Source organism: Bradyrhizobium sp. USDA 4474 (genome assembly GCF_054057515.1).
Map to the genome: position 1 here is coordinate 2770447 of NZ_JBSRZJ010000002.1, position 905416 is coordinate 3675862.

General features: G+C 64.6%; 814 protein-coding genes, 10 tRNA genes, 29 pseudogenes and 2 riboswitches (2 of these 855 running past the window's edge). Of the genes and pseudogenes, 401 read left to right on the forward strand and 452 right to left on the reverse strand.

Annotation, left to right across the window (positions count from 1 at the left end):
• The 3 genes from ACVW16_RS14975 to ACVW16_RS14985 all read left to right on the forward strand — a co-directional run.
• Positions 1 to 14, forward strand: the 3' portion of a protein-coding gene (locus ACVW16_RS14975; protein ID WP_456737088.1) for an MBL fold metallo-hydrolase. The gene continues 856 nt to the left of window position 1, outside the view; the window shows 14 of its 870 coding nt (coding positions 857–870); its start codon lies off the left edge, out of view; the stop codon is at positions 12 to 14.
• A gap of 26 nt (positions 15 to 40) precedes the next feature.
• A complete protein-coding gene (locus tag ACVW16_RS14980; RefSeq protein ID WP_456737087.1) occupies positions 41 to 1198 on the forward strand; it encodes an alpha/beta fold hydrolase in 1158 nt (385 codons plus the stop codon).
• A gap of 111 nt (positions 1199 to 1309) precedes the next feature.
• Positions 1310 to 1678, forward strand: coding sequence for a hypothetical protein (locus tag ACVW16_RS14985; protein ID WP_456699949.1), 369 nt, complete (start codon positions 1310 to 1312; stop codon positions 1676 to 1678).
• A 143-nt stretch (positions 1679 to 1821) separates the two neighbouring features.
• Here ACVW16_RS14985 and ACVW16_RS14990 read toward each other — a convergent pair whose 3' ends face one another.
• Positions 1822 to 2553: a hypothetical protein gene (locus ACVW16_RS14990; protein WP_456699950.1), complete on the reverse strand. Its 732-nt coding sequence runs from the start codon at positions 2551 to 2553 to the stop codon at positions 1822 to 1824.
• Positions 2554 to 2741: 188 nt separating this feature from the next.
• Here ACVW16_RS14990 and mbfA point away from each other — a divergent pair, with 188 nt between their 5' ends.
• The 4 genes from mbfA (at position 2742) to ACVW16_RS15010 (ending at position 6703) form a co-directional block, all read left to right on the forward strand.
• On the forward strand, positions 2742 to 3713 hold the full coding sequence (mbfA, locus tag ACVW16_RS14995; protein ID WP_456699951.1) for an iron exporter MbfA: 972 nt from the start codon (positions 2742 to 2744) through the stop codon (positions 3711 to 3713).
• Positions 3714 to 3723: 10 nt separating this feature from the next.
• Complete coding sequence (locus ACVW16_RS15000; RefSeq protein ID WP_456737086.1) at positions 3724 to 4581, forward strand: hypothetical protein; 858 nt, start codon at positions 3724 to 3726, stop codon at positions 4579 to 4581.
• Between the two features lie 29 nt (positions 4582 to 4610).
• The gene (locus ACVW16_RS15005; RefSeq protein ID WP_456737085.1) at positions 4611 to 5141 is read left to right on the forward strand and encodes a cytochrome b; all 531 of its coding nucleotides are present in this window, start codon (positions 4611 to 4613) and stop codon (positions 5139 to 5141) included.
• Between the two features lie 89 nt (positions 5142 to 5230).
• Complete coding sequence (locus ACVW16_RS15010) at positions 5231 to 6703, forward strand: amidase (protein ID WP_456737084.1); 1473 nt, start codon at positions 5231 to 5233, stop codon at positions 6701 to 6703.
• A 53-nt stretch (positions 6704 to 6756) separates the two neighbouring features.
• On the opposite strand, the gene ACVW16_RS15015 is transcribed toward ACVW16_RS15010, so the two are convergent.
• A complete protein-coding gene (locus tag ACVW16_RS15015) occupies positions 6757 to 7845 on the reverse strand; it encodes a Zn-dependent alcohol dehydrogenase (protein WP_456737083.1) in 1089 nt (362 codons plus the stop codon).
• 43 nt (positions 7846 to 7888) lie between these two features.
• The gene (locus tag ACVW16_RS15020) at positions 7889 to 9673 is read right to left on the reverse strand and encodes an acyl-CoA dehydrogenase family protein (protein WP_456737082.1); all 1785 of its coding nucleotides are present in this window, start codon (positions 9671 to 9673) and stop codon (positions 7889 to 7891) included.
• A gap of 244 nt (positions 9674 to 9917) precedes the next feature.
• On the opposite strand from ACVW16_RS15020, the gene ACVW16_RS15025 reads away from it, so the two are divergent.
• Complete coding sequence (locus tag ACVW16_RS15025) at positions 9918 to 10619, forward strand: SDR family NAD(P)-dependent oxidoreductase (protein WP_456699957.1); 702 nt, start codon at positions 9918 to 9920, stop codon at positions 10617 to 10619.
• 10 nt (positions 10620 to 10629) lie between these two features.
• Positions 10630 to 11460 (forward strand): enoyl-CoA hydratase, encoded by an 831-nt coding sequence (locus ACVW16_RS15030; RefSeq protein WP_456699958.1) that lies wholly within the window; start codon positions 10630 to 10632, stop codon positions 11458 to 11460.
• Between the two features lie 66 nt (positions 11461 to 11526).
• Here ACVW16_RS15030 and ACVW16_RS15035 read toward each other — a convergent pair whose 3' ends face one another.
• Together ACVW16_RS15035 and ACVW16_RS15040 are read right to left on the reverse strand one after the other, a co-directional pair.
• Positions 11527 to 12150 (reverse strand): N-acetyltransferase family protein, encoded by a 624-nt coding sequence (locus ACVW16_RS15035; protein ID WP_456737081.1) that lies wholly within the window; start codon positions 12148 to 12150, stop codon positions 11527 to 11529.
• A gap of 81 nt (positions 12151 to 12231) precedes the next feature.
• Complete coding sequence (locus ACVW16_RS15040; RefSeq protein WP_456699960.1) at positions 12232 to 12435, reverse strand: DUF1127 domain-containing protein; 204 nt, start codon at positions 12433 to 12435, stop codon at positions 12232 to 12234.
• Between the two features lie 110 nt (positions 12436 to 12545).
• Here ACVW16_RS15040 and ACVW16_RS15045 point away from each other — a divergent pair, with 110 nt between their 5' ends.
• Positions 12546 to 13472, forward strand: a complete 927-nt coding sequence (locus ACVW16_RS15045; RefSeq protein ID WP_456737080.1) for a transcriptional regulator GcvA — start codon at positions 12546 to 12548, stop codon at positions 13470 to 13472.
• A gap of 106 nt (positions 13473 to 13578) precedes the next feature.
• On the forward strand, positions 13579 to 14925 hold the full coding sequence (gene tcuC / locus ACVW16_RS15050) for a tricarballylate/proton symporter TcuC (protein ID WP_456699962.1): 1347 nt from the start codon (positions 13579 to 13581) through the stop codon (positions 14923 to 14925).
• Between the two features lie 2 nt (positions 14926 to 14927).
• Here tcuC and ACVW16_RS15055 read toward each other — a convergent pair whose 3' ends face one another.
• The 3 genes and pseudogenes from ACVW16_RS15055 to ACVW16_RS15065 form a co-directional block, all read right to left on the reverse strand.
• Positions 14928 to 15341: a Rieske (2Fe-2S) protein gene (locus ACVW16_RS15055; protein WP_456699963.1), complete on the reverse strand. Its 414-nt coding sequence runs from the start codon at positions 15339 to 15341 to the stop codon at positions 14928 to 14930.
• Positions 15341 to 16451, reverse strand: a pseudogene (locus tag ACVW16_RS15060) (amidohydrolase family protein). Before ACVW16_RS15060 ends, ACVW16_RS15055 begins: the two are co-directional and overlap by 1 nt.
• Positions 16452 to 16476: 25 nt before the next feature.
• Positions 16477 to 17535: an amidohydrolase family protein gene (locus ACVW16_RS15065; protein WP_456737078.1), complete on the reverse strand. Its 1059-nt coding sequence runs from the start codon at positions 17533 to 17535 to the stop codon at positions 16477 to 16479.
• A 138-nt stretch (positions 17536 to 17673) separates the two neighbouring features.
• Here ACVW16_RS15065 and ACVW16_RS15070 point away from each other — a divergent pair, with 138 nt between their 5' ends.
• Positions 17674 to 18156 carry a CinA family protein gene (locus ACVW16_RS15070; protein ID WP_456737077.1) on the forward strand — a complete coding sequence of 161 codons (483 nt, stop codon included), beginning with the start codon at positions 17674 to 17676 and terminating at the stop codon, positions 18154 to 18156.
• A 21-nt stretch (positions 18157 to 18177) separates the two neighbouring features.
• Here the strand turns inward: ACVW16_RS15070 and ACVW16_RS15075 are convergent, their stop codons facing one another.
• The 13 genes and pseudogenes from ACVW16_RS15075 to ACVW16_RS15135 all read right to left on the reverse strand — a co-directional run bounded on the left by ACVW16_RS15075 (position 18178) and on the right by ACVW16_RS15135 (position 32491).
• Entirely contained in the window at positions 18178 to 18453 is a 276-nt protein-coding gene (locus tag ACVW16_RS15075; RefSeq protein ID WP_456699967.1) for a DUF1488 family protein, read from the reverse strand.
• Between the two features lie 103 nt (positions 18454 to 18556).
• The gene (locus ACVW16_RS15080) at positions 18557 to 19177 is read right to left on the reverse strand and encodes a tetratricopeptide repeat protein (protein ID WP_456699968.1); all 621 of its coding nucleotides are present in this window, start codon (positions 19175 to 19177) and stop codon (positions 18557 to 18559) included.
• A gap of 119 nt (positions 19178 to 19296) precedes the next feature.
• Positions 19297 to 20766, reverse strand: a complete 1470-nt coding sequence (locus ACVW16_RS15085) for an AMP nucleosidase (RefSeq protein ID WP_456699969.1) — start codon at positions 20764 to 20766, stop codon at positions 19297 to 19299.
• Between the two features lie 122 nt (positions 20767 to 20888).
• On the reverse strand, positions 20889 to 22223 hold the full coding sequence (locus ACVW16_RS15090) for an HlyD family type I secretion periplasmic adaptor subunit (protein ID WP_456699970.1): 1335 nt from the start codon (positions 22221 to 22223) through the stop codon (positions 20889 to 20891).
• A complete protein-coding gene (locus ACVW16_RS15095) occupies positions 22220 to 23968 on the reverse strand; it encodes a type I secretion system permease/ATPase (protein WP_456737076.1) in 1749 nt (582 codons plus the stop codon). The genes ACVW16_RS15090 and ACVW16_RS15095 overlap by 4 nt, the downstream gene beginning before the upstream one ends.
• 252 nt (positions 23969 to 24220) lie before the next feature.
• Entirely contained in the window at positions 24221 to 24490 is a 270-nt protein-coding gene (locus tag ACVW16_RS15100) for a GlsB/YeaQ/YmgE family stress response membrane protein (RefSeq protein WP_456737075.1), read from the reverse strand.
• Between the two features lie 222 nt (positions 24491 to 24712).
• Positions 24713 to 25687: an ABC transporter ATP-binding protein gene (locus ACVW16_RS15105; protein WP_456802369.1), complete on the reverse strand. Its 975-nt coding sequence runs from the start codon at positions 25685 to 25687 to the stop codon at positions 24713 to 24715.
• A pseudogene (locus ACVW16_RS15110) lies at positions 25684 to 27100 on the reverse strand (amidase). Before ACVW16_RS15110 ends, ACVW16_RS15105 begins: the two are co-directional and overlap by 4 nt.
• Positions 27097 to 27294, reverse strand: coding sequence for a hypothetical protein (locus ACVW16_RS15115; protein ID WP_456699975.1), 198 nt, complete (start codon positions 27292 to 27294; stop codon positions 27097 to 27099). The pseudogene ACVW16_RS15110 and the gene ACVW16_RS15115 overlap by 4 nt, the downstream one beginning before the upstream one ends.
• Positions 27291 to 28352 carry an ABC transporter ATP-binding protein gene (locus tag ACVW16_RS15120; RefSeq protein ID WP_456737072.1) on the reverse strand — a complete coding sequence of 354 codons (1062 nt, stop codon included), beginning with the start codon at positions 28350 to 28352 and terminating at the stop codon, positions 27291 to 27293. The genes ACVW16_RS15115 and ACVW16_RS15120 overlap by 4 nt, the downstream gene beginning before the upstream one ends.
• Positions 28353 to 28535: 183 nt before the next feature.
• Positions 28536 to 29438, reverse strand: a complete 903-nt coding sequence (locus ACVW16_RS15125; protein WP_456699977.1) for an ABC transporter permease — start codon at positions 29436 to 29438, stop codon at positions 28536 to 28538.
• A gap of 246 nt (positions 29439 to 29684) precedes the next feature.
• Positions 29685 to 30638: an ABC transporter permease gene (locus tag ACVW16_RS15130; RefSeq protein ID WP_456738843.1), complete on the reverse strand. Its 954-nt coding sequence runs from the start codon at positions 30636 to 30638 to the stop codon at positions 29685 to 29687.
• 197 nt (positions 30639 to 30835) lie between these two features.
• Entirely contained in the window at positions 30836 to 32491 is a 1656-nt protein-coding gene (locus tag ACVW16_RS15135) for an ABC transporter substrate-binding protein (RefSeq protein ID WP_456737070.1), read from the reverse strand.
• A 199-nt stretch (positions 32492 to 32690) separates the two neighbouring features.
• Between ACVW16_RS15135 and ACVW16_RS15140 the strand changes: the two genes are divergently transcribed.
• On the forward strand, positions 32691 to 34286 hold the full coding sequence (locus ACVW16_RS15140; RefSeq protein WP_456737069.1) for an ABC transporter substrate-binding protein: 1596 nt from the start codon (positions 32691 to 32693) through the stop codon (positions 34284 to 34286).
• A 153-nt stretch (positions 34287 to 34439) separates the two neighbouring features.
• Here the strand turns inward: ACVW16_RS15140 and ACVW16_RS15145 are convergent, their stop codons facing one another.
• A complete protein-coding gene (locus tag ACVW16_RS15145; RefSeq protein ID WP_456737068.1) occupies positions 34440 to 36674 on the reverse strand; it encodes a CHASE2 domain-containing protein in 2235 nt (744 codons plus the stop codon).
• 151 nt (positions 36675 to 36825) lie between these two features.
• Positions 36826 to 43419 (reverse strand): VCBS domain-containing protein, encoded by a 6594-nt coding sequence (locus tag ACVW16_RS15150; protein ID WP_456770344.1) that lies wholly within the window; start codon positions 43417 to 43419, stop codon positions 36826 to 36828.
• A gap of 627 nt (positions 43420 to 44046) precedes the next feature.
• On the opposite strand from ACVW16_RS15150, the gene ACVW16_RS15155 reads away from it, so the two are divergent.
• Complete coding sequence (locus tag ACVW16_RS15155; protein WP_456737066.1) at positions 44047 to 44778, forward strand: transglutaminase-like cysteine peptidase; 732 nt, start codon at positions 44047 to 44049, stop codon at positions 44776 to 44778.
• Between the two features lie 91 nt (positions 44779 to 44869).
• Complete coding sequence (locus ACVW16_RS15160) at positions 44870 to 45994, forward strand: lysozyme inhibitor LprI family protein (protein ID WP_456737065.1); 1125 nt, start codon at positions 44870 to 44872, stop codon at positions 45992 to 45994.
• A 36-nt stretch (positions 45995 to 46030) separates the two neighbouring features.
• Here ACVW16_RS15160 and ACVW16_RS15165 read toward each other — a convergent pair whose 3' ends face one another.
• The 6 genes and pseudogenes from ACVW16_RS15165 to ACVW16_RS15190 form a co-directional block, all read right to left on the reverse strand.
• Positions 46031 to 47230, reverse strand: coding sequence for an ABC transporter substrate-binding protein (locus ACVW16_RS15165; RefSeq protein WP_456699985.1), 1200 nt, complete (start codon positions 47228 to 47230; stop codon positions 46031 to 46033).
• Positions 47231 to 47302: 72 nt separating this feature from the next.
• Positions 47303 to 49138, reverse strand: a complete 1836-nt coding sequence (locus ACVW16_RS15170) for an AMP-dependent synthetase/ligase (protein WP_456699986.1) — start codon at positions 49136 to 49138, stop codon at positions 47303 to 47305.
• 30 nt (positions 49139 to 49168) lie between these two features.
• Positions 49169 to 49957: an ABC transporter ATP-binding protein gene (locus ACVW16_RS15175; RefSeq protein WP_456699987.1), complete on the reverse strand. Its 789-nt coding sequence runs from the start codon at positions 49955 to 49957 to the stop codon at positions 49169 to 49171.
• 3 nt (positions 49958 to 49960) lie between these two features.
• Positions 49961 to 50719 carry an ABC transporter ATP-binding protein gene (locus tag ACVW16_RS15180; protein ID WP_456699988.1) on the reverse strand — a complete coding sequence of 253 codons (759 nt, stop codon included), beginning with the start codon at positions 50717 to 50719 and terminating at the stop codon, positions 49961 to 49963.
• Positions 50716 to 51868 (reverse strand): annotated as a pseudogene (locus ACVW16_RS15185) (branched-chain amino acid ABC transporter permease). Before ACVW16_RS15185 ends, ACVW16_RS15180 begins: the two are co-directional and overlap by 4 nt.
• 4 nt (positions 51869 to 51872) lie before the next feature.
• The gene (locus ACVW16_RS15190) at positions 51873 to 52748 is read right to left on the reverse strand and encodes a branched-chain amino acid ABC transporter permease (protein ID WP_456699990.1); all 876 of its coding nucleotides are present in this window, start codon (positions 52746 to 52748) and stop codon (positions 51873 to 51875) included.
• A gap of 269 nt (positions 52749 to 53017) precedes the next feature.
• Between ACVW16_RS15190 and ACVW16_RS15195 the strand changes: the two genes are divergently transcribed.
• The 5 genes from ACVW16_RS15195 (at position 53018) to ACVW16_RS15215 (ending at position 57806) form a co-directional block, all read left to right on the forward strand.
• Positions 53018 to 53767, forward strand: a complete 750-nt coding sequence (locus ACVW16_RS15195; protein WP_456699991.1) for an ABC transporter ATP-binding protein — start codon at positions 53018 to 53020, stop codon at positions 53765 to 53767.
• Entirely contained in the window at positions 53764 to 55290 is a 1527-nt protein-coding gene (locus ACVW16_RS15200) for a permease (protein ID WP_456699992.1), read from the forward strand. Before ACVW16_RS15195 ends, ACVW16_RS15200 begins: the two co-directional genes overlap by 4 nt.
• 97 nt (positions 55291 to 55387) lie before the next feature.
• Positions 55388 to 56203 (forward strand): MBL fold metallo-hydrolase, encoded by an 816-nt coding sequence (locus tag ACVW16_RS15205; RefSeq protein ID WP_456737063.1) that lies wholly within the window; start codon positions 55388 to 55390, stop codon positions 56201 to 56203.
• A 71-nt stretch (positions 56204 to 56274) separates the two neighbouring features.
• Positions 56275 to 57210, forward strand: a complete 936-nt coding sequence (locus tag ACVW16_RS15210; protein ID WP_456699994.1) for an EamA family transporter — start codon at positions 56275 to 56277, stop codon at positions 57208 to 57210.
• A gap of 74 nt (positions 57211 to 57284) precedes the next feature.
• The gene (locus ACVW16_RS15215; protein ID WP_456699995.1) at positions 57285 to 57806 is read left to right on the forward strand and encodes a hypothetical protein; all 522 of its coding nucleotides are present in this window, start codon (positions 57285 to 57287) and stop codon (positions 57804 to 57806) included.
• 118 nt (positions 57807 to 57924) lie between these two features.
• On the opposite strand, the gene ACVW16_RS15220 is transcribed toward ACVW16_RS15215, so the two are convergent.
• The 4 genes from ACVW16_RS15220 to ACVW16_RS15235 form a co-directional block, all read right to left on the reverse strand.
• A complete protein-coding gene (locus tag ACVW16_RS15220; RefSeq protein ID WP_456699996.1) occupies positions 57925 to 58380 on the reverse strand; it encodes a cupin domain-containing protein in 456 nt (151 codons plus the stop codon).
• Positions 58381 to 58837: 457 nt separating this feature from the next.
• A complete protein-coding gene (locus ACVW16_RS15225; protein WP_456699997.1) occupies positions 58838 to 60094 on the reverse strand; it encodes an aminopeptidase in 1257 nt (418 codons plus the stop codon).
• 112 nt (positions 60095 to 60206) lie between these two features.
• Positions 60207 to 61568, reverse strand: a complete 1362-nt coding sequence (gene pcaB / locus ACVW16_RS15230) for a 3-carboxy-cis,cis-muconate cycloisomerase (RefSeq protein WP_456699998.1) — start codon at positions 61566 to 61568, stop codon at positions 60207 to 60209.
• Between the two features lie 469 nt (positions 61569 to 62037).
• Positions 62038 to 62328, reverse strand: coding sequence for a hypothetical protein (locus tag ACVW16_RS15235; RefSeq protein WP_456737062.1), 291 nt, complete (start codon positions 62326 to 62328; stop codon positions 62038 to 62040).
• Between the two features lie 215 nt (positions 62329 to 62543).
• Here ACVW16_RS15235 and ACVW16_RS15240 point away from each other — a divergent pair, with 215 nt between their 5' ends.
• From ACVW16_RS15240 to ACVW16_RS15265, 6 genes are all read left to right on the forward strand, one after another.
• Complete coding sequence (locus ACVW16_RS15240) at positions 62544 to 62864, forward strand: hypothetical protein (RefSeq protein WP_456700000.1); 321 nt, start codon at positions 62544 to 62546, stop codon at positions 62862 to 62864.
• 222 nt (positions 62865 to 63086) lie between these two features.
• Positions 63087 to 63806, forward strand: a complete 720-nt coding sequence (locus ACVW16_RS15245) for an outer membrane protein (protein ID WP_456700001.1) — start codon at positions 63087 to 63089, stop codon at positions 63804 to 63806.
• Between the two features lie 167 nt (positions 63807 to 63973).
• Entirely contained in the window at positions 63974 to 66115 is a 2142-nt protein-coding gene (locus ACVW16_RS15250; protein WP_456700002.1) for a methyl-accepting chemotaxis protein, read from the forward strand.
• Between the two features lie 112 nt (positions 66116 to 66227).
• A complete protein-coding gene (locus tag ACVW16_RS15255; RefSeq protein ID WP_456737061.1) occupies positions 66228 to 67289 on the forward strand; it encodes an MBL fold metallo-hydrolase in 1062 nt (353 codons plus the stop codon).
• Positions 67290 to 67490: 201 nt separating this feature from the next.
• Positions 67491 to 68720, forward strand: a complete 1230-nt coding sequence (gene hemA, locus ACVW16_RS15260) for a 5-aminolevulinate synthase (RefSeq protein ID WP_456737060.1) — start codon at positions 67491 to 67493, stop codon at positions 68718 to 68720.
• 221 nt (positions 68721 to 68941) lie between these two features.
• Positions 68942 to 72448 carry a PAS domain-containing hybrid sensor histidine kinase/response regulator gene (locus ACVW16_RS15265; protein WP_456737059.1) on the forward strand — a complete coding sequence of 1169 codons (3507 nt, stop codon included), beginning with the start codon at positions 68942 to 68944 and terminating at the stop codon, positions 72446 to 72448.
• A gap of 4 nt (positions 72449 to 72452) precedes the next feature.
• On the opposite strand, the gene ACVW16_RS15270 is transcribed toward ACVW16_RS15265, so the two are convergent.
• Positions 72453 to 73481, reverse strand: a complete 1029-nt coding sequence (locus tag ACVW16_RS15270) for an alpha/beta fold hydrolase (protein WP_456737058.1) — start codon at positions 73479 to 73481, stop codon at positions 72453 to 72455.
• A gap of 396 nt (positions 73482 to 73877) precedes the next feature.
• Positions 73878 to 74549 carry a response regulator transcription factor gene (locus ACVW16_RS15275; RefSeq protein WP_456700007.1) on the reverse strand — a complete coding sequence of 224 codons (672 nt, stop codon included), beginning with the start codon at positions 74547 to 74549 and terminating at the stop codon, positions 73878 to 73880.
• 302 nt (positions 74550 to 74851) lie between these two features.
• Between ACVW16_RS15275 and ACVW16_RS15280 the strand changes: the two genes are divergently transcribed.
• Positions 74852 to 76537 carry an MFS transporter gene (locus ACVW16_RS15280; RefSeq protein ID WP_456737057.1) on the forward strand — a complete coding sequence of 562 codons (1686 nt, stop codon included), beginning with the start codon at positions 74852 to 74854 and terminating at the stop codon, positions 76535 to 76537.
• 66 nt (positions 76538 to 76603) lie between these two features.
• On the opposite strand, the gene ACVW16_RS15285 is transcribed toward ACVW16_RS15280, so the two are convergent.
• Positions 76604 to 77077: a secondary thiamine-phosphate synthase enzyme YjbQ gene (locus tag ACVW16_RS15285; protein ID WP_456737056.1), complete on the reverse strand. Its 474-nt coding sequence runs from the start codon at positions 77075 to 77077 to the stop codon at positions 76604 to 76606.
• 18 nt (positions 77078 to 77095) lie between these two features.
• On the reverse strand, positions 77096 to 77629 hold the full coding sequence (locus ACVW16_RS15290) for a hypothetical protein (protein WP_456737055.1): 534 nt from the start codon (positions 77627 to 77629) through the stop codon (positions 77096 to 77098).
• Between the two features lie 284 nt (positions 77630 to 77913).
• Here ACVW16_RS15290 and ACVW16_RS15295 point away from each other — a divergent pair, with 284 nt between their 5' ends.
• The 5 genes from ACVW16_RS15295 (at position 77914) to ACVW16_RS15315 (ending at position 80550) form a co-directional block, all read left to right on the forward strand.
• Positions 77914 to 78288, forward strand: a complete 375-nt coding sequence (locus ACVW16_RS15295) for an AtpZ/AtpI family protein (protein WP_456700011.1) — start codon at positions 77914 to 77916, stop codon at positions 78286 to 78288.
• Positions 78289 to 78400: 112 nt separating this feature from the next.
• Positions 78401 to 79150, forward strand: a complete 750-nt coding sequence (locus ACVW16_RS15300; protein ID WP_092238255.1) for a F0F1 ATP synthase subunit A — start codon at positions 78401 to 78403, stop codon at positions 79148 to 79150.
• A gap of 53 nt (positions 79151 to 79203) precedes the next feature.
• Positions 79204 to 79431 carry a F0F1 ATP synthase subunit C gene (locus ACVW16_RS15305; protein ID WP_092238250.1) on the forward strand — a complete coding sequence of 76 codons (228 nt, stop codon included), beginning with the start codon at positions 79204 to 79206 and terminating at the stop codon, positions 79429 to 79431.
• A gap of 61 nt (positions 79432 to 79492) precedes the next feature.
• Positions 79493 to 80059 (forward strand): F0F1 ATP synthase subunit B, encoded by a 567-nt coding sequence (locus tag ACVW16_RS15310; protein WP_456737054.1) that lies wholly within the window; start codon positions 79493 to 79495, stop codon positions 80057 to 80059.
• Positions 80060 to 80064: 5 nt separating this feature from the next.
• Entirely contained in the window at positions 80065 to 80550 is a 486-nt protein-coding gene (locus ACVW16_RS15315) for a F0F1 ATP synthase subunit B family protein (RefSeq protein WP_456700013.1), read from the forward strand.
• Between the two features lie 122 nt (positions 80551 to 80672).
• Here the strand turns inward: ACVW16_RS15315 and ACVW16_RS15320 are convergent, their stop codons facing one another.
• The 5 genes from ACVW16_RS15320 to ACVW16_RS15340 form a co-directional block, all read right to left on the reverse strand.
• Positions 80673 to 81320, reverse strand: a complete 648-nt coding sequence (locus tag ACVW16_RS15320; protein WP_456700014.1) for a hypothetical protein — start codon at positions 81318 to 81320, stop codon at positions 80673 to 80675.
• Between the two features lie 131 nt (positions 81321 to 81451).
• Entirely contained in the window at positions 81452 to 82039 is a 588-nt protein-coding gene (locus ACVW16_RS15325) for a GNAT family N-acetyltransferase (protein WP_092238235.1), read from the reverse strand.
• Between the two features lie 36 nt (positions 82040 to 82075).
• On the reverse strand, positions 82076 to 83365 hold the full coding sequence (locus ACVW16_RS15330) for a M16 family metallopeptidase (RefSeq protein ID WP_456737053.1): 1290 nt from the start codon (positions 83363 to 83365) through the stop codon (positions 82076 to 82078).
• Entirely contained in the window at positions 83362 to 84780 is a 1419-nt protein-coding gene (gene thrC / locus ACVW16_RS15335) for a threonine synthase (protein ID WP_456737052.1), read from the reverse strand. Before thrC ends, ACVW16_RS15330 begins: the two co-directional genes overlap by 4 nt.
• Before the next feature lie 532 nt (positions 84781 to 85312).
• Positions 85313 to 85957: a response regulator transcription factor gene (locus ACVW16_RS15340; protein ID WP_456700017.1), complete on the reverse strand. Its 645-nt coding sequence runs from the start codon at positions 85955 to 85957 to the stop codon at positions 85313 to 85315.
• An 86-nt stretch (positions 85958 to 86043) separates the two neighbouring features.
• Between ACVW16_RS15340 and ACVW16_RS15345 the strand changes: the two genes are divergently transcribed.
• Entirely contained in the window at positions 86044 to 87381 is a 1338-nt protein-coding gene (locus tag ACVW16_RS15345) for a histidine kinase (protein ID WP_456700018.1), read from the forward strand.
• Here ACVW16_RS15345 and ACVW16_RS15350 read toward each other — a convergent pair.
• The 9 genes from ACVW16_RS15350 to coxB form a co-directional block, all read right to left on the reverse strand.
• Positions 87378 to 87743 carry a nuclear transport factor 2 family protein gene (locus tag ACVW16_RS15350; RefSeq protein ID WP_456700019.1) on the reverse strand — a complete coding sequence of 122 codons (366 nt, stop codon included), beginning with the start codon at positions 87741 to 87743 and terminating at the stop codon, positions 87378 to 87380. The two genes, ACVW16_RS15345 and ACVW16_RS15350, sit on opposite strands and share 4 nt — an antisense overlap.
• 109 nt (positions 87744 to 87852) lie before the next feature.
• A complete protein-coding gene (locus ACVW16_RS15355; RefSeq protein WP_456737051.1) occupies positions 87853 to 88617 on the reverse strand; it encodes an SURF1 family protein in 765 nt (254 codons plus the stop codon).
• Entirely contained in the window at positions 88614 to 89027 is a 414-nt protein-coding gene (locus ACVW16_RS15360; RefSeq protein WP_456700021.1) for a DUF983 domain-containing protein, read from the reverse strand. Before ACVW16_RS15360 ends, ACVW16_RS15355 begins: the two co-directional genes overlap by 4 nt.
• A gap of 98 nt (positions 89028 to 89125) precedes the next feature.
• Positions 89126 to 90022, reverse strand: a complete 897-nt coding sequence (locus tag ACVW16_RS15365) for a cytochrome c oxidase subunit 3 (RefSeq protein ID WP_092238211.1) — start codon at positions 90020 to 90022, stop codon at positions 89126 to 89128.
• A gap of 64 nt (positions 90023 to 90086) precedes the next feature.
• Positions 90087 to 90743, reverse strand: coding sequence for a cytochrome c oxidase assembly protein (locus tag ACVW16_RS15370; protein ID WP_456737050.1), 657 nt, complete (start codon positions 90741 to 90743; stop codon positions 90087 to 90089).
• A gap of 5 nt (positions 90744 to 90748) precedes the next feature.
• A complete protein-coding gene (locus tag ACVW16_RS15375; protein ID WP_148754405.1) occupies positions 90749 to 90913 on the reverse strand; it encodes a CoxF protein in 165 nt (54 codons plus the stop codon).
• Positions 90914 to 90920: 7 nt separating this feature from the next.
• On the reverse strand, positions 90921 to 91865 hold the full coding sequence (locus ACVW16_RS15380) for a heme o synthase (protein ID WP_456737049.1): 945 nt from the start codon (positions 91863 to 91865) through the stop codon (positions 90921 to 90923).
• A 64-nt stretch (positions 91866 to 91929) separates the two neighbouring features.
• The gene (gene ctaD, locus ACVW16_RS15385) at positions 91930 to 93558 is read right to left on the reverse strand and encodes a cytochrome c oxidase subunit I (RefSeq protein ID WP_456700024.1); all 1629 of its coding nucleotides are present in this window, start codon (positions 93556 to 93558) and stop codon (positions 91930 to 91932) included.
• An 86-nt stretch (positions 93559 to 93644) separates the two neighbouring features.
• Positions 93645 to 94499: a cytochrome c oxidase subunit II gene (coxB, locus tag ACVW16_RS15390; protein ID WP_456700025.1), complete on the reverse strand. Its 855-nt coding sequence runs from the start codon at positions 94497 to 94499 to the stop codon at positions 93645 to 93647.
• Positions 94500 to 94931: 432 nt separating this feature from the next.
• Between coxB and ACVW16_RS15395 the strand changes: the two genes are divergently transcribed.
• From ACVW16_RS15395 to ACVW16_RS15415, 5 genes and pseudogenes are all read left to right on the forward strand, one after another.
• Positions 94932 to 95492: an invasion associated locus B family protein gene (locus ACVW16_RS15395; RefSeq protein ID WP_456700026.1), complete on the forward strand. Its 561-nt coding sequence runs from the start codon at positions 94932 to 94934 to the stop codon at positions 95490 to 95492.
• A gap of 110 nt (positions 95493 to 95602) precedes the next feature.
• Positions 95603 to 97031 (forward strand): annotated as a pseudogene (gene tldD, locus ACVW16_RS15400) (metalloprotease TldD).
• Positions 97028 to 97807 (forward strand): signal peptidase I, encoded by a 780-nt coding sequence (lepB, locus tag ACVW16_RS15405; protein ID WP_456700028.1) that lies wholly within the window; start codon positions 97028 to 97030, stop codon positions 97805 to 97807. Before tldD ends, lepB begins: the two are co-directional and overlap by 4 nt.
• 10 nt (positions 97808 to 97817) lie before the next feature.
• Positions 97818 to 98165: an MmcQ/YjbR family DNA-binding protein gene (locus ACVW16_RS15410; protein ID WP_456737048.1), complete on the forward strand. Its 348-nt coding sequence runs from the start codon at positions 97818 to 97820 to the stop codon at positions 98163 to 98165.
• Positions 98166 to 98173: 8 nt separating this feature from the next.
• Positions 98174 to 98740 carry a nucleotidyltransferase family protein gene (locus ACVW16_RS15415; RefSeq protein WP_456700030.1) on the forward strand — a complete coding sequence of 189 codons (567 nt, stop codon included), beginning with the start codon at positions 98174 to 98176 and terminating at the stop codon, positions 98738 to 98740.
• Positions 98741 to 98747: 7 nt separating this feature from the next.
• Here the strand turns inward: ACVW16_RS15415 and ACVW16_RS15420 are convergent, their stop codons facing one another.
• From ACVW16_RS15420 to ACVW16_RS15430, 3 genes are all read right to left on the reverse strand, one after another.
• The gene (locus ACVW16_RS15420) at positions 98748 to 99326 is read right to left on the reverse strand and encodes a PAN domain-containing protein (RefSeq protein ID WP_456737047.1); all 579 of its coding nucleotides are present in this window, start codon (positions 99324 to 99326) and stop codon (positions 98748 to 98750) included.
• A 132-nt stretch (positions 99327 to 99458) separates the two neighbouring features.
• Positions 99459 to 100829: a glutamate--cysteine ligase gene (locus tag ACVW16_RS15425; protein ID WP_456700032.1), complete on the reverse strand. Its 1371-nt coding sequence runs from the start codon at positions 100827 to 100829 to the stop codon at positions 99459 to 99461.
• 99 nt (positions 100830 to 100928) lie between these two features.
• On the reverse strand, positions 100929 to 101426 hold the full coding sequence (locus ACVW16_RS15430) for a MarR family winged helix-turn-helix transcriptional regulator (RefSeq protein ID WP_092238175.1): 498 nt from the start codon (positions 101424 to 101426) through the stop codon (positions 100929 to 100931).
• A 126-nt stretch (positions 101427 to 101552) separates the two neighbouring features.
• Here ACVW16_RS15430 and gstA point away from each other — a divergent pair, with 126 nt between their 5' ends.
• Positions 101553 to 102167, forward strand: a complete 615-nt coding sequence (gene gstA / locus ACVW16_RS15435; RefSeq protein ID WP_456700033.1) for a glutathione transferase GstA — start codon at positions 101553 to 101555, stop codon at positions 102165 to 102167.
• 104 nt (positions 102168 to 102271) lie between these two features.
• On the opposite strand, the gene ACVW16_RS15440 is transcribed toward gstA, so the two are convergent.
• From ACVW16_RS15440 to ACVW16_RS15455, 4 genes are read right to left on the reverse strand one after another with little or no spacing between them, the layout of a single operon-like run.
• Positions 102272 to 104485 carry an FAD-dependent oxidoreductase gene (locus ACVW16_RS15440; RefSeq protein WP_456737046.1) on the reverse strand — a complete coding sequence of 738 codons (2214 nt, stop codon included), beginning with the start codon at positions 104483 to 104485 and terminating at the stop codon, positions 102272 to 102274.
• Between the two features lie 18 nt (positions 104486 to 104503).
• Entirely contained in the window at positions 104504 to 105712 is a 1209-nt protein-coding gene (locus ACVW16_RS15445; protein WP_456700035.1) for an acetyl-CoA C-acetyltransferase, read from the reverse strand.
• 48 nt (positions 105713 to 105760) lie between these two features.
• Complete coding sequence (locus ACVW16_RS15450) at positions 105761 to 107551, reverse strand: acyl-CoA dehydrogenase C-terminal domain-containing protein (RefSeq protein ID WP_456737045.1); 1791 nt, start codon at positions 107549 to 107551, stop codon at positions 105761 to 105763.
• A gap of 19 nt (positions 107552 to 107570) precedes the next feature.
• Entirely contained in the window at positions 107571 to 107954 is a 384-nt protein-coding gene (locus ACVW16_RS15455) for a nuclear transport factor 2 family protein (RefSeq protein WP_456700037.1), read from the reverse strand.
• 175 nt (positions 107955 to 108129) lie between these two features.
• Between ACVW16_RS15455 and ACVW16_RS15460 the strand changes: the two genes are divergently transcribed.
• A complete protein-coding gene (locus tag ACVW16_RS15460; RefSeq protein WP_456700038.1) occupies positions 108130 to 108729 on the forward strand; it encodes a PadR family transcriptional regulator in 600 nt (199 codons plus the stop codon).
• A gap of 375 nt (positions 108730 to 109104) precedes the next feature.
• Positions 109105 to 112599, forward strand: coding sequence for a hypothetical protein (locus ACVW16_RS15465; protein WP_456738848.1), 3495 nt, complete (start codon positions 109105 to 109107; stop codon positions 112597 to 112599).
• A 109-nt stretch (positions 112600 to 112708) separates the two neighbouring features.
• Here ACVW16_RS15465 and ACVW16_RS15470 read toward each other — a convergent pair whose 3' ends face one another.
• Both ACVW16_RS15470 and ACVW16_RS15475 read right to left on the reverse strand, forming a co-directional pair.
• Positions 112709 to 113482, reverse strand: a complete 774-nt coding sequence (locus ACVW16_RS15470) for an MBL fold metallo-hydrolase (protein WP_456737044.1) — start codon at positions 113480 to 113482, stop codon at positions 112709 to 112711.
• 12 nt (positions 113483 to 113494) lie between these two features.
• Positions 113495 to 114403 carry a DMT family transporter gene (locus ACVW16_RS15475; RefSeq protein ID WP_456700041.1) on the reverse strand — a complete coding sequence of 303 codons (909 nt, stop codon included), beginning with the start codon at positions 114401 to 114403 and terminating at the stop codon, positions 113495 to 113497.
• Between the two features lie 95 nt (positions 114404 to 114498).
• Between ACVW16_RS15475 and ACVW16_RS15480 the strand changes: the two genes are divergently transcribed.
• Positions 114499 to 115359 carry a LysR family transcriptional regulator gene (locus ACVW16_RS15480; protein WP_456738277.1) on the forward strand — a complete coding sequence of 287 codons (861 nt, stop codon included), beginning with the start codon at positions 114499 to 114501 and terminating at the stop codon, positions 115357 to 115359.
• 83 nt (positions 115360 to 115442) lie between these two features.
• On the opposite strand, the gene pdeM is transcribed toward ACVW16_RS15480, so the two are convergent.
• The 4 genes from pdeM to ACVW16_RS15500 form a co-directional block, all read right to left on the reverse strand.
• Positions 115443 to 116114, reverse strand: a complete 672-nt coding sequence (gene pdeM / locus ACVW16_RS15485; RefSeq protein ID WP_456737043.1) for a ligase-associated DNA damage response endonuclease PdeM — start codon at positions 116112 to 116114, stop codon at positions 115443 to 115445.
• A 53-nt stretch (positions 116115 to 116167) separates the two neighbouring features.
• A complete protein-coding gene (locus ACVW16_RS15490) occupies positions 116168 to 118837 on the reverse strand; it encodes a ligase-associated DNA damage response DEXH box helicase (RefSeq protein ID WP_456737042.1) in 2670 nt (889 codons plus the stop codon).
• Positions 118838 to 118954: 117 nt separating this feature from the next.
• Entirely contained in the window at positions 118955 to 120184 is a 1230-nt protein-coding gene (locus ACVW16_RS15495; RefSeq protein ID WP_456737041.1) for an ABC transporter substrate-binding protein, read from the reverse strand.
• A gap of 115 nt (positions 120185 to 120299) precedes the next feature.
• A complete protein-coding gene (locus ACVW16_RS15500; RefSeq protein ID WP_456737040.1) occupies positions 120300 to 121226 on the reverse strand; it encodes a methyltransferase domain-containing protein in 927 nt (308 codons plus the stop codon).
• Positions 121227 to 121280: 54 nt separating this feature from the next.
• On the opposite strand from ACVW16_RS15500, the gene ACVW16_RS15505 reads away from it, so the two are divergent.
• From ACVW16_RS15505 to ACVW16_RS15515, 3 genes and pseudogenes are all read left to right on the forward strand, one after another.
• Positions 121281 to 122318: a ligase-associated DNA damage response exonuclease gene (locus ACVW16_RS15505; protein WP_456738276.1), complete on the forward strand. Its 1038-nt coding sequence runs from the start codon at positions 121281 to 121283 to the stop codon at positions 122316 to 122318.
• Positions 122315 to 123976: an ATP-dependent DNA ligase gene (locus ACVW16_RS15510; RefSeq protein WP_456700046.1), complete on the forward strand. Its 1662-nt coding sequence runs from the start codon at positions 122315 to 122317 to the stop codon at positions 123974 to 123976. Before ACVW16_RS15505 ends, ACVW16_RS15510 begins: the two co-directional genes overlap by 4 nt.
• 279 nt (positions 123977 to 124255) lie before the next feature.
• Positions 124256 to 125143 (forward strand): annotated as a pseudogene (locus tag ACVW16_RS15515) (MATE family efflux transporter); the annotation flags it as partial.
• 49 nt (positions 125144 to 125192) lie between these two features.
• On the opposite strand, the gene ACVW16_RS15520 reads toward ACVW16_RS15515, so the two are convergent.
• Together ACVW16_RS15520 and ACVW16_RS15525 are read right to left on the reverse strand one after the other, a co-directional pair.
• The gene (locus ACVW16_RS15520; protein WP_456700049.1) at positions 125193 to 126290 is read right to left on the reverse strand and encodes a quinone-dependent dihydroorotate dehydrogenase; all 1098 of its coding nucleotides are present in this window, start codon (positions 126288 to 126290) and stop codon (positions 125193 to 125195) included.
• The gene (locus ACVW16_RS15525) at positions 126287 to 126631 is read right to left on the reverse strand and encodes a DUF952 domain-containing protein (RefSeq protein ID WP_456700050.1); all 345 of its coding nucleotides are present in this window, start codon (positions 126629 to 126631) and stop codon (positions 126287 to 126289) included. Before ACVW16_RS15525 ends, ACVW16_RS15520 begins: the two co-directional genes overlap by 4 nt.
• A gap of 217 nt (positions 126632 to 126848) precedes the next feature.
• Between ACVW16_RS15525 and ACVW16_RS15530 the strand changes: the two genes are divergently transcribed.
• A complete protein-coding gene (locus tag ACVW16_RS15530; protein ID WP_456737039.1) occupies positions 126849 to 127502 on the forward strand; it encodes a S24 family peptidase in 654 nt (217 codons plus the stop codon).
• A gap of 70 nt (positions 127503 to 127572) precedes the next feature.
• Here the strand turns inward: ACVW16_RS15530 and ACVW16_RS15535 are convergent, their stop codons facing one another.
• The 5 genes from ACVW16_RS15535 to ACVW16_RS15555 form a co-directional block, all read right to left on the reverse strand.
• Entirely contained in the window at positions 127573 to 129216 is a 1644-nt protein-coding gene (locus ACVW16_RS15535; RefSeq protein ID WP_456700052.1) for a lysine--tRNA ligase, read from the reverse strand.
• 159 nt (positions 129217 to 129375) lie between these two features.
• A complete protein-coding gene (locus ACVW16_RS15540) occupies positions 129376 to 130311 on the reverse strand; it encodes a transporter substrate-binding domain-containing protein (RefSeq protein ID WP_456705097.1) in 936 nt (311 codons plus the stop codon).
• Positions 130312 to 130555: 244 nt separating this feature from the next.
• Positions 130556 to 131146 carry an SCO family protein gene (locus ACVW16_RS15545; protein ID WP_456737038.1) on the reverse strand — a complete coding sequence of 197 codons (591 nt, stop codon included), beginning with the start codon at positions 131144 to 131146 and terminating at the stop codon, positions 130556 to 130558.
• A gap of 24 nt (positions 131147 to 131170) precedes the next feature.
• Entirely contained in the window at positions 131171 to 131365 is a 195-nt protein-coding gene (locus ACVW16_RS15550) for a hypothetical protein (RefSeq protein WP_456700054.1), read from the reverse strand.
• 119 nt (positions 131366 to 131484) lie between these two features.
• Positions 131485 to 132009 carry a hypothetical protein gene (locus ACVW16_RS15555; RefSeq protein WP_456700055.1) on the reverse strand — a complete coding sequence of 175 codons (525 nt, stop codon included), beginning with the start codon at positions 132007 to 132009 and terminating at the stop codon, positions 131485 to 131487.
• A gap of 250 nt (positions 132010 to 132259) precedes the next feature.
• On the opposite strand from ACVW16_RS15555, the gene ACVW16_RS15560 reads away from it, so the two are divergent.
• The 4 genes from ACVW16_RS15560 to ACVW16_RS15575 all read left to right on the forward strand — a co-directional run bounded on the left by ACVW16_RS15560 (position 132260) and on the right by ACVW16_RS15575 (position 135537).
• Positions 132260 to 133930, forward strand: a complete 1671-nt coding sequence (locus ACVW16_RS15560; protein WP_456700056.1) for an FAD-binding dehydrogenase — start codon at positions 132260 to 132262, stop codon at positions 133928 to 133930.
• 341 nt (positions 133931 to 134271) lie between these two features.
• Positions 134272 to 134526 carry a hypothetical protein gene (locus ACVW16_RS15565; RefSeq protein ID WP_456737037.1) on the forward strand — a complete coding sequence of 85 codons (255 nt, stop codon included), beginning with the start codon at positions 134272 to 134274 and terminating at the stop codon, positions 134524 to 134526.
• A 97-nt stretch (positions 134527 to 134623) separates the two neighbouring features.
• Entirely contained in the window at positions 134624 to 134974 is a 351-nt protein-coding gene (locus ACVW16_RS15570; protein WP_456737036.1) for a RidA family protein, read from the forward strand.
• 197 nt (positions 134975 to 135171) lie between these two features.
• Entirely contained in the window at positions 135172 to 135537 is a 366-nt protein-coding gene (locus tag ACVW16_RS15575; RefSeq protein WP_456737035.1) for a nuclear transport factor 2 family protein, read from the forward strand.
• Between the two features lie 197 nt (positions 135538 to 135734).
• On the opposite strand, the gene ACVW16_RS15580 is transcribed toward ACVW16_RS15575, so the two are convergent.
• From ACVW16_RS15580 to ACVW16_RS15630, 11 genes are all read right to left on the reverse strand, one after another.
• Positions 135735 to 136577 (reverse strand): amidohydrolase family protein, encoded by an 843-nt coding sequence (locus tag ACVW16_RS15580; protein WP_456700059.1) that lies wholly within the window; start codon positions 136575 to 136577, stop codon positions 135735 to 135737.
• A 3-nt stretch (positions 136578 to 136580) separates the two neighbouring features.
• Positions 136581 to 137561 (reverse strand): aldo/keto reductase, encoded by a 981-nt coding sequence (locus tag ACVW16_RS15585; protein ID WP_456738849.1) that lies wholly within the window; start codon positions 137559 to 137561, stop codon positions 136581 to 136583.
• A 100-nt stretch (positions 137562 to 137661) separates the two neighbouring features.
• Positions 137662 to 138594: a sugar-binding protein gene (locus ACVW16_RS15590; RefSeq protein WP_092239524.1), complete on the reverse strand. Its 933-nt coding sequence runs from the start codon at positions 138592 to 138594 to the stop codon at positions 137662 to 137664.
• Positions 138595 to 138785: 191 nt separating this feature from the next.
• Positions 138786 to 139856: an ABC transporter permease gene (locus tag ACVW16_RS15595; RefSeq protein ID WP_456737033.1), complete on the reverse strand. Its 1071-nt coding sequence runs from the start codon at positions 139854 to 139856 to the stop codon at positions 138786 to 138788.
• Positions 139856 to 140620, reverse strand: a complete 765-nt coding sequence (locus tag ACVW16_RS15600; protein ID WP_456700062.1) for an ATP-binding cassette domain-containing protein — start codon at positions 140618 to 140620, stop codon at positions 139856 to 139858. Before ACVW16_RS15600 ends, ACVW16_RS15595 begins: the two co-directional genes overlap by 1 nt.
• A 12-nt stretch (positions 140621 to 140632) precedes the next feature.
• Positions 140633 to 141955: a xylose isomerase gene (xylA, locus tag ACVW16_RS15605; RefSeq protein ID WP_456700063.1), complete on the reverse strand. Its 1323-nt coding sequence runs from the start codon at positions 141953 to 141955 to the stop codon at positions 140633 to 140635.
• Positions 141952 to 143409 (reverse strand): xylulokinase, encoded by a 1458-nt coding sequence (xylB, locus tag ACVW16_RS15610; RefSeq protein ID WP_456802370.1) that lies wholly within the window; start codon positions 143407 to 143409, stop codon positions 141952 to 141954. The genes xylA and xylB overlap by 4 nt, the downstream gene beginning before the upstream one ends.
• A gap of 73 nt (positions 143410 to 143482) precedes the next feature.
• Complete coding sequence (locus tag ACVW16_RS15615; RefSeq protein WP_456737031.1) at positions 143483 to 144541, reverse strand: LacI family DNA-binding transcriptional regulator; 1059 nt, start codon at positions 144539 to 144541, stop codon at positions 143483 to 143485.
• 89 nt (positions 144542 to 144630) lie between these two features.
• Entirely contained in the window at positions 144631 to 145095 is a 465-nt protein-coding gene (locus ACVW16_RS15620) for a GNAT family N-acetyltransferase (protein ID WP_456700066.1), read from the reverse strand.
• A gap of 98 nt (positions 145096 to 145193) precedes the next feature.
• Complete coding sequence (locus ACVW16_RS15625; RefSeq protein WP_456700067.1) at positions 145194 to 145775, reverse strand: helix-turn-helix domain-containing protein; 582 nt, start codon at positions 145773 to 145775, stop codon at positions 145194 to 145196.
• 170 nt (positions 145776 to 145945) lie between these two features.
• Positions 145946 to 146019, reverse strand: a tRNA-Gly gene (locus ACVW16_RS15630).
• Between the two features lie 317 nt (positions 146020 to 146336).
• Between ACVW16_RS15630 and ACVW16_RS15635 the strand changes: the two genes are divergently transcribed.
• The 4 genes and pseudogenes from ACVW16_RS15635 to ACVW16_RS15650 all read left to right on the forward strand — a co-directional run bounded on the left by ACVW16_RS15635 (position 146337) and on the right by ACVW16_RS15650 (position 148673).
• Positions 146337 to 147176, forward strand: a complete 840-nt coding sequence (locus ACVW16_RS15635) for a helix-turn-helix transcriptional regulator (RefSeq protein WP_456737030.1) — start codon at positions 146337 to 146339, stop codon at positions 147174 to 147176.
• A gap of 54 nt (positions 147177 to 147230) precedes the next feature.
• On the forward strand, positions 147231 to 147590 hold the full coding sequence (locus ACVW16_RS15640) for a VOC family protein (RefSeq protein ID WP_456700069.1): 360 nt from the start codon (positions 147231 to 147233) through the stop codon (positions 147588 to 147590).
• A gap of 146 nt (positions 147591 to 147736) precedes the next feature.
• Positions 147737 to 148131: pseudogene (locus ACVW16_RS15645) on the forward strand (SRPBCC family protein).
• Positions 148132 to 148244: 113 nt separating this feature from the next.
• Entirely contained in the window at positions 148245 to 148673 is a 429-nt protein-coding gene (locus ACVW16_RS15650; RefSeq protein WP_456700071.1) for a hypothetical protein, read from the forward strand.
• Here ACVW16_RS15650 and ACVW16_RS15655 read toward each other — a convergent pair.
• From ACVW16_RS15655 to ACVW16_RS15670, 4 genes are all read right to left on the reverse strand, one after another.
• The gene (locus ACVW16_RS15655; protein ID WP_456737028.1) at positions 148670 to 150109 is read right to left on the reverse strand and encodes an MATE family efflux transporter; all 1440 of its coding nucleotides are present in this window, start codon (positions 150107 to 150109) and stop codon (positions 148670 to 148672) included. The genes ACVW16_RS15650 and ACVW16_RS15655 overlap by 4 nt on opposite strands.
• 166 nt (positions 150110 to 150275) lie before the next feature.
• Positions 150276 to 151328, reverse strand: a complete 1053-nt coding sequence (locus ACVW16_RS15660) for a hypothetical protein (protein WP_456737027.1) — start codon at positions 151326 to 151328, stop codon at positions 150276 to 150278.
• 123 nt (positions 151329 to 151451) lie between these two features.
• The gene (locus tag ACVW16_RS15665; protein WP_456737026.1) at positions 151452 to 151856 is read right to left on the reverse strand and encodes a PAS domain S-box protein; all 405 of its coding nucleotides are present in this window, start codon (positions 151854 to 151856) and stop codon (positions 151452 to 151454) included.
• A 55-nt stretch (positions 151857 to 151911) separates the two neighbouring features.
• On the reverse strand, positions 151912 to 153048 hold the full coding sequence (locus ACVW16_RS15670) for a 2'-deoxycytidine 5'-triphosphate deaminase (RefSeq protein WP_456700075.1): 1137 nt from the start codon (positions 153046 to 153048) through the stop codon (positions 151912 to 151914).
• Positions 153049 to 153128: 80 nt separating this feature from the next.
• A riboswitch (SAM riboswitch) is annotated at positions 153129 to 153208 on the forward strand.
• Between the two features lie 73 nt (positions 153209 to 153281).
• On the opposite strand from ACVW16_RS15670, the gene ACVW16_RS15675 reads away from it, so the two are divergent.
• On the forward strand, positions 153282 to 154469 hold the full coding sequence (locus tag ACVW16_RS15675; protein WP_456700076.1) for an O-succinylhomoserine sulfhydrylase: 1188 nt from the start codon (positions 153282 to 153284) through the stop codon (positions 154467 to 154469).
• 71 nt (positions 154470 to 154540) lie between these two features.
• Here ACVW16_RS15675 and ACVW16_RS15680 read toward each other — a convergent pair whose 3' ends face one another.
• Genes ACVW16_RS15680 through ACVW16_RS15690 form a run of 3 tightly spaced genes read right to left on the reverse strand, consistent with a single transcriptional unit; the run spans position 154541 to position 157581 of the window.
• Complete coding sequence (locus ACVW16_RS15680) at positions 154541 to 155542, reverse strand: SGNH/GDSL hydrolase family protein (RefSeq protein WP_456737025.1); 1002 nt, start codon at positions 155540 to 155542, stop codon at positions 154541 to 154543.
• A 12-nt stretch (positions 155543 to 155554) separates the two neighbouring features.
• Entirely contained in the window at positions 155555 to 156325 is a 771-nt protein-coding gene (locus ACVW16_RS15685) for an SGNH/GDSL hydrolase family protein (protein WP_456700078.1), read from the reverse strand.
• On the reverse strand, positions 156325 to 157581 hold the full coding sequence (locus ACVW16_RS15690; protein ID WP_456700079.1) for an OpgC domain-containing protein: 1257 nt from the start codon (positions 157579 to 157581) through the stop codon (positions 156325 to 156327). Before ACVW16_RS15690 ends, ACVW16_RS15685 begins: the two co-directional genes overlap by 1 nt.
• A 178-nt stretch (positions 157582 to 157759) precedes the next feature.
• Between ACVW16_RS15690 and apaG the strand changes: the two genes are divergently transcribed.
• On the forward strand, positions 157760 to 158152 hold the full coding sequence (apaG, locus tag ACVW16_RS15695) for a Co2+/Mg2+ efflux protein ApaG (protein ID WP_456700080.1): 393 nt from the start codon (positions 157760 to 157762) through the stop codon (positions 158150 to 158152).
• A 116-nt stretch (positions 158153 to 158268) separates the two neighbouring features.
• On the opposite strand, the gene ACVW16_RS15700 is transcribed toward apaG, so the two are convergent.
• The 3 genes from ACVW16_RS15700 to ACVW16_RS15710 all read right to left on the reverse strand — a co-directional run bounded on the left by ACVW16_RS15700 (position 158269) and on the right by ACVW16_RS15710 (position 161516).
• Entirely contained in the window at positions 158269 to 159276 is a 1008-nt protein-coding gene (locus tag ACVW16_RS15700) for an Hsp33 family molecular chaperone (RefSeq protein WP_456700081.1), read from the reverse strand.
• 114 nt (positions 159277 to 159390) lie between these two features.
• Positions 159391 to 160314: an ornithine carbamoyltransferase gene (argF, locus tag ACVW16_RS15705; RefSeq protein WP_456700082.1), complete on the reverse strand. Its 924-nt coding sequence runs from the start codon at positions 160312 to 160314 to the stop codon at positions 159391 to 159393.
• Complete coding sequence (locus ACVW16_RS15710; protein ID WP_456737024.1) at positions 160314 to 161516, reverse strand: acetylornithine transaminase; 1203 nt, start codon at positions 161514 to 161516, stop codon at positions 160314 to 160316. Before ACVW16_RS15710 ends, argF begins: the two co-directional genes overlap by 1 nt.
• A gap of 454 nt (positions 161517 to 161970) precedes the next feature.
• On the opposite strand from ACVW16_RS15710, the gene ACVW16_RS15715 reads away from it, so the two are divergent.
• Positions 161971 to 162483, forward strand: a complete 513-nt coding sequence (locus ACVW16_RS15715) for a GcrA family cell cycle regulator (protein ID WP_456700084.1) — start codon at positions 161971 to 161973, stop codon at positions 162481 to 162483.
• Positions 162484 to 162583: 100 nt separating this feature from the next.
• On the opposite strand, the gene phoB is transcribed toward ACVW16_RS15715, so the two are convergent.
• From phoB to ACVW16_RS15775, 12 genes are all read right to left on the reverse strand, one after another.
• Complete coding sequence (gene phoB / locus ACVW16_RS15720; RefSeq protein ID WP_254134943.1) at positions 162584 to 163291, reverse strand: phosphate regulon transcriptional regulator PhoB; 708 nt, start codon at positions 163289 to 163291, stop codon at positions 162584 to 162586.
• Positions 163292 to 163313: 22 nt separating this feature from the next.
• On the reverse strand, positions 163314 to 164030 hold the full coding sequence (gene phoU, locus ACVW16_RS15725; protein WP_456700085.1) for a phosphate signaling complex protein PhoU: 717 nt from the start codon (positions 164028 to 164030) through the stop codon (positions 163314 to 163316).
• A gap of 11 nt (positions 164031 to 164041) precedes the next feature.
• A complete protein-coding gene (pstB, locus tag ACVW16_RS15730; RefSeq protein WP_456700086.1) occupies positions 164042 to 164866 on the reverse strand; it encodes a phosphate ABC transporter ATP-binding protein PstB in 825 nt (274 codons plus the stop codon).
• Positions 164863 to 165708 carry a phosphate ABC transporter permease PstA gene (gene pstA, locus ACVW16_RS15735; RefSeq protein ID WP_456737023.1) on the reverse strand — a complete coding sequence of 282 codons (846 nt, stop codon included), beginning with the start codon at positions 165706 to 165708 and terminating at the stop codon, positions 164863 to 164865. The genes pstB and pstA overlap by 4 nt, the downstream gene beginning before the upstream one ends.
• A gap of 1 nt (position 165709) precedes the next feature.
• Positions 165710 to 166699, reverse strand: a complete 990-nt coding sequence (gene pstC / locus ACVW16_RS15740; protein ID WP_456705098.1) for a phosphate ABC transporter permease subunit PstC — start codon at positions 166697 to 166699, stop codon at positions 165710 to 165712.
• Between the two features lie 148 nt (positions 166700 to 166847).
• Positions 166848 to 167861, reverse strand: coding sequence for a phosphate ABC transporter substrate-binding protein PstS (gene pstS, locus ACVW16_RS15745; RefSeq protein WP_456737022.1), 1014 nt, complete (start codon positions 167859 to 167861; stop codon positions 166848 to 166850).
• 151 nt (positions 167862 to 168012) lie between these two features.
• Positions 168013 to 169305 (reverse strand): ATP-binding protein, encoded by a 1293-nt coding sequence (locus tag ACVW16_RS15750; protein WP_456700089.1) that lies wholly within the window; start codon positions 169303 to 169305, stop codon positions 168013 to 168015.
• Positions 169306 to 169333: 28 nt separating this feature from the next.
• Positions 169334 to 170392, reverse strand: coding sequence for a UPF0104 family protein (locus tag ACVW16_RS15755; protein WP_456700090.1), 1059 nt, complete (start codon positions 170390 to 170392; stop codon positions 169334 to 169336).
• Between the two features lie 481 nt (positions 170393 to 170873).
• Complete coding sequence (locus ACVW16_RS15760) at positions 170874 to 171773, reverse strand: haloalkane dehalogenase (RefSeq protein ID WP_456737021.1); 900 nt, start codon at positions 171771 to 171773, stop codon at positions 170874 to 170876.
• Positions 171770 to 172360, reverse strand: coding sequence for a TetR family transcriptional regulator C-terminal domain-containing protein (locus ACVW16_RS15765; protein WP_456737020.1), 591 nt, complete (start codon positions 172358 to 172360; stop codon positions 171770 to 171772). Before ACVW16_RS15765 ends, ACVW16_RS15760 begins: the two co-directional genes overlap by 4 nt.
• Positions 172361 to 172461: 101 nt before the next feature.
• Positions 172462 to 172758, reverse strand: a complete 297-nt coding sequence (locus ACVW16_RS15770) for a hypothetical protein (protein ID WP_456700093.1) — start codon at positions 172756 to 172758, stop codon at positions 172462 to 172464.
• Positions 172759 to 172760: 2 nt separating this feature from the next.
• Positions 172761 to 174155 (reverse strand): OmpA family protein, encoded by a 1395-nt coding sequence (locus tag ACVW16_RS15775; protein WP_456700094.1) that lies wholly within the window; start codon positions 174153 to 174155, stop codon positions 172761 to 172763.
• Positions 174156 to 174320: 165 nt separating this feature from the next.
• Between ACVW16_RS15775 and ACVW16_RS15780 the strand changes: the two genes are divergently transcribed.
• Both ACVW16_RS15780 and ACVW16_RS15785 read left to right on the forward strand, forming a co-directional pair.
• Positions 174321 to 175379, forward strand: coding sequence for a polysaccharide deacetylase family protein (locus tag ACVW16_RS15780; RefSeq protein WP_456700095.1), 1059 nt, complete (start codon positions 174321 to 174323; stop codon positions 175377 to 175379).
• Positions 175380 to 175448: 69 nt separating this feature from the next.
• Complete coding sequence (locus ACVW16_RS15785) at positions 175449 to 176249, forward strand: SDR family oxidoreductase (protein WP_456737019.1); 801 nt, start codon at positions 175449 to 175451, stop codon at positions 176247 to 176249.
• A 79-nt stretch (positions 176250 to 176328) separates the two neighbouring features.
• Here the strand turns inward: ACVW16_RS15785 and boxB are convergent, their stop codons facing one another.
• The 4 genes from boxB to ACVW16_RS15805 all read right to left on the reverse strand — a co-directional run bounded on the left by boxB (position 176329) and on the right by ACVW16_RS15805 (position 182177).
• On the reverse strand, positions 176329 to 177780 hold the full coding sequence (gene boxB / locus ACVW16_RS15790) for a benzoyl-CoA 2,3-epoxidase subunit BoxB (protein ID WP_456737018.1): 1452 nt from the start codon (positions 177778 to 177780) through the stop codon (positions 176329 to 176331).
• Positions 177781 to 177880: 100 nt separating this feature from the next.
• Entirely contained in the window at positions 177881 to 179569 is a 1689-nt protein-coding gene (gene boxC, locus ACVW16_RS15795; RefSeq protein WP_456737017.1) for a 2,3-epoxybenzoyl-CoA dihydrolase, read from the reverse strand.
• A 139-nt stretch (positions 179570 to 179708) separates the two neighbouring features.
• The gene (locus ACVW16_RS15800; protein ID WP_456737016.1) at positions 179709 to 180521 is read right to left on the reverse strand and encodes an alpha/beta fold hydrolase; all 813 of its coding nucleotides are present in this window, start codon (positions 180519 to 180521) and stop codon (positions 179709 to 179711) included.
• Positions 180522 to 180629: 108 nt separating this feature from the next.
• Positions 180630 to 182177 (reverse strand): benzoate-CoA ligase family protein, encoded by a 1548-nt coding sequence (locus tag ACVW16_RS15805; RefSeq protein WP_456737015.1) that lies wholly within the window; start codon positions 182175 to 182177, stop codon positions 180630 to 180632.
• Positions 182178 to 182297: 120 nt separating this feature from the next.
• Here ACVW16_RS15805 and ACVW16_RS15810 point away from each other — a divergent pair, with 120 nt between their 5' ends.
• A complete protein-coding gene (locus tag ACVW16_RS15810; protein WP_456737014.1) occupies positions 182298 to 183206 on the forward strand; it encodes a helix-turn-helix transcriptional regulator in 909 nt (302 codons plus the stop codon).
• 2 nt (positions 183207 to 183208) lie between these two features.
• Positions 183209 to 183601, forward strand: coding sequence for a group II truncated hemoglobin (locus ACVW16_RS15815; protein WP_456737013.1), 393 nt, complete (start codon positions 183209 to 183211; stop codon positions 183599 to 183601).
• Positions 183602 to 183639: 38 nt separating this feature from the next.
• On the opposite strand, the gene ACVW16_RS15820 is transcribed toward ACVW16_RS15815, so the two are convergent.
• From ACVW16_RS15820 to ACVW16_RS15835, 4 genes are all read right to left on the reverse strand, one after another.
• Positions 183640 to 183716: transfer RNA gene (locus ACVW16_RS15820), tRNA-Arg, on the reverse strand.
• A gap of 361 nt (positions 183717 to 184077) precedes the next feature.
• Positions 184078 to 184716 carry an RraA family protein gene (locus tag ACVW16_RS15825; RefSeq protein ID WP_456737012.1) on the reverse strand — a complete coding sequence of 213 codons (639 nt, stop codon included), beginning with the start codon at positions 184714 to 184716 and terminating at the stop codon, positions 184078 to 184080.
• A gap of 23 nt (positions 184717 to 184739) precedes the next feature.
• On the reverse strand, positions 184740 to 186257 hold the full coding sequence (locus ACVW16_RS15830) for an AMP-binding protein (RefSeq protein WP_456737011.1): 1518 nt from the start codon (positions 186255 to 186257) through the stop codon (positions 184740 to 184742).
• 97 nt (positions 186258 to 186354) lie between these two features.
• Entirely contained in the window at positions 186355 to 186636 is a 282-nt protein-coding gene (locus tag ACVW16_RS15835) for a hypothetical protein (protein ID WP_456737010.1), read from the reverse strand.
• Between the two features lie 189 nt (positions 186637 to 186825).
• On the opposite strand from ACVW16_RS15835, the gene ACVW16_RS15840 reads away from it, so the two are divergent.
• Positions 186826 to 187461: a hypothetical protein gene (locus ACVW16_RS15840; protein ID WP_456737009.1), complete on the forward strand. Its 636-nt coding sequence runs from the start codon at positions 186826 to 186828 to the stop codon at positions 187459 to 187461.
• A gap of 73 nt (positions 187462 to 187534) precedes the next feature.
• Here ACVW16_RS15840 and ACVW16_RS15845 read toward each other — a convergent pair whose 3' ends face one another.
• Both ACVW16_RS15845 and ACVW16_RS15850 read right to left on the reverse strand, forming a co-directional pair.
• Positions 187535 to 187750 carry a hypothetical protein gene (locus ACVW16_RS15845; protein ID WP_456700107.1) on the reverse strand — a complete coding sequence of 72 codons (216 nt, stop codon included), beginning with the start codon at positions 187748 to 187750 and terminating at the stop codon, positions 187535 to 187537.
• 12 nt (positions 187751 to 187762) lie between these two features.
• Entirely contained in the window at positions 187763 to 188770 is a 1008-nt protein-coding gene (locus ACVW16_RS15850; protein WP_456737008.1) for a 2-dehydropantoate 2-reductase, read from the reverse strand.
• A 179-nt stretch (positions 188771 to 188949) separates the two neighbouring features.
• Here ACVW16_RS15850 and ACVW16_RS15855 point away from each other — a divergent pair, with 179 nt between their 5' ends.
• Both ACVW16_RS15855 and ACVW16_RS15860 read left to right on the forward strand, forming a co-directional pair.
• Entirely contained in the window at positions 188950 to 189531 is a 582-nt protein-coding gene (locus tag ACVW16_RS15855) for a YidB family protein (RefSeq protein WP_456700109.1), read from the forward strand.
• Between the two features lie 28 nt (positions 189532 to 189559).
• Entirely contained in the window at positions 189560 to 189832 is a 273-nt protein-coding gene (locus tag ACVW16_RS15860; RefSeq protein ID WP_200470495.1) for a GlsB/YeaQ/YmgE family stress response membrane protein, read from the forward strand.
• 165 nt (positions 189833 to 189997) lie between these two features.
• Here ACVW16_RS15860 and ACVW16_RS15865 read toward each other — a convergent pair whose 3' ends face one another.
• Entirely contained in the window at positions 189998 to 190783 is a 786-nt protein-coding gene (locus tag ACVW16_RS15865; protein WP_456737007.1) for an SDR family NAD(P)-dependent oxidoreductase, read from the reverse strand.
• A gap of 246 nt (positions 190784 to 191029) precedes the next feature.
• Here ACVW16_RS15865 and ACVW16_RS15870 point away from each other — a divergent pair, with 246 nt between their 5' ends.
• From ACVW16_RS15870 to ACVW16_RS15880, 3 genes are read left to right on the forward strand one after another with little or no spacing between them, the layout of a single operon-like run.
• On the forward strand, positions 191030 to 192094 hold the full coding sequence (locus tag ACVW16_RS15870) for an acyl-CoA dehydrogenase family protein (RefSeq protein ID WP_456739081.1): 1065 nt from the start codon (positions 191030 to 191032) through the stop codon (positions 192092 to 192094).
• 16 nt (positions 192095 to 192110) lie between these two features.
• A complete protein-coding gene (locus tag ACVW16_RS15875) occupies positions 192111 to 193271 on the forward strand; it encodes an acyl-CoA dehydrogenase family protein (protein WP_456700111.1) in 1161 nt (386 codons plus the stop codon).
• A 15-nt stretch (positions 193272 to 193286) separates the two neighbouring features.
• Positions 193287 to 194105, forward strand: a complete 819-nt coding sequence (locus ACVW16_RS15880) for an enoyl-CoA hydratase/isomerase family protein (protein WP_456700112.1) — start codon at positions 193287 to 193289, stop codon at positions 194103 to 194105.
• A 199-nt stretch (positions 194106 to 194304) separates the two neighbouring features.
• Here the strand turns inward: ACVW16_RS15880 and ACVW16_RS15885 are convergent, their stop codons facing one another.
• The 3 genes from ACVW16_RS15885 to ACVW16_RS15895 form a co-directional block, all read right to left on the reverse strand.
• Entirely contained in the window at positions 194305 to 195054 is a 750-nt protein-coding gene (locus ACVW16_RS15885; RefSeq protein WP_456738274.1) for a hypothetical protein, read from the reverse strand.
• 2 nt (positions 195055 to 195056) lie between these two features.
• A complete protein-coding gene (locus tag ACVW16_RS15890; protein ID WP_456700113.1) occupies positions 195057 to 195845 on the reverse strand; it encodes an enoyl-CoA hydratase in 789 nt (262 codons plus the stop codon).
• Positions 195846 to 195983: 138 nt separating this feature from the next.
• Entirely contained in the window at positions 195984 to 197192 is a 1209-nt protein-coding gene (locus ACVW16_RS15895; protein WP_456737006.1) for an ABC transporter substrate-binding protein, read from the reverse strand.
• 245 nt (positions 197193 to 197437) lie between these two features.
• Between ACVW16_RS15895 and ACVW16_RS15900 the strand changes: the two genes are divergently transcribed.
• Positions 197438 to 198289 carry a thermonuclease family protein gene (locus ACVW16_RS15900; protein WP_456739082.1) on the forward strand — a complete coding sequence of 284 codons (852 nt, stop codon included), beginning with the start codon at positions 197438 to 197440 and terminating at the stop codon, positions 198287 to 198289.
• A 36-nt stretch (positions 198290 to 198325) separates the two neighbouring features.
• Positions 198326 to 199816 (forward strand): M48 family metalloprotease, encoded by a 1491-nt coding sequence (locus tag ACVW16_RS15905; protein WP_456705103.1) that lies wholly within the window; start codon positions 198326 to 198328, stop codon positions 199814 to 199816.
• 11 nt (positions 199817 to 199827) lie between these two features.
• Here the strand turns inward: ACVW16_RS15905 and ACVW16_RS15910 are convergent, their stop codons facing one another.
• Positions 199828 to 200229, reverse strand: coding sequence for a c-type cytochrome (locus ACVW16_RS15910; protein WP_456700115.1), 402 nt, complete (start codon positions 200227 to 200229; stop codon positions 199828 to 199830).
• 58 nt (positions 200230 to 200287) lie between these two features.
• Positions 200288 to 201625: an MFS transporter gene (locus ACVW16_RS15915; RefSeq protein WP_456700116.1), complete on the reverse strand. Its 1338-nt coding sequence runs from the start codon at positions 201623 to 201625 to the stop codon at positions 200288 to 200290.
• A 183-nt stretch (positions 201626 to 201808) separates the two neighbouring features.
• On the opposite strand from ACVW16_RS15915, the gene cyoA reads away from it, so the two are divergent.
• The 8 genes from cyoA (at position 201809) to ACVW16_RS15955 (ending at position 210259) form a co-directional block, all read left to right on the forward strand.
• A complete protein-coding gene (cyoA, locus tag ACVW16_RS15920) occupies positions 201809 to 202972 on the forward strand; it encodes a ubiquinol oxidase subunit II (protein WP_456700117.1) in 1164 nt (387 codons plus the stop codon).
• A gap of 25 nt (positions 202973 to 202997) precedes the next feature.
• Positions 202998 to 204995: a cytochrome o ubiquinol oxidase subunit I gene (gene cyoB / locus ACVW16_RS15925; protein ID WP_456700118.1), complete on the forward strand. Its 1998-nt coding sequence runs from the start codon at positions 202998 to 203000 to the stop codon at positions 204993 to 204995.
• On the forward strand, positions 204996 to 205625 hold the full coding sequence (gene cyoC, locus ACVW16_RS15930; protein WP_456700119.1) for a cytochrome o ubiquinol oxidase subunit III: 630 nt from the start codon (positions 204996 to 204998) through the stop codon (positions 205623 to 205625).
• Positions 205622 to 206002 (forward strand): cytochrome o ubiquinol oxidase subunit IV, encoded by a 381-nt coding sequence (gene cyoD / locus ACVW16_RS15935; RefSeq protein WP_456700120.1) that lies wholly within the window; start codon positions 205622 to 205624, stop codon positions 206000 to 206002. The genes cyoC and cyoD overlap by 4 nt, the downstream gene beginning before the upstream one ends.
• Positions 205999 to 206859 (forward strand): SURF1 family protein, encoded by an 861-nt coding sequence (locus ACVW16_RS15940; protein ID WP_456700121.1) that lies wholly within the window; start codon positions 205999 to 206001, stop codon positions 206857 to 206859. The genes cyoD and ACVW16_RS15940 overlap by 4 nt, the downstream gene beginning before the upstream one ends.
• Positions 206831 to 208216: an ATP-binding protein gene (locus ACVW16_RS15945; protein WP_456737005.1), complete on the forward strand. Its 1386-nt coding sequence runs from the start codon at positions 206831 to 206833 to the stop codon at positions 208214 to 208216. The genes ACVW16_RS15940 and ACVW16_RS15945 overlap by 29 nt, the downstream gene beginning before the upstream one ends.
• Complete coding sequence (locus ACVW16_RS15950) at positions 208206 to 208739, forward strand: response regulator transcription factor (RefSeq protein WP_456737004.1); 534 nt, start codon at positions 208206 to 208208, stop codon at positions 208737 to 208739. The genes ACVW16_RS15945 and ACVW16_RS15950 overlap by 11 nt, the downstream gene beginning before the upstream one ends.
• A gap of 122 nt (positions 208740 to 208861) precedes the next feature.
• Positions 208862 to 210259: an adenylate/guanylate cyclase domain-containing protein gene (locus ACVW16_RS15955; protein WP_456737003.1), complete on the forward strand. Its 1398-nt coding sequence runs from the start codon at positions 208862 to 208864 to the stop codon at positions 210257 to 210259.
• A 91-nt stretch (positions 210260 to 210350) separates the two neighbouring features.
• Here the strand turns inward: ACVW16_RS15955 and ACVW16_RS15960 are convergent, their stop codons facing one another.
• From ACVW16_RS15960 to ACVW16_RS15980, 5 genes and pseudogenes are all read right to left on the reverse strand, one after another.
• Positions 210351 to 211166: a CarD family transcriptional regulator gene (locus tag ACVW16_RS15960; RefSeq protein ID WP_456737002.1), complete on the reverse strand. Its 816-nt coding sequence runs from the start codon at positions 211164 to 211166 to the stop codon at positions 210351 to 210353.
• 348 nt (positions 211167 to 211514) lie between these two features.
• Positions 211515 to 211853, reverse strand: a complete 339-nt coding sequence (fdxA, locus tag ACVW16_RS15965; protein WP_456737001.1) for a ferredoxin FdxA — start codon at positions 211851 to 211853, stop codon at positions 211515 to 211517.
• A 132-nt stretch (positions 211854 to 211985) separates the two neighbouring features.
• Positions 211986 to 212255, reverse strand: a pseudogene (locus ACVW16_RS15970) (RNA-binding S4 domain-containing protein); the annotation flags it as partial.
• A gap of 10 nt (positions 212256 to 212265) precedes the next feature.
• Positions 212266 to 215641 (reverse strand): annotated as a pseudogene (locus tag ACVW16_RS15975) (helicase-related protein).
• Between the two features lie 589 nt (positions 215642 to 216230).
• Entirely contained in the window at positions 216231 to 217040 is an 810-nt protein-coding gene (locus ACVW16_RS15980; protein WP_456705104.1) for a DUF3108 domain-containing protein, read from the reverse strand.
• Positions 217041 to 217613: 573 nt separating this feature from the next.
• Between ACVW16_RS15980 and rpmB the strand changes: the two genes are divergently transcribed.
• Positions 217614 to 217925: a 50S ribosomal protein L28 gene (gene rpmB, locus ACVW16_RS15985; protein ID WP_456736999.1), complete on the forward strand. Its 312-nt coding sequence runs from the start codon at positions 217614 to 217616 to the stop codon at positions 217923 to 217925.
• Between the two features lie 596 nt (positions 217926 to 218521).
• On the opposite strand, the pseudogene ACVW16_RS15990 reads toward rpmB, so the two are convergent.
• The 4 genes and pseudogenes from ACVW16_RS15990 to ACVW16_RS16005 all read right to left on the reverse strand — a co-directional run.
• A pseudogene (locus ACVW16_RS15990) lies at positions 218522 to 218639 on the reverse strand (GNAT family N-acetyltransferase); the annotation flags it as partial.
• A gap of 3 nt (positions 218640 to 218642) precedes the next feature.
• Positions 218643 to 218921 carry a DUF1488 domain-containing protein gene (locus ACVW16_RS15995; RefSeq protein WP_456700131.1) on the reverse strand — a complete coding sequence of 93 codons (279 nt, stop codon included), beginning with the start codon at positions 218919 to 218921 and terminating at the stop codon, positions 218643 to 218645.
• A 210-nt stretch (positions 218922 to 219131) separates the two neighbouring features.
• Positions 219132 to 219428 (reverse strand): hypothetical protein, encoded by a 297-nt coding sequence (locus ACVW16_RS16000; RefSeq protein WP_456736998.1) that lies wholly within the window; start codon positions 219426 to 219428, stop codon positions 219132 to 219134.
• A complete protein-coding gene (locus ACVW16_RS16005; RefSeq protein ID WP_456736997.1) occupies positions 219421 to 219687 on the reverse strand; it encodes a hypothetical protein in 267 nt (88 codons plus the stop codon). The genes ACVW16_RS16000 and ACVW16_RS16005 overlap by 8 nt, the downstream gene beginning before the upstream one ends.
• Positions 219688 to 219960: 273 nt before the next feature.
• On the opposite strand from ACVW16_RS16005, the gene ACVW16_RS16010 reads away from it, so the two are divergent.
• From ACVW16_RS16010 to ftsZ, 5 genes and pseudogenes are all read left to right on the forward strand, one after another.
• Positions 219961 to 220095 carry a hypothetical protein gene (locus tag ACVW16_RS16010; RefSeq protein WP_456700134.1) on the forward strand — a complete coding sequence of 45 codons (135 nt, stop codon included), beginning with the start codon at positions 219961 to 219963 and terminating at the stop codon, positions 220093 to 220095.
• Positions 220096 to 220260: 165 nt separating this feature from the next.
• Positions 220261 to 220320 (forward strand): annotated as a pseudogene (locus tag ACVW16_RS16015) (hypothetical protein); the annotation flags it as partial.
• 110 nt (positions 220321 to 220430) lie between these two features.
• Positions 220431 to 220590 (forward strand): annotated as a pseudogene (locus ACVW16_RS16020) (phospholipase effector Tle1 domain-containing protein); the annotation flags it as partial.
• A 164-nt stretch (positions 220591 to 220754) separates the two neighbouring features.
• Entirely contained in the window at positions 220755 to 221267 is a 513-nt protein-coding gene (locus ACVW16_RS16025; protein ID WP_456736996.1) for a hypothetical protein, read from the forward strand.
• Positions 221268 to 221314: 47 nt separating this feature from the next.
• Complete coding sequence (gene ftsZ, locus ACVW16_RS16030) at positions 221315 to 222571, forward strand: cell division protein FtsZ (protein WP_456736995.1); 1257 nt, start codon at positions 221315 to 221317, stop codon at positions 222569 to 222571.
• Between the two features lie 293 nt (positions 222572 to 222864).
• Here ftsZ and ACVW16_RS16035 read toward each other — a convergent pair whose 3' ends face one another.
• Entirely contained in the window at positions 222865 to 223668 is an 804-nt protein-coding gene (locus tag ACVW16_RS16035; protein WP_456736994.1) for a hypothetical protein, read from the reverse strand.
• A 44-nt stretch (positions 223669 to 223712) separates the two neighbouring features.
• Here ACVW16_RS16035 and ACVW16_RS16040 point away from each other — a divergent pair, with 44 nt between their 5' ends.
• Both ACVW16_RS16040 and ACVW16_RS16045 read left to right on the forward strand, forming a co-directional pair.
• Positions 223713 to 225035, forward strand: a complete 1323-nt coding sequence (locus ACVW16_RS16040; RefSeq protein ID WP_456736993.1) for a DUF2235 domain-containing protein — start codon at positions 223713 to 223715, stop codon at positions 225033 to 225035.
• Between the two features lie 208 nt (positions 225036 to 225243).
• Entirely contained in the window at positions 225244 to 225489 is a 246-nt protein-coding gene (locus tag ACVW16_RS16045; RefSeq protein ID WP_164987974.1) for a PilZ domain-containing protein, read from the forward strand.
• Positions 225490 to 225593: 104 nt separating this feature from the next.
• Here ACVW16_RS16045 and ACVW16_RS16050 read toward each other — a convergent pair whose 3' ends face one another.
• The 5 genes from ACVW16_RS16050 to cobS all read right to left on the reverse strand — a co-directional run bounded on the left by ACVW16_RS16050 (position 225594) and on the right by cobS (position 231586).
• Positions 225594 to 226001, reverse strand: coding sequence for a hypothetical protein (locus tag ACVW16_RS16050; RefSeq protein ID WP_456736992.1), 408 nt, complete (start codon positions 225999 to 226001; stop codon positions 225594 to 225596).
• A 125-nt stretch (positions 226002 to 226126) separates the two neighbouring features.
• Complete coding sequence (locus ACVW16_RS16055) at positions 226127 to 227239, reverse strand: NADH:flavin oxidoreductase/NADH oxidase (RefSeq protein ID WP_456736991.1); 1113 nt, start codon at positions 227237 to 227239, stop codon at positions 226127 to 226129.
• Positions 227240 to 227450: 211 nt separating this feature from the next.
• Positions 227451 to 228542: an esterase-like activity of phytase family protein gene (locus tag ACVW16_RS16060; RefSeq protein WP_456736990.1), complete on the reverse strand. Its 1092-nt coding sequence runs from the start codon at positions 228540 to 228542 to the stop codon at positions 227451 to 227453.
• Complete coding sequence (gene cobT, locus ACVW16_RS16065; protein ID WP_456700142.1) at positions 228539 to 230443, reverse strand: cobaltochelatase subunit CobT; 1905 nt, start codon at positions 230441 to 230443, stop codon at positions 228539 to 228541. Before cobT ends, ACVW16_RS16060 begins: the two co-directional genes overlap by 4 nt.
• Positions 230444 to 230587: 144 nt before the next feature.
• Entirely contained in the window at positions 230588 to 231586 is a 999-nt protein-coding gene (cobS, locus tag ACVW16_RS16070) for a cobaltochelatase subunit CobS (RefSeq protein WP_456736989.1), read from the reverse strand.
• 298 nt (positions 231587 to 231884) lie between these two features.
• On the opposite strand from cobS, the gene ACVW16_RS16075 reads away from it, so the two are divergent.
• From ACVW16_RS16075 to ACVW16_RS16095, 5 genes are all read left to right on the forward strand, one after another.
• On the forward strand, positions 231885 to 232544 hold the full coding sequence (locus ACVW16_RS16075) for a DedA family protein (RefSeq protein ID WP_456700144.1): 660 nt from the start codon (positions 231885 to 231887) through the stop codon (positions 232542 to 232544).
• Between the two features lie 343 nt (positions 232545 to 232887).
• A complete protein-coding gene (locus tag ACVW16_RS16080) occupies positions 232888 to 233829 on the forward strand; it encodes an ABC transporter substrate-binding protein (protein WP_456736988.1) in 942 nt (313 codons plus the stop codon).
• Positions 233830 to 233894: 65 nt separating this feature from the next.
• Complete coding sequence (locus tag ACVW16_RS16085; protein WP_456700146.1) at positions 233895 to 234605, forward strand: ABC transporter permease; 711 nt, start codon at positions 233895 to 233897, stop codon at positions 234603 to 234605.
• Positions 234593 to 235471 (forward strand): ABC transporter ATP-binding protein, encoded by an 879-nt coding sequence (locus ACVW16_RS16090; RefSeq protein ID WP_456736987.1) that lies wholly within the window; start codon positions 234593 to 234595, stop codon positions 235469 to 235471. The genes ACVW16_RS16085 and ACVW16_RS16090 overlap by 13 nt, the downstream gene beginning before the upstream one ends.
• A 63-nt stretch (positions 235472 to 235534) precedes the next feature.
• Positions 235535 to 236260 carry a Crp/Fnr family transcriptional regulator gene (locus ACVW16_RS16095; RefSeq protein WP_456700148.1) on the forward strand — a complete coding sequence of 242 codons (726 nt, stop codon included), beginning with the start codon at positions 235535 to 235537 and terminating at the stop codon, positions 236258 to 236260.
• Between the two features lie 97 nt (positions 236261 to 236357).
• Here the strand turns inward: ACVW16_RS16095 and atzF are convergent, their stop codons facing one another.
• Both atzF and ACVW16_RS16105 read right to left on the reverse strand, forming a co-directional pair.
• Positions 236358 to 237743, reverse strand: coding sequence for an allophanate hydrolase (gene atzF, locus ACVW16_RS16100; protein WP_456736986.1), 1386 nt, complete (start codon positions 237741 to 237743; stop codon positions 236358 to 236360).
• A gap of 112 nt (positions 237744 to 237855) precedes the next feature.
• Entirely contained in the window at positions 237856 to 239073 is a 1218-nt protein-coding gene (locus tag ACVW16_RS16105; RefSeq protein WP_456736985.1) for a citrate/2-methylcitrate synthase, read from the reverse strand.
• A 77-nt stretch (positions 239074 to 239150) separates the two neighbouring features.
• Between ACVW16_RS16105 and ACVW16_RS16110 the strand changes: the two genes are divergently transcribed.
• Positions 239151 to 240245, forward strand: a complete 1095-nt coding sequence (locus ACVW16_RS16110; protein ID WP_456736984.1) for a citrate synthase/methylcitrate synthase — start codon at positions 239151 to 239153, stop codon at positions 240243 to 240245.
• A 188-nt stretch (positions 240246 to 240433) separates the two neighbouring features.
• Here ACVW16_RS16110 and ACVW16_RS16115 read toward each other — a convergent pair whose 3' ends face one another.
• Positions 240434 to 241066 carry a J domain-containing protein gene (locus ACVW16_RS16115; protein ID WP_456736983.1) on the reverse strand — a complete coding sequence of 211 codons (633 nt, stop codon included), beginning with the start codon at positions 241064 to 241066 and terminating at the stop codon, positions 240434 to 240436.
• A 159-nt stretch (positions 241067 to 241225) separates the two neighbouring features.
• On the opposite strand from ACVW16_RS16115, the gene ACVW16_RS16120 reads away from it, so the two are divergent.
• Positions 241226 to 241501, forward strand: a complete 276-nt coding sequence (locus ACVW16_RS16120) for a BolA family protein (protein ID WP_456705106.1) — start codon at positions 241226 to 241228, stop codon at positions 241499 to 241501.
• Positions 241502 to 241517: 16 nt separating this feature from the next.
• On the opposite strand, the gene ACVW16_RS16125 is transcribed toward ACVW16_RS16120, so the two are convergent.
• Genes ACVW16_RS16125 through ACVW16_RS16135 form a run of 3 tightly spaced genes read right to left on the reverse strand, consistent with a single transcriptional unit; the run spans position 241518 to position 244604 of the window.
• Complete coding sequence (locus ACVW16_RS16125) at positions 241518 to 242822, reverse strand: HlyC/CorC family transporter (RefSeq protein WP_456736982.1); 1305 nt, start codon at positions 242820 to 242822, stop codon at positions 241518 to 241520.
• 29 nt (positions 242823 to 242851) lie between these two features.
• A complete protein-coding gene (gene aroB, locus ACVW16_RS16130) occupies positions 242852 to 244000 on the reverse strand; it encodes a 3-dehydroquinate synthase (protein WP_456736981.1) in 1149 nt (382 codons plus the stop codon).
• Positions 244001 to 244010: 10 nt separating this feature from the next.
• Positions 244011 to 244604, reverse strand: coding sequence for a shikimate kinase (locus ACVW16_RS16135; RefSeq protein ID WP_456700155.1), 594 nt, complete (start codon positions 244602 to 244604; stop codon positions 244011 to 244013).
• Between the two features lie 170 nt (positions 244605 to 244774).
• Here ACVW16_RS16135 and ACVW16_RS16140 point away from each other — a divergent pair, with 170 nt between their 5' ends.
• From ACVW16_RS16140 to ACVW16_RS16155, 4 genes are all read left to right on the forward strand, one after another.
• Positions 244775 to 244921, forward strand: coding sequence for a hypothetical protein (locus ACVW16_RS16140; RefSeq protein WP_035669499.1), 147 nt, complete (start codon positions 244775 to 244777; stop codon positions 244919 to 244921).
• Positions 244922 to 244938: 17 nt separating this feature from the next.
• Positions 244939 to 245907, forward strand: coding sequence for a site-specific tyrosine recombinase XerD (xerD, locus tag ACVW16_RS16145; RefSeq protein ID WP_456736980.1), 969 nt, complete (start codon positions 244939 to 244941; stop codon positions 245905 to 245907).
• A gap of 182 nt (positions 245908 to 246089) precedes the next feature.
• On the forward strand, positions 246090 to 247052 hold the full coding sequence (locus ACVW16_RS16150) for an acetyl-CoA carboxylase carboxyltransferase subunit alpha (RefSeq protein ID WP_456700157.1): 963 nt from the start codon (positions 246090 to 246092) through the stop codon (positions 247050 to 247052).
• A 328-nt stretch (positions 247053 to 247380) separates the two neighbouring features.
• Positions 247381 to 248898, forward strand: a complete 1518-nt coding sequence (locus tag ACVW16_RS16155; RefSeq protein ID WP_456736979.1) for a L,D-transpeptidase family protein — start codon at positions 247381 to 247383, stop codon at positions 248896 to 248898.
• A 103-nt stretch (positions 248899 to 249001) separates the two neighbouring features.
• On the opposite strand, the gene secA is transcribed toward ACVW16_RS16155, so the two are convergent.
• On the reverse strand, positions 249002 to 251842 hold the full coding sequence (secA, locus tag ACVW16_RS16160; RefSeq protein ID WP_456700159.1) for a preprotein translocase subunit SecA: 2841 nt from the start codon (positions 251840 to 251842) through the stop codon (positions 249002 to 249004).
• Between the two features lie 137 nt (positions 251843 to 251979).
• On the reverse strand, positions 251980 to 252198 hold the full coding sequence (locus ACVW16_RS16165; protein WP_456700160.1) for a hypothetical protein: 219 nt from the start codon (positions 252196 to 252198) through the stop codon (positions 251980 to 251982).
• On the opposite strand from ACVW16_RS16165, the gene ACVW16_RS16170 reads away from it, so the two are divergent.
• The 3 genes from ACVW16_RS16170 (at position 252197) to ACVW16_RS16180 (ending at position 254920) form a co-directional block, all read left to right on the forward strand.
• Positions 252197 to 253138 carry a peptidylprolyl isomerase gene (locus tag ACVW16_RS16170; protein WP_456736978.1) on the forward strand — a complete coding sequence of 314 codons (942 nt, stop codon included), beginning with the start codon at positions 252197 to 252199 and terminating at the stop codon, positions 253136 to 253138. The two genes, ACVW16_RS16165 and ACVW16_RS16170, sit on opposite strands and share 2 nt — an antisense overlap.
• A gap of 124 nt (positions 253139 to 253262) precedes the next feature.
• Positions 253263 to 254504 carry a bifunctional glutamate N-acetyltransferase/amino-acid acetyltransferase ArgJ gene (argJ, locus tag ACVW16_RS16175; protein ID WP_456700162.1) on the forward strand — a complete coding sequence of 414 codons (1242 nt, stop codon included), beginning with the start codon at positions 253263 to 253265 and terminating at the stop codon, positions 254502 to 254504.
• Between the two features lie 5 nt (positions 254505 to 254509).
• The gene (locus tag ACVW16_RS16180) at positions 254510 to 254920 is read left to right on the forward strand and encodes a (deoxy)nucleoside triphosphate pyrophosphohydrolase (protein WP_212427824.1); all 411 of its coding nucleotides are present in this window, start codon (positions 254510 to 254512) and stop codon (positions 254918 to 254920) included.
• Positions 254921 to 254975: 55 nt separating this feature from the next.
• On the opposite strand, the gene ACVW16_RS16185 is transcribed toward ACVW16_RS16180, so the two are convergent.
• Positions 254976 to 255845 carry a methyltransferase domain-containing protein gene (locus ACVW16_RS16185; RefSeq protein WP_456738272.1) on the reverse strand — a complete coding sequence of 290 codons (870 nt, stop codon included), beginning with the start codon at positions 255843 to 255845 and terminating at the stop codon, positions 254976 to 254978.
• A gap of 43 nt (positions 255846 to 255888) precedes the next feature.
• Between ACVW16_RS16185 and ACVW16_RS16190 the strand changes: the two genes are divergently transcribed.
• From ACVW16_RS16190 to ACVW16_RS16205, 4 genes are read left to right on the forward strand one after another with little or no spacing between them, the layout of a single operon-like run.
• Positions 255889 to 256686, forward strand: a complete 798-nt coding sequence (locus ACVW16_RS16190; protein ID WP_456736977.1) for a ComF family protein — start codon at positions 255889 to 255891, stop codon at positions 256684 to 256686.
• A 47-nt stretch (positions 256687 to 256733) separates the two neighbouring features.
• Complete coding sequence (gene grxC, locus ACVW16_RS16195) at positions 256734 to 257009, forward strand: glutaredoxin 3 (protein WP_456700165.1); 276 nt, start codon at positions 256734 to 256736, stop codon at positions 257007 to 257009.
• The gene (locus ACVW16_RS16200; protein ID WP_456700166.1) at positions 257006 to 257884 is read left to right on the forward strand and encodes a carbon-nitrogen hydrolase family protein; all 879 of its coding nucleotides are present in this window, start codon (positions 257006 to 257008) and stop codon (positions 257882 to 257884) included. The genes grxC and ACVW16_RS16200 overlap by 4 nt, the downstream gene beginning before the upstream one ends.
• Positions 257881 to 258351: a DUF1178 family protein gene (locus ACVW16_RS16205; RefSeq protein ID WP_456736976.1), complete on the forward strand. Its 471-nt coding sequence runs from the start codon at positions 257881 to 257883 to the stop codon at positions 258349 to 258351. Before ACVW16_RS16200 ends, ACVW16_RS16205 begins: the two co-directional genes overlap by 4 nt.
• Here the strand turns inward: ACVW16_RS16205 and ACVW16_RS16210 are convergent.
• The 3 genes from ACVW16_RS16210 to ACVW16_RS16220 form a co-directional block, all read right to left on the reverse strand.
• On the reverse strand, positions 258348 to 259247 hold the full coding sequence (locus ACVW16_RS16210) for an EamA family transporter (protein ID WP_456736975.1): 900 nt from the start codon (positions 259245 to 259247) through the stop codon (positions 258348 to 258350). The genes ACVW16_RS16205 and ACVW16_RS16210 overlap by 4 nt on opposite strands.
• Positions 259248 to 259504: 257 nt before the next feature.
• A complete protein-coding gene (gene ubiG, locus ACVW16_RS16215) occupies positions 259505 to 260278 on the reverse strand; it encodes a bifunctional 2-polyprenyl-6-hydroxyphenol methylase/3-demethylubiquinol 3-O-methyltransferase UbiG (RefSeq protein ID WP_456700169.1) in 774 nt (257 codons plus the stop codon).
• 14 nt (positions 260279 to 260292) lie between these two features.
• Positions 260293 to 260760 (reverse strand): PH domain-containing protein, encoded by a 468-nt coding sequence (locus ACVW16_RS16220; protein WP_456738271.1) that lies wholly within the window; start codon positions 260758 to 260760, stop codon positions 260293 to 260295.
• Between the two features lie 152 nt (positions 260761 to 260912).
• Between ACVW16_RS16220 and ACVW16_RS16225 the strand changes: the two genes are divergently transcribed.
• The 3 genes from ACVW16_RS16225 (at position 260913) to prfA (ending at position 265849) form a co-directional block, all read left to right on the forward strand.
• The gene (locus ACVW16_RS16225; RefSeq protein WP_456736974.1) at positions 260913 to 262169 is read left to right on the forward strand and encodes an aspartate kinase; all 1257 of its coding nucleotides are present in this window, start codon (positions 260913 to 260915) and stop codon (positions 262167 to 262169) included.
• Between the two features lie 268 nt (positions 262170 to 262437).
• Entirely contained in the window at positions 262438 to 264705 is a 2268-nt protein-coding gene (gene ptsP, locus ACVW16_RS16230; protein ID WP_456700171.1) for a phosphoenolpyruvate--protein phosphotransferase, read from the forward strand.
• A 58-nt stretch (positions 264706 to 264763) separates the two neighbouring features.
• A complete protein-coding gene (prfA, locus tag ACVW16_RS16235) occupies positions 264764 to 265849 on the forward strand; it encodes a peptide chain release factor 1 (RefSeq protein ID WP_456700172.1) in 1086 nt (361 codons plus the stop codon).
• A gap of 15 nt (positions 265850 to 265864) precedes the next feature.
• Here the strand turns inward: prfA and ACVW16_RS16240 are convergent, their stop codons facing one another.
• Both ACVW16_RS16240 and ACVW16_RS16245 read right to left on the reverse strand, forming a co-directional pair.
• A complete protein-coding gene (locus ACVW16_RS16240; RefSeq protein ID WP_456736972.1) occupies positions 265865 to 266344 on the reverse strand; it encodes a MarR family winged helix-turn-helix transcriptional regulator in 480 nt (159 codons plus the stop codon).
• A gap of 110 nt (positions 266345 to 266454) precedes the next feature.
• On the reverse strand, positions 266455 to 267072 hold the full coding sequence (locus ACVW16_RS16245; protein WP_456736971.1) for a hypothetical protein: 618 nt from the start codon (positions 267070 to 267072) through the stop codon (positions 266455 to 266457).
• Positions 267073 to 267322: 250 nt separating this feature from the next.
• Here ACVW16_RS16245 and ACVW16_RS16250 point away from each other — a divergent pair, with 250 nt between their 5' ends.
• The 4 genes from ACVW16_RS16250 to ACVW16_RS16265 all read left to right on the forward strand — a co-directional run bounded on the left by ACVW16_RS16250 (position 267323) and on the right by ACVW16_RS16265 (position 272181).
• The gene (locus tag ACVW16_RS16250; protein ID WP_456736970.1) at positions 267323 to 268657 is read left to right on the forward strand and encodes a substrate-binding protein; all 1335 of its coding nucleotides are present in this window, start codon (positions 267323 to 267325) and stop codon (positions 268655 to 268657) included.
• A 100-nt stretch (positions 268658 to 268757) separates the two neighbouring features.
• Positions 268758 to 269633 (forward strand): branched-chain amino acid ABC transporter permease, encoded by an 876-nt coding sequence (locus ACVW16_RS16255; protein WP_456736969.1) that lies wholly within the window; start codon positions 268758 to 268760, stop codon positions 269631 to 269633.
• Positions 269634 to 269644: 11 nt separating this feature from the next.
• Complete coding sequence (locus tag ACVW16_RS16260; protein WP_456736968.1) at positions 269645 to 271486, forward strand: branched-chain amino acid ABC transporter ATP-binding protein/permease; 1842 nt, start codon at positions 269645 to 269647, stop codon at positions 271484 to 271486.
• A complete protein-coding gene (locus ACVW16_RS16265; protein WP_456700178.1) occupies positions 271483 to 272181 on the forward strand; it encodes an ABC transporter ATP-binding protein in 699 nt (232 codons plus the stop codon). Before ACVW16_RS16260 ends, ACVW16_RS16265 begins: the two co-directional genes overlap by 4 nt.
• Here the strand turns inward: ACVW16_RS16265 and ACVW16_RS16270 are convergent, their stop codons facing one another.
• Complete coding sequence (locus ACVW16_RS16270) at positions 272182 to 272607, reverse strand: HIT family protein (protein ID WP_456736967.1); 426 nt, start codon at positions 272605 to 272607, stop codon at positions 272182 to 272184.
• A 91-nt stretch (positions 272608 to 272698) separates the two neighbouring features.
• On the opposite strand from ACVW16_RS16270, the gene prmC reads away from it, so the two are divergent.
• From prmC to ACVW16_RS16285, 3 genes are all read left to right on the forward strand, one after another.
• Positions 272699 to 273595, forward strand: a complete 897-nt coding sequence (gene prmC, locus ACVW16_RS16275; protein ID WP_456700180.1) for a peptide chain release factor N(5)-glutamine methyltransferase — start codon at positions 272699 to 272701, stop codon at positions 273593 to 273595.
• A gap of 462 nt (positions 273596 to 274057) precedes the next feature.
• Positions 274058 to 274843, forward strand: a complete 786-nt coding sequence (locus ACVW16_RS16280; protein ID WP_456736966.1) for a DUF4167 domain-containing protein — start codon at positions 274058 to 274060, stop codon at positions 274841 to 274843.
• A gap of 229 nt (positions 274844 to 275072) precedes the next feature.
• Positions 275073 to 276021 (forward strand): IS630 family transposase gene (locus ACVW16_RS16285; protein ID WP_456738136.1). Its coding sequence is split into 2 segments (ribosomal slippage): positions 275073 to 275408 and positions 275410 to 276021, totalling 948 coding nucleotides; the frame shifts between segments, so codons are not numbered across the junction.
• Between the two features lie 6 nt (positions 276022 to 276027).
• Here ACVW16_RS16285 and ACVW16_RS16290 read toward each other — a convergent pair.
• Complete coding sequence (locus ACVW16_RS16290; RefSeq protein WP_456700182.1) at positions 276028 to 276768, reverse strand: methyltransferase domain-containing protein; 741 nt, start codon at positions 276766 to 276768, stop codon at positions 276028 to 276030.
• Between the two features lie 108 nt (positions 276769 to 276876).
• Between ACVW16_RS16290 and gloB the strand changes: the two genes are divergently transcribed.
• The 3 genes from gloB (at position 276877) to ACVW16_RS16305 (ending at position 278992) form a co-directional block, all read left to right on the forward strand.
• Positions 276877 to 277644, forward strand: coding sequence for a hydroxyacylglutathione hydrolase (gene gloB / locus ACVW16_RS16295; protein WP_456700183.1), 768 nt, complete (start codon positions 276877 to 276879; stop codon positions 277642 to 277644).
• A gap of 107 nt (positions 277645 to 277751) precedes the next feature.
• Positions 277752 to 278174 (forward strand): cupin domain-containing protein, encoded by a 423-nt coding sequence (locus tag ACVW16_RS16300; RefSeq protein WP_456700184.1) that lies wholly within the window; start codon positions 277752 to 277754, stop codon positions 278172 to 278174.
• Between the two features lie 134 nt (positions 278175 to 278308).
• Entirely contained in the window at positions 278309 to 278992 is a 684-nt protein-coding gene (locus tag ACVW16_RS16305) for a flavin reductase family protein (protein ID WP_456736965.1), read from the forward strand.
• 7 nt (positions 278993 to 278999) lie between these two features.
• On the opposite strand, the gene yddG is transcribed toward ACVW16_RS16305, so the two are convergent.
• The 3 genes from yddG to ACVW16_RS16320 form a co-directional block, all read right to left on the reverse strand.
• Positions 279000 to 279869: an aromatic amino acid exporter YddG gene (gene yddG, locus ACVW16_RS16310; protein ID WP_456700185.1), complete on the reverse strand. Its 870-nt coding sequence runs from the start codon at positions 279867 to 279869 to the stop codon at positions 279000 to 279002.
• Between the two features lie 100 nt (positions 279870 to 279969).
• Positions 279970 to 280695, reverse strand: coding sequence for an acetoacetyl-CoA reductase (gene phbB, locus ACVW16_RS16315; RefSeq protein ID WP_092231271.1), 726 nt, complete (start codon positions 280693 to 280695; stop codon positions 279970 to 279972).
• A 245-nt stretch (positions 280696 to 280940) separates the two neighbouring features.
• Entirely contained in the window at positions 280941 to 282119 is a 1179-nt protein-coding gene (locus ACVW16_RS16320) for an acetyl-CoA C-acetyltransferase (protein WP_092231435.1), read from the reverse strand.
• A gap of 303 nt (positions 282120 to 282422) precedes the next feature.
• Here ACVW16_RS16320 and phaR point away from each other — a divergent pair, with 303 nt between their 5' ends.
• Positions 282423 to 283019 (forward strand): polyhydroxyalkanoate synthesis repressor PhaR, encoded by a 597-nt coding sequence (phaR, locus tag ACVW16_RS16325; RefSeq protein ID WP_456700186.1) that lies wholly within the window; start codon positions 282423 to 282425, stop codon positions 283017 to 283019.
• A 103-nt stretch (positions 283020 to 283122) separates the two neighbouring features.
• Positions 283123 to 283743 (forward strand): class I SAM-dependent methyltransferase, encoded by a 621-nt coding sequence (locus ACVW16_RS16330; protein WP_456700187.1) that lies wholly within the window; start codon positions 283123 to 283125, stop codon positions 283741 to 283743.
• 2 nt (positions 283744 to 283745) lie between these two features.
• Here the strand turns inward: ACVW16_RS16330 and ACVW16_RS16335 are convergent, their stop codons facing one another.
• Entirely contained in the window at positions 283746 to 284633 is an 888-nt protein-coding gene (locus ACVW16_RS16335) for a branched-chain amino acid aminotransferase (protein ID WP_456736964.1), read from the reverse strand.
• A gap of 151 nt (positions 284634 to 284784) precedes the next feature.
• Here ACVW16_RS16335 and ACVW16_RS16340 point away from each other — a divergent pair, with 151 nt between their 5' ends.
• Positions 284785 to 285720 (forward strand): alpha/beta hydrolase, encoded by a 936-nt coding sequence (locus ACVW16_RS16340; RefSeq protein WP_456736963.1) that lies wholly within the window; start codon positions 284785 to 284787, stop codon positions 285718 to 285720.
• 219 nt (positions 285721 to 285939) lie between these two features.
• Complete coding sequence (locus tag ACVW16_RS16345; RefSeq protein ID WP_456736962.1) at positions 285940 to 287523, forward strand: diguanylate cyclase; 1584 nt, start codon at positions 285940 to 285942, stop codon at positions 287521 to 287523.
• A gap of 67 nt (positions 287524 to 287590) precedes the next feature.
• Here ACVW16_RS16345 and ACVW16_RS16350 read toward each other — a convergent pair whose 3' ends face one another.
• Entirely contained in the window at positions 287591 to 288055 is a 465-nt protein-coding gene (locus tag ACVW16_RS16350; RefSeq protein ID WP_456736961.1) for an Lrp/AsnC family transcriptional regulator, read from the reverse strand.
• Positions 288056 to 288212: 157 nt separating this feature from the next.
• Between ACVW16_RS16350 and ACVW16_RS16355 the strand changes: the two genes are divergently transcribed.
• The gene (locus ACVW16_RS16355) at positions 288213 to 289229 is read left to right on the forward strand and encodes a 1-aminocyclopropane-1-carboxylate deaminase (protein ID WP_092231250.1); all 1017 of its coding nucleotides are present in this window, start codon (positions 288213 to 288215) and stop codon (positions 289227 to 289229) included.
• 72 nt (positions 289230 to 289301) lie between these two features.
• On the opposite strand, the gene recQ is transcribed toward ACVW16_RS16355, so the two are convergent.
• The 4 genes from recQ to ACVW16_RS16375 form a co-directional block, all read right to left on the reverse strand.
• Positions 289302 to 291161 (reverse strand): DNA helicase RecQ, encoded by a 1860-nt coding sequence (gene recQ, locus ACVW16_RS16360; protein WP_456736960.1) that lies wholly within the window; start codon positions 291159 to 291161, stop codon positions 289302 to 289304.
• Positions 291162 to 291263: 102 nt separating this feature from the next.
• On the reverse strand, positions 291264 to 292007 hold the full coding sequence (locus ACVW16_RS16365) for a polysaccharide deacetylase family protein (RefSeq protein WP_456736959.1): 744 nt from the start codon (positions 292005 to 292007) through the stop codon (positions 291264 to 291266).
• A gap of 124 nt (positions 292008 to 292131) precedes the next feature.
• Positions 292132 to 293133 carry a homoserine O-succinyltransferase MetA gene (gene metA, locus ACVW16_RS16370; RefSeq protein ID WP_456736958.1) on the reverse strand — a complete coding sequence of 334 codons (1002 nt, stop codon included), beginning with the start codon at positions 293131 to 293133 and terminating at the stop codon, positions 292132 to 292134.
• An 11-nt stretch (positions 293134 to 293144) separates the two neighbouring features.
• On the reverse strand, positions 293145 to 294446 hold the full coding sequence (locus ACVW16_RS16375; protein ID WP_456736957.1) for an O-acetylhomoserine aminocarboxypropyltransferase/cysteine synthase family protein: 1302 nt from the start codon (positions 294444 to 294446) through the stop codon (positions 293145 to 293147).
• A 343-nt stretch (positions 294447 to 294789) separates the two neighbouring features.
• On the opposite strand from ACVW16_RS16375, the gene ACVW16_RS16380 reads away from it, so the two are divergent.
• Entirely contained in the window at positions 294790 to 295890 is a 1101-nt protein-coding gene (locus ACVW16_RS16380) for a cellulase family glycosylhydrolase (RefSeq protein WP_456736956.1), read from the forward strand.
• Positions 295891 to 296008: 118 nt separating this feature from the next.
• Here ACVW16_RS16380 and ACVW16_RS16385 read toward each other — a convergent pair whose 3' ends face one another.
• Both ACVW16_RS16385 and ACVW16_RS16390 read right to left on the reverse strand, forming a co-directional pair.
• Complete coding sequence (locus tag ACVW16_RS16385; protein ID WP_456700196.1) at positions 296009 to 296899, reverse strand: LysR family transcriptional regulator; 891 nt, start codon at positions 296897 to 296899, stop codon at positions 296009 to 296011.
• A 90-nt stretch (positions 296900 to 296989) separates the two neighbouring features.
• Positions 296990 to 297946: a MurR/RpiR family transcriptional regulator gene (locus ACVW16_RS16390; protein ID WP_456736955.1), complete on the reverse strand. Its 957-nt coding sequence runs from the start codon at positions 297944 to 297946 to the stop codon at positions 296990 to 296992.
• 235 nt (positions 297947 to 298181) lie between these two features.
• Here ACVW16_RS16390 and ACVW16_RS16395 point away from each other — a divergent pair, with 235 nt between their 5' ends.
• The 5 genes from ACVW16_RS16395 to ACVW16_RS16415 all read left to right on the forward strand — a co-directional run bounded on the left by ACVW16_RS16395 (position 298182) and on the right by ACVW16_RS16415 (position 303546).
• On the forward strand, positions 298182 to 299723 hold the full coding sequence (locus tag ACVW16_RS16395; protein ID WP_456802371.1) for an ABC transporter substrate-binding protein: 1542 nt from the start codon (positions 298182 to 298184) through the stop codon (positions 299721 to 299723).
• Between the two features lie 81 nt (positions 299724 to 299804).
• Complete coding sequence (locus tag ACVW16_RS16400; protein WP_456700198.1) at positions 299805 to 300749, forward strand: ABC transporter permease; 945 nt, start codon at positions 299805 to 299807, stop codon at positions 300747 to 300749.
• Positions 300746 to 301606, forward strand: coding sequence for an ABC transporter permease (locus ACVW16_RS16405; protein WP_456736953.1), 861 nt, complete (start codon positions 300746 to 300748; stop codon positions 301604 to 301606). The genes ACVW16_RS16400 and ACVW16_RS16405 overlap by 4 nt, the downstream gene beginning before the upstream one ends.
• Before the next feature lie 3 nt (positions 301607 to 301609).
• Positions 301610 to 302584 carry an ABC transporter ATP-binding protein gene (locus tag ACVW16_RS16410; protein ID WP_456700200.1) on the forward strand — a complete coding sequence of 325 codons (975 nt, stop codon included), beginning with the start codon at positions 301610 to 301612 and terminating at the stop codon, positions 302582 to 302584.
• Entirely contained in the window at positions 302581 to 303546 is a 966-nt protein-coding gene (locus ACVW16_RS16415; protein WP_456802372.1) for an ABC transporter ATP-binding protein, read from the forward strand. Before ACVW16_RS16410 ends, ACVW16_RS16415 begins: the two co-directional genes overlap by 4 nt.
• A gap of 246 nt (positions 303547 to 303792) precedes the next feature.
• Here ACVW16_RS16415 and ACVW16_RS16420 read toward each other — a convergent pair.
• A tRNA-Ser gene (locus ACVW16_RS16420) sits at positions 303793 to 303882 on the reverse strand.
• A 197-nt stretch (positions 303883 to 304079) separates the two neighbouring features.
• Here ACVW16_RS16420 and ACVW16_RS16425 point away from each other — a divergent pair.
• Positions 304080 to 304421: a hypothetical protein gene (locus ACVW16_RS16425; protein WP_456736951.1), complete on the forward strand. Its 342-nt coding sequence runs from the start codon at positions 304080 to 304082 to the stop codon at positions 304419 to 304421.
• Between the two features lie 44 nt (positions 304422 to 304465).
• Here the strand turns inward: ACVW16_RS16425 and ACVW16_RS16430 are convergent, their stop codons facing one another.
• The 3 genes from ACVW16_RS16430 to ACVW16_RS16440 all read right to left on the reverse strand — a co-directional run bounded on the left by ACVW16_RS16430 (position 304466) and on the right by ACVW16_RS16440 (position 308465).
• Positions 304466 to 305929, reverse strand: coding sequence for a trehalose-6-phosphate synthase (locus ACVW16_RS16430; RefSeq protein ID WP_456700203.1), 1464 nt, complete (start codon positions 305927 to 305929; stop codon positions 304466 to 304468).
• 223 nt (positions 305930 to 306152) lie between these two features.
• Positions 306153 to 306974: a trehalose-phosphatase gene (otsB, locus tag ACVW16_RS16435; RefSeq protein ID WP_456736950.1), complete on the reverse strand. Its 822-nt coding sequence runs from the start codon at positions 306972 to 306974 to the stop codon at positions 306153 to 306155.
• Between the two features lie 3 nt (positions 306975 to 306977).
• Positions 306978 to 308465, reverse strand: coding sequence for an MFS transporter (locus ACVW16_RS16440; protein WP_456700205.1), 1488 nt, complete (start codon positions 308463 to 308465; stop codon positions 306978 to 306980).
• 129 nt (positions 308466 to 308594) lie between these two features.
• Here ACVW16_RS16440 and ACVW16_RS16445 point away from each other — a divergent pair, with 129 nt between their 5' ends.
• Positions 308595 to 308966 (forward strand): DUF3175 domain-containing protein, encoded by a 372-nt coding sequence (locus ACVW16_RS16445; protein ID WP_456736949.1) that lies wholly within the window; start codon positions 308595 to 308597, stop codon positions 308964 to 308966.
• A 2-nt stretch (positions 308967 to 308968) separates the two neighbouring features.
• Here the strand turns inward: ACVW16_RS16445 and ACVW16_RS16450 are convergent, their stop codons facing one another.
• Complete coding sequence (locus ACVW16_RS16450) at positions 308969 to 311008, reverse strand: methyl-accepting chemotaxis protein (protein WP_456736947.1); 2040 nt, start codon at positions 311006 to 311008, stop codon at positions 308969 to 308971.
• 330 nt (positions 311009 to 311338) lie between these two features.
• Between ACVW16_RS16450 and ACVW16_RS16455 the strand changes: the two genes are divergently transcribed.
• From ACVW16_RS16455 to ACVW16_RS16475, 5 genes are all read left to right on the forward strand, one after another.
• Positions 311339 to 311824 (forward strand): (2Fe-2S)-binding protein, encoded by a 486-nt coding sequence (locus tag ACVW16_RS16455; RefSeq protein WP_092231135.1) that lies wholly within the window; start codon positions 311339 to 311341, stop codon positions 311822 to 311824.
• A gap of 84 nt (positions 311825 to 311908) precedes the next feature.
• On the forward strand, positions 311909 to 314251 hold the full coding sequence (locus ACVW16_RS16460) for a xanthine dehydrogenase family protein molybdopterin-binding subunit (protein WP_456700209.1): 2343 nt from the start codon (positions 311909 to 311911) through the stop codon (positions 314249 to 314251).
• A 14-nt stretch (positions 314252 to 314265) separates the two neighbouring features.
• Complete coding sequence (locus ACVW16_RS16465; RefSeq protein ID WP_456802373.1) at positions 314266 to 315066, forward strand: FAD binding domain-containing protein; 801 nt, start codon at positions 314266 to 314268, stop codon at positions 315064 to 315066.
• 203 nt (positions 315067 to 315269) lie between these two features.
• Entirely contained in the window at positions 315270 to 316382 is a 1113-nt protein-coding gene (locus ACVW16_RS16470) for a CaiB/BaiF CoA transferase family protein (protein WP_456700211.1), read from the forward strand.
• A 77-nt stretch (positions 316383 to 316459) separates the two neighbouring features.
• Positions 316460 to 317776 (forward strand): MFS transporter, encoded by a 1317-nt coding sequence (locus ACVW16_RS16475; protein WP_456736945.1) that lies wholly within the window; start codon positions 316460 to 316462, stop codon positions 317774 to 317776.
• A gap of 74 nt (positions 317777 to 317850) precedes the next feature.
• On the opposite strand, the gene hppD is transcribed toward ACVW16_RS16475, so the two are convergent.
• Entirely contained in the window at positions 317851 to 318969 is a 1119-nt protein-coding gene (hppD, locus tag ACVW16_RS16480) for a 4-hydroxyphenylpyruvate dioxygenase (RefSeq protein WP_456700213.1), read from the reverse strand.
• Positions 318970 to 319090: 121 nt separating this feature from the next.
• Between hppD and ACVW16_RS16485 the strand changes: the two genes are divergently transcribed.
• Positions 319091 to 319570, forward strand: coding sequence for an Lrp/AsnC family transcriptional regulator (locus tag ACVW16_RS16485; protein WP_456700214.1), 480 nt, complete (start codon positions 319091 to 319093; stop codon positions 319568 to 319570).
• Between the two features lie 72 nt (positions 319571 to 319642).
• Complete coding sequence (locus ACVW16_RS16490) at positions 319643 to 319954, forward strand: DUF1272 domain-containing protein (protein ID WP_456700215.1); 312 nt, start codon at positions 319643 to 319645, stop codon at positions 319952 to 319954.
• Positions 319955 to 320064: 110 nt separating this feature from the next.
• Here ACVW16_RS16490 and fahA read toward each other — a convergent pair whose 3' ends face one another.
• From fahA to ACVW16_RS16515, 5 genes are all read right to left on the reverse strand, one after another.
• The gene (gene fahA, locus ACVW16_RS16495) at positions 320065 to 321336 is read right to left on the reverse strand and encodes a fumarylacetoacetase (protein WP_456736944.1); all 1272 of its coding nucleotides are present in this window, start codon (positions 321334 to 321336) and stop codon (positions 320065 to 320067) included.
• A gap of 192 nt (positions 321337 to 321528) precedes the next feature.
• Positions 321529 to 322875 carry a homogentisate 1,2-dioxygenase gene (gene hmgA, locus ACVW16_RS16500; protein WP_456736943.1) on the reverse strand — a complete coding sequence of 449 codons (1347 nt, stop codon included), beginning with the start codon at positions 322873 to 322875 and terminating at the stop codon, positions 321529 to 321531.
• A 2-nt stretch (positions 322876 to 322877) separates the two neighbouring features.
• Positions 322878 to 323834: an MBL fold metallo-hydrolase gene (locus ACVW16_RS16505; protein WP_456700218.1), complete on the reverse strand. Its 957-nt coding sequence runs from the start codon at positions 323832 to 323834 to the stop codon at positions 322878 to 322880.
• A gap of 23 nt (positions 323835 to 323857) precedes the next feature.
• Complete coding sequence (locus tag ACVW16_RS16510) at positions 323858 to 324082, reverse strand: DUF2783 domain-containing protein (RefSeq protein WP_456700219.1); 225 nt, start codon at positions 324080 to 324082, stop codon at positions 323858 to 323860.
• Between the two features lie 7 nt (positions 324083 to 324089).
• Positions 324090 to 325721, reverse strand: coding sequence for an FAD-dependent oxidoreductase (locus tag ACVW16_RS16515; RefSeq protein WP_456736942.1), 1632 nt, complete (start codon positions 325719 to 325721; stop codon positions 324090 to 324092).
• Between the two features lie 110 nt (positions 325722 to 325831).
• Here ACVW16_RS16515 and ACVW16_RS16520 point away from each other — a divergent pair, with 110 nt between their 5' ends.
• Positions 325832 to 326374 carry a MarR family winged helix-turn-helix transcriptional regulator gene (locus ACVW16_RS16520; RefSeq protein ID WP_456736941.1) on the forward strand — a complete coding sequence of 181 codons (543 nt, stop codon included), beginning with the start codon at positions 325832 to 325834 and terminating at the stop codon, positions 326372 to 326374.
• On the opposite strand, the gene ACVW16_RS16525 is transcribed toward ACVW16_RS16520, so the two are convergent.
• A complete protein-coding gene (locus ACVW16_RS16525; protein WP_456736940.1) occupies positions 326375 to 327181 on the reverse strand; it encodes an N-acyl homoserine lactonase family protein in 807 nt (268 codons plus the stop codon).
• 370 nt (positions 327182 to 327551) lie between these two features.
• Between ACVW16_RS16525 and ACVW16_RS16530 the strand changes: the two genes are divergently transcribed.
• The 4 genes from ACVW16_RS16530 (at position 327552) to ACVW16_RS16545 (ending at position 334092) form a co-directional block, all read left to right on the forward strand.
• The gene (locus tag ACVW16_RS16530; protein WP_456736939.1) at positions 327552 to 329075 is read left to right on the forward strand and encodes a caspase family protein; all 1524 of its coding nucleotides are present in this window, start codon (positions 327552 to 327554) and stop codon (positions 329073 to 329075) included.
• Between the two features lie 138 nt (positions 329076 to 329213).
• Complete coding sequence (locus ACVW16_RS16535; protein ID WP_456700224.1) at positions 329214 to 329876, forward strand: OmpA family protein; 663 nt, start codon at positions 329214 to 329216, stop codon at positions 329874 to 329876.
• Between the two features lie 143 nt (positions 329877 to 330019).
• Positions 330020 to 330949 (forward strand): efflux RND transporter periplasmic adaptor subunit, encoded by a 930-nt coding sequence (locus ACVW16_RS16540; RefSeq protein WP_456700225.1) that lies wholly within the window; start codon positions 330020 to 330022, stop codon positions 330947 to 330949.
• Complete coding sequence (locus tag ACVW16_RS16545) at positions 330949 to 334092, forward strand: efflux RND transporter permease subunit (RefSeq protein ID WP_456700226.1); 3144 nt, start codon at positions 330949 to 330951, stop codon at positions 334090 to 334092. The genes ACVW16_RS16540 and ACVW16_RS16545 overlap by 1 nt, the downstream gene beginning before the upstream one ends.
• A 55-nt stretch (positions 334093 to 334147) precedes the next feature.
• Here the strand turns inward: ACVW16_RS16545 and ACVW16_RS16550 are convergent, their stop codons facing one another.
• Positions 334148 to 334822, reverse strand: a complete 675-nt coding sequence (locus ACVW16_RS16550; protein ID WP_456700227.1) for a Crp/Fnr family transcriptional regulator — start codon at positions 334820 to 334822, stop codon at positions 334148 to 334150.
• 216 nt (positions 334823 to 335038) lie between these two features.
• On the opposite strand from ACVW16_RS16550, the gene ACVW16_RS16555 reads away from it, so the two are divergent.
• Positions 335039 to 337054 (forward strand): AsmA family protein, encoded by a 2016-nt coding sequence (locus ACVW16_RS16555; RefSeq protein WP_456736938.1) that lies wholly within the window; start codon positions 335039 to 335041, stop codon positions 337052 to 337054.
• A 133-nt stretch (positions 337055 to 337187) separates the two neighbouring features.
• Positions 337188 to 339635 (forward strand): adenylate/guanylate cyclase domain-containing protein, encoded by a 2448-nt coding sequence (locus ACVW16_RS16560; RefSeq protein WP_456736937.1) that lies wholly within the window; start codon positions 337188 to 337190, stop codon positions 339633 to 339635.
• 189 nt (positions 339636 to 339824) lie between these two features.
• On the opposite strand, the gene ACVW16_RS16565 is transcribed toward ACVW16_RS16560, so the two are convergent.
• The 5 genes from ACVW16_RS16565 to ACVW16_RS16585 all read right to left on the reverse strand — a co-directional run bounded on the left by ACVW16_RS16565 (position 339825) and on the right by ACVW16_RS16585 (position 343398).
• Positions 339825 to 340076: a type I restriction-modification system subunit M N-terminal domain-containing protein gene (locus tag ACVW16_RS16565; RefSeq protein WP_456736936.1), complete on the reverse strand. Its 252-nt coding sequence runs from the start codon at positions 340074 to 340076 to the stop codon at positions 339825 to 339827.
• Entirely contained in the window at positions 340073 to 340477 is a 405-nt protein-coding gene (locus ACVW16_RS16570) for a PIN domain-containing protein (RefSeq protein ID WP_456736935.1), read from the reverse strand. Before ACVW16_RS16570 ends, ACVW16_RS16565 begins: the two co-directional genes overlap by 4 nt.
• A complete protein-coding gene (locus ACVW16_RS16575) occupies positions 340474 to 340704 on the reverse strand; it encodes an AbrB/MazE/SpoVT family DNA-binding domain-containing protein (RefSeq protein WP_456736934.1) in 231 nt (76 codons plus the stop codon). The genes ACVW16_RS16570 and ACVW16_RS16575 overlap by 4 nt, the downstream gene beginning before the upstream one ends.
• Positions 340701 to 341969 (reverse strand): Spy/CpxP family protein refolding chaperone, encoded by a 1269-nt coding sequence (locus ACVW16_RS16580; protein WP_456736933.1) that lies wholly within the window; start codon positions 341967 to 341969, stop codon positions 340701 to 340703. The genes ACVW16_RS16575 and ACVW16_RS16580 overlap by 4 nt, the downstream gene beginning before the upstream one ends.
• A 382-nt stretch (positions 341970 to 342351) precedes the next feature.
• Entirely contained in the window at positions 342352 to 343398 is a 1047-nt protein-coding gene (locus tag ACVW16_RS16585) for a LysM peptidoglycan-binding domain-containing protein (RefSeq protein WP_456736932.1), read from the reverse strand.
• Positions 343399 to 343578: 180 nt separating this feature from the next.
• On the opposite strand from ACVW16_RS16585, the gene ACVW16_RS16590 reads away from it, so the two are divergent.
• From ACVW16_RS16590 to ACVW16_RS16605, 4 genes are all read left to right on the forward strand, one after another.
• Entirely contained in the window at positions 343579 to 343875 is a 297-nt protein-coding gene (locus ACVW16_RS16590; RefSeq protein ID WP_456736931.1) for a hypothetical protein, read from the forward strand.
• A 147-nt stretch (positions 343876 to 344022) separates the two neighbouring features.
• A complete protein-coding gene (locus tag ACVW16_RS16595) occupies positions 344023 to 346686 on the forward strand; it encodes a bifunctional diguanylate cyclase/phosphodiesterase (RefSeq protein WP_456736930.1) in 2664 nt (887 codons plus the stop codon).
• A gap of 199 nt (positions 346687 to 346885) precedes the next feature.
• Entirely contained in the window at positions 346886 to 347245 is a 360-nt protein-coding gene (locus ACVW16_RS16600) for a hypothetical protein (RefSeq protein WP_456700237.1), read from the forward strand.
• Positions 347246 to 347466: 221 nt separating this feature from the next.
• Complete coding sequence (locus ACVW16_RS16605; protein ID WP_456736929.1) at positions 347467 to 348348, forward strand: SDR family oxidoreductase; 882 nt, start codon at positions 347467 to 347469, stop codon at positions 348346 to 348348.
• A 70-nt stretch (positions 348349 to 348418) separates the two neighbouring features.
• Here ACVW16_RS16605 and ACVW16_RS16610 read toward each other — a convergent pair whose 3' ends face one another.
• Together ACVW16_RS16610 and ACVW16_RS16615 are read right to left on the reverse strand one after the other, a co-directional pair.
• A complete protein-coding gene (locus ACVW16_RS16610) occupies positions 348419 to 350518 on the reverse strand; it encodes a methyl-accepting chemotaxis protein (RefSeq protein WP_456736928.1) in 2100 nt (699 codons plus the stop codon).
• 151 nt (positions 350519 to 350669) lie between these two features.
• Positions 350670 to 350792, reverse strand: a complete 123-nt coding sequence (locus ACVW16_RS16615) for a hypothetical protein (protein ID WP_456700240.1) — start codon at positions 350790 to 350792, stop codon at positions 350670 to 350672.
• Positions 350793 to 351247: 455 nt separating this feature from the next.
• On the opposite strand from ACVW16_RS16615, the gene ACVW16_RS16620 reads away from it, so the two are divergent.
• The 3 genes from ACVW16_RS16620 to ACVW16_RS16630 all read left to right on the forward strand — a co-directional run bounded on the left by ACVW16_RS16620 (position 351248) and on the right by ACVW16_RS16630 (position 353714).
• Positions 351248 to 351385 carry a hypothetical protein gene (locus ACVW16_RS16620; protein ID WP_456736927.1) on the forward strand — a complete coding sequence of 46 codons (138 nt, stop codon included), beginning with the start codon at positions 351248 to 351250 and terminating at the stop codon, positions 351383 to 351385.
• A 118-nt stretch (positions 351386 to 351503) separates the two neighbouring features.
• Positions 351504 to 352634, forward strand: a complete 1131-nt coding sequence (locus ACVW16_RS16625; RefSeq protein ID WP_456736926.1) for a lactonase family protein — start codon at positions 351504 to 351506, stop codon at positions 352632 to 352634.
• A 192-nt stretch (positions 352635 to 352826) separates the two neighbouring features.
• The gene (locus ACVW16_RS16630) at positions 352827 to 353714 is read left to right on the forward strand and encodes an efflux RND transporter periplasmic adaptor subunit (RefSeq protein ID WP_456700243.1); all 888 of its coding nucleotides are present in this window, start codon (positions 352827 to 352829) and stop codon (positions 353712 to 353714) included.
• 175 nt (positions 353715 to 353889) lie between these two features.
• On the opposite strand, the gene ACVW16_RS16635 is transcribed toward ACVW16_RS16630, so the two are convergent.
• Positions 353890 to 354738, reverse strand: coding sequence for a caspase family protein (locus ACVW16_RS16635; RefSeq protein WP_456700244.1), 849 nt, complete (start codon positions 354736 to 354738; stop codon positions 353890 to 353892).
• 406 nt (positions 354739 to 355144) lie between these two features.
• Here ACVW16_RS16635 and ACVW16_RS16640 point away from each other — a divergent pair, with 406 nt between their 5' ends.
• The 4 genes from ACVW16_RS16640 (at position 355145) to ACVW16_RS16655 (ending at position 361458) form a co-directional block, all read left to right on the forward strand.
• Positions 355145 to 356872, forward strand: coding sequence for a hypothetical protein (locus ACVW16_RS16640; protein WP_456736925.1), 1728 nt, complete (start codon positions 355145 to 355147; stop codon positions 356870 to 356872).
• A 154-nt stretch (positions 356873 to 357026) separates the two neighbouring features.
• The gene (locus ACVW16_RS16645; RefSeq protein WP_456700246.1) at positions 357027 to 357752 is read left to right on the forward strand and encodes a thermonuclease family protein; all 726 of its coding nucleotides are present in this window, start codon (positions 357027 to 357029) and stop codon (positions 357750 to 357752) included.
• A gap of 165 nt (positions 357753 to 357917) precedes the next feature.
• Positions 357918 to 359105 (forward strand): pyridoxal-phosphate-dependent aminotransferase family protein, encoded by a 1188-nt coding sequence (locus ACVW16_RS16650; protein WP_456700247.1) that lies wholly within the window; start codon positions 357918 to 357920, stop codon positions 359103 to 359105.
• A gap of 244 nt (positions 359106 to 359349) precedes the next feature.
• Positions 359350 to 361458, forward strand: a complete 2109-nt coding sequence (locus ACVW16_RS16655; RefSeq protein ID WP_456736924.1) for a S9 family peptidase — start codon at positions 359350 to 359352, stop codon at positions 361456 to 361458.
• Positions 361459 to 361503: 45 nt separating this feature from the next.
• Here ACVW16_RS16655 and ACVW16_RS16660 read toward each other — a convergent pair whose 3' ends face one another.
• The gene (locus tag ACVW16_RS16660) at positions 361504 to 362223 is read right to left on the reverse strand and encodes a ribonuclease activity regulator RraA (protein WP_456700249.1); all 720 of its coding nucleotides are present in this window, start codon (positions 362221 to 362223) and stop codon (positions 361504 to 361506) included.
• A gap of 9 nt (positions 362224 to 362232) precedes the next feature.
• Positions 362233 to 363969, reverse strand: coding sequence for an L-arabinonate dehydratase (gene araD, locus ACVW16_RS16665; protein WP_456700250.1), 1737 nt, complete (start codon positions 363967 to 363969; stop codon positions 362233 to 362235).
• Positions 363970 to 364223: 254 nt separating this feature from the next.
• On the opposite strand from araD, the gene ACVW16_RS16670 reads away from it, so the two are divergent.
• Positions 364224 to 364643: a response regulator gene (locus tag ACVW16_RS16670; protein WP_456736923.1), complete on the forward strand. Its 420-nt coding sequence runs from the start codon at positions 364224 to 364226 to the stop codon at positions 364641 to 364643.
• Positions 364621 to 368217: a PAS domain S-box protein gene (locus tag ACVW16_RS16675; protein ID WP_456736922.1), complete on the forward strand. Its 3597-nt coding sequence runs from the start codon at positions 364621 to 364623 to the stop codon at positions 368215 to 368217. Before ACVW16_RS16670 ends, ACVW16_RS16675 begins: the two co-directional genes overlap by 23 nt.
• A 42-nt stretch (positions 368218 to 368259) precedes the next feature.
• Here ACVW16_RS16675 and ACVW16_RS16680 read toward each other — a convergent pair whose 3' ends face one another.
• Positions 368260 to 368895: a response regulator transcription factor gene (locus tag ACVW16_RS16680; protein ID WP_092239918.1), complete on the reverse strand. Its 636-nt coding sequence runs from the start codon at positions 368893 to 368895 to the stop codon at positions 368260 to 368262.
• Between the two features lie 174 nt (positions 368896 to 369069).
• On the opposite strand from ACVW16_RS16680, the gene ACVW16_RS16685 reads away from it, so the two are divergent.
• Positions 369070 to 369387 (forward strand): hypothetical protein, encoded by a 318-nt coding sequence (locus ACVW16_RS16685; RefSeq protein WP_456736921.1) that lies wholly within the window; start codon positions 369070 to 369072, stop codon positions 369385 to 369387.
• A 53-nt stretch (positions 369388 to 369440) separates the two neighbouring features.
• Here the strand turns inward: ACVW16_RS16685 and ACVW16_RS16690 are convergent, their stop codons facing one another.
• From ACVW16_RS16690 to ACVW16_RS16720, 7 genes and pseudogenes are all read right to left on the reverse strand, one after another.
• Entirely contained in the window at positions 369441 to 369944 is a 504-nt protein-coding gene (locus ACVW16_RS16690; RefSeq protein WP_456700254.1) for a response regulator, read from the reverse strand.
• Positions 369945 to 370086: 142 nt separating this feature from the next.
• On the reverse strand, positions 370087 to 370404 hold the full coding sequence (locus ACVW16_RS16695) for a PilZ domain-containing protein (protein ID WP_456700255.1): 318 nt from the start codon (positions 370402 to 370404) through the stop codon (positions 370087 to 370089).
• A 2-nt stretch (positions 370405 to 370406) separates the two neighbouring features.
• Positions 370407 to 371276, reverse strand: coding sequence for a CheR family methyltransferase (locus ACVW16_RS16700; RefSeq protein ID WP_456736920.1), 870 nt, complete (start codon positions 371274 to 371276; stop codon positions 370407 to 370409).
• A 34-nt stretch (positions 371277 to 371310) separates the two neighbouring features.
• Entirely contained in the window at positions 371311 to 371700 is a 390-nt protein-coding gene (locus tag ACVW16_RS16705; protein ID WP_092239913.1) for a response regulator, read from the reverse strand.
• 35 nt (positions 371701 to 371735) lie between these two features.
• Entirely contained in the window at positions 371736 to 372209 is a 474-nt protein-coding gene (locus ACVW16_RS16710; RefSeq protein WP_456736919.1) for a chemotaxis protein CheW, read from the reverse strand.
• An 84-nt stretch (positions 372210 to 372293) separates the two neighbouring features.
• On the reverse strand, positions 372294 to 375140 hold the full coding sequence (locus ACVW16_RS16715) for a hybrid sensor histidine kinase/response regulator (RefSeq protein ID WP_456749048.1): 2847 nt from the start codon (positions 375138 to 375140) through the stop codon (positions 372294 to 372296).
• Positions 375141 to 375540: 400 nt separating this feature from the next.
• Positions 375541 to 375723 (reverse strand): annotated as a pseudogene (locus ACVW16_RS16720) (response regulator); the annotation flags it as partial.
• Between the two features lie 472 nt (positions 375724 to 376195).
• Here ACVW16_RS16720 and ACVW16_RS16725 point away from each other — a divergent pair.
• From ACVW16_RS16725 to ACVW16_RS16740, 4 genes are all read left to right on the forward strand, one after another.
• The gene (locus ACVW16_RS16725; RefSeq protein WP_456700259.1) at positions 376196 to 376906 is read left to right on the forward strand and encodes a Crp/Fnr family transcriptional regulator; all 711 of its coding nucleotides are present in this window, start codon (positions 376196 to 376198) and stop codon (positions 376904 to 376906) included.
• Between the two features lie 171 nt (positions 376907 to 377077).
• Complete coding sequence (locus tag ACVW16_RS16730; protein WP_456705109.1) at positions 377078 to 377773, forward strand: Crp/Fnr family transcriptional regulator; 696 nt, start codon at positions 377078 to 377080, stop codon at positions 377771 to 377773.
• Between the two features lie 149 nt (positions 377774 to 377922).
• On the forward strand, positions 377923 to 378336 hold the full coding sequence (locus ACVW16_RS16735; RefSeq protein ID WP_456700260.1) for an Hpt domain-containing protein: 414 nt from the start codon (positions 377923 to 377925) through the stop codon (positions 378334 to 378336).
• Positions 378337 to 378434: 98 nt separating this feature from the next.
• Complete coding sequence (locus ACVW16_RS16740) at positions 378435 to 378683, forward strand: hypothetical protein (protein WP_456700261.1); 249 nt, start codon at positions 378435 to 378437, stop codon at positions 378681 to 378683.
• Positions 378684 to 378702: 19 nt separating this feature from the next.
• On the opposite strand, the pseudogene ACVW16_RS16745 reads toward ACVW16_RS16740, so the two are convergent.
• Positions 378703 to 379318: pseudogene (locus ACVW16_RS16745) on the reverse strand (LuxR C-terminal-related transcriptional regulator).
• A gap of 333 nt (positions 379319 to 379651) precedes the next feature.
• On the opposite strand from ACVW16_RS16745, the gene ACVW16_RS16750 reads away from it, so the two are divergent.
• Together ACVW16_RS16750 and ACVW16_RS16755 are read left to right on the forward strand one after the other, a co-directional pair.
• On the forward strand, positions 379652 to 380815 hold the full coding sequence (locus ACVW16_RS16750) for a hypothetical protein (RefSeq protein WP_456736916.1): 1164 nt from the start codon (positions 379652 to 379654) through the stop codon (positions 380813 to 380815).
• Positions 380816 to 381383: 568 nt separating this feature from the next.
• Positions 381384 to 382595, forward strand: a complete 1212-nt coding sequence (locus ACVW16_RS16755) for an EAL domain-containing protein (RefSeq protein ID WP_456700264.1) — start codon at positions 381384 to 381386, stop codon at positions 382593 to 382595.
• 12 nt (positions 382596 to 382607) lie between these two features.
• Here the strand turns inward: ACVW16_RS16755 and ACVW16_RS16760 are convergent, their stop codons facing one another.
• Positions 382608 to 383468, reverse strand: coding sequence for a DMT family transporter (locus tag ACVW16_RS16760; protein ID WP_456700265.1), 861 nt, complete (start codon positions 383466 to 383468; stop codon positions 382608 to 382610).
• A gap of 163 nt (positions 383469 to 383631) precedes the next feature.
• Between ACVW16_RS16760 and ACVW16_RS16765 the strand changes: the two genes are divergently transcribed.
• Entirely contained in the window at positions 383632 to 384996 is a 1365-nt protein-coding gene (locus ACVW16_RS16765) for an aminotransferase-like domain-containing protein (RefSeq protein WP_456739083.1), read from the forward strand.
• Positions 384997 to 385002: 6 nt separating this feature from the next.
• On the opposite strand, the gene ACVW16_RS16770 is transcribed toward ACVW16_RS16765, so the two are convergent.
• The 5 genes from ACVW16_RS16770 to ACVW16_RS16790 form a co-directional block, all read right to left on the reverse strand.
• Positions 385003 to 385599, reverse strand: a complete 597-nt coding sequence (locus ACVW16_RS16770) for a GDYXXLXY domain-containing protein (RefSeq protein ID WP_456738854.1) — start codon at positions 385597 to 385599, stop codon at positions 385003 to 385005.
• Positions 385596 to 386726 (reverse strand): DUF2157 domain-containing protein, encoded by a 1131-nt coding sequence (locus ACVW16_RS16775; protein ID WP_456736914.1) that lies wholly within the window; start codon positions 386724 to 386726, stop codon positions 385596 to 385598. Before ACVW16_RS16775 ends, ACVW16_RS16770 begins: the two co-directional genes overlap by 4 nt.
• Complete coding sequence (locus ACVW16_RS16780; RefSeq protein WP_456736913.1) at positions 386702 to 386854, reverse strand: hypothetical protein; 153 nt, start codon at positions 386852 to 386854, stop codon at positions 386702 to 386704. Before ACVW16_RS16780 ends, ACVW16_RS16775 begins: the two co-directional genes overlap by 25 nt.
• A gap of 231 nt (positions 386855 to 387085) precedes the next feature.
• Positions 387086 to 387175, reverse strand: a tRNA-Ser gene (locus ACVW16_RS16785).
• A 597-nt stretch (positions 387176 to 387772) separates the two neighbouring features.
• Entirely contained in the window at positions 387773 to 388927 is a 1155-nt protein-coding gene (locus ACVW16_RS16790; RefSeq protein ID WP_456700268.1) for an ROK family protein, read from the reverse strand.
• Positions 388928 to 389258: 331 nt separating this feature from the next.
• Here ACVW16_RS16790 and rplU point away from each other — a divergent pair, with 331 nt between their 5' ends.
• The 3 genes from rplU to ACVW16_RS16805 all read left to right on the forward strand — a co-directional run bounded on the left by rplU (position 389259) and on the right by ACVW16_RS16805 (position 390755).
• Positions 389259 to 389633, forward strand: a complete 375-nt coding sequence (gene rplU, locus ACVW16_RS16795; RefSeq protein ID WP_456700269.1) for a 50S ribosomal protein L21 — start codon at positions 389259 to 389261, stop codon at positions 389631 to 389633.
• A gap of 102 nt (positions 389634 to 389735) precedes the next feature.
• Positions 389736 to 390005, forward strand: coding sequence for a 50S ribosomal protein L27 (gene rpmA, locus ACVW16_RS16800; protein ID WP_092234086.1), 270 nt, complete (start codon positions 389736 to 389738; stop codon positions 390003 to 390005).
• A gap of 156 nt (positions 390006 to 390161) precedes the next feature.
• Positions 390162 to 390755: a GNAT family N-acetyltransferase gene (locus ACVW16_RS16805; RefSeq protein WP_456700270.1), complete on the forward strand. Its 594-nt coding sequence runs from the start codon at positions 390162 to 390164 to the stop codon at positions 390753 to 390755.
• 79 nt (positions 390756 to 390834) lie between these two features.
• Here the strand turns inward: ACVW16_RS16805 and ACVW16_RS16810 are convergent, their stop codons facing one another.
• A complete protein-coding gene (locus ACVW16_RS16810) occupies positions 390835 to 391749 on the reverse strand; it encodes a DMT family transporter (RefSeq protein WP_456738269.1) in 915 nt (304 codons plus the stop codon).
• A gap of 222 nt (positions 391750 to 391971) precedes the next feature.
• Here ACVW16_RS16810 and ACVW16_RS16815 point away from each other — a divergent pair, with 222 nt between their 5' ends.
• The 3 genes from ACVW16_RS16815 to ACVW16_RS16825 all read left to right on the forward strand — a co-directional run bounded on the left by ACVW16_RS16815 (position 391972) and on the right by ACVW16_RS16825 (position 395351).
• Positions 391972 to 392454 (forward strand): MaoC family dehydratase, encoded by a 483-nt coding sequence (locus ACVW16_RS16815; protein WP_456700271.1) that lies wholly within the window; start codon positions 391972 to 391974, stop codon positions 392452 to 392454.
• 84 nt (positions 392455 to 392538) lie between these two features.
• On the forward strand, positions 392539 to 393579 hold the full coding sequence (obgE, locus tag ACVW16_RS16820; RefSeq protein ID WP_456700272.1) for a GTPase ObgE: 1041 nt from the start codon (positions 392539 to 392541) through the stop codon (positions 393577 to 393579).
• A 137-nt stretch (positions 393580 to 393716) separates the two neighbouring features.
• Positions 393717 to 395351, forward strand: a complete 1635-nt coding sequence (locus ACVW16_RS16825) for an alkaline phosphatase family protein (RefSeq protein ID WP_456736912.1) — start codon at positions 393717 to 393719, stop codon at positions 395349 to 395351.
• A gap of 44 nt (positions 395352 to 395395) precedes the next feature.
• Here the strand turns inward: ACVW16_RS16825 and ACVW16_RS16830 are convergent.
• A pseudogene (locus ACVW16_RS16830) lies at positions 395396 to 396383 on the reverse strand (Bug family tripartite tricarboxylate transporter substrate binding protein).
• Positions 396384 to 396552: 169 nt separating this feature from the next.
• On the opposite strand from ACVW16_RS16830, the pseudogene proB reads away from it, so the two are divergent.
• The 10 genes and pseudogenes from proB (at position 396553) to ACVW16_RS16880 (ending at position 406216) form a co-directional block, all read left to right on the forward strand.
• Positions 396553 to 397675: pseudogene (gene proB, locus ACVW16_RS16835) on the forward strand (glutamate 5-kinase).
• Positions 397676 to 397813: 138 nt separating this feature from the next.
• Complete coding sequence (locus tag ACVW16_RS16840; RefSeq protein ID WP_456736910.1) at positions 397814 to 399109, forward strand: glutamate-5-semialdehyde dehydrogenase; 1296 nt, start codon at positions 397814 to 397816, stop codon at positions 399107 to 399109.
• A gap of 41 nt (positions 399110 to 399150) precedes the next feature.
• Positions 399151 to 399777: a nicotinate-nucleotide adenylyltransferase gene (locus tag ACVW16_RS16845; protein ID WP_456738268.1), complete on the forward strand. Its 627-nt coding sequence runs from the start codon at positions 399151 to 399153 to the stop codon at positions 399775 to 399777.
• A gap of 196 nt (positions 399778 to 399973) precedes the next feature.
• Complete coding sequence (gene rsfS, locus ACVW16_RS16850) at positions 399974 to 400330, forward strand: ribosome silencing factor (RefSeq protein ID WP_456700277.1); 357 nt, start codon at positions 399974 to 399976, stop codon at positions 400328 to 400330.
• Positions 400331 to 400412: 82 nt separating this feature from the next.
• Complete coding sequence (gene rlmH, locus ACVW16_RS16855; RefSeq protein ID WP_456700278.1) at positions 400413 to 400895, forward strand: 23S rRNA (pseudouridine(1915)-N(3))-methyltransferase RlmH; 483 nt, start codon at positions 400413 to 400415, stop codon at positions 400893 to 400895.
• A 31-nt stretch (positions 400896 to 400926) separates the two neighbouring features.
• Entirely contained in the window at positions 400927 to 402294 is a 1368-nt protein-coding gene (locus tag ACVW16_RS16860) for a murein hydrolase activator EnvC family protein (RefSeq protein ID WP_456700279.1), read from the forward strand.
• A complete protein-coding gene (locus ACVW16_RS16865; protein ID WP_456700280.1) occupies positions 402291 to 403655 on the forward strand; it encodes a S41 family peptidase in 1365 nt (454 codons plus the stop codon). The genes ACVW16_RS16860 and ACVW16_RS16865 overlap by 4 nt, the downstream gene beginning before the upstream one ends.
• 210 nt (positions 403656 to 403865) lie before the next feature.
• The gene (locus tag ACVW16_RS16870) at positions 403866 to 405074 is read left to right on the forward strand and encodes a divergent polysaccharide deacetylase family protein (RefSeq protein WP_456736909.1); all 1209 of its coding nucleotides are present in this window, start codon (positions 403866 to 403868) and stop codon (positions 405072 to 405074) included.
• Positions 405075 to 405145: 71 nt separating this feature from the next.
• Complete coding sequence (locus ACVW16_RS16875) at positions 405146 to 405652, forward strand: RNA pyrophosphohydrolase (RefSeq protein ID WP_456700282.1); 507 nt, start codon at positions 405146 to 405148, stop codon at positions 405650 to 405652.
• Positions 405653 to 405715: 63 nt separating this feature from the next.
• Positions 405716 to 406216 (forward strand): RNA pyrophosphohydrolase, encoded by a 501-nt coding sequence (locus tag ACVW16_RS16880; protein ID WP_456738976.1) that lies wholly within the window; start codon positions 405716 to 405718, stop codon positions 406214 to 406216.
• 160 nt (positions 406217 to 406376) lie between these two features.
• Here ACVW16_RS16880 and ACVW16_RS16885 read toward each other — a convergent pair whose 3' ends face one another.
• The 6 genes from ACVW16_RS16885 to ACVW16_RS16910 all read right to left on the reverse strand — a co-directional run bounded on the left by ACVW16_RS16885 (position 406377) and on the right by ACVW16_RS16910 (position 413363).
• Positions 406377 to 408056: an adenylate/guanylate cyclase domain-containing protein gene (locus tag ACVW16_RS16885; RefSeq protein ID WP_456736907.1), complete on the reverse strand. Its 1680-nt coding sequence runs from the start codon at positions 408054 to 408056 to the stop codon at positions 406377 to 406379.
• 153 nt (positions 408057 to 408209) lie between these two features.
• On the reverse strand, positions 408210 to 408617 hold the full coding sequence (locus tag ACVW16_RS16890; RefSeq protein WP_456700284.1) for a F0F1 ATP synthase subunit epsilon: 408 nt from the start codon (positions 408615 to 408617) through the stop codon (positions 408210 to 408212).
• An 89-nt stretch (positions 408618 to 408706) separates the two neighbouring features.
• The gene (gene atpD, locus ACVW16_RS16895; RefSeq protein ID WP_456700285.1) at positions 408707 to 410140 is read right to left on the reverse strand and encodes a F0F1 ATP synthase subunit beta; all 1434 of its coding nucleotides are present in this window, start codon (positions 410138 to 410140) and stop codon (positions 408707 to 408709) included.
• An 82-nt stretch (positions 410141 to 410222) separates the two neighbouring features.
• Positions 410223 to 411095 carry a F0F1 ATP synthase subunit gamma gene (locus tag ACVW16_RS16900; RefSeq protein WP_456736906.1) on the reverse strand — a complete coding sequence of 291 codons (873 nt, stop codon included), beginning with the start codon at positions 411093 to 411095 and terminating at the stop codon, positions 410223 to 410225.
• Positions 411096 to 411273: 178 nt separating this feature from the next.
• Positions 411274 to 412803 (reverse strand): F0F1 ATP synthase subunit alpha, encoded by a 1530-nt coding sequence (gene atpA, locus ACVW16_RS16905; protein ID WP_456700287.1) that lies wholly within the window; start codon positions 412801 to 412803, stop codon positions 411274 to 411276.
• Positions 412803 to 413363: a F0F1 ATP synthase subunit delta gene (locus ACVW16_RS16910; RefSeq protein WP_456700288.1), complete on the reverse strand. Its 561-nt coding sequence runs from the start codon at positions 413361 to 413363 to the stop codon at positions 412803 to 412805. The genes atpA and ACVW16_RS16910 overlap by 1 nt, the downstream gene beginning before the upstream one ends.
• Before the next feature lie 646 nt (positions 413364 to 414009).
• On the opposite strand from ACVW16_RS16910, the gene ACVW16_RS16915 reads away from it, so the two are divergent.
• Positions 414010 to 414513 carry a septal ring lytic transglycosylase RlpA family protein gene (locus ACVW16_RS16915; protein WP_456736905.1) on the forward strand — a complete coding sequence of 168 codons (504 nt, stop codon included), beginning with the start codon at positions 414010 to 414012 and terminating at the stop codon, positions 414511 to 414513.
• A gap of 219 nt (positions 414514 to 414732) precedes the next feature.
• Here the strand turns inward: ACVW16_RS16915 and ACVW16_RS16920 are convergent, their stop codons facing one another.
• Positions 414733 to 416943: a primosomal protein N' gene (locus ACVW16_RS16920; RefSeq protein ID WP_456736904.1), complete on the reverse strand. Its 2211-nt coding sequence runs from the start codon at positions 416941 to 416943 to the stop codon at positions 414733 to 414735.
• A gap of 111 nt (positions 416944 to 417054) precedes the next feature.
• Between ACVW16_RS16920 and ACVW16_RS16925 the strand changes: the two genes are divergently transcribed.
• Complete coding sequence (locus tag ACVW16_RS16925) at positions 417055 to 418020, forward strand: tyrosine recombinase XerC (protein ID WP_456700291.1); 966 nt, start codon at positions 417055 to 417057, stop codon at positions 418018 to 418020.
• 103 nt (positions 418021 to 418123) lie between these two features.
• Entirely contained in the window at positions 418124 to 418717 is a 594-nt protein-coding gene (locus tag ACVW16_RS16930) for a DUF4337 domain-containing protein (RefSeq protein ID WP_456700292.1), read from the forward strand.
• A gap of 57 nt (positions 418718 to 418774) precedes the next feature.
• On the opposite strand, the gene ACVW16_RS16935 is transcribed toward ACVW16_RS16930, so the two are convergent.
• The 12 genes from ACVW16_RS16935 to ACVW16_RS16990 all read right to left on the reverse strand — a co-directional run bounded on the left by ACVW16_RS16935 (position 418775) and on the right by ACVW16_RS16990 (position 432766).
• Complete coding sequence (locus ACVW16_RS16935) at positions 418775 to 419305, reverse strand: hypothetical protein (protein ID WP_456736903.1); 531 nt, start codon at positions 419303 to 419305, stop codon at positions 418775 to 418777.
• Positions 419306 to 419340: 35 nt separating this feature from the next.
• Positions 419341 to 420741, reverse strand: coding sequence for a dihydrolipoyl dehydrogenase (gene lpdA / locus ACVW16_RS16940; protein WP_456736902.1), 1401 nt, complete (start codon positions 420739 to 420741; stop codon positions 419341 to 419343).
• A 56-nt stretch (positions 420742 to 420797) separates the two neighbouring features.
• Positions 420798 to 421559 (reverse strand): SDR family oxidoreductase, encoded by a 762-nt coding sequence (locus ACVW16_RS16945; protein WP_456700295.1) that lies wholly within the window; start codon positions 421557 to 421559, stop codon positions 420798 to 420800.
• Between the two features lie 54 nt (positions 421560 to 421613).
• Positions 421614 to 422846, reverse strand: a complete 1233-nt coding sequence (odhB, locus tag ACVW16_RS16950; RefSeq protein ID WP_456700296.1) for a 2-oxoglutarate dehydrogenase complex dihydrolipoyllysine-residue succinyltransferase — start codon at positions 422844 to 422846, stop codon at positions 421614 to 421616.
• Positions 422847 to 423012: 166 nt separating this feature from the next.
• The gene (locus ACVW16_RS16955; RefSeq protein WP_456736901.1) at positions 423013 to 425970 is read right to left on the reverse strand and encodes a 2-oxoglutarate dehydrogenase E1 component; all 2958 of its coding nucleotides are present in this window, start codon (positions 425968 to 425970) and stop codon (positions 423013 to 423015) included.
• A gap of 134 nt (positions 425971 to 426104) precedes the next feature.
• Positions 426105 to 426989, reverse strand: a complete 885-nt coding sequence (sucD, locus tag ACVW16_RS16960; RefSeq protein WP_456736900.1) for a succinate--CoA ligase subunit alpha — start codon at positions 426987 to 426989, stop codon at positions 426105 to 426107.
• Between the two features lie 36 nt (positions 426990 to 427025).
• Positions 427026 to 427505 (reverse strand): DUF1579 family protein, encoded by a 480-nt coding sequence (locus ACVW16_RS16965; protein WP_456700298.1) that lies wholly within the window; start codon positions 427503 to 427505, stop codon positions 427026 to 427028.
• A 4-nt stretch (positions 427506 to 427509) separates the two neighbouring features.
• A complete protein-coding gene (gene sucC, locus ACVW16_RS16970) occupies positions 427510 to 428706 on the reverse strand; it encodes an ADP-forming succinate--CoA ligase subunit beta (protein WP_456736898.1) in 1197 nt (398 codons plus the stop codon).
• A gap of 201 nt (positions 428707 to 428907) precedes the next feature.
• On the reverse strand, positions 428908 to 429876 hold the full coding sequence (gene mdh, locus ACVW16_RS16975) for a malate dehydrogenase (RefSeq protein ID WP_092233999.1): 969 nt from the start codon (positions 429874 to 429876) through the stop codon (positions 428908 to 428910).
• A gap of 246 nt (positions 429877 to 430122) precedes the next feature.
• Positions 430123 to 431310: a cell division protein ZapE gene (gene zapE, locus ACVW16_RS16980; RefSeq protein ID WP_456738978.1), complete on the reverse strand. Its 1188-nt coding sequence runs from the start codon at positions 431308 to 431310 to the stop codon at positions 430123 to 430125.
• 110 nt (positions 431311 to 431420) lie between these two features.
• Positions 431421 to 431957 (reverse strand): RNA 2',3'-cyclic phosphodiesterase, encoded by a 537-nt coding sequence (gene thpR, locus ACVW16_RS16985; protein ID WP_456700301.1) that lies wholly within the window; start codon positions 431955 to 431957, stop codon positions 431421 to 431423.
• A gap of 173 nt (positions 431958 to 432130) precedes the next feature.
• Complete coding sequence (locus ACVW16_RS16990; protein WP_456736896.1) at positions 432131 to 432766, reverse strand: arylesterase; 636 nt, start codon at positions 432764 to 432766, stop codon at positions 432131 to 432133.
• A 55-nt stretch (positions 432767 to 432821) separates the two neighbouring features.
• On the opposite strand from ACVW16_RS16990, the gene ACVW16_RS16995 reads away from it, so the two are divergent.
• From ACVW16_RS16995 to ACVW16_RS17010, 4 genes are all read left to right on the forward strand, one after another.
• On the forward strand, positions 432822 to 433544 hold the full coding sequence (locus tag ACVW16_RS16995) for an ABC transporter ATP-binding protein (RefSeq protein ID WP_456736895.1): 723 nt from the start codon (positions 432822 to 432824) through the stop codon (positions 433542 to 433544).
• A complete protein-coding gene (locus ACVW16_RS17000; RefSeq protein ID WP_456736894.1) occupies positions 433541 to 436111 on the forward strand; it encodes an ABC transporter permease in 2571 nt (856 codons plus the stop codon). The genes ACVW16_RS16995 and ACVW16_RS17000 overlap by 4 nt, the downstream gene beginning before the upstream one ends.
• 295 nt (positions 436112 to 436406) lie before the next feature.
• Positions 436407 to 437198 (forward strand): Bax inhibitor-1/YccA family protein, encoded by a 792-nt coding sequence (locus ACVW16_RS17005; protein WP_092233985.1) that lies wholly within the window; start codon positions 436407 to 436409, stop codon positions 437196 to 437198.
• 121 nt (positions 437199 to 437319) lie between these two features.
• The gene (locus ACVW16_RS17010) at positions 437320 to 437850 is read left to right on the forward strand and encodes an N-acetyltransferase family protein (protein WP_456736893.1); all 531 of its coding nucleotides are present in this window, start codon (positions 437320 to 437322) and stop codon (positions 437848 to 437850) included.
• Between the two features lies 1 nt (position 437851).
• Here ACVW16_RS17010 and ACVW16_RS17015 read toward each other — a convergent pair whose 3' ends face one another.
• From ACVW16_RS17015 to acnA, 3 genes are all read right to left on the reverse strand, one after another.
• Positions 437852 to 438223, reverse strand: coding sequence for a DUF2794 domain-containing protein (locus ACVW16_RS17015; protein ID WP_456700306.1), 372 nt, complete (start codon positions 438221 to 438223; stop codon positions 437852 to 437854).
• A gap of 634 nt (positions 438224 to 438857) precedes the next feature.
• Complete coding sequence (locus ACVW16_RS17020; protein ID WP_456700307.1) at positions 438858 to 439637, reverse strand: DUF1223 domain-containing protein; 780 nt, start codon at positions 439635 to 439637, stop codon at positions 438858 to 438860.
• A gap of 302 nt (positions 439638 to 439939) precedes the next feature.
• A complete protein-coding gene (acnA, locus tag ACVW16_RS17025) occupies positions 439940 to 442660 on the reverse strand; it encodes an aconitate hydratase AcnA (RefSeq protein ID WP_456736892.1) in 2721 nt (906 codons plus the stop codon).
• A gap of 238 nt (positions 442661 to 442898) precedes the next feature.
• On the opposite strand from acnA, the gene ccmA reads away from it, so the two are divergent.
• The 5 genes from ccmA (at position 442899) to ACVW16_RS17050 (ending at position 446029) form a co-directional block, all read left to right on the forward strand.
• On the forward strand, positions 442899 to 443501 hold the full coding sequence (gene ccmA, locus ACVW16_RS17030) for a heme ABC exporter ATP-binding protein CcmA (protein WP_456738267.1): 603 nt from the start codon (positions 442899 to 442901) through the stop codon (positions 443499 to 443501).
• 253 nt (positions 443502 to 443754) lie between these two features.
• Positions 443755 to 444423 (forward strand): heme exporter protein CcmB, encoded by a 669-nt coding sequence (gene ccmB / locus ACVW16_RS17035; protein ID WP_456736891.1) that lies wholly within the window; start codon positions 443755 to 443757, stop codon positions 444421 to 444423.
• A gap of 90 nt (positions 444424 to 444513) precedes the next feature.
• On the forward strand, positions 444514 to 445245 hold the full coding sequence (locus tag ACVW16_RS17040) for a heme ABC transporter permease (RefSeq protein WP_456700309.1): 732 nt from the start codon (positions 444514 to 444516) through the stop codon (positions 445243 to 445245).
• Positions 445242 to 445439: a heme exporter protein CcmD gene (gene ccmD, locus ACVW16_RS17045; RefSeq protein WP_456736890.1), complete on the forward strand. Its 198-nt coding sequence runs from the start codon at positions 445242 to 445244 to the stop codon at positions 445437 to 445439. The genes ACVW16_RS17040 and ccmD overlap by 4 nt, the downstream gene beginning before the upstream one ends.
• Complete coding sequence (locus ACVW16_RS17050; protein WP_456700311.1) at positions 445436 to 446029, forward strand: DsbE family thiol:disulfide interchange protein; 594 nt, start codon at positions 445436 to 445438, stop codon at positions 446027 to 446029. The genes ccmD and ACVW16_RS17050 overlap by 4 nt, the downstream gene beginning before the upstream one ends.
• A gap of 135 nt (positions 446030 to 446164) precedes the next feature.
• Here ACVW16_RS17050 and ACVW16_RS17055 read toward each other — a convergent pair whose 3' ends face one another.
• A complete protein-coding gene (locus ACVW16_RS17055; RefSeq protein ID WP_092233955.1) occupies positions 446165 to 446767 on the reverse strand; it encodes a septation protein A in 603 nt (200 codons plus the stop codon).
• Positions 446768 to 446770: 3 nt separating this feature from the next.
• Entirely contained in the window at positions 446771 to 447718 is a 948-nt protein-coding gene (gene ftsY / locus ACVW16_RS17060) for a signal recognition particle-docking protein FtsY (protein ID WP_456700312.1), read from the reverse strand.
• Between the two features lie 61 nt (positions 447719 to 447779).
• Here ftsY and ACVW16_RS17065 point away from each other — a divergent pair, with 61 nt between their 5' ends.
• On the forward strand, positions 447780 to 448481 hold the full coding sequence (locus ACVW16_RS17065; RefSeq protein WP_456736889.1) for an RluA family pseudouridine synthase: 702 nt from the start codon (positions 447780 to 447782) through the stop codon (positions 448479 to 448481).
• 100 nt (positions 448482 to 448581) lie between these two features.
• Complete coding sequence (locus tag ACVW16_RS17070) at positions 448582 to 449691, forward strand: DUF2336 domain-containing protein (RefSeq protein WP_456736888.1); 1110 nt, start codon at positions 448582 to 448584, stop codon at positions 449689 to 449691.
• A 3-nt stretch (positions 449692 to 449694) separates the two neighbouring features.
• Here the strand turns inward: ACVW16_RS17070 and mtaB are convergent, their stop codons facing one another.
• Entirely contained in the window at positions 449695 to 450948 is a 1254-nt protein-coding gene (gene mtaB / locus ACVW16_RS17075; RefSeq protein WP_456736887.1) for a tRNA (N(6)-L-threonylcarbamoyladenosine(37)-C(2))-methylthiotransferase MtaB, read from the reverse strand.
• On the reverse strand, positions 450948 to 451823 hold the full coding sequence (dapF, locus tag ACVW16_RS17080; protein WP_456700316.1) for a diaminopimelate epimerase: 876 nt from the start codon (positions 451821 to 451823) through the stop codon (positions 450948 to 450950). Before dapF ends, mtaB begins: the two co-directional genes overlap by 1 nt.
• Before the next feature lie 220 nt (positions 451824 to 452043).
• Between dapF and ACVW16_RS17085 the strand changes: the two genes are divergently transcribed.
• Complete coding sequence (locus ACVW16_RS17085) at positions 452044 to 452781, forward strand: GyrI-like domain-containing protein (RefSeq protein ID WP_456736886.1); 738 nt, start codon at positions 452044 to 452046, stop codon at positions 452779 to 452781.
• Positions 452782 to 452786: 5 nt separating this feature from the next.
• Entirely contained in the window at positions 452787 to 453491 is a 705-nt protein-coding gene (locus ACVW16_RS17090) for an SIMPL domain-containing protein (protein ID WP_456736885.1), read from the forward strand.
• Positions 453492 to 453506: 15 nt separating this feature from the next.
• Here the strand turns inward: ACVW16_RS17090 and ACVW16_RS17095 are convergent, their stop codons facing one another.
• Positions 453507 to 454484, reverse strand: coding sequence for an MBL fold metallo-hydrolase (locus tag ACVW16_RS17095; protein WP_456736884.1), 978 nt, complete (start codon positions 454482 to 454484; stop codon positions 453507 to 453509).
• A gap of 399 nt (positions 454485 to 454883) precedes the next feature.
• Here ACVW16_RS17095 and ffh point away from each other — a divergent pair, with 399 nt between their 5' ends.
• The 6 genes from ffh to leuC all read left to right on the forward strand — a co-directional run bounded on the left by ffh (position 454884) and on the right by leuC (position 460500).
• Positions 454884 to 456431, forward strand: coding sequence for a signal recognition particle protein (gene ffh / locus ACVW16_RS17100; protein ID WP_456700319.1), 1548 nt, complete (start codon positions 454884 to 454886; stop codon positions 456429 to 456431).
• An 86-nt stretch (positions 456432 to 456517) separates the two neighbouring features.
• The gene (rpsP, locus tag ACVW16_RS17105) at positions 456518 to 456850 is read left to right on the forward strand and encodes a 30S ribosomal protein S16 (protein ID WP_014438992.1); all 333 of its coding nucleotides are present in this window, start codon (positions 456518 to 456520) and stop codon (positions 456848 to 456850) included.
• 9 nt (positions 456851 to 456859) lie between these two features.
• On the forward strand, positions 456860 to 457393 hold the full coding sequence (rimM, locus tag ACVW16_RS17110; RefSeq protein ID WP_456700320.1) for a ribosome maturation factor RimM: 534 nt from the start codon (positions 456860 to 456862) through the stop codon (positions 457391 to 457393).
• 33 nt (positions 457394 to 457426) lie between these two features.
• A complete protein-coding gene (gene trmD, locus ACVW16_RS17115; protein ID WP_456736883.1) occupies positions 457427 to 458182 on the forward strand; it encodes a tRNA (guanosine(37)-N1)-methyltransferase TrmD in 756 nt (251 codons plus the stop codon).
• 111 nt (positions 458183 to 458293) lie between these two features.
• Complete coding sequence (gene rplS / locus ACVW16_RS17120) at positions 458294 to 458674, forward strand: 50S ribosomal protein L19 (protein ID WP_092233923.1); 381 nt, start codon at positions 458294 to 458296, stop codon at positions 458672 to 458674.
• Positions 458675 to 459093: 419 nt separating this feature from the next.
• Positions 459094 to 460500, forward strand: coding sequence for a 3-isopropylmalate dehydratase large subunit (leuC, locus tag ACVW16_RS17125; RefSeq protein ID WP_456736882.1), 1407 nt, complete (start codon positions 459094 to 459096; stop codon positions 460498 to 460500).
• Positions 460501 to 460585: 85 nt separating this feature from the next.
• Here leuC and ACVW16_RS17130 read toward each other — a convergent pair whose 3' ends face one another.
• From ACVW16_RS17130 to ACVW16_RS17140, 3 genes are all read right to left on the reverse strand, one after another.
• On the reverse strand, positions 460586 to 461155 hold the full coding sequence (locus ACVW16_RS17130) for a hypothetical protein (RefSeq protein WP_456736881.1): 570 nt from the start codon (positions 461153 to 461155) through the stop codon (positions 460586 to 460588).
• Between the two features lie 133 nt (positions 461156 to 461288).
• Complete coding sequence (locus tag ACVW16_RS17135) at positions 461289 to 461552, reverse strand: hypothetical protein (RefSeq protein ID WP_456738266.1); 264 nt, start codon at positions 461550 to 461552, stop codon at positions 461289 to 461291.
• 26 nt (positions 461553 to 461578) lie between these two features.
• On the reverse strand, positions 461579 to 461860 hold the full coding sequence (locus ACVW16_RS17140; protein WP_456705115.1) for a hypothetical protein: 282 nt from the start codon (positions 461858 to 461860) through the stop codon (positions 461579 to 461581).
• 155 nt (positions 461861 to 462015) lie between these two features.
• On the opposite strand from ACVW16_RS17140, the gene ACVW16_RS17145 reads away from it, so the two are divergent.
• The 3 genes from ACVW16_RS17145 to ACVW16_RS17155 all read left to right on the forward strand — a co-directional run bounded on the left by ACVW16_RS17145 (position 462016) and on the right by ACVW16_RS17155 (position 464057).
• On the forward strand, positions 462016 to 462414 hold the full coding sequence (locus ACVW16_RS17145; protein WP_456736880.1) for a metallopeptidase family protein: 399 nt from the start codon (positions 462016 to 462018) through the stop codon (positions 462412 to 462414).
• Positions 462415 to 462585: 171 nt separating this feature from the next.
• Positions 462586 to 463191 carry a 3-isopropylmalate dehydratase small subunit gene (leuD, locus tag ACVW16_RS17150; RefSeq protein ID WP_456700324.1) on the forward strand — a complete coding sequence of 202 codons (606 nt, stop codon included), beginning with the start codon at positions 462586 to 462588 and terminating at the stop codon, positions 463189 to 463191.
• Positions 463192 to 463271: 80 nt separating this feature from the next.
• A complete protein-coding gene (locus ACVW16_RS17155; protein WP_456736879.1) occupies positions 463272 to 464057 on the forward strand; it encodes a hypothetical protein in 786 nt (261 codons plus the stop codon).
• Between the two features lie 30 nt (positions 464058 to 464087).
• On the opposite strand, the gene ACVW16_RS17160 is transcribed toward ACVW16_RS17155, so the two are convergent.
• The 3 genes and pseudogenes from ACVW16_RS17160 to ACVW16_RS17170 form a co-directional block, all read right to left on the reverse strand.
• Positions 464088 to 465842 carry a caspase family protein gene (locus tag ACVW16_RS17160; RefSeq protein ID WP_456736878.1) on the reverse strand — a complete coding sequence of 585 codons (1755 nt, stop codon included), beginning with the start codon at positions 465840 to 465842 and terminating at the stop codon, positions 464088 to 464090.
• Between the two features lie 61 nt (positions 465843 to 465903).
• Positions 465904 to 466656, reverse strand: coding sequence for a hypothetical protein (locus tag ACVW16_RS17165; RefSeq protein ID WP_092233896.1), 753 nt, complete (start codon positions 466654 to 466656; stop codon positions 465904 to 465906).
• A 251-nt stretch (positions 466657 to 466907) separates the two neighbouring features.
• Positions 466908 to 467084: pseudogene (locus ACVW16_RS17170) on the reverse strand (CoA ester lyase); the annotation flags it as partial.
• A 194-nt stretch (positions 467085 to 467278) separates the two neighbouring features.
• Between ACVW16_RS17170 and ACVW16_RS17175 the strand changes: the two are divergent.
• A complete protein-coding gene (locus ACVW16_RS17175) occupies positions 467279 to 468127 on the forward strand; it encodes a Crp/Fnr family transcriptional regulator (RefSeq protein ID WP_456700327.1) in 849 nt (282 codons plus the stop codon).
• 4 nt (positions 468128 to 468131) lie between these two features.
• Here the strand turns inward: ACVW16_RS17175 and ACVW16_RS17180 are convergent, their stop codons facing one another.
• The gene (locus ACVW16_RS17180; protein ID WP_456736877.1) at positions 468132 to 469013 is read right to left on the reverse strand and encodes an HpcH/HpaI aldolase/citrate lyase family protein; all 882 of its coding nucleotides are present in this window, start codon (positions 469011 to 469013) and stop codon (positions 468132 to 468134) included.
• 111 nt (positions 469014 to 469124) lie between these two features.
• Between ACVW16_RS17180 and ACVW16_RS17185 the strand changes: the two genes are divergently transcribed.
• Complete coding sequence (locus ACVW16_RS17185) at positions 469125 to 469769, forward strand: carbonic anhydrase (RefSeq protein WP_456700329.1); 645 nt, start codon at positions 469125 to 469127, stop codon at positions 469767 to 469769.
• Between the two features lie 106 nt (positions 469770 to 469875).
• Here the strand turns inward: ACVW16_RS17185 and ACVW16_RS17190 are convergent, their stop codons facing one another.
• Entirely contained in the window at positions 469876 to 470910 is a 1035-nt protein-coding gene (locus ACVW16_RS17190) for an aspartate-semialdehyde dehydrogenase (RefSeq protein ID WP_456802374.1), read from the reverse strand.
• Between the two features lie 116 nt (positions 470911 to 471026).
• Between ACVW16_RS17190 and ACVW16_RS17195 the strand changes: the two genes are divergently transcribed.
• Both ACVW16_RS17195 and ACVW16_RS17200 read left to right on the forward strand, forming a co-directional pair.
• Positions 471027 to 471815 carry a hypothetical protein gene (locus ACVW16_RS17195; protein ID WP_456736875.1) on the forward strand — a complete coding sequence of 263 codons (789 nt, stop codon included), beginning with the start codon at positions 471027 to 471029 and terminating at the stop codon, positions 471813 to 471815.
• Between the two features lie 147 nt (positions 471816 to 471962).
• Positions 471963 to 472349, forward strand: coding sequence for a hypothetical protein (locus ACVW16_RS17200; RefSeq protein WP_456700331.1), 387 nt, complete (start codon positions 471963 to 471965; stop codon positions 472347 to 472349).
• A gap of 70 nt (positions 472350 to 472419) precedes the next feature.
• Here ACVW16_RS17200 and ACVW16_RS17205 read toward each other — a convergent pair whose 3' ends face one another.
• Together ACVW16_RS17205 and leuB are read right to left on the reverse strand one after the other, a co-directional pair.
• Complete coding sequence (locus tag ACVW16_RS17205) at positions 472420 to 473055, reverse strand: DapH/DapD/GlmU-related protein (protein WP_456736874.1); 636 nt, start codon at positions 473053 to 473055, stop codon at positions 472420 to 472422.
• 27 nt (positions 473056 to 473082) lie between these two features.
• On the reverse strand, positions 473083 to 474195 hold the full coding sequence (gene leuB, locus ACVW16_RS17210; RefSeq protein WP_456700333.1) for a 3-isopropylmalate dehydrogenase: 1113 nt from the start codon (positions 474193 to 474195) through the stop codon (positions 473083 to 473085).
• Between the two features lie 131 nt (positions 474196 to 474326).
• Between leuB and ACVW16_RS17215 the strand changes: the two genes are divergently transcribed.
• Positions 474327 to 475529 (forward strand): YbfB/YjiJ family MFS transporter, encoded by a 1203-nt coding sequence (locus ACVW16_RS17215; protein WP_456736873.1) that lies wholly within the window; start codon positions 474327 to 474329, stop codon positions 475527 to 475529.
• Positions 475530 to 475548: 19 nt separating this feature from the next.
• Here ACVW16_RS17215 and ACVW16_RS17220 read toward each other — a convergent pair whose 3' ends face one another.
• From ACVW16_RS17220 to ACVW16_RS17235, 4 genes are all read right to left on the reverse strand, one after another.
• On the reverse strand, positions 475549 to 476331 hold the full coding sequence (locus tag ACVW16_RS17220) for a molybdopterin-binding protein (protein WP_456736872.1): 783 nt from the start codon (positions 476329 to 476331) through the stop codon (positions 475549 to 475551).
• Between the two features lie 10 nt (positions 476332 to 476341).
• Positions 476342 to 476971, reverse strand: coding sequence for a cytochrome b/b6 domain-containing protein (locus ACVW16_RS17225; RefSeq protein ID WP_456736871.1), 630 nt, complete (start codon positions 476969 to 476971; stop codon positions 476342 to 476344).
• A 174-nt stretch (positions 476972 to 477145) separates the two neighbouring features.
• Positions 477146 to 477700, reverse strand: coding sequence for a fasciclin domain-containing protein (locus ACVW16_RS17230; protein ID WP_456802375.1), 555 nt, complete (start codon positions 477698 to 477700; stop codon positions 477146 to 477148).
• 330 nt (positions 477701 to 478030) lie between these two features.
• Positions 478031 to 478792: an SDR family oxidoreductase gene (locus tag ACVW16_RS17235; protein ID WP_456736869.1), complete on the reverse strand. Its 762-nt coding sequence runs from the start codon at positions 478790 to 478792 to the stop codon at positions 478031 to 478033.
• Between the two features lie 94 nt (positions 478793 to 478886).
• Here ACVW16_RS17235 and ACVW16_RS17240 point away from each other — a divergent pair, with 94 nt between their 5' ends.
• The gene (locus ACVW16_RS17240; RefSeq protein WP_456736868.1) at positions 478887 to 480416 is read left to right on the forward strand and encodes a malonate--CoA ligase; all 1530 of its coding nucleotides are present in this window, start codon (positions 478887 to 478889) and stop codon (positions 480414 to 480416) included.
• Positions 480417 to 480534: 118 nt separating this feature from the next.
• Here ACVW16_RS17240 and ACVW16_RS17245 read toward each other — a convergent pair whose 3' ends face one another.
• The gene (locus ACVW16_RS17245) at positions 480535 to 481395 is read right to left on the reverse strand and encodes a sulfite exporter TauE/SafE family protein (protein ID WP_456736867.1); all 861 of its coding nucleotides are present in this window, start codon (positions 481393 to 481395) and stop codon (positions 480535 to 480537) included.
• Between the two features lie 470 nt (positions 481396 to 481865).
• On the opposite strand from ACVW16_RS17245, the gene sdhC reads away from it, so the two are divergent.
• The 10 genes and pseudogenes from sdhC (at position 481866) to ACVW16_RS17295 (ending at position 493626) form a co-directional block, all read left to right on the forward strand.
• Entirely contained in the window at positions 481866 to 482264 is a 399-nt protein-coding gene (sdhC, locus tag ACVW16_RS17250; protein WP_456700341.1) for a succinate dehydrogenase, cytochrome b556 subunit, read from the forward strand.
• Positions 482261 to 482670: pseudogene (gene sdhD, locus ACVW16_RS17255) on the forward strand (succinate dehydrogenase, hydrophobic membrane anchor protein). The gene sdhC and the pseudogene sdhD overlap by 4 nt, the downstream one beginning before the upstream one ends.
• 3 nt (positions 482671 to 482673) lie before the next feature.
• Complete coding sequence (sdhA, locus tag ACVW16_RS17260) at positions 482674 to 484509, forward strand: succinate dehydrogenase flavoprotein subunit (RefSeq protein ID WP_456700343.1); 1836 nt, start codon at positions 482674 to 482676, stop codon at positions 484507 to 484509.
• Positions 484510 to 484628: 119 nt separating this feature from the next.
• Positions 484629 to 485412: pseudogene (locus tag ACVW16_RS17265) on the forward strand (succinate dehydrogenase iron-sulfur subunit).
• Between the two features lie 188 nt (positions 485413 to 485600).
• Positions 485601 to 487754, forward strand: a complete 2154-nt coding sequence (locus tag ACVW16_RS17270) for an ATP-binding protein (protein ID WP_456736865.1) — start codon at positions 485601 to 485603, stop codon at positions 487752 to 487754.
• Between the two features lie 40 nt (positions 487755 to 487794).
• Positions 487795 to 489753, forward strand: coding sequence for an ABC transporter ATP-binding protein/permease (locus tag ACVW16_RS17275; protein ID WP_456700345.1), 1959 nt, complete (start codon positions 487795 to 487797; stop codon positions 489751 to 489753).
• Between the two features lie 30 nt (positions 489754 to 489783).
• Positions 489784 to 490641, forward strand: a complete 858-nt coding sequence (locus ACVW16_RS17280) for an FkbM family methyltransferase (RefSeq protein ID WP_456700346.1) — start codon at positions 489784 to 489786, stop codon at positions 490639 to 490641.
• Positions 490642 to 490657: 16 nt separating this feature from the next.
• Entirely contained in the window at positions 490658 to 491044 is a 387-nt protein-coding gene (locus tag ACVW16_RS17285; protein WP_456700347.1) for a VOC family protein, read from the forward strand.
• Between the two features lie 74 nt (positions 491045 to 491118).
• Positions 491119 to 491361: a hypothetical protein gene (locus ACVW16_RS17290; RefSeq protein ID WP_456700348.1), complete on the forward strand. Its 243-nt coding sequence runs from the start codon at positions 491119 to 491121 to the stop codon at positions 491359 to 491361.
• A 171-nt stretch (positions 491362 to 491532) separates the two neighbouring features.
• Entirely contained in the window at positions 491533 to 493626 is a 2094-nt protein-coding gene (locus ACVW16_RS17295) for an OmpA family protein (protein WP_456736864.1), read from the forward strand.
• Between the two features lie 72 nt (positions 493627 to 493698).
• Here ACVW16_RS17295 and argG read toward each other — a convergent pair whose 3' ends face one another.
• The 6 genes from argG to ACVW16_RS17325 form a co-directional block, all read right to left on the reverse strand.
• Complete coding sequence (gene argG / locus ACVW16_RS17300; RefSeq protein ID WP_456736863.1) at positions 493699 to 495036, reverse strand: argininosuccinate synthase; 1338 nt, start codon at positions 495034 to 495036, stop codon at positions 493699 to 493701.
• Positions 495037 to 495128: 92 nt separating this feature from the next.
• A complete protein-coding gene (locus ACVW16_RS17305) occupies positions 495129 to 495905 on the reverse strand; it encodes a phosphatase PAP2 family protein (RefSeq protein WP_456700351.1) in 777 nt (258 codons plus the stop codon).
• Positions 495906 to 495983: 78 nt separating this feature from the next.
• Positions 495984 to 496478: a hypothetical protein gene (locus ACVW16_RS17310; protein WP_456705116.1), complete on the reverse strand. Its 495-nt coding sequence runs from the start codon at positions 496476 to 496478 to the stop codon at positions 495984 to 495986.
• Between the two features lie 133 nt (positions 496479 to 496611).
• A complete protein-coding gene (rlmN, locus tag ACVW16_RS17315) occupies positions 496612 to 497814 on the reverse strand; it encodes a 23S rRNA (adenine(2503)-C(2))-methyltransferase RlmN (RefSeq protein ID WP_456700352.1) in 1203 nt (400 codons plus the stop codon).
• Between the two features lie 181 nt (positions 497815 to 497995).
• Positions 497996 to 498622, reverse strand: coding sequence for an invasion associated locus B family protein (locus ACVW16_RS17320; protein ID WP_456700353.1), 627 nt, complete (start codon positions 498620 to 498622; stop codon positions 497996 to 497998).
• 115 nt (positions 498623 to 498737) lie between these two features.
• Positions 498738 to 499577, reverse strand: a complete 840-nt coding sequence (locus ACVW16_RS17325; protein WP_456700354.1) for an SDR family oxidoreductase — start codon at positions 499575 to 499577, stop codon at positions 498738 to 498740.
• Between the two features lie 219 nt (positions 499578 to 499796).
• On the opposite strand from ACVW16_RS17325, the gene ACVW16_RS17330 reads away from it, so the two are divergent.
• From ACVW16_RS17330 to ACVW16_RS17340, 3 genes are all read left to right on the forward strand, one after another.
• Complete coding sequence (locus ACVW16_RS17330; RefSeq protein ID WP_456736862.1) at positions 499797 to 500771, forward strand: NADPH:quinone oxidoreductase family protein; 975 nt, start codon at positions 499797 to 499799, stop codon at positions 500769 to 500771.
• 311 nt (positions 500772 to 501082) lie between these two features.
• Complete coding sequence (locus ACVW16_RS17335) at positions 501083 to 501949, forward strand: hypothetical protein (protein ID WP_456736861.1); 867 nt, start codon at positions 501083 to 501085, stop codon at positions 501947 to 501949.
• A 17-nt stretch (positions 501950 to 501966) separates the two neighbouring features.
• The gene (locus tag ACVW16_RS17340) at positions 501967 to 503121 is read left to right on the forward strand and encodes a TAXI family TRAP transporter solute-binding subunit (RefSeq protein WP_456736860.1); all 1155 of its coding nucleotides are present in this window, start codon (positions 501967 to 501969) and stop codon (positions 503119 to 503121) included.
• 12 nt (positions 503122 to 503133) lie between these two features.
• On the opposite strand, the gene ACVW16_RS17345 is transcribed toward ACVW16_RS17340, so the two are convergent.
• On the reverse strand, positions 503134 to 503517 hold the full coding sequence (locus ACVW16_RS17345) for a YkvA family protein (protein ID WP_456700358.1): 384 nt from the start codon (positions 503515 to 503517) through the stop codon (positions 503134 to 503136).
• Positions 503518 to 503606: 89 nt separating this feature from the next.
• Positions 503607 to 503912, reverse strand: coding sequence for a 4a-hydroxytetrahydrobiopterin dehydratase (locus ACVW16_RS17350; protein ID WP_456700359.1), 306 nt, complete (start codon positions 503910 to 503912; stop codon positions 503607 to 503609).
• A 140-nt stretch (positions 503913 to 504052) separates the two neighbouring features.
• On the opposite strand from ACVW16_RS17350, the gene ACVW16_RS17355 reads away from it, so the two are divergent.
• Both ACVW16_RS17355 and ACVW16_RS17360 read left to right on the forward strand, forming a co-directional pair.
• On the forward strand, positions 504053 to 505498 hold the full coding sequence (locus tag ACVW16_RS17355) for a TAXI family TRAP transporter solute-binding subunit (RefSeq protein ID WP_456736859.1): 1446 nt from the start codon (positions 504053 to 504055) through the stop codon (positions 505496 to 505498).
• A gap of 178 nt (positions 505499 to 505676) precedes the next feature.
• Positions 505677 to 507224: an alkaline phosphatase D family protein gene (locus ACVW16_RS17360; RefSeq protein ID WP_456736858.1), complete on the forward strand. Its 1548-nt coding sequence runs from the start codon at positions 505677 to 505679 to the stop codon at positions 507222 to 507224.
• Between the two features lie 6 nt (positions 507225 to 507230).
• Here the strand turns inward: ACVW16_RS17360 and ACVW16_RS17365 are convergent, their stop codons facing one another.
• Positions 507231 to 507614: a response regulator gene (locus tag ACVW16_RS17365; RefSeq protein WP_456736857.1), complete on the reverse strand. Its 384-nt coding sequence runs from the start codon at positions 507612 to 507614 to the stop codon at positions 507231 to 507233.
• Between the two features lie 185 nt (positions 507615 to 507799).
• Here ACVW16_RS17365 and ACVW16_RS17370 point away from each other — a divergent pair, with 185 nt between their 5' ends.
• From ACVW16_RS17370 to ACVW16_RS17380, 3 genes are all read left to right on the forward strand, one after another.
• A complete protein-coding gene (locus ACVW16_RS17370) occupies positions 507800 to 508576 on the forward strand; it encodes a Crp/Fnr family transcriptional regulator (protein WP_456736856.1) in 777 nt (258 codons plus the stop codon).
• Positions 508577 to 508861: 285 nt separating this feature from the next.
• Positions 508862 to 510688 carry a translational GTPase TypA gene (gene typA / locus ACVW16_RS17375; protein ID WP_092232650.1) on the forward strand — a complete coding sequence of 609 codons (1827 nt, stop codon included), beginning with the start codon at positions 508862 to 508864 and terminating at the stop codon, positions 510686 to 510688.
• A gap of 162 nt (positions 510689 to 510850) precedes the next feature.
• Positions 510851 to 512095, forward strand: coding sequence for a flavin monoamine oxidase family protein (locus ACVW16_RS17380; protein ID WP_456736855.1), 1245 nt, complete (start codon positions 510851 to 510853; stop codon positions 512093 to 512095).
• 107 nt (positions 512096 to 512202) lie between these two features.
• On the opposite strand, the gene ACVW16_RS17385 is transcribed toward ACVW16_RS17380, so the two are convergent.
• From ACVW16_RS17385 to ACVW16_RS17400, 4 genes are read right to left on the reverse strand one after another with little or no spacing between them, the layout of a single operon-like run.
• Positions 512203 to 512610, reverse strand: a complete 408-nt coding sequence (locus tag ACVW16_RS17385) for a thiol-disulfide oxidoreductase DCC family protein (protein WP_456700365.1) — start codon at positions 512608 to 512610, stop codon at positions 512203 to 512205.
• Positions 512611 to 512670: 60 nt separating this feature from the next.
• Positions 512671 to 513990, reverse strand: a complete 1320-nt coding sequence (locus ACVW16_RS17390; RefSeq protein WP_456736854.1) for an SDR family oxidoreductase — start codon at positions 513988 to 513990, stop codon at positions 512671 to 512673.
• An 8-nt stretch (positions 513991 to 513998) separates the two neighbouring features.
• Positions 513999 to 514466 (reverse strand): DUF2269 family protein, encoded by a 468-nt coding sequence (locus ACVW16_RS17395; protein WP_456700367.1) that lies wholly within the window; start codon positions 514464 to 514466, stop codon positions 513999 to 514001.
• Positions 514463 to 515362 carry a dienelactone hydrolase family protein gene (locus ACVW16_RS17400; protein WP_456736853.1) on the reverse strand — a complete coding sequence of 300 codons (900 nt, stop codon included), beginning with the start codon at positions 515360 to 515362 and terminating at the stop codon, positions 514463 to 514465. The genes ACVW16_RS17395 and ACVW16_RS17400 overlap by 4 nt, the downstream gene beginning before the upstream one ends.
• A gap of 266 nt (positions 515363 to 515628) precedes the next feature.
• Between ACVW16_RS17400 and ACVW16_RS17405 the strand changes: the two genes are divergently transcribed.
• A complete protein-coding gene (locus ACVW16_RS17405; protein WP_456700369.1) occupies positions 515629 to 516138 on the forward strand; it encodes an N-acetyltransferase family protein in 510 nt (169 codons plus the stop codon).
• 194 nt (positions 516139 to 516332) lie between these two features.
• Positions 516333 to 516872 carry an inorganic diphosphatase gene (ppa, locus tag ACVW16_RS17410; protein WP_456700370.1) on the forward strand — a complete coding sequence of 180 codons (540 nt, stop codon included), beginning with the start codon at positions 516333 to 516335 and terminating at the stop codon, positions 516870 to 516872.
• 131 nt (positions 516873 to 517003) lie between these two features.
• Here ppa and folD read toward each other — a convergent pair whose 3' ends face one another.
• The 3 genes from folD to ACVW16_RS17425 are packed head-to-tail and all read right to left on the reverse strand — an operon-like array spanning position 517004 to position 518537.
• Positions 517004 to 517888 (reverse strand): bifunctional methylenetetrahydrofolate dehydrogenase/methenyltetrahydrofolate cyclohydrolase FolD, encoded by an 885-nt coding sequence (folD, locus tag ACVW16_RS17415; RefSeq protein ID WP_456736852.1) that lies wholly within the window; start codon positions 517886 to 517888, stop codon positions 517004 to 517006.
• A 1-nt stretch (position 517889) separates the two neighbouring features.
• A complete protein-coding gene (locus tag ACVW16_RS17420; RefSeq protein ID WP_456700372.1) occupies positions 517890 to 518225 on the reverse strand; it encodes a DUF167 domain-containing protein in 336 nt (111 codons plus the stop codon).
• Positions 518226 to 518246: 21 nt separating this feature from the next.
• Positions 518247 to 518537: a YggT family protein gene (locus ACVW16_RS17425; protein WP_092232626.1), complete on the reverse strand. Its 291-nt coding sequence runs from the start codon at positions 518535 to 518537 to the stop codon at positions 518247 to 518249.
• A gap of 187 nt (positions 518538 to 518724) precedes the next feature.
• On the opposite strand from ACVW16_RS17425, the gene ACVW16_RS17430 reads away from it, so the two are divergent.
• Positions 518725 to 518800 (forward strand) — tRNA-Ala (locus tag ACVW16_RS17430).
• A gap of 101 nt (positions 518801 to 518901) precedes the next feature.
• On the opposite strand, the gene ACVW16_RS17435 is transcribed toward ACVW16_RS17430, so the two are convergent.
• The 7 genes from ACVW16_RS17435 to ACVW16_RS17465 all read right to left on the reverse strand — a co-directional run bounded on the left by ACVW16_RS17435 (position 518902) and on the right by ACVW16_RS17465 (position 526645).
• The gene (locus tag ACVW16_RS17435) at positions 518902 to 519714 is read right to left on the reverse strand and encodes an enoyl-CoA hydratase (RefSeq protein ID WP_456700373.1); all 813 of its coding nucleotides are present in this window, start codon (positions 519712 to 519714) and stop codon (positions 518902 to 518904) included.
• Between the two features lie 99 nt (positions 519715 to 519813).
• Positions 519814 to 520608, reverse strand: a complete 795-nt coding sequence (locus tag ACVW16_RS17440) for a glutamine amidotransferase (RefSeq protein WP_456736851.1) — start codon at positions 520606 to 520608, stop codon at positions 519814 to 519816.
• 125 nt (positions 520609 to 520733) lie between these two features.
• The gene (locus ACVW16_RS17445; protein ID WP_456736850.1) at positions 520734 to 521513 is read right to left on the reverse strand and encodes an SDR family NAD(P)-dependent oxidoreductase; all 780 of its coding nucleotides are present in this window, start codon (positions 521511 to 521513) and stop codon (positions 520734 to 520736) included.
• Positions 521514 to 521751: 238 nt separating this feature from the next.
• Positions 521752 to 522240, reverse strand: a complete 489-nt coding sequence (locus ACVW16_RS17450; RefSeq protein WP_456700376.1) for a tellurite resistance TerB family protein — start codon at positions 522238 to 522240, stop codon at positions 521752 to 521754.
• Between the two features lie 161 nt (positions 522241 to 522401).
• Positions 522402 to 523811 (reverse strand): DUF5939 domain-containing protein, encoded by a 1410-nt coding sequence (locus tag ACVW16_RS17455; RefSeq protein ID WP_456700377.1) that lies wholly within the window; start codon positions 523809 to 523811, stop codon positions 522402 to 522404.
• Positions 523812 to 523856: 45 nt separating this feature from the next.
• Entirely contained in the window at positions 523857 to 525224 is a 1368-nt protein-coding gene (locus tag ACVW16_RS17460) for a cytochrome P450 (protein WP_456736849.1), read from the reverse strand.
• A 50-nt stretch (positions 525225 to 525274) separates the two neighbouring features.
• Positions 525275 to 526645: a hydrolase gene (locus tag ACVW16_RS17465; RefSeq protein WP_456736848.1), complete on the reverse strand. Its 1371-nt coding sequence runs from the start codon at positions 526643 to 526645 to the stop codon at positions 525275 to 525277.
• A gap of 137 nt (positions 526646 to 526782) precedes the next feature.
• Here ACVW16_RS17465 and ACVW16_RS17470 point away from each other — a divergent pair, with 137 nt between their 5' ends.
• Positions 526783 to 528471, forward strand: coding sequence for an MFS transporter (locus tag ACVW16_RS17470; RefSeq protein WP_456736847.1), 1689 nt, complete (start codon positions 526783 to 526785; stop codon positions 528469 to 528471).
• A 19-nt stretch (positions 528472 to 528490) separates the two neighbouring features.
• Here ACVW16_RS17470 and ACVW16_RS17475 read toward each other — a convergent pair whose 3' ends face one another.
• Together ACVW16_RS17475 and ACVW16_RS17480 are read right to left on the reverse strand one after the other, a co-directional pair.
• Positions 528491 to 528706: a hypothetical protein gene (locus tag ACVW16_RS17475; protein WP_456700381.1), complete on the reverse strand. Its 216-nt coding sequence runs from the start codon at positions 528704 to 528706 to the stop codon at positions 528491 to 528493.
• Between the two features lie 178 nt (positions 528707 to 528884).
• Positions 528885 to 529193 carry a hypothetical protein gene (locus ACVW16_RS17480; protein ID WP_456700382.1) on the reverse strand — a complete coding sequence of 103 codons (309 nt, stop codon included), beginning with the start codon at positions 529191 to 529193 and terminating at the stop codon, positions 528885 to 528887.
• Positions 529194 to 529447: 254 nt separating this feature from the next.
• Between ACVW16_RS17480 and ACVW16_RS17485 the strand changes: the two genes are divergently transcribed.
• Positions 529448 to 530515, forward strand: coding sequence for a polysaccharide deacetylase family protein (locus tag ACVW16_RS17485; protein WP_456700383.1), 1068 nt, complete (start codon positions 529448 to 529450; stop codon positions 530513 to 530515).
• Positions 530516 to 530590: 75 nt separating this feature from the next.
• Here ACVW16_RS17485 and ACVW16_RS17490 read toward each other — a convergent pair whose 3' ends face one another.
• The 5 genes and pseudogenes from ACVW16_RS17490 to ACVW16_RS17510 form a co-directional block, all read right to left on the reverse strand.
• Positions 530591 to 530965: a hypothetical protein gene (locus tag ACVW16_RS17490; RefSeq protein WP_456736846.1), complete on the reverse strand. Its 375-nt coding sequence runs from the start codon at positions 530963 to 530965 to the stop codon at positions 530591 to 530593.
• Between the two features lie 188 nt (positions 530966 to 531153).
• Positions 531154 to 531229: transfer RNA gene (locus ACVW16_RS17495), tRNA-Thr, on the reverse strand.
• Between the two features lie 100 nt (positions 531230 to 531329).
• Positions 531330 to 533084: a heme biosynthesis HemY N-terminal domain-containing protein gene (locus tag ACVW16_RS17500; protein WP_456700385.1), complete on the reverse strand. Its 1755-nt coding sequence runs from the start codon at positions 533082 to 533084 to the stop codon at positions 531330 to 531332.
• Between the two features lie 35 nt (positions 533085 to 533119).
• Positions 533120 to 534374, reverse strand: a pseudogene (locus ACVW16_RS17505) (COG4223 family protein).
• 65 nt (positions 534375 to 534439) lie between these two features.
• The gene (locus ACVW16_RS17510) at positions 534440 to 535186 is read right to left on the reverse strand and encodes a uroporphyrinogen-III synthase (RefSeq protein WP_456700387.1); all 747 of its coding nucleotides are present in this window, start codon (positions 535184 to 535186) and stop codon (positions 534440 to 534442) included.
• A 112-nt stretch (positions 535187 to 535298) separates the two neighbouring features.
• Here ACVW16_RS17510 and tsaD point away from each other — a divergent pair, with 112 nt between their 5' ends.
• The 6 genes from tsaD to ACVW16_RS17540 all read left to right on the forward strand — a co-directional run bounded on the left by tsaD (position 535299) and on the right by ACVW16_RS17540 (position 540578).
• Positions 535299 to 536372: a tRNA (adenosine(37)-N6)-threonylcarbamoyltransferase complex transferase subunit TsaD gene (gene tsaD, locus ACVW16_RS17515; protein WP_456736844.1), complete on the forward strand. Its 1074-nt coding sequence runs from the start codon at positions 535299 to 535301 to the stop codon at positions 536370 to 536372.
• A 2-nt stretch (positions 536373 to 536374) separates the two neighbouring features.
• Positions 536375 to 537355 carry an NAD(P)H-dependent glycerol-3-phosphate dehydrogenase gene (locus ACVW16_RS17520; RefSeq protein WP_456736843.1) on the forward strand — a complete coding sequence of 327 codons (981 nt, stop codon included), beginning with the start codon at positions 536375 to 536377 and terminating at the stop codon, positions 537353 to 537355.
• Between the two features lie 2 nt (positions 537356 to 537357).
• Positions 537358 to 537771 carry an EVE domain-containing protein gene (locus ACVW16_RS17525; RefSeq protein WP_456700390.1) on the forward strand — a complete coding sequence of 138 codons (414 nt, stop codon included), beginning with the start codon at positions 537358 to 537360 and terminating at the stop codon, positions 537769 to 537771.
• A gap of 260 nt (positions 537772 to 538031) precedes the next feature.
• On the forward strand, positions 538032 to 538472 hold the full coding sequence (locus tag ACVW16_RS17530) for a hypothetical protein (RefSeq protein WP_456700391.1): 441 nt from the start codon (positions 538032 to 538034) through the stop codon (positions 538470 to 538472).
• An 89-nt stretch (positions 538473 to 538561) separates the two neighbouring features.
• The gene (locus tag ACVW16_RS17535; RefSeq protein WP_456802376.1) at positions 538562 to 539635 is read left to right on the forward strand and encodes an AAA family ATPase; all 1074 of its coding nucleotides are present in this window, start codon (positions 538562 to 538564) and stop codon (positions 539633 to 539635) included.
• Between the two features lies 1 nt (position 539636).
• The gene (locus tag ACVW16_RS17540) at positions 539637 to 540578 is read left to right on the forward strand and encodes a tetratricopeptide repeat protein (protein WP_456736841.1); all 942 of its coding nucleotides are present in this window, start codon (positions 539637 to 539639) and stop codon (positions 540576 to 540578) included.
• Between the two features lie 53 nt (positions 540579 to 540631).
• On the opposite strand, the gene ACVW16_RS17545 is transcribed toward ACVW16_RS17540, so the two are convergent.
• Complete coding sequence (locus ACVW16_RS17545) at positions 540632 to 541723, reverse strand: adenylate/guanylate cyclase domain-containing protein (RefSeq protein ID WP_456738265.1); 1092 nt, start codon at positions 541721 to 541723, stop codon at positions 540632 to 540634.
• Positions 541724 to 541824: 101 nt separating this feature from the next.
• Here ACVW16_RS17545 and ACVW16_RS17550 point away from each other — a divergent pair, with 101 nt between their 5' ends.
• Complete coding sequence (locus ACVW16_RS17550; protein WP_456736840.1) at positions 541825 to 542280, forward strand: SRPBCC family protein; 456 nt, start codon at positions 541825 to 541827, stop codon at positions 542278 to 542280.
• Between the two features lie 11 nt (positions 542281 to 542291).
• On the opposite strand, the gene ACVW16_RS17555 is transcribed toward ACVW16_RS17550, so the two are convergent.
• On the reverse strand, positions 542292 to 543461 hold the full coding sequence (locus ACVW16_RS17555) for a DNA topoisomerase IB (protein ID WP_456700395.1): 1170 nt from the start codon (positions 543459 to 543461) through the stop codon (positions 542292 to 542294).
• Positions 543462 to 543870: 409 nt separating this feature from the next.
• Between ACVW16_RS17555 and acs the strand changes: the two genes are divergently transcribed.
• Together acs and ACVW16_RS17565 are read left to right on the forward strand one after the other, a co-directional pair.
• The gene (acs, locus tag ACVW16_RS17560; RefSeq protein WP_456736839.1) at positions 543871 to 545817 is read left to right on the forward strand and encodes an acetate--CoA ligase; all 1947 of its coding nucleotides are present in this window, start codon (positions 543871 to 543873) and stop codon (positions 545815 to 545817) included.
• A 417-nt stretch (positions 545818 to 546234) separates the two neighbouring features.
• Positions 546235 to 546750: a L,D-transpeptidase gene (locus tag ACVW16_RS17565; RefSeq protein WP_456700397.1), complete on the forward strand. Its 516-nt coding sequence runs from the start codon at positions 546235 to 546237 to the stop codon at positions 546748 to 546750.
• A 52-nt stretch (positions 546751 to 546802) separates the two neighbouring features.
• Here ACVW16_RS17565 and ACVW16_RS17570 read toward each other — a convergent pair whose 3' ends face one another.
• On the reverse strand, positions 546803 to 547393 hold the full coding sequence (locus ACVW16_RS17570) for a thermonuclease family protein (protein WP_456700398.1): 591 nt from the start codon (positions 547391 to 547393) through the stop codon (positions 546803 to 546805).
• Between the two features lie 56 nt (positions 547394 to 547449).
• On the reverse strand, positions 547450 to 547647 hold the full coding sequence (locus tag ACVW16_RS17575; RefSeq protein WP_456700399.1) for a DUF1674 domain-containing protein: 198 nt from the start codon (positions 547645 to 547647) through the stop codon (positions 547450 to 547452).
• Between the two features lie 186 nt (positions 547648 to 547833).
• Here ACVW16_RS17575 and ACVW16_RS17580 point away from each other — a divergent pair, with 186 nt between their 5' ends.
• From ACVW16_RS17580 to ACVW16_RS17600, 5 genes and pseudogenes are all read left to right on the forward strand, one after another.
• Complete coding sequence (locus ACVW16_RS17580) at positions 547834 to 549180, forward strand: RsmB/NOP family class I SAM-dependent RNA methyltransferase (protein ID WP_456736838.1); 1347 nt, start codon at positions 547834 to 547836, stop codon at positions 549178 to 549180.
• Between the two features lie 157 nt (positions 549181 to 549337).
• Entirely contained in the window at positions 549338 to 551056 is a 1719-nt protein-coding gene (locus ACVW16_RS17585) for a heparinase II/III family protein (RefSeq protein WP_456700401.1), read from the forward strand.
• Between the two features lie 59 nt (positions 551057 to 551115).
• Positions 551116 to 551197: riboswitch (ZMP/ZTP riboswitch) on the forward strand.
• A gap of 24 nt (positions 551198 to 551221) precedes the next feature.
• On the forward strand, positions 551222 to 552814 hold the full coding sequence (gene purH, locus ACVW16_RS17590) for a bifunctional phosphoribosylaminoimidazolecarboxamide formyltransferase/IMP cyclohydrolase (protein WP_456700402.1): 1593 nt from the start codon (positions 551222 to 551224) through the stop codon (positions 552812 to 552814).
• A 472-nt stretch (positions 552815 to 553286) separates the two neighbouring features.
• Positions 553287 to 555038 carry a gamma-glutamyltransferase gene (gene ggt, locus ACVW16_RS17595; protein ID WP_456700403.1) on the forward strand — a complete coding sequence of 584 codons (1752 nt, stop codon included), beginning with the start codon at positions 553287 to 553289 and terminating at the stop codon, positions 555036 to 555038.
• A 95-nt stretch (positions 555039 to 555133) separates the two neighbouring features.
• Positions 555134 to 556428, forward strand: a pseudogene (locus ACVW16_RS17600) (MFS transporter).
• Between the two features lie 26 nt (positions 556429 to 556454).
• Here ACVW16_RS17600 and ACVW16_RS17605 read toward each other — a convergent pair.
• Entirely contained in the window at positions 556455 to 557120 is a 666-nt protein-coding gene (locus ACVW16_RS17605; RefSeq protein WP_456700405.1) for a glutathione S-transferase family protein, read from the reverse strand.
• A 147-nt stretch (positions 557121 to 557267) separates the two neighbouring features.
• Between ACVW16_RS17605 and ACVW16_RS17610 the strand changes: the two genes are divergently transcribed.
• The 4 genes from ACVW16_RS17610 to panE all read left to right on the forward strand — a co-directional run bounded on the left by ACVW16_RS17610 (position 557268) and on the right by panE (position 561007).
• Positions 557268 to 557864 carry a DUF2239 family protein gene (locus ACVW16_RS17610; protein ID WP_456736837.1) on the forward strand — a complete coding sequence of 199 codons (597 nt, stop codon included), beginning with the start codon at positions 557268 to 557270 and terminating at the stop codon, positions 557862 to 557864.
• An 87-nt stretch (positions 557865 to 557951) separates the two neighbouring features.
• The gene (locus tag ACVW16_RS17615; protein WP_456736836.1) at positions 557952 to 559286 is read left to right on the forward strand and encodes an MATE family efflux transporter; all 1335 of its coding nucleotides are present in this window, start codon (positions 557952 to 557954) and stop codon (positions 559284 to 559286) included.
• A 90-nt stretch (positions 559287 to 559376) separates the two neighbouring features.
• Positions 559377 to 559985: a 2-hydroxychromene-2-carboxylate isomerase gene (locus ACVW16_RS17620; RefSeq protein WP_456736835.1), complete on the forward strand. Its 609-nt coding sequence runs from the start codon at positions 559377 to 559379 to the stop codon at positions 559983 to 559985.
• A gap of 98 nt (positions 559986 to 560083) precedes the next feature.
• Positions 560084 to 561007, forward strand: a complete 924-nt coding sequence (gene panE, locus ACVW16_RS17625) for a 2-dehydropantoate 2-reductase (protein WP_456700409.1) — start codon at positions 560084 to 560086, stop codon at positions 561005 to 561007.
• 46 nt (positions 561008 to 561053) lie between these two features.
• Here the strand turns inward: panE and ACVW16_RS17630 are convergent.
• Together ACVW16_RS17630 and ACVW16_RS17635 are read right to left on the reverse strand one after the other, a co-directional pair.
• Positions 561054 to 561306, reverse strand: a pseudogene (locus tag ACVW16_RS17630) (c-type cytochrome); the annotation flags it as partial.
• Between the two features lie 295 nt (positions 561307 to 561601).
• Positions 561602 to 561676: transfer RNA gene (locus tag ACVW16_RS17635), tRNA-Gly, on the reverse strand.
• A gap of 273 nt (positions 561677 to 561949) precedes the next feature.
• Between ACVW16_RS17635 and trxA (ACVW16_RS17640) the strand changes: the two genes are divergently transcribed.
• Both trxA (ACVW16_RS17640) and ACVW16_RS17645 read left to right on the forward strand, forming a co-directional pair.
• Positions 561950 to 562870: a thioredoxin gene (gene trxA / locus ACVW16_RS17640; protein ID WP_456736834.1), complete on the forward strand. Its 921-nt coding sequence runs from the start codon at positions 561950 to 561952 to the stop codon at positions 562868 to 562870.
• Between the two features lie 84 nt (positions 562871 to 562954).
• Positions 562955 to 563632 carry an LON peptidase substrate-binding domain-containing protein gene (locus ACVW16_RS17645; protein ID WP_456700411.1) on the forward strand — a complete coding sequence of 226 codons (678 nt, stop codon included), beginning with the start codon at positions 562955 to 562957 and terminating at the stop codon, positions 563630 to 563632.
• A gap of 106 nt (positions 563633 to 563738) precedes the next feature.
• On the opposite strand, the gene ACVW16_RS17650 is transcribed toward ACVW16_RS17645, so the two are convergent.
• From ACVW16_RS17650 to ACVW16_RS17665, 4 genes and pseudogenes are all read right to left on the reverse strand, one after another.
• Entirely contained in the window at positions 563739 to 566240 is a 2502-nt protein-coding gene (locus tag ACVW16_RS17650; RefSeq protein WP_456736833.1) for an EAL domain-containing protein, read from the reverse strand.
• Between the two features lie 211 nt (positions 566241 to 566451).
• Positions 566452 to 567010: pseudogene (locus ACVW16_RS17655) on the reverse strand (cytochrome b/b6 domain-containing protein).
• A gap of 20 nt (positions 567011 to 567030) precedes the next feature.
• Positions 567031 to 567309 carry a PepSY domain-containing protein gene (locus tag ACVW16_RS17660; RefSeq protein ID WP_456700414.1) on the reverse strand — a complete coding sequence of 93 codons (279 nt, stop codon included), beginning with the start codon at positions 567307 to 567309 and terminating at the stop codon, positions 567031 to 567033.
• Positions 567310 to 567503: 194 nt separating this feature from the next.
• Positions 567504 to 567854 (reverse strand): hypothetical protein, encoded by a 351-nt coding sequence (locus ACVW16_RS17665; protein WP_456736832.1) that lies wholly within the window; start codon positions 567852 to 567854, stop codon positions 567504 to 567506.
• A gap of 89 nt (positions 567855 to 567943) precedes the next feature.
• On the opposite strand from ACVW16_RS17665, the gene ACVW16_RS17670 reads away from it, so the two are divergent.
• Positions 567944 to 568474: a TetR/AcrR family transcriptional regulator gene (locus ACVW16_RS17670; RefSeq protein WP_456700416.1), complete on the forward strand. Its 531-nt coding sequence runs from the start codon at positions 567944 to 567946 to the stop codon at positions 568472 to 568474.
• A gap of 58 nt (positions 568475 to 568532) precedes the next feature.
• Positions 568533 to 568730, forward strand: a complete 198-nt coding sequence (locus tag ACVW16_RS17675) for a Trm112 family protein (RefSeq protein ID WP_200297414.1) — start codon at positions 568533 to 568535, stop codon at positions 568728 to 568730.
• 61 nt (positions 568731 to 568791) lie between these two features.
• Here ACVW16_RS17675 and ACVW16_RS17680 read toward each other — a convergent pair whose 3' ends face one another.
• Positions 568792 to 570012: a ubiquinone biosynthesis hydroxylase gene (locus ACVW16_RS17680; RefSeq protein WP_456802377.1), complete on the reverse strand. Its 1221-nt coding sequence runs from the start codon at positions 570010 to 570012 to the stop codon at positions 568792 to 568794.
• Between the two features lie 153 nt (positions 570013 to 570165).
• On the opposite strand from ACVW16_RS17680, the gene tesB reads away from it, so the two are divergent.
• The gene (gene tesB, locus ACVW16_RS17685) at positions 570166 to 571029 is read left to right on the forward strand and encodes an acyl-CoA thioesterase II (protein ID WP_456700418.1); all 864 of its coding nucleotides are present in this window, start codon (positions 570166 to 570168) and stop codon (positions 571027 to 571029) included.
• 45 nt (positions 571030 to 571074) lie between these two features.
• Here the strand turns inward: tesB and ACVW16_RS17690 are convergent, their stop codons facing one another.
• A complete protein-coding gene (locus ACVW16_RS17690; RefSeq protein WP_456700419.1) occupies positions 571075 to 571965 on the reverse strand; it encodes a DUF4339 domain-containing protein in 891 nt (296 codons plus the stop codon).
• A 246-nt stretch (positions 571966 to 572211) separates the two neighbouring features.
• Between ACVW16_RS17690 and ACVW16_RS17695 the strand changes: the two genes are divergently transcribed.
• The 11 genes from ACVW16_RS17695 (at position 572212) to xth (ending at position 583468) form a co-directional block, all read left to right on the forward strand.
• On the forward strand, positions 572212 to 572550 hold the full coding sequence (locus ACVW16_RS17695; RefSeq protein WP_092232482.1) for a P-II family nitrogen regulator: 339 nt from the start codon (positions 572212 to 572214) through the stop codon (positions 572548 to 572550).
• A gap of 127 nt (positions 572551 to 572677) precedes the next feature.
• Positions 572678 to 573979 (forward strand): ammonium transporter, encoded by a 1302-nt coding sequence (locus ACVW16_RS17700; protein WP_456700420.1) that lies wholly within the window; start codon positions 572678 to 572680, stop codon positions 573977 to 573979.
• 42 nt (positions 573980 to 574021) lie between these two features.
• Positions 574022 to 574336, forward strand: coding sequence for an ArsR/SmtB family transcription factor (locus ACVW16_RS17705; protein ID WP_456700421.1), 315 nt, complete (start codon positions 574022 to 574024; stop codon positions 574334 to 574336).
• The gene (locus tag ACVW16_RS17710; RefSeq protein WP_456802378.1) at positions 574333 to 574689 is read left to right on the forward strand and encodes an SRPBCC family protein; all 357 of its coding nucleotides are present in this window, start codon (positions 574333 to 574335) and stop codon (positions 574687 to 574689) included. Before ACVW16_RS17705 ends, ACVW16_RS17710 begins: the two co-directional genes overlap by 4 nt.
• A gap of 41 nt (positions 574690 to 574730) precedes the next feature.
• A complete protein-coding gene (locus ACVW16_RS17715) occupies positions 574731 to 575348 on the forward strand; it encodes an ATP-dependent Clp protease proteolytic subunit (protein ID WP_456700423.1) in 618 nt (205 codons plus the stop codon).
• 315 nt (positions 575349 to 575663) lie between these two features.
• A complete protein-coding gene (locus ACVW16_RS17720; protein WP_456700424.1) occupies positions 575664 to 576002 on the forward strand; it encodes a P-II family nitrogen regulator in 339 nt (112 codons plus the stop codon).
• Positions 576003 to 576040: 38 nt separating this feature from the next.
• Positions 576041 to 577489 carry an ammonium transporter gene (locus ACVW16_RS17725; RefSeq protein ID WP_456700425.1) on the forward strand — a complete coding sequence of 483 codons (1449 nt, stop codon included), beginning with the start codon at positions 576041 to 576043 and terminating at the stop codon, positions 577487 to 577489.
• A gap of 469 nt (positions 577490 to 577958) precedes the next feature.
• A complete protein-coding gene (locus ACVW16_RS17730; protein ID WP_456700426.1) occupies positions 577959 to 579173 on the forward strand; it encodes an aminotransferase class I/II-fold pyridoxal phosphate-dependent enzyme in 1215 nt (404 codons plus the stop codon).
• 8 nt (positions 579174 to 579181) lie between these two features.
• Entirely contained in the window at positions 579182 to 581662 is a 2481-nt protein-coding gene (locus ACVW16_RS17735) for a DNA translocase FtsK (RefSeq protein WP_456736830.1), read from the forward strand.
• A 108-nt stretch (positions 581663 to 581770) separates the two neighbouring features.
• A complete protein-coding gene (locus tag ACVW16_RS17740) occupies positions 581771 to 582586 on the forward strand; it encodes an outer membrane lipoprotein carrier protein LolA (RefSeq protein ID WP_456700428.1) in 816 nt (271 codons plus the stop codon).
• A gap of 66 nt (positions 582587 to 582652) precedes the next feature.
• Positions 582653 to 583468: an exodeoxyribonuclease III gene (gene xth, locus ACVW16_RS17745; RefSeq protein ID WP_456736829.1), complete on the forward strand. Its 816-nt coding sequence runs from the start codon at positions 582653 to 582655 to the stop codon at positions 583466 to 583468.
• Positions 583469 to 583597: 129 nt separating this feature from the next.
• On the opposite strand, the gene ACVW16_RS17750 is transcribed toward xth, so the two are convergent.
• Together ACVW16_RS17750 and ACVW16_RS17755 are read right to left on the reverse strand one after the other, a co-directional pair.
• Positions 583598 to 584041, reverse strand: a complete 444-nt coding sequence (locus ACVW16_RS17750) for a cyclic nucleotide-binding domain-containing protein (protein WP_456700430.1) — start codon at positions 584039 to 584041, stop codon at positions 583598 to 583600.
• A 60-nt stretch (positions 584042 to 584101) separates the two neighbouring features.
• Positions 584102 to 584788: a response regulator transcription factor gene (locus ACVW16_RS17755; protein ID WP_007598630.1), complete on the reverse strand. Its 687-nt coding sequence runs from the start codon at positions 584786 to 584788 to the stop codon at positions 584102 to 584104.
• Between the two features lie 203 nt (positions 584789 to 584991).
• Here ACVW16_RS17755 and ACVW16_RS17760 point away from each other — a divergent pair, with 203 nt between their 5' ends.
• Positions 584992 to 585561 (forward strand): L,D-transpeptidase family protein, encoded by a 570-nt coding sequence (locus ACVW16_RS17760; protein WP_456738264.1) that lies wholly within the window; start codon positions 584992 to 584994, stop codon positions 585559 to 585561.
• Positions 585562 to 585641: 80 nt separating this feature from the next.
• Here the strand turns inward: ACVW16_RS17760 and ACVW16_RS17765 are convergent, their stop codons facing one another.
• A complete protein-coding gene (locus ACVW16_RS17765) occupies positions 585642 to 586331 on the reverse strand; it encodes a YggS family pyridoxal phosphate-dependent enzyme (RefSeq protein WP_456700431.1) in 690 nt (229 codons plus the stop codon).
• A 109-nt stretch (positions 586332 to 586440) separates the two neighbouring features.
• On the opposite strand from ACVW16_RS17765, the gene ACVW16_RS17770 reads away from it, so the two are divergent.
• The 4 genes from ACVW16_RS17770 to holA all read left to right on the forward strand — a co-directional run bounded on the left by ACVW16_RS17770 (position 586441) and on the right by holA (position 592619).
• A complete protein-coding gene (locus ACVW16_RS17770) occupies positions 586441 to 588156 on the forward strand; it encodes a diguanylate cyclase domain-containing protein (protein ID WP_456700432.1) in 1716 nt (571 codons plus the stop codon).
• A gap of 147 nt (positions 588157 to 588303) precedes the next feature.
• The gene (gene leuS, locus ACVW16_RS17775) at positions 588304 to 590940 is read left to right on the forward strand and encodes a leucine--tRNA ligase (RefSeq protein WP_456736828.1); all 2637 of its coding nucleotides are present in this window, start codon (positions 588304 to 588306) and stop codon (positions 590938 to 590940) included.
• Positions 590927 to 591478 carry an LPS assembly lipoprotein LptE gene (gene lptE, locus ACVW16_RS17780; protein WP_456700434.1) on the forward strand — a complete coding sequence of 184 codons (552 nt, stop codon included), beginning with the start codon at positions 590927 to 590929 and terminating at the stop codon, positions 591476 to 591478. The genes leuS and lptE overlap by 14 nt, the downstream gene beginning before the upstream one ends.
• A gap of 112 nt (positions 591479 to 591590) precedes the next feature.
• Positions 591591 to 592619, forward strand: a complete 1029-nt coding sequence (gene holA / locus ACVW16_RS17785) for a DNA polymerase III subunit delta (protein WP_456738263.1) — start codon at positions 591591 to 591593, stop codon at positions 592617 to 592619.
• Between the two features lie 160 nt (positions 592620 to 592779).
• On the opposite strand, the gene ACVW16_RS17790 is transcribed toward holA, so the two are convergent.
• From ACVW16_RS17790 to hemJ, 7 genes are all read right to left on the reverse strand, one after another.
• Entirely contained in the window at positions 592780 to 593670 is an 891-nt protein-coding gene (locus ACVW16_RS17790) for a ParB/RepB/Spo0J family partition protein (RefSeq protein WP_456736827.1), read from the reverse strand.
• A gap of 160 nt (positions 593671 to 593830) precedes the next feature.
• The gene (locus ACVW16_RS17795; RefSeq protein WP_456700437.1) at positions 593831 to 594697 is read right to left on the reverse strand and encodes a ParA family protein; all 867 of its coding nucleotides are present in this window, start codon (positions 594695 to 594697) and stop codon (positions 593831 to 593833) included.
• 30 nt (positions 594698 to 594727) lie between these two features.
• On the reverse strand, positions 594728 to 595501 hold the full coding sequence (rsmG, locus tag ACVW16_RS17800; RefSeq protein ID WP_456736826.1) for a 16S rRNA (guanine(527)-N(7))-methyltransferase RsmG: 774 nt from the start codon (positions 595499 to 595501) through the stop codon (positions 594728 to 594730).
• Positions 595502 to 595510: 9 nt separating this feature from the next.
• Positions 595511 to 597391, reverse strand: coding sequence for a tRNA uridine-5-carboxymethylaminomethyl(34) synthesis enzyme MnmG (gene mnmG / locus ACVW16_RS17805; protein ID WP_456738980.1), 1881 nt, complete (start codon positions 597389 to 597391; stop codon positions 595511 to 595513).
• Positions 597392 to 597792: 401 nt separating this feature from the next.
• A complete protein-coding gene (mnmE, locus tag ACVW16_RS17810) occupies positions 597793 to 599118 on the reverse strand; it encodes a tRNA uridine-5-carboxymethylaminomethyl(34) synthesis GTPase MnmE (RefSeq protein WP_456736824.1) in 1326 nt (441 codons plus the stop codon).
• A gap of 258 nt (positions 599119 to 599376) precedes the next feature.
• Positions 599377 to 600642, reverse strand: a complete 1266-nt coding sequence (gene rho, locus ACVW16_RS17815; protein ID WP_092232423.1) for a transcription termination factor Rho — start codon at positions 600640 to 600642, stop codon at positions 599377 to 599379.
• A gap of 262 nt (positions 600643 to 600904) precedes the next feature.
• Entirely contained in the window at positions 600905 to 601339 is a 435-nt protein-coding gene (gene hemJ, locus ACVW16_RS17820) for a protoporphyrinogen oxidase HemJ (RefSeq protein WP_456736823.1), read from the reverse strand.
• Between the two features lie 455 nt (positions 601340 to 601794).
• Between hemJ and ACVW16_RS17825 the strand changes: the two genes are divergently transcribed.
• From ACVW16_RS17825 to dnaQ, 4 genes are read left to right on the forward strand one after another with little or no spacing between them, the layout of a single operon-like run.
• Positions 601795 to 602640, forward strand: a complete 846-nt coding sequence (locus ACVW16_RS17825) for a pyruvate, water dikinase regulatory protein (RefSeq protein ID WP_456736822.1) — start codon at positions 601795 to 601797, stop codon at positions 602638 to 602640.
• Between the two features lie 8 nt (positions 602641 to 602648).
• Positions 602649 to 603257, forward strand: coding sequence for a Maf family protein (locus ACVW16_RS17830; RefSeq protein ID WP_456736821.1), 609 nt, complete (start codon positions 602649 to 602651; stop codon positions 603255 to 603257).
• A gap of 23 nt (positions 603258 to 603280) precedes the next feature.
• Positions 603281 to 603880, forward strand: a complete 600-nt coding sequence (coaE, locus tag ACVW16_RS17835) for a dephospho-CoA kinase (RefSeq protein WP_456700444.1) — start codon at positions 603281 to 603283, stop codon at positions 603878 to 603880.
• Between the two features lie 37 nt (positions 603881 to 603917).
• On the forward strand, positions 603918 to 604634 hold the full coding sequence (gene dnaQ / locus ACVW16_RS17840; protein WP_456700445.1) for a DNA polymerase III subunit epsilon: 717 nt from the start codon (positions 603918 to 603920) through the stop codon (positions 604632 to 604634).
• On the opposite strand, the gene secB is transcribed toward dnaQ, so the two are convergent.
• Positions 604631 to 605116, reverse strand: coding sequence for a protein-export chaperone SecB (gene secB, locus ACVW16_RS17845; RefSeq protein ID WP_456700446.1), 486 nt, complete (start codon positions 605114 to 605116; stop codon positions 604631 to 604633). The genes dnaQ and secB overlap by 4 nt on opposite strands.
• Positions 605117 to 605526: 410 nt before the next feature.
• Here secB and ACVW16_RS17850 point away from each other — a divergent pair, with 410 nt between their 5' ends.
• The 3 genes from ACVW16_RS17850 to ACVW16_RS17860 are packed head-to-tail and all read left to right on the forward strand — an operon-like array spanning position 605527 to position 608301.
• The gene (locus ACVW16_RS17850; RefSeq protein WP_456736820.1) at positions 605527 to 606231 is read left to right on the forward strand and encodes a Tim44/TimA family putative adaptor protein; all 705 of its coding nucleotides are present in this window, start codon (positions 605527 to 605529) and stop codon (positions 606229 to 606231) included.
• Entirely contained in the window at positions 606209 to 607717 is a 1509-nt protein-coding gene (gene mltA, locus ACVW16_RS17855; RefSeq protein ID WP_456736819.1) for a murein transglycosylase A, read from the forward strand. Before ACVW16_RS17850 ends, mltA begins: the two co-directional genes overlap by 23 nt.
• A complete protein-coding gene (locus ACVW16_RS17860; RefSeq protein WP_456736818.1) occupies positions 607714 to 608301 on the forward strand; it encodes a Smr/MutS family protein in 588 nt (195 codons plus the stop codon). Before mltA ends, ACVW16_RS17860 begins: the two co-directional genes overlap by 4 nt.
• A gap of 86 nt (positions 608302 to 608387) precedes the next feature.
• Here ACVW16_RS17860 and ACVW16_RS17865 read toward each other — a convergent pair whose 3' ends face one another.
• From ACVW16_RS17865 to hslV, 4 genes are all read right to left on the reverse strand, one after another.
• Positions 608388 to 609512 carry a hypothetical protein gene (locus ACVW16_RS17865; protein WP_456736817.1) on the reverse strand — a complete coding sequence of 375 codons (1125 nt, stop codon included), beginning with the start codon at positions 609510 to 609512 and terminating at the stop codon, positions 608388 to 608390.
• Positions 609513 to 609617: 105 nt separating this feature from the next.
• Positions 609618 to 610922 carry an ATP-dependent protease ATPase subunit HslU gene (gene hslU, locus ACVW16_RS17870; protein WP_456700451.1) on the reverse strand — a complete coding sequence of 435 codons (1305 nt, stop codon included), beginning with the start codon at positions 610920 to 610922 and terminating at the stop codon, positions 609618 to 609620.
• Between the two features lie 52 nt (positions 610923 to 610974).
• Positions 610975 to 611577, reverse strand: coding sequence for a DUF2585 domain-containing protein (locus tag ACVW16_RS17875; RefSeq protein ID WP_456705120.1), 603 nt, complete (start codon positions 611575 to 611577; stop codon positions 610975 to 610977).
• 181 nt (positions 611578 to 611758) lie between these two features.
• A complete protein-coding gene (gene hslV / locus ACVW16_RS17880) occupies positions 611759 to 612319 on the reverse strand; it encodes an ATP-dependent protease subunit HslV (RefSeq protein WP_456700452.1) in 561 nt (186 codons plus the stop codon).
• Positions 612320 to 612520: 201 nt separating this feature from the next.
• Here hslV and hisB point away from each other — a divergent pair, with 201 nt between their 5' ends.
• From hisB to coaA, 7 genes and pseudogenes are all read left to right on the forward strand, one after another.
• Entirely contained in the window at positions 612521 to 613114 is a 594-nt protein-coding gene (hisB, locus tag ACVW16_RS17885) for an imidazoleglycerol-phosphate dehydratase HisB (protein WP_456700453.1), read from the forward strand.
• Positions 613115 to 613183: 69 nt separating this feature from the next.
• Positions 613184 to 613714 (forward strand): DUF2628 domain-containing protein, encoded by a 531-nt coding sequence (locus ACVW16_RS17890; RefSeq protein ID WP_456736816.1) that lies wholly within the window; start codon positions 613184 to 613186, stop codon positions 613712 to 613714.
• Positions 613711 to 614361: an imidazole glycerol phosphate synthase subunit HisH gene (gene hisH, locus ACVW16_RS17895; protein WP_092232381.1), complete on the forward strand. Its 651-nt coding sequence runs from the start codon at positions 613711 to 613713 to the stop codon at positions 614359 to 614361. Before ACVW16_RS17890 ends, hisH begins: the two co-directional genes overlap by 4 nt.
• Positions 614358 to 615095, forward strand: coding sequence for a 1-(5-phosphoribosyl)-5-[(5-phosphoribosylamino)methylideneamino]imidazole-4-carboxamide isomerase (hisA, locus tag ACVW16_RS17900; RefSeq protein ID WP_456736815.1), 738 nt, complete (start codon positions 614358 to 614360; stop codon positions 615093 to 615095). The genes hisH and hisA overlap by 4 nt, the downstream gene beginning before the upstream one ends.
• Positions 615096 to 615098: 3 nt before the next feature.
• Positions 615099 to 615875 (forward strand): imidazole glycerol phosphate synthase subunit HisF, encoded by a 777-nt coding sequence (gene hisF / locus ACVW16_RS17905; RefSeq protein WP_456700455.1) that lies wholly within the window; start codon positions 615099 to 615101, stop codon positions 615873 to 615875.
• A 77-nt stretch (positions 615876 to 615952) separates the two neighbouring features.
• Positions 615953 to 616280, forward strand: a pseudogene (locus ACVW16_RS17910) (phosphoribosyl-ATP diphosphatase).
• A gap of 21 nt (positions 616281 to 616301) precedes the next feature.
• Positions 616302 to 617258 (forward strand): type I pantothenate kinase, encoded by a 957-nt coding sequence (gene coaA, locus ACVW16_RS17915; protein WP_456700457.1) that lies wholly within the window; start codon positions 616302 to 616304, stop codon positions 617256 to 617258.
• 456 nt (positions 617259 to 617714) lie between these two features.
• On the opposite strand, the gene ACVW16_RS17920 is transcribed toward coaA, so the two are convergent.
• From ACVW16_RS17920 to ACVW16_RS17930, 3 genes and pseudogenes are all read right to left on the reverse strand, one after another.
• The gene (locus ACVW16_RS17920; RefSeq protein ID WP_456736814.1) at positions 617715 to 619940 is read right to left on the reverse strand and encodes an ATP-binding protein; all 2226 of its coding nucleotides are present in this window, start codon (positions 619938 to 619940) and stop codon (positions 617715 to 617717) included.
• 120 nt (positions 619941 to 620060) lie between these two features.
• Entirely contained in the window at positions 620061 to 620528 is a 468-nt protein-coding gene (locus ACVW16_RS17925) for a hypothetical protein (protein WP_456736813.1), read from the reverse strand.
• Between the two features lie 97 nt (positions 620529 to 620625).
• A pseudogene (locus ACVW16_RS17930) lies at positions 620626 to 621531 on the reverse strand (YifB family Mg chelatase-like AAA ATPase); the annotation flags it as partial.
• Positions 621532 to 621585: 54 nt separating this feature from the next.
• On the opposite strand from ACVW16_RS17930, the gene ACVW16_RS17935 reads away from it, so the two are divergent.
• Together ACVW16_RS17935 and ACVW16_RS17940 are read left to right on the forward strand one after the other, a co-directional pair.
• Complete coding sequence (locus tag ACVW16_RS17935) at positions 621586 to 623244, forward strand: recombinase family protein (RefSeq protein WP_456802379.1); 1659 nt, start codon at positions 621586 to 621588, stop codon at positions 623242 to 623244.
• A 95-nt stretch (positions 623245 to 623339) separates the two neighbouring features.
• Positions 623340 to 624311 carry a ParB/RepB/Spo0J family partition protein gene (locus tag ACVW16_RS17940; protein WP_456802380.1) on the forward strand — a complete coding sequence of 324 codons (972 nt, stop codon included), beginning with the start codon at positions 623340 to 623342 and terminating at the stop codon, positions 624309 to 624311.
• Positions 624312 to 625697: 1386 nt separating this feature from the next.
• On the opposite strand, the gene ACVW16_RS17945 is transcribed toward ACVW16_RS17940, so the two are convergent.
• Together ACVW16_RS17945 and ACVW16_RS17950 are read right to left on the reverse strand one after the other, a co-directional pair.
• Positions 625698 to 626429 (reverse strand): hypothetical protein, encoded by a 732-nt coding sequence (locus ACVW16_RS17945; RefSeq protein ID WP_456802381.1) that lies wholly within the window; start codon positions 626427 to 626429, stop codon positions 625698 to 625700.
• A 283-nt stretch (positions 626430 to 626712) separates the two neighbouring features.
• Positions 626713 to 627354 (reverse strand): annotated as a pseudogene (locus ACVW16_RS17950) (magnesium chelatase domain-containing protein); the annotation flags it as partial.
• A 214-nt stretch (positions 627355 to 627568) separates the two neighbouring features.
• Here ACVW16_RS17950 and ACVW16_RS17955 point away from each other — a divergent pair.
• Together ACVW16_RS17955 and ACVW16_RS17960 are read left to right on the forward strand one after the other, a co-directional pair.
• A complete protein-coding gene (locus ACVW16_RS17955; protein WP_092232357.1) occupies positions 627569 to 627814 on the forward strand; it encodes a PilZ domain-containing protein in 246 nt (81 codons plus the stop codon).
• Between the two features lie 82 nt (positions 627815 to 627896).
• Positions 627897 to 628673: a tetratricopeptide repeat protein gene (locus tag ACVW16_RS17960; protein ID WP_456736812.1), complete on the forward strand. Its 777-nt coding sequence runs from the start codon at positions 627897 to 627899 to the stop codon at positions 628671 to 628673.
• A 39-nt stretch (positions 628674 to 628712) separates the two neighbouring features.
• On the opposite strand, the gene ACVW16_RS17965 is transcribed toward ACVW16_RS17960, so the two are convergent.
• The 7 genes from ACVW16_RS17965 to rsmI form a co-directional block, all read right to left on the reverse strand.
• Entirely contained in the window at positions 628713 to 630002 is a 1290-nt protein-coding gene (locus ACVW16_RS17965; RefSeq protein WP_456736811.1) for an AAA family ATPase, read from the reverse strand.
• Positions 629999 to 630736 carry a CpaD family pilus assembly protein gene (locus ACVW16_RS17970; RefSeq protein WP_456700496.1) on the reverse strand — a complete coding sequence of 246 codons (738 nt, stop codon included), beginning with the start codon at positions 630734 to 630736 and terminating at the stop codon, positions 629999 to 630001. Before ACVW16_RS17970 ends, ACVW16_RS17965 begins: the two co-directional genes overlap by 4 nt.
• A 50-nt stretch (positions 630737 to 630786) precedes the next feature.
• Positions 630787 to 632304, reverse strand: coding sequence for a type II and III secretion system protein family protein (locus ACVW16_RS17975; RefSeq protein ID WP_456705122.1), 1518 nt, complete (start codon positions 632302 to 632304; stop codon positions 630787 to 630789).
• 10 nt (positions 632305 to 632314) lie between these two features.
• Positions 632315 to 633130 carry a Flp pilus assembly protein CpaB gene (gene cpaB / locus ACVW16_RS17980; protein WP_456700497.1) on the reverse strand — a complete coding sequence of 272 codons (816 nt, stop codon included), beginning with the start codon at positions 633128 to 633130 and terminating at the stop codon, positions 632315 to 632317.
• A gap of 366 nt (positions 633131 to 633496) precedes the next feature.
• On the reverse strand, positions 633497 to 634441 hold the full coding sequence (gene gshB / locus ACVW16_RS17985) for a glutathione synthase (RefSeq protein ID WP_456700498.1): 945 nt from the start codon (positions 634439 to 634441) through the stop codon (positions 633497 to 633499).
• A gap of 10 nt (positions 634442 to 634451) precedes the next feature.
• The gene (locus ACVW16_RS17990) at positions 634452 to 634865 is read right to left on the reverse strand and encodes a YraN family protein (RefSeq protein ID WP_456736810.1); all 414 of its coding nucleotides are present in this window, start codon (positions 634863 to 634865) and stop codon (positions 634452 to 634454) included.
• Positions 634852 to 635814, reverse strand: a complete 963-nt coding sequence (rsmI, locus tag ACVW16_RS17995; RefSeq protein WP_456736809.1) for a 16S rRNA (cytidine(1402)-2'-O)-methyltransferase — start codon at positions 635812 to 635814, stop codon at positions 634852 to 634854. Before rsmI ends, ACVW16_RS17990 begins: the two co-directional genes overlap by 14 nt.
• 328 nt (positions 635815 to 636142) lie before the next feature.
• Here rsmI and ACVW16_RS18000 point away from each other — a divergent pair, with 328 nt between their 5' ends.
• On the forward strand, positions 636143 to 637378 hold the full coding sequence (locus tag ACVW16_RS18000; RefSeq protein WP_456736808.1) for a penicillin-binding protein activator: 1236 nt from the start codon (positions 636143 to 636145) through the stop codon (positions 637376 to 637378).
• Between the two features lie 2 nt (positions 637379 to 637380).
• Here the strand turns inward: ACVW16_RS18000 and hemW are convergent, their stop codons facing one another.
• The 3 genes from hemW to rph are packed head-to-tail and all read right to left on the reverse strand — an operon-like array spanning position 637381 to position 639885.
• On the reverse strand, positions 637381 to 638538 hold the full coding sequence (hemW, locus tag ACVW16_RS18005; RefSeq protein WP_456736807.1) for a radical SAM family heme chaperone HemW: 1158 nt from the start codon (positions 638536 to 638538) through the stop codon (positions 637381 to 637383).
• A complete protein-coding gene (gene rdgB, locus ACVW16_RS18010; protein ID WP_456736806.1) occupies positions 638525 to 639160 on the reverse strand; it encodes an RdgB/HAM1 family non-canonical purine NTP pyrophosphatase in 636 nt (211 codons plus the stop codon). The genes hemW and rdgB overlap by 14 nt, the downstream gene beginning before the upstream one ends.
• Positions 639161 to 639171: 11 nt before the next feature.
• Entirely contained in the window at positions 639172 to 639885 is a 714-nt protein-coding gene (gene rph / locus ACVW16_RS18015; protein ID WP_092232324.1) for a ribonuclease PH, read from the reverse strand.
• Between the two features lie 167 nt (positions 639886 to 640052).
• On the opposite strand from rph, the gene hrcA reads away from it, so the two are divergent.
• Positions 640053 to 641171 carry a heat-inducible transcriptional repressor HrcA gene (gene hrcA / locus ACVW16_RS18020; RefSeq protein WP_456736805.1) on the forward strand — a complete coding sequence of 373 codons (1119 nt, stop codon included), beginning with the start codon at positions 640053 to 640055 and terminating at the stop codon, positions 641169 to 641171.
• 69 nt (positions 641172 to 641240) lie between these two features.
• Positions 641241 to 641846, forward strand: coding sequence for a nucleotide exchange factor GrpE (gene grpE, locus ACVW16_RS18025; protein ID WP_456700505.1), 606 nt, complete (start codon positions 641241 to 641243; stop codon positions 641844 to 641846).
• A gap of 67 nt (positions 641847 to 641913) precedes the next feature.
• Here grpE and pncA read toward each other — a convergent pair.
• Positions 641914 to 642637: pseudogene (gene pncA / locus ACVW16_RS18030) on the reverse strand (bifunctional nicotinamidase/pyrazinamidase).
• A gap of 102 nt (positions 642638 to 642739) precedes the next feature.
• Entirely contained in the window at positions 642740 to 643678 is a 939-nt protein-coding gene (locus ACVW16_RS18035; RefSeq protein ID WP_456736803.1) for a hypothetical protein, read from the reverse strand.
• 397 nt (positions 643679 to 644075) lie between these two features.
• Between ACVW16_RS18035 and dnaK the strand changes: the two genes are divergently transcribed.
• From dnaK to ACVW16_RS18075, 8 genes are all read left to right on the forward strand, one after another.
• Positions 644076 to 645977 (forward strand): molecular chaperone DnaK, encoded by a 1902-nt coding sequence (gene dnaK, locus ACVW16_RS18040; protein WP_092232313.1) that lies wholly within the window; start codon positions 644076 to 644078, stop codon positions 645975 to 645977.
• A gap of 245 nt (positions 645978 to 646222) precedes the next feature.
• Positions 646223 to 647359 (forward strand): molecular chaperone DnaJ, encoded by a 1137-nt coding sequence (dnaJ, locus tag ACVW16_RS18045; RefSeq protein ID WP_456700508.1) that lies wholly within the window; start codon positions 646223 to 646225, stop codon positions 647357 to 647359.
• An 88-nt stretch (positions 647360 to 647447) separates the two neighbouring features.
• The gene (locus tag ACVW16_RS18050; RefSeq protein ID WP_456700509.1) at positions 647448 to 648047 is read left to right on the forward strand and encodes a class I SAM-dependent methyltransferase; all 600 of its coding nucleotides are present in this window, start codon (positions 647448 to 647450) and stop codon (positions 648045 to 648047) included.
• A 57-nt stretch (positions 648048 to 648104) separates the two neighbouring features.
• Positions 648105 to 648683: an NADPH-dependent FMN reductase gene (locus ACVW16_RS18055; RefSeq protein WP_092232307.1), complete on the forward strand. Its 579-nt coding sequence runs from the start codon at positions 648105 to 648107 to the stop codon at positions 648681 to 648683.
• Positions 648684 to 648689: 6 nt separating this feature from the next.
• The gene (gene pyrF / locus ACVW16_RS18060; protein ID WP_456736802.1) at positions 648690 to 649403 is read left to right on the forward strand and encodes an orotidine-5'-phosphate decarboxylase; all 714 of its coding nucleotides are present in this window, start codon (positions 648690 to 648692) and stop codon (positions 649401 to 649403) included.
• Between the two features lie 101 nt (positions 649404 to 649504).
• The gene (locus ACVW16_RS18065; RefSeq protein WP_456700511.1) at positions 649505 to 649816 is read left to right on the forward strand and encodes a DUF1330 domain-containing protein; all 312 of its coding nucleotides are present in this window, start codon (positions 649505 to 649507) and stop codon (positions 649814 to 649816) included.
• A 108-nt stretch (positions 649817 to 649924) separates the two neighbouring features.
• A complete protein-coding gene (gene dapB / locus ACVW16_RS18070; protein WP_456700512.1) occupies positions 649925 to 650743 on the forward strand; it encodes a 4-hydroxy-tetrahydrodipicolinate reductase in 819 nt (272 codons plus the stop codon).
• 25 nt (positions 650744 to 650768) lie between these two features.
• Positions 650769 to 651392, forward strand: coding sequence for a 2,3-bisphosphoglycerate-dependent phosphoglycerate mutase (locus tag ACVW16_RS18075; RefSeq protein WP_456700513.1), 624 nt, complete (start codon positions 650769 to 650771; stop codon positions 651390 to 651392).
• Positions 651393 to 651459: 67 nt separating this feature from the next.
• On the opposite strand, the gene ACVW16_RS18080 is transcribed toward ACVW16_RS18075, so the two are convergent.
• Both ACVW16_RS18080 and ACVW16_RS18085 read right to left on the reverse strand, forming a co-directional pair.
• A complete protein-coding gene (locus ACVW16_RS18080; protein WP_456700514.1) occupies positions 651460 to 652356 on the reverse strand; it encodes a methylated-DNA--[protein]-cysteine S-methyltransferase in 897 nt (298 codons plus the stop codon).
• Positions 652357 to 652410: 54 nt separating this feature from the next.
• Complete coding sequence (locus ACVW16_RS18085) at positions 652411 to 652941, reverse strand: DUF2244 domain-containing protein (protein ID WP_456700515.1); 531 nt, start codon at positions 652939 to 652941, stop codon at positions 652411 to 652413.
• 22 nt (positions 652942 to 652963) lie between these two features.
• On the opposite strand from ACVW16_RS18085, the gene nth reads away from it, so the two are divergent.
• Entirely contained in the window at positions 652964 to 653731 is a 768-nt protein-coding gene (nth, locus tag ACVW16_RS18090; protein ID WP_456736801.1) for an endonuclease III, read from the forward strand.
• Between the two features lie 43 nt (positions 653732 to 653774).
• On the opposite strand, the gene ACVW16_RS18095 is transcribed toward nth, so the two are convergent.
• The 3 genes from ACVW16_RS18095 to ACVW16_RS18105 form a co-directional block, all read right to left on the reverse strand.
• A complete protein-coding gene (locus ACVW16_RS18095) occupies positions 653775 to 654515 on the reverse strand; it encodes a sulfate transporter family protein (RefSeq protein ID WP_456736800.1) in 741 nt (246 codons plus the stop codon).
• A gap of 184 nt (positions 654516 to 654699) precedes the next feature.
• On the reverse strand, positions 654700 to 655146 hold the full coding sequence (nikR, locus tag ACVW16_RS18100) for a nickel-responsive transcriptional regulator NikR (protein ID WP_456736799.1): 447 nt from the start codon (positions 655144 to 655146) through the stop codon (positions 654700 to 654702).
• A 55-nt stretch (positions 655147 to 655201) separates the two neighbouring features.
• Positions 655202 to 657655, reverse strand: a complete 2454-nt coding sequence (locus ACVW16_RS18105) for a heavy metal translocating P-type ATPase (protein WP_456736798.1) — start codon at positions 657653 to 657655, stop codon at positions 655202 to 655204.
• 50 nt (positions 657656 to 657705) lie between these two features.
• Here ACVW16_RS18105 and ACVW16_RS18110 point away from each other — a divergent pair, with 50 nt between their 5' ends.
• Positions 657706 to 657981 carry a metal-sensitive transcriptional regulator gene (locus tag ACVW16_RS18110; RefSeq protein WP_092239390.1) on the forward strand — a complete coding sequence of 92 codons (276 nt, stop codon included), beginning with the start codon at positions 657706 to 657708 and terminating at the stop codon, positions 657979 to 657981.
• A gap of 98 nt (positions 657982 to 658079) precedes the next feature.
• Here the strand turns inward: ACVW16_RS18110 and ACVW16_RS18115 are convergent, their stop codons facing one another.
• The gene (locus ACVW16_RS18115; RefSeq protein WP_456705123.1) at positions 658080 to 659048 is read right to left on the reverse strand and encodes a YiiX/YebB-like N1pC/P60 family cysteine hydrolase; all 969 of its coding nucleotides are present in this window, start codon (positions 659046 to 659048) and stop codon (positions 658080 to 658082) included.
• Between the two features lie 187 nt (positions 659049 to 659235).
• Here ACVW16_RS18115 and ACVW16_RS18120 point away from each other — a divergent pair, with 187 nt between their 5' ends.
• Positions 659236 to 660624, forward strand: a complete 1389-nt coding sequence (locus ACVW16_RS18120) for a flavin monoamine oxidase family protein (protein ID WP_456736797.1) — start codon at positions 659236 to 659238, stop codon at positions 660622 to 660624.
• A 174-nt stretch (positions 660625 to 660798) separates the two neighbouring features.
• Here the strand turns inward: ACVW16_RS18120 and pheT are convergent, their stop codons facing one another.
• The 3 genes from pheT to pheS form a co-directional block, all read right to left on the reverse strand.
• Positions 660799 to 663207, reverse strand: a complete 2409-nt coding sequence (gene pheT / locus ACVW16_RS18125) for a phenylalanine--tRNA ligase subunit beta (RefSeq protein WP_456736796.1) — start codon at positions 663205 to 663207, stop codon at positions 660799 to 660801.
• Positions 663204 to 663650, reverse strand: a complete 447-nt coding sequence (locus tag ACVW16_RS18130; RefSeq protein ID WP_456700522.1) for an endonuclease domain-containing protein — start codon at positions 663648 to 663650, stop codon at positions 663204 to 663206. The genes pheT and ACVW16_RS18130 overlap by 4 nt, the downstream gene beginning before the upstream one ends.
• A 209-nt stretch (positions 663651 to 663859) precedes the next feature.
• A complete protein-coding gene (gene pheS / locus ACVW16_RS18135) occupies positions 663860 to 664942 on the reverse strand; it encodes a phenylalanine--tRNA ligase subunit alpha (protein WP_456736795.1) in 1083 nt (360 codons plus the stop codon).
• 151 nt (positions 664943 to 665093) lie between these two features.
• On the opposite strand from pheS, the gene ACVW16_RS18140 reads away from it, so the two are divergent.
• Positions 665094 to 665507: a hypothetical protein gene (locus tag ACVW16_RS18140; protein WP_456736794.1), complete on the forward strand. Its 414-nt coding sequence runs from the start codon at positions 665094 to 665096 to the stop codon at positions 665505 to 665507.
• Positions 665508 to 665518: 11 nt separating this feature from the next.
• Here ACVW16_RS18140 and rplT read toward each other — a convergent pair whose 3' ends face one another.
• Positions 665519 to 665878, reverse strand: a complete 360-nt coding sequence (rplT, locus tag ACVW16_RS18145) for a 50S ribosomal protein L20 (protein WP_092239381.1) — start codon at positions 665876 to 665878, stop codon at positions 665519 to 665521.
• A gap of 91 nt (positions 665879 to 665969) precedes the next feature.
• Positions 665970 to 666170 (reverse strand): 50S ribosomal protein L35, encoded by a 201-nt coding sequence (gene rpmI / locus ACVW16_RS18150; RefSeq protein WP_007598540.1) that lies wholly within the window; start codon positions 666168 to 666170, stop codon positions 665970 to 665972.
• 268 nt (positions 666171 to 666438) lie between these two features.
• Here rpmI and ACVW16_RS18155 point away from each other — a divergent pair, with 268 nt between their 5' ends.
• Positions 666439 to 666837: a hypothetical protein gene (locus ACVW16_RS18155; protein ID WP_456736793.1), complete on the forward strand. Its 399-nt coding sequence runs from the start codon at positions 666439 to 666441 to the stop codon at positions 666835 to 666837.
• Positions 666838 to 666902: 65 nt separating this feature from the next.
• Here ACVW16_RS18155 and infC read toward each other — a convergent pair whose 3' ends face one another.
• Positions 666903 to 667442 carry a translation initiation factor IF-3 gene (gene infC, locus ACVW16_RS18160; protein ID WP_456705124.1) on the reverse strand — a complete coding sequence of 180 codons (540 nt, stop codon included), beginning with the start codon at positions 667440 to 667442 and terminating at the stop codon, positions 666903 to 666905.
• A 251-nt stretch (positions 667443 to 667693) separates the two neighbouring features.
• Here infC and ACVW16_RS18165 point away from each other — a divergent pair, with 251 nt between their 5' ends.
• Positions 667694 to 668506 (forward strand): alpha/beta hydrolase, encoded by an 813-nt coding sequence (locus ACVW16_RS18165; RefSeq protein WP_456700526.1) that lies wholly within the window; start codon positions 667694 to 667696, stop codon positions 668504 to 668506.
• Between the two features lie 129 nt (positions 668507 to 668635).
• Here ACVW16_RS18165 and ACVW16_RS18170 read toward each other — a convergent pair whose 3' ends face one another.
• Genes ACVW16_RS18170 through ACVW16_RS18180 form a run of 3 tightly spaced genes read right to left on the reverse strand, consistent with a single transcriptional unit; the run spans position 668636 to position 671307 of the window.
• A complete protein-coding gene (locus ACVW16_RS18170; RefSeq protein ID WP_456802382.1) occupies positions 668636 to 669436 on the reverse strand; it encodes an acyl-CoA thioesterase domain-containing protein in 801 nt (266 codons plus the stop codon).
• Between the two features lie 54 nt (positions 669437 to 669490).
• Positions 669491 to 670666, reverse strand: a complete 1176-nt coding sequence (gene queG / locus ACVW16_RS18175; protein WP_456736791.1) for a tRNA epoxyqueuosine(34) reductase QueG — start codon at positions 670664 to 670666, stop codon at positions 669491 to 669493.
• Entirely contained in the window at positions 670615 to 671307 is a 693-nt protein-coding gene (locus tag ACVW16_RS18180) for a glutathione S-transferase family protein (RefSeq protein WP_456700529.1), read from the reverse strand. The genes queG and ACVW16_RS18180 overlap by 52 nt, the downstream gene beginning before the upstream one ends.
• 169 nt (positions 671308 to 671476) lie before the next feature.
• On the opposite strand from ACVW16_RS18180, the gene ACVW16_RS18185 reads away from it, so the two are divergent.
• From ACVW16_RS18185 to ACVW16_RS18195, 3 genes are all read left to right on the forward strand, one after another.
• A complete protein-coding gene (locus ACVW16_RS18185) occupies positions 671477 to 672283 on the forward strand; it encodes an undecaprenyl-diphosphate phosphatase (RefSeq protein WP_456700530.1) in 807 nt (268 codons plus the stop codon).
• 96 nt (positions 672284 to 672379) lie between these two features.
• Positions 672380 to 673711 (forward strand): FAD-binding oxidoreductase, encoded by a 1332-nt coding sequence (locus ACVW16_RS18190; RefSeq protein ID WP_456736790.1) that lies wholly within the window; start codon positions 672380 to 672382, stop codon positions 673709 to 673711.
• Positions 673708 to 674448: an SDR family oxidoreductase gene (locus ACVW16_RS18195; RefSeq protein WP_456700532.1), complete on the forward strand. Its 741-nt coding sequence runs from the start codon at positions 673708 to 673710 to the stop codon at positions 674446 to 674448. Before ACVW16_RS18190 ends, ACVW16_RS18195 begins: the two co-directional genes overlap by 4 nt.
• Before the next feature lie 64 nt (positions 674449 to 674512).
• Here ACVW16_RS18195 and ACVW16_RS18200 read toward each other — a convergent pair whose 3' ends face one another.
• Positions 674513 to 675478 carry a complex I NDUFA9 subunit family protein gene (locus tag ACVW16_RS18200; RefSeq protein ID WP_456738983.1) on the reverse strand — a complete coding sequence of 322 codons (966 nt, stop codon included), beginning with the start codon at positions 675476 to 675478 and terminating at the stop codon, positions 674513 to 674515.
• A gap of 138 nt (positions 675479 to 675616) precedes the next feature.
• Between ACVW16_RS18200 and ACVW16_RS18205 the strand changes: the two genes are divergently transcribed.
• Both ACVW16_RS18205 and ACVW16_RS18210 read left to right on the forward strand, forming a co-directional pair.
• A tRNA-Leu gene (locus ACVW16_RS18205) sits at positions 675617 to 675703 on the forward strand.
• A 47-nt stretch (positions 675704 to 675750) separates the two neighbouring features.
• Complete coding sequence (locus ACVW16_RS18210; protein ID WP_456736788.1) at positions 675751 to 677361, forward strand: DUF6538 domain-containing protein; 1611 nt, start codon at positions 675751 to 675753, stop codon at positions 677359 to 677361.
• Here the strand turns inward: ACVW16_RS18210 and ACVW16_RS18215 are convergent, their stop codons facing one another.
• The 5 genes from ACVW16_RS18215 to ACVW16_RS18235 form a co-directional block, all read right to left on the reverse strand.
• Entirely contained in the window at positions 677362 to 678030 is a 669-nt protein-coding gene (locus ACVW16_RS18215; protein WP_456736787.1) for a hypothetical protein, read from the reverse strand. It lies immediately after the preceding gene.
• Entirely contained in the window at positions 678020 to 678574 is a 555-nt protein-coding gene (locus ACVW16_RS18220; protein ID WP_456736786.1) for a DUF488 domain-containing protein, read from the reverse strand. Before ACVW16_RS18220 ends, ACVW16_RS18215 begins: the two co-directional genes overlap by 11 nt.
• Before the next feature lie 123 nt (positions 678575 to 678697).
• Positions 678698 to 679336: a recombinase family protein gene (locus ACVW16_RS18225; RefSeq protein ID WP_456736785.1), complete on the reverse strand. Its 639-nt coding sequence runs from the start codon at positions 679334 to 679336 to the stop codon at positions 678698 to 678700.
• A 1125-nt stretch (positions 679337 to 680461) separates the two neighbouring features.
• The gene (locus ACVW16_RS18230) at positions 680462 to 681304 is read right to left on the reverse strand and encodes a hypothetical protein (protein WP_456736784.1); all 843 of its coding nucleotides are present in this window, start codon (positions 681302 to 681304) and stop codon (positions 680462 to 680464) included.
• A gap of 1185 nt (positions 681305 to 682489) precedes the next feature.
• A complete protein-coding gene (locus ACVW16_RS18235) occupies positions 682490 to 682948 on the reverse strand; it encodes a hypothetical protein (protein ID WP_456736783.1) in 459 nt (152 codons plus the stop codon).
• A gap of 173 nt (positions 682949 to 683121) precedes the next feature.
• Here ACVW16_RS18235 and ACVW16_RS18240 point away from each other — a divergent pair, with 173 nt between their 5' ends.
• A complete protein-coding gene (locus tag ACVW16_RS18240; protein WP_456736782.1) occupies positions 683122 to 683355 on the forward strand; it encodes a hypothetical protein in 234 nt (77 codons plus the stop codon).
• A 686-nt stretch (positions 683356 to 684041) separates the two neighbouring features.
• Here ACVW16_RS18240 and ACVW16_RS18245 read toward each other — a convergent pair.
• The gene (locus tag ACVW16_RS18245) at positions 684042 to 685031 is read right to left on the reverse strand and encodes a GlxA family transcriptional regulator (protein WP_456736781.1); all 990 of its coding nucleotides are present in this window, start codon (positions 685029 to 685031) and stop codon (positions 684042 to 684044) included.
• Between the two features lie 85 nt (positions 685032 to 685116).
• Between ACVW16_RS18245 and ACVW16_RS18250 the strand changes: the two genes are divergently transcribed.
• Positions 685117 to 685443 (forward strand): NIPSNAP family protein, encoded by a 327-nt coding sequence (locus ACVW16_RS18250; RefSeq protein WP_456700542.1) that lies wholly within the window; start codon positions 685117 to 685119, stop codon positions 685441 to 685443.
• A 150-nt stretch (positions 685444 to 685593) separates the two neighbouring features.
• Here ACVW16_RS18250 and ACVW16_RS18255 read toward each other — a convergent pair whose 3' ends face one another.
• A complete protein-coding gene (locus ACVW16_RS18255; RefSeq protein ID WP_456736780.1) occupies positions 685594 to 686865 on the reverse strand; it encodes an MFS transporter in 1272 nt (423 codons plus the stop codon).
• Between the two features lie 259 nt (positions 686866 to 687124).
• Here ACVW16_RS18255 and ACVW16_RS18260 point away from each other — a divergent pair, with 259 nt between their 5' ends.
• The 9 genes from ACVW16_RS18260 to ACVW16_RS18300 all read left to right on the forward strand — a co-directional run bounded on the left by ACVW16_RS18260 (position 687125) and on the right by ACVW16_RS18300 (position 696486).
• Positions 687125 to 688450: a UbiA family prenyltransferase gene (locus ACVW16_RS18260; RefSeq protein WP_456736779.1), complete on the forward strand. Its 1326-nt coding sequence runs from the start codon at positions 687125 to 687127 to the stop codon at positions 688448 to 688450.
• 103 nt (positions 688451 to 688553) lie between these two features.
• Entirely contained in the window at positions 688554 to 689168 is a 615-nt protein-coding gene (locus tag ACVW16_RS18265) for a ribonuclease D (RefSeq protein ID WP_456736778.1), read from the forward strand.
• 152 nt (positions 689169 to 689320) lie between these two features.
• Positions 689321 to 690046 (forward strand): LPS export ABC transporter periplasmic protein LptC, encoded by a 726-nt coding sequence (gene lptC / locus ACVW16_RS18270; RefSeq protein ID WP_456736777.1) that lies wholly within the window; start codon positions 689321 to 689323, stop codon positions 690044 to 690046.
• Entirely contained in the window at positions 690043 to 690792 is a 750-nt protein-coding gene (locus ACVW16_RS18275; RefSeq protein ID WP_456736776.1) for an LptA/OstA family protein, read from the forward strand. The genes lptC and ACVW16_RS18275 overlap by 4 nt, the downstream gene beginning before the upstream one ends.
• A gap of 221 nt (positions 690793 to 691013) precedes the next feature.
• Positions 691014 to 692018 carry an LPS export ABC transporter ATP-binding protein gene (lptB, locus tag ACVW16_RS18280; protein WP_456736775.1) on the forward strand — a complete coding sequence of 335 codons (1005 nt, stop codon included), beginning with the start codon at positions 691014 to 691016 and terminating at the stop codon, positions 692016 to 692018.
• Between the two features lie 89 nt (positions 692019 to 692107).
• A complete protein-coding gene (rpoN, locus tag ACVW16_RS18285; protein ID WP_456700549.1) occupies positions 692108 to 693748 on the forward strand; it encodes an RNA polymerase factor sigma-54 in 1641 nt (546 codons plus the stop codon).
• A gap of 200 nt (positions 693749 to 693948) precedes the next feature.
• Positions 693949 to 694548 carry a ribosome hibernation-promoting factor, HPF/YfiA family gene (gene hpf, locus ACVW16_RS18290; protein WP_456736774.1) on the forward strand — a complete coding sequence of 200 codons (600 nt, stop codon included), beginning with the start codon at positions 693949 to 693951 and terminating at the stop codon, positions 694546 to 694548.
• Between the two features lie 223 nt (positions 694549 to 694771).
• Complete coding sequence (ptsN, locus tag ACVW16_RS18295) at positions 694772 to 695233, forward strand: PTS IIA-like nitrogen regulatory protein PtsN (RefSeq protein WP_027528272.1); 462 nt, start codon at positions 694772 to 694774, stop codon at positions 695231 to 695233.
• A 140-nt stretch (positions 695234 to 695373) separates the two neighbouring features.
• Entirely contained in the window at positions 695374 to 696486 is a 1113-nt protein-coding gene (locus ACVW16_RS18300) for a tetratricopeptide repeat protein (RefSeq protein ID WP_456736773.1), read from the forward strand.
• Between the two features lie 68 nt (positions 696487 to 696554).
• Here ACVW16_RS18300 and ACVW16_RS18305 read toward each other — a convergent pair whose 3' ends face one another.
• Positions 696555 to 697193, reverse strand: a complete 639-nt coding sequence (locus ACVW16_RS18305; RefSeq protein ID WP_456736772.1) for a TetR/AcrR family transcriptional regulator — start codon at positions 697191 to 697193, stop codon at positions 696555 to 696557.
• A gap of 279 nt (positions 697194 to 697472) precedes the next feature.
• On the opposite strand from ACVW16_RS18305, the gene ACVW16_RS18310 reads away from it, so the two are divergent.
• The 3 genes from ACVW16_RS18310 to ACVW16_RS18320 are packed head-to-tail and all read left to right on the forward strand — an operon-like array spanning position 697473 to position 701043.
• Entirely contained in the window at positions 697473 to 698279 is an 807-nt protein-coding gene (locus ACVW16_RS18310) for an SDR family NAD(P)-dependent oxidoreductase (protein ID WP_456700553.1), read from the forward strand.
• 36 nt (positions 698280 to 698315) lie between these two features.
• On the forward strand, positions 698316 to 699446 hold the full coding sequence (locus ACVW16_RS18315) for a DUF5938 domain-containing protein (RefSeq protein WP_456736771.1): 1131 nt from the start codon (positions 698316 to 698318) through the stop codon (positions 699444 to 699446).
• Positions 699447 to 699504: 58 nt separating this feature from the next.
• On the forward strand, positions 699505 to 701043 hold the full coding sequence (locus tag ACVW16_RS18320) for an AMP-binding protein (protein WP_456736770.1): 1539 nt from the start codon (positions 699505 to 699507) through the stop codon (positions 701041 to 701043).
• Here the strand turns inward: ACVW16_RS18320 and ACVW16_RS18325 are convergent.
• From ACVW16_RS18325 to ACVW16_RS18375, 11 genes are all read right to left on the reverse strand, one after another.
• On the reverse strand, positions 701040 to 701960 hold the full coding sequence (locus ACVW16_RS18325) for an FAD binding domain-containing protein (RefSeq protein ID WP_456736769.1): 921 nt from the start codon (positions 701958 to 701960) through the stop codon (positions 701040 to 701042). The two genes, ACVW16_RS18320 and ACVW16_RS18325, sit on opposite strands and share 4 nt — an antisense overlap.
• Positions 701957 to 704644 carry a molybdopterin-dependent oxidoreductase gene (locus ACVW16_RS18330; RefSeq protein ID WP_456736768.1) on the reverse strand — a complete coding sequence of 896 codons (2688 nt, stop codon included), beginning with the start codon at positions 704642 to 704644 and terminating at the stop codon, positions 701957 to 701959. The genes ACVW16_RS18325 and ACVW16_RS18330 overlap by 4 nt, the downstream gene beginning before the upstream one ends.
• Positions 704641 to 705294, reverse strand: a complete 654-nt coding sequence (locus ACVW16_RS18335; protein ID WP_456736767.1) for a TetR/AcrR family transcriptional regulator — start codon at positions 705292 to 705294, stop codon at positions 704641 to 704643. Before ACVW16_RS18335 ends, ACVW16_RS18330 begins: the two co-directional genes overlap by 4 nt.
• A gap of 294 nt (positions 705295 to 705588) precedes the next feature.
• Positions 705589 to 705861 (reverse strand): BQ00720 family protein, encoded by a 273-nt coding sequence (locus ACVW16_RS18340; RefSeq protein ID WP_456700563.1) that lies wholly within the window; start codon positions 705859 to 705861, stop codon positions 705589 to 705591.
• A gap of 51 nt (positions 705862 to 705912) precedes the next feature.
• Positions 705913 to 706338 carry an Hsp20 family protein gene (locus ACVW16_RS18345; RefSeq protein WP_456700564.1) on the reverse strand — a complete coding sequence of 142 codons (426 nt, stop codon included), beginning with the start codon at positions 706336 to 706338 and terminating at the stop codon, positions 705913 to 705915.
• A gap of 244 nt (positions 706339 to 706582) precedes the next feature.
• Positions 706583 to 707665 carry a sn-glycerol-3-phosphate import ATP-binding protein UgpC gene (locus tag ACVW16_RS18350; RefSeq protein WP_456700565.1) on the reverse strand — a complete coding sequence of 361 codons (1083 nt, stop codon included), beginning with the start codon at positions 707663 to 707665 and terminating at the stop codon, positions 706583 to 706585.
• Between the two features lie 108 nt (positions 707666 to 707773).
• Positions 707774 to 708622, reverse strand: a complete 849-nt coding sequence (ugpE, locus tag ACVW16_RS18355; RefSeq protein ID WP_456700566.1) for a sn-glycerol-3-phosphate ABC transporter permease UgpE — start codon at positions 708620 to 708622, stop codon at positions 707774 to 707776.
• Positions 708622 to 709503 (reverse strand): sn-glycerol-3-phosphate ABC transporter permease UgpA, encoded by an 882-nt coding sequence (gene ugpA, locus ACVW16_RS18360; RefSeq protein ID WP_456700567.1) that lies wholly within the window; start codon positions 709501 to 709503, stop codon positions 708622 to 708624. The genes ugpE and ugpA overlap by 1 nt, the downstream gene beginning before the upstream one ends.
• Before the next feature lie 48 nt (positions 709504 to 709551).
• Positions 709552 to 710868: a sn-glycerol-3-phosphate ABC transporter substrate-binding protein UgpB gene (ugpB, locus tag ACVW16_RS18365; RefSeq protein ID WP_456802383.1), complete on the reverse strand. Its 1317-nt coding sequence runs from the start codon at positions 710866 to 710868 to the stop codon at positions 709552 to 709554.
• Between the two features lie 344 nt (positions 710869 to 711212).
• Complete coding sequence (locus tag ACVW16_RS18370) at positions 711213 to 712415, reverse strand: CaiB/BaiF CoA transferase family protein (protein WP_456700569.1); 1203 nt, start codon at positions 712413 to 712415, stop codon at positions 711213 to 711215.
• A 186-nt stretch (positions 712416 to 712601) separates the two neighbouring features.
• Entirely contained in the window at positions 712602 to 713027 is a 426-nt protein-coding gene (locus tag ACVW16_RS18375; protein WP_027531600.1) for an organic hydroperoxide resistance protein, read from the reverse strand.
• A gap of 157 nt (positions 713028 to 713184) precedes the next feature.
• Between ACVW16_RS18375 and ACVW16_RS18380 the strand changes: the two genes are divergently transcribed.
• Positions 713185 to 713643: a MarR family winged helix-turn-helix transcriptional regulator gene (locus tag ACVW16_RS18380; protein WP_456736765.1), complete on the forward strand. Its 459-nt coding sequence runs from the start codon at positions 713185 to 713187 to the stop codon at positions 713641 to 713643.
• Between the two features lie 100 nt (positions 713644 to 713743).
• On the opposite strand, the gene ACVW16_RS18385 is transcribed toward ACVW16_RS18380, so the two are convergent.
• Positions 713744 to 713819: transfer RNA gene (locus ACVW16_RS18385), tRNA-Ala, on the reverse strand.
• Positions 713820 to 713918: 99 nt separating this feature from the next.
• Complete coding sequence (locus ACVW16_RS18390; protein WP_456700571.1) at positions 713919 to 714326, reverse strand: TIGR02300 family protein; 408 nt, start codon at positions 714324 to 714326, stop codon at positions 713919 to 713921.
• A 161-nt stretch (positions 714327 to 714487) separates the two neighbouring features.
• Here ACVW16_RS18390 and aroA point away from each other — a divergent pair, with 161 nt between their 5' ends.
• From aroA to trpB, 8 genes are all read left to right on the forward strand, one after another.
• Positions 714488 to 715825 (forward strand): 3-phosphoshikimate 1-carboxyvinyltransferase, encoded by a 1338-nt coding sequence (aroA, locus tag ACVW16_RS18395; protein WP_456736764.1) that lies wholly within the window; start codon positions 714488 to 714490, stop codon positions 715823 to 715825.
• Positions 715822 to 716460 (forward strand): (d)CMP kinase, encoded by a 639-nt coding sequence (cmk, locus tag ACVW16_RS18400; protein ID WP_456736763.1) that lies wholly within the window; start codon positions 715822 to 715824, stop codon positions 716458 to 716460. The genes aroA and cmk overlap by 4 nt, the downstream gene beginning before the upstream one ends.
• Positions 716461 to 716726: 266 nt before the next feature.
• Positions 716727 to 718433, forward strand: coding sequence for a 30S ribosomal protein S1 (gene rpsA, locus ACVW16_RS18405; protein WP_456700574.1), 1707 nt, complete (start codon positions 716727 to 716729; stop codon positions 718431 to 718433).
• Between the two features lie 184 nt (positions 718434 to 718617).
• Entirely contained in the window at positions 718618 to 719598 is a 981-nt protein-coding gene (gene sppA / locus ACVW16_RS18410) for a signal peptide peptidase SppA (RefSeq protein ID WP_456736762.1), read from the forward strand.
• Positions 719599 to 719779: 181 nt separating this feature from the next.
• Entirely contained in the window at positions 719780 to 720085 is a 306-nt protein-coding gene (locus ACVW16_RS18415) for an integration host factor subunit beta (RefSeq protein ID WP_007598410.1), read from the forward strand.
• Positions 720086 to 720156: 71 nt separating this feature from the next.
• Entirely contained in the window at positions 720157 to 720549 is a 393-nt protein-coding gene (locus ACVW16_RS18420; RefSeq protein ID WP_456700575.1) for a lipopolysaccharide assembly protein LapA domain-containing protein, read from the forward strand.
• Between the two features lie 65 nt (positions 720550 to 720614).
• Entirely contained in the window at positions 720615 to 721274 is a 660-nt protein-coding gene (locus tag ACVW16_RS18425; RefSeq protein ID WP_456700576.1) for a phosphoribosylanthranilate isomerase, read from the forward strand.
• Positions 721271 to 722488 (forward strand): tryptophan synthase subunit beta, encoded by a 1218-nt coding sequence (gene trpB, locus ACVW16_RS18430; RefSeq protein ID WP_456736761.1) that lies wholly within the window; start codon positions 721271 to 721273, stop codon positions 722486 to 722488. Before ACVW16_RS18425 ends, trpB begins: the two co-directional genes overlap by 4 nt.
• Before the next feature lie 79 nt (positions 722489 to 722567).
• Here the strand turns inward: trpB and ACVW16_RS18435 are convergent, their stop codons facing one another.
• On the reverse strand, positions 722568 to 722912 hold the full coding sequence (locus ACVW16_RS18435; RefSeq protein WP_456700578.1) for an endonuclease domain-containing protein: 345 nt from the start codon (positions 722910 to 722912) through the stop codon (positions 722568 to 722570).
• Positions 722913 to 722986: 74 nt separating this feature from the next.
• Here ACVW16_RS18435 and trpA point away from each other — a divergent pair, with 74 nt between their 5' ends.
• From trpA to ACVW16_RS18455, 4 genes are all read left to right on the forward strand, one after another.
• The gene (gene trpA, locus ACVW16_RS18440) at positions 722987 to 723823 is read left to right on the forward strand and encodes a tryptophan synthase subunit alpha (RefSeq protein WP_456700579.1); all 837 of its coding nucleotides are present in this window, start codon (positions 722987 to 722989) and stop codon (positions 723821 to 723823) included.
• A 172-nt stretch (positions 723824 to 723995) separates the two neighbouring features.
• On the forward strand, positions 723996 to 724937 hold the full coding sequence (gene accD / locus ACVW16_RS18445) for an acetyl-CoA carboxylase, carboxyltransferase subunit beta (RefSeq protein ID WP_456700580.1): 942 nt from the start codon (positions 723996 to 723998) through the stop codon (positions 724935 to 724937).
• A complete protein-coding gene (locus ACVW16_RS18450) occupies positions 724934 to 726277 on the forward strand; it encodes a bifunctional folylpolyglutamate synthase/dihydrofolate synthase (protein ID WP_456736760.1) in 1344 nt (447 codons plus the stop codon). The genes accD and ACVW16_RS18450 overlap by 4 nt, the downstream gene beginning before the upstream one ends.
• Positions 726278 to 726396: 119 nt before the next feature.
• Entirely contained in the window at positions 726397 to 727137 is a 741-nt protein-coding gene (locus ACVW16_RS18455) for a metallophosphoesterase family protein (protein WP_456700582.1), read from the forward strand.
• 61 nt (positions 727138 to 727198) lie between these two features.
• On the opposite strand, the gene trxA (ACVW16_RS18460) is transcribed toward ACVW16_RS18455, so the two are convergent.
• The 11 genes from trxA (ACVW16_RS18460) to ubiE form a co-directional block, all read right to left on the reverse strand.
• Complete coding sequence (gene trxA, locus ACVW16_RS18460) at positions 727199 to 727519, reverse strand: thioredoxin (RefSeq protein WP_007598398.1); 321 nt, start codon at positions 727517 to 727519, stop codon at positions 727199 to 727201.
• A gap of 65 nt (positions 727520 to 727584) precedes the next feature.
• The gene (gene addA, locus ACVW16_RS18465; RefSeq protein ID WP_456736759.1) at positions 727585 to 731094 is read right to left on the reverse strand and encodes a double-strand break repair helicase AddA; all 3510 of its coding nucleotides are present in this window, start codon (positions 731092 to 731094) and stop codon (positions 727585 to 727587) included.
• Positions 731088 to 734234 carry a double-strand break repair protein AddB gene (gene addB / locus ACVW16_RS18470; protein WP_456736758.1) on the reverse strand — a complete coding sequence of 1049 codons (3147 nt, stop codon included), beginning with the start codon at positions 734232 to 734234 and terminating at the stop codon, positions 731088 to 731090. Before addB ends, addA begins: the two co-directional genes overlap by 7 nt.
• 90 nt (positions 734235 to 734324) lie before the next feature.
• Positions 734325 to 735047: a nucleotidyltransferase family protein gene (locus ACVW16_RS18475; RefSeq protein ID WP_456736757.1), complete on the reverse strand. Its 723-nt coding sequence runs from the start codon at positions 735045 to 735047 to the stop codon at positions 734325 to 734327.
• A gap of 125 nt (positions 735048 to 735172) precedes the next feature.
• The gene (locus ACVW16_RS18480; RefSeq protein WP_456700586.1) at positions 735173 to 735490 is read right to left on the reverse strand and encodes a PilZ domain-containing protein; all 318 of its coding nucleotides are present in this window, start codon (positions 735488 to 735490) and stop codon (positions 735173 to 735175) included.
• Between the two features lie 87 nt (positions 735491 to 735577).
• Complete coding sequence (gene tsaE, locus ACVW16_RS18485; RefSeq protein WP_456736756.1) at positions 735578 to 737098, reverse strand: tRNA (adenosine(37)-N6)-threonylcarbamoyltransferase complex ATPase subunit type 1 TsaE; 1521 nt, start codon at positions 737096 to 737098, stop codon at positions 735578 to 735580.
• Entirely contained in the window at positions 737095 to 739599 is a 2505-nt protein-coding gene (locus ACVW16_RS18490) for an ATP-binding protein (protein WP_456736755.1), read from the reverse strand. Before ACVW16_RS18490 ends, tsaE begins: the two co-directional genes overlap by 4 nt.
• A 301-nt stretch (positions 739600 to 739900) precedes the next feature.
• The gene (dut, locus tag ACVW16_RS18495) at positions 739901 to 740359 is read right to left on the reverse strand and encodes a dUTP diphosphatase (protein WP_456700589.1); all 459 of its coding nucleotides are present in this window, start codon (positions 740357 to 740359) and stop codon (positions 739901 to 739903) included.
• Entirely contained in the window at positions 740356 to 741816 is a 1461-nt protein-coding gene (gene coaBC / locus ACVW16_RS18500) for a bifunctional phosphopantothenoylcysteine decarboxylase/phosphopantothenate--cysteine ligase CoaBC (protein ID WP_456736754.1), read from the reverse strand. Before coaBC ends, dut begins: the two co-directional genes overlap by 4 nt.
• A 70-nt stretch (positions 741817 to 741886) precedes the next feature.
• The gene (gene ubiB, locus ACVW16_RS18505) at positions 741887 to 743461 is read right to left on the reverse strand and encodes a 2-polyprenylphenol 6-hydroxylase (RefSeq protein ID WP_456700591.1); all 1575 of its coding nucleotides are present in this window, start codon (positions 743459 to 743461) and stop codon (positions 741887 to 741889) included.
• The gene (ubiE, locus tag ACVW16_RS18510) at positions 743458 to 744219 is read right to left on the reverse strand and encodes a bifunctional demethylmenaquinone methyltransferase/2-methoxy-6-polyprenyl-1,4-benzoquinol methylase UbiE (RefSeq protein ID WP_456736753.1); all 762 of its coding nucleotides are present in this window, start codon (positions 744217 to 744219) and stop codon (positions 743458 to 743460) included. The genes ubiB and ubiE overlap by 4 nt, the downstream gene beginning before the upstream one ends.
• A gap of 81 nt (positions 744220 to 744300) precedes the next feature.
• Here ubiE and mutM point away from each other — a divergent pair, with 81 nt between their 5' ends.
• A complete protein-coding gene (gene mutM / locus ACVW16_RS18515; protein ID WP_456736752.1) occupies positions 744301 to 745206 on the forward strand; it encodes a bifunctional DNA-formamidopyrimidine glycosylase/DNA-(apurinic or apyrimidinic site) lyase in 906 nt (301 codons plus the stop codon).
• 6 nt (positions 745207 to 745212) lie between these two features.
• The gene (locus tag ACVW16_RS18520) at positions 745213 to 745767 is read left to right on the forward strand and encodes a GNAT family N-acetyltransferase (protein WP_456736751.1); all 555 of its coding nucleotides are present in this window, start codon (positions 745213 to 745215) and stop codon (positions 745765 to 745767) included.
• Positions 745768 to 746022: 255 nt separating this feature from the next.
• On the opposite strand, the gene ACVW16_RS18525 is transcribed toward ACVW16_RS18520, so the two are convergent.
• Positions 746023 to 746763, reverse strand: a complete 741-nt coding sequence (locus ACVW16_RS18525; protein WP_456736750.1) for a nucleotide-binding protein — start codon at positions 746761 to 746763, stop codon at positions 746023 to 746025.
• 222 nt (positions 746764 to 746985) lie between these two features.
• Positions 746986 to 748347: a serine protease gene (locus ACVW16_RS18530; protein WP_456738991.1), complete on the reverse strand. Its 1362-nt coding sequence runs from the start codon at positions 748345 to 748347 to the stop codon at positions 746986 to 746988.
• 91 nt (positions 748348 to 748438) lie between these two features.
• On the opposite strand from ACVW16_RS18530, the gene ACVW16_RS18535 reads away from it, so the two are divergent.
• A complete protein-coding gene (locus ACVW16_RS18535) occupies positions 748439 to 749242 on the forward strand; it encodes a HesA/MoeB/ThiF family protein (protein ID WP_456700596.1) in 804 nt (267 codons plus the stop codon).
• Between the two features lie 23 nt (positions 749243 to 749265).
• On the opposite strand, the gene ACVW16_RS18540 is transcribed toward ACVW16_RS18535, so the two are convergent.
• Positions 749266 to 750267: a 2-hydroxyacid dehydrogenase gene (locus ACVW16_RS18540; RefSeq protein ID WP_092236756.1), complete on the reverse strand. Its 1002-nt coding sequence runs from the start codon at positions 750265 to 750267 to the stop codon at positions 749266 to 749268.
• 310 nt (positions 750268 to 750577) lie between these two features.
• Between ACVW16_RS18540 and ACVW16_RS18545 the strand changes: the two genes are divergently transcribed.
• A complete protein-coding gene (locus tag ACVW16_RS18545) occupies positions 750578 to 751111 on the forward strand; it encodes an SH3 domain-containing protein (RefSeq protein WP_456736749.1) in 534 nt (177 codons plus the stop codon).
• A gap of 94 nt (positions 751112 to 751205) precedes the next feature.
• Here the strand turns inward: ACVW16_RS18545 and irrA are convergent, their stop codons facing one another.
• Positions 751206 to 751694: an iron response transcriptional regulator IrrA gene (gene irrA / locus ACVW16_RS18550; protein ID WP_456700598.1), complete on the reverse strand. Its 489-nt coding sequence runs from the start codon at positions 751692 to 751694 to the stop codon at positions 751206 to 751208.
• A 342-nt stretch (positions 751695 to 752036) separates the two neighbouring features.
• Here irrA and fabA point away from each other — a divergent pair, with 342 nt between their 5' ends.
• From fabA to fabI, 3 genes are all read left to right on the forward strand, one after another.
• Entirely contained in the window at positions 752037 to 752558 is a 522-nt protein-coding gene (fabA, locus tag ACVW16_RS18555; RefSeq protein ID WP_092236766.1) for a bifunctional 3-hydroxydecanoyl-ACP dehydratase/trans-2-decenoyl-ACP isomerase, read from the forward strand.
• 40 nt (positions 752559 to 752598) lie between these two features.
• Complete coding sequence (gene fabB, locus ACVW16_RS18560; protein ID WP_456700599.1) at positions 752599 to 753822, forward strand: beta-ketoacyl-ACP synthase I; 1224 nt, start codon at positions 752599 to 752601, stop codon at positions 753820 to 753822.
• Between the two features lie 105 nt (positions 753823 to 753927).
• A complete protein-coding gene (fabI, locus tag ACVW16_RS18565) occupies positions 753928 to 754728 on the forward strand; it encodes an enoyl-ACP reductase FabI (RefSeq protein ID WP_456700600.1) in 801 nt (266 codons plus the stop codon).
• Here the strand turns inward: fabI and ACVW16_RS18570 are convergent.
• Genes ACVW16_RS18570 through ACVW16_RS18580 form a run of 3 tightly spaced genes read right to left on the reverse strand, consistent with a single transcriptional unit; the run spans position 754725 to position 756718 of the window.
• The gene (locus tag ACVW16_RS18570) at positions 754725 to 755321 is read right to left on the reverse strand and encodes a glutathione S-transferase family protein (protein WP_456700601.1); all 597 of its coding nucleotides are present in this window, start codon (positions 755319 to 755321) and stop codon (positions 754725 to 754727) included. The genes fabI and ACVW16_RS18570 overlap by 4 nt on opposite strands.
• Complete coding sequence (locus ACVW16_RS18575; RefSeq protein ID WP_456736748.1) at positions 755318 to 755782, reverse strand: N-acetyltransferase family protein; 465 nt, start codon at positions 755780 to 755782, stop codon at positions 755318 to 755320. Before ACVW16_RS18575 ends, ACVW16_RS18570 begins: the two co-directional genes overlap by 4 nt.
• Before the next feature lie 9 nt (positions 755783 to 755791).
• Positions 755792 to 756718: a LysR substrate-binding domain-containing protein gene (locus tag ACVW16_RS18580; RefSeq protein WP_456736747.1), complete on the reverse strand. Its 927-nt coding sequence runs from the start codon at positions 756716 to 756718 to the stop codon at positions 755792 to 755794.
• 113 nt (positions 756719 to 756831) lie between these two features.
• On the opposite strand from ACVW16_RS18580, the gene katG reads away from it, so the two are divergent.
• Positions 756832 to 758997 (forward strand): catalase/peroxidase HPI, encoded by a 2166-nt coding sequence (gene katG / locus ACVW16_RS18585; protein WP_456700604.1) that lies wholly within the window; start codon positions 756832 to 756834, stop codon positions 758995 to 758997.
• Between the two features lie 212 nt (positions 758998 to 759209).
• Here the strand turns inward: katG and pnp are convergent, their stop codons facing one another.
• From pnp to rimP, 8 genes are all read right to left on the reverse strand, one after another.
• Positions 759210 to 761372, reverse strand: coding sequence for a polyribonucleotide nucleotidyltransferase (gene pnp / locus ACVW16_RS18590; RefSeq protein ID WP_456700605.1), 2163 nt, complete (start codon positions 761370 to 761372; stop codon positions 759210 to 759212).
• Positions 761373 to 761749: 377 nt separating this feature from the next.
• Positions 761750 to 762019, reverse strand: coding sequence for a 30S ribosomal protein S15 (gene rpsO, locus ACVW16_RS18595; protein WP_018644188.1), 270 nt, complete (start codon positions 762017 to 762019; stop codon positions 761750 to 761752).
• Positions 762020 to 762021: 2 nt separating this feature from the next.
• Positions 762022 to 763140, reverse strand: coding sequence for a tRNA pseudouridine(55) synthase TruB (gene truB, locus ACVW16_RS18600; RefSeq protein ID WP_456736746.1), 1119 nt, complete (start codon positions 763138 to 763140; stop codon positions 762022 to 762024).
• The gene (gene rbfA / locus ACVW16_RS18605) at positions 763137 to 763580 is read right to left on the reverse strand and encodes a 30S ribosome-binding factor RbfA (RefSeq protein WP_456700607.1); all 444 of its coding nucleotides are present in this window, start codon (positions 763578 to 763580) and stop codon (positions 763137 to 763139) included. The genes truB and rbfA overlap by 4 nt, the downstream gene beginning before the upstream one ends.
• 154 nt (positions 763581 to 763734) lie before the next feature.
• Positions 763735 to 766419 (reverse strand): translation initiation factor IF-2, encoded by a 2685-nt coding sequence (gene infB / locus ACVW16_RS18610; protein ID WP_456700608.1) that lies wholly within the window; start codon positions 766417 to 766419, stop codon positions 763735 to 763737.
• A gap of 70 nt (positions 766420 to 766489) precedes the next feature.
• A complete protein-coding gene (locus ACVW16_RS18615; RefSeq protein WP_456736744.1) occupies positions 766490 to 767173 on the reverse strand; it encodes an RNA-binding protein in 684 nt (227 codons plus the stop codon).
• A gap of 23 nt (positions 767174 to 767196) precedes the next feature.
• A complete protein-coding gene (gene nusA, locus ACVW16_RS18620) occupies positions 767197 to 768807 on the reverse strand; it encodes a transcription termination factor NusA (RefSeq protein ID WP_456736743.1) in 1611 nt (536 codons plus the stop codon).
• A gap of 2 nt (positions 768808 to 768809) precedes the next feature.
• Entirely contained in the window at positions 768810 to 769571 is a 762-nt protein-coding gene (rimP, locus tag ACVW16_RS18625) for a ribosome maturation factor RimP (RefSeq protein WP_456700611.1), read from the reverse strand.
• A gap of 392 nt (positions 769572 to 769963) precedes the next feature.
• Between rimP and ACVW16_RS18630 the strand changes: the two genes are divergently transcribed.
• On the forward strand, positions 769964 to 771046 hold the full coding sequence (locus ACVW16_RS18630) for a DUF2336 domain-containing protein (protein WP_456736742.1): 1083 nt from the start codon (positions 769964 to 769966) through the stop codon (positions 771044 to 771046).
• 97 nt (positions 771047 to 771143) lie between these two features.
• Here ACVW16_RS18630 and trmB read toward each other — a convergent pair whose 3' ends face one another.
• From trmB to murJ, 15 genes are all read right to left on the reverse strand, one after another.
• On the reverse strand, positions 771144 to 771854 hold the full coding sequence (gene trmB, locus ACVW16_RS18635) for a tRNA (guanosine(46)-N7)-methyltransferase TrmB (protein WP_456736741.1): 711 nt from the start codon (positions 771852 to 771854) through the stop codon (positions 771144 to 771146).
• Positions 771851 to 772978, reverse strand: coding sequence for a M20 family metallopeptidase (locus ACVW16_RS18640; RefSeq protein ID WP_456736740.1), 1128 nt, complete (start codon positions 772976 to 772978; stop codon positions 771851 to 771853). Before ACVW16_RS18640 ends, trmB begins: the two co-directional genes overlap by 4 nt.
• 113 nt (positions 772979 to 773091) lie before the next feature.
• The gene (locus ACVW16_RS18645; protein WP_057746952.1) at positions 773092 to 773505 is read right to left on the reverse strand and encodes a helix-turn-helix domain-containing protein; all 414 of its coding nucleotides are present in this window, start codon (positions 773503 to 773505) and stop codon (positions 773092 to 773094) included.
• Between the two features lie 222 nt (positions 773506 to 773727).
• Entirely contained in the window at positions 773728 to 775341 is a 1614-nt protein-coding gene (lnt, locus tag ACVW16_RS18650; protein ID WP_456700615.1) for an apolipoprotein N-acyltransferase, read from the reverse strand.
• On the reverse strand, positions 775338 to 776456 hold the full coding sequence (locus tag ACVW16_RS18655) for a hemolysin family protein (RefSeq protein ID WP_456736739.1): 1119 nt from the start codon (positions 776454 to 776456) through the stop codon (positions 775338 to 775340). The genes lnt and ACVW16_RS18655 overlap by 4 nt, the downstream gene beginning before the upstream one ends.
• Position 776457: 1 nt before the next feature.
• Entirely contained in the window at positions 776458 to 776967 is a 510-nt protein-coding gene (gene ybeY / locus ACVW16_RS18660; protein ID WP_092236831.1) for an rRNA maturation RNase YbeY, read from the reverse strand.
• A gap of 60 nt (positions 776968 to 777027) precedes the next feature.
• Complete coding sequence (locus ACVW16_RS18665; RefSeq protein ID WP_456700617.1) at positions 777028 to 778026, reverse strand: PhoH family protein; 999 nt, start codon at positions 778024 to 778026, stop codon at positions 777028 to 777030.
• A 64-nt stretch (positions 778027 to 778090) separates the two neighbouring features.
• Positions 778091 to 779488, reverse strand: a complete 1398-nt coding sequence (gene miaB / locus ACVW16_RS18670; RefSeq protein ID WP_456736738.1) for a tRNA (N6-isopentenyl adenosine(37)-C2)-methylthiotransferase MiaB — start codon at positions 779486 to 779488, stop codon at positions 778091 to 778093.
• Between the two features lie 180 nt (positions 779489 to 779668).
• Positions 779669 to 780349: an HAD family hydrolase gene (locus ACVW16_RS18675; protein ID WP_456802384.1), complete on the reverse strand. Its 681-nt coding sequence runs from the start codon at positions 780347 to 780349 to the stop codon at positions 779669 to 779671.
• Positions 780350 to 780354: 5 nt separating this feature from the next.
• The gene (locus ACVW16_RS18680) at positions 780355 to 780810 is read right to left on the reverse strand and encodes a Fur family transcriptional regulator (protein WP_057746941.1); all 456 of its coding nucleotides are present in this window, start codon (positions 780808 to 780810) and stop codon (positions 780355 to 780357) included.
• Positions 780811 to 780848: 38 nt separating this feature from the next.
• Positions 780849 to 781334 (reverse strand): ribosomal protein S18-alanine N-acetyltransferase, encoded by a 486-nt coding sequence (gene rimI / locus ACVW16_RS18685; RefSeq protein ID WP_456736736.1) that lies wholly within the window; start codon positions 781332 to 781334, stop codon positions 780849 to 780851.
• Complete coding sequence (gene tsaB, locus ACVW16_RS18690) at positions 781331 to 782026, reverse strand: tRNA (adenosine(37)-N6)-threonylcarbamoyltransferase complex dimerization subunit type 1 TsaB (RefSeq protein WP_456736735.1); 696 nt, start codon at positions 782024 to 782026, stop codon at positions 781331 to 781333. The genes rimI and tsaB overlap by 4 nt, the downstream gene beginning before the upstream one ends.
• A gap of 88 nt (positions 782027 to 782114) precedes the next feature.
• Entirely contained in the window at positions 782115 to 782684 is a 570-nt protein-coding gene (locus ACVW16_RS18695; protein WP_456700622.1) for a NifU family protein, read from the reverse strand.
• A gap of 127 nt (positions 782685 to 782811) precedes the next feature.
• The gene (gene trpS, locus ACVW16_RS18700; protein ID WP_456700623.1) at positions 782812 to 783864 is read right to left on the reverse strand and encodes a tryptophan--tRNA ligase; all 1053 of its coding nucleotides are present in this window, start codon (positions 783862 to 783864) and stop codon (positions 782812 to 782814) included.
• Positions 783865 to 783932: 68 nt separating this feature from the next.
• Positions 783933 to 785465, reverse strand: coding sequence for a murein biosynthesis integral membrane protein MurJ (murJ, locus tag ACVW16_RS18705; protein WP_456736734.1), 1533 nt, complete (start codon positions 785463 to 785465; stop codon positions 783933 to 783935).
• A gap of 186 nt (positions 785466 to 785651) precedes the next feature.
• On the opposite strand from murJ, the gene ACVW16_RS18710 reads away from it, so the two are divergent.
• Positions 785652 to 786653 (forward strand): adenosine kinase, encoded by a 1002-nt coding sequence (locus tag ACVW16_RS18710; protein WP_456700625.1) that lies wholly within the window; start codon positions 785652 to 785654, stop codon positions 786651 to 786653.
• A gap of 158 nt (positions 786654 to 786811) precedes the next feature.
• Here ACVW16_RS18710 and ACVW16_RS18715 read toward each other — a convergent pair whose 3' ends face one another.
• Positions 786812 to 788518 (reverse strand): AMP-binding protein, encoded by a 1707-nt coding sequence (locus ACVW16_RS18715; RefSeq protein ID WP_456736733.1) that lies wholly within the window; start codon positions 788516 to 788518, stop codon positions 786812 to 786814.
• Positions 788519 to 788626: 108 nt separating this feature from the next.
• Positions 788627 to 789820, reverse strand: coding sequence for a serine hydrolase domain-containing protein (locus ACVW16_RS18720; RefSeq protein ID WP_456700627.1), 1194 nt, complete (start codon positions 789818 to 789820; stop codon positions 788627 to 788629).
• A gap of 337 nt (positions 789821 to 790157) precedes the next feature.
• On the opposite strand from ACVW16_RS18720, the gene ACVW16_RS18725 reads away from it, so the two are divergent.
• Together ACVW16_RS18725 and ACVW16_RS18730 are read left to right on the forward strand one after the other, a co-directional pair.
• Positions 790158 to 790478, forward strand: a complete 321-nt coding sequence (locus tag ACVW16_RS18725; RefSeq protein WP_456700628.1) for a hypothetical protein — start codon at positions 790158 to 790160, stop codon at positions 790476 to 790478.
• Positions 790479 to 790639: 161 nt separating this feature from the next.
• Positions 790640 to 792130, forward strand: coding sequence for an NAD-dependent succinate-semialdehyde dehydrogenase (locus ACVW16_RS18730; protein WP_456700629.1), 1491 nt, complete (start codon positions 790640 to 790642; stop codon positions 792128 to 792130).
• Between the two features lie 51 nt (positions 792131 to 792181).
• Here ACVW16_RS18730 and ACVW16_RS18735 read toward each other — a convergent pair whose 3' ends face one another.
• The 3 genes from ACVW16_RS18735 to ACVW16_RS18745 all read right to left on the reverse strand — a co-directional run bounded on the left by ACVW16_RS18735 (position 792182) and on the right by ACVW16_RS18745 (position 795096).
• Positions 792182 to 792616: a hypothetical protein gene (locus tag ACVW16_RS18735; RefSeq protein ID WP_456736732.1), complete on the reverse strand. Its 435-nt coding sequence runs from the start codon at positions 792614 to 792616 to the stop codon at positions 792182 to 792184.
• Between the two features lie 584 nt (positions 792617 to 793200).
• The gene (locus tag ACVW16_RS18740; protein ID WP_456700631.1) at positions 793201 to 794115 is read right to left on the reverse strand and encodes a phosphoribosylaminoimidazolesuccinocarboxamide synthase; all 915 of its coding nucleotides are present in this window, start codon (positions 794113 to 794115) and stop codon (positions 793201 to 793203) included.
• A 63-nt stretch (positions 794116 to 794178) separates the two neighbouring features.
• A complete protein-coding gene (locus ACVW16_RS18745) occupies positions 794179 to 795096 on the reverse strand; it encodes a pirin family protein (RefSeq protein WP_456700632.1) in 918 nt (305 codons plus the stop codon).
• Between the two features lie 179 nt (positions 795097 to 795275).
• On the opposite strand from ACVW16_RS18745, the gene ACVW16_RS18750 reads away from it, so the two are divergent.
• Together ACVW16_RS18750 and ACVW16_RS18755 are read left to right on the forward strand one after the other, a co-directional pair.
• Positions 795276 to 796337, forward strand: coding sequence for a helix-turn-helix domain-containing protein (locus ACVW16_RS18750; protein WP_456736731.1), 1062 nt, complete (start codon positions 795276 to 795278; stop codon positions 796335 to 796337).
• Between the two features lie 146 nt (positions 796338 to 796483).
• A complete protein-coding gene (locus tag ACVW16_RS18755) occupies positions 796484 to 797911 on the forward strand; it encodes a serine hydrolase domain-containing protein (RefSeq protein ID WP_456736730.1) in 1428 nt (475 codons plus the stop codon).
• 4 nt (positions 797912 to 797915) lie between these two features.
• Here ACVW16_RS18755 and ACVW16_RS18760 read toward each other — a convergent pair whose 3' ends face one another.
• Positions 797916 to 799286 (reverse strand): MmgE/PrpD family protein, encoded by a 1371-nt coding sequence (locus tag ACVW16_RS18760; RefSeq protein WP_456736729.1) that lies wholly within the window; start codon positions 799284 to 799286, stop codon positions 797916 to 797918.
• Between the two features lie 120 nt (positions 799287 to 799406).
• On the opposite strand from ACVW16_RS18760, the gene ACVW16_RS18765 reads away from it, so the two are divergent.
• The gene (locus ACVW16_RS18765; protein WP_456736728.1) at positions 799407 to 800522 is read left to right on the forward strand and encodes an FUSC family protein; all 1116 of its coding nucleotides are present in this window, start codon (positions 799407 to 799409) and stop codon (positions 800520 to 800522) included.
• A 24-nt stretch (positions 800523 to 800546) separates the two neighbouring features.
• On the opposite strand, the gene ACVW16_RS18770 is transcribed toward ACVW16_RS18765, so the two are convergent.
• From ACVW16_RS18770 to rpsT, 10 genes and pseudogenes are all read right to left on the reverse strand, one after another.
• On the reverse strand, positions 800547 to 801035 hold the full coding sequence (locus ACVW16_RS18770) for a DUF2867 domain-containing protein (protein ID WP_456736727.1): 489 nt from the start codon (positions 801033 to 801035) through the stop codon (positions 800547 to 800549).
• On the reverse strand, positions 801032 to 802426 hold the full coding sequence (locus tag ACVW16_RS18775; RefSeq protein ID WP_456700638.1) for an MATE family efflux transporter: 1395 nt from the start codon (positions 802424 to 802426) through the stop codon (positions 801032 to 801034). The genes ACVW16_RS18770 and ACVW16_RS18775 overlap by 4 nt, the downstream gene beginning before the upstream one ends.
• Positions 802427 to 802510: 84 nt before the next feature.
• Positions 802511 to 803806, reverse strand: a complete 1296-nt coding sequence (gene murA / locus ACVW16_RS18780; RefSeq protein WP_456736726.1) for a UDP-N-acetylglucosamine 1-carboxyvinyltransferase — start codon at positions 803804 to 803806, stop codon at positions 802511 to 802513.
• Positions 803807 to 804072: 266 nt separating this feature from the next.
• Complete coding sequence (gene gyrB / locus ACVW16_RS18785; protein WP_456736692.1) at positions 804073 to 806508, reverse strand: DNA topoisomerase (ATP-hydrolyzing) subunit B; 2436 nt, start codon at positions 806506 to 806508, stop codon at positions 804073 to 804075.
• 413 nt (positions 806509 to 806921) lie between these two features.
• A complete protein-coding gene (locus tag ACVW16_RS18790; RefSeq protein WP_456736691.1) occupies positions 806922 to 807680 on the reverse strand; it encodes a hypothetical protein in 759 nt (252 codons plus the stop codon).
• A gap of 118 nt (positions 807681 to 807798) precedes the next feature.
• Positions 807799 to 808935, reverse strand: coding sequence for a DNA replication/repair protein RecF (gene recF / locus ACVW16_RS18795; RefSeq protein WP_456736690.1), 1137 nt, complete (start codon positions 808933 to 808935; stop codon positions 807799 to 807801).
• An 89-nt stretch (positions 808936 to 809024) separates the two neighbouring features.
• Positions 809025 to 809400: pseudogene (locus tag ACVW16_RS18800) on the reverse strand (endonuclease domain-containing protein).
• Positions 809397 to 810515, reverse strand: a complete 1119-nt coding sequence (gene dnaN, locus ACVW16_RS18805) for a DNA polymerase III subunit beta (protein WP_456736689.1) — start codon at positions 810513 to 810515, stop codon at positions 809397 to 809399. The pseudogene ACVW16_RS18800 and the gene dnaN overlap by 4 nt, the downstream one beginning before the upstream one ends.
• Positions 810516 to 810776: 261 nt before the next feature.
• A complete protein-coding gene (gene dnaA / locus ACVW16_RS18810) occupies positions 810777 to 812189 on the reverse strand; it encodes a chromosomal replication initiator protein DnaA (protein WP_456738261.1) in 1413 nt (470 codons plus the stop codon).
• A gap of 1270 nt (positions 812190 to 813459) precedes the next feature.
• Positions 813460 to 813726, reverse strand: coding sequence for a 30S ribosomal protein S20 (gene rpsT, locus ACVW16_RS18815; RefSeq protein ID WP_084808323.1), 267 nt, complete (start codon positions 813724 to 813726; stop codon positions 813460 to 813462).
• 388 nt (positions 813727 to 814114) lie between these two features.
• Between rpsT and ACVW16_RS18820 the strand changes: the two genes are divergently transcribed.
• From ACVW16_RS18820 to ACVW16_RS18830, 3 genes are all read left to right on the forward strand, one after another.
• The gene (locus ACVW16_RS18820; RefSeq protein ID WP_092231981.1) at positions 814115 to 814432 is read left to right on the forward strand and encodes a hypothetical protein; all 318 of its coding nucleotides are present in this window, start codon (positions 814115 to 814117) and stop codon (positions 814430 to 814432) included.
• Between the two features lie 178 nt (positions 814433 to 814610).
• Complete coding sequence (gene msrA, locus ACVW16_RS18825; RefSeq protein ID WP_456700644.1) at positions 814611 to 815267, forward strand: peptide-methionine (S)-S-oxide reductase MsrA; 657 nt, start codon at positions 814611 to 814613, stop codon at positions 815265 to 815267.
• A 127-nt stretch (positions 815268 to 815394) separates the two neighbouring features.
• Positions 815395 to 816135, forward strand: coding sequence for a polysaccharide biosynthesis/export family protein (locus ACVW16_RS18830; RefSeq protein WP_456736688.1), 741 nt, complete (start codon positions 815395 to 815397; stop codon positions 816133 to 816135).
• An 18-nt stretch (positions 816136 to 816153) separates the two neighbouring features.
• Here ACVW16_RS18830 and ACVW16_RS18835 read toward each other — a convergent pair whose 3' ends face one another.
• From ACVW16_RS18835 to ACVW16_RS18850, 4 genes are all read right to left on the reverse strand, one after another.
• Positions 816154 to 816636 (reverse strand): hypothetical protein, encoded by a 483-nt coding sequence (locus tag ACVW16_RS18835; protein WP_456736687.1) that lies wholly within the window; start codon positions 816634 to 816636, stop codon positions 816154 to 816156.
• 99 nt (positions 816637 to 816735) lie between these two features.
• The gene (locus ACVW16_RS18840) at positions 816736 to 817407 is read right to left on the reverse strand and encodes a dienelactone hydrolase family protein (protein ID WP_456700647.1); all 672 of its coding nucleotides are present in this window, start codon (positions 817405 to 817407) and stop codon (positions 816736 to 816738) included.
• A gap of 52 nt (positions 817408 to 817459) precedes the next feature.
• Complete coding sequence (locus ACVW16_RS18845; RefSeq protein WP_456736686.1) at positions 817460 to 817801, reverse strand: hypothetical protein; 342 nt, start codon at positions 817799 to 817801, stop codon at positions 817460 to 817462.
• Between the two features lie 22 nt (positions 817802 to 817823).
• On the reverse strand, positions 817824 to 818588 hold the full coding sequence (locus ACVW16_RS18850) for an alpha/beta fold hydrolase (RefSeq protein ID WP_456738993.1): 765 nt from the start codon (positions 818586 to 818588) through the stop codon (positions 817824 to 817826).
• A 206-nt stretch (positions 818589 to 818794) separates the two neighbouring features.
• Between ACVW16_RS18850 and ACVW16_RS18855 the strand changes: the two genes are divergently transcribed.
• The 13 genes and pseudogenes from ACVW16_RS18855 (at position 818795) to ACVW16_RS18915 (ending at position 831776) form a co-directional block, all read left to right on the forward strand.
• Positions 818795 to 819217, forward strand: a complete 423-nt coding sequence (locus ACVW16_RS18855; RefSeq protein ID WP_456736684.1) for a DUF2946 domain-containing protein — start codon at positions 818795 to 818797, stop codon at positions 819215 to 819217.
• A gap of 378 nt (positions 819218 to 819595) precedes the next feature.
• Positions 819596 to 821704, forward strand: coding sequence for a TonB-dependent receptor (locus ACVW16_RS18860; RefSeq protein WP_456738260.1), 2109 nt, complete (start codon positions 819596 to 819598; stop codon positions 821702 to 821704).
• 38 nt (positions 821705 to 821742) lie between these two features.
• Positions 821743 to 822564, forward strand: coding sequence for a tonB-system energizer ExbB (exbB, locus tag ACVW16_RS18865; RefSeq protein WP_456736683.1), 822 nt, complete (start codon positions 821743 to 821745; stop codon positions 822562 to 822564).
• Positions 822565 to 822567: 3 nt separating this feature from the next.
• Positions 822568 to 822999: a TonB system transport protein ExbD gene (gene exbD / locus ACVW16_RS18870; RefSeq protein ID WP_456736682.1), complete on the forward strand. Its 432-nt coding sequence runs from the start codon at positions 822568 to 822570 to the stop codon at positions 822997 to 822999.
• A gap of 17 nt (positions 823000 to 823016) precedes the next feature.
• Positions 823017 to 823718, forward strand: a complete 702-nt coding sequence (locus ACVW16_RS18875) for an energy transducer TonB family protein (RefSeq protein WP_456736681.1) — start codon at positions 823017 to 823019, stop codon at positions 823716 to 823718.
• A 644-nt stretch (positions 823719 to 824362) separates the two neighbouring features.
• Positions 824363 to 824488: pseudogene (locus ACVW16_RS18880) on the forward strand (IS5/IS1182 family transposase); the annotation flags it as partial.
• A gap of 302 nt (positions 824489 to 824790) precedes the next feature.
• Positions 824791 to 825282, forward strand: a complete 492-nt coding sequence (locus ACVW16_RS18885) for a (2Fe-2S)-binding protein (RefSeq protein WP_092231998.1) — start codon at positions 824791 to 824793, stop codon at positions 825280 to 825282.
• Complete coding sequence (locus ACVW16_RS18890; protein ID WP_456736680.1) at positions 825279 to 827564, forward strand: molybdopterin cofactor-binding domain-containing protein; 2286 nt, start codon at positions 825279 to 825281, stop codon at positions 827562 to 827564. Before ACVW16_RS18885 ends, ACVW16_RS18890 begins: the two co-directional genes overlap by 4 nt.
• Before the next feature lie 249 nt (positions 827565 to 827813).
• Positions 827814 to 828908 (forward strand): HD-GYP domain-containing protein, encoded by a 1095-nt coding sequence (locus ACVW16_RS18895; protein ID WP_456738995.1) that lies wholly within the window; start codon positions 827814 to 827816, stop codon positions 828906 to 828908.
• Between the two features lie 237 nt (positions 828909 to 829145).
• A complete protein-coding gene (locus ACVW16_RS18900; protein WP_456736678.1) occupies positions 829146 to 830120 on the forward strand; it encodes a Bug family tripartite tricarboxylate transporter substrate binding protein in 975 nt (324 codons plus the stop codon).
• Positions 830121 to 830173: 53 nt separating this feature from the next.
• Positions 830174 to 830677 (forward strand): ArsR/SmtB family transcription factor, encoded by a 504-nt coding sequence (locus tag ACVW16_RS18905; protein WP_456736677.1) that lies wholly within the window; start codon positions 830174 to 830176, stop codon positions 830675 to 830677.
• A complete protein-coding gene (locus ACVW16_RS18910; protein ID WP_456700658.1) occupies positions 830677 to 831021 on the forward strand; it encodes an SRPBCC family protein in 345 nt (114 codons plus the stop codon). The genes ACVW16_RS18905 and ACVW16_RS18910 overlap by 1 nt, the downstream gene beginning before the upstream one ends.
• 20 nt (positions 831022 to 831041) lie before the next feature.
• Positions 831042 to 831776 carry a DUF899 domain-containing protein gene (locus ACVW16_RS18915; protein WP_456736676.1) on the forward strand — a complete coding sequence of 245 codons (735 nt, stop codon included), beginning with the start codon at positions 831042 to 831044 and terminating at the stop codon, positions 831774 to 831776.
• A 6-nt stretch (positions 831777 to 831782) separates the two neighbouring features.
• On the opposite strand, the gene ACVW16_RS18920 is transcribed toward ACVW16_RS18915, so the two are convergent.
• Positions 831783 to 833039 carry a S1C family serine protease gene (locus ACVW16_RS18920; RefSeq protein WP_456736675.1) on the reverse strand — a complete coding sequence of 419 codons (1257 nt, stop codon included), beginning with the start codon at positions 833037 to 833039 and terminating at the stop codon, positions 831783 to 831785.
• 199 nt (positions 833040 to 833238) lie between these two features.
• On the opposite strand from ACVW16_RS18920, the gene ACVW16_RS18925 reads away from it, so the two are divergent.
• From ACVW16_RS18925 to ACVW16_RS18950, 6 genes are all read left to right on the forward strand, one after another.
• Complete coding sequence (locus tag ACVW16_RS18925) at positions 833239 to 833856, forward strand: hypothetical protein (protein ID WP_456700661.1); 618 nt, start codon at positions 833239 to 833241, stop codon at positions 833854 to 833856.
• Complete coding sequence (locus tag ACVW16_RS18930; protein WP_456700662.1) at positions 833843 to 834217, forward strand: transcriptional regulator; 375 nt, start codon at positions 833843 to 833845, stop codon at positions 834215 to 834217. The genes ACVW16_RS18925 and ACVW16_RS18930 overlap by 14 nt, the downstream gene beginning before the upstream one ends.
• Before the next feature lie 32 nt (positions 834218 to 834249).
• On the forward strand, positions 834250 to 834990 hold the full coding sequence (locus ACVW16_RS18935) for a di-trans,poly-cis-decaprenylcistransferase (RefSeq protein ID WP_456736674.1): 741 nt from the start codon (positions 834250 to 834252) through the stop codon (positions 834988 to 834990).
• Between the two features lie 59 nt (positions 834991 to 835049).
• The gene (locus ACVW16_RS18940; protein WP_456700664.1) at positions 835050 to 835739 is read left to right on the forward strand and encodes a DNA-3-methyladenine glycosylase I; all 690 of its coding nucleotides are present in this window, start codon (positions 835050 to 835052) and stop codon (positions 835737 to 835739) included.
• 196 nt (positions 835740 to 835935) lie between these two features.
• Positions 835936 to 836229 (forward strand): hypothetical protein, encoded by a 294-nt coding sequence (locus ACVW16_RS18945; protein WP_456700665.1) that lies wholly within the window; start codon positions 835936 to 835938, stop codon positions 836227 to 836229.
• Between the two features lie 174 nt (positions 836230 to 836403).
• Positions 836404 to 836610, forward strand: a complete 207-nt coding sequence (locus ACVW16_RS18950) for a hypothetical protein (RefSeq protein WP_456736673.1) — start codon at positions 836404 to 836406, stop codon at positions 836608 to 836610.
• A gap of 20 nt (positions 836611 to 836630) precedes the next feature.
• Here ACVW16_RS18950 and ACVW16_RS18955 read toward each other — a convergent pair whose 3' ends face one another.
• Positions 836631 to 837857 (reverse strand): cytochrome-c peroxidase, encoded by a 1227-nt coding sequence (locus ACVW16_RS18955; RefSeq protein WP_456736672.1) that lies wholly within the window; start codon positions 837855 to 837857, stop codon positions 836631 to 836633.
• A gap of 118 nt (positions 837858 to 837975) precedes the next feature.
• On the opposite strand from ACVW16_RS18955, the gene ACVW16_RS18960 reads away from it, so the two are divergent.
• From ACVW16_RS18960 to ACVW16_RS18970, 3 genes are all read left to right on the forward strand, one after another.
• On the forward strand, positions 837976 to 839541 hold the full coding sequence (locus ACVW16_RS18960) for an acid phosphatase (RefSeq protein WP_456736671.1): 1566 nt from the start codon (positions 837976 to 837978) through the stop codon (positions 839539 to 839541).
• 116 nt (positions 839542 to 839657) lie between these two features.
• Positions 839658 to 840740 (forward strand): helix-turn-helix domain-containing protein, encoded by a 1083-nt coding sequence (locus ACVW16_RS18965; RefSeq protein WP_456736670.1) that lies wholly within the window; start codon positions 839658 to 839660, stop codon positions 840738 to 840740.
• A 129-nt stretch (positions 840741 to 840869) separates the two neighbouring features.
• Positions 840870 to 841769, forward strand: coding sequence for a sterol desaturase family protein (locus tag ACVW16_RS18970; RefSeq protein ID WP_456700670.1), 900 nt, complete (start codon positions 840870 to 840872; stop codon positions 841767 to 841769).
• A 2-nt stretch (positions 841770 to 841771) separates the two neighbouring features.
• Here the strand turns inward: ACVW16_RS18970 and ACVW16_RS18975 are convergent.
• The 15 genes from ACVW16_RS18975 to ACVW16_RS19045 all read right to left on the reverse strand — a co-directional run bounded on the left by ACVW16_RS18975 (position 841772) and on the right by ACVW16_RS19045 (position 862584).
• A tRNA-Arg gene (locus ACVW16_RS18975) sits at positions 841772 to 841848 on the reverse strand.
• 67 nt (positions 841849 to 841915) lie between these two features.
• Positions 841916 to 842971 (reverse strand): sensor domain-containing diguanylate cyclase, encoded by a 1056-nt coding sequence (locus tag ACVW16_RS18980; protein ID WP_456736669.1) that lies wholly within the window; start codon positions 842969 to 842971, stop codon positions 841916 to 841918.
• Position 842972: 1 nt separating this feature from the next.
• Complete coding sequence (locus ACVW16_RS18985) at positions 842973 to 846086, reverse strand: EAL domain-containing protein (RefSeq protein ID WP_456736668.1); 3114 nt, start codon at positions 846084 to 846086, stop codon at positions 842973 to 842975.
• Positions 846087 to 846255: 169 nt separating this feature from the next.
• Positions 846256 to 847341, reverse strand: a complete 1086-nt coding sequence (locus ACVW16_RS18990) for a branched-chain amino acid ABC transporter permease (RefSeq protein ID WP_456700673.1) — start codon at positions 847339 to 847341, stop codon at positions 846256 to 846258.
• A complete protein-coding gene (locus ACVW16_RS18995; RefSeq protein WP_456736667.1) occupies positions 847338 to 848348 on the reverse strand; it encodes a branched-chain amino acid ABC transporter permease in 1011 nt (336 codons plus the stop codon). Before ACVW16_RS18995 ends, ACVW16_RS18990 begins: the two co-directional genes overlap by 4 nt.
• Positions 848345 to 849067 carry an ABC transporter ATP-binding protein gene (locus tag ACVW16_RS19000; protein WP_456736666.1) on the reverse strand — a complete coding sequence of 241 codons (723 nt, stop codon included), beginning with the start codon at positions 849065 to 849067 and terminating at the stop codon, positions 848345 to 848347. Before ACVW16_RS19000 ends, ACVW16_RS18995 begins: the two co-directional genes overlap by 4 nt.
• On the reverse strand, positions 849064 to 849840 hold the full coding sequence (locus tag ACVW16_RS19005; RefSeq protein ID WP_456736665.1) for an ABC transporter ATP-binding protein: 777 nt from the start codon (positions 849838 to 849840) through the stop codon (positions 849064 to 849066). The genes ACVW16_RS19000 and ACVW16_RS19005 overlap by 4 nt, the downstream gene beginning before the upstream one ends.
• Positions 849841 to 849996: 156 nt before the next feature.
• The gene (locus ACVW16_RS19010; protein WP_456736664.1) at positions 849997 to 851181 is read right to left on the reverse strand and encodes a substrate-binding domain-containing protein; all 1185 of its coding nucleotides are present in this window, start codon (positions 851179 to 851181) and stop codon (positions 849997 to 849999) included.
• Between the two features lie 104 nt (positions 851182 to 851285).
• Positions 851286 to 853334, reverse strand: a complete 2049-nt coding sequence (locus tag ACVW16_RS19015; protein WP_456738996.1) for an acyl CoA:acetate/3-ketoacid CoA transferase — start codon at positions 853332 to 853334, stop codon at positions 851286 to 851288.
• A gap of 79 nt (positions 853335 to 853413) precedes the next feature.
• On the reverse strand, positions 853414 to 854718 hold the full coding sequence (locus ACVW16_RS19020) for an MFS transporter (RefSeq protein ID WP_456736662.1): 1305 nt from the start codon (positions 854716 to 854718) through the stop codon (positions 853414 to 853416).
• A gap of 388 nt (positions 854719 to 855106) precedes the next feature.
• Positions 855107 to 856549 (reverse strand): sigma-54 interaction domain-containing protein, encoded by a 1443-nt coding sequence (locus ACVW16_RS19025; protein ID WP_456736661.1) that lies wholly within the window; start codon positions 856547 to 856549, stop codon positions 855107 to 855109.
• Between the two features lie 256 nt (positions 856550 to 856805).
• Positions 856806 to 858542, reverse strand: coding sequence for a putative bifunctional diguanylate cyclase/phosphodiesterase (locus ACVW16_RS19030; RefSeq protein WP_456736660.1), 1737 nt, complete (start codon positions 858540 to 858542; stop codon positions 856806 to 856808).
• 274 nt (positions 858543 to 858816) lie between these two features.
• Positions 858817 to 859782 carry a sensor histidine kinase gene (locus ACVW16_RS19035; protein ID WP_456736659.1) on the reverse strand — a complete coding sequence of 322 codons (966 nt, stop codon included), beginning with the start codon at positions 859780 to 859782 and terminating at the stop codon, positions 858817 to 858819.
• A gap of 111 nt (positions 859783 to 859893) precedes the next feature.
• Complete coding sequence (locus ACVW16_RS19040) at positions 859894 to 861270, reverse strand: cytochrome P450 (protein ID WP_456736658.1); 1377 nt, start codon at positions 861268 to 861270, stop codon at positions 859894 to 859896.
• A gap of 78 nt (positions 861271 to 861348) precedes the next feature.
• Complete coding sequence (locus ACVW16_RS19045; RefSeq protein WP_456736657.1) at positions 861349 to 862584, reverse strand: LLM class flavin-dependent oxidoreductase; 1236 nt, start codon at positions 862582 to 862584, stop codon at positions 861349 to 861351.
• A gap of 179 nt (positions 862585 to 862763) precedes the next feature.
• Here ACVW16_RS19045 and ACVW16_RS19050 point away from each other — a divergent pair.
• Both ACVW16_RS19050 and ACVW16_RS19055 read left to right on the forward strand, forming a co-directional pair.
• Positions 862764 to 864177: pseudogene (locus ACVW16_RS19050) on the forward strand (MFS transporter).
• Positions 864178 to 864318: 141 nt separating this feature from the next.
• Positions 864319 to 865482, forward strand: coding sequence for an extracellular catalytic domain type 1 short-chain-length polyhydroxyalkanoate depolymerase (locus ACVW16_RS19055; RefSeq protein WP_456736655.1), 1164 nt, complete (start codon positions 864319 to 864321; stop codon positions 865480 to 865482).
• Positions 865483 to 865494: 12 nt separating this feature from the next.
• Here the strand turns inward: ACVW16_RS19055 and ACVW16_RS19060 are convergent, their stop codons facing one another.
• Positions 865495 to 866166, reverse strand: a complete 672-nt coding sequence (locus tag ACVW16_RS19060) for an MBL fold metallo-hydrolase (RefSeq protein WP_456736654.1) — start codon at positions 866164 to 866166, stop codon at positions 865495 to 865497.
• Positions 866167 to 866338: 172 nt separating this feature from the next.
• Here ACVW16_RS19060 and ACVW16_RS19065 point away from each other — a divergent pair, with 172 nt between their 5' ends.
• Positions 866339 to 867940, forward strand: coding sequence for an alpha-amylase family glycosyl hydrolase (locus tag ACVW16_RS19065; protein WP_456736653.1), 1602 nt, complete (start codon positions 866339 to 866341; stop codon positions 867938 to 867940).
• A gap of 169 nt (positions 867941 to 868109) precedes the next feature.
• Here ACVW16_RS19065 and ACVW16_RS19070 read toward each other — a convergent pair whose 3' ends face one another.
• A complete protein-coding gene (locus tag ACVW16_RS19070) occupies positions 868110 to 869804 on the reverse strand; it encodes an alpha-amylase family protein (protein ID WP_456736652.1) in 1695 nt (564 codons plus the stop codon).
• A gap of 134 nt (positions 869805 to 869938) precedes the next feature.
• Here ACVW16_RS19070 and ACVW16_RS19075 point away from each other — a divergent pair, with 134 nt between their 5' ends.
• A complete protein-coding gene (locus tag ACVW16_RS19075) occupies positions 869939 to 870430 on the forward strand; it encodes an MmcB family DNA repair protein (protein ID WP_456700689.1) in 492 nt (163 codons plus the stop codon).
• Between the two features lie 118 nt (positions 870431 to 870548).
• On the opposite strand, the gene ACVW16_RS19080 is transcribed toward ACVW16_RS19075, so the two are convergent.
• Both ACVW16_RS19080 and ACVW16_RS19085 read right to left on the reverse strand, forming a co-directional pair.
• The gene (locus ACVW16_RS19080; protein WP_456700690.1) at positions 870549 to 871103 is read right to left on the reverse strand and encodes an ActR/PrrA/RegA family redox response regulator transcription factor; all 555 of its coding nucleotides are present in this window, start codon (positions 871101 to 871103) and stop codon (positions 870549 to 870551) included.
• Between the two features lie 103 nt (positions 871104 to 871206).
• Positions 871207 to 872517 (reverse strand): ActS/PrrB/RegB family redox-sensitive histidine kinase, encoded by a 1311-nt coding sequence (locus tag ACVW16_RS19085; protein WP_456736651.1) that lies wholly within the window; start codon positions 872515 to 872517, stop codon positions 871207 to 871209.
• Positions 872518 to 872870: 353 nt separating this feature from the next.
• On the opposite strand from ACVW16_RS19085, the gene ACVW16_RS19090 reads away from it, so the two are divergent.
• The 4 genes from ACVW16_RS19090 to ACVW16_RS19105 all read left to right on the forward strand — a co-directional run bounded on the left by ACVW16_RS19090 (position 872871) and on the right by ACVW16_RS19105 (position 876995).
• Complete coding sequence (locus tag ACVW16_RS19090; protein WP_456736650.1) at positions 872871 to 873674, forward strand: ABC transporter ATP-binding protein; 804 nt, start codon at positions 872871 to 872873, stop codon at positions 873672 to 873674.
• Positions 873671 to 874489 carry an ABC transporter permease gene (locus ACVW16_RS19095; protein WP_456700692.1) on the forward strand — a complete coding sequence of 273 codons (819 nt, stop codon included), beginning with the start codon at positions 873671 to 873673 and terminating at the stop codon, positions 874487 to 874489. Before ACVW16_RS19090 ends, ACVW16_RS19095 begins: the two co-directional genes overlap by 4 nt.
• A gap of 120 nt (positions 874490 to 874609) precedes the next feature.
• Positions 874610 to 875938: a polyhydroxyalkanoate depolymerase gene (locus ACVW16_RS19100; RefSeq protein ID WP_456700693.1), complete on the forward strand. Its 1329-nt coding sequence runs from the start codon at positions 874610 to 874612 to the stop codon at positions 875936 to 875938.
• A 217-nt stretch (positions 875939 to 876155) separates the two neighbouring features.
• Entirely contained in the window at positions 876156 to 876995 is an 840-nt protein-coding gene (locus ACVW16_RS19105) for a M48 family metallopeptidase (RefSeq protein ID WP_456736649.1), read from the forward strand.
• Positions 876996 to 877146: 151 nt separating this feature from the next.
• Here ACVW16_RS19105 and ACVW16_RS19110 read toward each other — a convergent pair whose 3' ends face one another.
• The 6 genes from ACVW16_RS19110 to ACVW16_RS19135 form a co-directional block, all read right to left on the reverse strand.
• The gene (locus tag ACVW16_RS19110; protein ID WP_456802385.1) at positions 877147 to 877470 is read right to left on the reverse strand and encodes a CopD family protein; all 324 of its coding nucleotides are present in this window, start codon (positions 877468 to 877470) and stop codon (positions 877147 to 877149) included.
• A 28-nt stretch (positions 877471 to 877498) separates the two neighbouring features.
• Positions 877499 to 878110 carry a hypothetical protein gene (locus ACVW16_RS19115; RefSeq protein WP_456802386.1) on the reverse strand — a complete coding sequence of 204 codons (612 nt, stop codon included), beginning with the start codon at positions 878108 to 878110 and terminating at the stop codon, positions 877499 to 877501.
• A gap of 17 nt (positions 878111 to 878127) precedes the next feature.
• On the reverse strand, positions 878128 to 878484 hold the full coding sequence (locus ACVW16_RS19120; RefSeq protein WP_456700696.1) for a copper resistance CopC family protein: 357 nt from the start codon (positions 878482 to 878484) through the stop codon (positions 878128 to 878130).
• Positions 878485 to 878490: 6 nt separating this feature from the next.
• Positions 878491 to 879489: a hypothetical protein gene (locus ACVW16_RS19125; RefSeq protein ID WP_456736648.1), complete on the reverse strand. Its 999-nt coding sequence runs from the start codon at positions 879487 to 879489 to the stop codon at positions 878491 to 878493.
• 57 nt (positions 879490 to 879546) lie between these two features.
• Positions 879547 to 879921, reverse strand: coding sequence for a DUF2946 domain-containing protein (locus ACVW16_RS19130; RefSeq protein WP_456736647.1), 375 nt, complete (start codon positions 879919 to 879921; stop codon positions 879547 to 879549).
• Between the two features lie 108 nt (positions 879922 to 880029).
• The gene (locus ACVW16_RS19135; protein ID WP_456736646.1) at positions 880030 to 882270 is read right to left on the reverse strand and encodes a transglycosylase domain-containing protein; all 2241 of its coding nucleotides are present in this window, start codon (positions 882268 to 882270) and stop codon (positions 880030 to 880032) included.
• Positions 882271 to 882438: 168 nt separating this feature from the next.
• Between ACVW16_RS19135 and ACVW16_RS19140 the strand changes: the two genes are divergently transcribed.
• Positions 882439 to 882864 (forward strand): DUF1330 domain-containing protein, encoded by a 426-nt coding sequence (locus ACVW16_RS19140; protein ID WP_456700700.1) that lies wholly within the window; start codon positions 882439 to 882441, stop codon positions 882862 to 882864.
• A gap of 111 nt (positions 882865 to 882975) precedes the next feature.
• Here ACVW16_RS19140 and ACVW16_RS19145 read toward each other — a convergent pair whose 3' ends face one another.
• Both ACVW16_RS19145 and ACVW16_RS19150 read right to left on the reverse strand, forming a co-directional pair.
• Positions 882976 to 884202 carry an ABC transporter substrate-binding protein gene (locus ACVW16_RS19145; RefSeq protein ID WP_456802387.1) on the reverse strand — a complete coding sequence of 409 codons (1227 nt, stop codon included), beginning with the start codon at positions 884200 to 884202 and terminating at the stop codon, positions 882976 to 882978.
• Positions 884203 to 884524: 322 nt separating this feature from the next.
• Entirely contained in the window at positions 884525 to 884932 is a 408-nt protein-coding gene (locus ACVW16_RS19150) for a DUF1304 domain-containing protein (protein WP_456700702.1), read from the reverse strand.
• Between the two features lie 47 nt (positions 884933 to 884979).
• Here ACVW16_RS19150 and ACVW16_RS19155 point away from each other — a divergent pair, with 47 nt between their 5' ends.
• Positions 884980 to 885510, forward strand: a complete 531-nt coding sequence (locus ACVW16_RS19155; protein WP_456738258.1) for a methylated-DNA--[protein]-cysteine S-methyltransferase — start codon at positions 884980 to 884982, stop codon at positions 885508 to 885510.
• A gap of 114 nt (positions 885511 to 885624) precedes the next feature.
• On the opposite strand, the gene ACVW16_RS19160 is transcribed toward ACVW16_RS19155, so the two are convergent.
• Positions 885625 to 888414, reverse strand: coding sequence for a [protein-PII] uridylyltransferase (locus ACVW16_RS19160; protein WP_456700704.1), 2790 nt, complete (start codon positions 888412 to 888414; stop codon positions 885625 to 885627).
• Positions 888415 to 888602: 188 nt separating this feature from the next.
• On the opposite strand from ACVW16_RS19160, the gene ACVW16_RS19165 reads away from it, so the two are divergent.
• From ACVW16_RS19165 to ACVW16_RS19190, 6 genes are all read left to right on the forward strand, one after another.
• Positions 888603 to 889574: an aliphatic sulfonate ABC transporter substrate-binding protein gene (locus ACVW16_RS19165; protein ID WP_456736645.1), complete on the forward strand. Its 972-nt coding sequence runs from the start codon at positions 888603 to 888605 to the stop codon at positions 889572 to 889574.
• Between the two features lie 70 nt (positions 889575 to 889644).
• Positions 889645 to 890490 carry an ABC transporter permease gene (locus tag ACVW16_RS19170; protein ID WP_456736644.1) on the forward strand — a complete coding sequence of 282 codons (846 nt, stop codon included), beginning with the start codon at positions 889645 to 889647 and terminating at the stop codon, positions 890488 to 890490.
• A 4-nt stretch (positions 890491 to 890494) separates the two neighbouring features.
• Positions 890495 to 891280, forward strand: coding sequence for an ABC transporter ATP-binding protein (locus ACVW16_RS19175; RefSeq protein WP_456700707.1), 786 nt, complete (start codon positions 890495 to 890497; stop codon positions 891278 to 891280).
• A gap of 53 nt (positions 891281 to 891333) precedes the next feature.
• Entirely contained in the window at positions 891334 to 891843 is a 510-nt protein-coding gene (locus ACVW16_RS19180; RefSeq protein ID WP_456736643.1) for an OsmC family protein, read from the forward strand.
• A 39-nt stretch (positions 891844 to 891882) separates the two neighbouring features.
• Positions 891883 to 892710, forward strand: a complete 828-nt coding sequence (locus ACVW16_RS19185) for a hypothetical protein (RefSeq protein ID WP_456700709.1) — start codon at positions 891883 to 891885, stop codon at positions 892708 to 892710.
• Between the two features lie 227 nt (positions 892711 to 892937).
• Positions 892938 to 894614 (forward strand): methyl-accepting chemotaxis protein, encoded by a 1677-nt coding sequence (locus tag ACVW16_RS19190; protein ID WP_456736642.1) that lies wholly within the window; start codon positions 892938 to 892940, stop codon positions 894612 to 894614.
• A gap of 9 nt (positions 894615 to 894623) precedes the next feature.
• On the opposite strand, the gene mutS is transcribed toward ACVW16_RS19190, so the two are convergent.
• Positions 894624 to 897362, reverse strand: a complete 2739-nt coding sequence (mutS, locus tag ACVW16_RS19195; protein WP_456700711.1) for a DNA mismatch repair protein MutS — start codon at positions 897360 to 897362, stop codon at positions 894624 to 894626.
• Between the two features lie 216 nt (positions 897363 to 897578).
• On the opposite strand from mutS, the gene pcaF reads away from it, so the two are divergent.
• The 5 genes from pcaF (at position 897579) to ACVW16_RS19220 (ending at position 902423) form a co-directional block, all read left to right on the forward strand.
• On the forward strand, positions 897579 to 898787 hold the full coding sequence (gene pcaF, locus ACVW16_RS19200; RefSeq protein ID WP_456700712.1) for a 3-oxoadipyl-CoA thiolase: 1209 nt from the start codon (positions 897579 to 897581) through the stop codon (positions 898785 to 898787).
• A gap of 62 nt (positions 898788 to 898849) precedes the next feature.
• Positions 898850 to 899743, forward strand: coding sequence for a dioxygenase family protein (locus tag ACVW16_RS19205; protein ID WP_456700713.1), 894 nt, complete (start codon positions 898850 to 898852; stop codon positions 899741 to 899743).
• 123 nt (positions 899744 to 899866) lie between these two features.
• Positions 899867 to 900568 (forward strand): protocatechuate 3,4-dioxygenase subunit beta, encoded by a 702-nt coding sequence (gene pcaH / locus ACVW16_RS19210; protein ID WP_456700714.1) that lies wholly within the window; start codon positions 899867 to 899869, stop codon positions 900566 to 900568.
• Position 900569: 1 nt separating this feature from the next.
• The gene (gene pcaG / locus ACVW16_RS19215; RefSeq protein ID WP_456736641.1) at positions 900570 to 901172 is read left to right on the forward strand and encodes a protocatechuate 3,4-dioxygenase subunit alpha; all 603 of its coding nucleotides are present in this window, start codon (positions 900570 to 900572) and stop codon (positions 901170 to 901172) included.
• Positions 901173 to 901361: 189 nt separating this feature from the next.
• A complete protein-coding gene (locus tag ACVW16_RS19220; RefSeq protein WP_456700716.1) occupies positions 901362 to 902423 on the forward strand; it encodes a phosphotransferase family protein in 1062 nt (353 codons plus the stop codon).
• Between the two features lie 96 nt (positions 902424 to 902519).
• Here the strand turns inward: ACVW16_RS19220 and ACVW16_RS19225 are convergent, their stop codons facing one another.
• The 3 genes in view from ACVW16_RS19225 to ACVW16_RS19235 are tightly spaced (at most 4 nt apart) and all read right to left on the reverse strand, a layout consistent with a single transcriptional unit that may run on beyond the window.
• A complete protein-coding gene (locus ACVW16_RS19225) occupies positions 902520 to 904076 on the reverse strand; it encodes a DHA2 family efflux MFS transporter permease subunit (protein ID WP_456700717.1) in 1557 nt (518 codons plus the stop codon).
• A gap of 4 nt (positions 904077 to 904080) precedes the next feature.
• Positions 904081 to 905250, reverse strand: coding sequence for an HlyD family secretion protein (locus ACVW16_RS19230; protein WP_456700718.1), 1170 nt, complete (start codon positions 905248 to 905250; stop codon positions 904081 to 904083).
• Positions 905243 to 905416, reverse strand: partial view of a MarR family winged helix-turn-helix transcriptional regulator gene (locus tag ACVW16_RS19235; RefSeq protein ID WP_092232161.1) — the final stretch only. 309 nt of this gene lie beyond the right edge of the window; the window shows 174 of its 483 coding nt (coding positions 310–483); its start codon lies beyond the right edge, outside the window; its stop codon occupies positions 905243 to 905245. Before ACVW16_RS19235 ends, ACVW16_RS19230 begins: the two co-directional genes overlap by 8 nt.

A 905416-nucleotide genomic window follows, 5' to 3' on the forward strand; every position in this document is an offset into this window, starting at 1 on the left:
GCGCGGCTGTTTAGCCAGATGCCGTAGGTAGACAGAAACGATGACAACACTCCCTGATATCCCCCTGCCCGCCGGTATCCGCTCGCGCTATGTCGAGGGCATCAACGGCTTGCGCATGCATGTGCTGGAAGCCGGCTTCGAGACCAAGGGCCGACCCTGCATCCTCTTGCTGCACGGTTTTCCGGAGCTCGCCTTCTCCTGGCGCAAGGTGATGCCGGCACTCGCGGCTGCAGGCTATCACGTGCTCGCGCCCGACCAGCGCGGCTATGGCCGCACCACCGGATGGCGAGCGGATTACGACGGCGATCTCACGCCGTTCTCGCTCCTGAACCTGGTGCGCGACGCGCTCGCGCTGGTATCGGCGTTCGGCTACAAGCAGGTCGATCTCGCCGGACACGATTTCGGCAGTCCGGTCGCGGCCTGGTGCGCGCTGATCCGGCCCGACGTGTTTCGTTCGGTGACGCTGATGAGCGCGCCCTTCGGCGGAGCACCGGCGCTGCCGTTCGGCACAGCCGATGCACCGGCCAAGCCTCCGGTCGAAGACCCCGTGCATCGCGAGCTCGCCGCGTTACCGCGCCCGCGCATTCACTATCAATGGTATTATGCGACACGCCCGGCCAATGCCGACATGCTGCATGCACCGCAAGGTGTGCACGATTTCCTGCGCGCCTACTATCATCACAAGAGCGCGGACTGGGCCGGCAACGAGCCATATCCGCTGAAATCATGGTCGGCGGACGAACTCGCCAAGCTGCCGACCTATTACGTGATGGACCTCGGCAAGACGATGGCCGAGACGGTTGCGAAGGAAATGCCCTCGCCCGCCGCGATCGCGGCCAACCAATGGCTGCCGGACAGCGATCTCGCTTTCTACAGTGCCGAATATGGCCGCACCGGATTCCAGGGCGGACTGCAATGGTACCGTTACGTAACCTCAGGCATGCTCAACGACGAGATGCAGCTGTTCTCAGGCCGCAGCATCGACGTCCCCTCCTGCTTCATCTCCGGCAAACAGGATTGGGGCACCTATCAGCGCCCCGGCGTTTTTGAGGACATGCAGGGGCGAGGCTGCACGAAGATGCTCGGCTGCCATCTCGTCGATGGCGCCGGCCATTGGGTGCAGCAGGAGCAGCCGGCCGAGGTGAGCACCCTGTTGTTACAATTTCTCTACCGCACCGCAACAGCCTCTTTCGGCTGAAGCGACGCCATGCTCTCGCCACGAGGGATTAATCTGCGGTTCAGGGAACATCCGGCAACATCTGACGTTGCGAGATACCGGAATTGGATCCGGCGACCATGGAGAACGACATTGGACAAGAAGATCGCCGGGTTATTGGGAGCCGTGGCAACGCTCGGAACGCTCGGCACCGCCCAAGCGGCGCCTGCACCGACGGACGTCCTACAGGCGAATTCCTACGCCGATTTGCTGGAGCCGATCGCAAACGCCGGCGCCATTCTGCAAGCCATCGATGAGGCGCCCCGGCCAAAAGCCAACGAAAATGTTCAGGTGGCTCAATTCTACCACCACCACCATCATCACCATCATCACCACAGCTTCTATCGGCGCTATCGCTATTACGACGACGCGCCGGTCGTGGTGGTGCCGCGCTATCGCCGGTATTATCACCACCATCATCACCACCATCATCACCACAGCTTCTATCGCCGCGACTACTGAAGGCGCGACGTCAGCAATGAGACGAACAGGACCTCCGGGTCCTGTTTTGCTTTCGGTGGCCGAAAACCGGGAAATTCAAGCAGAATCGGCATCAGCGCCGGAACACTTATTCCAGACGAAGGAATGCCCCAGGGCCAGAAACGTCATCCGCCCTGTTCGTTGCGAGCCTTGTCCTTTGCCGCGCGGTGCAGGTGGCGGTAAGTGCCGTCGAACACCGTATCCGACGACGAGGTCCACTCGGTCCCGGCCGCTAGTTTGGGCCGATTGTGGTAGATGCGGCGCGCCTGCAGCTCGCGCTCTGCCGCTTCCTCTTCGCCCATGTGCTCGAGCTCGAAATTGGCTTCCTCGGGAATGACGATGATTTGCGCGAAGGGCTCGTTCGGCCGGAAGACGTGGGTTCGGCCCTCCGCCGGGGCCTTGAAGACGCAGAAGAACATCATAGGCCACCAATTGCGGATCAGCGCAGGGACGGCGATCGGCACCGTATCAGTCGGATCCGTGTAGAATCGCGGATGCGGCTCGGTACGAACCGCCAGGCCTTTTTCGACCTTCAGATCGAGCAGTATCTGATAGGTGTAGAAGGCATCACCAAATCTGCGAAACGGCGGCCATTCCGCGCCACCTTCAGGCGGTTCACCCCAATCGGCCTCGAGCAGCAAGTGTCCGTCTTTGGTCGTGACGTGAAGCTCGAAATCATACGGATAGAACAGCTCGATGCCGTATTGCGCACCCTCGGAAAAAGGCACGCAATGCCAGACCTGCTCTCGCGAACCATCCGCACGAGGCTCTCGCTTGCCGGCCCACCCGGGGATTTCGAGCTTGGTGCGCCGCGGTGCCAGCCGCGGATTGTTGAGACGAAACTTGACCTTGTCCATCGTTCACCCGTCCAGCCACACTTGCAAAGTTTCGAAGCCGTAAGCCGGGCCCCGTCTCAATGCATTGAACTAACATTGTCACGGCCCTTCGGATGCAACCGTTTGCGCAGGAGGCGTGAATTGACCCTGAACGAATCGCGGCCTATATGCGTTTAGAACAATTCTAAACTACCCAAACGGGTGATCAGGTGAAGAGCTTTGCTGATTTGACCGAGCGCGAGGTGCTTGCGGTCGCGATTGCCTCCGAGGAGGAGGACAGCCGCATCTATATGAGCTTCGCCGAGGACCTCCGGGAGCGCTACCCCGATACCGCCAAGATATTTGAGGAAATGGCCGAGGAAGAACGCGGACACCGGCACCGCCTGCTGAAGCTCTACGAAGAACGGTTTGGTGCGCATCTGCCGCCGATCCGCCGCGAGGACGTCAAAGGCTTTCTGCGCCGGCGCCCGATCTGGCTGACCAAGAACCTGCCGCTCGACACGATCCGGAAAGAGGTTGAGACCATGGAGCTCGAGGCCGAGCGCTTTTACGCGCGGGCCGCCGAGCAGGCCGAGGATGTCGGCGTGCGCCGCCTGCTCGGCGATCTCGCCGAGGAAGAAAAACATCACGAGAACCGCGCGGTCGCGCTCACCGACGAGATCTTGAAACCCGATGTGCGCGCGGAGGAAGACCGCACGCGGCGGCGGATGTTCGTGCTGCAATATGTGCAGCCGGGCCTTGCCGGCCTGATGGACGGTTCGGTCTCGACCTTGGCACCATTGTTCGCGGCGGCTTTCGCCACGCACCAGAACTGGCAGACGTTTCTCGTCGGCCTCGCCGCCTCGATCGGCGCGGGCATCAGCATGGGCTTCGCGGAAGCGCTGTCAGACGATGGTTCGCTGACGGGACGCGGCTCGCCCTGGCTGCGCGGCCTCACTTGCGGCGCGATGACGACGCTCGGCGGGCTCGGCCACACCATGCCCTATCTTGTGCCCGACCATTGGGCCAACGCATTCTGGATCGCGACCGGAATCGCCGGCATCGTCGTGTTCTTCGAATTGTGGGCGATCGCCTTCATCCGCGCGCGCTATATGGATACGCCGTTCCTGCAGGCCGTCTTCCAGATCGTGCTCGGCGGCGCGATCGTGCTGGCGGTGGGGATCTTGATCGGTGCGGCCTGAGGCGAGCGGGATGAAGCGGAATCTTCCATACACTGCGCTCGCAAGCCTCCTGGCCGTATTGGTCGTGTTTGCCTCGAACGCACACGCCACCGACGAGATCCAGGTCTACAACGCCGGCATCGCCGAGGTCGGCCAGTTCACGATCCAGCAGCACCTCAATTATGTTGCGCTCGGACAGAAAGACCCGCCATTTCCCGGCGGCTTTCCGTCCAACCACAGCCTCAACGGCACGCCGGAATTCGCCTACGGCATGACCGACTGGTGGGAGCTCGGGCTTTATCTGCCGTTTGCCGTGCAGGACCAGCAGTTCCTGTCCGACGCTTTCAAGCTGCGCACGTTGTTCGTCTCGCCGCATGCCGAGCAGCGGAATTTCTTCTATGGCGTGAATTTCGAGCTGAGCTACGAAATGCCCAAATTCGCGCAGACACGATGGGGGCTGGAGATCCGCCCCATTATCGGCATGCGCAACACGCAATATGAGTTCATCGTCAACCCGATCGTGGATATCGGCTTCGGCCGCAGGGGCGAAGTCGATTTCGCACCCGCCGCCCGCTTGGCGCGTAACTTCGGCAACGACGTGTTCGCCGGCTTCGAATATTACGCCGACTTCGGCGAGATCGGGAATTTCAGCAAGCTCCCCGAACAGCAGCACATGCTGTTTGCCGTCACCGACTTCAAGGCAGGCGTGTTCGATGTGAACTTCGGCGTCGGCTACGGGTTGACCCCGGCGTCCGACCGGCTCGTGGTCAAGACCATCATCGGCTACGCCTTCCCGGTGCCGGGGCAGGCAACGGACGCCAGCACGCGGATGAGCAGTGGGCCCTTCAACCCGTTCGTTCATTCCGCAGCGCGAAACTTCCAGCCCTGATCGGTGCGATATTCAACGGCAGTCAACTCATGACCACCCACCTTCGATACGGCGCACCTGCCAAAGTCTTCCACTGGCTCATCGTCGCACTGCTCGCGGTGCAATACCCGATCGGCTGGTTCATGCCGGACATCCATCGAGGTATGAATCCAGGCGCCGGCATGACGTTCCACGTCTCGACCGGAATTACGATCCTGGGGCTCACGGCGCTCCGTTTTCTCTGGCGTCTCACCCATCCCGTCGCACCCGAGAGCTCTCTTCCTGCCTGGCAGCGCATGTCCTCCGAGGCGGTCCACTGGCTGCTCTACGCGCTGGTGCTGGCGACGACGGTCTCTGGCTGGCTGTTCGCGTCGTTCCGCGGCTGGTCCGTATCGTTCTTCTATCTCGTGCCGTTGCCGATGCTCGCGTCCGACAATGCGGCGGCCGGGCGGACCATTGACGGCCTCCACCAGGCCATGGAATGGGCGTTGCTCGTCACCATCGGCATTCACATCGCGTCCGCGCTCGTACATATCTTCATCTATCGCGACCGCGTGATGGAGCGAATGCTGCCCGGATGACATCCCAGACAGATCAACCACGATCAAACGGCGGTTGCGGCATGGGATAAAACTGCGCATCATTCCTCAGTGAAGCGCAGGAGCATGCCGTGGCGAGATCGGAATGGAGTTTCAAGAGCGCGGTCGAGCTGTCGGCCGCATTAAAGGCGAAGAAGGTTTCTTCGGTCGAGCTCACGCAGGATGCGATCCACCGCATCGAACGTCACGACGGCAAGGTCAACGCGATCTGTGTCCGCGATTTCGACCGGGCGCTGGACGCCGCACGCGACGCTGACGCCGCCTTAGCCCGCGGCGAGCGGAAACCGCTGCTCGGCCTGCCCATGACGGTGAAGGAATCCTACAATATCGCCGGCCTGCCCACGACCTGGGGCAATCCCGCGCACAGGGACTTCATTGCCAAGGAAGACGCGCTGCCGGTCACGCGCGTGAAGGACGCCGGCACCATCGTGCTCGGCAAGACCAACGTGCCGCTCGCGCTCGCCGATTGGCAGAGCTACAATGACGTCTACGGCACGACCAACAACCCCTACGATCTCGGCCGCACGCCCGGCGGATCCTCCGGCGGCTCCTCTGCGGCGCTGGCCGCGGGCTATGGTCCGCTCTCGATCGGCTCCGACATCGGTGGCTCGCTGCGCGTGCCGGCGTTCCATTGCGGCGTCTACGCGCACAAGCCGAGCTTCGATCTGTTGCCATCGCGCGGCCATACGCCACCGCCTGCTGCGCCGCTGGCCTATGAGCGCGATCTCGCGGTGATCGGCCCGATGGCACGGAGCGCCGGCGATCTATCCTTGCTGCTCGACGTCATGGCCGGCCCCGATCCGCTCGAGAACGGCAAGGCCTACCGGCTCGAACTGCCTGCCGCGCGTCACGGCTCGCTGAAAGAATTCCGTGTCCTCGTGATTGACACCGATCCGGTGCTACCGACCGACGCCGCCGTGCGCGGCAGCATCAACACGCTCGCCGACAACCTCGCCAGGGCTGGTGTCAAGATCGAGCGCAGCAGTCCGCTGCTGCCGGATTTCGCGGCGTCCTCGCGCCTCTATATGCGGATGCTGCTGTCGTTCCTCGGTGCTAGCTTTTTGCCCGAATTCTACGACGGCGCAGTTGCAGCAGCAGCCAAATTGCCGGCCGACGACAACAGCCTGCAGGCCGAACGCCTGCGCGGGATCGCGCTCAGCCATCGCGATTGGCTGATCGCGCGCGGCGGCCGCACGCGGCTGCGCGCGCAATGGCACGAGCTGTTCAAATCCTTCGATGCCGTGATTTGCCCGATCATGCCGACGCCGGCTTATCCTCACGATCACTCGGAAGATCAGGAGCAGCGCCGCGTCGTGATCGACGGCAAGGAGCACGTCTATACCGACCAGCTCGCCTGGCCCGGCATCGCGACCTTGCCGGGCCTGCCCTCGACCGCGATTCCGACAGGCTTTGCCCCGGATGGACTACCGGTCGGCGCCCAGATCGTCGGCCCGTGGCTGGAAGACCGCACGCCGCTGAAGCTCGCCGAGCTGATCGAACGCGATTTCGGCGGCTTCGTGCCGCCGAAGATGTTTGAGGATTGACGTTCGCCCGCGCCCGTCGTCGAGAGCGCAGAGCCTCGTCCGCGCTTCGTGGCTCAGCTATCGAACACAATCACGCTGCGCAGCGTCTTGCCCGCCTTCATGTTGGCAAAACCCTCGTTGATCTCGGGGAGCCTCAGCTTGGCCGAAATCCAGTCCTCCAGGTGCAGCCGGCCGCGCAGGTAGAAATCGACCAGCCGCGGCATGTCCACACGAAAGTGGTTCGAGCCCATGGACGAGCCCTGGATCCGGCGCTCGCGCAAAAAGTCGAAGCCGTGCAGCTCGATCTTCTGGCCGAACGGGATCATGCCGACGATGGTCGCGGTACCGCCAGAGGCGAGCATGCCGAAGGCCTGCTCGGCGGTCTCCTTGCGGCCGAGCACCTCGAACGAATGATGCACGCCGCCGTTGGTGAGATCGCGCACCTGCTTCACGACATCGCCGTCAGCGGGATTGATGATGTCGGTCGCGCCCAGCTTGGTCGCGAGTTGCAGCTTGGCCGGATTGGTGTCGATGGCGATGATGCGGCCCGCGCCCGCGATCTGCGCGCCGTTGATCGCGGCCATGCCGACGCCGCCGCAGCCGATCACGGCGACGGTCTCACCCGCAGTCACCTTCGCGGTGTTCACCACTGCGCCGTAGCCGGTGATGACGCCGCAGCCGATCAACGCCGCGAGATCGAGCGGCATCTCCTCGCGGATTTTGACGATCGCGTTCTCGTGCACCAGCATCTGCTCGGCAAAGGACGACAGGTTGAGGAACTGGTTCAGTTTCTCCGGCCTGTTCCACTGCATCCGGTTCGACGCGCCCGGCAACATTTTCACGGTTGTGTCGGTGCAGAGCACGGTGCGGCCGGTGGTGCAATTGTCGCAGGAGCCGCAGAACACCGACAGACAGGTCACGACGTGGTCGCCGGGCCTGACATAGGTGACATCCGAGCCGACCTGCTCGACGATTCCGGCCGATTCATGCCCGAGCACCGCGGGCAGCGGATGCGGATAAAGGCCTTCCATGAAATGCAGGTCGGAGTGGCAAAGGCCCGCAACCGCGGTGCGGATCAACACCTCGCGCGGGCCGGGCTTCGGCAGGCTGACATCCTCGATGACCAGCGGCTTGTTGACTTCATAAAGGACGGCGGCCTTCATCGAGTGCTCCCTATCGCTTTTCTTTGGTTTGGTGGCGCGCAGCCTACGCCGCCGCAATCAGTTCGCCAATGTCACTCATAGAAGCATCGCGATCGCCAAGCAGCAGCTCCGCGATCTTCGTTTGCGTGGCATTTTCCGTCAGCCGGAACGGATCGCTCGGCGTCACGCGATGGTCGATCACCAGCCGCGACAAGAGCAGCCGGCGCGCGTCGCCGCGCATCTCGTGGACGCGGTGGGCTTCCCAGGCCAGCGCGACGGCGCTGGCGATATGATAAAGCATGCTGGTCGCGCGCCGCGCATCGGCCTCGTTCTCGGACTTGCCCGCGACCTCGCGCGCAAAGCCGACCGCCCGATCGACAAAGCCGCGCAGCTTGTCGCGCCAGACCTGCGGCACGGAGACGCTGTCGTCCAGCCGTGCATGCAGATCGGCTGCCAGCGCGGATTCCGCGCCGTGGCGGCCGACCGCGCGCCGCAGCGCATCGATCGCGACGATGTTGCCGGTACCTTCCCAGACGGAGCCGAGATGCGCGTCACGCAGCAGACGCGCCGTGGCGAATTCCTCGATATAGCCGATGCCGCCACGCATCTCGAGCGCATCGCCGCAGACTTTCCGCGCGTCGCGGGTGGCGCGGAATTTCAGCGTCGGCGTCAGGATGCGCAGCAGCACCGCCGCATCCTGGCTACCGGCTTCCGCGCGATCGAGCGCGTCGGCCGTCAGAAAGCTCATCGACAGCGCCTGCTCGACCGGCAGCATGATCTTCAGCATCTGGCGCCGGCCGAGCGGCAGATCGATGATACGGTTGCCGAACACGACGCGGTTCTTCGCCACGGCAAGCGCATCATGATAGGCGCGCCGCATCAGCGCCGTCGATTTCACGCCATTGGAGAGCCGCGACGAATTGACCATCTCGGCCATCTGTACGAAGCCGCGGTCGAGCCGGCCTACGGCATAAGCGATCGCGCCTTCGAGCTTGATCTCGCCGGAGGCCATCGAACGCGTGCCGAGCTTGTCCTTCAGACGCACGATCCGATAATGGTTCTGGGAGCCGTCGTCGAGGAATCGCGGCATCAGGAACAGCCCGACACCGCGCGTGCCGGGGCCGGATCCCTCGGGCCGCGCCAGCAGCATCGCGACCTTCGCATCGGCGTTCGAGCAGAACCATTTCTCGCCATAGAGGCGCCAATGATCACCCTCCTGCACCGCTCGCGTGGTGAGTGTGCCGACGTCGGAGCCCCCTTCCTTCTCGGTCATGAACTGGCCGCCCTGGGTCAGCTTGCTCATGTCGGTCTGGGTCAGGCCATCGAGATATTTCGCTTTCAGCGCTTCGCTGCCGAAGTTCGCCAGCAGCTTGGCGCAGCCGTCGGTGACGTTGATCGGGCATCCCATGCCGAACTCGGTCTGGTTGAACAGAAACGTGAAGGCGTGCTTGGCCACAACAGGATATTTGTCCGGCCAGCCCATGATGCCCTTGCGGATCGAGAGCGCATGGATGCCGAACTCGCCAAAGGCGGCGTTCTCCAGCTCACGATAGGCAGGATGATATTCGATCGACTGCACGTCACGGCCGAACTTGTCGCGCTGGTGCAGCACCGGGGTGTGCCGGTCGGCGAGCCGCGCACATTCGTCGAGACGGCCGCCGGCCAGTTCGCCGAGGCGATCGAGATGCGGCTCGATATGGCGGAAGAGGTTGTCCGGCAGATGGATGCGCAGAAGATCAGTGAGCGCCTGATCGGCACGATAGAAGTTCATGCCTGATGTATCGGGCGCCAGCAGACCCGAAGGTGCGGCCGCGACGTTATTTGGCTGCGCTGTGACCGGCTTGTGCATGATCGTCCTCTTCGCTTCCGCCCGGCGGCATTCTTGACGCTTGCCGCTTGAGATGATGTCGATCATGCTCCCGTCGCGAGCAGCGATAAAGCCGCAAATTGTCAAGGAGGCATGATCGCCATGAAGCAGCAATTCGCTCTGCGGAATTGTGATCGACTGCTCCAACGTCCCGGCTGGTTGCCCGCGTAGCGGATGCATAGATCAGCGGCTCCCGTCCCCGAGAGATCACGCCAGAGACCACATCATGGAACACCCGACATACAAGATTGCCCTCATCGTCGGCGCCGGCGAAGGCCTGAGCGCCTCGCTGGCGCGGCTGCTGTCCGCGCAAGGCATCCGCGTCGCGCTGGCCGCGCGCAAGATCGAGAAGCTTGGCGCGCTCTGTAGCGAGACCGGCGCCAAGGCCTACGCCTGCAACGCCACCGAGCCCGAGGAGGTCGAACGCCTGTTCGGCCTGGTCGAGCGCGAGATCGGCACACCCGATCTCGTCGTCTACAATGCCAGTGGCCGCGCCCGCGGACCGTTCGTAGACCTCGTTCCGGCCGACGTCGCGAACGCGATCGCGGTCAGCGCCTATGGCGGCTTCCTGGTGGCGCAGCAGGCGGCGAAGCGCATGCTGCCGAGCAAGCATGGCGCGATCCTGTTCACCGGCGCTTCGGCCAGCGTCAAGGGCTATGCGCAATCCGCCCCATTTGCGATGGGCAAGTTCGCGCTGCGCGGGCTGGCCCAGAGCATGGCTCGTGAGCTCTCGCCCCAGGGCATCCACGTTGCGCATTTCGTGATCGACGGGGGCATCCGCAGCGCGGCACGCGCGGAGGCGGCAGACAGGCCGGATTCGATGCTCGATCCCGATGCGATCGCGGAGAGCTATTGGAACGTGTTGCAGCAACCGCGCAGCGCCTGGAGCTGGGAGCTGGAGCTGCGTCCCTGGGTGGAGAAGTTTTGAGGGAGGTAGCATGACCACCGAAACCACCATCGATACCGGCACCAGCGAACTGCTCTGCGTCATTCGCGACCGTGTCGCCGTGATCACGCTGAACCGGCCGGAGGCGCGCAATTCGCTGTCGGACACCCTGACGCCGGCCCTGCGCACGATGATCCGCAGCTGCGGCGAGAATCCCGATGTCGGCGCACTGCTCATCACCGGCGCCGGCGGGGCGTTCTGTGCCGGTGGCAACGTCAAGGGCATGGGTGCGCATCGCGACCCCAAGAAGCAGCAGATGTCGCTGGAGGATCGTGTCGCCGATCTCCAGGAGCGGCAGCGGCTGCTGACCGGCGCGCTGGTGTCGGTGCGCAAGCCGACCATCGCAGCCCTGCCCGGCCCCGCGGTCGGCGCCGGGCTGGCCCTCGCCATGGCCTGCGACCTCCGCATTGCCGCGCAGTCGGCCTTCGTCGCCACCGGCTATGCCCGCATCGCGCTCTCGGGCGATTACGGCATCGCCTGGCTGTTGACGCGCCTCGTCGGCACCGCGCGGGCGCGCGAGCTGCTGTTCACCGGCGATCGCGTCGATGCCGCGCGCGCCGAGACGATCGGCCTCGTCAACCGTGTCGTGCCCGACGACAAACTGCAAGCCGAGGCGGTCGCCCTGGCAAAATCCCTCGCCGAGGGCCCGCGCCTGGCGCTGCGCTACATGAAAGACAACCTCGACGAGGCCCTGCTGTTCGATTTCGAGACCGCCAGGGATCACGAAGCCGAACGCCTGATCCGCCTGACCACGACAGCCGATCACAAGGAGGCGGTGCAGGCATTCATCGAGAAACGGAAAGCGGTATTCACGGGGAAGTAGGCGCGGCATCGTGTGAAAGCAAAAAAAGCCCGGCTCTGGCTTGGCCAGGCCGGGCTTGGAGTGGTGTCAGGCCGAGGCTGAGGGGCGTTCGGCCTGACGGGAAAGTGCGGCGAGACGCCAACTCGCGCACGGTACGTCCTTTGGCGCGAGGTGGATCTCCTTTTCGAAGCGCACCAGCTTCCAGTCGTCGGGATGATTGACGAAAGCAAACCCGGATTTGCGCGCGAGCGAGATCATGGTCTGGTTGGAGCGCAGCGTATCGCCGAAGATATGCTGGGCGCCGAGTGCGGCGGCGCGGCATTCGAGATTTTTCAGAAGCGCAGTCGCGATGCCGTGACCCTGCCAGCGGTCGTCGACCGAGAGGCCGAACTCCAGCGTCGATGTCTCCTCATGGAGAGCATAGCGCGCCTCGGCAACGATCGTCTCGAAGCCATCGACCACCTTGGTCGCAACCACGGTGAAACGTTCGCGCTCGCCGACCGCGAGGAAGTCGTGCAACAGCCCCTTCGGTAGTTCGCTGATCGCGCCGAAGAAGCGGTTGTAGCGGGAGCGGGTCGAGAGCGAACGGAAATAATGCTGAAGCTCGTCGGTGTCACCCGGCTCGACGAAGCGGACGTTCAGCGCCTCGCCTTGCCGGGTGCGCAGCGTGTCCGAATATTGCGTCAGGTCTTCCAGGCGATAGGTGCTCATGACATGAGCCTTGACGGGAGAATGTCGGAAGAAGGGACCGCCGGCGCCCCTGTGATCAGGCGGCGCCGGCCTGGCGGCCAGTCAGGCCCGCCAGAAGGGTTTGTCGGCCTCGTAGGCAATGTCAGTCCAGGACAGGCCGACGTCATGGAGGTCGCGAGCGGTCCAGTTGGTCAGCTCACGTCGGGTCCGGTAGCGCTCATGCCAGATATGGAGGGTCTCGCCGATCTGCTGGATCAGGCCCGGTGCATGACGATTTGTCATTGAATTGTGGGTCAAAGTGGACATCTTCAGCTCCTTGAGCTAACTTGCAGGCTAATATCTGCTTCTCAGCGCGCTGCCACAAACGACATTTTGTACCCTTTCGCATGATATAGTATCATGCATCATGCTGCCAGATGACTGCCAGATTACCCTCCCTGAACGGATTGCGGGCGTTTGAGGCTGCGGCGCGCCATCTCAGCTTCACGCTGGCGGCTAGCGAACTGAACGTGACCCAGACCGCGATCAGCCATCAGATCCGCAGGCTGGAGGAGGAACTCGGCATCCGCCTGTTCATCCGGCAGAACCGCGCACTGGCGCTGACCCCGGAAGCGCGCGACTACCTGCCGGGCGTGCGCGCCGCCTTCAATGACCTTCGCCTGGCCACCGACCGTCTGCTGCGCAAGGACGACGACAAGGTGCTGACGGTCTCGACGATAGCATCGCTCGCCGCAAAGTGGCTGCTGCCGCGGCTGACCGATTTCCAGGAGAGCCACCCCGGCATCGACGTCCGCATCACCACATCGACCAGCCTCGTCGATTTCCAGCGCGACAATGTCGACGCAGCCATCCGCTACGGGCGCGGCCAATGGCCGGGCGTGCGAGCCGACTGGTTGATGGCGGATGAGTTGTTTCCCGTATGCAGCCCGTCGCTGCTGCGTGGCGACAAGCCGTTGCGGACACCCGCGGATCTGAAAGACCACGTGCTGCTCCACACCAACAACAGCGACGATTGGCGGCTCTGGCTGACCGCGGCGGGCCTCGCGACGGGCATGTCGCATCAACCCGGCATCACCTTCGACATGACGTTCATGACCGTGCAGGCGGCCATCGATGGCATGGGGGTCGCGATGGGACGGACCTCCTACGTGCAGGACGACATCGCCAAAGGCCGTCTCGTGGTGCCCTTCAGAATCGCGCTGCCATCGAATGCCGGTTTCTATCTCGTCTCACCGGACGGCCGCCGCGAGTCAGCGAAGCTCGCTGCGTTCCGGCAATGGCTGATTGCTGCGACGCAAAATAAGGCTCACGGAATCAACAGCCTGGAGCCTGAAATTCATTGACACCGGAATTGGCAGCCCGCAGGGGTATGTCGGATTGCCGCACCACATATCTGTCGCATGCTGCGAAACCAGCTTCGGTCCGGCCACGTCTTGAGGGAATAGCGTCATGGCCGGACCAGCCGCATCAACCAATCCGCCCCAGATCAAGTCTCGCATCGGCGCGATCCTGCGCGCAACATCGGGCAATTTCCTCGAACAGTTCGACTTTTTCCTGTTCGGCTTCTATGCGCAGGACATCGCGAAGGCGTTTTTCCCCGCCGCCGACGAGACCGCCGCGCTGCTCAACGCATATGGCGTGTTCTGGCTCGGCGCGCTGATGCGCCCCGTCGGCGCCATCGTGCTCGGCTCCTACATCGATCGCATCGGTCGACGCCAGGGCCTGATCGTTACGCTGGCGCTCATGGCGCTCGGCACCGTGGTGATCGCGTTCTGCCCGTCTTACGCGGCGATCGGTGTTGCCGCACCGGTCATCGTCCTGATTGGCCGCTTGATCCAGGGGTTCTCGGCCGGCGTGGAGCTTGGCGGCGTCTCTGTTTACCTGTCCGAAATCGCGACACCAGGCAATCGCGGTTTCTACACCTCGTTCCAGTCGTCCAGTCAGCAGGTCGCGATCTTCGTCGCGGCGATCATCGGCTTCATCCTGAGAGAAGCCATGCCGGGCGACACCTTCCTGGATGTCTTCGGGGGAATCGCGAAGTGGCGGATCCCGTTCTTCGTCGGTTGCATCATCATCCCCGTCATTTTCATGTTGCGGCGCTCGCTCGAGGAAACGCCGGCCTTCCTGGCCATGAAGAAGCATCCGACCGCGCGCGAAGTCTTTGCTTCGGCGATCGCGAACTGGCGCATCGTCGTCCTCGGCATGATGATCGCCGTGCTGACCACGACAACCTTCTACTTCATCACGGTCTACGCCCCCGGCTTCGGCAAGCAGCTGAACCTCTCGCCGACGGGGACGTTGCTGGTGACGCTTCTGGTCGCGGTAACCAATTTCATCTGGAATCCGGTCGGCGGCGCGGTGTCCGACCGGATCGGCCGCAAGCCGGTCCTGCTCACCATCGCCATCCTCTCGCTGCTCACCGCCTATCCGGCGTTGCACTGGCTTGCAGCGGAGCCAACTCTCGGCAAATTGCTGGCGGTGCAGATGATGTTTTCGTTCTACTTTGGCGTCTACAGCGGCACCATGCTGGGATGCCTGGTCGAGATCGTGCCGGCACATGTCCGAACCACCTGTTTCTCGATCGCCTTCGCATTGGCCGCGGGCATCTTCGGCACGTCCACGCCCGCCATCGCGACCAAACTGATCAGCGCGACCAACGGGGACAAAGCCTCACCGGCATACTGGCTCATGTTCGGCGCGGCGCTCGGCATCATCGCCGCACTGATCGTCTATCGCGGAGGCAAGCAGGCGGTGCCGGCATACGATACGGCAGCGGAGCCGACGGCAGGACACTAGGCTTACAACTCAACCACCACGTAATCGCTCTCGACCTTCACCGCGAGAGTCTCCGCGACATACGGCCCCTTCACCACAGCCGCGCCCGACTCAGCACGCGCCGGGTAGGCTTTCACGCGAAAACGGCGGGGATCGCAATAGGATTGGCCGGTGCGGATGTCGAACTCCCAGCCGTGCCAGGGGCAGCGGATGATCTCGCCGAGTTTCGTATACGCGATCTCGCCGGGGTCCTTTGACTGCGCGAGCCCGATCAGGGGTCCCTCGCACAGCGCCGCGCCCTGGTGCGGGCAACGGTTCATCAGGCCGAAATACTCGCCCTTGATGTTGAAGACCGCGATCGGCCGTCCGTCGATCTCCAGAAATTTTCGCGTGCCGGGCGGAAGCTCATCGACCGCGGCAATCACATGCCGGGCCATCAATTGATCCCGTAGAGCGCGCGTGCATTCCCGAGATAAAACGCCTCGCGGTTGGCCTCGCTCACGCCCGCCGGCAGCACGCGCGACGGCTCGTCATAATCCCAATGCGGATAGTCGGTCGCGAACAACAACCTATCCCAGCCGATCCATTTGATCACATCGAACAGGTCCTCGCGGCTTTCAGGATCTTCCATCGGTTGCGTCGTCGCACCACACCTGCTCACGGATATATTCCGACGGCGGCCGCTTCACATGCGGCACCTCGCTGCGCAAGCGCTGCCAGACCTTGTCGAGCCGCCAACCCAGCGACGGCGCCCAGCCGAATCCGGCCTCGATCATCACCATCTTCAATTTCGGGAAGCGCTCGAACACGCCTTCCAGCACGAGACTCGCAAGCGCCGATTGCTGGCACTGCGAATGGCCGACCATCTCCTCGATGTAATAAGACGGCCATCCTGACGGCGTGATCGGGTTGCCGCCGAAGCCGAAAGCGTGGACACCGACCGGCAAGCCCGCCTCCTCCGCGGCCTGGTAAATCGGCCAGTAGCGGCGCTGGCCGAGCGGCTCGACATTGCGGCTGAGCAGCAGCACCTGCACGAAGTTCTTGTCGCCTGCGCGCTCGCGGATTTCGGCCGCAGCCGACAAACCGTCTTCATTGCCGACGACGATCGAAGCTTTCAGCCGCTTGTCCTTGCTGGTCCATTTGTCGATCTGCCAGTCGTTGATCGCCGAGCAGAGTGCCGCCGAGAGGTCGTGATTGCGGATGCCCTGCCCGGTGTTGAGTGGATTGAGCACGCCAAGCTGCACATTGTTCGGATCGAGCAGCTGCTTCTGCATGAAGGAGAGCGACGATCCCTGCGGCCCGCCTTCCGGCGGATAGGCGTCACGGCGCGACGCGTTTGGCTGGGCCTTCGGATAGGGCGGGCCTTCCATCATGCCCTGATAGGCGTGAACGCCGTAGACTTCGAGGTGATGCTGCCAGCGTTTGGCCAGATAAGGATAGAGCTCGGTCCGGGTCGCGCGCGCCGGATGGATGTCGCAGTCCGCAATCGCGGTCTTTGTCGTCAGAGGGGAAGCGGCGTCTTGGCTCTCGCGGAACTGGATATTCATCGCCTTGCCTCCTTTGGCAGCGGGCTCACGTCAGGCGGGGATAGGTTGCATACGGATTGTCGATCATGATCTTGCGCACGAGATCGGGGGTGAGCCCCGCGGGCAGCGCGTCCTGGCCGTCGAACTGCCAGTGTGGATAGTCCGTGGAGAATAGGACCAATTCGTCGGACTGCATATGATCAAACAGGCGAATTAATGTCGCCTCGTCCGGCGGCGCATCAAATGGCTGTAATGAGAAACGGATGTTGCTGCGCACAATCTCGAGCGGCGCGCGATCGACCCAGGGCGTCTCCATCCGCACCCCGCGCCAGAACTTGTGCAGGCGCCAGAGATAGGGCGAGAGCCAGGAGACGCCGGACTCCAGCATGACCATCTTCAGCCGCGGATATTTGGCGAAAACGCCCTCGACGATCAGGCTGGTGAGCTGGGTTTGGAACGCATGGGCCTGACCGGCATAATCCTCGATATGGTAGGAACCCCAGCCCACCGCAGTCGGCGGATTGTGATAGGCAGAACCGGCGTGAATGCCGATCGGCAAATCGAGCCGTTCCGCCGCCTCATAGATCGGCCACAGCGCGCGCTTGCCGAGCGGCGTGTCGCCCATGACAAGCATCAGCACCTGCACGAAGCGCATGTCCTGCGCGCAGCGCTCGATCTCGACGACTGACTTATCGACGCTCTGCGTCGGGATCACGATCGAGCCGCGCAGCCGGGAATCGCGATCGAGCCACTCCTTTGCCAGCCACTCATTCAGCGCGCGACAGAGGGCAGTCTGCATGTCTTCGGAAAACACCATCTGCACGCCATAGAGCGGATTGCAGATGGCATGCTTGAGCTGGAAGGGATCGAGCACATGACGCTGCATGTCCTCCAGGCTTTCGCCCGGCTTGCCATTCTCTGGGCGCCAATCGGGCCGTGCCACGATCGGCGAATTCTTGGGGTAGGATTGCGAGACGAGATCGACCATGCCGCGCGTCGTCACCTGGTCGCGCCAGTAGTCGTTCAGGTAGGGTAGCAGGCTGGTCAGATGCGGCACGGCCGGATGCACATCGCAATCCACGCCACCCGCGATCAGGGATGCCATCACGTCTCCCTTCTCACGTTTCCTCTCAAGTCTCCCGTCCGCCATTCAAGCAGGCCTGCTCCTCGCCCGCAACTCGGCCAACGCTTCTGTCATATGCTAGGAAGACACAGCTCGGTTGCGAGGAACAGAGGTGCAGGCATGAAAGAGCTCATCGGAGTTGCGGAACAGGTCGCGGCAAAACTGATCGCGCGCAAGCAAACCATCGCGGTCGCGGAGTCCTCAGCCGGCGGCCTGATCGCGGCAAGCCTGCTCGCGGTCCCCGGCGCCTCCGCCTATTTCCTCGGCGGCGCCGTGGTCTATACCCGCGATGCCAGGCGCGTGCTGATGGATATTACGGATGAAGGAATGAAGGGCTTGCGTTCTTCGTCTGAACCCTACGCGAAGCTACTCGCCGAGCAGATGCGCGGCCGCTTCAGCTCCGTTTGGGGCCTGTCCGAGACCGGCGCGGCCGGCCCCACCGGCAACCGCTACGGCGATGCCGCCGGCCATAGCTGCATGGCCGTTGCCGGGCCGGCAGCGGAGGTGATGACGCTGGAGACCGGGAGCAACGACAGGTTCGCCAACATGCAGGTGTTCGCGGCGACTGCGTTGAAGCTGTTGCTGAGGAAGCTGGAGGGGTGAGCTTTCGACCGCCGGCAGCAATCACCTTCCCAAATGCCGCACAAAAATCCGCACCACATAGCCTTTGAACCGCGGGGCCTCGTCGTAGAGGTCCGACGCGATTCGCTCGATGCTCTCGCGCAGTGACGTGAACTGCGCCAGCCGCGCGCTGCTCTCGGTGCCCTGCATGCCTGCGAGCTCGTCCATCGCGGCATCGCTGATCTGGCATTGCACGGGCTCGCCATCATTCAGCATGGTGAAGCGGAAGGCCAGCCGTTCGAGGTCGTGGCCGATGATACTGTCGCGCAAAAGCGGCATCCAACTGTCCCGTTCGCGCCCCCGAACGGGACAATGCTGAAATTCGCGCGACTTGTCACCCCTCAGGTGGCGGCGGTCTCACGACCGGACTCCCCGGACGGCTTCAATACGCGAGAGCTGTTCCAGTGGCTTTGTCCAACGCGGCGGCCAATGACTTGTACTCCTCGCAATCCGTCCCGCAAATGGCCGCGATCCGGCTGAGATGAAACATCGCCTGCTCGCGATTGCCCTGCTCGAGCTGCCATAGACCATAATATTGCCAGGTCAGCACGTGGTTCGGGTCGATCTTCAGTGCGTGCTCGTACCAGACCTGTGATTGCTTGTAGTCACCCAGCTTGCGATAGGAGTAACCGATCAGGTTCGCGACATTCGCGCTGTCGTCGTGGCCGAGTGCCTTCAACTGCGCGATCGCGGCGGTGTAGTCGTTACGCTCGTAGATGGTGTCGTAGGCCACGCGGTAGCCCGCTGCAAACGCCGGATCATCGATACTGGATTGGTGGTTGGCCTTCTTGCCCTTCTGGGTGGCTTTGGTGCCGGTGCGCGCCGGATAGGTTGGAGCTGGCGTGCTCTGGCTGGCAGCCGGGTGCGCGAAGGGATCCATGCCGCCTCCGCCTCCAGCGCCACCACCGCCGCCGCCTCCACCTCCCGCGGCAAACGCCGGCGTGATTAACAAGGCTGCCGCAAATATACCCAGCGTGACGCGCCTGATCATTTTCGTGAACATCTCCGTCTCCTGTGCGTTCAAGCGGCCCCGGACGAATTGATAACCCTGCCTCGGCAGCATTATTCCGGGACGGTGGACGCATGGAGACGTCAGCGTTCGTATGACAGTCGTATTGTCCCTTACTGGAATGCGACTTCGGCAAAGCTGCGGAGCTTGCGCGAATGCAGCCGCTCGGATTCCTGCTGCTTGAGCCGTTCCAGCGCCTTCAGCCCGATATCGAGATGCTGGCCGACGCGGCGGCGATAGAATTCGCTGGCCATGCCGGCGAGCTTGATCTCGCCATGCAGCGGCTTGTCGGAGACACAAAGCAGCGTGCCATAGGGTACGCGGAAGCGATAACCATTGGCGGCGATCGCGGCCGATTCCATGTCCAGCGCGACCGCGCGGGACTGCGACAAGCGGCGGATCACTTCGGGCCCGGAAATCTCCCAATTGCGGTTGTCGACGCTGGCGACAGTACCGGTGCGCATCAGGCGCTTGAGCTCGAACCCCTCGAGGCCGGTGACGTCCTCGACCGCTTGCTCCAGCGCGACCTGCATCTCGGCCAGCGCCGGGATCGGCACCCACAGCGGCAACTCGCGATCGAGCACGTGGTCCTCGCGCACGTAACCATGCGCGAGCACGTAGTCGCCGAGCCGCTGCGTGTTGCGCAAGCCGGCACAATGTCCGAGCATCAGCCAGGCATGCGGCCGCAGCACCGCCACATGATCGGTGACGTTGCGCGCGTTGGACGGACCGGTGCCGATATTGATCAGGCTGATGCCGCGATAGCCGGGCATCTTCAGATGAAAGGCCGGCATCTGCGGCGTACGCGCGGGCGCGTCGCCGGTCGTTGCGCCGCCGCTATGCGTGATCATGTTGCCGGGCGCGACGAATGCTTCGAGTCCGGTCTCGCCGGACTGAAGCCGCTGCTGACAGAGCTGCGCGAAAGCATCGACATAGAACTGGTAGTTGGTGAAGATCACGAAATTCTGGAAATGCTCGGGATCAGTGCCGGTGTAGTGGTAGAGCCGCCGCAGCGAATAATCGACGCGGGCGGCGCGGAACAGCGACAGCGGCTCCGGCGCGCCGGGCTGAAGCTCGAAGGTGCCGTCCGCGATGGAATCATCCATGGTGGCCAGGTCAGGCACGTCGAACGCATCGCGCAGCGATCGTGCGACCGGCGAATTCTCGCTGGTGGTGATGGCGGCTTCGATGTTGATGTCGCGGCGATAGGCGAAGTGAATCGGGATCGGCTCGGCGGACTCGCCGATCTCGACGGGGACATCGTGGTTCTGGATCAACAGGCCGATCTGCTCGGTCAGATAGGCGCGAAACAGATCCGGCCGCGTCACGCTGGTCTCGTGCACGCCTGGGCCGGCGACGAAGCCATAGGCGAGACGCGAATCCAGCCGCGCATGCGTCGAAGTGGTGAGACGGACAAAGGGATAATAAGCCCGCACCCGCGTCGTGATCGCCTCGCCCGAGACATAAGCCTCGAACCGGTCGCGAAGAAATTTGGTGTTGCGTTCGTAGATCTCCTCAAGACGGGCCACGGCGAGACCGGCGTCGGTGAAGGATTTGGTGGCGATGGAGGGCGGAGATTGCATGGTTCGACCGTCGGGTTTTAGGCACCTGAGTCGAACTATAGCAAGATCGGAGCCGCGTCGTCATCGCGCGTGCAGCGATGCGCCAAGCGGTGACGAAAGAAGGATGACGTGCCTTTCGCCCGTCACTTCTCGCGGAAGGCACGCATGAACTGGTCGTGCAGCGGTTTCAAGAGGTACGACAGCATGGTGCGGTCGCCGGTCTGGACAAAGGCTTCGACCGGCATGCCGGGGATCAGCTTGGAATCGCCCAGCCGGGCGACCTCTTCGGCGGACATCGACACGCGGATCGTATAATAGCTCTGGCCCGTGCGCTGGTCCGTCGTGACGTCGGGCGAGACGCGACTGACGACACCGTTGAGCTCGGGTGTGGTGCGCTGATTGAAGGCGGAGAGGCGCAGCAGCGTCTTCTGGCCGATCTGCAGCTTGTCGATATCGACCGGATTGACCTTGGCTTCCACCTGGAGGTCGTCTGTCTGCGGCACGATCAGCATCAAGGTGTCGCCGGCGGTGACGACGCCGCCGACGGTATGCACCGTCGATTGCAGCACCATGCCGTCCTGCGGGGCGCGGATGTCGACGCGGCGGAGCTGGTCCTCGGCCGCGACCTTGCGCTCGATCAGCTCGCCGATCTTGTCGTTGGTCTCGCGCAGATCCTTGGAGACCTCGCTCACCATATCCTTGTCGACCTGAATGATCTGCAGCTCGGTCTCGGTGATCTTGCCCTTGGCCTGCGCCCGCGAGGCGATGTATTGCGCGCGCTCGCCGTTGAGGCGGGCAGAGTCGCGCTCCAGCGTGGTCAGGCGCGAGATCTGCACCAGGTGCTTGTCATAGAGATCGCGCACACCGGTGAGTTCTTGTTGCACCAGGGAGATCTCCTTGTCCTTGGCCGTCTCCTGTGCGACGAGCCCCTCGATCTCCTCATTGAGCTGTTGGATGCGCTCACGCAGCTGCGCCTTCTGACCGGCGCGGCCGTTGACGCGGACGTCGAACAGCTTGCTCTCGCTGTCGATCAGCACCTTGACATCGGGATCGTTGGCACGCTCGAGCAGCGATGAAGGGAACTCGATCTTGTCGAGGCCGCGCTGCTCGGCTTGAAGCCGCGCCGCGCGCGCCTGCGCGGCGTCGAGATTCTTGGTGACGATGGCGAGATTGGCCCTGGTGACGGTGTCGTCGAGCCGCACCACGATGTCGCCAGCCTTGACCACGTCGCCGTCGCGTGCGCGCACCTCGCCGACCACGCCGCCGGTCGGGTGTTGCACCTTCTTGACGTTGGACTCGACCACGATCTGGCCCGGCGCGATCAGCGCTCCCGAGATCTGCACCGTCGACGCCCAGCCGCCGAGGCCGACGCCCAGGAACGCCACGATTCCGAGGCCGAGGACCAGATGAAACTTGATCGAGTCCCGCACGCCCTTCTTCGCGGCAGGCTTTGTCCCGCCAACCGTCATCGTGCTCATGCTTTCGCCACTCCGCCTTCGCTGACGACCTTGATGGGCGTGGACGGCGCGACGCGGGACTGGAGTACCTGAGCGAGCACCTGCTCCTTCGGACCGAAGGCCTGCATCCGGCCGTCGCGGAGCACCAGGATCTGGTCGACCGCCTCGACGCCGATCGGCCGATGCGCCACCACGATGACGATGGCACCGCGCTCGCGCACACTGCGGATCGCGCGCGTCAGGGCCTCGTCACCCTCGGTGTCGAGATTGGAGTTGGGCTCGTCCAGCACGATCAGGAAAGGATTGCCGTAGAGCGCACGCGCCAGCGCCACGCGCTGGGCCTGGCCTGCGGAAAGCGAGGCGCCCTGCTCGCCGACCTGCGTATTGTAGCCCTCGCGCATCTTGATGATCATCTCGTGCACGCCGGCTTCCTTGGCCGCGGAAATGATGCCGTCGGAAGTCGCCTCCGGATCAAAACGGCTGATGTTCTGCGCGATCGTACCACCGAACAATTCGACGTCCTGCGGCAGATAGCCGATGTAACGGCCGAGCACGTCGGACGACCATTGATCGAGCGCCGCGCCGTCGAGCCGGACCTTGCCGCGGACCGGGTGCCAGACGCCGACCAGCGCGCGGATCAGCGAGGATTTGCCGGAGCCGCTGGGTCCGATCACGCCGAGGCCGTTGCCGGCTTCGAGCGCAAAGTTGATGTCCTGGACGATGAGGCGCTGGTCGCCCGGGGCCACCATGGCGACGCCTTCGACCGAGAGGCGGCTGGTGGGCGCCTGCAATTGCGTCGGCATCGCCTGCGCCGGCATCTGTTCCAGAAGGCGGCTGAGGCGATGCCAGCTCTGGCGGGCCGCGACGAATGATTTCCAATGCGCGATCGCGAGATCGACCGGCGCCAGCGCGCGGGCAGACAGGATCGAACCCGCGATGATGATACCGGCGGTCGCCTCCTGGTGGATGACGAGCGTGGCGCCGACCGCGAGCACTGCCGATTGCAGCATCATGCGCAGCACTTTTGCGATGGCGCCGAGGCCGCCGGCGACGTCGCTCGCACGCTGATTGCCGGAGAGATATTTTTCGTTGGCCTCGCTCCAGCGCTGGTTGAGCCGGCCGGTCATGCCCATCGACACCAGCACTTCGGCGTTGCGGCGGCTGGACTGGGCGAGGTCGTTGCGCTGCGCGGCAAGGCTCATCGCCTCCTTCGCCGGCCGGCGGGACAGGAACTCGGTGACCAGCGTCAGGCCGACCAAGATGACGGCGCCGACCAGCGCGGTCAGGCCGATCATGACATGAAAGGCGAAACAGATGCCGAGATAGAGCGGCAGCCAGGGCAGGTCGAAGAATGCCCCCGGGCCCATGCTGCCGAGGAAGGAACGGACATTGTCGAGGTCGCGCAGCGGCTGTAGCCCCTCGTTGCGGCTGCCGACCCGCAGCGGCAGGCGGACGATGGTGTCGAACACGCGCTTGTTCAGCGCCTCGTCCAGCGCGGTGCCGACCCGTCCCAGGATGCGGCTGCGGATCATGTCGAGCACGCCCTGTGCCATATAGAGGCCAGCGGCGAGGACGATCAGGCCGACGAGTGTCGGGATGCTGCGGCTCGGCAGCACCCGGTCGTAGACTTCCAGCATGAAGATCGACCCGGTCAGATAGAGCAGGTTGATCATGCAGCTCATCAAGCCGACGCCGACGAACGCCGTGCGGCAGGCACGCAGCGCGTCACCGAGCTCTGAACGGCGGAGGCCGGGAACGGCTGCCATCAGTCTGATCTCTTTCGGGTGAGGGGCAAAACCCCTGAATTCAAAGGCAAATCGAGGCGTGCTCGCCCCGGACTAATATCGCGTTCTCCCCGCGGGTAACGCAATCGAATTCATCCGGGCCTTCGCCACATCTACCCCGGACCGTCAGTTGCGCAAGTCCGGTTTTTCACAGTCTTTGCGGCTTTTTCTGGCAAAGACGGCGCCTCTCCCCGGCAACGGGAGAGGCGCAAGGTCGATCGAACGGCTCCCTGGCTAGAATCGGCCGCCGCCGCGCACCAGCCGAACCACCAGCAGCAGGATGACGGCGCCGATGGCGGAATAGATGATCTCCGAAACCAGCCCGAGGCCGAGGTGGATGCCGAGCTTCGGGAACAGGAAACTCGCGACGAACGCGCCGGCGATGCCGATCACGATGTCGCCGATGATGCCGAACCCGCTCCCCCGCACGACCTTGCCGGCGAGCCAGCCGGCAACCAGGCCGACGAACAGGATGATGACGAGGCTTTGACCAGAAATGTACATAAGTTGACGTCCCTCTCCGTGAACGGGGCCATGGAACCGGAACCGGGATGAATGCTGTCTGAATGGTGTTCCCGGAGCGACGGCTCGCGCCGGAAAGGCGAAAACAACCCCATGCACAGTAGCAACGGATCCGACGGCGGGCCCGGGATGGATTCTGACAACGCCATGCCGCCGTGAAGGATTTTTGGAGGAAGGCGCCTCAGTTCGCGAGCGCGTTCTCGGCTAGTTCACGACCACCGGTCCGGCCAGCACGCACCTTGTCGCCCTCCCCGGGCCGACCTCGACACTGTCAGGCAATCGCTCCAGACAACGCTGCTGGACGAGCTTGCAGCGGGGGGCGAAGGAGCAGTTGTGGGGCTTTTCGACCAGGGACGGCGGCGTACCGGGGATGGTTTCGAGACGGGCGCCGCGCTTGGCGCCGTGGATGGTCGAGGCGAGCAGGCCCTTGGCGTAGGGGTGGACCGGCGAACGGACGATGTCGCGCAGGCTGCCCTGCTCCACGATCTGGCCCGCATACATCACGGCGACGCGGTCGCAGATCTCGATCGCAACACCGATGTCGTGGGTGACGAAAATGACGGACATGCCGAACTCGCGCAGCAATTCGCGCAGCAGCAGCAGGATCTGGATCTGCACGGTGGCATCGAGCGCCGTGGTCGGCTCGTCCGCCAGCAATATCTTGGGACGGCAGGCGAGCGCGAGCGCGATCATGGCGCGCTGGCGCATGCCGCCTGACATTTCGTGCGGATAGGCATCGAACCGCCGTTTCGCCGAGGGGATGCGCACGACCTCGAGCATCTCCAGTGCCCGCGCCCGCCCGTCCGCAAAGCTCTTGCCTTCGTGACGCACGACGCTTTCGGCGATCTGCGCGCCGATGGTGTAGACGGGATCGAGCGCGAGCGCCGGCTCCTGAAAGATCATCGACACGGCCCGGCCGCGGTACGACGACAGCTCCTCGTCGTGCATGGCGAGCACGTCGCGACCCATGACGTTGACGTGACCCGTGATCTGCGTGCGCTTCTTCGGCAACAGCCGCATCAGCGCACGCAAGGTCACGCTCTTGCCCGAACCGGACTCGCCGAGCAGGCCCAGCACCTCGCCATCGCCGAGCGAGAGACTGAGGTCGTTCACGGCGTGGACCGTACGTTCGCCGGTGAAGCGGATGTTGAGCCCTGAGATCTCGACGAGCTTTGTCATGACGGCAGTTTGGGCAACCTCTCGTGATAGTCGGTGACGCGCTGGAACGCGGCGCCGATGGTGAGCAGGGTCGCCTCATCGAAGGAGCGGCCGATCAGCTGCATGCCGATCGGCAGGCCGCTTTTGGCGAAGCCGGAGGGCATGGTCAGCGACGGCAGGCCCAGAAAGTTCACCGGACGGGTGAACAGCGTCAGCCGCTGCAACAGCGCCGGTGCGTTCGGCCCGCCGCCGACGTCGCTCTCCTCGATCGTCGGCGCCGGGACGGGCGATGCCGGTGCGATGATCGCGTCGACACCTGCGGCGGCCGCATTGTGCGCGGCGAGTGCCGGGCCACGCCAACGCATCGCCTCGAGATAGGTGACGGCGGGAACCGCGAGGCCGTTCTGGAGCCGCATCAGCGTCTGCGAACCGTAGTCCTGCGGCCGTTCGATCATCCAGCGCTTGTGGAAGGCGGCAGCCTCGGCTGCCAGCACGAGCTGGCTGGCGGAAGACAATTGCCGCTGGTCCGGCAGCTCGACCTTGACGATGTCGGCACCGTCACGCTTGAGCACCGCAATGGTCTCGTCCAGCACGCGCGCGACCTCGCTGTCGAGATCGTCGACATAGTACGATGCGGGCACGCCGACTTTGAGGCCCTTCAGCGAGCCTCTGGTCGCGCCGACGTAATCCGACAGCGGTTCGTGGCTGGCGGTCGAATCTTCGGGGTCCGGGCCGGCCATCAGCGCCAGCAGCAAGGCGCAGTCTTCGGCGGTGCGCGCGAGCGGCCCGACCGTGTCGAGCGATTGCGACAGCGGCATCGCACCGGCGCGGCTGACGCGACTCCAAGTCGTCTTCAGACCCGTGACGCCGCAGAAATGCGCGGGGCATGCGGATCGAGCCGCCGGTGTCGGAGCCCAGCGCCGCAAAAGTAAGCCGCGCGGCGACCGCCGAGCCCGAGCCAGAGGACGAGCCGCCGGTGATATGCGCGACGTTCCAGGGATTGCGCACCGGACCATAATGGGCGTTGTGCCCGGTCGGCCCATAGGCGAACTCGGCCAGATGCAGCGTGCCGAGCCTGATCTGGCCGGCATCCTTGAGCCGCTGCAGGGCGGTCGACGTCACGGTCGGCACGAAATCGCGGCGGATCCGCGAGCCGCAGGTCGCGACCTTGCCCGCATCGTAATACATGTCCTTGTGGGCGAGCGGCACGCCGTGCAGCGGACCACGCAGCTCGCCCTTGGCAAGCTCGGCATCGGCGGCATCGGCCGCCTTCAGCGCGGCTTCGGGCTCGACCGACATGAAGGCGTTGAGATGCGGCTGCCACTGCGCGATGCGATGCAGCAGCGCGCGTGTGACCTCATGCGAGGAGACCTGCTTCATCGCGATCGCACGCGCGACCTCGGTGAGCGTCATCAAGGCAGGCTCAGCGCTCATTTCGACACCTTCCGGGTCTGCGCAAGCGGATAGAGCGCGGGCTCGAGGTCGAACGGCAGCGTGCCGGCGATGGCGGCAAAGCCTTCGAAGGCGGGTCCGATGGAGTTGGAGATGCGCGTCGCGATCTCATCGTCCAGGGGAATACCGGCGATCCGTGCCGTTGCCTGGATTTCCTTTGTCGTCGGTCTCGTCATGCGGTTTCCTCTTTGGGCGCACGGCTATGGCCTGATCCCGGGATGGCCATGTAGCAGGCGGCCTCGTGCCCCATATTATCGAGCGCGGTGAGCTTTGGTGTCGCATTTGCGCAGAGCGGCTCCGCAAACGGACAACGGGTGTGGAAGCGGCAGCCCGCAGGCGGATCGATCGGATTGGGTGGATCGCCCGAGATCGGCGGCTTCTCGGTGCGCCTGTCAGGATCAGAGGACGGCATCGCTGCAAGAAGCGCGCGCGTATAGGGATGCGCAGGCGCATCCCAGACCTGGTCGACCGGGCCGAGCTCGACGACCTCGCCGAGATACATCACCAGCACCCGGTCCGAGATGTAGCGGACGACGTTGAGGTCGTGGCTGATGAAAAGATAAGTCAGGCCGAATTCGCGCTTGAGATCGGCGAGCAGATTGAGCACCTGGGCCTCGACGGATTTGTCGAGCGCCGAGACGGCCTCATCCAGGATCACCAGGCGCGGCGATAGCGCCAGCGCGCGTGCGATGTTGACGCGCTGCCGCTGGCCGCCCGAGATTTCGTGCGGATAGCGGTTGGCGAAGTTTGCAGGGACCAGACCGACCTTGCCGAGCAGCTCGCGGGCCAGCGCGTGCGCCGCACCATGGGCCATGCCGTGCACCTTCGGCCCAAACGCGATCGATTCCTCGATCGTCAGGCGCGGATTGAGTGAGGCGTAGGAATCCTGGAACACCATCTGCATGCCGCGGCGCAGATCGCGCAGCGACAACGACCGTCCGACGGTCATGCCGTCATAGATGATGTCGCCGTCATCGCGCGACATCAGGTGCATCAGCAGCCGCGCGGTGGTGGACTTGCCGCAGCCGGACTCGCCGACGATGCCGACCGTCTCGCCCTTGGCGACGGAGAAGGACACATTGTCCACGGCGCGAACGGTCCGCTTGGCGGCGAACAGCCCGCCACGCACCGGAAAATGTTTTGTGAGACCGCTGACCTGCAGCAACGGCTGCGCGAGGCCGCCGCGGTCTTCGACCTGCCCCAGCATGGCGACGGAAGTGTTGGTCTCGCTCATCGCCGCGGCCTCGCACCTCTCCCCGTCGGGGAGAGGTCGCGCCGAAGGCGCGGGTGAGGGGGCGCGGCAAACTCGACGGAGCGTAACCCCTCACCCGGATTGCATGTTGCGATGCAATCCGACCTCTCCCTTCGGGAGAGGCGTGGCACCGACGTCGCCGCGCTCAGATCGTCTCTCATGGTCTCAGTTCCTGATGTCCATGGCGCTGCGCAGTCCGTCCGAGAGCAAATTGAAGCAGATCGACACCGCGAAGATCATCGCGCCCGGAAGCGCTGCGACCCAGGGATTGACGTAGATCGCGGTACGAAGCGTGTTCAGCATCAGGCCCCATTCCGGCTCCGGCGGCTTGGTGCCGAGGCCGAGGAAGGACAGACCGGCCGCCAGGATCATCGAGACCGAAATGAGACTGGTCGCATAGACGAAGATCGAACCGAGCACGTTGCCGAGGATATGCACGCGCATGATCGTGAATGGCCCCGCACCCGAGGCGCGCGCGGCTTCAACGAAATCCATGTTGCGCACGCCGGTGGTGACGCTTTCGGCGACACGGGCGATCTGCGGCACGAACACGATGGTCAGCGCTACGATGGAGTTGAGGATGCCGGCGCCGAGCGCGCCTGATATCGCGATCGCCAGCAGCACGGAAGGGAAGGCGTAGAACACGTCGACCGTGCGCATGATCGCGGTGTTGAGCTTGCCTCCGACATAGCCGGCAACGAGGCCGAGCGAGGTGCCGATGCCGAAGGCGAGAATGACGGGCAAGATGCCGATGACGAGCGAGAGCCGGCCGCCATAGATCAGCCGCGCCAGCATATCGCGGCCAAGCTCGTCGGTGCCGAGCGGATAGCCCGCCGTGCCGATGTGGCGCAGGCGGCGGATCATCGAGCCCTTGTAGGGATCCTCGAGCCCGAGCCAGGGTGCGAGGATCGCGGAAATGAAGATCAAGAGCAGCACGATGGCGCAGGCCATGCTGACCTTGTCGCGCAGGATGCGACGGGCAACCGTCGCCCAATAGCCGCGCGCCTTGGTCGCGGGCGCAGCCTGGAGCGCGGCTTCGGTGGCGGCGGACAAAGGGAGCTCGGTCATCGGCTAGCCCCCGCAAAATTTTGGTTCGGTCGGTGCAAGCCAAGGAGGCGGTGCACCTCTCCCGCTTGCGGGAGAGGTCGCGCCCAACGGGTCGCGCCGAAGGCGCGCCCGATGACAGGCTCCGGCGCGGGTGAGGGTTTTCTGCTCTTGGGGGTTCTCGCGAGAGGAAACACCCTCTCCCCGCCCCTCCCCCGCAATCGGAGGACGGAGCGCACCTCCCGTGGAGCTACAGCTCGGCTCATCGCGCTAGCCCCGCTTGATGCGCGGATCGATCGCAGCTTGGGCGATGTCGACCAGCAGATTGAGAAACACGAAGAACAGCGCCAGCACCAGTATCGTGCCCTGCAACAGCGGCAGGTCGCGCTGGAAGATCGCGGAATTGAGCAGGAAGCCCGAGCCCGGCCACGAGAACACGGTCTCGATCAGGATCGAGCCCCCGAGCATGTAGCCGAGTTGGAGCCCCATCACGGCGAGCGCGGTGGGCGCGGCATTCTTGATGACGTGACCGAACACCCCTCGTTCGTGCAGACCCTTGGCGCGTAGCGCCTCGACGAAATCCTGGCTGAGAATGTCGCCGGTGAGCGCGCGCACGCTGCGGGTGACGATGCCCATCGGGATCACCGAGGTCGTGATCGCCGGAAGCACCAGATATCTCAGATGCGCCCAGTCCCAGGCCCAGGAGTTGGAGCCGTTCGGCCCGGCGCCGACCGCGGGCAGCCAGTTCAGCTCCACCGAGAAGATGATGACCAGCACCATGCCGAGCCAGTAGTGCGGCACCGAGACACCGGCGATGGCAAAGAACGTCGCGAGCTTGTCAATCCAGGTTTCGCGGAAATAGCCGGCGATCAGCCCGAGCAGGACGCCCATCGTGAAGCCGATGATGGCCGCCGCAATCGCCAGCGTGACGGTGTTGCCGACCGCGCGCATGACCTCGGCGAGTACGGGCCGGCCCGTCGCGATGGAATTGCCGAGATCGCCATGAAGGGCACGCAGCAACCACAGCCCGAACTGCACCGGCAACGGCCGGTCGAAACCATAGGCGGCACGGAGCTGCGCGGCGAGCTCCTGCGAGGCATCTGCGGGGAGCACCGCAACGAGCGGATCGCCCGGTGTGATGTGCACGAGCAGAAAGCACACCAGCGCGACGCTGATGACGATCGGGATGACATAGACGATACGTCTGGCGATGTAGGCGAGCACTGACTTACCTGACGTGATGTCGCACGATACGAACGCGGGCTTCCGTATGGAGCGCGAGATGGGAGCGTTCCCTCCCCCCTTGTGGGGGAGGGTCAGGGAGGGGGGTGGCCACAGAGGGACTGCCCGTGTGAACCCCCTTCCCCAGCCCCTCCCCACAAGGGGGAGGGGAGCCCTACCAGCGTGCTCGCCTCACTTCACTACTGCATCGAAATCGGCGAGAAATCGATGAACCAGCTCTTCGGCTGGATCACCCCCGTGACCTTCGGGCTCATGGCGCGGGGCCCGACGTCGTGGGCGACATAGAGAAAGGCTGCGTCGTCGACGGAGGCCGCGTGCAGTTCAGCGAGTGCGGCGTCGCGCGCGGCGGGATCGAAGGTCTGCCGCGCCTTCTTCACCAGCTCGTCGAACTTGGGATTGTTGATAAAGCCCCAATTGTTCGAGACCGGCGGGGCCATGCTCGATTGCAGGAAGCGCACCAGTGCGAAGAACGGATCCATTGCCGCATAGGTGACGTTGGTCGCGTTCGAGCCGTTGGCTGAGGGATCCTTGGCGCCGCGGCGCCAGTTGGTGAACAGCGTATTCCACTCAATGACATCAAGCTGCACGTCGAAATAACATTCGGCGAGGGCCTGCTGCAGATATTCGTTCATGGGCAGCGGCTGCATCTGGCCCGAGCCCGACGCCGAGGTCTGGATCTTCACCGTCAGCTTCTTGTTCGGACCAAAGCCTGCTTCCTGCATCAGCTTCTGCGCGGCCGGCTTGTCGTACTTGATCTCGAAGGTCGGTTTTCCGCGCCAGGGATGGCCGGGCTCGAAGGTGCCGGTCGCCGGCACCATGAGCCCTGCCAGCAAGCCATCCTTGAGGCCTTCGCGATCGACGCAGAGGTTCGCAGCCTTGCGGACGCGGATATCGTTCCAGGGCGAGCCTTCGACGCGCGAGAATTGCCACGGCCAGACATGCGGCTGCTCGTTGGCGTAGAGCTTGAAGCCGCGCTGCTTGAGCTCGGGCAGCGCATCGGGCGCGGGCGCCTCGACCCAATCGACCTGCCCGGAGAGCAGCGCCGCGGTGCGCGCGTTGGCTTCCGGCATCGGCAAGAGCACCATCTTGTCGATCTTGGGCACGCGCGCCTTGTCCCAATAGTCAGCGTTCTTGACCAGCTCCAGCCGTTCGCGCGGCGTGAAGCTTGCCATCTTCCACGGGCCGGTGCCCGCGGCGTCCTTGGCAAAGGCGGTCCAGCCGGCCTGCGACTTCGCCTTGGAGTCAGCACCTTCCGCCTTGTCGTAGAAATGCTGCCACTTCGCCGGGCTCGCCATGAAGAGGTTGGTGAGGTTGATCGGCAGGAAGCTGTCGGGTTCCTTGGTGGTGAGCTCGACCGTCATGTCGTCGATCTTCCTTGCAGAAGCCAGCGTCGGCATGCGCGAGGCCGTGACGCCGACCTGGCTGGCGTCGAATTGCGGGGCGTCCTGCTTCAGGACCTTGTCCACGTTCCACACCACGGCATCGGCGTTGAACGGCGTGCCGTCATGGAAGGTGACGCCCGGGCGCAGCTTGAAGATCCATTTGGTCTTGTCCGCATCATCGACCTTCCACTCGGTCGCAAGGCCGGGGATCACCACGCTGGCCTTGTCCGCCGAGGACAGGTCCCAGCCGGTGAGCGCGTCATACATGGTGACGCCAGTGAAGCGGTTGCCCTCAAAACCCTGATCAGGTTGACCGAGCGTGCGCGGAATGTCGGCAGCCGTCATGCCGATGCGCAGCACGGTCTCGGCGCTGGCCGCGTGCGGCCAGGCCGCCGCAGTCGTCAGCGCCAGCGCAGCAATCAGTGCTGCGCGCGCAGTTGTCTTGATAAGCATAACCCCAGTCCTCTCAATGAAATCGCTGATTAATTTTGATGCAAACGTATGCAATGGCTATGCCAAGGAGAAACTTATTCTGCAAATTAGCTCTGCGACGACAAGTCCTTGTGATCGCGGGAATGCAGCGCAACCAAAACTGCCTATTCTGGCATCAAGATTGCACGTTAGGCCCCACCTATTCTGGGAGCTTCGGGCCATGCGAATCCTCAAATCGACCTGTCTCGCGGTGCTTGCACTGGCATTATTCTCGCTCCCGGCGCGCGCCGAAACCGTGGTGCGCTATGGCATCTCGATGGCGGATATTCCGCTGACGACGGGCCAGCCCGATCGCGGCGCCGGGGCCTATCAATTCACGGCCTATACGATCTACGATCCGCTGGTGGCGTGGGAGATGGACGTGGCCGAACGCCCGGGCAAGCTGGTGCCGGGGCTCGCGACCGAATGGAAGGTCGACGTTTCAGACAAGACCAAATGGCGCTTCACCCTTCGCAAGGGGGTGAAGTTTCACGACGGCAGCGAGTTCAACGCCGATGCGGTGATCTGGAATCTCGACAAGGTGCTCAACGACAAGGCGCCGCAATTCGACAAGCGGCAGAGCGCGCAGGTGAAGACGCGGCTTCCTTCGGTCGCGAGCTACGCCAGGATCGATGACTTCACCGTGGAGGTCACGACCAAGACGGTGGACTCCTTCTTCCCCTATCAGATGCTGTGGTTCCTGGTGTCGAGCCCGGCGCAGTATGAGAAGCTCGGCAAGGATTGGGACAAGTTCGCCAGCCAGCCCTCCGGCACCGGCCCGTTCAAGCTGACGAAGCTGGTGCCGCGCGAGCTCGCCGAGCTCAGCAGGAATCCGGACTATTGGAACGCCAAGCGCATTCCGAAGGTCGACAAGATCGTGCTGGTGCCGATGCCGGAAGCGTTGACCCGCACCAACGCGCTGCTCGCAGGCCAGGTCGATCTGATCGAGACGCCGGCGCCTGATGCCGTGCCGCAGCTGAAGGCCGCCGGCATGAAGATCGTCGACAACGTCACGCCGCATGTCTGGAATTATCACCTCAGCGTGCTGCCGGGCTCGCCCTGGACCGACATCCGCCTGCGCAAGGCACTGAACCTCGCGATCAACCGCGACGAAGTCGTCGGCCTGATGAACGGACTTGCGAAGCCCGCGAAAGGACAAGTGGACCCCTCGAGCCCGTGGTTCGGCAAGCCGACCTTTGAATTGAAGTACGATCTTGCCGCAGCGAAGAAGCTGGTGGAGGAAGCCGGCTATTCGAAAGAAAAGCCGCTGAAGACCACCTTCATCATCGCGCAGGGCGGCACCGGCCAGATGCTGTCGCTGCCGATGAACGAATTCCTGCAGCAGAGTTTCAAGGAGATCGGCATCGACATCGACTTCAAGGTGGTCGAGCTCGAAACGCTCTATACGCATTGGCGCAAGGGCGCGGCCGACGAGATCAACGCCGGCATCACCGCCAACAACATCGCCTATGTCACCTCGGACCCGCTCTATGCCATCGTCCGCTTCTTTGCCTCCGACCAGATCGCGCCTGTCGGCGTCAACTGGGGCGGCTACAGGAATCCCGAGGTCGACGCGCTGATCAACGAGGCCAAGCAGACCTTCGACACCGCCAGGCAGAACGATTTGATCGCGCAGGCGCATGCGCTGATCGTCGACGACGCCGCGCTGGTCTGGGTGGTCCACGACACCAACCCGCATGCGCTGTCGCCGAAGATCAAGCAGTTCGTGCAGGCGCAGCACTGGTTCCAGGATCTGACGACGATCGGGGTGGAGTGAGGCGGCGAGCACAGACATCGTAGGGTGGGTTAGCCGCAGGCGTAACCCACCTCTGCTCCCAGCCGCGGAGACAGAAGAGGTGGGTTACGCCGAGCAGACGCGCTTCGCGCATCCGCTGAGCCAACCCACCCTACAGGCTACGTCCTCGCGCCGCTACTTCGTCAGCAGCGCATACGCCCCCGTCCAGCCGTCCGGCGGCGGATTGACCTTGAACTCGTTGATCCTTGCTTCGTACAGCTTGAACAGCTTCTCCAGCGTGTCGGCATCCTCGCTGCGACGGCCGCGTTCGATGGCGTCCAGTGCGCCGTGCCAGTCGCGGCTGCGGTAGCAGGCGAGCATTTCGATGGTGACGTTGCGCAGGCGCTGGAACGCGGCCGACTGCAACACATCCTCGCGGCCGGCGATCGCATAGATCACCTCCGGTTCGCTCTTGCCCTTGACCGTGATGAAGTCGAGCTCGAGGATCGCGAATCTGTCCTTGGCGGCGAGTGCGGTGCGCGAGCCCACGATGATCGGGAAGCCGTATTCCTTGGTCTGGCCTTCCAGGCGCGAGGCGAGGTTCACGCTGTCGCCGAGCACAGAATAGTTCTTCTTCAGATCGGAGCCCATGTTGCCAACCACCCCGATGCCGGTGTTGAGGCCGATGCCGACATTGAGCGGGATGTAGACATGGCCGCCATCGGCCGCTTCCTGCTCGCGCTCCTTGTTGACGACGTCGATCCTTTCCAGCATCTGGATCGCGGCCTCGCAGGCATGCACCTGGTGCTCGGCATCGTCGAGCGGCGCGTTCCAGAACGCCATGATGGCGTCGCCCATGTATTTGTCGACATAACCCTTCTGTTCGATGATCACGTCCGTGAGCGGTGTCAGGAAGCGGTTCATCAGCGTGATCAGGCCTTGCGGATCGTGCTTGTAGCTCTCCGAGATCGTGGTGAATCCGCGCACGTCGGAGAACATGATCGTCATCTCGCGCTCCTCGCCGCCGAGCACGAGTTTCTCCGGCGATTGCGCCAGCTGTTCGACCAGCACCGGCGACATGTATTGGGCGAAGATGCCGCGGATCTGCACGCGCTGGCGCTGCTCGCGCACGAAGCTCCAGAAGATGAAAGTGAGGTAGATCGCGGTGGTCGACAGCAGTGGATAGGTGAAGTCGATCAGATAGCGATACTGCGCGTAGAAGAACCAGGACGTGCCGACCAGGATCGCGGCGAACAACGCCCCGGCCAGCACCAGCCGGACCGGGCCGAGATTCGGCGTGAAGATGATGACGAGGATGCCGATGATCATCGCCGCGAGAAGCTCGACGCCGAGCGCGTAGTTCGGCTGGGAGATGACCGCGCGGCTGAGCACGCTTTCGAGCACCTGGGCGTGGATCTCGACGCCGGGCATGGTCGAGGACACCGGCGTGGTCTTGATGTCGTTCAGACCGGCCGCGGACGTGCCGATCAACACCAGCTTGCCGTTGATCTTGTCCGGCGACACGGTGTTGTCGAGCACGTCGGACGCCGAGACATAGATCGAGGGATCGAGACGGGCGTAGTGCACCCAGAGCTGGCCGTTCTTATCGGTCGGGATCTCGACGCCCTTGAGGCGGATCGCGCGGATGCCGGTCTTGTCGGTGCGGACCAGCAGCGTCGGCGTTCGCGTGATGATCCGCAGGATCTCCAGACTCAGCGAGGGCATGATCATGTTGCCCTGGGTGCGCATGATCATCGGCACACGGCGAATCAGGCCATCGCGCTCGGTCTTGATCGAGAACAGGCCGCGGCCGGCGGCGACCTTCTCGATGACGGGCACGTTGCGGAGCAGGCCGGGAAACTCGAACAGAAATTTTTCGGCGCCTTCCTCGCCCACCGTCGCGACGCCAGTGAAGGGCAGTGTCTTGTCAAGCTCGGACTCGACCGCCGGCAGGCCGGTCTCGCCGAGGACGACGTGCGAACGCCTGATCGCTTCGGCGAGGACCTGGTCGTTGCTCGGCAGCTCGCGCAGCCTGGCGCGGGTGACGTCGTCGAGGTAGCGCATCTGGCCGGCGACCAGATCCGGACTGAGCCGGTCGGGTTCCGAAAACACCACGTCGAAGCCGATCGCCACCGCGCCGGCGGCGGTGAGGTTGATGACCAAGTCCGCGATCCGCGTCCGCGGCCAAGGCCACTGGCCGAACTTGGCGAGGCTCTTGTCGTCGATGTCGACGATCGTGACCGGCCGCACCGACTTGTGGCGGGGATCGATCAGCTGAAACAGGTCGAAGGTGCGCACGCGCAATTCCTGCACCGGCGGCGGATCCCAGACGCGCAACCCGGCGAAGACGATCAGCAGCCCAAGCCCAAGCAGGCGCGCAATGCCGAGTCTCCGCGTGAACCACCGGCGCAGGATTTTGAGACGTTTCATGTCAGTCGAGCTTCCCGGCGCGCGTCGCGTCCCCCGGATCATGGAGCCTAAGCGTGTGATTTTCCATTCCCCGATGGCGGAGGATTGCGGATTTTTTGCCGGCGCCAAGCCGGGCATCGATCGCGGCCAGGCGGCCCGGATCGGGCGCCGATCAGGAGATGTGGAAGATGAAATCGCTGGCCTTGAGACTTGCGGCGACCACGTTCTTCAGCAGCAGCGTTTCATGTTCGGTGACCGCGCCGTCTCCCGTACCAATATGCTCCTGCCACGTAACCTGCGTTTCGCCGGACAGCTGGGTCATGTGGAGATCGTGAGTGGACGCAACGCCCGAGAACTGGCGCAGGTCGATCTTGTCGAGGCCCTCAATGAAATCGGCGATGGTGTGCGTGGCATCTTCCCCGGTCCTCCCCGGCGCGAACACGAACTGATCCTTGCCGCCGCCGCCGCTCAGCGTGTCGCCGGTCGTCGTCGCGAAGATGACGTCCTTGCCGCTGGTGCCGTTCAGCGTGACGCCATTGCGGGCGTCGCCCTCGTTGAAGATGAAGTTGACCGTGTCGCCGGCGCCGGTGGTCTGGTCCGTCACGGTCAGCGTGATCTGGTCCTGGTCGGGCGGCGTGTCTCCGGGATTGTAAGTGATGCCGTCCTGGAAGGCCGTATTGATGTCGTCGAGCGAGCCGGATGCGGCCGACGGATCGACGTGGCTATCAGGCGCATGCGCAGTGACGGCTGTGACGGTGAAGTCATCCGCCGACGCGTTGGAATCGGTATCGCTGACCGAGAGATTGAGGATGCTGTCGGTGCCGAGCTCGCGATCATGCGAGACGTAGAAATCGTCGGTGCCGATGAGCGGTCCACCGGCAGGCGCGGTCACGCTGGTGCTGATCGTGGCAGCCTCGCTCGACGCCGGCGCCGTGCCGTCGGTGGCCACCGCCGCGATGTCGGTCGTCACTGGCGCCGCTGACGTCGTGATGCCACCGCCATAGGTGTCGTCGAGCGCTTGGACGCCGAGCGCGTCCGGCGTGCCCGTAAAGCCGCCGGCCGGCACGAAACGGATCGACGTGTCGGTGCCCAGCACCAGCGCATGGCAGTCACTGACCGATCCGATATCGACCCACTGGCTGGTGCCGGCGACTTCGTACTGCCAGACGCCCTCGGCGGTCGTGGCCGTGTCCGATGTGACCGCGATGGCCTGGAAGCTCGCGCCGTCGTCGACATCGTGGAACTTGCTCGCGAAGAGATCGCTGACGGTGCTTCCGGCCGGATTGCTGTCATTGCCGGCGACAGAGGTCAGCGTCGCGTCGTCGAGCATCGGCGAATCGTTGCTGCCGGTGATGTTGACCGTGACGACGTCGCCCGTGCCGGTGACGTGACCGTCATTGGGCACGATGGTGTATTGCAGCGACAGCGTGTGGCCGGCAGCGAGGAAGTCGAAGGCCTGGTCGCCCGAATTGAAGTCCCACGAGAACTGGGCGTGGTCAGCCGTGCCGTTCAGGATGTCGCCGGACTGAACCGACAAACAGTTCACCAGATCGGCGTTCGACAGCCCGTCGATGCCGTCGGTCTGCAGGACGCCGTCGAGATGGACGGAGAGGTGATCGAGTGCCACCGTGACGTGGTCCGTGGCGTCGGCGTCGGATACGGTCAGCGTGCCGCCCTTGCTGAGCCCAGCATTGGTCTCGGGCAGGGTCACCGTGTCGACGTCGCCCGCGCCGGTCGTGATCGCGGGCGCATCGTTGGCGCCGGTGATCGTGACGGTGACCTGGGTCGTGTCGGTGCCGTGATGGCCGTCGTCGAGCGCGATGGTGGAGACGACGGTCGCGGTCTGGCCCTGGCCGAGGAAGTCCAGCGCACCGTCAGCGATCGAATAGCTCCAGTCGACGGCACCATTGTTCTTGCCTGATGTCAGGACCGCAAGCGCGCTTTCCAGCGCACTCGCCTGACCCGAGGTCGGCGTGAGCTCGGTATGGCCATCGGCGTCGAGCCAGGTCACGTCCTGGTGGGTCACGTTCGCCTGCGGACGATCGGTCAGATCGACGTCGGTGAAGGCGATCGAGCCGGCGGCGGCCGGTACCGGGTCGGGCGCCGGGGAATTGGTGGTGTTCGCCAATTCGGAGAAGCTCGCGCTCAGCCCGGCGCCATCGGCGGTGAATTTCGGCGCGTCGTCCGCGGCGTTGACGGTGATCAGCGTGTGACCCGTGCCGTCGTCGCTGCCCGCGAAGATCGTGTTGCTGTAGTCGGCGCCCGTCAGGGCCAGGCTGATGTGATGACCTGCAGCGTCGGTGATCGTCAGCGTGCCGCCGGTTTTGGCGTCGTCATTGGCGACGTAGATCGCACTGGTTCCGAGACCATAGCCGATGCTCGACAGGTCGATCTTGTCGGTCGCGATCAATCCCGCGATCGAGCCGCCGAAATCCGTCGTCTGGATGGAGAGCTCGCTGCCCTCGCCCGCGAAGGTGACCGTCTGCGACATCGTGGCGTCGAGCACCAGCGTCGCACCGGCATCGATCGTGACCGAACCGGAGCCGGACAGCGAGCCGAACAGCGACAAGGCCCCGCCGGCATGGATCTCGATCGTGTTGGTGTTGGTGATGCTGCCCGTGATCGATGTCGTGCCCCAACTCTCGATGCTGCCGGAGTTGGTGATGCCGAAGGTCAGCCCGTCCGCGCTCGCGACAGAGGCGCCGTCGTGGAGATCGATTTCGCCGGCATTATCGATTGTGGACGAGGGGCCGAACGCGTTGGTGCCGGAAACGATCCAAGTGCCGGCGGATTCGTTGTCGAAGGTGGCGCTTGCAGCCGAGATGTTGCCGTTGATGTGGCCGCTATTGTTGATCGCGACCGCGCCGCCGGTCTCGACGATCGCGTAGGCGGTCGCGGTCACGCTTCCGGCGTCGTCGCGGCCGATGGTGCCGGAATTGTCGATCGTCGCGGTGCCGGTCGCGCTCTCGTGAATGGAGATCGCGGCGACGTCGCCGGCGCCGGCCACAGATCCGGTATTGGTGATGTGCGTCGAACCCGTCGCCTCGTCGCCGTCCTGGACGACACTGATGCCGTACGAACCCGTGCCTATGATATGCCCGTGATTGGTGATGGTGACATCGCCATCGCGATTGGCGAGCACGTCGAGACCGACAGCACCGGACGCCGTGCCGCCGATCGTCGCGGCGATGTCGCCCGCCCCGGTCGCCCCGTCCCGCAGCGTGATGCCGTCGCCGGCAGTTCCGGTGACATCGCCAACCGTGATCAGCGAGATAGTACCGATGCCGTTCTGGGTGACGGCTATGCCATTGTTCGCGCCGGTCAGCGTGCCTGATGGCGTCAGCACGATGTCGCCGCGGCTGTCGCTCGACCCGCCCGATGCCGTGAAGTCGAGCGCATCGCCTTCAGACGCCGTGATGTCGGCGTTACCGGTGATCGCGAAGCTGCCACCACTCGTCGCCTGGCCGGTGATGGTCCCGGTGAAGCCATGGCTGGTGTTGTCAAGCTGCAGCGTATCGGAACCGCCGCTGAAGGTGACGGTCTGCGCATCGGCTCCGCCGAGTTCCAGCGTCGCCTCGTCGTCGATGATCAACTGGCCGGCGCCGGTGAGCTTGCCGGACAGGTTCAGGGTGCCGGCCTGCACCTCGATGATGCCGGTGTTGGTCACGGCACCCGTGACATTGTTGCCGCCCGACACGGCGTAGAGATTGCCGAAATTGTTCAGGCTGCCGCCGTTGATCGAGACGTCGGTCAAATGGAGCTTCGACATTCCGTCGACCGTGACCGTGCCGGTGCTGGTGATATCCACGCCGGTGATGGCGCTGCTGCCGGTCGATTCCAGCGTACCTGATATGGTCACCGTGCCGCCGTCGATCGTCGCGCCGTTGACGATCAGTTTGCCGTCGGCATCGACCGTGAGGTTGCCGGAATTTTTGACGACGGAGCCATGGTCGATCGTCAGCGCGCTGTCGCTCCACACCTCGATCAGGCCGCCGGCCTTGTTGGCAACGGTTTCGCTGCTGAACTCTGCTGCACCCCTGACGTTGACCACACCGCAATTGCTCAGCGTGCCGTTCTCGATCAGGCTGGTGCCGTCGAGCTCCAGCGTGCCGTAAATGGTCACGGTACCGCCATCGACCGTCGCGGCACCAACGATCAGCCTCGTACCGACATCCGCTTGGAGGATGCCGCCTGCATTGTGAATCTCGGCGAGGGTCGTCAGCGTGCCGCCGGACAGTTCGATCGTGCCGGAGTTGGTGATCGACGTAGCCTCGGCGAAGTCGCCACCGCCTGCAAGCGTCATCCCCCCGGCATTCGCCAGGACGCTCGCCCCCGAAAACTCGGCCTTGCCGCCAATCGAGACGATGCCCGTCGCCTGATTGGTGAATCTCGAATCGGCCTCGAGCGTGAGCGTTCCGGTGATCGTCAGTGTGCTCTTGTTGATCACCTCGGGGGCTGTGTGGTCCGCCTTGGTGTCGAAATCGTTCATCGTCAGCGAATTGGCGAACGCGGCTGTGTCGATCGTGACCGGATAGGACGGCGTCAGGCCGTGCAGCTGGTCGGTGATGACGATGACGTCGTCGCTGCTGGTCGGCACGGTGCCGGTTTCCCAGTTGGCGCCGTCCCCCCAGAAGCCGCCTGACGGAGCTCCCGGCTTGTTCGTCGCGATCCACACCACGGCAGGCGCATCGGTGCCCGTGATCGTGACCGTGATGGTCTGGTCTGACGTGGCGCCCTGCGAGTCCGTGACCGTCACGGTGTAGGTCAGCGTCAGCACCTCGCCCTTCGGGATGAAGTCGGCGAGGTAGACCGGGATATCTCCGAGCGACCAATTCACCGTTCCCGTGCCGGACCCCGTGCTGTCGTGACCGGGCGCGATCGAGACCGAGAGGTCCTTGGCGAGGAAGTCGTAGATGCTCTGGGGCACGGTGCCGCCGGGCAGGACCGCGCTGAACTTGGATACCGCCACCGTGTGCGTGTCGGTGAGATCGACATCGCTGAAGCTCAGCGTGCCCGAGGTGGGGACGTCGGTGGTGAGCGGGCCACCCGGCACGCTGGTGCCGCCCGAGAAGGTGATGGTCGGCACGGCCGAGGTGATCACCGGCTTGTCGTTGGTGCCGGTGATGGTGATGGTGATGTCTTTGGTGACGATCCCTGGATCGTCGGCGAAGTTGTTGTTGAGGACGATGGTGTATTTCAGCGTCAGCGTCTCGCCTGCGGCGAGGAAATCGAAGGCGCTATCGGGGACGCTGAAGGTCCAGGCCGCGGTTCCATTGCTGTCGTTGCCGGCGCCGGGAACGACGGTGATCTTGACCTCGGTGGCCAGGATATCCTGCTTCTGGAGCGCCGAAAGGCCTGCCGTCACGTCGTGCTGGCCCGAGTCCTGGTAGACATAGGTGCCGTCGGTGAGCACCACCTTCACGGTCGGACGGTCGCCAAGATTGAAGTCGACAAAGGAGGCCTTGGCGATCACCAGATCGGCCGTCGACACGCCGGTCTGACCTGCGACCTCGGTCAGGTTGAATGCGAGCTTGACGTTGTTGGCGAGGTCGAGGCTCTGCAAAAACAGCGACAGCGCGTTCGGAACACGGCTGCCCGCGGTCGCGTGGTCGGTCGGCCCCTGCAGCGCAGCGTTCTGCTGGCTGAGATTGACGAAGACCGGAATCGCGACGTAGCCGGCTGGCGTCTTGATCGTGAGGCCGTCGCTGGTCTGTGTGACGGTGTCGGTGAAGTTCGTGGTCAGCTTGGTGTTGGTATTGTTGTCCGTGAACTTCAGCGTGAACACGTCCGTGATCAGCTTCTGCACATCGGGTGACAACAGCGCATTGGTGACCGAGACGTTGCCACCGCTGATCTGGATCATCTGTCCGGCCTGGTTGACCGTCGCGATCGGCAGCAAGGTCAGCTTGTCGAACAGGATGTAGGAGCCGGTGGTGCCGTTCGGCTCGACCAGCACCTGGAAGTTCGCCTGAGGCTGCGGATCGCCGCCACCTGCGGGAACGACGAAGTTGATCTCGGTCAGCACCGCCGTGCCACGGATACCCATGGTGGCGACCGGCGTGTCGATCTTCATGTCGCCGTGCTTGGCGGTCTCGCCGGCGACGAAGGTGATGGTGCCCGCGACCAGGCTGAGCAGCGAGGAATTGTTCGACCCGTTCGGGTCGTAGACCATCTCGTTCAGCACCATCCGCGCGTTGGAGGACAGGCCGAACACGGTGCCGTCGATGAAGGTCACGCCGAGTGTCGAATCCGAGCCGGTCGAGACCACGTCGCCCTTCTCGACGTTGTCGCCGTTGTTCAGGACGACCGAGACGCCGTTGCGGATCGCGGTGGCGCTCCCGGTCAGCTTGGTGACATGGCCGATGACCTGTGCCGCAGCGGCGCCGGGCGCCGCCTGCGCATATTGAACGTAACCCGTGAGCGCGCTGACGATATCGCCGGTGAGATGCGCACCGTCCGCCGAGGCGATCGCCGCGCGCTTGTCGCCCCTGAAATAATCGTGAACGACGAACGCGTGGCCGTCATGAGACAGCACGAGATCAAGCCCCGTGCGCTTGAAATCGCCATGGAAGATCAGATTGGGGTCGGCAACGACGACCGCACCATCGGGCACGTGGCCATGTGCCTTGGCGGTATAGGAGCCGGCGGTATGGGAGTTGGCGGTAAAGGAATTGGCCGTAAAGGGATCGACGTGGCCGGATGCGGGCGAGCGGAAACCCTGTCCATCCAAGGAGAGCGCGGCGTCAAATTTGCCAGCGTAATTCAACGGGGCACCGAAAAAAGGTTAATATTTATGAAAGAATCGATCGCCTAAGCTCGCATATCATTACCAAGTCCTTAGCGAAACCACCTATTGCTTGTGTGATTTGCACGACTTGGCGGCCCGCGACTATGCCTGCGGCGACACTCAAAGATGAACTGAAGTCATCATTGTGAGATTTGCGAGTAAAGCGTCGGTATTGGAGCCCATTTCCGGTCATTCCATGTACTCTGCAGTATAATTTCAACTATGAATACTCACCTCAATCTTTGCATCATGATGCGCCGCCGCATACTGCGGCAATTACGGGGCCCAATCTGCGACCAACTAACAGAATCCGTGAAGTAGCGGGTCATTAGCCACAAGCGCAGAATTGACCGACCACAACTTTTGCCTGCATTCGATGCCATTTCGCGGCAGCCGAGCCTCTCCTACCTCCCGATTCGTAAAGTTTTATGCAATTCGGGCAGGCCCGCTTCAGCCTGTCCCGCGGTTTTGGGAGCCCGCCGCCGCGCGTTAAGCGGAACAAAACGGGCCGTCCCGCACCATCTCCGCGAAAGCAACAAAGCCGGCACGTCGAGGTCGAGGGGAATCCTTCCTCATCATCCTTGCGAAGCCGGAAGGGGATGTCAGATGGAGTCCGCCGCTCGCCTGCGCGCCTGGCGCGCAGTCATTGCTCTATGCGGGTTGATGCTGCTCGGATCCGCGGCCGATCTTCGTGCCGGCACATTGCTGTCGCCGGGCGCAGGCGTGCTCGTGCGCAAATCCGCCGAGCCATTCGGCCTGTTCGCCTTCGCCGTTTCCAGCGGCGGCCTGCGGCAGAAATGGTTCGCACTGAAGGAGCAGCTCGACGACGACATGGTGCAGCTCGCGCTGTGCGACGGCGATCGCGACCATTGCGCCTCGCCCGCGGCGCTGAAGCTGCTGGCCATCGTCGACCAGGTCCGCACCCGCGACGGTCGCGCGCGGCTGGGCGAGACCAACCGTGCCATCAACCTCGCCATCCGCGCCGAAAGTGACGGCGTCGAAGATATCTGGAGCTCGCCGCTCGCGACCTTTGCGCGCGGCGCCGGCGATTGCGAAGACTATGCCATCGCCAAGGTCGCCGCGCTGCGGCTCGCCGGCGTTGCCGATGAGGACCTCCGCATCGTCGTGGTGCGCGATGCCAGGGCCGGGGAAGAGCATGCGGTTGTCGCCGCAAGGCTCGACGGACACTGGCTGATGCTCGACAACCGCCGCATGGCCATGGTCGCGGATGACGAGGCGCGCAGCTACCAGCCGCTGTTCGTGCTCTACCAGTCTGCCGTGCTGAGATATGTCGGCGAGCCCGTCCAGTTCTCGATGGTGATCCCCGGGGTGCACTGATCGCCTCGCAGCCCGAACCTGCCCGCCACAAACCCGTTTCGCCGCGTGATCCCCGGCGCTAGCATGGCGCATTCTCTGCGGGGCGAGCGGAATGCGGTTGATCATACTGACCATACTTGCGCTGCTGGCGTTGCCGGCGGCATCAGGCTTCGCACAATCCGGTCCATCCGCTTCTTCCCTGTCCGACAGGCTGCCGCAATTCGCCAGGAACAACTGCCAGCAGATCCGCGATCCCGGCAATCAATTGTTCTGCGGCGATGCCGAGCTTGCCGCAGCCGCCGAGAAGCTCTCCACGGCCATCGAGGCGCGGCTCGCCCGCCTGCCCGATCGTCTGCCTGCGATCGAGGAGAATGCGATCTGGAATCGCCAGCGCAATCTCGGCTGCGGCATCGTCGGCCAGACCGCCGTTCGCGTCGAAGATTTCGACCGCGTGAAGGCCTGCCTGCTCAAGGTGACCGAGGATCGCGCCACCATCGTGCGGGATACGAATTTCGACTGTCTGGCCGCCAACACCGCGGCCGGCGCACTGATCTGCGCGGACCCGTCGCTGGCGCTGACCGAGACCGAGCTCAACAGCCAGGTGCTCGGCCTGATCGGCAAGCTGGACCCGACCGCGGCACGGTTTGCTTTCGCAGAATACGGCCGCTGGACCCGCGAGCGCGATCGCAAATGCAATCTGATCGGCAAGGAGAACGTGCCGCCGCAGGAGCTTGGCACCGCGGAAGATTGCCTGGCCGAATATCTGAAGCGCAAGACCGACGAGATCGCCGCAGCCGGGGGCGATCCGAAGAAGGTGTTCGGCCGGCAGGTCTCGGCCCGCGAGCCCGACGCCGACGCCGTCGACTTCTGCGCCGCGCGCATCCACGCCGCCAATTCCTGCGGCAATTTTCTCCGCATCAATCGCGTCTACGCACTCGACAGCCAAATGACCGATCAGGAGGCGCAGGTCACCGGCGAGATCGAGATGGTGGTGCTGGCGCCATTCACCACCTGCAGCAAGGTCGCGTCCGCGTGCACCGGCACCTGTTGGGACGCCAGCACCGGCCGTCCGCAACCGGCCGCCGCCAACAAGGATCGCTCCGCAGCGGCTTTCAATGTCACGCGCCGCCTTCGCATCCAGCGCACCTTTGCCTTCGTCAAAGCGGCCGACGGCTGGCGCTGCCGCGAAGACGAGCTGGCGCCGGTGAGTTCGGGGACTGCGGGCGGGGGGTCGTAGCGCTAACCCTCCCCTGGAGGGGAGGGTCGGCGAAGATCAAAACATCAGATTGTCCTTGACCAGCACCCAGCGGCCGCCCTTGACCTGCTGCACCTGGGTGATGGTGTTGGCGAGATGGTCGGTCTTGGAGAATTTGGTCGGCGGCGAATTGAAGATGTCGAGGAACTTTTCGCCTGATTCCAGTGAATCGAGCATCTTCTGTCCGGTCAGATCCTTGCCGGCCTTGTCGGCGTAGAACGCAAACGTCATCACCGCGTTGTAGCCGATGATCGCCTGGGTGTTGGCGTCGGCACCGAACATCTTCTTGTAGTTGATCAGCCAGTCGTGGACCTTGCCCTTGGCGGTGTCCTCATAGGGAATCTCGAAGCCCGAAGCCGCATAGAGGCCCTCGACCGCCTCCTTGCCGAGCGTCGGCACCTCCAGCACGTTGGTCGGCGTGGCGCCCAGGAAAGTGACGTCCCAGCCGAGCTTCTTCGCCTCGGTCATCGCGCCGATGGTCTCGCGGATCACGGTGCCGAGCACGACGAGGTCGCAGCCGTCCGACTTCATCTTGGCGACCTGCGCACTGAAATCGGACGCGCCGCGCTTGTAGCTCGTGATCGAGGCGGGCTGCAGCTTCATTGCCGCGAGCTGCTGGTTGAAGCCGTCGAGCACGTTTTTTCCGTACTCGTCGTCCTGATGCATGATGCAGGGCTTCTGGAAATTCTTCCACTCCATCATGTATTTCAGGGCGGCGCGCGTGCTCTCGACGTAAGGCAGCAGATTGTTGAACTTGAGCCGCTCCTGCGGCTTGGCCGGATCGAACTTGAAGGTGAACTCGGCCGCCGTCAGCGGAAACAGCTGGAGCACACCGGCATCGAACAGGATGTCCTGGGCGGCCAGCACCGTCGGCGAGCCCATTGGACCGATCATCGCGAAGATCTTGTCGCGCTCGACCATCTTTTGCGAGGCCAGCACCGCCTTCTTCGGATCATAGCCATTGTCCTCCAGGACCATCTTGATCTTGCGGCCCTGGATGCCGCCGGCGGCGTTGATCTCCTCGACTGCCATCTTCATGCCGTTGGAAACAGGCACGCCCCAGACCTTGATCGGACCCGACAGATCCTGATGGGTACCGATGACGATCTCGTTGGCCGAAATGCCCTCATTGGTGACTTTGGTTTGCGCCAGGGACGGCTGACAGGTGAGTGCGAACGCACTCACAGCAAGGCCGAACGCTTTCAACGACTTCGACATTGACGTCTCCTCTCCTTAAGGCCCGTATTGCGCGAGCGGCGGGGCCATCGCCGTTCGCTGTTGATTTGCGGGTCAGGCGACCGCCCGCTCGCGATACATCGCGTCGATTTCAGCGGCGTAGCGCTTGTTCACGAAATTACGTTTCAGCTTCATGGTCGGGGTCAGCTCCTCGTCCTCCGGCGTGAGCTGGCGCTCGATCAGGTCGAACGTCTTGATGGACTCGACGCGCGCGAAGCTGGCGTTGACGGCTTCGATCTCGCGCCAGATCAGGTCCCGGATTTCGCCGGCACGGCACAGGCTGGCGTAGTTTGTGAAGGGAATGTCGTGATCCTGCGCGAACTTCTCGACATTCTCCTGGTCGATCATCACCAGGCAGGTCAGGTATGGCCGCCTGTCGCCGATCACGACAGCATCGGAAATGTAGGGCGAGAATTTGAGCTGGTTCTCGATCTCCGACGGCGTGATGTTCTTGCCGCCCGAGGTGATGATGATGTCCTTCATCCGGTCGGTGACGCGGACAAACCCCTCGTTATCGATGGTGCCGATATCGCCGGTGTGCAGCCAGCCGCCGACATCGATGGTCTCCGCCGTCTTCTCCGGCTGATTGAGGTAGCCCATGAACAGGAAGTCGCCCTTGATCAGGATCTCGCCGTCGGGGGAGAGCGCGACCTCGCCCCAGGGCACCGCCGTGCCGACCGAGCCGAGCTTGATGCGTTCGGCCGGCATCATGGTCGCGACGCCGCAATTCTCGGTCTGGCCGTAGACCTCGTGCATGTCGATGCCGAGCGCGAGGTACCAGCGGATCAGATCCGGCGCGATCGGTGCTGCTCCCGTGAAGGCGATGTGGCAACGGTCGAGCCCGATCATGCGGCGGATGTTGCGGAAAACGAGCTGATAGGCGATGCGGTTGGCGATGCGCAAGCCCAGCGACGGCGTTCGGCCCTGCAGGCGGCAATCGACCATGCGATAGCCGATCTTGATGGCACGGCGGTAGGCCCATTGCTGGAATGCCGTCGCGTCCTTCAGCGCGATGGTGATGGCGGAATAGAATTTCTCCCAGATCCGCGGCACCGCGAGAAAGACCGTCGGCTGCACCTCGCGCAGATTATCGGGCACCGTCTCCGGGCTCTCGGCGAAGTTCATGATCGAGCCAAGTGCAACGGAGATGTAGTAGCCGCCGATGCGCTCGGCGACATGACAGAGCGGCAGGAAGATCAGCCGGTCCTCCTCCTCTCGCGCCGGGATGAAGTCGTTGGCGTGCCGCATCTGATGCGTGACGCTGCGATTGGAATGCATCGCGCCCTTGGGCGGGCCTGTCGTGCCCGAGGTGTAGACGAGAACGGCGAGATCGCCGGCGCTGCGGCTGTCGATCATCTCCCGCCACAGCGCCTCGCGGCCGACCATGTGGTCACGCCCGAGCGCGCGAAACTCGTCGATCGACATCACCATGGCATCGGAAAACCCGCTGAGACCCTCCATGTCGAAGACGACGATCCGTTGCAGGCGGGGACAGCGCGCCCGGCAGGCAAGAATCTTGTCGAGCTGCTCCTCGTCTTCGGCGAAGATCACCCGCGTCGCGGAATCATTGAGAAGATATTCGACCTGGGCCGACGCATCGGTCGGATAGATGCCTGACGAAACGCCGCCGGCACACAATATGCCCATGTCGGCGTAGATCCACTCCGGCACGGCGTTGGCGATGATCGAGGCGACGTCGCCGGGCATGAAGCCGCTGGCACGAAGGCCGTAGGCGATTTCCTTGGAGATCTGCAGCCATTCGCGCCAGCTGGTCGGCTGCCAGATGCCGAACGTCTTCTCGCGGATCGCAGGCCTGTCGCCGCGTACCTCTGCGGCGCGCAAGAAGCTCTTCGCGATCGTATCGGCGACCGTCAGCACCGGTCGGGCCATGCACGTCTCCTCTTTGTCGTGTTCAGTGGTTCATCGCCACGTCTTCTTCTTTTTCCAGCGCCGCTCGCCTCGCGCGCCTTGCTCCTTGGCGCCGAGGTAGAACTCCTGGATGTCCTTCGAATGCATCAAGCGGTCGCAGCTGTCATTCATGACCACGCGGCCAATCTCGAGGACATAGCCGTAATGCGCCGTCTCCAGCGCCACGCGGGCATTCTGCTCGACCAGCAGGATCGACATGCCCTGCTCCTCGTTGACGCGGCGGATGATGTTGAAGATCTCCTTCACCAGGATCGGCGACAGGCCGAGCGAGGGCTCGTCGAGCAGCAGGAGCGTCGGCCGGTTCATCAGTGCGCGCCCGATTGCGAGCATCTGCTGCTCGCCGCCGGAGAGCTGGCCGGCCGGCTGGTCGATGCGCTCTTTCAATCGCGGGAAGTAGCCATAGACCCGCTCCAGATCCTCCGCGACGCCGTCGCGATCGCTGCGCGGATAGGCGCCCATCATCAGGTTTTCGCGCACCGAGAGGAACGGGAACACCTCGCGCCCCTCGGGCACATGACTAAGCCCCAAACGCACGATGCGGTCGGCCTCCATGCGCTGGATCGGCTTGCCCATGAACTCGATCGAGCCCTTCTGCGGATCGAGAATGCCCGAGATGGTCTTCAGCACCGTGGTCTTGCCGGCGCCGTTGGCGCCGAGCAGCGTGACGATACGGCCGCGCGGCACCTCCAGCGAGATGCCGCGGATCGCCATGATCGGCCCGTAATAGCTCTCGACGTTGGAGAGTTTCAGGATGATATCCGGGGCCATGGTCGCATCCATGCGTCAGGCTCCCAGATACGCGGCGACGACGTCGGGATGCTGCTGCACCTCGGCCGGGGAGCCCGTCGCCAGCACGCGGCCGTAGTTGAGCGCAATGACCCGGTCGGAGACGCGGTTGACCAGCGACATGTCATGCTCGACCATCAGCACGGTGACGCCGAGCTCGCTCTTCATGTCGCGGATCCAGAACGACATGTCGTCGGTCTCCTCCACGTTGAGCCCCGACGACGGCTCGTCGAGCAGGATCAGCTTCGGCTCCGAGCAGAGCGCACGTGCGAGCTCGATCACCTTGCGGACGCCGTAAGGCAGGCCCGAGATCAATTTATCACGGTATGGCTCGAGATCGAGGAATTCGATCACCTGCTCGACCCGGCGGCGATGCACCTTCTCGTTGGCGCGCACGCTGGGCAGAAACAGCAATTCCTGCCAGAGCTGCGTGGTCGAGTGCCGGTGGCGCCCGACCAGGAGGTTCGACAGCACCGTGGCGTTCTCGAACAGCTCGATGTTCTGGAAGGTGCGGGCGATGCCGAGCCTTGCGATGTCGTAGGGCGGCTGTTCCGTGATGTCCTGATCCTCGAAGAAGATGCGGCCCGAGGTCGGCCGGTAGATCCGCGAGATCAGATTGAAGATCGAGCTTTTGCCCGCCCCGTTGGGGCCGATGATCGACAGGATCTCGCCCTTCTCGACCGCGAACGACACCGCGTCGACCGCCTTGAGGCCCCCGAAATGCAGCGACAGGTTCTCGGCGCGGAAATAGCTCATCGGTTCCGCTCCGACTTCACGTAGATCTTCTGTCGCTTGAAGGTCGCGCGCTTGTAGAGCGGGAACAGCTGGAAGAAGAGTTTTATCTTCAGCCAGCGGCCATAGAGGCCGAGCGGCTCGAACAGCACGAACACCATGATGATGACGCCGTAGATCGCGCCCTTCAGCCCGTTGAGCGAGGCAAAGGCCGCGACCTTGGACTGGACATTGCCTGCCGTCGCCGGGCCTGCGCCGAAGGTCGCGGCAATGCCGGCGATGATGCCGGGCATATCGTCCTTGAGGTAGGTCAGGAACGGATCGATCATCACGATGAAGATCGCACCCAGCACGGGCCCCGTGCAGGCTGAAGATGCCGCCGATCAGGATCACGATGATGAATTCGATCGAGAGCTGCAGCGTGAACATCTCCGGCGAGATGAAGGAGAGCTTGTGCGCGAACAGCACGCCGGCAAAGCCTGTTATCGCCGCCGAGATCGCAAACGACTTCACCTTGTAGAGCGCGACATTGACGCCCATGCTGCGCGCCGCCGTCTCGCTGTCGCGGATCGCGACGAAGGCGCGGCCCGTCGGCGATCGCAGCAGGTTGAGCGTGCCGACGATGGTCAGCACCAGCACCGCAAGACAAAGGAAATAGAAGGTCGGGCTGTCCCGTGAGACCGTCACGCCGAGCAGCGACAGCGCCTTGACCCGCAGGCCCTCATTCCCGTTGGTGACGCTCTCCCAGCGCGCCAGGATCTCCTCGACGATGAAGGCGAAGGAGATGGTTGCGATGACGAGATAGATGCCCTGGAGCCGCAGTGCGGGAAAGCCGACCAGCGCGCCGACGCAGCCGGTCAGGACGCCGGCGGCGAGGAAATAGACCGGAAACGGCACGTTGTATTTCTGCAGGTAGGCGGCCGTGTAGGCGCCGATCGCCAGGAACGCCGCATGTCCCAGCGAGGCCTGCCCGGTAAAGCCGGTCAGGATCAGCAGCGCCACGCCGACCGTCGCATAGATGCAGACGAAGACGAGCTGGCTCATCAGATAGCTGGAAAGCACGTAAGGCGCGATCAGCAGCGCCGCGAGCAGGAGACCATAGGAGACGACATAGCCCGAATGCGGGAACAGCCTGATGTCGTCATCATAGTCGGTCTTGAACAGGAAGCGCATGCGTTCAGACCTTCTTGCGGGCATGAAGGCCGAACAGGCCTTCGGGCTTCAGCAGCAGGACCGCGAGCAGCACGACGTAGGGCGCGACGTCCTTCCAGCCCTCGGGCAGATAGAAGCCGGCCATGCTCTCGATGACCCCGATCAGGACGCCGCCGACGACCGCGCCGGGGATCGAGCCGAAACCGCCGAGCACGGCGGCAGGGAAGGCCTTCAGGCCGAGCACGAGGCCGACATTGGAGTGAATGAAGGTGATCGGCGCCAGCAGCACGCCGGCGCAGGTCGCAACCGCCGCGCTGATCGCCCAGACGATGGACACCACGCGCTTGACCGGGATGCCCATGTAGTAGGCCGCCAGCATGTTCTCGGAACTGGCGCGCATCGCGGTGCCGAGCGTGGTCTTGTTGAAGAACAGCCAGAGCAGCGCACAGAGGATGATCGTCGCCGCGATCACCGACAGCTTGTCATGAGCGAGCACCAGCGAGCCGATGCGCAGCACGCCCTGGCTGAAGGGCGTCTCGATCTTGAAATCGTCGGTGCCCCAGATCATGCCGGCGACCGAGCGCAGGAAATAGCCAAGCCCGATCGTGGCCATGATGATGGAGAATTGCGGATAGCCGAGGATCGGCCGCACCACGATCCGTTCCGCCAGCATGCCGAACAGCGCCATTGCGACCACCGCGCCGGCAAAGCCAACCCAGTAGTTCAGGCCCATCATGCCGATGAAGGTGAAAGCGAAGAAGCCGCCCAGCATCATCAGATCGCCCTGGGCGAAGTTGACGACCTCGGTGGCCTTGTAGACGAGCACGAAGCCGAGTGCGATCAGGCCGTAGACACAGCCGAGCGCAACACCGCTGACCAGCTGCTGAACAAAATCCAGCATCGCCGCGTCCTCCCGATGCAACCAGCGGTTCTTGACGACCGCCCTGCCGCATCTTGTGTCCAGCCGCTACGCAGTCGCTCGGCCGCGAGCGCCATTCGTCCCGGCGCCAATTCAGCCTGAACCCCCGAGTGCTGTCAACAAACGGTGGCTTGCTAGGTGTCTTGCCTTTAGTCCAAGGTGGATGCCGGAATTGGGGCGGCCCGATTCACGGGCCGAAACATCTTCAGGTCAGGGTCGCGACCGATGCAGAACCGGATGGGGTAGCCGTGATGAAGCGGGACAGCTCGGCGCTGGAAGTCCGAGGGTTAACGAAGCGTTTTGACCGTTTGGCGGTCGATAGCCTCGATCTCACCATCCATGCCGGCGAGTTCTATGCGCTGGTCGGCCCGAACGGCGCCGGCAAGACCACCACTTTGCGCATGGTAGCCGGCCTGTTGCGGCCCGATGACGGCGGCGTCTCGATCTTCGGCATCGATGCGCTTCAAAACCCGGTGGCGGCCAAGCAGGTCATGGCGTGGGTCTCCGACGAGCCCATGATCTACGACAAGCTGACGCCGCTTGAGTACCTCGAATTCGTCGCCGGCCTCTGGGGCATTGCGCCGCCGGTCTCGAAACCGGTCGCCGAGGAGCTTCTGACTTCGCTCGGGCTCGAGCCGCACCGGCACGAGCGCTGCGAAGGCTTCTCCAAGGGCATGCGCCAGAAAGTGGCGCTGGCCGGCGCGCTGGTGCACGATCCCCGCCTCATCATTCTCGACGAGCCGCTGACGGGACTCGATGCCGTCTCGGCGCGGCATGTGAAGGGACTGCTCGGCGAGCGCGTGCGCGCCGGCTGCACCGTCATCATGACGACGCACATTCTCGAGGTCGCCGAGCGCATGGCCGACCGCATCGGGGTGATCGCCGCGGGACGCCTGGTTGCAGAGGGTACGCTGACCGAGCTGCGCCAGCAGAACGGCCATGCCGACACCAGCCTGGAAGATCTCTTCATTGCGCTGGTCACGCTTCCGGAAGCCGCATGAGCTCGGCAACCGCGCTCTCCTGGTTTGCCCGTCACGAGCTCCGGCTCGCCTGGCGCGAATGGTTCGCCATGATGACGGGCGGGCGGCGCCGGCGGGCCCGCGCAGCCGTGATCGGTCTGCTGTTCTTCGCCGCACTGCTGCACGTGCCGGCATGGGCGGTGATCGGCCGCTTCGCCAATCTGCAATTGCCGCTCGACAAATCCTCGCTGATCGTGGTCTCGGCGACGATCTTGCTCGCCTGGACCTTGATGCTGTCGCAGGCGATCGAATCGGTGACGCGGGTGTTTTACGCCCGCGCCGATCTCGACCTGATCATGTCCTCCCCCGCAACGCTCGCCAATCTGTTCTCCGTGCGCATCGCCGCGATCGCACTCACCGTGACGGTGATGGCACTGCTGTTCGCGACGCCCTTCATCGACGTGCTTGTCATCGGCGGCGGCGCACGGTGGCTTGCGGCGTTCGGCGTCGTCGTCGCGATGGGCCTGTCGGCGGCGGCGATCGCGATCGGGGTGACCATTCTGCTGTTCCGCCTGATCGGCCCGTCGCGGACGCGCTTCGTCGCCCAGATCCTGGCCGCGATCATCGGCGCCGGTTTCGTGATCGCGCTCCAGGTCGCCGCGATCATCTCCTATGGCACGCTGTCGCGCTTCACCGTCCTGACCTCAAGCACCCTCGCTGCCCACGCGCCCGACGTCGACAGCATCTGGTGGTGGCCGGCACGGGCGGCCATGGGCGACGGCGAGGCGCTGCTGCTGCTCCTCGCGCTCGGGCTGGTGCTGCTCGGATGCGTGATGGCCGTGTTCTCGGGCCGCTTCGCCGACACCGCGATCGAGGCTGCGGCTTACGGCACATCCAGCCGCAAGCGCACAAAGGAGCGCCCGTTCCGGGGCGGCTCCCGACAACACTCGCTGCGGCGCAAGGAGTTCATGCTGCTCTGGCGCGATCCCTGGCTGATCTCGCAGACCCTGATGCAGCTGCTCTATCTGGTGCCCCCGGCGTTGTTGCTCTGGCGCAGTTTTGGCGACAGTTCCGCGGCCCTGACGCTGATCACGCCTGTCATCGTGATGGCGGCAGGACAGCTCGCCGGCGGGCTCGCCTGGCTGACGATCTCAGGCGAGGACGCGCCCGACCTGGTCGCGACCGCGCCGCTGACGTCCTCGAGCGTCATCCGCGCCAAGATCGAGGTGGTGCTGATCGCGATCGCCGCCATCTTCAGTCCGCTGGTTGCGGTGCTGATTTTCGCTTCACCATCCCAGGCTGCGATCACCGCCGCCATCATCCTCGTCAGTGCGGCCTCTGCGACCGCGATCCAGCTCTGGTTCCGCGTCCAGGCCCGGCGCAGCCAGTTCCGCCGCCGTCAGACCTCGTCGCGGCTTGCGACCATTGCCGAGGCCTTCTCCTCGATCGGCTGGGCCGCGACCGCCGCACTGCTGCTCACGCTGCCGACCGCCGGCATCGTCAGCGGCCTGATCACGGCGGGCCTGGTTGCGGTCACCTGGAAGTTCAGCCCGAGGCGGGAGTAAAGGCAGGTGCGGCATTGACGCGCTGTTGATCGCGTCCTGTTGGCGACACGCCGTTCTGCACGCTAGACTTTCCCTCGAAGTCATCGGGGATGAATTCATGCGGCGACTTGTTTCGGCGGCATTAGCGCTGTTGAGCGCATGTCTCTCACCCGCCCTCGCCCAGCAGCCGCCCCAGCGCGGCGAATGCCTGGCGTTGGCGAATGCCGCACCTCGCGCCATGCCGGTCGCCTTGCGGCCGGCGGCCGTGGCGCCGGAGGTCGAGATCACCTATGCCGGCCACTCCACCTATTTCATCGACACGCCCGGTGGCGTGCGGATCGCGACCGATTACAGCGGCGCCTATCAGGTCGGGCGTTTGCCTGACGTCGTCACCATGAACCGGGCCCACAGCACGCACTACACGCTCAATCCGGACAAGCGCATTCCGCATGTGCTGCATGGCTGGGGCGAGGACGGCAAGCCGGCCGTCGTGTCGGAGCGCATCGGCGACACTTTCATTCGCAACGTCACGACCGATATCCGCCGCTACTTCGGCGACGATTCCGGCACGGACATGATCCGCGACGGCAATTCGATCTTCATCTTCGAGGTCGCCGGGCTCTGCATCGGTCATCTCGGCCATTTGCACCACAAGCTCGACGACAGCCATTTCGCCCAGATCGGGCGCCTCGACATCGTGATGGTGCCGATCGACGGCACCTACACGATGTCGCTCGATGGCGTCTCTGAGATCACCAAACGCTTGCGCGCTTCGGTGGTGCTGCCGATGCACCGCTTCGCGACCCCGCTCGAGGAGTTCATGCGCCGCATCGGCCAGCAGTTCGAGATCGATCGGCGCACCGAGCGCTCGTTGCGGATCTCGCGCGATACGCTGCCGTCGACACCGACGGTGATCATCCTCGAAGGCGTCTGATCTGCAAAACCGGAACGCATGAACCTGCTCCGACTTGATGGCTTCGAGATCATCTTCGGATCGGAGCAATCATGAGTAGAAGGTTCCTGGTTGTCGGAGCATTCGCAGCCATTTATCTGTTGTGGGGTTCCACCTATTTCGCGATCACGCTGGGACTGAAATCGCTTCCACCATTTCTGCTGATGGCGCTTCGCTCGTTTTGCGGCGGAGTCGTTTTGCTGGCGATGAGCGGCCGGCAGATCGGCAGCGTGCCCGCTCGGGCCTGGATCGGCGCGAGCCTGTGCGGACTGCTGTTCTTTGCGGGTTGCCATGGTGTGCTCGCCTTCGCACAGCAATCGGTTCCTTCAGGGGTGGCCGCGATCGTGCTCGCCACCATTCCGTTCTGGATCCTGTTGATTGATTCGTTGTTCCCCGGCGCGCAGCGGCCAAGGCCCCTTGCCCTGCTCGCACTCGTGCCGGGCTTCTTCGGCGTCGGGCTGGTGGCATGGCAAAATGTCGAGGAGGCCGGCATCAGCATCCTGCCGGTCGTCTTGCTGCTGGCTGCGGCGCTGTCATGGTCGGTCGGCACCGTCCTGTCCCGGAGCATGTCGAAACAAGCGTCCGCCATTCTGCTTTCCGGCATGCAGCTTTCGATCGGTGGCCTCGTGTTGTTCGCGATCAGCTGGCTGACGGGCGAGATCGCAAGCTTCAGGCCACGGGATGTCTCCCCGGTCTCGCTTGCAGCCGCACTCTGGTTGATCATTTCCGGAAGCGTGATCGGATTCGTCGCCTATAATTGGCTGCTGGAAAACGTCTCGACCTCGCTGGTGTCGACCTACACCTTCGTCAACCCTGTCATCGCCGTGCTGCTCGGCACCCTCGTGCTGGGCGAGCCGTTCTCGCGCATGATGCTGCTTGGCGCAGGTCTCGTCATCATCTCCGTCATCGTCATCTGGCGCTCGGAGAGCCGCCCGACGATCGACAGGACCCGGCAGGGCGTAGGACATCTCTCCCTGCACGAGACCTGACGACGTCGGACGGCAATTTTCTCCAAGTCGGCTATCGGCCGATCGTGCTGATCTCCCGGCAAGAGGAGATCGACATGACCGACTTCAAGAGATTGCTGCACGCTGACGGACCCAACCCCGAGCACGCCGCGGAGCTGCAGCTCTACGGCCGCTTCGTCGGGGATTGGGACGCCGAGATCACCGCCCACGGGCCTGACGGCGCGACGCACACCGCACCCGGCGAAATTCATTTCGGCTGGGTGCTGGAAGGACGCGCCGTTCAGGACGTCTGGATCATTCCGCGGCCTGCGGGCGCGCCCGCCTTTCCGGTCGCAGGCAATTGGTACGGCACGACGCTTCGGGTCTACGATCCCGGCATTTCGGCGTGGCGGATTTCCTGGTTCGATCCGGCCCGATCGGTATTCCGCCAGCAGATCGGCCGCGCGCGTGGTGAGGACATCGTGCAGGAAGGCACGACCGAAACCGGCGAGCTCACGCGCTGGAACTTCGTCGACATCACACATGATTCGTTCCACTGGCTCGGCGAGGTCAAGCCCGCCACGACAACCGATTGGCGGCTGGTGGTCGATGTGAGGGCGACGCGGCGGAAGGGCTGAGGAGAACACCGCCGCGCTCGCCACGGAGCCAAGCGCCGTCACGACGCGAAAGAGGGGACGGGATGTTGGTCCCGCCCCCTCTTCCGTCGTGGCCGCTGGGAAGCGTCCTTCAAAAGGATTAGCCGGCGCCCATGAGGGGCGCGGGGCTGCGTTCGCCGGGCGAGAGGAACATCCGCTTCAGCTTGTTGACCACGCGGATCATGAAGCCGATGACGGCGGGATTTGTCTTGCGGCAGAAAGCGATCTTCTTGACGTGGCCTTCGACATGCCATTTGGCATGCGCGCCATCGCGAAAGAAAATGACGTCGCCGGCTCCATACCGCTTGGGCGGGAGCCCTTCGCTTTCCAAAACGATCGATCCTTCCAGGATCATGATGGTCTCGTCGAAATCGTAGTACCAGTTGAAGCGGCCTTCGGTGCAGGACCAGACAATGGTCGAGGATGTGCCGTCCGAGCTGGTCGACAGGATGTGCGAACGGGAGACCGGATTCCCCTCGATGATCCAGGCCGGCTCGATCGGCCGCAGCTCCAGGTCCACGTTGCAACTAGCGATTTCAATCAATGCGGCCGACATCTGTTTCCCCAGGGCATATATTAAGTATGACCGGGTCTCGGCCCGGATTGTTTCGAAAGATGGGGGAACGCTAGTAGCCTGTTTTTAATTCTTTCTTACACAAGCCCCGACAATCAGCCGCAAGTTGCAGATGCGAAATTGTTAGCGCCCCAATTTCCTGCAAATTCGCACACATGAACCCTTCTTTTCAGGGGTGCGACAAAGTGCGCGACGTCAACGAGGCGAAACAGGAAATCCGCGCCCGGCCTCGACCTGCCCGAGGCGGGCGATTCCCGTGGGTACGGCCTGCGAGGCGGTCGCGGCCTGCGACGGCATCAGTGCGGCCACCGACGGCAGCCCGTTCACGGCACCGTTCAACCGCTTCAGCAATGACTACGGCCCGATGCTGCGCGGCGGTGCGATGCGACCCGACCTCTCCCTACGGGAGAGGTGAAGAACCCGCGCGCACGCGCGTCGGTTACTTCGCCCACTCGCCCTTGCGGAACACCGGCACCTTGCTGCCGTCGGCCAAAATGCCGTCGATGTCGGTCTCGCCCGAGCCGATCATCCAGTCGATATGGATCAGGCTTTGATTGCCGCCTTGGGCTGCGATCTGCTGCGGCGTGAGCTGCGCGCCGTTGATGAAGCATTTCGAATAGCATTGCCCGAGCGCGATGTGGGACGCCGCGTTCTCGTCGAACAGCGTGTTGTAGAACAGCAGCCCGCTCTGCGAGATCGGCGAGGAATGCGGCACCAGCGCCACCTCGCCGAGACGCCGCGCGCCCTCGTCGGTGTCGAGCACCTTGTTCAGCACCTCCGCGCCGCGCGAGGCCTTTGCGTCGACGATCCTGCCGTCCTCGAAGCGCACCGCGATGTTGTCGATCAGCGTGCCCTGGTAGGACAGCGGCTTCGAGCTCACGACATGGCCGTAGACCCGGCGGCAATGCGGAGTCGTGAAGACCTCCTCGGTCGGAATGTTGGCGTTGCAGCTGATGCCGTTCTTGGCGAGCGAGGCACCGCCTTCCCATTCATGGCCGTCGGCAAGCCCGATGGTGAGGTCGGTGCCGGGACCCGAATATTGCAGTGCGCGGAATCGCTGGCCGTTCAGCCAGTTGGTGCGCTCGCGCAGCACCGCGTTGTGGCCCGCCCAATTGGCCATCGCATCCTCGCGGTCGACGCGGGAGGCCGCGAAGATCGCATCCGCGAGCTTGCCGATCGCCACCTCTTCGGAATCATCTGGGAAAACCTGCTTCGCCCAGGTCGGGCTCGGATAGGCGATGATGTTCCAGTTGGTGTCGAAATTGACGATCTTTTCCAGCGCCGGCTGATAGGCCATGGAATTGGCCTTGCTGGCGCGCGCCACCTTGGACGGATCCTCGTTCGACAACAGCATCGGGTTGTCGCCGACGATGGCGAGGCGCGCGGTGTTGTCCGAGAACGCTTTCGCCATCCCTTCATAGAGCCAGTCGGCGGCGCGATCAAAGCTATTGTCATGGCCGTGGCGATAGCGCGCCAGCGTCGTCTCCTCGTCGGAAAGAATCGGCGTCACGATGCCGGCGCCGGCCTTGTAGGCGTGCGCGGCGATTCGGCGCACCAGCGGCAGCGCGATCGCGGGCGCCGTCAACAGAAGGTCCTGTCCCGGCCGCAAACCCAATCCAACCTTCACCGCGACCTCGGCCAGCCGGTCGAGCTTCGCGGGATCGATGGAAGAGGCGAAATTGCGTTGATCGGTCATGCCGGGTCCTCTGTCGAATTCTCACGTACAATCTAAGTCTAGCATCACGAGGCACAAGTGCGCGAGCGTCTTGCGCGACTTGAAAGATACGGAGTTTCGTGCAGTTTGGTTTTCAACGCGTTGCCGATTTGAGCACCCGATCGACCATGGCAGGCGCAAGGCCAAGGTAATTTTTCGGTGAAGTGAGGGCCTCGATGCTGGCGCGATCGATTCGGGTCGCGACGCGCTGATCGGCCGACAGCGCATCGGCAAGGCTGATGCCCTTCTCGTTGGCGAGCCTGCAGGCATCGTAAACCACGTCGTGCGCGTCTTGCCGGCCGATCTGCGGCGCGAGCCCCATCATGACCGCTTCGGCCACGATCAGACCGCGACTAAGGGCGAGGTTGTCGTCCATCTTCTTCTCGTCCACGATGAGACCCGCGAGCGCGAACCTGGCCTGGTGCAGTGCGCCGGCGGTCAGCACGAAGCTTTCGGGGATCGCCATCCATTCGGCGTGCCACGGACCGGTCGCGCGCTCGAAATCCTGCACCAGGGCGTCCAGCATCAGACCAGCCTGCTGCCGCACCGCCTTCGATGCGGCAAGCATCAGTTCCGACGAGATCGGATTGCGTTTCTGCGGCATGGTCGAGGAGGCGCCGCGGCCCTTGACGAAGGGCTCGTAGACTTCGGCGAATTCGGTCGAGGCCATGATCATGATGTCGAGCGCGATCTTGCCGAGCGATCCGGTGAGGAGCGCAAGGAAATTCACCGCCTCGGCGAAGCCGTCGCGTGCGACATGCCATGTCGAAGCGGGCACACCCAGCTTCAGCTCGGCGCAAAGCGCCTCCTGCACCTCGAAGCCCTTGTCGCCGAGCGAAGCCAGCGTGCCGGCCGCGCCGGCGAACTGCCCGACCAGCACACGCGGCTTCAGTTGCGCGAGGCGCTCGGCGTGGCGGTCGAACATCGCAAGCCAGATCGCGGCCTTGTAGCCGAACGTCACCGGCAGCGCTTGCTGGAGATGGGTACGTCCGGCCATCGGCGTGTCGCGATGGCGCCGCGAGAGGTCGGCGAGAATTTTCCGCAAGTCCGCGATATCGCGCTCGATGATCCCGAGCCCGGCGCGCAATTGCAGCACCACGGCGGTGTCCATGATGTCCTGCGTGGTCGCACCCCAATGCACGTAGCGGCCGGCCTCGCCGCATTGCTTCGCCATCTGCTGCACCAGCGGCAGGATCGGATAGCCTACGATGTCGGTCTCCTGCCGCAACAGATCAAAATCGAACGCGGCAACATCGGTCCGCGCCGCGATCTGGTCGGCGGCCTGTTGCGGAATCACACCGCATCGCGCCTCCGCTTTCGCGAGCGCCACCTCGATCTCGGCGTAACGCGCCACCAGCGCGACATCGGAAAACACCTCGCGCATTTCCGGCGTGCCGAAGGCATCGCGGAACAGCATGGAATCGAGCACGGTGGTCGAGGCGGTAAAGGCGGGCATGGGCGCTTCTTCGTGGCTGTTGTTTTGTATGAGGATAGCTTACGCGGGCCGGGACGTTGGGCAACGGACATTCGCTGTTTAACGCACGTTCGATGGCTTGCGAGCACCTCGCCTGCCCCGTCATCCGCAGGTGCGAGACGCACGATGCGAAGCAGCGTGCGCGGAGCCTCGAAGGATCACGGCCCAGATGCAGCTCCAGACATCAGCGCGCTGCTCCGATGGCACTATCGACTGTCGCGCGGCGCGAACGCCTTCGCATGACGAGGAGACCTCAATGTTGAAATCGTTCCGCTTGCCGGGGCTCGTCTGCCGGCCTGTCGGCTGCGACATTGACCGCGGCGTCTGCTGCGCCGATCGGCCAGCGCCGCGGAATCCGGCGACGTCGCACGGTATGTTTTTCGCCCGAGCAGGCCGGTTTCCTTCGGCATCCCGCTCCGCTTCGGGAAGGCAGCAGTCACGGGCTTTTTGATCACCTGGGCGGCGGATTGGTGTTGCTCCAGGTCGGCACCGCATTGGTGACGCCGACCGACGGCCAATTATAGGTTCCGATCGAGGGCGCCGTGACGGTTCCAATCGACGGACCGGACGACCCATAGGTCCTTGGCGGCGTCGCCGTCACGACGGAGCTTCCGTAGGTAGGGACCATCACGTCCGTGCTGTAATGCCTGCTCGACCGATGCTTCTTCGCTTCAGCCGCGAAAGGCGCCACCACCAACCCGGCCGCGACGAGCGCGGCTACGGCGATTCTCATCGTTGTCATGACCATTCCCTTCGTTCGCTGCGGGCTGGTAAGTCATGTGTTCATCCGGCGGAGAATTCCCATAGGTCGCCGTTCATAATTCCGTGCGCGCAAATGTGCCGGAACGCTGCGATATGGCACGATCGGCCCGGACACACTATCACGAACGTGTCGCCTTCGGATCGACCCGAATCAGCGCTAGTGCAAGGCTTTCAGAGACTCTCGGAACGAACAGCATGACCGGCCCCGAATTGAAGCAACTGCGCGACGATCTCTCCGACGCGCTCGGGCGCAAGCTCAATGCGGCCGACATGGCGAAGTTGTGTGCGTTGCCGGAGAACGGCGGCGCGGACACGATCCGGCGCTGGGAGGTGCGCGGCCCGACGCTGGCCGCGACCAAGGTGCTGCGCGTGCTCGCAATGGCGAGCGATCGCTATCCGATCCTGGACAAGTTCGACATCTTCGATCGCCACGACATACGCGAGGAAGACCGGCCCGCGAAGCGCGCGGCGTTCCGTGCGCAGATGCGCGAGGAGGTGCGGCGGCGTCTTGGTTAACGGGACACGCGCGCAAGTTACCGCAGTCAGCGCGAATTAAACCTTCCTTCACCACTTCTTAAGCCGCCATTAAGTACGAAAATCATTTGTGGCCCAATAACTTAGGTTGGGCACCGTTATGCCACGCATGTGACAGCATTTTCGTCAAAAGCGAGCTATCTGCAAAACCAAAGCGGCGCGAACTGCGCGCCTGCCGGGGACCTTAGTGTTGGAGTTAGGACGATGAAGAAGATTCTGTTTGCGACGGTTGCGCTGCTCGCGGTGGGCGCGGCTGTTCCGGCGTTCGGTGCCGATCTCGGCGCCCGCCCCTATTACAACAAGGCGCCGGCCTACGCCGCGCCGATCTACAACTGGACCGGTTTCTACATCGGCGGCCACATCGGCGGCGCGTTCTCCAGCGACAGCAATTTCAACGGCCTCTCCACCGGCAACAACGGCAACGGCCGTTTCCTCGGGGGTTTGCAGGCCGGAGCAGACTGGCAGCTCAATCCGAACTTCGTGGTCGGCGCCGAAGCCCAGTATTCCTGGCTCTCCGGCAATGTCGGCGCGGTGTTCCCGGGCGGCGTGGCCTATACCAACGACCAGCGCGGCCTCGGCTCGATCACCGGCCGCGTCGGCTACACCTGGGGTCCGGGCCTGCTCTACGTGAAGGGCGGCTACGCCTATTCCGACAACAACGAGAAGGTGACGGTCGGCGGCGTGCCGGCAGCCTTCGTCATCGACGGCAATCACAGCAGCGGCTACACCATCGGCGCCGGCCTCGAATACATGTTTGCCCCGAACTGGTCGGCCAAGGCCGAGTACCAGTATTACAATTTCGGCGATGCGCACTTCACCGCGGGGCCGCTGGTCGGCACCGGTAACTTCACCACCGACGACCACACCTTCAAGGCCGGCCTCAACTACCGCTTCAACTGGGCGAGCCCGGTCGCGTCCTACTGATCGCGCCTGAAAAACTCTCGCCACGATCAAGGGCCGGCGTGATGCCGGCCCTTTCTTTTTTCGCCCTGCGGAACTGCCAAGCATTTGGGCAACTTGCGATTTTTTAACCCGGGCCAAGGATACTCCGCAGCGAAATGACAAAAGATTACGCGTGTGGGGGAATTTCGATGGCGATCCGTCTGAGCGTTGGCCGTATCAAACCTCGTTTCAAAATGCCGAAATGGGGCCTGCGCGGCAGCCTGTTCGCGGCCTTCGCCGTGATCGCGGGCATGGCCCTCGTGATCGCAGCCGGCGCCGGCTTCGTGTTCAAGCATCTCGGCTCGACCATGATGGATTTGAGCGGCCGCGACATCCCGCGCCTCGCCGCCAGCCTTCAGCTCGCCTCGCAGAGTGCGACGCTCGCAGCACAGGGCCCGGGCCTGCTCGCCTCGCCCACCGATGATGCGCTGAACGAGCGCACCAGGAACGTAAAGGACATCCAGCAGCTCGCGATGGCCAAGCTCGGCGAGATCATCGAACTCGGCGCGGACCAGCAGACCGCGAACGCGCTGCGCGACACCACCAAGAGCATCGATGAGGCCACGCAGAGCCTGGTGTCGGCGGCCCGTGAGCGGCTCGACACCGGCGCGCTGCACGACAAGCAGTATGAAGCGCTCCGGAAGGTCCAGCGTTCCTTTGTCGGCGCTGCCGGCCCGGCCATGCTCGATGCACAGACGCGCCTCAATGCGATCCTCGGTGCGGCGGAGGTGTCGGCCGACGATGCCACCGAAGCCGCCCGCACGGTCGCCCAGATCTCGACGATCTCCGCCAACGGCAATCTGATGGCCGCCGACATGATGGCGGCGCTCTCCGCCAACAGCAGCGACACGCTCGAGGCGATCGAGAAGGAATTCAAGACGACCCGCGACCGCGTCAAGTCCAACCTCGAGGACCTCCCGAACTTCCCCTCGATGCAAGCCGTGCGCGATGCCGTCGAGAAGCTGTTTGTCTTCGGTGAAGGCAAGACCGGCGTATTCAAGATCCGCCAGAAGGAGCTCGACGCGATCGACTATGGCCAGACCATCCTGGACGAGACGCGCAAGCTCAATGTCGGGCTCGGAATCAGCGTGCAGGCGCTCGTCGACGGCGTGCAGAAGGAGACCAACGCGTCGACCTTCCAGGCGCGTCACGAGATCTCGCTCGCCACGACCGCAATGCTGGCACTCGGCGGGCTCACCCTGATCGGCTCGGCGCTGTTCGTCTGGCTCTATGTCGGCCGCAACATCCTGCGCCGCATCCGCGAGCTTCAGCGCGCCATGCAGCTGCTCTCGGCCGGCGACCTCGACACCGAGATCGTCCGCTCCCGCCAGAACGACGAGATCGGCGCGATGAAGGAAACGCTGACGGTGTTCCGCGACAGCATGATCGAGGCCCGCGCGCTCGCGAGCGAGCAGGACAAGGATCGCACCGCCAAGGCCGAGCGCGCCGCGCAAATGGAAGCCAAGATCGCCGAATTCGAGGGCACCGTGCGCACCGCGCTCGATAACCTCGCGCAATCGGCCAATTCGATGCAGTCGACGGCGCAGAGCATGTCGACCACCGCCGACCAGTCCAACGCACTGGTCAACGCGGTTGCGTCCGCCGCCGAAGAGACCTCGGTCAATGTGCAGACCGTATCGTCCGGGACCGAACAGCTCTCGTCCTCGATCGAGGAGATCAGCAAGCAGGTCGTCACTTCGGCCGCGATCGCCAAGAAGGCAGTCGACGAAGCCGGCGCCACCGACGCCACGGTGCAGAGCCTCGCCGAGAGCGCAAGCCGCATCAGCGTCGTGGTCGACCTGATCCAGACCATCGCCTCGCAGACCAACCTGCTCGCACTCAACGCCACCATCGAGGCGGCGCGGGCGGGCGAGGCCGGCCGCGGCTTTGCGGTGGTTGCCTCCGAGGTGAAGAGCCTCGCGAGCCAGACCGCGAAGGCGACCGAGGAGATCCGCACCCAGATCGCCAGCATGCAGCAGGTCACGACCTCGGCCGTCGGCGCCATCCAGGGCATCGGCCGGATCATCGGCGAGATCAACGACGTCACCACGACCATTGCCGCCGCGGTCGAGGAACAGGGCGCAGCGACCCGCGAGATCGCCCGCAACATCCAGCACGCGGCCGGCGGCACCAGCGAAGTCTCCAGCAATATCGTCGGCGTCTCCACCGCTTCAGCCGAAGCGGGTGCCGCGGCCACGGAGGTGCTCAGCGCATCGGATGCACTCCGCCGCGAAGCCGACTTGCTGCGCGGAGAGATCGACGCGTTCCTCAACAACATGCGGGCTGCGTAGGACGCCGATTCCATCCGGGCTACGGAATACGGCCGGAATGACCGCCATGCGGCGACCGGCCGGCCTTCTTTTTCGGCTGGCGCCCTGCCCGCGCTGGGTTTAAGCCGGTGGCATGAACGCAAAAACCGATACCGTGCAGTCCTCCGCCGAGGCGCTGCGCTACCCCTGGGAGCAGCATCCCGGCCCGGAAGAGGTCGTGGAGGTCAGGCCCGGCGTGTTGTGGGCGCGGCTGAAGCTGCCGTTCCGCCTCAACCATGTGAACATCTACCTGCTCGCCGACGGCGACGGCTATGCGATGGTCGATGCCGGCTTCGGCAACGAGGAGACGATCGAGGCCTGGACCAAGCTGTTCGAAGGTCCGCTCAAGGGCGTCAACATCACGCGCCTGATCGTCACCCATTCGCATCCCGATCACGTCGGCCTCGCCGGCTGGATCGTCGAGCGGTTCAACTGTCCGCTGGTGATGTCGCAGGTCGAATATCTGCAATCGGTCTATCACCAGAACCGCGGCACCGAGGAGCGGCGCGAGGCGCAGCGGCTGTTCTTCCGCCGCCACGGCATGGACGAGTCCCTCACCGAGAAGCTGCTCGGCCGCGGCCAGGATTATCTCAAACGCGTCTCGGTGCTGCCGCCGTCCTACCGCCGTATCTCGCATGGCGACGAGGTCGTGATCGGCGCGCGCCGCTTCAAGGTGATCACCGGTGGCGGGCATGCGCTCGACCAGGTGATGCTGTACTGCGCCGACGACAAGCTGTTTCTCTCCGCCGACCAGGTGTTGAGCAAGATCTCGCCGAATGTCAGCGTGTGGGCGGTCGAGCCCGACCAGAACTCGCTCGGCGAATATCTGGCCTCACTCGCGAGCCTCACCACCACCCTGCCCTATGATCTCCTGGTGCTGCCGGGTCACGGCGTACCGTTCTACGGGCTGAAGACCCGCATCAAGCAGCTCGCCGATCACCACGAGGAGCGCTGCCGCCTCATCGCGGAAGCCTGCCGCGAGGTGCCGCAGACCTCGCGCGCATTGGTGCCTGTCGTGTTCAACAAGCACGTGCTTGACGAGCACCAGATGGGCTTTGCCGCCGGCGAGCTCGTCGCTCACGTCAATTACATGATCGTCGAGGGCCGGCTGACCGCCGAGACCAAGGACGGCGTGCTGCAGTTCAGGACGACGTGAGGGCGTCCAGCCCTTGGACCGATGGTGCAGGGCAGCATCATGTCCTGCGCGAACTTGATCGGGATCAAGTTGGGTCGGGTCGGATAGGGCATTTTGCCCAATGCCCCTCACGGCCCTATAGGCGATAGCGCATGGACATTAGAGCTGGAAAAGCTCTAAACAGATGCGCCCTTTTGGTCAGTTCCGTCTCAGGTTGCACCGATGGATTACGCCGAGTTCTTCAATTCCGCCCTTGATCGCCTCCACAGCGAGCGCCGCTATCGCGTGTTCGCCGATCTGGAGCGCACGGCCGGCCGGTTCCCGCATGCAGTCTGGCACTCGCCCAAGGGCAAGCGCGACGTCGTGATCTGGTGCTCCAACGATTATCTCGGCATGGGCCAGCACCCGAAGGTGGTCGGCGCCATGGTCGAAACCGCGACCCGCGTCGGCACCGGCGCAGGCGGAACCCGCAACATCGCCGGCACGCATCATCCGCTGGTGCAGCTCGAGGCCGAGCTCGCCGACCTCCACGGCAAGGAAGCCGCGCTGCTGTTCACTTCCGGTTACGTCTCGAACCAGACCGGCATCGCGACCATCGCCAAGCTCATTCCGAACTGCCTGATCCTGTCGGACGAGCTCAACCATAATTCGATGATCGAGGGCATCCGCCAGTCCGGCTGCGAGCGGCAGGTGTTCCGCCACAACGATCTCGCCGATCTCGAAGCGCTGCTGAAGGCTGCGGGTGCGAACCGGCCGAAACTGGTCGCCTGCGAGAGCCTCTATTCCATGGACGGCGACGTCGCGCCGCTCGCCAGGATCTGCGATCTCGCCGAGAAGTACAACGCGATGACCTATGTGGACGAGGTCCACGCCGTCGGCATGTACGGCCCGCGCGGCGGCGGCATTGCCGAGCGTGACGGTGTCATGCATCGCATCGACATTCTCGAAGGCACGCTGGCGAAAGCGTTCGGCTGCCTCGGCGGCTACATCGCCGGCAACGGCCATATCGTCGACGCCGTGCGCTCCTATGCGCCCGGCTTCATCTTCACCACGGCACTGCCGCCGGCGATCTGCTCGGCCGCGACCGCCGCGATCAAGCATCTGAAGACCTCGAGCTGGGAGCGCGAGCGCCACCAGGACCGCGCCGCGCGCGTCAAGGCGATCCTCAATGCCGCAGGTCTCCCGGTGATGTCGAACGACACGCACATCGTGCCGCTGTTCGTCGGCGATCCCGAGAAGTGCAAGCAGGCCTCGGATATCCTGCTCGAGGACCACGGCATCTACATCCAGCCGATCAACTATCCGACCGTCGCCAAGGGCACCGAGCGCCTGCGCATCACGCCCTCGCCCTATCACGACGACGGCCTGATCGATCAGCTCGCCGAAGCGCTGCTGCAGGTGTGGGATCGTCTGGGTCTACCGCTGAGCGATAAGTCGCTGGCCGCGGAGTAGGCGTGTTCGCTGCTCTTTGAATCCAACCCGCACCGTCCCCTGAGCTACCCCCTCCCCACAAGGGGGAGGGAGCGCAGAAGCGTGCCCATATCTCTTTAACGACGCCCCCCAGTTCCCGCCTCTATCAGGTATTTCGCTGTCGCCTCTACCCTGCCAACGCGCTAGATTTGCAGGGAAAATGAGATCGGGCGCCTTTGCGCCCAGGGAGAAGCACGCTCGCCATGCTGCACGACTGGGGCGTGATCGCAGCCGCCTTCGGCTATATCGGGTTCCTGTTCCTGGTGGCGAGCCACGGTGATCGCCGCTCGCAGGCCGGGCCCGGCCGCGCGTCCGGGATGATCTACCCGCTGTCCCTGGCGATCTACTGCACGTCCTGGACCTTCTTCGGCTCGGTGGGCTTTGCCACCCGTACCTCGACCGACTTCCTCGCGATCTATGTCGGTCCGATTCTGATGATCGGGCTCGGCGCCGGCGTGCTCCGCCGCGTGATCCAGCTTGCCAAAGCCCACAACATCACCTCGATCGCGGACTTCATCGGTGCGCGTTACGGCAAGAGCCAGGCCGTGGCGGCGACCGTAGCGCTGATCGCCATCATCGGCTCGGTGCCCTACATCGCGCTCCAGCTCAAGGCGGTGGCCTCCTCGCTCGAAGTCATCCTGAGCGAGGACCAGGCGTTCTCCCACATCCCGATCCTCGGCGACATGGCGCTGATGGTGACGCTGGCGATGGCGGCCTTCGCGGTGCTGTTCGGCACGCGGCAGACCGACGCGACCGAGCATCAGCACGGCCTGATGCTCGCGGTCGCGACCGAATCCATCATCAAGCTGGTCGCCTTCCTCACCGCCGGCATCTTCGTCACCTTCTGGATGTTTTCGCCGCACGAACTGATCGAGCGCGCGATGAGGACCCCGGAGGCGGTGCGCGCCATCGACTATTCGCCGTCGATCGGCAATTTCCTGACCATGACGCTGCTGTCGCTGTGCGCGATCATGCTGCTGCCGCGCCAGTTTCACGTCAGCGTCGTGGAGAACTCCTCGGATGCCGAGGTCAGCCGCGCGCGCTGGCTGTTTCCGCTTTATCTCGTCGCGATCAACGTGTTCGTGATCCCGATCGCGCTCGCCGGCCTCGTCATCTTCCCGTTCGGCGCTGTCAACCCCGATATGTACGTGCTGGCCCTGCCGATGGAGGGCGGTGCGGGACTTCTCAGCGTCGCAGTCTTCGTCGGCGGCCTCTCGGCGGCGACCGCGATGGTGATCGTGGAATGCGTCGCGCTCTCCATCATGGTCTCCAACGACCTCGTGGTGCCGCTGGTGCTGCAGCGACGGCCCGAGGGACGCGCAGCCGCCACCGGCTTCGGCGACTTCCTGCTGCGCTCGCGGCGACTCGCCATCTTCGCCATCATGGTGATGGCCTATTTCTACTATCGCGCGCTCGGCAACGCCCAGCTGGCGGCCATCGGCCTCTTGTCCTTTGCAGCCATCGCGCAGCTCGCGCCTGCCTTCTTCGGCGGCCTGTTGTGGCGGCGCGCGACCGCGCGCGGCGCCATCGGCGGCATGCTGGTCGGCTTCGCGGTGTGGCTCTACACACTGTTCATCCCAAGCTTCATGGACACCTCGACATCGGGCATCCTGCTGCTCCAGCATGGGCCGTTCGGCATCGAGGCGCTGCGGCCGCAGGCGCTGTTCGGCGCCGACCTGTCGCCGTTGATGCATGGCGTGGTCTGGTCTCTGTCGCTCAACATCCTCACTTACGTGCTGCTGTCGCTGGCACGTCAACCCTCGTCGATCGAGCTGGTGCAGGCCGATCTGTTCGTCCCCAACACGCTCGCCCCGATCGCTCCGAACTTCCGCCGCTGGCGCACCACCATCACGGTGCAGGACATCCAGAGCACCGTCGCGCAATATCTCGGGCCCGATCGCGCCCGGCAGTCGTTCGATGCGTTCTCGGCACGGCGCAATATGCGGCTCGAGGCCGGAGCACCCGCCGACTTCGAGCTGCTGCAGCATGCCGAGCACCTGATCGCCTCCTCGATCGGGGCCGCGTCCTCGCGCCTCGTGATGTCGCTGCTGCTGCGCAAGCGCACGGTGTCCGCGAAAGCCGCGCTGAAATTGCTCGACGATTCGCACGCAGCGCTGCATTTCAACCGCGAGATCCTGCAGACAGCCCTCAACCATGTGCGCCAGGGCATCGCGGTGTTCGATGCCGATTTGCAGCTGATCTGCTCGAACAGGCAGTTCGGCGATCTCCTCAACGTGCCACCGCATTTCATCCAGTTCGGCACGCCCTTGCGCGAAATCCTGGAATTCATGGGCGTGAGCGATCCCTCCCAGGGTGACCGCGAAGCGATGATCGAGCAGCGGCTGGTGGCCTACACCACCGACAGCGAACCCTATCTGGAGCGCCTGCCGGAACGCCACATGGTCATCGAGGTGCTCACCAATCGCATGCCCGGCGGCGGCTTCGTCATCACCTTCACCGACGTCACGCCGACCTTCGAGGCGGCGGAAGCGCTGGAGCGCGCCAATGCGACGCTGGAAAAGCGTGTGCGCGACCGCACCGAGGAGCTGACGCGACTGAACTCGGAGCTTGCGCGAGCCAAGAGCATCGCCGAGGACGCCAGCATCTCCAAGACGCGCTTCCTCGCGGCCGCCAGCCACGACATTCTTCAGCCGCTGAACGCGGCGCGGCTCTATGTCACGAGCCTGGTGGAGCGCCAGCACGATGGCGAGGAGATGCGGCTGGTCGAGAACATCGACGAATCGCTGCAAGCGATCGAGGAAATCCTCGGCGCGCTGCTCGACATCTCCAGGCTCGACGCCGGCGCGATGACGACCTCGATCTCGAGCTTCAAGATGGCCGATCTGATGCGCTCGCTGGAGATCGAGTTCGCGCCGATCGCGCGCGCCAAGGGCCTCGGGCTCACCTTCGTGCCCTGCTCGCTGCCGGTCGAGTCGGACCGCTTGCTGTTGCGGCGGCTGTTGCAGAACCTGATCTCGAACGCGATCAAATACACCCCGCGCGGCCGCGTGCTGGTCGGCTGCCGGCGCCATGGCGCCTCGCTCAAGATCTGCGTCTACGATACCGGCGTCGGCATTCCCGCGCTCAAGCGCGGTGAGATCTTCAAGGAATTCCACCGCCTCGAGCAGGGTGCGCGGATCGCGCGCGGGCTGGGGCTGGGACTCTCGATCGTCGAACGGCTGGCGCGCGTGCTCAACCACGGCATCGCCATCGACGCCAATGCAAGCGGCGGCTCGTTGTTCACCGTGATCGTGCCGACGGCCAAGGCCGTGACGCTGACGGCGGCGTTAACAAGCGCAACGCCGCTGGCGCGCGCGCCGATATCGGGCGCTCTGATCGTCTGCATCGAGAACGACGCGGCGATCCTCGACGGCATGCGGACGCTGTTGAAGGCCTGGCACGCCGAGGTGATCGCGGTCGCAGATCCCGAAGGCGCGATATCGGCGATCGAGGCCGCCGGCAAGCGCGTCACCGGACTGCTCGTCGACTATCACCTCGACCGCGGCAACGGCATCGCCGCCATCCGCGAGATCCGCCGCCGCTTCGGCGACAGCATCCCCGCGATCCTGATCACGGCCGATCGCAGCCCCGCCGTGCAGATGGCTGCGCGCGACGAGAAGATCGCGGTGCTCAACAAGCCGGTGAAGCCGGCTTCGCTGCGTGCCCTGCTCGGGCAGTGGCGCACGCAGCAGATGGTTGCGGCGGAGTAACGGCTCAGGCGCTGCCGTCGGCATCGATGACCGCCTTGGCAAAGGCCTGCGGAGCTTCCTGCGGAAGATTGTGGCCGATGCCGCCCGTGATCAGGCGATGATCGTAGCGGCCCGAAAACTTCTTGGCGTAGGCGCCGGGATCGGGATGTGGCGCGCCGTTGGCGTCGCCTTCCATCGTGATCGCAGGCACGCTGATGATGGGAGCCGCCGCGAGCTTGTTTTCAATCTCCTCGTACTTCGTCTCGCCCTTCTCGAGCCCGAGCCGCCAGCGATAATTGTGGATCGAGATCGCGACGTGATCCTTGTTCTCGAACGCCTTGGCGCTGCGATCGAAGGTGGCGTCGTCAAACCTCCACTGGGGCGAGGCCAGCTTCCAGATCAGCTTTGCGAAGTCATGCGTGTACTTCTCGTAGCCGGCGCGGCCGCGCTCGGTCGCGAAGTAGAACTGGTACCACCATTGCAGTTCGGCCGCAGGCGGCAGCGGCGCGCTTCCCGATGCCTGGCCGGAGATCAGATAGCCGCTGACAGAGACCAGCGCGCGGCAGCGCTCCGGCCACAGCGCGGCAATGATATCGCAGGTGCGCGCGCCCCAGTCGAAGCCGGCAAGAACCGCCTTCTTGATGTCGAGCGCATCCATCAGCGCGATGACGTCGACGGCCAGCGCGGCCGGCTCGCCGTTGCGCGGCGTCTCGCTGGAGAGGAAGTTCGTCGACCCATAGCCGCGCAAATAGGGGACGATGACGCGATAGCCGGCCTGCGCCAGGATCGGCGCGACGTCGACGAAGCTGTGAATGTCGTAAGGCCAGCCGTGCAGCAGGATGGCGACCGGACCGGTCGCTGGACCGGCTTCGGCGTAGCCGATGTCGAGCACACCCGCATTGATCTGCTTGATCGCGCCGAAGGAAGCCGTTGCCGAAGACGGCGCGGCTGCCGTTTCGGCCCGCGCGAGGTCGATCACGCCAAAGCCGACGGCGGCAGTGCCGGCTGCGACGCCGAGGAAGCGGCGGCGATGCTGGTCGATGATCTCTGTCATGGTCTTGGTCCTTTGATGTCACTGAGGTCGCTGCCGGGCATCCATTTTGGCTTATGAGAGCCTCGCTGCAGTTACGCAAGTGACTATCAGCGTGCTGCGCAGGACGCACGTCTGGAGTGAAAAGACGTTGTGAGGCCGGCACAGAACTCGTTTGCAAGACTCTGCAACAAAGCTTGCCGGGGAGGCTGACATCGTCGAACGGCCGAGCGGGTCAATTCCGGCCGCAGCGAGGTTTGTCCGCATCCATCCTCAGAGGATGGCGCTTGGTTCTTCTGCTCTGGGAAAACGTCAACAACTGAGTGCGCTCGCGCGTGGCGCCGATCAATTCGCACGTGTCCGGTTCACGTGCGATCCATCAGGTGCCCCACGGACATCCGCGAAATCGCGAGGAGCGCCCTACCCCGTCGGCGTGCCCTGCTTCCACTGGCCGCCGGAGATTTTCGCCGCGGCGATCACGGCCTGGGTGCGGCTCTCGACGCCGAGCTTTTGCAGGATGGCCGAGACGTGGGCCTTGATGGTCGCCTCGGAGACACCGAGCTCATAGGCGATCTGCTTGTTCAGCAGTCCCTCCGACAGCATCATCAACACCCGCACCTGCTGCGGCGTCAGCGTCACCAGGCGGTCGCGCAGCTTGGTCATGTCGGGGTCGGAGGCGGTCGTCAGGTCGGTGTCGGCGGGAACCCAGACGTCGCCCTCCATGACCTTGAGGATGGCATCACGCAGCGTCTCGACGCCGAAGCGCTTCGGGATGAAGCCGGAGGCGCCGAAATCCAGCGAACGGCGGATCGTGGCGCTGTCGTCGGAGGCCGAGACGATCACCACCGGAATCGCCGGATATTGCGCACGCAGATAGATCAGCCCGGAAAAGCCGGAGATGCCGGGCATCGAGAGGTCGAGCAGGACCAGGTCGACGTCGGAGGACTGTTCCAGCAGTTTCGTCAGGTCTTCGAACGATCCGGCCTCATCGATCTTCGCCGTGCTCAGGACGCCCGCCACCGCCTGCCGCAGCGCATCACGGAACAGCGGGTGATCGTCGGCAATGACGAGGTGGGTTGAGGGAGCGTTCATCGTTCTCTTGCTGTCGTTCACATCAGCGCCAGTAATCCGGACCGGAGCGATGGTCAATTCTTTCCCGGTCGGCCGTGGCATGCAAGGGCACATTATTCCTGCGCTGGAAAAGGGGTTAATCCTCAATCCGTGCCGGCGCGCTGCACTATAACTCGGCGCCGTCAGTTGCGTGTCAGTGCGCAAGGCCGAAAGTCGTATATGGGCGTGTTTCACGCCGATGTTACCTTGGGGGCAAGACCTGGGGTGATCCGGCATGCCCGGACAGCCGGGACGCGAGGAAACGAACTTCGGGGAGTCCAACTATGACAATGGCAGCGGCCGCCGGCGGCGTCGGGGCGCGGGGAATGACCGGCGAAGAGAAGAAGGTCATCTTCGCATCTTCACTCGGTACCGTGTTCGAATGGTATGATTTCTATCTTTACGGATGGACTGCGGCCCAGATCGGCAAGGCGTTCTACTCGGCGTTCGACGCCAACACACAGTTCATCTTTGCGCTCCTGACGTTCTCGGCAGGCTTCCTGGTTCGCCCCCTCGGCGCGCTGGTGTTCGGCCGGGTCGGCGATCTCGTCGGCCGCAAATATACCTTCCTCGTCACCATCTCGATCATGGGTCTGTCGACCTTCCTGGTGGGCCTGACGCCCGGCTACCAGACGATCGGCTGGCTGGCGCCGACGATCCTGATCGGCTTGCGCCTCCTGCAAGGGCTCGCGCTCGGCGGCGAGTATGGTGGCGCCGCCACTTACGTCGCCGAGCATGCACCGCAGGGCCGCCGCGGATTCTACACTTCCTGGATTCAGACCACCGCAACGATCGGGCTCTTCCTGTCGCTGCTCGTCGTCTACGTCGTCCGCAACAGCATGAGCGCCGACTCATTCGCCGATTCGGGCCTCTCGGGCGGCTGGCGCATCCCCTATCTGCTCTCGATCCTGCTGCTCGGCATCTCGATCTGGATCCGCATGCAGCTCTCGGAGTCGCCGCTGTTCCAGAAGATGAAGGAGGAAGGCAAGGCTTCCAAGGCGCCGCTGTCGGAAGCCTTCGGCAATTGGCAGAACGGGAAGGTTGCGCTGATCGCCCTGCTGGGCCTCACCGCCGGTCAGGCCGTGATCTGGTATGGCGGGCAATTCTATGCGCGCGTGTTCCTCGTCAATACGCTCAAGGTCCCGGCGAACTCGGCTGACATCGCGCTCATCATTGCGCTTGCGATCGCGACCGTCGGCTTCCTGTTCTTCGGCTGGCTTTCGGACAAGATCGGCCGCAAGCCAATCATCCTGGCCGGTTGTCTGCTCGGCGCGGTGACCTATCACTACGCCTTCAGCCTGCTGACATCAGCTGCAAATCCGGCGCTCGAGAAGGCGCTGGCAACTGCGCCGGTCTCCGTGGTCGCCGATCCAAAGGACTGCAATGTGCTGTTCGACCCGGTCGGCGGCAGGGCGTTCACCAGCTCCTGCGACGTCGCCCGCAACGCGCTGATCGCATCATCGGTGAACTTCAGGCTGGAGCCCGCCGCGCCCGGCAGCCTCGCCAAGGTCGTCGTCGGCACCAAGTCGTTCGACTCCGTGAACGGAACGGGCGCCGATCCCAAGGCCTTCGCGGCCGCCCGCGCCGCGTTCACGACCGCCGTGACGGCCGCGGTCGGCGAAGCCGGCTACCCGATCAAGGGAGCTGATCCGTCGGCGATCAACATGCCGCTGCTGATCGTCGTCCTGACCTACCTCGCGATCCTCGTGACCATGGTGTACGGCCCGATCGCGGCCGCTCTCGTCGAGCTGTTCCCGACGCGGATCCGCTACACCTCCATGTCGTTGCCCTATCATATCGGCAACGGCTGGTTCGGAGGCCTGCTGCCCCCGATCGCGGTCGCGCTGGTTGCCGCGACGGGTAATATCTATGCAGGTCTCTGGTACCCGATTGCGATCGCGTCGATGACCTTCATCGTCGGCCTGATCTTCGTGCCCGAGACCAAGGACGTCGACATCACCAAGACCTGATCGCCTCGCGCGACACCGACAAACGACCGGCCGCGGAGCGATCCGCGGCCGGTCTGCTTTTGAGGCCTATTGATTGCAGCCGATGAATTGCAGCACGATTTCGCGGCGGTGCGGGCGCGCGCGATGCTCGACCAGATAGATCGCCTGCCAGGTGCCGAGCGCAAGCCTGCCGCCCAGCACCGGCACGTGCAACGACGTCTGCGTCAGCATCGTCTTGATATGCGCGGGCATGTCGTCGGGTCCTTCGGTGTCGTGTGTCCACGGCAGGTTTTCCGGCGCGAGCCGAGAGAGCGCGGTGGTGAGATCGACGAGGACGGAGGGATCAGCATTCTCCTGGATCGTCAGTGATGCCGAGGTGTGGCGGATGAACAGCGTCAGCGCGCCATCGCGGGCGCGAGCCTCGGCGATGAATTTCACGAGCTCGCTGGTGAGATCGGTGAAGCCGCGGCCCTTCGTCTGCACGGCGAGCTGCGACGAGACGATCGTCGTGGCCTGCACCGACGATGGCGCCGAGCGTGTGATTGATTTGGCCGATGTCATGACATGTCTCGCGTCACGTCATATCTTCCCCGACACGTCCCTCTGCACGCGATTGGCCATGTCGATCAGCCGCCGCCAGGCCTTTTCCAGGAACGACATCGCGCGATCGAGGTCCTGGTCGCTCGGCAGCGGGATCTCGAGCTTGCGGTCGCCCTCGGCGGACTTTGGTTCTCGTGCTTGCGGCTCGGCCTTCTTCAAGGAATCGGATTTCGGCAGCGCCTCCTCAATCTTGCCGGGGACCGCCGGCCCTGCCGCGAGCTGCCCCTTGAGCTTTTCGACCTCGGCCTGGAGACGGCCGATCTCGGCATCGAGCGCCGCGCGCTCGTCGGGCACGGCGTAGCAGGCCCAGCCGGCATCATTCCTGGTGCAGGTCGAGACCGTGCCGGTGCGGGTGTCGAGCCGCAGCACGCCGTCCGGGATCGGCGTCACGCTGTACCGGCCGTTTTCGCCGTCGGGCGCCGATTGCGCCGCAGCCAGGGTGCCGCTGACCGCCGTCAGCGCAACGACCACGGCCGCAAGCCTTGATGTTGTGGATGATTTCGCAGGTCTCATCGCGCTCTCCGCCACGCCGCGCAGGTGCCACATCGCGAAATTCTACACCCCGGCGGGCGACGACGCATCGGCGGATCGCGCGGAGAGCTGCTGCGGTGCGGCGTCACGCTGTGTGCAGCGCTGGCGTACAAGGAAATATCCTCAATGAAATCAGACGGATAAAGGATCACGACGCGATCGTGACTTGGCTTGACTTGATTATGTGCGGTCAGTATGGTCCGCGCGGCTTTTGAGGGTGGCGGGCGTAATTTCCATTCAACCGCGGCGTTTCGGGTCTTCGTGGCATGGCTCAGGACACGGGACACAACGGGAATGGAGATCGCGATAGATCGCCCGAGGAAGCTGCGCTTTCCGAACGGCTCGGAAGTCTTGATCAGCGGTTGTCCGAAATTCGCGGCCGCCACATCAAGACCGAGCAACCCGCAGGTGACGGTGAAGACGGAGCGGCCAGAGCCTCGGCGATGGCGCTTGGTTTCCGGTTATCCTCCGAGTTGATCGCCGGGGTCGTCGTCGGGGCGGGGATTGGCTGGGGTTTCGACCGCTTGCTGTCGACATCGCCTTTCGGATTTATCGTGTTCACGCTGCTGGGCTTCGTAGCCGGCGTGGTGAATGTGGTGAGAACGGCGGGCGCGGGTCAGGACAGGCGCGGCGGGTCTTGAGCGAATCCGAACAAGAGAGGAATTGATCGCGCCGGTTTCGCCGGTGCGGGCCGGCCCGGCCGGCAGACCGAGACACGCCGGCTAGCCCGGCAGACCAAGAGATGCCGCGCCGATGAAAATCGATCCGATCCACCAGTTCAACATCGAGCCGCTCTTCACGCTGGGCCATATCGGCAATCACACGATCGCCTTCACCAATTCATCGCTCTACATGCTGGTGGCGGTGGCGATCATCTCGATCCTGATGCTTGCCAGCGGCACGCAGCTCGTTCCGGGCCGCCTGCAGTCGGTGGCCGAGATTTCCTACGAGTTCGTCGCCTCGACCATCCGTTCGACCGCCGGCTCGGAAGGCATGAAGTTCTTCCCGCTGGTCTTCTCGATCTTCATGTTCCTCTGCGTGTCGAATCTCGTCGGCGTCATCCCCTATACCTTCACGATCGCGAGCCATCTGATCGTCACGGTGGCGCTGGCGCTGCTGGTCTTCTTCACGGTGCTGATCTACGGCGTCGCCAAGAACGGCCTGAAGTTCTTCAAGATCTTCATTCCTCACGGCGTCCCCGGCTACATCCTGCCGCTGGTGATGTTCATCGAGATCCTGTCCTTCTTCCTGCGGCCTGTCTCCCACAGCGTCCGTCTGTTCGCCAACATGCTGGCCGGCCACATCGCGCTGAAGGTGTTCGCGGGCTTCGTCGCCATGCTGGGCTTCTCGCTCGGCGCCATCGGCTGGGTCGGCGGCGTGCTGCCGCTGGCGCTCACGATCTCGCTGTACGCCCTCGAGATCCTGGTCGCGTTCCTGCAGGCCTATGTGTTTGCGATCCTGACCTGCATCTACCTCAACGACGCCATTCATCCGGGACACTAAGCGGTCCGGGGAATTTCCACCCAAAACCCAATCTTTCTTCCAAGGAGTCTAAAATGGATCCGACAGCAGCAAAACTTATCGGCGCGGGCATCGCGTGCATCGGCATGGGCGGCGCTGGCGTCGGCGTGGGCGTGATCTTCGGCAACTACCTCGCCGCAGCCGTCCGCAACCCGTCGGCTGCTCAGGGCCAGTTCGGCAACCTGATCTTCGGCTTCGCCGTGACCGAAGCGCTCGGTATCTTCTCGCTGCTGATCGCGCTGCTTCTGCTGTTCGTTTTCTAAAGGACGACTTCTTCCGCGCCGCTTCATCCGGAGCGGCGCGTGACAGCAACAGGAGTACTCCATGGCCGAGAGTCCTGGCGGAGCGAAAGCTCCGGCGACTGACGCCCACAGCGAAGCCGACGGCGGCCATCACGCCGGCGCGTTTCCGCCGTTCGAGAGCAGCACTTTCGCTTCGCAGCTGGTGTCGCTCGCGATCTTCTTCGTCTTGCTTTACGTGATCGTGTCCAAGCTCGCTCTGCCGAAGGTCGGCGGCGCGATCGAAGCGCGTCAGAACAAGATCGAGGGTGACCTCGCCGAGGCGCAGAAGCTGAAGGATCAGTCCGAGGCTGCGCTGAAGGCCTATGAGGGCGAGCTCGCTTCGGCGCGTTCGCGGGCACAGGCGATCGGCAACGAATCCCGCGACAAGGCGAATGCGCAGGCGGAAGCCGAGCGCAAGAACCTGGAGGCGCAGCTGGCGGCCAAGCTCGCCGAGGCGGAAAAGACCATCGCCTCGACCCGTGCGACCGCCATGAGCAACGTCCGCGGCATCGCGGCCGATGCGGCAGGCACCATCGTGCAGCAGCTTACCGGGGTCGTTCCTGACACGGCGTCGGTCAATGCCGCCGTCGATGCGTCCTTGAAGGGTTAGTCGATATGTTCTTCGAACCAGAAACCTGGGTCGCCGTCGCCTTCCTGATCCTGATGGTCGTGTTCGGCTATCTCGGGGTCTTCAAGAAGGCGATGGCTGCGCTCGACCATCGCGCCGACCGCATCAAGGCCGAGCTCGACGACGCGACGCGCCTGAAGCAGGAAGCGGCCAAGGTGCTCGCCGACTACAAGGCGCGCAGTGCCTCGGCCGAACGCGAGGCCGCCGACATCATCGCCAATGCCAGGTCCGAAGCCGAGCGCATCGCGACCGAGGCCAAGGCGAAGATGGAAGACTTCGTCGCCCGCCGCACCAAGACCGCGGAGAGCAAGATCGCTCTGGCCGAAGCTCAGGCGCTGGCCGATGTCCGCGCCGCAGCCGCGGAAGCCGCCGTCCAGGCCGCCTCGACGATCCTGTCGCAGTCGGTCAAGGGCCAGGTCGCCGACGATCTGCTCGCCAAAGGCATCACCGAAGTTCGCCAGAAGCTGAACTGAGGGCAGACGCCTCACCCATCAAAAAGCCGGCGCGATGAGCGCCGGCTTTTTTGTTTGGGTGGTCTGTGGTGTCCCGGACGCGGTGCGGTGCAACGCTGCGCCGCAGAGCCGGGGTATGAGACCTACTTCCTCTTCCCGCGCGCCTTCGGCTCGGGCGCCAGTGCCTGGGGATCGAACCCGACGTAGAAGATGTAGGAATCGGCGACCGCAGCCGAGGGCACCGGATACGACAGATCCTCCGCGACGAAGGTGAACGGCACGCTGCCGCCTTCGGACATCGCGACCGTGGTCCGGTAGGCCTTCGAGGCGATCACCTTCTCGCCGACCCCGCCCTGGACCACGGCAACGCGCAGGGGCACCTCGACCGTGGCAGGCGCGCCGGCGGGGCCTGCGATGACGCGGCCCTGGATGCCGACCCGCGCAGTGATCTCGCCGCCGTTGCGGACACATTCGCGCGCCATCTTGGTGATCGAGGCCTGGAAGCGCACGTCGTTGCCGACGGCCGGCTTGCCCGTCGCCCCGACCCCATAGGTAGAGGCTCCCGCGCGCACCGTGACCTGCGGGCAATCGAGATCGTCATCCGCGGCCGGCTGGCCCGGCGCAGGCGTCGGCTGGGCAGGCTCGTCGGATTTGCCGCCGAACAGGCTCTTGAAGCGGTCCGTCAGCGATTGCGCCGCGACCGGCGAGACCGTCGCCGACAACACCGACAGCGCCAGCGCGATCATCGGACCCCGCCGCAGCGCATTCCGCAATGATCGAAGCTCCTTCATGAACGCCAGTACTCCATGACAACATCCCGGCCTGTCGCCGGCTCGTGCGGGTTATATCGCCAAAATCGGCGATCCCAAGGCGGGAAATCCAGGTCGGAAGAGGGTGATCTCGGCACGCGAGCAAGCGCGGCTCAGCCGCGGAAATCCTCATGCAGCAAGCCGTACAGCAGGTGGTCCTGCCACACCCCGTTGATGCAGAGATAGCGGCGGGCCAGCCCTTCACGGGAGAAGCCGCACTTCTCCAGCACCCGGATCGACGGCGCGTTGGTGGGGATGCAGGCGGCCTCGACCCGATGCAAATTGATCTCGCCGAACAGCGTCGGCAGCAGCACCCGGAGCGCCGCGGTCATGTAGCCGCGATGGGCATGGGGCTGGCCGACCCAGTAGCCGATGGTACCGGCCTGGACGATGCCACGCCGGACATTGGCGAGCGTGATGCCGCCGACCATGGCGCCGTCGAGTTCGCGGAAAATCAGAAAGGGATAGGAGCGATCCGAGGCGATATCCTCGGAATAGCGGCGCAGGCGGCGGCGGAAACCGGACCGGGTCAGATCGTCCGACGGCCAGATCGGCTCCCAGGGCGTCAAGTAATCGCGGCTGGTCTCGCGCAAATGCGCCCATTGCAGAAAGTCCGACATCTGCGGCGCGCGCAGCAGCAACCCGTTGCCACGCGGCGCGAGAGCAGCAGGTCCACTGGATGGCAAACGAAAGAGGGCCATAGTGATGCTTCCCGGAGGCGGGTCGTGCGCGGCTCCCTAGTGCAGCCGCGCCTTGGCACGCGCCTTGGTCAATCCTTCCGCAAAAGACACCGCCGTGTCCAGACCCCTCCCACTGCCCAATGCGACGACTGCAGGGCGGCTGCGCGAAAGCAGTGCACGCGCCGCATCGCGGGTCGATTCGACGCTGACGGCATCGATCCTGGCCACCAGCTCCTGCACCGTTTGCGGCCGCCCGTAGGCCAGTACGTGCCGGGCCAGTTGCTCGGCACGCGAGGAGCAGCTCTCCAGCGCCATCAGCAGACCCGCCTTCATCTGCGCCTTGGCGCGGGCGATCTCGGCCTCGGTCAGGGTCTCGACCGAATCATTCATGATGTCGACCACGACCTCCATCATTTCAGGCGCGTCGGCGGGATCGGTCCCGGTGTAGAGGCCGAAGAAACCGGTGTCGGTATAGGGCGCGTGGAAAGAGTAGATGGAGTAGCAGAGGCCGCGCTTCTCGCGCACCTCCTGGAACAGGCGCGACGACATTCCGCCGCCGAGGACGTTGGTGAACACCTGGAGCGAGAACAGCGACAGATCGGTTTGGGGCACGCCTTCCAGCGCCAGCGTCAGATGCGCTTGCTCGAGCTCGCGATGCACCACCTTGGTGCCGCCCTGGCCGAATTTGGCGGCCTGCGGTTTCGGCCCTGGCGTCGCCTCGAAGCTTGCAAAGCGCTTCTCGACCTCGGCCACCACCTGCTTGTGATCGACGGCGCCGGCCGCCGCCACCACCATGTCGGGGCCACGGTAATGCGTCGAGAGATAATCGCGCAGCGAGTCCCGGTTGAAGCTCTTTAGCGTCTTGGCAGTGCCGAGCAGCGAGCGGCCCATCGGCTGGTCGGGATAGCAGAGCTCGTTGAGGTGCTCGAACACGACGTCATCAGGCGTGTCCTGGGCCGCGCCGATCTCTTGCACGATCACATTCTTCTCGCGCTCGAGCTCGTCGGGTTCGAAGGCCGGATTGGCGAGGATGTCGGCCAGCACGTCGAGCGCCAGCGGCACGTCGGCCTTCATCACCCGGGCATAATAGGACGTCGTCTCGGTCGAGGTGCCCGCGTTGAGGTCGCCGCCGACCGCCTCGATCTCCTCCACGATCTCGCGCGAGGATCGCCCGGTGGTGCCTTTGAACGCCATATGTTCCAGGAGATGGGAGATGCCATGCTCGTTGGGCTTCTCGTCGCGGCCGCCGACGCCGGCCCAGACGCCGAGCGCGGCGGTCTCGAGGTGAGGCATGTTGTCGGTGACGACGGTCAGGCCGGACGCAAGCTTGGAAATCTCGACGCTCATCCGGCAACTCCCTGCTTTGCGGCCCGGCTGACCGACAGCACGAACCGCTCAACTTCGCCCTGGTCGTTCTTCATCACCTGCATGTGCTCGGATCTGGTCATGAGACCGTCGAGCCAGGCCGGCAGCAGCGGCCGCTGACCGCAAGCCGCATTCACGGCATCGGGGAATTTGGCGGGATGCGCGGTCGAGAGCACGATATTGGGGACGGTCGTGTCGGTGGTGTCGCGATCGGCGACCGCGAGCGCCACGGCGGTGTGCGGATCGACAAGCTCGCCGGCCTCACGCCAGGCGGCGCGGATCGCCGCCGCCGTCTCGGTCTCATCGGCGCGGCCGGCGTCGAATTCTTGGCGGATCGCGGCGAGCGTCACATCCGGCAGCACGAAGCGGCCCGACTGCTTCAGCGAGTCCATCAGGCGGCGGACGCTCGCCGCATCGCGCTTGCTCGCCTCGAACAGCAGCCGCTCGAAATTCGAGGAGATCTGGATGTCCATCGAGGGCGATGCGGTGGCGTGCACCTCGCGCACCTCGTAGATGCCGGTCTTGAGCGTGCGAGCGAGAATGTCGTTGACGTTGGCCGCAATCCGCAGCGTGCGCACGGGAAGGCCCATGCGCTTGGCGACGTAACCTGCAAAAATATCGCCGAAATTGCCTGTCGGCACGATGAAGTCCACCGCACGCGCCGGCGCGCCGACGGCGACCGCCGAGGTGAAATAGTAGACCACTTGCGCGACGATGCGCGCCCAGTTGATGGAATTGACGCCGGACAGCGACGTCGCATCGCGGAAGCGGTGGTTGTTGAACATCCCCTTCACGAGCGCCTGGCAGTCGTCGAAATTGCCCTCGATGGCGAGCGCATGCACGTTGGCCGCGCCCGTCGTCGTCATCATGCGCTGCTGGACCTCGGAGACACGGCCCTGCGGAAACAGCACGGCGAGATCGACATTCTCCAGGCCCGCAAACGCATCGACCGCAGCGCCACCGGTGTCGCCGGAGGTTGCGACCACGATGGTGGTGCGCTGGCCTCGCTTGGCGAGCACATGATCCATCAGCCGCGAGAGCAGCTGCATCGCGACGTCCTTGAAGGCGAGCGTCGGACCGTGAAACAGCTCCAGCACGAATTGATGCGGCGACATCTGGCGCAGCGGCACCACGGCCGGATGTCGGAAGGTGGCATAGGCCTCGTTCGCCATGCGGCCGAGCTCGGCGTCGGAAATCTCACCGCCGACGAAGGGACGGATGATTTCGACCGCGACTTCCCAATAGGGCCGGCCGAAGAAGCTTGCGATGGTCTCGGCCGACAGCTGCGGCCAGGTCACCGGCACATAGAGACCGCCGTCGCGGGCAAGCCCGGTCAGCATCACGTCGCAGAAGCCAAGCTCAGGGGCCTCGCCCCGGGTCGAGATATAACGAGTCAAACTGCCCTCCAAAGGCCGGCCCGAGCCGAATTCTGGCCTTAAGCCTTTGATTTCACGATGTTCCTAGTTCTTCAGCCAGAGGCTTCCGGCACCATAGAGTGTTTTGCGGGGCCACACCATGCCCAAGGAAAAAGGGCTGCGGCGATGCCACAGCCCTCTCTTGGAAGGTCTGTCGTTGATATGTGCAGACCGGTTTTCGTCGCTGGGGCGCCTGCCCCAAGAACTGCTCGTTCGAGCTATCGTCAGCCGTCACGGAATCGTCAAGGGCAAAAACGGTGCGCGACGCCAAATGTTCCTGTTTTTCCCGATGCGCCACAGCAGAGCCGATGATCAGGTCGCCACGGAGTCTCGCACCATGACCAGTTTTTCCTGTCCCGCCGCGTGGGACCAGGAACAAGCAGTGCATCCGTCCATTGTGTCGGTGGAAGCGTACCGAGCCGCCGTCCACACATGGCCCGAACGCGCGGCGGCATTGATCCGTCGGCCGAATCGGCAGCATCCTGGAGCAGCCGGTTCGGTCCCTGACCCTGTGTCAGTTCATCCCGATTTCCACCGCTATCCTGATCAGGTCGGAATGGTTCTTGGCCCCTAATTTCTGCTTGAGCAGGGAGGTGGTGTTGGCAACGGTCTTGTAGGAGATGCCGAGCGCCTCGGCGACCTCGACGATCTTGTTGCCGCGTCCAAGCAGGCGGAGAATCTCGAGCTCCCGCGGCGTCATCTGCGAGGCTGGATTGGCCTTGATCGCGGCGCCCGAGAACGTCACGGCCTCAGCAAGCTGTGGCGAAATGAAATGGTCGCCTGCGGCCACCCTGCGCACCGCCTTGAGCAGGATCCGGGGATCGTCGCCCTTGGAGACATAGCCCTGCGCCCCGAGCTCGACCGCGCGCACCACGAAAGCCGGATCGTCGTTCATGCTGAACATGATGATCTTGGCATCCGGGTCGTCCTTGCGGATCCGGCGCATCAGCTCGAAGCCGGAGACATCAGGCAGATTGACGTCGATAACGGTCACGTCAGGACGCCTGCTGACATAGGCCCGGTGGCCGGACTTGGCGTCGCTCGCCTCGTCGATCCGGATCGAATGGTCGGACGAAAACAGGGTGCGACAACCTGACAGCACCACGGGATGGTCGTCAACAATCAGGATCCGGGTCCCCGGCTTGGCGGTATCTTGCATCGTGCACTCTCTTGTTGTGGCACTCATAGACTGACGGGAACAAATGGAAAGAGAGAAATCCGCCAATGCACGTTAGAATTGACCTAATGTGGCAACGACTCTCGTTCAGAACCCGGCTGTTTCTTCCGCTCGGCCTCAGCTTTCTGGCCGCGCTGGCCATGGGCGGCGTGCTGTTGCAAGCGTTTGCGACAGGCCAGCTGGCAGACGAGAGCGAACCTGGCGGACGTTCGGCGCGGGCCGTCGCTGTCGCGCTCAACAGCACTCTGAGGACGTCAGACAATCCACGGAAGATGCTCGACGCATTCGTCAGTTCCTTGAGCACCTCCTCCGATATCCAATTCCGTCCCTTACAAGCGGGTCCCCCGCCTTCGATGAAGGAGGGCCTGCACGAGGTGCATGGCGTGCCCCGATGGTTCGTGGACCTGATCGGCATCCCCGCCATGGAGGCGGCGTCTCCGGTCCTCATCGATGACAAGCCCGTCGGCGACATCGTGTTCATCCCCGACCTGTCGGCCGACCTGTTCGAGAAATGGATCGGCTTTCTGGCGCTGATGAGCCTGATCGCCCTGCTGATGCTGCTGACCGGAACGATCGCCTATCTGTTTGCGACATCGGCGCTGGGCCCCCTGCAGAATCTCGGCGCAGGCCTGACCCGCATCCGGCGTGGCGATTATACGACGCCGATTCCTGTCGCGGGGCCGCCGGAAATCCGGCAAGCCTGCGAGGAGGCCAATGCGCTGGCCATGACGCTCGCGCAATTGAGCCAGGACAATCGCAATCTCTTGCACCGACTTGTGTCGCTCCAGGACGATGAGCGGCGCGATCTCGCGCGCGAGCTGCATGACGAGCTCGGACCTTTGTTGTTCAGCATCCGCGCCGGCACGATCGCGTTGAGCGAAGGCTCGGCGCAAGCAGGACATCTCGGCAATTCCGCGCAGGAGGTGATGCGATCGATCGAGACACTGCAGTCGACCAACCGTCGCATTCTCGACCGGTTGCGACCGCTCTACATCGCGGAATTGGGGCTCGAGGGGAGCGTGCAGACGCTGCTCAGCAATTTTCGCAGGCAGGCGCCGCATATCGGCCTCACCGCGACGATCGATCCGGCAATCGACGAGATCGAGGGGCCGCTGGCCCAGACCATCTACCGCGTGATCCAGGAGGCCTTGACCAACGTGCTGCGTCACGCGGGAGCACGGAACGTCCATGTGGCGGCGGCGATATCAGGCGATGCGGTTGCGGTGGAGGTTTCCGACGACGGTGGCGGCTTTCCGGCCGACAATGTCTTTGGCCGCGGCCTGACCGGCATGCATGAACGTGTGCGCGCGCTCAGCGGATCGCTATCACTTCTGCGCGCGGAAGAACGGACCTACGTGCGCTGTAGCCTTCCGCTCGGCGAAGCCCGGAACCCGATATCCGGCTAGCACGCCGCGCAATCGTGCGATCCCTGCTCGGCCGGCTCGCACACCGTGCTGTAGATTTTGCCTTCCGCACTGAAGCGAAACGAGGCGCGGACGCGCAACGCGCCGGCGACCGAATATTCGAGATCGATGCCGTTCTGCGCAGGATGGATTTCCTCGAGGCCGAAGCCCACCGAGGAGAAGGCGCTGAGCTTCGGTCCCCAATACGTCTCGAGCTCGCGCCGGCCACGATAGAGATGCGTGCCGTTGCACATGCATTCCACCTCGCCGTCATCGGCATAGAGGTCGAGCAGCGTCGCGAGGGCGCCTTTGCGGCAGGCATCCACCCAATCGACGACGAGTCCCATCTGATCGAAATCGCGCAAGGCCAGCAATCCTGTTGCCGCGAGAACAAGGCGAGACGCGGCTTAAGGCCACCCTCGTGAATATGGACTGAATAATAAACCCCGGGCGATTCCGGGTCCTGCCCGGAACCTACCGATTTGCGTCGGTGTGCCGACGTCCCTTCAGCCAGACGCCGAATGCGACCAGCACAGCGCCGGCAAGCAAGAACCACGTGACGGCATATTGCAGATGATCGTCCTTCAGATGCACATCGAGCGGCCCCGGACGCGGAATGCCGCTCTCGGGCACCGGCTGCTCGAGATCGACGTAGAACGGCGCCACCGCACCCCAGCCCAGCGCGCTTGCGATCGCCGGATGATCGCGCACGAACCACAGCCGCTTGTCCCGGTTCGCCGCCGGCGGGAGCCAGCTTGGTGCTTCGGGAAAACGAAGATAGCCGGTGAGCACGACGGGGGCGCCGGTGACGAGCTTCTTCACCGCGCGATCCTCGACGCTGCGATCCTGCATCGTGTTCTCGACGAAACCCGCATCGATCACGACCATCTCGCCGCTCGGCAGCCGCGCCGGCAGGAAGGCCCAGGTGCCCGGAGTGGATGCATCCTTGCGCACGGCGGAGCCGGAGGAATAGACCATCGCATCCGGCATCGCTGCATAGGTTGCGGTGAAGCTGACACGGCGAAATTCGTCGCGCGCGGGCGTCAGCGTGGCCCATTGCGCAGGCGGCGGCAGCGCGACCGGCGGTTCCGCGAGGCGCTCGGTGAGCGCGGCGACCAGCTCGTGCTTGGCGGTGCGGCGCTGCAATTGCCAGACTCCGAGCGCCACGAAAGTCGCGGTCAGCAGGAGCGTGAACAGCGCGAAGCCGGCCACGCGGGGCGTGCGCGCAGCCTCGTTCATTTCGCGCGGTCGACCAGCCGGCCGGGTGCCGCCTTGTGATGGAATTGCAGCGCGATCAGCAGCGATTTCATGGCGCGTAGCGGCAGCAGCGTCGTCGCGAGAATCAGCGGCAACCACAGCACGGCGTGCAGCCAGAACGGCGGCTGATATTTGACCTCGACGACGAGCGCGCAGCCGACCACGATCGCGCCGGCCAGCATGATGATGAAGATCGCCGGGCCGTCGCCGGCATCGATGAAGGCGTAGTCGAGACCGCAGCGGTCGCAGGACGGCGCGAGAGTCAAGAAGCCCGCATAGAGCTTGCCCGCGCCGCAGCGCGGGCATTTGCAGGCGAGCCCGCGCAGCGCGCTTTGCAGGACAGTTGGCTCGGCAGTCGGCTTTGGTTCAGGGGGGCCGGCAGTTTCGCTCATGACGCACACTTCTATCACAGTTTTGGCCGCGGCCTCTGGCGCTGGAAAGCGAAAGGGCGGCCCTGCGGCCGCCCTTTCCAGATCGATCCGTCGCGACCCTAGTGCGCGCCGTGGGCCATGGTCTCGGCACCATGTCCCCAGACATAGATGCACAGGAACAGGAACAGCCAGACCACGTCGACGAAGTGCCAATACCAGGCGGCGAATTCGAAGCCGAGGTGCTGCTTCGGCGTGAAGTGGCCGGCATAGGCGCGCGCCAGGCATACGATCAGGAAGATGGTGCCGACCAGCACGTGGAAGCCGTGGAAGCCGGTCGCCATGAAGAAGGTCCCGCCGTAGACGTTGCCGGCGAACGAGAAAGCAGCGTGGCTGTACTCATAGGCCTGCACGCAGGTGAAGGTCGCCCCCAGCAGGATGGTGAGGATCAGGCCGTATTTCAGGCCCTGACGGTCATTCTCGAGCAGGGCGTGATGTGCCCAGGTGACGGTGGTGCCCGACGTGAGCAGGATCAGCGTGTTGAGCAGCGGCAGATGCCAGGGATCGAAGGTTTCGATGCCGTGAGGAGGCCAGGTGCCGGGCACCGAGCAGGCGCCGGGCGCGGTGCCGAGGCCGCAGCCGAACACGGCATCCCGGGTGGCATGGACGGCATCGGCCGGGAACAGCGCTGCGTTGAAATAGGCCCAGAACCAGGCGACGAAGAACATCACCTCGGAGGCGATGAACAGGATCATGCCATAGCGGTGATGCAGCTGCACGACGCGGGTGTGATCGCCCTTGTATTGGGCTTCCTTGATCACGTCGCCCCACCAGCTCGCCATGGTGTACAGCACGCCGACGGTGCCGACACCGAACACGATCGGCGCGGCCGCGTACATGTGGTGCATCCAGGAGATCGCACCGAGCGCCATGATGAAGGCCGAGACGGAGCCGACCGCCGGCCACGGGGAGGGATCGACCAGATGGTAGTCGTGATGCTTGCCTTGCGCGGTAGCCATTGCGGTCTGTCTCCTCAATCCCGTGCCTGTCAGGCACTTATCCCCTTATTCCAGCCCCTGAGCGTCAACCCGGCGGCTGGAGATTACCCTTGCGTTTGTCGTCGTCACCGGATGCGAGCGGCTTCACCACCGGATCCTTCACCGGATAGAACGTGTAGGACAGCGTGATCGTGCTCAGCCCGTCATTGTCGTGATCGTCGACGATCGACGGATCGACATAGAACACCACGGGCATCTCGCGCTTCTCGCCGGGCGCCATGGTCTGCTCGGAGAAGCAGAAGCAGTTGATCTTCTCGAAATAGGACCCGACCGTCAGCGGCGCGACGTTATAGGCGGCCTGGCCGGAGGTGGTGCGGGCGGCCTGGTTGGTCACGGTATAATAGATGGTCGTGACCTGGCCGATATTGACCTCGATCTCGGTCTGCTCAGGCACGAACTTCCAGGGCAGGCCCGGCGCGACGTTGGAATCGAAACGGACCGCGATCTTGCGGGCGATCGGACCGGTGGCAGGCGCCGAGGTTGCGACCTGGGTCGTTCCGTTGAAGCCGGTGGCGCGGCAGAACCAGTTGTAGAACGGCACCGCGGCGTAGGACGCGCCGACCATCAACGCGACCACGCCGCCGCAGATCGAGGCGACCAGCACATCGCGGCCCAAGCCCCCTGAACGGCCCTTCCTGTCGGTTCGGCTCTGATCCTGCGATATGGTCGGCTTCTGATCCATCTCTGTCACATCGGGCGAACTAGAACCGCCGGGCCCTTGACCATGGTGACGGCGAAGAAAAGGATGACGAGGACGCCGAGGGCGAGCGCGATTGCGATCGAGCGCTGACGACGGCTCTTCTTCTGCGCCTCGGTGAGGACGATTCCATCTGGCTCGGGTTTGTCAGCCATCCCTGCCTCATGCGCCCCATGCCATCGGAGCAACCGCCCGGAACACGACCTCGGCCAGCAAGGTCGCGAACAGCGCGAACAGATACAGGATCGAGAAGGCAAACAGCTTTCGCGTCGCGCGCAGCGACTGGCTGCGCTCGCGACGAATATAGACGTTGATCGCGAGCACAAGCATGCCGGCACCGAGGATCAGCGAGACGATGCCGTAGAGGGCATCGAAATAACCGAGCGCCCAGGGCGCAGCGGCGACCGCGATCAGCACGATGGTGTACAGCAGGATCTGGAGACGGGTCGCGTCCGGGCCGGCGACGTTGGGCAGCATCGGAATGCCGGCGCGGGCATAGTCGTCGGAGCGGAACAGCGCCAGCGCCCAGAAGTGCGGCGGCGTCCAGAAGAAGATGATCGCGAACAACAGCAGCGGCTCGACGTCGACCGTGCCTGTCACGGCAGCCCAGGCGACCACCGGCGGCAGCGCGCCGGCAGCGCCGCCGATTACGATGTTCTGCGCGGTCCAGCGCTTCAGGCCGATCGTGTAGATCACGACGTAGAAGAAGATGGTGAAGGCAAGCAGCGCGCCCGCGATCCAGTTCACGAGAATGCCGAGCGTCATCACCGAGAAGAAGGCGAGGGTCATGCCGAACGCCATCGCCTCGGGACGGGTGATGCGGCCGCGCGGGATCGGACGGTTCGCGGTTCGCGACATCTTGGAGTCGATATCGCCCTCGAGCGCCATGTTGAGCGCGCCCGAGGCGCCGGCGCCGACGGCGATGCAGAGCAGTGAGGTGATCGCCAGAACCCAGTGGAAGTGCCCCGGCGCCATCGCCATCCCGACCAGCGCGGTGAAGATCACCAGCGACATCACCCGCGGCTTGAGCAGCGCGAGATAGTCGCCAACCTCCGCCTCGGAGATGCGGGGATTGATGTCGATGGCGTTCTGATCGAGGACGGACACTTAAACCTACTCGTTTCGTTGCAGAGCCGCGGCGCCCGTCTCGGACGCCGCGGAGTCTCCTTGCTTACTGCACGCGAGGCAGCACTTCGAACTGGTGGAAGGGCGGCGGCGAGGACAGCGTCCATTCCAGCGTGGTGGCACCCGCACCCCAGGGATTGTCGCCCGCGGGCACCTTCTTCATGAAGGCATCGAGCACGCAGTACAGGAAGATCAGCACGCCGAAGCCGGAGATGTAGGAGCCGATCGACGAGATCAGGTTCCAGCCGGCGAACGCATCCGGATAGTCGACATAGCGGCGCGGCATGCCCGACAGGCCGAGGAAGTGCTGCGGGAAGAACACCAGGTTGACGCCGATGAAGGTGACCCAGAAATGCGCCTTGGCCAGCGTCTCGTTGTACATATAGCCCGTCATCTTCGGGAACCAGTAGTACCAGCCGGCGAAGATCGCGAACACGGCGCCGAGCGACAGCACGTAGTGGAAGTGCGCGACGACGTAGTAGGTCTCTTGCAGCACGCGGTCGACACCGGCGTTCGCCAGCACGACGCCGGTGACGCCACCGACGGTGAACAGGAAGATGAAGCCCACCGCCCAGATCATCGGCGCGCGGAATTCAATCGAGCCGCCCCACATCGTGGCGATCCAGGAGAAGATCTTCACGCCGGTCGGCACAGCAATGACCATCGTCGCGGCGACGAAATAGGCCTGCGTCGCGCTCGACATGCCGACCGTGTACATGTGGTGCGCCCACACCACGAAGCCGATGCCGCCGATCGCGACCATGGCGTAGGCCATGCCGAGATAGCCGAACACGGGCTTGCGCGAGAAGGTCGAGACGATCTGGCTGACCATGCCGAAGCCCGGCAGGATCAGGATGTACACCTCGGGGTGACCGAAGAACCAGAACAGATGCTGGAACAGCACCGGGTCGCCGCCGCCGTCGGGGGCGAAGAAGGTGGTGCCGAAATTACGGTCGGTGAGCAGCATGGTGATCGCACCGGCGAGCACCGGCAGCGACAAGAGCAGCAGGAACACCGTCACCAGGATCGACCACACGAACAGCGGCATCTTGTGCAGGGTCATGCCCGGCGCGCGCATGTTGAAGATCGTGGTGATGAAGTTGATGGCGCCGAGGATCGACGAGGCACCCGCCAGATGGAGCGAGAGAATCGCGAAGTCGACCGCAGGACCGGGATGGCCCGAGCTCGACAGCGGCACATACATGGTCCAGCCGGTGCCGACGCCGTTGGCTCCGGGCTCGCCCTCGACGAAGGACGACAGCAGGAGCAGCGCGAAGGAAGCCGGCAGCAGCCAGAACGAGATGTTGTTCATGCGCGGGAACGCCATGTCCGGCGCGCCGATCATCAGCGGCACGAACCAGTTGCCGAAGCCGCCGATCATCGCCGGCATGACCATGAAGAAGATCATGATCAGGCCGTGAGACGTCACGAACACGTTATAGGTGTGCGTTTCGTGGAAAATCTGCACGCCCGGATACATCAACTCGGCACGGATCGCGATCGACATCGCGGCACCGATGATGCCGGCGATGACCGCGAAGATCAGGTACATCGTGCCGATGTCCTTGTGATTGGTCGAATAGACGTAACGCCGCCATCCGGTCGGATGGGCGTGCTCGTGATCATGTCCGTGGTCTTGCGCGTGATCGCCGTGTGCCGCTGCGCTGGTTGCCATTTTCAAATCCTGCCTTGCGTCCGTTCGGACCCCTGGAGGTCCCGCCCTTTATGTCGCTTTCAGTCCCTTGAGCCGTCGCCCGGCGCTTACTGCGTCGGGCCGGCCGCGGAGGCGAAGGTGCTGGTGCCGCCGCTCGCATATTTCTTCTTCGCCGATTCAACCCAGGAGGCGAACTCCTGGTCGTTCACGACGCGAATCGCGATCGGCATGAAGGCGTGGTCCTTGCCGCAGAGCTCCGAGCACTGGCCGTAGAACATGCCGGTCTTGGTGGCCTTGAACCAGGTCTCGTTCAGACGCCCCGGAATGGCGTCGATCTTGACGCCGAAGGCCGGCAGCGCGAACGCATGGATGACGTCGGCGCCGGTGACCTGAACGCGAATCACCTTGTTGACCGGCACCACCATCTCGTTGTCGACGCCGAGCAGGCGGGGCTGCTTGTCCTGGGCCATCAGCGAGTCGAACTCGAACTTGCCGTTGTCGGGATAGGCGTAGGACCAATACCACTGCTTGCCGGTCGCCTTGATGGTCAGATCCGCTTTCGGCACGTCGAGCTCGAGGAACAGCAGCCGGAACGACGGCACCGCGATGCCGACCAGGATCAGCACCGGCACCAAGGTCCACACCACCTCGATCAGCGTGTTGTGGGTGGTCCGCGACGGCACCGGATTGGCCCTCGCGTTGAATTTCACGACGACGATCACGAGCAGCGCCAGGACGAACAGCGTGATCGCGATGATCAGGTAGGACAGGAAATTGTGGAACGAGACGATGTTGTCCATCACCGGGGAACCCGAGCCCTGCAGGTGCCATTCCCACGGCGCCGGCTGCCCGAGCTCGGCGAATGCCGTGCCGCCCGTCACCAGCGTGATGCCAGTCGCCACCAAGGCGATGGTGGCCAATCCCAGCAATTGCCGGCCCACCCGACTCATCGACATCCTCATGCCGTTCGCGCTCCCCTTACGAAATCACCCCAAGTGCGCCCCCCTGTTTGCGGGAAACGCTTATTCGATCCGCCCGCCTGACAACCGCCGCGCAAGAATACCTCAAGGAGGAATTCGGGCCGGATCGCTAGAACGCCGAAATCAAGCCTCTCAAATCATAATTCTTGATCTATCGCAATGCAGTCTTCGGCCCCTCTGTGAGCCACGACCCGCAACATATCTCCAAGCAACATCAGACAAAAATACCGCTTCCCGGGATGCCGCCGCTTGACAGCCGGATTGCCCGCTGTAGGCACAGGCGCAGGGCCGCGCAGGAACCTGATTCGTGGCGACCATGCAGCCAAGGCCGCGCGGAATTTGCTAGTGAATTGCCTTCAAGACGCCGTCATTCCCGTATCAGTCCAGCGCGAGCGAGCGGAGGGACCGACCCCGATGGGGCATTCGAGATGCATGGCAGGATCGGTTCTAGGGCCGGCTGACCGCCTCAGGAACCTGGTCGGCCTCCTGGCTGTCGCAGTTTTCCTTGCCTTGCCCGGCCTTTTCCTGCCAAGCCTCGCCCATGCGCAGGGCGCGGTGCGCTCCGTCCATGGCGACTGGCAGATCCGCTGCGACACCCCGCCGGGTGCCCAGGCCGAGCAATGCGCCCTGATCCAGAGCGTGGTGGCGGAAGACCGCTCCAATGCCGGCCTCACCGTGATCGTGCTCAAGACCGCCGACCAGAAGAGCCGCCTGATGCGGGTGGTCGCTCCCCTGGGCGTCCTGCTGCCCTCCGGCCTTGGCCTGAAGCTCGACAACCAGGACGTCGGCCGCGCCGGCTTCGTCCGCTGCCTGCCCAATGGCTGCGTCGCCGAGGTCGTCATGGACGACAAGTTGCTGGGCCAGCTCCGCAGCGCCAAGACCGCAACCTTCATCATCTTCGAGACGCCCGAAGAGGGCATCGGCTTCCCGCTCAGCCTGAACGGCCTCGGCGAGGGCTACGACAAGCTGCCGTAGGGTCAGGCCCGCGGCGAACCTATTGTTTCCGTAATGTGAGGCGTCGCGCTCTCGCGGAACGGGTCTGAAACCATTATCTTGCCTCACATCCCCCGATAATGGACGGACGCATGACCAACCCCGCCACGACCTCCCTGCTCGACCGCGCCAATCTCGACCGTGACCAGGTTCGCAACGAGGTCGCGCGCGGCCTTGCCGGCGCCGACGACGGCGAATTGTTTCTGGAATACAGCCAGACCGAAGCGCTGATGTTCGACAATGGGCGACTGAAGCAGGCGACCTACGACACCTCGCAAGGGTTCGGCCTGCGCGCCGTCAAGGACGATGCGGTCGGCTATGCACATTCCTCCGACGTGTCGCTGCCGGCGCTGATTCGCGCCGCCGATGCGGTCGCAGCCGTGCGCGGCGGTTATTCCGGCAGCTTCGCGGCGCCGCCAGCGCATACCAACGTTCGGCTTTATGGTGACGACAACCCGCTCGATGCCCCGGGCTTCGAGACCAAAGTCAAGCTGCTCGCCGAGATCGACGCGTATTTGCGCGACAAGGATCCGCGGGGTGCGACAGGTCAGCGTCAGCCTGGGAGCGACCTGGCAGGTGGTCGAGATCCTGCGGCCCGACGGCGAGAGCTATCGCGACATCCGCCCGCTGGTGCGAGTCAACATCTCCGTCGTGGCCGGCCAGGGTGACCGCCAGGAGAGCGGCAGCAAGGGCTATGGCGGCCGCGCCGGCTATGCCGAATTCATCGAAAGCAAGAACTGGCGCGACGCCGCCGACGGCGCGCTGCGCGAGGCGCTGGTCAATCTCGAATCGATACCCGCCCCTGCGGGCGAGATGGACGTCGTGCTCGGCGCCGGCTGGCCCGGCGTAATGCTGCATGAAGCGGTCGGCCACGGTCTCGAGGGCGACTTCAACCGCAAGAAGACCTCTGCGTTTGCCGGCCTGATGGGCCAGCAGGTCGCGGCCAAGGGCGTCACCGTGGTCGACGACGGCACCATTGCCTCGCGCCGTGGCTCGCTCTCGATCGACGACGAGGGCACCCCGACCAATCGCACCGTGCTGATCGAGGACGGCATCCTGGTCGGCTACATGCAGGACCGTCAGAACGCGCGGTTGATGAACATGAAGCCGACCGGCAACGGCCGCCGCCAGGGCTATGCCCATGTGCCGATGCCGCGCATGACCAACACCTACATGCTCGCGGGCGACCGCGACCCGGCCGAGATTCTCGCGTCGGTGAAGAACGGCGTGTTTGCCGCGAATTTCGGCGGCGGACAGGTCGACATTACCTCGGGCAAATACGTGTTCCAGTGCACCGAGGCCTACAAGATCGAGAACGGCAAGATCGGTGCGCCCCTGAAGGGCGCCATGCTGATCGGCAACGGGCCGACCGACCTGCATCGCATCCGCATGATCGGCACCGATCTCGCGCTCGATAGCGGCATCGGCACCTGTGGCAAGAACGGTCAGGGCGTGCCTGTCGGCGTCGGCCAGCCGTCGCTTCTGATGGAACGCATTACGGTGGGTGGAACAGGCGCATGAGCGTGGAAGACAAAGCAACCGTCAGCACCAAGCGGAAGAGCAGCGGCTGGGCCGGGCAGCTCATGCAGCTCGCCGGCATCGTCGCCGCCGTCTTTATCGCCAAGGGCGCGCTGGCCGAGCCGTTCTACGTGCCGTCGGGCTCGATGGAGCCGACGCTGCTGATCGGCGACGCGCTGCTCGCCTCGAAATTCCCCTATGGCTACGGCACCTCGTCGCTGCCAATCCAGATCAACCTGCCGGAAACCGGCCGTGTGTTCGCGGAGATGCCGAAGCAAGGCGATGTCGTGGTGTTCCGCTGGCCCGGCGATCGCTCGCAGGCCTGGGTCAAGCGCGTCGTGGGCTTGCCCGGTGACCGCATCCAGATGCGACAGGGTCAGCTCTTCATCAACGATCGTCCTGCCGAATTGAAGCCGGATGGCGTTGGCGCCGCCGAGGACGACAATGGCAGCAGCGAGCCTGCATACCGCTACGTCGAGACATTGCCGAACGGCGTCAAGCATCTGATCTTCAAGATGCGCGACAACGGGCCACTGGACAACACGCCGGAAGTGACCGTGCCTCCAGGGCATCTGTTCGTGCTCGGCGATAACAGGGACAACTCGGCTGACAGCCGCGTGCCGCTGCGCTCCGGCGGCGTCGGCCTGCTGCCTGTCGACAATCTGGTCGGCCGTGCCGACGCCGTGCTCGGCTCCTGGGATCTCGGCATGCGCAGCCAGCCGGTCTGGACCTGGCTCTCCGGCTTCCGCCTCGCGCGGTTCTTCACTGCCGTGCACTGAGCGTGCTGCCATGACCTTCGACGACGTCAGAAAATTTGCGCTGACGTGGCCGGAGGTCGACGACGGCACGTCCTACGGCACGCCCGCGCTGAAGGTGCGCAAGACGATGCTGACGCGCCTGAAGGAGGATGGCGACAGCCTGGTCGTGCCTGATGTCCCGATCGACGAGCGCGCGATGCTGGTCGGGAGCCAGCCGCAGATTTTCTATTTCACCGATCATTACGCCGACCATCCGATCGTGCTGATCCGCCTGTCCAAGGCGAAGCGCGCGATCGTAGAGCCGCCTCTCCGCCGGCGCTGGCGCGCTCTCGCGTCGAAGGCCGCGCGAGCGGATTATGATGCGCGTATCGGCGCGTGACTGATGCCATGGACGAGGCTCGCTTCCTCGCGCTGGCTCTGAAGAACCCGGTCAACCTCGCAATCATCGATGAACTCCACCGGCTCGCGCTCCCCGACGCTTGGCTGGTCTCGGGATGCCTGGTGCAAACCGTGTGGAACGTACTCACGAAGCGCGCCGTCGATCACGGCATTGCCGATTACGACGTCTTCTATTTCGACCCTGACACGTCCTGGGACGCGGAGGACGTTGTGATCCGCCAGTTGCAAGGACGGCTCGATCATGTCGACGCCAAAATCGAGACCCGCAATCAGGCACGCGTGCATCTGTGGTATCCAGCCAAGCACGGCCTGCCCTATCCGCCCCTGTCGCGCTCGACTGACGGCATCGACCGCTTCCTGACGCAGAATACGCAAGTGGGCGTGAGGCGCACGGACGACGGTTTCGACGTCTATGCACCGCACGGCTTGGATGACGTCGCAGGGCTGATTGTGCGTCCCAATCCGGGCCCGAATTTCTCCGCCGCGAATTACGCCTTGAAAGCCGAGCGATGGAAAGCGCTATGGCCGGAGCTCACGGTGATTGCGGCGCCGTGATCCTGGCCTACCTCACCACGCCAGACGTGAACCCGGCTTTCCGCCGCGGCGGCTTGATTTCCTTTTTCAGAAAGCAGCGCGCCTCGCGCCCGGTATAGCCGGGACGGGCATAGGTGAAGGCCCGGCACTTGTTGTCGGCGGTGCAGGCGGCCTTGCAGGCTTCCTCGCCTTCGCCGTCCTTCAGGTCGAAATTGCGCAAATCGCCCCCCGGACGGTCGATCGAGGTCTCGACGCCCTCGACGCGTGGCTCGATCACACCGGCACCGCGCACCCCGGAGATGCAGCAATTGGCGGGCTGTCGCGGCGGCACGGTGTTCTTGAGCCAGCACACCGCCGCGGCGCCGTCGATATCAGGATAGCTGAAGCTCCACGCACGGCAGCGGCGATCGCGCTCGCAGAGCAGCGCGCAATCCTCGGGATCGCCCGACGTGACGGGCGTGTTGAAATAATCGCCGCCGGGCCGGTCGAACGCCGTCTGGGCGTGCGCGGGTACGCTCGCAAATACGAGCGACAGCAGCGTGACGCAGGCCACGACGCTTGCCAAGACCTTGGCCATGACGGCCCCGGACAGGCGGCCCTTCCCCATCGGAACAGCTTTCGAGTTATTGACGGCGCTCAGGTTTTTCGGCCGGACATTTGATCGCCGCAAACCTGTACGGGCGATGAACGGCCGAAATCCCGATCATTGGCCTCCGTTCCTGTCGGAACGGAAATGGTTCTAGAACGCATATTCGGCGTAGGCAGGTTCCACCGAGCCTTGCCAGGCGCCGTTGAACTTCTCGAGCATCTCTTCGGCCGGAGTCCGGCCGCAATCGATGATGCGATCGAGCGGCTCCAGATGCCGCGTTTCGTCGCGGCCGATCGCGTCGATGCGGCCCCGACGGCGCAAGCCTGCATGTGCGAGAACGAGGCACTCCTTGGCGATCTCGAACAGATAGCGGTCCTTGATCCGCGCCTTGAAGCCAAAGCGAGGCACGTCGTCGCGTAACGCCTGACGCTCAGGCGCGGTCCAGTGCTTCACGATGTCCCAGGCAGCATCGAGCGACACGTCGTCATAGAGCAGTCCGACCCAGAACGCCGACAGCGCCGGGAGCCGGCCCCATGGCCCGCCATCGGCGCCACGCATCTCGAGATAGCGCTTCAGCCGTACCTCGGGGAAGATCGTGGAGAGATGGTTGGCCCAGTCCGACAACGTCGGACGCTCGCCGGGAAGGTTGTTGTTGCGGCCCTCGAAGAAGGCGCGGAACGAGGAGCCCGACACATCAATGTAGTCTTCACCGCGTTTGACGAAATACATGGGCACGTCGAGCGCGTAGTCGACATAACGCTCGAAACCCATGCCGTCCTCGAATGCCCAGGGCATCATGCCGGCGCGCGCATTGTCGGTGTCGCGCCAGATCTCCGAGCGGAAGGACAGGAAGCCGTTCGGCTTGCCCTCGGTGAACGGCGAATTGGCAAACAATGCGGTCGCGACGGGCTGCAGCGCCAGCGAGACGCGCAGCTTCTTGACCATGTCGGCTTCGGAGGAGAAGTCGAGATTGGTCTGCACCGTGCAGGTCCGGTACATCATGTCGAGGCCGTATTGGCCGACCTTCGGCATGTAATTGCTCATGATCTTGTAGCGGCCCTTGGGCATGACAGGGATGTCGGCGCGCGACCAGGAGGGCGTCATGCCGAGACCAAGGAAGCCGATGCCCAGCGGGGTCGCGATCTCGCGCACCTGCGCCAGGTGCGCCATCAGCTCGCTCTGGGTCTGGTGCACGTTCTCGACCGGCGCGCCGGACAGTTCGAACTGTCCACCTGGCTCGAGCGAAATCGCACCGCCGCCGGTGACGTCGTAGAGGCCGATGATGTTGCCCCTCTCCATGATCGGCTCCCAGCCGAGCAGGAGCTTCATGCCCTCGAGCAGCGCGCCGATGCCGCGTGCGCCCTCGTAGGGCACCGGCCGATGGCCTTCGAGCGTGAACGGCGTCTTCTCGTGCTCGGTACCCATGCGGAATTCCGACGGGTCCTTGCTGCCGGCCTCGAACCACGCCACGAGCTCGTCGCGCGATTGCAGCGGCGTCATATCGATCTGGTCTCGCGCCATATCAAACTCTAATCAAAAGCGCTTCGATCGAATGCGCGCGGGTGGCGGGGATGGTCCGCGAACCCACCGGGCGCGCAGACGTGCTGGTTTGCCGCGCGATCATCGCGACGGCGAAGGTTCGGTGACGTTGACTACGGGCGGCAGCTTCATCTCGCCGCACGAGCAGCCCAGCCGGTCGAGCAGACCGCTGAGCTTGACCGCATCGGCATCGGAGAGTTTCGAGCCGACGTATTTCTCGATCGCAGCCGAGTAGGCGCCCCACATCCGCTTCTGCAACTCGCGGCCGGCCTCGGTGATCTCGACGAATTGACCACGCTTGTCGATCTTGCATTCGCGCCGGCATGCGAGCCCCTCGTCGACCAGGCGGTCGATCAGGCGCGAGGTGGAGTATTGCGGGATCAGCATTTGCCGCTCGAGCTCCACCGGGCGCAGCTCTCCGCTCGGCGCGCGCGACAATTCGAGCAGCGCATCGTACCATGCCAGCGGCGGGAACCCGGCCTTCTTCAGGTCCTGTTCGACACAGTCAAGCACACGGCTCTGCACCCGCATCAGACGGATCCAGGCACTGGTTGCCTCAGTCGATGGTTTGCGTTTCATGGTCCCGCTCAAAGTCGTCGTCCGCTTCTTACCCTACTCGATGCACCTGCATCAATCTTGACTATTGCATGCAGATGCATGTAGGCGTTCTTTCGCCCTAACCAAGCGTCAAGAGGAGAAAATTCCATGAAACTGTATTACGCGCCCGGTGCGTGCTCGCTGTCCCCCCATATCGCGCTCCTGGAGGCCGACTTGCCGTATGAGCTGGTCAAGGTCGATCTCCGGGCCAAGAAGCTCGAGAACGGCGAAGACTATCTGAAGGTCAATCCCAAGGGTCAGGTCCCCGCGCTGGGCCTCGACAGCGGCGAGATCGTGACCGAAGGCCCGGTCATTGTCCAGATGATCGCCGACAAGGCCCCGGCCAAGGCACTCGCCCCCGCGCGCGACAGTTCCGAGCGCTACAAGCTGCTCGAATGGCTGAACTTCCTGACCTCCGAGGTGCACAAGAGCTTTGGCCCGCTGTTCGCGCCGGCCCTGAACGACGACGCCAAGGCGTTCTTCAAGGACCGCGTCATGGGCAAGCTGAAGCACATCGACAGCCAGCTCGCCGGCAAGGACTACCTCATGGGCAAGCAGTTCTCGGTCGCCGACGGTTATCTCTTCACGATGCTGACCTGGGCCGACCGGATGAAGTTCGACCTCTCCGCGATGCCGAACCTCACCGCCTATAAGGCCCGCGTGGCGGCCCGGCCGAAGGTGCAGGAGGCGTTGACGAAGGAAGGGCTGGCGCAGGCGAAGTAAGCCCGTGTCGGACGGAAGATGCGAAAGGCCGGATCGACGATCCGGCCTTTTTGGTTTTCTGCGCAGCCCGGATGGAGCGCAGCGAAATCCGGGCTGCAAGTGCCTTAAGCTGCCGCCTTCTTCGGCGCGAAGCGGCCGTAGAAGGTCTCGCCCTTCGCCGCCATCTCCTCCAGCAGCTTCGGCGGCGTGAAGCGCGAGCCGTACTTGGCTTCGAGCTTGTGGCAGAGCTCGACGAACTTCTTCGTGCCCATGAAGTCGATGTAGGACAGCGTGCCGCCGGTGAACGGCGCGAAGCCGAAGCCGAGGATCGAGCCGACATCCGCCTCGCGCGGATCGGTGATGACGTGATCCTCAACCGTGCGCGCGGCCTCCACGGCCTGCACCACCAGGAAGCGTTGCTTCAGCTCCTCGACGTCGAGCGTGTCCGGATCGAGCTGCTTCGGCTGCAAGGCCGACAGGCCCGGCCACAGGCTCTTCGAGCCCTTGCCCTTCTCGGGATAGTCGTAAAAACCCTTGCTGTTCTTGCGGCCGAGGCGGCCCTGGTTCTCGACCATCTCGACCATCAGCTTCTTCTGATCGGGATTGACGGCGTTGGGGCCGAGATCGGCTTCCGTCGCCTTCATGATCTTCAGACCGAGGTCGAGCGCGACTTCATCCGACAGCGAGAGCGGACCGACGGGCATGCCGGCCATCTTGGCGCAGTTCTCGATCATCGCGGGCGGCACGCCTTCGAGGAACATCTCGTTGCCCTCGGCGACGTAGCGGCCGACGCAGCGGTTGGCGAAGAAGCCGCGGCTATCGTTCACCACGATCGGCGTCTTGCCGATCTGGCGGACGTAGTCGAGCGCGGTCGCGAGCGCGAGATCGCCGGTGTTCTTGCCCTTGATGATCTCGACCAGCATCATCTTCTCGACCGGTGAGAAGAAGTGGATGCCGACGAACTTGCCCTGATCCTTGAAGCTCTCCGCCAGCGACGTGATCGGCAGCGTCGAGGTGTTCGACGCGAAGATCACGTCCGGTTTCAGGTATTCCTGGGCCTTGGCGAAGGTGTCGGCCTTGACCCTGCGGTCCTCGAACACGGCCTCGATCACGAGGTCGACGTCCTTGAGCGCGGCGTAGTCCGCGGTCGGGGTGATGTGCGCAAGCAGCTTCTCGGCATCATCTGGCTTGGCGCGGCCCTTCTTGATCTGGTCCTCGATCACCTTCCGCGCATGGGCCTTGCCCTTGTCCGCGCTCTCCTGGTCGCGATCGATCAGCACGACGTCGAGGCCGGCGCGGGCCGAGACGTAGCCGACGCTCGCGCCCATGAAGCCGGCACCGATCACGGCGATCTTCTTGACCTTCGTCGGCGGCACGTCCTTCGGACGGCGCGCACCCTTGTTCAGCTCCTGCATCGAGAGGAACAGGCTGCGGATCATCGCGGCCGCTTCCTTCGAACGCAGCACCGAGGTGAAGTAGCGCGATTCGACGCGCAGCGCCGCGTCGATCGGCAACTGCAAGCCTTCATAGACGCAGCTCATGATCGCCCGTGCGGCCGGATAGTTGTCGTAGGTCTCGCGGCGGTAGATCGCGTTGCCGGCCGGGAACATCATCATGCCGGCCTTGGAGAACACCGGGCCGCCCGGGAGCTTGAAGCCCTTCTCGTCCCAGGGCGCGACGGCCCTGCCGCCGCCCTTGATCCAGTCCTTGGCGGCCTTGATCAACTCGGCAGCCGGAACGACGGCGTGGATCAAATTCAGCGCCTTCGCCTTCTCGATCGTAACGGGATCGCCCTTGAGCAGGATCGTCATCGCGTCCTGCGGTGGCACCAGGCGCGGCACGCGCTGCGTGCCGCCCGCGCCCGGGAACAGGCCGACCTTGACCTCGGGCAGGCCGAGACGCGTCTTGGGGTTCTCCGCGGCCACGCGATAGTGGCAGCACAGCGTGATCTCGAAACCGCCGCCCAGCGCGAGCCCGTTGATCGCGGCCGCCCACGGCTTGCCTGAGGTCTCGATCGAGCGCAGCACCTGCGAGAAGCGGCGGCTCTGCTCGAACAGCATCTGGTTCGCGGCGGTCTCACCCTGCTCCTTGAAGACCTTTGCGTAGGCCTGGTTCATGCCTTCGAGCATGGAGAGGTCAGCACCGGCGCAGAACGCCTCCTTCGCCGAGGTAATGACGACGCCCTTGACCGCGGCGTCGGCCGTGGTCTCCTTGACGATCGCGTCGAGCTCGCTGGTCGAGGTCTCGTCGAGCACGTTCATCGAACGTCCCGGGATATTCCAGGTGACGAGCGCGATGCCGTCGGAATCGGTCTCAACCGCAAAGTTCTTGTAAGCCATGTTGGTTGCTCCCTACCCTTAGACGCGCTCGATGATGGTCGCGGTGCCCATGCCGCCGCCGATGCACAGCGTGACCAGAGCGGTGGACTTGTTGGTGCGCTCGAGCTCGTCGAGCACGGTGCCGAGGATCATCGCGCCGGTCGCGCCGAGCGGATGGCCGAGCGCGATCGCGCCGCCATTGACGTTGATCTTGGCATTGTCGATGTCGAAGGCCTGGATGTAGCGCAGCACGACCGAGGCGAAGGCCTCGTTGAGCTCGAACAGGTCGATGTCCGACTTCTTCATGCCCGAGCGGGCGAACAGCTTTTCGGTGACGTCGACCGGGCCGGTCAGCATCATCGCCGGCTCCGAGCCGACATTGGCAAACGCGCGGATCTTTGCGCGCGGCTTCAGGCCGTACTTCGCGCCCGCCTCCTTGCTGCCGAGCAGCACCGCGCCGGCACCGTCGACGATGCCCGAGGAGTTGCCGGCGTGGTGCACGTAGTTGATGCGCTCGATCTCCGGATGCGACTGCACGGCGACCCCGTCGAAGCCGCCCATCTGCGCCATCATCGTGAACGACGGCTGCAGCTGCGCCAGCGACTGCATCGTCGTCGAGGGCCGCATATGCTCGTCCTTGGCGAGAATGGTGAGGCCGTTGATGTCCTTCACCGGCACGACCGACTTGTTGAAGCGACCTTCGTCCCACGCCTTGCCCGCGCGCTGCTGGCTCTGCACCGCATAGGCATCGACGTCATCGCGCGAGAAGCCGTATTTGGTGGCGATCAGATCGGCCGAGACGCCCTGCGGCATGAAGTAAGCGGGCACCGCCATCGACGGATCCATCGGCCAGGCACCGCCGGAGGCGCCGATGCCGACGCGGCTCATCGATTCGGCGCCGCCGCCGATCACCAACTCATGCTGACCGCTCATCACCTGCGCGGCGGCAAAATTCACGGCATCGAGGCCAGAGGCGCAGAAACGGCTGATCTGCACGCCGGGCACGGCTTCACCGAGACCCGCCTTCAGCGCGGCGAAGCGAGCGATGTCGCTGCCGGCTTCGCCGACCGGATCGACCACGCCGAGCACGACGTCGTCGACGGAATCTTCCGGCAAATGATTGCGGTCCTTCAGCGCCTTCAGCGGCACGGTGGCGAGCGCCAGCGCGGTGACTTCGTGCAGGGCGCCGTCCGACTTGCCGCGGCCGCGCGGGGTGCGAACGTGATCGTAGATGAATGCCTCAGGCATGATGCCCTCCTGATCTGTTGGTCGAATTTCGTTAGCGCGGAAGCTGGCTCAGAACGCTTCCGCAGGCAATTCCATGATGGTGGCGCAGCCGGACTGAATGCGCGCGAGATTGGCCGCGGTCTCCGGCAGCATCCGCTCCATGAAGAAGCGGCCGGTGACGAGCTTGGTGGAGAGATAGGGCGTCGCGCCGCTGGCGGCAATCTTGGCTTGGGTCACCTTGGCAATCTTCGCCCACATGTAGCCGAGGGCGACGAAACCGAAAAGATGCAGGTAATCGGTCGCAGCAGCGCCGGCATTGTCGGGCTTCGCCATCGCGTTCTGCATCAGCCACGTCGTGGCCTGCTGGAGATGGCCGAGCGAGGTCGAGAGCGGGGTGATGAAGGGCTTGAGCGCCTCGTCGCCGCCGTTTTCCTTGGCGAAGGTCATGACCTCGCCGAAGAACGCCATGATGGCGCGGCCGCCGTCGCGCGGCAGCTTGCGGCCGACGAGGTCGAGCGCCTGGATGCCGTTGGCGCCCTCGTAGATCATCGCGATGCGCGCATCACGCACGAACTGCTCCATGCCTTGCTCGGCGATGTAGCCGTGGCCGCCGTACATCTGCTGCGCCTGCACCGCGTTGGCGAAGCCGTAGTCGGTGAGGAAGCCCTTCAGCACCGGCGTCATCAGGCCCATGTGGTCGTCCGCGGCCTGCCTGTCCTTCGGATCGTCGGAGCGATGGGCGACGTCGCTCTTCAGCGCGGTCCACATCACGAAGGCGCGCGCGGCCTCGTTGAAGGCGCGGATCGAGAGCAGCGTGCGGCGCACGTCGGGATGCACGATGATCGGATCGGCCGGCTTGTCCGGCGCCTTCACGCCGGTGAGCGAACGGCCCTGGATGCGTTCGCGGGCATAGGCAACCGCGTTCTGGTAGGCGACCTCCGATTGCGCGAGGCCCTGCACGGCGACGCCGAGGCGGGCCTCGTTCATCATCACGAACATGCCCTGCATGCCCTTGTTCTCTTCGCCGATCAGCCAGCCGGTCGCGTTGTCGTAGTTCATCACGCAAGTGGAGTTGCCGTGGATGCCCATCTTGTGCTCGATCGAACCACAGACGACGCCATTGCGGGCACCGACCGAACCATCGGCGTTGACCAGGAATTTCGGCACCACGAACAGCGACACACCCTTGATGCCGGCAGGCGCGCCCTCGATGCGGGCGAGCACGAGGTGGATGATGTTGGAAGCCAGGTCATGCTCGCCGGCGGAGATGAAGATCTTGGTGCCGGTGATCCTGAAGCTGCCGTCGGCCTGGCGCACGGCCTTGGTGCGAAGCATGCCGAGATCGGTGCCGCAATGCGGCTCGGTCAGGTTCATGGTGCCGGTCCATTCGCCGGCGACCATCTTCGGCACGTAGGTCTGCTTCTGCTCCGGCGAGCCATGAACGATCAGCGCCGCGGTCGCGCCCATGGTGAGACCGCCGTACATCGAGAACGCCATGTTGGCGGAGATCTGGAACTCGTTGACCGCCTGCGAGAGCGTCACCGGAAGGCCCTGGCCGCCGAACTCGGTCGGTGCCGACAGACCGAGCCAGCCGCCCTCGGCGACCTGCCTGAAGGCGTCCTTGAAACCCTTCGGCGTGGTGACGCTGCCGTCATCGGCGCGCTTGCAGCCTTCGAGATCGCCGACCCGGTTGAGCGGCTGCAGAACCTCCTCTGCGAGCTTGGCGGCTTCGCCCAGGATCGCCTCGCGCACGTCGCTCGAGGCATCGGAGAAGCCGGCGAGATTGTCGTAGCGGTCGATCTGGAAGACGTCGTTGAGCAGGAAGTTCACGTCTTCGACGGGGGCTTTGTAGATCGGCATGGCGGTCTCCCGGAGTTCTCTAGGATTGGGCGGCGAGCTGCTCCGCCATCAGGCGGTGCAGCATGTTGATGGCCTTGAGCGGACGCACCATCACCTTGAAGTTGGTGATGCGTCCCTCGGCATCGAAGCTGATGATGTCGACGCCGTTGATCTCGATGCCGTCGATCATGGTCTTGAATTCGAGCACGGCGCCGTTGGCGCTGGTCCACTCGCCGACATAGGTGAACCCGGGACCGCCGAGCACCTTGTCGGCGCTGGCGAGATATTTGAAGGTGATGTCGCGCCCGCGCTGCGGCGAGTGCACGACCGGGCTCTCGAACACGGCCTCGGGATGCAGCAGGTCCCACAGTGCCGTGCGATCGTGGGACTTCATGTAAGCGTACCAGGAGTCGAGGCCGGTCATTGTCAGGTGCCTCCCAAACAGCTTTGGCAAAACGCGGAAACAACCCCATGCACAGTAGCGCGATGGGCCTCTTTCGCGGGGGGTCTCTCGCCCACCTCATATGCACATTGACGCATATGCGCCGATGCGCATAAAGTCAAGCCGGTTTGGCGAGAAGGTCAGGGAGGAAGGTCACATGGCACTGGGCGACGCGATCCTCGCATGCCTCACCGAACGTCCGATGACGGGCTACGAACTCGCCAAGACGTTCGACTCCTCCGTCGGCTTCTTCTGGAAGGCCGACCACCAGCAAATCTACCGCGAGCTGTCCAAGCTGCGCGACCGCGGCTACATCCAGGGCCGCGAGGTCGTGCAATCAGGCAAACCCAACAAGCTCATCTATACGCTCACTCCCGAAGGCCGAACAGCGCTGCAGCACTGGGCCGCGCGACCGAGCACGCCGCCTTCGATCAAGGACGATCTGCTGGTGCGGCTGCATGCGCTCGACAGCATCGACATCGAGCCGATCCGCACCGATCTGATGGACCGCCTGGAGCACCACCGCGACCGGCACGAGAACTACGCCCGTATTCTGAAAAAGCGTTTCCCCGACGGCACGGCATCGAGCGTGCTCGACCTCGGCAACCTGCTGCTGCTTCGCCTCGGCGCGCGGCATGAGCAGTTGGTTGCCGATTTCTGCGAGGAGGCGCTCGAGGCGTTGTCGGCGATGTCAGGCAAGGATAAGGGGACCGGCACGGTGGTGCCGCTGGATGACGGCAAGCGCGAGAAGGGTTAGATCGGCATCGGCATTGGCCCTCACCTCTCCCGCTTGCGGGGAGAGGTCGCGCGTCCCGGGCGATGCGCAGCATCGTCCCGCGCGCGGGTGAGGGCTTTCTCCTCTGGGGGAGTCTTCGTTGCCGAGACACCCTCTCCCCGGCCCTCCCCGCAAGCGGGGCGGGAGCGCACCAAGGGCTTATGAGCGTCCCCCGGCTTCCCGCCGCCCAACTTTAAGACACCGGCGAGGCGTTCCTTAACGCGTTATTTACCGTAACGGACAAAAGTCGGAATTCGAGGCAGACGACCCGAGCCAAATCCGATTGTCTTTACAACCGGCACGCGTGGGGAGTCTGGAGGCGCCGGGGTGGGGCGCGGGTCGGAACCGGACAGAGTCATGAATTCGCGCGTATCGTGGAGTGTTGACGGGATCGATCCATCCGTCCGGGAGCGGGCCGAAGCTGCTGCGCGCCGCGCCGGCATGTCGCTCAACGACTGGCTGAATTCAACGCTCGGCGAGACTGCTCCGCCGAATTTTCGCGGGCCTTACGAGCAGCCGCGTCAAGAGCCGCGCCCCGATCCGCGCTCGGCGCAGGCGCTGAGCCAGGGAGCTGGTCAGGCGAGCCGCGAGGTCGCCGACATCCATCAGCGGCTCGACGCGATCACCCAGCAGATCGAACGGATTTCGAAGCCCGCGGCACCGCGTCCGGACATGTCACGCGAGCAGGGCGTCGCCCGCCAGCTCAACGATGCGATCTCGCGGCTCGATGCCCGCTTGTCGCAGATCTCGCGGCCACAGCAGCAGCCGCAAGCGCAGCAGCTTCAGCCGCGACCAGCACCAGCAGCATCGGCACCGAGCCCCGTCGAATCACGCCAACGCCAGGCCGATGCGGTCGAGCGCGCGGCAGCGCAGGTGTATCGCAGCTCACCTCCCTTGAGCCCCGCCTCGTTCGACGTCGCCGTCGCCGAGATCACCGCGCGGCAGAGCGAGCTCGACGGATTGGCACCGCGGCAAATCCCGCCGCGCGCTGCGCCCTCGATCGCCCCCTCTGCGGCTCCCTACGCCCCCCCGATGGCGCCGCCGATGGCACAACCGGCGCCTGCCTACGCTCCGCCGCCCCCGGGGCCGGATTTCTCGTCGCTCGAGCGCCATCTGCTCAAGATCACGAGCCAGATCGAGTCGCTGCAGCGGCCAGATAATACCGAGCAGGCGATCAACGGCTTCCGCTCCGAGCTCGCCGAGATCCGCAACGCCATCACCGAGGCGATGCCGCGCCGCGCGATCGAATCGATCGAGAACGAGATCCGCTCGCTGCATCGTCGCATCGACGAAACCCGCTCCAACGGCACCGACGGCCAGGTGCTGTCAGGCATCGAGCGCGCGCTCTCCGACATCAAGCAGGTGCTGCGCACGCTGACGCCGGCCGAGCAGCTCGCCGGCTATGACGAGGCGATCCGCAATCTCGGCGCCAAGCTCGATCTGATCCTGCGCGCCAATGACGATCCCTCGACGGTGCGCCAGCTCGAGGGCGCGATCTCGGCGCTGCGCGGCATCGTCTCGAACGTCGCCTCCAATGAAGCGCTGGCACGCCTCTCCGAGGACGTGCAGCTGCTGTCGTCCAAGGTCGACCAGATCGATCGCGCCTCGGACCGCAGCGACAGCTTTGCCGTGCTGGAGCAGCGCATCGCTGCGCTCACCGCCGCACTGGAAACCCGCGAGCGGCCGCAACCCGCCGAGAGCACCGAGCATCTGGAAGCCGCGATCCGCGCGCTGTCCGACCGTTTCGACCGCATGCAGGTCGGCAACGATTCGGCGTCGACCTTCGCGCATCTCGAGCAACGCGTCTCCTATCTCTTGGAGCGGTTAGAGGCCGCCTCCGACCAGCGCGGCGGCAATCTGGGCCGTGTCGAGGACGGGCTGCACGACATCCTCAGGCATCTGGAGCGGCAGCAGGCGACCTATTCCGCACTGGCCGAGAGCCGCAATTCGGCACCGTCGCCGGATTCCGGCGTGGTCGATCTCGTCAAGCGCGAACTCTCCGATATCCGCTACAGCCAGGCCGAGACCAACCGCAGCACGCAGGATTCGCTGGAGGCCGTGCACAACACGCTCGGCCATGTCGTCGATCGCCTCGCCATGATCGAGGGCGATCTGCGCGCGGTGCGCACGGCTCCTCCGGCCCCCGCCCCGATGCCGATGGCTGCGCCCATGCAGATGCCGGCTCCGGTCGAGCCGGCGCCGATGGCGCGCGAGCAATGGCAGCCACAGCCGCCGCAGCCGAAATACGATCCGAAGCCCGAGCTGCCGAATCCGGCCGCCGCGCAGCAGCCGTCGCATTCTGCTTTCGTTGCCGCGCCGCGCGAATTCCATGCAGCAGCGGCACCGCCGCCGATGCCGATGGCCGCGCAAGCCGCACCGCCTTTGCCGCCGCGCGCGATCAGCGAGATCCTGGAGCCGCACACGGCGCGTGCCGCGATCGCGCCCGAACTGCCGCCGGATCATCCCCTCGAACCCGGCACGCGTCCGGGCGGCCGCCTCGCCACCCCGTCCGAGCGCATTGCCGCCTCCGAAAGCGCGATCAGCGAAATCCCCGCCCCGCCGAAGGAGCCGGTGTCGTCGTCGAGCTTCATCGCTGCCGCGCGCCGCGCCGCGCAGGCTGCCGCCGCGCAACCGCCGGAGAAGCCCGCCCGCGGCGCCAAGGCCGCGATCGCGGGCCGCGTCAAGGACAAGAGCCAGGCAAAAGCGCAGGCCACGGGTCAGGAAGGCGGCTCGACCATCACGTCGAAAATCCGCTCGCTGCTGGTCGGCGCGAGCGTGGTCGTGATCGTGCTCGGCACTTTCAAGATGGCCATGAACCTGCTCGAAGGCGGCAGCGCGCCGCCGGCGCCGCAGGCCATGGAAGACACGTCGAGCCGGCCCGCGCCGCAGGCGCCGCCACCGGTCGAGAGCAAGCCCGCCGCGCCCGAACAGGTCACACCGTCGATGACCTCGCCGACGCCGATCGGGAAGCAGTCCCTGAACAATGCCGCGCCGGCACAAGCGACGAGTTCTTCGGTCGAAATTCCGCCCGCGCCCGTCACGGCGGCGCCGACGCCGCCCGCGGCGAACAGCGACGTGACCGGCGCCTTGTCGGGCGCGAGCCGCACTCGGCTGAGCCTCATCCAGATCCCGCCGAGCGAGAAGCTGCCTGACGGCATCGCCGGCCCCGCCCTGCGCACCGCCGCGATGAAGGGCGATGCGACGGCGGCCTACGAGATCGGCCTGCGCTTTGCCGAGGGCAAGGGCGTGGCTGCGAATTACGATGAAGCGGCGAAGTGGTACGACCGCGCGGCGCAGGCCGGGGTGGTGCCCGCCACCTTCCGCCTCGGCACGCTCTACGAAAAGGGCTTGGGCGTGAAAAGGGACGCCGATATCGCCCGCCGCTACTACACGCAGGCCGCCGAGCGCGGCAACGCCAAGGCGATGCACAATCTCGCGGTGCTCGATGCCGATGGCGGCGGACGTGGGGCCAACTACCAGAGCGCGGCGCAGTGGTTCCGGAAAGCCGCCGATCGCGGCGTCGCCGACAGCCAGTTCAACCTCGGCATCCTCTATGCCCGCGGCATCGGCGTCGAACAGAACCTCGCCGAGTCCTACAAATGGTTCAGCCTCGCCGCTGCACAGGGCGACGCGGATTCGGCCGGCAAGCGCGACGATGTCGCCAAGCGCCTCGACCCGCAATCGCTCGCCGCCGCCAAGCTCGCGATCCAGACCTTCAGCGCCGAGCCGCAACCCGACGACGCCGTCAACGTCCCGGCGCCCGCCGGCGGCTGGGACAGCGCCCCGCAAGCGGCCGCCAAGCCCGCGCCGAAGCCGGTCGCGGTGAAGAGGTCGGCGTCAGCGGCGCATTAACGCGCCTCAGGCAAACACGATGTCTCCACGCGTCATTGCGCAATCCAGAATCCCCTCCGCGGAAATGGTCTGGATTGCTCCGCTGCGCTCGCAATGACCGATGTGGCGACTAGGGCGCCTCGATCACCGTCGGCACGCCGGGCTCCAATAGCCGCAGCCGCGGTCCGAAACCCAGCACGTCGAAGCTCTTGCGCAGGTCTTCGCCGTTCTGGCGGAAATGCGCCCAGCCTTCGGTGTGCACGGGGACGATCATCGCGTCGGGGAAGGCGCGCGCGGTCTCGATGGTGTCGTTTGTATCCATGGTGAGATGGAACGGCCCGCGCGTTTGCGCCGCGCCCGCGAACGGCAGCACCACGCCGCATTTGAAACGGCGCGCGACCTCGGCGACGCCGTCGAACCAGGTGGTGTCGCCGCTGATATAGACGGGACGTGTGTCCTTGCGGCTCGACTGCACCACGAAGCCGATGACATCGCCCGACAGCGGCTCGATACCGGCAGGGCCATGACGCGCCGGTGTGGCCGTGATGGTCAGCGTGTTACCGTCATCGTCTCTCAACTGCGCGGTCGCCCAGGGCGCAAGACCTTCGACATGGCCGCCGAGGCGCTTTGCGCCGGCCTCCGTGGTCAGCGCGCGCGGCGCTTTCAGCAGATAGTCGCGGCCGGATTTGTCGAGATTGTCCGAATGCTGGTCGTGGCTGAGCAGCACGGCGTCGATCGGACCGATCGCGTCGGCCTTCATCGCCGGTCCGACCGTCTTCTCCAGCTTCACGTGCGGTAACTCGTAAGCACCGGGTGCATCGAAGGTGGGATCGGTGAGCAGGCGAAAGCCGTCGATTTCGATCAGTGCGGTGGGGCCGCCGATCAGGGTGATGGAAACAGGCATGAGGAACTCCTCTTACGCGGCCGGCTTTGCGGGGCGCGTCACCAGGTAAATGCCGAGCGCCACCGGAATGATCCCCAGCAAGTCGCGCGCCTCGACATGCTCGCCGAGCACGAGGAAGGCGAACAGCATGCCGAGCGGCGGCATCAGGAAATGATAGGCACTGGCCGCGGTCGCACCACACACTTTCAGGAGATGAAACCAGAGCCAGTAGGCGAGGATCGAGCCGCCGAGCACGAGGAACGCAAAGGCGCCGATCAGGCTGGGCGTGACATCGATGGCATGACCATCGGCGAAGGTGAATGCGACCGGCGTCAGCACGATGCCGGCGGCGAGATTCTGCACGCCGTTGCCGATCCACAAGCTGCCCTTCGGGGCGAACAGCTTGAACAGGATGGTGCCCGCGACGATGGAGGCGAGCGAGGCCAGCGTGAACATGATGCCGTGCAACGAGTCGGTTCCGACCGTGAGCCGGTGCCAGACGATCAGCGTCACGCCGATGATTCCCAGCAGCAGGCCGCTCGCCTTGCGCCAGGTCATGCCCTCGCCAAGCAAGAGCGCGGCGAGCGCGGCCGTGAACACCGGATTGGCCGAGACGATGAGGCCGCCGAGGCCGGCGGAGACCGATTGCAGGCCGGTGTAGCCGAGCCCGAGATAGAGTGCGTTGTTGGCAATGCCGAGCACGGCGAAAATCAGGGCATCGCGCCACGACAGCGACCAGTCGCCGCGGATCGCAGTGGCACCGAGGATCAGGATGCCGGCGAGCGAGAAGCGCGCGGCGAGCAGGATCAGCGGCGGGCAATGGGTGACGCCGATCTTGCCGGCAACGAAGGCATAGCTCCAGAGCAGGCAAAACAGGCCGATTGCGAGCGGCAGCGTGTTGAAACGGGTGCGGGGGGCGGGAAGCGAGGTGGCGAGGGACATGGCATTCTCCTGAACCCTCGATCTAGGGAGGCGGGTTGCCATTTGGAAATTAAATGATTAACTCCAAATCAGTGGATTTTCGAATGGAGGCTGAGATGCTCGATCTGGAGCTGTTGCGCAGCTTCGTCTCGGTGGTCGAGGCCGGCGGCTTCACCCGCGCCAGCGAGCGCGTTCACCGCACGCAATCGACCGTCAGCCAGCAGATCAAGCGGCTGGAGGAGGATGTCGGCCAGGTTCTGCTGCATCGGGACGGCAAGGATGTGCGCCCGACCGAGGCCGGGGAGCGGCTGCTCTCCTATGCGCGGCGGCTGCTGACGCTGGCCGAAGAGGCCCGCGACGTGCTGCGCGAGCCCGACGGCGGCGCGGTCCGGCTCGGCATTCCCGAGGACTTTGCAGCGTATCGCCTGGCGAAACTGCTGGGCGCCTTCTCGCGCTCGCATCCGAACCTGCGGCTCGATGTGCGCGCCGACCAGAGCAAGAACCTCGCCCGCGATCTCGAACGCGGCGAGCTCGATCTCGCGCTCTACAAGCGCGAGGCCGGTGGCAAGGACGCGATTGCCGTGTGGCCCGAGGAGGTGCACTGGGTCACCAGCAAGAGCCATCCCATCGATGTCAACGCGCCGTCGTTGCCGTTGATCGGATTTCCGCTCGGCTGCCTCTACCGCGCCGGCGCGATCCATGCACTGGAAAGCGCCGGCCGCGCCTGGCACATGTCCTATTCGTCATCGAGCCTCGCCGGCATCCAGGCCGCCGTTGCCGCCGGCATGGGCCTGAGCATTCTGTCGGAGATGTCGATCCAGCCAGATCATCGCGTGCTAACGGCGAAGGATGGATTTGCGCCGATCAACCGCACCGAGGTGGCGCTGATGGCCGCGCCGAATGCGAGCTCGGCGACGCTGCGGCTGGCGGATCGGCTGGCGGAGTTCTGCGAGGACGTGCAGGCGAAGGCAGCGTGAACTCGCGAGATGCGTAGGGTCGGTTAGCCCTGCGATTGCGCAACGCGCAATCGCAGGGCTAACCCACCCTACGCAGCGTCGCTTCAATAACACCTTGACGCGGCGATCGCGTGGACGCGGCGGTCGCCGAGCAGATGCGCGACAAAGCCGGTCTCCGGAAAGATCCTTGCGAACGCGGCATCGCGGATGCTGAGGCCGCCGGCATAGGCGCCGAAGGCGGGCATCACGGCGCGTAGGCCGTCGCTGGCGAAACAACGCCGCTCCATCGAACGGCCGCGCGCGGAGACGCGGGCCTTGGGATGGAGATGCCCGGCAATCTCGCCGGCCGCGCCTGATGGCTCGTGGCGAAAGGTGATCGGTCCAACAGCGACTTCGTCGGCGATGGTGCCGCCGAGATCGCGGGGCAGCATCGGATCGTGATTGCCCGAGATCCAGATCCAGTCGCGACCGCTCTGGAGCGCGGCGACGGCGTCGCGATCGTCCGCGGAAAGCCGCTCATGCGCGGAGCGATCGTGAAAGCTGTCGCCGAGCGCGATGACCGTTTTTGGATTATGGCGGGAGATGACAGCAGCGAGGCGGCTGAGCGTCGCCAGCGTGTCGTAGGGCGGCAGCAGCACGCCGCGCATGGCGAAGCTGGAGCCCTTTTCGAGATGCAGATCGGAGACGACCAGCAGGCCCTGCTCGTCCCAGAACAGCGCGCCGGAGAGATCGGCCGAGAAGGTCACATCGCTGATGGTGACCCTGGAAACGCGCATGTCCTCGTCATCCCCTGAAACCAGCGCGCCCCACGTCACGTCACAACCTGCTTCTATCCCGTCGCCTCTTTGACCAGCTCGTCGGCGGCTTCCGCCAACAGCTCGTCTGCAGCTTCGCCATAAACTGACTCGCGGCCGATTTCCAGCATCACGGGCACCGCGAGCGGGGAGACGTGGTCGAGTTCCCGGTGGGTGATGCGGCCCTGGATACGCATCAGCATGTCGCTCAGCCGGCGCAGGTCGAGCAGGCCGGTGGCGGCGTCGGCACGCGCGGCGCGCAGCAGGACGTGATCGGCCTGATGCTTGCGCAAGACGTCGTAGACGAGGTCGGTCGAGAACAGCACCTGGCGGCGGCTCTTCTCTTCGCCGGTATGGCGTCGCGCGATCAGGCCGGAGGTGATCGCACAATTGCGGAAGGTGCGTTTCATCAACGCGGATTCGGCGAGCCACGCCTCCAGATCGTCACCGAGCATGTCGGGATCGAACAGCGCGTTGAGATCGATGCGGCCATCCCTGATCATGAAGGAGAGATCGCCGAGCGCCCAGATCGCCACGGCGTATTCGTTGGCGACGAAGCCGAGCGGCCGGGCGCGGGCCCGTTCCAGCCGGCGCGTCAGCAGCATGCCCAGGGTCTGGTGCGCGAGGCGGCCTTCGAAGGGGTAGCAGACGATGTAGTGCTTGTTGGCGCGCGGAAAGCTCTCGACGAGCAATTCACGAACCCCAGGCACGCGCGACACATCCTTCTGCAGCGACAGCCAGTCGCGCACCTGCTCCGGCAGAGCCTTCCACGCACGCCCATCGTCAAGGAGGCGGCGGACACGTTCGGCGAGATAGGTCGAGAGCGGGAATTTACCGCCCATATAGGAGGGCACTTTCGGATCCTTGTCATTGGCGCGCGAGACATAGACCTGGTCCTCGACCAGGGTTTCGTAGCGCACCACCTCGCCGCTGAAGACGAACGTATCGCCGGGCGAGAGGCCTTCGATGAAGGCCTCCTCGATCTCGCCGAGCAACCGACCACCGCGCGCGATGACGCCGGTCGAGCCGGCACCGCCACCGCGCGAGCGCACCAGCCGCACCTTCAGCATGTCGTCCTCGACGATGGTGCCGACATTCATCCGGTAGCTCTGCCGCACCTTCGGATTGGCGACGCGCCAGCGTCCTTCCTTGTCCTGCTTGATGCGGGCGAAGCGCTCATAGGTCTTCAAGGCGTAGCCGCCGGAGGCGACGAAATCGACGACGTCGTCGAAATCCTGGCGCGACAGACCCGCGTAGGGCGCGGCGGTGCGGACCTCGGCATAGAGCTCATCCGAGAAAAACGGCTCGCCGCAAGCGCAGCCGAGCACATGCTGGGCCAGCACGTCGAGCGCACCCAGGCGAAGCGGCGGCGTATCCTGCGCATTCTCGGCGATGGCGTCGATGGCGACGCGGCATTCCAGCACCTCGAAACGGTTCGCCGGCACCAGCACGGCGCGCGAGGCTTCGTCGAGCCGATGGTTGGCGCGGCCGATCCGCTGCATCAGCCGCGACGAGCCCTTGGGCGCGCCGATATTGACGACGAGATCGACGTCGCCCCAATCGACGCCGAGATCGAGCGAGGAGGTGCAGACCACGCCGCGCAATTTGCCTGCCGACATCGCATCCTCGACCTTGCGTCGCTGGGCGACGTCGAGCGAGCCGTGATGCAATGCGATGGCGAGGTTGTCGTCGTTCATGCTCCAGAGATTCTGGAACAGCATCTCGGCCTGGCTGCGAGTGTTGACGAACACAAGCGTCGTCTTGTTCGCCTTGATCAGCTGGTAGATTTCCGGAAGCGCATGCCGCGCACTATGGCCCGCCCAGGGCAACCGTTCGCGCGTGTCGAGCATCTCGACCTCCGGCGGCGCCGCGCCGCCGGCGACGACGATATCGGCAGCGCGCTCCTTGCCCCCGGGCTGCGGCACCAGAAAGCGCGCGAGCTGATCCGGCTCGGCCACCGTCGCCGACAGACCGATGGCGCGGATCTGCGGCGCCAGCCGCCACAAGCGCGCAAGGCCCAGCGAGAGCAGATCGCCGCGCTTCGACGTCACCAACGCATGCAACTCGTCGAGCACGATGCGCTTGAGCGAGGAGAACAGGAACGGCGCGTCGTCGGACGAGAGCAAAAGCGCAAGCTGCTCCGGCGTCGTCAGCAGAATGTCGGGTGGATAGCGCCGCTGCCGCTGCCGCCGCGACACCGGCGTGTCGCCGGTGCGGGTCTCGACCTTGATCGGCAGCGCCATCTCCGCGATCGGCCGTTCCAGATTGCGCGCGATGTCGACGGCGAGTGCCTTCAGCGGCGAGATATAGAGCGTATGCAGGCCGCCGCTGCGGCGAACATCGCGGCCGGTAGAGACGAGCTTGTTGCTGTTATCTGCCCCCTTGTGGGGGAGGTCGTTGGCCGCAGGCTGCCCGGAGGGGGGTAGCCCCGCGAGCGGTGCTTGTGGCCACCCCCCTCCCCGCCCCTCCCCCACAAGGGGGGAGGGAGAAGACGACAGCTCCACCAGGGTCGGCAAAAATCCCGCCAGCGTCTTGCCGGCGCCGGTCGGCGCGATCAGCAGCGCGCTGGCGTCGTCGCTTGCCTTCTGCAGCAGCGCGAGTTGATGCGCGCGCGGCGCCCAGCCGCGCGCCGCAAACCATTGCTGGAAGCGGTCGGGCAGCAGTGCGGCCGGCTCGGCCGGGATTTTGAGGATGCGGGGCGGCACGGCGTAGAGGTAAGCCGTGGGGATGGGTTCGTCGAGGGGTGGGCCGAGGCTGTGGATGGATGAGCGAGATGGCGCGTCGTTTTACCCTCCCCTGGAGGAGGAGGGTAAGAGACCTCCCTACTCCGACATCGGCTTGTCGGAGATGTCCCAATCCGTGCCGCTGAAGATCGAGATGTAGAGCGTCTTCATCGGCGTGTAGTCGTCGGGCGTGTAGTCGTAGGTGACGCCGTCGAGGAAATAGGGCGAGTGGAAGCCCTTCAGCGTGGAGGCCTGCTTCAGCACGTTGGCGCGGGTGAGATCGTCGCCGCAGCGGCGCAGGATCTCGCCCATGGTCACGGCCTGGCCATAGCCGGCGAAGGCGATGGTGTTGTCGGGATCGATGGTCGGGATGTACGTCTTGCGCAGCGCCTCGAACGCCATCACATCGGGGTCCTTGTCCCATTTCGGCAGGCCGACCTCCTTGTTGTACCTGATCGCGACGATGCCGGCGGCGTTCTCGAGGCCCGCAGCGTTGAGGATCGAGCGGCCGGTCGAGCCGGCCGAGAGCAGCTGCAGCGGCTTCCAGCCGAGCTCGGCGACCTTGCGGATCGACTGCGACGTCGCCTTACCTGTCGTGATGTTGTAGAAAACATCCGCGCCCGATTTCGAGAGATTGATGAGCTGGGAATCGACGGTGGGATCGGTGAGATCGTAGGTCTGCTCCATGATCACCGATGCGGTGCCGCCGGCATCAGCCAGGACCTTCTTGAACGGAGCGAGGAAGTCGCGGCCGAAATCATCGTTCTGGTAGAGGATGCCGATCTTGGCATTCGGCTTCACGGTCACGACGTGCCGCGCCAGGATGCGCGCTTCGGTCGGATAAAGCGGCAGGCCCGCCATCGTCCATTTGAAATCCTTCGGGTTATTCCACTTCGACGCGCCGGTGTTGAGCAGCAGCTGCGGCACGCCCCTGGAATTCAGGTATTTGTGCACGGCGGTCTGCGGCGCGGTGCCGAGCGAGCCGTACAGCGCGAGCACCTCCTCCTGCTCGACCAGGCGCCGCGTCGCCTCGACGCATTTCGGCGCGCTGTAGGCGTCGTCCATCGTGAGGAACTTGATCTTGCGCCCGTTGATGCCGCCCTTCTCGTTCAGCATCTGGAAATAGGCCTCACCAATGCGCCCGAGCACGCCGTAGAGCGAGCCGGGGCCGGAATGCGGCACGGTCTGGCCGATCTTGATCTCGGTGTCGCTGGCGCCGGCATCGTATTTTTTCTCCGCGGCCCAGACGTAAGGCGCGGGCAGAACGGATGCGGCGATGGTGGCGAGCGCGGCGGCGCTGACATCGCGCCGCGATGGATTCTTGGTCATTGTTGTCTCTCTCCCTAATGCGCGCATTGTGCTGGCTACGCAGCGGCTCGCAAGTGGGAAGTCGTCGCTTTGCGACGCAATGACGCCTGGATTGCAGGGGGTTTAGCGCCTGGACTCAAGTTTTCTCGGCGACGACGACGAGACCGCGCACCGGCTCGTTGTTCTCGTTGCGCGGCGAGGCCGGCTCCATCGTGAGCAGCTTGAGCCCTGCCTTCGCGATTGCGCCGCGCACATATTCCGCCGAGTGGGCATAGCGCAGGCCTTCGCCGAGCACGATGCCGTCGCCGTCATGCGTCTCCAGCGTGACGGCGAGCACGCCGCCTGACGCGAGCACGCGCCTCGCCTCGGTGAGAACGGGCGCGAGCTCCGAGAGATAGACGAACGCGTCCGCGGCGACGACGAGGTTCGCGCATCCGTCTGCCCTGGCCCGCAGGCCCTCGATCATGTCGGCGACTTCGAGCTCGGCATAAAGCCCGGTGGCGCGCGCCTCCTTGATCATGCCTGATGACAGGTCGATACCGATGAAATGGTCGACTTGTCGGGCGAAGGCCGCCGCCGCAAGCCCGGTGCCGCAGCCGAGATCGATGGTGCGCTTGAAGAACGCCGGCTTCTTCGCCGCGACGCGGGCAGCCAGCACGGCCTTGAAGATCAGCGCGGGGGCGCGATAGCCGAGATCGTTGATCAGCGCGTGCTCGAAGCGCGGCGCATATTGATCGAACAGCGCCTGGACATAGGCCTTGGGCATCTCCGCCATCTCGGCGTCGCCGAGCCGCATCAGATGCAGGCCGGCGCCGTGCTGATCCTCCGGATCGGACTCGCGCGCTTTGCGGAACGCCGCGATCGCCTTGTCGCGCTCGCCGAGCTGCTGACGGATCTCGCCGAGCGTGAACCAGGCCGAGGTGAAGTTTGGCGCGAGCTCGATCGCCTGCTCGATCAGGTCAGCGGCAGCGGGCAGATCGCCCTTGAGCTGGAGGTCGCGCGCGAACTCGAAACGGCGGTCGGCCATGAGATCGCCGGAGGTCAGGAACAGGCGGAGCGGCATTGGGAACCAGGACGGATGACTCGAAGAATTGGCGGCGCAGCCTATATGATAGAAATGCGCCCGCAAGACATCCTGCTGCCAACTGCTGACGGCCTGTGCTGCAAGCCCGGCGGCTTCCATATCGACCCTGTGCGTCCCGTGGAGCGTGCCGTCATCACCCACGGCCATTCCGACCACGCCCGCGCCGGCCATGGCGCCGTGCTGGCGACGCAGGAAACGCTCGACATGATGCGGCTGCGCTATGGCGAGAACTTTGCCGGATCGACCCAAGTCGTGAGCTATGGCGAGGAGATCAGGCTCGGCGACGTCAAGGTCAAGTTTCATCCGGCGGGGCATGTGCTGGGCTCGGCGCAGATCGCGGTGACCGCCAGGGACACCTGCATCGTCGCCTCCGGCGACTACAAGGACGCGCCCGACCCGACCTGCGTCCCGTTCGAGCTGGTGCAATGCGACGTCTTCATCACCGAGGCGACGTTCGGCCTGCCGGTGTTTCGCCATGGCGATGCCGCGGACCAGGTCAAGAAGCTGCTGGCCTCGGTCGCGCTGTTTCCGGAGCGCGCCCATCTCGTCGGCGCCTATTCGCTCGGCAAGGCGCAACGCGTGATCGCACTGCTGCGACAGGCGGGCTACGACGCGCCGATCTATCTGCATGGCGCGATGGAGACGATCACGCATTACTATCAGGGCCGCGGCATCGACCTCGGCGAACTCAGGCCGGCGATGGGCGTGAAGAAGGCGGCGCTCGCGGGCACCATCACGCTGGCGCCGCCCTCGGCGACTTCAGATGTCTGGACGCGGCGTTTCCCCGATCCCGTCACCGCGTTCGCGTCGGGCTGGATGCGCGTGCGCGCCCGCGCGCGGCAGCGTGGCATCGAGCTGCCGCTGGTCATCTCCGACCATGCCGATTGGGACGGCCTCACCGCGACCATCGCCGCAACCGGCGCCGGCGAGATCTGGGTTACCCACGGCCAGGAAGATGCGCTGGTGCATTGGTGCAAGAGCCGCGGCCTGCGGGCGCGGCCGCTCGATCTCGTCGGCTATGGCGAGGAGGAGGAAGGCGAGCCGCCGCCCACCAAAGAGGCCGAAGCATGAACCGCTTCGCCGAACTTCTCGACCGCCTCGCCTACGAGCCCGGCCGCAACAACAAGCTGCGGCTGCTCACCGGCTATTTCCGCGAGGTCGGAGATCCCGACCGCGGCTACGCGCTGGCCGCCCTCACCGGCGCGCTCAGCTTCAAGCACGCCAAGCCGGCGCTGATCCGCGACCTCATCGCCTCGCGCACGGACGAAGTGCTGTTCGGATTGAGTTACGACTATGTCGGCGATCTCTCGGAGACGGTCGCGCTGATGTGGCCGAAAGCCGCAATGACCGCCCACAACAACCCACCTCCCCCCACCCTCACCGAGGTCGTCACCACCCTCCGCACCCTCGGCAAGACCGAGCTGCCGAAGCAGCTGGAGCGCTGGCTCGATGAGCTCGATGAGACCGGCCGTTGGGCACTCCTCAAACTCGTCACCGGCGCGATGCGCATCGGTATCTCCGCGCGGCTGGCGAAGACCGCGGCCGCCGCGCTCGGCGACAAGGACCCGCATGAGGTGGAGCTGATCTGGCCGGGACTTGCGCCACCCTATCTCGACCTGTTCGCCTGGCTGGAAGGCCGCGGCGAGAAGCCGGTCAATCGCGATCCCGCGCCGTTCCGCCCCGTGATGCTGGCGCATGCGATCGAGGACAGCGATTTCGCGTCGCTCGATCCCGCCGACTACATCGCCGAATGGAAATGGGACGGCATCCGCGTGCAGGCGGTCGCCGGCCGCGACGACCGCGGGCAGATCACCGCGCGGCTTTATTCGCGCACCGGCGAGGACATCACGGGCAGCTTTCCGGACCTGGTCCCGTCGCTGCGCCTGCCCGGCGCGATCGACGGCGAGCTTTTGATCCTGCGCGAAGGCCGCGTGCAGAGTTTCAACGTCCTGCAACAGCGGCTCAACCGCAAGGTCGTGTCGCCGAAGCTGATCAAGGATTTTCCGATCCATTTGCGTGCCTATGATCTGCTCGGCGATATCGAGAACGATCTGCGGGAGCTGCCGTTCGCCGAGCGACGCGAACGGCTCGAGGCGTTCATCGCAAAGCTTGGCGATCCCCGCATCGACCTCTCACCCACCGTTGCCTTCGCAAGCTGGGACGCGCTGGCCGCGGCGCGCGCCGATCCCGCGAGTGCCGGCGCTGGCGAGGATGCCGACGCCGTCGAGGGCGTGATGCTGAAGCGGCGCGATGCGCCCTATCTGCCGGGACGGCCGAAGGGCCAGTGGTGGAAGTGGAAGCGCGATCCGCACATCATCGATGCCGTGCTGATGTATGCGCAGCGCGGCCACGGCAAGCGCTCGTCCTATTATTCGGACTACACGTTTGGCGTCTGGACCGGGACCGATAACGGCGAGGAGCTGGTGCCGGTCGGCAAGGCTTATTTCGGCTTCACCGACGAGGAGCTGCTGCAGATCGACCGCTTCGTCCGCCGCAACACCACTGAAAAGTTCGGCCCCGTCCGCCATGTCGTGCACGAAGCGGACAAGGGGCTGGTGCTGGAGGTTGCGTTCGAGGGATTGCAACGCTCGCCACGGCACAAATCCGGCGTGGCCATGCGCTTTCCGCGCATCAGCCGCCTGCGCTGGGACAAGCCGCCGCGCGAGGCGGATCGGCTGGAAACGCTGGAAAAAATGCTGAAGGAGGAAGCGGCGGAGATCGAGGCGTGAGGCATTCGATCTCGCCGCGACGCCGGTGCGCTCCCTCTCCCGCTTGCGGGACAGGCCAGGAGCCCGCCGCCCGACCGAACTTCGCTAAATCCACCTTCCTGCATTGTCCGAATTAAACTCCCGTAACCCGATTGACGCACTCTTCCGGGTTCCCCATGTCCCCCGCCGTGACCTATAATCGGGGCTAGCCCCACGAGGAGTTTGAGATGGCCCACGACGTCAGAGATTTGCCGGCCGGCCCATGGCGATGGCCTGCACCGCTTTCTCGGCGGCTCGCCCGTCATCCTCGGCTGGCTGGTGGGGCAGGCCCGCGCCAATCCGGCGTTGGCGCTCCAGGTCGTCATCAACCTCATCAACATGGCCGCGACGATTTTGCTGGTGCTGGTCTATGACACCGGCATCGCGGGCGCGGCGATTGCCGCGCTGCTGTCGGAGGGCGTCGGCTTCGGGCTCGGCGTCATCGTCTGCCGGCGCTACGCGCATGGCGGCTTTGCCGTTCCCCGCGAGACGCTGTTCGATCGCGCCAAGCTGATGCGGCTATTGTCCGTCAATTCCGACATCATGATCCGCACCGCGGCGCTGATCACCGTGTTCCTGTTTTTCACCGCCAAGGGCGCGCGCGCCGGCGACGTGACGCTGGCGGCGAACTCGGTGCTCAACAATTTCCTGCTGGTCAGCGCCTTCTTCCTCGATGGCCTCGCCAACGCGGCCCAGCAGCTCTGCGGCCGCACGTTCGGCGCCCGCGATCCGAGAGGCTTTGCGGATTCGACGCGGCTGGTGCTGCTGTGGGGCCTCGGCTTTGCCCTCGTCGTCGCGGTGCTGTTTGCGCTGTTCGGGCCCGAAATCATCAGGTTCATGACCACGAGCGAGGACGTCCGCCACGCCGCGCGCGAGTTCCTGCCGTTCATCGTGCTCGCGCCGATCCCCGGCGTGTTCGCCTTCGGCTTCGACGGCATCTATGTCGGCGCGACCTGGGCCCGCGAGATGCGCAACCTGATGCTGGCCTCGCTCGCGATCTTCTTCGGGATCTGGCTGGCGCTGCAATCTCTCGGCAATGCCGGACTGTGGTGCGCGCTGGTCGGGTTCTACGTCGCGCGTGGAGGACTGCAGGGCGCAAGGTATCCGGCGCTGTACCGGGCGACGTTTCCGAAGCTGCAGCCCCGATGAGCGGCCTCTCTTCTCCCTCGCCCCGCGTGCGCGGGGACGCGAAGAGCCCCTACATCCCCGGCCAGTCTTCCGCGGTGAGGGTGGCCGCATCGGCGCCGACGATTTCGGACAGCGAGTCCCGGCCCGTGCGCAGCAGCGTCGAGGTGAGATCGCGCTTGATCTCGTCGACGAGGCCGAGACCCTTGTAGACCAGCGACGAATAAAGCTGGATCAGGCTCGCGCCGGCGCGGATTTTCGTCAGTGCCGCACCGCCGGAGTCGACGCCACCGACGCCGATCAGAGGGAACGCGCCCTCGACGCGCACATAGGTTTCCGCGACCATGCGCGTCGACAGGCGGAACAGCGGCCGGCCGGACAGGCCGCCCTGCTGCTTCGAGCGCATTGCCTCACGCAGCGTGCTCGGCCGCGCGACGGTCGTGTTCGAAACGATCATGCCGTCGACCCGGCGCGAGCGCGCAACCTGCACGACATCGTCGAGCTGGGCGAGGCTGAGATCGGGGGCAATCTTCAGCAGCACCGGCGTGTCGCCGGCCTTCTGCCTGACACGTTCGCGCGCGTCGATCACGTGCCCCAGCAGATCGTCGAGCAGTGCGCCTTCCTGCAGATTGCGCAGGCCCGGCGTGTTCGGCGAGGAGACGTTGACCGTGAAATAGCTCGCGACCGGCGCGAAGGTCTCGATCAGCTTGACATAGTCGGCGACACGATCAGGCGAATCCTTGTTGGCGCCGACATTGACGCCGACGATGCCGCCGTTCTCGGCGCGCGCGGCAAGCCGGCGCAGCACCACTTCCGCGCCGTCATTGTTGAAGCCCATGCGGTTGATGACGGCCTCGTCGCGCTCCAGGCGAAACAGCCGCGGCCGCGGATTGCCTGCCTGCGGCTTCGGAGTCACCGACCCGATCTCGACAAAGCCGAAGCCGAGCCGCAGCAGGGCATCGGGCACCTCGGCGCTCTTGTCAAAGCCCGCGGCCATGCCGATCGGGTTGGGAAAGTTGAGTCCGAACGCCCGCACTGCGAGCTTGGGATCATCCGGCCGCGGCTTTACCGGCGGCAGGAAGCGCAGCCCCTGGATCGCAAGGCGGTGCGCATCCTCCGGATCGAGCCAGCGCAGCACCGGCAGCGAGAAAGCATCGAAAGCACGGATCACGGGGCAAGCTCCGGGGTGTCGTGGCCGCCATCGGAGCGCATGCTGAGGTTCATCACCGCAAGCACAGCGCCGAGATCGAGCGCGCCGTAGAGATGCGGAAACAGCTCGTCGTTGCGCGAGCGCTCCCAGCGCAGCTCAGCCCCACACGCGTCGCCGTCGACCTCGACCAGGAACAGCGCGCGCTGGCCGAAATAGTGCTTGCGCAGGGTCTCCGGAACCTGGGCAGCCGTCGAGAAATGGATGAATCCGTCGCGGGCGTCGTCCGCGCTACCGCTGTACACGCCCTGCCGTTCCGCCTCGCGCCAGGCCGAGGCCGGACAGATTTTGTAGATCTTGACCACCGCTTACCGGAGCCCTGTTTTGCTCGCCGAGCCGCTCACCTGAGTCAGCCCATTGAGTCTTCTGGGGTTTTTCGTCTCTTGCGGGTCTTAAAACCCGGCGCGACCGTAAAGGCGGCCCTCTCCGAACTCAAGAGTGAGGGGCTGCCCCTTGCGCGAAAAACGGAAAACCGGTTCATTTGAGGATAGTTTTCCTGAGTTGCGACGGGCTGGACCTTCCATGGTCAAACAGGCCAAAGCGCAGAGGATGCTGACCCACGACCGGATCTGGGCCGCGCTGGACCGATTGGCCGCGCGCGCCGGACTGTCGCCATCAGGCCTCGCCAAGCGGGCCGGGCTCGACCCCACCACCTTCAACAAATCCAAGCGCGTCACCAGCGATGGCCGCGAGCGCTGGCCCTCGACCGAATCGATCGCGAAGGCCCTGGCGGCTGCGGACTCGTCGATCGAGACCTTTGCCAGGCTGATCGACGACGAGGCCGGCGATGGCCGCGCGGTGCCGCTGCTTGGCCTCGCGCCAGCCAGTTCAAGCGGCGCGTTCGACGAACTGGGCTATCCGTCCGGCAAAGGCTGGAGCGAGATCGCGCTGCCGAGCGCCGAGGACAACCGCGCCTTTGCGCTGGAGATTTCCGGTGATGCCCTGATGCCCGCCTATCCCGATGGCGCTGTCATCCTGGTCTCGCCAACCGCGCCAATCCGCAAAGGCGATCGCGTGGTGGTGAGGACGAAGACGAGCGAGGTGATGGTCGCGATGCTGAAGCGGCGCACGGCGAAGGCGCTGGAACTGCGATCGCTCGATGCGGCGCAGGCCGAACGGACGTTGGCGGCGAACGATATCGCGTGGATCGCAAGGATCGTGTGGGCGAGCCAGTGAGACAAACCTACTTCGTCCTGGCGAAAGCCAGGACGACAGTAAGGAGGCGCCGCGTTCCGATAACGCCCGCTCACGCACTCCGCGCAAGCGCGCCGTCGATCATGTTGACCGCGTTCTGCACGCCATAGACTGCAACGAACGAGCCGAAGCGCGGGCCTTTCTCCTGGCCGAGCAGCACCTGGTACAGCATGTTGAACCAGTCGAGCGTGACGCCGGGACGGCCGTCCTTGCCCTTCTTGACCTGGTCGAGGAACGGCTCGCGGCGGCCGATCTCGTAGACGACGTTCTGGATGTCTTCGGCCGACGCGTCTGCCGGGAGCTGCGACAGCGCTTCGCGCAGATCCTGCAGCGCGGCGCGCTCGGTTTCCGTGGGAACGCGGAACTGCTTCGTCGGCGCGACGAAGTCGCGGTAATAGTTGATGGCATAGCCGACCATCGCGTCGAGCTTCGGATGTGTCTGCGGGCTCACGCCGGGACGATAGCGGCCGATGAAGCCCCACAGCGTCTCGGCGTTCTCCGCGTTCGACGACGACACCAGCGTCAGCAGCAGCTGGAACGTGACGGGCATGTCGCCCTGCGGCGGCCGGCCGGCATGGATGTGCCAGACCGGATTGCCGAGCTGCTGCTTGCCATCCTGCCTGGCGAAGCCGTCGATGAACTGCTGGTAGTCGTCGACCTGGCGCGGGATGACGTCGAAGAACAGCCGCTTCGCGGCCTTGGGCTCGCGATACATGAACAGCGACAGCGATTCCGGCGAGGCGTAGCGCAGCCATTCGTCGATGGTGAGGCCGTTGCCCTTCGACTTCGAAATCTTCTGGCCCTTCTCGTCGAGGAAGAGCTCGTAATTGAAGCCCTCGGGCGGCGTGCCGCCGAGCGCCCTGGCGATTGCGCCTGACAGCTTCACGGAGTCGATGAGGTCCTTGCCGGCCATCTCGTAGTCGACGCCGAGCGCGACCCAGCGCATCGCCCAGTCGGCCTTCCACTGACACTTGACGTTGCCGCCGGTCACAGGCGTTTCGACTTCCTCGTTGGTGTCAGGATCGACATAGGTCACCGTGCCGGCCGCGACGTCGCGGCGGATCATCGGCACCTGCAGCACGACACCCGTGGTCTTGCTGATCGGGAGGAACGGCGAATAGGTCGCGCGGCGGTCGGGGCCGAGCGTCGGCAGGATGATCTCCATCACCTTGTCGTAGGCGGCGAGCATCTTCAGCAGGGTCGCGTCGAAACGGCCGGACTTGTAATAGACGGTCGAGCTTGCGAACTCGTAGTCGAAGCCGAAATGATCCAGGAAGGCACGCAGGCGCGCATTGTTGGCGTCGCCAAACGAGGGATGCTCGTTCGAGAACGGGTCGGGGACCGCAGTGAGCGGCCGCCCCAGATATTGCGCCAAGAGATCCCTGTTCGGCACGTTGTCAGGCACCTTGCGGAAGCCGTCCATGTCGTCGGAGAAGGCGAGCAAGCGCGTCTTGATCTTGTCCTCGGTCAGCACGCGGAAGGCATGGCGCACCATCGAGGTGCGCGCGACCTCGCCGAACGTGCCGATATGCGGCAGGCCGGAGGGACCGTAACCGGTCTCGAACAGCACCTCGTCCTTCGGACTCTTCTTCAACCGCGCGACAATGGCCTTCGCCTGCTCGAACGGCCAGGCGTTGGATTGCTCGGCGAGCGCACGCAGATCGCTCGGGGTCATGTTGGGATCGATAACGGACATTCAGAATGGGCCTCCGGGCCGCGGAAAATAGCGATTTCCGGGCAGAATGCAAAATTGCGGGACGACGCAGCCGCCTCCGCCCTCTTTCCGCGGAAACAGTCTGGATTGCATCGTCGCTGCGCTGGTCGCAATGACGATGACGAGGCAGCGAAGGAGAAGCTAAAACGGGCTCACCGAGAAATACTTGAGCCACAGATCGGTGTACCGGCCTTTTTCCCAGACGCGGAACAGGGCCCAGTTCAGGGCCTGGCGCAGCACGTCGTTGCCCTTGCGCACGGCGATGCCGATGCCTTCGCCGAAGAAGCGGCTCTCGACGAAGGGACCGCCGGAGAAGGCGCAGCAATCGCCGGAATCGGTGCCGTTGATCCAGAACGCCAGCGAGATGGCGTCGCCGAAGATGAAATCGACCTCGCCCTTGCGGAGCGCGGCGCGCAGCGCCTCGTCGTTGGGATAGGGGTGCAATTCGGCGTCGGTGAACATCGCTTTCAGATAAGCCTCATGCGCGGAGCCCGCGATGACGCCGACCTTCTTCCCCTCGAGATATTCGGGTCTGATCTCCGGCATCACCGCATCCTTGCGCGAGGCGAAACGCGCCGGCACGCGGTAATAGGGATCGGTGAAGTCGACCCGCGCGCGAAGCTGCGGGCTCACCGCCATCGAGGCAATGATCGCGTCACCGCGGTTCGAGGTGAGCGCATCGACCAGCGTCTCGAAGCGGCGCATCTGCACCGTGCAGGACACTTTGATCTCCTCGCAGAGGCTGCGTGCGAGATCGACATTGAAGCCGGCCGGATTACCGTCGGCGCCGGTATAGTTGAACGGCGGGTAGTCGGTCTCGGTCAGGAAGCGGATCACGCTGAGCCGCGACAGGTCCGGCCGCTCCGGGCGGCGCCGCGGGTCCCAGAAGCCGGGCACGGCCTGGGGGGCAGCTTGGGGCGCGACTTGCGGCGCGGCCTGAGGTGCGGTGGGGGGCTGCTGGGCGTCGGCCTGCGCGCGGGCGCCTGACAGCCCTGCGAGCAGGCCCGCGGCCAGGGTCAGCCCCGTCAGCAAGCCACGGGCAGATTTGGACGATTTCGCCTGTTGCGATGGAGCCATCGGCCGGGAATGAATGAATTTCATCGGGATCGGAAGGCCTTATAGACCATCCGGCCCGGAACGCGAGCCGAAATGCGGCCAGGGTGAAGGTGCGCTCCCTACCCCGCTTGCGGGGGAGGGTCGGGGAGAGGGTGTCTCAACAAAGACTTCCCCAGAGGATAGAGCCCCCACCCGCGGCGCTCCGCGCCGACCTCCCCGCAAGCGGGAGAGGTTGCAGCGGAATTCGCGGCGCGTTGAACGGCCCTCAGAGATACTTCTTCAGGTCCGCCGCGGCCTCTTCCGGGGTCCGCTTCAAATTGAACGGCGAGACGAAACGGCCGTCGCGGTCCATCAGATAGATCAGCGCGGTGTGGTCCATGGTGTAGTCGCCGTCCTTGGTCGGGACCTTCTTGGCATAGACCCGGTAGGAGGTGATCACCTTGGCGGTCTCGGCCGGATCGCCGGACAGGCCTTCGAGATGCGGATCGAAGCTCGATAGGTAGTCTTTCATGGTCGCCGGCGTGTCGCGCTCGGGATCGACCGAGATGAAGATGGCGTTGACCTTGTCGGCATCCTTGCCCATCGCACGCAGCACTTCCGACATCTCGAACAGCGAGGTCGGGCACACGTCAGGGCAATGGGTGTAGCCGAAGAAGATCAGGGTTGGCTTGCCCTTGAGGTTCTGGTCGGTGACGGTCTTGCCGTTCTGGTCGGTCAGCTGGAACGGCCCGCCGATCGCAGCCGGCTGCGCCACCTTGCTGACCCCGCCCATGGCCCAGAACATCACCAGCAGACCGACGACGAGACTCGAGGCGAAGGCGGTCGCGATCACCAGCGGACGGGCAGTGGAGCTCATGAGCGGAAAACTTCCTGTCGCGGGTCAGAAGCAGGCGGCAAAGCCGGTCCTGATCATTTCGAAGAACACCTGGGAGCCGTAATGGAACCAGAGCGCGAGCGCGCCGATCAGCATCAGCCCGCCGGCACCCGCGCCGGTCCATAGCAGCACGGACGGCGTACGGGCGGCAGTGGGCGAATTGTCCTGTAGCTGGCGTGCCGGATGCAGTGATTGAGCCATGACAACGATCGGGACAACGATCGGGGCGAAGGCCCCGGTTCCCTGCCTCCCAAATAGGCTTTGGCCCGCCGACGGACAAGCGCCGCGGGCGGGCCAAAAATCACATCAAGCTGATAGGCTCAGTGAAGCAGCTGGCCTCGGGCGGACTCCAGCTCTTCCGATTTCGGCGAAGGCCGGGCCGAAACGGGCTTGCTGCTGGAGGCCTGCGCGTCGAGATAGCAGGGCTTGTACATGGCCTGAAGCTGCCTGCCCCTCAGGAACAGCATATGCGGCGTGAGGCCGCCACGCTGCGTGATCCAGCGCTTCACCTGCGAGGGATACATCGCATAGAGCATCTGGGTCGCTTCGGGATTGGTGACGGCGCGGCCGTTGCTGCCGAAATCCCAGGCGGCGTGGAAGCCGAGCGTCGCGTGCGAGGTGACGCAGATGCGGTCGCGCGGGATGGCGCCGAGCACGATGGTGCAGGCCGAGGCGCAGAGACCGTCGATGATGACGGTATCGCCGGATTGCCTGAGGTCCTGGTACTTGTCGACGTAAGTCCCGATCCGGCCGCCGCGGTCATCCGCGATCCGAACGACCGCGTGAGACGCCCCCATGCAGGCGATCAAGCAAACCGCCGCAAGCAACCCAGTCAGAAACTTCATGTCCCCCGCCCCAGTCGTTTTCGAATCTGTGTGTCAGGGTGGTGATGCGCGCCCAGCGTCGGTCGAGACCATGGTTTTGTCTAGGCAGGCCGGCTCGCTCAAAACAAATTCAAATCCAGTGTTGCGTCCGCGCTGCACTCGGCCAGCCGTGATCCCGAAGTGGAACAAGTTAACGCGGTCTTACGCGCCACGCCCTTGATCTCAGTTACGACAGCTGGCTTCAATTCCGGGCAACTACAGGGGGGAACTCATGCCCGGGGATTCGAGCGAGCAGGCTGACGTCATTGTCGTCGGCGCAGGACTATCGGGACTGGTGGCGGCGACCGAGATTGCGGATGCCGGCAAGCGCGTGATCGTGGTCGACCAGGAAGGCGAGCAGTCGCTCGGCGGCCAGGCGTTCTGGTCGTTCGGCGGATTGTTCCTGGTTGATTCGCCGGAGCAGCGCCGGCTCGGCATCAGGGACTCCTTCGAGTTGGCGATGCAGGACTGGCTCGGCACCGCCGGCTTCGACCGCGATGAGGATTTCTGGCCGCGCAAATGGGCCGAGGCCTATGTGGCGTTCGCCGCCGGCGAGAAGCGCGACTGGCTGCGCGCGATGGGGCATCGCATCTTCCCCGTGGTCGGCTGGGCCGAGCGCGGCGGCTACGATGCGATGGGCCACGGCAATTCGGTACCGCGCTTTCACGTCACCTGGGGCACCGGCCCCGGCATCGTCGAGCCCTTCGAGCGCCGCGCGCGCGAGGCCGCGAAGAGCGGGCGCCTCATTTTCAAGTTCCGCCACCGTGTCGATGCGCTCTCGATCACGAACGGTACGGTGGACGGCGTCAGCGGCGCGATCCTCGCCGCCGATCATGTCGAGCGTGGCAAGAGCTCCTCGCGCACTGTCGTCGGCGAGTTTGCGCTGAAGGCGCAGGCCGTGATCGTGGCGTCCGGCGGCATCGGCGGCAACCATGATTTGGTGCGGGCGAACTGGCCGGAGCGGCTCGGCACGCCGCCGAAATTCATGATTTCGGGCGTCCCCGAGCATGTCGACGGCCGCATGATCGGCATCACCGAGCAAACAGGCGCGCGGCTGATCAACCGCGACCGCATGTGGCACTATGTCGAGGGCATCCGGAACTGGTCACCGATCTGGCCGCGCCACGGCATCCGCATTCTGCCCGGCCCGTCCTCGATGTGGTTCGACGCCACGGGCACGCGGCTGCCGGCGCCCTTGTTTCCGGGCTCCGACACGCTCGGCCAGCTCAAATACATCATGTCGTCAGGCTATGATTATTCGTGGTTCATCCTGACCCAGGCCATCATCAAGAAGGAGTTTGCGCTATCGGGCTCGGAGCAAAATCCTGACCTCACGGGAAAAAGCTGGCGCATGACCTTGCGCCGGGCCACCAACAAGGGCGCGCCGGCGCCGGTGGAGGCGTTCAAGCGCCGTGGTGCCGATTTCATCGTGCGCGACAAGCTCGAGGACCTCGTCGCTGCGATGAACCAGCTTGCGGGCAATGATCTGCTCAAGCTCGACCACATCAAGATGCAGATCGAGTCGCGCGACCGCGAGATCGCCAACCCTTACGTCAAGGATGCGCAGGTGATGAACATCCACAATGCCAGGCGCTATATCGGCGACAGACTGATCCGCACGGCGTCACCGCATCGCATTCTCGATCCGGAGAAGGGGCCGCTGATTGCGGTCAAGCTCAACATCCTCACCCGCAAGACGCTGGGCGGCTTCGAGACCGATCTCGACTCGCGCGTGTTCGGCGCCGTGGGGCGAATCATCCCCGGACTCTACGCAGTCGGCGAGGCTGCAGGCTTCGGCGGCGGCGGCGTGCACGGCTACCGCTCGCTGGAGGGCACCTTCCTCGGCGGCTGCCTGTTCTCCGGCCGCAATGCCGGTCGCGCCGCGGCGAAGGCGGTGGGCTGAGCGGAGAGGCGCGCGGCTGCGGGGGCGACGCGAGCAGATTGGCCTGTCCCGCGATCGTGTTGATCAGTTCGACCGCGTCGCCGATGCGGGTTGCGGCCTGCGACAGCTTGTTGACCCGATCATTGGTCCGCTGCGCCTGCTGGGCCGCGCGAAATTCGGCCAGCAGCGCCTTGGCGTCTGCCCATTTTTGCCTGTTCTCGGGGTTGGTGAATTGTGCCGCCCGCTCGTCGAATGCAGCGGCTGCCTTGTCCATCTCCTTCCACATCTCCATGCGATCGAGCTTGCCTTGCGGATTTCCGCTCAGCAGATAACCGCGCAAGGTCGCGAGCGGGGAATAGAGATTGCCGACCAGCTTGGTGCTCGCCAGCGCGACCGACCTGGTCACGGCGGGCGCCAGCGCGATCCACGAACCAGACTGGCGAATGCGTGGCAACCTGCCATCCGTCCCGCGCGCTGCCGATGCTGATCATGAATGGCACGGAAGGCGGACGCGGGCCGAGCTGTTTTGCCGCCAACGGATCGGTCTGCTCGGGCCGCAGAACAGCGATATCGTCGGCGCCGAGACGATTTGGGCTTTCTTCAACCGGTTTCCTTGAACCAGCGCATGCGTTGCCGGAAACGCATGCGTGGCCGGGGTGGCTCCGCACGAGGTGCTGCGCTAGACAGGGCCGCCATTCCCACCAGGAGATCCCAATGAGCATTCAGCGTTTTGAAACCGGCCCGCGCATGAGCCAGGTCGTCGTACACGGCAACACCGTCTATCTCGCCGGCGTCGTCGCCAGCAACGCGGCCGGCGAAAGCGTGACCAAGCAGACCCAGGACATCCTGAAGACCATCGACGGCCATCTCGCCAAGGCCGGCACCGACAAGTCGAAGCTGCTGTCCGCCACGATCTACATCACCGACATGAAGACGTTCCAGGAAATGAACGCCGTGTGGGACAGCTGGGTCTCCCCAGGCAACACTCCGGCCCGCGCCACCGTCGAAGCCAAGCTGGCGGCGCCGCAGTACACCGTCGAGATCATGGTGACCGCGGCGAAGTAATTGCGCGGACTAAATTCACGCGCGACTGAAGCGCGATGAGAACGTCATCTGGCTTCAACTCGTTTTTTTGGCGCATGGTCCCGTCGGGAAACCGTTTCACGGACCATGCGCTTGACCTCCGAGGTAATCGATCGGCGCGCGTGAACCTTCGATAGTCGGGTCAGCCGAACGACACGGCGCTATCGAAGGAGAGTCTCATGACCAACCCCGTCACCATCGCCCACCGCTATATCGATCTCTGGAATGAGCGCGCCCAAGGCCGCCGGCGCGAATTGCTCAGCGAGTTCTGGACGGCAGATGCGAGCTACGTCGATCCGCTGATGAAGGGCGACGGGAGAGACGGCATCGACGCGCTGATATCAGGGGTGCAGCAGCGCTTTCCCGACTTCAAGTTCAGCCTGATCGGCGAACCCAATGGTTACGGCGACCATGTCCGCTTCTCATGGGGCCTCGGTCCTGATGGCGCGGACAGTCCGATCAAGGGCACGGATTTCGCCGTGCTGAAGGACGGGCGGATCAGGAGCATCACGGGATTTCTGGATCAGGTGCCGGCGGGCGCATGACGTCCTTATCCTCCCCTGGAGGGGTCCGGGACGAGCGTAGCTCGCCCATGGGTCGGCTCACATGAAGCGAAGCGGAATGTGAGACGGGGTGGGGTGACGCTCTCTCCACCTCGACCAGCGCCCGTTTGGAGAGACCACCCCACTCCGCTCGCGCTGCGCGCTATCCACCCTCCCCCTCCGGCGGAGGGTGAGAGGCATCAAGCCAGCAGATACGCAGCCTTGGCGTTCACACCGAACGCCTTCTCGCGCACCCGCGTCCCGAGCTTCGCCAGGCACACGTCCAGCGCGCCCTTGATCTCGCCGTAGCTGCCCGCCAGCAGACATACCGGCCAGTCCGAGCCGAAGATCAGGCGATCCTCGCCGAAACAATTGGCGACGTGCTGGACGAATGGAAGCAGCCGCTCGGCGTCCCAATCGGTCCACTTCGCTTCGGTGGCGAGGCCCGAGACCTTGCACCAGACATTGCCGCAGGCCGCCAGCGCCGAGATGCGCTCCGTCCATTCGGCGCTGCCGCCCTCGGCGATCGGCGGTTTCGCAGCGTGGTCGAGCACGAAGCGGGCTTGCGGAAAGGCTTTTGCGGTTGCGATCGCGGCGGGCAATTCGCGGGTGCGGACGAGGAAGTCGTAGGCGAGATCGCGACTGAACAGCGCCGCCAATCCGCGCTGGACCTCGGTGCCCAGCAGCCAGTCAGGATCGGCCTCGTCGTGGACCTGGTGACGAATGCCGACCAGCTTTGCGCCGCCCGGCAGCGCGCGCAGGCGATCGAGCGTGTCGCCGAGCGCGGCATCGGTCAGGTCGGCCCAGCCGACGACGCCGATGACGAAAGGCGTGGCATGCGCGACGCCTAGGAATTCCTCGGTCTCCTCGATCGCAGAGCGGCATTGCACCAAGATGCTCGCATCGATGCCGTTGGCCTTCAGCAGCGGCGCGAGATCGGCGGGGGTGAAAGCGCGGCGGATCGGCGCGAGCTCGGGCCCCGCCATCCAGGGGTAGTCGGCGCGCGCGGGATCCCAGAAATGCTGGTGGGCGTCGATCAACATGGCTCACGCTCCGTCCGGCAGCGGCGCCCGCGCGTCCACGAGCTTCCTGGCGCGCAGCTCCTGCCAGAAGGCGTGCGGCACCGCGCGCCCGGACATCGCGATGTTGTCGGCGACCTCGGCAGCGTTGCGCGCCCCCATGACGGCCACCGTCACGGCCGGATGGGCCATGCAGAACTGCAGCGCGGCGGCCTTCAGCTCGGTGCCGTGCTTGCGGCAGAGCTGGTCGAGCTCGAGCGCGCGCGCAACGAGCGCCGCGTCGGCGTCTTCGTAGTTGAACTTCGCACCCGAACGCGGATTGGCCAGGATACCGCTGTTGTAGATGCCGCCGAGCAGGATGCCGATGTTCTTGGCAACGCAAACGGGAAACAGCGCGTCCAGCGCACCCTGGTCGAGCAGCGTGTAGCGCCCCGCGAGCAGGAAGCAGTCGACCGGCACGGCTTCAGCGAAACGCGTCAGCATCTCGCACTGGTTCATGCCGGAACCGATCGCCTTGACCGTGCCGTCGTCGCGCAGACGCACCAGCGCGCGAAAAGCACCGCTCACGGCAGCCTCATAGTGATCATCGGGATCATGCACGAGCAGAACATCGACGCGATCGAGCCCGAGGCGGCCGAGGCTCTCCTCCACCGATCGCATCACGCCATCATAGCTGAAATCGTATTGCGGGCGCAGCGCGGGCGCGCCCTTGTAATGTTCGTCCTCGACGGTCGTGGCGTCGGGCGCGCGCAGCAGGCGGCCGACCTTGGTCGAGATCGCATAGGACTCGCGGTTCTGTTGCCGCAGGAAGGCACCCAGTCGTTGTTCTGCCAGGCCGAAGCCGTAGAGCGGCGCGGTATCGTAGAAGCGGATGCCCGCAGACCAGCCGGCCGCGAGTGTCGCCTCCGCATCCGCATCGCTGACCGCCGAGAACAATCCGCCGAGCGGCGCCGAACCGAGGCCGATCGAAGTGACATCGAGACCGTCAGCAAGCCGGTTACGCTTCATTGCTGTCTTCCTCCCAAAGCAGCACTCCCTCCCCCGCAGGGCAGGAGAGGGAGTGTAGCGCGGGAACGTCGGGGCTGGCAGACGTTCCCGCTCGACGTGCCTACTTCAAGAGTTGAGCGACGTTATCCTTCGTCACGAGATCGAGACCGGTGTAGATCACTTCCGGAACCTTCTGCCCCTTCTTGATCGCAAGCAACGTGTCCATCGACTTCTCGCCCATTTCGAACGGGCGCTGGCCGGTGAGCGCGTTGGAGTAGCCGTCGCGCAGCAACTCGAGCTGCATCTTCAGCGTATCGGCAACGACGAGCGTCAGCTTGCCGCTGTCGATGTCCTTCTTGTTCTTGTTGACGAACGCCTTGAAACCCTCAGGGGCGAACATCGGCCAGCCGCCGACCGGGACGATCGCGGCGAGATCCGGGGTCGCGGTCCGTAGATCCGTCATCTGCTGGACCGCAAGCGTGGAATCGTCGTTGCAGAAGGTCGGCGACCCCTGCACCTCGACCCACTTCGAGCCCTTGAGCGCTTCGCGGACGCCGTCGACACGTTCGGCAAGGTTCTTGGCACCCGGGCCGCCGGAGACCATGGCATATTTGCCGCCTTCGGGGCGGAGCTGAAGCAACTGCTTGCCCAGTGCGAGGCCGAAGTCCTTGTTGTTGGTGCCGATATAGGCGATGCGCTTGGAGCCCGGCGCGTCCGCGTCGAACGTGATGACGGGGATGCCGGCCGCGGTCGCGGCCTCAATCGACTTGGTCATGGACGCGACGTCGGCAACCGAGATCGCGAGCCCATCCACCTTCTGGGTGATGAAGTCCTGGATGATCTGCGCCTGGGTCGCCGGCTCGTGCTCGATCGGCCCCTTGTAGATGCACTCGACGTTGCCGAGCTCCTTGGCTCGCTTCATGCATCCGTCACGCGCCACGTCGAAGAACGGATTGTTCATCGCCTTGGGAACGACGGCAAACTTGTAGGTCTGGGCAAATGCCGGGGTCGCCATCATCGCGATGGTCACGCCGGCCAACAACAGCTTCTTCATTGCTTTCCCTCCACACTGTGATGCCTATCCATTTGTGATGCTCCGGCAGGCGGATAGACGATGTTTCGTTGTCCTTCCGGAGTAACCCCCTGAAGCGCCATGAGATCTGGATTGATCATCATTCCGCTTCAGGTCTTTGTTTTGAGCATGATCCTTCCGGAAAACCGCTTCACACTTTTCCGGATCATGCCCTAAGTCATGCGCGAGCGGATGCGGTCGACCAGCACGGCAAGGATGATGATCACACCGACCAGCGTTTGCTGCCAGTAGGAGTTGACCTGCGCGAGCACGAGGCCGTTGCGGATCACCTCCAGCAGCACGCAGCCGACGATGGCGCCCAGCGGACCGCCGAGGCCGCCGGCGAGATTGGCGCCGCCGATCACGGCGGCGGCGATGACGTTGAGCTCGTAGGACGTCGCCATGTTCGCGGGCGCTGATCCCAGCCAGCCCGAGATGATGATGCCTTGCAGGCCGGCGGCAAGCGCGCAGATCACATAGACTTCGATCTTCACGCGCGCGACCGGGATGCCGGTCAACTCCGCCGCCTTCTCGTTGCCGCCGAGCGCGAAGACGTGGCGACCGAAGCTCGTGTGATGCAGCACGACCGCCATCAGCACGGCGAGTATCACCAGATAGATGAATGGCGCGGGCACACCGAGCACGTCGCCCGAGGTCAAGGCGTAGAACGTCTCGGCGTCCGGCCCGCCCGGAAAGCTGCCGCGGCCATTCGAGACCACATAAGCGAGCCCGCGCACGATCGAGAGCATGCCCAGCGTCGTGACGAAGGGCGACAGCCCGAGCACCGCAATGCAGAAGCCGTTGAAAAGGCCGACGATGAACGCGACGAACAGACCTGCGAGCACCGAAATCAACAGGATCAATCCGGGCACATTGGCGACGACCGTCTTTCCATCGGCGGCCAGATGGACGAAGGACGATCCCGGTGCCGACAGCTCGACCATGACCATGGAGGTGATCATGGCGGAAAAACACATCATCGAGCCGACGGAAAGATCAATGCCGCCGGTGATGATGACGAACGTGATTCCGAGCGTGGCGATGGCGATGAAGGAAAAGTTCTTCGCCACGTTCTGCATGTTGCCTTCGGTGAAGAAATAGGGGCTGGCAAAACGCATCACGATCATCAGCACGATGAGCGCCAGCAGGACGTAGCCGGTCTGCGAGGCAAAGATGCCGCGCTGCCACCATCTTGTCTTGCCGACGTTGGAGAACGTGACGGGGGATTCCAGGGGCATGGCCATCACGCCGCCTCCTTCGCGCCGGTGATCAGGGCGGTGACTTCTTCGGGGGATGTCTCGTGGATCGGCTTGTCCGCGCGTTTCTCGCCGCGGCGCATGACGACGACGCGGTCGCAGACGGCAAACACGTCGGGCATGCGGTGGGAGATCAGCATGACGGCGACACCCTGCTCCTTCAGACGGTGGATCAGGCCCAGCACCTGCTCGACCTGGCGTACGGAGATGGCGGCCGTCGGTTCGTCCATCATCACGAGCTTGGCGTTGGACAGCCGGGTGCGGGCGATCGCGACCGCCTGGCGCTGGCCGCCGGACATCTGCTTGACCAGGTCATACGGCCGCGTCTCCGAGCGCAGTTCACCGAACAATTCCAGCGCACGTGCCGCCATCGCCTTGTGATCGAGCAAAGCGACGGGGCCGAATTTGCGCTTCAGCTCGCGACCGAGAAACACGTTGGCTGCTGCCGTCAGATTGTCGGCGAGCGCGAGGTCCTGATAGACCACCTCGATGCCCACCCCGCGGGCATCGACCGGGCGGCTGAAATGGACGGCATTGCCGTCGAAGCGAATCTCGCCGTGGGTTGGGCGGAAATTGCCGGCGATGATCTTGACCAGCGTCGACTTGCCGGCGCCGTTATCGCCCATCAGGCCGACCACTTCGCCCGGACGCACGTGCAGATCGACGTCGTGAAGCGCGCGGATGGCGCCGAACTCCTTGCCGATGCCGGTCAGTTCCAGCACCGGCTGGCCGTCTCCTTGATTGGTTGTCATGCTCGGCCTCGCTCAGACGTACCGGTTAACGACGGATTCCAGATATTCCTGCCGGCCCGACCGCGGCTGCGGATCGAAGCCGGAGGCGAGCGCACGATCGGCGAGATCGGCGAGCGAGCGCTTCCCCGCCATGATGGCCTGCCCTTCACTGTTCGTCCATCCGGCATAGCGCTCGGCGAGCGGCCTCGTCAGCGCCTCGGCGTCGAGCATGTCGGCCGCGGCAATCAGCGCCCGCGCGCAGGCATCCATCGAACCGACATGGGCGTGGATGAGATCGTCTGGATCGATCGATTGACGCCTGATCTTGGCGTCGAAATTGAGACCGCCGGTGGAGAAGCCGCCCGCCTTCAGCATGTCGTGAAACACCAGCGCCAGCTCCGGCACGTTCATCGCGAACTGGTCGGTATCCCAGCCAAGCAGGTCGTCGCCTCTGTTGATGTCGAGCGAGCCGAACACGCCGAGCGCCTGGGCCAGCGCCACCTCGTGCTGGAAGGAATGGCCGGCGAGGATGGCATGGTTCTGCTCGATATTGAGCTTGACGTCGTCGAGCAGGTCATAACGCTGCAGGAAGCCGTAGCAGGTGGCGACGTCGAAATCATATTGATGCTTGGTCGGCTCCTTCGGCTTGGGCTCGATCAGGAGCGGCCCCTTGAAGCCGATCTTGTGCTTGTGCTCGACCACGAGGGAGACGAAACGGCCAAGCTGGTCCAGCTCGCGCTTGAGATCGGTGTTGAGCAGAGTTTCGTAGCCTTCGCGGCCGCCCCACAGCACATAGTTCTGCCCGCCGAGCCGGTTCGTCAGCTCGAGCGCGGCGCGGACCTGGCCGGCGGCATAGGTGAAGATATCGGGGTCGGGATTGGTCGCCGCACCCGCCATGTAGCGACGATGCGTGAACAGGTTCGCGGTGCCCCACAGCAGCCGCACCTTCGCTGACGCCATCTTCTTCTCGAAGACATCGCCGATCGCATTGAGGTTGGCGACGGACTCGGCAAGGCTCGCGCCTTCCGGCGCTGCATCGACATCATGGAATGTGAAGAAGGGCACGTCGAGCAGGCGGAACAGTTCGAAGGCGATGTCGGCCTTGGCGCGCGCCATCGCCATGGCGTCGGAACCGTGGTGCCACGGGCGCAGGAACGTCTCGCCGCCGAAGGGATCGCCGCCGGGCCAGCAGAACGAATGCCAGTAGCAGACCGCAAAGCGCAGATGATCCTCGAGCCGCTTGCCGTGGACCATTCGGTCCTTGTCGTACCAGCGGAACGCCAGCGGGCTCTTGGCGTCCTTGCCGCCGTAGGCGACCGGGTCGGCTGCGCCGAAGAATTTTGGTAACGTGTTCACAGGGATAACTCCTTCAGCGCGGGATAGAGCTTGCGCCACTGCTGATAGGTCTCGTCATAGGCCGCAGTGCGCGATGGGTTTGGTGTGAATGTCGCAAGGCGGCGCGGACGCGAGCAGACCCGCGCGGGATTTTCGCCGGTGGCGGCGAGCCGGCCGAGCCTGGCAGCACCGAGCGCGGCGCCGACCTCGCCTTCCTCGACACGGTGGACATCAACACCGAGCACGTCGGCGCAGATCTGCGCCCAGAGCGGCGAGCGAGAACCGCCGCCCACGAGATCAACCTCGGTGATCGCCCCTCCCGCAGCACTCAGCGCCGCCAGATTGTCGCGCGCGGCGAAGGCGACGCCTTCAAGCACGGACTGGACGATCTGGTTGCGGCCGGTCGCCCCGCGCAAGCCGACGAAAGCGCCGCTCGCGGCGGCATCGTTGTGCGGCGTGCGCTCGCCGTCGAGATAGGGCAGGAATTTGACCGGGCTCGGACCGTCAACGCGCTCGCCCAGCGGCGCCAGCAGCGTCGCGGCCGGGACCTCCATCACTTCGGCGAGCCAGGCGAGCGAGGCCGCCGCCGACAGCATCACACCCATCTGGTGCCAGAGGCCGGGCAGCGCATGGCAGAAGGCGTGCACAGCCGCTTCGGGCGCCGGCGCAAAATTGTCGGTGACGCGGAAGATCACGCCGGAGGTGCCAAGCGAGAGGAAGGCATCGCCGGGCGCAATCGCGCCAAGTCCGATCGCGCTCGCCGCATTGTCGCCGGCGCCGCCGGCAACGACCACGTTCTTGGCCATGCCCCAGCGCTGCGCGAATTCGCCAGCAAGCACCGCGCTCACCTCACTGCCTTCGACCAGGCGCGGCATGTGATGCAGGTCGAGCCCGGTGGCGCGAAGCAGCTCCGCCGACCAGTTGCGTCTGCCGACATCGAGCCACAGCGTTCCGGCGGCGTCCGACATGTCCTCGACCATCTCACCGGTGAGGCGATAGCGCACATAGGCTTTCGGCAGCAGCACCTTGGTGACGCGCTTGAAAATATCGGGTTCGTGCCGTGCGACCCAAAGCAGCTTGGGCGCGGTGAAGCCGGGCATCGCCAGATTGCCGGCGATGGCATGCAGCGACGGGCAGCGGCGCTCGAGCTCGACGCATTCGCCATGCGAGCGGCCGTCGTTCCAGAGGATCGCCGAGCGCAGCGGGCGTCCATCCGCACCCAGCAGCGTCGCGCCATGCATCTGGCCTGACAGCCCGATACCGCGCACGCCGGCGACATCACGCGGATGGGTGACAGCGAGATCGTCGATGGCGCCGATCGATGCCTCGACCCAGGCATCCGGATCCTGCTCGGACCACAGCGGCTGCGGATGCGACAGCGCAAGCTCGCGCGCGGCCGTCGCGACGACCGCGCCAACCTCGTTCACGAGCACCGCCTTCACACCGGACGTGCCGATATCCAGTCCGAGATCCAATTCGTCCTCCCTTGCTGGCCCGCTCGGCGATCTCCGTCGCCTGTTCCACGGGCCGTCCTCTTTTCGACTGCCGCTACGGCAGATTGTCCCGCATCAAGATGTCGATGCGGATATTCTCCTGTTCACTCAAGATCGGCTCCTGACGCGCAAGCGACAGCAGCACGCGCACGGCGGCGCGCGCCTCATGTCCCGGATTCTGCGAGATCGCGACGTCCAGTGTGCCCTGCAGCAACAATTTTCGCGTCATCGCCGTGAGATCGTGGGCGATGAACACGATCTGCTTCTCGCGGCCGGCCTCGGTCAGGGCCTTGGCCACGCCTTGCGTGCCGGCGCCGACATTGTAGAGGCCGACGATATCAGGATGCTTGGCGAGCAGCCGGGATATCAGCTGCTCGGAGCGGTCGTCCTCGTCGCGCCCTTCGAGCAGAGGCAGGATCTCGAGGTGCGAAAATTCCGACGCCATCACCTGGTTGAAGCCAAAAATGCGCTCGGCATGGTCGCGCAGGCCCTGCGAGCCCGCGATGATGGCGACCTTGCCCGGAGTTGAGCCATGTCCCGGGCCGACAAGGCGGCCGATCAGCGCGCCGGCGGTGCGGCCGGCGGCGATGTTGTCGATGCCGACATAATGGTGACGACGCGAGGACGGCACGTCCGACACCAGTGTCACGACCTTGGCGCCGCTGTCGACGAGATCGTTGATGGCGGCACGCACGCTCGGATGGTCGAGCGCGACGACGGCGATGCCGTCATAGTCGCTGCCGACGAGCTGCTCCAGCGAGGCCGCCAGCACGGAGGGGTCGAACACGTCGGTGATGACCATCTCGACGGCCAGGCGGCGCGCGGAGAGCCAGCCGGACATCTCGCCGAGATAGGCCTGGATCTGCAGCATGAACGGGTTGGCCCCGGTCGGCATCACGAAAGCAAAGCGGCGGGCACGGCCGCGGGCGAGCTCGGCGGCCGCAACATGGGGCTGGAAGGCGTTCCGCTCGATCGTCTCCAGCACGCGCCGGACCGTATCCGGCCGCACGCCGGGCCGTTTGTGCAGGACACGATCAACCGTCGCCAGGCTGACACCGGCCTCGCGGGCGATGTCCTTCAGCGTCAGCGCAGCGGAGGCAGTGTCTTCGGCCATGGCTGAAGGCTAGCAGAGGTGTTTTGAGGTGCGCAACTCATTTTGAGGGATAGGGCCGGAATTTCGATTCCCGGTTGCGCGGGCGTCAGCTACGAGTGGGCCAGATCAAGTGTCAGGTACAGGCTGTTGGGGTCTTCGACATAGGCCGCGAACGGATCGCACGGTACGAAACCGTGGGCCTGGTAGAGCGCGTGCGCCGGCTTGAAATAGTCCCACGAGCCGGTCTCGAGGCTCAACCGCTTGAGGCCACGCCTGCGCGCCTCGGCGATGATGTGGCGGAGCATCAGGCCACCAAAGCCGCGCCGGCGCGTAGTCTGGAGCGTGTGCATCGACTTCACCTCGCCGTGGTCCACCGACAGCGTCTTCAGCGCGCCGGTCGCAACCAGGGCCTCGCCATCCCAGCCGGTCCAGAACGCGACGTCACTGGCGCGAAGGCCTGCGAGATCGAGCGCATGCGCGCTGCCCGGAGCGGTCTGGGCCCGCGCGGCCGCGACGTGGTGGTCGAGCAGCGCGACGACGCGCGGATCGAAGGTGTCGCCGATGCGAATCAGCATCGTCATGCCTCCAAGCTACCTAGCGAGTTGCTCCGGCATGGAGATGGCGAGGATATCTTCGGCATCCTGGATGCGTGGCGTCCCGTGCGATCGGCGCATCACATTTTCCCGTAAGAGGTGCCGCGCCTGGTGATGATGACGTAGCGGGCATCCTGTTTGGTTTCGTTCTCAAAAATCACGGCGCGCATCACGTCGAAGTCGAGACAGTCACCGTCGCGCAGGCGCACTGCCTTGGCATCGATATGCACGCAAACCGCGCCCTCCAGCATCAAGAGCTGCTGGGTGAAGGCGTTGCGGCCCCAGGGGCTGTAGGGCACCCGCGCACCGGCAGGCAGGTCGACGACGATGATCTCGATGCCGCTCGCCGCATCGACCGGGGAGGCGTGGCGGCGCCGGTAGCCGCTATCCGGATCGCGCCATTGCGGCTGGTCGGCAAGCCGCGTCAACCGCTCCGGCGGCTTCTCAGACAGCGCGACGACGTCGCTGAGCGAGACATCGAGCGCCGAACAGAGCTTGTTGAGCAGCGCCGCGGTGGCGCTGCTCTGCGCCCGCTCGACCCGACCGATCATGGCCCGGCTGACACCGGAGCGGCTCGCGAGCTCGTTCAAGGTCATGCCGGCCTGGGTTCTCAACGTCTTCAAACGGCGACCGATCGCGCGATCGAGTTTCTGCTGGTCCATGGTCTTCCGATCCGAACATTGCCCGGCACATGGACCGCATCCGCCGGACGGGAAGAGCTTAGGCCGGGGAGACGGGGCGTGCCGGGAGCCGGCGGCTAATATATTGGAATTTCGGCGCGGCCGTGAGCGGCTGGCGGCTGAGTCGAATGCAAATGGCAGCGGCGGAAGTCTGGAGCGGGCGAAGGGAATCGAACCCTCGTATGCAGCTTGGGAAGCTGCCGTTCTACCATTGAACTACGCCCGCTTACGCGCGTGTCCTGCGCCCCTCCTGATTAGCCGAGACGGTGTCCGTCGCCAAGCGGTTTGGCGTGCCGGGCGCGACAGTTGTTAACGTCCTGGTCAGAATCCAGGCGCGACGGATTGTGGCGGTGTTATGATCACGCCGGTGTGAGGAACGTGCGATCGGTGGGCGTGCACGTGTTCGGCCTGCTTACGCAATGTTCGACACGGCCATCGGCGCTTTCGGCGCGGCTCGAGGGCGCCCGTCCGATCGAAAGCGAGACGCTATTCGAGGTGCTGCTGCCCGTTGCCCCGCCGCGCTCGCCCTCCTAAATACCTTTGATGGATGCGACCACGCTGCTGACGTCACAGTCGATGACGGTCTCCGAGTTTCGTTGCGACGCGGGACCGGCCGACAAGCCGTTTGCCGAATGCCGCGATGGTCATTCCATCGCTTATGTCCGCTCTGGAAGCTTTGGCTGCCATTGCCGCGCCGGCTTCTTTGAACTGGTGGCGGGGTCACTGCTGGTCGGCGCACCCGGCGACGAATACACCTGCACGCACGAGCATGTTTGTGGCGACGTCTGCCTTTCCTTCTTCTTCAGCGAGGACCTGGTCGATGCCCTCGGCGGACGACGCGAGTGTTGGCAGGTCGGCGCGGCGCCGCCGCTGCCCGAGTTGATGGTGCTGGGCGAACTCGCCCAGACGGCGGCAGATGGCAACAGCGACTTGGGCCTCGACGAGGTCGGCCAGATCCTCGCCGGGCGCTTTGTCGAGATGGTTTCGGGCAAGCCGCGCAAGCGGGTGGCGCCCACGGCGCGCGACCGCCGCCGCGCCGTGGAGGCCGCGCTGTGGATCGACGACAACTCACATGCCGGAATCGACCTTGAGCAGGCCGCGCGCCTCGCAGGTTTGAGCCCGTTCCATTTCCTGCGGCTGTTTTCCAACGTGCTCGGCGTCACCCCGCATCAATATCTGGTGCGCTCGCGGCTGCGACATGCGGCGCGCCTGCTCAGTGACGACGATCTCGCGGTCACCGACATCGCCTATGACGTCGGCTTCGGCGACCTCTCCAACTTCGTCCGCACCTTCCATCGCGCCGCCGGCCTGTCGCCGACCCGGTTCCGGCAGGCCGCAAGGGGCGAGCGCAAGATTCTCCAAGAGCGGTTCGCCGTCAATTGACTAGGATCATCTCCATCGCGCGCCCCTGAGCGGCGCTTCGCAATGGAGATGACCATGTACGACCATATCGGACTGCGCGTTGCCGACCTCGACGCCGCCACGCGTTTCTACACGGCGGTGCTGGCGCCGCTCGGCTACGTCCTGTGCTCGAGCGGCGACGGTTATGCCGGCTTCGGGCCGAAGGGCGAGCCGGCCCTCTGGCTGCATCTGAACAAGGGCCGCAAGGCCGACGGCATGCATATCGCGTTTCGCGCCAAGGACCACGATTCGGTGAAGGCATTTCATCGCGAGGGGCTGAAAAGCGGCGGCCACGACAATGGTGGCGCGGGACCGCGCAAGGATTATAGCCCGACTTACTACGCGGCGTTCTTGATCGATCCTGATGGCAATAATGTCGAGGCGGTTTGTACGTGAGCTGGCCACGAACTCCGTCATTGCGAGGAGCCCTTGCGACGAAGCAATCCAGACTGTTTCAACGGAGACATTTCTGGATTGCTTCGCTGCGCTCGCAATGACGCAGGGCTTGGCGACCACCTGCCGAAATCAAGGACAGTTTTCCAATGGCCTCCATCCGCAACGACATCTCCTCCCCGCCCCGGCCCGCGACGTCTGGGACGCGGTGCGCGATTTCGGCGCGCTGCATCAGCGGCTGGTGCCGGGCTTTGTCACGGCTTGCGCGCTCGACGGTGACACGCGCATCGTCACTTTCGCCAACGGCTCGGTCGCGCGCGAGGTGCTGGTCGATTGCGACGATGCGCGACGGCGGCTGGTCTATGCGATCAACAGCGAGCGATTGAAGCATTACAGCGCCTCGGTGCAAGTGATCGCCGAGAGTGACGCGGATTGCCGCCTGGTCTGGATCATCGACATGCTGCCCAACGAACTTGCGGCTTATGTGCAGGAGCAGACGAAAGCGGCGGTGAGCGCCATGCACAAGGCGTTTCCCACGAACTAGCGCGCCTGCGTGACGTATCTCACAGAGGTCCGCCCGCATCGGCCGTAACCATATTCGCGTGCGTCCTGACGGCCTCGCTCTCCCGGCGGGGCCACGCACGCGAGGAGCATGCCATGAGAGGTGCGGACAAGGTGATCTGTCAGGCAGCCGCCGTGCTGCTGCTGTTTTCGGTCGCGAGCTCGCCGGCCCAGGCGCAGTTCCTCGGCAGCGCTGCCGGCGGCGAGGATATGATGACCCAGATGGCGCCGATGCTGGAGATGATGAAGGCGAAGATGGGCAAGCGCCGCTTTGCCATGATGATGCAGACCATGGGCCCGATGATGAGCCGCATGATGGAGAACGGCGGCGGCGGGTTAGGTGGCCTGATGGGTGGCGGCGGGCTCAGTGTGCCCAATTACGGCGGCTACGCGCCCGCGGGCGGCGGCGACATCATGGGCATGCTCGGTGGCTCCGGCGGCGGCGACATAATGGCGATGATCCCGCAGATCATGCGGCTCGCCAATGTCGCCGGCGGCGGGCATCGCCGCCACAAGCATCGCTAGTCCGCAACCAGCACTGGCTGGACGGCCGGCTTCGTTTTGCGCGGCCCCCAGCGGGTCAGCACCACGCTGGACGATGAGAGCAGGCCGAGCACGACCATCGAGCTCGCGGCGAGCCAGAAGAAGTTCTGCGCCGTCGCCTCGTGTGTCGACAGCCACCAGCCGCAGGTCGCGATGTAGATCAGCCGTGCAGTCTGCGCCAGCACCGGGCCAATGACCTTGGCCGCACCTTGCGACGAGAAGTACATCGTCGAGGCAAGGCCGATGAACGCGTAGAACGGCGCCACGGTCGACAGATATTGATGACTGGTCGCGCGCACCGTGGGGCTGTCGGTGAAGATGTCGACCCAGAGATCGGGGAACAGGGCGACGAGGCAGGCCGGCGCACCGACGGCAACGAAGGCACTCGCGCCCGCGATCCAGGCGATGCGCCGCGCGCGGCCGATACGGCCGGCGCCGACCGCCATGCCGATCATCGGCACGGAGGCGATTCCGAACGAGAATGCGATCGAGGTCAGCAGGAATTCGAGCCGTGCGCCGATGCCGTAACCGGCGAGGATCGCGGTGCCGAACTTCGCCAGCATGTGGGTGAAGATCGAGATCGTCAGCACCGATTGCAGCGGCGAGAAGCAGGCGATGGCGCCGACCTTCAGGATGTCGAAGAACATCGACCACTGGATGCGCAACCCACGCAGCTTCGGCACGACGCGGGCGCGGCCGGAAAACAGATACCAGCCCATCACGCAGATGTTCATGGAGTAGGCGATCAGCGCGCCCGCCGCGACCCCGCGCATGCCGAGTTGCGGGAAGGGCCCGAGCCCGAGGCCCAGCGAGCCGCCGAGCACGATCTGCCAGACCGCGGAGTTGAGGATCAGGAGCGACGGCAGCTTCATGTTGCCGGTGCCGCGCAGCACGCCGGCCATGGTGTTGAGCAGCCACGGCAGCACGGCGCCGCCGAAGAAAACCTGCGTGTAGGCGATCGCGTGCGCCAGCACATTGCCGCGGCCACCGAGCATCGTGAGCACCTGCGGCCCGAAGAGCAGCATGGAGAGCATGAACACGAGCCCGAAACTGATGCCGATCAACAGCGCATGCGCGGCGAGCGTCCCGGCCCGTTCACGATCGCCGGCGCCGAGCGCACGTGCGATGGCGGAGGCGACAGCACCGCCCATGGCACCGCCCGACATGGTCATGGTCAGGATCACGGTCGGAAACACCAGCGCCATCGCAGCCAGTGCCTCCACACCAAGACGTCCGATATAGGAGGTCTCCGCGATCACCACGCAGGTGCCGGCGGACAAAGCGACTACGTTCGGCCAGGCAAGAGAGAGCAGCGTGCGCAGGATCGGCCCGTCGGTCAGCGCACTCCGCGCAGGGCGCGGTGGCCGCGGCAGCGGACGTTCCTGCACATCGACCGGGATCTCGGCGATCTCAGTCATTTCCTCTCCCGGGTACAGGCGCCATTCGCGGCGCGGCAATGCATGGGTGCGCCAATCAATTTGCTCGCGCGAGAGGCGCGATACGTCACTGTTAGCACGCTGGCTGCCGATTCCTCCTGCGTCAGGTGCAGGCGTGCCCTGCGGCAGCGCATTTCAAGTGGTGGAATTAGCTGATCGTCCAGATCAGCGGCGGCCTGTCATCGACGGCCGGGCGCAGGTGGACCCCGATATGCCGGCCGCATCCGGCAGCCAACCCCTCGAACAGCCCCTCCAGCACCTTGGCGCAAGCGCGATGATGGTCGGCGACGTCGTCCATCAACTTCCAGCTCTGCTGGCGGATTTCGAAGCTGGCTTCGGATTGCCTCGTCTCGGCCGCGTCGTCCTGCGCGGCGAACAGCGCGTTGAGGAAGGATGCGAACTCGCTCGCTCCACCTCTTGTCATCGACAGGGCGGCCGCAACCTCTTCGAAATGTTGCATGCCGATCAGCTTGCCGGTGAGGTGCAGGAGATAGCCGGCATCTTCCGGCCCGAACAGCTGCACCATCACCGGTGCCGCCGTACGCACATATTCCATGGCATAGTTGCGATGGGCCTTTTCCAGCCGCGGCTTCGGCCAGCTCGCAACCGGCAAAGCCGGCGCGTTCTTCGCATCGAACAACGGCGCTTCGAGATGCCGCGCGAACACCAGGCGCTGGTCGAGTTCGAGTGGATGGTCGTATTGATGATAATAGCCCTCCAACCCGTCCTGCCCGTCGACGCTCTGCTTGGTGCAGACGAAGCCCAGCCTGAGATCGCCGAGCGCGACGCCGTTGTTGGCGTGCCAGCCCCTCAGCATGGCGCGCGAGACCTCGCCCGGCACGCCGCAGATCGCGGTGCCCTTCCAGATCCAACGCGGCGGAGGATAGCGGATCCAGGCCTTGGTGTCGCTCTCATACATGTATTCGACATGCACGCCGCCGATCCAGTTCGAGAGATAGTGATATTGCGCGGCAGCGACTGCCGGCGGCAGATGCTCGATGCCGAGCTTCCTGAGCCCCGGCAGGAAGCGCTCCAGCTGCTGGCGGCGAAATACGCGAAAGACGAATTCGGCGGCATCCGCCGTACCGCGCCGCGTCACCACGGTGAGGATGAGGCCGGTGAAGTAGGCGTGGTAGAGATCGGCGATGGCGCGCCAGCATTTCCATTGCGCTGCTTGCGCGGCGTCTGCGGTGGCGGTCATGTTCACTCCCGATCGTCGTTTTGATCGAGTGTGTCACTGCGACTGGTAGCAGGCAACATGATGCGCGTGCAGGGCGCCCTGCACGGCGGCCCGTCAATTCCGCATCACGAAGCTTGCGAGGCCCTAATTGTGCGCAGCTTTGGCCGCCCGCTCGCGTTCGACGCGCTCGGTGGCATCACGTGCCATCGCGACCGATCCCTGCACGGCGCCACCGGCATCACGCACCAAGGCAAAAGTCATTTCGATGTAGAGCTTGCGTCCGCTCTTATGCAGCGCGCGGGTCAGCGTCGGCCTGCCCGCAAGCTTCATCGCACCGCCGGCGAGCGCGGCCTCGAAGCCCTTCCAATGCGCGGCGCGCAGATGCTCGGGGATGATCAGATCGAGATTCTGACCCAGTGCCTCGTCGGCCGAGAAGCCGAACAGCGCCGTGGATGCGCGATTCCAGCGCGTGATCGTGCCGGAGCGATCCGAATAGATGAGCGCGTCGGCAACGTCGTCGAGGATGTTCGCGTCGAGTCGATCGATCATTTCGCCACCTCGCAGCCCGGATTTCGCTTCGCGCCATCCGGGCTACAGGATCGGGCTACACCCGGAAATGCTTCGAAAGTTTGAGGCCCTGCGCCTGGTAGTTGGAACCGATGCGCTGGCCGTACATCGCGTCCGGGCGCGCCAGCATCTTCTCGTAGACGAGACGGCCGACGATCTGGCCGTGCTCGAGGATGAACGGCACCTCGCGCGAGCGCACCTCGAGCACGGCGCGTGCGCCTTGCCCGCCGGCGCCGGCATAGCCGAAGCCCGGATCGAAGAATCCGGCATAGTGCACGCGGAATTCGCCGACCAGGGGGTCGAACGGCACCATCTCCGCGGCGTAATCGGGCGGGACCTGCACGGCTTCCTTCGAGGCGAGGATGTAGAACTCGCCGGGATCGAGGATCAGGCTGCCGTCGGGACGGGCCGAGATCGGCTCCCAGAAATCTTCCACTGCATAGCCGGAGCGACGATCGACGTCGACGACGCCGGTGTGGCGCTTGGCACGGTAGCCGACGAAGCCACTGCCGTTCTCGCCGGAGAGATCGACCGAGACGGCAACGCCGCCGGTGAGATCGGCATCGTCGATGTCGACGAGACGCTCGGTGGCGTGCAAGCCATCGAGTTCGTCGGCGTTGAGGATGGCGTCACCGGTGCGGAAGCGCACCTGCGACAGGCGCGAACCCTCACGCACCAGGACCGGAAACGTCTTCGGGCTGATCTCGGCATAGAGCGGGCCGTGATAGCCGGCGCCGATCATGTCGAAACGGCGGGTGCCGTCGGCGATCACGCGGGTGAAGACATCGAGCCGCCCGGTCGAGCTTTTCGGATTGGCGGCCGCAACGATCTCCGGCGGCAGCGCGAGGCTTTCCAGCAGCGGCACGATGTAGACGCAGTTGGTCTCGAGCACCGCGCCGTCAGCGAGGCTGAATTCATGCAGCTTCAGCTGGTCGATGCGCTCCGCGACGGTGGCGCCGGGGCCGGGCAGGAAGCTCGCACGCACGCGGTAGGCGATGTCGCCGAGACGCAGATCGAGGCTCGCCGGCTGGATCTGGCTTTCGACGAAATCATATGCGGGCAGGATGAGGCCCGCTTCCGCCATCGCCGCGATCATGCGGTCGGGCAGGATACCATTGGCGTCGGCGGCAACCGTGAACGTCAACCGTGGGTCCTCATCGGGGGTCAAATGCATCCGGACATGCGGGAAATACCAGCCTTTTACGGCTATCCGATGGACGCCTTGACGAAAAGGGCATTGCGGAATATGAGCATCACTTATCCCGTGGTGATTTGAGCCGGCCGGCTTGCAGCCACGTTAAATAAGTCGCTAAACAGGCCGGGGACCTCTGTGATCCCGGCCCGTGGAGATATCCAGGCCGGTTTTTTTGTGACCGTTTTCGCTCAACGGTCATATCGGAGGGTCCTATGTCGAAGTCGCCTGCCAACTACCGCCCCGAAACCCGCCTGGTCCATTCCGGCACGCTGCGCTCGCAATATGGCGAGACGTCGGAGGCGCTGTTCCTGACCCAGGGCTATGTCTACAGCAGCGCCGAGGAGTGCGAGGCGCGGTTCAAGGGCGAGGACCCCGGCTTCATCTATTCGCGCTATTCCAATCCGACGATTGCGATGTTCGAGCGCCGCATGATCGAGCTCGAAGGCGCCGAAGCCGCGCGCTCGGCGGCAACAGGCATGGCAGCGGTGACGACGGCAATCCTGGCGCCGCTCAAGGCCGGCGATCACGTCGTGGCCTCCCGCGCACTGTTCGGCTCATGCCTCTACGTCATTCAGGATTTATTGCCGCGCTACGGCATCGAGACCACGCTGGTCGACGGCGCCAATCTCGACGAATGGCAGCGCGCGCTCAAGCCCAATACCAAGACGTTCTTCCTGGAGAGCCCGACCAACCCGACACTCGACGTGCTCGACATTCCCTCGATAGCCGAGATCGCGCATAGTGGCGGCGCGCGGCTCGTGGTCGACAACGTGTTCGCGACGCCGATCTGGCAGAGCCCGCTCGCGCTCGGCGCCGACGTCGTCGTCTACTCCGCGACCAAGCACATCGACGGCCAGGGTCGCTGTCTCGGCGGCATCATCCTGGCCTCGGAAGCCTTCATCGCCGAGCACATCCACAATTTCATGCGCCAGACCGGCCCGTCGATCTCGCCGTTCAATGCCTGGGTCCTGCTCAAGGGCCTCGAGACGTTAGGCGTGCGCGTGCGTGCGCAGACCGACACCGCGGCGCGCATCGCCGACGTGCTGGCGAGCCATCCGAAGATCGCGCGGCTGGTCTATCCCGGCCGCGAGGATCATCCGCAGGCGGCGCTGGTGAAGAAGCAGATGCGCGGCGGCTCGACGCTGGTCGGCTTCGAGGTGAAGGGCGGCAAGGCGGCTGCGTTCCGCGTGCTCAACGAGCTGAAGCTCGCAAAGATCTCGAACAATCTCGGCGACGCCAAGAGCCTCGTCACGCATCCGGCGACGACAACGCATCAGCGGCTGAAGCCGGAGGTGCGCGCCGAGCTCGGCATCGGCGAGGGATTCATTCGCTTCTCGGCCGGGCTCGAGCACGCGGATGACCTGGTCGAGGATTTGACGGCGGCGCTGGAGAAGGCGTGAGGAGCGAATGGCGAATGGTGAGTGGCGAATGAATCAATCCCTGTTCGCTACTCGCCATTCCCTACTGGCCTCTACATCGGCCGATACGTCCGCACGTCCGCGGGCACGTTCACCCCTAACTTGATCTGGCCGACCGAGCGGATGATGTCATCGCCCAGCAACTGCGCGAAGCAGGCGTAGCCCCAATCGTTCATATGCAGGCCGTCGGCGATGACGAAGCTCTCGACCGGAAGCGCCTGCTTCTCGTGCCACTCGCGCATCACCTCGAAGCGCGGGAAGATGCCGACGTGACGGAGCTGAGCGACCTTGCCGAGCAGCTTCACCATCTTGCTTGCGCTCTCGGGACGCTCGGTGACGCGCGGTGAATATTGCGGGTCGACCAGCACGACGTCGGCATCGCCGGCGGCCTGGATGCGGGCGACGCCGTCCTCGACCATTTTCGCAGTGTCGCCGGGATCGAGATTGCGCAGCACGGCGTTGGTGCCGACCTGCCAGATCACCAGGTCCGGATGCACATCGATGACTTGCGTCTGGAGGCGCTTCATCATCTCGGGCGCATCCTCGCCGCCCACGCCGGCATTGATGACGGTGATGTCGGCAGTCGGATATTGCCGGTGGAGCTGCCCGGCGAGGCGGTTCGGATAGTTGTAGTCGGGCGAGCTCGCGCCGTAGCCGGCCGTCGACGACGAGCCGAACGCGACGATCACGACGGGCTTGCCGGCAATGAGCTTGTTGGCGACATGCGGCAGCGAGCCCATGGGATTGGCGCCGCCCTTCGGCGACAAACAGGGCACACGACTAAAAATGTCGCCGGCGGATTTGGCGACCTGCTTCACCTTGTCGATCGCGCGCGACGTGAGCCCGCGCTGCTCGCCTGCGGGCTGGCTGGCCGCAGCGACCGTGGTCTGAGACGGCGAAGCGGTTGCGGGATTAGCGGCCTGCTGCGGCGCGGACGTCGCCTCGGCCGCTTGCGCGTGAGCAGGCGCCTGCAGCACGGGCGTCAGCATCAGCAGCGCCACCGCCGCGGGCGCGGTCAGCCATGTCGAAAGGGCAAAAGGGCGGAGAGAACTCATTAACGCTAGACCTCAATTTTGCTGCTGGGCCGGCGCCAGATGGGCAGCGTCGATCACAAATTGCGCCAATGCCCGGCCCAGGCAATCATGGACCTGTTTCGCCAGTTCAGGGCCGCGGGAAGGGCTGAACAGGTCGAACTGACCCTGGTCATTCCACTGCCGCATGATCGCGAAACGGTCGAACAGCGGGACATCATGCTCCTGCGCCACCACCCGCATATTGTCGAGATAGGGCGGCGCCGAGATCATGGTTTCGGTACGCGGGCTATATTGCAAATTCATCAAGACGACGTCAGCCCCTGCATTTTGCAACGCAGCGACCCCTTCGGTCACAGCGCCACGAAATTCGTCGGGATCGATGGATCGGATAGCATCCACCGTTCCGGTCTGCCAGATGACCAAAGTAGGAGCTTTGGCTTCCATGAGCTTAACGAAGGTACCCGCGGCCTCCTCCGCTGTCTTCTTGCTCTGTATTTCTACGGAGACGTGCACGGTCTCTGCAGGCGCCAGCTTCTCCTTCAAAATGGCCTGCATCCGCGCCGGATAGGAACTGTCCTCCTGGGCCGGAATGGTGGTGGAGCGGCTGCCGATGACGAGGATCTCGAGCGGCTTGCCTGTTTTCACGGTGTCCGCGACCTTGTGGAGCTGACTGTCGGTGGCAAGGAGATAAGGCGGCAGTTCGCAGGCGGCAGGCGCGGCAGGCACAGCATCGCCCGCGCGCGCCGAAGGCGCGGCGAGGCCGCCGCATAGCAGGATCAGGCTTAGGAAAACCCTCGCCTTCATCAGCCCCCTCCCGCCAGATCGGCATTGCCGGCGGCGTTTTTGGTTTTCGCACCGCTCTTGTCAGCCACGCGCTTGTACCACGAAATGACCCAGGCCACCGCCCACATGATCAGGATTCCGGAGAGACTAATCAGCGCATGCATGGCTGGCCCCCCGGCGACCTCGGCCAAGATAAAGTGACCGGCGAAGGCCAGGAAGACGCCGAGGCAGAATATCTCCAGCGAATGCTGGCCGCACAGGATCAGCGGCCGCAACCACGGCGATCTAAGGCCCGGCCACTCCCGCGGCAGGAAGCGTACGGTGAGCGCGGCCAGCGCCAAAAAATGCGTGAAGCGCAATACGTCGAGGTCGGTCTTGTCGATCGGATACATCCACTGCTCGAGGCGCTTCGGCATGAAGTGCGAGAGCTGCGGCACGTACCAGGTCAGCGTCACGTAGAACGCCGCCACGATGTAGGCGATCGAGATCCACATCGTCACGGGTGATGCCAGAATGCGCGACATGCGTCGTGCACCTCCGAGCGCGCACCATGCTCCGAACACGAACAGCAATTGCCAGGCGAGCGGATTGAAGGCCCAGAAGCCGTTCGGATAGGCGGAGAAGAACAGGTCGAATTCCCAGGTCACCGCGTAGAGCACGGCCGAGAGCGCGAGCGTGACGTCGGGCCGCCGCTTCATCGACCACAGGATCAGTGGTAGCGCCAGCATCAAGACAATGTAGAGCGGCAGCACGTCCATGTTGACGGGACGGAAGCGCAGCAGCAGCGCCTGCACGATGGTGATGTCGGGCTGCTTGAGGAAATCCATGATGCCCATCTCTTCGGTATAGAGCGGGTTCTCGAAGCTGGTCGCGACGTAGGAGATTTCGGCGAGGAAGATCGTGAACAGGAATACGTGAGCAACATAGATCTGCCAGACACGCCGCAGAATGCGCGCGGTGGCGACGACGAAACCGTTCTCCAGCATCGCGCGGCCGTAGACGAAGGCGGCGGTGTAGCCGGAGATGAAGATGAAGATCTCGGTCGCGTCGCTGAAGCCGTAGTTGCGGATCGTGAACCAGGTCAGCAGATTCGGCGGAAGATGGTCGATGAAGATGAGCCACAGCGCGAGACCCCGGAACAGGTCAAGCCTGAGCTCGCGCTCGCCGATGGCAGGCAGCGTGATGGCTGGCGCAGTAACGCGCGGCTTGGCCTCCACAGGTTTGGCTCCTGCAGTTCCCGCGATCGTCGATCCCGTCACTTGATCGGCAATGGTCATCGGGGCCAAAAACCCTTCCGCAAATCGCGACGTATGGGAGTGTACCGGTCCTGTCGCCGCCTCGCAAAGCGGCTGGATCACATCAGGGCCTAATTCCTCGTGAATTCTGGCGGGACGATGTCGCCGGGACCGCCTGCGGCGTTTGGTTCCCGTCGGGGTTTTCGTTATGATGGCAGCCATGTACCGCGCCGTGACCCGCCAGATCGAAGTAACCGTCGAGCCCAATTTCGTGCCGGGGGAGTCCTCGGCCGAGCGCTCCCGCTATTTCTGGTCCTACACCATCGTCATCACGAACACCGGCAATGAGACGGTGCAACTGCGCACGCGGCACTGGATCATCACTGACGCCACCGGGCGCCAGCAGGAGGTCCGGGGCGAGGGAGTGATCGGTGAGCAGCCGACGCTAGCCCCCGGCGAGCGCTTCGAATACACCTCCGGCGTCCCGCTCACGACCGCCTCCGGCTTCATGACCGGCCGCTACCAGATGGTCAGCGCAAGCGGCGAACGTTTCGAGATCGACGTGCCGACGTTCTCGCTGGACAGCCCTGACAACAAGCGGGTGTTGAATTAGCCTCCGGGCGCAGGCTCCATCGGGTGGATTGGCCGAAGGCGCAATCCACGCTGTCCATTTCCACAGAAACAAAAGAGCTGGATTACGCTTCGCTGATCCACCTACGGGGCCGACACCTACGCGTCTTCCACGCCCGCTTCATCAGGCGTGAACTCGTACACCGACGAGCAGAACTCGCAGGTCACGACGACCTTGTCGTCCTTGACCATGGCGGAGCGGTCGTCCGCTGAAAAGCTCTTCAGCATCGACGCAACCGCGTCGCGCGAGCAGGAGCATTGCGCTTTCAGGACCATTGGCTTGAACACGCGCACGCCGCGCTCGTGGAAGAGGCGGTAGAGCAGCCGCTCGCCGGACAGATCGGGGTCGATCAGCTCGACGTCCTCGACCGTCTCGATCAGCGAGCGGGCTTCGACCCAGGCATCGTCTTCGGCAACGCTATGCACCTCAAGGCCCTCGGGCGCATCGCCAGGATGCAAATCCGCCTGCCGCGCGCGCTCCGGTGCTTTCGGCAGGAATTGCATCAGCAGTCCGCCGGCGCGCCAGCGATGCTTGCCGCCGTCGCTCGAGCGCCACTCCTCGCCGACCGCGAGACGCACGCGCGTCGGGATCTGCTCGGAGCGCAGGAAATATTCGTGTGCGGCATCTTCCAGGCTGCCGCCGTCGAGCGCGACCAGACCCTGGTAGCGGCTCATGTCGGGCCCCTGGTCAATAGTCATGGCGAGGTGGCCGCGGCCCAGCAGCGTCCCGGAATCCTTGGCATTGCCGAGGCGCTCGGCATCGAAGCGCGCATAGGCGCGCAGACGATCGGGCGCCTGATAGTCCACCACGAGGAAAGACACCGGGCCGTCGGTTTGGGCCTGAAGGATGAAGCGGCCTTCGAATTTGAGCGCCGAGCCGAGCAGGGTCGTCAGCACGATGGCCTCGCCGAGCAGCTTGCCTACGGGTGCCGGATAATCGTGCTTGGTCAGGATCTCGTCGAGCGCGGGACCAAGCCGCACCAGGCGGCCGCGCACATCGAGCGCGTCGACCTCGTAGGGCAGCACGGCGTCATCGATCGGAACCGCTGATGGCGCGCGAACCGGGCCTTCGGGCCCGGTTTTCATGTCAGGAGATTGGGAAACCATGGCGCTCTATCTGGGGTCGGTCTATCCGAAATGAAAGAGGCACGCCCGCATTCCGGCGCCCCTCGGAACGACGGCCTGCGTAGCCCGGAGTGACCACCGGGCCCATGAGAAGGATCACTTCACCGCGTCAAAGCACCAGGCCAAAATGCCCTTCTGCGCATGCAGGCGGTTTTCGGCCTCGTCGAACACGACCGATTGCGGGCCGTCGATCACCTCGTCGGTGACCTCCTCGCCGCGATGGGCCGGCAGGCAGTGCATGAACAGCGCGTCGGGCTTGGCCAGCGACATCAGCTTGGAATTGACCTGGTAGGGCTTGAGCACGTTGTGGCGGTGCTCACCTTCCTTGTCACCCATCGACACCCAGGTGTCGGTGACGACACAATCGGCGCCCTTGACCGCGGCCTCGGGATCGGTGCCGAGCACGATCGGCGCACCCGTGGTCTTGATGAAGTCGCGCATCGCCTTTTTCGGCGCGAGCTCGGGCGGCGTCGCGACATTGAGCTGGAACTTGAAGCGCTCGGCGGCGTGGGCCCAGGACGCCAGCACATTGTTGTCGTCGCCGGTCCAGGCCACTGTACGACCTTCGATCGGGCCGCGATGCTCCTCATAGGTCATGAGGTCGGCCATCACCTGGCACGGGTGCGAGCGCCGCGTCAGGCCGTTGATGACGGGCACGGTCGCGTTCGCCGCGAGTTCCAGCAGGGCCTCGTGATTGAGGATGCGGATCATGATGGCGTCGACATAGCGCGACAGCACGCGCGCGGTGTCGGCAATGGTCTCGCCGCGGCCGAGTTGCATCTCGGCACCGGTCAGCATGATGGGTTCGCCGCCGAGCTGGCGCATGGCGACATCGAATGAGACGCGGGTGCGGGTCGAGGGGCGCTCGAAGATCATCGCCAGCGTCTTGCCTTCGAGCGGCTTGACCGGCTGGTGCGCCTTCTGCTTCGCCTTCATGGCGGAAGAAGCCGCGAGCATGCTCTTGAGCTCCGACAGCGGCAGCTCGTTGATATCGAGGAAGTGCTTGGGACTCTTGCTCATCAGCTTGCCGCCCGCTTGTTACCCGACAGCGCCGTGCAGGCGCGTTCGAGCCTGGCGACGCTGTCCTCGATCTCGGCTTCGGTGACGATCAGCGGCGGCAGGAAGCGTACGACATTGTCGCCGGCGCCGACGGTGAGCAGTTTTTCGTTGCGCAAGGCCGCAACCAGATCGCCTGAGGGCACCACGGCCTTGATGCCGATCAAGAGCCCCTCGCCGCGGACTTCGCTGAGGATATCGGGGTGACGGTCGATCACGGAAGCGAGTTTCTGCTTCAGGAGCAGCGACATCTTCTGCACGTGGTCGAAGAAGCCGGGCTTGAGCATGACATCGAGCACGGCGTTTGCAGCTGCGATCGCCAGCGGATTGCCGCCGAAGGTCGAGCCGTGCGAGCCGGGTCCCATGCCGGAGGCTGCATCCCCCGTTGCCAGCACCGCGCCGATCGGGAAGCCACCGCCGAGCGCCTTGGCGAGCGACATCACGTCAGGCGTGACGCCGGTGCGCCGATGGGCAAACAGGTCGCCGGTGCGGCCCATGCCGGTCTGCACTTCGTCGAAGGCGAGCAGCAAGCCCTTCTCGTCGCAGAGCTGACGCAGCGCCTTGAGGAAAGACGGTGTCGCAGAGCGCACGCCGCCCTCACCCTGGATCGGCTCGATCAGGATGCCGGCGGTGTGTGGCCCGATCGCCTTCTTCACGGCCTCGATGTCGCCATGCGGCACCTGGTCGAAACCGTCCATCGGCGGCCCGAAGCCTTCGAGATATTTTGCCGATCCGGTCGCGGCCAGCGTCGCCAGCGTGCGGCCATGGAAAGCGCCTTCGAAGGTGACGATGCGATAGCGCTCGGGATGGCCCTTGGAGAAGTGATGATGGCGGACCAGCTTGATCACGCCCTCCAGCGCCTCGGCGCCGGAATTACAGAAGAACACGAAGTCGGCAAAACTCTCGTTGCACAGACGCGCGGCGAGCTTCTCGCCATCCGGGCTCTGGAACAGGTTCGACATGTGCCAGAGCTTGGTGGCCTGCTCCTGCAGCGCCTTGACCAGCGCGGGATGGGCATGTCCGAGCGCATTCACGGCGACGCCCGAGGTGAAATCGAGATACCGATCGCCATTGGTTGCGATCAACCAAACGCCTTCACCGCGCTCAAAACCGAGATCGGCCCTGGCGAAAACGGGGAGCAAATGCGGCGCTGCGCTGTTAGTCATGACGGCCACTTGAATGTTGCGGACGGTGTGGGCGTGCATTGCGCAACGCACCATTGACCAGCCTGAAAACGAAACGTGCCGCCTTTTAAGGGCGGCACGCGTCACCATTTTAGGCCTGGTGAAACGGGTGTCAATGCCGCCCGAACGCCTCGCGACATGCTGAATCCGTAGTCTTGCGGTGGCGATTTTGCGGGATATTCGCCACGGAACATGTGGAAGCGAGTCGCCGGACTCTTGCGCGTGAGTCACGCCATATTGTAGCGTTCGGCTTGTCAGATACGACATCTCGTGCAGCGGTTCTGATCCCAAAAGTCCTCTTGTACCGGCGTAAACGTTCGGGCGTCTGATTGCGCCCGGCGAGCCTTAAGGGATTCTGGCGGCACGGGTTTTTCGAAGCTTACGCATTCGTCGTGCGGCCCCGCAGATGGCGGCGCGCGGTGAAGGAAAGGGTGCCATGACCGTTTTGACTTGGTCCGACGATCGCGTCGAACAGCTGAAAAAGCTCTGGGAGGCCGGACTTTCGGCCAGCCAGATTGCCGCTGAGCTTGGGAATGTCACCCGCAACGCCGTGATCGGCAAGGTACACAGGCTCGGCCTGTCCGGCCGCGCCAAGAGCCCGTCTTCGGCAGCTCCCCGGCCGCGCAAGGCGCGTCCCGCGCAGCACATGATGCGCGTGAGCCGCCCGATCTCGCGGGGCAACACCGCACTCGCCCAGGCCTTCGAGGTCGAGGTCGAGGCTGAACCTGTGACCTTCGACAACGTGGTGCCGATGAGCCAGCGGCTGTCGCTGCTCGAATTGAACGAGGCCACCTGCCACTGGCCGGTCGGCGATCCCTCGAGCGCGGACTTCTTCTTCTGCGGCGGCAAGGCGCTCTCCGGCCTGCCCTATTGCGCCCAGCACTCGCGGGTCGCGTATCAGCCGGCGGCCGATCGTCGCCGCGCGCCGGCGAAGCCGGGTCCGCGCTGAGCATGGCTCCAGACGACAGCGTCCCGGTACCTGCGACGATCGAGACATAAAAAAGCGCGCCCCAGGGCGCGCTTTTTATTTTGCTTGCATGTCACCGTGCTCAGGCCTGCTCGGCCTTCGCGAAGCGGTCGTCGAGCGCGTAGCCGGCGCCACGGACGGTGCGGATCGGGTCCTGCTCGCGGCCGAGATTGAGGAGCTTGCGCAGGCGGCCGATATGCACGTCGACGGTCCGCTCGTCGATGTAGATGTCGCGGCCCCAGACGCTGTCGAGCAACTGCTCGCGCGAGAACACGCGGCCGGGATGCTCCAGGAAGAACTCCAGCAGGCGATATTCGGTCGGGCCGAGGTCGATCGGCCGGCCCGAGCGCGCCACGCGACGCTTTTCGCGGTCGAGCTCGATGTCGCCGAAAGCCAGCACGGTTGCGAGCCGCTCGGGGCTTGCACGCCGCAGCAGTCCTTTCACCCGCGCCAACAGCTCAGGCACGGAGAACGGCTTGACGATGTAATCGTCGGCGCCGGTGGCGAGGCCGCGCACCCGCTCGCTCTCCTCGCCGCGCGCGGTGAGCATGATGATCGGCAGCTGCTTGGTGTCGGACCGCGTCCGCAACCGGCGGCACAGCTCGATACCGGACAGGCCCGGCAGCATCCAGTCGAGCACGATCAGATCGGGAATGTGCTCCTTGAGACGGGTGTCGGCGTCGTCGCCGCGCATCACCGTCTCGACGTCATAACCGTCGCCTTCGAGATTGTAGCGAAGCAGCTCGGTGAGAGCTTCTTCGTCTTCAACCACCATAATGCGTGCGCCCATGGGGTCGTCGCTCCTTGAGGATTCAGGTGTTGGGGACGGTGGTTGCGAAGGTCGTCATGTCGCCCTTCGGTCGCTTGTCGGTGATGGCCTGGCCTTCGATCATGTAGAACACGGTCTCGGCAATGTTGGTGGCGTGGTCGCCGATCCGCTCGATGTTCTTGGCGCAGAACATCAGATGGATGCAGAACGAGATGTTGCGCGGATCCTCCATCATGTAGGTGAGGAGCTCGCGGAACAGCGAGGTGCAGATGGCGTCGACCTCCTCGTCGCCCTTCCACACCACCATCGCCGCCGGCAGATCATGCGCGGCATAGGCATCCAGCACCGACTTGACCTGTTGCTGCACGAGGTCGGTCATGTGCTCGAGGCCACGGAACAGCTTGAGCGGATGGAAATCCGTCTCAAGCGCCGCGACGCGTTTGCCCATGTTCTTGGCGAGGTCGCCGATCCGCTCGAGATCGGTCGCGACGCGCATGGCGCCGACGATCTCGCGCAGATCGATCGCCATCGGCTGGCGGCGGGCGATGGTGAGCACGGCGTGCTCCTCGATCCGCCTTTGAAGCGCGTCGATCTCGGCGTCGGTGATGACCACGCGCTGGCCGAGCGCGACGTCGCGACGGATCAGCGCGTCGACGGAATCGACGATCATCCGCTCGGCGAGGCCGCCCATTTCCGCGACCGACCGGGTGAGCTCCTGGAGGTCGGTATCGAAAGCCTTTGCGGTATGTTCAGAACCCATGTCCTGTCTCCTCAGCCGAACCGGCCGGTAATGTAATCCTGCGTGCGCCGGTCGGTCGGCGACGTGAAGATCTTGCTGGTGTCGTCGAACTCGATCAACTCGCCGAGATACATGAAGGCGGTCTTGTCGGAGACGCGCGCCGCCTGCTGCATGTTGTGGGTGACGATCGCGATCGTGTAATTCTCGGACAGTTCCTGGATCAGCTCCTCGACCTTGGCGGTCGAGATCGGGTCGAGCGCCGAGCAGGGCTCGTCGAACAGGATCACCTCGGGCCGCACGGCGACGGTGCGCGCGATGCAGAGACGCTGCTGCTGGCCGCCGGAGAGCGAGAGGCCGGATGCATTGAGCTTGTCCTTGACCTCGTTCCACAGCGCGCCGCCGCGCAGCGCCTTCTCGACGCGGTCGTCCATCTCGGACTTCGGGATCTTCTCGTAGAGACGGATGCCGAAGGCGATGTTCTCGTAGATCGTCATCGGAAACGGCGTCGGCTTCTGGAACACCATGCCGACGCGCGCGCGCAACAGATTGAGGTCCAGCCCGGGATCGAGGATGTTGGTCTGGTCGAGCATCAGCTGGCCGGTGACGCGCTGGCCGGGATAGAGGTCGTACATCCGGTTGAAGATGCGCAGCAGGGTCGACTTGCCGCAGCCCGACGGGCCGATGAAGGCCGTGACGCGGTTGGTGCCGAGCGCCAGATTGATGTTCTTCAGCGCGTGGTGCTCGCCGTAATAGAAGTTGAGATTGCGCACCGTCACCTTCGCCGGAGCTTCGGGCAGCGGCTGCTGGGCATGCGGGAGCCCGCCGGAGGCGCTCATCGATACGGAAAGGTCACTCATTTTGCGGTCCTCTCGGCGCCAAGAATGCGCGCGCCAATGTTCAGGGCAAGCACGGTCAACGTAATCAGCAGCGCACCGCTCCAGGCGAGTTGCTTCCAATAGGCATAGGGGCTCTGGACGAAGTTGTTGATCGTCACGGGCAGGTTCGCCATCGTCTTGTTCAAGCCGAGGCTGAAGAACTGGTTCGACAGCGCGGTGAAGAGCAATGGCGCGGTCTCGCCGGCGACACGGGCGGTCGCGAGCAGCACGCCGGTAATGAGACCCGAGCGGGCCGCGCGATAGGCGATCCGCTTGATCACCAGCGAGCGCGGCAGGCCGAGCGCCGAGGCCGCTTCGCGCAGCGCGTTCGGCACCAGCAGCAGCATGTCCTCGGTCGTACGCAGCACCACCGGGATCACGATGACGGCCAAAGCGAGCGAGCCTGCGATCGCCGAGAAGCCGCGCATCGGCACCACCACGGCGCCATAGATGAACAGGCCGATGATGATCGAGGGCGCCGACAGCAGGATGTCGTTGATGAAGCGGATCACCGAGGTCAGCTTGTCGTTGCGACCGTACTCGGCGAGATAGGTGCCGGCGAACAGGCCGAGCGGCGCGCCGATGCCGACGCCGATCACGGTCATGATCAGCGAACCCACGATGGCGTTGCGCAGGCCGCCTTCGGTCGAGCCCGGCGGCGGCGTGTCGGCGACGAACAGTTCGAGGTTGAGGCCCGCCAACCCGTTGTAAAGCAGCGTCATCAGGATCAGCGCGAGCCAGGTCACGCCGAAGGCGGCGGCGGCGATGCAGAGCGTGCGGACGACGATGTCCTTGCGGCGGCGGCGTGCATAAATCCGGTTCATGTTACTTCCCCGCCTTCCTTTCCAGACGCAGCAGCATCAGCCGGGCGCCCGCGAGCACGAAGAACGTCAGCACGAACAGCAGCAGGCCGAGCAGGATCAGGCCGGACTGGTGCAGCCCGTCGCTCTCGGCGAATTCGGAGGCGATCGCCGCCGAGATCGTCGTGCCCGGCGCGAAGATCGACGACGAGATGCGGAACGAGTTGCCGATGATGAAGGTGACCGCCATGGTCTCGCCGAGCGCGCGGCCCAGCGCCAGCATGACGCCGCCGATGATGCCGACGCGGGTATAGGGAATTACCACGCTGCGCACCACTTCCCAGGTGGTGCAGCCGACGCCATAGGCAGCTTCCTTCAGCACCGGAGGCACCGTCTTGAACACGTCCACCGAGATCGATGTGATGAATGGCAGCACCATGATCGCGAGGATCAGCGCGGCGTTGAACAGGCTGAGATAGGACGGCGGACCTGCGAAGATCGCGCCGAGCACGGGGACGCCATCGAAGATCTTGATCATGAAGGGCTGGAAGGTGTTGGCCAGGAACGGGCCCAGCACGAAGAAGCCCCACATGCCGTAGATGATCGAGGGAATGCCGGCGAGCAGCTCGATCGCCATGCCGATCGGCCGGCGCAGCCATTGCGGGCAGAGCTCGGTCAGGAAGATCGCAATGCCGAGACCGACCGGAATGGCGATCAGCATCGCTATGAAGGAGGTGACGAGCGTGCCGTACATCGGTCCGAGCGCGCCGAGCACGGGCGGATCCGCCGAGGGCGCCCAGCGCTGCGTCCACAGGAACGCGAAGCCGTACTCCTTCATCGCCGGGACGGCGCCGATGATCAGCGAAACGATGATGCCGCCGAGAATGAGAAGCACCGAAATCGCGCTGAGCCGCGTAATCCAGTAGAAGGTGACATCGCCGAGCTTGAACGCGCTCAAAGCCTTGGCGCGATCGTATGGTCCGGCGTCGTCGATTACATCGCTCTGAACGGCCATTTCTGCCACGCCGATCCCCTGTGCCAAGTCATATACGCTTTTGATGGTCTCGTGCCCCGGACTCGGCACGAGGCCTATCCGGGGCAGAAAAGTCGTCACGTCGGCAATGCGGCCGCAGGAGGCCGCACTGCCTCCGAGAGCAAAGAGCTTAGCTCTTGATGTCGGCTGACCAGGTCTTCTCGATCAGCTTCACGACGTTCTCGGGCATCGGGATGTAGTCGAGTTCCTCCGCAGACTTCGCACCCTTTTCAAAGGCGAACTGGAAGAACTTCAGCGCTTCCTGCGACGCGGCCTTGTCGGTCGCTTCCTTGTGCATCAGCACGAAGGTCGTCGCGACGATCGGCCAGGACTTGTCGCCAGGCTGGTCGGTGAGGATCAGGTAGTACCCCGGAGCGCTGGTCCAGTCGGCGTTGGACGCGGCAGCCTGGAACGACTCGTTGGTCGGGTCGACGGTCTTGCCGGCCTTGTTGACCATCTTGGTGTAGGTCAGCTTGTTCTGCTTGGCATAGGCGTATTCGACATAACCGATCGAGTTCCTGGTCTGGGCAATGTTTCCGGCAACGCCCTCGTTGCCCTTGGCGCCGACGCCAACGGGCCACTCGACGGCGGTGCCTTCACCGACCTTGCTCTTCCAGTCGGCGCTGGCCTTGGAGAGGTAGTTGGTGAAGTTGAAGGTGGTACCCGAACCGTCCGCGCGGTGAACGACCGAGATCGATTCCGACGGCAGCTTGGCACCCGGGTTCAGCTTCTTGATCGCAGCGTCGTCCCACTTGGTGATCTTGCCGACGAAGATGTCGGCGAGGGTGGCGCCGTCGAGCACGAGATCGCCGGCCTTCACGCCTTCAACGTTCACGACCGGAACGATACCGCCCATGACCATCGGCCACTGAGCGAAGCCGTCCTTCTGGAGCTGATCCGCCTTCAAGGGAGCGTCGGTCGCGCCGAAGGTCACGGTCTTGGCCTGGATCTGCTTGATGCCGGCGCCAGAACCGATCGACTGGTAGTTCACGCCATTGCCCGTGTCCTTCTTGTAGGCATCAGCCCATTTGGAGAGGACGGGGAAAATGAAGGTCGAGCCGGCACCGGTGATGTCGGCGGCGAAGGCCGTCGTCGTCGTTGCGGCGACCAAGCCGGCAGCGACGATCGTCTTGATGAATTTCATGCTGGTCTCCATACAGGGGAGCGAAGCGCCCATCAGCGCCCGATCGCGCTCCCCGCGCCGCCCCTTTAGGAGCGGTCGGCTGAGCTTTTACGAAGCTTTCATGACAGTCGGATGACACCATCAAGCAATTGAAATCGCTCGATTTTCTTGTCTAGACGAAAGTCTTGGCCTGGGGAAAACAGGCGGTGAAAGTGGCGCCCTGTTTGGGCACACTTTCGATCAAAAGACGGCCGCGGTGACGATTTAGAATGTGTTTCACCAGGGATAGTCCCAGTCCTGTTCCGCCCTGCAAGCGGCTGTCGCCGACATCGACCCGATAGAACCGCTCGGTCAGGCGCGGCAGGTGCTCGGGCGCGATGCCGGGGCCGAAGTCGCGGACCGTGACCCGGATTTCCTGCGTTCCATCGGTGCCCGAGGGAGCGGTCAGCGACACGATGACGCGCCCGCCGGAGGCGCCGTATTTGAGCGCGTTCTCGATCAGATTCTCGAACAGGCGGAGCAGCTCCTCCCGGTCGCCGGCGATCATGACCGGGGTCTCAGGCAGATGGGTCTCGACCTCGACCTGACGTTCCCGCGCCAGCGGCTCGAGCCCATCGGCGACCTGGAAGATGATCGGCAGCAGATCGACCAGGGTGTCGGGCCGCACATGGGCCGACAGCTCCACCCGCGACAGCGACAAGAGATCGTCGATGAGGCGCGCCATGCGGGTCGCCTGATTGTGCATGATGCCGAGGAAGCGCTCGCGCGCCTTGGGATCGTCCTTGGCCTGGCCCTGCAGCGTATCGATGAAGCCGGACAGCGCCGCGAGCGGCGTGCGCAATTCGTGGCTGGCATTGGCGACGAAGTCGGCCCGCATCTCCTCGACCCGGCGCAACGGCGTCTGGTCGTGGAACGTCATCAGCATGCACTTGTCGGCGCCGCCGAAATTTGTCGGCACCGGCACCGGGGTGATGATCAGTTCCATCCAGCGATCGACGGGCACGTGGTCGAGATAGGTCGCGCGCCGCGGCTCGGTGGTCGCAATGGATTCGCGCAGCGCGGTGATGATCTCCGGCGAGCGCAGCGCGAACTGGGCCAGCTCGTTCTTGCGCAGCGCCGGCGCGAGCTGGGCGGCGGCGGCATTGAGGTGGATGACGCGGCCGGCGCGGTCGAGCAGCACGGCAGGATCAGGCATGCCCGCGACGACGGCGGCCACGGCCGCGCTTTCGACCGGATTGACCCGCCTGACGTCGTCGCGCGAGGTTGCGGCATCATGCAGCCGCCAGGGGATCAGCGCGGCAGCCGCGATGCACAGGAACACCGCCACGGCCCGGATCGCCGACAATTCGCCGAGCGAGACCACCACCGACAACGCCAGCGCCGCGGCAATCAGGATGACGGTCGAATGCCGCAACCGGTCGGACCAAGGCTGCGCGGGGGGAGACGAGGGAGCGTCGATCGCCATCGGGGCGGGCTTCTCCTTGTTGCGCCGGTCAGGCGCCGCTGCCGTCGCGACGCTCTCTCACATAGGCGGCTTTGGGTGCCGGACCGGGGTCGAGCTTGAGCGCCGCCTGCTGCAAGCGCTTGGACCGCGCACCGATGATAACTTCGCGAAACGTCAGCAAGATTACAGAGATGACGAAGGGCGACAGATAATAGAGCACCCGGAACAGCAGCATGCCGCCCAGCAGCTCCTCGCGGTCCATCTGCCAGAGACCTACCAGCATGGCGGCGTCGAACACCCCGAGTCCGCCGGGCGAATGGCTGGCAAAGCCGAGCAGCGTCGCCGAGACGAAGATGACCGCGACCACGACGAAGCCGAGGTTGGGCTCGTCGGGGACCAGCACGTACATCGCGAGCGCGCAGAAGCCGAGATCGATGATGCCGATCGCGATCTGGAGCAGGGTCAGCGGGCCGCCCGGCAACACCACGGTCCAGGGGCCGCGCCCGACCACCCGGGGCTGCGTCCAGACCCAGACCACATAACCAACCAGCGCCACGATGATCATCATCGCGATCATCCTGTTGAGCCAGGGCGGCAGCTGGTCGATCGCGGCGGCGGCCTCCGGATGATAGGAGATGCCGAGGCCGAGCACGGCGGCATTGCCGAGCCAGAAGGTGAGGCCGGCCAGGAAGCAGATTTTTGCGACGTCGATCGCGTTCAACCCGCTCGCAGAATAGATGCGGTAGCGCACCGCGCCACCGGTGAAGACGCTGGCGCCGACATTGTGGCCGATCGAATAGCTGGTGAAGGCCGCGAGCGCGTTGATGCGATAAGGCACATGGGAATGGCCGATCGCGCGGACCGCGAACAGATCGTAGAAGGTCAGCGTGAAATACCCCGCGGCAACGAACAAGGCCGCCATCGCAATCTGGCGCGGCTCGGTGCTCTTGATCGCCTCGATCACCTCGTTTTTGTCGATGCCGCGGAGCATGTGGTAGAGCACATAGCAAGCGATCCCGATGACCGCGACGCTGGTCACAACTCCAAGCTTGTGCAGGATTTGCTTGTGGCGCAGAAACGTCATCGCTCTGCGTATGGCTTCCAGCATCTAGACCTCGAACAACGCTTCAGCGGCCGGCGAACAGGCGGACGACGCACAGGCATTCAACGAGCCCTCACCGCCGGCCTCGCGCATGCCCCCCGCCCCTCCACTAGCGCGTTTCGGGGCCGAGTGGAATTCGCCAATGTGAACAAAATCACGTGCCTTCAATATTTTAGGCAGGGTGTGGGCTCCTGATGCACGGTTTGGCGCTTTCGGCGCCAAGCTCGAGGCGAATCTCCATGGCGATCCTGCGCAGAGGCCATGAAGTTTTGATGATTTCGACCGGACAATGTTCCGCGGCGGCTTAAGTCGAAATCAATCTATGGATCGCATCGGCCCGTTGAAAGAGGCGACTGCAGGACGCACGACTGCGTCGCTCATGACGCCTCGTCCGAGATCATCGGGTTGCACTGCGGCATCACAGAAGGCACTCGGCCACCCGCCAGGATGGCCGCGATGAGCACGTTGCTCGGAGGTAGCGCTCTCTTCAGGCCGCAAGCCGTGAGCGAATCGCTTCGATGCCTGCGATCCAGCCCGCGACGGAGCGACCGATCGCCTCGGCATGATCCTCCTGAAGGAAGTGCAGGCCGGGGCCGAGATGCACGTGCGCGCAATGCCTCAGCGAGGCCGCGAACCGCTCCGCAAAATCGGGCGAGACAAGCGCGCCGGGCGCACCTGAGAACAGCAACTTGGGGTAGGACGATGTGGCCAGCGCGGCATGCGCCGATTGAAGCGTCGCATAGACATCGGCGGGCTGGTTCGCGATCGGCAGTTCGCGTGGAAGCGCAAGAACCGGGCGGCGGCTCTCCGGCGTCGGGAACGGCGCGCGATAGGGCGCCATCTCCTCGTCGCCGAGCTTGCGCACGATGCCGCCCGGCAGCACGCGCTCAATGAACGCGTTGGCCTCGAGGATCATCGCCTCACCCTCGCCCGGCGTCCTGAATTTGCGGAAGGTCTCACGCGCAGCCTCGGCCTGGTGAAAGTCCTGCCAGGTCGGCATCGGACGGATGAACTCCATGAAAGCCAATCCGCGCACGATCTCCGGCCGGCGCGCGGCGAGATGGAATGCGAGCGCCGTCCCCCAATCCTGCGCGACCAGATAGGCCGATTTGATGCCGCGTTCGTCGATGAAGGCATCGAGATAGCGTGCAAGATCGAAGAAGCGATAGGCAATATCCGGTTTGTCGGATTGGCCGAAGCCGATGTTGTCGGGCGCGATGCAATGCGCGACCGATGACAGCAGCGGCAAGATGTTGCGCCAGATATGCGAGGAGGTGGGATTGCCGTGCAGGAAGAGCGCAACGGGCGCGTCCTCCGCGCCTGTCTCGCGATAGGCCATGCTGCTTCCGAGGACGGACGCTTTGCGGATCTCGATCTGCTTGGTCATGTCAGCTCCTTGAACACGGTTTGGAATGCGATGGTCTTGAAACGCTCGAGCGCTTTGGGATTGCGATCGACTTTCATGCGCAGGATCGCGCCCTGCCACGACGCGAGCAGGAAGTCGGCAAGCTCCTCCGGCTCGAAATCGGATGCGATCTCGCCGCTGGCCTGAGCATCGCGGATGCAGGCGGCGAACGGCGAGCGCCATTCCGCAAAGATGGCCCCAAGGCGCGCGCGCAGCAGTTCGCTGCTGCCAGATGCCTCCAGGCTGAGATCGCCGATCAGGCAACCGCGAGCGTAGCCATCAGCCTCCAGCCGGCCGGTGATGATGTCGAGATAGCGCCTGAGCCGCGCGCGCGACGTCAGCGAGGCGTCGTCGAGGGCCTCGGCAACCAGTCCCCTAGTCACGTCGAAATAGCGGTCGAGCACCTCGGAGGCGAACGCCTCCTTCGAGCGGAAATGGTTGGTGAAGGACCCCTGGGGCGCGCCCGCAGCCGTGGTGACGTCGCGCACGCTGGTGCCGTGGTAGCCGGTCCGGAACATGACCTTGAGGCCGGCGTCGAGGATGGCGTCTTTGAGTGAGGGCTTCGGCATGAGCGCTATAATACGTACGTACGTATTGCTGTCAAGCGCCAGCTTGTTTCCTCGGCGATCTCGTCGCCGATCAATCGGTTACCGAGCCTTTGAAGGTCAGATCAGCCTGCCGGCTGGCTCCGGGAGACCACCCAATAGCGCAGGCATGCGCCGATGGTACAGCCGACGAGGTAGCAGGTGAACATGATGAGGCCGAGGTCGAGCCAGTAGCCGAAGCGGCCCGGGACCACATGCGCCAACGAGGCCGCGAGCAGGCCTGCAACCAGCACCGCGAGCCACCGCGCCGTGACCTTCGGGGTGCCGTTGCCGCGCTGGACCACCGAGATCCAGCCCATGCAGAACCCCAGCAGAACCGAGCCGATCAGCCAGCCCATATGGAACGAGACGAGATAGGGCATCGTCACCTCACCAGAAATTCGATGCGGCGGTTTTGCGCCTTGCCATCGTCGGTGTCGTTGCCGGCGACAGGCTGCGTGCTGCCGTAGCCGACAGCAGTGAAGCGCTCAGCCGGCAAGCCCGCCTTGACGAGATAAGCGATCACCGCCTGCGCGCGCTTCTCGGACAGCGCCTGGTTGAACGAATCCTCGCCGTCGGAATCAGTGTGGCCGGCAACCTCGATATCGGTGGTCGGGCAACGCAGCGCCGTCTCGATCAGATGATCGAGAATGCCGGCGGAGTCGGGATCGATGTCGGCGCGCTTGGGCTCGAAGCGGATCTTGCCCTTCGCCAAGAGCTCCGAGAACAGTTGCTGGCAGACGGTACCGTCGACCGGACCCGCCGGCGGCTTCACCGTGATTTCGGGCTTGTATTGCCAGTTTTTTGGAAAGTCCTTGCCGAGGCCGGCGCGGATGTCGTTGGCCGCACCCTCGTAAAGCGCATCCCCCGACAGCTTCACCTCGCGATCGGACACCACGAGCGTACCGGTCGACAGCCGCGACAGCGCGCCGAGCGCTGCGATCACGGCGGTGTTGAACGAACCGGGCGCACCGACGCTGGCCTTGAGATTATCGACGACCTTCTCAGTGAAGAATTTTCGCGACGCGCTGGTCGCGATCGCGGCGTGCACGACGTTGTCAGGCACGTAGCCGGTCAGCGTCAGGGTGGCCGCGACCGGATCCTTGTAGGCCTGGAAAATATAAGGCGGTGCCTTGATCTCATTGGCGGCGATCGAGAATCCCTCGGGCAGGTTCTTCAGCGCCGCGCCGATCGCCTCGCGGCCGCCGAGGTCGCGCGCCATGCCCGACAGACTGACCTTGGTATCCGATATCGTGATCTTGCCGTCTTTGAGCTTGCCGATCTGGTCGAGCAGCAGCATCGCGGCCGCCTCGAAACGGGGCGGTGCGCCACGGGCGAGACCCATCTGATCGGCGATCTCGGTCCCGTTGGCCTCTTTTCGCGCGGCCTCCGTGAGGCGCGCTTTTATCGCCGGCAGCGGAGCGGAGCCCGACAGCGTCACGCGCACCACGTCACGCTCGGCGTTCCAGACGAAGGGTTTGGCTTCGGGAGCAAGCCGGGTCTGGTCATCGACCAGCCGCACGCCGGGAACCAGCTCGACGGCCGTGACGGCATCGCGGCGTCCCTCCTCGGAGAAGGCATCGGCAATCAGGCTGATGTCACGGCCGTCGACCGCGATCCGGGTCTTGTCCAGGACGGTGTCCTTGAGCGCGGCCGAACTGCGGGCCGAGAGGTCGGCCTCGACAGGCAAAGTGTTGTTCCAGGCCGCAATTCCCCACATGACGGCCAGGGGAATCAGCCCCGGCCACCACTTGCTGGCCCACCCGAAAAGCATCTGCATTCGACGATCCGAACTCTGGAACCGGAGACAAAACAAACCCTTGGCAGGCTGTCAAACCGGAAATGGGGCCCTTTGCGAGGCCGCGCGTGGACAATTGGAATAACTTTTTCTTCAAGGGTCATTCCTTAAAATTGAAGGCGGAATGCCAGGGGCGACCCACCGGTCATGAAACAACTTCGAAACAACGTCATTCGCGCCGGGCTGGGAGCACTCTATTTCAGCGGGGCGCACCATCTGCTGCGCCCGCTGCTGTCGGGCGTCGGCGCCATTTTCATGCTGCACCATGTGCGGCCGGCCCGGGGCAGTGCCTTCCAGCCGAACCGGCATCTCGAGGTCACCCCCGACTTCCTGCGTGCGACGCTGTGCCATTTGCGCTCGTGCGAGATCGACATTGTCAGCATGGACGAACTGCACGAGCGGCTGGCGCAGGGCCGCTTCGAGCGCCGCTTCGCCGCCTTCACCCTCGACGACGGCTATCGCGACAACCGGGACCATGCGTTGCCGGTGCTGCGCGAATTCGACGCGCCCGCGACCATCTATGTCGCGAGCGACTTTGCCGAGGGCACCGGTCGATTGTGGTGGACCGCGCTGGAGGCCGTCATCGCCAGGGCCGAACAGGTCGAGGTGCGGATCGGCCGTTCGGCGCTTCGGCTCGATGCGAGCACAACGGCCGCGAAACAGGCGGCATTCGACCGTCTGCATGATTGGCTGCGCGCGCTGCCGGGCGAGCCCGATCTGAAGCGCGAGATCGAAGCTCTGTGCGCTGCCCATGGGGTCGATATGGCCGCGCTGTGTCGCAGCCTTTGCCTGTCCTGGGACGAGGTGAAACAGCTCGCCACCGATCCGCTGGTCACGATCGGCGCACACACCGTCAGCCATTGCAACCTCGCCAAGCAGAGCGAGGAGATCGCCGCGCAGGAGATGGCGGTGAGCCGGGCGCGGATCGAGAACGCGCTGGAGCGCGAGGTGGTGCATCTCGCCTACCCCTATGGTGACCACGATGCCGCAGGAACGCGCGAATTTGCGCTCGCCGCATCCGCCGGCTTCAAGACCGCAGTGACGACGCGGCCCGGCATGTTGTTCGCCGAAAACGCCGGCCAGATGACCGCGCTGCCGCGCGTCTCGCTCAACGGAAATTACCAGGATGCGCGCATTCTGCCGGTGCTGACCTCGGGCGCCGCGACCGCGATGTGGAACGGTTTTCGCCGGATCTCGGCGGCTTGATCCAGCCGCCCCTTCCTTGACTCCCCTCCCCGCCGCGCTCAAAACGAGCGCCAACTCAAGGGAGGCAGCATGTCCAACGATCTATTCTCGCTCAAAGGCCGCATCGCACTCGTGACCGGCGGCTCGCGTGGCATCGGCAAGATGATCGCGGCCGGATTTCTCGGCGCCGGCGCCGCAAAGGTCTACATCACCGCACGGAAGGCAGGCCCCTGCGAAGCCACCGCGAAAGAGCTCTCGGCGCAATATGACGGCGAATGCATCGCGCTGCCGATCGACATCTCGACCGTCGAAGGCTGCGACAGGCTCGCTTCCGAAATCATCAAGCTGGAGCCGAAGCTCGACATCCTCGTCAACAATGCGGGCGCGGCCTGGGGCGCGGAGTTCGACGAATTCCCGGAAAGCGGCTGGGACAAGGTGATGGACCTCAACGTCAAGTCGCTGTTCTTCCTGACCAAGGCGCTGGCCAAGCCGCTGCGGGCCGCGGCCTCGCATGCGCGCCCTGCCAAGGTCATCAACATCGCCTCCGTCGACGGCATCTTCGTCAATCCCGGCGAGACCTATTCCTACGCCGCGAGCAAGGCCGCGGTGATTCATCTGACACGGCGCATGGCGACGAAGCTGATCAAGGACAACATCAACGTCACCGCGATCGCGCCGGGCGCGTTCAAGTCCGACATGAACCGCGCCGCACGCGACCACGCAGACGACGTCGCCAAGCGCATTCCCGCGCGCCGCATCGGCACCGACGAGGACATGGCCGGCGTTGCGATCTATCTGGCCTCGCGCGCAGGGGATTACGTGGTGGGCAACACCATCGCGGTCGATGGCGGCGTGGTGTACGCGAATGCGGGGCTGGAGATCGCGGGGTAACGCTGCGCGCGGATGGCGAGTAACGAACGGCGAGTAGCTGTTCTACTCGCCACTAGCCATTCACCATTCGCCAACCACCTTACGACTCGATCTTCACGTACTCGAAATCGCCCGGCTTGTTGTCGATGCCGACCTTCGGCGGCGAGATCCAGGACGCGAACTTGCCGCTTTCGGTGACGGGCTGCATCAAGGAGGTGATGAAGTCGCCGTCGGCAGTCGAGGGCAGCCAATCGTCTCTGCGCTTGCCCCAGGTGACATCGTCGATCAGGATGCCGTCGGGCGTCGCATGCACGTCCTTGAACTCGCCGATGTGGCGGTGGAAGGCGACGTTGGGCAATTTGAGCTGGTAGTCGTAGCCGGCAGTCGAGATCACCTTGTTCCAGCGCAGCATGCCCTTGACGCAATCCTGGCTGTAATCGTCGCGCAGGCGCATGTTGAGCGCGGTCAGCGCCGGCTCCTCGACCAGCTTGATCTCACCGTTGACCAACTTCAGCACCGGATAGGTCGAATTCTTGAGCTGGTGATCGTCGTCGATCTGGGTCTCGTGATAACGGCCCTTGATGCCGGTGTTGAAGGCATTGGCCGCGTTGGTCGAGACTTCCGAGCCGAACAGATCCAGCGACAGCGTGTAGTGCAGGTTCAACTTCTTCTGGATGGTCGGAAGATCGATCACCCCCAACGCGCGGACCTTGGCGATGTCGGTGGGATCACTGATGCCCGCCTCCCGCATCGCATCGCAGGTGCGCTGCACGACGCGGGTGATGCCGGTCTCGCCGACGAACATGTGATGGGCTTCCTCGGTCAGCATGAAGCGGCAGGTGCGCGACAGCGGATCGAAGCCCGACTGCGCCAGCGAATGCAGTTGCATCTTGCCGTCGCGGTCGGTGAAGTAGGTGAACATGAAGAAGGACAGCCAGTCCGGCGTCGCCTCGTTGAAGGCGCCGAGCATGCGCGGCGCGTCGGCATCGCCGGAGCGGCGGCGCAGCAAATCGTCGGCTTCCTCGCGGCCGTCGCGGCCGAAATATTTCTGGAGCAGATACACCATCGCCCAGAGATGACGGCCTTCCTCGACATTGACCTGGAACAAATTGCGCATGTCGTAGAGCGAGGGTGCGGTCTTGCCGAGATGGCGCTGCTGCTCGACGGAAGCAGGCTCGGTGTCGCCCTGGATCACGATCAGGCGGCGCAGCATGGCGCGATATTCGCCCGGAACTTCCTGCCAGGCGGGCTCGCCATAATGCTCGCCGAACGGCACGACGCGGTTCTCTTCCTGCGGCGCAAGCAGGATGCCCCAGCGATATTCGGGCATGCGCACATAATCGAACTTGGCCCAGCCGCGCGGATCGACCGAGTAAGCGGTACGCAGATAAACCAGCGACTCCTGGAAGCCTTCGGGGCCCATGTCGCTCCACCAATCCATGTAGCCGGGATGCCAGCCCTCGAGCGCCTTCAGCACCTGGCGGTCTTCGGCGAGATTCACGTTGTTCGGAATCTTGGTCGAGTAGTCGACGTTCATGATGTTCATGTTCATGTGGACCTCCCGTGTGGAGACTGGCTCGTTTCAAGGGGCGAATGGCGACCAGCGAATGGCGGGTGAAAATTCCTGTTCGCCGTTCGCCACTCCCTATTCGCTAGACTCGCGTCATATCGAATTTCGGCTTCTGGCCGCTGCCGTAGCGGCGCAGCGCGCCCTCCTCGCCGACCGCGTTCGGGCGCTGGAAGATCCAGTTCTGCCAGGCGGTGAGGCGCGCGAAGATTTTTGATTCCATCGTCTCGGGGCCGACGAAGCGCAGACTCGCTTCCATGCCGGTGAGGCTGTCGGGCGAGAAGCTGGCGCGTTCCTCCAGGAACACGCGCACCTCGTCGTCCCAGTCGATGTCGTCGAGCGCGAAGGTGACGAGGCCAAGTTCTTCAGCCTGCTCGGCGTCGAGAGCGGTGCCGAGGGTGGCTTCCGCGCGCTCCACGTCCGCCGGATCGGCCTGGAAGCGCGACTCCAGCCGCGTCAGGCCGTGGCTCATCGGATAGGGACCGAAATTCATTACCGACAATTCGATCGAGGGCGGCGGCTGGTTGTCGCCCTGGCGCGTGCCGATCAGCATGTAGGAGCGGTCGGCGGCGAAGACGAGTTCAGCGAGCGTGCCGGCGAAGCAGGAGCCCGGCTCGACCAGCGTCACCAGCGTGCGCGAGGTGACGTCGATGCGCTTGAGCACGCGCTTCCAATAATGCCTGATTTCGTTGACCAGCCAGTGCGCCTTGTTGGCTTCGAGGAAGGCGTCGGATGCCAGCACATGGGCGCGGTCGCCATGGCTCTTGAACACGAGCATCGCGATCTCGAGCTCGTTGATGCGCAGATGCAGGATGGCGTCGTCGAGCTCGCGCGCCACCTGCAACGGCCAGAACGACGCGCCCTGCGCCATCATGCCGTCGATGTCGGCGGGCGGCGCCGTCTCCGGCGCCTTGATCGAGATGGTGGCGACGCGCGCAATGCGGTCTATGTCGACGGTGACAAAGCCATAGCGGATGCTGGTCTCGTCGATGACGCGCTTCAGCGGAGAGAGCGTGATACCCTTGCCGCTGCCGGCACGCTTCGACTTGCCCGCGAACTCCCTGGCGCGCTCGACGACCTTGGCCTCGAGCTTGGAGTTCGGTGCGATCTCGTCGACGAGGCGCCACTGCACCGCGCGCTTGCCCTTCACGCCCTCTTCGATGGTGCAAAAGAAGTCGGCGTGGTCGCGGCGCACCTTGCGCTTGTCGACGACCCGCGTGAGACCGCCAGTGCCAGGGAGCACCGCGAGCAGTGGCACTTCGGGCAGCGCAACGGCAGACGCGCCATCGTCAGCGAGGATGATGTGGTCAGTTGCCAGCGCGAGCTCGTAGCCGCCGCCGGCGGCCGAGCCGTTCACGACCGTGATGAAGCGCTGGCCGGAATTCTCCGACGAATCTTCCATGCCGTTGCGCGTCTCGTTGGTGAACTTGCAGAAATTCACCTTGTGGGCATGGGTCGAGCCGGCGAGCATGCGGATGTTGGCGCCGGCGCAGAACACGCGGTTCTTGGCCGAGCGCATCACCACGACCTTCACCTCGGGATGCTCGAAGCGGAGCCGCTGGACCACGTCCGCAAGCTCGATGTCGACGCCGAGATCGTAGGAATTGAGCTTGAGCAGATAGCCCTCGAACAGGCCGCCATTCTCGTCGACGTCCATCGTGAGCGTCGCGACCTCGCCCTCGACCGCCAGCTTCCAGTGCTTGTAGCGGGACGGATCGGTCTGGAAATCGATGAATGTTGCGCCGCCTGCGAGGCGCCGATCTTCCCCGGCCATGGGCTACCCTTGAGCTCGTCTTGGTTTGTCTTAGATGCACAATAGTGCATCTTTCGAGAGGTGTCTAGATCAAATCCAGGCCGGACATGCACTTTGCTTCATCTTGGTGCCAGCGCCGTCGCGAGTCGCCTGGGACGCGTCACGCAACTTGGAGCCCCCGGTCGTCCCGCAAAGCGGCTTTTGCAAATTGCCCGATGGCGTCAAGCGTTGGCGCCGGCGCTTCGCGGTGGGGAGAATGCCCGGCGCCTGGAATGATCGTCACATCGACCGGGCAATAACATTCCTGCTGCGCGATCTCGACTTGGCGCAGCGTCCCATACTGGTCGTCCTTGCCTTGAACGACCAGGATGGGAACGCGGATGTAGGCGAGATATTCCGAGATGTCCCAGTCGCGGAATGCCGGATCGAGCCAGGCGCCGTTCCAGCCATAGAAGGCGTTGTCGACGTCCTGGTGCCAGCGCGCGAGTTTTGCCTTGAGGTCGGAGGTCTCATACGTCGTCTTGATCGCAGCGATGGACGCGACGGAGATATCCTCGACAATGAAATGCGGCGCGATCAGCGCGACGCCTTGCAGGCGATGATCCTGATGGGACCCAGCATAGATCGCAGCGATTGAGCCGCCGTCGGAATGGCCGAGCAACAGCCCGCGCTTGAAGGGAACGGCCTCGAGCACCTTCGGCAGCACGTCCAGCGCCTCACGCTGCATGTAGTCGAGCGGCCGCGGCAATGTCGCCGGACTGGACCGGCCGTAACCCGCGCGTGAATAGGCGAAGATGCCGGCGCCGGTGGCCTCTCGCAGCTTCTCGGGGAAATCACCCCACAGGCCGACCGAGCCGAGGCCTTCATGCAGCATGACGATGGTGGGCGCGTCGGCGGCTTGCGGCGCGAGCCAGATGTATTCGAGGCTGGCGGCGCCGATGCTCAGGAAGCCGGAGGGGGGGAGGTTGGTCATGTCCTTGCTCATCTCTTTCCGTCGTCATGCCCGGGCTTGACCCGGGCATCCAGGCCTTTGGTCGCAGGCGGCTGCACGTCGATGGAAGGGTCAAGCCCGGCCAGCAACTCATGGCTGGTTCGCCCCTTCTCGCAACTTGAACCGCTGGATCTTGCCCGTCGCCGTTTTGGGCAGATCGTCGACGACCTCGATCCAGCGCGGATATTTCCATGGACCGATCGTCTGTTTGACGTGCTCTTTCAGCGCTTCGTACAGATTGTCGGTGTCGCTGCCGGCGCGCAGCACGACGAACGCCTTTGGCTTCAACAGGCCTTCCGGATCGGCTTCGGCGACAACGGCGGCTTCCAGCACCGCGGGATGCGTGATCAGCGCGCTCTCGACCTCGAACGGCGAAACCCAGATACCGGATACCTTGAACATGTCGTCGGCACGGCCGCAGAAGGTGTAACGGCCATCGGCGCCGCGCACATATTTGTCGCCGGTGCGGGTCCAGTGGCCCTGAAAGGTGTTCCTGCTTTTGGCGCGCTGATTCCAATAGCCCTCGCCGGCCGAGGGTGCCTCGACCAGGAGTTCGCCGACCTCGCCATCCGGCACATCGTCGCCGGCGTCACTGACCAGGCGGACCTTGTAGCCGGGGACGGCGCGGCCGGAGGTGCCGTATTTGATGTCGCCGGGGGCGTTCGACAGGAAGATGTGCAGCAGCTCGGTCGAGCCGATGCCGTCGAGGATGTCGACGCCGAACCGTGACTTCCAATTGTTGCCGACCGATTCCGGCAGCGCCTCGCCGGCGGAGGCGCAGATACGCAGGCGCGTCCCTGCCCGCGCGGACTTTGCGGCCTCGTCGTTCAGCATCGCCGCGAACAGCGTCGGCGCGCCGAAGAAGAGGGTCGGATTGTACTTGTTCAAGAGCTCGAACATCAGCTCCGGAGTTGGCCTCGCCGAATTCAGCACCGTGCTGGCACCGACCGACATCGGGAAAGTCAGCGAGTTGCCGAGGCCGTAGGCGAAGAACAGCTTTGCCGCCGAGAGACAGACGTCGTCCTCGCGGACGTTGAGCACGTGCTTGCCGTAGGTATCCGCGGTCGCCTGCAGGCTGGCGTGCAGATGCCGGACGCCCTTGGGCATGCCGGTCGAGCCCGACGAATACAGCCAGAACGCCGGCTCTTCGGGATGGGTCGGCGCCGTCGTGAATGTGTCGCTCTCGCGCGCGAGCTCTGGGGCGAGCAGCTCGTGGCCATGCGCGTCCTTGCCGGAGACGACGACATGCTCGAGATCGGGCAGCCGTCCGATCACCTCCTTCAGCACCGGCAACACCGCTTCGGACACGAACAGCACGCGCGCGCGGCAGTCGGCGAGGATGTAGGCGTATTGATCCGCCGTGAGCAGCGTGTTCAGCGGCACCGGCACGATGCCGGCGCGGATCGCGCCCAGGAAAACGATCGGGAAATCGATCGTATCCAGCATGATCATCGCGACGCGCTCCTCGCGGCGGACGCCGAGCCGGCGGAGCATGTTCGCCGCACGCCGCGTCTCGCGCTGGAGTTCGCCATAGGTGAGCCGCGAGACGGTGTCGTCGAAGGCGAGCTTGCCTCCCCGGCCTTCCTCAACGTTACGGTCGAGCAGCCAGGTCACCGCGTTGTAGGATCCCTCGCTCACGGTCGTCTCCCCAGAATTAGAATTATAATTCATAGAAAGACACCGGGACAGCTTGCTGTCAATGGCAGTTGGCACTATGTTTCATTAAGATGCGCCGCAGGACCCCTGTAAAGAAGGCTCATGACCGATAGTCCCGACGCCGAATCCCGCTTTCTCGAACAACTCGGCCAGCGCGTGCGCACCATGCGCGCATTGCGCGGCATGTCGCGCAAAGTGCTCGCCAAGGTATCAGGAATTTCGGAGCGCTACATCGCGCAGCTCGAAAGCGGCAAGGGCAATGTCTCGATCGTGCTGCTGCGCCGCGTCTCCGACGCGATGGGCGCACATCTTGAGGACCTGCTGCCGTCAGCCGACCCGACACCGGACTGGCAGATGTTTCGCGATCTCTTGCGCAAGGCGACACCAGCGCAGATCGCGCAGGCAAAGGATCTGCTCGCCGGCGGCAACGCATCCGCGCCACGGCGCGCGCCGTTCTGCGGCATCGCGCTGATCGGGCTGCGCGGCGCCGGCAAATCCACTCTCGGAAGAATGCTGGCGAAGAAGGTCGGCTGGAGCTTTGTCGAACTCAACAAGGAGGTCGAGCAACAGAACGGCCTCTCGGTCGCCGAGATCATCGCACTATATGGCCAGGAAGGCTTTCGCCGCATGGAGCAGGCAGCGCTGCAGCAGCTGCTCGCGCGCAACGAGCTGATGGTGCTGGCAACCGGCGGCGGCATCGTCTCGGAGCCGCTGACCTTCGACCGGATCCTGACCTCGTTCTACACGATCTGGCTGAAGGCCGATCCCGAGGAGCACATGGCCCGCGTGCGCCGCCAGGGCGACCTGCGCCCGATGGCCGACGACCGCTCCGCCATGGCGGAGCTGCGCAACATCTTGCTCAGCCGCGAGCCGCTCTACGCGCGCGCGACGGCGGTGGTGGATACGGCGGGGCTGTCGGTCGACGCGGCGGCCGCAAGGCTGATCGACGCCGTGCGGCCGGTGTTGCAGAACGAAGCGCGCAGCTTCGGCCTGCGGAGCGTGGCGCTGTAGAGATGACCGACAGCGACGTCAGCACCACGATGTTCGAGCGGATCGGCGGAAGTGCCACGATCGACCTTCTGGTCGACCGCTTCTACGGCCGTATGGACACGCTGCCGGAAGCGAAGATTATCCGGGCCATGCATGCGGATGATCTCGGCCCGATCAGGGATGTGCTGAAACGCTATCTCACGGAATGGACCGGCGGCCCCAAGCTCTATTCCCCCGAGAAGGGCCATCCGCGGCTGCGGCAGCGGCACATCGGCTTTGCCATCGGCGATGCCGAGCGCGACGCCTGGATGCTGTGCATGCGCGGCGCGATGGAGGAGACGGTGAAGGATGGCGCCGCGCGCCAGGAGCTCGATCGCGCGATATCGGGCTTGGCCGACTGGATGCGCAACCGGTAGCGCGCCCGCGGCCGATTTTGAAAAGCCGCGTTTTGGAATGGCGATCCCGGCATGACTCGAACATGCGACCTACGGTTTAGGAAACCGCCGCTCTATCCGGCTGAGCTACGGGACCGCGGAACCCGCCAAGGAGACGGGTTGCCTGGAGCTGTACATATCAAAGCGAGGGCCGAATCGGAAGCCCTCGCCGCCCTCCATTTTATTTTGCGGCAGATTGGCTCACCGCGGCCAAGAGGCGGACAAGAGCCGGTCTTTGAATTCACCTTTCAAGCTCACGTATACGCTGGACCATTGCCGGCTCCTGAACTCGCAGCGACCTCAAGTGCGCGATTCCTCACCACTCGATGCAATCTCACCGTAGGAAATATCAGAAAGCCTTGATCGAAACAGAGAACGCGAAATCACTTCGAAAGGTACGATAGCCGATTGGGTTTTAGATCGATCCGGCGATCGCTTTGACTTGAGCGCCGCCTCGCTCAGGATTTCCCATAAGCCCCCTGGTAGCGCCCGTCGCGGATCGCCTTCAGGGTCTCCTCCTCGCGCCTGATCTGGACACGCACCGCCTCCAGCAGCATCGCGGCGCCGGCGGCGGGAAACGACACCACGCCATCTTCATCACCGACCACGATGTCACCCGGCGAGATCACGCTGCCACCGACCGTCACAGGCACGTTGATCTCGCCTGGGCCGTTCTTGTAGGGCCCGCGATGGATCACCGCGCGGGCGAAGCAGGGAAAGTCGTCGCCGGCGAAGGCGGCCACGTCGCGGATGGCGCCGTCGATGACATAGCCTTCGGCTTTGCGCCATTGCGCGATGTTCTTCATGATCTCGCCGACCAGGGCCCGGGTCTCGTCGCCGCCGCCATCGACCACGATGACGTCGCCGGGACCGACCAGCTCGAGTGCGCGATGGATGGCAAGATTGTCGCCGGGACGGGTCCTGACCGTGAAGGCCGCGCCGACCAGCTTGCCGCTGCGATGATAGGGCTTCAGCCCGACCGCGCCAGGCAGCCGGCTGAGATTGTCCGAAATGATCGAGGTTGGTGCATTCCTGAAGCCTTCGATGATATCGGCGGGAGGCTTCGGCACGCTGTTCGCTGCGATGGTGATCGTCATGAGGTTCAGTCCTTCCGAGGCTCTTATTCGGCGTGCGCCCGGGCCTGCGCGGGCATGATGCGGAAGGCGCGGCCTTCCTTCATCCACGCCGCGCGCTCGTCGCGCAACAGCGTGCGGCGAACCTTTCCGGAATCGTCACGCGGCGGCGCGCTAACGAACTCAAAACTCTCCGGATGCTTGTAGCGGCTGAGCCGGTCTTTCAAAAAATCCGCCATGCTGTCTGCGATCACCTGACCGTCCGCGCCGGGGTCCGGCTCGACGATGGCATGCACGCGCTGGCCGAGCTCAGGATCAGGCAGGCCCACCACCACGCAGGAGCGCACGCCGGGGCACGCGGAGACGGCAGCCTCGACCTCGGCCGGATAGATGTTGGCACCGCCGCGCAGCACCATGTCGGCGAGGCGGTCGCCCAGATAGAGATAGCCTTCGGCGTCGAGCCGGCCGATATCGCCGAGCGATTCCCAGCCGTCGGCGCGGCGCTTCGGCTCGGCGCCGAGATAGTGATAGGTGGCGTCCTTGCCGTCGTTGTTGAGGAAATAGATCTCGCCCGTCTCACCGGGCGCGACGTCATTGCCGTCCTCGCCGATGATGCGAAGCCTCGCCGTCTCCGCGATCTTGCCGACGGAGCCCTTATGCGTCAGCCATTCGGTACCTGATATGATGCAGGCGCCCTGGCGCTCGGTGCCGCCATAGAGCTCCCAGACCCTGTCCGGCCCAAGCCAGGCGATCCAGTTTTCCTTCAGCCAGGGCGGCATCGGCGCTGCCATGTGGAACACGGTCTGAAGGCTCGACACGTCATAGCCATTGCGAACCTTATCAGGCAGCGCCCAGATCCGGTGCATCATGGTCGGCACGAAATTGACCCATTGCACGCGCTCGCGCTCGATCTGGCGCAGCGTCTCCTCAGCATCGAACCTGACGAGGCCGGTCAGCTTGCCGCCGGTGAACAGCGCAAAATGCGACACGATGAACGGCGCATTATGATAAAGGGGGCCTGGATTGAGCAGCGAGACTGCAGCGGGAATATTGAGCGGCGGCGCAGCGAGGGTATCAGTCACCGCAGGCTGATGGTCGAGGATCACCTTGGGACGCCCGGTCGAGCCGCCGGAGGTCATGGCCTTCCAGTAGCGCGCGACCGGGTGATCGAGCGGCTCATCGGAAAAACCGTCCGGCACAAAATCCGCAGGCAAGCGGTTCGGCGCATTCCAGTCGGCCTCGCCGCCGACCACGAGCGCGGGCTTCAAAATCTCGAGCACGGCCGCGGCTTCGCCGCGCGGCAGCCGCCACGACAGCGAGGTCGGCGTCGCACCGCATTTCCATACCGCGAACGTGGTCTCGAAAAACGCATTGCTGTTGGGCAATCCGATCGCGACGAAATCGCCGGGCCTGACGCCCTTCGCCGCAAAGGCGCGCGCCCGCCTGTTGGCACCGCGTTCGAGCTGGTCCCATGTCAGTCTGTCCCGACCGTGCTGGACGGCGATGGCGCCCTCGGGTTTGCGTTGCGCGTACCAGCGCGGCACATCGGACAGGGGCAGCAGCATCAGGCGTTTCCATTTCGTTTTCTTGGCGGGGCCTCAGGATGGGCCGCGTCGCGCAGCGAAGTGTAACAGCCGGAGCCGACCCTTCAAGCTTCTGCATTCAGCGCTCCTTCGTCAATGACGCCGCGCTCGGCGCGGTATGCGCCGACATATCGTAACGCATCGCGCAGGCGTCCGTGCAGCACGATGATGGCGCGCGAGATCGCCGGCAGCGTATCGACCAGCCGCTGGAGAGGTGGAGCGGCAACATGCCGCCGACCGACAGCCCCGCACCGGCGAGGACGTTCACCGGCTTGGGGTTCGGTGCATTCTCGTCCGCGGCCAGTGCGCGGCCGCAAACCTGCGCCAATGCGATGGCGGAGAAACAGGTCGACGCTCTCATGATGAGAATTTCTCTTCGCATTCAAACCGGTAAATGCGCCCTGCGGCTGCGGCTCCCGAGCCACGTCAAGCAAAAAATGTCAGCAACCCAGCCATGAATTTCCCGAGTTCCATGGGTGACAAGCCGACGAGAAAGGGGCAAAAATCGGCGACGACTCAGTTGGGGTTGAGTTTCTCAGGCTCTCGCAGAATGTTGTCCGTGTTTGCATCGCGTCGTGCGGCGCCACTTCTCGTTGCCGCAGCAGGAATTTTTCTGCTGACCACGCCGCATGCCCACGCCGAATGGTGGAAGCGCGCCCCTATCGACTTCGAGGAATGCGCCGACGCCGCCGAAAAATCCGCGACCAAGGCCGAAAAGACGGCAGCTCTTGCGGACTGCAATGCCAAATTCGCCGGCCGGCGCAAGGCTGGCGGCGGCTACACTTATTACGACTTCCTCCAGGACCGCACCTTCGACATCGCAGGTCCCAACCCGACGCGGGAGGAGCAGAAGAAGATCGACGAATCCTACACCGCCTATCTTGCCGATCAGCGCCGCAGCAATGAAGCCGCCGAGGCCCTGGCGCGGCAACAGCGCGAGCAGCAGCAGCAGCAGGAGCAGAAGCGCGAGCGGCAGGCGCAGCAGCTCCAGCAGGTCGCGCTGCGAACCGAGGTCGAGCGCGTGCCCGTGCCGGTGGAGCGCCCGAAGGTGCTGGGTGCGCGGCCGAAGAATGCCCCTTGCATCAAGGGCGCGTTCTCCTGCGAATGGCCGCGGCTGTCGGAAAGCCTCAGCGACCTGAAGAAGCTGTTCAGCCCGGCGCCGAGCAAGCCGGCCAAGAAGGGGTAAGCTGTCTCCACATCCGTCGTTGCGGCTTCGCTGCGCCCGCAATGACGAGTGGATGGAGATTCGCGCCCGACCCTCAGCGCGTCTGCTTCTTCTTCGAACGCTTCGGTGGGGTTACCGCCGGCGCAACCGGTTCTGTCGTTGCCTGTGAATTGCTCAGCGCCTTCCGGCTCTCCTGCAAGCGCGCGTCGTAGCCCGGCGAGTTCACGACGGTCGGCGGCCGGGCCTCCGCCAGGCGGGAGGCGCCGCAGAGCGCGGCCAGCCCGAGCCCGATCACTAGAGAACGTTTCATCGGCTCCTCCACTCAAACCACACCACGGATCTGTTGAGGCGAAAGGCCGGGCGGGCCCTTAGCCGCCGTCTCCGCCTCCTTGACCAGCACAGCAATGCGACGCATCAGCGGCACATCGACATTGTTCTGCTCGGCAAGCGCAATGACCGCGCCCTGCAGATAGTCGATTTCGGTCTTGCGGCCCTGCTTCAGATCCTGCCACATCGAGGAGCGCGCCTCCGGATCGATCTTCATGGTCCGCCGCAGAATCGCTTTGAAGATCATGTCGGGCAGTCTGAGCATCGCCGGCGTCCAGTTCATCGGGATGGGCGTCGACGACACCGGCGTGATGCCGGCGGCCTTCAGCGCAGCCAGGCCTTCCGCCATCTGGTCGGCGAACAGTTTTCGCCAGTCGCGGTTCGCCAATTGGGCGGCAAGCGGCATGTCGGACAGTGCGCTGAGTGCGTTGTTCAGATTGATGATGAGCTTGCCCCATTGCACGCCGGCGATGTCGCGGCTCGCGCGCAGGTCAAGACCCGGCACCGACAGCGCGGCAGCAATGTTGTCCGCGTCTTCACCCACCTGGATGTCTCCGGAGCTGGAACGATGGAAGCGCCCCTCGCCCATTGCGACCACATTGAACGGCACCATGCCGGCGAGCACGCGCCGGCCGCCGAGAAGCTCCCTCAGCACGGCGACATTTCCGACGCCGTTCTGCAACGACACGATCACGGCATCCTGCGGCGCATGCTGCGCGATCTGATCGGCGACATCGGCCGTGTCGGCGCTCTTCACCGTCACCAGCACGATGCCGGCGCCGCAGAGGATCGACGGATCCTCCGACAGCGCGAGCTGGCCGGGGCCGAGCTTCCTCTCGGAGCCGTCGAAATCCGTCAGCCGCAAACCGAACCGCTCGATCTCGGTCTTCACCCGCGACCGCACCAGCAGCGCGACGCGGCGGCCGGAGGCGGCCAGCTGGCCGCCGACGAAACAGCCGATGGCGCCCGCGCCGGCCACCACGATCGATCGATCCGTCACCACCTGACCTGCTCCACAATGATGCGCTTTCGATAGCAGAGGCTTAGACCGGAGGCGAGGCCGGCTGCCCATCGCGGCCAAAGTGCATCTGCCTTGTAACCGTCATGAGACGCCCATATGTTTTTGCACGGGGGCCTATCACCGGCGAGAGCTCGCCGACGAGAACGCCAAAGGAGAACATCATGGGTCTACTCGACGTCCTCAACGGCATGCAGAACGGACCCCGCGGCCCGAGCACCCCAAGCCCGCAAGGCTCTTCCGGCGGCATGTCGCCGATGACCATGGCGATCCTCGGCCTGCTCGCATGGAAGGCATTCAAGCATCTGACGGCAGGCCAGCCGGGCGGCGCGCCGCAGTCGGCGCCGGCGCCTGTGCCGCCGCCCGTGAATGCGGGCCCAGGCGGTGGTGTTGGCGGTGGCGGCATCGGTGATGTCCTCAAAGGCGGCCTCGGCGGCCTGCTCGCGGGCGGGGCGGCCGGCTCCGTGCTGAGCGGAGGCCTCGGCGATCTCCTCAACCAGCTCAAGCAGGGCGGCCACGGCGAGACCGCGAACAGCTGGGTTGGCAAGGGCGAGAACAAGCCCATCAGCCCCGGCGATCTCGCCAATGCGCTCGGCGCCGATCAGATCCAGAGTCTGTCCGCGCAGAGCGGCCTGTCGCGCGACGAGCTGCTATCGGGTCTCAGCCAATACCTGCCGCAGGTGGTCGATCATTTGACGCCGGATGGACGGCTACCGACCGAGAACGAGATCTCGGGCAGACTCTGATTTTCGTCAAAACGAGGGGAGCACTGAGATGAGCATGGGCGGCCTGTTGTGGATCATCGTGGTCGGCTTCGTCGCCGGCCTGATCGCGCGTTTCCTGGCGCCGGGGCCGAACAACCCCAGCGGCTTCATCCTCACCACCATCCTCGGAATCGTCGGTGCGTTCCTGGCGACCTTCGTCGGTCAGGCCATCGGCCATTACGGTCCTGATCAGGGCGCGGGATTCATCATGGCCACGATCGGCGCGGTGGTGGTGCTGTTCATCTGGCACCGGCTGGTCGCGAGCGGCGTGATCAAGGGGTAGCCCGAAGGCGGTGAGATAGAGGCACGTTGCCGCCTCAGGCTCTCCGTCATTGCGAGGAGCTCGCGACAAAATTGCGAAGCAATTTTGCGCTGATGCGACGAAGCAATCCAGACTGTCTCTAGGGACAGATTTCTGGATTGCTGGGCTTCGCTCGCAATGACGGGTTCACGTAATCAGATGCATCCCCGCATCCATGCGCACGACCTCGCCGGTCATGTTGCTGGAGGCCGGCATCGCCAGGAAGCAGACGAGCTGTGCGATGTCCTCGGCTGAAGAGGCAACCTTCAGCGGCACCTTCGCCACCACACTGTCGCGCACCTGCTTGGCGCCGGCCTCGCCGCGGCCCTTCGTGAACCAGGGCGTGTCGATATAACCGGGACACACGGTGTTGACGCGGACCAGCGGCGCGAGTGCGCGTGACAGCGACAGTGTCATGGTGTTGAGCGCGCCCTTGCTCGCGGCATAGGCGATCGACGATCCGACGCCGCTGATGCCGGCGACCGAAGAGACGTTCACCACCGCCGACGGTCGCCCGGACGCCTTCGACGCCGCCTCGAGCAGGTTGCGCGCCGCGCGCACCATCTGGAACGGGCCGATGGTGTTGACGCCGTAGAGACGCTGGAAATCTTCCGCCGACAATCCGTCGAGATCGGCATGAGCAACGTGCTTGGTGGTGCCGGCATTGTTGACGAGGACGTCGAGCTTGCCCCAGCCGCTGGCGGCCGCAACGATTCTACGGCAATCGTCATCCTTCGAGACGTCGCCCTGCGCGACCAGAACTTCGGCGGCGCCGGCCTTGCGGCAGAGCTCTGCCGTGGCTTCGGCTTCGGTCTTGCTCGACGAATAGTTGATGACGAGCCGCGCCCCGCTTGCGGCAAGAATTTGCGCAGTCGCAGCACCGAGGCCGGATGCGGAGCCCGTCACGATTGCGCACAAACTGTCCTTGGCCATCCGGATGTCCTTCCCCGTGATTGAATGTGGTGCCCTGTTTAGCGAGTTTGCCGCGCGCTGCAAATCGCAGCAAACTCCGCTAAGCGGAATTAGCCCAGACCGCTCACACCTCCATGCCGATGCCGCAGACGGGCCTGCGATCAACGCTTGTCAGAGCCATGGCTTTTTCGGATCATCGGGCGCAAGAAGAACCTGCGCGTCGGCCCGATTGGGCAGGACGCGCCAATGGCAAAAACGGGGAACGCTGTGGCGGAGAGTGACAATATCGTCGTCGAGACCGCGGAGAAGATCTTCGCCGATCTTGCCGATCCGCAAACCATCAACAACGACAAGACGAATTCGTGGCAGGCGCCGCTCTGGCAGGCCCTGAGCGAAGCCGGCTTGCCGCTCTCCTGGGTGCCCGACGAGCTCGGCGGCTCCGGCGCAAGCTTGGCGGACGGTTTTGCCTTGCTGAACGCCGCCGGCCGTTTCGCCGTCGCGATTCCCTTGGCTGAGACCATGCTGGCGGGCTGGCTGCTGGCGCAAGCGAAGATGACCTCGCCCGAAGGCGAGATGACCGTGCTGCCGGCCTCGCCCAAGGATCGCATCACTGTTGATGCCGACGGCGCGCTCTCCGGCCGTTGCCGCGGCGTCCCCTTTGCCAAAGCGGCCAGGCATTTTGCAGTCCTCGCGCATGGGCCGGATGGCGTCTCGGTTGCGCTGGTCGATGCGAGCAAGGGGCGGATCGCATCCGGGCTCAACGTCGGCTACGATCACAGCGACACCGTCACGCTCGACAAGGTCCAGCCCGTCGCCATCAAGGCGGCGCCCGATGGCGTTGACCAGACAACGCTGATGCTGATGGGCGGCGTCGCACGCAGCCTCCAGATTGCCGGCGCCCTGGAATCGATGCTCGACATCTCGGTGCGCTATTCCAACGAGCGCGTCGCCTTCGAGAAGAAGATCTCGAAATTCCAGGCCGTGCAGCACAATCTCGCGCGCCTGGCGGGCGAGTCTGCCGCAGCACTTGCGGCCGCGACATCGGCGGCCGACGCCATCGCCAACGCGAAGACGTTCGACGACGAAGTTTATCTCGAAGCCGCCTCGGCAAAGATCCGCTGCGCGGAAGCAGCCGAAAAAGGCGGTGCCATCGCACACCAGGTTCATGGCGCGATCGGCTTCACCATCGAGCATATCCTGCACCGCTACTCGCTGCGGGCGCTGGCGTGGCGCGACGATTTTGGCTCGGAGAGCTACTGGGCGGTCGAGCTCGGCAGGCTGGTCGCCTCCAGAGGCGCCGATGAATTGTGGCCGCTCGTGGCTTCACGCTGACAGGGAGACGAAACACATGACCGCTGCCCTTCGTTTCGACCCGATCCGCCTGCCCGAGAACTGCGAACGACTACGCAAGGAAGTGCGTGCGTTCCTCGCCGAAGAGATCGCCGCCGGCACCTTCGATCCCCACAAGCCCAACCGCGAAGACACCGACGCCCCGGAATTTTCCCGTAAGGTGGGCGCCAAGGGCTGGCTCGGCATGACCTGGCCGAAGAAATATGGCGGCCAGGAGCGCTCATTCCTCGAGCGTTACGTGGTGACGGAAGAGATGCGCGTCGCCAACGCGCCGACGCGGCGGTTCTTCGTCGCCGACCGCCAGAGCGGTCCGGTGCTGCTGAAATACGCGCCCGAACACATCAAGATGGATATCTTGCCGCGCATCTGCCGCGGCGAAATCTGCTTTGCCATCGGCATGAGCGAACCGAACTCCGGCTCCGACCTGTTCGCCGCGAAGACGCGTGCGACCAAGACCGACGGCGGTTATCTCATCAACGGCACCAAGATCTGGACCTCCTCGGCTCATATCGCCGACTACATGATCGCGATCTTCCGGACCTCGCCGCCGACCAAGGAAAACCGCCGTCACGGCCTGACGCAATTTCTGGTCAAGATGAAGCAGCCGGGCATCAAGGTAAACCCGATCGGCCAGATCACCGGCCAGTACGAGTTCAACGAGGTGGTCTTCACCGACTTCTTCGTGCCCGACGATCACGTGCTCGGCGAGGTCGATGGTGCCTGGAAGCAGGCGACGTCGGAGCTCGCCTATGAACGTTCCGGCCCCGAGCGCTTCCTCGAAACCTATTACGTGCTGACCGAGCTGGTCCGTGCGGTCGGTCCTGATCCGGACACGCGCAGCGCCGAAGGCATCGGCCGTCTCGTGGCGCAGCTCCACACCATGCGGCGCATGTCGGTCTCGGTGGCCGGCATGCTGCAGGCCGGCAAGGAGCCGGTGGTGGAAGCCTCCATCGTCAAGGACATCGGCACGGTCTGGGAGCAGCAGCTTCCGCACCGCGTGCGCGATCTCGCCGCCTTCGTCGAGGAGACCGCGACCAACCGCGAGACGCTGGAACGGCAGCTCGACTTCGCCATCAAGACCGCGCCGAAACTCACCATCCAGGGCGGCACCACCGAGGTGTTGCGCGGCATCATCGCCCGCGGACTTGGGCTCCGCTAAACCTTCGAGGACATCATGACCACCTACAAGGATATCGGCGTCGAGAAAGTTGGGCACGTCGGCACCATCGAGATCCGCAGACCGCCGCTCAACTTCTTCGACATCTCGCTGATCAACCAGATCGCCGACGCGCTCGACGAGTTCGACCGTGACATCGAGATCCGCGCCTCGGTGTTGTCCGCGCAAGGCAAGGCGTTCTGCGCCGGCGCCAATTTCGGCGATCCCGCGCGGCAGGCGCAGGAAGCGCAAGAAGCCGAGAGGAAAGCAAAGGGCGACCCGGCCGACAATCTCGGCCCGATCAACCATCTCTACATCCAGGCCGTGCGCATCTTCCGCGCCAAGAAACCGATCGTTGCAGCGGTGCAAGGAGCGGCCATCGGCGGCGGCCTGGGCCTCGCAGTGTCGGCGGATTTCCGCGTCACCTGCCCCGAAGCCCGCTTCTCCGCGAACTTCACAAAGCTCGGCTTCCATCCCGGCTTCGGCCTGACGACGACGCTGCCCGAGCTGATCGGCAAGAACAACGCCGAGCTGATGTTCTACACCAGCCGCCGCGTCACCGGCGAAGAGGCGTATAAATGGGGCCTCGCCAACGCGCTGGTGCCGCAGGACCAGGTGAAATCGGCCGCGATGAAGCTCGCCGGCGAGATCGCCGAATGCTCCCCGCTCGGCCTGCTCTCCACCCGCGCCACGATGCGCGCGGGCCTTGCCGATCGCGTCATGGCCGCGACCAACCACGAGCTCGCAGAACAGACGAGATTGCGTGCGACGGAAGACTTCAAGGAAGGTGTGAGGGCGACGGAAGAACGCCGCGTCGCGAATTTCAAGGGAAGGTAGCGCCCTCTCCTTCTCTAAACGGCCCTCTACCCCGTCATCCTGAGGAGCGAGTTGCACGGTGCTTAGCACCGTGCAAGGAGCCTCGGAGCATGAACGGCCCGGCTGGTGGCCGTCGCCCTTCGAGGCTCGCCGAAGAGGCGAGCACCTCCAGCGACAATGGCTTCGCCATTGCGCGGGCGTGACGGATCACTACGAGGAATTAACCGACGCGAAACGTCACTCCGCCGAGCAGGAATTCATTGCCCGCAACTGCGAGCCCCTTCTCGCGCGCAGCATGCAACACACTCGCTGCATCGGCTACCCGAAACTCCAGCGCGCTCATGATCTCGCTCGCACCCTTCACGAAACGGAAGGTTGCGTTGGGCAGCTTCAGTTCGGCATCGCTGTTCGCAGTAATCCCGATGATCTTGCCCCAGTGCTCCGCCAGCCCCTGCGGATCCGGGCTCTGCATCTCGACCGCTGTCAGCGCCTGCGTCACATCCTTGCGGATGAAGCTTTGCCAGTCCGGTCCGGCCGGCGGATATGCGCCCAGAATGTCGTCGCTGCCTTCGGTGTGGTTGAACTCGATGAAGGCAGCGCGGCAGTCGCGCGGGTGGAGCTGGACGCCGTGATAGGGCGCGTGGTGGATCACGTTGGCGGTGCGCACGCCCATGGCGTTCGCATGGCGGCCGCGCTCGTCCGGATCGTTGCAGCAGAAGATCGCCATATAGCCGCCACGACCGCCGGTCTTCTCGATGAAGCGGCCCGCCGTGGTGCCATCCTTGAACGGCGCGACGACTTCCAGCATGATCGTGTCGACCGGGAGCAGCGCGTTCTCCAGGCCATATTTGGCGACATTGCCGTCGCGGTAGCAGACGGAAAGGCCCATGATCCCGGCGATGTCGGAGACGACGGGCGCGAGCTGCGGCGCGACCAGGCAGATCTGTCGCAGCCGCATATAGGGGGCCATCGTCATGCGCCCCTGAAGGCCGGCTTGCGCTTCTCGACGAAGGCTTTGGCGGCTTCCTTGTGATCCTCGGTATCGCTGCAGCGGGTGTGATGGATCGCTTCGCCGTCGAAGCAGTCTTCCAGCGGCAAATGCTCGGCATTGTTGATGTTGCGCTTGATGAAGCCAAGCGCGATCGAGGGCCCTTGCGCCAGCGACATTGCGAGCTCGTGCGCGGCGGCGTCGATCGCGGCGTCGGGGACGACCCTGGTCACCATGCCGATCGCATGTGCTTCCCTCGCGGTCAGCACGGGAGACGTCAGATAGAGCTCGCGCGCCCGCGCGCTGCCGAGCAGCTGGGTCAGGAAATAGGTGCCGCCGTAATCGCCGGAGAAGCCGACCTTGGCGAAAGCCGTCGTGATCTTGCAGGATTCCGAGGCGACGCGCAGATCGCACGACAACGCCATCGACAGGCCGGCACCGGCTGCGGCGCCGTCGAGCTGCGCGACCACGGGCTTCGGCATCTGATGCAGGATGCGCGACACCTCCATGCCACGGCGCAAGTTTGCAAGCTTCTGCTCGAACGGCAGCGGCGCGCGGCCGGCCGCCATCGACTTGACGTCGCCGCCGACGCAGAAAGAACCGCCGGCTCCCTTGAACAGCACGGCCCGCACGTCCGGATCGTCAGCCGCACGTCGCGCCGCCTCGACCAGGCCTGCGACCATCTCAGGGTTCAGCGCGTTCTTTCGCTCGGGCCGGTTCATGGTGATGGTGAGCAGCCCGCCTTCGAGCTTTTGCAGGACCATGTCGTTCATGGGAGGTCTCCCTGGTTGTTTCGTTTTGCTCTGTCTATCGCCACGCTCATCATTGCGAGGAGCCCTTGCACGAAGCAATCCAGGCTGTCTGCTTGGAAACATCTCTGGATTGCTTCACTTCGCTGGCAATGACGACGCCTACTTCTTTACCAGCGGGCAGCGCGACTGCTCGAGCGACTGGAACGCCTCGCCGCCGGGCACGGTGGCGAGCAGCTTGTAATCATCCCAGCGCCCCCGGGACTCCGACGGCTTCTTGACCTCGAACAGGTACATGTCGTGGATCATGCGGCCGTCTTCGCGGATCTTGCCGTTGTGCGCGAAGAAATCGTTGATCGGCGTTTCCTTCATCACCTTCATCACCGCGGCAGCATCGGTCGTGCCGGCCGCCTTCACCGCCTTCAGATAGTGCGTGACGGAGGAATAGACGCCGGCCTGTGCCGATGTCGGCGGCCGCTTGACGCGCTCCTGAAAGCGCTTCGAGAAAGCGCGCGTCTCGTCGTTCATGTCCCAGTAGAAGGCTTCGGCCAGCAGCAGGCCCTGCGCCGTCTCCAGTCCGATCGAGTCGATGTCGGTGACGAAGGCCAGCAGCGGCGAGACCTTCTGGCCGCCCTTGGTGATGCCGAACTCGGCCGCCTGCTTGATGGCGTTGACGGTGTCGCCGCCGGCATTTGCCAGTCCGATCACCTTGGCCTTTGAGGCCTGCGCCTGAAGCAGGAACGACGAAAAATCGGACGTGTTAAGTGGATGACGCACGCTGCCGAGCACCTTGCCGCCGGTCTTGATGACGACGGCGCTGGTGTCCTTTTCCAAATCCTGGCCGAAGGCATAGTCGGCGGTGAGGAAGAACCAGGTGTCGAGACCCGACTTCACGGCCGCAAGGCCGGTCACATTGGCCTGACCGTAGGTGTCGAACACGTAGTGGATGGTATAGGGGCCGCAGGCCTCGTTGCTGAGACGGATCGATCCGGGTCCGTTGAAGATGATGATCTTGCCCCGTGCTTTCGCGATTTCGCCGGCGGCAAGCGCGGTCGCGGAAGCGGCGACGTCATAGATCATCTCGACACCCTGGTTGTCGAGCATATCGCGGGCGATGTTGGCGGCGAGATCAGCCTTGTTCTGATGATCGGCGGCCAGCACCTCGATCTTGCGTCCGAGCACCTCACCACCGAAATCTTCCACCGCCATCTTGGCCGCGGTCTCGCTGCCGGGGCCCGTGATGTCGGCATAGAGGCTCGACATGTCGAGGATGCCGCCGATCTTCAAGGGAGGCTTCTCCTGGGCCTGCGCGGCGGCGCTTGCACCCAAGGCAATCGCGGCGGCAAAAATGCCCGACAAAATATGTTTCATGGAAAACATTCTCCCTTGGTCGCCTGGCTCTGAACGGCGGCTTGATTATTGCTATTCCCTCGATCATGCCGGATGCGCAAGACAGCGGCAAGCAGAAGCGCAATGCGCATCGGCGGATGCTCTAGTGTTTTCCGCAAAGCGGAATGGTCGGAAGACGCAAGATGTTTCCGCATCGTCATTTGCGAGCGCAGCGAAGCATCCAGAGTCCCTCCGCGGGAAAAACTGGACCCTTCACTGCGTTCGCAATGACGGAGTGTGAGGAAGCGTCTTCGCGAACCGCTGCACTTGGGGTAAAGCCAGAGGGGAATGCAACCTCCCCGGGTCATATGACGCAAGGGCTTCAGCTCATCGTCGCGCTTTTTCTCGTCGGTGACAGCGCCGCGTACGCGGCGCCGTGCCAATTCGAAGCACAGGGCGAAGGCCGTGTCGCGGCGATCGTCGACGCGCGCAGTGTACGTCTCGACGATGGCCGTGAAGTCCGTCTCGCCGGCATCGAGGCGACAGCAACGACGAGGCAAGCCCTGACGTCGCTGCTCGTCGGCCGCGACGTCGTCCTGCGCGGCACTGACGACACGCCCGACCGCTACGGCCGCCAGGGCGCGCTGGTGTTCATCGGCGAGAGCGACACCTCCGTGCAGACCATGCTGCTCACCAACGGCGATGCCCTCGTCTCCGCTGAGATCGCCGACAAGGATTGCGCAACCGCCCTGATGTCGGCCGAGGCCGAGGCGCGGCGTCAAAAAAAGGGCAATTGGGCTGACCCATCGGCCATAAAAAACGCGGAAAGTCCGGACGATATTTTGGCCGGGATCGGGCGCTTCATGGTGGTCGAGGGCAAAGTCCTGTCGGTCCGGCAAGCTGGGGCAATGACCTACCTCAACTTCGGACAGAACTGGACACGCGGCTTCGCGGTGACTATCTCAAAGCGGACGCTGCCGACGCTTGAAAGTGCCGGAACAACTGTCAAGTCATTGGAAAATAGACGCATTCGTGTCCGGGGCTGGGTTGAGGGGACGACGGGGCCGCGTATCGATGTGCTCCGGGCGGGACAGGTCGAGTTGCTGGGCGCAAACGAGCCGACAGGGGTAAGGCCTTAAAATCAGGCCAGGCACGGGTTAATCGACGTGAATGGGGTGCTAGAACGGCACGGACTGAGTGATGGCCGCCGCCTGCGGGCTGCGCCGGCCGCGCTTTGCCTCGTGCTAGGCACGGCCCTCGCCGGCTGCGGCGATATGGGCCGATTCCAAACTGCGGCGGCCCCGCCGACCGTCGCGCTGCCCAAGCCGAAGCCGGCGGTCGCGCAAACCCCCGCCACCGAAAAGGAGCACGAGCGCATTCTGGCGAGCTACGGCGGCGCCTATGACGATCCCAGGCTCGAATCGCTCGTTAGCAAGACCGTCGACCGGCTCGTCGCCGCCTCCGATCGCCCGGACCAGGGCTACAAGGTCACCATCCTCAATTCCGGCGCGGTGAACGCCTTCGCGCTGCCGAACGGCCAGCTCTATGTCACGCGCGGCCTGCTTGCGCTTGCGAGCGATACGTCTGAGTTGTCCTCGGTGCTCAGCCACGAAATGGCGCATGTGCTGTCCAAGCACGCCGCGATGCGCGAGGACCAGGCGCGCCAGGCTGCCATCGTCACCCGTGTCGTCACCGACATGAGCAACGATCCCGATCTCACGGCGCTCGCACTCGCCAAGACCAAGCTGACCATGGCGAGCTTTTCGCGCAACCAGGAGTTCGAGGCCGATGGCATCGGCGTCGGCATCTCTGCCAAGGCACATTTCGACCCCTATGGTGCCGCCCGCTTCCTCTCTGCGATGGAGCGCAATGCCGAGCTGAAGGCCGGCAAGAGCTCGCTCGATCCGCGCGCGCAGGATTTCACCTCGTCGCATCCGGCCACGCCCGAGCGGGTGCAAAACGCGCAGGCGATCGCACGGCAATACGTCGCCCCGGAAGGCGGCGAGCGCGACCGCGAGAGCTATCTTTCCGCAATCGACAACCTCGTCTATGGCGAGGACCCCAGCGAAGGCTTCGTCCGCGGCCGCAGATTCCTGCATCCAAAGCTCGGCTTCACGTTCCAGGCGCCTGACAACTTCACGCTCGACAATACCGCGCAGGCGGTGATCGGCGTGCGCGAGGGCGGCTCGCAGGCGATGCGCTTCGACGTCGTGCGCGTGCCGGCCGAGCAGTCCCTCGGCGATTACCTCAATTCCGGCTGGATGGAGGGCGTCGAGAAGGCGTCCACCGAGGACATCACGATCAACGGCTTTCCAGCCGCATCTGCCTCTGCCAAGGGCGATCAGTGGCAGTTCAAGGTCTATGCGCTGCGCTTCGGCAGCGACGTCTACCGCTTCATCTTCGCGACACGGCAGAAGTCGACCGAGAGCGAGCGCAATGCGCGTGAGACCGTCAATTCCTTCCGCCGGCTGACGCTCGAGGAGATCCAGGCGGCGCGCCCGCTGCGCATCAAGGTCATCACCGTGCAGCCCGGCGACACCGTCGAATCGCTATCCCACCGCATGGCCGGTGTCGATCATCCGGCCGAGCGCTTTCGCGTGCTGAATGGCCTCGATCGCAATGCACAGGTGAAGGTGCGCGACCGCGTCAAGATCGTGACTGATTGAGGTCGCGGTCGCTACCGCGCCTTTTCTTTCAAAAATGCGATGATGTCGGCGCGATCCTGCGCGTCGGGCACGTCGAAGAACATCTTGGTCTCAGGCACCATGGCCTGCGGTCCGCTCAGCCATCTGTCGAGATTTTCCTCGGTCCAGACGATGCCCGAGTTCTTCAGCTCAGGCGAGTAGTCGTAACCGGCGACGCTGCCCGCCTTGCGGCCGACAACACCCTTGTGCATCGGGCCGACGCCGTTCTCGTCGATCGAGTGACAATCTGCGCAGCCCTTGTAGAGCGTCTGGCCGCGCGCAACGTTGCCGGTCGCGCCCGCAGGTGCAGCTGCGCCCAGAAGCACGACAGCGACAAAGACGAGAGCCAGGCCTGAAGTGCTACGCTGAGCGACGGAATTCGGCCAGAGGTTCATGTGATCTCCTGTTTGCGGTTCCGCGAAACAGGATCGGCCGGGCCGAAATTTATTCCCGTCAGTTCGAAGATCGACCCGCGTCCATATCGCCGGCCTCGCGCTGGCCGCTGAGCCAGAGGGCAAGCAGGGTCCAGAACGCGCCCGAGAGCAGATAGGCACCCGAGGCGATGACGCCGAGATTGGTGGCAAGCAGCAGCGCGACCAGCGGGGCAAAGCCGGCGCCGAACAGCCAGGCCATATCGGAGGTCAGCGCCGAAGCCGTATAGCGATAGGCCTGCTTGAAGTTCGAGGCGATCGCGCCCGAGGACTGGCCGAAGGAGAGGCCGAGCAGGATGAAGCCGATCACCATGTAGATGGTCTCGCCGAACGCGCCGGCATCGAGCAGCTGCGGGGCGAAACCGCTGTAGATCGCGATCGCGATCGCCGATCCCATCAGCAGCGATTTGCGGCCTACGCGGTCGGCGATGACGCCGGAGAGCACGATCGCGACGACGCCGAACACGGCGGCGACGATCTCGATGATCAGGAAGCGCACCGGGCTTTCGCGGGTGAACAGGAACACCCAGGACAGCGGGAACACCGTCACCATGTGGAACAGCGCGAAACTTGCCAACGGCGCGAACGCGCCCAGCATGATATTGTGGCCTTCGCGGGCAACCGTGTCCGAGATGCGCGAAGGCTGCAATTCGCGGGTCTCGAACAGCGAGGCATATTCCTCTGTGGTCACCATGCGCAGGCGCGCGAACAGTGCCACGACGTTGATGGCGAAGGCGACGAAGAACGGGTAGCGCCAGCCCCAATCGAAGAAGTCGTCGGCCGAGAGATTTCCGGCGAAATAGGCAAACAGCGCGCTCGCCACGATCAGCCCGAGCGGCGCGCCGAGCTGCGGCACCATCGCGTACCAGCCGCGCCTGGAGGCCGGTGCGTTCAGCGCCAGTAGCGAAGCCATGCCGTCCCAGGCGCCGCCCCAGGCGAGACCCTGCGCGATACGCGCCAGCGCCAGCAGCCAGATCGCGGCAACGCCGATCTCGGAATAGCCGGGCAGGAACGCCAGCGCCACGGTGGCGGTGCCGAGCAGGAACAGCGCCGAGACCAGCTTGGCCGTCTTGCCGTATTCGCGGTCGACCGTCATGAAAATGACGGTCCCGAGCGGCCGGGCGATGAAGGCCAGCGCGAAAATCATGAAGGAATAGAGCGTGCCGGTCAGTTCGCTGGTGAACGGGAACACCAGGCGGGGGAACACGATCACCGAAGCGATCGCGTAGACGAAGAAGTCGAAGAATTCCGAGGTGCGGCCGATGATGACGCCGATGGCGATCTCGCCGGGACTCGCCAGGTCGTGGCCGTGCTCGCCCGAGTGGAGGTCTGCCATTGCGGGGGTCTGTGCCGTCGCCATGCGTGCGCCCTTAACGTCCTGAAATCCAATGCCGACCGCCCCGGCGGAACGCCAGGCAATCCAGCCTTGTTTGACCCAATATGCCGCACTGCAACATTGGACAAATTGTCCAATGTCCGGATTGCTGCGCCGCAGCTACCCCTTGGCCCCGCAAAGGAAACTCATTCTCATAAGGCTCGGCCCGTGTCCCGTCTCAAGATCCTGGCGCTGCTACCCCTGGCGGTTGCGCTCAGCGGCTGCAACTATGTCGTGCTGGCGCCAGCCGGCGATATCGCGGCGCAGCAGCGCGACCTCGTCATCATCTCCACCATCCTGATGCTCCTGATCGTCGTTCCCGTGATGGCGCTGACGGTGCTGTTTGCCTGGCGCTACCGCCAGTCCAATAGCTCTGCCCGTTACGAGCCGGATTGGGACCATTCGACCAAGCTCGAGCTGGTGATCTGGTCGGCCCCGCTGCTGATCATCGTATGCCTGGGCGCGCTGACCTGGATGGGCACGCATCTGCTCGACCCCTATCGCACCCTCGGCCGCGTCCGTGCCGATCGCGCGATCGACCAGTCCAGGGCGCCGCTCGAGGTCGACGTCGTCGCGCTCGACTGGAAGTGGCTCTTTATCTATCCGGACTACGGCATAGCCACCGTCAACGATCTGGCCGCGCCCGTCGACCGTCCGATCAACTTCCGCATCACCGCGTCTTCGGTGATGAACTCGTTCTACATCCCCGCGCTCGCCGGCCAGATCTACGCAATGCCGGGCATGGAGACGAAGCTGCATGCGGTGGTGAACCACGCCGGCACCTACAAGGGTTTCTCGGCGAACTACAGCGGTGCCGGCTTCTCCGGCATGCACTTCAACTTCCAGGGACTGGACGACAACGGCTTTGACGCCTGGGTCGCGCAGGCCAAATCCGCCGGCGGCTCGCTCGGCCGCACCGAATATCTCCAGCTCGAAAAGCCGAGCGAGAACGAGCCGGTTCGTCGCTACGGCAGCGTCGATACCGACCTCTACCGCCTGATCCTCAACATGTGCGTCGAGACCGGCAAGATGTGCCAGAGCGAGATGATGGCGATCGACGCCAAGGGCGGTCTCGGCCACGAGGGCCTGAACAACACCCTGCCGCTGTCCTACGACAAGTACGCCCGCCGCGGTACCGCGTTCGGTCCCGAGCCGAGCTTCGTTGCCGGCACCTGCACGCCGGATGCACCGCAGGGCGCAGCGACCGCCGCGTCGATCAAAGCTCCCCTCGATACCGCGCCGCTCGTCGGCGCCGGGCTGAAGCGGCCGACCTTCGCGCCGCTGAAGTCCTCGTCCCTCTTCCTCGGACAGCGTCCCAAGTCCGATTCCTGAAGTCAGACTCCTAAAGAGATCCAGCATGTCTCCTGATCTTCTCAAGCTCATCTTCGGCCGTCTCGGCATCGATTCGCTGCCGCTGCACGAGCCGATCCTGGTCGGCACCTTCGTGATGGTCGCGCTCGGCGGCACCGCGTTGCTCGCCGGCCTCACCTATTTCCGCCTGTGGGGCTATCTGTGGCGCGAGTGGTTCACCACTGTCGACCACAAGCGCATCGGCATCATGTACATGATCCTCGGTATCGTGATGCTGCTGCGCGGCTTCGCCGACGCGCTGATGATGCGCGCGCAACAGGCGCTCGCGTTCAACGGCTCCGAAGGGTTCCTCCCCGCTCATCACTACGACCAGGTCTTCACTGCCCACGGCGTGATCATGATCTTCTTCGTGGCGATGCCGCTGGTGACCGGCCTGATGAACTATGTCGTGCCGCTGCAGATCGGCGCGCGCGACGTGTCGTTCCCGTTCCTGAACAATTTCAGCTTCTGGATGACGGTCGGCGGCGCCGTACTGGTGATGCTCTCGCTGTTCATTGGCGAGTTCGCCCGCACCGGGTGGCTGGCTTATCCGCCGCTGTCCAATATCGGCTACAGTCCTGACGTCGGCGTCGACTATTACATCTGGGCGCTGCAGGTTGCCGGCGTTGGAACGACGTTATCGGGCATCAACCTGATCTGCACCATCGTCAAGCTGCGCTGCCCCGGCATGACCATGATGCGGATGCCGGTGTTCACCTGGACCTCGCTCTGCACCAACATCCTGATCGTCGCCTCCTTCCCCGTGCTGACCGTCGTGCTCGCGCTGCTCTCGCTCGATCGCTATGTCGGCACCAACTTCTTCACGAACGATTTCGGCGGCAGCCCGATGATGTACGTGAACCTGATCTGGATCTGGGGCCATCCTGAAGTCTACATCCTGGTGCTCCCGGCCTTCGGCATCTTCTCGGAAGTCACCTCGACCTTCTCCGGCAAGCGACTGTTCGGCTACACCTCGATGGTCTACGCCACTGTCGTCATCACCATTCTGTCGTATCTGGTCTGGCTGCACCACTTCTTCACGATGGGTTCGGGCGCCAGCGTCAACTCGTTCTTCGGCATCACCACGATGATCATCTCGATCCCGACGGGCGCGAAGATGTTCAACTGGCTGTTCACGATGTATCGCGGCCGTATCCGCTACGAGCTGCCGATGCTGTGGACCATCGCCTTCATGCTGACCTTCGTGCTCGGCGGCATGACCGGCGTGCTGCTCGCGGTGCCGCCGGCCGATTTCGTGCTGCACAACAGCCTGTTCCTGATCGCGCACTTCCACAACGTGATCATCGGCGGCGTGGTGTTCGGCGCATTCGCCGGCATCAACTACTGGTTCCCGAAGGCATTCGGCTTCAGGCTCGATCCGTTCTGGGGCAAGCTGTCGTTCTGGTTCTGGGTCACCGGCTTCTACATGGCCTTCATGCCGCTCTACGTGCTCGGCCTGATGGGAGTGACCCGGCGGCTCCGCGTGTTCGACGATCCTTCGCTCCAGATCTGGTTCGTCGTCGCCGCGATCGGCGCCGGCCTCGTCTTCCTCGGCATTCTCAGCATGCTGATGCAGTTCGCGGTTTCCTTTCTCAAGCGCGAGCAGCTCAAGGACGTTACTGGCGATCCCTGGGATGCACGCACGCTGGAATGGGCAACCTCCTCGCCGCCGCCGGACTACAACTTCGCCTTCACCCCTGTCGTTCACGACAATGACGCGTGGTGGGATATGAAGAAGCGCGGCTACCAGCGTCCGCTGATCGGATTCAAGTCGATCCATATGCCCAGCAGCACCGGCACCGGCATCATTCTCGCCGGGTTCGCGACCGCAATGGGATTCGGCCTGATCTGGTACATCTGGTGGCTGGCGGCTGCGAGCTTCATCGCGATGCTCGCCGTCGGGATCGGCCACACGTTCAACTATCATCGCGACTTCGACATTCCGGCGGACGACGTCATCCGGACCGAGGACGCGCGCACAAAACTGCTCGCCGGAGCCAAGTAAATGACCATTGCTGTCAATCCCTCGCAAACCGGCGAGCCGGTCTTCTACGTCGCCGACGAACATCCGCATCCGGAAGGCTACAGCACCTCGCTCGGCTTCTGGATCTATCTGATGAGCGACTGTCTCATCTTCGCGATGCTGTTCGCCGCCTTCGGCGTGCTCGGCGCCAACTACGCCGCCGGGCCCGCGCCGAAGGATCTGTTCGACCTCGATCTGGTGGCGGTGAACACCTCGATGCTGCTGCTGTCGTCGATCACCTATGGTTTTGCCATGCTGACGATGCAGCAGAACAAGATCGGCCAGACCCAGATGTGGCTATTGATCACGGGTCTGTTCGGCGCCGCCTTCATCGGCATCGAGCTGACGGAGTTCGCCCACATGATCCATGAGGGCGCCACGCCGCAGCGCAGCGCCTTCCTGTCCGCTTTCTTCACCCTGGTCGGCACCCACGGCCTGCACGTCTCCTGCGGCCTGATCTGGCTGGTGACCCTGATGGTGCAGGTCTGGCGCTTCGGCCTGATCGAGGCCAACCGCCGCCGCCTGATGTGCCTGTCGATGTTCTGGCACTTCCTCGACGTGGTCTGGATCGGCGTCTTCACCTTCGTCTATCTCCTGGGAGTTCTGCGATGAGCACCGATACCCACGCAGCTGGCGCGCACGACCATCACCACGACGCCGGCCACGCCCACAGCACGTTCTCGGGCTACATGCTCGGCTTCGTGCTCTCGGTGGTGCTCACCGCGATCCCGTTCTGGCTGGTCATGAGCGGCGCGCTGCCGAGCAAGCAGATCACCGCGCTGGTCATCATGGCCTTCGCGGTCGTTCAGATCGTCGTGCACATGATCTACTTCCTGCACATGAGCCCGAAATCCGAGAACGGCTGGAGCATGATGGCCTTGATCTTCACCATCGTCATGGTGGTGATCGCGCTGTCAGGTTCGCTGTGGGTGATGAACCACCTCAACAGCAACATGATGCCGATCCACGAGATGACGGGAATGAAATGAGCGACCTCGTGACCCCCGGGGATAACGATCCGCGCAACCCCGCAGGGGCTGCGCGTCCATCCCCGTGGCTCTCGATTTTCTCGCTTGCGGCCGTCGCTGTTCTGATCGGGCTCGGCGTCTGGCAGGTCGAGCGTCGCGCCTGGAAGCTGGCACTGATCGACCGGGTCGAGCAGCGCGTTCACGCACCGGCGCAGCCCATCCCGCCGAGGGCGTCATGGCCGGCTATCACTGCTGCAAGCGACGAATACCGGCATGTCAGCGTCTCCGGCCGCTTCCTCCACGACCGGGAGACGCTGGTGCAGGCCGTCACCGAAGTCGGCCCCGGCTATTGGGTGCTGACGCCGCTTCAGCGCGCCGACGGTACCTCTATTCTGATCAACCGCGGCTTCGTGCCATCAGAGCGGCGCGACCCATCGACACGACCGGACGGCAATCCGGACGGCGACGTCGAGATTACCGGCCTGCTGCGCATCACCGAGCCGAAGGGCGGTTTCCTCAGGGACAATTTGCCCCAGCACAACCGCTGGTATTCGCGGGATGTCGCCGCGATCGTGGCCGCACGCGACCTTCAGAACGCCGCGCCCTTCTTCGTCGACGCCGATGCCGGATCTCACTCCGGCGGCGGTCCGATCGGCGGATTGACCGTGGTCCGCTTTCCCAATAACCACCTGATCTACGCGCTGACGTGGTTTGCCCTGGCTTTCATGCTTGCCGGCAGACTGATCGTCACATTCCGCGGCGGGCTGTTCCGCCGCAAGAAAGCCTCGAACGGCTTCGTCCACGAACCGGCCGGCGGCTCCGATGCCTCCGCCCGCAGGACGGGATCAGATGCTGGAACGATCGTCGAACCGACCTGACGACGGGACTACCTACGGCGAGCAGGCCGTCACGCTGCAATCGCAGGCGGACGCGCGCAGCGAGCTGATCGGCGCGGCCCCCACCGACGACGAGACCAACCGCAAGAACATGGCGCTGCTGATCCAGCTGCGCTGGACCGCAGTGGTCGGCCAGATCGTGACCATCGGCGCCGTGCATGTCTGGCTCGGCATTCCGCTACCTCTGACCCGCATGGGCGCGGTGATCGGCGCACTGGTGCTGCTCAACGTCTCGAGCCTGGTCTGGGTGCGCCATCGCGCCGCCATCACCAACAACGAGCTGCTGGTCGCGCTGATGCTGGATGTCGCAGCGCTGACCGCGCAGCTTTACCTGAGTGGCGGCGCCACCAATCCGTTCACCTCGCTGTTCCTGCTCCAGGTCACCCTCGGCGCGGTGCTGCTCGATGCCCGATCGACCTGGTCGCTGGTGGCGTTGACCTGCGCGAGCTTCGTGTGGCTGACGATCGCCTATCGGCCCCTCGACCTGCCGCCGAACCCGCTGAGCGAGACCTACACCCTCACCGTTACCGGCATGCTGCTGGGCTTCGTTCTCAACGCCGTGCTGCTGGTCGTGTTCGTCACCCGCATCAACCGGAACCTTCGCGAACGTGACGCGCATCTGGCTGCGCTGCGCCAGCATGCTGCCGAGCAGGACCACATCGTCCGCATGGGCCTGCTTGCCTCCGGCGCGGCGCACGAACTCGGCACGCCGCTCGCCTCGCTCTCCGTCATCCTCAGCGACTGGCGCCGCATGCCCGATCTTGCCGCCGATCAGGAACTTGCCGAAGACCTCACGGAGATGGAAACATCGCTGCAGCGCTGCAAGACCATCGTGACGGGCATTCTGGTGTCGGCGGGCGAGGCTCGCGGTGAAGGATCGTCGCCGACGACGGTGGATGCCTTCGTCACCGCGCTGGTCGAGGAATGGCGCGATGCGCGTTCGGCGCGGACGCTTTATTTCGTCAACACCTTTGGCGAGGACGTCGCGATCGTCTCCGACATCGCGCTGAAGCAGGTGATCTTCAACGTCCTCGATAACGCCTATGAAGTCTCTCGCGAATGGGTGGAACTGCTCGCCGAGCGCGAGGGTGACAATCTGGTGCTCTCGATCAGCGACCGCGGCCCGGGCTTCGCACCGGAAATGCTGGCGCAGCTCGGAAAGCCCTATCAGTCGAGCAAAGGCCGCGCCGGCGGCGGCCTCGGCCTGTTCCTGGTTGTGAACGTCGTGCGCAAGCTCGGGGGCAGCGTCACCGCCGAGAACCACAGGAAGCGCGGCGCCACCGTCCGTCTGACGTTGCCGCTCGCCACACTTGCGATCGGAGGCAACTTTGACTCCTGACCGTTCGCTTATCGTCGTCGAGGACGATGAAGGCTTTGCGCGCACCCTGAAACGTTCGTTCGAGCGGCGCGGCTACGAGGTCGTGCTCGCCGCCTCGATCGAGGACGTCCGGAAAGTCCTGGAGGACCGATCCTTCGGCTACGCCGTGGTCGACCTCAAGCTCGGCGGCGCTTCGGGGCTTGCCTGTGTCGAGCTGCTGCACGCCCACGACGAGGAGATGCTGATCGTGGTGCTGACAGGCTTCGCCAGCATCTCGACCGCCGTCGAGGCCATCAAGCTGGGCGCCTGCCACTATCTCGCAAAACCTTCCAATACCGACGACATCGAAGCCGCCTTCAGCAAGGCCGAAGGCAATGCCGAGGTCGCGCTGGACGTGCGGCCGACCTCGATCAAGACGCTCGAATGGGAGCGTATCCACCAGACGCTGATCGAGACGGATTTCAACATCTCGGAAGCGGCCAGGCGGCTCGGCATGCACCGGCGTACGCTGGCGAGGAAGCTCGAGAAGCGACCTGTGAAGTAGGGAATGCTTGCGAGGCTCGAAATGCCCCGCGTGGCTACTGACCTCGCAGCCAGCCGCCGTTAAGCTGCCGGGTGGCCGCGGCTCATCGCTGTGCGTCAAGAGCCCCAGCGAGGAGACTCCCAGTGACAACGCTCATCGATCGGTTCTACCGGCCTGCCGCGCTTTTGCCCACCCGCAGCCAGCGCGACACCGAAACCGTTCAATTTGCAAAGGCGGCACTCGAGGCCGGCAAAAAAGAGGGCCTGCAACTGGCCGTACGGGCGCGCTATATCGCCCTGGCCGTCATCGCTTGCCTCCTGCTGGCCATCAACCCGGCATGGGAGCAGCTCTATTACGTGGTGTTGCTCGGCCTGTTCGCACTGATTGGCTGGGCCCAGGTCAGGGTTGGGCGGGTCGGCGTGTCGCGGGCAGAGCTGGCACTTTTGTTCTGCGACCTGGCGCTGCTCACAGTCGTCATCGTCGTCCCGAACCCATTCGGCACGACGCACTGGCCGGTGGCCATGCAATACCATTTTGGCAACTTCATCTACTTCTTCGTGCTGCTCTCGGGCGCCACGCTGGCGTATTCCTGGCGAACCGTGATTGCGGTCGGAACTTGGACCTCGGCCCTATGGGTGATCGGTATTGTCTGGGTGTGGTGGCAACCCGATCGCGATCCCGCACTGACCGCCCGCATTGCGGAGGCGGTAGGCAGCGATCACCGGCTGTTCGCGCTGATCTCGCCTGCTGCGATCGGATTCGGTATCCGTATCCAGGAAATCGTCGTCTTCATGATCGTGGCCGTGACGCTGGCGATCGCGGTCAGCCGCAGCAATGATTTGCTGATCCGGCACGCCGCAGTGGAACGGGAACGCGGCAATCTGGCGCGTTACTTCTCGCCCAATGTCGTCACGGAATTGTCGAAGCACGACGAGCCGTTGAAGCAAGTGCGTACGCAAGACGTCGCGGTGCTGTTCGTCGACATCGTCGGCTTCACGGCCTTTGCCGATGTGCGCGCCCCGGAGGACGTGGTGCGGACATTGCGCGAATTCCATGGATTGATGGAGCAGGAGGTTTTCCGGCACGAGGGCACGTTGGACAAATATCTGGGCGACGGATTGATGGCGACATTCGGCACCCCCTTCGCAGGCGCGCGTGACGCCGGCAATGCCCTGTGCTGCGCCCAAGCGATGATCGCGGCGGCGGACGGGTGGAACGCGCGGCGAACGGCGTGCGGTGAACCGCCGATGCGCGTCAGTTTCGGCCTGCACTACGGACCGGTGGTGCTTGGTGACATCGGGCACACCTGTCTGGAATTTGCCGTGATCGGCGCGACCGTCAATGCAGCAAGCCGTCTCGAAGCGCTGACGCGCACGCTCGACTGCGCGCTGGTGGCAAGCAATGATCTCGTCAGTCGCGCCCGGCTTGAGCTCGGCAGCACAGCCGAAACGTTTGCACCGCTGATCGCCATGGATCCCCAGGCGATCCGCGGGCTGGAGCGGCCGATCGCGATCTGGGCCCAGGCACGCGCGATGTCATAGTCGACACGCGAGCGCCGCTGGATCAGGCATCCAGACAAAAAGCCCGGCCAACCGGCCGGGCTTTCGATGTCTTGCGATCGATGCGAGGCGCTTACGCGGCTTCGTCGGCAACCGTGGTGTCATCGCCGTCGGTATCGTCGGTATCCGCCTCGCCTTCACCCTCGGCGGCTTCCGCCTTGGCGTTGCGGCGCGGGCTCTTGGCGAGTTGGGCCTCGATCTCCTTGACCGCTTCGGTTTCGGTCGAGTGCTGCACCACCGCGATCTCGCGCGACAGGCGATCGAGCGCCGCTTCATAGAGCTGACGTTCGCTGTAGGACTGCTCGGGTTGCGACTCGGAGCGGTAGAGGTCGCGCACGACTTCCGCGATCGCGACGATATCGCCCGAATTGATCTTCGCTTCGTATTCCTGGGCGCGGCGCGACCACATGGTGCGCTTGACGCGGGCGCGACCCTTCAGCGTCTCCAGCGCCTTCTTGACCAGCGCGGGCTCGGACAGCTTGCGCATGCCGACGTTGGCGACCTTGGCCGTCGGAACGCGCAGCGTCATCTTGTCCTTGATGAAGTTGATGACGAACAGCTCGAGCTTCGCGCCGGCGATCTCCTGCTCCTCGATGGCCAGGATCTGGCCGACGCCGTGAGCGGGATAGACCACGAATTCATGGGCCTTGAAGCCCTGACGCTGGGTCACGACCTTCTTTTCCTCGACCTTCGGCGCGGGTGCAGCGGCCTTCACGGCCGGCTTGGTAGCAGCAACGGGGGCCTTGGCAGCGGCGGCAGCAACAGGAGCCTTCGGAGCAGCGGGCTTGGCAGCGGGAGCCTTGGTGACGGGAGCCTTGGCAAGAACAGGCTTGGCAGCAGGCTTGGCAACGGTCGCTTTCGCGGCCGGTTTGGCAGTCTTGTTAGGCATTGCGCTTCTTTTGTTCTTCGAGGACTTTGCAGCCGGCGGCGCCTTGGCGGCGGTCCGACCCTTGGATGCGCTACGGCTGGCCGCGGCGACTTTTTTGGCCTCCTTATGGGAAGCCCTCGCTGAAGTACTCTTTTTACGCGTTTTCTGTGACACAGCCTGCGCGCGGAAACTGCCACGCCCCTGTTCGACATTTGGTTTCACGGGAACCCAACGGGGCCTACTGGGCTGACGGGGTTCAGCTTAATGTGCCCAATATAGCACATTTCCCGCAAAAATCAATGATTTAGGGGTCTTCAGGGCCGGTTTTCGGCGTTGACGACGGTATTAGGGTTAAGTTTGCGCCGGAATTTAGTCACCGGAGCCGGGGTTCGGAGAAAAATACTTGTCGAACTTGCCTTCCTGACCGTCGAATTCCTTCGCGTCTTCGGGTGATTCTTTCTTCTGGGTGATGTTCGGCCAGTTCTTGGCGTACTCGGCATTGACCTGGAGCCACTTTTCCAGGCCCGGTTCCGTGTCCGGCTTGATGGCGTCGGCGGGGCATTCCGGCTCGCACACGCCGCAATCGATGCACTCGTCAGGATGGATGACGAGCATGTTGTCACCCTCGTAGAAACAGTCGACCGGGCAGACCTCGACGCAGTCGGTGTACTTGCACTTGATGCAGTTTTCAGTGACGACGTAAGTCATCCAACGCTCCGAAAAGCTCTTTTAAAAGTCGCGGCTTGCCTAGCGCGGATGGCCCCGCGCTGCAAGGTCGGGAAGGCGCGATCATGACGGCTTTATGTGCTTGATCGACCAAGAAATGAATAACTTGCGCAATTAATTGCGCTTTGCGTCGCCGAGCTCCTCGTAGAGCACACGCGCCGAGGCGGCATCGCCGCGGCGCTCGTTGAAATTCATCACCTTCAACACGCGCACGGTCCGGTCGAGCGCGACCGTGACGACGTCGCCGACCTTGATCGCATGGCCCGGCGATTTCTCGCGCGTGCCGTTGATGCGGACGTGTCCTGTTACGACAAGCTCAACCGCGGAGGTTCGCGCCTTCACCACCCGCGCGTGCCACAGCCATTTGTCGAGGCGCTGCCGCTCGGTCGTGGGACTACTCCTTGCGACCGGAGAGCTGCTCCTTCAACGCGGCGAGTTTTGCAAACGGCGAGTTCGGATCGGCGGGACGATCACGCTCGCGCGGATTTGCGCTCGAGGCGTACGGACGCAACGACGGACCGCCCTGACGGTCGCGACCCTTGTCGCGGTCGCGGCCCCTGTTGTCGCGGCCCTTGTCACGATCACCGCCGAACTTCTTGTTGTCGCGGTTGCGATCGCGATCCTTGTTGTCGCGGTCCTTGCCCTGGAAGCTGCGATTCCGATCGTCGCGCCCTTCCTGGCGCGGTGCGCCCTCGGCGCCACCCTCGCGCGGCTTGCGGAAATCCCGGCCGCCATCGCGACGATGGCCACCGTGACGATGGCGCTCACCCGGCCTCGCGCCTTCGGCAGCTTCGCCGGGCGCAGCCGAGGCGCCTTCAGCACCGGCCTGAGGACGGTGGTTGTTGTGGCGCTGATGGCGATGGCGCTCGTGGCGCGGCTTGCGATCCTCGTGACGGCCGCCGGGACGCCAGACCTCGACGAGCTCGGGCTCGGCGGGCGTGGCTGCGGCTTCGACAGGCGCAGCGGCATCGGGAGATGCAGCGGCTTCCGTCGCCGCGGCCTCGGCCGGAGCGGCGTCGGCGGCGGCCTCGGCGGGCGCAGCAGCCTCTTCCGCCGGCGGCGGGATGCCGGGGGCATCTTCGGGCGTGACGGGACCTTCGGGAATTGCTTCGAGTGCCGGCTCTTCGTGCGCGGGCTCGTCGTGCTGCTCCATGCCGGGCGCGTCTTCGACGGTGACGGCTTCGGCCGCAGCGTCAACAGGCGCCGCAGTCTCCTCAGTCGCAGGCGCCTCAGCGGGAGCTTCGGCGGCCGGCGTCTCCGCAGCGGCAGGCGCGGCCGGCTTCGGCGGCAACGGCGCACGCTTCTCCATGCGATAGCCGAGCGCGCGCAGCACCGAAGCGAAATCCTCGCCCGCGGAGCCGGTGAGCGAGGTCATCGCCTGCGTCACCACGAAACCGCGGCCGTCGAATGCACCGGCGGGTTTTTCGCCCGGCGAATTATCCCGCCAAGCCAGCGCCGGGCGGATCAGGTCAGCGAGACGTTCCAGGATGTCGACGCGGACCGCGCGCTCGCCGGCCTGCTTGTAGCCGAGCACGCGATAGGCATCGCGCGGCAGGCTCTTGTCGACCGGAAACGAGGTACGACCCGACGAGGCCAGATGCTGCGCGCCAGACAGGGCCGAGAGATCGACATTGTCCTGCTTCAGCGCCCACAGCAGGGCTGCGAGCGCACGCGCGGCGGGCTTCAGGATGCCGGGGAAGTAGATGTGATAGGCGCCGAAGCGCACGCCGTATTTGCGCAACACCGCGCGCGAGGGCTGATCGAGATCCTTCAGCTCGTTGGCGATCTTCGGACGCTCGAGCACGCCGAGCGCCTCGACGAGCTGATAAGCGATGCCGCGGGCGATACCGGTGACGTCCTCCGCCTTCGACAGCTCGAACATCGGCCCGAGCAGCTTCTCGATGTGGGTCTTGAGCCACAGGTCGAGCCTCGCCTGCACCTTCTCGCGGGGGCCACCCGTCAGGCGCTCGTCGGAGATGATGCGGATGCGCGGATGCAGCGCCTCCTCTGCGGCGGTCAGCCGCGCCACGGCATCGCCGGTCCAGCGAATGGTGCCATCGGAGGTCAGCACGAACTGGTCGTCCGGCGCGTTGCCCAGTTTTTCGGCGCGCGTATTGATCTCGCCGGCGAGCACCGCTTGCGCGGCAGCCTGCAAGGCTTTCGCATCGGAGCCGGCTTCCGCCGCATCCGGTGCAAAGGTGAAGCCATCGAGGCGGCCGATGACATGGCCTTCGACGATGACTTCGCCGGTCTTGCCGATTTCCGTATTCAAGCTCGTGTTCTCCCGCAGGCGGCGCATCAATACACTGGTCCGGCGATCAACGAAACGCTCAGTCAAGCGTTCATGGAGCGCATCCGATAATTTATTTTCGACCTCCCGCGTGGTCCCCTGCCAGCGATCGGGGTCTTTCAGCCAGTCCGGCCGGTTGGCGACGAAGGTCCAGGTGCGGATTTGCGCGATCCGGGCCGACAGGGTGTCGATATCGCCGTCGATGCGGTCGGCCTGGTCGACCTGTGCGGCGAACCAGGAATCGGGGATGCAGCCCTTCTGCATCAGGAAGCCGTAGAGCGTCGTCACCAGCTCGGCATGGGCGGCCGGCGACAGCTTCCGGTAGTCCGGGACCTGACAGGCCTCCCACAGCCGCTCCACGGCGGCCTTGCCATGCGCGATATCGCGCACTTCGACGTCGCGAGCGGCATGGTCGAGCACGCGCATGTCTTCGGCGATCGGGGCGCGCGTCAGCGTCTCGTGGCCGGGGGCGAGGTTGAGCGAGACCTGGAGCGCGGCGAGGGAGGAGAAATCGAGCTTCGAGTTGCGCCATTGCAGCATCTTCACGGGATCGAAGATGTGGTTCTGAAGCGCGTTCACCAGCTCAGGCTCGAACGGGCCGCAGCGGCCTGTCGTCCCGAACGTGCCGTTGCGCGTGGCGCGCCCGGCACGGCCGGCGATCTGCGCGAACTCGGCCGGCGTGAGGCGGCGGAACTGATAGCCGTCGAACTTGCGGTCGGAGGCGAAGGCGACGTGGTCGACGTCGAGATTGAGGCCCATGCCGACGGCGTCGGTGGCGACGAGATAATCGACGTCGCCGTTCTGGAACATCTCCACCTGCGCATTGCGCGTGCGTGGGCTGAGCGAGCCCAGCACCACGGCGGCGCCGCCATGCTGTCGCTTGATCAGCTCCGCGATGGCGTAGACCTCGTCGGCGGAGAACGCGACGATCGCAGTCCGGCGCGGCTGGCGCGTGATCTTGCGATCGCCTGCGAATTCCAGCTGGGACAGCCGCGGCCGGGTGATCATGGAGACGCCGGGCAAGAGCCGCTCGATGATCGGCCGCATGGTCGCAGCGCCGAGCAGCAGCGTCTCGTCGCGGCCGCGGCGGTTGAGGATGCGGTCGGTGAAGACGTGGCCCCGTTCGAGATCGGAGGCGATCTGGATCTCGTCGACGGCGAGGAAGGACACATCGAGGTCACGCGGCATCGCCTCGACGGTCGACACCCAATAGCGCGGACTTCTCGGCTTGATCTTCTCCTCGCCCGTGACCAGCGCCACGGCCTCCGGGCCGACGCGGGCGACGATCTTGTTGTAGACCTCGCGCGCGAGCAGGCGCAGCGGCAGGCCGATCATCCCCGAGGAATGCGCGAGCATCCGTTCGATGGCGAGATGGGTCTTGCCGGGTGTTGGTCGGCCCGAGCACGGCGGTGACGCCGGCGCCCGGCACGCGATCGGACAGCGCGCGGTCGGAGGCGAAGGAGGAGGACGAGAGGGGCATATCTGGCTGATCAGGTAATAGCTGATGGGACGAATGTCAGTGCTGTCTCGGACGGGTGGGCAACTGTCTCACTTTGCGACGCTTTTCCCGTTCGCTTTAAGCTTCGGAACGACTCTAGAACGAATCGCGGCCGAATCGCTGACTCCCCCGGGAGTCCCGATACGTTCACGCAACATGTCGCGGGACTCTTGTTTCCATCGCACTAGATGGAGTTTTGCGCAGTCGCACAAGCGGCGTTTCGATGACGGATTTCCTTAAATTGGGGATGGCGCGGAGTCGAATCAGAATCGGGGAGGAGTCAATTGGATTCCCGGGAATGGTGGGCTCGAAGGCATGTCGCTGAAACAGCCCCATGCACAGTAGGTAAGTCATTGATATTACTGAGACGGGGGTCTCCCGCCGCATCCGTCGTCCTGAGCTGCGAGCGGCGCGGCGCGCAGCGCCGTGCCGGGAGCCCCGAAGGATGGACGGCCCGGACGGCGCGGCCGGATTGCGCGCGGAAAACGGTCGGGCTGTCGCCCTTCGAGGGCCGCTGAAGAAGCGGCCACCTCACGGGGTGACGGTCGAGGCGTATGTGAGCGGCCAATACCTACTGCGTCTTCGCGACCCGTGGCGGCTGGGCCGTGGTGACGAAGCTGGTCGCCTCCAGCATCGCCGGCCCGAGCGGCGTCGGCACTTTCAGCCAGAACGGGACCAAAACCCGTGTTCCCGCCACCGGCGCCAAGGCGATCTCGATGTTGCGCTGGGCGGCGAGGTATTTGATCACGGGGCGGTCGGGGATGTAGCCGGCGATGGGCACGAAATACAGCGCGCAGACCACCACGGGGCCGTGATAGCCCTTCTCGGCCTTCACGGTCTCCATGCGCTTGAAATCGAGCTTGAGCTCGTAGCGCATGCGGCCGTCAAAGACGGGCGCCGAGCCGTGGCAGGCCTCCGGCGACACGGGATCGCCGTTTCCGGGCACGCGCACCAGCGAGGCCGTCATCGGATCGAACACGCCGCGCCGATGCGCCTCGGTGACGACGATGCGATCAGGATCGACAGGCGGCTCCGGAATGATGCCGAACTCCTTCACATTGCCCTTGTCGAGAGTGATGTGGATCTCCTCGGTCTTCTTCGAGGTGGTGGTGGAGGCCTGGTAGGCGGTCGCGACCAGCGCGCCGTTGACGATGCGGCCCTGCGCAGCACCGGTGCCGGACCCGCCCGCGAACGACTTCAGGATGCCGGTGGTGCCGCCGGAGGCCGCAGCCGAGAACACGTCGTCCTGGATATCGATGTTCCAGGCGCCGCGGCCGACCGGAATGCCCGCCAGCGAAGCCTCATATTGCGCCTCGAGCTTGCCTTGCGCCGCTGCGGGCGCGGCCCCCCACGCCAGCACCAGGCCGCCAAGAGCGGCCAGAGCCAGCCGGCCGGCCGCGCGCAGCCGGGGCGGAATGAGCGGGGTGGTGTGCACGAGACGATCCAATCGGGAAGCGAGTTGTTGTTACTTAAGCCTGTTGCGGCGCCAAGCAATGCATCCAGAAGCCACAGGCCGGGAACTCACCGGACTCTTTCGGTGGAGATTGCGCCCTTTATGTGATGGTAAGGCGTTTCAAACATTGCCGTTTTGGTGATTGAAGGGGCTGCGTCAGGCGGGCGCACCTCGCCCACCCATTCCGCTGTCATGCCCCGCGAAAGCGGGGTATCCAGTACGTTGCGGCGGATCTGGTGAAAGCGAGCTCTCAAACGCCGGCCTCTGGGATACTGGATCGCCCGCCTGCGCGGGCGATGACACCTGTTATGCGGCCTGAGATCCCGGGTTCGCGCGCCCGCGCGCCCCGGGATGACGGGCCAATAACGGCCCGTCACCTTGACGTCCCGCCCCTTCCCCCCTATACGTCCGCCCGCTCCCTGCAAGGACGAAAGAATTAGCCCCCGTGGCGCCCCTGATGGCGGCCGCAATCGTTGGGGGATCGAACGAAGGATTTCTAGCATGTCTCGCCGCTGCGAACTGACGGCCAAGGGCCCCCTCGTCGGCCACAAGGTCAGCCACTCCAACATCAAGACCAAGCGCCGCTTCCTGCCGAACCTGGTCAACGTGACCTTCATCTCGGAAGCGCTGGGCCGCAACGTGCGCCTGCGCGTTTCCACCAACGCGGTGAAGAGCGTCGACCACAATGGCGGCCTCGATGCCTACCTGCTCAAGGCCAACACCGCGGCCCTCTCGCCGCGCGCCGTCGAGCTGAAGCGCGCCATCGAAAAGAAGGTCGGCCCGACCGCCGCGCCGGCCAAGAAGGCCAGCTAAGAGATCTGAGTTTGGGCGGGGGCTAAGTTTCGTCGCGTGGCGTAGGCTTAGCCAAGTAGAGTTGAGTGGCGGCCGGATCGGAAGGTCCGGCCGTTTTTGTTTTGGGGGCTCGGGCAATCTTCGTCCAAAGTGGCGTTACGACAAGTTGTGCTATGGAGATACTCTCGCGACCAACAACAATCGCACAATTCGCTTGGGGGAGAAGTGGCGACGGTCAAAACCAAATCGATATCCATCGAGAACCTTCCACCTCCCACTCCTTGGCCTAAGGCAAACGCTCGTCTGCTCGGACTAGGCGTCGGTCTTCCTGTCGACCCACTGGATCGCCTAGCGCAGTTTAGCCCAGATGAGTTTGAGCGTTTCACCCTCGAGTGAAGGACGAGTCGAGTTTGATGAGGCAACCTACGACATCGTTGTTGATGGTCAGTCTCGACAGTCGCACGGCAAAGGCTTTCGAGCAGTTCTTCATTCAGCATTCGTGGTCGGGCTATTAAGGTGCTGCAGGAACAACAACCGTCCTCATCTTGGCACAATAATCATCGACTCCCCTCTTGCTAGCTACAAGAAGGGGAACGTTGGGGATGGACGCCATGCGGATGGGGGTCCGGATGGTGGGCATTGAAGAACTCGACGATGCTGAAGCCGCACTTGTTTGACGGAGAAGCGAATATTCCGCTTCTCGAAGTACGGCGTGTGGGTTTGCCAGACTCGCGAAGCCTACCCCCGAAAATCAATGCTCCGCAGCACGATCCCCGGCGGCGTGCCTTCGAACTCGGTCGCGCGGTACTTGCTCGCGGCGCGGGCTTCGATGCGGTCGCGAAGGCGGGTGAACTGGGCTTCGCGCTCGTGAGGGCGGGTCTGCGGGCCGCGTTCGAGATCGTCCATGGCGGAGGTCGAGATCGCGCAGGGGATTTCCTTCGCGCCGTCCTGCATCGAGAACTGGACGATGCCGCGGTCCTGTTCATGGCCGATGAAACGGCCGCTGGTGAGGGGCATGGGATACCTCCTTTACGACTCCAAGGTCGTACCGGCCTTGGTTCGCAATTGCGCACGGGCGCAGGGAGCCACTGGCCGGTCGGCTTCATTCAAGCACGGCTGCGGCACGCGCAGCTACAACAACTCACTGCGGTGACTATGGGTCCGATCTGCGCTTCGCTGGTCCGGGACCACAGCACCTGGGTAACGACAGCTAGGTCGCGGCGGGCCTCAGCCTTCTTCGCCTAATCTCGAAAAATCGTCGAGCAGCGCGGCCACCAGCGCGCGGTGGCGGGTGTCTTCGGGCAGGAGGCTCGCGGCGTAGAGGTTGAGGAGATAGCGCGCCTTCACGGCGGCTTCGGTCCAGGAGGCGGCGGGCACCGTCAGCATGCGGCTTTCGAGATCGGCCTCGCGCTCGCGCAGCTCACGGACATTGTTCTCGACCTCCGCCAGCACGCGGCGCAGATCGGTGGCCTTCTGCGCGGCCATGCCGCGATGCTTGTCGAGATCGACGGGTTGATCAGTCATGGGCGGCGCTCGCATCGGCGGCTATCGCGTCCGCAAGGTCGACAGAGCCGATCGACAACCGCTCGGTGGCGCCGCGCAGGCCTTCGACCGGAACGGTGATCATGGTGGCGATGCGGCGCCAGACCTCGAACGACAGGCCGTCGATCGTCTCCTCGTCGGTGACGACATCATAGGCGCCCGCCGGCAATTCGCGCGCGATGCCGCGGAGGTGGAACGGGTGCTTGAATGTCACGGTTTCATGTCGCGAGCGGATGGTCATGCGCGCCTGCCTTTGCAAGTGGGCCCCAACCGACGCCGATTGTATTGAGCATGCGCCCGTTGCGCGGCAATAGCCAGCACTATCGTCACCGGCGCTATGCGCAGCGCGGCCGCAGCGTGCGCGGGGCTTTAGGCCTCGCTATTGCGATGACGCGGGCGTAGGCTTGCTTGCATCATCGCATTTCCCGCCACGGTATCGACCATTTGCACGCCGTGCGGGCGTGCGCTGCAATCTGACGAACCGGATGAGCTCAGACCACCAGAGGAGAGCGACATGGCCAAGGGACAGCAACGCAGCAATCGCGAAGCCAAGAAGCCGAAAAAGGACAAAGCCAAGGTGATCGCCGCGGCGCCGAGCCGCAAGGACGCGGCCTGGCAGCCGGAAATCGGCCAGGGGAAGAAGAAGTAGGAGGGGAAGTGCGCTTACCCTCCGCTGGAGGGGGAGGGTAAGAAAGGGGACCTAACCGGCTACATAGGTAACAGAATAGACCGGCGACATGGGTAACAGGTCAACTGATCGGCAAGGAGGAGCTTGCCGATGGGGTGGATGGAGACCTGTGCTGTGGATGAGCGGATGCGGTTTGTGGTGGCGGCGCAAAAGCACGAGGAGTCGTTTGCGGCGGTGTGCCGGCGGTTCGGAGTGAGCCGTCGGGTCGGCTACAAATGGCTTGCACGGTTTGAGGCAGAACCGCCTCCTCTCCGTCGCGCTTTTCCGCTACACTCCCCCGGCGTCACCGGAGGCGCATCCCCCTGGAGCACTCAGCCAGGCCGACGGCCAAAAACCTCGTCATCCGCTGTGACGGCACCGGCAACGAGCTCGGAAAACATCTCCAACGTCCTGAAGCTCTATCGCTATCTGCGCAAAACCGACCGGATGCAGCCGCGGCAGATGGTGCTCTCCGATTCCCCGGCTCGACTCTCCGATCTCCGGGCCGGCCCCGCGACGCCACCGTAAACAGCCCCCTCGCCCGTTAACCACGCATTAACCAACGCAGCCTAGCCTGCTGCAATCGTCCAGCCATCATTAGCCCGAAATGCCCTTCCCGGTTCGCTCCAGGAGAAGCGCCGATGTCTGTTGCGTTGTTGACGTATGCCGATCTGGGTGCCCGCCTCGAGATCTCGCGCGAGGCGGCGCGGTCGTTGGCGCGACGGCGCCGGCTGCCGCGCTCGCGGTCGGCTGACGGCAAGGCCCTGGTGACCGTCGATTTCTCCGAGCTGCGCTACACGCCCCGCCCGCGAACGGGCCGCCGGGCGGACCCCATCGCTGTCTCCATGGCAAGGATCGACGCCATCAAGACCGAGGCCTTCGAGGCGGAGATCGCGCGGCTCCAGGACGTCGCAACCGCCTACAGGCAGGTGTTCGAGCGCGAGCGTGATCGCGCCGAGCGCCTCGCTGTCGAGCTGCAGCAGGCGACCGCCGAGGCGACGGCCGCCAATGCGTGGGCGGCACGGCTGGAAGACGACATGGCGGCGCTGCGGACCGATCGCCGCCCGGGCGGCTTGATCGCGGGATTCGCGGCGCGTCGGCTGGGACATCTGGCCGCGGCCATCGTGCAGGCAGACCGCGCGGCGCGCGGGTAACACTCTTTCTTCAATCCCCGGCTTGCCGGACCAATCGCGAGGAAAAAATGGCTGGGAATACCGACATCCATGAAATGAAAGCCCGCATCGTCGTGTTCGGCGTCGGCGGCGCCGGCGGCAATGCCGTGAACAACATGATCACGGCCGGGCTCGAGGGCGTCGAGTTCGTCGTCGCCAATACCGACGCACAGGCGCTGGCGATGTCGAAGGCGCGGCGACTGATCCAGCTCGGCACCAAGGTGACCGCGGGCCTCGGCGCCGGCTCGCAGCCGGAACTGGGACGCGCCGCGGCCGAAGAGGCGATCGATGCGATCCGCGAGCAATTGGCCGGCGCGCACATGGTGTTCGTGACGGCCGGGATGGGCGGCGGCACCGGCACCGGGGCGGCACCCGTCGTCGCCAGGACCGCGCGCGAGCTCGGCATTCTCACCATCGGCGTGGTCACCAAGCCGTTCTACTTCGAGGGCCAGCGCCGGATGCGCTTTGCCGAAGCCGGCATCGAGGAGCTGCTGAAGACGGTCGACACCCTCCTGATCATCCCGAACCAGAACCTGTTCCGAGTGGCCAGCGAGAAGACCACATTCGCCGATGCCTTCGCCCTGGCCGACCAGGTGCTCTACTCGGGCGTCGCCTGCATCAGCGACCTCATCGTCAAGGAAGGCCTGATCAATCTCGATTTTGCCGACGTCCTCTCCGTCATGAAGGAGAAGGGCAAGGCCATGATGGGACGGGGCGAGGCCTCCGGCGAGAAGCGCGTGCTGGCCGCCGCCGTCGCTGCGATCTCCAATCCGCTGATCGAGAATCCCTCGATCAAGCGCGCCAGCGGCCTCATCATCTCCATCACCGGCGGCAAGGATCTCATGCTGTACGAGGTCGACGAAGCCGCCACCCGCATTCGCGACGAGGCCGACCCGGACGCCAACATCATCGTCGGCGCGTCCTTCGACGAAAGCCTGGAGGGCATCGTCCGCGTCTCGGTGGTGGCGACCGGGATCGACAATCTCGACCCGGCGCAGGCGCTGCCGGTGGAAACCGCCCTCACCCAGCTCGCCGGAAAGCTGCGCAATGACGGCCGGCGCATCGCCGATCGCATCGAGCGCAGCGCACCGCTTCCGCAAGTGGGCAGCCCGCCGCTCCGCCCGCAGCCGCACCACCCCGTGGGGCCTCCGGCCCGGTTGGGTCCGGACCATGCGCGCCACGCGGCGATTCAGCCGCTCGACCCGTACGGCCGCGCGCCCGTACGCAATGCGCCCGACGAGACCGTTCTCGATATCCCGGCCTTCCTGCGCCGCGCCGCGAACTGAGCGGTGGCGAGCCGGGTCGCCAATGCCGGCACCAACGCTTGCGACGCGACAACGCGCTGAGACCAGCCTTGTTCTCGTCACGCATGCGGTGGGCTCCCTCTCCCGCTTGCGGGAGAGGGTTGGGGAGAGCGTGGCTCCGCAATGGGACCTCCCAATGTGGAGAGAGCCCCCGCCCGGCGCTTCGCGCCGACCTCCCCCGCAAGCCGGAGAGGTTGAGCGAGCCCGCGGCCCGATCGGTCCAACCAAAAGCTATTCTGCACCAGAAGTCCGCGCGCCTGGAGCGCGCGGCTGCTTCACGCGGCCGTGCTGCGCGGGCTCTCCGCGACGTCCTTCTTGTCCGGCTCCTTGTCGCGCGACAGCCAGGCCGGAAAGCGAAGCAGGCGTTCGTTGGGGTCTTTCGGCAGCTCGATCGGCGGCGCTTCAACGGCCGAACTCGGCAAGTCCAGCGCCGCCTGACCCGAGCGCACCGCATCCGCGCGCTGATCCAGCTCGCGCAACAGGGGATCCAGCACGCTGTCGATCTCGGTCGCCACCGATACCAGGAAACTGTTGAGCTCGCGCGCTTCGGGCACCACGGCCGTGGCCTGCTCGATCGCCTTGGAGAGACCGTCGACGACGGGCGCAAACGCGCCGGCGGCTTGCTTGATTCGCGTCTTGATGACTTCGATCTCGGCCAGGACGCGCTCACGCTCCCGCCTTTTCTTCTCCTCGCCGAGGCGCGCTTCGATTTCGGCGATCTGGGCCGCCAGGGTCGTGGCTTCGGATGCGAGCGCATCGCGCCTGCCGCGCGCGCGATCGAGATCGCGGCTGAGATGGTCCACTAAGTCGTCCTTTCCGAACATGGCTTTGCTCCCTAGGACAGGCGTCTTGCCCTGTAGGACGGCCTTGGCGCGAACCGCCAGCCTCGCCACCAACCGGATGGCCGGATCGGCCGAAACAGGCATCAACTTCAGTCGCGTCACATGAGCCGACATGGTGATCCCCCCATCGTCAACATTAGGCGACCGCATGGTTAACAGGGGGTTAACATCAACAGACGATGCGGCGATGGGACTGCATCCCGGCGGCGTCGCCTGCGTCTCCTCGCTCGCCCCCATTTCCGCTATACTCGCCCCGGTAGCATCACCCGGAGGCGCATCCCATGGAGCACGCAGCCAGACCCGAACCGAAAAACCTCGTCATCTGCTGTGACGGCACCGGCAACGAGATCTCGGAGAACATCTCCAACGTCCTGAAGCTCTATCGCTGCCTGCGCAAGACCGAGAGGACGCATCCGCGGCAGATGGTGTTTTACGATCCCGGGGTCGGCACGGTGACGGAGCCGTCGACCTGGAACAGGTGGAAGTCCAACATCAAGACGGTGCTGGGGCTCGCCACCGGCTACGGGCTCGACGACAACGTGCTCTCGGCCTATGGCTTCCTGGTCGAGCATTATGCGCCCGGCGACAAGATCTTCCTGTTCGGGTTTTCGCGCGGCGCCTACACGGTGCGCGTGCTGGCGGGGCTGATCCACAAGGTCGGGCTGATCTCGCCGGAGCAGGCGAACCTCGCAGGCTCGGGCCTCATCGCCTACAAGCAATATTCCGGGCTCGGGCGCGGCAACGACATCGAGGACCTCAAGGACATCGCGGTCGACGAGCAGGGGCCGCTGCCGAAGGACGCATTCGACCTCGCCGCGCAGTTCGCGCGCATCACCTCGACGCGCTGGCCGACCATCCATTTCATCGGGGTCTGGGACACGGTGGCGAGCGTGATCGTGCCGCGGCGCGACGTGTTCTTCCTGGTGTTCAGCCTGGAGGAGCTCGCCTTCACGCTGCGCAATCCCAGCGTCAACATCTTCCGCCAGGCGATCGCGATCGACGAGCGGCGCTGCATGTTCCGCCTGAAAGAGTACGAGGAGCCGCAGCAATTCTGGAGCCATCGCTACGTGCGAGACGAGAAGAAGGTGCCGCAGGACATTTTGCAGGTCTGGTTCGCCGGCGTGCATTGCGACGTCGGCGGCGGCTATCCGGAAGCCGAGAGCGCGGAATCGAAATATCCGCTGCTGTGGATGATCGAGGAGGCTGCGAAGGCGGGCCTGAACTTCAACCCGCGCACCGTGAACCAGTTGGCCTGGGGCATCCAGCGCAAGGCCTCGCCGTTCAGCTATGTCGCGCCCGCGTACACCGGCAGAGCCGGCAAGCTGCACGATTCCATGAGCGCGGCCTGGCGCGTGCTGGAGTATCTGCCGAAGAGCGCGGCATACAAGGAGTGGCCGGAGCGCAAGGTTTTTGCAGGGTTCTACATCCCCGACAGCGAACCGCGCTTCATCCCCGAAGGCGCGCATGTGCATGAGAGCGTGCTGAAGCGCATGGCGGTCGAGCCCGGGTATCGGCCGGTGAATTTGCCGCGGGAGTACGTGACGGTCCCGATGCCGGTGGCGCCGGGCGTCGATCTGACCGCGGGCGGGGAGGTTGTGAGCTAAAGTAGAGCCACCCTCCCCTGGAGGGTGGGCATCCCGCTACCGCCGCTTTCTCCGATCACCGCTACTTTTCATTAAAATTCTCCGCCGCGCCTTAGGCTGATCGCAGAAATTGCTCCGCCATCATTGGAACCCTGCCACCGCGCCTTGCTTGGGCATGATCGAAAAGCTTTTTCGGATCATGCCGCCGCGGACTTGGAGGAGAGTGCCAATGCATCCGCGTCGACATGCCCGTGTCAAACCCGCCGGCCTGGTGTCCCGCCAGGCCAAGATCATCACCGACCCGCGCGCGCCCGTGATCGTCTGCACGCTGATCGACTATTCGCCGGGCGGGGCCTGCGTCGATCTCGGCGGCCAGGTGAAGATTCCCGATCGGTTCGAGCTGCTGCACGTGAACACCAAAAAGCGCTGCCGCATCGCCTGGAAGCGCGGCACGCGGGTGGGCGTGGTGTTTTGAGAGTGATGGATTCGCAAGCCTCACTCCGTGGGAGGCGCCCCCTCCCCCGCAAGCGGGGAGAGATTAAAGGAGCCCGCGGCACGACTGTTCTCTAGCAACTGTTCTTAGGCCCGCATCCTTGCCTTCGCGCCCGCGACGATCTGCATCGCCACGCCGGCGATCCAGGCGATCAGCACCAGCAGGGTCAGCGCGTCGTGCGGCTCGAGGCGGAGCACGATGACGGCGACGGAGGCAAGTGACGCCAGCGTGGCGCACAGCGTGCCGGCGGAGCTCAGGAATTCCGCGGCATCGATCTGGCTGTGCGCGTCATCGAAGGGCAGTTGCGGCGTGTCGATGCCGAGATAGAAGCCGACGACGCCGAGCAGCATCATCAACAGCAGAAAGCCCTGCGTGGTGAGCGAGGCGAAGGCCGATCCGACATAGGCGCCGACGAACAGCCCGCACGCGGCACCGGCCATCGCGAGGCCCAATCGCTCGAACACGTGGGCGGTCTTGCGAACACGAAACCGCATGGCGGACCTCCGTGATGCCCCTGACATCGGGAGGTTAGGCCCATTTTGCGACCGGTGGAAGGCGAGGAGAGTTACGGATACGTGAGGACTCCGTGACTTCGCCCGTTGTCACGGGGTGACGAAAATCACCGCGCCCCGAACGTCGTCTTGCCGAACAGCGCCTTCTGCGTCGCAGGCTGCGAGCGCCAGTATTGCGGCGGGGCTTCGACTTCGCCGCCGACTTCCGCAGCGGCGTGCCAGCCCCAGCGGGGATCGTAGAGCATGCCGCGGGCGAGTGCGATCATGTCGGCCTTCCCGGAGGCGATGATCTCCTCGGCCTGCGTGGCTTCCGTGATCAGGCCCACCGCGATGGTGGGCAGCCCGGTCTCACGCTTGATCGCTTCTGCGAACTGCACCTGATAGCCGGGGCCGAGCGTGATCTTCTGCAGCGGCGAGACGCCGCCGGAGGAGGCATCGATCCAGTCGACGCCGCGCGCCTTCAACGCTCTGGCAAACTCGATGGTCTGCGCCAGGTCCCAGCCGCCCTCGACCCAATCGGTCGACGACACCCGCATACCGACAGGCTTGTCGTGCGGGAACACCGCGCGCACCGCGTCGTAGATCTCGAGCGGGAAGCGCATGCGGTTTTCAAGTGACCCGCCATAGTCGTCGGTGCGCTTGTTGGAGATCGGCGACAGGAATTGATGCAGCAGGTAGCCGTGCGCGCCGTGCAGCTCGATGGCGTCGATGCCGATGCGCTCCGCGCGTTTCGCCGCCTCGACAAAGGCCTCGCGGATGCGCGTCAGACCGGCCGCATCGAGCGCGACCGGCGCCGCCTCGCCTTCCTTGTGCGGGATCGCCGACGGCGCCACCGTCTGCCAGCCGCCTTGCTGCTCGGCGATCAGCTGGCCGCCGTCCCAGGGCCGCGCACTCGACGCCTTGCGGCCGGCATGGGCGAGCTGCATCCCGATCGCGGTGGAGGAATGCTTGCGCACGGAGGAGAGGATCTGCTTCAGCGCGGCCTCCGAGGCGTCGCTGTAGAGGCCGAGGCAGCCCGGCGTGATGCGGCCGATCGCCTCGACATGGGTCGCCTCGATGCAGAACATCGCCGCGCCCGACAGCGCGAGATTGTTGATGTGGGTGAAATGCCAATCGGTGGGAACGCCGTCTTCGGCCGAATACTGGCACATCGGCGACACCACGACGCGGTTCTTCAGCGTCAGGCCGCGCAGCTTGATCGGGGAAAACAGGGCGCTCATGCAGAATCCGGGACGGGAGGAATGGAAGCGATTGCATGAAGTTTAGTGGCGCACGCGCGAATTGCGAGCTGCGCGGGCGGCATGGCAGCCGTGACGCCATGCATGCGGGTGTGGTGTGATGTCGCCCCCTACGGATGAATGGGTCGCAGGACGGCGCGGGGCGTTCAAGCCGATCGCCGGCTCGCGGGTGTGAACGCGGGTTCGCGTGCGCTCACTCCACCAGCGTGAACTGCAACAGCAGCGTCCGCTGCAGCATCGAGAAATTATCGTCCGACACCATGGTCAGAACGGTCTCGCCGTCGGGCGTGACGTGGAAGTCGATGCCCTCCATGTTGTCGATCTCGTGGCCGAGATCGGCCTCGAACACGACGGGGCCGTCGACCAATGCGCCCGGCGCGATCGCCTTCAGCGGTAACGAGCGGATGCGGATGTTGATGCCGGTGAACCAGGAGAATTTGCGCTCGAGGATGAGCAGCTCGCCCGATGGCAGCAGCACGGCATCGCTGATGAACTGCTTGTCGGAGCGCCTGATGCTGAACTGGCCGGGCGATGGACCGCCGAGCAGGAAGCCGATCAGATTGCCGTCGGCGTCGAAGCCGCCTTCGGACATCGCGATCAGCGTGCCCGCGAGCGGCTGGCCTTTCATGTCCCGGGGTACGAACACCAGCGCCTCGAGCCCCTTGTTGTAGGGCAGCTTGCGGATCGCCTGTGGCGTCGGCAGCACCTCGCCGCGGGCGCGCGTGCCACCCTTGGCAAAGTCGAAACGCATGATCTGGTTGACGCGTTCGAGCCCGACATAGACGAGCGAGCCGTCACGCGCGAGCGACTCGGTATCATACCAGAGCCGCTTCTCCGTGATCGGACGCCCCTCGCCGTTCAGCATCGGCGCAGCCTCGACGTCGTCGAGCCCGGCCATCTTGCCGCCGGAATAGCGGATGGCGCCCGTGAACCAGGTGCCCTGATCCGACAGTGAGAGGAAGCGCTCGCCTTTGTCGTCGAGGAAGCGAAGAGCAGAGAGGCCGCCGAAGCCGCGATGCGGCGAGGTCAGCACCAGACCGCTACGATAAGCGAGCTGCCCGAAGCGCGTGCGCGCACGGTCGCGCGGCTCGAAATCGGGAATCGGCCGCGCGTTGACCTCGATGCCGACAGGCGCGGTGACCGCGTGCTCGGGCTGCGCCGGCCTATGTTCCGGCTGAGCCTGCTTGGCCGTCGACTGCGCCTGCGCGAGCCGCGACAGAGCGAGAGTGGAAAATCCCGCCGCCGCGTGGCCGAGAAAGAAGCGGCGGGATGAGTGCGTGCTCACGAATGCAATTTGCGTCGCGGGCGACCGGCCGGCTGTGAGGGCGCCGTGTTGGTTTCGCTGAAGAGTTCAGCGAGCTTCTCGGTGATGGCGCCGCCGAGCTCTTCGGCGTCCACGATCGTCACGGCGCGGCGGTAGTAGCGCGTCACGTCGTGGCCGATGCCGATCGCGATCAGCTCGACCGGCGAGCGGGTCTCGATCTCCTCGATGATGTGGCGCAGATGCCGCTCGAGATAGTTGCCGGGGTTGACCGACAGCGTGGAATCGTCGACCGGCGCGCCGTCCGAGATCATCATCAGGATCTTGCGCTGCTCGGGCCGGCCGAGCAGGCGCTTGTGCGCCCAGTCGAGCGCCTCGCCGTCGATGTTCTCCTTCAGCAGGCCCTCGCGCATCATCAAGCCGAGGTTTTTCCGCGCACGGCGCCAGGGCGCGTCGGCGGACTTGTAGATGATGTGACGGAGATCATTGAGACGGCCGGGATTGGCCGGCTTGCCGGCGGCGAGCCACGCCTCACGCGACTGCCCGCCCTTCCAGGCGCGCGTCGTGAAGCCCAGGATCTCGACCTTGACGCCGCAACGCTCCAGCGTGCGCGCGAGAATGTCGGCGCAGGTGGCGGCAACCGTGATCGGGCGACCGCGCATCGAGCCGGAATTGTCGAGCAGCAGCGTGACGACAGTGTCGCGGAACGTCGCCTCCTTCTCGTGCATGAAGGACAGCGGGTGATAGGGATCGGTCACCACGCGCGAAAGCCGCGCGGGGTCGAGGATGCCCTCTTCGAGATCGAACTCCCAGGCGCGATTCTGCTGCGCCATCAACCGGCGCTGCAGCCGGTTGGCGAGGCGCGCGACGATGCCCTGCAGATGCGCGAGCTGCTTGTCGAGATAGGCGCGCAGGCGCTCCAGCTCGTCATGGTCGCAGAGATCTTCGGCGGCGATGACCTCGTCGAATTTCGGTGCGAAGGCGTGGTATTCCGGCCCGCGCGGCTCGTTCCTGCCGTGCGAATTCGGACGTGTCGCCTCGCCCGGCGTCTCGTCGTCGCCGAGCTCGCCGTCGTCGAAGCTATCAGACGTCGAGGCCTGCGCGCTTTCCATCGCGCTGTCGCTCATCTCCTCGGATGAGGCCTGCGCCTGGTCCGCGCTCATCTCCTGCGCGGCGTCGGAATCGGGCGATCCCTCCGCGCCGGACTGATCGTTGTCGCCGTCCTGGTTCTCGTCGTTGTCGTCATTGTCCTCGCTGTCGGCGCTGCGCTCGTCGCCGAGCTCGAGCGCGGTCAGGAGATCATGCACGGCATCGCTGAACTTGGTCTGGTCCTCGACCACGCGGTCGAGCCGGTCGAGCCGCTTGCCGATCTTGTCTTCGAGGATGGGCCGCCAGAGATCGACCATCTTCCGCGCGGCGGCGGGCGGCGCCAGGCCCGTGAGGCGCTCGCGCACCAGCATCGCCAGTGCGTCCGCCAGCGGCGCGTCGGCGCGGTCGGTGATCTCGTCGAACTTGCCGCGATGGAAGTGGTCGTCGAGCATCGCGGTGAGGTTTTTCGCAACGCCAGCCATGCGGCGCGCGCCGATCGCCTCGACGCGGGCCTGCTCGACCGCCTCGAACACGCCACGTGCCTGCGGATTGCCCGGCATCAGCTTGCGATGCAGCTTGGCGTCGTGGCAGGCGAGCTTGAGCGCGATGGAATCGGCGTGGCCGCGCACGATCGCCGCATCGCGTTTTGTCATCTTTCGCGCGGGTTCGGGCAATCGCGCCTTGCCGGGCGCAAGACCCGGGCGCTCGGCCGCGAAGCTCACGTCGAGCTCGGGCGTCTTCGCGATGGCCTTCAGACAGGACGCCACCGAGCGCTTGAACGGCTCGGTCGGGGCTTCCTTGGTGTTACGGAATTTGGAATTGGAGGGCGTGCTCATCTCGATCTCACCGTCGTCCCGGCGAAAGCCCGGATCCATAACCACCGGCGGTCATGACTTCAGAGAAATTGGCCACGTCGCTTCAATCGAGACATCACGCGGCCATGGGCCCCGGCTTTCGCCGGGACGACATACCGAGAGAGATCAGCTGAGCGCCACGTTGACTGCGGATTCCGGCAGCTCCGCGTTGAAGCAGCGCTGGTAGAACTCGGCGACCAGGGGCCGCTCGAGCTCGTCGCACTTGTTGAGGAAGGTGACGCGGAACGCGAAGCCGATATCGCCGAAGATGTCGGCATTCTCGGCCCAGGTGATCACCGTGCGCGGGCTCATCACCGTCGACAGGTCGCCGTTGGCGAAGGCGTTACGGGTGAGATCGGCGAGGCGCACCATCTTGTTGACGATGTCCTTGCCTTCCTGGGTGCGATAGTGCTTGGCCTTGGCCAGCACGATCTCCACTTCCTCGTCGTGGCTGAGATAGTTGAGCGTGGTGACGATCGACCAGCGGTCCATCTGGCCCTGGTTGATCTGCTGGGTGCCGTGGTAGAGGCCCGAAGTATCGCCGAGGCCGACCGTGTTGGCGGTCGAGAACATGCGGAACGCCGGATGCGGCTTGATCACCTTGTTCTGGTCGAGCAGCGTCAGGCGTCCCGAGACCTCCAGCACGCGCTGGATCACGAACATCACGTCCGGGCGGCCGGCGTCATATTCGTCGAACACCAGCGCGACGTTGTTCTGGAGTGCCCAGGGCAGGATGCCGTCGCGGAATTCGGTGACCTGCTTGCCGTCGCGGACCACGATGGAGTCCTTGCCGACGAGGTCGATACGGCTGATGTGGCTGTCGAGATTGACGCGCACGCAGGGCCAGTTCAGGCGGGCGGCGACCTGCTCGATATGGGTGGATTTTCCGGTGCCGTGATAGCCGGTGACCATCACGCGGCGATTGCGGGCGAAGCCGGCGAGAATGGCAAGCGTGGTGGCGCGGTCGAAACGGTAGTCGGAATCGACTTCAGGCACATGAGGATCGACTTCGGAATAGGCCGGCACTTCGAGATCGCTGTCGATCCCGAACACCTGGCGCACCGACACCTTCATGTCGGGCATACCGGAAACTTCCTCAACTTTGGACATTGCGGCGGTCGTCATCAATCCTCCGAGGCCCCGGGCGGTCCCGAGACCAGTTATTTGCACAAGGCTGCGGCTGGGTGCGGCTGCGAACCTACCAGAGACAACGTGCCGGCAGAAGCCCGCGGCCCAATCAAAGTTCCGTTGTCTTTTCATTTAGATAGGCAAGGAACGCGATTTTTGGAAGGCTGCCCTGCAAATCGCGCCCAAATTTCGGCCCGGATAGGCGCGCCCGGCCCGGGCGAATGGCACTTTCGCCACCGCTCCTTACTTGTGTAAGGGTCTGAACCCGAATGCTCCAGCCCGCTACAGAGACGACGTGACGTCCTTCCTTGATCCCCTCATTTCCTTCGTTTCGGTCCATGCGTGGCTCGCCTACCTGACCCTGTTCCTGGCGGCCCTGCTCGAAGCGGTGCCAGTGGTGGGATCGGTGATCCCCGGCTCGACCATCATCCTGGCGCTGAGCGCATTGGTTCCCGGCGGGGACCTGAAGCTGCAATGGGTGCTGCTCGCAGCCGCCACCGGCGCCGTGCTGGGCGACGGCTCGGCCTATTGGCTCGGACACCGGCAGCAGCGCAAGATCCTCAACACCTGGCCGCTGGCCAATCATCCGCGCGTGATCCAGGAGAGCGAGACCTTTTTCCACCGCTTCGGCGCCTGGGCCGTATTCTTCGCCCGCTTCGTGCCGCCCATTCGCGCCTTCGTGCCGATCACGGCGGGTGCGCTCGACATGCCGCCGGCAAAGTTCTATGCGGTCAACATCCCCGCGATCCTGGTCTGGGCGCCGGTTCATGTGCTGCCGGGCGTGCTGGCAGTCTCGGCCTTCCACGACTATTTCGGCGTGCCGCACCAGGGGCATCTGGGCAAGCATCTCTGGATTCTGACCGTCGTGGCGGTGGCGATCGTACTGGGCGTGGCGGTCTGGATTTATCGCCGTCGGCAGAACGGCGTCGTCGCCGAGGCGAAGCCGCGGGCCTGATGGCGCAACGCCGGCCGTCGAGTCGCGTCCACCACGTTGCGTCTCTCGAGCACGATGGCGGGATCGCCGGCGTTGGATGAGGGCCGCAAGCACACAGCACAACAGGCGGGCAAACAGAGCTCTCTGTTGCCTAAACTGTGATCCGCCACGGCTCCGCAATGCGCAAATGTTCGTCAGCGAGGCGCGTTGTCGATTAATTGCTTCCCGGCGCATCGGCTTCGGATGACCCTCTCCCGATCACAGGCTGGCCATTGCGGTCGCCGAGATGACCGAAGGTGGTTGAATGCGCTCGAAACCAGCTGTTCGCAGGGTCTTGTTTGCGATCTCTGCCTGTGCGGTCATCTTGAATCCTGCTTCCCAAGCCACAGCCGACGAGGTTCTGAAGGCACGGCTTGCGCAGAACCTGGGCCCGATCTCGGGCCTCGCGATTGTCGCCAAGGCGAACGGCCTGTTCGGCAAGCAGGGGCTCGACATCTCGGTCTCGAATTTCACCAGCGGAAAGCAGTGCCTGGACACGGTGATCGGCGGAGGCGCCGATATCGCGACCACGGCCGAAGCTCCGGTCACGGCGGCCGCGATGGCGCAGCAGCCGATCGCCTTCGTCGCCGGCATGGAGTACTCGGATCTGAAGACGATGACGGCCGCGTCCGCCGCAATCAGGACGAAAGAGGATTTGCGCGGCAAGCGCATCGGCTTCACGGCGGGAACCGGTAGCGAGGTCTACACCTCGGTTCTGCTGAAGGCGGCGGGATTGACGGCCAAGGACGTCATGCTTGTCAATCTTCGCCCCCAGGAGATGCTTCCCGCTCTGGCGGCCGGGAGCATTGAAGCCTTCGACACCTGGGAGCCGCACGTCGCGAATGCAAAGAAGGCGCTCGGTGAGGGTGCCGTCCTGCTCGATACGAAGGGAATCTACTCCGAAACCTTCAACATCGTCGTGACACGATCCTATCTGGAGGCAAACCCGGCAGTGTTGAGCAAATTCCTGGCTGCGCTCATTGAAGCGGAAGGCTGGGTCAAAGCCCATCCGGACGAAGCGATCGACATCGTTGCCGCGGCGACCGGCATGAAGCGCGATGAGCTTGCGCCGATCTGGTCGGATTACGTCTATCACGTGCGCCTCGACGACAAGCTGCTGGAGACTCTGAAAACGCATGCTGCCTGGCGGCTCGAAACCGGCAATCACCCGCCGGGAGCGGCGATGCCCGATTTCTCGAAGATCATTGCGGCGGCACCGCTGAAGGCGCTTGATCCCGCACGTGTGACGCTTTCGGTCGATCCATGAGCACCGGAGGGAGCAGCCGCACGACCTCGGCCGAACGTCTGAGCGTGCTTGTCGGCGCGCTCTCCGTGCCGGCCTTCGTCGGCGTATGGGAGTTGATCGCTCGGTCGCGGATCGTCAACGCGGTGCTGTTTCCACCGCCTTCCACGGTCGCGGTCGCCGTCCTTGATTGGATCCACAGCGGCCAGTTTTTGGGCGACCTCTCTGCGAGCTTGTTCCGTGTCACCGCAGGTTTCCTGATCGGGACGGCGGGCGGGATCATGCTCGGCGTCCTGACGGGCCGGTTCAGGCTGGTCTCGAGCCTGCTCTCCCCGTTGTTTCACATCCTTCGCCCAATCCCACCGATCGCCTTTGTGCCCATCGTGATCCTGTGGTTCGGGTTGTCCGAGGCCGGCAAGCTCTTTCTCGTCGTCTGGGGTGTGTTCTTCACCGTATGGCTCGCGACCCATATCGGCGTTCAGAAGGTCGATCGCGGGCTCGTTCGCGCCGCGCAGATGCTCGGCACGCCACGCCGGCAAATGCTCACGGAGATCATCCTGCTGGGCGCGCTTCCCTATATCGTCGTCGGCCTGCGCACCGCCGTCAGCATCTCCTTTTACACGCTCGTGGCCGCCGAGCTGGCGGGCGCGTTTGCCGGCATCGTCTACCGAATCGAGATTGCGCAACAGAACATGCAGACCGGGCAGGTCATGGGAGGGCTGGCGGCGCTCGGATTGCTCTCCTTCATCGCCGATCGTTCCTTCGCGGCCATTGCCGAGCGGGCCGTATGGTGGCGCTGATGCAGACCCCGCTTCGCCCGACCTCACCGCTGCGGCTCGTCGATGCTCCGCCGCAGCCTTCATCGGCCGCGCAGGAAGCGATCATCCGGGTCGACGATCTGAGTATCGTGTTCGATGTGCCGCGCGGCGAGGTCGTTGCGGTGGACCGGGTGTCCCTGGCCGTGCTGCCGGGTGAATTCGTCTCCCTGGTTGGTCCGTCGGGCTGCGGCAAGTCTACGCTCTTGAATGCGATGGCTGGCCTCGAACGGCCGTTCGAGGGCGAGGTCAAGGTGGCGGGCGAGCCGATGGTGGCGCCTCGACCTGAAATCGGGATGGTGTTCCAGCAGCCGCACCTGTTCCCCTGGAAATCGGTGCGCCGTAACATCGCTCACGGACCGCGCGCGCTCGGCAAGTCGAAAACGGAGGCGCTGCGGATCGCCGACGACCTGATCGACATGATCGGGCTGACGAGATTCGCGAACGCCTATCCGCATACGCTTTCAGGCGGCATGCAGCAGCGGGTGGCGATTGCTCGTGCCCTTGCAAACCAGCCGCGTGTGCTGCTCATGGACGAGCCGTTCGGTGCCCTGGACGCGCAGACCCGGGCTGTGATGCAGGATAATCTCCTCGAACTTCGCGACCGGATCCACGCCACGATCGTTTTCGTCACACATGACATCGACGAAGCCATTCTCCTGTCTGATCGCGTGCTGATCATGAGCGCCGGGCCGGGCCGCATCCTGCGGGATCTGTCCGTGGCCCTGCCAAGGCCGCGCTCCAGCGCTATCCTGACCGACGCTGCCTATCTCGCCCTCAAACGGGATTGCCTTGACCTGATCCGGACCGAAGGCCGCAAGGCGTTCGAGCAAATGGAAGCGGCGACCTGAACCGCCCGCAGCGGCTGGCATAGCTCTTGAATGGATCTGCTCCAGCAACGAGGGAGCGGGCAGATGTCAGCGGCAACTCTCAGGACCACGGCCGGGATCATGCTGGCGGAGTCGGATGCTCTGGTCAGGTCGCTGCCAGGCCTCCTCGATCCCCTTGATGAGGCTGACCGGCGCCGGGTGCTGGCCATCGGTCGCCACGAGGTTCGGGAAGCCGGCAAGCATATCTGGCGCCAGGGCGACACCCAGAACGGCATCTACCTGATCGAATCCGGCCGGATCCGCAGCTATTACGCAGCACCCTCGGGGCGTGAGGTGACGCTGGCCTACTGGTTCGGCGGCAATTTCGTCGGCGGGCCGGATCTCTTCGGAGCCGGCGCGCATATGTGGTCGTCGGTTGCCGTCGAGCGCAGCCTGCTGCTGTTTCTGCCTGGCCCCGCTCTGCGCGAGCTTGCACTTCAGTCGGCGACCATCGCGGTTGCGCTGCTGGATGCACTGGCCTTCAAGGCGAGATGTTACTCGGCCATGGCGCAAATGCTCGGCACGCGATCGGTGACCGAGCGGTTGCAGCGCCTGCTGATCTTTCTGTCGAATATCTACGGCTCGCAGCACGGCCGCGAGATCGTGCTCGGCATTCCTTTCACCCACGGCGATCTCGCCAACCTGATTGGCGCGACGCGGCAGTGGGTGACGGTGCAGCTATCTCGCATGCAGGCGCGAGGCATCATCCGTTACGACAGAAGCCTGATCGTCATTCTGAATTTGCGCGCGCTCGACCTCGAAATCGTCTAAAGCGCGATGAGATTAGGATGAATCGTCATCGCACTTTGGGTCATTGTTTGAGCATGATCTTTTCGGAAAACCGCTGCACACGTTTCCGGATCATGCTCTAGCCCGCGGCACGCGAATAGACATTCAGACCGAACAAGGCGGCGCCATCGTCGCGCTGCCATCGCGAGGCGAAGTCCAGGAGCGCGTGATCATGCCATGCGGGTGCCAGCAGGGTGACGCCCATCGGCATGCCGCCGGCGAGCGTCGCGTTGGGAAGCGCCACCGCACACAGATCCAGGAGATTGACGGCGTAGGAGTAGTGTCCCAGACACGTATTGAGCGTGATGGGATCTTCCAGCATCTCCGCGATGGTGAAAGGACGCGGCGCAGTCGGCACGATGAGGACGTCGATCTGCTCGAAGAGCCCCCGGACCTGCCGCCGCAACTGCAGCAGTCGATGTTGCGCAGCGAACGCATCGGCCGCTGTAAACTCCGCCGCGCGATGCAACACCTTGCGCGTCACCTCCAGCAGATGGCCGTGATCGACGTCGAAGAGCTTGCTGATCGCCGCGTAGCGTTCCGCGATCCACGGGCCCGAGAACAGCATTTCGCCGGCCTCGGCGAAGGGCCTGAAGTCGATCTCGCGGGCCTTGCCTCCCAAGCCCACCAGCCGCTCGCAAGCCTGCTCGTAAAGCCCATCGCACTCGGCCGACCCGAATGAATTGAGCTGAGAGGCGGAAATGCGTCCGAAGCGGAATTCGTCGGGGACGGCGGATGACGGCTCGCGCGCGTCACGGCTGTAGGGATCTTCCTCGTCGAAGCCCTCGATCAGTTCGAGCAACAATCTGCCCTCGGAGACCGAATTGCAGAAGATCGACGGACAATCGAGCGTCGGGCAGTTCGGAACGAGCCCGCGGGATGAGACAAGCCCGACGGTCGGCTTGATTCCGATGATGCCGTTGAAACCTGCCGGTACCCGGCCTGAGCCGCCGGTGTCGGTGCCGAGTGAGAAAGCGACGTGCCCGGCAGCCACGGCGACGGCCGAGCCCGAGCTCGACCCGCCGGAGATGTAGCCGTCATCAGCGATGCTGGGGCAGGTGCCGTGCGGTGATCGGGCGCCGGACAGCCCGGTTGCGAACTGATCCAGGTTTGTCTTGCCGATACAGATTGCGCCGGCCGCGACGAGGCGCTCGACGCACCGGGCCGATCGCTCTGCAACGTAGGCGAAGGAGGGACAGGCCGCCGTGGTCGGCATGCCCGCCACGTCGATGTTGTCCTTCACGCCGAACGGCACACCGAGCAGAGGCAGGAATTCACCCTGCGCGGCACGCCGTGCGAGAGACTGGGCCTCCGTCAGCGCCTCTTCCTTCGGCCTGACATGGATCCAGCAATTGCGGTGCTGGTCGCGTTCGATCCGCGCGTATGCCGTCGCGATGGTCGAACTCAGTTCGGATATCGTGCGAACGGGACGGCTTCGGCGAGATAGAGCGGCGGCTTGCGACACAAAAGTCTCCCTGGAAGATCGAAGGAGCCGCAAACTGCCCGGAGCTGGACGGGGCGGAAAGCAATTAAGCGCCTCGGGCTGCCGCCGTGGTCAGGACCGCAAGCGGGAGCGGTCAGGAGCTTCCCGCCCGTCTTCCCGGCGCAGGTCCCACATACCTTGCCCGCGGCCGGATCAGCCTGCCGAACTGCAATTGCTCGCTCGCATGCGCGATCCAGCCGACGCTGCGGGCCATGGCGAACAGGGCGAGCTCGCTGCCGAGAGGCAGGCGCAGTGCGTGCACGAGCACGGCGAGCACATAATCGATGTTGACGAACTCTCCGGTCGCCTCCGCGATCCGCTCCGGCACCTCTTTCGTGAATTTGCGCGGTGCGCCGGCGCGCGCGAGCGCATTCAACAGGGATTGCGCGCGGGGATCGCCGTGCTTGTAGACGCCGTGGCCAAAGCCCGGGAAGCGCTCACCGAGCGCAACGCGCTCGCGCACCATCGGCTCCACATCGCGGTCGACCAGGGTCTTGACGAGCTGCGAGGCCAGCACGCCGGCGCCGCCGTGCTTCGGGCCTTTCAACGCGGCGAGACCGGCGATGACGGAGTCGTAGAGATTGAGGCCGGTCGACGCCGCGCAGCGCGCGGTGAAGGTCGAGGCGTTCAATTCGTGGTCGGCCAGCAGCACGAGAACGCGGCGGATCAAGTCCGGCGCATGTTTGTTGTCGGCCGCCCAGGTCCGCGCGATTTGCTGATGCAGCGGCTCCGATGACGGCTCGGAATTCAACATCGTGGCAACAAGCAGCCGGACGATGCGTCCGCCGACCATCGCGCGGCCATCAGGCGCGCGGGTGAAGGCTCGGGAATCGGCGCTGGTTGCCAGCGCGAGCACCGCGATGGCGCGATCGATCGGCGCGGCACGGCGCGCGGCGTCCGCGATGGCGCGCATCTCGTCCGAGATTTTCGGCTGATTTTCGGCAGCAAAGGGATCTACGTCGGAGACGTCCCAGAGCAGCGTTGCCGTGTGCTCGAGCGTGTCGTTCTCGGCGAGATCCACGCAGTTGACGCCCCGGTAGATGGCGCCCTCCTCCGTGATGGTCGATATCTCCGTGTCCATCACGGGCAGATCGGCGTCAAAGCTGCGCAGGCCGCGCGGCTCCGGCGACGGCACCCGGCGCTCCTTCAAGGCGCGGACGTCCTCGGCGCGATAGCGGTTCCTGCGCGAATCCGGCGTCGGCTCGGAGCGGATCAGGCCGCGGCTGACATAGGCGTAGAGCGTGGCCGGCGAGATCGCGAGTTCGGCAGCCGCTTCCCGGGCGGAGAGATAGAGGCCATCAAAATTTTTCATATTGATTGATGTAATCAAGATTGATCAATCTGTCGAGCGGTCCAATTCTCCTTTGGTGCAGTGCAAGGAGATTTGCCATGAACATCCACCTCACCAAAAGCCAGATCGGGCTGGACGGCGTTCCCGCAGCCGAAACCGTGCTGAGCCATGTCGACGGCGAGCGCGGCGAACTGATCATTGCCGGCGAGCATGTCGGCCGCCTCGCCGCTATCTCGAGTTTTGAGGGCGTCACCGCCCGGCTCTGGAATGGCGCGACCGGGAGCACGCTGAGCGAAGCCAATGTCCGGGCGAGCCTGGGGGCTGCGCGCGAGCGGGCCTTTGCGCGGCTCTCAGAGTTGCTGCCGGCGGCCCGGGGTATGGGCATCGTCGACGGATTTCGTGCGGCGGTCGCGGGCCTGCGCGCCGAGCACGGCCTCGCGCACGAAGCCACCATCGTCGGCGCATTTCCGGTGATCGCGGGCGCACTGGTCCGGCGCGCGAAAGGGCTCGATCCGGTCGCGCCAGATCCGACCGTGAGCCACGCGGCCGATACTCTGCGCATGCTGCATGGGCATGCGCCCGCTTCGGGCGAGGCCGCCGCGCTCGATGCTTATCTCGTCACCGCCAGCGACCACGGCATGAACGCCTCGACTTTCGCCACGCGCGTGGTCGCCTCGACGCAGGCCGATCTGTTCGCCGCCGTCACCGCCGGTTATTGCGCGCTAACGGGACCGCTGCATGGCGGCGCGCCGGAGCCGGTGCTGGAAATGCTCGATGCGATCGGCTCGCGCGAGCGCATCCAGCCCTGGGTCGACGCGGCGCTGGCGCGCGGCGAGCGGATGATGGGTTTCGGCCACCGTGTCTATCGCGTCCGCGATCCGCGCGCCGACGTGCTCAAATCCGCGGTCGAGGCGCTCGCGTCCGCCGGCACCGATTTGCCGTTCGCCGGCGAGGTCGAGGCCTATATCCGCGCAGCGCTGCGCAAGAAGAATCCGGAACGGCCGCTGGAGACCAATGTCGAGTTCTTCACCGCGATCCTGCTCGACGCGCTGGCGATCCCGCGGCAGGCGTTCACGCCGATCTTCGCCGTCGCGCGCGCCGCCGGCTGGACCGCGCATGCGCGCGAGCAGCAGCGGACCGGGCGACTGATCCGGCCGAGCTCGTCCTATGTGGGCGCGATGCCGGAGGCGTGAGGAATTGCGACGCTTTCCTCCCCCCTCTCCCCCTTGTGGGAGAGGGTGGCTCGCCGCAAAGCGGCGAGACGGGTGAGGGGTTCTCCCCGCGAGGGCCCTCGTTCAAATGAATTTGCGGAAGCAACCCCTCATCCGGCGCTTCGCGCCAGCTTCTCCCGCAAGGGGAGAAGGAGGAGAACGGCGAGGCCCTACGCCTCCCGCACCACCGTCTTCAGATAATTATACGCCTTGATGATCTCGATCAGGCGGTCCTCGGTGGAGCGGTCGCCGCCGTTGGCGTCGGGATGGTGCTGCTTCACCAGGGCCTTGTACTTGGCCTTGACGTCGCCGAGCGTGGAATTCGGGCCGAGGCCCATGACCTGAAGCGCCTTGCGCTCCGCGTTCATGACCTTGCGCGTTTCGGCCTTGGGCTCGGCCTCCGGACCCTTCCGCCAGCTGGCGCGGCCGTTGATCTCACTGAACATGCTGAACGGATCGGACGCCATATCGATCTCGGCTTCCGCACCCTTCTTGCCGCCATTGGCGCCCATCTTCCAGGTTGGACGATGGCCGGTCAGCGCGTCCTTCTGATAGCGCGCGACGGCGTCGGCATTCATGCCTGAGAAGAAATTGTAGTTCTGGTTGTACTCGCGCACGTGGTCGAGGCAGAAGTGCCAGTATTCGCGCTGGTTATCACGACCCTTCGGCGCGCGATGCGCGCCCTTGTTCTGGCACCCGGTCCATTCGCAGGCCACCACGGTGTCGCGCGGCTTCACCTCGGGCTGCTTGCCCCGCGGCTTCACGCGGATGGAGTCGAAGAACTTTGATGAATCGATCGGCATGGCTGACTTTGACTACGCAACGCAAAAACCTTCAAGTCTTGACATTGCATTTAGCTACACACGCGGAGCCGAAGTTTCACTTCGGCATCCTCAAGTACGGCCGCCATAGGCGGCCTATGGGCAATTGACGGGCCGCGATCGCAAGCCTTAATGGCGCTCATGGTTATGAAAGACACTATCAGCAACAAGTTGCAGGAAGCTTTCACCCCCGAAAGCCTGCAGGTCGTCGACGAGTCACATTTGCATGAAGGCCATTCCGGCCATCGGCCGAGCGGCGAGACGCACTTCCGCGTTTATATCGTGTCTCAGGCCTTCAAAGGGAAGAGCCGGATCGACCGTCACCGCATGATAAATGCGGCGCTGGCGGCGGAACTTTCCGGCAGTGTGCATGCGCTGGCAATCCACGCCCAGGCGCCGGGGGAAGGCGGAACGTAAGCTCCGCCGCGCTGCGTCAAAACGACGTCCCTGCCCGTCTCGGCTTGGCTCCCTCCATCTCCGCCTCACGCGACACCGGTGAAATACGGAGCGCGGTGATGCGGTTGCGTTCCCGGCGGAGGACGCGGAAGCGGAAACCGTGGAAGGTAAAGCTCTGGCCGCGGTCGGGGATCGAGCGCGCTTCGTGAATGACAAGGCCGGCAACCGTGGTTGCCTCTTCGTCGGGCAGGCGCCAGTCCATGGCGCGGTTGAGGTCGCGGATCGGCACCGAGCCGTCGACCACGACGGAGCCGTCCGGCTGGGCGCGCACGCCGGCGACCACGACGTCATGCTCGTCGGAGATGTCACCGACGATCTCTTCCAGGATGTCTTCCAGCGTCACGAGACCTTCAACTTCGCCGTACTCGTCGACCACGAGCGCGAAATGCGTCTTGCGCCGGCGGAACGCCTTCAGCTGCTCGGAGACGGGGCGCATTTCCGGCACGAACCACGGCGGCAGCGCGATGGTCGAGGCGTCGATGCGCGACGTATCGCCGTCGGATGCCCGGATCGCGCGCAACAGATCCTTGGCATGAAGCACGCCGATGATGTTCTCCGGCTTCTCGCGCCAGAGCGGGATGCGGGTGTATTCGGTCGCCAGCACCTCGCGCACCAGCTCCTCCGCCGGCAGATCGGCGTTGATCATCATCATCTCGGTGCGATGGATCATGACGTCGGAGACCTGGAGCTCGCGCAGGTCGAGGAGGCCGCCGAGCATGTCGCGGTCCTGCTTCTCGACCTTGCCCTCATGATGCAGCAGGTCGACCGCGCCGCGCAGGCGCTCGGTCGGCGACAGGATGGCCTGGTGCTCGCCGGCGAGGCCGAACAGGCGCATCAACACGCGCACGATCACTTCCACCACGCGCAGCAGCGGCCCCAGCACATACATCGTCAGCCGCATCGGGCGTGCGACCGCCAGCGCCATCCGATCAGGCGCGTTGATGGCGATGGTCTTGGGCAGCACTTCGGCGAAGATCACGACCAGGGCCGTCATCACGCCGGTGGCATAGAGCACGCCGACATCGCCGAACCACGCCGTGAAGATGGAGGTGGCGAGCGCGGAGGCGGTGATATTGGCGATGTTGTTGCCGAGCAGCAGCGCACCGATCAGGCGCTCACGCATATCGAGCAGCTGCGAGACCACGTCGGCGTCGCGGTTACCCTGCTTGGAGAGCCGCAGCATGCTGGCGCGCGAAGCACCGGTCAGCGCGGTCTCGCTCGCGGCGAAGAAGCCCGAGACCAGCAGGCAGATGATGACGATGGTGAAGCCGAGCCAGTCCATGCAGCACTCTACCGCGATTCAGCCGCGCATCACGCCTTCGGAGCGAGCTTTTCTTTCAGGAAGTCGCGCACCGGCGCCGGCTCGACATCCTTGGCTATGACGGCGCGCCCCACGGCCTCCAGCAGGATGAAGGTAAGCTTGCCGCGCTTGACCTTCTTGTCCTGCGCCATCAGCGCCATCAGCGCGTCGGCGTCCGCAAGGCCTTCCTGCGCAAAGCCGGCGATGTCCTGCAGGCGCGTCGGAAGACCGGCCTCGGTGAGGTGACGCTCGACGCGGCTCGCATCAGCCTCGCCGATCATGCCAAGTTTTGCGGAAAACTGCGCCGCCAGCGTCATGCCGATGGCGACGCCCTCGCCATGGAACAAGCGATCCGAAAAGCCGGTCGCGGCTTCCAGTGCGTGGCCGAAGGTGTGGCCGAGATTGAGCAGCGCGCGCTCACCGGTCTCGCGCTCATCGCGCGAGACCACGGCCGCCTTGGCACGGCAGGAGGTCGCGATCGCATGCTCGCGCGCCGAGCCGCCCTTGAAGATGTCGAAATGATTCTTCTCCAGCCAGGTGAAGAAGGCTTCGTCACCGAGCACGCCGTATTTGGCGACCTCGGCATAGCCGGCGCGGAATTGCCGCGGCGACAGCGTGTCGAGCACGGCGGTGTCGGCGATGACAAGCACCGGCTGGTGGAAAGCGCCGAGCAAATTCTTGCCCTGCGGCGAGTTGATGCCGGTCTTGCCGCCGACGCTGGAATCGACCTGCGCCAGCAGCGAGGTCGGCACCTGCACGAAATCGACGCCGCGGCGCAGGATCGCGGCGGCAAAGCCGGCGAGATCGCCGACCACGCCACCGCCGAGCGCGATGACGAGGTCGTTGCGCTCGATTTTCGCGGCGATCAGGGCCTCGCTGACCTTTTCGAGGCCGGCATAGGTCTTTGAGATTTCGCCTTCCTCGACCACGACGCGCGAGGTCGGAATGCCGGCGGCTGCAAGCGAGGCTTCCGTCGGCGCGAGCCAGTATTTTGCCACCGTGCGATCCGTCACGATCGCGGTGCGCACACCGGGCCGCAAGGCGGCAACGCGCTCGCCCAGCGAAGAGAGCACGCCGCGGCCGATGACGATGTCATAGGCCCGATCGCCGAGCGCGACGTCGACATTGACGGGGTCGGAATGTTTGAGGGGCGCAGTCATCGAACGGCACTCACGATGTCGGCTGGAGGCACAGATGGGCGTGCAGCGTCGCGATGGTCTCATCGACGATGCGGTCGTGCGGCACGTCGCGCGAGGCGATGGTGAGGTCGGCCTTGCCATAGATCGGCTCACGCTCGGTGAGGAGCCGTGTGACGGTGCCTTCGGGGTCGGCGGTCTGAAGCAACGGGCGATCGGCGCGACGTCGCACGCGGCGCATGATGACGTCGTGGTCCGCCCTGAGCCAGACCGAGACCGCCTTTGCCGCGATGCGGGTTCGCGTCTCCTCGCGCATGAACGCGCCGCCGCCGGTCGCCAGCACGATTGGCCCACCTTCGAGCAGGCGCGCGATCACGCGGGCCTCGCCGTCGCGGAAGTAGGGTTCGCCATGGATCGTAAATATTTCCGGGATGGTCATGCCGGCGTGGGCCACCTCGATTTCGACATCAGCGTCGAAAAAACGCAGACCAAGCCGCCCTGCCAGCCTCCGGCCAATGGTTGATTTGCCGACGCCCATCATGCCGACCAGCACGATCGAACGCCCGCCGAGCGCCGACAGGATGTCGGCCTCAGGGCTCGGTTGTGCTGGCAACGCGACGTCGGACATCGGATCTTGCTCTGGATCTCGCTCAACTGGCCGCCAAAGGCGGCATCCCGGCCACCTATACGACCCCGTCGGGGCCCTCGCCAGAGGACTCTTGCCACGAAACGGCGAACATGTTGGATGATTTCATTGGTTAATTTGCCAAACCTGAGACCTCGCCGAGACCTTTCCCGATGCCCAGCCTGTTCCGCTTCCTGACGGTCGTCGCCGTGATCGCCGGCATCGTCTATGGCGTGGTGTTCGCGCTGGCGAACTTCGTCAATCCGAAGCCGCGGGAAATGACGGTGACGATCCCGCCGGATAAGTTTCTCAAGAAATAGGAGCTAGCCTGCGGGGCATGCGCAACTCCTCCACCGGCAAGCCCTCCGACACCAGGCTGACCGCCCTGTTCCTCGACATGCTCGCGGCGGAACAGGGTGCCGGGCCCAACACGCTCGATGCTTACAGGCGCGATCTCAACGATTTCTCCGAGTTTCTGACCCGCGTCGGTCACAGTTTTGTGGACGCCGAGACGCAAGTCCTGCGCGACTATCTTGGCGACCTCGATACGCGCGGCTTCAAATCCTCCAGCGTCGCGCGGCGGCTGTCGGCGATGCGGCACCTGTTCCGCTTCTTGCTGAACGAGCGCATCAGAACCGACGATCCGGCGGCGATCCTGTCAGGCCCCAAGCGCGGGCGCGGCTTGCCAAAGGTGCTGTCGATCTCGGATGTCGATCGCATGCTCAGCCGCGCCAAGGAGATGAGCGAGGCGGCGGACGCCTCGCCCTCGCAACGGCTGCGGGCATTGCGGCTCTATTGCCTGCTCGAGGTGCTCTACGCCACAGGCCTGCGCGTCTCCGAGCTGGTGGCGCTGCCGCGAACGGCGGCCAAGCGCGACGCCCGCATGATCGTGGTGCGCGGCAAGGGCGACAAGGAACGGCTGGTGCCGCTGAACGAGGCCTCGCGGCAGGCGATGGCGGATTATCTCGCGGCGACGGACGCGGCCAAAGGCGAGAAGAAGGGCAGCCTCGCCGCCTCGAAATGGCTGTTTCCCTCGTTCGGCGAAAGCGGGCATTTGACGCGTCAGCATTTTGCCCGCGAGCTCAAGGAACTCGCAGTCGCTTCGGGGCTGCAGGCGCGCCTGGTGTCCCCACACGTGCTGCGCCACGCCTTCGCCAGCCACCTGCTGCACAACGGCGCGGATTTGCGCATTGTGCAGACCCTGCTCGGCCATACCGACATCTCGACCACCCAGATCTACACCCATGTGGTCGAGGAGCGGCTGAAGAGCCTGGTGCGCGACCTGCACCCGCTGGCGGAGAAGTAGCGGCAGCGGCGCGGCTGCGGGCGAAACCGCCTTGACTTCGGCCACATCTCCGCAGAAAGAGCCGTGGCCTTATCAGTGATTTGCCGCGCTCCCGGGAGCGCACAAGTCAAGCCCTTGAAGAAGCTACACTTTTTTGACTGACCTCGCTTCGCCTCGTTGTCCCGTCCCCCTATATTGAAACGATGCCAGACCAGATGCGCAGCTATCTCGACTTCGAAAAGCCCGTCGCCGAGCTCGATTCCAAGGTCGACGAGCTCAGGACGCTCGCGGCCTCCGGCACCGACATCGCCGAGGAGATCGGCCGCATCGAGGACAAGGCCGCGCAGGCGCTGGCCGACCTCTATCTGAACCTGACGCCGTGGCAGAAGACGCTGGTGGCGCGGCATCCGCAGCGGCCGCATTTCAATGACTTCATCAAAGGGCTCATCACCGAATTCACCCCGCTCGCCGGCGACCGCAAGTTCGGCGAGGACGAGGCGCTGGTCGCGGGCTTCGGCCGCTTCCGTGGCGAAGCCATCTGCGTGATGGGCCAGGAAAAGGGCGATTCCACCGAGAGCCGCATCAAGCACAATTTCGGGATGGCCCGGCCGGAGGGTTATCGCAAATGCGTGCGGCTGATGGAGATGGCCGAGCGGTTCGGCCTTCCCGTGCTGTCGCTCGCCGATTCCGCCGGCGCCTATCCCGGCATCGGCGCCGAAGAGCGGGGACAAGCCGAAGCCATCGCCCGCTCGACGGACGCCTGCATGGCGCTGACGGTGCCGAACGTCGCCATCATCACCGGCGAAGGCATGTCGGGCGGCGCCATCGCCATCACCACCGCCAACAAGGTCCTGATGCTGGAGCACGCGATCTACAGCGTGATCTCGCCGGAAGCCGCCTCCTCCATCCTCTGGCGCGACGGCAGCAAGGCGCAGGAAGCCGCCAACAACATGAAGATCACGGCCCAGGACATGCTCCGCTTCGGCGTGATCGATGCCATCATCAAGGAGCCGGTCGGCGGCGCCCACCGCGACCCCGCCGCCGTGATCGCCACTACGGGCGATGCCATCGCCAAGGCCTTTGACGAGATGCGGGGCCTGGACGGCGACGCCATCCGCAAGCAGCGCCGGCAGAAATTCCTCGATATCGGCCGGAAACTGGGCTGATTCGAGCTGGATTCGGTGCCGCATCAGGTGAGGCGCGATTGGTAACGCCGCGTTAACTTTTTTTTTGCCCAAATCGGCCATCTCAGTACCGGTTCAGCTGCAAAGTCCAAGTTCCGACCCAGTTTAAGTCTCTGTTGACCACACCGTCTCGCCAACGGGCTCGTGATCCCAGGTCGGCTTGCGACCCTTGGGTGCGGAGGTTAGAATTTTAATCAATGGCTTCAGGGCATAAGCGCTGGGGCTTGGTCTGAAACGGTCCGGTTCTCCGGTCAGGCCAGGCTCCAAAATCGGGGTTCGCGCTTCCGCCCGGCACGTTGTGGGGTCCATATTGAATTCTCGTTCGCTTGCTCGTGCGCTCTTGGCATCGGTCGCGCTTGCCGCCAGCATTGTGCTCGCCGGCTGCGATACCGATCAGGTTTCGCTCGCGACCAACGCCAAGGCCAACCAGCCGGTCCCGCCGAAGCTCGTTGCCGCGATGGGCGAGAAGGACATGGATCTGCAATCGCCGATCCTGATCCGCCTGTTCAAGCAGGAGGCCGAGCTCGAGATCTGGAAGCAGACCCGTTCCGGCCAGTTCGCCCTGCTCAAGACCTATCCGATCTGCCGCTGGTCGGGCGACCTCGGTCCCAAGGTGCGCGAAGGCGACCGCCAGGCGCCGGAAGGATTCTACTCGATCAACCCGAGCCAGATGAATCCGCAGTCGGCCTATTACCTCTCGTTCAATACCGGCTTCCCCAACGCCTTCGACCGCGCTTTGGGCCGTACCGGTTCGCAACTGATGGTGCACGGGGACTGCTCGTCACGCGGCTGCTACGCCATGACCGACGAGCAGATCGCGGAGATCTATTCGCTCGGGCGGGAATCCTTCTTCGGCGGCCAGAAGGCGTTCCAGTTCCAGGCCTATCCCTTCCGGATGACGCCGGTGAACATGGCCAAGCACCGCAACAATCCGAACATGCCGTTCTGGCGGATGATCAAGGAAGGCTACGATCATTTCGAAGTGACGCGACGGGAGCCGAAGGTCGACTTCTGCGAGAAGAAATACGTATTCGACGCGGCACGCGCGCCCGACGCCAAGCGCGATCCCGTGTTCGAGGCTTCCGCGAAGTGCCCGGCCTATATCGTCCCCGAAGACATCGCCAGCGCCGTGCGCGAGAAGCAGCAGCGCGACGAAGCCGAGTACAACAAGCTCGTGGCCAAGGGCACGCCGGTGGCACGCATGAATACCGGCATCGACGGCGGCATGAACAAGATCTTCGCCGCCAAGATACCGGAAGGGTCGACCGGCCTGTCGGAAGGCGCCGAAGGCAATACGCTGCAGATGCTGGCGATGTCGAAGGCCCCCGGCACGATTCCCGGCACGGTCAACCCGCCGAAGCCGAACTTCGAACCGACCGCCTCTGCGCCGCAGGAAGAGCCCGTCGTTGCCGTCAGCGCGCCCGCGACCAACGCCCGCGTCGCGACCGCAGCGCCCGACGAGAAATCCGGCGGTTTCTTCTCCAATCTCGGCCGCAAGATGGGCTTGGGGACCGCCGACACGACGGCGACCACGCCGCCGCCGCAAGCGACCGCCTCGGTGGCCCCGGCGCCCGCCGCGCCGAGCACGGCTTCCAAGCTGAAGGCCGCGGTGACGCACTTCGTCCACCACGAAACCGCCAAGGACAAGCCGGCCGTCGCCGCCAAGCCGGCCGAGCCGGCGAAGCCCACCGAGACCAGGGTTGCCGCAACGCGCCCCGCGCAGAAGCCGTCGATGAGCGATGCTGCGGCTGACGGCGCCCAAATGGCCGGCGCCGCGCCGGTAGTGTCGTCGAACTCGTTCGATAGCCGCTTTGGCGCGGTGAAGTAGACGGGCGTCTCGTCCGCGGTGGGGCCCGCCTTCGCCACTACGAGGGCGGGAGTGTGAGGCGCGAGCATCGCACCTCACACACGCGCGGGAACGCTGCTAGCGGCTAAGCGTACCGCCCGTGGCAGTGCTTGTACTTCTTGCCCGAGCCGCACGGGCAATCCTCGTTGCGGCCGACCTTGCCCCAGCTTGCCGGGTTCTTCGGATCGCGCAACGCGGCGTCGGTATGCTGCGGGGCCAGCGTGACGCTGGCGAGCGCCATCTCGTCCTCGCCGGTGTTCGGGTCGAACTTGTGCGCCTCCATCTGCGGCAGCACAGGCGCTTCCTGCTCCGGCGGGACGATCTCGACCCGCATCAGCTGCGCGGTGACGGCCTCGCGCAAGTGCGCGCTCATCTCCTGGAAGAGATTGAAGGCTTCGGTCTTGTACTCCTGCAACGGATCGCGCTGCCCGTAGCCGCGCAGGCCGATGACCTGGCGCAGATGGTCGAGCATGATCAGGTGCTCGCGCCAGAGATGGTCGAGCGTCTGCAGCAGGATGGTCTTCTCGACGTAGCGCATCACGTCGGGCCCCCATTGCCCGACCTTGGCCGCCATGTGCTCGTCTGCCCTGGTCTCGATGCGGTTGAGCAGCTCCTCGTCGGCGATGCCCTCTTCCTTGGCCCAGTCCTCGACCGGCAGGTCGAGATCGAGCACGCGCTTCAGCTCTTCCTTCAGGCCGGCGACGTCCCACTGCTCGGCATAGGCATGCTCTGGCACATGCTTGGCGACGAGGTCCTCGATGAAGGCGTGGCGCATGTCGGCGACGGTTTCGGCGACGCTCTCGTCCTTCATCAGGTCGACGCGCTGGTCGAAGATCACCTTGCGCTGATCGTTCTGGACGTTGTCGAACTTGAGCAGGTTCTTGCGGATGTCGAAGTTGCGGGCTTCGACCTTCTGCTGCGCCTTCTCCAGCGCCTTGTTGATCCAGGGATGGATGATCGCCTCGCCCTCTTGCAGGCCGAGACGCTGGAGCATGCTGTCGAGGCGATCCGAGCCGAAGATGCGCATCAGATCGTCTTCCAGCGACAGGAAGAACTTCGAGCGGCCGGGATCGCCCTGACGGCCGGAACGGCCGCGGAGCTGGTTGTCGATGCGGCGGGATTCGTGCCGCTCGGAGCCCATGATATAGAGGCCGCCGGGCTTCTTCACGGTCTTGGCCGGCTTGTTGCCCTTTGCCGGCTCGATCTCGACGGTCTCTTCCGCGTTGAGCACGATGTCACGGAAGCGCTCGACGTCGGCCTTGATCTGCTCGATCTTCTTGGCCTTCTCGGCCTCGTCCTCGATGCCTGCGGTTTCCTTGGGGATGCGCATCTCGAGCGAGCCGCCGAGCTTGATGTCGGTGCCGCGGCCGGCCATGTTGGTCGCGATCGTGATCGCGCCGGGAACGCCGGCTTCCGCGACGATATAGGCTTCCTGCTCGTGGAAGCGCGCGTTCAGCACCGCGAACAGCTTGGCCGGCTTGCCGGCGCGCGCCGCCGCATAGAGCTTGTCGAGCGCGTTGTCCTTGCCGAAATCGATCTGCTTGTAGCCGTTCGATTTCAGGAATTCGGCAAGGACTTCCGACTTTTCAATCGAGGCGGTACCCACCAGCACCGGCTGGAGCCGGGCGTTGGCGCGCTCGATCTCGGCGAGGATCGCCTGGTATTTTTCCTTCTGGGTGCGGTAGACCTCGTCGTCCTCGTCGAGGCGGCCGACCGGCACGTTGGTCGGGATTTCCACGACTTCGAGCTTGTAGATGTCGAAGAGCTCGTCGGCTTCGGTCAACGCCGTTCCGGTCATGCCGGCGAGCTTTTCGTACATTCGGAAATAGTTCTGGAACGTGATCGAGGCGAGCGTCTGGTTCTCGGGCTGAACCGTGACGTGCTCCTTGGCCTCCAGCGCCTGGTGCAGGCCTTCGGAATAGCGCCGGCCGGCCATCATGCGCCCCGTGAACTCATCGATGATGACGACCTCGTCGTCGCGGACGATGTAGTCCTTGTCGCGGGTGAACAGCGTGTGGGCGCGCAGCGCCTGGTTGATGTGGTGCACGACGGAGACGTTCTCGACGTCGTAGAGCGAGTCGCCCTTGAGCTGGCCGGCATCGCGCAGCAGCGTCTCGATCTTCTCCATGCCGGCTTCCGTCAGCGTCACCGTGCGCTGCTTCTCGTCGACCTCGTAGTCGGTCTTGTCGAGCTTGGGGAGGAAGCCGTCGATGGTGTTGTAGAAGTCGGAGCGGTCGTCGAGCGGGCCGGAAATGATCAGCGGCGTCCGCGCTTCGTCGATCAGGATGGAGTCGACTTCGTCGACGATCGCGTAGAAGTGCGGCCGCTGGACCATGTCCTCGAGGCGGTACTTCATGTTGTCGCGCAGATAGTCGAAGCCGTATTCGTTGTTGGTGCCGTAGGTGATGTCGCAGGCATAGGCCGCCTTGCGCTCGGCATCATCGAGGCCGTGGACGATCACGCCGGTGGTCATGCCGAGGAAGCCGTAGATCTGGCCCATCCAGCCGGAGTCACGGCGAGCGAGGTAGTCGTTGACGGTGACGACGTGGACGCCCTTGCCGGCGAGCGCGTTGAGATAGACCGCAAGCGTCGCGACCAGCGTCTTGCCTTCGCCGGTCTTCATCTCGGCGATGTCGCCCTCGTGCAGCACCATGCCGCCGATCAGCTGAACGTCGAAATGGCGCTGGCCGAGCGTGCGCTTGGCCGCCTCGCGCACGGTCGCGAAGGCCGGGACCAGCAGGTCGTCCAGCGTCTTGCCCTCGGCGAGCTGCTTTTTGAATTCGTCGGTGCGGGCCCTGAGCGCCTCGTCGGACAGCTTCGAGACCTCAGCTTCCAGCGCGTTGATCGCGTTGACGCGGGACTGGTATCCCTTCACCCGCCGGTCGTTGGCGGAGCCGAAAAACTTGCGGGCGAGCGCGCCGATCATGCCTAGTTCCTGTGTTCGCGATTTAACCGCGTTGCAGCCAAGAAGTTGTCACCCATTGGCCTATCAACTCACCGTGACGCCCTATGGCGCCAGAGCCCGAACTGCGGGGGTCATCCGCCATATGGGTGGGAATTGGGTTAGTCTGGGTTCAACGGCCAAAAACGCAGCAAAATAAACGCCATCGCCATGGTCGCGACCGCGCAGAGATATGGCCCGGTCAGCACCTTGTCAACGGCGGCCAATCTTGCCGCTAATTCATCATTTTGACAGACTTTTCGCGTTGCCAAGCCCCCCTGAATTGGGCGAGTGTCCGCCCCGCTCGAGCAGCCCCCTGCTTCAACAAAAGGATTTTCCATGACCACCTCGTTCCCGGTAACCACCGGCCTGCGTTTCCGCCATGCGTCCGCCCTGGCGGGAGGCCTCGCCCTGGCGCTGACCCTGGCGTTCGCGGGCCCGCTCCGGGCAGCCGACGATCCGGTCCTGGCGAAGGTTAATGGCGCTGAGATCAAGAAGAGCGACGTGACCATGGCCGAGGAGGAACTCGGACCGAGCCTCGCCCAGATGGACCCGGCGACCAAGGACGAGAACGTCCTGTCGTTCCTGATCGACATGAAAATCGTGTCCAAGGCCGCCGAGGACAAGAAGATTGCCGACGGCGACGAGTTCAAGAAGCGGATGGCGTTCGCCCGCAACCGCCTGCTGATGGACAGCCTGCTCGCCCAGGAAGGCAAGGCCGCCACCACCGACGACGCCATGAAGAAGGTCTATGAGGAGGCCTCCAAGCAGATCACCGGCGAGCAGGAAGTGCGCGCCCGCCACATCCTGGTCGAGACCGAGGACGAGGCCAAGGCGGTGAAGGCCGAGCTCGACAAGGGCGCCGATTTCGCCGAGCTCGCCAAGAAGAAGTCCAAGGATCCGGGCTCCGCCGACGGCGGCGACCTCGGCTTCTTCACCAAGGAACAGATGGTGCCGGAATTCTCGGCCGTCGCGTTCTCGCTGGAGCCCGGCAAGATCTCCGACCCCGTCAAGTCACAGTTCGGCTGGCATATCATCAAGGTCGAGGAGAAGCGCAACCGCAAGGCGCCGGAGTTCGACCAGGTCAAGGCCCAGATCGAGCAGTACGTCACCCGCAAGGCCCAGGCCGATTACGTCGGCAAGCTGCGCGCAGAAGCCAAGGTCGAGCGGACCGACCAGCCTTCCGCAGACGCTGCCAAGGATGCCAAGCCGGCCGACGCGGCAAAGCCCGCCGATGCGAAGCCCGCCGACAGCAAGATGGCGCCCCCCGCCAAGAAGTAAGAATTCGCTGTCACTTCGCCGACGCGAAGAGTATTTAAGCCTACCTGATGCCCGGCCTCGCCAAGAGGGCCGGGCATCTGCATGTCCAGACCTCACCAAGGCACAAGCCAAGGCGCCCCCCGCGATGTCCACCTCCGTCTCCCCGCTCGCCCCGACAACCGTTCCTGACATGCCCGTGATCGCGGGGGTCCGTCTCGCGACGGCCGAGGCGGGCATCCGCTACAAGAACCGCACCGACGTGCTGCTGGCGATCATGGACAAGGGAACCGCGGTCGCCGGCGTCTTCACCAGATCGAAGTGCCCGTCCGCGCCGGTCGAATGGTGCCGTGCGAAACTGAAGGGCGGCAAGGCGCGCGCCCTCGTCGTCAATTCCGGCAATGCCAATGCCTTCACCGGCAAGACCGGTCGCGCCTCCACCGCGCTGACGGCCAAGATCGCGGCCAAAGCCGTGGGCTGCAGCGAGAGCGAGATCTTCCTGGCCTCGACCGGCGTGATCGGCGAGCCGCTGGACGCGACCAAGTTCGACGGCGTGCTCGGCCGCCTCGCTGTGTCCGCGGAACCCGGCGACTACCTCGCCGCCGCCAAGGCGATCATGACCACCGACACCTTCCCCAAGGTCGCGACCGCGACCGTGAAGCTCGGCAAGGCCAAGGTCACCATCAACGGCATGGCCAAGGGCGCCGGCATGATCGCCCCGGACATGGCGACGATGCTCTCCTTCATCTTCACCGATGCGCCGATCGCACCCGCCGCGCTGCAGGCATTGCTGAAAGCCGGCGTCGAGGACACCTTCAATGCGGTCACGATCGACGGCGACACCTCGACCTCTGACACGCTGCTGGCGTTCGCCACCGGCGCCGCTGCCGAGCACGGCGCGCCAAAAATCAGCCGCGCCAGCGATCCGCGTCTGAAGGCCTTCACCAAGGCTTTCAACCAGATCCTCGCCGACCTCTCCGAGCAGGTCGCCCGCGACGGTGAAGGCGCGCGCAAGCTGGTCGAGATCACCGTCGAAGGCGCCAGGACCAAGGCCTCCGCACGCAAGATCGCGATGTCGATTGCGAATTCGCCGCTGGTGAAGACCGCGATCGCCGGCGAGGACGCCAATTGGGGCCGCGTGGTGATGGCGGTCGGCAAGGCCGGCGAGCCGGCCGATCGCGACAAGCTGTCGATCTCCTTCAACGGCATCCGCGTCGCCAGGAGCGGCGCGCGCGATCCTGATTATGACGAGGCCCAGGTATCGGAGGCGATGAAGGCCCCGGAAATCGCGATCAAGGTCTCGCTTGGCCTCGGCAAGGGCCGCGACCGTGTGCTGACCTGCGACCTCACGAAGGAGTATGTCGCCATCAACGGGGATTACCGGTCTTAAGGATCATGGCCGATCTCAAGCTGACACTGGTGGTGGCCTGCGCGCTCGTCGACGCCGACAAGCGCGTCCTCATCGCGCAGCGCCCCGAAGGCAAGACGCTGGCCGGCCTCTGGGAGTTTCCCGGCGGCAAGTGTGAGCCCGGCGAGCGGCCGGAGCAGAGCCTGATCCGGGAGCTCCACGAGGAGCTCGGCATCACCGTCGCCGAGCCCTGCCTGGCGCCGCTGACCTTTGCGAGCTACGGCTACGAGACCTTTCATCTCCTGATGCCGCTCTACATCTGCCGGCGCTGGGAGGGGATCGTCGAAGCCCGCGAAGGCCAGACGCTGGCCTGGGTGCGCGCCAACAAGCTGCGCGACTATCCGATGCCGCCGGCGGACATTCCGCTGATCCCGCATTTGATTGACTTGCTGATGTAAGAGGGGCTGTCGCCAACACTCTCAACGTCGTGCCCGGCCATGACGGAGAAGGAGCTTACGTCTCTCCCGCCTTCTTCACCGCCTCCGCCAGGCTCGCCTTGGCCGAACCCGGCTTCAGCGGCTGCTGCTGGCTCGCATGCGGCGCCCAGCCCGACAGCCAGATGATGTCGAACGTCGCGCGGATACGGCCGTCGGCATCGGCAAAACGCTCGGCATAGATTTGAGCCATCCGCAGCAGCGTCGCGCGGCGGCTCGGGGTGCGCCGCCGCTCGATCAGCACATTGGTCGCGCCCATGCGGCGGAGGTCCTGCATAAGCGCGAACGCGTTGGAATAACGCACCACGACGCGATCGACGTCGGTGACCGGCAGCGCAAAGCCGGCCCGCTGCAACAGCGCGCCGATGTCGCGCAAATCGGCGAACGGCGCCACGCGCGGCGAGACACCGCCCTCGCATTCGGCCTCCGCCGCGGCAAACGCCTGCCGCAGCTCGGTGAGAGTGTCGCCGCCGATCATCGCGGCGAGCAGCAACCCATTCGGCTTCAGCGCACGACGGATCTGCGCAAGCACGCCAGGCAGATCGTTGACGAATTGCAGCGCCAGCGCGGAGACGACGAGATCAAGACCGTCGGGCGCAAAAGGCAATGTCTCCGAGCCGGCCGCATCGAGCGCAATCCGCTGGATCGAAGGCAAGCGTGCGCGCAGCCCCGCGAGCCCCTCGCCGGGCGTCCAGAGATCGGCCGGCGCGTGAAACTCGCGCATCACCGCGGCCAGCCGGTCGGACATGTCCTCGGCGACGCGGTCGAGCAGGAAGGTCACCTCGCCTTGCGCCTGCGCACGCCGCTGCCGCGCACGCAGCAAGGCACGGTCGAACAGAGCGGGCGGGATTTGGGGGGTCTGGGCCATGCCGCTGGTTACGCCGATCATCCTGGCTCTGGCAATCCGCCACATGCGGCGCTAGCCTCCTCTCATGGACGCCGACGCCGCCCCAACCCGCTCCATCGCGTCGCCCTTGCGTGCCGCATGGACGGCTGGCCGCCACGTTCTGGCGCATGTGGCAAAGCTCGCGCTCGACGTTGCGCTGCCGACGCTGTGCGTGTCCTGCCGCGAGCCTGTCGACGGCGAGGGCGTCTGCGCGGCGTGCTGGGCCAAGCTGTCGTTCATTGAGCGGCCCTATTGCCCGCGGCTCGGCATTCCCTTCGTCTACGACCCCGGCCCCGACATGCTGTCGATGGAGGCGATCGCGAGCCCGCCCGCCTACCGGCGAGCGCGCGCGGCAGTGCGCTATGACGAGGTCGCACGCACGCTGGTGCACGCGCTGAAATACCAGGACCGCACCGACCTCGCGCCCGCCATGGGCCGCTGGATGGCGCGCGCGGGCGGCGAGCTGCTCGCGGGCGCCGACATGCTGGTCCCGGTGCCCCTGCATTGGCGCCGGGCCTGGCGGCGACGCTACAACCAGTCCGGTGCGCTGGCTCAGATCGTCGCGCGGCAGAGCGGGGTGAAGGTGAAGGCTGAGGTGCTGCGCCGCGTGCGCGCCACCGAGCAGCAGATCGGGCTGTCGCGGGCCCAGCGCGCGACCAATGTGCAGGGGGCATTCCAGGTATCCCCCGACCGTCAGGCCGAGGTCCAGGGCCAGCGCATTATCCTGATCGACGATGTCCTGACCTCGGGTGCGACACTTGACGCCTGCGCACGCGCGCTGCTCCGCGCCAAGGCCGCCCAGGTCGACGTCCTGGTGTTCGCCCGGGTTGTCGAGATCAGGTAAACTCCCATATAATTCAACAAATTCATGACATGAGAGCGCTTGATACCATGACCGCTGCTGTCGAGATCTATACCAGGCCGGGATGCGGCTATTGTTCCGCTGCCAGGTCGCTTCTGACCCGCAAGAAGGCGACCTTCACGGAATTCGACGTCGCCAAGAACCCGTCCTGGCGCGAGGAGATGTACGACCGCGCGGGCGAGGGTTCGACCTTCCCGCAGATCTGGATCGGCGGCACCCATGTTGGCGGCTGCGACGACCTCTACGCGCTCGATCGCGAGGGCAAGCTCGACGGGCTGCTCGAAAGCGTCAAGGCGGTCTCATGAGTGCCGTGAGGACCTTCACCGCCGCCATGGTGCAGATGCGCACCGGGTTGCTGCCCGAGCCGAGCCTCGCGCAGGCCACCGGGCTGATCCGGCAGGCTGCGGCCAATGGCGCGGACTACGTGCAGACCCCCGAGGTCAGCAACATGATGCAGCTGAACCGCACGGCGCTGTTCGAGCATCTGCAGAGCGAAGAAGAGGACATCTCGCTGAAGGCCTATCGGGCACTCGCGGCGGAACTGAAGATCCACATCCATGTCGGCTCGCTGGCGCTGCGCTTCTCGGAAGAAAAAGCGGTGAACCGCTCCTTCCTGATCGGGCCCGAGGGCCAGGTGCTCGCAAGCTACGACAAGATCCACATGTTCGACATCGTCCTGCCGGATGGCGAGAGCTATCGCGAATCCGCCAACTACCAGCCGGGCGAGACCGCCGTGATCTCCGACCTGCCCTGGGGCCGCGTCGGCCTGACGATCTGCTACGACGTCCGCTTTCCCGCGCTCTACCGCGCGCTGGCCGAGAGCGGAGCCTCTTTCATCACGGTGCCGTCCGCCTTCACCCGCAAGACCGGCGAGGCGCACTGGCACATCCTGTTGCGCGCGCGCGCGATCGAGACCGGCTGCTTCATCTTCGCAGCCGCGCAGGCTGGCACCCACGAGAACAAGCGCGAGACCTACGGCCATTCGCTGATCATCGATCCCTGGGGCGAGATCCTCGCCGAGGGCGATGTCGAGCCCGGCATCATCATGGCCAAGATCGATCCGGCCAAGGTCGAGACGGCGCGCCGCGCGATCCCCTCGCTCCAGCATGGCCGCCGCTTCGGTGTCGCCGATCCGAAGGCCGGGCCGGATCATCTACACCTCGTACGGGGATCGGCATGATCCGCTACGCGCTCCATTGCGACCGCGACCACGCTTTCGAGAGCTGGTTCCAGAGTTCGTCGGCTTACGATTCGCAGGTGAAGCGCAAGCTCGTGACCTGCCCGATCTGCGGCTCGGCCAAGGTGCAAAAGGCGATCATGGCGCCGCGCATCGTCGGCAAGAAGGGCCGCAGCCGCGCAACGCCGGAGCCGGCCGCCGCGCCCGAGACTGCACCGGCAGGACCGGCCTCGCTGATGATGGCGCAAGAGAAAGAGTTGCGCGCCAAGCTGAAGGAGCTGCGCGATCACATCGTGAAGAATGCCGACAATGTCGGCGAGCGCTTTGCCAACGAAGCCCGTGCGATGCATTACGGCGACAAGGAGCACCGCCCGATCTACGGCGAGGCCTCGCCCGACGAGGCGAGGTCGCTGATCGACGAAGGCATCGAGGTGTCGCCGCTGCCGACCTTGCCGGAAGACCGGAACTAAGTCCCCACCAGCACCGCCACGCCGACAATGATCAGCGCGATGCCTGCAAGCTCGCGCGCCGCGATCGGCTGCTGGAACGAGTAATACGCCACGCCCTGCGCGAACAGCACCTCGATCAACGCGAGCGTGCGGACATTGGCCGCGGCCGTCAATGCGAACGCGAGGAACCAGAACTGCGAGGCGAAGGCGCCCGTGAAGCCCGCGAGCAGCGACGGCTTCCACAGTCCCAGGATCGACTGAAGCACCTTTGGCGCGCGCCAGAGCAGATAGATCGTCAGGATCAGCGTTTGCACGAACAGGCCGAGCACCAAGGTGAACGAGGCCGCGGTCACGAAGGAGACGCCGTGAACGTTGATGATCGCGCCGCGAAAACCGACCGCAGAGAGCGCGAACGCCGCCGCCGCGACGAGCCCGGTGATGGTCGGCTTCAGCTCCGCAAAGCTCTTCTCGCCGCCGGGGCGCAGCGCGGTGATGACGACGCCCACGGTGGCGATCACGATCGCCAGCACTTTCAGCCAGGTCAGGTGATCGCCGAGGAAGACGAAGCCGAAGATCGCGGTCTGGATCGCCTCGGTCTTCAGATAGGCCGTGGTCACCACGAAGGAACGGTCGTTCATGGCGAGCAGCATCAACCCGGTGCCGACGATCTGGCTGAGCGCACCCAGCAACAGCCATGGCCAGAACATCGATGGCGGCACGCCGAGACGATCGCCGGTCGCGACGAGCACCAGCCCCAGGAAAAGGAGCGAGAACGGGAAGCCGAACAGGAAGCGGATATTGGTCGCACCCCACGTCCCCAGCGGCTTGGTCAGCGACCGCTGCATCGCATTGCGCGCCACCTGGCCGAGCGCGGCAATGACGGTGAAGGGAATCCAGAGGCTGGTGACGGTGAACATCGGGTGGGGCTATTGCAGGAAAGGTCAGGCCAACCTGCAAGCTACGGCCGACGCGGTCAACCACACCGCCGTCATGGGAGCGATGCTCCTACCACACGTACGCTGTCGTCCCTGCGAAAGCAGGGACTGATGCCGCGGAATCTGTCGGTGGGACGCGGTGTGAGATGCGCGGGTCGGCAGCCTTCGCAAAACTTCGTCCCTGCGTTCGCAGGGACGCCGCCCGGGGAGTAGGAGCACGCATCTCGGTCATGCCCGCCTCATACCATCCCTTCCGCCACCACCATGTAGTTCACATCCATGTCCGACGAGAGCGTCCATTTGTCGGCGAAGGGGGAGTAGACGACGCCGGTCTGCTCGGTGATGACGAGCCGGTTGTCGAGGAGGTGTTTGGTCAGCTCGTCGGGCGTGACGAACTTGTTCCACTCGTGGGTGCCGCGCGGCAGCCAGCGCAGGACGTATTCGGCGCCGACGATGGCGAGCGCAAAGCTCTTCCAGTTGCGATTGAGCGTCGAGACCACCATCAGCCCGTTCGGCTTCAGCATCGCGGCGCAGCGCTTCACGAAGACGCCGACGTCGACGACGTGCTCGACCACTTCCATCGCCAGCACGATGTCGAAACGCTCGCGCGGATCGATCTCTTCCACCGTGGTGCAGCGATAGTCGATCGACAGATGGCTCTTGTCGGCATGCAGCTTCGCCGCAGCAATGTTGCTCACCGAGGGATCGACGCCGATCACCTGCGCCCCCAGCCGCGACAGCGGTTCGCACAACAGGCCGGCGCCGCAGCCGATGTCGAGCACGCGGAGGCCGCCGAGGCAGTTCAGGCTGCGCACATTGCGCTCGAACTTGCGGCAGGCTGCGTCGCGGATGTAGCCGAGCCGCAGCGGATTGATCCGGTGCAGCGGCGCCATCTTGCCCTTCGGATCCCACCACTCGGCCGAGAGCTTTGAAAACTTCGCGATCTCGGCGGCGTCGACGGTCGAGCCCGGCTGGGCGGAGGCGATTGCGGAAGTATCTTGCTGCATGCTCATGGCCAGGCGCGGTCCTACCGCGTGGTGATCGAACTACGGAAAGCGAGCGGAGAGGCGATGGTCTTGATCGTCTCGATCCCCTCGCCGACGCCGCGAATGGTCACGTCGCCGTAGTTGAGAATTCGTCCAAGAATCGTCTGGTCGACATCGACACTCTCGACCTTATCCAGCGCCATTTCAAAGGTGCGCCGCTTGATGAAGCCGGTCTTGTGCACAACCCTGAGATTGGTGACGTCGGTCTCCGTGGTGAAGCGATGGAACCAGCCCTTCAGGGTCCAGAACAGCGCGGCCAAGGCCGCGGCGCCCGCGGCGGTCAGACACACCAAGACGATCCAGTCGATGGTGGTCATCCGCGAGGCCACCAGGAAACCAAGGGCCACGACCCAGGCCAAAATGGCCGGGAAATAGAAGATCCAGTGCGCATTGGTCGAATACAGCACCCGCTCGCCGGGCTGCAGGATTTCGTCAATATAGCGCGCCATAACCTCTGACAACCCATTGCCCGGATTGGGCCTTGCAGGAACCCGCTTGCCCCGGGCCCCGCCCCTCTGTATACGCGCGGTCGGTATCCCCCAGGGCATCCGTCCGGCGCGGGTCACCATACTGATCCTCAAGAGGGAATGCACGCGTCGTCATGAGCCGCCTCGTGATGAAATTCGGCGGCACGTCCGTCGCCAACATCGAACGTATCCGCAACGTCGCACGCCATGTGAAGCGTGAGGTGGACGCCGGCCATGAAGTGGCAGTGGTCGTCTCGGCGATGTCGGGCAAGACCAACGAGCTGGTGGCCTGGTGCACCGAGGCCTCGCCGATGCACGACGCGCGCGAATACGACGCCGTCGTCGCCTCCGGCGAACAGGTGACTTCGGGCCTGCTGGCCATCGTGCTCCAGGGCATGGGTATCCAGGCCCGCTCCTGGCAGGGCTGGCAGATCCCGATCAAGACCAGCGACGCCCATGCCTCGGCCCGGATCGAGGACATCGACGGCAGCGAGATCATCTCCCGTTTTAGGGATCGCAAGGAGGTCGCCGTTATCGCCGGCTTCCAGGGCATCGATCCCAGGACAAATCGCATCACCACGCTCGGCCGTGGCGGCTCCGACACCTCTGCCGTGGCCGTTGCCGCGGCGGTGAAGGCCGACCGCTGCGACATCTACACCGACGTCGACGGCGTCTACACCACCGACCCGCGAATCGTGCCGAAGGCCAAGAGGCTCGACAAGATCGCGTTCGAAGACATGCTGGAACTGGCTTCCCAGGGCGCCAAGGTGCTCCAGGTGCGTTCGGTGGAACTCGGCATGGTCCACAACATGCCGATCTTCGTCCGCTCCAGCTTCGACAAGCCCGAGGATATCGACCCGCATGCCAACCAGCCGCCCGGCACGCTGATCTGCGGCGAGGAGGAGATCATGGAAAATCACGTCGTCACCGGCATCGCCTTTTCGAAGGACGAGGCCCAGATCTCGGTGCGTCAGATCGAGGACAAGCCCGGCGTCGCGGCATCGATCTTCGGGCCGCTGGCGGACGCCAATATCAACGTCGACATGATCGTCCAGAACGTGTCCGAGGACGGCAAGACCACCGACCTCACCTTCACGGTGCCGGCCGCCGACTACGTCAGGGCCAAGGACACCATTACCGCCGCCAAGGGCACGATCGGGTATGCAAGGCTGGATACCGCCACTGACGTCGCCAAGATCTCGGTGATCGGCAGCGGCATGCGCAGCCATGCCGGCGTCGCCGCCCAGGCGTTTTCGGCGCTCGCCAGACGGAATATCAACATCCGGGCCATTACAACCTCCGAGATCAAATTCTCGGTTTTGATCGACACCGCCTATACCGAGCTTGCAGTGCGCACGCTGCACACGCTCTACGGTCTCGATCAGGCCTAGACGAATTTTCTCTTAGCGGTCGCAGCAAACGCCGGGGTGTACACACCTTCGCGTTTGGCAGGCGTTTTGCTTGGCAAAACAAGCCTCAATTCGCTATACGGCGAACAGGGTGGGCTGCCGCAGACTGTGTCCCAGTTCAGGCCGCTGATTCGGCGCAAGCTGTGGTTTGCGCCTGCGCCGGACAAACAATTTGATTGTTTTTCTGGAGTTTTAGGCCAGCCGCCGGCCAATATCGCCGGGCCCGGCAGACGGAGGAGATTGACGGTTCATGCGGAGCGCGTCGGGAGGTCCCCGCGTCTTGTTGAGACGGCTCCGCGAAACCATGGCGGAGCAAGTCTCGGCCCAGGAGCGGCTGGACAAGATCGTGGTGCTGATCGCCGCCAACATGGTGGCTGAGGTGTGCTCGGTTTATGTGCTGCGCATCGACAACACCCTCGAGCTCTATGCCACCGAAGGCCTCAACCGCGAGGCCGTGCACCATACCGTGCTCAGCGCCCACGAAGGTCTGGTCGGCCTCGTTGCCAGCGAGGCGACGCCGCTCAATTTGAACGACGCCCAAAGCCACCCGGCCTTCTCGTTCCGCCCGGAGACCGGCGAAGAAATCTACCACTCCTTCCTCGGCGTGCCGATCCTGCGCGCCGGCAACACGCTCGGCGTGCTGGTGGTGCAGAACCGCGCCAAGCGCACCTATGTCGAGGAAGAGCTCGAGGCGCTGCAGACCACCGCCATGGTGCTGGCGGAGCTGATCGCATCAGGCGAATTGTCCGCGCTGGCCCAACCCGGCCTGGAGCCGGCCGCACGCCATTCGACGCAGAAGGCCGGCGCCATCCTCTCGGAAGGCATCGCGCTCGGCCATGTCGTGCTGCATGAGCCGCGCGTCGTCATCAAGGACTACATCGCCGAGGACCTGCCGAAGGAAATCAAGCGGCTCGACACCGCGCTCGCCAAGCTGCGCTCGGATCTCGACCGCATGCTGGAGCGCGGCGACGTCGCCGAAGGCGGCGAGCATCGCGACGTGCTCGAAGCCTACCGCATGTTCGCCAACGACCAGGGCTGGTCGCACAAGCTGCACGAGGCCGTGGCCACCGGCCTCACGGCGGAGGCCGCAGTCGAGCGCGTCCAGTCCGACACCCGCGCCCGCATGCTGCGCGTCACCGATCCCTATCTGCGTGACCGGCTGCACGATCTCGAGGATCTCGGGTACCGCCTGATGCGGCAGCTGGTCGGCCAGGACCATGCGCCCTCGCGCGAGCAGATGCCCGACAACGCCATCGTGATCGCGCGCGCCATGGGGCCCGCCGCGCTGCTCGACTATGACCGCAAGCGCCTGCGCGGCATCGTGCTGGAGGAAGGCACCGCCAACTCGCATGTCGCGATCGTGGCGCGCGCGCTCGGCATTCCCGCCGTGGGCGAGGTGCCGAACGCACCCGGCATTGCCGACCCCGGCGACGCCATCATCGTCGACGGCACGTCGGGCGCGATCTATGTGCGGCCTTCGCAGGAAGTCGAGGCAGCCTATGCCGAACGCGTGCGCTTCCGCGCCCGCCGTCAGGCGCAATATCTGGCCCTGCGTGACCGCCCTTGCGTCACCAAGGATGGCCAGAAGGTCGAGCTGCTGATCAATGCGGGGCTTGCGATCGACCTGCCGCATATCGAGGACACCGGCAGCGCCGGCATCGGCCTGTTCCGCACCGAGCTGCAATTCATGGTCGGCCAGAGCCTGCCGCGCACCAGCGACCAGCTCGCGCTGTACCGCGCCGTGCTGGATGCCGCGGGCAGCAAGCCCGTCACCTTCCGCACCCTCGACATCGGCGGCGACAAGGCGCTGCCCTATATGGAGACGGTGATCGAGGAGAATCCCGCGCTCGGCTGGCGCGCGATCCGGCTGGGGCTCGACCGTCCCGGCCTGTTGCGGGGCCAGATCCGCGCGCTGTTGCGCGCCGGCGGCGGCCGTGCGCTGCGGATCATGTTCCCGATGATCTCGGAGGTCGCCGAGTTCGATTCGGCGAAGGCGCTGGTCGAGCGCGAGCTGACCTATCTGCGCCAGCACGGCCATACGCTGCCGGAGCGCATCGACATCGGCACCATGGTCGAGGTGCCGGCGCTGCTCTATCAGATGGACGAACTCCTGAAGAAGGTCGACTTCATCTCGGTCGGTTCCAACGATCTGTTCCAGTTCCTGTTCGCGGTCGATCGCGGCAATGCCAAGGTCTCCGAGCGCTTCGACACCATGTCGGCGCCGATCCTGCGTGCGCTGCGCGACATCGCGCAAAAATCGCAGGCTGCGAAGAAATCGCTGTCGCTCTGCGGTGAAATGGCCTCGAAGCCGATCGGCGCGCTGGCGCTGATCGCGATGGGCTACCGCTCGCTGTCGCTGTCGGCCACCGCGCTCGGCCCGGTCAAGGCGATGGTGATCGACCTCGACGCCAGGAAGGCCGAAGCGATGCTCGGCCCGCTGCTGGATGCGCCGACGGGAAGCGTCTCGATCCGGCAGAAGCTGACGGAATTTGCCGAGGCCGAAGGCTTGGCGTTGTAGCGGACCTGCCGCTCGTTGTTCGCCGCCTCACGTCCCGCCGCCTTTTGAGAGCAAATCGATGTCGTCACTCCCCGAAGCCAAACTGGATGTCCTGCTCGCGCACCACGCCTCGCTCGAGGCCGAAGCGCTGGGACAGCTCTCCTCCGAGCGCTATGTGCAGGTCACGCGCGAGCTCGCCGAGATCAATCCGCTGATCGACGCGGTGAAGACCTATCGTTCCGCGGTGAAGGAACTCGCCGACACCGAGGCGCTGATATCAGATCCGGCCACTGATGCCGAGATGCGCAGCATGGCGGAAGCCGAGCGCGACGAGCTCAATTCGAAGATCGAGGACCTCGTCCAGAAGATCCGCGTCGCGCTGCTGCCCAAGGATGCCATGGACGACCGCAACGTGGTGCTGGAAATCCGCGCCGGCACCGGCGGCGACGAGGCGTCGCTGTTCGCCGGCGATCTGTTCCGGATGTACGAGCGCTTTGCGAGCTTGCAGGGCTGGAAGGTCGAAGTGATCTCGGCGAGCGAAGGCACCGTCGGCGGCTTCAAGGAAATCATCGCGGAGGTCCAGGGCCGCGGTGCGTTCTCCAAGCTGAAGTTCGAGTCCGGCGTGCATCGGGTCCAGCGTGTGCCCGACACCGAGACACAGGGGCGCATCCACACATCCGCTGCAACGGTCGCGGTGCTGCCCGAGGTCGAGGACGTCGACGTCGAGATCAAGAACGACGATTTGCGGATCGAGACCATGCGCGCGCAAGGGGCCGGCGGCCAGCACGTCAACAAGACCGAATCGGCGATTCGCATCACCCATATCCCCACCGGCATCGTGGTGATGATGCAAGACAGCCGCTCGCAGCATAAGAACCGCGCCTCCGCCATGAACATCCTGCGCTCGCGCATCTACGACGCCGAACGGCAGCGCGTCGACGCCGCGCGCTCGGCCGAGCGCAAGGAGAAGGTCGGCTCCGGCGACCGCAGCGAGCGCATCCGCACCTATAATTTTCCACAAGGGCGCGTCACCGACCACCGCATCAACCTGACGCTCTACAAGCTGCCGCAGGTGATCGCGGGCGAAGCGCTCGGCGAATTGACCGATGCGCTGACCACGGAGCACCAGGCGGCACAGCTCGCCGCGCAAGGAGCCGGGGCTTGACCGGCGGCTCGTCGCTCACGCCCCGCCGGACTCGCCGAACGACTTCAAAAGACGGTTCAGAGCCGGGCTGGCGGCACGGCGAAGTTCCTCGAGGTTCTTCCGCGAGAGCGCCTGGAGCTTCTGCTCGCCTTTCTTCGTCAGCTTGAGATGGACGCGCCTGGCATCTTCGCGATCAGCGACGCGACTGACCAGGCCCAGTTTTTCGATCCGATCAATCAGCTCGACAGCGGAGTGATGCCGGATCAGCAGAAACTTCGCGACATCACCGACGGTTGCGGGACCGGGACGGACAAAACCCTTGATGCCGAGCAGCGCCTGGTGCTGCGTCGGCGTCAACCCCTGCTCTGCAGCCGCCGCCTCGCTGAATGCCAGAAAGCTCCGGATCTGGTAGCGGAACTGTGCCAGCGCTGCGTAATCGGAAGCCCGCATCGCGCTGCCGGCGCGCCCGGCTGACGTCACCACACCGGACCGCTGCGCCTTCTTCGCCTGAACCATGCCCACCTCGACCATGCCACCCGCCGCCACGGGAGACTTAGCCTAAAGTAGCAAGCGACCGCCGCCGGACCAACCGGCCGGATTCAGCGATGCACAGCTATCCAAGCGCCTTATTCGAAGCTGGACAGCAGGATTTTCACCAGGATGACCTGAAACGCGATCGGGATGCGGACGCTCTTTCGCCGGATCGAACGCTGAAGTGCGCCGACGATCTCGGCCCCGCTCAGGCTGCCGGCCGACGCATTGTTGATCAGCTCTGCCCACATCTGCGACAGCGAGCCGCCCGCTGGAAGCACCGGCTTGATGGTGACGCCGGATCCCTGCGCCCAATCGACGATCTCGCGCAGGGTGTGCGGACCGCAATTGCGCGCAGTCGCAAGGCGCTCGGCCGTCAGCGCGCGCAGCAGTTCGCGCGAGGGCGACCAATTCCCTTTCGGGGGCTGCTCGCCGGTGAGCTCGACTGCGAGCTCCTTCAGCACGTTCTGGGCCCGCACGCTCAGTCGCTTCATCGGCGCCGGCGCGCGCTTCGCCTGAACGGATCCGACGGCCGGTCCGCGCTCGCGGGTTGGCCGGTTGCGTGGCTCGGACAATCTGGGGGCATCGCCGGATTGAGACGGGACGCGCTGGTCGCCGCCCTCCCCGGAAGGCCGCGCAGCCTCCTGCCGCTCCGCCTCTTGCGGCCAGGATCGTCGCTTGTCGGCACCTGCCACTGTCGTCTGCCGCGCCATTTCTTTCGCCGAACCCGCCAGCTTCGTACTCACAAAGACTAATATATATCGCTCTCCGATATGTTTTCACGACATAATTTTGGTCGTTCGACCAAAGGCGAAATTGACAGACGGCCTTCACAAGCAATGCTTAGGTCCAAGAGCTACACGCGGATGTGACGTGCCCGGCGCGGGCAGGCCCATGGGGCCGGCCGCCGCCGGATAAGTCGTGTTTGCCTGCAAACAAGAACGACGTTCGGAGGAAACGACCATGACTGACGATCTCATCCGCCGCGGTCTCTCGCGCCGTGGCCTGCTCCAGACCACCGCGGGCCTGATCGGCGGCTCGATGCTGCCGGCGATGCCGGCATTTGCCGACGACAAGCCGGCGATCGGCACCTATCCCGCGGGCGTATCCGGTTCCACCGCCTTCATCGGCATCTCCGTGCCGCGCACGGGAACCTACGCCGTGCAGGGCGAGGACGAGCTCAAGGGCTATCAGCTCGCGATCGAGCACATCAACGAAGGCCACGAATTGATCAAGAAGATCTCGCCCAAGACCAGCAAGGGCGTGCTCGGCAAGGAGCTGAAGTTCGGCGTTGCCGACTCCGCGGCCAAGCCCAATGAGGCGGTGCAGGCGCAGCAGCGCTTCATCAGCGAGAACAAGGCGATCATGATCACCGGCGGCACCTCGAGCGCCGTCGCGGTCGCGCTCAACAAGCTCGCCCAGCGCGAGCATGTGATCTTCGTGTGCGGCATTTCCGGCTCGAACGACACCACCGGCAAGGATTGCGTGCGTTACGGCTTCCGCCAGAATTTCTTCGGCCAGACTGCGGCTGCGGCGATCGGGCCGGTGATGGTGCGGGAGTTCGGCAAGGGCAAGAAGGCCGCCTATCTCACGCCTGACTACACCTATGGCCATACCGTCACCAAGTCGATGCAGGACTTCCTCGCGACTGCCGGCTGGACCACTGCGACCAACCAGGTCGCCCCGCTCGGTGCGCCCGACTATTCCTCATATCTGCTGAACGTCGCCAATTCCGGCGCCGACGTGCTCATCAACGTCAATTGGGGCCACGATGCGGTGCTGTCGACCCAGCAAGCGAAGCAGTTCGGCGTGCTCGACAAGATGAAGCTGGTCGTGCCCTACCAGGTGCCCTTCATCGCGCGCGAAACCGGCGGCCTGATGCAGGGCGTCTATGCCGCGACCGATTATTGGTGGACGATCGAGGACAAGTACCCACTGGCCAAGATGTTCAACGAGGCATTCGAGAAGAAATACGGATACAAGCCGGAATGGGGCGCCGAGAACGCCTATGTCAGCTTCGCCCATTGGGCCCGCATGTGCGAGGAAGCCGGCAGCTTCAATCCGCCCGACGTCATCAAGGCCTATGAGAAGGGCGAGACCATCCCCTCGCTCGTCGGCGACGTGCATTACCGCCCCGAGGATCACCAGTGCGTCCGACCCGTCATCATCGTCAAGGGCAAGCAGCAGAAGGACATGAAGAACAAGGAAGACTGGTACGACGTCGTCGAGATCGTCCCGGGCGAGAGCCTGATGCAGAAGCCCGACGCCTTCGGCTGCCATCTCGGCGACTACACCTGAGCCCGAGCTAACCCCCTGTGACGCCGTAGGCCGTGACTCTGGACCTGCGGCGTCACCTTTTTGACGCAAGCTCTTCGCGCGTCACAACAGCGATCGCCGCATGATAAGTTGGCCCAATCTCGTTTCGCAGCTTTTCAACGGGCTCGCGCTCGGCGCCCTGCTTGCGCTGATCAGCTCCGGCCTGACCATCATCTACGGCACGCTCGGCGTGCTCAACCTCGCGCATGGCGCGATGTTCATGATCGGCGGCTATGCCGGCTTCGTCACCTACCAGTACACGGATTCGTTCATCCTCGCCGTGATCGCGGGCTCGCTGTTCGTGATGCTGCTCGGCGTGGTTATGGAAAGAACCATCATTCGGCATTTCTACCACCGCCCGCACGAGGACCAGTTGCTCGTCACCTTCGGGCTCGGCATCTGCTTCGTCGAGATCATCCGGCTGATCTTCTCCAGCCAGTCGCAGATCGTGCCGCCGCCGGCACTATTCCAGGGCATCACCAATCTCGGCTTCATGTTCTATCCGACCTACCGCCTCGCGGTCGTCGGCATCGTCGCGATCGCGCTCGGCGCGCTGTTCATCATCCTCTACCGAACCCGGCTCGGCATGATCGTGCGCGCCGGCATCGAGGATTCGGTGATGGTCGATTCGCTCGGCATCAACGTCTACCGCGTCTTCATGATCGTATTCGGCATCGGCGCAATGGCTGCAGGCTTCGCCGGCATCGTCAACGCGCCGGTGGTGTCGCTGACACCCGGTATCGGCGACGACATCCTGGTCCAGACCTTCGTGGTGGTGGTGATCGGCGGCGTCGGCTCGTTCCCCGGCGCGATTCTCGGCGGCCTGATCGCCGGGGAGATCATCAGCGTCACCTCCATGTTCAACCCCGGCTATGCCTATGTGATGCTGTTTGCGGCGATGACGCTCGTGCTCGTGGTACGACCGCATGGCCTGCTCGGCGTCCAGGGCCGCGAGTAAGTGATCCGCTGATGCTCAAGCAACGTCCGTTCCTGATCGAGACACTGACGGCCATCGGCCTGATCGTGGCACCCTTCGTGCTGCCCCATCTCGGCTTCGCGCCGAACACCGTGAACCGGATCCTGGTCTGGGGCCTGTTCGGCCTCGGCTTCGACATCCTGTTCGGCTTCACCGGCCTGTTGTCGTTCGGCCAATCCGCCTTCTACGGCACCGGCGGGTTCGTCGCCGCCTACCTGCTGACCCGCGCCGGCTTCAGCAACGTGCTCGGCGCGCTGGTCATCGGCATGATCGCGGCGGCAGCGACCGGCTACCTGATCGGACTGATCGCGCTGCGACGTACCGGGATCTACTTCGCCATGATCACGGTGGCGATCGCGGAAGTGTTCTTCTTCGTCGAGTTCAATCCGCTCTCCGATTTCACCGGCGGTGAAAACGGCCTGCCGGGCGTACCGACGCCGAGCTTCAATCTCGGCTTCACGACCGTCCATTTCACAGATGGGTGGTCGCTCTATCAGTTCATCGCGCTGTGCTATTTCATCGGCGTCATCATCGCGCTCAGGATCGTGCGGTCGCCGGTGGGGGCGATCTTCAGCGCCATCAGGGACAACCCGCTGCGCGCCACGGCCGTGGGTCACAACATCCACGGCTACAAGCTGACCGCCTTCGTGATCGCCGCCGCGTACGCCGGCTTCGCCGGTGGCCTGCTCGGCGTGCTTCAGGCCTTCATGCCACCCGACGCCTTCACCTTCGACACATCAGGCCAGCTCGTGATGCAGACGGCCATCGGCGGCCGCGGCACGCTGTTCGGGCCGCTGGTTGGCGCAACCGTCTGGCTCTTCCTGCAGGATTTCCTCCAGTCCGCGCTGGGCTTAGGCGCCGCCTGGAAGCTCGTGCTCGGCGTCGTGTTCGTGCTGCTGGTCTGTTTCCTGCGCGGGGGCATCATCGGCGGCCTCGTCGATCTCTACGGCCTCTTCTCCGGCAGGCGTCGGAAGGTTGCGGAGAGGGAGGAGGACTCCCAGGCCGGGCCTGCACTCGAGGCGCCGCCCGCGCCGATGCAGGCCAGGGAGGTCCAGCACCCCGCCTATTCCGGGCCGATCCTGAAAGCCACCGGTCTCACCAAGCGCTATGGCGGCCTCGTCGCCAACAGCGACATCGATTTCAGCGTCGATCAAGGCGAGCTGCGCGGCATCATCGGGCCCAACGGCGCCGGCAAATCGACCTTCTTCAAGATGCTGACCTGCGAGATCCCGCCGACCTCCGGCCGGATCATGTTCGAGGGACGCGACATCACGGGATTGAAGGTCACTGACGTCTGCCAGCTCGGACTGACCAAGAGCTACCAGGTCAATCAGCTCTTCACCGGCCTGACGGTGCGGCAGAACCTGACGATCGCAGCACTCGCCGAGCTGCGCGGAAAATTCCGGCTTGACCTCTTCCGCTCGCTGTCGCGCGTCAAGGGCCTGACCGAGCAGGTGGAGCACACGCTGGCGCTGGTCAACCTGACGCGCCGTGCCGACACGCAGGTCGCCGAGCTCGCCTATGGCGAGAAGCGCAGGCTGGAGATCGGGCTTGCCCTCGCCACCTCGCCCCGCCTGCTGCTGCTCGACGAGCCGCTCGCCGGCATGAGCCCGCGCGAGCGGGTCGAAACGGTCAAGCTGCTCAAATCGATCGCGCGCGGCCGCACCATGATCATCATCGACCACGACATGGATTCGCTGTTCGAGCTGGTCGAACGCGTGACGGTGCTGCAGGAAGGCTGTGTGCTGGTCTCCGGCACGCCCGAGGAAATCAAGACCAACGCCGCGGTGCAGGAAGCCTATCTCGGCGGCGTGCACGGAGAGATCGCCGCATGAGCCTGATCGAGGTCGACGGCCTGAACAGCTATTACGGGGACTCCCACATCCTGTTCGACGTCGCCATGCGCGTCGAGCAGCACGAGGTGGTGGCACTGCTCGGCCGTAACGGCGCCGGCAAGAGCACGACGCTGAAGAGCCTGATGGGCGTGGTGACGCCACGCAGCGGCAGCGTGAAGTTCGACGGCATCGACATCGCCGGACGCAGGAGCCACAAGATCGCACAAGCGGGCATGCAGCTCGTCCACGAGGAGCGCCGCATCTTCGGCAGCCTCTCGGTCGAGGAGAACATCCTCCTCGCCGGGATCACCGCGCCGAAACGCTGGCCGCTCGGGCGCATCTACGAGATGTTTCCGCGGCTGAAGGAGCGGCGCAGCAACCGCGGTACCGAGCTCTCCGGCGGCGAGCAGCAGATGCTGGCGATCGCGCGGGCGCTGGTGCGCGATCCCAAGATCGTGCTGCTGGACGAGCCGTTCGAGGGGCTCGCGCCGGTCATCGTCCACGACCTCGTCAAGGCCTGCCGCGAGCTCGCGGCAGCCGGGCAGACGATCGTGCTGGTCGAGCAGAATTTGGCTGCGACGCTGGCGCTGGCGAGCCGGATCTACATCATCAACAATGGCCACATCGTGCACGAGGGCCCTGCGAACGAGCTCAAGGCCCAGCCGGAGCTGCTACAGCGCTATCTCGGCGTTTGATCAGCCGCTCAGCGCCGCGATCATCCGCTTGGCATGATCAGCAAGGACGGCCATGTCCTCCTTGCGTGTCTGCGCCGGCAAAAGTTCGACGCCGGCCCTGACCGGCATCACATGCATGTGCAGATGAAACACCACCTGCCCGCTGGCCGGCTCGCTGAACTGCTGCAGGATGATGCCTTCCGCATCGAACGCCTTCATGGCCGCGACCGCGATCCGCTTCGCGCTCCGCGCGACTGCGGCGAGATCATCGTCGGCGATGTCGAGGATGCCACGCGCCGGCGCCCTCGGAATGACCAGCGTATGGCCGGGCGAGCGCGGCATGATGTCGAGAAATGCGAAGCTGCGCTCGTCCCTGAACACCTCGAAGCAGGGAATCTCGCCGCGCAGGATCTTTGCGAAGACATTCTGATCGTCATAGACCGTCATGGATGTCCTCCCTTCGGCTGCGCGGTCATCAAACGCGCTCCTTTCCGTTGACGCAAGCAAGGTCGCCGATCTATCCACGATGCCAGGCAGGATGGTTCCATTGGCGACAGGCTTCGATTCCGGACACAGCATCGAGAGCGCGCGGCGCGCGCTCTCGGCGCGGCTGCAGGAGGCCGGCATCGAGGAGCCGTCTCTCGATGCGCGCCTGCTAGTCGGCGCCGTGCTGGGGCTGGATCTGACCGGCCTGATCACCCAAGCAGCGCGAGACCTCACGCCAGAGGAGGCTACGCGGCTCGAAGGATACGCGCAGCGAAGGCTCGCGCATGAACCGGTCGCCCGCATTCTCGGCGTCAGGGAATTCTGGGGGCTGCCATTCCGGCTGTCCGAGGCGACGCTGGTACCACGGCCGGATACCGAGACAGTGGTCGAGCTGGCGCTCGAGATATTTCGCGAACGCACGATCCCGGGACGGCGCCCGCGCATCGCCGACATCGGCACCGGGTCCGGCGCCATTCTGCTCGCACTGCTGCACGAGATCCCGGACGCATTTGGCGTCGGCACCGATCTCAGCCTCAGCGCACTCGACACCGCCAGAGCGAACGCGGATGCCCTCGGCCTGGCCGATCGCGCCGCCTTCGTCGCCTGCTCCTATGCGTCGGCGCTTGGCGGCCCGTTCGACCTGATCGTGTCGAATCCGCCCTACATTCCCGCGGGGGAAATTCCGAAGCTGAGCATCGAGGTGCGCAACCACGATCCGCATCTGGCGCTCGACGGCGGCAATGACGGCTATGACGCCTATCGCGCCCTGATCCCGCAGGCCGCCGAACGGCTCGTGCCCGGCGGCGCCCTGATCGTCGAGGTCGGCCAAGGCCAAGCCGGTAATATTGAAACCTTGATGGCCGCCGCCGCGTTATCGATCGACAGGCCGCCCAGATCGGACCTGGCGGGTATTGCCAGGGCCGTCTCGGCCCGAAAAATGCCCCCATAAAAGCCGGATTGGGCGCGAAAAACCTCTTGGAATATCCCGTGGGAACGACTACGTTCCGGTCAGCACATCGGTACCGGCCCCGTAGACCTACGGACGAAAGCCGGGCTCTCGGGCGAGAGCTTTACTGATTAAAGGTTCCAAGCCGCAGGTCCTGTTGAGCGCGATAGCACGTCAAGCTGCGCTGCTTACCGACCGCAAAGTGAACGAAAGCCTGATATTGCGCTTGAAGACTTACGCAACAAAGCTGGGCTTGTTTCGGCAGGTGATATGAGTGGGTTCGCTGGCAATGAATGCTGGCGGGTGGGGAACGCGTCTTTGTTGAACGCGACGGTCGACGAACATCGGCAGGGTCTGATTCGCTCTTGCGCGCGGTGCGCGCGAGAGATGTGAACCGCTGTCATCGGGTCACTCTCTGCAATCGGTAATGCGTGCAACCTTTAGGGCTGGAATTAAAGGCAGGACATGAGAAACGGTCAGAACAAGCAGCGGATGCGCAACCGCAACAACAATAACAACAACAATAACCGGCGCGGCCAGAACCCGATGACCCGGGTCTATGAATCGAACGGACCCGACATCAAGATCCGCGGTACCGCCTCGCACATCGCCGAAAAATATCTTCAGCTTGCGCGTGACGCGCGCTCCTCGGGTGACCCGGTTGCCGCCGAAAACTACTACCAGCATGCCGAGCACTATTTTCGGTTGATTGCAGCGGCCCAGGAGCAGTTCCGCCAGAATCAGCAGCCCCGCGGCGACGAGCCGATCAGCACCAGCAGCGGCGACGATGGCGAGGACGACGGCGAGAATTTCTCGAATTTCGGCCAGGAGCCGGGCTTCGTTCCACAGCCGCCCCAACAGCAGCCCTTCATGCGTGACCGCGACGGCCAGCGCGATCACCAGCGCGACTACCAGCAGCGCGACAACCAGCAGCCCTATCAGCGCGATCAGCAGCAGCCGCGCGAGCACCGCGAACGCGACCACCGTCCGCAGCCGCAATATCATCAGCAGCCGCAACCGCAGAACCAGCCGCAGCCCGTCGTTGCCGATGCCGGCAACGTCGATCGCCTGCCGTCCTTCATCACCGGCGCGCAGCCGCAGACGAATGCGGCTCCGGGCGGCTTTGAGGGTGGCAATCCCGGCGGCGGCGAGCGCTATCCGCGGCGCCGTCGCCGGCCGCATAATGGCCCGCGTCCCGAGCGCGAGGCGGCTCCGGCCGCGACCAGCGACGACCTCGCCCCCGGCGAGTAAGGCGCAGCAAAGCTAGCGATTGGGGTGGATTTCAATCGTCCCGGCCTCGCCGGGACGATTTGTTTTTTGAAACGTCAAATTGGCGGAACTGCAGCGGCAGGCACAGTCACCTCTCCCCGGCGGGGAGAGGGGAAGCTAGAGCGGTTCACGAATTTATTGAATCGGAAGGGATTCCGGATCGGAGACGAATATGATTCAAGATGCTGGCTGGGATGGAGGCCAGCATCCGATGGTCCGACCAATTTCCAATGATCTGCGTAAGCGTGCGGTTGCGGCAGTTGTAAAGGGCGAGAGCTGCCGCTCGGTAGCAACACGGTTTGGGGTTGCGGTTTCGTCGGTTGTGAAGTGGTCGCAGCGTTATCGGACGACCGGCTCGGTAGCGCCCGGAAAGATGGGCGGCCATCGCAAGCCCGTGCTTGAGCCACATCGCGCCTTCATCAAGGAGCGGATCAGTCAGACGCCGCATTTGACGCTTCACGCCCTCAAGGACGAGCTTTTCGCGCGCGGGGTCAAGGTCTCCCACAATGCGGTTTGGCTGTTTCTACGGCGCGAGGGACTGCGGTTCAAAAAAAACGCTGCTCGCCCTCGAGCGAGCTCGCTCCGACATCGCGCGTAGACGCCAGCGCTGGCGCTCATGGCAGGCCAAACTCGATCCCCGGCGCCTGGTCTTTATCGACGAGACCTGGATCAAAACCAATATGGCCCCACTGCGCGGATGGGGACCAAAAGGCGAGCGGGTGCGCAGCTTCACGCCACATGGTCACTGGCGGACGCTGACATTCCTTGGCGCATTGCGCTGTGACCGTCTCACCGCACCCTGCCTGTTCGATGGCCCGATCAACGGCGAATGCTTCCGCGCCTATGTCCAGCAGGTTCTCGTCCCGCAGCTTCAGCCGGGTGACATCGTCATCTTGGACAATCTCGGCAGCCATAAATCGGCTGCCCTGCGCAGCCTGATCAAAGCCGCCGGCGCCAGGCTCTGGTACCTACCGCCATACTCCCCCGACCTCAATCCGATCGAACAAACCTTCGCCAAGATCAAGCACTGGATGCGCTCCGCCCAGAAGCGCACGATCGACGACATTTGTCGCCATATCGGCGGCCTCATCACAACCATCCAGCCCAACGAATGCAGCAACTACTTCGAAAACGCCGGATACGCTTCCATCAAAACGTGAAACGCTCTAGGTCCGGGTCACCGTCGAGGACGGCACCAGCACCGGCTTCAACGAGGGAATCAGCCGCGCCCGTTCGCGCTTGGCGGGGATCGCACGATAGACCTGCTTGGTGGCTTCGACGATATGGACCCCGGCAAAAGGCAATGACAGCGCCGCGCCGGCGCGCTCCCACATCTGCGCCGATTTCAGGACCCAGCGGCCCGCATAAGGCGGCATGAACAACGCCTCGCCCCAGGCGGTCGGCGTGAACCAGGTCTGACGCAGCAGGTCCGTGATCTGCGAGCGTGAATAGGGACGGCCGTGGCCGAAAGGCGTGTTGTCGCTGCGCGTCCAGACCCCGCGCCGGTTCGGGATCACGGCGATGACGCGGCCGGACGGCGACAGCACCCGCCAGACCTCACGTAGCAGCGCGGCCGGATCGTCGGACATTTCGAGCGCATGGACCAGCAGGATGCGGTCCACCGCGGCTTCGGGAAGCGGCAGCGAGAACTCGTCGACGAGTGTGGCGAGCGCCGGTCTCCCGGTCGGCCATTTCAGCACGCCCTGGGCCGCCGGCATGAAGGCAATGCAGCGCTCGGCGTCCTCGCGGAACAGCCCGAGGTATGGCGTGGGATAGCCGATGCCGAGCACGCGCTGGCCCCCGGCACTCGGCCAGCGCTCTCTTATGCCGCGGTTGATCATTTGCCGCGCCACAATCCCCAGGCGACGGGAATAGAACTCGCGGAGGTCGACGACATCCATGCTCATGGCGGCAATGTAACATGCACAAGGTAGCGGCTGTGCGCGGAATATTGCATTGCCTGCGCAACGTTAACGCCATATTTGTCTGGCGGGGCTGAGCGCGATGGAGACGTCATGGCTGCCGAAATTCGTACTTTCAGCTGTTTAAACGACAATTTCGGTTACCTGATCCACGATGTGGAAACCAGGGCCACCGCATCGATCGATGCGCCGGAAGCCGGTCCCATCATCCAGGCGCTGGAGCGCGAGGGTTGGCAACTCACCGACATCCTGATCACCCATCACCATGGCGATCATGTCGGCGGGGTCGCCGAACTCAAGCAGAAATACAATTGCCGCGTCGTCGCGCCGCACGACAAGTCGGCCAGAATCGCTGACGTCGATTTGCGCGTCGCCAATGGCGATGTGGTCAAGGTCGGTACGCTGCTGGGGCGCGTGCTCGAGACCCCCGGCCATACGCTCGATCACATCTCCTACGTATTCGACACCGAGAAGACGCTGTTCGCCGCCGACACGCTGTTCTCGATCGGCTGCGGCCGCGTGTTCGAGGGCACCTATCCGATGATGTGGGACTCGCTGTTGAAGCTGCGAGCCCTGCCCGACGATTTCAAGCTCTATTGCGGACACGAATACACGGCGTCCAACGTCAAGTTCGCGCTCACCGTCGATCCCGACAATGCGGCGCTGCAGGCGCGCGCGGCGGAGGTTGCGAAGCTGCGGGCGGACAACAAGCCGACCATCCCCTCACTGCTTGGTGAAGAGAAGCGAGCAAACGTGTTCCTGCGTGCGGATGAACCCTCGATCGCAGCCAGGCTACACATGAAGGGTGCAGAGGCTGCCGCGGTGTTCGGCGAATTGCGCGAGCGCAAGAACAAGTCCTGAAGGCCAGGTTCTGAAGACCAGGTCCTCAAGGCCAGGTCCCGAAGGCCAGGTCCCGAAGGCCAAGTCCCGAAGACTAACTCCTCGAGAACAAGCCCTGACGGGGATCGATGCCGACCGCAGCCGAGATCATCGCGCGCCTCGAACTCCGCCCGCATCCCGAGGGCGGGCATTACCGCGAAACCTTTCGCGACCAGACCACCGACGCCAATGGCCGCTCGCGGTCGACCTCGATCTATTACCTGCTCGCGCGCAACGAGCGCTCGCACTGGCATCGCATCGATGCGGTCGAGACCTGGCACTTCTACGCCGGCAGCCCCTTGATGCTCCGTATCGCCCACGACGGCTGCTCCCAGCACGAGGTGCGGCTCGGCACAGACCTTGTGAGCGGCGAACGGCCACAGGCGATCGTGCCGGCAGACGCGTGGCAGATGGCGGAGACGTCAGGCGAGTGGACGCTGGTCGGCTGCACCGTGGCACCCGCCTTCGAGTTTGCAAAATTCGAGCTCGCGCCGAAAGGCTGGGAGCCGTAGAGATTCTTGTTTGACGCGTTTTCTTTACGCGAACCGGTATCCACTTCGCTCGAAAACGCTCTGCTATCCGGAATCGGGTGGGTTCGATTCGCTTCCCCCGCTACGACTGCGCTTCCAGTCAACAGGAGCGTACGATGCACGGAACACTCGGTCCCGCCGCCGTCCAGATCGACCCGGCCATTTTGTATTTTGGAACGCCGGTCGTCCTGATCGGATCGACCAATGACGACGGCACTCACAATCTCGCACCGATGTCCTCGGCATGGTGGGTCGGCTGGCGCTGCATGCTTGGGCTCGCGCGCAACTCGAAGACCACCGAGAACATGATTCGCAGCGGCGAATGCGTGCTCAATCTGCCCTCGGCCGATCTTGTCGGTGCCGTCGACCGCCTTGCTCGCACCACGGGCTCGGATCCCGTGCCGCCAGGAAAACTCTATCGCGGCTATCGGCACGAGAAGGACAAGTTCGAACTCGGCGGTCTGACGGCGTTGGCAGGCGAAACGGTCAGCGCGCCGCGCGTGGCCGAGTGTCCGGTGCAGATCGAAGCCAAGGTTGCTTATGTGCATGAGATGGCCCAGGACGATACGGCCTGGGGCGGCAATCTCACCGCGGTCGAGGTCCGCGTCACCCGCGTGCACGCGCATCCCCATATCATGATGGATGGCGTGCCGAACCGCATCGATCCGGACCGATGGCGGCCGCTGATCATGAGCTTCCAGGAATTCTATGGCCTGACGTCGCAACGCTTGCAGCGCTCCGAGCTTGGGCGGATTCCGGAATCGACGTATCGGCCGCCGGGCTGGCAGCCGGCGCTCTGAGCGCGTCTCAACGCTTCCGCAGCACCATGTCCTTCGCCGCGATCAGGCCGCCCCCGGCGATCAGGATCGCGGCGATGGCGATGTTGGCGCTGGCTTTGGCAAAGCCGGCGGCGATGAGAAAGCCGGTCGACAGGAGCGGCGTCGCATAGGAGGCGGCACCGAGCACGCGGATGTCGCCGCGCTTCATGCCGATGTCCCAGGCGTAGAAGGCGGCACCGACGGGGCCGATGCCGAGTCCGATCACGGCAAGCCAATGCAACGCAGTCTCGGGCCACACCGTGGTTTCCACCACACCATGCATCAACGCGGCGAGCATCGATGTGGCGAGGCAGAAGCCGGCGACAGCGTCGGTGGGCACCGCCTTCAGGCGCCGCGACAACACCGAATAGGTCGCCCAGACGAAAGCGGCGATGAAGGCCGCGATCAATCCCGGCACCGCGCCCGGCGCGAAGCCGGAGGTGTTGCCGGCAAACAGCAGCACGGTGCCGACGAGGCCGAGCACGGCGCCGATGATGTGATGCATGGCCAGCCGCTCGCCCGGCAGAAAGGACGAGAACAGCACGATCAGCAGCGGCCACATGTAGTTCAGGAGGCCGGCCTCGGCCGGCGGCGCGAATCGCAGCGCGAGGAAATACAGCGCGTGGTAGCCGAACAAGCCACCGACGCCGACCACCCATACGACCAGGGGCTGACGCAGGCTCTTCGCCGCGTCGCCGCGGCCGATCCAGGTCAGCAGACCGACGAGACCGCCGATCGCAAAAGTCATCGCAGCGAGCTGAAACGCCGGGATCTTGCCGGTGGCCACCGTCATCACTGACAGCAGCGACCACATCAGGATCGCGGTCAGTCCGACCAGTGTTGCCGTGCGCGGATTCATTGATTGAGAGGCTCTGAGGACGCTTATGCCCGGCACGGGGCCGGGCATAGCGCCTTCAATATCGTCTTGTCGCGCCTGACGCTACCGGCTTGGCGCCCGATCAGGCGTGGTACTGACCGCCGTTGATGGTCAGGGTCGAGCCGGTGATGAAGCCGGCTTCCTCGGCCGCCAGGAACACGACCGCGCGCGCAATCTCTTCCGGCTCGCCGAGCCGGTTGACCGGGATCTGCGGGATCACGTTCTTTTCCAGAACGTCCTTTGGCACCGCCTGCACCATCTCGGTGTTGATGTAACCCGGCGCGATCACGTTGACAGTGATGCCGCCCTTGGCATTCTCGAGCGCCAGCGCCTTGGTGAAACCGATGTCGCCGGCCTTCGCCGCGGAATAATTGACCTGACCGAACTGCCCCTTCTGGCCGTTGATCGACGAGATCGAGATGACGCGGCCGAACTTGCGGGCGCGCATGCCCTCGATCACCTGTCGCGTCATGTTGAACAGCGAGCCGAGATTGGTGTTGATCACGGCGTTCCACTGTTCGAGCGTCATCTTGTGGAAGGCGGTGTCGCGGGTAATGCCGGCATTGTTGACGAGGATGTCGACGGGGCCGAGTTCGGCCTCGACCTTCTTCACGCCCTCGGCACAGGCATCGAAATTGCTGACGTCCCACTTGTAGACGGAGATGCCGGTCTCGGCCTTGAACTTCTCTGCCGCCGCATCATTGCCGGCATAGCTCGCCGCGACCTTGTAGCCGGCCGCCTTCAGCGCCTTGCTGATCGCAGCACCGATGCCGCGCGTCCCACCCGTGACCAATGCAACTCGTGCCATAGTGTATTCCTTCCCTTGGACTCTTCGGACGTTTCTCAGTGATGGTGTTTTAGATGCGGATTATGCGGTTGGTTTGACGGACATCAAGAACAAAACGCCCGGCGTTGAGCCGGGCGTTTGTATTTAGTCGAAGCTTGCGCGGTTGCGAAGAATAATTGATTTGCAACCGCTGCTTTTTTGGTCGCGTGCAACGCACTCACCGTCGTGTGCAGCGCACGCGCTGGTTCATCAGCCGGATGTCAGCTTCAGTCGCGCGCCAGACACATGGCGATACCCATGCCGCCGCCGATGCACAGCGTGGCGAGGCCCTTCTTCGAATCGCGCTTCTGCATTTCGTGCAGCAGCGTCACCAGCACGCGCGCGCCGGACGCGCCGACCGGATGGCCGATCGCGATCGCGCCGCCATTGACGTTGACCTTCGACGTATCCCAGCCGAGATCCTTGTTGACGGCACAAGCCTGCGCCGCGAAGGCCTCGTTGGCCTCGATCAGGTCGAGGTCGCCGACGTTCCAGCCGGCCTTCTTCAGCGCCGCGCGCGAGGCCGGGATCGGGCCCGAGCCCATGATCTTCGGATCGACGCCGGCCTGCGCCCACGACACGATACGCGCGAGCGGCTTCTTGCCTTCCTTGGCGGCCTGCTTCGCGGTCATCAGCACCACGGCGGCAGCGCCGTCATTGATGCCCGAGGCCGAACCCGCGGTCACCGTGCCGTCCTTCTCGAAAGCCGGACGGAGCTTCGCCATCGCATCGAGCGTGGCGCCATGACGCGGATATTCGTCGGCGCTGACGACGGTATCGCCCTTGCGGCCCTTGATCGTGACGGGGACGATCTCGTCGTTGAACTTGCCGGCCTTCTGCGCAGCTTCGGCCTTCTGTTGCGAGGCGACCGCGAACTCGTCCTGCTGGGCACGCGTGATCTGCCACTGCCGTGCGACGTTCTCCGCGGTGTTGCCCATATGGTAGCCATTGAAGGCATCCCACAGGCCGTCCTTGATCATGGTGTCGACGAACTCGACGGCGCCCATCTTGACGCCGCCGCGCAGATACTGGGCGTGCGGGGCCATGCTCATGGATTCCTGGCCGCCGGCAACCACGATCTCGGAATCGCCGTTGAGCAGCGCCTGATAGCCAAGCGCGACCGTGCGCAGGCCCGAGCCGCAAAGCTGGTTCACGCCCCAGGCCGGGCTTTCCACCGGAATGCCGGCGCCGATCGAGGCCTGACGGGCGGGGTTCTGACCCTGAGCAGCAGTCAGGATCTGGCCCATGATGACCTCGGAGACCCGGCCGGGCTCGATGCCACCGCGCTCCAGCGCGGCCTTGATGGCGATGGCACCAAGATCGTGGGCGGGAAGGGTCGCGAAGGCTCCGTTGAAGCTTCCGACCGGGGTGCGGGCGGCGCTGACGATGACGACATCGTCTGACATGGGCATCTCCTGGGGTTCAAAGGGGGCAGACGGGGCTGGGAAACGGCTCGCCAGTCTCGGATGGCATCCTGTTAACGTCATTGCGGCATGTCAATCGGAAGGTCGCCGAATTCATCCCGCAGCGCATTCAAAATAGCGTTCTTGGCCATTTCGCAAGCACGTTTTTGCTGTGCGATTAACCGTGCCGCACAAAACGGTAGCGTGCCCCCTTTGAAAATGCTTACTTTGTTGCGTTGCGTACTCTTCCCGCCCTGCGGCATTGGCCCCGCAGGTTCCCGTTCTCAGCGCTACGAGTGAGAGCCCATGGCGAAATCAGACCAACCCACCACCATCAAGAAATACGCGAATCGCCGGCTCTATAACACCGGGACGAGCACCTATGTGACGCTGGAAGACCTCGCCGCCATGGTCAAGGATGGCGAAGATTTCCTGGTCTACGATGCCAAGACCGGCGACGACATCACCCGCTCGGTGCTCGCCCAGATCATCTTCGAGCAGGAGAACAAGGCCGGCCAAAACCTGCTGCCGACGACCTTCCTGCGCCAGCTGATCCGCTTCTACGGCGACAGCATGCAGATGGTGGTGCCGAAATATCTGGAGCAGTCGATCGCGACGCTGACCCAGGAGCAGGAGAAGTTCCGCAAGCAGATCGCCAACACGCTGTCGGGCACGCCCTTCGCCCCGCTGGAAGAACAGGTCCGCCGCAACATGGAGCTGTTTCAGCAAACCTTCTCGATGTTCAAGCCGTTTGCTCCCAATGCGGGCCGGCCGGCAACGACCCCGGAGCCGGAGCCCGATGCCAGCGCCCCGGCGGCGACGGACAGCAATATCGACGACCTGCGCCAACAGATGAAGGACATGCAGGAACGCCTCGAGCGCATGTCGAAGAAGGACGAGTAGACACCTCCGCATTGACGCGTCCGCATGCGGCGGGCGCGCGAACTGCCTGTTGATTGCGGCATTGCCTTTGCGCGGTGCCGTCCCGGCGAAGGCCGGAGCTGCCATGTCCGACCGCACCACGCATTGGGACAACGTCTACGCCACGAAGGGCGAGGCCGAGGTCAGCTGGTTTCAGAATAGCCCGGCGATCTCGATCGAGATGATTCGCGCCGCCAATCCGGATCGCGACGCGGCCATCATTGATATCGGCGGCGGGGCATCGCGGCTGGCCGACGCACTGCTTCAGGACGAATACCGCAATCTCGCCGTGCTGGACCTCTCTGCCAACGCCCTTGAGGCAGCGAGGAAGCGAATCGGTGCAGCCGCATCGGCGGTCGACTGGATCGTTGCCGACGTGACCGCATGGCGACCGGTGAAGGCCTACGACATCTGGCATGATCGTGCCGCGTTTCACTTCCTGACCGATCCGCGCGACAGGGCCGCTTACGTCGAGCGTCTGCGATCGGCGGTTGCGGCGGGCGGACACGTCATCATCGCCACCTTCGCGCCCGATGGTCCGCAGACATGCAGCGGCCTGCCGGTGCAGCGACACGACAGCACGAGCCTTTCAAGGGAGCTCGGGCCGGAGTTCGAGCTGGTCGAGACGCGCGGCGACACCCATCACACGCCGTGGCATTCGACGCAGGCGTTTCAGTTCAGCCGCTTTCGACGGCGGGCTAGCTAGCGTCAGGCCGCCAGCTGCGCCGCATGGGCAAAATCCCAATAGAGCTTTCGCGCCTTGCTGTAGAGCGGGCCCGGCTTCAGCTCGCGTGCGTCGATGCGAATCACCGGCGCGACCTTCGCAAAATTGCCGGTGGAGAAGATCTCGTCTGCGGCAAGGAAATCCGCATAGCGCAGCGTCTTCTCGATCACGGTGACGCCATCGCTCCGGAGCAGGCCGATGACGCGCTGGCGGGTGATGCCGTTGAGGAAGGTGCCGTTCGGCACCGGCGTGAAGACCACGCCGTCCTTGGCCATGAACACGTTCGAATTGCCGAACTCCGCGACATTACCGAGCATGTCGAGCATCAGCGCATTCTGGAAGCCGCGCGAGGCCGCTTCCGCCAGCGCGCGCGAATTGTTCGGATAGAGGCAGGCCGCTTTGGCGTCGACGGGCGCGCATTCGGCCGTGGGCCTGCGAAACGGCGACAGTGTGATCGCATTGCCTGTCGGCTTCGGCATCGGCGCCTCGTAGATGCACAGGCACCAATTGGTGGTCTCGGGATCGAACAGCACCCCGCCGCCCGCACCGTGCTGGGCCCAGTACATCGGGCGGACATAGAGCTCGGCATTCCGCGCAAAGCGTGCAATGCCGTCGTTTGCGAGCGACATCCAGGTGTCGGCATCGACCACCGGCTTCAGGCCAAAATTGATCGCGGATTGATTGGCGCGGGCGACGTGACGATCGAGATCGGGCGCGACGCCTTCGAATGCGCGCGCACCATCGAACACCACCGAACCGAGCCAGGCCCCATGCGTGCGCGGTCCCATGATCGGCACGTTGCCGTCGTGCCATTTGCCTTCGAAGAAGGTCCAGCTCGGCGAATAGTCGATCGGTTTCTTGATCTCGGCCATGCCAGGCCTCCCCTCGAGAAATTTCCGGGCACTATTGCCCCGACTTCTAAACGATTTGCTGCGGCGAAGCATCAACTCTCCCCCTCGCAGGAGGTTGGGACGACATCTCGTCCAAACAGGTTATAATTTCGGCCCGGTCACGGAGTTTCCCATGCCGCTCGATCCACTCGCCAAGCGCTTGTTGACAATGATGGCTGCGGCCGCGCCGCAGGCGCGCAGCCGGCCCAGCATCGAGGCGCGACGTGAATCGCTGGCCAAGCTGATGCAGTTCGCGCGTGCCGAGGCGCCTGACGTGACCACGTCAGACGGTATGCTGCCCGGTCCCGGCGGAAAGCTGCCCTATCGGCTCTATTCGCCTGCCTCCGCCGGTGCGCGCGCGCCGGGTTTCGTGTTCTTTCATGGCGGCGGGCTCGTGGCCGGCAGTATTGCGACGCATGACCGCATTGCAGCGGCACTCGCGCATGCGACCGGCTGCCGCCTCGTCTCGATCGACTATCGGCTGGCGCCCGAGCACAAATATCCCGCCGCCGTGGACGACGCGATCGCGGCGACCGAATGGGTGGCGCGCGAGGCGTCCTCACTCGGCATCGATGCCGAACGGCTCGTGCTCGGCGGCGATTCCGCAGGCGCTACGTTGGCCGCGATCGTGTGCCAGGAGGCGGCGCAAAGCGCCGGTCTCTCGATCGTCGCACAATGCCTGATCTGCCCGGTGCTGGATTTCGAGGAGACTTCACCTTCGCGCGAGGCCTTCGCCGAAGGGCATCTGATCGACCGCGCCACCATCGAGGCCGATCTATCGGACTATCTGCCCGAGGGCCGGGATGCCGCCGATCCCCGCATCTCGCCCTTGCGCGCGACGCGGCTCACCGGGCTGCCGACCGCAATCATCCATACCGCCGAGTTCGACCCGATGCGCGACGAAGGCAACGCCTATGCGCGCAAGCTGCTCGCCGCGGGCGTCCCGGTCGAGCACGTCTGCCACGAGGGGATGGTCCACAATTTCCACGCCATGGGTGCGATCCTGCCGCAGGCTCAGCTCGTGCTGTCGCAGATCGGCGAGCAGGTGCGGCGAGCGGTAGAGGCATGAGAGCGTGAATCGCACACGCCCCGCGGGTCATGGTGGATATTGGTAAAGCGTAGCGCCTGCAATCGGCTGGATGACTCACTGGAGCGGTCGATCCCGCATTCCGCATCAACCGATCGTTAATCTTCATCCAAAAACATCAGACGCGTTAGATTGTCGCAAGGAACCTTGCGCGACATTGAGGCGGCATTGTCGCATGCCGTTCAGCCTTGGAGACCACGAATGTCCCGCTTGGTGCCGGAACGCACGTTCCTGGCCGGGAAGATCATCTTCAATTATGGCCAGTCGACCATCGACTGCGTCGTGCGTCGGCTAACTGACGAGGCCGCGACGCTGGAGATGCAGAGCGGCCTTGGCGTGCCCGACCGGTTCCAGCTCAGACTCGAGGGACGCGATATCCAGAGCTGCCGCATGGTCTGGCGATCTGACCGCCAGGTCGGGGTCGCCTTTGAACGGCCTGACAGCGTCGGGCGCCCCGCCGGCGACGAACAGGAGCGCTCGTCCGACTCGCTGATGCGCGCCCAGATGCTGGCCCTGCGTGCCGCCCTCGATCATGTGCCGACCGGCATCGTGCTGCTCGATTCAAGCCTCAGAGCTCGCCTGATCAACCGATCGTTTCGTCAAATGTGGCACCTGCCCGACGAGGTCGCCGATAGCAATCCATCCATTATCACCCTCCTCCTTCATGGACGCGACATCGGAGCCTACGAGGTGCCGGACCCCGCTCTCGATGCGCACGTCAAAGAACGAGTTCGCGTGGTCGAGGCAGGCGACCCGACGCCGGCCGATGTGCGTCGAACCAATGGTGATGTGGTGCGCGTGCAGGTGACGCCATTACCGGACGGTGGACGCATGCTGACCTATACGCCGGTGACCGACATCGTGCGCGCCTCGGACGAGTTGAAGCAGCTGCGGGATGCGCTGGAGAATGTCCAGGATGGCGTCCTGCTTCTCGATGCCGATCTGAGCGCCACCTTCATGAACAGACGCATGCGGCGCTTTTGGGATGTCAGTGAAGACCAGGCGGCGAGTCGGCCGGCCTATTCGTCGCTGGTGCGGCGCGTGCACCGCGCCAGCGCCCCCGATCTGCCGGCGAACGAACTGGCGAAATTTCCGGCGCGGCGCGTCGAAGAGGTCAAGGCCGGCGATCATGTGCGCGACCTCGAGACGCCGGACGGCCGACGCATCAGGGCCCATTGCACCACGATGTCCAACGGCGGCCGCATGCTGACCTATGTCGACATCACCGATCTCAACGACAAAGCCACCATGCTGGAGCGGCTGGCGACCACCGATCCGCTCACGGGCCTGTACAACCGCCGGCATTTCCTGGGTTCGCTCGACGCGGAATGGAGCCGCTTCCAGCGCTACTACCGCTCGGTCTCCGTCCTGATGCTCGATATCGATCATTTCAAGTCGGTCAACGACCGCTACGGTCACGCGGTCGGCGACGAAGCGATCAAGGCTGTTGCAGCTGCATGCAACGAGGGCAAGCGCAAATCCGATCTCGTCGGCCGCATCGGTGGCGAGGAGTTCGCGGTTCTGCTGCCCGAGACCAGCCTGTCGCGCGCCAAGCTCGTCGCCGAACGGATCCGCAAGCAGGCGATGGCGATCCGGCTGAGCGCTCATCAGGCGCAGTTCGGTGTCACGGTGAGCATCGGCATTGCGGAGGCCTCCGTCAGCATGTCCGGCATCGACGCACTGATGGGCGCAGCCGATCAGGCGCTCTACCAGGCCAAAGCCGAAGGCCGCAATCGCTGCATCGCCTGGAAACCCCCGCCGCCCGCGAGCAAGGCGGCGGAGTGATTGTCGCAACTGCCTGGCGGTCCGCCCCTGGCTCAAAGCAGGCGCTGTCCCCGATCGTCAAGACCGCTCAGAACTCCAGGGGCGCGTTGTCGACGACCTCCTTCATCACGAAGAAGGTGCGGGTCTGCCGGACGCCGGGCAGCGCAATGAGCTGCTCGCCGTGGATGCGGTTGAAATCTTCCATGTCGCCGACGCGGATCTTGAGGAAGTAGTCGAAATCGCCGGCGACGAGGTGGCAGTCGAGCACGAATTTCAGCCTGGCGATGGCCTGCTCGAAGGTGGCGAAGCTCTCCGGCGTGGATCGGTCGAGCACCACGCCGACCATCACCAGCGTGCCCTTCGCGACCTTCTTCGGTGCCACCATGGCGCGGACAGCGGCAATAAAGCCGTCCTCGAACAGGCGCTGGGTGCGGCGATGGCAGGTGGCAGGGCTGATCGCGACTGATACGGCCAGCTCGGCGTTGCTCAGCCTGCCGTTATTTTGCAGCAATCTCAACATCTTGAGGTCGATACGGTCGAGACGCCCCGACATGAAAGAAGCTTCCGTAAATCGGTGCAGATCCGGAAGGAATCTTATTTAAAAATTCCGTTCCTGCAAGGTTACGCGCAATATGAGTGCAAAATTCGAGAACACCTTCTTACGGCGCAATGCTAGCACATCCCGACGCAACGCCAATCGGGACGAACCCATGAACCTGGACAAATTCGCGCGCTATCCGCTCACATTCGGCCCGACGCCCATCGAGAAGCTGGAGCGGCTGTCGAAGCATCTCGGCGGCAATGTCGAGATCTACGCCAAGCGCGAGGACTGCAATTCGGGCCTCGCCTATGGCGGCAACAAGCTGCGCAAGCTCGAATACATCATCCCCGACGCGATCGCCTCGAATGCCGACACGCTGGTCTCGATCGGCGGCGTGCAGTCGAACCACACCCGCATGATCGCGGCTGTCGCGGCCAAGATCGGCATGAAGTGCCGCCTCGTGCAGGAAGCCTGGGTGCCGCACGAGGACGCCGTCTATGACCGCGTCGGCAACATCATGCTCTCGCGCATCATGGGCGCCGACGTGCGCCTGGTCGATGACGGTTTCGACATCGGCATCCGCAAGAGCTGGGAGCAGGCGATCGAGGAAGTGAAGGCCGCCGGCGGCAAACCCTACGCGATCCCTGCCGGCGCCTCCGTGCACAAGTTTGGCGGCCTCGGCTATGTCGGGTTCGCCGAGGAAGTGCGTAAGCAGGAGAAAGAGCTCGGCTTCAAGTTCGACTACATCATCGTCTGCACCGTCACCGGCTCGACCCATGGCGGCATGCTGGTCGGCTTTGCCGCCGACGGCCGTGCGCGAAAGGTGATCGGCATCGATGCGTCGTTCACGCCTGCGCAGACGAAAGCGCAGGTGCTCTCGATCGCACAGAACACCGCAAAGCTCGTCGAACTGGGCAAGGAGATCGTTGCAGACGACGTCGTGCTGATCGAGGACTACGCCTATCCCGCCTACGGTGTGCCGTCGGAAGAAACCAAGGAAGCGATCCGCCTCACCGCACGCCTTGAAGCGATGATCACCGACCCTGTCTATGAGGGCAAATCGATGCAGGGCTTGATCGACCTCGTCAAGAAGAACCATTTCGAGAAGGGCGCGAAGATCCTGTACGCCCATCTCGGCGGCGCGCCGGCGCTCAACGGCTATGGCTACGCCTTCAGGAACGGCTAGGCCATCAAGGCTGTCGTCCCGGGGCGCGACGAAGTCGCGAGCCCGGGATGATGACGTTGGCAGGAGGACGCCCTACCGCGTCCGGACGATCTGCAGCAACTCCTCGCCGTAGTGCTCGAGCTTCTTGTCGCCGATCCCAGGGATGTTGCGCAGCTCGTCGAGCGTGGTCGGCCAGGCCCGGACGATGCCATCGATGGTGGCATCGTGCAGCACGACATAGGCAGGCACGCCGCGCTCGCGCGCCACATCCGAGCGCCAGGACCGCAAGCGCGCACGCAATTCCGGATCGACATCGCCCTGCGACGCACTGGCCGCAGGCGCCAAATCGCCACGGCGCGGCTTCGTCCGGCCGGCGCGGACGCGCGCGGAGGGCGCCTCCTCGCGCAGCCAGACCTCGGTCTCGCCGCGCAGGACGCCGCGCGCAGAGTCGGTCAGCTTCAGCGCGCCGAAGGCCTCGCTGTCGGCCCGCAAATGTCCCATCGCCACCAGCTGTCGCAGCACGGTGCGCCATTGCTTCTCGTTGAGCTCGCGCCCGATGCCGAACACCGACAGCTTGTCGTGGCCGAACTGCGTCACCTTCTCGGTCAGGCGCCCGATCAGCACGTCGATCAGGTGCATCGCGCCGAAACGTTGTCCGGTGCGGTAGGCGCAGGACAGGAGCTTCTGCGCCAGCACCTTGCCGTCGCGCATCTTTGGCGGCGTCAGGCAGTTGTCGCAATTCCCGCAGCTCTCGCCATGCTGTGTTTCGCCGAAATAGGCAAGCAGCCGTCTGCGCCGGCACTGTGCGGTCTCGGCGAGACCGACCAGCGCATCGAGCTTGCCGATCGACACGCGCTTGAAGTCATCGGACCCACTGGACTCATCGATCATCCGGCGTTGCTGCACGATGTCGGAGAGGCCATAGGCCATCCAGGCTGCGGACGGCTTGCCGTCGCGCCCCGCGCGCCCGGTCTCCTGATAATAGGCCTCGATGCTCTTGGGTAGGTCGAGATGCGCGACGAACCGCACGTCCGGCTTGTCGATGCCCATGCCGAAGGCGATGGTCGCGACGATGACGATGCCGTCCTCATTGAGGAAGCGATCCTGGTTGCGCGAGCGCACACTGCCGTCCAGTCCGGCGTGATAGGGCAGCGCTGCAATACCGGCGTCATCCAGCGCGGCGGCGACCTCCTCGACGCGATTGCGGGAGAGGCAATAGACCACACCGGCATCGCCGGCATGACGCTCCCGGATGAAGTCCTTGAGCTGCGACACCGCATTGCGCTTGTCGACGATCTCGTAGCGGATGTTGGGCCGGTCGAAGCTCGAGACGAATTGCGGGCTGTCCGTCAGCTGGAGCCGCTGGACGATCTCCTTGCGCGTCAATTCGTCGGCGGTCGCGGTCAGCGCGATCCGCGGCACGTCGGGAAACCGCTCTGCGATGATCGAGAGGCCGACATATTCGGGGCGGAAGTCGTGGCCCCATTGCGAGACGCAATGCGCCTCGTCGATCGCGAACAGCGCCACCTTGGCCTGCGCCAACATCGAGAGGCAGCGCGGCGTCACCAGACGTTCCGGCGCGACATAGAGCAGGTCGAGATCGCCCGCGATCAGGCGACGCTCGATGTCCGAGGCCTCCTGCGAAGACAACGACGAGTTCAGCGCGGCGGCGTTGACGCCGGCCTCGATCAGACCCGCGACCTGATCGCGCATCAGCGCGATCAGCGGCGAGACCACGATGCCGCAGCCCTCGCGCAACAGCGACGGCAATTGATAACATAGCGACTTGCCGCCGCCGGTCGGCATCAGCACCAGGCAATTGCCGCCATCGGTGACGTGCCTGACGATCTCGCCCTGTGCCCCGCGAAAGCCCGGCAGGCCGAACACCGAATGCAGCACGGACAGCGCATCGCGGCCATCGGACGGCGCCGGCGCGGTTGAAGAGGGGGACATGGGCGCGTCGCGGGGTTCCGAGAGATTCGTCACGACGCCAGTCGCATGGCGGGGCTGGCGTTGCAAGTCCATCTTTCCCCCCGAGCGGGGCAAGGCGAAAAGCTACGCCCCGATCCTGCGCAGGCCCTCGGCGACCGTCACAATCGGCATGCCGCGCGTCGCGGCGGCCTTCAGCGCATGACGCAGCAGCGCCGGGGTGCAGCCATAGGGGCTCGGTGCGTCGACGACATCATGGCCGTAAAAGATCAGCCAGCCGCCGCTTGCGACCGCCTCGTCAAAATAGCGGTCGACGCCATCAGCATCGATCTCGCAATTGACCAGCGGCGAAGCGCGCAGGAACTGGAGATCGATGACGTTGCTGTTGACGCCGGGAAGAATACCGCGCGCCGAGCGGAAGGTCTTGGCGAGTTGCGGCTTTCGCCAGACCGAGGCGAGACCATAGGGATAAGCGAAATTCTCGAGCCGGATCGAGGAATCGATGCCGAGAAAATAGCTGCGGTTGCGTTCGATCTCGCGCGCCATCGCGCTCTCGTCGAGATCGACCGCGCGCCGATGCGAAAACGTGTGGCAGCCGATCTCGTGACCGCTCCGATGCAACCGAATGATCGCATCGCTCGACAGGCCGTGCCAATGATCGCCAGGCTGATCAATCAGGCTGCCGGCGAGATAGAACGTGCCGTAGCCACCATGCGCTTCCAGCATCGCGGCGCCCTCGCCTGCCGCACTATCGGGGGCATCATCGAAGGTGAAGCTCACCATCGGCGCGTGGGCCGGCAAACGGTGCGGCGCGGCGCGGAAATGCCGAGCCAGCCGATTGCTCAAGCGTCCGTTGAGAGTCGACAGCACGGGTGCATTCCCTGTGATTCCAATATTTCCATACTGAAACATCTGCGCGCCATCGAAGGCAAGTTTAACGCTTGGGTAATCCTAACGCGGAACCTGATTCCAACGCGGAACCAACGGCCCCAAATCAGCGCGCGAGCAACGGAGCATCCGTGTCCGCACCGAGATAATGCAGCCAATTGCGGAAAAGCGCTGCGGCGGCGCTGCCTGCGGCAATGTCCGTACGCAAAGTCAGTGCGGGCAGCTCGTTGGTCAGCGCAGGATGGCGCTGGTGCTTGGCGCGCTTTTCGAAGCGCGCCAGCTTCGCTTCGGTCGCTGCGTCAAAATAGCCCACCGGCAGCGCGGGATAGACCTCGCGCTCCCTGGCCAGGTAGCGGCCGATGTCACGCAGATATTCCCGCTGCAGCGAGAGCGTGTCATACTCAGGGTGGCCCTGGAAGAACACGAACCGGCTGGCGTATTGCCTGACGAAGATGTCGACGCCGGCCCGGGCCGACCGGGTCAGCACCTGATAGCCGGCCTGCGCGAGATCGTGCTCCGTGACTTCGTTCAAGCGTGAATGCGAGACCTTGAGCGGCGCCGGCGCATTGCGCGTCAATGCGTCACTGTTCACCGTCTCGCAGTCGAAGATGCCGTGACATTTGGACGGCAGCCGCCGTCGTCCGATGCGATCAAGATGCAGCACCGCCGCATGGGCGGCGAGGCATGACCAGATCGTCGAACGCGTGTTGATCCTGGCCCAGTCGATCAGCTCGGTGAGATCGCGCCAGTACGGCTCCTGGTCGAGCTCAGGTGCGACCGGCTCGGCGCCAGTCACGATCAGCCCGTCGAATTTCTGACGCCTGAGATCGGAGAGATCGCAATATTCGCTCTCGACATGCCATTTCGCTTCCGGCGAGCGCTTGACCGACGGCAACGAAAAGCAACGGAAGCGGATGCGGCGCGACCCTGCGGCAGCCTGGAGCAGTCTCATGAACTGCCGCTCGGTCGCCTTCAGCGCCGCATCGGGCATATTGTTGATCAACCCGATGGTCAACTCGGCGCCGCCGCGATCGCGCGCGAGATCACCCTCTGCCGGAACCAGCGCCGGGCTTGCGATACCTTGATCCCTGGCGATCAAGACGCTCATCGACCGTTTGCCTACTCCGCGGCCTCGAGACGCGCAGCCGGGCAGGCCTTTTCCAAGGCTTGGTCGATGTCCTCGATGATGTCGGAGGCATGCTCGATCCCGATCGAGACGCGGATGGTCTCGGGCAGCACTCCGGCGATGCGCTGATGCTCCGGCGGCATTTGCCGGTGCGTGGTCGAAGCCGGGTGGCAGGCCAACGACTTGGCATCACCAATGTTGACAAGGCGAGTGATCAGCTTCAGCGCGTCATAAAAGGTCTTGCCGGCTTCCATGCCCCCCTTGATGCCGAACGTGAACAGAGATGAAGCATTGCCGCCGAGGTATTTCTGGACCAGCGGATAGTATGGGCTGTCCGGGAAGCCCGTGTAGTTCACCCAGGCGACGCGGGGATCCTTGCGCAGGAATTCGGCGACCTTGCGGGCGTTCTCGCAGTGGCGCTCCATGCGCAGCGCCACGGTCTCGATGCCCTGGAGCAGCAGGAAGGCGTTGAACGGCGACAGCACCGAGCCCATCGTGCGCTGATAGACGCTGCGCGCGCGCTCGATATAGGCGGTCTTGCCGAAGCGCTCGGCATAGACGAGGCCGTGATAGGACGCGTCCGGCTCATTATAGGCCGGGAAGCGGTCAGCATGCGCAGCCCAGGGGAAGTTGCCGGAATCGACGATGGCGCCGCCGAGCGTGGTGCCGTGGCCGCCCAGGAACTTGGTCAGCGAGTGCACGGCGATGTCCGCACCGTAATCGAACGGCTTGAGCAGGATGGGCGTGGCAACCGTGTTGTCGACGATCAGCGGCACGCCATGCGCATGCGCGACCTTGGCCAGCGCCTCGATGTCGCAAACATTCCCGGCGGGATTGCCGATGGTCTCGGCGAACACGGCGCGGGTGTTCTCGTCGATAAGCTTTGCGATTGCATCAGGCGCGTCGCTCTCGGCGAAGCGGCCCGTGATGCCCTGGCGCGGGAGAATGTGGGAGAGCAGCGTGTGCGTCGTGCCGTAGAGCTGCGGCACGGACACGATGTTGCCGCCGTGGTCGGCGACATTGACCAGGGCGAAGTGCAGCGCTGCCTGGCCGGTCGCAACCGCGAGTGCACCGACACCACCTTCGAGCTGTGCGATGCGCTTCTCAAGCACGGCGCTGGTCGGATTGGCGATGCGGCTGTAACGGAAACCTTCGGCCTCGAGATTGAAGAGCGCCGCGCCGTGGTCGGCGCTGTCGAAGGCGTAGGCGGCGGTCTGGTAGATCGGCACGGCGACCGCGTGCGTGGTGGCTTCGGGCTCATAGCCGGCGTGAATAGCGATCGTCTCGTTCCGCATCGTACCACCTCCGCATGGAGCGGGCCGCACTCATTGGCCTGTATGAGGCATGTGCGTTGTCCGTCCCTTCTCTGTTAGAGGCGGGGGGTAAAGCGGACAATAATTCGCTTAGACATCGAGGAAGTAACCCTAACGATTGTTGGTGAATTGGCTAAAACCTGAATCAATTTGGATGAAATGGGAACAGGTCAGACCATCGTCTCCAGGCGCGTCCGCATGATCCCGCACGGCTATGGTCGGCCGCCGGCCCGCATTCATCCCCCGTACATCCGAGTTCGGCACCATGGCGCGTGCAACGTCGCTGTGCTCGCTGTGGGGAAAGCCCTGATCGATGTACAAGAAAATGGTGCTGCCGCCCAACCTTGCCATCATGTTGCGGGCTCTCGCACGATTGAGCCTCGCACTCACCCTGTTTGCGCCGCCCACCGCTTTCGCTGCCCAGAACGTTACGCTCAAGGGCCGCGAGTTCTTTCTCGACGGCAAGCCGTGGCTGCCCAAGGGGATCGATGTCGAAGCGCTCAATCGACCGCTCGGCAATTACGAGTCCGCGTCCCTGCAGGAATCGGCGAAGCAAGTGCGCCAAGATTGGGGGCCGGCGGAAATCGGGGCGATCAAGAACGTCTTTGGTGCTCAGGCGATTCGCCTGACCATCAGTCAGCCTGGACTTGATCCACAATCAGCCATCTACTCGGCGGCCTATCGTGACGAGGTGCTGAAGGTCATTCGGCAAGCACGCGCCGGCGGCCTTGTCGTCATTCCGAACATGGACGCACAGGGCGAAAATGGCGTGCCGAACCTGCCTTGCATGCCCAACGACAGCACGACGCGGGCCTGGAAGACGCTTGCTCCGTCTCTCATCAATGATCCCGGCGTGATGTTCGAGCTGTTCAACGAGCCGTGCCGGGCCAACTGGGATCAGGCGCGCAAGGAATGGGCGAGCGAAATGCAGGTCCTCGTCGATATGTTCAGAGCGATGGGGGCTCGCAACATCCTGCTGTTGGATGGACTGGGCTACGCGCAATGGACGAATGACCTGTTCCCGCTCGTGCACGACTCCCTTCCCGATCGGCTCGCCCTGGCCGTCCATCCTTACCTCGACGGCTTGAAGAAGGAGCCGACGTCGACGCCGGAATCCTATTTCAGCGCGCACTTTGGTCGGGACGCCGCCAGCTATCCGATCATCGCCACCGAATGGAATGCAGTCGAGACGAACGGTTGCGTCGATGGACCGCTGCCTGAAATCGCCCTGTCCCTGGTGCGCTATCTGCAGCACATGCACATCGGATTGATCGGCTGGGCGATCGATTCCGAACACGGCAAGCTGGTCAAAGACCACATTCATTTCGAACCGACCAACTACGACGATTTTCAGGGATGCTCGGGCAAGAACGGCCCGAACATCTCGGGCGCCGGCCGGCTGCTGGCCGCGTTTCCGAACAATTGATGCCGTTTCATCGAACCAAGCCCCATGTAGCGGATGCGGACGTGGCTCACGTCCTGCGCCACCACAGGTCAGCGAAAAGCTCTTCGCCGGGCTGAGATGCCGCGGGCGAGGCCGCGTCCTAATCGATGAAAGCCGCGAGTTCCTCGGGCGTGCCGGAGGGGAAGGCATTCTTCAAGAAATCGAGAAACGCCGACACGCGGGCGCTCAGCAATCTGCGTGACGGGTAAAGCGCCCAGAGCGCGATTTCCGGTCCCTCGACATCGCCCCAATGGATGAGCCTGCCGGCGCTCAGATCGTGACTGACGAGCGACACCGGGAGGCGCGCGGCGCCGACGCCGGCGCGGACGGCATCGCGAATCATGATGAGCGACGACAGGCGAAGCACCGGAGCGGTCGTGATCCGGACTTTCCTGCCCCGTGCAGTCACGTCCCAGGCAGGGTTCAGATCACCTGCCCCCCGCACGACGGCCGGAACGGCGCGATCGGCCTTCGGCCTCCTCAGGTCGGGGCCGGCGACGACCACCAGCCGGTCCCGCATCAGAACCCGTCCGACGAGCGTTTCATCCGGATCCGGATTGACCCTGATCACGAGGTCGTAGCCTTCCTCGATCATGTCGACGGAACGATCCTCCGTCGTGACCTCGAGCCGGACATCGGGGTATTTCAGCGCGAAGCCGGCGGCGAGCTTTCCCATTGCTGTCTGCGAGAACAGCAGGGGTGCACTGACCCGCAGCCTGCCTCGCGGCTTGTCGCTACCAGACGAGATCGACGCCGTCGTGTCATCAAGTTCGGCGAGCAACGCAGCGGTCCGCTCATGAAGCGCACGCCCTTCCTGCGTGAGCTTCAACGTGCGCGTTCCGCGCTCGAAGAGACGCAGGTCAAGGCTGCTCTCCAGTTCGGAGACGCGGCGAGAGAGCGTCGCCTTCGGCCGTCCAGACGCCCGGGCGGCCCGCCCGAAGCCTCCGTGCCGCGCGACGAGGTTGAAATCGGCGAGTGCCAGCAAATCCATGTCGTTCCACCAATGAGACGCCTTGTTGTTTTGTAGCGCATTCGGAGTTGCAGGCGGATTGCGATCGTAACCGGTGGCAGCCGCGCAGCTTCAATCGCCGAGCGGCCCATTCGAGTTGCCATCCGTGCCCTTCAGCAACTCGTATTTGATCCGCCGCATGCGGGCCTGCGCCTCGAGCGGCTTGCAATAGGCGGTCGAGGCGGCGAGCAGGTCGATGGCAGCGAGAATGGCATAGCGCGAGGCGGTCGGCTTGAGCGCGTCAGGCGCCTCGGGCACGTGTACGCCCAGCACGATATCGGCGATTGAAGCCAGCCGACTTCGCGGCTTGGTGATCGCGACGACAAGGGCGCCATATTGCCTGGCAATGGCCGCGGCCTCGATCACCTCCTTCGCCATCCCGGTCGTCGAAATCGCAACGACGACATCGTCCTGGCCGAGCGTCGCCGCGATCATGCGCATCAACCGGGGATCGGAGGCGTGGGAGACGGCGATGCCAAGGCGAAAGAACCGATTCTGAACCTCTGCTGCAGCGAGCGTCGAGCCGCCGCCTACGCCGAAGGCGGCAAGCTTCGAACAGCGGGAGATGGCTTCGGCGGCCTTCTCGATATCCTCTCTCGCCAGCCCTTCTTCGGCAGCCGCAATGGCGCGACGGATTTCCTGAAACACCGAACGCCAGAGCGCCGGTCGCGCCAGATCCGTCCCGACATGCGGGGGTGGCTCGATGTAGATCCGTCCAACCGCCATGGCTTGCGCCAGCCTGACCTTGAAGTCACGGACGCCGCGGCAACCGACAGAGCGACTGAACCGCGTGACGGTGGGTTCGCTGACGCGGCCGCGGCGGGCGAGCTCGGAATTGCTGGCGTGAATGGCAAATTCGACATCAGCCAGAACTACCGTCGCGACGCGTTGCTCCGATGGGCTGAGACCCGGCGCACTTTGTCTGATGACGGAGAGGATATCGCCGAGGACCAATTCCTCGCGGCTCGGCTGGGTCGCTGCCGCCGTTCGAGCGGTTCTCGCCGGGTGAATTCGCTTCGCGCGCGGCATTGCCCGCCTTCCTCGACCCCACATCGACCCGCGCCCGTTGGCCGGGAGCTCTCGTAAGAAACTTACTAAACAGGCCCGGCCGCGGTTCGCCTTTCGAACAATCCAGGCAATTTTAGGCTTGAAAGCTAGCATATCCTGTATGTAGCTTTCAAACAAAGGATAACGTGTTGCGGCACCCATGGCTGCAGCATGTCCGCTGCCTGCGATGGCGGTGGACCAAACGGGAGTGGTGAACATGAGACGCGCTCTCAATGTTTTGGCGCGTGGCGCCGTCGGGTTAACCGCCGCCTTGCTCCTGATGACGCAGGCGAGCGCCGCCACACTGCTTCGAGAAGCCACCGTCGGTGAGCCGCCGCCGCTCGATGTCATGTTGACGACAGCGGACGTCGCATCCGTCATCGGCCGCCACGTCTTCGAGACGCTGTATGCGCTGGACTCGACCTACACGCCACGCCCGCTGCTGGCCGAGAGCGCTCGCGAGGACGACGGCGGACGGACCATCGTCATCAAGCTCCGCGAGGGCGTTCTCTTCCACAACGGCAAGGAAATGACCGCGAAGGACGTCGTCGCCTCGATGAGGCGCTGGGGTAATTACGGCGCACGGGGCAAGCTCCTGATGGCGACGGCCAGTTCCGTCGAGGCGACCGGGACTTACGAGGTCACGCTGAAATTGTCGGCACCGAATGGCGCCTGGAAGACACTCGTTGCGGACGTCAATGGCGGGCTCGCGATCTATCCGGAAGAGGTTGCAACCAATGCCGGCAATCGACCGATCGAGCAGAAGGACTATATCGGCACCGGTCCCTACAAGTTCGTGGAGTGGCGGCCGAACCGGTATGTCGAGGTCGAGAGATTCGACGGCTACAAGCCGGTGAAGGACAAGGCCGACGGCTTCGCCGGCGCGCGCGTCGCCGTGTTCGACAAGATCCGGTTCATCCCGGTGCCCGATGTCGGCACGCGGGTGAGCGGCGTGCAGGCGGGCGACTATGACTATGCGGAAATGATCTCCGGCGATCTCTACGAATCGCCGAGCAAGGACGCGTCGGTCCAGGTGCAGCGGACCAATGCGCCGATCTTCGGCCTGTTCTTCATGAACTCCAAGCAGGGCATCCTGAAGGAGAATTACAAGCTCCGCCGCGCCATCCAGACCGCGCTTGACAAGTCGCAGGCCCTGCGCGTGGCCTTCGGCCCCAAGGACCTCTGGAATGCCGAGGGATCGATCTTCCCCAAGGGCACGCCTTGGTACTCGAGCGAGGGTGTCGCCAGCTACAGCCCTCACGATCCAAAGAAGGCCGCGGAGCTCGCCAAGCAGGCGGGCTACACGGGGGCTCCCATCCGCCTCCTGGTCTCGACGAACTACCAGGCGCATTATGACGAAGCCTCCGTCTTCACCCGCCAGCTGGCCGACGCCGGAATCAATGTTCAGATGATGGTCGTCGATTGGGCGACCCTCCTGAAGATGCGAGGCCAGCCCGAACAATGGGACATCTTTGTCACCCACCATTCGTTCTCGGCCGACCCGCTGCTCCTCACATTCCTGAATGCGAGTTATCCCGGTTGGTGGGACAGCGCCGAGATCAGCTCGCTTCGGACAGAGTTGATCAGCTCGACCGATCCGGCCGCACGCAAGGCGACATGGGACAAGATCCAGGCGCTGATCTATGATCAGGTGCCGGTCATGAAGGTGGGCGATGCCTACACCTATGACATCGCCTCGCCCAAGCTCAAGGGGCTCAATCCGAACGGCCCCGCCTTCTGGAACGTATCGGCGAAATAGGGAGCGCGGGACGAAAGCCCTGGGGACGATGAGCGCCCGCAAGCGTCGCGCGTCGTCGCCGTTGATCAGCCGCACAATCACATGTGGTCATTTGCACTCAAGCGCGCGGGAACGACGGCGGTGACGCTCGTGGCGGCGTCGGTCATGATTTTCGCCTTCATCCATGTCGTGCCCGGCGACCCCATCTATGTCTTGCTCGGCGACACCGCGACGCCCGACCAGATCGACGCATTGCGGCATCAGCTCGGTCTCGATCAACCGATCATCCTGCAATATCTGACCTGGGCGGGCCACGTGCTCGAGGGCGACCTCGGGCGATCGATCTTCTTCCAGGCGCCCGTCACTTCGGTGATCGCCGATGGCGCCGAAACCAGCGTCCTGCTCGCCACTTTGACGATGATCTGGGTCGCCTTGATCGGGGTCCCGGTCGGGGTGATTGCAGCAGTCCGGCACGGCACCTGGCTTGACCAGGGCCTGTCGGGCGCGGCGATGCTGATGGCCTCGATCCCAACGTTCTGGGTCGGGCTCTATCTGATCCTGATCTTCGCCGCCTGGCTCGGCTGGTTTCCGAGCTCCGGCTATCCGTCGATCTTCGAAGGCGGCGTGATCAACCTGCGCTATCTCGTTCTTCCCAGCCTGGCGCTGGCGGCTCCGAATGCCGCGCTGATCCTGCGGCTGACGCGCGCCAGCATGCTGGATGTCTCGCGCGAGGATTACGTGCGCACTGCCCGAGCCAAGGGAATCCGGCCATGGCAGGTGGTGCGCCGGCACATCCTGCGCAATGCGCTGTTGGCCGTCGTCTCGGCATTCGGCTTCACCTTCGCGGCGCTGCTCTCCGAAGCCGTGGTGACGGAAACCGTGTTTGCCCTGCCGGGCATCGGCCGCCTCGTCGTTCAATCGATCCTGCGCCGCGACTACCCGGTGATTCAGGGCGTCATCCTGGTCATCGTCGTCGCCTATCTGCTGATCAACTTGCTTGTCGACCTCAGCTACCGTGTGCTCGATCCCAGGGTTGAACTGCAATGAGCCGCGACGCCGCGATCCTTTGGCTGAAGCCATTCATCGCCCGCCCGATCGCGCTGGCGGGACTGGGCATCCTCTCGACGACGGTGCTCGCTGCGCTCTTTGCACCCTGGCTGTCGCCTTACGATCCCAATGCCATCGATCCGGTGATCCGCCTGACGCCGCCGAACGCGATCCATTGGTTCGGAACCGACCAGTTCGGCAGGGACACCCTGTCACGCGTCATCCACTCTGCGCGAATGGCGCTGCTGATCGGATCTGGCGTGGTGCTCTTCGCCCTCGCGACGGGCGTGCCGGTCGGCATTCTGTCGGCCCTTTTCCCCCGTCTTGGTCATCTGCTGATGCGGATGGTCGACGTCCTGATGGCGTTCCCGACGCTGCTGCTCGCGCTCGGGCTGATCGTCATACTGGGGCCGAGTTTGACAAATGCCATTCTCGCCATCGGGCTCGGCTACATGACGACAACGACGCGCATCGTTTACGGCCTGACGCTGCGCCTGCGCGCCGAAACCTATGTCGAGGCATCCCGCAGCATGGGCGCCGGGACGATATGGCTCATCGGCAAGCACATCCTGCCGAACCTGATCTCGCCGCTTCTCGTCCAGGCGAGCTTCGTCTTTGCGTTTGCGCAGCTTGGCGCGGCGTCACTCGATTTTCTCGGCCTCGGCGCCCCGCCGGAAATTCCGAGCTGGGGCAACATGCTGGCGGAATCCCGCACCTTCATCACGCGCGCTCCCTGGCTGCTTTTTTTCCCGGGCATGATGATCGTGGCGACGGCATTCTCTCTGAACCTGGTCGGCGACGCCTTGCGCGACCGGCTCGATCCGCGGTTCCGTCAAGTCTTTGGCGAGAAGGGCTAGGCCGTGCTGACGGTTCGAGATCTCACGGTGTCATCGGGGCCGGCGACCGAACCGGTCGACATCGTCGCCGGTGTATCCTTTGACGTGGCCAAGGGCGAGATACTCGGTCTCGTCGGCGAGTCCGGCTGCGGCAAGAGCATGACCTCGCTCGCGGTCATGGGCTTGCTGCCGCAGCCCGGTCCGCGGGTTCGCGCCGGGCGGGTCGAGCTCGACGGCCGCGACGTGATCCAATTGCAGCCCTGGCAGCGCGTCGAAGCGGGGCACGGTCGCACGGCCATGATCTTTCAGGAGCCGATGACCTCGCTGAACCCGGTTCGCCGGATTGGCGATCAGATCGTCGAAGCCGTGCGGGTGCATGACAAAGTCTCCGCTGCCGCGGCGCTCTCCCGGGCGCGCGAGCTTCTCGAACTGGTGCGCATGCCCGACCCCGGAATGCAGCTGGCCGCCTACCCGCATCAATTGTCCGGCGGTCAGCGCCAACGGGTCATGATCGCGATTGCGCTGGCCTGCAGGCCTCAGGTTCTCATCGCCGACGAGCCGACCACCGCTTTGGACGTCACCATTCAGGTCCAAATTCTGGGCCTCCTGCGCGAGCTCTGCGGACGGCTCGAGATGGCGATCTTGTTCATCACCCACGACATGGGCGTGATTGCGCAACTCGCGGACCGCGTGGCCGTCATGTATGCCGGCCGGATCGTGGAAACCGCAGGGGTCGATGCGGTTTTCGGCAGTCCCCGCCACCACTATACGCGTGGATTGATGGACTGCATGCCGTCGCGAAACGCCGGCGCGCGTCGCCTGCCAACCGTATCGGGTCAGCCGCCGGCGCCCGGCGCGATAACGGCGGGCTGCGTTTTTGCTCCGCGCTGCGCAGCCGCGCGCGAACAGTGCCACGTGATGGCCCCGTCCCGCGTCCAGGTCTCGCAAGGGCACGACGTGCTCTGCGCCTTCCCGTTGAAAGGTGGAGAACCGGCGTGAGCGGGGACGACATTCTGCACGTGCGGGATCTCAAGGTTTCCTTCGCCGTCAGGCGCGCCGGCCGGAAATACCGGGTGCAGGCCGTCGACGGTGTGTCGCTCTCGTTGGCTGAGGGCGAGGTGCTCGGGATCGTCGGTGAATCCGGTTGCGGCAAAACCACCCTAGGCAGGGCCATTGTCGGGCTGGTCCAGGCCAACAGCGGCAGCATCAGGTTCAAGGGCGTCGATGCGAGCGGCGCCGGCGGGACCGTCCGGCGCGCGATGCATCTGAACGTCCGGATGGTTTTCCAGGACCCCTACGCATCGCTCAATCCGCGGCGAACGATCGGGGACTCGGTGGCCGAGGCCGGAGACATCAACGGCATCTTCAGGGATCGTGCCGAGCGAAGCGCCATGATCGCCGAGACGTTGGCGGCCGTCGGTTTGAACCCGTCTTTCGCCGCTCGCTATCCCTACGAGCTGAGCGGCGGGCAGCGTCAGCGGGCCGGTATCGCCCGCGCCATCCTGCCTACGCCGTCCATCGTCGTCGCCGACGAGCCGGTCTCGGCCCTCGACGTATCCGTGCAGGCGCAGGTCTTGAATCTGATGATGGACCTGCGTGAGCAGCTGCGGCTGTCGATGCTCTTCATTTCCCACGACCTCGGCGTGATCGGACAGATCAGCGAGCGCGTCGTCGTGATGTATATGGGTCGCGTCGTGGAGCGAGGCAGGACGCGGACCGTCCTGGATCATCCCTTGCATCCTTACACACGCTCGCTCATCGCAGCCATTCCGCTGCCGGATCCATCGAAGCGGATCCTCGGCGCGATCGAAACCAGCGAACCACCAAGCCTCTTCAAGCGGCCAAGCGGCTGTGCTTACGCTGCCCGGTGTCCCCTGGCCAGCGACCGCTGCCTGATCGACGTTCCGGAGCTTCGCTCCACCGGCAATGACGAGAGAGCACTGGCCTGCCACAACGTTTAGATGAGCGCGTCCACGGCTGCCCAAGCGCGTGAATTGCGGTGTGGCGTACCGACTCTGAGCGACCCGGGAGATAGGTGACAACTGCCCTGCCGAGCGCTACCGGGGCTCAACGCGCTGCCATGCCGGCCTGCCAGAAATGACTTCGACCTGGAGCGCAAAACCCCTGCCCCCCGTTCGGCGCGAGGTTGTCAGCCATGTCTTAGGTACGACCTGTTACCGATGTCTCCGGGCTGGACACCGCGCCAATGGCGGAGAGAGTGGGATTCGAACCCACGGTACGGTTTCCCGCACACACGCTTTCCAAGCGTGCGCCTTAAGCCACTCGGCCATCTCTCCGGAGCGCCCCTCTCTTGAAGGGGCGCCGGTGATTTTGCAAGGGATCGCGGGGAAATCGGGTGAATTTTCTGCAACTCATTGTATTCACAAACGATTCTCGGCTGCCACGCGACCGCCCGGAAGCATCTTTTGGCTGAACCGAGGGAGGGTTTGGTGCGACGATTCACTTGAAATCGCCAAACAGGACCGGGGACGCCATGACCATCCGCAAGACCATCGCCGGGTTGAGCCTGATTTTGACCCTTGATGCGACCGTTACAGCGTCCGCCAACGCACAGGCCTGCATCCGACAGGGCGTCGACGTGACGTGCGATGACGGGCGGCGCGGGGTGCTTTCAGGCGATGCCATGCTCTGGCCAGACGGGACCCGCTCCAGCTCCACGCCGCACCAGAGCGTGATCATCGGCAACAAGAGCTCCGTGCATATCGGGCCAGGCGTGTTCGTCGGACAGGGCAAAGGCATGGTGCCGATGGATGATCCGAACGCGCCGAACAAACGGCAATGCGCGATTCTGGATGGCGTGTCGTATTGCTATTGAGGCTTACCGCTCCCCGCAAGAACGAGGAGAGGTCGCAGGCGCGCTTAGATCAATCGCACACCCGAGATCGCCGACTTCAGCCAGCGCAACGCCTGCGGCGGCTGTGCGGCGAGCGGCGCAGCAGCGATCTTCCCGGTGCGGCACTTCTCCAGCTCGGCGACGAAATCCGACGACCATTGCTGGATGGTGTGTCCGCGTAACGTCTTCATCATCGCGTCCCAGCGCATCTTGCGCTCGGTGAGCGGCATCGCGGCAGCGATCGCGATCGCACGGGCCATGCCGTCGATGTCATGCGGATTGACCAGCAGCGCGGTATCGAGCTCATTGGCCGCTCCGGCGAATTTCGACAGCACCAGAACCCCGGGATCGGCCGGGTTCTGCGCGGCGACATATTCCTTGGCAACGAGATTCATGCCGTCATGCAACGGCGTCACCACCCCGATCTGCGCCGTGCGATACAGGCCCGCGAGAACAGCCTGGCTGAAGCCCTTGTTGAGGTAGCGGATCGGCGTCCAGTCAACCTCGCCATGGCGGCCGTTCACGTCGGTGACGAGGCGCGCGACGTCGTTCTGAAGATTGCCATAAGCCTCGATGCCGCCGCGCGACGGGTTGGCGATCTGCAGCAGCGAGATGCTTCGCGCGAACTGCGGCTGGTCGGTCCAGAGCCGATCGAATGCGCTGATGCGGTTGACTAGACCCTTGGAATAATCGAGCCGGTCGACGCCGATCGCGAGCCGCTCACCATTGAGGCTGCGACGCAGCCGCGAGACGTCGGGATGCGAGGCCGACTTCGCGGCATAGGCGGCGAACTTCTCCGCGTCGATGCCGATCGGGAACACTTCGCAGCGCGTGCGGCCGTACTGCGAGAGCACGACGCCGTCCTCGACGACGAGACCAAGTTCAGCGCCGGCGTAGGCAAGGAAATTCTCGCAGTCTGCTTCGGTCTGGAAACCGAGCAGGTCGTAAGCCAGCATCGCCGTAATCAGCTCGCGATGATTGGGCACGCCCTGCATCACCGCAGTAACCGGCCAGGGCGTGTGCAGGAAGAAGCCGATCGGGTCATCGACGCCGAGATCGCGCAGCTCCGCGCCGAGCGCGAGGAAATGATAATCCTGCACCCAAAACGCAGTCCGGGCTTTTCGGAAGCGCATCAGGGCACGCGCCATGAACGCGTTGACCTCGCGATAGCTGACATAGTCGTCGCGCGAGACGCGGATCAAATCGCTGCGCGAATGCAATGCCGGCCACAGCGCCGAGTTTGCGAACCCTTCGTAATAGCCGCCGTAATGTGCCGACGGCAGATCCAGCGTGGCAATCGCGCCGGAACCCAGCGCTTCGATCTCGGCGAACGGTTCCTTCTGATGGCCGTCGCGCACGCGACCGGAGGAACCCACCCAGATGGCCCCCGAATGCTCCACGACGGGAAGCAATGCGGCAGCGAGGCCACCCGTCATCGGCTCGTTAGGCTTACCGCGGGCAACTCGATTTGAAACGACAACCAAGTTCACAGGTCGTCCCCTCCTGTTCATTCCACCCGTTTAACTGCCGTTCATCAATATGGTTCCGGTCATCATTTCTACGAAATGAAACCAAAGTCAGGCGCGTGCGTTGGAACCAGTTTTCTTGAGGGAACCCGGCGATTTCATTCGAGAAAGACAGATTTCGCGCAGCATGAATGGTGCACGCAAGGAACTGCCCCGCGAGACAATGTGGCTGCGCGGTGATGCTGCCTTATTGCAGCCTTGTATCGTCGAGCAGGCGCGCAAGGAACGCGCGCACATCGTTCGGCGCATCGAAGTGACCGTTGACTCCGACGGCGCGCCGACCCACGGAGAAAGAAAGACCGTTCATGTCCGGCATGATGGCGAATACGGTTTCATCCGTGACGTCGTCGCCAATGAAGATCGGACGGCGCCCCCTGAATGGCTCATGCTTCATCAGCTCGCGCACGCCAGTCGCCTTGGTGAAACCGGAATGCTTGATCTCGCAAACGAACTTGCCGGGCAATATTTCGATCGGCGCATTGGGCAGATCCGCCCGGATCAGCGAGACGGCTTCGTAGATCGCCTTTTCGGCGTGGGGCGCGAGGCGGTAATGCAGCGCGAGCGAATAGCCCTTGTCCTCGAGCAGAATGCCGGGGCTGAGCTTTGCGATCGCCGCCAGCCGGCGCTTCAGCTCCTTGTCCATCGGCGGCGCGTGCACGTCGTCGGCTTCGTTGCCGACCGACAGGCGCATCTCCGCACCGTGACCGGCAACGGCGCGAAAGACGTCGGGCGCGAAGATCAGGTCGATGTCGTTGAGCGAACGCCCGCTGACCATCGCCAGCGCGCCCGAGGTGCGCTCCGCTAGCCGGTTCAGCGTCTCCGACAGGCCCGGCGGCACCCACACCTCGCGCGGCGTCGGCATCAGATCGAGCAGCGTCCCGTCGATATCGAGGAGGATCGCGGTTTCGTTGAGATGCGGGACGAGTGCATGAGGCACCGGCACGGCGTGGGGCGCTTCTTCATCCGGCATGGCGCGGTTCTGTTCCAGTTCAGCGAGTTCCGATTTCATAGACTACTCCATAGAAGCGAGCGGCCGCGCGATTTGTTCGAGCGATTTCCGTTCCGCGGAGATGGCGTAGCGCCACGCCACGATCGCAGCCGCGATCATCAGGAATGCCCCCAGCAGATAACCGGCGAACACGCTGTTGCGTGACCCCGTATCGATCAGCGCGCCGAACAGCGCGGGACCAACGACGCCCCCGATGCCGGTGCCGACCGCATAGAACACCGCGATCGCCAGCGCGCGCACTTCGAGCGGGAACGTCTCACTGACGGTGAGATAGGCCGCACTCGCGGCGGGCGAGGCAAAGAAGAAGATCACCATCCAGGCGATGGTCTGCCCCTGCGCACTCAATGCGCCGATCGAGAACAGATAGCCGGACAGTGCCAGCAGCAGGCCCGAGACGCCATAGGTGAACATGATCATGGCGCGCCGGCCGAGCGTATCGAACAAACGGCCGAGCAGCAGCGGACCGAGGAAATTTCCCGCGGCAAACGGCAGCAGGTACCAGCCGACGTGATCGGCGCTGATGTCATAAAAATCCGTCAACACCAGCGCAAAGGTGAAGAAGATCGCATTGTAAAAAAAAGCCTGGGCGACCATCAGCGCGAGGCCGACGAGCGCGCGCTGCCGATAAGTGCCAAACAGCGTGTGCACGACTTCGCTGATCGGGGTGTGATCGCGCATCTTTAACCGCATCTTGGGGAAGCACCGGTCGCTCGTCTCCTGATCGCGTCCGATCACCGAACGCTCGATGTCGTCGACGATCTCATGGGCCTGGTCCGGGCGGCCATGGATCATCAGCCAGCGCGGGCTTTCCGGGATCCACATCCGCATCAACAGCACGACGAGGCCGATGGTCGCGCCGATGAGATAAGCGAGGCGCCAGCCGAGATCCGGGCTGATCACAGCCGGGTCGAGGAGCACGATGGCTGCGACGGCGCCCATCGCCGCGCCGATCCAGAAGCTGCCGTTGATGACCAGATCTGTCCAGCCGCGATAGCGCGCAGGCACCAGCTCCTGGATCGTCGAGTTGATCGCCGTGTACTCACCGCCAATGCCGGCGCCGGTGAGGAAACGGAACAGCGCGTAGCTTGCGATATCCCACGACAGCGCGGTTGCGGCCGTCGCGGAGAGATAAAGTGCGAGCGTGATGAAGAACAATTTTTTTCGGCCGATGCGATCGGTCAGCCAGCCGAAGCCGAGCGCGCCGAGCACGGCACCGGCAAGATAGGCCGAATTGGCGATGCCGAGATCGAGGTTGGAGAAGTGCAGCGTCGGGCTCTGCTTCAGAGCGCCCGAGAGCGCACCGGCCAGCGTCACCTCGAGCCCGTCGAGGATCCAGGTGATGCCGAGCGCCAGCACCACGCGGGTATGAAAGCCGCTCCAGGGCAGCGCATCGAGCCGGGCGGGAATGCTGGTCTCGACGATGCGATCGGCCGCGACCACCGCCGGGATCGCAGGTCCATTCTTCAGCGCTGGGCTCTGCTGCAATTCCATCGCGTTGCTGGGGTCGTGGTATCCGGCATTCCGCCTGCCACCTGCGACAACGTCTGCGGCATCTGCCGGTTCCCTCGGGAACCGTGCCCAATACCGATCGTTTCCGCTTGAGCCGGAAGGAATGGGCGCATGGCTCGAGTCAGAAAGACGACACATTCGCGCAAATCCGCGACGCGCAAGAAGACCAGCGCGAGGCACAGCACCGCACGCAAAGTCGCAAAGCGCGCGGCGCCAAAACGCTGGTCACAGCGTGTGACAAAGGAAAGCGATGCGCTCGACCTCGAGCGCGGCGTGTTCACACTTACGAGCCCAAGGAAGATCGCGATCTCATTGAAGCGCTCGGCCGAGCATAGTTCGCGCCGCAAGACGGGCGCCTATCGCTCCGCGCTATCGATGCTGACGTTCTATATCAACCGCGCGGGCAAGACGTTGCCGAAGACGCAGCGCGAGCGGTTGGAGAAGGCGAAGCTGGAGTTAAAGCGGGCGTTTGGGCGGGCGTGAGGCTACGCCGCGCGGATGTTCGCCATGAAGCGATCGAGCTCGGCGCGGAGGCGGGTGCTTTCGGACGACAGCGTCCTGGCCGAGTGCAGCACCTCTTCCGAGGCCGAACCGGTTTCGGCGGCGCCACGATTGACCTGGCCGATGTCGGTCGCGGCGGTCTGGGTGCCCTGGGCGACGTTCTGGACGCTGCGGGCGATCTCCTGCGTCGCCGCGCCCTGTTGCTCGACCGCGCTCGCAATCGAGGTCGAGATCGACGAAATCTTGCCGATGGTCGTGCCGATCTCCTTGATTGCAGCGACCGATTCGGCAGTCGCGCCTTGCATGCCCGTGATGTGCGAGGAGATCTCGTCCGTAGCTTTTGCCGTTTGGCTCGCCAAGGACTTGACTTCACTGGCAACCACCGCGAAGCCGCGGCCGGCTTCACCGGCGCGGGCCGCTTCAATGGTGGCATTCAGGGCGAGAAGATTGGTCTGCTCGGCGATCGCCGTGATCAGCTTGACGACTTCGCCGATCTGCTGGGCGGCATGCGACAGTTTGCCGATGCGGCCGTCGGTTTCCCTGGCTTGTACCACGGCGGCCTCGGCAATACGGCTGGAATCGCGGACCTGACGGCCGATCTCCTCGACCGACGCCGACAATTCCTCGGTCGCCGTCGCCACCGACTGCATGTTGTTCGAGGCCTGCTCGGATACGCCGGCGACCTGGCTCGACAGGGTCTGCGTGGTCTCGGCGGTGCGGGTCAGCGTCGACGCTGACGCTTCAAGCTGTACGGCGGATGCCGAGACGTTCGACACGATAGCGCCGACCGCGGTCTCGAAGTCGTCGGCGAAGCGGATCAGCTCGGAGCGGCGAGCAGCGCTCGCCTCCTTGTTCTGGGCTTCGCTGGCAGCGGCATCGCGCTCGGCCTTGGCCACCGCCTGAACCTTGAACTCCTCGACTGCACCGGCCATCTCGCCGATCTCGTCCTTGCGGCCGAGCCCAGGCAGCACGACGTCGAAATTGCCCGAGGCAAGCTCGCGCATCGCCTTGCACATTGCGATCATCGGCCGCGAGATGCCGGTGCCGAGCAGGAAGGCCAACACCGCGCCGAGCAGCGTGCCGCCAACGGCGAGCATCAGGACCAGTTCCTCGGTCTTGCCGATGGTCGCTGCCGATTCCGAATCCAGCCGCTGCTGTTCGGCCACCAGATCCGCCTTCATGGCAGTGGCGCCTTGAAGGATGGCGCCCGCCGAGCCGCTCATCTCGGTGACGAGATCGTCGACCAGCTTGGCGTTGGCGATGAGCTTCTCCAGCGCTTCACGGTAGGCGGCGAGGATGGTCTTGGCGTCTTTCAGGCCGGAGACGATCTTGTCGTCCATGGAATAGACCGCCCCAAGCGAGTTATCGACGAATTTCAGCCGCGCCAGGGCACTGCTCGCGATCGACTGGTCGGACGTCAGCACGAAATTGGTCGCCGCCGCGCTCGCGGTCTGGAACTGGGCGTTGACCTGCTTGGTGCCGAACTCGATGGCCTGCGCCTCGGAATCGGAGGCGTTGTTGCCGATGTCGTCGAGCTTGTATTTCAGCAGATTGGCCTGCCGCGTGAGTTGGTTCTGCACCAGCAGCGTGCTGTCACGCTTGGCCTGGAGGACCTTGGCGAAGGTGGCGGAGAAATTCGAGAACTCCTTGGCGAGCTTGTCGAGGCTGTCCTGCCGCGCCGGGGCCTTGGCGCTCTTGACGGCCTGGTCGATCGCGTTTTTCAGGCCCGCCTGCGCCTCCAGCGCCGCCTTGGCGTCGTCTTCCTTGCCGGTGACGACGAAAAATTTGGCGGCTGAGCGGTAGGCGAGCAGCTCGCGGTCGATGTTGCGGGCGAGGTCGGCCTCCGAGACGCTGCTGCGGTAGGAGCCGACACCGGAGGAGACCCGCTCGAAGCCGAAATAGGCAAACGCCATGCTCCCGGCGGAGATCACCAGCACCGCGGCAAAGCCGAGCATGATCTTGGCGCGGAACCGGAGGGTCGGAAATATGCTGCGCTTAGACGGCGACGCGGTACGCCCGGACATTCCTACCCCCATTATTGCCTTCAACCGCGATCCGGAGGCGCCCCGCCCCCGGACCTGGATGCGCAAAACTAGGGCACAATCGATAAAAGGCGGTAAATTCGTCACGCCCGTGCAATTCCAGGTGACGTCGGAGAACGAGCGACGGACGGGAATGACGGCTGGCATCCCAGCCATCTTGTCGCCAGCTCCGCCTTTTCCGGGCAAGTTATTGCGCCTTCGTCCGGACCAATGACTTTTCCATGACCGGCGCGACCAAAATCTTAGTTGCAAAGTTCCGGGTCGCTGTCTCTAATTAGAAACAATCAAAATCATCCCGGGAGGATCACAACCGTGTCTACAGTCAAACTGACGGTGAACGGCAAGGCCGTCGCTGTCGACGTCGAGGACCGCACGCTGCTGGTCCATCTCTTGCGCGACCACCTCAACCTCACCGGGACCCATGTCGGCTGCGACACCAGCCAGTGCGGGGCCTGCGTCGTCCACATCGACGGCAGGGCCGTGAAATCCTGCACCATGCTGGCCGGCCAGGCTGATGGTGCCAGCGTCACCACGATCGAAGGCATCGCCAAGGGGGACGAGCTGCATCCGATGCAGGCGGCCTTCCGCGACAATCACGGCCTTCAGTGCGGCTATTGCACCCCGGGCATGATCATGTCGGCGATCGACATCGTGCACCGCCATGGCGGCCAGCTCGACGAGACCACGGTCCGTCACGAGCTCGAAGGCAACATCTGCCGCTGCACCGGCTATCACAACATCGTCAAAGCCGTGCTCGACGCAGCCGGACGCATGAAGGTCTCGCAGGCGGCCGAGTAAAGCGGCTCGCCTCGAAAAAGGAACTACCGCTGCCGCTTTCGAGGGAAAGCGCGGTCGAAACAATTCCGGTCGGGAGGACCAGACATGGGTGTTGAAGGCATCGGCGCGCGAGTCGTGCGCAAGGAAGACAAGCGTTTCATTACCGGCAAGGGCCGGTACGTTGACGACATCAAGTTGCTGGGCATGACCCATGCCCATTTCATCCGCAGCCCGCACGCGCACGCCAAGGTCAAGAAGATCGATTCGTCCGCGGCGCTGAAGATGCCGGGCGTGGTCGCAGTGCTCACCGGAAAAGAACTCGTCGACGACAAGGTCGGCAATCTCATCTGCGGCTGGGCCATCACCTCCAAGGACGGCAGCCCCATGAAGATGGGCGCATGGCCGGCGATGGCGCCGGAGACGGTGCGCTTCGTCGGTCAGGCCGTTGCCGTCGTGATTGCCGACAGCAAGAATCTCGCACGCGACGCGGCTGAAGCCGTCACCGTCGATTACGAAGAGCTCCCGGCCGTCGCCGACGTTCGCGCTGCGATCAAGTCGGGCGCACCGCAGCTTCACCCCGAGGCCCCCGGCAACCAGGTCTATGACTGGGTGATCGGTGACGAGGGCGCGACCGATGCCGCCTTCGCCAAGGCCGCCAATGTCGTCAAGCTCGACGTCACCAACAACCGCCTCGCGCCCAACGCGATGGAGCCGCGCGCGGCGATCGCCGATTACGATGCGGCGGAGGAGCACTTCACGCTCTATACGACCTCGCAAAACCCACACGTCGCCCGCCTCGTGCTGTCGGCGTTCTACAACATCGCCCCCGAGCACAAGCTGCGCGTGATCGCCCCCGATGTCGGCGGCGGCTTCGGTTCGAAAATCTTCATCTACCCGGAAGAGATGGTAGCGCTGTGGGCCTCCAAGAAGGTCGGCCGTCCCGTGAAATGGACCGGCGACCGCACCGAGGCCTTCCTCACCGACGCGCATGGCCGCGACCACGTCACCCACGCCGAGATGGCGTTCGACGCCAACAACAAGATCACCGGCCTCAAGGTGAAGACCTACGCGAATTTCGGCGCCTACATGTCGCTGTTCTCGTCGTCGGTGCCGACCTATCTCTACGCGACGCTGCTGTCGGGCCAGTACAACATCCCGGCGATCCATGCCGAGGTGATCGGCGTCTACACCAACACCACGCCGGTCGATGCCTATCGCGGCGCGGGCCGTCCCGAGGCGAGCTATCTGATCGAACGTCTGATGGAGACGGCGGCTCGGCAGTTGAACGTCGATCCGGCCGCGCTGCGCCGGACCAACTTCATCACCCAGTTCCCGCATCAGACGCCCGTGATCATGGCCTATGACGCCGGCGACTTCAACGCCTCGCTCGATGCCGCGATGAAGGCGATCGACTATGCCGGCTTCCCCGCACGCAAGGCCAAGGCGAAAGCCGACGGCAAGCTGCGCGGCATCGGCGTGTCCTGCTACATCGAAGCCTGCGGCATCGCGCCGTCGAAGGCGGTCGGCAGCCTCGGTGCCGGCGTCGGTCTGTGGGAATCCGCGGAGGTGCGCGTCAATCCGGTCGGCACCATCGAGATCCTCACGGGCTCGCACAGCCACGGCCAGGGACACGAGACGACGTTCTGCCAGCTCGTCGCGGATCGCCTCGGCGTTCCCATCAGCCAGGTCTCGATCGTCCACGGCGACACCGACAAGGTGCAGTTCGGCATGGGCACCTACGGCTCGCGCTCCGCGGCCGTTGGTCTCACCGCGATCCTGAAAGCCATGGAGAAGATGGAATCCAAGGCCAAGAAGATCGCAGCCCATGCGCTCGAAGCCTCCGAGGCCGACATTGTCATCGAGAACGGCGAGTTCAAGGTGACAGGGACCGACAAGGCGATCGCGCTGCCGATGGTCGCGCTCGCGGCCTACACCGCGCACAATCTGCCTGACGGGATGGAGCCGGGCCTGAAGGAGAGCGCTTTCTACGACCCTTCCAACTTCACCTTCCCGGCCGGTGCTTACATCTGCGAGCTCGAGGTCGATCCCGGAACCGGCAAGACCTCCTTCGTCAACTTCGTGGCGGCCGACGATTTCGGCCGGCTGATCAACCCGATGATCGTCGAAGGTCAGGTCCATGGCGGCCTTGCCCAGGGCATCGGGCAGGCATTGCTCGAGCACGCGATCTACGATGCCAACGGCCAGCCTGTCACGGCCTCGTTCATGGATTATTCCATGCCGCGCGCCGACGATCTGCCCTCGTTCAATCTCTCCCACACCACGACGCTCTGCCCGGGCAATCCCCTGGGCATCAAAGGCTGCGGTGAGGCCGGCGCGATCGGCGCCTCCGCCGCCGTGATCAACGCGATCACGGATGCGATCGGCAAGAACAACCTGGAAATGCCCGCAACCCCTGACCGGGTGTGGCGCACGATCCACGCGGCTTGAGAGGAGGAACGAAGATGTATCCGACCATCTATCATCGCGCATCCTCGGTCGACGAAGCCGCCAGCCTGTTCGGCAAGAGCAGCGAGGCGAAATTCCTTGCCGGCGGCCAGACGCTGCTGCCGGTGATGAAGCAGCGGCTCGCCAGTCCCTCCGACGTCATCGATCTCGGCAAGATCAAGGAGCTGCAGGGTGTCGAGTTGTCGGGCGACTTGCTGACCATCAAGGCCGCCACGACCTATTACGACATCATTACGAATGCCGATGTGAAAAAAGCGATTCCGGCAATCGCCTATCTCACCTCGGTGCTGGGCGACCCCGCCGTGCGTTACCGCGGCACGATCGGCGGCTCGATCGCCAACAACGATCCGGCCGCCGACTTCCCGGCAGCGCTGCTCGCGCTTGCCGCGACCGTGCAGACCAACAAGCGGTCGATCTCGGCGGAAGATTTCTTCAAGGGCCTGTTCACCACGGCGCTCGAAGATGGCGAGATCATCACTGCCGTCTCGTTTCCGGTGCCTGCAAAAGCAGGTTACGAGAAGATGCGGCATCCCGCCTCGCGTTTCGCGCTGACCGGCGTGTTCGTTGCGCAGACGAAATCGGGTGAGGTCCGCGTCGCGGCGACCGGCGCCTCGCAGAGCGGTGTCATGCGGGTACCCCCGATCGAAGCCGCGCTGAAGACGAACTGGTCGCCGGCGGCGCTGGACAACGTCAGCATTCCCGCAAGCGGGTTGCTGGCGGACATCCACGGCACGGCGGAGTACCGCGCCAACCTCGTCAAGGTGATGGCGCAGCGCGCGGTGACCGCTGCAGGCTGAAATCTCGTCCTAGCGCCTCAACACAAATCTTCCGCGGCGTGCAGCAATGCGCGCCGCTTTTTTGATGGGCCCATGCATGAAAAGCGCTTGCCTCGCCGGCATGAAGGCGAGAAGAGTTAATCAGCCGATTAACTCGCCCAGAGAGGCATGTCGGAACGCGCCTGCTGAACCACCGGCATCGCCCCTACCCGAGGAAGCAACACGTGCTCGATAAACCCGCCCAAAACGCATCCGTTGGCACGTCCGGTCCGCTCGCCGGCTTTCGAATCGTCGAATTCGCAGGCATCGGACCCGGCCCGTTCGCCTGCATGATGCTGGCCGACATGGGTGCCGATGTGGTCACGCTGGACCGCGTCGGCGCAAAGAAGAGCATGAAGTCGGTCGCGGGGCGCGGTCGCAAGTTGATCGAACTCGATCTCAAGGACAAGGCGGCGATCGCACAGGTGCTCGACCTGCTCGCCGGCGCCGACGCGCTGGTCGAAGGCTTTCGCCCCGGCGTGATGGAGCGGCTCGGCCTCGGCCCTGACGTCGTGCTCGCACGCAATCCAAGACTCGTTTACGGCCGCATGACCGGCTGGGGCCAGGAAGGGCCTCTCGCGAATGCCGCCGGCCACGACATCAACTACATCTCCATCACCGGCGCGCTCGCCGCGATCGGCACCGAGGAAGCGCCGGTGCCGCCGCTCAACCTGGTCGGCGACTTCGGAGGCGGCGCACTCTACCTCGTCGTCGGCGTGCTCGCCGCGCTGCTGGAGGCATCCAGGTCCGGTAAGGGCCAGGTCGTCGATGCCGCAATGTGCGACGGCGCGGCATCGTTGATGTCGTTCTTCTTCGACATGAAGACGCTCGGCCGCTGGACCGAAGGCCGCAACCGGAATTTTCTGGACGGCGGTGCACACTTCTACGGCGTCTATGAATGCGCCTGCGGCCATTTCGTTTCGATCGGCTCGATCGAGCCGCAGTTCTACGCGCTGCTGCGAGAGCACGCGGGACTGACCGATGCCGATTTCGACGCACAGATGGATCCCAAGGCCTGGCCTGCGCTGAAGGAAAAGCTGAGGGCCGTGTTCAAGAGCAAGACGCGCGAGGCTTGGTGCAGGATCATGGAAGGCACCGACATCTGCTTCGCGCCTGTTCTGACCATGTCCGAAGCGACCAAGCACCCGCACATGGTCGCCCGCAATGTCTTCATCGAGCGCCATGGCGTGAAGCAGCCTGCGCCCGCGCCGCGCTTCTCGCGCACACAGTCCACGGTCCGCGAGCCGGAGGGCGCCGAGATCTCCGCGGTGACGGCTGCTTGGAACGCGGGCCGCTAGGGCGCGCCTGAGGGTTGCAAGCAGGCACCCTTTTCGCGCCACGTCGCATTCCTACAAGTGACACAAGGTGCTTCCCCGTGAACAAGACTGACAGCCCGCGTCCCTCTCAAACCATGCGCGTCGGCGCGGCCATTCTCGGCAACGCGCTCGAGTTCTACGATTTCACTGTCTACGCCGCCTTCGCCGTTTTTCTCGCCAAGGCCTTCTTTCCGGCTGACAATCCGAATACGAGTCTGCTGCTCACGGTCGCGACCTTTGGCGTCGGCTTCGTGGCGCGGCCGCTCGGCGGCATCCTGATCGGCGCCTATGCCGATCGCTACGGCCGCAAGCCGGCGATGACGCTGACCATCTGGCTGATGGCGCTGGGCACCGGCATGATCGGCCTGCTGCCGACATACGACCAGATCGGCTTGCTCGCACCCGTACTGTTGGTGCTCGCGCGGCTGCTGCAAGGTTTTTCGACCGGCGGCGAGATGGGACCGGCCACGACCTATCTGCTGGAAAGCGCGCCTGCGCATCGCAAGGGCTTCTTCGGTAGCTGGCAGCTTGCCAGCCAGAACCTGGGCGGCCTGTTCTCCGCACTCGTCGGCCTCGGCCTTGCCTTTCTGATCACGCCCGGCGCCAATGACAGCTGGGGCTGGCGTGTTCCCTTCCTGCTCGGGATCCTGATCGCGCCGGTCGGCTACTTCATCCGCAGGAATCTCGACGAAACGCTGGATGCCGAAGAGGCCCATGGCAGCGTCGGCGGCGTGCTCTCCGATATCCTGGCCAACCACTGGGGCAAGATCGTGCTCTGCATCTTGCTGATCTCGGGCGCGACCATCGGCCAGTACTTTTTCCTCTACACCGCGACCTACGCGATCAACACGCTGCATTACAGCCAGGGCTGGGCGATGACGGCCAACTTCGCGACCTTCGTCAGCGGCACGATCTTCGCGCTGCTCGGCGGGGCGCTGGCGGACAAATACGGCCTGAAGACGATCGCCGTGGTCCCACGCATCATCGTGACGTTGCTGTTCTATCCCGCGTTGCTGCTGGTGGTCTCCTCGGGCTCGCCAATCGTCTACGTCGTCACCGCCGCCGTGCTGATGGCGTTCCATGCCATGTCGGGCGGCGCCGGCATCATCCTCATTCCCTTGATCTTCCCCGCGATCGTCCGCACCAGCGGACTGTCGATCGCCTACGCGCTCGGCGTCACCATCTTTGGCGGCACGGCACAGCTCATGTTCACCTGGATCATCGGAGCGACGGGCGACAAGCTGTCATGGGTCTGGTACGTCGTCGCCATGGGCGCCATCAGCATCCTCGCCACGATCGCGATACGGGTGCCTGACGGAGACGAACGGACACGGGATGCCGTAGCCGGCGCAGCCGTGGCGAGTTCGTCGAGCTGAAATAAGCGGCCGTCCCGGCGAAGGCCGGAACGACACCTGTTTTGACGCGACAGTGTGCCTGACGGGCGACGACGCTACGCCGCCGTGTCCACCTTCAGCACCCCGCGCCGGATCTGATCTTCCTCGATCGACTCGAACAGGGCCTTGAAATTGCCCTCGCCAAAGCCGTCGTCACCCTTGCGCTGGATGAACTCGAAGAAGATCGGCCCTATCGCGTTCGCGGAGAAGATCTGCAGCAGCACCTTGGTCTGGCCACCGTCGACCACGCCCTCGCCATCGATCAGAATGCCGTTCTTCCGGAGACGCGCAACGTCCTCACCGTGATTGGGCAGGCGCGTATCGACCTTCTCGAAATAGGTGTCAGGCGGTGACGGCATGAACGGCAGGCCGGCTTCGCGCAGACTTTCGATGGTGCGATGGATGTCCCGGCAACCGCAGGCGATGTGCTGAATGCCTTCGCCGCGATAGGTCGTCAGATATTCCTCGATCTGGCCGGAATCACCGGCGTCCTCGTTGATCGGAATCCGTATCTTGCCGTCCGGGCTGGTCAGCGCGCGGGAGAACAGGCCCGACGCACGGCCCTCGATGTCGAAGAATCGGATTTGACGGAAGTTGAACAGCTTCTCGTAGAAGCCGGTCCAGACATCCATCCGGCCGCGATGGACGTTGTGCGTGAGATGGTCGAGATAGAACAGGCCGGCTCCAGCCGGGCGCGGATCGCGCGCACCCAGCCACTCAAACTCGCAATCATAGGCCGAGCCCTTGCCGCCGTAGCGATCGACCAAATAGAGCAGGCTGCCGCCGATGCCCTTGATGGCGGGCACATCGAGCGTCTTCTGCCCGGATGACGCTTCTGCCGGCTCTGCGCCGAGCGCAATCGCGCGGTCATACGCTGCCTTCGCATCGACGACGCGAAACGCCATCGATGGAGCGCAGGGGCCGTGCGCGGCAACGAAGTCGGTACCATGGGTTCCGGGCTGCTCGTTGACGAGATAGTTGATGTCGCCCTGGCGATAAACAGTGATTGTCTTGGTCTTGTGACGCGCGACGGGCGTGTAGCCCATCAGCTTGAACAGATCGTGCAGCTCTTGCGGATTCGGGTGCGCGTATTCGACGAACTCGAATCCGTCGGTGCCCATCGGATTGTCGGCGGTAACAGTGGCCGGCGGTGCATCGTGCGGAAACGGACCCATGGCGCTCTCCCAAATTGCTGCTGGAAAGAACTATCCTTCACATGACGCGCAATGAGCGTGCAAACGGGGCGCAATTTCGTTATCTTATGCACGATCCGTGCATATAATGGACAAACAGCGCATGATTTCCGTGGATGCGTTCGACCTCAAGATCCTGGGCGCGCTCCAGGACGATGGCCGCCTGACCAACCAGGAACTCGCTGATCTGGCAGGCCTCTCGGCCTCCCAATGCTCGCGGCGGCGGATGCGGCTGGAAGACGAGAATGTGATCTCGGGCTATCACGCCGACCTCTCCAGCGAGGCGCTCGGCTTCGGCGTGATCGCCTTCATCCAGGTCGGCCTTGCGACCCACTCGCCGGACAATTCCAAACGCTTCCGCGCCCTGGTGAACCGCATCGACGAGATCCAGGAGGCTTATTCGCTGACGGGTGACGCCGATTACGTGCTCAAAGCCGTGCTGCGCGATCTCAAGGGCCTCTCCAACCTCGTCAACGACGTCCTGATGCCGCACCAGAGCGTTGCGCATGTGCGCTCCTCGATCGTGCTGGACAGGCTGAAGGAAAGCTCACGGCTGCCGCTGAAGGAAATCAAGCCCGGCTGAAATCGAGGGAAATGCGGCATTCGCGCGGCGCGCGCGATCTGCGATGATCCGTCAACGCCCGGAGATACAATCATGGCCCTCCAGCTTCGACCGAACTGCGAATATTGCGATCGCGACCTGCCGCCTGACGCCATTGACGCGCGGATCTGCTCCTATGAATGCACGTTCTGTGCGGATTGCGTCGAGACCAAGCTCTCCAACGTCTGCCCGAACTGCGGCGGCGGCTTCGCACCACGGCCGATCCGGCCGACGCAGGAATGGCGGCCGGGCGTGTGCACGAGCAAGCAGGCGCCGTCGGACAAGCGTGTGCATTTGAAGTACAGCGTCGACGATGTCGCGGCGCATTGCGCGCGGGTCAAAAGCGTGCCGCCGGAGAAGCGATAGGCTCTCTCCGCGCCGTCATTGCGGCAATCCAATCTGTCGTCGCGGAGACAGTCTGGATTGCTCCGTCGCTTCGCTCCTCGCAATGACGGAGATCGGAGCAATGGTGGAGGCTACTCCGCCGGCAAAATCGTCCCCTCGACTTCACCGAACCCGACACGGTAGCCATTGCCCTGGCACCAGCCGCGCATGACGAGGCTGTCGCCGTCCTCCAGGAACGAACGCTTTGCGCCGCCGGGCAGCTCGACCGGCTCGGTGCCGTTCCAGCTGATTTCGAGCAAGCTTCCGCGCTGATTCTTCTCCGGACCTGAGATGGTGCCGCTCCCAAGGAGATCGCCGACATTCATCGCGCAGCCGGAGGAGGCGTGGTGCATCAGCTGCTGCACGGAAGACCAATACATGTATTTGAAGTTGGTGCGGCTGATGCCGGCGGGCGCATTCGCTCCGGCGGCGCGCAAGGAGACGTCGAGCTCCAGATCGTAGTTCTGTGGCTTGGCCTGCTTGAGATAGTCGAGCGGCACCGGCTCCTGCGCGGGCCCCTTCAGGCGGAACGGCTCCAGCGCCTCGCGCGTCACTACCCACGGGCTGATCGAGGTTGCAAAGGCCTTGGCGAGGAACGGGCCCAGCGGGACATATTCCCATTGCTGGATGTCGCGCGCGCTCCAGTCGTTGAGCAGCACGAAGCCGAAGATCATCTCTTCGGCCTGGCTCTCCGTCAGCATGCCACCCATGGCCGAGGGCTGGCCAATCACAACGCCCATCTCCAGCTCGAAATCGAGCCGCTTGCATGGGCCGAAACTCGGCGCATCGGCATTCGGCGGCTTCAGCTGGCCGCGCGGCCGCTTCACCCTGGTGCCGGAGACGACGACGGTCGAGGCGCGACCGTTATACGCGATCGGCATGTGCAGCCAGTTCGGCTGGAGCGCATTATCCTTGCCGCGGAACATGACACCAACATTGGTGGCGTGCTCCTTCGAGGAATAGAAATCGGTGTAGCCGGAGACCGCGAACGGAAGATGCAGCCTTGCATCGCGCACCGGCACCAGCGCCTGCCGGCGCAGTTCCTCGTTGTCGCGCAGCTCCGGGTGATCGTGACGCAGCAGCTCGCTGATGCGCGCCCGCGTCCTGGTCCAGACCTTTGGCCCGAGCGCCATGAAGGCATTCAACGAAGGTCCGGAGAACACGCCGAGCGCTCCGACATCGAGGCGAGAATCCTGCTCGAGCTCCCAGAGATCGAGCACGTAATTGCCGATTGCGACGCCGACGCGCGGCGTGGGGTTGGCCGCGGTCGAGAACACGCCATAGGGCAGGTTCTGGATCGGGAAATCGGAGGCGGGATCGATTTCGATGAAGGAGCGGAGGCTGGGGTCGTTGGGGTGAGGCATGGGTTTCCCGTGGAAACGGTGACGGTATCACCCTCCCGTGGAGGGGGAAGGTCGGCTCATATTGAGCGCCGCGAAATAGGAGACGGGGTGGGGTGATCCCTCAACATGGACCGCGTTGGATGTGGAGAGACCGTCACCCCGCCCCGCTCGCTATCGCGAGCGACCCTCCCCCTCCAGGGAGGGTAAGAAGCCTCACGGCTTGTTCGGATCGAACCGCTTCTCCAGTCCCTTCCAGCAATCTGCATAATCGTCCTGCAGCGTCGCCGCGTTCGCGGCGTGCGCGGTGACGCGCTGCGGGTAGCGGGTCTCGAACATGAAGGCCATGGTGCCCGTCAGCTTCACCGGCTTCAGCTCGCCGTTGCTGGCGTGCTCGAAGGCGTCACGGTCGGGGCCGTGGGGCAGCATGCAATTGTGGAGCGAGATACCGCCTGGGACAAAGCCTTGCGGCTTTGCGTCGTAGACACCGTAGATCAGGCCCATGAACTCGCTCATGATGTTCATGTGATACCAGGGCGGGCGGAAGGTGTTGTCGGCGACCATCCAGCGCTCGGGGAAGATGACGAAGTCGATGTTCGCGGTGCCCGCCGTCTCCGACGGCGAGGTCAGCACCGTGAAGATCGAGGGATCGGGATGGTCGAAGCCGATCGCGCCGACCGGCGAGAATGTGCGCAGGTCGTATTTGTAAGGCGCGTAATTGCCATGCCAGGCGACGACGTCGACCGGCGAATGCGGCAGCGTCGTCTTGAACAGTGAGCCGCCCCATTTCACGAACAGCTCGCTCGGCGTATCCTTGTCCTCGTAATCCGCAACCGGCGTGAGGAAGTCGCGCGCGTTGGCCAGGCAGTTGGCGCCGATCGGTCCGCGCTCCGGCAGCGTGAAGGCGCCGCCGTAGTTTTCGCAGAGATAGCCACGCGCAGGACCATCAGGAATCTCGACGCGGAATTTCACGCCGCGCGGGATCACGACGATCTCGCCGGGCTCGGCGTCGATGCGGCCGAATTCGGTGACGAGGCGAAGATTACCCTGCTGGAGCACGAACATCAGCTCGCCGTCGGCATTGTAGAAATGCTGGTCCACCATCGATTTGGTGATGAGATAGACATGCGCGGCCATGCCGGCCTGCGTATTCACGTCACCGGCTGTCGTCATGGTCTGCACGCCCTGCAGGAACGTCACCTCCTCCTTCGGCAACGGCGCGGGGTCCCAGCGCAGCTGCGCGATCGGCAGATCGTATTCATGGCACGGCGCCGAGCGCCACAGACCGGCATCGACCTTCTCGAAGCGTCCCGAATGCTTCACCGAGGGACGGATGCGATAGAGCCAGGAGCGCTCATTGGTGCCACGCGGCGCCGTGAACGGCGAGCCCGACAGCTGCTCGGCGTAGAGGCCGTAAGCACAGCGCTGCGGCGAATTTCGGCCGATCGGCAGCGCCCCCGGCAGCGCCTCGGTCTCGAAACTGTTGCCGAAACCGGACATGTAGCCCGGGGTCACCTGGGCCGAACTGCGAACGATCTGATCCGGCGAGGTATTGATGTTCATGACTATCCTCCTCCTTGCAAGGCGGCCCACATCTCCTGGTCACGCTTGTCGGTCCAGATCACGGGATCGTCGATGCCCGACGCCTCGTCATAGGCGCGCGACACGTTGAACGGCAGGCAGTGCTCGTAGATGGCGAAGCTGTGGAATTTCGGATCCATCACCTCGCGCGTCGCCGCCATCGATTCCTTCAGTGTACGCCCCTTGGCGACGGAGACTTCGGCCGCGCCGTAAAGCGAGGTGACGAAGTCGCGCGTCATCGCGATGGCTTCGCGCACGGTGGAGATGCCTTTCAGTGCATCGCCGCGGCCCGGCGCGATCGCCTTGGGATTGAAGTTGCGGATCTCGTTCAGCGTCAGCGGCCATTCGCGCAGGTGAGCGTCACCGCAATAGCAGGCCGAGTGATATTCGATGAGGTCGCCGGAGAACATCACCTCGGCGTCCGGCACCCAGGCGACGATGTCGCCGGAGGTATGGCCGGCTCCCAACTGCATCAGGCGCACTTCGCGCTTCCCCAGATAGATCGACATCTCGCCTTCAAAGGTCAGCGTCGGCCAGGTCAGGCCGGGAATGCTTTGCGCATCCTGGAACAGGCGGGGAAAGCGGCCATATTCGGAATCCCAGTCCTGTTGGCCGCGCTCCTCGATCAGCCGATAAGTTTCCTGCGAGGCGACGATACCTTGCGCCTTGTAGGCGGAGGCGCCCAGCACCCGCACCGCATGATAATGCGACAGCACGACATATTTGATCGGCTTGTCGGTGACCGTCTTGACGCGCTCGATCACCTTGTTGGCCATCGCCGGCGTCGACTGCGCGTCAAACACGAGGCAGCTGTCGTCGCCGACGATGATGGCGGTATTCGGATCGCCCTCGGCGGTGAAGGCATAGAGATCGGTGCCGATCTCGGAGAAGGTGATCTTCTTCTCGGAGAGATCTCCGGTGGATGCGAAGTTCTTCGCCATCAGTTCGTCCTCAAGTCCCGTGGTTATTGTTGTTGCTGTTGTTGCTGCTGCCCGTCGACCATGCGGCGCTTCGCCAGCGCGAGCGCTTCCCTGAGCACGTCGATGTCGCCGATATGGTTGGCGAGGATCAGCACCAGAGCTGCGTCGAAATCGGCGCTCTGCTCGTCGCTGAGGCCGCGATGCGCCTCGACGATGGCGCGGAAAGCGTCGTCGGGCCGCGCAAAGTTGGAGCTGGTAGAGAGCGGCATATAAACCTCAATTCAGACCTGCAGCCCGAGACAGCGCCGCCGCGATCGCCTCACGCGTCGGGTGGCGGAAGCGCGCCGCGACATAGCCGTCGGGCCTCAGTAGGTAGGCAGAACCAGGCTCGGCGTCGTAGCGTCTGGCGACGAGGCCTTGGGAATCGGCAAGTCCGCCCTCGCCGCCGACGCGGATGTCTTTGACGTCATCGGGCACGTCGACCCCCGCACCATTGCTGAACGACAGCAGGGTGAAGTCCGTTCCACCCTCACGGAACGCATCGGTCAGATAGGCCTGCTCGCCGACGGGGGCATCAAGCATCGAGCAGCCCGGCGACGGTCCGCCGCGCCAGGCATCCGCATCACGTGATGACAGCGGCGAGTCATAGCTGCACGGCACCGAGAGCCGGCCGCCATTGACCATGCGCTTGCCGAACTCGGTCTCTTTGGCGAGCGACAGCACCGCCTGGCGCAGCCGCGCTTCCTGATGCGAGTTGGGTGCCATGAAATCGGTCGAACGGGTGGATTCGCGGATGTTCTCATCGGCCGCCAGGCTACGCTCGACATGGTAGCTCTCGAGCAAGCTCGCCGGCGACGCGCCGCGCAGCACGCGATCGAGCTTCCAGGACAGATTCTCGGCGTCCTCAAGCCCGGAATTGGCGCCGCGCGCGCCAAACGGTGAAACCTGATGTGCGGAATCGCCGGCAAAAATCACGCGGCCATGGATGAAGCGGTCCATCCGTCGGCACTGGAATTTGTAGAGCGAGATCCACTCGAACTCGAATTCGTCGTGGCCGAGCATGCGCGCGATCCGCGGCCGCACGTTTTCCGGTTTCTTCTCGACGACAGGATCGGCATAGCGATTGAGCTGGAGATCGATGCGCCAGACATCGTCGGGCTGCCGATGCAGCAGCGCGGAACGCCCTGCATGAAACGGCGGATCAAACCAGAACCAGCGTTCGGTCGGGAATTCCGCCGTCATCTTGACGTCGGCGATCAGGAATTGATCCTCGAACACCTGTCCGGCAAACTCGGCGCCGACCATCTGCCGCAGCGAAGAACGCGCGCCGTCGCAGGCGACGACATATTGCGCGTGCAGGCGATAGGCGCCTTCGGGCGTTTCGATCGTCAGCGCGACAGAGTCGTTGCGCTGTTCGAGCGCGGTCACCTTGTTGCGCCAGCGCAGGTCGATCCCAGGCAGATCGCTGATGCGATCGACCAGATAGGCCTCGGCATAATATTGCTGGATATTGATGAAGGCCGGCCGCTTGTGGCCATCCTCCGGCAGCAGGTTGAACTGATAGAGCTGGGACTCGCCGTGGAAAATACGGCCGACGCTCCACACGACGCCCTTGTCGACCATGCGATCGGCGACGCCGAGCCGGTCCCAATATTCCAGCGACCGTTTCGAGAAGCAGATCGCGCGCGAGCCCTCGCCGATGCGGTCGGCATCATCCAGAAGGACGACGCGCTGGCCGCGCTGGGCGAGATCGATCGCCAGCGACAAGCCCACCGGGCCTGCGCCAACGACCACGACCGGGTGCTCGGCCGGACTTTGGCCCGGGCGATCCTGGTCGGAGTGGCGGCGATAGCCAAACTGGGTCTTCGCTTGAAAGGTGTTGGCCTGATGCGTATTGGCCGGCGCCATATACTAACCTCGGCTCTGGTCAGGAGCGGACTGACCTGCTAGATAGTCTCATGTGCAACTATTTTGGACCGGCGCCGGCCGGCCGTCAACAGGAATTCGGAGCGCTCGCCTTGGCCAGGACATCCAGCGACATCGCGCTGAAGACAAGAGAATCCGACGAGGCTTCGCCGCGGCCCAAATCGCGGCTCGACCTGTTCAAGTTCGTGCCGTTCCGCCTCAACCGGCTTGCAGCGGAGGTCAGTTCCGCGCTCGCGGTCGAGTATCAGGAGCGTCACGGCCTGGATATTCCAGCCTGGCGCGTGCTTGCCACGCTCGGCTTCCGCAACGATGCCTGCAGCGCGCAGTACATCTCGCAATGCACCCGCACGCACAAATCCACCATTAGCCGTGCGGTGACCACGCTGTTGCATGGCGGCCTGATCGAGCGGGTCGAGAACGAAGCCGACCGCCGCGAATTCCGCCTGCAGCTGACCAGGAAGGGCCGCACACTGTACGAGGAGCTGTTCCCGCAATTGCTGCGGCGGGAAGACGAGATCCTCGCATGCCTCACCGCGCAGGAGCGGAAGCAGCTCTCGACCCTGCTCGGCAAGATCGAGGGAAGCCTCGATCTGGTCCAGACCAGCGAAGAGGCCGACGCCAAGCAGGCGTATTGATCACTTTGCAAACGACCGCGACGGCGGCAGGTGCAGCGCCCAGGCATCCACCTTGTCGCTGGCGCGCGGATAGATCTCGGTCACGACGGGATCGTGGCCGGGAATGTAGCGATCGGCATGCCCGGCGAGGCGTTCGATCGTCTCCCAGCCGACCGCCATGTCACCCACATTGTAGACGATCGGAAACGGGCTGCGGCGTTGCAGATTGGCATAGTAATGCGCAGCGTCGGACGCCAGCACCACCGGCCCGCGCGCCGTCTCGACCCTGACCACCTGCAAACCGTCGGAATGGCCGCCGACACGGTGCACGGTCACCCCGGGCGCGACCTCGCCGTCGCCGGAGTAGAAGGTGACGCGCTCGCCATAGACATGGCGCACCATCTGGGTGACGTGCTCGACCGAGAAGGGATGTCGCAGCAGTCCGTTGCACATGCAGCGCCCCGTCGCATAGGCCATCTCACGCTCCTGGAGATGAAAGCGCGCATTGGGGAAGCGATCGAGATTGCCGGCGTGGTCGTAATGCAGATGCGTCACGATAATGTCGCGGATACTCGACGCCGCGATGCCAAAGCGCTCCAGCGCATCGACCGGGTTGAGCGTCAGTTTTCGCGCGCGCGAGGTCGCCTCCTCGGCATTGAAGCCGGTGTCGACCAGGATCTCGCGGCCCTGCCCGCGGATCAGCCAAACGAAGTAGTCGAGATCCTGCGCCGCGCCGTCATGCGGGTCGGGCGCCAGAAAATTCATGCTGGGCGTGCGTGGCGACATCGTCGCATAGCGCAGGGCGTAGATTTCGTAAGCGTTTCCCATGGGCTCTAATTCCGGTTCTTGCTTTTTTCTGAGCGGACCTTGCGCACCAAGCCATCGCCCGCAGCAAAGGTCAAACGTGCGAGGTTGTGACGGACGCGAGACCCAATGTGAGACCAATCACACTTTCGTCGCGAGGACCGGCCTGACGTGGGCCGCCGGAACCCCGAACGAGAACGCGCCGAGGAAAATCGTGACCGCCGCATCATTCCCCTCGCAACCGACCTGCGCGTCGCGGTCAATTGTCGCAATAATGCCGAATCTCCAAGTGGTTGACGCCCCCACGCGCCGGTTTGATAATGCACTTTGCGTAAGTTAAGGTCGCCGCGGCGCAAGCTGGGAACGGCGCCTTTTTGGCTGGACCGCGCTGATTATGAAAATCCGCTTCCTTCTTCTTCTGCCCTTGCTCGCCTCTCTTTTCCCGACCGCTCCGTCGCTTGCGGCCAGCGACCGCTATGCACTGGTGATCGGCAATGCCAAATATCCCGATGCCGACAGTCCGCTGAAGGAGCCGATCAATGACGCCCGCGACGTCGCCGATGAGCTCAAGCGTGATGGCTTTACGGTTGAGGTCGGCGAGAACCTCACTGGCGACGGCATGCGCCGCGCCTTCGACAAGCTCTATGGCAAGATCAAGCCGGGCTCGGTCGCCCTGTTGTTCTACAGCGGGTTCGGCATCCAGTCGGCGCGCCAGAGCTATATGATCCCGATCGATGCGCAGATCTGGACCGAGTCCGACGTCCGCCGTGACGGTTTCAGCATCGAAGCCATCCTGGGCGAGCTCAACACCCGCGGCGCCGGGGTCAAGATCGCGCTGATCGATGCCTCCAGGCGTAACCCGTTCGAACGCCGGTTCCGCAGCTTTTCGGCCGGTCTCACTCCTGTCATCGCGCCGAACGGCACGCTGGTGATGTATTCGGCAGCGCTGGCATCGGTGGTGTCGGACGCGGGTGGCGATCACAGCCTGTTCGTCCAGGAGCTGCTCAAGGAAATCCGCGTCCCGGACCTGATGGCCGAGGAAACGCTGAACCGCACCAAGATGGGCGTCACCCGCGCCTCGCGCGGCGAGCAGGTGCCGTGGATCTCGTCCTCGCTTGCGGAGGATTTCTCGTTCATTCCCGGAGCCGGCGGATCGCGCCCGGCCGCAACGACACCGCCGCCGGCGCCTCCTGCGCCGCCGCCTCCTGCAGTCGCCAACAACCCTCCGCCAAATCCACCGGCCCCACCGCCTGCGCCGGTGGCTGCGAACAATCCGCCGGCGTCGCCCGCAGCTCCGTCGCCACCCCCGACGCCGAAACCGCAGGTCGAGGCCGCGCTGCCTCCGCCGCCCCCGCCGGTCAAACCGGCCGAGCCTGCCCCGGTGCCAAACGCCGATGGCGGGCCGAGCGCGGCCACACTGGCCGAAGATCCCACGATCAAGGGCCTGACGGCCAAGATCGCCGCCAATCCTGACGACGTGAATGCGCTGTACCGGCGCGGCCAGGTCTATGCCAGCAAAGGGGCTTACAATCTGGCCATCAAGGATTTCGATGACACGCTCCGGATCAATTCAAAGGATGTCGAGGCGCTGAATAACCGCTGCTGGACCCGCACCGTGGTCGGCGACCTCCAGGGTGCCCTGAAGGATTGCAACGAGGCGCTGCGGCTGCGGCCGAATTTCGTCGACGCGCTGGACAGCCGGGGCCTCGTGAACCTCAAATCCGGCGCGGCAAAGAACGCCATCGCCGACTTCGACGCGGCGCTGAGGATCAATCCGCGCCTGACCTCCTCCCTCTACGGCCGCGGCGTAGCCAAGCAGCGCAACGGTTCGGCCCAGGAAGGCGCACTTGACATCGCCAATGCCAAGGCGATGGATCCGAACATCGTGCAGGAATTTGCAAGCTACGGAGTGCGTTGATATTTTTTGACTTGGGGCGGGCGGCGCTCGAACCCCTGGCGATCCGGCCAAGACTAACCGAACGGATGCCGCTGGCCTTGCCGTGGGCCTGTCGCCAAGGTTTTGGAACAGCGCGGGCTCGCGCAGGAGGGACTGACAATGAGATCGGCTGGAAAGGGACTGACCGCGATTCTGTCCATCGTCACCCTCGGTGCCGCGCTGTCGCTGACGCCAGCCTTCGCCGGCGATGACGGCAACAGCCAGAACGTCACGGAGGACGAGATCGTCCGTGCCCTGGCGCCGCAGAAAAAGCCCCTGACCCGCGGTCTCTCGATCGCCCCTCAAGCTGATCCCGCGCCGAACCCGGCGGAAGCCAAGCTGATCCAATCCGTCCGCGGTCGTGCCACGCGCTCGCTTTCCTCGACCGAGCGCGAGGAGATCGCAACCGCGGCCAGGGACAAGCCGAATATCGATCTCGAAATCACCTTCGACTACAACTCGGCCGATATCAGCACCAAGTCACTCCCGTCGGTGCAGGCGCTGGGCCGCGCCCTGACCAGCCCCGATCTGAAGGGCTCGACCTTCGTGGTCGCCGGCCACACCGACGCCGCCGGCGGCGAGAGCTATAACCAGGAGCTCTCTGAACGCCGCGCGGATTCGATCAAGCGCTATCTGGTCGAGAAATACAGCATCGCCGCCGCCGACCTCGTCACCGTGGGCTATGGCAAGACAAAGCTGAAGGATCCGAACCGGCCGATGGCGGAGGTGAATCGCCGCGTGCAGGTCGTGAATATGGAAAACAAGACCACCGCATCGAAGTGACCACGGCGTAACCCGTTGCAGTGACAAGTCGTGATGTGGTGTAAGGTCTTGCTCCCGGCGCGCGTCCCCCAGTCCTGCGGGACGCCGATTCGTATCAGGGAAACCCGCTTCACAACCCCGAGCCAGGCCAGGATGATCCGGCGATGAACGTCTCCGAATATCTCAAGCCTGCGGGTACCGTGGCGTTCATCCTTGCGCTCGGCGCCGGCTATTACTGGTTCGAGCATCGGCATCGTCCCGAGGCAAAGGAGACGCCGGGCGAGGCGCTCGTCATCGTGTCGAAATCGACCAATGCCTGCTTCTCCGACCTCGTGCGGGTGACAGGCTTCTTCGTGCCGCGGCGTGAGGCCGTGGTCATCGCCGACCAGGAAGGCTCGAAGGTCACCGACCTCTTCGTCACCGAAGGTACTGTCGTCACCGACAACCAGGAGCTGGCGCGCCTGACGGCGCCGCCGCAGATTCCCGGTCAGCCGCAGAGGCCGGTCCCCCAGGGGCCGATCTCGCTGAAGGCGCCCGCACCGGGCCTCATCACGGAAGTGCGGACCATCGTCGGCGCGCCGGCCTCGCCGCAGGCCGGACCGATGTTCCGGATCGCCGTCAACAACGAGATCGAGCTGGATGCGCAGGTCCCGGCCGTGCACATGCCGAAGCTCAGCCCCGGAGCGACGGTGCGGATCAGCCGCGACGATGCCGCCGATCTGATTGGCCGGGTCCGGCTCGTCGCGCCCGAGATCGACCGTGCCACGCAGCTCGGCCGCGTCCGTATCAGCGTCACCAACAATCCTTCGTTGAAGGTCGGCGTGTTTGCCCGCGCCTCGATCGACGCCAAGCGAAGCTGCGGCGTCGCCGTCCCCAAGACCGCGATCGACCATCTGACCGTCCAGGTGGTCAAGGGCAACACCGTCGAGACGCGGAGGGTGCGCGTCGGCCTGACATCGGACAGCCAAACGGAAATCCTGGAAGGGGTCGACGTCGGCGAAATCGTCGTGGCCGACGCCGGCTCTTCGCTCCATGACGGCGACCAGATCAAGACCATGTTCGCCGATGAACTCGATCGCACGCGGGTACGCTGATGGCTCTCAATATCTCGGCATGGTCGATCCGTAATCCGCTGCCCTCGGTGGTCTTTTCGATCATCCTCCTAATTCTCGGCTGGACCTCCTTCACCAGGCTCGCGATCACACGACTGCCCTCGGCCGACATTCCCGTGATCTCGGTGGCGGTGGCGCAGTTCGGCGCCGCGCCCGCAGAGCTCGAATCCCAGGTCACCAAGACGGTCGAAGACGCCGTCTCCGGCGTCGAGGGCGTGCGGCACATCACCTCCTCGATCACCGATGGCGTGTCAGTCACCACCATCCAGTTCGCGCTGGAGACCAACACCGACCGCGCGCTCAACGACGTCAAGGACGCGGTGACCCGCGTGCGCTCGAACCTGCCGCAAAACGTCACCGAGCCGCTGATCCAGCGCGTCGACGTGATCGGCCTGCCCATTGTAACCTATGCCGCGATCTCGCCGGGCAAGACGCCGGAGCAGCTCTCCTATTTCGTCGACGACGTGGTCAAGCGCGCGCTGCAGGGCGTGCGCGGCGTCGCCCAGGTCGAGCGCATCGGCGGTGTCGAGCGTGAGATCCTGGTTTCGCTCGATCCTGATCGCCTGCAGGCGATGGGGCTGACTGCCGTCAATGTCAGCCAGAGCCTGCGCGGCACCAATGTCGACGTCGCCGGCGGTCGTGCCGAGATCGGTAAGAACGACCAGGCCATCCGGACTCTGGCCGGCGCCAAGACTCTCAGCGACCTCACCGGCACCATGGTCCCGCTGTTCGGCGGCGGCGAGGTTCGTCTCGACGATCTCGGCACCGTGACCGACACCATCGCCGACCGCCGTACCTTCGCCCGCTTCAACGGCGAGCCGGTGGTCGCGCTGGGCATCAAGCGTTCCAAGGGCGCCAGCGACGTGAAGGTCGCCGCAGCCGTGCAGAAGCGCATCGACGCGCTCAAGGCCGCCTATCCCGATGTCGACCTGAAGCTGATCGATACCTCGGTGGACTACACCAACGGCAATTACGAAGCGGCGATCTCGACCTTGTTCGAGGGCGCCATTCTCGCCGTCGTCATCGTGCTGCTGTTCCTCCGCGACTTGCGCGCCACCATGATTGCCGCGGTCTCGCTGCCGCTGTCGATCTTCCCGGCGTTCTGGGCGATGGACATCCTCGGCTTCTCGCTCAACCTCGTCAGCTTCCTGGCCATCACGCTGTCGACAGGTATTCTGGTCGACGACGCCATCGTCGAGATCGAGAACATCGTGCGGCACATGAACATGGGCAAGTCGCCCTATCGTGCCGCCCTCGAAGCCGCCGACGAAATCGGTCTCGCGGTGATCGCGATCTCGCTGACCATCATCGCGATCTTCGCGCCCGCGAGCTTCATGTCGGGCATCGCCGGGCAATTCTTCAAGCAGTTCGGCATCACGGTCTCGGTGCAGGTGTTCTTCTCGCTGCTTGCGGCGCGGTTCGTGACGCCGATGCTGGCCGCCTACTTCCTCAAGCACGGCCATCACGAAGAGCCGCCGCCCGGCCGCATCCTGCGCACCTATCACGGCCTCGTCTCGTGGTCGGTCAAGCATTATTTCATCACGGTGCTGATCGGCTTCGGCATCTTCGCGGCCTCAATCTGGAGCATCACGCTGCTGCCGCAGGGCTTCCTGCCGGCGCAGGACAGCGCCCGCTCGCTGCTGGCCCTCGAACTGCCGCCGGGCACGCAGCTCGCCTACACCGAGAAGGTCACCGAGGACATCGTCGCGCGCCTGCGCAAGCGGCCGGAGGTGAAGAGCATCTTCGTCGATGGCGGCCGCGTTCCACCGGGGACCCAGGAAGTCCGGCGCGCTTCGCTGATCATCAACTACACGCCCAAGAACGACCGCAAGATTACCCAGCGCGAGCTCGAATTCTCGATCAGTCAGGAACTGGAGAACGTTCCCGATATCCGGTTCTGGTTCCTGGACGAGAACGGATTGCGCGCGATTTCGCTGGTGGTGACCGGTGTCGACGCCAACATCGTCAACAACGTCGCCAGTGAACTCGCGACGCAGATGAAGCGAATTCCGACCATCTCCGACGTGATCTCGGAGACGTCGCTGGAACGTCCCGAACTGCGCATCGAGCCGCGCGCCGATCTCGCCGCGCGACTGGGCGTCTCGACCGAAAGCCTCTCGCAGACCATCCGTGTCGCGACGATCGGCGATGTCGGTCCGGCGCTCGCCAAGTTCGACGTCGGCGACCGCCTTGTGCCGATCCGAGTGCAGCTCGAGGACGCGGCGCGCGGCAACCTGAAGACGCTCGAGCAGTTGCGCGTTCCGCTCGGCGAGCACGGCGAGAAGGGCGGCGTACCCCTCTCGGTCATCGCCGACGTCAAGCTCGACCAGGGTCCGACCAGCATCAACCGCTACGACCGCGAGCGGCAGGCAACGGTCGCGGCCGATCTCGTCGGCTCCGCGGCACTCGGCGACGCCACCAAGAAGATCTACGATCTCCCTGTCATGAAGAGCCTGCCGAAGGGCGTGAAGGTCTCTCCCTCCGGTGACGCCGAAAGCCTCAACGAACTGTCCGACGGCTTCGCCACCGCGATCACGGCCGGCCTGATGATGGTCTATGCGGTGCTGGTGCTGCTGTTTGGCACCTTCCTGCAGCCGATCACCATCCTGTTCTCGCTTCCGCTCTCGATCGGCGGTGCGATCGCGGCCCTGCTTGTCACCGGCAAGCAGCTCACCACGCCGGTCTGGATCGGCATCCTGATGCTGATGGGCATCGTGACCAAGAACGCGATCATGCTGGTGGAATTCGCGATCGAATCGATCAATGCCGGCAAGCCGCGCGACGAGGCGATGATCGACGCCGGCATGAAACGCGCCCGTCCGATCGTGATGACCACGATCGCGATGGCCGCCGGCATGATGCCGAGCGCGCTCGCGGTCGGGGCCGGCGGCGAATTCCGCTCGCCGATGGCGCTCGCGGTCATCGGCGGCCTGATCTTTTCGACCATCCTCTCGCTGGTGTTTGTGCCCGCAATGTTCATGGTGATGGACGATTTCGGCGCCCTGATCTGGCGCTTCGGCAAGCGGCTGATCGTGCACAGCGAAGACGCCGAGACCGGCGGCCACCATGAAGCCGCGGATACGGCGCATGCGCCGAAGCGCATCGTGCACCCGGCGGCGGAGTAAGCGCGCTCTGCAGAAGCCGTCGCAGCGACGAAAGTCTTCGCCGCGACGCCTCGTCCTACTCGTTTCGCGCGATCGCGGTCAGCTTGGACATATTCCGCAGCAGGATGCGGCCGCGCTGGAGATCCAGGATTGCTTCCTTGCGCCAGGCCTGAAGCTGGCGGTTGACGCTCTCGCGAGCGGCGCCGACGAAGACGCCGAGTTGCTCCTGCGAGATGTGGACTTCGGAACCGAAATCGGCGGCAAGCGCGCAGAGCCGGCGCGCCAGCCGCACCGGCAAAGGCTGCAACATCGACTCTTCCATGCGTTCGCTCTGCCAGCGAATGCGCTGGCACAAGAGCGCGATGATCTTGATCGCGACCTTTGGCTCCCGTTCCAGAAAAGCAAGAAAGTCTTCGCGCCGCAACACGAACAATTCGCTGGCTTCACCGGCGGTCGCATCCGCAGTGCGGCTCTGGCCGTCGAGCACCGCGACCTCTCCGAACAGATCGCCCGGACCCATGAAGTTCAGCGTCAGCCGGCTGCCATCGGACGCCCCAGTCTCGATGCGGACCTGACCACGGCGCACGCCGAACAGCGCGTCTCCCGCATCGCCCTTCTGGAACAACACCTCGCCATTTGCCAGATGCTGGGTGTGGCAAAGATTGGACAGCCGCTGGAGCTCGTCGGGACCGAGGTCGGCGAACATGGCATTCATTTTCAGAATGACCGCAAATTCCGCCTGCTTGCTCATTTCAACGTCCTTGTGAATCTCTTCGGCAAATCGCTTGGAGGCATCGACGTCAGGATCGCGTAAAACCGCACCGGGGAAGTGTGTCATAAGTCACATAACTTTGCAGCACCTCCTGATTATTTTTAGGCGCTTGGAGCGGTCTCCCGTCCCGGGATAAACTCAGGCGAATGGGCGGCAACCGGCCGGTTTCGACGCCGCAGTTCTTGGAAATGCGACATGAGAGCAATGAAATTCGCCGGCGCTGCGGTGGCCGCAATCATCATCGTGGTCGGTCTGCTGCTGGTGATCGGGATTCCCTCGGGCTTCCTGACCGCGACGATTGCCTCGCGCGTCGAGCAGGCGAGCGGCTATCGCCTCTCGATCGACGGCTCCGCCAAGATCAGCTTTTGGCCGACGCTGAACATCACGCTGAACGATCTGACGCTGCAGGATCCCAAGGACCGCAGCGGCATCACGCGCCTGACGATCGACAGCGTGCAGGCCGACATGTCGCTTGCGAGCGCATGGTCGGGCCATCCCGAGATCAGCGAAATTGTCGTCAGCCACCCCGTGCTGCACCAGCCGCTGCTGCGCGAGCGCCTGCCCGACAGCGGTGCGTCGCCGCAGGCGTTCGCGCTCGACATGAGCGGCGCGACGATCGAGCGCATCAAGATCAGCAACGGCGAGGTCGCATTCTCTCGCGCGCGCGATCGCGTCGAAGGCCGCATCAGCGCCATCAACGCCGACGCCGTCACGAGCCGCGACCGCAAGGTCAATATCGCCGGCACTGCGCGCGTCGGCGAGCACCCGACCAGGTTCGACATCAAGGCGACGACGCCGGCGCCACCGAACGAGCGGCAGACCATCCCGGTGGATTTCGCCATCGACATGCCCGACGTGCTGAAGGCTCAACTCGCCGGCCATGCCGACATGCGGCTGAACGGCGCGGTCGTGATGATCAACGGAGTCAGCGGCACGCTCGGAGATGGCGGCTTCAATGGCTGGGCCTCGGTCGACATCGCGAGCAAGCCGCTGGTGAAGCTCGATCTCGATTTCCAGCGGCTCGCAATCCCGCTGGTGAAATCGCCTGGCGGTGCGGCTGGGGAGCCCTGGAGCGATGCGCCGATCGACGTGTCCGGACTCAATTATGTCGACGCCCAGATCAGAGTCTCGGCCAACGAAGCCGTCATTGGCGATGCCCGTCTAGCGCCGCTGGCGGTTGATGCAAAGCTCGCAGGCGGCATCTTGAAGGCGGGCACGGCCAATCTTGGCACTTACGGCGGCCAGGTCTCGGGCGAAGCGATTTTGGATGCGACCGGCGGCGCGCCGAGCTTTGCGATGCATGCCGACCTCGTCGGCGTGCGTGCGCTGCCGCTGCTGCAGGGCCTTGCCGAATTCGACCGCATCGACGGCAAGCTGCAGGCCAAGCTCGCCCTGCGCAGCGCCGGCGCCAGCCAGCGCGCGCTGATGGCGAACATGCAGGGCACGGCCTTCGTCAATTTCCAGGACGGCAGCATCCGCGGCATCAATGTCGCGCAGATGATCCGTTCCCTGACCTCCGGCACGCTGTCGGGCTGGCAGGACAACCAGAACGCCAGCCAGGAGCAGAGCACGGACCTGTCACAGCTCTCCGCCTCTTTCCGCATCGACAAGGGACAGGCGGTGACGACCGATCTCAATCTGGTCGGGCCGCTGGTGCGTGTCACCGGCGCCGGCACCATTGCGCTCGACACCAAGATGATGGGCTTTCGCGTCGAGCCGAAACTGGTGATGACGACCGAAGGCCAGGGCCGCACGTCCGAACCGGTCGGCTTCGGCATTCCCGTGATGATCACAGGCCCGTGGTCGCAGCCGCGGATCTATCCTGACATGGCCGGCGTGCTCGACAATCCTGATGCCGCCTATGCGAAGCTGCGCGAGATGGGCAAGGGCCTGTTCGGCCCTGACGGCGCCGGGCTCGGCAATATCCTGAACAGTTTTGGCCTCGGCGGCAACGCCGATCCGCAGGCGCAGCGGCCGGGCCAAGGACAAGGGCAAAACAATCTGCTCGGGGGCCAGTTGGGCGAAGCGATCGGCAATCTGATCCAGCAGGGGCTGTCGAGCGGCAACGGAAACGGCGCCAGCCGAAACCTCAGCCTGCCCGGCGCACCGGCGCCGCAGGCCTCGCCGGCCCCGCCGACCCAGGACCCGCCTGCGGCGCAGCAGGACAGCCAGCCGATGAACGACCTGATGCGGCAGCTGTTTAACAGGTGATTGGCGGACGGCGTTTCCCGCGGGTAAGCCACACGAGCCCCTCGCCGGTTCACCGGCCCAAATTGTGATAAAAGGGCCGTTCGGCCTGTGCGGCCCATGGCGCCGGCGTCCGTCGTGGCGCGAGAGGATCCGGATGGCGGGAGCGAAAGACAAGACCTGGTTTCTGCGCGGGGGCCTGTTCGCCAAATATGTCGTCTCCCTCGTCGGCCTCGTCGTGTTCGTGCTCGCCGTCAACGGCGCGATGGAGACGTGGATCTCCTATCGCGCCACGAGGACACAGCTGACCGGCGGGCTCGAGGACAAGGCGCAAGCCACCGCGCGGCGCCTGGAGCAATCCGTCTCCGAGATCGAGCGCCAGATCAGCTGGGTGACGACGGCCAGCCGGGACACGATCGAGAAGCGCCGCGCCGATTATGCCCAGCTGCTGCAGCAGGTCTCCGTCGTCTCCCAGCTGTTCCAGCTGAACGGCGACGGCCGCGAGGTGCTGCGCGTTTCGCGCCAGTCGACCACGACCGGCAGCAATGCGGACCTCTCCCGCGACCTGCGCTTCCTTGATACGGTCGCGCGCGGAGTCAGCTACTCGCCAGCCTACTTCTCGGACGGCACTCCCTACATGTCGATCTCGGTGGCACATTCCGGCTTCAATGCCGGCGTCACCGTAGCCGAGGTCGATCTCAGCTTCCTCTCCCGCTTTCTGTCGGACGCACAGGTCGGCAAGGCCGCCTTCGCCTATGTGGTCGATGCACATGGCCGCGTGCTCGCGACCTCGTCCAACGGACCCGATCTCGGCAGCGATTTGTCGAAACTGCCGCAGGTCGCGGCTGCGATCGCGCCCGGCCGCGAGCCCGCGACGTCAGGCACCGACTTCAACGGCCACGCGGTGCTGTCAGCCGAGAGCACCGTGCCGAAGCTCGGCTGGAGCGTGCTGTTCGAGCAGCCGGCCTCACAGGCGCTGATGCCGATCCGTGACCAGCTCGTGCGCATCGCGCTTTTGATCGGCATGGGCCTGCTGGTCGCGATCCTCGCCGGCACGCTGCTCGCGCGGCGCATGATCATCCCGATCACGGCGCTGCGCGACGGCGCGCACAGGCTCGGCGAGGGCGAGTTCAGCCATCGCATCGACGTGCACACCTCCGACGAGCTGGAGGAGCTCGCCGGCCAGTTCAACCGCATGGCCGGGCAGCTCCAGGAGACCTATACGGACCTCGAAGCGAAAGTCGAGGCGCGCACCCGCGATCTCGCCCAGTCGATCAACGAGCTGAAGGTGCTGGAAGAGGTCGGCCGTGCGGTGGCGTCCTCGCTCGACCTCAATGCCGTGCTGCCGACGATCGCCGCCCGCGCGCTGGAGATCAGCCACGCCGATGCGGTGCTGATCTACGGCCATGATGCCGAACGCCATCGCTTCAACCTGGTCGAGGCCGACGGCATCGACAAATCGGCCGAAGGCGCCCACGTCACGATCGACGAAGGCGACAACATCCTGAGCGATGCCGCCGAGAGCGGTGAGCCGATCGCAATCGCGGACCTCGACCACGCCGCCGGGCAGCCGCTGCGCGACGTCGCGCTCGCCGCCGGCTTCCATGCGGTGCTGGTGGTGCCGCTGGTCGACCAGCAGGGCACGCTCGGCGCGCTGGTGGTGCTGCGCCGCGCCAGCGGCGCGTTCGAGGGCAGCCTCACCGGCCTGATGCGCACCTTCGCCAACCAGGCGGTGCTGGCGATGCGCAATGCGCGGCTGTTCAGCGAAGTCGACCACAAGAGCCACGCGCTGGAGAGCGCGAACCAAACGGTCCGCGCCCAGGCCGACAAGCTGCGCGAGCAGACCGAGCAGCTCAAGGACTGGAACAAGTCGCTCGAGGAGCGCGTCGCGACCCAGCTCGGCGAGATCGAGCGCATCCGCAAGCTCGAGCGCTTCCTCGCGCCGCAGGTGGCGCAGCTGATCGCCTCCTCCGACAGTCCCGAGGGGCTGCTCACCAGCCAGCGCCGCGAGGTCACCGTGGTGTTCTGCGACCTGCGCGGCTTTACGGCTTTCACGGAAGCGACCGAGCCGGAGGAGGCGATGAACGTGCTGCGCGAATATCACGCAGCGCTGGGCAAGCTGATCTTCAAATATGAGGGCACGCTCGACAAATATGCCGGCGACGGCGTGATGATCCTGTTCAACGCGCCGATCCAGTTCGAGGACCACACCACGCGCGCCGTGAAGATGGCGGTGGAGATGCGCGACACCATCGGCCCCCTGACCGAGCGCTGGCGCAACCGCGGACATAGCCTCGGCTTCGGCATCGGCATCGCGCTGGGCTATGCCACGCTCGGCCAGGTCGGCTTCGAGCAGCGGCTGGAATATGCCGCGATCGGCAGCGTCACTAACCTCGCCTCCCGCCTGTGCGCCGAGGCCCATGCGAACCAGATCGTGGTCAGCCGCCGCGTCTACGGCATGGTCGAGCCATGGGTCGAAGCGCGCGCGCTCGATGATCTCCAGCTCAAGGGGTTCAATCACCCGGTGCTGGCCATGGAGATCTTGCGCTGGCGCGAGGAAGTCGACAACGTCGTGGATGCCTCCGCGGCGCGGCGTCGGGGATAGAAACCAACGCAAAGATCGAAAACAACCCCATGCACAGTAGACAAGTCACCGGGCGGCCCTGCGATTTTCTCGAAATTGCGGATTATTCGAAATTTTCCTTGACGCGTCGGGCAAAACACCGGCATGATGGCATCGTCGGGCGTTAGGGCTGAAGCTCGTCTTGCCCTGTAGGCGTCTCTGGCGCTCGCGTCATCGGGTTGGGTTGTCTCCAGGAGCTTCGCGTAGGTCTCGCTCAACGCTTCGCCGGAGAGGTCCTTGATGTCGTCCCAGCGCGCGCCTTTGGGCAGCATCGAGGCTTCGCCTCTGGGTGACGCGCTCCTCGTCCATCTTGAGAAAGAGGAGACAGGAGATCTGGCTGATATAGGCCTGATAGGAGACGCCCTGATCGCGCAGGACGTGGGCGAAATTCCAGACTTTGGCGACGAGGGTTTGGGCGTTCACGGCGCGCTCCCGAGAAACGGATTGACGATGGAGAGCCCACTGAAGCCGCGGCCGTGCTGCAGGTCTTCGCTGTAGAGCGTGTCGCAGCCGGCCTCGATCGCCGCTGCAACGATCAAGGCGTCGTAAAACGCGAGGGTGTGATCGCGGGCCAGAGCAAGCGCCGCAGCGTGCGTGTCTGACGTCAGCGGCGCGATGTCGGGAAAGCGAAAGCGCAGCGACTGCACGGCGGCTTCAATGACAGGCCAATCCAGCCTCTGCTTCTTGCGCGGCACGTTGGTGAACTCGTTCAGGACCTGGGCACTGATGACACCACCGCCGGCAATCGTGGTCAGCGCTTGCTGGCGCCGTGCGTCGGTCGAATACGCATAGATCAGGATATTGCTGTCGAAGAACGCGTTCACCGCTCGTTCGCCTCGTCGCGATCGAACTTGTAACCCTCGGGCAGGGGAAACTGGAACTGCTCCACCTGCCTGAGAAATTCCGCTCGCTTGTCGACCTTCTCCACCGCGAGCCTTCCCTTTGAGGCTTCCACCACGTTGAGTTCGTCGCCGGGTGAAAGGTTCAGGGCGTTTTGCGGCGGAAGATCATCGAGCGGAGCCCCGACCGCTGCGCGGCTTCGCCTGCTCACGTCCCCCGCTTCGGCCCGATCGCCTCGAAAGCCGCCTTCTGCTCGTCGCTCAGGTCGGCTTCGAAATCATCGAGCGCATCGGCGACGCCGCCCACCGCTTGCAGCATCGTCTGGAGCCGTGTCTTCACGGCCGCGAGGCGGGCCTGCGGTGTCGCTTCCGCCTTCATCGGGCAGGAGCTCAGCGCCTGCATGGTGCGCAGCGTGGTGTCCTGCAGCACGTCGAGCCGGGCGCTTCCGGTGTCGTCGAGCTTCAGCATCGAGACGATCTCGGCGGCGGGCCATTGCTGCTGCACGAGCTGCTCGTACTGGTGCTGGGCCTGCACGTCGTAGCGGGGATCGTCGTTCGGATCGCAGGCTTTGGCCGCCTGCGCGTCCTTGTGCTGGGCCGATGCGAGGGCGGCACGGCGCTGCTGCGCCAGCGACTCCAGCTTTGCTTTCTGGCCGTCATCGAGCAGGTGGACGACTTTGTCCAATGCCGGCGCGATCGCGTCCGTGGCCTTGATCATCGCCTCCAGACGGGTCTGCATCACGCCGAGGCGCTCCGCGGCCGTCGCGGGCGCCTGCGCCGGACAGGAGGCGCGGATGATATCGCGCGCGGAGATCCAGGCGGCGCCGAGATCGTCCAGGACCGAGCGCTGCATCTCGTTCGGCTGAACCAACTCGGCGATACGTTCGACAGGCAAGCCGCCGGTGTCGCTGCCATCGCAGACCGTCGCCACCGACGGAACCCTTCGCCCGCGGCGGCCGTGCGGCGCGGTGTAGGCGGCGAGCTCCGGCGCGGCATAGGGCGCGAAGATCGCGGCATAGATATCGCCGTAGCCATAGAGCGAGAGACTGGTCGTATCGCCGAAAATGATTGCAGCGGTGAGATCGTCATGCGCGAACGGCCAGAACACCGGACCGATCCAGCCATAGCTGCCGTCAGGGTGACGCCACCAGCCCTGCGGGCGGTGGCCGCCATGCCAGCCCGACAGCGCGGCCTGCGCGGTGAGCGCCGCGCGCACGACATAGGGATTGGCGGGCCGGCCGCGCTCGGCTCCGTCCGGCCTCGGCCGCGGATCCTGCGACCGCAACGCGGCATCACGGGTACGGCCGCCGCGCACGCCCATGCGGGCATGGCGCAGGCGCGACAGACCGAGCACATGGCCGACGGCAAAGCGCGCAACACCGAGCGGCCCGCCGCGCAATCCGAACTGCGCTTCCGCTCTGTTGGGCAACAGCACTGTCAGAATGACAAGAATCGCGCCGGCAAGCGCCGGTCCCAAGCGCGATCTCGACAAGACCACTGAACCGACCAACGAGCTGACCACCCCTTGGCCCTCCTCCAGCCAAGCGCACCACGTCGCAGAGATGACTCGCGAGGGAACCAATTGTTCCGCGACGCGACGGGCGAAGCGTCAGCGGACCCCCGAGGCGCTATCGCGGCGAGCGCTCCCTGCGGCAGTGCTATCGCATATGGTGTCCACGATGCGGCGGCATCGGCGCCGGGCTTCCTCTCCCGCTTGCGGGGGAGGGTTGGGGTGGGGGTGCCTCCGCTCGGGAGGGTATTCCTGGGTGGTGAGAGCCCTCACCCGCCGCGCGCGGCACGATGCTTCGCATCGCCCGGGGCGCGTCGGCCTCTCCGCAAGCGGGAGAGGCGAAGCAAGCTCACTGCGGCTTTTGCGGCACCACGACGGTCTGGCCGGGATAGATCAGATTGGGATTGCGGATCTTCGCGCGGTTGGCGTTGAAGATCACCGCATAGCGGGCGCCGTCGCCATAGGCGAGACGGCTCAGCGCCCAGAGGCTGTCGCCGCGGGACACCACCCGGCTGCCGCCGGCCTCCGCCGTCGCCGGGGTGATGGCCTCCGCGGGCGAGGCCGATGCGACGGCAGCATTTGCGGCCGGCAGCCTCGCCATGGATTTGGGTTTCGGCGAGCCCATCATGCGGGGCCGGGCCGCTTGCGTCGCGGTAAGGCGTGGCGGCGGCAAGGACGCGACGACGTCTGATTTATCGTCAGGCTTTTCGACCGGCTTCGCGTCCGGCTTCGGCGCCGCCGCGACGCGCGCCGGCGGCGAAGCCTCGGCGATCGTCACCGGCATGGTGCGGCTCGACTGCACGACGGTGCCATCCGGTGCCGTCGCCCGCAGCGCCAGCTCATAGCTGCCGGCGGGAAGTTTTGGCGGGGTCATCACGAACTGGCCCGATGCATCGGCCACCACGCTGTCGAGCGGCTGGCCATCGCGCAGCAGCTCGACCTTTGCACCGGGCGCGGCCTGGCCGGCGATGACAGCAGCCTCGCCTTGATCGTCAACGCGGGCGACGTCGAAACGGGGGCCGCTGTCGGCAGCTGAAAGCTGCGACTTGGCCGGCGCGATCTCGGCCAGCGCCGCGACCTGCTTCCGGGTCTCGGCCATGGGAGAGGCTGACGGTGCCGGCGCAGCCGCGGCAAGCTTCGGTTCGCCGGTCTTCGCCTCCGACTTGACCCCGGTGTCGGCCTCTGCGTTGGCCTCGACCTTCACCTCGGCCTTTGCCTCAGGCTCGAGCTTGGTCTTCGCTTCGGGCTGTTTCTCGTCCGGCTTCACGACCGCGGCGACCTCTGTGTTCGTCTTGCCCGGCAGCAGCCGGCGCAGCTCGGCGGGGCCGATCACCAGCACGGTGCCGACCACCGCCAGCAGACAGAACGCAACGAAGGCCTTGGATGCGGTGATCATCAGTCATCAAGCCTTGATCAAAACCTGGGAAATCAACCCCGATAAATTGCGCCGTTTTGGCTACGGCAGCAAGCCTGGATAAGTGAACCGCCAGGGCTGACGCACGTCAAATCAGCGAGGCCGCTTCGCGGCAATTCTTCAAGGGTATTTCACCGTGACCGCATCTTGCCGCGCCGCGCCATGGCTGGCGCTTGCCTTGACGCTCGCCCCCCCGGGCTCGCGGCTTCCGGGCCGCCGCCGGGTCTCCTGGAGGGCACGGAAGACGCCTATCGCAAACTCGGCGTCGATTGGCCCAACAACCGCTATCTCCTGATCTCGCTCGGCGGCCAATACGACGAGCATCCGAACAACACCGTCATGAAGGGCCTCGGCGGCTGGCAATGCCGCTACGACCTTCAGACCGGAAAATTCGACGTGCCCGGGATCTTCGCCAAGGACAATGCGGACGCGCTGACATGGGAAGTGAAGCGGGAGTGAGCGGCTGGCGGGACCGGATCAGGTTCGTGCCCTTTCGGGGGCGCGCCAAGCTCCTGATTTTGTTCCGATTCATAGTTCCCTAACCGTTGCTGGTAACGGGCTCTTGTCGGTTTTGCTGCATCTTGCCTGTCAAGGGAGAGGACAGGGATGGGCGCATCAACAAGCTGGACCGCGCGGTTGCGCGCGTTGCTTCGCCGTTGGCGGGGCGCACCGCTGACGTGGCTGATCGTCGGCGGCTTCGTGCTGATGGCTGCGATGGCCGTCGGCACCGCGCTGACCGTCGATCGCTTCCGCCAGAACGCGATCGAGAGCGGCCGCGACAGCCTGGAAAGCTCGGTCCGCCTGCTCGCACGGCATTTCGACCGGCAATTCGAGGATTTTGCGGTGCTGCAGAAGAGCATCATCGCGGAGCTCGAAAGCTATGGCATCGATTCCCCCGATGTCTTCCGCAGCGAGATGTCGACGCTCGCCATGCACGAGGTGCTGCGCACCAAGGCCAGCGGCTGGTCCGACGTCGCCGGCGCCAATTTGTTCGATTCCAGGGGCGAGCTGATCAACTCGTCGAAGAGCTGGCCCGTCGCCGACATCTCGGTCTCCGACCGCGGCTATTTTATCAGGCTCAAGAACGATCCGGCCGCGCAGGAAGAGATCGAGGTCGTGCCCGGCCGGTTCGGCAGCGGCCCGGCGATCGTGTTTGCGCGACGCGTGTCGGGCGCGCATGGCGAGTTCCTCGGCATCGTGACCCGCGCGATCACGCCGGACCAGCTCGAATCCTTCTTCGCCTCGACCGGCCTCGGCGACGACGCCTCGATCGCGATGCACCACCAGAATGGCCAGCTGCTGGCGCGCGTTCCGCATCTCGACGCGATGATCGGACAGAACTTCCGCACCGGCTCGGCCGCGCAGAAAGCCGTGTTCGAGCGCAGCTTCGTCACCACGAAGCTCAAGAGCCCGATGGACGGCAAGGACCGCATCGTCGCCTCGCGCCGGCTCACCGGCGAGCCGCTGGTGGTGGTCGCCACCAAATCGCTGGACGCGACACTCGCCACATGGCGCACGCAAACCAAGTTCTTCGTCACCGTCGCCGTGCTGTCGATCGGCCTGCTCGTGCTCACGCTGTTCCTGATCTTCCGCCAGGTGACCAACCGCGTCTCGCTGGAGAAGCAGCGGCTCGACACCGCCCTGAATACGATGACCCAGGGGCTCTTGATGTTCGACCAGGACGAGCGGCTCGTCGTCTGCAACCGCCGCTACATCGAGATGTACGGGCTCTCGACCGCAGTGGTGAAGCCAGGCACGACTTTCCGCGACGTGATCCAGCACCGCGCAGATACCGGCTCATTCCACGGTGACGTCGACGCCTATTGCGCAGACATCCTGAGCAATGCGGGGCGCCTCCAGAGCACCATCGTCGAGACCTCCGGCGGCCGCCTGATCGAAATCAAAAACCATCCCGGCGCGGCCGGTGGCTGGCTCGCCACCCACAACGACGTCACCGAGCGCATCCGCGCCGACGAGCGCATCGCACACATGGCGCATTACGACGCGCTGACCGACCTGCCCAACCGCGTGCTGATGCGCGGACATCTGGAGCGGCGCGTGGCGGAGCTCGCCCAAGGCAGGTCATTTGCGGTCCTCTATATCGACGTCGACGAGTTCAAGGGCGTCAACGATTCGCTCGGCCACGAGGTCGGCGACGAATTGCTGCGCCAGGTCGCCAGCCGCCTGCGCGCCTGCGTCAGCGACGACGATCTCGTGGCGCGGCTCGGCGGCGACGAGTTCGCCATCGTCAAGGCCGGGAGCTCGGACCAGGACGAGCTGGCGGCGCTGGCCGAACGGATCCTGAAGGCGCTGCGCATCCCCGTCGATTGCAAGGGCCAGGAGATCACGACCGACGCCAGCATCGGCATCGCGATCGCGCCGGACCACGGCGACATCATCGACGACCTGCTCAAGCGCGCCGATCTGGCGATGTATGCGGCGAAGTGCGAAGGGCGCGGCACCTTCCGCGTCTTCGTGCCGGAATACGACGCCAAGGCGCGGCAGCGCCGCCAGCTCGAGATCGACCTGCGCCAGGCGCTGGCCCGCCGCGAATTCGAGGTGCACTACCAGCCCCTGGTGGATCTCTCCGCCAACGTCGTCACCGGCTGCGAGGCGTTGCTCAGGTGGCGCCATCCGGAGCGCGGCATGGTCTCGCCCGCCGACTTCATTCCGGTCGCTGAGGACACCGGCCTGATCGGCGAGATCGGCGAATGGGTGCTGAGGCAGGCCTGCACCGAGGCGGCGTCGTGGCCCGGCGACATCCACATCGCGGTCAACGTCTCGCCGGTGCAATTCCGCTCCAAGACGCTGGCGCTCAAGGTTGCAACCGCGCTCTCCGAGTCAGGCCTCGCGCCGGGGCGGCTCGAGCTCGAGATCACCGAAACCGTGCTGATCCGCGACGACGCGGAGGCCCTGACCGTCCTGCAGCAGCTGCGCGATCTCGGCGTGCGCATCGCGCTCGACGATTTCGGCACCGGCTATTCGTCGCTGAGCTATCTGCATCGCTTCCCGTTCGACAAGATCAAGATCGATCGCAGCTTCATCAGCGACATCGGCCAATCCGAGGATTCCTCTCCGATCGTCCAGGCCGTGGTGCACATGGCCGCGGCCCGCCACATGGCGACGACGGCGGAAGGCGTCGAGACCGAAGCGCAAGCCGCGGTGCTGCGGCAGCTCGGATGCAGCCAGATGCAGGGCTGGCTGTTCAGCCCGGCCGTGCCGGCGGCGAAGCTGAAGCAATTGCTGGCGAAGCAGGCGGCGGCGGCCTGAGGCCGGCCCCCGCCCGCATTGCAGCGACGTTCGCGTGGTCCAGAGCAAATAGGATCAAACCTCGCATCTCGCAGTTATCGCGCTGCTGAGACGGCCGGGAACTCCGGCCGGGCGGGCCTCAGTCGACATTGCATCACGCACAACGCGGGCGACTTGCCGCCTGCGATCGGTTGCGCGCGTGCACATCAAGCGAGGCGACATGGCGATCGTGACTTCCAGGATGATTCCACTCATAGCGGCCGCCGCATTGATCGGCTTTGCCGCGCAGGCGCGCGACGACGGCCGCTTTGCGAACTCCCCCCTCAAGGGCTGGTTCGAGAGCCTGCACAGCAAGGGTGGCGGGCCCTGCTGCGCGGATGCGGACGGCACGGCGCTCGACGACGTCGATTGGGAGACGCGCGGTGGACACTATCGCGTGAGGATCATGGGTGACTGGATCGACGTGCCCGACGACACCGTCATCACCGAACCGAACCGCATCGGCCGCACCATCGTCTGGCCCTATTACGTCAACGGCCGCGCCAACATCCGCTGCTTCATGCCCGGCAGCATGACCTGAGAAGACCGGAGCAACGAATTGGCTTCAGCCGCATGCTGCCGGCTGCACAGCCCCATGCGGCCTGACCGACCCTCCGCGCCGGGCGCCCGATGAAGCCAGCAAGCGCAGGCAGATCAGTCTGTTCCATCTGTGAGACACACGGTCTAAAAATAGCGTCTATCGGCTCTAATTCGGATCACTAATTTGCGGGGTGTCTTCTAACCCCAGCAAGGAGCGATCCCATGACCATCCTCGTAGCAGGCGCCACCGGCCGCGTCGGCCGCCACGTTGTCCGGCAACTCGTCGAGCGCAACGCCAAGGTGCGCGTGCTGACCCGTGATCCCGCGAAGGCCGACGTGCCCTCAGGCGTCGATGTCGCCAAGGGCGACCTTCTCGACATCGACTCGTCGCGCGCGGCGTTCGACGGCGTGAGGACGCTGTTCCTGCTCAACGCCGTGACCGGCGACGAATTCACGCAGGCGATCATCACGCTGAACATCGCCCGCGAGGCCGGTGTCGAACGGGTCGCCTATCTGTCGGTGTTCGACGCCGACGCGGCCGTGAACGTGCCGCACTTCGCCGTGAAATCGGGCGCCGAGCGCATGCTGGCGCAGATGGGGTTCAGCGCCACCATCCTGCGCCCGAGCTATTTCATCGACAACGAGCTCATGATCAAGGACGTGATCCTCAATCACGGCGTCTATCCCATGCCGATCGGCAGCAAGGGCGTCGCCATGGTCGACGCGCGCGACATCGCCGAGGTCGCTGCGATCGAACTGATCCGTCGCGACCGGGCGCCGGAAAAGCTTCCGGTCGAGACCATCAACCTGGTCGGGCCCGACACGTTGACCGGACCTGACGTGGCGAAGATCTGGTCTGATCTCCTGGGGCGCCCGGTCGTCTATGGCGGCGACGATCCGAGCGGGTTCGAACAGAACATGGCGAGCTTCATGCCGAAATGGACGGCCTACGAGATGCGCCTGATGGCCGAGCGTTATGTCACCCACGGCATGATCCCCGACGCCGGCGACGTCGAGCGGTTGACCACTATCCTCGGTCGTCCGCTGCGCTCCTACCGCGACTTCGCGGCGGAGATCGCGGCGGCGACGACAAAGTCCACCTGACGGGGCGGCAACGACCCGATGGCGCACCGCTTCGTGCCGCGTAGCGTCCCGGGACGAGACCGGAGCTGCGCTACGCCGCCCGGAGATCGCCGACGAAGCGGTCGACGTCGCGCTTGAGATCGTCGGACAGGCGCGCCAGCATCTTGGCGGAGTCGAGCACCTCGCCGGCGGCCGCACCGGTCTGCCCGGCGGCCTGGGACACGCCGGAGATGTGCCGCGAGACCTCGTTGGTGCCCTGCGAGGCCTGCTGCACGTTGCGCGCGATCTCGCGCGTCGCCGCGCCCTGCTCCTCGACGGCAGCCGCGATCGCGGCTGCGATCTCGTTGACGCGCTGGATGGTGGTGCCGATCGACTGGATCGCAGTGACCGAGGATTTGGTCGCGCCCTGGATCGCGGCGACCTGGCCGGTGATCTCTTCGGTCGCCTTCGCGGTCTGCGTGGCGAGATTCTTCACTTCGGAAGCGACCACCGCAAAACCGCGTCCGGCGTCACCTGCGCGCGCCGCCTCGATGGTGGCATTGAGCGCGAGCAGATTGGTCTGCTCGGCAATGCCCGTGATCAACGCGACGACGTCGCCGATGCGCTGGGCGGCGTCGGCCAGCGCCTGCACCTCGGCGTTGGTGCGATCGGCTTCGCTGGCGGCAGCGCCGGCGATGCTGGAGGATTCCGCGACCTGCCGGCTGATCTCGCTGATCGAGGCCGAGAGCTCTTCCGTTGCCGCCGCAACCGTCTGAACGTTCGAAGAGGCATCGCCCGACAGGCTCGCGACCGAGGCCGCCTTGGACGAGCCCTGCTCGGCGGTCGAGGACATCGACTGCGCCGTGGCATTCAGCTCGCCCGACGCCGACGCCAGCGTGTGCAGCGATTCCGTGACGGTCTTTTCGAACTGCTCGATCAGCCGATCGATGGCGAGCTGGCGCCGCTCCTTCTTGGCCTGCTCGGCAGCCCTTTCTTCGCCGAGGCGGTCGCCCGTGATCATGTTCTCCTTGAACACCGACACGGCACGCGACATTTCGCCGATCTCGTCGCCGCGCTCGATGCCTGCGAGCTCGATCGCATAGTCGCGCTCGGCGAGCTTGCGCATCGCCTGCGTCAGCTTGCGGATCGGCGTAGAGACGCGGCTCTGAACCAGGATGAAGCCGAACACCGTGATGGCGAGCGCGACCAGCATCATCGCGCCGTTGAAGACGAGGCTCCATATCGCAGCCGTCTTCTGCTGCCCGGCACGGGCGACCATCTCGGCCAGCGCCGCCTGACCAGCCTCGACGTAAAAATTGAGAATGGCGGTATTGAGCTTGGCAAGCTCCACGCCCTTGATCTCGATGGTCTGGTTGTTGCTCAGCGCCTTGATGAGTCCCTGCTGGCGTTCGACCATGGCGACGGCGTCGCCCTGCTTCGAACGCGCGACCACGTCGGTGAGGCTCGCAGGCGCGTCAGTGCGGCTTGCGGCATCCTGCACTTGGCTCCAGGCCTGCTTGGCACGACCGCCGTCCTCGGCCGCCCCGACAATGTCGGCGGCGGTCCAGGGCTTTGCGGCAGCACCCGCGGCCTCGAGACGGATCGCGATGAGGCCGCCGAAATTGCGCGCGGCCCAGGCGGACTGCTTCACGCCGAGGAGATGATCGACCACGGGGTCCGTGAGCTTGAGCGCGTTCTCGAGGGCAGTGGTCAAGTCGAGTATGGAGTCGAGATAGTCCTGCGCCGTTTTCCTGAACTCGTCGGCCGCCCTGGTGTCGCGCGCCGCCTTCGGCTGGTGGATCAGGGCTTCGGCCTTGGTTCGCAGCGGCAACAGCGCGTCATGGAGCGCAACGAACTTGCCCAGCAGGCCGGCAAGGCGGGAATCGGACACGCCGTCGAGGCGTTCGAGCACGATCTTGTAGGCAGCTTCGGACAGTTGCCGGTTGGCAGCGATCCGCTCATCGGCAGCGGCATTGGCAGGCTCTTCGGCAACCAGCGCCGACAGGAAGGTGCCGCGCTCGATCCTGAAGCCGAGCAGCGCCGTGAAAAGCTGCTGGTCAGTCCCGGCGTAGCGCTCGACCTTTTGCGCCGCGCTGTTGCGCTCGATGGCACCGAACAGGCCGGTCGAGAGCTGCCCGACGAGGAACAGGCCGAGGACGCCGATGATGGCGCCGAGAACAGAACGAATGGAGGGATTGCCGAACGATGCCATGGGAGCGCCGGGTCTCTGAATCGGATAAGGATGCAGGAAAGTACCGGCTTGCCCCTAAGATTTGGTTCACCACATGCCCATCGGCCCGCAGGAGGCGCGGGGCGGAGCCCGATTTGCACCGGTCGGGGGCGCGACGTTCAAGTCATCAGCTTCACTTCGAACGCCTGATGGGGTGAACCTCGACGAACTCGGCGTCCGGATGCGCGATGATGGTGGCGAACATGATGCCGCTGATGATGAGCGACCAGGCGGTGTCCCAATAAATCCAAAACACTTGCCAGCCTCCTTTTGCCAGCCTCCTTTTGCCGGCCTCCGATTGTCGTCCTCGCCCGCGAGACCCTTGGCAACGGCGGGAAGAGGCTGCCGTTCCCTGCAGGCGAAAGCCTAGCGATCTCTTGTCTTGGTCGTCGCGACCTTCCGATCGGTTTCACCGGCGCGGCGTTTTGCCACGACGTCTTCATCCCCAGCGCCTTCGCGCGGACGCGGTGGCGGCTTGGGCTGGCCGGACTGTCCGCCGTGCTTACCGCCCATATCGGGTTTGCCTTCGAGGTCGTTTTCGCGGGGCATGCCGGGTCAATGCACGCGGCCGGCAATCGTTCGTCATTTGGATTCGTAATTTACCGGAGCGCCGTTCGGCTGTGAACGAGTTCATATCGGCGCCACCTTTTTGCGGTGCACGATAGTTGGCGCACTGGACGCGTCGAACCTTGGACGGACGGATTTGGCCTCATGACGAAGCAACTCGTGGCCTGGACCATCCTGACCTCGGCCTTGCTCGCCGTCGCCATATGGACGGTGCTCGGGCCGCCCGACCATGAGGCCGGCTCGCATCTGCCCTCGCGCGACCTGACGGCGTCGGTGCGCTAGCGCAGCAGCGGACCGATACAATTTCGGCATCGATCGATCTCATCTGAAATTTGGTGCAAGGGATTACGAGCCGCTATCCTGCCGCAAAACGACTGGCCGTACCGGCAGGAGGACGCCCTTGATCAGACCGACACGCCGCGCGGTGATCGCCAACACGCTCTTCACCGCTCTTGTCACCTCTGTTGTCACCTTTCTTGCCCTCGTTTCCGGAGTCCGTGCCGGCATGGCCGAAACCTTCGCCTATGTCGGCAATGCCGACAGCAACAGCATCAGCGTGTTCAAGCTTGCCGGGAACGGCGAGATGACCCCGGTGCAGACGGCCGCCTTCACCGGCGTCGAGAAGCCCGGCTCCTCGACACCACTTGCCATCACGCCCGACCATCGCGTGCTGATCGCCGGCGTCCGCGCGCAGCCGTTCGTCGCCGTGAGCTTTGCGATCGATCCCACGACCGGTCTCCTCAGCCCGATCGGCAACGGGCCGCTCGCCGACAGCATGGCCAACATCGCAACCGATCGCACCGGCAAGGTGCTGTTCAGCGCCTCCTATGGCGGCAACAAGGTCGCACTGAATCCGCTTGCCGCCAACAGCGTCGTCGCCGAGCCGAAGCAGGTGATCCCGACCGGGTTGAACGCGCACGCCTTCCTGCCCTCGCCCGACAACCGCTTCGTGTTCGCGACCAATCTCGGTTCGGACCAGGTGCTGAGCTTTGCGTTCGACGCCGCCGCGGGCACGCTGACGCCGGGCGATCTGCCGGCGATCAGGGCGCCGGAAAAATCCGGGCCGCGGCACTTCGTGTTCCACCCCAACGGCAAGTTCGTCTATCTCATCCACGAGCTGAACGGCGACGTCGCGGCCTACAGCTATGAGGCCGAGAGCGGAGCCTGGAGCGAGATCCAGCGCACCACGGCCCTCCCGGAAGCTTTTTCAGGAAAACCTTGGGCCGCCGACATTCACGTCACCCCTGACGGCCGCTTTCTCTACGCCTCCGAACGCACCAGCAACACGCTGACCGCCTACAAGGTCGATGCATCGAGCGGCAAGCTGACGACGATCGGGAGCGTGCCGACCGAGAAACAGCCCCGCGGCTTCAACATCGATCCCACCGGCCACTATCTCGCCGCGGTCGGCGAGCTCTCCGACGGCATGACCGTCTACGCCATCGACCAGGCCAGCGGCGCGCTCAGCAAGCTGAAATCCTACCCCACCGGCAAGAGGCCGAACTGGGTGGAGTTTGCGACGCTGAAGTGAGGGCTCTTTCTTACCCTCCCCTGGAGGGGACGGGTACGAACCTCTTTGCTTATGCAGCGACAAAGCCAACAGGCGGCATGGCGCCGCCTGCGCTGCGGCATTCTCACCCGGTCAGCCCATGGCCCGCCGCCATCGCTTCTGCTATCGATCGGGCCATATCGCTGAGAGCCTTGCAGCCAACCGGAATGACCGATGCGTTCATTGCCTGCGCGTTCCCTGTCCCAGACCTTCGCAGCTCTCGCCGGACTGGCGCTGATCTCCGCCCTGCCCGCCCGCGCGGCTGATGACGACGCGCCAAAAGGGCCGGCGGTCACGGTGCTGAAAGCGGCCAAGTCCTGCTTCTCCGACATCGTCGAGGCGACCGGCTCGATCATGGCGCGCGAGGAAACCTCCGTACGGCCCGAGCGTCCCGGCCTGAAGGTGACCGAGGTGCTGGCCGACGCGGGCGAGACCACGACGGCCGGCCAGGTGCTGGCGCGGCTGGCGCTGCCCGAAGGCGGCACGCTCCAGGTCACCGCGCCCGTGGCCGGCGTCGTCGCCACCTCCACCGCACAGATCGGCGCGCCTGCCTCGGCCAGGGGCGAGGCGCTGTTCACGATCGTGGCGCGCAGCGAATACGACCTCGTCGGGCTCGTTGCGACCAACGACATCAGGAAGCTCGCGGTCAATCAGCCTGTCACCGTGCGCATTGCCGGGGCCGGCGATATCGATGGCAAGGTGCGCCGCATCGGTCCGACCGTCGAGCCGAACATCCAGCAGGGCATGGTCTATATCGGCATCGCCCCGCAGCGGAGGCTACTGATCAACGCGAGCGGGCGCGCGCTGATCAAGACCGGCCAGAGCTGCAACGTCGCGGTGCCGTTGACGTCGGTGCAATATACATCCGCGGGCACCGTGGTGCAGGTGATCCGCCGCAACCGCGTCGAGACCAAGCGCGTCGAGACCGGATTGATGTCGGGCGGCAATATCGAGGTTCGCGACGGCCTCAACGAAGGCGACATCGTCGTCGCTCGCGCCGGCGCGCTCTTGCGCGAAGGCGATCCGGTGCGCCCGGTGATGGCCGCGGAAGCGGCGAAGTAGATTTTCACCACACCCGTCATTGCGCGCGCAACGACGATGGAGAGACAGTCGTGGCCCAAGCACGCATGCCGTAGGGTGGATCAGCCGAAGGCGTAATCCACCGATTTGCTTTCCGAGCCGAGAGAGAAGCGGTGGATTACGCTTCGCTAATCCACCTGCGAGCCCTGCGAAAAGACTACCCGCCGGCCTGATCGAAATGCACGTCCTCGAGCAGCGAGGACGAAACGGTCGGGACCTGATCGCCTTCGGAGGCGCGGGAGATGGCGAGGCGGGTCTTGTTGAAGACGCTCTCGGCGCTGCCCTGCGTCGCGAGGTTGGCGAGGAGCTCGCTGACCAGCGTCGAGTGCTCACCCTTGCCGTCGTCCACGACCTTGCCGGGCGAGGCGGACGTCAGGATCAGCGCATTGTCGGGCGTACCGATCGGCGCGAGACCGTGGCTGTAAGAACGGAAGCGGCGCTCGTAGGGATTGCGGCGGGACGCATCGACGACGACGAGCTTGGCCTTGGCACCCTGCTCCTTCATCATCTCGAGCACGCCCTCGATCGAGACGCCCTGACGGCGCACGTCGCTTTCCTTCCAGATCACGGCGTCCACAGGCAGCATGTAGCTCTCGCGGCCGGCCTGCACGCCATAGCCGCCGAAGAACAGCATGACGGTGGTGTCGTGCTTGATACGGGACTTCAGGCGGTTGACGGCGCGGACCATGTCGTCCTTGCTCGCGTCTTCCACCATGTCGACGTCAAAGCCGTTCTTGCGCAGGCTGGAGGACAGCGCGCGTGCATCGTTGATCGACTGCGTCAGCGGCGCGCTGGCGTCGGGATAATGCCCATTGCCGATCACGAGCGCGAGACGCGAGGTCTCGCCCACCGAACCCGTGACCTGGTCGGTCGAAACGGCCTTGGCGGCGTCGAGCGCGCGCATGTTGAGGGCAGCATGGGCGCCGATCGCCAGCGACACCGTGCCGACGAGGGCCGCGGCGAGCGCAATCGAGCGTCGGGAAATGTCGAGCTGCCTTACATTCATCTCGCTTCATTCCTGTCAGTGCCAAAGACCGGCCAAGCGCGCGCGCACTGCTTGAGTAGCGCGATGGCGTCTTTAGGTTTGAGGGATTGGCCGGGGGTGTGCCCCCGAATTGCGCGCAATTTGCGGCACCGCACCAAATAAAGCCTTAACCTGAGATCGCCGCCTCGGCAATAGACCATGCCGAATTAGATCTAAGCCTCTGAATCTGTTACGAGAATTTTGCTTCCTGGAATCCGCCTCCAGGGTTCCTCGGTCACCTTCCGGGAGCGGAAATGCAGCTTTTGTGTCCGAGATTTACGTGACGTCGGTCACATTTGAATTTCCCGCGAATCCGGGTAGCTTTTTCAAAGACTTGCAGGGGGCAGTCGTCAACCTGGCCTCCCAGTTCCCCGCGACCAGGTATTTCATGAGCCTCCATTATTTCGCAGGCGCCGCGTGCCGAGCGCTGACGGCACGAAAAGACGGCCCCTCCCTTTATGATGTCTGCGATCCCGTCCTGTCGGGCCAAGCCGGCGGCGATCCGCATTTGGCAAAATTCTACAAGACCGCGCTCGGCAATCCCGCTTTGCGCCTGCTGCTGCGCCGTGCCGGCGTGAGCGAACTGCGCGACGGGGCGAAGCTGACCCGGCTGCGCGAGGCACTCGCCCGCGCCCGCGACGATGCCGAACCCGATTGGGCCGCGGTCGGCCGGCCCATTGCCGAACTCGTGGACACCATCACGCTCGACCACCCCAAGCCGCCGCCGGCCATGTTCGTCGGCGCGATGCCGACGACGGCACAGATCGACGGCGCGATCCGCGATTGCGCGCAGCATCTGCTCGTCTCATTCGGCAAAAACGGCTTTCTGCCGACCTATGCCGCCTTCAACCTGATCGGCGATGCTGATTTCCGCGGGCGCGAGCTGATCATGGCGCTCACCGGGTTGAATGCGCGCGGCTACAAGAATTCATCGATGCTGTTCAACCTCGCCCGCGTCTTCATCGCGCGTTCGCCCGCTCGCGCCGTGATCAATCCGCCCTGGCGAGGGATCGCCGAGCCGATGTGGGAACCGGTGCAGATCCGCCACCGCTCGGCCTATTATGATGCGTTCTTCATCGAGGCACTGTTGAGCTATGTCGAAACCGGGCTCGCCTCGCCCACGGACAGGATCGCGGCCGAGCGCGCGATCGCCGACATGGTCGATTTCTGCGTCAACATCAGCCGTGAGGAGGTCGAGGGCAGCAACGGCCAGCGCTTCAACGTCATCACGGCGCTGGCGCCCGCGCCGCATCCGCGCTTCTCCCGCTATTTCGCGCAGATCAAGCAGGACCTCGGCTTCGGCGTCTATGTGCCTGACTGCGACACCACGGCGTGCTCGATCTCGGCGGCGACGCAGGCCGGCTGCACCGATGAGATCATCGACCAGCCGCTGCTGGATTTCTACGCGGGCTACCAGGTGCTATCAGGCGTCAACGAGGCGCGCGTGACGGTGCCGCTCAACGACAACATCGACTACGAGGGCGGCGTCGCCACCTGGATCGACAATGTCAGGGGCGAGCGCCCCTACGGCAATGATCTCGATCCGACGCTCAATCTCGACATTCTCGAGGTGAGCTTTCGCAATCTGGCGCGCTGGAAGATCCTGGAGACGCCTGCGCGACTTGCGACCGTGCACCGGATCATCGGCTTCCAGAAGCGGCTGGCGGCGAGCGGCGCCTTCGCCAATCCGCGCTCGCACATCTATTATCTGCCGGAACTCTACAGCGCCTATTTCGGCCGCTGCTATGCGGCCTTCCTGGCACTGCCGCCGGCGGCGCAGGCCGCGATCGATCCGAACGGCGATTTCGACTTCATCCGCCATCGCGTACTCTCCTACGTCAAGGTCGAGCTGATGGCCGCGGAGATGAACGTGTTCGACGCCGCGCTGGCGCTGATTGCGCTTGGCCATCTCGGCGCCGATCCGCGCGCCTTCGCCCCAGCCCTGAACGTGATCGTCGATGCCATCGGCGAAGGCGGCCGCCGCGGCCCGTTCCGCGCCTATGAATGGAACAAGATGAAGACCCCGACGCGGATCCTGGTCGGCGGTCCCGAGGTGACGTCGGCATTCGTGCTGATGGGGCTGGCAGTGGCGAAGCGGGCGATGGCGCGGGGGTGAGGCTTTGCTCTTACTCCCTGGGGGGGGGGAGGGTAAAGCAAGACCGCAATGACGGGAAGTTGAAGCCCTCTCCGTTCGGCATATGCTGGTCGAGAGGCCCAAAGCCGACCACAATTGCGGGCTCTATCGAGATTTTCATCACGCGCGGACCGGCATGTTGCGAAAATTCCTGATTGCGCTGTCTTTGCTCAGCTTGCCGTCGATGGCGCAGGCGGCCGACATCAGCGGCACCGCGAAGGTCCGCGAGGGTGATTCCGTCCTGATCGGCAATACGCGGATCCGGCTCGGCGGCATCGACGCGCCCTCGGTCGACCAGCTCTGCCTCAACACCAAGAGCGAGCGCTGGACCTGCGGCGTCGCCGCGCGCGACGAGCTCGCCAAATACAGCGACGGCAAAAACTGGGTCTGCCATGCCCGCTCGATCGACCGCCGCGGCCGCACCGTGGCGCGCTGCGAGGTCGGCGGCGAGGACATCCAGAAATGGCTGGTACGCAACGGATGGGCGCTGGCCTATACCCGCCTCTCGAAGGACTACGAGGCGGACGAAGCTGCCGCGCGTGAGGCCAAAGCCGGGATGTGGCAGGGCGCCTTCATCGCGCCCTGGGACTGGCGCGTGCGCAACAAGAAGACGGTGATTCTCGGCGCCACCAAGCCGCCCGACGGCGCTCATGCGGTGCTGCTCGCCTCGGCCTCCGGACCGGTTGCGCCCTCGCCTGACTGCACCATCAAGGGCAACGTCAATACATCGGGTGAGTGCATCTATCACACCCCGACCAGCCGCTGGTACGCCCAGATCAAGATGAAGATCAGCAAGGGCACCCGCTGGTTCTGCTCGGTCGAGGAGGCGGAAGCCGCCGGCTGCCGCGAGACCAAGCGATAGAGCAGTGTCCGGAACAGTGTGACGCGGTTTTTGCGAAAAGACCATGCTCAAAGCAAAAAGCCGCCCCAGACCTGCGTTTTGAACGCTTTGCTCGGGCCTTTCCGCCGCGTAGAAGAGTAGATCAGCGACCCACCAGACCGTCTTCACGGCACAAGGAAGATAACAATGACCGTTCGCGCGGGCCGGGAATTTCTGGCCATCCCCGGGCCCACCACGATGCCCGACGCGGTGCTGCAGGCGATGCATCGTCCCGGGATCGACATCTACTCCAAGCAGATGACCGACCTGACCGAGAGCCTGCTCCGGGACATCTCGAAACTGTTTGCGACCAAGGGAAAATCCTACATCTACATCGCCAACGGCCATGGCGCCTGGGAAGCGGCGCTGAGCAACGTGCTGTCGCGCGGCGACAAGGTGCTGGTGCTGGAGAGCGGTCGCTTCGCGATCGGCTGGGGCAATGCGGCGTCGCTGATGGGCGCCGAGGTCGAGGTGCTCAAGGGCGACTGGCGCCGCGCGGTACGACCGCATGAAGTCGAGGAGCGGCTGCGCCGCGACACCGAGCACAGGATCAAGGCCGTCGTCGTCGTCCAGATCGACACGGCCTCGGGCGTGCAGAACGACATCGAGGCGATCGGCAAGGCGATCAAGGCGGCCAATCATCCCGCGCTCTACATGGTCGACACCGTGGCTTCGCTCGGCTGCATACCGTTCGAGATGGACAAATGGGGTGTCGACGTCGCCATGTCCGGCTCGCAGAAGGGCCTGATGACACCGCCCGGCCTCGGCTTCGTCTCCGCCAACGAGCGCGCGTTGGACGCGCACAGGAGCGCGAACATGGCGACGCCCTATTGGAGCTGGAGCGAGCGCGAAGGCGCCGAGCATTATCGCAAATATGCCGGCACAGCACCGGTGCATCTGTTGTTCGCGCTGCGCCAGGCGCTCGACCTCCTGCACGAGGAAGGCCTGGAGAACGCGTTCCGCCGCCACGCCTTGCTCGGCGAGGCCACGCGCCGCGCGGTCGGCGCATGGTCGGAGGGCCAGGTGCTCGGCTTCAACGTTGCCGAGCCGCATGAGCGCTCCAACACCGTGACCACGGTAACCATGACCAGTGGCCACGATCCCGCGGTGCTGCAGCGCTATTGCAAGGAAAAGTGCGGCGTCGTGCTCGGCACCGGCATCGGCGATCTCTCGGGACAAGCCTTCCGCATCGCTCACATGGGCCATGTCAACGCGCCGATGCTGCTCGGCACGCTCGGCGTCATCGAAGTCGGCCTCAACGCGCTGAAGATCCCGCACGGCAAGCGCGGCCTCGAGGCTGCGGTGGCGTATCTCGGCGAGCAGGTGGCGGTGTAGCGTTTTCTTCGCCTCTCCCCGCTTGCGGGAGAGGCCGGAATGCGCGCGCCAAGCGCGGATTCCGGGTGAGAGGGACTCTCCGCGAGTGCAACTCTCGCCTCCCCCGTGGAGACTCCCCCTCACCCCACCCTCTCCCCGCGCGCGGGGCGAGGGAGCCAACGGCCGGCACCCTTGGCACTTCTTTAAATTCCCTGCGTTCGATCTGATATAGGGGCAAGACACGCCCCCTGACACGAGGATCGATTTGCCCAAATCCGCCAGCACAACCCCGACCGTTCCCGTCGCCCCGCGCCGGCCGCATTCGTTCACCCGTCACGGCCTCACCGTGATCGACGATTACGCGTGGCTGAAGGACGCGAAATGGCAGGACGTGCTGCGTAACCCCGCGGTGCTCGATCCCGATATCCGCAAATATCTGGATGAGGAGAACGGCTACACCGAGAGCCTGCTCGGCCACACCGCAAGCCTGCAAAAGACGTTGGTGCGCGAGATGCGCGGTCGCATCAAGGAGGACGATTCCAGCGTGCCGTCGCCGGACGGACCGTTCGCCTACTTCCGCCGGTTTCGCGAGGGCGGTCAGCACGAGCTGTTCGGCCGCATGCCGCGGCATGGCGGCGTTGAGCATATCGTGCTCGACGGCGATGCGCTGGCAAAAGACCACAAATATTTCAAGTTCGGCGGCAGCCGCCACTCGAACGATCACAAGCTGCAGGCCTGGAGCGCCGACACCAAGGGCTCGGAGTATTTCACCATCCGCGTGCGCGACTGGGCAAGCGGCAACGATCTCGACGATGTCGTCGAAGAGACCGATGGCGGCGTGGTCTGGGCCTCGGATGCGAAGTCTTTCTTCTATGTGAAGCTCGACGACAATCACCGCCCCATGCAGGTGTGGCGGCACAGGCTCGGCACCCGGCAGGCCGACGACGCGCTGGTCTACGAAGAGCAGGATTCCGGCTGGTTCACCCATCTGCACGAGAGCACCAGTGGTCGTTTCTGCGTGATCGCCGGTGGCGACCACGAGACGTCGGAGCAGCGGCTGATCGATCTCGCGCATCCCGAGGCGCCGCCGCGCCTCGTCGCCGCACGCGAGGAAGGCGTGCAATACTCGCTGGCCGACCGCGGCGAGGAGCTGTTCATCCTCACCAATGCCGAGGATGCCATCGACTTCAAGATCGTCACCGCGCCGCTTTCGTCACCCGAGCGCAAGAACTGGCGCGACCTGATCCCGTATCGCCCGGGCATCTACATCATCGACCTCGATCTCTATGCCGGCCATCTGGTGCGGCTGGAGCGCGCCAATGCATTGCCGTCGATCGTGATCCGCGATCTCGCGACCAAAGAGGAGCACGCGATCGCCTTCGACGAGGCCGCCTATTCGCTCGATACGATGGGCTCCTACGAATTCGACACGACGAATTTGCGCTTCTCTTACTCGTCGATGACGACGCCGTCGGAAGTCTATGACTACGACATGGTCACGCGCACGCGCAGCTTGCGCAAGCGCCAGGAGATTCCGTCCGGCCACAACGCCGCCGATTACGTCACCACCCGCATCATGGCGAAAGCGCAAGACGGCGCCGAGGTGCCGGTGTCGATCCTGTATCGCCGCGGCCTCGAGCTCGACGGCGCGGCGCCGCTTCTGCTTTACGGCTATGGCTCCTACGGCGTGGCGATGCCGGCCTCCTTCAGCGCCAACCGCCTTTCGCTGGTCGACCGCGGCTTTGTCTATGCCATCGCCCATATCCGCGGCGGGGCCGACAAGGGCTGGGGCTGGTATCTCGACGGCAAACGCGAGAAGAAGACCAACTCGTTCGACGATTTCGCCGCCAGCGCCCGCGCGCTGATCGATGCGAAATACACGCGCGCCAAACGCATCGTCGGCCATGGCGGCTCGGCCGGCGGCATGCTGATGGGCGCGGTGGCCAACCGTGCCGGTGAACTGTTCGCAGGCATCGTCGCCGAAGTGCCGTTCGTCGACGTGCTCAACACCATGCTCGACGACACGCTGCCGCTGACGCCGCCGGAATGGCCCGAATGGGGCAACCCGATCGAGAGCGAGACGGATTTCCGCACCATCCTGTCCTACTCGCCCTACGACAATGTCGCGGCGAAGGACTATCCGGCGATTCTGGCGATGGGCGGGCTGACCGATCCGCGCGTCACCTATTGGGAGCCCGCCAAATGGATCGCGCGGCTGCGCGCGACCATGACCGGCGGCGGTCCGGTGCTGTTGCGCACCAACATGGGCGCCGGCCACGGCGGCGCCTCGGGACGCTTCGACCGGCTCGATGAAGTCGCGATCGTTTACGCATTTGCACTGTGGGCAACGGGGATGGCGGAGGCTGGGGTATAGCCCCAGCGTCGTCCCGGCTTTCGTCAGGACGACGCTGCGCTCAACTTAGCGGCCGTTCCTCTTCCGCCATTCCGCGAAGTCGGTGAGTGTCTGCGGATCCGTCGCGGGATAGAGGCCGAAGATGCCGCGGCCTCGGCCTACTTCCTCGGTGACGAAATCCTCGAACGCGGTCATCTCGAAGGTTTCGTTGGCGATCTCATCGGCGAGATGGGCTGGGATCACGATGACGCCGTCGGCATCGCCCAGAATGACGTCACCGGGAAACACCGGCGCATCGCCGCAACCGATGGGAACGTTGATCTCGATCGCCTGGTGCAGCGTGAGATTGGTCGGCGCCGAGGGGCGATGGTGGTAGGCGGGAATGCCGAGCTTGGCGATCTCGGCGGAATCGCGAAATCCGCCATCGGTGACGACGCCGGCGACACCGCGCTTCATCAAGCGCGTCACCAGGATCGCGCCGGCCGAGGCCGCGCGCGCGTCCTTGCGGCTGTCCATCACCAGCACCGCGCCCGCGGGACAATCCTCGACAGCCTTGCGCTGCGGATGGGAACGATCCCTGAAGACGTCGATGGTGTTGAGATCCTCGCGCGCCGGCATGTAGCGCAGCGTGAAGGCCTCACCGACCATAGTCGGCTTGTCCGGCCCGACGGGATGCACATCCTGGATCATCTGGATGCGCAAGCCGCGCTTGAACAGCGCGGTGGCGACGGTGGCGGTGGAGACGGATTTGAGCTTGGTACGGGTGGCTTCGGAAAGCTTTGACATGTGCGTCCCTCAGTAAATGGACGGCTCGCCGACAGGCGCGCCGAAATCGGTCTCGAGGAAATCGAAGTCGCAGCCGTCATTGGCCTGCTTGATGTGTTTTGTGAACATCCAGCCGTAGCCGCGCTCGAAGCGGCGCTCGGGCTGCTTCCAGGCGGCGCGGCGTTTTTCCAGTTCAGCCTCGGGGACGTCGAGATCGATGGTGCGGGCGGCGACGTCGAGCGTGATGCGGTCGCCGTTCTGCACCAGCGCCAGCGGGCCGCCGATATAGGACTCCGGCGAGACGTGCAGGATACAGGCGCCGTAGCTGGTACCGCTCATGCGCGCATCGGAGATGCGCACCATGTCGCGCACGCCCTGCTTCACGAGTTTGGTCGGAATCGGCAGCATGCCCCATTCCGGCATGCCGGGACCGCCCTGCGGTCCGGCATTGCGCAGGATGAGGATGTGGTCCTCGGTGACATCGAGGTTGGGATCGTCGACCGCCTTCTTCATCGACGGATAGTCGTCGAACACCAGCGCGGGTCCGGTGTGCTTGAGGAAGCGTGGCGCACAGGCGGAGGGCTTGATGACGCAGCCATCGGGCGCGAGATTGCCCTTGAGCACCGCGAGCGCGCCCTCCTTGTAGATGGGATTGCCGACGGAGCGGATCACATCGGCATTGTGCACCTCGGCGCCCTCGATGTTCTCGCCAAGGGTCTTGCCGGTTACCGTGATGCAGTCGAGGTGCAGATGGTCCTTGATCTCTCCCATCAGCGCCGGCAGGCCGCCGGCATAGAAGAAGTCTTCCATCAAATAAGCATCGCCGCTCGGACGCACATTGGCGATCACAGGCACCTTGCGGCTCGCGATCTCGAAATCGTCGAGCCCGATGTCCTGTCCGGCGCGGCGGGCCTGCGCGATCAGATGGATGATCGCGTTGGTCGAGCAGCCCATCGCCATCGCGACCGCGATCGCGTTCTCGAAGGCTTTCCGGGTCTGGATCGTCTTCGGCGTCAGGTCCTCCCACACCATCTCGACGATGCGGCGGCCGCATTCCGAGGCCATGCGGATATGATTGGCGTCGGCGGCCGGAATCGAGGAGGCGCCCGGCAGCGTCATGCCGATCGCTTCCGCGATCGCGGTCATGGTCGAGGCCGTGCCCATGGTCATGCAGGTGCCATAGCTGCGGGCGATGCCGGCTTCAATGTCGAGCCAGTCCTTGTCGGAGATCTTTCCGGCACGTCGCTCGTCCCAATATTTCCACCCATCGGAGCCGGAGCCGAGCGTCTTGCCCTTCCAATTGCCGCGCAGCATCGGTCCCGCCGGCAGATAGATCGCCGGGATGTTCATCGAGGTTGCGCCCAGCAGCAGCGCGGGCGTGGTCTTGTCGCAGCCGCCCATCAGCACCACGCCGTCGACGGGATGGCTGCGCAGCAGCTCCTCGGCTTCCATTGCAAGGAGATTGCGATAGAGCATCGTGGTCGGCTTCAGCAGCGATTCCGACAGCGACAGCGCCGGCAATTCCACCGGCAGGCCGCCGGCCATCAGGATGCCGCGCTTGACGTCGTCGACGCGCGACTTGAAGTGCATGTGGCACGGCTGCGCGTCGGACCAGGTGTTGATGATCGCGATGCAGGGCCGGTCCTTCCACTCCTCCGGGGCGTAGCCCATCTGCATGGCGCGGGAGCGGTGGCCGAACGAGCGGAGATCGTCGGGCGCAAACCAGCGCGCGCTGCGGAACTGGTCGGGTGTTTTCTTCTTGATCATGATCCTCGTCCCTCGGAAAATCTGACCTGCTCTTCTCACAGGCCATCTACCCCTCGCAAGGCACCCCCGGGGGCGGCGGAGCGGGCCCCTGCTATGCACGTAGAGGTGCATAGGCACCAGCGCGACGCAAGATCGAGCCTGTCCGTGCCGCCGGCCGCGAAGTGCTTGCAGGGCGGGCACGATCCGCGCAAGACTTTCATAGTCGGGAGCTTTGATTTGGGTCGAGGGGCACATCGCCATCCCGGAGGTTTAACGTGGCCAACATCCTGATCGTGGATGACGACCCGTCCGTTCAGCGGACGATCCGGATGCTGCTGGAGCGGGCCGGCCACCACGTCACGGTCGCCGGCGACGGTCGCAAGGCCCTTGCTCTGTTCGAAGGCAGCCAGTTCGATTTGCTGTTGCTCGACATCTTCATGCCAGGCATGGACGGGCTGGAAACCATGCGGCACATCCAGGGACTGCAGCCGAAAATACCGATCGTCGTCATATCCGGCCGATCGATCACGCCGGATAGCTATGCCGAGCCGAATTTCCTGAAGATGGCGACCAAGCTCGGCGCGGTCACGAGCTTGCAGAAGCCGTTCCGGGTGGATGCGCTGTTTGCGGCGGTCGACCGCTGCCTGAAGGCAGGCGAGTCGGAGGGGGCCGATGTCAGCACCGGCGGCCGATGACAAGGACGTTCGTTCCGTTCCAGGCCGGAATGGGCGCCGCAATTCCGGGGGCGACGCCAATATTCCCCTGACGCTCGCAACCCGGCTCGCCATCGCGATGATCCTGCTGGTGGCGGTGACCGTGGCCGCCGTCGGCTGGTTGAGCTATCGCAATGCCACCCAGGCCGTCATCCCGCGGGTCCTGGAACGCGTCGAAGCCCAATCGCGGCTGCTGGCAAGCAATCTCGAATCCTACGTCGCCGGAGCGCGCGGCGATCTGCTCGGCTATCGCTCCGCCGCCGCGATCAACGGCCTGATCCGCGCCCATATCGGAGGCGGCATCGATGCTCTCGACGGCGTTTCGGAGCAAACCTGGCGCGAGCGCATCGCAGAGCGGCTCGCGGCCGAGATCGACGCCAAACCCGGCTACGGGCAGTTTCGCATCATCGGCATTGACGACGATCAGCGCGAGTTGGTCCGCGTCGATCGCTCCGGTCCCAATGGAACGGCGCGGATCGTCCCCAACGGCGAACTGGAGCGCAAGAGCGAGCGAGCCTATTTCCAAGACACGATCCGGCTGCCGCCGGGCGAGATCTATGTCTCGTCCGTCGATCTTGCCAGCCGCCAGGGCGGCACCACGGATCTCCACATTCCGACATTGCGGGTCGCGATCCCCCTGTTCACGCCCGACGGCAAGCCGTTCGGCATCATCATAGCCAATATCGACATGCGGCCCGCACTCGACCGGGTGCGCTCGACGGCAGGGGCCGGGAGCGAAATTTTCGTCGTGAATGCGCGCGGCGACTATCTCGTTCATCCCGACCGCGCGCAGGAGTTCGGCTCGTTGCGCGGCCATCCGACCGACTGGCGGCACGATTTTCCGTTTTTCGCAGCCCGGGCCGGCACGCTGGATGGAGCCACGGAACTGATGACCGACCCGTCGGGCAAGCCGAGCGGAGCGGCGATCGCGCCGACCTTGCTCGCAGGCAAGGAATGGATCGCAGTCATCGAGAGGGTGCCTCCGCCGGTGTTCAACCGCGTGCCGGCGGCGGTCCAGAAAACCTCCCTGGTTGTCGGCGTGCTGGCCGTCCTTGCCGCAGCTTCGCTCGCCGTGTTGCTGGCGCGCTCATTGACCAGCCCGATCGGGCGCCTGACCGCCGCGGTGGAGGCGATCGGCAGGGGGCGGGCCGCCGACATCCCCGTCGATGCCGGCGGTGAGACCGGTGTGCTGGCGCGGGCCTTTGCCCGAATGGTCGAAGAGATGCGGGCCAAGACGGCCGCGCTCGAACGCGAGATCGAGGAGCATCGCCGAACCGAGGCCGCGCGAATCCATCACGAAGCGCGCGAGCGCCTGTTCAGCGCCGCGGTCGAGTCATCGGACGATGCGATTGTGATGCAGTCGCTCGATGCCATCATCACCGGCTGGAATCCCGCCGCCGAACGCCTCTATTTCTATACGGCGGATGAGGCGATCGGAAAGTCCACCGCGATCATCGTCCCGGCCGACCGCCGGGAACAAGGCAAGGACTACCTGCGGAGGATTGCCCGGGGCGAGCCGATCGAACGCTTCGAGACGGTGCGCCTGCGCAAGGACGGAACTCCGGTCGAGATCTCTCTCAGCCTGTCCCCGATCAGGGGACCGTCAGGCGAGATCGTCGGCGTCTCGGGCTCGGCGCGCAGCCTGACCGAGGCGCGGCGGGCCGAGCGGGCGCTGCAACAGACCCTCGAGGAACGGCGGCAGCTGTTCGATACCTCGCAGGACCTGATCATGATCACGAACTCGCACGGCGAGATCGTGCAGATCAACCCGAGCTGCGAGACCATTCTCGGCTACCGGCCCGACGAGATGATCGGGCATACCGGCGTCGATTTCATTCACCCCGACCACCTCGATCGATCCCGCGCGGAGATGCGCGCGCTCCGGCACGGCGGACACCCGAAGCTGGCCGACACCCGGGTCTTCCACAAGGACGGGCGCGAGGTCTGGCTCTCCTGGCTCGGCAATTGGTCGGATCAAGCCAAGCGCTTCTTCTTCGTCGGGCGCGACATGACCGAGGCCAGGCTCGCGGCCGAATCCTTGCGTGACAGCGAGCAGCTTGCCCGTAACATCGTCGAGACCGCGCTCGACGCCTTCGTCCAGACCGACGATCGCAGCACCATCCTGAACTGGAGCTCGCGGGCCGAGGAGCTGTTCGGCTGGCGGCGCGACGAGGCGCTCGGCAGGAACGCGGTCGACCTGATCGTCGCGGAGAGCGAGCGCGAAAGGGTCGAGACCGGCCTCGCCCGGTTCCTCGATTCCGCGGAAGAGCAGACGCTCAACCGCCGCCGCGAACTCATGGTCCGCCGCCGCGACGGCAAGGAATTCAGGGCCGAGCTGAGCGTCACTGCGCTGCAGCGCCGCGAGGGCATTCTGTTCAACGTGTTCTACCGCGACCTCACCGACAAGATCGCGTCCGAGGAGCGCATCCGCCATGCCGAGAAGATGGAGGCGGTGGGCCAGCTCACCGGCGGCGTGGCGCATGATTTCAACAACATCCTCACCGTCATCACCGGGACCATCGAGATCCTGGCCGATGCCGTCGCCAAGGATCCGCGGCTGGCCGCGATCACGAAAATGATCGACGAGGCGGCCGGGCGCGGCGCCGAGCTGACCCAGCATCTGCTCGCCTTCGCGCGCAAGCAACCGCTTCAGCCGCGCGAGATCGACGTCAATTCGCTGATCATCGACACCGCAAGACTGTTGCGGCCGACGCTGGGCGAGCAGATCCAGATCGAATCCGTGTTCGAGGACGAGAGCTGCGTCGCGATCGTCGACCCGAACCAGCTCACCACGGCGATCCTCAACCTCGCCCTCAATGCGCGCGACGCGATGCCTGCCGGCGGCAAGCTGATCGTGGAGACCGGCGCTGCCTATCTCGACGAGATCTATGCCAGCGTGAACGACGTGCGGCCCGGCCAATACATGATGATCGCGGTGAGCGACACCGGCACCGGCATTCCATCCCACATGCTGGCGCGCGTGTTCGATCCCTTCTTCACCTCGAAAGGCCCGGGCAAGGGCACCGGGCTCGGGCTCTCGATGGTCTACGGCTTCATCAAGCAGTCCGCGGGGCACATCAAGATCTACAGCGAGGAAGGCCACGGCACCACGATCAAGATGTATCTGCCGCCGGGCAAGACGCCGACGGCGGTCAATGACGGCGTCCCGGCGACGACGGTCGAGGGTGGGCACGAGACCATCCTCGTGGTCGAGGACGACCGCCTGGTTCGGGAATATGTGCTCGCCCAGCTGCACTCGCTCGGTTACGTCACCTTGCAGGCAGCCAATGCCGCCGACGCGCTCACGATCGTTGCGAGCGGCAAGCCGTTCGATCTGCTGTTCACCGACGTCATCATGCCGGGCAAGATGAACGGACGGCAGCTCGCCGACGAGGTGTTGAAGACGCGGCCCGACCTGAGGGTGGTCTACACATCAGGCTATACCGAGAACGCGATCATCCACCACGGCCGGCTGGATTCGGGTGTGCTGCTGCTGGCGAAGCCTTATCGCAAGTCGGATCTGGCGCGGATCATCCGCAAAGCGCTGAGCAGTTGACGTCGGCGCCGGCTCGAGTGAACGACAGTAGCCCGGATGGAGCTACGACGCGCGCTGGGCCGCCGTCATCACGATCCGGATCAGGTCGGCGGCATTGCGGGCGCCGAGCTTCTTCATGATGTTGGCGCGGTGATCCTCGATCGTGCGCGGGCTGATGCCGAGGGTGCGGCCGGCTTCCTTGTTGGAAGCACCGGCAGCGAATTGCTCGAGCACCTCGCGCTCCCGACGGGTCAGCGGCTCACGCCCGGGGAAATGCAGCGAGCCGAATTTGGGCGAGGCGCTCTCCGACTGCCTGCGTGCATAGGCGCCGATGGCTTCATCCAGACGGCCGACGATCTCACTGCCGCGAAACGGCTTCTCGATGAAATCGAGCGCGCCGCTCTTGATCGCGCCCACCGCCATCGCAATGTCACCCTGGCCGGAGATCATGAAGATCGGAGCCGGATAGTCCTCGCCGTGCAGCTCCTTGAGAATGTCGAGGCCGGACTTTCCGGGAATGTTCACGTCGAGCAGGACCGCGGCCGGTGTGCGGCTGCGCGCGACGGAAAGCAGTGCTGCGCCGTCCGCGAAACAGATCACCTCATAGCCCGCCGCCTTCAACACCATCGACAGGGTGTCGCGAACAGCCGGGTCGTCGTCGACCACGAAAATCTCACCACGGGAGGTTTGTTCGACCATGTGCCATGTCCATTTGCCAAGGCGACCGCCAAGTCCATTTGGCATTCAAGGATCGTGCCCGCGCCCCAATCCATGGTTTTCGGCGCAGGTTCGGCCCACCCGCATTTGTACGGGACATGAACTTAACGCACAAGTAGCGGCAAGGTGCCTTATTGCGGGGGACGGAGAATATCCATGCTAAATTACGCCGGCACACCCCCGCTCGCTGCGATGGCCGAAACCGACAGTCGTCAGCTGATCGCTGCCGAACTGCGTTCCCTGATCGCACGCATCGACATCAGCATGCGTCTGATCGACGCTGCTATGACCCATGATGATATGGACTCGGAGGACGACAGCGCTACCTTGGGCGCCGACTTGGGTTCCATCGAGATCGTCGTGCTCGACGACGTCACGCCCCGTTATGCCGCGGCAAGCGCGGCCCTCAATACCTGCCGGGCGGAGCTCCGCCAGGCCCTGCAAAAACTGTCGGAATCCGGCAATCCGCCCTAGTTGTGCATCAGCGCGGCTGAATTGCCGCAGCCGATTGCATGCAGTTCCGCGCCTCAGGCGCGGTGCCGCTCCACGATCGCGTCGCTGGCGACGCCGCCCCAGGTATGAATCGTCGGCAGGCCCATCGCCGTCTTGCCGAGATTGGCGAGGCTGATGCGCAGCGCGGCGAGATCCAGCGGCTTCGGCAGGCTCTGCAGCTCGATCCCGACGGAGCGGGCAAAGCTGCGGGCGGCGCTGCGGCGCTTGCCGTCCATGCCGCTGATCACGATCACGAAGCCCGTGAATTTCGCCGCAGCCATCTCCCGCAGGACGTCGATGCCGTCACCATCCTCCAGCAGGAGATCGAGCGTCACGCAGTCGAAGCGCGCGGCGCGCAGCTTTTCGATCGCTTCGGCGACCGAGGGCGCGACGGTGACCTCGTGGCCCGCCTGCTTGGCGGCCACCGTGATCAGGCTGCGCTGCGTGGCATCGTCATCGACCACGAGGAGCTGAAGCGCGCGCCGCTCGGCGGCATCGGGCAGGTTTGAGGAGATGGGGGAAAGAGAGCTTCTTGGCATGGCCGGACCCTGAGATTGCGACCGTCAATCGATACACGGTGCACGCTTAGGCCGAGTAAAGCCGGACCTTGGAATTCGCTCCGATGTTTTCAGAAAATGTGAAGCAACGCGTCGGGAAGCGTCGCGTGTGACGCCCTGGCGATCACGCCACCGCATCATGGTCGCCGGCAGCGCCACGCTTCTTGCGGTTCTTGCCACGCAGGAACTGGATGTCCATCTCGGCGCCGTTGACGCGCACGAGCTCGCAACGGCGGTAGGCAAGCCCGGTGGATGACAGCAGCAGGAAAAACTCCTTCAGGTTCAACCCCTGAATGGAGCCCTCCACCGTGAGGATGGCGTCGCTGTCGGAAATCGCATTGAGCGTACAGTCGCGCCGCCACGTGCCGTCGATGGCCATGATGCAGACATCATAGCCGCGACTGAACGTGACGCGCTCGACGCCTTTGCCGTCCTCGGCCATGCCTATCGTCCTGCCATCGCCGCCATGCGCGGGGCCGCTGCAGCATTGGCCGCCACCGCACGCGCGTCGTTCGGCTTGTACAGGCCGCGGCGATCCGCAATCGGCTTGAACGTATCGGTCAGTCCGACCACGGTCTCCGCTGCGCCGAGCACCAGGAAGCCGTCGGGCTCGATCTGCCGGGCAAGGCGGTTGAAGGTGTTGATCTTGGTCTCCTGGTCGAAATAGATCAGCACGTTGCGGCAGAAGATCACGTCGAACGTACCGAGGTGTGAGAAGTCCTGGAGCAGATTGAGCTGCCGGTGCTGGATCATGGCGCGCAGCTCGGGATTGACCTGCCATGTCTCTCCGGTCTGCTTGAAATGTTTCATCAGCATCTGGATCGGCAGGCCGCGCTGCACCTCGAACTGGCTGTAGACGCCGGACTTGGCCTTCTCGAGCACCTCCTGCGAGAGGTCGGTGGCGATGATCTCGACGCGCCAGCCGCTCAGGGCCGCGCTCATCTCCTTCAGCGTCATCGCCAGCGAATAGGGCTCCTGCCCGGTCGAGCCTGCGGCACACCAGATCCGCACGCTGCGGCGGCCGGCACGGGCCTTGAGCACCTCAGGCATAATGGTGTCGCGGAAATGGTCGAACGGGACCTTGTCGCGGAAGAAGAAGGTCTCGTTCGTGGTCATGGCTTCGACCACGCTGGTGATCAGCGCACTCGAACCGCCTTGCAGCTTCTGTACGAGCTCGGGAATACCGGAGAGCCCGGCCTTGCGCGCCAGCGGAAGCAGGCGGCTTTCGATCAGATATTGCTTGTCCGCGGACAGGTCGAGACCGGAGCGCTCCTTCAGCAATTTACGCAGATACTCATAATCGGGCGCGTTCACAGGACACCTCTTGACGCTGCTGGCAGATGTATTTTCAGGCGGCTGTTTCTTCTTCGCGCGCGACCAACCCGACTTCCTGGAACTTCGCCAACACGATTTCCTTGTCGAACGGCTTCATGATGTACTCGTTGGCGCCGCCGCCCATCGCCTTGGTGATGTGGTCGATGCCGTTCTCGGTGGTGCAGAACACCACCCGTGGGTCTTCGCCGCCAGGCATGCGGCGAAGCGTGCCCAGGAACTGGAAGCCATCCATCACGGGCATGTTCCAGTCGAGCAGGATCGCTTCCGGCATCGCCTTCTTGCAATGGACCAGCGCTTCGACGCCGTCTTCCGCTTCAATGACGTGAAAGCCGAGCGCTTCCACGATGCGGCGCGCGACCTTGCGAACGATGCTGGAATCGTCAACCACCAAACAGGTCTTCATCTTGGATCTCCGGCTTAAATGTGTTTCGTGAATATTCAGGCAGCCATTTGCACTTCGGTCTTGAGCTCGAGCACGCGATCGACGTCGAGGACGACCATGAGCTGTCCCTCGAGCCGGTGAACGCCGCCGGCGAGCTTGGCCATGCGGGGGTCGAGGTTGACCGGGTTCTCTTCCTTGCCATCCTCGGGCAGGCGCAGCACCTCGCCGATCTGATCGATCAGGAGTCCATAGGATTCGCCGCGCAGGTCGACACCGACCGCCATCGGCGTCTTGCCGTCCTCGTCCCTGGGCAGGCCGAGACGGGCGCGCATGTCGATGACGGTGACGATGCGGCCGCGCAGGTTCAGAACGCCTGCGATCTCGTGCGAGGACAGGGGAACGCGGGTGACGCGCTCCGGCATGAACACGTCCTGGACGCGCGAGATCGGCAGGCCGAACAGCTGGCCGCCGATCATCGCGGTGACGTATTCGACCATGGCGCCTTCGCCGATCTGGGTCTTCTTGCTCATACCGTCTCCCCTGGTCCCTCGCCGCTCTCTGGTTTGAGCATGATCTCTTCGGAAAACCGCTTCACGCTTGTCCGGATCATGCTGTTACGCCGCGGCCCGGCTCAGCTCGGAGGCACCGGCGGCGCCCGCGGTCTGCTCCTTCAGCGCCGCGATCAGACCGGGACGGTCGAACTTGGCGACATAGTCGTGGAAGCCGGCCTGACGGCCGCGCTCGATCGCCGCCGGCGACACCAGGGCGGACAGGCCGATGATCGGCATCGCACCCAGATTGCTGTCGGAGCGGATCGTTTCCGCGAACTCGAACCCGTTCATGTCGGGCATCTCGATGTCGGTCAGCACCACGTCGAAGCTCTGCGCACGCAGGGCGGCCAGGCCCTCCTGCGCGGTCGGCGCGGTGCGGACACGGTAGCCGGCGGCCTTGAGCACCGGCGCCAGCATGTTGCGGAAGAAGGCGCTGTCGTCGACCAGCAGCACCGACTGCGAATGCATCGACGGCTTCATCTCCTTGCGGGTGAACCAGTCGGCGAACGCCATGGGCAGGAAGTGGCCGACATCGATCACCTCGGTGGCCTGGCCCTTGATCACGGCCGAGCCGAGGATGCCGCTGGCCGAGCCGCCGACCTCGATGTTGAGGCGTTCCTCGACGATGTCGATGATCTCGTCGACGACGAGGCCCATGGAGCGGCCGTCATCGGCGAACACCAGGATCGGCTGGGCGCCCTGGCTCGCGATGGTGACGCCGTCCATGGAGACGAGCGGCATCAGCTGCTCGCGGTACTGCACCATGTAGCGGCCGTTGCTGAACTCGATCTTGTCGGCGGGGAGCTCTTCGAGGCGGGTGACGAGCCCGAGCGGGACCGCCTTGGGCTGGTTGGAGCCGGCGCGGAACACCAGCAGCGAAGTGGTCTGCTCGCCCGAGCCGATATGGTGCGCGCCATTGTCATCGCCCATGTCGTGGGCCGAGGAGCCGGCGGCGCCGAGCGCTTTGGCAATGCCGTTGGGGTCGATGATCATGATGACCGCGCCATCGCCCAGGATGGTGTTGCCCGAGAACATGTCGATGTGACGCAGCTTCGTCGACATCGGCTTGACCACGATTTCCTCGGTGTGGAACACGCCGTCGACGACGATGCCGAAGGTCTGGCTGCCGACCTGGGTGACCACGATGAAGCCGTTCTCGGGATCGGACGCCGCGCCGTCGTCGATCTTCAAGAGCTTCTTCAGGTGGATCAGCGGCAACAGCTTGTTGCGCAGCCGCAGCACCGCGGTGTCCTTGATGCGCTCGATGCGGTGCTCGCTGTTGGCGCGGGCGCGCACCAGCTCGACCACCGAGAGCTGCGGGATCGCAAAGCGGTCACCGGCGGCCTCCACGATCAGGGCCGAGACGATCGCCAGCGTCAGCGGGATCTTGATGGTGACGGACGAGCCCTCGCCGGCGACCGACTTGATGTCGATGGTGCCGCCGATCTGGTCGATGTTGGTGCGGACCACGTCCATGCCGACGCCGCGCCCCGATACCGAGGTGATGGCGGCCGCGGTGGAGAAGCCGGGCGCGAAGATGAACTTGTGGATCTGGGCTTCCGACATCTTCTCGAGCTCGGCCTCGGTGGCCAGACCGGAGGAGATCGCCTTGGCCTTGATCTTCTCGGTGTTGAGGCCGCGGCCGTTGTCGGCGATGCAGATGATGATGTGGCCGCCTTCGTGATAGGCGGAGAGGCGGATGGTGCCCTGCTCGCCCTTGCCGTTCGCGGTGCGCTCGGCGGGGGTCTCCAGGCCGTGATCGGCGGAGTTGCGCACCATGTGGGTGAGCGGGTCCTTGATCAGGTCGAGCACCTGACGGTCGAGCTCGGTGTCGGCGCCGTGCATCTCCAGCTCGATCTGCTTGCCGAGTTCGGATGAGAGATCGCGCACGATGCGGGGCAGCTTCTGCCAGGCATTGCCGATCGGCTGCATGCGCGTCTTCATGACGCCTTCCTGCAGCTCGGCGGTGACGTTGGAGAGGCGCTGCAACGGCACCTTGAACTCGGTGTCCTCGTTGCGCCTCGAGATCTCCAGCAGCTGGTTGCGGGTCAAGACCAGCTCGGAGACCATGGTCATCAGATGCTCCAGCGTATCCACGTTGACGCGGATCGACTGGTTGGCGATGCGCTCGCCTTCGGAAGCCACCTCGTCGGCCATCGACTTCTTCGGCGCGGCCTTCTCCCTGACCGGCTTTGCAATTTCCTTGCTGGTTTCCTTTTCCCTGGCAGCCGGGGCTGCAGCAGCGGGCTCGGCCTTCGCTTCAGCCCCGGCAACCGGCGCAGGCGCTTCGATCGCGGTCTCGCGGAAGGCGCGCTCGAGCTCGTCGAGCGAGACTTCGCCCGGACGCAAGGGGCGCTCCAGCGTCTGCTCGATCAGCGTGCCCGTGGTCATCTCCTTGGCCGGCGCAGCGCTTGGTGCTTCCGGCACCAGCGGCGGCGCGTCGGCAACGGCAACGGCAGCCGCGGCGCCCGCGGCCGGCATCGGCTGCGCCGAGCCTGACGCGATCGGCGAAGCCGGCGCCGACATGGCGGCCATGCCCTGCTCGACCATCGCTTCCAGCTTGTCGATGAGATCGCGGTCGTTGCCTTCGGGCTCGGCTTCGGTGGCCTCGAGACCTGCGAGGATCTCCTTGATGCGGTCGATCGAGGACAGGATCAGCGTCACCGCCGCACCCGTCACCGGCATGCCGTCGCGGAATTTGCTCATCAGGGTCTCGCCGGCATGCGCCAGCGCTTCAAGCCGCGGCAGACCCAAGAAGCCGCACGTACCCTTGATGGTGTGGACCAGGCGGAAGATGTTATCCAGGATCTTGGCGTTGTTCGGCTCCTGCTCGAACTTCACCAGCTGATTGTCGACGGTGTCCAGGCTCTCGCTGGTCTCCGTCAGAAACTCCCGCAACAGATCATCCATGGTTACGCCTTACTGAGCTGGACCTCGACGCCTGCGCCGCGCCTGGAATCGGCGGAAGTCCGCACCTAGATCGTTAGGCAACCCATTTCACGGTCCCGTTAATTTCATGCTCCGTGCTAATACGGATATTGAAGAGAAGTTTGCAGTTCGACTGCATCGGGCTGCGGTTTTCTGCGTCGGCCGCGCAACGCGACACGTAAACACGGGCATAACGGCATCGGGGCAGGGGTGAAAAAATCCCGCCCATGTCGTGGGATATCCACGGGCCGCGCGATCTGAATCAGATCACGCGCCATTCGGATCGCTGTTCGGGGTTCTATCGAGGTGTCCATGAAATCCGCGAGATCGGCGTTCGCGGTAAACGGATTCTTACCGTACGATTGTCGCGAACAACAACGCGCTAACCCATACGCGACGCGGCAGCATGGCACTCGCCGAGACAGTCCCTGATCGCCGTCAGCAGCGCATCCGGCGTGAACGGCTTGCGCAGGCAGCGCGCGGCGCCGAGCTCCGGCGCCATCCGCAGGAAGTCCGGCGCGGGCGAATTCAGATCTGCATAGCCGCACATCTCAATCAGCGGCGATTCAACAATTGAACCGTGACGCACGCCTTTCTCCTCCAGCTTGCGTGGACATCGTCACGACGGCATGTGCGGTCGGACCGGTGCGACATGCGAACGGAATGAACGCGCGATGGGCGACCGGGCCGCGCCAGGGTACGAAGCAATATCTGACGGCTGAAAAGAATCGGCGGGCGGGCAAAGTGCCCTGGACCGGCGAATGTCCGACGGAAGAGTGGATGCAACATCTGCGGTCGGCTGCCCGCTCATGAGGCGCCCTGGCCAATGCCCCCGGTCGCGACGCAGGACCGGTTCGCCGGACACACCCGCCAATCAGCGCGCCGTTCTTATTTCCAACGCAAATACGCCAGGCTGTCTGCCCTCTAACGGGTATATGAACAGCACCACAACCAGTACACTGGGCTTCGTTTTCGTGCAACTGCATTCCGAGCACATCATTTTCAATACTTTATGGAACGCGCTGGATTGATCCCCCATGACCGCGAGCGGCCCACCGCCTAACCAGCTGCTGCAGTCGCTCGGCGCCGCGGACCTCGATCTGCTGCGTCCTCATCTCGTCGCAATTGAATTGGTCAGGGAGAATGTCTTGAGCGAAGCTGGCGTGGCGCTTCGGCACGTCTACTTTCCTCATGATGGAACCATTTCGATCACAGTCGGTCTGTCGGAGGGACAGACCATCGAGGTCGCGATGCTTGGCCGCGACAGCATCGTCGGTGGCGGCGCTGCGCTCGCCGACGGGATCGCGGCATCAGACGCCGTCGTGCTTTTCCCCGGGACGGCATCCGCGCTCGAAATCGCGAGCTTTCGAACCGTCGCTGCGGCCAGCGGGACGTTCCGCAGCCTGGTGATCCGGCATGAGCAGTCCTTGCTCGCCCACGCGCAGCAATCCCTGCTTTGCAACACGCTGCACCCGGTCGAGGCGCGACTGGCGCGATGGCTGCTGCGTGCCCGGGACTTGTCCGATAGCGAAACCCTTCCGCTAACGCAGGAAACCCTGGCGCAAATGATGGGCGTCAGGCGCAATGCCGTTTCGCTGGTCGCACATGCGCTTCAGCGGGCCGGAATTATCCGCTACAGCCGGGGCCAGATCGAGATCACGGATCTGCGCGCGCTCGAAGCGACCTCCTGCGATTGCTACGGCGCCGTGAAGGCCCATCAGGCACACCTGCTGAGGAGGCGCCCCTGATGTGCAATCTACGATTGATTGCCCATATCAATGACTGCACGCCCAAAACTCATATAGACGAAAAGATTGATTTGTCGGCCCTGTCCGCGATTGCCAACTTATCCAGCGGGCAACAAGATGGAGCCTGCAGCTGGGCAGGACATGCATTTCCGCGAGGCAGCTTTGGAAACGATGGTGCGGCCCTCGAACCGTTTCCTGTCGGCGCTGTCGACAGATGATTATGAACTGATCCGTGCACACCTGCGCACAGTCGATCTGCCGCAAGAGACCGTGCTGGTCGAGACCGGCGAGACGCTCAAACGCGCCTACTTCCCCCATCGTGGCGTGATCTCGCTCGTCGTGGAGCTCACCAAGGGCGAGCATGTGCAGGTCGCCATGATCGGGCGCGACAGCCTGCTCGGCGCACTCTCGGCCATGGGCGACGCAGCCGCGCTGAACACAGCGGTGGTGCTGGTCGCCGGCGCCGCCTCGGTGATAGATCTCGACCGGCTTCGCGTCGCCGCCGAACAGAGCTCGACCCTGCGGACGCTACTGGTCCGTCACGGGCTCGCCGTCTATGCGCAGGTGCAGCAGACCGCAGGCTGCAACGTGGCGCACCCGGTGGAGTCGCGGCTCTCGCGCTGCCTATTGCACATTCACGACTTGTCGGGGGACTACCGGCTGCTGCTGACGCAGGAGGCCCTGGCGCAGATGATCGGGGCGCGGCGCAACAGCGTGTCGCTGGTCGCCAATACCTTGCAGCAAGCCAACTTCATCCATTACAGCCGCGGACATATCCAGATTGTCAATCTGGACGGGCTGCGCGAGACGGCATGCGAATGCTACGCCGCGGTCAAAGCCCAGTACGATCGGCTGCTCGGCCCCTGACGGCGCACGCAGGGCTGCGCATGGTAAAGCAATTGCTTAATGTGACCAGCAAACACCGTGCGTCTCGCGACCAGAACTGAAATCTGAACGGCATAGACATCCCCTACGCTCCGCGCAGGCCGGCGCACACAACGGGGACCTCGACATCAATGATCGACACCGCATTCGCGCCCGGGCCAGCCGCGCTCGACACCGCAGCCTTGCCCGAGCCTGAACCGCTGCGCGAGCCTGAACCGCTGCGCGAGCCTGGCGCCTTCGAAGCGCTGGTGCGCGAGATCGGCGAGGACGGCGCCCGTGAGGTGCGCGCGGTGTTCTGGAGCGAGACCAGCGCGCGGCTCGAGCTGTTTCGCACGCTGGCCCTCGGCCGGCATCACGGCCGGATCGCGCGCGAGGCGCATTCACTGAAGAGCACGGCCAGGACATTCGGTTACCTTCGCCTCGCCGCGCTGGCGCTGCGGCTCGAGAGCACGGCCGACGCGCTCGACGACACCGAATTCGGCGATTTGCTTGACCTGATGGATGCGGCGTTTGCGACCGCGATGGCGCAGGAACCGCAGGACTGACCATTCCGGCGGCAGCCGCGCCGTACTTATACGGTTGGCGATTTTCACGGATGACTAATCATAGGTGGCGATAGTCGCCGGAAACCAGGAGGGTTTCCATGTTCACCTATGAGACTGCGGACCAGAAAGAGGTCCGTCGCTTCCGCATCGCCCAGTTCAACGGACGGATGGCTACGGTGAAGGCAGGTGAGTCCACGGTCACGGGCTTCGTTCGCTCGGTGCTGGAGCAGGAATCGACCGTCCCGCAGCGCTGGACCATCACCATTGTCCCGAATACGCCGAAGGAAGATCCGAAGGTGCTGCGGCCGACCTCGCGCCTGCGTCCCTTCGCCGACGATTATTTCTAAAGCGGCCCGGGACCACGGTTCATTCGAGCGAATGCAACAGCGCCGCACGGACGAGGTCCGCGGTGTTGCGCGCGCCGAGCTTGCGCATCGCTTCGGCACGATGGCTCTCGAAGGTGCGCGGACTGATCTGCATCCGCAGCGCGCCCTGCTTGTTCGAAAAGCCCTCACTGATCAGCCGCAGCACTTCACGTTCCCGCTTGGTCAGCCGCTTGCCCGACACGCCCGGCAAGCCGGCCGTCTCGCGCGCCGCCAACACGCGGCCGGCCTTCACCACGGCATCCCCTGTCGTGGACGCCGTGGGCAACGCGCCCTTGTGCGAGCCGGCGAGCTGCTTGACCACAGCGCAGACGCGCTCGGTCCTGCGCCAACGCGTTCTCCACAACCTGCTGCAAATAGGCGCGGTCGGCCGAAACAGGCGCGAGCTGGTCGCTATGATGCTTGATCTCGCCCATGTAGAGCAGCAGCGCAGTCAGAGGGCCATTGAGCTCACGGGCGATAGCCACGGCCATCTCGTCGGCCGCCTCGGCGCGCGCAGCATTCAAGCGGACGAATTCGAGCTCTTCGATCGGAGCAGCGCTTCTCTCGCACCATCCCGCCGGCCGCGAATCAGTGGCCGTATCGTTATGTGACCCCATGCGGCTCCTGTAGCGGAACCCGGGGCGATCTGTGGTTAACTTTTTGCTCCGTAAGACTACGGCTAGTTTGCCAATCTGGCGCGAAACAATCGACCCCGGCACAATTTATGCTTTTGCCTGGCCCGCGGGACCATGCAACGGTTGACAAGCCGCCTAGATCATATGCAGGGCCGCTGAAGGTTTTCTTAACGATCTCTCCCGCAACACGCCCGGCGCCCCCAGATTTTACGGATAAATTAACGGGGACTTGCTTCTCTGTGTCACAATTGTGAGCGCGCAAATGCGTCCATGCATTGGGCCGGTGGCCTGCTGGAAACGTTGCGAGAGCGTGCCATGGACGAGATCGACGAGCTTTCGGAGTTCCTGCAGAAGCTGACGCCGCTGTCGCGCAGTTGCCTGCTGAGCGAGCTCGAGCGGCTCGAACTGTGCGGCATCGACATGCCGGGCTCGGCCGGGGTTCAGGCCAAGCTGCGCGCGGAGTTCCGCAAGGACGGTTCGGTCCAGGCGCGCGCCACCAATCCTTCGCGCTACTTCTTTGCACCCCTCGAGCTGCTGCTGATCGACGGCGCGCCCGAGCACGCCAATGCGGGACGGATCTCGCGGAACACGCTCACGCCGATCTGGGAGTGGATTTGCCGCGACCTGCTGCCGACCATGGCACGCGACTATGTCAAGGCGATCAATGACCAGGTCACGGCCAACAATCCCAAGGAAGTGCAGAAGATCGCGACAGCCTTTCAGATCAAGGTGCTCAAGGTGCTCGAGAACACGCTCGCCTCTGCGGAGAGCGCCGAGTTCGCGCGGAGCAAGCTCACGCAATATACGGCATCGCGTACCGCCTTCGACGACGTGAAGAAGATGCAGCGGGTGCTGCGCGCCGGCGAGGCACTGTCGAAGTTCAATGACAAGCTGCCCGAGACGATCGCGAAGTTCGACGACGGCCAGGTCAGCCAGATCACGGCGCAGCTCGACGCCTTCAAGAAAGCGCATCCCGATGCACTGCCGTTTGCGCTGGCGCTGGTGGCGAGGCGCCTGAAAACATTCTGGCAACTCGCATACCTTGCGACCAAGGCGGCCGCGAGCAAGAATGCCGCCGACATCGCCGCCACGCCCTATGCTTGCGTCATTCCCATGGTGCTCGACCGGCTCGACGACAAGCGCCTCGCGCTGCGGGTCGCGCTCCGCCACAACCGCTTCCTCGTCGCGCGCGACCTGCTCACCGAAATCTACGACGCCGAGCATTCGCTCAAGCTTCGCATCGACGGCATCGAGCAGAGCGAATGGGGCGTCCGGCTTCAACAATTGATGGACGCGATCGCAGCGCTGGTTTCGGCCGAGGTCAGCCGCTTCCCCGCCAATGTCGGTCATATCCTCGGCTCGCGGCGGCTGCGCAGCCCGGACACGCTGGGCGGCAAGCTGAGCTATCTGGCCTGGAAGGGCCGCGACGCGGTGCAGGACGGCGCGGCGGCATTTCGCAAATTGCTCGGGGCAACCTGATTCTCCTGCACCCTATTCGGGCGCATGTGGCAGGCGCAGGAAGCGATCGAGAAATCGCCCTGACATCACGATCCTGAACCACCATTGGACCAACCGCCGCGTCGTCATAGAGGTAATCCCTGACAGCCCACCACCGGCTCCGCGGACCCATAGCGCATGTGCGGCCATACGCATGTGAGGCGCTTCACACTCGTCCGCCCTGCAGATCGTCGCGTTGTCGCATCACCGTCACGCGCGAGCGCGGTCGGCAGGGCCGGGCACGACAAAGCCATGGGAAGTCGGCACGGGAATTATTCAATCGGGCGAAGCGTGCTGCGGCTTCGTCCGATTGCAGGACACCGCGCGCCGGCATCGACAGACCGGTCCGGCGAGAATCCACGCTCGATTTCCGCGCGCGATCGTCCCGAAAGCGGACGGGCGTGAAGACTTTGCGAAAGCAATCCAAACAATTTTAGAAATGATGAGGGCTTTAAGGTTATCGGGACAATTCGGGGTACAAGCTGAAGCTCTCCATATTTGGAGCTCCCCGCATCACTAACACACCTGCAGGGAACGGGAGTGGTTAGCGATGGACGGGATTGGTGAGCTCGCCGGACGAAGGCTGAAAACCTTCGGACGGCGGAAGATGATGCCGCGCGCTTGCGTGGCCGACAGCAAGCGTCACCTGCGCGCCTTCATGAGCGAGGTGCTCGAGGATCTCGGCTTCGTCACCAGCGAATGCAGCGGTGCGGGCGAGTTGCAGGCCATGCTCGGCTCCGAGCTGCCGGACCTGATCCTGCTCGGCATCGCGGCCGACGGCATCGAGCCCGGCCGATTCCTGGAAATTCTGGTGCGCGAGGCTTTCGACGGCAAGGTACTCGCCGTCGGTGCACGCGACTCGATCATCGTCAAAGCCGTGCAGCAGGTCGGCGAGGAATACGGGCTCGCGATGCTGCCGCCACTGACCACGCCCTTTGCCGCGGAGACGCTGCGCGAGCGCGTCGCAATGCTGCTGCCGGACGAGCCTGTGCCCAGCCCGGCCGTGCACGTCGGCGAAGCCCTGCATGCGGGTTGGCTCGAGCTCTGGTACCAGTCGAAGATCGAGGCGCGCTCGCTGGTCCGCTGCGGCGCCGAGGCGCTGGTACGGATGCGGCACCCGACCTGGGGCGTGGTGCCGCCGGCCTATTTCATCCCTGATAGCCACGACCCGCACTTCCGCGACCTCTCGGAATTCGTGATCGAGCGCGCGCTGCAGGACTGGCACTATCTTCTCGAGCGCCAGAGCGCGGTCGATCTGTCGATCAACCTGCCTGCGCCCTATCTGAGAGAGCCGCAGGCCGTGCGCGATCTCTGCAGGAGGATGCCGACGCATCCGGCGTTCGGCGGCCTGACTATCGAGATCGCCAGCGGCGAGGCGATCCGCGACCTCGACTTCCTCACCGAGATCGCGCGCGAAATGCGCTTCCACAATATCGGACTCTCGATCGACAATCTCGGGGCCAACTGGCCGGAGCTGATGGGCCTGGACAAGATTCCGTTCATCAAGCTCAAGGCCGACCGGCAATTCGTCACAGGCTGCGGCAATGACCGGCTGAAGCGGACGGTGTGCCGTCACATCGTCGAGCTCGCGCAAGGCTACGGCGCACGCGCCGTCGCCGAGGGTGTCGAGAGCCGCGGCGATCTGATGGCTGTCAACGAGCTCGGCTTCGATCTCGTGCAGGGCTATCTGTTCGGCAAGCCGATGCCGTTGAAGAAGTTCGCGAGAAGCGCGCTGACGCAAACGGTAATGGAACGCGGCTGAGGCGCCAGGGCCTCAGGCATATCGCCGCGCGAAGAACACGCAGACGACGACCAGCGCGGTCGCGCCGATCATGCTCCATGCGACCGGCTCGTGCAGCAGGAAGCCGGCCAGGGCGAGACCGCAGAACGGCTGGAGCTGCTGCAACTGGCCGACTCGCGCGATGCCGCCGATCGCGAGGCCGCGATACCAGAAGATGAAGCCGACGAACATGCTGAAGACCGAGACGTAGGCGAGCCCGATCCAGGCCGGCGCACCGACGCCATTCCATGTCGAGGGCCAGGCGAGAAGCGCGAGCGGCAGCATCAGTGGCAGCGCCAGCAGCAACGCCCAGGAGATCACCTGCCAGCCGCCGATCCGGCGCGACAGGGCAGCGCCCTCGGCATAGCCGAGCCCGCACAGCACGATCGCAGCCACCATCAGCAGATCGCCTGTGATCGACACCGTGCCGCCGTTCGAGAGGGCGAAGGCCGCAACGGTGGCGCTGCCGAGAACCGCGAACAGCCAGAACAGCGGCTGTGGCCGCTCGCCGCCGCGCAGTACGGCGAAGATCGCGGTCGACAGCGGCAAGAGGCCGATGAAGACGATGGAATGCGCCGAGGTGATGTGCTGGAGCGCGAGCGCCGTCAGCAGCGGAAAACCGACCACGACGCCCATGGAGACAATGCTGAGCGAGACGAAATCCTTTCGCTCCGGCCATGCCTGACGGAGCAGACCGAGCACAGCCGCACCGATCAGCGCCGCGATGGTCGCGCGCGCCGAGGTCAGGAACAGCGCCGAAAAGCCACCGACCGCGACGCGCGTCGCCGGCAAGGACCCGCTGAAGATGATGACGCCGAGAAGCCCGTTGCCCCAGCCGCTGCCCGCAGATTGCATGTCCGTCCCACGCTTTTGCGTGCGCGATCCTCGGCCGTCGCCGGTGGCGAGGCCAGTCACAATCCAGTACAATCCGAACATACTGTATGGGTATGGAAGGCAATACGGCTTGAACATTGAAGGTCCCTCGAAGGGTCGCGGCGGCACGCGGACCATCGACGTGATGAGCGCGATCCGCGCCAAGGTCGCGGGCCGCGCGCTGAGTGCCGGCGATCGCCTGCCGTCGATCCGCGGCCTTGCCGCCAGCATGGGTGTTTCGCCATCCACCGTGGTCGAGGCCTACGATCGCCTCGCCGCGGAAGGGCTGATCCGCGCGCGTCGCGGCTCGGGCTTCTATGTCGCATCGACCGTTACGCCGCCGCTTGCCTTGACCGAGGTGGCGCCACGCCGAGACCGGGCGGTCGATCCGTTCTGGGTCTCCCGGCAATCGCTCGACACCGACGCTGATGTGCCCAAACCCGGCTGCGGTTGGCTGCCGCCGGCGTGGATGCCGGAAGCGGCATTGCGCCGAGCCACCCGCGCGCTTGCCCGCAGCGAGGCCAGCGTGCTGACGAACTACGGCAGCACGGGTGGCTCGCCTGCGCTGCGCCGGCTGCTGCTGGCGCGGCTCGCGGAGGACGCGATCGAAGCCTCGATCAACCAGCTGATGCTGACGGGGTCGGGCACGCAGGCAACCGACCTCATCTGCCGCTTCCTGCTGCGTCCCGGCGACACCGTTCTGGTCGACGATCCCTGCTACTTCAATTTTCGCGCGCTGCTGTGCGCGCATCAGGTCCGAATCGTCAGCGTGCCCTACACGCCGTCAGGCCCTGACGTCGCGCGATTCGAGCTGGCTCTCGCGGAGGAGCGGCCGCGGCTCTACATCACCAATTCAGCGCTGCACAATCCGAGCGGTGCGACGCTCTCGCTGCAGACCGCACACCGGCTCTTGACGGCGGCGGCCGCGCACGACCTCACCATCGTCGAGGACGACATATTTGGCGATTTCGAGCCGGAACGCTCGCCGCGCCTGGCCGCGCTTGACGGATTGAACCGCGTCATCCGCATCGGCAGCTTCTCGAAAACATTGTCGGCCTCGGTGCGCTGCGGCTACATCGCGGCGCGCTCCGACTGGATCGAGCATCTCGTCGATCTCCAGGTCGCCACCAGCTTCGGCGGCCCGAGCCCGGTCGCGACCGAGATCATCGCCAGGGTGTTGGCCGGCGGCAGCTATCGCAAGCACATGGACGAGCTCCGGCAAAAGCTCACGCGGACACGTCGCGAGACCGCGCGAAAACTCGCCGCGCTGGGCATCGAACCCTGGCTGATGCCCCGCGGCGGCTTCTTCCTGTGGTGCCGGCTGGTCGACGGACAGGATGCGACGGCGGTGGCACGCGCCGCGCTCGAAAAGGGTGTGGTGCTGGCGCCGGGCAATGTATTCAGCGTGGCGCAGGCCGCTGAGAATTTCCTGCGGTTCAACGTCGCGCATATGAACGACCCGGGGATGTGGGACGTGCTGCGGCGGGCTTTGAAGACGGGCTCCAGGTAGCGCGGCCTAGTACCACGGCTCCTCGTAGACCGGCTCGCCGTCGAGCAGGAGCCGTTTGATCGCGGCGCGGCCCGACGGCAGCACGGCGGCGACGACGCGCAGCTTCTGCTGGTTGCGGGCCTGCTCGAGCGTCCTGCCCTCGCCTTCGGGAACGAAATAGCTTTCGAGACCGTATCTGATCGTCAGCCCGTCGCAGAAGGTGCGGACGGTCGAACCGCAGGAATAACTGACGCGGCCGCGGATCAACACTTCGGGCGCGGTGACCGCGACAGGCGCGGCATGAACCGAAACGGCCTGATAGAGGCCGCTGGCATCGGGCGCTAGCTTGACGAACACGACGGGATTGCGCCCGGCGGAAGGCTGGCCTGCAAGCGCGCCGGCCGGCAGCTGCGAGATGTCGTAGCCGAGCACGACATAGTCGCCGCGCAGAAGATCGTGCGGATCGACCGGGCGTGTCTGCAACGTCACCTCCGTCCCCTCGCGCAGGATCTGCGCGCGGTCGGTGACCATCAGGATCAGCAGCGCGCATTGCAGCAGGATGGCGGCACCGAACAGCACGGCTTTCGGGATGCGCTGCCGGAATCGTGTGACGGACTCGATCATCGCTCGGCCCTCGGCAGCATGCGATTGAGCGCGGTCGCAAACACGACGGCAATGATTCCGGCCACCGCCAGGAAAGCCGAGCGGCGCAGCAGCGAGCCTTTGACCGCCCAGGTGATGGCACCGACGACGCCGGCAATGCCGATCCAGCCGGCGACGATGCGCGGGCGCACATCGTCGAGCACCCCGGAGACGACGAGGCAGAGCATGGCGCAGAGCAGCGCGGCATAGGCGAGCCATGGCTCGCCGGCTGTGGATGCCGACCAGATCGGCGCGGCGATCAGCACGAGGCCGATCGCGCATGCCGCGAGGATTTCACCGGCGCGCCGCGTGCGGCCGGCGGACGCGAGCGCTAGAACGACGCCCGCAACGCCGCACACGATCGCCCACGACGGCTGGGCCGCCATCGTGGCCGTCCTGATGCGGAAGAGATCGTCGACTGTCGTCACCTCCAGGAAAGCTGTAATCGCCAGCGAGAATGCGCCGTAGATCGACAGAACGGATCCAAGCAGGTTCGCCCGCGGCGACGGCGCGGTCGATATCGCGAGCCCGGCGCCGAACAGCAGGGCCGCACCGTTCGCCAGCACGAAGGACGGCTGGGCGCCATCGAAGTCGAAGCGAAGCGACGTCGCGATCCACCACGGAATCGCGGCGACCGCGACGAGATGGGCGGCGACGCGGGAGTTCCACGCGAACGCGATCGCGACGGCGATCAGCCAGGCCATCACGAACTGAAGATGAAGCGCATCCGGCGCATCGTAGACGCGCATGCAGGTCCAGATGCAGGCGGCGGCGAGGCCGACCGCGAGCGCGCCACGCGAGCCGGTCAAAATCGCGGCGGCGAATGCGCCTGTTGACCACAGCAGCAGGCCACCGGCAAAATCGTCGCCGAGGTGATACATCTGGCCGACCAGCGCGATGCCCGCGCCAAAGATGATGGCGCCGATGCTGGCGCAGAGATCGGCAAGGACAGTACGGCCGGTCGCGGCGAACCAAGCCCCGAGGGCGCCGGCGGCGATCATGCCGGCGAGCAGGATCGCAAACCGCGACAGCCGCGCGATCTCGGTCCAGTGCGCCGCCACGAAGGCAAGGAACGCAGCCGCGATCAACAGGCCCCCGACGATGGCCACGACATGCTGGGTGAGAGCGGCGGCAGAACGTTGCGGATGGAGCCGGCTGCCGCCGGCGCGATCACGCCATCGGCTTCCCATTGGGCGAGATCAGCCTCGAGGCGCTGCCGATAGGTCTTCTCGAACATGGTCGTGGATCACTGGCTCCTTGGCGCACGCGGGATGTTGGTCGGAGCGCGGCGGTGACGGGTTCAACGGTTGAACTCTCCCGCGGTGCGGAGCTTCATGCGCAATTTTGAGAGACTTCGACCTGGAGCAGAGAACTCTGCACTCCCTCGACAACCCGTTCGGCACGAGGTTGTCACCCATCTCTCAGGTACAACCTGTTACCCATGTGTCCGGGCTGAACAACGGTTATCTGGCGGAGAGGGAGGGATTCGAACCCCCGATAGGCTTGCACCTATGCCGCATTTCGAGTGCGGTGCATTCAACCACTCTGCCACCTCTCCTGAAGGCGCCATGAAGGGGCAGGCCCCTGTGGTTGGGGGCGTTAATAGGCGAGGATGGCGGGCCAGACAAGGCGCGAAAGGGGAAAATCCGCTGCCTGTTTTGCGGCTTTTGCTCTGGTGTCGTCGTGTCGTCGACAATTGGCACCTGTTCCTGGGCCACTCCTCCTCCCTGCGCGCAATGAGATCGGGTTGAAACAAGCCGCTGCGGGCTCGGTGCACCTCTCCCGCTTGCGGGAGAGGTCGGCGCGTGCCGGGCGAAGCGAAGCATCGTCCCGCGCGCCGGGTGAGGGTTCTCTCCTCCGGGGGAGTGTCCCGTTGGGGAGAAACCCTCTCCCCAACCCTTCCCGCGAGCGGGGGCGGGAGCGCACCTCCCCTGTCTCGGCACCTTTTTTGGGGGCGCGAGCCGGCCTCACCCGTCATGCAGCAAGAGAACGGGGTGGGACCGCCAGACGCGGTAAACACTGGCGGTCCCGTGCCGCTCATTACAATGCTGGCCAGGAAGGGCGGCTTCGCAGGCCTGCGTGAGGCGACATTTCCACTCTAGCGTGTATTCTGCCGCCTGCAATGCAATCCGTCCCTTAACCTAACCAGTCAAGGTTACTTCTTTTCGCCTTTACCGTTGTCCTTGTTGTTTTCCTTGGCTTTCTTCTTCCCGTCCGCAGAATCCCGGTCCTTGCCGTTTCCGCTGTCCCTGCGGCGGTTGGTGAAGCGCGCATTGCCGAGGCCGGTGCCGATGGTGAGCACGCCCCAGCGCTCGATATCCTGCATGAATGGCACCTCGGACAGGCCCTGAACCACGCCGTCATTGTGCATCAGGATCGCGGTATCGTGCTCGCCGATCTCCGGGATGCCCTCGATCAAGCTCGCCGGCAGGTTGAATTTGCTGCTCTCCCAGTTGCCCGGCAGGTTCTGCGCGCCCTTTTCGATCGAGCCGTCCTCGTTGATCACGCCGGGACAGGCGATGCCGATGAAGGGCGCGAGCTTGTAGCCTTCCTTTTCGGCTTCAGTGATCAGCCCTTTCAGCATCTTCGTCAGCCGCTTCACCGCGCCTTCGCGGGTCGGCTCGTCATCGGCATGCCGCCACAGCTCTGATGTCACGACCTTGGCCTTCGACAGGTCGTTGGCCTTTTTCCAGCCGGTCTCCACCAGGCCGCAGCGGATATTGGTGCCGCCGATATCGACCGCGAGGATGCTGTCATAGGCCTCGAAAATCCAGGACGGCGCCAGATGCAGCGCGCCGATCAGCCCGGCTTCGTCAGGGTGATGCCGGATCGGAATCATGTCGACCTTGAAGTCCTCGGACTTCAGGATGATCTCGGTGCGCGCGATAGCAAGCTCGCCGAGCCTGGAATCACGAAAGCCGCCGCCGACCACGATGCGCTCGGTCTTGGCCCAGGCCTTGGTCTTGAGGAAGCGGCGGGTGACGTGAGCGAGTTCCTGGGCAAAGTCCTCGATCGCGCTGTGCACCACCGCCGAGGCCTCGACGTCGTCGCTGACCAGGATCGAATCCAGCGTCTTCTTGCTGATATTCTCCGACGGCTCCTTGCCGAACGGATCCTCGCCGGTCTTCCGCAACGGCTTGCGCCAGCGTTCGAGAATCTCGCGGAACGCGCCCTTGCTGGCGCGGTCGCCGAGGAAGCCGTCCTCGTCCTTCAGCTCGATGTTGAAGCTGTCGATGTCCACCGAGGGCAGCCGCCCGCCGCCGTGATGGGCGATGCCCGTCGTCGTCTTGACCAGTTCGTCGGTTGCCATGGAAGTCCCTTGCCCACGTGCCTATCTGGGGGAACAACGGCGCGGGAACCCGTTGGTTGCTAGCCGGGCCGAGATTCAGGGCCCGGCGCTGGAAAGGGTGCAAATCCTTCAAATCCAGGCTGTTTTGCCCGCTTTTCCTTGACTCCCAGCGGATCACCGCTATAAATCCCACAACCGGCGCGGGGCGTTTCTCGCGCCGCGTGTTTTTGCGCGGGTTTTCAAAGGGATAACTCCCGCCCGCACAAAACTCGCAATAAACCCATAGCGACTGATCAAAAAGCCGGCCCCTGACGTCAGTCTCGAGGCCGGGATTGAACACGGAGAAAAAACGATGTTCGCAGTCATCAAAACCGGCGGCAAGCAATACCGCGTCGCGCCGGATGATGTTCTCGAAGTAGGCAAGATCGAAGGCGAAGTCGGCTCGATCGTGCAGCTGAATGAAGTTCTGGTCGTCGGCGGCGACACGCCGGTGCTGGGCGTCCCGACGGTGGCCGGTGCCTCCGTTGCGGTCGAGGTGCTCGACCACAAGCGCGGCCCCAAGGTCATCGCGTTCAAGAAGCGCCGCCGCAAGAATTCGCGCCGCAAGCGGGGCTACCGCGACGAGATCACGGTGCTGCGCGTCAGCGAGATCCTGACCGATAATGCCAAGCCCACCAAGGGCCCGCGTCCGAAGAAGGAAAAGGTCGCGAAAGAAGCTGCCGAGTAACTGAGACCGATCACGCCAATTCACGAATTGATGCGTGCGACGTTTTGAAATGATTCCGTCAAGGAATTGACCTAGACATACGCAGGATTTCGGAGACGAGCCATGGCTCACAAAAAAGCAGGCGGTTCATCGCGCAACGGTCGCGATTCCAAGGGTAAACGTCTTGGCATCAAGGTGTTCGGCGGCGAGCGCGTGATTCCCGGCAACATCATTGCGCGTCAACGCGGCACCACCTGGCATCCCGGCCTCAACGTCGGCATGGGCACCGACCACACCCTGTTCGCCAAGATCGAGGGTCGTGTCGAATTCCAGGCTAAAGCCAACGGACGCACCTTTGTGGCGGTACTCCCGCTTGCAGAGGCTGCTGAATAGACGGTGGATCTAATTTGGAGTCCGCCGGGTCCTTGACCGAACCGGCGGAGTCCAGAGATCAAAGAGATCGAAGGCTCCAGGGGAGGCAAGGAAACCGGCCTCCCCTTTTCGTTTCTCGCGTTCACTTTTCACTTGGTGACTTTGACGGAGCCGGACATGTTGCAGGACTTTTCGAGCGTGACCTTGCGGGAGGCGAGACCGAGCGTCGTCGCCACCGAGCGGCTGACGTTGCGACGGCCGACTCTTGCCGACGTCAGAGCCATCGCCGGTCTCGCCAACGACCGCCGTGTCGCTGAAAATACCCGCCGCCTCCCCCACCCCTATTCCCAGGACGACGCCATCGCCTTCGTCCGCGCCACCGCCGCGCTCGGCGGCGAGACCGCGTTCCTGATCGAGCATGATACCGGGCCGGTCGGCATGGTCGGCATCGACCGCTCCACGCCTGACAATGCCGAGCTCGGCTATTGGCTCGGCGTCGAGCATTGGGGCCGGGGCTTCGCCACCGAGGCCGCACGCGGCGCGATCGATTTCTTCTTCGAGGAGTTCGAGGACGACCAGCTCTACGCGGGCGCGCGCGTCACCAACCCGGCCTCGCGAAACGTGCTGGAGAAGTGCGGCTTCCAGTGGAGCGGCGTGCAGCTGCATCGCTTCCTGGCTCTGGGCTCGTCGACGCCGGTCGACTGCTTCCGCTTGTCGCGCGGGGTGTGGTCGTCGCTGAAGAGCTGGAGCAGCGCCCGGCGGATGGGATAAGGGCGAGAAGCCGCTGCACGCGCAGCTGTCGTCCCGGCCTGGTGCGCAATCGCGCACGGGGGCCGGGACGACGTTGCCGCTACACCGGCGGATTGACCTCTTCGCCGGCGTGGCCGAGATCGCGCTCGCGCAGATAGATGTAGAAGCCCGCGCCGATGATGATCGCGGCGCCGACGATCGTGGCGATGGAGGGCACGTCCCCGAACACGACGAAGCCGAAGATCACCGCCCAGACGATCATCGAATATTGATAGGGCACCACCACGCTCGCCGGCGCGAGCTTGAGCGAACGGTTGACGCAGAACAGCGCCGTCACCGAGATGCACCCGGCCAACGCGAAGAACACCAGGCTGCGTGGAGTCGGCGGCACCCAATGGTAGGCCGAGAGTACAGCGCCCAGCGAAAACGTGCCGATGAACTGCGACGACGCCATCACGATGTCGGGCGTCCTGCGCAGGCTGCGCGTGATCAGCATCAGGGTCGCGAAGGAGAGACTGCCGCCGAGCGCGATCAGCGCCGGCAGGCTCACCGTCTGCGCCGACGGCCGCAACGCGATCAGCACACCGCAGAAGCCGACCAGGATCGCCGTCCAGCGCCGCCAGCCGACCTTCTCACCCAAAAAGATCGCCGACATCGCGGTGACGAAGATGGGACCGGCGAGATAATAGGTGATGACGTCGGCGAGCGGCAGATAGACGGCTGCGAGGAAGAACGCGGCCACCTCCAGCGTCGAGAGCACGACGCGGAACAGCTGCAGGCCCGGCCGCTCGAGATGCAGGAACTGGTGGCGCTGCCGCCAGATCAGCGGCGACAGCAACAGCAGCGCCGCGCAGGCGCGCAAGAACAGCAGCTGCCCGACCGAATAAGTCCCGACCAGGAACTTGCCCGTGGCGTCGCCGAACGAGAACATGAAGATCGACAGCACCATCAGCGCAATGCTGGCCAGCCGCGCCGAGCGGTCGTCATAGGCGGAGAGGTTCTTGAAGAGGGACATCGCCACGGGTGTGAGTTTGGAGTCGTCATTGCGAGGAGCCCGCCCGCAAAGACGAGCGGAGAGAGCGTCGGAAGCTGGCCACTCGATTCGCTCGGGGGTCTTTTAATGACGTGAGCCGCCGCCACAAGCCCGGGCAAGGCGAATTGAACGGATTGTCGCAGGCTACGCGGCGCGGTAGCGATAGACACTTCACCGAGGAAAGAGCCAGGAAAGAGCTTTGGCATGACCGACTTCGACCCGGCCCGGCACCGCATGATGTCGGCGCAACGCTGGTTTGAGGATTTCGTGGTCGGCGAACGCTTCGTGCTGCCGAGCCGGACCCAGACGACCGCGGTGTTCGCGGCGTTCCAGACCGCGAGCGGCGACACCCATCCGGTGCACTACGACGTCGAATATTGCCGCGCCCGCGGCATGCCTCATCTGCTCGCCCATGGCTTCCAGACGCTGATCCACACCGCGCCCGGCGCCGGCCTGTTTCCGTTCATGGTCGAGGAATCCCTGGTCGGCTTCCTCGAGCAATCGAGCCGGTTCCTCAAGCCTGTTTACGCCGACGACACCATCTATCCCGCGCTCGAGGTCATCGAGCTCGTGCCGGGGCGAACGACCGGCGCGGTGACGCTTCGGAGCACCGTGTTCAACCAGCGCAAGGAGCTGGTGCTTGAAGGGACGCAGAAATTCCTGATCAGGCGCCGGCCGGTCGGTTAAGCACGCGACGAATTCGCCGGATTCGGGCCGATTCGCGGACAAGTCCGGGTTGCCGGGCGTGCCCGGCTGGCCTACCTATGGCCCATGAAATTCCTCGACGAAGCAAAGGTCTATATCCGCTCTGGTGACGGCGGGAACGGCTGCGTGGCGTTCCGCCGCGAGAAGTTCATCGAATTCGGCGGTCCCTCCGGCGGCAATGGCGGCCGCGGCGGCAATGTCATCATCGAGGTTGCCGATGGCCTCAACACGCTGATCGACTACCGCTACCAGCAGCACTTCAAGGCCCAGAAGGGCGAGAACGGCTCGGGCTCGGACCGACATGGCGCAAACGGCAAGAACATCGTGCTGAAGGTGCCCATAGGCACTCAGATCTTCGATGAGGATCGCGAGACCCTGATCCACGACTTCACCAATGTCGGCGAAAAATTCGTGCTCGCCGAGGGCGGCAATGGCGGCTTCGGCAACGCGCATTTCAAGACCTCGACCAACCGTGCGCCGCGCAATGCCAATCCCGGCCAGCCCGGGGAAGAGCGCTGGATCTGGCTGCGGCTGAAGCTGATTGCGGACGCCGGTCTCGTCGGCATGCCCAATGCCGGCAAGTCGACTTTCCTGTCCAAGGTCAGCGCGGCGCGGCCGAAGATCGCCGACTATCCCTTCACCACGCTGCATCCGCAGCTCGGCGTCGTGAACGCCGACGGCCGCGAATTCGTGCTCGCCGACATTCCCGGCCTGATCGAAGGCGCGCATGAGGGCACCGGACTCGGCGATCGCTTCCTCGGCCATGTCGAACGCTGTCGCGTGCTGCTGCATCTGATCGACGCCACCTGCGAGCATGCCGGCAAGGCCTACAAGACCGTGCGCAAGGAGCTCGACGCCTATGGCGGGCTGTTGACCGACAAGATCGAGATCGTCGCGCTGAACAAGATCGACGCGGTCGACCCGGACGAGCTGAAGAAGCAGAAGGATCGGCTGAAGCGCGCCGCCAAGAAGACGCCGCTGCTGCTCTCCGCCGTGACCGGCGACGGCGTCAGGGAAGCGCTCCGCGCGCTCGTCGATGTGATCGGCGAGGCGCCCGTCTCGGCCAAGGCAAAGAGCGCGGCCGAAGCGGAGCCGTGGTCGGCGTAGACTCTCCCCGCTGTCGTCCCCGCGAACGCGGGGACGACAGCGGGGTGCATGGCCCCAGGCACGCGCATCACTGGCAGGTTGCCATCGCGCCGTCGATAGCGCAGCATCAGATAATCAAGAAATTTCCGGGATGACGCATGGCACGCGCGAAGAACGTTCTCTGGATCATGTGCGACCAGCTTCGCTATGATTATCTCGGCTGCACCGGCCACCCCACGCTGAAGACGCCGAACATCGACGCCATGGCCAGGCGCGGCGTGCTGTTCTCGAAGGCCTATGTGCAATCGCCGATCTGCGGACCGTCGCGGATGTCGTTCTACACCGGGCGCTACATGCGCTCGCACGGCTCGCATTGGAACGGCTGGCCGCTGCGCGTCGGCGAGCCCACGCTCGGCGATCATCTCAAGAAAATCGGCGTGCGCAATGTGCTGGTCGGCAAGACCCACATGGCGCCTGACCTTGAAGGCATGAAGGCGCTCGGCATCCCGCCGGAATCGGTCATCGGCGTGCATGTCGCCGAATGCGGCTTCGAGCCTTACGAGCGCGACGACGGCCTGCATCCGACCGGACGGCCACGTCCGAAATACGACGAATATCTGCGCCGGCAGGGTTTTGAAGCGACGAACCCCTGGGAACACTGGGCCAATTCAGGCGCGGCGGAGGACGGCTCGTTGCAGAACGGCTGGCTGCTGGTGCACGCCGACAAGGCCGCGCGCGTGCCGGACGAGCATTCCGAGACGCCCTACATGACGCGGCGCGCGATGGATTTCATCAGCGAGGCCGAGACCGACGGCCGGCCGTGGTGTCTGCATCTGTCCTACATCAAGCCGCACTGGCCCTACATCGCGCCGGAGCCCTATGCGAGCATGTATTCGACTGGCGACATGATCCCGGTGATCCGCTCCGAGCGCGAGCGGCAGAACCCGCACCCGGTGTTCGGCGCCTACATGGACATGCGCTACTCCCGCAACATGGCGCGCGACGAAGCCCGCGAGAAGGTGATCCCGACCTATATGGGCCTGATCACCCAGATCGATGACCAGATGGGCGTGCTGATGAAATTTCTGGAGGAACGCGGCCTCCTGGAAACCACCATGATCGTGTTCACCTCCGACCACGGCGATTACCTCGGCGATCACTGGATGGGCGAGAAGGATTTGTTCCACGAGCAGTCGGCGAAGATCCCGCTGATCATCATCGACCCCTCGCAAGAGGCCGACGCGACGCGCGGCAGGCAGAGCGACGCACTGGTCCAAGGCATCGATCTCGCGCCGACGTTCGTCGATTATTTCGGCGGCAAGGTGCCGAGCCACATCCTCGAAGGACGTTCGCTGCTGCCGCTGCTGCGTGGACCTACGCCGCCGGATTGGCGCAAGGTGGCGTTCTCCGAATACGACTACGCCATGCAGGATGTCAGGTTGAAGCTGAACCAGCCGATCGAGCGCTGCCGCCTTTTCATGGTGTTCGACGGCCGCTGGAAATACATCCACGCCTCCGGCTTCCGCCCGATGCTGTACGATCTCGAAACCGATCCGGAAGAATACGTGGATCGCGGCAACGATCCGGAATGTGCCGGCATCATTGCGCGGCTCCAGGCAGAGCTGTTCGACTGGGCGCTGCATCCGAGCGGCCACATCACGACGCCGCGGGAAAAGATCGCGGCTTATGCGGACAACCAGCTTCAGGTGAAGGCCGGATTCCTGATCGGCATCTGGGACGAGAACGAGCTCGCCGCGATCAGGGACGGTATCGCGCAGCGCGCGAAGATGTGAGCCTCGTGATTGCGAGCGTAGCGAAGCAACGACGAGAGGAGAGACTAGTTCTCGATCTTGTACCCCGTCGCCTTCACGATCGGCTGCCAGAACGCCGTGTTCGCGGCGAGTTCCCTGGTCAGCCCGTCCGCGCTGCTGCCAACCGGGATCAGGCCGATCGCCGTGAGCTTCGCCTTCACCTCGGGTTTTGCAAGCACCGCGCTCGAGGCCGCTCCTAACTTGCTCGCAAATTCCGGCGGGCTGCCGGCGGGAAGCCACATGCCGTACCAGGCGTCCGCCACGAGGTCGATGCCATTCTCCTTCAGCGTGGGAACGTCAGGTGCAAACGGCGAACGCTCCGCGCTCGAGACCGCAACGATCTTCACGCCCTTGGCGATGCTGCGGCAGCGCATCGGCCAGCGTGGTGATCCCAAAGGAAATGTGGCCGCCGATGACGTCGTTGAGAACAGGCGCACTGCCGCGATAGGGCACGCGCGTGAGCGGGATGCCGAGATCCTTCTCGAACTTGGAGCCCATGAAGTGGGGGATAGTGCCGTTGCTGGGAACGCCGAACGATGTCTTGTCGGGATGCGCTTTCAGCCAGGCGACAAATCTCTTGAAATCCGCAGCATCGATCTCCGGGCCGATCACGACGGCGAATTCGAACCGCGCGAGCAGCGACACCGGCATGAAATCCTTGGCGATGTCGAAGCTCGGTGTCGTCTCCACCATCGGCAGCAGGTACATGGTCGGCCCCGTCGTCACCAGCACCATGCTGCCGTCGGGGCTCGCACCCTTCACCGATTTGATGCCGATCAGCCCGTCGCCGCCGGTGCGGTTCTCCACCACCATGGTCCGTTGCAGCATTGGCGCGACCTCCTGCGCAATCAGCCGGCACAGCGTGTCGCCGCCCGCGCCCGCCGCGAACGGAAAGATGATCTTGCTGAGTCCAGCCTGCGCTTGCGCCTCACCCACCTGCGCCAGCAGCGGCAGGCCGAGACATCCTCCAAGACATCCGGCCATGAATTTGCGGCGATCCATTCGTATCCTCATCCAGCCCGTTATCGGTCGGCGGCATTAGAACCCGGCTGGCCGCCAAGACAAGGCCGGCCTTCGCCGATTGCCGCGCCTGCTGCCTTGCGCCGGCCGCCGTCCTGCTGCAAAAGCAGCCTCATCGGCGTTGCCCGTCGCTCCGCCGATTCCAGAGCAACCTGACAACACCATGGCCAGTCCCGAACTCAGTCAATTCCGCCGCATCGTCGTCAAGGTCGGCTCCGCGCTGCTGGTCGATTCCGACCGGGGTGAGGTGCGCGCCTCCTGGCTCGCTGCGCTCGCCGACGACATGGCGAAGCTGCACAAGGAGGGCCGCGACGTTCTCGTCGTCTCCTCGGGCTCGATCGCGCTCGGCCGCAGCCGGCTGAAACTGCCTCGCGGTCCGCTGAAGCTGGAGGAAAGCCAGGCGGCCGCAGCCGTCGGCCAGATCGCGCTGGCGCGGATCTGGTCGGAGGTGCTCGGCGCGCATGACATCGGCGCCGGCCAGATCCTGGTGACGCTCCAGGATACCGAAGAGCGCCGCCGCTATCTCAATGCCCGCTCCACGATCGGCAAGCTGCTGGAGTGGCGCGCGATCCCCGTCATCAATGAGAACGACACGGTTGCCACCACCGAGATCCGCTACGGCGACAACGACCGTCTCGCCGCCCGCGTCGCCACCATGGCGAGCGCCGATCTGCTGGTGCTGTTGTCCGACATCGACGGGCTCTACGACGCGCCGCCGAAGAACAATCCGAACGCAAAACTGATCCCCGTGGTCGAGAGCATTTCCTCGGAGATCGAGGCGGTGGCGGGAGATGCCGAGTCCGAACTGTCGCGCGGCGGCATGCGCACCAAGGTCGAGGCGGCCAAGATCGCAACGACTGGCGGCACGCATATGTTGATCGCATCAGGCAAGATCGAACACCCCTTGCAGGCGATCGCCAATGGCGGCCGCTGCACCTGGTTCCTGACGCCCGCCAATCCCATCACCTCGCGAAAACGCTGGATCGCGGGCACGCTGGAGCCGAAGGGCACGCTGACCATCGACGCCGGCGCGGTGACCGCACTGCGCGCCGGCGCCAGCCTGCTGCCCGCCGGCGTGATCAAGGTGGAGGGCCAGTTCGCCCGGGGCGATGCCGTGATCGTGCGCGGCCCCGATACCAGCGAGGTCGGCCGCGGGCCTGATCGCCTACGACGCCGAGGTCGCCGAGCGCATCAGGGGCCGCTCGTCCCCGGATGTGATGAACATCCTCGGCATCAGCGGTCGCTCCGAGATCATCCACCGAGATGATCTGGTGGTGGGCGGGTAGGGCCCGCGGCCCGATCGCTGGGCCAGAGACCCAGCTGGGGCGCGGCACAACCCGGCGTACCTGCCATACCCCCCCGACCCTTCGCAAATGCGGGATTTCCGTGCTAGGACACCGCCTTAGCAGAAGGTTTGACGCCCCATGGCCGCCCCCCTCAAAGCCGTCGACGGCAATCCCGATCTCCAGGCGCTGATGTCCGATCTCGCCGCCCGTGCCCGCGCCGCTGCGCGCGTGCTGGCGCTGGCGCCGCCGGAGCAGAAGAACCGGGCGCTGGAGGCCATGGCGAAGGCGATCCGCAGCAATGCTGCGGCGATCCTTGCCGCAAATGCCGAGGACGTCGCGGAAGCCCGCGCCTCGGGCAACGCAACCTCCTCCTTCATCGATCGCCTGACGCTGACGCCGGCGCGGGTCGAAGGCATGGCGGAAGGCATCGCCGTCGTGCGCGGCATCGCCGATCCCGTCGGCATCGTCACCGAGAGCTGGCAGCGGCCGAACGGCATGATCATCGAGCGCGTGCGCGTGCCGCTCGGCGTCGTCGGCGTGATCTTCGAGAGTCGTCCCAACGTCGCGGCGGATGCTGGCGTGCTGTGCCTGAAGTCGGGCAATGCCGTGATCCTGCGCGGCGGCTCCGACAGTTTCCGCTCCTGCCGCGCCATCCATGAATGCCTCGTGCAAGGTTTGCGCGAAGCGGGACTGCCCGAAGCTGCGATCACGCTGGTGCCGACGCGCGACCGTGCGGCGGTCGGCATGATGCTATCGGGCCTTAACGGAGCGGTCGACGTGATCGTGCCGCGGGGCGGCAAGAGCCTCGTCGCGCGCGTCGAGCAGGAAGCGCGCGTGCCCGTGTTCGCGCATCTCGAAGGCGTCAATCACGTCTACATCGATGCCAGCGCCGACCTCGCCATGGCGAAATCGATCGTGCTGAACGCCAAGATGCGCCGCACCGGCGTCTGTGGCGCGGCCGAAACGCTGCTGGTCGATCGCGCCGCAGCTGGCAAGAGCCTGAAGCCGCTCGTCGAGATGCTGCTCGACGCCGGCTGCGAAGTGCGCGGCGACGATGCCGTGCAGAAGACCGATTCGCGCGTAAAGCCTGCCAGCGAAGAGGATTGGGACACCGAATATCTCGACGCGATCATCGCGGCGAAGGTGGTCGACGGCGTCGACGGCGCGATCGCGCATATCCAGGACCACGGATCGCATCACACCGATGCGATCGTCAGCGAGAACGACGTGGCCGCGAAGAAATTCCTGAGCGAAGTCGATTCCGCGATCGTGCTCCACAACGCCTCGACGCAGTTCGCCGACGGCGGCGAGTTCGGCTTCGGCGCCGAGATCGGCATCGCCACCGGCCGCTTCCACGCCCGCGGCCCCGTGGGCGCCGAGCAGTTGACGAGCTTCAAGTATCGCGTTCACGGCACCGGGCAGACGCGGCCGTAAGTAAGGTCGCAAGGCGGGGGGCATTGAGTAACACATTCGTCGTGCCGCGTTCGGTGGCGCAAGCGACCCCGCCCTCGACCCCGGGCATGCGCATCGGCCTGCTCGGCGGCTCGTTCAATCCGCCGCACCAGGCCCATCGCGCGATCAGCCAATTCGCGCTCAAGCGATTGCAACTCGATCGGGTCTGGTGGCTCGTGACGCCGGGCAACCCGCTCAAGGAGAACGGCAATCTGCATGAGCTCGGCGAGCGCATGCAGGCCGCGCGTGACGTCGCTGACGACCCCAGGATCGAGGTGAGCTGTCTCGAATCCGTCATTCGTACGCGCTACACTATCGACACGATCAACACCTTGCGCCGCCGCTTCAACGGCCTGCGCTTCGTCTGGATCATGGGCGCCGACAACCTCGCTCAATTCCATCGTTGGCAGGACTGGCGGCGCATCGCCGCCCAGGTGCCGGTTGCGGTCATCGATCGTCCGCCGCAGAGCTTTCGGGCGCTCGCCTCTCCCGCCGCCAAGGCGCTGGCGCGCTACCGCCTGGCGGAGAATAAGGCAGCCTTGCTTGCGGATCAGCCGGCGCCGGCCTGGGTCTTCCTGACCGGATTGAAGCTGAATCTCTCCTCAACGGGCCTGCGGAACCCGGACGGGAGCTGGAAAGGTACGAAGTGAGACGGATTCTGCGCGGGGTTGGGGCTCTCTGGCATATTGAAACCCTTAACCCCACATGATGTAGTGTAGCCAGTGAGCGCTGGATTCGGCGTTCGCGATACAGTGAAAGGAATGGTCCCTGACCACATCTGTATTGTCCAAGTCTGTTTTACCCAAGGCAAAACCGGCGCGTAAAACATCGACCAAAGCTGCGGCCTTGAAGGCGCAACCCGACGCCGACAAGACGCTGAGCCTGATCCTCTCCCGCCTTGACGACATGAAGGCGGAAGAGACGGTCACCATCGACCTTCGCGGCAAATCGGCATACTCCGACTACATGATCATCACCACCGGCCGGGCGAACCGGCACGTTGGCGCGATCGCGGAGAACGTCGCCAAAGGCCTCAAGGAAAACGGCATCAAGAACATCCACGTCGAGGGCTTGCCCAATTGCGACTGGGTGCTGATCGATTCCGGCGATGTGATCGTGCACGTGTTCAGACCCGAGGTCCGTGAGTTCTACAACCTCGAGAGACTGTACACGCAGGGCCCGGGGGCGGCGAAGGCGATCTAGGCTGACTTGAGCCGATTTCGCATCGGCTGACGCGCATGCTAGCGTCATGCGCGCGCATGGTGCGCGCGATTCAAGAGATGCTATGCGTGTTGCCGTCATTGCGGTGGGCCGGCTGAAGCAGGGCCCCGAACGGGAGCTTGCCGACCGCTATTTCGAGCGGTTCGACGAGACCGGCCGCAAGCTCGGATTCCGTGAGCTCTCTGTCCACGAAATCCCGGAAAGCCGCGCCCGCGACGCCGCAACGCGGATGACCGAGGAGGCCGCGGCGATCTCCGCCCATATCCCCGGCAAATCGATCCTGGTGGCGATGGACGAGCGCGGGCAAAATCTCGATTCCACCGTATTCGCACGGAATCTCGGGCGCTGGCGCGACGAGGGTGCCGGTCATACGATCTTCGTGATCGGAGGGGCGGACGGACTTTCGCCCGAATTGCGCCGTAAGGCCAAGCTCGCGATCGCGTTCGGCTCTGCGACCTGGCCGCACCAGATGGTCCGCGTCATGCTTCTGGAACAGCTGTATCGGGCCGCCACCATTCTGGCCGGCCACCCCTATCATCGCGCGTGATTCGCGCCACAACGAGCACCTTGCAGACGAGATGCGAGCGCCGATCCTCAATTTGCTGCTGATTGCGAGTTGCGCCGGGGCAAGCCTCTTCGCCGAAGAAACCCTCGCGCAAGCTCAGACGGGGGCACCGGCGCCACAGACCGCAGCCATCTCGCCGGACGCCATCAAGCAGCGTGAGCAGGAGCTGGAGGCAGCGCGCGCCGGCCAGAAGAGCGCGGAGGAAGCGCAAGCCAAGCTGAAGGCCGAGATCACCGCGCTCGGCCAGGACCGCACCCAGCTCAATCAGCAATTGATCGACACCGCCGCCAATGTTCGCACCGTCGAGACCAAGATCGACGCGGCCGAAGCGCGGCTGAAGACGCTGAACGGCCGCGAGCAGGCGGCACGCGCCTCGCTCGATTCGCGTCGCGCCGACATCGTCGAGGTTCTGGCGGCCCTGCAACGCGCCGGCCGGCGCACGCCGCCAGCATTGCTGGTGCGGCCCGAAGATGCGCTGCAATCGCTACGCACCGCGATGCTGCTCGGCGCCCTCGTGCCGGAATTGCGCGGCCGCGCCGAGAAGATCGCGGGCGAGCTCGGCGACCTCGTGGCCTTGCGCAAAACCATCGCCGCCGAGCGCGACCAGCTCGCATCCGACCGCGACAAGATTCGCAGCGACCAGACCCGCCTCACCGCCCTGGTCGAGGAGCGGCAGCGACAGCAATCCTCGCGCGAAAAGGACCTCGACGCCGAGAATTCGCGCGCCATCACCCTGTCAAAGCAGGTCGGCGATCTCCAGGGGCTGATCGCCAAGATGGAGCAGGACCTGCAAAGCGCCGCCAGGGCGGCCGAGAAAGCGGCCGAGGCCGCAAAACAGGCCGAGGCCAACGAGGCTAAGGCAGCAGCGGCAAACGCGACGGCCGATGCCAAATCAGGGCCGGCCGTGTTCAAGGACCGCTCCCGGACCAGCCCGGCGATCCTGTTCGCCTCGGCGAAGGGGCTCCTGCCCCTGCCGGTTAACGGTAACAAGATCAGGGACTTTGGCGGTTCCGACGGAATCGGTGGGATTCAGAAGGGCATTTCGCTGGCCACCAAGCCTGGTTCGCAGGTCACGACGCCCTGCGACGGCTGGGTGGTCTATGCCGGCCCGTTCCGCAGCTATGGACAACTCTTGATCCTCAATGCCGGGGGCGGGTATCATGTCCTGATCGCCGGGATGGAGCGCATTTCGGTAAACATCGGACAGTTTGTGCTCACGGGGGAGCCGGTCGCGACCATGGGGTCGACATCTCAAGTCGCCTCCATTCTCGCCACCAACGCGAGTCAACCTGTGCTGTATGTCGAGTTCCGCAAAGACGGCACTCCAATCGATCCAGGTCCATGGTGGGCCGCAAATGAAGGCGAGAAGGTTCGCGGATGATGCGCAAGACTTCAGTTATCCTCCTCAGCGCGGCCACCGGTGCGGCGCTGACGCTGTTCGTGACCCAGCCGCGCGCGGTGTTCATGGGCTCCAGCGCGCGAGCCGCGACCGCCGACACTTATCGCCAGCTCAATCTGTTCGGCGACGTCTTCGAGCGCGTGCGCTCCGACTATGTCGAGAAGCCCGACGACACCAAGCTGATCGAATCCGCCATCAGCGGCATGCTTTCCGGCCTCGATCCGCATTCGAGCTACATGGATGCCAAGAGCTTCCGCGACATGCAGGTGCAGACCCGCGGCGAGTTCGGCGGCCTCGGCATCGAGGTCACCATGGAAGACGGCCTGATCAAGGTGGTCTCGCCGATCGACGATACGCCGGCCTCGCGCGCCGGCGTCATGGCCAACGACATCATCACCAATCTCGACGATGAGGCGGTGCAGGGCCTGACCCTGAACCAGGCGGTCGAGAAGATGCGCGGCCCCGTCAACACCAAGATCAAGCTCAAGATCATCCGCAAGGGCCAGGACAATCCGATCGACGTCACGCTGGTGCGCGACAACATCCGCGTTCGCTCGGTGCGCGCGCGCGTCGAGGCTGACGACATCGCCTATATCCGCATCACCACCTTCAACGAGCAGACCACCGAAGGCCTGAAGAAGGAGATTGCGAACCTCTCGAGCCAGATCGGCGACAAGCTCAAGGGCTACATCATCGACCTCCGCAACAATCCGGGCGGTCTGCTCGAGGAGGCCGTGACCGTGTCCGACTCCTTCCTGGAGAAGGGCGAGATCGTCTCGACCCGCGGCCGCAACGCCGAGGAGACCCAGCGCCGCGTCGCGCATGCGGGCGACCTCACCAAGGGCAAGCCAGTCATCGTGCTCGTCAACGGCGGTTCGGCCTCGGCGTCGGAAATCGTCGCCGGCGCGCTGCAGGACCACAAGCGCGCGACCATTGTCGGCACCCGCTCGTTCGGCAAGGGGTCGGTGCAGACCATCATCCCGCTGGGCTCGGGCAATGGCGCGCTGCGCCTGACCACCGCGCGCTACTACACGCCGTCGGGCAAGTCGATCCAGGCCAAGGGCATCGTGCCTGACATCGAGGTGCTGCAGGACGTGCCCGACGAGCTGAAGTCGCGCACCGACACCAAGGGTGAAGCTTCGCTCCGCGGCCATCTCAAGAACGACGGCGACGAGAAGACCGGTTCGCAGTCCTACGTTCCGCCTGATGCCAAGGACGACAAGGCGCTCAAGATGGCCGACGACCTGCTCCACGGCATCAAGAACAGCGCCAGCGCGGCGCCGGCGCCGGGTGGCGACAACAAGGCCGCGCCCGCGACGGACAAGCCCAAGGCCGCGAACTAAGGCCGCGAACGAAGGCGGCGAACGAAGGCGGCGAACGAAGGCCGCGAGCTAAACGCGATCGACGCGATCTCATGCAAAGGGCGGCTCCAACAGCCGCCCTTTTTGCTGCTGCCCATTTTGCTTGGGAACTCCCGACATCCCCGGCCTATCCCGGCCTGCCGCCGCTTGACCGCGGCGTGGTATCGTCGGTGGAGTGATTCGGGATCTCGCATGACTGAAACGGCCGATGATCTGAGCGCCCCGCTCGGACAGAACACGCCGCGCCGGAAACGGCGGCTGCGGCTGCCGTTCACCGCCATGCAGTTGCTGGCTGTGATGCTCGGCCTGTTCCTGGTGACCTTCGCCGGCTTCGCCATCTTCAACAAGGACCCGCTCGGCGGCGAGCCGATGACGCGGATCGCGATCCGCGATCTCAAGGCCATGGACGAGAAGCCTGCCGCCGGCCAAAGCGAGGAAAGCAAGCGCGCGACCAAGGAGGCGCCGAAGGAAGCCGCCTCCGGCGATCAGAAGACCGTCACCATGATCGACGGCTCGACCGGCGCGCGCCACGACGTGGTGATCGGCGCGGGCGACGCCGCCGACAAGGGCGAGGCGGTTTCCGCTCCGCCCCCCGTCATGACCGGGATCGATCCCAAGCTGCTGGAGAAGTCGCGCTACGGCATGATCCCCGCGGTATCGGGCGATCTCAAGCCATTCAACGTCTACGCCGCCGAGGCCGACCGCGCCAAGGCCGCGAAGATGCCCGTGGTGGCGATCGTGATCGGCGGCCTCGGCGTCGGTGCCGCCAAGACCACCGATGCCATCATGAAGCTGCCGGGCGCGGTGACGCTGGCCTTCACGCCTTATGGATCTGATCCCGGAAAGTTGGCCGAGCGCGCCCGCGCCCAGCGCCACGAGATCTTCCTGCAGATCCCGATGGAGCCCTACGATTTCCCGGACAATGATCCCGGCCCGCAAACCCTGCTGACCTCGCTCACGGCAGACCAGAACACCGATCGCCTCTACTGGCACCTGAGCCGGATACAGGGCTATGCCGGCATCACCAATTTCATGGGCGCTCGCTTCGTGGCGACGGACGCGGCAATGCAGCCGATCATCCGCGAGGCCTCCAAGCGCGGCCTCGGCTTCTTCGACGACGGCTCCTCGCCGCGCAGCATCGCAGGCCAGGCGGCCGGCAGCCTCACCGTGCCATTCGGCAAGGGCGACATCGCGCTCGACGCGGTGCCGACCCCGACCGAGATCGACCGTGCGCTGAACAAGCTGGAATCGATGGCGAGGGAACGCGGGGTCGCGATCGGCACCGCCTCCGCGCTTCCCGTCTCGATCGAGCGGGTCGGCGCCTGGATCAAGACATTGAGCGACCGAGGTATCCTTTTGGTGCCATTGACAACCGCGATGCTGAAATCAAAATCCAGTTAAATCAAAGAATTGGTACGCCATGGGCCGGAGTGCCCGGCAGCGTTCCAGCAGTACCCGAGAGGTTTGGCGGAATGGCGCGTTACGAGGATCTGCCCTACCGAACCTGTGTCGGGGTCATGCTGATCAATCCGAAAGGCCTGGTGTTCATCGGCCGCCGTGCCGGCGGCATCGAGCACGTCGACGACCGCCATGTCTGGCAGATGCCGCAGGGCGGGGTCGATCCCGGCGAGGACAATTGGGCCGCTGCCAAACGCGAGCTTTATGAAGAAACCAGCGTGCGCTCGATCGAGCGGCTCGCCGAGGTGCCGGACTGGCTGATCTACGACATTCCGCGCACGGTGGCGGGACGCGCCTGGAAGGGCCGCTACCGCGGCCAGCGCCAGAAATGGTTCGCGGTGCGCTTCACCGGCAAGGACAGCGAGATCAATGTCGAGAAGCCCGGCGGCGGCGGCCACAAGGCCGAATTCGTCAGCTGGCGCTGGGAGCCGATGAAGAATCTCCCCGAGCTGATCATTCCGTTCAAGCGCCCTGTCTATGAGCGCGTGGTCAAGGAATTTTCCGCGCTCGCGGACGACTAGATCAAATTGTCGTCCGGACTTTGGTGCTAAGGCATCGCCGGACTGACAATGAGAGACTCCCGCGTGACGAGCGAAAAACCCTACCGTCCCAATGTCGGGATCGCGCTGTTCAATGCCGACGGCCGCGTGCTGATCGGGCACCGCTTCAAGGGTGACGGCCCCGAGATCATCCTGCCGGGGCTCGACTGGCAGATGCCCCAAGGCGGCGTCGACGAGGGCGAGAACCTTCGCGATGCCGCGGTGCGCGAGCTCTGGGAGGAGACCAGCGTCGTCAGCGCCTGCTATCTCGGCGAGACCGACTGGTTCACTTACGAATTCCCGCCCTATGACGGTCCGCAGACCCATCGGCTGGCCAAATTCCGCGGCCAGCGTCAGAAGTGGTTCGCGCTGCGCTTCACCGGCAAGGAGGACGAGATCGACCCGCTGACGCCGCGCAACGGCCAGCCCGCGGAGTTCGACGCGTGGCGCTGGGAGCGACTCGATCGCGTCGCCGACCTCGTGGTGCCGTTCCGCCGCCACGTCTACCGCGCAGTAGCCCAGGAGTTCGCGCCCTTCGCAAACTGAATTCGCGAAAACAACCCCATGCACAGTACCCGGGGTTGGTTGATCAGAGAAGTTTTTCGGAATTCGAGTGAGCAACGCAGCACTCTCTCGTTCCCTCCCCACAGGGGGGGGAAGGGAACGCACCTTCGCCGGAGTGGCGATTGTGGCTTACACTGCGAGGCTAATTGATCGGTCCCACCGTAAACGGGCCGATCGCGATGACGTGGCAGTCGCTGTCGTGCTTGACGCAATCGGCGATCGCGCCGTCGACGGCGGTCTGCTCGTCGGCGGCCTTCAGGCCTAGGCCGGGGCGGCCCGACGTTCCGACGGCGACCGCATTCCAGCCCAAGCCGTCGCCGAGCTTGCGCACGACCTCGGGGCGCGCATCGGCCACAATCGAGGGGTTGCTCGCGGGGTGGAAGAAGCCAACGGCCCTGAGCAGGGTCGGGATTGGCACGACATAGACATCGTCAACCGCCACGACCATGCAGGGAGAGCCTGCGAACGCACCGCAGGATTCCAGCGAACGCCGCGTAGCCTCGTCGACCGAGGTCGCCCCCAGCGTCATGAAATACTGACCGCCCGGCCCGAGCGCGACCGCCCGTGACTTTGCCGCCGGCGCGTAGACGTTCTCGATGCGGGTCCTGGCCTGATCGCGCAGCAGCGGAAAATCTTTCGCCACGAGCGGGCGCTCGGTCATGCTGTCGTGCCGCACCCAGGGCTGCGGCGGCATCGGCGGATTACCATGGCTGTAGACCACCTTGTTGCCGACCGCATAGAGCTCGCAGCGCCGCGGCGATTGCGCGGCATCCGCACGCTTCTGGCACTGATCGAGCGCGGCGGCGCGCGCAGCTTCCTCATTCGGCTGATTGACCGAGGCGCCAGTGAAGCCGGTGATGTTCAGGGCGAAGGCCTTGTAATCGCCGGCGGCTGAATAATCATTGCCGAGATAGCCACGCACGCGCTCACTGACAAACGGCACCGCATCCGCAGGGAGCTTGCCGTTCGGTGCCGCCGCCGGCGTCGGCACTGGCGTGGACATCGGCGTGGCGGCAGCCATTTGGGTCGGTGTCGATGTCGGCGTCGGTGAAGGCATCGGCGCCTTCGCGGCCATCGTGGGTGTTGGACTCGGGGTCGCTGCGGCCGTCGCGCCTGGCAGCGGAGCAGGCGTGGTTGACGCCGCGACATCAGGTGTCTTGCCGGTCTCGAGCTTGCTGAAATAGAGGAGGCCGCCGACGGCGATGGCGACGACCGAGACCACGCCGACCACCAATGGCCACATCCAGCTCGGCCCCTGCCCTGCCTTGGCGGCCTTCTTCAGTTGCGGCGTCGCAAAAGTCCCGTCCTCACGCCGCATCGCCACCATGTAGGCGTGCACCGGCGTCGGAATGTTCTTGACCTCCTGCGCACCGATATCGGCGAACTGCACCGACAGCTTGTTGGCGACCTGCTCGTGCACGGCACGGGAGATGCAGATGCCACCGACCTCGGCGAGCCCCTCGAGCCGGGCTGCGATATTGACGCCGTCGCCGAGCAGATCGCCGTCACGTTCGACGACGTCGCCGATGGTGATGCCGATCCGGAACGTCATCTGCCGGCTCGCCGGATAGGCCATGTTTCGGGTTCGCAAGGACTCCTGGATGTCGATCGCGCAGCGCACAGCTTCGACTGCGCTCGGGAATTCGGCGAGCACGGCGTCACCGGCGGTGTTGAAGATGCGTCCGCCGGCCTTGGCAATGAAGTCGTCTACGACCAGACGATAGGATGCCAGACGCCGCAGCGTCTCCTCTTCATCCTCCGCGACCAGCCTTGAGTAACCGGCAATATCGGCTGCGAAAATCGCTGCGATCTTGCGTTTCATCTGCTACCCGCCCCGGAACACATCCGCGGGCGCAGAATGCCGCCATCTCCGGCGCGGCGCAACAAAGTTTCAGCGCCCGCCATTTGTGGTGACGAGAGCGCTGAACTTGTTCAGGAATTTAGAGCTTTGAGCCCCGGAGCAGTGCACCGGGGCTTAGTGCATCGCCGTGGTATTGAGCTGCTGCTGGATGCTCTTGAAGTGATCGAGCCGCTCGATCGCCTGATCGAGCTCGCCGCCTTCGTGCTCCTTCAAGCCTTCCTCCATCTCCGCGATGGTCTCGGCGAACTCGGCGCGGTCGAGCTCGGCCAGCGAGGTCGCGACGTCGGCAAGCACGGTCAGGCCCTTTTCGGAGACTTCGGCGAGGCCGCCGAGCACGATGATCTTCTCGTGGCGGCCAGCGGTGGTGACGACGAGGATGCCGGGACGGATCGCAGCCACGACAGGCGCGTGCCCCGCCAGCACGCCGAAGTCACCTTCGACACCGGGAATGTCGACCTGATCGACTTCGCCCGAGAAGGCGAGCTTTTCCGGAGAGACGAGATCGAAGTGGAAGGTGGCCATGGGAAACCTTGCGAATGGCGAATGGCGAATAGCGAGTGGCGAAAAGGAGCAGCGAAACTATTCGCGACTCCCCATTCGCCATTCGCTTCTTAAGCCGCTTCAGCGGCGAGCTTCTTGCCCTTCTCGACGGCTTCTTCGATGGTGCCGACCATGTAGAAGGCGGCTTCCGGCAGGTGGTCATACTTGCCTTCCACCAGGCCCTTGAAGCCCTTGATGGTGTCGGCGAGGTCGACGAACTTGCCCGGCGAACCGGTGAAGATCTCGGCGACGTGGAACGGCTGCGACATGAAGCGCTCGACCTTGCGGGCGCGGGCCACGGTCAGCTTGTCCTCTTCCGAAAGCTCGTCCATGCCGAGAATGGCGATGATGTCCTGGAGCGCCTTGTAGCGCTGCAGCACCTGCTGAACCTGACGGGCCACCGCGTAGTGCTCCTCGCCGACGACCAGCGGGGAGAGCATGCGCGAGGTCGAGTCGAGCGGGTCCACCGCCGGATAGATGCCCTTTTCGGCGATCGAGCGCGACAGCGTGGTGGTTGCGTCAAGATGCGCGAACGAGGTCGCGGGCGCCGGGTCGGTCAAGTCGTCGGCCGGAACGTAGATGGCCTGCACCGAGGTGATCGAACCCTTCTGGGTAGTGGTGATGCGCTCCTGCAGCGCGCCCATGTCGGTCGCGAGCGTCGGCTGATAACCCACGGCGCTCGGAATACGACCGAGCAGCGCCGACACTTCCGAGCCGGCCTGGGTGAAGCGGAAGATGTTGTCGACGAAGAACAGCACGTCCTGGCCCTGGTCGCGGAAGTCTTCGGCGATGGTCAGACCCGTGAGCGCGACGCGGGCGCGGGCGCCCGGGGGCTCGTTCATCTGGCCGAACACCAGCGCGCATTTCGACTTCACGCTCGGATCCGGATTCTTCGGATCGGCGTTGACCTTGGACTCGATGAACTCGTGATAGAGGTCGTTGCCCTCGCGGGTCCGCTCGCCGACGCCGGCGAACACGGAGTATCCACCGTGCGCCTTCGCGACGTTGTTGATCAGCTCCTGAATCAGCACGGTCTTGCCGACGCCGGCGCCGCCGAACAGGCCGATCTTGCCACCCTTCGCATACGGAGCAAGAAGATCGACGACCTTGATGCCGGTGACGAGAATTTCAGCTTCGGTCGACTGGTCGGTGTAGGTCGGCGCTTCCTGGTGGATCGCGCGCAGGCCTTCCGCCTTGACCGGACCGGCTTCGTCGATCGGCTCGCCGATGACGTTGATGATGCGGCCGAGCGTGCCTTCACCGACGGGAACGCGGATCGGCGAACCGGTGTCGGTCACTTCCTGGCCGCGAACCAGACCTTCGGTGGTGTCCATCGCGATGGTGCGGACGGTGGACTCACCGAGATGCTGAGCGACTTCGAGCACCAGGCGATTGCCGCCGTTCTTGGTCTCGAGCGAGTTGAGAATGGCCGGCAGGTGGCCTTCGAACTGCACGTCGACGACGGCGCCGATGACCTGGGTGACGCGACCGAGCTGGGCTGCCATTGAATGTCTCCTTCGATCCGAACTTGTAGACCACGGTCAACCGACCGGGATGTTGGGTTTGACGAGTGCCGATGCGTCTTTGCTAGACGGCTTCGGCGCCCGAGATGATTTCGATCAGTTCCTTGGTGATCTGCGCCTGACGCGTGCGGTTGTAGACCAGCGTCTGCTTGCGGATCATCTCACCGGCGTTGCGCGTCGCGTTGTCCATCGCGCTCATCTGAGCGCCGTAGAACGAGGCGTTGTTCTCGAGCAGCGCGCGGAAGATCTGGACAGCGAGGTTGCGCGGCAGAAGACGGGTGAGAATCTCGTCCTCTTCGGGCTCGTATTCGTAAGACGTCGTGTTGGCGCTCGTGTCCTCCTCGACCACCAGCGGGATGATCTGCTGGGCGGTCGGGATCTGCGCGATCACCGAACGGAAGCGCGAGTAGAACAGCGTGCAGACGTCGAACTCGCCGGCGTCGAACCGCGCCAGAACCTTCTTGGCGATATCCTCGGCATTGACGAAGCCGAGCTGGCGCACGCTGCGCAGGTCGAGATGCTCGACGATCTGCTTGTCGAACTGCCGGCGGAGCTGCTCGTAACCCTTGCGGCCCACGCAGAAGAATTTCACGTCCTTGCCCTGGGCGATCAGCGCCAAGGCGCGCTCGCGGGCGAGACGCACGATCGACGAGTTGAAGGCGCCCGACAGGCCGCGCTCGCCGGTGCAAACCAGCAGCAGATGAACCTGGTCGCGGCCGGTGCCGGCCAGCAGCACCGGCGCGCCGGGCGAACCTGCCGCGGCGCTGGCGATGTTAGAGATGACGGCGCTCATCTTGTCGGCATAAGGACGCGCCGCTTCCGCCGCGGTCTGCGCACGTCGCAGCTTCGAGGCCGCGACCATCTGCATGGCCTTGGTGATCTTTTGCGTCGCCTTGGTGGAGGCGATGCGCACGCGCATGTCTTTAAGTGACGCCATTCTTCGTTCACCCCGGCGGTTCGACCCAGACGGTCAAGCCACTAGCCTATCCCAGTCGTCATGCCCGGGCTCGTCCCGGGCATCCACGTTCTATCTTGCAAGCCGAAACGCGTGGATGGCCGGGACATCATTTGCGAAGACGCGCTTCGCGCTTTAGCCCGGCCATATCGGCTGTTAATTACGCGAAGCTCTTCGCAAAGCCTTCGACCACCGACTTCAGCTTGGCAGCAGTGTCGTCGGAGAGGTCTCGGCTGTCGCGGATCGCATTGAGGATGTCGACGTGCTTGCCGCGCAGCAGCGACAGCAGCCCGTCCTCGAACGCGCGCACCTTGCTGACCGGAAGCGGATCGAGATAGCCGTTGGTGCCGGCCCAGATCACGCAGACCTGCTCTTCCATCTTCAGCGGCGAGAACTGCGGCTGCTTCAACAGCTCGGTCAGGCGCGAGCCGCGGTTCAGCAGGCGCTGGGTCGAGGCGTCGAGGTCGGAGCCGAACTGCGCGAACGCCGCCATTTCGCGGTACTGCGCGAGCTCGCCCTTGATCTTGCCGGCGACCTTCTTGGTGGCCTTGGTCTGCGCCGAGGAGCCGACGCGCGACACCGACAGACCGACGTTCACCGCGGGGCGGATGCCCTGGAAGAACAGGTCGGTTTCCAGGAAGATCTGACCGTCGGTGATCGAGATGACGTTGGTCGGGATGTAGGCCGACACGTCGTTGGCCTGGGTTTCGATGACGGGCAGCGCCGTCAGCGAGCCCGAGCCCTGGTCCTTGTTCAGCTTCGCCGCGCGCTCGAGCAGGCGGGAGTGCAGATAGAACACGTCGCCCGGATAGGCTTCGCGGCCCGGCGGCCGGCGCAGCAGCAGCGACATCTGGCGGTAGGCGACGGCCTGCTTGGACAGATCGTCATAGATGATGACCGCGTGCATGCCGTTGTCGCGGAAGTACTCGCCCATGGTGCAGCCGGTGAAGGGCGCGATGTACTGCATCGGCGCCGGATCGGAGGCGGTGGCGGCGACGACGATCGAGTATTCGAGCGCGCCCTGCTCTTCGAGCACCTTCACGAACTGGGCAACCGTCGAACGCTTCTGGCCGACCGCGACGTAGACGCAGTACAGCTTGATGTTCTCGTCGGGCTGCGCGTTGAGCGGCTTCTGGTTCAGGATGGTGTCGAGCGCGATCGCGGTCTTGCCGGTCTGACGGTCGCCGATGATCAGCTCGCGCTGACCGCGGCCGATCGGGATCAGGGCATCGATCGCCTTGAGGCCGGTCGCCATCGGCTCGCTCACCGATTTGCGCGGAATGATGCCGGGCGCCTTGACGTCGACGCGCATGCGCTTGTCGGCCTGGATCGGGCCCTTGCCGTCGATCGGGTTGCCGAGCGCGTCGACGACGCGGCCGAGCAGGCCCTTGCCGACCGGCGCGTCCACGATGGCGCGGGTGCGCTTGACGGTCTGGCCTTCCTTGATCTCGCGGTCGGCACCGAAAATAACGACACCGACGTTGTCGGTTTCGAGGTTCAGCGCCATGCCGCGCGTGCCGTTCTCGAATTCGACCATTTCGCCGGCCTGGACATTGTCCAGACCGTAGACGCGGGCGATGCCGTCGCCGACGGACAGCACCTGTCCGACTTCGGAGACTTCAGCTTCCTGGCCGAAATTCTTGATCTGGTCCTTGAGGATCGCGGAAATTTCCGCGGCGCGGATGTCCATCAGCCTGCCTCTTTCATCGCGTGCTTGATCGAATTGAGTTTGGTGCGAAGCGAACTATCGATCATGCGGCTGCCAAGCTTCACGACGAGGCCACCGATGATCGAGGGATCGATCTTCACGTTGAGCGCGACGTCCTTGCCGGTCACCGACTTCAGGGCAACCTTGAGGGCGTCGAGATTCTTGTCCGAGAGCGCTTCCGCGACCGTGACATCCGCGGTCGCCTCGCCCTTGAACCTGGCGACGAGGGCGCGATAGGCGCGGATGACGTCGGCCACCGCGAACAGGCGGCGGTTGGCGGTCAGCACTTTGAGGAAATTGGCGGAAATGCCTGATATGCCCGCCTTGTCCAGCACGGCCGAAAGGGCCTTGGACTGGGCGTCAGCCGCAAAAACCGGGCTGCGGACGAGGCGCTTGAGATCAGCGCTTTCGTTCAGCAGAGCCTCGAACTTGTCGAGATCGGCTTTGACCTCGTCGACCACTTTCTGGTCGCGGGCGAGTTCAAACAAGGCCGTTGCATAACGGCCGGACACACCTGAAACCGACGTATCTTCTGCTGCCACCGACGCGCTCTTTGTGCTGTCAAACTCGCAAGGGGAAAACCGTCGCCACAACGCGGCGCCTAGCGATCCAAGCCCTTGGAATTCAAGCGGGACTTTGATTCTCGGCCGACACGGGGACGTGCCGGGTCCGTTAAAATCGCGGCTTTGCTAACATAGCAGGCGCGCACGTGCAACATGACGCCAAATTAAAGGCATGAGGTTCTGTCGGCCGTTCGTCGCAGTTCGAGACGCGGCTGCGACCGCCTGACCTGAGCTGCCAGGCTACGGGCTGCCGGGCGCCGTTCGTCGGCAACGCGCGCATTCGTTCCCGCCCTCAGCGCATACCCGCCATGAACACGGATCGCTGAGTCGTGACTTCGGCCCCGCCGATCGCGGCCGCCGAATACTTACCCAATTCTAAACAGGAAGTTTAATAACTTCGTTTTACAGTATAGCTAAGTAATGACTTGGTTAAAGAATCGTTAAAGTGAAAGATTGCGGAACTTCGGCTGAATATCGATTCGGATCACAAGATATTTCACGACGACACGGAACGGATTTACTGCCCAATTCACGCCTCATTAGGAATCGAAACGCCAACCCGCTCACAAACTGATGGGGGCTCCACTAGCCACATATGTGGCAATACTAGCGTAGGGACCACTAAATGCTGTCTTTGAAGACGCTGGGCACTGCGACCCGGCCGCGCACGGCGATCGCTTTCGTCGCTGCAACTCTCATCGTCGGTGGAACTGCCACCGAAGCTTCCGCCAAATCCAGGCATCACCACAGGGGTTCTCACCACCACCACCAGGCCCAGGCCGAGTCCAACGCGGGCTTCGATTGGCGCAACGCCAATGCGTCGATGACGCCGTCGCAGGGTACCGGCCGCAGCTTCTCCGGCATGGCTTCCTATTACGGCAACGAATCCGGTAGCCGCACCGCTTCGGGCCAGCGCTTCAACCAGAACGCCCTCACCGCGGCGCACCGCTCGCTGCCGTTCGGCACCAAGCTGCGCGTCACCCATGGCGGCCAGAGCGTCATCGTCACCATCAATGACCGTGGCCCGTTCGTGCGCGGCCGCGTGCTCGACCTCTCCACCGGCGCTGCCCGCGCCATCGGCCTCACCGGCGCCGGCGTCGGCCGCGTCACCGCGGAAGTGATCTCCTAGCAGCGATCTCGCGCCTCAGCCCACACGCGCAGTTTTCATCGGTTTGATGCGCGCGTGAAACAAGCCCGCGGTCTTGGGGGACCGCGGGCTTTTTGCTGGGGCGTTTTTGACGACACGCACAGCTGCGTTCCTTCCCCCTCACGCACACCTTTTACGGGGCCACCCTCTCCCCCGCCCTCCCCCGCAAGGGGGGGAGGGAGCGCAGTTGTGCCTTGTGGCTCACAAAAAGCTCTGCGGGTCGACGTCGACCTCGAGCTTCTGGTTGCCCTTCGGCTTCGGACACACCGCCAGCCAGTTGCGCAAATAGTCCGAGAGATCAAAGCCGCGCGCCGATTTCACCAGGATGCGGAAGCGGTAGCGGCCCTTGATGACGGCGAGCGGGGCTTCGGCGGGGCCGAGCACGACCACGCGCTCGTCGCGCGGCGCGCGTGCCACGAGCTGGCGGCCGAGGCCTTCGGCGCTCGGACGATCGCCCGCGGAAATGATCAGGCTGGCGAGGCGCCCGAACGGCGGATAGAGCGTCTTCTCGCGCAGATCGATCTCGCTGTCGTAGAAAGCCTCGCGATCGCAGGCGATCAGCGCCTTCATCACGGGATGATCCGGCTGATGCGTTTGCAGATAGCCGACGCCGCGGCCCTGCTCGCGCCCGGCACGGCCGATCACCTGATTGAGCAATTGCCAGGTCCGTTCCGCCGCGCGCGGATCGCCGTTGCTGAGGCCGAGATCCGCATCGACCACCCCGACCAGATTCAGCCGCGGAAAATTGTGGCCCTTGGCGACGAGCTGCGTGCCGATGATGATGTCGACGCGGCCTTCCGCGATGTCGTTTAGCTCACTTCGCATCGTCTCGATCGAGGTGATGAGATCGCTCGACAGCACCATGGTGCGCGCGTCAGGGAAAAGCGCCGCCGCCTCCTCCTGCAAGCGCTCGACGCCGGGGCCAACCGCCACCAGCGATTCCTCCGCTGCGCAATGCGGACAGGTCGGGGGGCGCGGCATCGAGAAGCCGCAATGGTGACAGACGAGCCGCTGGCGAAAGCGGTGATCGACCAGCCAGGCATCGCAGATGGTGCAGGCGAAGCGATGGCCGCAGCCGCGGCACAGGGTCAGCGGCGCATAGCCGCGGCGATTGAGGAACAGCAGCGCCTGCTCGCGCTTCTCGATCGCCTTTCTGATCTCTCCGGCCAGCCGCGGCGAGATGTAGCGGCCGCGCGCGGGCGGCTCGCGGCGCATGTCGATGGCCTCGATTTCAGGCATGTGCTGGCCGCCGAAGCGCGACGGCAGCGCGATGCGCTGATAGCGGTTCTTGCGCGCATTGACCTCCGATTCGACCGACGGCGTCGCTGACGCCAGCACGATCGGGATCTTGGCGATATGCGCACGCACCACCGCCATGTCGCGGGCGTGGTAGTGCACGCCCTCGTCCTGCTTGTAGGCCTGGTCGTGCTCTTCATCGACGACGATGAGGCCGAGATTGGCGTAGGGCAGAAACAGCGCCGAGCGCGCGCCGACCACGACCGGCGCGGTGCCTTCGGAGATCGCGGCCCAATTGCGCGCGCGGGTGCGCGGTGTGAGTTCGGAATGCCATTCGATCGGGCGCACGCCAAAGCGCTGCGCGAAACGGTCGAGGAACTGGCCGGTCAGCGCAATCTCCGGCATCAGGATCAGCGACTGCCTGCCGCGGCGGATCGTTTCCGCAACCGCCTCGAAATAGACCTCCGTCTTGCCGGAGCCGGTGACGCCGTCGAGCAGCGCGACATGAAAGGTGCCGTTAGCCGCGAGCGCGCGCATCGCATCGACGCCGGCGCGCTGGAGCGGCGAAAAATCGGGACGGCCGAACTCAGGATCGGGCGCGGGCGGCGGGGGTGGCGGCGGCATCGGCTCGACCGTCAGCGTACCCTCGTCGACGAGGCCGTCGATCACGCCGGCGGAAACGCCGGCTTCCTTGGCAGTCTCGGATTTGCCGTGCAGCAGCCGGTCCGACAGCAGCTCGATGACGCGCTGACGCGACGGCGTCAGCCGCCGCGGAAGATCACCTGTTAGCCGCACGCCGGCGCGGACGCGCTCGGGACCGAGGTTCTCGCCCATGCGCAGGCACATCCGCAGCACCATGCCGCGCGGGCTCAGCGTGTAATTGGCCACCCAGTCGACGACCGAACGCAGCTCCCCCTTGAGCGACGCAACGTCCAGCTTCTCGCTGACCTCCTTGAGGCGGTTATGCAGGCGTGGGTCGGGATTGGCGTTTTCGCCCCAGACCACGGCGAGCACCTCACGGGGCCCGAGCGGCACGCCGACGAGATCGCCGGCCTTCAGCTCCATGCCGCGCGGCACCTTGTAGGAATAGGTCTGGTCGAGCGCGACAGGCACCAGCACGTCGACCATGCGGGTCGCGTTGGCGGGGACGGTCGTGCTGCGCGACGTATGATCCATGGAGAGAATCGGAACCTCGGGGGCTTTGAGGCTATCGCCCCGGGTCCGCCTTAGCGAACGGTAAACGTGTATGATGCGATATACTGTGCGGAATCATTCCGTCCAGAGCGCATGAGCAAACCGGTCCCCCCACCACTCGAGCTCGCCAGCGCCGATTGCTCGATCGCGCAGGAGATGGCGCGCTGGCTGTCGCATCTCGGCGCCGAGCGACGGCTGTCGCCGAAGACGCTGGAAGCCTATGGCCGCGACCTCAGGCAGTGCCTGGATTTCCTGTGCAGCCACTGGGGCGAGCGTGTCACGCTGGACCGCTTTGCCTCGCTCGAAGCGACCGACGTGCGCGCCTTCATGGCGATGCGGCGCGCCGACGACATTGCCGGCCGCTCGCTGATGCGCGCGCTGGCGGGCCTGCGCTCGTTCGGCCGCTTCCTCGAACGCGAAGGCAAAGGCAAGGTCGGCGCGCTCTCCGCCATCCGCGCGCCGAAGGTCGCCAAGACGCTGCCGAAGCCTTTGCCGATGGCATCTGCAAAACGCCTGGCCGATGCCGACGAGCGCGCCGGCGAGGATCGCGAGACCTGGATCCTGGTGCGCGACGCTGCGGTGATGGCACTGCTGTATGGCTCGGGCCTGCGCATCTCCGAGGCGCTCGGGCTGAAGCGACGCGAGGTGCCGAAGGCCGGCGAAGGCGACGTGCTGGTCGTGACAGGCAAAGGCAACAAGACGCGCATGGTGCCGGTGCTGCAAAATGTGCTCGCGCTGATCGACGAATATGCCGCGATGTGCCCGCATGCGCTGCCTCCGGAAGGGCCGATCTTCGTCGGCGCGCGCGGCGGGCCGCTCAGCCCGCGCATCATCCAGCTCGCGATGGAACGGCTGCGCGGTGCCCTCGGCCTGCCCGACAGCGCCACGCCGCACGCGCTGCGTCACTCCTTCGCAACGCACCTGCTCTCGCGCGGCGGGGATCTCCGCGCCATTCAGGAATTGCTCGGTCATTCCTCGCTCTCGACCACGCAGATCTATACCGGGATCGATTCCGAGCGGCTGCTGGAAGTCTATGCCAGCGCGCATCCAAGGCGCTGAAGAGTTCGCTAGTTCCTGACATCAAGCTGTCATCGCAAGCATGCCTCTTGCGCAGGCCGCGCGGTTCGGTCAATCGTTGCGGAACCGAACAGGAGGGGGATTCATGAGCGCACACGAAAGCATGGAGCAGGCCGAGCATGCCGAGCACGCATCCGGCGAGAACAAGAAGATCGCCCTGCTGATCGCGGTGCTGGCGCTGTTCCTGGCGATCTCGGAAACGCTCGGCAAAGGCGCGCAGACCGAATCGATCAGCAAGAACGTCGAGGCCTCCAACCTCTGGGCGTTCTTCCAGGCCAAGAGCATCCGCCGCACCGTCGTGCAGACCGCCGCCGAACAGGGCAAGCTGACGCTCGGCAGCACCGGCGACGAGGCCATGAAGGCCGCGGTGCAGAAGCAGATCGACGACTGGCAGAAGACCGCGGCGCGCTACCGCTCCGAGCCCGAGACCGGCGAAGGCACCGAGCAGCTCTCCGAGAAGGCCAAGGAAGCCGAGCACCAGCGCGACGAGGCGACCGCGAAATACCATCACTTCGAGCTGGCGTCGGCGGCGTTCCAGATCGGCATCGTGCTGGCATCCGCCACGATCATCACCGGCATGCTGCCGCTGGCCTGGATCGCCGGCCTCTTGACGCTCGCAGGGCTCGGCATGACCGTGCTCGGCGCATGGGCGCCGCATCTGCTGCATCTGCACGGGTGAGCAGGACCGCCACACACACCACTGTCATGCCCCGGCTTGACCGGGGCATCCAGCAGCTCAGCGCGCCTCGTGCACGCTTTTGCGAAAACGCTGGATCAGGCGAAGCGTGCGGGAGGACCAGCCTTCTCCGTTGCCGGTGACCAGCTCGCGGAGGCGGCGCTTGACCGGGTCGACCAGCTCGGTCGCCTTGGCGCGCAGCCGCAGGACCGTTTCGTAGAGCCGCTCGAACCAGTGCATCTCCAGAAGCTTGTCGCGCGTGACGTCGAAGACGAAGGCGGTGACACCGACGCCGAGCATCTTGGCGAACAGGATCGTGAAGACCGCGCTGGTCCAGTATTCATGCGTGAGCAGCCACAGGCCGACCAGCTTGAGCGGAAACAGCGGGATGATCGGGACCGCGAAGACGATCAACGTCATCGCAGGCGACAGCGCGTCGACGCGCTCTGCCAGCCATGATTTGAACCGGGCGAGCGGGATCAGTGCCACGACCCGCGCGACAACAGGCTCGAGATGATCCCACAGCCAGGCTTCGATCAGGAAGATGATCGCGAGCAGGACCCAGACCGGTTGAAGAAGGCGGCGCAGCATGTGATGTCCCGCCGGATTTGGCTCCAGGCGCGATCCTACATATGGATGGCCCGCTTGCCGACTGCAAGCGCGGCTTCCTTGACGGCCTCGGAGCGGGTCGGATGCGCGTGGCAGGTGCGCGCGAGATCTTCCGCACTGCCACCAAACTCCATGAGAACGCAGGCCTCGTGGATCATTTCGCCGGCCTCGATGCCGATGATGTGCACGCCGAGCACGCGATCGGTCTTCGCATCTGCGAGAATCTTCACGAAGCCCTCAGTGGTCTGATTGACCTTGGAGCGGCCGTTGGCGGTAAAGGGAAACTTCCCGACGGTATAAGCGACGCCGGCCTGCTTCAGCTCTTCCTCGGTCTTGCCGACGGAGGACACTTCCGGGGTGGTATACACGACGCCTGGGATCACGTCGTAGTTCACGTGGCCGGCCTGGCCTGCGATGATCTCCGCGACCGCAACAGCTTCATCCTCGGCTTTATGGGCAAGCATCGGGCCCGCGACGACGTCGCCGATGGCATAGACGCCCTTCAGGCTGGTGGCGAAATGCGGATCGATCTGCACGCGGCCGCGCTGATCGAGCGCAACGCCGGCCTCCTTCAGACCGAGACCATCGGTGTAGGGCACGCGGCCGATGCAGACCAGCACGACGTCGGCCTCGACAGTCTCGGCGGGGCCGCCGGCGGCGGGCTCGATCGTCGCCTTCAGCGTCTTGCCCGAGGTGTCGACCGCGGTGACCTTGGTCCCCAGCTTGAACGCAAAGCCCTGCTTCTCGAGGATGCGCTGGAATTGCTTGGCGATCTCGCCGTCCATGCCGGGCAGGATGCGGTCGAGGAATTCGACGACGACGACTTCGGCACCCAGGCGCTTCCACACCGAGCCGAGCTCGAGGCCGATCACGCCGGCGCCAACGATGAGCAGCTTGCCGGGGACCTTGTCCAGCGACAGCGCGCCGGTCGAGGACACGATGCGCTTCTCGTCGATCTCGATGTCCTTGAGGCGCGCGATGTCCGAGCCGGTCGCGATGACGATATTCCTGGTCTCGATCACCTGCGACTTGCCGTCGGCCGACACCTCGACCTTGCCGGTGGCGAGGATCTTGCCGGTGCCCTTGAGCACGTCGACCTTGTTCTTCTTCATCAGGAACTCGACGCCCTTGACGTTGCCGTCGATGCCCTGCTGCTTGAAGTTCATCATCGCCGGCAGTTCGAGCTTCGGCGCGGAGACGCTGATGCCCATCTTCGCGAAGGAATGCGCGGCTTCCTCGAACATTTCGGAGGCGTGCAGCAGCGCCTTCGACGGCATGCAGCCGACATTGAGGCAGGTGCCGCCGAGCGTTGCGTTCTTTTCGACCACGGCGACTTTCATGCCGAGCTGGCTGGCGCGCACCGCGCAGACATAACCGCCAGGTCCGGTGCCGATGACGACGAGATCGTAGGTAGCCATGAGAGAAAGTCCCGTAATTTCAACGTTATGAGGATGTGTCAGCGTCCGCCGGCGCGTCAGCGACCGCCGGACACATCGAGCGTGGCTGCGGTGACGTAGGAAGCCTCGTCCGACATGAGCCAGATGATGGCATTTGCAATTTCATCCGCGGTGCCGACGCGCTTCATCGGCACCAGATGGGCCAGGCGATGATGCCGGTCAGGCTCGCCGCCGGAGGCGTGGATGTCGGTATCGATCAGGCCCGGGCGAATACCCGCAACGCGAATGCCTTCGGCTGCGACCTCGTAGCCGAGGCCCGTGGTGAAGGAATCGATCGCGCCTTTCGACGCGGCGTAATCGACGTAAGTGTTGGGCGCGCCGAGCTTGGCCGCGACCGATGACAGATTGACGATGACGCCGCCCTTGCCGCCGTGCTTGGTCGACATCCGCTTCACCGCCTCCCGCGCGCAGAGGATGGAGCCGGTGACGTTGACCGCCAGCACGCGCTGGATGCGCTCGGCCGACATCTCGTCGACGCGCACGCCGCTCTTGCCGACGATGCCGCCATTGTTGACGAGCGCACCGAGCGTTCCGAGCTTGTCGGCTTCCCTGAACAGATCGAGGATGTCGCTCTCTTCAGCGACATCGCATTTTACCGCGATCGCCCTGCCGTTGCCGGCTTCGATTTGCGCGACCACCTCGTCGGCGGCCGTCTTGTTGCTGGCGTAGCCGACCACGACGCGATAGCCGCGCGCGGCCGCTGCAAGCGCGGTCGCACGACCAATACCGCGGCTGCCGCCGGTGATGACAACCACCTTATCCGTCACATCAGCCTCCATGATTCGACAGGCGCCGTCGCACCGATCGCGACGGCGCTCCCAGAGCTTCAGGGATCAGAGATCGAGCACCAGACGTGCCGGATCTTCCAGGCTCTCCTTGACGCGAACCAGGAAGGTGACCGCTTCCTTGCCGTCGATCACGCGGTGATCGTAGGACAGTGCCAGATACATCATCGGACGGACCTCGATCTTGCCGCCGACGACCATCGGACGGTCCTGGATCTTGTGCATGCCGAGAATGCCGGACTGCGGGGCGTTCAGGATCGGGGTCGACATCAGCGAGCCATAGATGCCGCCGTTGGTGATGGTGAAGGTGCCGCCCTGCATCTCGTCGATCTTGAGCTGTCCGTCACGGGCGCGACGACCGAAATCGGCGATGCCCTTCTCGATGTCGGCGATCGACTTGTGGTCGCAGTCGCGCACGACGGGGACGACGAGGCCCTTGTCGGTGCCGACGGCCACGCCGATGTGGTAGTAGTTCTTGTAGATCAGATCGGTGCCGTCGATCTCGGCGTTGACGGCCGGGATATCCTTCAGCGCCTGCACGACGGCCTTGGTGAAGAATCCCATGAAGCCGAGCTTCGAGCCATGCTTCTTCTCGAACGCATCCTTGTAGTGGGCACGCAGCGCCATGACGTTGGTCATGTCGACCTCGTTGAAGGTCGTGAGCATGGCCGCGGTGTTCTGCACGTCCTTGAGGCGGCGCGCGATCGTCTGGCGCAGCCGGGTCATCTTGACGCGTTCTTCGCGGGCAGCGTCATCGGCCGGCGAGGCGCTGCGCACCTGCACGGCGGCAGCGGGCTGGTTCACCGGAGTCGGCGCGGAGGCCGCACGCTCGATCGCGGCGAGCATGTCGCCCTTGGTGACGCGGCCGTCCTTGCCGGAGCCCGGAACGGTCGAGGCGTCGACGCCGGTCTCGGCGGAGAGTTTTCGCACGGACGGAGCGAGCGGAGCATCGGCCGGCGGCGCCTTCGCGGCCGGAGCCGCAGCGGCGGGAGCCGGAGCAGCTGCCGCAGGCTTGGCGGGCGCTGCCGCAGGCTTGGCACCGGCCGCGCCTTCAGTGATCTGGCCGAGCAGCGCGCCGACCGCAACGGTGGTGCCATCAGCGGCGATGATCTCGCTCAGCGTGCCGGCGGAGGGCGCCGGGACTTCGATGGTGACCTTGTCGGTCTCGAGCTCCACCAAGGGCTCGTCGACGGCGACGGCATCGCCTGCCTTCTTGAACCAGCGGCCGATGGTGGCCTCGGTGACGGATTCGCCGAGCGTCGGCACACGAATTTCAGTCATGGTCTTTTCCTTAAGGGGATCGCCTATGCGGTCATGAATTCCTGATGTCACGGCCAGCGAAAAAGCAGGCCATCCAGCAAGCCGGGACGCTTCGCATGCACGAGGACGTCACGTCTTACCGGATGCCCCGCTTTTGCAAGCGGGGCATGACGCAGTTCGAAAAAGTTCAGCTCAGTGCTTCGTCCAGGAACGCCTTCAGCTGCGCCTGATGCTTGGACATCAGACCCGTGGCGGTCGCCGCGGAGGCGGCGCGGCCGACATAACGCGGACGCCGGCTTGCGCCGTTCACCTGGTTCAGCACCCACTCCAGATAGGGCTCGATGAAGTGCCAGGCTCCCATGTTGCGGGGCTCTTCCTGGCACCAGATCACCTCCGCCTTCTTGAAGCGGGACAACTCGGCCACCAGCGCCTTCAGCGGCACCGGATAGAGCTGCTCGACGCGCATCAGATAGATGTCGTCGATGCCGCGCTTCTCGCGCTCTTCGTAGAGGTCGTAATAGACCTTGCCCGAGCACAGCACGATGCGGCGGATCTTGTCGTCCGGAACGAGCTTGATCGGCTCGTTCGGCAGCATCTGGGCGTCATCATACAGGATGCGGTGGAAGGTCGTGCCCTTCGCGAGCTCCTCGAGGCGCGAGACCGCCCGCTTGTGACGCAGCAGCGACTTCGGCGTCATCAGGATCAACGGCTTGCGGATCTCGCGATGAAGCTGGCGGCGCAGCACGTGGAAGTAGTTCGCCGGCGTGGTCGGGTAGACCACCTGCATGTTGTCTTCCGCGCACATCTGCAGGTAACGCTCCAGACGCGCCGAAGAGTGCTCCGGTCCCTGGCCCTCATACCCGTGCGGCAACAGGCAGACGAGACCGGACATGCGGAGCCATTTGCGCTCACCCGAGGAGATGAACTGGTCGAACACGACCTGGGCGCCGTTGGCGAAATCGCCAAACTGCGCTTCCCACAGCGTCAGCGTGTTTGGCTCGGCGAGCGAATAGCCGTATTCGAAGCCGAGCACCGCCTCCTCCGACAGCAGCGAGTTGATGACCTCGTAATGGCCCTGCTCGTTGCCGAGATGGTTGAACGGCGTGTAGCGGCTCTCGTCCTCCTGGTCGATCAGGACCGAGTGGCGCTGCGAGAAGGTGCCACGCTCCGAATCCTGTCCGGACAGACGCACGTGATGGTTCTCGTTGAGCAGCGAGCAGAACGCCAGCGCTTCGCCGGTCGCCCAGTCGATGCCCGTGCCGCTATCGATCGCCTTCGCGCGATTTTCCAGGAAGCGCTGGATGGTGCGGTGAACGCGGAAACCATCCGGCACCTTGGTGATCTTGCGGCCGATGTCCTTGAGGACGGGCAGATCGACGCCGGTGACGCCGCGACGGGCATCCTCTTCCTGGTCGGCGATCTTGAAGCCCGCCCATTTGCCGTCGAGCCAGTCGGCCTTGTTCGGCTTGTAGGAGGTGCCGGCCTCGAACTCGGCATCGAGCCGCGCGCGCCAATCGGCCTTGGCCTTGTCGACCTCCCCCTGGGTCATCACGCCTTCGCTGACCAGCCGGCGGGAATAGAGCTCCAGCGTCGTCGGGTGAGCCGCGATCTTCTTGTACATCACCGGCTGGGTGAACGCCGGCTCGTCGCCCTCGTTATGGCCATGCCTGCGGTAGCAGAACATGTCGATGACGACGGGCTTGTGGAATTTCTGCCGGAACTCGGTCGCGACCTTGGCCGCGAACACCACGGCTTCCGGATCGTCGCCGTTGACGTGGAAGATCGGCGCGTCGATCATCTTCGCCACATCGGACGGATAGGGCGAGGAGCGCGAGTAGCGCGGATAGGTGGTGAAGCCGATCTGGTTGTTGACGATGAAGTGCACGGAGCCGCCGGTGCGGTAGCCCTTCAGGTCCGACAGGCCGAAGCATTCGGCGACCACGCCTTGGCCCGCGAACGCCGCGTCACCATGCATCAACAGCGGCATCACCGAGATGCGCTGGTCCGGCGGATCGCCGTGCTGGTCCTGCTTGGCGCGAACCTTGCCGAGCACGACGGGATCGACGATCTCGAGATGCGAGGGGTTGGCGGTCAGCGACAGATGGATGCGGTTGCCGTCGAACTCACGGTCCGAGGACGCGCCGAGGTGATATTTGACGTCGCCCGAGCCTTCGACCGCATCGGGATTGGCCGAACCGCCCTTGAACTCGTGGAACAGCGCCCGGTGGGCCTTGCCCATCACCTGCGTCAGCACGTTGAGGCGGCCGCGATGCGGCATGCCGAGCACGACTTCCTTCACGCCGAGATTGCCGCCACGCTTGATGATCTGCTCGAGCGCGGGGATCAGCGATTCACCGCCGTCGAGGCCGAAGCGCTTGGTGCCGGTGAACTTGGTGTCGCAGAATTTTTCGAAGCCCTCGGCTTCGACCAGCTTCATCAGGATGGCGCGGCGGCCTTCGCGGGTGAAGGAGATCTCCTTGTCCGGCCCCTCGATGCGCTCCTGGATCCAGGCCTTCTGCGCGGCATTGCTGATGTGCATGAACTCGACGCCGAGCGTCTGGCAGTAAGTGCGCTCGCAGATCGCGGTGATTTCGCGCAAGTTGGCGTATTCGAGACCGAGCACGTGATCGAGAAAGATCTTGCGGTCGAAATCGGCTTCGCTGAAGCCGTAGGTGCGCGGGTCGAGCTCTTCGCGGTTGCGCGGGGCCTCGATGCCGAGCGGATCGAGCTTGGCGTGAAAGTGACCACGCATGCGATAGGAGCGGATCAGCATCAGCGCACGCACGGAGTCACGCGTGGCCTGGAGCAAATCGGCAGAGGAAATATCGGTGCCTTTGGCCTGCGCCTTGGCGGTGATCTTGCTGCCGACCGCCTTCTCGACCTCGGCCCAGTTGCCGTCGAGGGCGGAGGTCAAATCGTCCTTCGGGGTCAGCGGCCAGTTGGCGCGCTCCCAGGATGGCCCTTCCGCGTTCTTCCGGACGTCAGCCGGCTGGTCGTTGAGGCTCTTGAAGAACTCCTGCCACTCGGCGTCGACCGAAGACGGGTCCTTCTCGTAGCGGGCGTAGATTTCGTCGATGTAGGTGGCGTTGGTGCCCTGCAAAAAGGATGAGAGGGCAAAGGCTGCGTTCGCGTCCTGGCGAGACATACTGGGTTCCTGGCGATTTCGGTTCGCGCAAACAAACGGCGCTGGCGTCGAGCTCCCGGCAGAGGCTCGACGCGATGGGCACCATTTACCCTATTTGCTGCGAAACTTCGCCCGGAAAAGTACCAAGAAGTGAATTAACTTTTCAATTTTTCGGCAAGCGTATGGCCGAGGCGCGCGGGAGATGGCGACACTGTAATCCCTGCGGATTTCATCGCGTCGGTCTTGGAACCGGCGTCGCCCTTGCCGCCCGAGATGATCGCGCCGGCATGGCCCATGCGACGGCCGGGAGGTGCGGTAACACCGGCGATGAAACCGACCATCGGCTTTTTGCGACCACGCTTTGCCTCGTCCTTGAGGAACTGGGCAGCATCTTCCTCGGCGGAACCGCCGATCTCGCCGATCATGATGATCGACTCGGTCTTGGGATCAGCCAGGAGCATTTCGAGGACGTCGATGAACTCGGTTCCCTTGACCGGGTCGCCGCCGATGCCGACCGCGGTGGTCTGGCCGAGGCCTTCCTGCGAGGTCTGGAAGACGGCTTCGTAGGTCAGCGTACCCGAGCGGGAGACGATGCCGACCGAGCCGGTCTTGAAGATGTTGGCCGGCATGATCCCGATCTTGCACTCGCCCGCGGTCATGACCCCCGGGCAATTCGGCCCGATCAGCCGCGACTTGGAGCCGGCCAGCGAGCGCTTCACGCGCACCATGTCGATCACGGGAATGCCTTCGGTGATGCAGACGATCAGCGGGATCTCGGCGTCGATCGCTTCGCAGATCGCGTCCGCCGCACCCGGCGGCGGCACATAGATCACCGAGGCATCGGCGCCGGTCTTCTCACGCGCTTCGCGCACGGTGTCGAACACCGGCAGGTTCAGATGGGTCGAGCCGCCTTTGCCGGGCGAGGTGCCGCCCACCATCTTGGTGCCGTAGGCAATCGCGGCTTCGGAATGGAAGGTGCCGTTCTTGCCGGTGAAGCCCTGGCAGATGACCTTGGTGTTCTTGTCGATCAGGATGGACATGAGGTCTGCTTTCGCGAAACTAACAGAGTGAGAGGATCAGTGGATGCGCCGGTAGACGCCGGTGAGCACGTCAGCCCAGCCTTCCGCGTCCGGCGAGAACTGGACCTTCAACGAGTAGGAGGAGTCGTCGATGATCTCATAGACGTGGCGCGCGTTGCCGCGGAGCGAGCCGCGCACCAGCGTCAGGGTCTTGCCGACCCACCCGCCGGAGGCGGGCGAGGGCGGGGTGTAGCCAAGCGAATCGTACCAGAACAATTTGTAGGTCCGGTCGTCGCGGTCGTAAGTGAAGATGCCGTGGGTGGCGAAGCTCTGCTTGCCGTCGCGCATCTGCACCGAGTCCTGAATCAGGTAGAACCCGTTCAGGTCCATGCGCGCGACGACGTGAGACGTGGCGGTGCCGCCTTCCGTCCAGCGCGACGGAAAGACCACCTCTTCACCATTCCATTCGCCGGCGAACGCGGCGAGACGCGCATGCTCTGCAAGTGGAGACGACGCGGAGAGATGGTCCTGGGCCATGAGCTTAGCCTCCCTTGACGGCCTTCACGATCTTCTGCGCGGCGTCGTCGAGATTGTCGGCCGGCACCACGTTCAGACCGGATTCGCGGATGATCTTCTTGCCGAGCTCGACATTGGTGCCTTCGAGGCGAACCACCAGCGGCACACTGAGGCCGACCTCACGAACCGCAGCCGTGACGCCCTCCGCGATCACGTCGCACTTCATGATACCACCGAAGATGTTGACCAGGATGCCCTTCACATTGGGATCCGCGGTGATGATCTTGAACGCTGCCGCAACCTTCTCCTTGCTGGCGCTGCCGCCGACATCGAGGAAGTTCGCCGGCGCCATGCCGTAGAGCTTGATGATGTCCATCGTCGCCATGGCGAGACCGGCGCCGTTGACCATGCAGCCGATATTGCCGTCGAGGGTAACGTAGTTGAGGTCGTACTTCGACGCCTCGATTTCCTTGGGGTCTTCCTCGGTCTCGTCGCGCAACGCGAGCACGTCGGGATGACGGAACAACGAATTGTCGTCGAACGATACCTTGGCGTCGAGCACGCGGAGCTGGCCCTGCTTGGTCACGACCAACGGGTTGATCTCCAGCATCGACATGTCCTTGGCGACGAACGCCGTGTAGAGCTGCGCGGTGAGCTTCTCGGCCTGCTTGGCGAGATCACCGGAGAGCTTCAGCGCCTTGGCAACTGTGCGGCCATGATGGCCCATGATGCCGGTCGCGGGATCGACCGAGAAGGTCACGATCTTCTCGGGAGTCTTGTGCGCGACGTCCTCGATGTTGACGCCGCCCTCGGTCGAGACGACGAACGAGACGCGAGAGGTCTCGCGGTCGACCAGGATCGAGAGATAGAACTCCTTGTCGATGTCGGAGCCGTCCTCGATGTAGAGGCGGTTGACCTGCTTGCCGGCCGGGCCGGTCTGCACCGTCACCAGGGTAGCGCCCAGCATCTGCTTGGCGAACTCGGAGACCTCCGCGGCCGACTTGGCGATGCGGACGCCGCCCTTGTCGCCGGCCGAGGCTTCCTTGAACTTGCCCTTGCCGCGGCCGCCGGCATGGATCTGGCTCTTCACCACCCAGACCGGGCCCGGCAGAGCCATGGCCGCAGCGTCTGCGTCGGTGGCACTGAGGACGGGAACGCCCTTGGAGATCGCTACGCCGAACTCGCTCAGCAGCGCTTTGGCCTGATATTCATGGATATTCATATGGTCGCTCCCTGAACCCGCGGGCGGTGACCCCTCAGGGCCCACCTCAGTCTTGTGGCTGGCATACCATATACCACAGCAACTGCAACCCGGATTCTCTGATGTCGGAAATCTTGGGCCGGACCCCGTCCCGGCTAGCCGGGGCCCGGAAATGAAACCGCCGAGAACCGGTTTTCGGTCCTCGGCGGGAGTGTTGAGGCTTTAGCGACCGAGAAGATCGGGGGCGATCTTCTTGCAGGCATCGACCAGGCCCTGCACCGCGCCAACCGACTTGTCGAAGGCCTCGCGGTCCTTGCCGGCGAGTTCGATCTCGACGACGCGCTCGACACCCTTGGAGCCGATCACCACGGGCACGCCGACATACATGTCCTTCACGCCGTATTCGCCGTTGAGGTAGGCGGCGCAGGGCAGCACGCGCTTCTTGTCACGCAGATAGCTCTCGGCCATCGCAATGGCCGAAGCAGCCGGCGCATAGAAGGCCGAGCCGGTCTTGAGCAGGTTGACGATCTCGGCGCCGCCGTTGCGGGTGCGGTCGACGATCTCGTCGAGGCGCGCCTGCGAGGTCCAGCCCATCTTGACGAGGTCGGGCAGCGGGATGCCGGCAACGGTGGAGTACTTCACCAGCGGCACCATGGTGTCGCCATGGCCGCCGAGCACGAAGGCAGTGACGTCTTCGACCGAGACGTTGAACTCGTCGGCCAGGAAGTAGCGGAAGCGCGCGGAGTCGAGCACGCCGGCCATGCCGACGACCTTCTTGTGCGGCAGCCCCGAGGCCTTCTGCAGCGCCCAGACCATGGCATCGAGCGGGTTGGTGATGCAGATGACGAAGGCGTCGGGGGCGTATTTCTTGATGCCCGCACCAACCTGCTCCATGACCTTGAGGTTGATGGAGAGGAGGTCGTCGCGGCTCATGCCGGGCTTGCGCGGCACGCCGGCGGTGACGATGCAGACCTTGGCGTTGTCGAGCGCCTCGTAGGAGTTCGCACCGCTGTAGTGCGCGTCAAAACCGTCGACCGGCGAGGACTGCGCGATGTCGAGCGCCTTGCCCTGCGGCACGCCCTCGGCGATGTCGAACATCACGACGTCGCCCAGTTCTTTCAAGCCGATGAGGTGAGCCAGCGTTCCGCCGATCTGACCGGAGCCAATCAAAGCAATCTTGTCGCGCGCCATGTGAACTGTCCTCTAGACACGTAAGGAGGGGAAACTGAGAGGGTGGTTATCCCTTTCGCTTGCCCCGTTCAAGTCGGCGGATGCCCAATTGTCGGGCTTGCCGCGTTTCCGCCCAGCGGTCCCTAAGCCGTCATTCCGGCGCGCCCGCGCCGTTGCGCGGGCGAACCGGGAATCTGGAAATTGCAGCGCGAGATTCCGGGTTCGCGCCGGCGCGCGCCCGGAATGACGGGAGGATAGAAATAGGACCTAAGTCTCCACCAAGCCTTTGGTGGAGCCGCTGGCGGTGGAATCCTTGCGCCCGTGAGCCAGCGCCAGATAGGATTCCGAACTCATCTCGATCAGGCGCGATGAGGTCCGCTTGAACTCCATCGCCTCGTTGCCCTCTGTCGCGACATAGAGCGATATCGGGTCGGCATCGGCCGAGGCCATCAGCTTCACGGCATTGTCATAGAGCGTGTCGATCAGCGTGATGAAGCGCTTGGCGGCGTTGCGCCGGGAGAAGTCCATCACTGGAATATGGTCGACCAGGATGGTGTGGTAGTCGTGCGCCAGCCTGAGGTAGTCTGATGCACCGAGCGGCTTCTCGCAGAGATCGGCGAAGCCGAAGCGCGCCACGCCATGGGCCGAGCAGGGCACGTGCAGGATGCGCCCCTTGATCTGGATGTCGCGCGACCTGCATTTGGCATTGCCGGTCATTTTGGCCCAGGCGCGATCCAGCGCAGCGCCGGCATCGCCGTCCACGGGCGTCAGCCACATCGGCACGCCCTGAAGCTTCTCCAGCCGGAAGTCGGTGCGCGCATCGAGCCGCGAGACGTCCATGTGGTCCGAGATCTGCTTGATGAAGGGCAGGAACAGCGCGCGGTTCAAGCCGCCCTTGTAGAGATCGTCGGGGGCAACATTGGAGGTCGCGACGACGACGGTGCCGAGCTCGAACAGCTTGGCGAACAGGCGCCCGAGGATCATCGCATCGGCAATGTCGGTGACGTGGAATTCGTCGAAGCAGAGCAGCCAGCTCTCCTCGAAGATCGCGTTCGCCGTCAGCGCGATGACGTCGCCGTCGGCGATCTCGCCGCGCGCGATGCCCTGGCGATAATCGTAGATGCGCTCGTGCACATCGGCCATGAATTCGTGGAAATGCGCGCGGCGCTTGTGCTCGACCGTGGAGTGCTGGAAGAACAGATCCATCAACATGGTCTTGCCGCGGCCGACCTCGCCATGGATGTACAGGCCACGCGGCGCTTCGTTCTTGTCGCCACCGTTGAACAGGCGGGCGAGCAGCCCCTGCTTGCGCTTCGGGCTGTAGTTCGCAAGCCGCAGGTCGAGCGCCGCATAGGCCTCGGCGACCTCGGCCTGCGCGGCATCGGGCTCGATCGCGCCCGATGCGATCTGGGCCTGATAGGCTTCGCTGAAGGAGGAGTTCGGGGTGGAGAGCATGGCTCTTTACCGCCAGAGACCGGCGGAAATTGCAAGCCGTCAATTGGTGGACGGGCTATGCGCTTTCTTCTCCCTCGCCCCGTTCTTACGGGGAGAGGGGAAGAACGAGCTCACTCACACAGCTCGTAGGCGTCCTCGACCACATACGGGCCGCCGCCGGTCGACGCACGCGACGAGAACAGCACGAAGCGCTCCGCCACGAACGCCTTGCTCGGGAAGTAGCCGCGGATCGAGAGATAGTCGGCGACGTCGCGGTCGGAGGCGTCGTGCAGCCGGGCCAGCGTGACGTGCGGGATGAATTTGCGGCCCTCCGGATCGAGGCCGATCCGCTGCATCATGCGTTCGAGCTCGGCCTGCAGCTCCATCAGCGGCTTGCTCGGCGCGATCGTCGCAACGACCGCCCTCGGTTTGCGGCCGCCAAAACTCGTCAACCCCTGCACCTTCACCTCGAACGGCTTGCGGTCGACGCGAAACAGCATCGATGCGATCTCGTTGGCGGAGACGCCATCGATGTCGCCGATGAAGCGCAGGGTGACGTGATAATTTTCGGGATCGATCCAGCGGGCTCCGGGAAGGCCACCTCGCAAATTGGAAAGCGTCTGGCAGACCTCGGCCGGAATTTCCAGACCAGTAAACAAACGCGGCATCGTTTCGTACTCCCGATGCTTGGGCATGATCCCGGGGAGAGATCATATCCAGATTTTAGAGCCGGCGACGAATCATCAGTACCCTGATTCCTATCGCAGTTGTGTGACTCTGCGAAGTGTTGGCGAGGCTACACCGGGAAAACCCTGGTGTCAGGGTTAGCATTGCCTGCATTTCAACGGCGCTGCTCGCCGATCGTGCGCACGAATGCCTCCACCGTGGGCAGCATGTTGTTGACGATGATGTCGACGCCTGCAGCGGTCGGATGAATGCCGTCGGCCTGGTTGAGCTTGGCGTCCGCGGCGACGCCGTCGAGGAAGAACGGATAGAGCGGCACGTCGAACCGCTTCGCCAGTTCCGGATAAATCGAATTGAAGCGCGCGCCGTAGTCCGCGCCGAAATTCGGCGGCGCCAGCATGCCACACAGCATCACGGCGATCTTGCGCGCCTTCAGACGCTGAACGATGTCGGTCAACGCCGCCCGCGTCAAGTCTGGGTCGATGCCGCGCATCGCATCGTTGGCGCCGAGCTCGATGATGACGCCTTCGGTTCCCTCGGGCACCGACCAGTCGAGCCGGTCGCGGCCGCCGGACGAGGTGTCGCCGGATACGCCGGCGTTGACCATGTCGACATCTATGCCATTGACATGCAACGCTTTTTGAAGCTTGGCAGGAAACGCATCCTGGGCCGGGAGGCCAAGACCCGCGCTCAAGGAATCGCCGAGAACGACGAGCTTGATCGGTTTTGTCGAATCCGCCCGGGCCGGACCCGTGAGCGTCATCAAAGCGAGCATCAACACGGCTATGTGCATGAACAATCCGTAACGCCTCTCGACCGCACGTGCGGAGTTGCCATATGACCGGACCATGGACAGTCGCATCGAAACCTCTTCGCTCGCCGGCACTGCGCCGGACACCATCGCCATCTCCAACGTCAATCTGTCATTGGGCACGGGGGCGGCACGCGTTCACATCCTCAAGGATATCAGCCTGCGGATCGGCTCGGGGGAGACGATCGGCCTGATCGGCCCGTCAGGCTCGGGCAAATCCACGCTGCTGATGGTGATGGCGGGGCTGGAGCGACCTGATAGCGGAGAGGTGGTGGTGTCAGGCACGCCTTTCAATGCCCTCGACGAGGACGCGCTGGCGCGTTTTCGCGGCCGCCAGGTCGGCATCGTCTTTCAGTCCTTTCACCTGATCCCGACCATGACCGCGCTGGAGAATGTCGCGGTGCCGCTCGAGCTCGCCGGCAATCCTGATGCCAACAAACGCGCGGCCGGGGAGCTGCAATCGGTCGGACTCGGCGATCGCCTGCATCATTATCCGACGCAGCTCTCCGGCGGCGAGCAGCAGCGCGTGGCGCTGGCGCGCGCACTGGCGCCCGATCCCGCCATCCTCGTCGCCGATGAGCCGACCGGCAATCTCGACGAGGCCACGGGAAAGCAGATCATCGATCTGCTCTTCACCAAACATGCCGAGCGCGGCATGACGCTGGTGCTGGTGACGCACGATTCCTCGCTCGCACATCGCTGCGACCGCGTGATCCGCCTGCGCTCCGGCCGCATCGACACGCAGACGACCAGCGCATGAGCGTCGCCATCGCACCGTCCGCGAGGCCGAACGGCGTCGCGCTGTCGCTGCGCTATGCCTTGCGCGAATTGCGCGGCGGCCTGCGCGGTTTCTACGTCTTCATCGCCTGCATTGCGCTCGGGGTGATGGCGATTGCGGGCGTCGGCTCGGTCTCAGCGAGCCTCAGCGACGGTCTCGCGCGTGAGGGCCGCACGCTGCTTGGCGGCGACGTCTCTTTCGTGCTGTTCCAGCGCGAGGCCAAGCCGGACGAAATCGCCTTCCTGCGCTCGCGCGGCACCCTCTCCGTCGCCGCCACCTTGCGCGGCATGGCGCGCTCGGCCGAGGGCAAGCCGGCGCTGGTCGAGATGAAGGCGGTCGACGACACCTATCCGATGCTCGGACAGTTGACGCTGGCGCCGCCACTGCCCCTCACCGATCTGCTCGCGGAACGCGACGGCGCATTCGGCGCGGCTGCCGATCCGACGCTGCTGGCGCGGCTTTCACTCAAGATCGGCGACCGCGTCACCATTGGCTCTGCGACGTTCCAGATCCGCTCCAGCGTCGAGGCCGAGCCCGACAAGCTCGCCAGCGGCATCGGGTTTGGCCCACGCTTGCTGATCAGCGAGGCGGCCTTGCGTGCCACCGGTCTCATTCAGCCAGGCAGCCTGGTACGCTGGGTTTACCGCGTCAAACTGCCCGACGCCGCCAACAGCGACCGCGCCACCGACACCTTCATTGCCGACGCCCGCAACGCCGCGCCGCAGGCCGGCTGGGAGGTCCGCAGCCGCTCCAATGCCTCGCCGCAGCTGGAACGCAATATCAGCCGTTTCACCCAGTTCCTGACCCTGGTCGGCCTCGCCGCGCTTTTGGTCGGCGGTGTCGGCGTCGCCAATGCCGTGAAGAGCCATATCGACCGCCGGCTCGAGGTGATCGCGGCCTTCAAGGCCGTCGGGGCCACCGGGCGCGACGTGTTCGGCATTTATCTGGCGCAGGTCGTGCTGCTGGCGGCGATCGGTTCGGCGATCGGCCTGGCGCTCGGCGCGGCGATGCCGTTCGCCATCGTCGGCCTGTTCGGCAAGCTGCTGCCGCTGCCGGTGGTGCCGGCGGTGCATGCCGACGAGCTCGCACTGTCCTTCGTCTATGGCCTGCTCACCGCGCTCGCCTTCGGTCTGTGGCCGCTCGGACGCGTGCATGACGTGCCGGTCGCGGCGCTGTTCCGCGACACCGTCGCCGCCGAATGGCACCGGCCGCGCCTGGGCTATCTCGTGTTCATGGGCGGTGTCGTCGCGCTGCTGGTCGCGGTCGTGATCGGCCTGTCCTTCGACAAGCGCATCGCCGCGGTGTTCGTGGTCTCCTCCGTCGTCGTGTTCGCCGTGCTGCGCGGCGTCGCCGCCGTGCTGATGGCGATCGCGCGCCGATTGCCGCGCACGCGCTTCACCATGCTGCGGCTTGCGATCGCCAACATCCACCGGCCGGGCGCGTTGACGCCGTCGGTCGTGCTCTCGCTCGGGCTCGGCCTCGCGGTGCTCGTCACCATCACCCAGATCGACGGCAATCTGCGGCGCCAGTTCCTCGCGGCGCTGCCCGATCGCGCGCCGGCGTTCTACTTCATCGACATTCCGAGCACGCAGGCCGCCGAGTTCGACGGTTATCTGCGCCAGATCGCCCCCGGCGCGAAGGTCGAGGACGTGCCGATGCTGCGCGGGCGCATCGTCGCGGCCCGCGGCGTCCGTGCCGAGGACCTCAAGCCGTCGACCGATTCCGAATGGGTGCTGCAGAGCGACCGCGGCCTGACCTATACGGGCGAGCTGCCGAAAGGCTCCAAGGTCGTCGAGGGCGAATGGTGGCGCGCCGACTATTCAGGCCCGCCGCTGGTCTCGATGGAGAAGAAGATCGCCGACGGGCTGGGCCTCAAGCTCGGCGACGAAATCGTCGTCAACGTGCTCGGCCGCGATATCGCGGCGAAAATCAGCAATCTGCGCACGATCGACTGGCAGGGGCTCGGCATCAATTTCGTCCTGGTGTTCTCGCCGAGCGCCTTCAAGGGCGCCCCGCATACCCACATCGCGACGCTGACGGAATCGGGCGGCGATGCGGCCGGCGACGGCAAGATCATCAAGCAGGTGGCGGACGCCTACCCGATGGTGACGAGCGTGCGGGTGCGCGAGGTGATGGAGACGGTCGGCGCGGTCGTGACCAACCTCGCGCTTGCGATCCGCGGCGCCAGCGCCGTGACCCTGATCTCGGCAATCCTGGTGCTGGGCGGCGCGCTCGCCGCCGGTCATCGCCACCGGGTCTATGATGCGGTCATCCTCAAAACACTCGGCGCGACGCGGCTGCGGCTGCTCGGCGCCTATGCGCTCGAATACCTCTTGATCGGCCTTGCCACCGCAATGTTCGGCGTGATCGCCGGCAGCATGGCCGCCTGGATGATCGTGACGCGGCTGATGACGCTGACCTTCGTCTGGCAAGGCGGCAGCGCGGCCGGCGTGGTCGTGGCCGCGCTGGTCGTCACCGTCGGGCTTGGGCTCGCGGGCACGCTGCTGGCCTTGAACAAAAAGCCCGCCACGGTGTTGCGGAATTTGTGACAAAAGGTAGCGGGTAGCCGCGCCGGACCGAAATCGGCCGGACCGGAAGCGCAGGATTCCTGCGATTAACCACGTCTGCTGTCAGGTTCTCGTCAGGATTGCGCGAAAGGGCGACATTCGGCCGCGCGTGGACGGTTGCAGCGAATGTGTTAGTTTCCCACATATCGGATGGGTTCGGAGCCCCGATTGTTAGCCAAAATTTAGTCGGCAGGCATCGGTATCCGAGATAGAATTTGACGAACCGGCGGCATGGCAACCCCTGTGCCGGACCGGGCCAACCAACGGGAATTCGACCATGTCGGACCTAGACCGCAATTACGCTTCTCCTTTCGGCAGGGCCGCCGGGCGTGTTGACGCCGCGACGGTCGACGCCGGCCTGCGCGCCTACATGCTGCGCATCTACAATTACATGAGCATCGGCCTCGCCATCACCGGCCTCGCCGCGCTCGGTGTCTACATGGCTGCCGTGACCGACGTTCCGACAGCCGAGGCGGTCCGCGTCGGCAAGCTGTTCCTGACGCCGTTCGGCTACGCGATGTTCGTGAGCCCGCTGAAATATCTGTTCATGCTGGCGCCGCTCGCCATGGTGTTCGTGATCTCGGCCGGCATCAACCGCCTGGCTCCCTCGACCGCCCAGATCCTGTTCTGGGTGTTCTCGGCGCTGATGGGCATCTCGCTGTCCTCGATCTTCCTGGTGTACACGCACACCTCAATCGTGCGGGTGTTCTTCATCACCGCGGCGACGTTCGGTGCGCTGAGCCTCTACGGCTACACCACCAAGCGTGACATGAGCGGCATGGGCTCGTTCCTGTTCATGGGCCTGATCGGCATTATCATCGCGAGCCTGGTGAACCTGTTCCTGGCCAGCACGGCGCTGCAGTTCATCGTGTCGGTGGTCGGCGTTCTCGTGTTCGCGGGCCTCACCGCCTGGGACACCCAGCGCCTGAAGAACGACTACATCTACGGCTACGCTTCCGCCGGCGGTGACATCGCCGAGCGTGCGGCGATATCGGGTGCGCTGTCGCTGTATTTGAACTTCATCAACCTGTTCACGCTGCTGCTGCAGCTCCTCGGCCAGCGCGACTAAGCGCCAGCCGCAAGAGAACGGACACGAACCCCGGCCGAAGGGCCGGGGTTTTTGTTTGCGCCGCCTCCGTCATGAGGAAAATCACGTTGCTCGGAGCAAGGCCCCTGCTAATCTCGCCCCCATGTCCGCACCTGAAATCAGGCCCGCCATCGAGGCCGACCTCCCCGCCATCACCGCGATCTATCAGCAGGCCGTCCGCGAGGGCACCGCGACGTTCGAGCTCGATCCGCCCGACCTCGCCGAGATGACGCGCCGCTATCGCACGCTGGTCGACGGCGGCTATCCCTATTTCGTCGCATTGCTCGACGGCCGCGTCGCCGGCTACGCCTATGCCGGCGCCTACCGGCCGCGGCCGGCCTATCGCTTCACAGTCGAGAATTCGATCTATCTCGATCCCGCCTTCCACCGCCGCGGCATTGGGTCGCTGCTGCTGGACCGGCTGATCAGCGAATGCGAGGCTCGCGGCTTCCGCCAGATGATTGCCGTCATCGGCGATTCCGCCAATGCCGGCTCCATCGGCGTGCACACCCGGGGCGGCTTCAAGATGATCGGCACGCATCCCGATGTCGGCCTGAAATTCGGCCGCTGGCTGGATACGGTCATGATGCAGCGCGATCTCGGCGAGGGCGCGAAGACGGTCCCCGGAAAGTAGGTCACACCGCCGCCAGCTTGCGGTCGATCACCAGCAGCACGCGGTCGAGCTCGTGGCCGCGGCGCAGGATCAGGCCGGTCGCCGAGATCACGCTGTACATGCCCTGCTTGCGCGCGAGCCGCGGATCTTTCTCGATGCGGTAGATCGGCACTTCGGAGGCGCGGCGATAGACCGAGAACACCGCGCGGTCTTTCAGGAAGTCGATGGCATAGTCGCGCCACTCGCCGTCGGAGACCATACGGCCATAGAGGTTGAGAATTCGGTTCAGCTCGAGCCGGTTGAACGTCACCCGGTTCGGTTGGGCATTCGCAGCGGCGGGGCGCACCGCTGCGCGCAGCTCGCTCGGATCGGCATCCTCCGACGTCAAACTCATGGGGCGCCTCCTCATCGCTCGGCATGACCGCCTCCGCGAAGACCGTCCCCGGAGCCGCGGATCATGACATCTGCATGATCGCGCCAACCGTTCCCCGCCGCAAGAGGCTCTTGCCCGGCCTCTCGAACGATCCCGACTGAGCTCGCCGGGCGCCTGAGAATCATGACACACGCAACGGTGGAACTCCCCAGCGGCAAACCGTCACGGGATCGTTAGCAGGAATCACAGGATCGCCGCTTTTCCGCCCACCGCCTGCCGCCCTGCACTGCGACAAGGCTGGTGTGCGTTGACCCGGTCCTTTCGGTTCCGGATTCCTCAGCCCCCAGCCCCCCGGGGTCGAACAGGATCGGGTCTGTACGCACGACAAGGAGGACCAACGCAAGTTGGTCCTTTTTTTTGTTCGTGGCTGGATGTTGCCCCGACGAAGCTGCACTCCGAGCATCCGCGCGAAAATTCTTTCTGCTCATCCTGAGGGCCGCGAAGCGGCGTCTCCAACGATCGAGTCCCGGATGCATGAGCGGAGCCTGCATGGTGCTCGCGGCGGTGCAGAGCATGTCCGCTAGACGGCGCTCACGCGCCTTCTCACCATGGGGATTGAACGTGGTGCTTGGATCAGCAGTCCGAAGCGTTCGCTTCAGTGCAGCGAGGTGTACGCCGCGCCCAGCATTGCGCCTGGCTTCTCGCGACTGCCGTCCTGGACATAGACCACCGCGCCGTCCACGCCATCGCGCGATGTCAAATTCTCGATCGGGACCGTCCAGCTTTCCGGACGTCCGTTCCAGTCACCGACCTTGAGCAGATTGCGCACGACGTTGTGGTAGGTGATCTGCTGACCACGATTCTCGCCACGGCTGATCTCGATCGGCACCGATCTCACGATCGAGCAGATCCAGACCTCGCCATGCGAGACCGCCGGCTCTTTGCTCGCCGCCACCGACACGTTGATCTGCTTGCCCGCGAGCGACATCGTCACCGGCACGCTCATCACGCCCGCGCTTGAGTCGGTCTTGTCGATTGCATTTTCGATGCCGGAGCGATCGCTGCCGATGACATGCGCAGCGCCGTTGACCACGACCTGCGGCGTGTAGACTTCGCGATCACCGCGCATCCGTGAATAAGCGCGCTGCCGCGCCGAGAAACGTGAGTCCGCCAGCGTGTCCTTCCAGCCGAGATAGTCCCAATAGTCGATCGGCATGCTCAGCGCGATGATCGAGGGGTCCTTGGCGAGATCGCCGATGATTTTGTCGGCGGGCGGGCAGGAGGAGCAGCCCTGGGAGGTGAAGAGCTCGACCACCGCGCGGGGATCGGCCTGGGCGGGACGAATGACGGCGACGATGGCGCAGATGCCGAGTGCTCCCGACCAGAATGCACCGGACCATCGCGAAACGAGATTAGAAGCCATCATTCCAGTCATGTCGAACGTCACACATGGTAGCTCGTTGAGGGAAGATCTTATCGCCTGATGGTCACCGTAGTCTTACGGGCCGAACGCATCCAACCGTCCAAGGGGGGATTTTGCCGGGCAGGCCCATCCGAAACATACCGCAAACGAACAAAGGCGGCCTTTTTGATAGGCCGCCTTTGTCTAAGCTTCTACTCACGTCGCGGTGAGCCACCGTTCACAAATTCGCGCGCTAAAGTGCGCCAAGCGCACTTCGATCGTTGTTGGAGCATGATCTTTCCGGAAAGCCGCTGCACCGTTTTCCGGATCATGCACTACGCCGCGAGCTTGCGGAGCACGTAGTGGAGAATGCCGCCATTCCGGTAGTAATCGAGCTCGTCCAGCGTGTCGATGCGGCAGAGCAGCGAAACGCGCTGCAACGAGCCGTCGCCGGAGACGATCTCCGCGGTCAGCTTCTGGCGCGGCTTGAGGTCACCGACCAGGCCGCGCAGCGTGACCTTCTCATCCCCCTTCAGGCCGAGCGACGACCAGGAGGTGCCGTCCTCGAAGGTCAGCGGCAGCACGCCCATGCCGACCAGGTTCGAGCGATGGATGCGCTCGAAGCTCTGGCAGATCACGGCGCGCACGCCGAGCAGACGGGTGCCCTTCGCGGCCCAGTCGCGCGAGGAGCCGTTGCCGTATTCGGCGCCGGCGAACACCACCAGCGGCACCTGCTCCTGCTGATACTTCATCGCGGCGTCGTAGATCGACATCTGCTCGCCGTCGGGCCAGTGCTTGGTGAGGCCGCCCTCGGGGATGTTTCCATCCGCGCCCTTGAGCATGAAGTTCTTGATGCGGATGTTGGCGAAGGTGCCGCGCATCATCACTTCATGATTGCCGCGGCGCGTGCCGTACTGGTTGAAGTCGGCGGGACGCACCTGGTGCTCGCTGAGATATTTGCCGGCGGGCGAGGTAAGCTTGATCGAGCCGGCCGGCGAAATGTGGTCGGTGGTGATCTTGTCCCCGAACATGGCGAGGATGCGCGCCTCGACGATGTCGGTGACCGGCTCCGGCTCCTTCTTCATGCCTTCGAAATAGGGCGGGTTCTGCACATAGGTCGACGACATGTTCCAGCGGTAGGTCTCGCTCTCGACCGTCTTGATCTTGCGCCAGTTGGTGTCGCCCTTGAACACGTCGGCATATTTCTTCTTGAAGATCGTCGAGGTCACGAACTTCTTCATGAAGGCGTTGATCTCCTTCGTCGTCGGCCAGATGTCCTTCAGGTACACCGGCTTGCCGTCCTTGCCTTCGCCGAGCGGCTCGACGGCGAGGTTCTTGGTGACGCTACCGGCGAGCGCATGCGCGACGACCAGCGGCGGCGAGGCCAGATAGTTCGCCTGCACGTCCGGCGAGACGCGGCCTTCGAAGTTGCGGTTACCTGACAACACGGCCGCGGCGACGATACCGTTGTCGTTGATCGACTTCGAAATCTCCTCCGGCAGCGGACCGGAATTGCCGATGCAGGTGGTGCAGCCGAAGCCGACCAGATTGAAGCCGACCTTGTCGAGATCCTTCTGCAGACCGGAATCGGCGAGATAGCCGGCCACGACCTGGCTGCCCGGAGCCAGCGAGGTCTTCACCCACGGTTTTGCCTTCAGGCCCTTCGCGGCGGCGTTGCGCGCCAAGAGGCCGGCGCCGATCAGCACGCTCGGATTCGAGGTGTTGGTGCAGGAGGTGATGGCGGCGATGACGACGTCGCCGTGACCGATCTCGTAGTCCTTGCCCTCGACGGCGAAGCGCTTGTTGGGCTCTTCGGTCTTCTTGTACTCGCTGCCGAGTGCGAGCGAAAAACCTTCGGCAACGGACGGCAGCGCGATGCGGCCCTCAGGACGCTTCGGACCGGCCATCGACGGCACGACGTCGGCGAGGTCGAGCGTCAGCGTTTCCGTGAAAACGGGATCAGCCGACTTGGCGGTGCGGAACAGGCCTTGCGCCTTGGCATAGGCCTGCACCAGTGCGACTCGCGGTGCGGCGCGGCCGGAGGTCTTGAGATAATCGATCGCGGCGGCGTCGACGGGGAAGAAGCCGCAGGTCGCGCCATACTCCGGCGCCATGTTGGCGATGGTCGCCTTGTCGGCGACGGAGAGATTGTCGAGGCCGGGGCCGAAGAACTCGACGAACTTGCCGACCACGCCGAGCTTGCGCAGCATCTGCGTGACTGTGAGCACGAGGTCGGTCGCGGTGACGCCTTCCTTCATCGCGCCCTTCAGCTTGAAGCCGACGACGTTGGGCAGCAGCATCGACAGCGGCTGACCGAGCATGCAGGCTTCCGCCTCGATGCCGCCGACGCCCCAGCCGAGCACGGCGAGACCGTTGACCATGGTGGTGTGCGAGTCGGTGCCGACGAGCGAGTCGGGATAGGCGACCTCGAAGGTGCCGGTCTTCTTGCCGACCGTCATCTTCTCCCTCTTGGTCCAGACCGTCTGGGAGAGATATTCGAGATTGACCTGGTGGCAGATGCCGGTGCCGGGCGGCACGACGGAGAAGTTCGAGAACGCCTTCTGGCCCCATTTCAGGAACTCGTAGCGCTCCTGGTTCTGCTTGTACTCTTCCGTGACGTTCTTCGCGAAAGCCTTGTTGTCGCCGAAGAAGTTCACGATCACGGAGTGATCGATGACGAGATCGACCGGCACCAGCGGATTGATCTTCTCGGCATCGCCGCCGAGCTTCTGCATCGCATTGCGCATCGCGGCGAGGTCGACGACGGCCGGAACGCCGGTGAAGTCCTGCATCAGCACGCGGGCCGGGCGGAACGCGATCTCATGCTCCAGCGACTTCTTGCGCAGCCACTTCGAGACCGCGACGATGTCCTCCTTCTTGACCGAGCGGCCGTCCTCGTTGCGGAGGAGGTTCTCGAGCAGGACCTTCATCGAGTAGGGAAGTTTCGAAATTCCCTTCAGACCATTCTTCTCGGCCGTGGGCAGGCTGTAATACACATAGGTCTTGGCGCCGACCTTGAGGGTCTTTTTGCATTTGAAGCTGTCGAGCGAGGTCATGTAGGAATCCCAATTGTTAGACATACCCGGCAGGGTATTTTAACACCGTCAGCGCATCAGGCTGGGTCGCTTGCAGAGGCAGGTTGAGTTGCTGCATCAAGTAGTTCCGGGCTTATAGAAGCTTTCTAACCGCGCCGCCACAGCCACAATCGAACCGAGCAAGTCGCGAGCCAAAAATTCTGATGCGCTACCCCAAGAATTCCTGAGGCCCGGCTTGAACAGGTTGGTACCAGGCCAGATGCAGCTGTCCGGACGCGGGGTCACTTGCGTGCGGGGCGGCCGCGAGGTGTTTTCCGGGCTCGATTTCGAGGCGGCCTCCGGCACAGCCGTGGCCGTCGTCGGCCGCAACGGTTCGGGCAAGACCTCGCTGCTGCGGCTGATCGCGGGCCTGCTCATTCCGGCCGGCGGCACGATCGTACTGGACGGGGGCGACGCCGACGTGACGCTGCCCGAGCAGTGCCACTATCTCGGCCACCGCGATGCGCTGAAGCCGGCCCTGAGTGTGGCTGAAAATTTGTCATTCTGGGCTGATTTTCTCGGCGGCAAGCGTTTTGACGCGGCCGCGAGTCTCGCGGCGGTCGGTCTCGACCATGCCGCCGATCTGCCCGCCTCCTTCCTGTCCGCCGGCCAGCGCCGCCGGTTGTCGCTGGCCCGGCTGCTGGCGGTCCGCCGCCCGGTCTGGCTGCTGGACGAGCCGACCACGGCGCTGGATGCCGCCGGTCAGGAGATGTTCGGCGGCCTGATGCGGGAGCATCTGGCGGGCGGCGGCCTGATCATCGCGGCGACCCATGGGCCGCTGGGGATCGAGGCGCGGGAGCTGCGGATCGGGGGAATGGCGTGAGACGGCAGGACCCTCAGCTTTTCGAACGGCTAAGCGCCGCTTTCTCCGTTCCCTCCCGCCTTGTGGGGGAGGGTCAGGGAGGGGGGCGCCGCACGGGGACTCTCACGGTCGAACGTAGCTCTTCTCTGCTCCCGAGCGCACCATTTCCTGGGCTACCCCTCTCCCCCGCCCTCCCCCACAAGGGGGGAGGGAGCGCAGTGTGTCCAGGGCACGAGCTCGGCTCTCATGACCACCTCAGCGCCGAAGCCAACCCATGACCGCGCTGTCCGCCCTGATCCGCCGGGACATCAAGATCGCGCTCCGCGTTGGCGGCGGGGCGCTCATTGGCGTGCTGTTCTTCCTGACCGTCGTCGTGCTGATGCCATTCGCGCTGGGACCGGATCTGGCGCTGCTGTCGCGGCTGGGGCCTGCCATCCTCTGGCTCGGCGCGCTGCTGGCCAGCCTGCTCACGCTGGACCGGCTGTTCATGGCCGACCATGAGGACGGCTCGCTCGATTTGATCACGATGAGCCGGACCCCGCTGGAACTGGCCTGCGCAGCCAAGGCGCTGGCGCATTGGCTGGCCGCAGGCCTGCCGCTCGTTGTCGCAACCCCCGTGCTCGGTCTGCTGCTCAATCTCGACATGGCCGCCACCGGCGCGGTGGCGCTGACGCTGCTCGCCGGCACCCCGGCGCTGACCTTTACCGGCATGATCGGTGCGGCGCTGGCGGTGACGCTGCACCGGGGCGGGCTGCTGATGGCCGTGCTGGTGCTGCCGCTGTCGATCCCGGTGCTCATCTTCGGGGTCGCAGCCTCGCAAGCGGCGATCACGGGGCCGTTGTCATTCGGGGCGCCATTCTCGATCCTCTGCGCGCTGTCGCTGGTCAGCCTCGTGATCGGCCCGTTCGCGGCGGCGGCGAGCCTGAAACATGGCCTGGACTGAAATGGGTTCGATTGTCTTGACCCCGATCAACTTTCGCTGCGCGCTTTCATGCTGATTGCGTGAGCGCCGACCTGTGATTATCAGAACACCATGTCGCTGATCGACCTCGCCAACCCCACCAGGTTCCTCGCGCTCTCGGCGCGGGTGCTGCCATGGCTCGTGGCCGCGACAATCATCCTGCTCGCGATCGGACTCTATCAATCGGCCACCGCGCCTGATGACTATCAGCAGGGCGCGACCGTGAAGATCATGTTCATCCACGTGCCCAATGCGTGGCTGTCGATGTTCGTCTGGGGCGTGATGAGTGTGGCTTCGCTCGGCACGCTGGTGTGGCGGCATCCGCTCGCCGACGTCGCCGCGAAAGCCGCCGCACCGATCGGCGCCGCGTTCACCTTCCTCGCGCTGCTCACGGGCTCGCTGTGGGGCAGGCCGATGTGGGGCACCTATTGGGAATGGGATGCTCGGCTGACATCGGTGCTGATCCTGTTCCTGATGTATCTCGGCCTGATGGCGCTGTGGCGCGCGGTGGAAGATCCCTCGCGCGCAGCGCGTGCTGCCGCCGTGCTGACGCTGGTCGGCGCACTCAATCTTCCGATCATCAAGTTCTCGGTCGACTGGTGGAACACGCTGCACCAGCCGGCCTCGGTGATGCGCATGGGCGGCTCGACGCTCGACAAGGCGTTCCTGATTCCGTTGCTGGTGATGGCGGGCGCGTTCACGCTGCTGTTCGTCACGCTGCACCTGGCTGCGATGCGGAACGAGATCTTGCGCCGGCGCGTCCGCTCGCTGCAGATCATGCAGGCAGGTCGGAAGGCAGCATGATGATGTCGCTTGGCCCCTACGCGCCCTTCATCGTGACCTCCTATGCCGCCGCCGCCATCGTGGTCGCGCTCCTGATCGGCTGGGTCGTGATCGACTATCGCAACCAGACGCAGCGCTTGCGCGAGCTCGAGCGCAGCGGCGTCTCCCGCCGCTCCGGCCGCAGCGCGATCGACACACCAAGAACGACGACATGAGCGATCAATCGACCCCCGCACCTGCGTCGCGCCGCACCTTCCTGATGGTGCTGCCGCTGCTCGCCTTCACCGCCCTTGCCGTGCTGTTCTGGTTTCGGCTCGGCGGCGGCGATCCGTCGCGGATCCCCTCCGCGCTGATCGGCCATCCCGCGCCGCAGACCACGCTGCCGCCGCTGGAGGGATTGCAGGCCGACAGCACGCGAGTGCCGGGCCTCGATCCTGCCGCGTTCAAGGGCAAGGTCAGCCTCGTCAATGTCTGGGCCTCCTGGTGCGTGCCGTGCCACGAGGAGGCGCCGCTGCTGACAGAGCTCGCCAGGGACAAGCGCTTCCAGATCGTCGGCATCAACTACAAGGACGCGCCCGACAATGCGCGCCGCTTCCTCGGCCGCTACGGCAACCCGTTCAGCCGGGTCGGCACGGACGCCAACGGCCGTGCCTCGATCGAATGGGGCGTCTACGGCGTGCCGGAGACGTTCGTCGTCGACCCCGAAGGCACCATCGTCTACAAGCTGGTCGGCCCGATCACGCCGGAGAATTTCCGCACCGTGCTGCTGCCGCAGATGGAGAAGGCGTTGAAGGCGGGGTCTTAGCCAAGACCGTCATTGCGAGCGCAGCGAAGCAATCCAGACTGCATCTGCGGAAGGACTCTGGATTGCTCCGTCGCCAGCGCAAAATTGCGTTCGCAATTTTGTCGCGGGCTCCTCGCAATGACGAGCTGAGACAGCTCACCCCTTCCGCACGTCGCCCGCCTCGGCCTCGCTGGTCTCCAGCGACACCGGCTCGACGCCATAGCGCTTGGTCAGCGGCATCTGGGCGATGGCGAAGATCATGGTCAGCGGCGTGACGCCGAACACCTTGAAGTTGACCCAGAAGTCCGTGCTCTGGGTGCGCCAGACCACCTCGTTCAGCACCGCCAGTCCCGCGAAGAACAGCGCCCAGCGCAGGGTCAGAATGCGCCAGCCCTGCGGCGTCAGATTGAACATCTGGTCGAACATCACGGCGATGAAGGAGCGGCCGAACAACAGGCCGCCGCCGAGGATCGCGGCGAACAGGCCGTAGATGATGGTCGGCTTGACCTTGATGAAGGTTTCGTCGTGCAGCACCAGGGTCAGCGTGCCGAACACCAGCACGATCACGCCCGTCACGATCGCCATGATCGGGATGTGGCGCGTCACCACATAGGAAGCGATCATCGCCGCCACGATCGCGACCATGAAGGCACCGGTGGCGGCGAACAGGTTGAACTTCGCATTGACGAAGAAGAACACGAGCAGCGGCCCGAGCTCGGTCGCAAGCTTGAACAGCGGATGCGGCTGGGTCTTGTCCATTCTCTAACTTTCGATTCCGGCAATGGCGCGGGCGAAATCGCGCGCGGTGAAGGCTGCGAGATCATCGACGCCTTCGCCGACGCCGATGAAATGCACCGGCAGTTTGAATTTCTCCGCGAGCGCCACCAGAATGCCGCCGCGGGCAGTGCCGTCGAGCTTGGTCATCACCAGCCCGGTGACGCCGGCGGTGCGATGGAAGGCCTCGACCTGCGACAGCGCGTTCTGGCCGACGGTGGCATCCAGCACGAGCAGCACCGCATGCGGCGCCGAAGCGTCGACCTTTCGGATGACGCGCACGACCTTCTCGAGCTCGTTCATCAGCTCGGCCTTGTTCTGCAAGCGGCCCGCGGTGTCGATCAGGAGCACGTCGATCGCCTGCTCTTTCGCCGCGGTCAGCGCATTGAAGGCGAGGCTCGCGGAGTCGGAGCCCTGCGCGCCCGCGATGACGGGCGTCTTGGTGCGCTCGCCCCAGACCTTGAGCTGCTCGATGGCTGCTGCGCGAAACGTGTCTCCGGCGGCCAGCATCACCTTGCGGCCTTCGGAAGCAAATTTTTGTGAGAGTTTTCCGATTGTCGTGGTCTTGCCGGAGCCGTTGACGCCCACGACCAGGATGACGAATGGCTTTTTCGCCGTATCGATCACGAGCGGCAGCGCCACCGGGGCCAGCACCTTCTCGACCTCGGCGGCGACCACGTCCTTGACCTCGTCAGCCGAGATCGCCTTGTCATAGCGCCCTGTGCCCACCGCATCCGCGATCCGCACCGCGACCGAGGTGCCGAGATCGGCGCGCAGCAGCACGTCCTCGATGTCGTCGAGCATGGCGCGGTCGAGCTTGCGCTTGGTGACGAGGTCGGCAACCGCGGTCCCAAGCGAGGACGAGGTGCGCTTCAGTCCGTTGGACAGGCGGCGCCACCAGCTCAGCTTGGGGGGATCTGACGTGGTATCGTTCATGGTGGCGGTGTGTTAGCCGTTCCCGCTGTTAAACGAAAGTGTTGAGCCGAAGGTCCTGCAATTGCTCGATGTTCCCCAATTGACCGCAGACGAGATTTTAGGCCGCGTGCTCCATCGCGACGGCCTGATGCTGGTCATCAACAAGCCGGCCGGCCTGCCGGTGCACCGCGGCCCCAAGGGCGGGCCCAATCTGGAAGACTCTTTCGACGCGCTACGGTTCGGCCTGCCGAGGCCTCCGGTGCTGGCCCACCGGCTGGACAAGGACACCTCCGGCTGCCTCGTGCTCGGCCGCCATCGGAAAGCCACCGCCTCGCTCGGCCTCCTGTTCAAGCATGGCAAGATCGGCAAGACCTACTGGACCGTGGTCGAGGGCGGGCCTGCCGAAGACGAAGGCACCATCGACATGCCCCTCGGCCGCCTCAATGCCGAACGCGGCTGGTGGCAGAAGCCCGACCCGGAGGGGCAGAAGGCGATCACCAACTGGAAGGTGATGGGCCGGGGCGAGGGGTTCGCCTGGCTCGCCATGGAACCGATGACCGGCCGGACCCATCAATTGCGGGTGCATTCGTCGGCGACCGGCTGGCCGATCTTCGGCGACAACATCTACGGCAACGGCCCGCGCTTCGGCGAGCCGAAGCTGCACCTGCATTCCCGCGAGATCGTGGTGCCGATCTCCCGGAACAAGGAGCCGGTCCGCGTGGTCGCGCCGGCCCCGCCCCACATGCACGAGAAGCTCCGCGCCTGCGGCTGGAACGGGGAATAGCGGCTTCCGGGGCATGGTTTACGAAACGTTCAGTGCTCGTTGGTAATGATGGCGATTGCTTAGAACAAGCCTCCCATCCGCTCAGGACGAGCAACGCGTCATGTCCACCGCCCAGCCATCGATCGTCGACGAGGTCGAATCCGCGATCCGGACCGGCTCGGCGGAAAAGGGCATGGAGACGGCCCGGCGCGTCACCGACCTGTTCCTCTCCTCCGCCGGCAGCTTCAACGACGAGCAGATCGCGCTGTTCGACGATGTGCTCGAGCGCCTGATCGGCACCATCGAGTTGCGCGCCATCGCCGATGTGGCAGCGCGCGTTGCGCTCGCCGAAATCAGCGCCCAGCTTGCGCCGATCGCGCAAGCGCCGCCCTCCGTGATCCGTCGCCTCGCCAGCAATGACGAGATCCGTATCGCGGGCCCCGTGCTGCAGGAATCCGCGCGCCTCGACGATGACGAGCTGGTGAGGATCGCCTCCAGCAAGGGTGAACCGCACCTGCTCGCGGTCGCCGGCCGGTGGTGGCTGAAGGAGATCGTCACCGACGCGCTGCTGGCGCGGCGCTACCCCAGCGTCAGCCGGCGCCTCGCCGCCAATCCCGGCGCGCGCATGTCCGGAAAGGGATTCACGGTCATCGTCGGGCAGGCCGAGAGCGATCCCGAACTCGCGGTCAGCATCGGCGTCCGCGTCGACCTGCCGTCGGATCTGCGCCGGCGCTTGCTGCGTTCCGCAACTGATGCCGTTCGCACCCGCCTGCTGTCGCGCGCACCGCCCGATCTGTTCGAGGAAATCCAGAGCGCGATTGCCGCCGTCACCGTCGGCGTCGAGCGCGAGATGTCGGGCGTGCGCGATTTCGAAGGCGCCAAGCGCGCGATTGCCCATCTCAAGGCGACCGGCCAGCTCAACGAGGCGACGCTGCTGAACTTCGCGCGACAGCGGCGCTACGAAGAAGCCGTGGCCGCACTGGCGGCATTGTCCGGATCAACGGTCGAGGTGATTCGTCCGCTGATGCAGAGCCTGCGCGAAGACGGCCTGCTGGTGCCGTGCAAGGCCGCACAACTAAGCTGGGAAACCACCATCGCCGTGCTCGAAAGCCGCTTTGCCGGCGGGGCGATGAAGCCGGCGGATCTTGCAAGGGCGAAAAGCAATTTTGCCCGCATGTCCCCGGAGAACGCCCGGCGCACGCTGCGCTTTTGGCAGGTGCGGGCGTCGTAGGCGCTATGCCGTCAGCCGCTCGCCGTCGTTGCCCGTGATCGTCAGCGGCACGACGCTGCCGACGCGCTCGCCCGCAATCGCCACCGGCAGGTAATGCTCGGTGCGCCCCTGCCCGCTGCTCTCAATCAGCACATTGCGCGTCGCGCCGGTCTCCGCGCTCAGCCGCTGCCGCAACCCTGCCTCGCCCGCTGCGCGCAGCCGCTTCGCGCGTTCCTTGATCGCACCACCCGCAACCTGCGGCATCTTCGCGGCGGGGGTGCCGGGGCGCGGCGAATACGGGAAGACGTGCAGGAAGGTCAGGCCGCATTCCTCGACCAGATCGAGCGAGCGCGAGAACATGGCCTCGGTCTCGGTCGGGAAGCCCGCGATGATATCGGCGCCGAAAACGATGTCCGGACGCAGGCGGCGCACCTGATCGCAGAACGCAATCGCATCCTGCCGCGAATGCCGCCGCTTCATGCGCTTCAGGATCATGTCATCGCCTGATTGTAGCGACAGATGCAGATGCGGCATCAGCCTGATATCGTCGGCGATGGCATCGAGCAGATCGTTATCCGCCTCGATCGAATCGATCGAGGAGATGCGCAGGCGCTTCAGTTCCGGCACATGCCGCAATATCTGCTTGGTCAACAGGCCGAGCTTCGGCGCGCCCGGCAGGTCGGTGCCGTAGCTGGTGAGATCGACGCCGGTCAGCACGATCTCCGCACCACCGCGCCCAACCAAAGCGCGCACCTGATCGACCACCGCGCCCATCGGAACCGAGCGCGAATTGCCGCGGCCATAGGGGATGATGCAGAAAGTACAACGATGGTCGCAGCCGTTCTGCACCTGCACGAACACGCGCGGCATGCCGCTCGCGTAGCCGTCGATCAGATGCGGCGCCATTTCCCCGACCGCCATGATGTCGCTGACGGCGATCTTCTCGCTGGCGCCGAGGTCGAAAGCATCGCGCGCCGCGCGCCAGGCTTCGCCCCGCATCTTGTCGTCATTGCCGACGACGCGATCGACCTCGGTCATCCCGGCGAACATCGCGCTTTGCGTCTGCGCCGCACAGCCGGTGACCACAATGCGCGCCGAGGGGCGCTCACGCTTCAATTTGCGGATCGTCTGCCGCGCCTGCGCCACCGCCTCGTTGGTGACGGCGCAGCTGTTGATGACGATGGTATCGGTCAGACCCGCGCCCTCCGCCCTGCTGCGGATCACCTCGGCCTCGAAGGCGTTGAGGCGGCAGCCAAAGGTGACGATGTCGACGGCCATCAGCCTGCTGGCGCGAACAGCGCCGGATCGAAATTGCCCTCGTATTCGAAGGTCGCGGTGCCCGTCATGAGCACATGATCGTCGCGCTCGCGCCATTCGATGCCGAGCTTGCCGCCGGGCAGCGTCATCGCGACCTTTCTCCCGGTACGCTTCAGCCGCGCCGCCGCGACTGCGGTCGCGCAAGCCGCCGAACCGCAGGCCCTGGTGAGCCCGGCGCCGCGCTCCCAGGTGCGCATGGTGATGTGCTCGCGATCGACGATATGAGCGAGCGTGATGTTGGCGCGGTCGGGGAAGATCGGATGATTTTCCAGCAGCGGGCCAAAACGCTCGAGATCATAGGCGTTGACGTCGTCGACCCAGAAGATCGCGTGCGGATTGCCCATGCTGACCACGGACGGCGAATGCAGGATCGGGTTATCGATCGGCCCGATCTGCAATTCGATGTACCGGGTATCGCGAAACTCTTCCGCCAGCGGAATGTCCTGCCAGCCGAACTTCGGCGCGCCCATGTCGACGGTGTAGAGGTCGGGCGCCGGACCCTGCCAGGCATTGAGCAGGCCGGCCGCGGTCTCGAACGTTGCGGTGGCCTGGCCGCTCTTCTCGAAGATGCGGCGCACCACGCAGCGCATGCCGTTGCCGCAGGCGCCGGCCTCCGAGCCGTCACTGTTGTAGATGCTGATGAAAGCTTCGGTGCCGTCGAGCCGCGGCTTCTGCAGCACCATGAGCTGGTCATAGGGCACGCCGCCTTGTGCGGATGCCACCGCGCGGGCGTCGTCGGGCGTGACCTTGCCCGCGGAATCGCGCATGTCGACAACGACGATCTCGTTGCCGATGCCGTTCATCTTGGCAAATGCGTGGTTGGCCAGGGCGCTCATGAAAATTCCCGAATTTCGCCTGCCTTATATGGCGATCCTTGGCCGTCTGGCCAGTGGTTTGCGATCCAAAGGCCTGGACCTCTGCCATGACGCATCTGTCATGGGACGAACTTGACGCCCGCGTGTTAGAACGGCGCAGTTCGCGCGACCAGGGAGGCGCGGCCGGGATTTGGGCCTTGGTGGGCAAGGTCTTGATACGGAAGCTGTTGGGGAGAATAGAATGTTCGGGTTTCGTCGTCTCGCTTTGGCCGCGCTGATCCCGGCAGCGGCCTTGTCCCTTGGCCTCTCCGGTGCTCTGGCGCAGACCCCGAGCCCGGCGCCCGCCGCATCGGTAAGCCCCTCGCCGGCCCCATCCGCCACGCCCTCACCAGCCGCAAGCGCCTCGCCGGCGCCCGCAGCAACTCCCGCGCCCGCCCCCTCGCCTGCGGCCAGCGCGTCACCGAGCCCGGCGACACCGCCGCCCGCCGCGGCTGCCACGCCCGCGCCGGTGCAAACAGCCGATCCCTTTGGCCAGGAGACCATGCTCGAGGCCAGGAAAGTCCTGATGGTCAAGGGCACCGCCAATTGGGACACGGCCTTCGACACCCTGGTCGACGCCTTCAAATCGCTGAACGCGGTGCTCGACAAGCAGGGCATCAAGCACGCCGGCAATTCGATGATCGTCTACACCTCGACCGACGACACCGGTTTCACCTTCTTCGCCGAAGTCCCTGTTGACCAGGATCCGAAGAACCTGCCCAAGGACATGAGCATCGGCAAATCGCCTGAGGGCAAGGCGCTGAAATTCGTCCATCGCGGCTCCTACGACAACATGGACAACACCTACGAGGCGATCACCAATCACCTCGACGACAAGAAGCTGGAAGCCAAGGACACGTTCATCGAGGAGTACCTCACCGATCCCCTGAAGACGGCCGAGGACAAGCTCGTGATCAACGTGTTCGTACCGCTGAAGTGAGCCCAATGAAAAAGCCTGCCGCTCTCGCTGCCATTTTCGCTGCCACGATGCTGACAATGCCCGCGCTTGCCGATGATTTCCCGTCCGCCATCTCCGTGAGCGGCGAGGCAACCGTCTCCGCCGCGCCCGATCTCGCGCAGATCGATGCCGGCGTCGCCAATGATGCCAAGTCGGCGAAGGAGGCTTCCGATGCCAACAACGCCGCGATGGGCAAGGTGCTGCTGGCGCTGAAGGGGGCCGGCATCCCCGAGAAGGACTACCAGACCTCGCGCCTTTCGCTGCAGCCGCAATATGCACCGAACCGCTCGAACGGCGCGTCGCCCGTGGTCGGCTTCCGCGCCTCCAACCGCGTCACGGTGAAAATTCGCGACGTGACCAAGGCCGCAGGCATCATCGACATACTGGTCAGCGCCGGCGCCAACGACATCGGCAACATCTCGTTCGAGGTGACGCAGGCGTCAAAACTGCTCGACGACGCCCGCGAGCAGGCGGTGGCAGATGCGCGGCGCAAGGCCGAGATCTACGCCAAGGCGACAGGTGTTACGCTGGGTGCGCCGCTCAGCGTCTCCGAAGGCAGCGCTCCTATGCCATTATTCAAGAGCCGCGTGGCCGTTGCCCCGATGGCGGCGCCTGCCGCCGTCGCACCGGGTGAGGAGACGCTGTCGGTGACGGTCAATGTGAGCTGGTCGATCAAGGCCAAGGATCAATAGTCCCGTGCAGCTGAGCTAAATCTCCACCACCTGCCCCGGCTTCATCGCGACAAACCGCTCCTGCGGAATCTTCGCCGCAGCGAGCGCTTCAACCAACGCCTTCGCCGGCGCATCGATCGCCTCGTCGGTCAGCTGGAACGTGCCGTGGTGGTGGCCCAGTGCTTGCTCTGCCCCGCAATCGGCGAGCGCCTTCACCGCATCTTCCGGGTTCATGTGCTGGTCGCGCATGAACCAGCGCGGTTCGTAGGCGCCGATCGGGAGTATCGCGAGACGTAGCTTCCCATGCTTCTCGGCGACGCGGCGAAAGTGCGTGCCATCACCATAACCCGAATCGCAGACGACGTAGATTTTGCCGGCCGGGGTCTCCAATACAAAACTCGCCCACAGTGCCTTGTTGCGGTCGAACATGCCGCGCGCGGTCCAGTGCCGGGTCGGCACCAGCGTCACCGCAGTGCCGCCCCCGAGATCGACCCGCTCGTGCCAATCGAATGCCTCGGCCTTGATCGTGGAATCCGCGCTCCGCATCGTGACGTCATTGCCGAGCGGGGTGACGACGCGCGGCGCGAAGTTCTTGGCAAGCCGCGACAGCGTCGCGAGGTCCAAATGATCGTAATGGCCGTGCGAGACCAGCACGACGTCGATGGCAGGCAGCTTCTCGAAGGCGATGCCGGGATCGTTGTGCCGCTTCGGCCCGGCAAAACTGACCGGCGACACGCGCATCGACCAGACCGGGTCGACGAGGATGTTGAGGCCGCCGGTCTGGATCAGCCAGCTGGCGTGGCCGACGAAGGAGAGCCGCGCCTTGTCGCCGTCGACCCGCGGCGGCGGGGTATCGGCATGGGGACTGGGCACCCACACCGGCCATTTCGCCCGCTCCCGCGCGCTGAACTGCCAGCGCAGCACCTCGCGCAGCGATTTTGGCGGCGCTCCGTCCGGATCGAAGAAATGCAGGCCGTTGAAATGGTCGGAGGCGGGGCCGTCATAGGTTTTCATGCGAGACATCCAGAGGGGGGCACGCCGACAACGCGCCGGCCCCGGCAAGCAGCCCGAACAGGCGGCGGCGGGCGACCGACACGGGGCGGCTTTCAGGGATGGTTTGGACGAAAAGGCATCCCGGGCTATATGGGCGGGACCGCCCAAAAAAGAACCCGTCGCCGGAAATGCCCGGATTTCAAGACCTTGGCCTGGCAAAGGCGCCTCGTCATCCTAACTTTCCTTGACTTTTGGGCGTGAGCGGCGTTTAACCCCGCCACTTTCTCGGAAAGGCTTTCTTTTCGACCCGCCGCCTGGCCCCGGAGGTCAGAGGTCAACGCCCGACAGCGCTGTGCGCCCTCGGGCGCAAAGGTGTTTGGAAGATCGCCATTCTGGCGAGCAGGACAAGGGACAATTGCATTGTTCGACAATCTGTCGGAACGGCTTGGCGGCATTCTCGATCGTCTGACGGGGCGCGGTGCGCTGACCGAAAAGGACGTCGATGCGGCGATGCGCGAGGTGCGCCGCGCGCTGCTCGAGGCCGACGTTGCGCTCGAGGTCGTGCGCAGCTTCACCGATCGCGTCCGCGAGCAGGCGATCGGCGCCACCGTCGTCAAGTCGGTCACCCCAGGCCAGATGGTGGTCAAGATCGTCCATGACGAGCTGATCAACACGCTCGGCGCCGAAAGCCAGACCATCGACGTCAATTCCGTGCCGCCGGTGCCGATCATGATGGTCGGCCTGCAGGGCTCGGGCAAGACCACCACCACCGCAAAGCTCGCCCGCCGCCTGGTCCAGCGCGACAAGCGCAAGGTGCTGATGGCTTCGCTCGACGTCTACCGTCCGGCGGCGATGGAGCAGCTGGCCGTGCTCGGCCGCGATCTCGAGATTCCGACGCTGCCGATCGTTGCAGGCCAGCAGCCGCCGCAGATCGCGAAGCGCGCGCTGGAAGCGGGCAAGCTCGGCGGCTACGACATCGTGCTGCTCGACACCGCCGGCCGCACCACGCTGGACGAAGAGATGATGGCGGAAGCAGCCGCGATCAAAGCTGCGGCCAATCCGCACGAAGTGCTGCTGGTCGCCGACAGCCTCACCGGTCAGGATGCCGTGAACCTGGCGCGCGCGTTCGATCAGCGCGTCGGCCTCACCGGCATCGTGCTGACGCGCGTGGACGGCGATGGCCGCGGCGGCGCCGCGCTGTCGATGCGCGCCGTCACCGGCAAGCCGATCAAGCTGATCGGCACCGGTGAAAAGACCGACGCGCTGGAAGATTTCCACCCCGATCGTATCGCCGGTCGCATCCTCGGCATGGGCGACGTGGTGTCGCTGGTCGAACGCGCCGCCGCCAATATCGACGCCGAAAAGGCCGCGCGCACCGCCGAGCGCATGCGCAAGGGTCAGTTCGACCTCAACGACATGCGCGAGCAGCTGCTGCAGATGGCGAATATGGGCGGCATCAGCGGCCTGATGGGCATGATGCCCGGCATCGCCAAGATGAAGAACCAGATCGCGGCCGCCGGGATCGACGACAAGATCCTGAAGCGCCAGGTCGCGGTGATCGATTCCATGACGCGCGACGAGCGCCGTCATCCTGATCTGCTCAAGGCCAGCCGCAAGAAGCGTATCGCGGCGGGAAGCGGCCAGAGCGTCGAACAGGTCAACAAGCTCCTGAAGATGCACCGGAACATGGCCGACGTGATGAAGGCCATGGGCTCGGGCAAGCGCGGCCCGCTCGCCGGGATCGCGCAGGCGATGGGCTTTGGCGGCGGCATGAAGATGCCGTCTCCCGAAGAGATGAAAGCGCTTCAGGAAAAGATGCAGAGCGGCGGCGGACAGGGTCTGCCGAGCCTGCCGAAGGATTTGCCGGCTGGTCTTCGCACCGGTCTGCCGAACGTCCCTGGTCTGACCGGACTGAGCGGCAAGCCGACGCTGCCGGGTCTCGGCGGCTTTCCGGGCAAGAAGAAATGAGGCATTCGTCGCACGGGATCGCACCGGTCTCGCGCAGCGCGAAAATACCAATCAACCGAACAAAACGTACTTTGAAGGAGAACTAAATGTCCGTCGTTATCCGGCTCGCCCGCGCAGGCACCAAGAAGCGTCCCGTCTATCACGTCGTCGTCGCCGACTCGCGCTTCCCCCGCGATGGCCGCTTCATCGAGCGCCTCGGCTATTTCAATCCGCTGCTGCCGAAGGACAACGAGACCCGTCTGAAGCTCGACATGGACAAGGTGAAGGCCTGGCTCGCCAAGGGCGCGCAGCCGTCGGACCGCGTCTCCCGCTTCCTCGACGCCGCCGGCGTGAAGAAGCGCGAAGCCCGCAACAACCCCGAGAAGGCCGTGCCGCGCAAGGAGCGCAAGGCGCAGGCCGAAGCCGCCGCGAAGGGCTAAGGCTCAGCCATGTCGGCGCTGATCTGCGTCGCGCGGATCGGCGCCGCGCATGGGGTGCGCGGTGCGGTCAAACTGTGGACCTTCACCGAAGATCCCTTTGCCGTGAAGCGCTACGGTCCGCTTCTCTCCAAGGACGGCAAGCGCCAGTTCGAGCTGGCGCAGGCCCGTGAAGCCAAGGACCATCTGGTCGCGACGTTCAAGGGCGTCACGACCCGCGATGAGGCCGAACGCCTCAACGGCATCGAGCTCTACGTCGCGCGCGAAAAACTGCCCGCGACCGATGAGGATGAATATTACCACGCCGATCTGATCGGGCTCGCCGCCGTCACCATAGACGGCGATGCGCTCGGCCGCGTGCTCGCCATCCATAATTTCGGCGCCGGCGATATCATCGAGATCGCACCGCTGAAGGGCGCGACGATGCTGCTGCCGTTCTCCAACGCCGTGGTGCCGGAGGTCGATATCAAAGGCGGCCGCGTCGTGATCGCGTTGCCGCAGGAGATCGAGGGGGACGGACCCTCCGGTGAAGGCCGGAGCCCATAACCACAGGCCATGGTTTTGGCTAAGCTGACTGAGATGACCAATCCCTGCCCCTGGCGCGCGACGGTACTGACGCTGTTTCCGGAGATGTTTCCGGGGCCGCTCGGCGTGAGTCTCGCGGGCCGGGCGCTGGCCTCCGGCCTCTGGCAGATCGAGGCGCGGGACATCAGGGCTTCCGCCACCGATCGCCACCGCAGCGTCGATGACACCCCGTCCGGCGGCGGCCCGGGCATGGTGCTGCGGGCGGACGTTCTGGCGGCGGCCATCGATGCCGCCGAGATCGGCCCCCGCCGGCCCCGCCTTCTCATGAGCCCGCGCGGTCGGCCATTGACCCAGGCCCGCGTTGCGGAACTCGCCGACGGCCCCGGTCCGCTGATCGTCTGCGGGCGGTTCGAGGGGATCGACCAGCGCGTGATCGACGGACGCGGCCTGGAGGAGGTCTCGATCGGCGATTACGTGCTGTCAGGGGGCGAAATCGCCGCCCTCGCCCTGATCGACGCCTGCGTCCGGCTGCTGCCGGGGGTCATGGGCAAGGAAGCCTCGGGAACCGAGGAGAGTTTTTCGGACGGATTGCTCGAATACCCCCAATACACCCGGCCGCAGCTGTTCGAGGGGGTTCCGATCCCGGAGATCCTGACCTCCGGCGATCATGCCAAGATCGCGGCCTGGCGGCGGGCGCAATCCGAGGCCCTGACAGCGGCGCGGCGGCCCGATTTATGGGCCCAAGTCCCGCCCAAGGCCCCGAATCGGCCGCGCCGCCAAAAAACGCCAAAAAACAAGACAGACGGGTGACAAACGCTCCGGCTTGCCTTATAGGAGCGGCCACATCCGCAATGGCTGGATAAACGAATTTCGCGCAGCCCCCGTTTTTCGAAGGCTGGGCGCGCCGATGGAGATTTACCCATGAACCTGATCAAGCAGCTCGAGCAAGAGCAATTCGACAAGCTGTCCGCCGGCAAGGACATTCCGGAATTCGGTCCCGGCGACACCGTGATCGTCAACGTGAAGGTCGTCGAAGGCGACCGCACCCGGGTGCAGGCCTATGAAGGCGTTTGCATCGGCCGTTCCGGCGGTGGCCTCAACGAGAGCTTCACCGTCCGCAAGATCTCCTACGGCGAAGGCGTCGAGCGCGTGTTCCCGGTGATGTCGCCGATGATCGACTCGATCAAGGTGGTGCGTCGCGGCAAGGTGCGTCGCGCCAAGCTTTATTACCTGCGCAATCTCCGCGGCAAGTCGGCTCGTATCGTCGAGAAGACCGAGCACGCCAAGGCCGTCAACGAGTAAGCTTCGCCACGAGGCAAGGTTTCGAAAAGCGCGGGCTCGGTCCCGCGCTTTTTGTTTGGCCCGAAGCCCTCCCCGACCTCGTCATTTGCGAGCGCAGCGAAGCAATCCAGACCGTCTCCGCAGACGCATTTCTGGATTGCTTCGCTGCGCTCGCAATGACGAGTTAGAGGCTCTCGCGCTTTAACTCCCGCGTGCTATATAGCCTCTAGAATGTTTCCAGATCTGACCAGCTTCGTGAGCCCCCGGCGCATCGTCATCGACGATCGCTCGCGGCTGCCTGGCCGGTTCTTCGGACGCTTCGCGACCTCGGCAACGTCAGAGCTTACGCGCGCAGCCTAAAAGCTGCGCTGACGATTTTGTTGCCCCGCGCGGCCTGCCGCGCTCATCGCCTTACACACATTCCTTCGGAGCTTAAGCTCATGTCCAAGCCGACCACCCTGTACGACAAGATCTGGAACGACCATCTGGTGCACGAAGCCGAGGATGGCACCTGCCTGCTCTATATCGACCGTCACCTGGTGCATGAGGTGACCTCGCCGCAGGCGTTCGAAGGCCTGCGCGCCACCGGCCGCAAGGTCCGCGCGCCGGAGAAGACGCTGGCGGTCGTCGACCACAACGTGCCGACCACCGATCGCACCAAGCCGAACCCCGATCCTGAAAGCATCGAGCAGATCAAGGCGCTGGCCGAGAACGCCAGGGAATTCGGCATCGAATATTACAACGAGTTCGACAAGCGCCAGGGCGTCGTCCACGTCATCGGCCCGGAGCAGGGCTTCACCCTGCCCGGCACCACCATCGTCTGCGGTGACAGCCATACCTCGACGCATGGCGCCTTCGGCGCGCTCGCGCACGGCATCGGCACATCGGAGGTCGAGCACGTTCTGGCGACGCAGACCCTGATCCAGAAGAAGGCGAAGAACATGCGTGTCACCGTCGACGGCAAATTGCCTGACGGCGTGACGGGCAAGGACATCATCCTGGCCATCATTGGCGAGATCGGCACTGCCGGCGGCACCGGCTACGTGCTGGAATACGCCGGCGACGCGATCAGCGCGCTCAGCATGGAAGGCCGCATGACGGTGTGCAACATGTCGATCGAAGGCGGCGCGCGCGCCGGTCTCGTTGCGCCCGACCAGAAGGCCTACGACTTCCTGCGCGGCCGGCCGAAGGCGCCGAAGGGCGCGGACTGGGATGCGGCGATGCGCTACTGGGAGAAACTGCGCTCCGACGACGGCGCGCATTTCGACAACGAGCTGCGCCTCGACGCAGCCAAGCTGCCGCCGATCGTGACCTGGGGCACTTCGCCTGAGGACGTCATCTCCGTGACCGGCTTCGTGCCCAATCCCGATGAGATCGCGGATGAGGCCAAGCGTCTCTCCAAGCATCGCGCGCTGAAATATATGGGCCTGACGGCGGGCACGAAGATCACCGACATCAAGGTCGACCGCATCTTCATCGGCTCCTGCACCAATGGCCGCATCGAGGATCTGCGCGCGGCGGCGAAGATCGCTGAAGGCAAGACGGTCTCGGCCCATGTCAACGCCATGGTCGTGCCGGGTTCCGGCATCGTGAAGGAGCAGGCCGAAGCTGAAGGCCTGGACAAGATCTTCATCAAGGCCGGCTTCGAATGGCGCGAGCCCGGTTGCTCGATGTGCCTCGCGATGAACCCGGACAAGCTGGCTCCGGAAGAGCGTTGCGCCTCGACGTCGAACCGCAACTTCGAGGGCCGCCAGGGCTTCAAGGGCCGCACGCATCTGGTGTCGCCGGCAATGGCGGCGGCAGCCGCGATCGCGGGTCATTTCGTCGACGTCAGGGATTGGCGCTGAGCCAGTAGCTCCGCTTCGCTCGAAAACGCATTGGGCCAGACGAACAAAGGGCGCCGTTGAGGCGCCCTTTCCATGTCGATCGCACTTACCAATAGCGGTACGGATAGTGCCAGCGATGCCAATGATGCCAGCGGCAGATGCGGCGCGGACCGTAATAGGTCCAGATGATCCGGCAACGGCGCGGATGGTAATAGTAAGGATAATAGCCGCCGTAATAAAAGCGCCGGTGGAAGTGGCGATAGCCGTAATATGGACGATAATAGCCGCCGCCCCAATGGCGGTGGTAGCCGCCGTAATGGATGCCGCCGTAGCGCATGCCGCCGCCATGGAAAGCCGGCGCAGCGCGGAACCCGCCACCGTGGAAGCCGCCACCGTGGAAGCCACCACCGTGGAAGCCGCCGAAGTGACCTCCACCACCGTGGAAGCCGCCGAAATGTCCGCCGCCGCCATGTCCACCACCACCATGTCCACCCCCAAAGCGGACCTGCGTGATCACGTCGTGGCTTGAGGTCTTCGCTGCTGGTAGCGCGGTCGGATTGATCGGCGTCATCGCTTCAGCGCGGCGGGCAGTCCCGGCCGACAGCGTCAGGGCAGCGACGGCCGCAAACCCAAGCAAGCGCAACGGGCGTGCCCCGGGACGCAACATCCTCGGCATGGAATGTCTCCCTCAATGTGGACAGCAGCGTCGCGGCGTCACGTCTCGCGCCGTTGCCGTTCATTGCAGTCGCTTCCGGGATCAAACTAGGAACGGCGACGTGAATGCGCCATGAACGAACAAATCGGGCGCCTCACCGGAACGGCCCGTAGCCGAACACGAATGGCGCGGGCACGCCGTAAGGATAGGGACGGTAATAGACGGGACGCGCATAATAGTGCGGATCAGGACGCGGTGTGTACCGCGTCACCTCGTCGTATCGCCGATGTCGTCGCGCATCGAATATTGCGCGCCCGGCGGAAGCATCCGGCAGCTTCGTCACTCTCTGCGTCGCGGACGCCTGAGACAGACCTGCGGCGAACGCGAGGACGAGGGCGAGAGCAATCCATTTCGCCATGACGACCTCGGCCCTCGACATTCAGATCAGCCGCGGCGCCAGTAGCAACTCATATGCGGCGTGATCACGGTGCCGCTTGGCCGGTGCTCCTGCACATAGGCGACGCTGCACTCGCGGACCGCATCCGGGCCCGGATCGTAGCGCGGATAGACGCCATCAGGGCTGTAATAGGGTGTCACGCGCAGGCGCGTCTGGGGCCGCTTGCGCGGTGGCGGAACATCGTCGGGTGAGGCAGCCTGGGCCATGCGAACCCCGCTGCCGGCCGTTTGCGCCTGGGCCGCAACGCCAAGCAACGAAAACAACCCCATGCACAGTAGCGTCAGCGCTGTTTTTGCTCGCATTTTACCGCCCACCTGGACCACCCCGGACTGGGCCCCACGCTCCCCGTTTTGGCGGCGCCCGTCAACCTCGCAGCGTTATAAAGCCGGATGCATCGCAGCGAAACCCACGCTAAGACAAGCCCATGTGGACGGACCTGAAAGCGCCCTCGCTGGCCGAAATGGAAACCACCGCGCACGAGATTTTCGAGCGCCTGCCGGCGGAATTTCGCAGGCTGTGCGAAGGCCTGATCATCCGCGTCGACGACTTCCCCACCGAGGAGGTTCTGGACGAGATGGACTGCGAGAGCGAGTTCGACCTGCTCGGCCTGTTCCAGGGCGTCGGCCTGCCCCAGCAGAGCCTTGGCGACGTGGCGCGGCTGCCCAACATGGTCTGGCTCTACCGCCGGCCGATCCTGGATTACTGGGCCGAGCACGACGAAAGCCTCGGCCACATCGTCCGTCATGTCCTGATTCACGAGATCGGCCACCATTTTGGGCTTTCGGACGACGATATGGCGGCGATCGAGGCGCAGGCAGACTGACGGCGGCGCCGCACAGACAGAACGTGCGCTCCCTCCCCCGCTTGCGGGAGAGGGAGCTCCACCATGGCTTAAATCCGGCAAAGCAGACTAGCCCTGCCGAATTCGGCCTAGGATTCAGCCCCTGATCGCGATAAATACGCGGTCCCTAACCACCCCTCGGGAAGCCCAACCATGGACAAGTTCACCACGCTGGAAGGCGTCGCGGCGCCGCTGAAGATCATCAATGTCGACACCGACATGATCATTCCGAAGCAGTACCTCAAGACCATCAAGCGCACCGGGCTTGGCAAGGGGCTCTTCTCCGAGCAGCGCTACAAGGACGACGGCAGCGAGAATCCGGATTTCGTCCTCAACCAGCCCGCCTATCGCAATGCGAAGGTGCTGGTGGCCGGCGACAATTTCGGCTGCGGCTCGAGCCGCGAGCACGCGCCCTGGGCGCTGCTCGACTTCGGCATCCGCTGCGTGATCTCGACCTCGTTCGGCGACATCTTTTACAACAACTGCTTCAAGAACGGCATTCTGCCGATCCGCGTCTCCCAGGAAGACCTCGACAAGCTGTTCGACGACGCCGAGCGTGGCGCCAACGCGACGCTGACGATCGACCTGCCGAACCAGGAGATCCGCGGCCCCGATGGCGGCAAGGTCAAGTTCGAGATCGACCCGTTCCGCAAGCACTGCCTGATCAACGGTCTCGACGACATCGGTCTGACGATGGAGAAGAAGTCCTCGATCGACACCTATGAAGCGAAGCTCAAGCGCGAACGCGCCTGGGCCTGAACTCGCGTTTCATGCGAAGCCCCGGTGCGTGACGCGCGCCGGGGCTTTTTCTTTGCCTTGGATATCGTATAGCTGCCCACATGCTGCCTGAAATCGTCACCTTCTGGCACGGCCCGATGGACGCGCTGCGCCAGACCTGCCTGCGCTCGCAGCTGGCTGCCGGCCACAGGGTCACCGTCTACAGCTTCGACACCATTCCGGGCCTGCCTGCGGGCATCGAGAACGCGGATGCCGAAGCGATCCTGCCGCATGCCTTCTCCGAGCGGCTGCGGCCGCCGCAGCCGGACGGAAGCTGGCGCGACTGGACCACGCTGCAGTTCAGCGATTTCTTCCGCATGAAGCTGATGGCGAAGGGCCTCGGGCTCTGGCTCGATGCCGACGTTCTGCTGCTCAAGCCCGTCGAGATCGATCCGGCAAAGCCTTACTTCGCCTGGGAGCGTTCCCGCCGACTCGGCAACTCCGTTCTCTATCTCCCGCAAGGACATCAGATCGTCCGCGCCTACGAGGGGTTGATGGAGCAGGAGGAGTTGACGCCGGAATGGCTGTCACTGAGCCATCGCCTGAGCTTTGCGATACGGCGATTGAGCGGCGGCTCGCAGCGCCTGTCCGACCTGCGCATTGCCATCTTCGGGCCGCCGGCCTTGACCATCCTCGCGCGCCGTTCGGGGGATCTTCCGCAGGCCCTGCCGAAGCAATCGTTCTACGCGGTGCATTCCGAGCCGAAGCTGTTCTTCGAGCCGTCGAGCTATCTCGGCCTCGTCACCGATCCCAACGTGATCGGCCTGCACATCTCGGGCAAAGGCCGCAGCTTGCAGCCACCCGTGCCGGGCAGCCTGTATGCCTGGGCGACGGAGCGGTTTGCGTAGCTCTGCTCGTCGGACGGTGCTCGGCCGGGGCTAGAGCGCACCATTTCGCGCGCAGGCGTCGCGCTGGGCGAATCCCTTCACGAGCTTTCGGCAGGCGCGATAGCGCTCTTCCATCGTCGCACCGCCGGCACTCGCCGGCGCACTCGATCCGGCGTTGCTTTCCTTCTTGACCGCGTGCGGCTGGGAGCCTCTCTCATGTTTCGCTGTCGGCTCCGCGTCCTTGGGCGCCGACACGAGCTGCCAGATCGGACGAAGCTCCATGTTCGCTGTTTCAGACGGCTTCTCATCATTGAAGGAAGAGAGAGCAAGGACGTTCTTCTCCAGCCTGACCGTAACCGGCGTCCCGCTGATCGAAAACTTGTTGTCCGTGACATACTCCGCGAACGCTCGGTAGCCCGCCTGGTCTTTCGTCCACGATCCCTTGACCGGCGGTCCCCAGAGATAATATCCCTTTGCCAGTCCCGTGTCGGAGACGTCAGTGACGATCAGCATGGCATAGCGTCCCTTGCCATTCGACCACCCGCGCTCGTTGGACCACACACCGACAAGCCCGGATGCGGATGCGAGCCGAACGTCCGGGCTGGACGCGAAGGTGAAGGTCGGCAAAACCAGTCGCTGAGCTGCTGCAACGGCCGCTACTTTTTGGCGATCCTCGGGCGTAAACAGATTTCGATCCGCGGCCTTGGTCTGCTGACGCCCGCCCGTATCCGATGTCGCAGAGATCGTCGGAGCCGATATCGCCGCCACTTCAATCGCCTTGAGATCCTTGATCCGCTGTCGTGCTTCCGCGACATGATTGCTACGGGGATACCTCGCCAGAAAGTCCTCATACAGACCAGCGACATTCGACGTCTGGATCGCCAGCCAGAACTGCTCGTCTTCCGCTGGCGTTGCGGTCGCGGGCATGGGAGTCGACGCGACCGGCGCCTGGGTGCTCGCGGCGGGCGCTTTCAGATAGATCTCTTCCTTCGACAGGGAACCATATACGAAAGGCTGCTGTTCGCGCTGGGTCGCCGCCATGACGTCATCGCGAACCCGCCGAAACAGAAACGATATCTCGAGGCCCGGTGTTTCGATGTGACGAAGAAGCGATGCCGTAAACGGGCTATTCCGGCCATCGCCATCGCTTGCCGTGGTCCCGTCCCGGGCGGCATACGCAATCAGAACGTTGTCGGTCGGTTCGGTCGGCGCGAGTCCGCGAGCCACGGCCCGGGTGCTTATCGAGCGCTTCATTTTTGCGGCGAAGGGGTTGTTGCGGCACGCGTCGAGTATCACGAGGCCCAACTTCCGTGCCTTCGAAACCTGAAGGCTCACAGAACGCAGGCTGACGGCCTCGCCCTCGATGTCGGTATCGCTGCGCAACTCCGCGCTGACGGGTATCAACCAGTTCTCGCCGGCAACTTCCATGCCGTGGCCGGCGTAAAACACGACAGCGAGGTCGGCTCCCTCGGCAGACCGGCCGAACGCGACGACGGCCTTTCTCATGTCTTGCGCGTTCGCGTTCTTGATCTGCGTGACCTTGAAATCAAGCCGCTCCAGCGCGCGACCGATGTCCGCCGCATCACGGGTCGGGTTCGGCAATTCGGGCACTTTCTCGTAAGCGCTGTTGCCGATAACAAGCGCGACCCGAACCTGCTGGGCGAGCGCCGGCTGGACGAACCAGAATGAGGTGAGAAGAAAGAACGCCGCTTGAAAGACACGCATCAAATGCTGACCCGGATCAATATCGGCCGAGGGTAGCATCCAATTTAACCACCGCAACGGGAAAAGCAGCGGCCGCGGCACGCCATGGTCCGCGCACATTGCCGAGATGCGCTGCGCCGAAGCAGCGCGTTCAATGCTGGGATCAGAAGCCGACGCTCTCGTTCACATAGAACGTGTTGAGAATGGTCACCCTGTCACGATCGGTCTGGATCGGCGGCCGGCCGTGCCAGCTCATCCTGGTCAGGGTGTGATACGCCTTCAGCACCACGAAGGCGTATCCGACATTGGGCAGGAACGGGATCGTCTTCACGGGCTCGAGGCAATAGGAGCCGACGTGAAGCAATCCCTTGAGAGACGCCTGATACAGCGTTGTTCCCAACGCTTCCTGGCTGTCGTCACCAGGGCAATAGAGCTGCATCGTGACGACCTTCTTGCGCGTGTCCGGATGCGGCTTGATCTGGTAGCCGTCCCTGTCGACATAGACGACCGGCTTTGCGACCAGCGTCAGATCCTCGGCTCGGGCGACCTTGTCGCCGCGGGCGCGAATCTCGAGCCCGTCATGCAGCCGGTTCCGTATCGCCTGCTCGACGCTCTTCGACGTCAGCATCGCCGACACGGCAGCCCAGGCGGGGCGCAGTGACGGCTCGATCTTGTCGACGTTTTCTCCGTAAAGGCGCAACGCCATACGGGTCCCCGTCCCGGTGATCGGATCGTAGCCCTGGGTGGGTACGCTCCGGATCAGGTCCCGGTAGAAATCCGCTGGAAAGAAATCGCGGAACACGATGTGGGGGAATGGAGACGCGGAATGGTCGGCGTTCTCGATGCTGCGCACTGCATGCGCCGTGAGCTCGTCAACCAGGTTGGCAGGAGCAGCGATTTCCGCAAGCGCCGTCATGAGAACACCTCACACAAGGTTGGGCCTGATATGTCCAACTGTTCTGGAATTACCTTGCGACCCACGCCTTGCGCAAGTCAACGGCAGCAAACGCGGCGGATATTCGCGCGGACGTGATCCAAAAGCATCGCAGCGCCGCAGTATCTGGCAAATCAATGGATTAGCGGCCTTTCCAGCCGCCAACCGACCACGTTCCGTTCACATCCGGCCTGGCGGAGCAGGCCAGGCATTAGCCTTCCCCAGCACAGCGATCACCATCGCTTTATCGTGCGGCGGGCCATGTCGGCGTGGAGGCGCTCCACCATCGCGCCTCGATACGGATCGCGCCGCGCGAGACGCTTTCCGGCAACGCGATCGCCGCGACGATTTTGCGCTCGCGCGACCTCTTCCTCAGGTGGCGTGAAGATCGCGTTCTGCGAGGGACGGACTCATCAATCCCTGCTTGGATGGGCGGGGATGATCGATCATTCGTGAGCACCGTCACCGAGCGGCGCGATTGTGAATAGTATGACAAATGCGATATCTTGCCTGCAGGGCGACGACCGCAATTGTCCGTACTTGATCTCGACCGATGGCTCTGTTTGGATGATTGCCGTTCGGCAATTCGTATCTCCGGATCATCATGGTGAATGAAATCGATGGCTTCCGTCGTTCATCGGCTGCCCGTTCACAAGAGAGCATCGTGACCGCCCACCGCGCTGGCACAGGGAATCGGCTACTGGCGGCGTTGCCGCCGGCGGATCTCGGCCTGCTCACACCCTACTTCCAGAAGGTCTCGTTCGAACCCGATGCCGTCCTGGTACGGTCGGACGATGAGCTCGACTCCGTTTGTTTTCCTCATAGCGGCGCAATCGCTTTCATGCTCGATATGCCGGACGGGCAAACGGTCGCAACCACCTTGATGGGACGGGAAGGCGCCTTGGCCTCGTTCTCCGTGCTCGGCCTGTCGTTTTCATCCGTGACTGCAATTGCTCGCGTGGCCGGCAGAGCGTCCCTGATTCCCGCCGCCAGGTTTCGGGCCGCCTTTGCGCAAAGCGCCGCCATCAGGAATGTCGTGCAGGTCCACGCTCGCTCCGTGCTGTTACAGCTCCAGCACGTCGCCGCTTGCAACGCGCTGCACCGGGTGGATGGCCGCATGGCGCGGTGGCTGCTGCAGCTTCACGACCGCGTTCCCGATGACCGGCTTCCAGTGACGCAGGAGGCGCTGGCGCAAATGGTTGGGGTGCGACGGACGACAGTGACGCTGACGATGAGCAAGCTGCGCGAGGCCGGCGCAGTCCCGTCCGACGGCCGCGGGTTTGTAGAGATCGATCGGACGCGGCTCGAGAAGGTCGCATGCGATTGTTATTCGCTCATGCAGCGCAAAATCGATCGGATGTATTGCGAGGAATTGGCGGCACCGCCGCCTGCTCTTTGCGAACAGACGGCTTCCGCTTGGCGCGGAAGAGCGGATGTCGCTTTCCCTCGTTGACGCCTCAGCCCTTGCCCATCGCGGCGATCGCGTCCGCGATCTCGATCGTGCGCCTGGCCATATCCGCGTGCAGGCGCTCCACCATCGCACCGTCGAGGCGGATGGCGCCGCGCGAGACGTTTTCGGGTAGCTCAAATGCCGCGATGATCTTTCGGGCGCGCGCGACTTCCTCTTCGGGCGGCGTGAAGATCACGTTGCAAGCCTCGATCTGGGAGGGATGGATCAGCGTCTTGCCGTCGAAGCCGAGGTCGCGGCCCTGCGCGCATTCGGTGGCAAAGCCGTCGGGGTTGGCGATGTCGCTGTAGGGGCCGTCGAGGATTTCGAGGCCGGCGGCGCGCGTCGCCAGGATGCAATGCGTGATCATCGGGATCATCGCGGCGCGGCCGGGAAGCATCTTGATCCGCGTCTCGCGCGAGATGTCGTTCGGTCCGAACACGAAACCGGCGAGGCGGCTCGATGGATCGCGACCGGCCTGCGCCAGTTCCTCGGCATGCAACACGGCGCGCGCGGTCTCGATCATGGCCCAGACCTTCACCGTCGGGGCGGCGCCGAGCCCGGCGAGGTCGCGGCCGATGGTCTGGAGATCCTCGATGCTTGAAACTTTTGGAACCAGGATGCCGTCGGGCGAGGCCTTGGCGGCCATCGCGACGTCGTCGGCCCACCATTGCGTGTCGAGCCCGTTGGTCCGGATCAGGATCTCGCGCTTGCCGAACCCTTTTGCGGCGATCGCGGCGGCGATGCCGTCGCGCGCGGCGGCCTTGGCATCGGGAGCAACGGAATCCTCGAGGTCCAGGATCAGGCCGTCGGCAGCCAGATTCCGCGCCTTTTCCAGCGCCCGCGGGTTGGAGCCGGGCATGAACAGATGGCTGCGGCGCGGGCGGGTCATGCTGGCGGTCCTTCCGGTTTCCTCGTCTCTATTCCACCCTCAGCCGATAGCACCTGGCCTGCCTATTCGAAAGGCTTGTTCGTCGCCCGGCTCTATGGTTAGGCATAGGCCATGATCACATTCCCGAAGTCCTTGCTGGAAGGCTACAACGCCTTCGCCACCCAGCGGCTGCCGGCCGAGCAGAACCGCTACCGCGAGCTGTCGGTGAAGGGGCAGTCGCCTGAGGTGATGGTGATCGGCTGTTGCGACAGCCGCGTCTCGCCCGAGGTGATCTTCGACGTCGGACCGGGCGAGCTGTTCGTCGTCCGCAACATCGCTAATCTGGTGCCGACCTACCAGCCTGACGAGAACGCGCACGGCGTCTCGGCGGCGCTGGAATATGCGGTGACCGTGCTGAAGGTGAAGCACATCGTGGTGCTCGGACACGCACAGTGCGGGGGCATCCGCGCCTTCGTCGACAAGATCGAGCCGCTCACGCCCGGCGACTTCATCGGCAAATGGATGCAGATGTTCATCAAGCCCGGCGAAGTCGTCGAGCAGCGCGAGCACGAGACCATGGCGCAATTCGTCGAGCGCATCGAGAAGGCCGCGGTGTTCCGCAGCCTCGAAAACCTCATGACGTTCCCGTTCGTGAGCAAGGCCGTCGAAAGCGGCCAGATGCAGCTGCACGGCGCATATTTCGGCGTCGCGAAGGGAACGCTGTTCGTGCTGGACAAGGCGACCAAGGAATTCAAGAGCGCGCGCAGCGTAGTGTAGGCTCGGCTCTAGTAGGGTGGGTTAGCCGAAGGCGTAACCCACCTCTTTAGTGTCCTCGGTTGGCGGAAGTGGTGGGTTACGCTTCGCTAACCCACCCTACGCTTTCTTACGCCGCCTTCTTCTTCGCGCTGATCAGCTTGCGGTTGATCAGGACTTCCGCGATCTGGATCGCGTTGAGGGCTGCACCCTTGCGCAGATTGTCGGACACGCACCACAGCACGAGACCGTTCTCCACCGTCGCGTCCTCGCGGATGCGGCTGATATAGGTCGCGTCCTCACCGGCCGCTTCATACGGCGTGGCGTAGCCGCCGGGCTCCTGCTTGTCGATGACGAGGCAGCCGGGCGCCTTGCGCAGGATCTCGCGGGCTTCGTCGGCGCTGATCGGATTCTCGAACTCGATATTGACCGCCTCGGAATGACCGACGAAGACGGGCACGCGCACGCAGGTGGCAGACAGCTTGATCTTGGGATCAAGAATCTTCTTGGTCTCCGCCATCATCTTCCACTCTTCCTTGGTGTAGCCGTCCTCCATGAAGACGTCGATGTGGGGGATGACGTTGAAGGCGATGCGCTTGGAGAACTTCTTCGCGATCAGCTCGTCATTGGTGTAGACGGCCTTGGTCTGCGAGAACAATTCGTCCATGCCGTCCTTGCCGGCACCCGACACCGATTGATAGGTCGAGACCACGACGCGCTTGATGTTGGCTTTCTCGTGCAGCGGCTTCAGCGCGACCACGAGCTGGGCGGTCGAGCAGTTCGGGTTGGCGATGATGTTCTTCTTCGTGAAGCCTTCGGTCGCGTCGGCATTCACCTCGGGCACGATCAGCGGCACGTCCGGATCCATGCGCCAGGCCGAGGAATTGTCGATCACGACCGCGCCGGCGGCGCCGATCTTCGGCGACCATTCCTTCGACACCTCGCCGCCCGCCGACATCAGGCAGATGTCGACGTCGGAGAAGTCGAAATGCTCGAGCGCCTTGACCTTCAAAGTGCGGTCGCCATAGGAGACCTCGACGCCCGTGCTGCGGCGTGACGCCAGCGCCACGACCTCGTCCGCGGGGAATTTGCGCTCATCCAGAATGTTGAGCATTTCCCGTCCGACATTGCCGGTCGCGCCGACGACTGCGACTTTGTAACCCATCGTTCACTCTCCGATGAAAAAGCCCGTTCCTGAAGCTGACGCTTAAACAGGAAGAGCAGCGCTTCTATGCGAGAACCGGCCTCAAGACAACGTTGGACCATGCCTGTAGGCCGTGGATGCAATCGCCTGAGGCCAGCACGGCCGTAAGCCCCACCCAGTACCATCTGGCGCTGGCCAATTTCGCCGACGAGGTTGTCGGCACGCTGGCGCGCCTGCTCGCCTATGTGGGGACGCTGGCGCTGTTTGCCATCCTCGCGCTCGCCGGGCTCGGCCAGCTGCCCGACCTGCGTGACGATCAGCCCACGGCGAAGCCCGGCTGGGCCGAGGCGTCCCGGTCGCATCCGGCCTTCGCCCTCAGTCGCCTCGATTCATCAGAGAAAACAGCCTCTTACACGACTCTCAGACATCCCGAAGGGGGCCGGCGCGACGTGATGCGCTGGGCCGGCGATGCCGACAGACCCTTGGCCGAGCTCGAAATCTACCGGGAAGGCAACGAATTCGACGTGACGCAGCCGGCGACATCAGGCCTCGCCGTCCAGATGGGCCTGGATGCGACGACCACGCTCGAGCAGGCCGGGCTGATCGACACCAAGTTCGGCCCCGTCGCCCTGTTCAAGCCGACGGGTACCGCGGACGGGACGCCGTCCTGCCTCGGCTACCTCAAGCGCAACGAGGAGCCGGCGCTGCAGATCTCCGGCTTCACCTGCCAGGGCGATACCATGCCGGCCCGCCGCGCAGCCGTCGCCTGCACCCTGAACCGGCTGACGCTGCTCACCTCGGGTAACGAGCCGAAGCTCGCCGAATTGTTCGCCCATGCGGAGCTGAAGCGCCGCTCCTGCGACGGCACAGGCTCGGCGGACTGGCTGCTGGGCGCTGCGAACGCGCAATTGCGCGGTCCGCTTTGACCCTCAAGTCGCTGGTATCCATGCAACTTTTGCCGATACGCCCGATTATTCCGGCGCGGTGTGACTGAATTGACCTAGTTGCATCCGCCCCGACCGGGCTAGTATGGGGTGAAATCGACTGGCGGCGCGCCGCCTGAAGGGGACGTGATGAGCTCGAATATCTTTGCGGCGAACAAACTGGCGACCTGGCTTGCGGCGGGCGCCGTCATGGCCGTGAGCTTTGCTGCGCCGGCGTCGGCCGACACCAAGACCAAGCCGCGCTATGACGAGCGTGGCCGGCACTATTACGGTCCCGCGGGCCCCAACGCGGTGTACCAGCAGGGCCGAACCCGTATTTATGTGAGCAAGCGCTCCTGGCTCGACGGCGGCACCGAGGTCAATCCGGGCGACCGCAAGTTCAGCGATTACGCCTTCCCGCCGGCCGTGGGTTATCCGTCCTTTGCCCGCGAGAACAACAACCGCCCGATTGATCGCCAGCCGCTGTCGACCCCGGCCGATGTCGGCGGCTATCCGCAGAATTTCCCGCTGTACTGAGCTGGTATCACGACCGAATCAAAGGGCCGGGCTCATGCCCGGCCTTTTTGTTCTGGCAGGTGCGTCCGCTTTACGAATTAGCCGCCGGGTCGTAGCGCCGGCAAAACTCTTCGATCGCCTCGGAACGGAAATCCGCAAGGCGCGCGAAGATGAGATCATCTGGCCAATCCCACCAGGCGATGCGGCGCAGGCTTTCCGCGACAGAATCATCGAAGCGCCTGCGGATGAGGCGCGCGGGAACGCCGCCGACAATGGTGTAGGGCGCGACATCGCGACTGACGACCGCGCCCGCGCCGACGACCGCGCCGTCGCCGACCGTGACGCCCGGCAGCAGGATCGCGCCATGGCCGATCCAGACGTCATGGCCGACGATGACGCGGTCGCCGCGGCGATCGGCGAAGAAGTCGCGGTCGCGGCTCGCGCTCGCCTCGTAATATTCGGGGACGTAGGTGAAGCGATGCTGCGACGGACGGCCCATCGGATGATTGGGCGCGCCGATCCGCACCGAATTGGCGATGGCGGTGAACTTGCCGATGACAGCGTCGGCGACATCGCAGTTTTCGCCGAGATAGGAGTAGTCGCCGAGCGAGGCATATTCGATGCGCGTGTTGGCGAGAATCTCGCAGCGCCGCCCGATGTGCGCCTCGCGCTGGCGCACCGTCTCATGGATGATGGTTTCCGCGATCTTGGGGCGGGGTGAGTCCATGAGACGGTTTCCAGGAAGACCGTAGCCTTACGCGTGCAGCTTCTGCAATTCCTTCAGGATCGCTTCGCCCATCTGCGTGGTCGAGGCGGCCGTGGTGCCTTCCGACTTGATGTCGGCGGTGCGCAGGCCACTGGCGAGCACCGCAGCGATCGCGGCATCCACCTTGTCGGCAAGATCGCCCATGTCGAAGGAATAGCGCAGCGCCATGCCGAAGGACGAGATCATCGCGATCGGATTGGCGAGGCCCTTGCCGGCAATGTCGGGCGCCGAACCGTGCACGGGCTCGTACAGCGCCTTGCGCTTCTTGCTCTTCACGTCGACCTCGCCGAGCGAGGCCGAGGGCAGCATGCCGAGCGAGCCCGTCAGCATGGCCGCGATGTCGGACAGCATGTCACCGAAGAGATTGTCGGTGACGATGACGTCGAACTGCTTCGGCCACTTCACCAGCATCATGCCGCCGGAGTCGGCGAGCTGGTGCTCGAGCGTGACATCGGCATATTCGCGCTTGTGAAGCGCGGTCATGACCTCGTTCCAGAGCACGCCCGACTTCATGACGTTGCGCTTCTCCATCGACGTCACCTTGTTCTTGCGCTTCCTGGCAAGCTCGAAGGCGACGCGGCCGATGCGCTCGATCTCATAGGTGTCGTAGACCTGGGTATCGACGGCGCGCTTCTGGCCGTTGCCGAGATCGGTGATGGTCTTGGGCTCGCCGAAATAGACGCCACCGGTGAGCTCGCGCACGATGACGATGTCGAGGCCCTCGATCGCCTCGCGCTTCAGGCTCGAGGCATCGGCCAGCGCCGGATAGCACATGGCCGGGCGGAGGTTGGCGAACAAAGCGAGATCCTTGCGCAGCCGCAGCAGGCCGGCTTCCGGGCGCACCTCGTAGGGGACGGCATCCCATTTGGGGCCACCGACCGCGCCGAAGATGACGGCATCGGCGGCCAGCGCCTTGGCCATGTCGCCTTCGGAGATCGACACCTTGTGGGCGTCATAGGCCGAACCGCCGACCAGGCCGGTATCGGTCTCGAACTTGGCGATCCCGGCCGAATTGAGCCAATCGATCAGCCGCCTCACCTCGCCCATCACCTCGGGGCCGATACCGTCGCCGGGGAGCAGCAGCAGTTTGTGGGTCGCCATATCAGTTTCCTCTGAGATCGAATTCGGCCGGAGTGCTAGAGCGGCGTTGCGCGCTTGGCAAGACACCATTGCCGCCGCGCGGCTTGCAAGGAGGGCAGGGCCTGCCACACTGGGCGACGCCGGAGTATCCTTTGCTCGCCCCTGATCGACCCCCGCCCGTCGCGCACCCCGCGCGGCTGATCCTGACCCTGTCGCTGGCCGCAACCGTCGGGCTCGGCATCGGCCGTTTTGCCTATGCGCTGGTGCTGCCTGACATGCGGGAGGATCTCGGCTGGTCCTACTCCGCAGCCGGCTTCATGAACACCATCAACGCCGTCGGCTACCTCGTCGGTGCGCTCCTGGCGTCCCGGCTGATCCAGCGCGTCGGCTGGTCGGCGGCGATCCGCTTGGGAACATTGGCCTGCGTCGCCGCGCTCGCCACCTGTGCGCTGACGGGGAATTTCGTCGCGCTGAGCCTCGCCCGTCTCGTGCTGGGCCTCGGCGCGGCGGCCGGCTTCGTCGCCGGCGGCGCGCTGGCCGCCGCAATCGCGCAGTCGCGCCCCGAACGCGCCAATTTCCTGCTGAGCCTGTTTTATGCCGGACCGGGCATCGGCATCCTTTCCTCCGGGCTCATCGCGCCGTTCACGCTGCAGCATTTCGGCCCGGGCTCGTGGTGGATCGTGTGGTGGGCGATGACGCTGCTGTCGGCCGCGATGACCGTGCCGCTGTTCCTGGTCCGGATCGAGAGCGGCGCGCGCTTTTCGGAAGGCGGCCAGGCCGCCTTCGCCGTGCTTCCCGTGCTGATTTATCTGGCCGCCTATTTCCTGTTCGGCGCCGGCTACATCGCCTACATGACCTTCATGATCGCCTATGTCCGCGACGGCGGCGGCGGCGCGCAGGCACAAGCCGCATTCTGGGGCCTGATCGGCATGAGCGCCTTCGTGACGCCCTGGGCCTGGCGCCGCGTGCTCGCGCTCGACCGCGGCGGCCTCGCCACCGCGATCATCCTCGGCACCAACGCCATCGGCGCCGGCCTGCCGATGCTCGGCCATTCGACGGGCTGGCTCGCGGTCTCGGCGGTGGTGTTCGGCGTCGCCTTCTTCGCCGTGGTCGGCTCGACCACCGCCTTCGTGCGCTTCAACTATCCGCCGCAGATGTGGCCGACCGCGATCGCGGCCATGACGATCGCGTTCGGTGTCGGGCAGACGCTGGGGCCGATCGTGGTCGGCGCGATCACGGATGCGCTGGGAAACCTGAGCTACGCGCTCAATGTGTCGGCGGCGCTGCTGGCGCTGGGGGCGGTGCTGGCGTTGTGCCAGCGGAAGGTGGGGCCGAAGGCGGCGAATGGGAAATAGCGACTCCCTACTCGCCGTATCAACTCCCGCTGTACGAATTATACCCCTGGTCTTCCCAATACCCGCCCTTGTAGTCGTTGGTGACTTCCATCGAGATCACGTATTTCGGGTTCTTGAAGCCGAGTTTCGTGGGCACGCGGATCTTCATCGGGAAGCCGTAGGCGCGCGGCAGAATCTCGTTCGCATATTTGAACGTCATCTGCGTCTGCGGATGCAGCGCGGTGCGCATGTCCAAAGGTGAATTGTAGCCGTCCTTGTCGGCGCACTGGAACCAGACATATTTCGCCCGGGTGTCGGCGCCGACGAGCTTGAGGAAATCGCGCAACGGCGTGCCGGTCCAGCTGCCGATCGCGCTCCAGCCTTCGACACAGATGTGACGCGTGATTTGCGTGACCTGCGGCAGCTTGTAGAGCTCCTGAAGCGTCCACGATTTCTTGACGTCGACGAGGCCGCGCACCTCGAGCTTCCAGTCGTCGCCATCGACGTCGGGCGCGTCATCGAGATCGTAATAGGCGTTGAACGGGAACGGCTTCGTGATCGCGCTCTCGGGAAATGTCGGCGCCAGCGCATCGGGGTTGAAGATGAAATCCTGCACGGCGTCGTTGAATTTCGAGATCCTGGTCAGCAGGGCATCGGCCGAGGACGAATCGACCACGTCACAGCCGGTGAGCAGCGTCAGCGCCCCTAAGCTGGCGCCGCCCGCGATGAAGCGGCGGCGGGTGAGATCAGGCATCACCTTGAGGGAGTCCTTGATCAGCAGCCGCTTGTCGACGCCGGGGATCAGGAATGAACGTTTGGCCATGTCTCTCTCCTCAGCGACCGATGATCATCGCGCGCAAGCTCTTCGGCACCAACAGCGCGAGCAACACATGAACGACGAGGAAGGCGCAGATCGCGGCCATGCAGAAGAAATGCACGTAACGCGCGGTCGGATAATCGCCGAACAATGTCACCAGCCAATGCAACTGCACCGGTTTCCACATCGACAGGCCCGACAGCACGATCAGCACGCCGACAACGATGATGCCGGCATAGAGCGTCCGCTGCACGTAATTGTAGACGCTGAGATCGTCATGGCCGAGCTTGAAGGTCAGGGCCGCCCTGACGTCGCCAAGCACGCCCGAGGGCGTGATCGGCAGCAGCTTCTTGGCGAAGCGGCCGGATGCGAAACCCGTGACGAGATACGCGAGGCCGTTGATCATCAACAGCCACATCGCCGCAAAATGCCAAAGCAGGGCGCCGCCGAGCCAGCCACCCAGCGTGTACTCGCGCGGAAAGCTGAAACCGAACAGCGGCGAGGCATTGTAGATCTGCCAGCCGGAGAGGATCATCAGGATCATGGCAAATGCATTGGTCCAGTGCATGACCCGGACCCAGACCGGCTGGATCACCTTGGCCTTGGCGGCGCTGACCTGCTCGTCGGTCACTGTGAGGCTCGACATGATGGTTCCGTGCTGAACATCGTCTGCTACCGAATATACGCCGATGCTTCCGCTTTCGTTACGCCGGCCGGCCAACCGAATCGCCGGGCATTCCGGTCACAATAAAGCGAGCCGGGTCTCCCCGGCTCGCTGTTTCGCCGCATCCTCCGGGGGATGAAACAGAGGTATCCGGTGTTACGTCGCCGGCATCAGCACGGTATCGACCACATGGATCACGCCGTTCGACTGGTTGACGTTGGAGATCGTCACCATCGAGGTGCCGCCCTTGGCGTCGACGATCCAGACCTTGCCGCCCTGCTTCTTGACGGTGAGTTCCTCGCCCTCGGCCGTCTTCAGCTTCTTGCCGTCGGTGAGGTCGGAGGCCTCCAGCTTGCCGGGCACGACATGATAGGTGAGGATCTTGGTCAGGGTCGCCTTGTTCTCGGGCTTGACCAGGGTGTCGACGGTGCCGGCCGGCAGCTTGCCGAAGGCGGCGTTGGTCGGCGCGAACACCGTGAACGGGCCCTTGCCTTCGAGCGTCGGCACCAGGCCGGCCGCTTTCACGGCCGCCACCAGCGTGGTGTGGTCCTTCGAATTGACGGCGTTCTGGACGATGTTCTTCGAGGGGAACATCGCGGCGCCGCCGACCATGACGGTCTTTTCCTCGGCCCGGGCGGGCGCGATGACAGCAGCGGTGACGGCCAGCGCGCTGAAGGCAGCGGCGGTGAGATAGGCAATGCGCTTCGACATGGAGACACTCCCGATTGAATGGTGACCGGCAATGGCCGGCGCTTGAGTTGGGGCAACAACGGTGGCTGCGACCTGCTGTGAGCGGGAAGAAGCCGCGCCGTCGTTGGCCGAACTACGGGAGGTTTGCGATGCGGTTTCGAACAAAAATTCTTTGTGATGCGTGAAACTGTGCGGCGGCGTGTCCGTATGGTGGATCCACCGTCATTGCGAGGAGCTCGCGACAAGATTGCGCAGCAATTTTGCGCAGATGCGACGAAGCAATCCAGACCGTCTCCGCACAGTTCTGGATTGCTTCGCTTCGCTCGCAACGACGAACTCGGCTGCGACCGCTCAATCCCTGTTGTTCGGCGTCTGAATAAACCCGCGATTATGCGTCGGGCTGATCAGGAGCTCGTTGATGCAGACGCGCGGCGGCATGCTGGCGATGAATGCGATGGTGCGACCGAGGTCCTCGGATTGCAGCATCTTCGCCTGCTCCTCCTCGCTCGGCACCACCGGCCGCAGCTTCAGGATCGGCGTGGCGACCTCGCCCGGCATCAGGCAGCAGGCGCGCAGGCCGTTGACGCATTCGTCCATGTTGAAGGAATGGGTCAGCGCCAGCACCGCGTGCTTGGTGGTGGTGTAGGCCGGGCCCGGCATCTTCGAGACGTGGCGGCCGGCCCAGGACGAGACGTTGATGATCGAGCCGTCCTGCTGCTTGCGCATCGTCGGCAGCACCGCGCGCATGCAATAGAGCACGCCGTTGAGATTGACCTGGACGAGCTTGTCCCAGCCCTCCAGTTCCATGTCCTCCCAGCTGCGCCTCGGCACGTTGATGCCGGCATTGTTCACAAGCAGATCGATCCGGCCATGCTTCGCGACGATGTGATCGGCCGCCTTCTGGGCCGCGGCCGCATCGGACACATCCAGCGCCAGCGCCTCGGCCACTCCGCCCGCCCCGGCGATCTTCGCGACCACCGCATCCAGGGCTGACTGCCGGCGGCCGGACACCACCACCGTCCAGCCGTCGGCCGCGAGCGCCGCGGCGCCGGCCTCCCCGATCCCGCTGCCGCCGCCCGTAACCCAGGCCACGCGTTTCCCTGATCTGGTCATGCAAACTGTCTCCGTTGCTTCATTGGGGCGGTTTTTGCTAATCCAGCCCTCGGTTTTGACCGGCCTTGTTGCCTTGCGGTCGAGGAAATCTTGCATGAACCAAGCAGCCAACGCCAACCTGTTTTCCCGCCTGTTCGACGGCCTGGACGACCCCAAACGCCTCGCCATCGAGACGCAGGACGGCGCCCGTATCAGCTATGGCGATCTGATCGCGCGGGCCGGCCAGATGGCGAATGTGCTGGTCACGCGCGGCGTGAAGCCCGGCGATCGCGTCGCGGTGCAGGTGGAAAAATCCGTGGCGAACATCGTGCTCTATCTCGCCACGGTCAGGGCCGGCGCGGTCTATCTGCCGCTGAACACGGCCTATACGCTGAACGAGCTCGATTACTTCATCGGCGATGCCGAACCGTCGCTGGTGGTCTGCGATCCCGCCAAGGCCGAGGGCCTCGCTCCGATCGCCGCCAAGGTGAAGGCCAAGGTCGAGACGCTCGGGGCCGACGGCAAGGGTTCGCTGACGGAAGCAGCCGACAAGGCGAGCAGCGAATTTGCGACCGTCTCGCGCGCCAACGACGATCTCGCCGCGATCCTCTACACCTCAGGCACCACCGGCCGCTCCAAGGGCGCGATGCTGACGCATGATAACCTCGCGTCGAACTCGCTCTCGCTGGTCGGCTACTGGCGCTTCACCGACGAGGACGTGCTGATCCACGCGCTGCCGATCTACCATACCCACGGCCTGTTCGTGGCGACCAACGTGACGCTGTTTTCGCGCGCGTCGATGATCTTCCTGCCGAAGCTCGATCCGGACCTGATCATCAAATTGATGGCGCGCGCCACTGTGCTGATGGGCGTCCCGACCTTCTACACGCGACTGCTTCAGAACCCTGCGCTGTCGCGCGAAACCACGAAGCACATGCGCCTGTTCATCTCCGGCTCGGCGCCGCTGCTGGCCGAGACCCATCGCGAATGGTCGGCGCGCACCGGCCACGCCGTGCTCGAGCGCTACGGCATGACCGAGACCAACATGAACACGTCGAACCCCTATGACGGCGAGCGCGTGCCCGGCGCGGTCGGCTTCCCGCTGCCCGGCGTCTCGTTGCGCGTCACCGAGCCCGAGACCGGCAAGGAATTGCCGCGGGAGGAGATCGGCATGATCGAGGTGAAGGGCCCGAACGTGTTCAAGGGCTATTGGCGCATGCCCGAGAAGACCAAATCGGAATTCCGGCCCGACGGCTTCTTCATCACCGGCGACCTCGGCAAGATCGACGACAAGGGCTATGTCCACATTTTGGGTCGCGGCAAGGATCTGGTGATATCAGGCGGATTCAACGTGTATCCGAAGGAGATCGAGAGCGAGATCGACGCCATGCCCGGCGTGGTCGAATCCGCCGTGATCGGCGTGCCCCATGCCGACTTCGGCGAAGGCGTCACGGCCGTGCTGGTCTGCAACAAGGGCGCCGACGTGACGGAGGCCGCCGTGCTGCAGGCACTCGACGGCCGGCTCGCAAAATTCAAGATGCCCAAGCGCGTCTTCGTCGTCGACGAGCTGCCGCGCAACACCATGGGCAAGGTGCAGAAGAACATTCTGCGCGATAAGTACAAGGATATTTACGCGAACAAGTGAGGGCGGAGCATGCAATCCGTAGGGTGGGTCAGCCGAAGGCGTAACCCACCGCTTTGATCTCCGCGGTGACAGAAGTGGTGGGTTACGCTGCGGCTAACCCACCCTACGATGCCAGCGTTTACTGCCCGCCCTCCAAACTCATCGCAAACCGGCTGCCGACGATAAACAGGTAGCACCCGAACGCGACTTCCAGCGTGCGCTTCGACATCGCATGCGCGGCTTTCACGCCGAGTGGCGCGGTGACGAGGCTCGTCGGCATCACCAGCACGGCGCCGATCAGGGAGACATAGCCGAGGGCGAACGGGATCTGCAGCGCTGCTACGGATGGATAGGTCGCCGCAGCCGGCCAGCCGGCATAGATGTAGCCAAGCGCGCCGGGGATGGAGATCAACACTGCCAGCGCCGACGAGGTCGCCACCGCCTGATGGATCGGGCGGCCATAGAAGGTCATGAGCAAGTTCGAGAACAGGCCGCCGCCGATGCCCATCAATGTCGAGAGGATGCCGACGCAAAAACCGTAAGCGCGCATCAAGGGGCCGTCGGACAGGTCGTCACCGAATTTCCACCCCTCGCGCGCGAGGATGAGGCGAGCTGCGGCGGAATACGCGACCGCGACGAACACGATCTTGAACAGCCGCTCCGGCGCGTAGCGCGCGACGACGCTCCCTGCGACGACGCCGATGATGATCGGCAGCCACCACACGCGCAGGATCGTCATGTCGACCGCGCCGCGCTTGTAATGCGCCTGGAACGAACGGATCGACGTCGGAATGATCACCGCGAGCGACGTTCCGACACACAGCGGCATGCGCACTTCGAGCGGCACGCCCGCGATACGAAAACATTCGTAAAACACCGGCACGAGAATCGCGCCGCCGCCGATGCCGAAGACGCCGGCCAGAAAACCGGACAGCGCACCTGTTGCGATCAGCAGCAGCGCGAGCTCGGCGATCTCCTTGATATCCAGACCTGCGATCACCCGACTGCCCCTCGTCGCGAGCGTTCCGATTCGTGCGTTCGGAATGAGCTGCTGTTTCGAGCCTTAGGCGATCCAGTTGGCGCGGTCGACACGCCGGACCGGCCGTCTGGGGTGGAGTGCAGGATGCGCATATGCTCCGGGCGGCGGGCCGAGCGATGACGAGCGCCAGGAACTGACTGGTTTGAACGACGGCAGCCGATCGGGCGCTCGGGGCCGTTCCACTAGTGATTTCAATGTCCCTCGACCGCCACAGAAAACCATGAATCTTTGTTCGCTACTTTAACGGTACGCCACCCAACTGGTATACCAACGCCCTGATTGGTCTTGGTTCATCAACGGCCTAGAGCTGAACGCCGGTTCGATTTATGGCGATTTGGTGATTGCGCAGGCCAAATCGACTCCGTAAATAGAGCCGACCTTTCGCGATCCCCGCGCGCGCCCTGCCGGGCCGCCATAGACACCAAAAGCCCATGACCGCACGGATCGAACGACCGCTTTCACCACACATGCAAGTCTACCGCTGGACCCTGACGATGGCGCTGTCCATCGTCCATCGCGCCACCGGTATCGCCCTCTACGTCGGAACCGTGCTGCTGGTCTGGTGGCTGGTCGCGGCGGCTTCGGGCCCGGCGGCCTACGCCAACGTGCAGGCCTTCACCGGGAGCATCATCGGCCGGCTGATCGTATTCGGCTACACTTGGGCGCTGATGCACCATATGTTGAGCGGCATCCGGCACTTCGTGTGGGACCTCGGCTACGGCTTCAAGGCCAATGAACGCGAAGCGCTGACCTGGGGCGCGCTGATCGGCGGCATCGCCCTGACGGTACTGGTCTGGATCATCGCCTACGCGATCGGAGGTGGACGATGAGCACAGCCGACACCCCGAAGCGCAGCATGCGCACCCCGCTCGGCCGCGTCCGTAGTCTCGGCGCCGCGCATTCGGGTACATCCGATTTCTGGCGCCAGCGCATCACCGCCGTCGCCATGACCCTGCTGATGATCCCGGTGCTGGTGATCATCATGATGTTGCTCGGCCGCAACCAGGCCGGCGCCGCGCAGATCCTCTCGTCGCTTCCCGTCGCCCTCATCCTGTTGCTCTTCATCGTCGCCAGCGCCTGGCACATGAAGATCGGCATGCAGGTCGTCTGGTGATCGAGGACTATGTCCATAACGAGAAGCTGAAGCTCATCTCGATCATGCTCAACAATTTCTTCTCGATCGCCGTGGCGCTCGCCTCGACCTATGCGATCCTGAAACTTTCATCGGGAGTGTAACCCATGGCCACCGAGACGAATGGCAAGGGCAACGACGCTCCCGCCACCAACGGCAAAGCCTATCCGATCGAAGACCATACCTACGACGTCGTCGTGGTCGGCGCCGGCGGCGCGGGCCTGCGCGCCGTCGTCGGCTGCAGCGAAGCCGGCCTTCGCACCGCCTGCATCACCAAGGTGTTTCCGACCCGCTCGCACACGGTCGCTGCGCAAGGCGGCATCTCGGCCTCGCTCGGCAACATGCACAAGGACGACTGGCGCTGGCACATGTACGACACCGTGAAGGGGTCGGACTGGCTCGGCGACCAGGACGCGATCGAATACATGGTGCGCAACGCGCCCGAGGCGGTCTACGAGCTCGAGCACTGGGGCGTGCCCTTCTCGCGCACCGAGGACGGCAAGATCTACCAGCGTCCGTTCGGCGGCATGACCATGGACTACGGCAAGGGCCAGGCGCAGCGCACCTGCGCCGCCGCCGACCGCACCGGTCACGCCATGCTGCACACGATGTACGGCCAATCGCTGCGTCACGCGGCCGAGTTCTTCATCGAGTTCTTCGCCATCGATTTGATCATGGACGACCAGGGCACCTGCCGCGGCGTCATCGCGCTCAAGCTCGACGACGGCACGCTGCACCGCTTCCGCGCCCAGACCGTCATTCTCGCCACCGGCGGCTACGGCCGTGCCTACGCCTCCTGCACCTCGGCGCACACCTGCACCGGTGACGGCGGCGGCATGGTGCTGCGCGCCGGCCTGCCGATGCAGGACATGGAGTTCGTGCAGTTCCATCCGACCGGCATCTACGGCTCGGGCTGCCTCGTCACCGAGGGAGCGCGCGGCGAGGGCGGCTATCTCGTCAACTCCGAGGGCGAGCGCTTCATGGAGCGCTACGCGCCGTCGGCGAAGGACCTCGCCTCGCGCGACGTCGTCTCGCGCGCGATGACCATCGAGATCCGCGAAGGCCGCGGCGTCGGCAAGAAGAAGGACCACATCTTCCTGCATCTCGACCATCTCGATCCCTCGGTGCTCGCCGAGCGCCTGCCCGGCATCTCCGAATCCGCAAAGATCTTCGCCAATGTCGACGTGACGCGCGAGCCGATCCCGATCGTGCCGACCGTGCATTACAACATGGGCGGCATTCCCACGAACTATCACGGCGAAGTGCTGACCAAGAAGGATGGCGACGACAATGCCATCATCCCCGGCCTGATGGCGATCGGTGAAGCGGCTTGCGTTTCCGTGCACGGCGCCAACCGCCTCGGCTCGAACTCGCTGATCGACCTCGTCGTGTTCGGCCGCGCCGCAGCGCTCCGTCTCGCCGAGAAGCTGACGCCGAACGCCAAGCAGCCCGAGCTGCCGGCGAACTCGGCCGACCTCGCGCTCGGCCGCCTCGATCATTATCGCTACGCCTCCGGCGGCACGCCGACCGCGAAGTTGCGTGAAGGCATGCAGCACGTGATGCAGAACAATTGCGCCGTGTTCCGCACCGGCGAGGTGCTGAGTGAGGGTCAGAACCTGATCGCGAAGGTCCACAGCGGAATTACCGACATCGCCGTGTCCGACCGATCGCTGGTATGGAACTCGGATCTCGTCGAAACGCTGGAGTTCGACAATCTGATCTCGCAGGCGGTGGTGACGATGAACTCGGCCGCCAACCGCACCGAGAGCCGCGGCGCCCATGCGCGCGAGGACTTCTCCGAGCGCGACGACAAGAACTGGATGAAGCACACGCTGGCCTGGCTCGACGACAACGGCAAGGTCAAGATCGAGTATCGCCCGGTTCACGACTACACCATGACCAACGACGTGCAGTACATCCCGCCCAAAGCTCGCGTCTACTAAGCGGCGCGCGTGTACTGAGCATTGCTTGTCGTTGCCGGCCTTGACCCGGCAATCCATCCCCCGAAGATGGATGCGCGGGTCAAGCCCGCGCATGACGGAAGAAACCAGAGGCAGGACTTATGGTTGAATTCGCACTTCCGAAGAACTCGAAAATCACCGGCGGCAAGACCTGGCCGAAGCCCGCGGGCGCGACCGACGTTCGCGAATTCCGCGTCTATCGCTGGAATCCCGACGACGGCAAGAATCCGAGCGTCGACACCTATTACGTCGACACCAATGATTGCGGTCCGATGGTGCTGGACGGCCTGATCTGGATCAAGAACCACATCGATCCGTCGCTGACCTTCCGCCGCTCCTGCCGCGAAGGCGTCTGCGGCTCCTGCGCCATGAACATCGACGGCCAGAACACGCTGGCCTGTACCCGCTCGATGCACGACGTGAAGGACGGCGCGGTGAAGATCAACCCGCTGCCGCACCAGCCGGTCGTGAAGGACCTGGTTCCCGACCTGACCAATTTCTACGCGCAATACGCCTCGGGTCGAGCCGTGGCTGAAGACGACCTCGCCGACGCCGCAGAAGGAATGGCGCCAGAGCCACGAGGACCGCGAGAAGCTCGACGGCCTCTACGAGTGCATCCTGTGCGCCTGCTGCTCGACCTCTTGCCCGAGCTATTGGTGGAACAGCGACCGCTATCTCGGCCCCGCCGCCCTGCTTCAGGCCAACCGCTGGGTGTCTGATTCGCGCGACGAGGCCACCGGCGAGCGGCTCGACAATCTCGAGGACCCGTTCCGGCTCTATCGCTGCCACACCATCATGAACTGCGCCAAGGCCTGCCCGAAGGGGCTGAACCCGGCCGAGGCCATCGCCGAGCTCAAGCTCAGGATGGTCGAGCGCCAGATCTAGGGCACTTTCTGTGCTATCGCCCCGGCCGGAAGGCCGGGGCGTGCTCCGAGCGGAACGATTTCAGGGAAAATTTTCCTCATCGCGCTGCACGCGCGAACCGGTGAACCACAACCTCCAGCTCCGCACAAGCCGCTTCCGTCCAGGCGCAAGATTCAAGTAAGCTCTCCGGTCAGGGGACCGGAGCGACCGTGCAGGGCGCACAACGCAACTCGCTGAGACTTCTGCAGTGGATGATGGCCGCATCCCTGGCGCTGCCGATTGCGCTGTTCGCGATTGCCTCCACGATCTCCTACAATTCGACGCTCGACATCGCCGACCGTGAGATCGAGCGCTCCCTCGATGTCGCTCATGAGCACGCGCTCAAGGTGTTCGAGACCATCGATCGGAGCCTCGCGGAGCTCAACGAGGTCGTGCGCGACCTTCCCGACGATGTCATCCGCGCGCGCGAGCCCGCGCTGCACGGGCGCCTGAAGCAGCTCACGGATTCGCTGCCGCAGCTCAAATCGGCCTGGATCTTCGATGCGGATGGAAAGGTGCTGGTCAACAGCCTGGTGTCGCCCCCGCCGCCGCAGAGCTTTGCCGACCGCGATTACTTCTACGCCCACATCGACCAGAGCATCGGCACTTTCATCGGCGCCTCGCTGACGCCACGGGCGCCTTACCAGGGCGCGCGCTTCTTCGGCGTGAGCCGGCGCCGCTCAACCGACGACGGCAGCTTCACCGGCGTCATCCAGGCCTCGGTGCTGCCGGAATATTTCGCGAGCTTTTACGCCAGGATCGGCGCCGATCCCGGCAGCTTCTTCGCGATGGGACGCACGGACGGCACGCTGCTGGCGCAATTCCCGCGGCTCGACCACGACTTCCGGCTCGATCCGAACGGCCCGGTCGGCCATGCCATCGCGGCCCATCCCGATCATGGGCTGATCACCATCGCCTGGCCATCGGACGGGATCGAGCGGCGCATCGGCTACCGGCGCGTCGCCGAATATCCGATCTATGTCAGCGCCGGCCTCGAGACCTCGGCGATCCGCGCCCGCTGGCTAGGCACCATAAGCCAGCATCTGGTGTTCGGCGCGCCCGCCACCGCGCTGCTGTTCGTCCTGCTCGCCTTCGCTTTCCGGCGCACCCAGCATCTGCAGCTCGAGGCTGCCAAGCGGCGCGAGGTCGAGGAGGCGCTCAAGCACAGCCAGCGGCTGGAGGCGCTGGGCCAGCTCACCGGCGGCGTCGCGCACGATTTCAACAACCTCCTGACCGTGATCCGCGCGTCCGTCGACCTCCTGAACCGGCCGCAACTGAGCGAGGAGCGGCGGCAGCGCTACATCACCGCGATCGCCGACGCGGTCGCGCGCGCGGCCAAGCTGACCTCGCAGCTGTTGGCCTTTGCCCGCCGGCAGACCTTGAAGCCCGAAGTGTTCGATGCCGGCGAGCGCGTGCAATCGCTGCGCGACATGCTCACCACGCTGCTGGGACCTGCGATCGAGATCGTCACGCAGCTGCCGCCCGAGCCCTGCCTCGTCAATGCCGATGCCGGGCAGTTCGAGACTGCGATCATCAACATGGCGACCAACGCGCGCGACGCAATGCAGGGCAAGGGCCGCATCGTCTTCACGGTGCACGCGGCGACCAACCTTCCTGATGCGCTGGCGCACGTCTCCAGCAGCCAGATCTCGAACGATACCGGTTTCGTCTGCGTCGCCGTCAACGATAGCGGCATCGGCATCCCCGCCGCGCAACTGGGGCGCATTTTCGAGCCCTTTTTCACCACCAAACAGGTCGGCCAGGGCACCGGCCTCGGCCTGTCGCAGGTGTTCGGGTTCGCTCGGCAATCCGGCGGCGAGGTGACCGTCGCCAGCGAGGTCGGCCAGGGCAGCACCTTCTCGCTCTATCTGCCGCGCGTGCCCGCAGCTCTGCTGCCCCGCAGCGAGGCACCGACGACGGCGCCGGCCGTCGCCGGCAGCGGCATGTCGGTGCTGGTCGTCGAGGACAACATCGAGCTCGGCAATTTCGCCGCCGACGGGCTGACCGAGCTCGGCTACAGCATCACGCTGGTCGACAACGCCACCGACGCGCTCACTGAACTCGTCGGCGCCCCTGAAAGGTTCGACGTCGTGTTCTCCGATGTCGTCATGCCCGGGATGACCGGGCTCGATCTTGCGGAGGCGATCCGCGATCGCTGCATCGGCGTACCCATCGTGCTGACCACGGGCTATAGCCACGCTCTGTCCCAGGACGGTGTCGCCGGCTTCGAGCTCGTGCAAAAGCCTTATTCGATCGAGGAACTGTCGCGCGTTCTGCACCGTGCAGCACGGTTGAAGCGGGTGCGCGGGGGCGCCGCGGAGTGAGACCCGGGAACCCGAGGGAACCGGCTGGCGTTGTCCCCCCATGCAGAAGCCGGTCCGAAACAATGCGCAAGACAGGACGCCGCCCATCGTGGAGATCACCGGCGAGAACGGCGATGACATCGCTCCGCCCCCGCCGGAATTGCTGGAGCCGGATTCCGAGCTGAGCCCCGAAGAGGCCGAGCAGGCACGCAAGGACTATCTGCTCACCCGATTCTGGATCAGCGCGCGCGGCTTCTGGAGCCGCAAGGGCGACCGCCTCGCCTGGCCCTTCTCGATCGGCCTCGTGGTGCTCATCATCCTGACGGTCGGCTTCCAATACGGCGTCAATGTCTGGAACAGAGCGATCTTCGACGCCATCGAGAAGCGCGACGCGCCGACGGTCTTCCACCTCACGGCGCTGTTTTTCCCGCTCGCGATCGGCAGCATCATGCTCGGTGTGGTCCAGGTGTTTGCCCGGATGGGCATCCAGCGGCGCTGGCGCGCCTGGCTCACCAACAGCGTGCTGACGCGCTGGCTGACCAACGGACGCTACTACCAGCTCAACCTCGTCGGCGGCGACCACAACAATCCGGAATACCGGATCGCCGAAGACCTGCGCATCGCGACGGATTCGCCGGTCGATTTTCTTGCCGGCGTGACGTCGGCGTTGCTGTCGGCAGCGACCTTCATCGTCGTGCTCTGGACCATCGGCGGCGCGCTCACCGTAACGGTTGGCGGCTCCGCGATCACCATTCCCGGCTTCCTCGTGATCGCCGCGATACTCTATGCGGGCATCGCTTCGGGCTCGATCCTGGTGATCGGGCGTCAATTCGTGCAGGTCTCCGAGGACAAGAACCAGGCCGAAGCCGATTTCCGCTACACGCTGACGCGGGTGCGCGAGAATGGCGAGAGCATCGCGCTGCTCGGCGGCGAGGAGGAGGAGCGCGGCGGCATCGACCGCAACTTCACCGACGTCCTGCGGCAATGGGCGCGGCTCGCCGGCCAGCACATGCGCACCACGCTGGTGTCGCAGGGCTCGAGCCTCGTCGCACCTGTCGTGCCGCTGCTGCTCTGCGCGCCGAAATTCCTCGACGGCAGCATGAGCCTCGGACAGGTGATGCAGGCGGCCTCCGCCTTCACCATCGTGCAGAGCGCGTTCGGTTGGCTGGTCGACAATTACCCGCGACTTGCCGACTGGAACGCCTGCGCCCGCCGAATCGCGTCGCTGATGATGTCGCTCGACGGCCTCGAGCGCGCCGAGCAGGGTGACGGCCTGGGCCGCATCAAGCGCGGCGAGACCGCTAACGACGCCATGCTGGAGATGAAAGACCTTTCGGTCACGCTCGACGACGGCACCGCTGTCGTCGGCGAGACCGAGGTGGTGATCGAACCCGGCGAACGGCTGCTGGTGGCAGGCGAATCCGGCACCGGCAAGAGCACGCTGGTGCGCGCCATCGCAGGCCTGTGGCCATGGGGCGGCGGCAGCGTCAATTTTCATCCTGATCGGCGGCTGTTCATGCTGCCGCAGCGGCCTTACGTGCCCTCCGGCAGCCTGCGCCGCGCTGTCGCCTATCCCGGCGCCGAGGACGACTGGACCGTGGCGGAAATCGGCGAGGCGCTGCACAAGGTCGGCCTCGACCATCTCAAGGAAAAGATCGAGGAAGAGGGGCCCTGGGACCAGACGCTGTCGGGCGGCGAGAAGCAGCGTCTCGCCTTCGCGCGGCTGCTCCTGCACAGCCCTGATATCGTCGTGCTGGATGAGGCGACTTCCGCGCTCGACGAGAAGAGCCAGGACAAGATGATGAAGATGGTGACCGAACAGCTGCGAGAGGCCACCATCGTCAGCGTCGCCCACCGCGTCGAGCTCGAGGCGTTCCACAGCCGCAAGATCGTGCTGGAGCGCCGCAAGGGCGGCGCGAAGCTCGTCAGCGACATTGACCTGATCCCGCGCAAGGGCAAACGCAAGCTGCTGGGCCGCTTCCTGCGCCAGCGCAAGCCGGCGGCCAAAAAGGCGGCCTGAGCGCCGTTGGAGTCCCCGGCAAAACCGGCTATGCATGCGCCGCCTGCAACGAGGACCGCCTGCTTGACGCCCGACACCGCCCTTTCGACCGCGCCGTTCGGCGCGTTTGCGCCGACCGCCGCGCAGGCTGCGATTATCGGTCTTGTGCAGCGATCGCGGCTGAAGCGCGGTGCATTTCGGCCCTGGATGTCGCGGCTGGTCGATCTGCTGCGCGGCGGCCCTGTGGATGTGCAATATCAGGGCGCCTCGTTCCGCTTCTATCACCAGGGCAGCGCCACCGAACGCGGCGCGCTGTTCAACCCGGACTACAACATCGACGAGCTCGACTTCCTGCGCCAGCATACGGCGGTCGGCGGCACGTTCGTCGATGTCGGCGCCAATGTCGGCACCTTCGCGCTGGTGATGGCGCGGCACGTCGGCACCGATGGCAAGGTGGTCGCGATCGAGCCGCATCCGCTGACCTTTGGGCGGCTCTCGTTCAACCATGCCGCATCCAAGGCAACACAGGTGCGCCTGGTGCAGGCCGCCGCGGGCGACAGCGACGGCGAGCTGATGATCGAAAGCGGCGGCGGCAATCTCGGCGCCACGCATGTCGTCACTGGCGCGGCCGGCGCTGATGCCATCAAGGTGCCATCGCTGCGGCTCACGCGCATCCTCGACGAGGCCGGCGTCACACGGGTCGATTCGCTCAAGATCGACGTCGAGGGCTTTGAAGACCGGGTGCTGATCGGATTCTTCCGCGATGCGCGACAAGCGCTGTGGCCGCGCGCGGTGGTGATCGAGCATCTGTCACAGAACGAATGGCAGCAAGATTGCATTGCTGACATGGTTGCTCGCGGCTTTACGATCGCGCGCAAGACGAGAAGCAATACGTTCCTGTCGCGCTGAACAACAGAGGCTGGCGATGATCGACCATCTGGGCTTTCCCGTCTCCGACTACGAGCGCGCCAAGTCGTTCTACACCGAAGCGCTGGCGCCGCTCGGTTACAGCCTGATCATGGAGGTCACGCAGGAGCAGACCGGCCACGATCGGGCCGCAGGCTTCGGCGCCGACGGCAAGCCGGATTTCTGGATCGGCGGCGAAGGCGCGCTGAACAAGCCGGTGCATGTCGCAATATCGGCTAAAGATCGCAGCACCGTCGATGCGTTCTACAAGGCTGCCATGGCCGCCGGTGGGCGCGACAACGGCCCCCCCGGCATCCGCCCTCACTATCACGCGAACTATTACGGCGCCTTCGTGCTCGATCCTGACGGCCACAACATCGAGGCGGTTTGTCACGCGCCGGAATAGAACGGGCGGGATGCGGGAACATCGGCCCGACATCCTCGTTGTCGTCCTTCTGACAACTGACCTTGATGATGCCGATGCCGATTGAACCGCCCGAGATACCGCCATCGACACCCGGCACGCCGACCGAGCCGCCGCCTGGAATCCCGCCCGGCAATCCGCAGCCTGAAATCACGCCACCCGTGCACGAGCCCGGCGAATCACCTCGGCCCGATGAATTGCCGGGGCGCAGGCCCGACGAGATTCCTTCGCGCGGACCGAACGGGCCGCTCACGCCGAATCCCGCGACGGATGCCAATTCGTCGCAGGGTCACATGTGACGCGATTGCAAGCTGGGTCTGAATGCGCAATGAACGTTGCTTGCGTGACATGATCTGCATGCAGAAATAAATCGCGACGCAATGTCTTTGCCCGCCACAATCCGGCCTAACGCGTAGCTGTTCATCATCCCACTTCACTCCGCCAAAGAACCTTCCGGGGAATTTCACGACATGACCAATCTTCGCTTCGTGCTGCTTGCCACGACGGCTCTGACCGCGATGCAATTCGCAAGCTCCGCATCGCATGCGCAAAGCGCACCGCTCGTCGTCGCGCAGGCTCAGCCTCAAGAGACCGGCCCTGACGGAAAGCCGAAGCAGCCTCCGAAGGAAGCGCCAAAGGGAGCACCGCCCGCGCATCCGACCGCGCCGCCGCCTGCCGCGCCCAAGGCACCCAGCGCAGCTCCGCCGGCAGCTGCACCGCCGCATCCGCCCGCCGCACCTCCGCCGGCCGCGGCGCCGTCACGCCCGACGCCGCCACCCCCGCCGCCCGCGACCCATCAGGCACCGCCCCCGCCACCGCCTGCAGCACCCAAGCCGCCGACGCCCCCGGCTGCGGCGCCGCAGCAGCATGCACCGACACCACCGCCGCCCCCGGCCGCAGCGCCGCAGCAGCATGCACCGACACCGCCGCCGCCCCCGGCCGCAGCTCCGCAGCAGCATGCACCGACACCGCCGCCTCCGGCCGCAGCGCCGCAGCAGCATGCACCGACACCGCCGCCGCCTCCGGCAGCGACTCCGCGGCAGCACGCTCCTGTTGCACCCGCCCCCGCGCCGACTGCGACACCGGTGCGTCCGGCTGCGACGCCAACGCCTCCGCCGCCCCCCATTACGCCGCCGGCCGGGTCCCGGCCGCTGCCCAACGCAGCGCCCGCCCCGACGCCAACGACCTCTCCGACGCCCGCAGCTCGTCCGGCACCATCTCCGGCGCCCACGCCATCGGCAACGCCGGCACCTGGCGCCACGCCCCCCGGACGTCCTGGCGCTCCGCCGGCTGCCGGAGCACCGGCTCCAGGCGCAACCCCGGCTCCGTCGGCAACGCAGGCTCCCGGACGTCAGGGTGCAACGCCTGGCGCGCCCGCCGCAGGCACTCCGCCGGTGGCGCCGCAGGCCGGTGCCGTGCAGCGTCCTCCGGCGCCGCCGCAGGGCGCCGCGGCGCCGACCGTCGTTCCTGCCACGCCAGCCGCAGCACCGCCGCCCGACAAGGCGCAGTACGCGCCGCCGACGGTTGCTCCGGCCTTCCGCGCCGCGCCAGCCGTCGCAGCGCCGCTGCCGCCGCCGCCGCGTCCGCAGCAGCGAGACCTGACGCCGCTTGCGTTCGGTGCGGGCGTGGTGGCCGGTGCCGTGATCGGCGCCACCATCGCCGACTATCGCAACCAGCGGCAGGAGGTCGTCGAAGACGGCCGCACCGTCTACACCGAGCCCGATCGCATCATCGTGCGCGACCCGAGTGGGCAGGAATATGTCCGCGGCAACGATCTCTATCGCTTCCGTTACGGCGCCCGCGATATCCGCACCGAGACCGTCGGCGGCGAAACCCGCACGGTCGTGATCCGTCCTGACGGTACCGAAATCATCACGGTGGTCGGTCCGGACGGAAGCTTGATGCGCCGCATCCGCAGGGATCAGCGCGGGCGTGAGATCGTGATCATCGACAACACCTACCGCGATCCGCGGGCGGTCGGCGGCTTCTATGTCGACGTGCCGCCGCCGGTGGTCAGCATCCCCTACGATCGCTACATCGTCGACGCGCAGGAAGCATCGCCGGACGTGATCTACGAGACCATGCGGGCCCCGCCGGTGCAGCGGATCGATCGGCGCTACTCGCTCGACGAGATCCGCTACTCGCCGAATGTTCGCATGCAGATGCCGAGCATCGACGTCAACACGATCAACTTCGCGACGGGATCATGGGCCATTCCGCCGGACCAGGCGGCGCGGCTGCAGGTGATCGCCGACGGCATCAACCAGGCGATCCAGGCCAATCCGCAGGAAGTGTTCCTGATCGAGGGCCACACCGATGCGGTCGGCAACGACGTCGACAATCTGTCGCTGTCGGATCGCCGGGCGCAGGCCGCGGCCGAATTGCTGACCCAGCAGTTCGGCGTGCCCGCGGAGAACCTGACATCGCAGGGCTACGGCAAGCAGTACCTGAAGGAGCAGACCGACGGGCCGAGCGTGATCAACCGGCGCGTCACCGTCCGCCGCATCACCCCGCTGCTCAATGGCGGCCAAGCCAACGCGGCACCGCCTCCGCCGCGGCAATAAGACCATCGCAGAAAAGAAAATGGCCGGGAGCGATCCCGGCCATTTTTTTGTTTTGCCTCGACAGCGAGGGCACTAACCCTTGTCGCTCTCGAGCCGGAAAATCTGCGAGCCCTCGCTCCCCGACAGCAGGCCGGCCTTGGAATAGAGACCGAGCTTGGTGCGCGTGTCGGCGATGTCGAGATTGCGCATGGTGAGCTGGCCGATGCGATGCTCCGGCGTGAACGGCGCGTCCTCCACCTTCTCCATGCTGAGCCTTTCAGGTGCGTAGGTCAGGTTCGGGCTCTCGGTGTTCATGATCGAATAATCGTTGCCGCGGCGCAGCTCCAGCGTGACCTCGCCGGTGACGGCCCGCGCAACCCAGCGCTGCGCCGTCTCGCGCAGCATCAAGGCCTGCGAGTCGAACCAGCGGCCCTGATAGAGCAGACGTCCGAGTCGCATGCCGCTGATGCGGTACTGCTCGATGGTGTCCTCGTTGTGAATGCCGGTGACGAGCCGCTCATAGGCGATGTGCAGCAGCGCCATGCCCGGCGCTTCGTAGATGCCGCGGCTCTTGGCCTCGATGATGCGGTTCTCGATCTGGTCGCTCATGCCGAGGCCGTGGCGGCCGCCGATGGCATTGGCTTCGAGGAACAGCGCGACCGGATCAGAGAAGGTCTTGCCGTTCAGCGCGGTGGGCTGGCCTTCCTCGAAACGCACGACGACCGTCTCGGCCTTCACGACGCAATCCTCGCGCCAGAACGGCGCGCCCATGATCGGGTTGACGATCTTGATGCCGCTGTCGAGGCTTTCGAGATCCTTCGCTTCATGCGTGGCGCCGAGCAGATTGCTGTCGGTCGAATACGCCTTCTCGGCGCTCATCTTGTAGGCAAAACCCTGCGCGGTCATGAACGCCGACATTTCAGCGCGACCGCCGAGCTCGTCGATGAACTGCTGGTCGAGCCAGGGCTTGTAGATGCGCAGGGATGGATTGGTCAGCAGGCCGTAGCGATAGAAGCGCTCGATGTCGTTGCCCTTGAAGGTCGAGCCGTCGCCCCAGATGTTGACGCCGTCTTGCTTCATCGCCGCGACCAGCATCGTCCCGGTGACCGCGCGGCCGAGCGGGGTGGTGTTGAAATAGGTGATGCCGCCGGTCGAGATGTGGAAGGCGCCCGACTGGATCGCGGCGATGCCCTCGTGCACGAGCTGCGTGCGGCAATCGACCAGCACGGCCTTCTCCGCGCCGAAGGCTTCCGCCTTGCGCGGGATCTCGTTGTAGTCGGCCTCGTCGGGCTGGCCGAGATTGGCGGTATAGGCGTAGCAGCGTGCGCCCCTCTGCTTCATCCAGAGCAGCGCCGCAGAGGTGTCGAGGCCGCCCGAAAATGCGATGCCGACTTTCTCACCCTTGGGCAGGCTTTTCAGGATCGTGGTCATGGGGCTTCCAATCGGGTCTTGGGGGCTGATGAGGGGCTTGGTTTGACCGCGCGAATATCAAATTTCGCCCGGATCGGCACGCTTTTAATGGCTCAAACCGACGCCGCCGGGCCGGTCTTACGGCCGAACAGGCGCTTGCGGAGCCGGTAGGCGGGCATGTTCAGCCGGGTCAGCGCCGCATCGACCGCCGCGTCGGAAAACCGGGTCCGGGGCCAGCGGTAGATCAGGGCGTAGCCGAACCAGATCACGACGAAGGTGACGAGCCCGGCGGTTGCGACGTCGGTGAAGAAGTGGCCGCCGAAGGCCATGCGGAGGCCGCTGGTCACGGCGCCGAACACCAGCGCGCCGGCGTAGGCCAGCGGCCGCCATGCCGGCGGCGCCAGCGCGGCGGGCGCCAGCGTCCAGAACGCGGTCGCGCCTTCGCCGGAGAAGAACGAGCAATTGCGCGCGCAATCGCCGCGCGGATCCCACCACGCCACGAACTGCTGTTCGCCGGCAAATTCGGTCACCACCACCGGCCGCGGCCGGCCCCAATAGGTCTTGAAGGTGAGATTGGTGAGGATAACGGCCGACAGGATGATCGTGGCCAGCAGGAAAACGATCGCGCGTCCTGACACCATCAGAGGACGATCGGGCCAGATCATCTTGACCACGAGCGCCACCAGCGACGGCAGCACACACGCCCAGGACACCCACATCGCAGCGTCACGCGCGACGCCGGCCCAGTCGTTCAGCTTGAGCGGAAAGGTCTTTGTCTGGGGATCGAAGAACAGCGCCGCGAGCTTGAGATCGAGCTCGGGATAGAGCCCAAAAACGACGCCGATCACCAGCCACAAAGCGAGAGCGATAAAGAGTCCAGTCCGGTTCATGGCGCGCGGTTTAGCGGAGTGGGACCGCGATGAAAACCCCAACGAAGCTGCCATACTCCCCCCGGGAGGGTAAGAAAGTCACCGCGCCTCCGGCCGCGAATTCGACGGCAGCGGCGGAGGCGGGTTGCGCGGGGGCCGCGGGATGCGCCAGGCGCCGGCGTTGCGGCCGGCGATCAGCCAGTAGACGACGCCGGCGACGATGCCCGCGCCGGTCATGATTTCCAGATGCCGACGCACGATGCCCTCGAACTGCAAGGTGTCCGGGTCAAACGGGATGAGGCCGAGATAGCAAGCGAGTCCGACCAGGCCGCCGCCGACCGCATAGGCCAGCGCGCTGCGGATGTAGAGCGCCTCGGTGATCGCGACGATCACCGCCGCCGGCACCAGTGCGAAGCCCGACACGAAGATGAAGCCGAAGCCGAGCAGGATGTCGATCGCGCCCTGGTCGACGGGACCGGCGCCGAGATCGGAGAATTCCGGAAACAGCAGCGCGCCGACGACGATCGTGCCGCCGACGAAACAGGCGGCGAGGAAGCCGATGAAGATGACGACGAGGCGGCCGATCAGGGACATGGTGCGAAAGCCGACCCAGGCGGCATTGCGAGGCGCGCGGCGACGAAGCAATCCAGACCGTTTCCGCAGTGACAGACTGGATTGCTTCGCTTCGCTGGAAATGACGAGGGTGCGAGAGCGCGGGCGCGCATCGTCAATCCGTCATCGCCATGGCGCGGAGCGCCTGGCGCTCGCGCGCGCTGAGCTTTTCCGTCTCCGACTTGAGCTGACCGCAGGCGGCGAGGATGTCGCGGCCACGCGGGGTGCGCACCGGCGAGGAATAGCCGGCGTTGAAGATGTATTCGGAGAATTTTTCGATCTGGTCCCAGTCCGAGCATTCATAGGCCGTGCCGGGCCAGGGGTTGAACGGGATCAGATTGATCTTGGCGTGAATGCCCTTGAGCAGCTTCACCAGCAGCTTGGCATCGTCGAGCGAATCGTTGACGCCCTTGAGCATCACATATTCGAAGGTGATGCGGCGCGCATTCGAAGCGCCGGGATAGTCGCGGCAGGCCTGCAGCAGCTCCTTGATCGGATATTTGCGGTTGAGCGGCACCAGCTCGTTGCGCAGCTCGTCGCGCACCGCATGCAGCGAGATCGCGAGCATGACGCCGATCTCCTCGCCGGCGCGCACGATGTTCGGTACCACGCCTGAGGTCGACAGTGTGATGCGGCGGCGGGAGATGCCGATGCCTTCATTGTCGCCGACGATGAGCAGCGCATCGCGCACCGCATCGAAATTGTAGAGCGGCTCGCCCATCCCCATCATTACGATGTTGGTGACGCGGCGCGTGCCGTCCTCGCGATCGGCCCAATCGTTCAGGCGATCGCGCGCCACCATGATCTGACCGACGATCTCGCCGGCGGTGAGGTTGCGCACCAGGCGCTGGGTGCCGGTGTGGCAGAACGAGCAATTCAGCGTGCAGCCGACCTGGGAGGACACGCACAGCGTGCCGCGATCGGTCTCGGGGATGTAGACGCACTCGACTTCATGGGCGCGCTCGACATTGTCGCCGCTCGGCAGCCGCAGCAGCCATTTGCGAGTGCCGTCGTTGGAGATCTGCTCGGCCACGACTTCGGGACGGTCGACGGTGAAATGCTCGGCGAGCTCGGCGCGAATCCCCTTCGAGATCGACGTCATGTCGTCAAAACTCTCGGCGCCGCGGAAATAAAGCCAGTGCCACAGCTGTTGCACGCGCATCTTGCGCTGCGCGGGTGCAACGCCGATCTCGCCGAGGCGGTCAGCAAGCTCGGTGCGCGACAGGCCGATCAGCGACGGCTTGGCCGGCGGCACATAGGTTTCGAGCGGAGTCTTCTCCACCAGGATTGCGTCGCGCGGCTCGGTCGTCGGTTGCATGGGTTGCCTGATTAGTTGATGTCTCGTCATGCTCGGGCTTGTCCCGGGCATCCTCGTTCTCTTCCGCCTGTGGCTAGCGCGTGGCTGGCCGGGACAAGCCCGGGCGATGACGGCGAAAAATGGGAACCGCCCCTATATAGCAACCGGAACCGCCGATTGCGACCATGGCTATTACGCAGCCTTACCGCCGACAATCCTGTGCGATCTTGTCGAGCGCCTGGGCGAGGCCCTTCAGCGAGAATGTGTCGGTCGTCTCCGTTCCCTTGGCCGAGACGCCCTTGACGACCAGATCGGCCGATTTGCGCATGGCGTCGACCATCCGCTCCTCCTCGGCCGCATTCTTGATCCAGAGGCCGTCGCCTTGCGTGTACATCGCGAAGGACGCGCCGCCGACCTCGACAGTCGATTCCGAGCCCGGCTTCAGCGCGTAGCCGATCATGACCGAGACTTCGTTGTTCACCTTCTCGGCCGGACGGGTCGACACGAAGGCATAGGCGGGATCGCGCGGCCGGTTCGGTGGGTTGGTCTTCGACGAGGAGGGTTTTGCCAGCGCGAAGCAGACCTTCTTGCCGTTGGGCGTCGCGGAATAGGCGCCCCAGGTGCCGAACTGGCCAATCAGCGTCGGCTCTGCGCCACCCGCCACTGCAGCGGCAGGGCCCGCCGTCTTGCTCTCGGGCTTGGCTGCCGTCTTGGCGGCTGGCTTTGTCGCGGCCTTGGGCGCCGGTTGCGCCGGTTGCGCCCGTGCGGAATCGGTGATTCCGCCGACCGCCACGCCAGTCATCAAAGCTAAAATCAGCACCCGCCACATGCTGGAGTGGTTCCCTCAATATTGTGACTGGAAGATGGCCCGGACGCGCTTTGTCCAGGACTCTGGGATAACCGGGAAAGTCTAATTTGGGAAGGCAGTTAGCGGGTGAGCGCGACTAGCTTTTCGTCCGCGCGGCACGCTGCTCGGCCCATCGCGCCGCAGTCCATTGCAGCAGGTCCTCGGCGCCGGAACTGCGCAAATGCGCACCGCCGTCGATCACCACCATCTCGCCATTGATATAGCCGGCGCGGTCCGAAACCAGGAAGCTGGCCAGGTCGGCGAGCTCGCTGTGCTCACCGGTGCGTCCCAGCGGGTTGCGCGCGGTCCAGCCTTCGTCACGGCCTTCGGGGCGGAGCTGCCCCGATGCGCCCGATGTGGGGAACGGCCCCGGCGCGATCGCAACGCTGCGGATGCCCTTGGGGCCCCACTCCACCGCCAGGCTTTTGGTCATCGCCAGCACAGCCGACTTCGCCATCGCGGAAGGAACGGTGAAGGCGCGGCCGGTGATGGTGGAGGTCGAGAGGATCGAGAGCACGACGCCGTTGTGCTTGCCATCGATCCAGCGCCTGCCGGCGGCGAGCGTGCAATACATCGCGCCATGCAGCGTCGGTGCCAGGATCGCATCGGCCGCGCGGAACGACAGATGCTCAGTCTGCGCGATGAAGGTTGCGGCAGCGTTGTTGACGAGGATATCGAGCGGCGCCTCGCGCCAGATCGCATCCATCATCGCGTCGACAGCGGCACCGTCTCGAACATCGCACGCTGTTGTCGTCACCTTGCCGCCGGTTTCTTTGCGCATCTCGCTCGCGGTTGCTTCGAGACGATCGAGCTTGCGCCCGCAGATCACGAGCTCGGCGCCGAGCGCGAGAAAGCGGCGCCCCATTGCGGCCCCAAGGCCCGAGCCACCACCGGTGACGAGGATACGCTTGTTCTGGAGCAAACCTGTTTCAAACATCGTTCGAATCCCTTTCTCCGCCGGTTCGTCACTGCGAGCGAAGCGACGCAATCCAGGCTATTTCCGCAGGGCGGATTCTGAATGGCTTCGCTTCGCTCGCAAGGACGCAAGGATAGGCTTTCCCACGACTCGAGACAAAGAATCCGGATTGTCCGGCCGCGGTAAATCCGGCAGAAACGGGCCAGCCACGACTCCACTCGAAACGCTTCAGGTGCCGCCATGAAAGCCATCCTCTGCTCGCAATATTGCCAGCCCGACGATCTCGTGCTCGCCGACGTGCCGGATCCGGTGGCCGGTCCCGGCGAAGCCGTGATCGCGATCAAGGCGGCGGCGCTGAATTTCTTCGACATCCTGATGATTCAGGGCAAGTACCAGATCAAGCCGCCGTTCCCGTTCTCGCCAGCCGCGGAGGTTGCCGGCGTGATCGAGAGCATCGGGCCCGGCGTCACGGATCTCAAGGTCGGCGATCGCGTCGTCGCCTCCTGCGGCCACAACGGTGCGCGCGAGAAGATCGCGCTGCCGGCGGCAGGGATCGTGAAGATTCCCGACAATCTCGATTACGATCGCGCGGCCGGCATCATCATCATCTACGGCACCGCGCTGCATGCGCTGGAGGATCGCGCGAGCCCGAAGCCGGGCGAGACGCTCGCGGTGCTGGGTGCCGCCGGCGGTACCGGCCTTGCGGCCTGCGAGCTCGGCAAGCTGATGGGCCTGAAGGTGATCGCTTGCGCCTCGTCGGACGAGAAGCTCGAATTCGCCAAAGCACACGGCGCCGAGCTGACGCTGAACTACGCCAAGGAAGACCTGAAGGAAGGCTTGCGAAAACTCACCGGCGGCAAGGGCGTCGATATCATCTTCGATCCGGTGGGTGGCGCGTATGCCGAACAGGCATTGCGCTCGATCGCCTGGGAAGGCCGCTTCCTGGTGATCGGCTTTGCCGCCGGCGATATTCCGAAGATGCCGCTGAACCTCGCGCTGCTGAAGGGCTGCGACATCAGAGGCGTGTTCTGGGGCGCCTGGACCCGGCAGAATCCGGAGAAGAACCGCGCCAATCTCGAGAAGCTCGTGAAGTGGACGGCGGAAGGCAAGATCTCCTCGCATGTCGACCGCACGTTCCCGCTGGCGCAGACCGCCGACGCAATGAAAGTGCTGGCGGGACGCCAGGCCATGGGCAAGGTGATCCTGCATCCGTGAGGACGCAGGCGGTGCCGCCACATAGGCAACCGCATCGCGGGAATCACCGGCGTCGCTGAAGCTACGCCGGCGTTTTCGCGCAGCGCCGTCTGGTTGAGCCTTTCTCAACCATCACCGTCAAAATTGCGGTGCATTCGCCCGCTTCGCCCGAATCAAACCAAACTATTTCCTGATTCGCGCAAACCGCCGTCGTTTTTTGGGCTGATTCGAACGGCGTTTTACCGGTTCCGTTTGCGGGACACTTCTGGACAAAAGCAAGAAGACTGAAGCCGGGAATGCCCCTGCGTTGCGTTGGTAAGGGGAGCATCACCATGGAGACGACGGCACATCGCCCGTCGACGGAGTCGACGGCGCTCGACTCCCATCGAGCAGCATCACATTCACCGACCGCGTCCTTTATCCGGGCGCGGGCCGCACGGGCCGATCTATCGCAGGACGATCCAATCCCACTCTTCCTGTCCGATCCGCTCGGTGCGCCGGACCCACGCGAATATGCGCCGATCGAGGTGCGCTCCAGACTGATCCCGCGAGTTCTCGGGGCAGTCCTGGCGGCATCCACGGTGGCTGTTCTGGCCGTGCTGTTTCAGTCCGAGATTCACGGCCTCTTTGCCGCCAATGCCGCAAACTGGATCGGTATCGCGGCGGACCAGGCCATGGCGTCGACCCATGCGCCCGCCGTACCGCAGACGGCGGGCAAGGAGCCGGAGCGCGAGAGCGATACGAGGCTGGCGAATGCCGACACGCAGGATCTTCCTGCGCCGTCAACGCCGAGCCGCGAAGCGATAGCGACCGCCTATCAAAGCGCGCTACAGGCGCAGGCACCAGCGCCTGTGGCGGCCGCAGCTGCCGCACCACCCGAGCCACCTTCACCCGCCAACCGGCTTCCGCCTGCCAGGACACTCGACGCGGACACGCTGGCGGGGCTGATGGCGCGCGCCAGGAGCCTGATGACCGTCGGCGACATCGCCGCGGCGCGGCTCCTGCTCGAACGCGCGGCCGATGCACAGGATGCGACGGCGGCGTTCGTGCTGGCGCAGACCTATGATCCCGCCGTGCTGGGCACCAAGGACACGCGGAGCATCACTGCGGACGCCGCAGCCGCGCGCGACTGGTACCGGAAAGCCGAGCAGCTTGGATCGGCGGAGGCGAAGCAGCGCCTCACCCAACTTCAGAACTAGATCTAGCAGGGGACATCATGCGTAACACTTTGAAGATGGCGCTTGCCGCCGTCTTGACGATCTGTGCCTTCGCGGCACGCGCCGAGCAGACCGAATACGATCCGGCCAAGGTCTCGGACAGCTTGAAAGCCATCTTCCAGTTCGGCTCGAACTCGACCAAGCAGGCGCTGAACGCCAACACCGTCACGCTGATAACCGGCACGATCGGCGGCACTTACGTGCAATTCGGCGCCGACCTCGCCTCCGTCCTCGACGACGGCAACAAGATCCGCGTGCTGCCGATCGTCGGCCGCGGCTCGGTGCAGAGCGTTGCCGACATCCTGTTCCTGCAAGGCGTCGATCTCGGCATCGTGCGCGCCGACACGCTCGACTATCTCGAGCGCAAGGGCTTCGCCAAGGACATCAAGAAGCAGTTCACCTATGTGTCCAAGCTCTACAATGAAGAGATGCAGGTGATCGCGCCGAAATCGGTCGCCACCCTCAAGGACCTCGAAGGCAAGACGGTGAGCGTCGACCTGCCCAACGGCGGCACCTTCGTCACCGCACTCACCGTGTTCGAGCGGCTCGGGATCAAGGCGAAATTCGTCTATATCGAGCAGCGTATCGCGATGGAGAAGCTGAAGGCTGGAGAGATCGACGCCGTCGTCGTGGTCGGCGGCAAGCCGTACAAGTCGGTCTCGACCTTCAGCAATGACGGACGCTTTCATCTTGCCGGCGTCGACTATGCAAAGGCGCTCCAGAGCGACTATCTGCCGGCGACGCTGACGCCCAAGGACTACCCGAACCTGATCAAGGACGGCGAGAGCGTGGACACGATCGCGGTGCCGGCGGTGCTTGCCGCGTATAATTGGGCGCCGAACACCGAGCGCTATCGCAAGCTCGCGCTGTTCGTGGACGCGTTCTTCACCAAATTCCCCGCGCTCCAGAACCCGCCCTTCCATCCCAAATGGAAGGAGGTCTCGCTTGCGGCGCCGCTCGCCGGCTGGAACAGACTGCCGGTGGCGCAGCAATGGCTTGACCGGCATGGTATCGAGCCGGTGACGCGGGAGCGCTTCGAGGCCTTTCTGAAGCAGAGCCCGGCAGCTGCGAAGGTGTCCGACGCAGAAAGGGAGACGCTGTTCAAGCAATTCCAGGCCTGGGACGCCGAGAAAGCACGGGCGGAGAAGAAGTAGCGAGCCCTCCTGTTATTGCGCGGCGTCCGTCGCTTCCACACCGCGCTTCAGTGCGGCGCGCGCGGCCTGCCGATGCTCCGACGTGATGTGGCTCGCGACCATGCGGATGGCGGTCGCGAGCACGGCGGCATCGTCGGTGAAGCCGAGCACCGGCATCACGTCTGGAATGAAGTCGAACGGCAGGATGAAATAGGCAATCGCGCCCAGCAGCGATGCCTGCACATGGCGCGGCGTCTGCCGGTCGAACGCGCAATAATAGGCGGCGAGCAGATCTTCCGCGAACGGCAGATGCGCGGCGACGCGCTTCAGCTTGCTCCAGAAGCGGCGGCGCACGCTGTCACGATCCTCCGCGAGCCGATCGGCCGGCTCGAAGCCGACGCTGTGTTCGGCAGCCATGTCTGGAAAACTCCCCTTCAACCGGACGCGGCGGATCGCCGCATCGTGTGCTGATCAGGACATGGGGATGCGAATCCTGCCTGCAAGTGTCAGCCTGATACCGGCTTAGCGATGGCATTCATCGCCGTGGCAAGCTCGATGTCGAGCTTGGTGACGCCGCCCGCATCATGGGTCGACAGCACCACCTCGACCGTCTTGTAGACATTGCGCCATTCCGGATGGTGATCCATCTTCTCGGCCACCAGCGCCGCGCGGGTCATGAAGCCGAAGGCCTCGTTGAAATCCTTGAAGACAAAGGTTTTTCCGATGGCATCGCGGCCCTGGACCTCGGTCCAGCCCGGGATACCGCCCAGTGCCTGCTTGCGTGTGTCCGCCGATAGCCGTCCTGCCATCATCGTCCTCCGTCCTTCAGGGGAACTTTACCCTAACACCGTGCCTATGGCCCGGGTTCGGATCGATCCGCTAACCATGACGCAGATGTAACCCCGCCGGACAAGAAATTTGCTACAATTGCGGGTGCAAATCGCCGGCCGAGATGAGACTGAGCCTGAAGCGCCTGTTTGGGAGATCGATGACCGGGGATTCAAACCTGGCCGAAACGCCCTCTCCGCCTTCGCCGCGATCCGCGGCGCGGAAGACGGCGCTCGTGTCTCTGGCGCTGGTGCTCGCCATCGTCGGCGCGCTGGCCGGCGGCTATTATTTCGCGATGCGACCGGTGACGCTGAAGATTGCGGTCGGTCCCGCCAACAGCGACGACGTCAAGGTGGTGCAGGCGCTCACGCAGGCCTTCGCGCAGAGCAAGGGCTTCGTGCGGCTGCGCCCGATCCAGACCGACGGCGCCACCGCCAGCGCGGAGCAACTCGCCGAAGGCAAGGCCGATCTTGCGATCGTGCGCGGCGATCTCGATGTCCCCAAGAACGCGCAAGCGGTCGCCACGCTGCGCAAGAACGTCGCGGTGCTCTGGTCAGTGCCCGGCAAGGGCAAGAAGAAGGGCGCGAAGATCACCAAGATCGCCCAGCTCGCCGGCCATCGCATCGGCGTGATCGGCCGCACCCAGGCCAATGTCAGCCTGCTCAAGGTGATCCTGCAGCAATATGGCGTCGATCCCACCAAGGTCGAGATCGTGCAATTCCCGGCGAGCGAAGCCGCCGAAGCGATCAAGAGCCAGAAGGCCGACGTCTATCTCGCGGCCGGCCCGGTCAACAGCAAGATCACGGCGGATGCGATCGCGGCCTCCGCCAAGGATGGCGGCTCGCCGACCTTCATCGCGATCGATTCGGCTGACGCGATCGCGCAGAACCATCCGGTCTATGAAGCCTCGGAGATTCCTGCCGGCACTTACGGCGGGTCTCCCGATCGTCCCGATGACGAGGTCAAGACCATCAGCTTCTCGCACCACATCGTGGCGCGCAAAGGCCTGTCGGAGACCACGGTCGCAGCCTTCACCCGGCAGCTCTTCGCCGTGCGCCAGCAATTGCTGACCGAATTCCCGCAAGCCGCGAAGATCGAAACGCCCGATACCGACAAGGACGCGGTGATCCCCGTGCATCCGGGCGCCGCGGCCTTCGTCGATGGCGAGGAGAAGACCTTCCTCGACAAATACAGCGATTACATCTGGTGGAGCCTGATGGCGCTCTCGGCCACCGGCTCGATCGGCGCCTGGTTCGCCGGCTATCTGAAGAAGGACGAGCGCGACAACAACAGCCATTTGCGCGAGCGCCTGCTCGACATGCTCGCCGCGGCCCGCAAGAGCGAGACCACCGAGGACCTCGACCAGATGCAGGCCGAAGCCGACGACATCCTGCGCGACACGCTGCGCTGCTACGATCACGGGGCGATCGAGGAAGGCGCGCTGACCGCCTTCAACATTGCGCTCGACCAATTCCACGCGGCGGTTGCCGACCGCAAGGCCGTGTTGATCGCCTTGCCGCAGAACCTGCAGCGCACCGGCGCGCAATTCCGGGCCGCCGGCAACGCATAAACGCGCGCGCTTGTAATCGCCGCGTCACATTCTCTCAATATAGCTCCCGCTGTCATTCCGGGATGGTCCGAAGGACCAGACCTCAGGTGCGCAATTGCGCACCGGGGAATCTCGAGCTTCGGGATTCGCGCTTCGCGCGCTCCGGAATGACGGCGCAAGACAATGAGCCAGCGAGCCCATGAAGATCAAATTCTCCCGCCGTCGTTTCCTCACCACCAGCGCCGGTGCACTCGGCGCCATCGCGATGCCGCATCTGTCGCGCGCCGCCGACCGCCCTGCGGTGACCCATGGCGTACAGTCCGGCGACATCACCGTCGATGGCGGCGTGGTCTGGGCGCGCACCGACCGGCCGGCGCAAATGCTGGTGGATGTGGCGACGACTGATACCTTCAAGGACGCCCGCGCGCTGCCGCCCATCGCGGCGCTGCCCGAGAGCGACTTCACCGCGAAGATGCTGGTGGACAATCTCCCTGCCGGACAGGACATCTTCTACCGCGTCCGCTTCCGCGATCTCTCCCACACCGCGATCGAAGGCGAGCCGGTAGTCGGCCGCTTCCGCACCGCGCCGGCCGACCGCCGCGACGTCAGCTTCGTCTGGGGCGGCGACGTCGCAGGCCAGGGCTGGGGCATTAATCCCGATGACGGCGGCATGTTCACCTTCTCGGCGATGCGCAAGCACCGCCCGGACTTCTTCCTGCATTCCGGCGACACCATCTACGCCGACGGCGTGATCCCCTCCGAGGTCAAGCTTGCCGACGGCAAGGTCTGGAAGAACGTCACGATCCCCGAAAAAGCCAAGGTCGCGGAGACGCTGGACGAGTACCGCGCCGCGCACAAATACAATTTCACCGACGACAATGTCCGTGCCTTCAATGCCGAGGTGCCGATCTTCGTGCAGTGGGACGATCACGAGGTGACCAACAACTGGTCGCTCTCGAAGGACCTGCCCTCGACCTACAAGGTGCGCGACATCTCGCTGCTCGCCGCGCGCGCGGGCCGCGCCTTCCACGAGATGTATCCGATGCGCGAGAGCATCAATGAGCCGGGCCGGGTCTATCGCAAGATCTCCTACGGCCCGCATCTCGACGTCTTCATCCTCGACGAGCGCAGCTATCGCGGCCCGAACGGCGCCAATCTCGAGGCGGATTACGGCCCCGCCAGCTATTTCCTCGGCCCCGAGCAGATGGCCTGGCTGAAGCGCGAACTGCTCAATTCGCGTGCGACCTGGAAGGTGATCGCCTCCGACATGCCGCTCAGCCTGATCGTCTACGACGACGCCACCAACAAGAAGGGCTCGGAAGCATTCGCCCAAGGCGATGGCCCGGCGCGCGGCCGCGAGCTCGAGATCGCCGACATCCTTCGCTTCATCAAGATGGCGCCGATCAAGAATACGGTGTGGCTGACGGCGGACGTGCACTACGCCGCCGCGCATTATTACGATCCGAACAAGGCGCAATTCCAGGATTTCGAGCCGTTCTGGGAATTCGTCTCGGGTCCGCTGCATGCCGGCACGTTCGGTCCGAACGAGCTCGACAATACGTTTGGTCCGGAGGTGCGCTTCGTCAAGGCACCGGGCAACGACAAGCAGAACCTGCCGCCGTCCGCGGGCATGCAGTTCTTCGGCCACGTCAAGATCGATGGCGCGTCCGGCCAGATGACCGTGACCTTGCGCGACCGCGCCGATGTCGCGCTGTGGTCGACCACGCTCGATCCGAAATTCGCCTGAGCCGACTTAGCCGCCGCGCGTCTGCAACGCTGCCTCCAGCGCATCGCTGGAGCACGGCTTTTGCAGCCGCGGGCGCGCGGCGAACTGCGCGGGAATGCTGGTCTCCGCGCCGTAGCCGGTGACGAAGACGTAGGGAATTTTCAGCGCCCCGAGCCGCTCGGCGATCGCGAAGCTTGTTTCGCGGATCAGAGAGACGTCGAGCAGCGCAAAATCGGGCGCGCGCCTCGCGATCGCATCCAAGGCCTGCGCGACCGTGCCCACGGTGCGGACGCTTCTCACGCCAAAACCGAGCAGGCGATCCTCGAAATCGATGGCGATGATCGGATCGTCCTCGACGATCAGCACATCAGCGGGAATGTCGGCCGCACCGTCCGGGGAAGCAGGTATCATGATCGTGTCTATTGAGGGCTGCATGGTATTACCGGTCAGGACAGCCTCAGGCCGACGCCTGCGCCCAGCGCATCGGAGGGTTCCCGGAACGAAACTCACCACAGAACAGTTTTCACGTCTGTTCACATGTGCACACAGGCCGTGGGCGGAACTCGCTACTGTGAGGAGGAGGACGGGAGTTCACGATGGATGCGCGTATCAGCAAGGCAAGCGAGGTCGAGAGCCGCCCCGCCAACAATCTTCTGCGGCGGCTGAGCCCGGCCGATTATGCGCTGATCGCATCCTATGTCACCGTTGACGAGGCCGGCGCGAACCATCTGCTCTACAGCCCCGGCGACGATGTCCAGGTCGTGCACTTTCCCTGCGGGCCGTCGCTCGCCACGTTCCTGGTCCCGAACGAAGACGGGCGCGACGTCGAGACCATTCTGGTCGGCCGCGAAGGCGCCGTCGGCGGCATCGTCAGCGAAGGATTTCTGCCCGCCTATACCCGCATCTGCGTCAAGTTCGGCGGGCCATTTGCGCACATTCACGTCGGCAGACTGGAGGCGGCCAAGGCGCGCTCGCCGTCACTGCGCAATATCTTCGCCCGGTACGCCGACTGCATGCTGGCGCAGATTTTCCAGTCGACCGCCTGCAACGCGATCCACTCGATCGAGCAGCGCACGGCCAAATGGATCATCGCGGCGATGGAGCGGACCGGCGACGAAAGCAGCGTGCCACTGACGCATGAGCAGCTCGCCACCTTGCTCGGGGTCGGGCGCAGCTATGCCAGCCGCGTGCTGCAATCGTTCAAGGCCGAAGGCGTGCTCGACACCAGGCGCGGCTCGATCCTGGTCCGCAATCATGACGGCCTGCGCCTGCGCGCCTGCCTGTGCAACGACGCCGTGAAGCTGCATTTCGAGGAGGTGCTGCGGGGGGTCTATCCGAGCGAGGAGGCGAACAGCAGTCCGGCGCAGGGCTGACGTCCGGGCACCCGCCGCGGCCGGTTCAGGGCCCAAACCGTCCTTAAGACCCGGGAATTCCCGGGCAAAATTCAATCAACCAATCCCGAAAGAACGCATTGTTTTTTGGCGGTTTTTGCTTATATTGCGCCGCAAACGTATGGAGTGCCCGGTCGATCTGGCCGGGCTTCCTTTTTGGGTGTAATAGGCCCCGTTTTCCACGTTTCAGCGTTGTCCGTGAAGAGGTCCCGGCTTGACCGGCGAGATCGCGCTTAACCCATTGTCCGACCGCAAAGAAGCTCACTCATGAACCTCCGTAACGTCGCCATCATCGCCCACGTCGACCATGGCAAGACGACCCTCGTCGACAAGCTCCTCCAACAGTCCGGTACGTTCCGCGAGAACCAGAAGGTGACGGATCGCGCGATGGACTCCAACGATCTGGAGCGTGAGCGCGGCATCACCATTCTGGCCAAGGCGGCCTCGGTGCAGTGGAAGGACACCCGCATCAACATCGTCGACACGCCCGGCCACGCCGATTTCGGCGGCGAGGTCGAGCGCATCCTGAACATGGTGGATGGCGCCCTGGTGCTGGTCGACGCGGCTGAAGGTCCGTTGCCGCAGACCAAATTCGTGGTCTCCAAGGCGCTCAAGGTCGGCCTCAAGCCGATCGTCGTCATCAACAAGGTCGACCGCCCGGACGCGCGTCCGACCGAAGTCATCAACGAGGTGTTCGACCTGTTCGCGGCGCTCGACGCCAGCGAGGAGCAGCTCGATTTCCCGATCCTGTATGGGTCGGCCAAGCAGGGCTGGATGGCCGAGAGCCCCGAGGGTCCGCAGGACAAGGGCATGGAGCCGCTGTTCGACCTGGTGCTGCGCCACGTCGCCCCGCCGAAGGTCGAGGAAGGTCCGTTCCGCATGATCGGCACCATTCTGGAGGCCAACCCCTATCTCGGCCGCATCATCACCGGCCGCATCTCGTCAGGCGTGCTCAAGCCGAACCAGCAGGTCAAGGTGCTGCATGCCGACGGCAAGCTGGTCGAGACCGGGCGCATCACCAAGATCCTGGCGTTCCGCGGCCTCGAGCGCACGCCGCTCGACGAAGCCGAAGCCGGCGACATCGTCGCGATTGCGGGCCTCACCAAAGGCACTGTCGCCGACACCTTCTGCGATCCGACCGTCGAGGTGCCGCTGCCCGCGCAGCCGATCGATCCGCCGACCGTGTCGATGTCGTTCATCGTCAACAACTCCCCGCTCGCCGGCACCGAAGGCGACAAGGTGACGAGCCGCATGATCCGCGACCGTCTGCTGCGCGAAGCCGAAGGCAACGTCGCATTGCGCGTGGTCGAGGCCGCCGACAAGGATGCGATGGAAGTGTCCGGCCGCGGCGAATTGCAGCTCGCGATCCTGATCGAGACCATGCGTCGCGAGGGCTTCGAGCTTTCGGTGTCGCGCCCGCGCGTCGTCTACCAGAAGGACGAAGCGACCGGCGCCACCATGGAGCCGATCGAGGAGGTCGTGATCGACGTCGACGAGGAGCATTCCGGCGTCGTCGTGCAGAAGATGAGCGAGCGCAAGTCCGAGTTGATCGAGATGAAGCCCTCGGGCGGCAACCGCCAGCGGCTGGTGTTCTACTCGCCGACCCGCGGCCTGATCGGCTACCAGGGCGAACTGCTGACCGATACCCGCGGCACCGCGATCATGAACCGCCTGTTCCACGGCTATGCCCCCTACAAGGGCGAGATCCAGGGCCGCCGCAATGGCGTGCTGATCTCCAACGACCAGGGCGAAGCGGTGGCATACGCCATGTTCAAGCTGGAAGACCGCGGCCCGATGATGATCGAGCCGGGCTGGAAGGTCTACAAGGGCATGATCGTCGGCGAGCACACCCGCGACAACGATCTCGAGATCAACGTGCTCAAGGGCAAGCAGCTCACCAACATCCGCACGACCTCGAAGGACGAAGCCGTGCGCCTGACCCCGCCGATCCGCATGACGCTGGAAAAGGCGCTCGCCTATATCGAGGACGACGAGCTCGTCGAGGTCACCCCGAAGTCGATCCGCCTGCGCAAGAAGCACCTCGACCCGAACGAGCGCAAGCGCGCCGAAAAGGCCAAGGAAGCGGTGGCGTAAAAGCCGGGTCATCACCGTCATTCCCCGCGCAGGCGGGGAATCCAGTACGCCGCGGCCTCTCTGTACTTCACAACCGTCTCTGCAATACTGGATCACCCGCTTTCGCGGGTGATGACATCTCGTTTTGTGGTGGCGCCTCAGCGAACGTGCTAGAGCCCACCCATGTCCTTGCCTTCCTCCGTTGACGTCGCAATCATCGGCGCCGGTGCAGCCGGCCTCGGCGCGGCACATGCGCTGGAAGGCTCCGGGCTGTCCGTGATCGTACTGGAGGCGCGCAACCGCCTCGGCGGCCGCGCCTGGACCGTGCAGGCCTCGCCTGAGGTCACCTTCGACGTCGGCTGCGGCTGGCTTCATTCAGCGGACAGGAACTCCTTCGTCGCGATCGCGCGAAAACTCGGCTTCGAGCTCAACAAGGACCTGCCGCCCTGGCGCGAGCGCGCCTATGGCAATGCGTTTCCGCAGGAGCTCCGCGACGATTTCATGCGCGCGATGGACGCGTTCTACGAGCGACTGTGGCAGTCCGCGCAAAAGGGCAAGGACGAGCCCGCGAGCCGCAGCCTCGAACCCGGCAATCGCTGGAATCCGATGATCGACGCGATCTCGACCTACATCAACGGCTGCGAACTCGAGGACATGTCGACGCTCGACTGGGACGCCTATGAGGACAGCGAGCTCAACTGGCGCGTCCGCCGCGGCTATGGCGCGCTGATCGCCGCCTATGGCGCGCCCGGCCCGGTCGCGCTGAACTGCAATGTCGCGCTGATCGACCATTCCGGCAAGCACGTCCGCCTTGAGACATCCCTGGGCAGGCTCACCGCCGACAAGGTGATCGTCACCGTGCCGACCAACCTCATCGCCGAGGAAGCGATCCGCTTCTCACCACCCCTTCCCGCCAAGGTCGATGCCGCCGCCGGCCTGCCGCTCGGCCTCGACGACAAGGTGACACTCGCGCTCGACGGCGCCGAGGCCTTCCCGAAAGAAGGCAATCTACGCGGCGCCACCATGCGCACCGGAATGGGCACCTATCACATCCGCCCGTTCGGCCAACCCTGCATCGAAGGTTTTTTCGGCGGCAGCTTTGCTCGCCAGCTCGAAGATGCAGGCGAAGGCGCCATCGCCGCGCACAGCATCGACGAGATCGCAGGCTTCCTCGGCAACGAGATCCGCAGCAAGCTGAAGCCGCTATATGAGTCGCGCTGGGGCCATGACCCGTTTGCGCGAGGGTCCTACTCGCACGCGCTGCCGGGACGTGCGGGGGACCGCGCGGTGCTGGCTGCGCCGGTCGATGGGCGATTGTTCTTTGCGGGTGAAGCGACGTCGCCGAATTTCTTCACGACGGCCCATGGGGCGCGGGACAGCGGAGAACGGGCGGCGGAGGAAGTGCTGGCGATTGTCGGCAAGCCATGACCACTTACTCCGTCATTGCGAGCGCAGCGAAGCAATCCCAGACTGGCAGGCGGTAACAGCCTGGATTGCTTCGTCGCTTCGCTCCTCGCAAGAACAGGGAGGCACCACTACTCGATCACACGCGCGCGCAAATCGGCATCCGGCACGAAGCACGCATCATACTTGCCGAAGATGCGATAGCGGTTGCGCGCGATGAGGCCGTAGACGGGGTCGCGCAGCGGCTTCGGCACGGCCAACAGAGCGCGCGCCCAACCCCAGCCGGGAAGCAGCGACAGCACCGTCAGCGCTGCATCGGACTTCATGAACGCCTCGCCGTCATGGACGACGGCATTGGTGTCGGGGTCATCGGGGTCGATGCCGAACGTGCGCGCGAGCCTCGCCCCATAATCCGACTGGATCGGCGTGAAGCGAAACTGCTTCGCCGTGTCGCGCTGTGCGACGAAGCGCACCCAGCGCGAGCAGAAGATGCAGACGCCGTCGAACAGGATGACATCGTCATCAGGCCATTTTGGCATCAGATCCTCTTTTTGGCGCGTATTCTTCACGCGAAACGGTATCCACTTGGCTCGAAAACGCTATCGATTATCCAGCATCAGAAGCGCCATCAGCATCAGCACGATCGCCGGTCCTGTCTTCACCAGCGCGCCGAGCGGCTCGATCCAGAGATCCGGCGTCAGGATCGCCGCGCCGCACATATAGCCGAGTGAGGCGACGATGCCCGCAATCAGGCCGATTGCAGCGGTGCGGCGGAAGGCGATCAGCACGCCGATGCTCATGTCGATCAGGCTGGCACCTGTCGTGATGGGATCGACCAGCGGCGCCGGAAAGCCGTGCGTAGCCAGGATGCCGGTGGCGGCACGGTAGGACACGAACAGCGCGATGACGCCGGAGACGAGCCAGAACGCGACCAGGCTTGCGAAGATCAATGCCTTGACCAGGAACAGCCGCGCGAACCATTTGTCCTGAATGGTGGCGGGATGGCGCCCGATCGTTTCTGCGAGCGTCTTCGGCGTGATGCCTGACGCGGCGATCCACGCCGAGGGATCACCGGTGACACCGCGGCGCAACTCGGCGATCGCCGTAGAGCGCATCGGCGGCATCCAGCCGAGAGTGTTTGCGAGATCGCCGATCCCGGCACCGAGATCGAGCATGAGAGCCGGCATCGCGATGCGCGGCCAACCGGCTGTGCCGAACGCGTGGCGAAACTGCTTGACGACGCCGGCCATGGTGATCGGCTCGGATTGCATCAGATCCCAGCTGACCGCTTTCATGGACGCATCGTCGATGTCGCGCGCGGCGAGCCAGGCGATGGTCGCCGAAATATCCTCGACCGCGACAGGCTGGAATGGTGTCGCCATCTCCTTGTCCGGCAAGTCGAACGGGAAGGCGGCGAGCGCGCGCAGCATGGCGCTGCCGCCATAGGCTGACGGTGCCACGACGAAGCCGGGCCGCAGGATCGCGTGAGCAAAGCCCGAAGCCGCGATCAGCCGCTCGGCCTCGCGCTTGGTGGTGGCGAACGCGGTGCGATCGGTTTCGGCTGTTCCGGGAATCGAGATGTGCACCAGCCGGATCGCGCGGCCGCTCTCGGCGATGGCTTGAAGCAGCCGTGCGACAAAATCGCGATGAACGGCGCTGGTGTCGCTCCCGGGACCATCCTGGAGCACGCCGAGGCAGTTCACGACGAGATCAACCGCATGCTCCTTCAGCAAGGCGGTCAGGGCGGCCGCGCCGAGCGACAGGATCGGCAACTCGATATCGAGCGCGCTCATTCTCTGTGCCGGTGACAGGCTGCGTGCGAGACCAACCACGCGAAGGCCGCGCTCGCGCAAATCGTCAATGACATAGCGGCCGATCAGACCCGAGGCGCCGAGCACCAAGATGGTTCGAGAGCTCATGACATCTTTCAAGACGGTTTTGCGATCATGAGCCAGAGGATCGCCATCGTCGCGCCGAAGCCGGGGAAGCCGAACGCGAACCAGCGACGGAACAGGACGGAGTAGCGCGCGGGCAGCGCGGTGCGCTGATCTGCGGCCTTGCGCGCGAGATCGCGCATCTCGATCTGCATGAAGACGACGGGAATCCAAAACAGGCCCGCGATCGCGTAAAGCGCGAGCGAGACGACGATCCAGCGTTCCGCGATCGACGTGGATGAGAGCATCATCAGCAACCCGCCCGTGACCGGCTGCAGGATCACCGCCGACAGCGTGAAGATCGCATCCGCAATCACGACCAGCGACGCCGTGCGGGCGATGAAGTCCGGGTTATCAGTGCGATGGGCCATCAGCATGAAGAAGGCGATACCGGTCCCGGTGCCGAGGATGACGATGGCGCCGAGCACGTGCAGATATTTGACCAGGAAATACAGCGTCATGGCGTTCTGGTCGCCACAGGTCTTGGCAGGTTCAGCGCACGCGTCAGTTGGCTGCTTGCAGCCTCGACGCCCGCCTCGGTCTCGATCATCCAATGCCCCTCGCTGCCGGCGGCCGGCAGCATATGAAAATCGTCCTTGCCGCCGCCGCTGCGAAATGCATCCGCCAGGGCCTTCGAAAAGGCCGGCGCAAAATAGCTGTCATTGGCTGCAACCAGCGAGGTGACGGGAATGCGCGCAGACTTGCCGAACTCGGCAGCGGCGGCGAGAAGCGTATGCGGCGCGCAGACCTTGTTCGGCTCGTCATTGGCGTGACCACCGCGCCCGGGCGCAAACACCGCGATCGCCGAGATCGCTTTCGGATCGGCATTCGCAAGCGCCAGTGCACCCCATCCACCGGCGGAATGGCCGAGCACGATAGCGGCGTCCTTGCGAATGAAATCCTGCTTTTGCAGATAATCCAGCGCGAGCGAAATTTCCTCTGCGGTGGCGCGGCCCGCGCGCGCGTAGTCCGCCTCGTCGCAGCCGCCCTGGTCCTCGACATATCGGCCACCGGTCGCACCATGGCCGAGGCGCTCCGGCACCAGCACGGCAAAGCCGCGCGCGACGAGAAACGCTGCGAGCGCGCGGTATTCCGGCTGCGGCATTTGCGCACGACGCAGCACGTTCTGCGTCGAGGCATGAGCGATCACCGCGAGCCGGAACGGACCACGACCAAGGGGGCGAAACAGCAGCGCACGCGCAGCGATGTCGGCTTCCGGTGACGGCACGCGCCATTCCTGGCGACGAAGCGGCTCGCCCTCTGCTCCCGATGCGCCAAACGCCTCCTGAGCGCGCAGAGGCGGCGCCGTCAGCAAGGCCAGCACAAGCAGAGGGGTAAGAGACTTGAAGAACCGCATGAATTGCCGAGAGCGAACACCGATGACGCGGGCCAGATTAATCCGAACGAATCACTCCGGGCGGAATTTCTGCATTGCAATCATGCTTCATTGGTTGCGGCCGCGGAGTTTTGCACCGGCACATGGCGACCCGGCGCTGTTCGAAAAGACGTCTTGTCTTTTTTCGGTACAGCATGGTCAAAATACTGATGCAGAAAGTCCACAGGTTAACCGATAATTAACGATAGGACTTGCCGCCGGCGCGGCGACTTGGTTTGATCCCCTTCATGAGCACAACCCTGATCGAGGTCCGGCCGGCGAAAGCTGCCGATGCAGCTGCGGTGGCGTCCACCCATGACGAAGCCTGGCGTTCCGCCTATCAGGGCATCATTCCCGGCGCCGAGCTGGAGAAGCTGATCAATCGTCGCGGTCCACAGTGGTGGGACAGCGCGATCCGCAAGGGCAGCCGCGTCAGCGTGCTCGTGTTCGGCGACAAGATCGCAGGCTACGCCAATTACGGCCGCAACCGCGCCCGCAGCCTGCACTTCGACGGCGAGATCTACGAGCTCTACCTGCGCCCCGAGTTTCAGGGCCTCGGTTTCGGCCGCCGCCTGTTCACGGCGGCCCGCCGCGACCTCATGCAGAGCAATCTGAAGAGCATGGTCGTGTGGGCGCTCTCGGACAATGATCCGGCGACCGAGTTCTACCGGGCGCTTGGCGGTCGCATGGTGGCGCGCTCCTCGGAGCGGTTCGGGCCGAAGGCGCTCGACAAGGTCGCCTTCGCCTGGACCAACTAAGATTTCTCCTGAGCCGCTGAAACCTTAACCGGCAGCGGGGCCCATCCGTCGATACCATCAGCCTTCTGCGCCGATGATCGCCGGATTCATTATTTCATGAAAACACGATGGATCAGCGGGCCAAGCCCGCGTATGACAGCGCCGAAAATCGCTGCCGGGCGAGATTTAACGTCGGCAATAACGGAGCCTTTCCAATGCGTATCGATGCGGTCTCAATCGGAAAAAACGTTCCTGAGGACGTCAACGTCATCATCGAAGTCCCCGTGGGTGGCGAACCGATCAAGTATGAGATGGACAAGGAGGCCGGCACGCTGGTGGTCGACCGCTTCCTCTATACGCCGATGCGTTACCCCGGTAATTACGGCTTCATCCCGCACACGCTGTCGGACGACGGCGATCCCTGCGACGTGCTGATCGTCAACACCCGCGCCATCATCCCCGGCGCCGTCATGAGCGTGCGCCCGGTCGGCGTGCTGTTCATGGAAGACGAAGCGGGCGGCGACGAGAAGATTCTGGCGGTGCCGTCGTCGAAGCTGACGCAGCGCTACGACAAGGTGAAGTCGTATTCCGACCTCCCCGACATCACGCTGCAGCAGATCCAGCACTTCTTCGAGCACTACAAGGATCTCGAGAAGGGCAAATGGGTGAAGATCACGCGCTGGGGTGGCCCCGAGGAAGCGCAGAAGCTGATCCTCGAAGGCATCGAGCGCGAGAAGAAAAAGAAGAAGGTGTGAGTTGATGCCCCTGATGCAGCGCAGCGGAAACGCTGCGCTGCTGAGCCGGGGCCCAATACAGCGCGGCCAGGGGTGCCGGCTCAGCGTCGTTTCATTTCGTGCCGCGCCGCGTCCGGGACACCAGCGCGGCGCTACACCGCGGGCTTCGGCAGACCGGCGATCGCACACGCCGCGCGCAGCGTGTTCACGAGCAGGCAGGCGACCGTCATCTGGCCGACGCCTCCAGGCACCGGCGTGACCGCACCGGCAATGCCGAGTGCTTCCTGATAGGCGACATCGCCGACGAGACGGGTCTTGCCGTCCTCCTTCGGGATGCGGTTGATGCCGATGTCGATCACGGTCGCGCCCGGCTTCAGCCAGTCGCCGCGCACCATCTCCGGCCTGCCGACAGCGGCGTAGACGAGGTCGGCCTGCCTCACGATCCCCGGCAGGTCGCGCGAGCGCGAATGGGCGATCGTCACCGTGGCGTTCTCGTTCAGCAGCAATTGCACCAGCGGACGGCCGACCAGGTTGGAGCGGCCGATGACGACGGCGTTCATGCCTTCGAGCGAGGGGTGCACGCTCTTGGTCAGGATGATGCAGCCCAGCGGCGTGCAGGGGGACAGCGCCTGGAAGCCGCCGGCGAGCCGGCCGGCATTGTTCGGATGCAGGCCGTCGACGTCCTTGGCAGGATCGATGGCATTGATCACGGCCTCGGTATTCAGCCCCTTGGGCAGCGGCAGTTGCACGAGAATGCCGTGCACCGCAGGATCGCGGTTGAGCTTGGCAACGAGCGCCAGCAGATCGGCCTGCGAGACATCCGCGGGCAGCTTGTGCTCGAACGACGCCATGCCGGCCGCCTGGGTCTGCGTATGCTTGGAGCGGACATAGACCTCGCTGGCGGGATCTTGGCCGACCAGGACCACGGCGAGGCCAGGCACCAGATTGTGCTCGCGCTTGACGCGGGCGACCTCGTCGGCGACGCGGGCACGAAGGTCCGCCGCGATGACTTTTCCGTCGATGATCCTGGCCGTCATGTCAGTTCCCCTCGTCTGTCGATTTGACCGGCGCGAGCTTGCGCAATGCTTCGGTAAGTCCGGCCGGATCACCCGCGACGGCGACCTGCTTCAGCCGCGACGTCGTCCCGGACAGGAGACTGACGCTGGCCTTGGGCACGCCGAGCGATTTCGCCAGCAGCGCCAGCACCGCGCGATTGGCCTCGCCGGCATCGGCAATGGCACGCACGCGCACCTTTAGCACGCTGCGACCGTCGGACAGCCGCTCGATCCCGTCGATGCTGTCACGTCCGCCGCGCGGCGTCACCCGCAGCGCGATGCTGATGCCCGCCGAGGAGACTCGCCAAGGTCCGCTCAAGGCTCGGCCACGGTTCCGGGCCTACGGCACGTTCGGATAGACGTACTCGGCGAGGTAGAGCTGGATCAACCACAGCACGAAGAAGGCGACGATCGGAGACATGTCGAGCCCGCCCATGCTGGGCAGCCTGCGCCTGATGGGTCCGAGGACCGGTTCGGTGATCCGATAGAGAAACTCCGCGATCGCCCCGACAAACTGGTTGCGGGTATTCACGACGTTGAACGCGATCAACCAGGACAGGATTGCAGATGCGATCAGCAGATAGATGTAGAGATTGATGATCTGGATCAGAATGAAGACTATCGGGCGCATCAGCGAAACACTCTCTGGGCCTGTGTCGTGGCGGTGATCACCGCTAGATACCGGTTCCCCCCGGCCCAAACAAGGGAAGTCGGTGTCCGGGTGGGTAAAACCCCCTTACACCCGTCCTTGACTTGACCTTGGCGGGGACTTAAATGGCGCCCGGTTGTCGGCCGCGTTTACCAGAGCGGCCAGCAAAGGGGCCATAGCTCAGCTGGGAGAGCGCGTCGTTCGCAATGACGAGGTCGGCGGTTCGATCCCGCCTGGCTCCACCACGCTTCGCCCTTCGGGCTAAGCGTGGCGCAGCCGCGAGAAGCCCGAAGGGTGAAGCATGGTGTCCGGCGAAGCCCGTAGGGCGTAGACGGACTGTTGCCCCCTACCTCCCCGTAAACCTTGGCGGCCGCTTCTCCATGAAGCTTGCGACGCCCTCCCGGAAATCGCTGCCGTTCAGCGCCACCATCATCTCCCTGTTGGCCTCGATCGTCGCCTCCGCCAGCGTCTGGAACGGCACCTCGTAGAGCTGCCGCTTGATCACGGCCATCGCGCTCGGCGAGACGAAATCAGCGAGGTCGCGGGCGTAGGCGTAGGTCTCCTCGCGCAGCTTGTCGGGCGAGCAGAGCCGGTTCACCAGCCCGATCCGCAACGCCTCGTCGCTCGAAACACGACGCGCCGAGAGCAGCAGGTCCATCGCATTGGCATGACCGACGATGCGCGGCAGCATCCAGCTCATGCCGTGTTCGGCGATAAGGCCGCGCCGTGCAAAGGCTGTGGTGAACACGGTGTTGTCGGCGGCAAAGCGCAGGTCGCAATACAGCGCATGCACGAGGCCGATGCCGGCAGTGGCGCCGTTGAGCATTGCGATGACGGGTTTTCCGATCGACGGATAGAAACCGTAGCGCGTCTGCCAGTCCGGACGGCGATTCATGTCGAAGGGTGGCAGGTTGGAGGCGCGCCCGACGTCGTTTGGATCAAGCCCTTTCAGCGCGTCCATGTCGGCGCCGGCGCAAAAGGCGCGACCTGCGCCTGTCAGCACGATGACGCGGACATTGTCATCGGCGCTCGAGGCTTCCATGGCATGGCGCACGTCGCGTTCCATGACAGGCGTCCACGCGTTCATCCGATCAGGCCGATTGAGCGTGATGGTCGCGATCTTGTCCCTCACCTCATAGAGAATATGCTCATAGGCCATGACGCTCTCCCTTTGCTGCCGGCACGCGTTCGCGCGCGCTCGTTGGCCGCGAGCCTAGCACAGTCAGGGATGGAGCAGGCACCTGAGCAAAGGCGCGGGTTACTCGGCGGCTTGCGCCAGCACCGGCCGGCGCGCCAACCAGCTGTCGATGAAATGATCGAGCCAGGCACGTTCCGCGGCGTCATGGACCGCACGGTCCGCGAAATGATGATGCCGTTCGCGCGCGCCGGGCGCGCTGAGCCCGTCATAGCCGCGCGTGGTCCAGCGATGCATCATGGCGTAGGTCACATCAGGATGAAACTGCACGCCGAAGGCATTGCCTGATCGAAACGCCTGGTTGGGAAAGTCATCGCCTTCCGCCAGCAGTTCGGCGCCTTCAGGCAGCTCAAAGCCTTCGCGATGCCAGTGATAGACCTGCGCGGGCCAATCCGGGCAGAGCGCGTGTCCCGCCGTCGTCGGACGGATCGGGTAGTAACCGATCTGGGTCAGCGCCTGCGGATGCGGCGCGACGCGGGCCCCGAGCTGCATCGCCAGCATCTGCGCGCCCAGGCAGATGCCGATGAACGGCCGCTGCTCGCGGAGCGGAATTTCGATCCAGTCGATCTCGCGGCGGACGTACTCGTCGGGATCATTTGCGCTCATCGGGCCGCCGAAGACGACGGCACCGGCGTGCTGGTCGAGCGTGTCGGGCAGGGCGTCTCCAAAGCGCGGCCTGCGGATGTCGAGGCGATGGCCGAGCGCGCGGAGCGCATTGCCGACGCGGCCTGGTGTCGAGGATTCCTGGTGCAGGATGATCAGAACCGGCAGCCGGCGTTCGGAGGCGGCCGCGCTCGGCGCTCTTCCGGAGAAGGGCACCACATCTGCGCCACCAAACCTGTTCGTCCGGAACGACATGGCCTTTGCGAGTGCGAGCGGTTCAAGCCATCAGCATAGCTAAGCGGTGGTTAACATCGTGTGAGTTTGCACACACACCGCAGGACCAAAGCAAACTCCGGGCCATTCCCGGGATTTGGCGATCTTCAGTGCCGCTGCCTCTGGAATCTGCTGGTGGCCGAGAGGATGAAGCCGCGCGGGAAGAAGCGCAGCGCGAATGGCACGATCTTGATGCCGAGACCCGGCAGCACTGCCCGCTTGTTCGCCATCAGGCCACGATAGGCATCGCGTGCAACCTCGGCTGCCGACACATTGAGCAGGGCCGTATCATGCCCGGAGCCGACGCCGGCGCGCGCCTGGAATTCGGTCGGCACCGGACCCGGGCAAAGCACGGTGACGCGGACGCCGCGCGGCGCGAGCTCCGCCCGCAAAGCCTCAGTGAGCGAAATCACATAGGCCTTGGACGCGTAGTACACGGCCATCCCGGGACCCGGCAGGAAGCCCGCGACGGAGCCTACATTGAGAAGGCCGCCCCTGTTCCTGATCAGTTGATCGGCAAAGCGCAGCGACAGATCGGTCAGTGCACGCACGTTGACATCGACAATGCCGACCTGCTCGTCGCGGTCCCGCTCGACGGCGTCGCCGAATACGCCGAAGCCGGCATTGTTGACGAGATGATCGAGTTCGACGTCCTCGGCAGCGAGCGCGGCTGCGATCCGTTCGCCGGCATCGGCTTGCTGGAGATCGCAGGCGATCACGATGGGCTTTTTGCCGCACGTAGAGGCGAGTTCGTTCGCCAGCGCCTCGAGCCGGTCGGCACGTCGTGCCGTCAGCGCAAGCCGGTGCCCGTTTGCGGCAAACACACGCGCCAGCTCCGTACCGATGCCCGCCGAAGCGCCGGTGATCAACGTTACCCGCTCAGTCACGATCGCTGTCTCTTGAATTGAAGATTTTTGGCCCCGTAATGGGGGAACTGGAGCATAAGCCATGCGCGACAAGCAAGCGGCGCCGGCAGCATGGCCGCCAGAGCGGAGTAACGGGGAAAGTGAGAAAAACCGCGGATTTAGAGGGGAATCCGGCGCCGGGAGATTTCGACGGCTACATTAAAGTTTCGTCATGTCGTCGATACAATCGGCAATCGGCAATCGGCGCGTTGCCGATCGCTCAGCCGCCGAGAGCGCTATCCTTGATCTGACCGCCGGCGCGGTTCGCGACCGCGTGCTTGAGATCGATCCGGTCACGCTGGGAAATCCCGAGCAGGTCGGAGGCGCGCCAGACCACGTTGTCCTCGAACTCGGTCACCTGGCCGTCGGCATAGACCAGCTCCCACATCATCTCGACGATCCGCTTGCGGCCCTCTTCGTCGAGCGAGCGCATGATGACGCTGGTAAAGTGATAGAGATCGACCGCCTCGCCCTCGACCTCCGTCGCGTCCGCGATCAGCCGGTCGGCCGTGCCACGATCGAGCTTGAAATGGCTTTCGATGAGGCCGTGCAGCTTGCGCTGCTCGGCCTGCGTCGGCTGGCCGTCCAGCGAGACCACATGGATCAGAAGCGCGGTCGCCGCCAGCCGGTAATCGCTGTCTCCAAAGGCACGGTCCTGGGCATGGGGAGCAACAATGTCCTCGATGAATTGGCGCAGGCCGTCAAGCATGAGATCCTACCGAAATCGATGGCGCCGCGAGGAGCGCGACGGCTACCAGCCCTATATGAGCGAGGAACTCAAGCGGCGCAACAAGCGCCAGTCCCGCGCGCTGCATTACGTTTCGGCAATCTGCTCTCGTCCCGCCCTGGTGCGCAGTTGCGCACGGGCCCTCACGGTATCTCGTACACCACCATCTTGTCGGCGATGCCGCGGAGCGCCGCCTGCTTCTGGATCGGCTTGATCTCACGCCGATGAAGGATCTCGGCAACCGCCGGCGCATCCAGCACCGGACCGGTGATGTGGATCTCCTGCGCGGTCGATAGGCTCTGCACGCGCGCCGCGATGTTGACGGTCTGGCCGAAATAATCCTGCCGCTCGTTGAGCATCACCGCCAGGCAGGGTCCCTCGTGGATACCGATCTTGACGATGAGATCATCAGTGCCGCGCTGCTTGTTGAGCTTGTCCATCGCGGCGCGCATGCGCAAACCCGCAACGATTGCATGCTCGGGACGCACAAAGGTCGCCATCACGGCATCGCCGATCGTCTTCACCACCGCACCCTTTTCCGACGAGATGATCTCGAGCAGCGCGTGGAAATGCGCCCGCACGAGATCGAAGGCGGCGAGGTCGCCAACGCGCTCGTAGAGCGCCGTCGAGCCCTTGAGATCGGTGAACAGGAAGGTCAGCGAGGTGATCTGCAGCCGCTGGTCGAGGCTGAGATTGTCTGCCTTGAACACATCGCGAAACGTCTGGTTCGACAGCATGCGCTTTGCGGTAAGGAACGGCTTGCGCTGGCCGATCAGGTGATGGAGCGCATCGGCCGCAATGAAGACCGACGGCAGCACGCGGACGCCGGCCTGGTTCTCCAGCGACAGCCGCAGCGGCCCCGGCCGCATCGTCGTGGTCCCCGTCGGCGCCTGCACCTTGTTGTACATGATCGCGAGTTGCTGACGGTCCTTGGTCGGCTCGCCCTGAACGTCGATGAAATGAGCGGCGTGTGTCACCGGCTCGAAGATGATGATGAAGTCGCTCGGCAGTTGCAGCGACATGGTCGCCTTCTCGCCGGCTTGCAGCTCCATCGTATCGAGCATCACCTCGTTGGCCAGTGTCGCAAAGGATTCCTTATTGAAGTCGACACCCGAACTCCAGAACACCTGCTTGAAATACTCCCACACGGGAAGGGTGTCGGGGTCGTGCGCGGCAATGCGGCGCACGCGTGGATTCACGGTGAAGGAGACCTCGACCTGATCGTCGACGGAAGCCTTGTAGCCGCAGGCGCAGAGCGCGCAGTGATAATCGTCCGGCTTCAGCGCCTTCAACGTCGTATGGGCGCCAAGCACGCCGCCACAGCCGGGACACAGCACATTCCAGCCGAGATCGAACAATCCCAGCCGCGCCGAATGCAGGAAGGCGGAGATCGCGCGCTCTTCGTCGACGTCATGCTGCCTGGCGAAATCGAGCACATTGACCCGGTTCAGCTCGTGATCGTCGCCGTCTTCGATGAGACGCGCGATCGCATCGACAACCTTCGCGTCGGCGGTCTGCTTCAGAACGGAAAACTGGGCCTGGATATCGCTCATGGCGTAACTCTATCTGGGGTGGAACATTTCAACCGCGAGAGCCTGTCACCGACGCGTGATACGGAACATGGGTGAGTGGTCCGGCTGGGTCGTGACGACGCCATAGGGAATGACCGGCGTCGCGTCCGCCAGCTCGACGCGGAACGTGCCGATCAACCGCGCCAGCGCCAGCACGGACTCGGCCTGCGCGAACGGCGCGCCGATGCAGACGCGCGGGCCCGCACCGAACGGCAGATAGGCGAAGCGGTCCGGCTGCTCTTTCGTCATGAAGCGCTTGGGAATGAAGGCGTTCGGCTGATCCCACAGCTTCTCGTGCCGGTGCAACAGCCAGGGCGCGATCATGATGATATCGCCCTTGCTGACCTCAGCGCCGGCCACATTGTCCTTGCCGCGCGCGGCCCGGGCGATCAGGAAGGCCGGCGGATAGAGCCGCATGGTTTCATCGACCGTGGCGCGGGTAAATTTCTGCCGGTCGATATCAGCCATGCTGTCGAGATGCTCGCCGCGTGTCTCGGAGGCAACTTCCTCCTGCGTGTCAGGATCGAGCGCAAGCAGATAGAGCGCCCAGAACAGGGCGGTCGCGGTCGTTTCATGACCCGCCAGGATCATGGTCGCGACCTCGTCGACGAGTTGCTCGTCCGAAAATCCCTTGCCCGTTTCAGGATCGCGCGACTCGTCCATCAGATCGAACAAATCGCGCGGCGGCGCTCCGTCCTTCTTGCCCGCCGCGCGCCGTTCGGCGATCAGCATCGCGACGAACTCGGTCCAGCGCGTGCGGAAGCGGGCGCGCGCCCGATCCATCGGCGTCGGCCAGGAGACCGGCAGTACCATGTCGAGGAAATAGGCGCGCCCGAGCCGCTCGCCATATTCCATCACGAAATTGCGCAGGGTCGGGCCGCGCCGGTCCATTCCGAACGAGAACATCGTGCGGCCGGCGATCTCCAGCGTCATGCGCTGCATGACCTCGCGCAGATCGACCGGCTCGTTCGTGCGCGCATCCAGCTTCCCGATCGTTTCGTCGAGCACGGCCGTCATGTGCGGAACGAGGTTGGCGGTCGCACGCGGCGTGAAGGCGGGCGCGAGCGTGCGGCGCTGATGCGCCCAGCCGTGGCCCTCGGCAAGCAGGAGGCCTTGGCCGAGCACGGGACGCAGCATGCGGATGCCCGCCGGCGTCCGCGTATAGTTTTCGTAATTGCTCATCAGAACATGCCGGATCGCGTCCGGCTGGTTCAGGATGAAGCTCTTGTGCAGCAAGAAGCGACCCTGGATGATCTCTTCCTCGTAGGCGCGCTGCCCCCAGGTCGCGATCATGTTCTGCCTGATCACCGCGACGCGGCCGAAGAACGACAAATTGTCCGGCGCGCGCGGCGGTGTCGGGGGAATGATGGGCCGACGCACACTGGCGATGGTCATGGCTCGCTCCCGCAGATGTCGTCGCCGTAAAGGCTTGCGCAGGCAGATAGCTAGTAAGTCAGCTCGGCAATCGCAATCCTGTTCTCCGAGGCAGGCCAGGCGCGCGCGACAATTCGTTCTTCGTTGAACTGGGCCACAACGTTACGCCCGACCTCGCTCGCCGGAAGGCGCAGGGTCGCTGTCGCATCCGTGGGCACGCCCGGATGGACGTCGGCGGGCTCATGGCCGTCGAACAGAACGATATCGCGCGGCAGGCCGAAATAGCCGCGCGGGCGCGACATGATCACGACGGCGCCGGCATCCTTGTCCGCCGGAAGGAACGAGCGCGCGGCGCGCAGATGCACGACGTCGGAGGAGCGCGGGAAGGGCGAGCGATAGAAATGGGTGATCGGGGCGCCGGGCGAGGTGAGCACGATCTCGAGCGGCGAGGTGGGATCGACCTCGGCCGGCCCCCAGCTGCCCTCGGCGCCCGTCCTGATGCGGTACGCCGCATCGCCCCTGCGTTCCGCGCTCTCGCCGTCGACATGATAGATCTCCACCACCGCGCCGGCCACCGGACGATTGGTCGGCACGCTATCCACCATGCCCGTGACCAATCCGCCGAGGCGAACGGTCCGCTCCGGCGTGATCGCGATGCGCGTAGGCTCACGGCCGGCGATGAACTTGTAGATTTCACGGAACGCCCGCGGGTGATACGCGGTTTCGCGATGGTCGATGGTGCCGAGCACGAGATTGGTCGCGCCTTTCAGCTCCGGCCCCTCGGCGGTGACGTTGGTCGGCACGCCGGGCTTGCCCATGAAGCGGCCGTCGGGCTGCGCATATTTGTCCATGCCGTCGCTGCGCAGCGTGAGGAAAGGGACGCCCGGCGTCACCTCGCTGTCGCCCGCATTCAAGCCGCGCAGGAAGGCGCCGCGCCCGTTGAATTCGCTGCCGAGGAGATCGTCGAGCGCAAACACGCCGTGATTGGGCGTGCCGCACAGGATTGCGTGGCTGACATCGCCGGCGCCGCCGTTCTTGATGACGTTGCGGATGGAATTGCCGCCGCGCGAATTACCGACCAGCGCCACGCGCGCCGCTCCGGTGCGGCGCTTCAACTCCGCGATGGCGGCAGCAAGCTCGCGGCGCTGATCCTCGGTCGAGGAACGGTTGGCCTGCTCGACCGTGTCGTCAGCGCGCGCCGTGGGATTGATGAAATTGATCGCCATCATACGGTCATGTGCGATGCCGTTGGATTCCATCCGCCACAGCGTCGTCATCCAGAGCGCGTCGTAATCGCCATTGCCGTGGACGAAAAGGATCGGCGGCGTCTCGGCGCCCTGGTTCGCCGCCCTCGTTTGCGCCAGCGCCTCCGTCCGGATGCTCGCAACCGCGAAAGGCAAACTCCCCACACCTTGCAGGATCGTCCGTCGTGACAGCTTCATGTGTTCCTCCCCGCCAAAACCATGTCTTTGCACCGCTTATAGCGGCCTAACCACTGGACAGCGAAGGACTTTCGCAGGCATCACTGAGCTCGCCGGAATCATTGAAACCATTTCTGCCAGAGGACTTGGAAGGGTATATGACCGAGCAGACGAACCGTCAGAATCGTTCCGCCGACGGCATCACAGCCCCCCTGCGGTACACCATATTCCGGCGCATCTGGCTCGCCAGCCTGCTCTCCAATCTCGGCCTCCTGATCCAGGGCGTGGGCGCGGCCTGGGCGATGACGCAGATGGCGGCCTCCGCCGACAAGGTGGCGCTGGTTCAGACCGCCCTGATGCTGCCGATCATGCTGATCTCGATGCCGGCCGGCGCCATCGCCGACATGTACGACCGCCGCATCGTGACCCTGATCGCGCTCATGATCGCGCTCACCGGCGCGTCCGCCCTGACGATCCTGGCCGGGCTCAAGCTGATCGCCCCGGAATCGTTGCTGGCCTTCTGCTTCGTGGTCGGCAGCGGCAACGCCTTGTTCGGCCCCGCCTGGCAGTCCTCGGTCAGCGAGCAGGTGCCGCAGGACGCCCTGCCATCGGCGGTGGCACTGAACGGCATCAGCTACAACATCGCGCGCAGCTTCGGTCCTGCGGTCGGCGGCGTGATCGTCGCCGCGGCGGGCGCGGTGGCGGCGTTCGCCTGCAACGCGGTTCTCTATCTGCCGCTGCTCGTCGTGCTGCTGCTGTGGCGGCGCGTGGTCGAGCCCTCGCGGCTGCCGCGGGAGAAACTCAACCGCGCCATGGTTTCGGGCTTCCGCTACATCACCAATTCGCCGCCGATCAAGATCGTGCTGCTGCGAACGCTGGTGATGGGCCTGATCGGCGGCGCGATCATGGCGCTGATGCCGCTGGTCGCGCGCGATCTCTTGCACGGCGGGGCACAGACCTACGGCATCATGCTGGGCGCGTTCGGGATGGGCGCGGTGGTCGGCGCGCTCAACATTCACGAGCTGCGCAAGCGCATGAGCGGCGAGGCTGCGATCCGCGCCTGCACGATCTCGATGGCGTTTGCGATGGCCGCAATCGCCCTGAGCACCGAGCCGGTGCTCACTGCGGCCGCGCTGGTGCTGGCGGGAGCGGTCTGGATGGCCGCAGTGGCGCTGTTCAACATCGGCGTGCAGCTCTCGGCGCCGCGGTGGGTCGCGGGACGCTCGCTCGCGGCGTTCCAGGCCTCGATCTCCGGCGGCATCGCGATCGGCGCGTGGGGCTGGGGTCACCTCACCGACTATGCCGGCGTCGAGGTCGCGCTCCTGACTGCGGCGAGCCTGATGCTGATCTCGCCGGTGCTCGGGATCTGGCTGACGATGCCGCGCGTCGGCGCTCGCAACGAAGACGCGGGCGTGTTGGCCGACCCTGAGGTCAAGCTCTCGCTCACCGCACGTAGCGGACCGCTGGTGGTCGAGATCGAATATCGGGTCGCCCAGGAGAACGCGCGCGCCTTCCATAACATCATGCAGGACGTGCAGCTCTCCCGGCAGCGCAACGGCGCCTATGGCTGGTCGATCGCGCGCGACATCGCCGATCCGGAATTGTGGACCGAACGCTATCATTGCCCGACCTGGCTCGACTATTTGCGTCAGCGCAACCGCGCGACCCAATCCGAACGCGCGCTCTATCAGCGTGCAAACGATCTCCATATCGGCGTCGAGCCGGTGCGGATCCGCCGCATGCTCGAGCGGCCGTTCGGATCGGTGCGCTGGAAGGAAGAGACGCCGGACCGGGCTGCAAGCGAAGTGCTGCCCGTGGTCGCGACCGCCGCGGGCAGCAGCACGTAAGGTTTGTTGCGCAGCCCTGCTACTGCCCGTGATCCGTCAGCATCTTGTCGCAGGCCTTGCCGAGGCGCGCACGGTGCTCCTTCAGGCAGGCCAGCACGGCGCTATCGCCATTGTTCATCACGGCACGGCAGAAGCGCGTGACATCACGCGCGCATGCGTCGTGGCCGGTCTGCTGCTGCGCGGACGCGCTCGATGCGCAAAGGAGCAAAGGAATGATGAAAAGAAATCTGGTCATCGCGTAATGCCTCGTAGCCGAAAAATGTGCCGGCGAAGCTAGTGCGACGATCCCTGACCCGCAACGGCTTTGTTGATGGCTTGCCGGCGCCGGCCGATGGCCTCGGCATCAGGCCGGGGCACATCGCGCGGGAGCTTCGCGAAGCGGGCTTTTTGTCCGTGCTCTTATCGGCGGTGCTTCATTGCCGGTCCTGGGCGTCAGCGACCTTGCGTGAGGCGCCCTTGGCGAGGTCCTTGTCCATCACCGCGCGGCAACCGGTGCTCAGGTCCGAGCGATGCTTGATCATGCACGCGGTGATCTTCGGGATGTCCGGGATTTCCGACGAGCACAGGCGGAAGGCGTCGCCCGTGCACATCTGCTGCGCTTCGGCCGAGAAGGCGAAGCTCGAAGTTGTCGAGACGATCGAGACGATCGCGGCAATGCCCAGAGCCAGGCTGGTGTCGCGGATCCTTGCAGTCAGGGACTTCCCAGAAAACGACGTCGTCATGTGAGGCTCCCATTGGCGACCCGCGAAAGGCGGGACCCGTTGTTGATGGGAATGACCATGCTCCCGGAAAATCCTTTCCACTGTGATGTCAGTCACGCGCGGGCCGCCCTTTGTGACCTCAGTCACTTTGGCGACCTGCCTGAAATTCCTCCGCAACCGCCGTCGCGTTGGTGTCACGTTAACTGTTCCTTCGCATTAATGGCTCGGGCGCGGGAAAATCCGCTGGTTTGGTTGCGTATTTGGAAAGAGTAGCGATGCGTAATGCGTTGGGCCTGATGCTGGCCAGTGTGGTTGCGGCGATCGTGATCGCCGGAGGTTGGTATTTTTATTCCTCGCGCGCCGACCAGGGCGCCCCCAAGACAACGGCGGCCCGCGCCGCAGATCCGCTGCCCGCGCCGGCCAGGCTTGCCGCCAAGGACGACGTCGAGACCACCGCGGCGATCGCCGCCAAGCCCGCCGCTGCTGCCGCCGCGGCGGCTCCTGCGCCTGCACCGGCGGTGGCACCGGTCCAGGATACGACCTGCACCAATCCGAATGCGCTCGGCGTCTCGCGCGTGGTCGAGATCGACACGACCGGCGGTCCGGGCTTCGGCTTCGAGCAGTACAAGCAGTTTGATTTCCTCGCCGACAAGGAGGTCGTGCTGACCTTCGACGACAGCCCGTGGCCGCACAACACGCCGGCCGTGCTGAAGGCGCTGGCCGACGAATGCACCAAGGGCCTGTTCTTCTCGGTCGGCAAGCACGCCAGCTGGCATCCGGAAATCCTGCGCCAGGTTCTGGCCCAGGGCCACACCGTGGGCACGCACACATGGTCGCACCTCAATCTCGCCGGCAAGAAGATGACGGAGCAGCAGGCCAAGGACGAGATCGAGAAAGGCTTCAGCGCCGTGAAATGGGCGCTCGGCACCAATCCGTCGCCGTTCTTCCGCTTTCCGCAGCTTTCTCAGAGCCCGGCCCTCGTGAGCTATCTCGGCAGCCGCAACATCGGGATCTTCTCGACCGACCTCGACTCCTTCGATTTCCGCAAGGAGAGCACGCCGGACAAGATCATCAGCAACGTGATGACCAAGCTCGACAAGCTCGGCAAGGGCATCATCCTGATGCACGACTTCCAGAAGCGCACCGGCGAAGCGCTGCCGACGCTGCTCGCGCGCCTCAAGGCCGGTGGCTACAAGGTCGTGCAGGTGAAGGCGAAGACGACGTTCGAATCGCTGCCCGAGTACGACGAGGCGGTGCTCAAGGAGATGAAGGTGCCGACGTCGAGCAGTGCGGCCAACGTGCGCCCGGTCTCGAGCGTGGTGCAGACGGTCTCCCAGCGCTGAGCACGACAGATTGCAAGACACGAAATGGCCGGGCTCAGCCCGGCCATTTTTGTTTGAAGAGCAGAACTCGTCTGCTTACCAATAGATGCCGTGCCGGTGCAGCTCGCTGATGATGCGGCCTTCGGTCCAGACTTGCTTGTGCCTGGGCCTGTCCGCCTTCGCAGTCGTCTTCGGTGCAGGCGGAGTCGCAACCGGCACCGACGCCGGCGTGGTTGTTGCGGCCGCAGCAGCTGGAGCGGTGGTCGAAACCGCCGGCGGACGATCGACATAGGCCGGCGCCGCAGCCGCTGGCGCAACTTCACTGACCTGCGTGGCGGCGACCGTCGGCGCGGCCGCTTGCGGTGCCGGAGCCACTTCGTTCGTCGCAGCCAGCGAGAGGCTGCGCTGGCCGCCTGCCTGGGCAGACGCAGAGACCAGAACCATGACCGCCACCAGAATGATCTTGCGCATGTGAAATCTCCCCGTGTTGGCGTGACAGGGACAGTAGGGGCGCGCTGCGGGAGGTTATGTGATAGAGATCACGGACGCTGCCCTCGCCGATTTCACCAGCGTATCGCAGTGACACAAGCGTGGACGCGGGCTTCAGGGAGAACAACCCGCTTGTGACGGTCGGACACGGGCCGGACAAAGGGGGGTGCTGGTGCCGCAAGAGGGATTCGAACCCCCGACCCCGTCATTACGAATGACGTGCTCTACCGACTGAGCTATTGCGGCGAACCCTGCCGGGGCCCGGATAGGGCCGGCCCCGATACGCGCGCTCCTGATATCGGGCATGGCCCGAATTGGCAAGGACAAGCGGCAGGCGAAATGGGACTCACGCGCCCCAGCGGGACCAGAATCCGCGCCAGCCGCCGGCCTGGGCCTTTGGGGTACCGATTTGCTCCGTAAATTCATCGCTTGGGCCGTCGTCGTCGATCCCGGGATCATCGGGCGCACGGACGATCGGCATGACGGCCTGGACCGGTGCCTGCGCCGGCTGGCCGAGGTCGGCACGGGTCCGGAACACCGGGGTCGCCGCCACCGGCGTTGATTCGGCGGCTTCCGAGGCCGGCTCGACCGCCTCGGCTGGCGTTATCACCGGTTCTTCCTTGGCGGCCGGGGGCGCGTTGTCTTGCGCGGCCGGAGCAGGGGCCGGAGCAGGAGGGGTCGCAGCCGGCGCGATTGCGGCCGGTTCCGCGGGCACCTCATTCGCCACCGTCACCCGCTTCGGCGGCGGAGCGGCCAGCATGGCTTCCTCGAAGGCCGAGGATTCGATGGTCGCGCCCTTGTCCGAGGGCAGGCTCGCAACCGGCGTCTGCCACTGGAAGGCATCGAGCCGCCCCGTGACCGGGGAGACCGGACGCCAGCGATCGCTGACATAGCCGTCGGCGGTCCAGGCGGGATCGTGCCGGGCACGCACCGCGCGCAACGTCCAGGCGCGGGCGCGTCCGCCGTCGCCGTGCTCGCTGCGCTCGAGCTCGGCCATCAGCAGCGCCACGCGCTGGGTCGGGTCGTTGACGTAGGGCGCCAGCACTTCGCGCGCGCGCGCGAATTCGGAGGCATCGATCGCGGCGCGTGCAATCGCGAGCTGTCCCTCGACATGGCCGGGCTTGTCGGCGCCCGTTTTCGCCGCGAGCGTCTCGATCCGCTGCAGGCGCTGCCGCGCAGAATCGCCGAGCTTCACATGCGCGTAGGCGTCGGCCAGATCGGGATGCGGATTGGCGAGCCAGGCGGCTTCGACCAGCTTCATGGCGCGACGCACCTGATGCGCTTCGCTCTCGAATTTCGCCGCCAGCACTGCGGCCGGCACCAAGGTCGGCGCGAGCTTGACGGCTTCCATCACGCTCTCGCGCGCCACGTCGCGGTCCATGGTCTCCAATTCCAGCGCGCGCGCCGTCAGCAGCACGCCGCGCTGGCGGCGATAGGCTTGCTTGTCGATCAGGCCTGCGGACAGATTCGAATCCAGGATCGCGAGCGCGCCGCTCCAATCGCCGCGCGCGCAGCGGAAGCCAAGCACCGCATGCGAGGCCCAGGTCGAGGATGGCGACAGCTTGATCGCTTCCTCCGCGATCATCACCGCGCCGACCGCATCGTCGGCGCGCTGCGCCTCGATGAAGAGGCCGCGCAGGCCGAGCAGCCGCGTGTCCTCGCGCTCGGCCATGGCGCGGAAGGCGCGCTGCGCCTCGTCGCGATTGCCGCCGAGCTGAGCCGATTGCGCGTGCAAGAGAAGCGCGAGCGGATCATCCGGGGCATGGCGCCGCGCCGCTTCGGCGTGACGGCGGGCAAGGGCGGTATCGCCGTGGCCGATCGCAAGCAAGCCATGCGTGATGGCGTGGCGGCCGCGCGCGCGGCGCTTTTCGTGCCGGCGGCGGCGGATCCGACCGGGCATGCGCCAGATCGCGGTCACGATGCTCCAGAGCAGGACGATCAAGACGGCAAAGATGCCGAGGCAGAGCACGAACACCGGAATGCTCGGCGAGGCCCGATAAGCGCCCCAGGTCATCACGACATTGCCGGGCTGATCGGCAACCCAGGCCGCGCCGGCGCCCGCGAGCGCAATCAGGACGAGGAAGAGGACGATGCGAAGCATGGCTATCCCTATACGCGCGGATTGTTGCGCGAATCTTATTGCGCAGGCTTGGTGAGACTGGCCAGAGCGTCGTCGGCAAATTGACGGGAGGCCGCGAGCGCGGCATCGCGCGCATCGGCCTTGTCGAGCCAGCCTTGCGCGGGCGCACGATCGGCCTCGGGCAGTGTCTTCAACTCGCGACGCGCCTCGACGAAATCGTTGCGCAGCGCCGCCGCCGTGATCCGAGCGACAATGGCACCGCGATCGGTGCCGGCCCCGTCGGTACGCTCGATTCTGACGAGCTTCGATGCTCCAGCCTGGAGCCGCTCGACGATGCCCGCCCCCGCGGCCGGAGCCTCTGCCGGCGGCGACAGCTTTGGCACGATGTTGAGGAGCTCGCGGCTCAGCGCGACCGGCGTCGGAATCCCTGAGGCCGCGAACATGTCGAGCGGTTTCAGCATCTCGGGGTTGGCCGCAAGCGACCCGCGCGGCTGCGAGCTGCGCCTCATAGGGGTCGTTATGGCGAACGGCAACGTCGAGCAGTGTGGCGGCAACGACATGGCGCAGCGGCTTGTCGTCCGTCTGCCTGGCATCGGCGGCGATCTTTTCGCCCTGCTGCGCGATCTCGGCGCGGGCAGAGTTGCTGGCGCGCTCGAGCTGGGAGACGCGCTCGTCGAGGGCGGCGAGACCGGACGACGAGGCCGCATCGCGCGGCGCGGATTTCGCATCGTTCAATGCGCCCGCGACCTTGTCGGATTGCGTACGCAAATTGGCGATGTCGCTACGCAGCGTGCCGACGGATTTCTCCAACGCATCGAGCCGCGACGTCATCGCCGGATCTGGCGCGGGCCTGACCGCCTTGGCTTCGATTGCGGCGACACGTCCGCTCAGCGCATCGATAGTCGCGCTCGTCACCTGCGGCGCGGCCGCCGGCGCCTGGACCGCAGGCCAGCCCAGCACCCAACCGACCGCGATCACGAGCGCGGCCGCGACGGCGCCGGAAAATGGCGCGATGACCCAGGGAGAGATGGGGACCGACGCAGCAGCGGCTTGCGTGTCATCTCGCTGCGGCTCAGCCTTGTCTGTCTCAGCTCTGGCTGTCTCAGCCTTGCCGGTCTCGACCGTGCCATCATCGACATCGGCCTGCCCGGATCTTGCCTGCTCAGCCGATGGCTGCGCCTCCGGCTCGCCCACCACGTCCTGCGGCTGGGTGGAGACTTCGGTCGCCTCGAGGTCGATGGTGGGCGGCGTGCGCTTGGCACGGCCGGACTCGGGAGCCAATCCTGCCTCTTCAGGCTTGTCGTCGGCCATCGTGACGGTTCCTCACACTTGCATACCAGAGACGAGCCCGATTGCGTCGGATTCGGCCCGTCCTCTTACGCCAAACGGGTCCGCAAAGCACGCTCCAAGGCGTCAAACAGGGCATTTTCGTCCGGGGTTGCGGCCACCAGAACCTGCGACGCGCCGGCATCGCGCAGAACGCTGGCAACCGTCTCGGACAGGCAGCATTGTGGGATCGCGAGTGCCGAGATTTCGACGCCCTCGTCCCGGGCCGCATCCAGGAAGGCGCGCGCGCTGCGCCGGGAGTAGTGCAGCACCGCCTCGATGCCATGGGCGGCAAAGCCGTCGCTGACCTCGCGCGGCAGGATATTGACCGGCGCCATGCGATACGTCGTTTGCGTGACCACGCTAAATCCTTCCGCGCCAAGCTCGCCGCCGAGATCCCGCGACAGATCGGCCCCGGCAAGATAAAGCAGCGTACTCTTTTTCTTCAGCACCTTGTCGCGCGCACCTTGCATCATCTTATCGCGCAAGGACGCGGCATCACCGCCGGCAACGAGCACCTTCGTGAAGCCGATGTCGCGCGCCACGGCGGCGGTGTGCTCTCCGACCGCGAACAGCGGCAGCTCCAAGAGGCCGCGGTCGCGCAATTGCGGCGCGACGCCGCGGATCGCATTGGCCGATGTCACGATGATGGCGCTGTAGCCGGTTTCGCCTTCGTCATGAAAAGCGACCGGCTCGAACTTGAGCACCGGCGCGAGCAGCACCACATGCCCCCGCGCGCGCAGATTCTCCGCTGTTGCCTGATTGTCGGGATGCGGCCGTGTGACAAGAATGGACATCGCTTGTGTTCCCGATCCACGTGGCGGTGACGCATTGACGAATGCTGTCGGACGTACCAGAACTCTGCTTTACGGATGAGCGCAAGGGCGCAAATTGGATAACAATTCGCCAATGCTGGTACTGGGCATCGAGACCACCTGCGACGAGACCGCGGCGGCGGTGGTCGAGCGCGCGCCGGACGGACGCGGCAAGATCCTCTCCAATATCGTGCGGTCGCAGGTCGAGGAGCACGCCCGCTTCGGCGGCGTGGTGCCGGAGATCGCCGCGCGCGCCCATGTCGACCTGCTCGACGGCATCATCGAGCGCGCCATGAGCGAGGCGGGCATCGACTTCGCCGAGCTCGACGGCGTTGCGGCAGCCGCAGGACCGGGGCTGATCGGCGGCGTCATCGTCGGCCTCACCACCGCGAAGGCGATCGCAATGGTGCATGACACGCCGCTGGTCGCGGTCAACCATCTCGAGGCGCATGCGCTGACCCCGCGACTGACGCACGGCATCGAATTTCCTTATTGTCTGTTCCTCGCCTCCGGCGGCCACACCCAGATCGTCGCGGTCACCGGGATCGGCCAATATGTGCGGCTCGGCACCACCGTCGACGACGCCATCGGCGAGGCCTTCGACAAGGTCGCGAAGATGCTGGGCCTGCCCTACCCCGGCGGACCGGAAGTCGAGCGCGCGGCGGCGACTGGCGATCCGACGCGTTTTGCGTTTCCGCGGCCGATGCAGGGCCGTCCCGACGCCAATTTCTCGTTGTCGGGATTGAAAACATCGGTGCGCACCGAGGCGAGCCGGCTCAGCGCGATCACGCCGCAGGACATCGGCGATCTCTGCGCGAGCTTCCAAGCCGCAGTGCTTGACTCGACCGCCGACCGGCTGCGCGTGGGCCTGAAACTCTTCCGCGAACAATTCGGCGCGCCGCGCGCGCTGGTCGCCGCCGGCGGCGTCGCCGCCAATCAGGCGATCCGCGGCGCACTGTTCGACGTTGCCGGGGAAGCGAAGACGCAGCTGATCATGCCGCCACCCGCGCTCTGCACCGATAATGGCGCAATGATCGCCTGGGCCGGCGCCGAACGCCTCGCGCTCGGCATCACCGATACGATGGACGCACAGCCGCGCGCCCGCTGGCTGCTCGACGCCAACGCCACCGCGCCTGATGGCTACGGCAAGACGCGGGCGGGGTATTGACCATGACGCCGTTCCGCTCCGTCGCGGTGATCGGTGCCGGCGCCTGGGGCACGGCGCTGGCGACGGTGGCCGCGCGCGCGGGGAGGAGCGTGACGCTGTGGGCACGCAACGCCGACCATGCTGCGCGGATCGCATCGACCCGTGACAATCCGCGGCTTCCCGGCGTGCGGCTCGCGCCGGAGATCGTCGTCACACACGAGCTCGCACAAGTCGCGCGCGCCGACTTGCTGCTGATCGCGACCCCGGCGCAGCATCTGCGCGGCGTGGTCAACATGCTGGCCTCGCACATCACCCCGTCCGCGCCCGTCATCGCCTGCGCCAAGGGCATCGAGCACGGCACCCACAAATTCATGACCGACGTGATCGCGGAAGCCGCGCCGCATGCGCAGCCGGCGATCCTGTCCGGTCCGAGCTTCGCTCACGACGTCGCGCACGGATTGCCGACGGCGGTGACGCTGGCGGCGAAGGACGAGGCGCTGGCGAGCGCACTGGTGCAGGCGCTGGGCTCGCCGACCTTCCGTCCCTATCACTCCACCGACATCCGCGGCGTCGAGATCGGCGGCGCGGCCAAGAACGTGCTGGCGATCGCGGTCGGCATTGCGGTCGGGCGCAAGCTCGGTGCTTCCGCGCAGGCTGCACTGACCACCCGCGCCTTTGCCGAGTTGACGCGGCTTGGCCGCGCGCTCGGCGCACGCGGCGAGACACTCACGGGCCTGTCCGGGCTCGGCGATCTGATCCTGACCTGCTCGAGCCCGCAATCGCGCAATTTTGCACTTGGGCTCGCGCTCGGCCGCGGTGAGCCGCCGTCCGCGGGCAAGCTTGCCGAAGGCGAATTCACCGCGCCGGTGCTGATCGAGCTCGCGGCTTCGCAAAACGTCGAGATGCCGGTATCAGAAGCTGTCGCATCAATCCTGGGCGGCAGAAGCACGGTCGACGCGGCGATCTCCGGACTGTTGACGCGGCCTTTCAAGGCAGAGGAATGAACATGGCGTACTGGCTGGTGAAATCCGAACCATCGGTGTGGTCCTGGGACCAGCAGGTCGCGAAGGGTGCCAAGGGCGAAGCCTGGACCGGCGTGCGCAACTACACTGCGCGGATCAATCTCGTGAACATGAAGAAGGGCGACAAGGCGTTCTTCTATCATTCCAACGAGGGCAAGGAGATCGTCGGGATCGCGGAAGTCATCAAGGAGGCCTATCCGGATCCGACCGACAAGACGGCAAAGTTCGTCTGCGTCGACATCAAGGCCGACAAACCCTTGAAGACGCCGGTGACGATGGTCGCGATCAAGGCCGAGAAGAAGCTGGCCGAGATGGCGCTGGTGAAATATTCGCGCCTGTCCGTGCAGCCGGTGACGCCTGAGGAATGGAAGCTCGTCTGCAAGATGGGCGGGGTATGATTCGCTCCAAGTGAAGGCCCAGCTGTGACGAATTCGTGATAGTGCGGGAGCGCCGTCACAACCATTGATATCTGCCGGCAGAGTTCCTAGGTTCCGCAGAGGAATGGACGTTCAACAGGCCTACTCGCGTCATGGCGATGCAAGAAAGGGACGGCGGCGAGCAATCGCCAGGGTCCGCGGACGGCCCGACAGGGGCCTTTCCATTCCGTGCTCGAAAAGATACCTCGTCGACGCTTGCGATACTGCTGGCGGGCGCCGCCATGATCGGAGCCATCATCGGGTGGTTTCTCATCACGCGGGCTGCGCCTGACGCTCCCGTCATTGCGCTGGTGCCGCAGGAACAGGTGGCTGACGCCATCCCGACCCTGACGCCGGATGGCCAGCGCGTTGCGCAATCCGACAGCCGGCAATGCCGTTATCCCATCGCATTCATCACGGTATCGACCCCGGGCAACCCCGCCGGTGGAATCGTCACGTTTCGCACCAGCAGATATCGATCGCCCTCTTTCCGCGTCACCGACCAGCCGCAGAGAATTGCCCTGCCAAACCCGCTGCCCGACAGCGGCGGACTCGACCCGCTGACTGTGGACGGCGACGCCAAGGGTTTGCTCGTATCCCTTTATCCGACGGCCCAGATGGAGCCGGTCGGCGGTTCAAGCACCGTTACGGTGCGATGGCCTGGGCGTCCACCATGCAAGTGAGATTTGCGTGCAGGTGAGATTTTCAAGTGAGACTTGAATGCAGAGCCTTGTGAAGCGCGCGCTTCATCCTCGCTTTCATCCTGATCGGCGTGGCGACGGCAGGCCTTAGTGCGCTGCTGTTCAATCCGCAGATCGGCTTTTTCGGCTGGATCGGATCGCTCTTCTCCGACATGACCGTGCTGCGATTCGTTGGCATCACCCTGACGATCGTCTCCGCGACCGGCATCGGCTACATCGCCGCCCGCCTTGGAGCCGACCCCACGGCGTCAGGCTTCGTGCCGATCGGAAGCGGCTACACTTACGGCCGCAGGCTGACGACCGTTCCCGGGACCGGCGAGACCAGAATGGTGATGCGCACCGCGGACGACGCGCTTGACGACCTCGACATGATGGTCGGGCTCGCCTCGGTCAAGGCCGAGATCAACAAGCTGCTCGCGAGCCTGGAGGTTGAACGGCGGCGGCGCGAGCAGGGCCTGCCGGTGTTCGCCACGAGCCGGCACATGGTGTTCACCGGTCCTCCCGGAGTCGGCAAGACCGTGGTGGCCAGGGCCATCGGCGACATCTATCGCTCGCTCGGCGTGCTCCGCAAAGGCCATCTGATCGAAGCCGACCGCAGCCAGCTCGTCGCGAGCTACGTCGGCCAGACCGCGCCGAAAACGCTCGACGTCTGCCGCACCGCGCTCGACGGTGTCCTGTTCATCGACGAGGCCTACAGCCTCAGTCCGGCGGAATGGAAGGGTGATTTCGGCCGCGAGGCCATCGAGGCGCTGCTGAAATACATGGAAGACCACCGCGATCGCTTGGTCGTGATCGTCGCCGGCTATCCTGCCGAGATGCATCGCTTCATCGCCAGCAATCCCGGGCTCGCCAGCCGCTTCACCAAGACCATCGATTTTCCGCCGTACGACGGCCTCGAGCTCTGTGAAATCTTGCGCGCGATGGCGTCGGAGCAGCAATATCTGCTGCCGATCGGCGTCGAGACGGTACTCGCGCCATGGATCGATTCGCAGCGCGACGATCCGCAATGGGGCAACGCGCGCTCGATGCGGACGCTGCTCGAAAAGACCCGCGAGGCGCACGCGCTGCGCACGTCGCGAGACCCCGATGCGAGCGTCGCCGAGTTCGAGCTGAGCGACATTCAATCGGCCATCCGGGACAGCTGACATGAACATGGCGGTTCGCATCGTCACGTTTCACGGCGCATTGTGGAGCATTGATCCCTGGTATCGGTGGTCGTGGTACGCTTGGCCCATCGCGACGGCCGTGCTGATCACGGGCTGGGTCCTGATCAGCAAGCCGGTCAACACCGGCGCCTGGGGTAACGCAGGAAGCTGGGCGAAGCCGATCGCGCAGAAGGCGACCGCCACACCGATCAAGACGACGACGATCAATACGGTGGACCTCGAGGTGATGAGCTGCTTTGCCAATAGCGGCCCGTCGTCGGAAAGCACCTGCACCAGATTGATCGATGGCGGCAAGATATCGGGCTCGAAGCTGGCATCGGTCTACACCCAGCGGGGCTTCATGCAGCGCGACCGGGCACCGGAAAGCGCGATGTCGGACTTCAATGCCGCGCTGAAGATCCAGCCCGACTACGCTGCGGCCCTCAACGACCGCGCCTGGATCTACATGACGCGCGGAGACTACGATGCGGCGCTTCAGGATCTGGATAAGACCGCAAGCCCGTCGACGCCCTGGCTGACAGCGGCGGTCGCGTATTATTACCGTGGCTTTGCTTACCTGCGGCTGAAAGACTATGCGAAGGCTCTGGCCGATTTGAACGAAGCCATCAGGCGGCAATCCAACAATGCCGACTACTACCTGGCACGCGGCGAGACCCAGCAGGCTCAACGGAGCTATGATGCCGCCTTGCGCGACTTCGACGAGTTCGGCAAGCGCAGCCCGAAAGATCCGCGCGGTCTGTTGGCGCGCGCCGCGATCTTCGAAGCCATGGGCAGGCCGCGTGATGCCCTGACGGCGTTGCAGGGCGCAATGACGCTGGCGCCCGACAACGACTTCATCAAGTCGGAACGCGACCGAATTCGCAGGCAAGTAAAGGACAATGATCCTGCGAGGAGCAATGCCGGCGAACCGCCGCCGACCTGATTCTCGAACCGCTGCGGTCGCGATGCCCGGCCGCGAAAGCCGCGCGCGCCAGGCTACGATCCCCGCCCTCGCGTCTGTGGCAGCGCAAGCACCTCGCATGGCGAGGCAATGCCGCGCAGCTTGTGCAGTCCGAGCGCGATCAGCGGCATATCCGTCTCGGCGGCGAGCGCGCCCGACACCAGCACGGTCCTACGAAGCGGCTTGCACAGGCCTTCGAGCCGGCTGGCGAGATTGACGGCGGGACCGATCGCCGTGAAGTCGAGCCGATTGGCGGCGCCGATATTGCCCCAGAGCATCTCGCCGAGATGAAGGGCAGCCCCGAACGAAAGTAGCGGCAATCCTTGCGCGCGGCGCTCCGCGTTGAGATACGCCATCCCGGCTTCGGCGGCGGCTGCGGCGCGCAACGCGGCATCACAGGCGCGCCGCGGCGACGCCTCTGTCACCGGAAAGATCGCGAGCACACCATCGCCGATGAATTTGAGCACCTCGCCGCCGAAGGCGTGAACGGCACCGGCGATGCGATCGAACCAGGCATCGAGTGCGGCGATGACGTCGGCAGGCCGACTGGTTTCCGACAGGGTCGTGAAGCCGCGCAGATCGGCATAGAGCAGCGCAGCCTGGATGGTTTCACCGAGATCGCGCCGCAACGGCGCTGCCAGCACCCGCTCGGCGCTGCGCTTGCCGAGATAGGCTTCCAGCGTCGCACGCAACGTTGCGCGTGCAGCGAGCGCGGCGAGCGGCGTTGCGGCAAAGCGCGCGGCCTGGCGCAGTTGGTCGATTTGGCCTGATGTGAACGGATGCGGACCGATCCAGCCGAGCAGCGGCCCATCGCGCCCGACAATGTCCTCGTGCACGTCGCCGCCCGCGATATCGCGCAGCCAGCGGCGACCGGCATCGTCAGGCAAATCGGGCGGCAGCCCGCCTGGCGCAAAACCGAGCGCCTCGATCACCCGGCCGTTGTCCGCACGCCACAACCAGGTCCGCTTCGCGATCAGCGGATGCGGCACCTCCAGCGTCAGGGCGCCGGCCGCAAGCGGCACGCCGTCGGCGAGCAGATGCGTGCCGAGGTGCGCGAGCAGGCGATCGGCGCCGGCGGTTTCCGAGGCGGCGTCGACAAGCCAGGCGAGGGTCGGGGAGAGTTGCATGATCCGATGATGGCGAAGGAGGACCGTCTTTGTCACGGGCAATCCTTGACGGGCCGCTTGGGCGCCGCCATGTGCCAGGAGCACCCTGGGGATGATCGCCGATGACCGAGCCCTTCGTATTTCGACGCGAGACCCAGATCGCCGCCCCGCGTGCCACCGTCTTCGCCTATTTGACCGATCCGGAGAAAATCCTGAGCTGGATGGGCTCGGATGCGACCACCGAGCCGCATCCCGGCGGGCTTTATCTTCTGAGGGGTATCGGCCCGCGTGGCAGCATCGCCCGGGGCGCCTTCCGCGAGGTCGTGCCGGTGCATCGCCTGGCCTATACGTTCGGCTGGGAGGGCGGTCAGGAAGTCCCGCCCGGCTCGAGCCTGATCGAGATCGACCTGATCGAACGCGACGGTGGCACGCTGCTGCGCATGACGCATAGCGGGCTGCCGACCCAGGAACAGATGGCCGCCCACGCGAAAGGCTGGGCGCATTATCTGAGCCGACTGACGAGCGCCGCCGCGGGCCGCGATCCAGGCCCTGACCGAGGCATCTCGGACAATATGTAGCGATGCGCGGGCTACACCGCCGCGGTCGCCACCACCTGCTGCAACAGCTGCTCGCGGCGGGCCTGCGAGCGTTGGCCCTTCATGGTCGCCGCGAAGCGCTCGAGGATGCCCTCTTCGAACGCCGTGACGATGGTGTCGTGGACGTAGCTCTTGCGGCAAATCGCCGGCGTGTTGGAGAGCTTGTCGGCGGCGGCGCGGATCGCGTCCAGCACCTGCTTCTTGCGGCCGCGCTGGCTGGTCGCCGGCGTGATCCGCGACAGCGATTCCACGACGACAGCCGAGGCCATCAGGGTGCGAAAATCCTTCAGCGAAATCTTGATGCCCGCGATCTCGCGCAGGAACGCGTTCACCTGCGTGGTGCTGACGGCGCGAACGACGCCGTAGGCATCGCGATACTGGAACATGCGCTTGCCGGGGACGCTTTGCAAAATGCCGATGGCGCGCACCAGCTTGGCGGCGTCGCACTCCTTGCGAACGGCTTTGCCGCCCTTCGCCTTGAAGGTGAGCACGAAGCAGTCGTCTTCCAGCGTGACGTTGGACTTCAGCAGCGTCGTGGCCCCGCGGGTGCCGTTGAGGCGGGCGTAGGATTCGTTGCCGGGCCGGATCGCGGTGCGCGCGATCAGCTCGATCACGGCCGAGAGCGCGAATTCGCGGGTCGGCTCGTCGCCCGACAGGAACGCCGACACCTTGCGCCGGATTTTGGGCAGCGCGCCAACCAGCTTTTCCAGGCGATGCGCCTTGCGATGCTCGCGGACCTTCTCCCAGTCGGCGTGATAGCGATATTGCAGCCGGCCTGCGGCATCGCGTCCCACCGCCTGGAGATGTGAGCTCGGATCGGCCGAGTAGCGCACCTCGCGGTAGGCCGGCGGCACCGCCATGGCATGCAGCCGACGGATTGTGCGGGCGTCACGGATATGCGCGCCGTTGGGACGGACGAAGGAATAGCCCTTGCCGCGCTTGATGCGGCGGATGGTCAGCTCGTTCTGGTCGCCGAGCCGCAGGCCCAGTTCCTTGGCGAGCGCCTCCACCGTTGCAGGGGACGCCGCATCGAAGACCTTTTTCGGGCTGGGACGGGTGGAACCTGATGGTTTGGGCCATTGCCCGAGGGCCTTGGCCAGCGCAATGGCAGCAGGATCGGCGGAGGCAGGCCGCATCGTCCCGAGATTCTGCTGATCCATCATGGTCTTAAGCCCTGGCCCTGTCTGTTACCGTTCAATGCCGCTGTTCTGACGTTTGTTCCAAGCCTCGCTCGGAGAGCCTCTTCGGACCCGGGTTAGCCACTTAGGGTGTTCCGAACCGCATTGCGAGTCCCGAATCAGTGAGAAGCGGTCTCCAAATACCTCCCGCGGCGCATGGGCTCCCTGCAAGGCCGCTTCCCAGGTTTTGGGTCAAGAGCCAAAAGCCGCCACTCGGCCTGTTTCAGAATTGCGACAGCCGGCCGTTGCGGCTTGATTCTCCGCATGGCCGGCCGCTCATCGAAGGTCCAGCTTGTGCTCCTTGTCGGGGCCCGTTAGCCCGACGCATAATCGTTCAACGATGAAGTCGGCTCGCCAGTCCGCTGTGCTCGGCTTGCCGTATGTGGAGGGAAGCATGTCCGAGAAGATCTACGACGTCCCCGCGGAATGGGCCAAGCGCGCCTGGGTCGATCAGGCCAAATACAAGGACATGTATGCCCGCTCGGTCGCGGACCCCAACGCGTTCTGGGCCGAGCAGGCCAGGCGCATCGACTGGATGCACGCGCCGACCAAGATCGAGAACGTCTCCTTCGCGCCGGGCAACATCTCGATCAAGTGGTTCGAAGATGGCATCCTCAATGTCGCTCACAATTGCATCGACCGGCATCTGCACAAGCGCGCCAACCAGACCGCGATCATCTGGGAAGGCGACGATCCCTCGCAGTCCAGGCACATCACCTACAAGGAACTGCACGACGAGGTCTGCCGGATGGCCAACATCCTGCGCACCCGCAATGTGAAGAAGGGCGACCGCGTCACCATCTATCTGCCGATGATCCCGGAAGCGGCCTACGCGATGCTGGCCTGCGCGCGGATCGGCGCCATCCACTCGGTGGTGTTCGCGGGCTTCTCGCCGGATTCGCTCGCCCAGCGCATCAACGACTGCCAGTCCAAGGTCGTCATCACCGCTGACGAAGGCCTGCGCGGCGGCAAGAAGGTGCCGCTGAAGGCCAATGTCGACGCGGCCCTCGCAAAGTCCGAGGGCGTCGACTGGGTCGTCGTCGTCAAGCGCACCGGCGGCAAGATCGACATGAACCCGACCCGCGACCTCTGGTATCACGAGGCCGCGGCGATGGTGACGACGGAATGCCCGGTCGAGCACATGCATGCCGAGGATCCGCTGTTCATCCTCTATACCTCGGGCTCGACCGGCCAACCCAAGGGCGTGCTGCACACCTCGGCCGGCTATCTCGTGTTCGCCGCGATGACGCACCAATACGTGTTCGACTATCACGATGGCGACATCTACTGGTGCACCGCCGACGTCGGCTGGGTCACCGGCCACAGCTACATTCTCTATGGACCGCTGGCCAACGGCGCGACCACGCTGATGTTCGAGGGCGTGCCGAATTACCCCGACAATTCCAGGTTCTGGAACGTCATCGACAAGCACAAGGTCAATATCTTCTACACCGCTCCGACTGCGATCCGCGCGCTGATGCAGGGCGGCGACGAGCCCGTGAAGAAGACCTCGCGTGCCTCGCTCCGCCTGCTCGGCTCGGTCGGCGAGCCCATCAACCCCGAGGCCTGGGAGTGGTATCACCGCGTCGTCGGTGACAACAGGTGCCCGATCGTCGATACCTGGTGGCAGACCGAGACCGGCGGCATTCTCATCACGCCGCTGCCGGGCGCGACCAGGCTCAAGCCGGGTTCGGCGACGCAGCCGTTCTTCGGCGTGGTGCCTGAAATCGTCGATGCCGACGGCAAGGTGCTGGAGGGTGAGACCACGGGCAATCTCTGCCTGACCCGCTCATGGCCGGGCCAGATGCGCACCGTCTACGGCGACCATGCCCGCTTCGAGCAGACCTATTTCTCGACCTACAAGGGCAAGTACTTCACCGGCGACGGCTGCCGGCGCGACGCCGACGGCTATTACTGGATCACCGGCCGCGTCGACGACGTCATCAACGTCTCCGGCCACCGCATGGGCACGGCGGAGGTCGAGAGCGCGCTGGTGGCGCATGAGAAGGTGTCGGAGGCCGCCGTGGTCGGCTTCCCGCACGACATCAAGGGCCAGGGCATCTACGCCTATGTCACCCTGATGGCCGGCATCGAACCGACCGAGGAGCTGCGCAAGGAGCTCGTGACCTGGGTCCGCAAGGAGATCGGCCCGATCGCCTCGCCCGACCAGATCCAGTTCGCGCCAGGCCTGCCCAAGACCCGTTCCGGCAAGATCATGCGCCGCATCCTGCGCAAGATCGCCGAGGACGAACCGGGCAGCTTAGGAGATACCTCGACGCTCGCCGATCCCGCCGTGGTCGATGATCTCGTGAAGAACCGGCAGAACAAGAAGTCGGTCTGAGCTCCCGTGTCCCGGACGCAGCGCAACGCCTCTTTGGCGATGCGCTGCAGAGCCGGGGCCCACGTCACGGCAGAACGCTTGGCTTCTGAGTCCCGGCTCTGCGGAGCAGCGTTGCACCCGCGTCCGCGACACGAGACTGCCTTTCGCGCCGACGCCGTCCAAAAACGCCCCCGGTTCACGCCCTCACGCACTTGTCAGGGCGCACCCCGGCGCGGTGGTATCTTTCCCGCCCAGTGTTGTTTTCAGGTCATTTACTTTATTTCGAACATTTCCTTTCTTCCCCCTGCCGGCTCGCCCCCGGCGGCCGCGCGTGGAAACCATCCGGTTAACAAGCGCGTTGAGAATGTCTGGGCGAGGCCGGCGATTTCAGGTTTTGCGTGAATTTGGACGATCCGTTCCGGGCCGAGGGGAAAATTGATGTCGATGAAGATTGCATTCGCGCTGGCCGCGACCGTCGCCGCGGGGGCCTTGATGCCGACGACAGCCCAGGCGCGGCCGGAACTGGTGGGCGCCCATCTGGCCGACTACTCGCCGGGCACCATCGTGGTCAAAACCAACGAACGCAGGCTGTATCTCATCCTCGATGACGGCCACGCCATGCGCTATCCGGTCGGTGTCGGCAAATCAGGCAAGCAGTGGGCCGGCACCACCCGCATCGACGGCAAGTATCGCAATCCGGCCTGGTCGCCGCCCGCCGAGGTGAAGCGCGACAAGCCGCAGCTTCCCGACGTGATTCCGGGCGGATCGCCGCGCAACCCGATGGGCGTTGCAGCCATGACGCTGGCCGGGGGAGAATATGCCATCCATGGCACGAACGTGCCGAACTCGGTCGGCGGCTTCGTCTCCTATGGCTGCATCCGTATGCTCAACGACGACATCACCGATCTCTACAGCCGCGTGTCGGTCGGAACGAAGGTCGTCGTGACACGCTGATCGCCGCCACCAAACAGAGATTGAAAGAGCCGCGTTTCGACGCGGCTTTTTGTTACCAGAAGCGCCAGCCGCGCGTACACCAACCATCGCGATGGCCGCCATCGTAGCTGCGCGCATAGCCGCCCGCGAGCATCGCCGCCGAAACGTTGGCGGTTCGTCTGGTCGCCACGTCGGCCAGAACACGCCCGTATTTTTCCGTCCCGAGATTGTAGATCGTGACGCCGCCCTGGCCGAGCAGGTTGCGCAGCGCCTCGGTGGCGGCTTCCGCCTTGTCAAGCTCGTCGTGACAGGATGCCTTCATCTCGGGCGCATCGATGCCGCGCAGCCGAACCCGCGCGACGAGATCGCGTCCGTCGCGTTGATGCACCCGCGCCAGGAAGGTGTCACCATCGATGGTGCGGACGACGTCGACCTGCAGGCGGTTCTCGGCAGAGCCTGAATGCCGAAGGATGATCTCGGCATCCTGCGCGCGGCCATCGGCCGGATGCGGCACCCGCCAATTCGTCCCATGCCGGAAGGTCAGCACGACCGCGACCACGACGCTGACGATGAACATCCACGGCACCAGTCCGGAGAGACGACGGCTAAATGGCGAGCCGCCAAAAGACGACCGACCGGACCTATCTGGGTCGAAGCGCGACATCCAAGCACGCTAGGGCTGAGTGAGTCAGACCGACAAGTGACTAAAAAATCCGAACCTCAAAAGTCCGAGGCGATCCCCTTGCGCTCCCAATCGCCGTAGCGCGTGGGCTCGGGTCCCTTCGGCCCCTGCAATTCCTTCGGCGCAGCTTCGGCACGGGCCGCGGTGGCTTGCCGGCGTGCCTCCGCTTCGGCCAGCGCGCGCTGGGCGGCTGCCGGCAAGGGTTTGCGATTGGGGACAGGAGACTGGTCGTTCATCGTTCGGGTCCTAGCGCAGGATCGTCAGGCGCGCGACGTTCAATAACGCATTGCTGAAATGGCTCCGGCGGGCTGAAATCGCCAGAGGCCGTTCTTACATTTGGCATATTCGCATGCCACAGAAGCTGATCTTAAGGCATGCGCCTACCCGGCGGAACTGCCGCTTGCTCAGAACCTTACGTCTGCATGCCATCTCAACGTTTCGTTCCTCCATCCGAAGTGCCTGGTCTAGCGGCGCGGCGGATCGCTGCCGACATCGTCGACGGCGTGTTGCACAAGCACCGCACGCTCGACGACCAGCTCGACGGCTCCGGCGCTCATCCCGGACTGAAGACGCTCGCCGACCGCGACCGCGCGCTGATGCGGCGTCTGGTCGCGACCATCCTGCGTCGGCTCGGCACGCTCGGCCATGTGCTGTCGCGCCTGCTCGACAAGGGTATCCCGTCCGATGCGCCGCGCGCGCAGAGCGCCCTCTTGATTGGTGCCGCCCAGATCCTCTGGATGGACGTGCCCGATCACGCTGCGGTCGATCTGTCGGTGCGCCTGGTGCAATCCGACCGGCGCGCCGCGCGCTATGCCGGCCTCGTCAACGCGGTGCTGCGCCGCTGCGCGCGCGAAGGCCAGGCGCTGGTCGAGGAGGTCGCGACGCAATCGCTGGACCTGCCGCCCTGGCTGCTGGCGCGCTGGAGCGCGCATTACGGCGAGGCGACCGCACGGGACATGGCGCTCGCGCTCGGCCACGAACCTTCGCTCGATCTGACTGTGAAGTCCGACGCCGCACATTGGGCAAGCCGTCTGCATGGCGAAGTGCTGCCGACCGGATCTGTGCGCACGCTGCTGCATGGCTCGGTGACCATGCTGCCCGGATTCGCCGAAGGACAATGGTGGGTGCAGGACGCCGCCGCCGCGCTGCCGGTCCGGCTGTTCGGAGATATCGCCGGTAAGTCCATCGCCGATCTCTGCGCCGCGCCCGGCGGCAAGACGGCGCAGTTGGCACAAGCCGGAGCGCGTGTCACGGCGCTGGACCGTTCGCCCGCGCGCGTGGCGCGGCTGCGGGAAAATCTCAACCGGCTGTCGCTCCAGGCCGAGACTGTGGTCGCTGACGCCGTGGAATGGACCGCCCCAGGGGACGGCTTCGACGGAATCCTGATCGATGCCCCCTGCACCTCGACCGGAACGATTCGCCGGCATCCTGATGTTGCATGGCTGCGGCAGGACTCGGACGTTGCCGCGATGTCCGTTCTCCAGCAGCGGCTGCTGAAGAAATCGGTCTCCTTGCTCAAATCGGGCGGCACGCTGGTCTATTGCACCTGTTCGCTGGAACCCGAGGAAGGCGAGCAAGCCGTCGTCACGCTGCTGGCGGCAGAGCCGTCGCTTCGCCGCGTGCCGATCGAGGCGAGCGAAGTCTCCGGGCTCGGCGAAATCATCACCGCCGAGGGCGATCTCCGGACCTTGCCGAGCCATCTGCCGCACGCTGACCCGAAGCTCGGCGGGCTGGACGGATTCTTCGCGGCCCGGCTCGTTAAATCCTGATTTTGCACCGGATTTTGCTGCCACGCCCCTGATTCGGGGTCTTTCAAGGTGGTGTCCGCGGTCCGATTCTGGGATTAATAAGGATTCGTCGGAATCCTCTCCCCCTTCAAGGTAAGGCGTGTCGGTCGCTCAACGCAGACGTATCTCGACGCTGGTCATGAACCGCTTTGCGCGGAACATGCTCGCGCGCGCGAGCGGCGGTTCCGTTGCGCTGTCGCGGGTCTGGCCCGGTCGCACCGACCGCTTGATCATCGCGCCGCATGATCTGCGCACCGCGGATGCGACGCGCGCCGCCGAGATCTATGCAGGGCGCTTCGTCTTCGCCGGCAAGATCGTCAACTGCCACGGACGCTCCATCTTCGATCTCGATCCGCCCTCGGAGGATTGGGAGGTCGCGCTGCTCGGCTTCGGCTGGCTGCGACACTTGCGCGCCGCCGACACCGCACTGACCCGGGCCAATGCGCGCGCGCTCGTCGAGGACTGGATCAGCAACCCCGCCAACAAGCGCCGTCCGGTCGCCCGCCGCGCCGACGTGCTGGCGCGGCGCGTGATCTCGCTGCTGTCGCAAGCGCCCCTGGTGCTCAGCGATACCGACAACAAATTCTATCGCCGTTACTTGCGCGCGCTCGCACGTGAGATCCGCTTGCTGCGCTTCGCCATGGTCAACATCCCCGACGGGGTGCCGAGACTGCAGGTGCAGATCGCGCTCTGCTACACAACGCTGTGCCTCGCCAACCAGGCCCGTCACATCCGCAGCGCGTCGAAAAAGCTGTCGGACGAGTTGCAGCGGCAGATCCTCCCCGACGGCGGGCATATCTCCAGAAATCCCGGCGCGCTGATCGAGCTGCTGATCGACCTGCTGCCGCTGCGGCAGACCTTTGCCGCGCGCAACATCGCGCCGCCGCCGGCGCTGCTCAATGCGATCGACCGCATGATGCCGATGCTGCGTTTTTTCCGGCACGGCGACGGCAATTTCGCGCTGTTCAACGGCATGAGCGCGACGCCATCGGATCTGCTGGCCACGCTCCTCGCCTATGACGACGCCCATGGCGCACCAATGGCGAACATGCCGCACACCGGCTTCCAGCGCCTCGATGCCGGGCCGACCACTGTGATCATCGACACCGGCCCGCCGCCGCCGCCCGGCGTCAGCCACGACGCGCATGCCGGTTGCCTGTCGTTCGAATTGTCTTCCGGCATCAGCCGCATCGTCACCAATTGCGGCATGCCGGCCACGGGCCGCGACAATTGGCGGCCGTTCGCGCGCGGCACCGCGGCGCATTCGACGCTGACCTATCACGACACCTCGTCCTGCCAGTTCGTCGAGATGTCAGCGATGAAGCGGCTGCTGCACGGTGCACCGGTCACCAGCGGCCCCCACGACGTCGAGAGCTATCGCGAGATCACCCAGGACGGCACACTGCTCACGACCTCCCATGACGGCTATCTCGCCAAGTTCGGCGTGATCCATCGCCGCGTGCTGATGATGGCCAATGACGGCGCGCGGATTGACGGCGAGGATACGCTGTCGCCGCCGCAGGGCGCGCGGCTGAAAGGCGCCGGCGCCGACTTCGCGCTGCGTTTCCACCTGCATCCCGCGGTGAAGGCGAGCCGCCTGTCGGATGCCCGCGGCGTCATGCTGGTGCTGCCGAACCGCGACGTCTGGACCTTTGAAGCCTTGGACGAGAAGGTCGACCTGGAGGACAGCGTGTTCCTGGCCGGCAATGACGGCCCGCGCCGGACCGCCCAGATCGTGATCCGCCAGGATGCCCGCCAGGCGGCCTCGGTTCGCTGGAGCTTTGTGCGCTCGACCGCATCGCCGGCGGTCACCAATGCCCGCCGCAACGCCCGCCGGGAGCCGGAACTTCCGCTGTAAAGAGCCGGGATTCGGCGCTATCCGATCGTTGTGAAGGGCCTCGAAAACTGCTATCGACCGCTCGTTCGCGCGACTGGCGACCTTGGATGGAGCACCATCGGGAAGCGCGATACATACCCGCCGCGCGCCTGGGCATAGACACTCCCTGAACAGAGGATCTTGCTCATGACTGACCATCCCCGCCGCGTCACCCGCGCCCTTCTCTCCGTCTCCGACAAATCAGGCCTGATCGACTTCGCCAAGGCGCTTGCCGCGCATGATGTCGAGCTGGTCTCGACCGGCGGAACCGCCAAGGCGATCGCCGCCGCCGGCCTGAAGGTGAAGGACGTCTCCGACCTCACCGGCTTCCCCGAGATGATGGACGGCCGCGTCAAGACGCTGCATCCGAAGGTGCATGGCGGCCTGCTCGCGATCCGCGACAACAAGGAGCACGCGGAAGCGATGAAGGCGCACGGTATCGCGCCGATCGACCTGCTCGTCGTCAATCTCTATCCGTTCGAAGCGACCGTCGACAAAGGCGCGGGATTCGAGGATTGCATCGAGAACATCGATATCGGCGGTCCCGCGATGATCCGCGCCGCCGCGAAGAACCACGACGACGTCGCCGTGGTGGTCGAGGCCGACGACTACAAGGCCGTGCTCGACGAGCTCGCCGCCAACAACGGCGCGACCACGCTGAAGCTGCGCCGGCGGCTTGCCGCAAAGGCCTATGCCCGCACCGCGGCCTATGATGCTGCCATATCGAACTGGTTCAACCGCCAGCTCGAGATCGAGGCGCCCGACTTCCGTGCCTTCGGCGGCAAACTGATCCAGTCGCTGCGCTACGGCGAGAACCCGCACCAGACGGCGGCGTTCTATGCAACACCGGACAAGCGCCCGGGCGTCTCGACTGCACGGCAGCTCCAGGGCAAGGAGCTCTCCTACAACAACATCAACGACACCGATGCGGCCTATGAGTGCATCGGCGAGTTCGACGCCCGGCGCACCGCTGCCTGCGTCATCGTCAAGCACGCCAATCCCTGCGGCGTTGCTGAAGGCGCGAACCTCGTCGAGGCCTATCGCAAGGCCCTGGCTTGCGACTCGACCTCGGCCTTCGGCGGCATCATCGCGATGAACCGCGCGCTCGACGCCGACACCGCGCGCGAGATCACCAAGATCTTCACCGAGGTGATCATCGCGCCCGATGCCAGCGAGGAAGCCATCGCCGTCATCGGCGCGCGCAAGAATCTACGTCTGCTGCTTGCCGGCAGCCTGCCCGACCCGCGCGCGCCCGGCCTCACCGCCAAGACCGTGGCCGGCGGTCTTCTGGTGCAGAGCCGCGACAACGCCGTGGTCGACGACATGACTTTCAAGGTCGTGACCAGGCGTGCGCCCAGCGATGCCGAGATGCGCGATCTCAAGTTCGCGTTCCGGGTGGCAAAACACGTCAAGTCGAACACGATCATTTACGCCAAGGATCTCGCCACCGTCGGCATCGGCGCGGGCCAGATGAGCCGGGTGGATTCGGCCCGCATCGCAGCGCGCAAGGCACAAGACGCCGCCAACGAGCTGAAGCTCGTCGAGCCGCTCACCAAGGGTTCGGTCGTGGCGTCGGATGCGTTCTTCCCGTTCGCCGACGGCATGCTCGCCTGCATCGAAGCCGGCGCTACTGCCGTGGTGCAGCCCGGCGGCTCGATGCGCGATGACGAGGTCATCAAGGCCGCCGACGAGCACGGCATCGCCATGGTGTTCACGGGGACAAGGCACTTCAGGCACTGAGGCTGGCGACTCGTCATTGCGAGCGCAGCGAAGCAATCCGGAATCTTTCCGCGAGGAGCTCTGGATTGCTTGGTCGCACCAGCGCAAGATTGCTTCGCGATTTTGTCGCGGGCTCCTCGCAATGACGGTGGTGAAACCGGAGAGCGCAGCTACTCCTTCACCCACATCGATCAGCCGCGGCGGGATGATGGAGACATCGCCGGGCTTGCCGATCCACAGCCCGCAGGAGGCCGCCACCGGAACCGCACCGAATGCAGCGAAACGTGAAAGTAGGGCTGGGCGGCCCAATCGGGGAAGATCCAGCCGACGACGCTGCGCGCGGCGGATAGCTCCGCGAGGCGAGGGCCACTGGCGCATCCGGGGCGATCGTCATCACCCTGTCCTCATCACAAACAGTTTTGCCTCTCTTGGCGCAAACCGTATAGCATTATCGCGGCGCGCTTGAATTCGCCTGAAGCTCAGCGGAAATCCGATGATGGCGTCATTTTCGACACGGCGCGCTTTTTTCGCGCTCATCGCTACTCTGACGTTTGGTCTGGCGTCGGCGGTAGCACAAGATGCGCGGCTCCCCTATGTGCCGCCCGCGCTCGACAGCGTGCACGCCATTCCGGCCGAGCACGGCATGGTGGTGGCACAGGAGAGGATCGCGGCGCATGTCGGCGCCGACGTCTTGCGACGTGGCGGCAACGCCGTCGATGCTGCCGTCGCGACCGGCTTCGCAATGGCGGTGACTTATCCGCGCGCCGGCAATATCGGCGGCGGCGGCTTCATGGTGATCCATTCCGGCGAACGCAACGAAGACGTCGCGATCGACTATCGCGAGACCGCGCCTGCGGCGACCACCGCGCAAGTCTTCCTCGGAGCCGACGGCAAGCCCGATCCCGCAAAATCGCGCGATTCCGGGCTTGGCATCGGCGTGCCCGGCACGGTCGCAGGCCTGGCTCTGGCACTCGATAGATACGGCTCGGGTCGGTTCACGCTGGCGCAGTTGCTGGAGCCTGCGATCGCACTCGCCCGTGATGGATTCATCATCACCGACGACATCGCCGATACGCTGCCTGGCTGGTATCCGCGACTCGCGCGCTGGCCGTCCTCAGCCAAGATCTTCGCAAGGTCCGATGGCAGGCCATTTGGCGAAGGTGACAGGCTGGTGCAGAGCGATCTCGCCGACACGCTGGCGAGCGTCGCGGCGCAAGGACCGCGCGGCTTCTACGAGGGACCGGTGGCGGAAAAGATCGCCAAGGCCGTCTCCGATGCCGGCGGCATCATGACGCCAGCTGATCTGAAGGCCTATCAGGCGGTGATCCGCACGCCGGTGCGCGGCACCTATCGCGGCTACGACATCGTCTCGATGCCGCTGCCGTCCTCAGGCGGCGTGGTGCTGCTGGAGACCCTCAACATCCTCGAAGGCTTTCAGCTCGCGGACCTGAAGCAGGGATCGCCGGCCTCGCTTCATCTGCTGATCGAGGCCATGAAGCGCGCCTACGCCGACCGTGCGCGCTATCTTGGCGATCCCGCCTTCGTCAACGCGCCGATCGATAGGCTCACGGCGAAGGATTACGCCGCCAAGCTGCGCGCCGGCATTTCTGCCGAACGCGCCACGCCGTCGAAGGATCTCGTTTCGACCGCCACATCGCCGCACGAAGGCAGCAATACGACGCACTACTCGGTCGTCGACAATAGCGGCAACGCCGTCAGCAACACCTACACACTGAACTTCAGCTACGGCGTCGGTCTCGTCGCCGACGGCACCGGCGTGCTGCTCAACAATGAACTCGACGATTTCACCGCCGCCGTCGGCGCCTCCAATGCCTATGGTCTTGTCGGCTACGAGGCCAATCTGCCCGGGCCGGGCAAGCGGCCGCTGTCGTCGATGTCGCCGACCATTGTGCTGAAGGACCGCAAGCCGGTGCTGGTGACGGGCTCGCCTGGCGGCAGTCGCATCATCTCGACCGTGCTCCAGGTGATCGTGAACGTGCTCGACTACAGGCTGGACGTCGCGGCGGCGGTGGCTGCGCCGCGGCTGCATCATCAATGGCTGCCGGATGAAGTTCGCGTCGAACGCGGCTTTCCCGACGACGTGCTGTTCGAGCTGAAGGCGATGGACCATCTCGTCGTGGAGCCGATGGGACAGACGTCGGCCAATTCGATTCTCGTGACCCCGAACGGGCCCCTCGGCGCGCCCGATCCGCGCACGCGCGGTGCGGAAGCTGCGGGACAGTAGCCCTGACGCTGCAGGGCAAGAGCGCGGGCCGGCTTGCGCCGGCCGCCGCGCGTGCTACCACCGCTCGGCCAAAAGAATTTGCCGGGGAAACGCACATGACAACAGCCGATCCGAGCGGGCGCATCGAGCGCGCCGAGATCGAGGACAGCAGCCTTCTCGCCTTTTATCGCGACATGAACGTCGCCGAGCGCCGAACCTTCTGGGCTTGCGCGGCAGGCTGGGCGCTCGACGGCATGGACTTCATGATCTACCCGCTGGTGATCGGCACCATCATCGCGCTGTGGAAGGTCGATGCGGGCTCCGCCGGCCTTGCCGGCACGGTGACACTGCTGGCCTCCGCCATCGGCGGCTGGCTCGGCGGCTATGTCTCGGACCATATCGGCCGGGTCAGGACGCTTCAGATCACCATCATCTGGTTCTCGGTTTTCTCGCTGGTCTGCGCCGTCGTACAGAATTTCGAGCAGCTGCTGATCGCGCGCGCCGTGCTCGGCCTCGGCTTCGGCGGCGAATGGGCCGCAGGCGCCGTGCTGATGGGCGAGGCGATCCGGCCGCAATATCGCGGCCGCGCCGTCGGCTCGGTGCAATCGGGCTGGGCGGTCGGCTGGGGCCTTGCCGTGCTGGCGCAAGCGATCTTGTTCTCGTTGATGCCGGCAGAGACGGCGTGGCGCTGGATGTTCGTGATCGGCGCCCTGCCGGCGCTGCTGGTGTTCTACATCCGCCGCTCCGTCACCGAGCCCGAGATCGCCGCTGAAGCCCGTGCCAGGCAGGCCGCGAGCGGCGATCGCCCCGCGCTCTGGGAGATTTTTTCGGGCCCGATCCTGAAGACCACGATTCTCGCCTCACTCGCTGCGACGGGCTGCCAGGGCGGCTACTACGCCATCACGTTCTGGGTGCCGCAGTTCCTGACCAAGGAGCGGCATCTGTCCATCGTGGGATCGACCGGCTATCTCTCGACGCTGATCATCGGTTCCTTCATCGGCTATCTCGTCGGCGCCTGGCTCGCCGACCGCATCGGACGGCGTAACCTGTTCTTGACTTTCTCGATCGGAGCGATGGCCGTCGTGCTGCTCTACACGCAACTGCCGCTGAACAACGAGATCCTGTGGGTGCTCGGCTTTCCGCTTGGTTTCTTCGCCTCGGGTTATTTCTCAGGGATCGGCGCGTTCCTGACCGAGCTCTATCCGACGCGTCTGCGCGGCTCCGGCCAGGCTTTTGCTATAATTTCGGCCGTGGCATCGGTGCGCTGTTTCCCTTCCTCGTCGGTGCGCTCTCGGCATCGACCTCGCTGGCCAATGCGATCGCGATCTTCGCGGTGGTGGCTTACGCGCTGTTCTTCATCGCGGCGTTCGCGCTGCCCGAGACGCGCGGGCGGGTGCTGCACGCGGACTGACAGATCATCGCGGGCGCTGGAGAAACTTACCGCCCGACCTGGTACGGTCCGCCCTTTTCCAGCGCGCGCGCATAAGCCGGCCGCGCGTGGATGCGTTCCAGAAACGCCATCGCCTTGGGATGGCCCTGCTCGAGTCCGCCGCGGGCTTGGGCCGCTTCGAGCGGAAAGCTCATCTGGATGTCGGCGGCCGTGAATTCGCTGCCGGCGAACCACTCGCTTTTGCCGAGCTCGCCCTCCCAATAGTCCATGTGCTGCTTGAGCTGCGGATTGACGAGCGCCGTGAGCGCCTGGTTCGAAACCTTGCGCACCAGCGGGCGAAGCAGCGCCGGCGCGCGTTTCGGCATCAGCGTGAACAGCAGCTTCAACAGCAGCGGCGACATCGCGGACCCCTCGGCGTAATGCAGCCAATAGGTGAAGCGCAGCCGCTCCGGCGTATCAGGCGGCGGGATCAGGCGGCCATTGCCATAGGTCGCGACGAGATATTCGATGATCGCGCCTGACTCGGCGACGGTGTTGCCGTTGTCGGTGATGACGGGCGATTTGCCGAGCGGATGAATCGCACGCAGCTCCTTCGGCGCGCGCATGTCCGGCTGGCGCTGATAGCGCACGATCTCATAGGGCACGCCCAGCTCCTCGAGCAGCCACAGCACGCGCTGCGAGCGCGAATTGTTGAGGTGATGGAGGGTCAGCATCGCAAGAATCCCCGGGCTTGGTTTGTTGGGCCGGCCGCGTACCTGCCAGCCCGGAACCACAATGTCGAGCCGTTCGGAGGATATTTTCATCCGGGTATATTGACGGCGATTATTTACCCGGGTATTAAAGGCGCCACCATCGTCAATATGGCAATGATTTCAATGCAAGCAACTTTCACCGCGTTTCAAGGGCAGCGCCGCCTGGTGTCCGGGCCGGCGGGAGAGGTCGCTCTGGTCGTCAAGCGGGTGGCACCGCGGACGGACGAGGCGATCATCATCTTCGAAGACGCCACGGGCCGATCGATCGACTTCGATCTGCGCGGCGGCGATCGCGAGGTGCTGGCGCGTTTGGCGAAGCTGATCCCGCCGCCGGTCGAGGAGGCCGCGCCGCCGGCCGAGCCGCGCGGACGCGGCCGGCCAAAGCTCGGCGTGGTCGCGCGCGAGGTGACGCTGCTGCCGCGGCATTGGGAGTGGCTCGGCGTGCAGCCCGGCGGCGCTTCGGTCGCGCTGCGAAAGCTCGTCGACGAGGCCAGGCGCGCCAGCGGCGACAAGGATCGCGCACGGCAGGCGCGCGATGCGGCCTATCACTTCATGTCGACCATGGCAGGCAATCTGGCGCAATTCGAGGAAGCCTCGCGCGCGCTGTTCGCGGATGACCGGCGCCGCTTCACCGGACTGATCGCCGACTGGCCGGCCGATATCCGCGACCACATCGTCAAGCTCGCCTACGGCGACCGCGCCTAGCCGCGCAGCACGTCTCACAACCCTATCGACGGCCAAGCCGCGCATTGCTCGGCAGCGGCTTCGCACGCCCTGATGAAAGGCAGAACCATGTCCGTTCCAAAGCCGCTCCGGCAGACTTTCCTGCGCTTCCTCGCGCCGTTGATGCTGAGCAACGCGCTGCAATCGTTGTTCGGCACGGTCAGCAATGTCTATGTCGGTCATATGATCGGCGTCGATGCACTCGCTGCGGTCTCGATCTTCTTCCCGGTATTCTTCTTCCTGTTCGCTTTCGTCATGGGCCTGAGCACCGGCGCAACCGTGCTGATCGGCCAGGCCTTTGGTGCGGGCAAGCTCGACAGGATCAAGATCGTCGCTGGCACGACGCTCGCCGTCGGCCTGCTGCTCTCGATGTCAGTAGGACTGGTCGGTGGCCTGCTCAGCCGGCAATTGATGATCGCACTCGCGACGCCGGCCGACATTCTCGAGCAGGCTAGCCGCTATGCCCGCATCATGCTGCTGACGATGCCGTTTGGCTTCACTTTCCTGCTGATGACCGCGATGATCCGCGGTGTCGGCGACGCAGTGACGCCGCTGTTGGCATTGGCGTTGTCGACTGCGATCGGTCTGATCCTGACACCGATGCTGATCCACGGCGCGGTCGGCATCACCAGCCCGGCCTGGGCGGCTGCGATCTCCAACGCAGTGACGCTGATCGCGCTCGCCGTCTATCTGCTGCGGAAGAAGCACGTGCTCGCACCGGACGCAGCACTGCTGCGCCATGTGCGGATCAATCGCGCGGTGATCGGACAAATCCTGGGCATCGGCTTGCCGAGCGCCGTCGGCATGGTCGTCATGGCGATCGCCGAGCTGGTGCTGCTCGGCCTCGTCAACGGCTTCGGATCCGACGCCACGGCTGCGTACGGCGCCGTCAACCAGGTGATGGGCTACACGCAGTTCACGGCGATGTCGATCTCGATCGCGGTCTCGATTCTCGGCGCGCAGGCCGTCGGCGGCGGCGACCGGACGCGGCTCGATGGCATCGTGCGAACCGGCCTCGCGTTCAACCTCGTACTGACGGGCGGGCTGGTAACGTTGATCTATCTCGCGCCCCGCGCCGTGCTCGGCATCTTCATAACTGACGGCGCCGTGCTCGATCTGGCGAAAGGACTGCTCTTCGTCGCCCTCTGGAGCTCGGTGCCGTTCGGCCTTGCGACGACATTCTCAGGCGCGATGCGTGCCGCAGGCGTCGCGCTGACGCCGATGCTGCTGTCGATATCAGCCATCGTTGCGATCGAGTTGCCCAGTGCGGTGATCCTCAGTCGCACCATCGGGCTTGCGGGCGTATGGGCCGCTTATCCGATCGTATTCTGCGCCATGTTCGTTCTGCAGATGGGCTATTACCTCCTGGTGTGGCGCAAGCGGGCCATCCGGCGTCTGGTCTGATCACCAAGATATTATGACCATCATTAAACGGTGGACCTGTGGCGCGCCCTGCGCCACAATGGGTGAAAAGCGACGTCAGGGAGAACGCATTTGACCCGCACCGCCCCGCAATTCCTGTTCGATTTCGGCAGCCCCAACGCCTATCTCAGCCATCTCGCCATCCCCGCGATCGAACGGCGCATCGGTGTCAAATTCGAATATGTGCCGATCCTGCTCGGCGGCATTTTCAAGGCGACCAACAACAGATCGCCGGCCGAGACGCTCGCCGGCATCAAGAACAAGCGCGAGTTCCAGGCGGTCGAGACCGAGCGCTTCGTCAAGCGCTTCAGGGTTCAGCCTTACGTCTTCAACCCCAACTTTCCCGTCAACACGTTGAACCTGATGCGCACCGCAATCGCGGCGCAGCTCGAGGGTGTGTTCGAGACGTATGTCGACGCCGCCTTTCACCACATGTGGCGCGAGCCGAAGAAGATGGACGACCCTGAAGTGGCCGCGAAGGCGCTGGCGTCCTCCGGTCTCGACGCTCAAAAGCTGTTCGCCCGCGCCCAGGAGCCGGACGTGAAGGGCAAGCTGATCGAGAACACCGAGGAGGCGGTCGCGCGCGGCGCCTTCGGCTCGCCGACCTTCTTCGTCGGAACCGAAATGTTCTTCGGCAAGGAGCAGCTGCGCGAGGTCGAGGAGATGGTGTCGGGAAAGTGAAGCGCGCGCAAGGCGGCCGGCGGATAGCAAGTGGAAATCGCCCCTGCTATTCGCTACTCCCTATCGCCAATCGCCAATCCTAAAAGCGGAGGTCTCCCATGCGTATCCTCGTGGTCGGCGCCGGCGCCATCGGCGGCTATTTTGGTGGCAGGCTGTTGCAGGCTGGCCGCGACGTGACCTTCCTCGTCCGTCCCAGGCGCGCCGGCGAACTCGCGCGCGACGGCCTGGCCATCAAGAGCCCGAACGGCGACGCGACGCTGAAGAATCCGCCGACCGTGCAGACCGACGCGATCAAGGACACATTCGACGTCGTGCTGCTCAGCTGCAAGGCGTTCGACCTCGACGACGCCATCAACTCGTTTGCCGCTGCGGTTGGCCCAAACACCGCGATCATCCCGATGCTCAACGGCATGAAGCATCTCGACACGCTCGACCAGAAGTTCGGCAAGGAGCGCGTGCTCGGCGGTCTCTGCGCCATCGCGGCGACGTTGAACGAGAAGCGGGAAGTGGTGCAGCTGCAGCCGATGCAGGCGATCAGTTACGGCGAACGCGACGGCAAGTCGTCGGATCGCATCAAGGCGATCGACGAGGCCTTCAAGAGCGGCATTGTCGGGGCCACCGTCAGCGAGAACATCATGCAGGACATGTGGGAAAAGTGGGTGTTCCTCTCCTCGCTCGCAGCCTCCACCAGCCTGATGCGGACCTCTGTCGGCAACATCCTTGCGGCACCCGGAGGCAGGGACTTCCTGCTCGGCATTCTCGACGAGACCAGCGCAATCGCCACCGCGTCCGGCTACACGCCTGGCGGCCCGTTCTTCGAGCGCGTGAAGGGCAACCTCACCACCGAGGGCTCTCCGATGACGGCCTCGATGTTCCGGGACATCAAGGCGGGCCTCCCCGTCGAGGCCGATCACGTGATCGGCGACCTCATCGCGCGCGCTGATGCCGCCAAGGTGCCGGTGCCGAAGCTGCGCATCGCGTACACGCATCTGAAGGCGTATGAGAAGCAGCGCGCGGGCTAATCGCGCCCAGCGCTATTTGAAACATGCGAGATTGCGAGCGACTGCGGGGCTGCATCTGCTCGTTCTTGCGCGAGCCGGCGCGGAAGAACACGAGCTGCCCTTGCAGGAATTGATCAGGCTGGCTGGCCCGCAAGCGAGGGGATGTTCTCGGTCTGCGATATCCCGTTCTCGCCGTGGCAGCCGGAGCAAACGGCGGCCTTCTCCTCGACTGCGGCATTATCCGCCGCGCTTGCAGAGGGCGCGCTAAGCGTGAGGAGCGCAGCCGCGCTGATCGCGTGCGAGATGAACTGCCGGCGCATGATGAGGACTCCGATCCATCCCCCTTGTCCTTCCGGGCCGTCCGGAGCGCGGGCTCGCGCTGCTCGCGAAAACAACCCCATGCACAGTAGGACAGGGGCCGGGAAGGTGTGCCCTGACGGCGGCCACGCCTGGTCGCCGAGACGATGTCGGGGCCGAAGCGCGTCCGGAGGATCGCCTGCCCGAGGTGGACGGCGCTGCGGTGACCAGGATCGTCACGCGAAACCCAAGCCAGCCGCCACCGGCGTGGAAAACCACGGCCTGACCTGATTTGGCTGGATGCACCGGGAAAAAAGTTGGAGCGGGCGAAGGGGCTCGAACCCTCGACCCCGACCTTGGCAAGGTCGTGCTCTACCACTGAGCTACACCCGCATCCTGTGTCGGTCGCGTGACGCGCCGGCAACGGCTGTCGTATGCCAAAAGCGGGAGGCGAATGCAACAGCTACCGGCAGCATCATCTCGCTTTCGAGCCCCTATATGAGCCCCATCCCGGCCAAATCGACCGAAAATGGTCGGGAACTGCCGAATCGGCGCCTACGGATTGAAATTCGGCCGCCCCGGCCCAATTTTAGGGCCTGAAACGAAGCATATGCGATGGCGACGTGCTAAAGACCCGCCATTCCAGACATGAGACGAGGGGATCCCGTGACGATCATCGACCAGGCTAACGGAGCGGGTCCGGCTGCGGCCGATCTGATCAAGGACACCACCACCCAGACCTTCGTGAAGGACGTCATCGAGGAATCGAAGCGCCAGCCGGTGCTGATCGACTTCTGGGCGGAGTGGTGCGGTCCCTGCAAGCAGCTCACCCCCATCCTGGAAAAGGCAGTCAAGGCGGCCAAGGGCAAGGTCAAGCTGGTCAAGATGAACATCGACCAGCATCCGGCGATCCCCGGCCAGATGGGCATCCAGTCGATCCCGGCCGTGATCGCCTTCGTCAACGGCCAGCCCGCCGACGGCTTCATGGGCGCTGTGCCGGAGAGCCAGCTCAACGCCTTCATCGAGAAGCTGACCAAGGGTGTGACGGCGCCAGGCGAGCCCAACCTTGCCGAGATCCTGCAGGAGGCCGAGGCCGTGCTCGCCGAGGGCGATGCCGCCGCGGCCGCTCAGATCTATGCCGAAGTGCTGCAGCACGAGGCGACCAACATCGCGGCATTGGCCGGGCTGGCAAAATGCTACGCCCTCTCGGGTGCGATGGAGCAAGCCAAGCAGACGCTCGCCATGGTGCCGGAATCCAAGCGCAACGACCCGGCCGTGAAGGCGGTGCAGACCGCGATCGATCTTGCCGAACAAGCGGAACAGCTCGGGCCTGTCGCCGAGCTGGAACGGAAAGTCGCCGAAAACCCGCTCGATCATCAGGCCCGCTTCGATCTTGCCACCGCGCTGAACGCGCAGGGCGATCGCACTGCGGCCACCGAGCAGCTGCTCGCGATCGTCAAGCACGACCGCAAATGGAACGACGACGGCGCCCGCAAGCAGCTGGTGCAGTTCTTCGAGGCCTGGGGCGGCACGGATGAAGCAACCGTCGAGGGACGCAAGCGCTTGTCGACGATCCTGTTTTCATAGGGACAGCGTGCGGTTATTGTTTGCGCATGATCTTATCGGAACACCGCTGCGCACTTTTCCGGATCATGCTCTAGCGGGGACCAGATGCCGATCAATATCGAATATCGCGGCCCCGCCGACCTGCCGGAAATAATTCCGGTTTTTCCGCTGCCGGGGGCGCTGCTGCTTCCCCGCGGCCAGATGCCGCTCAACATCTTCGAGCCGCGCTATCTCGCGATGGTCGACGATTCCTTCCGCGACGGCCATCGGCTGATCGGCATGATCCAGCCTGACGTCGCGCACTCGCCCAAAAATTCCGACAGGCCGAAGTTGTTCCGCGTCGGTTGCGTCGGCCGCATCACCCAGCTCGCCGAATCCGGTGACGGCCGTTACATCCTCGAGCTCACCGGCATCGCGCGCTTCAAGGTGGTCGAGGAGCTCGAGGTGCTGACCCCCTACCGGCAGTGCAAGGTCGATTTTTTCGCCTTCACCGACGATTTCACCGCGCGCATGGGCGAGGACGAGGTCAACCGCGAGGCGCTGCTGGTGGCGCTGGCGGATTTTCTCAAGGCCAATAATCTCAAGGTCGACTGGGAGGGTGTCGAAAGCGCGCCCAATGAGGCGCTCGTCAACGCGCTGGCGATGATGTCGCCCTACGGCCCGGCCGAGAAGCAGGCCATGCTTGAAGCGCCCGATCTGAAGACACGCGCCGAGATCCTGATCGCGGTCACCGAGATGGACCTCGCCAAGAAGCGCACCAGCGGCGATCCGCCGTTGCAATGACCGGTGCTGAAGCGCGATCAGATTGGGTCGTGATCGCGGTTTGGCTTTTGTTTGAGCATGATCTTTTCGGAAAACCGCTTCACACCTTTCCGGATCATGCTGTGGTTCACGCCGCGCGGATGGCTGCCTTCTCACCTCGCCTCAGCATCTTCGCAATGCCGGATGCAGGCATCGGCCGACCGAAATAATAGCCTTGCGTTTCGACACAGCCCTCTTCACGGAGGATATCGAGCTGCTCCTTCGTTTCGGCGCCTTCGGCGGTCGTCGTCTTCCCCAGGCTGACCGCGAAGCGAACGACCGCCCGCGCGAGATGATGCGCGTCTGCGCTTGCGCTGGACAGTTCATTGACGAAGCTGCGGTCGACCTTGATCTTGTCGAACGGGAATCTCTGCAGGAAGCTCAGCGAAGAGTAGCCGGTGCCGAAATCGTCCAGGGCTACTCGCGCGCCGAGCTCGCGCAGTTGACCAAGTGCTGCGAAGACGGCCTCGCTGTCATGCATGATTGCCGTCTCGGTCACCTCGAGCTCAAGTCGGTCCGGCGGAACTCCCGAATTCGCCAGTGCGCCGACAATGACCGGGACAAGCTCCTTACTCTTGAACTGGGCCGGAGAGAGGTTGATCGCGATCCTGAGATGGGCGGGCCATTTGGCGGCTTCGCTACATGCGGTCGTCAGGATCCATTCTCCGAGCGGCACGATCAAGCCGGTCTCCTCCGCGAGCGGAATGAATTCGCCGGGCATGACCAGGCCTCGCCGCGGGTGATGCCAGCGTAGCAGGGCTTCGAAGCCGCGGATCTCACCGGTCGCGGTATTGACGAAGGGCTGGTAGTGCAGCTCGAATTCGCCGCCAGCAAGCGCATCCCGCATGTCGCGCTCCAGGTTCCGCCGCGCATGCATGAGCTCATCGAGCTCGGGCTCGAAGAAGCGGAATGCACCACGCCCGCCACTCTTGGCCGAGTAGAGTGCGAGATCCGCGCTCTTCATGAGCACGTCGGAATCGTCGCCATCGCGCGGCGCGATGGCAATTCCGATGCTGGTGCCCACCATGAACCGGTGATCGTCGAGATCGAAGGGTTCGCAAAGCGCTTTTCTGATGTTCTCGGCGAGCGCGGCGGCCTCAACGGCGGGGCTGGTCACATAGTCGATCACGGCGAACTCATCGCCGCCCAGTCGGGCAATCACCGCGGTTTCCGTGGTGCATTCGCGCAAACGCGTGGCGACGGCACGCAACAGGGAGTCCCCTGCGGGGTGTCCCAGCGTGTCGTTGACCTCCTTGAACCGGTCGAGGTCGAGCATCAACACCGCAAGTTCGAGGCCGCCATTGCGCGTCACGGCAAGTGCATGCTCCATCCGCTCCCGGAGCAGCACTCGATTTGGCAAACCGGTCAACGCATCGTGTTGCGCCATATGGACGATCTTGGCCTCGGACCGGCGTTGCTCGGTGACATCGAGATGCGTGGCGACCCAGCCGCCGCCGGCCATTGGCTGTCGCGTCACGCAGATCAACCGACCATCAGCGAACTCGTCGATTCTGCTCGAGACTGCATCGAACGGCAACGCGGCCAATTTCGAGAGGAATTGCTCGGCGGCGCCCTCGCTGGTGCCGCTCTTGAGGATGCCGGTCATGACGCGGTGCCTGATGATGTCGGCGTGCGGCGTCCCCGTTTTCAGCAGCTCGGGCGGCAAGCGGTAGAGCTCGGCATAGCGCTCGTTGCAGACGACAAGCCGCTTCTCCGCATCGAACATGCACAAGGCCTCGACCATGTTGTTGATGGCCGTATCCAGCCTGAGTTTCTGCTCCTGGATTTCCCGTTGCGAATCTTCCACCTGTTGCCTGGCGCGGGAAAGTTCGCTGATGATGGCCTCGAATCTGCCGGTTCTGGTCGCAAGGCGACGATCCGCCAGGACACCGACGAAGCTCATCCCGAGCACCGACAGGGCCACACCGGCGATTGCGAGGGCCAGGAAGTTCGGTGAAAGCGACAATGCATCGTTTGCCAGCGTCGGATCGGGAACGATCTGCACGGCGCCCATGGCCGTGAAATGATGCGACACGATGGCAAGCGTCAGCAGCAGCGCAGCGGCCAGGGTCCCCCGCTTGTCCTTGCGGCCGACGGCGACCGCGAGTGCGGCATAGCCCAGGGCCATGCCGAGACCGACCGAGACGAGCACCAGTGTCGGCGACCAGGCCACATGACCCGGCACTTCGAGAGCCCACATGCCGATATAATGCATGCTTGCGATGCCGGCGCCGATGATGCCGCCACCGGCAGCTGCGCGCCAGCGGCCGGAATTGTTAACGGCGACGCCGAAGCCGCCCGACGTCAGCACCATCGCGGCGGCCAGCGACAGCGCCGTCAGGCCGAGGCCGTAGCCGGTCGAGACGCCGGGGTCGTAGGCGAGCATTGCGACGAAATGCGTCGCCCAGATTCCGTAGCCGATGGCGGCACCGGCGATCGCAATCCAGATCCGCCGCGTCCAGGCGCCCGACGCGATCGCGCGATGAAAGATGCTAACCGCTACGATGCTTGCAGCGAAACAAACCAGGCCAGCGAGCACAACGAGCCGCCAATCGTGCTCGGTCGCAAGGCAGGAAAAAACACGAAACATGCAATATCACTCCCTCGTCAATACTACCGAGGATTGATCCAGGCGCGCTTGTTCCGCGTTAATTTTTTGCAATGCCCGGTTGTATGCCTATCGCGAGGTAAACATTCTGCGGCAAATGACGCCATTGGCGTTAATTGTGCGGGTAAGCGCGCGCGAGTCCGCGTGAGACCACGCGGGCAAAGGGAGGCCGGTTCGAACTTGCCAGCTCGGCCTAGGGATGGTTGCGGATGCGTTTGCGACCTGTGATCATCGCGCGCACCAGGTTCTCGCGCTGAAGCACGCTCATCAACACCACGCCTGCAACATGCAACACGACCAGGACGATGGCCGCATCCGATGCGTAAGCATGGGTGTCCTCGACCCACCAGACGCCGAAGAAGGTGACGGTGACCGACATTGCGCCCGTGATCGCCGAGACGGCGAGTGACAACAGCAGCGCCAACAGCATCAACGCACCGGCCCGTGATGCCGCGGTGGAGATTCCAGAGATAGGAGGGGGCTGCCTGAAGGCGGACGCCGATCATGCGAAAGCGTGAATAGCGGCCGCCAAGGAAGCCCCAGACCAGGCGGAAGGCGAGAAGCCCGATGGCCGCATAGCCGACGATGCGATGCAGGCCGTCATGGACGGCGGGTGTAAACCAGGCGGCCAGAACGCACGCGGCGAGAGCCCAGTGCCAGAGACGCAGCGGCAGGTCCCAGACGGCGACCGTTCGATCCGCGGGGATCGGTTTCGGCTCCCCGCGCGCATCTCGCAGCGCTTTGTCGATCAAGCCGGGACTATCCTTGGCCGTTACTTGGCAATCGTGTGCTTCAGGCTGAGATCTTCCGGGCTGTAGAACAGCTCGTAGAGCTTGCCTGCCTTGACGCCGTAGACCTCGTAGCATGAGCCTTCGATCTTGGAGCGGCGCACGTCATAACCCAACGCTTTCGCCTGGGCTTCGGCTTCGATCGCCGGCTTCCACGACGCCTTGTCGAGCTTGGTGCAATCCTTGAAGCCGTCGGCCATCACCGTCGACGCGATGCCGGAGCCGACCGTCAGCGCGATGGCGAGAACGCGAATGACTTTCACTGATATCTCCTCCACTGTCGCATATGCGCGACGCACGCCCGAAGGAAGCGAATGGGAAGGGGAAGTCAATCGCGATTCGGATCGGCGACGTCTTGGAGACATTCTAGCCGTCGCCAAAACATCAGCGCCCTCCGAGGGCCGGGCGTGTTTTGCCGTGTGCTGCGGCCTTACGCCTCACGGTTTGGTTGCTGCATTCAATAACCGGCAAGGGTCATCGCCACCACCGCACCGAGCGCCATCCAGCCGAAGTGGCGACCACGCGTCCCCCATGCGTTGGCGCAGGCGGAGAAGCCGAACACGCAGACCATGGTGACGACGATCCAGTGGCGCGCGAGCGCCGAATCCATCCAGGGCGCAGCGACCAGCAGCGCGCCGCACCCGATCCAGGCCACGGTCGAGGCCTGCCAGACCAGGCGGATCAAGCTGCGGAGCCGCTCCGGCTCGATGGTGGCGCGGGCAAAGACCTTGGTTTCGCCGAGGATGCCGTGGATGACGGCCACGATGATGGCCGCCACACCGGCGCATTGCAGCAAGAGATCACGCATCGCGGCTCCATACATGTGTGTATGGTCGTATAGGCGCTGGTGCACCGCCTGTCAATACAGTAGTGTATGGCCGGATTTCGGAAACTGATATGACCGGGCAACTTTCCGCCGAGGACTGGATCAAAGAGGGCGTCAAGGCGCTCACCAGGAGCGGCTTCACTGCATTGAAGGCCGATCCCTTGGCAAAGAGCATGGGCGTTTCGCGGGGCAGCTTCTACTGGCATTTTGCCGATCTCGGCGCGTTCCACGCCGCCGTGCTGAAGCGCTGGCGCGAGATCGCGGCCGAGGAGATCATCGCTCGCGTCGAGGCCGACAGCGACGAGCCTGTGAGGGCGCTTCTGCGCAGGACCTTTGGCGCCCGGCTCGATCTCGAGCGCGCGGTGCGCAACTGGGCCGCGTTCGATCCGGCGGCGCAAGCGGCCGTTCGCGCCATCGACCGCCGGCGGCTCGACTATATCGAGGCGCTGCTGGCGACGCGGGGGGTTGCGCCTGCGCCCGCGCAGGCGCGCGCGCAGATCCTGTACTGGACGTTTTTGGGCTATGCACTCGCCAGCACGCCGATGCCGGCCGCGCGGCTGCAGGGCCTGCTCGACGAAATCGAGCGGCTGGTCTCGGCATAGCGCGCAATGGGCGGGCGTGATTTTCTATGCTACAGCCAGCCGACCGCCGGAGACCCCAATGAACGCGCCGACCGAACGTCCCGAAAATAGCGTCGATCCGAAACTGCTGGAGATCCTGGTCTGCCCGCTGACCAAGGGCCCGCTGGAATTCGACGCCGCCAAGCAGGAGCTGATTTCGCGGAGCGCCAAGCTCGCCTATCCGATCCGCGACGGCATCCCGATCATGCTGCCGGAAGAGGCGCGCAAGATCGATTGAGAACGGCGAATAGGGAATGGCGAGTAGCGAATGGATCTGCTCACCATTCGCCATTCGCCGCTCACAACGCCTCGCCCTTCAACAGCCGCGGGATCTCGCCGGTCAAACCCGCCGCCTGGCGGATGAAGAGGTTTTTGAGCGGCGGGGTGCGGTCGACGATGCCGAGGCCGATATCCCGCACGGTGCGCAGCAGGGTCGACTGATTCGAGAACAGGAAGTTCAGCGAGTTGGTGGCGACGCCCATCGCCATGGTGTCGAAGCGGCGCCAGCGCTGATAGCGATCGAGCACGTCGGCGCCGCCGATATCCATGCCGAGCCTGGCGGCATCGACGACGACCTCGGCCAAGGCGGCGACATCCTTCAGCCCCATATTGAGGCCTTGCCCCGCGATGGGGTGGATGACGTGGGCGGAATCGCCGACCAGCGCGAGGCGCTCGGCGACAAAGGAGCGCGCCACGAAATAGGACAGCGGAAACGCGCGCGGCTTGTCGAGCGCTTTCACCTCGCCGAGATGCAAGCCGAAACGCTGCTCGAGCTCGGCGTGAAACTCGTCCTCGCCAAGCGCGATGATGCGCGCGGCCTCAGCCCGGCGCTCGGTCCACACCAGCGACGATCGCTTGCCTGACAGAGGCAGGATCGCGAACGGGCCCGCGGGCAAGAAGTGCTCTTCCGCGCGGCCGTCGTGATCGCGCTCGTGGCCGACGGTGACGACGATGCCGGATTGGTCGTATTCCCAGCCGTGCGTCGCAATGCCCGCGCGCTCGCGCAATTTCGACTTCGCACCGTCAGCGGCGACGAGCAGGCTCGCCGCGATGACGCTGCCATCGCCGAGCGTCACGTCGATCCCCTCGGCGCGCGCGTCGTAGGACGACACGGTGGCGGCGCGAAGATGAACGCCTTCAGCTTCGGCCCGCACCACCAGCGCATCGATCAGGCGGCGGTTCTCGACCATGTGCGCGAAGGGCTCGCCGGGCGCGACATCGCCGGCGAAGTTCAAAAACGCCGGACGCGTGGCGTCCTCGAGCCTGGAATCGGTGACGACCATGTCGAGGATCGGCTGCGCCTCAGCCTTGACGTCGTCCCAGGCGCCAAGCGCCTCGAACAGGCGGCGGCAGGCGGCGACGATCGCGGTCGCGCGGGGATCGCGGCTGGGGCGCGCGGCGAGAGCGGGATCGGCGACGATGACGGGAATCTCGGGGCCGAGCCCCTGGCGCAGGGCCAGCGCCAGCGCGAGGCCCGCAAATGCGCCGCCGCCAATGACAATGCTCTTCTGTACCGACATACCAAGCTTCCCGGCCAATTCTGAGGTCTTGCTAGCAGACTTGAGGTGGGCGAAACAGTGCGGTGAAACAGGGGCGGAACAGCCCGCAAAGATGGCCTGATGTGCCAGTCCGGGGCGATGGTTCGCGCCGGATGACGGCAAGAAAGCACCACCATGTCCAAAAGCCTCATCGACCTGATTTCGATCCTCGACCTCGAGCAGCTCGAGGTGAATTTGTTCCGCGGCAACAGCCCGAAGACGAGCTGGCAGCGGGTCTTCGGCGGGCAGGTGATCGGGCAGGCGATGGTGGCGGCCTGCCGCACCGTCGAGGGCCGGCTGCCGCATTCGCTGCATTGCTATTTCATCCTGCCGGGCGATCCGCAGGTCCCGATCATCTACCAGGTCGAACGCCTGCGCGACGGCAAGAGCTATTCGACGCGCCGGGTCACCGCGATCCAGCATGGCAATGCGATCTTCTCGATCATGGTGTCGTTCCATGCCGAGGAAGAGAGCGCGTTCGACCACCAGGACAAGATGCCTGACGTGCCGGCGCCGGAAAAGCTCACGGCGGAAGAGGTGGCGAAGCAGCCGATGTTCCGCGAGATGCCGGAGTTCATCCGCCGCTATTACGAATCCGATCGCCCGATCGAGCTGCGCCCGGTCGAGCTCGGCCGCTATTTCGGCCAGAAGATCGAGGACGGCCGCATCCATGTCTGGATCAAGACGGCGGCGACGCTGCCGGACGATCCGGCGCTGCACATGTGCGCGCTGGCCTATGCCTCCGACTTCTCGCTGCTCGATGCGATCATGGCGCGCTATGGCCGCACGCTGTTCGACAAGCGCATGATGCCGGCGAGCCTTGACCACGCGATGTGGTTTCACCGCCCGTTCCGCGCCGACGAATGGCTGCTCTATTCGCAGGATTCGCCGAGCGCACAAGGCGGCCGCGGCCTGACGCGCGGCTCGATCTTCAAGCCCGACGGCACGCTCGTCGCCTCCGTCGCGCAGGAAGGTTCCGTGCGCGAGCGGAGGAGCTGACATCTCGAGCGCGCGTTCATTGCGCTTGCGAGGCCCTGATCATGCTTACATCGAACGGCGCGGCGCGAGCTCGGTCTGCGAGGCGAACCAGTTCATGATCCAGCGATAGACCCACGGGATCGGGATCAGGAAACTGCACAGGATGGCGGCCACGATGCCGCGCCAGAGGATTCCGAGCCCGGTGCCTTTGAAGATGATCTCGCGGCGCGTGCCCTCGATGTTGCGGTAGATCCAACGTAGCTGGGCGGCGGCGACCCAGGCCCATCCGATGATGGTGATCATGGACACCGCGAACAGCAGGTTCCAGCCGATGTAGCCCGCGACCGAGCCATTGAAGCTGAGGCCAAGCGGCTGCCCGTTGGAGGCGAGGTTGGCGATCATCCACTTGATCAGCAGCCAGTAGAGGGCGATCTCGGCGAGAAAGAGCGCAAGGTTCAGCACCTGGACGCCGGAATAGCCGACGACAGCGGCCAGAACGATGAAGCCGAAGAACCAGGGCACCATCGTCATCGCATTGCCGGTGAAGGACAGGTTCGGCCGTCCCGGGACCCTGACACAGGACACGATCCATCTCGTGTACCAGACGAACACCCACGGCACGGGAATGACGAGGGCCGAGAGGATCACCATCACCAGCGTGCGCCAGGTGAAGTCGAGAATGCCGAAATCGACCGACAGCGATCCGCCGGCCGCGCTGCCTGCGCCGGTATAGGCGCCGCCGCCCATCATCGGCGGGCCCCCGGCGGGAATGACCGGCGGCGCGCCGCCGCCAGGGATCAGTCCGGGAATTTCGGCCGCCTTCTGCCAGCCGGCCATGCCTTCGGACCACACCAGCGTGTCCGGGCGCACGACGCCTTGCGCGATCAGATCGCGGAATTGCCCCTCGAGATAGGGCCCCTGCTGCTTGCCCTCGGATGCATAAAACCAACTCGCCATGACGCGCGCCCCCAAAATACTTATGTACCGCCCGGCCCGCGCGGGTTCACCGCATCCTTGCCAAAAATGCATTGTGAGGGACGAACAGATGCCCTGTACAGAGGCGGCCGTTCACATGCCCGCCCTCGGCCAAGCGTTTTTCCGCTTCAATGTGCAAGTTTTTTGTGCCATTTGCCCGGAAAGATGCCAGATTGACGCAGCGCCGGGGACATACGGCGGGGCGCATCCCGGGGAATAGGCCTGACCATGAAACTCGTCGTCGCGATCATCAAACCCTTCAAGCTGGATGAAGTCCGCCAGGCCCTGACGGCGATCGGCGTCCACGGCATGACCGTGACCGAGGTCAAGGGCTACGGCCGCCAGAAGGGTCACACCGAGATCTATCGGGGCGCGGAATATGTCGTGAACTTCCTGCCGAAGCTGCGGATCGAGATCGCGGTCGCCTCGGACATCGCCGACAAGGCGGTCAGCGTGATCACCGCTTCCGCCCGCACCGGGCAGATCGGCGACGGCAAGATCTTCGTCACGCCGATCGACCATGCGCTGCGCATCCGCACCGGCGAGACCGATAGCGACGCGCTCTAGATTTTTGTTTGACGCGTTTTCCTGGCGCGAACCGGTATCCACTTCGCTCGAAAACGCTCTGGTCTCTTCGTTCGCAGCGGGCAACGACGCCGTAGCGACGCAATCACGAATGCTGGGGGAAAACGACATGGCGGGATTGTTGCGCCGCGTGGCCGCTTTGGCTGCGCCGTTCGGATTGTTGTCGGTGATGGCCGCGCCGGCCCACGCCACGACATCGGAGATCAACACCGCCGACACCGCCTGGATGATCGTCGCCACCGCCCTGGTGCTGATGATGACGATCCCGGGACTGGCGCTGTTCTATTCCGGCATGGTGCGCAAGAAGAACGTGCTCGCGACCATGGCGCAGAGTCTTGCCGCGGTGACCATCATCTCCATTCTCTGGGTCGCGTTCGGTTACTCGCTGTGCTTCGCCGGCGACGGCCCGTGGATCGGCTCGCTCGATCGCTGGTTCCTCGCCGGCATGACCATGGACAGCGTCAACCCGGCCGCGAAGACGATCCCGGAAGCGCTGTTCATGCTCTACCAGATGACGTTTGCGATCATCACGGTGGCGCTGGTGGCGGGCTCGGTCGCCGACCGGATGCGGTTCTCCGCTTACCTCTTGTTCTCGGTGGCCTGGTTCATCTTCGTCTACATTCCGCTGGCACATTGGGTGTGGGGAGGCGGCTTCCTCAACAGCATGGGCGTGATGGATTTCGCCGGCGGATTAGTCGTGCATCTGTCGGCCGGCACCGGTGGCCTGGTGGCGGCGAAAGTGATGGGACGGCGTTACGGCTACGGCACCGAAAATCTGTCGCCGTTCGATCTGTCGCTTGCCGTGATGGGCACCGGCCTGTTGTGGGTCGGCTGGTTCGGCTTCAATGGCGGCTCGGCGGGTGCTGCCAATTCGCGCGCGGTGATGGCGATCATCGCGACCCATCTGGCGGCCTGTTCCGGCGCGCTGACCTGGGGCGCGATCGAATGGTCGACGCGGCGCAAGCCCTCGGTGCTCGGCATGATCTCGGGCGCCGTGGCCGGCCTCGGCACCATCACGCCGGCCTCGGGCTTCGTCGCGCCGTGGCACGGCATCGTCATCGGCATCGCCGCCGGCGCGATTTGCTATTGGGCCTGCACCTGGCTGAAGCACCGCTTCAACTATGACGATTCGCTCGACGTGTTCGGCGTCCACGGCATCGGCGGGCTGACCGGCACGCTGCTCGCCGGTGTGTTCGCGACCAGCGCCATCGGAGGCACCGCCGGCCTGCTCGAGGGCCATCCGCAGCAATTGCTGATCCAGCTCTATGGCGTTGCCGTCACCTTCGTCTGGTCGGCGGGCGTGAGCTTCATCCTGCTCAAGCTGGTCGGCCTGTTCGTGCCCTTGCGCGTGTCGCGCGAGCAGGAGCTCGAGGGTCTCGACATCACCCAGCACGGCGAAGCGCTGCAATAATCAGAGCTTGCGCAACACATAAGCACATGCTTATGTGTTGTCATGATCGAAGCCGATATTTTCAGGGCGCTGGCCGACCCGACCCGCCGCAGGGTCTTTGAGAAGCTCGCCGACGGCAGCCTCAATGCCAGCGCCTTGCGCGACGGATTGGAGATCAGCCAGCCCGCGATGTCGCAGCATCTTTCGGTGCTGCGCGCGGCAGGCCTCGTGCGCGAGCAGCGGCAAGGCCGCTTTGTGAATTACGAAGTCGATCCCGACGGGATCGTCGCCATCGGTACATGGCTTGCGCGCTATCGCGCCTATTGGCCGAAGCGCATGGAAGCACTCGCTGACCTCCTGAAGGATATGGATCAATGAGCGACGCCGCGAAGCCCGAACGTCCTGACGAAGCCCTTGTGCTCGAATATGAATTCGATGCTCCGCCGGCAAAAGTCTGGCGCGCCGTAACCATTCCCGCCCTGCGCGAGCGCTGGCTGCCGGATTGCGATCTTGCGGGCGCCGAGCCGGAAACATCGATCCCGGGCGAAGAGGTGCGCTACCGGCTTCGCGATTCCGAACCGCCGTATCGCGAGAGCCGCGTCATCTTCCGAATCGAGCCGAACGTGTCGGGCGGCACCCGCTTCCGCATCATCCAGCAGGCCTGCGAGATCAACGTAAAACCGCCGCAGCCGGCCAATTGCAATCGCTGCCTCATGCGCGCGGCGGCCTGACACCAACCGAACCTCATCACCTGCAGACATGGAGGTCGCCGATGCGCGACATGCTTCAGCTCGTCCCTATGGTCGTCGAGCAATCCGCACGCGGCGAACGGTCCTTCGACATCTACTCGCGGCTGCTGCGCGAGCGCATCATCTTCCTCAACGGCGAGGTCAATGACGCGATGTCGGGCCTGGTCTGCGCGCAGCTCCTGTTCTTGGAAGCGGAGAATCCGAACCGGCCGATCAATCTTTACATCAACTCCTATGGCGGCGTGATCACCTCTGGCCTTGCGATGTACGACACCATGCAGTTCATCAAGGCGCCGGTGCATACGCTATGCATGGGCACCGCGCGCTCGATGGGCTCGTTCCTGCTGATGGCCGGCGAGCCCGGCCACCGCGCCGCGTTGCCCAATGCGAGCCTTCACGTCCACCAGCCGCTCGGCGGCTTCCAGGGCCAGGCGTCCGACATCCTGATCCATGCCAACGAGATGCAGGACACCAAGCGGCGCATCACCAGGCTCTATGCGCAGCATTGCGGCCGGACCGTAGAGGAAGTCGAGCGGACCCTGGATCGCGACCACTTCATGACCGCGCAGCAGGGGGTCGAGTGGGGCCTGATCGATCGGGTATTTGCCGAGCGCCAGCCGGCCGATCGCGACGCCAGCTAATCGGCCCCGCCTGTAACCCGATACCTGCATTGCTGCTCGACACGTGAGCAGCAATTGTGTCGGCACCCTGTCATGCCCAGTTTTTGATCACGTCTGACCACGTATTGAGCGCGACGTATTGGCGCATTGCGGCGGATTACCCGCCCAACGCGAAAATCCCCGTTTTCATAGTCCGTTAGGCAAGTCGCCGGTTCTGGCACGGCATTTGATTCTAAGGGTCCCGGCTGTGCCCGCGTAGTGAACTTCTCCCTCGTGGCGAACCAGTCGAGAAACGCCCGGCCATGTCCGGACCGGGCCCAAGCGGGGATAGGACCCATGAAAATTGTTATGGCGATTATCAAGCCATTCAAGCTGGAAGAAGTCCGTGACGCCTTGACCGCCATTGGCGTTCACGGTCTCACGGTGACGGAAGTCAAGGGATATGGCCGTCAGAAAGGCCACACGGAAATCTACCGCGGCGCCGAATATGCCGTGAGCTTCCTGCCCAAGATCAAGATCGAAGTCGCCATTGCCTCCGAGCAGGTCGACAAGACCATCGACGCCATCACGTCCGCCGCCAAAACCGGACAGATCGGCGACGGCAAGATCTTCGTCATCGGCCTCGACCATGCGGTCCGCATCCGCACCGGTGAAGCCGACGCCGCGGCCCTTTGATTTCGCGCTCAACCAAAATCCAATCAGGAGTAAATGAAATGACGTTTAAGCGTCCCTATGGCGCGGGATTGGCGGCTCTCGCAGTCGGCCTGTTCGCTGCGACCGCAGCCTATGCCGAGCCAACGGTCAACAAGGGAGACAACGCCTGGATGCTGACATCGACAGTGCTGGTGCTGTTGATGACCATCCCCGGCCTCGCGCTGTTCTACGGCGGCCTCGTTCGTTCCAAGAACATGCTCTCGGTGCTGATGCAGGTGTTCTACACCGTCTGCGTCGTCACCGTGATCTGGGCCGTCTACGGCTACAGCCTCGCCTTCACCGGCGGTTCCGACTTCATCGGCGGCTTCTCCAAGGCCTTCATGATGGGCGTCACCACCGACTCGAAGGCCGCGACCTTCTCGGTCGACGCCAACATCTCGGAGCTCGTCTATGTGTGCTTCCAGATGACCTTCGCGGCGATCACGCCCGCCCTCATCGTCGGCGCCTTCGCCGAGCGCATGAAGTTCGCGGCGATCGCTCTCTTCATTCCGCTCTGGGTCACGCTGATCTACTTCCCGATCGCGCACATGGTCTGGTACTGGCCCGGCCCGGACGCGATCCAGGATGCGGCCAAGGCTCTTGCTGCCGCGACTGACGCAGCGGCAAAGACTGCAGCTCAGGCCAAGCTCGACGAGATCAACGCCGACGCCGGCTGGATCTTCAAGAAGGGCGCGATCGACTTCGCCGGCGGCACCGTCGTGCATATCAACGCCGGCATCGCCGGTCTCGTCGGCGCTCTCCTGATCGGCAAGCGCGTCGGCTACGGCAAGGAGCTGATGGCTCCGCACTCGCTGACCATGTCGATGATCGGCGCCTCGCTGCTCTGGGTCGGCTGGTTCGGCTTCAACGCCGGCTCCAACTTGGAGGCCAACGGTGGTGCTGCGCTCGCCATGACCAACTCCTTCGTCGCCACTGCAGCCGCCGCGCTGTCGTGGATGTTCGCGGAGTGGATCGTGAAGGGTCATCCGTCGGTACTCGGCGTCATCTCCGGCGCTGTCGCGGGCCTCGTGGCCGTCACCCCTGCCGCCGGCTTCTCCGGCGTGATGGGCGCGATCGTCCTCGGTCTCGTGGTCGGCGTGGTCTGCCTGTTCTTCTGCACCGTCGTGAAGAACGCGCTCGGCTACGACGACTCGCTCGACGTGTTCGGCGTGCACTGCATCGGCGGCATCGTCGGCGCCCTCGGCACCGGCATCCTGGTCAATCCGGCTCTCGGTGGTGCCGGCATCATCGACTACACCGCGATCCCGCCCAAGGTTGCCGATTACGACTTCGCTGCGCAGATGCTCTCCCAGATCGAAGCCGTCTGCACCACGCTGGTGTGGTCCGGCATCGGTTCTGCGATCCTCTACAAGGTCGTCGACGTGATCGTCGGCCTTCGCGCCAACGTCGAGACCGAGCGTGAAGGCTTGGACATCACCGAGCACACCGAACGCGCCTACAACATGTAACCGTTCTCCCGGGCGCGATCTCCCTGGAGATCGCGTTCACTCCTGCGGTTTGGGCACATACCCGGCAATGCCCCGACCGTTGAGGGGCTCCAGCGCAAGTTGGAGCCCCTTTTTTTGGCAAAGCGTCCCGTCGCCCCTTGTTGGGGAGGGGGTGGCCGAGGAAATGATGCTGGTTCTTGATGATCCATTGAGGGCGGGCGCGCAACGGAAGGAATCCCCGCGCGGCGCCCCCTCCCTGACCCCACAACGGGCGGGGGGAGGGAACAGAGAGAGCGCTGCTGTCGGCCGAACTCAAATCGACTTCGATCTTCCATCCCGTTGTTATCCGGCCCCATTATTCCAGCTCTGGACGCACCCCGCCGGCCGATGGTTAATCGCGTCTTAACCTCGCCCTATCTATGGTGAATTGAACCGCCTTCCCGCCGGCGCCCGCGTGCGACCGGCCGTTCCGAGAGTACTGGCGCCCAGAATGGTCATGACCGCTTCATCCCGTGCGCCGCTCGAAGGTGGAAGCGCCAATAACGAACGCTCGCCCTTCGTCCGGCTGAACGAGCTGCTGGCGCCGCATCAACCCGGCAAGCCCTTGATTTCGCTCGCAGTCGGCGAACCGCAGCATCCCGTGCCTGATTTCGTCGGCCCCGTGCTGGCCAAGCACATTGCCGATTTCGGACGGTACCCGATGAACCAGGGCACCGAGCCGTTTCGCCAGGCCGCGAGCGCCTGGCTGTCGTCGCGATTCAGGCTGCCGCGACCGCTCGATCCGAAGACCGAGATTCTGGTCCTCAATGGCAGCCGCGAGGGGCTGTTCCTCGCCGCGATCGCGGCAGCGCGCTATGTCGGCCCGAAGCCCGGCAAGCCCGCCATCCTGATGCCGAACCCGTTTTACCCGGTCTACGGCGCCGGCGCCGGCGCCGCTAACTGCGAGCCGGTTTACCTGCCGACCACCGTCGACAACGGCTTCCTGCCCGATCTCGATGCCATCGACGAGGCGACGCTGGCGCGCACGGTGGCGTTCTACCTGGCATCGCCAGCCAATCCGCAGGGTTCGGTCGCATCGCGCGATTATTTCACGCGCCTGAAAAGCCTCGCCGACCGCCACGGCTTCGTGATTCTCAGCGACGAGTGCTACTCCGAGATCTACACAAGGGAAGCACCGGGCAGCGCGCTCGAATGCGCGGGCGCCGATTTCACCCGCGTGCTTGCGTTCCAGTCGCTGTCGAAGCGCTCCAACCTGCCGGGCCTGCGCGTCGGCTTCGCCGCCGGCGACAGGAAGCTCATCGGCATGTTCCTGGAGCTGCGCAACATCGCGGCGCCGCAGGTGCCGGTACCGCTCCAGCATGTCGCGACCGTTGCCTATGGCGACGAGGCGCATGTCGAAGAGAACCGCAGGCTGTACCGGATCAAATTCGATCTCGCCGACCAGATCATCGGCAATCGCTATGGCTATCGCCGGCCCGATGCCGGCTTCTGCGTCTGGCTCAATACGTCGGAGATCGGCGACGACGTCTCCGTGACCCTCAGGCTCTACAAGGAAGCCGGCGTGCGCGTGGTGCCCGGCTCCTACCTGGCGCGGCTTCAGCCCGACGGCTTCAATCCCGGTGCCGGCTATATCCGGCTGGCGCTGGTGCAGGACAGTGAGACCACGGCGCAGGCGCTGCACCGGCTGGTCGAAACTCTGGGTTAGGCGGGCCCATGAGCATGTCGACAATCGAACGCGTCATTCCCCTGGTCGGCCATCTGCCGCCCTCGCTCCGCGAGGGGCTGGCGAGGCGCGTGCGCGAGCTGACCGGCTTCGGCCTGGTCACGCTGTCGGGCGTCGCCTCCGCCGCGCTGATGACATGGTCGGTCCAGGACCCGAGCCTCAGCCACGCGACCTCGCGGCCGATCCACAACGTTCTCGGCTACGCCGGCGCCATCGGCGCCGACCTCGCCATGCAGATCCTCGGGCTCGGCGCGATCATGCTGATCCTCACCGTCGCGGTCTGGGGCTGGCGCATGATGACCCACCGTCCGTTCGATCGCGAAGCGCTGCGGCTCGGCGCCTGGATTCTCTGCACGGTGATCACGGCCGGCTTCGTCAGCTGCTGGCCGCATGGCGGCGCCTGGCCGCTTCCCACCGGTTTGGGCGGCGTGGTCGGCGATGCGCTGGTGCGTGCGCCCGCGGTGATCTTCGGGCCACCAGGCGCGATCTATCGCATGGCGCTCGGCGCCATCCTGTTCGTCGCGCTGGCCGCGACCTTCCTGATCGCCTGCGGCCTCGGTGCCCGCGAGCGCGATGATGAACTCGCGGAGATCGAGGACGACGACAAGACGCTCGATGACGAAGACGGCGGCGATCGCGGTTCGGTGTCGCTGGGCTGGCTGTTCCATGCGCTGATGAGCACCAAGGCGCGGCTGATCTGGCTGTGTGGTGCCGCCTATCGCTCGCTGGTTTCGAGCGGATCGAAGAGCAAGGCCGTTCCGTTCAGCCGACAAGAACCCAATCTCGGCGGCGGCCGCGCCGCGCCCTCGATCTCGCCGCAATCCGAAGACGAGGACCACGAGGACGAGCACGAGGAAGAAGAAGACGAAGAGGAGGAAGAGGAGGAGCCGATCGCGCGTGCGCCACGCAAGAAGGCTGCACCGAAAGCCGCTTCCAGGAAATCCTCCGACAAGTTCGAGCTTCCATCCGTGTCCGTGCTGGCTGCGCCCAAGGCCGGCGATCGCCAGCCGCTCAGCAAGGCCGAGCTGGAGGCCAATTCGCGTTCGCTCGAAGGCGTGCTGCAGGACTTCGGCGTGCGCGGCGAGATCGTGAAAGCCAATCCGGGTCCCGTCGTCACCCTGTACGAGCTCGAGCCGGCGCCCGGTATCAAATCGTCGCGCGTGATCGGGCTTGCCGACGATATCGCCCGCTCGATGAGCGCGCTCTCGGCGCGCGTCGCCGTCGTGCCTGGCCGCAATGCCATCGGCATCGAGCTGCCGAACGCGCATCGCGAGAAGGTTTATCTGCGCGAGCTGCTGGTCGCCAAGGAAACCGTCGACACGGTGGCAAAGCTGCCGCTCTGCCTCGGCAAGACCATCGGCGGCGAGCCCGTCATCATCGACCTCGCGCGCACGCCGCATATGCTGATCGCGGGTACCACCGGCTCCGGTAAGTCGGTTGCAATCAACACGATGATCCTGAGCCTGGTCTATCGGCTGCGGCCGGATCAGTGCCGGCTGATCATGGTCGATCCGAAGATGCTCGAACTCTCCGTCTATGACGGCATTCCCCATCTGCTCACACCCGTCGTGACCGATCCGAAGAAGGCGGTGGTCGCGCTGAAATGGGCCGTGCGCGAGATGGAAGAGCGCTACAAGAACATGGCCAAGCTCGGTGTGCGCAACATCGACGGCTACAACACGCGGCTCGGCGAACTGAAAGCCAAGGGCGAAGAGCCGACGCGCACCGTACACACGGGCTTCGACAAGGAGACCGGGAAGGCGATCTACGAGGAAGAGAAGCTCTCGCTCGATCCGCTGCCCTACATCGTGATCATCGTCGACGAAATGGCCGACCTGATGATGGTCGCCGGCAAGGACATCGAAGGCGCGGTGCAGCGCCTCGCGCAGATGGCACGCGCCGCCGGCCTGCATGTGATCCTTGCCACACAGCGTCCGTCGGTGGACGTCATCACCGGCACGATCAAGGCGAACTTTCCGACCCGCATCGCCTTCCAGGTCACTTCGAAGATCGACAGCCGCACGATTTTGGGCGAGATGGGCGCCGAGCAGCTGCTCGGCCAGGGCGACATGCTCTACATGGCCGGCGGCGGCCGCATCAGCCGCGTGCACGGACCGTTCGCCTCGGACGACGAAGTCGAGAAGGTGGTGCGCCACCTCAAGACGCAGGGCCAGCCGGAATACCTGGAAGCAGTCACCGCCGAAGAGCCGAGCGAGGACGAAGACGGCGGCGCCGTGTTCGACGCCAGTGGAATGGGCGCGGATGGCGGCGGCGACCTGTTCCAGCAGGCCGTTGCGATCGTCAAACGCGACCGCAAGGCCTCGACCAGCTACATCCAGCGCCGGCTGCAAATCGGCTATAACCGCGCCGCATCGCTGATGGAGCGCATGGAACTGGAAGGCATCGTCGGACCCGCCAACCACGCCGGCAAACGCGAGATTCTGGTCGAAGAAGAAGACAGTCACATGTGAGGCAAGGGGGCCTCCGGCCCGCCTCGGAATGACATTTTCACGGAAAATCGATCTCTGCTTTTGCTCGAAATCACGTTAAAACGACGCCCAGCCACACAGGACGACGCGTTGACCAGACATCCGGACATTGGATTCGCAGCCTCTCTCGCTGCCCGCAGCGCGCGCGCGGCGGGTGTGCTTCTCGTCACCGCCGCCTTGGTGACCGCAGCGTCGTTTGCGCAGAACGTGCCGGTGCCGAAGCCGGCACCGAAGAGCCGTGACAATGCTGCGCCCGCCGGGGGGCCGGCGATCACAGGCGCGACGCAGGCTCCGCCGAATCCGATCATTCCCGATCCGCGCCGCAACGTGCCGAGCAGCATCTTCCAGACGTTCGATGCGAACCAGAAAGCGCAGGCGGCCAAGGTCAGCGCCTATCTGTCGTCGCTGTCGACGCTGGTCGGAAATTTCGTCCAGGTCGGCCCCGACGGCAGCAAGACGCAGGGCGATTTCTACATCCAGAAGCCGGGCAAGGTCCGCTTCGAATATGATCCGCCGAGCCCGATCGACATCATCGCCGATGGATCGTCGGTGGTGGTGCGCGACCGCAAGCTCGCGACGCAGGACGTCTATCCGCTGTCGCAGACGCCGCTGCGCTTCCTGTTGTCAGACCGCATCGATCTGATGAAGGACACCAACGTCGTCAACGTCACCGCCGACGATCTCTTCATCAGCGTCACCATCGAAGAGAAGCAGGCCCTGGTCGGCACCAGCCGCCTGCTGCTGATGATCGGCGCCAAGGACGGCCAGCTGAAGCAATGGACCGTCACCGATCCCCAAGGCTATGACACCACGGTGGCGGTCTACAATCTCGATGCGGGCAAGAAGCTCGATCCCAACATGTTCAAGATCGACTTCACCAATTACAACGTGCCGTCGCCGGGGTAGCGCTGCGGCACCGCCCCTGTGGACAAGCATTTCGCCCGCGACGATCCATGCTAAGACGCAACTCTCATGCGTCTTTCCCTGACAACCTGGAACATCAACTCGGTGCGGCTGCGCATCGATCTGGTCGCGAAGTTTCTCAAGAGCGCACGGCCCGACGTACTATGCCTCCAGGAGACCAAGTGCATCGACGACGCCTTTCCGCTGAAGCGCTTCAAGCGGCTCGGCTACGAGCACGTCGCGCTGAACGGGCAGAAGGGCTATCACGGCGTCGCCATCGTATCGAAGATTCCGTTCGAATCCACCGACATCCGCACCTTCTGCGACAAGGTGGATTCGCGCCATATCTCGGTGTCGTTCGGCGAGAAGGCCAACATCGCAAAGCCGCTGGTGCTGCATAATTTCTACGTGCCCGCCGGCGGCGACATTCCCGATCCCGCGCTCAACGAAAAATTCGACCACAAGCTCCGTTTCCTCGACGAGTTGAAGGCGTGCGAGCCGCTGCATCCCCGCGGGGAGGATCGTCATATCCTGGTCGGCGATCTCAACGTCGCGCCGCACGAGAACGATGTGTGGTCGCACAAGCAGCTTCTCAAAGTGGTCTCGCATACGCCTGTCGAAACCGAGAAGCTGAAGGCGGCGCTCGAAGCCGGCGAATGGATCGACGTCGCGCGCGACCGCATCCCGATGTCGGAGAAAGTCTACACATGGTGGAGCTACCGTTCCGCCGACTGGACCGTCGGCGACCGCGGCCGGCGGCTCGATCACATCTGGGTGTCGCGCGCGCTGAAGGATGCGGTCAGCGATTTCAAGATCCTGCGCGATGCACGGAGCTGGGAGCGTCCCTCCGATCACGTCCCTGTCACCGTGACGCTGGAGGTGTGAAGCCTGTAGCCGCGCTTGACGCTCTCATCCCGAGGAGCGCGCATCGCGCGCGTCGCGAAGGATGGCCGCAGGCGGTAACCGGGCCTTCATGGTTCGAGACGGCGCTGACGCGCCTGCTCACCATGAGGATCAGCCCGTGAGCTTCGCGCCGGCCATCAGGATGTCGCTGGCGATCTGGCTGGAGCGAACCGCGAATTCGTCGCGCAGGCGGACCGCCGCAGCGGGATCGCTCTCGAGCACACGCTGAAACAGGCTCCGTGCGATGCGGATGACGGAGGAGTGCTCCAGTGCGACCGCGCCGGAAGGCCGCTTCATCGGCACCACCAGCGCGAGCTCGCCGATCAGCGTACCGGGGCCGGCGATCATCTCGGCGCCGGCGCCGTCATCGACGCGAAAGGCGCCGCGCTGGACCACGAAGCCGGCGTCGGCATTGTCACCGAGATTGAACAGGATATCGCCGCGAACGAAGTCACGCTGCTCGGAACCGATCGCCAGCATGCGCAACGAGGCGTCTCCCAACAGGCGCAGTGTCGGGACACGCTCGAGCAGCGCTACGTCATCGTCGATTGACATTCCGGTCCGTGGCTCGTGGAACGCGCCAAATTACGACGAATCGCGCGCATCCGGAACGTATCACGGCACCAGCTTGTAGCCACCGGCTTCCGTCACCAGGATTTCCGGGTTGGCGGCGTCCTTCTCGATCTTCTGGCGGAGGCGGTAGATGTGGGTTTCCAGCGTGTGGGTGGTCACGCCGGAATTGTACCCCCAGACCTCCTGGAGCAGGGTCTCGCGCGAGACCGGCATCTGGCCGGCCCGGTAAAGGAAGCGCAGGATCGCGGTTTCCTTTTCGGTGAGGCGCACCTTGCGGGCATTGGCCGCGGTCAGCATCTTGGAGCCGGGGCGGAAGGAGTAGGGACCGACCGAGAACACCGCGTCCTCGCTGGCCTCGTGCTGTCGCAACTGGGCGCGGATGCGGGCCAGCAACACCGCGAAACGGAACGGCTTTGCGACATAATCATTGGCACCGGATTCCAGGCCCAAAATCGTGTCGGAATCGGTGTCATGCCCGGTCAGCATGATGATCGGCGCCTTGAAGCCGCCCTTGCGCAACGAGCGAACCACTTCGCGGCCATCGGTGTCGGGAAGGCCGACATCCATCAGAACGAGATCGGGAGCGTTGGCCTTTGCTGCGCTGGCGCCCTTGGCGCCGGTATCGACGGCGGAGGCTTCAAATTCTTCGTGCAGCGATAATTGCTCCACCAACGTGTCGCGCAGATCGGTATCGTCATCCACGATCAGGATCTTGCGGGCATTGGCCATAGGGGGTCATCCTTTTGGAGTCCGGCGAGGCGCATCATGCCGCACTCAGCCGCGGTGGGAAGTTTAAAGCGATCGCTATTTTTATTGTTGTTCGTGTTGAAGTAGTGGGCTGTCACCGATTCACAAGCCGGAATCACTCTAACCCAGAATAGCAGGGCGGATCGATGAATGTCCTGTAATGAATATTGTATGGCGCGTTCACCATGAAAAACAGAGCTGAGTCAGCCAGTTACAACAGAAATCGTGGATCGGGACCGCTTTCCGCGATCCGCGTTAAGGCTGCCGCCGGGAATCCGCGCCGGGGCTGGCTGACGGCAGGCGGCATGACGATTCCAGTGGCGCTGGGGCGCGGCGGCATTCTGGCCAATAAGCGCGAGGGCGATGGCGGCACCCCCAGGGGCCGTTTTCGTCCCCGGCAATTGTGGTGGCGGGGCGACCGGCACAGCCGTCCCAAGACCTTTCTGCCGGCACGGACGATCGGCGACATGGATGCCTGGTGTGAAGATCCCGGTGATCGCCACTACAACCAGTGGATCCGCCGCGGGGAGGGCGAGGGCGGCGACCGGCTGAAGCGGGCGGACCATCTCTATGACTTCATCATCGAAATCGACCACAACACCAGGCCGCGCATCGCCGGCCGCGGCAGCGCCGTGTTCCTGCATCTGGCGCGCGACAATTTCGGCCCGACCGCCGGCTGCGTCTCCATGACCAGGGCGGCGATGCTACAACTGCTGCGACGGGTAGGACCGAGAACGAGAATCATCATCGGGTGACGGTTCATGCTCGGCAAGGATCAGACCGCCGCCGCTTCGCGCTCCCGCGAGCGAGGCCGGCCGCCGGCCGCCAACGGCTCCTACCTATGCCCGAAGATGGCGCTTCCTACGCGCACATGGGTGGCGCCTAACATGATCGCGGTCGCATAATCCGCGCTCATGCCCATCGACAGGTTCTTTAGTCCGTTGCGCGCGGCGATCTTGGCCGTCAGCGCGAAATGAGCCGCCGGCGGCTCGTCCACCGGAGGGATGCACATCAGGCCTGAGATCGTCAGACCATAGGTGTCGCGGCAGCTCTTGAGGAAGGCGTCCGCCTCGCCGGGCGCGACGCCGGCCTTCTGCGGCTCCTCGCCGGTGTTGATCTGGACGAAGAGTTGCGGGTGCTTGTTCTGAGATTCGATTTCCTTGGCTAACGCCTGGCAAATGCTCGGACGGTCGACAGAATGGATCGCATCGAACAGCGCGACCGCCTCTTTCGCCTTGTTGGATTGCAGCGGCCCGATCAGATGCAGCGCGATGCCGGAGTAAACAGATGTTAGTGCCGGCCACTTGGCCTTGGCTTCCTGCACGCGATTTTCGCCGAATACGCGCTGTCCGGCGCCGATAACCGGGATGACTGCATCCGCCGCGAACGTCTTGGACACCGCGATCAACGTGACGGACGCACGATCACGCCGCGCATCCTTGCAGGCGCGTGCAATCTCCGCCTCGACCGCAGTGAGCGCATTTGGTGAATCGCCGGTTAGCGGCGCCGTGTCTCGTTCTGTCATGGTGGCGGTCGAGCTGTGATCGTAACGGAAGTAGGTCCAATTTTACCGAGTTCAAGAAAGGGATTTTGAACCCTTCGCTTTACCTTGGTGCGCGGGATGGGTCGCGCATATGGCAAACGTTAGTTTCAACCGCAAACGAGCAAAACTCAAGCAGGTCCTCGGCATCAGGGCCAGGCTTGCATTGCTCGCGGTGATTCTGGTCGCGCCGCTGATGCTCGATCGCATTCGATCGCTCGAGCACACCCGCACCGAGCAGATTGCGCAGGCCACGGCCGAATTCACCACCGTCGCAAGGCACAGCGCCGACGCGCAGCGCGAGGTGATCTCGTCGGTCGAGACCATCTTGAAATCGGAAGCCTTCATCCGTGCCTCCGCCGGCGGCGTCAGCAAGAGCTGCGACGTGCTGCGTGCGAGCCTGCCGACGAGCCTTCCCTGGATCCGCACGCTCCTGATCGCCGGCCAGGACGGCCGGATCCAGTGCGCGACCAACAACATGTATGTCGGCCTCGACCTCTCCGATCGGCCCTATTTCCAGCAGGCGCAGCAGACCGGCCGCTTCGTGCTGTCCGACTTCATCCTGTCGCGACCGGTGCAGGCGCCGACCGTGATGGCGGTCTACCCGGTGTCCGCGTTCAGTGGCGTCGCTGATGCCGTCGTGCTCGCAACCGTCAACCTCGACTGGATGTCGAAGGTGATGAACAATCTTGGCGGCCGCGAAGGCATCACGGCGGTGCTGGTCGACAGCGCCGGCACCGTGATGGCCGCACCCGCCGACCAGCGCGGCGCGGTCGGTCGTCCGCTCGACGACATGCCGCTGATGTCCGCGATTGCCGACATGGCCTTGCGCTCCGACCAGGACGAGGGTTCGCTGTCGTTCCTCGCCGCCGATGGTTCGCGTCGCGCGGTCAGCTACACGCGCATCGCCGGCACCAATGCCCGCCTGATCGCCAGTATCGATGAGGACAAGGTGTCCGCGGCGGTGAGCCGCGACATCAGGACCGCCTATCTCCAGCTCGCCTTCGTCGTCGTGTTCGTGCTGCTCGGCGCGCTGATAGCAGCTGAAAAGCTCGTGATCATGCCGATCGAAATGCTCGCCGACATGGCCAAGCGTCTCGGCGAGGGCGATCTGTCGGCCCGCGCAGCGCGTAAAAGCCTGCCGTCCGAATTCGTGCCGCTGGCGCGCGCGTTCAACGCGATGGCCGCGCAGCTCAGCCAGCGCGAGCGCGAGCTGATCGCAAGCAACGACCGGCTGACGGTGATGGCGTCGATCGACATGCTGTCGGGCCTCGCCAACCGCCGCGGCTTCCAGAGCCGCCTCGACTTCGAATGGATGCGCGCCCAGCAATATGGCAGCGAACTCGCGTTGCTGATGATCGATGTCGACCATTTCAAGCTGTTCAACGACACCTACGGCCATCTCGAAGGCGATTCCTGCCTGACCCGGCTCGGCGAGTCGTTGTCCGGCATCGCCGCCGATACCATGGGCTTTGCGGCACGCTATGGCGGCGAAGAGTTCTGCCTGCTGCTGCCGAACACCGACGTGAACCACGCCGTCGAGATCGGCGAGCAGGTGCGCGCGGCCGTGCTGAAGCTTTGCCTGCCGCACATCACCTCCGCCCACATGGTGGTTACGGTGTCGATCGGCGTTGCGGCGACGCGGCCCAACGAGAGCTTGCGTCCGGGCGATCTGATCGAAGCCGCCGACGCCGCGCTCTACGCCGCCAAGCATCGCGGCCGCAACAACGTGGTCGAGCATGGCGTGCAGGCGATCGACAACGGCGCCACGGAAATGATGGTTAGCGGTGCCGCCCTGGTCGCGTCTTGAAGCCGGGCCTCCGCCGTCTTGAAACGGAGCGTTTGAGGTGCCTCGGGGGTCCTATCGCATTTCGGCAACCCATTGACCGGCTGAGGACTTTTATGGCCTAGTCCGCCCTCTCAAGGCGGCCCGAACTCTCGAAAACCCAACGATTCCATGACCTCCGAACGCTATAACGCCCGCGACGCCGAACCGCGCTGGCAACGCATATGGGACGAACAGGCGATCTTCGTCTCGAAGAACGATGATTCCCGGCCCAAATACTATGTGCTGGAGATGTTCCCCTACCCCTCCGGGCGCATCCATATCGGCCATGTCCGCAATTATACGCTCGGCGACGTGCTGGCCCGCTTCATGCGCGCCAAGGGGTTCAACGTGCTGCATCCGATGGGCTGGGACGCCTTCGGCCTGCCGGCCGAGAACGCCGCCATCGAGCGCAAGGTCGCGCCGAAGGCCTGGACCTACGACAACATCGCGGCAATGAAGAAGCAGCTCCGCTCGATCGGGCTGTCGCTGGACTGGTCCCGCGAATTCGCGACCTGCGATCCCGGCTATTACAAGCATCAGCAGAAGATGTTCCTGGACATGCTCGCCGCGGGCCTTGCCGAGCGGGAGAAGCGCAAGCTCAACTGGGATCCGGTCGACATGACCGTGCTCGCCAACGAGCAGGTGATCGACGGCCGCGGCTGGCGCTCCGGCGCCGTCGTCGAGCAGCGCGAGATGAGCCAATGGGTGTTCAAGATCACCAAGTACGCGCAGGAATTGCTGTCCGCGCTTGATGGCCTCGACCGCTGGCCCGACAAGGTCAGGCTGATGCAGCGCAACTGGATCGGCCGCTCCGAGGGCCTCTTGATCCGCTTCGCGCTGGATCAGGCGACGACGCCTGCCGGCGAGAGCGAGCTGAAGATTTTCACGACCCGCCCGGACACGCTGTTCGGCGCGAAATTCATGGCAATCTCGGCGGATCATCCGCTGGCGCAGGCAGCAGCCGCGAAGAACCCCAAGCTTGCGGAGTTCATCGCCGACATCAAGAAGATCGGAACCGCGCAGTCGATCATCGACACCGCGGAGAAGCAGGGTTTCGACACCGGCATCCGCGCGGTTCATCCGTTCGATCCGAGCTGGAAGCTGCCGGTCTATGTCGCCAATTTCGTGCTGATGGAATACGGCACCGGCGCGATCTTCGGCTGCCCCGCGCATGACCAGCGCGACCTCGACTTCGTCAACAAGTACAATCTGGGCAACACGCCTGTCGTGTGCCCCGAGGGCCAGGATCCCAAGACGTTCGTCATCACCGACACCGCCTATGACGGTGACGGCCGCATGATCAATTCCCGCTTCCTCGACGGCATGACGATCGAGCAGGCGAAGGAAGAGGTTGCAAAGCGCCTCGAGGGTGAGCTGCGCGGCAACACGCCGGTCGGTGAGCGCCAGGTCAATTTCCGCCTGCGCGACTGGGGCATTTCGCGCCAGCGCTATTGGGGCTGCCCGATTCCCGTCATCCACTGTCCGAAGTGCGATGTGGTGCCGGTGCCTGATGCCGACCTTCCGGTGGTGCTGCCGGAGGATGTCAGCTTCGACAAGCCGGGCAACGCGCTCGACCACCATCCGACCTGGAAGCACGTCACGTGCCCCCGATGCGGTGGCAAGGCGAGCCGCGAAACCGACACCATGGACACCTTCGTGGATTCGTCCTGGTATTTCGCGCGCTTCACCGATCCCTGGAACGCGACCGCGCCGACGACGCCTGATGTCGCCAACCGGATGCTGCCGGTCGACCAGTATATCGGCGGAGTCGAGCACGCGATCCTGCATCTGCTCTATAGTCGCTTCTTCACCCGCGCCATGAAGGCGACCGGGCACCTTGCGCTGGACGAGCCGTTCGCCGGCATGTTCACGCAGGGCATGGTGGTGCACGAGACCTACCAGAAGGCCGACGGCAGCTGGGTGCAGCCGGCTGAGGTGAAGATCGAGGTCGACGGCAACGGGCGCCGCGCCGTGCTGCTCAGCACAGGCGAGGACGTCACGATCGGTCCGATCGAGAAGATGTCGAAGTCGAAGAAGAACACGGTCGATCCCGACGACATCATCGCGACCTACGGCGCCGACGTTGCCCGCTGGTTCATGCTGTCGGACTCTCCGCCCGACCGTGACGTGATCTGGAGCGACGAGCGCGTCCAGGGCGCCTCGCGCTTCGTGCAGCGGCTGTGGCGGCTGGTGAACGATGCCGTGGAACTCGGCAAGGGCGCGCCGGCGGCTCGGCCGGCCTCGTTTGGCGACGACGCGATTGCCCTGCGCAAGGCCGCCCACGGCGCGCTCGACAAGGTCACGACAGGCATCGAGCGGCTGCACTTCAACGTCTGCCTCGCCCATATCCGCGAGTTCACGAACACCTTCTCGGAGGTGCTGCAGCGCCCCGGTCCGGCGGCACCCGACTTGGCTCCGGATCTGGCTTGGGCGATCCGGGAAGCCAGCCAGATCCTGGTCCAGCTGGTCTCCCCGATGATGCCGCATCTGGCCGAGGAGTGCTGGCAGGTTCTGGGCCAGCCCGGGCTGGTTTCCGAGGCCAATTGGCCGCAAATCGAACGCGATTTGCTGGTCGAAGACAGCGTGACCCTGGTGGTCCAGGTCAACGGCAAGAAGCGGGGTGAGGTCACGGTTGCAACAGCGGCCCAGAATCCGGAAATCGAGGCTGCCGCTTTGGCCCTCGATGCTGTAAAGCTGGCCCTGGACGGCAAGCCCGTCCGCAAGGTGATCATCGTTCCCAAGAGGATCGTGAATGTTGTCGGCTAGGATCCGTATCGCAGCCCGCTTGCTGGCGGTCGCCGCTTTGGCGGCGCTGACGGCCGGCTGCTTCCAGCCGATGTATGCCGAGCATACCGACGGCACCCCGGGCTTGCGTGAAAAGCTGATGGGGGTCGAGCTTCCGCCGATCAGCAAGGCCAACGCCTCGCGAGAGGCCCGGGTCGGCGTCGAGGTCCGCAACGCCCTCGCCTTCAAGCTTTACGGCTCGGCGACGGGGATGCCACCGACCCATCGGCTGGAGATCCGTTTCAGCACAACCAAGTCGTCGCTGATCGTCGATCCCAATACCGGCCTGCCGAACACCGAGAACTACGGCATCGACTGCCAGTACAATCTGGTCGAGGTCGCGACCGGCAAATCGGTGATGACCGGCACCACGTTCTCGCGCGTGTCCTACGACATGCCCGGCTCCTACCAGCGCTTCGCCCGCAACCGTGCGGCGCGTGACGCCGAGGATCGTGCCGCGAACGAGATCGCCGAGAACATCAACACCCGGCTTGCCGCGTTCTTCACCGCAGGCACCTGATTCAGTTCCCTCGTTCCGGGGCGGCCGCAGGGCGAACCCGGAATCCAGAGATTGTAGATCGAGACTCCCGGTTCGCGCTTGGCGCGCCCCGGAATGACGAACCTTGAGCAACATGGTCGCGCTGCGCGGAAAAGAGATCGACGCCTTCCTGGCCCGGCCCGATGCGGGGCGGCCGGTCGTCCTGCTCTATGGCCCTGATGCGGGCCTCGTGCGCGAGCGTGCTGACGCCCTGATTGCATCCGCCGTCGACGATCCCAACGATCCCTTCTCGCTGGTGAAGCTCGATGGCGACGAGCTCTCCGCCGAACCCTCGCGCCTGGTCGATGAAGCCATGACCGTGCCGCTGTTCGGCGGCCGCCGCGCCATTCGCATCCGCGCGGGTTCGCGCAGCTTCGCCAGCGGCGTCGACACACTGTGCGAGATGAACGTGAAGGATTGCCGCATCGTGATCGAGGCCGGCGAGCTGCGGCCGGAATCGCCGCTGCGCAAGGCCTGCGAGAAGGCCAAGACCGCCGTGGCGATCGGCTGCTATCCCGACACCGAGCGCGATCTCGCGAAGCTGATGGAGGACGAGCTCCGCATCGCCAATCTGCGCATCGCGCAGGATGCCCGCGCCGCGCTGATGTCCTTCCTTGGCGGCGACCGCCAGGCCTCGCGCAACGAGCTGCGCAAGCTCACGCTCTACGCCCACGGCAAGGGCGAGATCACGCTTGAGGACGTGATGTCCGTGGTCGCCGACGCGTCCGAGCTGAAGCTCGATCCGATCGTCGACGGCGCCTTCGCCGGCCGGCCCGACATCGTCGAGACTGAATTCGCAAAGGCCATGATCGCCGGCACCTATCCCGGCCTGATCATCTCGGCCGCACAGCGCCAGGCCGCGTGGCTGCACAAGTCGGCGCTCGCGATCGCCGACGGCACGCCGGCCTCGGCCGTGCTCGATAGCGGTTATCCGCGGCTGCATTTTTCACGAAAGCCTGCGGTGGAGGCGGCGCTGCGCAATTTCAGCGTGACGCGGCTCGCCGCCATCATCGAGCAGCTTGCGACCGCCGCACTCGACACCCGCAAGCAATCGACGCTCGCCGCCGCCATCGCCCAGCGCACGCTGATGGCGATCGCCGCGAATGCGAAGCGGCGGGGGTAAGGCCGACGCTCTTCAGCTCATCGGGAGCGCAACTCTCGCCCACGTCATTGCGAACGTGGCGAAGCAATCCAGAATCTTTCCGCGGAGGGACTCTGGACTGCTTCGCTGCGCTCGCACGAGTGGATGGAGCCTGCGCGCCAGTACGACACCAGGGACGCGCCTACAGCGCGCCCTTCGCCAGCCGCTTCATCACCTCGTCGAGCTGATCGAGGTTGCGGTAGTTGATCTGGACCGAGCCGCCGGGGTCGCGGTGATTGACTGTCACCCTGAGGCCGAGCGCATCGCTGACGCGCTTCTCGAGATCGATCGTATCCGGGTCCTTCTCCTTGTTGGCCGCGGTGGTGCGCGTCTTTTGCGGCTTGCGCTCCGGCACGCCCTCTTCATGCGCGAGCGCTTCGGCCTGGCGGACGTTGAGGCCTTCCGCGACGATGCGCTTGGCGGCGGCGAGCGGATCGGGCACGCCGATCAGGGCGCGGGCGTGACCCGCCGTCAGCTCACCGCTGGTGATCAGGGTCTGCACCTCCGCCGGCAGCTTGGTCAGCCGCATCATGTTGGCGACATGGCTGCGGCTCTTGCCGACGACCTTTGCGATGTCGTCCTGGCTGCGTTTGAACTCGTTGGCGAGCGCATGATAGCCGAGCGCCTCTTCCATCGGGTTGAGGTCTTCGCGCTGCACGTTCTCGACGATCGCGAATTCCAGCGCATCGCTGTCGCTGATGTCGACCGGCACGATCGGAACTTCATGCAGACCGGCCATCTGCGAGGCGCGCCAGCGCCGTTCGCCGGCAATGATCTCGAAGCGATCCTGCGCGCCCTTCACGGGACGGACCACGATCGGCTGGATCACGCCATGCTGCTTGATCGATTCGGACAACTCCTTGAGCTCGGTGTCCGAAAAGGTGCGGCGCGGATTGCGCGGATTGGCCTTGATGAATTCGATCGGTACCTTGCGCTGCGCGCGTGGACGGTCGACGTGCTGAGCTTCGCCGCCGACGTCACCGATCAGACTCGCAAGACCTCGGCCCAGTCGCGAACGCGCTTCATCGGCCATCGCCAGCTCCCTTGGATTCACGCTGCAGCACTCCAGAACTGAATTTCGAATCGTGGAAGGTAGGGTGGGTTAGCGGAGCGTAACCCACCATTGCTTCGACTGTGGTGGTAGACTGGTGGATCACGCCTTCGGCTAACCCACCTTATGCATCGGTGTTGGATCAATGCGTGACGCGCAGCTCCCGCTCGCGCTGGATCACTTCGGTGGCGAGCCGCAGATAAGCTTCGCTGCCGACGCATTTGAGATCGTAGACCAGCACCGGCTTGCCGTAGGACGGCGCTTCCGAGATGCGGACGTTGCGCGGAATCATGGTCTTGTAGACCTTCTCGCCCATGAACTGCCTGACATCGGCGACGACCTGGTTGGAGAGGTTGTTGCGCGAGTCAAACATGGTCAGCACGATGCCGTGGATCGACAGGTTCGGGTTGAGCGTCGAGCGCACCTGCTCCACCGTTTGCAGCAATTGCGACAGACCTTCGAGCGCGAAGAACTCGCACTGCAGCGGCACCAGGATCGCATCCGACGCAGCCATCGCATTCACCGTGAGCAGGTTCAGCGAAGGCGGGCAGTCGATCAGCACGTAGGTGTAGTCGGCCTCAGGCGAGACGTTGTTGTTGAGCGCCCCGATCGCATCGCGCAGCTTGAAGGCGCGTCCGGGGGTGGTGCCGAGCTCGAGTTCGAGGCCGGAGAGATCCATGGTCGAGGGCGCGATATGCAGCCGCGGCACCGCGGTCGAGACCACCGCCTCGCGCAGCGGGGCTTCGCCGATCAGCACGTCGTAGGTCGAGCATGAGCGGTTGCGGCGATCGATGCCGAGGCCGGTCGAGGCGTTGCCCTGCGGATCGAGATCGACGATCAGGACGCGCTCGCCAATCGCCGCGAGTGCCGTGCCGAGATTGATCGCAGTGGTTGTCTTGCCCACGCCGCCCTTCTGATTCGCCAGCGCCAGGATGCGCGGGTGACCATGGGGAACGTCGGCCTTTTCTGGGTCCGTCTGATCTTGCTGCGGCACGTCAATTACGGTCATCGAAATTCCCCAACTCAACCCCTGAGCGCCTCAGGCGCGCCGTTCAACTGAAGTCAGCTCGACGATCCAGCCACCGCCCGTCCTGCTGCGATGGAGTTGCGGCTGAATATTCCAATATTTAGCGGCTTCGGTCAATTCAGCCTCTACATCTTGGCCCTTTGGAAATAACGCCTTTGCGCCTTGACGCAGCAGCGGCTCCGCAAAGCCGATGAGCTGATGTAGCGGAGCTAGCGCGCGAGCGGTGACGCAATCGACAGGGCCGGTGATTCTATCCACATTATCCCCGATCTCGGCGAGATGTACGACTCCCGGAGATGTGGTGATGCGAACAGCTTCGCGCAGAAAAGCGGCCTTCTTGGCGATTCGCTCGACGAGGTGGACGTTCGCACCTGGAGTCCCCGCCATGGCGCAAGCCAACACGACGCCGGGAAAGCCGCCACCACTGCCGAGGTCGGCCCAGCGTGTCGCTGAGGGTGCGAGATCGACGAGCTGAAGTGAGTCGGCGATGTGCCGGGTCCAGAGCTGCGGCAAGGTCGAGGGCGCGACCAGATTGGTCTTGACCTGCCACTCCCGCAGCAGCGTGACGTAGCGATCGAGCCGAGCCTCCGTTTCATGTGAAACAGGCGCGAGCTTCAACGCCGCGCGCTTGTCGGCGGCGATGATGGAATCAAGCGCCTGATCGTTGGCGGCGGCCTTGTCGATCTTCGGCTTGGCCGACCCCGGATCGGATCGACGCGTGGCGCCCTCGCCGGCTCCGGGTCGTCGCGATAGCGGCCTGTCCCCGCCCGATCCGCGCTGTTTCACGTGAAACGCCTATGCGATTGCTTTGGTCGACTTACGCGCCTCGCGGCGAAGATAGGCCGCAAGGATGCCGAGTGCGGCCGGCGTCATGCCGTCGATCCGGCCGGCCTGGCCGACCGTGAACGGCCGCGCTTTCTCCAGCTTGGCCCGGACCTCGTTGGAGAGACCGGGGACTTGGCTGTAGTCGACCTCCGACAGCACCATTCCCTCGTCGCGCCTGAAAGCCTCGACGTCGGCACTCTGGCGTTCCAGATAGACATCGTATTTGGCGTCGGTCTCGAGATGGGTCGCGATCACCGCGTCGATAGCGGACAGCTCCGGCCAGATCGCCCGGACCTGGCGCCAGCCGATATCGGGATAGGCCATCAGCTCGAAGGCCGAGCGTCGCTGACCATCCCGGTTCAGAGACAATCCGTGCTTGATCGCCTCGTTCGGGGTGATGGTCAGGGACTTCGAGAGAGCTCGGGCCCTGTTTAAGGCATCCATCTTGGTTCGGTGGAATTGGGTTCGGGCACTGCCGACGCAGCCGAGAGCGATCCCCTTCTCCGTCAGGCGCTGATCGGCATTGTCGGCCCGCAAGGTCAGCCGATACTCGGCCCGCGAGGTGAACATTCGATAGGGTTCGCTGATGCCGCGGGTCACGAGGTCGTCGATCATGACGCCGAGATAGCCGTCGGCGCGGTCGAACACCGTCAACGCAGCACCACTGGCTGAGAGTGCCGCATTCAGGCCGGCCACGATGCCCTGCCCGGCAGCTTCCTCATATCCCGTGGTGCCGTTGATCTGTCCCGCCAGGAAGAGACCGCGCAGTCGCTTGGTCTGGAGGGTCGGATCGAGCTCGCGGGGATCTATGTGGTCGTATTCGATGGCATATCCCGGACGGACCATCTTCACCTGCTCCAGACCGGGAATGTTGGCGAGGATCGCGAGCTGGACCTCCTCCGGCAGCGAGGTCGAGATGCCGTTGGGATACACGGTCGTATCGTCCAGCCCTTCCGGCTCCAGGAAGATCTGATGGCCATCGCGGTCGCCGAAGCGGACGATCTTGTCCTCGATCGAGGGACAATAGCGCGGTCCCGAACTCTTGATCTGGCCGGAGTACATCGGAGAGCGATGGACATTGGCCCGGATCACCTCGTGGGTCGCTGAGGTCGTCCGGGTGATCCCGCACTGGATCTGCGGGGACGTGATCCGCTCGGTCATGACCGAAAACGGCTCGGGCGGCTCGTCTCCGGGCTGCATCTCGACCGCAGACCAGTCGATGGTCGAGCCATCAAGACGTGGTGGAGTGCCGGTCTTCAGCCGTCCCAGTGTGAAGCCGGCACGCTCAAAGGACGTGGAAAGACCCATCGCGGGGGCCTCGCCGACCCGTCCGGCGGGCCAGTTCTTCTCGCCGAGATGGATCAGACCCCGCAGGAAGGTGCCTGTGGTGACAACCACAGCCCCTGCCCGGAGCTCACGGCCGTCAGCCAAGCGCAGCCCCGTGACCCGGCCATCGGTCACGACCAGTTCGTCGGCCTCGCCTTCGATCACCGACAGACCAGCGGTCTCCCGGATCGCCGTCTGCATCGCGGCGGCATAAAGCTTCCGGTCGGCCTGGGCCCGCGGACCTCGGACTGCGGGACCCTTGCGGCGGTTCAGCACCCGAAACTGGATGCCTCCGGCATCGCCGACCCGGCCCATCAGGCCGTCGAGGGCATCAACCTCACGAACCAGATGGCCCTTACCGAGACCACCAATGGCAGGATTGCAGGACATCGCGCCAACCGTGGCGAAACGATGTGTCACCAGAACGGTCGCAGCACCCATTCGGGCGGCCGCAGCCGCGGCTTCACAGCCGGCGTGGCCGCCGCCAATGACGATGACGTCGTAAATCTCTCGCTCTGATCGCATGGGCGCACTTCTAGCTCAGAGGGCGGAAAGCCGGAAGTGGAAACTGGGTGAGACGGCGTTTCACGTGAAACGGCACCGCGGCAGGCGGGGCGGTTTCGTGACACCCCATAGACAGGGGGAGCGCGGGCCGTGTTTCACGTGAAACAAGCCGGCGGAGGCCGACGCTGGGCATGAGCCGTTGAGGCGTGCCGCACGCGTCTTTGCGCTGAACCAACCAGAATCCCTCGGCAGGAGATTCTGGATTGCTTCGTCAAAGAGCTCCTCGAACGGGGGGATGGAGCATCGCGAACAACCGCAGCGGCGCGCGGGTGTTTCACGTGAAACGAAGCGGTCCGCTCCCATGTTTCACGTGAACCGACAAGGAATGGAACAAGAGCTAGTTCTACATTAAAGAACTAGGACTACTTTCCAATGCAGAATTTCTGAAAGATGGCCCCGAGGACGTCCTCGACGTCGACCCGCCCCAGCAGCCGACCGAGGGCATAGGCGGCGGCACGCAGCTCTTCGGCGGCGAGTTCTTCGCCATCTTCTACAAGCGCCAGACTCCGGCGCAAGCTGCCCGAGGCCCTGCTCAACAAATCTCGTTGACGAGCCCGGGTCAGCAATGCCCCTTCACTGGTTCCGAAGAAGTCCGCAGCGAATTTCACGAGGGACTCGACCAATTCAGGAATGCCATCGCCGCGGCTTGCCGAAATTGCGAACTCGCCCTGGGCCCCCACCCCTCCGAGATCGATCTTGTTGCGCACGACCCAGACCGGGCCCCCAGGCCGATTGCGCGATTTCGTCGCGGGATCATCGGCTCCCTTTCCGTCCACCAGCCAAAGGACGAGGTCCGCGTCATCGACGCGCGCTCGCGCGCGGCGCACGCCCTCCTGCTCGACGGGATCGTCGGTCTCGCGAATGCCGGCCGTGTCGATGACGGTAACGGGATAGCCATCGAGATCGAGCTGCACCTCAATCACGTCGCGCGTGGTGCCGGCGTGGGGCGAGACGATCGCCACGTCGCGGCGGGCGAGCTGATTCATCAACGTCGATTTTCCGACATTCGGCTCGCCCGCGATCGCGACCACCAGGCCGTCGCGCAGGCGTTCAGAATGTCCCTGTGCCGCAAGGACCTTTGCAATCTCATCGTACAGCGCTTTGATCGCCTTCACGGCCGGCGCCCTCAATTCCGCGGGCACATCGCCTTCATCGGAAAAATCGATTCCGGCTTCGATCAGTGCCGAGGCTTCGATGATGCGCTCGCGCCAGTCGCGCGCGCGATCGCCGAGCAGGCCCCGCAGTTGGCGCAGTGCCTGGCGACGTTGGCGGTCGGTGTCGGCGTGGATCAGATCGTCGAGGCCCTCCGCTTCGATGAGGTCGAGCTTGCCGTTCTCGAAGGCGCGCCGGGTGAACTCGCCGGGTTCGGCCGCGCGAGTATTCGGAATATTAGAAATCGCTGCGAGGAGCGCGGCCAGCACAGCGCGGCCGCCATGGACATGAAATTCGGCGACGTCCTCGCCGGTCGCACTGCCCGGCCCCGGAAACCAGAGTACGATCGCGTCGTCGATCGGCTGGCCAGCACTGTCACGCAGCAGCCGGCGGCTGGCCTGCCGGGGCACCGGCAATTCGCCCGCGAGGTTCGTCAGCACCAGGCTGGCCCGCGGGCCCGACACGCGCACCATGGCGATCGCGCTCGGCAGACGGCCGGACGACAGCGCAAAGATGGTCTGATCTCGCGGGTGCATGGCTTATTTGTCCGCCTCCAGGCGAAAAGGCAAACGGCGCGTCGTCTTTGCTGCAATGCAACACATACTGCAGCACGTCTTCCCAGCCTCAAGTCCGTTTCGGCTCGCACCAAGGCAACTATTTTCTTGAAATATCAAACTGTTACAAGAACTTCGGCTGCGCGGCACCTCCACCGCGATGCTGCGCATTTCCCGCAGCAACGCCGCAAGAAAAGAGGGCGCCCGAAGGCGCCCTCTGATGTTTTGCTGCATTCTGACTCAGGTATTCATGGAGTCGAAGAACTCGGAATTGCTCTTGGTCGAGCGCAGCTTGTCGAGCAGGAAATCGATCGCATCCATCGTGCCCATCGGATTCAGGATGCGGCGGAGCACGTACATCTTCTTGAGCACCTGCGGATCGGTGATGAGCTCCTCCTTGCGGGTGCCGGAGCGCGAGATGTCGATCGCCGGGAAGGTACGCTTGTCCGAGACCTTCCGGTCCAGGATGAGTTCCGAGTTGCCGGTGCCCTTGAACTCTTCGAAGATGACTTCGTCCATGCGGCTGCCGGTATCGACCAGCGCCGTCGCGATGATGGTCAGCGAGCCGCCCTCTTCGATGTTGCGGGCGGCGCCGAAGAAGCGCTTCGGCCGCTGCAGCGCGTTGGCGTCGACACCGCCGGTCAGCACCTTGCCTGACGACGGCACCACGGTGTTGTAGGCACGGCCAAGCCGCGTGATCGAATCGAGCAGGATGACGACGTCGCGGCCATGCTCGACCAAGCGCTTGGCTTTTTCGATCACCATCTCAGCGACCTGGACGTGACGCACGGCCGGTTCGTCAAAGGTCGACGATACGACCTCGCCCTTCACCGAGCGCTGCATGTCAGTGACTTCTTCCGGACGCTCGTCGATCAGCAGCACGATCAGGTAGCAATCCGGGTGATTCGCAGTGATCGAATGCGCGATGTTCTGCATCAGCACGGTCTTACCCGTGCGGGGCGGCGCCACGATCAGCGCGCGCTGGCCCTTGCCGATCGGCGCGACGATGTCGATCACGCGTGCAGAAAGGTCTTTCCGCGTCGGATCGTCGATTTCCATGCGGAAACGCTGATTCGGAAACAGCGGCGTGAGGTTGTCGAAATTGACCTTGTGCTTGGCCTTTTCCGGGTCCTCGAAATTGAGCGTGTTGACCTTCAGCAGCGCGAAATAACGTTCGCCCTCTTTCGGACTCCGAATATGGCCTTCGATGGTGTCGCCGGTGCGCAGGCCGAAGCGGCGGATCTGCGAAGGCGAGACGTAGATATCATCTGGGCCCGGCAGATAATTGGCATCGGGCGAGCGGAGAAAGCCGAAGCCGTCGGACAGCACCTCGACGACGCCCTCGCCGACGATGTCGGTTTCTGCGAGCGCAAGCTGCTTGAGGATGGCGAACAGCAGCTCCTGCTTGCGCATGGTGCTGGCATTCTCGACCCCATTCTCTTCCGCGAACGAGACGAGCTCGGCCGGCGTCTTCGACTTGAGGTCCTGGAGTTTAATTTCCCGCATTGGGGTGGTCCTGTGGGGTAACCTTGGGAGGGGGTGCGAGGAGGCTCTGAAATGCGGACGTGAGAAGGTAAGGTCCGCAGGTCTGGCAAGGTTAAGTGCCGGTGGGGGCTTCAAACCTGATGCGGTGTCCGGCCTTTAAAAGAGCTCGGACACAACCACATCCGCCTGCGTTGGGTGGGATATCGCCAGTATAGAAAATCGCTTTCCACTCCGCAAGCCGAAGCGCTGAGCGATCCTTCACGTTTCCTGCCTGGAATTTCGCCTAGAACGGCTTCACGATCACCATGATGACGATGATGATCATCAGGACGGTCGGCACCTCATTGATAATACGGAAGAATTTCTGGCTGTGCGGGCGCCGGTCGGCGGCGAAATCCCTAACCCAGCGGGAAAAAAAGCCGTGGACCGCGGACATCGCCAGCACCATTGCCAGTTTGACGTGCAGCCAGCCGAAGCTGAACCAATGGCCGGCCCAGGCGAGATAAAGCCCGGCGAGCCAGGTGACAATCATGGCAGGATTGATGATCGCCTTGAACAGGCGGCGTTCCATGATCTTGAAGGTTTCGGACTGTTTCGAGCCGATCTCGGCCTCGCAATGATAGACGAACAGCCTGGGCAAATAGAGCATGCCGGCCATCCAGGAGATGACCGCGATCACGTGCAGCGCCTTGATCCAGAGATAGACGTCTTCAAACATGTCCGGGCATCCTTTGCCCAGCCATCAGGCGGTCTGGGGATAGTAAGAACTCGTTAAGGTCTCACCTGCACACATATCCGCCCGCAGGACCTTCCTCAAATCTAGAATCTTAGATTCTTAAGGTTTGAGTCTATGTGACCGTGGATTGGACTCACGCAATTCCGTCCGCAAGTTCACATGCGCTTGTTCACATCCATCAACATATCCCAGCGGGTTCTCGCGCCGTTCGATAAGTCAGCCAGCTTCAATGGCTTGCGCCGTCCTGTCGGCAGCTTATCAAGGGGGTTATCCGCGCCGTCCCGTTTCCATGTCGGCGGGGCTTCGGACTTGTTCTGACGGGCAGTGATGTGAAGAAAATTGGCACTTGTCCCGCCCCTGGTGTCGCACAACCCTTTCCGAGAGGTTAAGGTCCACAGAAATCCACAGATCACACCGACTCCATACAAAGGGTTTCTGTGCCGACCTCGAACAATTATTTCCATCTGCACCTGGTCTCCGACTCCACCGGCGAAACGCTGATCACGGTCGCGCGCGCCGTCGCCGCGCAATATGCCAACGTCACGCCGGTCGAACATGTCTATCCCCTGGTGCGCAGCCAGAAGCAGCTTGACCGTGTGCTCGACGAGATCGAGGAAGCCCCTGGCATCGTGCTGTTCACGCTGCTGGAGAAGGACCTGGTCTCCAGGCTCGAGGACAAGTGCAAGGCGATCAACGTGCCGAGCCTCTCGATCATCGGCCCGGTCATGCAATTGTTCGAAGCCTATCTCGGCGCCGCGACCACCGGTCGCGTCGGTGCGCAGCACGTGCTCAATGCCGAATATTTCAAGCGCATCGACGCGCTGAACTACACGATGATCCACGATGACGGCCAGCACGTCGAAGGGCTCGAGGAAGCCGACGTCGTCCTGGTCGGTGTGTCCCGCACCTCCAAGACGCCGACGTCGATCTATCTCGCCAACCGCGGCATCCGCACGGCCAACGTGCCGCTTGTTCCCGGCATTCCCGTTCCGCCGCAACTGGAGACGCTGACCCGGCCGCTGGTGGTGAGCCTGCACGCGACGCCGGAGCGTTTGATCCAGATTCGTCAGAACCGCCTGCTCTCCATGGGCGCCGAATCGGGATCCGGCAGCGACAGCTATACCGACAGGCAGTCGGTCACCGAGGAGGTCGCCTTTGCGCGCAAGCTGAGCGCCAAGCACGATTGGCCGTTGCTGGACGTGACGCGGCGTTCGATCGAGGAAACCGCAGCCGCTATCATGAAGCTCTATAGCGATCGCCAGCGCAACCGGCCCTCGGAATAGCGTTCGAGATGGCTTTGTGGCGCGGCAAAACTCCGTTGATCCTGGCCTCGCAGAGCAGCGCGCGCAAAATGCTGCTGGCGAACGCCGGGCTCGACTTCGAGGCGGTGACGGCTGATGTCGACGAACGCGGCATTCAGGCCGCGTCAAAACTTTCGAATCCGCGCGAGATTGCCCTGCTGCTGGCACGCGAGAAGGCAAACGCGGTCTCAGTCCATCGTCCCGGAAGCCATGTGATCGGTGCCGACCAGACCCTGGCGCTGGGGGATCGTCTCTTCAACAAGCCCGCCGGCCGCGCACAGGCGTTGGCGCAATTGCACGATCTCTCCGGTAACACGCACGAGCTGAATTCCGCCGTCGCCGTCGCACATGACGGCAGGATCGTCTTCGAGGATGTCTCGGTCGCACGCATGACCATGCGGTCAATGTCCGACGCTGAGCTGTCAGCCTATCTCGATGCCGCAGGCGACGCCGTCACCACGAGCGTCGGCGCTTATCAGCTCGAAGGTCTCGGCATCCATCTGTTCGAGCGCATCGAGGGGGACCATTTCACCGTTCTGGGCCTGCCGCTGCTGGCGCTGCTTGCGTTCCTGCGGCGCGAACAGCTAATTGCGGTGTGACTGACAGGGATGGTTTTGCGCCGATGCGGATTCTCGGACTGACCGGCTCGATCGGGATGGGCAAATCCACCACCGCGAAATTGTTCGCGGAGGCCGGCGTTCCCGTCTACGACGCCGATGCGGCCGTCCATCAACTCTATCAAGGCGAGGCCGCGCCCGCCATCGAGGCCGCCTTCCCCGGCACCACCGCGAACGGCAAGGTCGACCGGCCCAAACTGTCCGCGCGCGTCGTTCATGATCCCGCCGCGATCAAGCAGCTGGAACAGATCGTCCATCCGATGCTCGGCGCCTCCCGGCAAAAATTCTTTGCTGACGCGGAAGCCGCCAGGGCGCCGGTGGTGGTCCTGGATATTCCCTTGCTGTTCGAGACCGGCGGCGAGAAACGGGTCGACGCGGTCGTTGTGGTCTCGACCTCGCCCGAACTGCAGCGCGAGCGCGTGCTGGCGCGCGGAACCATGGACGAGGCCAAGCTCGATGCCATCATAGCCAAGCAGATGCCCGACGCCGAAAAGCGCAAGCGGGCTGATTTCGTGGTGGATACCTCACACGGACTTGAGCCGGTGCGCGCGCAAATCACGCACATCCTGACCGAGGTCGTTAAGATGCCGCAGCGGCGAGCCTGATTCGCTGTCCACACCGGCATCTCAGATCTCTTAGAACATGCGTGAAATCGTTCTCGATACCGAAACCACCGGCCTCGATCCGTTGCGCGGTGATCGCCTGGTCGAAATCGGCTGCGTCGAGATTTTCAATCGCATGCCGACGGGACAGACCTATCACGTCTATATCAATCCCGAGCGTGACATGCCGGCGGAAGCCTTCGCGGTGCACGGGCTGTCGGCCGAATTTCTCTCGACCAAGCCGCTGTTCCACGAGGTGGTCGACGATTTTCTGGCCTTCATCGGCGACGCGCCGCTGGTGATCCACAACGCCTCCTTCGACATCAGCTTCATCAATGCCGAGCTCGACCGGATCAAGCGCGCCGCGATCCCGCGTGAGCGGCTGGTCGATACGCTGCTGCTGGCGCGCCGCAAGCATCCGGGCGTGTCGAACCGGCTCGACGATCTCTGCTCGCGCTATTCGATCGACAATTCGCACCGCACCAAGCACGGCGCGCTGCTCGATTCCGAGCTGCTGGCGGAAGTCTATGTTGATCTGGTCGGGGCGCGGCAGTCGCAGCTCCTGCTGGCATCGGAAGCCCAGGAGATTCGCGTGAATGCCGGCAGCGATACACCGCGGCGGCAGCGGCCCGTGCCGCTTGCGCCGCGGGTGTCAGACGCCGAGCGCGAGGCCCATCGGGCCTTCATCGCGACGATGGGCGAAAAGGCGATCTGGAACGAGTTTTTGCCCGCTCCAGCTGCCACGCCTGCTGGTTAGGCCTGGCCGACCTGGCCACCGGCGGCCATTTGCCGTTCCATGTTCTGGCGATACAGACCGACGAAGTCCACCGGGTCCAGCATCAGCGGCGGGAACCCGCCGTCGCGCACCGCCGTTGCGATGATTTCGCGGGCGAACGGGAACAGCAGTCGCGGGCACTCGATCATGACCAGCGGGTGCAGGTTCTCCTTCGGCACATTGGCAATGCGGAACACGCCGGCATAGGCGAGCTCGAACGAGAACATCACCTTGCCCGCGGTTTCGGCCTTGCCCTCGACCGCCAGCGTCACCTCGAACTCGGTTTCGCTGAGGTTGCTGGCGTTGACATTGATCTGGATGTTGATCTGGGGCGGCTGGCTCTGCTGCTGGAGCGAGCTCGGCGCGTTCGGATTTTCGAACGAGAGGTCCTTGGTATATTGCGCCAGCACGTTGAGCTGGGGAGCCTGGGCCGCGTCGGGAGGCGTGCCGTTACCGTTGGTCATCAAAGTGTCTCCTTACCCGATTTGGGCTGAATTTCGCGGCGGTTGGCTAACATAGGCCCGCCTCATTCCACAAGGACGAACGGCTCCAAAGCCTCGATCGGGGCCGCGCCCGCAATTGCGACATCTGACCTGCCCCGGACACGAAATCGGACGTTAAACGCTTGAAGATGCGCGATTTCCGCCTAGGATCGGGTTTCCCCTCGAGCATAAAACGCGCTACACTTCGCACTGTGCCAAAAGGCGCCATTGGCCGGGCCAGATTTCGTGCCTACATCGGGCGGACGTGACGCGCGGGCCTAAAAGGGTGATGTCATCTTGCCGTTCCGGTATGGAACGGTCTACTGGCCGGATTGATTTTTCCGGCAGCGACCCCAGAGAAGACCTGAGTAAAGACCAGAAAGCGATACGACGTGGACATCTACACCATCATCTTTCTTGCGCTGGCGGTCTTTATCTTCCTGCGACTGCGTAGCGTGTTGGGCCAACGAACCGGCAATGAGCGGCCGCCGTTCGATCGCACGGCCCGCAATGCGCTGGGTGGTGCCCCCGACAAGAACGTCGTGACCATGCCGGGCAAGGTAATCGACCAGTCTCCGCTGCCGCCGACCGCCGAGCCCGCCCCGCCCTCCGACCGTTGGAAGGGCCTCGCCGAGCCAGGGACCGCGCTGGCCCAAGGCCTCGACGCCATCGTCGACAGGGATTCCACTTTCGACCCGCGCCATTTCATCTCGGGCGCCCGTGGCGCTTACGAGATGATCGTGCTGGCCTTTGCCAATGGTGATCGCCGCGCGCTGCGCGACCTCTTGTCTTCGGAGGTCTATGAGAGCTTCGACGCAGCCATCAGGGAACGCGAGAAGAACGATCAGAAGACCGAGACGCGTTTCGTCTCGATCGACAAGGCCGAGCTCGTCGGCGCCGAACTGCGCGACCGTACGGCCCAGCTCACCGTGCGCTTCGTGTCGCAGATGATTTCGGTGACCCGCGATAAGGTCGGCAACATCGTCGACGGCAACGCCGACAAGGTCGCCGATATCACCGACATCTGGACTTTCGCCCGCGACACCACCTCTCGCGATCCGAACTGGAAGCTGGTTGGCACCGGAAGCGCGAACTAGGACCTTCCTGAAGACCAGCGCGACCGCCCTTTGCGCAGGTCTCGTCGTGCTGGCTTCGTTTTCGCTTGGCGCCGAGGCTGCACGGCGCCACTACCGCAGCCATTACCGTCACGTTCCCGAAGTGGCCGCGATCCCTCCGCGCGCCTTGCCCTATCCGCAGCTCCCTCTCCCGTTCGAAATTCCCGGCGCGCAATATCTGCCGGTGGCCTGGGCCGACGTGAAGGGCTGGGGCGATGACGATCATCTCGCCGCCTACAAGACTTTCCGCGCCAGCTGCCATTCGATCAATGCGCAGACCGCTCCGCCCGAGCCGAAAGCCTTGGCCGGCTCGCTGATTGAACCCTGCCGAGCCGCCAAGTCGCTCGACAAGTCACGCGAGCCGACCGACGACGCGGCCGCAAAGAGCTTTTTCGAGGCAAACTTTTCGCCGCTGCGCATCTCGCGGCTCGGCGAGCCCGACGGCTTCGTCACCGGCTATTACGAGCCGGTGCTGGACGGTTCGCGCACCCAGACCGACGTTTACAACGTTCCGGTCTATCGTCGTCCCTCGAACCTGTTCGTGCGCGGCTTCAACCAGGCCTCCGTCAGCCTGCCCAACAAGGGACCGGTCTATCGCAAGATCGGTCGCCGCAAGCTGGTGCCCTACTACGACCGTGGGGAGATCGAGGACGGCAAGATCGCCGGTCGCGGGCTGGAGATCGCCTGGCTGAAGGACCCGACCGATCTGCTGTTTGCCCAGATCCAGGGCTCGGCGCGGATCAAGTTCGACGACGGCAGCAGCATCAGGCTCAATTACGATTCCTACAACGGCTATCCCTACACGGCCGTGGGACGCATCCTGATCGAGCGCGGCATCATTCCGAAGGAAGAGATGTCGATGCAGAAGATCAGGGAATGGATGGCGCAGAACCCTGATGGTGCCAAGGAGCTGCGGCGCCAGAACCGCTCCTACATCTTCTTCCACGAGGTCAACCTGTCCGACAAGGACGAGGCGGTCGGCGCGCAGGGCATCCCGCTGACGGCCGGCCGTTCGATTGCGGTCGACAAGTCGCTGCATGTCTATGGCACGCCGTTCTTCATCGAGGGCGAGCTGCCGCTCGAGTCCGATCGCGCCAAGACGCCGTTCCATCGACTGATGATCGCGCAGGACACCGGCTCGGCGATCATCGGTCCCGCCCGCGCGGATCTCTATTTCGGCGCGGGCGCTGACGCCGGCCGCGTCTCGGGCCGACTGCGGCACCCCATGCATTTCGTGATGCTGGTGCCGAAGAGCCTCGATCCGAATTTGCGCGCTGCGCGGCTGCCGGTGCCGGATCCGCGGCCGTCGGAGAAGATCGCAAAACTGTTTCCTCAGCCGGCCGTTTCAACGCCGGTCAAAGACGAGACCGTGGCCATTGCCGGCCCGGTGCCGCTGCCGTCGCCGCGTCCTGTGATAGAACCTGCCCGCGAACCGCGCAGGCATATGAAAAACCGTTCCCAGCAATGAAGCGATCGTCCCGTCCGCCCGTGCTGGAGCCGCGTCCCCCACGCCGTCGTGTGCTCACCGAGGAAGATCGCGAGCTGTGGGAGCTCGTGGCAAGGCAGGTCAAGCCGCTGCGGAAACATCGCGCGACGAAGCTGCACGCCGCGCCGCGCGCCGAGCCGTCGCCGGTATCGCCGGCTGCCAAGCCCGCGCTGTCGCCGCGGCTGTCGGCTGCTCCGCCCGCGCTGCGTCCATCGAAGCCGGCGATGCCGCCGCTCGCCCCGCTCGGCAAGCGCGAACGGACGAAGCTGTCGCGCGGCCGCAGCGAGATCGAGGCACGGCTCGATTTGCACGGCATGACTCAGATGCGCGCTCATCGCGCCCTGACCGGCTTCCTTCATCGCGCCCATCACGATGGCCTGACCTTCGTGCTCGTCATCACCGGCAAGGGCCGCAGCGGCGGTGAAAGCGGCGTGCTCCGCCGCCAGGTGCCGGAATGGCTGAGCCTGCCGGAATTTCGTGCCTTCGTGGTCGGGTTTGAAGAGGCTGCAATCGGCCATGGCGGCGAGGGTGCGCTGTATGTGCGGATCAGGCGGGCGCGATTTTAGTGGAAACGAGCGAGCCCCGGGGCTCCTCTTGCCGCTCCCCGCAGGCGGGAGAGGGGGCGCACCGCCTATGTGGCTACTTATGACTCCTAAAACGGCCGGACGATGCCGACGCGCGGGATCAGCGTGATGATCAGGCCGAAAATATTGGTCTTCTTGTCCTCGGCCGGTATCAGCGGCGTCTCGTGCTTCGCCGGCAGCATCTTCACAGCGTGCAGGATCAGGACCATGCAGACCGCCCAGCTCGACATCCAGCGCGAATAGTCGAACACCATCGCGAACATCACGACATAGCCAAGGCTGACGCCGATCAGCGCCGCGACGATCAGGCGTCGGTGCAGATCGCTCGCCAGTGCGCGGATCAGATCGGACAAATAGCGCCACAGCGGCGTGTGCAGCCAGATCAGCAGCGCGAACACGGGAATGCCGAGGCTGTTATGCGGCAGCCAGGCCCAGGTGTCGGAAATCTCCTTCGAGAGCGGCTGGTACCAGATATAGGCGAATTGCAGCAGATCGGTGCGCGAGGGATCGACCATCCGGGTCTTCAGATAGGCCACGAAATCCGCTTCGGGGATCGGCATCGTTCCGAGGAACTGGGCCGCGAAGAACAGCGCGGAAACGGCGACGACGGCCACGACGCCAAACCCGATGTTGGTCCGGTTGCAGCCGTAGGTCAGGTAGTGCCTGATCACGACGATGGTGATGATCGTCGGCACATACATCAGCAGATGGATGTGGTGGATCAGGACGAGGATGATCGAGAACAGCGCCGCCGTCGCCACGAACAGCAGTGACCGCGCCGGCATCAGCAGCAGGACGAGCGCCAGCAGGCAGCCATAGATGTCGAAATGCCCGAGCGTGTGCATGAAGTTCTTGAGAAAGTACGGCGAGCCCGCGATGAAGACGAAGAGCGGCAGCGTCTTGGCGGTGAAGCCGAACGTCTTCTGGAACAGCCTGAGATAGAGTCCCAGCGTCACCAGCCACGCCGCGCCTGAAATCGCGAATACCAGCCAGACCGGCACCTTGTCCGTAAACAGCGCGACGATCGCTCCGATCAGCGCGCGCTTGATGAAGCCGAAATGGTAGTCGACGAGCAGATGGATATAGGGGACGTAAGGCGGCAGCTTCACCTTGTGGATGAACACGCCGACGATCACCGCCGCGTTGATCGCGAGCAGCAGCCGCCAGGGATTTTTCTTGAGGTCAGCGATCACGTGGCACCCGCGGCGGGTCGAACTCCGCCGTCGTCTCTGGCCTGGTGTGCAATTTCGCACCAGGCCAGGGACGACAGTGGGATTGATAGCTGGACTGGCCCGGATTTACAAAATGAACCGGCTCAGATCGGCGTTCTTGGCGAGGTCGCCGACGTGTTTCTGCACGAAATCGGCATCGACCCGAACGGTCTCGCCGTTGCGGTCGGGGGCAGTGAAGGAGATCTCGTCCAGCACCCGCTCCATGACCGTCTGCAGCCGCCTTGCGCCGATGTTCTCGACGGTGGAATTGACGGCGACGGCGACGTCGGCGAGCGCGTCGATGGCGCTGTCGGTGATGTCGAGCGTCACGCCCTCGGTATGCATCAAGGCGACATATTGCTTGATCAGCGAGGCCTCGGGCTCGGTCAGGATGCGACGCATGTCGTCGCGAGTCAGCGCCTGCAGCTCGACGCGGATCGGCAGGCGGCCCTGCAATTCCGGCAGCAGGTCGGACGGCTTGGCGACGTGGAAGGCGCCAGAGGCAATGAACAGGATGTGGTCGGTCTTCACCGCGCCATGCTTCGTCGACACCGTGGTGCCTTCGATGAGGGGCAAGAGATCGCGCTGCACGCCTTCGCGCGAGACATCGCCGGCGGCGCGGCCTTCACGGGCGCAGATCTTGTCGATCTCGTCGAGGAAGACGATGCCGTTGTTCTCGACCGCGCTGATCGCCTCCAGCGTCAGCTGATCGGTGTCCAGCAGCTTGTCGGATTCCTCGTTGACGAGGATCTCGTGCGAACCCTCGACCGTCAGCCGCCGCGTCTTGCTGCGGCCGCCCAGCTTGCCGAAGATGTCGCCGATCGAGATCGCGCCCATCTGCGCGCCCGGCATGCCCGGGATCTCGAACATCGGCATGCCGCCGCCTGACGACTGCGTTTCGATCTCGATTTCCTTGTCGTTGAGCTCGCCGGCGCGCAGCTTCTTGCGGAAGGATTCCCGGGTGGCCGAGCTGGCATTGGCGCCGACCAGCGCATCGAGCACGCGCTCTTCGGCTGCGAGCTGGGCGCGGGCCTGCACGTCCTTGCGCTTGCGTTCGCGCACCTGGGCAATCGCAACCTCGACGAGGTCGCGCACGATCTGCTCGACGTCGCGTCCGACATAGCCGACCTCGGTGAACTTGGTCGCCTCGACCTTCAGGAATGGCGCATTCGCGAGCTTGGCAAGCCGTCGCGCGATCTCCGTTTTGCCGACGCCGGTCGGCCCGATCATCAGGATGTTCTTCGGCAGCACTTCCTCGCGCAGCGAGCCCGTGAGCTGCTGCCTGCGCCAGCGGTTGCGCAGCGCGATCGAGACGGCGCGCTTGGCGTCGGTCTGGCCGACGATGAAACGGTCGAGTTCGGAAACGATTTCGCGGGGGGAGAAGTCTGTCATGGGACCCTAGCTAGGATTGGAAACCGGCGGGGACAAGCCGCTTTTTTGACTGTCAAATGATCGGCGGACCGGATTGCCATTGCTTCACGGCCTCGACCGGATGAATGAGCATCAGGACGTTGAGCGTCAGATTGTCGCGAATATGCAGCGCCAGCATGATCTCGAAGGCAAGCCCGAGCGCGACGGTCGCCGTGACGGGCAGCACGCGTGCGGTGAGGAACCCCAGCACCATGAACAGCGTGTCCGAGACCGAATTGACGATGCTGTCGCCGTAATAATCCAGCGAGATCGTACCGGCGCGGTAGCGTTCGATGATCACAGGCGAATTCTCGACGATCTCCCAGGCGCCCTCGATCAGCATCGCGATGATCAGCCGTGCGGGCCGGCCGAGCCGCCGCGACAACAAGAGCCACGTCAGTCCATAGAACAGGAAGCCGTGGAGGACGTGCGAAAAACTGTACCAGTCGGCGAAGTGCTGGGAGTTCTCCGAACTGTTCACCACGCCGTGCCACAACTTGACGTAGCCGCAGGTGCAGATCGGCACCCGGCCCATCGCGAACAGGATCGAGGCCTGCAGCGCCAGCAGCAACAGCGCGATTCCGACCCAGTAGGCCGCGGGGATCGCCGTCCTGGTGCTGGCGGGCGCGAGGATCATGCCCAAAGAGCGGTGCGCTCCCTCTCCCGCTTGCGGGAGAGGGTTGGAGAGAGGGTGTCTCCGCTCGCGAGGGCCGCCAAGAGGCGAGAGCCCCCACCCGCGCCTTCGGCGCGACCTCCCCCGCAAGCGGGAGAGCTTAGACCGAGCGCGCCGCTACGCTGTTCATCCATCGATGGATCCTTCAACCGGCCGTCAGCGCTTCGATGGTGACGTTGCGGTTGGTGTAGACGCAGATATCGGCGGCGATGTCGAGGGAGCGGCGGACGATGGCCTCGGCGTCCTTGTCGGTGTCGACAAGGGCGCGGGCCGCGGCCAGCGCGTAATTGCCGCCGGAGCCGATCGCCATCACGCCGGCCTCGGGCTCGAGCACGTCGCCGGTGCCTGTCAGCACCAGGGAGACGTCCTTGTCGGCCACGATCATCATGGCCTCGAGCCGGCGCAGGTAGCGGTCGGTGCGCCAGTCCTTGGCCAGCTCGACCGCGGCCCGGGTCAATTGTCCCGGATATTGCTCGAGCTTGCTCTCGAGCCGCTCGAACAGGGTGAAGGCGTCGGCGGTGGCGCCGGCAAAGCCACCGATGACGTCGCCCTTGCCGAGTTTCCGGACCTTTTTGGCATTGGACTTGATCACGGTCTGGCCGATCGAGACCTGGCCGTCGCCGCCGACCACGACCTTGCCGCCCTTGCGGACCGTCAAAATCGTGGTGCCGTGCCAGACCGGCGAGCTGTTCTGCGAATCTTGCATCATAACCCTCATTGTCCTGGCTGATTTAGGCGGTCATGGCCGAGGGGACAACAGGCGCACAACGGCCGTTCCGGGCCGAATTCGCTCACCATAGGCAGAAGTAGAGGCCCGGTCAGCCGTTCCCGCAGTAGCGAAGGCGTCATTTGGCTGTTAAGAGACTGGCGTTTTCGGCTCCCAAGCTAGGATGAAAGCCAGCTTTCAATGCGCACCGCGACGATCAAGCGCAAGACCAAGGAAACCGACATCGAGGTCAGCGTGAACCTCGATGGCTCCGGCGTGGCCAATATCGCGACCGGCATCGGCTTTTTCGACCATATGCTCGATCTCCTCGCCCGCCATTCCCGCATCGACCTCACGGTCAAGGCGGTGGGCGATCTGCACATTGATTATCACCATACCACCGAAGACACCGGCATCGCGCTCGGCCAGGCGATCAAGCAGGCGCTCGGCAACATGGCGGGCATCACCCGCTATGCCGGCGTGCACATGCCCATGGACGAGACGCTGACGCGTGTGGTCATCGACATTTCGGGCCGCCCGTTCCTGGTGTTCAGGGCTGACTTCCCCCGCGACACGATCGGTCAGTTCGACACCGAACTGGTGCGCGAGTGGTTCCAGGCCTTCGCCATCAACGCCGGCGTGACTCTGCACGTCGAGACCCTATATGGCGATAACAGCCACCATATCGCCGAGTCCTGCTTCAAGGGCCTGGCGCGGGCGCTGCGCACCGCGGTTGCGATCGATCCCAGGACGGCGGGCGAAATCCCGTCCACCAAGGGCTCGCTCGGCGGCTGACATCGCCGTCTCGGCGGCCACGCGCTGCCGGCGGCATTGAGTTGAATTCTCGAGCACGGGGCATCGAAAATGCCTGTCTACACAGTTCACGCTCCCACCCCAGGCGGGGTCGATCTGCGCGCGACCGACAAATTCGTGTTCGTGCGCGACGGATTCCATTTCTGGGCGATGGTGTTCGGTCCGATCTGGCTGCTCTGGAACAGGCTTTGGCTGGCCCTGATCGGCTGGATCGTGTGTCTCGCCGCGTTCGATGCCGGGCTATCCAGCCTCGGTGTCGGCCGCCGCTCGATCTTCTTTGCCAACATCATCGTCGCACTGCTGATGGGCTTCGAGGCCTCGAGCCTGCGCCGCTGGACGTTGTCGCGCGGCAATTGGCGGCAACTCGACGTCGTGGTCGCCGACGATGAGGACACCGCCGAGCGTCGCTTCTTCGAGCGCTGGAGCAAGTCACAGCGCGGCATCGTCCATGATCGATGGGCCGTCGACCGCGGCGGCCCGCCGCCGACCCGGAACGTGCCGGGCCAGCCATTTTCCAGCCCGCCTCCGATGCCGGCCGGCGGCATCATAGGATTGTTTCCAGAACCGGGAGGGTCAAGATGAGCGTCGCCATCATCGATTACGGTTCCGGGAATCTGCATTCCGCCGCCAAGGCATTCGAGCGTGCCGCGCGCAGCCTCGAAAATCCGCAGAAGGTTTTCGTCACCAGCGATCCCGATCAGGCCTATGAAGCCGATCGTCTGGTGCTGCCGGGCGTCGGCGCCTTTGCCGATTGCCGGCGCGGGCTCGATGCGGTCAACGGCATGGTCGAGGCGATCACGGAAGCCGTGCGCGTCAAGGCACGGCCGTTCTTCGGCATCTGCGTCGGCATGCAGCTGATGGCAAGCCGCGGCAAAGAGCATGTCGTCACCGAAGGCCTCAATTGGATCGGCGGCGACGTCGAGAAGATCACGCCGCGCGATGAAAGCCTGAAAATCCCGCACATGGGCTGGAACACGCTCGACGTGCTGCAAGAACATCCGGTGCTGAACAAGCTGCCGCTCGGCCCCAAGGGCCAGCACGCTTACTTCGTGCACTCCTACCACCTCAACGCCGCCAACGAGGCGGACGTGCTCGCGCGCGCCGATTATGGTGGTCCCGTCACCGCGATCGTCGCGAAGGACACCGCGATCGGCACGCAGTTTCACCCCGAGAAGAGCCAGCGTTTTGGCCTGGCCCTGATCTCGAACTTTTTGCGATGGAAACCGTGATTCTCTTCCCTGCCATCGACCTCAAGAACGGCCAGTGCGTGCGCCTCGAGCAAGGCGACATGGCGCGCGCGACCGTGTTCAATCTCGATCCCGGCGCCCAGGCGCAGAGTTTCGTCGCGCAGGGCTTTGAGTATCTCCACGTCGTCGATCTCGACGGCGCCTTCGCCGGCAAGCCGGTCAATGCGCAGGCAGTCGAGGCGATGCTGAAGACGATCAAGATTCCGGTGCAGCTCGGCGGCGGCATTCGCGATCTCGCGACCGTCGAGGCCTGGCTGGCGAAGGGCATCACGCGCGTCATCATCGGCACGGCGGCGGTGCGCGATCCTGAACTGGTCAAGGCTGCAGCCAAGAAATTCCCAGGCCGTGTCGCCGTTGGCCTCGATGCGCGCGACGGCAAGGTCGCCGTCGAAGGCTGGGCCGAGACCTCGCAGGTGACGGTGCTGGAGATCGCGCAGCGCTTCGAGGATGCCGGTGTTGCCGCCATCGTCTTCACCGATATCGCCCGCGACGGCCTGCTCAAGGGCCTGAACCTGGACGCGACGATTGCGCTGGCAGACAGCATCTCGATCCCCGTGATCGCCTCCGGCGGCCTCGCCTCGATCGAGGACGTCAAGGCGATGCTGACGCCGCGCGCGAAAAAGCTCGCCGGCGCGATTGCCGGCCGCGCGCTCTATGACGGCCGGCTCGATCCCGCCGCCGCCCTCGCCTTGATCCGCGACGCGCGCAGGAGCTGACACATGTTCAAGGTGCGCGTGATCCCCTGCCTCGACGTCAAGGACGGCCGCGTCGTCAAGGGCGTCAATTTCGTCGACCTCAGGGACGCCGGCGATCCCGTGGAGGCCGCGATCGCCTATGACGCCGCTGGCGCCGACGAGCTGACCTTCCTCGATATCACCGCGACCCACGAGAACCGCGGCATCATGCTGGACGTGGTCCGGCGCACGGCGGAGGCCTGCTTCATGCCTGTGACCGTCGGCGGCGGCGTGCGTGAGGTCAACGACATCAAGACGCTGCTGCGCGCGGGCGCCGACAAGGTCTCGATCAACAGCGCCGCGGTGTCGCGGCGTGAGTTCGTCAAGGAAGCCGCCGAAAAGTTCGGCGGGCAATGTGTCGTGGTCGCGATCGATGCCAAGCGGGTGAAGCGCCCGGGCGGCTCCGAGCGCTGGGAGATCTTCACCCATGGTGGCCGCAACGCGACCGGCATCGACGCCATCGAATATGCCCAGGAAGTGGTCGCGCTCGGCGCGGGTGAAATTCTGCTCACCTCGATGGACCGTGACGGCACAAGGCAGGGCTTTGACATTCCGCTGACCCGGGCGATCGCCGACAGTGTTCCCGTTCCCGTGATCGCCTCGGGCGGCGTCGGCAATCTCGACCATCTCGTCGACGGAATCCGCGACGGACGCGCCACCGCCGTGCTGGCCGCCTCGATCTTCCACTTCGGGGAATTCACCATTCGTGAAGCCAAGGAGCATATGGCCCGGCGCGGACTACCCATGCGCCTGGATGCCTGACGACTCCAGGTCATAAAAGTGCTACATCATCCGCGGGGACTGGCCCAACCGGCCAGACGGCGTTTCGAGTGTTCAGTATGCCGCGTTTCACGATCCACGATCTCGCCGTCACCATCGAGGCCCGCGCGGCCTCCGGTGGCGAAGGCTCATACACCCGCAAGCTTCTCCGACAAGGGCGCCGAACATTGCGCCAAGAAGTTCGGTGAGGAAGCAGTCGAAACCGTGATCGCAGCAGTCGAAAACGATCGCGCGCATCTGATCGCGGAGAGTGCCGACCTGCTCTACCATTTTCTTGTGCTGCTCAAGGCGCGCGGCGTAAAGCTGGAAGAGGTCGAAGCCGCGCTGGACAAGCGGACGAACATGTCCGGGTTGGAAGAAAAGGCGTCGCGTAAAAACGGCAACTAGCCGAGGTGGAGAGATCGCGTCATGGATATCCGCGCACCGGAGCAGCAGTATAATCCATACCGCATCTATACGCGCGAGCAGTGGGCGCGACTGCGCGACGACACGCCGATGACGCTGGAGCCGGGCGAGTTCGACCGGCTGCGTTCGCTGCATGATCGCCTCGATCTCAAGGAGGTCGAGGACATCTATCTTCCACTGTCGCGCCTGCTCTCGATCTATGTCGATGCGATGCAGCGCCTGTATTACGCCGAACGCCAGTTTCTCGACATCCGCGACCGCAAGGTGCCCTACATCATCGGCGTCGCCGGCTCGGTCGCCGTTGGAAAGTCCACCACCGCTCGCGTGCTCCAGGCGCTGCTGGCGCGATGGTCGCCGCGGCCGAAGGTCGAGCTGATCACCACCGACGGATTCCTCTACCCGAAGGCTCTGCTGGAGCAGCAAGGCATCCTGCAGAAGAAGGGTTTTCCCGAGAGCTACGACCTGCCGCTGCTGCTCAACTTCCTGTCCGACATCAAGTCGGGCCGGCGCCACGTGCGCTCGCCGGTCTATTCGCATTTGACCTACGACATCGTGCCGAACGAATGGGCGGAGATCGACCAGCCCGACATCCTGATCGTCGAGGGCGTCAACGTGCTGCAAACCGGCAAGCTGCCGCGCGACGGCAAGGCGGTGCCTGTGGTTTCCGACTTCTTCGACTTCTCGGTCTATATCGACGCCGACGAGGCGGCGCTGCGGCGCTGGTACATCAAGCGGTTCCTGGCACTGCGCGACACCGCGTTCACCAACCCAAAGTCCTACTTCAACCGTTATGCGCTGCTGTCGGACGAAGAGGCCACCGCGACCGCGACTGCAATCTGGGAGCGCACCAACCTTGCCAATCTCGAGGACAACATCTTGCCGACCCGTCCCCGCGCGACGCTGATCCTGAAGAAGGGCGCGGATCACGCGGTGGAAAGCGTGGCGTTGAGAAGGCTGTAGGCGCGGTGGCCGCGGCCCTTGAAATTTCGGGCCGAGTATCTTTTGTTACCGACCGACGAAGGGTATTCAGCTATGGTTCCGAAAACGCGAGGGCCTCCATGGTTGATCGTCTCAGAAGCGCAGCGGAACAGCTCGAAGCACCGACGTGCCCGGACTGCCATATCGAAATGAGATGGTACCGCTCAGAACTCCTGGCCGACGAACCCACCCCTGTGATCGCCCATCTTTTCGTGTGCCCCCATTGCAAGCGCGCGGCGCAGGCAGATACCGTGTTCAAGGGCACCAGACCGTCGCCTGACAGGCTTTCGGCACCGCGGTTTCTTGCCGCTTAGCCTAGAGCATGATCCGGAAAAGTGTGAAGCGGTTTTCCGAAAAGATCGTGCTCAAACAAGGAGCTGAAGCGCGATGACGATTCGACCCGATCTCATCGCGCTTTAATGGCACTGTCGATCCCAGCTACACCGCCAACTGCCGCGTCCGAGCCAGCCCGGCCAGCGCCTCGTTCAGCTTCTCGCGATCGAGCGGCTTGATCAGAAATCCGTTCATGCCCGCCTCGAAGCAGGCGGAGCGATCTTCCGCCAGCGTGTTCGCGGTGAGGGCGAGGACCGGTGTGTGGTGGCGGCCGGTCGCAGCCTCGTGCGCGCGGATGCGCTTGGTTGCCTCGATGCCGTCGAGCTGCGGCATCTGGATGTCCATCAAGACCAGATCATAGGGGCTGCCGGCAGAGTTGGCCGCCAGCCAGGATTCCAGGGCGGCCTCGCCATGAACCGCGATGGCGACTTGGTGACCGAGCTTGGTCAGCAGCGACCGCATCAGCATCGCATTGATCTCGTTGTCCTCGGCGACCAGGATCGACAGGCCGCCAGCCGGCATTCTGCCAGGCGCCGGCTCGACCGGCTCCGGCGCGAGGTCGGGCGAGGCGACGTCCGGTGTCAGCGCGAGACGTGCGGCGAGCGAGGCTGCACGCAGCGGCTTCACCAGGAAGCCGGTGAAATCAGGCGAGAGCTTGTCGTGGCGCGAGCTCGGCGTCAGCAGCACCAGCCGCTGCGCCGCATGGGCGCGGGCGGCCTCGCCGAGGCGATCGGCCACATCAGGGCCGAGCGCGCGGTCAACCAGTACAGCATGCCACGAGCGCTCCGGCAGCAGCGCTTCGGCCACCGCCGCATCCGTCACCAGGCAGGTCTGGCCGCCCCAGCGTTCCAGCCGCCGCGCGATCAGCGACGCCTCGATGCCGTCGGCCACCAGCAGGATCGACTTGCCGGTGAGGTCCGGGTTCGGAAACGCGGTCCGTCCGGCGTCGGCTTGCGAGGGCGCGAGTGGAACCGCGACCTCGAAGGTCGAGCCTTTGCCGGGTTCGCTCTCCAGGGTGATGCGGCCGCCCATGCGCTTGACGATGCGCTCGCTGATGGCAAGGCCCAACCCGGTGCCGCCATAGGTGCGGGAGACGCGGTCGTCGGCCTGTTCGAACTCGCGGAAGATACGCGACTGCGCTTCCGGCGCGATCCCGATGCCGGTGTCGCGGACCAGGAGGCTGATCTCGTTCGGCCGGATGCCTGGCTCGACGATCAGTGCGACGCCGCCTGATGCGGTGAACTTGATCGCATTGCCGGCGAGGTTGAGCAGCACCTGGCGCAGCCGTGCGGCATCGCCGGTGACCTCGAGCGGCAGTCGCTCGTCGACGTAAGCCGCGATCTCGAGGTTCTTCGCCTGCGCGCGCGGCGCCAGCAATTCGGTGACCTCTTCGATCAGGGTCGAAAGCGCAAACGCGCGCTGCTCGAGATCGAGCTTGCCGGCTTCGATCTTGGAATAGTCGAGCAGCTCCTCGATCAGCGCCATCAGCGCTTCGCCTGATGTCTTCACGGCGCGGGCGTAAGTCGCCTGCTCCGGCGTCAGATTGGTGTCGAGCAAGAGGCCGCTCATGCCGATGATGCCGTTGAGAGGTGTGCGGATCTCGTGCGAGGCCATTGCGAGGAAGCGCGATTTGGCACGGTTGGCGGCGTCGGCCTGGTCGCGGGCGTCGGCCAGCGCGCGTTCGGTCTCGGTGCGATCGGTGACGTCGCGGCCGACGCTCTGCAATTCGGCGGGCTGGCCGGCATCGAGACGCACAAAGCCTTCGCGCCAGGCGATCCAGCGGGCGCCGAGCGGGGTCGAGATCCTCTGGTCATGGATGCGCGTGCCGTTGCTCTCGCGCGCGCTGTCGCCCTGCTCCAGCACGTCGAAGTCGAACCGCGTGCCCACCAGCGCGCTGCGCGCCTGTCCGGTCAGCGCGCAATAGGCGTCGTTGGCGAAGGTGATGCGGCCCTGATCGTCGCGCAGCACGATGAGATCGCCCTGCTGCTCGAACAGGCTGCGCGCGCGTTCTTCGGCTTCCTTCAGCTCCCAATTTCGGTCGATCAGTGCCTCGTTATGGGCCGCGAGCTTGCGCATGCGCTTGTTGACGAAGCGCAGCCGCATGCTGAGCGTGGCAAGGCCAAGGCAGGCCAGTGCGAACAGGAAGCTCGCACCGATCGCGAAAGTATTGGGATCGTAGCCGGAATTTTCCGAGCGGCTGCCGGTGACGAAGCCGTAGGCACCGCCGAACGTCGCCGAGAAGATCATGAAGGAGCGGATCGCGAAGGCGACGCGCGGATGCTGTCGCCTGAAGCGGCGCATGTGCACCTTGATCCGGAACGTCCGACCCATCGCCACCGACCCTTGTCCGAAACCCGCAACCGCCATGCGCGACGATGTCTTGACCACCTTGCGAACAGCTTGAGGCTTTGGGGTCGCCTCGAAACAGGGTTGACGAGGTGTTAACGTCTCTTAGAGCGAAGCGGCCTGGAGATGGTGGTGGCCGCCGCGGGCCCCGACGATCAAGGCTGCGGCTTCCCTCTGCGAGAACGTCTTCGAGCGCACATAGATGCGGTAATCGGCCGGGCCTTCGCTGCCGAGATAGATCGTGGGGCGGTTGCCGCCGCCTTGCCCTGCTATGGCGACCAGCTGCGTGGACGGATTGCCCTGGCAGGCGCCGGGCTCATCGCTTTCGCCATCGTCGACGACGGCAAAGTCGGCCGCGTCGGCGTCGTCGGTGATCTGCACCCGCACCGTCGCCTGCGCGGGATCGTCGGTGAAGGCGATCTGGACGCCGGCGGTCCAGAACAAGGAGGTGAGCTCGACGGAGGTATCGCCGACGGCGACGCAAGGGTGCGAGATCGATCCGATCTCGTTGCGGGCGAATACCGCAGCCGCCAGCAGGGGAACCACCGAGGCCAGGATCTTGAAACGCAACATGACACGCTACTCGCCGGGCCCTTACAGGAACGTTTGGGCCTCATGGTTTGCAGATCGTAAAGGAAACTCGTTACCGCCGGGTTGACGCGCGGGATGATCACGCCGGCTGGCGCACATCCTCCGCGAGTGCGCGGTAGGACAGCGCCTCGGCCAGATGCAGCCGGCCGATCTTGTCAGCGTTGTCGAGATCGGCAAGCGTGCGCGCCACCCGCAGCACGCGGTGATAGCCGCGCGCCGACAGCCGCATGGTATCGGCAGCATCGCGCAACAGCTTTTGACCCTGCGCGTCCGGTTTGGCGATGTCTTCGAGCACCGCGGCCGGTGCCTCGGCATTGGTGCGCACCTTGGGCAGGCCGGCTTCGGCATAGCGTGCGCGCTGGATGTCGCGCGCCGCCGCCACGCGCGCCGCGACCTCGGCCGAGCCTTCCGCCGGCGGCGGCAGGATCAGATCGGCGGCGGTGACGGCCGGGACCTCGATGCGCAGATCGATCCGATCCATCAGCGGGCCGGAGATGCGGGCCTGGTAATCGCCGGTGCAGCGATCGACGCGGCCGCGCTTGCAGGCATAGCCCGGCTCGAACGCATTGCCGCAGCGGCAGGGATTCATCGCCGCGACCAGCATGAAGCGGGCAGGGTAGGTGACGCGGTGATTGGCGCGCGAGACCGAGACTTCGCCGTTCTCCAGCGGCTGGCGCAGCGAATCCAGTACGCGCGGATCGAACTCGGGCAGCTCATCGAGGAACAGCACGCCCTGATGCGCCAGCGAGATCTCGCCGGGCCTTGCGCGCGCGCCGCCGCCGGTCAGCGCCGCCATGCTGGCGGAATGATGCGGCGAGCGGAACGGCCGCCGCGACGTCAGGGCGCCGCCTTCGATCTCGCCGGCGACGGAGGCGATCATCGAGACCTCGAGCAACTCGCCCGGCGACAGCGGCGGCAGGATCGAGGGCAGCCGCGCCGCGAGCATCGATTTGCCGGCACCGGGCGCGCCGATCATCAGCATGTGATCGTCCCAATGACCAATTAAACGCATCACCCAATTCTGGGGACGAATACTAGTATGAAGCACATCCCAATGCCCGCAGCCGGTCAGGCGCTCCTGCCGGACGTCAAGCGGCAACCCAAAGCCTACAGCTACAAACGCTTCTCTACGCCAGCTCAAGAGAAGGGAGACAGCCTGCGGCGACAGACCGCTATAGCGCAGGCGTGGGCTGACCGCGTGGGTGTCCCTCTCGACACCGAATTGAACCTCACCGACCGAGGCGTATCCGCGTACACAGGTGCCAACAGGGACGTTGGAAACCTTGGCGCGTTCCTCAAGGCGGTGGAGGAGGGCAGTGTACCGAAAGGCTCATGGCTGCTCGTCGAGAGCCTTGACAGGTTGAGCCGTGAGCCAGCGGCGGACGCTTCATTCGAGATGCAGAAGATTATCCGCGCGGGCATCACCGTGGTTGATCTGTCGGACAACGGCGGGCTTGGGCGCGAATACAACATGGAGACACTGCGCAGCCAAGACGGCCTGATGCACCTCATCGCAATGGTACTCTCTTTCGCACGCGGCAACCAAGAGAGCGCAGTGAAGGGTATGAGGGTCGCGGAGAAGTATGCCGAGAAACGCCGCGTCTTTGCCAGTGAGCAGAAGCTCAGCAAGCCGTACACCAAGCGGCTCCCCGCGTGGATACGGTGGAGTGATGAGACAACGGCCTATGAGCTTATCGAGGACAGAGCGGAACGGCTGCGCTGGATGTTTGAATTGGCCGACGACGGCGAAGGGGCCCACAGCATTGCAGCACAACTCAATGAGGCCGGGGTGGACACATGGGGTGCCGGCGGGTGGAAGGGTAGATACTGGCATCGATCCTATATCCGCAAGCTCCTAACCAACAAGGCGGCCATTGGGGTCTTTGTGCCCCACACGGTGCGAAAGATTGAGGGCAAGCGAACCAAGGAACGGACACCGCAACAGCCTATCCTGCACCGCTTCCCTGCCGCCGTAGACCGCGAACTGTTCGAGCGGGTGAATGCCCGCATGAGCACCACCGGGGCAAGAGGCAAGAACACCAACGCCCCGGTGCGGTCCATTTTTGCCGGCGTGCTCAAATGCAGGTACTGCGGCGGCACTGTAACCCGGGTCAACAAAGGGCAGCATGTCTATCTCGTGTGCTCGGCTGCGCACGCGAAGTCAGGCACATGCAAATACGAAAGCGTCCCGTACCGCGATGCCGAGGGGGAGATGCGCCGGGTAATTTACCAAGTCTTGGAGGGAGCTCCCCGGGGCAATGACACCGCAGAGATGGATGAGAAGATTGGGCAGCTGCGTGCGGCGATTGATGCAGGCCAGGACAGGGCACGCGAGCTATTGGAGCTGACTATCACCGATAAGAGCAGGGTGGCGAAGCAGGCCCTGAACGCGGCTGAACAGGAGCTTGAGGAGACAACAGAGAGCCTCCGCAAGATGCTGGAGCGGCGGAACACCGTGACCAGCACCAACGTCAAGCTACGGCTGGCAACAGTCGAGAAGGCGTTCACAGGGGGGACGATAGACACCGAGGAGGCCAACAAGGCGCTGCGGGGCGCGGTACGCAAGATGGTCATACGGCCTGCCGAGGGAGCCTTGGAGATACAATGGCACCATGCCGACAAGGCGCAGGAAGTGGCGTTCATCACCAGCCGGTTTGACTGGGACGCCAATCAGATTGGAGAGGCGCCGGAGCAATAGCTAGTAGCTAACACCAACGCCGACCGTGCCCGATGAGCTTCGGTGCGGCCACCGGCACTAATCAGATTTGAAGAGCATGGGCGAGAAGGCGCGGAATGAAGCAGCAAAACACCAAGACCAAAAAGAACAACGACCCGTGGGAAACCACCATTGGAAGACGCCGCATCCGCATTGCAGACATCAGGGAGCCGAGCGACAGCAGGAAGACGGCCAAGCAACTCCAAGCCGATATTGAGCAGGCAGGGCCCGCCACCGTTGAGCCCGCTGAGCGCACCGTGGCGCGTGGGGACATCCATGTTGCCGAGCGGGTGTTCCAGTGGAGGGATAGCGATCAATGGGACCGCCGTAATCACATCCACCGGCTAGCCAAGGCGATCAAAGAACAGGGCAAGCCACTGCCGCACCTGTTAGTCCTACCCGTAGGGCAGCGCTTCTACGTCATTGATGGGCACCACCGCCTAGCGGCTTACGACACCGCAGAGTGGACCAAGAGAATACCAGTCAGGGTCTTTCCGGGGGACCTAACTACGGCGCGACTGCTGGCGCTCTCCTGCAACGTTAGAGACAAGCTTCCGATGACGACCAAGGCCAAGAGCGATGCCGCTTGGCAGATAGTGAAAGAGAACCTCGGGGGACTTACTGCACAGGAGATTGCTGACCGTACAGCCGTATCGCTGCGGCAAGTGAAGTACATGAAGGCGGCTTGGAAGGAGCTACCAGCAGCGTTAGCAGCGGCAGCGAAGGCAGCCGGGAAGGAGCCCGTTGACCCCATGGAGCTGACGTGGGCTCAGGCGAGAGACGTATGCCAAGGGAAAACGGCAGCGGCGTTCACTGATGAAGAACGGGAGACATGGAAGCAGCGGAAGGCGCAAGAAATGGTGGACCTGATCCAGAGGACCAACGTGGCCGCAGGGATCTTGAAGGACATGGAGGTCACGGCGCTGGCCTTGCAAATGCTCGACGGGGGCCTCCCGGCAGCACTAATGGAACAATGGGCCGGTGACTACTCGGATGAGATTGAGGAACTAGCAGCCCGCATTGCCATGCCAGACAACGACCCCTTTTAGGCGTGCAAATACTAGGAGTGCAATTTGCACCGTTGGAACGTGGGCACTGGCGGGAATATCAGGAGATTTCTGAAACAAAAGCAATATCTTAGCCAAAATAGGACCGATTCGGTCGTATATGTACACACGGCTGATGATCGAGCTTTAGGCGGAGCGTAAACTGCCCTGCCAAACCCCTCCCTGTGGCCCCTAGGGAGCCCGTGGATACGCTTAATGCCAGGGGGGTCCCACAAGCGGTTAGGTCGGATTTGCTCCCGAGGGAGTCCGCAGGGCCCCTAGGCGACTTCACGCTCTTGTGGGGCTGACTTCTCGGATCGTAAGCTCAGTCAGGGCAATGGCATCAGTGACGCCTTGTCGCTGAAGATCGACCATTTTCCTTGCCACGAGAGCGCAAAGTGGGTCGTCCCGGTCTACCAAGCCAATTTTCTGGATGGCGTGCCTGAACGCGACATCCAAGACATGCTTCTGTTGTGGAGTAAGTTGAACGTCTCCGAGCAATCGCGATATCGGCATAGCCGTGCTCCCATTTTGAGTAGGCGGGAGCGCAATCAGTCTCTCAGTCACCGAAAGTAGCCACGTTCCGGGCGGTGATGCGAATACAATGCGCCTCTCTCGGGGAAGTTGCGAGTCCAAAGTTAACTTAGGACACTAACCGGACACGAACAAATCAGGAACAAAAAGACTCGACATGCCAATATAGGGGATAACCGAGGGCGTGGCGCCAGCGAATCCAAAGGAGGGTGGTAAACAGAACAGGTCGGAAACGACTCAGTCGGGAGTGATCCTCCCCACCGGAGACGAGAGCGCTGTGAACGGGGCGCTGTCGTGCGGCCCGGGGAAGTGGAGCCCAGTCTCCACGGGATCACAGCAATGGCCCGTCCAGCGTCGTGTCCGATCCACCAGCCGGTGGCCGTGTGCGAGTATGTCCGCATTCGGTTCGGCAAAGTGGAGTACGTGCGTGCACACTGCCGGAGCCTCCCGAGCCGATAAGGCAGGGAAGGACTCCAGCAGCTTCTAGTAGGAGGTTCCTTAACGGAGCCGTTTGGGGTCATCTGGTCGCCACCGGGTGACCCCCTTCCTTTTCCAAGGACGGCCCGTCAGGTAAAATTATCGTACGCTGATTTGGTGCCACATAACAATCGGTAGCGCTCAAGCAGAACTCTTTGAAATCCTTGAGGACCAGCAGAACGATCCACAGGATAGTTAGGCCAAAGTGGCGTACGTGACCTCAGCGAACCACACCGCCCTGTTCAATCAGGCAGAGGCCCAAGGCTTTAGGGGCTCCAAAAAAGACCGCCAAGGGGCCGTAGCCCAAAGGGGGCCCCGGCGCGAGGGCGATGAAGCGCGCACCTTGGGACGCTGGCCCTTCAGCCCCTAAGCGAGTGATTACCCGCGCGACCTGCGCTGCATGTAGCACGACGCCGTGCCACCGAAGCCCAAACTAAACTCGCCCCATTCGTCAGTTCGGTCAACCGCTTCGTCGAACTCTGAAACGCGATAGTTTTCCCACAGCGTCATCATGAGCGCGGAGTTGATGCTCATCTGCGCATTCTTGTAATCGTCATTGTTGGGATCGCCCGTGGTGAGATACCAAGCGAGGGTTGAGAGAAATCCGGCAAGTGCGGAGAAGCCCAAGAAGCGCGCCCAATCGATCTCCACATTTGTGTGCACTTCGGGAAGTGCGTCCGTGTAGTTGTAGCGGGGTGAAATTTCCAGCCTGCCGACGCGGGTTTGGTTGAAGAAAATTGCGAAACACCGCCCGAACGTGGGACCGTCGGAGTGATTAACGCCTAGGCTGACACACCCCTCCGGCAAGTCTTGTAGGCGAAAGCGGCTGGCGACGAACTCATTTGCCAGCCATCGGTTCACGACGTTCGCGAACTCCATGAAGTCAGCAAAGAAGAGCCGGTCGCCATCGCGAACCATTAACGAGAAATCGCCTCCGGCGGCCTCTGGCGGATCGTGCTTGGGGACGATGGGATCGCTGCGCCATAGCGCGGCAGCCGCCTTCTTCTTTAGCCGAGGGCCTCGGTGGGATTTGCTCGCCACCAACCGCCATAACGAAAGGGTGGCAATAGCGTTTATCACCACAATAATGGTCAACACCTCGTAGCTCATTGTGCCCCCAGAACGTGCCCTCGCGATGGATGTTAGCACACGAAAAGAATAGGAGCTGAAGCTCGGCAAGGGCGAAAAGCCCTACAGCCCCAAAGTCGTCGGGCAGCCAATAAAGCTGCCATCCAATTTGGTGCGACTGCCCCGCTGGTGCGAGTTGGGCGGATGGCAGAGGCCCTTTAGCTCCAAAATTTGAAGCCGAGGGGTGGGGATAATCGAGGAGGGGGCCCCATACGTAGAAAGGGACCCGTAAATTTCCCAGGGTTTCCCATTGACGAAATCACCTGAGCAAATGATGCCCGCCGGCAGCTGCGATCTCCAGCGCCCGCTTGGCGCTCTCCTGGCCCTTGATGTCGCGCAGATCGAGCGGCGAGCTTGCCGCTTCATGCACTTTCGGCACCGGCCGCGACAGCACCTGGGTGCCCTTGAAATGGTTGGCGATCTGGATCAGCGAATGTGCGGCGACGATCTGGATGTCAGGGCTCGCCCACGCGGCCTCCGATCCGCAGGCCGCGGGACAAATCAAGCCCTCCTCGCGCACATTGGCCCCGATCGCAGCGGGCAGAACACCGGCCACAGGCGCGATCGACCCGTCGAGGCCGAGCTCGCCAAGCACGGTGAAACCGGTCAGCGCATCCGGCGGGATCGCGCCGATCGCCGCCATCAGGCCCAGTGCAATCGGCAGGTCGTAATGGCTGCCTTCCTTCGGGACGTCGGCAGGCGCGAGATTGACGGTGATCCGTCGCGCCGGCAGCGCCAGCCCCGAGGCGATCAGCGCCGAGCGAACCCGCTCGCGCGCCTCCGACACCGCCTTGTCCGGAAGACCGACAATGGCGAACGCGGGCAGGCCGGGCGCGACCTGCACCTGCACGTCGACCGCGCGGGCCTCGATCCCTTCAAAGGCGACTGTCGAAACCCGCTGGACCATACGCTGCCCCCTCGCACAGCTTGGGGTAGCAGAGCCCGACGATCCTGGCAAGAACAATACGGGAACGGCGGGCGGCGCCGATCCCTAACCGGTCGTAAACAGGCTCCAGACACTACGCCTCGAATGCGAGCGGCTCTCCTCAGCACATTCCAACGAATGTCCGATACTCCTGAGCCTGCGGGATGGGCCGTGATCCAACGGGTGAACAATTCAAATGCTTGCAAATCGCCGGAGAAGCGAACGACGGGTGTGCACCAGGCTTGCCAAGATCCATTTTGGCGCCGGCTCGCTGCCACGGGACTGCACGATCACTGACATCTCGGACGGAGGTGTGAAGGTCGTGGCGGAATTCATCGAGGTGCCGCCGCAATTCACCATCATCTTCGCGCCGGATTATTCCCGTCAGTGCCGCCTGCGCTGGCGCATCGGTTGCGAATTCGGTGCGGAATTTACCGACTGAGCCCAACAGGGGCGCGTCCTTAACCGGACTTTAGGGTTAATCGGCAAAGCATCTCTGATCAGTCCGCCGCGGTGATCAGAGTATGTCCAAGCGTTCGTCCCTTGCCTCTTCCCCGGCGAGATTCCTGCTGCCCGCGCTCGCGGTGCTTGCCCTCGGTGGCTGCCAGACCACAGGCCTGGAGGACGTGACCGGCGCGCTCGGCGGCCGGTCCGAGCCTGTCGCCACGGCCGACGCCAAGCCCGATATGAACGCCCTGCGCGAGCGCTATCGTGCCAATCCCGGCGATCCCAACGTTGCGCTCGACTACGGCAAGGCGCTGCGCGAGACCGGCCAGCGGGCCCAGGCGGCGGCGGTCATGGAGCAGGCCGTCCTTCTCCATCCCAGCAACAAGGCGCTGCTCGCCGGCTACGGCCGCGCGCTCGCCGACAACGGCAATTTCCAGCAGGCGTTTGACGTGCTGGGCCGCGCGCATACGCCCGAAGATCCCGACTGGCATATCCTGTCGGCTCAGGGCGCCGTGCTTGATCAGCTCGGCCGCAACGAGGAAGCGCAGCAATATTACGCAAGCGCGCTGAAGATCGTGCCGGACGAACCGTCGGTGCTGTCCAATCTCGGCCTGTCCTACATGCTCCAGAACAACCTGCCGCGCGCCGAGGAAACCATGCGCCGCGCCTATCAGCGCGATCCGGCCAATCCCCGCGTGCGGGCCAATCTCGCGCTGGTGCTGGGGCTGGAGGGCAAGCAGACGGAGGCCGAGACCATCGTGAAGGCCGATCTGCCGCCGGACCAGGCCGCGGCAAAGGTCACGGCGCTGCGTCAGTTGCTGTCGAAGAAGCAGCAGCAGCACGCGGAGAAATGATCTCCGCCGCTTTTGTTCGCTCGAAAACGCTCCCGTGCTTTACGACGCCTTGCGATGCGGCGCTGATGCGCGTCCGCTCTTGCCCTTCAGCTTCTTCAGGAGCGGTCCGAGCAGCGAACGCTTCGGCTTCTTCACCTCGCCGCGCCCGGCGAGCCGGTTGGCCATGGTCTGGAACAGCTCGGTGGTGCGGTGGCTCCTGGAGACCTCCGCGATCATCTGGCCGTTATTCGCAGCGGTCGAGAACAGCTTCGAATCGAACGGGATCACCGCGAGCGGCTGCCCCTCCATCGTCTTGGCGAAGGATTTGACGTCGATCTCGGCCCGCTTGTGCATGCCGACCTGGTTGATGCAATAGAGCGGGGGCCGGTCGTTCGGCCGCGCCGCCTTGAGCACGGTCAGCATGTTCTTGGTGTTGCGCAGGTTTGCGAGGTCAGGCTCGGCCACGATGACGATGTCGTCGGCGTTGACCAGGGCGCGCTTGGTCCAGGCCGACCATTGGTGCGGCACGTCGAGCACGATGCATGGCGTCGTCATGCGCAAGGTGTCGAAGATCGCGTCGAACGCTTCGGCGCCGAAATCATAGACGCGGTCAAGGGTGGCGGGTGCGGCAAGGAGGCTGAGGCGCTCGGTGCATTTGGCGAGCAGACGCTCGATCAGCGCCGTATCCGGCCGGTCCTGCGACAGCACCGCGTTGGCGATGCCCTGCGCCGGATCCTGGTTGTAGTCGAGACCGGCGGTACCGAAGGCGAGGTCGAGATCGATCACGACGGAATCGAGCGCCAGATCGCGCGCGATGGTCCAGGCCACATTGTGCGCGACCGTCGAAGCGCCGACGCCACCCTTGGCGCCGACCACCGCGATGATGCGGCCGGTGATGATGGCCTCGGAAGCCGAGAACAGGCTGCAGATCGAGCGCACCACGTCGATGGTCTGGACCGGTCCGATCACGTAGTCGTTGACGCCGCGACGCACCAGCTCGCGATAGGGCGCGGTGTCGTTGGGATTGCCGATCACGACCACGCGCGTGCCGGGATCGCAGACGCCGGCGAGGTCGTCGAGGCCTTCGAGAATGTCGCGCGTGCCGTCGGATTCGATCACGATGACGTTCGGTGTCGGCATCGTGTCATAGACGTCGATGGCTGCGGCCAGACCGCCGCTCCTGGCGGTGAGATGCGCCTTGGCGAGACGGCGGTCCTGCCCGGCCGCGGTGATCGCGGCGAGCGTCTGCTCGGTCTCGCAAAAGGCCTGCACCGAGATGCGGGGAACCGGCGCAATGTGTTCGTCGGGGCGCTGCGGATCGTCCGCCTCGTCGTCGTGAATCCCAGTCATTTGCCTGTATCGCTGAGTTTGGCCTTGTCGGCCTCGGGATAGGTGGTCGCGGTCGCGTTGCCCTTGCGGTAGCGGTCGAAGGCGATGTCGCGCCGCGCGGTGTAAGCGGGCGTCTCCGCGCGCGGCTGCTCGAGGTCGGCGGGGTTGTCGATCATCGCGGCGAGATTGCGCTGGGTGGCGCAGCCGAGATTGAAGTAGGGCCTGTTCTCGTTGTAGCCGGGATCGACGATCGACGGTCCCATGTCCTCGGGCCACAGCCCGCAGGGGCCGGCGACCGCAGTGATCTTGGAATAGCTCAGCCGGATGGTCGGCAACAGGCCGGGATCTTCGGGGCGATAGGGATGCTGGACGATGGCGCGCGACGGCACGCCGCCACTGCCGAGCACGGCACGGATCTCGTGATAAGTCGCTGCTGCTGCGCGCGAATTCGCGGTGTCGATGGGCACGTCGACGACGACGGAGCCGGTGCCTTCGCGCACCCAGTCGCGGGCGATGCCCATCACGTCCGCGGCTTGCGGGGCCGAAAGACCGCCTCTCGCCTTGCCGACGAAGATCACGATCGAGCGCGTGCCTTCCTGCACCGCGATCGGGTGGCGCATGCGGTAATCGGTCGGCACCGTCTGCGTGGTGACGACGTCGCCGGTGGTGTTGCAGGCTCCCAGCATGACGGAAAGCCCGGTCAGCGCGAGCGCGATGCGCGACTTGCGAAATCGATCTTCTGTCGTCTTCGTCATCGCCTGGTCCCCCCCTACCGCTATCCCGGTCCCCAAACCGTTCGTTCGTGTCAGTCGATGATGAAGCCGAAATCGCCGCTGATGCCGTCGATCGGATCGACGCGGCGCGCGATGCCGTAGAGGCGGTTCATGCGGCCGAGCAGCGCCGACTGCGCATCCGAAGAGGGTGCGAACCCGTCGTCGGGCCGCGACAATTCCTTCTGGGCGACCGCGCGCACCACATAGGGGGTCACGATCACCATCAGCTCGGTCTCGTTGTTGACGAAGTCCTGGCTGCGGAACAGCGCGCCGAGGATCGGGATCTGGTCGACGCCGGGCAGGCCGTTGACGGCCTGCTTGGTCTGCTGCTGGATCAGGCCGGCCATTGCCATCGAACCACCGGAGGGAATTTCCAGCGTGGTCTCGGCGCGGCGGGTCTGGACCGAGGGAATGGTGATCGAGTTGGTCGAATTCGCGGACAGCGCCTGCGACACCGTGATCGCGTTCTGGCTCGACAGCTCCGAAACCTCGGTCATCACGCGCAGGCTGATGCGGCCCTCACTGAGCACCACCGGCGTGAAGTTCAGGGAGATGCCGAACTTCTTGTAGGTGATCTGGGTGGTGCAGACATGCGTGGCCGGATCGCAGGCGTAGCCGCCGGGGATCGGGAATTCGCCACCGGCGATGAAAGTCGCTGACTCACCCGAGATCGCGGTCAGGCTCGGCTCGGCCAGCGTCCGCATCACGCCCGCGCTCTCCATCGCGCGCATCGTGGCGTTGACCGTGGCGACGCCCTTGGCAAGCCCTGTGACGCCGAGGCCGTTGCTGCCGACCAGCGGTCCGCCGCTGGCAGTGAACGGGTTGGAATTGTTGAAGTTCACCACCGCGGTGCCGGCATTCAGGCTGGCGCTGAGGTCGACGCCCAATTGCTTGACGATGTCGCGGCGGACTTCGCCGACGACGACTTTCAGCATGACCTGGTCGCGGCCACGGACCACGATGTTGTTGACGACCTTGTCGCTGCCGCCGACGAGCTTCGCGGCGACGTCGCCGGCCTGCTGGGCCTCGACCGGGCTCGACACCGAACCGGTCAGCATCACGCTGTCGCCGACGCCTTCGATCTGCACCCCCGGCAGCGACTGGTGCAGCGCCGCCCGCATGCCGTTGAGATCGCGCTTCACCGCGATGTCGTAGGAGGCGACCTGCTGGCCGTCGGCGCTGAAGAACACCACGTTGGTCTGGCCGACCTGTCCGCCGATGATGTAGGCGCGCTGCGACGACCGGATCACCGCATTGGCGATCTTGGGATCAGCCACCAGCACGTCCTTGACCTCGCGCGGCAGGTCGATGACCACAGATTTGCCGATTCCAAGCGACAGCGAACGCGTCCGTGCGGGCGCGACGGTCGCGGCCGGCGCCACGCCGAGGTCCGGCGCCTGCATCGGCGCCTGGTCTCCGACCGGCGCATCCGCGGCGCGGACGAGATCGGGGCCTGCGACCAGCCCCAGCATCATCATCGCCCCTGCCCAGAACGAGCCAGCGCGCTTCCCCCGAATGCGCAGGCCCATCCGATAATCCCCGTAATTCATCATGTCTCCATCACTTCTGTGACGTTAGTTGTCGCGTCTGCACGCCGTAGCGGATCACGTTGACGCCGCTCTGACGCTGCTTGAGCGCCTGGTCTTCGGGCGCGCCGTCGGTGGCGCTGGCATCGGCGATGCTGCGCAGTGCGAGCGTCAAAGTTCCGCCCTGGCGCGAGGCCGACAGCGTGGCGACCTGCTCGGGCTTCAGCTCCAGCGTGACGGTCTTGCCGATCACGGCGGTCTGGCCGTCCTTTTCCTTCGGCGCCTGGTCGATCGCGAGCACGCGGATATTGGACAGGACGACCTCCGACAGGATCAGGTCATTGCCGCCGGTCGCACCGCTGGTGTCGGGGTTCTTCAGGCGGCGCGTCAGCACGACGTCGACGCGGTCGTTTGGCAGGATGAAGCCGCCGGCGGCGGTCTCTGCCGAGATCTCGGTGGATACGGCCCGCATGCCCGAGGGCAGGATCGCGGCCATGAAGCCGGAGCCGTCCGCCCTCACCAGCTTCTGCTCGCGGATCGGCTCGCCCTGCATCAACGGCACGCGCGCGATCGACCCGGCGATCTCGGTTTGTGCGTTGGGCCTGCTGTCGCGCCGGACGAAGGCGCTGCTGGCGGTCGCTTGCGGCCAGGTCTGCCATTGCAGATCCTCGGCCTTCACGGCCTGGCCGAGCTGGATGTCGGATTTGGCGACGAGCACCTCGGTCGTCGGCAGCTTCTCGGCCACCGGGGCGACCGGCGCGGGCTTGTTGTCGTAGCTGCTCGCCAGATACGCAGCGACGCCGCCGGCGCTCAGCGCGATGACGAGAACGACAATGCGTGCGGTGTTCATACGCTTCTACTCTCACGCGGGGCACTCGAACCGCACGTAGCGTGTTCCCCCGCGTCGATGAGTAGGGAGTAAAAGTATAAGGGGTGTTGCGAGGCCGAGTGTGATGCCCTGTGACGGTGCGGGTTTTGGGCGGATGGTGAATGCCGCGTTATCCCGGTCGGTCAGTGGCCCCGTAGATTCACGCAGGCGCACTACGACCTTCGGAGGAAGCGCGGGAGCGTCATGGTGAATGGGTGGTTAGTAAAGGAGGTGCGTCGCGAGATGGAAGCAGCGCGCATCAACATCAGTGTCGTCCCGGCGAAGACTGCGCGCGTCCGGGACGACGTGGAGAGAGAGACGAGGCTCCCCAACGCCATCATTGCGGAACTACCTCGTCCGCTTCTGCTCGATCACGTCCCAGATTTTCGCCGCAACGTCGGGGCCGCCAAGGCGTGCGATGGCGCGAATGCCGGTCGGCGACGTCACGTTGATCTCGGTGAGATTGCCGTTGATGACGTCGATCCCGACGAACAGGAGGCCGCGCTCGCGCAGCGCCGGGCCGACGGTGGCGCAGATCTCGCGTTCGCGCGGCGTCAGCTCTGTCTCCTTGGCGGCGCCGCCGCGCACCATGTTGGAGCGGAGATCGTCGGCCGCCGGCACGCGGTTCACGGCGCCTGCGAACTCGCCATTGACCAGGATGATGCGCTTGTCGCCGAGCTTCACCTCGGGAATGAACTGCTGAATCACCCAGGACTCTTTGAACGTCACCGAGAACATGTCGAACAGCGAGCCGAAGTTCATGTCTTGCGGCATCACCCGGAACACCGCGGCGCCGCCATGGCCGTGCAGCGGCTTCATCACCACGGCACCGTATTTGTCGCGGAACGCGTTGATCTCATCTAAGTCGCGCGAGATCAAAGTCGGCGGCATCAGCTGCGGAAAGTTCATCACGAACAGTTTTTCGGGCGCGTTTCGCACCGCGGCGGGATCGTTGACCACCAGCGTCTTTGGGTGAATGCGTTCGAGCAGATGCGTCGAAGTGATATAGGCGAGGTCGAACGGCGGATCCTGCCGCAGCAGGACGACGTCGAAGCCGTTGAGCGCTTCGCGCCTGGGCTCACCGAGGGTGAAATGATTGCCGGGCTCGTCGCGCACCGTCAGCAGCTGCACCGGCGCGACGATCTCCTCGCCGACCATCGAGAGCTTGTCGGGCGTATAATAGGACAGGCCGTGGCCGCGCTTCTGCGCCTCCAGGAGCAGCGCGAAGGTGGAATCGCCCTTGATGTTGATGCGGGCGATGGGGTCCATCTGGACGGCGACGTTCAGTTTCATGGGCTGCCTTTCAGGTCGAGGCGTCGAATGCCGCCAACACATGGCGTGGAAGTGACCGCGGCGCAATCAGCATGGCGTCGAATCGCAACTCGAATTCCGCATGCTCGGGATGCGCTGCGAGCCAGCCCTGCGCGGCATCGATGATGCGCTGCTGCTGGCGTGGCGTGACCGCATAGGCGGCCTCGTCGAGGCTGGCGCGCGCCTTGACCTCGACGAAGGCGATCAGGTTGCGGCGGCGCGCCACGAGGTCGATCTCGCCATGCGCCGTGCGGTAGCGTTTGGCGAGGATGCGGTAACCCTTGGCCACGAGAAAGGCGGCGGCGCGGCTCTCGGCCGAGATGCCGGTGCGGAACGCGGCGACACGCTCGGGCGAGGCGACCTTTGGCTCCGGTTTGGGTTCTGCGACGCCCCTAGTCTTCGCCATCGCCGCCCCGCAAATCCTCGTGCGGACTCTTGGCGAGTTCGAGCGCGCGGGCATAGATCTCGCGGCGGGGCCGCCCAGAAAGCGCGACGGCATGCGCGACGGCGTCCTTGACGCTGTTCGTGGCGAGCTGCGCGCGCAGGAGATCGTCCAGTGCATCTGATGTCAGCACGTCGGCGTCGGCCGCGGGCGGTGCGATCACCAGCACGAATTCGCCGCGCGTCTCCAGCGCGTCGGCTTCGCCCGCGAGCTCACTCAGCGTCGCCCGCGAAATCTCCTCGTGCAATTTCGTCAGCTCGCGGCAAATCGCGGCTTCGCGCGTCCCCATGATCTCGGCGAGCTCGGCAAGCGTGTCCTGCACGCGATTGCCGGATTCGAACATCACCAGCGTGGCATCGATGTGCGCGAGCTCGGCCAGGCGCGATTTTCGCGCGGCCGATTTGGCGGGTAGAAAGCCCTCGAAGAAAAAACGGTTGGTCGGCAGCGCCGCAACCGACAGCGCCGCCAGCACCGACGAAGGGCCGGGCAGCGCAAAGACCGCGTGGCCGGCGGCACAGACCTCGCGCACCAGCTTGTAACCGGGGTCGGAGATCAGCGGCGTCCCGGCGTCCGACACCAGCGCGACCGAGCCGCCTGCCGCGAGTGCCTCCAGGATCTTCGGCCGCGCAGCCTCGGCATTATGCTCGTGATACGGCTTGAGCTGCGCAGAGATGTCGTAACGCTCGGTCAGGCGCCGCGTGATGCGGGTGTCCTCGCAGGCGATGACGTCGACCCCGGCCAGCGTCTGGAGCGCCCGCAAGGTGATGTCGCCGAGATTGCCGATGGGGGTCGCGACCAGATAGAGGCCGGCCGCCGGCTTCGGAGCTGTCAGCCGATGGGCGTCGATGGAGAAACCGCGCGAGGCGGTGTCCGCAGCTTCAGTCGTATTTATCGGAGCCGGCTTTGCGCGCATAATGAATCGAACTTAGGCATGATCCCGGTGGCTGGGAACCAGTCCCCGGAAAAAGATCATATTGGGAGAGGGACTGGAATGTGATCCATCCGGCATCACATTCGAGGGGGAATGAAGCGTCAGCGCCATATTCGCGGCGGAAACCGCGCCTTGATGCTGCGTGACGGACGGCAAACAGCTGGCCGGAACGAAGGGCAGCCGCGTTAAGCGGTCATTATCCTTTTGTTTTGGTTAACTATTTGTGGACAACATGCCTGAATCCGCGGCTTGTGTTGCGGACAAGAGTGAAGTGACGGGCCGCCTGCGGCCGGTCAGAAGAGAAGCTGCCATGGTGGGCCCGCGTGATCCGAAGTCTCCCGTTCAGGGGCCCCTGATGCCAGGGGCGACCCGGCGGAGTACGCTTGGCCTGCTGCTCGGCACGCCCTTGCTCTCGGCCTGCGCCGGCGTGCAGCAGAGCCTCAGCCAGTTTTCCAGCCCGTTCTCCAGCTCCTCGCCGCCTCCGGCCCAGCCGGCCGGTCCGCCACAGCAGGCGACGACCGCGGGCACCGGCGGCGTGAAGGTCGGGGTGATCCTGCCGCTCTCGGCCGCGGGCAATGCCGGGCTTGCGGCGCAATCCATGCGCAACGCCGCCGAGATGGCGCTGGCCGAGTTTCAGAACCCGAATATCCAGCTCCTGATCAAGGACGACAATGGCAGCCCGCAGGGCGCGCAAGCCGGTGCGCAGCAGGCGGTCGAGGAAGGTGCCGAGATCATCCTGGGGCCGCTGTTCGCGCAGTCGGTGCCGGCGGTGGCGCAGGTCGCGCGCGCGCGCGGCATCTCGGTGATGGCGTTCTCCACCGATTCCAGCATCGCCGGCCGCGGCGTCTACCTCCTGAGCTTCCTGCCGGAGTCCGACGTCAACCGCATCATCGAATATTCCGCCGGCATCGGAAAACGCGCCGTTGCCGTGCTCGTGCCCGACAATGCCTATGGCAATGTCGTCGAAGCCGCGGTGAAGGCCGCGGTGCCCAGGCGCGGTGGGCGTGTCGTCGCGTTCGAAAGATACGGCGCCGATCGAGCCACGCCGGCGCGCAACGTGGCACAGCAGCTCGGCAGCGCGGACGCATTGTTCATTGCCGATGACGGCGATGCCGTCGTTTCGGTCGCAGACGCGATGACCGCAGCGGGCGCGAATCTGCGCAACATCCAGCTGCTCGGGACCGGCCTGTGGGACAGCCCGCGCGTCTATGCGAGTCCGGCGCTGCAGGGCGGCCTCTATGCCGCGCCGGATCCGGCCGGCTTCCGCGCGTTCTCCGGCCGCTACCGCACCAAATATGGCGCCGAGCCGATCCGCACCGCGACGCTCGCCTATGATGCCGTCGCGCTTGTCGCAGCGCTTGCGCGCACGCAGGGTACGACGCGCTTCTCGGCCGACGTGCTCACGAATCCATCTGGTTTCGCGGGCATCGATGGCCTGTTCCGGTTCCGTGCGGATGGCACCAATGAGCGCGGCCTTGCGGTGATGAAGGTGACGACGGGCGGCGGTGTCGCGGTCGCGGGCTCGCCGAAGAGTTTTGGGGCGTAGTCCTACGCCGCGAGATCCGCGACCACGGCGTCCAGCACCGGAAAACCGCTGCTCGTCACCCGCAACCGTCCCGCCGCATCGACCGTGATCGCGCCTTCCTCACGCAGCAGCGCGATACGTCTGGGATCGAGCGGACGGCCGGACAAGGCCTTGTAGCGCTCGGGGTCGATGCCTTCGGCCAGGCGCAATCCCATCAGCAAGAATTCGTCGGCCCGCTCCTCGCTGTTGAGGAGATCGTCGGTGACGATTCCATCGCCGTTGCTCTCGACCCGCATCAGCCAGGCTTCGGGACGCTTCTCGGTGGCGGTGGCGTGCCTGATGCCGTCGATGTCGAGGCGGCCATGGGCGCCGGGACCGATGCCGGCATATTCCTCACCGCGCCAGTACACCAGATTGTGCCGGCACTCGGCGCCGCGTCGCGCGTGATTTGAGATCTCGTAGGCGGGCAGGCCGAGCTTGTCGCAGGTCTCCTGCGTCACGTCGTAGAGCGCGCGCGCGACCACTTCGTCCGGCGTCTTCAATTTGCCCGCCTGGTGCAGGCCGAAGAACGGCGTGCCTTCCTCGATCGTCAATTGGTAGAGCGACAGATGCTCGGCCGCTTCATCGATCGCAAGGCGCAGCTCGTCCGCCCACATCGCCGGGGTCTGGTCGGGACGGGCGTAGATCAGGTCGAACGAATAGCGATCGAACGAGCGGCGCGCGATGGCGACGGCGTCGAGTGCCTCGCGCGCACTGTGCATGCGGCCGAGCGCTTTCAACGAGGCATCGTCGAGCGCCTGCACGCCGAGCGAGACTCGATTGACACCGGCAGCGCGATAGCCGGCGAAGCGCGTGGCCTCGACGCTGGTCGGGTTTGCTTCCAGCGTCACTTCGACGTCGTTGGCAACGCGCCAGTGCTTGCCGATCGCATCGAGCACCGCGCCGACGGTGGCGGGCTGCATGAGCGATGGTGTGCCTCCGCCGAGGAAGATCGAGCTGACTTCGCGACCGGGCGAGCGCTGCGCAGTCGTTTCGATCTCGCGCGCGAAGGCGGCCGCAAAACGCGCCTCGTCGATGGCGGCGTGGCGGACGTGGCTGTTGAAGTCGCAATAGGGACACTTCGACAGGCAGAACGGCCAGTGCACGTAGACGCCGAACGCATCTTTATCAGCGCGGCTCAAGGCAGATCTCCGCCAGTTTCACGAAGGCCCGGGCGCGGTGCGACAGGCCGAGGCCGAGCGGCGGCAGGCCATGCTTCTCGATGCTGGTCATCTCACCGAAGGTGCGGTCGTATCCGTCGGGCAGGAACATCGGATCGTAGCCGAAGCCGGCGGTGCCGCGGGGTGGCCACACCAGCGTGCCGTCGACGCGCGCCTCGACCTGTTCGAGATGATCGTCGGGCCAGGCGACGCAGAGCGCCGAGACGAAATGCGCTTTGCGCTTGTCCGGCGTGGTGGCGCCGCGCTCCTGCAGCAGGCGCTCGATCTGCGCCATGGCGGCGGCAAAGTCCTTGGACGGACCGGCCCAGCGTGCGCTGTAGATGCCGGGCGCGCCGTCGAGCGCGTCGACGACGATTCCGGAATCATCGGCAAAAGCCGGTAGCTTGGTCGCCTGCGCGGCCGCGATTGCCTTGATCGCGGCGTTGCTGCGGAAATCGCTGCCGGTCTCGTCAGGCTCGCCAAGGCCGAGTTCGCCGGCCGACACCACCTCGATGCCGTGAGGCGCGAGCAGCTCTTTCATCTCGGCGAGCTTGCCGGGATTGTGGGTCGCGATGACGAGCTTTCCGGTGATTCGGCGGTGCATGGGGCTATTGACTACGCGACAGCCAGTTTCTGCAAGTCCACCAGACGCGCGATGCCTTTTTGCGCCAATGCGATCAGCGCCAGGAACTCGTCCTGCGTAAACGGCTCGCGTTCCGCAGTGCCCTGCACCTCGATGATGCGGCCGTCACCGGTCATGACGAAATTGGCGTCGGTTTCGGCTGCCGAGTCCTCGGCATAGTCGAGATCGAGCACCGGCGTGCCCTTGTAGATGCCGCATGAGATCGCGGCGACGTTGTCGCGCATCACGTTGGCCTTGATCATGTTGCGCGACTTCATCCAGTTGATGCAGTCGGCGAGCGCGACCCAGGCCCCGGTGATCGAGGCGGTGCGGGTGCCGCCGTCGGCCTGGAGCACGTCGCAATCGACGGTGATCTGGCGCTCGCCGAGCGCTTCGAGATCGACGATGGTGCGCAGGGAGCGGCCGATCAGGCGCTGGATCTCGACGGTGCGGCCGCTCTGCTTGCCGGCCGAGGCCTCGCGGCGGGTGCGTTCCGAGGTCGCACGCGGCAGCATGCCGTATTCGGCGGTGACCCAGCCGCGACCCTGGCCCTTCAGCCACGGCGGCAGGCGGTCTTCCAGCGTGGCGGTCACAAGCACGTGGGTGTCGCCGAATTTCACGAGGCAGGAGCCTTCCGCATATTTGACCACGCCACGCTCAAGCGTCACGGGGCGCAATTCGTCGGGCGCACGGCGGCTTGGCCGCATGGGAAATCCTCCAAAACTCGCAAGGTCAGGCTGTTCGCGGTGCTTGTAGGTGGGGTGAGGGTGGGCAGCAAGGCTTTTTCGCCCCTGATATCTGCCCCGCAAACGCCACGCTTGTCAGACGCGCCCGGGATGGACAAATTACGAGGAACTGACAGGAGTTAACGTCTGTGGCCCATCACGATCCGATCCATCTGATCGCGCCGCGCGCAGGCCTCGCCCAGCTCAACGAGCGTTCCCGCGACATCTTTCGTCAAATCGTCGAAAGTTACCTCGCGACCGGTGAGCCGGTGGGCTCGCGCAACATCTCGCGCCTGATCGCGATGCCGCTGTCGCCGGCTTCCGTGCGCAACGTCATGGCCGATCTGGAACAGCTCGGTCTGATCTACGCTCCGCATACCTCCGCCGGCCGGCTGCCGACGGAACTCGGCCTGCGCTTCTTCGTCGACGCCCTGATGCAGGTCGGCGATCTCAACGAGTCCGAGCGGCAATCGATCCAGAGCCAGCTCGCCACCGTCGGCCACGCCCAATCGGTGGAGGCGGCGCTGGATCAGGCGTTGACCCGGCTCTCCGGCCTGACGCGCGCCGCGGCGGTGGTGCTGACGCCGAAGTCCAATGCGCGGCTCAAGCACATCGAATTCGTCCGGCTGGAACCCGAGAAGGCGCTGGTCATCCTGGTCGGAGAGGACGGCCAGGTCGAAAACCGTGTGCTGGCGCTGCCGCCGGGGGTTCCCTCCTCGGCCATCACGGAAGCCGGCAATTTCCTCAATGCGCGGATTCGCGGGCGGACGCTCGCCGAGGCGCGGCTGGAGCTGGAAACCGCGCTCGGCGAGGCCCGCGCCGAGCTCGATCAATTGACGCAAAAGGTGATCTCGGCCGGGATCGCGAGCTGGTCGGGCGGCGAGAACGAGGACCGCCAGCTCATCGTGCGCGGGCACGCCAATCTGCTGGAAGATCTGCACGCGCTCGAGGATCTCGAGCGTGTCAGGCTGTTGTTCGAGGATCTCGAGACCAAGCGCGGCGTGATCGACCTGTTGGGGCGCGCGGAAACCGCCGAAGGCGTCAGAATCTTCATCGGCAGCGAGAACAAGCTGTTTTCGCTGTCCGGCTCCTCCACCATCATCTCGCCCTATCGGGATGCCGCCGGCCACATCGTCGGCGTTTTGGGCGTCATCGGGCCCACACGGCTGAACTATGCCCGTGTGATCCCGACCGTGGACTATGCCGCCCGCATCGTCAGCCGCCTGCTGGGCGGGCTGACCGGCATTGAGCCGATCACGGGCGCTTGATTTTCGGCGTCCGAAGCACGATATCCGGGCCAGCAAACCTCCCCTTGAGACGAGTTCGAGAAGCAGCCGATGACCGATCCCACCCGGCAACCCGAAGACACGGCCGCGCCGACCGGCGAACCCGTGGTGTCAAAGCCCTACATCATGCCCGACGATCCCGAGCCCGGCTCGGTCGAAACGTTGCAAAAGGAAGCTGCCGAGGCGCGCGACCGCATGCTGCGGACGCTGGCCGAGATGGAGAACCTGCGCAAGCGCACCGCCAAGGAGGTCGCCGACGCCAAGCTCTACGGCATCACCGGCTTTGCCCGCGACGTGCTCGACATCGCCGACAATCTCCAGCGCGCGCTCGATGCCGTTCCGTCCGAAGCGCGTGCTGCGGCCGATCCCGGCCTGATCGCGCTGATCGAGGGCGTCGAGCTCACCGAGCGCTCGCTGCTCAATGCGCTGGAAAAGCACGGCGTGAAGAAGCTCGATCCGCAGGGCCAGAAGTTCGACCCGAACTTCCATCAGGCGATGTACGAGGTGCCTGACGCATCGGTGCCCGCGGGCACCGTCGTGCAGGTCATGCAGGCCGGCTACACCATCGGCGAGCGCGTGCTGCGTCCGGCGCTGGTCGGCGTCGCCAAGGGCGGCGCAAAGCCCGCGCCCGCGGCGAACAGCAACGAAGCGAACTGAACGATATCGAGGAGCGCGCTCGCGCGCGTCTCCTCCTCTTCCTCAAGGTCTGGCAGAGGTGAGCGCTTTATGCGCTCACCGCGATATCCGCGGACTGAATCCGCTTCACGCCGGCCTTGGCCATGTCGACCCAGGCCTTCGCGAGCGAGCCCTGATTGTCGATGCCGCGGCAGGCGTCTTCCACGACGTAGACTTCAAAAACCAGCCTTGCGCGCATCGAGCGCAGTCCAGGCGACGCAGAAGTCCGTGGCGAGGCCCGCGACAAAGACGCGCTTGATCTTGCGGGACTTCAGATAGGCGGCGAGCCCCGTCGTTGTCTTGCCGTCGGCTTCGACGAAGGCCGAATAGCTGTCGACATCCTTGTGGAAGCCCTTGCGGATGATGAGCTCGGCCTGCGGGATCGAGAGGTCTTTCGACAGCGAGGCGCCATCGGTGCCCTGCACGCAATGGTCGGGCCACAGCACCTGCTTGCCATAGGGCAGGTCGATGGTCTCGAACGGCTTCTTGCCGGAATGCGCTGACGCGAACGAGACGTGGCCGGGCGTGTGCCAGTCCTGCGTCATCACCACGTTCGAAAATGCTTTGGCCATCTTGTTGATCACAGGCACGACCTGCTCGCCTTCCTTCACCGCGAGGCTGCCGCCCGGCAGGAAGCAGTTCTGCACATCGATCACGAGCAGCGCGGATGCATCGTCCGGCTTGATCGAGGCTGCTGCGAAAAGTGCCGATGGCGCGAGGCTCGCGAGTGTGGTGGTCCCCAGCGCGGCCAAGATCTGTCGTCGATTAATCATCGTCCGCCTCCCTCAAGGTTGATCCGGTGGAGGGAAGCCTAGTTCCGTTCGTGTACAAACGAAAGCCCGAAAATGCAGCCGGCCCTGGTGAGGGGATGGGCGCTACCCCTTCGGCTGGATGCCGTCGCGGACGGCGCGGAAGCGGGTGAAGGCGTCGGACCACTGGTCGCGCGGAGCGCTGGCGATGATGCGCAGCGAGGTGCCGCCGCCGAACCGGATCCATTGCACGACCGTGACCGGGGTCTTGTCCTTGCCGCTGACGCCGTCGATCCGGGTCTCAAAGCCGGGCTGGCTGTTGATGCGAATCGGCTCGGACATGGTGACACGGGACTCGCGCAGGCCGGGGATCTGGAGTGCGGCCTCCTGGGCGAAGCGGGCGCGGTCGTCGGCGGCTTGCGGAGTGGCGCCGATCAGGCCGAGGATCATGAACGGCTTCGATTCATAGCCCGCGCTCTCGTCACCGTCGGCCAGGATGATGCTCGAGCCCGGCACCAGCGTGCGGATGTCCTTGAAGCCGGCGAGATCGGTGATCTTGAACGGCATCAGCCCGAGCTGCTCGTCAGCCGACACCTCCTTGCGCAGGGTGGCGGTCGCAAACATCTGCCGCACCGCCTCGTCGGTGTAGATCTTCGAGGCGTTCTCCGGGACCTGCACCGCGACATAGCCGGAGAAGCCAGTGCCCGGCACGATCATCGAATAGCGCTTCACCAGCGTGTCCCCGGCCTTGCCGCTCTCGGTGGTAAAATAGGCAAGGCCCGCCGATGTCTCGATCTTCTCCGGCTTGACGCCGTTGACGCCGCCCGGATTGGCGTTGAAGGCCGTTGCAACCTCGTTATAGGCCGCCGGCGGCAGTTCGGTGACCAGCACCTTGACGCTGCCGTCCTCGTTCTCGAAGCCCGGGAAGGTCTTGGCCTTGCTCAGCCCGACCAGCGGCACCATGCCGAGACGCAGACCCGGCGGATACACGGCGTCGGCAGCAAGCGCCGGAAGCGCGGAGACAACGATAAGGGCGAGCGCGGCGAGGGGGCGGATCAGCTTCATGGGCACTCTGATTGGTTCATATTGAGGCCGTACGATGGTCGGCCGTTGGCCGCGTTGTCGCGCGAAGCGGCCCCGTGACGAGGCCGTCCGGCCGGTCCGCCTTTTAGCGGGTTTGGTGCGCCGGCAACAGGGCCGGGCCGATCACGGCAGCGGAGACGGCCTGAGCACTGAACCTGTTAACAAATCCTCACCCGCAAGGGCGGTGAAGCCCGGATATGATCTTCCAAAACCCAATGTTTTCACGGTCCAAACTTGCGTTCGGTCCTTGCGGGCTCCTCCCCCCCTCCTATATGAGCCTCAACCATCGCAATATCGCGAATGTTTGATCTTAGGGGGTTTCGGTTCGGGTGCCTTCTGGGCCCAGCCAACCTGCCGCAAAAAGAAGGATATCAGGACCATGGGAAAGGTCATTGGGATCGACCTCGGCACCACGAATTCGTGCGTCGCCGTGATGGACGGCAAGAACGCCAAAGTTATCGAGAATTCCGAAGGCATGCGCACGACGCCTTCGATCGTCGCCGTGACTGATGACGGTGAGCGCCTCGTCGGCCAGCCCGCCAAGCGCCAGGCCGTGACCAATCCAGAGCGTACGTTCTTCGCGGTGAAGCGCCTCATCGGCCGCCGCTACGACGACCCGATGGTCGAGAAGGACAAGAAGCTCGTTCCGTACAAGATCGTGAAGGCTTCGAACGGCGACGCCTGGGTCGAGGCCGACGGCCAGACCTACTCGCCCTCGCAGGTCTCTGCGTTCATCTTGCAGAAGATGAAGGAGACCGCGGAAGCCCATCTCGGCCAGAAGGTCGACCAGGCGGTCATCACCGTTCCCGCTTACTTCAACGACGCCCAGCGCCAGGCGACCAAGGACGCCGGCAAGATCGCGGGCCTTGAGGTGCTGCGCATCATCAACGAGCCGACCGCGGCCGCGCTGGCCTATGGCCTCGACAAGACCAAGGCCGGCACGATCGCCGTGTACGATCTCGGCGGCGGCACGTTCGATATCTCCATTCTCGAAATCGGCGACGGCGTGTTCGAGGTGAAGTCGACCAACGGCGACACCTTCCTCGGCGGCGAAGATTTCGACATGCGGCTGGTCGGCTATCTCGCCGACGAGTTCCAGAAGGAGCAGGGCATCAACCTGCGCAACGACAAGCTCGCGTTGCAGCGCCTGAAGGAAGCCGCTGAAAAGGCCAAGATCGAGCTGTCGTCGACGACGCAGACCGAGATCAACCTGCCCTTCATCACCGCGGACCAGACCGGTCCGAAGCATCTGACGATGAAGCTCACCCGCGCCAAGTTCGAGGCGCTGGTGGACGACCTGGTCCAGAAGACCGTCGAGCCCTGCCGCAAGGCGCTCAAGGACGCCGGCGTCACCGCCGGTGAGATCGGCGAAGTCGTGCTGGTCGGCGGCATGTCGCGCATGCCGAAGGTCCAGGAGGTCGTGAAGCAGCTGTTCGGCAAGGAGCCGCACAAGGGCGTCAACCCGGACGAAGTCGTGGCGATCGGTGCCGCGATCCAGGCCGGCGTGCTCCAGGGCGACGTCAAGGACGTGCTGCTGCTGGACGTGACCCCGCTGTCGCTGGGCATCGAGACGCTGGGCGGCGTGTTCACCCGCATCATCGACCGCAACACCACGATCCCGACCAAGAAGAGCCAGGTGTTCTCGACCGCCGAGGACAACCAGAACGCGGTCACCATCCGCGTCTTCCAGGGCGAGCGTGAAATGGCGGCCGACAACAAGATGCTCGGCCAGTTCGACCTGATGGGCATCCCGCCGGCGCCGCGCGGCATGCCGCAGATCGAGGTGACCTTCGACATCGACGCCAACGGTATCGTCAACGTCTCGGCCAAGGACAAAGCCACGGGCAAGGAGCAGCAGATCCGCATCCAGGCCTCCGGCGGGCTTTCGGAAGCCGACATCGACAAGATGGTCAAGGACGCCGAGGCCAATGCCGCGGCCGACAAGCAGCGCCGCGAGGCGGTCGACGCCAAGAACCATGCCGATGCGCTGGTGCACTCCACCGAGAAGGCGCTGGCCGAGCACGGTTCGAAGGTCGCCGAGACCGAGCGCCGCGCCATCGAGGACGCCGTCAGCGACCTTAAGGAAGCGCTGAAGGGCAGCGATGCCGAGGCGATCAAGGCCAAGACCAACACGCTGGCGCAGGCCTCGATGAAGCTCGGCGAAGCCATGTACAAGCAGCAGGCTGAGGCCGATGCGGCCAAGGACGCTGCGAAGGACGACGTTGTCGACGCGGAATTCACCGAAGTCGACGACGACAAGAACAACAAGAAGTCCGCTTAAAGCCCGAGAGGGTATGATGCGGACGGCTTGGACCCCACACGCTACGTCGGCCTCCCCCCTAAGGGGGGAGGCTTTCGTGTCGGGGCAGACGGGCGATGCGCCCGTTACGATCAATCAATTCCCAGCACTTATGCTCAACGCTCCCATGCGGTCCGCTGCCACGACGCGGAAGGCCGCCCATATCGTCGCGTGGCGACGTCGTTTCGCTCCGACTTGAATCGCGATCGGATAGACCTGAGTCAGACATGTCCACGTCCACCAAGCGCTGCTACTACGAAACCCTCGAAGTCGAACGCACGGCCGACGAGAGCAAACTGAAATCGTCGTTCCGCAAGCTGGCGATGAAGTTTCATCCGGACCGCAATCCCGGGGACGAGACCAGCGAGGTCAAGTTCAAGGAGATCAACGAGGCCTACGAGGTCCTGAAGGACAAGGACAAGCGCGCGGCCTACGACCGCTTCGGCCATGCCGCGTTCGAGCAGGGCGGTCCCGGCGGCGGTGGCGCCGGCTTCGGTGCGGGCTTCGCCTCCTCCTTCTCCGATATTTTCGAAGATCTGTTTGGCATGGCCGGCCAGCGGGGCCGCGGCGGCCGCGAGCGTGGCGCCGACCTGCGCTACAACATGGAAATCACCCTCGAGGAAGCTTTTGCCGGCAAGACCGCGCAGATCGAGATTCCGGTCTCCGTCACCTGCGAGGCCTGCTCGGGCATCGGCGCCAAGGCCGGCACCAAGCCGAAGGCCTGCTCGACCTGCGGCGGCGCCGGCCGCGTGCGACAGTCGCAAGGCTTCTTCACCCTCGAACGCACCTGCCCCGCCTGCCAGGGCCGCGGCCAGATGATCGAGGACGCCTGCCCGTCCTGCTCGGGCCAGGGCCGCGTCACCCGCGAGCGCACGCTGTCGGTCAATATCCCGCAAGGCGTCGAGGACGGCACCAGGATCAGGCTCGCCGGCGAAGGCGAAGCCGGCGTCCGCGGCGGCCCGCCCGGCGATCTCTACATCTTCCTGTCGCTGGCCCAGCACCAGTTCTTCCAGCGCGACGGCGCCGATCTGCATTGCCGGGTGCCGATCTCGATGGTGACAGCGGCGCTCGGCGGCGAATTCGAGGTGCCGACCATCGACCAGACCAAGGCCAAGGTGAAGGTGCCTGCCGGAACCCAGTCCGCCCGTCGATTCCGCATTGCATCAAAAGGCATGCCGGTCCTGCGCTCCCGCCAGATGGGCGACATGTACGTTCAGGTCGTGGTCGAGACCCCCCAGAACCTCACCAAGAAGCAGCAGGAATTGCTGGTCGAGTTCGAAAAGCTCTCCTCCGGCAACACCCAGCCGGAATCCGAGGGCTTCTTCGCCAAGGTCAAGGATTTCTTCGGCAATCGGGCGAACTGAGCCGGCTTGACCGTATCGGCTTCGGCCTATACGTCTTTATGACCTTTTTCTGACACGCCGCTGTCACGCGGTCCCGTCCGGTCCTGACATGCCATTGCCATCGTCCGCGCGTGCGTTGAAGAAGCCCCGTCTAGATGACGAGGTGCGCTTTCTCAGATCGTGGATCGAAAAGCCCCTCCACATGGGCGCGGTGATGCCGTCGGGCAAGCTGCTGGCCCGGACCATGGCTCACTATGTCGATGTCGATTCCGACGCTCCGGTGGTCGAGCTCGGGCCCGGCACCGGCGCCATCACCTCGGCCCTGGTCGAGCGCGGCGTCGACCAGAAGCGTCTGGTGCTCGTCGAATACAATCCCGGCTTCTGCGCGCTGCTGCGCGACCGCTATCCGCAGGCGACTGTGGTGCAGGGCGACGCCTATCGCCTGCGCGACACGCTCTGGAACGTTCTGAGCGCGCCGGCCTCGGCCGTTGTCTCCGGCCTGCCGCTGGTCACAAAACCGATGCTGACCCGGCTGCGGCTCATTCGCGATTCCTTCATGGCGCTGGCGCCCGGCGCGCCCTTCGTCCAGTTCACCTATGCGGTGGTGCCGCCGATCCCGAAATCGCTGCCCGGCGTGTCCACAGAGGCTTCGGAACGGATCTGGATGAACCTTCCGCCGGCCCGCGTCTGGGTGTATCGCAAGGACTAATTCCGCCGGCTTTCTTCTCTGCGCGGCGGGCTTGTTTCGCCGAACGTATGGAAGCGGATGTCCGCACCGAAAATCCTGGTCATTCCCGGCTCGCTGCGCACCGGCTCGCACAATGCGAAGCTGGCGGCGGTCGCCGCCTATGAGTTCGCCCAGGCCGGTGTCGACATCACCCGCATCTCGCTCGCCGATTTTCCGCTGCCGATCTATGACGGCGATCTCCAGGCCAAGTCAGGCATCCCGAAGCACGCCATCAATCTCAAGCGCATGATCGGCGCACATCATGGCGTGCTGATCGTTTCGCCCGAATACAACGCCTCGGTGCCGCCGCTGCTGAAGAACGCGATCGACTGGGTGAGCCGCGTGCACGATCTGCACGAGGCGCGCGGCGATGTCTTCCGCAACCGCGCCTTCGCACTCGCCGGTGCTTCGCAGAGCCGGTTAGGTGCCGCCCGTGCGCTTCAGGCATTGCGGCTGATCCTGACGTCCTGCCAGGCCAATGTGATCGCCAGCCAATTCACGCTCGCCTTTGCCGACCAGGCCTACGACGATATGGACAGGCTCAAGAGCCAGACCGATAGCGACGGGCTGAAGGAGATGGTGCGGCAGTTGATCGACATTTCCCAACGCATGATGTGAGGTGACATGACGCCCGCCGAAATCGCCCCCAAGGACCGTCTGATCGTCGCGCTCGATCTGCCCAGCGTCGAGGCCGCGGAGGCGATGATCGCCGGGCTCGGCGACAGCGTCACCTTCTACAAGATCGGCTATCGGCTCGCTTATGCCGGCGGCTTGCCGCTGGTCGCCAGGCTTGCCGACAAGGGCAAGAAGGTCTTTCTCGATCTCAAGCTGCACGACATCGGCAACACGGTGGCGCAAGGCGTCGAAAGCATCACCAGGCTGGGCGCAACCTTCCTCACCGTGCATGCCTATCCGCAGACCATGAAGGGCGCCGTCGAGGGCCGCGGCTCCTCGAAGCTGAAGCTTCTCGCCGTTACGGTGCTGACCTCGTACAATCAGGACGATCTGCACGCCGCCGGGTTCCGGCTCGGCGTCTCCGAGCTCGTCGAAGCGCGCGCGAGGCAGGCACAGACGCTCGGCATCGATGGCCTGGTATCGTCGCCCGAGGAGGCGGTAGCCTTGCGCAAGATCGTCGGACGCAAGATGCATCTCGTCACGCCAGGCATTCGTCCGGCAGGATCGGCCGCCGGGGACCAGAAGCGCATCATGACGCCGGGCCGTGCAATCGCCGCGGGCGCGGATTATCTCGTCGTCGGCCGGCCGGTGGTGGAAGCCGCCGATCCGAAGGCGGTCGCGGAAGCCATCCAGGCCGAGATCGCGCAGGCACTCGAAGCATGATCCGCAACAGTGTGAAGCGGTTTTTTCTCGCGACAAACGCGGAACGCGTTTGCGCGGAGATCATGCTCAAATAGAACCACCAACAACCAGGGAGAAGAACGATGGCAAAAGGCTACTGGATCGGTCGCGTCGACGTGAGCAATGACGAGGGCTACAAGCCCTACGCTGTGGCCAACGGTCCGATCTTCAAGAAATGGGGCGGCCGCTTCGTCGTCCGCGCGGGCAAGTTCACCACTGTGGAAGGCGCCAGCCGCACCCGCAACGTCGTAATCGAATTTCCGGACTATCAGACCGCCATCGCGTGCTACAACTCGCCGGAATACCAGGCCAACATCAAGGTGCGGCAGCCGCACTCGATCGCCGACCTCATCATCATCGAAGGTTACGACGGACCGCAGCCGTCGGACGGTTGAGGCGTCCTCTCTTGCCGCCCCCCTGGAGAGGAGCATGCCGCGGGCTCATGGGGCCTCGGTTGCCGGAACTGCATCCCGCCGCTACAACGGCGCTGAGAGGATCACACCATGTCAGACATGCGCTTGATTGTTGCCGGAGCCGGTGGCCGGATGGGCCGCGCCCTGGTGCGGGCGATTGCCGACAGCAAAGGCGCGGTGCTGGCTGGCGCGCTGGAGGCGCCGGGCTCGGAGCTCTTAGGCAAGGATGCCGGCGTGCTCGCCGGTCTGCCTGAAAACGGCATCAAATTGTCCGCCGACCTCTGGGCGATGTCCAAGGACGCCGACGGCATCCTGGATTTCACTGTGCCGGCCGCAACCATCGCCAATGTCGCGATCGCGGCCGAGCGCGGGCTGGTCCACGTCGTCGGCACCACCGGGCTTTCGGCCTCGGACAATGCCGTGATCAAGAGCGTCACCAACCGCGCGGTCGTGGTACAGTCGGGCAATATGAGCCTGGGCGTCAATCTCCTCGCCGCCGTGGTCAAGCGCGTCGCCAAGGCGCTCGACCAGAGCTTTGACATCGAGATCGTCGAATCCCATCACCGTATGAAGGTCGATGCGCCCTCCGGCACCGCGCTGATGTTGGGCCAGGCGGCAGCGGCCGGTCGCGGCATCCCGCTCGACGAAGAGCATTCTGAACGCGGCCGCGACGGCATCACCGGCGCGCGCAAGCCGGGGGCCATCGGCTTTGCCTCCCTGCGCGGCGGCACCGTCGCCGGCGAGCACAGCGTCACCTTCCTCGGCCCGTTCGAGCGGCTGACCCTGTCCCATCTCGCCGAAGACCGCATTCTGTTCGCGCACGGCGCGCTGAAGGCGGCGCTGTGGGCGCATGGCAAGAAGCCGGGGCACTACTCCATGGCCGACGTGCTCGGCCTCGCGGACATCTAACCGATAACCCGAACGGAAGCAGTCAATGAGCGAACGTCTTCTCGTGCTCGTGCGGCACGGCCAGAGCGAATGGAATCTCAAGAACCTGTTCACCGGCTGGAAGGATCCTGATCTCACCGAGCTGGGCATGAAGGAAGCCTCGGAGGCCGGCCGCAAATTGAAGGCGGAGGGCCTCGTCTTCGACGTCGCCTACACCTCGGTGCTGAGGCGCGCGCAGCACACGCTCGATCTCATTCTCGGCGAGCTCGGCCAAAGGGACCTGCCGACTTCGAAGAACCTCGCGCTGAACGAGCGCGACTACGGCGATCTCTCCGGCCTCAACAAGGACGACGCCCGCAAGAAATGGGGCGAGGAGCAAGTGCTGATCTGGCGCCGCTCCTACGACGTGCCGCCGCCCGGCGGTGAAAGCCTGAAGGACACGCTGGCCCGCGCGCTGCCTTATTACGTGCAGGAAATCCTGCCCGGCGTGCTCAACGGCAAGCGCACCCTGGTCGCCGCACACGGCAATTCGCTGCGTGCGCTGATCATGGTGTTGGAGAAGCTGTCGCCCGAAGGCATCCTGAAGCGCGAGCTCGCGACGGGCGTGCCAATCATCTATCGGCTCAACGCGGATTCGACCGTGGCGTCGAAGCTGGATCTGGCGGGCTAGGTTTCGCCGCAGGCGCAAAATTGGAGGATGGGTTACGCTGACGCTAACCCACCCTACGGCAGCGGAGCTACTGCAGCCCCAGCTGCCCGGCTTCCCAGCCCAGCATCGCCTGTTTCCGCGTGATGCCCCAGTGATAACCGGTGAGCGTGCCGCTCTTGCCGAGCGCGCGATGGCAGGGCACGACGAACGAGACCGGGTTCTTGCCGACCGCGGCACCAACGGCGCGCGACGCCTTGGGCCTGTTGATGTTGCAGGCGATGTCGGAATACGACACCGCGCGGCCCATTGGAATCTTCAACAGCGTCTCCCACACCCGCACCTCGAAATCGGTGCCGATCATCACCACGCGCAGCGGCTGGTCGGGGCGCCACAGTTTTGTGTCGAAGATGCGTGCCGCGAGCGGCGCGGTGCCCTCGTGGTCCTCGACATAGGTTGCGTTCGGCCAGCGCCGCATCATGTCGGCGAGCGCGATTTTCTCCTCGCCGTGATCGGCGAAAGCGAGACCCGACAGCCCGCGATCAGTCGCGATCACGATCGCCGTGCCGAATGGCGAGGGATGGAAGCCATAGCGAAGCGTCAGCCCCGCGCCGCCGTTCTTCCATTCGCCCGGCGACATCGCTTCGTGCGTGACGAAGAGATCGTGCAGCCGGCCGGGACCCGACAGCCCTGAGTCGAGTGCCGCGTCGAGGATGCTTGCGGAGTCGCGCAGCAGGCCCTTGGCGTGGTCGAGCGTCAGCGCCTGCATAAAGGCCTTGGGCGTGATCGAGGCCCAGCGGCGGAACAGATGGTGCAGCTCATCCGGCGTGACGCCGGCCGCATCCGCCATCGCCTCGATGGTCGGCTGCGCGCGCCAGTTCTCCGAGATGAACGCGATCGCCCGGCGCACGGAATCATAATCGCGTAGCGCGGCGTTCTGGGTGCCCGGCTTTGCCAGGCGCTGGTCATGTATGGCGAGTGTCATCATGACCGGAAATGTAGGCGCGGCGAGGCGTCGAAACCACCCGATTTCTGACTGCGTTCAAGCCACCGGATTGTAGGTCGGGCCGCGCTTGGCGGCGTTCAATGCTTCGATCAAGCCTTTGTAAAAGCTTGCCTTTTCATCAGGTCCGAGGAACCTTGCAATCTGGATCTGGCGGCCGCGCGAGATCAGATAGAGATGCTCGATACCAAAGTCCTCGTCCACCTCCATGTCGAGGCGAACCCAGAGCGGATTGAAGGTCCATTCGGCGACCTGACCGCGATGGCTGACCCGCCGCACCCGCAACTCCGACGTCGTGACCGTGATCTCCTCGCGCGCCCGCGCGCTGCGGAAATTGGCCTTGAAAGCCCACCAGACCACGAGCACGTCGAGGCCGAAAAAGCCGAACACCGGCCAGGCACCCTTCATCAGGAAGACAATTCCGGTGACGAAGCTGACGACGCTCAGGAACAGCATCACGGCCAGGAAGCCGGTGCGGTTCAGGGAGCGGTGCGGCGTCAGCAGCGCAGAGAATATCTGCACGTCATGACCTTCAGAGTCTGCGCGCTCAATTTGGTTGCCTGTGCTCATCGTCCCTCAGTATATCCCGATCATGACGAAAATCACCCGCAAGCCGGCCCCGGGCAAAGTGGCGCTGCCGAAGAAAAAGGCAAAATCGGCTACCGCGAAGCCGAAGCCCACGAAGAAATCGGCCACGGCCAGCAAATCGTCCAGGGCGATAAAACCCTGGACACCGGCGGAGATCCACGAGGTCTTCAGCCGTTTCCGCAAAGCCAATCCCGAGCCGAAAGGCGAGCTCGAGCACGTCAATCCGTTCACGCTGCTGGTCGCCGTGGTGTTGTCTGCACAGGCGACCGACGCCGGAGTCAACAAGGCGACACGCGAATTGTTCAAAATCGCCGACACCCCGCAGAAGATGCTCGACCTCGGCGAAGAACGTCTGCGCGACTACATCAGGACCATCGGTCTCTACCGCACCAAGGCGAAGAACGTCATCGCGCTATCGGCCAAGTTGATCAGCGATTTCGGGGGCGAGGTGCCGCGCACGCGCGCCGAGATCGAGTCGCTGCCGGGCGCGGGACGCAAGACCGCCAATGTCGTGCTCAACATGGCCTTCGGCGAGCACACCATGGCGGTCGACACGCATGTTTTCCGCGTCGGCAACCGCACTGCCCTTGCGCCGGGCAAGACGCCGCTCGAGGTCGAGCTCGGTCTCGAAAAGGTGGTTCCGGCCGAGTTCATGCTGCACGCCCATCATTGGCTGATCTTGCACGGTCGCTATACGTGTCTCGCGCGCAAGCCGCGTTGCGAGGTTTGCCTGATCAACGATCTCTGCCGGTGGCCGGAGAAGACGGTGTGATGGCGGTGGCCTCTCCCCGCGAGCGGGAAGAGAGAGCGCGCCGTCACCGCATCTGCCGCGCGGGCTCGATCAGCCCCGGCCGCGGTCCTGATAGCCGCTTGTGCATGTGGACCATGAAGGCCATGCCGAAGATCGGCGTTGCCAGGTTCACGACCGGGATCGAGACGAAGGCCGCAATGAAGAGGCCGGCGGTGAAGATGGTCGCGGCATTGTCGCGGCGCATCGCCTTGGCATCCTCCGGCGAGCGGAAGCGCATCGCAGCGAGCTCGAAATATTCGCGTCCCAGCAGCCAGGCTGCGGCGAGGAAGAAGATCAGGAAGCCGGCGCCGGCCAGAAACACCAGCGGCAACGCGACGAGATAGACCACAATGGTCAACAATGCGGTCTTGATGCCTTCGAGGATGGCCTGATTGAACGGCAGCGCCATGCCCGGCCGCTCGGCGGGATAATGTTCTCTCTCGACGATATCGGCGACGTCGTCGACGAAAAAGCTCGCGACCAGCGAAGTGATCGCCGGCATCAGGAATACGCTGCCGAACACGACGCCGAAGCCGGCCGCGATCGAGATGATCCAGGCCAGCACCTCCAGGGACGAATGCCACCCCGGCCCGAGCAGGCCCTCGAGCCACACCTCGCCGTAGGTCGCGAACCAGCTCAGCAGCCGCTGCAGTCCGATCGCCAGCACTGTGATCAGCACCAGCGCCAGCCCGATCGATCGCCACAGGATCGAGCGCATCGGCGGCGACATCATTTGCGACAGCGCCTTGACGGCGGCATCCAGCATGGGAACCTCTCACGAAATCACCAGCGAGAGGTAGACACCCAGGGCTGTTTCGGCAAGGGACGCTGACTTGCCCAAACTGCGGCGTGTATCGTCTCTGCCAATTGATCTTTGACAAACGTCTCTCGCCGGCCGGCCAGAGGAGCCCTCCTTGGCCTCTCCCCGCACGCGCGGAGAGGGAGAGGGCCTATTCATGCCGATGCGCGTGCTTCCTCATCCTGGCCGGCTTCCCTTCGCCCGTCGGGATCATCACCACACGCCCATAGCGCACGCCACGCTCCGCGATGATGTGATCGGCGAAGTGCCTGACCTCGGCGGCGTCGCCGCGCAGGGCCGTCATCTCCATGCAATTGGAGTCGTCGAGATGGACGTGCAGCGTCGCGAGCGCGAGGTCGTGATGGCCGTGGAATTCCTGCACCAGACGCTTTGAGAGATCCCGCGCGGCGTGGTCGTAGACATAGACGAGGCCTGCAACGCAGGGGCCGCTCTGCGCCGCGTCCTCGCTCGCTTGCTGCAGCCCGGCGCGCGCGAGATCGCGGATGATCTCGCTGCGGTTCTGGTAGCCGCGCGCCTCGGCCGCGGCATCGATCTCCGCCAGCAAATCGTCCTCGATCGTGATCGTAATCCGCTGCATCGGGTCCTCTCCGCCGGCTGCCGAATGGACCCGTTCTACACGGATTTTGACGTTCTCACAGCCGCGTCGCACGCAGCCTCAGCGCATTGCCGACCACGCTCACCGAGGACAGCGCCATCGCCGCTGCCGCGATGATCGGCGACAGCAGCACGCCGAAGGCCGGGTAGAGGATACCGGCGGCAACAGGAATGCCGGCGGCGTTGTAGATGAAGGCGAAGAACAGGTTCTGCCTGATATTGCTCATCGTCGCCTGTGACAGTTTTCGCGCACGCACGATCCCGGTGAGATCGCCCTTCAGCAGGGTGACGCCGGCGCTTTCCATCGCCACGTCGGTGCCGGTGCCCATGGCAATGCCGACCTCGGCCGCAGCCAGCGCCGGCGCATCGTTGACGCCGTCGCCGGCCATCGCCACGCTGCGGCCGGCCTTCTGCAGCTTCGTCACCACGGCGCTCTTCTGGTCCGGTAGCACTTCGGCCTCGACATCGGCAATGCCGAGCCGCCGTGCCACGGCTTGCGCGGTGGTGCGGTTGTCGCCGGTGAGCATGATCACCTTGATGCCCTCGGCGGCGAGCGCCTTCAGCGCTTCCGGGGTCGAGGCCTTGACCGGATCCGCGATCGCAAACAGGCCGGCAGGTGCGCCGTCGATTGCCATGTTGATCACGGTCGCGCCGTCGCCACGCAGGCGTTCGGCTTCACTGTCGAGCGCCTTGGTCTCGATGCCGATCGACGTCAGATATTTGGCGTTGCCGAGGACGATGCTCTTGCCATCGACATTGCCCGTGGCGCCCTTGCCCGTCGGCGAATCGAAATGTTCGACGCGGCCCAATGCAAGCTGCTTCTCCTTTGCGGCGCGCACGATGGCATCGGCGAGCGGATGTTCGCTGGCGCGCTCGACGCTGGCTGCAAGCCGAAGGATGGCGTCTTCGGCAAAGCCTGGTGCCGGCACGATCGCGACGACCCGTGGCTTGCCTTCGGTCAGCGTCCCCGTTTTGTCGACCACCAGCGTGTCGATCTTCTCCATCCGCTCCAGCGCTTCGGCGTTCTTGATCAGCACGCCTGCCTGCGCGCCGCGGCCGACGCCCACCATGATCGACATCGGGGTCGCCAGGCCCAACGCGCAGGGGCAGGCGATGATGAGGACGCTGACGGCGGCGACGAGGCCGAAGGCGAGCCGCGGCTCCGGCCCGAGCCAGGCCCAGGCGGCAAAGGCGGCGATGGCGACAGCGATCACCGTCGGCACGAACCAGCCCGCAACCTGGTCGGCCAGCCGCTGAATCGGCGCGCGCGAGCGCTGCGCATCCGCGACCATCTGCACGATCTGCGACAGCAGCGTCTCGCGCCCGACCTTGTCGGCGCGCATGATGAAGCTGCCGGACTGGTTCAACGTGCCGGCGATGACCTTGGCGCCTGGCTCTTTGGTGACAGGCATGGATTCGCCTGTGACGAGTGATTCATCGAGCGAGGAGCGCCCCTCGAGAATGACGCCGTCGACCGGCACCTTTTCGCCCGGACGAACGCGCAACCGATCGCCGGGACGCAGCGCGTCGATGTCCACCTCGCGCTCGTTACCATCGGCATCGACGCGCCGCGCCGTTTTTGGCGCAAGCTGCAACAGCGCCTTGATGGCGCCCGACGTAGCGTCGCGAGCGCGGAGCTCCAGCACCTGGCCCAATAGCACCAGCACGGTGATGACGGCGGCCGCTTCGAAATAGACGGCGACAGCGCCCTCATGGCCGCGGAAGGTTGCCGGGAAAAGCTGCGGCGCCGTGGTGCCGATCAGGCTGTAGACATAGGCAACGCCGGTGCCCATCGCGATCAGCGTGAACATGTTGAGGTTGCGCGTGCGCAGCGATTGCCAGCCGCGCGCCAGGAACGGCCAGCCGGCCCAGAGCACCACGGGCGTCGCAAAGGCGAGCTGGATCCAGTTCGACATGACAGGGTCGATCCAGTTGTGCGGACCTGCGAGATGGCCGCCCATCTCCAGCACAACAGGCGGCAGTGCCAACGCGCCGCCAATCCAGAACCGGCGCGTCATGTCCGCCAGTTCCGGATTCGGTCCGGTTTCGAGGCTCACCACATCAGGCTCGAGCGCCATCCCGCAGATCGGACAGCTGCCGGGTCCAACCTGGCGGATCTCCGGATGCATCGGACAGGTGTAGATGGTGCCCTCCGGCATCTCCGGCTCGGATGCTTTCTCCCTGGCGAGATACTTTGCGGGGTCGGCCGCGAATTTGGTGCGGCACCCGGCCGAGCAGAAATGGAAGGTCTCGCCGTGATGTGTGAGGCGGTGCTTGGAGGTCGCGGGATCGACCGTCATGCCGCAGACGGGGTCGAGGACCTTTGTCGCGGTCGCGTTGTGGTCATGAACATCATGATGGGCATGGTCGGCGCGATCGCCATCTCCGCCGCAGCAGGACGAGGCGGCCGGCCCGGGAACCACTGAATTCGCGGAACAACCGCATCCGGACTGCGTCTTCCCATTGTGGTGTGTGTGGTTCGCGTCGTTCATTCCTGCACTCCGGCCTTGTAACCCATACCCGGTAGGGGTATATAGGCCGCATGCGCAAGGACATCAAGGCATCCGTCGGAAAACGCCTCGGCCGGATCGAGGGCCAGGTTCGCGGCCTCCAGAAAATGGTCGAGGAGGACCGCTACTGCATCGACATCGTCACGCAGATATCGGCCGTGCGCGCCGCACTGCGGCGGGTCGAGGAAGAGGTTTTGAAGGACCACGTCGCCCATTGCGTCGAGCACGCGATTGCGAGCGGCGACAAGGCCGATCAACGGGAAAAGATCGCGGAGTTGATGGCGGTGATCGGGCGGGCGGAGCGGTAGGGCGCGGTTCTCGCCGCCGCCATTGCAATAACGGTTGCTGATGCGCGATCGCGCAACATTCAGCGCTGTCGTCCCTGCGAACGCAGACGACAGTGGAGCTAAGCCGCCCGCTCTCGTGCACGTCCCCGGCGCCGTGGCCGGTACATCGCGAGCTTTTTCAGCAACGCGAACTGCTCTGAGCCAGGTTCCACAGCCTCCCCGCTCACTTGCTCAGCCGGAACTTCAGCCGGCGCTTCTTCGTCAGCCGCTTCAGGAACGAGCGGCGGCGAACGGACCGTTTCTGGAAACACACCGAATGAGCCCGCTACCTCCTCGAGCGGCTTTTGCTTGTCGGCCCAGTGCAGGGCCGTGTAGTCGAAGCCGTGCACGATGGTGGGTTTGACGACTTCGAAATAGGGCGAGATGTCGAAGTCGCGGGGCATGTAGAGCGAGGAATCGCGGATGTGCAGGATCTCGCGGCGGGCGGCGCGGCTGCCGGCCTTGGTGATCTTCGGCAGGATCGGGTAGCGCACCGCATCGAAGGCCTGTGCGATCAGCGCCGAGCAGATGATCTTGGTTGGATCGCCGGAGCCGATCGCGATCATGCGCCGCCGCCAGCGCTGCGGCACCGGCAGCGGGATCAGGAAGCGCATCAGATCGATGATGTTTTTGGTATCGTAGCCGAACCCGATGCGGTTGATCGCATAGCGGCACACCGTGGTGCGGTCCTCATAGGACAGTCCGACCGGACGGCAGAGGCGAGTGTGATACGGGAAATATTTGGAAAGGGGCGCAGAGGTGACGCCCTCGCCGATATTGGCCTCGATCAGCACATGCGGCTCGCCGTCGTGCTCGACCGCGCCCTCGATGGGGCCGACATAGAGCGCCGCATGCGACCAGGTCGACTGCGTCAGATATTTGATGATGCCGGAGATACGGTTGTTACCCTCGACCAGCATGACGTCGCCGGGCTGGATCACGCCGCGCAAATGCTCGGGGTCGCTCGGCGTGAACGGCTCATAGCCCGGCACCTCTTTCGAGAGGTACGCGGCTATCACCTTGCCGACTGAATCTAGGACCGTCCCCATGAACTCCCCCGGGGCCTTTCTGGCCATCTTTTTTCCATCTGTATCATGGTCACAACCTGTTGCAATTCGGTTCATGGCTCCGTGAGGTCAAGCACGATTGATTCACCATGACGGTTGCTGCGCAACATCAGATGCGGCAAGGTTCTGGGGCTGTTCCCATCCGCCGCAAGTCTCCGGAAACCATGACATGACAATCACGCGCCGCGGCTTCCTCTCGGTGTCGGCGGCTCTTGCTGCGGCGCCGGTCCTGCGCGCAACGGCCGCGCCCTTGCCGCGCGAGGCTGACATTGTCGTGATCGGTGCGGGAGCGGCCGGCATCGCTGCAGCGCGGCGTATCATGGCGGCCAATCGCAGGGTCGTGGTGGTGGAGGCAAACTCGCAGATGGGCGGCCGCTGCATCACCGACAGCATGACCTTCGACGTGCCGTTCGATCGGGGCGCACGCTGGATGCACAATCCTGATAGCAACCCGATGATCCGGCTGGCGCGCGGCGCGGGGCTCGATGTGTCGCCTGCGCCGTCGGGCCAGAAGATGCGCATCGGCCGCCGCAATGCGCGGGCCGGCGAGACCGAGGAGTTTCTCGCGGCGCTGGTGCGCGCCAACAGGGCCATCGACGAGGCTTCGCGCGGCAAGCTCGATACCTCCTGCGCTGCGGTGCTGCCGAAAGATCTCGGCGATTGGGCAGGGGCTGCGGAGTTTGTGCTCGGCGCAAGCTTTGCCGGCAAGGACCTGAAGGAGCTGTCGGCGATCGACAAGGCGCGTGCGCAGGACCGCAATGCCCCGATCGCCTGCCGCCAGGGTCTTGGCACCCTGATCGCCAGGCTCGGCGAGCAGGTGCCAGCAGTGCTGTCGACGCCGGCAAGCCGGATTCTCTGGAGCAACCGCGACGTCAGCGTGGAAACGCAAGCCGGCAAGATCGCCGCGCGCGCCGCCATCATCACGGTCTCCACCAATGTGCTCACGTCAGGCGCGATCAAATTCGCGCCTGACATTCCCAAGCGCACGCTGGATGCGGCCTCCAAGCTCGGTCTTGGCAGCTACGATCACATCGTGCTGCATCTGCCGGGCAATCCGCTCGGGCTGTCGCGCGACGATATCCTGATCGAGCAGAGCAATTCGACGCGCACCGCGCTGATGTTCGCCAATATCGGCGGATCCTCGCTGTGCTCGATCGACGTCGGCGGCTCGTTCGGACGCGACCTCTCGGAGCAGGGCGACAAGGCGATGGCCGCCTTCGCCAAGGAGTGGATCACGAAGCTGTTTGGCAGCGAGGCGGCGGCCGCCGTGCAGAAGACCGCGGCGACGCGCTGGAACGCCTCCCCCTACGTCATGGGTGCGATGTCGGCGGCGTCACCCGGCGGCCAACTCTCGCGAAAGATTTTGACCGAGCCGATCGGCAATCTGTTCCTCGCCGGCGAAGCCACGCATGAGACGCTGTGGGGCACCGTCGACGGCGCCTGGGACAGCGGCGAGCGCGCCGCGGACGCCGCGCTCCGCAAGATCGGTGCGCTCAAGGCCGAGCCGGCCGACGTGCCGACGCAATCGACGAAGAAGCGTCGCGCGCCGCGGCGGTAGGACAGAGGCAGCAAAAGCCGCACAAACTCCGCCGCCGTCCCGGCGCAGGCCGGGGCTCATACTCCGGAGCAATAGTGTTGCGAAGTCTCGTCGTTTCCAGCTCGCCTTGCAATGGCTCACCGGGATCATGGCGGAGCATGACGCGGCCCGAAAACCGCGTCACGCTTTTCGGCGTCATGCTCTCAACGTGCCGCCGGTCTTCTTCGTGACCTCGGCCACGATCTTCGCGGCCACGGCCTCGATCTCCTGGTCGGTCAGCGTCTTCTCGCGCGGCTGGATCGTCACCGCGATGCCGATCGACTTCTTGCCGTCGTCGATGCCCTTGCCCTCATAGACGTCGAACACAATGACGCCGGTGATCAGCTTCTTGTCGACGCCTTGCGCGGCGCGCACGATGTCGCCGGCCTTCACAGCGCGGTCGACGATGAAGGCGAAGTCGCGCGACACAGGCTGGAACGCCGACAGCTCGATGAGCGGCTTGGCGCGTGTCGGCTTCTTTTTCGCCTCCGGAATCCGGTCGAGGATCACCTCGAACACGACAAGGGGGCCGTCGGCGCCGAGCGCTTCCAGCGCGCGCGGATGCATCTGGCCGAAATGGCCGAGCACGTTCTGTGGTCCGATCTGGATCGTGCCGGAACGGCCGGGATGCAGCCAGGCTGGACCGCCGGCGACGATTTGCAGAGCCTGCATCGGCGCGCCGGCTGCGGCCAGCACCGCGAGCGCATCGGCCTTGGCGTCGAACACATCGGCTTGCGCCGAGCCCGACCAGTGCCGCCCCAGCCCGTCCGACGAAGCGAGGCCCCGGCGCACACCGCTCGCCGCCACGAACTGGTCTTGCGGGCGGTCACCCCTGAACACCTGTCCCACCTCGAACAGCATGACGTCGCCATAGCCGCGATCGGCATTGACCTGCGCGGCTGCGACCAGTCCCGGCAACAGGCTTGGGCGCATGTCGGAGAGGTCGGCGGCGATCGGGTTCGCGACTTCGAGCTCGCGCTGGCCGCCGCCGAACAATTGTGCCGCCGGCTTGGTGATGAACGACCACGTCACCGCCTCGATCATGCCACGGCTCGCCAGCGCCCGCCTTGCGCGACGGGTGCGAAGCTGAAGCGGCGTCAGCACCGATTTGCGCGCGTCCTCGCCGCGCTCGAACGGCGTCATCGGCACCTTGTCGACGCCGTAGATGCGGACGACTTCCTCGACGATATCGGCCTTGCCGTGCACGTCGGTGCGCCATGACGGCACCGCGACCTTCACCACCGGGCCCGGACCGGCCATCATGAAGCCGAGCCGGCTCAGGATGAGCTTCATCTCGACCTGCGGCACCTCGATGCCGGAGAGGCGCTTCACCTCGGTGAGCGGGAAGTCGATGATGCGGTCGTCGCCAAAGGCGTTGCCGACCACGACGTTCTCCGACGGCGTGCCGCCGCACAGCTCCATCACCATCTTGGTGGCAAGCTCGAGCCCGGGCACCATGAATGCCGGATCGACGCCGCGCTCGAAGCGATAGCGCGCGTCCGAATTGATGCCGAGCTTGCGGCCGGTCTGGGCGACGTTGATCTCGTTCCACAGCGCCGATTCGATCAGCACGTCGGTGGTGTTCTCATCGCAGCCCGAGGCTTCGCCGCCCATGATGCCGGCAAGGGATTCGACGCCCTGCTCATCCGCGATCACGCAGATCGACGGATCGAGATTGTAGGCGCGGCCGTCGAGCGCGAGCAGCGCCTCGCCCGCGCGGGCGCGGCGCACCACCAGATTGCCCGCGACCTTCTTGGCGTCGAACACGTGCAGCGGGCGCGCGCGGTCGTAGGTCATGAAATTGGTGATGTCGACCAGCGCGTTGATCGGACGCAGCCCGATCGCGGTCAGCCGCTTCTGCAGCCATTGCGGTGACGGGCCGTTCTTGACGCCGCGCACGAGGCGCAGCGCGAACCCCGGACACAGCGCGGCATCCTCGACCGTGACCTTCACCGGGCAGGGGAATTCGCCCTTGACCGGCTTGATCGAGGGATCTTTGAACTTGCCCATGTCGGCAGCTGCGAGATCGCGGGCGATGCCGTGTACGCCGGTGCAGTCCTGTCGGTTCGGCGTGAGGTTGATCTCGATCACGGGATCGCCGAGCGCGGCCCATTCGGCGTAACCCGCGCCGACCGGCGCGTCTGCCGGCAACTCCATGATGCCGTCATGGTCGTTGGAAATCTGCAGCTCGGCCGCCGAGCACAGCATGCCGCGGCTCTCGACGCCTCTGATGGTGCCGACGCCGAGCGTGATGTCCTTGCCGGGAATGTAGGTGCCGGGCGCCGAGAACACGCTGACGAGGCCGGCGCGCGCATTCGGCGCCCCGCACACGACCTGAACCGGCGCGCCGCCGTCCCCGGTGTCGACCATGCAGACGCGCAGGCGATCGGCGTTGGGATGCTGCTCGGCCGAGATCACCTTCGCAATGGTGAACGGCTTCAGCACCTTCGCCTTGTCCTCGATGCTCTCGACCTCGAGCCCGATCATGGTGAGCTTGTCGGCCAGCTTTTCCAGCGGCGCGTCGGTGTCGAGATGATCCTTCAGCCAGGAGAGGGTGAATTTCATGGCTTTTTTTTCCCCACGGAGACGGTCTGCTCCCTCTCCCGCTTGCGGGGGAGGGCTGGGGTGGGGGCTCTCTCCGCGATGGTAGTCGCGATGGTTTCGAGAACGCCGCCACAATTGGTCGTGATGTCGAGATTGCTGAAGCGGATTACTTTGAATCCCTTCGCCTCGATCGCCGCTGAGCGACGAGCGTCGGCGCGCTCGCCTTCATCCGAGAAGTGTTGGCCGCCATCGAGCTCGATGACGAGCTTGGCCGCGTGGCAGATGAAATCGGCGACGTAGCGCTCGATTGGCACTTGGCGGCGGAAGCGCGCGCCATTCAGCCGGTTGCCGCGCAGCTCTGACCACAGGATGCGCTCTGCGTCAGTCGAGTTGCTTCTGAGCGCACGTGCGTTGGCGCGCAGTTTGGCCGACACTTTCCAGTCCGGGTGCTTGGGATCGACCATTGGCAGCCCCATTGCGGAGAAACCCTCTCCCCAACCCTCCCCCGCACGCGGGGGAGGGAGCTCGACCTGTCGAGCGGGCAGAGAATGTGTACCCATGAAACAGAGGCCACGCCCTCGCTCCATCCGTTCCCTCCCCCGCTTGCGGGGGAGGGTCAGGGAGAGGGCTGTCTCCGCGAAGGGAACGGAGAGAATCTGCGTGAGAGCGAGCGTCACGAGCTCAGCCCTCCCGCCAGCGTCGGCACCTCCAGCGGCTTGAAGCCGTAGTGGTCGAGCCAGCGGACGTCGCTGTCGAACAGCTGGCGCAGATCGGCGATGCCGTATTTCAGCATGGCGATGCGGTCGATGCCCATGCCCCAGGCGAAGCCCTGGTACACGTCGGGATCGATGCCGCAGGCGCGCAGCACGTTCGGATGCACCATGCCGCAACCGAGGATCTCCATCCAGTCCTCGCCTTCGCCGAAGCGGATCTCGTTCTTGTCGCGGCGGCACTGCAGGTCGACTTCCAGCGACGGCTCGGTGAACGGGAAGAACGACGGGCGGAAGCGCATGTTGAGGTGGTCGACCTCGAAGAACGCCTTGCAGAACTCGTGCAGGATCCATTTGAGGTGGCCGAGATGCGAACCCTTGTCGATCACGAGGCCTTCGACCTGGTGGAATTGCGGCGTGTGGGTCGCGTCCGAATCGATGCGATAGGTGCGGCCCGGGCAGATCACGCGGATCGGCGGCTTCTGGGTCAGCATGGTGCGCACCTGCACCGGCGAGGTGTGAGTGCGCAACAGCATGCGCGAGCCGTCCTCCTTGGGATGGAAGAAGAACGTGTCGTGCATCTCGCGCGCCGGATGACCTTCGGGGAAATTCAGCTTGGTGAAGTTGTAATCATCGGTCTCGATGTCTGGACCTTCGGCGACCGAGAAACCCATGTCGGCGAAGATGGTGGTCAGCTCGTCCCAGACCTGGCTGAGCGGATGGATGCGGCCGGCCTCGGCCTGCGCATCGCGCAGCGGCAGGGTGACGTCGACGGTCTCGGAGGCCAGCCGCGCATCGAGCGCTGCCGACTTCAGCACGTCACGCCGTGCGGCGAGCGCCTCGGTGACCTTGTCCTTGGCCTGGTTGATCGCCGCGCCTTGCGTCTTGCGTTCGTCGGGCGACATCTTGCCGAGCGTGGCGAGCAGCGCCGAGATCGAGCCCTTCTTGCCGAGGGCTGCGACGCGTACGGCTTCAAGGGCGGCTTCGTCGCCCGCGGCGGCGATCTGGTCGAGGATGGACGTTTCAAGTGTTGCGAGGTCGGACACAGGCAAATCCTTGGCTCCAAATTCGGCTGGGTTGTCGCCGCCCGAAGGCCGTAACGTCAAGCAAAAAGCCGGTCATTTCGGCACCTCGAACGGCTGGGTTGAACCTCGCGCGGGGGCCCGGCACCAAGGGAGGATCAAGAGGAGACCTGCGATGCTTTCGAAACGCGATCTGGCTGCCCTGGCCATCGTTCTGTCCGTCGCCGCCACGCCTGCGCGCGCCATGGTCTGCATGGACAAATCCATGACGCTGGACGAGGTCGCGGACACCATCAGCAGCCAGAAGAGCTGCGAAAGCGCGATGAAGGTCTTTAGGGATTGCGAACTGACGGCGAGCGGCGATGTTCAGCTCGGTGCCGCCGTCGAAAAGAAATGCGAGGCGGACTTCAAGCCTGGCCTCAGTGCTGCGCAGACCCAGGCGTACAAAGGCGAGATGCACGCATGCGACATCAAGTACCGGAACAAGTCCGGCACCATGTATCTCTCGTTTACGGCATTCTGCCGGGCGGAGGTGGCCCAGCGTTACTCGCAACGCGCGCTGAAGGCTGCGGGCGCGAACGCCCGCTAGCGCTGGCGCTATCAGGCCGCGAGAGCGGCCTTGGCCTTCTCGGCGATCAGCTGGAACGATGCGGGCTCGTGGATCGCGAGATCCGAGAGCACCTTGCGGTCCACGGTGATGCCCGACTTGGCGAGACCGTCGATAAATCGGCTGTAGGTCAGGCCGAACGGACGGACAGCGGCGTTGAGACGCTGGATCCAGAGCGCGCGGAAGGTGCGCTTCTTACGCTTGCGGTCGCGGAAGGCGTACTGCTGGGCCTTCTCGACGGCCGGCTTGGCGGCGCGGATGGTGTTCTTGCGGCGGCCGTAGAAGCCCTTGGCGGCCTTGTAGACTTTCTTGTGCTTGGCGTGGGCGGTCACACCGCGTTTGACGCGAGACATGACGAAATCCTTCAGAGATGACTTGGTTTTTCGGATCGCCGCGCATTAACGCGGCGCAGATGGCAATGATCTTCGACGATCTTGGACGCGATCAGGCGTTCGGCAAGAAGTACTTCTTGACGTTGTCGCCGTCGGTCTTGAACAGCACAGCGGTGCCGCGAAGCTGACGGATCTGCTTCTTCGTCCGCTTGATCATGCCGTGACGCTTGCTGCGATGGGCGAACATCACTTTGCCGGTGGCAGTCACCTTGAAGCGCTTTTTAGCGCCCGATTTGGTCTTCAGCTTGGGCATTTGGCTCTCCTAATGGCCACAGAATTCCGCCCGCAAAGGCGGTTGGCCGTCAAAAATGCTCGTTAGAGCGTTGATTGTGCTCAGGTTTTGCGAATAAGCGCATAACCCGCACGAAACACCGCCACGGCAGCCCTTAATCAGCCGGGCGATGAAGGCTGGGCTTATGACAGAGGAAAGGCCGGATGGCAACGATGAACCGCGGGAACCGCCGCGCCGACTATTTGGAGTTACCCATTATTCACGCCGTCCCGTCCGGAGCAGGACCAAAATGGCCCATTTTTCTCAATCGATTTTGTCTGTTGTGGTCAATCCCCGCCACCTCGCGTTGTTCGCCGTGGTTGCCGCGGCCGTTATTCCCTCGACCGCCGATGCCCGCATCGGCGGCTATGACGGCGTCTGGAATGTCACTTTCGCCACCACCCGCGGCGCCTGCAGCTCGGGCTATAGCGTCCCCTTCACCGTCACGGGCAGCCGCGTGTCCTCCGCCGGCGGCGGCCGGGTCTCCGGCACGGTCAATCGCGGCGGCGCCGTCGCGGTCGCGGTGTCGGTCGGCGCCTCCCATGCCACCGGCGGCGGCCGTCTCGGCGGCGCAGCCGGGGCGGGATACTGGAGAGGGGTCATCTCCGGCGACCAATGCAGCGGCACTTGGCAGGCTTCGCGAGCCTGAAAACACAAACGGCCCGCCGGACAATCCGGACGGGCCGTTGAATTCTCGGCCTTGAAAAGCTGCGCTCAGCGCGGCGCCAGCACCATGACGACCTGGCGGCCTTCGAACCGGGCGTCCTGCTCGACCTTGGCGAGCTCCGCGACGTCGGTCTTGATCTTGTCCAGCAGCTTGGTGCCGATTTCCTGGTGCGCCATTTCGCGGCCGCGATAGCGCAGGGTGATCTTGACCTTGTCGCCTTCTTCGAAGAACCGCAGCATCGCGCGCATCTTCACGTCGTAGTCGTGGTCGTCGATCATCGGGCGGAGCTTGATCTCCTTGATCTCGACCGTCTTCTGACGCTTGCGGGCCTCGGCGGCTTTCTTCTGGGCGGAATACTTGTACTTCCCGTAGTCCATGATCTTGCAGACGGGAGGGCTGACATTTGGCGAAATCTCAACCAGATCCATGCCGGCTTCCTGGGCCATCTTGATGGCAAGCATGGTCTCGATGATGCCTTTGTTCTCACCGGCCTGATCGATCAGCTGGATCTGCGCGTTGCGAATATCATCATTGATGCGCGGCCCATCTTTGCTGGCAACGGGCGGGGCTCTATTGGGACGGCGAATGGGTGGTTCTCCAACATTGTGAAAGGAAGCGGCTATTTTGCAGGAAGATGCTGATGGCGGCAAGCAAGTCGCCGTTGCGAGCAGCGAAAAACCCTCAAATGCGAGGCATTTTGGCCACGCTTTTCGGCACGGTGCACGACATAGACACCTTGCCCCTGTTCCGCAAGCGTCCCAAAGGGACAATAGCAATATTGGGTTGCTTCGCGAACGCGCCCGAACAGCTCAAACCGCACAGCCGGAGTAAACGTTCCATGACCACAGCAATTCCCGATGCCGTGCTCGACTTCATCGAGGTGGGTGAGGGCGCGTCCGCGCGCAGGATCGCGGTGCGCCACCGTACGGGTCAAGGATCTGGCCAAGGTCCCGGCGTGATCTGGCTCGGCGGTTTCAAGTCGGACATGCAGGGCGGCAAGGCAGTGGCGCTGGATGCCTGGGCCGCAGAGCATGGGCGTGCCGCCGTCAGGTTCGACTATTCCGGGCACGGCGAATCCAGCGGCGAATTCGCCGATGGAACCATCGGCAGCTGGCTCGAGGACAGCGTCGCGGTGTTCGAGCGGTTCTGCGCCGGTCCGCAAATCCTGATCGGCTCCTCCATGGGTGGCTGGATGGCGCTGCTGCTGGCGCGCGAGATCAGGAAGCGTCAGGAGAAAGCGCAAGCCAAGGCCTCGCTCGCGGGCCTCGTGCTGATCGCGCCGGCGCCCGACTTCACGGAAGAGCTGATGTGGAAGACCTTCTCGCCCGCGGTGAAGAAGGAAATCGAAACCAAGGGCTTTTGGCTCAGGCCATCCGAATATGGCGACGGCACGCCGTATCCGATCACACGCAAGCTCATCGAGGAGGGCCGCAACCATCTCGTGCTCGGCAGCGCCATCGATCTCGGTTGTCCCGTCCGCATCCTGCAGGGTGCCCAGGACCCTGACGTCCCGTGGCAGCATGCATTTGCGCTGACGCATCGGCTGCCGGCTGACGACGTCGTGCTCACGCTGATCCAGGACGGCGACCATCGCCTGTCTCGTCCGCAAGACATCACGCGCATTCTTGCCGCAGTGGCGGAGATCGGGTGATTGTTCTCTTCCTTCTCTCCTTGCGGGAGCGATGATCGACGTTGGTTTGTCGCACGGCCACGGATTTCCGATGGGACATCAAGGGAGAGGGAGCGCAGCGGAGCAAACTGCTGATGTCTGTGACTCCAGCTAAGGCGGCGGTGGTTTCGCCATCGGCTTGCGTTGCGCCAGCGCGGCGACGGTCGCGGTGCCGATCGGGCCCTTCTCGTCGTAAAGCCAGCATTCGCCGATCGCGACGCCATCCGTGGCTTGATGGTTGACCACGTCGAAACCGATCCAGTTCGTCACCGGCAATCGGTGCAGATAGATCGTCACGTCGCTGTTGATATAGCCGAGCCCCTTGTCGCCGGCATTGGCAAATGGGCTTGCGAAATCGGCACCTGTGGCGACGTGGACGAACGGCGTCATCCGCACGCCTGCAACGAGCTCGCGCACATCACTCATCCAAAGTCGCCGCGGCCCGAGCGAGCCCATATGGCCGACGATGGGTCGCGTCGTCCATTTGCCGTTCATGCCGAGCCGGGGATCGGTCGGCTTTGGAATCTCCGATGGCTTCGGCACGTCCCAGTTCGGCGGCGACCAGACATTGCCGTCAGGATTTTGCGTCCGCCGCAACAGCTGGCACGAAGCACGCGCCATTCTGACGCCGCCGGAGACAAACTCGGCTTCCACAACGCGGATGCGCAGGCCGTCTCGCACCAGCCGGGTCGTCACTTGGATCGGCTTGTCGATGGTCGGCAGCCGAAACATGTCGACTGTCAGCCGCGCCGGCACGAATTCTGGGCCCGAATGGCGCTCCTCGATGGCAAAGCCGAGCAGGCCGATGATGACGCGGCCGTGCAGCGATTTCGGATCCCAGGGGCCATTGGCCACTTCCGTCGGATGGAATGTATCGCCGTCGCGGGTGAAGAAAGGGATGCTTGTTGTCATGATCGGCGACTTTGCGGGAATGGGTGGGGAAATCAAGGGCGGCGAGCGCGAGAGCTAGGACGCGGCTTGCCACTCCAGACGAACGTTCTCATCGTGCTCGTTGCTCAATGCAGCTCCCTTCATCGCTTCGAGCTCATCTCGAGGCAGCAACTGCGCCAGCGCCCACACCGCAGCCCCGCGCACCAGCGGGCTCACATCGTCAAGCAATCGCCGCGCTGCCTCCGCCAGTGCGGCCTCGCCGGAATTGCCGATCGCGATCAGCACATTCCGCACAAAGCGGTCTCGGCCAATCCGCTTCACGGGTGATTTCGTGAACAGCGCGCGAAATGCGGCATCGTCGAGCCGCGAAAGCTCGGCCAGACCAGGCGCACGCAATTCATCACGCGCAGCGAGTTTGGCCTCGCGTCCCTCCTGCGCAAACTTGTTCCAGGGACACGCGGCGAGGCAATCATCGCAGCCATAGATACGGTTGCCGATGGCCTTGCGGAATTCCGGCGGGATCGGTCCCTTGTTCTCGATGGTGAGATAGGAGATGCAGCGCCGCGCATCGAGCTTGTACGGCGCGGGAAATGCCGCGGTCGGGCAGATCTCGAGACAGGCCCGGCACGAGCCGCAATGATCGATCTCGGCGGGATCGCGCGGCAGCTCGAGCGTGGTGTAGATCGCGCCGAGGAACAGCCATGAGCCGAATTCGCGCGAAACGAGATTGGTGTGCTTGCCCTGCCAGCCCAGATGCGCGGTCTGCGCCAGCGGCTTCTCCATCACCGCCGCTGTGTCGACGAACACCTTCACTTCGCTCGGCGCGATCGCAACCAGCCACCGCGCCAGTGCCTTGAGCCGCTTCTTGATGAGGTCGTGATAGTCGTCGCCCCTCGCATAGACCGAGATCGCCCCACGCGTGCGCTGTTGCAGGATCGCGAGCGGATCCTGGTCGGGTCCGTAATTGACGCCGAGCATGATGACGCTGCGCACGTCCGCCCACAGCCCGCGCGGATCGACGCGGCGCTCCGGCTGGTTCGCGAGCCAGTCCATGTCGCCATGGCCGCCCGAGGCGATGAATTCGAGGAAGTTCGCGCCGGCCTTGTCGATCGTGCCGGGCTCGGTGACGCCAATGCAGTCGAAGCCGAGCGCGTGCGCTTCGCGCGCGAGCGCCGCCTTCAGTTCAGTCGGATCGGAGTTCAGAAATCCAGGTCCACGTAGGTCCGCGACGCCGGCACGCCCGCCAGCCATTCGCTCAGCAGCGGGCGGAACGACGGGCGGGATTTCACCCGCGCGTACCACGCCTTTGCCGCGTCGTCCTCGCTCCATGGCACGTCGCCCAGATAGTCGATCGCCGAAAGATGCGCCGCGGCGGCGAGATCCGCGTAAGTGAGCCGGTCGCCGGCGAGGAAGTTGCGCGTCTGCGCCAGCCAGCCGATATAGGCCAGATGATAGCGCACGTTGGCCTTGGCGGCGCGCATCACGTCCGCCGAAGGCGGGCCGCCGCCATTCTCCTCGCTCATGAAGCGCTTGTAGATGCGCTCGGTCACGAGCGGATGCGAGACTTCCTCGAAGAACTTTTCGTTGAACCAGGTCATCAGCCGGCGCACCTCGACGCGCTCACCGATCGTCTCAGGCATCAGGCGCTTGGGTCCCATTCCGGCCCCATAGGCTTCGTCGACATATTCGGCGATGATGGCCGCACCCGGGATCGGCGGCTGCTCGTCGTCCAGCAGAACGGGCGTGGTGCCGGCCGCATTGAGCAGCAGAAATGCCTCGCGCCGTTCCCAGCTGCGTTCCTCGACCAGTTTCAGCTCGAGCCCGTATTCGCCCGCGATCAGGCGAATGAAGCGCGAATGTGGACAGAACGGATGATGAAACAGCGTAAACATGAAGCCTTTGACTATTTGATGGTGCTTAAGAATCCATCAATGTTTGTGCGGCGCCACAGTAGTCTTTCAAAACCGCGCGGCAAGGGCGCGATAGCGCATTTTGCGATTGCGAGCGAGAGGCGAATAGGCGAGAAGAGCCCCGCTTTTCCAGCGGAAATGGACCGTAAATATGTCAGACGCAATACGGGCAGTGATCCTCGGCATCATCGAGGGTGTGACCGAGTTCCTTCCCGTGTCCTCGACCGGCCATTTGCTGCTTGCGGAGCGCTTCTTCGGCCTCGGCGAGGGCGCATTCTGGGATTCGTTTACCGTCCTGATCCAGCTCGGCGCGATTCTCGCGATCGTCGTGCTGTACTTCAAGAAGCTGTGGGACGTCGCGATCGGCATGTTCACGGGCGATGCCTATGCGCGCCGTTTCGTGGTCGGTCTGCTGGTGGCATTCCTGCCGGCTGTCGTCGTCGGCCTCCTCGCCGGCAAGTATATCAAGAGCCTGCTGTTCAATCCGTGGGTCGTGTGCTTCTCGCTGATCGTCGGAGGCGCCATCCTGTTGTGGGTCGACCGGATCGAGCTCAAGGCGCGCGAGTATGATGCCACGCGATTTCCGCTGCTGATGTACCTCTATATCGGCATCGCGCAGTGCATTGCGATGATTCCGGGCGTTTCGCGTTCCGGTGCCAGCATCGTCGCAGCGATGTTTTTGGGCGCCGACAAGCGCGCGGCGGCGGAGTTCTCGTTTTTCCTGGCCATCCCCACCATGATCGGTGCGTTCGCCTATGATTTCTACAAGAGCCGCGCCGAGATGACGATGGACCACATGGGCATCGTCGCGATCGGCTTCGTGGTGTCGTTCGTCACGGCGATCATCGTGGTGAAGACGTTCCTGGAATACGTCACCCGCCACGGCTTCGTGGTGTTCGCCTGGTGGCGCGTCATCGTCGGCACCCTGGGACTGATCGCGCTGGCGCTCGGCCATTAAGTTCCCGGCAAGTTGCCGACGGGCCTCAACGCAATATCAGCTTTTCGCCGCTAGTCAGTTTCCGGGAGCGGGGCGGCCCGCAGGTGGAGCTGAACGATGACGACTGTCAGCGGCTGGGGGCGCTTCCCGGTCGTCGATACCGAAGTGCTGCGGCCGCGCTCGTTCGAGGCGGTGGCGGACGCCGTCGTCGCCGGCTCGGTGGCGCGCGGCAACGGCCGCGCCTATGGCGATGCCGCGATCGGCACGGTCAGGACCATCGGCATGACCGGGTTCGACAGGATCAGGTGGTTCGATCCGGCGACCGGCCGCATCCGCCTGGAGGCCGGCGTGCTGCTGTCCGACCTGATCGATACTTTTGGCCCGCGCGGCTTCCTGCCCTTCGTCGTGCCCGGTACGCGGTTCGTATCGGTGGGCGGCGCCATCGCCGCCGACGTGCACGGCAAGAACCATCATGGCGAAGGCGGTTTCGGCCGCTATGTCGACAGTATCCTGCTGCGCACGGGTGCGGGCGAGACCATTGAAGTCTCGCGCGAGCAAAATCCCGATGCCTTCTTCGCGACGGTGGGCGGCATGGGCCTCACCGGCGTGATCCTCGAAGCCACGATGCGGCTGCGCCGTGTCGAGACCGGCTGGATCCGCGAGCAAGTGGTTTCCGCATCCGATCTCGATGCCGCGATGCGCGCGCTCGAGGCGAGCGAGTCTGCGACCTATTCGGTGGCGTGGATCGATTGCGTGGCGCGCGGGCGCGATCTCGGGCGCTCGCTGATCTATCTCGGTGAGCACGCAAGCGCCGATGAGCTTGCCGAAGGCGCGGATCGTTTTGCCCTTGGCAAGAAGCCTGGGCTCGCCGTGCCGATCGACCTGCCCGTGATGGCGCTCAACCGCGTCACCGTCCGCGCCTTCAACGAGCTCTATTACCGCATGGGCGCGCGACGTGCAGGCAGCGACCATTTGGTCTCGCTCTATCCATATTTCTTTCCGCTCGACAGCGTCGCCGACTGGAATCGCATCTATGGCCGGCGCGGCTTCCTCCAGCATCAATGCGTGATCCCGGAAGCCGGCGCGCGCGGCGTGCTCGGCGATATCCTCGATCGCGTCTCCAAGCGCGGCGATGCGTCGTTCCTCGCGGTGCTGAAAAAGCTCGGGCATGGCGACGGCCTGCTGTCGTTTCCGCTGCCCGGCTACACGCTGGCGCTGGATTTCCCGGTCAACGGCGACATCCTCAGTTTCCTCGACGAGATCGATCGTCTCGTTGTCGCCGCCGGCGGCCGGCTCTATCTCGCCAAGGACGCGCGGCAGTCGCGTGCGACGTTCGAGGCCGGCTACCCCGCGCTGTCGCGCTTCAAGGCGATCCGCAAAGCGCTCGATCCCGCCGGAAACATCCGCTCCAAGCTTTCACAGCGTCTGTTCGATGAGGTTAGGCCGTGACATCACGCAGGTCAGTTCTGGTGCTCGGTGGCTCCTCCGACATTGGTCGCGCCGCGGCGCGCGCCTTTGCCAAGGCGGGTTACGACGTCGGTCTCGCCGGCCGCGACGTCGCGGCGCTTGAGCCTGACGCCGCAGATCTGCGCGCGCGCTACAATATCGAAGCCGGCCTCTTCAAATTCGACGTGCTCGACGCCGCTTCGTTCGATGGCTTTGTCGCAAGCCTTCCCGCGCTGCCTGACGTCGTCATTTCGACCGTCGGCCTTCTGGGTGTGCAGCAAAATGCCGAGAGCGATCTTGGGCACGCCACCACGATCATGCGCTCGAACTATGAAGGACCATCGCTGATCCTCGGCCTGTTCGCCGAAAGGTTCTTAGCTCGCGGCAATGGCACCATCGTCGGCGTGTCCTCGGTCGCCGGCGATCGCGGCCGCGCCTCGAACTATGTCTACGGCTCGGCCAAGGCCGGTTTCTCCGCCTTCCTCTCGGGCCTGCGCGCCCGTTGCAGCCGCAGCGCCGTGCACGTCGTCACGGTGAAGCCCGGTTTCGTCCGCACGAAAATGACTGAGGGTATGAAGCTGATCGGCCCGTTGACCGTCGATGCGCCTGTCGTCGGCGATGCGATCCTGAACGCGGTCGAGAAGAAGACCGACGTCGTTTATGTCAGTAGCAAATGGCGTCTCGTGATGCTCATCATCAAGACGCTGCCTGAGGCGGTGTTCAAGAAGCTGAAGTTTTGAGCTGTCGCCGACTGACGCTCCCTCTCCCGCTTGCGGGGAGGGACTCGGGAGAGATGAAACCGACTCACACGCCCATGCGCTGGAACTGGCCCTGCGGGCGGAAACGCCAGAGATATTGCGGGGCGATCGCTTCCAGCGAATCCGCCGCGATGCCGAGGCCTTCCAGCGTCAGGCCGGCGGCCTTCGCGGCTTCCGAGACGACATTGTCGCGCTCGAGCAGCGTGACCTGGTCCGGCGTCAGCTTGAAGGCACCAGGCGCGAATTGCAGGAAGGCGGCCTTGAGGCGCGCAAGGCCAAACGACAACGGCACCAGCGTCGGCTTGCGCTCGGCGATCGCGACGATGGCCTCGATGATCTCGCGCACCGTCAGCACCTCAGGACCGCCGAGCTCGTAGGTCGCACCCGCCCTGGCCTTGCCGTCGACGGCGTCGGCAATCGCGGTGGCGACGTCGCCTACATAGACCGGCTGCATCTTGGTCGCGCCGCCGATCAGCGGGAGCACCGGCGACATCCGCGCCAGCGCCGCAAAGCGGTTGGTGAACTGGTCCTCGGGACCGAACATCACCGAGGGGCGGACAATCGTGGCCGACGGCACTGCCGCGCTCACCGCGGCTTCACCGGCCGCCTTGGCCTTGGCATAGCGCGACGGCGATTCGGCATCGGCGCCGAGCGCCGAGACATGGATCAGGCCGGCGCCCACGGCCGCCGCCGCCTTGGCGACGGTCTCGGCGCCCTTGGCCTGGACGGCGTCGAAGGTCTGGGCGCCGCCTTCAGTGAGGATGCCGACGAGGTTGATCACGACCTGCGAATCACGCACCGCCGCCTCGACCGACGCCGGATAGCGCAGATTGGCCTGCACGGTGTGGACCTGGCCGACCTTGCCCGAGGGCTGGAGGTATCCGGCCAGTTCCGGCCGCCGCACCGCGACCCTGATACGGTAATCCCGCCGGCACAGCGCGCGGACGACATTCCGGCCCAAAAACCCCGATCCGCCGAAAACCGTGACGAGAGTTTCCAGATTCGATGCCATGGAGGTCCATTCCTGCGGAAGAGTGCGAGATATCAGGCTTGTATCGGGGTGGTGTGCGATGCGCAATCGGCATCCCGAACCATGAATTGACAACGGCGTCACCGAACCGTAGTAACCGCCTCCGTGCCCCAACGGCATGCCCAGGTGGTGGAATTGGTAGACGCGCTGGCTTCAGGTGCCAGTGGCTTAACGGCCGTGAAGGTTCGAGTCCTTTCCTGGGCACCATCGCTCCGCGATGTTGTTGATTTCGCTGAAGTCCCTGATACTCAAGGGTGATCGACCGTCTCAACTGGTACACAGAGACGGTACACATGCTTCTGCGAATGGCCTCTCCTATCCGCCGCGACGGCTCCTCCGTTCATTACCTCCGAAAGCGCGTCCCCGCTGACCTGACCGATAAGGCAGTGGGCTTGGTGCTGTGCGTTCCCGTGGGGGATGAGACGGCGACGGTGAAGGTCGGTGGTACCGGCACGATCAAGGTGTCGCTGCGCACACACGACCCTCGGGAGGCCAAGGCGCGGCAGGCGAAGGCGCTCGCCTACCTCGACGACGTGTGGCGCTCGTTGCGGGATGGTCCCCGCCGCTTGAGCCACAAGCAAGTGATCGCTCTGGCTGGAGACTTCCGGCGGCGAGCAATCGCGAGGTTCGACGAAGAACCCGGCCCGGCAGGCATCTGGGCGAGGCTCCTCGAATTGTCAGCGGGCTGGGATGAGGCGACCCGAATGCGGGAAGCCGCCCCCTTCGTCGAAGAGCACCTTGCCCGACACGCTTTGAACGTCGATGAGGATACCAAGGCTGCCCTAACCCGCGAGATGCTCAAGGTGGGGGCGGAGATCGCCGGGGTTATGAAAGGACGCGCGGAGGGCAACTACGCACCCGACGATGGAGCAAACAGGTTTCCGACGCTACAGCTTGACGCACCTAAGGGCAGCGCTGCGGTTCCTGTTGCTGAGCTGCTGGCGGGCTGGGAGCTGGAAAGCCGAGCGGCTGGTGTCACGGACAAGACGATCAGTGAGTACAAATCGGTGCTCACGCGCTTCGTGGCTTTTATTGAGCACGACGACGCAACCCGCATAACACCGCACGACGTGGTCCGGTGGAAGGACAAGCGGCTTGCAGATGGTCGCTCCCCAAAGACTGTAAAGGACGTGGACCTGTCCGCCATGAAGTCGGTGTTCGGTTGGGGCGTTCGGAACCACAAGCTGCCAAGCAACCCGGCGCAAGGCGTGACGCTGAAGATTGGCAAGAAGGTGCGGGAGCGGGGCAAGGGGTTCACGGACGGTGAAGCCGAAGCGATCCTAAAGGCCGCGCTGGGGTACAGTGGGGCTGCGCAAGAGCACGCAAAGACTGCTGCGGCAAAGCGGTGGCTTCCTTGGCTGTGCGCTTACAGCGGCGCTCGGATTGGCGAGGTGGCTCAGCTCCGGCGCGAAGACGTTCGCCGCGAGGGTGATCACTACGTCGCGACGATCACGCCAGAGGCTGGCCCGGTGAAGAACAAGGAAGCCCGCGAGGTGCCGCTGCACCCGCATCTGGTGGAAATGGGCTTCATCGACTTCGCTACGTCATCGGCCAAAGGCTACCTGTTCCTGACCGTCGCGAAAGACGGGGAAATGAAGGGCAAGTTGCGAGCCCTGAAGAACCGTCTTGCGGAGTTTGTCCGGGCCATCGTCGCCGATAAGCGTGTTGCGCCAAACCACGGCTGGCGGCATCGCTTCATCACGAAGAGCCGCAAGCACGGGCTGGATCAGGAAAAGCGCCGCATGATCACGGGCCATGCTGGCGAGAGCGTGGACGAGCGGGTCTACGGTGATCCTGCGGGGCTGTATGTCGAGGTCTGCAAGCTGCCCCGGTACGGTGTGGAAGGGGTGTCTGCGGCAGCCTGACTAACCGAAGAGATCAGGCTGGGTCATCTCGTCCAACCGAATGACGCCCAGCAACTGCCAAGTCTGTGGCCTCTTCGCTTGGTTGCCGAGCGCGAAGGCCATGCCTTTGCTGGGATACTGTTCGTCATAGACGGCTCGCATGCGGTCCAGCGCTCCTGCCTCGCCGTACTCGGCTTGCCAGCGCCAGAACATCGCATGGGTTTCCCAGTCTCCGTTCTGGTAGTTGTGGTGACCGTCGCTGTCGTCGAACTCAAACCTAAAATCGAATGGCGACGGCTCGAGTTCTGCCAGCTCCTTATCGAAGATCGATGTTTGCCGTGCGGCGAGTTTGAATGCTTCCCGCTCCTCCGCGAGGTCGGCTGCTGACTTACGTTTCGCGATGAACTTCGTGTTTCGAGGGCGAATGAGGGTTAGCGATCTTCCGAGGGCCATCGCCTCCTTGGCCGAGCCGGTGATGAGCGGCGTGAGCAATCGCGTCCGCTCGTCCTGTGGCAATTGGCCGTCGATGGTGATGCTGTCCTCGTAGACGTGACAGCTCTCGCCCCGCTTGTCTCGTGTGGGCGGTCGATAGGAGAACTTGACCCAATTCCACCGGGAGAAGCTGCTGTCGCCCCGAAGGTGTCGAAAGCGTACCGGGAAGAGCCGCTTCCATTGACCGTCAGCGGTCACGCCAGCGCAGCAGACAGTTTCCCCGTAGGTTCTGCTGGGCTGCGGCAGCGCCTTGACCAGAACGACTGCGCGGGAGCTTTGCGGCGTTACGGGCATAGCGATCAGGTTCATCACCAAAGAGGTGGAACATAGAGACCTGAGTCGGTAGTGCCGATGCAACCATCAACCTGTGGCATTCACTGGGATCGCGTTCAAAGCACATCAAACAGGTGCTCTGCTCGTCAACCAGCTTGGCCAGCTCTTGGAGGCTTTGCTGCGGCTCGCTCTGGGCGAGGTGCTTGCCATAGATTTTCCGGAACCGATCGAAGTGGCCCGCCCGTGCAGCATCCCGGCCGGGCTTCGGGTCGCCAAGCGCTGAGAGGTGGACGTACCGAATGCCCTCTCGCTCAAGCCGGTCGCGGAGCTTGTTCTTCGAGAACCCCTTCTTCCGGGAGATCGGCACGGCGCGGACATCCGCCAAGAGCTGCACCTTGACGCTCTTCAGCGTGGCGACGAAGCGGTCAATGTCGGTGCCTTCGTAGCCAATGGTGTAGAGTGTCGTCATCCAAATCACCCCAGTTCCGGGCTCATCTTGGTTTAGCAAGAGTAAACGCCCCATTACGCCGCTTAGTGAGCAGATGCAAAAAAACACTGATAGCGTCGGGAAGATGCGCTTAGAGTTGGCCGCCTAAGCAGCCCAACTCCTCAGCGCCGCTTCGGCTCCGGCCGGGTCCTCCTTGATGCGATAGATCGTCTGTCGGCTCAGGCCCGTCGCAGCGGCAATCTGCCCGACGCCTGCCGACTGCTCCAGCATGTTGCGGACCACTTCGAGCTGGTCTTTGTCGAATGTCGGCTTCCGCCCCCGGTACTTCGTCTCACCCGCTGTCGCCTTGGCGAGAGCAATGCCGCCGCGTTGCGCTTCTTTGATGGCCTCGGCATTGGCCTGTGCGGTAGCGGCCATGAAGGCAATGAGCGCATCCCTCACGGCCTGCTGCATGGGGTCCTTCGTTGCGCCGTCGAAGGTGAGCCCGTTGATCACCGTGCGGATCACGACGCCCCGCCGCATGAATTCCCTGATTGTGTCGCACACGTCCCCGTAGTTGCGCCCGAGGCGGTCGATCCAGCGAACGACGAGAGTGTCCCCGCTGCGCAGGATGTCGAATAGCCGCTTGCCTTCAGGACGCTCCGCGAGACGAGTGCTTATCCCCGAGACGCCATGGTCCGCGACGACGCGGTCGATCTTGAAGCCTGCGGCCTCCGCCCCTGTCCGCTGATGTTCGACGGTCTGGTCGGTGGTGGAAACTCGCGCGTAGAAGATCGTGGCCATGAACGCCCCTTGTGTCCGTTAGGGTTATGTCCGTTGTGTATCGTGTCCGTTGACCCAAGTCAACCCTAACGGACGCTAGTTCGAGGCTGCCTCGCTTGTCCGCAGGGGCATACCCTTACGGACCGACGATTCGGGTCCACAACTGGAACCGAGCGGTTCAGGCGGGAATTGTTGATAGTCACCGGCAGCGACCGTTTGGGCGTCGGTGGCTGAGGGACTGATCGCGCTCCCGCCTGCACAAGCAAGGGTGCTACGCCATGCAGAGACGGCGTCGTGTCAAGCAGAGCAGAACATTGGAAGAGCGGCTCGCAGACGAAGCGGAGCGCATGCGCCAACAGGCCGAGCACGCCGCACCCGGCGAGCGAGAGCGTTTGATCCGCAAGGCTCGCCAAGTCGAGATCACAGTACACTTGACTGAATGGTTGAACTCGTCGGGCCTCCAACCTCCCAAGGGTTAGACCGAAGCGCATTGCCTCAGACGAAGCTCCGCAATCCCGCAGGTCACCTGAGCATGACCCCCATGGGGGGAAGCCCGCCACAAGATGGGGTCGAGTGGGGGCTTCACAGTTTTCTGCTCAACTATCCGGGTTCTGGTGGCGCGAGGGCTTGCGCGATGCGCTGCCGGGCGCTGGGGGTCTTCAGCGGCACGCCTCCATGACAGCGACCATCGCCCCACCGAACGTCGGGGTTCGTGTATCCTGGCCCCCGCGCCGTCTCGATAGCTGCTTGCCTGATGAGGGCGCGTGAGATCGCGACGATGTTCGCAAGCCTGATGTCGAACGGGTTGCCGTTGCGGTGGCGAACTACATGGTTGCCTGAGCTACCGAGCAGGAAGCGCGCCGCTGCGAAGCCCGTCCCTGGTCCCTTGCCAGCAGCGTAGAGGGTCCCCCGAGCAACCCTGAGACTTGTCAGCTTCCAGCGTTGGAGGGCGGCCCAGCCCGTGGGGCAGAGCACGACGGTGTAGCCGGTGGGGACGGTCCCGACGAGGACGACCGGCTGGCCATCCAGCTCAGCTTGGATCACGGTACCGGGCAACATCGTTGCGGGGATAGCGGTCGAATTGCCGTTTGTATTCAAGGCTGTAACACCGGTTCTGGCTGATAGAGCGTCCAATCTGGACAGCTTTTAGAAATCATCATTGATTTCAATTGCTTCTGTGGCGGCCTGCGGCTTGGCAGGCTCCAGCAGCGCTTTGGCAAACTCATGAGCGAGTGCCCTCCGCTTCCCCCAACAGTGGACCCCTCGGGCTTCCGCAAGGGCCAGCGTAAGGGCCTCCCGAACGCGTTCCTCAGCGGGGCTGGTGGCCCTCGTGGGCTCTGATGCTCCAGCGTTGTCGTCGCGCCCTGACCGCATCTTGGCTGCGATCTTCGGGAATGCCTTCTTCATCCAGTTCTCGATGGAAGACTTCGACGCGAGCCCCCCGAGGTCTCTCGCGATCTCTCGGTAAGACTTCAAGCCGCGCCGACCAACGCGATTGCGCCCTTGTCGCATGTATAGCTCGAAGACCCTGCGCTTCTCACTCTGACGGGTCAGCCGTGCGCCGTTGCGGGTGTTCGCCATCGCGGCTTGCCACTGGGCGTCCGCTTCGTTCAGCTCCTCGATAGTCGCCTCTACGACATCGCGGCCGAGTTGCTTCTGAGCCAAGAGCCGGTGCCATCCGTCGATGAGGACGAGCACTCCACCCACGTCTGCAAGCCGAAGCGGGGTCATGTTCGCACCGTGCACGTAGTGGGTGACGTAGTCCCTCACGAGTGCGCCGTTGATCTGATCACGCACCTGCCAATCAGCTCGTGTCGCGATGCCAGTAATCGGGACCACGACGATGGGATTTGGTTTGGAAGCCACTTCCTCGCTCTCGAAATCGTACTTCGGGGGCGCTGCGGTGATCTTGTCGGTGTTCCGCGGAGCGACCTTCCCGGCTCCGGTCGGTTCATTTGAAGAGTTCTGTTGTGTGTTGTTCTTTCGCATGTTCAGGGATGCTTGAAGCGCTCCCAGAGGTGGCCCGTCCTGAACGGCTGAAAACATCAGCCACGGGCGCCTGCGGGGGCGCGGTGGATTGGTGGTGATTGAGGACTTCAGAACGTCAGCCCTGATGGTGGTAAGGCTCGCCGCATGGCCTGCGGCGGGAGGCGTTCTATTCCCCAATGGGCAACCCAATTTGTTGCCATCCTGTCGGACCAGAGAGAGTCGCTGACGCGCCTCCGCGAGGGTCGCTGGGGACCCCCGGCGGGCAAGCAGGAGACGCACTGGTGACTCTCCAATCGCGTCCTCAGCCCTTCACGACTTTCGCCAATGCTCACGGATTGAACGGATAGAACCTCCCGAGCAGCCACGCCGGGAATGCGGTCCCCTCGTTCGTCGCGGCCCGCTAGCGATGCCCTCCGTCGAGCACACCCTGATCGGCTCCTATTCGTCCTGCGCGGACGCGGCCTGAGGATCGATCAGTGTCTCCATCGGCTCGTCCATCTCGAACCACCATTCCCGCACCGTCATCAACGGCAAAGGGTCTGCGCCGATGCGCCCGAGGAGCGTGTTCGGTTGGCCGGTTAATGTCTTGAGGACGTCTTGCGCCCCCGTCGCTTCATCGTGTTGATGGTTGCCAATCGTAGGCAGTCTACGAACGGCATGTGGCTTCTACCTCGCGCAGGTTCGCAAGGGGATGAGGTTTGTATTAATGGTCGATCATGTCCGCTCGACCCACAGGACCGGCGCAACAGCGGACGCGCCAAGATCGATGCGATGAGCCAAGTGGCGACATGGCCTAACAGGAGCGTGGCCGCCAATTGAGGAGGCCTTACTTCTTCATGGCTTTCTCTATTGCCTCAAGCGCTTTGGTGGAACAGTCTAGCACCGCAGTGCTCTTGGCAAGGACCATGTAGCTCTTGGCGAGCATTTCGAGTTGGTAACGCGAATATTGATCACGCGCCGCTTCCGCCAGCCTCTCGTACTTGGCTGCGAGTCATAGTCTTGCGGCGTCATCATGCCGAGCAACGATAAGGCCGGTTGACCGTTCCTAGAATCAGGGAAGCGAACATTTCCAGATTGGTCGGATATCCGCTTGCGGTTAATCACGACGGTTTGCGCCCGTTCCGTCGGGGTCCGGTTTACCCCTACATCGGAAACGACGCGGCCCGTTTCCAATCGACGGCTGCCTTAGCGGCTGTCGTCAGCCTCCTCGATGGCCCCGATGATCAGTTCGCGGTGCTCGCGCATGACCTGAAGATTGGCCTCGAAGACTCTCATGGTCTCCTCTGCAAGCTTCGTGTCTTGCCCGTTGCAACGCAAGCTCGCGATCAAGGCCACTTGCTCCCTGACCACACGTTCAGCTTTTGCTACGTGTTTATCGGCAACAGATAAATGTTGCCTCTCAAGAAATCGCCGCTCGCCTGCAGCCTTCCTCTTTATGCTGGCCGCTGTTTGCATCTCAAAGCTGTAGTGCTGAGGCGATGGTTTTTTGATCTCATGCTGGGTGATCTTCGGGATTTTGGGTCGAGGATTATCACAAAGCACCTTGCGGCCCAGAACGATGGCCGCCCGCGCCAAAGCCAAATGACGCGCCTCTAGCTCTTTCTCGAATTGGGAAAGACGGAAAATGCGGACAGCGGGCAACATAGCGATGCTCCCGACAGGCGGGAGCGTGACCCGTCTCCCTGTTAACGGGACGCGGAACCGCCGTTTGCGAAGGCATTCTACTGGAACCGGTACCCTCTAGACCAGAGGCGGATGGGGCTGCTCTCTTGCGGCGCCTTCGCCGGAACGGCACCCCCCTTCCAACGTTATCCGCCATGGCACAAGATGGTGAGACACTCTTCGCACGTGCCCAAGCCGCTATCCTGCGCTCCAAGCAATTAGCGGACGCTATTTCTGCATCGCACAAGCGCCTGCTGGAACAGATTGCCGCAAGACGAGCGGTGCGCTTCACTCCCGCTGATCGGAAGATGGGGTATCCGCAGGATTTTCCTGAAAAGCGCCCTGCCTTTCAGGGTTTTCCGGCCCAAGATGACGATAATGAGATCTAGTGCTTGCGGCGCGAACGATAGTTGCTCTCACCTCACGGGCCGCCCTTCTGGCTCGTATTAGGTGCTCTATCGCCTCTTCCTTGACGCGATAGCCGTCCTCAATAGCCCGGTCGGCCCGCTTGAGCAGATCATCCATCACTGCAAAAGGCGACGCGGAATAGATCGTTCCTATTCCGCGTAGGGACGAGGATTGCTCCCCGCCCCACCTTCCTCAAGTCCATGATGGGTCATTCTCGACTGAGCGAGCCGATCCTGTTGCCATCTGATGTCGGCTCCTGCACCGCTGGACGATGACAACTGCTGAGGGCGATTGACTCGGACACGTCACTGGTACACAACGCGGCCTCGACGGTTCGAAAACCTGAGTAATTTCAAGGTCCGCGGTCGCGAAACGCCCAATCCTTTCCTGGGCACCATTTGTCCCTTGGGGCGCAGTCCCAAGGTCGGCAGCGGGGCTCCGTCGGCAGTGCCAATGCGCCCGATGCGCAACAATGTTGCGGTATCAATCCAGGAATCGATTTGCGCTTCGTAAGCCGCCCCTCTTTCATTGCCGCGGCGATCGCAACATTGGTCTCGACGGGTCCGTGAGGATCAGGATTCCGCTCGCCAAAGGGGCTCGAGACGATGGCAACGCGCGGCATCTTTTGATGCAACTGGGTCCTGACCCGGCAGCGCCTGAGGGTCGACTATCCGATGTCACGTAATGTACGCGAGGTCAGACCGTAGAATTTCAGATGAACCCGATTCATCTGCTCGACTGACCCGAAGCCGCATCTGGCCGCAACCGTCTTGAGCGGCAAAGTCGAGGTCCGAAGATGGTGACGTGCCGTATCGGCACGAAGCCGTTTGACCGTCTCGGCGGGCGGCACACCGATCAGCGTTCGATATTTGCGTGCGAATGTTCGCTCGCTCATGCCCGCCTGCGCCGCAAGCACGGGAACGCTCAGGTCGCGGCTGATATTGCCCAAGATCCACTGGTGAAGCTTCGCAAAGGCTCCCGCCTTTTCGTGGTCAATGGTCTCGATGAATTCGCTGAATTGCGACTGGTTGCCGGGTCGCTTGACGTAGAGGACCATCCACTTGGCCGTGACTGCGGCGGCTGCTTCGCCGTGATCGTCAGCGACGAGCGCGAGCGCGAGGTCGATGCCGGCGCTTACGCCTGCGGAACTCCAGATTTTGCCGTCGCGCACATAGATGGCATCGCGGTCGATGGTGACATCGTGGAAGTTCCGTTGGAGCTTGTCGCAATCGGCCCAATGCGTTGTCGCTCGCTTGCCCGCAAGCAGCCCGGCCCGCGCAAGCACGCGTGCACCGTTGCACACGGAGCAGATCCGCTCCGCCTCGTCCATGTGGCTCCGCAACCAGTCGATCAGGAGGAGGTCCTGCGACGCGGCTTCAACGCCCTTTCCTCCGACCACCATAACCGTCGTTCTGGGCATCAACGCGGGCGGCAAAGGCTCAGCATCGATCGAAAGTGACAAGGAGCCCTGCACCCGAGTGGGACCGGACGACACGACGGAGACCCGGTAATCGATCGGCAGCCCTGTTGCGGCATCCCGCGCATGTTCGCTCGCCGAAAGGAACACCTGCATCGGGCCGGCGAGATCGAGCACTTGGAAGCGCTCAAACGCCAGAAAGACAATATGCCGAGGGGTTGCCGAGGCCGGTGTGAGCATTGGCAGGAAATACGAGAAGTTTGGCAAATATGCCAGTCGCAATCGGCGTAATTCGGATCAGGCTTGAACCGAGCGAGGATGGAAGATGATCTACGAGTTGCGCACCTATCGCACCCTGCCGGACCGGATGCCGGCACTGCTGAAGCGTTTTGAGACGCGGACACTGAAGATTTGGCAGCGGCTGGGCATTCGCCAGCTTGGCTTTTGGCGGACCACGGTCGGACCGTCACACCTTGATCTCGTCTACATCCTTGTCTGGGACTCGCTCGCGGAGCGGGAGCGTCTGTGGGGTGCCTTCGTGGCGGACCCCGAATGGCAGGAGGTCGCCGCTACCTCGGAGGTCGACGGGCCGATCCTCGCGAATATCTCGAGCTCCTTCATGAGCCCCACGAGCTTCTCGGCCCTGCAATAACAGTGGCCTCGGACGGGAGCGTATCGTCTGCGATGTCTCCGGAGCCATCGTCGTGAGGGACACCGGATTCGGTCCCCATCGAGCTGCTTCCAATCATCGGAGCTGGCCGGACGGCGATATCGACATCGCCGCCACGCGGGGGACCGGCTCTCACACCACCCGCTTCCCCGTTCTCTCCGCCACCGATTTCTGCACGAAATACATCGCGACCAGCGTGATAACATTGGTCATGACGACGACGTATCCGATCCGCTCGAAATGCAGCAGAGAGCCGTCGGGTTGCTGCGAGATGATCGCGGCCGCGAGCACCGAGCCGAGGCCGCCGGAGAGCTGTTGCAGCGAGGCGCTGACCGCGCTGAACGAGCCGCGCTGGCTCTGGTCGGGGATCGCCGACATCAGCGCCTGCGACGGGATCATGCGCGAGAAGATACCGACGAACAGCAGCACGTTGACGGCGATCGCGGTCACCAGCGAGACATGGCCGAGATGGGTGTAGATCAGGACCATCAGGACGGTCATCACGCAGCCGAACACGAAGGTCGGGTATTTGCCGAAGGCGTCGCTGGCGCGGCCGACCATCGGGCCCGTGACGATGCTGAACAGGCCGGAAACCAGATAGATCGTCGGCAGATGCACGATGTCGATGCCGACATTGTTCACGGTGAAGGCGCTGGAGAACGGCATCAGCATGTAGCCGCCGGTCGCCAGCAATGTCGTGACCGAGAAAGCCAGCGTGTAGCGCGGCTCGAAGATGGTGGCGGCCAGATGGTGGAACGGATTTTGGTCCTGCTTCAGCTTCAGATGCGCGTCGACCGGCTCCATGGCGAAGGCGATGATGGCGATCGCCAGGATCGACAGGCCGACGATGGCAAAGAAGCAGACATGCCAGCTCCAGTGGTTGGCGAGAAACAGCCCCGCCGGCACGCCAAGCACCTGGCTCGCCGCAAAGGCGGTCTGGACGAAACCCATCACACGGCCGCGCAAATGCAGCGCGAACAGATCGGTGACGATGGCGAGCACGATCGAGCCGATCACGCCGCCGAACAAGCCGGTCACGATGCGGCCGAGCAGCAGCACGTGGTAATTTTGCGCGAATGCGCAGAGCGCGGTGCCGACCGTGAAGCCGACATAGAAGAACAGCAGCAGGCGCTTGCGGTCGAAGCGATCGGCAAAGCCGGCGGCCAGGATGCCCGACAATCCTGCGCTGAACGCGTAGGCCGACACCGCGACGCCGAATTGCCCGGCCGTGATGTCGAGCGAGGGCATCATGATGGCGCCGAGCGGCGACATGATGATGAAGTCGAGGATGATGGTGAACTGCGCGAACGCGAGCAGCGCCACGAGAAGCGACTGGTAGCGCGTAAAGCCGCGCTGGCGTTCCTGCTGATCGTCGATCGGCGCGGCGAGCGTCTGGTCTGTCATGGCACCTGAGGCTGTGGTGGGAAGCTGGGCTCAGATGGGGTGCCCGCCGCCGATTACCACCGGCACGCGCCTCATGTTCCGCTGGTATATTCCGTGCGCTCCGGATTGTGGGATCCGTGCAACAGCCGGCCACGGGCTTCCCCGCCGGCCGAATTAAGCCGCTTTTAGCCAATGCCGCCTAGGCTCGCGGCCGTCCTTTTCCCGCTTCCTCCCCCAGTCCCTGGGCCGGCCGTGTCGCGGCAAGTCAGAGCGTTTTCGGATGGAGCAGCCAGCCTGGCAGTACGATCGAAGTGAGGCCGCGCCGGATTCTGTCCCGCCGCCGGCTCGCACGCTCGTGATCGATCTCGAAGGCGCCCTGCTGCGCTCGGACTTGCTGATGGAGGCGCTGTTCTCGGCCCCTGCCCGCATGCTGGCGCGCTTCGGCGCGCGCGGACGTCCGGGCGTGGCTGTTCTCGCGGAGGTTCTGTCAAGCGCGAAGCTCGACCACGCCCATCTGCCCTATGACGCCGATGTGCTGAACCGGGCGCTGGCGGCGCGGGCGCGGGGCGCGAAGATTTATCTGGTCGCGGGCCGCTTCCCCGATCAGGCCGCCGGCATTTCGGCGCATCTCGGCTTCGACGGGGTCGTGACCCCTGCTGATCTTGCCGCCGGCGACAATCTGCCGTTCGACCGCGCTGCGGTCGAGCGCATCGACCACGTCGATCGTGATCGCGCCAGTCTTCGCACCTGGGCGAAAGCGCTGCGCCTCTATCAATACGCCAAGAACACGCTGGTGTTCGTGCCCGTTCTCACCGCGCATCAGGTGAACATCGCGACACTCGGCGCCACCTTGCTGGCATTCCTGGCGTTCTCGGCCTGTGCGTCGGGCGCCTATCTGATGAACGATCTGCTCGATCTCGCCGCCGATCGCCAGCATCCGACCAAGCGCCACCGCGCGCTGGCCGCGGGGACGTTGCCGATCTCGTCGGCGCTGGCGGCGATCCCGGTGCTGTGGCTGTTCGCCTTCGGGGCCAGTCTTTGCATCTCCTCGACGTTCCTCGGCGTGCTCGTCGCCTATCTCCTCACCACCATCGCCTATTCGCTGGTGCTCAAGCGCAAGATGCTGGTCGACGTCGTCACGCTCGCCGGCCTCTATTGCCTGCGCATCGTCGCCGGCGCGGTCGCGGCCGGCGTCATGCTGTCGGAATGGCTGATGGTGTTCTCGCTGTTCGTGTTCACCTCGCTCGCGTTGATCAAGCGCTTCAGCGAGCTCAGCCTGCGCCAGGGCGAAGGCCTCGCCGCTCCCTCCAACCGCGACTACCGCATCAGCGACCTCCACATCATCGCCGCGATGGCGGCGGCGAGCGCCATGAATGCCGTGACGGTGTTTGCGCTCTACGTCTCGTCCACGGCGGTGACGCCGCTCTACAGCCGCCCATGGCTGCTGTGGCTGCTCGCGCCGCTGCTGCTCTACTGGTTCGGCCGGGCCCTGATGATCGCGCATCGCCGCGAGATGCCCGACGACCCCATCATCTACGCCTTCCGCGACGGCGCCAGCCGCACCACGGTTGCGGCGATGGTCTGCATCATGCTTGCGGCGATCTGAGCCATCGCTGCTTGCGCAGGTCCCCCCCCAGGGGCTAAATCGCGGACCATCCGAAGAGCTTACGATACCGACGCGACCGATTCGACTGAGGGTTTGAAACGCCATGACCGTACGCCTGCATCGCGGCGACCTGCCTGACCTCTCCCGCTACACCGGCGCGGTGGCGATCGACACCGAAACCATGGGGTTGAACCCGCACCGCGACCGGCTCTGCGTGGTCCAGCTTTCGCCCGGCGACGGCAGCGCCGACGTGGTGCAGATCCCCAAGGGTCACATCGATGCGCCGAACCTGAAGGCGCTGCTGGCCAACCCCGGCATCACGAAAATCTTCCATTTCGCCCGCTTCGATGTCGCTGTGCTGTACCAGAGCTTCGGTGTCATGACCGGGCCGATCTACTGCACCAAGATCGCCTCCCGCCTGACTCGCACCTATACCGATCGCCACGGCCTCAAGGACCTCGTGCGCGAGGTGCTCAATGTCGACCTCTCCAAGCAGCAGCAATCCAGCGATTGGGGGTCCGACAGCCTGACCGAGCCGCAGCTCGCTTACGCCGCCTCCGACGTGCTGCACCTGCATGCCCTGCGTGAGCGGCTCGACGCGATGCTGGTCCGGGAGGGCCGCACCCAGCTGGCCAAGGCCTGTTTCGACTTCCTGCCGACCCGCGCCCTGCTCGACCTGCAGGGCTGGGAGGAAGAGGACATTTTCGCGCATTCCTGAGCCGTTGACGCGGAGCATGACCCGGGCCGCCGCCCCGTTTCGGACACTTTCCTGCGGCCAGTCGCAGGCTGCATATTCCTGAGGTCGCGGGTACAATGGGGCGCCCGCGATTGGAGCCATCTGACCAGGCAAGCGATGCCCCCGGAGCAGCGGTGAACTCGGCCCAGTTTCCCATCTACGACGCCGCGCTCGCGGCGAAGTTTGCCCAGGCGGCGCGCCACAGCCGCCTGGTGCGGATTCTGCGCATCGCGGTGCCGGCGACGGTGGTTCTGGCCATGGCCTCGATCGTCGCGGTCTCGACCTTCCTCAACCCCTTCACCATGATCCCCGTGAAGGTCGATTCCGGAAACATGGTGGTGACCGGGACCAAGATCACGATGGAAACGCCGCACCTTTCCGGTTTCACCCCGGATCAGCGGCCCTACGAGCTCTGGGCCAAAACCGCCACACAGGACATCACCGACCCCGACCATGTCGATCTCAACGCCCTGCGCGCCAAGGTGCTGATGGAAGATCAATCGACGGTGTTCCTCGATGCCCGCACCGGCCGCTTCGACAACAAGCAGCAGCAGCTCGATCTGCACAAGGACATCTTCCTGCGCACCTCCACCGGTTATGAGGCGCGGCTGAACTCGGCCTTTGTCGACATGAACAAGGGCACGGTTTCCTCGGATGAGCATGTCGACGTCAAATTGACCAACGGCACGCTGACCGCGGACAGGCTGCGGATCACCGGAGGCGGTGAGGTCGTTCGTTTCGAAGGCAATGTCGTGATGCATCTGGACAAGATCAGCACGGATGAGCCCGCTCCCGCGCCGGTCGAGCCGCCCCCGCCACCACCGGCGAAATCCCGGAGCAAGTCCGGCAACGCAAGATGATTTTGATGACTCATTTTTCTTCGCGTCACGACACCAGGCGTCACGCCATCGTCGCGGCGATGGCGCTTGCCGGCGCCGCGCTGATCACGGCGGGTGCCGTCGCGCAAAGCACGATGCAAGGCGTGCCCAATGCGATGCAGGGCTTTTCGCAGAATCGCGATCAGCCGATCCAGATCGAGGCCGCCTCGCTCGAGATGCGCGACAAGAAGAAGGAAGCCACCTTCTCGGGCAATGTGAAGGTCGTGCAGGGCGACACCACCATGACCTCGAAGACGCTGGTGGTGTTCTACGAATCCTCTGGCGACAAGCAGGCCCCGCCGCAGACGGCTCCAACCGCGGCGCCGGCCAAGGGTCAGAAGAGCGCGCCGCCGATGCAGGCGGCGGCGCCGGGCCCCGGCGGCGCCTCGTCGATCAAGCGGCTGGAAGCGCGCGGCAATGTCGTCGTCACCCAGAAGGACCAGGTGGTGACCGGCGAGACCGCCGTGTTCGACACCAAGACCAACCTCATCACCATGCTGGGTGGGTCCGGGGGCCAGGTGGTTCTGACCCAATGCCAGAACGTGTTGCGCGGCGACCGCCTCATGGTCGACATGACCACCGGCGTTTCGCGGGTGGAATCCGACAGCGGCAAGGTGCAGGGCCTGTTCATCCAGTCCCAGGGCGGCGGGAACGGCAAATGCGGAACGCCCGTGGCTCCGGGCGCGGGTTCGCCTCTGCAACTGCCCGGTGGAAGTAAACAGAAGTGAATTCAATCACTTGTCGCTGATGCTGATGATCCGAGGTTGAAGCGTGCCCGGTGAGGCTGTATCTAGCGCGCAGGGCTTTCGAAGCGGGGTCGGCCGCTTTTCGGGCGTGTTTCACTGGGCATGAGACATCCCTTCACTCACGCTGCGTCGGCGAATCGAATTGCTGGCGTGGCAGATTGCGTGAATGTCGCGCAGAATCCGTAGAAGGCTGGAAGGCGGGGATGGTCGATCTGTTCAGCATGTTCCGTCGTCGCCCCGCCAAGCGCGGCCCGCGGGGATTCGCCCGTCGGGACATCACGGCGCTCGGGGACAGCATCGGCGGGCTGGTGGCGAGTCCTGTCAGGGATGCGCCGCCGCTTGCCCGTGACCAGCCCATTCAGGCCTCGGACCCCTATGGCCTCGAGGCTCCGCCGCGGCCGCGGCCAGCGGTTGCTCAACCGCTTAAGGCCAGCAGGCCCGCCGCCCAGTCCAACGGCACGGGCGGACCGCAGCTGTTGCGGCGGCCGGGCTTCCTGGCTGTGCATAGCGTGGAAAAGAGTTTCGGCAGCCGCCAGGTCGTGCGCGGCGTCAGCATTTATGTCCGGCGCGGCGAAGCGGTCGGCCTGCTCGGCCCGAACGGCGCCGGCAAGACCACCGTGTTCTACATGATCACAGGCCTGATCAAGGCCGATCGCGGCGCGATCGAGCTCGACGGCCACGACGTCACCAAGCTGCCGATGTATCAGCGCGCGCGCCTCGGCATCGGCTACCTGCCGCAGGAAGCCTCGATCTTTCGCGGCCTCACCGTCGAGCAGAACATCCGTGCCGTGCTCGAAGTGGTCGAGCCCTCGCGCAAGGAACGCGAGCAGCAGCTCGACGCGCTGCTCGACGAATTCAACATCACGCGCCTGCGGAAATCGCCGTCGATCGCATTGTCCGGCGGTGAGCGTCGCCGCGTCGAGATCGCGCGCGCGCTGGCCACGCGTCCGAACTACATGCTGCTCGACGAGCCCTTCGCCGGCATCGATCCGATCGCGGTCGGCGACATTCAGGACCTCGTCCGCCACCTCACCAATCGCGGCATCGGCGTGCTGATCACCGACCACAATGTGCGCGAGACGCTCGGCCTCACCGATCGCGCCTATATCGTCTATGCCGGTGAGATCCTGACCGAGGGAAGCCCGGACGAGATCGTCGCGGATCCCGATGTTCGCCGGCTTTACCTTGGCGAGGAATTCCGCCTCTAGCCGTTTTTTCCGTCTCGTCAAGGCGTGTACATCGGGCCGGGACTAAGATAAGCAAGAATCGGACCAATTTTGGGAACGGTTCTTGTTAGATGGCGCTTTCGCAGAGATTAGAGTTCCGGCAATCGCAGTCGCTGGTCATGACGCCGCAGTTGATGCAGGCGATCAAGCTGCTGCAATTGTCCAATCTCGATCTCACGACCTTCGTGGAGGAGGAGCTCGAGCGTAATCCCCTGCTGGAGCGGGCCAATGACGAGGCTCCCGGCGGCGACGCCGCGGCCGAGGCCGCCCGGTTCAGCGACACCGATGGCGACGAATCAGGCAGCCAGGGAGACGGTCTCGGCGGCGACGACGGCTTCGGCGGTGGCGGCGACGCCTTCGAACCCGGCCAGGAAGAATGGATGAGCAAGGATCTCGGCACCCGCGCCGAGATCGAGCAGACCCTGGATACGGGCCTGGACAACGTGTTCTCCGAGGAGCCCGCCGAGGCGGCGGCACGCAACGCCCAGGACGTCGCGCCGACGACCTATACCGAGTGGGGCGGCGGCGCCTCGGGTGACGAGGACTACAATCTCGAGGCTTTCGTCGCGGCCGAGATGACGCTGTCCGACCACCTTGCCGAGCAGCTCTCGGTCGCCTTCACAGGCGCGGCGCAGCGCATGATCGGGCAGTATCTGATCGACCTCGTCGACGAGGCCGGCTATCTGCCGCCCGATCTCGGCCAGGCCGCCGAGCGGCTTGGCGCAACGCAAGAGGACGTCGAGGGCGTCCTTGCCGTGCTGCAGAAATTCGATCCGCCCGGCGTCTGCGCGCGCAATTTGAGCGAATGCCTGGCGATCCAGCTCCGCGAGCTCGACCGCTACGATCCCGCGATGCAGGCCCTCGTCGAGCATCTCGATCTCCTCGCCAAGCGCGACATCGCCGCCTTGCGCAAGCTCTGCGGCGTCGACGACGAGGACATCGCCGACATGATCGGCGAGATCAGGCGCCTCAATCCCAAGCCCGGCATGAAGTTCGGCTCGGCGCGGCTTCAGACCGTGGTGCCCGACGTCTATGTCCGGCCGGGTCCTGACGGCGGCTGGCATGTCGAGCTCAACAGCGACACCCTGCCGCGCGTGCTGGTGAACCAGACCTACTATTCCGAGCTGTCGAAGAAGATCGGCAAGGACGGCGACAAGTCGTATTTCACCGACGCGCTGCAGAACGCGACCTGGCTGGTGCGCGCGCTCGACCAGCGCGCCCGCACCATCCTGAAAGTCGCGACCGAGATCGTGCGCCAGCAGGACGGCTTCTTCACCCACGGTGTCGCGCATCTGCGGCCGCTGAATCTGAAAGCCGTCGCCGACGCCATCCAGATGCATGAATCCACGGTGTCGCGCGTCACCGCCAACAAATACATGGCGACAAATCGCGGCACATTCGAGTTGAAATATTTCTTCACGGCCTCGATCGCGTCCGCCGACGGCGGGGAGGCGCACTCGGCCGAGGCCGTGCGTCACCACATCAAGCAGCTGATCGATTCGGAAGAGCCGTCCGCGATCCTGTCGGATGATACCATCGTGGAACGATTGCGCGCCTCGGGCATTGATATTGCCCGCCGCACGGTCGCGAAGTACCGCGAAGCCATGCGCATTCCGTCCTCGGTGCAACGCCGTCGCGACAAGCAGAGCGCTCTTGGTAACGTCCTTTCCACCCCGATGTCCGATCGCTCTCGCAACACCGAACCGGCCTGATTGCGCTGGCACAGAATCGCGCTACTCTCATTCTCCCATCGCGACCGATCCAAGCACGCGCATGATCCGGAAAGGTGTACAGCGGTTTTCCCTGCCGACAAACGCCGTAGGCGTCTGCGGGGAGATCATGCGCAGGGGAACGACCCCAGCTCCGATGCCGCGTCATCGGAGCTGGCCGATTGAACCAAGCGAGGCATCACATGACTCTTCGGATCTCGGGCAAGAGCGTTAGCGTCGGCGAGGCCCTTCGCGGCCGCGTCACCGATCGGACGGAAGAGGTCCTGCGTAAATATTTCGACGGCAATTATTCCGGCCACATCACGCTCAGCAAGGACGGCTTCGGCTTCCGCACCGACTGTGCGCTGCATCTCGATTCCGGAATTACGCTGGAGGCCGATTCGAACGCGCAGGACGCCTATGCCAGTGCCGACCAGGCGCTGATCATGATCGAGAAGCGGCTCAAGCGCTACAAGAGCCGGCTCAAGGACCGCTCGGCCCGCAAGGCCCATGTCGCCTCCGCGGCGCTGGCCGCGCTGGATGCCACGGCTTACGTCCTGGAGGCGCCGGGCGAAGGCGACGACGAGGACGAAATCACCGGCTACAACCCCGTGATCATCGCCGAGGCCACGACATCGCTGAAGCGGCTCTCGGTCAGCGAGGCAGTCATGGAACTCGACCTCAGTGGGGCGCCCTGTCTGGTATTCCAGCATGGTTCCTCGGGCCGGGTGAACATCATTTATCGCCGGGCCGACGGCAATGTTGGCTGGATTGATCCGCCGGGTGACAAATCGGGCGGCTAGACCGGCGAAAGGGCACTCCCGTATCAACCACAGGCCTTAACAATGACGGGGGCAAAGCCGCACGCGGGAGTTGGCACCGGGATTGCGTTGGAGTAGAAGCGCCCCACATCAGGATCGGGGCTAAGTCCCCCTCCTGCTTCACCTTCTTGACGCCGGCCGGGCTCGGTTCAATCGAGGCGGCCAATTCGGAACCTGACGGTTTAACTCACCTCGGAAACCTTCCATGCCGATTACCGATCTGGTCGCACCCGAGGCGATTCTCCCGGCATTGAAGGTCAACAGCAAGAAGCAGGCGCTGCAAGAGCTCGCGGCCAAGGCTGCCGAGCTGACCGGACAAAACGAACGCTCGGTGTTCGAGGTGCTGCTCCAGCGCGAGAAGCTCGGCACCACCGCGGTCGGCTACGGCGTCGCCATTCCCCACGGCAAGCTGCCCAAGCTCGAGAAGATCTTCGGCCTGTTCGCCCGCCTCGATCGCCCGATCGATTTCGAGGCGATGGACGGCCAGCCGGTCGATCTCGTCTTCCTGCTGCTCGCCCCTGAAGGCGCCGGCGCCGATCATTTGAAGGCGCTGGCCCGCATCGCCCGCCTGCTGCGCGACCAGGACATCGCCAAGAAGCTCCGCGCCTCGCGCGACGCCCAGGCGATCTATTCGGTGCTGGCCCTGCCGCCGGCCAGCGCGGCCTGATCTCTCCCTTCTACATCGAACGTAAGCCCCGGCACCAGCGACTTATGTCACGGCGGGGCCGCGAAGCGGTCCGCGAGGCTTCTCCTCGTGCGGACCCGCATCCTGCGAACGGCATGGATTCGATGCGGAGATCTTGAGTCATGAGATGCGGTTCGACAGTGCGCGTCTTCGCTGTGCTTTGCACCGTCACGATGGTCGTGACGAGCATGGCCCGTGCCGACGAGGCGTCGAACGATCGCATCATCGCGGAAACATCCGGAATCATCGCGGCCGACCAGGACAATGCCGCGGCTTATGAGAAGCGCGGCGAAGCCTATTTCGGCAAGCGCGACAGGGACCATGCCTTCGAGGATTGCAGTGCGGCGATCCGGCTGGATCCGAATTTCGCGCGGGCCTACCAGTGCCGCGGGCGCGCTTACTCCGTCAAAGGCGACCGCGATCGCGCGCTGGCCGATTTCAACGAGGCCATTCGCCTCGATCCGAGCTACGGACCGCCTTACACCTGGCGCGGTATCGAATATTACAACAGGCGCGAATTCGATCTGGCGATCACGCATCTCACCGAGGCGATCGAGCGCAATCCCGCGCAGGCGTATCTTGCCCTCATAAGCCGGGGCGAATCGTATGCCGCGAAGGACGATAACGACCATGCCGTCGCCGATTACGAGGAGGCGATGCGTCGTAACCCTGCTGCCGCCTGGCCCTACGAGCTGCGGAGCCTGATCCGTTTCAACAGGGGCGAGATCGACGCCAGTCTCGACGATTGCGATACCGCGGTTCGCCTGGAGCCCAACAGCGCCGGCGGCCACTATTGCCGGGCCACCGTCCTCCTCAAAAAGGGCGATACCGAGAACGTCATCAGGGAGCTTGATGACGTCATCAGGTTCAGCCCGACTTTCGAAAAGGCATATTTCGTCCGCGCCGCGGCCTGGCGCAAGAAGGGCGATGATCGTCGCGCCATCGCCGACATGGATCAAGGCATCCGGCTTCAGCCGGGAAATTCGATGGCCTGGCAAAACCGCGCAAGCACGTATCGCGATCTCGGAGACAACACCCGCGCGCTCGCCGACTATGCGGAGGCGCTGCGGCTGGATCCTGCAAACCGGATCGCCCTGGTCAATCGCGCCCTCCTCTATATGACGCTGTCCGACCGCAAACATGCGCGCGAGGATTTCAACAGCGTGCTCGCGCTGCCGCCGAACGACAAATGGGCCAACGACACCGCGCGCGAAGGGCTTGGGTTTCTGAAGTGATGCGGGAGTGGGCGCGAGCTCCCGCCTCGCACTCCGTCATTGCGGAGCGCAGGCGCCGCCTGCGCGCGTCAGCACACCGTCGGCAGCAGGCGCCGGACTTCGTCGAGCAGTTCGGGAATCGCCGTCTTGTCGGCCGCGAGATGCTTGAGCAGCGCACTCTGGAATAGACCGTCGAACAGCGCATAGAGGGCGGCGGGCGACGACACTGGTCGCTTGCCGCCGAGCTCGGCGTAGCGCGATGCGATGCGCCAGATCATCGCCTCCAGGTTCTTGTCGATCTCGAGCACGTCCTTGCGAAACGCCGCCTCGAACATCGCCTGCGAACGCAAATCGTACCAAAGCCGGTGCATGCGGGCTTCGTTCTGCAGCGTGGCCGCAAGCTTGGCGAGGAAACCTTCCGTCAATTCGTCGCGGCTCGTCGCTGTTGCGACGACCTCGTCATATCGGGTCACGCACTTCGCCTTGTAGTGGCGGACGCAGCAGCAGATCAGGTCCAGCTTGTCGCTGAAATAATAGTGGAACACGCCGTGCGTGAACGCCGAGTTCTGCGCGATCTCGCGCAGGCTGGTGCGTGCGAAGCCGAGCTCTCCAAGCGTTTCGAGCGCGGCTTCGGCGAGCTCGATGCGCCGTGCGTTGAACTTCTCGTCGCGCAGCACCTCGGCCGCTTCAGCCACACGCCGGGCCGCGCCCGTCACCTGCCGCGCCATCTGGTTCCTTCCCCAGTCCCATTCTTTCAACGACTTATGCCGGCTCGACCGCCTGACAACTCCATCCCCTCACAACCATCTTCTTTGACGACTGTCAAATTCGTTCTTGACAAGTGTCAAGTTTCTGGCGGAGGTTCCGCTTCAAGAATTTGGACAGTCGTCAAGACGTCCGGTCATGGAGGAACGCTTCGCTGGGTGCGGCCGAAGGCCCTGCGCCCATCGACCTGGCGCGCCTGTTGGCGCAGCCCGAATCGATCACCAGCAACGGAGGAGTGCGTCATGAGTGGGAAGAGTCTTGCAGGCAGGAAAGCCCTGGTCACCGGCGGTGCCCGAGGCATCGGCGCGGCGATCGCGCAGGCGTTGGCGCGCGCCGGCGCCGCGGTCATGATCGCCGATATCCTCGAGGATGCCGGCAGTGCGACCGCAAGCGCAATCGCGAAGGAAGCAGGCGTCACGACCGGATTCGCCCAGCTTGACGTCGCCGATGACGCCCAATGGGAGCGGGCGGTTGCCAAGACCGTCGCAACCCTCGGCGGCTACGACATCCTCATCAACAATGCCGGGATCGAGATCACCGCCCTCGTCAGCGAGGTCAAGGCCGAGGACGCACGCCGGATGTGCGACGTCAACATCGTCGGCACCGTACTCGGCATGAAGCACGCTTTCCGCGCGATGCGGCCGGGCGGACCGGCGGGCAAGGGCGGCGCGGTCGTTAACATCGCCTCTGTCGCCGCCACGATCGCCTTCCCGAGCATCGCGGTCTATTCCGCCACGAAGTCCGCGGTTGATCGCATGACGCGGGTCGGAGCGATGGAAGCCGGCAAGCTCGGTTACGGCGTGCGCGTCAACTGCATCTATCCCGGCTTGATACCGACCGACATGGGCCTGCAGCTGGCGAACGACATCGTCAAGATCGGTCTCGCCGCCGACGTCAACGCCGCGGTCGGCTCAGTGGTGGAGCAGACGCCTCTCGGCAAGCTCGCGGAGGTCGGCGACATCGCCGATGCCGCGGTGTTCCTGTGCTCGAACGAGGCGCGTTTCATCACCGGCATCGGACTGCCGGTCGATGGCGGCATGGGCATGTAGCAAACATCTTCACAACGAGAATTTCGGAGGAACACAATGAGTGCGAAGAAGCCCGTCATCGTCTATGGCGCTTCCGGCTACACCGGCCGTCTCGTCTGCGAATACTTGCGCGAGTACAACATCCCCTTCGTCGCCGCCGGCCGCAGCGCCGAGAAGCTCAACGCTGCAATGAAGGCGAATGTGGCCGGCATCGAGACCGCCGACTACGAGGTGGTGGAAGTGCCGCATACCGTAGGCGCGCTGACGGAATTGTTCAACGGCGCCTCGGTGGTGCTCAACACGGTCGGCCCCTTCGCCAGGTTCGGCGGCGAGGTGGTGCAAGCCTGCTGGGCTTCCCGATGCCACTACACCGACACGACAGGCGAGCAGGACTGGCTGATCACGCTCGAACAGGAGTGGGGCACGAAGTTCGCCAATGCCGGCCTGCTGCTGGCGCCCGGCATCGCGCAGATGTACACCACCGGCGAAATCGCAGCCCAGCTGTGCCTGGAGACGCCAGGCCTCGATACGCTCGATATCGCCGTGTTCTGGGGCGGCAGCCCGACCATCGCCTCGACGCAGACCATCCTGGTCAATGCGGCGATGGCCAAGGCCTACTACCTTGAGCAAAACAAATACGTCGAGCATCAGCCTGATGCCGGCCTCACCAACCTCGTCATCCCCGGCCAGCACGAACTGGCGCTGGCACTCCCCTGGGGCGGCACCTCGCACCCGGTGTGGTTCAAGCGTGATCCCCGCGTGGCCAACGTCAAGGTGTTGGGCGGCGTGTTCAACCGCGCGCTGATGCTGGGGGTGCCACAGATCGTCGCCGCCGCGCTGGAGGCGACCAAGGACATGAAACCCGACGATCGCTACGCCGCGCTGGCGCAGACCGCTGCGGGCGTCATGAACACCATGCCGCCGCGCGAGAACCCGCGCGTCAACAAGTCGTTGGATTCGGTGCATGCCTCCGGCCCGCTCGGCCGTGCGCACTGTGTCATCAACGGCAACAGCAACTACAAGCAAACCGGCATGCTGCAGGCCTATGCCGCCGCGCATCTGCTGCAGCAACCGCCGAGGCGCGTCGGCTTCGCCTCCGCCTGTCAGGCATTCGGCCACCACGAGCTGCTCGGGCAATTGCGCAGTTTCGGGCTGGTCAGCAAGCCTGTCCTGACTGTGCACGATTAGCCAAATCGCGGGTGGCGCGGTTCTCTGCGTCACCCGCTTCCGTCTGCAGGATTCGACCATGCGCTTCATCGATTACCTCGATAAAGGTGCCTCGCTGGGCCCCGACGCGCCGTGCCTCACCATGGACGGACGCGATCTCAGCTATCGCGACGTGCAACGCTTGAGCTACCGCGTCGCGCGCGGACTTGCAGCATCGGGCCTCGCGGCGGGCGAGAAGGTTGCGATCCTCGCTGGCAACGACCCGCTGGCCTTCGCCTGCGTGTTCGGCATTTCGCGCGCCGGTGCGGTCTGGTGCCCGATCAATCCGCGCAACGAGGCGGCCGAGAACAAATTCATACTCGATCAATTCGACTGCTCCGCACTGCTGTTTCATTCGAGCTTCGCTCCGATGGTCGAGGCGGTCCGGTCCGACCTGCCGAAGCTGCGCGTGCTCGTCTGCCTCGATGCCGAGCTGCCGTTTGCATCTTCCTGCGACACCTGGCTCCGCAACGTTTCGGACGACGACTACCAGCGGGCGCCGGTCGACGACCTCGCGATGATCCCGGGCACCGGCGGAACCACCGGCAAGCCCAAGGGCGTCATGCTGTCGGGCCGTAACATCGAGGCCATGACGGCCCTGACGCTGATCGGCTACCCCTTCAAGGGCCGCCCGGTCTACCTCGCATTGGCGCCGCTGACGCACGCCGCCGGCGTGCTGTGCTTCCCGATCATGACGCTCGGCGGCCGCATCGTGATCATGCATCACCCCGACATCGCCGAATTCCTCGCTCTGATCGAGCGCCATGGCGTCACCCACACCTTCCTGCCGCCGACCGTGATCTACATGCTGCTCGATCATCCCGGACTCGATTCCGCCAACCTCGAATCGCTGCAATGCTTCTGGTACGGCGCGGCGCCGATCTCGGCCACGCGGCTTGCGGAGGCGCTTCGACGCATCGGGCCGATGGCGCAGTTGTTCGGTCAGACCGAAGCCCCGATGATGATTTCGATGATGGCGCCCGACGAGCATTACAATCCAGACGGCACGATCGCGACGGACCGACTGGCGTCGGCCGGGCGGATCAGCCCGCTGGTGCAGGCCGGCATCATGGATGGCGAGGGTCATCTGCTGCCATCTGGCACACGCGGCGAGATCGTGGTGCGCGGGTCGCTGGTGATGGAGGGCTATTACAGGAACCCGCAAGCGACCGCCGAAGCATCTGCGCACGGATGGCACCATACCGGCGACGTCGGCTACATCGACGGTGACGGCTACCTCTACATCGTCGACCGCGCCAAGGACATGATCATCACCGGCGGGTTCAACGTCTATTCGATCGAGGTTGAAAACGCATTGCGCGCGCACGAGGCGGTGCAGGATTGCGCCGTGATCGGCCTGCCGGACGAGAAATGGGGCGAGCGGATCGTCGCGGTGGTGCAGCCCCGCGCCGGCCAGAGCGTCGATGCGACGGCACTGGCGGCCTTCGTCAAGCAGCAGATCGGCAGCGTCAAGACACCGAAGCAGATCGAGATCTGGGACGATCTGCCGCGCTCCAAGGTCGGCAAGGTGCTGAAGCCGGACATTCGTGCGCGGATGGCGGGTCGCGCGACCAGCTAATCCAAAAGCCGCTCCAGCACGTCGCGCAGCAGCCCTTGCAGAAGATCGAGCTTGTAGCCCGTCATCGGCAATGGTTTGGCCGCCGAGGTCGCCGCTGTCGCCGCTTCCGCGATCGATGCCGCATTGGCGATCTTGCCGTGAAGCGCGACTTCCGCGGCGGTGAGCCGAAGCGGCACGGGCGCAACACCACCGGCAGCGAGCCGCACGAGCCGGAAGCTGCCGTCGGCGATCACGACGCGGGCGCAGAGTTCCACCAGCGGCCATTCCGCAGAGGTCCGGCTGATCGCGCGCCTGTAGGAAGCGCGCTCGCCCTGAACCGGAGCCGCAAGCGCAATGCTCTTGATCATCTCGCCCGCTGCGAGTGCATGATCGGCGTGCGAGACCGAGCCATCGCCGAGCAGGCCTGCAATGGTCAATCCGCTGCGCCGGTCCGTCACGATGGTCGCATCATAGGCGAGCAGAGCCGCCGCCATGGTGGAGGGATGCGGCGCGACACAAGGCCCGAGATCGAAGGCGACGCCGTAGAGATGATTGCCAGACCGGGCAGGGCAGGTGCTACCGCTTTTCTTCAAGCAATCGATGTCGGCCCGGCGGAAATACCAGCAGCGCGAACGCTGCGCGAGGTTGCCGCCGAGCGTTGCAACTTGGCGCACCTGTGGCGTGGCGAGGCCTCGCGCGCTCGCCGCAATGCCGGGATAGCCGGCGGCGATGCGCGCGTCCGACGCGATCGTGGCGATGGTGGCAAGCGCGCCGATCTGGGCTGATCCGCCGGCGTCCCAGGTAATCGCCCTGGAGCCGCTGGCCGAGATATCGATCAGCATGCCCTGCGACACGCCGCTGCGGCGGCGTTCGCTGAAGTCGGTGCCTCCGGCGCGGAATTCAGGCGTGGGCTCGGCGCTCGTGACGGCGACACTCATGCTGCATCCCTCCCTTTCAGCGCGGCCAGCAGGCGATCGGGCCGGAACGGAATTTCGGTCAGTCTCACGCCGATCGCATCGCGGATGGCGTTGGCGATCGCGGGCGAGGTCGGCACGGTGGCGACTTCGCCGATGCCGACGCTGCCGCCCGGCACGTGCTCGAAACCGGCCTCGTCGAAATGCACCTCCAGTTTCGGCATGTCGCCGATGCCCGGAATGCGGTAATCCTCCATGCTGCTGCTCAGGATGTGGCCGCTCGAAGGATCGGTCTCCCGCGCCTCATAGAGTGCGTAGCCGATGCCCTGGATCACGGCGCCTGCGGCCTGGCTTCGCGCCAGCATGGGCGCGGCGAGCTTGCCGATCGCGAGGCCCGTATAGGCGTTGAGCACGCGCACATGGCCGAGCCAGGTATCGACCTCGACCTCCATTACCTGCACCGAGCTCGGCACGCCGGCGCCGACCACCATGTGGTTCATCAGGCGCAGCACCCAACCGAACACCCGGCCCAAGATGCCCACCTCGTGCAGAGCGGGCCTGACGCCGGGCGGCGGCTTGCCGTCCTCCTGGCGTCTCGCCGACACCGCGATGTCAGGAGACGCCGCGATCATCTCGCGCCACGGCGCGTTCGAGCCCGGAGCAGGTGTGCGCGAGGCGGTGCGCTTGATTTCCGCTTTCAGCCTGTCGATCGCGAGCAGGGTCGGCGGCACCACCGAGGCGGTGACGCGGCTGCCGCCGGACCCCGGCCCTCGCGGCAGGTTCGAGCGGCCGATGCGAACGTCCACATCCTGCGGCTCGAGATCGAACGCCTTCGCGACGGTGTTCGCGATCACGCTGCGCGTGCCCGTGCCGATATCCTGGACCGCGCAGCTTGCGACGATGCGGCCGCCCTTGACCGCGAGCTCGACCGAGGAGCCGGTCTGCCAGAGATAGAGCCAGTAGCCGGTGGCGACGCCGACGCCGCGCCGGTAGCGGCCTTCTTGCGAGCCGGCCGGCTTGCGGTTCTTCCAGACGTCGAGGCCGGCGGCCCAGTCGTACAGTCGCTGGCGGTTGGGGTCGGTATCCCAACGCTTGCGCAACTGGATCGGATCGACCTTCATGCGCAGCGCCGCCTCGTCGACCGCCTGCTCCAGCGCAAACGACATCGGCGGACCCCCGGGGCCGCGGAACGGCGCGCCCGGCGGCAGGTTGCTGAGCACGTCGAAGTCGACGAGCTCTTTTGCCTGGGCTGGATAGATCAGCCGGGCCAGGCCGGCGATCATCGAGTTCACGGCGGCTCCGGTATCGGCATGGGCGGTGAGCGACAGCGCCTTGAGGCGGCCTTCCGCCGAAGGCAGCAAGGACAGCTTCAGCTCGGCGGCCGGACGATAGCCTGTAACGGAAAGCTCCTCTTCACGATCGAAGGCGACACGCACCGGCGCCTTCGCGGCGCGCGCAAGCTCGATCGCGGCGATGGTCTCCAGCCCAACGCTGCCCTTGGAGCCGAACCCGCCGCCGACATGATCGGCGATCACACGCACCTTGTCGTGCGGCAGGCCATAGCGCTTGGCGATCTTCTCCATGCTCTCGTGAATGGCCTGGGTCGAGATGTGCACGGTGAGTTGATCGCCATCGAACCTGGCCACGGCGGCATGGGGTTCGAGGCTGGCGTGCTGTTGCGTCGAGACGCGGAAGGTTTCCTCGACCAGCAGCGGATTGCGTTGCGCCCGCGCCTCGTCAAGCCAGTGCCTGGCCTGCCTGGCTTTCTGCGAGAACGGCGCCGAAGGCCCGCGGACATTGCCCTTCCACGACACCGGAGCGCCGCCGGCGCCCTCGGAGACGTTGCCGGCACGCTTGCGGTCCTGCTTTTCGAACACCACGGGCGCATCGTCGCGTCGCGCTGCCTCGAGCCCGATCACCGCCGGTAATGGCTCGGGCCTGAAGGTGATCGCGGCGATTGCCTTCAGTGCGGTGCGGCGATCCCTGGCCGCGACGGCTGCGATCGGCGCGCCGACGAACCGGATCATGTTGTCATCGTCGAGCAGCGGAACGACCGCGGCAACACCGGGAATAGTGCGCGCCGGCGCCAGATCGAGCCCGGTGATCCTCGCATGCGCGACGTGCGCGCGCAGGATGACGCCTTCGAGCTGGCCGTCATGGTGGATGTCGACGGTGTAGCGGGCCAGCCCCGTCACCTTGTCGCGGGCTTCGAGCCGCGGCGCGACCGGATCGTTGCCGTCGAAGCGGCCCGCGCATGCTTCGGCGACGGCGCGATAGATGCCTTCATAGGCGCCGCAACGGCAGAGATGTCCCGAGAGCGCGGCGGCGATTTCCTCGCGCGAGGGCGTCGCCGTGCCCTTGGCCGCGCGCCAGCTGTCGTGGAAGGCGGTGGCTTCGACGACAAAGCCCGGCGTGCAGAAGCCGCATTGCAGGGCGTCGTGCGCCATGAACGCCTTCTGCACCGGATGCAATCCGGTTGCTCCGACCCCCTCGATGGTCGTCAGCGATTTGCCGGCGGCCGCCTGCGCCGGCAACAGGCAGCTCACGACCGGCATGCCGTCGAGCAGCACGGTGCAGGCGCCGCAGACGCCGGAGCCGCACACGAGCTTGGTGCCGGTGAGGCCGCCGTCGCGGATCACGTCGATCAACAGCGCCTCCGGATCGTCGGGCAGCACCAGGGGCGTTCCATTGACGGTCGTGGTGGTCATTTCCGAACTCCCGTTTTGCGTGGGGACTTCTTCGCAGGCAGCGCCATCGCGCCGGCGATCAGCATGCGCAGCATGGTCTCGAGCTGTTTCAGGAACGCGTCGACCGGCTGCATGGCAGGGAAAGCGGATTTGGTGCCGTGGATCGCCATCTCGACGCAGCGCGCGAGCTCGCGCACCGTGATGCCGCTTTCGAGCGCGAGCTTTCGCTTGCGGCACACCCGCGCGATCGTGGTTGCGATCTCGTCGGCGAAACGGCTGGCGTAGCTCTGGTAGAGGTCGCGCGCCTGCGCGAGGTGCTCGGAAAACAGCTCCTCGATGTGGGGCGAGTCCTTGAGGGAGGCGAGCAGCGACTGCATCCGCGCGCCGATCTCGGCGACCAGGATGTCGGCAAGCTCGAGGCCGGCTTCTTCCGCCGCCTTTGCTGCCGCGATTTCCGCAGCGAGTCCCTGCTCGTAGAGGCGCTCGAGCACGGCGCGAAACAGCGCCTCCTTGGAGGCGAAGTGATGATAGAGCGCCTGCCGCGTCAGTCCGGCTTCCTCCGCCGCCTGCTCGATCGAGGAACGGCGGAAACCGTGGCGCCGGAACACGCGCATGGCGGCGTCGAGGATACGGTCCTGGGGAGGGGTCTTGGGAGGAGCCTTGGCCTGCATTTTGTCAGATTTGACGAACGTGAATGAAATGTCAAATCACGGACCGATGACGGTCTCGTGCGCGCATGAGCCGAGGCCGCCCCGAATCGAAGCGGTGCTCCCCGCGTTCCGCTGGCCGGTTGCGTGCGGCTCGGGATTGGGCGAGACGAGGACGAGATGGCTGGCATCGCCTTCGTCAGCCAGGGCGGGGCCCATCAGCAAAGGTGCGGAACATCATCTCTCAAATGAAGACGGGCACGCCTTCGGTGGAAGGCGTGCCCGCTTGAAACTCTCTTCGTGCGACGCTTGTAGCGCTCAGTGCACGCTGACGGCTTGCAGCTCGTTGCTCCAGGCGTTGGCGATGGCGGCTTCGCGGCTGTCGGTCAGCATGATCGGCGTGCCGTCGGCGGCATGGAGTGCGAACAGCTTGAGGCCGGGCGCGATCTTCGGGGCTTCGGGGAACAGGCCGGGCACATCCTCGGAGCGGATCTGCTTCACATAGGCGATGTGGCCTTCGCCGAGGTTCGCCAGCGTCTCGGGCGAGGCGTTCCTGGCTTCATATTCGAACACAACTTGACCTTCACTCATGGTCTCGACTCCTTCAGGAAAACTAAGCGGTCGAGTCCGCTACTCGTTCCATTATTCGTGCTCATTGATAGCGATTGTCTTAACGATCCTCTCCGGTTCAGGCCGGGCCAGGTCGACCGACAACAACCCGTTCTTCAGATCCGCACCCAGCACCAGCATCCCCTCCGCCAGCACGAAGGTGCGCTGGAAGTGGCGCGCGGCGATGCCGCGATGGATGTATTGCCGGGTCTTGTCGTCCTGCTGCCGCCCGCGAATCACGAGCTGGTTTTCCTCAATGGTTACATCGAGTTGGTCGCGGGTGAATCCGGCGACCGCCAGCGTGATGCGCAACCGCTCGGGCTGGCCGTCCGATCGCTCACACCTCTCGATATTGTAGGGAGGGTAACCGTCGGCGCCCTTGACGACGCGATCGAGCACGCGCTCGATTTCGTCGAAGCCCAGAAGGAACGGACTGGAAAGCGTTGGAACACGAGACATAGTTTACAAAGTCCTCTCGAAGCGACTTTGGTGTGTCGGGGCCCGCGGTGGCGCCCCTTGGTCAGCAATATGGGCATATCGCGGTGGGGGTTCAAGCAGCTAGCCCAGGGCTGTGGATTCACTTCTTGCGGGTCGCGTTGCCATGGTGAATTTTCCGGGCAATTTTTCCCAATGAAAACAGAGCCCGCTTTCCTGTGCATGGGGTTGTTTTCGCGGCCTGGGCTGCAGGACCTTTCGGAACCGGTCAGGCCTCGATCCGCTTCCGCCCGTCGCCGCTGAACAAATGCAGCTTGGAGCGGACTGCGGCGACACGGATCTTCTGGCCGATGGCGGGCGCCTCGGTTCCGGGAATGCGGACGATGATGTCACCGGGCGGCAGTTCGCCCGGAGTGGCGGCGACGCGCTGCGCGTCCTGCGCGCGTGAGCCGTAAACGAAGGTCTCGGCGCCGACACGCTCGATCGCTTCCACCGCCAGCGGCAGCGCAACGCCGCCTGATGGTGTCTGGTCGGTGATGACGAAGTCTTCGGGACGGATGCCGAGAATGCCGGCGTCCCCCGCATTGCCGAGCTGCGACTTGATCTCGTCCGCTCGCGCCGACATCAGATTCATCGGCGGCGCGCCGATGAACGAGGCGACGAAGGTCGTGGCCGGCTTCTCGTAGATCGCGAGGGGATTGCCGACCTGCTCGACCTGGCCGCCATTCATCACGACGAGAACGTCGGCGAGCGTCATCGCCTCGAGCTGGTCATGGGTGACGTAGATCGACGTCGTGTTGAGCCGGCGCTGCAATTTGCGGATCTCGACGCGCATCGCGATGCGCAGCTTGGCGTCGAGGTTCGACAGCGGCTCGTCGAACAGGAACACTTTGGGCTGACGCACGATGGCGCGGCCCATGGCGACGCGCTGGCGCTGGCCGCCGGAGAGCTGGCGCGGCTTGCGGTCCAGCATCGGTGCGAGCTCGAGCACGCGCGCGGCTTCCTCGACGCGAGCCTTGACCTCGGCCTCCTTCATGCCGCGGTTGCGCAGGCCGTAAGCCATGTTGTTGAACACGCTCATGTGCGGATAGAGCGCGTAGTTCTGGAACACCATCGCGATGTCGCGGTCGGCGGGCTCGACCTGGTTGACGATACGGCCACCGATGTCGATCTCGCCGCCGGTGATGGTCTCGAGCCCCGCGACCATGCGGAGCAGCGTCGACTTGCCGCAGCCGGAGGGACCGACCAGCACGCAGAACTGGCCGTCGCCGACCTCGACGTTGACGCCTTTGATCGCCTCGAAGCCGCCGGTGTAGGTCTTGCGGACGTTGCGCAGGGTGACGTTAGCCATGGGTTTTTCCAGCGAATAGCGAATGGGGAGTGGCGAACAGGGAAGTTGCGTATGCGAGAGCGCTCAAAGGGCTTTCCATTCGCCATTCGCTACTCACCACTCGCCTCCTCACTTTTCCGTCTCGACCAGACCGCGCACGAACAATTTCTGCATGGCGACGACGACGAACACCGGCGGCAGCATGGCCAGCACGGCGGTCGCCATCACGATCGGCCATTCGGTCAGCGCATCGGTGGTGGTGATCATCTTGCGAATGCCGACCTGAATGGTCTGCATGTCGTCGCGCGTGGTGATCAGCAGCGGCCAGAGATATTGGTTCCAGCCGAGGATGAAGAGGATCACGAACAGTGCCGCCATGTTGGTGCGCGACAGCGGCAGCAGCGTATCCCAGAAGAAGCGCAGCGGTCCGGCGCCGTCGATGCGCGAGGCCTCCAGCAATTCATCCGGCACGGTCATGAAGAACTGGCGAAACAGCAGCGTCGCCGTCGCCGACGCGATCAGCGGCAGCGCGAGGCCCGCATAGCTGTCGAGCATGTGCAGGTCCGCGACGATCTTGTAGGTCGGATAGATACGCACCTCGACCGGCAGCATCAGCGTGATGAATATAATCCAGAAGATCGCCATCCGGAACGGGAAGCGGAAATAGACGATCGCATAGGCCGAGATGATCGAGATCGCGATCTTGCCGACCGCGATCAGGAGCGCCATGATCAGCGAGTTCAGCATCATGTTGGCCACGGGCTCGCGGGTCGAGCCGCTCGTGCCGACGAAGATGGTTTGGTAGTACACCTCGAAGAAATGGCCGCCGGGCAGCAGCGACATCTGCCCGTTGGCGATCAGCGCGTTGTCCTGGGTCGAGGCGACGATCGCGATGTACACGGGGAATGCGACGATCGCGATCCCGATCCAGAGGATGACGTGAGCGACGTAGCGTCGAAAGCCCTCCTGCTCGACCATCAGTAGGTCACCTTGCGTTCGACGAAGCGGAACTGGATTCCCGTGAGCACGATGACCAGGATCATCAGGATCACCGATTGGGCCGCCGAGCTGCCGAGATTTCCGCCGAGCAGGCCGTCGGAGTAGACCTTGTAGACCAGCGTCACCGTCGACGTGCCGGGGCCGCCGCGGGTCATGGTGTCGATGATGCCGAAGGTGTCGAAGAAGGCGTAGACGATGTTGACGACGAGCAGGAAGAAGATGGTTGGCGACAGCAGCGGAAATGTCACGGTCCAGAACCGCCGCATCGGGCGCGCACCGTCGATTGCGGCGGCCTCGAACACGCTCTTCGGGATGGCCTGCAGCCCGGCGAGGAAGAACAGGAAATTATAGGAGATCTGCTTCCAGGCCGCGGCGACGATGATTAGCGCCGCAGCCTGATTGCCGTCGAGGAGCGGATTCCAGTCAATCCCGGCGGCGCGCAGATAACGCGAGATCACGCCGAGCGAGGGATGCAGCATGAAGATCCAGAGCACGCCGACGACCGGCGGCGCCACCGCGTAGGGCCAGATGAGCAGCGTGCGGTAGAGCATCACACCGCGCAGCGGCTTGTCCGCCATGACGGCGAGCAGCAGCGCAAACGACAGCGACGACACCGCGATCGCGAACGAGAAGAAGAAGGTCCGGACGATGGACTCGAAATAGGCGGGGTCCTTGAACAGCTCGATGTAATTATCGAACCAGACGAAGCTCGTTGATAGACCGAAGGCATCCTGCAGCAGGAAGGACTGCATTACCGCTTGCAGCGCCGGCCAATAGAAGAAAATCAGGACGACGGCGAGTTGCGGGGCAACCAGCACGTAGGGCAATAGCTTTGATTTGAAAATGGCTTGCTTTTGCATGATCTGAGCCGAGTGGCAGGCCGGCGTCCCGGCCCGCCACTCATCGCCTCACTTGACGGCGGTCTTTTCGAACTGGCGCAGCATCGTGTTGCCGCGCTCGACGGCGGCGTCCAGCGCCTGCTTGGCGGTCTTCTTGCCGGCGAGCGCCTGCTCGATCTCTTCCGCCCAGACATCGCGAAGCTGCACCATGTTGCCGAGCCGCAGGCCGCGGGAGTTCTCGGTCGGCTCCTTGTTGGTCAGCTCGAGCAGCGGCGTCTCGAGATAGGGCTGGTCCTTGTAGAAACCTTCGGCCTTGGCCTTCTCATAGGCCGCCTTGGTGATCGGGAGATAGCCCGAGGCCTTGTGTATCCAGACCTGGCGATCGGTGTCCGACAGGAAGGTCAGGAATTTCGCCACGCCCTTGTATTCGTCGGCCGATTTGCCGCCCATGATCCAGAGCGAAGCGCCGCCGATGATGGAGTTCTGCGGTGCGTCCTTGACGTCGAGATAATAGGGCATCGGCGCGGCCGTGAAGTTGAACTTGGCCTGCGCCTTGATGTTGGCGAACAAGGACGAGGAGCTCAGGAAGATCGGGCACTCGCCGGAGGTGAAGCGGCCTTCGCCGGTGTTGGTGCGCCCGGCATAGTCATAGGTCTTGTCCTTCTGCAGCTCGATCAGTTTCTCCAGATGCCTGATCTGGACCGGCCCGTTGAACTTCAGCACGGTGTCGAAGCCGTCAAGGCCATTGGCCTTGCTGGCGAGCGGCACGTTGTGCCAGGCCGACAGCTGCTCGAGATTGACCCAGGTGACCCACGCGTTCGAGAACCCGCAGGTCGGATGGCCGTTGTCGTGCAGCTTCTTGGCCGCCTCGAAGGTCTCAGGCCAGGTCTTCGGGATCTCGACATTGGCCTTCTTGAGTTCGTCCAGGTTGACCCACATGACTGTCGACGACGAGTTGAAGGGGAATGACAGCATCTCGCCCTTCGAGGTCGAGTAGTAGCCGGTGATCGCCGGCAGGTAGATCTTGGGATCGAATTTCTCGCCGGCGTCGGCCATCAGCTTGTAGACCGGCTTCACTGCACCGGTCGCAGCCATCATGGTCGCGGTGCCGACTTCGAACACCTGCATGATGTGCGGGGCGTTGCCCGCGCGGAATGCCGCGATGCCGGCGTTCATCGTATCAGGGTAGCTGCCCTTGTACGTCGGGATGACCTTGTAGTCGCTCTGCGATGCATTGAAGTCATTGGCGAGCTTGACGATGACGTCGTTGTTCGCGCCGGTCATGGCGTGCCACCACTGGATTTCAGTGACGGCAAGCGCCGGCGAGACGCCCATGCCAACCGTGACTGCAAATGCGGCAGCCGCTCCAAAATGTCGAAGAGCCATCTAGAAAACCTCCCTCAGGCGTCAAAAACAAGCGCTTGCGCTAGCAGCGCCACATGACGTTCACATGACTGTGTAAGCGGCCGAAACGAAAGCGGCAAGCGCTGCAGAAGGGAAGCCATCAAATAGGCGAAGAGGCGGATGGGCAGCCTCCTCCGTTCGCAGTGCACATGCGTGCATGCGCCGCACTGCGGCATTGGATGACGTGAGTCGAAATCGAGCAGCTCGAAAACCTCTCCCGCTTGCGGGAGAGGTCGGTGCGAAGCGCTGGGTGAGGGCTTTCTCCTCAAGGGAATGTCCCGCTGCGGCGAGACCCTCTCCCGCGCGCGGGAGAGGGAGCGCACCACTCAGCGCTTGCGCTCGGACCCGCAGACCGTGCCCTTCTCGACCATCGCGCCGATCTCTGCCTTTGAGTAGCCGAACTCGGCCAGCACCTCCCGGGCGTGCTCGCTGAATTTCGGCGGCAGGCGGCGCAGGCTCGGCTTGCTGCGATCGAGCCGGATCGGCGAAGCCACGCCCTTGTACCAGTCCTTCTCGATGACATCGCCGCGCGCGATCGTGTGCGGGTTGGTCAACGCCTGGTCGATCCTCTGCACGGGACCCGCGGGCAGGCCGGCCGCGAGCAGGCGATTGCACAGCGGCTCGGCCTCGTGCTGGCTGAACACGGCGGCAAGCTCGGCGCGCAGCGCCTCGCGATTGGCGATGCGGTCCTTGTTGCGGGCGAAGCGCGGATCGGTGCCGAGCTCCACCTTGCCGATCTCCTTACAGAGCTTGCGGAACGTGCCGTCATTGCCGACGCCGATGAAGATGTCGTCGGTCTTGGTCGGGAAGATCGCGTAAGGCACGAGGTTGGGATGCTCGTTGCCCGTGAGCGAGGGCGGCTTGCCATGCATGAAATAATTCGCGGTGTGCGGATGCATGATGGCAAGGCCCGTTTCGTACAGCGTCGTCTCCAGGAACTGGCCTTTGCCCGAGCGCTGCCGCTCCGACAGCGCCATCAGGATGCCGATTGCGGCATAGAGCCCGGTGGTGATGTCGACCAAGGGCACGCCGATCCGCATCGGGCCGCTCTCTTGCGAGCCGGTGGCGGCGATCATGCCGGTCATGGCCTGGATGATGGCATCATAGCCGGGATTGCCGCCGCGCGGGCCGTCGGCGCCGAAGCCGCAGATCCGGCAATGCACGAGGCGCGGGAATTTCTGGCTGAGCACATCGTTGCCGATGCCCCATTTCTCCAGCGTGCCCGGCTTGAAATTCTCGATCAGGACGTCGGCCGTCTCCAGCATCCTGAGCAGCACGACGCGGCCACCTTCGGAGGCGAGGTCGAGGCCGATCGAGCGCTTGTTTCTGTTAATGCCGACGAAATAAGCGGCGTCCTCCTCGTGGAAGGGAGGGCCCCAGTCGCGCACCTCGTCGCCTGCGGGCGGCTCGACCTTGATGACGTCGGCGCCATGGTCGGCGAGGATCTGGGTGCAGTAGGGGCCGCCGAGCACGCGCGTGAGATCGACGACGCGCAGTCCGCTCATTGCGCCCAAAACGGCTTCAGTCATGCCTTCACATCCCCTGTGTCGATGTTGGCCACAGGCCTAGCGAGGTTCGTGCGCCCCAGCAATGCCTCGCTGCGGAGGGGGATATGCACGCGCGCGCCGCATCCCGCGGCACGGCAAAAACGGGCGGAAGCGGCCGGCCCAAGGGACCTCGCGCGGGGATCCCGGGCCAGCCATTCCACCGTCGGATCAGACGACCGTCAGGCGGACGTCGACATTGCCGCGCGTCGCGTTGGAATACGGGCACACCTGATGCGCCTTCTCGACCAGCGCCTCGGCGTCCGCGCGGGACAGGCCCGGCAGCGAGACGGCCAGATCGATGTCCAGGCCGAAGCCGCCGGCCGAGCGCGGGCCGATGCCGACGGTCGAGGTCACGGAGGCGTCGGCGGGAACCTTCGGGCCACCCTGCGACGACACAAACTTCATCGCGCCGATGAAGCAGGCGGCATAGCCGGCCGCAAACAGCTGCTCGGGATTGTTGCCGGCGCCGCCGCCACCGCCGAGTTCCTTCGGCGTGGTGAGCTTGACGTCGAGTGCGCCATCGAGGGTCGCGGCATGGCCGTCGCGGCCGCCGGTGGCTTTTGCGCTGGTCTTGTAGAGCACGTTCACGGACATTTTCGTCTTCCTTGGGATGTTCGGGTTGGCGTGCGATGTATATTGCAAACAATTAGATAGTGCGCAATCTATATTCGCATGCCTCACATTTAATTGTTTGCAATTGAATGTCCGCCGGCCCGGCCCCACAATGCGGGTCAGTCTCGCGAGATTCTGCATGGCCCGGAAATCATCGACCCTCGATCCGCAACGCCTCGACAACCAGATCTGCTTCGCGGTCTATTCGGCCGCGCATGCCTTCAATCGCGTCTACAAGCCGCTGCTCGACCGCCTCGGACTGACCTATCCGCAATATCTGGTGATGCTGGTGCTGTGGGAGCGCGATGACGTCCCGCTCAAGGACATCGGTGAAAAGCTGTTTCTGGATTCCGGCACGCTGACGCCGCTCTTGAAGCGGCTGGAAGCAGCCCATCTGGTCAAGCGAACGCGAAGCAGCGAGGACGAGCGTCAGGTGCTCATCGCGCTGACTCCGCAAGGCCATGCGCTGAAAGACAAGGCGCGCAGCGTGCCGCAGTCGATCCTGGCGGCGTCGGATTGCTCGGTGTCGGAACTGGTCGCGATGAAGGACGAGATCGTGGCCTTAAGGGACCGGTTGAATGCGGTGATTGGGGAGTAGGGGGCTAGCAGAGCCGCAAGGAAAATAGAAGCTGAAACAGCCCGTCTTCGCCCTTCAGGCTCCTCGTGGCTGCGCCACGCGTAACCCGAAGGGCGAAGCGTGGTGGAGCCAGGCGGGATCGAACCGCCGACCTCTTGCATGCCATGCAAGCGCTCTCCCAGCTGAGCTATGGCCCCTTTAGTCCAGATGGGACGATCCTGGGGGGATCCGTCCCGGCCGTCGAGCCGTCCAAGCGACTCGCGCGGTGCACCCTTTTTCACAGATCAGGGCTGATCTCAAGTCTCTTCATCACCTCCGACGTCACCAATGATGTCGGTCACGTCCTCATCGCCCTCTTCTTCGTCGGCAATGAAGGTCGAATCATCGTCATCGTCGTCGTCGAGCGTATCGTCGACCTCGATATCGTCCTCGGATTCGGGGACGACAGCCTTCACCTTGCCGGTGTTCTCCTCGGCATCGGCCTCCTCGAGCGAGACCTCTTCGACCTCGGCCGGCTCCGGCGTGGCGTCCGCGGCGGCTGCGTGGCGGGCCTCGGCGCCGCGTCCGGCGCGGGCGGGCGCAAGGGGCGCGATCGGCACCACCTCGCCGGTATAGGGCGAGATCACCGGATTCTTGTTCAGGTCGTAGAACTTCTTGCCCGTGGTCGGGCAAATACGTTTGGTTCCGAGTTCGGACTTGGCCACGGCAGAGGAATCCTGGGAATGTCTGAAAAGCGGTGCTTCACTTGGCTAGTTGGCGGCCCGCTGTCAATAGCGCATTACGAGAGAAAGACATGCTCGTGACGGCGGGGAGGGCATGTGGTACCTGCCCGCAGCCGCTATCAGGCGTATCCAAGGACACAATCTTGACCCATTCCGACAAGCTGGCGCCGCTCAAATCGCGCTCAAGCGGTCCCCTGACCGGAAAAGTACGGGTGCCTGGGGACAAGTCGATCTCCCACCGTGCCCTGATCCTGGGCGCGCTCGCGGTCGGCGAGACCCGGATTACCGGCCTGCTCGAGGGCGAGGACGTCCTCAACACCGCCAAATCCATGCAGGCCCTCGGCGCCAAGGTCGAGCGCACCGGCGATTTCGCCTGGAGGGTCCAGGGCGTCGGTGTCGGCGGCTTTGCCCAGCCCAAGGCAGCGCTAGATTTCGGCAATTCGGGCACCGGCTGCCGGTTGGTCATGGGCGCCGTCGCCGGCTGCCCGATCTCGGCCGTGTTCGACGGCGATGCCTCGCTGCGCAGCCGACCGATGCGCCGGATCCTCGATCCGCTCGAGAAGATGGGCGCCAGGGTCGTGTCCGGCGGCGAGGGCGGCCGGCTGCCGCTGACCGTGCAGGGCGCGCGCGATCCGTTGCCGATCAGCTACAAGACCCCGGTTGCCTCGGCCCAGATCAAGTCGGCGGTGCTGCTGGCGGGCCTCGCCGCGCCGGGCACCACGACCGTGATCGAGAGCGAGGCCAGCCGCGACCACACCGAACTGATGCTGAAACATTTTGGCGCTGACATCACCTCGGTCCGGGAAGGCCAGCACGGGCGGCGCATCACGCTGGCGGGTCAGCCCGAACTGCATGGCGCCACCGTCATCGTGCCGGCTGATCCCTCATCTGCGGCATTTCCCATCGTCGCGGCGCTGATCGTCGAAGGCTCAGATGTCGTCCTCTCAGACGTCATGACCAATCCGTTGCGGACCGGCCTTTTCACGACGCTGCGTGAAATGGGCGCCTCCATCGAGGAAAGCGAAGTGCGTGGCGACGCCGGCGAGCCGATGGCGCGCTTGCGCGTGCGCGCCTCGAAGCTGCGCGGCGTCGACGTGCCGCCGGAGCGCGCGCCGTCGATGATCGACGAATATCTGGTGCTGGCCGTTGCGGCGTCCTTTGCCGAAGGCACGACCATCATGCGCGGCCTGCAGGAGCTGCGCGTCAAGGAATCCGACCGTCTCGAAGCCACCGCCGACATGCTTCGCGTCAATGGTGTGAAGGTGACGATCTCCGGCGACGATCTGATCGTCGAAGGCCGCGGCCATGTGCCTGGTGGCGGCACCGTCGCCACGCATATGGACCATCGCATCGCGATGTCCGCGCTGGTGATGGGCTGCGCCTCCGACCGGCCGGTGACGGTCGACGACACCGCCTTCATCGCCACCAGCTTCCCGGATTTCATTCCGATGATGCGTTCGCTTGGGGCCGAGTTCTCATGATCATCGCCATCGACGGACCCGCGGCCTCGGGCAAGGGCACGCTCGGCAAGCGCCTGGCCCATCATTACGGCTATCGTCATCTCGATACCGGCGTCATCTATCGCGCCGTCGCGTACGAATTGATGCAGTCCGGCCAGGATCTCCGGGACGAGGCGGCGGCGGTCGCGGCTGCGCTGGAACTCGACCCGGAAAAATTCGGCAATCCCGCGCTGAAGACGCAAGCAGCCGGCGAGGGCGCTTCGATCGTCTCGGCGATCCCACGGGTCCGCGAGGTCCTGCTCAATTTCCAGCGGCAATTCGCCGCCGATCCGCCGGGCGCCGTGCTTGATGGCCGGGACATTGGAACGGTGATCTGTCCCCATGCCGACGTGAAGATCTTCGTCGTGGCCGATCCCAAGGTGCGTGCCCGCCGCCGCACCATGGAGGCCAAGGCGCGGGGTGAGGAGGCGGATGAGGCGGCCGTGCTCGCCGACATCATTCAGCGCGACGAACGGGACAAGAATCGGCCGATAGCGCCTTTGAAGCCGGCCGCGGATGCTTACTTGCTAGATAACTCCCAACTGGATATAGAAGGCGGCGTCCGGGCCGCCATCGACATTATCGAGGCCGTCCGAGCGGGCCGGTTGCGGGGTTAAGCCGCTGCCGTCATTGGAGGAAGTGCCCGCTCCCGCTCTTTAAGGTCGATACTCTCGGTCCCTGTTTTGGGGCCGACGCGATCCAGGTTCCGGACGACAGATTTCAACGTATCGAACGTGCGGGCCCAGCCGGCCCGCTTCCGCTGTTTCGGTCGCAAGATCGAGCAGCGAGCGGTCGCTCGAAGGTCTTGCGGACCTTCCGACACTGCGCGCGCGATACGCCCATGAACCCAACGGCCGGCAAGACATCCGCAACTGGAGAACAAATGGCTTCGACTTCCGCTGATACCTATAGCCCGTCGCGTGACGATTTCGCCGCGATGCTCGACGAGTCCTTCGCAGGTGGCAACCTGCAGGAGAGCTCCGTCGTCAAGGGCAAGGTGGTTGCAATTGAAAAGGACATGGCCGTCATCGACGTCGGCCTGAAGACCGAAGGCCGCGTTGCGCTGCGCGAATTTTCCGGCCCCGGCCGTGACAGCGAGATCAAGGTTGGCGACGAGGTCGAAGTGTTCCTCGACCGCATCGAAAACGCGCTCGGCGAAGCCGTGCTGTCGCGCGACAAGGCGCGCCGCGAAGAGAGCTGGGGCAAGCTGGAGAAGGCCTTCCAGAACAACGAGAAGGTCACGGGCGTCATCTTCAACCAGGTCAAGGGCGGCTTCACGGTCGACCTCGACGGTGCCGTGGCCTTCCTGCCGCGTTCGCAGGTCGACATCCGTCCGATCCGCGACGTTGCGCCGCTGATGAACAACGCGCAGCCGTTCCAGATCCTCAAGATGGACCGTCGCCGCGGCAACATCGTCGTTTCCCGCCGTACGGTTCTCGAAGAGACCCGCGCCGAGCAGCGTCAGGAGCTGGTGCAGAATCTGGAAGAGGGTCAGGTCATCGACGGCGTGGTCAAGAACATCACCGATTACGGTGCGTTCGTTGATCTCGGCGGCATCGACGGCCTGCTGCACGTCACCGACATCGCGTGGCGCCGCGTCAACCACCCGACCGAGGTGCTCTCGATCGGCCAGACCGTGAAGGTCAAGATCATCAAGATCAACCACGAGACGCACCGCATCTCGCTGGGCATGAAGCAGCTGCTGGACGATCCGTGGCAGGGCATCGAAGCCAAGTACCCGCTGGGTGCCCGCTTCACCGGCCGTGTCACCAACATCACCGACTACGGTGCGTTCGTTGAGCTCGAGCCGGGCATCGAAGGCCTGATCCACGTCTCCGAGATGTCGTGGACCAAGAAGAACATGCACCCCGGCAAGATCGTGTCGACCTCGCAGGAAGTCGACGTGCAGGTGCTGGAAGTCGATTCCGTCAAGCGCCGCATCTCGCTCGGCCTCAAGCAGACCATGCGCAACCCGTGGGAGGTCTTCGTCGAAGGGCACCCGACCGGTTCGGTGGTCGAGGGCGAAGTCAAGAACAAGACCGAGTTCGGTCTGTTCCTGGGCCTCGAGGGCGACGTCGACGGCATGGTCCACCTCTCCGACCTCGACTGGAAGCTTCCGGGCGAGCAGGTGATCGACAACTACAAGAAGGGCGACATGGTGAAGGCCGTGGTGCTCGATGTGGACGTCGAGAAGGAGCGTATCTCGCTCGGCATCAAGCAGCTCGAAGGCGACCCCTTCGCCGAGCCGGGCGATGTCAAGAAGGGCGCGGTCGTGACCTGCGAAGTGCTCGAGGTGAAGGAAAGCGGTATCGAGGTGAAGATCGCCGGTACCGATTTCACCACCTTCGTCAAGCGCTCGGAGCTCGCGCGTGACCGCAACGACCAGCGCGCCGAACGCTTTGCCGTCGGCGAGAAGGTCGATGCCCGCGTGATCCAGTTCGACAAGAAGGCCCGCAAGGTCCAGGTGTCGATCAAGGCGCTCGAAGTCGCCGAAGAGAAGGAAGCCATCGCGCAGTACGGCTCCTCCGATTCCGGAGCTACGCTCGGCGATATCCTGGGCACCGCGCTCAAGAACCGCGACAACAAGTAAGCGAAACGCACGTTTTGCCGACATCAAAGCCCCGGCCTGCGCCGGGGCTTTTTTGTTGCGGCTCGCAAGGGGCTGCGCGGGGCCTTGTTTTCTTCAAATTGCGCCGCAATTGGTGTATCCAGACGAGCGTTGGTCACGTCGTGACGGCACGACCCAAGCGGTCCCTTCACCTGGAGATATCTCGATGTCGCTCGATTCGGACATCATCGTCGATCGCCGCAGGATTCGCCGCAAGCTGACGTTCTGGCGCGTCGTGGCCGCGCTGATCGCGATCGCTGCGGTCGCGGCTTTTGCGCTGGTCGCGACGCCAGGTGCGCGCGGTACCTTCGCCTCCGCTGGCGCCATCGCCCGTGTGCAGATCGACGGCCTGATCCGCAGCGATGCCGAACGTACGCGGGCGCTGGAGCGGCTGGAGAATTCGCAGGCCGCGGCCGTCATCGTTCACGTCAATTCGCCTGGCGGCACCACCGCCGGCTCCGAGCAGCTCTACGACTCGCTGACGCGGCTGAAGGCGAAGAAGCCGCTGGTCGTCGTGGTCGAAGGCCTTGCCGCGTCCGGCGGCTACATCACCGCGATCGCGAGCGACCACATCATCGCCCAGCAGAGCTCGCTGGTGGGCTCGATCGGCGTGCTGTTCCAGTTCCCCAATTTCAGCGAGCTGTTGAAGACGATCGGCGTCAAGGTCGAGGAGGTGAAGTCCACGCCGCTGAAGGCCGCGCCCAACGGATATGAGCCGACCAGCCCGGAAGCCCGGGCCGCGCTGGATGCGCTGGTGAAGGATTCCTATGCCTGGTTCAAGGATCTGGTGAAGCAGCGCCGTGGCATGGATGACACGCAGCTCGAAAAAGTGGTCGACGGCCGCGTCTTCACCGGCCGCCAGGCGATCGATCTCAAGCTGATCGATCAGCTCGGCGACGAGAAAACCGCGGTGACCTGGCTCGAGGAACAGAAGGGCGTCAAGAAGGGTCTTTCCGTGCGCGACTACAAGCTCGAGCCGCGCTTTGGCGACCTGCCCTTCATCAAGGCGGCGGCCTCAGTGACGCTGGAAGCGCTTGGATTCAGTGCGATTGCGCATCAGATCGAGCAAACCGGCGTTGCGCAGGCGGTCGATCGCGCCGGGCTGGATGGAATGCTGGCTTTGTGGCAGCCGGCCGCGTCGAACTGACCGAAAAATTTGGAACCGCGCGAGCTCGCGACCTTTTTCCCGTTCAGCGGGTGGCCGTGCAGCCTGCTTTTTCGGCATTTGTCACGCATTTTCACGACGCCGGGCGTTCATTTAGCGACTTGACAGATCAAGGCATTTTCACGGAAATGGTCATCCGCACGCTTCCGGGTCCTATCTCTCGATGATCAAATCCGAACTTGTTCAGCGTATCGCCGAGCACAACCCGCATCTGTACCAGCGGGATGTCGAGAACATTGTGAATGCGATTCTCGAGGAGATCGTAGCGGCACTCGCGCGCGGCGACCGCGTCGAGTTGCGCGGCTTCGGCGCTTTCTCGGTCAAGCACCGCCCCGCGCGCGCCGGCCGCAATCCACGCACCGGCGCCCATGTCCCCGTCGATCAGAAGAGCGTTCCGTTCTTCAAGACCGGCAAGGAAATGCGCGAGCGCCTCAACCGGGACCATCCGGATCCGGGCGCCCCGGACTAACGCTGCCGTCCGGGCTTTACCTGATGGCCGCAAGATGCGGCAGCAAGCTTGATTCAAGACGAGCGCTCGCGATGCGAAAGTTCCTGACCGCGCTGATCGTGATTCCGCTGGCCCTGATCCTGGTGACCTTTGCAGTCGCCAACAGGCATGACGTCACGGTCTCGTTTGATCCCTTCATGGCGGCTGATCCGGCCTTGTCGCGCACCATCCCGTTGTTCCTCCTCCTGATCGTGGTGGCTGCCTTGGGTGTCATCGTCGGCGGCTGTGCCGTCTGGTTCGGCCAGCGGCACTGGCGGCGCGCTGCGCGCCGGCATGAGGCGGATGCCAGGGCTGCCCGGGTCGAACTGGCCGATCTGCGGGCCCAGGCGGCCCCGGCCAAGCCCGAGGCCCAGCGTCTCCCGGTACCCTCCGGGATGGGCCTTTATGGGCCTGTCGGGCGAGACAAGCAGCGCGCGACGTTGTAGAAGCGGCCCCAACCGAAAAGCCCGTTTCCTGGCCGCCATTTGCGGCCTCCATTTGCATTGAGACCATGTCCCTGCTCGTCAAGATCTGCGGCCTGTCCACGTCGGAGACGCTCGAAACGGCGCTCGACGCGGGTGCCGACATGGTGGGGTTCGTGTTCTTTCCGCCGTCGCCTCGGCATGTATCGCTGGAGACGGGGCGTGAGCTCGGCCGCCAGGTGAAGGGACGCGCGCACAAAGTGGCGCTCACCGTCGACGCCGACGATGCCACGCTCGACAACATCATGGACGCGCTGTCGCCCGACATCTTCCAGCTTCACGGGCAGGAGAGCGTGGCGCGGCTGCGCGACATCAAGCAGAGGTTCGGCCGTCCGGTGATGAAGGCCGTGCCGGTCGCATCAGCCTCCGATCTCGCCGTGCTGCCTGGCTACGCCGCACTCGCCGACCGTCTCCTGTTCGACGCGCGCGCGCCGAAAGACGCAACTCGTCCCGGCGGATTGGGCGCCCCCTTCGACTGGCACCTGCTGGAAAATCTCGATCTGAAACTGCCCTACATGGTTTCGGGCGGGCTTCACGCCGACAACGTTGCGGAAGCCGTCCGCGTCACGCGCGCCGGCGGCGTCGACGTGTCCTCCGGCATCGAGAGCGCCCCGGGCGTCAAGGATCCGGAGCTGATCAAGGCCTTCATTCGCGCCGCGCGCGCCACCCAAGAGTTGAGCGTTCGATGAACATCGCCAAACCAAATTCCTACCGCAGCGGCCCCGACGAGCGCGGCCATTTCGGCATCTTCGGCGGACGCTTCGTCGCCGAAACCCTGATGCCGCTGATCCTCGATCTGGAGAAGGCCTACACCGCGGCCAAGGCCGACCCGGCGTTCCAGGCCGAGATGAACGGCTATCTCAAGAACTATGTCGGCCGGCCCTCGCCGCTCTATTTCGCCGAACGCCTGACCGAGCATCTCGGCGGCGCCAAGATTTACCTCAAGCGCGAAGAGCTCAACCACACCGGCTCGCACAAGGTGAACAATGTACTCGGCCAGATCATGCTGGCGCGACGCATGGGCAAGAAGCGCATCATCGCCGAAACAGGCGCCGGCCAGCACGGTGTCGCCACTGCGACGCTGTGCGCGCGCTTCGGTCTCGAATGCGTCGTCTACATGGGCGCCGTCGACGTCGAGCGGCAGCAGCCCAACGTCATCCGCATGGAGATGCTGGGCGCGACGGTGGTCCCGGTGCAGTCGGGCACGCGCACGCTGAAGGACGCGATGAACGAGGCGCTGCGCGACTGGGTCACCAACGTGCACAACACCTTCTATTGCATCGGCACGGTGGCGGGTCCGCATCCCTATCCGACCCTGGTCCGCGACTTCCAGTCGATCATCGGCAACGAGACCAAGACGCAGATGCAGGAGACCGAGGGCCGCCTGCCGGATTCGCTGGTCGCCTGCATCGGCGGCGGCTCGAACGCCATGGGCCTGTTCCACCCGTTCCTCGACGATCCCTCCGTCGAGATCTTCGGCGTCGAAGCCGCGGGCCACGGGCTCACGCAGCTGCATGCAGCCTCGATCGCGGGCGGCCGCCCCGGCGTGCTCCATGGCAACCGCACCTATTTGCTGATGGATGCCGACGGCCAGATCCAGGACGCCCATTCGATCTCGGCCGGCCTCGACTATCCCGGCATCGGCCCCGAGCATTCCTGGCTGCATGAGGTCGGCCGCGTCAATTATCTCTCCGCGACCGATGACGAAGCGCTCGCCGCATTCCAGCTGCTCTCGAAGCTCGAAGGCATCATTCCCGCGCTCGAGCCCGCCCACGCCATTGCCAAGGTGATGGAGCTCGCGCCGAAGCGGCCGAAAGACCACCTGATGGTCGTCAATCTCTCCGGCCGCGGCGACAAGGACGTCCCCCAGGTCGGCGACATCCTGAAGGGCAAGAGCAAGTGAGGAGTGTGTCGCGCCTTCTTCACCTCTCCCCGTCGGGGAGAGGTCGGCTGCGAAGCAGCCGGGTGAGGGGTCTTTCCGCTCATTCGAACCTTCGCGATGTCTGGATGAGCTCGAGGACGCCCTCAATATTTTCGTACACATCCGTGTTCGAGACGCGAATGACGAGGAAGCCGCAGGCCTCAAGCACTTTGGTCCCGGCTTCATCGCGCTCGATCTCGGACGGGCTGGAATGCGTTACGCCGTCGACCTCAATGATGAGCTTTCCGTCGAGGGCCGCGAGATCGACGACGTACCGGTCGACCGGATGCTGGCGGCGAAACTTCCACCGGGCGAGCTGCCGGTTGCGGAGCGCCTGCCAAAGCTTTGCTTCCGCGCTCGTCTGCGACTCGCGGAGCCTTCGCGCTCTAGACTTGAATCTTTCCATCCCCCTCACCCGGCTGCTTCGCAGCCGACCTCTCCCCGGCGGGGAGAGGTATTAGCACAGCGGCCGCGAAAAACATGACCACGCGTATCGACACCCGCTTCGCCGAGCTTAAAAAGCAGGGCCGCGCGGCCTTCGTCACCTATGTGATGGCCGGCGATCCCGATCCCGCGACGTCGCTCGAGATCGTCAAGGCGCTCTCGAAATCGGGCGCCGAAATCATCGAGCTCGGCATTCCCTTCACCGATCCGATGGCGGATGGTCCGTCGATCCAGGCTGCCGGACTTCGCGCGCTCAAGGTCGGCATGACGCTGAAGAAGACGCTCGATCTCGTGCGCGACTTCCGCAAGGAGGACAACATCACGCCGCTGGTGTTGATGGGGTATTACAATCCGATCTACATTTACGGCGTCGACAAGTTTTTGGCTGATGCGAACGCATCAGGCGTTGACGGCCTCATCATCGTCGATTTGCCGCCTGAGGAAGACGATGAGCTCTGCATTCCCGCGCTGAAGGCGGGGCTGAACTTCATTCGATTGGCGACCCCGACCACCGACGACAAGCGCCTGCCTGCGGTGCTCGCGAACACATCGGGATTTGTCTATTACGTCTCCATCGCCGGCATCACTGGTGCAGCGGCGGCGGACTCGAATACCGTCGGCCAAGCCGTCGCCCGCATCAAGCAGCATACCAAGCTGCCGATCTGCGTTGGTTTTGGTATCCGCACGCCGGAGGCGGCGCGCGCCATTGCCGAGAAGGCCGATGGCTCGGTGGTCGGCACCGCGCTGGTCGATGCGCTCAACAACAGTCTCGATGCGGAAGGGCGGGCGACCGCCAAAACCGTTAACGCGGTGGCTGAGCTGACGGCGGCCCTGGCCCAGGGCGTGAGGGCTGCGAAACAGGCGGCCGAATAGGCCATAATTCCGCTTTAGCTCTTTAGTTGAGCATGATCTTGTCGGAAAACCGCTTCACACTTTTCCGGATCATGCTCTAACGCGGACGACACGGCGGCTTGCCGGGTAGCAGCCCGGCCGCCATATATCTCTTCAGGCGGCCCCCCAGCGGGTCAGCACATCGGAGCAAACCATGAACTGGCTTACCAATGTGGTGCGGCCGAAGATCCGCAACATGCTGCGGCGGGAGACGCCGGAGAATTTGTGGATCAAGTGCCCGGATTCCGGACAGCTCGTGTTCTACAAGGACGTCGAGGCCAACCAGTTCGTCATCCCCGGCTCGAACTACCACATGCGCATGGGCGCGGTGGCGCGGCTGAAGTCGATCTTCGACAACGAGACCTGGTTCGACGTGGCCTTGCCCGATGTCACGCCGGATCCGCTCAAATTTCGCGACGAGAAGAAGTACGTTGATCGCATCAAGGATGCGCGTGCCCGCACCAATCTGAACGATGCGGTCAAGGTTGGCTACGGCAAGCTCGAAGGCGCTGGTGTCGTCGTCGCCGTGCAGGATTTCGATTTCATGGGCGGCTCGCTCGGCATGGCCGCAGGCGAGGCCCTCGTGCGCGGTCTCGAGCTTGCGGTCGAGAAGAAGTCGCCCTTCATCGTGTTCGCCGCCTCAGGTGGTGCGCGCATGCAGGAAGGCATCCTGTCGCTGATGCAGATGCCGCGCACCACGGTTGCCGTGCAGATGCTGCGCGAAGCCAAGCAGCCCTACATCGTCGTGCTGACCAATCCGACCACGGGCGGCGTCACGGCGTCCTATGCGATGCTGGGCGACGTGCAGATCGCCGAGCCCGGCGCGCTGATCGGTTTTGCCGGCGCGCGCGTGATCGAGCAGACCATCCGCGAGAAGCTCCCCGAGGGTTTCCAGCGTGCCGAGTATCTCAAAGAGCACGGCATGGTCGACATGGTCGTGCATCGCCATGAACTGCGTCCGACCCTGGCGCGACTTTGCCGCCTGCTGACCAGGGCGCCGGCGCATGAGAACGCGTCCAGGCCGACGCAGCCTGTCGTCAGCCCCGCGCAGAGCGTCTCGGCGGCTGAGACGGCGCCGGCTGCGCCCCACGCGTGAACGCGACCTCGGACAGCACAAGGCAGTCGCTCGATGAGGTGATCGGGCGGTTGTCGGCCTTGCATCACAAGCGCATTGATCTCGGGCTGGAGCGGATGTACCGCCTGCTCGAGCGGCTCAGCCAGCCCGAACGCAAGCTGCCGCCGGTGATCCATGTCGCCGGCACCAACGGCAAGGGCTCGACGGTGGCCTATCTGCGCGCGACGCTGGAGGCCGCTGGCCTGCGCGTCCACGCCTACACCTCGCCCTATCTGGTCCGGATCAACGAATGTTTCCGGCTCGGCCGCGCCGGCGGCGGCGTGCTCGTCTCCGACGATGAATTGCGCGCGGCGCTTGAAGAGGTCGAGCGCGTCAATGCCGGCGAGCCCGCGACACTGTTCGAACTCAAGACCGCGGCGGCGTTCCTCTTGTTCGCGCAAAATCCTGCCGATGCGGTTCTGCTCGAAGTCGGCCTCGGCGGCCGGCTCGATTCGACCAATGTGGTCGATATGCCTGCGGCCTGCGTGATCACGCCTGTCAGCATGGACCACATGGATTTCCTCGGCGCCACGCTGGCGTCGATCGCCACCGAGAAGGCCGCAATCATCAAGCGCGGCGTGCCCGTGATTTGCGCCGAGCAGTCGCCAGAGGCGATGGCTGTTATCGAGGCGCAGGCCAAGCAGATGCGAGCCCCGCTGTTTACCGCAAACGAAAGCTGGCACGTCAATGTCGAGCATGGGCGTCTGGTCTATTCAGACGAGCATGGCCTGATGGATCTCGCCGCGCCGCGCTTGTTCGGCCGCCATCAGTTCGACAATGCCGGCCTTGCGATCGCGACGCTGCGCGCGGTCAAGGCGTTCCGGGTCAATCAGGCTGCCTTCGAAGCCGGCATCGTCGGCGCCGAATGGCCGGCGCGGATGCAGCGCCTCACTTCCGGTGAGCTGCTCGCTCTCGGTCCGCAAGGCAGCGAAATCTGGCTCGATGGTGGGCACAATGCCGAAGGCGGCCGCGTCGCAGCCGCCGCGCTCGGCGATCTCGAGGAGCGGGTGTCGCGACCGCTGGTCGTGATCGCGGGCATGATGGCCAATAAGGACGCGCAGGCGTTTCTCGCCAATTTCGCAGGTCTCACCCGTCACATCATCGCCGTGCCGATTCCGGATGCCGAAAACGCGATGCCGGTGGACCGCCTTGCGGATGCCGTGCGCAGCCTCGGCATGCGCGTCGAGATCGCGCCCGGCATCGAGGCCGCACTGCGCGCATTGTCGAAGCTCGCCTACGAGGTGCCGCCGCGCATCCTCATAACTGGCTCGCTCTATCTCGCCGGCCACGTTTTGGGTCTCAACGGCACGCCTCCTGCATGACTCGCGTGTCCCGGACGCGCAAAGCGCGAGCCGGGACCCGGAAGCCGCATGGGCCCCTGCTCTGCGGCGCATTACTGCGTGCTGCGCCGCATCAGGGGCACGAGAGGGGGAGAGCAACAATGCGCTTTGCCGCGATTGCCGACGTCCACGGAAACTATCTCGCGCTGGAGGCGGTGCTATCAGACATCCGCGCACTCGGCATCTCCGACATCGTCAATCTCGGCGACATGCTGAGCGGCCCGCTCGACGCGCGGCGCACCATCGAGATCCTGATGCCGCTCGACACCATGCATGTGCTCGGCAATCACGATCGCTATCTGCTCGATCGCCCACCGGAGAAGATGGGCTCCTGGGATCGCCCAGCGCATGCGCAGCTCAATGCGACGCAGCTCGACTGGCTGCGTGCGCAGCCGATGACGCGTGTGTTCCGTGACGAGGTCTTTCTCTGTCACGCGACGCCCGGGGATGATGAGGTCTATTGGCTCGAGACGGTGCACCCTGACGGCACGGTCGCGCTATCGCCGCCGGGCCGGATCGAGCAGTTCGCGCAAGGCATCACGCAATCGCTGATCCTCTGCGCCCATACGCACCTCGCCCGCGCCGTGAGGCTTCGCGATGGCCGCATGATCGTCAATCCCGGCAGTGTCGGCAGCCCCGGCTATCGCGACACGCATCCGTTTCCGCATGTCGTCGAGGCCGGCACGCCGCACGCGCGCTATGCGATTCTGGAGCTGACGAATGGCAATTGGCAGGTCACGTTCCGCAACGTCGCCTATGATCACGAGACGATGGCCGCGCTGGCACGCAGCAACAATCAGCCGGAGCTCGCGAACGCGCTGGCGACGGGCTGGATCGAGTAGAGCAAAGCAAAACGGCCGGCGATGAGCCGGCCGTTCAGAACACTTCGTCGCGCCGCGTGGATCAGACCGCCGAGGTGATCCACTGTTGAAGCTTCGCCTTCGGTGCGGCGCCGACCTGGCGGGAGGCCATCTCGCCGCCCTTGAAGATCATCAGGGTCGGGATCGACATCACGCCGTATTTCGACGCGGTCTTCGGGCTCTCGTCGACGTTGAGCTTCACGATCTTGACCTTGTCGCCCATCGCGCCGGCGATCTCGTCGAGCGCGGGTGCGATCATGCGGCAGGGGCCGCACCATTCGGCCCAGAAATCGACGACGACCGGGCCGTTCGCCTTGAGCACTTCGGCTTCGAAATCGGTGTCAGAAACCTTGCCAACGGCCATTGGAGTACCTCACTCGCTTGAAAGAATCGGCGCATGGGAATCGCGCCCGGGATCATGCCGTCAACCTATGAACGGCCCCTTGCCGGGTCAAGGACGCTCACACCGAGATGAAGGGATGCCAGCGCCGCGTCCAGCGCGGGGGCAGAAATCTCCATATATTCAAGGGCCTCTGTCCAGAGCAGGACGGCACGGATGGTCTTTTGGGGATAAAGCCGCGACAGCACCGCCCGGTACAGCGCAAGCTGCCTGACATAAGCAGCGGGCGCCTCGGCCGCGCTCTTCGGCGCGGTCTGGTTGGTCTTGAAATCGACGATCAGAACCTCGTCCGGCGTCACCACCAGCCGGTCGATCTGTCCCGACACCAGCGCCGGGGCGCGGCCCGGCCGCTCCAGCCGGCCGACGATGGCGGCCTCCGCCCGGCTGCCGGCGGCAAAGACGGCTGCGAAGCGCGGCTCGGCGATCAGGGCGAGCACCTTGTCGGCCAGCGCGGCACGATCGGCCTCCGGCCATGCGGCGGCATTGCGGCTCATAAAGCCGAGCGCGGCCGCACGCCGCCGCTCAATGGCGATATCAGGGAGGGACTGCAGCAACCGGTGAACGAGCGTGCCGCGCTGCAGCGCCAGCGCGCGCGACTGCACCGATTCGCCCGATCGCACGCTGCGGCCTTCCTCGGCCGGCTGGCCGGACGGGCGCACCGGATCGTCGTCGACCGTCTCCTGCGCCACCGGTGTCCGCAGCCAATCCGGCAGCGTGACCGTGTGGTCGACGGAAGTTGCCGGCGTGCCGAGCGCAGCGACATCTTCCGGCCGGGTGAAGCGGGTCACCTTGCCGAGCGGCGTCTCGATCGTCTGCTTGTCCAGGCCGGAGCCTGATAGCCCGGTGTCGATGAGGTCATACCAGCTCAGCTTGCGGACCGAGCGCATGTTGCCCGGCAGGCAGCCGCCGACGATCAGCCGGTCGGCCGCGCGCGTCATCGCGACATAGAGCAGGCGGCGATATTCATCCTCGGTCTCCTCCAGCATCGCCCTGCGCGCGTCGGCGACCGGCTTGGGATCATCAGCCTTGCGCCCGGCCCAGACCACGACTTCGCCGCCATTGCCGCGCGGCACGTGGATCAGCCTGACACGCTGCGAGTCCGCGGGCGACGATGTGGTGTCGACCATGAACACGACGGAAGCTTCCAGGCCCTTGGCGCCGTGCACGGTCATCACGCGCACCTCGTCGCGCGAAATCTCCATGTCGCGCTTCACCTCGGTGTCGGCCGAACGCAGCCAGGCCATGAAGCCCTGCAGCGAGGCCGGTGCCTTGCGCTCGCAATTCAGCGCCAGCTCCAGAAACTCGTCGAGCGCGTCATTGGCCTCGTGGCCGAGCCGGCGCAGGATGCGCGCGCGACCGCCATCGCCGCCGAGCAGCCACGCATAGAACGCGAACGGCGTCTCCTCGCGTGCGCGAATCTCGCAAGCTTCCAGGCGCCGCAGCACGGCCGTGAATTTTTCGTTGTCCGCGGCGTGTTCGCCGAGCGCCCGGCGCAGCGATCCCTTGCGGTCATGGGCAAGCGTAAAGAGATCGTCGTCATCGAGACCGAACAGCGGGCTCTTCAGCGCCACCGCCAGTGCGAGGTCGTCTTGCGGCAGCAGCAGCGCGTCGGCGAGGTTCATCAGATCGATGATCGCGATGTGTTCGGTCAGCTTCAGCCGGTCGGCACCGGCGACGGGGACGCCGGCGTGCTTCAGTGCCTGGATCACCGCGTCGAAGGCATTGCCGCGCCGGCGCACCAGGATCAGCATGTCACCGTAGCGCAGGGGGCGGCGTTCGCCTTCGTGCCCGGTCAGCGTGCCGCTCTCGACCAGCCGCTTGATCTCGGCCTGGATGCGGCGCGCGAGTTTTACTTCGGGACTGGTGACGGCGACGCCGTCGAACGGCGCGCGCCAACCCTCGATCTCCTGCCGGTCGTCGGCTTCGGCGAGGTCCCAAAGCTCGATCACACTGGGGCCGGCATCGGCGAGCGCATTGTGCAGGGGATGGCCGATCTCGACGGAATGAATGCTCTTGTAGATCGCGGGCTCGCGGAAGACGTGGTCGACCGAGTGCAGGATCGCCGCGCCCGAGCGGAAGGAATAGGTGAAGGCAACCGGATCGAATTTCAGCCCGGCCGCGGTGAACTTGCGGTGCAACTCGCGCCGGCGCGCATCGAACTCGTGGGGCGCCGCGCCCTGGAACGAGAAGATCGACTGCTTCTCGTCGCCGACGGCGAACACGGTGCGGTTCAGTCCCTCGCGGGCGCCTTCTCCGGTCGTGAATTCCGAGATGATGTGCGCGACGATGTCCCATTGCCGCGGGCTGGTGTCCTGCGCCTCGTCGATCAGGACGTGATCGACGCCGCGGTCGAGCTTGTAATGCACCCAGCCCGAGGAGATGCGGTTCAGCATCGCCAGCGTCTTGTCGATGAGGTCGTCATAGTCGAGCAGGCCGCGTTCCAGCTTCTCGCGCCGGTAGTTTGCGGCGGCGGCGGTCGCGATATGCAGCAGCGCGGCGGTGCGGTCGCGCATGGTCACCGCGCGGCGCTTCTCGACCAGTCCACAGAGGCGCGATGCCTCATTGTCGAACAGGCGCGCGACGGACGGATTGTGCTCGCCGAACTTCTTGGTCAGGACGGCCTTGCGCGGCAGCTTTTCGTCGGTGAGGAAGACGCCGAGGTAAGCGTCGACCTGCGCCGCGCCGGAAAACGCTTTTGCCTCGCGGAGCCGGCTCGCCTGGTCGTTGTCGGACTTGCTGCCGTCCTCCAGCGCAAAGGCGATGTCGTCCCAGCGCGAGCGCGGCAAATAAGGGCCGTCGAGAATCTCGGCCTCCACATCGTCGATGCGGTCGCCCGCATCGACGCCCAGCACGGCCGCCATCTGCTCGGCTGCCGCGCCTGCGTTGCCGGCTTCATCGGTCCAGGCCATGAAATGGTCGCGGCTCAGGCACGCTTCGCGCACGACCTCCTTGAACGTCACGTCGGCGGCGCTCGCCATCGCGGTCAGCAGCGCGCGGCCGGTGACGCTGTCCGGATCGCGCGCGGCCTCCAGCAATACCTTCAGATTGGCGCGCTCCATCATCTCGGACTGGTCGCGGTCGTCCATCACGGCGAACCGCGCCGGCACATTGGCCTCGAACGGGAACTGCTGGAGCAAGCGGGTGCACAGCGCGTGGATGGTCTGCACCTTCAGGCCGCCCGGCGTCTCCAGCGCGCAGGCGAACAGCTTTCGCGCATCGCGGCGCAGCTTTGCATTGGGATGCGAGATGCCGACGGCGCGGATCGCGGCATCGAGTCCGGTGTCGTCAAGCGTGACCCAATGGCCAAGCGTGGTGAACACGCGCTCGGCCATGTTGGCGGCGGCTGCCTTGGTGAAGGTGATGCAGAGGATCTTTTCCGGTGGCACGCCGGACAGCAGCAGACGGATCACCCGCTGCACCAGCACATGGGTCTTGCCCGAGCCCGCATTGGCCGACACGAAGGCCGACGCGGTCGGATCGGACGCACGCTGCTGCCGCGCGCGCACCTCGTCGGGGATGGGACGGGGCAGCTTCACCATTCCTCGATCCCCAGACCGCCGGCCGCGGACCATTCCTTGATCCGGGCGAGATCGTCATAGGCGCCGTAGCGGTTGGTCCACATCGGCAGGTTCAGCGACGTGTAGGGCTGGTTCTCGTCCTCGAAGGCGCGGATCAGCGCCTCGAGCTTGGCCCGCGCTTCGGCGGCTGCGGTGTCCGGCGGCTGCGGCTCATCGCCTTGCTTGTATTTGAGCTCGAGGATGCGTTCCTCGCCCGGTGGATTGTTGCCGCTCAGGCGGACATAGACGAGCTGGCTCACCGACGCGCCGGCATCGATGCCGGGAAAGCCGCCCTCGCGCAGGATCGCGGCTTCCAGCGTCAGCTGTGGCGACAGGCCCATGCGGACCTGCTTGCCGGTCGGCGGCTGGCCGGTCTTGTAATCGAGAATGGCGTAGCCGCCGCCCTGGCGCCGCTCGATCCGGTCGGCGCGGGCGGAGAGGCGGAAGCTGCGCCCGTGATCGAGCGGGATCGAGATCTCGCCGCGGGTCTCCGCCGTGATCGCCTCGATCGCGTCGCGGCGCGCGGTCTCCCATTCGGCGAACCAGTGCGCGATCCGCTGGAAGCGCGGCCACCACAGCGCGCGCGCTTCGGGCCGCTCCATCAGCGGCGCAAAATGCTTCTCGCCGATCGCGCGCAGCACGCGGGCGGGATCGGGAGGCAGATGTGCGGCGAAAGTCTCGGTGAACTCACCGAGCGCCTCGTGGATCGCGGAGCCGCGGTCCGCCGCCGACAGCGGCATGTCGACGGGATCGAGCGCATCGAGCCGCAGGATGTGCTTGGCGTAGATCGTGTAGGGATCGCGCAGCCAGTCCTCGATCGCGGTCACCGACATTCTCAGTGGCCGGGTGGCGCGCGGCGGGCGCGGCTCGGGCTGCTTGATCGGCTTGACCTCGGCGGGCTGGTCCAGCGCGGCCGCGAATTGCACGTATTTTTCGCCGGCGCGGACAGCCGCTTTCCAGAGCTCGTCGCCGGCGACCGCCTCCAGCCGATGCAGGAAGCGCGAGGCCACCGCCGGCGCGCCGCCGGCCTTGGCGGAATGCGTGAGGATCACCTCGTCGCCGCCGAGCAGCTGCGCAAAGTCGTGGGCGGAGAGGCCGATGCGGCGCTCCGGCAGGTCGAGGCCGAGCTCGTGCCGCATCGGCCGGCTCAGCCAGGGGTCGATGCGCGGCGCCGGCGGCCAGACGCCCTCGATCAGGCCGCCGATGATGATGCGGTCGGCCTGCATCAGGCGCGATTCCAGCGGGCCATAGATCTGCAGGCGCGCGCCGGGCTTGTCGCGTCGCCGCACCGCGCGATCACTGAACGCGGTCTGGAACGTCTCGGCATAATCAGGCAACGTCACCATGAGCCCGCTGGTCGTGCCGCCGCGCAGGAGATCGTCGAAGGCGCCGGCGAGGGCGAGGCCTTCGCGCTCCTCGAAGGCGAGCGGAATGCCCTGTTCGTCGCGCGACAGCTCGATCATGATCTCGCGATGCCGGTGCGCGAGCTCGGCGAAGTCGAACGGTTTTGGTGATGCGAGGCTCTCGATCGGCGCCAAGGCCTGCCGTAACGCGTCGATCAGCGCCTGGACGCGGTCGAGATCCTCGGCCCCGAGACGTGCGCGCGGCTCCGCCTTGTGCAGCGCGGAGGCTTCGCCGCGCCCCAGCTTCGTCAGTTCTTCACGAAAGCGATTGAATTCCCGCAAAAGACCGCCGGTGCCCGCGGGAGGGCGTGTACCGCGCAACACCGCAAGCTCGAGGTCTTCGATCGCGGCCTTCCATGCACCGCGTGCGCGGCCGAGCCGGCACAACGGATGTTTCAGGATCGCCAGCAGCGTCGGCGGCTCCAGCCCCTTGGTTGCGGCTTCCGCTGCGAGGCGAGCAAACACACCGGCGGCGGTTTCCATCAGCACGTCGCCGCCGGAATCATCAAATGCGAGATTCCATCTCGTCAGCGCGGCCATCACCCGTCGCGCCAGCGCGCGGTCGGGCGTCACCAGCGCCGCCGATTTGTCGAGATGCCGCGCCTCGCGCATGGCAATGGCGATCGCGAGCGCTTCCATTTCAGGGTTTGGTGCTTCGACCACCGCGAGATTTTTCATCCCGCCCGTTATCCTTGCAGCGACATCCGGTCGCTTGAGCCGGTCGTGCCAGACTTCGGTCTTCGCCGACGGCCGCATCGATTCGGATGCGAGCAGGTCGCGGCCGCCTTCGGCGGGCGGCTGGAGAATCTCGACATCGCCGCGCTTGATGCCGAGACGATCCAGCAGCGCATGCATGGCGTATTGCGGATGGTTCGACGCCGGATGCTCCGCGAACTTGCCGAGCGAATCGCGCACCCCCCCGATGCTGCGCCAGGAATCCTCGTCGAGATCGGTGTCCAGGCCCGGCAGCACCACCGCGCCATGCGGCAGGGAGGCCACCGCGTGGAGGAATTTTGCGGTAGCCGGCATCGAGCCGGTCGAGCCTGCCGCGATCACGGGCCCGTGGAGATGCGCGGTGAGGCGCTTCGCTTCCGCCGCGATCAGCAGGTCGCGCCGTGCCGCGGGCTCGATCCGGTTGATCTCGGCGAGATGGTTCGGCCATGTCTCGCTGGCAATGTTCAAGAACTGGAGTGAATGCTGCCAATATTGATCGAGCTGATCTGGCACCAGTCCTCGGAGCTTGCTCCATTCGACGCCGCGCGTCACCATGTCGTCGATCAGACGGGCGAGGTCGCCGGCCAGCGCCAGCGTCGAGGCGGGGCCGCCGACCACCAATGGCGCCAGCACCGGGCCCTTGGCCCACGCCGCGACCAGCTGCGCCAAGGTCAGCCGCCGTTCGAGCTCGCCGAGCCGCGGCGGAATGTCGAGCGGCGTTGCACCGGAAAACTGTTCGCCCTCGTCCGCGAAAGCGAGCTCGTCCTCGTCGATGTCGCCGAGCGCCACGATGCGCGGCAGCACCACGGCATCCGCCGCCATCTCGTCGAGAAATATCTCGCGGACGACGCGCATGGCGCGCCGCGTCGGCAGGTAGAGCGTGGCATCCGCCAGCCGCGCCGGTTCCTTGCGCGCCTCGAATCCCTCGACCAGCCGGCCGTCGAGCAGGCTTGCGACGATCGTGCGCAGGAAGGGAACTGAAAGGGGAACGCTGAAGACGCGCATGGGCCGCCTGATTCGGGGATCAGGGCAATATAGGCAGGCGCGCTCGAATGGTCATGGGTGGGGATGAAATCGTCCCCGCTGTTCGCTGCCCTACGCCACGCTCTCCAAAAACGCCTCTTCCGCGGCATGCACCGCATCGGGCGTGCCGACATGCATCCAGACGCCGTCGAGGCGGAGGCCGAACAGGCGCTCCTGCTCATTGGCGCGGTCGAACATCTTGGTCAGCGAGAACTCGCCTTGCGGTGCGCCGTCGAAGATCGTCGGCGACAGGATGGCCGCGCCCGCATAGACGAACGGAACGATCTCTTTTTCCTTGCGCTTGCGCAAGGCGCCGTCGGGCAGCATGCCGTAATCGCCGCGGCCGCTATAGCCGATGCTGGTCGCGGTCGGCGCCATCAGCAGCAGGATGTCCATGCGTGCGGGATCGAAATTTTCCGCGAGCCGCGTCAGATTGGAGCGCACGCCGTCGATCCACAGCGTGTCGGAATTGACGTGGAAGAACGGCGCATCGCCGAGCAGCGGCAGCGCCTTGACGACGCCGCCGCCGGTGCCGAGCACCTGGTCGCGCTCGTCCGAGATTGTCACGCGCGGATGCTGGCGTGTTGCGGTGTGATTGATGATCTGGTCGGGCAGATAGTGCACATTGACGACCGCCTCCGTGACGCCGGCGCGACCGAGCTTGTCGAGCACGTGGTCGAGCAGCGGCTGGCCGGCCACCGGCACCATCGGCTTCGGCATTTTGTCCGTCAGCGGCCGCATGCGCAGGCCGAACCCTGCGGCGAGCACCATGGCTTTGGTCGGTTTGACGGACATCCTAAAGCTTTCTCGAAACCTCTGAATTCGCGTTCGCAGCAACCCTAGCACGATCACGGATGGGCCGCACCGCCTCTCGACCGCCTTAGCCGCCCGCCGTAACGGTTGTACGACGTGTGTTGCCCTCACGCCTCGACGGCTGTGGAACGCGCCGTTTTCTTCCTGTCACCCGGCTTGAGGAAATTGACGCCGATCTGGTCGCCATTCACCCAGGCCAGTTCGCAGCGCCGGTACGCCAACCCGGTGGACGACAGCAGCAGGAAAAATTCCTTCAGGTGCAGGCCTTCGACCGAACCGTCGATGGTCAGCTTGGCGCCGGTCTCGGAGACGTCCTCCATGGTGCATTCGCGCCGCCATGTGCCGTCAATGCCCATCATCTGGGCCGAAATCCCGCGTTCGAAAACAACCCGGCTGTTCCCGCGCTGGTCCGTCTTGACCGCCATCCGCCCTTGCTCCAGCCCCGTATTTGTCCGGCTGCCCGCCGGCGATGATACCGGTGTGATGGCTAACAGCCGGTAAACCGCTCCCACTCAGGATCGCGGCGGCGGGACGTTGGCGAGATACCAGTCGCGCAAATGTTCGAGCGCCGGATGCGCCAGGGAGCGCTGGAGATAGGTCCAGATCCGCGGCTGGTGACGCAGATAATGCGGCTTGCCGTCGCGGCGATTGAGCCGGGCGAAGGTGCCGAGCAGGCGTGTGTTGCGCTGCGCCGACATGATGGCATAGAGCTCGGCAAAGCCGGCCGGATCGAAGCTCGCATCGCCTGCCCGGCGCGCCTTGATGTAGCGCGACAGCAGCGTCAGCTCGAGGGTCTCAGGCACGTCGATGCGTGCATCCTGCAGCAGCGACACCACGTCATAGGCGTGCGGCCCGAGCACGGTGTCCTGGAAGTCGATCACGCCGACACGCGCCACGCCGCTACGATCGGCAAGCCAGATCAGATTCGGCGAGTGATAGTCGCGGATGATCCAGGTCTTCGGCGCGGCCAGCGGCTTCTTCAAGAGCTCGCGCCACATCGCAAAAAATTCCGCGCGCGTCTCGTCGCTCAGGGGCGCGTTGCGGTCGGGCAGGTACCATTCCGGCATCAAGCCGATCTCGATCAGCAGCGCCTCGGTGTCGAAGGCGGGAATGGTGTAGGTCTGCCCGTCCACGGGCAGCGTCTCCGGCAGAGTCTTGCCGTGCAGCACGGCCAGCACGTCGGTTGCGGCTTGGTAGCGCTCGGCGATCGGGCGCGGCGGATCGCCTTCGATCACGCCTTCGCTGCCGAAATCTTCCGAGATCAGAAAGCCGTGCTCGAGGTCGCAATGATGGATCTCGGGCGCCGAGATTCCCGCCGCGCGCAAGCCTTCGTCGATGGCGACGAAGGACTTGACGTTCTCGGCAAGGTGCACCGCGGCGCTGTAGGACTTTCCGTTGTAGATCGCCGCGCCATCGGGGCGTTGCGGCGAGTTCATCAGGATGACGACGCCATCGTCGCGGATCAGCCGCGCATAGGAGCGTGTCGAGGCGTCGCCGGGCATGCGCTTGCGCGTCGCATCCGAGTAACCCGAGAAGTCGAGGAATTCGCGTAACGCCTTCAGCCGCGCGATGGCGACAGCGGCCCTGCCATGGCCGGTGATGTCGGCGGCCCGCGCATTCGCGCCCAGCGCCGGGCGATGCGTCAGCGCGATATCGATGCGGTCGGCGGGCATCGCCGACGGGGCGCGCTCGGGCCATTCGATCAGCGCCAGCGTCGCCTCCGGCAACGGCGAGAGCCCGATCTCCTCCAGCTCGCTCTCGTCCTCGACGCGATAGAGATCGGCATGCATCACGGGAAAGGCCGGCAGCTCGTAACTCTGCACCAGCGTGAAGGTCGGGCTCGGCACTTCCAGCTCGTCGTCGCCGGCGAGATAGCGGATCAGGCTACGGGCCGCGGCGGTCTTGCCGGCGCCGAGATCACCCGTCAGCGTGATGGTATCGCCCGGCCCGACCAGCAGCGCGAGATCGGCCATCAATTGCGCGGTGGCCGTCTCGTCGACAAGCGCGACGGAGAATGTGGCCGGTTCGCTCATTCGGCGGCGTCGCGGTGCGCCGCCTGGTCGGTCGGGAAGTCGCAGATCACGACCGTGCCCTTGCCGACGGCCGAATCCACCTGCACCTTGCCGCCATGCAGCTCGACGAAGGAGCGCACGAGCGACAATCCGAGCCCGGCGCCGCGATGACGCGAGCCCTGGGAGCGGCTTTCGAACCAGTTGAACACCTTGTCCTTCATGTCGGCGGGTATTCCAGGTCCGGAATCTGTCACAATGAAGACCACGCTGCGCGCGGTGCGGCGCGCGCTGATCCCGACGGTGGAATCCTGCGGCGAGAAGCCGACGGCATTCGCAAGCAGGTTATAGAGCACCTGCACCACGCGCTTCTCGTCGCCGACGAAGCTGCCGACATCGGGGGCGATCTCGACCTTGAGGCGGATGCGGTCGGTGGCGAGGCGGTCCTGGATGCCTTCGGCGGCGAGCTCGATGGTCTTGCTGACGTCGACCGGGCCTAGCTCCAGCTTCATCGCGCCGGCATCGATGGTGGCGAGATCGAGGATGTTGTTGGTCAGCGCCAGCAGCGCATTGGTCGATTTGGTGACGTAGTCGAGATATTCGGCCTGCTTCGGCGTCAGCGGTCCGGTCGAGGGGTCGCTGAGGAAATGCGCGAAGCCGATGATGGTGGTGAGCGGGGAGCGCAGCTCGTAGGAGACGTGATGGACGAAATCCACCTTCATCTGGTCGGCCGTCTCCAGCGCCTCGTTGCGCTCGCGTAGCGCGCGCTCGACATTCTCGGTGTCGGTGATGTCGAGGAAGGTCAGCATGGTCGCGCCGTCATGCAGCGGACGGATCATGCCGTCGAGCACGCTGCCATCCTTGCGCTCGAGCTTCAGCGGCACGTCGGCGCGGTTCTCGATCGAGGTGATGGCCTCGCGGATCTGGCGCCAGACCACCGGGTCGTCGAACAGCTGATGACACCAGCCTTCGACCGTCTGGATATGCGGCTGCTCGCGCATCGAATCGTTGGACAGCTTCCACATCCGCAGGAAGGCCGGATTGAACAGCTGCGCCCTGCCGTTGCTGCCGAACACGGCGACACCCTCGGCGAGGCTGTCCAGCGTCTCGCGCTGGACCCGGATCATGCCGTCGAAGCGGCGGGCGAGCTCGAGGCTCGCGGTGACGTCGTCGAACAGATAGGTGACGCCGCCTTCGGGGTTCGGCGTGGTGACGACGGAGAGGGCGCGGCCGTCGGGCAGGTACCAGGTGTCCTTGGCGGCCTCGACGGCACGGTAGGCCTCGTGCAGCTTGGCCTTCCAGGCGCGGAAGTCCGGCTGCTCCGGCAATTTGCGCGCGGCGCGAAGCTGGTCGAGCACGCTGGAATCGTCTGGATTGGCGTCGAGGAAGCTGCGGTCGAGGTCCCACAGCCGCCGGTAGGAATCGTTGTAGAAGGCGAGGCGCCGCTGGCCGTCGAACACGGCCACACCTGAGGAGAGCTGGTCGAGCGTGCGGCGATGCGCCTCCGCCATCCGCACCAGCGCGGCGCTCAGCGCATCCGCCTCGCTGGCGTCGATCGCGACGCCGACACTGCCGTTGCCGACATTGACGGCGCGTACGTCGTACATGCGCCGCTCGCCGCCGGTCACGATCGGCAGGCGCGAGGTGAAGCCCGCGGTGTCCTTCAGGCTGCGTTCCATGGCGGCGCGGTCGGCGCTGTCGAGCAGCTCGAGCTTGCGCTCCTGGGCATCGATGATGCTGGTCGCTTCCGTGGCGCGCACATAGGCCGGATTGGCAAAAGTCAGCGCGCCGTTCTCGCCCTTGGCCCAGATCGGCCACGGCGCGGCAGAAGCGAAGCCGCGCAGCATCTCGGTTTCGTCGGAAAGCGCCCTGTAGCGCAGATTGGTTTCAGCCAGATCGCGCCGCAAGCCGGAGAGTTCGCGGATCCGGACAATGGCCTGGCCGCCGATGGCGCGGCCGAGCGCTTCCAGCGTATGGCCGTTGGCCGTGCTCAGCGTGAGCTGGAAGCCGTCGCCGCGTTCGCGCAAGCCATCGACGGCGTGATCCATCTGCAGCGCCGGTTCCGGCGGCAGCCAGGTTCCGAAGGCAAGCACGCGCTGCGGCGACGAATCGCGCGGCAGCACCATGGAGATGTCACCCGAGATCTGCGCGCGATCGTCGCCGGCGGGCCAGGAGATCAGGATCTGCGGTTCGGCAAACAGCAGCGCACCAAAGCGGTCCGCCTGCAGCTGAAGTTCCCTGATTCGCCCGAGCAGCGCCGCTTCGTTCTTCGCGGTACGGACCCGCGTGCGCATCAAGAGGATCGCGGCCACGACCGTGAAGCCGAGCAGAGCCAGCGCGGTGGCCAGCACCGCGAGTTCCTGCCGGTTGAAATCCAGCAATATCGAGAGTGTGTCGACGAGGTCGGCGGCATCAGCCGGCTCAGCCGGCAGTAGCGCTGCGAGAGCGCCTCCCAACAAGCTGTTCCGCGCCAAGGATGTGCACGACAGCAGCGTCCGACGCATCGACACGATCACGCCTGACATAGTTGCCCCAAGACCGCACGAATTGACGCGCGCGGCGACCCCCGTCGCGCGCGAATCAAACGACAATACCCTCACCGCGACTCCACCGGTAAGAGTCCAGATCGTGAACGCAAACGCGGTCCCAAAAAAATGCGGAGCGCGGGGTTCCCGTCACAGTCGTTCTGCGGGTGAGAAGGCGCGTCAGCTGCTGACGGACGAGACTCGATCGCGCTCCAACACCGGTGCGTTCCCTGCCCCCACAAGGGGGGAGGGAACGGAAAGAGCGCCGCTGTGGATCGATTCGACGCGACGTCTGTCCGCGCTATCGCCCCGTCGAGCCGAACCCGCCGGCGCCGCGATCGGTCGAGGACAGCGTCGCCACCGGAACCAGCGCGGCCTGCAGCACCGGCGCGATCACCATCTGCGCGATGCGCTCGCCGCGCTTGATCACGAAGGGCGAGGGGCCGTGATTGATCAGGATCACCTTGATCTCGCCGCGGTAGTCGGCGTCGACGGTGCCCGGGGAGTTCAGCACCGTGACGCCGTGCTTGGCGGCAAGTCCCGAGCGCGGCCGCACCTGGGCCTCGTGTCCCGGCGGCAACGCGATTGCCAGCCCCGTCGGCACCAGCGCATGCTGGCCTGCTGCAAGCGTCATCGGCTCGCCCTCCGGCACCGCCGCCATCAAATCGAGGCCGGCGGCTTCGGCTGTTTGATAAGCCGGCAGCGGCAGGCCTTCGGCGTGGGGCAGGCGCTGCAGTTCGACCGTGACTTTGCTGCTCAAGAGGCAGGCTCCAAGGGTTTGTCGGCGGATTTGTCGGTCACGCTTTCGGCGATATGCGCGACCAGTTCGATGGCGACCTGTTCCTTGGTCATGACAGGCCAGGAATCAACTGTGATCTCGCCGTTGTTCTCAGCATTCTTGCTGATGAGGTGCACGGTGTTGCGGTCGCCGCCCATCACGCCTGACGCGGGCGAGACGTCGTTGGCGACGATCCAGTCGCAGCCCTTGCGCGCGAGTTTTGACTTCGCGTTGTCGATGAGGTGCTCGGTCTCGGCGGCAAAGCCGATCACCAGGGGCGGGCGCTTCTCCGCGAGCTTCGAGATCGTCGCGAGGATGTCGGGGTTCTCGACCAGCTGAAGCGGCGGCATGCCGGCCGACGTCTTCTTCAGCTTCTGCTCGCCCTCATTGGCGACGCGCCAGTCCGCGACCGCGGCGGCGAAGATGGCGATGTCGGCGGGAAGCGCTGCCTGCACCTGCTCCAGCATCTGCCGCGCGGATTCGACGCGCTTGACCTTGACGCCGGCGGGATCGTCGAGATCCACCGGGCCACTCACCAGGATCACTTCGGCGCCCGCGGCTTGTGCTGCGGCGGCAATGGCAAAACCCTGCTTGCCCGAGGAGCGGTTGGCGATGTAGCGCACCGGATCGATCGGCTCGTGGGTCGGGCCTGCGGTGATCAGAACACGCTTGCCGGCGAGCGGGCGCGGCACCGGCGGCCGCAGCAGTTTCTCGGCCGCATTGGCGATCTCGATCGCCTCGGACATGCGTCCGATTCCGGCCTCGCCTGCCTCGGCCATCTCGCCGGAGTTCGGCCCGATCAGCAGAACGCCGTCGCGCTGCAGCTGTGCGAGGTTGCGGCGGGTCGCGGCATTGTTCCACATCAGCGGGTTCATCGCCGGCGCCAGCAGCACCTTGCGGTTGGTCGCGAGCAGGATCGCGCTGGCGAGATCATCGGCATGGCCGTTCGCCATCTTCGCCATCAGATCGGCGGTGGCAGGCGCCACCACGATCAGATCGCAGTCGCGTGCGAGGCGGATATGGCCGGCGTCGAACTCGCTCTGGGGATCGAACAGATCGGTGTAGACGCGCTCATGGGAGAGGGCGCTGACCGAGAGCGGCGTCACGAACTGCGCGGCGGCCTTGGTCAGCACGCAGCGCACCTCGATCCGCCGCTCCTTCAGCCTGCGGATCAGGTCGAGCGACTTGAAAGCCGCAATGCCGCCGCCGATGATCAGTGTGATGCTGGCCTCGGGGACGGCGCCTGGGCGTAGGGTCGCAGGAGCAGGCGATGCCTCGGGCGGCACCGCGAACGGCGTCAGCGCCTGCTCGCGGCCCTCGATCAGCTCCCTGAGGATGACCCGGACTTCTTCCTCGACCGACCTGTGGTTCCTGGCCGAGCGCAGCCGCAAATAGGTTTTGACGGCGTCGTCGAGCTTGCGGATGGTCAGGCTTGCCATGGCGCCCTCCAGCACGGAATGATAGCGATGCTATCACTGACATGCTTGCAGTGCAATCAAGCTTTTGGCGTCATAGATTCCGGACAGCGATCAGGATGCCGATGAAGGTCACGGCGATGATCCAGACCGCCACGGTGCGCCAGCGGTTCTTGCGGCCCTCGCTGCGCCCCATCGCGGCGATGCTCTCCGGCGAGAGCCTTAACCCTTCCCGCGTCATGGTCTCGAGCTGCTCGAGCACCGCGACCGAGCGCTGCGCGATATCGGGCAGGCGCATCAGCACCTTGGCGAGATCGCCACCGCCGGCGAGCGCGCCCTGCACGCGGCCAACAGGTCCGAGATTGCGCTCGATCCATTCGCGCACCACGGGATCGGCGACCTTCCAGATGTCGAGCCTGGGATCGAAGCCACGCGCCACGCCTTCGACCACCACCATGGTCTTCTGCAGCAGGATCAGCTCGGGCCGCGTCGTCATGTCGAACAGGCCGGTGACCTCGAGCAGCAGCGTCAATAGCCGCGCCATCGAGATTTCCTCGGCGGTGCGGTTGTGAATGGGCTCGCCGATGGCGCGGATGGCCTGCGCGAAGTTTTCGACCGAGTGATGCGAGGGGACGTAGCCCGCCTCGAAATGCACTTCGGCGACGCGGCGATAGTCGCGGGTGATGAAGCCCAGCAGGATTTCAGCGAGGAAGCGTCGCTCCTTCATGCCGAGCCGGCCCATGATGCCGAAATCGACCGCCACGAGGCGGCCGGCGTCGTCCAGGAACAGATTGCCCGGATGCATGTCGGCGTGGAAGAAGCCGTCGCGCAGCGCGTGGCGCAGGAAACTCTGGATCACCTTGCGGCCGAGATCGGGCAGATCGACCTGTGCTTCTTCCAGGCGCTTGTGATCGTTCAGCGCGATGCCGTCGATCCACTCCATCGTCAGCACGTTGTGCGTGGTGCGATCCCAGTCGACCTCGGGCACGCGGAAATCAGGATCGTCGCGCGTGTTCTCCGCCATCTCCGACAGCGCGGCAGCTTCGAGGCGCAGGTCCATCTCCATCGCGACCGAGCGCGACATGGTGTTGATGACCTCGACGAGCCGCAGCCGCCGCGCCTCGGCGGAATAAGCCTCGGCCTTGTGCGCGACATAGAAGAAATCGGAGAGATCGCGGCGGAAGCGGGCGGACACGTTCGGCCTGAGCACCTTGACCGCGACAGGCTTGCGGATGCCGTCGCGCATCACCTCGCCACGATGCACCTGTGCGATCGACGCGGCCGCTACGGGCGCACTGAGACTGACGAAGACATCGTTCAGCGGCCGTTCCAGCGACGTTGCGATGGCGGCTTCGGCTTCCGCTTGCGAAAACGGCGGCAGGCGGTCTTGCAGGCTTTCGAGATCATGCGCCATCACGACGCCGACGACGTCGGGTCGCGTCGCCAGGAATTGCCCGAGCTTGAGATAGGCCGGGCCCATCCGGGTCAGGGCGCGCGACAGCCGCGGACCATGCTTCGGACCGCGCCGCTCGACGAGGCGCGCAAGCTTCAGCGCAAGCTGGCCGGGCGGCGGCACCAGGCTCGGGTCGACGGAGCCGAACACGCCTTCGCGCGCAAAAACGAACGCGGCGCGGATCAGGCGCGAAATGTGGGTGATGGCAGAGATCACAAACGCCAGCCCGAATGCAGTGCGACGATGCCGCCGGTCAGGGTTTGAAAGCTCACGCGCGAGAAGCCGGCGGCGCGGATCATGTCGGCGAAGGCGTTCGGCTTCGGAAACTTGCGGATCGATTCGACGAGATATCGGTAGGATTCGGCATCGCCCGTGACCATGCGGCCGAGCGGCGGGATCACCTTGAACGAGAACAGATCATAGAGCTTGTCGAGGCCGGGCATCTCCACAGTGGAGAATTCCAGGCACAGGAAGCGGCTCCCGGGCTTGAGCACGCGATAGGCCTCCCGCAGCGCCTTGTCGATTTGAGGGACGTTGCGAATGCCGAAAGCGATCGTATATGCGTCAAAGCTGCGGTCGGCGAAGGCGAGCGCTTCGGCATTGCCTTCGACGAAATCGACCTGCGTCTCGAGATGGCGCTTGGCGGCACGCTCGCGGCCCACCGCCAGCATGTCGGAATTGATGTCGCAGACGGTGGCGTGGAAGCCCGAGCCTGCCGCCTTGGCGGCGCGGAACGAGATGTCGCCGGTGCCGCCGGCGACGTCGAGCAACGCAAAAGCCCGGTCGCCGCGGGGCGGGGCCAGCGTGTTGATCATGATGTCCTTCCAGACCCGGTGCAGGCCGCCGGACATCAAATCGTTCATCAAATCATAGCGGGACGCCACGCTGTGAAACACATCGTTTACCAGCGTCTGCTTGTCCCCCAGGGGAACGTCCTTGAAGCCAAAATGCGTGGTTTCGCCCGGCCGATCCATTAGTCTACTCCACTGGGCGGACCATAGCCCGCCCGCCGCAATGGCGCTATCACACCGCCCTCATAAGGTGAATGCCTGACCATGCCTGAATTGCCCGAAGTCGAAACCGTTCGCCGCGGCCTTCAGCCGGTCATGGAGGGCGCGAAGATCGTGGCGGCCGAGGCCCGCCGGCCGGATCTTCGCTTTCCGTTCCAGTCCGATTTCGTCGCCCGGCTCCAGGGACAGATCGTCACGGGGCTCGGCCGCCGCGCAAAATATCTCATGGCCGATCTCGCCTCCGGCGACGTGCTGCTGATGCATCTGGGCATGTCGGGCTCGTTTCGCGTCATCAAGCCCGACAACGAGGCCGTATCAGGCGAGTTTCACTATCCGAGGGGCAAAGACTCCGCGCACGACCACGTGCTGTTTCGGATGTCCTCGGGCGCCGACATTATTTTCAACGATCCGCGCCGCTTCGGTTACATGAAAGTGATCGCGCGCAATGCGCTCGAGCAAGAGCCGCTGTTGCGCGGGCTCGGCCCCGAGCCGCTCGGCAACGAATTCGACGCGGCGATGCTGGCGCGCGCCTGCCGGGACAAGGCCACCAGCCTGAAGGCAGCACTGCTCGACCAGCGCGTCGTCGCGGGCCTCGGCAACATCTATGTCTGCGAAGCCCTGCACCGCTCGCATCTGTCGCCGCGCCGGATCGCCGCGACGCTGTCGACCAGGGCCGGACAACGCAAGGGCGTTGCCGGGGGCGAGCCGACGGATCATGCCGAGCGACTGGTCGGCGCCATCCACACCGTGCTGAACGATGCGATCAAGGCCGGCGGCTCGTCACTGCGCGACCACCGCCAGACCTCGGGCGAGCTCGGCTATTTCCAGCATTCCTTCAAGGTCTATGACCGCGAGGGCGAGACATGCACCACGCCGCGCTGCGGCGGCACGATCAAGCGGTTCACCCAGAACGGCCGGTCGACCTTCTGGTGTTCGAAGTGTCAGAAGTAGCAGGCCATGCAGACGCCGCAGCTCGAGACCGAACGGCTGATCCTGCGTCCGCTCGCGTCGTCCGACGCGCCTGCGATCCAGCGCCATTTCGACAATTGGAACATCATCCGGCATCTCTCGACCGTCGTGCCCTGGCCTTACCCAGCTGACGGGGCGAAGGCCTTCATCAAGCTGCAGCTCGACAAGGTCTCGGCCGGCGAGGAGATTCATCTCTGGGTGCTGGTGTTGAAGGGCGGCGACGGCGAGGCGATCGGCAACATACACCTGCGGCCCGACGCCGAAGGGTTGAAAGGCAATCGCGGCTTCTGGCTGGCCGAGCCCTACTGGCGGCGCGGCTTGATGACGGAGGCGATCGCCGCGGTGAACGATTTCGCCTTCCTCACCCTCGGCCTCGATCATTTCTACGTCTGCAACGCCGCCACCAACCAAGCCTCGCGCCGGGTCAAGCAGAAGACCGGCGCGGAGTTCGTCGGCTTCATCGAGCTGCCGCATCACGGCGGACAGTCGAGATCCGAGCGTTGGATCGTGCGGCGTGAGGCTTGGTTGCGCGGCAGGGTGTGAGGCCCGGCCCAGAGCTGGACGAAATTCGACATGAACGAAGCCGTCTTCGTCGCACGGCCGTTTTCGCACGAGGAGACAAATGCCTGCATGTCGCCACCGGCCGCCATGGCTCGGAAGCGCGTCTACTGTGCATGGGGTTGTTTTCAAAAAACGCGAAGCGAAGCGATCCGGCCGGGCTGCCGGCCGGATGGCTTCGTCGCCCAGGCGTTCACCGGACAGCGAAGAGCCCTCTCCCGGCCAGAGCGATCGCCCCGTTCAGGAGGGAAGAACGCTGGTCTCGTCGGCCGAAAGCTCGCCGGCCGCATGCAGCATTCCGCCGGCCGCCGACAGACCCTGATCGATCGGGAGATGGCCGGCGGAAAGATCGAGGCGCGCCTCGATCCAGCGCCACAGGCCGCGGATCTCCTCGGTCGACTTGCCGTTCGGCGCGAACTCGCTGACGGCGAGGCCGGAGGCGAGCGAGTCCTGGTGGTCGTTGCGCATCGCGATCAGCGGGCGTGCGAGCACCTCAGTGAGATCGAGCGCGGCTTCCTCGGCGAGCGTGTTGGCGGCGTTGTCGATGCGCTGGCCGCGGATCGGCGTCTGGTTCAGCACGAAGCTGAAGGGGCGCCTCCAGGCGCGCGCGACGCTGACGGTGGAGACGGTCGCCTCGATGTCGGCGACGCTCGGGCGTGCCGGGATGAGGCAGAGATCGGAATGGCGGATCGCGGCGGTGGTCGCGGCGGAAAGGCCGGCCGCGGTGTCGACGATCGCGAGCTGCAGGCCACTTTCGGCCAGCATCTTCAGCCGCGGTGCGAAATCGGCGGCGTGATAAACCGGCTCGACGACGACATCGTCATTGTTGCGGCGGCGCTGCCAGCTGGAGAGGGTGCCCTGCGGATCGGTCTCGATCAGGCGGACGGTGAAGCCGGCCTGCTTGGCCGCCAGCGCAAGGCCGATGGCAAGCGTGCTCTTGCCGCTACCACCCTTTTGGGTGGCCAGTACGATCGTGTGCATGGAAAATCGAATCCTTTGGAGTGCTTGGGTCTTAAAAGGGTAACGCCACGCGAACGTGCATCGAATTTCGATGCTGAGCTCTTCTCGCTCAGGACGTGCCCTGCCCGATCCAAAGGGGACCGCGGATGTCCGAATCAACTGATACGATGATGGCAGAATCGGGAATGCCGGCTAATCCGTACCAATACTGGACCGGTAATTGCGCCTGTGGTGGCGCTCAACCTACTTTCGCACGCAGATGACGCGCACCACGGCGGCCTTTGTATCCGTCGAGGTGCCGTTTGCGGTGACCGCGTTCGCCTTCAGGAAATCGCGCACCGTGTCCGCGGACACCATCACCGCTTGTGACGCGGGCGCGGCGGTCGCAGGACCTGCGACCATCGCCGGCTTCAACAGCGCGACGCCGGCGAACTTGCCGTCGCCGTCAATGGCCGGGCTGCCGGAGAAGCCGACGGCCGGCGGTGGAGACAGCGCGGAATCGCTGGATGTCACCTGCGCCAGCGCGCTTGTGATGCTCGACACGCCGGCTGCGCCGCCTTGGTTTTGCGGATCGGCGATGCCGACGACATCGACAACGGTCTTCGCCGCGCCGCCGGCGAGGCTGAGCGGCGTCAGGCGGCGGGCGCCATAGATGTGCAGCAGCGCGAGATCGTGCTCCTTGTCCTCGGCGATGCGGTCGGCATTGCCGTAGCCGCCGATGGTGATGGCGAGACAGGAATCGGTGACGAGACGATCCGCCAGAATCGCGCCGTCGTCGCTGACGACGACGCCGGTGCCGTATTCGACGGTCTTGCGTGGCGGCGGTCCGGCTTGTGGGCCCGATGGAAACGCATTGAACGCGCTCGACATCGCGATCACGACCGGCTCGACCGTGTTCTCGGTCGCCTGGTCGTACAGGATCGTCATGATGCGGACTTCGTCGCCCTTGAAGGTGCCGCGCACATAAAACTTCTTCAGGCCCTGCAAGCCCGACAGCACGAAGAAGTCGGGCTTCACCACGGTGTAATCGACCTTGCGACCGGCCGGCTCCTTCTTCTCGGTTTCGGCGAGCTTTGCCGTGGACGGGTTCGCCTCCTTGTGGCGGCTCAGCAGCACCTGCACCGTGCCGGTCGGCGCGGTCCATTTCGAGCCGTTGGCGTCGGTGACCTGCTGCGGCACCAGTTTGGAGGGGATGCCGAGCCGCGCGCCGCTCGTCATCTCTGTCACGATTTTCCAGCCGACGCTGTCCTGCTTGCGCCGCGCCGTTTCGGCGAGCGCCGCGCGCTCCTGCGGATTGAGCACGCCGGTCGGCTTGCCGCCCTTGGCCTTCTGGTACTCCTTGATGGCGTCGACCATGCGCGAGCTGACATCGCCAGTAATGGCGCCGTTATATTCGCCGACCCAGGCGAGGTCGGATTGCAGCGACAGCCGCTCGGCCTGCGCCATCGCGTCGGCCGTTTCCGACGGCGTTTGCAGGGCGGGCGGCTTGATCGGAACGGTCTGGACGACCTTCGGCCTGGTGCCGGGGATCTGTGGCGCCGTCATCTGGGCGCTGGCGCCTGTGGCAGATGCCAACATCAGTGTTGCCGCAAGCATCGATCTCATGACAAATCCAGTCGGCCCATTGAACGCGCTGCGATTGAAGCACATCTCGTTGGTCGCGAACAATGTTGGGGTGGTTCAGGAGTAAGAGAAGGTGCTGAGCCCGGACGAACTCGAACGCTATGCCCGCCATATCGTGCTGCGCGATGTCGGCGGCCCCGGCCAGGCCGCGCTGAAGCGGGCCTCGGTGCTGGTGATCGGCGCCGGCGGGCTCGGCGCGCCTGCTCTGATGTATCTGGCGGCCGCCGGCGTCGGAACACTCGGCGTGGTCGATGACGACGTGGTGTCGCTCTCCAATCTTCAGCGCCAGGTGATCCACACCACGCCCGATATCGGCCGGCACAAGGTCGAGAGCGCGGCCGAGCGGATCGCGGCGCTCAATCCGCATGTCCGCTTCGTCGGCCACGCCACCTGGCTCAATGCCGACAATGCGCTGAGCCTGATCGGCGACTACGATCTCGTGCTCGATGGGTCCGACAATTTCTCGACGCGCTATCTGGCCTCCGACGCCTGCTTCTTCGCGAAACGGCCGCTGATCACGGCGGCGCTCGGCACCTTCGATGGTTCACTCACCACCATCCGTGCGCATGAAAAGGACGAACAGGGCGAATTCAATCCGACCTATCGTTGCCTGTTTCCGGAAGCGCCGCCGCCGGGTGCCGTGCCGGCCTGCGCGGAGGCCGGCGTCATGGGCGCGCTTGCCGGCGTGATGGGATCGATGATGGCGCTGGAGGCGATCCGCGAGATCGTCGGTTTCGGCGACGGCCTGGTCGGCCGCCTCCTGATGATCGACGCGCGCGCGATGCGCTTCGAGACGCTCCGCTATGCGCGCGATCCGGCCAATCCGCTCAATGGCGATGGGCCCGTGATGTCAGATCTCACGGCCCATCGCACCTGAGCGCGACAGGTCTTTGCGCACCCTCAGAGCATGCTCGGCAGCACGCGATCCGGCGGCTTGTGGGCGTCGAGGAAGGTGCGGATGTTGATGATCACTTTCTCGCCCATCTCGACGCGGCCTTCGATCGTGGCCGAGCCCATGTGCGGCATCAGCGTCACCTTGCCGGCTTTCGCAAGCCGCACCAGCTTTGGGTTGACCGCAGGCTCGTGCTCGTAGACGTCGAGGCCGGCACCGCCGATCTCGCCGCCTTCGATCAGCTTGATCAGCGTGTCTTCGTCCGTCACGCCGCCGCGCGCCGTGTTGACGATGTAGGCGTCTTTCCGGATCAGCTTCAGCCGACGCGCCGAGAGCAGATGATAGGTCGCCGGCGTGTGCGGACAGTTCACCGAGATGATGTCCATCCGCGCCAGCATCTGGTCGAGGCTTTCCCAGTAGGTCGCCCCAAGCTCTTCGGCGATGACGGGCGCCACGGGACGGCGGTTATGATAGTGGATCTGCAGGCCGAAGGCGCGGGCGCGGCGCGCGACCGCCTGGCCGATGCGGCCCATGCCGATGATGCCGAGGCGTTTGCCGCCGATGCGGTGGCCGAGCATCCAGGTCGGCGACCATCCGGCCCAGGGTTTTCCCTCCGTCAGCACCATGGCGCCTTCGATCATCCGGCGCGGCACGGCCAGGATCAGCGCCATGGTCATGTCGGCCGTGTCTTCGGTCAGGACTTTCGGCGTGTTGGTGACGGTGATGCCGCGAGCATGCGCGGCCTCGACGTCGATATTGTCCACGCCGTTGCCGAAATTGGCGATGAGGCGGAGCTTGCAGTCGGGTTGATTGACGATCTCGGCGCCGATGTGGTCGGTAACAGTCGGAACCAGGATGTCGGCGGTGCGTGCGGCTTCGGCGATCTGCTCGGCCGACATTGGTGTGTCGTCGAGATTGATGCGTGCGTCGAACAGCTCGCGCATCCGGGTCTCGATCGAGTCCGGCAGCTTGCGCGTCACCACGACGAGGGGCTTTTTCTTCACCGACATGTCCTGCCCTCATGAGGCGTTGCAGGCCGCCTCTGTCGCCAAAGGCCGGCCGTTGAGGCCTCATTAACCCGGTTGTTCGACACTGTCTTGGCCGTGTCGTCCCCGGCGTTTCCTTCAAGCTGTCCCCTACTTTCCGGCGGGAAAATCGGGGCAAACTGGTTGTTCAGATGTCCGTCCTCTCTAGCAGAAGGCCGGGCCAAGACAAGTTGGCTTAGGGAACACCCGCGTGGGCGGGAGGGAATTGCGCGGCAGGTTTTGGAATTCGGGGTGAGGACCTGGTTTAGCCGGTTCCTCGACGGGAGACAGGTTGATGGCGTTGGGGCGTTTTTGTTCGGTGATGGCGCTCGTTTGCACCTGGTGGAGCGCCTCGGTCGGCCCCGGGCATTCGGCGAAGGACGCCGCGACGCCCCAGACCGCCAGCGGCCTGCCGGTGCCGCGCTATGTCAGCCTCAAATCGGATCACGTGAATGTCCGGGCCGGTCCAACCAAGGACAATGACGTGGCGTGGGTCTATACCCGCGCAGGCCTGCCGGTCGAAATTACCGCCGAGTTCGAGAACTGGCGCCGGGTGCGCGATTCCGAAGGTGCCGAAGGCTGGGTCTATCATTCGCTGCTGTCGGGCCGCCGCACTGCGGTCGTCACCATGAAGCACAAGGACGAGCTCGCGCCGATCTATGACCGCGCCGATACTGACAGTGCAGTGGCCGCAAAGCTCCAGGCCGGCGTCGTCACGCAGGTGAAAAAGTGCACCACCAGCTGGTGCCACGTCACCGGCAACGGCTTTGACGGCTGGATCCAGCAGGAGCGCCTGTGGGGCGTCTATGCGGACGAGCAGGTGAATTGACGGCCTGAAACGACAATGGCCGGGCATGGGCGAGCGCAGCTCGTCCTTCGGACCGCTTTGGTCCGGCCATCACGATCTCAGATTTCGGCGAATCTCAGCGCTTCTTGCGCAGGCGGACGACCATGTCGATACGCGCGATCTCGTAACCATCAGGCACCTCCGGCATCTTGGACAGCGCGAGATGCGGATCCTCGATATCGACCAGCTCATGGCTGTTCTCGAGGTAGTAATGGTGGTGGGTGGTGACGTTGGTGTCGAAATAGGTCTTGGTGCCATCGACACTGACCTGGCGCAGCAGGCCGGCATCGGTCAGCTGGTTCAGGGTGTTGTAGACGGTCGCGAGCGAGACCGGGACCTTGGCCAGCGTCGCTTCCTCGTAGAGCATTTCAGCCGTGAGGTGGCGTGCACCCTTGCCGAACAGCAGCCAGCCCAAAGCCATGCGCTGGCGCGTCGGGCGCAGGCCGGCAGACTGCAGCATTTCATTGACGTCGTGCCAGGGGCAGCCGGTCAGGGCCGGCTGACGGCCCGCCAGAAGGGCCGCATGGGCGTCTTCGTCGTGATGGATCGCGTTGTTTTCGCTCATTTCCAGAATTCGGGCACGCGTGAACACTATCTGTCCGCAATATATGGACAGATAGATGCAGATGCAAGTTTCTCGCAACTAGAGCGGTTCTAACCCGAGGGGAACCGCTCGTACCTGCCGTCATTCTACCTTCATGGGACGGCTTTGCTACCCGAAAAGGCCTGTGTTAGAGAGCGCGCGGTTCCGCCTAACCGATTTGGCGCAGCCAGGTATTGGGTGTCCGGCCACCGGTCGATCCGGCTCTCGGGACTGGCGCCTCGGCAATTGGTGTTGCCTCCAGGCAGCACGGGGCTCATTTTGCCAGAAACGCCACGCGATCGGGGTTAGAACAGAGGCTTCCGCATGCTGAACAGGCGCAACGGTTACGACTACGAGGATTTGCTGGCGTGTGCTCGCGGCGAGATGTTCGGGCCGGGCAATGCTCAGCTGCCGCTGCCGCCGATGCTCATGTTCGACCGCATCACGGAAATCAACGACAATGGCGGCGAGTTCGGCAAGGGCGTGGTGCGCGCCGAGCTCGACGTGAAACCCGACCTCTGGTTCTTCGGCTGCCACTTCAAGAACGATCCCGTCATGCCCGGCTGCCTCGGCCTCGATGCGTTGTGGCAAATGGTCGGATTCTATCTGGGCTGGACCGGAGGCGAAGGTCGAGGCCGTGCACTCGGTTTGAACGAATTAAAGTTCAGCGGCCAGGTGCTGCCTGAGGCCCGCAAGGTTGTGTACAACGTCGATATCAAGCGCGTGATGCGCTCAAAGCTCGTGCTCGGCATCGCCGATGGATGGCTTTCGGTCGATGACCAGATTATTTATCGCGCGAAGGATCTGAAGGTCGGCCTGTTCAAGCAGGGCACGAGCCTGGGCTAACGCGCATCACCAAGAAGACAACGATAGAGGCGAGGGTGTCATGAGGCGGGTTGTGGTCACCGGGATGGGTATCGTCTCGTCGATCGGAAACAACACCCAGGAAGTGCTTGCGAGCCTTCACGAGGCGAAGTCCGGGATTTCACGAGCCGAGAAATATGCCGAGCTTGGCTTCCGTTCGCAGGTGCAAGGTGCGCCGACGCTCGATCCCTCGACAGTGGTCGACCGCCGCGCGATGCGCTTCCTCGGTCAGGGCGCCGCGTGGAATCATGTCGCGATGGAGCAGGCGATTCAGGACTCCGGTCTGTCGCCCGACGAGGTCTCCAACATCCGCACCGGCATCATCATGGGTTCCGGTGGCCCTTCGGCGCGCACCATCGTCGAAGCCGCTGACATCACCCGCACCAAGGGGCCGAAGCGCGTCGGTCCCTTTGCCGTGCCGAAGGCGATGTCGTCCACCGCGTCGGCGACGCTCGCGACCTGGTTCAAGATCAAGGGCGTGAACTATTCGATCTCCTCGGCCTGTGCGACGTCGAACCATTGCGTCGGCAACGCCTATGAAACGATCCAGATCGGCAAGCAGGACGTGATCTTCGCCGGCGGGTGCGAAGAGCTCGACTGGTCGCTGTCGGTGCTGTTCGACGCCATGGGCGCGATGTCCTCGAAGTATAACGACACGCCCGCCACCGCCTCGCGTCCCTACGACCTCAACCGCGACGGCTTCGTCATTGCCGGCGGCGCCGGGGTGCTGGTGCTGGAAGAGTTCGAGCATGCCAAGGCGCGCGGCGCACGCATCTACGGCGAGATCGTCGGCTATGGCGCGACCTCGGACGGCTACGACATGGTCGCGCCGTCGGGCGAAGGCGCCGAGCGCTGCATGCGCATGGCGATGTCGACGGTGAAGACCAAGGTCGACTACATCAATCCGCACGCCACCTCGACGCCGGCCGGCGATCCGCCTGAGATCGACGCGTTGCGTCGGGTATTCGGCGCCGGCGAAAAGTGTCCGCCGATCTCGGCGACCAAGGCGCTGACCGGCCACTCGCTGGGCGCCACCGGCGTGCAGGAGGCCATATACTCCCTGCTGATGATGAACAACGGCTTCATCTGCGAGAGCGCGCACATCCAGGAGCTCGATCCCGTGTTCGCGGACATGCCGATCGTGCGCAAGCGCATCGACAACGTCAAGATTGGCACCGTTCTGTCGAACTCGTTCGGCTTCGGCGGCACCAACGCCACGCTGGTGTTCAGCCGGATGGACGTGTGACGGCGTCGTTGTCGCATCGTAGATTTTCTCGTCATAGCCGGCAAAAGCGCGAAGCGCGTCTTCGCGCTTCTGCTTGGGCATGCCGAAAGCGGAGGTGATCCCGAGATGGAAGGTTTGATGAAAGGCAAGCGCGGTCTGGTCATGGGCATCGCCAATGATCATTCGATCGCCTGGGGCATGGCGAAGACGCTGCATGCTCACGGCGCCGAGCTTGCCTTCACCTTCCAGGGCGAGGCCCTCGGCAAGCGCGTCAAGCCGCTCGCGGAATCGCTCGGCGTGGAATTGGTGCTGCCTTGTGACGTCGAGGACATTGCCGGCGTCGATGCGACGTTCGACGTCTTGCGTGAAAAATGGGGCAAGCTCGATTTCGTCATCCACGCCATCGGCTTTGCAGACAAGAACGAGCTGAAGGGTCGCTACGCCGACACCAGCCGCGAGAATTTCTCGCGCACCATGGTGATCTCCTGCTTCTCGTTCACGGAGGTCGCAAAGCGCGCGGCCGAGCTGATGACGGACGGCGGCAGCATGATCACGCTGACCTTCGGCGCCTCGGAACGCTCGATGCCGAATTACAACGTCATGGGCGTGGCCAAGGCGGCGCTGGAAGCGTCGGTGCGCTATCTGGCCTCCGATTTCGGGCCCCGCGGCATCCGCGTCAACGCGATCTCCGCGGGCCCCATCCGTACGCTCGCCGGTTCCGGCATCGGCGAAGCGCGCGCGATGTTCGCGTTCATGCAGAAGCATTCGCCGCTGCGCCGCGGCGTCACGCTCGACGAACTCGGCGGCTCGGCGCTGTATCTGCTGTCTGATCTCTCGGGCGGCGTGACCGGCGAGATCCATTATGTCGATTCCGGCTACAACATCGTGCTGATGCCGCGGCCGGACGATTTGAAGGCGGAAGGTTAACCCGCCGCGATCGTCTCCGCGCGCTGGAAGGCGGGCCGCGCCATGCAACGCGCGATATAGGCGTCGAAGGCCGGCCGCGTCGGCACCATCTTGAACAGGCGCACCGCGAAATTCAGCCCCGATCCGATCGTGACGTCGGCGGCGGAAAATTCCTCTCCGAGAATCCACGGCCCCTTTTCGAGCGCGGCCTCCAGGACATCGAACACTTGCGTCGCACTGCCCCAGGCCGCAGTCGAGGTCGGCACCTCGATCTTGGTGAAGATCTGGATGATCGCCGGCTCGATGCAGCTGGGCGAGAAGAACAGCCATTGCAGATAGCGCGCGCGGCGCGGATCGGTGATTGCGGGCGCGAGCTTCGTCTCGGGGTAACGGTCGGCGATATAGGCGCAGATCGCGGCGGCCTCGCCAAGCGCGGCTTCGCCGTCGGCGAGCGCCGGCACCTTGCCCATCGGATTGACCTTCAAATAATCCGGGGCCTTCTGCGCACCCGTCGAAATGTCGGTCAGCACCCGCTCGTAGGGCAGGCCGCTCTCTTCCATCAGCCAGAGCGTCGAGAACGAACGCGAGCGGGGCGACCAATAGAGCTTGATCATGGGAGCGGGCCTTTCCTCTTCCACCGGTAGCACTTCATCATGAACCCGTTCGACGGCTCGACCTCTTCCTTCTCGAACACAAAGCCTTCGCGCTCGTACCAGCGCCAGGCCTTTTCGTTCTCGCGGACGCAGCGCAGATACATCTCGTCGGGCAATTGCGTGCGCGTGAAGGCAAGCAGTTTTCGTCCGAGCGATTGTCCCTGATAGACCGGCCCGACGAACAGCATGTCGAGATAGAGCTTCGGCAGATGCAGCGCGAGCATCGCGGCGATGGTGCCGTGATCGTCGGCGACGAACAGGCTCCAGCCGTTTTCGATCTCGCGCCGGATGCGCGCACGCAAATTGGCCAGCAGGAATTGGCTGGCCTCGGCGAGCCCGGTCGAGACCCAGCTTTCCATCCAGACGCGGCCGATCTCGTCATATTCCTCACTGCGGGCGGCGCGGATGATCGGATCCGACATCGTGGTCTCTCAACCCTTCTGGCTGCGCACGGCGTGGCGCGGGCGTGCCTTGCCGGCCGACAGGCATACGACTTCGGAGATTTGCAGCAGCTGGCGGGCCAGCGGGCTAGTCTTGCGCCAGACCATGCCGATGGTGCGCGACGGTTCGGGGTCGCGGAAGCGCGACAGCGAGACCGAGGCCGATCGCGTCTCCACCGACACCGCCATCTCGGGAATAAGCGTAACGCCGATGCCGGCGCTGACCATCTGGACCAGCGTCGACAGCGAATTCGCATCCAGCATCTCGCGCGGCGGCGCCGACTGCATGTTGCAGAACGACAGCGCCTGGTCGCGGAAGCAATGGCCTTCTTCGAGCAGCAACAGCCGCATCTCACGCATCATCTCGCGTGATGGCGCCGGCGTGCCGGCATCCGTGCCCGGCCGCACCAGCAGGAATTTCTCCTCGAACAGGGCGACCTCGGTGAGCGAGGGTTCGGAGACCGGCAGCGCGACGATCGCGGTATCGAGCCGGCCTTCCAACAGTTCCTGGATCAGCCGCGGCGTCATGGTCTCGCGCACCCGGATGTCGAGCTCCGGATGCATGCGCGTGAGGTTCTTGGTGATCTTGGGCAGGAGATACGGCGCGATGGTCGGGATCATGCCGATGCGCAGCCGGCCCGCAAAACGGTCCTGCGAGGCGCGGGCAAAGTCGCCGAGCTCATCGACCGAGCGCAGGATATCGCGGACGCGCTGGGCGAGCTCCTCGCCGAACCGGGTCAGCGCCACCTGGCGCGCGCTGCGCTCCAGCAGCAGCCCGCCGAGCGCCTCCTCCAATTCCTTGATCTGCATCGACAGCGCCGGCTGCGAGATGGAACAAGCCTCCGCGGCGCGGCCGAAATGGCCATGGCGCGCCAATGCGTCGAAATATCGCAGCTGGCGCAGCGTCAGATTGATCATCAGAAAAACCTATCGCAGCGATCATTAAAGTCAACTTCCCCTGATCGAAGGCGGCGCCTAGAGTGGTTCGACCTGGTCAATGGCGCTGATGCGGCGCACCAGAGGAGGTATTCATGGACGACACTTCGAAGTGCCCGTTTTCGGGCGGCAAACGCGTGCCAGCAAACCGCGACTGGTGGCCCACCAATCTCAGCATCGAGATGCTGCACAAGAATTCCAGCCTGTCCGATCCGATGGGCAAGGAATTCGACTATGCCAAGGAATTCAAGACGCTCGACCTGAACGCGGTCATCAAGGACCTCACCGCCCTGATGACGGATTCGCAGGAATGGTGGCCCGCCGATTTCGGTCATTACGGCGGCCTGATGATCCGCATGGCCTGGCACAGCGCGGGGACCTATCGCATCACCGACGGCCGCGGCGGCGCCGGTGCCGGTCAGCAGCGTTTCGCGCCGCTCAACTCCTGGCCCGACAATGCCAACCTCGACAAGGCGCGCCGGCTGCTCTGGCCGATTAAGCAGAAATACGGCCGCAAGATTTCCTGGGCCGACCTGATGGTGCTGGCCGGCAACGTCGCGCTGGAATCGATGGGCTTCAAGACCTTTGGCTTCGCCGGTGGCCGTGCCGACGTCTGGGAGCCGGAAGAGCTCTATTGGGGTCCGGAAGGCACCTGGCTTGGCGATGAGCGCTACAGCGGCGAACGCCAGCTCGCCGAACCGCTCGGCGCCGTGCAGATGGGTCTCATTTACGTCAATCCGGAGGGCCCGAACGGCAAGCCGGATCCGGTCGCCGCGGCCAAGGACATCCGCGAGACCTTCTTCCGCATGGCGATGAACGACGAGGAAACCGTCGCGCTGATCGCCGGCGGCCACACCTTCGGCAAGACCCATGGCGCGGGTGATCCCTCGCTGGTCGGACCCGAGCCGGAAGCCGGCGCGCTGGAAGATCAGGGCCTCGGCTGGAAGAGCAAGCATGCTTCGGGCCTCGCCGGCGATTCCATCACCAGCGGTCTCGAAGTGACCTGGACGACGACGCCGACGAAGTGGAGCAACAACTTCTTCGAGAACCTGTTCAAGTACGAATGGGAGCTGACCAAGAGCCCCGGTGGTGCGAACCAATGGGTGGCCAAGGGTGCCGAGGCGATCATTCCGGATCCGTTCGACAAGTCGAAGAAGCATCGCCCGACGATGCTGACCACCGACCTCTCGCTACGGTTCGATCCGGCCTATGAGAAGATCTCGCGCCGCTTCCTCGAAAACCCCGACCAGTTCGCGGACGCGTTCGCCCGCGCCTGGTTCAAGCTGACCCACCGCGACATGGGTCCGGTCCAACGCTACCTCGGCCCGCTGGTGCCGAAGGAGACGCTGATCTGGCAGGATCCGATCCCGAAGGTCGATCACGAGCTGGTCTCCGATCAGGACATCGCGTCGCTCAAGAGCAAGATCCTGGGTTCGGGCCTCTCGGTGCCCGAGCTGGTGTCGACCGCCTGGGCGTCGGCCTCGACGTTCCGTGGTTCGGACAAGCGCGGCGGCGCCAACGGTGCGCGTATCCGCCTTGCCCCGCAAAAGGACTGGGAGGTCAACCAGCCGGCCCAGCTCGCCAAGGTGCTCGGCAAGCTCGAAGCGATCCAGAAGGACTTCAACGCCTCTTCAGGCGCCAAGAAGGTCTCGATCGCCGACCTGATCGTGCTCGGCGGTTCTGCCGCGGTCGAGAAGGCCGCCAAGGATGCCGGCGTCGACGTGAAAGTCGGCTTCACGCCGGGCCGCATGGATGCGTCGCAGGAGCAGACTGACGCCGCCTCCTTCGCGCCGCTGGAGCCGCGGGCTGACGGCTTCCGCAACTATGTCGGCAAGAAGCATCAGTTCATGCGGGAAGAGGAAGCACTCGTCGATCGCGCGCAGCTTCTCAAGCTCACCGGTCCCGAGCTGACGGTGCTCGTCGGCGGCCTGCGCGTGCTCGGTGCCAATGCGAACGGGTCGAAGCACGGCGTCTTCACCTCCAAGGTCGGCACGCTGTCCAACGACTATTTCGTCAACCTGCTCGACATGGGCACGGCGTGGACACCTGTTGCCGACGGCTCCTATGAGGGCCGCGACCGCAAGACCAATGCGGTGAAATGGACCGGCTCGCGCGCCGATCTGATCTTCGGCTCGCACTCGCAGCTCCGCGCCTTCGCCGAGGTCTATGCCTCGTCGGATGCCAAGCAGCAGTTCGTGCAGGACTTCGCCAAGGCCTGGACCAAGGTGATGAACCTCGACCGCTTCGACCTCGCGGCGTGAGGTGTTGCTCCACCTCTCCCGCGTGCGGGAGAGGTCGACGCGCGAAGCGCGGCGGGTGAGGTTTCTTTCCTCATCGGGAATCGCTCCGCGGAGAAACCCTCTCCCCGACCCTCTCCCGCAAGCGGGAGAGGGAGCAAAGCTCTCTCAGCGAACACAAACAAAAAGGGCGGCCTCTCGGCCGCCCTTCGTGCTTCTGAGTTGGCTTTGAGCGACTACTCGCCGGCCGCTTCGCGCGGGGCCTTCTCGCCCTCGCCGCCCCTGTCCTTGCCTTCGAGGTCTTCGCCGGTGGTCTGGTCGACGACCTTCATCGAGAGGCGGGTCTTGCCGCGATCGTCGAAGCCGAGCAGCTTGACCTTGACCTTGTCGCCTTCCTTGACGACGTCGGAGGTCTTCTGCACCCGGTTGGCCGCGAGCTGGCTGATGTGGACGAGACCGTCCTTGGAGCCGAAGAAGTTCACGAAGGCGCCGAACTCCATGACCTTGACGACGGTGCCGTCATAGATCTGGCCGACTTCCGGATCGGAAGCGATCGACTTGATCCACTTGATCGCAGCCTTCATCGCTTCGCCGTCGGAGGAGGCGACCTTCACGGTGCCGTCGTCCTCGATGTTGACCTTGGCGCCGGTCTTCTCGACGATCTCGCGGATCACCTTGCCGCCGGTGCCGATCACTTCGCGGATCTTGTCGGTGGCGATCTTGAAGGTCTCGATGCGCGGCGCGTATTCGCCGAGTTCGGCGCGGGCGTTGGTGAGCGCCTTGGCCATCTCGCCGAGGATGTGGATACGACCATCCTTGGCCTGGGCCAGCGCGACCTTCATGATCTCCTCGGTGATGCCCTCGATCTTGATGTCCATCTGGAGCGAGGTGATACCCTGTTCGGTACCCGCGACCTTGAAGTCCATGTCGCCGAGATGATCCTCGTCGCCGAGGATGTCGGAGAGAACCGCGTAGCGCTTGTCTTCGAGGATCAGGCCCATCGCGATGCCCGCGGTCGGCCGCTTCAACGGCACACCGGCATCCATCAGCGCGAGCGAGGCGCCGCAGACCGAAGCCATCGAGGACGAGCCGTTCGATTCGGTGATCTCCGACACCACCCGCGTGGTGTAGGGGAATTCGTGATGCGGCGGCAGCACGGGGTGGATCGCGCGCCAGGCGAGCTTGCCGTGGCCGATCTCGCGGCGCTTGGTGCCGCCGAGGCGACCGGTCTCACCGACCGAGTAGGGAGGGAAGTTGTAGTGCAGCAGGAACGTCTCTTTGTACGTTCCCGACAGCGCGTCGATGTACTGCTCGTCCTCGCCGGTGCCGAGCGTGGTCACGACCATCGCCTGGGTCTCGCCGCGGGTGAACAGCGCCGAGCCGTGGGCGCGGGGCAGCACGCCGACTTCGGCGACGATGTTGCGCACGGTCTTCGAGTCACGTCCGTCGATGCGCTTGCCGGTGTCGAGGATGTTCCAGCGAACGATCTTCGCCTCGAGCTCCTTGAACACGGCGCTGATGCGCAGCTTGTCGTATTTCGGCTCCTGCCCTTCGGGGAAGTAGTGGGCGATCACCTTTTCCTTGACCTTGCCGACCGCCGCGTAGCGATCCTGCTTGACCGGAATGGCGTAGGCGGAGCGCAGCTCCTGCTCGACGAGGCCGAGCATTTCCTTCTCGAGCGCGGAATTGTCGATGACGGTGACCTCGCGCGGCTCCTTGGCGGCCTTCTCGGCGAGCTCGATGATCGCCTTGATGACCGGCTGGAAGTGGCGGTGACCGAACATCACGGCGCCGAGCATGATGTCTTCGTTCAGCTCCTTGGCTTCCGATTCCACCATCAGCACGGCGTCGGCGGTGCCGGCGACGACGAGGTCGAGCTGGGTGTCGACCATCTCGTCGAGCGTCGGGTTGAGGATGAACTCGTCGTTGGCGAAGCCGACGCGGGCGGCGCCGATCGGGCCCTTGAACGGCGCGCCCGACAGTGTCAGCGCGGCCGAGGAAGCCACCAGCGCGACGATGTCGGGATCGTTCTCCATGTCGTGCGACAGCACGGTGGCGATCACCTGGGTCTCGTTGCGCCAGCCGTCGACGAACAGCGGACGGATCGGACGGTCGATCAGGCGGGAGACCAGCGTCTCCTTCTCGGTCGGTCGGCCCTCGCGCTTGAAATAGCCGCCGGGAATGCGGCCAGCTGCGTAGGTCTTTTCCTGGTAATCGACGGTCAGCGGCAGGAAGTCGACGCCTTCACGCGGCGCCTTCGCCGCAACGACGGTGGCGAGCACCACGGTCTCGCCATAGGTGGCGATGACGGCGCCGTCGGCCTGGCGTGCGATCTTGCCGGTTTCGAGCTTCAGTGGGCGTCCGCCCCAGTCGATCTCGACTGAATGCTTATTGAACATAGAGGTCTTCTTTCATGGGTTCTCGAAAGAAGGGACGGCTCGAAAAACAAAAACCATGTCAAGATTGCAGGACGCTGATCGGAGCGGGCGATCAGCGTCCTGCGATCCTGCCATGGTTTTTGGATGTCGGATGGCGTCCATCCTTTCGGGTCATACGGGCACCTTGCCCGTTGCGCCCAGCCGCCGGATTGCTGCTGGACTGTCAGTCGGCACGTTCACGAACACCGAACCGCGGTCTTCGCTGATCATGCCCCGGATGCGGAGCCTCATTGGCCCGCACCGGACGCACGCGTGAGCCTCGATCAAAAACCTTAAAACAAGCGCTTTCGCTCGAAACCACGCGCTAAAACGCGCGCCGGTGGCGCGCGCAAGAACTCTTAACGACGAATGTTGTGCTTCTCGAGCAGCGCCTTGTACCGCGCCTCGTCCCGCTTCTTCAGGTAGTCGAGGAGCGAACGGCGGGTCGAGACCAGCTTCAGGAGGCCACGACGCGAATGGTTGTCCTTCACGTGGGTCTTGAAGTGGTTGGTCAGGTTGTTGATGCGTTCCGACAGGATCGCGACCTGAACCTCCGGCGAGCCGGTGTCGCCGGCCTTGGTGGCATTCGTCTTGATGACTTCCGCTTTGCGTTCTGCGGCAATCGACATCGTCAATTTCTCTCGTTGCGACCGGTTGAGGCAGTCAAGCCGGTCAGGTTGAACACACGCTTGGGGATGATTTCGCCATTGCCAACTTCGGCAAGCGCCAAAAGACGGCCTGCCACCGTGACATAGACTGTGCCGCTACTTGTGGGCGCATCCCGTCCGCGCAACAAAACGGCTTGGCCCCGATGGAGCCTTGCCGCATCAGCCCGAGTGACGGCCAGTGCCGGGATGTCGTCCAGCGCGGTCTCAACAGGCATCAGCGCGTCGGCGAGGTTTCCCTCACCGGACGCGGCTCTATCGCACAAAGCCTCCAACTGATCCAGCGGAATCATGTCATTTTCGTCAAACGGGCCGACCAGGGTTCGCCTGAGCGCGCAGATATGGCCGAAACTGCCAAGAATCCGGCCCATATCGCGGGCCAGCGCGCGGACATAAGTCCCCTTGCCGCACTCGGCCTCGAATACAGCTCGATCGTTATCTGGTTGATCTACAAGGGTTAAATGGTGAATTTCGACCGGACGCGCAGCCAGCTCCACCACCTCGCCGTCACGGGCGAGATCATAGGCCCGCTCGCCCTGGACCTTGATCGCCGAATAGCGCGGCGGAACCTGCTCGACCACACCGGTAAATCGAGGCAGCAGGGCGAGGATGGCCTCACGGCTCGGGCGCTGGTCCGATGTTGCGGTGACCTGGCCCTCGGTATCGTCGGTATCGCGCTCCTCGCCCCAGCACACGGTGAAACGGTAGCGCTTGCGGCCGTCCATGACGAAGGGAACAGTCTTGGTGGCTTCGCCGAGCGCGATCGGCAGGCCACCTGATGCGAGCGGATCGAGCGTGCCGGCATGGCCAGCGCGCTTGGCGTTGAACAGGCGCTTGAGCACGGCAACGGCCTGCGTCGAGGTCATCCCGATCGGCTTGTCGAGCACGACCCAGCCGTGCACGTCGCGCCGGTCGCGGCGCGGCTGATTGCCCTTCGGCTTGCCCGCGCGCGGATCGTTGTTGACGCGACGCGTCTCGTGATGCGGTTGAGCATTGCCCCCGGCATCTGCAAAATTATTTCGCTGCAGGTCGCGCGTATCGGCCTCGTCGCTGTCGATCGCGCCGTGAGCGGGGTCCATCATCATTGCTCTTCTTCCCGATCCGTCTCCGGATCCTGTTCCGGATTCTTGTCCAAGTCCTTCTGCACCGCAGGTGTTCGCAAAAGCTTCTCGATCCGTTCCGCTTCGTCGAATCGCTCGTCGACGCGGAAGCGAATGTCAGGTGCAAATTTCAGGTTAACGCGCCGCGCGACTTCGCCGCGCAGGAATTTCTTGTTGCGCTCGAGCGCAGCGATGACGAGCTCGGTGTCGCGGCCACCAAGCGGCATCACGTAGATTGTCGCGAGCTTCAAATCAGGCGACATCCGCACCTCCGGCACGGTGATGATGTGACCTTCGAGGTCCGCATCATGCACGCTGCCTTGCGCCAGAATCTCGGCTATCGCGTGGCGAACCTGCTCGCCGACGCGCAGCTGACGCTGCGAGCCGCCGGGCGCGGAAGTCTTTTTCTGATGATGGCGCGGCATGGTCGAAAATCACCTCGTCGTGCCCGCGTTGGGACACGAGCATTGTCGTTTGTCCTGTGAAACGAATGAGGCGCGGATGGCCGGATAAAATCCGGCCATCGCACTCCCGCAATTTCAGCTCAAAAAGATCCGGACGCTTCGGTAAGATTTGGACTTACAGGGAGCGCTGGATCGTCTCCACGCGATAACACTCGATGACATCGCCTGCGCGCATGTCGTGGTAGTTCTCGAAGGCCATGCCGCATTCCTGACCGGACTGGACTTCCTTCACTTCGTCCTTGAAGCGCTTCAGCGTCGACAGCTTGCCTTCGTGCACGACGACGTTGTCGCGGATCAGGCGCACATTGGCGCCGCGTTCCACGGTGCCGTCGGTGACGCGACAGCCGGCCACCTTGCCGACCTTGGAGATGTTGAAGATCTCCAGAATCGAGGCATTGCCCAGCATGGTTTCGCGCAAGGTCGGCGCGAGCAGACCGCTCATCGCCTTCTTCACGTCGTCCACGAGGTCGTAGATGATGTTGTAGTAACGGATCTCGATGCCGTTGCGCTTGGCGGCGGCCGCCGCCTCCTTGTTGGCACGAACCGAGAAGCCGATGATCGCGGCGTTGAAGCCCTCCGCGAGCGTCACGTCGGATTCCGAGATGCCGCCGACGCCGGCATGCAGGATGCGGGCAGCGACCTCGTCGGTGCCGAGCTTCTCCAGCGAGCCGAGGATCGCTTCCAGCGAGCCCTGCACGTCGGCCTTGATGATCAACGGGAATTCCTTGCGGCCCGCCGTCTTCAGCTGCGACATCATCTGCTCGAGCGAGCCGCGCATGCCGGAGATCGAGGCAGCCGCGTTCTCGCGCTTCTGGTGCGCGCGGTAGCTGGTGACCTGACGAGCGCGGGCTTCGTTCTCGACCACCGCGAGACGATCGCCGGCTTCCGGCGGACCGTTGAAGCCGAGCACCTCGACCGGCACCGAGGGACCGGCTTCCTGCACCGTCTCGCCCTGATCCGAGATCAGCGCGCGGACGCGGCCCATCTCGGCACCGGCGACGATGATGTCGCCGACGCGGAGCGTGCCGCGCTGGACCAGCACGGTCGCAACCGGACCACGGCCGCGGTCGAGCTTGGCCTCGATCACGGTACCTTCGGCCGGACGCTCCGAATTGGTCTTCAGCTCGAGGATGTCGGCCTGCAGCGCGATCATCTCGAGCAGCTTGTCGAGATTGGTCTTGTTCTTGGCGGACACTTCGACGTCGACGACGTCGCCGCCGAAGGATTCCACCTGCACCTCGTGCTGGAGCAGCTCGGTGCGCACGCGCTCGGGCTTGGCGTCGGGCTTGTCGATCTTGTTGATGGCAACAATGATGGGCACGCGGGCCGCCTTGGCGTGGTTGATGGCCTCGACGGTCTGCGGCATGACGCCGTCATCGGCCGCAACCACCAGCACGACGATGTCGGTGACCTTGGCGCCGCGGGCGCGCATCGCGGTGAACGCGGCGTGGCCGGGCGTGTCGATGAAGGTGATCTTCTTGCCGCTTTCGGGCGACAGCACCTGATAGGCGCCGATATGCTGGGTGATGCCGCCGGCTTCGCCGGAGACAACGTTGGCATGGCGGAGCGCGTCGAGCAGCGAGGTCTTGCCGTGGTCGACGTGACCCATCACCGTCACCACGGGCGAACGCGTCTCGGTGTCGGTGGAATCGTCGACGGCGTCGAACAGGCCTTCTTCAACGTCCGACGCGGCGACGCGCTTGACGGTGTGGCCGAGCTCTTCGGCGATCAGTTGCGCGGTATCGGCATCGATCACGTCGGTGATCTTGTGCATCGCGCCTTGCTTCATCAGCATGCGGATGACGTCGACCGCGCGTTCGGACATGCGGTTGGCGAGTTCCTGGATGGTGATCGCTTCCGGGATGACCACCTCGCGGACGAGCTTTTCCTTCGGCTCGTTCGCGGCATGACCCTTCAGGCGCTGGGTGCGGCGGCGGAACGAGGCGATCGAACGCTCGCGGACCTCGTCGGCATTGAGCGCGGTCACGACCGTGAGGCGGCCGCGTTCCTTTTGCGGGCCGGGCTTGTGCGTGGGCTTGGGGGCGACCACGGGACGTGCGGCGCCGCCGGGGCCACGGCGGATCTGGCGCGGACCATCGTCCTCGTCCGGTCCGGCTGCGACGGCCGGCGTGCGACCCACAGGGCCTCCCGGCCTCGCGGGGGTGGTTGCCGGACGGGCGGTGGTCGTCGCGCCGGGTCGGGTGGTGGTCGGCGCGGGGCGCGGAGCGCTGGGGGTTGCCGGGGCGGCTGCCGCAGGACGCGCGGCCGATGCCGGCTGCTCGCCTTCGCCAAAGCGCTTCTTGGCTTCTGTCTCGGCCTTGCGCTTGGCTTCGTCCTCGTGACGGTGGCGCTCTTCCTCGGCCTTGCGGCGCGATTCAGCGGCTTCGCGCTCGGCGCGCTCGGCGGCCTCGCGGACGGCGCGGCGCTGCGCCTCTTCCTCGGCCTGGCGACGCTCTTCGATTTCGCGCACCTTGGCATCGGCCAGCGCACTGGCGCGGGCGGAGCGTTCGTCCTCGGTCAGCGTTCGGAGCACGACGCCGGAGCCGGAGTTGCGGGGCGGAGCCGGGCGCGCGGGAGCGGGTGTCGGCGCGGCCGGCGCCGGCTTCGCGACAGCCGCGGGCGCCTGCGGCTCCGGGCTGCCGTCGATACGGCGCTTGCCGCGCTTCTCGACCACGACCTGCTTGCTGCGGCCATGGCTGAAGCTCTGGCGCACAGTGCCCGTTTCGACGCGCGGCTTGAGCGATAACGTCTTGCTCGGAACGCTCAGCTTCTTGTCGTCTGGGGTCTTGGTATCAACCATTCAGCAGTCCTAATCCTGATTTATTCAGTGTTGTGCGTTGCCGCACCGTCCTATCGGGTCGTCGTGTCTCTCAGAAATCCTGGCCGGGCTTTTCGGCAGTCTTGTCAGCGTCCGCCATCCGGTATCGGACCAGCATCTGGCTACGCGACAGGAATGACTTGCTCGCCGGGCCTGCGAGCAGGGCAGCATGTATCACATTTGACCGGGTAAGTGCCAAATCCAATTCTTCAGATTTCAATGCGGTGATGACCGGAATCGAGGGCTGGACCCCGTCATTTCCGGCTTTTTGCCGCGCCAGCATGTCCAACTTGCGGATTCCGTCCCCGGCCCCGTCGCTGGCATGGATCAGGACCTCGGCCGTGCCTTCCCGCAAGGCGCTTTCGACCTTGCCGAAACCGGCGACGATCTGCCTCGCCTTGGCGGCGATCCCAAGGGCTTCGGTCACGCTCTGGACCAGGAGCGCCTCGATGTCGGCGGGAAGCGTCGGAGAAACGCGCAGGTCGCGTTTGAAGGCTTTGGTAAATTGGTGACGCCGGACCGCTTCCGCAACCACTTGCCGCGACGCCGTGACCCACATGCCCCGTCCGGGCAGCTTGCGCTTGAGATCGGGAACTATATCCCCGGTGGGCGATACGACGAAGCGGATGAGCTCGTCGATCGGCCGGACTTCGCGGCTGACCGCGCACATGCGCATGGTCGCGGACCTTTCGGCCCGCGGTCCATGGTCAAGTTCGTTGTCAGTGCTGGCAAGCATCCGGGCGACATTCTCCTTCGTCCTTAAGCCGGCTGATCTTCGGCGGCGTCAGCCTCTTGGGCCGGCTTGGCGAGGTCAGCCTCGGTGATCCAGCCGGCCTTGACGCGGGCCTGCATGATCATGGCTTCCGCGTCGTCGCGGGAGATGCCGAGGCCGTCGAGCGCGCCGGCAAACTTGGCCTGCTCGCCGCCTTCCTTGCGCTCGGTCCAGCCGACCAGATCGTCGGTGGCGCAGCCTGCGAGGTCTTCGACCGTCTTGATGTCGTTCTCACCGAACTTCACCAGCATCTTCGAGGTCACGCCGGGCACGTCCTTGACGGCGTCCTCGACGCCGAGTTCCTTGCGCTTGGCCTCGATCTCGGCTTCCTGCTGATCGAGATATTCGCGGGCGCGGCTCTGCAGTTCCTGCGCGGTCTCCTCGTCAAAACCCTCGATACCCGCGAGTTCCTTGAGGTCCACCATCGCGAGTTCCTCGACCGAGGTGAAGCCTTCGGAGGCGAGCAGCTGGCCGACCACCTCGTCGACATTGAGCGATTCCATGAAGACGCGGGTGGAGTTCTCGAAGTCGGCCTGGCGGCGCTCCGATTCCTCCTGCTCGGTCAGGATGTCGATATCCCAGCCGGTCAGCTGCGAGGCCAGACGCACGTTCTGGCCGCGGCGGCCGATCGCCAGCGAGAGCTGGTTGTTGGTGTCGGGCACCACGACCTCGATGCGCTCGCGGTCCTCGTCGATGACGACCTTGGAGACCTCGGCCGGCGCCAGCGCGTTGACCACGAAGGTCGCGATGTCCGGCGACCAGGGGATGATGTCGATCTTCTCGCCCTGCAATTCGTTCACCACGGCCTGCACGCGCGAGCCGCGCATACCGACGCAGGCGCCGACCGGATCGACCGAGGAATCGCGGGAAATCACGCCGATTTTCGCGCGCGAGCCCGGATCGCGGGCCACCGCCTTGATCTCGACGATACCGTCGTAGATCTCAGGCACCTCCTGCGCGAACAGTTTCGCCATGAACTGCGGATGGGTGCGGGAGAGGAAGATCTGCGGGCCGCGGGTCTCGCGGCGGACATCGAAGATATAGGCGCGGACGCGGTCGCCATTGCGGAACACTTCGCGCGGCAGCATCTCGTCGCGGCGGATGATCGCCTCGCCGCGGCCGAGATCGACGATCACGCTGCCATACTCGACGCGCTTGACGACGCCATTGACGATGTCGCCGATGCGGTCCTTGAATTCCTGATATTGCCGGTCGCGCTCGGCCTCGCGCACCTTCTGCACGATCACCTGTTTGGCCGACTGCGCGGCGATGCGGCCGTATTCCAGCGGCGGCAGGGTGTCGGCGATGGTGTCGCCGACCTGGGCGCCGGGGTTGGCACGCTGCGCGTCGACCAGCGAAATCTGGTTGGAATGGTTTTCGACCTTGTCGACCACCAGCATGTGCCGCGACAGCCGCAGCTCGCCCTTCTTCGGATCGATCTCTGCGTGAACGTCCGTCTCGCTGCCGTAACGGGCGCGCGCTGCCTTGGCGATGGCATCTTCCATCGCCGCAATGACGATGCCGCGATCGATCGATTTTTCGCGAGCGACGGCGTCGGCGATCTGGAGCAATTCAAGTCGATTGGCGCTGACTGCCATGGCTAGTCTCCTTCGTCAGGCTCGATCTCGCCGCGCCGCGCGCGTTCGGCGGCAAGGCGATGTTTCTTCGTATTGGTCGGGGCCGGCTTCTTCTGCTTTTGCGGCCTGGTGTTCCTGGTGGTCTTCGCGCTGATCTCGGCGTGGGGCGCCTGCGGCGGCTCGATACCGAGATCCCGGCGCATCCGGCGCTCCTCGGCCTTGCCGCGGCGCATGGATTCCGCGATCAGCTCATCAGTCAGCACCAGCCGTGCCTCGCCGATATCTTCCATCGTCAGCAGCACATCGGCGTTGTCGGTCGCCTTGGCGTCATCGCGATGCAGGTGCACGCGGTCGCCTTCGACGGCGCCAAGCGTGCCACGGAACCGCTTGCGGCCTTCATGGGCGACGGCCATTTCGACCTTCACCAGATGCCCGGAATAGCGCTCGAAATCAGAGCGGCGCACCAGCGGACGGTCGATCCCGGGGGAGGAGATTTCCAGCCGGTAGGCGCGGTCGATGGGATCGGCGACGTCGAGCACGGGTGACAGGGCCCGCGAGATCGCCTCGCAATCCTCGAGCTGCATCGAGCCGTCCGGCCGCTCGGCCATGATCTGCACGGTACAGCCAGCCTCGCCGGAGATGCGGATCCGCACGAGGCGGTAGCCCATGCCCTCGAGCACCGGGCCTGCGACCGCCGACACCCGTGCCGCCACGCCCGGCTCGACCACGAGCCTCGGCTCGGCCAGCAACTCGGCATCGGTGGAACCTGCGGTCGGTTCGGTCATATCAGGGGTCAAGGCGCGCGTTGGTTAGAGCTTGGGTTAAGGCTTGATTAAGACTGCATGGCCGCTTCGGAACTTTCCCGACTGCATCGGGCCGTCTCTTCCGCCACGCCGCGTTCAGGTAATAAAAAAGAGCGGGTCCTTTCGGGCCCACTCTCACTACGCGGATCGTATGAGAAGATGAATTGGCGCTGATATAGCTCTTTCCGCCGGCCCGGACAAGGCCCCCTCGCAGGCCGATGCGCGCTTTTTGCACCTCAGTCGGCGCCCCCTGGGTGCGCCGACAGGCGCCCCGAGGAGCAACGCTTCGTTCACAAAGCGGGCCTAAATTCCACGCTCGTGGGGCGGCTCGAGGCATGGCGCGCCCACGGCGTGCCAGATTCGAGTTGCGTTTCATGACCGTTGCCACGTCACTCATTCCCGGACTGGACGATATCGTCAGACGCGGCGATCCACGGCGTCGCGGCGAGATCGCGAGCGCCATCGCGGCGCTGTTCTTTCAGGACGCCGCGAGGCTCCGTCCCGAGCTGATCGATCTGTTCGACAATCTCCTGATCGATCTCGTGCCGCATGCGGAGCTTGCCTCGCGCGTCGATCTCGCCGAGCGTTTCTCGCTGCTGGACAATGCACCGCCTCATCTTGTCCGCCAGCTCGCCCGCGAAAACGAGATCATGGTGGCGGCGCCGGTGTTACGCCGCTCGCCCGTGCTCGACGACGCCGCACTCGTCGAGATTGCCCGGCTGAAGGGCCAGGGCCATTTGCTCGCGATGACCGAGCGGCCGACGCTGTCGGCCGAGGTCACCGACGTGCTGGTCGAACGCGGCGATCGTGACGTCGTACGCCGGGCCGCCGGCAATGCCGGTGCGACGTTCTCAGCCGGCGGTTATTCGGAATTGATCAAGCGCGCCAGCCAGGACGGCGTGTTGACGCTCAAGATCGGCCAGCGCAAGGATCTCTCTGGCGAGCATCTCAAGAAGCTTCTGGACGGCACGCTCGACGTCATTCGCCGCCGGCTCTCCACCGTGGCCAATCCGGTGCGCCAGGCCGAGATCAAGCGCGCCATGATCGCGATCGAGGAAGCCGCACTGACGGACGGCCCGCGGCGCGATTTCTCGGCCGCACAACGCACCGTGCTTGGCCTGCATCGCGGCGGCCATCTCGGCGAGAGCGCGCTGCTCGGATTCGCCAAGGCGCACAAATACGAGGAATCGGTCGCAACGCTCTCGGCGATGTCAGGCGTCAGGCTCCCGATCCTTGACCGTTTGATCTCGGGCGATCGCTACGACCCGATCCTGATCCTGGGGCGGTTGCTGAACCTCGGCTGGCCCACGGTGCGCGCGCTCATCCTGATGTGGAATGGCCCGAATCGCACGCCGGCCGATGCCGATCTCGAGCAGGCGCGTGTGAACTTCACCCGCTTGATGCCGACCACGGCCGAGCGCGTCGTGAATTTCTGGCGCAACCGGCAGACGATCTAGAGCATGATCCGGAAAAGTGTGAAGCGGTTTTCCGAAGAGATCATGCTGCAACAAGCAGCTAACGCGCGATGACGATTCGGCCCGATCTCATCGCGCTTCAGCGCCTGCGAAAGCGTAGATAAGCCGCCTTGCGGCCCTCGCGCGCGGCTTTTCGGCCATAGCGTGTCATGGTGTAGCCGGGCCAGGGCTGACGGAAATCATCGGCGCGTTCCGCAAGCCACAGGAAATCCGGCGCGCGCGCGAGATGCGACAGCGTCCAGGCGCAGTAATCGTCGATATCGCAGACGAAGCGGAATTCACCGCCCGCCTTGAGCACGCGCGCCATGGCGGCGATCGTTCTGTCCTGGACGAAGCGCCGCTTCCAGTGCCGCCGCTTCGGCCAGGGATCGGGATGGATCAGATCGATCCGCGACAGCGAGGCATCAGGCAGCCAGGCCAGCAGTTCGGCGGCGTCGCCCGCGAACAGGCGGATGTTGGCGATGTTCGCGGCCTCGATCTGCGCGAGAATCTTTGCCATGCCGTTGACATAGGGCTCGCAGCCGATGAAGCCGGTCGTGGGGAAGCTCTGCGCCTCCGCCGCGAGATGCTCGCCGCCCCCGAAGCCGATCTCGAGCCGGACATCTTGCACTGCGGGGTCGAAAATATCGGCGGCGGTCGCCGGCTTCTCGCTCGTGATGTCGAGCGCGAGATGCGGCAGCAGACCGTCGACCAGCTCGGCCTGGTGCTGCCTGAGCTTGTGGCCCTTGCGCCGTCCGAAGAAGGCGCGCTCGCCGTCCGCGCGATCGGGATCTGATTTGCGTTCGCTCATCGCAGCGTCTGGTACAGGCGATAGAGCAGCCGTGCGCGCGGCTCGAGCGATGAAACGTAGATCTGCTCATAATGGGTGTGTGCGCCCTTGCCGTCGACGCCGAGCCCGTCGAGGGTGGCGGTGTGCGGCGCCGTGAAATTGCCGTCGGAGCCGCCGCCAGTGCGGGTGTCGATCAGCTCGAAGCCGATCTCCGCGGCGAGCGTTTTCGCATGCTCAAACAGCGCGGCGCCCGCATTGCCCTTCTCGTAAGGCGGGCGGTTGAGCTCGCCGGTGACGGTGACGGTGACGCCGGCGGTTTTCGACGTCAGCCCCAGAATCTTTCCGACGAATTCCTCCGCGTCGCCGATGCCAGGCACGCGCAGATCGACTTCGGCATAGGCCTCTTCCGGCGTCACGTTGGGCCGCGTGCCGCCGCGCACCACGCCGACATTGACGGTGACGCCGCGCTTCAGGTCGTTCATCCCTTCCAGCGTCTGGATGACATTGGCGAGCTCGCGGATGGCGCTGCGGCCGTCTTCCGGGCGGGAGCCGGCATGCGCCGGCACGCCTTTGATGAACACCTCGAATCGTCCAACGCCCTTGCGCCCGGTGACGATCTTGCCGCCGTCGCGCGCCGGCTCCGTCACCAGCACGTATTTGGCCTTGCGCCCCTCCTGCTCGATGATCGCGCGCGAGGTGGGGCTGCCGATCTCTTCGTCGGACGTGAACAAATGGGTGATGCCGAGCGGTGGCCGCTCGGGTGCAGCGCAAAGCTCGCGAAAGGCGTGATAGGCGATGTAGGCGCCGCCCTTCATGTCGTAGATCCCCGGGCCGAACGCGCTGTCGCCTTCGATCTTGAAAGGCAGGCGCGCAATGAAGCCCATGGGATGCACGGTATCGAGATGGCTGAGCACCAGGATACCAGGCCGGTCCTGACCCCAGGTCGACCGCACCAGGAGATGATCGCCGCAGCCATCGACGCCGGCGACGCGTTCGAGCGTCACGGGCAGATCGCGATAATGATCGGCAACCACGGAGGTCAGCTTGTTGACCTGCTCTGGCACTTCGGTCGGCGTCTCGATCTCCACCCAGCGGCGGATACCAGCGAGGATAGTTTGGGAATCGAACGGATTGGAGTTCGCCATGGAGGTCTCTGTGCCTTCGAATCGCATCACTTAAGCGGAGGCGGCGCAAAGCGCATCCGCAAGTGACGACATAGGCCAGATTTGGCGCAGCCTCAAATCGGAATGAAACAGCGTCAGCGCTTGTCCGGGCCTTCGCGGGCGGCAATCTGCTCGACGAGATCGACGATCGAACGGCGCAGCTTCGAATCGGTGATTCGGGTGAACGCCTTGGTCAGTGCGAGCCCTTCTGAGGTCGCGAGGAAGTCCGAGACATAGGAGGGCGAAGCACCTTCGGCGAAACCGTCCGGTCCGGCGACGCCGCTCGGTCCGCCCTCGAACAGGAACGACACCGGCACCTGCAGAATCTCCGCAATCTGCTGGATGCGGCTGGCGCCGACGCGGTTGGTGCCTTTCTCGTACTTCTGAATCTGCTGGAAGGTCAGGCCCAAAGCTTCACCGAGCTTTTCCTGACTCATGCCCAACATGATGCGGCGCATACGCACGCGACTGCCGACATATTTGTCAACAGGGTTGGGCGCTTTCGACATGTCCTCAGCCCTCCAAACACCACCCTCGGCGCAATCAAAACGTTTGCCTCAGGCGACAGCGACGTCAAAACTTCACCCTGATTGGGGAAACATTGCGGAGAAATTTAGCAATGCACCGCTGACTTGTGCAGCCGGTGCAGAATGGGGAGCCGCCGTGCAGTCTGTCAACCGTGGGACTGCCGTTCTCAAGGGATTCCGGCCGCTGCGCCGATCTCGGTGTGATCAGGGGAGCCGTTTGGCGAAACGTCGTCGCACCGCCAGAATGACGGCCAGTGCGACAAGCATGGCTGCGGGGATGTCGCCGATCCTCGCATAGATCGTGGGCGGGATTGCCGTGGGCAGATTTGCATCCAAAATGCCCTCGACCCCGAGGCCGAGGCTGGCCACCGTGCGTCCCACCGGATCGATCACTGCCGAGATGCCGGTGTTGGCCGAGCGGACCAGCGGCAGTCCAAGCTCGACGGCGCGCATCCGCGCCTGCTCCAGATGCTGGTACGGACCGGTCGAGATGCCGAACCAGCCGTCATTGGTGAGGTTCACCATCCAGCCCGGGCGCTCGTCACGCGTGCCGACCTCATCGGGGAAGATCGCCTCGTAGCAAATCAGCGGCAGCGCGGGCGGTGCGCCCGGCACCGGCAGCACGTGCCGCACCGTACCGGGAATGAATCCGCCACGGACCCGCGTCAATTGCTCGAAGCCAAGCTTCTCCATCGTGTCCTGGAACGGGAGATATTCGCCGAACGGAACCAGATGCAGCTTGTCGTAGACGGCGAGCACGCTGCCGTCATGGTCGATCAGATAGATCGAATTGTAGGCGCGCGTGATCGGCCTGCCCGGTGGCAGATCGGGCGCACGCACCGATCCGGTGATCAGCACCGTGCCCTTGGGCAGCAGCTCGGCGATCTCGGCCATCGCGTCGGCTTCGCGGGTCAGGAAGAACGGAAAGGCGGATTCCGGCCAGATCAGGATGGTGGCATCGCGCACACCGGTCGATTGGGGGCCAGATGCGCGGTCCGACAGCGCGAGGTATTTCTTCATCACCTCCGCCTTGGCGGAGTAGTTGAACTTCGCATCCTGCTGCAGGTCCGGCTGCATCAGGCGCAGCCTGGTGCCGGCGACCATCGTGGTCGGATGCAGCGACAGGCGGATCGCGCCGAAGATGCCCATGACGACAAGCAGGGCGAGCGCAGCGGCCGGCACGCGCCAGGGCAGGCTCCGATTGCGCGTGCGGTCGATCAGCACCGCCGGCGCCGAGAAGATCGCAATCGTGAGGAACGTCATGCCCCATTGGCCGATCAGGGACGCCGTCTGCGCCAGCGGCAGCGGCTCCGACAGCGCATAGCCGAAGGCGTTCCAGGGAAAGCCCGTGAGCACGTGCCCGCGCAACCATTCGCCGATGGTGAGGCTCGCGGCGAGCGCGAGAATGCGGGTGGCGTCCCTGGTCCAGAGCAGGCGGGCCAGCCCGAAGCCGATCGCAGTGAATATCGAGAGATAGGCGGGCAGGCCCAGCACGGCGAACGGCGTCAGCCAGGCGAACACGTCCGCCTCGACGAAGAAAGCCTTGCCGATCCAGTACAGGCCAGGGACGAAATAACCGAGCCCGAACCAGTAGCCGGTCAGCGCCGCAGCGGGGACGCCGCCATAGCGCCCCGCGCCGGCGCCGTCGATCAGCCAGACCATCACGGGGAAGGTGATGAACAGCACGGGCCACGCATTGAACGGTGCGAGCGCGAGAACGGATAACGCGCCACACGCCATCGCCAGGAGCGCGCGCTTCCATCCCCAGGTCAGGATGATGGCTAGCGCGATCTGCCGAAATCGCTGGAACGCGTTCACTGCGAACCGGTCCCCTCGCCGGGCGGCGGGGCCGGCGTGTCGCCGGCCGACGGCTGGCCGCTATCCGGCGCGGCCTCGCGGCGGCTTCTCTCGCGCTGGGTGCGCGGGGCGGGACGTTCCCTCCGTGTCGAGATGCGCAGCCGCTTGACGCGGCGCGGATCGGCATCCAGCACTTCGACCTCGTAATTGCCGGGGCCCGAGATCACCTCGCCGCGCACCGGCAGGCGGCCGACGAAGCTGACGAGATAGCCGCCGAGCGTCTCCACCTCCTCGCCGGCCTCGCCGGTGACGAAGTCTTCGCCGATCACGGTGCGGACGTCGTCGAGGCTGGCGCGGGCGTCCGCAATGAAGGCGTTGTCGCCCAGGCGGACGATCGACGGCGGCTCGTCGCTGTCGTGCTCGTCGTCGATCTCGCCGACGATCTGCTCGACGATGTCCTCGAGCGAAACCAGGCCGTCGCTGCCGCCATATTCGTCGACGACCAGCGCCAGGTGAATGCGCGTGGCCTGCATCTGCGCGAGCAGGTCGATCGCCCGCATCGACGGCGGCACATAGAGCAGCTTGCGGATGATGCGCGCGTCCTGCAGCGGCAGCGCGAGATCGACGGCGCGCAAATCGAGCCCGGCCGGCAGCGGCTTCTTGCGTTTGGTCTTGGTAGCCTCCGACACACGCGCGCGCGCCGTCATGAAGGCGAGCAAATCGCGGATGTGAACGATGCCGACGGGATCGTCGAGCGTTTCATTGTAGACGACGAGGCGCGAATGGCCTGCGCTCTCGAAGCGGTCCATCAACTCGCCGAGCGGGATGTCGCGCTTCACTGCGATGATGTCGGCGCGATGCACCATGACGTCTGCGATGCGGCGCTCGTGCAGGCCGAGGATGTTGCGCAGCATGGTGCGCTCGACCGCGGAGAAGCCGGTGTCATCGGGCGTCGACGCGTCGAGCACGACCTGGAGATCGTCGCGCACCGAGCCCGCCTTCCAGCCGAACAGCGAGCGGATGGCGCGAAGCAGCCAGCCGTCCGCCGTCGGGCGCATGACCTCGCCCGGCGCCACCACGGCCGGCAGGTTGGCCGTGTTGCGCGGATTATCGTGAATAGGCTCGGAATCCGGCATCTCAGTGCGTCCCCGCGCGGTCCGCATAGGGATCGGGAATGCCGAGATGCGCCAGGATCGCGGTTTCGAGCGCTTCCATCTCCTCCGCGTCGTCGTCGTTCTCGTGATCGTAGCCGATCAAGTGCAGGAAACCGTGCACCGCGAGATGGCTCAAATGATGATCGAACGGCTTGTGTTCCTCGTCCGCCTCGCGCCGCATGGTCTCGTAGGCGATCGCGATGTCGCCAAGCATGCGCGGCGCATCGCCCGGCTTCCACTCGCCTTCGGGCTGCAGCGCGGGAAACGACAGCACATTGGTCGGCTTGTCCATGCCGCGCCAATTGTTGTTGAGGGTGCGGATGCCGGCATCATCGGTCAGCATCACGGCCACTTCTGCCTCGGCGACGTCTTCGCCGACAGATTCGGCGGCGGCTGCAACGGCACGCTGGATCACGGCTTCGGCGTCAGGCTCGCTTTGCCAGCAATCGGCGACGACGAGGACCTCTGTGGTGGGAAGGTTGGGATGTGACATGGCTTTGTTCGGAACGATAAGGCGCAGTGTCAGCGCCCGCTTGGTCCTGATGTTGTCACGTCAGGATTTGTTGCCGGCCGGCGCCCGCTGCGGCGACCCTTCATAGGCGGCGACGATTCTCGCCACGAGCTCGTGGCGGATCACGTCCTCGGCCTTGAAATGAACTTGCGCAATGCCCTCGACGCCGCTCAACAGCCTGGTCGCCTCGGCCAGACCCGAGGTCTGGCCATTCGGCAGGTCGATCTGCGAGGGATCGCCCGTCACGATCATGCGGCTGTTCTCGCCGAGACGGGTCAGGAACATCTTCATCTGCATCGATGTCGTGTTCTGCGCTTCATCGAGGATGATCGCGGCATTGGTCAGGGTGCGGCCGCGCATGAAGGCGAGCGGCGCGATCTCGATCTCGCCGGTCTGCAGCGCGCGCTCGACGATGCGCGCGTCCATGAGGTCGTAAAGCGCGTCGTAGATCGGACGCAGATAAGGATCCACCTTCTCGCGGAGGTCGCCGGGCAGGAAGCCGAGCCGTTCGCCGGCTTCGACCGCCGGACGCGACAGGATGATCTTGTCGACTTCCTTGCGCTCGAACAATTGCGCGGCATGCGCGACCGCGAGCCAGGTCTTGCCGGTGCCGGCCGGGCCGATGCCGAACACCAGCTCATGGCGCTTCAGCGCGCGGATGTAGGAATCCTGCGCAGCCGTGCGCGCACGCACCGGGCGCTTGCGCAAGTTGATGCTGTCGAAGGCCGATTTGGCCGATTTGGCGTCGAACTCGAACAGCGACCCTTGCGCGATCACGGCACGGATCGCGCCTTCGACCTCGCCCTGGTCGACATCCTGCCCCTTCACCGCGTGCGCGTAGAGCGTCTCCAGCACGCGCCGTGCCGCGTCGCAGCCGTCACGGGTGCCGCCGATGGTGATGTGGTTGCCCTTGGAGTCCACGACGACGCCGAGCCGCCGCTCGATCTGCGCCAGGTTCTGGCCATAAGGCCCGACCAGCGCGGATGCGGCGCGATTGTCGTCGAAGTCGATGACGACCTGGGTCTCGGGCGGAACTTGCATGTCGCGATCAAACTTGCGGCTGGGAGCGATAGAAGACGAATCCGATGCGCTTTTGGGCAAGGGTTCAGGCTCCCGTGGCGATGGATGATAAAGCGGGCTCGCGCGCACCGCGTGGCGTGGCGAGCTCGCCGAGGAAACTGTAACGCTCGAGACTGTCGATCCTGACAGGCAGGATTTTGCCGATGATGTCGGGAGAGGCCATGACGTGTGCGGGCTGGAGGAAGGCGGTGCGGCCGACGATCTGGCCGTCCTTGCGCGCCGGGCGTTCGAACAGCACGTCGACCGTTGAGCCAATCGCAGCCTTGTTGAAGGCCGATTGCTGGCTGTCGATCACTTCCTGGAGCCGCTCCAATCGCTGGTCCATCTCGGCGGGGGACACCGTCTCCTGCATATCCGCCGCCGGCGTTCCCGGCCGGGCGGAGTATTTGAACGAATACGCCGCAGCGTAGCCGATTTGCGAGACAAGCGCGAGGGTGGCCAGAAAATCTTGCTCGCTCTCGCCGGGGAAGCCGACGATAAAATCCGATGAAAAAGCAATGTCTTGGCGAGCGGACCGGAAACGGTCGATCACCTCGCGATAATCATCGGCGGTATGTTTCCGGTTCATGGCGGCGAGAATCCGATCCGACCCCGACTGCACCGGCAGATGCACGAACGGCATCAGGGCCTCGAGATCGCGATGGGCTGCAATCAAACTGTCATCGACGTCGCGGGGATGGCTGGTCGAGTAGCGCAGCCGCGCGATGCCGGGAATTTTGGCCAGGTGCTCCAGCAGCTTGCCCAAGCCCCAGGTTTTCCCGTCTGGTCCATCGCCGTGATAGGCGTTGACGTTCTGCCCGATCAGCGTGAGTTCGCGCACGCCGTTGTCGGCAAGCCGCTTCACGTCGTCCACGATCTTCGCGACGGGGCGCGAGACCTCGGCTCCGCGCGTGTAGGGCACGACGCAGAAGGTGCAGAATTTGTCGCAGCCTTCCTGCACCGTGACAAAAGCGGAAATGCCGCGCGCGCGGATCGCATCGGGCTTGGGCTGCGCAAGGAAGCCGAACTTGTCGGCGGCGGGAAATTCGGTCTCGATCGCGCGGCCTTCATGGCCGGCGCGCTTCAGCAGTTCCGGCAGATGATGGTAGCTCTGCGGTCCCACCACGACGTCGACTGTGGGCGCGCGCCGCACGATCTCCTCGCCCTCGGCCTGCGCCACGCAGCCCGCCACGGCGATCTGCATGGCGCGGCCCTCGCGCGCGGCCCCGTCCTTGGCGACGCGCAGGCGGCCGAGCTCGGAATAGACCTTTTCGGAGGCCTTCTCCCGGATGTGGCAGGTGTTGAGGATGACGAGATCGGCGTCTTCGGCGCTGGCAGTCTCCACGAATCCTTCCGGCGCCAGCGTATCCACCATGCGCTGGGCATCGTAGACGTTCATCTGGCAACCATATGATTTGATGTGCAGCTTGCGCGGCGGCGTCATGGAACCCGGAGGTGAGGTGGAGGACGGCTCTCAAATATAGGCTGAGGGGCCGAAAATCCAGCGATTGGGGGTCATAAGGTCATTCCGGGGCGCCCGCAGCCCGAGCGAACCCGGAATCGGAAGGTTTTCGGCGAGATTCCGGGCGCAATGCTACGCATTGCCCGGGAATGACCGCGACGTTTACCCCGCCAGGGCGCCCGCTCCGGCCCGTCGGACCAGCTCGGGTAATTGCCGCATGTCGTCGAACGTCACGGCTGCCCCCGCGGCGCGCAGCCTTTCGGGGTGACCCGGCGGGCAGTGGCTGCCTCCGTGAAAGCCGAGCACCGTCATTCCGGCTGCGTGCGCGCCTGTCACTCCGGGGACGCTGTCCTCGATCACGAGGCACCGTTCCGGTGCGGCTTTCATCTGGCCAGCGGCAAACAGGAACAGATCGGGTGCGGGCTTGCCGCGTGCGACCTGGCTTGCCGAAAAGATGTGCGGAGCGAGCAGGTCGTGCAGCCCGGCACAGGTCAAGCCGTGAAGGATCTTGTTTGGTGTGCTGCTCGATGCAACGCATTTGGGTAAAACGATTGCGCCGATCGCCGCGGCCACATGGGTGATCGGTTGCAGATCGCTCGCGTAACACTGCAGCGTGGCAGCATTTACCTGTTGTTCCAGATCATCGGGAAGATCGCGACCGATTTCCTGCTCGACTATCCGCCGCGCGTCTTTCTCGGAGACACCGAGGAAGCGCACCAACACCTGCTCGGAGGTGATCGGATAACCATGCCGGGTCAGCACCTCCGCATGTGCGCGACAGGAGATGACTTCGCTGTCCACGAGCACGCCGTCGCAATCGAAGATGATGAGATCTATCGGCACGAGGCTTAGGACGTCGGCTTGTCGTCGTCGAGCGGGACGCAATAGAGCTCGAGCCGGTGATCAACCAGCTTGTAGCCGAGCTTGCGGGCGATCTCGGCCTGAAGTTTCTCGATCTCTTCGGAGGTGAACTCGATCACCTTGCCGTCGCGCAGATTGATGAGATGGTCGTGATGGCTGTCGCGCATTGTCTCGTAGCGCGCGCGGCCCTCGCGGAAATCGTGGCGTTCGATGATGCCGGCATCTTCGAACAGCTTGACCGTGCGATAGACCGTCGAGATCGAGATCTTGTCGTCGACCGCGACGCAGCGCCGGTACAATTCCTCGACGTCAGGGTGATCGACTGCTTCCGCAAGCACGCGGGCGATGACGCGGCGCTGCTCGGTCATTCGCATGCCGGTGGCGGCACAACGCGCCTCGATGCCTGTGGCCTTGGATGCGGAAGAAGGTTTAAGTCCAGTCATATCGTGTCCGCCTGACGGGGCGCTGTCCGCCACCGATGTTACGACAAGTCACGTCGCATCAGAAGCGCGTTCAATTGTTCCCCGTTGGCCTGCTTATAGTAGCGTTCGCGGCGGCCGACCACCACGAATCCGCCCTTGTCATAGAGCCGTCGCGCCGGCTGGTTGTTCTCTTCGACTTCCAGAAATATCGTTCGCACCCCGCGTCCTGCAAGGTGACCGAGATGGGTCATCAGCAGGGTGCGGGAGAGGCCGCGGCCGCGATGGGACGGGTCGACCGCGACGGAGAGGATCTCGGCTTCGTCCGCGCCGATCCGCGACACCGCAAAGCCGATGATCCTGCGCCCCAGGCGCAAGCGATGAACGAGCGTGTTGCGTTCGCTCAGCATGGCCTCGAATTCGCTTTCGCCCCAGCCCTGCGCAAAAGAGGCGCCGTGAAGCTGCGCCAGCCGCTGCGCGTCGCGCGCCGACGCGGGCTCGACGGCGGCCGTGCCGCCGCGCCACCATTCAGACAGCCATTTCATCATGAGGTGGCGGCTGGAGCTGCGAACAGCGGTTGGGCCGCCGGCTTTGCGTCGGGCGCCTTCAGATAGAACGGCCGTGCCGGAGTCGTGTCCGGATTCGCCGCGGCGCCGAGCCATGCCACCCAGCTGACGTCGGGCGCGGGCTGCGCGTCGACCGCGACGGGTCGCGGCGCATCCGCCGGCCAGCGATCGGCGAGAATCTTGGCGGCGTTGCCGACCAGATGCGGCGCGCCGAATTGCGAAGCGGCGATCGCCTCGTCGATGGCAGCAACGCTCGGCCGCACCAGCAGACTGCCGTCGCCGCCGACGATCTGGAAATAGACGTGATCATGCCGCGCATCGATCGCCGAGATCACCGGCGCGGGTCCGCTCCGGCCGACGATGGGGGCCGCAAAGGCCGACAAGGTCGTCAGCCCGACGGCCGGGCGCTTGGCCGCAAGCGCGAGACCGCGGGCCGCCGAGATCCCGACCCTCAGGCCGGTAAAGCTGCCAGGGCCGACGGTGACCGCGATGCGGTCGAGCGACGTGAAAGTGAGATCGGCCGACTGCATGACGCGCGCGATCATCGGCATCAGGGCCTCGGCATGGCCGCGCTTCATGAGCGATTGCTCCCGCGCAAGGAGCTCGCCGGCGTCGGTATCAAGCACGGCCGCCGCGCATGCCTCCAGCGCGGTATCGATGGCAAGAATCAACATGAAAAAGCGAATGGCTGATGGCGAATGGCGAATAGTCTAGCCGATCGGAATGCCATTCGCCATTCGCTACTCACCATTCGCCCACTGGTTACATCGGCCGGACTTCGACCACGTCGGGCACGAAGTGCTTCAGCAGATTCTGGATGCCGTGCTGGAGCGTCGCGGTCGATGACGGACAGCCGGAGCAGGCGCCCTTCATGTTGAGATAGACGATCCCGTCCTTGAAGCCGCGGAAGGTGATGTCGCCGCCGTCATTGGCGACGGCCGGCCGCACCCGCGTCTCGATCAGGTCCTTGATCATGTCGACCGTCTCGGCGTCGGCCTCGTCGAAGAACTCGTCTTCGTCGTCGAGATCGGTGTCGCCCTGCGCTTCGCCGCCGGCGAGCAGCGGCGCGCCGGACATGTAGTGCTCCATGATGGCACCCAGGATCGCGGGCTTGAGCTGCTGCCATTCACCATCAGCCTTGGTCACGGTGATGAAGTCGGATCCATAGAACACCCCGGTGACCCCGGGCACATCGAACAGCTTTTCCGCGAGCGGCGAACGCGTTGCGGCTTCGCGGCTCGAAAACTCCATCGGGCTGCCGTCGGACACGGCGCGGCCCGGAATGAACTTCAGCGTGGCGGGATTGGGGGTCGCTTCGGTTTGAATGAACATGGCTTTCTCCAGACGTCGCCGGTTCAAGGCCGGCGCGTGCTCCATCCAGTAGCAGATGGCGACGGGGAACGCACGATCAAGGGGCGAATCGAGGTTCGCCCAAGGATTTCAGCAGGTTATGGAGTCCTCAGCGTCGGCGGATGAAGCCGACGATGTCCTTGGAGAGGTTCATGGTCTCCTCGGCGATGGCGCGGGCACGGTCGGAACCGTCGTTCAGGATGGTGTCGATGTGGCCGGGGTCGGAGACCAGGCGCTTCATCTCGCCGGCGATCGGTGCGAGCTTGGTGACGCACAGCTCCGCCAGCGCGTTCTTGAAGCTGGAGAACTGACCGCCGCCGAATTCGCGCAGCACGTCCGCCTTGGAGCGATTGGCGAGCGCGGCGAAAATGCCGACGAGATTGTCCGCTTCGGGGCGCGCTTCCAGGCCCTTTTCCTCTGAGGGCAGCGGCTCCGGATCGGTCTTCGCCTTGCGGATCTTCTGCGCGATGGTGTCGGCGTCGTCGGTCAGGTTGATGCGCGAATTGTCGGATGGATCCGACTTCGACATTTTCTTGGTGCCGTCGCGCAGGCTCATCACCCGCGTCGCCGGTCCCGTGATGAAGGGTTCCGGCAGCGGGAAGAACAGGCCATCACTGGCGCCGTGGCTACGGATCGAGTCGCCGAAATCATTGTTGAACTTCTGCGCGATGTCGCGCGAGAGCTCGAGATGCTGCTTCTGGTCCTCGCCAACAGGAACGTGAGTGGCGCGGTAAAGCAGGATGTCGGCAGCCATCAGCACGGGGTAGTCGTAGAGCCCGACGGAAACGTTCTCGCGATCCTTGCCGGCCTTCTCCTTGAACTGGGTCATGCGGTTCAGCCAGCCGAGGCGCGCGACGCAGTTGAAGATCCAGGTAAGCTCGGCATGGCCCGCAACCTGACTCTGGTTGAACACGATGTGCTTCTTCGGGTCGATGCCGCTGGCGATGAACGCAGCGGTCACCTCCCGGGTAACACGGGCGAGCTCGGTCGGCCCGCCCCAGACGTCCACGCCCTGCGTGATCGCGTGCATGTCGACGACGCAATAAATGCAGTTGTGGGTTTCCTGCATCTTTACGAAGTTGACGATCGCGCCGAGGTAATTGCCGAGATGCAGATTGCCCGTCGGCTGGACGCCCGAAAAAACCCGTTCAACGAATGGCATGGCACGCCTTCCCATAGGTGGTCGGCCGTCGTTTCCAACAGCGGCGCTGCCCCGTCAAGGGCAATTCGCTAAGTGGGCCGTTTCAGGGCGTTGACCGCCGCGCGCAGGGAGGCGGCGCCAAGGATTTGCAGGAGCAGGCCATAGACGGTGAGCCCGGCCGCGATCTGCAGGACCAGCACGATGAAGCGGGCGAGGCGGTGGGTCTCTGAGGGTATCAGCCCCGTGGTCAGCCAGAGCAGGGCACCCATGGTGGCTGCGGCAAGCACGATTCGCGGCAACCGCTCGCGGGCGTCGGCATCGACTGAGAAGCCGAATTCGCTGGTGCCTTTCCGGAGCAGCGAGACGGCGCTGCTCCAGGCGCCGGCGGCGATGCTCGCGGCGATCCCGCTCGCGCCGAAGAAATGCCCGAGCACGACGGCGAGCGCGATCGCCGCCACCAGGCCTTTGGCGGTTGCGAGCAGCGGCGCGATCGTGTCGCCGCGGGCAAAGAAGGCGGGCGACAGCGCCTTGATCAGCACGTGCGCCGGCAGACCCAGCGCCAGCCAGATCAGCGCGCGTGAGGTCGCCGCGCTGTCCTCCGCGCCGAAGGCGCCATGCTCGAACAACAGCCGCACGATCGGTTCGGCCAGCACGGCGAGGCCGAGCGTAGCGGGCAGTGCGAGCCCGGCTGCGAGTTCCAGTGCGCGCGATTCCGCATGCGCGACGGCCGCGCGGTCGGCGCTCCCCACCGCGCGCGTCAATTCCGGCACCAGCACCGTGCCCATGGCGACGCCGACAATGCCGAGCGGCAGCTCGATCAGACGGTTGGCGAAATAGAGCCAGGAGACGGCGGATGGCGTGGCCGAGGCGATGATCGCGCCTGATACCATCAGCCATTGCGGGCCGGAGCTTGCGATCATGCCGGGGATCGCCTTGGCGAAGAAGCCGCGCATCTCCTCGCCGAAACTCACGCGCAACGGCGTCGCAAGTTGCGCGCTTCGCTGCGACAGCAGCATCAGGAGCTGCAGCAGGCCGGCAATTCCGACGGTCGCCGCCAGCGTCCATGCCGCCAAGGACGCATCGGCGTGCCAGGCAAGCAGCGTCGCGATTGTCCCGATCAGCGCGATGTTGAACAGCAGCGGCGAGAACGCCGTGAGCGCAAATCTCCCCTGCGCGTTCAGCAGCCCCATCAGAACCGTGACCGGGCCGGCAAAGGCGAGATAAGGCAGCATCAGCCGCCCGTTCTGGACGGCGAGATCGAGCGAGGCGCTGCCGACGAAGCCCGGCGCGATGACCATGATGATCACGGGCATCACAAGCGCAATGCCGATCGAGATCACGATCAGAACCACGCTGACCGTGCCGAGCACGCGTCCGGCGAAGGCAGACGCAGCCTCTTCGCCGTCGCGCTCCCGGACGCGCAGCCAGGCCGGGATCAGGGCCGCATTCAACGCCCCTTCGCTCAGCAGCCGCCGCACCACGTTGACGAGCTGGAAGGCGGCCAAAAAGGCGTCCGCCACGACGCCGGTGCCGAGCAGCGCCGCGATCAGGGAATCGCGGGCAAAGCCCAGCAGCCGCGATGCCAGTGTTCCCGTCGAGACGGTCAGGAAGGAGCGGATCATTGCGTGGATATACCATAGCGTTTTCGAGCGAAGTGGTCTCCGGCTCGCGTGAAGAAAACGCGTCAAAAGACAACGCTCGTTGCTTGCCCGTGGCGGCCCGGTCGTGATAGGCCGCGAGCCAGATTTCAGGCCGACAGGAAGCGGATTTCCGTGGGGTCCGCAATCCGGCAAACAGGATCAAGGTGAATGGCTGACGCGAAATATGACGTTCTCGGCATCGGCAACGCGCTGTTCGACGTGCTGGTCCGGACCGACGAGGCTTTTCTCGCCAAGCACGGCATGACCAAGGGCAGCATGTCCCTGATCGACGAGGCCAGGGCCGCCGCGATCTATGCCGACATGGGCCCGGCGACGGAAGTCTCCGGCGGCTCGGCCGCCAACACCATCGTCGGCATCGGCAGCCTCGGCGCACGTGCCGCCTATGTCGGCAAGGTCAAGGACGACCAGATCGGCAAGCTCTATGTCCACGACATCCGCGCTTCGGGCGTCGCCTTCAATACGCCGGCCGCGAAGGACGGCCCCGCCACCGGCTGCTCCTACATCCTGGTCACCGGTGATGGCGAGCGCACCATGAACACCTATCTCGGCGCGGCGCAGGATCTGTCGCCGGCCGATATCGATGCGGCCGAGATCGCTTCCGCCAAGATCGTCTATCTCGAAGGCTATCTCTGGGATCCGCCGGGCGCCAAGGAAGCCTTCCTCAAGGCCTCAAAAATTGCCCACGAGGCCGGCCGCAAGGTGGCGCTGACGCTGTCGGACTCCTTTTGCGTCGGCCGTTATCGCGACGAATTCCTGGGGCTGATGCGGGGCGGCACCGCCGACATCGTGTTCGCCAACGAGTCCGAGCTGCACTCGCTCTACGAGACCTCCGATTTCGACACCGCGCTCAAGCAGCTGCGCAACGACGTCAAGCTCGGCGTGGTCACCCGCAGCGAGAAGGGCTGCGTGGTCGTGACGCCGACGGATGCTGTCGCAGCACCCGCTTCGCCGATCACGGAGCTGGTTGACACCACCGGCGCCGGCGATCTGTTCGCCGCCGGCTTCCTGTACGGCCTCTCGCGCGATCTCTCGCACAAGCAGTGCGGCGAGCTTGGCGCACTTGCGGCCGCCGAAGTCATCCAGCACATCGGCGCGCGTCCGCAGGTTTCCCTGAAACAGCTGGCGCAGCAGCGCGGACTGACGGTCTAGCGCGCGTCTCTCTCCTCGTCATTGCGAGGAGCTCGCGACAAAATTGCAAAGCAATTTTGCGCTGAAGCGACGAAGCAATCCAGACTGTCTCTGCGGGGCAGGCTGGATTGCTTCGCTACGCTCGCAACGACGATGCGGCGTCAGGTGTGCGTACCACCTCACGCCGTCTTCGCGGCCTTCAGCCCCAGCCGCTGCTCCACCGCATCCCGCATCACGAATTTCTGGATCTTGCCGGTCACGGTCATCGGAAATTCGTCGACGAATTCCACATAGCGCGGGATCTTGTTGTGGGCGATCTGGCCATCGCAGAAAGCACGGACCTCCTCCGCGGTCAGCGTCTCGCCCGGCCTGACGCGGATCCAGGCGCAGAGCTCCTCGCCGTAGCGGCTGTCAGCCACGCCGAAGATCTGCACGTCCTGGACTTTGGGATGACGGTACAGAAACTCCTCGATCTCGCGCGGATAGAGGTTCTCGCCGCCGCGGATCACCAGGTCCTTGATGCGGCCGACGATGTTGCAATAGCCCTCGTCATCGATGGTGGCGAGGTCTCCGGTGTGCATCCAGCCATTGGCATCCAGCACATCGCCGGTCTTTTCCTTCTCCTCCCAATAGCCAAGCATGACGCTGTAACCCCGGGTGCAGAGCTCGCCGCGTTCGCCGCGCTTGACGATCCTGCCTTCGAGATCGACGATCTTCACCTCGACATGCGGATGAATTCGCCCGACGGTGGAGACGCGCCGTTCCAGCGGGTCGTCCGTCGCGCTCTGGAAGCTGACCGGGCTGGTCTCGGTCATGCCATAGGCGATGGTGACCTCGCCCATGTTCATCTCGGTATTGACGCGCTTCATCACCTCGATCGGGCAGGGCGCGCCGGCCATGATGCCGGTGCGCAGCGATCTCAAATTGAAATTCTTGAACTCGGGATGATCGAGCTCCGCGATGAACATCGTCGGCACGCCGTACAGCGTCGTGCATTTCTCCTGCTCGATCGCGCGCAGCGTCGCCAGCGGATCAAAGCCTTCGCCGGGATAGACCATGGTCGCGCCCAGCGTGACGGAGGCGAGGTTACCCATCACCATGCCGAAGCAATGGTAGAGCGGCACGGGAATGCAGATGCGATCCCGTTCGGTCAGCCGCATCGCACGTCCCGTGAAATAACCGTTGTTGAGGATATTGTGGTGGGTCAGCGTCACGCCCTTCGGTGATCCCGTGGTGCCGCTCGTGAACTGGATGTTGACGGGATCGTCGAACTGAAGCGCCGCGCCGAGCGCGGCGAGCTGCTCGCGATGCTTCGTGCCGCCCATGCGCGCGACGTCCTCGAAGGCGACAGTCCCGGGCGCCGAAGGTCCGCCGATCTGGATCACCATCCGCAGCGCCGGCAGCCGCGCCGCCTGCAACTGCCCGGGCCTGGCGCTCGCGAGCTCCGGCAGCAGCGTGTTGAGCATCTCCATATATTGGCTGGTCTTGAACGCCGTCGCGGTCACGATCGCAGCGCAGCCGACTTTCTTCAGCGCGAATTCCAGCTCGCTGAGCCGATAGGCGGGATTGATCGTCACCAGGATCAGGCCGGCCTTGGCAGCGGCAAATTGAGTGAGCGTCCATTCCGGACGGTTCAGCGACCAGATGCCGATGCGTTCGCCGCGTTCCAGGCCGAGCGCGAGAAAGCCTGCGGCGAGCGCGTCGACACGTTCGGCGAATTCCGTCCAGGTCCAGCGCACGCCGTGGCCGGGCGCGACCAGCGCCTCGCGGCTGCCCCAGCGCCGCACCGCATGGTCGAGACTGCGGCCGATGGTGTCGCCGAGCAGCGGCGTGTCCGAGATGCCGCAAACGTAGCTGTCGGCTTTGCCTGCAAGATCGTTGACCAAGTTCGCCTCCTCGAATCATTGCCCCGTGCCCTGGAGCCGATGGCCTTCGGGCACGAGGTTATCCCTTGCCGGGAAGGCGCGCGACGCCGCGCGCCTCATACTAAGGGGTTAGGCCGCCTTCTTGCCGCTGCCCGCATCGAGCCCGGCATAGACGCCTCGCTCGAATCCCGCGAACGCCTGTAAGCATTTTGCATCGACGAACGGCAACACCTGCATCAGGATCACGCCGGAAACATCGCGCTCCGGGTCGATCCAGAAATAAGTGTTGGCGAGACCAGCCCACGCGAGGCTGCCGGCACTGCGGCCCTCCGGCGTCTTGGCCGTATTGATCAGAAAGGACAGTCCCCACTTCTTCACGATGTCGGGGAAGAGATCGACGTCGTTGGTGTACATGGGCGCCACGGTGGTCATCTTGCCGATGGTGAGATCGCCGATGTGGTTCTGGCGCATCAGCGCGACCGTCTCGGGCTTCAGCAGCTGGTTGCCGCTGCCGCGGCCCTGGTTGAGGATCATCTGGGTAAACTTGATGTAGTCGCCGGCCGTGCTGTAAAGGCCGCCACCGCCCATGTGGAATTCCGGGTTCTGCTCGATCTCGAACGGGATCGGTGTCAACGATCCATCCTCGCCGCGCGCATGCGTGGCGACCAGCCGCTTGCGCATGTCCTCGGTGATCTTGAACGCGGTGTCGTTCATGGCGAGCGGCGTGAAGATGTTGTCGCGCAAGTAGGCATCGAGACGTTTGCCGCTCACGGCCTCAATCGCCTTGCCGACGAAGTCGATGTTGATGCCATATTCCCAGCGCGTTCCGGGGTCGGACATGATCGGAGTCTTCAGCGCGACGTTCTGGCAGGAAAAGATGTTCGGGGTTCCGGTCTTCTCCAGATATTGCGCGCAGTCGCCGTTCCACACGTTGTAGGCGAAGCCGGCGGTGTGGGTCATGAGCTGGCGCAGCGTGATCGCGCTTTTCGCCGGCCGCAGTTTCGGCTCACCCTTGGCGTCAAAACCTTCCAGCACCTGCGGGTTGGCGAGATCGGGCAGCAGCGAACCGATCGGCGCATCGAGCGACAGCTTGCCCTGCTCGACCAGCTGCATCGCGCCGGCCGATGTCACCGCCTTCGTCATCGAGGCGATCCAGAATACGCTGTCCATTGTCATCGCATCGGGCTTGGATAGATCGCGCTTGCCGAACGCGCCCTGATACAGAACATCGCTGCCGCTGGCGGCGATCGCAACAACGCCGGGAATGTCCTTGGCGTCGCTTGCCTTGCTCAGAATCTGATCGATCTCAGCTTTGCTTTGCATCGCGTTTCCTCCGGTTTGATTATCGTTGGAAGTGATCGATTGTCCTCCCGCATCCGCTGCGCGGCAAGCGTGGCGATATGCATCCTGCGGTCGCGATGTCGTGACTTGACCGCCTGCGCTCCGCGCGGGACGACTGATCTGCAACACTTCTCCACAATCTGCGGTGGATCGCTGCAGCTCACCATGACCTTGGATGGGCTCAGGCGGTATGTTTCGGGTGTTTGAAGCACTTGAAACGTTTTGTGCGATGCGGCGTTCAGCTGATGGCCCGATCGGCGGCTGACGTTAAGACTTGAAGCAAATTTGGCGACCGCCTGGCGGCCGCGGGGGACCTGAGATGATTTCGACTTGGAGCGAATGGAAGCGCTATCCCCGTCCCGGACGGGGCGACAATCTGGAAGCGCCGATCTCGCCCGGTATTTACGAGGTCCGCATCGCAGGCACCGGTGCGCTTTATTCGTTCGGCGCGGTCGACAATCTGGCGCAATCGCTGGCGCTGCTGCCGGTGGGATCGAAGTCCTGGTTCGGCCGCCGCGATACCTCCGACGCGCCTGATCTCGAATACCGGACCTGCGCGACCTCCTCGAAGGCCGGTGCCAAGGCGGCCGCCGAGCGCATGATCGGCCGGCGCGAGACCTATCTGAACGGCGCAGCGTAGTTGCTGCTGGCATTTGCTCACGCGTCCGCAATGCCCAGCGGGGAGAGGCAAGAGGCAGCGCTGCCATTTTTACTCTCAGCAGATGTGCGTTGCGGGACCCTGCATTGTGCACCCGATGTCCCTATATTCCGGGCCGATCCTGATCGTCCGAGGAGTACGCCATGACGCCGACCGCCGCACGCGCCCAGCATGCCACAGCCACCCTGCGTGACCGGTTGAAGGACCCGTCGCTGCTGAAGGAGGCCTGCTACATCGACGGAGCCTGGGTCGGGACGCCCGTGTTTGCCGTGAATAATCCCGCGACCGGTGTCGAGATCGCGAAAGTTCCGCAGCTTGGCGCGGACGAGACGACCAAGGCGGTCGAAGCCGCCCAGCGCGCCTTTCCCGCTTGGGCCAGGCATACCGCCAAGCAGCGCTCCAACATTCTGCGCAAATGGTTCGAGCTGATCGTCGCCAGCCGCGAGGACCTCGCGCTGATCCTCACCTCCGAGCAGGGCAAGCCGCTGTCCGAGGCGCTCGGCGAGGTCGATATCGGCGCCGCCTATATCGAGTTCTTCGCCGAGGAAGCGAGGCGCGTCTATGGCGAGACCATTCCGACGCAGCGCCCCGATGCACGGCTGCTCGCGATCAAGCAGCCGATCGGCGTCTGCGGCGCCATCACGCCGTGGAATTTCCCGAACTCGATGATCACGCGCAAGGTCTCGCCCGCGCTCGCTGCGGGCTGCACCGTGGTGCTGAAGCCTGCCAACGAGACGCCGCTGTCGGCGCTGGCGCTGGCCGTGCTCGCCGAGAGAGCCGGTGTCCCGAAGGGCGTGCTCAACATCATCACGGGCGACGCTCCGCCGATCGGCAAGGTGCTGTGCGAGCATCCGGCAGTGCGCTTCGTCGGCTTCACCGGCTCGACCGCCGTCGGCAAGATCCTCTACCGGCAGGCTTCCGTCGGTGTGAAGCGGCTCGGCCTCGAGCTCGGCGGCAATGCGCCGTTCGTGGTGTTCGACGATGCCGACATCGACGCCGCGGTCGAGGGCGCGATCGTCTCGAAATACCGCAACATGGGCCAGACCTGCGTCTGCGCCAATCGCATCTACGCCCAGGACAAGATCTACGACGAGTTCGTCAAGAAACTGTCCGCAAAGGTCGCGGCGATGAAGATCGGCGACGGCACGGAAGCCGGTGTCACGCAAGGCCCGCTGATCAACATGAAGGCAATCGACAAGGTCGAGCGCCACATTGCGGATGCCGTCAAGCGCGGCGCCAAGGTCGTGACCGGCGGCAAGCGCAGCGAGCTCGGGCGGTCCTTCTTCGAGCCGACCGTGCTGGCTGATGTGAAGCCCGACTCGCTGGTATCGCAGGAAGAAACCTTCGGCCCGCTGGCGCCGGTGATCCGATTCAAGGACGAAGCGGACGTGATCGCGATGTGCAATGCTTCGCCGTTCGGCCTCGCGTCCTACTTCTACTCCCGTGATATCGGCCGCGTCTGGCGCGTCGCCGAAGCGCTGGAGTCAGGCATGGTCGGCGTCAACACCGGCCTGATCACGACGGAAGTCGCGCCCTTCGGCGGCGTCAAGGAAAGCGGTCTCGGGCGCGAAGGCTCGCGCCACGGCATGGAAGAATATGTCGAGATCAAATACGTGATGATGGCGGGGGTTTAAATCGGCGGGAGGCGGCCCGAAAGCCGCCTCCTGCTCCTCTCGTTTGTGCCTTTACTGACAGCGATACATGTGGCCGTCGTCCATCTTGGTTATCGTCCCGGGTTCGCAGACCATGCCGTTTCGCCTGCGCCATTCGTCCGGCGAGTAGGCGTAAGAGGCGTAGGGACCGCTATTCGCATAATAGTCCGTGCCCGTGTAGGGGCCGGTCCCCCATCCCGGTGACGTCGCGGCCATCGCGGCGGCCGTGCCAGCGGCTACGGCGCCCGCCCCGACTGCGGCGGCACCGTATCCGTACGCGGCTCGCCGCGCCTGTCGACGCGCCACGCCGGCAACGCTCACGGGAGTCAGCGGGCGACCGACGCGCGCCTGTGCGCTGTCGACCGATACCGAGATGCCGCGCTCCCCGGACCAGCCGAAGGAGAACAGCGCCGCGCAGGTGAACGTCGAGACTGCTATTGCAATTCTTGTCGCACGTGTACGTGTCATGTTTCGTCTCCATTGCTGTCTTCCAAATACGCTTCCGATGTCCAGGGGCCGTTGCGCGGTCCCTGGCGGTCTTCTTCGCGCTGGTTCAGGAGCGACGGCAACCGAAGCCATTTGCCTTCGGCGCAGGCGGCCGCACTTGCAATTCTGACAAGCAAAGGTTCATTGGAGGCACGCCCGGTCGTGCTCGAGTGCCAATGGCACACCGGATCATATTGGAAAGCGGGGCCAGGAGCTATTGTCCCAAGGGCGGCGCAATGGGTCACGCCAATTGCCCTATCAGAGGCTTTATCGGCACAAGCCGTCACGGCCGCCGCGATTGTCAGGTTCGCAAAGGTCAGCCGAAATCAGCAGCTTGTGGCTGAGCGTGGGGGCTTTTCTCAGATCGCATCGAACTGATCCGTGTTCAGACATAGAGCACGCTGGCGACCTCGGCCTGGATGGGTGGGTCCGGATATGCGCTTCGCTTGTCCAGGACGACGACAGGGCTCTTCCCACGCCGTTGCGAATTAACCAGACCGTCTCCGAGGTAAGATCCTGGATTTCTCCGCTTCGCTCGCAACGACGGAGCGAGAGGCAATGCGAGCCTAGATCTTGAGTTCGCGACCCGTCACCCGCCGATACGCTTCCAGGTACCGCTTGCTGGTGGCGTCCACCACGCTCGCCGGTAATGGCGGCGGCGGCGCGTCGCCGTTCCAGCGGCCGGCGCGGCGCTCGACGTCGAGATAGTCGCGCAAGGGTTGCTTGTCGAAGCTCGCTTGCGGCCGGCCGGGTTTATAGGCATCGACGGCCCAGAAGCGCGACGAGTCCGGCGTCATCACTTCGTCGATCAGGATGATGCGGCCGTCCTTGTCGCGGCCGAACTCGAACTTGGTGTCGGCGATGATGATGCCTTGCTCGCGCGCCAGCTCCTCGCCGAGCGTGTAGATCGCACGCGTCATGCTTTCGAGCGTGGTGGCGACGTCATCGCCGACGACCTGGCGCATCTTCGCGATGGTGATGTTCTCGTCATGCCCGGTCTCCGCCTTGGTCGCCGGGCTGAAGATCGAAGGGTCGAGCTTCTCGCTCTCGACGAGGCCGGGTTTCAGCGTCTCGCCGGCCAGCGTTCCACTCGCCGCATATTCCTTCCAGGCCGAACCGGAGAGATAGCCGCGGATCACGCATTCGATCGGGAATACGGTGGTGCGGCGCGACAGCATGGCACGGCCGAGGATTTCGTTGCGATGGGCTTTGAGCGCCGGGACGGCCGCGATGATCTCGTCGGTGTCGGCGCTGATCATGTGATGCGGCACGATGCCTTCGAGCTTATTGAACCAGTATGCACTGATCTGGGTCAGCACTGCGCCCTTCATCGGGATGGTCTCGCCCATCACGACGTCGAAGGCGCTGATGCGATCGGTGGTGAGGAGCAGCAGGCGGTCGTCGTCGACGGCGTAGACATCGCGCACCTTGCCGCGGCCGATCTTGGTCAGGGGCAGGTCGCTGGAGAGCATCGTGGTCATCGGCAGAGCTTTCGGAAAGGATATCCGGCCGCACCCGATGGCACGGCCGAAAACCGGATTAGCCTATTCCGGCAGCGGAATGAACTCATGTTCCTGCGGAACCGCCGCGAAGCGGCCGGTTTTCCAGTCCTGCTTGGCCTGCTCGATCCGCTCCTTGCTGGAGGAGACGAAATTCCACCAGATGTGGCGCGGGCCCTCCAGGGCATCGCCGCCGAGAAACATCATCCGCGTCGCCTTCAGCGCCTTCACGGTGATGCGGTCGCCGGGGCGGAAGATCAGCAGCCGCGGCCCCTCGTAACGTTCGTTCGCGATCTCGACCTCGCCGTCGACCACATAGATCGCGCGCTCCTCGTGGTCGGGGTCGAGCGGCACGCTCGCGCCGGCGGCGGCGGTGACCTCGGTGTAGAACCAGGGCGAGACCATCTTGACCGGCGAGGTGATGCCGAAGGCGGAGCCGGCAATCACCCGCGCGGTGAAGTCGCGCTCGGAGATCATCGGCAGATCGCCCGCCGCATAATGCTGGAATGAGGGATCGATCTCTTCGGAGGCTTCAGGCAGCGCGATCCAGCTTTGCAGGCCGAGCATCTGCTGGCCCGAGGCGCGTTGCGCATCCGGGGTGCGCTCGGAATGCGCGATGCCGCGGCCCGCGGTCATCAAATTCATCGCGCCCGGCGCGATCTCCTGCACGTTGCCCTCGCTGTCGCGATGCATGATCGAGCCGTCGAACAGATAGGTGACGGTGGCGAGCCCGATATGCGGATGCGGCCGCACGTCCATGCCCTTGCCGGAGACGAACTGCACCGGGCCGAAATGATCGAAGAAGATGAACGGCCCGACCATCTGCCGCCTGCCGTGCGGCAGCGCGCGGCGGACGACGAATCCGTCGCCGAGATCGCGGGTGCGCGGCACGATGACGAGATCGAGCGCATCGCAGGACATGGGATCGCCGAGCACGGGATCGTTGGAGGGCTGCCAGCTCATGGTGGGCTCCTTCTTTATTGGTGGGTCCGATCGTAGCAGGATTTCGCATCGCCGTCGTCCTGACAGACCATCGCAGGCGCGTGATGAGGCGCCGCTAACCCTGACAGCGCCCGGGTGCTTGAAAAAATTGTTCTGACGGACGATGTTCGGTCCGCTCAAACCCACTCGCGCAGTCTTCGATGTCCCTCGCCGCCCTCGACCTTGCCTTTCGCGCCGCCAGCGTCGCGCTGCTGCTGGTGCTGGCGGCGTCGCTGCTGCAGGATTTTCGCAACGTGCCGGCGGCCCGCCTGGGTGCGGCCTTCGCGCTGAGCTCGGTCGCGCATGTTGTAAGCTATTCGCTGGATGTCACGTCGCCGATCCCGCTCTGGCATGCGCCGCTGGTCGCAATATCGACCGGCACCATCGTGGTGTTCTGGCTGTTCACCCGCGCCCTGTTCCACGACGAGTTTCGCCTGCGCTGGTGGCACGGCCTGATCTGGGCGCTGGTAGCGGGTTTCAGCTTCGCGGGCTGCGTCTGGATTGCACCCAGCGGCCATGTGCGGTTCTCGGTGACAGTGGTCAATCTGATCTCGCTCGGCTTCATCGCGCTTGCGGTCGGGCAGATGATCGCGTCCTGGCCGGCCGATCTGGTCGAGCGCCGCCGCCGCGTTCGCGTTTTCATCGTCTGCGCCATCGCACTCTATGGCGGGCTGAACGCGGTGCTCCAGATCGCCACCGCCGGCCACCACGTCGGGGCTGCAGCCGAAACCATCAATGCTGGCGTGCTGGCCTGCACCGTCGCGGCGATCGTCTATGCCGTGATGCGCATCGACGGGACGGATTTGTTTCCGGCCGAGGCGGAGCCCGCGCCACCCCATGTTTTCAGTCGGCCCGCGACCGATGATTCCGCCGATCAAAAGCTCATCGAAGCCCTGATGCGGCTGATGGCGGACGAGCGGATCTATCGTCAGGAGAACATCACCATCGGCGCCCTGGCCACCCGGCTGAAAATTCCGGAATACCGGCTCCGGCGGTTGATCAACCAGCGGCTCGGCTATCGCAACTTCAATGTCTTCCTCAACAACCACCGGATCGAGGAAGCCAAGACCGCGCTCGCTGATCCCTCTCAGGCCGAGGTTCCCGTCATCACCATTGCGATGGACGCCGGCTTCCAGTCCCTTGGCCCTTTCAATCGCGCCTTCAAGGCGGTCACGGGCGTGACGCCGACGGAATACCGGCGCCTCAAGGTCGATGCGGCCTAGATATTTAGCCCTTTGAAATCACAGAAGAATTCCAGAATCGGCCAGCCTCGACCAGTTTCAACCAGGTCATTTTCCAAATCCGGCGAGCGCGTGTCGCCCGCTTCCGGCCTGCTCTCCCGCACTCGCCCCGCAGCTGGAGAAAGCCCGTGACCCGTCGCCGTAAGATCATGCTCGCTACGACCGCCATCGCCTGTGCCGGCCTCGCGCTCGGCGCGGCGCGGGCGCGTGACGTGCCCAAGATTGCCACCGGCTTCATCGCGCATACGCTCTGCTCGGAGACGTTCGTCTCCGGGCTCGATCCCAAGCGCGACCTTGCCGAGACCACCGATGCGATGCCGGGTGCCGATCTGCTCACCTGGGCGATGAATCTCCGGATCGATCGCGCCCGCAAGGACGTCACGGTGACGTTGTTCGGCATCGGCCGCAGCCATGCCGTCTATCGCGAGGGGCTCGGCTGCACGCTCGAGCACGGCCAGGGGATCGCCGACGTCGCGCTGCCGCCTGACGACAAGCAGCCGGCATTGCTGCCCGAGATCGCCGGTCCGGGACTTGTGACGCCGCAAAGCAAGGGCTTGTCGGCGGCGCTCGACCGCGCCTTCGCCGAGCCAACCCAGCCGCCTTATCGCCGTACCCGCGCGATTGTCGTCATGAAGAATGGCCGCATCATTGCCGAGCGCTATGCCGACGGCATCGGCCCGCAGACGCAGCTGCTCGGCTTCTCCATGACCAAGTCGGTGACCTCGGCGTTGACAGGCATCCTGGTGCGCCAGGGCAAGGTGAAGCTCGATGGGCCCGCGCCCGTCGCCGCCTGGCAAAATCCTGATGATCCGCGTCATGCCATCACCGTCGACCAATTGCTGCGGCATACCGCCGGCATTGCGCTTGGAAGCTCGTTGCAGGCCTCGCTGGGCTCGGTGCTCGAGCCTGTCAACACCATGAAATACGCCGAGGACGATATGGCGAGCTTTGCCGAGCGTGCGTCGCTTGCGACGGCACCGGGCACGGCGTGGAATTATCACGACGGCAACAGCATCATTCTCGCGGATCTGATCCGTCGCGCCGCCGGCGGCAAGCCGGCCGATGCGCTGGCCTTCGCGCGTCGCGAATTGTTCGCGCCGCTCGGCATGCACCATGTCACGCTTCAGCTCGATGCTTCGGGCACGATCGAGGGCTCCGGCGAGATGATGGCCTCCGCGCGCGACTGGGCCCGCTTCGGCCAGCTCTACCTGAACGACGGCGTCGTTGGCGGCAAGCGGATCCTGCCGGAGGGATGGGTGAACTACTCGGCTTCAGCCACGCCAAATGCGTGGGTCGGCATCGGGGCCGGTTTCTGGACCAATCAGGGCAACAGCTTTGGCGCGAAGTTTCGGCTGGAGCACGGCTGGCCGCGCGATGCGTTCTTTGCCAAGGGCACGATCGGGCAATACACGATCGTGATTCCGTCGGAGCAGCTGGTGATCGTGCGCCTCGGCCGTTCGCCGAACTTCCCGCCGGATGCGGACGGCGTGTTCGATCTCGTGCGCGAGGTCGTGGCGACAACGCGCGAGAAGGCGAAGCTGGCGGACGTGAATTAGGCCTCTACTGCCGCCCCAGCTCCGTCGCCTTCGCCACGCGATCGAAACGCTCCAGCGTCATGATCGCGTCGGCGAACTTGTCGGCCCGCGCATTCAGCACCGGCCGCGCCAGCGTCAGAAATTTCTGCTGCATCGTCTGCGCATCGGGGAAAGAGGTCGGCTCGCCGGAGGGATCGGCATAGAGCCGCTCGTGCACGCCGTCATCAGTCGTGATGCTGACGCGCGCGCCGAAAGGATGCGTGCGGCCAATCTCTAACCGGTCGTCCTGCACGACGTCGAACCTGTCGGCGAGGGCGTCGATGGCAGCATCGCCCAAGCGCCTGTAATCGTCCCAGCCGAACGAGCCCTGGTCGAGTGCGAGCGCGCCGGTGAAGAACATCGAGAACTGGCCGCCGACGATCGAGGTCGGATGCCGCTTGGTCGCGGCATCGCCGGTCAGGGTGATGCCGTTGCGGTGCAGGCCGATCTCGACCCGCTTGACCTGGTCGGGCGTCAGATTGTGCTCGCGCCGCATCGCGATCAGCGCGTCGATCGCGGCATGGGTGTAGCGGCAGCTCGGATAGGGCTTCACCCCGATCTTCATGGTCTCGTAGGTGTCGCCGAGCCCGGCCACCGCCTTGTCGGGATGCGCGTCGTCGGTGTAGCCGGCGAGCAGGCCGTGCTTGCCTTCGACCGATTCCGTCGCGCCGACGAAATCATTGCGCGCCAGCGTCGCTGCGATCACGCCGTTCATCGCGGCGGCGCCGACCTGGTAGCGCTTGTTCCAGGCGCCGTTGACGAGGAATTGCAGCGAGCCCGCGGCCTGACTGCCGGCAACGCCGAAGGCGGCGATGATCTGCGCCTCCGAGAGGGCAAACAATTTTGCCGCCGCCGCGGCGGCGCCATAGGTGCCGGCGGTCGCGGTCGGATGGAAGCCGCGCGCATAATGCGAGGTCGGATCCAGCGCATTGCCGAGCCGGCAGCAGACCTCATAGCCCGCGACGACAGCCGTCAGCACATCGCGGCCGGAGGCGCCGACCATCTCGCCGACGGCGAAGGCGGCTGGAACCACCGGTGCGCTCGGATGCAGCGAGGAATCCGCATGCGTGTCGTCGAAATCGAGGGAATGGCCGAGCGCGCCATTGAGCAGGGCGGCGATCGCCGGCGTCCAGGTCTTGCTGTCGCCGAACACGGTGGAGTCGCCCTTGGTGTCGAGCGCGAGCGCTTCCAGCATCTTCAGCAGCGAAGGCGTGGATTCGGCTTCGCTCCTCGCGCGGATGGCGCTGCCCAGGAAATCCAGCGTCAGCACCTTGGCGCGCTCCAGCACCTCCGCCGGAATATCGGCGAATTTCAGGTTGGCGACATACGTTGCGAGCGTTGCGGTTTCGTGGGCCATCGTGTTTCCTCGTTTTGGCCGGCAAGTTAGGCGGGGTGATTTTGCCTTTCAAGCGGCCTCGGGGCTGCGGGCATCAGCTATGCTTTCGGCTGGCTTTGGAGAGGATCGGGACATCAGACGATGGCAGGCGCAAAGGAGCTGGTCGACCGGATCCGGTCGCGGCGAACACAATTGGGGCTGGCGATCCGGGTCACGGTCGCGGCGGTGGCGGCCTATGCGATCGCAACCGCGCTGCATCTGTTGCTGCCGCTCTGGGCGGTGCTGACCTCGCTGATCGTGACCCAGATGAGCGTCGGCCGCTCGCTGAAGGCGACGCGCGACTACATGCTCGGCACGATCGGCGGCGCCATCTATGGCGGCACCATCGCGATCACGCTTTCCTACTCCAGCGAAGCGGGCCTGCTCGGGCTGCTGGTGCTGGCCGTCGCGCCGCTCGCCTTCGTCGCTGCGATCTATCCGAACCTGAGCACCGCCACCGTGACCGCCGTGATCGTGCTGCTGGTTCCGACCATGCATCATGCCGATCCCATGGCGTCGGCGATCGATCGCGTCTGCGAGGTCGGCGTCGGCGCCATCACCGGACTGCTGGTCTCGTTCCTGGTACTGCCCTCGCGCGCCGTCAGGCAGATCCGCGCCAGCGCGGCGAAGCTGCTCGAACTGATCGCGGAGGCTTTCAACGAATTGCTTGCTGGCCTCACGCGGGGCCGCGACAACGATGCGCTGCACCGGATCCAGGACGGCATCGGCACCGCCATGGTGGGCATGAATGCGATCGGTACCGAGGCCGAGCGCGAGCGTTCGGCGCGGCTGTCGAGCGGCCCTGATACCGGTCCCTTGCTGCGCACGATCCTGCGGCTACGCCATGACGTGGTGATGATCGGCCGCGCCACCGTGGTGCCGCTGCCGGTCGAGGTGCAGGTCAGGCTCGCCGCGCCGCTGGCGGAAGTCAGCGCGGCGATCGTACGGTTCCTGAAATCGGCCGCCGAAGCCATCCGCGAGGGCGCCGGCGCGCCGCCGATCCATCCCGTGCATCTCGCGCTCCGGCATTATTCCGAGGCGGTTGCGGACGTGCGCCGGGACGGCCTGATCCGCGGCCAGCCCGCCGAGACCGCGGAGCGCTTTTTCGCACTCGGTTTCTCGCTGGAGCAGATGCACCAGAACCTGTGCGATCTCGATCGCGTCGTCGGCGAATGGTCGGAAGCCGCGGCGGATGGGCCGGTGAAGGTCGCGAAGTGAGTTAGCGGCAGCAAAGAAGCCGGCTCATCGCGCCGGCTGCTCGATCCTCGCCATCATGCCGCGGGCCACGAGCTTGTGGAACGGGGTGATCAGCGCGAGATAGATCCGGCCGAGCAGATTGTTTGTTTTCACCAGGGTGGTCAACGTGACCTGGCGGCTCGCTGCATTCCCGGCCACGTCGACCACAATGCGGAAATCGAGGTGAGAATCATCGAAGCCGGCGATCAGCCGCTCCGGTGTCTCGCTCAACACCGGAAACAGGCCGATAACGCCGCCGGGCGCCGGCGCGCCTTCGCCCGATGTCTTGAGCCCGAACGGCGTCACGAGAACGTTGCGCAGCCGCACCAGCGCATCGACCCAGCGCGGCCCGTTCAGGACCATCCTCGTGCAGGCTTCGCGGGCGTTCACCGCCGCTTTGCCGATATCGACGCGAAACGCGTCGATGAATTGCGCGCCTGCCAGCACGGTGCCGGCCTCGACATCAGGCGTGATTTCGCGAACAGGGCCCGTCATCCCGCGATCTTGCGCGTCAGCGTCCGGAAACGCAAGATCAGGAGTCCGGCATAAACGAACGATCCGATCGACAGTCCGATCCAGACGCCGACCGCGCCAAGGTCGGCATGGAAGGCAAGCATCCAGGCGATCGGGAAACCGACGCACCAATATCCGATCGCCGCGAACACCAGCGTCATCGTTGTGTCATTGATGCCGCGCAGCGCGCCGCCCATGATGGTCTGGAGCGCATCGGCCACGAAGAAGGTTGCGCCGACCAGGAGCAGCGTTGCGGTCAACGCGACCGTCGGCGCGCTGGCCTCGCTGCTGCCGAGGAACAGCCGGCCGATTTCATAGCGGCCGAGGATGATGGCGATCGTCAGGCCTGCGACGAACGTGATGCCGAGCACCGCTGCGACGAGGCCCGCGCGTCGGACGCCGGCCGGCTCGTTGCGGCCGAACGCGTGGCCGACCCGAACGGTTGCAGCCATGCCGATGCCGAGCGGGACCATGAACAGCACGGCCGTGACCTGGAGCGCGATCTGGTGCGCGGCAAGCGCGGTGGTCGAGATCAGTCCCGTCAACAGCGCCGCCGAAGAGAATAGGCCGTATTCCAGCAGCAGTGAAAACGAGATCGGCGCCCCGATCACGATCAGCCGGCGCATCAAGGGCCAGTCGATCCGCCACAGATGCGCGAGCGGATGATAGTTTGCGAACGGCTTGCGCCAGGCGGCGATGGCGAGCGCGGCCACGAAGGTGCCCAGATTGACCAGCGTGGTCGCAAGCCCCGCGCCGAACAGGCCGAGCTCCGGCAGGCCGAACAGGCCATGGATCAGGCAATAGACCAGCGCGAAATTCGCGGGGATCGCCGCGAGCGTGATCCACAGCGGCGCCTGCGGCCGGTTCACCGCGCTCATCATGCTGCGGATCGCGATGAAGCCGAGCGCCGGCGCGATGCCCCAGGCGAGGCCATTCAGGTAGCGCTGTGCGAGCGCGGCCGAATGCGGCGCCTGTCCGAGCGCCGTCAGGATGTGCTCGCCATAGAGTGGCGAGGCCATCATAGGCAGCGAGATCAGCAACGCCGCCCAGAGGCCGACGCGCAAGGAGAGGCGGATGCGTCTGCCGTCACCGGCGCCGAACGCCTGGGCCGCCAGCGGCGACACCGCGGCCATCAATCCAAGCCCGAAGGTGAAGCTGACGAAATAGACGGTGTGCGCAAGTGCCGCAGCCGCCACCGAATCCTCGCCGAGCCTTCCGATCAGCACGAGATCGCTCGTGATCATCGCGATCTGCCCGAGCTGCGTCAGCATCATCGGCACGGCCAGCCGCAGCGTCTCGACGAATTCCTGCGCGAGATGGCTGCTGTGCACGCCGGCTTGCGGCGGCTGTTGTGATTGGACGCTGTCGAGCATGGCGGGTTGAGATAGCACGACCAGGCGTCGAAAACATGGCTCAGCTTTCGACCTTCTCCCACGAGGGGAGAAGCAAGAAAGCGCTCAGCCCTTGCGTTCCGGGACGCGCCGGATCTTCGCGCCGAGCGCGTTCAGCCGTTCGTCGATGCGCTCGTAGCCGCGTTCGATCTGGTCGGCGTTGTTGATGGTGGAGGTGCCCTCGGCGCACGCGGCTGCGAGCAGCATCGCCATGCCCGCGCGGATGTCGGGCGAGCTCAGCGTTGCGCCGTGCAGCCGGCTGGGCCCGGCGATGATGGCGCGATGCGGATCGCAGAGCACGATGCGCGCGCCCATGCCGATCAGCTTGTCGACGAAGAACATCCTGGACTCGAACATCTTCTCGAACATCAGGATCACGCCCTCGCATTGCGTGGCGGTCACGATCGCGATCGACATCAAATCGGCGGGGAAGGCCGGCCAGGGCTGGTCCTCGAGCTTCGGCACGTGGCCGCCGAAATCGTCCTGGATCTTCAGCGTCTGGTTCGACGGCACGATGAGATCGTCGCCCTCGACGCGGCAGACGATGCCGAGCCGCTCGAAACCCATGCGGATCGAACGCAGATGCTCGACGCCGGCGCGGACGATCCGAAGTGGCGAGCGCGTCACGGCGGCAAGTCCGATCAGCGAGCCCACCTCGATATGGTCCGGCTGGATCGAATAGCTTGCTTCCCCCAGCGTCGCCGGACCGTGGATCACCATGGTGTTGGTGCCGATACCCTCGATCTTCGCGCCGAGCGCGACCAGGAAATTGGCGAGGTCCTGCACATGCGGTTCGGAAGCCGCGTTGCGAAGATAAGTGACGCCGTTGGCCGCAACGGCGGCGATCAGCGCGTTCTCGGTCGCGGTGACGCTCGGCTCGTCCAGGAACACGTCGGCGCCCGTGAGTTTTGGCGCGCGGAATTCGAGCCGGTCGGTTGCGGTGACCTTGGCCCCGAGCTGTTCCAGTGCGAGCACGTGGGTGTCGAGCCGACGCCGGCCGATGACGTCGCCGCCCGGCGGCGGCAGCATCACCTCGCCGCAGCGCGCGAGCAGGGGGCCGGCAAGCAGGATCGAGGCGCGGATGCGGACGCAGAGCTCGGGATCGAGATCGGCGGCGCGGATGCTCTTGGCGTGGATGTGAAGCGTGTTGCGCTCCGTCCATTCCGCGGATGCACCAACCGAGCGGATCAACTCGACCAGCGTCTCCGTGTCGCGAATCCGCGGCACGTTCTGAAGCGTCACCGGATGCTCGGTGAGCAGCGCGGCCGCGATGATCGGCAGCGCCGAATTCTTGTTGCCGGCCGGCTCGATCGAGCCCGAGAGCCGGTGACCGCCCTCGACGATGTATTGGATGGGCGCCACGTGGATCTCTCCGTCCTGGTGTGGTGGGGCGGGCTGCTTTGGAGGCGGAAACTATAGCGAATTGATCGGGGTATCAATTCGAGCGTGATGGTTGCAACGGCGACGGTGCGGCTCCCTCTCCCGCTTGCGGGAGTGGGCCGGGGAGAGGGTGTCTCCGCAATGGGACAATTCCCGGGAGGAAAGAACCCTCACCCGCCGCGCTCAGGCGCGCAATTGCGCTGCCGAGCGCTTCGCCTCTCCCGCAAGCGGGAGAGGCCAAGCAAGCCTCAAATGTCGATCGTCGCGCTGAGCGAATGTTCCTGGATGAAGTCGCGGCGCGGTTCGACCACGTCGCCCATCAGCTTGGTGAAGATGTCGTCGGCCTCGTCGACCTCCTTGACCTTCACCTGCAGCAGCGAGCGCACGTCGGTGTCGAGCGTGGTCTCCCAGAGCTGTTCCGGGTTCATCTCGCCCAGGCCTTTGTAGCGCTGCAGCGTGATGCCCTTGCGGCCGGCTTCGGTGACCGCCTCGAACAGATCGGTTGGGCCGTGCACCACATGCTCGCTGTCCTTGCGGCGCAGCTTGCCGGAGCGAGCGTAGACGTCCTGGAGTTTGGGCGCGTATTCGTCGAGCTTGCGGGCTTCGGCCGAGCCGAGCAGGGCGTCGTCGATCACGGCTGCTTCCTTGACGCCGCGCACGGTGCGCTCGAACACGAAGCCCTGGCCCTCGACGAACTGCCCGACCCAGCCGCGCTCGACCTCCTCGGCCTGGCTGTCCAGCCGGGTCGCGATGTATTGCGCCGCGGCCGTGGCGTTCTCGGGGTTGCCGTAGACCTGCTTGTTGAGCACGCCCGTGATGGCAGCCTGCTCGACAACCTTGCGGTTATAGCGGCTGTGGAGGTTGCGCAGGATGCTGCGGACCACGCGGGCATCGTCGACCAGCTGACGCAGGTCGCGTCCCGAGCGGTCGCCGCCGCTCCCGGGAACGTAGATGCAGTCGTCGAGGCCGGCGTCGATCAGATAATCCTCCAGCGCGCGCTCGTCCTTCAGATACTGCTCGGACTTGCCTTTGCTGACCTTATAGAGCGGCGGCTGGGCGATATAGAGATAGCCGCCGTCGATGATGTCGCGCATCTGCCGGTAGAAGAAGGTGAGCAGGAGCGTGCGGATATGGGCGCCGTCGACGTCGGCGTCGGTCATCACGATGATCTTGTGGTAGCGCAGCTTCTCGATCGAGAACTCGTCGCTGATGCCGGTGCCGAGTGCGGTGATCAGCGTGCCGATCTGTTCGGACGACAGCATCTTGTCGGGACGAACGCGTTCCACGTTGAGGATCTTGCCGCGCAGCGGCAAGACGGCCTGGAATTCGCGGTTGCGGCCCTGCTTGGCGCTGCCGCCTGCCGAGTCACCCTCGACGATGAAGAGCTCTGATTTGGCCGGGTCCTTTTCCTGGCAGTCGGCAAGCTTGCCGGGCAGCGAGGAGACCGAGAGCGGGCTTTTGCGCGTCAATTCGCGCGCCTTTCGCGCGGCCTCGCGGGCCGCGGCGGCCTGGATCACCTTGCCGACGATCATCTTGGCCTCGGACGGGTGCTCCTCGAACCAGGCCTGGAGCGCCTCGTTGAGGACGTTCTCGACCACGGGACGCACTTCCGAGGACACCAGCTTGTCCTTGGTCTGCGACGAGAACTTCGGATCGGGCACCTTCACCGACAGCACGGCCGTGAGGCCTTCGCGGCAGTCGTCGCCGGTGAGCGCGATCTTTTCCTTCTTGGCATTGGCCTCGGCATAGCCGTTGACCTGGCGCGTCAGCGCGCCGCGGAAACCGGCGAGATGAGTGCCGCCGTCACGCTGCGGGATGTTGTTGGTGAAGCACAGCACGTTCTCATGGTAGCTGTCGTTCCACCACAGTGCGGCCTCGACGCCGATGCCGTTGGCCTCCGAACGCACCATGATCGGCGTGGGCACCAGGGCCTTCTTGTTGCGGTCGAGATATTTGACGAACTCCTCGACGCCGCCGGAATAGTACATCTCCTCGCGCTTCTCGACCGCATGACGCATGTCGGAGAGGGCGATGTTGACGCCGGAATTGAGGAAGGCGAGTTCGCGCAGCCGGTGCTCGAGCGTGGCGAAATCATATTCGACGTTCTTGAAGGTTTCGAGCGAGGCGAGGAACGTCACCTCGGTGCCGCGCCGGCCCGGCGCATCACCGACCACCTTCAGCGGCGCGACCGCATCGCCATGGGCGAACTCGATGTAGTGCTCCTTGTCGTCGCGCCAGATCCGCAGGCCAAGCTTGCTCGACAGCGCGTTGACGACGGAGACGCCGACGCCGTGCAGGCCGCCGGACACCTTGTAGGAGTTCTGGTCGAACTTTCCGCCGGCGTGCAGCTGGGTCATGATGACCTCGGCCGCCGAGATGCCTTCGCCCTTGTGGATGTCGACCGGAATGCCGCGGCCATCGTCACGCACGGTGACGGAATTGTCGGCATTGAGGATCACGTCAACGCGCGTGGCGTGGCCCGCCAACGCCTCGTCAATCGCGTTGTCGACGACTTCGTACACCATGTGGTGCAGGCCCGAGCCGTCATCGGTGTCGCCGATATACATGCCGGGACGCTTGCGGACGGCATCGAGCCCTTTGAGCACGCGGATTGATTCCGCGCCGTATTCGCTCGCGGTGGAGGGCTCGTTTTCGGCAGCAGGCTGCCGAGCAGGTTCTGTCATGAGAGGCCTTCGAAATGTCGCCCGAATCAGCGGCGCAAAAGGCGCTGATTTGGAAGCTATTTGTGCCATGAAAGAGGGCTTGCGCCTAGCGCAAAGTATCTCCCGGCAACCCTTTGAGCAGATAGGGTTTTTGGGCCCGGTTTCAAGGCCCGCGAAGGCCGATTCCGAGCCTCGCCAAAAGCCCGATTCGAGACCCCGTTTTCGGTCCTTGGAAGGCGTGGATTTGTACGGGGTCCGGAGGCCTGTTCCGAGGCGCCTTGGCGCGGGGAACGGTCCTCTGGTTCAGGAGATCTGATCAGGCTTCCTGTCGTCCTCCCCCAATCTGAGGGACCAAGCCTCGCCTGCGGCCACTGTGATGGTACCGGTCGCCATGCCCGGCCCAGACAGCTGGTCGCGGCGGGAACGGCGCAGGTTCAATAGAGCTGGAGCGGCGACCACAAATCGCCTTCGGGACCGACCGTGACTTCCCAGGCATCGCCGGCCGCGAGCTCGATCGTCGTGTCGCGGTTCGAGCGGCCGTCGACCTTCAACGCGTATGAATATTTGCCCGGCGGCATGTTGAACAGCGGCGCCTCGGGGCGCTCCCTGCCGGCACGAGGCGGAAGCGTGACGGTGTGGTTGTCGAGCGTGAGCACGGCCTCCTTGTCGCCGAGATTGGTGAACATCAGCGCCGCGCGGCCGGGCGTCGGCATCACATGCGCCATGGCGGCAGCCTCCTTGTTTCGCTGCACCAGATTGACCAGGGTGCTGCTCTCCTTGCGGTCCAGCTCCAGCGCCGCCGGTCCCAGCGGCGTGACGAAGGCGAGCCTGACGTGATCGCTGGCGATCACGGCGTCATCGTGCTGCTCCTGCCAGCCGAGCTTGCCGAGCTCGCTGCGGTAGAACGCGAGCACCTCGTCAAGTCCTGCGGGGATGCGGGCCGTGAGCTTGGTGCGCAGCGGAGTCGCGCTGCCGAGCATCTTTGTGGTGCCGATCTCGCGATAGCTGGTCCTCGTCGGCGCGGGTAACGCGGCATCGGGATCCGGCGCGAGCTCGGACGAGAACAGCGGCGGCAGATGCGGCATCCATCCGGTCGTGGTTGCCGCGGCGAGGCTGCACGCGAGCAGAGCGAGGCCGCACACGAACAGCCGCCATCGCGCCGGGACCTTGGTCCCGGGCCTGACCGTCATCATGGTTCTTCTCCAGGGATATCGCGCGTGTCGATCGCGCGATTGCAACGGCTGCCACACCGTAGGCAGCGGCCTCAAAGTCCTAGTCGCGGCCCGAATAAGCGGGGTTCAAGGCATCAGGCTATCGCCGCGCGGAAACGCGTCCGCTCTCGACGTCAAAGACTTCGCCGCCTGCGCCGATCTCGGCAAACGCAGCCGGATCCGCGCCGGTCAGCCACACCTGCGCGCCGAGCTTGCGCAGCTCGTCGAACAGCGCGGCGCGCCTGTTGGGATCGAGATGGGCGACGACCTCGTCGAGCAAGAGCAGCGGCACGATGCCGGTCATCTCGGCAACCAGCGTCGCGTGCGCCAGCACCAGCCCGATCAGCAGCGCCTTCTGCTCGCCGGTTGAGGCGTCGCGCGCGGGCATGCTTTTCGGCGCGTAAATCACCTGAAGATCGGTGAGATGCGGGCCGTCGGTGGTGCGGCCGGCGATCGCATCGCGCGGGCGGTTGTCGCGCAGGATCTGGCGGTAGCGGTCCTCGACCGAGGTCGCAGTCTCGCTCAGCAGCGCATTCTCCATCCAGCCGTCGAGTGCGATTTGCGCGGAGGGAAAGACAGAGGCTTGCGCGCGCGTATTCAGCATGCCGGTGAGGCGCGCTGCGGTCTGGCCGCGTGTTGCTGCGACCGCGACGGCGAGCTCGGCGGTCTCGCGCTCGATCGCGTCACACCAATGGTCGTCGTAATTGCGCGTCTCGAGCAGGCGGTTGCGCGAGCGCAGCGAACGTTCCAGCGCGTTGATGCGGCTGGAGTGCTCGACGTCGATCGCGAGCACCAGGCGGTCGAAGAAGCGCCGCCGCTCGGACGCGGCGCCCATGAACAGGCCGTCCATCGCCGGCGTCAGCCACACCATGCGGATGTGGTCGCCGAAGGCGGAGGCGGAATTGACCGGTTCGCGGTCGATGCGGCAGCGCCGGCTCATCGCGGCATCTGCGCGCGGCGGCTCGAGGCCGGTGCCGAGCGTGGCCAGCCCCAGCGCGCCCTCGACCTGAGCCGACACGGCCCAGGAGCCATCGCCCTGGTTGTCGGCGACATCCTCCAGCGTGGCGCGCCGCAAGCCGCGTCCCGGCGACAGGAACGAGATCGCCTCGATGCAATTGGTCTTGCCTGCCCCATTCGGCCCGACCAGCGCCACCATGTCAGCCGCCGTCTCGAGCCCCGCCGCCCGATAATTGCGAAAATGCGTCAACGTCAGGCGATGGATGCGGGAGGGGGTCATGTTGGCTCGTCATTGCCGGGCTTTGCTTTTCTCCCCCCTTGTGGGGGAGGGTGGCGCCTCACGTAGTGAGGCGACGGGCGAGGGGTATCTTACCGCCCGGCAAGCTTTGCAGGAATGTCCTCCAACACGGAAGCGGGTTGCTGCAACACGTCGTTGTTCCAATAGCGGGCGATTGAGAAATCCTCACCGAAAAGTACGGCATGCCGAGCTGCGTTGCGATTCCGCATGCTGACTGCCGTCGAACTCGATCACGAGGCGCTCGTCGAAACAGACGAAATCAAGAACGTAATTCTCGATCGGAACTTGTCGGCGAAACTTGGAGGCGGATAGCCGACGATCCCCCGGCAGACGCCACATAGCTGCTTCCGCACCTGTCGGCTCGTGCCGCATGTTCTTCGCGAATTGGCGAAGATGCTTGGCGGTCGGCCGATGGTGTGGATCTGGCGAGGGACCACCCCCCCTCAGACCCGCATCGGCATCAGCACATACAATGCGCTCTTGTCGTCCTTGTCCTGCACCAGGGTCGGCGAGCCGGGGTCGGCGAGGCGGAGCACTGCGACGTCGCCTTCGATCTGGGCGGCGATGTCGAGGAGGTAACGGGAGTTGAAGCCGATATCGAGCGCGTCGGAGGCGTACTCGACCTCGATCTCTTCGGTGGCGCTGCCGGAATCCGGATTGGTCACCGACAGCACCAGCTTGCCTGGCGACAGCGACAATTTCACCGCGCGGCCGCGCTCGCTGGAGATGGTGGAGACGCGGTCGACCGCGTTCTCGAAATCCTTCTTGTCGACGACGAGCTCCTTGTCATTGCCCTGCGGGATGACGCGGCCGTAGTCGGGGAAGGTGCCGTCGATCAGCTTGGAGGTCAGCACCACATTGCCGATCGTGAAGCGGATCTTGGCCTGCGACAGCTCGATCGTCATTTCGGCTTCGGTGTCCTCGATCAGGCGCTGCACCTCGCCGACGGTCTTGCGCGGCACGATCACGCCGGGCATGCCTTCGGCGCCCTTGGGCTGCACCAGGTCGAGCTGGGCGAGGCGGTGGCCGTCGGTGGCGACGCCGCGCAGGGTCGCGGCCTTCGCCGTGCCGGCGGCATGCAGATAGATGCCGTTGAGGTAATAGCGCGTCTCCTCGGTGGAGATCGCGAACTGGGTGCGGTCGATCAGCCGCTTGACGTCCTTGGCGGCGAGGCTGAACGAGTGCGAGAGGTCGCCGGCGGCGAGATCGGGGAAATCATTCTCCGGCAGGGTCTGCAGCGTGAAGCGCGAGCGGCCAGCGCGGATCGCCAGCACCGCGCGGTCGCCGTCGGCCTCCAGCACGATCTGCGAGCCGTCAGGCAACTTGCGCACGATGTCGTAGAACATGTGCGCCGGCACGGTGGTGGAGCCGGCGGTCGCGGTTTCCGCTGCAAACGTCTCCGTCACCTCGAGGTCGAGGTCGGTCGCCTTCAGCGACAATTTCGCGTTCTCGGCGCGGACCAGCACGTTGCCCAGGATCGGAATCGTGTTGCGGCGCTCCACCACGCGGTGGACATGGCCCAGCGATTTCAGGAGTTGCGCGCGTTCGACCGTAACCTTCATTGCACTACTCGCCCGATCCCCAAAGATGAAAAAGCCGGGCGGAGGAGAGCGCGCCACGGCACCGAAGGCCCCAAAAGCTGGATCATCGCGGAGAGGATCGAAAAGCCGTCGGGGCCGCGTAAAGTGGCGCGGAAAGCCATCCGTTTCAAGGGATTGGGGGCTGGTTCCCCACGATTTACAGCCAAAAACACCACCGCCGCCCCGGCGTGGCCGGAGCGGCGGCAGATTGGCGGGAGCCTTAGGCGTTTATTCCTCGGCCGTTTATTCCTGCAGCTGGCGCTTGAGCGACTCGACCTCCTCGGACAGCGCGTTGTCCTTGGAAACCAGCGCCTCGATCTTGCGGACGGCGTGCAGCACGGTGGTGTGGTCGCGGCCACCGAAGCGGCGGCCGATCTCCGGCAGCGAGCGCAGGGTCAGCGTCTTGGCGAGGTACATCGCCACCTGGCGCGGCCGCACCACATTCGCGGTCCGGCGCGACGACAGCAAGTCGGAGCGGCTGACGTTATACTGCCGCGCCACCACGCGCTGGATGTCCTCGATCTTGATCCGCTTCGGCTCCGAGGGGCGGATCAGGTCGCGCACCTCGTGCTCGGCCATTTCCAGCGTCACCGGCCGGTTGTTGAGCTTCGAATGCGCCAAGAGGCGGTTGATCGCGCCTTCGAGGTCGCGGCCGTTATGCGTGATGGCGCGCGCCAGATAGGTCAGCACCTCCTCGGGCACTTCGAACGTCGCATGGTGAGTGCGGGCGGCTGCGACGCGCGACTGGAGAATGCCGTGGCGCAGCTCCTCGCCGAGCGAGCCCATCTCGACCACGAGGCCGCCGGCGAGGCGCGAGCGGACGCGATCGTCCAGGCTTTCGAGATCGGACGGCGGACGGTCGGCCGCGATCACGACCTGGCGCCCGGCATCGATCAGCGCATTCAGCGTGTGGCAGAACTCGGCCTGCGTCGACTTGCCCTGCAGGAACTGCAGGTCGTCGATCACGAGCACGTCGATGCCGCGCAGCGCTTCCTTGAAGGCCAGCGCCGTCTGCGTCTTCAGCGCAGCGACGAAGCCGTACATGAATTTTTCCGCGGTGAGATAGAGCACCTTGCGCTCGTTGCCGGAATTGCCGGCCCAGGTCACCGCCTGCAGCAGATGCGTCTTGCCGAGGCCGACGCCCGCATGAATGTAGAGCGGGTTGAACATCACGGGATCGCCGCGCCGACCTTCGGCGACCTGACGTGCGGCGGCATGCGCCAGCGTGTTGGAGCGGCCGACGACGAAGCTTGCAAACGTCAGGCGCGGATCGAGCGGCGAGCCGCCGAGCGCATCGTGATTGGCGGACACCGGCGCGGTCGCGGTCGAACGCAGCTCCGGCGCAGGCGCGCGGCGCATCTCGACGGGGGCCGGCGCTTCCTTCGGCTGCACCACGGGGCGCACGGCGGAGCGAACGGTGAGATCGATGCGATGCACTTCCGGCATCTCGGCCTGCCAGCACGACAGCACGCGCTCGGCATAATGGGCCTGGATCCAGCTCTTCAGGAAGCGGGTGGGCACCGAGAGCCGCACGCTCTCATCCTGCACGCCCTCGAGATCCATGCGCGCAAACCAGCTCGTATAGACGTCTTCGCCAACGTTCGTGCGCAGGCGATTCTTCACGCGCGACCAGCGATCCTGTTCCGATGTCGTCATCATTTGAAAACTTTTCTTGAGAGATAAGGTTGCGTGGTGGACGCCACCCAGAGTTCCCAAGAGGACCTCTGCGGTGACGCGACCTCGAGCGAGTCCATCCTCAGGCATAGCTCAACGATCCGGCGGGAACGCCGTCGGTCAGATCAGCGATGTCAGGGATGGAGGGGTCGCGAGGTCAGCGCGTACTGTGCGCGCTCTCACAAATGGGGGGATGATCGCAGGACGGATTGGAAACGGCACCGTTGGACGATGATACTTCAGTCAACACCGCGTTGAGTCCGTAGGACATGATACCTCCCCGTCCTGCCGTGATTGCTCACGGCAAGGTCCTGCGTAAAAGAACTCCCGCGCCGTACTCCAGTCGCGGATGTCCTGCCCGTCTGCACACGTTGTCCGTTCGGCTTCGCCATCACGCGTGTCGGGGCAGCCCCAATGTGTCTCTTCTGCACAAGGCGCGAGCGGGATCACCAGGATCTCGCTTGGAGACATCAAGACAAAGAGCTACCGTTCCCATATTCCTATGGGTTTGATCCGACAATCGCTTGTTGAAGCGTCGCCTACGTGCACACCGCCGCCGATTTGCACGCTCGCCTCGTTTCTTAAACCGCGCTGGTCTCAAGATCGTGGGCGCCGCGAACGACTTAAGGAATACACTAAGCGGAAAGACTCGCAACGAAATTGATTCACACTTGAGGCGTCAAAAAACTTGACCAGCGTTAACGTCGCGCACGAGTTGTTCACAGGCTTGAGACCAAGTTTTTGGATTCGTGCACAGAATCGAAAATCGCACGCATCGTGTGACAACGACTCCCCTCACGCCAAAAAATTTTTACAAAATCGTCACGCACGCGCCGCGCGCGCGAATTTTCCAAATGCTTGTCGCTGCTATGTCGATAAGTGATTAGCGAGCCATCGTTTTTTGAGTCTCGTTTGGAAGGGTAACCCGAGCGCGAAAGCTGATCCGGTGAAACTACGGTGTGCAGAACCGCGCGCGCATGAATTCAACTTTGAGGCCGCCCCGCAGGGGTTTTTTGCACCGCGATGAGAAGTTTCCGGTGTTGCAAAAACAGCAACAGGTAAAATACGGATACCGCTCGGCGGAGACGAGAGGAGTCTTCGAGGGAATGACGTGTTGGCGAAAAGACAGAAGCCGTGAATTGTGACAGGCAACAAAAAGCCCGGCGCGAAGCCGGGCTGATTGCCGAACGCGATGTTCGCATCAACCGATCGAATGAAGATCGGCTTCGCGCGAACAACTTGCTTCGCGAATTTACTTCGCGAGCTTGGCGATCTGCGCCGTGAGGCGCGAGACTTTGCGGCTGGCGTTGTTCTTGTGAATGATGTTGCGCTGGGCAGCACGCATCAGCGCGGGCTCGGCACTGGCGAGCGCCTTGACGGCGGCGGCGCGATCGCCGGTCTTGATCGCTTCCTCGACGTTACGCACGGCGCCGCGCATCTGGGTGCGGCGCGACTTGTTGACAGCGGTGCGGCGGGCGATCTTGCGCGTCGCTTTCTTGGCGGAGGTGGTGTTGGCCATGGTCTCAATGTCCTTTGCGGGTACCGGTCGCGTCTTGGTCTGATAGCGCCGGCAGCTTGACCGCGGAATCGACGCTCGGATTTAGGGTGTTCGGTTGCTGGGCCGTCCCCGGAACATGAGCGATGGCTTTGCGGCCATCTCTGAGGCTCAAAAGAGCCTGCAACTGCTCAAAGAACAGCGGCGGCAGGATTGCGCCCACCGCCAGTTGGCGCCCTTATAGAGGGCGTCTTTGGCACCGTCAACGTTTTAGGGGCTGGAAAAGCAGGTCCGAGGGCGTGCCAAGGGCGGCCGTAACGCCCTGATGAGGTTGAATTTCTGGCGTCTCCCGGCTATTGGCTGACGGCATTTCCAAGGGCTCGTCCGGTCGGACGGGCATATAGGGTGAGGCATGATCCGCGGCTTTTTCCGTCTGATTGGCTTGTTGCTGCTGGCCTGCGGGTTCTTCTTCGTGGTCTATGACGGCGCCCGCTGGGTGGCCGACCAGACCCTGCGCTTCACCCGGTTCGGCCAGTTCTGGAACGACATCAACCAGGCCAGCCAATCCGCCTTCCGGACCTGGGTCGAGGCCAAGGCGCCCTGGCTCTGGACCTCGGTGATCCGCCTGGTGCTCGACCAGCCGGTTTTCGCCGTTCTGGGCATTCTCGGCATCGTGTTGATGATCGTGTTCCGGCCGCGCAAGCCGCTGATCGGCTATTCCCGGGATTGATCTGCTCAATTCCCGCCGGGATTGATCTCTTCAATTCCCGCCGGGATTGATCTCGCGAATGGCGACGTAACAAGACTGCCGCTTCCTCCGTAGAGACCTATATTCCCACTCGATCGCGAGCGCGCCGCCTGAACACCTGGTTCAGGCGCGCGCCAACTCGTTTCTCGGAGATCCAATCATGCTGTTCATGCGCAAGTCCACCACGTTGCCGAGCGCGGCCGACGCGCTGCCCGGCCGAACGCAGCCGATTCCGACTGCGAGCTTCCATTTCGTCAACGGCAGCAAGTTGCAGCCGCCTTACCCCGATGGCCTTGAGCAGGCCGTGTTCGGGCTCGGCTGCTTCTGGGGCGCCGAACGGAAATTCTGGGAGCTTGGCGAGGGGATCCATACCACTGCCGTCGGCTATGCCGGCGGTCATACGCCGAACCCGACCTATGAAGAGACCTGCTCGGGCCGCACCGGCCACACCGAAGTGGTGCTGGTCGTGTTCGATCCGAAGAAGATTTCCTACGAGAAGCTGCTGAAGACGTTCTGGGAGAACCACAACCCGACGCAGGGCATGCGCCAGGGCAACGACGTCGGCACGCAATACCGAAGTGCGATCTACACCTATTCCGGTGCACAGAAGAAGGCGGCTGACGAATCCAAGGCGCTCTATCAGAAAGCGCTCGCCGCAAAGGGCCTCGGCGCCATCACCACCGAGATCGCGCCCGCGGGTCCGTTCTATTTCGCCGAGGACTACCACCAGCAATATCTGGCGAAGAATCCCGCCGGCTATTGCGGCCTTGGCGGCACCGGCGTGTCGTGTCCCATCGGCGTGGGCGTGAGCGCGTAATTGCAAGTCGTCGAAGCGACGTCGTGCTTACCCTCCCATGGAGGGTGCGGCCGCGGTCTGCCCTTCAACCCTTTATTAACCATAACCGGTGCATCACTGGAGCCGTCTCGTCGGTAGGGATGGTCCGGTGCCGGTTGCACGCGCGTTTCGATGGTCGATCTTGGCAGCGTCCGCCGCGCTGAACCTGGGCGGCTGCATGCAGACAACCGGCTCCGTCGCGTACATGCAGCCCCGTCCCGATCTCGACACCATGGCTTACGGCCAGCCCTACAGCGCGCCGCAGCCGGCCGTGGTTGCCAACAATGGCGGCGGCGCCATCGATGCGCTCGCCAGCTCCTTTGCCGCGGGTCCCGCGCCGGTGCCGGTCGCTTATGCCGCGCCGATGGTCGCTGCACCCGTGCGCTACGACGCCTCCTATCATCTCGATGCCGGCGACAAGCTGCGCGTGGTGGTCTACGGCCAGGAAGGTCTCACCAACAGCTACGCCATCGATGCCGGCGGTTCCATCACCATGCCGCTGATCGGCGCGGTGCCGGCGCGTGGCCGCACCACGGCGGGGCTCGCCGGTGAAATCGCCGCGCGCCTGCGCAACGGCTATATCCGCGAGCCGTCGGTCGCCGTGGAGATCGAGTCCTATCGCCCGTTCTTCATTCTCGGCGAGGTCGCAGCGCCCGGCCAATATCCTTACGTGCCCAACATGACGGTCGAGAGCGCGGTCGCGATCGCCGGCGGCTTCTCGCCGCGCGCCAAGCGCGACGTGGTCACCGTGACTCACACCGAAGCCGGTGGCGCCATGCGCGCTGTCGTGCCGCTCGGCACGCCCGTCAGCCCCGGCGACACCGTGTTCGTGGGCGAGCGCTGGTTCTAGACGCTTGCCGCGCCTCGTTCAGCGTCTGAAATCAAGCCGGCCGTTCGGAAAGCAGCCGTCAATGCGCGTGGCGTCGACCACGAGACCGATCCATGGCCTGACGATCGCGGGATTGGTCAGGTTGATGTATTTCCCGATCAGGCCAGTGCCGCCGTCGCGCACGGCATCGATCAGTCCGTGGCGTCGGCCCTCGTCCCAATCGAAGCGCAGATAGATCCTTTCGCCGACGACACGGACCTCCGCGCGGCCCTGCTTCCATCTCTCCGGCGTATCGCCGGCAATGGTCGGATCGGCACCGCCGTTCCAGCGGCTCGCCCAGGTGCCCTCGAGCGGGTCGGACAGCGCCGGAAGGGATGCCCAATGCGCCGCATTGACGTCGTCGGCATCGCCGGCCAACGCAGCTGATACCGCGTAGTGCATGACTTCGGCGTCGCCGGGATCAGGCACGTCCATGGTGCCGAACGGGTTGCGGATGACGAGGTTGGTGTTGGGCTGCTGCATGACGATCTCTCGGCGTGAACTGGCCTGGTCAGCCAGCTCTATCGCCGCGCGCCGTGATGCAGCCACCCGATTTCCGCTCGCGGGATGACGCCTGTGGCGTCACTTCAAATGCTTGGCAAAGAACGCCATGCTGCGCGGCCAGGCGATGTCGGAACTCGCCTTGTCGTAGCTCGGCCGCTCGTCGCAATGGAAGCCATGCTGCGCGCCCGGATAGGTAAACACTTCGACGTCGGGCCGCTTCGTCTTGACGGTCTCGACGTCGGTGAGCGGGATGCCCTGATCCTTCTCGCCGAAATGCAGTTGCGTCGGCACCTTCGGGGTCTCATCCGCAAAGCGCACGACGGCGCCGCCGTAATAGCCGATCGCGGCCTTCAGGCCGTTCAGCCGCGTCGCCGCGACAAAGGCGATGCTGCCGCCGAGGCAGAAGCCGATGATGCCGACCGGGCCTGTGCTTTTCACTGCGTCGATCGCGGCCTGGGTGTCGCGCAGCATCGCCGCCCAGTCGGGATTGGCGACGAATTTGCGCGCTTCCGCGATCTCATCGGGCGTATAGCCGGACTGGAAGCCCGGCGACGTCCGGTCGAAGATCGACGGCGCGATCGCGACATAGCCTTCGCCGGCGAGGCGGTCGCAGACCGAGCGGATGTGGTGATTGACGCCGAAAATCTCCTGGATCACCACCACGGCACCCTTCGGGTGGCCTGCGGGATCGGCGCGATAGGCGCCAAGCTGGAAGTTGTCCGACGCCGTCAGTTTAATGTCTTGTCCCACGCGGGTTGTCCTTCTTTGTTGATCGTCCATGCAGGGGGTCGCGTTTGCGCGCTCACTCCCACATCCAGTTGTCGCCGTAATCCTCTTTCCATCCTGCCAGCCGGCCGTGACGGAATTGCAGGAACAGGCGGTTGCGGGACGGCAACAGGCCGCTGCCGCCGAGTTCGCGAAGCGCCAGATAGATCTCGTTGCCGCGGCGTCCGCGGACATATTGCAGGGGCTGTCCGAGGGCGTGCGCGGTCTGGTCCGCGTCCATCCCGAACGCAAGCGGCGTGTTGTTCGACAGGGTCTCGACGAAGGGACGGCGCAGCGGCGCCGTGCCGAACGGTTCGGCCTGCACCGACGCTGCCACCGAGAGAAGCGCTGCGCCCGCAGCCAAGATTGTCCGCCTCATCGTCTTGATCCCCGTTCGCCGCCTACGCCGGCAAGTTCTTCAGGAAAGGCACCACGGCGTCAACAAAAGCCTTGGGCTGATCGATATTGACGGCGTGTCCGGCCGCGGGGATCACGACCTTTTGTGCGCCGGGGATCTTGGCTGCCATGTAATCCGACGCCGCCAGGAACGGCGTGTCGTCGGCGCCGACCACGATCAACGACGGCACCTTGATCTCGGGCAGCAACTCCATGACCTTGGCATCGCGCTGGGTCAGCATGCCGCGCGCGGCGAGCGCCAGTCCCTTGGCGTCGCGATGGCTGGCGGTGGCGCGCTCGCGCGTTGCCGCTTTCAGCACGGCGAGTCCTTCCTGGTCGAGCTTGTCGGCCGTGGCGAGCGCCCGCGCATTCCAGGCCTCGCGCGGCTCGTCCTTCTTGAAGCCGGGCCCAGTGTCGATGATCAGCAGCGCACGCGTGCGTGTCGGATGGGCGGGGTAGAACGCAAGCGACATGTAGCCGCCGAGCGACAGCCCGCCGATGATGGCGCTGGTGGCGCCGACAGCATCGAGGATCGCCGCGATGTCGCCGACGGTGAGTGCTTCGCTATAGGCTTTGGGATCATCGGGGTAGTCGGACTGTCCGTGGCCGCGCATGTCCCACAGGATAAGGCTGTGGTCGCGCGCGAGCGCCTCGATCTGGCCGTGCCACATCGCGGAGGTGGAGGAATAGCCGTGCGTGAGCAGCAGCGGCGGCCCCTCGCCGTGAACCTCGTAATAAATGCCGACGCCGTCGCGGTTGATCCTTGGCATGTCTCCACCCTTCCTGTTCTGGACAGTGTAGCCACAATCCTGCGGCGTGAGGCTACGAATGCGTCCGAATTAGCGATCGAACTCCGCGCGGCCGTTCAATATGCCGCGCAGAGCCACATTCGGACATTTGCATGTCAACGGGCGCCCCGAGCCGGCCATCCAGGCCCGATTCTCGAAAATCCCTTGCCCTTTCAAGACGGGTTTCGATGGGCTACGATAAGTCCTCGCGGCGATGGCGCCGCGCGGATGAGAACTCGCTCAAAATGCGCTGGTTTCGGGATAGTGCCAGACTGGGTTCATGGCTTGCGCTTTTCGCGCTTGCCGTGAACTTTGCGCTGTCCTTTGGGCATGTTCACGTGGGCAATGCGTCGGAGCGCAGTTCCATCGTGGGCGCTCTTACTCTCTCCGACAACGGTAAGGCCCAGGGGCATTCCAGCGACTCCCACCCCGACCATCTATGCCCGATTTGCGTGGCGACCGCTGCGCTGGCCAACGCTTTGGCCCCGACGCCGCCCGCAATCCTGCTGAAGTTTGACGAGACCGCTGTTGATCGCAGAGCGACGCCCATTCGCCGCGTCATTGCGCTTCATCGCTCGCCATTCCAGTCGCGCGGTCCTCCCGTTTCCTGACCCTCTTGCCCGCTATGCCGCTGCGTGCGGAGCCCCGCCACCACGAGTGGTCAAGCTCCTTTCCCTTTCGGGATGGCCGCACGGCATTTGTAGCAATTCAAGCGCAGATCTGGTCAGGCCGTCATGGGTCTTCAGTTTACGTCGAAGCGCCGAAAAGCGCTGGTCTCTGTATCATCATTGAGCTTGCTCGCCCTTGCTGGCACGGCAGCGCCGGCACAAGACAGGGCGCCTCAACCAGCCGCCACAGCGGAGCCGCAACCGTCGAACGCAATCCCTGCGCCCGCCGCTACCCCTGCGCCGCAGGAGACGCCGCAGCAGAGTGCCACCCCTCCGCCGGCTGCACCTGAGCAGGCGGAAACCGGCAAGCCTTTGCCGGAGGTGCGCGTCGCCGCCCCGGTCGAACGGCGCCGGGCGCCCAAGCCGCCGACTCCGCAGGTTGTCGTCAGGAGCCAGCCGCCGGCGCCGACGCAGGCTCAGGTCGTCACCGAGCAGAACCAGCATTTCGATGCAGCTCGCCAGACCATTGTGGCGCCGACCGCTACGAGCCCCTACCAGATGACGCAGCAGGCCATTGAGGCTCTGCCGCAAGGCGAGAATACCTCGCTCGATCGCGTGTTGCTGCAGGCACCCGGCGTCAGTCAGGACTCCGCGGCCGGCGGCGATCTGCATGTCCGCAACGAGCACGCCAATGTTCAATATCGAATCAATGGCATCATGCTGCCCGACGGCGTCGGTGCATTCGGCCAGATTCTCGACACCGGGATTGTCGGCAATCTCGCACTGATCACCGGCGCGCTGCCGGCACAATACGGCCTGCGCACCGCAGGCGTGGTCGACATCCAGACCAAGTCGAGCGCCTTCGACAACACCGGCAAGGTCGGCATTTATGGCGGCAGCCACGAGACCATCACGCCCTATGCCGAATGGGGTGGTACGGTCGGCAACACCCGATATTTCGTCTCCGGGCGCTACTTCGGCAGCAATCTCGGCCTGGAAAATCCGACCCCCTCCAACAACGCGATCCACGATCATACCGACCAGGGCAAGGGGTTTGCCTACCTCTCCACTGTCGTCGATCCCACCACTCGGATCGTCTACATGGGCGGTGTCTCCAACAGTCGCTTCCAGATTCCCAATAATCCCAGCCAGACGCCTCAGTACACGGCCTTTGGCGTGTCCGACTTCAATTCCGCCAATCTCAACGAGAACCAGCGCGAGTTCAATTCATTCAACGTGCTGGCGCTGCAATACTCCAGCAACGGGCTGGATCTGCAGACATCCTATTTCAACCGCTACAGCAGCGTCCATTTCGTGCCGGATGTCATGGGCGATCTCGTCTTCAATGGCGTGGCGTCGGATGTCTACCGTAGCAGCCTCACCCACGGCGTTCAGACCGATGCGGCTTACCGCGTCTCGGACGCTCATACATTGCACGCAGGCTTCACGGTCAGCGCCGAGAATGCGTTCGTGAGCAACGGGTCGGTTCTGCTCCCCCTCGACGTGACCGGGGCGCCGTTCGATGCTCCCTTCAACGTGCTCGATCAAAGCAGCAAGACCGGTTTTCTCTTCGGAACCTACATTGGCGACGAATGGAAGGTGACGAACCGGATCACTCTGAACTACGGGCTGCGGTTCGATCAGATGATGCAGTACACGGATGCGAACCAGCTCAGCCCGCGCATCAGCATGAGCTATACCCCGTGGGACGGCACGGTGTTCCACGCCGGCTATGCCAGGTATTTCACGCCGCCACAGCTCGTGCTGGCGGCACCGACCAACCTCGGCCTGGTGCAAAACACCACGCAGCAGCCGGAGGTGAACCTCGCCGATCCGGTTCGCCCCGAGCGTTCGCATTATTTCGACGTCGGTGTCACGCAGAAGCTCTTGCCGGGTCTCGAAGTCGGCGTGGACGGCTACTACAAGATGGCGAGGGACCTGCTGGATGATGGGCAGTTCGGCGCCGCCTACGTGCTGACCGCGTTCAACTACGAAAAGGGCGACAATTACGGTGTCGAGCTTTCGGCGAAATACAGCGACACGCATTTCCGCGCCTATGCCAACATCGCTTATGCGCGACAAATTGCGACCAACGTCGTGTCGAACCAGTTCTTGTTCGGTGCCGACGAGCTTGCCTATATCGCCAGTCACTACGTCTACACCGATCACTCCCAGTGGGTCTCGGGGTCGGCGGGCGCATCGTACAAGTGGGACAATGGCACTCGTCTTTCGATGGACGTGCTCTACGGCAGTGGCCTGCGCAGCGGTTTCGCCAACACCTCGTCGCTTCCATGGTATTCGCAGGTGAATCTCGGCGTCTCGCACGAATTCAAATGGTTCGACGACAAGAAGCCGACGACGTTGCGCTTCGACGTCGTCAACCTGTTCGACACGGTTTACGAAATCCGGGACGGATCCGGCATCGGCGTGTTCGCCCCGCAATTCGGGCCGCGCCGCGGCTTCTTCTTCGGCATGTCCCAGAAGCTTTGAGCGAAGCGATGCGAAACTACGATAGAGACGAGAACCAGATGCGTCACACCGATCGCAAATTACGGACCGCAGCCCACGGCCTGGCACGGCTGCTCGCGCCTGCAAGTGCCCTCGTCGCGTTGCTGGCGACGTCCACCGCTGCGCTGGCCCAGAGTGACGCCCCAAATCCGCTGTTGCCGCGAAATTTGTCGCCATGGGGCATGTTTGTGAATGCCGACATTGTCGTGAAAGCGGTGATGATCGGGCTCGCCTTTGCCTCGCTCGTGACCTGGACGATTTGGCTCGCCAAGACCATCGAGCTGCGCTTGGCAGCCAGGCGCGTGCGGCGACGGCTGAAGATGCTGGAAAGCGGCCCGCAATTGTCGGAGGCGCTTCGGGACTGCGAGGGCGCACGGGATGCCGTGGCGCAGCTCGTGCTTTCCACAGCGCGCGAGGCCGAACTTTCCGGCTTCATCGTCGATGACGGGCTCAAGGAGCGTGTCGCCTTGCGATTGGAGCGCGTCGAGGCGGCAATGACCCGGCAAGTGTCGCATGGCGTCGGCATCCTGGGGACCATTGGCGCCACGGCGCCCTTCGTCGGCCTGTTCGGCACTGTATGGGGAATCATGAACTCCTTCATCGGCATTTCCGAGGCCCATACCACCAATCTCGCCGTGGTCGCGCCCGGCATTGCCGAGGCGCTGCTGACCACGGCGGTCGGCCTGGTCGCGGCGATCCCCGCGGTCGTCATCTACAACCATCTTGCGCGGGTGATCAGCGGCTACAAGGTATTGCTCGGCGATGCCTCGGCGCAGCTTCTTCTCATGATCAGCCGCAGTGCGAATGCCCCGGCGTCGATGCGGTTCCGGGCGGCGGAGTAGGCCATGGCCATTCGACTCGGTTCCAAGGCCAGCGAAGATCTCGAGATCCAGCACGAGATCAACGTCACGCCGTTCATCGACGTCATCCTGGTGCTGCTCATCATCTTCATGGTGGCTGCGCCGCTCGCAACCGTCGACATCGGCGTCAATCTGCCGGCCAGCACCGCTCCCGAGCAGCCGCGCCCGGACAAGCCGGTGTTCGTAACCATCAAGTCGGATGGGACGATCGCCGTCGGCGACGTCACCGCATCGCGCGATGAGCTCGCGACCACGCTCGACACGGCGACCGGCGCGCACAAGGATGAGACGATCTTCATCCGCGGCGACAAGGCGCTCAGTTACGGCGAACTGATGGGGATCATGAACGTTCTGCGCGACGTCGGCTATCTCAAGCTGGCGCTGGTCGGACTGGAGACGCCGGCGCAGAAACCATGAACGCATTCGCACTACACTTGCCGGACAAGCGGGGAATTTCGCGCTGGACCCTGGCGGCGTGCATCGTTGTGGCTGCGCATGTGGCGATCCTTGCCTCGATCGCGCTGTGGTACGCGCGTCGGCCGGCCCCGCCTACGATCATTCCGGCCATCGCCGTCTCGCTTGCGCCGATGGAGGCCTCTTCGCCCCAGGTTCAGACGCAGGATCTGGCGGTCGGACCCGCCATGCAGCAGGCCGAGGAAGCGCCAAGGCAGCCGCCCAAGCCCGAGGAGCAGAAGATCGAGCAGGAGGTGCCACCGCCGCCGCAACAACAAGCTGACGTGACGCTGCCGAAATCCGAGCCCAAGCGGGTCGAGGAGCCCAAGCCGGAAGCGCCGCCGCCCGCCCCGGAAACCCGCGCGCCGCCGAACAGCGAGCGGGTCGGCCAGTTTACGCAAGCCGCTTCGAACCGCTTTGATGCTCTCGTTGCCGGTCATCTGGAACGCTTCAAACGCTATCCCGCTGCGGCACGCGGTGAGGTGGGCACGGTCGTTGTTCGCTTCGTGCTGAACCGCAAGGGTGACGTGACGCGAAGCGAGGTAACGAAATCGTCGGGCCACAAAGTGCTCGACCAGGAGGCCCTCGCGATCCTCCGTCGAGCCAGTCCTTTCCCAGCCTTTCCGTCCGAAAAGCCGGGCGACCTCGAGACTTACAACGTCCCGATCAGCTTCCATCACTGAGCTGTTCTGCGGGGCTGGCTGGCCAATATGCTCGCGCTCCGACGAGATGTCAGAACCAATGGCATTCAGTCACCGCCGTAGTAGCTTCGCTGGAGCCGGTAACGACCGCCGCTTGAGATGTATACTTGCCGCAGGCAATTGCTGGTCCTGCAAACCCGCGCTTCATCGCACTGCAGATATTCGAAGTGCAGCTTTATGATCCGTGAATTGTCCAAGAACGTCGCAAAATAGTGGGCGGCGCGCGTCTCATTCCCGCACATGCGCGTGACGGCGGTTCGAATCTCGGGCGGCAAACGATCGATACGTTCCGAGCTCCAGGGAGGGTCCCGACTTGCCAGAGCGCCGAAAGCGGATGCTGGTGAATGGCAGGCAGGCAAGAGCAGCAGGGCTGCGGCTGAAACCGGCAAAGACCGTGTGTAGCGCATCCACATGCCAGCTCCGGTTCAAGAGTAGCAAGATCTCGCAAATGCACTTGTGCGGCCAAAGTTATCAGGAAATGAAGGGCGCGCCAGCCGCGAAGTATTGTCCGGCGTAATCCGGTGCATCAAGTTTGAGTGCTTTCTTGATTTGCCCTGGCCGGATGTTCGTTCCGCAAAATTCCAAAACTGGAGATTCGAGCAGTGCGAAGAACTCGCGGGCCGTGATTGACCGCGATCAGGCCGAGGCTGCCGAACAAGCCGCGTGGCGCTCCTCTGGTAAACGACCGTCGTGTCCTCAATGGTATCCTCTGGATATTGCGATCAGGGACCAGCGTGATCTACCGGACGTGTTCGGTCTATGCGCCACCTGTTCAACCGGTTGGTCGCAAGGTTACTTGGAGGAAACCGTCACGGTTGCGATGGATGCATGTCTCGCCACGCTGCCTGTTTGTGTCCAGTCGCTAACGTCAGCGCCGTTGTCGCAACGCACAACAAGCGAGTGCCGACATTGTTTCGATCGATTCCAAATTGCATTTGCCTCCGCGCACGAACCCGATCATTGTTCCGCGCAAGGCGGAGGCCAGCCCGGTGGGCGTCCGCCATTCAAGTCGCCGCCGTAAGCGGCTTCATTGCACCGGCAGGGGAAGACGCCTATGCCAACGCTCACGATCAACGGGCGGAGTATGTCCGTGGACGCGGCAAACGACACGCCGCTCCTTTGGGCCATCCGCGAACAATTGCAGATGACCGGCACGAAATTCGGCTGCGGTGCCGGCCTGTGCGGTGCCTGCACCGTGCACGTCAACGGCGAGGCCGTACGGTCGTGCCAGACCATGGTCGGCGACGTCGCCGGCAAGAAGATCACCACCATCGAAGGCCTCTCCGCCAAGGGTGACCATCCCCTGCAGAAGGCATGGATCGCCGAGCAGGTGCCGCAATGCGGCTATTGCCAGTCCGGGCAGATCATGCAGGCGGCTTCGCTGCTGGCGAAGAACGCCAATCCGACCAAGGAAGAGGTCGTGGCGCATATGGACGGCAATCTCTGCCGTTGCATGACCTATTCGCGGATCCAGAAGGCAATCATGCGCGCCGCCACCGAGATGCGCACCGCATCCGCCGCCGGCAACGAGCGGAGGCCCACATGAACGAGCACGTGAAGACCATCACAGCCGAGACGACGGAGCTCAGCCGCCGCTCCTTCCTGGTCGGCACCGCCGCCGCCGGCCTCGTGCTCGGCTATGCCGGCGTGCCCGGCATTGGTGAAGCGCTCGCCGCGGCGCCGGCCAATTTCGAGCCGAGCGTCTGGTATGCGATCTCGCCCGATGGCCTGGTCACCGTGACCTGCGGCAAGGCCGACATGGGCCAGCACATCGCCTCCACCATGGCGCAGATCGTCTGCGAGGAGCTGGGTGCGAAGTGGAGTGACATGCGGGTCAATCTCGCCTCCAACGATCCGAAGTTCAACGATCCGGTCCTCGGGGCGCAGATCACCGGCGGCAGCTGGTCGACCATGATGAACTTCGACGCGATGAGCCGGGCGGGTGCGGCCGGACGCATGGCGTTGACGGAAGGCGCGGCCACTGCGATGGGCGTGCCGGCTTCCGAGCTCGTGGTGCGGGATTCCGTGATCTCGCATGCCAAGTCGAAGAAGCAGATGTCGTTCGCCGATGTCGTCAGGAGCGGCAAGGCAACGAAAACCTTCACGCCCGACGAGCTGAAGGCGATCAAGCTGAAGACGCCGGATCAATACACCATGATCGGTGTGTCGGTGCCGCAGCTCGACATCCCCTCCAAGACCAACGGCACGGCCAAATACGGCATCGACGTGATGATCCCGGGCATGGTCTATGGCGCGGTGGTGACGCCGCCGGTGCGCTATGGCGCCACGGTGAAATCGGTCGATGACAGCAATGCGAAGAAGGTGCCGGGCTTCATCAAGGCCGTCACCCTCGACGACAAGACCCAGACCACGACGGGCTGGGTCGTTGCGATCGCCAATACCTATGCCAACGCGAAGAAGGCCGCGGCAGCGCTGAAGGTCAGCTATGACGGCGGGCCGAATGCAAAGCTGTCGAGCGAGTCGCTGCTCGATGAGGCCAAGCGGCTTCAGGGCCTCGACGATTCCGGCCAGTTCTTCGTCAAGGATGGCGATGTCGGCGCCGCGCTCGGCACGGCGGCGAAGGTGCTTGAGGCGGAATACACCACCAGCATCAACATCCATGCGCCGATGGAGCCGATGAACGCCACTGCGGAGTTCAAGGGCGACATCCTGCACATCTATTCCGGCAATCAGTTCGCGACGCGCTCCGGCGCGATTGCGGCGGGTGCTGCCGGGATCGATCCGAAGTTCGTGGTGATGCACCAGATGTGGCTCGGCGGCGGTTTCGGCCGCAGGCTAGATGCCGACATGATGGTGCCGGCAGTGCAGGCGGCCAAGGCCGTCGGCAAGCCGGTGAAGGTGATCTACACGCGCGAGAACGACATGACGATGGATTTCTCGCGTCCGCTCACCTACCAGAAAGTGAAGGCCGGCATTGACGGCGACGGCAAGCTCGTCGCGCTCAGCCACGACGTCGTCTCGGCGTGGCCGACCCAGCGCTGGGGCATCCCCGACTTCCTGTCGCCTTCGGTCGACAAGAAGGGCCCGCTCGACGCGTTCACCGTGAACGGTTCGGACTTCTTCTACACCGTGCCGAACCACAATGTGCGCGCGATCAAGAACGAGATGGCGCACAACGCCACTCCGTCGGGCCAGCTCCGCTCGGTGGCGCCGGGTTGGACCTTCTGGGCGGTCGAGAGCATGATCGACGAGATCGCGGTCGCGGCCGGCAAGGATCCGGCGCAGTATCGCATCTCGCTGCTCGACGGCGCGGGCAAGAACGACGGCGGCGCGCAGCGGTTGCGCAACACGCTGCTCGCCGCGATGGGCCTTGCAGGCTACGGCACCAAGAAGCTGCCGAAGGGTGAGGGCATGGGCGTTGCCTGCGTGTCGTCACAGGAACGTGCGACCGCAAGCTGGACCGCTTGCGTCGCGCATGTTGCTGTCGCGCCCTCAGGCGAGGTGACCGTGAAGAAGCTCACGGTCGCAACCGATGTCGGCACGCAGGTGCATCCCGACAACATCCGCGCCCAGGTCGAGGGTGCGGCGCTGTGGGGCCTGTCGCTGGCCTTGTACGAGAAGGCGACGCTGAAGGACGGCGGCATCGAGCAGACCAATTTCGATAGCTACACGCCCTTGCGCATGAGCCAGATGCCGGAGGTCGCGGTCGCCGTGATCGCCAATGGCGAGAAGGCCACCGGCGTCGGCGAGCCGGCGGTGACGGTCGTCGCGCCCGCCATCGGCAACGCCATCTTCAATGCCTCCGGCGCCCGCGTCCGCGCGCTGCCGATCACGGCGGAGGCCGTGAAGGGGGCGATGAAGGCGTAAGGCGGGGCGTCCTGCCGCACCAAGAACGATCCGCCGGAGGGCGACCTCCGGCGGATTTTTGTTGCGAAAAAGCCAGTGTTTTCAAGGGCCGTTCTACTGCGCATGGGGTTGTTTTCGCGTTCGTGGGGAGGCGATCCGTAAAATTGCGTGGAATTCCGGCAGCCTCCGTTGAGCATGCCTCTTAAGGGCCGGAGAACCTGATCCGGCTTAGGCTGATGCCAAATACCCTCCCGTGCTTTTGGGGAAGCCATGAACGCGCCAGCCAAATCCGCCACCACACGCCAGCTTCTGCTGGCTTCGGATCGCAGCGACCAGAGCAGCGAGCTCGCCAGCATCTTGAAGGCGGTCGGCGACGTCGCGACGGTCTCGACGCAGGAGATCCCCGAGCAGCCGTCACGCGCGCTCTCCGGCCTCGTGGTCGACATCAACCTGCGCTCGCCCGAGAGCGTGCAGCGGGTGCGCAACAAGCTGCGGGGCGACGCCTATCGTTCCATGCCGCGGCTGTTCGTGCTGGCGGACGCCCTGCACCACGGCACCATGCAGGCCTGGGCGCTGGGCGCCACCGACACCATCTCGCGACCGCTGCAGCCGGAAGACATCCTCCAGCGCATCCGCGCTGCATTCCCCGATACCGCGACCTATGACGCGACCGATCGCGGCAAGACGCTCAACCGCGGCGTCGAGGCGGCGCATACGGTGCTGAAGAAGATGTTCGAGAAGCTGCCGCTCGGCATCCCCTTGACGTTCGACGACGTCATCGCCGCCGAGAACAAGATCCTGAAGGCGATCAAGCACTCCTCGCTGCGCGAATGGCTCACCACCGTCGGCTGCCATCATGTCGGCAGTTACCGGCACTGCCTGTTCGTCACCGGCTTTGCGGTCGCCTTCGCGCAGCACCTCGGCATGCGCGAGGACGACCAGCGCCGGCTGACCCGCGCCGCGCTGCTGCACGATGTCGGCAAGGCCTTCGTTCCCTCTCATTTGCTCGACAAGGCCGGCAAGCTCACCGACGAGGAGATGGCCGAGGTTCGACAGCATCCGCGCCGCGGCTATGACGCGCTCGCAGCCCAAGGCGGCTTCCCGCCGGAGATGCTCGACGTCGTCTTGCATCACCATGAATTCCTCGACGGCTCCGGCTACCCCAACGCGCTGTCGTCGAACCAGATCAGCGACATCGTGCGCCTGACGACGATCGTCGACATCTATGCGGCTCTGGTCGAGAAGCGCGCCTACCGCATGCCGTTCACGCACTCGCGTGCTTTCACGATGATGGAAGGCATGGGCGGCAAGCTGGACCAACAGCTGCTGCAGGCGTTCCGGCCGGTGGCGCTGGGATCGTTCTGATCCGGCTGCCGTCACTCGACCGGCTTCCTGAGTTCCGCCTTCGCCGCCGTCGCCAGCGACGCTAATCCTCCGACGCCGGCGTCGCGCGGCCGGACATCGATCTTCTGTTGACGAGCTGGAGCGACATCCGCGGCGCTTTGCCGCTCGCCAGCGCTTGCGGACTTCCGGTGCATAGCGGGCTTTGTTACAACGCCGCCGACGCCGCTATCAAGAACAACACTTGGGAGAACCCTCGAGATGATCACCCGCCGTTCCGCGCTCGGCCTGCTCGCCGCCACGCCGCTTGCAGCCAGCCCGCTGTCGAAAGCCTTCGCGGCGGATTATCCGTCCCGGCCGGTGAAGTTCGTGGTCGGCTATCCGCCCGGCGGTGCAACCGACATTCTCGCCCGCCTGATCGGCCAGCGGCTGTCGGAGCGGCTCGGCCAGCAATTCGTGATCGAGAACAAGCCGGGCGCCGGCAACAACATCGGCACCGAATCCGTCGTGAATGCCGAGCCAGACGGCTACACCGTGCTGCTGGTCAATCCGGCGAACTACATCAACTCGACGCTCTATACCAATCTCAAATTCAACTTCGTTCGCGACATCGCGCCGATCGCCGCCTTCCAGCGCGTGCCGAACGTGATGACCGTCAACAAGGACGTGCCTGCCAAGACCGTTGCCGAGTTCATCGATTACGTGAAAGCCAACCCCGGCAAAGTGAACATGGCCTCTTCCGGCAACGGCACCTCGGTGCATCTGTCCGGCGAAATGTTCATGGCGATGACCGGCTGCAAGATGCAGCACGTGCCCTATCGCGGCGCGGCGCCCGCGATCACCGACATGCTCGGCGGACAGGTGCAGGTGATCTTCGACAACATGCCATCGATCATCCAGCACATCCGCTCCGGTTCGCTGCGCGCGCTCGGCGTCACCACCGCGCAGCGCTCGCCACAGCTTCCCGACGTGCCGGCGATCGGCGAGACCGTGAAGGATTATGAGGCAAGCGCGCTGTTCGGCATGGGCGCGCCGAAGAACATGCCCAAGGACGTGATCGCCAAGCTCAACGACGAGATCAACACGATCTTGAAGGAGCCCGACATGACCAAGCGCCTGGTCGAGCTTGGCGGCGATCCGCTCGTCTTGACGCCGGAGGGGTTCGGCCAGCAGATCGAGGCGGAGACCGCCAAGTGGAAGAAAGTCGTCGAGTTCGCCGGCCTCAAGGTCGAGTAGCGTTTCCTAGATCGACCGGGAATTGAGCCCCGCCGCAAGGCGGGGCTTTCCTGTTGCGCGAGTTCCTGCTTGACGGGCTGAGGTCAGCGCCTATACTAAACCTTATGGTTAAGTATCAAGACGAGACGCTCGATCGCACCTTTGCGGCATTGTCGGATCCGACGCGGCGCGCATTGCTGGCCCGCCTCGGCGAAAAGGATAGTCTGTCCGTGAGCGAGCTGGCCGCGCCCTTCTCGATCTCGCTGCCGGCGATCATGAAGCACCTCGACGTGTTGACGGATGCAGGCCTGATCGTGCGGGAGAAGACCGGGCGCACGGTTTCCTGCCGGCTCACCGCGCAGCCGATGGAGCAGGCGATGGACTGGCTCAATCGCTATGCCCAATTCTGGACCGAGAGTTTCGACCGCCTTGCCGCCTTTGTGGAGGACAAACCATGGTCAACGCCGTCGCCAACGTCGCCGGACGCGCAAACGAAGGCCCAAGCCTCACGCTCACACGCCGGCTCCGCGCGCGGCCGGAAAAGGTCTTCGCCGCCTGGACGCAAGCCGCGCAGCTAGTGCAATGGTTCGGGCCGCCGAGCATGAAGCCGGCGACGCTGAACGCCGAACTCGACGTCCGCGCCGGCGGCCGCTACCGCATCTCGTTCACGCGCGACGACGGCGAATATTTCGAGGCGGGCGGCCTCTACCGTGAGGTCGTACCGAATGAGCGGTTGGTCTTCACCTGGGCCTGGCATTCGACACCGGAGCGCGAATCGTTGGTGACGATCACGCTGAAGCCCGACAGTGCCGGCACGCTGATGATTTTTCATCACGCTCAGTTCTTCGACGAAACTGCACGCGACAACCATCGGCGTGGCTGGGACTCGTTCTTCGACAAGCTCGACGCCTTCATCGGCTGATCCGGACAGAGGAGGATATCATGCAGCAACATCAGATCGTCTCGCGCGAGCAATGGGTCGCGGCTCGCAAGGTCCATCTGGCGCGCGAGAAGGAGTTTTCACAGGCACGCGAGCGCCTCGCCGAGGAGCGCCGCGCATTACCCTGGGTGAAGGTTGACAAGAGCTACATCTTCGACGCGCCGGACGGCCAGGCGACGTTGGCTGACCTCTTCAAGGGCCGCCCGCAGCTCGTGGTTCAGCATGTGATGTTCGCGCCGGACTGGGAAGCTGCCTGCAAGAGCTGCTCGTTCTGGGCCGATGGCTTCGAGCGCATGGTGCCGCATCTGGCGGCGCGCGACACCACCATGGTCGCGATCTCGCTGGCCCCGGTCTCGAAGCTCGAGGCGTTCAAAAAACGGATGGGCTGGAGTTTCGATTGGGTGTCGTCAGGCCGCAACGACTTCAACTACGATTACGAAGTCTCGTTCACGCGCGAGCAGATTGATCGGGGCGTGCCGAAATACAATTTCGGCACCACGCCGTTCTACGGCCCGGAGCTGCCCGGCATCAGCGTGTTCTTTCGCGACGAGGCAGGCGAGATCTTTCACACCTATTCCTGCTTCGCCCGGGGCCTCGACATGATGAACGCGGCTTATCAATATCTCGACCTCACTCCGCTCGGCCGACACGAGGAAGGCCTGCCCTATCCGATGGACTGGGTCCGCCTGCGCGACCAATACGAGTCGCAGGCAAACAGCGCGTGCTGCCACGGGTGACGGCGGCTACTTCTTCGCGTCGGCCTCTTCCGTGCCTTTGCACGAGATCAGCATCGTATAGGCGCGGGCGTTGCCGGCGATCTCGGTGGTTTTGAGCTCGCCCTTCGGCTCGGCCGTCTGGTATGGCACCACCGAATTGTCGAGGAAGTCGCGCAGCGCGCCGGTCTTGATCGCGAAGTTGATGTTCTCGGGGATGTCGCCTGTCAGCGCGGCAATGCGCAATCCGGGGAGCTTGCCGGTGACCACGCCAACGATCTGACCGCTGGTGTCGAACAGCGGGCCGCCGCTGTTGCCGGGCTGCACCGGTGCGCTGATTTGCAGGAATCGCGTGTCGTTGCGCATGCCGCTGAGCGAGCTCACGATCCCGGTCGTCACGGTGAAGTCGGACGTGAGCAAGCCGTGATAGGGAAAGCCGATTGCAACGACAGAGTCGCCGGAGCGGAAGGAGCGGTCACGGATCCGGGCATACTCGTTGAATGTCGCCGTCGACGGCGCCTGCAAAAGAGCGAGATCGTTGTTCACGTCGGCAGACACCACGCGCAATAACATCGCTGCCTGGCCAGTGAGATTTCCTTTGAGCTCGCTGCAACCTTCGATCACGTGGTTGTTGGTGACGATGTGGCCGCTCGCGCTGACCACGAAGCCGGTGCCAAATCCGGAACTGCTCTTGGTGCCTTTGGCGGGCTTGCCCGCCGCCGGTGACGCCTGCTTGTCCGCCGTGACGGCCGGCTTGGCGGCACCCTTGGTGAAGTCGCCGGCCTTGTCGAGGCCGTCGGCCTTCACCTTGGTCACGCAATTGGCCAATGCAGCGATCACCGGTCCGGTCGAGGTGAGGTTAAAATTCAGAACGGCGCTGCCGGCCGTCGCCACCATCAGGCTCGCTTTCTGGAACGCACGCACGACATTCGGCGGCAAAATGGCAGTGAGCATGTTGGGCTGGTAGGCCGTGGCGTACAGCCTGGCTTGCTCCTGCCCGTCAAAGGTCACGTCGATCGCGGCACTCTCGCCCTTGTTGAAGTGATAATTGGGGCTCGCAAAGGCGAGCGACCATGTGCCGGCGGCATTTTGGCTCACGACCAGGCTGACACCGCTCGCATACGGCGTCGTTGCGGCGCAATGAGAGAAGGCGCCGGTCTGATCGTTGCTGAAGGCGCCTCCGATCCAGTTGCCGACATTGACTGAGCCGAACGGTCCCGCCGCGTGTGCCAACCCCGCAAAACCAAGCTGCAACAGCGCCGCAGCAACAAACGATGTCAACCGCATAACTTCCCCCGAAATGCTTTGACCTCATCTTACCTGCGTGCTCGCGTGTTGTGCAACCAACAGTTGTTGAAGGCGCCCGGGACCTGCCGGGGACTTTCGGACTTGCCTTTAACTTTGTGAAGCGGTATACTTTGCATTACAAAGTGATCGGAAAAGCCGGTCCGCGGGGCGTGGGTGGAGCGGAGTTTTGGCGTTGCCAATGCGCGATCTCGACAAGGCACTGGCCGACATCGTGGCGATCCGCAGCCAGATTGCGGCCGGCACGGCGTTCCGCGGCTATGGTCCGGCCACGATGGCGGCGACCGGAGCTGTGGCGCTTGTCACCGCCATCCTGCAATTCTGGCTGCTCCGCGATCCCACCGGCGAGCCGCTCGGCTTCTTCTTCGGCTGGTTCATCGCGGCTGCGTTGTCCGGCCTGATCATCTGGATCGAGATGCGCGCGCGCTCGCGCCGCCATCATTCGGGTCTCGCCGACGCCATGATCCATCAGGCCGTCGAGCAGTTCCTGCCCGCGGGCGTCGCGGGTGTCCTGCTTGCGGTGGTGATGTGGAAGTTCGCCGCGGAGACGCTGTGGCTGCTCCCGGGGCTATGGCAGATCCTGGTGTCGCTCGGCATCTTCGCCTCTGTCCGTTGGCTGCCGCGCAGCGTGGCATTCGCCGGGGCCTGGTACTTCATCTCGGGTTTCGTGGTCGTGGCGCTTGCGAGCCGGACCCACATGCTGTCGCCTTGGACCATGGGCCTGCCCTTCGTCATCGGCCAATCGGTCATGGCGGCGATTCTGTATTTCGCGTCCGGAGACAATGATGTCGAAGAGTGACAGTGCGCCGTTCTCTTATGAGGGGCTCGACCGTGTGATCCACGAGAAGGCGAGGCTTGGGCTTCTGACCTCGTTGATGGCTCACCCGAAGGGGCTTGCGTTCGCCGACCTGAAACAGCTCTGCGGCCTTACCGACGGCAATCTCAGCCGGCACCTCGCGGTGCTCCAGGAGGCTGGCCTCGTCGAGGTCACGAAGGGCTATGAAGGAAATCGCCCGCACACCACCTGCCGTCTGACCAAGACCGGCCGGCGCCGCTTCCTCGACTATCTCGCGGTGCTCGAGCGGCTGGTCCGCGACGCCGCCAAGGCTGCGGGCCGCGAAGCCTCGCCGCTCGGCCGTCTCGGCATTCTCCCGACCTGACCTGTCCCCCATTTTTGACTGGAGACTTTGCGATGCAAAGTGAGATCACGTGCCACAACGAAAAACTTCATGTCGGCATCATCATGGACGGCAACGGGCGATGGGCGACGCGGCGCGGTCTGTCGCGCGTGCGCGGCCACGAGGCCGGGGTGGAGACGATTCGGCGAATCGTCGAGGCCGCGCCCAAGCAGGGCATCGGCACGCTGACGCTCTATGCGTTCTCGACCGACAATTGGCGCCGGCCCAAGGCCGAGGTCGCCGCGCTGATGACGCTGCTTCGCTTCTATCTCGCCAATGAGGTGCAGAGCCTCGCGAAGAACGGTGTCCGCCTCAACGTCATCGGCCGCCGCGACCGGCTGCCGGATGGTATCGCCAATGCCATCGCGCGCGCGGAGGGGGCCACCGCCCACGGCACCACGCTGAATCTGCGCATCGCCGTCGACTATTCCGCGCGCGACGCCATCCTGAATGCGGCGGCGAAGGCGGCTGCGCTGACCAGCCTGACCCGCGAAGCCTTCTCACAGCTCGTCACCGGCGAGGCAGGCTTGCGCGACGTCGATCTCATCATCCGTACCTCGGGCGAGAAGCGCCTGTCGGACTTCCTGCTCTGGGAAGGCGCCTATGCCGAGCTGCATTTCACCGACCGGATGTGGCCGGAATTCGATGCAAGTGATCTCGCCGCTGCGCTGGCCTCCTTCCACGGCCGCGAGCGCCGCTTCGGCGGCCTCAAGGCCATCATGCCAAAGGAGGTGCCGTCGCTCTCGCGGGCGTGAGGCTGGACCGCATCGCTGAATTCTGATGTCGTGGAGCACCACCATTCGTGAGTGATCGCATGACGTCCTTCAAAACCATTCGTGCCCGCGCAGAGAAGCGCAAGGGCGGGCCCAAGGCGCTCGAGAAGCTGATGCCTGACAAGCCCGGCCTGAAGGGTCTGGCAAGACTCGGCGACGACCGCATTCTCGCCGAGATGACGCGGCGGGTGTTTTGCGCAGGCTTTGCCTGGAACGTGATCGAGGCGAAATGGGACGGTTTCGAAGACGCGTTCCTGCGTTTCCAGCCGGGCAAGCTCAGCTTCCAGCCAGAGGATTATTGGGAAGCCCTGCTGCGCGACGCGCGGATCGTGCGCAATGGCGCCAAGATCATGTCGGTGCGCGACAATGCAGCCTTCGTGCAGGAGATCGCGACAGAGCACGGCAGCTTCGGCAAGTTCCTGGCGAAATGGCCGCCCTCCAACCAGATCGGCCTGCTCGATCTGCTCGGCAAGCGCGGCTCCCGACTCGGCGGCAACACCGGCCAGATGCTGCTGCGTTTCGTCGGCTGGGACGGTTTTGTGACATCGCGGGATGTCGTCGCTTGCTTGCGCGATGCCGGTCTCGACATCGCCGAAGAGGTCAAGTCGAAGGGCGATCTCGCAAAGGTGCAGGCGCAGTTCAATGCCTGGGCCGAGGAGACCGGTCTGCCCTACACCTATCTGTCACGCATCTGCGCCCTCTCGGTTGGCGAGAACAGGATCGAGCACTAGTTCACGGCGAAGTCACGCATGATCGGGCGGATCGTGGGCATCGTGTGGCGATCCTGCGCCGTCCGCGCGGCAGATGAAGCGCGCGATCACGAATTGACTTTCGCAGGAACATTTGTGCGCAGCACCCGTTCGGGAGTTTGAGCCAGGCGGTACAGGCGCCCGCTCAGTTCCATGAACAGACAGAACGGAGCAGCTCATGAAGCTCACATCCGAACAGGTGAAGCAGACCGTCAACCAGCTCGGCGCCCAGGTGCTGCCCGATGAGCATCCCGCCATTCCCCAGCTCAACAGCATGTTCGGCGACCACACCTTCTTCGTCGACGAGATGGGCCTGAAAGTTCTCGAGCCGACCCCGTCGCTCGGCGCGGAGCGCGAGACCGGCGAAGTCGTCAGCCTCGCCGACTGGAGTGATGCCGATCTGACCCGCTTGATGGCGCACGAACCGGAGCCGACCGGCGTGATCGTCGTGTTCGAGCACGTCAGGCACTGACTGGGCCGCGCCAAGCAAGACCACCCTTCGGGCGACGAAGGGTGGCTCGATCAGACGTGCGGTGAGCCGCTGATGTCCGATCCGCCCCTGTGCAGAACGGCCTAAGCAGTTTAGGCTCTTCGATGTGGGTGCATCACCCAAAATGATCGAAGCGACTTGCAGGAGGTGACGATCATGGACGTCGACAAGGCTACTGCCGTGATTTCCGCAGCCGGGATCGAACTGACCGACCGGCGCCGGAACGGCGCCGATGATGGCTGGTCGCTCAGCTTCTCCAATGGCGCCGTCGTGGAAGTCGGGGACAAGGGAGACATCTCCGCTTCGGGCAAGGGTGCCGAGGTGGTCGCAAGCCTGCTCGGGTTGCCCGACAAATCGGCTTGAGGCCGCAGGCCCTGAGCCCTTCACTTCGCCGGTTGATATCCGTCGGACAGCGTGCCGAGAAAGGCGACGACGTCGTCGATCTCGACCGCAGTCAAGGCGGGTGCATCACCGGCCCTGCGGTCAAACGGCGCATCCATGTTGACATTGGCCTTGGGCCGTTCGGGCAGATCATCATATTTATCGACGCTGCCGTTCGCCTTGCGCGGATACCAAAGCTCCGGCCGCGTCTCGCGTTCGACATAGAACCGCACGGCGTCGCGCAGGGAGTGCACGGAGCCGTTGTGAAAGAAGCTTTGGCGAAGCGCGACATTTCGCAGTGTCGGCGTCCGGAACAGGCCGCAATAATCCTCGCGCTTCAGGAAATCGTTGCGCAGCGGCCCGCACAGGCCGAGGTCGAAATAGGCCGGGTCCTTGTTGGCGGGAATGTCGCGATTGCGCGGCACGCCGAGCGCGATCAGTCCGTAATCGGTGAACTGGGGCGGGGTGCCGTCATTGCCCCGTTTGCTGATATGGCAGGAGGCGCAATTGCCCTTGTTCGGCGCGTTGAACAGCTCGAGCCCCCGCGCTTCCGCAGGCGCAAGCTCGGCCTCGCCGGCCAGCACCGCGTCATATTTGCTCGAATAGGGATAAAAGGTCCGGTAATCCTGCTGGTAGACTTCGAGCGCCTTGAGCGCGATCCTGTACACGGTGGCAGGATCGGCAGCTGCCTTGGATCCGGCGATGGCCGCGATCTCCTTGCCGTGGCCGGCAGCGAGCACCCGGCGCGCCACCTCGAACGCGTCCCGATTGCCCATCTCAAAGCTCGAGAGCAGCGGAATTGCCGCCTGATCGGCGCCACGGTCGACCCGTCCATCCCAGGTCAGGCCTCCGGTCGGGCCGTTGTCGATGCTTTCGTCGGCCTCGTCCTCGGAATCGTGGAAATGTTCGGTGAAAGGCGGCACCGCTTGCAGGTATTTCAGGGAGGGGACGGCTCGCATCCCCGGTTGCTGCAGGTCGCCACCGCCCATCTGCACCGCGCGTGAATTGGCCGGTCCGAAGCCGTGGGCGGGATCGTGGCAGGACGAGCATGCAAGCTTCCCCGACGGCGAGAGCGAGGGATCGAAAAACAGGGCCCGACCGAGCGCGCCGAGTCGCTCGGCCTGCCGGCGCGCCTCGGCGCGCGACATCTCCGCACGGGCCTTGCCGGGACCGAGGGCGAAAGCGGTGAGGACAATCACCGATACCAAAACCCAGTGCGTCATCCGCATGTTGCAACCGTGCCTATGGCGAGGCATCGTCATGACGATTAAACCGTGCTTTCGAGGGGCGTCCACGCTATGACGAATGGAACGAGAGCATCAATCAGGTGAGACAGGGGGGCTTTGAATGCGGGCGAAATCGGCGATTGTCCTTTGTGCATCGAGTTTGGTCATCGGTGCGTTCGATCCGGCGCTCGCGGCGGGGAACGCTCCCGCCGCCAGGAAGGATGCTCCCGACGATCTGACGCTGATCGATACGGTGGTGGTGATTTTTGCCGAGAACCGCAGCTTCGACAATCTCTATGGCAATTTCCCGGGCGCGAACGGTGTTGCGAACGCGTCCGCCCGGACGACGACGCAGCGCGATCGCGACGGCAAGCCGTTCCGCGAATTGCCGCCGGTCTGGGGCGGCCTGACCGCCAAGGGTGTGACGCCGCCGGTGACCGAGGCGCAGACCGAGCATCTGCCCAATCGCCCCTTCTATCTGGACGATCCGAAGGGCTTCAAGCTCGGCTACGGCACCATCACGCACGACCTCTGGCACCGCTTCTACCAGAATCAGATGCAGATCGATGGAGGGCGCAACGACAAGTTCGTCGCCCACGCCGACTCCGGTGCGCTGGTGATGAGCCTGTGGGACGGATCGAAGCAGGCGATGTGGAAGGTTGCCGAGAAATATACGCTGGCCGACAATTTCTTCATGGGAGCGTTCGGCGGCTCTTTCCTGAACCACCAATGGCTGGTCTGCGCCTGCGTCCCCACCTTTCCCAAGGCCGACATGAGCCCGGCCAAGCCGTCGATCTCCGTTGTGGAAGCTGACGGCGTGACGTTGAAGGAGGCCGCCAACTCGCCGAAATCGGCCATGGATGGCATCCCAAAATACGTCAGCGACGGCAATCTCACCCCCGATTTCTATGCCGTGAATACCATGCAGCCGCCCTTTCAGCCGAGCGGCAACGAACCCGCGAAGGATGGCGACAAGGCTTATGCGGATCCGATGAAGCCGACGACGTTGCCGCCGCAGACCGAGCCGACGATCGGCGATTTGCTCAGTCTCAAGCGCGTCAGCTGGGCCTGGTACGGCGGCGCCTGGCAGGACGTGCTGGAGCATGGCAACAATTCACCGGTCCCGAACTTCCAGTATCACCACCAGGCCCTGAACTATTACGCCAGCTTCGCGCCCGGCACCGCGGCACGTGCCGAGCATCTGCTCGACGGTGGCCTTGGGGGTACCGAGTTCATCAAGGCGATCGACGACGGCAAGCTGCCGCAGGTCAGCTTCTACAAGCCGCAGGGCGACCTCAATGAGCATTCGGGCTATGCCGATATCCAGGCCGGCGACACGCATATCGCCGACGTGATCGCACATCTCGAGAAGAGCCCGCAGTGGCAGCATATGCTTGTCGTCGTGACCTATGACGAGAACGGCGGCCTGTGGGATCACGTCGCGCCGCCGAAGGGCGACCGCTGGGGCCCTGGCTCCCGCGTCCCCGCCATCATCATCTCCCCCTATGCGCGCCACGGCTATGTCGACCACACGGCGATGGACACGACCTCGATCCTGCGCTTCATCACGCGCCGCTTCGAGCTGCCGACCCTGCACGGCATCACCGTGCGCGATGCGGCGATTGCCGCTCACGATCAGAAGCCGCTCGGAGACCTGACCAGCGCGCTCGCGCTCAAAGGAAAGTAGGAGCCGCGCGCAAAGACTGAGATTCGTGTCAGAACCCCTGGGGATCACCACCAAGCCCATGCCGGCTGACCGCCTTCTTCTCCTCCAAGACGCTCTCATCAGGACCGCTGAAACGCATGTCGACCCTGGAAGCCGCGCTGCGAGGAGGAGCAGTCGTCATTCTGCTTTTCCGCGTAGTGGTGGCCGCGCGCGATGCGCGGCGTAATCCCATCAGCCGCTATTCCGCATTTCTGGCTTTGACCATCGCGGCCTATATCGTCGATTCGGCGCCGGGCTTCGGTGTGCTGGCTCTGCCGCTGCGCATGTCGGTTCATCTCGTCAATGCCGGCATGCCGGCGGCGTTCTGGATTGCGATGAGCGCCATCTTCGTCGATGATTTTCGCCTGCGATGGTACCATTGGCTCGGCGGGCTCGCGTTGATGGGGTTCGCGCTGATCGACATGTCCAGACATCCGATGTCTGTCGATGTGGCGCGCAGCTGTCTGTCGGTGTCCCTTTTGCTGCTCGGAATCTGGAGCGTGCTGTCGGGGCGCGCGACTGATCTCGTGGAGAACAGGCGACGGCTCCGCGTCTGGTACGCAATGGTCACCGCGCTCTACTCGCTGTTCACTATCGGCTCGGATTGGCTTTGGCCCGGGGGTCTTTCGGCGGCATCGGTCAGCCTCGCCAACGCGGCCGGCCTGACGGCGCTGATTTTTCTGTTCGCCGTGCTGGGTACGCTGGCTTCGGCCGAGACATCGCTGGTTCCTGCGCCGGTGCTGGCTAGGACGCTGGCAAGCGAGCCGGTCGCGATCCCGCGAGATCCGCCGTCGGCGGCAGTCGCCATCGAGCCCGATGCGGCCGAGCTCGCCGCGCTCCGCCGCCTGCTCGACCGCGACAAGGTCTTTCGTGAGCCGGATTTGAGCATCGCAACACTGTCACAAAAGCTCGACATTCCGGAATACCGGCTGCGTCATCTGATCAACCGTCAGCTCGGCCATCGCAACTTCAGCGCCTTCGTCAACGGCTATCGCTTGGCGGAGGCCGAAGCCGCGCTGGGCGATCCTGCGCAAGCCGCCGTGCCGATCCTGACCATTGCGCTCGATGCCGGCTTCGGCTCGATCGGACCGTTCAATCGCGCCTTCAAGGCGCATACCGGCGTGACGCCGTCCGAGTATCGGCGGGCCCGTGCTGCCGGCGCGACCGGTGCCGAAACCTAGCCGTTTCCCGATTTTGACTGGCCTATTGCAGGAATCGGCCAGTCGTCTTTCAGGTTTCGGCGCGCCGGCGCGCTGTCCTCGTGCAATCCACTGTCCTGCAGGCGGGCAGCCCGCCGATGTGAGATTGCCATGAAGCTATTGATCCAAGTGTTGCAATTCTCCCTTCCCGCCGTGATCGCGATCGCGACGCTGGAGGGGCTCGTCCTGGCGCTGGTGATGCGGCGGGACTACAATTGGCGCGCCTATGGGGCCTCGCTGGCCGACGCTCTTGGCCGGCAATATCTGGTTTACACGCTGCTGCCGCTCAGTATCGCTCAGCCGCTGGTCGATCTGGCCTGGCGCCACCGGCTGTTCACCGTCCCGCTCGACGGGGCGCTGTCGGTGATCGTGCTCGTGATCGCGCAGGACTTCTCCTATTACTGGTTCCACCGCGCCAGCCACCGTGTTCGCTGGTTCTGGGCGACGCATGCGATCCACCATTCCTCGAACGAGTTCAACCTGGCGGCCGCCTACCGCTTTGGCTGGACCGGAAAACTGACCGGTGCGGCGATCTTCTACGTGCCGATGATCTGGCTCGGCTTCGCGCCAGGCCCGGTGTTCATCGCCGCCGGCATCAACCTGCTGTACCAGTTCTGGCTGCACGCGGAGTGGATTCCGAAACTCGGCTGGCTGGAATATGTGCTCAACACGCCGTCGCATCATCGCGTGCACCACGCCTGCAACGCCGAGTATCTCGATCGCAATTACGGCGGCATCTTCATCGTGTTCGACCGGATGTTCGGGACCTTCGTCGCCGAGCGCGACGACCTGCCGTGTCACTACGGCCTGGTGAAGCCGCTGCGCTCCAACAATCCAGTCGTCATCGCGTTTCACGAATGGGCGGCACTGGCTCGCGATCTCTGGCGCTCACCCACGTGGCGCGATCGGCTTGCCTGCCTGATCGGCCCGCCCGGGGATGGTGCTGAGCCTGCGTCCGTCACGCCGGCGGTGCACGATGCCGGTCAAAAGATCGAGGTTGCAGTGGGATGAAATGGCGCACCCGACACGATTCGAACGTGTGACCTTTGCCTTCGGAGGGCAACGCTCTATCCAGCTGAGCTACGGGTGCAACGAGGCCTCATTTAGCCTAATGGCGGGAGGTGGGCAACCGGTCTTGCCGCGACAATCGCTGCGGTTCAGGCCGATTTGCGCGGGACCAGGCCAGGAACTTGACTGCTGTCAGGCATATTGTCCCGCCCCAGGCCGGCAAATTCGGCCAGCACCCGCTCGGAGCAGACGACTCGGTTGCGGCCGAGCCGCTTGGCCGCATAGAGCGCCTGGTCGGCCGCACCGAGCAGCTGGTCAGGGGCGCCGTCGACCTCGCCGGGGACGTGACTGGCGACGCCGACACTCAGGGTGACATGCTCGCCGGCCCCGTGGGCGCCATGGCTGATCCGCAAGGCCATGACCGCCCGGCGGATCTCCTCGGCGATGACGCAGGCATCGTCGCAGCCCGTCTCGGGCAGGATCAGCGCAAATTCCTCACCACCATAGCGGCTGGCGAGATCGAGCGGGCGCACGGCATGGCGGCTGACGACGCGCGCGACCTCGCGCAGGCATTCGTCGCCGCTCTGGTGGCCGTGCTCGTCGTTGAACAGCTTGAAATGGTCGACGTCGACGAACAGCAGCGCCAGCGGCCTCTGCGTTCGCTGCGCGCGCGCCCATGCGGTCAACAGCATCTGGTCGAACGAGCGGCGGTTCGATAGCCCAGTGAGCCCGTCCTTGGTCGCGAGCTCCTTCAACGCCATCTCGGCGCGCTTCTGGTCGGTGAGGTCGCGCAGCGTCTCCACCACGGCGATGAGATTGCCGGCCTCGTCATGGATGGGACCCGCGTCGATCGCGAGATAGAGCTGGCTGCCGAGCTTCGGCATCACACACCAGTTCTCCGCGGAAAAGCCGAGCCCGTTGTGGCCGCGTGCGGTGTATTCCGAATAGAACTCCGGCAGTTGTTCGGGGCGGTCTTGCGCCACGAGGTCGGCAAGGCAAGGGCGCTTGGTCTCGTAGAAGGCCTGCCAGTGCTTGGTGGTGCCGATCACCTCGGAAGCGGCAACGCCCGTCAGCCGCTCGCAAGCCCTGTTCCAGATCACGACGCGACGCTTGGGGTCGATCACGAAGGTCGGCACCACCAGATGCTGCATCAGGCGCACGGCGTAGGAATCGGCGACGCCGACGATTTTGGAAGATTTTGTCATCTCAGGCCACCGCCGCGACAAGCATGCAATCATCAGGGCCGAACAACCCGCGCACCTCGATCGCAGGCCTGGGTCTGCTGAAGAGATAGCCCTGCATCTCCGTGCAGCCGAGCCCGCGCAGCATTTCGCGCTGGGCTTCGGTCTCGACGCCTTCGGCAACCGTCGTCATGTTGCTGGCGGAGGCGATGTTCACCACCGCCTGCACGATCACGGGCGATCCGCCGGGATCGGCAATGTCGGCGACGAAGCAGCGGTCGATCTTGATCTTGTCGAACGGGAAGCGCTTCAGATAGCTCAGCGAGGAATAGCCGGTGCCGAAATCGTCAAGCGCGATGCGCACGCCGATCGAGCGGAGCTGATGCAGGATCGAGAGCGCTGCCTCGTCGTCGCGGATCAGAACGGCCTCGGTGATCTCGATCTCGAGCCGGTGCGGCGCGAGGCCGGAGGCGGCGAGTGCGCCCGCGATCCGCAGCGCCAGCGTGTCGCATTTGAGCTGCACCGGCGAGACGTTGACCGCGACGCGCACATGCGCCGGCCAGGTCGCGGCCTCGTTGCAGGCAGTGCGCAGCACCCAGTCGCCGAGTTCGTTGATCAGGCCGGTATCCTCCGCGATCGGAATGAACTCGGCCGGCGAGATCATCCCGCGCTCGGGATGGCGCCAGCGCAGCAACGCCTCGCAGCCGGTGACCGCGCCCGAGTGCAGGTTGACCAGCGGCTGGTAGTGAATCTCGAAGCCGCCCTCGACCAGCGCCTGGCGCAAATCCTGCTCCAGCGTGAGGCGGGCCTTGGCGCTCGCATCCATCTCGGGCACGAAGAACCGGTGGGTGCGCCGCCCTCCGGCCTTGGCGCCGTACATCGCGAGATCGGCGTTCTTGATGAGCTGGTCAAGGTCGGCGCCGTCCTGCGGCGCCAGCGCGATGCCGATGCTGGCATCGGTGGAGAGCTGGTGGCCGAGGCAAGGATAGGGGCGGCGGATCGCCTCATGGATAATTGTCACGAAAGACAGCGCGTCAGCGGCCGTTTCGATTCCCGTCTGGATCACCGCAAACTCGTCGCCGCCGAGCCGCGCGATCAGATCGCCGGACTTGAGACAAGCTCGGATGCGGCCGGCGATGGCCTTCAGGAGCTCGTCGCCGACATGGTGGCCAAGCGAATCGTTGATGCCCTTGAATTCGTCGACGTCGATATAGAGCAGTGCGAACCGCTCGCCGTCCGCGACCTTTGCCAGCTCCCGCTCGATCTGCTCGCGGAACAGCGTGCGGTTCGGCAGGTCGGTCAGCGCGTCGTAATGCGCCAAATGCGCGATCTTGTCATGGGCGCGCCGGCGCTCGGTGACATCCTCGACGACGTTGATGAGGTAGCGCGGCTCGCCGGACGTGTCGCGGATACCGATCCGGGTCGAGGTGATGTAGCGCGGTCCCATGGTCAGGCTCGTCCAGGCATGTTCGTCCCTGAACAAGCCCTCGGTCATCTGCAACGCCCTGCTGTCGTCTTCAGTGACTTCCCTTGCGATGTCACCCGGATAGATGTCGAAGGGAGTTTTGCCGACCACGGTTTCGCGCGATTGGCCGAACTGCTCTTCCGCCGTGCGGTTGATCAGCAAATATTGGCGTGTTCGGGCGTCCTTCACCGTAATCTGCGAGGGGATATGATCGACGATCTCGCGGAGGAACGTGTAGTTGCGGTCGCGCTCCTGCTCCAGATTGCGCCGCTCGGTGATCTCCTCGATCGTGGCGACCCATCCGCCCTGCGCGAGCGGGGTGTTGATGACCTGGAAGGCGCGGCCGTTCGGGAGTTCATGTGTTTTTACGGCGACCTTGCCTTCGGCGACTTCCCTCAGGACGTCGGCGCAAAACTCTTCGACGTTGCCGCTGAACGCGTTGCGCTCCTGGCGATGGTACATCGCCTGTTGGATGTGACAGCCGGGCTTGATGACATCATGGGAAAGCCCGAACATCTCCACATAGCGGCGATTGCAGGTGACGATATATCCGTCGGCGTCGTGCAGGATCAGCCCTTGCGACATATTGTTGAGCGCGGTGTCGAGCCGCAGGCGTTCGGCCTCCAGCCTCTGCTGGGCCTCGCGGTTCTGCCGGTTGATCTGGCGGATGATCAGGAACAGGATCAGCGCGATCACGGCCGCTGAAAGCGTCGCGGTTGTGACCATGAACCGCGTTTGCTCGCGCCAATCCGCAAGCGCCGATTCCATCGTATTGGTTGCGATGATGATGATCGGGAAATGCTGGAGCCGCGCCCCTGCACCGAGGCGCCCCTGACCATCCGTCGGACTCTTCTCGATCCGCAGGGTCTGCCGACCACCCTCTGCAACGATCTTTTGCAGCAGCGGTCCGCTGGCGTAGCTCTTGCCGACGAGCTCCTCGGCGTAGGGATGGCGGGCCAGCATCATGCCGCCACGGTCGTACAGCGAGATGGCAGCGCCGTCTCCGAGCGCCAGCGATGAGAAATATTTCTGATAGCTGCCCGGATCGATTCGCCGCACCATGACCCCGACGAGTTCGCCCGCCGGATTGGTCAGGCGGCGCGCAACCACAGTGGTCCATTTGCCGAGGAGAAAGCTCTTCACGGTTTCCAGCAGCACCGGCTCGGACTGGGGATTGGATTTGAAGGTTTGGAAGTAGGCTCGCGACGAGATGTTGATCTTGGGCAGCGGCTCGTTTCGCGACCAGTTGATGATGTCGCCGTTGATGTCATAGATCGCGATGTCGCCGAGATAGTTCACGGCACTGACCTTGTTCGCGAGCATGCGATGTGCGTCGTCGCTCGTCATGCGTTCGCGGAACATCTCGGGCGAGGTGATGCCCGCCAGGTTCATCTGCGCGATCAGGTCGGCGGCGACGGACTCCGAATCCTCGAACTGCTGGTCGAAGTGACGGGTCAGCAGGAGGATCGTGTTTTCCAGCTCGCGCTCGTTGTTGACGAGCGCGCGTTCACGGAAGTCGCCGACTGCCATCGCGGTCGCCGCGAAGATCCCGGCGACGAGAAGCATGCCTGACAGAGTCAGCCATAGCACCGGGCCACGCCGCAAGGCAGCGTCCCAGCTAGCCTTCGCGGCTTGCGCCAGTCGGGCTGCCGTCTCGGAAAATACGTTGCGCATCTCCTCCCCCCTGAGGGACAGAAATACACCGCACAAATGGCGTAAGGCTTAGGAAAACCAGTTAGCTAAGGATTAATCCGGTTGTCGCCTCGGAACCAAGCCAGGCGGCAATCGCCTGGTGATTGCGCGATTATCCGGACCATCGCTGCATTGCATCGTGAATCGACGCTTAATGGGAAGCGGCCGGCTGCTTGGCGCTGCCGCCGCGGCGCAGCCGTCCGACCACGCCGGTGGGGAAGAAATAGACGCTGGCGATGAACAGCAGCCCGAGCCAGAGCAGCCAGCGGTCCGGGTGCAGCAGCCCCGGCAGCAGCGGCAGGCCGGCTTCGGACGCCGCTTTCGAGGCGGCGCCCATCAGCGACTGCAGGTAGTTCTGGGCGAGGATGAAGATGGTGGCGCCGATGATCGCGCCGTAGATCGTGCCCATGCCGCCGATCACCACCATCAGCAGGATGTCCAGCATGATGGAGAAGCTGAGTGAGGTGTCCGGACCGGCATAGCGCAGCCACAGCGCATTCAGGATGCCGGCGCTGGCGGCGACCAGGGCCGCGAGACAGTTTGCGTAGGTCAGGTGGAACACCGTGCGGAAGCCGAGGGCCTCGGCTCGAAAGCGGTTCTCGCGGATCGCCTGCAGCACCCGACCGAACGGCGAGTTCACCACACGCAACAGCGCAAGGATCATCAAGGCCGAGACGGCGAACACCAGATAGAAGGTCAGGATGCGGCCGTTGATCTCGAAGCCGAAGGCGCTTTTGGGGATCAGCACCGTGCCGGGGCGCAGCAGCTCGGGCAGCTGGAAGCTGCGCCCGTCCTCGCCGCCGGTGAGCCAGGACAGCTGCGAGGCCAGCACCTGAAAGGCGGAGGCGACCGCGAGCGTGATCATGGCAAAAAAGATCGCGGCCACCCGCAGCGAGAACAGGCCGATGGCCAGCGCAAGCAGCGCGGCCAGCGGCAGGCCGACGACGATCCCGGTTGCGACGGCGGCCCAGCTCGGGCCCATGCCGTACAGCGCGATCGCGATCGCGTAACTGCCGATGCCGTAGAACATGGTATGGGCGAACGAGACCGTGCCGGTGTAACCGAGCAGCAGGTCGTAAGAGGCCACAAGCGCTGCGAACACGCAGATCTTGGCCGCGACGTTCAGTGCCTTGGCCCCCGGAAACAGGAACGGCGTCGCAGCCAGCGCCAGGATGATGACGACGAGAACGAGTGTAAGAACGCGGCTGCGCGGCGGATCGCCCGACAGGATCATCATCGGCTGGTCACCGCATAGAGGCCGCGCGGGCGCCACATCAGGATGCCGACCATCAGCAGAATGTTCGAGACGAGGGCGAGTTTCGGCACCAGGAAGCCGCCATAGTTGGCGACCATCGCCACCAGGATCGCGCCGATGAAGCAGCCGCCGATCGAGCCGAGGCCGCCGATGATGACGACGACGAAGATCAGGACCGTCAGCTCGTCGCTCATGGAGGCATGGACCTGCTCGCGATAGAGCGCCCACATCACGCCGCCGAGGCCGGCGAGCGCCGAGCCGGTCATGAACACGCCGAGGAACAGCCGCCGGATGCGATAGCCGAGCGCCTCGACCATCTCGCGGTTCTCGACGCCGGCGCGGATCAGAAGCCCGAGCTTGGTGCGATTGAGCACCAGCTGGATCGCGAGGAAGACCGCGAGCCCGATCAGCATCGCCAGCACGCGGTACTTTGCGATCGCGACGTCGCCCAGGATGAAAGAGCCGCGCAGCGACGCCGGCAGCGGCATCGGGATGATCTGCGGCCCCCACAGCGCATAGAGCGTCTGCTCGGCGACAATCAGCCCGCCCGTGGTCATCAGGATCTGCTTCAGATGCTGGCCGTAGACCGGCAGGATCAGCACGCGCTCGACGACCAGGCCGAGCGCGCCTGACACCGCCATCGACAGCAGCGCCGCCGGCGCCAGCACCGCCAGGTTCACCCACAGCGAATCCGCCTGCACCGAGGCCACGAACGGCGCGAACACCAGCGTCGCAACATAGGCGCCGACCGCGATGAAGGCGCCGTGACCGAAGTTCAGCACGTCCATCAGGCCGAACACCAGCGTCAGCCCTGAGGCCATGATGAAGATCATCATGCCCATCGCGAGGCTTGCGGCGGTCAGCGTCAGCCAGGTCGAGGGCGAGCCGACCAGCGGGATGATGAGGAGCGCGAGCGCGACCGGCAGCAGGATCGGCGCGATGTCGCGCTTCGGTTTCGGCAGCGGATCTGATGCCGTGAGTTCATTCATTGATGTGCCTCCAGGCTCAGGCCGAGCAGCCGCTCCTGCAGCTGCACGTCAGCGGCGAGCGCCGCCATCTCGCCGCGATGGACGATGGTGCCGTTGTCCATGACCAGCACGCCGTCGCCGAGCTCGCGGGCGGCAAAGAAATTCTGTTCGACGAGGAGAATGGTCGCGCCGTTGCGCTTGATCTCCTTCAGGCACTCGATCAGCGCCATGACGATGGCGGGCGCCAGCCCCTTGGTCGGTTCGTCGATCAGCAGCAGCTTGCGCGGCTCTATGATCGCGCGTGCGATCGACAGCATCTGCTTCTGTCCGCCCGAGAGGCTTCCGGCCCGCGACAGCCAGAACCGGCGCAGCGCCGGGAAGAAGCCGAAGATCCACTCCAGCTGCTTGTCATCCATCTCTGCGTCGCGGGCGGCGAGGACGAGGTTTTCCTTGACGGTCAGATCGGAGAACACCGCCATGCTCTCGGGCACGTAGCCGACGCCGAGCCGTGCGATGTCGGGCGTGGCGCGGCTCTCGATGCGCTCACCGCTCATCGTGATCTCGCCCGAGGAGGCCTGCCACAGGCCCATGATGGTGCGGAGCGTCGTGGTTTTGCCGGCGCCGTTGCGGCCAAGCAGCATCGTGACCTGCCCCTCGGGCACCGCGAAGTCGAGGCCCTGGAGAATGTGGTAGCGGCCGATATGGGTGTGCACGCCGGCGAGTTTCAGGAGGTCCCTCATGCCGCACCCTCTGCAGAACTCTTGGGAGCAACGCCGAGATACGCTTCCTGCACGATCAACGAAGCGATGACGTCCGCCGGCGGCCCGTCGGCCACAAGCTGCCCGTTATGCAGCACGATGATGCGGTCGGCGAGCGAGCGCACCACGTCCATCTTGTGCTCGACCAGCAGGATGATCTTGCTCTTGTCCTGCTTGAGCTGCGCGATCAGGTTCAGGACGACGGGCACCTCGTCGATGCTCATGCCCGCGGTCGGCTCGTCGAACATGAAGGCTTTGGGCTCCAGCGCGATCATCAGCGCGACCTCGAGCTTGCGCTGGTCGCCATGCGACAAGGCCGTCGCGGCCACACCGCGGCGATTGCCGAGCGCGACCTGGTCGAGGATGGCATCGGCGCGCGCGATCAGATCGCGGCGGACCATCCAGGGCCGCAGCATGTCGTAGTGGGTGCCGCTTGCAGCCTGCACCGCGAGACGCACGTTCTCCTCGACGGTCAGGTTCGGAAACAGATTTGTCAGCTGGAACGCACGCCCGAGACCCGCACGGGTCCGCAGCGGCGCGGAGTGCTGCGTGATGTCGGTGCCATCGAACAGGATGTGGCCAGCGGAGGCGCGCAGTTGGCCCGAGATCAAGTTGAAATAGGTTGTCTTGCCCGCGCCGTTCGGCCCGACGATAGCCGTGAGCTCGCCCGGACGGAACGTACAGCTGACGTTGTTGACCGCGACATGCCCGCCGAAGCGGATGGTGAGGTCGCGGGTTTCGAGGGAGAGCGTCATTGAAGCCAAATTCGTCGCTGGTTGTGACACCTCTCCCAACGGGGAGAGGTCGGTTTGCGCAGCAAAATCGGGTGAGGGGGCTCAGGTCCCACGAGAGGGCGGTATCCCTCACCCGGCGCTTCGCGCCGACCTCTGCCTATGGGAGAGGTGGACAGCTCACCGCTTGTTGCGGATCGGAACGTCCATGTCCTCGATCTTCAGCTCGCGGACCGGCTCGAGGATGGCCCAGGCAACGTTCGGATCGACCTTGACCTTGAAGTGATACATGCTCTGCAGCGCCTGATGGTCCTCTTTGCGGAACACCATCTTGCCCTTCGGCGTGTCGAACTCCATGCCTTCCATCGTCGAAATCAGCTTCTCGGTGTCGGTCGATTTGGCCTTGCTGACCGCAGTGACGATGGACATCGCAGCCGCAAAGCCGCCCGCGGTGAAGAAATCAGGCGGGGCGTTGAAGCGCTTCTGGTGCTCGGCGACGAGCCAGTCGTTCACCGGGTTCTTCGGGATGTCGTAGTAGTAATACGTCGCGCCCTCCATGCCCGGCAGGCTCTTATAGGCCGCGAGCGCCGGCAGGATGTTGCCGCCGGTGGAGAGCTCGATGCCGTAGCGCTTCGGGTCCATGTCCTGGAGTTTCGCCAGCGGATTGCCGGCGCCGGCCCAGATCACCCAGATCACCTTGCGGCCCGGCTTGTCCTTCAACTCATCAAACAGACGCTGGCCGACCGCGGTGAAGTCTGTGGTGTTGGCCGGGGCATATTCCTCGGCGGCGAGTGTCGCGCCGGTCTTGGCCAGCGCCTCCTTGAAGGCGGCGACGCCGTCGCGGCCGAAGGCGTAGTCCTGCGCCAGCGTCGCTACGGTGACGCCCTGCTTGCCGATCGCGACGGCGTTCGAGATCGCGTCCTGCGAGGAATTGCGCGCTGTGCGGAAGATGTAGCGATTCCACTTATCGCCGGTAATCTGGTCCGCGACCGCAGGCTCTACGACCAGGATCTTCTTGTTCTCTTCCGCGACCGGAAGCATCGCCAGCGCCGCGGCCGATGAGGTCGTGCCAACCGCGATATCGACCTTGTCATCCTGATAGGCTTCGGCGAGCGCCGTCTTCGCAAGGTCCGGCTTGCCCTGGTCGTCCTTGGTGATGATGACGATCTTGCGACCGTCGATCGTCATGGTGCCCTTGGTGGCGTATTCGAAGCCCATCTGCAGGCCGGTTTCGGTCTGCTTGGCGTAGGCCTCGAGCGGACCGGTCTTGCCGTAGATCAGCCCGATCTTGAGGTCGTCGGCGCGCGCCGAGGTAACCGCGGCGGCGGCGATAAGGGTTGTTGTTATGATGAGTGATCGGCGCACGATGGTCCCTCCTGTCTCGGATTTTCTGGGCAATAGCGATTTGCACAGCCTGACGAACATTGCAATTCGACCTTCCGGCCGATGTTGTGCATGCGGCGGCCGCATCATTTTTGAGCCAGCCACGGCGCGTGTTGCGCGTCGGTAGCGGAGGCGGCGCCTTGGATCTGGCGCCAATTCGACTGCGCCTCTTCAGCGCTTTCGAAAATATGCGGCGCGACGCCACGCCGTTCGAGCGCCTCGCCAAGCTTGATGCGGAGGAAGCCCGAGGTCGTGTAGCGCGACACGCCGGAATAGAACCGGTCGACCAGGCTGCGCACCATGGCTGAATAGTCGTCCAGCAGCTCCGGCAGAATGGAAAAGTTGTCATAATTGACGATGGCGTAAACCTTGCGGCCGAGCGGGCCGAGCCTCGCCGCGACAATCCGCCCGATCTCGTCGATCTCGGCGTTGCTGCGCAAGGGATAGCGCTCGAGGTTGATGAAGAACAGGTTCTGGTCCGCATCGAGCGTGAAGCGCTGGTCGAGCGGGATGGTCAGCAACCGTTCGCGCAGGTCCATGGGGCCGTCGCGGAAGATGCGCGCATCCATCAGGCCCGGTTCGCGCGGGATCAGCGGCGTGAAATCCATCAGGCGCAGGATGTCGCGCCCGATGTCGATGCCGGGCGCGACTTCGGTGAGCTCGAGCCCGTCGGGCCGCAGCGTGAAGACGCAGCGCTCGGTGACGTAGAGCACGCGCTGCCCGCGCGCGGCAGCAAACGGGCCGCTGAAGGTCACGTGCTCGACGTGATCGACGAATTTGCGCGACTTCGCCTCTTCGATAATGGTGAGCTGCCCGTCGTTGACGGCGATGCGCTGCCTGCCGGCGGCAAAGGTGCCGACGAACACGACCTCCTTGGCATTCTGGCTGATGTTGATGAAACCGCCGGCGCCCGCCAGCTTCGGCCCGAACTTGCTGACATTGAGATTGCCGGTGCGATCGACCTGGGCGAGCCCGAGGAAGGCCGCATCCAGCCCGCCGCCGTCATAGAAATCGAACTGATAGGGCTGGTCGATCACGGCCTGGGTATTGATCGCCGCGCCGAAATCGATGCCGCTCGCGGGAATGCCGCCGATCACGCCGGGCTCCGCGGTCAGCGTGATCAGGTCGATGATGCGCTCTTCGTTGGCGACGGAGGCGATCCCTTCGGGCATGCCGATGCCGAGATTGACGACGCTATTGGCCTTCAGCTCGAAGGCCGCGCGGCGCGCGATGATCTTGCGCTCGCTCAGCGGCATGTCAGGCAGCGATGCCGCGCGCACTCGGATCTCGCTGGAATAAGCCGGATTATACTGCGTGCCAAAGGTCTGCCAGTGATGCTCGGGCTTGGCCACGACGACGCAGTCGACCAGCACGCCGGGAATCTTGACCTGACGCGGATTGAGGCTGCCGCTCTCCGCGACACGCTCGACCTGGGCGATGACGATGCCGCCGGAATTGTGCGCGGCCATGGCGATTGCCAGCGCTTCCAGCGTCAGCGCTTCCTTCTCCATGGTGAGGTTACCATCGGGATCGCCTGTGGTGGCGCGGATGATCCCGACATTGATCGGGAAGGTCCGATAGAGCAGACATTCCTCCCCGCGCAGCGTCATCAGTTCCACCATGTCCTCGGTGGTGCGCGCATTCAGCTTGCCGCCGCCATGCCTGGGGTCGACGAAGGTGCCGATGCCGACGCGGGTGATATGACCGGGCCGGTGGGCCGCGATGTCGCGGAACAGGTGCGTGATCACGCCCTGCGGCAGATTGTAGGCCTCGATCTGGTTGGCGATCGCGAGCTGCTGCAGCTTCGGGGCAAGGCCCCAATGCCCGCCGATCACCCGGCGGACCAGGCCTTCATGGGCGAAATGGTTGAGGCCGCGATGCTTGCCGTCGCCCTGGCCCGCGGCGTAGACCAGCGTCAGATTGCGCGGCTTGCCCTGCGTGTAGGGCGCATCGCCCTCGTTGGAGAGATAGAGCTCCTCCAGCGCCACCGCGATCTCCTCGGCAAAGCCGATGCCGACGAAGCCGCCGGTGGCGACCGTGTCGCCGTCGCGGATCAGCATCACGGCCTCGGCGGCCGTGACGATCTTGCCCTTTTCGGAATTGGGCAGGTAAGCCAAGGCTGGGTGCTGGCTCACGGCGTGTCCTCCCATGTTGGTCTCATCAGGAGCGGCCTTGCGGCGGCCGCTCCATCATTTGCGATCGGCTCGTTCGAAACTAGCCGACCTTGCGGGTTTCGGTGGCGAAATAGACCGAGACTACAGTGATGATCGCGAGCGCGATCATATAGAGCGAGATCGGCCAGGTCGCCGGCGCGTAGGCCGTCATCAGGCCCGTCGCGATCAGCGGCGACAGCGCGCCGGCGAAGATCGAGGCGAGGTTGTAGCCGAGCGAGACGCCGCTATAGCGCACCTTGGTGCCGAACAGCTCCGACAGGAAGCTCGCCTGGGGGCCATACATCGCGGCATGCCCGATGGCGAGGCCGAGCACGATTGCGATCCAGGCGAGTTGCGGGTTCCTGGTCGACAGCAGCATGAACAACGGGAACGACATCAGTGCGGAGAACACCGCGCCGAAAATATAGATCGGCCGCCGCCCGACCTTGTCGGACAGCGCGCCGAAAGCCGGGATCGTGAAGGTCTCGATCGCAGCCGCGATCAGGACGCCGTTCAGCATGTCCTGCTTGTTCATGCCGAGCGATTGCGTCGCAAAGGCGAGCACGAACGTCGCGTAGATGTAGAAGAAGCCGTTCTCGGCAAAGCGGGCGCCCATCGCGAGCAGGATGTTCTTGGGATACATCCTGAGAGCCTCGAGGATCGGCATCTTCACCTCCTGCTTGGTGTCCTTGACCTTCTGGAACTCCGGCGATTCCGCGATGGTGAAGCGGATCCAGAGGCCGACCAGCACCAGCGCGATCGAGACCAGGAACGGGATGCGCCAACCCCAGGCGAAGAGCTGCGCGTCGCTCAGTGTCGAGGACACCACCGTGAACACCAGCGTGCCGAGCACGAGGCCGAGTGGAGCCCCCAGCTGCGGCCAGCTGCCGTAGAAGCCCTTCTTGTCCTCGGGGGCGTGCTCGACCGCCATCAGCACGGCGCCGCCCCATTCGCCGCCGAGGCCAAAACCCTGGACCAGGCGGCAGGTCACGAGCAGGACCGCGGCCCAGATGCCGGCGGTATCGTAGGTCGGCAGGAATCCGATCGCCGCCGTCGCCGCGCCCATGATCAGCAGCGTGAGATACAGCATGGTCTTGCGGCCGATCTTGTCGCCGTAGTGGCCGAACACGACCCCGCCGAGCGGGCGTGCGATGAAGCCGAGCGCGTAGGTCGCGAACGCCAGCAGCGTGCCGATCATGGGATCGAAGGTCGGAAAGAACAGCTTGTTGAAGATCAGCGCCGCCGCGGTGCCGTAGAGAAAGAAGTCGTACCACTCGATGGCCGTGCCGATCAGGCTCGCAGTTGCGACCGTGACATGCGACGGCTGCTTGGCCCCGAGTTCATTGACGGTGATCGCTCCACTCATCTGGCGTCCTCCCTGTTTGCGAATGCGCATGTGCGTCATGCGTCATTGTGCAAAGCGAAAAGCAAGGGCCGCGCCAGATGCGACACCGTTGAGCAAACTGGCTGAAATCCCGGCAATTCCTGCTCTCGCGCCAGGAACGAGCGCTGAACAGCATGTCCGGAGTCTGAGACTCCGGACAGTCTCCGTCTCGAAACTCAGACCAGGGGGATCGCATATGGGGCGGGAGCTTGGGGCATTGAATCCGCAACATCGTCATGGCCGGGCTTAGCGGTCTGAAGGACGGCGTCGCTTCCGCTCGCCTATGTCCCGGCCATCCTCGTCTTGCCACGCCGCACAAAGAACGTGGATGCCCGGGACAAGCCCGGGCATGACCACTTCCTGTTGAAACTCAGACGGACGCGGGCCCCGAGGCGAGGCCCAACTTGGCGAGCTTCTTGTAGAAGGTCGCGCGCGAGATCTGGAGCAGCTTGGCGGCTTCGGAGATCTGACCGTTACTGGCGGCAAGCGCCTGCTCGAGCGTTTGCTTCTCGAACTCCGCCTCCGCCTCGGCATAGGGCAGCACGAGGCCGGCGGCCCGCGCGGTCGCAGCCGGCCTCGCATCCGTGCCGACGGGGAGGATACGGGCGAAATCGTCACCGCTCAGCCGCCCGGAATCGCTCAGGATCAGAGCGCGTTCCAGAACGTTGCGAAGCTCGCGGACATTGCCGGGCCAATCGTAGCGGGCAAGCACGGACAGCGCGCTCGGAGTGATCTTGGCGCTGACATGATTACCGGAGGCGCTGATATCCTCGAGCAGCCGGGCGCTGATATCGGGGAGATCGTCAAGGCAGTCGCGCAGGGGCGGCAGGTCGATCGAGAGCACGTTGAGGCGGTAATAGAGGTCGGGCCGAAAGGTGCCGTCGCTGACGCGCTTGCGTAGATCGACATTGGTGGCGGCGACCACGCGTACATCAACCTTCGAGATCTTGTCCGATCCGAGCGGCTCGATCTCGCGCTCCTGCAGAACACGCAGCAGCTTGGCCTGCAATTGCAACGGCATCTCGCCGATCTCGTCGAGAAACAGGGTTCCGCCGTCGGCAATCCGGAATTTCCCTTCGCGCCCCTTGCGATCGGCGCCGGTATAGGCGCCCGGCGCGGTGCCGAAAAATTCCGATTCGATGAGCGTGTCGGGGATCGCGGCGACGTTGACACTGACGAACGGCTTCTCGGCGCGGGAGGAGGCATTGTGAATGGCCTGCGCCAGCATCTCCTTGCCCGTCCCGGTCTCGCCGGTGAGCAGGACGGTGACGTTTTGCCGGGCGGCGCGGCCTGCGAGCTCCTTGGCCTGCGCGATTCCAGGGGTCCTGCCGACGAAGTCGGCGAAGGTGAAGCGCGCGGCGCGGGCGTTGGACAATTGCCGCCGCGCCAGCCGCAAATCGCTCTCGAGCCGGGCGACGCGCGCAAGCAATGGCTTGAGGCTTTCGAGACGGTCATACAGCACGAAGCCGATCGCTCCGATGACGTTGCGCCTCTCGTCCTCGATCGGCATGCGCGTCACGACCAGCTGCTCGCCGCCGAGCTCCATGATGTCGAGCAGGATCGGCTCGCCGGTTTCGACGACCTTCCGCATCATGCTGTTCGGAATGACCTCCTCGATCGGCCGCCCCATCGCCTCGGAGGTGTGCTTGAGCCCGAGCGAAGCGAGGTACTTCTCGTTGACATAGATCACGCGTCCGCCGCGATCGATGGCGATCGCGCCCTCGCACAGATGCTCCAGCCGCTCGAACAGCGTCACCATCGCCCGCGCGCGGACATAGGCGGGATCGCTGACGTCGGGGGAGATGTGGGCCATGACGTGCCTCGGGAGGTCCGCCTGTGTATTACCAAAAGGGCTGTGATTTCAAAGGGGAAATGGCAGGTGAGCGAGATCAGAGAATGCTGTCGTTCCGGGGCGCGAAGCGAACCCGGGACCCATACCCACGGGGAGTCGTTTGACGACGACTCGGATTGGGCATCTCGCACCGCAACTGCTGCCTGTGGTGATGGATCCCGGGTTCGCGCTTTGCGCGCCCCGGGATGACAGCGGTGGGTGCCGCGCCGCCGCGCCCCTACCGCCGATACCCGCTCGCCCGCGAATAGCCCTGTCGGTTCTGCTGCATCGGGCGGGCGGACACGCTGGCGCGGGATTCGCTGGAGGCGGGGGTGGCGAGCTTCAGCTCTTCGAGGAAGATCGGGCGAGCGAAATAATAGCCCTGCGCGTAGCGGATCTTGGTCGCTGCCTGGAGATAGGCGAGCTCCTCGTAGGATTCCAGGCCTTCGGCGATCACGGTCATGCCAAGCGCCTCGCTCAGGGATTCGATCGCGCGCAAAATGCCCTGGCTGCGCGGCCGCTTATGGATGTCGGTGATGAAGGAGCGATCGATCTTGATCTCGTCGGCAGTGATGTCGGCGAGCGCCGACAACGACGAATAGCCGGTGCCGAAATCGTCGATGGAGATGCCGACGCCGAGCTTGCGGAATATCGGCAGGATCTCGTCCTGGAAATGATTCTTGGCGACGAAGGCGTCTTCCGTCACCTCGATCATGAATCTCTGTGGAAAGCCGGTGTTCTCCAGCGCCCGCGCAAAATCGTGCATGAATTCGGGATTGCCGGCCTGCTTGGCGGCGACATTGATGCTGATGGTCGCGTCCGCGCCAAAGGTGTCGTTGATCAGGTCGATCGACTTGACGATCTCAGCCAGCACGAGATGGGTCAGCTCGTCGATCAGCCCGAGCTCGACCGCCAGGTTGATGAACGAACCCGGTGCCTGGATCACGCCCTCGTCGTCGCGCAGGCGTACCAGCGCCTCGATACCCTTTACTTTCTGGGTACGGATGTCGACCTTGGACTGAAAGGCGCAGCAGAAACGCTTCTCGAGGATGGCCTGCCGCAGCGACTGCTCGATCTTCATCCGCGCGAGCGCCTCGCGCTCCATGCTGGAATCGAAGAAGGCCGCGGATCCCTTGCCATTGTTCTTGATGCGGTACATCGCGATGTCGGCGTTCTGGCGCAGCGTCTCGAAGCTGCTTCCATGGTCGGGAAAGAGGCTGACGCCGACGGAGGTCGAGGCGAACACTTCCGAATTGCCTATGAAGAACGGTGCGGTCAGCCGCTCCAGCGTCGATTGCATGAATTCGGCGACTTCCTCCTGGCTCTGGATCGGGGAGAGCAGCAACAGGAATTCGTCGCCGGAGATGCGCGACAGCATGTCGGACTCGCGCAGGTCGCGCCCGAGACGCTTCGACAGCTCGACCAGCAGCGCGTCGCCGACGGCATGGCCGTAATAGTCGTTGATGTGCTTGAAATTGTCGACGTCGAGAAAGGCGAGGGCAAAACGGTCATCGCCGCGACCGCGGGAGAGCAGGCTCGAGGCGCGATGCTCGATGACGCGTCGCGAGGGCAGGCCGGTCAGCTCGTCGAAATAGGCCGAGCGGAACAGCTGGTCCTCGAAATTCTTCTGCTCGGTGATATCGGCAGAGGCCGAGATCAGGAGCTCGCGGCCGGCGAGCTGGACCGGCCGATGGGTGGTCAGCAGCACCTGACGCGCGGCGCCGTCCTGGAGCGCTTCCTCGGAGACGACAGGCTGTCCCGCCTTGAACGCGCGCTCGCAGGCTTCGCGGCGTCGTGTGAGATCCGGCGACGGGCGGCTGCCGTCCATGCCGAGCTGGGCGGCGGCGACATCGTTGATCAGGAGAAGCTTGCCCTGCGCGTCCTGCACGGTCAGGCCGGCAGGCAGCATTCTAACGATTTCCTTGAGAAATCCGAGTTCGGCTTCATTCGCGCCGCTATATGCATTGTCGTTCATAGAAGCCATGAATCTTGTTGTTCAGCGCGCGTCCGCAATGGGCGCGATCATGCGCAGTTCCCTCTTAGCTTTGGTTAAGGGGTCCGCAGAAATACGGGGGTGTTTTGCGAGAAACCTGCGATGATCCCAGGCGCCCCGCCGATCGTCATTAACAGAAGGTCAACAGCGCATGCGCAAGCGTGCGCGGACTGCGCGGACCTGTTTCGTTTCTGGCAACCAGTCGCGAGATGGCTTGTCGACAACCTTTCCCCCACCGAGGAGAGGTGAACCACCGTCACCCATTCCGGGGAATGCGGCACTGCATGATGCAATGCAGTCCGGTCTTCAAATAGGAAACCTCGGTCTTGCCGTCGAAGGCCGAGAGCGCCGATTTCAGGAGCTTGGTGCCGAAGCCGGGCGCCGAGATCTCACCGATGGTCGGTCCTTCGGTTTCATCCCAGGTGATGGTGAGGCGATCGTCGCTGACCGTCCACGATACCTGCAACAATCCGCGCGGCGAGGAGAACGCGCCGTATTTGCCGGCATTGGTGGCGAGTTCGTGAAACATCAATGACAGCGTCACCGCAAGCTTCGGCGGCAGGAACAGCCGCTCGCCATTGAGGGTGAAGCGGACATGGCCGTAAGGGCCGAGCTCCGAGATCAGGAGGTCGCGGATGTCGCAGCCGGCCTTGTCGACTTGTGAGATCAGGTCGTCGGTTGCCGCCAGCGAGCGGAGCCGCGGGTCGATCCGGGCCCAGACCTGAGGCTCATCGTGCAGCACCTGGTGCAGCACGGCATGCACGGTCGACAGCTTGTTTTTCAACCGGTGCTGCAACTCCTCGACCAGCACCTTGCGATAATCTTCCTCCTCGATCAGGCGTCTGGAGATCCGGCGCTGCTCGGCCAGGATGGTGCGATAGTGCTCGACGCCCCAGATCGTCAGCGCGGACACGCCCCAATAGAGTGTCAGCAGCGCGAAGCGCGCGCGATCGGCATAGGCATCGCCGAAATTCACGACGACGCCGAGCACGCCGCCGACCAGCGCCGTCACGACACCGATCCGCAGGCCGCCGAAGGCGGCAGCAAAGAACACGGCCGGAAAGTACGGTGAGAAGAAGACGTCGGGGCGCACATGCGCGAGGCCCCAGCGCGCCAGGGTCGCGAGCAGCAGGCACGCCACCGCAAAGGTGATGCTCAGGCCGAGCGATGGCGGCGCTGCGCCCTGCCAGCCCCTGCGGAATTCCTCGATCAGCTTCCCCATGGCGGAAGTCTTCGTTGCCGAAGGTGCCAAAATTGTGATCGCTGGCCGGCGCAACTGGAGCCAGCAGCAGCGCTACGAGCTGCGGCGCGCCCGGGACACGAGAGCCGAGCGTTAAACCGCCTTCACCCGCACTTTGAGCCCGTCCCGCGGCTTCGGGATAGGCCACATCTGCCAGTCCGGCTTGTAGCCAGGCTCGAGCGACACCTCGATGTTCTGCAGGACGTGCCGGGCAAAACATTTCGCCTGCATATAGGCGAAGTGCAGGCCGAGGCACATATGCGCGCCGCCGCCGAACGGCACCCAGGCGAAGCGGTGACGGTTGCGCTGGGCCTCCTCGGTGAAGCGCAAGGGATCGAACCTGTCAGGCTCCGGCCAGATGTCCCTCATATGATGCGTGTAGAGCGGGTTGATGCCGACCGCGGTGCCGCCGGGAATCGTAAATCCCTTGAAGGTGAAATCGCGCATCGCGCGGCGCGGCATCGAGGGCACCGGCGGCTTGATCCGCAGCGCCTCCCTGAAGGCCATCTCCGACAGCGGCATTTTGTCGAAATCGTCGAAGCTGGTCGGCGCGTCCGGGGCAAGCCCAAGCGCAACAACCTCGTCGCGCAGCCTGGTCTGCCACTGCGGATTGGCGGCGAGCTCGCCGATGAAGGACGTCAGCGACGAGGTCAGCGTGTCGTGCGCCGCCATCATCAGGAAGCTCATATGGTCGATGATGTCCTGCTCGGACAATAATGCGCCATCCTCGTGGGTGGCGCGGCACAGATGCGAGAACAGATCGTCGCCACCATGGTTGCCACGGCGCAGTGGAATCTGCTCGCGGAAATAGGCGACGATGCGCTTGCGCCCCCGCACGCCGGCTGCCATCTGCGTGCCCGGCAGGGGCCTGCGGACCGGCGCGACGGCGGCGGCCACCATGTCGACGAAGGCGCGGTTGATCTCGTCGACCTCGGGTCCGATGTCGGCGCCGAGGAAAGACGCAGCCGCGAGATCGAGCGTGAGCTGCTTCATCGCGGGATAGAGCTGCATCTCGCCAGGCTTGGCCTTCCACTGCGCGACGCGCGCGGAGATGCCGCGATCAAGGTCGCTCAGATAGGACTTCATCGGTCCTGACTTGAACGCGACCGAGAGCGCCTTGCGGTGCAGCCGGTGCTCGTCGAAGTCGAGCAGCATCAACCCGCGCGGAAACAGCAGGCCGAGCACCTTGTTCCAGCCATGGGTCGACGAGAACAACTTCTGCTGGTCGAACAGCACGAGCTCGTTGGCCTCCGGGCCAAGCAGCACGACATTGGTCTCGCCGAAGATATGAGTGCGGTAGACAGGCCCGTATTTGGCGCCGTTCGCCTCGACGTGTCCCTTGGGATCGGCGAGCACCTGGAAGGTCTTGCCGATGATGGGCCAGCCCTCGTCGCCGGGAATGTGTGTCAGCTCGTTGCGTTTGGGCGCCGTGTAGGCGAGCGCAGGTGCGGCCACATTCTGCATGGACATGACGATTGCTCCCGTTGGCCGTGCCTACATAGCACAATTCGGGTCGCCTTGCGCGGAGTACACACGGCGGAAACCGGCCTATCGCTTCGCCGCTTCCGTCTGCAGATCCGGCGCATTGACGGCGGGAATGGCGACGCGGCCGGGGCCGGTCACTTTGAGTGCCTCGGCGGCCTTTTCGTTCTGCATGATCTTGGCCATCACGGCCTGCCCCGCACGCTCGAAGATGGCACGATTCTCGATCACGAATTTTTGCGATCTGCGCAAGCCGTCGATATAGCCGTTGATCTCCGGCACGACGTACCGGGCGACCATATCCCAGCTCCGGCGGGTGGCTTCGGGATTGGCCCAGTCGTGCACGAAGCCGATGATGGCACCGACACCGCCCGACACCTCCATCACGTGCTTGATGGTTTTGACGAGATCGTCGGGCGTGCCGATGGTGGACGCGGCGTCCTCGACGAAGGCGGTCTTGTCCACGGCCTCGTCGGGCGAGGAGAATGCGGTGAGGCCCGGCCGTTGCAGCGTGCCGACGTTATATTCATTGTGCCAGCGCATGAGGCCGGCGCCGGCCTCCTTGCGCGCCTGTTCGCGGCTCTCGGCGATATGGAAAGCGAGCAGCACGCGCCAGTCGGCTCGGCTGACCGTGGTACCGTGCTTCCTGGCGGAGTCCTCGGCGAATTGCCATTGCTGTTGCAACGACATCAGCCCCTGCGTCGTCGTCGAGCCCAGCGAGATGATGCCGATGCCGTATTTGCCCGCCAGGGTCATGCCTGACGGCGAGATCTGCGAGGCCACCACGAACGGCATGTCTTCCTGCAACGGCAGGATCTGGAGCGCCGCGTCGTTCATCGTGAACCAGTCGCTCCTGGCGGTGACGCGTTCGCCGTTGAACAGGCGGCGGATCACGCCGATCGCCTCGTCCTGGCGGTCGCGCTGCGTCATCGGGTCGATGCCGAGCGTGTGCGCGTCCGACGCGAGCGCCCCCGGGCCGGAGCCGAAAATGGCGCGGCCGCCGGTCATGTGGTCGAGTTGCACCATGCGCTGCGCCACGTTGAAGGGATGATGATAGGGCAGCGACACCACGCCGGTGCCGAGCTTGATCCGCTTGGTGCGCTCGCCCGCCGCAGCCAGAAACATCTCCGGCGAGGCGATCATCTCCCAGCCGGAGGAATGATGCTCGCCGCACCAGAACTCGTCATAGCCGAGCGCATCCAATTGCTCGACCAGGTCGAGATCGCGCCGGAACTGGAGCATCGGATGTTCCCCGATCGGGTGATGCGGGGCGAGGAAAGCTCCAAATTTCAGGCGCGCCATGGCGTTGTCTCCGGCTGTCTTTTCTGTTTGTTGAGGCAAAGGCTAGTTGGTGGCGCACGCGAACGCAATCGCGCGATGTCCCGCGCAGCGGAATGCGGGCATGTCCTACCTCAGAGGTAATCGCGACACCGTGCGCGGTCTGGAATGATCGGGCGGCCATCATACCGGGGCCGCGCGAAATGCATCAGACCGTCACGAAGCCCGTCGATACGACCCGCCGTTGGTGGGTGCTGGCGATCGTCGTCGCCGCGCAATTCATGTTCGGCGTCGACGCCTTCGTCGTCAACGTCGCGATCCCGACCATCGCCGTGGATCTTCGTGCCACGCCGGCGCAGATCGAATCGGTCATCGCGATCTATCTGATCGCCTATGCGACGCTGGTCGTCACCGGCGGTCGCCTCGGCGATATCCATGGCACGAAGAGCGTGTTTCTCGCTGGTGTGCTCGGTTTCGGCCGCGACCTCGTTGTGGTGCGGGCTGGCGCTTTCAGGCACGGAGCTGATCATCGCCCGGCTGGCGCAGGGCGCGACCGCGGCGCTGATGGTGCCGCAGGTGCTGGCGACGCTGCATCTCTTGTTCACCGACGAGTCGCGCAGCCGCGCCTTCGGCATCTACGGCATCGCGCTCGGGCTCGCCGGCGCCGCCGGCTTCCTGCTCGGCGGCCTGCTGGTCACGATCGATCTTGCGCATACCGGCTGGTGCTCGGTGTTTTTCGTCAACGTGCCCTGTGGCGTCGTCATCGCCGCGGCCTCCTGGTGGATCATGCCGTCGGTGCCGCGCCGCGCTGGTACAAGGCTCGACATCCGCGGCAGCGTGGTGCTGTTCGCAGGATTGCTGTGCCTGATCGGGCCGCTGCTGTTCGGCCACGATGTCGGCTGGGCGTGGTGGCTGTGGGCGGTGATGGCGATCGGCGGCGGGATCCTGTTTGTCTTCATCAAGCTTGAGCACGCGGTTGCCCGCGCCGGCGGCATGCCGCTGATCGATCTGACGCTGCTGGCGGATGCCCCTTTCCTGCGCGGCCTGGGCGCCGCGTTCTTCTTCTTCGTCGCCAATCTGTCGTTCTATCTGGTGATGACGCTCTTCATGCAGCGTGGCCTGAAGATTGCGCCGCTTGCCGCGGGCCTCGCATTCATTCCGCTCGCGCTCGCTTTCGTCGTGGCCTCGCGCCACAGCGGCGCGCGGTCGAAGCATCGCGGCACCAAGGTCCTGATCGAAGGCTGCGCGTTGCAGATCGCAGGCCTCGCCGCGCTTGCGCTTGTTGCGGGCTCCATCAATGCTCCGGCCCCGGTCCTGCTCGCGCTCATCATGATCATCTTCGGCTACGGTCAGGGCCTCGTGATGGCGCCGCTGTCAGGCGCGGTGCTCTCGACCGTCAAGCCTGTCGCGGCAGGCTCGGCGTCCGGTCTGTACGGCACCATTGCGCAGATCGGAAATGCGGCCGGAGTGGCCGCAATCGGCGCGGTGTTCTTCGCGATCGAAGCGCTGCAATCAGCGCGTGCAGCTTTCCTCGTCTCGCTCATTCTATTTGCCGCGTTAATCATGACGTCAGCCGCATTCCTGACGTGGATGCGCCGCGCATGTGCACGAAGTTGAGGCGCTAAGGTTAATACCTGCGGATTCCTGCGGGATTCGGCGCGTTTCCGGATTGAGCGACAGCACACGGGCTTTTCATTTTGCACCGCAGCAACTATCTGGTCTGGGTAAACGTTGAAAGCTGCCCACCAGGAATTTGCCGTGTCGCTTGCCCGCAATGTCGACTTCTTGAGACGTCTGCCGAGGTTGGACGGTCTGCGCCTGCCTGATTTCGGCGCAGGCGCCGGCAGCTCCAGCCCGCTGGAAGAAGTGACCGGCTTCGGCGACAATCCAGGCGACCTGCGCATGTTCGCGTTCGTGCCGGCGCAATTGCAGAAGCCGCACGCGCTCGTCGTCGTGCTGCATGGCTGCGGCCAGACGGCGGCGTCTTACGATCTCGGTGCGGGCTGGTCGACGCTCGCGCGTCACTATGGCTTTGCGCTTGTGATGCCCGAGCAGCAGCGTATCAACAACGGCAACACCTGCTTCAACTGGTTCAATCCCGAGGACACCGCACGCGACAGCGGCGAGGCGCGTTCGATCCGCGAGATGATCGCGCATATGGTCGCGACGCAGCGCATCGATCCCCGGCGCATCTTCATCACCGGCCTCTCCGCCGGCGGCGGCATGACCTCGGTGATGCTTGCGACCTACCCGGAACTATTCGCCGCCGGCGCGGTCATCGCTGGATTGCCGTATGGTATCGCCTCGAATCTGCGCGAGGCGCTCGACGGCATGTTCCATTCGCCTGAGCGACCCGAGCGAGAGCTCGGCGACTTGGTGCGGCGGGCCTCCAACCATCGCGGGCCCTGGCCGAAGATCTCGGTGTGGCATGGCAGCGCCGATCGCACCGTCAATCCCGGCAATGCCAACGAGATCGTCAAGCAATGGCTCGACTTGCACGACCTGCCGATCACGCCGATGGCCGAGACCAATGTCGACGGCTATCCGCGCCAGTCCTGGTGGAACAAGGACGGCGAGACGCTGGTCGAGTCCTACGCCATCACCGGCATGGCCCACGGCACGCCGCTTGGGCTTGCCGACAACGACCAGCGCTACGGCGTCGAAGGTGCGTTCCTGATCGAGGCCGGCATCTCCTCATCCTATCACATCGCAAAGTTCTTCGGTCTCACCGGTTGGATTCAGGACGCGAAGAAGGCGGACGCAATGCCTGCGCCCGCACGCTCGGCCGCCCCGCATCTCGCCCGCACCATCCGTGTGAAAGTCGCCGAAGAGAAGGCCGAGGCGACGCGCGACCAGGGGCGCGGCTTCGATCTCGGCCAGATCATCACGCGCGCGCTCACGGCCGCGGGCTTGATGAAGTAGCGCGCCGGTTGCTCACATCTCGCCGGTGATGAACGGATTGGTCATCCGCTCCTGGCCGATGTTCGAGCCGGCGCCGTGGCCGCAGATGAAGCCGACATCGTCGCCGAGCGGCAGCAGCTTGGTCTTGATCGAGTTGATCAACGTGGCGTGATTGCCGCCGGGCAGATCGGTACGTCCGACCGAGCCGGCGAACAGCACGTCGCCGACATGGGCAAAGCGCAGAGCCTTGTTGAAGAACACCACGCTGCCCGGCGAATGGCCCGGGCAATGCAAAACATCGAATGTCAGGCCGCCGATCGACACGCTGTCGCCTTCGCTGAGCCAGCGGTCCGGCGCGAAATTGCGCACGCCGGTCATGCCGAAGCGCGCGCCGCTCTCGACCACGTTATCCAGCAGAAACTTGTCCGCGGCATGCGGGCCTTCGATCGGCACCTTCAGCGCATCGCGCAATTCCGCCGCGCCGCCGACATGGTCGATATGGCCGTGGGTCAGCCAGATCTTCTCCACGCTGACGCCGGTCTGCTTGATCGCCTCGAGGATCTTCGGCACGTCGCCGCCGGGATCGATGACCACGGCCTTCTTGCCGGGTTCGTCCCAGATGATGGTGCAGTTCTGCTCGAACAGCGTCACGGGGACGATGATTGCGCCGGCCTTGGCCTGTCGGGTGTCATTTTGCTCGGTCATGGCCGCACAATGCCGATTTTTGCTGCGCCGCCAAGCAAAATAGTGGTGGGGGACCATTCGGAACAGAAGCCGGGAAGGTCACACGGCCGTCCCAATTCGCTTGCCAGTTTGAACCGGGGCGTTGCTGCCGCGTTCTCCCGCGCGAGACGCAGATTTGGATGGTCTTTCCGGCATGGCACAGGGCAGCGATATCTGGTGGCGCGATGGCATCTTTTATCAGATCTATCCGCGCTCGTTTCAGGACAGTGATGGCGACGGCGTCGGCGATCTCGCCGGCATCCTGCGTCGATTGCCTTACGTGAAATCGCTCGGCGTCGACGCGATCTGGCTGTCGCCGATCTTTCCGTCGCCGATGGCCGATTTCGGCTACGACATTTCCGACTATACCGGCATCGAGCCGCTGTTCGGCACCATGGCGGATTTCGATGCGCTGCTCGCAGCCGCGCATGACAATGGTCTGAAGCTGATCCTCGACCTCGTGCCGAACCACACCTCCGACCGGCACCCCTGGTTCGTCGAGAGCCGCGGCTCGCGCGATAATCCCAAACGCGACTGGTACATCTGGCGCGATCCGGCGCCCGGTGGCGGCGTGCCGAACAACTGGCTGTCCGAGTTCGGCGGCAGCGCGTGGCAGTTCGATGAGGCGACGGGCCAATATTATTACCACGCCTTCCTCGCCCAGCAGCCCGACCTGAACTGGCGCAACCCGCGAGTTCGCGCCGCGATTTACGACGTGATGCGGTTCTGGCTGGAGAAGGGCGTCGACGGCTTTCGCGTCGATGTGATCTGGCATCTGATCAAGGACGCGGAATTCCGCGATAATCCGCCGAACCCGCGATATGTCGAGGGCCGGCCGCCGAACGAAAAGATTCTCACGCAATATTCCACCGACCAGCCGGAGGTGCACGATGTCATCGCCGAGATGCGGCGCGTCACGGATGCCTATGCCGCGCGCGTGCTGATCGGCGAGATTTATCTGCCGCTGCACCGCCTGATGGCCTATTACGGCAACGATCTCACCGGCGCGCAGATGCCGTTCAATTTCGCACTGCTCTCGACCTTCTGGAGCGCGCGTTCGATCGAGAAGATCATCGAGGAGTATGAGAAGGCGCTGCCCAAAGGCGCCTGGCCGAACTGGGTGCTCGGCAACCACGATCGCCCGCGCGTCGCCAGCCGTGTCGGGCCCGAGCAGGCCCGCATCGCCGCCATGCTGCTGCTGACCCTGCGCGGCACGCCGACGCTTTATTACGGCGACGAGATCGGCATGCATCAGCTCGCGATCGCTCCGGAGGATGTTCGCGACCCCTTCGAGAAGAACGTGCCCGGCATCGGCGTCGGCCGCGATGGCTGCCGCACGCCGATGCAGTGGGATGCGTCGCAGTTCGCCGGCTTCTCGGACGTGAAGCCGTGGCTGCCGCTGCCGGAGGATCATGTTCACGAGAACGTCGTCAATCTCGAGGCCGATACGCGCTCGATCCTCAGTCTCTACAAGCGGCTGATCGCGCTGCGCAAGAGCTCGGCGCCGCTGGTCGCCGGCAGCTATTATCCGATCGCCGCGCAAGGCGATCTGTTGATCTATCGCCGCGAAGCCGAGGGCAGGGCGCTCATTGTCGTGCTCAATCTCGGCCCCGAGCCGATCGCAGTCACTACCAGCGCCATCAGCCTCGGCAGCGAGATTTTGCTCTCGACGTTCCTCGATCGTGAGGGCGAGCGGCTGGAAGGCGTGCTGGATTTGCGGGGCAATGAGGGCGTGGTGGTGGTGCCGCCAAGCTGAACGAGGGAGTACGGTGCCAGCGTCATTCTCCACTGTCGTCCCGGACGAGCGAAGCGCAGATCGGGGATCCATACCCACAGGGAGAAGCCTGGCGAGGAGTCGGAGTTGCCGGCCGCCCCAAATTCCTCCCTATCCCCGCGTTTCGCGGGGATGACAGCGGCTTGTAGTGCTACCTCCGGCGCCCGTTCACTCTCTTTCCGTCCACATCGCTCCGCTTCAGCAGATAATCCAGCCCGCCGACGCGGTACCAGCGATAGCCATAGGGCTCCAGCACGACGCGGTGCCGGCCGCGTTTGTCGGCATGGCTGTGGTCTTCGGCGAGCAAATTGATCAGGTCCTTGCCGGCGCCGCCGGGCAGACCCACCGAGAACGCGATCTCGCGCGGCTTCTCGTCGAGATTGTGCACGAACAGCACGGAATTGTTGCGCCAGTCATAGCGGATGATGAACACGGCGGGGTCGCGTGCCGGGATCACCGTGAAATCGCCCCAACCGATTTCCGGCACCTCCTTGCGCATGCGGATGATGCGCTCGGTCCAGTTCAGCATGGAGTTGGGATCGCGCCGCTGCTTGGCGACATTGACGTGCGGGTAGCCGTACGGCCCCTTGTCGATGACGTGGGTCGCCGGCTTGTCGCTCTTGGTGAAGCCGCCATGCGGCTCGGTCGACCATTGCATCGGCGTGCGCGCGCAATTGCGCTCCGGCAGCGAGAGATCGTCGCCCATCGCGATCTCGTCGCCATAGCGGATCACGGGTGTTCCCGGCAGCGTGCACATCAGGCTGTAGGCAAGCTCGAGCCGCCGGCGATCGCCGCCGAGCATCGGCGCGAGCCGGCGGCGGATGCCGCGATCGTAAAGCTGCATGTCCTTGTCGGGGCCGAACGCCTTGAACACGCAGTCGCGCTGCGCCCTGGTGAGCCGTCCGAGATCGAGCTCATCGTGATTGCGCAGGAACAGGCCCCATTGCGCGGAGGCGGGCCGCGGCTTGGTCGCTTTCAGCGCCTTCGCCAGCGGCCGCGAATCGGCGGAGGCCAGCGCATAGAACAAGTGCTGGTTGACGTGGAAGTTGAACATCATGTGCATGCGGTCGGCGTCCCTGCCGAAATACTCCATGTCGGTACCGGGCAGCACATTGGCTTCGGCCAGGATGATGGCGTCGCCCTCGCGCCATTGCAGGAATTCGCGGAAGGTGCGCAGCATGTCGTATTGCTCGACCGGCGTCTTCACCTTCGCGCCCTTGGTCGCGATCACGAAGGGCACGGCGTCCATGCGGAAGCCTGAGACGCCGAGCTGGATCCAGAAGCCCATGATCTTCAGAAGCTCCGCCTGCACTTGCGGGTTGGCAGTGTTGAGATCAGGCTGGAAATCGTAGAAGCGATGGAAGTAGTAGGCGCCTGCTTCCTTGTCGCGTGTCCAGGTGGATTTCTGCACGCCGGGAAACACCATGCCCTTGTTGGCGTTCGCAGGCTTCTTGTCCGACCAGACGTACCAGTCGCGGTAGGGCGAATTCCGGTCGCGCCGCGCTTCCTTGAACCAGTGATGCTGATCGGAGGTGTGGTTGACGACGAGGTCGATGATGACGCGGATGCCGCGTTGCTTGCAGCCTTGCGCGAACTCGACGAAATCGCCGAGCGTGCCATAGCGGGAATCGACGCTGTAATAATCGGCGATGTCGTAGCCGTCATCACGGCCGGGCGAGGTCTGGAACGGCATCAGCCAGATCGTGGTGATGCCGAGCCCGTGCAGGTAATCGAGCCGGCGCTGCAGGCCCTTGAAGTCACCGATGCCGTCGCCATTGGCATCCATATAGGTGCCGACGGAGAGGCAATAGATGATGGCGTTCTTGTACCAGAGATCGTCGATCATGGGTCGCAGCCTCGGTGGTTCCGCCGAGGTGCGGCGGCTGCGTGATAAGTTTTGGGCACCAACGCGGTTCCGCATTCCCTCGTCCTGGCTTGCGCCGGGACGACATTGAGGGGGGAATCGGCTACTTTCCCCCAATGGACAACCCCGCCCGCAACATCGCCCTCGTGCCGCCGCCGGATCGTCGTCAATCAGAAACGGCGCTCGCGATCGCGCGCGGCACGGCGCGGCTGTTGCGTTCGCTCGGGTTTTCCTGCATCAGCGAATTGCCGTTGCCGTCTGGCCGGCGCGCCGATCTGGTGGCCTTGAACGAGCGCGGCGAGATCTGGATCGTCGAGATCAAATCATCGGTCGAGGATTTGCGCGCCGACCAGAAATGGCACGCATACCGCGCCCATTGCGACCGCCTGTTCTTCGCCTTCACGCAGGATCTGCCCTGCGAGATTTTTCCTCAGGACACCGGCCTGATCATCGCGGATGCCTATGGCGCGCATCTGCATTGCGAGGCGCCCGAGCACAAGATCGCAGCTGCAACGCGCAAGCAGATGACGGTGCGGTTTGCGATGGCAGCGGCCTTGCGGATCAATCGACTGGTCGATCCGCAGGGCCACGCGGATTTCTGGGAATAGCGGCGCCGCAAACGCAGCTGCCGTAGGGTGGGTTGGCCGAAGGCGTAACCCACCACTTTCGCGACCGAGGATATGAAAGAGGTGGGTTACGCTTCGCTAACCCACCCTACGAAACCCGTTACCTCGGCGCGCGCTTGGCCAGAATTCGCTGCAACGTCCGCCGGTGCATGTTGAGGCGGCGCGCGGTTTCCGAGACGTTGCGGTTGCACATCTCGTAGATGCGCTGGATGTGTTCCCAGCGCACGCGGTCGGCGGACATCGGATTTGCCGGCGGCTCCGATTTTTCATCGCTGGTCGAGAGCAGCGCGGCGACGACGTCGTCGGCATCCGCGGGCTTCGAGAGATAATCGATCGCCCCCATCTTCACTGCAGTGACGGCGGTGGCAATGTTGCCATAACCCGTCAGCACGATGGCGCGGGCCTCGGGGCGCTTCTTCTTCAGCGCGGAGACGACATCGAGCCCGTTGCCGTCGCCGAGCCTGAGATCGACCACGGCGTAGGCGGGTGCGGACTTGCCGATCTGCGCCAGACCATCCGAGACCGTGTCACATGACGTCACCGCAAAGCCGCGTGTCTCCATGGCGCGCGACAGGCGCTCCAGAAACGGCTTGTCGTCTTCCACGATGAGAAGCGAGCGGTCGGTCTGTTCGTTCAGCTCAGTGATGGCGTTCAAGGTTTTGTCCTCTCTCCTGCGCATCTCCATATGGCGTCGCAATCAGGCGGTGCCAAGGCCGCCAATAGTCGACCGGGCCTCGCATGCGACGCAAGGTCGCGGCCTATCCTATTGTTTCCTCGAGGCTCTCGATAGCCTCAAAACGCCGGCGCGGCCACGCGATCTGGACCACTGCACCGTGGTCCGGAAAGGTCCTGTTGGTAAACGAGACCTTGGCGCCGGTGCGTTCGAGCAGTGTGCGGGCAATGAACACGCCGAGCCCGAGGCCGCCGCCGGCATCCTGGGTGCGGCGCCGCGACAGGTAAGGCTCGCCGATGCGGTTCATGAGATCGGGCGGAATGCCCGGGCCGTCATCGGAAATCATGATCTCGATGGTGTCGTTGTTCCACCACGCATTCACTTCGACCGTGGTATGCGCGAAATCGACGGCATTCTCGACGATGTTGCCGACACCGTAGAGCACCGCGGGATTGCGCGATCCGACCGGCTCGGTCGCGGCGGCCACCGCGATCCGGACCTTGATGTCGACGCCGAAATCGCGGTGCGGCGCCACCACCTCCTCGATCAGCTCGGACAATTTCATGCGGTCGAACGGCGCGCCGGCCGAGGAGAGCTGCGTGATCTTGCTCAATATGTCGCGGCAACGTTGCGTCTGTTCGCGCAGGGTCTTGAGATCAGCGGCAAAGCTCGGGTCCTTCACCGTCTTCTCGAGCTCGCGCGAGATCAGGAAGATGGTGGCGAGCGGCGTGCCGAGCTCATGCGCGGCGGCGGCGGCGAGACCGTCGAGCTGGGTCAGATGCTGCTCGCGCGTCAGCACCAGCTCGGTCGCGGCGAGCGCGTCGGCGAGCTTGCGCGCCTCCTCGGTCACCTGGAACGAGTAGAGGCTGGTGACGCCGATCGCGAGCACGATCGAAAGCCAGACGCCAAGGAGATAGATCGGCGGCAGCACCACGGGATCTTCGGAGTCCCAGGGCAGCGGGAAATGAAAGAAGAACAGGATCGAGGCGCAGGCCACGGCCAGAAGGCCGAGGGCGAAAGTGAGCCGGGCCGGCAGCGCGGTAGCCGAGATCAAGACCGGCGCAAGGAACAGGAACGAGAACGGGTTCTGCAATCCGCCGGTGAAGAACAGCAGGCCCGCCAGTTCCAGGATGTTCAGCGCCAGCAGCGCGGCCGCATGGATCGGCTCCAGCCGCCGCATCGGATTGATCGCGGTCTGGAGCACCAAATTGAGCATGGCCGACAGGCCGATGATGCTGACACAGGGGACGATCTCGACCTCGAACTCCAGCCCCTGCGCCACGATGAAGATTGCGGCGAGCTGGCCCAGCACCGCGAGCCAGCGCAGTCGCAGGATGGTGTCCAGGCGGATGTGACGTTGCGAAGGACGGAAGTCGGAAGCAGCGGTCTCGGTCATCACGGTCAATCTAGCGATGTACGTGTCCGATCACAAACACGCTTGTCCCATGTCCATGCCAGTGCGATCGCATATGGTGTGCATCATATGGCGGCATCGGCGGCCGGCTCCCTCTCCCGCTTGCGGGGCAGGGTTGGAATGGGGTGTCTCCGCATCGGGATTGCGGAGGATGTCCCCGCGTGGCTCACCCGCCGTGCTCTGCGAGCACGTCGGCCTCTCCCGCAAGCGGGAGAGGCGGAGCAAGCCCGAAGAGTCGTGAAATCCATAGGCGATCACCGTGCAGTCCACGGAACGGAAGTCTCGGACGTCAAGTCTTGCGCTCCACCGCGCAATGGCGGAAGAACGCCTCCAGCATGACCGGGAATGACAACGCTTCAAGCCCGCCGACTGTCGCGGATGACATTTCGTCCGCGGCCATCGCGGTCGATCGCCTCGTCAAGGTCTACAAGCAGACCCGCGCGGTGGACGGTATCTCCTTTTCGCTGCCCCGCGGCAGCATCACCGGGTTGCTCGGCGGCAACGGCGCCGGCAAGACCACCACCATCGCGATGATCATGGGGCTGGTGCTGCCGACCTCCGGCCGCGTCCGCGTGCTCGGGCATCGGATGCCGGAGGACAGCGCGGCCGTGCTGGGGCGGATGAATTTCGAAAGCCCCTATGTCGACATGCCGATGCGGCTGACGGTGCGCCAGAACCTCACGATTTTCGGCAAGCTTTATGCGGTCAGGCACCTCGCCGATCGCATCACGAAGCTGGCCGACGACCTCGATCTCAACGACTTCATCGACCGCGCCAACGGCAAGCTCTCGGCCGGACAGAAGACCCGCGTCGCGCTGGCGAAGGCGCTGATCAACCAGCCCGAACTGTTGCTGCTGGACGAGCCGACCGCCTCGCTCGACCCCGATACGGCCGACTGGGTCCGTGGCCATCTGGAGCGCTACCGCAAGGACAACAACGCCACCATCCTCTTGGCCTCGCACAACATGCTCGAGGTCGAGCGGCTCTGTGACCGCGTCATCATCATGAAGCGCGGTCGCATCGAGGACGATGATACGCCTGATGCCATCATGGCCCGTTACAACCGCACCACGCTGGAAGAGGTGTTCCTGGACGTCGCGCGCGGGCGGGTGAACGGCGCAAAGGAGGGGGCGAGATGAGCGAACTGTCCCTCCACGGCGGTATTTCCGTGCAGCGCATCGGCGCGATGATCCTGCGCTACTGGTATCTGCTGATGTCGTCCTGGCCGCGGCTGCTCGAGCTGCTGTACTGGCCGGCGCTCCAGATCATCACCTGGGGCTTCCTGCAGCTCTACATCGCGCAGAACGCCAATTTCTTCGCGCGCGCCGGTGGCACGCTGATCGGGGCCGTCATTCTCTGGGACATTCTGTTCCGCGGCCAGCTCGGCTTTTCCATCTCGTTCCTGGAGGAGATGTGGGCGCGCAACCTCGGCAACCTCATGATGAGCCCGCTGAAGCCGATCGAGTTTCTGCTCTCGCTGATGGCGATGAGCCTGATCCGGCTCGCGATCGGCGTCATCCCGATGACGCTGCTCGCGCTGATCTTCTTTCACTTCAATGTCTACAGCCTCGGCCTGCCGCTGATCGCCTTCTTCTGCAATCTGATCTTCACCAGCTGGTCGGTCGGCATCTTCGTCTCGGGGCTGGTGCTGCGGAATGGCCTGGGCGCCGAAAGCATCGTCTGGACATTGATGTTCGGAATCATGCCGCTCGCCTGCATCTATTATCCGGTCAGCGTGCTGCCCGGCTGGTTGCAATACGTCGCCTGGTCGCTGCCGCCGACTTACGTGTTCGAGGGGATGCGCGCGCTCCTGATCGAGAACACTTTTCGGACCGATTTGATGCTTGAAGCGTTGGCCATCAACGCAGGTCTTCTGGTGGCTTCTTTCGGGGCATTCCTTGCCCTGTTGCGCAGCGCCAGGAAACACGGCTCGCTGTTGTCGGGTGGCGAATAACCTCACTTTCCCGTGGATTTAGTTCGATTTGGTCGCTTCGCCCCCGTAGATGTACGGAACCATGCATTGACGCAATATTGCGCATTCGGCAGTATGCTGCGATGCGAAGAGGATTTTATCATGCCGATTGGTGAGTTTGGCGGCGCGCCGCCCCTGGCAGCAGAAGGCAGCCCGGTCCTGACCACGCCGATGTACTGGATGTACGAGATGGCGCAGGCCTCTCTCAATCCGGCACGTGCGGTAACCGATGCGACCAAGCTTCTGTTTCAGAATCCGCTGAATCCCTGGGCGCGCACCGAGGTCGGCAAGTCGGTGGCCGCGGCCTGCGAATTGTTCGAGCGCACCACGCGCCGCTACGGCAAGCCGGAATGGGGCCTCGACGACACCGACGTCAACGGCACCCGCGTCCCCGTCGAGGTTCGCTCGGTCTGGGAAAAGCCGTTCTGCCGATTGCTCTACTTCGATCGCAAATTCGCCCGCCCCTTGCGCAGTCCGCAGCCGCGGGTGCTGATCGTGGCGCCGATGTCCGGTCACTACGCGACGCTGCTGCGTGGCACGGTCGAGGCCTTCCTGCCGGCGCATGAGGTCTACATCACCGACTGGGCCGATGCCCGCATGGTGCCCTTGAGCGAAGGCCGCTTCGATCTCGACGACTACATCGACTACGTGATCGAGATGCTGCATGTGCTGGGCGGCAACACCCATGTCATGGCGGTGTGCCAGCCCTCCGTCCCCGTCGTCGCCGCCGTCTCGATCATGGAAGCGCGGCGCGATCCCTTCGTGCCGACCTCGATGACGCTGATGGGTGGTCCGATCGACACCCGACGCAATCCGACCGCAGTGAACAATCTTGCCCAGCAGCGCGGCATCGATTGGTTCCGCAATCACGTCATCACCAAGGTGCCGTTTCCGCATCCGGGCATGATGCGCGACGTCTATCCGGGTTTCCTGCAGCTGAACGGGTTCATCAGCATGAATCTCGACCGGCACATGGACGCCCACAAGCAGCTCTTTGCCAATCTGGTGAAGGGCGACGGCGACCTCGTCGACAAGCATCGCGAGTTCTATGACGAATACCTCGCGGTCATGGATCTCTCGGCCGAATATTATCTGCAGACGGTCGACACCGTTTTCGTGAAGCACTCGTTGCCGAAGGGCGAGATGATGCATCGTGGAACTCGCGTCGATCCTTCCAAGATCACGCGCGTCGCGTTGATGACGGTGGAGGGCGAGAACGACGACATCTCCGGCCTCGGTCAGACTGAAGCAACGCACGGATTGTGCAGCTCCATACCCGATCATCGCCGCGTTCATTACGTCCAGAAGGGTGTTGGACACTATGGCGTGTTCAACGGCTCGCGCTTCAAGTCGGAGATCGTGCCGCGGATTCACGACTTCATGGTCTCGGCTGCGAATCCGACTTCATTGCAGGCGCTTGCGGCGGAATAAGCTCTGATTTCGGCTTTCCCGTCGAAATCAGGGGTCCTCTCGGCGGCTCCGGGAGGGTCAGGTTTCCGCCAGATTCGCGGTATTTAGGTAGCGATGTAGGAGTGAGTCAATCCTCACCCCTTGCGGGCGCCGCATGCATCCGGCGGGGGAGAAAAAAGCCGGTTCCAACCCCAGTCTGTAGGGTCTCCGGACTGTAGAACCCCTGTATATTGGGCAAATGATTTGTTTTTGCGCCGAGCACTTTCCCTGGCGGCGGTTATGGCAGAATCCGGGCGATCTCCTGCTCCCTGGACTGACAGACATGGCCACTCGCGCGCTCCTCTACCGTCGGCCTCACGAACCGAAGACCCTCGTCATCACCCATGGATCGCAATTCTTTGCGATAAGGCTGCGCAGGCATCGCCGTGCGCGGCGTTACACGCTCAGAATTCATCCGAGTGATCGCGAAGCCATCCTCACCATCCCACCCCGAGGCACGCTCGCTGAAGCCAAGGACTTCGCGCAGCGTCACGGTGCGTGGATCGCGGCACGTCTCGGTCGTTTGCCGAAGGCGGCGCCGTTCCAGCCTGGCACAGTGATACCGCTCCGCGGCGTTTCCCATCGCATCGTGCATCGCGCAGGCAGCCGCGGCACCGTGTGGACCGAAATTCGCGACAGCGGCGAACGCATTGTCTGCGTCGCCGGCGGTCTCGAGCATGTCGATCGCCGCATCAGCGACTTCCTCAAGCGCGAGGCGCGCAAGGATCTGCAGCGTTCGGCGGAGACCCATGCCGCCGAGCTCGGCGTCAAGGTGAAACGGCTCTCGATCCGCGATCAGTCGAGCCGCTGGGGCTCCTGCACCTCGGCCGGCTCACTGTCGTTCTCCTGGCGCCTGATCCTCGCCCCACCCTACGTGCTCGACTATCTCGCCGCGCATGAGGTCGCCCATCTCGTCGAGATGAACCACTCCGCCCGCTTCTGGCGTGTCTGCGGCAAGATCTGTCCGTCGATGGAGCGCGCCAAGAAGTGGCTCGACACGTACGGCAATGACCTGCACCGGTACGGGGTCGAGGATTAGGCCCTCTACCCATAAACCCAGCGGCCTGATGCGACGAAGGCTACGTCCGCTTTGCCCGTCACGACGAAGCTCGTGCGGCATCGCAATATCCAGCGATGGGCCAATACAGGACCTTCGCGGAGAACCGACTATTTGGCGCAGCCGGTGATGTTCACTTCACCAAGTGGATGGCCGGATGCAGCGTGCCCAGCACTCCGATCACGGCAAAGATCGCAAATCCTAACGCGCTCTCGATGAGCGTGTTGCGTGTGAGCGCCGCAAGCGCGTTGGTATGCGGCTCGGTCTTCGTGACCGATGCGAGCTGAGGCATCAGCCAGAACCGGTTGACTACGGCCAGGCCGACCATGAGCACGAAGACCGCGATCTTGAGGAGCAGCAATTGTCCATAGTCGGTCACGAGCAAAGCGTGGAACGATCCGACGAGAACCCACGCATTCACGATTCCCGATGAGATCAAGGCAGCGACGCTGATCATGCCGAGGATTGAAAACCTGCCAACGGCGTCAAGTTGCACGGGTCCCCACTCGGAAGCCGAACGGCGCCCGCCCGACTGCGAACAGAATTGAAAGGCCAGACAGGCCTCCGATCCAGGCCGAGGCGGCGACCAGATGCAGCACGTCGGCGGTGAGGTGCAGACTCCCTAATTCTCCCGGCGTCGAGCCGGCGTGCCCGGTCCAGGCGATGGCCCCGACCAGCCCCAACGCAGCCAGGATCGCAAGCAAACGCGACAGGACAAACTGGTTGACCACCAGCGAGGCCGCCAGCAGGAGCGCCAGCATGGCGCGGACTTCCGAGACCAATCCGAATTGGGTCTCCGTGGCGACGGTGAGCATCGCGCCCGATCTCAACGCGTCTGCGCCGGCAAGGCCCGTCATCGACATGGCCTGAAGGACAAACCAAACGAGACCGGTCACGACTGTGACAGCGAGCCCTGTCCAAGTGAGCGCCGCGATGCGGGCTCGGACCATGGTATGGCCAGCCGGTGACGACCGTAGTGCAGGTTCGACGACGAAGGCACGAAACATCACCACGCCGGCCGTTATCGCCGACGCGGCGAAATGGATTGCACGGGTGACCACCATCGGACCGTCAATCCCCGCCTCGAACCAACTCATCGAATTTCCCGCTGGCGTTACTGGCCGACCTGGAAGGTGAAGTTGCCCTCTGTGGTGTGCGTATCCACGGAAAGCACATGCCAGTTCACGCGATAGGTTCCTGCACCCCCGGCACGCAGCGAGATTGACATCTGCTCGCCGCTAACGCGGGGTTTCCCGCTGTCGACGCGCTCACCGGCCGCATTCGTCACAGTGACGCTCGAGAAGGCGGGCTCCAGCTTCTGGGTGAACCAGAGGGTCACCTCTCGCGGGGGGCTTGCGACCTTGTTTCCGACGCGCGGTTCGGCGTGGTCCAGAAAGGCATGCGCCTGCGCGGCGCTGGTTGCCAGCACAAGCAAGAGCGGAGTGATTCCAATCAAAGATGAGCGTTGCATGGTCAATTACCTCGGAAACGGGCTGGCGGGCTGGACCGCGCTGCCGAACAGCGGCTTACCGATCCCATGCGGGTCGATGTCGTCGAGGTAGTAGTGCAGTTGCGCGATGACGCCGACATTGCTGCCGCTCTGCCGGTTGATCGGGATCAGCGCCTCGATGCCGAACTGGAAATAGGTGCCGGCCCAGATCACCCCGGGATTGATGGTGCCCGTCGTCAACCTTCCCGAAGTCAAGGTGTTCGCGACCGGCGTCTGCAAGTTGGCCTCGACCAGCGGGATCAGGTGATTAAGGAAATCCGGCAGGCCGAGATCAACCACGGCGGATTTCAGATAGGGCATGCTGTATTGAATGCTCCCGCCCCAGTTCAGCACTCGCGGGTGGAACTCGGTATCCATGGTCTGAAAACCGGTGTCGGGATCGATGCCAAAGGTCGTCGTGAAGTTTCTGGCCGGAATCGAATAGCCCACCTGACCGGTGATCGCGACCGGTCTGATCCAGGACAGCGTGTCCGGCAGATCGCCGAGCCCTTTGCCGAAATAGATGTTCGGCACGTAGTGATTGAACGGCTCCGCGCCGACGGTCGAAGACCCGGTCCCGCCCCATTCCACGCTGAGCCCAGCCGACAGCACGAACTCATGGTCGGCGTTCTTGAACACCCGATACTTGAACGTGGTGTCGAGATTCTGGAAGCCGTTGGCTCCGGGCACCGTCGGATCGATCGGACCAAGGAAGGTGTAGGTCGTGCCAAACGATATCGCGAAATCCTCGGTGATCCGTTTGGCGAACTCGCTGGACACGTCGCGCTGCCTGACCGGCGGAACGTCGCCGGTGTGGAAGCTGTCGACGGTCGGTAGCGCCAGCTCGTCATTGACGCCGGGATCGTCGATGGTCAGCGTGGCCGGAAAGAAGCGATTGCCGACGATCTCGTGGGCGGTGCTTCCAGAAAGGGGAACGAGCGCGATGGCGAGCCCTGGCAAGGCTGCACGCGCATAACGGATAAGCATGGGAATCTCCGCAAGCGTTGATGCGTAAAGGTCTCAGCGGCCAGTGGCCGCGCGGCTTTACGGCAGAAACGGCGGTGCACGCGCCTGGGCCTCGGAAGCTGTTCTCGAACCGGAAGCGCCCAGCGCGAAATCCTGCCAGGCGACCTGGCTCGTCGGGCGATCGATCACGATCGCGCTTGATATCTGTGGGGTGTCGATCGGCGCGCCGGTCTGGAGCACGCTGCAAGCAGCGCAGCAGCCATCGTGCGCGCGGTGGCCAGTCTGATCGTCCTGCCCGGCCCCGTCTGTCGGACCACCGTGGCAGATGATCGCGTCTGCAACTGGATCGGAGGCCGTAAAGCTCGCCGCCCAGCACGCGCCGATCGGCGCAAAGATCTGCACCAACAGGGCAATCAGGACTATAGGTAGAAAGTTCTTCAGCCGTCGGCGCATCGGTTCACCCTGCGGCAATCTATCGCAACGGAGAGCTGCCGTCGAGGTGAGCGATTCGATAACCCCGCCTACTGTGCATGGGGTTGTTTTCGCGTTTTGTTTTAGGGCCTATCGATTTCCACCAAACAGCCGGTCCATCAGCCAGCCATCAAGCCCGGCAGCCGCTTCCGGCCGTGCATTGACATTGGTGCGCGTCGGCAGCGGCGGCGCGCGATAGCCGCTCGTGCCGACCGGCGCCGGTGCAGGTCCAGGTGAATATCCGGGCGCGGCCGCTGCCTGTATCGGCGGCGACACCTGCGAGGAGACCTGCACGAGGTTCGACGGCCCCCAATTGCTTTGCGGGTTCGGCAGGGCCACCCCCTGCACGCCCTCGTGCGCGGCGCGCATGAAGCGGGTCCAGACTTCGACCGGAAGGCCGCCGCCGGTGGTCTTCTTGGTCGGCGAGTTGTCGTCGTTGCCGAGCCAGACGCCGGTGACGAGGTTCGCGGTGTAGCCGATGAACCAGGCGTCGCGGTAATCCTGGCTGGTGCCGGTCTTGCCGGCCGCCTGCCAGCCCGGGATCTCGGCCTTCTTCGCCGTGCCCGAGATCAGCGTCTCCCGCATCATCGTGTTCATCATGCCGACGTAACGAGGCTCGATCACCTGGCTGTGCTCGTCGGCAGGCCGCATGTAGAGCAGCTTGCCGTCGAGCGTCTTGATCCGCGTCACGACATGCGGCACCGCCGCAAAGCCGCCATTGGCGAACGGCGCATAGGCGCCGACCAGCTCGAGCACGGAGACTTCGGAGGTGCCGAGCGCGATCGAGGCGTTGGGCTCGAGCTTCGAGGATATGCCGAGCCGGTGCGCGGTGCGCACCACGTTCTTCGGCCCGACCTCGAGGCCGAGGCGGATGGCAACGGTGTTGAGCGACATCGCCAGAGCCTGCGTCAGCGTCACCGGGCCGAAATATTCATGCGTGTAGTTCTCGGGCTTCCAGCCCTTGACCTCGATCGGCGCGTCCTGGCGGATGGTGTCGGGCGTCAGGCCCTGCTCCATCGCCGTCAGATAGACGAACGGCTTGAACGAGGAGCCCGGCTGGCGCTTGGCGTTGACCGCCCGATTGTACTGGCTCTCGGAATAGTTCCGCCCGCCGACCATTGCGCGCACCGCCCCGTCGGGCGTCATGGCCACCAGCGCGCCCTGGCTGACATTGAACTTCACGCTCTTGGCCGCAAGCTCGTCGATGATGGCGCTCTCCGCCACGGCCTGGAGCTTCGGATCGATCGTGGTCTCGACCTTGATGCTGTCGTCGATCTGGCCGACCAGATCGTCCAGCACCTCGCCGATCCAGTCGGCGATGTAATTGACGGTGCCGGCGCCGACAGGTTTCACATTGTAGGAGGGATGGCCGATCGAGGCCTGGGCCTGCGCTTCGGTGATGAAGTTGGCGTCCGCCATCGCCGCGAGCACGACCTTTGCGCGCGCTTCCGCGCCTTCCGGATTGCGGTTCGGCGCCAGGCGGGACGGCGATTTGACCAGGCCCGCCAGCATCGCGGCTTCCGCGATCGTGACGTTCTTCGCCGGCTTGCCGAAATATTTCTGCGCGGCGGCCTCGACGCCGTAGGCGCCGGAGCCGAAATAGACGCGATTGAGATAGAGCTCCAGGATCTCGTTCTTGGAGTGCTTGCGCTCGAGCCAGATCGCGAGCTCCGCCTCCTGCAGCTTGCGCTGCACGGTGCGCTCCTGGGTCAGGAACAGGTTCTTGGCGAGCTGCTGCGTCAGCGTCGAGCCGCCCTGCGAGACGCCGCGATGGAGCACGTTGGTGACGAGCGCGCGCAGGATGCCGACGGGGTCGACGCCGAAATGCGAGTAGAAGCGGCGGTCCTCGATCGCGATGAACGCCTTCGGCAGATAGGGCGGCAGGTCCTTCAGCGACACGTTGGCGCCGGCCATCTCGCCGCGCTGCGCGAGCAGGCTGCCGTCCATGCCAACGATCTGGATGGTCGGCGGGCGTTTGGGAATTTCAAGCGACTGGATCGGCGGCAGGTGCGCGCCGACCCAGATCACGACGCCGATCACGGCGATCACGCCCCACAGGCTCAGCACGACGCCCCAATAAACCAGGCGCCCGAGGCCCGCGCTGATGGATGATTTCGAGCGGCGCTTCCCGCCGCTGTTTTTGGCCGGTGCCTTGCGCTCGCGCGGCGGCTCGTCGTCGGCAGGTTCGCTTTTGCGCTTGTTGGGCTTTTTCGGCTTGTCGTCGCCGGCGTCGGGAATGCGGTCGGCCGCCGTGAGGCGCAGATCGGCGAGCGCCGCGGGCAGGCCGAACAACGGCTCCTTCCGCCCCCCCTTTTTCTTTGCCGACCCCATACGCAAAACGCCCGGTCACCCCGCCCCGCTCCCACGCTAGCGACCGCTGTTTAAGGCCCGGTTACCCCGTGCTTAATGTCTGGTTAGGAGATGAGGCATTCCCCGGCCGCAGTTCCGCTGGTTCTGCCGCGCAGCTAGGATCGCAGCCACAAAGAAGAGGGAACACGCATGGGCCACGTCGATCCGACCAAGGAAATCTTTGCGCAATTTCGGGACAACGACCGCCCCGGCCCGATCCACATGCTGAACCTGGTGCGGCTGCGCAAGGAGGCGGCCTATCCCGATGGCAGAAAGGCGAGCGGCGCGGAAGCCTATGCGGCCTATGGCCGCGAGAGCGGCCCGGTGTTCACGCGCCTCGGCGGCCGCATCGTCTGGCAAGGCCGGTTCGAGCTGATGCTGATCGGACCGCAAGACGAGCGCTGGGACCACTGCTTCATCGCCGAATATCCCGGCGTCGCCGCCTTCGTCGAGATGATCCGCGACCCTGTCTACCGCGAGGCAGTAAAGCACCGCCAGGCTGCGGTGGAAGACTCCCGGCTGATCCGCCACTCCGTGCTGCCGGTTGGAAAGAATTTTGGAGAGATACCGACCTGAGTCTCGTCATGGCCGGGCTTGACCCGGGGCATGCAGCCTTCTCCCGCCTCCAAAACGTGGATGCCCGGGGCAAGCCCGGGCATGACGTCGTTGTGGCAATGTTTTCGAGAACTAACCCGCCGGACTCGAATCCTCCAGAATCGGGCCGAACAGCTCCCACCGCTCGCCATTGAACTTCATCATCTGAAGCTGCTTGTTGACGCGATAGTCGGTCGGCGAGGTGTTGGCCTTGATGCCGGGCAACGCGGTGTCGGTCGCAAAGTCCTTCAGTGAAGTGGCCTGCTTCATCACGTTCTCGCGGGTCAGGTCGTCGCCGCACTGCTGCAGCACATGCACCAGCAACTGCGCGGTGCTGTAGCCGTAGGTGTTGAAGTTCGAGTCCTTGTCGCCATCGGGATAGTACTTCGCCATGAAGTCGAAATACTTCTTCAGGCCCGGATCGTCCTTCCAGGTCGGATCGAGTGGTTCCTTGCCGTAGTTGACGCTGATCAGGCCCTTGGCGGCATCAAGGCCCGCCGGCTTCAGCACGGCGCCGACCGAGGTGGCGTTAATGTCGACGATCTGGGTCGGATGCCAGCCCATTTCAGCGATCTTCTTGATCGCCTGCGCAGCCTGCTTCGGCGTTGTCGCGCTGAAGAACAGATCGGCGCCGGCATCCTTGATCTTGAGGATCTGCGAATCGACCGTGGGGTCAGAGACCTCGTAGGACGCCTCGGTCACGATCATCTTGGCGGCCTTGTCGCCGAGGCCGGCCTTGAGGCCATTCAGATAGTCCTTGCCGAGGTCGTCGTTCTGATAGAGCACGCCGATCTTGGCGTCCGGATGCTCCTTCAGAATGTACTGACCGTAGATACGGCCTTCGACGAAGTAGTTCGGGTTGAATCCCATGGTCCAGGGGAAGTTCTTCGGATCGGTGAACCTGGAGGCACCGGTCGCCGCAAACAGCTGGGGCACCTTCTTGGAATTGAGATATTTCTGCACGGCCGCGTTCACGGGCGTGCCGATGATCTGGAAGGTCAGGAGCACCCCGTCGCTCTCGACCAGCTTGCGGATCTGCTCCACCGCCTTCGGCGGCGAATAGGCATCGTCATACTGGATCAGATTGATCTTTCGGCCGTTGATGCCGCCCTGGTCGTTGATCATCTTGAAATAGGCGGCCTGGGTCTTGCCGATCGACGAATAGGCCGACGCCGGTCCCGAGAACGGCATGGTCTGTCCGATCTTGATCTCGGTGTCGCTGGCGCCAGGATCGTATTTCTTCTGGGCATTGGCAGCGGAGACCGATAGCGCCAGGGTCAGCGACGCTGCCGTGGCCAGATGCAGGATTCCGTTCCTCATTCGCGATTCCCTCAGCTTGTTATTGCAGACGGTCTGCCGGGCGCACTGTGCCTCCGACGCCATCGCTGGGGGAGAGTGTGGAAGAGTGCCTGCTGCAAGGCAAGGTGGGGAAGCGCTGACCGTTCGTAGGGTGGGACACATCAATCGGACGGTCATTCGATGGCTCAATTAACTTGTTCCTCCTGGCGGAATTTCCGGCCGACGGTCTTTTCCCGCTGGTTACAACGGTCGCTATCGCTGCCGAAGCGTGTGGCGGACGGGCAGGCCGCGCCCGGGGATCGCGGCGTTGCGCCGTCTCAGGGCTTGGGCCGAGAGTTCAGGTTCAGGCCAAGAACAAGGCGGCCAGTGCGATCGCCGCCGGCAGCGCCTGCACGATCAAGATGCGCGGACTGACGGTCGCCGCACCATAAGCGCCGGCCACGATCACACAGGCGAGGAAGAACAGCTTGATCTGGAATGCGAAGGCCGGGTTGCCGTGGACAACGCCCCAGATCAGGCCGGCGGCGAGGAAGCCGTTATAGAGCCCCTGATTGGCGGCCAGCACTTTGGTGATCGCGGCCTTGTCAGGCGTATTGCGGAATGTCTTCAGGCCAAGCGGCTTGTCCCAAAGGAACATCTCCAGGAGCAAGAAATAGGCGTGCAGCGCGGCGACAAGCGCCACCAGACAATTCGCGACCAGAACCAAGTTGAGCTCCCCCAAAAGCGTCAGCTTTCGGGTGGACCTTAGCATATCAGGCGTGGCAAGTGCGAAACGTGTTTCGCTGCAATGGTGTCGCGATGGCCGCTCGCTCGACCAAAACCCCTGAAAGCTTCGGCCTCGACCGGCTGGTGACGCCGATCGGGATCGCGCTGCTCGTCACCGATAGCGCAGGCGCGTTGCGTGCGCTCGACTGGGATGACCACGAGCACCGCATGCGCGAGCTGTTGCGCCTGCATCATGGCGCCGTGAACCTGCTTGATCGACCTGCGCCGACCGACATGAAGACCGCGCTGTCAGCTTACTTCGAGGGTGATCTCGGTCAGCTCCTGCGCGTCGAATGGCGCATCTCCGGCACGCCATTCCAGCAAAAGGTCTGGACCGCACTCGCGAAGATCCCTGTAGGCACGACGATGAGCTACGGGGCGCTTGCGGCGAAGATCGAAATGCCCAAGGCTATCAGGGCGGTCGGCCACGCCAACGGCTCCAATCCGATCAGCGTGGTGCTGCCCTGCCATCGGCTGATCGGCGCTGATGGCTCGTTGGTGAAATATGGCGGCGGTCTCGAGCGCAAACGCTGGCTGTTGCGGCATGAAGGGGTGGAAGTCTGAGCCGATAGCGCACCAACATCTCTTCGTCGTTCCGGGGTGCGCGAAGCGCGAGCCCGGAATCCATATCCACCGGCCGGGGCGCCATCCGGCGACGAGTGGAGAAAGATACGCAGCCTACGCCGCCGGCTGAACCGCCTTGTCACCCGCCATCACGTGGGTCAGCGCGCTCTTGATCGCGGCCTGGCGGGTCGGCGCGTTGATCTGCGCGCCCAAGAGGTCCGTGACGTAGAACACGTCGCGGGCACGCTCGCCGAAGGTCGCGACATGGGCTGAGGCGATGTTGAGGTTCAGCTTGGAGATCGCCGTGGTCAGCTCGTAGAGCAGGCCGGGTCGATCGAGGCCGGAGACCTCGATCACGGTGTAGCGATCGGACCATTGGTTGTTGATGGTCACCTCAGGCTCGATCACGAAGGGCTTTGCCTTGCTGCGCACGGTACGCCGCGCCACCACTTCCGGCAGGCGCAGCTTGCCTTCGAGCACATCCTCGATCATCTCGCCGATGCGCGTGGCGCGCCTTCCCTCGTCCTCGTCCCGGTCGTATTCCCTGGAGATCGAGATCGTGTCCAGCGCGCGGCCGTCGGTCGTGGTGTAGATCTGGGCGTCGACGATGTTGGCGCCGGCCGAGGCGCAGGCGCCCGCAATGATCGACAGCAGCCAGGGATGGTCGGCGGCGAAGATCGTGAGCTCGGTGACGCCACGCACTTCGTCGAAGCCGACATTGATCGCGAGCTTGTGGCCGGCCTGTTCGCTCGAACGTACGAAGCGCGCGTGGCGGATCTTGCGCGGCAGCTCGACCTTGAGCCAATAGGCCGGATAGTGCCGGCCGATATAGGCGTCGAGCTCGTCCGCCGGCCATTCGGCGAAGGCGTTCCGGAATTCGGCGTAGGCAGCCGTGAGGCGCTTGCCGCGGTCGACCTCCGAGAAGCCGCCGGTCAGCACCGGTTCCGTCTCGTAATACAGCGAACGCAGCAGCTGCGCCTTCCAGCCGTTCCAGACGCCCGGACCGACGCCGCGGATATCTGCGGTGGTCAGGATGGTGAGCAGCTTCATCTGCTCGACCGACTGCACCACGGCAGCAAAGTTCTCGATGGTCTTGCGGTCGGAGAGGTCGCGCGATTGCGCGACCGTCGACATCGTCAGGTGCTCCTCGATCAGCCAGGCCACGAGCTCCGTGTCCGCCGCGCTGAAGCCGAGCCGCGGGCACAGCCGGCGCGCGACCTTGGCGCCCGCGATCGAGTGATCTTCGGGCCGGCCCTTGGCGATGTCGTGCAGCAGCGTCGTGATGTAGATCACCGCGCGATGCTCGGGGCGAATTTTGCGCATCAGATCGCTGGCGAGCGTGAACTCCTCGAAGCCGCCGCGCTCGATGTCCTGGAGGAAACCGACGCAGCGGATCAGATGCTCGTCGACGGTGTAGTGATGATACATGTTGAATTGCATCATCGAGACGATCTTGCCGAAGGCGCGGATGAAATGACCGAGCACGCCGGTCTCGTTCATCCGGCGCAGCACGATCTCGGCGTTGTCGGAGGTCAGGATCTCCATGAACAGCCGGTTGGCCTCGGGATTCTCGCGCATCTGCGCGTTGATCAGCCCGAGCGAGCGCGTCACGTCGCGCATTGCATCGGGATGGAAGGCGAGGTTGTTCTTCTGCGCGAGACGGAAGATGCGGATCAGGTTGACGGGATCGTGCTTGAAGACGTCGGGCGCGGCGACGTTGATGCGGTTGTTGTCGACGATGAAGTCGTCGCTGTCGGGGACGCGCCGCTTTGCCGGCGTCGGGCGCAGGCGCGCCATCATCCGGCTCAGCACCGGTGCGGGCTTGGCCTGCTGGTCCTCGAGCTTGGCGCAGAGGATGGCGGTGAGGTTGCCGACTTCCTTGGCGACGAGGAAGTAGTGCTTCATGAAGCGCTCGACGTCCTGCATGCCGGGATGCGAGGTGTAGCCGAGCCTGACGGCGATCTCGCGCTGCAGGTCGAAGGAAAGGCGCTCTTCGGCCCGGCCGGAGTAGAAATGCAGATTGCAGCGCACCGACCAGAGGAAATCGGCGCAGCGGCGGAAGCTGCGATACTCCTGCGCGTCGAATACGCCGCGCTCGACCAGCTCGTCGGTATCGTGGACGCGATAGACGTATTTCGCGATCCAGAACAAGGTGTGCAGGTCGCGAAGCGCGCCCTTGCCGTCCTTGACGTTGGGCTCGACCAGATAGCGCGACTGGCCGCCGCGGCGGTGACGTTCTTCGCGCTCGGCAAGCTTTGCGGTGACGAATTCGGACGCGGTACCTTGCACCACTTCCTTGTCGAAGCGCGCGACCAGCTCGTCATAAAGCGGCTGGTCGCCGGTGAGAAAGCGCGTCTCCAGGATGGCGGTGCGGATGGTCATGTCGCCGCGCGCCTGCCGGATCGATTCATCGACCGAGCGCGTGGCGTGGCCGACCTTCAATCCCATGTCCCAGAGGCAATAGAGAATGGCTTCGGCGACCTGCTCGCCCCAGGCGGTCTGCTTGTAGGGCAGGATGAACAACAGATCGATATCGGACTCGGGAGCCATCAGGCCGCGGCCATAGCCGCCGGTCGCGACCACCGCCATGCGCTCCGCCCCGGTCGGGATCGGCGAGAGATAGAGATGTCGGGTCGCGGCCGAATAGAGGATGCGGATGATCTCGTCCTGCACGTGGCAGAGTCGCTCGGCGCAGCGGCGGCCATGGCGGTCCTTCAGGAGGATCGCCTGCGCTGCGGCGCGTGCCGCGAGCAGCTCGCTCTTGAGCAGTTGCGCGGTCGCGGTGCGGAACGCGTCCTCGCGCCCCTGGTACTTTTCGGCAAGCGCATCGATCGCGGCGGTGATCCGCGCGGTATCGAAACGATCATCCACCTGTGGCTTGGGCTCGGTCGCAACGCTATCCATGTCTCACCCGATATAAGAGGTGACAGGCGCTGTCATCAGCCATTCTCAGGCAATAGTCGTTCCATGCTGGAAAGGTCGGTCCTCGGGCAAAATTGTTCTCGGGTCGCGCGCTTTCAAGGGGCTGATTTTCCCGTTGACCTCCAGATATAACTCATTGAAAAGCAAAGAAATTCTGAAGGAGTTTGGGCATGAGCAACGTGACACGACGCATTCTTCTGGCGGGAGCCGCGGCCCTCGCCATGACCGCCGCGGCTCGGGCTGCTGATCCGCTCAAGGAGATCCGCATCGATTGGGCGACTTACAATCCAGTGTCGATGGTCCTGAAGCAGAAGGGGCTGCTGGAGAAGGAGTTCGCCAAAGACGGCATCGCCATCACCTGGGTGCAGTCCGCGGGCTCCAACAAGGCGCTCGAATTCCTCAATGCCGGCTCCATCGATTTCGGCTCGACCGCCGGTTCAGCCGCGCTGGTCGCGCGCATCAACGGCAACCCGATCAGGTCGATCTATGTCTATTCGCGTCCGGAATGGACGGCGCTGGTCACGGGCAAGGACTCCAAGATTACCAGCGTCGCTGACCTGAAGGGCAAGCGGGTCGCAGTGACGCGCGGCACCGATCCGCACATCTTCCTGGTGCGCGCCCTGCTCAGTGCCGGTCTCACTGAAAAGGACATCACGCCGGTGCTGTTGCAGCACGCCGACGGCAAGACCGCGCTCATCCGCGGCGACGTCGATGCGTGGGCCGGTCTTGATCCGATGATGGCGCAGGCCGAGGTCGAGGAGGGCGCGAAGCTGTTCTATCGCAAGGCCGATGCCAACACCTGGGGCATCCTCAACGTGCGCGAGCAGTTCCTGAAGGACTATCCCGACGCCGCCCGCCGCGTGCTCGCGGCGTATGAGGACGCGCGAAAGTATTCGCTGGCGAATTACGACGAGCTGAAGAAGACCTTCATCGCGGTGACCAAGCTGCCCGATGCGGTCGTTGACAAGCAGCTCAAGGAACGCACCGAGCTCACCCACAGCCGCATCGGCGCGTCCCAGCGCGAGTCGATTCTCGCGGCCGGCCTCGCGCTCCAGCAGGCCGGCGTCGTCGATGCCAAGGTCGACGTGAAGGCGACGCTGGATGCCCTGATCGACGACCAGGTTCCGCTGCCGGCGAATTGATCTCTCTTCCTTTCCAGGGGAGGGTAAGAGGCTCCTTGCATTCCCGCCCCGGACGCGCTTCCTACCTGCCATGATCTCCGACGCGCCCGTCCTGCAACAGTCTTCGGAACCAGCCGAAAACGTCGCCGCGTCCTCGCGGCTGTCGCGGTATGCGCGGCCGATGCTGGGGCTGTTGCTGCCATTTCTGCTGGCAGTTGGCTGGGAGCTCGTGGTCTGGTTCGGTTGGTCCAACGGCCGCCTGGTGCCGCCGCCCTCGCGCGTCCTTGCCACCATCGCCGATCTCGCTCGTTCCGGCGAGTTGATCCACCACATCGCCGCGACGCTGTGGCGCGTCGGCCTCGGCTTCGCCTTCGGCGTGGTCGCGGGTACGCTGCTTGGTGCCATCTCCGGCTATTGGTCGCTGGCGCGGCGCCTGCTCGACCCCACCGTGCAGGCGCTGCGCGCGATTCCTTCGCTCGCCTGGGTGCCGCTGTTCATCCTCTGGCTCGGCATTTTCGAGACGTCCAAGATCGCGCTGATCGCGGTCGGCGTGTTCTTCCCTGTCTATCTCGGTGTGATGGGCGCGATCCTCTCGGTCGATCGCAAGATATTCGAGGTCGGACGCGTGTTCCGGCTCTCCGGCCCGGCCATGATCCGCCGCATCCTGCTGCCCGCCGTGCTACCGGCCTATGTCGTGTCCTTGCGCGTCGGTCTCGGTCTGGGCTGGATGTTCGTCGTCGCGGCCGAACTGATCGGCGCTTCCGAAGGCCTCGGCTATCTGCTGCTCGACGGCCAGCAGCTCGGCAAGCCCGCGCAGATCATGGCCGCGATCGTGATCTTCGCCATCCTCGGCAAGCTCACTGACTGGCTGATCGAGGTCGCGGCCGCGCCGTTCCTGCGCTGGCAGGACGCGTTCGGCCGCACGAAGGGAGCTTGAGGCAATGCTGGCGCTCGATCGGGTCAGCAAGACTTATCCCAATGGCGTGCAGGCGCTGGCGCGCTTCTCCGCCGACGTCAAGCAGGGCGAGATCCTCGCCATCATCGGCGGCTCCGGCTGCGGCAAGTCGACGTTGCTCCGCGCCATCGCCGGCCTCGATCGCGCGAGTTCGGGCACGGTGACGCTCGACGACGAGGCGATCAGTTCGCCACATGCCAAGATCGGCATCATCTTTCAGGAGCCACGGCTCCTCCCCTGGCTCAGCGTCGCCGACAATATCGCTTTTGGACTCGCCGATGTCCCGGCGGCCGAGCGGCGCGAGAAGGTGGCGCGCGCTCTCGAACGCGTTGGCCTTGCTGACAAGGCGCAGGCCTGGCCGCGTGAGCTCTCCGGCGGACAGGCGCAGCGCGTCGCAATCGCCCGCGCGCTGGTGCCGCAGCCGGAGGTGCTCCTGCTCGACGAGCCGTTCTCGGCGCTCGATGCCTTCACGCGGCGCGACCTTCAGGATCATCTGCTCGACCTCTGGGCCGACACGCGCCCGACCTTGATCCTCGTCACACACGACGTCGACGAGGCCGTGGTGCTGGCCGACCGCGTGCTGGTGATGCGGCCCAGGCCGGGGCGCCTGTTCGACCAGATCGAGATCAATCTGGGCCGGCCGCGCGACCGCAATTCGCCGCTGTTCGAGAATTTCAAGCGCAGTGTGCTGACGTCACTCGACCGTTCGCTCGACCGCAACGTGCCCGACCGTGACGCAACCCAGGGTCCCGGTCAGGCCATGTGGTGGTGACATTTTCGCTCTGAGCCGGTACATCGAGAGCGATTTTTCCGGGAGAGAACAAGATGGACGCCGCAGAACTGCGCCAGATGCAGGCCCCGATCAAGGAGCGTTACAAGACCGATCCCAGGACCGCGATGATCACGCTGAAGGCCAAGGGCTCGACCGACAGCGAAGGCATCGCCTGCAAGGTCGAGACCGGCCGCGCCATCGCGATGGCTGGTCTGCATCCCGCCACCGGCGGCTCCGGCCTCGAACTCTGCTCCGGCGACATGCTGCTCGAGGCGTTGGTCGCCTGCGCCGGCGTCACGCTGAAATCGGTCGCGACTGCGATCGAGGTGCCGCTGACCACCGGGAACGTCTATGCCGAGGGCGATCTCGATTTCCGCGGCACGCTCGGCGTCGACAAGGAGACTCCGGTCGGCTTCGCCGAGATCCGCCTGCGCTTCGAGGTCGATACGCCGGCGCCGCAGGACAAGCTCGACCTCCTGCTGAAACTCACCGAGCGCTATTGTGTGGTCTATCAGACCATCAAGAACGGCCCGAAGGTTTCGGTCTCGATGCAGCGGATGTAGTGCCGCCTTCCCCCTCGACGGGGCGGGCAAGAAGAAAAAATGCCGGCCGAACTCTCCTACATCCTCTTCCTCGTGCTGCGCATGGCGGTTGCGGCCGCCTTCGTGGTGTCGGCGTCCATCATCACCGAGCGCTCCGGCCCGGTGATCGGGGCACTGGTGGCGACGCTGCCGATCTCGGCGGGGCCGTCTTATGTCTTCCTCGCGATCGACCATGACGCCGCTTTCATTGCGCAGGGGGCGCTGTCGAGCCTGCCGATCAACGCCGCGACGATTTTCCTGGGGCTGACCTACGTCGTGCTGGCGCAGCGGCATAGCTTTGCCGTGAGTGTCGGGAGCGCGGTAGCGGTATGGATCGTGCTGGCGTCGATCATCCGTCTGTTCGACTGGACGTTGACGGCTGGGCTCGCCGTCAACCTGGTGGCCTTCGGCGTCTGCATTCCGCTGCTCGCACGGTACCGGCATGTGAAGATGCCGCTGGTGACCCGCCGCTGGTACGACATCCCGTTCCGCGCCGCGCTGGTCGCAACGCTGGTTGCGATCGTCGTCTCGACTTCGGGCTGGGTCGGCCCTCGCGTCTCCGGAGTCATCGCGCTCTACCCGATCGTCTTCACCAGCATGATGGTGATCCTGCATCCCCGCATCGGCGGCCCTCCGACCGCTGCCGTGCTCGCCAATTCCGCCTGGGGCCTGCTCGGATTCGGCATGGCGATTGCGGTGATGCACGTCGCAGTGGTGAACTTTGGATCGGCGGTAGGCCTCCTGCTTGCGCTTGCAACTTGCGTGACGTGGAACCTGACACTGTGGTGGAATGGACGCAGAACTCGGCGCCTTCAAGCGCAAGCATCCGGTCCCGATATTTTGCGGTGATCAGCCGCGTAGTTCTGCGGTGTTCGGCTGCGCGATCCCGCTGCCATCGTTAATTTAATCTTTGTGACTTGCCCGTAAATGTACGCTTCAGCTGTCGAGGCACCCAACCTTGAACGTGGGCCAGTTCGACCGGTGCACCGTGAGTTTAGGACGAGTCGAAAACTCTCGAGCGCGAGGGCGATGCCGCCCCGTGGTGCGAGACGATTTCTCAACGAGGAGATATTTGGATGTTCGGGCGCAAGTCCCATGCTGATGCACAGGCGCGGCTCGACGCCATCGGCCGTTCGCAGGCGATGATCGAATTCAAGCTTGACGGCACCATCATCACCGCCAACAAGAACTTTCTCGACGCACTAGGTTATCGGCTCGACGAAATCCAGGGCAGGCATCACTCGATGTTCGTGCCCGTCGGGCAGCGCGACAACGCCGAGTACAAGGCGTTCTGGGCTGCATTGAACCGTGGCGAGTATCAGGCACGCGAATTCAAGCGGATCGCGAAGGACGGTCGCGAGGTCTGGATCGAAGCATCCTACAATCCGGTGCTCGACGGCGATGGCAAGACTGTGATGGTTGCCAAGATTGCGACCGACATCACCGCGAAGAAGATCCGGAGCATGACGGACGCATCGAAGATCGCCGCCATCAGCCGTGCCCAGGCCGTCATCGAGTTCAAGCTCGACGGCACCATCGTCTCCGCCAACGAAAATTTCTGCAAGGCGCTCGGCTATTCGCCTGCCGAGATCCAGGGCAGGCATCACGGCCTTTTCGTGGCCGAGGCCGACCGCAACGGCACGGCCTATCGCGAATTCTGGGCCGCGCTCAACCGCGGCGACTACCAGACCGGCGAATTCAAGCGAATCGCCAAGGGCGGCAGGGAAGTGTGGATTCTCGCTTCCTACAATCCGCTGCTCGACGAGAACGGCAAGCCCTATGGCGTCGTCAAGTTTGCAACCGACGTCACCGCGGAGAAGCTGAAGAATGCCGATCTGGCGGGTCAGATCTCGGCGATCGACAAGGCCCAGGCCGTGATCGAGTTCAACATGGACGGCACGATCATCACCGCCAACGAGAACTTCCTGCACACGGTCGGCTATTCGCTGGCGGAGATCAAAGGCAAGCATCACAGCATGTTCGTCGAGCCCGGCGAGCGCGACGGCCCCGCCTATCGCGAGTTCTGGACCGCACTCAACCGCGGCCAGTACCAGGCGGCCGAATACAAGCGGATCGGCAAGGGCGGCAAGGAGATCTACATCCAGGCCTCCTACAATCCGATCATCGATCTCAACGGCAAGCCGTTCAAGGTGGTGAAATATGCCACCGACACCACCAAGCAGGTGCTGGTTCGCATGGGCAACGAGCGCGTCCGCGGCATGATGGAATCGGTCGCCGCCGGCTCGGAAGAGCTCAATGCCTCGGTGCGCGAGATTTCCGAGGCGATGACCAAGTCGCGCGAAACCGCGATGAGCGCCGTGGACCAGGTCGCCGCCGCCGATGCTCAGGCTCAGCGCCTCACCGAAGCGGCGCAGGCGATGAGCGGCATCGTCGAGATGATCAACAGCATCACCGGTCAAATCAACCTGCTCGCACTCAATGCCACGATCGAGTCGGCCCGTGCCGGTGAAGCCGGTCGCGGCTTTGCCGTTGTGGCATCCGAAGTGAAGAGCCTCGCCAACCAGGCCAAGCAGGCGACCGACAAGATCGCCCAGGAGATCGGCAGTCTCAACGGCATCTCGGGCGATGTCGTCGGCGCGCTCGGCTCGATCAAGCAGGCGATCAACAACGTCAGCGAATACGTCACCTCCACCGCGGCTGCCATCGAGGAGCAGAGCACGGTCACCAACGAGATGTCGACCAGCATGCAGCGTGCCGCCGCAGAGGCCGCGGCGATCACGGCAAGAGCGTAACCGGCCCAGTCACTGCTTCGGCAGCTTGGCCTTCAACGCATACAGCGCATCAAGCGCCTCGCGCGGCGACATCTCGTCGGGGTGCAGCGCCTTCACCGCGTCCATCAGCAGCTCGGCCTCGGTCGGCGGCGCGGCTTCGGCGGCCGCGCGCGAGGGGACGGCGAACAGCGGCAGATCGTCGGCAAGCGCCCGGGCGGTCTGGCCGCGGTCCTGTGCCTCCAGCTTTGCCAGTACGGATTTGGCGCGCGTGATCACGGCCGGCGGCAGGCCGGCGAGCTTGGCGACCTGGATGCCGTAGGAGCGGTCGGCCGAGCCCGGCAGCACCTCGTGCAGGAATACGACATTGCCTTGCCACTCCTTCACCCGGACCGTCGCGTTGAACATGCGCGGCAGCTTGGTCGAGAGCGCGGTCAGCTCGTGATAATGCGTTGCGAACAGCGTGCGGCAGCGGTTGCTCTCGTGCAGATGCTCGATCGCGGCCCAGGCGATGGAAAGGCCGTCGAAAGTCGCGGTGCCGCGGCCGATCTCATCGAGGATGACAAGCGCGCGTTCACCGGCCTGGTTGAGGATCGCGGCGGTTTCGACCATCTCCACCATGAAGGTGGAGCGGCCGCGCGCGAGATCATCGGCGGCGCCGACGCGCGAGAACAGGCGGTCGATGATGCCGATCCGCGCGCGCGTCGCCGGTACGAAACTGCCGATCTGCGCGAGCAGCGCAATCAGCGCGTTCTGGCGCAGGAAGGTCGATTTACCCGCCATGTTCGGACCGGTGAGCAGCCAGAGCTGGCCGGACTTTTGCGCTGGCGTGGGCGAGAGATCGCAGGCATTGGCGATGAACGGCTCGCCGTTACGCTTCAAGGCCTGCTCGACCACGGGATGGCGGCCGGCCTCGATGGCAAAGCCGAGCGAGCCATCGACCTCGGGCCGCACATAGTGCTCGTCGACGGCGAGCTTGGCCAGCGAGGTCGCCACATCGAGCAGCGCAAAGCCTTGCGCCGCCGCGCGCAAATCGTCGCTGATCTCGAGCGCCCTGGCGCAGAGCCGCTCGAAGATCTCGAGCTCGAGGTTGAGCGCGCGATCACCGGCATTGGCGATCTTGGCCTCGATCTCACCAAGCTCGGAGGTCGTGAAGCGCACCTGGCCCGCCAGCGTCTGGCGATGGATGAAGGTCGCGTTCAGCGGCGCCGACATCAGCTTGTCGCCATGCTGCGCGGTGACCTCGACGAAATAACCGAGCACGTTGTTGTGGCGGATCTTGAGGCCCTTGACGCCGGTGTCGTCGGCGTAGCGCGCCTGCATCGAGGCCACGACCAGGCGCGAGGCATCGCGCAGGTTGCGCGCTTCGTCGAGCGCCGGCTCGTAGCCGGCACGAACGAAACCGCCGTCCCGCTTGATCAGCGGCAATTGTTCGTCGAGCGCGCGGGCGAACTCGGCGGCGAGCTCGCGCGAAGGCCGCTGCAAAGCGGCCATCACCACGGCGATCTCCTGCGGCGGCTGGTCGAGCTCGGACAACCGCGCCAGCACCTGGTCGGCGGCGAGGATGCCATCGCGCAGGCCGGCAAGATCACGCGGTCCGCCGCGGCCGACCGAGAGACGGGCCAGTGCCCGCGACATGTCAGGCGCGCCGCGCAGGATGCTGCGGATGTCTTCGCGCGTGGCTGCGTCAGCGACGAAAGCGCTGACGGCATCGAGCCGCCGCGCGATCGCCGGCGCGTCGGTCAAAGGCGCCGCCAGCCGCTGCGCCAGCAGGCGCGAGCCGGCCGAGGTCACGGTACAGTCGATCGCATCGAGCAGCGAGCCGCGGCGTTCGCCCGCGAGCGTCCGTGTCAGCTCGAGATTGGCGCGGGTGGCCGGATCGATCGCCATGGTCGCGCCCGAGGCTTCGCGCGCGGGCGGCGACAGCGGCGGATGCTTGCCGACCTGGGTGCGGTCGACATAGGTGACCGCGGCGGCGGCAGCCGTGGCTTCCAGCCGCGACAGCTGCGCCAGCCCGTCCATGGTCGCGACGGCAAAGTAATCGCAGAGGCGCTTTTCGGCTGTGGCCCCATCGAAGACGTCGCGGGTCACCGGGGTCACCGCCGGCAGCTCACGCAAGGTCTGTCCGAGTTCGCTATCGCTATAAAGAGCGTCGCTAACGATGGCTTCGTTCGGATTGATGCGCGCCAGTGTCGCGGCGAGCTCGCCGCCCGAAACTTCGGTGACCGCGAATTCGGCGGTGGAGATGTCGATCCAGGCAAGGCCGAAGCGATCGCCGCCGGTGGACGAGCGCGCCCGCGCGATCGCCAGCAGGTAATTGTTGGCGCGCGCGTCGAGCAGCGTGTCCTCGGTGAGCGTGCCCGGGGTCACCAGCCGCACCACGCCGCGGCGCACGACGCTCTTGTTGCCGCGCGCTTTGGCGGCGGCGGGATCCTCGGTCTGCTCGCACACCGCGACCCGGTGGCCGGCGCTGATCAGGCGGTGCAGATAATCCTCGGAGCGCTCGACCGGTACGCCGCACATCGGGATGTCGTTGCCCTGATGCTTGCCGCGCTTGGTCAAGACGATGCCGAGTGTTTTCGAGGCGATCTCGGCATCCTCGAAGAACAGCTCGTAGAAATCGCCCATCCGGTAGAACAGCAGCAGACCCTGATGTGCCGCCTTGATCTCGAGGTACTGTTCCATCATCGGCGTGACGCGCGGGGCGGCTTCCGCTGGCTGCGCGGGAACGTCGTCGGGCGGCGGTAGGGGTATCGGCTGTTGGACTGTCATGAGCGGCGCAACCTACAAAATTTCGCCTCCTGCTCCTATGGCTTTGGCCTGCGAGGGGAGGTTTTCCACGTTGTCCGCACCGCGGCATGCGTTGCCGGCGTGCGCACCCCGGGGAAGACGCAGAAAACGGTCAATTGACCTGCCGCGGGCGCCCTCCTAAAACTCCGCCGACATCAAGGAATTCTGGCCGAACCGCGGCATTCAGGGAGAACAGCGATGCGTGACGTCTTTATCTGCGATGCCGTGCGGACCCCGATCGGCCGTTTCGGCGGCTCGCTCGCCAAGGTGCGCGCCGATGACCTCGCCGCGGCCCCGATCAGGACGCTGATGGCCAAGCACCCCAATCTCGATTGGGCACAGGTCGACGAAGTCTTCTTCGGCTGCGCCAACCAGGCCGGCGAGGACAACCGCAACGTCGCGCGCATGGCGCTGCTGCTTGCCGGGCTTCCGGACTCGGTTCCAGGCCAGACGCTGAACCGGCTCTGCGCCTCCGGCCTCGATGCGGTCGGTGCCGCGGGCCGCGCCATTCGGTCGGGCGAGGTCGAGCTTGCGATTGCCGGCGGCGTTGAATCCATGACCCGCGCGCCTTTCGTGATGGGCAAGGCGCAGGAAGCGTTCTCGCGCTCCGCCGAGATCTTCGACACCACCATCGGATGGCGCTTCATCAATCCGCTGCTGAAGGCGCAGTATGGCGTCGATGCGATGCCGGAGACCGGCGAGAACGTCGCCGAGGAATTCCAGGTCTCGCGCGCCGACCAGGACGCCTTCGCAATCCGCTCGCAGCAGCGAGCGGGGAAGGCGATTGCTGCTGGCTATTTCGCGGAAGAGATCACCCCGATCACCATTCCCGGTGGCAAGGCCGGCCCGACCACTGTTGACAAGGACGAGCATCCGCGTCCCGAGACTACGCTGGAAGGTCTGGCGAAACTGAAGCCGATCGTGCGCAATCCCGGCACGGTCACGGCCGGCAACGCCTCCGGCGTCAATGACGGCGCCGCCGCGATGATCCTCGCCTCCGAAGCTGCCGTGAAGAAGCATGGTCTGACGCCCCGCGCGCGTATCCTCGGCCTCGCCTCGGCCGGCGTGCCGCCGCGCATCATGGGCATCGGCCCCGTGCCCGCGACCCGCAAGCTGATGGAACGGCTGGGCAAGAAGATCACCGATTTCGATCTGATCGAGCTCAACGAAGCGTTCGCTTCGCAGGGCATCGCCTGCATGCGCCAGCTTGGCGTCGCCGATGATGCCGATTTCGTCAATCCGCATGGCGGTGCCATCGCGCTCGGCCATCCGCTCGGCATGAGCGGCGCGCGCCTCGCGCTCACCGCCGTGCACGGCATGGAAAAGCGCGGCGGCAAGCTCGCGCTCGCCACGATGTGCGTCGGCGTTGGCCAGGGCGTCGCCGTCGCAATCGAGAAGGTGAATTGAACTCTTTCCTCGCCTCTCCCCCGCACGCGGGGAGAGGTGAGGAGTCCTGGTGAGAGGCGAGCATGATCATCGAACGCGAGCAGGACGTCACGACCGCCGCTCTTGCGGTGATGGAGCGGACGTCCGATCCGCGGATGCGTCAAATCATGGTCTCGCTGGTCAAGCACCTGCACGGCTTCGTGCGTGACGTCAGGCTGACCGAGAAGGAATTCCGCGACGCCACCGCCATCATCGCCGAGCTCGGCAAGCTGACCACCGACACGCATAACGAAGTCGTGCTGATGGCGGGCTCGCTCGGTGTCTCGCCGCTGGTGTGCCTGCTCAACAACGGCGATCAGGGCAACACCGAAACCGACCAGTCGCTGCTCGGCCCGTTCTGGCGGTTGAACTCGCCGCGGGTTGAGAACGGCGGATCGATCGTCCGCTCCGAAACCCCGGGCGCGCCGCTGTTCGTCAGCGGCCGCGTCGTTGACAGGGACGGCCGTGCGGTCGCCGGTGCGGAGGTCGACGTCTGGCACGCCTCGCCGGTTGGCCTCTACGAGAACCAGGATCCCGAGCAGGCCGACATGAACCTGCGCGGCAAGTTCACGACCGACCAGGATGGCCGCTTCGCCTTCCGCTCTGTGATGATGATCGGCTACCCCATTCCGACCGATGGCGTGGTCGGCCGCCTGCTCGAGGCGCAGAGCCGGCACCCTTATCGTCCCGCGCACCTGCATGCCCTGATCTTCAAGCCGGGCTTCAAAGTGCTGATCTCGCAGGTCTACGATCCCAACGACCCCCATATCGACAGCGACGTGCAGTTCGGCGTGACACAAGCGCTGATCGGCAAATTCGTGCGTCACGAGACGCCGCATCCGACCGCGCCTGATGTCGCAACGCCCTGGTATTCGCTCGACCACACCTACCGGCTCGAGGCCGGGGAAGCCGTGTTGCCGCGTGCGCCGATCAAATAGGATGCCGGCCGAATGCCGGGTTCGGGAAGGCGCTGAACCCGCTTCCCCAAATTAGTTATATCCTATAATGATTGGCGCAAATCTGGTTCGGCTGGCCCAGAATGGCCGGGGAGGAGTTCGCCAATGACATTCATCTATCCCACAGGCAGCAACAAGGCCCATCCGCTGCCGCTGTCGCCCGAGTACAAGAGCTCGATCAAGCGCGCACCGAGCAAGCCCTTGATCCCGATGCGCCACACGCTGTCGGAACTCACCGGCCCGGTCTATGGCCACGAGACCGTGCGCGAAGGCGACGGCGACCTCACCACCCAGCACAAGGGCGAACCGCTCGGCGAGCGCATCATCGTGCATGGCCATGTCCGCGACGAGGACGGCCGCGGTGTACCCGATTCTCTGGTGGAGATCTGGCAGGCCAACGCCTGTGGCCGCTACGTCCATGTCCGCGACCAGCATCCGGCGCCGCTCGATCCCAACTTCACCGGCGCGGGCCGCACCGTGAGCGATGCGTCAGGCTATTACCGCTTCGTCAGCATCAAGCCGGGCGCCTATCCCTGGGGCAATCACCACAATGCCTGGCGCCCTGCCCATATCCACCTCTCGGTGTTCGGCCATTCCTTTGTCAGCCGCCTGGTGACGCAGATGTATTTCCCTGGAGATCCGCTGTTCCCGTTCGATCCGATCTTCAATTCGGTGCCGGACGAGAAGGCGCGGATGCGCATGGTCTCGTCGTTCGACCTGGAGAATACCAAGCCCGAATGGGCGCTGTGCTATCGCTTCGACATCGTGCTGCGCGGCAAGAACGCCACCCCCATGGAGAACCACTAACGTGCAGGATTCTGTGAAGCCCGACGGGATCACGCCGTCGCAAACCGTCGGCCCGTTCTTCAAATACGGCCTGACGCCGACCGGCGAATATTCCTGGAACGACGCCTTCACCAACTCGACGCTGACTGCAGACGTCTCCGGTGACCGCGTTCGTATCGAGGGCCGGGTGCTCGATGGCGACGGCGCCACGGTGCCCGACGCCATGCTGGAGATCTGGCAGGCGGACGCGCAGGGCCGCTACGCCGATCCGCAGGACAAGCGCGCGCTGCCGAACGCCAGCTTCCGCGGCTTCGCCCGCTGCGGCACCGACAAGGACGGCAATTATTCCTTCGACACCATCAAGCCGGGCGTCGTGCCCGATCCTGACGGTAAGCCGCAGGCGCCGCACATCGTTCTGGCCGTGTTCGCGCGCGGCATGCTGCGGCACCTCTATACCCGCATCTATTTCAGCGACGAGGCCGGCAACGCCGCCGATCCCGTGCTGGCGCTGGTTCCAGCCGATCGCCGCGCCACGCTGACTGCGGTGCGCGAGACCGGCAAGGCCGTCTACAAGCTCGACCTGCGCTTGCAGGGCGACAACGAGACGGTGTTCTTCGACATCTGACGCGCTGTCCCGGTGAAGGCCGGGCCGCAGCAGTCATTGTTGCGCGAGAGTCATGGCCTGCCTTCGCCAAACTATGCTGCCGTGATGGGGTCCCGGATCTGCGCTTCGCCTGTCCGGGACGCAAACAGAGGGTGTAGCGCTTCCCTGGGTGATCGTGCAGAATGTGCGCGGCACCGGGGGGCGCGACTCATGACATCCTCACAATTGCCGGCGGTCGCTGAGCCCGGTTACCTGACGGCTGCGCTGCGCAAGGCCGGCGCGCTGGACGCGGGCGCGGTGCGTGAGGTCAAGGTGCTGCATGAGCGCGACACCGTGGTCTCGCACATCACCAGGCTTGGTCTGCGCTATGTCGGGGAGTCCGCCGGTTCGCCGCAGACCCTGGTTCTGAAGATGGCGCAAGCTGGCTTCGCTCGGACGCTTGCGGATCGCGGCGAGCACGAAGTCGCCTTTTACACGCAGCTCGCCCCGAACATGCCGCCGGGATTCGTGCCGCGCTGCTTCGACGGGCATTTCAATGCGGAGAGCGGGAAATGGCATCTCCTGCTCGAAGATCTCACCGACAGTCATGAACTCGCGACTGTCCCGACGGTGCCACCTTCGCGAGATCAGTCGATGGCCATCGTCACGACGTTGGCGCGCATGCATGCGGCATGGTGGAATCATCCTCGCCTCGGCGAGACCGTCGGCACCTGGGCGAGCGCCGAGGACAGCGCAGCGCATTTGGAGACCTTCGCCGGGCATTACGATCGCTTCGCCGACGAGCTCGGCGATCGCTTGAGTGAGGAACGGCGCATCCTTTATCGCCGTCTCATCGAACAGTCAGCACGGCTGTCGCAGCGCTATCATTCGCACCGCCACGTCAGCATTGTCCATGGCGACGCGCATACCTGGAATTTCCTGCTGCCGCGCGCGGACGTCGCCGACACCGTGCGTATCTTCGATTTCGACCTGTGGGGCATCAATGTGCCCACCCACGACCTCGCTTACATGATGGCGATCCAATGGTATCCGGAGCGCCGGCAGGCGCTCGAGCGGCCGCTGCTCAATCGCTACCACGAGACGCTGCTCGCACATGGCGTGGCCGGCTACACGCGCGGCGCGCTCGATCAGGATTACCGCTGGTCGGTGCTCTGGCACATCACCAAGCCGGTCTGGCAATGGGCCATCAACATCCCGCCGGGGATCTGGTGGAACAATCTGGAGCGGGTGATGATGGCGGTCGAGGATTTGGGGTGCGAGGAGCTGCTGTAGGGGCGGCGCGCGTGCCGCAATCCAGACTGCTGCTGCGGAGAAGGTCTGGATTGCTTCGCTGCGCTCGCAACGACGACAAGGCTCGAGCCGCGCCCTTTACTCCATCACCGCATGTTCCGGCCCCGCCGCCTGCTTGCGCAAGGACGCCTTGGTCGAACCGATCATCAGCGCCAGCGGGATGGTGCAGAGGATGAAGAACATCACGAGCTGGTAGTCGCGCGCAAACGCGATGATCTGCGACTGGATGCTGACCATGCGGTCGGCCATGGCGCGGCCGGCATCGGTGGAGAGGTCGATCATGCTCCGCACGTTCGGCATCTGCAGCGCATGGTTGAACGGGTTGATGGACTCCGAGAGGATCGCATAGGTCCTGCGCGTGCCCTGCGTCAGCTGGGCGATGACGACGGAGATGCCGACAGAGCTGGCGACGTTACGCATCAACGTCAGCATCGAGGTGCCGTCGGTGCGCAGATGGTTCGGCAGCGTCAGGAACGCCACGGTCGAGAGCGGAACGAAGACGAGTCCGAAGCCAAAGCCCTGGATCACGCTGACGACGACGATCTCCGGCACCTGGGTCTGGTCGGTCCAGCCGGTCATCTGGAACAGGGAGGCGGCGGTCAGCGTCAGGCCGCAGATGATCAGCGTACGGGCCTCGATGTAGCGCATGATGCGGCCGACCATCATCATGGCGAAGAAAGTGCCGAAGCCGCGGCTCGCAAGCAGGCCGCCGGCGGTCATGATGGGATAGCCTATGACGTTTTGGAGGTAAGGCGAGGCCAGTGCCATGGTCGAGTACAGCACCAGGCCCATCACGGTCATGAAGATGCAGCCGGTCAGGAAGTTGCGATCCCGAAACAGCGCGAACTGGATGAAGGGCCGCGAGGTCGTCAAGGAGTGCGCGAAGAAGTAATAGAAGGCGATACCCGAGACGATGAACTCGGTCACGATCTCGGCCGACTCGAACCAGTCGAGTTGCTCGCCGCGGTCGAGCGCGAGTTGAAGCGCGCCGATCGCAATCGCCAGCGCGCCAAAGCCGAACCAGTCGAACTTCAGGCTGAGATTCTTGTCGGTCTCGTCCATGAAGATGCCGAGCCCGAGCACGGTGACGACGCCGAACGGCAAATTGACGAAGAACACCCAGTGCCAGGAATAGGTCTCGGTCAGCCAGGCGCCGAGTGAAGGCCCCATGATCGGCCCCATCATCACGCCCATGCCCCAGATCGACATCGCCGTGGCGCGTTCCTGGAGCGTGTAATAGTCCAGCATGACGGACTGCGACAGTGGTACCAGCGCCGCGCCGAACACGCCTTGCAGCAGGCGGAACAGCACCATCTGGTTGATGTCCTGCGCCAACCCGCACAGCACGGATGCGAGTGTAAAGCCGGCCGCGCAAATGATGAAGATGCGCTTGCGGCCGAAGCGATTGGAGATCCAGCCCACCGGCGCCGTCATGATGGCGGCGGCGACGATGTAGGAGGTCAGCACCCAGTTGATCTGGTCCTGCGAGGCCGACAGCGTGCCTTGCATGTAGGGCAGCGCGACGTTGGCGATGGTCGTGTCCAGCGCCTGCATGATGGTCGCCGTCATGGCGCAGATCGTCACCATGTTCCGGCGCAGGCCGGGGACCATCAGGCTGGCATTGGGACCGGACATCGGATCAGTCCTGCTCTTTGTCTTGGCTTGCGTTCGCCGACAGGCCGAGCAGCCCGGCGAGCGAGCGGCGATGGCCGGTGTCGATGGTGGCATAGACGCTCATGCCGGCCTTCAGCTTCTTCACGTAGTCGTCGCTCTCGTCGAAATAGATCCGGATCGGGACGCGCTGCACCACCTTGACGAAATTGCCGGTGGCATTCTGCGGCGGCAGGATCGCGAATTGCGCGCCGGTGCCGGGCGAGAGCGAACCGATCTTGCCCCTGAAGACGTGGTTCGGGAACGCGTCGACCTCGAGGGTGACAGGCTGTCCCGCGGTGACGTAGGTGAGATCGCTCTCCTTCGGATTGGCATCGACCCAGGGATGGGCGACGTCGATGATGGAAAACACCGGCGTGCCGGCGGCGACGTAGCGGCCGAGCTGGATCTGGTCCACCTGGGTCGCAACGCCATCCATCGACGCCCGCACCACGGCATGGTCGAGATTGCGCTGGGCATTCTCGAGCTTGGACTTGGCCTGGGCGTAGGCCGGGAATTTTTCCAGGGGCAGGTCAGGGTCGCCGAGCAGCTGGGTCTTGGCGGTCGAAATCTGCTGCTTGACGTATTGTGCGATCGAGCCCGACGTGACCAGCGCGTTCGAGGCGTTGTCGAGATCGAGCTGGGAGCCGTAATTGTTCTTCACCAGCGCCTGCTTGCGCTCGACGTCGCGCTGCTTCAGGTCGACGCCCTTCTGGGCGAGATCGAGCATGTCGCCATAGATCTTGATGTTGGCGACGAGATTGTCATAGGTCGACTTGGCCTGCATCAGCTGGGCCTTCGCCTCGTCCACGGCGAGCTGGAACGGGACCGGGTCGATGTCGAACAGCTCGTCGCCCTGCCTGACGAGCTCGCCCTCCTTCACGACGACCTTTACGATCTTGCCCGATATGTCGGGCGTCACCAGCACCTTCTGCGCGCCGACATAGGCGTCGTCGGTGCCGACATAGCGGCCGCCATTGAGATAGAAGGTCAGGCCTGCGATCAGGGCCACGATCGGCAGCACCACCATCAGCAAAAAGCGACGATGACGGCGCAGCCCGGCGACGAAGCGACGGCGCGGATCGGTTCCGGCCTTCTTGCTGGGTTTGCCGCCGTCGATTTTCTGCTCGGGCTGGAATTTGAGGACTTGTTCAGCCATAGCGCTGCTCCTTACGCGCTTGTTCCGCGCCTGATGTCTGGATCGCGGTTCGCACGTTTTCTTTGATGGTTTCGAGTTGGGTGAGGAGACGATGGGCGTCCGCGGGGCTGATGCCGTCGAGCGCGTTGGCGGTCAGCTCGGATTTGAGGCCGCTCATCTTGCCAAG

Bases quoted from the DNA above. Each gene is read 5' to 3' on its own strand.
- ACVW16_RS14980 (WP_456737087.1), top strand. From the start codon at position 41: ATGACAACACTCCCTGATATCCCCCTGCCCGCCGGTATCCGCTCGCGC.
- ACVW16_RS14990 (WP_456699950.1), bottom strand. From the start codon at position 2,553: ATGGACAAGGTCAAGTTTCGTCTCAACAATCCGCGGCTGGCACCGCGG.
- ACVW16_RS15000 (WP_456737086.1), top strand. From the start codon at position 3,724: ATGAAGCGGAATCTTCCATACACTGCGCTCGCAAGCCTCCTGGCCGTA.
- ACVW16_RS15005 (WP_456737085.1), top strand. From the start codon at position 4,611: ATGACCACCCACCTTCGATACGGCGCACCTGCCAAAGTCTTCCACTGG.
- ACVW16_RS15015 (WP_456737083.1), bottom strand. From the start codon at position 7,845: ATGAAGGCCGCCGTCCTTTATGAAGTCAACAAGCCGCTGGTCATCGAG.
- ACVW16_RS15020 (WP_456737082.1), bottom strand. From the start codon at position 9,673: ATGCACAAGCCGGTCACAGCGCAGCCAAATAACGTCGCGGCCGCACCT.
- ACVW16_RS15025 (WP_456699957.1), top strand. From the start codon at position 9,918: ATGGAACACCCGACATACAAGATTGCCCTCATCGTCGGCGCCGGCGAA.
- ACVW16_RS15030 (WP_456699958.1), top strand. From the start codon at position 10,630: ATGACCACCGAAACCACCATCGATACCGGCACCAGCGAACTGCTCTGC.
- ACVW16_RS15035 (WP_456737081.1), bottom strand. From the start codon at position 12,150: ATGAGCACCTATCGCCTGGAAGACCTGACGCAATATTCGGACACGCTG.
- ACVW16_RS15040 (WP_456699960.1), bottom strand. From the start codon at position 12,435: ATGTCCACTTTGACCCACAATTCAATGACAAATCGTCATGCACCGGGC.
- ACVW16_RS15045 (WP_456737080.1), top strand. From the start codon at position 12,546: ATGACTGCCAGATTACCCTCCCTGAACGGATTGCGGGCGTTTGAGGCT.
- tcuC (WP_456699962.1), top strand. From the start codon at position 13,579: ATGGCCGGACCAGCCGCATCAACCAATCCGCCCCAGATCAAGTCTCGC.
- ACVW16_RS15055 (WP_456699963.1), bottom strand. From the start codon at position 15,341: ATGGCCCGGCATGTGATTGCCGCGGTCGATGAGCTTCCGCCCGGCACG.
- ACVW16_RS15065 (WP_456737078.1), bottom strand. From the start codon at position 17,535: ATGGCATCCCTGATCGCGGGTGGCGTGGATTGCGATGTGCATCCGGCC.
- ACVW16_RS15070 (WP_456737077.1), top strand. From the start codon at position 17,674: ATGAAAGAGCTCATCGGAGTTGCGGAACAGGTCGCGGCAAAACTGATC.
- ACVW16_RS15075 (WP_456699967.1), bottom strand. From the start codon at position 18,453: ATGCCGCTTTTGCGCGACAGTATCATCGGCCACGACCTCGAACGGCTG.
- ACVW16_RS15080 (WP_456699968.1), bottom strand. From the start codon at position 19,177: ATGTTCACGAAAATGATCAGGCGCGTCACGCTGGGTATATTTGCGGCA.
- ACVW16_RS15085 (WP_456699969.1), bottom strand. From the start codon at position 20,766: ATGCAATCTCCGCCCTCCATCGCCACCAAATCCTTCACCGACGCCGGT.
- ACVW16_RS15090 (WP_456699970.1), bottom strand. From the start codon at position 22,223: ATGAGCACGATGACGGTTGGCGGGACAAAGCCTGCCGCGAAGAAGGGC.
- ACVW16_RS15095 (WP_456737076.1), bottom strand. From the start codon at position 23,968: ATGGCAGCCGTTCCCGGCCTCCGCCGTTCAGAGCTCGGTGACGCGCTG.
- ACVW16_RS15100 (WP_456737075.1), bottom strand. From the start codon at position 24,490: ATGTACATTTCTGGTCAAAGCCTCGTCATCATCCTGTTCGTCGGCCTG.
- ACVW16_RS15105 (WP_456802369.1), bottom strand. From the start codon at position 25,687: ATGACAAAGCTCGTCGAGATCTCAGGGCTCAACATCCGCTTCACCGGC.
- ACVW16_RS15115 (WP_456699975.1), bottom strand. From the start codon at position 27,294: ATGACGAGACCGACGACAAAGGAAATCCAGGCAACGGCACGGATCGCC.
- ACVW16_RS15120 (WP_456737072.1), bottom strand. From the start codon at position 28,352: ATGAGCGAGACCAACACTTCCGTCGCCATGCTGGGGCAGGTCGAAGAC.
- ACVW16_RS15125 (WP_456699977.1), bottom strand. From the start codon at position 29,438: ATGACCGAGCTCCCTTTGTCCGCCGCCACCGAAGCCGCGCTCCAGGCT.
- ACVW16_RS15135 (WP_456737070.1), bottom strand. From the start codon at position 32,491: ATGCTTATCAAGACAACTGCGCGCGCAGCACTGATTGCTGCGCTGGCG.
- ACVW16_RS15140 (WP_456737069.1), top strand. From the start codon at position 32,691: ATGCGAATCCTCAAATCGACCTGTCTCGCGGTGCTTGCACTGGCATTA.
- ACVW16_RS15145 (WP_456737068.1), bottom strand. From the start codon at position 36,674: ATGAAACGTCTCAAAATCCTGCGCCGGTGGTTCACGCGGAGACTCGGC.
- ACVW16_RS15155 (WP_456737066.1), top strand. From the start codon at position 44,047: ATGGAGTCCGCCGCTCGCCTGCGCGCCTGGCGCGCAGTCATTGCTCTA.
- ACVW16_RS15160 (WP_456737065.1), top strand. From the start codon at position 44,870: ATGCGGTTGATCATACTGACCATACTTGCGCTGCTGGCGTTGCCGGCG.
- ACVW16_RS15165 (WP_456699985.1), bottom strand. From the start codon at position 47,230: ATGTCGAAGTCGTTGAAAGCGTTCGGCCTTGCTGTGAGTGCGTTCGCA.
- ACVW16_RS15170 (WP_456699986.1), bottom strand. From the start codon at position 49,138: ATGGCCCGACCGGTGCTGACGGTCGCCGATACGATCGCGAAGAGCTTC.
- ACVW16_RS15175 (WP_456699987.1), bottom strand. From the start codon at position 49,957: ATGGATGCGACCATGGCCCCGGATATCATCCTGAAACTCTCCAACGTC.
- ACVW16_RS15180 (WP_456699988.1), bottom strand. From the start codon at position 50,719: ATGAGCTATTTCCGCGCCGAGAACCTGTCGCTGCATTTCGGGGGCCTC.
- ACVW16_RS15190 (WP_456699990.1), bottom strand. From the start codon at position 52,748: ATGCTGGATTTTGTTCAGCAGCTGGTCAGCGGTGTTGCGCTCGGCTGT.
- ACVW16_RS15195 (WP_456699991.1), top strand. From the start codon at position 53,018: ATGAAGCGGGACAGCTCGGCGCTGGAAGTCCGAGGGTTAACGAAGCGT.
- ACVW16_RS15200 (WP_456699992.1), top strand. From the start codon at position 53,764: ATGAGCTCGGCAACCGCGCTCTCCTGGTTTGCCCGTCACGAGCTCCGG.
- ACVW16_RS15205 (WP_456737063.1), top strand. From the start codon at position 55,388: ATGCGGCGACTTGTTTCGGCGGCATTAGCGCTGTTGAGCGCATGTCTC.
- ACVW16_RS15210 (WP_456699994.1), top strand. From the start codon at position 56,275: ATGAGTAGAAGGTTCCTGGTTGTCGGAGCATTCGCAGCCATTTATCTG.
- ACVW16_RS15215 (WP_456699995.1), top strand. From the start codon at position 57,285: ATGACCGACTTCAAGAGATTGCTGCACGCTGACGGACCCAACCCCGAG.
- ACVW16_RS15220 (WP_456699996.1), bottom strand. From the start codon at position 58,380: ATGTCGGCCGCATTGATTGAAATCGCTAGTTGCAACGTGGACCTGGAG.
- ACVW16_RS15225 (WP_456699997.1), bottom strand. From the start codon at position 60,094: ATGACCGATCAACGCAATTTCGCCTCTTCCATCGATCCCGCGAAGCTC.
- pcaB (WP_456699998.1), bottom strand. From the start codon at position 61,568: ATGCCCGCCTTTACCGCCTCGACCACCGTGCTCGATTCCATGCTGTTC.
- ACVW16_RS15235 (WP_456737062.1), bottom strand. From the start codon at position 62,328: ATGACAACGATGAGAATCGCCGTAGCCGCGCTCGTCGCGGCCGGGTTG.
- ACVW16_RS15240 (WP_456700000.1), top strand. From the start codon at position 62,544: ATGACCGGCCCCGAATTGAAGCAACTGCGCGACGATCTCTCCGACGCG.
- ACVW16_RS15245 (WP_456700001.1), top strand. From the start codon at position 63,087: ATGAAGAAGATTCTGTTTGCGACGGTTGCGCTGCTCGCGGTGGGCGCG.
- ACVW16_RS15250 (WP_456700002.1), top strand. From the start codon at position 63,974: ATGGCGATCCGTCTGAGCGTTGGCCGTATCAAACCTCGTTTCAAAATG.
- ACVW16_RS15255 (WP_456737061.1), top strand. From the start codon at position 66,228: ATGAACGCAAAAACCGATACCGTGCAGTCCTCCGCCGAGGCGCTGCGC.
- hemA (WP_456737060.1), top strand. From the start codon at position 67,491: ATGGATTACGCCGAGTTCTTCAATTCCGCCCTTGATCGCCTCCACAGC.
- ACVW16_RS15265 (WP_456737059.1), top strand. From the start codon at position 68,942: ATGCTGCACGACTGGGGCGTGATCGCAGCCGCCTTCGGCTATATCGGG.
- ACVW16_RS15270 (WP_456737058.1), bottom strand. From the start codon at position 73,481: ATGACAGAGATCATCGACCAGCATCGCCGCCGCTTCCTCGGCGTCGCA.
- ACVW16_RS15275 (WP_456700007.1), bottom strand. From the start codon at position 74,549: ATGAACGCTCCCTCAACCCACCTCGTCATTGCCGACGATCACCCGCTG.
- ACVW16_RS15280 (WP_456737057.1), top strand. From the start codon at position 74,852: ATGACAATGGCAGCGGCCGCCGGCGGCGTCGGGGCGCGGGGAATGACC.
- ACVW16_RS15285 (WP_456737056.1), bottom strand. From the start codon at position 77,077: ATGACATCGGCCAAATCAATCACACGCTCGGCGCCATCGTCGGTGCAG.
- ACVW16_RS15290 (WP_456737055.1), bottom strand. From the start codon at position 77,629: ATGAGACCTGCGAAATCATCCACAACATCAAGGCTTGCGGCCGTGGTC.
- ACVW16_RS15295 (WP_456700011.1), top strand. From the start codon at position 77,914: ATGGCTCAGGACACGGGACACAACGGGAATGGAGATCGCGATAGATCG.
- ACVW16_RS15300 (WP_092238255.1), top strand. From the start codon at position 78,401: ATGAAAATCGATCCGATCCACCAGTTCAACATCGAGCCGCTCTTCACG.
- ACVW16_RS15305 (WP_092238250.1), top strand. From the start codon at position 79,204: ATGGATCCGACAGCAGCAAAACTTATCGGCGCGGGCATCGCGTGCATC.
- ACVW16_RS15310 (WP_456737054.1), top strand. From the start codon at position 79,493: ATGGCCGAGAGTCCTGGCGGAGCGAAAGCTCCGGCGACTGACGCCCAC.
- ACVW16_RS15315 (WP_456700013.1), top strand. From the start codon at position 80,065: ATGTTCTTCGAACCAGAAACCTGGGTCGCCGTCGCCTTCCTGATCCTG.
- ACVW16_RS15320 (WP_456700014.1), bottom strand. From the start codon at position 81,320: ATGAAGGAGCTTCGATCATTGCGGAATGCGCTGCGGCGGGGTCCGATG.
- ACVW16_RS15325 (WP_092238235.1), bottom strand. From the start codon at position 82,039: ATGGCCCTCTTTCGTTTGCCATCCAGTGGACCTGCTGCTCTCGCGCCG.
- ACVW16_RS15330 (WP_456737053.1), bottom strand. From the start codon at position 83,365: ATGAGCGTCGAGATTTCCAAGCTTGCGTCCGGCCTGACCGTCGTCACC.
- ACVW16_RS15340 (WP_456700017.1), bottom strand. From the start codon at position 85,957: ATGCAAGATACCGCCAAGCCGGGGACCCGGATCCTGATTGTTGACGAC.
- ACVW16_RS15345 (WP_456700018.1), top strand. From the start codon at position 86,044: ATGTGGCAACGACTCTCGTTCAGAACCCGGCTGTTTCTTCCGCTCGGC.
- ACVW16_RS15355 (WP_456737051.1), bottom strand. From the start codon at position 88,617: ATGAACGAGGCTGCGCGCACGCCCCGCGTGGCCGGCTTCGCGCTGTTC.
- ACVW16_RS15360 (WP_456700021.1), bottom strand. From the start codon at position 89,027: ATGAGCGAAACTGCCGGCCCCCCTGAACCAAAGCCGACTGCCGAGCCA.
- ACVW16_RS15365 (WP_092238211.1), bottom strand. From the start codon at position 90,022: ATGGCTACCGCGCAAGGCAAGCATCACGACTACCATCTGGTCGATCCC.
- ACVW16_RS15370 (WP_456737050.1), bottom strand. From the start codon at position 90,743: ATGGATCAGAAGCCGACCATATCGCAGGATCAGAGCCGAACCGACAGG.
- ACVW16_RS15375 (WP_148754405.1), bottom strand. From the start codon at position 90,913: ATGGCTGACAAACCCGAGCCAGATGGAATCGTCCTCACCGAGGCGCAG.
- ctaD (WP_456700024.1), bottom strand. From the start codon at position 93,558: ATGGCAACCAGCGCAGCGGCACACGGCGATCACGCGCAAGACCACGGA.
- coxB (WP_456700025.1), bottom strand. From the start codon at position 94,499: ATGAGGATGTCGATGAGTCGGGTGGGCCGGCAATTGCTGGGATTGGCC.
- ACVW16_RS15395 (WP_456700026.1), top strand. From the start codon at position 94,932: ATGGGGCATTCGAGATGCATGGCAGGATCGGTTCTAGGGCCGGCTGAC.
- lepB (WP_456700028.1), top strand. From the start codon at position 97,028: ATGAGCGTGGAAGACAAAGCAACCGTCAGCACCAAGCGGAAGAGCAGC.
- ACVW16_RS15410 (WP_456737048.1), top strand. From the start codon at position 97,818: ATGACCTTCGACGACGTCAGAAAATTTGCGCTGACGTGGCCGGAGGTC.
- ACVW16_RS15415 (WP_456700030.1), top strand. From the start codon at position 98,174: ATGGACGAGGCTCGCTTCCTCGCGCTGGCTCTGAAGAACCCGGTCAAC.
- ACVW16_RS15420 (WP_456737047.1), bottom strand. From the start codon at position 99,326: ATGGGGAAGGGCCGCCTGTCCGGGGCCGTCATGGCCAAGGTCTTGGCA.
- ACVW16_RS15425 (WP_456700032.1), bottom strand. From the start codon at position 100,829: ATGGCGCGAGACCAGATCGATATGACGCCGCTGCAATCGCGCGACGAG.
- ACVW16_RS15430 (WP_092238175.1), bottom strand. From the start codon at position 101,426: ATGAAACGCAAACCATCGACTGAGGCAACCAGTGCCTGGATCCGTCTG.
- gstA (WP_456700033.1), top strand. From the start codon at position 101,553: ATGAAACTGTATTACGCGCCCGGTGCGTGCTCGCTGTCCCCCCATATC.
- ACVW16_RS15440 (WP_456737046.1), bottom strand. From the start codon at position 104,485: ATGGCTTACAAGAACTTTGCGGTTGAGACCGATTCCGACGGCATCGCG.
- ACVW16_RS15445 (WP_456700035.1), bottom strand. From the start codon at position 105,712: ATGCCTGAGGCATTCATCTACGATCACGTTCGCACCCCGCGCGGCCGC.
- ACVW16_RS15450 (WP_456737045.1), bottom strand. From the start codon at position 107,551: ATGCCGATCTACAAAGCCCCCGTCGAAGACGTGAACTTCCTGCTCAAC.
- ACVW16_RS15455 (WP_456700037.1), bottom strand. From the start codon at position 107,954: ATGACCGGCCTCGACTCCTGGTACGCTTACATGAAGTCCCACGATCGC.
- ACVW16_RS15460 (WP_456700038.1), top strand. From the start codon at position 108,130: ATGGCACTGGGCGACGCGATCCTCGCATGCCTCACCGAACGTCCGATG.
- ACVW16_RS15465 (WP_456738848.1), top strand. From the start codon at position 109,105: ATGAATTCGCGCGTATCGTGGAGTGTTGACGGGATCGATCCATCCGTC.
- ACVW16_RS15470 (WP_456737044.1), bottom strand. From the start codon at position 113,482: ATGCCTGTTTCCATCACCCTGATCGGCGGCCCCACCGCACTGATCGAA.
- ACVW16_RS15475 (WP_456700041.1), bottom strand. From the start codon at position 114,403: ATGTCCCTCGCCACCTCGCTTCCCGCCCCCCGCACCCGTTTCAACACG.
- ACVW16_RS15480 (WP_456738277.1), top strand. From the start codon at position 114,499: ATGCTCGATCTGGAGCTGTTGCGCAGCTTCGTCTCGGTGGTCGAGGCC.
- pdeM (WP_456737043.1), bottom strand. From the start codon at position 116,114: ATGCGCGTTTCCAGGGTCACCATCAGCGATGTGACCTTCTCGGCCGAT.
- ACVW16_RS15495 (WP_456737041.1), bottom strand. From the start codon at position 120,184: ATGACCAAGAATCCATCGCGGCGCGATGTCAGCGCCGCCGCGCTCGCC.
- ACVW16_RS15500 (WP_456737040.1), bottom strand. From the start codon at position 121,226: ATGCCGCTCCGCCTGTTCCTGACCTCCGGCGATCTCATGGCCGACCGC.
- ACVW16_RS15505 (WP_456738276.1), top strand. From the start codon at position 121,281: ATGCGCCCGCAAGACATCCTGCTGCCAACTGCTGACGGCCTGTGCTGC.
- ACVW16_RS15510 (WP_456700046.1), top strand. From the start codon at position 122,315: ATGAACCGCTTCGCCGAACTTCTCGACCGCCTCGCCTACGAGCCCGGC.
- ACVW16_RS15530 (WP_456737039.1), top strand. From the start codon at position 126,849: ATGGTCAAACAGGCCAAAGCGCAGAGGATGCTGACCCACGACCGGATC.
- ACVW16_RS15535 (WP_456700052.1), bottom strand. From the start codon at position 129,216: ATGTCCGTTATCGATCCCAACATGACCCCGAGCGATCTGCGTGCGCTC.
- ACVW16_RS15540 (WP_456705097.1), bottom strand. From the start codon at position 130,311: ATGGCTCCATCGCAACAGGCGAAATCGTCCAAATCTGCCCGTGGCTTG.
- ACVW16_RS15545 (WP_456737038.1), bottom strand. From the start codon at position 131,146: ATGAGCTCCACTGCCCGTCCGCTGGTGATCGCGACCGCCTTCGCCTCG.
- ACVW16_RS15550 (WP_456700054.1), bottom strand. From the start codon at position 131,365: ATGGCTCAATCACTGCATCCGGCACGCCAGCTACAGGACAATTCGCCC.
- ACVW16_RS15555 (WP_456700055.1), bottom strand. From the start codon at position 132,009: ATGAAGTTTCTGACTGGGTTGCTTGCGGCGGTTTGCTTGATCGCCTGC.
- ACVW16_RS15560 (WP_456700056.1), top strand. From the start codon at position 132,260: ATGCCCGGGGATTCGAGCGAGCAGGCTGACGTCATTGTCGTCGGCGCA.
- ACVW16_RS15570 (WP_456737036.1), top strand. From the start codon at position 134,624: ATGAGCATTCAGCGTTTTGAAACCGGCCCGCGCATGAGCCAGGTCGTC.
- ACVW16_RS15575 (WP_456737035.1), top strand. From the start codon at position 135,172: ATGACCAACCCCGTCACCATCGCCCACCGCTATATCGATCTCTGGAAT.
- ACVW16_RS15580 (WP_456700059.1), bottom strand. From the start codon at position 136,577: ATGTTGATCGACGCCCACCAGCATTTCTGGGATCCCGCGCGCGCCGAC.
- ACVW16_RS15585 (WP_456738849.1), bottom strand. From the start codon at position 137,561: ATGAAGCGTAACCGGCTTGCTGACGGTCTCGATGTCACTTCGATCGGC.
- ACVW16_RS15590 (WP_092239524.1), bottom strand. From the start codon at position 138,594: ATGAAGAAGCTGTTGTTGGCCGGCGTGACCATCGCGATGATGGCGACC.
- ACVW16_RS15595 (WP_456737033.1), bottom strand. From the start codon at position 139,856: ATGGCCATGCCCCTGGAATCCCCCGTCACGTTCTCCAACGTCGGCAAG.
- ACVW16_RS15600 (WP_456700062.1), bottom strand. From the start codon at position 140,620: ATGACAACCAATCAAGGAGACGGCCAGCCGGTGCTGGAACTGACCGGC.
- ACVW16_RS15615 (WP_456737031.1), bottom strand. From the start codon at position 144,541: ATGGCCGAAGACACTGCCTCCGCTGCGCTGACGCTGAAGGACATCGCC.
- ACVW16_RS15620 (WP_456700066.1), bottom strand. From the start codon at position 145,095: ATGCTGATTCGCATCGGCGACACCTTCGATCCGCGCGTCGTCGCGCTG.
- ACVW16_RS15625 (WP_456700067.1), bottom strand. From the start codon at position 145,775: ATGGACCAGCAGAAACTCGATCGCGCGATCGGTCGCCGTTTGAAGACG.
- ACVW16_RS15635 (WP_456737030.1), top strand. From the start codon at position 146,337: ATGGATGCGACCACGCTGCTGACGTCACAGTCGATGACGGTCTCCGAG.
- ACVW16_RS15640 (WP_456700069.1), top strand. From the start codon at position 147,231: ATGTACGACCATATCGGACTGCGCGTTGCCGACCTCGACGCCGCCACG.
- ACVW16_RS15650 (WP_456700071.1), top strand. From the start codon at position 148,245: ATGAGAGGTGCGGACAAGGTGATCTGTCAGGCAGCCGCCGTGCTGCTG.
- ACVW16_RS15655 (WP_456737028.1), bottom strand. From the start codon at position 150,109: ATGACTGAGATCGCCGAGATCCCGGTCGATGTGCAGGAACGTCCGCTG.
- ACVW16_RS15660 (WP_456737027.1), bottom strand. From the start codon at position 151,328: ATGACCGCCACCGCAGACGCCGCGCAAGCAGCGCAATGGAAATGCTGG.
- ACVW16_RS15665 (WP_456737026.1), bottom strand. From the start codon at position 151,856: ATGATCGATCGACTCGACGCGAACATCCTCGACGACGTTGCCGACGCG.
- ACVW16_RS15670 (WP_456700075.1), bottom strand. From the start codon at position 153,048: ATGCATTTGACCCCCGATGAGGACCCACGGTTGACGTTCACGGTTGCC.
- ACVW16_RS15675 (WP_456700076.1), top strand. From the start codon at position 153,282: ATGTCGAAGTCGCCTGCCAACTACCGCCCCGAAACCCGCCTGGTCCAT.
- ACVW16_RS15680 (WP_456737025.1), bottom strand. From the start codon at position 155,542: ATGAGTTCTCTCCGCCCTTTTGCCCTTTCGACATGGCTGACCGCGCCC.
- ACVW16_RS15685 (WP_456700078.1), bottom strand. From the start codon at position 156,325: ATGAAGGCGAGGGTTTTCCTAAGCCTGATCCTGCTATGCGGCGGCCTC.
- ACVW16_RS15690 (WP_456700079.1), bottom strand. From the start codon at position 157,581: ATGACCATTGCCGATCAAGTGACGGGATCGACGATCGCGGGAACTGCA.
- apaG (WP_456700080.1), top strand. From the start codon at position 157,760: ATGTACCGCGCCGTGACCCGCCAGATCGAAGTAACCGTCGAGCCCAAT.
- ACVW16_RS15700 (WP_456700081.1), bottom strand. From the start codon at position 159,276: ATGGTTTCCCAATCTCCTGACATGAAAACCGGGCCCGAAGGCCCGGTT.
- argF (WP_456700082.1), bottom strand. From the start codon at position 160,314: ATGAGCAAGAGTCCCAAGCACTTCCTCGATATCAACGAGCTGCCGCTG.
- ACVW16_RS15710 (WP_456737024.1), bottom strand. From the start codon at position 161,516: ATGACTAACAGCGCAGCGCCGCATTTGCTCCCCGTTTTCGCCAGGGCC.
- ACVW16_RS15715 (WP_456700084.1), top strand. From the start codon at position 161,971: ATGACCGTTTTGACTTGGTCCGACGATCGCGTCGAACAGCTGAAAAAG.
- phoB (WP_254134943.1), bottom strand. From the start codon at position 163,291: ATGGGCGCACGCATTATGGTGGTTGAAGACGAAGAAGCTCTCACCGAG.
- phoU (WP_456700085.1), bottom strand. From the start codon at position 164,030: ATGGGTTCTGAACATACCGCAAAGGCTTTCGATACCGACCTCCAGGAG.
- pstB (WP_456700086.1), bottom strand. From the start codon at position 164,866: ATGAGTGACCTTTCCGTATCGATGAGCGCCTCCGGCGGGCTCCCGCAT.
- pstA (WP_456737023.1), bottom strand. From the start codon at position 165,708: ATGAACCGGATTTATGCACGCCGCCGCCGCAAGGACATCGTCGTCCGC.
- pstC (WP_456705098.1), bottom strand. From the start codon at position 166,699: ATGGCCGTTCAGAGCGATGTAATCGACGACGCCGGACCATACGATCGC.
- pstS (WP_456737022.1), bottom strand. From the start codon at position 167,861: ATGAAATTCATCAAGACGATCGTCGCTGCCGGCTTGGTCGCCGCAACG.
- ACVW16_RS15750 (WP_456700089.1), bottom strand. From the start codon at position 169,305: ATGGCGATCGACGCTCCCTCGTCTCCCCCCGCGCAGCCTTGGTCCGAC.
- ACVW16_RS15755 (WP_456700090.1), bottom strand. From the start codon at position 170,392: ATGCTGGAAGCCATACGCAGAGCGATGACGTTTCTGCGCCACAAGCAA.
- ACVW16_RS15760 (WP_456737021.1), bottom strand. From the start codon at position 171,773: ATGACCAAGCAGATCGAGATCCGCAAAGCGTCCGTCCTCGGAAGCAGC.
- ACVW16_RS15765 (WP_456737020.1), bottom strand. From the start codon at position 172,360: ATGCCGAAGCCCTCACTCAAAGACGCCATCCTCGACGCCGGCCTCAAG.
- ACVW16_RS15770 (WP_456700093.1), bottom strand. From the start codon at position 172,758: ATGCCCTATCTCGTCTCGTTCCATATGGGCTGGCTGATCGGCTCGGTT.
- ACVW16_RS15775 (WP_456700094.1), bottom strand. From the start codon at position 174,155: ATGCAGATGCTTTTCGGGTGGGCCAGCAAGTGGTGGCCGGGGCTGATT.
- ACVW16_RS15780 (WP_456700095.1), top strand. From the start codon at position 174,321: ATGAAACAACTTCGAAACAACGTCATTCGCGCCGGGCTGGGAGCACTC.
- ACVW16_RS15785 (WP_456737019.1), top strand. From the start codon at position 175,449: ATGTCCAACGATCTATTCTCGCTCAAAGGCCGCATCGCACTCGTGACC.
- boxB (WP_456737018.1), bottom strand. From the start codon at position 177,780: ATGAACATGAACATCATGAACGTCGACTACTCGACCAAGATTCCGAAC.
- boxC (WP_456737017.1), bottom strand. From the start codon at position 179,569: ATGGCCGGGGAAGATCGGCGCCTCGCAGGCGGCGCAACATTCATCGAT.
- ACVW16_RS15800 (WP_456737016.1), bottom strand. From the start codon at position 180,521: ATGACCAACCTCCCCCCCTCCGGCTTCCTGAGCATCGGCGCCGCCAGC.
- ACVW16_RS15810 (WP_456737014.1), top strand. From the start codon at position 182,298: ATGACCGATAGTCCCGACGCCGAATCCCGCTTTCTCGAACAACTCGGC.
- ACVW16_RS15815 (WP_456737013.1), top strand. From the start codon at position 183,209: ATGACCGACAGCGACGTCAGCACCACGATGTTCGAGCGGATCGGCGGA.
- ACVW16_RS15825 (WP_456737012.1), bottom strand. From the start codon at position 184,716: ATGACGATCACCATCGCAGCGAACAGCGTGCCGAAGCCTCCCGCCGAT.
- ACVW16_RS15830 (WP_456737011.1), bottom strand. From the start codon at position 186,257: ATGCTGCTGCCCCTGTCCGATGTGCCGCGCTGGTACGCGCAACGCAAA.
- ACVW16_RS15835 (WP_456737010.1), bottom strand. From the start codon at position 186,636: ATGAGAGCGTCGACCTGTTTCTCCGCCATCGCATTGGCGCAGGTTTGC.
- ACVW16_RS15840 (WP_456737009.1), top strand. From the start codon at position 186,826: ATGTTGTCCGTGTTTGCATCGCGTCGTGCGGCGCCACTTCTCGTTGCC.
- ACVW16_RS15845 (WP_456700107.1), bottom strand. From the start codon at position 187,750: ATGAAACGTTCTCTAGTGATCGGGCTCGGGCTGGCCGCGCTCTGCGGC.
- ACVW16_RS15855 (WP_456700109.1), top strand. From the start codon at position 188,950: ATGGGTCTACTCGACGTCCTCAACGGCATGCAGAACGGACCCCGCGGC.
- ACVW16_RS15860 (WP_200470495.1), top strand. From the start codon at position 189,560: ATGAGCATGGGCGGCCTGTTGTGGATCATCGTGGTCGGCTTCGTCGCC.
- ACVW16_RS15865 (WP_456737007.1), bottom strand. From the start codon at position 190,783: ATGGCCAAGGACAGTTTGTGCGCAATCGTGACGGGCTCCGCATCCGGC.
- ACVW16_RS15875 (WP_456700111.1), top strand. From the start codon at position 192,111: ATGACCGCTGCCCTTCGTTTCGACCCGATCCGCCTGCCCGAGAACTGC.
- ACVW16_RS15880 (WP_456700112.1), top strand. From the start codon at position 193,287: ATGACCACCTACAAGGATATCGGCGTCGAGAAAGTTGGGCACGTCGGC.
- ACVW16_RS15885 (WP_456738274.1), bottom strand. From the start codon at position 195,054: ATGGCCCCCTATATGCGGCTGCGACAGATCTGCCTGGTCGCGCCGCAG.
- ACVW16_RS15890 (WP_456700113.1), bottom strand. From the start codon at position 195,845: ATGAACGACATGGTCCTGCAAAAGCTCGAAGGCGGGCTGCTCACCATC.
- ACVW16_RS15895 (WP_456737006.1), bottom strand. From the start codon at position 197,192: ATGAAACATATTTTGTCGGGCATTTTTGCCGCCGCGATTGCCTTGGGT.
- ACVW16_RS15900 (WP_456739082.1), top strand. From the start codon at position 197,438: ATGACGGAGTGTGAGGAAGCGTCTTCGCGAACCGCTGCACTTGGGGTA.
- ACVW16_RS15910 (WP_456700115.1), bottom strand. From the start codon at position 200,229: ATGAACCTCTGGCCGAATTCCGTCGCTCAGCGTAGCACTTCAGGCCTG.
- ACVW16_RS15915 (WP_456700116.1), bottom strand. From the start codon at position 201,625: ATGGCGACGGCACAGACCCCCGCAATGGCAGACCTCCACTCGGGCGAG.
- cyoB (WP_456700118.1), top strand. From the start codon at position 202,998: ATGTCTCCTGATCTTCTCAAGCTCATCTTCGGCCGTCTCGGCATCGAT.
- cyoC (WP_456700119.1), top strand. From the start codon at position 204,996: ATGACCATTGCTGTCAATCCCTCGCAAACCGGCGAGCCGGTCTTCTAC.
- cyoD (WP_456700120.1), top strand. From the start codon at position 205,622: ATGAGCACCGATACCCACGCAGCTGGCGCGCACGACCATCACCACGAC.
- ACVW16_RS15940 (WP_456700121.1), top strand. From the start codon at position 205,999: ATGAGCGACCTCGTGACCCCCGGGGATAACGATCCGCGCAACCCCGCA.
- ACVW16_RS15945 (WP_456737005.1), top strand. From the start codon at position 206,831: ATGCTGGAACGATCGTCGAACCGACCTGACGACGGGACTACCTACGGC.
- ACVW16_RS15960 (WP_456737002.1), bottom strand. From the start codon at position 211,166: ATGCCTAACAAGACTGCCAAACCGGCCGCGAAAGCGACCGTTGCCAAG.
- fdxA (WP_456737001.1), bottom strand. From the start codon at position 211,853: ATGACTTACGTCGTCACTGAAAACTGCATCAAGTGCAAGTACACCGAC.
- rpmB (WP_456736999.1), top strand. From the start codon at position 217,614: ATGTCTCGCCGCTGCGAACTGACGGCCAAGGGCCCCCTCGTCGGCCAC.
- ACVW16_RS15995 (WP_456700131.1), bottom strand. From the start codon at position 218,921: ATGCCCCTCACCAGCGGCCGTTTCATCGGCCATGAACAGGACCGCGGC.
- ACVW16_RS16000 (WP_456736998.1), bottom strand. From the start codon at position 219,428: ATGACTGATCAACCCGTCGATCTCGACAAGCATCGCGGCATGGCCGCG.
- ACVW16_RS16005 (WP_456736997.1), bottom strand. From the start codon at position 219,687: ATGACCATCCGCTCGCGACATGAAACCGTGACATTCAAGCACCCGTTC.
- ACVW16_RS16010 (WP_456700134.1), top strand. From the start codon at position 219,961: ATGGCCAAGGGACAGCAACGCAGCAATCGCGAAGCCAAGAAGCCGAAA.
- ACVW16_RS16025 (WP_456736996.1), top strand. From the start codon at position 220,755: ATGTCTGTTGCGTTGTTGACGTATGCCGATCTGGGTGCCCGCCTCGAG.
- ftsZ (WP_456736995.1), top strand. From the start codon at position 221,315: ATGGCTGGGAATACCGACATCCATGAAATGAAAGCCCGCATCGTCGTG.
- ACVW16_RS16035 (WP_456736994.1), bottom strand. From the start codon at position 223,668: ATGGGGGCGAGCGAGGAGACGCAGGCGACGCCGCCGGGATGCAGTCCC.
- ACVW16_RS16040 (WP_456736993.1), top strand. From the start codon at position 223,713: ATGGAGCACGCAGCCAGACCCGAACCGAAAAACCTCGTCATCTGCTGT.
- ACVW16_RS16045 (WP_164987974.1), top strand. From the start codon at position 225,244: ATGCATCCGCGTCGACATGCCCGTGTCAAACCCGCCGGCCTGGTGTCC.
- ACVW16_RS16050 (WP_456736992.1), bottom strand. From the start codon at position 226,001: ATGCGGTTTCGTGTTCGCAAGACCGCCCACGTGTTCGAGCGATTGGGC.
- ACVW16_RS16055 (WP_456736991.1), bottom strand. From the start codon at position 227,239: ATGAGCGCCCTGTTTTCCCCGATCAAGCTGCGCGGCCTGACGCTGAAG.
- cobT (WP_456700142.1), bottom strand. From the start codon at position 230,443: ATGAGCACGCCCTCCAATTCCAAATTCCGTAACACCAAGGAAGCCCCG.
- cobS (WP_456736989.1), bottom strand. From the start codon at position 231,586: ATGACGACCGCCGCAATGTCCAAAGTTGAGGAAGTTTCCGGTATGCCC.
- ACVW16_RS16090 (WP_456736987.1), top strand. From the start codon at position 234,593: ATGGTGGCGCTGATGCAGACCCCGCTTCGCCCGACCTCACCGCTGCGG.
- ACVW16_RS16095 (WP_456700148.1), top strand. From the start codon at position 235,535: ATGTCAGCGGCAACTCTCAGGACCACGGCCGGGATCATGCTGGCGGAG.
- ACVW16_RS16105 (WP_456736985.1), bottom strand. From the start codon at position 239,073: ATGAAAAATTTTGATGGCCTCTATCTCTCCGCCCGGGAAGCGGCTGCC.
- ACVW16_RS16110 (WP_456736984.1), top strand. From the start codon at position 239,151: ATGAACATCCACCTCACCAAAAGCCAGATCGGGCTGGACGGCGTTCCC.
- ACVW16_RS16115 (WP_456736983.1), bottom strand. From the start codon at position 241,066: ATGCCGATCGATTCATCAAAGTTCTTCGACTCCATCCGCGTGAAGCCG.
- ACVW16_RS16120 (WP_456705106.1), top strand. From the start codon at position 241,226: ATGGTTATGAAAGACACTATCAGCAACAAGTTGCAGGAAGCTTTCACC.
- ACVW16_RS16125 (WP_456736982.1), bottom strand. From the start codon at position 242,822: ATGGACTGGCTCGGCTTCACCATCGTCATCATCTGCCTGCTGGTCTCG.
- aroB (WP_456736981.1), bottom strand. From the start codon at position 244,000: ATGACTGCGCCCCTCAAACATTCCGACCCCGTCAATGTCGACGTCGCG.
- ACVW16_RS16135 (WP_456700155.1), bottom strand. From the start codon at position 244,604: ATGTCCGACGTCGCGTTGCCAGCACAACCGAGCCCTGAGGCCGACATC.
- ACVW16_RS16140 (WP_035669499.1), top strand. From the start codon at position 244,775: ATGCCCAGCCTGTTCCGCTTCCTGACGGTCGTCGCCGTGATCGCCGGC.
- xerD (WP_456736980.1), top strand. From the start codon at position 244,939: ATGCGCAACTCCTCCACCGGCAAGCCCTCCGACACCAGGCTGACCGCC.
- ACVW16_RS16150 (WP_456700157.1), top strand. From the start codon at position 246,090: ATGCCAGACCAGATGCGCAGCTATCTCGACTTCGAAAAGCCCGTCGCC.
- secA (WP_456700159.1), bottom strand. From the start codon at position 251,842: ATGATCGGCGCGCTCGCCCGCAAGTTTTTCGGCTCCGCCAACGACCGG.
- ACVW16_RS16170 (WP_456736978.1), top strand. From the start codon at position 252,197: ATGACCACCTCGTTCCCGGTAACCACCGGCCTGCGTTTCCGCCATGCG.
- ACVW16_RS16165 (WP_456700160.1), bottom strand. From the start codon at position 252,198: ATGGAAAATCCTTTTGTTGAAGCAGGGGGCTGCTCGAGCGGGGCGGAC.
- argJ (WP_456700162.1), top strand. From the start codon at position 253,263: ATGTCCACCTCCGTCTCCCCGCTCGCCCCGACAACCGTTCCTGACATG.
- ACVW16_RS16180 (WP_212427824.1), top strand. From the start codon at position 254,510: ATGGCCGATCTCAAGCTGACACTGGTGGTGGCCTGCGCGCTCGTCGAC.
- ACVW16_RS16185 (WP_456738272.1), bottom strand. From the start codon at position 255,845: ATGATCGGCGTAACCAGCGGCATGGCCCAGACCCCCCAAATCCCGCCC.
- ACVW16_RS16190 (WP_456736977.1), top strand. From the start codon at position 255,889: ATGGACGCCGACGCCGCCCCAACCCGCTCCATCGCGTCGCCCTTGCGT.
- grxC (WP_456700165.1), top strand. From the start codon at position 256,734: ATGACCGCTGCTGTCGAGATCTATACCAGGCCGGGATGCGGCTATTGT.
- ACVW16_RS16200 (WP_456700166.1), top strand. From the start codon at position 257,006: ATGAGTGCCGTGAGGACCTTCACCGCCGCCATGGTGCAGATGCGCACC.
- ACVW16_RS16205 (WP_456736976.1), top strand. From the start codon at position 257,881: ATGATCCGCTACGCGCTCCATTGCGACCGCGACCACGCTTTCGAGAGC.
- ACVW16_RS16210 (WP_456736975.1), bottom strand. From the start codon at position 259,247: ATGTTCACCGTCACCAGCCTCTGGATTCCCTTCACCGTCATTGCCGCG.
- ubiG (WP_456700169.1), bottom strand. From the start codon at position 260,278: ATGAGCATGCAGCAAGATACTTCCGCAATCGCCTCCGCCCAGCCGGGC.
- ACVW16_RS16220 (WP_456738271.1), bottom strand. From the start codon at position 260,760: ATGGCGCGCTATATTGACGAAATCCTGCAGCCCGGCGAGCGGGTGCTG.
- ACVW16_RS16225 (WP_456736974.1), top strand. From the start codon at position 260,913: ATGAGCCGCCTCGTGATGAAATTCGGCGGCACGTCCGTCGCCAACATC.
- ptsP (WP_456700171.1), top strand. From the start codon at position 262,438: ATGCGGAGCGCGTCGGGAGGTCCCCGCGTCTTGTTGAGACGGCTCCGC.
- prfA (WP_456700172.1), top strand. From the start codon at position 264,764: ATGTCGTCACTCCCCGAAGCCAAACTGGATGTCCTGCTCGCGCACCAC.
- ACVW16_RS16240 (WP_456736972.1), bottom strand. From the start codon at position 266,344: ATGGTTCAGGCGAAGAAGGCGCAGCGGTCCGGTGTGGTGACGTCAGCC.
- ACVW16_RS16245 (WP_456736971.1), bottom strand. From the start codon at position 267,072: ATGGCGCGGCAGACGACAGTGGCAGGTGCCGACAAGCGACGATCCTGG.
- ACVW16_RS16250 (WP_456736970.1), top strand. From the start codon at position 267,323: ATGACTGACGATCTCATCCGCCGCGGTCTCTCGCGCCGTGGCCTGCTC.
- ACVW16_RS16255 (WP_456736969.1), top strand. From the start codon at position 268,758: ATGATAAGTTGGCCCAATCTCGTTTCGCAGCTTTTCAACGGGCTCGCG.
- ACVW16_RS16260 (WP_456736968.1), top strand. From the start codon at position 269,645: ATGCTCAAGCAACGTCCGTTCCTGATCGAGACACTGACGGCCATCGGC.
- ACVW16_RS16265 (WP_456700178.1), top strand. From the start codon at position 271,483: ATGAGCCTGATCGAGGTCGACGGCCTGAACAGCTATTACGGGGACTCC.
- ACVW16_RS16270 (WP_456736967.1), bottom strand. From the start codon at position 272,607: ATGACGGTCTATGACGATCAGAATGTCTTCGCAAAGATCCTGCGCGGC.
- prmC (WP_456700180.1), top strand. From the start codon at position 272,699: ATGGTTCCATTGGCGACAGGCTTCGATTCCGGACACAGCATCGAGAGC.
- ACVW16_RS16280 (WP_456736966.1), top strand. From the start codon at position 274,058: ATGAGAAACGGTCAGAACAAGCAGCGGATGCGCAACCGCAACAACAAT.
- ACVW16_RS16290 (WP_456700182.1), bottom strand. From the start codon at position 276,768: ATGAGCATGGATGTCGTCGACCTCCGCGAGTTCTATTCCCGTCGCCTG.
- gloB (WP_456700183.1), top strand. From the start codon at position 276,877: ATGGCTGCCGAAATTCGTACTTTCAGCTGTTTAAACGACAATTTCGGT.
- ACVW16_RS16300 (WP_456700184.1), top strand. From the start codon at position 277,752: ATGCCGACCGCAGCCGAGATCATCGCGCGCCTCGAACTCCGCCCGCAT.
- ACVW16_RS16305 (WP_456736965.1), top strand. From the start codon at position 278,309: ATGCACGGAACACTCGGTCCCGCCGCCGTCCAGATCGACCCGGCCATT.
- yddG (WP_456700185.1), bottom strand. From the start codon at position 279,869: ATGAATCCGCGCACGGCAACACTGGTCGGACTGACCGCGATCCTGATG.
- phbB (WP_092231271.1), bottom strand. From the start codon at position 280,695: ATGGCACGAGTTGCATTGGTCACGGGTGGGACGCGCGGCATCGGTGCT.
- ACVW16_RS16320 (WP_092231435.1), bottom strand. From the start codon at position 282,119: ATGTCAGACGATGTCGTCATCGTCAGCGCCGCCCGCACCCCGGTCGGA.
- phaR (WP_456700186.1), top strand. From the start codon at position 282,423: ATGGCGAAATCAGACCAACCCACCACCATCAAGAAATACGCGAATCGC.
- ACVW16_RS16330 (WP_456700187.1), top strand. From the start codon at position 283,123: ATGTCCGACCGCACCACGCATTGGGACAACGTCTACGCCACGAAGGGC.
- ACVW16_RS16335 (WP_456736964.1), bottom strand. From the start codon at position 284,633: ATGGCCGAGATCAAGAAACCGATCGACTATTCGCCGAGCTGGACCTTC.
- ACVW16_RS16340 (WP_456736963.1), top strand. From the start codon at position 284,785: ATGCCGCTCGATCCACTCGCCAAGCGCTTGTTGACAATGATGGCTGCG.
- ACVW16_RS16345 (WP_456736962.1), top strand. From the start codon at position 285,940: ATGTCCCGCTTGGTGCCGGAACGCACGTTCCTGGCCGGGAAGATCATC.
- ACVW16_RS16350 (WP_456736961.1), bottom strand. From the start codon at position 288,055: ATGTCGGGGCGTCTCGACCGTATCGACCTCAAGATGTTGAGATTGCTG.
- ACVW16_RS16355 (WP_092231250.1), top strand. From the start codon at position 288,213: ATGAACCTGGACAAATTCGCGCGCTATCCGCTCACATTCGGCCCGACG.
- recQ (WP_456736960.1), bottom strand. From the start codon at position 291,161: ATGTCCCCCTCTTCAACCGCGCCGGCGCCGTCCGATGGCCGCGATGCG.
- metA (WP_456736958.1), bottom strand. From the start codon at position 293,133: ATGAGCGTCTTGATCGCCAGGGATCAAGGTATCGCAAGCCCGGCGCTG.
- ACVW16_RS16375 (WP_456736957.1), bottom strand. From the start codon at position 294,446: ATGCGGAACGAGACGATCGCTATTCACGCCGGCTATGAGCCCGAAGCC.
- ACVW16_RS16380 (WP_456736956.1), top strand. From the start codon at position 294,790: ATGGTGCTGCCGCCCAACCTTGCCATCATGTTGCGGGCTCTCGCACGA.
- ACVW16_RS16385 (WP_456700196.1), bottom strand. From the start codon at position 296,899: ATGGATTTGCTGGCACTCGCCGATTTCAACCTCGTCGCGCGGCACGGA.
- ACVW16_RS16390 (WP_456736955.1), bottom strand. From the start codon at position 297,946: ATGCCGCGCGCGAAGCGAATTCACCCGGCGAGAACCGCTCGAACGGCG.
- ACVW16_RS16395 (WP_456802371.1), top strand. From the start codon at position 298,182: ATGAGACGCGCTCTCAATGTTTTGGCGCGTGGCGCCGTCGGGTTAACC.
- ACVW16_RS16400 (WP_456700198.1), top strand. From the start codon at position 299,805: ATGTGGTCATTTGCACTCAAGCGCGCGGGAACGACGGCGGTGACGCTC.
- ACVW16_RS16405 (WP_456736953.1), top strand. From the start codon at position 300,746: ATGAGCCGCGACGCCGCGATCCTTTGGCTGAAGCCATTCATCGCCCGC.
- ACVW16_RS16425 (WP_456736951.1), top strand. From the start codon at position 304,080: ATGACCATCCGCAAGACCATCGCCGGGTTGAGCCTGATTTTGACCCTT.
- otsB (WP_456736950.1), bottom strand. From the start codon at position 306,974: ATGAAATCGGAACTCGCTGAACTGGAACAGAACCGCGCCATGCCGGAT.
- ACVW16_RS16440 (WP_456700205.1), bottom strand. From the start codon at position 308,465: ATGGAATTGCAGCAGAGCCCAGCGCTGAAGAATGGACCTGCGATCCCG.
- ACVW16_RS16445 (WP_456736949.1), top strand. From the start codon at position 308,595: ATGGCTCGAGTCAGAAAGACGACACATTCGCGCAAATCCGCGACGCGC.
- ACVW16_RS16450 (WP_456736947.1), bottom strand. From the start codon at position 311,008: ATGTCCGGGCGTACCGCGTCGCCGTCTAAGCGCAGCATATTTCCGACC.
- ACVW16_RS16460 (WP_456700209.1), top strand. From the start codon at position 311,909: ATGGGTGTTGAAGGCATCGGCGCGCGAGTCGTGCGCAAGGAAGACAAG.
- ACVW16_RS16465 (WP_456802373.1), top strand. From the start codon at position 314,266: ATGTATCCGACCATCTATCATCGCGCATCCTCGGTCGACGAAGCCGCC.
- hppD (WP_456700213.1), bottom strand. From the start codon at position 318,969: ATGGGTCCGTTTCCGCACGATGCACCGCCGGCCACTGTTACCGCCGAC.
- ACVW16_RS16485 (WP_456700214.1), top strand. From the start codon at position 319,091: ATGATTTCCGTGGATGCGTTCGACCTCAAGATCCTGGGCGCGCTCCAG.
- ACVW16_RS16490 (WP_456700215.1), top strand. From the start codon at position 319,643: ATGGCCCTCCAGCTTCGACCGAACTGCGAATATTGCGATCGCGACCTG.
- fahA (WP_456736944.1), bottom strand. From the start codon at position 321,336: ATGCCTCACCCCAACGACCCCAGCCTCCGCTCCTTCATCGAAATCGAT.
- hmgA (WP_456736943.1), bottom strand. From the start codon at position 322,875: ATGAACATCAATACCTCGCCGGATCAGATCGTTCGCAGTTCGGCCCAG.
- ACVW16_RS16505 (WP_456700218.1), bottom strand. From the start codon at position 323,834: ATGGCGAAGAACTTCGCATCCACCGGAGATCTCTCCGAGAAGAAGATC.
- ACVW16_RS16510 (WP_456700219.1), bottom strand. From the start codon at position 324,082: ATGCCGCTCTCTACCAGCTCCAACTTTGCGCGGCCCGACGACGCTTTC.
- ACVW16_RS16515 (WP_456736942.1), bottom strand. From the start codon at position 325,721: ATGGCGCCGGCCAATACGCATCAGGCCAACACCTTTCAAGCGAAGACC.
- ACVW16_RS16525 (WP_456736940.1), bottom strand. From the start codon at position 327,181: ATGGGAAACGCTTACGAAATCTACGCCCTGCGCTATGCGACGATGTCG.
- ACVW16_RS16530 (WP_456736939.1), top strand. From the start codon at position 327,552: ATGAAAATCCGCTTCCTTCTTCTTCTGCCCTTGCTCGCCTCTCTTTTC.
- ACVW16_RS16535 (WP_456700224.1), top strand. From the start codon at position 329,214: ATGAGATCGGCTGGAAAGGGACTGACCGCGATTCTGTCCATCGTCACC.
- ACVW16_RS16540 (WP_456700225.1), top strand. From the start codon at position 330,020: ATGAACGTCTCCGAATATCTCAAGCCTGCGGGTACCGTGGCGTTCATC.
- ACVW16_RS16545 (WP_456700226.1), top strand. From the start codon at position 330,949: ATGGCTCTCAATATCTCGGCATGGTCGATCCGTAATCCGCTGCCCTCG.
- ACVW16_RS16550 (WP_456700227.1), bottom strand. From the start codon at position 334,822: ATGAGCAAGCAGGCGGAATTTGCGGTCATTCTGAAAATGAATGCCATG.
- ACVW16_RS16555 (WP_456736938.1), top strand. From the start codon at position 335,039: ATGAGAGCAATGAAATTCGCCGGCGCTGCGGTGGCCGCAATCATCATC.
- ACVW16_RS16560 (WP_456736937.1), top strand. From the start codon at position 337,188: ATGGCGGGAGCGAAAGACAAGACCTGGTTTCTGCGCGGGGGCCTGTTC.
- ACVW16_RS16585 (WP_456736932.1), bottom strand. From the start codon at position 343,398: ATGATCACCGCATCCAAGGCCTTCGTTGCGTTCTGTCTGCTGGCGGTG.
- ACVW16_RS16590 (WP_456736931.1), top strand. From the start codon at position 343,579: ATGGCTGGCGCTTGCCTTGACGCTCGCCCCCCCGGGCTCGCGGCTTCC.
- ACVW16_RS16595 (WP_456736930.1), top strand. From the start codon at position 344,023: ATGGGCGCATCAACAAGCTGGACCGCGCGGTTGCGCGCGTTGCTTCGC.
- ACVW16_RS16600 (WP_456700237.1), top strand. From the start codon at position 346,886: ATGGCGATCGTGACTTCCAGGATGATTCCACTCATAGCGGCCGCCGCA.
- ACVW16_RS16605 (WP_456736929.1), top strand. From the start codon at position 347,467: ATGACCATCCTCGTAGCAGGCGCCACCGGCCGCGTCGGCCGCCACGTT.
- ACVW16_RS16610 (WP_456736928.1), bottom strand. From the start codon at position 350,518: ATGGCATCGTTCGGCAATCCCTCCATTCGTTCTGTTCTCGGCGCCATC.
- ACVW16_RS16620 (WP_456736927.1), top strand. From the start codon at position 351,248: ATGACGAAGCAACTCGTGGCCTGGACCATCCTGACCTCGGCCTTGCTC.
- ACVW16_RS16630 (WP_456700243.1), top strand. From the start codon at position 352,827: ATGCGTTCATTGCCTGCGCGTTCCCTGTCCCAGACCTTCGCAGCTCTC.
- ACVW16_RS16635 (WP_456700244.1), bottom strand. From the start codon at position 354,738: ATGAATGTAAGGCAGCTCGACATTTCCCGACGCTCGATTGCGCTCGCC.
- ACVW16_RS16640 (WP_456736925.1), top strand. From the start codon at position 355,145: ATGAGCCTCCATTATTTCGCAGGCGCCGCGTGCCGAGCGCTGACGGCA.
- ACVW16_RS16645 (WP_456700246.1), top strand. From the start codon at position 357,027: ATGTTGCGAAAATTCCTGATTGCGCTGTCTTTGCTCAGCTTGCCGTCG.
- ACVW16_RS16650 (WP_456700247.1), top strand. From the start codon at position 357,918: ATGACCGTTCGCGCGGGCCGGGAATTTCTGGCCATCCCCGGGCCCACC.
- ACVW16_RS16660 (WP_456700249.1), bottom strand. From the start codon at position 362,223: ATGTCAAAGCTTTCCGAAGCCACCCGTACCAAGCTCAAATCCGTCTCC.
- araD (WP_456700250.1), bottom strand. From the start codon at position 363,969: ATGATCAAGAAGAAAACACCCGACCAGTTCCGCAGCGCGCGCTGGTTT.
- ACVW16_RS16675 (WP_456736922.1), top strand. From the start codon at position 364,621: ATGTCAGCACCGGCGGCCGATGACAAGGACGTTCGTTCCGTTCCAGGC.
- ACVW16_RS16680 (WP_092239918.1), bottom strand. From the start codon at position 368,895: ATGGTCGAACAAACCTCCCGTGGTGAGATTTTCGTGGTCGACGACGAC.
- ACVW16_RS16685 (WP_456736921.1), top strand. From the start codon at position 369,070: ATGCTAAATTACGCCGGCACACCCCCGCTCGCTGCGATGGCCGAAACC.
- ACVW16_RS16690 (WP_456700254.1), bottom strand. From the start codon at position 369,944: ATGCCAAGAAGCTCTCTTTCCCCCATCTCCTCAAACCTGCCCGATGCC.
- ACVW16_RS16695 (WP_456700255.1), bottom strand. From the start codon at position 370,404: ATGGCCGAGGACGGCAAAGGCGTCGAGCGCGTCACGTTCAGTCGCGGC.
- ACVW16_RS16705 (WP_092239913.1), bottom strand. From the start codon at position 371,700: ATGAAGACCTGTTTGGTGGTTGACGATTCCAGCATCGTTCGCAAGGTC.
- ACVW16_RS16710 (WP_456736919.1), bottom strand. From the start codon at position 372,209: ATGAGCAAGAAGACCCAGATCGGCGAAGGCGCCATGGTCGAATACGTC.
- ACVW16_RS16715 (WP_456749048.1), bottom strand. From the start codon at position 375,140: ATGGATGATCTGTTGCGGGAGTTTCTGACGGAGACCAGCGAGAGCCTG.
- ACVW16_RS16725 (WP_456700259.1), top strand. From the start codon at position 376,196: ATGACCGCGAGCGGCCCACCGCCTAACCAGCTGCTGCAGTCGCTCGGC.
- ACVW16_RS16730 (WP_456705109.1), top strand. From the start codon at position 377,078: ATGGTGCGGCCCTCGAACCGTTTCCTGTCGGCGCTGTCGACAGATGAT.
- ACVW16_RS16735 (WP_456700260.1), top strand. From the start codon at position 377,923: ATGATCGACACCGCATTCGCGCCCGGGCCAGCCGCGCTCGACACCGCA.
- ACVW16_RS16740 (WP_456700261.1), top strand. From the start codon at position 378,435: ATGTTCACCTATGAGACTGCGGACCAGAAAGAGGTCCGTCGCTTCCGC.
- ACVW16_RS16750 (WP_456736916.1), top strand. From the start codon at position 379,652: ATGGACGAGATCGACGAGCTTTCGGAGTTCCTGCAGAAGCTGACGCCG.
- ACVW16_RS16755 (WP_456700264.1), top strand. From the start codon at position 381,384: ATGGACGGGATTGGTGAGCTCGCCGGACGAAGGCTGAAAACCTTCGGA.
- ACVW16_RS16760 (WP_456700265.1), bottom strand. From the start codon at position 383,468: ATGCAATCTGCGGGCAGCGGCTGGGGCAACGGGCTTCTCGGCGTCATC.
- ACVW16_RS16765 (WP_456739083.1), top strand. From the start codon at position 383,632: ATGAGCGCGATCCGCGCCAAGGTCGCGGGCCGCGCGCTGAGTGCCGGC.
- ACVW16_RS16770 (WP_456738854.1), bottom strand. From the start codon at position 385,599: ATGATCGAGTCCGTCACACGATTCCGGCAGCGCATCCCGAAAGCCGTG.
- ACVW16_RS16780 (WP_456736913.1), bottom strand. From the start codon at position 386,854: ATGTTCGAGAAGACCTATCGGCAGCGCCTCGAGGCTGATCTCGCCCAA.
- ACVW16_RS16790 (WP_456700268.1), bottom strand. From the start codon at position 388,927: ATGGCAACCGACGAACTGGTCAAGACGACGACGGGCATCGCCCATCAC.
- rplU (WP_456700269.1), top strand. From the start codon at position 389,259: ATGTTCGCAGTCATCAAAACCGGCGGCAAGCAATACCGCGTCGCGCCG.
- rpmA (WP_092234086.1), top strand. From the start codon at position 389,736: ATGGCTCACAAAAAAGCAGGCGGTTCATCGCGCAACGGTCGCGATTCC.
- ACVW16_RS16805 (WP_456700270.1), top strand. From the start codon at position 390,162: ATGTTGCAGGACTTTTCGAGCGTGACCTTGCGGGAGGCGAGACCGAGC.
- ACVW16_RS16810 (WP_456738269.1), bottom strand. From the start codon at position 391,749: ATGTCCCTCTTCAAGAACCTCTCCGCCTATGACGACCGCTCGGCGCGG.
- ACVW16_RS16815 (WP_456700271.1), top strand. From the start codon at position 391,972: ATGACCGACTTCGACCCGGCCCGGCACCGCATGATGTCGGCGCAACGC.
- obgE (WP_456700272.1), top strand. From the start codon at position 392,539: ATGAAATTCCTCGACGAAGCAAAGGTCTATATCCGCTCTGGTGACGGC.
- ACVW16_RS16825 (WP_456736912.1), top strand. From the start codon at position 393,717: ATGGCACGCGCGAAGAACGTTCTCTGGATCATGTGCGACCAGCTTCGC.
- ACVW16_RS16840 (WP_456736910.1), top strand. From the start codon at position 397,814: ATGGCCGCCCCCCTCAAAGCCGTCGACGGCAATCCCGATCTCCAGGCG.
- rlmH (WP_456700278.1), top strand. From the start codon at position 400,413: ATGCGTGTTGCCGTCATTGCGGTGGGCCGGCTGAAGCAGGGCCCCGAA.
- ACVW16_RS16860 (WP_456700279.1), top strand. From the start codon at position 400,927: ATGCGAGCGCCGATCCTCAATTTGCTGCTGATTGCGAGTTGCGCCGGG.
- ACVW16_RS16865 (WP_456700280.1), top strand. From the start codon at position 402,291: ATGATGCGCAAGACTTCAGTTATCCTCCTCAGCGCGGCCACCGGTGCG.
- ACVW16_RS16870 (WP_456736909.1), top strand. From the start codon at position 403,866: ATGACTGAAACGGCCGATGATCTGAGCGCCCCGCTCGGACAGAACACG.
- ACVW16_RS16875 (WP_456700282.1), top strand. From the start codon at position 405,146: ATGGCGCGTTACGAGGATCTGCCCTACCGAACCTGTGTCGGGGTCATG.
- ACVW16_RS16885 (WP_456736907.1), bottom strand. From the start codon at position 408,056: ATGAAACGCAAGATCGCAGCGATTTTCGCAGCCGATATTGCCGGTTAC.
- ACVW16_RS16890 (WP_456700284.1), bottom strand. From the start codon at position 408,617: ATGGCCACCTTCCACTTCGATCTCGTCTCTCCGGAAAAGCTCGCCTTC.
- atpD (WP_456700285.1), bottom strand. From the start codon at position 410,140: ATGGCAGCCCAGCTCGGTCGCGTCACCCAGGTCATCGGCGCCGTCGTC.
- ACVW16_RS16900 (WP_456736906.1), bottom strand. From the start codon at position 411,095: ATGGCGTCACTTAAAGACATGCGCGTGCGCATCGCCTCCACCAAGGCG.
- atpA (WP_456700287.1), bottom strand. From the start codon at position 412,803: ATGGACATCCGCGCCGCGGAAATTTCCGCGATCCTCAAGGACCAGATC.
- ACVW16_RS16915 (WP_456736905.1), top strand. From the start codon at position 414,010: ATGCTGTCTTTGAAGACGCTGGGCACTGCGACCCGGCCGCGCACGGCG.
- ACVW16_RS16920 (WP_456736904.1), bottom strand. From the start codon at position 416,943: ATGGATCATACGTCGCGCAGCACGACCGTCCCCGCCAACGCGACCCGC.
- ACVW16_RS16925 (WP_456700291.1), top strand. From the start codon at position 417,055: ATGAGCAAACCGGTCCCCCCACCACTCGAGCTCGCCAGCGCCGATTGC.
- ACVW16_RS16930 (WP_456700292.1), top strand. From the start codon at position 418,124: ATGAGCGCACACGAAAGCATGGAGCAGGCCGAGCATGCCGAGCACGCA.
- ACVW16_RS16935 (WP_456736903.1), bottom strand. From the start codon at position 419,305: ATGCTGCGCCGCCTTCTTCAACCGGTCTGGGTCCTGCTCGCGATCATC.
- lpdA (WP_456736902.1), bottom strand. From the start codon at position 420,741: ATGGCTACCTACGATCTCGTCGTCATCGGCACCGGACCTGGCGGTTAT.
- ACVW16_RS16945 (WP_456700295.1), bottom strand. From the start codon at position 421,559: ATGGAGGCTGATGTGACGGATAAGGTGGTTGTCATCACCGGCGGCAGC.
- odhB (WP_456700296.1), bottom strand. From the start codon at position 422,846: ATGACTGAAATTCGTGTGCCGACGCTCGGCGAATCCGTCACCGAGGCC.
- ACVW16_RS16955 (WP_456736901.1), bottom strand. From the start codon at position 425,970: ATGTCTCGCCAGGACGCGAACGCAGCCTTTGCCCTCTCATCCTTTTTG.
- sucD (WP_456736900.1), bottom strand. From the start codon at position 426,989: ATGTCCATCCTGATCGACAAGAACACCAAGGTCATCTGCCAGGGCTTC.
- ACVW16_RS16965 (WP_456700298.1), bottom strand. From the start codon at position 427,505: ATGGCCCAGGACCATCTCTCCGCGTCGTCTCCACTTGCAGAGCATGCG.
- sucC (WP_456736898.1), bottom strand. From the start codon at position 428,706: ATGAATATCCATGAATATCAGGCCAAAGCGCTGCTGAGCGAGTTCGGC.
- mdh (WP_092233999.1), bottom strand. From the start codon at position 429,876: ATGGCGCGCGACAAGATTGCTTTGATTGGCTCCGGTCAGATCGGCGGA.
- zapE (WP_456738978.1), bottom strand. From the start codon at position 431,310: ATGCTCTCCACCCCGAACTCCTCCTTCAGCGAAGCCTATCAGGCCCAG.
- thpR (WP_456700301.1), bottom strand. From the start codon at position 431,957: ATGCCGCGTTTGTTTACTGGTCTGGAAATTCCGGCCGAGGTCTGCCAG.
- ACVW16_RS16990 (WP_456736896.1), bottom strand. From the start codon at position 432,766: ATGCACATAGCCGTGTTGATGCTCGCTTTGATGACGCTCACGGGTCCG.
- ACVW16_RS16995 (WP_456736895.1), top strand. From the start codon at position 432,822: ATGGACAGTCGCATCGAAACCTCTTCGCTCGCCGGCACTGCGCCGGAC.
- ACVW16_RS17000 (WP_456736894.1), top strand. From the start codon at position 433,541: ATGAGCGTCGCCATCGCACCGTCCGCGAGGCCGAACGGCGTCGCGCTG.
- ACVW16_RS17005 (WP_092233985.1), top strand. From the start codon at position 436,407: ATGTCGGACCTAGACCGCAATTACGCTTCTCCTTTCGGCAGGGCCGCC.
- ACVW16_RS17010 (WP_456736893.1), top strand. From the start codon at position 437,320: ATGTCCGCACCTGAAATCAGGCCCGCCATCGAGGCCGACCTCCCCGCC.
- ACVW16_RS17015 (WP_456700306.1), bottom strand. From the start codon at position 438,223: ATGAGTTTGACGTCGGAGGATGCCGATCCGAGCGAGCTGCGCGCAGCG.
- ACVW16_RS17020 (WP_456700307.1), bottom strand. From the start codon at position 439,637: ATGACTGGAATGATGGCTTCTAATCTCGTTTCGCGATGGTCCGGTGCA.
- acnA (WP_456736892.1), bottom strand. From the start codon at position 442,660: ATGACCTCGCTCGACAGCTTCAAATGCAAAAAGACCCTCAAGGTCGGC.
- ccmA (WP_456738267.1), top strand. From the start codon at position 442,899: ATGCAGCTGTCCGGACGCGGGGTCACTTGCGTGCGGGGCGGCCGCGAG.
- ccmB (WP_456736891.1), top strand. From the start codon at position 443,755: ATGACCGCGCTGTCCGCCCTGATCCGCCGGGACATCAAGATCGCGCTC.
- ACVW16_RS17040 (WP_456700309.1), top strand. From the start codon at position 444,514: ATGTCGCTGATCGACCTCGCCAACCCCACCAGGTTCCTCGCGCTCTCG.
- ccmD (WP_456736890.1), top strand. From the start codon at position 445,242: ATGATGATGTCGCTTGGCCCCTACGCGCCCTTCATCGTGACCTCCTAT.
- ACVW16_RS17050 (WP_456700311.1), top strand. From the start codon at position 445,436: ATGAGCGATCAATCGACCCCCGCACCTGCGTCGCGCCGCACCTTCCTG.
- ACVW16_RS17055 (WP_092233955.1), bottom strand. From the start codon at position 446,767: ATGGACAAGACCCAGCCGCATCCGCTGTTCAAGCTTGCGACCGAGCTC.
- ftsY (WP_456700312.1), bottom strand. From the start codon at position 447,718: ATGAACGATACCACGTCAGATCCCCCCAAGCTGAGCTGGTGGCGCCGC.
- ACVW16_RS17070 (WP_456736888.1), top strand. From the start codon at position 448,582: ATGTCCACCGCCCAGCCATCGATCGTCGACGAGGTCGAATCCGCGATC.
- mtaB (WP_456736887.1), bottom strand. From the start codon at position 450,948: ATGGCCGTCGACATCGTCACCTTTGGCTGCCGCCTCAACGCCTTCGAG.
- dapF (WP_456700316.1), bottom strand. From the start codon at position 451,823: ATGAGCGCCCTGGCCAACCACGCATTTGCCAAGATGAACGGCATCGGC.
- ACVW16_RS17085 (WP_456736886.1), top strand. From the start codon at position 452,044: ATGTTCGGGTTTCGTCGTCTCGCTTTGGCCGCGCTGATCCCGGCAGCG.
- ACVW16_RS17090 (WP_456736885.1), top strand. From the start codon at position 452,787: ATGAAAAAGCCTGCCGCTCTCGCTGCCATTTTCGCTGCCACGATGCTG.
- ACVW16_RS17095 (WP_456736884.1), bottom strand. From the start codon at position 454,484: ATGAAAACCTATGACGGCCCCGCCTCCGACCATTTCAACGGCCTGCAT.
- rpsP (WP_014438992.1), top strand. From the start codon at position 456,518: ATGTCCGTCGTTATCCGGCTCGCCCGCGCAGGCACCAAGAAGCGTCCC.
- rimM (WP_456700320.1), top strand. From the start codon at position 456,860: ATGTCGGCGCTGATCTGCGTCGCGCGGATCGGCGCCGCGCATGGGGTG.
- trmD (WP_456736883.1), top strand. From the start codon at position 457,427: ATGACCAATCCCTGCCCCTGGCGCGCGACGGTACTGACGCTGTTTCCG.
- rplS (WP_092233923.1), top strand. From the start codon at position 458,294: ATGAACCTGATCAAGCAGCTCGAGCAAGAGCAATTCGACAAGCTGTCC.
- leuC (WP_456736882.1), top strand. From the start codon at position 459,094: ATGTCCAAGCCGACCACCCTGTACGACAAGATCTGGAACGACCATCTG.
- ACVW16_RS17130 (WP_456736881.1), bottom strand. From the start codon at position 461,155: ATGCCGAGGATGTTGCGTCCCGGGGCACGCCCGTTGCGCTTGCTTGGG.
- ACVW16_RS17135 (WP_456738266.1), bottom strand. From the start codon at position 461,552: ATGGCGAAATGGATTGCTCTCGCCCTCGTCCTCGCGTTCGCCGCAGGT.
- ACVW16_RS17140 (WP_456705115.1), bottom strand. From the start codon at position 461,860: ATGGGGTTGTTTTCGTTGCTTGGCGTTGCGGCCCAGGCGCAAACGGCC.
- ACVW16_RS17145 (WP_456736880.1), top strand. From the start codon at position 462,016: ATGTGGACGGACCTGAAAGCGCCCTCGCTGGCCGAAATGGAAACCACC.
- leuD (WP_456700324.1), top strand. From the start codon at position 462,586: ATGGACAAGTTCACCACGCTGGAAGGCGTCGCGGCGCCGCTGAAGATC.
- ACVW16_RS17155 (WP_456736879.1), top strand. From the start codon at position 463,272: ATGCTGCCTGAAATCGTCACCTTCTGGCACGGCCCGATGGACGCGCTG.
- ACVW16_RS17165 (WP_092233896.1), bottom strand. From the start codon at position 466,656: ATGACGGCGCTTGCGGAAATCGCTGCTCCTGCCAACCTGGTTGACGAG.
- ACVW16_RS17175 (WP_456700327.1), top strand. From the start codon at position 467,279: ATGGTGAATGAAATCGATGGCTTCCGTCGTTCATCGGCTGCCCGTTCA.
- ACVW16_RS17180 (WP_456736877.1), bottom strand. From the start codon at position 469,013: ATGACCCGCCCGCGCCGCAGCCATCTGTTCATGCCCGGCTCCAACCCG.
- ACVW16_RS17185 (WP_456700329.1), top strand. From the start codon at position 469,125: ATGATCACATTCCCGAAGTCCTTGCTGGAAGGCTACAACGCCTTCGCC.
- ACVW16_RS17190 (WP_456802374.1), bottom strand. From the start codon at position 470,910: ATGGGTTACAAAGTCGCAGTCGTCGGCGCGACCGGCAATGTCGGACGG.
- ACVW16_RS17195 (WP_456736875.1), top strand. From the start codon at position 471,027: ATGCAATCGCCTGAGGCCAGCACGGCCGTAAGCCCCACCCAGTACCAT.
- ACVW16_RS17200 (WP_456700331.1), top strand. From the start codon at position 471,963: ATGAGCTCGAATATCTTTGCGGCGAACAAACTGGCGACCTGGCTTGCG.
- ACVW16_RS17205 (WP_456736874.1), bottom strand. From the start codon at position 473,055: ATGGACTCACCCCGCCCCAAGATCGCGGAAACCATCATCCATGAGACG.
- leuB (WP_456700333.1), bottom strand. From the start codon at position 474,195: ATGGCGACCCACAAACTGCTGCTGCTCCCCGGCGACGGTATCGGCCCC.
- ACVW16_RS17220 (WP_456736872.1), bottom strand. From the start codon at position 476,331: ATGGCCAAACGTTCATTCCTGATCCCCGGCGTCGACAAGCGGCTGCTG.
- ACVW16_RS17225 (WP_456736871.1), bottom strand. From the start codon at position 476,971: ATGTCGAGCCTCACAGTGACCGACGAGCAGGTCAGCGCCGCCAAGGCC.
- ACVW16_RS17230 (WP_456802375.1), bottom strand. From the start codon at position 477,700: ATGTCGAAGCGCATTGCCTATCTCACCGCCGCTGCCTTCAGCGCGCTG.
- ACVW16_RS17235 (WP_456736869.1), bottom strand. From the start codon at position 478,792: ATGACCAGATCAGGGAAACGCGTGGCCTGGGTTACGGGCGGCGGCAGC.
- ACVW16_RS17240 (WP_456736868.1), top strand. From the start codon at position 478,887: ATGAACCAAGCAGCCAACGCCAACCTGTTTTCCCGCCTGTTCGACGGC.
- sdhC (WP_456700341.1), top strand. From the start codon at position 481,866: ATGACCGCACGGATCGAACGACCGCTTTCACCACACATGCAAGTCTAC.
- sdhA (WP_456700343.1), top strand. From the start codon at position 482,674: ATGGCCACCGAGACGAATGGCAAGGGCAACGACGCTCCCGCCACCAAC.
- ACVW16_RS17275 (WP_456700345.1), top strand. From the start codon at position 487,795: ATGCAGAAGCCGGTCCGAAACAATGCGCAAGACAGGACGCCGCCCATC.
- ACVW16_RS17280 (WP_456700346.1), top strand. From the start codon at position 489,784: ATGCATGCGCCGCCTGCAACGAGGACCGCCTGCTTGACGCCCGACACC.
- ACVW16_RS17285 (WP_456700347.1), top strand. From the start codon at position 490,658: ATGATCGACCATCTGGGCTTTCCCGTCTCCGACTACGAGCGCGCCAAG.
- ACVW16_RS17290 (WP_456700348.1), top strand. From the start codon at position 491,119: ATGCCGATTGAACCGCCCGAGATACCGCCATCGACACCCGGCACGCCG.
- ACVW16_RS17295 (WP_456736864.1), top strand. From the start codon at position 491,533: ATGACCAATCTTCGCTTCGTGCTGCTTGCCACGACGGCTCTGACCGCG.
- argG (WP_456736863.1), bottom strand. From the start codon at position 495,036: ATGACCACGATCCTGAAAAGCCTGCCCAAGGGTGAGAAAGTCGGCATC.
- ACVW16_RS17305 (WP_456700351.1), bottom strand. From the start codon at position 495,905: ATGAACCGGACTGGACTCTTTATCGCTCTCGCTTTGTGGCTGGTGATC.
- ACVW16_RS17310 (WP_456705116.1), bottom strand. From the start codon at position 496,478: ATGTCCCTGATCGGCCGCCTCGTCGTCATCTTCATCGGCTTCCTCGCC.
- rlmN (WP_456700352.1), bottom strand. From the start codon at position 497,814: ATGCAACCGACGACCGAGCCGCGCGACGCAATCCTGGTGGAGAAGACT.
- ACVW16_RS17320 (WP_456700353.1), bottom strand. From the start codon at position 498,622: ATGTGGCGGGTGCTGATTTTAGCTTTGATGACTGGCGTGGCGGTCGGC.
- ACVW16_RS17325 (WP_456700354.1), bottom strand. From the start codon at position 499,577: ATGTTTGAAACAGGTTTGCTCCAGAACAAGCGTATCCTCGTCACCGGT.
- ACVW16_RS17330 (WP_456736862.1), top strand. From the start codon at position 499,797: ATGAAAGCCATCCTCTGCTCGCAATATTGCCAGCCCGACGATCTCGTG.
- ACVW16_RS17335 (WP_456736861.1), top strand. From the start codon at position 501,083: ATGGAGACGACGGCACATCGCCCGTCGACGGAGTCGACGGCGCTCGAC.
- ACVW16_RS17340 (WP_456736860.1), top strand. From the start codon at position 501,967: ATGCGTAACACTTTGAAGATGGCGCTTGCCGCCGTCTTGACGATCTGT.
- ACVW16_RS17345 (WP_456700358.1), bottom strand. From the start codon at position 503,517: ATGGCTGCCGAACACAGCGTCGGCTTCGAGCCGGCCGATCGGCTCGCG.
- ACVW16_RS17350 (WP_456700359.1), bottom strand. From the start codon at position 503,912: ATGATGGCAGGACGGCTATCGGCGGACACACGCAAGCAGGCACTGGGC.
- ACVW16_RS17355 (WP_456736859.1), top strand. From the start codon at position 504,053: ATGAGACTGAGCCTGAAGCGCCTGTTTGGGAGATCGATGACCGGGGAT.
- ACVW16_RS17360 (WP_456736858.1), top strand. From the start codon at position 505,677: ATGAAGATCAAATTCTCCCGCCGTCGTTTCCTCACCACCAGCGCCGGT.
- ACVW16_RS17365 (WP_456736857.1), bottom strand. From the start codon at position 507,614: ATGATACCTGCTTCCCCGGACGGTGCGGCCGACATTCCCGCTGATGTG.
- ACVW16_RS17370 (WP_456736856.1), top strand. From the start codon at position 507,800: ATGGATGCGCGTATCAGCAAGGCAAGCGAGGTCGAGAGCCGCCCCGCC.
- typA (WP_092232650.1), top strand. From the start codon at position 508,862: ATGAACCTCCGTAACGTCGCCATCATCGCCCACGTCGACCATGGCAAG.
- ACVW16_RS17380 (WP_456736855.1), top strand. From the start codon at position 510,851: ATGTCCTTGCCTTCCTCCGTTGACGTCGCAATCATCGGCGCCGGTGCA.
- ACVW16_RS17385 (WP_456700365.1), bottom strand. From the start codon at position 512,610: ATGCCAAAATGGCCTGATGACGATGTCATCCTGTTCGACGGCGTCTGC.
- ACVW16_RS17390 (WP_456736854.1), bottom strand. From the start codon at position 513,990: ATGAGCTCTCGAACCATCTTGGTGCTCGGCGCCTCGGGTCTGATCGGC.
- ACVW16_RS17395 (WP_456700367.1), bottom strand. From the start codon at position 514,466: ATGACGCTGTATTTCCTGGTCAAATATCTGCACGTGCTCGGCGCCATC.
- ACVW16_RS17400 (WP_456736853.1), bottom strand. From the start codon at position 515,362: ATGCGGTTCTTCAAGTCTCTTACCCCTCTGCTTGTGCTGGCCTTGCTG.
- ACVW16_RS17405 (WP_456700369.1), top strand. From the start codon at position 515,629: ATGAGCACAACCCTGATCGAGGTCCGGCCGGCGAAAGCTGCCGATGCA.
- ppa (WP_456700370.1), top strand. From the start codon at position 516,333: ATGCGTATCGATGCGGTCTCAATCGGAAAAAACGTTCCTGAGGACGTC.
- folD (WP_456736852.1), bottom strand. From the start codon at position 517,888: ATGACGGCCAGGATCATCGACGGAAAAGTCATCGCGGCGGACCTTCGT.
- ACVW16_RS17425 (WP_092232626.1), bottom strand. From the start codon at position 518,537: ATGCGCCCGATAGTCTTCATTCTGATCCAGATCATCAATCTCTACATC.
- ACVW16_RS17435 (WP_456700373.1), bottom strand. From the start codon at position 519,714: ATGGCCTATGAGCATATTCTCTATGAGGTGAGGGACAAGATCGCGACC.
- ACVW16_RS17440 (WP_456736851.1), bottom strand. From the start codon at position 520,608: ATGTCGTTCCGGACGAACAGGTTTGGTGGCGCAGATGTGGTGCCCTTC.
- ACVW16_RS17450 (WP_456700376.1), bottom strand. From the start codon at position 522,240: ATGCTTGACGGCCTGCGCCAATTCATCGAGGACATTGTTGCTCCCCAT.
- ACVW16_RS17455 (WP_456700377.1), bottom strand. From the start codon at position 523,811: ATGAGCGATATCCAGGCCCAGTTTTCCGTTCTGAAGCAGACCGCCGAC.
- ACVW16_RS17460 (WP_456736849.1), bottom strand. From the start codon at position 525,224: ATGACCATCGCCAGTGTGCGTCGGCCCATCATTCCCCCGACACCGCCG.
- ACVW16_RS17465 (WP_456736848.1), bottom strand. From the start codon at position 526,645: ATGAAGCTGTCACGACGGACGATCCTGCAAGGTGTGGGGAGTTTGCCT.
- ACVW16_RS17470 (WP_456736847.1), top strand. From the start codon at position 526,783: ATGACCGAGCAGACGAACCGTCAGAATCGTTCCGCCGACGGCATCACA.
- ACVW16_RS17475 (WP_456700381.1), bottom strand. From the start codon at position 528,706: ATGACCAGATTTCTTTTCATCATTCCTTTGCTCCTTTGCGCATCGAGC.
- ACVW16_RS17480 (WP_456700382.1), bottom strand. From the start codon at position 529,193: ATGACGACGTCGTTTTCTGGGAAGTCCCTGACTGCAAGGATCCGCGAC.
- ACVW16_RS17485 (WP_456700383.1), top strand. From the start codon at position 529,448: ATGCGTAATGCGTTGGGCCTGATGCTGGCCAGTGTGGTTGCGGCGATC.
- ACVW16_RS17490 (WP_456736846.1), bottom strand. From the start codon at position 530,965: ATGCGCAAGATCATTCTGGTGGCGGTCATGGTTCTGGTCTCTGCGTCT.
- ACVW16_RS17500 (WP_456700385.1), bottom strand. From the start codon at position 533,084: ATGCTTCGCATCGTCCTCTTCCTCGTCCTGATTGCGCTCGCGGGCGCC.
- ACVW16_RS17510 (WP_456700387.1), bottom strand. From the start codon at position 535,186: ATGTCCATTCTTGTCACACGGCCGCATCCCGACAATCAGGCAACAGCG.
- tsaD (WP_456736844.1), top strand. From the start codon at position 535,299: ATGCTGGTACTGGGCATCGAGACCACCTGCGACGAGACCGCGGCGGCG.
- ACVW16_RS17520 (WP_456736843.1), top strand. From the start codon at position 536,375: ATGACGCCGTTCCGCTCCGTCGCGGTGATCGGTGCCGGCGCCTGGGGC.
- ACVW16_RS17525 (WP_456700390.1), top strand. From the start codon at position 537,358: ATGGCGTACTGGCTGGTGAAATCCGAACCATCGGTGTGGTCCTGGGAC.
- ACVW16_RS17530 (WP_456700391.1), top strand. From the start codon at position 538,032: ATGATCGGAGCCATCATCGGGTGGTTTCTCATCACGCGGGCTGCGCCT.
- ACVW16_RS17540 (WP_456736841.1), top strand. From the start codon at position 539,637: ATGAACATGGCGGTTCGCATCGTCACGTTTCACGGCGCATTGTGGAGC.
- ACVW16_RS17545 (WP_456738265.1), bottom strand. From the start codon at position 541,723: ATGCAACTCTCCCCGACCCTCGCCTGGCTTGTCGACGCCGCCTCGGAA.
- ACVW16_RS17550 (WP_456736840.1), top strand. From the start codon at position 541,825: ATGACCGAGCCCTTCGTATTTCGACGCGAGACCCAGATCGCCGCCCCG.
- ACVW16_RS17555 (WP_456700395.1), bottom strand. From the start codon at position 543,461: ATGATGGATCAGCAGAATCTCGGGACGATGCGGCCTGCCTCCGCCGAT.
- acs (WP_456736839.1), top strand. From the start codon at position 543,871: ATGTCCGAGAAGATCTACGACGTCCCCGCGGAATGGGCCAAGCGCGCC.
- ACVW16_RS17565 (WP_456700397.1), top strand. From the start codon at position 546,235: ATGTCGATGAAGATTGCATTCGCGCTGGCCGCGACCGTCGCCGCGGGG.
- ACVW16_RS17570 (WP_456700398.1), bottom strand. From the start codon at position 547,393: ATGTCGCGCTTCGACCCAGATAGGTCCGGTCGGTCGTCTTTTGGCGGC.
- ACVW16_RS17575 (WP_456700399.1), bottom strand. From the start codon at position 547,647: ATGAACGACCAGTCTCCTGTCCCCAATCGCAAACCCTTGCCGGCAGCC.
- ACVW16_RS17580 (WP_456736838.1), top strand. From the start codon at position 547,834: ATGCCATCTCAACGTTTCGTTCCTCCATCCGAAGTGCCTGGTCTAGCG.
- ACVW16_RS17585 (WP_456700401.1), top strand. From the start codon at position 549,338: ATGAACCGCTTTGCGCGGAACATGCTCGCGCGCGCGAGCGGCGGTTCC.
- purH (WP_456700402.1), top strand. From the start codon at position 551,222: ATGACTGACCATCCCCGCCGCGTCACCCGCGCCCTTCTCTCCGTCTCC.
- ggt (WP_456700403.1), top strand. From the start codon at position 553,287: ATGATGGCGTCATTTTCGACACGGCGCGCTTTTTTCGCGCTCATCGCT.
- ACVW16_RS17605 (WP_456700405.1), bottom strand. From the start codon at position 557,120: ATGCTGACCCTCCATCACCTCAACAATTCGCGCTCGCAGCGCGTGCTG.
- ACVW16_RS17610 (WP_456736837.1), top strand. From the start codon at position 557,268: ATGGCAATGATTTCAATGCAAGCAACTTTCACCGCGTTTCAAGGGCAG.
- ACVW16_RS17615 (WP_456736836.1), top strand. From the start codon at position 557,952: ATGTCCGTTCCAAAGCCGCTCCGGCAGACTTTCCTGCGCTTCCTCGCG.
- panE (WP_456700409.1), top strand. From the start codon at position 560,084: ATGCGTATCCTCGTGGTCGGCGCCGGCGCCATCGGCGGCTATTTTGGT.
- ACVW16_RS17645 (WP_456700411.1), top strand. From the start codon at position 562,955: ATGCCGATCAATATCGAATATCGCGGCCCCGCCGACCTGCCGGAAATA.
- ACVW16_RS17650 (WP_456736833.1), bottom strand. From the start codon at position 566,240: ATGTTTCGTGTTTTTTCCTGCCTTGCGACCGAGCACGATTGGCGGCTC.
- ACVW16_RS17665 (WP_456736832.1), bottom strand. From the start codon at position 567,854: ATGCGTGATCTCTTGCTGCAATGCGCCGGTGTGGCGGCCATCATCGTG.
- ACVW16_RS17670 (WP_456700416.1), top strand. From the start codon at position 567,944: ATGACCGGGCAACTTTCCGCCGAGGACTGGATCAAAGAGGGCGTCAAG.
- ACVW16_RS17675 (WP_200297414.1), top strand. From the start codon at position 568,533: ATGAACGCGCCGACCGAACGTCCCGAAAATAGCGTCGATCCGAAACTG.
- ACVW16_RS17680 (WP_456802377.1), bottom strand. From the start codon at position 570,012: ATGTCGGTACAGAAGAGCATTGTCATTGGCGGCGGCGCATTTGCGGGC.
- tesB (WP_456700418.1), top strand. From the start codon at position 570,166: ATGTCCAAAAGCCTCATCGACCTGATTTCGATCCTCGACCTCGAGCAG.
- ACVW16_RS17690 (WP_456700419.1), bottom strand. From the start codon at position 571,965: ATGGCGAGTTGGTTTTATGCATCCGAGGGCAAGCAGCAGGGGCCCTAT.
- ACVW16_RS17695 (WP_092232482.1), top strand. From the start codon at position 572,212: ATGAAACTCGTCGTCGCGATCATCAAACCCTTCAAGCTGGATGAAGTC.
- ACVW16_RS17700 (WP_456700420.1), top strand. From the start codon at position 572,678: ATGGCGGGATTGTTGCGCCGCGTGGCCGCTTTGGCTGCGCCGTTCGGA.
- ACVW16_RS17705 (WP_456700421.1), top strand. From the start codon at position 574,022: ATGATCGAAGCCGATATTTTCAGGGCGCTGGCCGACCCGACCCGCCGC.
- ACVW16_RS17710 (WP_456802378.1), top strand. From the start codon at position 574,333: ATGAGCGACGCCGCGAAGCCCGAACGTCCTGACGAAGCCCTTGTGCTC.
- ACVW16_RS17715 (WP_456700423.1), top strand. From the start codon at position 574,731: ATGCGCGACATGCTTCAGCTCGTCCCTATGGTCGTCGAGCAATCCGCA.
- ACVW16_RS17720 (WP_456700424.1), top strand. From the start codon at position 575,664: ATGAAAATTGTTATGGCGATTATCAAGCCATTCAAGCTGGAAGAAGTC.
- ACVW16_RS17725 (WP_456700425.1), top strand. From the start codon at position 576,041: ATGACGTTTAAGCGTCCCTATGGCGCGGGATTGGCGGCTCTCGCAGTC.
- ACVW16_RS17730 (WP_456700426.1), top strand. From the start codon at position 577,959: ATGGTCATGACCGCTTCATCCCGTGCGCCGCTCGAAGGTGGAAGCGCC.
- ACVW16_RS17735 (WP_456736830.1), top strand. From the start codon at position 579,182: ATGAGCATGTCGACAATCGAACGCGTCATTCCCCTGGTCGGCCATCTG.
- xth (WP_456736829.1), top strand. From the start codon at position 582,653: ATGCGTCTTTCCCTGACAACCTGGAACATCAACTCGGTGCGGCTGCGC.
- ACVW16_RS17750 (WP_456700430.1), bottom strand. From the start codon at position 584,041: ATGTCAATCGACGATGACGTAGCGCTGCTCGAGCGTGTCCCGACACTG.
- ACVW16_RS17755 (WP_007598630.1), bottom strand. From the start codon at position 584,788: ATGGCCAATGCCCGCAAGATCCTGATCGTGGATGACGATACCGATCTG.
- ACVW16_RS17760 (WP_456738264.1), top strand. From the start codon at position 584,992: ATGAAAAACAGAGCTGAGTCAGCCAGTTACAACAGAAATCGTGGATCG.
- ACVW16_RS17765 (WP_456700431.1), bottom strand. From the start codon at position 586,331: ATGACAGAACGAGACACGGCGCCGCTAACCGGCGATTCACCAAATGCG.
- ACVW16_RS17770 (WP_456700432.1), top strand. From the start codon at position 586,441: ATGGCAAACGTTAGTTTCAACCGCAAACGAGCAAAACTCAAGCAGGTC.
- leuS (WP_456736828.1), top strand. From the start codon at position 588,304: ATGACCTCCGAACGCTATAACGCCCGCGACGCCGAACCGCGCTGGCAA.
- lptE (WP_456700434.1), top strand. From the start codon at position 590,927: ATGTTGTCGGCTAGGATCCGTATCGCAGCCCGCTTGCTGGCGGTCGCC.
- holA (WP_456738263.1), top strand. From the start codon at position 591,591: ATGGTCGCGCTGCGCGGAAAAGAGATCGACGCCTTCCTGGCCCGGCCC.
- ACVW16_RS17790 (WP_456736827.1), bottom strand. From the start codon at position 593,670: ATGGCCGATGAAGCGCGTTCGCGACTGGGCCGAGGTCTTGCGAGTCTG.
- ACVW16_RS17795 (WP_456700437.1), bottom strand. From the start codon at position 594,697: ATGACCGTAATTGACGTGCCGCAGCAAGATCAGACGGACCCAGAAAAG.
- mnmG (WP_456738980.1), bottom strand. From the start codon at position 597,391: ATGCGATCAGAGCGAGAGATTTACGACGTCATCGTCATTGGCGGCGGC.
- mnmE (WP_456736824.1), bottom strand. From the start codon at position 599,118: ATGCACCCGCGAGATCAGACCATCTTTGCGCTGTCGTCCGGCCGTCTG.
- rho (WP_092232423.1), bottom strand. From the start codon at position 600,642: ATGCGGGAAATTAAACTCCAGGACCTCAAGTCGAAGACGCCGGCCGAG.
- hemJ (WP_456736823.1), bottom strand. From the start codon at position 601,339: ATGTTTGAAGACGTCTATCTCTGGATCAAGGCGCTGCACGTGATCGCG.
- ACVW16_RS17830 (WP_456736821.1), top strand. From the start codon at position 602,649: ATGGCTTTGTGGCGCGGCAAAACTCCGTTGATCCTGGCCTCGCAGAGC.
- coaE (WP_456700444.1), top strand. From the start codon at position 603,281: ATGCGGATTCTCGGACTGACCGGCTCGATCGGGATGGGCAAATCCACC.
- dnaQ (WP_456700445.1), top strand. From the start codon at position 603,918: ATGCGTGAAATCGTTCTCGATACCGAAACCACCGGCCTCGATCCGTTG.
- secB (WP_456700446.1), bottom strand. From the start codon at position 605,116: ATGACCAACGGTAACGGCACGCCTCCCGACGCGGCCCAGGCTCCCCAG.
- ACVW16_RS17860 (WP_456736818.1), top strand. From the start codon at position 607,714: ATGAAGCGATCGTCCCGTCCGCCCGTGCTGGAGCCGCGTCCCCCACGC.
- hslU (WP_456700451.1), bottom strand. From the start codon at position 610,922: ATGACAGACTTCTCCCCCCGCGAAATCGTTTCCGAACTCGACCGTTTC.
- ACVW16_RS17875 (WP_456705120.1), bottom strand. From the start codon at position 611,577: ATGATCCTCGCGCCCGCCAGCACCAGGACGGCGATCCCCGCGGCCTAC.
- hslV (WP_456700452.1), bottom strand. From the start codon at position 612,319: ATGCAAGATTCGCAGAACAGCTCGCCGGTCTGGCACGGCACCACGATT.
- hisB (WP_456700453.1), top strand. From the start codon at position 612,521: ATGCGCACCGCGACGATCAAGCGCAAGACCAAGGAAACCGACATCGAG.
- ACVW16_RS17890 (WP_456736816.1), top strand. From the start codon at position 613,184: ATGCCTGTCTACACAGTTCACGCTCCCACCCCAGGCGGGGTCGATCTG.
- hisH (WP_092232381.1), top strand. From the start codon at position 613,711: ATGAGCGTCGCCATCATCGATTACGGTTCCGGGAATCTGCATTCCGCC.
- hisF (WP_456700455.1), top strand. From the start codon at position 615,099: ATGTTCAAGGTGCGCGTGATCCCCTGCCTCGACGTCAAGGACGGCCGC.
- coaA (WP_456700457.1), top strand. From the start codon at position 616,302: ATGGATATCCGCGCACCGGAGCAGCAGTATAATCCATACCGCATCTAT.
- ACVW16_RS17920 (WP_456736814.1), bottom strand. From the start codon at position 619,940: ATGGGTCGGACGTTCCGGATCAAGGTGCACATGCGCCGCTTCAGGCGA.
- ACVW16_RS17925 (WP_456736813.1), bottom strand. From the start codon at position 620,528: ATGTTGCGTTTCAAGATCCTGGCCTCGGTGGTTCCCCTGCTGGCGGCT.
- ACVW16_RS17935 (WP_456802379.1), top strand. From the start codon at position 621,586: ATGAAGCACATCCCAATGCCCGCAGCCGGTCAGGCGCTCCTGCCGGAC.
- ACVW16_RS17940 (WP_456802380.1), top strand. From the start codon at position 623,340: ATGAAGCAGCAAAACACCAAGACCAAAAAGAACAACGACCCGTGGGAA.
- ACVW16_RS17945 (WP_456802381.1), bottom strand. From the start codon at position 626,429: ATGAGCTACGAGGTGTTGACCATTATTGTGGTGATAAACGCTATTGCC.
- ACVW16_RS17955 (WP_092232357.1), top strand. From the start codon at position 627,569: ATGCTTGCAAATCGCCGGAGAAGCGAACGACGGGTGTGCACCAGGCTT.
- ACVW16_RS17960 (WP_456736812.1), top strand. From the start codon at position 627,897: ATGTCCAAGCGTTCGTCCCTTGCCTCTTCCCCGGCGAGATTCCTGCTG.
- ACVW16_RS17965 (WP_456736811.1), bottom strand. From the start codon at position 630,002: ATGACTGGGATTCACGACGACGAGGCGGACGATCCGCAGCGCCCCGAC.
- ACVW16_RS17970 (WP_456700496.1), bottom strand. From the start codon at position 630,736: ATGACGAAGACGACAGAAGATCGATTTCGCAAGTCGCGCATCGCGCTC.
- ACVW16_RS17975 (WP_456705122.1), bottom strand. From the start codon at position 632,304: ATGAATTACGGGGATTATCGGATGGGCCTGCGCATTCGGGGGAAGCGC.
- cpaB (WP_456700497.1), bottom strand. From the start codon at position 633,130: ATGAACACCGCACGCATTGTCGTTCTCGTCATCGCGCTGAGCGCCGGC.
- gshB (WP_456700498.1), bottom strand. From the start codon at position 634,441: ATGAAACTGAACGTCGCCGTCCAGATGGACCCCATCGCCCGCATCAAC.
- ACVW16_RS17990 (WP_456736810.1), bottom strand. From the start codon at position 634,865: ATGGCGAAGACTAGGGGCGTCGCAGAACCCAAACCGGAGCCAAAGGTC.
- rsmI (WP_456736809.1), bottom strand. From the start codon at position 635,814: ATGCGCGCAAAGCCGGCTCCGATAAATACGACTGAAGCTGCGGACACC.
- ACVW16_RS18000 (WP_456736808.1), top strand. From the start codon at position 636,143: ATGGTGGGCCCGCGTGATCCGAAGTCTCCCGTTCAGGGGCCCCTGATG.
- rdgB (WP_456736806.1), bottom strand. From the start codon at position 639,160: ATGCACCGCCGAATCACCGGAAAGCTCGTCATCGCGACCCACAATCCC.
- rph (WP_092232324.1), bottom strand. From the start codon at position 639,885: ATGCGGCCAAGCCGCCGTGCGCCCGACGAATTGCGCCCCGTGACGCTT.
- grpE (WP_456700505.1), top strand. From the start codon at position 641,241: ATGACCGATCCCACCCGGCAACCCGAAGACACGGCCGCGCCGACCGGC.
- ACVW16_RS18035 (WP_456736803.1), bottom strand. From the start codon at position 643,678: ATGAAGCTGATCCGCCCCCTCGCCGCGCTCGCCCTTATCGTTGTCTCC.
- dnaK (WP_092232313.1), top strand. From the start codon at position 644,076: ATGGGAAAGGTCATTGGGATCGACCTCGGCACCACGAATTCGTGCGTC.
- dnaJ (WP_456700508.1), top strand. From the start codon at position 646,223: ATGTCCACGTCCACCAAGCGCTGCTACTACGAAACCCTCGAAGTCGAA.
- ACVW16_RS18050 (WP_456700509.1), top strand. From the start codon at position 647,448: ATGCCATTGCCATCGTCCGCGCGTGCGTTGAAGAAGCCCCGTCTAGAT.
- ACVW16_RS18055 (WP_092232307.1), top strand. From the start codon at position 648,105: ATGTCCGCACCGAAAATCCTGGTCATTCCCGGCTCGCTGCGCACCGGC.
- pyrF (WP_456736802.1), top strand. From the start codon at position 648,690: ATGACGCCCGCCGAAATCGCCCCCAAGGACCGTCTGATCGTCGCGCTC.
- ACVW16_RS18065 (WP_456700511.1), top strand. From the start codon at position 649,505: ATGGCAAAAGGCTACTGGATCGGTCGCGTCGACGTGAGCAATGACGAG.
- dapB (WP_456700512.1), top strand. From the start codon at position 649,925: ATGTCAGACATGCGCTTGATTGTTGCCGGAGCCGGTGGCCGGATGGGC.
- ACVW16_RS18075 (WP_456700513.1), top strand. From the start codon at position 650,769: ATGAGCGAACGTCTTCTCGTGCTCGTGCGGCACGGCCAGAGCGAATGG.
- ACVW16_RS18080 (WP_456700514.1), bottom strand. From the start codon at position 652,356: ATGATGACACTCGCCATACATGACCAGCGCCTGGCAAAGCCGGGCACC.
- ACVW16_RS18085 (WP_456700515.1), bottom strand. From the start codon at position 652,941: ATGAGCACAGGCAACCAAATTGAGCGCGCAGACTCTGAAGGTCATGAC.
- nth (WP_456736801.1), top strand. From the start codon at position 652,964: ATGACGAAAATCACCCGCAAGCCGGCCCCGGGCAAAGTGGCGCTGCCG.
- ACVW16_RS18095 (WP_456736800.1), bottom strand. From the start codon at position 654,515: ATGCTGGATGCCGCCGTCAAGGCGCTGTCGCAAATGATGTCGCCGCCG.
- nikR (WP_456736799.1), bottom strand. From the start codon at position 655,146: ATGCAGCGGATTACGATCACGATCGAGGACGATTTGCTGGCGGAGATC.
- ACVW16_RS18105 (WP_456736798.1), bottom strand. From the start codon at position 657,655: ATGAACGACGCGAACCACACACACCACAATGGGAAGACGCAGTCCGGA.
- ACVW16_RS18110 (WP_092239390.1), top strand. From the start codon at position 657,706: ATGCGCAAGGACATCAAGGCATCCGTCGGAAAACGCCTCGGCCGGATC.
- ACVW16_RS18115 (WP_456705123.1), bottom strand. From the start codon at position 659,048: ATGGGGACGGTCCTAGATTCAGTCGGCAAGGTGATAGCCGCGTACCTC.
- ACVW16_RS18120 (WP_456736797.1), top strand. From the start codon at position 659,236: ATGACAATCACGCGCCGCGGCTTCCTCTCGGTGTCGGCGGCTCTTGCT.
- pheT (WP_456736796.1), bottom strand. From the start codon at position 663,207: ATGAAATTCACCCTCTCCTGGCTGAAGGATCATCTCGACACCGACGCG.
- ACVW16_RS18130 (WP_456700522.1), bottom strand. From the start codon at position 663,650: ATGGTCGATCCCAAGCACCCGGACTGGAAAGTGTCGGCCAAACTGCGC.
- ACVW16_RS18140 (WP_456736794.1), top strand. From the start codon at position 665,094: ATGCTTTCGAAACGCGATCTGGCTGCCCTGGCCATCGTTCTGTCCGTC.
- rplT (WP_092239381.1), bottom strand. From the start codon at position 665,878: ATGTCTCGCGTCAAACGCGGTGTGACCGCCCACGCCAAGCACAAGAAA.
- rpmI (WP_007598540.1), bottom strand. From the start codon at position 666,170: ATGCCCAAGCTGAAGACCAAATCGGGCGCTAAAAAGCGCTTCAAGGTG.
- ACVW16_RS18155 (WP_456736793.1), top strand. From the start codon at position 666,439: ATGGCCCATTTTTCTCAATCGATTTTGTCTGTTGTGGTCAATCCCCGC.
- ACVW16_RS18165 (WP_456700526.1), top strand. From the start codon at position 667,694: ATGACCACAGCAATTCCCGATGCCGTGCTCGACTTCATCGAGGTGGGT.
- ACVW16_RS18170 (WP_456802382.1), bottom strand. From the start codon at position 669,436: ATGACAACAAGCATCCCTTTCTTCACCCGCGACGGCGATACATTCCAT.
- queG (WP_456736791.1), bottom strand. From the start codon at position 670,666: ATGGCTGGCGGGCGTGCCGGCGTCGCGGACCTACGTGGACCTGGATTT.
- ACVW16_RS18180 (WP_456700529.1), bottom strand. From the start codon at position 671,307: ATGTTTACGCTGTTTCATCATCCGTTCTGTCCACATTCGCGCTTCATT.
- ACVW16_RS18185 (WP_456700530.1), top strand. From the start codon at position 671,477: ATGTCAGACGCAATACGGGCAGTGATCCTCGGCATCATCGAGGGTGTG.
- ACVW16_RS18190 (WP_456736790.1), top strand. From the start codon at position 672,380: ATGACGACTGTCAGCGGCTGGGGGCGCTTCCCGGTCGTCGATACCGAA.
- ACVW16_RS18200 (WP_456738983.1), bottom strand. From the start codon at position 675,478: ATGGCATCGAATCTGGAAACTCTCGTCACGGTTTTCGGCGGATCGGGG.
- ACVW16_RS18220 (WP_456736786.1), bottom strand. From the start codon at position 678,574: ATGACGACACTCTACACCATTGGCTACGAAGGCACCGACATTGACCGC.
- ACVW16_RS18225 (WP_456736785.1), bottom strand. From the start codon at position 679,336: ATGGCCACGATCTTCTACGCGCGAGTTTCCACCACCGACCAGACCGTC.
- ACVW16_RS18230 (WP_456736784.1), bottom strand. From the start codon at position 681,304: ATGCGAAAGAACAACACACAACAGAACTCTTCAAATGAACCGACCGGA.
- ACVW16_RS18235 (WP_456736783.1), bottom strand. From the start codon at position 682,948: ATGTTGCCCGCTGTCCGCATTTTCCGTCTTTCCCAATTCGAGAAAGAG.
- ACVW16_RS18240 (WP_456736782.1), top strand. From the start codon at position 683,122: ATGGCACAAGATGGTGAGACACTCTTCGCACGTGCCCAAGCCGCTATC.
- ACVW16_RS18245 (WP_456736781.1), bottom strand. From the start codon at position 685,031: ATGCTCACACCGGCCTCGGCAACCCCTCGGCATATTGTCTTTCTGGCG.
- ACVW16_RS18250 (WP_456700542.1), top strand. From the start codon at position 685,117: ATGATCTACGAGTTGCGCACCTATCGCACCCTGCCGGACCGGATGCCG.
- ACVW16_RS18255 (WP_456736780.1), bottom strand. From the start codon at position 686,865: ATGACAGACCAGACGCTCGCCGCGCCGATCGACGATCAGCAGGAACGC.
- ACVW16_RS18260 (WP_456736779.1), top strand. From the start codon at position 687,125: ATGGAGCAGCCAGCCTGGCAGTACGATCGAAGTGAGGCCGCGCCGGAT.
- ACVW16_RS18265 (WP_456736778.1), top strand. From the start codon at position 688,554: ATGACCGTACGCCTGCATCGCGGCGACCTGCCTGACCTCTCCCGCTAC.
- ACVW16_RS18275 (WP_456736776.1), top strand. From the start codon at position 690,043: ATGATTTTGATGACTCATTTTTCTTCGCGTCACGACACCAGGCGTCAC.
- lptB (WP_456736775.1), top strand. From the start codon at position 691,014: ATGGTCGATCTGTTCAGCATGTTCCGTCGTCGCCCCGCCAAGCGCGGC.
- rpoN (WP_456700549.1), top strand. From the start codon at position 692,108: ATGGCGCTTTCGCAGAGATTAGAGTTCCGGCAATCGCAGTCGCTGGTC.
- hpf (WP_456736774.1), top strand. From the start codon at position 693,949: ATGACTCTTCGGATCTCGGGCAAGAGCGTTAGCGTCGGCGAGGCCCTT.
- ptsN (WP_027528272.1), top strand. From the start codon at position 694,772: ATGCCGATTACCGATCTGGTCGCACCCGAGGCGATTCTCCCGGCATTG.
- ACVW16_RS18300 (WP_456736773.1), top strand. From the start codon at position 695,374: ATGAGATGCGGTTCGACAGTGCGCGTCTTCGCTGTGCTTTGCACCGTC.
- ACVW16_RS18305 (WP_456736772.1), bottom strand. From the start codon at position 697,193: ATGGCGCGGCAGGTGACGGGCGCGGCCCGGCGTGTGGCTGAAGCGGCC.
- ACVW16_RS18310 (WP_456700553.1), top strand. From the start codon at position 697,473: ATGAGTGGGAAGAGTCTTGCAGGCAGGAAAGCCCTGGTCACCGGCGGT.
- ACVW16_RS18315 (WP_456736771.1), top strand. From the start codon at position 698,316: ATGAGTGCGAAGAAGCCCGTCATCGTCTATGGCGCTTCCGGCTACACC.
- ACVW16_RS18320 (WP_456736770.1), top strand. From the start codon at position 699,505: ATGCGCTTCATCGATTACCTCGATAAAGGTGCCTCGCTGGGCCCCGAC.
- ACVW16_RS18325 (WP_456736769.1), bottom strand. From the start codon at position 701,960: ATGAGTGTCGCCGTCACGAGCGCCGAGCCCACGCCTGAATTCCGCGCC.
- ACVW16_RS18330 (WP_456736768.1), bottom strand. From the start codon at position 704,644: ATGACCACCACGACCGTCAATGGAACGCCCCTGGTGCTGCCCGACGAT.
- ACVW16_RS18335 (WP_456736767.1), bottom strand. From the start codon at position 705,294: ATGCAGGCCAAGGCTCCTCCCAAGACCCCTCCCCAGGACCGTATCCTC.
- ACVW16_RS18340 (WP_456700563.1), bottom strand. From the start codon at position 705,861: ATGAGTGAAGGTCAAGTTGTGTTCGAATATGAAGCCAGGAACGCCTCG.
- ACVW16_RS18345 (WP_456700564.1), bottom strand. From the start codon at position 706,338: ATGTCTCGTGTTCCAACGCTTTCCAGTCCGTTCCTTCTGGGCTTCGAC.
- ACVW16_RS18350 (WP_456700565.1), bottom strand. From the start codon at position 707,665: ATGGCTAACGTCACCCTGCGCAACGTCCGCAAGACCTACACCGGCGGC.
- ugpE (WP_456700566.1), bottom strand. From the start codon at position 708,622: ATGGTCGAGCAGGAGGGCTTTCGACGCTACGTCGCTCACGTCATCCTC.
- ugpA (WP_456700567.1), bottom strand. From the start codon at position 709,503: ATGCAAAAGCAAGCCATTTTCAAATCAAAGCTATTGCCCTACGTGCTG.
- ugpB (WP_456802383.1), bottom strand. From the start codon at position 710,868: ATGGCTCTTCGACATTTTGGAGCGGCTGCCGCATTTGCAGTCACGGTT.
- ACVW16_RS18370 (WP_456700569.1), bottom strand. From the start codon at position 712,415: ATGACTGAAGCCGTTTTGGGCGCAATGAGCGGACTGCGCGTCGTCGAT.
- ACVW16_RS18375 (WP_027531600.1), bottom strand. From the start codon at position 713,027: ATGTCCGTGAACGTGCTCTACAAGACCAGCGCAAAAGCCACCGGCGGC.
- ACVW16_RS18380 (WP_456736765.1), top strand. From the start codon at position 713,185: ATGGCCCGGAAATCATCGACCCTCGATCCGCAACGCCTCGACAACCAG.
- cmk (WP_456736763.1), top strand. From the start codon at position 715,822: ATGATCATCGCCATCGACGGACCCGCGGCCTCGGGCAAGGGCACGCTC.
- rpsA (WP_456700574.1), top strand. From the start codon at position 716,727: ATGGCTTCGACTTCCGCTGATACCTATAGCCCGTCGCGTGACGATTTC.
- sppA (WP_456736762.1), top strand. From the start codon at position 718,618: ATGTCGCTCGATTCGGACATCATCGTCGATCGCCGCAGGATTCGCCGC.
- ACVW16_RS18415 (WP_007598410.1), top strand. From the start codon at position 719,780: ATGATCAAATCCGAACTTGTTCAGCGTATCGCCGAGCACAACCCGCAT.
- ACVW16_RS18420 (WP_456700575.1), top strand. From the start codon at position 720,157: ATGCGAAAGTTCCTGACCGCGCTGATCGTGATTCCGCTGGCCCTGATC.
- ACVW16_RS18425 (WP_456700576.1), top strand. From the start codon at position 720,615: ATGTCCCTGCTCGTCAAGATCTGCGGCCTGTCCACGTCGGAGACGCTC.
- trpB (WP_456736761.1), top strand. From the start codon at position 721,271: ATGAACATCGCCAAACCAAATTCCTACCGCAGCGGCCCCGACGAGCGC.
- ACVW16_RS18435 (WP_456700578.1), bottom strand. From the start codon at position 722,912: ATGGAAAGATTCAAGTCTAGAGCGCGAAGGCTCCGCGAGTCGCAGACG.
- trpA (WP_456700579.1), top strand. From the start codon at position 722,987: ATGACCACGCGTATCGACACCCGCTTCGCCGAGCTTAAAAAGCAGGGC.
- accD (WP_456700580.1), top strand. From the start codon at position 723,996: ATGAACTGGCTTACCAATGTGGTGCGGCCGAAGATCCGCAACATGCTG.
- ACVW16_RS18455 (WP_456700582.1), top strand. From the start codon at position 726,397: ATGCGCTTTGCCGCGATTGCCGACGTCCACGGAAACTATCTCGCGCTG.
- trxA (WP_007598398.1), bottom strand. From the start codon at position 727,519: ATGGCCGTTGGCAAGGTTTCTGACACCGATTTCGAAGCCGAAGTGCTC.
- addA (WP_456736759.1), bottom strand. From the start codon at position 731,094: ATGGTGAAGCTGCCCCGTCCCATCCCCGACGAGGTGCGCGCGCGGCAG.
- addB (WP_456736758.1), bottom strand. From the start codon at position 734,234: ATGCGCGTCTTCAGCGTTCCCCTTTCAGTTCCCTTCCTGCGCACGATC.
- ACVW16_RS18475 (WP_456736757.1), bottom strand. From the start codon at position 735,047: ATGTCCGTCAAACCGACCAAAGCCATGGTGCTCGCCGCAGGGTTCGGC.
- ACVW16_RS18480 (WP_456700586.1), bottom strand. From the start codon at position 735,490: ATGGCGGTCAAGACGGACCAGCGCGGGAACAGCCGGGTTGTTTTCGAA.
- tsaE (WP_456736756.1), bottom strand. From the start codon at position 737,098: ATGAGCGAACCGGCCACATTCTCCGTCGCGCTTGTCGACGAGACGGCC.
- ACVW16_RS18490 (WP_456736755.1), bottom strand. From the start codon at position 739,599: ATGTCAGGCGTGATCGTGTCGATGCGTCGGACGCTGCTGTCGTGCACA.
- coaBC (WP_456736754.1), bottom strand. From the start codon at position 741,816: ATGGCAAGCCTGACCATCCGCAAGCTCGACGACGCCGTCAAAACCTAT.
- ubiE (WP_456736753.1), bottom strand. From the start codon at position 744,219: ATGGATCGGCCGGGCGAAACCACGCATTTTGGCTTCAAGGACGTTCCC.
- mutM (WP_456736752.1), top strand. From the start codon at position 744,301: ATGCCTGAATTGCCCGAAGTCGAAACCGTTCGCCGCGGCCTTCAGCCG.
- ACVW16_RS18520 (WP_456736751.1), top strand. From the start codon at position 745,213: ATGCAGACGCCGCAGCTCGAGACCGAACGGCTGATCCTGCGTCCGCTC.
- ACVW16_RS18525 (WP_456736750.1), bottom strand. From the start codon at position 746,763: ATGCACACGATCGTACTGGCCACCCAAAAGGGTGGTAGCGGCAAGAGC.
- ACVW16_RS18530 (WP_456738991.1), bottom strand. From the start codon at position 748,347: ATGAGATCGATGCTTGCGGCAACACTGATGTTGGCATCTGCCACAGGC.
- ACVW16_RS18540 (WP_092236756.1), bottom strand. From the start codon at position 750,267: ATGTCGGTGAAGAAAAAGCCCCTCGTCGTGGTGACGCGCAAGCTGCCG.
- ACVW16_RS18545 (WP_456736749.1), top strand. From the start codon at position 750,578: ATGGCGTTGGGGCGTTTTTGTTCGGTGATGGCGCTCGTTTGCACCTGG.
- irrA (WP_456700598.1), bottom strand. From the start codon at position 751,694: ATGAGCGAAAACAACGCGATCCATCACGACGAAGACGCCCATGCGGCC.
- fabA (WP_092236766.1), top strand. From the start codon at position 752,037: ATGCTGAACAGGCGCAACGGTTACGACTACGAGGATTTGCTGGCGTGT.
- fabB (WP_456700599.1), top strand. From the start codon at position 752,599: ATGAGGCGGGTTGTGGTCACCGGGATGGGTATCGTCTCGTCGATCGGA.
- fabI (WP_456700600.1), top strand. From the start codon at position 753,928: ATGGAAGGTTTGATGAAAGGCAAGCGCGGTCTGGTCATGGGCATCGCC.
- ACVW16_RS18570 (WP_456700601.1), bottom strand. From the start codon at position 755,321: ATGATCAAGCTCTATTGGTCGCCCCGCTCGCGTTCGTTCTCGACGCTC.
- ACVW16_RS18575 (WP_456736748.1), bottom strand. From the start codon at position 755,782: ATGTCGGATCCGATCATCCGCGCCGCCCGCAGTGAGGAATATGACGAG.
- ACVW16_RS18580 (WP_456736747.1), bottom strand. From the start codon at position 756,718: ATGATCAATCTGACGCTGCGCCAGCTGCGATATTTCGACGCATTGGCG.
- katG (WP_456700604.1), top strand. From the start codon at position 756,832: ATGGACGACACTTCGAAGTGCCCGTTTTCGGGCGGCAAACGCGTGCCA.
- pnp (WP_456700605.1), bottom strand. From the start codon at position 761,372: ATGTTCAATAAGCATTCAGTCGAGATCGACTGGGGCGGACGCCCACTG.
- rpsO (WP_018644188.1), bottom strand. From the start codon at position 762,019: ATGTCGATTGCCGCAGAACGCAAAGCGGAAGTCATCAAGACGAATGCC.
- truB (WP_456736746.1), bottom strand. From the start codon at position 763,140: ATGATGATGGACCCCGCTCACGGCGCGATCGACAGCGACGAGGCCGAT.
- rbfA (WP_456700607.1), bottom strand. From the start codon at position 763,580: ATGCCGCGCCATCATCAGAAAAAGACTTCCGCGCCCGGCGGCTCGCAG.
- infB (WP_456700608.1), bottom strand. From the start codon at position 766,419: ATGGTTGATACCAAGACCCCAGACGACAAGAAGCTGAGCGTTCCGAGC.
- ACVW16_RS18615 (WP_456736744.1), bottom strand. From the start codon at position 767,173: ATGCTTGCCAGCACTGACAACGAACTTGACCATGGACCGCGGGCCGAA.
- nusA (WP_456736743.1), bottom strand. From the start codon at position 768,807: ATGGCAGTCAGCGCCAATCGACTTGAATTGCTCCAGATCGCCGACGCC.
- rimP (WP_456700611.1), bottom strand. From the start codon at position 769,571: ATGACCGAACCGACCGCAGGTTCCACCGATGCCGAGTTGCTGGCCGAG.
- ACVW16_RS18630 (WP_456736742.1), top strand. From the start codon at position 769,964: ATGACCGTTGCCACGTCACTCATTCCCGGACTGGACGATATCGTCAGA.
- trmB (WP_456736741.1), bottom strand. From the start codon at position 771,854: ATGAGCGAACGCAAATCAGATCCCGATCGCGCGGACGGCGAGCGCGCC.
- ACVW16_RS18640 (WP_456736740.1), bottom strand. From the start codon at position 772,978: ATGGCGAACTCCAATCCGTTCGATTCCCAAACTATCCTCGCTGGTATC.
- ACVW16_RS18645 (WP_057746952.1), bottom strand. From the start codon at position 773,505: ATGTCGAAAGCGCCCAACCCTGTTGACAAATATGTCGGCAGTCGCGTG.
- ACVW16_RS18655 (WP_456736739.1), bottom strand. From the start codon at position 776,456: ATGCCGGATTCCGAGCCTATTCACGATAATCCGCGCAACACGGCCAAC.
- ybeY (WP_092236831.1), bottom strand. From the start codon at position 776,967: ATGTCACATCCCAACCTTCCCACCACAGAGGTCCTCGTCGTCGCCGAT.
- ACVW16_RS18665 (WP_456700617.1), bottom strand. From the start codon at position 778,026: ATGCAAGTTCCGCCCGAGACCCAGGTCGTCATCGACTTCGACGACAAT.
- miaB (WP_456736738.1), bottom strand. From the start codon at position 779,488: ATGACGCCGCCGCGCAAGCTGCACATCAAATCATATGGTTGCCAGATG.
- ACVW16_RS18680 (WP_057746941.1), bottom strand. From the start codon at position 780,810: ATGACTGGACTTAAACCTTCTTCCGCATCCAAGGCCACAGGCATCGAG.
- rimI (WP_456736736.1), bottom strand. From the start codon at position 781,334: ATGATGAAATGGCTGTCTGAATGGTGGCGCGGCGGCACGGCCGCCGTC.
- tsaB (WP_456736735.1), bottom strand. From the start codon at position 782,026: ATGTTGATTCTTGCCATCGATACCGCGCTGGAGGCATGCGCGGCGGCC.
- ACVW16_RS18695 (WP_456700622.1), bottom strand. From the start codon at position 782,684: ATGTTCATTCAAACCGAAGCGACCCCCAATCCCGCCACGCTGAAGTTC.
- trpS (WP_456700623.1), bottom strand. From the start codon at position 783,864: ATGCCATTCGTTGAACGGGTTTTTTCGGGCGTCCAGCCGACGGGCAAT.
- murJ (WP_456736734.1), bottom strand. From the start codon at position 785,465: ATGATCCGCTCCTTCCTGACCGTCTCGACGGGAACACTGGCATCGCGG.
- ACVW16_RS18710 (WP_456700625.1), top strand. From the start codon at position 785,652: ATGGCTGACGCGAAATATGACGTTCTCGGCATCGGCAACGCGCTGTTC.
- ACVW16_RS18720 (WP_456700627.1), bottom strand. From the start codon at position 789,820: ATGCAAAGCAAAGCTGAGATCGATCAGATTCTGAGCAAGGCAAGCGAC.
- ACVW16_RS18725 (WP_456700628.1), top strand. From the start codon at position 790,158: ATGATTTCGACTTGGAGCGAATGGAAGCGCTATCCCCGTCCCGGACGG.
- ACVW16_RS18730 (WP_456700629.1), top strand. From the start codon at position 790,640: ATGACGCCGACCGCCGCACGCGCCCAGCATGCCACAGCCACCCTGCGT.
- ACVW16_RS18735 (WP_456736732.1), bottom strand. From the start codon at position 792,616: ATGACACGTACACGTGCGACAAGAATTGCAATAGCAGTCTCGACGTTC.
- ACVW16_RS18740 (WP_456700631.1), bottom strand. From the start codon at position 794,115: ATGACCACGATGCTCTCCAGCGACCTGCCCCTGACCAAGATCGGCCGC.
- ACVW16_RS18745 (WP_456700632.1), bottom strand. From the start codon at position 795,096: ATGAGCTGGCAGCCCTCCAACGATCCCGTGCTCGGCGATCCCATGTCC.
- ACVW16_RS18750 (WP_456736731.1), top strand. From the start codon at position 795,276: ATGTCCCTCGCCGCCCTCGACCTTGCCTTTCGCGCCGCCAGCGTCGCG.
- ACVW16_RS18760 (WP_456736729.1), bottom strand. From the start codon at position 799,286: ATGGCCCACGAAACCGCAACGCTCGCAACGTATGTCGCCAACCTGAAA.
- ACVW16_RS18765 (WP_456736728.1), top strand. From the start codon at position 799,407: ATGGCAGGCGCAAAGGAGCTGGTCGACCGGATCCGGTCGCGGCGAACA.
- ACVW16_RS18770 (WP_456736727.1), bottom strand. From the start codon at position 801,035: ATGACGGGCCCTGTTCGCGAAATCACGCCTGATGTCGAGGCCGGCACC.
- ACVW16_RS18775 (WP_456700638.1), bottom strand. From the start codon at position 802,426: ATGCTCGACAGCGTCCAATCACAACAGCCGCCGCAAGCCGGCGTGCAC.
- gyrB (WP_456736692.1), bottom strand. From the start codon at position 806,508: ATGACAGAACCTGCTCGGCAGCCTGCTGCCGAAAACGAGCCCTCCACC.
- ACVW16_RS18790 (WP_456736691.1), bottom strand. From the start codon at position 807,680: ATGATGACGGTCAGGCCCGGGACCAAGGTCCCGGCGCGATGGCGGCTG.
- recF (WP_456736690.1), bottom strand. From the start codon at position 808,935: ATGACCCCCTCCCGCATCCATCGCCTGACGTTGACGCATTTTCGCAAT.
- dnaN (WP_456736689.1), bottom strand. From the start codon at position 810,515: ATGAAGGTTACGGTCGAACGCGCGCAACTCCTGAAATCGCTGGGCCAT.
- dnaA (WP_456738261.1), bottom strand. From the start codon at position 812,189: ATGACGACATCGGAACAGGATCGCTGGTCGCGCGTGAAGAATCGCCTG.
- rpsT (WP_084808323.1), bottom strand. From the start codon at position 813,726: ATGGCCAACACCACCTCCGCCAAGAAAGCGACGCGCAAGATCGCCCGC.
- ACVW16_RS18820 (WP_092231981.1), top strand. From the start codon at position 814,115: ATGATCCGCGGCTTTTTCCGTCTGATTGGCTTGTTGCTGCTGGCCTGC.
- msrA (WP_456700644.1), top strand. From the start codon at position 814,611: ATGCTGTTCATGCGCAAGTCCACCACGTTGCCGAGCGCGGCCGACGCG.
- ACVW16_RS18835 (WP_456736687.1), bottom strand. From the start codon at position 816,636: ATGCAGCAGCCCAACACCAACCTCGTCATCCGCAACCCGTTCGGCACC.
- ACVW16_RS18845 (WP_456736686.1), bottom strand. From the start codon at position 817,801: ATGAGGCGGACAATCTTGGCTGCGGGCGCAGCGCTTCTCTCGGTGGCA.
- ACVW16_RS18850 (WP_456738993.1), bottom strand. From the start codon at position 818,588: ATGCCAAGGATCAACCGCGACGGCGTCGGCATTTATTACGAGGTTCAC.
- ACVW16_RS18855 (WP_456736684.1), top strand. From the start codon at position 818,795: ATGGGCTACGATAAGTCCTCGCGGCGATGGCGCCGCGCGGATGAGAAC.
- exbB (WP_456736683.1), top strand. From the start codon at position 821,743: ATGCGTCACACCGATCGCAAATTACGGACCGCAGCCCACGGCCTGGCA.
- exbD (WP_456736682.1), top strand. From the start codon at position 822,568: ATGGCCATTCGACTCGGTTCCAAGGCCAGCGAAGATCTCGAGATCCAG.
- ACVW16_RS18885 (WP_092231998.1), top strand. From the start codon at position 824,791: ATGCCAACGCTCACGATCAACGGGCGGAGTATGTCCGTGGACGCGGCA.
- ACVW16_RS18890 (WP_456736680.1), top strand. From the start codon at position 825,279: ATGAACGAGCACGTGAAGACCATCACAGCCGAGACGACGGAGCTCAGC.
- ACVW16_RS18895 (WP_456738995.1), top strand. From the start codon at position 827,814: ATGAACGCGCCAGCCAAATCCGCCACCACACGCCAGCTTCTGCTGGCT.
- ACVW16_RS18900 (WP_456736678.1), top strand. From the start codon at position 829,146: ATGATCACCCGCCGTTCCGCGCTCGGCCTGCTCGCCGCCACGCCGCTT.
- ACVW16_RS18915 (WP_456736676.1), top strand. From the start codon at position 831,042: ATGCAGCAACATCAGATCGTCTCGCGCGAGCAATGGGTCGCGGCTCGC.
- ACVW16_RS18920 (WP_456736675.1), bottom strand. From the start codon at position 833,039: ATGCGGTTGACATCGTTTGTTGCTGCGGCGCTGTTGCAGCTTGGTTTT.
- ACVW16_RS18925 (WP_456700661.1), top strand. From the start codon at position 833,239: ATGCGCGATCTCGACAAGGCACTGGCCGACATCGTGGCGATCCGCAGC.
- ACVW16_RS18930 (WP_456700662.1), top strand. From the start codon at position 833,843: ATGTCGAAGAGTGACAGTGCGCCGTTCTCTTATGAGGGGCTCGACCGT.
- ACVW16_RS18935 (WP_456736674.1), top strand. From the start codon at position 834,250: ATGCAAAGTGAGATCACGTGCCACAACGAAAAACTTCATGTCGGCATC.
- ACVW16_RS18940 (WP_456700664.1), top strand. From the start codon at position 835,050: ATGACGTCCTTCAAAACCATTCGTGCCCGCGCAGAGAAGCGCAAGGGC.
- ACVW16_RS18945 (WP_456700665.1), top strand. From the start codon at position 835,936: ATGAAGCTCACATCCGAACAGGTGAAGCAGACCGTCAACCAGCTCGGC.
- ACVW16_RS18950 (WP_456736673.1), top strand. From the start codon at position 836,404: ATGGACGTCGACAAGGCTACTGCCGTGATTTCCGCAGCCGGGATCGAA.
- ACVW16_RS18955 (WP_456736672.1), bottom strand. From the start codon at position 837,857: ATGCGGATGACGCACTGGGTTTTGGTATCGGTGATTGTCCTCACCGCT.
- ACVW16_RS18960 (WP_456736671.1), top strand. From the start codon at position 837,976: ATGCGGGCGAAATCGGCGATTGTCCTTTGTGCATCGAGTTTGGTCATC.
- ACVW16_RS18965 (WP_456736670.1), top strand. From the start codon at position 839,658: ATGTCGACCCTGGAAGCCGCGCTGCGAGGAGGAGCAGTCGTCATTCTG.
- ACVW16_RS18970 (WP_456700670.1), top strand. From the start codon at position 840,870: ATGAAGCTATTGATCCAAGTGTTGCAATTCTCCCTTCCCGCCGTGATC.
- ACVW16_RS18980 (WP_456736669.1), bottom strand. From the start codon at position 842,971: ATGACAAAATCTTCCAAAATCGTCGGCGTCGCCGATTCCTACGCCGTG.
- ACVW16_RS18985 (WP_456736668.1), bottom strand. From the start codon at position 846,086: ATGCGCAACGTATTTTCCGAGACGGCAGCCCGACTGGCGCAAGCCGCG.
- ACVW16_RS18990 (WP_456700673.1), bottom strand. From the start codon at position 847,341: ATGATGATCCTGTCGGGCGATCCGCCGCGCAGCCGCGTTCTTACACTC.
- ACVW16_RS18995 (WP_456736667.1), bottom strand. From the start codon at position 848,348: ATGAATGAACTCACGGCATCAGATCCGCTGCCGAAACCGAAGCGCGAC.
- ACVW16_RS19000 (WP_456736666.1), bottom strand. From the start codon at position 849,067: ATGAGGGACCTCCTGAAACTCGCCGGCGTGCACACCCATATCGGCCGC.
- ACVW16_RS19005 (WP_456736665.1), bottom strand. From the start codon at position 849,840: ATGACGCTCTCCCTCGAAACCCGCGACCTCACCATCCGCTTCGGCGGG.
- ACVW16_RS19020 (WP_456736662.1), bottom strand. From the start codon at position 854,718: ATGAGTGGAGCGATCACCGTCAATGAACTCGGGGCCAAGCAGCCGTCG.
- ACVW16_RS19025 (WP_456736661.1), bottom strand. From the start codon at position 856,549: ATGGCCCACATCTCCCCCGACGTCAGCGATCCCGCCTATGTCCGCGCG.
- ACVW16_RS19030 (WP_456736660.1), bottom strand. From the start codon at position 858,542: ATGAACGACAATGCATATAGCGGCGCGAATGAAGCCGAACTCGGATTT.
- ACVW16_RS19035 (WP_456736659.1), bottom strand. From the start codon at position 859,782: ATGGGGAAGCTGATCGAGGAATTCCGCAGGGGCTGGCAGGGCGCAGCG.
- ACVW16_RS19040 (WP_456736658.1), bottom strand. From the start codon at position 861,270: ATGTCCATGCAGAATGTGGCCGCACCTGCGCTCGCCTACACGGCGCCC.
- ACVW16_RS19045 (WP_456736657.1), bottom strand. From the start codon at position 862,584: ATGGCGCGCCTGAAATTTGGAGCTTTCCTCGCCCCGCATCACCCGATC.
- ACVW16_RS19060 (WP_456736654.1), bottom strand. From the start codon at position 866,166: ATGACCGAGCAAAATGACACCCGACAGGCCAAGGCCGGCGCAATCATC.
- ACVW16_RS19065 (WP_456736653.1), top strand. From the start codon at position 866,339: ATGGCACAGGGCAGCGATATCTGGTGGCGCGATGGCATCTTTTATCAG.
- ACVW16_RS19070 (WP_456736652.1), bottom strand. From the start codon at position 869,804: ATGATCGACGATCTCTGGTACAAGAACGCCATCATCTATTGCCTCTCC.
- ACVW16_RS19075 (WP_456700689.1), top strand. From the start codon at position 869,939: ATGGACAACCCCGCCCGCAACATCGCCCTCGTGCCGCCGCCGGATCGT.
- ACVW16_RS19085 (WP_456736651.1), bottom strand. From the start codon at position 872,517: ATGACCGAGACCGCTGCTTCCGACTTCCGTCCTTCGCAACGTCACATC.
- ACVW16_RS19090 (WP_456736650.1), top strand. From the start codon at position 872,871: ATGACCGGGAATGACAACGCTTCAAGCCCGCCGACTGTCGCGGATGAC.
- ACVW16_RS19095 (WP_456700692.1), top strand. From the start codon at position 873,671: ATGAGCGAACTGTCCCTCCACGGCGGTATTTCCGTGCAGCGCATCGGC.
- ACVW16_RS19100 (WP_456700693.1), top strand. From the start codon at position 874,610: ATGCCGATTGGTGAGTTTGGCGGCGCGCCGCCCCTGGCAGCAGAAGGC.
- ACVW16_RS19105 (WP_456736649.1), top strand. From the start codon at position 876,156: ATGATTTGTTTTTGCGCCGAGCACTTTCCCTGGCGGCGGTTATGGCAG.
- ACVW16_RS19110 (WP_456802385.1), bottom strand. From the start codon at position 877,470: ATGATCAGCGTCGCTGCCTTGATCTCATCGGGAATCGTGAATGCGTGG.
- ACVW16_RS19115 (WP_456802386.1), bottom strand. From the start codon at position 878,110: ATGAGTTGGTTCGAGGCGGGGATTGACGGTCCGATGGTGGTCACCCGT.
- ACVW16_RS19120 (WP_456700696.1), bottom strand. From the start codon at position 878,484: ATGCAACGCTCATCTTTGATTGGAATCACTCCGCTCTTGCTTGTGCTG.
- ACVW16_RS19125 (WP_456736648.1), bottom strand. From the start codon at position 879,489: ATGCTTATCCGTTATGCGCGTGCAGCCTTGCCAGGGCTCGCCATCGCG.
- ACVW16_RS19130 (WP_456736647.1), bottom strand. From the start codon at position 879,921: ATGCGCCGACGGCTGAAGAACTTTCTACCTATAGTCCTGATTGCCCTG.
- ACVW16_RS19135 (WP_456736646.1), bottom strand. From the start codon at position 882,270: ATGGGGTCGGCAAAGAAAAAGGGGGGGCGGAAGGAGCCGTTGTTCGGC.
- ACVW16_RS19140 (WP_456700700.1), top strand. From the start codon at position 882,439: ATGGGCCACGTCGATCCGACCAAGGAAATCTTTGCGCAATTTCGGGAC.
- ACVW16_RS19145 (WP_456802387.1), bottom strand. From the start codon at position 884,202: ATGAGGAACGGAATCCTGCATCTGGCCACGGCAGCGTCGCTGACCCTG.
- ACVW16_RS19150 (WP_456700702.1), bottom strand. From the start codon at position 884,932: ATGCTAAGGTCCACCCGAAAGCTGACGCTTTTGGGGGAGCTCAACTTG.
- ACVW16_RS19155 (WP_456738258.1), top strand. From the start codon at position 884,980: ATGGCCGCTCGCTCGACCAAAACCCCTGAAAGCTTCGGCCTCGACCGG.
- ACVW16_RS19160 (WP_456700704.1), bottom strand. From the start codon at position 888,414: ATGGATAGCGTTGCGACCGAGCCCAAGCCACAGGTGGATGATCGTTTC.
- ACVW16_RS19165 (WP_456736645.1), top strand. From the start codon at position 888,603: ATGAGCAACGTGACACGACGCATTCTTCTGGCGGGAGCCGCGGCCCTC.
- ACVW16_RS19170 (WP_456736644.1), top strand. From the start codon at position 889,645: ATGATCTCCGACGCGCCCGTCCTGCAACAGTCTTCGGAACCAGCCGAA.
- ACVW16_RS19175 (WP_456700707.1), top strand. From the start codon at position 890,495: ATGCTGGCGCTCGATCGGGTCAGCAAGACTTATCCCAATGGCGTGCAG.
- ACVW16_RS19180 (WP_456736643.1), top strand. From the start codon at position 891,334: ATGGACGCCGCAGAACTGCGCCAGATGCAGGCCCCGATCAAGGAGCGT.
- ACVW16_RS19185 (WP_456700709.1), top strand. From the start codon at position 891,883: ATGCCGGCCGAACTCTCCTACATCCTCTTCCTCGTGCTGCGCATGGCG.
- ACVW16_RS19190 (WP_456736642.1), top strand. From the start codon at position 892,938: ATGTTCGGGCGCAAGTCCCATGCTGATGCACAGGCGCGGCTCGACGCC.
- mutS (WP_456700711.1), bottom strand. From the start codon at position 897,362: ATGACAGTCCAACAGCCGATACCCCTACCGCCGCCCGACGACGTTCCC.
- pcaF (WP_456700712.1), top strand. From the start codon at position 897,579: ATGCGTGACGTCTTTATCTGCGATGCCGTGCGGACCCCGATCGGCCGT.
- ACVW16_RS19205 (WP_456700713.1), top strand. From the start codon at position 898,850: ATGATCATCGAACGCGAGCAGGACGTCACGACCGCCGCTCTTGCGGTG.
- pcaH (WP_456700714.1), top strand. From the start codon at position 899,867: ATGACATTCATCTATCCCACAGGCAGCAACAAGGCCCATCCGCTGCCG.
- ACVW16_RS19220 (WP_456700716.1), top strand. From the start codon at position 901,362: ATGACATCCTCACAATTGCCGGCGGTCGCTGAGCCCGGTTACCTGACG.
- ACVW16_RS19225 (WP_456700717.1), bottom strand. From the start codon at position 904,076: ATGTCCGGTCCCAATGCCAGCCTGATGGTCCCCGGCCTGCGCCGGAAC.
- ACVW16_RS19230 (WP_456700718.1), bottom strand. From the start codon at position 905,250: ATGGCTGAACAAGTCCTCAAATTCCAGCCCGAGCAGAAAATCGACGGC.